Source organism: Chryseobacterium sp. TQ-BC-N36, from assembly GCF_058382295.1.
The window spans coordinates 115,343-1,038,088 of the sequence record NZ_CM178175.1 but is presented as its reverse complement, the minus strand read 5'-3'; the positions used below and the strand labels follow the sequence as shown (position 1 = coordinate 1,038,088).

At 37.5% G+C, this 922,746-nt stretch carries 800 protein-coding genes, 6 tRNA genes, 3 pseudogenes and 1 riboswitch (2 of these 810 only partly in view); of the genes and pseudogenes, 286 read left to right on the top strand and 523 right to left on the bottom strand.

Features of this window, described 5'->3' with window-relative positions; genetic code table 11:
* From AC3FI7_RS04510 to msrB, 8 genes are all read right to left on the bottom strand, one after another.
* Positions 1–2,983, bottom strand: partial view of a sulfatase-like hydrolase/transferase gene (locus AC3FI7_RS04510; RefSeq protein WP_343658510.1) — the 5' portion only. Its footprint begins 455 nt before the window's first position; only the first 2,983 of its 3,438 coding nucleotides appear in the window; the start codon lies at positions 2,981–2,983; the stop codon falls past the left edge of the window.
* The gene (locus tag AC3FI7_RS04505; protein WP_491461527.1) at positions 2,977–4,044 is read right to left on the bottom strand and encodes a HEAT repeat domain-containing protein; all 1,068 of its coding nucleotides are present in this window, start codon (positions 4,042–4,044) and stop codon (positions 2,977–2,979) included. Before AC3FI7_RS04505 ends, AC3FI7_RS04510 begins: the two co-directional genes overlap by 7 nt.
* A 9-nt stretch (positions 4,045–4,053) precedes the next feature.
* Positions 4,054–4,410 (bottom strand): response regulator transcription factor, encoded by a 357-nt coding sequence (locus AC3FI7_RS04500; protein WP_142723012.1) that lies wholly within the window; start codon positions 4,408–4,410, stop codon positions 4,054–4,056.
* Between the two features lie 12 nt (positions 4,411–4,422).
* Positions 4,423–8,328 carry a response regulator gene (locus AC3FI7_RS04495; RefSeq protein ID WP_491461526.1) on the bottom strand — a complete coding sequence of 1,302 codons (3,906 nt, stop codon included), beginning with the start codon at positions 8,326–8,328 and terminating at the stop codon, positions 4,423–4,425.
* Positions 8,329–8,724: 396 nt separating this feature from the next.
* Positions 8,725–9,540: a ferritin-like domain-containing protein gene (locus AC3FI7_RS04490; RefSeq protein ID WP_142723014.1), complete on the bottom strand. Its 816-nt coding sequence runs from the start codon at positions 9,538–9,540 to the stop codon at positions 8,725–8,727.
* 24 nt (positions 9,541–9,564) lie between these two features.
* Entirely contained in the window at positions 9,565–10,275 is a 711-nt protein-coding gene (locus AC3FI7_RS04485) for a ferritin-like domain-containing protein (RefSeq protein ID WP_142723015.1), read from the bottom strand.
* 79 nt (positions 10,276–10,354) lie between these two features.
* A complete protein-coding gene (locus AC3FI7_RS04480) occupies positions 10,355–10,924 on the bottom strand; it encodes a fasciclin domain-containing protein (RefSeq protein WP_123842300.1) in 570 nt (189 codons plus the stop codon).
* A 117-nt stretch (positions 10,925–11,041) separates the two neighbouring features.
* The gene (gene msrB, locus AC3FI7_RS04475) at positions 11,042–11,557 is read right to left on the bottom strand and encodes a peptide-methionine (R)-S-oxide reductase MsrB (protein ID WP_343658507.1); all 516 of its coding nucleotides are present in this window, start codon (positions 11,555–11,557) and stop codon (positions 11,042–11,044) included.
* Positions 11,558–11,648: 91 nt separating this feature from the next.
* On the opposite strand from msrB, the gene AC3FI7_RS04470 reads away from it, so the two are divergent.
* Positions 11,649–12,218: an RNA polymerase sigma factor gene (locus AC3FI7_RS04470; protein ID WP_228451183.1), complete on the top strand. Its 570-nt coding sequence runs from the start codon at positions 11,649–11,651 to the stop codon at positions 12,216–12,218.
* 1 nt (position 12,219) lies between these two features.
* Positions 12,220–13,041 carry an anti-sigma factor gene (locus AC3FI7_RS04465; RefSeq protein ID WP_491461525.1) on the top strand — a complete coding sequence of 274 codons (822 nt, stop codon included), beginning with the start codon at positions 12,220–12,222 and terminating at the stop codon, positions 13,039–13,041.
* Between the two features lie 78 nt (positions 13,042–13,119).
* Here the strand turns inward: AC3FI7_RS04465 and AC3FI7_RS04460 are convergent, their stop codons facing one another.
* The 3 genes from AC3FI7_RS04460 to AC3FI7_RS04450 all read right to left on the bottom strand — a co-directional run bounded on the left by AC3FI7_RS04460 (position 13,120) and on the right by AC3FI7_RS04450 (position 16,142).
* On the bottom strand, positions 13,120–14,520 hold the full coding sequence (locus AC3FI7_RS04460; protein ID WP_491461524.1) for an alkaline phosphatase: 1,401 nt from the start codon (positions 14,518–14,520) through the stop codon (positions 13,120–13,122).
* A gap of 78 nt (positions 14,521–14,598) precedes the next feature.
* A complete protein-coding gene (locus tag AC3FI7_RS04455) occupies positions 14,599–15,801 on the bottom strand; it encodes a GTP-binding protein (protein WP_491461523.1) in 1,203 nt (400 codons plus the stop codon).
* 2 nt (positions 15,802–15,803) lie between these two features.
* On the bottom strand, positions 15,804–16,142 hold the full coding sequence (locus tag AC3FI7_RS04450) for a MerC domain-containing protein (protein ID WP_142723020.1): 339 nt from the start codon (positions 16,140–16,142) through the stop codon (positions 15,804–15,806).
* 87 nt (positions 16,143–16,229) lie between these two features.
* Between AC3FI7_RS04450 and AC3FI7_RS04445 the strand changes: the two genes are divergently transcribed.
* Entirely contained in the window at positions 16,230–16,619 is a 390-nt protein-coding gene (locus tag AC3FI7_RS04445) for a Fur family transcriptional regulator (protein ID WP_002979333.1), read from the top strand.
* A 49-nt stretch (positions 16,620–16,668) separates the two neighbouring features.
* Here AC3FI7_RS04445 and AC3FI7_RS04440 read toward each other — a convergent pair whose 3' ends face one another.
* Both AC3FI7_RS04440 and AC3FI7_RS04435 read right to left on the bottom strand, forming a co-directional pair.
* Positions 16,669–17,154, bottom strand: a complete 486-nt coding sequence (locus tag AC3FI7_RS04440) for a hypothetical protein (protein ID WP_491461522.1) — start codon at positions 17,152–17,154, stop codon at positions 16,669–16,671.
* 327 nt (positions 17,155–17,481) lie between these two features.
* Complete coding sequence (locus AC3FI7_RS04435) at positions 17,482–18,690, bottom strand: hypothetical protein (RefSeq protein ID WP_491461521.1); 1,209 nt, start codon at positions 18,688–18,690, stop codon at positions 17,482–17,484.
* A 203-nt stretch (positions 18,691–18,893) separates the two neighbouring features.
* On the opposite strand from AC3FI7_RS04435, the gene AC3FI7_RS04430 reads away from it, so the two are divergent.
* Entirely contained in the window at positions 18,894–19,385 is a 492-nt protein-coding gene (locus tag AC3FI7_RS04430) for a hypothetical protein (RefSeq protein WP_142723023.1), read from the top strand.
* Between the two features lie 66 nt (positions 19,386–19,451).
* Here AC3FI7_RS04430 and AC3FI7_RS04425 read toward each other — a convergent pair whose 3' ends face one another.
* Genes AC3FI7_RS04425 through AC3FI7_RS04415 form a run of 3 tightly spaced genes read right to left on the bottom strand, consistent with a single transcriptional unit; the run spans position 19,452 to position 21,066 of the window.
* Positions 19,452–19,679, bottom strand: coding sequence for a hypothetical protein (locus AC3FI7_RS04425; RefSeq protein WP_047423096.1), 228 nt, complete (start codon positions 19,677–19,679; stop codon positions 19,452–19,454).
* An 18-nt stretch (positions 19,680–19,697) separates the two neighbouring features.
* Complete coding sequence (locus tag AC3FI7_RS04420; protein ID WP_491461520.1) at positions 19,698–20,159, bottom strand: NUDIX hydrolase; 462 nt, start codon at positions 20,157–20,159, stop codon at positions 19,698–19,700.
* Between the two features lie 52 nt (positions 20,160–20,211).
* A complete protein-coding gene (locus AC3FI7_RS04415; RefSeq protein ID WP_142723026.1) occupies positions 20,212–21,066 on the bottom strand; it encodes an AraC family transcriptional regulator in 855 nt (284 codons plus the stop codon).
* Between the two features lie 91 nt (positions 21,067–21,157).
* On the opposite strand from AC3FI7_RS04415, the gene AC3FI7_RS04410 reads away from it, so the two are divergent.
* From AC3FI7_RS04410 to AC3FI7_RS04395, 4 genes are all read left to right on the top strand, one after another.
* Positions 21,158–22,141, top strand: coding sequence for a polysaccharide deacetylase family protein (locus tag AC3FI7_RS04410; protein WP_343658501.1), 984 nt, complete (start codon positions 21,158–21,160; stop codon positions 22,139–22,141).
* 131 nt (positions 22,142–22,272) lie between these two features.
* Entirely contained in the window at positions 22,273–22,662 is a 390-nt protein-coding gene (locus AC3FI7_RS04405; RefSeq protein ID WP_343658500.1) for a DoxX family protein, read from the top strand.
* A gap of 479 nt (positions 22,663–23,141) precedes the next feature.
* The gene (locus AC3FI7_RS04400; protein ID WP_491462085.1) at positions 23,142–24,077 is read left to right on the top strand and encodes an NAD-dependent epimerase/dehydratase family protein; all 936 of its coding nucleotides are present in this window, start codon (positions 23,142–23,144) and stop codon (positions 24,075–24,077) included.
* A gap of 92 nt (positions 24,078–24,169) precedes the next feature.
* Positions 24,170–25,078, top strand: a complete 909-nt coding sequence (locus AC3FI7_RS04395) for a helix-turn-helix domain-containing protein (protein WP_343658499.1) — start codon at positions 24,170–24,172, stop codon at positions 25,076–25,078.
* Between the two features lie 396 nt (positions 25,079–25,474).
* On the opposite strand, the gene AC3FI7_RS04390 is transcribed toward AC3FI7_RS04395, so the two are convergent.
* The 12 genes from AC3FI7_RS04390 to AC3FI7_RS04335 all read right to left on the bottom strand — a co-directional run bounded on the left by AC3FI7_RS04390 (position 25,475) and on the right by AC3FI7_RS04335 (position 40,379).
* The gene (locus AC3FI7_RS04390; protein ID WP_491461519.1) at positions 25,475–26,992 is read right to left on the bottom strand and encodes a TSUP family transporter; all 1,518 of its coding nucleotides are present in this window, start codon (positions 26,990–26,992) and stop codon (positions 25,475–25,477) included.
* Between the two features lie 5 nt (positions 26,993–26,997).
* On the bottom strand, positions 26,998–29,874 hold the full coding sequence (locus AC3FI7_RS04385; protein WP_491461518.1) for a TonB-dependent receptor: 2,877 nt from the start codon (positions 29,872–29,874) through the stop codon (positions 26,998–27,000).
* 321 nt (positions 29,875–30,195) lie between these two features.
* Entirely contained in the window at positions 30,196–31,872 is a 1,677-nt protein-coding gene (locus AC3FI7_RS04380; protein ID WP_491461517.1) for an NADPH-dependent assimilatory sulfite reductase hemoprotein subunit, read from the bottom strand.
* Positions 31,873–31,907: 35 nt separating this feature from the next.
* Positions 31,908–33,620 (bottom strand): diflavin oxidoreductase, encoded by a 1,713-nt coding sequence (locus AC3FI7_RS04375; protein ID WP_491461516.1) that lies wholly within the window; start codon positions 33,618–33,620, stop codon positions 31,908–31,910.
* Entirely contained in the window at positions 33,610–34,455 is an 846-nt protein-coding gene (gene cobA / locus AC3FI7_RS04370; RefSeq protein WP_491461515.1) for a uroporphyrinogen-III C-methyltransferase, read from the bottom strand. Before cobA ends, AC3FI7_RS04375 begins: the two co-directional genes overlap by 11 nt.
* 23 nt (positions 34,456–34,478) lie before the next feature.
* Complete coding sequence (gene cysK / locus AC3FI7_RS04365) at positions 34,479–35,390, bottom strand: cysteine synthase A (protein ID WP_491461514.1); 912 nt, start codon at positions 35,388–35,390, stop codon at positions 34,479–34,481.
* A gap of 30 nt (positions 35,391–35,420) precedes the next feature.
* The gene (epsC, locus tag AC3FI7_RS04360; RefSeq protein ID WP_491461513.1) at positions 35,421–36,251 is read right to left on the bottom strand and encodes a serine O-acetyltransferase EpsC; all 831 of its coding nucleotides are present in this window, start codon (positions 36,249–36,251) and stop codon (positions 35,421–35,423) included.
* Positions 36,252–36,255: 4 nt separating this feature from the next.
* The gene (locus tag AC3FI7_RS04355) at positions 36,256–37,494 is read right to left on the bottom strand and encodes a sulfate adenylyltransferase subunit 1 (RefSeq protein WP_343658492.1); all 1,239 of its coding nucleotides are present in this window, start codon (positions 37,492–37,494) and stop codon (positions 36,256–36,258) included.
* Positions 37,495–37,583: 89 nt separating this feature from the next.
* Positions 37,584–38,492, bottom strand: a complete 909-nt coding sequence (gene cysD, locus AC3FI7_RS04350; RefSeq protein ID WP_491461512.1) for a sulfate adenylyltransferase subunit CysD — start codon at positions 38,490–38,492, stop codon at positions 37,584–37,586.
* A gap of 12 nt (positions 38,493–38,504) precedes the next feature.
* Entirely contained in the window at positions 38,505–39,218 is a 714-nt protein-coding gene (locus tag AC3FI7_RS04345; RefSeq protein WP_291897238.1) for a phosphoadenylyl-sulfate reductase, read from the bottom strand.
* 83 nt (positions 39,219–39,301) lie between these two features.
* Entirely contained in the window at positions 39,302–39,682 is a 381-nt protein-coding gene (locus AC3FI7_RS04340) for an RrF2 family transcriptional regulator (protein WP_491461511.1), read from the bottom strand.
* 202 nt (positions 39,683–39,884) lie between these two features.
* Positions 39,885–40,379 carry a GNAT family N-acetyltransferase gene (locus AC3FI7_RS04335; RefSeq protein ID WP_343658490.1) on the bottom strand — a complete coding sequence of 165 codons (495 nt, stop codon included), beginning with the start codon at positions 40,377–40,379 and terminating at the stop codon, positions 39,885–39,887.
* A gap of 142 nt (positions 40,380–40,521) precedes the next feature.
* On the opposite strand from AC3FI7_RS04335, the gene AC3FI7_RS04330 reads away from it, so the two are divergent.
* From AC3FI7_RS04330 to AC3FI7_RS04320, 3 genes are all read left to right on the top strand, one after another.
* The gene (locus AC3FI7_RS04330; RefSeq protein ID WP_491461510.1) at positions 40,522–41,916 is read left to right on the top strand and encodes an aminopeptidase P family protein; all 1,395 of its coding nucleotides are present in this window, start codon (positions 40,522–40,524) and stop codon (positions 41,914–41,916) included.
* Positions 41,917–41,930: 14 nt separating this feature from the next.
* Positions 41,931–44,102, top strand: coding sequence for a S9 family peptidase (locus tag AC3FI7_RS04325; protein ID WP_491461509.1), 2,172 nt, complete (start codon positions 41,931–41,933; stop codon positions 44,100–44,102).
* Between the two features lie 267 nt (positions 44,103–44,369).
* Positions 44,370–44,975 carry a DNA-3-methyladenine glycosylase gene (locus AC3FI7_RS04320; RefSeq protein ID WP_491461508.1) on the top strand — a complete coding sequence of 202 codons (606 nt, stop codon included), beginning with the start codon at positions 44,370–44,372 and terminating at the stop codon, positions 44,973–44,975.
* A 2-nt stretch (positions 44,976–44,977) separates the two neighbouring features.
* Here the strand turns inward: AC3FI7_RS04320 and mug are convergent, their stop codons facing one another.
* The 3 genes from mug to AC3FI7_RS04305 all read right to left on the bottom strand — a co-directional run bounded on the left by mug (position 44,978) and on the right by AC3FI7_RS04305 (position 46,483).
* Entirely contained in the window at positions 44,978–45,481 is a 504-nt protein-coding gene (gene mug / locus AC3FI7_RS04315; protein WP_142723045.1) for a G/U mismatch-specific DNA glycosylase, read from the bottom strand.
* A 68-nt stretch (positions 45,482–45,549) separates the two neighbouring features.
* Positions 45,550–46,053 (bottom strand): TlpA family protein disulfide reductase, encoded by a 504-nt coding sequence (locus AC3FI7_RS04310; RefSeq protein WP_228451184.1) that lies wholly within the window; start codon positions 46,051–46,053, stop codon positions 45,550–45,552.
* A 1-nt stretch (position 46,054) separates the two neighbouring features.
* Positions 46,055–46,483 (bottom strand): rhodanese-like domain-containing protein, encoded by a 429-nt coding sequence (locus AC3FI7_RS04305; RefSeq protein ID WP_491461507.1) that lies wholly within the window; start codon positions 46,481–46,483, stop codon positions 46,055–46,057.
* A 144-nt stretch (positions 46,484–46,627) separates the two neighbouring features.
* Here AC3FI7_RS04305 and AC3FI7_RS04300 point away from each other — a divergent pair, with 144 nt between their 5' ends.
* Both AC3FI7_RS04300 and AC3FI7_RS04295 read left to right on the top strand, forming a co-directional pair.
* Positions 46,628–48,307 carry an FAD-binding dehydrogenase gene (locus tag AC3FI7_RS04300; RefSeq protein ID WP_491461506.1) on the top strand — a complete coding sequence of 560 codons (1,680 nt, stop codon included), beginning with the start codon at positions 46,628–46,630 and terminating at the stop codon, positions 48,305–48,307.
* A pseudogene (locus AC3FI7_RS04295) lies at positions 48,304–49,100 on the top strand (SDR family oxidoreductase). Before AC3FI7_RS04300 ends, AC3FI7_RS04295 begins: the two are co-directional and overlap by 4 nt.
* Before the next feature lie 50 nt (positions 49,101–49,150).
* On the opposite strand, the gene AC3FI7_RS04290 reads toward AC3FI7_RS04295, so the two are convergent.
* From AC3FI7_RS04290 to AC3FI7_RS04265, 6 genes are all read right to left on the bottom strand, one after another.
* The gene (locus tag AC3FI7_RS04290; protein WP_491461505.1) at positions 49,151–49,957 is read right to left on the bottom strand and encodes a phosphatase PAP2 family protein; all 807 of its coding nucleotides are present in this window, start codon (positions 49,955–49,957) and stop codon (positions 49,151–49,153) included.
* Between the two features lie 31 nt (positions 49,958–49,988).
* Complete coding sequence (locus tag AC3FI7_RS04285) at positions 49,989–52,409, bottom strand: TonB-dependent receptor domain-containing protein (protein ID WP_491461504.1); 2,421 nt, start codon at positions 52,407–52,409, stop codon at positions 49,989–49,991.
* Positions 52,410–52,457: 48 nt separating this feature from the next.
* Complete coding sequence (locus AC3FI7_RS04280; protein WP_343658481.1) at positions 52,458–53,216, bottom strand: COG4705 family protein; 759 nt, start codon at positions 53,214–53,216, stop codon at positions 52,458–52,460.
* Between the two features lie 162 nt (positions 53,217–53,378).
* Positions 53,379–54,665, bottom strand: a complete 1,287-nt coding sequence (locus tag AC3FI7_RS04275) for a sensor histidine kinase (protein WP_491461503.1) — start codon at positions 54,663–54,665, stop codon at positions 53,379–53,381.
* Positions 54,666–54,818: 153 nt separating this feature from the next.
* Positions 54,819–55,493, bottom strand: coding sequence for a response regulator transcription factor (locus tag AC3FI7_RS04270; RefSeq protein ID WP_491461502.1), 675 nt, complete (start codon positions 55,491–55,493; stop codon positions 54,819–54,821).
* Between the two features lie 210 nt (positions 55,494–55,703).
* Complete coding sequence (locus AC3FI7_RS04265) at positions 55,704–56,699, bottom strand: aldo/keto reductase (RefSeq protein WP_491461501.1); 996 nt, start codon at positions 56,697–56,699, stop codon at positions 55,704–55,706.
* A gap of 225 nt (positions 56,700–56,924) precedes the next feature.
* Between AC3FI7_RS04265 and AC3FI7_RS04260 the strand changes: the two genes are divergently transcribed.
* The 3 genes from AC3FI7_RS04260 to AC3FI7_RS04250 all read left to right on the top strand — a co-directional run bounded on the left by AC3FI7_RS04260 (position 56,925) and on the right by AC3FI7_RS04250 (position 61,196).
* A complete protein-coding gene (locus AC3FI7_RS04260) occupies positions 56,925–58,196 on the top strand; it encodes an NAD(P)/FAD-dependent oxidoreductase (RefSeq protein ID WP_491461500.1) in 1,272 nt (423 codons plus the stop codon).
* 35 nt (positions 58,197–58,231) lie between these two features.
* Complete coding sequence (locus AC3FI7_RS04255) at positions 58,232–59,224, top strand: SDR family oxidoreductase (protein WP_491461499.1); 993 nt, start codon at positions 58,232–58,234, stop codon at positions 59,222–59,224.
* A gap of 124 nt (positions 59,225–59,348) precedes the next feature.
* Positions 59,349–61,196, top strand: coding sequence for a chloride channel protein (locus AC3FI7_RS04250; RefSeq protein ID WP_142723062.1), 1,848 nt, complete (start codon positions 59,349–59,351; stop codon positions 61,194–61,196).
* 165 nt (positions 61,197–61,361) lie between these two features.
* Here the strand turns inward: AC3FI7_RS04250 and AC3FI7_RS04245 are convergent, their stop codons facing one another.
* Together AC3FI7_RS04245 and AC3FI7_RS04240 are read right to left on the bottom strand one after the other, a co-directional pair.
* Positions 61,362–62,306, bottom strand: coding sequence for an aldo/keto reductase (locus AC3FI7_RS04245; protein WP_491461498.1), 945 nt, complete (start codon positions 62,304–62,306; stop codon positions 61,362–61,364).
* Positions 62,307–62,687: 381 nt separating this feature from the next.
* Entirely contained in the window at positions 62,688–64,496 is a 1,809-nt protein-coding gene (locus tag AC3FI7_RS04240; RefSeq protein ID WP_491461497.1) for a hypothetical protein, read from the bottom strand.
* Positions 64,497–64,740: 244 nt separating this feature from the next.
* Here AC3FI7_RS04240 and AC3FI7_RS04235 point away from each other — a divergent pair, with 244 nt between their 5' ends.
* Positions 64,741–65,181, top strand: coding sequence for a hypothetical protein (locus tag AC3FI7_RS04235; protein ID WP_491461496.1), 441 nt, complete (start codon positions 64,741–64,743; stop codon positions 65,179–65,181).
* Positions 65,178–65,696 carry a hypothetical protein gene (locus AC3FI7_RS04230; protein ID WP_491461495.1) on the top strand — a complete coding sequence of 173 codons (519 nt, stop codon included), beginning with the start codon at positions 65,178–65,180 and terminating at the stop codon, positions 65,694–65,696. The genes AC3FI7_RS04235 and AC3FI7_RS04230 overlap by 4 nt, the downstream gene beginning before the upstream one ends.
* A 52-nt stretch (positions 65,697–65,748) precedes the next feature.
* On the opposite strand, the gene AC3FI7_RS04225 is transcribed toward AC3FI7_RS04230, so the two are convergent.
* From AC3FI7_RS04225 to AC3FI7_RS04170, 12 genes are all read right to left on the bottom strand, one after another.
* Complete coding sequence (locus AC3FI7_RS04225) at positions 65,749–66,900, bottom strand: efflux RND transporter periplasmic adaptor subunit (protein ID WP_491461494.1); 1,152 nt, start codon at positions 66,898–66,900, stop codon at positions 65,749–65,751.
* A gap of 7 nt (positions 66,901–66,907) precedes the next feature.
* Entirely contained in the window at positions 66,908–71,245 is a 4,338-nt protein-coding gene (locus AC3FI7_RS04220) for a CusA/CzcA family heavy metal efflux RND transporter (protein ID WP_491461493.1), read from the bottom strand.
* A 215-nt stretch (positions 71,246–71,460) separates the two neighbouring features.
* Entirely contained in the window at positions 71,461–71,823 is a 363-nt protein-coding gene (locus tag AC3FI7_RS04215; RefSeq protein ID WP_142725698.1) for a hypothetical protein, read from the bottom strand.
* A 223-nt stretch (positions 71,824–72,046) separates the two neighbouring features.
* Positions 72,047–73,399: a RagB/SusD family nutrient uptake outer membrane protein gene (locus tag AC3FI7_RS04210; RefSeq protein ID WP_491461492.1), complete on the bottom strand. Its 1,353-nt coding sequence runs from the start codon at positions 73,397–73,399 to the stop codon at positions 72,047–72,049.
* Positions 73,400–73,409: 10 nt separating this feature from the next.
* Positions 73,410–76,457 (bottom strand): SusC/RagA family TonB-linked outer membrane protein, encoded by a 3,048-nt coding sequence (locus AC3FI7_RS04205; RefSeq protein ID WP_491461491.1) that lies wholly within the window; start codon positions 76,455–76,457, stop codon positions 73,410–73,412.
* Between the two features lie 266 nt (positions 76,458–76,723).
* A complete protein-coding gene (locus AC3FI7_RS04200; RefSeq protein WP_491461490.1) occupies positions 76,724–78,073 on the bottom strand; it encodes a HAMP domain-containing sensor histidine kinase in 1,350 nt (449 codons plus the stop codon).
* A gap of 2 nt (positions 78,074–78,075) precedes the next feature.
* Positions 78,076–78,750: a response regulator transcription factor gene (locus tag AC3FI7_RS04195; protein ID WP_291898662.1), complete on the bottom strand. Its 675-nt coding sequence runs from the start codon at positions 78,748–78,750 to the stop codon at positions 78,076–78,078.
* A gap of 253 nt (positions 78,751–79,003) precedes the next feature.
* Positions 79,004–79,573 (bottom strand): Crp/Fnr family transcriptional regulator, encoded by a 570-nt coding sequence (locus tag AC3FI7_RS04190; RefSeq protein WP_142725701.1) that lies wholly within the window; start codon positions 79,571–79,573, stop codon positions 79,004–79,006.
* A gap of 66 nt (positions 79,574–79,639) precedes the next feature.
* Positions 79,640–80,392 (bottom strand): siderophore-interacting protein, encoded by a 753-nt coding sequence (locus AC3FI7_RS04185; protein WP_491461489.1) that lies wholly within the window; start codon positions 80,390–80,392, stop codon positions 79,640–79,642.
* Between the two features lie 14 nt (positions 80,393–80,406).
* Positions 80,407–81,582: an MFS transporter gene (locus AC3FI7_RS04180; protein WP_491461488.1), complete on the bottom strand. Its 1,176-nt coding sequence runs from the start codon at positions 81,580–81,582 to the stop codon at positions 80,407–80,409.
* 85 nt (positions 81,583–81,667) lie between these two features.
* Entirely contained in the window at positions 81,668–82,276 is a 609-nt protein-coding gene (locus AC3FI7_RS04175; protein WP_343658466.1) for a hypothetical protein, read from the bottom strand.
* A 581-nt stretch (positions 82,277–82,857) separates the two neighbouring features.
* Positions 82,858–83,640 (bottom strand): helix-turn-helix domain-containing protein, encoded by a 783-nt coding sequence (locus AC3FI7_RS04170; protein ID WP_142725705.1) that lies wholly within the window; start codon positions 83,638–83,640, stop codon positions 82,858–82,860.
* A gap of 72 nt (positions 83,641–83,712) precedes the next feature.
* Here AC3FI7_RS04170 and AC3FI7_RS04165 point away from each other — a divergent pair, with 72 nt between their 5' ends.
* Positions 83,713–84,918, top strand: a complete 1,206-nt coding sequence (locus AC3FI7_RS04165; protein WP_491461487.1) for a CynX/NimT family MFS transporter — start codon at positions 83,713–83,715, stop codon at positions 84,916–84,918.
* 78 nt (positions 84,919–84,996) lie between these two features.
* Here the strand turns inward: AC3FI7_RS04165 and AC3FI7_RS04160 are convergent, their stop codons facing one another.
* Positions 84,997–85,767: an MBL fold metallo-hydrolase gene (locus AC3FI7_RS04160; protein WP_491461486.1), complete on the bottom strand. Its 771-nt coding sequence runs from the start codon at positions 85,765–85,767 to the stop codon at positions 84,997–84,999.
* A gap of 92 nt (positions 85,768–85,859) precedes the next feature.
* Between AC3FI7_RS04160 and AC3FI7_RS04155 the strand changes: the two genes are divergently transcribed.
* Entirely contained in the window at positions 85,860–86,186 is a 327-nt protein-coding gene (locus tag AC3FI7_RS04155; RefSeq protein ID WP_491461485.1) for a winged helix-turn-helix transcriptional regulator, read from the top strand.
* A gap of 263 nt (positions 86,187–86,449) precedes the next feature.
* Here the strand turns inward: AC3FI7_RS04155 and AC3FI7_RS04150 are convergent, their stop codons facing one another.
* Entirely contained in the window at positions 86,450–88,162 is a 1,713-nt protein-coding gene (locus tag AC3FI7_RS04150) for an RICIN domain-containing protein (protein ID WP_491461484.1), read from the bottom strand.
* A 50-nt stretch (positions 88,163–88,212) separates the two neighbouring features.
* Entirely contained in the window at positions 88,213–88,404 is a 192-nt protein-coding gene (locus AC3FI7_RS04145) for a hypothetical protein (protein WP_291897324.1), read from the bottom strand.
* A 544-nt stretch (positions 88,405–88,948) separates the two neighbouring features.
* On the opposite strand from AC3FI7_RS04145, the gene AC3FI7_RS04140 reads away from it, so the two are divergent.
* On the top strand, positions 88,949–89,500 hold the full coding sequence (locus AC3FI7_RS04140; protein ID WP_491461483.1) for a hypothetical protein: 552 nt from the start codon (positions 88,949–88,951) through the stop codon (positions 89,498–89,500).
* Positions 89,501–89,621: 121 nt separating this feature from the next.
* Here AC3FI7_RS04140 and bioA read toward each other — a convergent pair whose 3' ends face one another.
* Positions 89,622–90,914, bottom strand: a complete 1,293-nt coding sequence (bioA, locus tag AC3FI7_RS04135) for an adenosylmethionine--8-amino-7-oxononanoate transaminase (RefSeq protein WP_142725711.1) — start codon at positions 90,912–90,914, stop codon at positions 89,622–89,624.
* 22 nt (positions 90,915–90,936) lie between these two features.
* On the opposite strand from bioA, the gene AC3FI7_RS04130 reads away from it, so the two are divergent.
* Positions 90,937–91,116: a hypothetical protein gene (locus AC3FI7_RS04130; protein WP_114820171.1), complete on the top strand. Its 180-nt coding sequence runs from the start codon at positions 90,937–90,939 to the stop codon at positions 91,114–91,116.
* A 151-nt stretch (positions 91,117–91,267) separates the two neighbouring features.
* Here the strand turns inward: AC3FI7_RS04130 and bioB are convergent, their stop codons facing one another.
* From bioB to AC3FI7_RS04110, 4 genes are read right to left on the bottom strand one after another with little or no spacing between them, the layout of a single operon-like run.
* Entirely contained in the window at positions 91,268–92,251 is a 984-nt protein-coding gene (gene bioB / locus AC3FI7_RS04125; protein ID WP_491461482.1) for a biotin synthase BioB, read from the bottom strand.
* A complete protein-coding gene (gene bioD / locus AC3FI7_RS04120) occupies positions 92,251–92,865 on the bottom strand; it encodes a dethiobiotin synthase (protein ID WP_491461481.1) in 615 nt (204 codons plus the stop codon). The genes bioB and bioD overlap by 1 nt, the downstream gene beginning before the upstream one ends.
* Before the next feature lie 48 nt (positions 92,866–92,913).
* Positions 92,914–94,029 carry an aminotransferase class I/II-fold pyridoxal phosphate-dependent enzyme gene (locus tag AC3FI7_RS04115; RefSeq protein ID WP_491461480.1) on the bottom strand — a complete coding sequence of 372 codons (1,116 nt, stop codon included), beginning with the start codon at positions 94,027–94,029 and terminating at the stop codon, positions 92,914–92,916.
* Complete coding sequence (locus tag AC3FI7_RS04110) at positions 94,022–94,645, bottom strand: hypothetical protein (RefSeq protein WP_491461479.1); 624 nt, start codon at positions 94,643–94,645, stop codon at positions 94,022–94,024. Before AC3FI7_RS04110 ends, AC3FI7_RS04115 begins: the two co-directional genes overlap by 8 nt.
* A 66-nt stretch (positions 94,646–94,711) precedes the next feature.
* Between AC3FI7_RS04110 and AC3FI7_RS04105 the strand changes: the two genes are divergently transcribed.
* Positions 94,712–96,202: an aminotransferase-like domain-containing protein gene (locus tag AC3FI7_RS04105; protein WP_491461478.1), complete on the top strand. Its 1,491-nt coding sequence runs from the start codon at positions 94,712–94,714 to the stop codon at positions 96,200–96,202.
* A gap of 302 nt (positions 96,203–96,504) precedes the next feature.
* Here AC3FI7_RS04105 and AC3FI7_RS04100 read toward each other — a convergent pair whose 3' ends face one another.
* From AC3FI7_RS04100 to AC3FI7_RS04060, 9 genes are read right to left on the bottom strand one after another with little or no spacing between them, the layout of a single operon-like run.
* Positions 96,505–97,692 (bottom strand): PepSY-associated TM helix domain-containing protein, encoded by a 1,188-nt coding sequence (locus AC3FI7_RS04100; protein WP_343658454.1) that lies wholly within the window; start codon positions 97,690–97,692, stop codon positions 96,505–96,507.
* Between the two features lie 2 nt (positions 97,693–97,694).
* Complete coding sequence (locus AC3FI7_RS04095; protein WP_491461477.1) at positions 97,695–100,112, bottom strand: TonB-dependent siderophore receptor; 2,418 nt, start codon at positions 100,110–100,112, stop codon at positions 97,695–97,697.
* Positions 100,099–101,487, bottom strand: a complete 1,389-nt coding sequence (locus tag AC3FI7_RS04090) for an AMP-binding protein (RefSeq protein WP_491461476.1) — start codon at positions 101,485–101,487, stop codon at positions 100,099–100,101. Before AC3FI7_RS04090 ends, AC3FI7_RS04095 begins: the two co-directional genes overlap by 14 nt.
* Positions 101,488–101,491: 4 nt before the next feature.
* Complete coding sequence (locus AC3FI7_RS04085; RefSeq protein ID WP_002979498.1) at positions 101,492–101,737, bottom strand: acyl carrier protein; 246 nt, start codon at positions 101,735–101,737, stop codon at positions 101,492–101,494.
* Between the two features lies 1 nt (position 101,738).
* On the bottom strand, positions 101,739–103,142 hold the full coding sequence (locus AC3FI7_RS04080; protein WP_142725720.1) for an MATE family efflux transporter: 1,404 nt from the start codon (positions 103,140–103,142) through the stop codon (positions 101,739–101,741).
* Positions 103,139–104,950 (bottom strand): IucA/IucC family protein, encoded by a 1,812-nt coding sequence (locus tag AC3FI7_RS04075; protein WP_491461475.1) that lies wholly within the window; start codon positions 104,948–104,950, stop codon positions 103,139–103,141. Before AC3FI7_RS04075 ends, AC3FI7_RS04080 begins: the two co-directional genes overlap by 4 nt.
* Before the next feature lie 7 nt (positions 104,951–104,957).
* Positions 104,958–106,274 (bottom strand): lysine N(6)-hydroxylase/L-ornithine N(5)-oxygenase family protein, encoded by a 1,317-nt coding sequence (locus tag AC3FI7_RS04070; protein WP_491461474.1) that lies wholly within the window; start codon positions 106,272–106,274, stop codon positions 104,958–104,960.
* The gene (locus AC3FI7_RS04065; RefSeq protein ID WP_491461473.1) at positions 106,271–108,676 is read right to left on the bottom strand and encodes a GNAT family N-acetyltransferase; all 2,406 of its coding nucleotides are present in this window, start codon (positions 108,674–108,676) and stop codon (positions 106,271–106,273) included. The genes AC3FI7_RS04070 and AC3FI7_RS04065 overlap by 4 nt, the downstream gene beginning before the upstream one ends.
* The gene (locus AC3FI7_RS04060) at positions 108,648–110,174 is read right to left on the bottom strand and encodes a pyridoxal phosphate-dependent decarboxylase family protein (protein ID WP_491461472.1); all 1,527 of its coding nucleotides are present in this window, start codon (positions 110,172–110,174) and stop codon (positions 108,648–108,650) included. The genes AC3FI7_RS04065 and AC3FI7_RS04060 overlap by 29 nt, the downstream gene beginning before the upstream one ends.
* Before the next feature lie 217 nt (positions 110,175–110,391).
* Here AC3FI7_RS04060 and AC3FI7_RS04055 point away from each other — a divergent pair, with 217 nt between their 5' ends.
* Positions 110,392–111,489, top strand: coding sequence for a TauD/TfdA family dioxygenase (locus AC3FI7_RS04055; protein ID WP_491461471.1), 1,098 nt, complete (start codon positions 110,392–110,394; stop codon positions 111,487–111,489).
* A gap of 270 nt (positions 111,490–111,759) precedes the next feature.
* Here the strand turns inward: AC3FI7_RS04055 and AC3FI7_RS04050 are convergent, their stop codons facing one another.
* The 10 genes from AC3FI7_RS04050 to AC3FI7_RS04005 form a co-directional block, all read right to left on the bottom strand.
* Positions 111,760–112,572 carry an alpha/beta hydrolase gene (locus AC3FI7_RS04050; protein WP_491461470.1) on the bottom strand — a complete coding sequence of 271 codons (813 nt, stop codon included), beginning with the start codon at positions 112,570–112,572 and terminating at the stop codon, positions 111,760–111,762.
* Between the two features lie 161 nt (positions 112,573–112,733).
* A complete protein-coding gene (locus AC3FI7_RS04045; protein WP_491461469.1) occupies positions 112,734–113,309 on the bottom strand; it encodes a Crp/Fnr family transcriptional regulator in 576 nt (191 codons plus the stop codon).
* A gap of 80 nt (positions 113,310–113,389) precedes the next feature.
* Positions 113,390–113,911 carry a GNAT family N-acetyltransferase gene (locus tag AC3FI7_RS04040; protein WP_291897398.1) on the bottom strand — a complete coding sequence of 174 codons (522 nt, stop codon included), beginning with the start codon at positions 113,909–113,911 and terminating at the stop codon, positions 113,390–113,392.
* A gap of 9 nt (positions 113,912–113,920) precedes the next feature.
* Positions 113,921–114,931, bottom strand: coding sequence for a S41 family peptidase (locus tag AC3FI7_RS04035; protein WP_491461468.1), 1,011 nt, complete (start codon positions 114,929–114,931; stop codon positions 113,921–113,923).
* Between the two features lie 69 nt (positions 114,932–115,000).
* Entirely contained in the window at positions 115,001–115,795 is a 795-nt protein-coding gene (locus AC3FI7_RS04030; protein ID WP_491461467.1) for a helix-turn-helix domain-containing protein, read from the bottom strand.
* Positions 115,796–115,861: 66 nt separating this feature from the next.
* A complete protein-coding gene (locus tag AC3FI7_RS04025; RefSeq protein ID WP_142725731.1) occupies positions 115,862–116,443 on the bottom strand; it encodes a 5'-methylthioadenosine/S-adenosylhomocysteine nucleosidase family protein in 582 nt (193 codons plus the stop codon).
* Between the two features lie 80 nt (positions 116,444–116,523).
* Positions 116,524–117,537, bottom strand: coding sequence for a hypothetical protein (locus tag AC3FI7_RS04020; protein ID WP_491461466.1), 1,014 nt, complete (start codon positions 117,535–117,537; stop codon positions 116,524–116,526).
* Positions 117,538–117,646: 109 nt separating this feature from the next.
* On the bottom strand, positions 117,647–118,348 hold the full coding sequence (locus tag AC3FI7_RS04015; RefSeq protein ID WP_491461465.1) for a DsbA family oxidoreductase: 702 nt from the start codon (positions 118,346–118,348) through the stop codon (positions 117,647–117,649).
* A 67-nt stretch (positions 118,349–118,415) separates the two neighbouring features.
* The gene (locus tag AC3FI7_RS04010) at positions 118,416–119,588 is read right to left on the bottom strand and encodes an MFS transporter (protein WP_491461464.1); all 1,173 of its coding nucleotides are present in this window, start codon (positions 119,586–119,588) and stop codon (positions 118,416–118,418) included.
* A 7-nt stretch (positions 119,589–119,595) separates the two neighbouring features.
* Complete coding sequence (locus tag AC3FI7_RS04005; RefSeq protein WP_491461463.1) at positions 119,596–120,525, bottom strand: alpha/beta hydrolase; 930 nt, start codon at positions 120,523–120,525, stop codon at positions 119,596–119,598.
* 157 nt (positions 120,526–120,682) lie between these two features.
* Here AC3FI7_RS04005 and AC3FI7_RS04000 point away from each other — a divergent pair, with 157 nt between their 5' ends.
* Positions 120,683–121,060: a winged helix-turn-helix transcriptional regulator gene (locus AC3FI7_RS04000; RefSeq protein WP_142725736.1), complete on the top strand. Its 378-nt coding sequence runs from the start codon at positions 120,683–120,685 to the stop codon at positions 121,058–121,060.
* Positions 121,061–121,181: 121 nt separating this feature from the next.
* Here the strand turns inward: AC3FI7_RS04000 and AC3FI7_RS03995 are convergent, their stop codons facing one another.
* Positions 121,182–122,378, bottom strand: coding sequence for an MFS transporter (locus tag AC3FI7_RS03995; RefSeq protein WP_491461462.1), 1,197 nt, complete (start codon positions 122,376–122,378; stop codon positions 121,182–121,184).
* Between the two features lie 257 nt (positions 122,379–122,635).
* Here AC3FI7_RS03995 and AC3FI7_RS03990 point away from each other — a divergent pair, with 257 nt between their 5' ends.
* Positions 122,636–123,367: an MBL fold metallo-hydrolase gene (locus tag AC3FI7_RS03990; protein WP_491461461.1), complete on the top strand. Its 732-nt coding sequence runs from the start codon at positions 122,636–122,638 to the stop codon at positions 123,365–123,367.
* Positions 123,368–123,378: 11 nt separating this feature from the next.
* Here the strand turns inward: AC3FI7_RS03990 and AC3FI7_RS03985 are convergent, their stop codons facing one another.
* Positions 123,379–123,720, bottom strand: a complete 342-nt coding sequence (locus AC3FI7_RS03985; protein WP_142725739.1) for a helix-turn-helix transcriptional regulator — start codon at positions 123,718–123,720, stop codon at positions 123,379–123,381.
* Between the two features lie 587 nt (positions 123,721–124,307).
* On the opposite strand from AC3FI7_RS03985, the gene AC3FI7_RS03980 reads away from it, so the two are divergent.
* The gene (locus tag AC3FI7_RS03980) at positions 124,308–124,901 is read left to right on the top strand and encodes a Crp/Fnr family transcriptional regulator (protein ID WP_343658436.1); all 594 of its coding nucleotides are present in this window, start codon (positions 124,308–124,310) and stop codon (positions 124,899–124,901) included.
* A gap of 39 nt (positions 124,902–124,940) precedes the next feature.
* On the opposite strand, the gene AC3FI7_RS03975 is transcribed toward AC3FI7_RS03980, so the two are convergent.
* From AC3FI7_RS03975 to AC3FI7_RS03955, 5 genes are all read right to left on the bottom strand, one after another.
* Positions 124,941–127,079: a DEAD/DEAH box helicase gene (locus AC3FI7_RS03975; protein WP_491461460.1), complete on the bottom strand. Its 2,139-nt coding sequence runs from the start codon at positions 127,077–127,079 to the stop codon at positions 124,941–124,943.
* Positions 127,076–128,392, bottom strand: coding sequence for an ATP-binding protein (locus tag AC3FI7_RS03970; protein WP_142725742.1), 1,317 nt, complete (start codon positions 128,390–128,392; stop codon positions 127,076–127,078). Before AC3FI7_RS03970 ends, AC3FI7_RS03975 begins: the two co-directional genes overlap by 4 nt.
* Positions 128,385–129,878, bottom strand: a complete 1,494-nt coding sequence (locus AC3FI7_RS03965; RefSeq protein ID WP_491461459.1) for a tellurite resistance TerB C-terminal domain-containing protein — start codon at positions 129,876–129,878, stop codon at positions 128,385–128,387. Before AC3FI7_RS03965 ends, AC3FI7_RS03970 begins: the two co-directional genes overlap by 8 nt.
* Entirely contained in the window at positions 129,865–130,047 is a 183-nt protein-coding gene (locus AC3FI7_RS03960; RefSeq protein WP_142725744.1) for a hypothetical protein, read from the bottom strand. Before AC3FI7_RS03960 ends, AC3FI7_RS03965 begins: the two co-directional genes overlap by 14 nt.
* Before the next feature lie 198 nt (positions 130,048–130,245).
* On the bottom strand, positions 130,246–130,872 hold the full coding sequence (locus AC3FI7_RS03955) for a CatA-like O-acetyltransferase (RefSeq protein ID WP_142725745.1): 627 nt from the start codon (positions 130,870–130,872) through the stop codon (positions 130,246–130,248).
* A gap of 212 nt (positions 130,873–131,084) precedes the next feature.
* Between AC3FI7_RS03955 and AC3FI7_RS03950 the strand changes: the two genes are divergently transcribed.
* Both AC3FI7_RS03950 and AC3FI7_RS03945 read left to right on the top strand, forming a co-directional pair.
* A complete protein-coding gene (locus AC3FI7_RS03950; RefSeq protein ID WP_491461458.1) occupies positions 131,085–131,936 on the top strand; it encodes an NAD(P)-dependent oxidoreductase in 852 nt (283 codons plus the stop codon).
* Position 131,937: 1 nt separating this feature from the next.
* The gene (locus tag AC3FI7_RS03945) at positions 131,938–132,408 is read left to right on the top strand and encodes a PPC domain-containing DNA-binding protein (protein ID WP_491461457.1); all 471 of its coding nucleotides are present in this window, start codon (positions 131,938–131,940) and stop codon (positions 132,406–132,408) included.
* A 157-nt stretch (positions 132,409–132,565) separates the two neighbouring features.
* Here AC3FI7_RS03945 and AC3FI7_RS03940 read toward each other — a convergent pair whose 3' ends face one another.
* Genes AC3FI7_RS03940 through AC3FI7_RS03930 form a run of 3 tightly spaced genes read right to left on the bottom strand, consistent with a single transcriptional unit; the run spans position 132,566 to position 134,582 of the window.
* Positions 132,566–133,369 (bottom strand): helix-turn-helix domain-containing protein, encoded by an 804-nt coding sequence (locus AC3FI7_RS03940; RefSeq protein WP_491461456.1) that lies wholly within the window; start codon positions 133,367–133,369, stop codon positions 132,566–132,568.
* Positions 133,370–133,387: 18 nt separating this feature from the next.
* Positions 133,388–133,789 (bottom strand): GlcG/HbpS family heme-binding protein, encoded by a 402-nt coding sequence (locus AC3FI7_RS03935; RefSeq protein WP_142725748.1) that lies wholly within the window; start codon positions 133,787–133,789, stop codon positions 133,388–133,390.
* A gap of 4 nt (positions 133,790–133,793) precedes the next feature.
* On the bottom strand, positions 133,794–134,582 hold the full coding sequence (locus tag AC3FI7_RS03930) for an SDR family oxidoreductase (protein WP_491461455.1): 789 nt from the start codon (positions 134,580–134,582) through the stop codon (positions 133,794–133,796).
* Positions 134,583–134,767: 185 nt separating this feature from the next.
* Here AC3FI7_RS03930 and AC3FI7_RS03925 point away from each other — a divergent pair, with 185 nt between their 5' ends.
* The 6 genes from AC3FI7_RS03925 (at position 134,768) to pdeM (ending at position 143,332) form a co-directional block, all read left to right on the top strand.
* Positions 134,768–136,216 carry a S41 family peptidase gene (locus AC3FI7_RS03925; RefSeq protein ID WP_491461454.1) on the top strand — a complete coding sequence of 483 codons (1,449 nt, stop codon included), beginning with the start codon at positions 134,768–134,770 and terminating at the stop codon, positions 136,214–136,216.
* 235 nt (positions 136,217–136,451) lie between these two features.
* Positions 136,452–137,474 carry a ligase-associated DNA damage response exonuclease gene (locus AC3FI7_RS03920; RefSeq protein ID WP_343658428.1) on the top strand — a complete coding sequence of 341 codons (1,023 nt, stop codon included), beginning with the start codon at positions 136,452–136,454 and terminating at the stop codon, positions 137,472–137,474.
* The gene (locus AC3FI7_RS03915) at positions 137,471–139,051 is read left to right on the top strand and encodes an ATP-dependent DNA ligase (RefSeq protein ID WP_491461453.1); all 1,581 of its coding nucleotides are present in this window, start codon (positions 137,471–137,473) and stop codon (positions 139,049–139,051) included. Before AC3FI7_RS03920 ends, AC3FI7_RS03915 begins: the two co-directional genes overlap by 4 nt.
* 234 nt (positions 139,052–139,285) lie before the next feature.
* The gene (locus tag AC3FI7_RS03910; RefSeq protein WP_491462084.1) at positions 139,286–141,691 is read left to right on the top strand and encodes a ligase-associated DNA damage response DEXH box helicase; all 2,406 of its coding nucleotides are present in this window, start codon (positions 139,286–139,288) and stop codon (positions 141,689–141,691) included.
* A 346-nt stretch (positions 141,692–142,037) separates the two neighbouring features.
* On the top strand, positions 142,038–142,640 hold the full coding sequence (locus tag AC3FI7_RS03905) for a 2,3-bisphosphoglycerate-dependent phosphoglycerate mutase (RefSeq protein WP_172617120.1): 603 nt from the start codon (positions 142,038–142,040) through the stop codon (positions 142,638–142,640).
* 47 nt (positions 142,641–142,687) lie between these two features.
* Entirely contained in the window at positions 142,688–143,332 is a 645-nt protein-coding gene (gene pdeM, locus AC3FI7_RS03900; RefSeq protein WP_491461452.1) for a ligase-associated DNA damage response endonuclease PdeM, read from the top strand.
* Positions 143,333–143,662: 330 nt separating this feature from the next.
* Here pdeM and AC3FI7_RS03895 read toward each other — a convergent pair whose 3' ends face one another.
* Positions 143,663–144,880, bottom strand: a complete 1,218-nt coding sequence (locus AC3FI7_RS03895) for an MFS transporter (RefSeq protein WP_491461451.1) — start codon at positions 144,878–144,880, stop codon at positions 143,663–143,665.
* 149 nt (positions 144,881–145,029) lie between these two features.
* On the opposite strand from AC3FI7_RS03895, the gene AC3FI7_RS03890 reads away from it, so the two are divergent.
* From AC3FI7_RS03890 to AC3FI7_RS03875, 4 genes are all read left to right on the top strand, one after another.
* Positions 145,030–145,620: a TetR/AcrR family transcriptional regulator gene (locus tag AC3FI7_RS03890; protein WP_491461450.1), complete on the top strand. Its 591-nt coding sequence runs from the start codon at positions 145,030–145,032 to the stop codon at positions 145,618–145,620.
* Positions 145,621–145,690: 70 nt separating this feature from the next.
* Positions 145,691–146,149, top strand: coding sequence for a hypothetical protein (locus tag AC3FI7_RS03885; protein WP_142725757.1), 459 nt, complete (start codon positions 145,691–145,693; stop codon positions 146,147–146,149).
* Between the two features lie 2 nt (positions 146,150–146,151).
* Complete coding sequence (locus AC3FI7_RS03880) at positions 146,152–146,454, top strand: DUF3817 domain-containing protein (protein ID WP_343658421.1); 303 nt, start codon at positions 146,152–146,154, stop codon at positions 146,452–146,454.
* Positions 146,451–146,807, top strand: a complete 357-nt coding sequence (locus AC3FI7_RS03875) for a rhodanese-like domain-containing protein (RefSeq protein ID WP_343658420.1) — start codon at positions 146,451–146,453, stop codon at positions 146,805–146,807. The genes AC3FI7_RS03880 and AC3FI7_RS03875 overlap by 4 nt, the downstream gene beginning before the upstream one ends.
* Before the next feature lie 43 nt (positions 146,808–146,850).
* On the opposite strand, the gene AC3FI7_RS03870 is transcribed toward AC3FI7_RS03875, so the two are convergent.
* Positions 146,851–147,804, bottom strand: coding sequence for a nitrilase family protein (locus AC3FI7_RS03870; RefSeq protein WP_491461449.1), 954 nt, complete (start codon positions 147,802–147,804; stop codon positions 146,851–146,853).
* Between the two features lie 66 nt (positions 147,805–147,870).
* Positions 147,871–148,668, bottom strand: a complete 798-nt coding sequence (locus AC3FI7_RS03865) for an AraC family transcriptional regulator (protein ID WP_491461448.1) — start codon at positions 148,666–148,668, stop codon at positions 147,871–147,873.
* Positions 148,669–148,828: 160 nt separating this feature from the next.
* On the opposite strand from AC3FI7_RS03865, the gene AC3FI7_RS03860 reads away from it, so the two are divergent.
* On the top strand, positions 148,829–149,335 hold the full coding sequence (locus AC3FI7_RS03860) for a pyridoxamine 5'-phosphate oxidase family protein (RefSeq protein WP_343658417.1): 507 nt from the start codon (positions 148,829–148,831) through the stop codon (positions 149,333–149,335).
* A gap of 104 nt (positions 149,336–149,439) precedes the next feature.
* Here AC3FI7_RS03860 and AC3FI7_RS03855 read toward each other — a convergent pair whose 3' ends face one another.
* The 3 genes from AC3FI7_RS03855 to AC3FI7_RS03845 all read right to left on the bottom strand — a co-directional run bounded on the left by AC3FI7_RS03855 (position 149,440) and on the right by AC3FI7_RS03845 (position 151,172).
* Positions 149,440–149,673, bottom strand: a complete 234-nt coding sequence (locus AC3FI7_RS03855) for a thioredoxin domain-containing protein (protein WP_142725763.1) — start codon at positions 149,671–149,673, stop codon at positions 149,440–149,442.
* Between the two features lie 9 nt (positions 149,674–149,682).
* Positions 149,683–150,567 carry a dihydrodipicolinate synthase family protein gene (locus AC3FI7_RS03850; RefSeq protein WP_491461447.1) on the bottom strand — a complete coding sequence of 295 codons (885 nt, stop codon included), beginning with the start codon at positions 150,565–150,567 and terminating at the stop codon, positions 149,683–149,685.
* A 149-nt stretch (positions 150,568–150,716) separates the two neighbouring features.
* Complete coding sequence (locus AC3FI7_RS03845; RefSeq protein WP_034698222.1) at positions 150,717–151,172, bottom strand: cupin domain-containing protein; 456 nt, start codon at positions 151,170–151,172, stop codon at positions 150,717–150,719.
* A 101-nt stretch (positions 151,173–151,273) separates the two neighbouring features.
* Here AC3FI7_RS03845 and pdxR point away from each other — a divergent pair, with 101 nt between their 5' ends.
* Positions 151,274–152,704: a MocR-like pyridoxine biosynthesis transcription factor PdxR gene (pdxR, locus tag AC3FI7_RS03840; RefSeq protein WP_491461446.1), complete on the top strand. Its 1,431-nt coding sequence runs from the start codon at positions 151,274–151,276 to the stop codon at positions 152,702–152,704.
* 147 nt (positions 152,705–152,851) lie between these two features.
* Here the strand turns inward: pdxR and AC3FI7_RS03835 are convergent, their stop codons facing one another.
* From AC3FI7_RS03835 to AC3FI7_RS03760, 16 genes are all read right to left on the bottom strand, one after another.
* A complete protein-coding gene (locus tag AC3FI7_RS03835) occupies positions 152,852–153,988 on the bottom strand; it encodes an Atu1372/SO_1960 family protein (RefSeq protein WP_491461445.1) in 1,137 nt (378 codons plus the stop codon).
* Between the two features lie 295 nt (positions 153,989–154,283).
* On the bottom strand, positions 154,284–154,940 hold the full coding sequence (locus tag AC3FI7_RS03830; RefSeq protein WP_142725768.1) for a DUF6766 family protein: 657 nt from the start codon (positions 154,938–154,940) through the stop codon (positions 154,284–154,286).
* 48 nt (positions 154,941–154,988) lie between these two features.
* Positions 154,989–156,518 (bottom strand): FAD-dependent oxidoreductase, encoded by a 1,530-nt coding sequence (locus tag AC3FI7_RS03825; protein WP_491461444.1) that lies wholly within the window; start codon positions 156,516–156,518, stop codon positions 154,989–154,991.
* Positions 156,519–156,541: 23 nt separating this feature from the next.
* A complete protein-coding gene (locus tag AC3FI7_RS03820) occupies positions 156,542–156,706 on the bottom strand; it encodes a hypothetical protein (protein ID WP_343658409.1) in 165 nt (54 codons plus the stop codon).
* Between the two features lie 25 nt (positions 156,707–156,731).
* The gene (locus AC3FI7_RS03815) at positions 156,732–157,481 is read right to left on the bottom strand and encodes an SDR family oxidoreductase (RefSeq protein ID WP_142725770.1); all 750 of its coding nucleotides are present in this window, start codon (positions 157,479–157,481) and stop codon (positions 156,732–156,734) included.
* 11 nt (positions 157,482–157,492) lie between these two features.
* A complete protein-coding gene (locus AC3FI7_RS03810; protein ID WP_491461443.1) occupies positions 157,493–158,290 on the bottom strand; it encodes an SDR family NAD(P)-dependent oxidoreductase in 798 nt (265 codons plus the stop codon).
* Positions 158,291–158,295: 5 nt separating this feature from the next.
* The gene (locus AC3FI7_RS03805; protein WP_142725772.1) at positions 158,296–158,796 is read right to left on the bottom strand and encodes a CinA family protein; all 501 of its coding nucleotides are present in this window, start codon (positions 158,794–158,796) and stop codon (positions 158,296–158,298) included.
* A 48-nt stretch (positions 158,797–158,844) separates the two neighbouring features.
* Positions 158,845–160,011: a zinc-dependent alcohol dehydrogenase gene (locus tag AC3FI7_RS03800; protein ID WP_343658406.1), complete on the bottom strand. Its 1,167-nt coding sequence runs from the start codon at positions 160,009–160,011 to the stop codon at positions 158,845–158,847.
* 43 nt (positions 160,012–160,054) lie between these two features.
* Positions 160,055–162,199, bottom strand: a complete 2,145-nt coding sequence (locus AC3FI7_RS03795) for a catalase (protein ID WP_491461442.1) — start codon at positions 162,197–162,199, stop codon at positions 160,055–160,057.
* Between the two features lie 52 nt (positions 162,200–162,251).
* A complete protein-coding gene (locus AC3FI7_RS03790) occupies positions 162,252–162,629 on the bottom strand; it encodes a hypothetical protein (RefSeq protein ID WP_343658404.1) in 378 nt (125 codons plus the stop codon).
* A 14-nt stretch (positions 162,630–162,643) separates the two neighbouring features.
* Entirely contained in the window at positions 162,644–162,946 is a 303-nt protein-coding gene (locus tag AC3FI7_RS03785; protein ID WP_142725776.1) for a hypothetical protein, read from the bottom strand.
* A 62-nt stretch (positions 162,947–163,008) separates the two neighbouring features.
* Positions 163,009–163,596 (bottom strand): ferritin-like domain-containing protein, encoded by a 588-nt coding sequence (locus tag AC3FI7_RS03780; RefSeq protein WP_291897549.1) that lies wholly within the window; start codon positions 163,594–163,596, stop codon positions 163,009–163,011.
* Between the two features lie 74 nt (positions 163,597–163,670).
* Positions 163,671–164,462: a KGG domain-containing protein gene (locus tag AC3FI7_RS03775; RefSeq protein WP_491461441.1), complete on the bottom strand. Its 792-nt coding sequence runs from the start codon at positions 164,460–164,462 to the stop codon at positions 163,671–163,673.
* A 556-nt stretch (positions 164,463–165,018) separates the two neighbouring features.
* On the bottom strand, positions 165,019–165,615 hold the full coding sequence (locus tag AC3FI7_RS03770; RefSeq protein WP_491461440.1) for a Crp/Fnr family transcriptional regulator: 597 nt from the start codon (positions 165,613–165,615) through the stop codon (positions 165,019–165,021).
* A gap of 314 nt (positions 165,616–165,929) precedes the next feature.
* A complete protein-coding gene (locus AC3FI7_RS03765) occupies positions 165,930–166,169 on the bottom strand; it encodes a hypothetical protein (RefSeq protein WP_491461439.1) in 240 nt (79 codons plus the stop codon).
* 86 nt (positions 166,170–166,255) lie between these two features.
* The gene (locus AC3FI7_RS03760) at positions 166,256–167,140 is read right to left on the bottom strand and encodes a DMT family transporter (RefSeq protein WP_142725781.1); all 885 of its coding nucleotides are present in this window, start codon (positions 167,138–167,140) and stop codon (positions 166,256–166,258) included.
* Positions 167,141–167,234: 94 nt separating this feature from the next.
* On the opposite strand from AC3FI7_RS03760, the gene AC3FI7_RS03755 reads away from it, so the two are divergent.
* Positions 167,235–168,656 (top strand): aminotransferase-like domain-containing protein, encoded by a 1,422-nt coding sequence (locus tag AC3FI7_RS03755; protein WP_491461438.1) that lies wholly within the window; start codon positions 167,235–167,237, stop codon positions 168,654–168,656.
* A 128-nt stretch (positions 168,657–168,784) separates the two neighbouring features.
* On the opposite strand, the gene AC3FI7_RS03750 is transcribed toward AC3FI7_RS03755, so the two are convergent.
* From AC3FI7_RS03750 to AC3FI7_RS03730, 5 genes are all read right to left on the bottom strand, one after another.
* Positions 168,785–169,378 carry a Crp/Fnr family transcriptional regulator gene (locus AC3FI7_RS03750; RefSeq protein WP_002979614.1) on the bottom strand — a complete coding sequence of 198 codons (594 nt, stop codon included), beginning with the start codon at positions 169,376–169,378 and terminating at the stop codon, positions 168,785–168,787.
* Positions 169,375–169,755 carry a bacillithiol system redox-active protein YtxJ gene (ytxJ, locus tag AC3FI7_RS03745; protein ID WP_142725783.1) on the bottom strand — a complete coding sequence of 127 codons (381 nt, stop codon included), beginning with the start codon at positions 169,753–169,755 and terminating at the stop codon, positions 169,375–169,377. The genes AC3FI7_RS03750 and ytxJ overlap by 4 nt, the downstream gene beginning before the upstream one ends.
* Positions 169,752–170,213 (bottom strand): DUF1569 domain-containing protein, encoded by a 462-nt coding sequence (locus AC3FI7_RS03740; RefSeq protein ID WP_491461437.1) that lies wholly within the window; start codon positions 170,211–170,213, stop codon positions 169,752–169,754. Before AC3FI7_RS03740 ends, ytxJ begins: the two co-directional genes overlap by 4 nt.
* Positions 170,207–170,743, bottom strand: a complete 537-nt coding sequence (locus tag AC3FI7_RS03735; RefSeq protein WP_142725784.1) for a YfiT family bacillithiol transferase — start codon at positions 170,741–170,743, stop codon at positions 170,207–170,209. The genes AC3FI7_RS03740 and AC3FI7_RS03735 overlap by 7 nt, the downstream gene beginning before the upstream one ends.
* 211 nt (positions 170,744–170,954) lie before the next feature.
* Positions 170,955–172,097 (bottom strand): DEAD/DEAH box helicase, encoded by a 1,143-nt coding sequence (locus AC3FI7_RS03730; RefSeq protein WP_491461436.1) that lies wholly within the window; start codon positions 172,095–172,097, stop codon positions 170,955–170,957.
* A 214-nt stretch (positions 172,098–172,311) separates the two neighbouring features.
* Here AC3FI7_RS03730 and pncA point away from each other — a divergent pair, with 214 nt between their 5' ends.
* The gene (pncA, locus tag AC3FI7_RS03725) at positions 172,312–172,917 is read left to right on the top strand and encodes a bifunctional nicotinamidase/pyrazinamidase (RefSeq protein ID WP_142725786.1); all 606 of its coding nucleotides are present in this window, start codon (positions 172,312–172,314) and stop codon (positions 172,915–172,917) included.
* A 192-nt stretch (positions 172,918–173,109) separates the two neighbouring features.
* Here pncA and AC3FI7_RS03720 read toward each other — a convergent pair whose 3' ends face one another.
* Entirely contained in the window at positions 173,110–174,291 is a 1,182-nt protein-coding gene (locus AC3FI7_RS03720; RefSeq protein WP_228446066.1) for a pseudouridine synthase, read from the bottom strand.
* A 101-nt stretch (positions 174,292–174,392) separates the two neighbouring features.
* On the opposite strand from AC3FI7_RS03720, the gene aroB reads away from it, so the two are divergent.
* The 5 genes from aroB (at position 174,393) to AC3FI7_RS03695 (ending at position 179,377) form a co-directional block, all read left to right on the top strand.
* Positions 174,393–175,439, top strand: coding sequence for a 3-dehydroquinate synthase (gene aroB, locus AC3FI7_RS03715; protein ID WP_491461435.1), 1,047 nt, complete (start codon positions 174,393–174,395; stop codon positions 175,437–175,439).
* A 273-nt stretch (positions 175,440–175,712) separates the two neighbouring features.
* Entirely contained in the window at positions 175,713–176,348 is a 636-nt protein-coding gene (locus tag AC3FI7_RS03710) for a porin family protein (RefSeq protein ID WP_343658398.1), read from the top strand.
* 213 nt (positions 176,349–176,561) lie between these two features.
* Entirely contained in the window at positions 176,562–177,146 is a 585-nt protein-coding gene (locus tag AC3FI7_RS03705) for a porin family protein (RefSeq protein ID WP_491461434.1), read from the top strand.
* 437 nt (positions 177,147–177,583) lie between these two features.
* On the top strand, positions 177,584–178,291 hold the full coding sequence (locus AC3FI7_RS03700) for a porin family protein (RefSeq protein WP_491461433.1): 708 nt from the start codon (positions 177,584–177,586) through the stop codon (positions 178,289–178,291).
* Positions 178,292–178,657: 366 nt separating this feature from the next.
* Positions 178,658–179,377 (top strand): porin family protein, encoded by a 720-nt coding sequence (locus AC3FI7_RS03695; RefSeq protein WP_491461432.1) that lies wholly within the window; start codon positions 178,658–178,660, stop codon positions 179,375–179,377.
* Positions 179,378–179,473: 96 nt separating this feature from the next.
* Here AC3FI7_RS03695 and AC3FI7_RS03690 read toward each other — a convergent pair whose 3' ends face one another.
* The 6 genes from AC3FI7_RS03690 to AC3FI7_RS03665 form a co-directional block, all read right to left on the bottom strand.
* Complete coding sequence (locus tag AC3FI7_RS03690) at positions 179,474–180,421, bottom strand: glycerophosphodiester phosphodiesterase family protein (protein WP_142725792.1); 948 nt, start codon at positions 180,419–180,421, stop codon at positions 179,474–179,476.
* A gap of 144 nt (positions 180,422–180,565) precedes the next feature.
* Positions 180,566–182,065, bottom strand: a complete 1,500-nt coding sequence (gene purF / locus AC3FI7_RS03685) for an amidophosphoribosyltransferase (RefSeq protein WP_142725793.1) — start codon at positions 182,063–182,065, stop codon at positions 180,566–180,568.
* 99 nt (positions 182,066–182,164) lie between these two features.
* The gene (gene purC, locus AC3FI7_RS03680; protein WP_491461431.1) at positions 182,165–182,887 is read right to left on the bottom strand and encodes a phosphoribosylaminoimidazolesuccinocarboxamide synthase; all 723 of its coding nucleotides are present in this window, start codon (positions 182,885–182,887) and stop codon (positions 182,165–182,167) included.
* A gap of 36 nt (positions 182,888–182,923) precedes the next feature.
* A complete protein-coding gene (locus tag AC3FI7_RS03675) occupies positions 182,924–183,619 on the bottom strand; it encodes a DUF3307 domain-containing protein (RefSeq protein WP_142725795.1) in 696 nt (231 codons plus the stop codon).
* Between the two features lie 2 nt (positions 183,620–183,621).
* Entirely contained in the window at positions 183,622–184,227 is a 606-nt protein-coding gene (locus AC3FI7_RS03670) for a SatD family protein (RefSeq protein WP_142725796.1), read from the bottom strand.
* A 445-nt stretch (positions 184,228–184,672) separates the two neighbouring features.
* Complete coding sequence (locus AC3FI7_RS03665; protein ID WP_491461430.1) at positions 184,673–186,592, bottom strand: endonuclease; 1,920 nt, start codon at positions 186,590–186,592, stop codon at positions 184,673–184,675.
* Between the two features lie 191 nt (positions 186,593–186,783).
* Between AC3FI7_RS03665 and AC3FI7_RS03660 the strand changes: the two genes are divergently transcribed.
* The 10 genes from AC3FI7_RS03660 (at position 186,784) to AC3FI7_RS03615 (ending at position 195,983) form a co-directional block, all read left to right on the top strand.
* Positions 186,784–187,923, top strand: a complete 1,140-nt coding sequence (locus AC3FI7_RS03660; protein ID WP_291897631.1) for an acyl-CoA dehydrogenase family protein — start codon at positions 186,784–186,786, stop codon at positions 187,921–187,923.
* Positions 187,924–187,941: 18 nt separating this feature from the next.
* Positions 187,942–188,439 (top strand): DinB family protein, encoded by a 498-nt coding sequence (locus AC3FI7_RS03655; protein ID WP_142725799.1) that lies wholly within the window; start codon positions 187,942–187,944, stop codon positions 188,437–188,439.
* Positions 188,440–188,637: 198 nt separating this feature from the next.
* Entirely contained in the window at positions 188,638–191,568 is a 2,931-nt protein-coding gene (locus tag AC3FI7_RS03650; protein WP_491461429.1) for a reprolysin-like metallopeptidase, read from the top strand.
* Positions 191,569–192,017: 449 nt separating this feature from the next.
* Positions 192,018–192,731 (top strand): glycohydrolase toxin TNT-related protein, encoded by a 714-nt coding sequence (locus AC3FI7_RS03645; protein WP_142725801.1) that lies wholly within the window; start codon positions 192,018–192,020, stop codon positions 192,729–192,731.
* Between the two features lie 10 nt (positions 192,732–192,741).
* The gene (locus tag AC3FI7_RS03640; protein WP_491461428.1) at positions 192,742–193,152 is read left to right on the top strand and encodes a hypothetical protein; all 411 of its coding nucleotides are present in this window, start codon (positions 192,742–192,744) and stop codon (positions 193,150–193,152) included.
* A gap of 95 nt (positions 193,153–193,247) precedes the next feature.
* Positions 193,248–193,979 carry an energy transducer TonB gene (locus AC3FI7_RS03635; RefSeq protein WP_491461427.1) on the top strand — a complete coding sequence of 244 codons (732 nt, stop codon included), beginning with the start codon at positions 193,248–193,250 and terminating at the stop codon, positions 193,977–193,979.
* 105 nt (positions 193,980–194,084) lie between these two features.
* Complete coding sequence (locus AC3FI7_RS03630; protein WP_142725804.1) at positions 194,085–194,552, top strand: pyrophosphohydrolase domain-containing protein; 468 nt, start codon at positions 194,085–194,087, stop codon at positions 194,550–194,552.
* Positions 194,553–194,555: 3 nt separating this feature from the next.
* Entirely contained in the window at positions 194,556–195,119 is a 564-nt protein-coding gene (locus AC3FI7_RS03625) for a TlpA family protein disulfide reductase (protein ID WP_142725805.1), read from the top strand.
* A gap of 3 nt (positions 195,120–195,122) precedes the next feature.
* Positions 195,123–195,728 carry a DUF4230 domain-containing protein gene (locus AC3FI7_RS03620; RefSeq protein WP_142725806.1) on the top strand — a complete coding sequence of 202 codons (606 nt, stop codon included), beginning with the start codon at positions 195,123–195,125 and terminating at the stop codon, positions 195,726–195,728.
* A gap of 72 nt (positions 195,729–195,800) precedes the next feature.
* Positions 195,801–195,983: a hypothetical protein gene (locus tag AC3FI7_RS03615; protein ID WP_343658388.1), complete on the top strand. Its 183-nt coding sequence runs from the start codon at positions 195,801–195,803 to the stop codon at positions 195,981–195,983.
* A gap of 99 nt (positions 195,984–196,082) precedes the next feature.
* On the opposite strand, the gene leuB is transcribed toward AC3FI7_RS03615, so the two are convergent.
* Genes leuB through AC3FI7_RS03595 form a run of 4 tightly spaced genes read right to left on the bottom strand, consistent with a single transcriptional unit; the run spans position 196,083 to position 200,394 of the window.
* Positions 196,083–197,207, bottom strand: coding sequence for a 3-isopropylmalate dehydrogenase (gene leuB / locus AC3FI7_RS03610; protein ID WP_142725808.1), 1,125 nt, complete (start codon positions 197,205–197,207; stop codon positions 196,083–196,085).
* Entirely contained in the window at positions 197,188–197,796 is a 609-nt protein-coding gene (gene leuD / locus AC3FI7_RS03605; protein WP_142725809.1) for a 3-isopropylmalate dehydratase small subunit, read from the bottom strand. Before leuD ends, leuB begins: the two co-directional genes overlap by 20 nt.
* Before the next feature lie 15 nt (positions 197,797–197,811).
* Positions 197,812–199,200 carry a 3-isopropylmalate dehydratase large subunit gene (gene leuC / locus AC3FI7_RS03600; protein WP_142725810.1) on the bottom strand — a complete coding sequence of 463 codons (1,389 nt, stop codon included), beginning with the start codon at positions 199,198–199,200 and terminating at the stop codon, positions 197,812–197,814.
* A 30-nt stretch (positions 199,201–199,230) separates the two neighbouring features.
* Entirely contained in the window at positions 199,231–200,394 is a 1,164-nt protein-coding gene (locus tag AC3FI7_RS03595; RefSeq protein WP_142725811.1) for a 2-isopropylmalate synthase, read from the bottom strand.
* Positions 200,395–200,542: 148 nt separating this feature from the next.
* Between AC3FI7_RS03595 and AC3FI7_RS03590 the strand changes: the two genes are divergently transcribed.
* Complete coding sequence (locus tag AC3FI7_RS03590) at positions 200,543–202,087, top strand: hypothetical protein (RefSeq protein ID WP_142725812.1); 1,545 nt, start codon at positions 200,543–200,545, stop codon at positions 202,085–202,087.
* 268 nt (positions 202,088–202,355) lie between these two features.
* Here AC3FI7_RS03590 and AC3FI7_RS03585 read toward each other — a convergent pair whose 3' ends face one another.
* The gene (locus AC3FI7_RS03585; RefSeq protein ID WP_491461426.1) at positions 202,356–203,321 is read right to left on the bottom strand and encodes a dipeptidase; all 966 of its coding nucleotides are present in this window, start codon (positions 203,319–203,321) and stop codon (positions 202,356–202,358) included.
* Positions 203,322–203,573: 252 nt separating this feature from the next.
* On the opposite strand from AC3FI7_RS03585, the gene thrS reads away from it, so the two are divergent.
* From thrS to AC3FI7_RS03565, 4 genes and pseudogenes are all read left to right on the top strand, one after another.
* The gene (thrS, locus tag AC3FI7_RS03580) at positions 203,574–205,493 is read left to right on the top strand and encodes a threonine--tRNA ligase (RefSeq protein ID WP_291897670.1); all 1,920 of its coding nucleotides are present in this window, start codon (positions 203,574–203,576) and stop codon (positions 205,491–205,493) included.
* Positions 205,494–205,665: 172 nt separating this feature from the next.
* Entirely contained in the window at positions 205,666–206,166 is a 501-nt protein-coding gene (gene infC / locus AC3FI7_RS03575; protein WP_172617123.1) for a translation initiation factor IF-3, read from the top strand.
* A 147-nt stretch (positions 206,167–206,313) separates the two neighbouring features.
* A pseudogene (locus tag AC3FI7_RS03570) lies at positions 206,314–206,553 on the top strand (integrase core domain-containing protein); the annotation flags it as partial.
* Between the two features lie 71 nt (positions 206,554–206,624).
* Positions 206,625–208,196, top strand: a complete 1,572-nt coding sequence (locus AC3FI7_RS03565) for a T9SS type A sorting domain-containing protein (RefSeq protein WP_491461425.1) — start codon at positions 206,625–206,627, stop codon at positions 208,194–208,196.
* A 187-nt stretch (positions 208,197–208,383) separates the two neighbouring features.
* On the opposite strand, the gene AC3FI7_RS03560 is transcribed toward AC3FI7_RS03565, so the two are convergent.
* Entirely contained in the window at positions 208,384–208,944 is a 561-nt protein-coding gene (locus AC3FI7_RS03560) for a hypothetical protein (RefSeq protein ID WP_491461424.1), read from the bottom strand.
* Between the two features lie 158 nt (positions 208,945–209,102).
* On the opposite strand from AC3FI7_RS03560, the gene AC3FI7_RS03555 reads away from it, so the two are divergent.
* Positions 209,103–210,176, top strand: coding sequence for a resolvase (locus AC3FI7_RS03555; protein WP_491461423.1), 1,074 nt, complete (start codon positions 209,103–209,105; stop codon positions 210,174–210,176).
* 350 nt (positions 210,177–210,526) lie between these two features.
* Positions 210,527–211,048: a hypothetical protein gene (locus tag AC3FI7_RS03550; RefSeq protein WP_228451311.1), complete on the top strand. Its 522-nt coding sequence runs from the start codon at positions 210,527–210,529 to the stop codon at positions 211,046–211,048.
* Between the two features lie 82 nt (positions 211,049–211,130).
* Here the strand turns inward: AC3FI7_RS03550 and AC3FI7_RS03545 are convergent, their stop codons facing one another.
* From AC3FI7_RS03545 to AC3FI7_RS03535, 3 genes are all read right to left on the bottom strand, one after another.
* Entirely contained in the window at positions 211,131–211,760 is a 630-nt protein-coding gene (locus tag AC3FI7_RS03545; protein WP_491461422.1) for a response regulator, read from the bottom strand.
* A 2-nt stretch (positions 211,761–211,762) separates the two neighbouring features.
* Positions 211,763–213,970: a tetratricopeptide repeat-containing sensor histidine kinase gene (locus AC3FI7_RS03540; RefSeq protein ID WP_491461421.1), complete on the bottom strand. Its 2,208-nt coding sequence runs from the start codon at positions 213,968–213,970 to the stop codon at positions 211,763–211,765.
* A 405-nt stretch (positions 213,971–214,375) separates the two neighbouring features.
* Positions 214,376–214,618, bottom strand: coding sequence for a hypothetical protein (locus AC3FI7_RS03535; protein ID WP_491461420.1), 243 nt, complete (start codon positions 214,616–214,618; stop codon positions 214,376–214,378).
* 353 nt (positions 214,619–214,971) lie between these two features.
* Between AC3FI7_RS03535 and AC3FI7_RS03530 the strand changes: the two genes are divergently transcribed.
* The 6 genes from AC3FI7_RS03530 to AC3FI7_RS03505 all read left to right on the top strand — a co-directional run bounded on the left by AC3FI7_RS03530 (position 214,972) and on the right by AC3FI7_RS03505 (position 221,123).
* Entirely contained in the window at positions 214,972–215,793 is an 822-nt protein-coding gene (locus tag AC3FI7_RS03530; protein WP_142725822.1) for an alpha/beta fold hydrolase, read from the top strand.
* Between the two features lie 234 nt (positions 215,794–216,027).
* Positions 216,028–216,225, top strand: coding sequence for a 50S ribosomal protein L35 (gene rpmI, locus AC3FI7_RS03525; protein ID WP_034676300.1), 198 nt, complete (start codon positions 216,028–216,030; stop codon positions 216,223–216,225).
* 122 nt (positions 216,226–216,347) lie between these two features.
* Positions 216,348–216,692, top strand: coding sequence for a 50S ribosomal protein L20 (gene rplT / locus AC3FI7_RS03520; protein WP_002979659.1), 345 nt, complete (start codon positions 216,348–216,350; stop codon positions 216,690–216,692).
* Positions 216,693–217,331: 639 nt separating this feature from the next.
* The gene (locus AC3FI7_RS03515; RefSeq protein WP_491461419.1) at positions 217,332–218,513 is read left to right on the top strand and encodes a M28 family peptidase; all 1,182 of its coding nucleotides are present in this window, start codon (positions 217,332–217,334) and stop codon (positions 218,511–218,513) included.
* A gap of 60 nt (positions 218,514–218,573) precedes the next feature.
* Complete coding sequence (locus tag AC3FI7_RS03510; protein ID WP_491461418.1) at positions 218,574–219,749, top strand: M28 family peptidase; 1,176 nt, start codon at positions 218,574–218,576, stop codon at positions 219,747–219,749.
* A gap of 204 nt (positions 219,750–219,953) precedes the next feature.
* On the top strand, positions 219,954–221,123 hold the full coding sequence (locus AC3FI7_RS03505) for a M28 family peptidase (protein ID WP_491461417.1): 1,170 nt from the start codon (positions 219,954–219,956) through the stop codon (positions 221,121–221,123).
* 52 nt (positions 221,124–221,175) lie between these two features.
* Here the strand turns inward: AC3FI7_RS03505 and AC3FI7_RS03500 are convergent, their stop codons facing one another.
* From AC3FI7_RS03500 to AC3FI7_RS03380, 25 genes are all read right to left on the bottom strand, one after another.
* Entirely contained in the window at positions 221,176–222,204 is a 1,029-nt protein-coding gene (locus tag AC3FI7_RS03500; protein ID WP_491461416.1) for an RNA ligase family protein, read from the bottom strand.
* An 11-nt stretch (positions 222,205–222,215) separates the two neighbouring features.
* Positions 222,216–223,244 (bottom strand): S41 family peptidase, encoded by a 1,029-nt coding sequence (locus tag AC3FI7_RS03495; protein WP_491461415.1) that lies wholly within the window; start codon positions 223,242–223,244, stop codon positions 222,216–222,218.
* Entirely contained in the window at positions 223,213–223,581 is a 369-nt protein-coding gene (locus AC3FI7_RS03490) for a hypothetical protein (protein ID WP_491461414.1), read from the bottom strand. Before AC3FI7_RS03490 ends, AC3FI7_RS03495 begins: the two co-directional genes overlap by 32 nt.
* Before the next feature lie 647 nt (positions 223,582–224,228).
* Positions 224,229–224,540 (bottom strand): hypothetical protein, encoded by a 312-nt coding sequence (locus AC3FI7_RS03485; RefSeq protein ID WP_343658377.1) that lies wholly within the window; start codon positions 224,538–224,540, stop codon positions 224,229–224,231.
* Positions 224,541–224,894: 354 nt separating this feature from the next.
* The gene (locus AC3FI7_RS03480) at positions 224,895–225,383 is read right to left on the bottom strand and encodes a hypothetical protein (protein ID WP_142725829.1); all 489 of its coding nucleotides are present in this window, start codon (positions 225,381–225,383) and stop codon (positions 224,895–224,897) included.
* Positions 225,358–225,609 carry a hypothetical protein gene (locus AC3FI7_RS03475; protein ID WP_491461413.1) on the bottom strand — a complete coding sequence of 84 codons (252 nt, stop codon included), beginning with the start codon at positions 225,607–225,609 and terminating at the stop codon, positions 225,358–225,360. The genes AC3FI7_RS03480 and AC3FI7_RS03475 overlap by 26 nt, the downstream gene beginning before the upstream one ends.
* 426 nt (positions 225,610–226,035) lie before the next feature.
* Entirely contained in the window at positions 226,036–226,284 is a 249-nt protein-coding gene (locus AC3FI7_RS03470; RefSeq protein WP_491461412.1) for a hypothetical protein, read from the bottom strand.
* Positions 226,285–226,431: 147 nt separating this feature from the next.
* Entirely contained in the window at positions 226,432–229,749 is a 3,318-nt protein-coding gene (locus AC3FI7_RS03465) for a DUF6443 domain-containing protein (protein ID WP_491461411.1), read from the bottom strand.
* A gap of 6 nt (positions 229,750–229,755) precedes the next feature.
* On the bottom strand, positions 229,756–233,202 hold the full coding sequence (locus tag AC3FI7_RS03460) for a hypothetical protein (protein WP_491461410.1): 3,447 nt from the start codon (positions 233,200–233,202) through the stop codon (positions 229,756–229,758).
* Positions 233,203–233,207: 5 nt separating this feature from the next.
* Positions 233,208–234,797 (bottom strand): T9SS type A sorting domain-containing protein, encoded by a 1,590-nt coding sequence (locus AC3FI7_RS03455; RefSeq protein WP_491461409.1) that lies wholly within the window; start codon positions 234,795–234,797, stop codon positions 233,208–233,210.
* A gap of 247 nt (positions 234,798–235,044) precedes the next feature.
* The gene (hisIE, locus tag AC3FI7_RS03450) at positions 235,045–235,632 is read right to left on the bottom strand and encodes a bifunctional phosphoribosyl-AMP cyclohydrolase/phosphoribosyl-ATP diphosphatase HisIE (protein ID WP_491461408.1); all 588 of its coding nucleotides are present in this window, start codon (positions 235,630–235,632) and stop codon (positions 235,045–235,047) included.
* Positions 235,629–236,381 carry an imidazole glycerol phosphate synthase subunit HisF gene (gene hisF / locus AC3FI7_RS03445; RefSeq protein ID WP_343658368.1) on the bottom strand — a complete coding sequence of 251 codons (753 nt, stop codon included), beginning with the start codon at positions 236,379–236,381 and terminating at the stop codon, positions 235,629–235,631. The genes hisIE and hisF overlap by 4 nt, the downstream gene beginning before the upstream one ends.
* On the bottom strand, positions 236,374–237,096 hold the full coding sequence (gene hisA, locus AC3FI7_RS03440) for a 1-(5-phosphoribosyl)-5-[(5-phosphoribosylamino)methylideneamino]imidazole-4-carboxamide isomerase (RefSeq protein ID WP_491462083.1): 723 nt from the start codon (positions 237,094–237,096) through the stop codon (positions 236,374–236,376). Before hisA ends, hisF begins: the two co-directional genes overlap by 8 nt.
* Positions 237,097–237,098: 2 nt before the next feature.
* Positions 237,099–237,677 carry an imidazole glycerol phosphate synthase subunit HisH gene (hisH, locus tag AC3FI7_RS03435; RefSeq protein WP_142722665.1) on the bottom strand — a complete coding sequence of 193 codons (579 nt, stop codon included), beginning with the start codon at positions 237,675–237,677 and terminating at the stop codon, positions 237,099–237,101.
* A 2-nt stretch (positions 237,678–237,679) separates the two neighbouring features.
* Positions 237,680–238,774 carry a bifunctional histidinol-phosphatase/imidazoleglycerol-phosphate dehydratase HisB gene (hisB, locus tag AC3FI7_RS03430; RefSeq protein WP_491461407.1) on the bottom strand — a complete coding sequence of 365 codons (1,095 nt, stop codon included), beginning with the start codon at positions 238,772–238,774 and terminating at the stop codon, positions 237,680–237,682.
* A 1-nt stretch (position 238,775) separates the two neighbouring features.
* A complete protein-coding gene (gene hisC, locus AC3FI7_RS03425; protein ID WP_491461406.1) occupies positions 238,776–239,801 on the bottom strand; it encodes a histidinol-phosphate transaminase in 1,026 nt (341 codons plus the stop codon).
* 419 nt (positions 239,802–240,220) lie between these two features.
* Positions 240,221–241,495 (bottom strand): histidinol dehydrogenase, encoded by a 1,275-nt coding sequence (gene hisD / locus AC3FI7_RS03420; protein WP_491461405.1) that lies wholly within the window; start codon positions 241,493–241,495, stop codon positions 240,221–240,223.
* A gap of 246 nt (positions 241,496–241,741) precedes the next feature.
* Positions 241,742–242,599 (bottom strand): ATP phosphoribosyltransferase, encoded by an 858-nt coding sequence (gene hisG / locus AC3FI7_RS03415; protein ID WP_142722661.1) that lies wholly within the window; start codon positions 242,597–242,599, stop codon positions 241,742–241,744.
* A 247-nt stretch (positions 242,600–242,846) separates the two neighbouring features.
* Positions 242,847–243,944 carry a glycosyltransferase family 4 protein gene (locus AC3FI7_RS03410; RefSeq protein ID WP_343658364.1) on the bottom strand — a complete coding sequence of 366 codons (1,098 nt, stop codon included), beginning with the start codon at positions 243,942–243,944 and terminating at the stop codon, positions 242,847–242,849.
* Positions 243,941–244,717, bottom strand: coding sequence for a polysaccharide deacetylase family protein (locus tag AC3FI7_RS03405; RefSeq protein WP_491461404.1), 777 nt, complete (start codon positions 244,715–244,717; stop codon positions 243,941–243,943). The genes AC3FI7_RS03410 and AC3FI7_RS03405 overlap by 4 nt, the downstream gene beginning before the upstream one ends.
* A gap of 1 nt (position 244,718) precedes the next feature.
* Entirely contained in the window at positions 244,719–245,648 is a 930-nt protein-coding gene (locus tag AC3FI7_RS03400) for a glycosyltransferase family 2 protein (protein WP_343658362.1), read from the bottom strand.
* A 5-nt stretch (positions 245,649–245,653) separates the two neighbouring features.
* On the bottom strand, positions 245,654–246,823 hold the full coding sequence (locus tag AC3FI7_RS03395; protein ID WP_142722657.1) for a glycosyltransferase family 87 protein: 1,170 nt from the start codon (positions 246,821–246,823) through the stop codon (positions 245,654–245,656).
* A gap of 29 nt (positions 246,824–246,852) precedes the next feature.
* Positions 246,853–247,665, bottom strand: a complete 813-nt coding sequence (locus AC3FI7_RS03390; RefSeq protein ID WP_142722656.1) for a 2,3,4,5-tetrahydropyridine-2,6-dicarboxylate N-succinyltransferase — start codon at positions 247,663–247,665, stop codon at positions 246,853–246,855.
* Positions 247,666–247,748: 83 nt separating this feature from the next.
* A complete protein-coding gene (locus AC3FI7_RS03385) occupies positions 247,749–248,360 on the bottom strand; it encodes a methyltransferase family protein (protein WP_491461403.1) in 612 nt (203 codons plus the stop codon).
* Between the two features lie 263 nt (positions 248,361–248,623).
* Positions 248,624–249,196, bottom strand: coding sequence for a C40 family peptidase (locus AC3FI7_RS03380; RefSeq protein WP_142722654.1), 573 nt, complete (start codon positions 249,194–249,196; stop codon positions 248,624–248,626).
* Positions 249,197–249,349: 153 nt separating this feature from the next.
* On the opposite strand from AC3FI7_RS03380, the gene AC3FI7_RS03375 reads away from it, so the two are divergent.
* Positions 249,350–249,988, top strand: a complete 639-nt coding sequence (locus AC3FI7_RS03375) for a hypothetical protein (RefSeq protein ID WP_142722653.1) — start codon at positions 249,350–249,352, stop codon at positions 249,986–249,988.
* A 38-nt stretch (positions 249,989–250,026) separates the two neighbouring features.
* Here AC3FI7_RS03375 and AC3FI7_RS03370 read toward each other — a convergent pair whose 3' ends face one another.
* Positions 250,027–250,395 carry a hypothetical protein gene (locus AC3FI7_RS03370; protein WP_142722652.1) on the bottom strand — a complete coding sequence of 123 codons (369 nt, stop codon included), beginning with the start codon at positions 250,393–250,395 and terminating at the stop codon, positions 250,027–250,029.
* A 383-nt stretch (positions 250,396–250,778) separates the two neighbouring features.
* Between AC3FI7_RS03370 and AC3FI7_RS03365 the strand changes: the two genes are divergently transcribed.
* Positions 250,779–251,462 carry a hypothetical protein gene (locus tag AC3FI7_RS03365; protein WP_142722651.1) on the top strand — a complete coding sequence of 228 codons (684 nt, stop codon included), beginning with the start codon at positions 250,779–250,781 and terminating at the stop codon, positions 251,460–251,462.
* 411 nt (positions 251,463–251,873) lie between these two features.
* Here AC3FI7_RS03365 and AC3FI7_RS03360 read toward each other — a convergent pair whose 3' ends face one another.
* Positions 251,874–253,046: an FAD-dependent oxidoreductase gene (locus tag AC3FI7_RS03360; RefSeq protein ID WP_491461402.1), complete on the bottom strand. Its 1,173-nt coding sequence runs from the start codon at positions 253,044–253,046 to the stop codon at positions 251,874–251,876.
* 164 nt (positions 253,047–253,210) lie between these two features.
* Between AC3FI7_RS03360 and AC3FI7_RS03355 the strand changes: the two genes are divergently transcribed.
* On the top strand, positions 253,211–254,185 hold the full coding sequence (locus tag AC3FI7_RS03355; protein ID WP_491461401.1) for a helix-turn-helix transcriptional regulator: 975 nt from the start codon (positions 253,211–253,213) through the stop codon (positions 254,183–254,185).
* Positions 254,186–254,298: 113 nt separating this feature from the next.
* Here the strand turns inward: AC3FI7_RS03355 and AC3FI7_RS03350 are convergent, their stop codons facing one another.
* The 3 genes from AC3FI7_RS03350 to AC3FI7_RS03340 all read right to left on the bottom strand — a co-directional run bounded on the left by AC3FI7_RS03350 (position 254,299) and on the right by AC3FI7_RS03340 (position 259,675).
* Entirely contained in the window at positions 254,299–255,879 is a 1,581-nt protein-coding gene (locus tag AC3FI7_RS03350; RefSeq protein WP_142722648.1) for a hypothetical protein, read from the bottom strand.
* A 158-nt stretch (positions 255,880–256,037) separates the two neighbouring features.
* A complete protein-coding gene (locus AC3FI7_RS03345) occupies positions 256,038–256,652 on the bottom strand; it encodes a response regulator transcription factor (protein ID WP_142722647.1) in 615 nt (204 codons plus the stop codon).
* Positions 256,649–259,675 carry a ligand-binding sensor domain-containing protein gene (locus AC3FI7_RS03340; protein WP_491461400.1) on the bottom strand — a complete coding sequence of 1,009 codons (3,027 nt, stop codon included), beginning with the start codon at positions 259,673–259,675 and terminating at the stop codon, positions 256,649–256,651. The genes AC3FI7_RS03345 and AC3FI7_RS03340 overlap by 4 nt, the downstream gene beginning before the upstream one ends.
* 226 nt (positions 259,676–259,901) lie before the next feature.
* On the opposite strand from AC3FI7_RS03340, the gene AC3FI7_RS03335 reads away from it, so the two are divergent.
* Positions 259,902–261,272, top strand: a complete 1,371-nt coding sequence (locus tag AC3FI7_RS03335) for a S41 family peptidase (protein ID WP_343658355.1) — start codon at positions 259,902–259,904, stop codon at positions 261,270–261,272.
* Between the two features lie 2 nt (positions 261,273–261,274).
* Here the strand turns inward: AC3FI7_RS03335 and arr are convergent, their stop codons facing one another.
* On the bottom strand, positions 261,275–261,688 hold the full coding sequence (gene arr, locus AC3FI7_RS03330; RefSeq protein WP_373995755.1) for an NAD(+)--rifampin ADP-ribosyltransferase: 414 nt from the start codon (positions 261,686–261,688) through the stop codon (positions 261,275–261,277).
* A 923-nt stretch (positions 261,689–262,611) separates the two neighbouring features.
* Between arr and AC3FI7_RS03325 the strand changes: the two genes are divergently transcribed.
* Entirely contained in the window at positions 262,612–264,651 is a 2,040-nt protein-coding gene (locus tag AC3FI7_RS03325; protein WP_491461399.1) for a M13 family metallopeptidase, read from the top strand.
* Between the two features lie 260 nt (positions 264,652–264,911).
* Here AC3FI7_RS03325 and AC3FI7_RS03320 read toward each other — a convergent pair whose 3' ends face one another.
* The 11 genes from AC3FI7_RS03320 to AC3FI7_RS03270 form a co-directional block, all read right to left on the bottom strand.
* Positions 264,912–265,556 (bottom strand): response regulator, encoded by a 645-nt coding sequence (locus tag AC3FI7_RS03320; RefSeq protein ID WP_291897828.1) that lies wholly within the window; start codon positions 265,554–265,556, stop codon positions 264,912–264,914.
* On the bottom strand, positions 265,556–266,290 hold the full coding sequence (locus AC3FI7_RS03315) for a sensor histidine kinase (protein ID WP_491461398.1): 735 nt from the start codon (positions 266,288–266,290) through the stop codon (positions 265,556–265,558). The genes AC3FI7_RS03320 and AC3FI7_RS03315 overlap by 1 nt, the downstream gene beginning before the upstream one ends.
* Positions 266,291–266,862: 572 nt before the next feature.
* Positions 266,863–268,296: a hypothetical protein gene (locus tag AC3FI7_RS03310; protein WP_491461397.1), complete on the bottom strand. Its 1,434-nt coding sequence runs from the start codon at positions 268,294–268,296 to the stop codon at positions 266,863–266,865.
* 10 nt (positions 268,297–268,306) lie between these two features.
* Positions 268,307–271,111, bottom strand: a complete 2,805-nt coding sequence (locus AC3FI7_RS03305) for a hypothetical protein (protein WP_491461396.1) — start codon at positions 271,109–271,111, stop codon at positions 268,307–268,309.
* 9 nt (positions 271,112–271,120) lie between these two features.
* Complete coding sequence (locus AC3FI7_RS03300; RefSeq protein WP_491461395.1) at positions 271,121–271,921, bottom strand: fimbrial biogenesis chaperone; 801 nt, start codon at positions 271,919–271,921, stop codon at positions 271,121–271,123.
* An 81-nt stretch (positions 271,922–272,002) separates the two neighbouring features.
* Positions 272,003–272,548 carry a peptidoglycan-binding protein LysM gene (locus AC3FI7_RS03295; protein ID WP_343658349.1) on the bottom strand — a complete coding sequence of 182 codons (546 nt, stop codon included), beginning with the start codon at positions 272,546–272,548 and terminating at the stop codon, positions 272,003–272,005.
* A gap of 199 nt (positions 272,549–272,747) precedes the next feature.
* Positions 272,748–273,293 carry a peptidoglycan-binding protein LysM gene (locus AC3FI7_RS03290; RefSeq protein ID WP_491461394.1) on the bottom strand — a complete coding sequence of 182 codons (546 nt, stop codon included), beginning with the start codon at positions 273,291–273,293 and terminating at the stop codon, positions 272,748–272,750.
* A 65-nt stretch (positions 273,294–273,358) separates the two neighbouring features.
* Positions 273,359–273,904 carry a peptidoglycan-binding protein LysM gene (locus AC3FI7_RS03285; RefSeq protein ID WP_142722638.1) on the bottom strand — a complete coding sequence of 182 codons (546 nt, stop codon included), beginning with the start codon at positions 273,902–273,904 and terminating at the stop codon, positions 273,359–273,361.
* A gap of 347 nt (positions 273,905–274,251) precedes the next feature.
* On the bottom strand, positions 274,252–274,797 hold the full coding sequence (locus AC3FI7_RS03280) for a peptidoglycan-binding protein LysM (protein ID WP_491461393.1): 546 nt from the start codon (positions 274,795–274,797) through the stop codon (positions 274,252–274,254).
* Between the two features lie 204 nt (positions 274,798–275,001).
* Complete coding sequence (locus tag AC3FI7_RS03275; protein ID WP_491461392.1) at positions 275,002–275,544, bottom strand: peptidoglycan-binding protein LysM; 543 nt, start codon at positions 275,542–275,544, stop codon at positions 275,002–275,004.
* A gap of 259 nt (positions 275,545–275,803) precedes the next feature.
* Positions 275,804–275,998, bottom strand: a complete 195-nt coding sequence (locus tag AC3FI7_RS03270) for a hypothetical protein (RefSeq protein ID WP_491461391.1) — start codon at positions 275,996–275,998, stop codon at positions 275,804–275,806.
* 365 nt (positions 275,999–276,363) lie between these two features.
* Here AC3FI7_RS03270 and AC3FI7_RS03265 point away from each other — a divergent pair, with 365 nt between their 5' ends.
* Complete coding sequence (locus tag AC3FI7_RS03265) at positions 276,364–276,600, top strand: hypothetical protein (RefSeq protein ID WP_491461390.1); 237 nt, start codon at positions 276,364–276,366, stop codon at positions 276,598–276,600.
* A 45-nt stretch (positions 276,601–276,645) separates the two neighbouring features.
* Here AC3FI7_RS03265 and AC3FI7_RS03260 read toward each other — a convergent pair whose 3' ends face one another.
* The 17 genes and pseudogenes from AC3FI7_RS03260 to AC3FI7_RS03180 form a co-directional block, all read right to left on the bottom strand.
* Positions 276,646–276,852: a hypothetical protein gene (locus tag AC3FI7_RS03260; protein WP_491461389.1), complete on the bottom strand. Its 207-nt coding sequence runs from the start codon at positions 276,850–276,852 to the stop codon at positions 276,646–276,648.
* Between the two features lie 135 nt (positions 276,853–276,987).
* Positions 276,988–277,341: a DUF4280 domain-containing protein gene (locus AC3FI7_RS03255; protein ID WP_491461388.1), complete on the bottom strand. Its 354-nt coding sequence runs from the start codon at positions 277,339–277,341 to the stop codon at positions 276,988–276,990.
* A gap of 5 nt (positions 277,342–277,346) precedes the next feature.
* Positions 277,347–277,676: a hypothetical protein gene (locus tag AC3FI7_RS03250; RefSeq protein ID WP_491461387.1), complete on the bottom strand. Its 330-nt coding sequence runs from the start codon at positions 277,674–277,676 to the stop codon at positions 277,347–277,349.
* Positions 277,677–277,759: 83 nt separating this feature from the next.
* On the bottom strand, positions 277,760–278,380 hold the full coding sequence (locus AC3FI7_RS03245) for a hypothetical protein (RefSeq protein ID WP_491461386.1): 621 nt from the start codon (positions 278,378–278,380) through the stop codon (positions 277,760–277,762).
* Positions 278,381–278,390: 10 nt separating this feature from the next.
* The gene (locus AC3FI7_RS03240; RefSeq protein WP_491461385.1) at positions 278,391–281,714 is read right to left on the bottom strand and encodes a type VI secretion system Vgr family protein; all 3,324 of its coding nucleotides are present in this window, start codon (positions 281,712–281,714) and stop codon (positions 278,391–278,393) included.
* Between the two features lie 802 nt (positions 281,715–282,516).
* Positions 282,517–282,590: transfer RNA gene (locus tag AC3FI7_RS03235), tRNA-Ala, on the bottom strand.
* A gap of 152 nt (positions 282,591–282,742) precedes the next feature.
* Positions 282,743–283,933, bottom strand: coding sequence for a DUF3570 domain-containing protein (locus tag AC3FI7_RS03230; RefSeq protein ID WP_343658345.1), 1,191 nt, complete (start codon positions 283,931–283,933; stop codon positions 282,743–282,745).
* A 33-nt stretch (positions 283,934–283,966) separates the two neighbouring features.
* Entirely contained in the window at positions 283,967–284,197 is a 231-nt protein-coding gene (locus AC3FI7_RS03225) for a DUF4266 domain-containing protein (protein ID WP_142722625.1), read from the bottom strand.
* The gene (locus AC3FI7_RS03220) at positions 284,194–285,120 is read right to left on the bottom strand and encodes an FAD:protein FMN transferase (protein WP_491461384.1); all 927 of its coding nucleotides are present in this window, start codon (positions 285,118–285,120) and stop codon (positions 284,194–284,196) included. The genes AC3FI7_RS03225 and AC3FI7_RS03220 overlap by 4 nt, the downstream gene beginning before the upstream one ends.
* Before the next feature lie 6 nt (positions 285,121–285,126).
* Positions 285,127–285,570, bottom strand: coding sequence for a thioredoxin family protein (locus tag AC3FI7_RS03215; protein ID WP_491461383.1), 444 nt, complete (start codon positions 285,568–285,570; stop codon positions 285,127–285,129).
* 111 nt (positions 285,571–285,681) lie between these two features.
* Positions 285,682–286,071: a hypothetical protein gene (locus AC3FI7_RS03210; protein WP_142722622.1), complete on the bottom strand. Its 390-nt coding sequence runs from the start codon at positions 286,069–286,071 to the stop codon at positions 285,682–285,684.
* Between the two features lie 51 nt (positions 286,072–286,122).
* The gene (locus AC3FI7_RS03205) at positions 286,123–288,630 is read right to left on the bottom strand and encodes a cation-translocating P-type ATPase (protein WP_491461382.1); all 2,508 of its coding nucleotides are present in this window, start codon (positions 288,628–288,630) and stop codon (positions 286,123–286,125) included.
* 68 nt (positions 288,631–288,698) lie between these two features.
* Positions 288,699–289,163, bottom strand: coding sequence for a heme-binding domain-containing protein (locus AC3FI7_RS03200; RefSeq protein ID WP_491461381.1), 465 nt, complete (start codon positions 289,161–289,163; stop codon positions 288,699–288,701).
* 42 nt (positions 289,164–289,205) lie between these two features.
* A complete protein-coding gene (locus AC3FI7_RS03195) occupies positions 289,206–290,360 on the bottom strand; it encodes an efflux RND transporter periplasmic adaptor subunit (RefSeq protein ID WP_491461380.1) in 1,155 nt (384 codons plus the stop codon).
* A 2-nt stretch (positions 290,361–290,362) separates the two neighbouring features.
* Positions 290,363–294,710, bottom strand: a pseudogene (locus AC3FI7_RS03190) (CusA/CzcA family heavy metal efflux RND transporter).
* A 136-nt stretch (positions 294,711–294,846) separates the two neighbouring features.
* A complete protein-coding gene (locus tag AC3FI7_RS03185; protein ID WP_491461379.1) occupies positions 294,847–295,233 on the bottom strand; it encodes a hypothetical protein in 387 nt (128 codons plus the stop codon).
* A 95-nt stretch (positions 295,234–295,328) separates the two neighbouring features.
* Positions 295,329–296,009 carry a MarR family winged helix-turn-helix transcriptional regulator gene (locus AC3FI7_RS03180; RefSeq protein ID WP_491461378.1) on the bottom strand — a complete coding sequence of 227 codons (681 nt, stop codon included), beginning with the start codon at positions 296,007–296,009 and terminating at the stop codon, positions 295,329–295,331.
* A gap of 155 nt (positions 296,010–296,164) precedes the next feature.
* Between AC3FI7_RS03180 and AC3FI7_RS03175 the strand changes: the two genes are divergently transcribed.
* Positions 296,165–296,452 (top strand): hypothetical protein, encoded by a 288-nt coding sequence (locus AC3FI7_RS03175; protein ID WP_343658342.1) that lies wholly within the window; start codon positions 296,165–296,167, stop codon positions 296,450–296,452.
* 41 nt (positions 296,453–296,493) lie between these two features.
* Here the strand turns inward: AC3FI7_RS03175 and AC3FI7_RS03170 are convergent, their stop codons facing one another.
* From AC3FI7_RS03170 to AC3FI7_RS03145, 6 genes are read right to left on the bottom strand one after another with little or no spacing between them, the layout of a single operon-like run.
* The gene (locus AC3FI7_RS03170) at positions 296,494–296,865 is read right to left on the bottom strand and encodes a response regulator (protein WP_142722615.1); all 372 of its coding nucleotides are present in this window, start codon (positions 296,863–296,865) and stop codon (positions 296,494–296,496) included.
* Between the two features lie 19 nt (positions 296,866–296,884).
* Positions 296,885–297,463 (bottom strand): chemotaxis protein CheB, encoded by a 579-nt coding sequence (locus AC3FI7_RS03165; RefSeq protein ID WP_142722614.1) that lies wholly within the window; start codon positions 297,461–297,463, stop codon positions 296,885–296,887.
* Positions 297,464–297,474: 11 nt separating this feature from the next.
* Entirely contained in the window at positions 297,475–298,305 is an 831-nt protein-coding gene (locus AC3FI7_RS03160) for a CheR family methyltransferase (protein WP_491461377.1), read from the bottom strand.
* Positions 298,306–298,671: a response regulator gene (locus tag AC3FI7_RS03155; RefSeq protein ID WP_172616985.1), complete on the bottom strand. Its 366-nt coding sequence runs from the start codon at positions 298,669–298,671 to the stop codon at positions 298,306–298,308. It lies immediately after the preceding gene.
* A gap of 15 nt (positions 298,672–298,686) precedes the next feature.
* Positions 298,687–302,295 (bottom strand): response regulator, encoded by a 3,609-nt coding sequence (locus AC3FI7_RS03150; protein WP_491461376.1) that lies wholly within the window; start codon positions 302,293–302,295, stop codon positions 298,687–298,689.
* A gap of 5 nt (positions 302,296–302,300) precedes the next feature.
* A complete protein-coding gene (locus AC3FI7_RS03145) occupies positions 302,301–303,776 on the bottom strand; it encodes a hybrid sensor histidine kinase/response regulator (protein ID WP_491461375.1) in 1,476 nt (491 codons plus the stop codon).
* 199 nt (positions 303,777–303,975) lie between these two features.
* Between AC3FI7_RS03145 and AC3FI7_RS03140 the strand changes: the two genes are divergently transcribed.
* Positions 303,976–304,593, top strand: a complete 618-nt coding sequence (locus tag AC3FI7_RS03140) for a Crp/Fnr family transcriptional regulator (RefSeq protein WP_343658338.1) — start codon at positions 303,976–303,978, stop codon at positions 304,591–304,593.
* Between the two features lie 128 nt (positions 304,594–304,721).
* Here the strand turns inward: AC3FI7_RS03140 and AC3FI7_RS03135 are convergent, their stop codons facing one another.
* The 10 genes from AC3FI7_RS03135 to AC3FI7_RS03090 all read right to left on the bottom strand — a co-directional run bounded on the left by AC3FI7_RS03135 (position 304,722) and on the right by AC3FI7_RS03090 (position 312,445).
* The gene (locus AC3FI7_RS03135; protein ID WP_343658337.1) at positions 304,722–305,021 is read right to left on the bottom strand and encodes a hypothetical protein; all 300 of its coding nucleotides are present in this window, start codon (positions 305,019–305,021) and stop codon (positions 304,722–304,724) included.
* Between the two features lie 91 nt (positions 305,022–305,112).
* Positions 305,113–306,546: an SDR family oxidoreductase gene (locus tag AC3FI7_RS03130; protein WP_491461374.1), complete on the bottom strand. Its 1,434-nt coding sequence runs from the start codon at positions 306,544–306,546 to the stop codon at positions 305,113–305,115.
* A 51-nt stretch (positions 306,547–306,597) separates the two neighbouring features.
* Complete coding sequence (ribA, locus tag AC3FI7_RS03125; RefSeq protein WP_142722607.1) at positions 306,598–307,188, bottom strand: GTP cyclohydrolase II; 591 nt, start codon at positions 307,186–307,188, stop codon at positions 306,598–306,600.
* A 42-nt stretch (positions 307,189–307,230) separates the two neighbouring features.
* Positions 307,231–307,773: a lipocalin family protein gene (locus AC3FI7_RS03120; protein ID WP_142722606.1), complete on the bottom strand. Its 543-nt coding sequence runs from the start codon at positions 307,771–307,773 to the stop codon at positions 307,231–307,233.
* Positions 307,763–308,449 (bottom strand): lycopene cyclase domain-containing protein, encoded by a 687-nt coding sequence (locus tag AC3FI7_RS03115; RefSeq protein WP_491461373.1) that lies wholly within the window; start codon positions 308,447–308,449, stop codon positions 307,763–307,765. The genes AC3FI7_RS03120 and AC3FI7_RS03115 overlap by 11 nt, the downstream gene beginning before the upstream one ends.
* Positions 308,449–308,901: a sterol desaturase family protein gene (locus tag AC3FI7_RS03110; protein WP_142722604.1), complete on the bottom strand. Its 453-nt coding sequence runs from the start codon at positions 308,899–308,901 to the stop codon at positions 308,449–308,451. Before AC3FI7_RS03110 ends, AC3FI7_RS03115 begins: the two co-directional genes overlap by 1 nt.
* The gene (locus tag AC3FI7_RS03105) at positions 308,898–309,371 is read right to left on the bottom strand and encodes an SRPBCC family protein (RefSeq protein WP_491461372.1); all 474 of its coding nucleotides are present in this window, start codon (positions 309,369–309,371) and stop codon (positions 308,898–308,900) included. Before AC3FI7_RS03105 ends, AC3FI7_RS03110 begins: the two co-directional genes overlap by 4 nt.
* Positions 309,372–309,416: 45 nt before the next feature.
* Complete coding sequence (locus AC3FI7_RS03100; protein ID WP_142722602.1) at positions 309,417–310,253, bottom strand: phytoene/squalene synthase family protein; 837 nt, start codon at positions 310,251–310,253, stop codon at positions 309,417–309,419.
* 1 nt (position 310,254) lies between these two features.
* A complete protein-coding gene (crtID, locus tag AC3FI7_RS03095; protein WP_142722601.1) occupies positions 310,255–311,745 on the bottom strand; it encodes a bifunctional phytoene desaturase/3,4-desaturase in 1,491 nt (496 codons plus the stop codon).
* A gap of 40 nt (positions 311,746–311,785) precedes the next feature.
* Positions 311,786–312,445 (bottom strand): MarR family winged helix-turn-helix transcriptional regulator, encoded by a 660-nt coding sequence (locus AC3FI7_RS03090; RefSeq protein ID WP_491461371.1) that lies wholly within the window; start codon positions 312,443–312,445, stop codon positions 311,786–311,788.
* 276 nt (positions 312,446–312,721) lie between these two features.
* On the opposite strand from AC3FI7_RS03090, the gene AC3FI7_RS03085 reads away from it, so the two are divergent.
* On the top strand, positions 312,722–314,017 hold the full coding sequence (locus tag AC3FI7_RS03085) for an NRAMP family divalent metal transporter (protein WP_343658333.1): 1,296 nt from the start codon (positions 312,722–312,724) through the stop codon (positions 314,015–314,017).
* 113 nt (positions 314,018–314,130) lie between these two features.
* Here the strand turns inward: AC3FI7_RS03085 and AC3FI7_RS03080 are convergent, their stop codons facing one another.
* The 3 genes from AC3FI7_RS03080 to AC3FI7_RS03070 are packed head-to-tail and all read right to left on the bottom strand — an operon-like array spanning position 314,131 to position 316,367.
* The gene (locus AC3FI7_RS03080) at positions 314,131–314,454 is read right to left on the bottom strand and encodes an AsnC family protein (protein WP_142722598.1); all 324 of its coding nucleotides are present in this window, start codon (positions 314,452–314,454) and stop codon (positions 314,131–314,133) included.
* Between the two features lie 22 nt (positions 314,455–314,476).
* Positions 314,477–314,905: a transposase gene (locus tag AC3FI7_RS03075; protein ID WP_343658332.1), complete on the bottom strand. Its 429-nt coding sequence runs from the start codon at positions 314,903–314,905 to the stop codon at positions 314,477–314,479.
* 34 nt (positions 314,906–314,939) lie between these two features.
* Positions 314,940–316,367, bottom strand: coding sequence for an RCC1 domain-containing protein (locus tag AC3FI7_RS03070; RefSeq protein ID WP_343658331.1), 1,428 nt, complete (start codon positions 316,365–316,367; stop codon positions 314,940–314,942).
* A gap of 550 nt (positions 316,368–316,917) precedes the next feature.
* On the opposite strand from AC3FI7_RS03070, the gene AC3FI7_RS03065 reads away from it, so the two are divergent.
* From AC3FI7_RS03065 to AC3FI7_RS02980, 18 genes are all read left to right on the top strand, one after another.
* Positions 316,918–317,928, top strand: coding sequence for a helix-turn-helix domain-containing protein (locus AC3FI7_RS03065; RefSeq protein ID WP_343658330.1), 1,011 nt, complete (start codon positions 316,918–316,920; stop codon positions 317,926–317,928).
* Positions 317,929–318,222: 294 nt separating this feature from the next.
* Positions 318,223–319,233 carry a LacI family DNA-binding transcriptional regulator gene (locus AC3FI7_RS03060; protein WP_491461370.1) on the top strand — a complete coding sequence of 337 codons (1,011 nt, stop codon included), beginning with the start codon at positions 318,223–318,225 and terminating at the stop codon, positions 319,231–319,233.
* 52 nt (positions 319,234–319,285) lie between these two features.
* Entirely contained in the window at positions 319,286–320,200 is a 915-nt protein-coding gene (locus AC3FI7_RS03055; RefSeq protein ID WP_142722593.1) for a carbohydrate kinase family protein, read from the top strand.
* Positions 320,201–320,211: 11 nt separating this feature from the next.
* On the top strand, positions 320,212–321,456 hold the full coding sequence (locus AC3FI7_RS03050) for a sugar MFS transporter (RefSeq protein ID WP_142722592.1): 1,245 nt from the start codon (positions 320,212–320,214) through the stop codon (positions 321,454–321,456).
* A 5-nt stretch (positions 321,457–321,461) separates the two neighbouring features.
* On the top strand, positions 321,462–322,871 hold the full coding sequence (locus AC3FI7_RS03045) for a carbohydrate porin (protein WP_491461369.1): 1,410 nt from the start codon (positions 321,462–321,464) through the stop codon (positions 322,869–322,871).
* 20 nt (positions 322,872–322,891) lie between these two features.
* Entirely contained in the window at positions 322,892–323,734 is an 843-nt protein-coding gene (locus AC3FI7_RS03040) for a sugar phosphate isomerase/epimerase family protein (RefSeq protein WP_291897942.1), read from the top strand.
* A gap of 177 nt (positions 323,735–323,911) precedes the next feature.
* Positions 323,912–324,385, top strand: a complete 474-nt coding sequence (locus AC3FI7_RS03035; protein ID WP_343658326.1) for a Dps family protein — start codon at positions 323,912–323,914, stop codon at positions 324,383–324,385.
* Between the two features lie 54 nt (positions 324,386–324,439).
* The gene (locus tag AC3FI7_RS03030; RefSeq protein ID WP_123870921.1) at positions 324,440–325,135 is read left to right on the top strand and encodes a LytR/AlgR family response regulator transcription factor; all 696 of its coding nucleotides are present in this window, start codon (positions 324,440–324,442) and stop codon (positions 325,133–325,135) included.
* 107 nt (positions 325,136–325,242) lie between these two features.
* Positions 325,243–327,450: an ATP-binding protein gene (locus tag AC3FI7_RS03025; protein WP_491461368.1), complete on the top strand. Its 2,208-nt coding sequence runs from the start codon at positions 325,243–325,245 to the stop codon at positions 327,448–327,450.
* A 12-nt stretch (positions 327,451–327,462) separates the two neighbouring features.
* Positions 327,463–328,521 carry an NADH:flavin oxidoreductase/NADH oxidase gene (locus tag AC3FI7_RS03020; RefSeq protein ID WP_491461367.1) on the top strand — a complete coding sequence of 353 codons (1,059 nt, stop codon included), beginning with the start codon at positions 327,463–327,465 and terminating at the stop codon, positions 328,519–328,521.
* Positions 328,522–328,543: 22 nt separating this feature from the next.
* Positions 328,544–329,095, top strand: a complete 552-nt coding sequence (locus tag AC3FI7_RS03015) for an antibiotic biosynthesis monooxygenase (protein ID WP_228451157.1) — start codon at positions 328,544–328,546, stop codon at positions 329,093–329,095.
* Positions 329,096–329,296: 201 nt separating this feature from the next.
* Complete coding sequence (locus AC3FI7_RS03010) at positions 329,297–329,854, top strand: hypothetical protein (protein ID WP_491461366.1); 558 nt, start codon at positions 329,297–329,299, stop codon at positions 329,852–329,854.
* Positions 329,855–329,985: 131 nt separating this feature from the next.
* Positions 329,986–331,032: a cupin domain-containing protein gene (locus AC3FI7_RS03005; RefSeq protein WP_491461365.1), complete on the top strand. Its 1,047-nt coding sequence runs from the start codon at positions 329,986–329,988 to the stop codon at positions 331,030–331,032.
* An 8-nt stretch (positions 331,033–331,040) separates the two neighbouring features.
* Positions 331,041–331,733: a YoaK family protein gene (locus AC3FI7_RS03000; RefSeq protein WP_491461364.1), complete on the top strand. Its 693-nt coding sequence runs from the start codon at positions 331,041–331,043 to the stop codon at positions 331,731–331,733.
* A gap of 4 nt (positions 331,734–331,737) precedes the next feature.
* A complete protein-coding gene (locus tag AC3FI7_RS02995; RefSeq protein ID WP_142722583.1) occupies positions 331,738–332,199 on the top strand; it encodes a redoxin domain-containing protein in 462 nt (153 codons plus the stop codon).
* A gap of 2 nt (positions 332,200–332,201) precedes the next feature.
* Positions 332,202–332,720 (top strand): DsbA family protein, encoded by a 519-nt coding sequence (locus AC3FI7_RS02990; RefSeq protein WP_491461363.1) that lies wholly within the window; start codon positions 332,202–332,204, stop codon positions 332,718–332,720.
* Positions 332,721–332,767: 47 nt separating this feature from the next.
* Positions 332,768–333,589, top strand: a complete 822-nt coding sequence (locus tag AC3FI7_RS02985) for an alpha/beta fold hydrolase (protein WP_491461362.1) — start codon at positions 332,768–332,770, stop codon at positions 333,587–333,589.
* Positions 333,590–333,722: 133 nt separating this feature from the next.
* Positions 333,723–335,282 (top strand): sigma-54 interaction domain-containing protein, encoded by a 1,560-nt coding sequence (locus AC3FI7_RS02980; RefSeq protein ID WP_491461361.1) that lies wholly within the window; start codon positions 333,723–333,725, stop codon positions 335,280–335,282.
* Here the strand turns inward: AC3FI7_RS02980 and AC3FI7_RS02975 are convergent.
* The 19 genes from AC3FI7_RS02975 to AC3FI7_RS02885 all read right to left on the bottom strand — a co-directional run bounded on the left by AC3FI7_RS02975 (position 335,261) and on the right by AC3FI7_RS02885 (position 353,750).
* On the bottom strand, positions 335,261–335,902 hold the full coding sequence (locus AC3FI7_RS02975) for a TMEM175 family protein (protein ID WP_491461360.1): 642 nt from the start codon (positions 335,900–335,902) through the stop codon (positions 335,261–335,263). The two genes, AC3FI7_RS02980 and AC3FI7_RS02975, sit on opposite strands and share 22 nt — an antisense overlap.
* A 115-nt stretch (positions 335,903–336,017) precedes the next feature.
* Positions 336,018–337,370, bottom strand: coding sequence for a sigma-54-dependent transcriptional regulator (locus tag AC3FI7_RS02970; protein WP_491461359.1), 1,353 nt, complete (start codon positions 337,368–337,370; stop codon positions 336,018–336,020).
* A 12-nt stretch (positions 337,371–337,382) separates the two neighbouring features.
* Positions 337,383–339,650, bottom strand: coding sequence for a tetratricopeptide repeat-containing sensor histidine kinase (locus tag AC3FI7_RS02965; RefSeq protein WP_491461358.1), 2,268 nt, complete (start codon positions 339,648–339,650; stop codon positions 337,383–337,385).
* Between the two features lie 45 nt (positions 339,651–339,695).
* On the bottom strand, positions 339,696–340,361 hold the full coding sequence (locus AC3FI7_RS02960) for a YoaK family protein (RefSeq protein WP_491461357.1): 666 nt from the start codon (positions 340,359–340,361) through the stop codon (positions 339,696–339,698).
* Positions 340,362–340,365: 4 nt separating this feature from the next.
* Positions 340,366–340,839 (bottom strand): Dps family protein, encoded by a 474-nt coding sequence (locus AC3FI7_RS02955; RefSeq protein WP_142722575.1) that lies wholly within the window; start codon positions 340,837–340,839, stop codon positions 340,366–340,368.
* 1 nt (position 340,840) lies between these two features.
* On the bottom strand, positions 340,841–341,266 hold the full coding sequence (locus AC3FI7_RS02950; protein ID WP_142722574.1) for a DoxX family protein: 426 nt from the start codon (positions 341,264–341,266) through the stop codon (positions 340,841–340,843).
* A gap of 12 nt (positions 341,267–341,278) precedes the next feature.
* A complete protein-coding gene (locus AC3FI7_RS02945; RefSeq protein WP_491461356.1) occupies positions 341,279–343,168 on the bottom strand; it encodes an amidohydrolase in 1,890 nt (629 codons plus the stop codon).
* 6 nt (positions 343,169–343,174) lie between these two features.
* A complete protein-coding gene (locus tag AC3FI7_RS02940) occupies positions 343,175–343,918 on the bottom strand; it encodes a M17 family peptidase N-terminal domain-containing protein (RefSeq protein WP_343658313.1) in 744 nt (247 codons plus the stop codon).
* A 20-nt stretch (positions 343,919–343,938) separates the two neighbouring features.
* Positions 343,939–345,327, bottom strand: a complete 1,389-nt coding sequence (locus tag AC3FI7_RS02935; protein WP_343658312.1) for an alginate export family protein — start codon at positions 345,325–345,327, stop codon at positions 343,939–343,941.
* A gap of 19 nt (positions 345,328–345,346) precedes the next feature.
* Complete coding sequence (locus tag AC3FI7_RS02930) at positions 345,347–345,979, bottom strand: hydrolase (protein ID WP_491461355.1); 633 nt, start codon at positions 345,977–345,979, stop codon at positions 345,347–345,349.
* A gap of 33 nt (positions 345,980–346,012) precedes the next feature.
* Positions 346,013–346,924, bottom strand: coding sequence for an alpha/beta fold hydrolase (locus AC3FI7_RS02925; protein WP_491461354.1), 912 nt, complete (start codon positions 346,922–346,924; stop codon positions 346,013–346,015).
* A 134-nt stretch (positions 346,925–347,058) separates the two neighbouring features.
* Entirely contained in the window at positions 347,059–347,547 is a 489-nt protein-coding gene (locus tag AC3FI7_RS02920; protein ID WP_491461353.1) for a MaoC family dehydratase, read from the bottom strand.
* A gap of 26 nt (positions 347,548–347,573) precedes the next feature.
* Positions 347,574–348,395, bottom strand: a complete 822-nt coding sequence (locus tag AC3FI7_RS02915; RefSeq protein ID WP_491461352.1) for an alpha/beta fold hydrolase — start codon at positions 348,393–348,395, stop codon at positions 347,574–347,576.
* A 313-nt stretch (positions 348,396–348,708) separates the two neighbouring features.
* Positions 348,709–348,915, bottom strand: a complete 207-nt coding sequence (locus AC3FI7_RS02910; protein ID WP_491461351.1) for an ArsR family transcriptional regulator — start codon at positions 348,913–348,915, stop codon at positions 348,709–348,711.
* A gap of 31 nt (positions 348,916–348,946) precedes the next feature.
* Positions 348,947–349,747, bottom strand: coding sequence for an HAD family hydrolase (locus AC3FI7_RS02905; RefSeq protein WP_343658306.1), 801 nt, complete (start codon positions 349,745–349,747; stop codon positions 348,947–348,949).
* A 78-nt stretch (positions 349,748–349,825) separates the two neighbouring features.
* A complete protein-coding gene (locus AC3FI7_RS02900; RefSeq protein WP_491461350.1) occupies positions 349,826–350,875 on the bottom strand; it encodes a UDP-glucose--hexose-1-phosphate uridylyltransferase in 1,050 nt (349 codons plus the stop codon).
* Positions 350,859–352,043, bottom strand: coding sequence for a galactokinase (gene galK, locus AC3FI7_RS02895; RefSeq protein WP_491461349.1), 1,185 nt, complete (start codon positions 352,041–352,043; stop codon positions 350,859–350,861). Before galK ends, AC3FI7_RS02900 begins: the two co-directional genes overlap by 17 nt.
* A 90-nt stretch (positions 352,044–352,133) precedes the next feature.
* A complete protein-coding gene (gene fsa / locus AC3FI7_RS02890; RefSeq protein ID WP_142722564.1) occupies positions 352,134–352,787 on the bottom strand; it encodes a fructose-6-phosphate aldolase in 654 nt (217 codons plus the stop codon).
* A gap of 90 nt (positions 352,788–352,877) precedes the next feature.
* Positions 352,878–353,750 carry an AraC family transcriptional regulator gene (locus tag AC3FI7_RS02885; protein WP_142722563.1) on the bottom strand — a complete coding sequence of 291 codons (873 nt, stop codon included), beginning with the start codon at positions 353,748–353,750 and terminating at the stop codon, positions 352,878–352,880.
* 157 nt (positions 353,751–353,907) lie between these two features.
* Between AC3FI7_RS02885 and AC3FI7_RS02880 the strand changes: the two genes are divergently transcribed.
* Positions 353,908–354,504, top strand: a complete 597-nt coding sequence (locus tag AC3FI7_RS02880; protein WP_142722562.1) for a hypothetical protein — start codon at positions 353,908–353,910, stop codon at positions 354,502–354,504.
* Positions 354,505–354,628: 124 nt separating this feature from the next.
* Here AC3FI7_RS02880 and AC3FI7_RS02875 read toward each other — a convergent pair whose 3' ends face one another.
* Genes AC3FI7_RS02875 through AC3FI7_RS02850 form a run of 6 tightly spaced genes read right to left on the bottom strand, consistent with a single transcriptional unit; the run spans position 354,629 to position 364,591 of the window.
* Positions 354,629–356,662 (bottom strand): alpha-glucuronidase, encoded by a 2,034-nt coding sequence (locus tag AC3FI7_RS02875; protein WP_491461348.1) that lies wholly within the window; start codon positions 356,660–356,662, stop codon positions 354,629–354,631.
* A 27-nt stretch (positions 356,663–356,689) separates the two neighbouring features.
* Positions 356,690–357,664 (bottom strand): glycoside hydrolase family 43 protein, encoded by a 975-nt coding sequence (locus tag AC3FI7_RS02870; RefSeq protein ID WP_491461347.1) that lies wholly within the window; start codon positions 357,662–357,664, stop codon positions 356,690–356,692.
* A 21-nt stretch (positions 357,665–357,685) separates the two neighbouring features.
* Positions 357,686–358,795 (bottom strand): endo-1,4-beta-xylanase, encoded by a 1,110-nt coding sequence (locus AC3FI7_RS02865; protein WP_491461346.1) that lies wholly within the window; start codon positions 358,793–358,795, stop codon positions 357,686–357,688.
* Between the two features lie 9 nt (positions 358,796–358,804).
* Positions 358,805–360,250: an MFS transporter gene (locus tag AC3FI7_RS02860; RefSeq protein ID WP_491461345.1), complete on the bottom strand. Its 1,446-nt coding sequence runs from the start codon at positions 360,248–360,250 to the stop codon at positions 358,805–358,807.
* Between the two features lie 28 nt (positions 360,251–360,278).
* A complete protein-coding gene (locus tag AC3FI7_RS02855; protein ID WP_491461344.1) occupies positions 360,279–362,183 on the bottom strand; it encodes a sialate O-acetylesterase in 1,905 nt (634 codons plus the stop codon).
* A 32-nt stretch (positions 362,184–362,215) separates the two neighbouring features.
* Positions 362,216–364,591 carry a beta-L-arabinofuranosidase domain-containing protein gene (locus AC3FI7_RS02850; RefSeq protein ID WP_491461343.1) on the bottom strand — a complete coding sequence of 792 codons (2,376 nt, stop codon included), beginning with the start codon at positions 364,589–364,591 and terminating at the stop codon, positions 362,216–362,218.
* A gap of 513 nt (positions 364,592–365,104) precedes the next feature.
* Between AC3FI7_RS02850 and AC3FI7_RS02845 the strand changes: the two genes are divergently transcribed.
* Entirely contained in the window at positions 365,105–365,791 is a 687-nt protein-coding gene (locus AC3FI7_RS02845; RefSeq protein WP_142722555.1) for an NUDIX hydrolase, read from the top strand.
* Positions 365,792–365,921: 130 nt separating this feature from the next.
* Here the strand turns inward: AC3FI7_RS02845 and AC3FI7_RS02840 are convergent, their stop codons facing one another.
* The 32 genes from AC3FI7_RS02840 to AC3FI7_RS02685 all read right to left on the bottom strand — a co-directional run bounded on the left by AC3FI7_RS02840 (position 365,922) and on the right by AC3FI7_RS02685 (position 420,313).
* Entirely contained in the window at positions 365,922–367,649 is a 1,728-nt protein-coding gene (locus AC3FI7_RS02840) for a sodium:solute symporter family transporter (RefSeq protein ID WP_142722554.1), read from the bottom strand.
* Between the two features lie 3 nt (positions 367,650–367,652).
* Positions 367,653–368,810 carry an aldose epimerase family protein gene (locus tag AC3FI7_RS02835; protein ID WP_491461342.1) on the bottom strand — a complete coding sequence of 386 codons (1,158 nt, stop codon included), beginning with the start codon at positions 368,808–368,810 and terminating at the stop codon, positions 367,653–367,655.
* A 27-nt stretch (positions 368,811–368,837) separates the two neighbouring features.
* Positions 368,838–370,334: an L-arabinose isomerase gene (araA, locus tag AC3FI7_RS02830; protein ID WP_491461341.1), complete on the bottom strand. Its 1,497-nt coding sequence runs from the start codon at positions 370,332–370,334 to the stop codon at positions 368,838–368,840.
* 39 nt (positions 370,335–370,373) lie between these two features.
* Positions 370,374–371,084, bottom strand: coding sequence for an L-ribulose-5-phosphate 4-epimerase (locus AC3FI7_RS02825; protein ID WP_142722689.1), 711 nt, complete (start codon positions 371,082–371,084; stop codon positions 370,374–370,376).
* Between the two features lie 33 nt (positions 371,085–371,117).
* Entirely contained in the window at positions 371,118–372,818 is a 1,701-nt protein-coding gene (locus AC3FI7_RS02820; RefSeq protein WP_491461340.1) for a ribulokinase, read from the bottom strand.
* Positions 372,819–372,946: 128 nt separating this feature from the next.
* Positions 372,947–374,935: an alpha-L-arabinofuranosidase family protein gene (locus AC3FI7_RS02815; RefSeq protein WP_491461339.1), complete on the bottom strand. Its 1,989-nt coding sequence runs from the start codon at positions 374,933–374,935 to the stop codon at positions 372,947–372,949.
* Positions 374,936–374,988: 53 nt separating this feature from the next.
* Complete coding sequence (locus AC3FI7_RS02810) at positions 374,989–377,622, bottom strand: glycoside hydrolase family 3 C-terminal domain-containing protein (RefSeq protein ID WP_491461338.1); 2,634 nt, start codon at positions 377,620–377,622, stop codon at positions 374,989–374,991.
* 296 nt (positions 377,623–377,918) lie between these two features.
* Positions 377,919–380,657: a T9SS type A sorting domain-containing protein gene (locus tag AC3FI7_RS02805; protein WP_491461337.1), complete on the bottom strand. Its 2,739-nt coding sequence runs from the start codon at positions 380,655–380,657 to the stop codon at positions 377,919–377,921.
* A gap of 267 nt (positions 380,658–380,924) precedes the next feature.
* A complete protein-coding gene (locus tag AC3FI7_RS02800; protein ID WP_491461336.1) occupies positions 380,925–383,447 on the bottom strand; it encodes a glycosyl hydrolase 115 family protein in 2,523 nt (840 codons plus the stop codon).
* Positions 383,448–383,464: 17 nt separating this feature from the next.
* Positions 383,465–384,685: an SGNH/GDSL hydrolase family protein gene (locus AC3FI7_RS02795; RefSeq protein ID WP_491461335.1), complete on the bottom strand. Its 1,221-nt coding sequence runs from the start codon at positions 384,683–384,685 to the stop codon at positions 383,465–383,467.
* Between the two features lie 25 nt (positions 384,686–384,710).
* The gene (locus AC3FI7_RS02790) at positions 384,711–386,648 is read right to left on the bottom strand and encodes a glycoside hydrolase family 97 protein (protein WP_491461334.1); all 1,938 of its coding nucleotides are present in this window, start codon (positions 386,646–386,648) and stop codon (positions 384,711–384,713) included.
* 2 nt (positions 386,649–386,650) lie between these two features.
* Positions 386,651–388,027, bottom strand: a complete 1,377-nt coding sequence (locus tag AC3FI7_RS02785) for a glycoside hydrolase family 43 protein (protein ID WP_343658288.1) — start codon at positions 388,025–388,027, stop codon at positions 386,651–386,653.
* Positions 388,028–388,195: 168 nt separating this feature from the next.
* On the bottom strand, positions 388,196–389,602 hold the full coding sequence (locus AC3FI7_RS02780) for a glycoside hydrolase family 43 protein (protein WP_491461333.1): 1,407 nt from the start codon (positions 389,600–389,602) through the stop codon (positions 388,196–388,198).
* 13 nt (positions 389,603–389,615) lie between these two features.
* Positions 389,616–391,634 carry an NPCBM/NEW2 domain-containing protein gene (locus tag AC3FI7_RS02775; protein ID WP_491461332.1) on the bottom strand — a complete coding sequence of 673 codons (2,019 nt, stop codon included), beginning with the start codon at positions 391,632–391,634 and terminating at the stop codon, positions 389,616–389,618.
* 131 nt (positions 391,635–391,765) lie between these two features.
* Positions 391,766–393,139: a glycoside hydrolase family 43 protein gene (locus tag AC3FI7_RS02770; protein ID WP_491461331.1), complete on the bottom strand. Its 1,374-nt coding sequence runs from the start codon at positions 393,137–393,139 to the stop codon at positions 391,766–391,768.
* 17 nt (positions 393,140–393,156) lie between these two features.
* Positions 393,157–395,604 (bottom strand): glycoside hydrolase family 31 protein, encoded by a 2,448-nt coding sequence (locus AC3FI7_RS02765; protein ID WP_491461330.1) that lies wholly within the window; start codon positions 395,602–395,604, stop codon positions 393,157–393,159.
* 21 nt (positions 395,605–395,625) lie between these two features.
* Positions 395,626–397,551 carry an alpha/beta hydrolase-fold protein gene (locus tag AC3FI7_RS02760; RefSeq protein ID WP_491461329.1) on the bottom strand — a complete coding sequence of 642 codons (1,926 nt, stop codon included), beginning with the start codon at positions 397,549–397,551 and terminating at the stop codon, positions 395,626–395,628.
* A 100-nt stretch (positions 397,552–397,651) separates the two neighbouring features.
* Entirely contained in the window at positions 397,652–399,256 is a 1,605-nt protein-coding gene (locus AC3FI7_RS02755) for a glycoside hydrolase family 43 protein (protein ID WP_491461328.1), read from the bottom strand.
* A gap of 87 nt (positions 399,257–399,343) precedes the next feature.
* Positions 399,344–401,062 carry a glycoside hydrolase family 43 protein gene (locus AC3FI7_RS02750; RefSeq protein ID WP_491461327.1) on the bottom strand — a complete coding sequence of 573 codons (1,719 nt, stop codon included), beginning with the start codon at positions 401,060–401,062 and terminating at the stop codon, positions 399,344–399,346.
* A gap of 11 nt (positions 401,063–401,073) precedes the next feature.
* The gene (locus AC3FI7_RS02745) at positions 401,074–403,584 is read right to left on the bottom strand and encodes a glycoside hydrolase family 95 protein (RefSeq protein ID WP_491461326.1); all 2,511 of its coding nucleotides are present in this window, start codon (positions 403,582–403,584) and stop codon (positions 401,074–401,076) included.
* Positions 403,585–403,621: 37 nt separating this feature from the next.
* Positions 403,622–404,896, bottom strand: a complete 1,275-nt coding sequence (locus AC3FI7_RS02740) for an MFS transporter (RefSeq protein WP_185248352.1) — start codon at positions 404,894–404,896, stop codon at positions 403,622–403,624.
* Positions 404,897–404,900: 4 nt separating this feature from the next.
* Entirely contained in the window at positions 404,901–405,533 is a 633-nt protein-coding gene (locus AC3FI7_RS02735) for a bifunctional 4-hydroxy-2-oxoglutarate aldolase/2-dehydro-3-deoxy-phosphogluconate aldolase (protein ID WP_491461325.1), read from the bottom strand.
* Positions 405,530–406,528 (bottom strand): sugar kinase, encoded by a 999-nt coding sequence (locus AC3FI7_RS02730; RefSeq protein WP_491461324.1) that lies wholly within the window; start codon positions 406,526–406,528, stop codon positions 405,530–405,532. The genes AC3FI7_RS02735 and AC3FI7_RS02730 overlap by 4 nt, the downstream gene beginning before the upstream one ends.
* Positions 406,529–406,532: 4 nt before the next feature.
* On the bottom strand, positions 406,533–407,951 hold the full coding sequence (gene uxaC / locus AC3FI7_RS02725) for a glucuronate isomerase (RefSeq protein ID WP_142722534.1): 1,419 nt from the start codon (positions 407,949–407,951) through the stop codon (positions 406,533–406,535).
* A 240-nt stretch (positions 407,952–408,191) separates the two neighbouring features.
* Positions 408,192–409,007: an SDR family oxidoreductase gene (locus AC3FI7_RS02720; RefSeq protein ID WP_491461323.1), complete on the bottom strand. Its 816-nt coding sequence runs from the start codon at positions 409,005–409,007 to the stop codon at positions 408,192–408,194.
* Between the two features lie 32 nt (positions 409,008–409,039).
* On the bottom strand, positions 409,040–410,215 hold the full coding sequence (uxuA, locus tag AC3FI7_RS02715; protein ID WP_142722532.1) for a mannonate dehydratase: 1,176 nt from the start codon (positions 410,213–410,215) through the stop codon (positions 409,040–409,042).
* 78 nt (positions 410,216–410,293) lie between these two features.
* Entirely contained in the window at positions 410,294–412,252 is a 1,959-nt protein-coding gene (locus tag AC3FI7_RS02710; RefSeq protein WP_142722531.1) for a RagB/SusD family nutrient uptake outer membrane protein, read from the bottom strand.
* A gap of 12 nt (positions 412,253–412,264) precedes the next feature.
* Positions 412,265–415,159 (bottom strand): SusC/RagA family TonB-linked outer membrane protein, encoded by a 2,895-nt coding sequence (locus tag AC3FI7_RS02705; protein WP_343658276.1) that lies wholly within the window; start codon positions 415,157–415,159, stop codon positions 412,265–412,267.
* A 96-nt stretch (positions 415,160–415,255) separates the two neighbouring features.
* On the bottom strand, positions 415,256–416,584 hold the full coding sequence (xylA, locus tag AC3FI7_RS02700) for a xylose isomerase (RefSeq protein WP_142722529.1): 1,329 nt from the start codon (positions 416,582–416,584) through the stop codon (positions 415,256–415,258).
* Positions 416,585–416,690: 106 nt separating this feature from the next.
* Positions 416,691–418,175: a xylulokinase gene (locus AC3FI7_RS02695; protein WP_142722528.1), complete on the bottom strand. Its 1,485-nt coding sequence runs from the start codon at positions 418,173–418,175 to the stop codon at positions 416,691–416,693.
* 15 nt (positions 418,176–418,190) lie between these two features.
* On the bottom strand, positions 418,191–418,916 hold the full coding sequence (locus AC3FI7_RS02690) for an NUDIX hydrolase (protein ID WP_142722527.1): 726 nt from the start codon (positions 418,914–418,916) through the stop codon (positions 418,191–418,193).
* Between the two features lie 794 nt (positions 418,917–419,710).
* Entirely contained in the window at positions 419,711–420,313 is a 603-nt protein-coding gene (locus AC3FI7_RS02685) for a TetR/AcrR family transcriptional regulator (RefSeq protein ID WP_491461322.1), read from the bottom strand.
* Positions 420,314–420,391: 78 nt separating this feature from the next.
* On the opposite strand from AC3FI7_RS02685, the gene AC3FI7_RS02680 reads away from it, so the two are divergent.
* The 3 genes from AC3FI7_RS02680 (at position 420,392) to AC3FI7_RS02670 (ending at position 424,037) form a co-directional block, all read left to right on the top strand.
* The gene (locus AC3FI7_RS02680) at positions 420,392–421,534 is read left to right on the top strand and encodes an FAD-dependent monooxygenase (RefSeq protein WP_142722525.1); all 1,143 of its coding nucleotides are present in this window, start codon (positions 420,392–420,394) and stop codon (positions 421,532–421,534) included.
* 299 nt (positions 421,535–421,833) lie between these two features.
* Positions 421,834–423,513 (top strand): phage tail-like protein, encoded by a 1,680-nt coding sequence (locus AC3FI7_RS02675; protein WP_491461321.1) that lies wholly within the window; start codon positions 421,834–421,836, stop codon positions 423,511–423,513.
* A 14-nt stretch (positions 423,514–423,527) separates the two neighbouring features.
* Complete coding sequence (locus AC3FI7_RS02670; RefSeq protein ID WP_142722523.1) at positions 423,528–424,037, top strand: phage tail-like protein; 510 nt, start codon at positions 423,528–423,530, stop codon at positions 424,035–424,037.
* Positions 424,038–424,121: 84 nt separating this feature from the next.
* Here AC3FI7_RS02670 and AC3FI7_RS02665 read toward each other — a convergent pair whose 3' ends face one another.
* The 4 genes from AC3FI7_RS02665 to AC3FI7_RS02650 form a co-directional block, all read right to left on the bottom strand.
* Entirely contained in the window at positions 424,122–425,000 is an 879-nt protein-coding gene (locus tag AC3FI7_RS02665; protein ID WP_343658273.1) for a glycerophosphodiester phosphodiesterase family protein, read from the bottom strand.
* Positions 425,001–425,015: 15 nt separating this feature from the next.
* Positions 425,016–426,419 carry a RagB/SusD family nutrient uptake outer membrane protein gene (locus AC3FI7_RS02660; RefSeq protein WP_142722522.1) on the bottom strand — a complete coding sequence of 468 codons (1,404 nt, stop codon included), beginning with the start codon at positions 426,417–426,419 and terminating at the stop codon, positions 425,016–425,018.
* Between the two features lie 4 nt (positions 426,420–426,423).
* The gene (locus AC3FI7_RS02655; protein WP_491461320.1) at positions 426,424–429,648 is read right to left on the bottom strand and encodes a SusC/RagA family TonB-linked outer membrane protein; all 3,225 of its coding nucleotides are present in this window, start codon (positions 429,646–429,648) and stop codon (positions 426,424–426,426) included.
* 70 nt (positions 429,649–429,718) lie between these two features.
* Positions 429,719–430,531, bottom strand: a complete 813-nt coding sequence (locus tag AC3FI7_RS02650; protein ID WP_343658271.1) for a FecR family protein — start codon at positions 430,529–430,531, stop codon at positions 429,719–429,721.
* A gap of 239 nt (positions 430,532–430,770) precedes the next feature.
* On the opposite strand from AC3FI7_RS02650, the gene AC3FI7_RS02645 reads away from it, so the two are divergent.
* Entirely contained in the window at positions 430,771–432,219 is a 1,449-nt protein-coding gene (locus AC3FI7_RS02645; protein ID WP_491461319.1) for a hypothetical protein, read from the top strand.
* 12 nt (positions 432,220–432,231) lie between these two features.
* Here AC3FI7_RS02645 and AC3FI7_RS02640 read toward each other — a convergent pair whose 3' ends face one another.
* Positions 432,232–432,729, bottom strand: a complete 498-nt coding sequence (locus AC3FI7_RS02640) for an RNA polymerase sigma factor (RefSeq protein WP_343658270.1) — start codon at positions 432,727–432,729, stop codon at positions 432,232–432,234.
* A gap of 229 nt (positions 432,730–432,958) precedes the next feature.
* Between AC3FI7_RS02640 and AC3FI7_RS02635 the strand changes: the two genes are divergently transcribed.
* The gene (locus tag AC3FI7_RS02635) at positions 432,959–433,420 is read left to right on the top strand and encodes a PA2169 family four-helix-bundle protein (RefSeq protein WP_491461318.1); all 462 of its coding nucleotides are present in this window, start codon (positions 432,959–432,961) and stop codon (positions 433,418–433,420) included.
* A 132-nt stretch (positions 433,421–433,552) separates the two neighbouring features.
* On the opposite strand, the gene AC3FI7_RS02630 is transcribed toward AC3FI7_RS02635, so the two are convergent.
* From AC3FI7_RS02630 to AC3FI7_RS02600, 7 genes are all read right to left on the bottom strand, one after another.
* Complete coding sequence (locus tag AC3FI7_RS02630; RefSeq protein WP_491461317.1) at positions 433,553–434,164, bottom strand: DUF4142 domain-containing protein; 612 nt, start codon at positions 434,162–434,164, stop codon at positions 433,553–433,555.
* 115 nt (positions 434,165–434,279) lie between these two features.
* Positions 434,280–434,891, bottom strand: coding sequence for an alpha-ketoglutarate-dependent dioxygenase AlkB family protein (locus tag AC3FI7_RS02625; protein WP_343658269.1), 612 nt, complete (start codon positions 434,889–434,891; stop codon positions 434,280–434,282).
* A 457-nt stretch (positions 434,892–435,348) separates the two neighbouring features.
* Positions 435,349–435,921 carry a YciE/YciF ferroxidase family protein gene (locus AC3FI7_RS02620; protein WP_142722515.1) on the bottom strand — a complete coding sequence of 191 codons (573 nt, stop codon included), beginning with the start codon at positions 435,919–435,921 and terminating at the stop codon, positions 435,349–435,351.
* Positions 435,922–436,068: 147 nt separating this feature from the next.
* Positions 436,069–437,547, bottom strand: coding sequence for an alpha-amylase (locus AC3FI7_RS02615; RefSeq protein WP_491461316.1), 1,479 nt, complete (start codon positions 437,545–437,547; stop codon positions 436,069–436,071).
* 9 nt (positions 437,548–437,556) lie between these two features.
* Positions 437,557–438,309 carry an SDR family oxidoreductase gene (locus tag AC3FI7_RS02610; RefSeq protein ID WP_343658267.1) on the bottom strand — a complete coding sequence of 251 codons (753 nt, stop codon included), beginning with the start codon at positions 438,307–438,309 and terminating at the stop codon, positions 437,557–437,559.
* A gap of 31 nt (positions 438,310–438,340) precedes the next feature.
* Positions 438,341–438,910 (bottom strand): CinA family protein, encoded by a 570-nt coding sequence (locus tag AC3FI7_RS02605; protein ID WP_142722513.1) that lies wholly within the window; start codon positions 438,908–438,910, stop codon positions 438,341–438,343.
* Between the two features lie 32 nt (positions 438,911–438,942).
* Positions 438,943–439,341, bottom strand: a complete 399-nt coding sequence (locus AC3FI7_RS02600; RefSeq protein ID WP_142722512.1) for a low affinity iron permease family protein — start codon at positions 439,339–439,341, stop codon at positions 438,943–438,945.
* A 372-nt stretch (positions 439,342–439,713) separates the two neighbouring features.
* On the opposite strand from AC3FI7_RS02600, the gene AC3FI7_RS02595 reads away from it, so the two are divergent.
* Positions 439,714–442,323, top strand: coding sequence for a TonB-dependent receptor (locus AC3FI7_RS02595; protein ID WP_343658266.1), 2,610 nt, complete (start codon positions 439,714–439,716; stop codon positions 442,321–442,323).
* An 88-nt stretch (positions 442,324–442,411) separates the two neighbouring features.
* Here AC3FI7_RS02595 and AC3FI7_RS02590 read toward each other — a convergent pair whose 3' ends face one another.
* From AC3FI7_RS02590 to AC3FI7_RS02580, 3 genes are all read right to left on the bottom strand, one after another.
* Positions 442,412–442,984, bottom strand: a complete 573-nt coding sequence (locus AC3FI7_RS02590) for a YdeI/OmpD-associated family protein (protein ID WP_491461315.1) — start codon at positions 442,982–442,984, stop codon at positions 442,412–442,414.
* A 110-nt stretch (positions 442,985–443,094) separates the two neighbouring features.
* A complete protein-coding gene (locus AC3FI7_RS02585; protein ID WP_343658263.1) occupies positions 443,095–443,574 on the bottom strand; it encodes a MarR family winged helix-turn-helix transcriptional regulator in 480 nt (159 codons plus the stop codon).
* 2 nt (positions 443,575–443,576) lie between these two features.
* Complete coding sequence (locus tag AC3FI7_RS02580) at positions 443,577–444,065, bottom strand: GNAT family N-acetyltransferase (RefSeq protein WP_491461314.1); 489 nt, start codon at positions 444,063–444,065, stop codon at positions 443,577–443,579.
* A 165-nt stretch (positions 444,066–444,230) separates the two neighbouring features.
* Here AC3FI7_RS02580 and AC3FI7_RS02575 point away from each other — a divergent pair, with 165 nt between their 5' ends.
* Positions 444,231–445,211: a BtrH N-terminal domain-containing protein gene (locus AC3FI7_RS02575; protein WP_491461313.1), complete on the top strand. Its 981-nt coding sequence runs from the start codon at positions 444,231–444,233 to the stop codon at positions 445,209–445,211.
* A 74-nt stretch (positions 445,212–445,285) separates the two neighbouring features.
* On the opposite strand, the gene AC3FI7_RS02570 is transcribed toward AC3FI7_RS02575, so the two are convergent.
* The 8 genes from AC3FI7_RS02570 to amaB all read right to left on the bottom strand — a co-directional run bounded on the left by AC3FI7_RS02570 (position 445,286) and on the right by amaB (position 455,653).
* The gene (locus AC3FI7_RS02570; RefSeq protein ID WP_142722505.1) at positions 445,286–446,701 is read right to left on the bottom strand and encodes a TolC family protein; all 1,416 of its coding nucleotides are present in this window, start codon (positions 446,699–446,701) and stop codon (positions 445,286–445,288) included.
* A gap of 91 nt (positions 446,702–446,792) precedes the next feature.
* Positions 446,793–449,939, bottom strand: coding sequence for an efflux RND transporter permease subunit (locus AC3FI7_RS02565; protein WP_142722504.1), 3,147 nt, complete (start codon positions 449,937–449,939; stop codon positions 446,793–446,795).
* Positions 449,939–451,126, bottom strand: a complete 1,188-nt coding sequence (locus AC3FI7_RS02560) for an efflux RND transporter periplasmic adaptor subunit (RefSeq protein ID WP_142722503.1) — start codon at positions 451,124–451,126, stop codon at positions 449,939–449,941. The genes AC3FI7_RS02565 and AC3FI7_RS02560 overlap by 1 nt, the downstream gene beginning before the upstream one ends.
* 1 nt (position 451,127) lies before the next feature.
* Positions 451,128–451,583 (bottom strand): hypothetical protein, encoded by a 456-nt coding sequence (locus AC3FI7_RS02555; RefSeq protein ID WP_034694378.1) that lies wholly within the window; start codon positions 451,581–451,583, stop codon positions 451,128–451,130.
* Positions 451,584–451,699: 116 nt separating this feature from the next.
* Positions 451,700–452,212 (bottom strand): GNAT family N-acetyltransferase, encoded by a 513-nt coding sequence (locus AC3FI7_RS02550; protein ID WP_142722502.1) that lies wholly within the window; start codon positions 452,210–452,212, stop codon positions 451,700–451,702.
* A 161-nt stretch (positions 452,213–452,373) separates the two neighbouring features.
* Complete coding sequence (locus AC3FI7_RS02545; protein WP_142722501.1) at positions 452,374–452,604, bottom strand: DUF2007 domain-containing protein; 231 nt, start codon at positions 452,602–452,604, stop codon at positions 452,374–452,376.
* Between the two features lie 61 nt (positions 452,605–452,665).
* Positions 452,666–453,991, bottom strand: a complete 1,326-nt coding sequence (gene lat / locus AC3FI7_RS02540) for an L-lysine 6-transaminase (protein ID WP_491461312.1) — start codon at positions 453,989–453,991, stop codon at positions 452,666–452,668.
* Between the two features lie 111 nt (positions 453,992–454,102).
* On the bottom strand, positions 454,103–455,653 hold the full coding sequence (gene amaB, locus AC3FI7_RS02535) for an L-piperidine-6-carboxylate dehydrogenase (RefSeq protein WP_491461311.1): 1,551 nt from the start codon (positions 455,651–455,653) through the stop codon (positions 454,103–454,105).
* A 135-nt stretch (positions 455,654–455,788) separates the two neighbouring features.
* Here amaB and AC3FI7_RS02530 point away from each other — a divergent pair, with 135 nt between their 5' ends.
* On the top strand, positions 455,789–455,938 hold the full coding sequence (locus AC3FI7_RS02530; protein ID WP_047375093.1) for an FAM210 family protein: 150 nt from the start codon (positions 455,789–455,791) through the stop codon (positions 455,936–455,938).
* A gap of 188 nt (positions 455,939–456,126) precedes the next feature.
* Here AC3FI7_RS02530 and AC3FI7_RS02525 read toward each other — a convergent pair whose 3' ends face one another.
* The 5 genes from AC3FI7_RS02525 to AC3FI7_RS02505 all read right to left on the bottom strand — a co-directional run bounded on the left by AC3FI7_RS02525 (position 456,127) and on the right by AC3FI7_RS02505 (position 462,979).
* The gene (locus AC3FI7_RS02525) at positions 456,127–456,315 is read right to left on the bottom strand and encodes a type II toxin-antitoxin system antitoxin (protein ID WP_142722498.1); all 189 of its coding nucleotides are present in this window, start codon (positions 456,313–456,315) and stop codon (positions 456,127–456,129) included.
* A gap of 80 nt (positions 456,316–456,395) precedes the next feature.
* On the bottom strand, positions 456,396–457,262 hold the full coding sequence (locus AC3FI7_RS02520; RefSeq protein WP_491461310.1) for an SPFH domain-containing protein: 867 nt from the start codon (positions 457,260–457,262) through the stop codon (positions 456,396–456,398).
* A 702-nt stretch (positions 457,263–457,964) separates the two neighbouring features.
* Positions 457,965–461,234, bottom strand: a complete 3,270-nt coding sequence (locus AC3FI7_RS02515; protein ID WP_491461309.1) for a cytochrome c biogenesis protein — start codon at positions 461,232–461,234, stop codon at positions 457,965–457,967.
* Positions 461,235–461,504: 270 nt separating this feature from the next.
* Positions 461,505–462,083 carry a Crp/Fnr family transcriptional regulator gene (locus AC3FI7_RS02510; protein ID WP_142722495.1) on the bottom strand — a complete coding sequence of 193 codons (579 nt, stop codon included), beginning with the start codon at positions 462,081–462,083 and terminating at the stop codon, positions 461,505–461,507.
* 260 nt (positions 462,084–462,343) lie between these two features.
* The gene (locus AC3FI7_RS02505) at positions 462,344–462,979 is read right to left on the bottom strand and encodes a cysteine hydrolase family protein (protein WP_491461308.1); all 636 of its coding nucleotides are present in this window, start codon (positions 462,977–462,979) and stop codon (positions 462,344–462,346) included.
* A 363-nt stretch (positions 462,980–463,342) separates the two neighbouring features.
* On the opposite strand from AC3FI7_RS02505, the gene AC3FI7_RS02500 reads away from it, so the two are divergent.
* The 4 genes from AC3FI7_RS02500 (at position 463,343) to AC3FI7_RS02485 (ending at position 469,110) form a co-directional block, all read left to right on the top strand.
* Entirely contained in the window at positions 463,343–465,907 is a 2,565-nt protein-coding gene (locus AC3FI7_RS02500; RefSeq protein WP_142722493.1) for an FtsK/SpoIIIE family DNA translocase, read from the top strand.
* 64 nt (positions 465,908–465,971) lie between these two features.
* A complete protein-coding gene (gene lolA1 / locus AC3FI7_RS02495) occupies positions 465,972–466,619 on the top strand; it encodes an outer membrane lipoprotein periplasmic chaperone LolA1 (protein ID WP_491461307.1) in 648 nt (215 codons plus the stop codon).
* A 110-nt stretch (positions 466,620–466,729) separates the two neighbouring features.
* Positions 466,730–468,187, top strand: a complete 1,458-nt coding sequence (locus tag AC3FI7_RS02490) for an LptF/LptG family permease (RefSeq protein WP_142722491.1) — start codon at positions 466,730–466,732, stop codon at positions 468,185–468,187.
* Between the two features lie 131 nt (positions 468,188–468,318).
* A complete protein-coding gene (locus AC3FI7_RS02485; protein ID WP_343658252.1) occupies positions 468,319–469,110 on the top strand; it encodes a hypothetical protein in 792 nt (263 codons plus the stop codon).
* Between the two features lie 259 nt (positions 469,111–469,369).
* On the opposite strand, the gene AC3FI7_RS02480 is transcribed toward AC3FI7_RS02485, so the two are convergent.
* A complete protein-coding gene (locus tag AC3FI7_RS02480; protein WP_491461306.1) occupies positions 469,370–470,431 on the bottom strand; it encodes a 3-oxoacyl-ACP synthase III family protein in 1,062 nt (353 codons plus the stop codon).
* A 198-nt stretch (positions 470,432–470,629) separates the two neighbouring features.
* Entirely contained in the window at positions 470,630–471,184 is a 555-nt protein-coding gene (frr, locus tag AC3FI7_RS02475) for a ribosome recycling factor (protein WP_142722488.1), read from the bottom strand.
* A gap of 440 nt (positions 471,185–471,624) precedes the next feature.
* Between frr and AC3FI7_RS02470 the strand changes: the two genes are divergently transcribed.
* Entirely contained in the window at positions 471,625–472,971 is a 1,347-nt protein-coding gene (locus AC3FI7_RS02470; RefSeq protein ID WP_491461305.1) for a lipase family protein, read from the top strand.
* A 137-nt stretch (positions 472,972–473,108) separates the two neighbouring features.
* Here the strand turns inward: AC3FI7_RS02470 and pyrH are convergent, their stop codons facing one another.
* Positions 473,109–473,816 (bottom strand): UMP kinase, encoded by a 708-nt coding sequence (pyrH, locus tag AC3FI7_RS02465; protein WP_002979821.1) that lies wholly within the window; start codon positions 473,814–473,816, stop codon positions 473,109–473,111.
* A gap of 167 nt (positions 473,817–473,983) precedes the next feature.
* On the opposite strand from pyrH, the gene porQ reads away from it, so the two are divergent.
* The 5 genes from porQ to AC3FI7_RS02440 all read left to right on the top strand — a co-directional run bounded on the left by porQ (position 473,984) and on the right by AC3FI7_RS02440 (position 477,072).
* Positions 473,984–474,976, top strand: a complete 993-nt coding sequence (gene porQ / locus AC3FI7_RS02460; protein ID WP_142722486.1) for a type IX secretion system protein PorQ — start codon at positions 473,984–473,986, stop codon at positions 474,974–474,976.
* Between the two features lie 83 nt (positions 474,977–475,059).
* A complete protein-coding gene (gene cmk / locus AC3FI7_RS02455; RefSeq protein ID WP_142722485.1) occupies positions 475,060–475,734 on the top strand; it encodes a (d)CMP kinase in 675 nt (224 codons plus the stop codon).
* Between the two features lie 95 nt (positions 475,735–475,829).
* The gene (locus AC3FI7_RS02450; protein ID WP_002979824.1) at positions 475,830–476,180 is read left to right on the top strand and encodes a YtxH domain-containing protein; all 351 of its coding nucleotides are present in this window, start codon (positions 475,830–475,832) and stop codon (positions 476,178–476,180) included.
* 79 nt (positions 476,181–476,259) lie between these two features.
* Positions 476,260–476,568: a phage holin family protein gene (locus tag AC3FI7_RS02445; RefSeq protein WP_142722484.1), complete on the top strand. Its 309-nt coding sequence runs from the start codon at positions 476,260–476,262 to the stop codon at positions 476,566–476,568.
* 3 nt (positions 476,569–476,571) lie between these two features.
* Positions 476,572–477,072 (top strand): phosphoribosyl-ATP pyrophosphatase, encoded by a 501-nt coding sequence (locus tag AC3FI7_RS02440; RefSeq protein WP_142722483.1) that lies wholly within the window; start codon positions 476,572–476,574, stop codon positions 477,070–477,072.
* Between the two features lie 66 nt (positions 477,073–477,138).
* On the opposite strand, the gene AC3FI7_RS02435 is transcribed toward AC3FI7_RS02440, so the two are convergent.
* Positions 477,139–477,864, bottom strand: a complete 726-nt coding sequence (locus AC3FI7_RS02435; RefSeq protein WP_142722482.1) for a TrmH family RNA methyltransferase — start codon at positions 477,862–477,864, stop codon at positions 477,139–477,141.
* Here AC3FI7_RS02435 and tamL point away from each other — a divergent pair.
* Positions 477,850–480,459: a translocation and assembly module lipoprotein TamL gene (tamL, locus tag AC3FI7_RS02430; RefSeq protein ID WP_291898168.1), complete on the top strand. Its 2,610-nt coding sequence runs from the start codon at positions 477,850–477,852 to the stop codon at positions 480,457–480,459. The genes AC3FI7_RS02435 and tamL overlap by 15 nt on opposite strands.
* Here tamL and AC3FI7_RS02425 read toward each other — a convergent pair.
* Together AC3FI7_RS02425 and AC3FI7_RS02420 are read right to left on the bottom strand one after the other, a co-directional pair.
* Positions 480,456–481,073: a SanA/YdcF family protein gene (locus AC3FI7_RS02425; RefSeq protein WP_142722480.1), complete on the bottom strand. Its 618-nt coding sequence runs from the start codon at positions 481,071–481,073 to the stop codon at positions 480,456–480,458. The genes tamL and AC3FI7_RS02425 overlap by 4 nt on opposite strands.
* Complete coding sequence (locus AC3FI7_RS02420) at positions 481,070–482,194, bottom strand: ferredoxin--NADP reductase (protein ID WP_142722479.1); 1,125 nt, start codon at positions 482,192–482,194, stop codon at positions 481,070–481,072. The genes AC3FI7_RS02425 and AC3FI7_RS02420 overlap by 4 nt, the downstream gene beginning before the upstream one ends.
* Positions 482,195–482,227: 33 nt before the next feature.
* Between AC3FI7_RS02420 and AC3FI7_RS02415 the strand changes: the two genes are divergently transcribed.
* The 13 genes from AC3FI7_RS02415 to AC3FI7_RS02355 all read left to right on the top strand — a co-directional run bounded on the left by AC3FI7_RS02415 (position 482,228) and on the right by AC3FI7_RS02355 (position 495,464).
* Complete coding sequence (locus AC3FI7_RS02415) at positions 482,228–482,788, top strand: thioredoxin domain-containing protein (RefSeq protein WP_491461304.1); 561 nt, start codon at positions 482,228–482,230, stop codon at positions 482,786–482,788.
* Positions 482,789–482,813: 25 nt separating this feature from the next.
* A complete protein-coding gene (locus AC3FI7_RS02410; RefSeq protein WP_343658247.1) occupies positions 482,814–483,785 on the top strand; it encodes a FecCD family ABC transporter permease in 972 nt (323 codons plus the stop codon).
* A gap of 289 nt (positions 483,786–484,074) precedes the next feature.
* A complete protein-coding gene (locus AC3FI7_RS02405) occupies positions 484,075–484,452 on the top strand; it encodes a GxxExxY protein (RefSeq protein ID WP_491461303.1) in 378 nt (125 codons plus the stop codon).
* Positions 484,453–484,551: 99 nt separating this feature from the next.
* Positions 484,552–485,475, top strand: a complete 924-nt coding sequence (locus tag AC3FI7_RS02400) for an ABC transporter ATP-binding protein (RefSeq protein WP_491461302.1) — start codon at positions 484,552–484,554, stop codon at positions 485,473–485,475.
* Positions 485,476–485,640: 165 nt separating this feature from the next.
* Positions 485,641–486,093: a MarR family winged helix-turn-helix transcriptional regulator gene (locus AC3FI7_RS02395; RefSeq protein WP_041461799.1), complete on the top strand. Its 453-nt coding sequence runs from the start codon at positions 485,641–485,643 to the stop codon at positions 486,091–486,093.
* A gap of 53 nt (positions 486,094–486,146) precedes the next feature.
* Positions 486,147–488,540, top strand: a complete 2,394-nt coding sequence (locus AC3FI7_RS02390; RefSeq protein ID WP_343658245.1) for a 3-hydroxyacyl-CoA dehydrogenase/enoyl-CoA hydratase family protein — start codon at positions 486,147–486,149, stop codon at positions 488,538–488,540.
* A gap of 39 nt (positions 488,541–488,579) precedes the next feature.
* On the top strand, positions 488,580–488,933 hold the full coding sequence (locus AC3FI7_RS02385) for a four helix bundle protein (RefSeq protein ID WP_291898180.1): 354 nt from the start codon (positions 488,580–488,582) through the stop codon (positions 488,931–488,933).
* A gap of 44 nt (positions 488,934–488,977) precedes the next feature.
* The gene (locus AC3FI7_RS02380) at positions 488,978–490,156 is read left to right on the top strand and encodes a thiolase family protein (protein ID WP_142722472.1); all 1,179 of its coding nucleotides are present in this window, start codon (positions 488,978–488,980) and stop codon (positions 490,154–490,156) included.
* 118 nt (positions 490,157–490,274) lie between these two features.
* On the top strand, positions 490,275–492,050 hold the full coding sequence (locus tag AC3FI7_RS02375; protein ID WP_142722471.1) for an acyl-CoA dehydrogenase FadE: 1,776 nt from the start codon (positions 490,275–490,277) through the stop codon (positions 492,048–492,050).
* Positions 492,051–492,202: 152 nt separating this feature from the next.
* Positions 492,203–492,517: a hypothetical protein gene (locus AC3FI7_RS02370; RefSeq protein WP_291898182.1), complete on the top strand. Its 315-nt coding sequence runs from the start codon at positions 492,203–492,205 to the stop codon at positions 492,515–492,517.
* A 26-nt stretch (positions 492,518–492,543) separates the two neighbouring features.
* Positions 492,544–492,879 carry a YegP family protein gene (locus tag AC3FI7_RS02365; protein WP_142722469.1) on the top strand — a complete coding sequence of 112 codons (336 nt, stop codon included), beginning with the start codon at positions 492,544–492,546 and terminating at the stop codon, positions 492,877–492,879.
* 79 nt (positions 492,880–492,958) lie between these two features.
* Positions 492,959–493,405: a phosphohydrolase gene (locus AC3FI7_RS02360; RefSeq protein WP_491461301.1), complete on the top strand. Its 447-nt coding sequence runs from the start codon at positions 492,959–492,961 to the stop codon at positions 493,403–493,405.
* A 10-nt stretch (positions 493,406–493,415) separates the two neighbouring features.
* Entirely contained in the window at positions 493,416–495,464 is a 2,049-nt protein-coding gene (locus AC3FI7_RS02355; protein ID WP_491461300.1) for a M48 family metallopeptidase, read from the top strand.
* Here the strand turns inward: AC3FI7_RS02355 and AC3FI7_RS02350 are convergent.
* Together AC3FI7_RS02350 and AC3FI7_RS02345 are read right to left on the bottom strand one after the other, a co-directional pair.
* Complete coding sequence (locus tag AC3FI7_RS02350; protein WP_343658243.1) at positions 495,461–496,177, bottom strand: DUF2490 domain-containing protein; 717 nt, start codon at positions 496,175–496,177, stop codon at positions 495,461–495,463. The two genes, AC3FI7_RS02355 and AC3FI7_RS02350, sit on opposite strands and share 4 nt — an antisense overlap.
* Positions 496,178–496,248: 71 nt before the next feature.
* A complete protein-coding gene (locus AC3FI7_RS02345; protein ID WP_491461299.1) occupies positions 496,249–498,060 on the bottom strand; it encodes a TonB-dependent receptor plug domain-containing protein in 1,812 nt (603 codons plus the stop codon).
* 641 nt (positions 498,061–498,701) lie between these two features.
* Between AC3FI7_RS02345 and uvrA the strand changes: the two genes are divergently transcribed.
* On the top strand, positions 498,702–501,494 hold the full coding sequence (uvrA, locus tag AC3FI7_RS02340) for an excinuclease ABC subunit UvrA (RefSeq protein ID WP_142722465.1): 2,793 nt from the start codon (positions 498,702–498,704) through the stop codon (positions 501,492–501,494).
* An 82-nt stretch (positions 501,495–501,576) separates the two neighbouring features.
* Positions 501,577–502,344 carry a methyltransferase domain-containing protein gene (locus AC3FI7_RS02335; RefSeq protein ID WP_491461298.1) on the top strand — a complete coding sequence of 256 codons (768 nt, stop codon included), beginning with the start codon at positions 501,577–501,579 and terminating at the stop codon, positions 502,342–502,344.
* A gap of 319 nt (positions 502,345–502,663) precedes the next feature.
* Here AC3FI7_RS02335 and AC3FI7_RS02330 read toward each other — a convergent pair whose 3' ends face one another.
* A complete protein-coding gene (locus tag AC3FI7_RS02330; RefSeq protein ID WP_142722463.1) occupies positions 502,664–503,305 on the bottom strand; it encodes an NAD(P)-dependent oxidoreductase in 642 nt (213 codons plus the stop codon).
* Between the two features lie 340 nt (positions 503,306–503,645).
* Here AC3FI7_RS02330 and AC3FI7_RS02325 point away from each other — a divergent pair, with 340 nt between their 5' ends.
* A complete protein-coding gene (locus AC3FI7_RS02325; protein ID WP_491461297.1) occupies positions 503,646–504,752 on the top strand; it encodes an epoxide hydrolase family protein in 1,107 nt (368 codons plus the stop codon).
* 430 nt (positions 504,753–505,182) lie between these two features.
* Here the strand turns inward: AC3FI7_RS02325 and AC3FI7_RS02320 are convergent.
* Positions 505,183–505,254, bottom strand: a tRNA-Arg gene (locus AC3FI7_RS02320).
* A 252-nt stretch (positions 505,255–505,506) separates the two neighbouring features.
* On the bottom strand, positions 505,507–506,232 hold the full coding sequence (locus AC3FI7_RS02315) for a WG repeat-containing protein (protein ID WP_491461296.1): 726 nt from the start codon (positions 506,230–506,232) through the stop codon (positions 505,507–505,509).
* A gap of 269 nt (positions 506,233–506,501) precedes the next feature.
* On the opposite strand from AC3FI7_RS02315, the gene AC3FI7_RS02310 reads away from it, so the two are divergent.
* The 5 genes from AC3FI7_RS02310 to AC3FI7_RS02290 all read left to right on the top strand — a co-directional run bounded on the left by AC3FI7_RS02310 (position 506,502) and on the right by AC3FI7_RS02290 (position 512,780).
* Positions 506,502–506,870: a hypothetical protein gene (locus tag AC3FI7_RS02310; RefSeq protein WP_491461295.1), complete on the top strand. Its 369-nt coding sequence runs from the start codon at positions 506,502–506,504 to the stop codon at positions 506,868–506,870.
* Between the two features lie 173 nt (positions 506,871–507,043).
* Entirely contained in the window at positions 507,044–509,296 is a 2,253-nt protein-coding gene (locus AC3FI7_RS02305) for a TonB-dependent siderophore receptor (RefSeq protein WP_491461294.1), read from the top strand.
* 3 nt (positions 509,297–509,299) lie between these two features.
* Positions 509,300–510,745: an ABC transporter permease gene (locus tag AC3FI7_RS02300; RefSeq protein WP_491461293.1), complete on the top strand. Its 1,446-nt coding sequence runs from the start codon at positions 509,300–509,302 to the stop codon at positions 510,743–510,745.
* Positions 510,745–512,091, top strand: a complete 1,347-nt coding sequence (locus tag AC3FI7_RS02295; protein ID WP_491461292.1) for an ABC transporter permease — start codon at positions 510,745–510,747, stop codon at positions 512,089–512,091. The genes AC3FI7_RS02300 and AC3FI7_RS02295 overlap by 1 nt, the downstream gene beginning before the upstream one ends.
* A complete protein-coding gene (locus AC3FI7_RS02290; protein WP_142722431.1) occupies positions 512,085–512,780 on the top strand; it encodes an ABC transporter ATP-binding protein in 696 nt (231 codons plus the stop codon). The genes AC3FI7_RS02295 and AC3FI7_RS02290 overlap by 7 nt, the downstream gene beginning before the upstream one ends.
* 95 nt (positions 512,781–512,875) lie before the next feature.
* On the opposite strand, the gene AC3FI7_RS02285 is transcribed toward AC3FI7_RS02290, so the two are convergent.
* Positions 512,876–514,171, bottom strand: a complete 1,296-nt coding sequence (locus AC3FI7_RS02285) for a cryptochrome/photolyase family protein (protein ID WP_343658233.1) — start codon at positions 514,169–514,171, stop codon at positions 512,876–512,878.
* 197 nt (positions 514,172–514,368) lie between these two features.
* Here AC3FI7_RS02285 and AC3FI7_RS02280 point away from each other — a divergent pair, with 197 nt between their 5' ends.
* A complete protein-coding gene (locus AC3FI7_RS02280; RefSeq protein ID WP_047431165.1) occupies positions 514,369–514,611 on the top strand; it encodes a hypothetical protein in 243 nt (80 codons plus the stop codon).
* Positions 514,612–514,744: 133 nt separating this feature from the next.
* Positions 514,745–516,298, top strand: coding sequence for a serine hydrolase domain-containing protein (locus tag AC3FI7_RS02275; RefSeq protein ID WP_491461291.1), 1,554 nt, complete (start codon positions 514,745–514,747; stop codon positions 516,296–516,298).
* A 4-nt stretch (positions 516,299–516,302) separates the two neighbouring features.
* Here the strand turns inward: AC3FI7_RS02275 and AC3FI7_RS02270 are convergent, their stop codons facing one another.
* The 3 genes from AC3FI7_RS02270 to AC3FI7_RS02260 all read right to left on the bottom strand — a co-directional run bounded on the left by AC3FI7_RS02270 (position 516,303) and on the right by AC3FI7_RS02260 (position 518,521).
* A complete protein-coding gene (locus AC3FI7_RS02270) occupies positions 516,303–517,067 on the bottom strand; it encodes a hypothetical protein (RefSeq protein WP_491461290.1) in 765 nt (254 codons plus the stop codon).
* A complete protein-coding gene (locus AC3FI7_RS02265; protein WP_491461289.1) occupies positions 517,064–517,558 on the bottom strand; it encodes a MarR family winged helix-turn-helix transcriptional regulator in 495 nt (164 codons plus the stop codon). The genes AC3FI7_RS02270 and AC3FI7_RS02265 overlap by 4 nt, the downstream gene beginning before the upstream one ends.
* A 114-nt stretch (positions 517,559–517,672) precedes the next feature.
* The gene (locus tag AC3FI7_RS02260; RefSeq protein ID WP_491461288.1) at positions 517,673–518,521 is read right to left on the bottom strand and encodes an AraC family transcriptional regulator; all 849 of its coding nucleotides are present in this window, start codon (positions 518,519–518,521) and stop codon (positions 517,673–517,675) included.
* A 72-nt stretch (positions 518,522–518,593) separates the two neighbouring features.
* On the opposite strand from AC3FI7_RS02260, the gene AC3FI7_RS02255 reads away from it, so the two are divergent.
* A complete protein-coding gene (locus AC3FI7_RS02255) occupies positions 518,594–519,982 on the top strand; it encodes an MFS transporter (RefSeq protein ID WP_491461287.1) in 1,389 nt (462 codons plus the stop codon).
* 25 nt (positions 519,983–520,007) lie between these two features.
* Positions 520,008–520,397 carry a hypothetical protein gene (locus AC3FI7_RS02250; RefSeq protein WP_491461286.1) on the top strand — a complete coding sequence of 130 codons (390 nt, stop codon included), beginning with the start codon at positions 520,008–520,010 and terminating at the stop codon, positions 520,395–520,397.
* Positions 520,398–520,492: 95 nt separating this feature from the next.
* Here AC3FI7_RS02250 and AC3FI7_RS02245 read toward each other — a convergent pair whose 3' ends face one another.
* A complete protein-coding gene (locus AC3FI7_RS02245; RefSeq protein ID WP_228451150.1) occupies positions 520,493–521,656 on the bottom strand; it encodes an MFS transporter in 1,164 nt (387 codons plus the stop codon).
* A gap of 190 nt (positions 521,657–521,846) precedes the next feature.
* Between AC3FI7_RS02245 and AC3FI7_RS02240 the strand changes: the two genes are divergently transcribed.
* Positions 521,847–522,464 carry a GNAT family N-acetyltransferase gene (locus tag AC3FI7_RS02240; RefSeq protein WP_142722421.1) on the top strand — a complete coding sequence of 206 codons (618 nt, stop codon included), beginning with the start codon at positions 521,847–521,849 and terminating at the stop codon, positions 522,462–522,464.
* A gap of 82 nt (positions 522,465–522,546) precedes the next feature.
* Here AC3FI7_RS02240 and AC3FI7_RS02235 read toward each other — a convergent pair whose 3' ends face one another.
* The 3 genes from AC3FI7_RS02235 to AC3FI7_RS02225 form a co-directional block, all read right to left on the bottom strand.
* A complete protein-coding gene (locus AC3FI7_RS02235; protein ID WP_491461285.1) occupies positions 522,547–523,527 on the bottom strand; it encodes a T9SS type A sorting domain-containing protein in 981 nt (326 codons plus the stop codon).
* 171 nt (positions 523,528–523,698) lie between these two features.
* On the bottom strand, positions 523,699–524,613 hold the full coding sequence (locus tag AC3FI7_RS02230; RefSeq protein WP_491461284.1) for a helix-turn-helix domain-containing protein: 915 nt from the start codon (positions 524,611–524,613) through the stop codon (positions 523,699–523,701).
* Positions 524,614–524,689: 76 nt separating this feature from the next.
* Entirely contained in the window at positions 524,690–525,487 is a 798-nt protein-coding gene (locus AC3FI7_RS02225; RefSeq protein WP_142722418.1) for an SDR family oxidoreductase, read from the bottom strand.
* Between the two features lie 133 nt (positions 525,488–525,620).
* Between AC3FI7_RS02225 and AC3FI7_RS02220 the strand changes: the two genes are divergently transcribed.
* Positions 525,621–528,962 (top strand): DEAD/DEAH box helicase, encoded by a 3,342-nt coding sequence (locus AC3FI7_RS02220; RefSeq protein ID WP_491461283.1) that lies wholly within the window; start codon positions 525,621–525,623, stop codon positions 528,960–528,962.
* 407 nt (positions 528,963–529,369) lie between these two features.
* On the opposite strand, the gene AC3FI7_RS02215 is transcribed toward AC3FI7_RS02220, so the two are convergent.
* From AC3FI7_RS02215 to AC3FI7_RS02200, 4 genes are all read right to left on the bottom strand, one after another.
* Entirely contained in the window at positions 529,370–530,545 is a 1,176-nt protein-coding gene (locus AC3FI7_RS02215) for an acetyl-CoA C-acyltransferase (protein ID WP_491461282.1), read from the bottom strand.
* A 155-nt stretch (positions 530,546–530,700) separates the two neighbouring features.
* On the bottom strand, positions 530,701–531,201 hold the full coding sequence (locus tag AC3FI7_RS02210) for an endonuclease V (protein ID WP_142722415.1): 501 nt from the start codon (positions 531,199–531,201) through the stop codon (positions 530,701–530,703).
* A gap of 9 nt (positions 531,202–531,210) precedes the next feature.
* On the bottom strand, positions 531,211–531,573 hold the full coding sequence (locus tag AC3FI7_RS02205) for a VOC family protein (protein WP_491461281.1): 363 nt from the start codon (positions 531,571–531,573) through the stop codon (positions 531,211–531,213).
* Between the two features lie 50 nt (positions 531,574–531,623).
* The gene (locus AC3FI7_RS02200) at positions 531,624–532,664 is read right to left on the bottom strand and encodes a M28 family metallopeptidase (RefSeq protein ID WP_142722413.1); all 1,041 of its coding nucleotides are present in this window, start codon (positions 532,662–532,664) and stop codon (positions 531,624–531,626) included.
* A 160-nt stretch (positions 532,665–532,824) separates the two neighbouring features.
* On the opposite strand from AC3FI7_RS02200, the gene AC3FI7_RS02195 reads away from it, so the two are divergent.
* On the top strand, positions 532,825–533,964 hold the full coding sequence (locus AC3FI7_RS02195; protein ID WP_491461280.1) for an aminotransferase class I/II-fold pyridoxal phosphate-dependent enzyme: 1,140 nt from the start codon (positions 532,825–532,827) through the stop codon (positions 533,962–533,964).
* A gap of 150 nt (positions 533,965–534,114) precedes the next feature.
* On the opposite strand, the gene AC3FI7_RS02190 is transcribed toward AC3FI7_RS02195, so the two are convergent.
* From AC3FI7_RS02190 to pdhA, 11 genes are all read right to left on the bottom strand, one after another.
* Positions 534,115–536,844, bottom strand: coding sequence for a sodium-translocating pyrophosphatase (locus AC3FI7_RS02190; protein WP_343658217.1), 2,730 nt, complete (start codon positions 536,842–536,844; stop codon positions 534,115–534,117).
* A 246-nt stretch (positions 536,845–537,090) separates the two neighbouring features.
* On the bottom strand, positions 537,091–537,702 hold the full coding sequence (locus AC3FI7_RS02185; protein WP_142722410.1) for an inorganic pyrophosphatase: 612 nt from the start codon (positions 537,700–537,702) through the stop codon (positions 537,091–537,093).
* A 17-nt stretch (positions 537,703–537,719) separates the two neighbouring features.
* Positions 537,720–538,232 (bottom strand): DUF7935 family protein, encoded by a 513-nt coding sequence (locus tag AC3FI7_RS02180; protein WP_142722409.1) that lies wholly within the window; start codon positions 538,230–538,232, stop codon positions 537,720–537,722.
* Positions 538,233–538,256: 24 nt separating this feature from the next.
* Positions 538,257–539,429 carry a hypothetical protein gene (locus AC3FI7_RS02175; protein ID WP_491461279.1) on the bottom strand — a complete coding sequence of 391 codons (1,173 nt, stop codon included), beginning with the start codon at positions 539,427–539,429 and terminating at the stop codon, positions 538,257–538,259.
* Positions 539,430–539,520: 91 nt separating this feature from the next.
* Entirely contained in the window at positions 539,521–540,453 is a 933-nt protein-coding gene (locus AC3FI7_RS02170) for a phytanoyl-CoA dioxygenase family protein (protein WP_142722407.1), read from the bottom strand.
* A 73-nt stretch (positions 540,454–540,526) separates the two neighbouring features.
* Positions 540,527–541,441, bottom strand: coding sequence for a GNAT family N-acetyltransferase (locus AC3FI7_RS02165; RefSeq protein ID WP_491461278.1), 915 nt, complete (start codon positions 541,439–541,441; stop codon positions 540,527–540,529).
* Entirely contained in the window at positions 541,438–542,115 is a 678-nt protein-coding gene (gene radC, locus AC3FI7_RS02160) for a RadC family protein (RefSeq protein ID WP_291898231.1), read from the bottom strand. Before radC ends, AC3FI7_RS02165 begins: the two co-directional genes overlap by 4 nt.
* A gap of 21 nt (positions 542,116–542,136) precedes the next feature.
* Positions 542,137–542,616, bottom strand: a complete 480-nt coding sequence (locus AC3FI7_RS02155) for a murein L,D-transpeptidase catalytic domain-containing protein (protein ID WP_291898232.1) — start codon at positions 542,614–542,616, stop codon at positions 542,137–542,139.
* A gap of 114 nt (positions 542,617–542,730) precedes the next feature.
* Positions 542,731–543,399 (bottom strand): ABC transporter ATP-binding protein, encoded by a 669-nt coding sequence (locus AC3FI7_RS02150; RefSeq protein ID WP_142722403.1) that lies wholly within the window; start codon positions 543,397–543,399, stop codon positions 542,731–542,733.
* Between the two features lie 265 nt (positions 543,400–543,664).
* Positions 543,665–545,257 (bottom strand): dihydrolipoyl dehydrogenase family protein, encoded by a 1,593-nt coding sequence (locus tag AC3FI7_RS02145; protein WP_291898233.1) that lies wholly within the window; start codon positions 545,255–545,257, stop codon positions 543,665–543,667.
* A gap of 84 nt (positions 545,258–545,341) precedes the next feature.
* Positions 545,342–546,343 carry a pyruvate dehydrogenase (acetyl-transferring) E1 component subunit alpha gene (pdhA, locus tag AC3FI7_RS02140; protein WP_142722401.1) on the bottom strand — a complete coding sequence of 334 codons (1,002 nt, stop codon included), beginning with the start codon at positions 546,341–546,343 and terminating at the stop codon, positions 545,342–545,344.
* A gap of 529 nt (positions 546,344–546,872) precedes the next feature.
* On the opposite strand from pdhA, the gene AC3FI7_RS02135 reads away from it, so the two are divergent.
* Positions 546,873–547,475: a phosphatase PAP2 family protein gene (locus tag AC3FI7_RS02135; RefSeq protein ID WP_142722400.1), complete on the top strand. Its 603-nt coding sequence runs from the start codon at positions 546,873–546,875 to the stop codon at positions 547,473–547,475.
* Between the two features lie 8 nt (positions 547,476–547,483).
* Positions 547,484–547,969 carry a BlaI/MecI/CopY family transcriptional regulator gene (locus tag AC3FI7_RS02130; protein ID WP_343658214.1) on the top strand — a complete coding sequence of 162 codons (486 nt, stop codon included), beginning with the start codon at positions 547,484–547,486 and terminating at the stop codon, positions 547,967–547,969.
* 408 nt (positions 547,970–548,377) lie between these two features.
* Here the strand turns inward: AC3FI7_RS02130 and rbp are convergent, their stop codons facing one another.
* Positions 548,378–548,731, bottom strand: a complete 354-nt coding sequence (rbp, locus tag AC3FI7_RS02125) for an RNA-binding regulator (protein WP_142722398.1) — start codon at positions 548,729–548,731, stop codon at positions 548,378–548,380.
* Positions 548,732–549,092: 361 nt separating this feature from the next.
* Between rbp and AC3FI7_RS02120 the strand changes: the two genes are divergently transcribed.
* The 9 genes from AC3FI7_RS02120 (at position 549,093) to AC3FI7_RS02080 (ending at position 558,949) form a co-directional block, all read left to right on the top strand.
* Positions 549,093–549,506, top strand: a complete 414-nt coding sequence (locus AC3FI7_RS02120; protein ID WP_343658213.1) for a DUF6157 family protein — start codon at positions 549,093–549,095, stop codon at positions 549,504–549,506.
* A 97-nt stretch (positions 549,507–549,603) separates the two neighbouring features.
* On the top strand, positions 549,604–549,999 hold the full coding sequence (locus AC3FI7_RS02115; RefSeq protein WP_343658212.1) for an acyl-CoA thioesterase: 396 nt from the start codon (positions 549,604–549,606) through the stop codon (positions 549,997–549,999).
* Positions 549,996–550,556: a helix-turn-helix domain-containing protein gene (locus AC3FI7_RS02110; protein WP_142722395.1), complete on the top strand. Its 561-nt coding sequence runs from the start codon at positions 549,996–549,998 to the stop codon at positions 550,554–550,556. Before AC3FI7_RS02115 ends, AC3FI7_RS02110 begins: the two co-directional genes overlap by 4 nt.
* A 221-nt stretch (positions 550,557–550,777) precedes the next feature.
* Positions 550,778–553,633: a heavy metal translocating P-type ATPase gene (locus AC3FI7_RS02105; protein WP_491461277.1), complete on the top strand. Its 2,856-nt coding sequence runs from the start codon at positions 550,778–550,780 to the stop codon at positions 553,631–553,633.
* Positions 553,634–553,637: 4 nt separating this feature from the next.
* Positions 553,638–554,366: a DUF72 domain-containing protein gene (locus tag AC3FI7_RS02100; RefSeq protein ID WP_491461276.1), complete on the top strand. Its 729-nt coding sequence runs from the start codon at positions 553,638–553,640 to the stop codon at positions 554,364–554,366.
* A 296-nt stretch (positions 554,367–554,662) separates the two neighbouring features.
* Positions 554,663–555,520 carry a polysaccharide deacetylase family protein gene (locus AC3FI7_RS02095; protein ID WP_491461275.1) on the top strand — a complete coding sequence of 286 codons (858 nt, stop codon included), beginning with the start codon at positions 554,663–554,665 and terminating at the stop codon, positions 555,518–555,520.
* Positions 555,521–555,586: 66 nt separating this feature from the next.
* Positions 555,587–556,246 (top strand): YggS family pyridoxal phosphate-dependent enzyme, encoded by a 660-nt coding sequence (locus AC3FI7_RS02090; protein WP_491461274.1) that lies wholly within the window; start codon positions 555,587–555,589, stop codon positions 556,244–556,246.
* A 56-nt stretch (positions 556,247–556,302) separates the two neighbouring features.
* On the top strand, positions 556,303–557,487 hold the full coding sequence (locus AC3FI7_RS02085) for a sigma-54-dependent transcriptional regulator (protein WP_002979922.1): 1,185 nt from the start codon (positions 556,303–556,305) through the stop codon (positions 557,485–557,487).
* Positions 557,488–557,587: 100 nt separating this feature from the next.
* Positions 557,588–558,949 carry an MATE family efflux transporter gene (locus AC3FI7_RS02080; protein ID WP_491461273.1) on the top strand — a complete coding sequence of 454 codons (1,362 nt, stop codon included), beginning with the start codon at positions 557,588–557,590 and terminating at the stop codon, positions 558,947–558,949.
* Between the two features lie 125 nt (positions 558,950–559,074).
* Here the strand turns inward: AC3FI7_RS02080 and AC3FI7_RS02075 are convergent, their stop codons facing one another.
* Positions 559,075–559,578: a GNAT family N-acetyltransferase gene (locus tag AC3FI7_RS02075; RefSeq protein ID WP_491461272.1), complete on the bottom strand. Its 504-nt coding sequence runs from the start codon at positions 559,576–559,578 to the stop codon at positions 559,075–559,077.
* Between the two features lie 254 nt (positions 559,579–559,832).
* On the bottom strand, positions 559,833–560,396 hold the full coding sequence (locus AC3FI7_RS02070) for a Crp/Fnr family transcriptional regulator (RefSeq protein WP_142722388.1): 564 nt from the start codon (positions 560,394–560,396) through the stop codon (positions 559,833–559,835).
* A gap of 77 nt (positions 560,397–560,473) precedes the next feature.
* Here AC3FI7_RS02070 and AC3FI7_RS02065 point away from each other — a divergent pair, with 77 nt between their 5' ends.
* Entirely contained in the window at positions 560,474–561,169 is a 696-nt protein-coding gene (locus tag AC3FI7_RS02065; protein WP_142722387.1) for an HAD family hydrolase, read from the top strand.
* A gap of 137 nt (positions 561,170–561,306) precedes the next feature.
* Here the strand turns inward: AC3FI7_RS02065 and AC3FI7_RS02060 are convergent, their stop codons facing one another.
* Entirely contained in the window at positions 561,307–563,709 is a 2,403-nt protein-coding gene (locus tag AC3FI7_RS02060) for a S9 family peptidase (RefSeq protein WP_491461271.1), read from the bottom strand.
* 117 nt (positions 563,710–563,826) lie between these two features.
* Between AC3FI7_RS02060 and AC3FI7_RS02055 the strand changes: the two genes are divergently transcribed.
* Positions 563,827–563,979, top strand: a complete 153-nt coding sequence (locus AC3FI7_RS02055; protein ID WP_491461270.1) for a bacteriocin-like protein — start codon at positions 563,827–563,829, stop codon at positions 563,977–563,979.
* 60 nt (positions 563,980–564,039) lie between these two features.
* Here the strand turns inward: AC3FI7_RS02055 and AC3FI7_RS02050 are convergent, their stop codons facing one another.
* Positions 564,040–564,468: a DoxX family protein gene (locus tag AC3FI7_RS02050; protein WP_142722385.1), complete on the bottom strand. Its 429-nt coding sequence runs from the start codon at positions 564,466–564,468 to the stop codon at positions 564,040–564,042.
* Between the two features lie 67 nt (positions 564,469–564,535).
* Positions 564,536–565,411: a GTPase Era gene (gene era / locus AC3FI7_RS02045; RefSeq protein ID WP_142722384.1), complete on the bottom strand. Its 876-nt coding sequence runs from the start codon at positions 565,409–565,411 to the stop codon at positions 564,536–564,538.
* A gap of 225 nt (positions 565,412–565,636) precedes the next feature.
* On the opposite strand from era, the gene AC3FI7_RS02040 reads away from it, so the two are divergent.
* The 3 genes from AC3FI7_RS02040 (at position 565,637) to AC3FI7_RS02030 (ending at position 567,692) form a co-directional block, all read left to right on the top strand.
* Positions 565,637–566,200, top strand: coding sequence for a Crp/Fnr family transcriptional regulator (locus AC3FI7_RS02040; protein ID WP_142722383.1), 564 nt, complete (start codon positions 565,637–565,639; stop codon positions 566,198–566,200).
* Between the two features lie 294 nt (positions 566,201–566,494).
* Entirely contained in the window at positions 566,495–566,827 is a 333-nt protein-coding gene (locus AC3FI7_RS02035) for a DMT family transporter (protein WP_233332814.1), read from the top strand.
* A gap of 154 nt (positions 566,828–566,981) precedes the next feature.
* Positions 566,982–567,692: a T9SS type A sorting domain-containing protein gene (locus AC3FI7_RS02030; RefSeq protein ID WP_491461269.1), complete on the top strand. Its 711-nt coding sequence runs from the start codon at positions 566,982–566,984 to the stop codon at positions 567,690–567,692.
* Positions 567,693–567,749: 57 nt separating this feature from the next.
* Here the strand turns inward: AC3FI7_RS02030 and AC3FI7_RS02025 are convergent, their stop codons facing one another.
* The 5 genes from AC3FI7_RS02025 to gpmI form a co-directional block, all read right to left on the bottom strand.
* Complete coding sequence (locus AC3FI7_RS02025; RefSeq protein ID WP_142722381.1) at positions 567,750–568,517, bottom strand: class I SAM-dependent methyltransferase; 768 nt, start codon at positions 568,515–568,517, stop codon at positions 567,750–567,752.
* On the bottom strand, positions 568,517–569,326 hold the full coding sequence (map, locus tag AC3FI7_RS02020) for a type I methionyl aminopeptidase (RefSeq protein WP_002979947.1): 810 nt from the start codon (positions 569,324–569,326) through the stop codon (positions 568,517–568,519). Before map ends, AC3FI7_RS02025 begins: the two co-directional genes overlap by 1 nt.
* Before the next feature lie 81 nt (positions 569,327–569,407).
* Positions 569,408–569,839 (bottom strand): BT0820 family HAD-type phosphatase, encoded by a 432-nt coding sequence (locus AC3FI7_RS02015; protein ID WP_142722380.1) that lies wholly within the window; start codon positions 569,837–569,839, stop codon positions 569,408–569,410.
* Between the two features lie 97 nt (positions 569,840–569,936).
* Positions 569,937–570,914: an acyl-ACP desaturase gene (locus AC3FI7_RS02010; RefSeq protein ID WP_142722379.1), complete on the bottom strand. Its 978-nt coding sequence runs from the start codon at positions 570,912–570,914 to the stop codon at positions 569,937–569,939.
* 149 nt (positions 570,915–571,063) lie between these two features.
* Positions 571,064–572,605: a 2,3-bisphosphoglycerate-independent phosphoglycerate mutase gene (gene gpmI / locus AC3FI7_RS02005; RefSeq protein WP_142722378.1), complete on the bottom strand. Its 1,542-nt coding sequence runs from the start codon at positions 572,603–572,605 to the stop codon at positions 571,064–571,066.
* Positions 572,606–572,917: 312 nt separating this feature from the next.
* Between gpmI and AC3FI7_RS02000 the strand changes: the two genes are divergently transcribed.
* Positions 572,918–573,241, top strand: coding sequence for a translation initiation factor (locus tag AC3FI7_RS02000; RefSeq protein ID WP_002979957.1), 324 nt, complete (start codon positions 572,918–572,920; stop codon positions 573,239–573,241).
* Here AC3FI7_RS02000 and AC3FI7_RS01995 read toward each other — a convergent pair whose 3' ends face one another.
* Entirely contained in the window at positions 573,242–573,385 is a 144-nt protein-coding gene (locus tag AC3FI7_RS01995) for a hypothetical protein (RefSeq protein ID WP_185150431.1), read from the bottom strand.
* A 23-nt stretch (positions 573,386–573,408) separates the two neighbouring features.
* Positions 573,409–573,654: a hypothetical protein gene (locus AC3FI7_RS01990; protein ID WP_185150430.1), complete on the bottom strand. Its 246-nt coding sequence runs from the start codon at positions 573,652–573,654 to the stop codon at positions 573,409–573,411.
* A gap of 364 nt (positions 573,655–574,018) precedes the next feature.
* On the opposite strand from AC3FI7_RS01990, the gene AC3FI7_RS01985 reads away from it, so the two are divergent.
* Together AC3FI7_RS01985 and AC3FI7_RS01980 are read left to right on the top strand one after the other, a co-directional pair.
* A complete protein-coding gene (locus tag AC3FI7_RS01985; protein WP_142722377.1) occupies positions 574,019–574,504 on the top strand; it encodes a hypothetical protein in 486 nt (161 codons plus the stop codon).
* A 21-nt stretch (positions 574,505–574,525) separates the two neighbouring features.
* Entirely contained in the window at positions 574,526–575,380 is an 855-nt protein-coding gene (locus tag AC3FI7_RS01980) for a nucleoside phosphorylase (protein ID WP_142722376.1), read from the top strand.
* A gap of 294 nt (positions 575,381–575,674) precedes the next feature.
* Here the strand turns inward: AC3FI7_RS01980 and AC3FI7_RS01975 are convergent, their stop codons facing one another.
* The 3 genes from AC3FI7_RS01975 to AC3FI7_RS01965 form a co-directional block, all read right to left on the bottom strand.
* Complete coding sequence (locus AC3FI7_RS01975) at positions 575,675–576,436, bottom strand: Rossmann-fold NAD(P)-binding domain-containing protein (RefSeq protein WP_343658203.1); 762 nt, start codon at positions 576,434–576,436, stop codon at positions 575,675–575,677.
* Between the two features lie 163 nt (positions 576,437–576,599).
* Entirely contained in the window at positions 576,600–577,880 is a 1,281-nt protein-coding gene (locus AC3FI7_RS01970) for a phage tail-like protein (RefSeq protein WP_142722374.1), read from the bottom strand.
* A gap of 252 nt (positions 577,881–578,132) precedes the next feature.
* A complete protein-coding gene (locus AC3FI7_RS01965) occupies positions 578,133–578,690 on the bottom strand; it encodes a DNA-3-methyladenine glycosylase I (RefSeq protein ID WP_142722373.1) in 558 nt (185 codons plus the stop codon).
* A gap of 139 nt (positions 578,691–578,829) precedes the next feature.
* Here AC3FI7_RS01965 and AC3FI7_RS01960 point away from each other — a divergent pair, with 139 nt between their 5' ends.
* Both AC3FI7_RS01960 and AC3FI7_RS01955 read left to right on the top strand, forming a co-directional pair.
* Entirely contained in the window at positions 578,830–579,129 is a 300-nt protein-coding gene (locus AC3FI7_RS01960; protein ID WP_142722372.1) for a hypothetical protein, read from the top strand.
* Between the two features lie 120 nt (positions 579,130–579,249).
* Positions 579,250–580,062, top strand: a complete 813-nt coding sequence (locus tag AC3FI7_RS01955; RefSeq protein WP_002979980.1) for an enoyl-ACP reductase FabI — start codon at positions 579,250–579,252, stop codon at positions 580,060–580,062.
* A 135-nt stretch (positions 580,063–580,197) separates the two neighbouring features.
* Here the strand turns inward: AC3FI7_RS01955 and AC3FI7_RS01950 are convergent, their stop codons facing one another.
* The 6 genes from AC3FI7_RS01950 to AC3FI7_RS01925 form a co-directional block, all read right to left on the bottom strand.
* On the bottom strand, positions 580,198–581,637 hold the full coding sequence (locus tag AC3FI7_RS01950; RefSeq protein WP_343658202.1) for a glycoside hydrolase family 30 protein: 1,440 nt from the start codon (positions 581,635–581,637) through the stop codon (positions 580,198–580,200).
* Between the two features lie 40 nt (positions 581,638–581,677).
* Entirely contained in the window at positions 581,678–582,487 is an 810-nt protein-coding gene (locus AC3FI7_RS01945; RefSeq protein ID WP_491461268.1) for a glycoside hydrolase family 16 protein, read from the bottom strand.
* Positions 582,488–582,565: 78 nt separating this feature from the next.
* The gene (bglX, locus tag AC3FI7_RS01940) at positions 582,566–584,788 is read right to left on the bottom strand and encodes a beta-glucosidase BglX (RefSeq protein WP_491461267.1); all 2,223 of its coding nucleotides are present in this window, start codon (positions 584,786–584,788) and stop codon (positions 582,566–582,568) included.
* Between the two features lie 9 nt (positions 584,789–584,797).
* On the bottom strand, positions 584,798–586,222 hold the full coding sequence (locus AC3FI7_RS01935) for a glycoside hydrolase family 30 protein (protein ID WP_491461266.1): 1,425 nt from the start codon (positions 586,220–586,222) through the stop codon (positions 584,798–584,800).
* 3 nt (positions 586,223–586,225) lie between these two features.
* Positions 586,226–587,785 carry a RagB/SusD family nutrient uptake outer membrane protein gene (locus AC3FI7_RS01930; protein WP_491461265.1) on the bottom strand — a complete coding sequence of 520 codons (1,560 nt, stop codon included), beginning with the start codon at positions 587,783–587,785 and terminating at the stop codon, positions 586,226–586,228.
* An 11-nt stretch (positions 587,786–587,796) separates the two neighbouring features.
* The gene (locus AC3FI7_RS01925; RefSeq protein WP_142722366.1) at positions 587,797–590,715 is read right to left on the bottom strand and encodes a SusC/RagA family TonB-linked outer membrane protein; all 2,919 of its coding nucleotides are present in this window, start codon (positions 590,713–590,715) and stop codon (positions 587,797–587,799) included.
* 176 nt (positions 590,716–590,891) lie between these two features.
* On the opposite strand from AC3FI7_RS01925, the gene AC3FI7_RS01920 reads away from it, so the two are divergent.
* From AC3FI7_RS01920 to AC3FI7_RS01905, 4 genes are all read left to right on the top strand, one after another.
* Positions 590,892–592,076: an MFS transporter gene (locus tag AC3FI7_RS01920; RefSeq protein ID WP_491461264.1), complete on the top strand. Its 1,185-nt coding sequence runs from the start codon at positions 590,892–590,894 to the stop codon at positions 592,074–592,076.
* A gap of 16 nt (positions 592,077–592,092) precedes the next feature.
* Entirely contained in the window at positions 592,093–592,881 is a 789-nt protein-coding gene (locus tag AC3FI7_RS01915) for an NUDIX hydrolase (RefSeq protein ID WP_142722364.1), read from the top strand.
* A 129-nt stretch (positions 592,882–593,010) separates the two neighbouring features.
* The gene (locus tag AC3FI7_RS01910) at positions 593,011–594,189 is read left to right on the top strand and encodes an acyl-CoA dehydrogenase family protein (protein WP_142722363.1); all 1,179 of its coding nucleotides are present in this window, start codon (positions 593,011–593,013) and stop codon (positions 594,187–594,189) included.
* A 159-nt stretch (positions 594,190–594,348) separates the two neighbouring features.
* Positions 594,349–596,307: a T9SS type A sorting domain-containing protein gene (locus AC3FI7_RS01905; protein ID WP_491461263.1), complete on the top strand. Its 1,959-nt coding sequence runs from the start codon at positions 594,349–594,351 to the stop codon at positions 596,305–596,307.
* Positions 596,308–596,412: 105 nt separating this feature from the next.
* Here AC3FI7_RS01905 and AC3FI7_RS01900 read toward each other — a convergent pair whose 3' ends face one another.
* The 6 genes from AC3FI7_RS01900 to AC3FI7_RS01875 form a co-directional block, all read right to left on the bottom strand.
* Positions 596,413–598,776: a patatin-like phospholipase family protein gene (locus AC3FI7_RS01900; protein ID WP_491461262.1), complete on the bottom strand. Its 2,364-nt coding sequence runs from the start codon at positions 598,774–598,776 to the stop codon at positions 596,413–596,415.
* 174 nt (positions 598,777–598,950) lie between these two features.
* On the bottom strand, positions 598,951–601,638 hold the full coding sequence (locus tag AC3FI7_RS01895; protein WP_491461261.1) for a PD-(D/E)XK nuclease family protein: 2,688 nt from the start codon (positions 601,636–601,638) through the stop codon (positions 598,951–598,953).
* The gene (locus AC3FI7_RS01890) at positions 601,635–602,171 is read right to left on the bottom strand and encodes a DUF922 domain-containing protein (RefSeq protein ID WP_142722359.1); all 537 of its coding nucleotides are present in this window, start codon (positions 602,169–602,171) and stop codon (positions 601,635–601,637) included. The genes AC3FI7_RS01895 and AC3FI7_RS01890 overlap by 4 nt, the downstream gene beginning before the upstream one ends.
* On the bottom strand, positions 602,171–602,575 hold the full coding sequence (locus AC3FI7_RS01885) for a hypothetical protein (RefSeq protein ID WP_142722358.1): 405 nt from the start codon (positions 602,573–602,575) through the stop codon (positions 602,171–602,173). The genes AC3FI7_RS01890 and AC3FI7_RS01885 overlap by 1 nt, the downstream gene beginning before the upstream one ends.
* 62 nt (positions 602,576–602,637) lie before the next feature.
* On the bottom strand, positions 602,638–603,273 hold the full coding sequence (gene rsmG / locus AC3FI7_RS01880; protein WP_291898308.1) for a 16S rRNA (guanine(527)-N(7))-methyltransferase RsmG: 636 nt from the start codon (positions 603,271–603,273) through the stop codon (positions 602,638–602,640).
* An 84-nt stretch (positions 603,274–603,357) separates the two neighbouring features.
* Positions 603,358–604,695, bottom strand: a complete 1,338-nt coding sequence (locus AC3FI7_RS01875) for a M20/M25/M40 family metallo-hydrolase (RefSeq protein ID WP_491461260.1) — start codon at positions 604,693–604,695, stop codon at positions 603,358–603,360.
* Positions 604,696–604,923: 228 nt separating this feature from the next.
* On the opposite strand from AC3FI7_RS01875, the gene AC3FI7_RS01870 reads away from it, so the two are divergent.
* The 5 genes from AC3FI7_RS01870 (at position 604,924) to AC3FI7_RS01850 (ending at position 610,557) form a co-directional block, all read left to right on the top strand.
* Entirely contained in the window at positions 604,924–606,117 is a 1,194-nt protein-coding gene (locus tag AC3FI7_RS01870) for a pyridoxal phosphate-dependent aminotransferase (RefSeq protein WP_142722355.1), read from the top strand.
* A 33-nt stretch (positions 606,118–606,150) separates the two neighbouring features.
* Positions 606,151–609,090, top strand: a complete 2,940-nt coding sequence (locus AC3FI7_RS01865; protein WP_491461259.1) for a M16 family metallopeptidase — start codon at positions 606,151–606,153, stop codon at positions 609,088–609,090.
* Positions 609,091–609,237: 147 nt separating this feature from the next.
* Positions 609,238–609,870, top strand: coding sequence for a peroxiredoxin (locus AC3FI7_RS01860; protein WP_426478306.1), 633 nt, complete (start codon positions 609,238–609,240; stop codon positions 609,868–609,870).
* Between the two features lie 130 nt (positions 609,871–610,000).
* The gene (locus AC3FI7_RS01855) at positions 610,001–610,309 is read left to right on the top strand and encodes a thioredoxin family protein (RefSeq protein ID WP_034698499.1); all 309 of its coding nucleotides are present in this window, start codon (positions 610,001–610,003) and stop codon (positions 610,307–610,309) included.
* The gene (locus AC3FI7_RS01850) at positions 610,309–610,557 is read left to right on the top strand and encodes a DUF6952 family protein (protein WP_002980002.1); all 249 of its coding nucleotides are present in this window, start codon (positions 610,309–610,311) and stop codon (positions 610,555–610,557) included. Before AC3FI7_RS01855 ends, AC3FI7_RS01850 begins: the two co-directional genes overlap by 1 nt.
* Positions 610,558–611,080: 523 nt before the next feature.
* Here the strand turns inward: AC3FI7_RS01850 and AC3FI7_RS01845 are convergent.
* From AC3FI7_RS01845 to AC3FI7_RS01835, 3 genes are read right to left on the bottom strand one after another with little or no spacing between them, the layout of a single operon-like run.
* Positions 611,081–611,770, bottom strand: coding sequence for a Bax inhibitor-1/YccA family protein (locus AC3FI7_RS01845; RefSeq protein WP_142722353.1), 690 nt, complete (start codon positions 611,768–611,770; stop codon positions 611,081–611,083).
* Between the two features lie 41 nt (positions 611,771–611,811).
* Positions 611,812–612,246 carry a peptidylprolyl isomerase gene (locus AC3FI7_RS01840; protein ID WP_228451149.1) on the bottom strand — a complete coding sequence of 145 codons (435 nt, stop codon included), beginning with the start codon at positions 612,244–612,246 and terminating at the stop codon, positions 611,812–611,814.
* A 47-nt stretch (positions 612,247–612,293) separates the two neighbouring features.
* The gene (locus AC3FI7_RS01835) at positions 612,294–613,328 is read right to left on the bottom strand and encodes an aldehyde dehydrogenase family protein (protein ID WP_343658188.1); all 1,035 of its coding nucleotides are present in this window, start codon (positions 613,326–613,328) and stop codon (positions 612,294–612,296) included.
* A 59-nt stretch (positions 613,329–613,387) separates the two neighbouring features.
* Here AC3FI7_RS01835 and AC3FI7_RS01830 point away from each other — a divergent pair, with 59 nt between their 5' ends.
* From AC3FI7_RS01830 to AC3FI7_RS01795, 8 genes are all read left to right on the top strand, one after another.
* Positions 613,388–613,738 (top strand): 4Fe-4S binding protein, encoded by a 351-nt coding sequence (locus AC3FI7_RS01830; protein ID WP_002980006.1) that lies wholly within the window; start codon positions 613,388–613,390, stop codon positions 613,736–613,738.
* A gap of 113 nt (positions 613,739–613,851) precedes the next feature.
* On the top strand, positions 613,852–614,916 hold the full coding sequence (gene serC / locus AC3FI7_RS01825) for a 3-phosphoserine/phosphohydroxythreonine transaminase (RefSeq protein WP_491461258.1): 1,065 nt from the start codon (positions 613,852–613,854) through the stop codon (positions 614,914–614,916).
* Between the two features lie 123 nt (positions 614,917–615,039).
* Positions 615,040–616,005: a D-2-hydroxyacid dehydrogenase gene (locus AC3FI7_RS01820; protein WP_142722349.1), complete on the top strand. Its 966-nt coding sequence runs from the start codon at positions 615,040–615,042 to the stop codon at positions 616,003–616,005.
* Positions 616,006–616,007: 2 nt separating this feature from the next.
* A complete protein-coding gene (locus AC3FI7_RS01815; protein ID WP_142722348.1) occupies positions 616,008–617,252 on the top strand; it encodes a DUF1015 domain-containing protein in 1,245 nt (414 codons plus the stop codon).
* A gap of 55 nt (positions 617,253–617,307) precedes the next feature.
* On the top strand, positions 617,308–618,711 hold the full coding sequence (locus AC3FI7_RS01810) for a M28 family peptidase (RefSeq protein ID WP_491461257.1): 1,404 nt from the start codon (positions 617,308–617,310) through the stop codon (positions 618,709–618,711).
* 3 nt (positions 618,712–618,714) lie between these two features.
* Positions 618,715–620,073 (top strand): M28 family peptidase, encoded by a 1,359-nt coding sequence (locus AC3FI7_RS01805; RefSeq protein WP_491461256.1) that lies wholly within the window; start codon positions 618,715–618,717, stop codon positions 620,071–620,073.
* 3 nt (positions 620,074–620,076) lie between these two features.
* Positions 620,077–621,435 carry a M20/M25/M40 family metallo-hydrolase gene (locus AC3FI7_RS01800; RefSeq protein ID WP_491461255.1) on the top strand — a complete coding sequence of 453 codons (1,359 nt, stop codon included), beginning with the start codon at positions 620,077–620,079 and terminating at the stop codon, positions 621,433–621,435.
* Positions 621,436–622,500: 1,065 nt separating this feature from the next.
* Positions 622,501–622,731 (top strand): hypothetical protein, encoded by a 231-nt coding sequence (locus AC3FI7_RS01795; RefSeq protein ID WP_142722345.1) that lies wholly within the window; start codon positions 622,501–622,503, stop codon positions 622,729–622,731.
* 59 nt (positions 622,732–622,790) lie between these two features.
* Here AC3FI7_RS01795 and AC3FI7_RS01790 read toward each other — a convergent pair whose 3' ends face one another.
* The 6 genes from AC3FI7_RS01790 to AC3FI7_RS01765 all read right to left on the bottom strand — a co-directional run bounded on the left by AC3FI7_RS01790 (position 622,791) and on the right by AC3FI7_RS01765 (position 627,910).
* Positions 622,791–623,813 carry a hypothetical protein gene (locus AC3FI7_RS01790; protein WP_491461254.1) on the bottom strand — a complete coding sequence of 341 codons (1,023 nt, stop codon included), beginning with the start codon at positions 623,811–623,813 and terminating at the stop codon, positions 622,791–622,793.
* Positions 623,814–623,966: 153 nt separating this feature from the next.
* On the bottom strand, positions 623,967–624,188 hold the full coding sequence (locus tag AC3FI7_RS01785) for a hypothetical protein (RefSeq protein WP_142722343.1): 222 nt from the start codon (positions 624,186–624,188) through the stop codon (positions 623,967–623,969).
* A 114-nt stretch (positions 624,189–624,302) separates the two neighbouring features.
* Positions 624,303–624,878, bottom strand: a complete 576-nt coding sequence (locus tag AC3FI7_RS01780; protein ID WP_491461253.1) for a hypothetical protein — start codon at positions 624,876–624,878, stop codon at positions 624,303–624,305.
* 154 nt (positions 624,879–625,032) lie between these two features.
* A complete protein-coding gene (locus AC3FI7_RS01775; RefSeq protein ID WP_291898669.1) occupies positions 625,033–626,070 on the bottom strand; it encodes a peptidylprolyl isomerase in 1,038 nt (345 codons plus the stop codon).
* Between the two features lie 81 nt (positions 626,071–626,151).
* The gene (locus AC3FI7_RS01770) at positions 626,152–626,664 is read right to left on the bottom strand and encodes an FKBP-type peptidyl-prolyl cis-trans isomerase (RefSeq protein WP_491461252.1); all 513 of its coding nucleotides are present in this window, start codon (positions 626,662–626,664) and stop codon (positions 626,152–626,154) included.
* Between the two features lie 175 nt (positions 626,665–626,839).
* Positions 626,840–627,910 carry a branched-chain amino acid aminotransferase gene (locus tag AC3FI7_RS01765; protein WP_002980018.1) on the bottom strand — a complete coding sequence of 357 codons (1,071 nt, stop codon included), beginning with the start codon at positions 627,908–627,910 and terminating at the stop codon, positions 626,840–626,842.
* 85 nt (positions 627,911–627,995) lie between these two features.
* Between AC3FI7_RS01765 and mnmC2 the strand changes: the two genes are divergently transcribed.
* Together mnmC2 and AC3FI7_RS01755 are read left to right on the top strand one after the other, a co-directional pair.
* Entirely contained in the window at positions 627,996–628,670 is a 675-nt protein-coding gene (gene mnmC2 / locus AC3FI7_RS01760) for a tRNA (5-methylaminomethyl-2-thiouridine)(34)-methyltransferase MnmC2 (protein ID WP_491461251.1), read from the top strand.
* 86 nt (positions 628,671–628,756) lie between these two features.
* A complete protein-coding gene (locus tag AC3FI7_RS01755; protein WP_142722339.1) occupies positions 628,757–629,173 on the top strand; it encodes an NUDIX domain-containing protein in 417 nt (138 codons plus the stop codon).
* A 24-nt stretch (positions 629,174–629,197) separates the two neighbouring features.
* Here AC3FI7_RS01755 and AC3FI7_RS01750 read toward each other — a convergent pair whose 3' ends face one another.
* Positions 629,198–629,902: a DUF4294 domain-containing protein gene (locus AC3FI7_RS01750; RefSeq protein WP_291898382.1), complete on the bottom strand. Its 705-nt coding sequence runs from the start codon at positions 629,900–629,902 to the stop codon at positions 629,198–629,200.
* A 51-nt stretch (positions 629,903–629,953) separates the two neighbouring features.
* Here AC3FI7_RS01750 and chrP point away from each other — a divergent pair, with 51 nt between their 5' ends.
* A complete protein-coding gene (chrP, locus tag AC3FI7_RS01745) occupies positions 629,954–631,027 on the top strand; it encodes a chryseobasin maturation metalloprotease ChrP (RefSeq protein ID WP_343658183.1) in 1,074 nt (357 codons plus the stop codon).
* Positions 631,028–631,149: 122 nt separating this feature from the next.
* Positions 631,150–631,800 carry a ribulose-phosphate 3-epimerase gene (gene rpe, locus AC3FI7_RS01740; protein WP_343658182.1) on the top strand — a complete coding sequence of 217 codons (651 nt, stop codon included), beginning with the start codon at positions 631,150–631,152 and terminating at the stop codon, positions 631,798–631,800.
* A gap of 214 nt (positions 631,801–632,014) precedes the next feature.
* Here rpe and chrI read toward each other — a convergent pair whose 3' ends face one another.
* Genes chrI through chrA form a run of 3 tightly spaced genes read right to left on the bottom strand, consistent with a single transcriptional unit; the run spans position 632,015 to position 633,857 of the window.
* Entirely contained in the window at positions 632,015–632,506 is a 492-nt protein-coding gene (gene chrI / locus AC3FI7_RS01735) for a chryseobasin maturation helper ChrI (RefSeq protein ID WP_491461250.1), read from the bottom strand.
* Positions 632,507–632,535: 29 nt separating this feature from the next.
* The gene (gene chrH / locus AC3FI7_RS01730) at positions 632,536–633,633 is read right to left on the bottom strand and encodes an MNIO family chryseobactin maturase (protein ID WP_343658180.1); all 1,098 of its coding nucleotides are present in this window, start codon (positions 633,631–633,633) and stop codon (positions 632,536–632,538) included.
* A 2-nt stretch (positions 633,634–633,635) separates the two neighbouring features.
* The gene (chrA, locus tag AC3FI7_RS01725) at positions 633,636–633,857 is read right to left on the bottom strand and encodes an MNIO class RiPP chryseobasin precursor ChrA (protein ID WP_142722333.1); all 222 of its coding nucleotides are present in this window, start codon (positions 633,855–633,857) and stop codon (positions 633,636–633,638) included.
* A gap of 152 nt (positions 633,858–634,009) precedes the next feature.
* Between chrA and AC3FI7_RS01720 the strand changes: the two genes are divergently transcribed.
* Positions 634,010–635,857 (top strand): alpha-L-fucosidase, encoded by a 1,848-nt coding sequence (locus tag AC3FI7_RS01720; protein ID WP_491461249.1) that lies wholly within the window; start codon positions 634,010–634,012, stop codon positions 635,855–635,857.
* 79 nt (positions 635,858–635,936) lie between these two features.
* Here the strand turns inward: AC3FI7_RS01720 and AC3FI7_RS01715 are convergent, their stop codons facing one another.
* The 9 genes from AC3FI7_RS01715 to AC3FI7_RS01675 all read right to left on the bottom strand — a co-directional run bounded on the left by AC3FI7_RS01715 (position 635,937) and on the right by AC3FI7_RS01675 (position 644,795).
* Positions 635,937–636,353, bottom strand: a complete 417-nt coding sequence (locus tag AC3FI7_RS01715; RefSeq protein WP_491461248.1) for a nucleoside-diphosphate kinase — start codon at positions 636,351–636,353, stop codon at positions 635,937–635,939.
* A 585-nt stretch (positions 636,354–636,938) separates the two neighbouring features.
* The gene (gene rsgA / locus AC3FI7_RS01710) at positions 636,939–637,865 is read right to left on the bottom strand and encodes a ribosome small subunit-dependent GTPase A (protein ID WP_142722332.1); all 927 of its coding nucleotides are present in this window, start codon (positions 637,863–637,865) and stop codon (positions 636,939–636,941) included.
* A gap of 162 nt (positions 637,866–638,027) precedes the next feature.
* Positions 638,028–639,110, bottom strand: a complete 1,083-nt coding sequence (locus AC3FI7_RS01705) for a chorismate mutase (protein ID WP_142722331.1) — start codon at positions 639,108–639,110, stop codon at positions 638,028–638,030.
* Positions 639,111–639,509: 399 nt separating this feature from the next.
* On the bottom strand, positions 639,510–640,085 hold the full coding sequence (locus AC3FI7_RS01700) for a DUF8439 domain-containing protein (RefSeq protein WP_491461247.1): 576 nt from the start codon (positions 640,083–640,085) through the stop codon (positions 639,510–639,512).
* A gap of 38 nt (positions 640,086–640,123) precedes the next feature.
* A complete protein-coding gene (gene dnaX, locus AC3FI7_RS01695; RefSeq protein WP_142722330.1) occupies positions 640,124–641,209 on the bottom strand; it encodes a DNA polymerase III subunit gamma/tau in 1,086 nt (361 codons plus the stop codon).
* A 99-nt stretch (positions 641,210–641,308) separates the two neighbouring features.
* Positions 641,309–641,941, bottom strand: a complete 633-nt coding sequence (locus tag AC3FI7_RS01690; protein ID WP_002980040.1) for a TetR/AcrR family transcriptional regulator — start codon at positions 641,939–641,941, stop codon at positions 641,309–641,311.
* 5 nt (positions 641,942–641,946) lie between these two features.
* Positions 641,947–643,203 carry an aminotransferase class I/II-fold pyridoxal phosphate-dependent enzyme gene (locus tag AC3FI7_RS01685; RefSeq protein ID WP_142722329.1) on the bottom strand — a complete coding sequence of 419 codons (1,257 nt, stop codon included), beginning with the start codon at positions 643,201–643,203 and terminating at the stop codon, positions 641,947–641,949.
* A gap of 411 nt (positions 643,204–643,614) precedes the next feature.
* Positions 643,615–643,965: a helix-turn-helix domain-containing protein gene (locus AC3FI7_RS01680; protein WP_343658175.1), complete on the bottom strand. Its 351-nt coding sequence runs from the start codon at positions 643,963–643,965 to the stop codon at positions 643,615–643,617.
* 92 nt (positions 643,966–644,057) lie between these two features.
* Entirely contained in the window at positions 644,058–644,795 is a 738-nt protein-coding gene (locus AC3FI7_RS01675) for a LuxR C-terminal-related transcriptional regulator (RefSeq protein ID WP_142722327.1), read from the bottom strand.
* An 89-nt stretch (positions 644,796–644,884) separates the two neighbouring features.
* Between AC3FI7_RS01675 and AC3FI7_RS01670 the strand changes: the two genes are divergently transcribed.
* From AC3FI7_RS01670 to AC3FI7_RS01660, 3 genes are all read left to right on the top strand, one after another.
* Entirely contained in the window at positions 644,885–645,532 is a 648-nt protein-coding gene (locus AC3FI7_RS01670; protein ID WP_343658174.1) for a DUF1349 domain-containing protein, read from the top strand.
* An 813-nt stretch (positions 645,533–646,345) separates the two neighbouring features.
* Positions 646,346–649,267, top strand: a complete 2,922-nt coding sequence (locus tag AC3FI7_RS01665; RefSeq protein WP_491461246.1) for a sensor histidine kinase — start codon at positions 646,346–646,348, stop codon at positions 649,265–649,267.
* 5 nt (positions 649,268–649,272) lie between these two features.
* Positions 649,273–649,884, top strand: coding sequence for a response regulator (locus tag AC3FI7_RS01660; RefSeq protein WP_142722324.1), 612 nt, complete (start codon positions 649,273–649,275; stop codon positions 649,882–649,884).
* A gap of 137 nt (positions 649,885–650,021) precedes the next feature.
* On the opposite strand, the gene AC3FI7_RS01655 is transcribed toward AC3FI7_RS01660, so the two are convergent.
* A complete protein-coding gene (locus AC3FI7_RS01655; RefSeq protein ID WP_142722323.1) occupies positions 650,022–650,867 on the bottom strand; it encodes a phage tail-like protein in 846 nt (281 codons plus the stop codon).
* A gap of 266 nt (positions 650,868–651,133) precedes the next feature.
* Here AC3FI7_RS01655 and AC3FI7_RS01650 point away from each other — a divergent pair, with 266 nt between their 5' ends.
* From AC3FI7_RS01650 to AC3FI7_RS01610, 9 genes are all read left to right on the top strand, one after another.
* Positions 651,134–652,090, top strand: a complete 957-nt coding sequence (locus AC3FI7_RS01650) for a helix-turn-helix domain-containing protein (protein WP_491461245.1) — start codon at positions 651,134–651,136, stop codon at positions 652,088–652,090.
* Positions 652,091–652,205: 115 nt separating this feature from the next.
* The gene (locus tag AC3FI7_RS01645; RefSeq protein ID WP_491461244.1) at positions 652,206–653,408 is read left to right on the top strand and encodes an MFS transporter; all 1,203 of its coding nucleotides are present in this window, start codon (positions 652,206–652,208) and stop codon (positions 653,406–653,408) included.
* 199 nt (positions 653,409–653,607) lie between these two features.
* Positions 653,608–654,021, top strand: coding sequence for a hypothetical protein (locus tag AC3FI7_RS01640; protein WP_142722320.1), 414 nt, complete (start codon positions 653,608–653,610; stop codon positions 654,019–654,021).
* Positions 654,022–654,331: 310 nt separating this feature from the next.
* The gene (locus AC3FI7_RS01635; RefSeq protein ID WP_343658171.1) at positions 654,332–655,234 is read left to right on the top strand and encodes a DUF6268 family outer membrane beta-barrel protein; all 903 of its coding nucleotides are present in this window, start codon (positions 654,332–654,334) and stop codon (positions 655,232–655,234) included.
* A 77-nt stretch (positions 655,235–655,311) separates the two neighbouring features.
* Complete coding sequence (locus AC3FI7_RS01630; RefSeq protein ID WP_343658170.1) at positions 655,312–656,379, top strand: sensor histidine kinase; 1,068 nt, start codon at positions 655,312–655,314, stop codon at positions 656,377–656,379.
* Positions 656,376–657,131: a LytR/AlgR family response regulator transcription factor gene (locus AC3FI7_RS01625; protein WP_343658169.1), complete on the top strand. Its 756-nt coding sequence runs from the start codon at positions 656,376–656,378 to the stop codon at positions 657,129–657,131. The genes AC3FI7_RS01630 and AC3FI7_RS01625 overlap by 4 nt, the downstream gene beginning before the upstream one ends.
* A 55-nt stretch (positions 657,132–657,186) precedes the next feature.
* Positions 657,187–658,098 (top strand): PhzF family isomerase, encoded by a 912-nt coding sequence (locus AC3FI7_RS01620; protein WP_491461243.1) that lies wholly within the window; start codon positions 657,187–657,189, stop codon positions 658,096–658,098.
* Between the two features lie 77 nt (positions 658,099–658,175).
* On the top strand, positions 658,176–658,517 hold the full coding sequence (locus tag AC3FI7_RS01615) for a YciI family protein (protein ID WP_142722316.1): 342 nt from the start codon (positions 658,176–658,178) through the stop codon (positions 658,515–658,517).
* Between the two features lie 110 nt (positions 658,518–658,627).
* Positions 658,628–659,863: an RNA polymerase sigma factor gene (locus AC3FI7_RS01610; RefSeq protein ID WP_491462082.1), complete on the top strand. Its 1,236-nt coding sequence runs from the start codon at positions 658,628–658,630 to the stop codon at positions 659,861–659,863.
* A 37-nt stretch (positions 659,864–659,900) separates the two neighbouring features.
* Here AC3FI7_RS01610 and AC3FI7_RS01605 read toward each other — a convergent pair whose 3' ends face one another.
* Positions 659,901–660,548 (bottom strand): DUF1062 domain-containing protein, encoded by a 648-nt coding sequence (locus tag AC3FI7_RS01605; RefSeq protein ID WP_491461242.1) that lies wholly within the window; start codon positions 660,546–660,548, stop codon positions 659,901–659,903.
* 517 nt (positions 660,549–661,065) lie between these two features.
* Between AC3FI7_RS01605 and AC3FI7_RS01600 the strand changes: the two genes are divergently transcribed.
* Both AC3FI7_RS01600 and AC3FI7_RS01595 read left to right on the top strand, forming a co-directional pair.
* On the top strand, positions 661,066–662,481 hold the full coding sequence (locus tag AC3FI7_RS01600; RefSeq protein ID WP_491461241.1) for an aldehyde dehydrogenase family protein: 1,416 nt from the start codon (positions 661,066–661,068) through the stop codon (positions 662,479–662,481).
* 107 nt (positions 662,482–662,588) lie between these two features.
* Positions 662,589–663,386 carry a helix-turn-helix domain-containing protein gene (locus tag AC3FI7_RS01595; RefSeq protein WP_291898451.1) on the top strand — a complete coding sequence of 266 codons (798 nt, stop codon included), beginning with the start codon at positions 662,589–662,591 and terminating at the stop codon, positions 663,384–663,386.
* Here AC3FI7_RS01595 and AC3FI7_RS01590 read toward each other — a convergent pair whose 3' ends face one another.
* On the bottom strand, positions 663,387–664,094 hold the full coding sequence (locus AC3FI7_RS01590) for a hypothetical protein (protein WP_491461240.1): 708 nt from the start codon (positions 664,092–664,094) through the stop codon (positions 663,387–663,389).
* 167 nt (positions 664,095–664,261) lie between these two features.
* Complete coding sequence (gene metE, locus AC3FI7_RS01585) at positions 664,262–666,565, bottom strand: 5-methyltetrahydropteroyltriglutamate--homocysteine S-methyltransferase (RefSeq protein ID WP_491461239.1); 2,304 nt, start codon at positions 666,563–666,565, stop codon at positions 664,262–664,264.
* A gap of 170 nt (positions 666,566–666,735) precedes the next feature.
* Positions 666,736–666,921: riboswitch (cobalamin riboswitch) on the bottom strand.
* A gap of 193 nt (positions 666,922–667,114) precedes the next feature.
* Here metE and AC3FI7_RS01580 point away from each other — a divergent pair.
* Complete coding sequence (locus AC3FI7_RS01580; protein WP_142722309.1) at positions 667,115–667,576, top strand: Lrp/AsnC family transcriptional regulator; 462 nt, start codon at positions 667,115–667,117, stop codon at positions 667,574–667,576.
* 75 nt (positions 667,577–667,651) lie between these two features.
* On the opposite strand, the gene AC3FI7_RS01575 is transcribed toward AC3FI7_RS01580, so the two are convergent.
* From AC3FI7_RS01575 to AC3FI7_RS01565, 3 genes are all read right to left on the bottom strand, one after another.
* Positions 667,652–668,194: a hypothetical protein gene (locus AC3FI7_RS01575; RefSeq protein WP_491461238.1), complete on the bottom strand. Its 543-nt coding sequence runs from the start codon at positions 668,192–668,194 to the stop codon at positions 667,652–667,654.
* An 84-nt stretch (positions 668,195–668,278) separates the two neighbouring features.
* On the bottom strand, positions 668,279–668,653 hold the full coding sequence (locus tag AC3FI7_RS01570; protein ID WP_491461237.1) for a VOC family protein: 375 nt from the start codon (positions 668,651–668,653) through the stop codon (positions 668,279–668,281).
* A gap of 52 nt (positions 668,654–668,705) precedes the next feature.
* A complete protein-coding gene (locus AC3FI7_RS01565) occupies positions 668,706–669,578 on the bottom strand; it encodes an alpha/beta fold hydrolase (protein WP_491461236.1) in 873 nt (290 codons plus the stop codon).
* Between the two features lie 271 nt (positions 669,579–669,849).
* Here AC3FI7_RS01565 and AC3FI7_RS01560 point away from each other — a divergent pair, with 271 nt between their 5' ends.
* Positions 669,850–669,993 carry a bacteriocin-like protein gene (locus tag AC3FI7_RS01560; protein WP_002980068.1) on the top strand — a complete coding sequence of 48 codons (144 nt, stop codon included), beginning with the start codon at positions 669,850–669,852 and terminating at the stop codon, positions 669,991–669,993.
* Positions 669,994–670,018: 25 nt separating this feature from the next.
* Positions 670,019–670,165, top strand: a complete 147-nt coding sequence (locus AC3FI7_RS01555; protein WP_413928484.1) for a bacteriocin-like protein — start codon at positions 670,019–670,021, stop codon at positions 670,163–670,165.
* 101 nt (positions 670,166–670,266) lie between these two features.
* Here AC3FI7_RS01555 and AC3FI7_RS01550 read toward each other — a convergent pair whose 3' ends face one another.
* Positions 670,267–672,642 carry a TonB-dependent receptor gene (locus AC3FI7_RS01550; RefSeq protein WP_491461235.1) on the bottom strand — a complete coding sequence of 792 codons (2,376 nt, stop codon included), beginning with the start codon at positions 672,640–672,642 and terminating at the stop codon, positions 670,267–670,269.
* 121 nt (positions 672,643–672,763) lie between these two features.
* Here AC3FI7_RS01550 and AC3FI7_RS01545 point away from each other — a divergent pair, with 121 nt between their 5' ends.
* A complete protein-coding gene (locus tag AC3FI7_RS01545; RefSeq protein WP_491461234.1) occupies positions 672,764–674,419 on the top strand; it encodes a histidine kinase in 1,656 nt (551 codons plus the stop codon).
* A complete protein-coding gene (locus tag AC3FI7_RS01540) occupies positions 674,416–675,114 on the top strand; it encodes a LytR/AlgR family response regulator transcription factor (protein ID WP_142722303.1) in 699 nt (232 codons plus the stop codon). The genes AC3FI7_RS01545 and AC3FI7_RS01540 overlap by 4 nt, the downstream gene beginning before the upstream one ends.
* 205 nt (positions 675,115–675,319) lie before the next feature.
* On the opposite strand, the gene AC3FI7_RS01535 is transcribed toward AC3FI7_RS01540, so the two are convergent.
* From AC3FI7_RS01535 to AC3FI7_RS01495, 9 genes are all read right to left on the bottom strand, one after another.
* Positions 675,320–675,404 (bottom strand) — tRNA-Ser (locus AC3FI7_RS01535).
* A gap of 201 nt (positions 675,405–675,605) precedes the next feature.
* A complete protein-coding gene (locus tag AC3FI7_RS01530; RefSeq protein WP_491461233.1) occupies positions 675,606–676,100 on the bottom strand; it encodes a hypothetical protein in 495 nt (164 codons plus the stop codon).
* Between the two features lie 176 nt (positions 676,101–676,276).
* Positions 676,277–676,867 carry a hypothetical protein gene (locus AC3FI7_RS01525; RefSeq protein ID WP_343658157.1) on the bottom strand — a complete coding sequence of 197 codons (591 nt, stop codon included), beginning with the start codon at positions 676,865–676,867 and terminating at the stop codon, positions 676,277–676,279.
* A gap of 6 nt (positions 676,868–676,873) precedes the next feature.
* Positions 676,874–681,667, bottom strand: coding sequence for an RHS repeat-associated core domain-containing protein (locus AC3FI7_RS01520; RefSeq protein WP_491461232.1), 4,794 nt, complete (start codon positions 681,665–681,667; stop codon positions 676,874–676,876).
* 18 nt (positions 681,668–681,685) lie between these two features.
* Complete coding sequence (locus AC3FI7_RS01515; RefSeq protein WP_343658155.1) at positions 681,686–682,951, bottom strand: tetratricopeptide repeat protein; 1,266 nt, start codon at positions 682,949–682,951, stop codon at positions 681,686–681,688.
* The gene (locus AC3FI7_RS01510) at positions 682,951–685,113 is read right to left on the bottom strand and encodes a type VI secretion system Vgr family protein (RefSeq protein WP_491461231.1); all 2,163 of its coding nucleotides are present in this window, start codon (positions 685,111–685,113) and stop codon (positions 682,951–682,953) included. Before AC3FI7_RS01510 ends, AC3FI7_RS01515 begins: the two co-directional genes overlap by 1 nt.
* A 516-nt stretch (positions 685,114–685,629) precedes the next feature.
* On the bottom strand, positions 685,630–686,100 hold the full coding sequence (locus tag AC3FI7_RS01505) for a S41 family peptidase (RefSeq protein ID WP_491461230.1): 471 nt from the start codon (positions 686,098–686,100) through the stop codon (positions 685,630–685,632).
* 78 nt (positions 686,101–686,178) lie between these two features.
* Entirely contained in the window at positions 686,179–687,423 is a 1,245-nt protein-coding gene (locus tag AC3FI7_RS01500; protein WP_491461229.1) for a hypothetical protein, read from the bottom strand.
* A 56-nt stretch (positions 687,424–687,479) separates the two neighbouring features.
* On the bottom strand, positions 687,480–687,983 hold the full coding sequence (locus AC3FI7_RS01495) for a DinB family protein (RefSeq protein WP_142722296.1): 504 nt from the start codon (positions 687,981–687,983) through the stop codon (positions 687,480–687,482).
* Positions 687,984–688,151: 168 nt separating this feature from the next.
* Between AC3FI7_RS01495 and AC3FI7_RS01490 the strand changes: the two genes are divergently transcribed.
* The 3 genes from AC3FI7_RS01490 (at position 688,152) to AC3FI7_RS01480 (ending at position 690,211) form a co-directional block, all read left to right on the top strand.
* A complete protein-coding gene (locus tag AC3FI7_RS01490) occupies positions 688,152–689,288 on the top strand; it encodes a tetratricopeptide repeat protein (RefSeq protein ID WP_491461228.1) in 1,137 nt (378 codons plus the stop codon).
* Between the two features lie 95 nt (positions 689,289–689,383).
* Positions 689,384–689,719, top strand: coding sequence for a nuclear transport factor 2 family protein (locus tag AC3FI7_RS01485; RefSeq protein ID WP_343658151.1), 336 nt, complete (start codon positions 689,384–689,386; stop codon positions 689,717–689,719).
* Positions 689,720–689,866: 147 nt separating this feature from the next.
* On the top strand, positions 689,867–690,211 hold the full coding sequence (locus AC3FI7_RS01480; protein ID WP_142722293.1) for a YciI family protein: 345 nt from the start codon (positions 689,867–689,869) through the stop codon (positions 690,209–690,211).
* A 61-nt stretch (positions 690,212–690,272) separates the two neighbouring features.
* On the opposite strand, the gene AC3FI7_RS01475 is transcribed toward AC3FI7_RS01480, so the two are convergent.
* From AC3FI7_RS01475 to AC3FI7_RS01460, 4 genes are all read right to left on the bottom strand, one after another.
* Complete coding sequence (locus tag AC3FI7_RS01475) at positions 690,273–690,851, bottom strand: DUF6624 domain-containing protein (protein WP_343658150.1); 579 nt, start codon at positions 690,849–690,851, stop codon at positions 690,273–690,275.
* Between the two features lie 33 nt (positions 690,852–690,884).
* A complete protein-coding gene (locus AC3FI7_RS01470) occupies positions 690,885–691,436 on the bottom strand; it encodes an AAA family ATPase (protein WP_142722292.1) in 552 nt (183 codons plus the stop codon).
* A gap of 60 nt (positions 691,437–691,496) precedes the next feature.
* Positions 691,497–692,492, bottom strand: a complete 996-nt coding sequence (locus AC3FI7_RS01465) for an MsnO8 family LLM class oxidoreductase (RefSeq protein WP_343658149.1) — start codon at positions 692,490–692,492, stop codon at positions 691,497–691,499.
* A 65-nt stretch (positions 692,493–692,557) separates the two neighbouring features.
* Complete coding sequence (locus AC3FI7_RS01460; RefSeq protein ID WP_142722290.1) at positions 692,558–692,914, bottom strand: winged helix-turn-helix transcriptional regulator; 357 nt, start codon at positions 692,912–692,914, stop codon at positions 692,558–692,560.
* 108 nt (positions 692,915–693,022) lie between these two features.
* On the opposite strand from AC3FI7_RS01460, the gene AC3FI7_RS01455 reads away from it, so the two are divergent.
* A complete protein-coding gene (locus AC3FI7_RS01455) occupies positions 693,023–694,180 on the top strand; it encodes an MFS transporter (RefSeq protein WP_343658148.1) in 1,158 nt (385 codons plus the stop codon).
* Between the two features lie 606 nt (positions 694,181–694,786).
* Here AC3FI7_RS01455 and AC3FI7_RS01450 read toward each other — a convergent pair.
* Positions 694,787–696,088 carry an Ig-like domain-containing protein gene (locus AC3FI7_RS01450; protein ID WP_491461227.1) on the bottom strand — a complete coding sequence of 434 codons (1,302 nt, stop codon included), beginning with the start codon at positions 696,086–696,088 and terminating at the stop codon, positions 694,787–694,789.
* Positions 696,089–696,308: 220 nt separating this feature from the next.
* Between AC3FI7_RS01450 and AC3FI7_RS01445 the strand changes: the two genes are divergently transcribed.
* The 5 genes from AC3FI7_RS01445 to AC3FI7_RS01425 all read left to right on the top strand — a co-directional run bounded on the left by AC3FI7_RS01445 (position 696,309) and on the right by AC3FI7_RS01425 (position 702,722).
* Entirely contained in the window at positions 696,309–697,190 is an 882-nt protein-coding gene (locus tag AC3FI7_RS01445; RefSeq protein ID WP_142722286.1) for a cupin-like domain-containing protein, read from the top strand.
* Positions 697,191–697,318: 128 nt separating this feature from the next.
* Positions 697,319–698,032 (top strand): hypothetical protein, encoded by a 714-nt coding sequence (locus tag AC3FI7_RS01440; RefSeq protein WP_142722285.1) that lies wholly within the window; start codon positions 697,319–697,321, stop codon positions 698,030–698,032.
* 57 nt (positions 698,033–698,089) lie between these two features.
* Positions 698,090–698,626: a TetR/AcrR family transcriptional regulator gene (locus tag AC3FI7_RS01435; RefSeq protein ID WP_142722284.1), complete on the top strand. Its 537-nt coding sequence runs from the start codon at positions 698,090–698,092 to the stop codon at positions 698,624–698,626.
* Positions 698,627–698,869: 243 nt separating this feature from the next.
* Positions 698,870–701,680 carry a TonB-dependent receptor gene (locus tag AC3FI7_RS01430; RefSeq protein ID WP_491461226.1) on the top strand — a complete coding sequence of 937 codons (2,811 nt, stop codon included), beginning with the start codon at positions 698,870–698,872 and terminating at the stop codon, positions 701,678–701,680.
* 7 nt (positions 701,681–701,687) lie between these two features.
* The gene (locus AC3FI7_RS01425) at positions 701,688–702,722 is read left to right on the top strand and encodes a phytase (protein ID WP_343658144.1); all 1,035 of its coding nucleotides are present in this window, start codon (positions 701,688–701,690) and stop codon (positions 702,720–702,722) included.
* 194 nt (positions 702,723–702,916) lie between these two features.
* On the opposite strand, the gene AC3FI7_RS01420 is transcribed toward AC3FI7_RS01425, so the two are convergent.
* The 10 genes from AC3FI7_RS01420 to AC3FI7_RS01375 all read right to left on the bottom strand — a co-directional run bounded on the left by AC3FI7_RS01420 (position 702,917) and on the right by AC3FI7_RS01375 (position 714,934).
* On the bottom strand, positions 702,917–703,687 hold the full coding sequence (locus tag AC3FI7_RS01420; protein WP_491461225.1) for a GLPGLI family protein: 771 nt from the start codon (positions 703,685–703,687) through the stop codon (positions 702,917–702,919).
* Between the two features lie 6 nt (positions 703,688–703,693).
* Positions 703,694–703,975 (bottom strand): hypothetical protein, encoded by a 282-nt coding sequence (locus AC3FI7_RS01415; protein WP_491461224.1) that lies wholly within the window; start codon positions 703,973–703,975, stop codon positions 703,694–703,696.
* 467 nt (positions 703,976–704,442) lie between these two features.
* Entirely contained in the window at positions 704,443–705,165 is a 723-nt protein-coding gene (locus AC3FI7_RS01410; protein ID WP_343658141.1) for a sterol desaturase family protein, read from the bottom strand.
* Positions 705,166–705,242: 77 nt separating this feature from the next.
* On the bottom strand, positions 705,243–705,512 hold the full coding sequence (locus tag AC3FI7_RS01405) for a hypothetical protein (protein WP_142722278.1): 270 nt from the start codon (positions 705,510–705,512) through the stop codon (positions 705,243–705,245).
* A 257-nt stretch (positions 705,513–705,769) separates the two neighbouring features.
* Positions 705,770–707,107 carry a S41 family peptidase gene (locus AC3FI7_RS01400; RefSeq protein ID WP_491461223.1) on the bottom strand — a complete coding sequence of 446 codons (1,338 nt, stop codon included), beginning with the start codon at positions 707,105–707,107 and terminating at the stop codon, positions 705,770–705,772.
* A gap of 6 nt (positions 707,108–707,113) precedes the next feature.
* Positions 707,114–707,857, bottom strand: coding sequence for a hypothetical protein (locus tag AC3FI7_RS01395; RefSeq protein ID WP_228451141.1), 744 nt, complete (start codon positions 707,855–707,857; stop codon positions 707,114–707,116).
* Positions 707,858–708,037: 180 nt separating this feature from the next.
* The gene (locus tag AC3FI7_RS01390; RefSeq protein ID WP_343658139.1) at positions 708,038–708,961 is read right to left on the bottom strand and encodes a T9SS-dependent choice-of-anchor J family protein; all 924 of its coding nucleotides are present in this window, start codon (positions 708,959–708,961) and stop codon (positions 708,038–708,040) included.
* 76 nt (positions 708,962–709,037) lie between these two features.
* Positions 709,038–710,330, bottom strand: coding sequence for a beta-helix domain-containing protein (locus tag AC3FI7_RS01385; protein WP_142722275.1), 1,293 nt, complete (start codon positions 710,328–710,330; stop codon positions 709,038–709,040).
* Positions 710,331–710,637: 307 nt separating this feature from the next.
* On the bottom strand, positions 710,638–713,925 hold the full coding sequence (locus AC3FI7_RS01380) for a TonB-dependent receptor (RefSeq protein ID WP_343658138.1): 3,288 nt from the start codon (positions 713,923–713,925) through the stop codon (positions 710,638–710,640).
* Between the two features lie 49 nt (positions 713,926–713,974).
* Positions 713,975–714,934, bottom strand: a complete 960-nt coding sequence (locus tag AC3FI7_RS01375; RefSeq protein WP_491461222.1) for a FecR family protein — start codon at positions 714,932–714,934, stop codon at positions 713,975–713,977.
* 241 nt (positions 714,935–715,175) lie between these two features.
* Between AC3FI7_RS01375 and AC3FI7_RS01370 the strand changes: the two genes are divergently transcribed.
* The gene (locus AC3FI7_RS01370; RefSeq protein ID WP_142722273.1) at positions 715,176–715,802 is read left to right on the top strand and encodes an RNA polymerase sigma factor; all 627 of its coding nucleotides are present in this window, start codon (positions 715,176–715,178) and stop codon (positions 715,800–715,802) included.
* Positions 715,803–715,910: 108 nt separating this feature from the next.
* On the opposite strand, the gene hxpB is transcribed toward AC3FI7_RS01370, so the two are convergent.
* Both hxpB and AC3FI7_RS01360 read right to left on the bottom strand, forming a co-directional pair.
* Complete coding sequence (hxpB, locus tag AC3FI7_RS01365) at positions 715,911–716,561, bottom strand: hexitol phosphatase HxpB (RefSeq protein ID WP_142722272.1); 651 nt, start codon at positions 716,559–716,561, stop codon at positions 715,911–715,913.
* A 38-nt stretch (positions 716,562–716,599) separates the two neighbouring features.
* Positions 716,600–717,220, bottom strand: coding sequence for a helix-turn-helix transcriptional regulator (locus tag AC3FI7_RS01360; RefSeq protein ID WP_491461221.1), 621 nt, complete (start codon positions 717,218–717,220; stop codon positions 716,600–716,602).
* A gap of 196 nt (positions 717,221–717,416) precedes the next feature.
* Between AC3FI7_RS01360 and AC3FI7_RS01355 the strand changes: the two genes are divergently transcribed.
* The 5 genes from AC3FI7_RS01355 (at position 717,417) to AC3FI7_RS01335 (ending at position 720,658) form a co-directional block, all read left to right on the top strand.
* Complete coding sequence (locus AC3FI7_RS01355) at positions 717,417–718,043, top strand: superoxide dismutase (RefSeq protein ID WP_142722270.1); 627 nt, start codon at positions 717,417–717,419, stop codon at positions 718,041–718,043.
* Positions 718,044–718,067: 24 nt separating this feature from the next.
* The gene (locus AC3FI7_RS01350) at positions 718,068–718,568 is read left to right on the top strand and encodes a DUF2480 family protein (protein ID WP_491461220.1); all 501 of its coding nucleotides are present in this window, start codon (positions 718,068–718,070) and stop codon (positions 718,566–718,568) included.
* 3 nt (positions 718,569–718,571) lie between these two features.
* Positions 718,572–719,141, top strand: a complete 570-nt coding sequence (locus tag AC3FI7_RS01345; protein ID WP_142722268.1) for an NADPH-dependent FMN reductase — start codon at positions 718,572–718,574, stop codon at positions 719,139–719,141.
* Positions 719,142–719,331: 190 nt separating this feature from the next.
* Positions 719,332–719,682, top strand: a complete 351-nt coding sequence (locus AC3FI7_RS01340; RefSeq protein ID WP_142722267.1) for a 4Fe-4S dicluster domain-containing protein — start codon at positions 719,332–719,334, stop codon at positions 719,680–719,682.
* 91 nt (positions 719,683–719,773) lie between these two features.
* On the top strand, positions 719,774–720,658 hold the full coding sequence (locus tag AC3FI7_RS01335) for an alpha/beta fold hydrolase (RefSeq protein WP_491461219.1): 885 nt from the start codon (positions 719,774–719,776) through the stop codon (positions 720,656–720,658).
* 116 nt (positions 720,659–720,774) lie between these two features.
* Here the strand turns inward: AC3FI7_RS01335 and AC3FI7_RS01330 are convergent, their stop codons facing one another.
* Entirely contained in the window at positions 720,775–721,710 is a 936-nt protein-coding gene (locus AC3FI7_RS01330) for a ketopantoate reductase family protein (RefSeq protein ID WP_142722265.1), read from the bottom strand.
* Positions 721,711–721,774: 64 nt separating this feature from the next.
* Positions 721,775–722,356, bottom strand: coding sequence for a Crp/Fnr family transcriptional regulator (locus tag AC3FI7_RS01325; protein ID WP_142722264.1), 582 nt, complete (start codon positions 722,354–722,356; stop codon positions 721,775–721,777).
* 144 nt (positions 722,357–722,500) lie between these two features.
* Here AC3FI7_RS01325 and AC3FI7_RS01320 point away from each other — a divergent pair, with 144 nt between their 5' ends.
* Positions 722,501–723,256: a DUF6597 domain-containing transcriptional factor gene (locus tag AC3FI7_RS01320; protein ID WP_491461218.1), complete on the top strand. Its 756-nt coding sequence runs from the start codon at positions 722,501–722,503 to the stop codon at positions 723,254–723,256.
* A 27-nt stretch (positions 723,257–723,283) separates the two neighbouring features.
* Complete coding sequence (locus AC3FI7_RS01315) at positions 723,284–724,438, top strand: FAD-dependent oxidoreductase (protein WP_142722262.1); 1,155 nt, start codon at positions 723,284–723,286, stop codon at positions 724,436–724,438.
* A 105-nt stretch (positions 724,439–724,543) separates the two neighbouring features.
* Here AC3FI7_RS01315 and AC3FI7_RS01310 read toward each other — a convergent pair whose 3' ends face one another.
* The 6 genes from AC3FI7_RS01310 to AC3FI7_RS01285 all read right to left on the bottom strand — a co-directional run bounded on the left by AC3FI7_RS01310 (position 724,544) and on the right by AC3FI7_RS01285 (position 734,962).
* Positions 724,544–727,546, bottom strand: coding sequence for a reprolysin-like metallopeptidase (locus AC3FI7_RS01310; RefSeq protein WP_491461217.1), 3,003 nt, complete (start codon positions 727,544–727,546; stop codon positions 724,544–724,546).
* Positions 727,547–728,167: 621 nt separating this feature from the next.
* Positions 728,168–729,589 (bottom strand): tetratricopeptide repeat protein, encoded by a 1,422-nt coding sequence (locus tag AC3FI7_RS01305; RefSeq protein WP_142722260.1) that lies wholly within the window; start codon positions 729,587–729,589, stop codon positions 728,168–728,170.
* Between the two features lie 148 nt (positions 729,590–729,737).
* Entirely contained in the window at positions 729,738–731,231 is a 1,494-nt protein-coding gene (locus tag AC3FI7_RS01300; RefSeq protein ID WP_491461216.1) for a tetratricopeptide repeat protein, read from the bottom strand.
* A gap of 515 nt (positions 731,232–731,746) precedes the next feature.
* On the bottom strand, positions 731,747–732,226 hold the full coding sequence (locus tag AC3FI7_RS01295; protein WP_343658127.1) for a hypothetical protein: 480 nt from the start codon (positions 732,224–732,226) through the stop codon (positions 731,747–731,749).
* A 174-nt stretch (positions 732,227–732,400) separates the two neighbouring features.
* Entirely contained in the window at positions 732,401–732,886 is a 486-nt protein-coding gene (locus AC3FI7_RS01290) for a hypothetical protein (RefSeq protein WP_491461215.1), read from the bottom strand.
* A 300-nt stretch (positions 732,887–733,186) separates the two neighbouring features.
* On the bottom strand, positions 733,187–734,962 hold the full coding sequence (locus AC3FI7_RS01285; protein ID WP_491461214.1) for a phage tail-like protein: 1,776 nt from the start codon (positions 734,960–734,962) through the stop codon (positions 733,187–733,189).
* Between the two features lie 839 nt (positions 734,963–735,801).
* Here AC3FI7_RS01285 and AC3FI7_RS01280 point away from each other — a divergent pair.
* The 5 genes from AC3FI7_RS01280 (at position 735,802) to AC3FI7_RS01260 (ending at position 745,348) form a co-directional block, all read left to right on the top strand.
* Positions 735,802–736,968 carry an SDR family oxidoreductase gene (locus AC3FI7_RS01280; protein ID WP_491461213.1) on the top strand — a complete coding sequence of 389 codons (1,167 nt, stop codon included), beginning with the start codon at positions 735,802–735,804 and terminating at the stop codon, positions 736,966–736,968.
* 44 nt (positions 736,969–737,012) lie between these two features.
* Entirely contained in the window at positions 737,013–743,210 is a 6,198-nt protein-coding gene (locus AC3FI7_RS01275; RefSeq protein ID WP_491461212.1) for an SDR family NAD(P)-dependent oxidoreductase, read from the top strand.
* A gap of 242 nt (positions 743,211–743,452) precedes the next feature.
* Positions 743,453–744,079 carry a type 1 glutamine amidotransferase domain-containing protein gene (locus AC3FI7_RS01270; protein WP_343658122.1) on the top strand — a complete coding sequence of 209 codons (627 nt, stop codon included), beginning with the start codon at positions 743,453–743,455 and terminating at the stop codon, positions 744,077–744,079.
* Between the two features lie 84 nt (positions 744,080–744,163).
* Entirely contained in the window at positions 744,164–744,607 is a 444-nt protein-coding gene (locus AC3FI7_RS01265) for a DoxX family protein (protein WP_491461211.1), read from the top strand.
* Positions 744,608–744,640: 33 nt separating this feature from the next.
* Positions 744,641–745,348, top strand: coding sequence for an IclR family transcriptional regulator (locus AC3FI7_RS01260; protein WP_491461210.1), 708 nt, complete (start codon positions 744,641–744,643; stop codon positions 745,346–745,348).
* Positions 745,349–745,554: 206 nt separating this feature from the next.
* On the opposite strand, the gene AC3FI7_RS01255 is transcribed toward AC3FI7_RS01260, so the two are convergent.
* The 3 genes from AC3FI7_RS01255 to AC3FI7_RS01245 form a co-directional block, all read right to left on the bottom strand.
* Positions 745,555–745,989 (bottom strand): hypothetical protein, encoded by a 435-nt coding sequence (locus AC3FI7_RS01255; protein ID WP_491461209.1) that lies wholly within the window; start codon positions 745,987–745,989, stop codon positions 745,555–745,557.
* Positions 745,990–746,543: 554 nt separating this feature from the next.
* Entirely contained in the window at positions 746,544–747,722 is a 1,179-nt protein-coding gene (locus AC3FI7_RS01250) for an alpha/beta hydrolase-fold protein (RefSeq protein ID WP_491461208.1), read from the bottom strand.
* 281 nt (positions 747,723–748,003) lie between these two features.
* A tRNA-Lys gene (locus tag AC3FI7_RS01245) sits at positions 748,004–748,076 on the bottom strand.
* Between the two features lie 474 nt (positions 748,077–748,550).
* Between AC3FI7_RS01245 and AC3FI7_RS01240 the strand changes: the two genes are divergently transcribed.
* Positions 748,551–748,997, top strand: a complete 447-nt coding sequence (locus AC3FI7_RS01240) for an SRPBCC family protein (protein WP_491461207.1) — start codon at positions 748,551–748,553, stop codon at positions 748,995–748,997.
* A 95-nt stretch (positions 748,998–749,092) separates the two neighbouring features.
* Here AC3FI7_RS01240 and AC3FI7_RS01235 read toward each other — a convergent pair whose 3' ends face one another.
* The 15 genes from AC3FI7_RS01235 to AC3FI7_RS01165 all read right to left on the bottom strand — a co-directional run bounded on the left by AC3FI7_RS01235 (position 749,093) and on the right by AC3FI7_RS01165 (position 765,061).
* Positions 749,093–750,442, bottom strand: a complete 1,350-nt coding sequence (locus AC3FI7_RS01235; protein WP_491461206.1) for a Dyp-type peroxidase — start codon at positions 750,440–750,442, stop codon at positions 749,093–749,095.
* Between the two features lie 109 nt (positions 750,443–750,551).
* On the bottom strand, positions 750,552–751,001 hold the full coding sequence (locus tag AC3FI7_RS01230) for a nuclear transport factor 2 family protein (protein WP_491461205.1): 450 nt from the start codon (positions 750,999–751,001) through the stop codon (positions 750,552–750,554).
* 6 nt (positions 751,002–751,007) lie between these two features.
* Positions 751,008–751,580, bottom strand: coding sequence for a dihydrofolate reductase family protein (locus tag AC3FI7_RS01225; protein WP_491461204.1), 573 nt, complete (start codon positions 751,578–751,580; stop codon positions 751,008–751,010).
* A gap of 203 nt (positions 751,581–751,783) precedes the next feature.
* Complete coding sequence (locus AC3FI7_RS01220; protein WP_343658109.1) at positions 751,784–752,326, bottom strand: hypothetical protein; 543 nt, start codon at positions 752,324–752,326, stop codon at positions 751,784–751,786.
* A 52-nt stretch (positions 752,327–752,378) separates the two neighbouring features.
* Positions 752,379–752,711, bottom strand: a complete 333-nt coding sequence (locus tag AC3FI7_RS01215) for a DUF2147 domain-containing protein (RefSeq protein WP_142722245.1) — start codon at positions 752,709–752,711, stop codon at positions 752,379–752,381.
* A gap of 95 nt (positions 752,712–752,806) precedes the next feature.
* Positions 752,807–753,457, bottom strand: coding sequence for a VOC family protein (locus tag AC3FI7_RS01210; protein WP_142722244.1), 651 nt, complete (start codon positions 753,455–753,457; stop codon positions 752,807–752,809).
* An 11-nt stretch (positions 753,458–753,468) separates the two neighbouring features.
* Positions 753,469–753,882 carry a VOC family protein gene (locus AC3FI7_RS01205; RefSeq protein ID WP_343658106.1) on the bottom strand — a complete coding sequence of 138 codons (414 nt, stop codon included), beginning with the start codon at positions 753,880–753,882 and terminating at the stop codon, positions 753,469–753,471.
* Positions 753,872–754,828 (bottom strand): fumarylacetoacetate hydrolase family protein, encoded by a 957-nt coding sequence (locus AC3FI7_RS01200; RefSeq protein ID WP_491461203.1) that lies wholly within the window; start codon positions 754,826–754,828, stop codon positions 753,872–753,874. Before AC3FI7_RS01200 ends, AC3FI7_RS01205 begins: the two co-directional genes overlap by 11 nt.
* Positions 754,829–754,834: 6 nt before the next feature.
* Entirely contained in the window at positions 754,835–756,742 is a 1,908-nt protein-coding gene (locus AC3FI7_RS01195; RefSeq protein WP_491461202.1) for an acyl-CoA synthetase, read from the bottom strand.
* Positions 756,739–757,077, bottom strand: coding sequence for a hypothetical protein (locus tag AC3FI7_RS01190; RefSeq protein WP_142722240.1), 339 nt, complete (start codon positions 757,075–757,077; stop codon positions 756,739–756,741). Before AC3FI7_RS01190 ends, AC3FI7_RS01195 begins: the two co-directional genes overlap by 4 nt.
* A complete protein-coding gene (locus AC3FI7_RS01185; RefSeq protein WP_491461201.1) occupies positions 757,074–758,585 on the bottom strand; it encodes an FAD-dependent monooxygenase in 1,512 nt (503 codons plus the stop codon). Before AC3FI7_RS01185 ends, AC3FI7_RS01190 begins: the two co-directional genes overlap by 4 nt.
* 84 nt (positions 758,586–758,669) lie before the next feature.
* Positions 758,670–759,236: a Crp/Fnr family transcriptional regulator gene (locus AC3FI7_RS01180; protein ID WP_142722238.1), complete on the bottom strand. Its 567-nt coding sequence runs from the start codon at positions 759,234–759,236 to the stop codon at positions 758,670–758,672.
* Between the two features lie 244 nt (positions 759,237–759,480).
* Entirely contained in the window at positions 759,481–760,767 is a 1,287-nt protein-coding gene (locus AC3FI7_RS01175) for a TolC family protein (RefSeq protein ID WP_491461200.1), read from the bottom strand.
* Between the two features lie 97 nt (positions 760,768–760,864).
* Positions 760,865–764,002 (bottom strand): efflux RND transporter permease subunit, encoded by a 3,138-nt coding sequence (locus AC3FI7_RS01170; protein WP_491461199.1) that lies wholly within the window; start codon positions 764,000–764,002, stop codon positions 760,865–760,867.
* Between the two features lie 18 nt (positions 764,003–764,020).
* Positions 764,021–765,061, bottom strand: coding sequence for an efflux RND transporter periplasmic adaptor subunit (locus tag AC3FI7_RS01165; RefSeq protein WP_343658100.1), 1,041 nt, complete (start codon positions 765,059–765,061; stop codon positions 764,021–764,023).
* A gap of 505 nt (positions 765,062–765,566) precedes the next feature.
* Here AC3FI7_RS01165 and AC3FI7_RS01160 point away from each other — a divergent pair.
* From AC3FI7_RS01160 to AC3FI7_RS01100, 13 genes are all read left to right on the top strand, one after another.
* Positions 765,567–766,010 carry an SRPBCC family protein gene (locus tag AC3FI7_RS01160; protein ID WP_491461198.1) on the top strand — a complete coding sequence of 148 codons (444 nt, stop codon included), beginning with the start codon at positions 765,567–765,569 and terminating at the stop codon, positions 766,008–766,010.
* Positions 765,988–766,245, top strand: a complete 258-nt coding sequence (locus tag AC3FI7_RS01155; RefSeq protein ID WP_142722234.1) for a hypothetical protein — start codon at positions 765,988–765,990, stop codon at positions 766,243–766,245. Before AC3FI7_RS01160 ends, AC3FI7_RS01155 begins: the two co-directional genes overlap by 23 nt.
* Before the next feature lie 23 nt (positions 766,246–766,268).
* On the top strand, positions 766,269–766,826 hold the full coding sequence (locus tag AC3FI7_RS01150; RefSeq protein ID WP_491461197.1) for a TetR/AcrR family transcriptional regulator: 558 nt from the start codon (positions 766,269–766,271) through the stop codon (positions 766,824–766,826).
* A 99-nt stretch (positions 766,827–766,925) separates the two neighbouring features.
* Positions 766,926–767,831, top strand: coding sequence for a helix-turn-helix domain-containing protein (locus tag AC3FI7_RS01145; protein ID WP_491461196.1), 906 nt, complete (start codon positions 766,926–766,928; stop codon positions 767,829–767,831).
* 155 nt (positions 767,832–767,986) lie between these two features.
* Positions 767,987–769,267, top strand: coding sequence for an NAD(P)/FAD-dependent oxidoreductase (locus AC3FI7_RS01140; protein ID WP_491461195.1), 1,281 nt, complete (start codon positions 767,987–767,989; stop codon positions 769,265–769,267).
* Between the two features lie 51 nt (positions 769,268–769,318).
* Positions 769,319–770,215, top strand: coding sequence for a 3-hydroxyacyl-CoA dehydrogenase (locus tag AC3FI7_RS01135; RefSeq protein WP_491461194.1), 897 nt, complete (start codon positions 769,319–769,321; stop codon positions 770,213–770,215).
* A gap of 438 nt (positions 770,216–770,653) precedes the next feature.
* Positions 770,654–772,240 (top strand): T9SS type A sorting domain-containing protein, encoded by a 1,587-nt coding sequence (locus tag AC3FI7_RS01130; protein ID WP_491461193.1) that lies wholly within the window; start codon positions 770,654–770,656, stop codon positions 772,238–772,240.
* A gap of 4 nt (positions 772,241–772,244) precedes the next feature.
* On the top strand, positions 772,245–775,274 hold the full coding sequence (locus AC3FI7_RS01125) for a hypothetical protein (RefSeq protein WP_491461192.1): 3,030 nt from the start codon (positions 772,245–772,247) through the stop codon (positions 775,272–775,274).
* A gap of 19 nt (positions 775,275–775,293) precedes the next feature.
* Positions 775,294–778,287, top strand: a complete 2,994-nt coding sequence (locus AC3FI7_RS01120) for a hypothetical protein (protein WP_491461191.1) — start codon at positions 775,294–775,296, stop codon at positions 778,285–778,287.
* Positions 778,288–778,303: 16 nt separating this feature from the next.
* Complete coding sequence (locus AC3FI7_RS01115) at positions 778,304–781,873, top strand: DUF6443 domain-containing protein (protein WP_491461190.1); 3,570 nt, start codon at positions 778,304–778,306, stop codon at positions 781,871–781,873.
* Between the two features lie 10 nt (positions 781,874–781,883).
* The gene (locus AC3FI7_RS01110; RefSeq protein WP_491461189.1) at positions 781,884–782,477 is read left to right on the top strand and encodes a hypothetical protein; all 594 of its coding nucleotides are present in this window, start codon (positions 781,884–781,886) and stop codon (positions 782,475–782,477) included.
* 457 nt (positions 782,478–782,934) lie between these two features.
* On the top strand, positions 782,935–783,741 hold the full coding sequence (locus AC3FI7_RS01105) for a helix-turn-helix transcriptional regulator (protein WP_491461188.1): 807 nt from the start codon (positions 782,935–782,937) through the stop codon (positions 783,739–783,741).
* A gap of 189 nt (positions 783,742–783,930) precedes the next feature.
* Positions 783,931–785,391, top strand: a complete 1,461-nt coding sequence (locus AC3FI7_RS01100) for a serine hydrolase (protein ID WP_491461187.1) — start codon at positions 783,931–783,933, stop codon at positions 785,389–785,391.
* Between the two features lie 154 nt (positions 785,392–785,545).
* On the opposite strand, the gene AC3FI7_RS01095 is transcribed toward AC3FI7_RS01100, so the two are convergent.
* Positions 785,546–785,618: transfer RNA gene (locus AC3FI7_RS01095), tRNA-Lys, on the bottom strand.
* Positions 785,619–785,901: 283 nt separating this feature from the next.
* Here AC3FI7_RS01095 and AC3FI7_RS01090 point away from each other — a divergent pair.
* Together AC3FI7_RS01090 and AC3FI7_RS01085 are read left to right on the top strand one after the other, a co-directional pair.
* Positions 785,902–786,360, top strand: coding sequence for a MarR family winged helix-turn-helix transcriptional regulator (locus AC3FI7_RS01090; RefSeq protein ID WP_491461186.1), 459 nt, complete (start codon positions 785,902–785,904; stop codon positions 786,358–786,360).
* Positions 786,361–786,370: 10 nt separating this feature from the next.
* Complete coding sequence (locus AC3FI7_RS01085; RefSeq protein ID WP_142722212.1) at positions 786,371–786,874, top strand: transposase; 504 nt, start codon at positions 786,371–786,373, stop codon at positions 786,872–786,874.
* Between the two features lie 80 nt (positions 786,875–786,954).
* Here the strand turns inward: AC3FI7_RS01085 and AC3FI7_RS01080 are convergent, their stop codons facing one another.
* From AC3FI7_RS01080 to AC3FI7_RS01060, 5 genes are all read right to left on the bottom strand, one after another.
* Positions 786,955–787,587, bottom strand: a complete 633-nt coding sequence (locus AC3FI7_RS01080) for a DJ-1/PfpI family protein (RefSeq protein ID WP_491461185.1) — start codon at positions 787,585–787,587, stop codon at positions 786,955–786,957.
* 102 nt (positions 787,588–787,689) lie between these two features.
* Complete coding sequence (locus AC3FI7_RS01075) at positions 787,690–788,661, bottom strand: GlxA family transcriptional regulator (RefSeq protein WP_491461184.1); 972 nt, start codon at positions 788,659–788,661, stop codon at positions 787,690–787,692.
* A gap of 209 nt (positions 788,662–788,870) precedes the next feature.
* On the bottom strand, positions 788,871–790,463 hold the full coding sequence (locus tag AC3FI7_RS01070; RefSeq protein ID WP_491461183.1) for a beta-carotene 15,15'-monooxygenase: 1,593 nt from the start codon (positions 790,461–790,463) through the stop codon (positions 788,871–788,873).
* On the bottom strand, positions 790,456–791,520 hold the full coding sequence (locus AC3FI7_RS01065) for an HlyD family secretion protein (RefSeq protein ID WP_491461182.1): 1,065 nt from the start codon (positions 791,518–791,520) through the stop codon (positions 790,456–790,458). Before AC3FI7_RS01065 ends, AC3FI7_RS01070 begins: the two co-directional genes overlap by 8 nt.
* Positions 791,521–791,524: 4 nt before the next feature.
* Positions 791,525–792,847 carry a TolC family protein gene (locus AC3FI7_RS01060; protein WP_491461181.1) on the bottom strand — a complete coding sequence of 441 codons (1,323 nt, stop codon included), beginning with the start codon at positions 792,845–792,847 and terminating at the stop codon, positions 791,525–791,527.
* Between the two features lie 130 nt (positions 792,848–792,977).
* Here AC3FI7_RS01060 and AC3FI7_RS01055 point away from each other — a divergent pair, with 130 nt between their 5' ends.
* Positions 792,978–793,790, top strand: a complete 813-nt coding sequence (locus AC3FI7_RS01055; protein ID WP_366933529.1) for an AraC family transcriptional regulator — start codon at positions 792,978–792,980, stop codon at positions 793,788–793,790.
* Between the two features lie 62 nt (positions 793,791–793,852).
* Here AC3FI7_RS01055 and AC3FI7_RS01050 read toward each other — a convergent pair whose 3' ends face one another.
* From AC3FI7_RS01050 to AC3FI7_RS01025, 6 genes are all read right to left on the bottom strand, one after another.
* Complete coding sequence (locus AC3FI7_RS01050; RefSeq protein WP_491461180.1) at positions 793,853–797,338, bottom strand: glycosyltransferase family 117 protein; 3,486 nt, start codon at positions 797,336–797,338, stop codon at positions 793,853–793,855.
* Between the two features lie 176 nt (positions 797,339–797,514).
* The gene (locus tag AC3FI7_RS01045; RefSeq protein WP_491461179.1) at positions 797,515–798,303 is read right to left on the bottom strand and encodes an SDR family oxidoreductase; all 789 of its coding nucleotides are present in this window, start codon (positions 798,301–798,303) and stop codon (positions 797,515–797,517) included.
* Between the two features lie 180 nt (positions 798,304–798,483).
* A complete protein-coding gene (locus AC3FI7_RS01040) occupies positions 798,484–799,296 on the bottom strand; it encodes a hypothetical protein (RefSeq protein WP_491461178.1) in 813 nt (270 codons plus the stop codon).
* A 414-nt stretch (positions 799,297–799,710) separates the two neighbouring features.
* On the bottom strand, positions 799,711–800,100 hold the full coding sequence (locus tag AC3FI7_RS01035) for a RidA family protein (RefSeq protein ID WP_491461177.1): 390 nt from the start codon (positions 800,098–800,100) through the stop codon (positions 799,711–799,713).
* Between the two features lie 99 nt (positions 800,101–800,199).
* Complete coding sequence (locus AC3FI7_RS01030; RefSeq protein WP_491461176.1) at positions 800,200–800,763, bottom strand: Crp/Fnr family transcriptional regulator; 564 nt, start codon at positions 800,761–800,763, stop codon at positions 800,200–800,202.
* Positions 800,764–800,953: 190 nt separating this feature from the next.
* Positions 800,954–801,556: a TlpA family protein disulfide reductase gene (locus tag AC3FI7_RS01025; protein ID WP_491461175.1), complete on the bottom strand. Its 603-nt coding sequence runs from the start codon at positions 801,554–801,556 to the stop codon at positions 800,954–800,956.
* A gap of 404 nt (positions 801,557–801,960) precedes the next feature.
* Here AC3FI7_RS01025 and AC3FI7_RS01020 point away from each other — a divergent pair, with 404 nt between their 5' ends.
* Positions 801,961–804,291, top strand: a complete 2,331-nt coding sequence (locus AC3FI7_RS01020; protein ID WP_491461174.1) for a TonB-dependent receptor — start codon at positions 801,961–801,963, stop codon at positions 804,289–804,291.
* 3 nt (positions 804,292–804,294) lie between these two features.
* Complete coding sequence (locus AC3FI7_RS01015; RefSeq protein WP_491461173.1) at positions 804,295–805,110, top strand: DUF4249 domain-containing protein; 816 nt, start codon at positions 804,295–804,297, stop codon at positions 805,108–805,110.
* Positions 805,111–805,161: 51 nt separating this feature from the next.
* Here AC3FI7_RS01015 and AC3FI7_RS01010 read toward each other — a convergent pair whose 3' ends face one another.
* Complete coding sequence (locus AC3FI7_RS01010) at positions 805,162–805,887, bottom strand: YoaK family protein (RefSeq protein ID WP_142722197.1); 726 nt, start codon at positions 805,885–805,887, stop codon at positions 805,162–805,164.
* A gap of 369 nt (positions 805,888–806,256) precedes the next feature.
* Here AC3FI7_RS01010 and AC3FI7_RS01005 point away from each other — a divergent pair, with 369 nt between their 5' ends.
* Positions 806,257–806,943, top strand: a complete 687-nt coding sequence (locus AC3FI7_RS01005) for a Crp/Fnr family transcriptional regulator (RefSeq protein ID WP_491461172.1) — start codon at positions 806,257–806,259, stop codon at positions 806,941–806,943.
* Here the strand turns inward: AC3FI7_RS01005 and AC3FI7_RS01000 are convergent.
* Positions 806,940–808,130 carry a hypothetical protein gene (locus tag AC3FI7_RS01000; protein ID WP_343658074.1) on the bottom strand — a complete coding sequence of 397 codons (1,191 nt, stop codon included), beginning with the start codon at positions 808,128–808,130 and terminating at the stop codon, positions 806,940–806,942. The two genes, AC3FI7_RS01005 and AC3FI7_RS01000, sit on opposite strands and share 4 nt — an antisense overlap.
* Positions 808,131–808,251: 121 nt before the next feature.
* Between AC3FI7_RS01000 and AC3FI7_RS00995 the strand changes: the two genes are divergently transcribed.
* Entirely contained in the window at positions 808,252–808,647 is a 396-nt protein-coding gene (locus AC3FI7_RS00995) for a VOC family protein (protein ID WP_142722194.1), read from the top strand.
* 248 nt (positions 808,648–808,895) lie between these two features.
* Here AC3FI7_RS00995 and AC3FI7_RS00990 read toward each other — a convergent pair whose 3' ends face one another.
* Both AC3FI7_RS00990 and AC3FI7_RS00985 read right to left on the bottom strand, forming a co-directional pair.
* Positions 808,896–809,843, bottom strand: a complete 948-nt coding sequence (locus AC3FI7_RS00990) for an alpha/beta fold hydrolase (RefSeq protein WP_142722193.1) — start codon at positions 809,841–809,843, stop codon at positions 808,896–808,898.
* Positions 809,844–809,991: 148 nt separating this feature from the next.
* Positions 809,992–810,399, bottom strand: a complete 408-nt coding sequence (locus AC3FI7_RS00985; RefSeq protein ID WP_142722192.1) for an ACT domain-containing protein — start codon at positions 810,397–810,399, stop codon at positions 809,992–809,994.
* Between the two features lie 187 nt (positions 810,400–810,586).
* On the opposite strand from AC3FI7_RS00985, the gene AC3FI7_RS00980 reads away from it, so the two are divergent.
* Positions 810,587–812,293 (top strand): amidohydrolase family protein, encoded by a 1,707-nt coding sequence (locus tag AC3FI7_RS00980; protein WP_491461171.1) that lies wholly within the window; start codon positions 810,587–810,589, stop codon positions 812,291–812,293.
* 415 nt (positions 812,294–812,708) lie between these two features.
* On the opposite strand, the gene AC3FI7_RS00975 is transcribed toward AC3FI7_RS00980, so the two are convergent.
* Both AC3FI7_RS00975 and AC3FI7_RS00970 read right to left on the bottom strand, forming a co-directional pair.
* Positions 812,709–813,362, bottom strand: a complete 654-nt coding sequence (locus AC3FI7_RS00975) for a LuxR C-terminal-related transcriptional regulator (protein ID WP_172616966.1) — start codon at positions 813,360–813,362, stop codon at positions 812,709–812,711.
* Positions 813,340–815,046, bottom strand: coding sequence for a sensor histidine kinase (locus AC3FI7_RS00970; RefSeq protein WP_343658071.1), 1,707 nt, complete (start codon positions 815,044–815,046; stop codon positions 813,340–813,342). Before AC3FI7_RS00970 ends, AC3FI7_RS00975 begins: the two co-directional genes overlap by 23 nt.
* 715 nt (positions 815,047–815,761) lie before the next feature.
* Here AC3FI7_RS00970 and AC3FI7_RS00965 point away from each other — a divergent pair.
* The 4 genes from AC3FI7_RS00965 (at position 815,762) to AC3FI7_RS00950 (ending at position 821,745) form a co-directional block, all read left to right on the top strand.
* The gene (locus AC3FI7_RS00965; protein WP_491461170.1) at positions 815,762–816,949 is read left to right on the top strand and encodes an FAD-dependent oxidoreductase; all 1,188 of its coding nucleotides are present in this window, start codon (positions 815,762–815,764) and stop codon (positions 816,947–816,949) included.
* Between the two features lie 12 nt (positions 816,950–816,961).
* Positions 816,962–818,725, top strand: a complete 1,764-nt coding sequence (locus tag AC3FI7_RS00960) for a flavin monoamine oxidase family protein (RefSeq protein WP_491461169.1) — start codon at positions 816,962–816,964, stop codon at positions 818,723–818,725.
* A gap of 374 nt (positions 818,726–819,099) precedes the next feature.
* The gene (locus AC3FI7_RS00955) at positions 819,100–820,239 is read left to right on the top strand and encodes a vWA domain-containing protein (protein ID WP_142722187.1); all 1,140 of its coding nucleotides are present in this window, start codon (positions 819,100–819,102) and stop codon (positions 820,237–820,239) included.
* A 51-nt stretch (positions 820,240–820,290) separates the two neighbouring features.
* Positions 820,291–821,745 carry a sigma 54-interacting transcriptional regulator gene (locus AC3FI7_RS00950; RefSeq protein ID WP_142722186.1) on the top strand — a complete coding sequence of 485 codons (1,455 nt, stop codon included), beginning with the start codon at positions 820,291–820,293 and terminating at the stop codon, positions 821,743–821,745.
* An 88-nt stretch (positions 821,746–821,833) separates the two neighbouring features.
* On the opposite strand, the gene AC3FI7_RS00945 is transcribed toward AC3FI7_RS00950, so the two are convergent.
* Entirely contained in the window at positions 821,834–822,094 is a 261-nt protein-coding gene (locus AC3FI7_RS00945) for a hypothetical protein (RefSeq protein WP_491461168.1), read from the bottom strand.
* A gap of 132 nt (positions 822,095–822,226) precedes the next feature.
* On the opposite strand from AC3FI7_RS00945, the gene AC3FI7_RS00940 reads away from it, so the two are divergent.
* The 3 genes from AC3FI7_RS00940 to AC3FI7_RS00930 all read left to right on the top strand — a co-directional run bounded on the left by AC3FI7_RS00940 (position 822,227) and on the right by AC3FI7_RS00930 (position 825,302).
* Entirely contained in the window at positions 822,227–823,051 is an 825-nt protein-coding gene (locus AC3FI7_RS00940) for an AraC family transcriptional regulator (RefSeq protein ID WP_142722184.1), read from the top strand.
* Between the two features lie 69 nt (positions 823,052–823,120).
* Entirely contained in the window at positions 823,121–824,242 is a 1,122-nt protein-coding gene (locus tag AC3FI7_RS00935; protein ID WP_142722183.1) for an agmatine deiminase family protein, read from the top strand.
* 115 nt (positions 824,243–824,357) lie between these two features.
* On the top strand, positions 824,358–825,302 hold the full coding sequence (locus AC3FI7_RS00930; protein ID WP_491461167.1) for a 3',5'-cyclic-nucleotide phosphodiesterase: 945 nt from the start codon (positions 824,358–824,360) through the stop codon (positions 825,300–825,302).
* A gap of 58 nt (positions 825,303–825,360) precedes the next feature.
* On the opposite strand, the gene AC3FI7_RS00925 is transcribed toward AC3FI7_RS00930, so the two are convergent.
* Complete coding sequence (locus AC3FI7_RS00925; RefSeq protein ID WP_491461166.1) at positions 825,361–826,017, bottom strand: hypothetical protein; 657 nt, start codon at positions 826,015–826,017, stop codon at positions 825,361–825,363.
* A gap of 34 nt (positions 826,018–826,051) precedes the next feature.
* Positions 826,052–826,819 carry a helix-turn-helix transcriptional regulator gene (locus tag AC3FI7_RS00920; RefSeq protein ID WP_491461165.1) on the bottom strand — a complete coding sequence of 256 codons (768 nt, stop codon included), beginning with the start codon at positions 826,817–826,819 and terminating at the stop codon, positions 826,052–826,054.
* Between the two features lie 215 nt (positions 826,820–827,034).
* On the opposite strand from AC3FI7_RS00920, the gene AC3FI7_RS00915 reads away from it, so the two are divergent.
* From AC3FI7_RS00915 to arsB, 4 genes are all read left to right on the top strand, one after another.
* Positions 827,035–827,364: an ArsR/SmtB family transcription factor gene (locus tag AC3FI7_RS00915; RefSeq protein WP_491461164.1), complete on the top strand. Its 330-nt coding sequence runs from the start codon at positions 827,035–827,037 to the stop codon at positions 827,362–827,364.
* Positions 827,365–827,450: 86 nt separating this feature from the next.
* Positions 827,451–827,921 carry a DUF6428 family protein gene (locus AC3FI7_RS00910; protein WP_491461163.1) on the top strand — a complete coding sequence of 157 codons (471 nt, stop codon included), beginning with the start codon at positions 827,451–827,453 and terminating at the stop codon, positions 827,919–827,921.
* A 15-nt stretch (positions 827,922–827,936) separates the two neighbouring features.
* Entirely contained in the window at positions 827,937–828,548 is a 612-nt protein-coding gene (locus AC3FI7_RS00905; protein WP_491461162.1) for an arsenate-mycothiol transferase ArsC, read from the top strand.
* A 2-nt stretch (positions 828,549–828,550) separates the two neighbouring features.
* Positions 828,551–829,582, top strand: coding sequence for an ACR3 family arsenite efflux transporter (gene arsB / locus AC3FI7_RS00900; RefSeq protein ID WP_491461161.1), 1,032 nt, complete (start codon positions 828,551–828,553; stop codon positions 829,580–829,582).
* Between the two features lie 55 nt (positions 829,583–829,637).
* Here the strand turns inward: arsB and AC3FI7_RS00895 are convergent, their stop codons facing one another.
* Entirely contained in the window at positions 829,638–830,930 is a 1,293-nt protein-coding gene (locus AC3FI7_RS00895; protein ID WP_491461160.1) for a hypothetical protein, read from the bottom strand.
* Between the two features lie 273 nt (positions 830,931–831,203).
* On the opposite strand from AC3FI7_RS00895, the gene AC3FI7_RS00890 reads away from it, so the two are divergent.
* The 3 genes from AC3FI7_RS00890 (at position 831,204) to AC3FI7_RS00880 (ending at position 833,737) form a co-directional block, all read left to right on the top strand.
* Positions 831,204–832,025, top strand: a complete 822-nt coding sequence (locus tag AC3FI7_RS00890) for a helix-turn-helix domain-containing protein (RefSeq protein WP_142722174.1) — start codon at positions 831,204–831,206, stop codon at positions 832,023–832,025.
* A gap of 81 nt (positions 832,026–832,106) precedes the next feature.
* Positions 832,107–832,673 (top strand): sugar O-acetyltransferase, encoded by a 567-nt coding sequence (locus AC3FI7_RS00885; RefSeq protein WP_491461159.1) that lies wholly within the window; start codon positions 832,107–832,109, stop codon positions 832,671–832,673.
* Between the two features lie 14 nt (positions 832,674–832,687).
* Positions 832,688–833,737 carry an alpha/beta hydrolase gene (locus tag AC3FI7_RS00880; protein ID WP_491461158.1) on the top strand — a complete coding sequence of 350 codons (1,050 nt, stop codon included), beginning with the start codon at positions 832,688–832,690 and terminating at the stop codon, positions 833,735–833,737.
* Positions 833,738–833,943: 206 nt separating this feature from the next.
* Here the strand turns inward: AC3FI7_RS00880 and AC3FI7_RS00875 are convergent, their stop codons facing one another.
* Positions 833,944–835,554 carry a tail fiber domain-containing protein gene (locus AC3FI7_RS00875; RefSeq protein ID WP_491461157.1) on the bottom strand — a complete coding sequence of 537 codons (1,611 nt, stop codon included), beginning with the start codon at positions 835,552–835,554 and terminating at the stop codon, positions 833,944–833,946.
* Between the two features lie 55 nt (positions 835,555–835,609).
* The gene (locus AC3FI7_RS00870) at positions 835,610–835,738 is read right to left on the bottom strand and encodes a hypothetical protein (RefSeq protein WP_262711763.1); all 129 of its coding nucleotides are present in this window, start codon (positions 835,736–835,738) and stop codon (positions 835,610–835,612) included.
* A 264-nt stretch (positions 835,739–836,002) separates the two neighbouring features.
* Here AC3FI7_RS00870 and AC3FI7_RS00865 point away from each other — a divergent pair, with 264 nt between their 5' ends.
* Together AC3FI7_RS00865 and AC3FI7_RS00860 are read left to right on the top strand one after the other, a co-directional pair.
* Complete coding sequence (locus tag AC3FI7_RS00865) at positions 836,003–836,794, top strand: PhzF family phenazine biosynthesis protein (protein ID WP_491461156.1); 792 nt, start codon at positions 836,003–836,005, stop codon at positions 836,792–836,794.
* 214 nt (positions 836,795–837,008) lie between these two features.
* Positions 837,009–837,863: a GLPGLI family protein gene (locus AC3FI7_RS00860; protein WP_343658055.1), complete on the top strand. Its 855-nt coding sequence runs from the start codon at positions 837,009–837,011 to the stop codon at positions 837,861–837,863.
* Positions 837,864–837,923: 60 nt separating this feature from the next.
* Here the strand turns inward: AC3FI7_RS00860 and AC3FI7_RS00855 are convergent, their stop codons facing one another.
* From AC3FI7_RS00855 to AC3FI7_RS00845, 3 genes are read right to left on the bottom strand one after another with little or no spacing between them, the layout of a single operon-like run.
* Positions 837,924–838,655 carry a LytR/AlgR family response regulator transcription factor gene (locus AC3FI7_RS00855; protein ID WP_491461155.1) on the bottom strand — a complete coding sequence of 244 codons (732 nt, stop codon included), beginning with the start codon at positions 838,653–838,655 and terminating at the stop codon, positions 837,924–837,926.
* A 49-nt stretch (positions 838,656–838,704) separates the two neighbouring features.
* Complete coding sequence (locus AC3FI7_RS00850) at positions 838,705–839,094, bottom strand: hypothetical protein (protein WP_343658052.1); 390 nt, start codon at positions 839,092–839,094, stop codon at positions 838,705–838,707.
* Complete coding sequence (locus AC3FI7_RS00845) at positions 839,091–840,107, bottom strand: sensor histidine kinase (RefSeq protein ID WP_291904694.1); 1,017 nt, start codon at positions 840,105–840,107, stop codon at positions 839,091–839,093. Before AC3FI7_RS00845 ends, AC3FI7_RS00850 begins: the two co-directional genes overlap by 4 nt.
* A 256-nt stretch (positions 840,108–840,363) precedes the next feature.
* Here AC3FI7_RS00845 and AC3FI7_RS00840 point away from each other — a divergent pair, with 256 nt between their 5' ends.
* On the top strand, positions 840,364–842,739 hold the full coding sequence (locus AC3FI7_RS00840) for a TonB-dependent receptor (protein ID WP_491461154.1): 2,376 nt from the start codon (positions 840,364–840,366) through the stop codon (positions 842,737–842,739).
* 17 nt (positions 842,740–842,756) lie between these two features.
* On the top strand, positions 842,757–843,578 hold the full coding sequence (locus tag AC3FI7_RS00835) for a DUF4249 family protein (RefSeq protein WP_491461153.1): 822 nt from the start codon (positions 842,757–842,759) through the stop codon (positions 843,576–843,578).
* Positions 843,579–843,800: 222 nt separating this feature from the next.
* Here the strand turns inward: AC3FI7_RS00835 and AC3FI7_RS00830 are convergent, their stop codons facing one another.
* Positions 843,801–844,961: a cation:proton antiporter gene (locus AC3FI7_RS00830; RefSeq protein WP_343658047.1), complete on the bottom strand. Its 1,161-nt coding sequence runs from the start codon at positions 844,959–844,961 to the stop codon at positions 843,801–843,803.
* 222 nt (positions 844,962–845,183) lie between these two features.
* A complete protein-coding gene (locus tag AC3FI7_RS00825) occupies positions 845,184–845,633 on the bottom strand; it encodes an Hsp20/alpha crystallin family protein (RefSeq protein WP_343658046.1) in 450 nt (149 codons plus the stop codon).
* A gap of 439 nt (positions 845,634–846,072) precedes the next feature.
* Between AC3FI7_RS00825 and AC3FI7_RS00820 the strand changes: the two genes are divergently transcribed.
* A complete protein-coding gene (locus AC3FI7_RS00820) occupies positions 846,073–846,801 on the top strand; it encodes a hypothetical protein (protein WP_491461152.1) in 729 nt (242 codons plus the stop codon).
* Between the two features lie 29 nt (positions 846,802–846,830).
* On the opposite strand, the gene AC3FI7_RS00815 is transcribed toward AC3FI7_RS00820, so the two are convergent.
* The 11 genes from AC3FI7_RS00815 to AC3FI7_RS00765 all read right to left on the bottom strand — a co-directional run bounded on the left by AC3FI7_RS00815 (position 846,831) and on the right by AC3FI7_RS00765 (position 857,374).
* Complete coding sequence (locus AC3FI7_RS00815; RefSeq protein ID WP_142722161.1) at positions 846,831–847,751, bottom strand: helix-turn-helix domain-containing protein; 921 nt, start codon at positions 847,749–847,751, stop codon at positions 846,831–846,833.
* Positions 847,752–847,788: 37 nt separating this feature from the next.
* Positions 847,789–848,508 (bottom strand): SDR family NAD(P)-dependent oxidoreductase, encoded by a 720-nt coding sequence (locus tag AC3FI7_RS00810; protein ID WP_142722160.1) that lies wholly within the window; start codon positions 848,506–848,508, stop codon positions 847,789–847,791.
* Positions 848,509–848,526: 18 nt separating this feature from the next.
* A complete protein-coding gene (locus tag AC3FI7_RS00805; RefSeq protein ID WP_491461151.1) occupies positions 848,527–849,441 on the bottom strand; it encodes an SDR family oxidoreductase in 915 nt (304 codons plus the stop codon).
* A gap of 229 nt (positions 849,442–849,670) precedes the next feature.
* Complete coding sequence (locus AC3FI7_RS00800; RefSeq protein ID WP_343658038.1) at positions 849,671–850,195, bottom strand: SRPBCC family protein; 525 nt, start codon at positions 850,193–850,195, stop codon at positions 849,671–849,673.
* A 26-nt stretch (positions 850,196–850,221) separates the two neighbouring features.
* Positions 850,222–851,091, bottom strand: a complete 870-nt coding sequence (locus AC3FI7_RS00795) for an SDR family oxidoreductase (RefSeq protein WP_491461150.1) — start codon at positions 851,089–851,091, stop codon at positions 850,222–850,224.
* 174 nt (positions 851,092–851,265) lie between these two features.
* Positions 851,266–852,075, bottom strand: coding sequence for a helix-turn-helix domain-containing protein (locus AC3FI7_RS00790; RefSeq protein ID WP_142722156.1), 810 nt, complete (start codon positions 852,073–852,075; stop codon positions 851,266–851,268).
* Positions 852,076–852,281: 206 nt separating this feature from the next.
* Positions 852,282–852,932, bottom strand: a complete 651-nt coding sequence (locus AC3FI7_RS00785) for a DUF2652 domain-containing protein (protein ID WP_343658034.1) — start codon at positions 852,930–852,932, stop codon at positions 852,282–852,284.
* A 223-nt stretch (positions 852,933–853,155) separates the two neighbouring features.
* Entirely contained in the window at positions 853,156–854,745 is a 1,590-nt protein-coding gene (locus AC3FI7_RS00780) for an MFS transporter (protein ID WP_491461149.1), read from the bottom strand.
* Between the two features lie 3 nt (positions 854,746–854,748).
* Positions 854,749–855,795, bottom strand: coding sequence for an HlyD family secretion protein (locus AC3FI7_RS00775; RefSeq protein WP_343658032.1), 1,047 nt, complete (start codon positions 855,793–855,795; stop codon positions 854,749–854,751).
* 9 nt (positions 855,796–855,804) lie between these two features.
* Positions 855,805–857,139, bottom strand: coding sequence for a TolC family protein (locus tag AC3FI7_RS00770; RefSeq protein ID WP_343658031.1), 1,335 nt, complete (start codon positions 857,137–857,139; stop codon positions 855,805–855,807).
* Positions 857,126–857,374: a hypothetical protein gene (locus tag AC3FI7_RS00765; protein WP_343658029.1), complete on the bottom strand. Its 249-nt coding sequence runs from the start codon at positions 857,372–857,374 to the stop codon at positions 857,126–857,128. The genes AC3FI7_RS00770 and AC3FI7_RS00765 overlap by 14 nt, the downstream gene beginning before the upstream one ends.
* 91 nt (positions 857,375–857,465) lie before the next feature.
* On the opposite strand from AC3FI7_RS00765, the gene AC3FI7_RS00760 reads away from it, so the two are divergent.
* On the top strand, positions 857,466–858,245 hold the full coding sequence (locus AC3FI7_RS00760; RefSeq protein WP_491461148.1) for a helix-turn-helix domain-containing protein: 780 nt from the start codon (positions 857,466–857,468) through the stop codon (positions 858,243–858,245).
* Positions 858,246–858,555: 310 nt separating this feature from the next.
* Here the strand turns inward: AC3FI7_RS00760 and AC3FI7_RS00755 are convergent, their stop codons facing one another.
* From AC3FI7_RS00755 to AC3FI7_RS00675, 17 genes are all read right to left on the bottom strand, one after another.
* On the bottom strand, positions 858,556–859,749 hold the full coding sequence (locus tag AC3FI7_RS00755; protein ID WP_343658026.1) for an MFS transporter: 1,194 nt from the start codon (positions 859,747–859,749) through the stop codon (positions 858,556–858,558).
* Positions 859,750–859,828: 79 nt separating this feature from the next.
* Positions 859,829–860,797, bottom strand: coding sequence for a helix-turn-helix domain-containing protein (locus tag AC3FI7_RS00750; RefSeq protein WP_491461147.1), 969 nt, complete (start codon positions 860,795–860,797; stop codon positions 859,829–859,831).
* Between the two features lie 226 nt (positions 860,798–861,023).
* Positions 861,024–861,380: a DoxX family protein gene (locus AC3FI7_RS00745; protein ID WP_491461146.1), complete on the bottom strand. Its 357-nt coding sequence runs from the start codon at positions 861,378–861,380 to the stop codon at positions 861,024–861,026.
* 602 nt (positions 861,381–861,982) lie between these two features.
* Entirely contained in the window at positions 861,983–863,422 is a 1,440-nt protein-coding gene (locus tag AC3FI7_RS00740; protein WP_142722146.1) for an alpha/beta fold hydrolase, read from the bottom strand.
* A 65-nt stretch (positions 863,423–863,487) separates the two neighbouring features.
* Positions 863,488–864,291: a helix-turn-helix domain-containing protein gene (locus AC3FI7_RS00735; RefSeq protein WP_142722145.1), complete on the bottom strand. Its 804-nt coding sequence runs from the start codon at positions 864,289–864,291 to the stop codon at positions 863,488–863,490.
* A 1,157-nt stretch (positions 864,292–865,448) separates the two neighbouring features.
* Positions 865,449–869,495, bottom strand: coding sequence for a hypothetical protein (locus AC3FI7_RS00730; protein ID WP_491461145.1), 4,047 nt, complete (start codon positions 869,493–869,495; stop codon positions 865,449–865,451).
* Positions 869,496–869,515: 20 nt separating this feature from the next.
* Positions 869,516–871,267, bottom strand: a complete 1,752-nt coding sequence (locus AC3FI7_RS00725) for a hypothetical protein (protein ID WP_491461144.1) — start codon at positions 871,265–871,267, stop codon at positions 869,516–869,518.
* Between the two features lie 51 nt (positions 871,268–871,318).
* A complete protein-coding gene (locus AC3FI7_RS00720) occupies positions 871,319–872,110 on the bottom strand; it encodes an HNH endonuclease (protein ID WP_491461143.1) in 792 nt (263 codons plus the stop codon).
* 2 nt (positions 872,111–872,112) lie between these two features.
* The gene (locus AC3FI7_RS00715; RefSeq protein WP_491461142.1) at positions 872,113–873,006 is read right to left on the bottom strand and encodes an HNH endonuclease family protein; all 894 of its coding nucleotides are present in this window, start codon (positions 873,004–873,006) and stop codon (positions 872,113–872,115) included.
* Positions 873,007–873,012: 6 nt separating this feature from the next.
* Positions 873,013–875,205, bottom strand: coding sequence for an AAA family ATPase (locus AC3FI7_RS00710; protein ID WP_491461141.1), 2,193 nt, complete (start codon positions 875,203–875,205; stop codon positions 873,013–873,015).
* On the bottom strand, positions 875,202–876,542 hold the full coding sequence (locus AC3FI7_RS00705) for a DNA double-strand break repair nuclease NurA (protein ID WP_291904730.1): 1,341 nt from the start codon (positions 876,540–876,542) through the stop codon (positions 875,202–875,204). Before AC3FI7_RS00705 ends, AC3FI7_RS00710 begins: the two co-directional genes overlap by 4 nt.
* Positions 876,543–876,547: 5 nt before the next feature.
* A complete protein-coding gene (locus AC3FI7_RS00700) occupies positions 876,548–878,575 on the bottom strand; it encodes an ATP-binding protein (RefSeq protein WP_291904731.1) in 2,028 nt (675 codons plus the stop codon).
* Between the two features lie 9 nt (positions 878,576–878,584).
* Positions 878,585–879,574, bottom strand: a complete 990-nt coding sequence (locus AC3FI7_RS00695; protein WP_491461140.1) for a DNA-methyltransferase — start codon at positions 879,572–879,574, stop codon at positions 878,585–878,587.
* 522 nt (positions 879,575–880,096) lie between these two features.
* Positions 880,097–880,432, bottom strand: a complete 336-nt coding sequence (locus AC3FI7_RS00690) for a hypothetical protein (RefSeq protein WP_291904734.1) — start codon at positions 880,430–880,432, stop codon at positions 880,097–880,099.
* Between the two features lie 25 nt (positions 880,433–880,457).
* A complete protein-coding gene (locus AC3FI7_RS00685; RefSeq protein WP_291904735.1) occupies positions 880,458–880,718 on the bottom strand; it encodes a helix-turn-helix domain-containing protein in 261 nt (86 codons plus the stop codon).
* A 962-nt stretch (positions 880,719–881,680) separates the two neighbouring features.
* Positions 881,681–881,768: transfer RNA gene (locus AC3FI7_RS00680), tRNA-Ser, on the bottom strand.
* A 120-nt stretch (positions 881,769–881,888) separates the two neighbouring features.
* The gene (locus AC3FI7_RS00675) at positions 881,889–882,122 is read right to left on the bottom strand and encodes a glyceraldehyde-3-phosphate dehydrogenase (protein WP_142722144.1); all 234 of its coding nucleotides are present in this window, start codon (positions 882,120–882,122) and stop codon (positions 881,889–881,891) included.
* A 241-nt stretch (positions 882,123–882,363) separates the two neighbouring features.
* Here AC3FI7_RS00675 and AC3FI7_RS00670 point away from each other — a divergent pair, with 241 nt between their 5' ends.
* Complete coding sequence (locus tag AC3FI7_RS00670; RefSeq protein WP_343657812.1) at positions 882,364–883,155, top strand: pepsin/retropepsin-like aspartic protease family protein; 792 nt, start codon at positions 882,364–882,366, stop codon at positions 883,153–883,155.
* Between the two features lie 91 nt (positions 883,156–883,246).
* On the opposite strand, the gene AC3FI7_RS00665 is transcribed toward AC3FI7_RS00670, so the two are convergent.
* The 3 genes from AC3FI7_RS00665 to holA all read right to left on the bottom strand — a co-directional run bounded on the left by AC3FI7_RS00665 (position 883,247) and on the right by holA (position 886,268).
* Positions 883,247–883,624: a VOC family protein gene (locus AC3FI7_RS00665; RefSeq protein ID WP_491461139.1), complete on the bottom strand. Its 378-nt coding sequence runs from the start codon at positions 883,622–883,624 to the stop codon at positions 883,247–883,249.
* Between the two features lie 442 nt (positions 883,625–884,066).
* Entirely contained in the window at positions 884,067–885,008 is a 942-nt protein-coding gene (gene trxB / locus AC3FI7_RS00660) for a thioredoxin-disulfide reductase (RefSeq protein ID WP_142722141.1), read from the bottom strand.
* Between the two features lie 222 nt (positions 885,009–885,230).
* Positions 885,231–886,268 carry a DNA polymerase III subunit delta gene (holA, locus tag AC3FI7_RS00655; RefSeq protein ID WP_491461138.1) on the bottom strand — a complete coding sequence of 346 codons (1,038 nt, stop codon included), beginning with the start codon at positions 886,266–886,268 and terminating at the stop codon, positions 885,231–885,233.
* Between the two features lie 7 nt (positions 886,269–886,275).
* On the opposite strand from holA, the gene AC3FI7_RS00650 reads away from it, so the two are divergent.
* Complete coding sequence (locus AC3FI7_RS00650) at positions 886,276–886,707, top strand: type I restriction enzyme HsdR N-terminal domain-containing protein (RefSeq protein ID WP_343657809.1); 432 nt, start codon at positions 886,276–886,278, stop codon at positions 886,705–886,707.
* A 191-nt stretch (positions 886,708–886,898) separates the two neighbouring features.
* The gene (locus AC3FI7_RS00645; protein ID WP_491461137.1) at positions 886,899–887,642 is read left to right on the top strand and encodes a dienelactone hydrolase family protein; all 744 of its coding nucleotides are present in this window, start codon (positions 886,899–886,901) and stop codon (positions 887,640–887,642) included.
* A gap of 64 nt (positions 887,643–887,706) precedes the next feature.
* Here the strand turns inward: AC3FI7_RS00645 and AC3FI7_RS00640 are convergent, their stop codons facing one another.
* Positions 887,707–888,087 (bottom strand): PEGA domain-containing protein, encoded by a 381-nt coding sequence (locus AC3FI7_RS00640; protein ID WP_491461136.1) that lies wholly within the window; start codon positions 888,085–888,087, stop codon positions 887,707–887,709.
* Positions 888,088–888,267: 180 nt separating this feature from the next.
* On the bottom strand, positions 888,268–889,164 hold the full coding sequence (locus AC3FI7_RS00635) for a T9SS type A sorting domain-containing protein (RefSeq protein WP_343657805.1): 897 nt from the start codon (positions 889,162–889,164) through the stop codon (positions 888,268–888,270).
* Positions 889,165–889,390: 226 nt separating this feature from the next.
* Here AC3FI7_RS00635 and AC3FI7_RS00630 point away from each other — a divergent pair, with 226 nt between their 5' ends.
* Positions 889,391–892,273 carry a sensor histidine kinase gene (locus AC3FI7_RS00630; RefSeq protein WP_491461135.1) on the top strand — a complete coding sequence of 961 codons (2,883 nt, stop codon included), beginning with the start codon at positions 889,391–889,393 and terminating at the stop codon, positions 892,271–892,273.
* On the top strand, positions 892,270–893,025 hold the full coding sequence (locus AC3FI7_RS00625) for a LytR/AlgR family response regulator transcription factor (protein WP_142722135.1): 756 nt from the start codon (positions 892,270–892,272) through the stop codon (positions 893,023–893,025). The genes AC3FI7_RS00630 and AC3FI7_RS00625 overlap by 4 nt, the downstream gene beginning before the upstream one ends.
* A gap of 70 nt (positions 893,026–893,095) precedes the next feature.
* Here AC3FI7_RS00625 and AC3FI7_RS00620 read toward each other — a convergent pair whose 3' ends face one another.
* From AC3FI7_RS00620 to AC3FI7_RS00585, 8 genes are all read right to left on the bottom strand, one after another.
* Entirely contained in the window at positions 893,096–893,467 is a 372-nt protein-coding gene (locus tag AC3FI7_RS00620; protein WP_343657802.1) for a cupin domain-containing protein, read from the bottom strand.
* Complete coding sequence (locus AC3FI7_RS00615; RefSeq protein WP_491461134.1) at positions 893,464–893,991, bottom strand: GNAT family N-acetyltransferase; 528 nt, start codon at positions 893,989–893,991, stop codon at positions 893,464–893,466. The genes AC3FI7_RS00620 and AC3FI7_RS00615 overlap by 4 nt, the downstream gene beginning before the upstream one ends.
* 3 nt (positions 893,992–893,994) lie before the next feature.
* Positions 893,995–894,597, bottom strand: coding sequence for a DUF2911 domain-containing protein (locus tag AC3FI7_RS00610; RefSeq protein ID WP_142722133.1), 603 nt, complete (start codon positions 894,595–894,597; stop codon positions 893,995–893,997).
* A 107-nt stretch (positions 894,598–894,704) separates the two neighbouring features.
* Positions 894,705–895,748: a bifunctional transcriptional activator/DNA repair enzyme AdaA gene (locus tag AC3FI7_RS00605; RefSeq protein WP_491461133.1), complete on the bottom strand. Its 1,044-nt coding sequence runs from the start codon at positions 895,746–895,748 to the stop codon at positions 894,705–894,707.
* Positions 895,749–895,750: 2 nt separating this feature from the next.
* Positions 895,751–896,515, bottom strand: a complete 765-nt coding sequence (locus AC3FI7_RS00600) for an isocitrate lyase/PEP mutase family protein (RefSeq protein ID WP_491461132.1) — start codon at positions 896,513–896,515, stop codon at positions 895,751–895,753.
* A gap of 78 nt (positions 896,516–896,593) precedes the next feature.
* Positions 896,594–897,106, bottom strand: coding sequence for a methylated-DNA--[protein]-cysteine S-methyltransferase (locus tag AC3FI7_RS00595; protein ID WP_491461131.1), 513 nt, complete (start codon positions 897,104–897,106; stop codon positions 896,594–896,596).
* Positions 897,107–897,116: 10 nt separating this feature from the next.
* A complete protein-coding gene (locus AC3FI7_RS00590) occupies positions 897,117–897,692 on the bottom strand; it encodes a DinB family protein (protein ID WP_491461130.1) in 576 nt (191 codons plus the stop codon).
* A 53-nt stretch (positions 897,693–897,745) separates the two neighbouring features.
* On the bottom strand, positions 897,746–898,264 hold the full coding sequence (locus AC3FI7_RS00585; protein ID WP_491461129.1) for a Crp/Fnr family transcriptional regulator: 519 nt from the start codon (positions 898,262–898,264) through the stop codon (positions 897,746–897,748).
* A 70-nt stretch (positions 898,265–898,334) separates the two neighbouring features.
* On the opposite strand from AC3FI7_RS00585, the gene AC3FI7_RS00580 reads away from it, so the two are divergent.
* Positions 898,335–899,189, top strand: a complete 855-nt coding sequence (locus tag AC3FI7_RS00580) for a hypothetical protein (RefSeq protein WP_343657796.1) — start codon at positions 898,335–898,337, stop codon at positions 899,187–899,189.
* Between the two features lie 33 nt (positions 899,190–899,222).
* Positions 899,223–900,236: a hypothetical protein gene (locus AC3FI7_RS00575; protein WP_343657795.1), complete on the top strand. Its 1,014-nt coding sequence runs from the start codon at positions 899,223–899,225 to the stop codon at positions 900,234–900,236.
* A 116-nt stretch (positions 900,237–900,352) separates the two neighbouring features.
* Here AC3FI7_RS00575 and AC3FI7_RS00570 read toward each other — a convergent pair whose 3' ends face one another.
* Positions 900,353–900,850: a hypothetical protein gene (locus AC3FI7_RS00570; RefSeq protein ID WP_343657794.1), complete on the bottom strand. Its 498-nt coding sequence runs from the start codon at positions 900,848–900,850 to the stop codon at positions 900,353–900,355.
* Between the two features lie 396 nt (positions 900,851–901,246).
* Here AC3FI7_RS00570 and AC3FI7_RS00565 point away from each other — a divergent pair, with 396 nt between their 5' ends.
* The 3 genes from AC3FI7_RS00565 to AC3FI7_RS00555 all read left to right on the top strand — a co-directional run bounded on the left by AC3FI7_RS00565 (position 901,247) and on the right by AC3FI7_RS00555 (position 903,868).
* Positions 901,247–902,038: an alpha/beta hydrolase gene (locus AC3FI7_RS00565; protein WP_343657793.1), complete on the top strand. Its 792-nt coding sequence runs from the start codon at positions 901,247–901,249 to the stop codon at positions 902,036–902,038.
* Between the two features lie 8 nt (positions 902,039–902,046).
* A complete protein-coding gene (locus AC3FI7_RS00560; RefSeq protein WP_491461128.1) occupies positions 902,047–902,616 on the top strand; it encodes a hypothetical protein in 570 nt (189 codons plus the stop codon).
* Between the two features lie 286 nt (positions 902,617–902,902).
* Entirely contained in the window at positions 902,903–903,868 is a 966-nt protein-coding gene (locus tag AC3FI7_RS00555) for a helix-turn-helix domain-containing protein (RefSeq protein ID WP_491461127.1), read from the top strand.
* 133 nt (positions 903,869–904,001) lie between these two features.
* Here the strand turns inward: AC3FI7_RS00555 and AC3FI7_RS00550 are convergent, their stop codons facing one another.
* The 6 genes from AC3FI7_RS00550 to AC3FI7_RS00525 form a co-directional block, all read right to left on the bottom strand.
* Positions 904,002–904,721 (bottom strand): hypothetical protein, encoded by a 720-nt coding sequence (locus AC3FI7_RS00550; protein WP_142722121.1) that lies wholly within the window; start codon positions 904,719–904,721, stop codon positions 904,002–904,004.
* A gap of 160 nt (positions 904,722–904,881) precedes the next feature.
* Positions 904,882–905,319, bottom strand: a complete 438-nt coding sequence (locus AC3FI7_RS00545; RefSeq protein WP_491461126.1) for a hypothetical protein — start codon at positions 905,317–905,319, stop codon at positions 904,882–904,884.
* A 120-nt stretch (positions 905,320–905,439) separates the two neighbouring features.
* A complete protein-coding gene (gene carB, locus AC3FI7_RS00540) occupies positions 905,440–908,619 on the bottom strand; it encodes a carbamoyl-phosphate synthase large subunit (protein WP_142722119.1) in 3,180 nt (1,059 codons plus the stop codon).
* Positions 908,620–908,665: 46 nt separating this feature from the next.
* Positions 908,666–909,028: a four helix bundle protein gene (locus AC3FI7_RS00535; protein ID WP_343657789.1), complete on the bottom strand. Its 363-nt coding sequence runs from the start codon at positions 909,026–909,028 to the stop codon at positions 908,666–908,668.
* A gap of 11 nt (positions 909,029–909,039) precedes the next feature.
* A complete protein-coding gene (locus AC3FI7_RS00530; RefSeq protein WP_142722117.1) occupies positions 909,040–910,122 on the bottom strand; it encodes a carbamoyl phosphate synthase small subunit in 1,083 nt (360 codons plus the stop codon).
* Positions 910,123–910,237: 115 nt separating this feature from the next.
* A complete protein-coding gene (locus AC3FI7_RS00525) occupies positions 910,238–911,128 on the bottom strand; it encodes an aspartate carbamoyltransferase catalytic subunit (protein ID WP_491461125.1) in 891 nt (296 codons plus the stop codon).
* Between the two features lie 242 nt (positions 911,129–911,370).
* On the opposite strand from AC3FI7_RS00525, the gene AC3FI7_RS00520 reads away from it, so the two are divergent.
* The gene (locus AC3FI7_RS00520; RefSeq protein ID WP_002980286.1) at positions 911,371–911,832 is read left to right on the top strand and encodes an Lrp/AsnC family transcriptional regulator; all 462 of its coding nucleotides are present in this window, start codon (positions 911,371–911,373) and stop codon (positions 911,830–911,832) included.
* A 424-nt stretch (positions 911,833–912,256) separates the two neighbouring features.
* On the opposite strand, the gene argH is transcribed toward AC3FI7_RS00520, so the two are convergent.
* The 8 genes from argH to AC3FI7_RS00480 all read right to left on the bottom strand — a co-directional run bounded on the left by argH (position 912,257) and on the right by AC3FI7_RS00480 (position 921,068).
* Positions 912,257–913,561, bottom strand: a complete 1,305-nt coding sequence (argH, locus tag AC3FI7_RS00515; RefSeq protein ID WP_343657786.1) for an argininosuccinate lyase — start codon at positions 913,559–913,561, stop codon at positions 912,257–912,259.
* A gap of 273 nt (positions 913,562–913,834) precedes the next feature.
* A complete protein-coding gene (locus AC3FI7_RS00510) occupies positions 913,835–914,917 on the bottom strand; it encodes a M20 family metallo-hydrolase (RefSeq protein WP_491461124.1) in 1,083 nt (360 codons plus the stop codon).
* Positions 914,892–915,686 (bottom strand): acetylglutamate kinase, encoded by a 795-nt coding sequence (gene argB / locus AC3FI7_RS00505; protein ID WP_491461123.1) that lies wholly within the window; start codon positions 915,684–915,686, stop codon positions 914,892–914,894. The genes AC3FI7_RS00510 and argB overlap by 26 nt, the downstream gene beginning before the upstream one ends.
* Before the next feature lie 72 nt (positions 915,687–915,758).
* Positions 915,759–916,715 carry an N-acetylornithine carbamoyltransferase gene (locus AC3FI7_RS00500; protein WP_491461122.1) on the bottom strand — a complete coding sequence of 319 codons (957 nt, stop codon included), beginning with the start codon at positions 916,713–916,715 and terminating at the stop codon, positions 915,759–915,761.
* Between the two features lie 256 nt (positions 916,716–916,971).
* Entirely contained in the window at positions 916,972–918,111 is a 1,140-nt protein-coding gene (locus AC3FI7_RS00495; RefSeq protein WP_343657783.1) for an aspartate aminotransferase family protein, read from the bottom strand.
* 81 nt (positions 918,112–918,192) lie between these two features.
* On the bottom strand, positions 918,193–919,158 hold the full coding sequence (gene argC / locus AC3FI7_RS00490) for an N-acetyl-gamma-glutamyl-phosphate reductase (protein ID WP_491461121.1): 966 nt from the start codon (positions 919,156–919,158) through the stop codon (positions 918,193–918,195).
* A 52-nt stretch (positions 919,159–919,210) separates the two neighbouring features.
* Positions 919,211–920,407: an argininosuccinate synthase gene (argG, locus tag AC3FI7_RS00485; RefSeq protein WP_142722109.1), complete on the bottom strand. Its 1,197-nt coding sequence runs from the start codon at positions 920,405–920,407 to the stop codon at positions 919,211–919,213.
* Positions 920,379–921,068 (bottom strand): GNAT family N-acetyltransferase, encoded by a 690-nt coding sequence (locus tag AC3FI7_RS00480; RefSeq protein ID WP_142722108.1) that lies wholly within the window; start codon positions 921,066–921,068, stop codon positions 920,379–920,381. Before AC3FI7_RS00480 ends, argG begins: the two co-directional genes overlap by 29 nt.
* 160 nt (positions 921,069–921,228) lie before the next feature.
* Between AC3FI7_RS00480 and AC3FI7_RS00475 the strand changes: the two genes are divergently transcribed.
* Entirely contained in the window at positions 921,229–921,645 is a 417-nt protein-coding gene (locus tag AC3FI7_RS00475; protein WP_142722107.1) for an IS1/IS1595 family N-terminal zinc-binding domain-containing protein, read from the top strand.
* Positions 921,646–921,816: 171 nt separating this feature from the next.
* A protein-coding gene (locus tag AC3FI7_RS00470; RefSeq protein ID WP_142722106.1) for a porin crosses the window boundary here: on the top strand, positions 921,817–922,746 show its 5' portion. 450 nt of this gene lie beyond the right edge of the window; 930 of the gene's 1,380 nt are visible here — the first part of the coding sequence; its start codon is at positions 921,817–921,819; its stop codon lies off the right edge, out of view.

Here is a 922,746-nt window from a genome sequence, read left to right as displayed (position 1 = left end):
ACTGTAGCGTAATTTCAGGCATACTGTGATCTCCTGTGATGACAAAAATAGTATTGCTGAAGTCCGGGCGTTTGCTGTAATTTTCAAAGAAACCTTTAATGGCATCATCGGCATTCAGTACTGAAATGAGCTGGTTTTTGTGAGCAGCAGCCCATTTTTTCTGTTCGGGAGCTAAAATCCCTGAATTCAGCTTTTGATTGTACAGCTTTTCATAATAATCTTTATTGTTGATTAAAAAAGGGTTATGGGTTGAAAGCGTAAGTATCATATTGAAATATGGCTGATTCTGTGGTTTTTGCTGCTGCTGCATTTTACCAAAAACAGCCTGGTCTTCATATCCCCAGCTCTCCCCGTTGTTGGCAGGCAGCTTACGGTAAGGACTGCTGAATGAAGACTCATCCACAATATGATCTACTCCGCTGTATTCCAGGAACTCACGGTAACGGTCAAATGATACATGACCTCCATAATAAAACCCTGTTTCAAATCCATTGGCTTTAAAGATATTATAAAGATTGAAGTTTTCCGGAGTTTTTTCTATTTCAAGGAACCCGTTTTTCCCGAAAGGAAGTGATCCTGTCAATGATGGCAATGCTCCGAATGTTCTTCCTGCCGAGCTTAAGCTGTTTTCCCAGTACAGGCTTTTATTGGAGAGAGAATCAAGATAAGGAGTAAAATTACCTATATACCCTTTCGGGGAAGTATAGGCATGCCCGAAACCTTCCATTACAAGGAAAACGAGATTGGGAACTGTCTTAGATGTATTGAAATAAGATCCTAAAAAGTCCGGTGTGTTTTCTTTTCTCCAGAACGGAAAGTTTTTATTGATCATTTCTGCGCTGGCTGTAAAATCATCATTACCACTCAATAATTCATTCAGTTCCGGGTGATCACTGATGAAATTATCTTCATTGGATTTAAAGAAATAAGCCCATTTACTTTTTGCCGCATTTTGATTGAACTCACTTTCTGAGCTCAGAATTTTGGATCCTACGATATCAGAAGGAATGAAAAAGGCTGCTACTCCCAATACGGATATTATCAATCCCGGATACATAGATTTTAAAGCGGTTTTGCCGGCAATCCATAAAGGGACAAAAGAACCGGTGATCAAAATTCCCAGTAATGCAAAGTTCTTGAAGTTGAGCATTCCGCTCGCCTGTAAGATCTGTTTTATTTCATCTTTACTGTAATATAAAATGTCTGCACCTAATACGTTGCGGGTTTCAGAAAAATAAAGGAATAAGATATATTGAGTAACAGCTGCAATAAGCAGGGTTACAATCCCCAGGGTTCTTGCCCATCCTTCTTTGATGAAATTGATGATCAGATAAATAAATCCGGTACAGAAGGTAAACCTGAGGGCAAATAAAATATTTTCTACGAAAAGATGACCAATAATGGCTGGAGTTTCAAATTTTGGAAAGATATATTTGTACCATAATGATTCTGCAACGACTCCTACCAAAAATAAAGCAAAGAAAACCAATGCCAGCATTCCCCACTTTTTAAGCCCCACCTGAAGAATAGCGTATATTCTTTCTTTCAGAGGTAAATTCTGTGTACTTTGATTGAAGCCTTGTCTGGTCATTTCACCCCAGCCGTGCGATTTTTTGAAATAATCTATAAACCCGTTTACTCCTGCTTTCACCACAATAGGATGGAAATAAAAAGGTTCGGAAAAGGCAGTGAAGATCAATCTAAGAAAATCTTTTCTTTTGGTATAAACCTGATGACTCACCAGATCTACCAGTATGGCATAGATGGAATACAGAAATCCCATTGAGATCACCAAAGCAAAAAGAACTACAAAAAACGTCCAGTTGATAATACCCAGCAATAAAAAAATGATAAAGATGATATACCCTGAAAATTCAACAAGCGGACCCAGGAATTCAAAGAAGAACCAATACGGAAGACTGATCATTCCCAATTTTCTGTATTTAGGATTGAACATCAGTTTTCTGTGTTTCCAGAGGGTTTCCATTGTTCCGCGCATCCATCTGTTCCGTTGTTTTCTGAGAATATCTTTGGATTCCGGAACCTCTGTCCAGCACAGAGGATCAGGGATCGTAAGCACTTCATAGGGCTCATTCTTTTCCTCCATGTATTTTCTCATCCTTACTACCAGCTCCATATCCTCTCCCACTGTGTTTTTATCATAACCACCGCATTCCAGTACGATTTTTCTGTCAAATACACCGAAGGCACCGGAGATCAGAATAAGGCCGGATGCACGGGACCAAGCCATACGCCCGAGTACGAAAGCCCTTATATATTCCAGTGCCTGGGTTCTTCCCAGCAGGGTTTTGGGCATATTTACACTAACCACTTTTCCGTTTTCAATAACGCAATTGTTGGCCAGACGAATCACTCCACCGCAGGCAATGAACTTTTTATCGGTCTGTTCCAGCATTGGTTTTGCGAGTTTTAAAATAGAATCCTGCTCCAGGATACAGTCGACATCAATACAAACCAGATATTCACCGGAAGATATATTGACTCCCACGTTTAAAGCATCTGCTTTTCCGCCGTTTTCCTTATCAACAACAATAAGCTTTTTAAAGGCGGGATTTTTACTTTTATAAACTCCTCTTACTGTTTTGGTTTCTATTTTTCCCTGAATAAAATAAGCCATAGATTCCAGCTCATACGCTTCAATCAGCTTTTGTATGGAATCATCTTTACTTCCGTCATTGACAATAATGATTTCCAGATTATGGTAATAAAGGGATAACAGGGATCGTACATTTTCCACAATGGTCATCCCTTCATTATAGGCTGGTGCTATCACACTGAAAACCGGAGCATTGGGATTGGCCGCAATAATGCTGTAATCTGTAAATGTATTTTCTTTTTTATAACGCAGTACAGCACCCAGGGCATAAATTCCTATCCAGCCATAAATAAGGGTTACCGCTGTTCCGTAAATAAGAAACAGCCAAATAACAACTTCATAGATGATATGTGAAAATTCTAACATACTTTTTCCTGCAATGCGTATTTAATAATTTGAATTAATTCTTCAGAAGTGGTTTCCTGTTGGGATATTTCTGCCAGATAATTCTGTTTTTCGAGTGCACATAAAGCTTCTGCTGCACATACTTTTACCCCTGAATCAGACGTATTCAACAATTGATCTTTCAGAAAATCCGTACTGCATTGATCTTTTGACTTTTTTATGACTCTAAGGATCTCTTTCTGAACCTCAGTGGGCTGGTCCGGATATACCTCCATAAGATGGGCAATGGTAGACGGGTTTTCCAATGATAATAAAGTCTGAACGGTCTGTATCCTTACTTCCGAAGAGGGATGCTCCAGCAAATCGATTACGGAAGAATAGAGAGATAACATCTGAAATTTTCTTAACAGCTTAAGGGTAAAAATAACTACGGAATCATTAGAGCTTTCCATCCAGCTTTTAATTGTATCGCCAGAGTTCTCGGGAATATGAGTAATTGAAATAAGCAGACGAAGCTGCTGCCATTCTGATATCTTGGATGTTATGCTGTTCAGAAAATGAAGTCCTTCGAATCCTTTGAAGTGAACCATTGCATATTGCGCTTCCTGATAAACCTGAGCTGAAGGATGGCTTAAAAATGTTGAAATTTTTGGTAATGCATCTTCTACATTCATGGCTGTAAGTTCCTGTATGCCCCCTGCGATTAAATGTATCTTTTTTTGATGTAATTTTTTTAAAGCTTCTTCCTGAAGACCATACTCCCGAAATAAGTCTTTCAGCTTTTCCTGCGCTGCTCCGGAAAATTTCTTTTCGGATTCTGCCAGTTTCTGAAGGAACAGATTTCTGAATAAGGGACTGCCGGAAGCTTCTGAAAAGTTGCTGTCTGCAGATATTTTTTCTTCACCATACACGATGACTTCTGATATTCTTTTATTGATGACTTCTGACCATCTGGACGCCTGCACAGATTCCCTGTACTGATAAAAGCTGTAGATCAGCACAGCAATGATCAGTAAAAGAACCAGAGACAGCATTCCCAGAAAAACAAGAAAAAGAAAATGCACAGAAGTGGTAAGGAACATGGCGATAGCTTATTTTGAAGAAAATCTTTTAATTCTTAATATCAATTCATTGGGGCTGAATGGTTTTACAATAAAATCAGCTGCTCCGAGGTCAAAAGCATTCAGGACCACTTCTTCCTGCCCCATGCTGGAAAGCATGATCACCGGGATCTGTTTGCCCATGGTTTTGATGGCTGAAAGTATCTCAATTCCGGAGGCAAACGGCATCATAATATCTGTGATAGCCAGATCTACATCCTCAGTTTTAAGGGTTTCAATAGCGTCTTTTCCGTTACGGGTAAGAATCACTTCATGTCCTTCTTTTAATAATTTGTGTTCAATCGTTTTTAGAATCAGTTCGTCGTCTTCGGCGATTAGAATCAGCATAATTTTATTTTTTTATGGTATTAAATTTTTAATTAACTGTAATCCTGTTGTAATCTCTGAGATCATTTCTTTTTGCATGGAATCAAAATCCATCTCAGGTTCTGTTTTCTTTTCCCAGTCGGCAGTACGTTTTGTAAGTTTTACAAGTCCTGCTGTTCCTGCTGTTCCTTTGAGCTTGTGAAGGACCATTTTCAGGACTGTACTGTCTTTTTCCCCTGTGCTTTTTCTGATATTTTCTTCAGCCTGGGTGAGCTCCTGTATCACAAGGTTTAAAAATATTTTTTTGAAATCTTCATCATCATCACCAATGTGTTCATTCAGAAGTTTTATATCAAGGTATTTTTCCTTATCTGAAGAATCTTCATCAGGATCATTTTTTTCATGAAGGATATATTTCTTCAGCATTTCCAGCAGATCAGACTGTCTTAAAGGTTTAGGCAGGAAGTCATTCATCCCGGAATCCAGACACTTTTCTTTCTCTCCCAATACATTTCCTGCAGTCACACCAATAATCGGAACATCAGCATATTCAGGAAGCAAACGGATTTGTTTCGTCGCTTCAATACCATCCATTACCGGCATCTGAACATCCATTAAAATGATATCGAAAGGTTTTTCTTTACACAGCTCCCATGCCTGAAGTCCGTCAGTAGCTTCTGTCAGCTGTGCATCCGGAATCAATGAGCGCACCATTTTATTATTCAGTACCATATTGACAGGATTGTCATCCACAAGTAAAACCCGGGGAGACTGCATCAATTTCGGAATATCTGTATCCGGCTGTGTATTATGGGTTACTTCTCTTTCAGTATTTTTTACAGCGCGTTTAAGGGTCTTATACAGCTCTTCTGATTTAATAGGTTTTAACAGAAAGTATGAATTGTTTTCCTGACGGAAAGAATTGATCACGTCATGTTCCTCGGAAGACGTGTGGAGAATGATCAGAGGTGATGTCTCATTTTGTTGGCTAAAAAGCTCTTTTATTTTTTCTATTGTTTCCAATCCGGAAATGACGGGCATATGATAATCCATCAGAATCACATCAAAACGTTCTCCTGCAAGCAGGATCTGAAGGGCTTCCATCCCGTTGGCAGCAAGCTTTGAATCCACATTTTTATAAGCAAGCATATGCTGAATGATGATCCTGTTGGCTTCATTGTCATCTACAATCAGTACCTTGTTTATTTTCAGGTCTTCTTCATGACGTTCAGACATCGCATAAGGTACCTGGATGTCAAAGTAGAAAACAGAACCTTTGTGAAGTTCACTTTTCAGCGACAGACTGCTTCCCATATAGTTTAAGATATTATTGGAAATGGTAAGTCCAAGACCCGTTCCTCCGTATCGTTTGCTGATAGAACTGTTTTCCTGGGTGAAAGCATTAAAAATATGCTGTTGCTTTTCTTTGGGAATACCAATTCCGGTATCCCTTACGGAAAATCTCAGGCTAATGTTTTGACTGTCGATATCCAGTTTTTCTACTTTAAGCTCTATCTCTCCCTGTTCTGTAAATTTTACGGCATTTCCGAGAAGGTTGATCAGGATCTGTTTGAGTCTTGATTCGTCCAGCCAGATGGTTTCAGGCAATCCCGGCTCTATATTTAAAAGTAATTCTATATTTTTTTTCTGTGACTGATAAAGAATTACGTTGATCACCTGACTGACAATGTCATATACATTGGCTTTCTCTATGGAAAGATCCATTTTCCCGGATTCTATTTTGGAAAAATCCAGAATATCATTGATGATACTCAGTAAGTTTTCACCGGATTCATTAATGTAATTAAGATATTGAGTCTGTATTTCGTTCAGTGGTGTTTTTAGCAATAGATCCGAAAAACCGATAACCCCGTTCAATGGAGTCCGGATTTCATGACTCATATTGGCAAGGAATTCTGACTTTGCTTTGCTTGCAATGTCGGCCATCTTTTTGGCATTTTTAAGTTCTTTATTAATTTTCACAGAAGCTGTAATATTCTGTGCAGAAACAATAATTCCCCCAATTACATTACTGGAAAGATACCATGGGGTAACTTCTACATTGTAGTGCTGAATAGATTGCCTGCCAGGAATTTCTATAGCCATATCTTCATTTTTATAGGCTTTTCCTGCCAGGGCTTCCTGGTATATTTTTATTCTTTCATCCGGTACATCGGGAGAAATTTTAAACATGTTTTCACCAATGAGCCTGATGTCGTTCATCTGAAACTCGTCTTTCCAGCTTCTGCTCACAGAAAGATAATTAAGATCCTTATCAAACATGGCCACTGTAGAAGGGACATACGTGACAAAAGACTGCAGCATAGCCTCTTTTTTAGCCAGTTCAAGGTAAACTTTTTTAAAATTATCAATATCCTGTATGATCCCGTAGACTCTGGTGCATACTCCTCCTTCAAATTCCGGTATCCCTTTTACTCTTACCCAGATCATCATGCCGTCATTTCGTACCAGCTGTAATTCTTCATCATAGGGAATCCCTTCTTTCACTGCTTTTTCAAATAAAAATTCCAGTTTTTCCCTACTTTTTTCACTGTAGAACCCTAAGGCATTTTCGAGATCAGGCTGAAAATTCTTATCTATTTTATGTATTTCTCTGGTAGATTGTGACCAGACTACGGTATTATTTTTAAGATTGACTTCCCATCCTCCCACCTGGGCGACAGCACTGGTCTGTTCCAGCATCTTTTTGGTATGGACAAGGTCTTTTTCCAGCGTTATTCTTTCCGTAACGTTCAGTGCGGTGCTTACCACATAAGGATTTCCTTCTTTGTTGATTTCCACAAGATTGTGGTACATCCAGATTACTTCTTCACCTCCTTTGGTTTTCAGAATCATGGTTCCGAAATCTTCCTGGTTTTTATTGATCCTCTCCAGATATTGCTCAAGAAGAGGCCAGTTTTTTTCAGGAACAAGATCTTTTAAATTCAGATCTTCTACCTCTTCAGCTGAATATTGCAGGGTTTCCCTTCCTTTTTCATTGACCGCAATGATATTTCCTTCCATATCATGCATGCTCATCAGCCCTATTGCATTTTCAAAAAAGCTTCTGAAACGGCGTTCGGAACTTTCCAGTTTTAACTTTTCTTCAATACGCTGGGTGATATTAATTCCGAAACAAAAAATATCGGAATGGCTCTGCTTCAGTTTTAAATACCATTCAACAATAATGGTTTGTGTATCATTAATAGTGGTAGAAGTTGTAAATGTTACTTCCTCATCTGTATCCGGAAGATTTTTGGCAAGTAATTGAAGCTGGGAATTATGACTTCCTATCAGATCCATGAAGTTATGATTAACGACCTGACTTTTATTCACCTGAAATGCATTTTCAAAAGCCGGATTAACATCTTTCAGCAAAAAGTCTTTGTCCAAAACACAGATGAGATTATTGGAGATTGTAAAGGTCTGCTGAAAGTATTCGGCCTGGATGTTCTTCCTTTTTCCCATCAGAACTTTTGTAATCGCCTCTCCTATTTTTTTAAGGGTTAAAATCTGTTGATCGGTAATCGTTTTTGGTTTGTAATCAATGACACAAATGGTTCCCAGAGCGAACCCTTCATCATCAATCAAAGGTACTCCTGCATAAAAACGGATTCCACCCGCAAGAATAAGCGGATTATCAGAAGATCTTTCGTCTAATAAGGTGTCATTGATGATGACAACATCTCCACTTGCAATAGAATACTGGCATACTGTGTTTTTCCTGTCTACAAAATCCAGGGCAAGTCCTACACAGCTCTGGATAGTCTGGGTCTCACTTTCCATCATGGCAATGAGCGCTGCAGGGCAGTCGGTCACCAGACATGCTGTTTCTGCAAAAATATCTAACTGGGGATCTTTTTGCAGGTTTAAAAGATCAAAAAACTCCAGTTTTTTCATTCGGCCTTCTTCATTTGCAGGAATTGGATATTTCTTCATATGTTATTTCAACAGTTAGAGATTTTTATTTTTTAATTATTAAAAAATGATAATCAGGGCCTTAAAGTTTATATTTTAAACATTTTTAAGTGCTTTAAATTATTATTTTAATAAGTAAACCAAAATACGAAATAATTTTATATTGTATTATAGTTATTTTGACAATAAAAGAATATGTATAGTTATTTTAAATGATTTCAAATGAATTTTAAAGATATAAAGAACTAATGATGATTATGAAAATAAAAAGTACCACATTTAAAATATGGTACTTACAGATGAATCATGAAATTATTTAACAAAGTGTTTTTTTAAGGCCTGACGATCGATTTTTTAAAGTCCATTTCCGGACTTGTCCGGAAATGGACACACCACTTATCATCATCCAAATCACAACTATACTATGAACAGGGAAGCAATCGTTTGTGCATCGCTGCCGCTTAAAATTTCGTCATACGCTGCAGAACCTGCCGCAGCTCCAAATAAGGTTCCTGTATTATAACCCGCCTGATTGATATTGTCTTCTCCGGCATAGACAGGATTGGTTGCTGAAGGCATATTTCCTCCATCGGCAAGTTCAATCCAGCCTTTATTTGCTCTCATTCTTCTCACCTGAGAAGCATGTCTTGCTTCCACAGAATGAATCTGTAAAGCTGCCTGAAGGACTACTTTATTTGACATTACATTTCCTGCCTGTCCCTTATAAGCCCTTACTCCGGTATCTTCAAAAGCCTGGGCAAGAATAAGAAACTGATTATAATCTGTAAAGGGCATAAACTTCCCGCCCGATGTAAAATCAAAAGTAGGTTTGTTTCCCGGAGTTGTTCCTAAAGAAGTCAGTGTACTTTTCAGAAAGCCTACATGAGCAGATTCATGCTTTGAGATTTGCATAAAAACGGTTCTGTCTGCATTCGGAATAAGTCCCGGTGTAGATAATCCTATACTGTAATATTCATTTTCAAGATACTCTAGTACTAATGCGAGTTGTAGAGCATCCGTCAGGGTGCTTTTTAATGCAGTGCCTGTCATTGCCGTATGGGTAGTTTCTGCTTTGACAGAGGTAGCCATGAGTGTTCCCAATCCTAGGGGTACTGCAGCAACTGCAGCTTTTTTTCCGAATAATGACATATTCGTAATGGTTTCCAGTCTCGATGCTTCCGTTGTGAAAAATTTATCATGAGAAAGCTTATCCAGTAATCGAAGAATATTCATAATGTGAGTTTTTAAGGTAAGTGATTAGTTAATGCCTCTTTCTTTCCATGTGAAAGGTGTTTTGATGAATGCTCCGGCTGCCGATACGATATCCTTAGGCTCTTTGGCCAGATCAAGTCCGTTAGCATCAATCACATCATCGCCTGAAAAATCAGCTGATCCCGGATTGATTAAATTTCTTATAGCTGAAGCATGTCTCGCTTCCACTGATACTATTTTACCTGCAATAACAAGGTATGCTGCATTGGAGATGTATTTCCCTGCACCGTTATAAGCAGCAACACCTGTATCTTCCAAAGCTTTTGCTGTAGCCAATACAGAATTTCTGTCATTAAAATTTACATTCGGATACTGAAATTCGAGTTTAGGCAGTACATGATCTGTGGCCCCACTGATGGCTGCTTTGAAGAAATCCCTGTGTATCACTTCATGATGGTACAGGTCTGTGAAAAGCTCTTTTTCAATACTGGAAATTCCCATATAGAAATTATTGACTACTTTCGTATAAAAGTCAGCTTCAAGCTGTTCAAGGGCATAGGCGTAGTTTAATACTCCTACATCTCCTGTTCCAAGGTCATACTTGGATTCTTCAATAATCTGGAAGTCGTCATTGTCGTCACAGCCAATAATGGTAAGGCCTGCGATGGCTAATCCTACTCCACTTAATTTTAGAAAGTTTCTTCTGCTGGTATCAAGGGTAGCTCCCTGATTGGAAACCTGAATTGTTCTTTTCATGCTATTATTTTTTTAGTGTTCGGATGAATAAAGTAAGATAAACAGCATATTCAGTATGCTGTTTACATATTTCAGATGATTAAGGCATTAAAACCGTATCAATGACATGGATCACACCATTGGACTGGTTTACATCAGCAATGGTTACTTTCGCACTGTTTCCTTTAGCATCTTTAATGTAAAGATCTTTTCCTTTAGTCCAGAATGTAAGTTCTTCGCCCTGTACTGTTTTCATCATGCTTTTTCCGTTTCCTGCTTTTACGGCAGCCCAGATTTCTTTGGCACTGTATCTACCCGGAAGAACATGGTAGGTCAAGATAGAAGTAAGCGTTGCCTTATTTTCAGGCTTTACAAGATTTTCTACGGTTCCTTTCGGAAGTTTTGCAAAGGCCGCATCTGTAGGTGCCAATACAGTAAAAGGTCCTGCTCCCTGTAGTGTTTCTACCAGTCCGGCAGCTTTTACTGCTGCTACAAGTGTTTTGTGGTCTTTAGAATTGACGGCGTTCTCAATAATGTTTTTGGATGGATACATGGGGGCTCCTCCCACCATTACCGTTTTTTCTTTCATCGTTTGTGCAGTTACCTTCCCGCTGAATGCAAATGATAAAGCTACCATTGCTAAAACTGTGATTTTTGATTGTGTGTTCATCGTGTTGATTTTTTTATTAATTATATTTATTTGTGCTTTTAATGTCATTTACGAGGTTGGTTTTATTTTAGATTGAAAAAAAATAAAATTTATTTTATATTGCTGATTATCAGTTATTTATTTTTTTGACGGAACAAATTCCAGACATATAGAGTTCATGCAGAATCGTTTTCCGGTTGGCTTTGGGCCGTCATCAAAGACATGTCCAAGGTGAGATCCACATCTTCCACACAGCACTTCTGTACGCTCCATTTGATGGGAACTGTCTTTTCTGTATTGTACACTGTTTTTACGAAGAGGCTGGTAAAACGATGGCCAGCCGCAGGTAGTGGCAAATTTGGAAGTTGAAAGGAAAAGAGGATTACCACATATTGCGCAGTAATAGGTCCCTTTTTCATCAAATTGATAATACTTTCCTGTAAAAGCTGTTTCTGTAGCTCCTTCTCTTGCGACCTGATAGAGCTCAGGCTTTAATATCTTTTTCCATTCGGTATTGCTTATTTTCAGTGGATTTTTGTCAGTATGCGAATAATAGGGATTTCTGATTTTAAAAAGATTGTTTTGGGCTTTGCAGAATCCGGGAGATACTGCCATACAAAATATCAGTATTGATTTTGAAAGCAACGTTTTCATATTTGAATATTTTTTAATAATTATCATGAAATCATGTACGAAATAAAAGTTGATTCAGATTTTTTTGGGAATATGTTTTATTTTATTACATTTGGGAAGAAAAATAAAAGCTATTAAAACAACCTATTCTGAAGAGGAACTTATCGTTTTATTGAAAGAAAAAAACGAAACTGGTTTTCATTATCTGTATGACCACTATTCTGGTGCGCTCTACGGAATCATTCTTCGGATTGTTCAGTCTAAAGAATATACTGAAGAGGTTATTCAGGATGTTTTTGTTAAAATATGGAACTCCATTCATCAATATGATTCTTCCAAAGGCAGATTTTACACCTGGATGATCAATATCGCAAGGAATACAGCTATTGATTATTTAAAGTCCAAAGGATTCCAGAATCAACTTAAAAACCAATCGCTTCCGGATTTCGTATATAACACTGCAGAACTTTCGACCACGAATAATTCTTCTGATTATATCGGATTCAATAATGTGCTGGAAGGTCTGGAAGTAGACAAGCAGGAACTTATAGATCTTGCGTATTATCAGGGATATACCCAACATGAAATATCCGAAAAACTGAAGATACCGCTGGGAACGGTAAAAACAAAGATGCGGAATGCACTGATGAAATTAAAGGATTTGCTAAAAGATTATCAATAAATTGAACACTAAAGAATACATATCATCCGGAATTATAGAATCTTATATTCTTGGCCATGCTTCTCCCGAGGAAGCAGGGATTTTGGAGTGTGTGATGAAGAATAATGCTGAGGTAAAAGCAGCTTTTGAAGAAGCGCAGAAAACTTTGGAAGATCTTGCTACAGCACAGGCCGTAACGCCTCCAGAGGATTTGAAATCTAAGATCTGGGACAAAATTCAAAAGGAACAGACTGCTAAAGAGATTACTCCAGTTCTTTCAACTGATATTTCTGAAGTAAAAGATCATAAAGAGAACAGAATCCAGGAATCCGGTCAACGCAAAAATGGATGGAAGACATATGCAGTAGCAGCCTCTGTACTGTTTCTGGTGAGTGTTGCCGGTAACTTATACTGGATGAATACTCAGTCTGCCAATCAAAAAGAAATGGCTTTGTTGACGGCAGACAAAAAGCAGCAGGATCAGGCTATGCAGAAAATGAATCAGAAGCTTGAGATGTTTTCCAATCCTGATATGAAAATGGTTATGCTGAAAGGCGTAGAAAAGCATGCGGATGCAAAAGCAATGGTTTTCTGGGATACAAAAACAAAAGAAGTTTATCTGAATGCTGAAAAGCTTCCTAAAGCTCCTGAGGGCATGCAGTATCAGCTTTGGGCAATAGAAGACGGAAAACCTGTAAGTGCAGGAATGTATACGGAAGATAAAGATAGCAGGATTGCTTTGGCAAATATCCCGAAAGCACAGGCCTTTGCGATCACTCTTGAGAAAGAAGGAGGCAGCAAAGCGCCTACCATGGAAAATATGTTTGTGATGGGGGGAATTTAAAAACAAAACAGGGCGAACACAATCAGTCCGCCCCGCATCTCCCAAATAATTAAATATGAAAAAATATGAATGTTTTGTTTATACAGGACATGCCTTCAGCATCAGGTCATGCAGGTCTGTATTTTTAATAAATGGCTGCAAAAGTTCATTTCCGGGGCCATAGGCCGCCACTTCCACATAATCTCCGGAATGGTCCATACTGATCCATCCTACGGAATTCCTGCTTTTCTGAATTTCTGAATACAGTTTAAAAGGCAGTTTTTTGTAATTATAAAGACCTCCTTCCTCTTCTTTTTCGAGACCGTTGTAAAAACTTAACAGATGTTTGGCTTCATCATCGTTTAAAACAATTTTGTTGCCTTCATATATCCAGTCTTTAATGTCTTTCACTGAATATTCTTTCTGAATCTTGTTCAGAATATATTCGTTGGTATATTGATAGTCTGAAATGCTGTTAAAGTTTTTAGTAGCGTCTGTTCCATAAATCGTTCCGGGGTTGGCATTTCCATGGTCTGTAGTAATAATCACCAGGGTATTTCCATCTTTTTCAGCAAAATCCATTACAGCTTTTACAGCTTCATCAAATGCCAGCTGATCATGGATCAGCGCAGCAACATCATTGGCATGGGCTGCCCAGTCCACTTTTCCGGCCTCCACCTGAAGGACAAAACCGTCTGGATGATCTTTCATCTGATGGATGGCTGTCTTTGCCAGCTCAGCAAGGGTTGGGATGTTTTTATATTCCTGAAGATGAGCTCTGTCAATACTGTATGGTAATGCTCCGGTATTGAAGATTCCTAAGAGTTTTTCCCCTTTTTTGATTTCTTTCAGATCATTCTGTGTTTTCAGAATCCTGTATCCTTTTTTTTGATAGACAGAATAGAGATCTTTCCTGTCTTCCCTTTTAGCAGGATCAAAAAACTCATCTCCTCCACCCAACAGGACATCCAGTTCCAGCTCTGCATACATCTCAGCGATCTGAGGTTCTGCATTTCTTCTGGAAGAATTTACACAAAAGCCTGCAGGAGTTGCATGAGTAATGGTAACGGTGGTGACACAACCTGCTTTCTTTCCTGCTTTTTTATATTGCTGCCAGATCGGAAGATGTTTCTCACCGTTGGTACCTATATTCAACGTTCCGTTTTTTACTCTTATCCCACCCCCGAATGCCGAACTTGCTGCTGCAGAATCTGTCACAATGGAGCTTGCTGAAGCAGTATCCATTAAAGCACGGGTAACCTTCTTCTCATGGTACAGATTGAGCCAGTGACTTCCCTTTCCTAAAATATTCCGGGAATACAGGTCTGCCATCGAAAGCGTTCCGAGGCTCATCCCGTCACTGACCATAAAGATGATATTCTTTGCTTTTCCTGATCTTGGTTTTTCACTGTTATTTCCGAAGCTCCAGAGATCTGATGGTGATAAGGTCAATAATCCTGAAAGTATTGCAGAACCTTTTAAAAATTTTCTTCTGTCCATATTGTTTTGAAATAATTCCGAAAGTTATTGTATTAATCTTTTTATCGAAACTATGTTGCATTAATTAAAAGTTAATTTTTAAATATTCTTTGGAAAAGGATCTTCAAAGCCTTGTTTCTGGTCAAACAGTTCTTTTTCCCTGTCAGTAATAAGGCAATACTGGAGATCAGATAGCATTTGATCTTTATCCAGGTTCTGGCCAATAAAAACCAGTTCATTGATCCTGTCACCCCAGTTTTTGTCCCACCTGTCTTCTATCAATTTCTGGTTTTCTGCAAAGGAAGAATACTGCACTCTGTGGTTCAAAGGCATGCTGCACCACCATACCCCTGCTTTTTCCAAACGGAAAGATCCTCCGGCCTGAGAAAAGTTTAAGGCATCATCAGGTCTTGAAGCCATCCAGAACAGGCCTTTAGCTCTGATTATTCCTTCGGGATAATGATGATTCAGGTATTCCCATAATCTTACGGGATGAAAAGGCTTTCTGTCTCTGAAGACCATTGAACTTATTCCATATTCTTCCGTTTCAGGGGTGTGGTGCTCTGATTGTAATTCTCTCTGCCAGCCGGCAGATGACTGTGCTTTGTCGAAATCAAAAAGCTGAGTATTTAAAATCTTCTGAGGATCAATTTTTCCAAATTCTGAATGTAAGATAACCGCATCAGGGTTTAACTTTTTTATGGCAGCCTGTAAGAACCCAAGCGTATCAGTATCTATAAGATCTGTTTTATTTAAAATAATCACGTTGGCAAATTCGATCTGATCGGTCAGAAGGTTAACAATTGTCCGGTAATCGCCTTCCATGTCCGTAAGATCGCGATCCATCAGCAGTTCATTAGAGCCGAAATCTTTTATGAAATTAAAACAGTCTACTACCGTTACCATAGTATCTACATAACTGAAACGGGAAAGGTCAATTCCGCTTTCTTCATCAATGTAAGTAAAGGTTTGGGCAACAGGGACAGGCTCGCTGATTCCTGTACTTTCGATAAGAAGATAATCAAAGCGGTTTTCATTAGCAAGACGTTCCACTTCCACCATCAGATCTTCACGAAGTGTGCAGCAGATACATCCGTTGCTCATTTCCACCAGTTTTTCTTCTGTTCTTGAAAGGGTGTTTTGATTTTCAACAAGGCGGGCATCAATATTCACTTCACTCATATCATTCACGATGACGGCTACTTTTAAGCCTTGTTTGTTATGAAGAATATGGTTCAGCAATGTAGTTTTTCCAGTTCCTAAAAAACCACTGAGTACCGTTACAGGAAGTTTCTTTGTCATTTTTAATGTTTATGATTTTTAAAGTTAATGATATGGCCTGTAATTAAGCCTGCAGCTCCTGCATAGATCAGGGGAATATGAACATCGAATATCAGATCTGTGAGTACTGAAATAAGGATAAGAAAAACAGAAATCCAGAATAAAAGCTTTAGCCAGGGCTTTTCTATTTTTTTTGTTAACCTGAAAACAACAACAGTACCGATAGTAAGAAAAGCAAGATCGATATAAGGGTTATGGGATATTCCCAGCGGAATGATCAGTAATAAAGGAAAAACAATGCAATGAATCAGGCATAAAACAGCAGCGGAGATTCCTACAACATCAAGAATTTTTGATTTCATAATAGCACAGAATTAATTTTCTTATTGTAACTTTGTTGCAAAAGTAGAAATAAAAAATCAAATAACGCAACTTTGTTGCATTAAAATATGAAACAGGTTAGAAATACGCATGCCAAAACTGAAATTTTAAACCTTATTAATGGTTCAGATGTAGCCCTTACACACTCTGATATTCAGAAGAAATTAGGAGATCTATGCAATAGAGTTACCATTTACAGGGTGTTGGAAAGGCTTGAAAACGAAGGTGCTATACATAAAATCGTCAACATTGACGGGGTGGTGAATTTTGCGAAGTGCAGCGGAAAATGTACACATGAACAGCATTTTCACAATCATGTTCATTTCAATTGTAAAGAATGTCATTCTGTAACGTGTATCGAAAACGCGATTCCGGAAATCAGTTTACCTGAGCATTTTATTGCACAGGAATACAATTTTATTATCAGCGGGATATGCCCGAAATGCGCTGATGCTTAAAAGCGAAAAGGTAAAAAAACAAATTGTTTTTTTACCTTTTTGTGATTGGTTATAAGGAAGAGATATAGACTTCTATTTTGGTTCCGTCATAATTGAAGGTACCATCAGAGTTCTTTTTGCCTAACACCCATTTCATATCTACAGGTACTGACCATGCAGATCCTAATGAAAATCCATTGACAGATCTGATTTCATTTCCTTTTCCTGTAGTAACCGCTGAATGAAACCAGCTTTTATCAATCAATCGGTAGAAGCCGATTGCTTTTCCTGCCGGGATCGGTGAATATCCGTCCCATTTCTCTCCTGCCGGATAGTTAAAAACGGTTAACCATTTTTGTCCGGCTGATTCTGACAGCTGAGCGGGACTTATAGATGCACCACGCATATACAATGCATATGCTACCGCATCATGGCATACTCCACTGTTGTATTTCGAAATATTTTCTGCTCCTGAAAGAAGAGCATGCGCAACGGGCGCTCTTTCAGATAAGGATAGCTGAGCCTTCCTGGCTCCTTCCGGTGTGATAAATGACATATACTAATAGTTTGTTTGGTCTTGTAAAGATACACCTTTCAAATTTAATCACCGGTGCAGGAAAATAAGGGGGCTTTTTAAGAATAAAGAAACCCATTTTAAGCTTTGGCTAAAGCCTTATCGTTTCATATTATAAAATAAGCGGGCTAAAGCCCGCCTCTATTGATGTAAAACATTCCACAAGATATTGGGTAAAATTGGAGATATTCAATAGGAACGGGCTTTAGCCCGTTTAATAATAAATATAAATCCGATGGGCTTTAGCCAAAACTTAGATAATATAATTTTTGGTAAAGCCATTATGGTTCCTCACCAATTAATTATCTTCTAACAATAATACATGCATTCATAGCTGAAAAGTTTTCCGTCTTTAAATGTAAAAATCAAAAGTCCCGCATCTCCATTCTGGATATGATATTCGTGCGGAGAAGAAATCCATCTTGCAGACAGCAGATCACCGAAATGTGTTACGAAATTCTTTTCCTCATAATTGGAATCCATACGCTCATTTCCTAAAACCAGAACTTCACCGTCGGTAAATAGCATTTTGTAAATACTCCCGGAAATTTTTCCTTTAAATTCTTCAAAAGCAGCAATAATGTTAGGGGTTTTGTAAAAATACTGAGGCTCCCAGCCACATTCCGGCATATTAGGGATATCTTTCACTTTCTGCATCTCCAGCTTCTTCATCTGGGCATCTGTTATTTTTCCGTCAAAAAGGGCGGTTTCTTTCCAGATAAAATGCAGATTCAGGGCTTTAAGTTTCTTTTCGTAGATCTTTGTTTCCGGCTTTTTTTTAAACTGATCTGCCAGAAGAAGTTCAAAATCAATATCTATTTTTGAATTTTCTACGCCGGTATTGGATTCTTTCCAGAACTGTAAGGCCTGTTGGAGGTTTTTATCCTCCATCCAGGCGATTTCACGTAATCTTCCAACCTGTGTTAATTCCTTTTCTTTGTTTTTGCCTTTCACTGCCAGATAGTCTTTCAGAACTTTTTCGTAGGTAAGTTCAGAACCCAGATATTTCATTTGAATATATTCCGGATTTTCATGGAAGTGGTCACCAATATAGACCCATCCATCCTGATATAAAGGAACATAATCAATACAGATCATCTCGTTTAAAGCAGCCCGCCGCACCGGTATGCTTTCTGTCGTAGGAGCTTTCCGAACACGCAGTTCTGATACCTGTACATAGAAATGCGGACATTGGAAACCCTGTGATCCTCTGTAGAAATACTGAGCAGGCTCACCAGGTGATTTTTTCCCACGCATGGTTTTTTGCAGAGGCTGACGGTCTATAAAACCAATATCCCCGTTGCTTACCTGAACTTTATATTGTGTCTGGGTAGAGTCCAGAAGATAAACAGGTGCTTCTGTGGAAAAGATTCCTAACAGATCTTTATTATTTCCTTTTTCGCGGAAGAGATGCCCCCATTCGGATGTATAAACCGGTCTTTCACCAGATTTTTGACCCATAGTATTGTAAAAGCAGCATTGAATGATGCCGGCTCCTAATAATATCTTTTTCAACATATTGTAATCTGTACAACCCTTTTTGGGAAAGAGTTTGTTATTATTATACGGTTATTTTCTTCAAAATTACTGAAAAAATGAAGGGCTTTCCTAAGGTTATTGTTATTCAGAATGGGTATAAATTCCATCCTATTCATCGGTTTCCATTGGGTAAAGTAAATAAAAATACTATTTTTATCGGCCAAAAAAAGTAAAGACTCATTATGCCGACTGATGCTTCTCATAAGCTGATTCCGATGACAACTTTCGTACTGGAGTATTATTCACACGAAGGATATGCCGATCTTCAGATTTTGAATCTGATGAATAATTATGCCAATTTTTTAAAGAAGCGTTTGACTCTCGGAATGTTTGTTCCAGTAGACCGTAAAGGAAATATTCTGAAGGAACCTAAAAATTATAAAGAATGGAAATCCCTGGATCATAATGACGGGAAGAGAACGGATGTTGTTGGATTTGAAGAATATGCCGAATATCAGAAGGCAGAACAGAACTGTATGTTTGAAGGCTTTAAAGTAGATTATAACGGATATTCAAAAGTGAGGATTATCGCCTCATATGATCCTTCTATTGAATTATCTTTCAATAAAAATGATCTGATTCCTTCAGGATATCATGATGTGGAATCGCTTACTGTTTTTGACGATATTTTTTTAACATCCAGTGCGTTAAAAGCAATCGGAATAAAAAGATAAAATTTTAAAATAGATAATAAAAAAACGTTTATCGGTCCGATAAACGTTTTTTGTTTTTTTGATAGGCTACCGTACACATTCTCCCGAATGGCAGTGATAGCCTGAAGGACACAGCCCGTTAATGCAAGGGCCGGCAGCATCAGGATAGCACCTTTCATCTGCCCGGCAATGAGAATGAGGGGGGCATAGAGAAAGCAGATTTCCAAGGCAAACGCCTACCGGAAGAGGAAGATTCAGCTCTATACCTATTTCCCCAATAATGTTCTTCAATGTTTTTCTGTTTAATTTTTTCATGGTCTTTGTTTTAAATTGTTATTGATTTTTTACTATTATTTCAAGTTGTGTAATGAAATCTTTCTGCGCCTCATTGATGTGCCGCTGTGCATCTTCTGAAGAGAACCACTCCCATCGATCTACTTCCGGAACCTTCATTATTTTACCGGATTTAGGAGGCCATTCTAATGGGAAGGTATTGCTGTAAAGGTCTGAAGTTTCAAGATCGCTGTCTAAAGCCCAGGCATAAACCGTTTTTCCTCCTTTTTGCTGAATGGATGACAATTCGATAAACGCTCCGTCTATTGTTTTACCGGTTTCTTCTTTAAATTCTTTCAACGCACGATCTAATGGGTTTTCATCAGGAAGAATCTCTCCTTTGGGAATAGACCATGACCCCAGGTCTTTATTTTTCCAGAAAGGACCGCCGGGATGCACCAAAAAATAATACAGACTGTCTTTTTCTTTTTTAAAAAGCAAAATACCTGCACTTGTTTTCATGGACGTAAAGATTTGATTATTAAAGGTATGAAAAAATATATAATCCGGATGATCAATAGGATATCCTTTTCTTTTTAAACTCAGAGGGTGACATTTGCTTGTACGTTTTAAATATTTTATTGAAATGGCTGGCATCATTGAAACCCAGCCTGTCAGCAATTTCACTGATGTTATAATGACTTTGAAGTAATAGTTTTTCAGCAGTTTTTATTTTATGCTGCATCACATGCTGCTGTATGGAGAAACCTGTCTGCTTTTTAATATAAATGCTGATATAATTAGAAGAAAGCATGAATTCTTTAGCCAGGTTTTCAATTTTCATTTTATCCGTATCCAAAGCATTGACGTTGATATAATACAGTATCCTTTCAATTCTGCTGAGATTTTGGGTCATCCATTCTTTGGCAGTAATATTATTCATTGTATTTCGAATCATAATGATCATGATCCCCGAAAAAAGATCAGCAGTGATCTCTTTATTATACGTGTTTTTACGGCTGAACTCATGCAGGAGTATCCCGGCCAGCTGCAGCAGATGTAGTTTATCCGTTTTACTTTTAATTACTGATTCATACACAAAAGAATGGTCTTCCATCAGAAGCTGAACCATTTTTTTTAGCTCATTATTTTTGTTGGGCAAAAGGTTTTGCCAGATATACTGTTCCGTAAATTTTATATAAATGAAACGTGTTTTACTCGTAATGGAAAATTCATGCCCGTCACTTGGCCTCAAAAGAAAAGCATCTCCTTTTTTATATGGAAAAGTGATATTGTTGAGGTGATGATATCCTTTCCCATGCTCTATGATAATCAGCTCATAAAAGTTATGGTTATGATATTCAACGTCCCAGACTTCCTTCTCAATACTGAAAACATTAAAAGAATTAAAGTTAACGATTCGTTTCATTTAGAAATGGATTTTTACAAATTTACCATTAATTTTTACAACACAAACCGATTGATTATTGATCAATTTTGTCTTATCAAAACATTCAAAAATGAAATACATCAAACAATCAGTGTTGTTGCTGGCTTCAACAATAGTTTTAATGTCCTTTTCGGATCACCATGACAAGGATAAAAGAGAGAAAAAAGAGTCATCTAAGACACAAACTTCAACCAAAAAATACTGGCCTAACGGGGCTCAGCTGGTCATCTCAGTTTCTATGCAGTTTGAAACAGGCGGACAGCCTGAGGGCGCTGAAAGTCCATTCAGTGGAACTCCTCTTCCCAAAGGACAGCCGGATCTTCCCGCAGAAAGCTGGTACCGGTATGGTGGAAATGAAGGAATTTACCGAATGCTGGATTTATGGAAAAAATATGACATCAAAGTAACTTCCCATGTGGTGGGAACAGCAGCTGAAAGATATCCTGAAGTTGCAAAAGCCATTGCAAAAGGAGGTCATGAAATTGCTGCTCACGGCATTGCCTGGGACAATCAATGGAATAAAAGTTATGCTGATGAGCTTAATTTTGTAAAACAGGGAGTAGATGTTGTTGAAAAGATTACCGGTCAGAAAGCAGTAGGTTATAACTGTAATTGGCTGAGAAGAGGTCCGAATACGCTTAAAGTATTACAGGAGCTGGGTTTTTTATATCATATAGATGATCTGAGTCATGATGAGCCTTTTATTACAAAGGTAAAGGGGAAAAATTTTGTAGTCATTCCCTATACGTTACGCAACAATGATATCGTTACTATAGAAGGAAAGCATTGGAGTCCGGATCAGTTTCTGGCACAGCTGAAATTTGAATTCGACCGTCTTTATGAAGAGGGAACTTCCAAAAGAAGAATGATGAGCATCAGTTTTCATGACAGAATTGGTGGAACTCCGGCAATGGTACATGCGATGGAAGAATTCATCAGATATACCAAAGAAAAGCAGGGCGTTGTCTTTATGAGAAAAGATGATATTGCCAGAATGGTGATGAATGATCCTGATACTCCGGTTGATAACAGTGAAGAAAAGTTTAATAAGTAATAAGTAAAGAAGCTGGGGGCTGGAGGAAGGGAGTTATTGAAACGATAAACACAGTAAAAGTGAATCATAGATATCTATACCTTCCCGCATCCCGCATCCCGCTTCCCTCTTCCATTCTAAAAAATGCCTTTATGAATAATACAAAAACAGCCTATTTTTTCCTTCGTGTGTCGATGGGAATCAATTTTTTAGGACACGGTTTGGTCCGACTGGTAAAATTACAGGACTTTGCCTCAGGAATGATGAAAGGTTTTGAGAGCAGCTGGCTTCCACAGCCATTGGTACACCTGTTTGGTGTTACGCTCCCCTTTCTCGAATTTACATTAGGTCTGCTATTGATCATTGGTTTTAAAACCCGTATTGCAGCTATGGCCGGGGCCTCCCTGATTATCCTGCTCCTTTTTGGAAGCAGTACCGTTGAAAACTGGGAAGCGATGGGAATTCAGATGATCTATGCAGGTCTGTTCTATATTCTGATCAGCAGAATTGAGGATAATTACATGGCTTTGGATCGGAAATAAAAAATCAGTAAGGCTGAAAAAGTAAAAAATTATATCTGATTATTATAAAGTTGTCTAAACATTACCCAACCACAAAAGTCACAAAAGGTTTCATTTTAAACACACAGGTTCTCTTAAGTAAGTTTAAAATGATACTGCAAAAAAGCTCACATAAGATGAAAAAGATTTTCACAAAATTTAGGTGTACTTATTACGCATAAGGTTTGTCCTGAAAAAACTGAAGTGTTTAAAACTTTTGTGACTTTTGACTTCGTTGAATCTTCGATCTGTGGTTAAAATATTAATTCAATGCTTTATTTTTACTTTCTCAGCCTAATTATTTTGCTGCTTTTTTACATTGTTCAGAGATTATGTTACAACTTGCATAGATTCAGTTACCTTGTTTTTATAATTATGCCCGAATTTTGTATCAGAAATAAAGCAACTGAAAGTATTGAATTTATTTTCAGTGAAATAGCTAACCCTCAAAATGAATAATGATGCAAACTATATTGGGAGCCAATGGCCAGATTGGTGAAGAACTGGCAAGAGAACTGAAGAGAAACTATACTTCAGATATCCGTATTGTGAGCAGAAATGCTAAAAAAGTAAATGCTACTGATACTGTGTTCTCAGCAGATTTATCAGACAGACAACAGGCGATAGAAGCAGTAAAAGGAAGTGAAATTGCTTATTTCACTCTTGGACTTCCTATGGATACCGAGTTATGGGAAAAGCAATTTCTACTCATTGTAAAAAACGTTATTGAAGCCTGTAAAATCAATGGGACAAAACTGGTTTTTTTTGATAACACCTATATGTATCCTCAAAATAATGAGATTCTGACGGAACAAACCCGTTTTGATCCTGTAGGAAGAAAAGGACTCGTAAGAAAACAGATGGCCGAAATGCTTTTAAAAGAAATGAAAGCCGGAACCATAGAAGCCGTTATCTGCAGAGCTCCTGAATTTTATGGTCCGGGAAAAACGCAAAGTATTACCAATACTCTTATTTTCAACGCTATTAAAGATGATAAAAAACTAAAGGTTCCTTTGAGGGATGATAAAATCAGAAGCCTGATCTGGACGCCTGATGCGAGCCGTGCAACTGCTCTGATCGGAAACACACCAGACGCCTATGGACAGACATGGCATTTGCCTGTAGATGATCATAAGCTGAACTACAAGGAATTTATTGCTTTGGCTTCTCAGGTCTATGGAAAAGAACTCAGGTATTCTGTAATCCCGAAACTGCTTTTTGCAATAGGATCTTTATTCAGCAAAAATGCAAAAGAGCTATTGGAACTGCTTCCGAGATATCAATATAATAATCTTTTTGATGATTCAAAATTCAGAAAGAGATTTCCAGAATTTGCGATAACGACTTACAGACAAGGAATTGAAAAGATTAAAAAAGAACAGCAATCCGCAAAATAATCCTTTTAAAATAAGTAACTTAGAAACACCATCACCACAACCGAAAGGGAAATATTCTCTTCCTTTGGAGGGGTGGTAAAAAAAGAAATAAAATGAAAACTCCTGAAAAAGTATCCTCGATCACAGCATTGCATAAGTATCTGAACCTGAAAAGGCCTTCACATCCTTTAATCAGTGTATTTGATTTTAATGAGGTGAATATTGATCCTGAAACGATCCTGAGTTCAGTAACTACAGATTTTTACGTAGTTTCCATTAAAAAAGACTGTGCAGGGAGATGCAAATACGGGCAGCATTATTATGACTTTGAAGATGGGATTATGTATTTTATTGCTCCTCATCAGGTATTGCAGTTTGAAGACATTCTGCTTTCTGAGGTAAGAGGAAATGTACTGGTTATTCATCCGGATTTTCTGCAGGGATATCCGTTAGCTTCCACAATAAAAGATTATGGTTACTTTTCATATACTGCCAATGAAGCACTGTACCTCTCGGAAAAAGAAGAAAAATCTGTAACGGATATCCTTGATAATATCAGCAGGGAAATTGAAGCCAATATGGATGGTTTTACCCAGGATTTACTGGTTTCAAATATAGACTTGCTGTTGAAATACTGTGACAGATTTTACAACCGTCAGTTTTTAACCCGAAAAAAGGTAAACCATGATCTTCTGACCCAGCTTGAAAGTTTACTGGATGATTATTTTAAAAATGAAAAGCTGTTGATAGACGGAATTCCTACGGTACAATTTGTAGCAGCTAAGTTGAATATCAGCCCCAATTATCTGAGCGATATGCTAAGAATTCATACAGGACAGACTACCCAGCAGCATATTCAGAACAGAGTGATTGATAAGGCAAAAGAACTGCTGTCAACTACTGCAATGTCTGTTTCTGAAATTGCGTATAACTTAGGATTTGAGCATCCCCAGTCCTTTCATCGTTTATTTAAAAATCAGACTGCTGTTTCTCCCCTGGAATTCAGAAAATCTTTTAATTGATTGTACCATGATAAAAAAAATACTGCTGATCGTAACGAATGTAGATCAATATGCCAGTGGTAACCTTAAAACAGGATTATGGCTGAGCGAGCTTACCCATATTTACCAAAAATAAAGACTAACAATGATATATTTAAAATTCTTTAGAATAATGCAAGAAATAAAACGCAAAGTTTTAATGGTTTCAGATTTTTACTAAAAATGAGTATTAATACGATCAATAGATCCTAATTATTGATTTTCCCCCATGATTTCTCAGATTCAAGTAAAACATTAAAATCTTTGCGTTAGTTATCGGTATGCTTAGAAAAATCAATGCAATTGATTCAGGTTTTGTTTCTTTAAAATATTAAAAGTCAGCATAATAGAGCTTTGTGTTAAAATATGCTTGTCTTCTTATGATAAAAATGATTTTATTATTGTCACCAGACTCATCAGGATCACCACTATTCCCACTACCACAAACATTTTCTTTGTCGAAAGTTTTGAGGTCAGCATCGCAGAAAACGGAGCTGTAAAAACACCACCCAGCAAAAGCCCTAAAACAATATTCCAGTGATGGATACCAATGGTAAAAATGAAGGTAACCGCGCTTGTTATGGTCAGCAAAAACTTGGCAACGGTAGAGCTTCCCACTACATAACGGGGAATCCTTCCCTCTTTGATCAGCGTTCCGGTTACCAATGGTCCCCATCCCCCTCCTGCAAAGGAATCTATAAAACCTCCCGCCAGTCCCAATACTCTGAGATTAGTCCTTCGTTTGGTTTTGATGAATCCCGACTTTTTATCTTTGAATGCATTTTTTAAGATATTGATTCCAAGATACAGGGTGTAGCAGGCAATAATTGGCTTTACAATATGCGCATAATGTTCCCCATAATGAGACAGGGTTAAAGCTCCGATGACAGAACCCACAATAGCCAATGGAAAAAGTACCCACACCATTTTTTTATTCACATTTCCCAATTTATAATGACTGAAACTTCCGGCTGCAGTAGTAAAAGATTCTGCAGAATGAATGCTTGCACTCACAACAGGTGGCGGAACATTCAGCAGTAAAAGAATGGTGGTGCATATAACACCATACCCCATTCCCATAGATCCCGCAACAATCTCTGCCATAAAACCTGCAAACAGCATCCAGTAAAAAATATGACCATCTTTATTCAGAAAATACTGGATATCACCGGCAAGATTGAACTGATACACGACAAGTCCGAATAGTCCGAAAAGAAGTAAAACACCAATGATGGCCAGATAAATATTAGCTTTTCTCTGGGCTGTTTTGGTGATACTGATCAGTTTTTCAATTTCCATATCCGGTTTTGAAGAAACTTTTCCCTCAGACAGGTATTCTGTTGTAATTTTATTAAGCTGTTTTACCTTATAATTAAAATCTCCGGTCAGCTGATTACGGATGTGCTGCATATTATCCAATACATGGTCCATTTCATCAGGAATCACCTCAGTAAAGGTTTCTCTTAATCTTTTAGCAATGGTCGGAGATTTTCCGTTGGTGGAAATAGCTATTTTGAGACTTCCTTTTTTGACAATGGAACCTAAATAAAAATCACAGAGATCAGGCTTATCTGCAATATTGACCAGTACACTTTTTTCCTGTGCTTTTTCCCTGATTTCTCCTGCCAGTTCAACATCATTCACTGCAATAATGGCAAGATCTGTGTCATTAAAATCATAGTCGTTATACGCTCTTTCGTGGAGAGTTATATTGGAAAACTGATTTTGTAAAATTCTGACCTCAGGAATGATTTCTTTGGCTACCAGTCTGATGGAGGTTTCGGGTGAATTGCCTAAAACAGATTCCAGCTTTTCGAGAGCAACGTTGCCACCGCCGATGATCAGCAGTGACAGGTTTTCAAGTTTTAAAAATATGGGATATAATGAATTACTCATCCTGATTACAGTTTTAAGTCATAGGTAAAAGCGACATAATACAATCCTCCGATTTCTGGACCTGCTGCATACTGAAAGTAACGGCGGTTCAGTAAATTGGTGGCTCCAATCTTAATATTGGCATGGATTTCAGGCAGCTTCCATGTAGCCTGTACATCAATGGTATAATAAGCCGGAATTTCTCCGGATGCTAAAGGGCTTTCCCACATAAAACTGCTCTGCCATCTTGCTACAAGGGTAAATCCTATATTTTTAACAATCTCTCTGTTTCCTACACTTACATTCACCATCCATTTCGGCGTGTTGAAAGCAGTGATAAACAGGTCCGAAGAATTGCTGGAAGCCAGATCATTGTAGGAAACATTGGTATTGACATTATAGTTTCCTGTAATATTATAACGGATTCCCAGGGATGTTCCGTAACTTTTGTAAGTACTGTTGCTGTTGGTATAAACCCTGTATCGGTCCTGTTTGCTTCGGTCCAGCATTGCAAGTACAGCTGTATTGCTTCCTACCTGACTGTTTTTAGGAACAGCCACTTCTACCTGACCAAGGAACCCTTCATAGATGTTGTAATAAAAATCCCAGTCCAGCACCAGTTTATTATTGAAAAAAGTAGACTTATATCCTATTTCAAATGAATTGATCTTTTCCGGCTGTAATTTTTGCAGGTTGGCTACTGTTAAAAGCTGCTTGTTATCCTGAGCTGCCTGAGCCTGGGTTTTTCCTGCATCAACATCAGCGTTTACTGCTGAGGTAAATTTATCGATGGACGCCAGTGTATAAGAGTTTTCAAGATAGCCCAATCCGTCATTTACTTTTGAAAGACCTCCCACTCTTCTTACATTTCCGTTATTCACAAATGAAAGTGCTTCAAATAAAGATGGAAAACGGTATCCGTTCTGAAAAGACGCCCGGAAATTATGTTCTTTAACCGGAGAATAAACAACACTTATCCTGGGATTCAGTTTAGCGTCGAATTCAGGATTTCTGTCAACACGTAGCGCTGCATTGATTTTTAATTTATCATCAAAAAAAAGCTTGGTAACCTGTACAAAAATCCCATATTTCTGATAAATAACGTCTTTTCCAAAGGTTCCATTGGCTAAAGGAATATTTCTTTCATTCACCGGACGGTTAAAATCAACAAAATTATTTCCATCCGGAGTAATGCTGTACAATCGGTAATCTATACCGGCAAGGAGATTGAATATCTTCACAAGCCTGCTGAAATCGTAAGTAAGTTCTCCCTGGTAGAAGCGGGATTTCTGTTCAAGCTTGGCTCCTCCTGTTGCCGGAGCACCGGCAACCCCTGCATTCGCTGAATCCCAGTTATTGATGCCGATGATGGTGTTCTTTAACTGTTCAAAAGCTGCAGTTCCCGGTACAGCCCTGTTTTTATCAGCTTCCTGACGGGCAAGGATAAATGCATCATTAAGATTGGCTCCGGCATTGAGGCTGTTCTGAAGCGCAGTCTGGAATATATTTCTCCAGTTGGTATTGGAAAGATTCGTCAGATCCAGATTATCTGCTAAAGGTTTAAGGTTATAAGAATCTCCTGTATTTTCTATGGATACATAAGCTCTGAATGTTAATTCTTTTCCTGTCAGCTCCACTTTATGGTTCTGAACCGTGGCATTCTGTAAACGGATTTTATTTCCTCTCTGGAAAGTTCCATCCAGTAATCCATAACGGTATACATAAGATGTTCTCCACTGATCCCCAAAACGGTAGTATAATCCTGCATCAAACTTAATATTTTTTACATCAGGACTTACCAGATCTTTTTCCAGATATCCTGTCCTCGAAACGTTGAACGTAGTAGGCTTCCCGTTATAATCCACTTTTACAGCTACACGGTTGTTTCTTTCATCACCATATTTATTCCAAAGATCTTCAGCCGGATTTTTCGCCAGAGCAAAGTTGGGATTGGCTGTAACCAGTGATCCCGGGTTCTGATCTGTCAGGTTGTTTGAGATCCAGTCTGTTCCGCTGAAGTAAGAGGCATTGACTTTAATGGCAAAATTTTTATTGATCACTTTTGCGAAGCGGATGGCACTTTCTCCCAGAGAACTTATTTTGTGGTTGACATTGTCTACATGATTGACGCCGCCTCTGAAATATACACTTATTCCTTCTGACGTAAAAGGATCTTTGGTCTGTAAGCTTGCCAGCCCATTGATGGCATTCATACCGTACAATGCTGAAGCTGCACCCGGAGTGACCTCCATCGATTGAATATCCAGTTCGGTAGGACCTATCGCATTTCCCAGCGGTACTCCTAATGTTGCCGACTGTACATCTACTCCATCTACCAACTGCATGAAACGGAAATTATTAGGTGAATTGAATCCTCTTGAATTAGGGATTTTTAAAGTAAGGCTTGAGGTTAAAAGCTGAAGCCCCTTCACATTTTCCAGTGTTTCATAGAATGAGGCTGCCGGGCTTTCCCTGATGGTTTTAATATCAATTTTTTCAATCGCTATTGGTGATCTTAATATCTTTTCCGGAACTCTGGATGCAGAAATCACGACATCATCAATAATTGTATTTTGTGGGTTTAACCCTATTGTTATTTTGTTGGAAGGAGAAAGTATTTCAACAGTTTGACTCGTGAAACCATCTTTTTGAACTACTACCCGGAACGGAATCGTAACTCTTGTTCTGAGCTTAAAGTTACCAAGGAGATCCGTTAATGTGGTATCCTGTGTATTTTCGATCTGTATTTTTACAGAGTCGAGACCTTGGCGTGTGCCTGTATTTTTGATGCTTCCGCTGAGCTCTATAAGCTGCTGCTGTGCTTCTGCCAGGTTAAAAAATAGAAATGTGAATGCGATAATACCTGCTTTAGGCAGAAAATTTCCCTGCTTTTTGTTTTTCATTTTTTCTTCATTTTTTAGGTTGAGAATGAAGCTGTCTGAATTTTTTTACTTCTATGATGAAAGTCTTCTATATTGTTTAATATTACAATTGAAGGGCTTAGAATTCCCCTCTTTTGGAGGGGTGGCGAAAATTCAAAGAATTTTTGACGGGGTGGTTTAAGCCATTAATAGTATTGCTGACTTCCATGATTCAAAAACTTCAAACAGCTTTGTTTGAATTGTTATTTGAGAATCAGCAACACATACACATTCGTCTGCCTGAAAGAAGAGGTTGAGTTGTTTTGTTTTTTTTCAGATCAAAATGAAAATCAGCCATATAATTTAATTTAAGGTGTGTAAGTAACGGTATGAAAAATCACCAAATGTTTCTTCTGTAAGCCTATTCTGTACATAAATTCCGAAAAGTTCATCCAATGTGGTCAGAATTTCTTCCTCACCAATGTTTTCTTTAAATTTTGTATTCAGTCGCATTCCTAAACGGTCTCCACCGATGTGAAGATTATATTTCCCATAAGCTGTACCTACAAATCCGATTTCAGCATTCGGAGATCTTCCGCAGCCGTTTGGACAGCCGGTCATACGGATGGTAATATCTTCTTCCAGCAGTCCATATTTTTCAAGAATAGGTTCTATTTTTGTGACCAGAGAAGGCAGATAACGCTGGGCTTCAGCAAGTGCCAGTGAACAGGTATTTAAAGCCACACAGGCAACAGAGTTTTTGCGTAATGCGCTGGCTCCGTCTGTCTCATCCGAAATTCTGTATTCTTTTAAAATATATTCAATTTCCGGTTTATCCTTTTCCTCAATATCCGCCAGAATAAGGTTCTGGTTACAGGTAAAACGGAAATTAGCTTTTCCTGTCTGTGCAATTTTCAACAATCCTGATTTTAAAGGATATTCCGCAGTGTTAAGGATTCTTCCATGCTCTACAAATACTGTATAAAACCATTTTCCTTCATGATTCTGGATCCAGCCGTAGCGGTCCTTTCTTTGTGTAAACTTAAATTCGCGCGCTGGTTCAAAGCTGAATCCTGTTCTCTTTTCTACTTCCGCTCTGTACTGATCGATACCTAATTTATCAATCGTGTATTTTAATCTTGATAATTTTCGGTCGCTCCTGTTTCCGAAGTCTCTTTGTACTGTGATGATTTCGTAGACCGCCTTCAGTACTTTTTCTTCGGTATCCACAAATCCAAGGATGGATGCAAGACGTGCGTATGTGGCATCATTTCCGTGGGTTGCACCTAATCCTCCGCCTGCAGCAATATTATAACCTACAATTTTATCATTTTCGATAATCGCAATCAAGGCGATATCATTAATGAATACGTCTACATCGTTATTGGGAGGCACAGCAATTCCTATTTTCAGCTTTCTGGGAAGATATCTGTCCTGATACAATGGATCTTCCTCTGCTTTACGGTCTACCAGAAGTTCATCATCAATCCAGATATCATAATAAGCTTTGGTTTTCGGAAGGCACATTTCACTGATTTTTCCCGCCAGTTCGTAAGCTTCCTGTTGCAAAGGTGATTCCGAAGGATTGGCAGTACAGGTAACATTCCTGTTGACGTCCCCACATGCTGCAATAGAATCCAGGTGCTGCAGATTGAAACTCTGAATGGTAGGTCTTAAATGAGATTTTAAGATACCATGCAGCTGAATCGTTTGTCTTGTCGTTACCTTAATAGTTCCTGTGGAATAATCTTCTGCGGTTTCATTCAATCCTACCCATTGCTCCGGAGTTAAAAAGCCACCAGGAAGCCTTAGGCGGATCATGTAAGAATACAGCCACTCCAGTTTTTTGGAGACACGCTCTTCCCTTCTGTCTCTGTCATCCTGTTGATACATTCCATGGAATTTGATAAGCGTCTGATCATCTTCTCTGATCGCTCCGGTGAAGTTATCTGCAAGACTTTCCTTTAAAGTTCCCCTGAGCCCGTTACTGCCGGTTTTAATCCTTTCTACCGGTGAAAGGTTTTCTTTATCATTGTTCATAATTGTTTCCTTTAATTTTTTAAGACTACTTCTTTTTAATAGACATCTTTCGCATATCTGCCGCTAAGCTCCATTTCTTCCAGATAAATTACAGCGTCTTCTTTGCTGCGTTTTCCTTCCTTCTGAATAATTGTGAGAAGCGTTTGTTCTACATCCCGGGCCATTGGTTCTTTGGCACCACATACATAGACAGATGCCCCGCCTTCAAGCCAGTAAAATACTTCCTGAGCTTTTTGTTCCAGTCTGTGCTGAACATATACTTTCTCTGCGGTGTCTCTGGAAAAAGCAAGATCCAGATGGGTCAGGCTGCCTGTCTTAAGGAAATCCTGAAGTTCAGCCTGATAAAGAAAGTCTGATACAAAGTTTCTGTCTCCGAAAAACAGCCAGTTTCTTCCTTCCGCTCCTGTAGCATCACGTTCCCATAAGAATGATCTGAAAGGGGCTATTCCTGTTCCGGGGCCAATCATGATGATGTCTTTATCAGCTTCCGGTAATTTGAAATGGCCCGCTTCCTGAATATAAAATTCCACCTCCTCTCCTTCTTCGAATTCACTCAGAAAACCACTGCATAATCCATTGTGTTTCTGATGATCAATAAAGAATTCCGATTTGGCCACGGTAATATGAATTTCCGTATCACCATGAGCTTCCAGAGAGGAAGAGATTGAATAAAGACGGGGTGACTGAGCGGTCAATATCTGAATGATGTCTTCAAATTCATCAGCATTTTTTACTGGATAAATCCTAAGCAGATCAAGCAGGCTTAACCTGACTTCCGGAATGGAATGTCCCGTTATTCTCGCATACTGGGCTACCACGGATTTAAGCAGATAACTGATGTTAAGATGCCTGTGCAGTAATTGTTCTACGGTATCCTTAATTTTTGCTGTTCCAACCTGTTTTTGAGGATCAATTCCCGTAAGAGTAATGATTTCCTTTACTATTTCTTTAGGATTTAAAGGGATCACTCCCAAAGCCGAACCAGGTTGATACGCAAGGGAATCTTCGGTTTCAATTTCAATATGATAGGTTTCTTTTTCAGACGTAATATCATTCAGATTGATGATGGCAGACACTTTTCCCTTATATTTCTTTCTTCCGGCGGAAACCTTCGGAACTGAAATATTTTTTGTACTCTGCCCCGCATTTTTATGAACCGTTTCGAATACATGTTCTATCCAGTGGGAAGCCTCCTGTTCGTAATCAATGTCACATTTTTTTAATGGAATGATACGCTGAGCACCTAATATTTCAAATCGGGAATCTACATCTTCTCCGGTCTGGCAGAACAGCGGATAACTGCTGTCTCCCAATGCCAGTACCCCATATTTCAGTCTGCTGAGATCAATTTCATTTTCATAGATATAATCATAGAACTTTTTGGCAAGAGCAGGCGGTTCGCCTTCTCCCTGGGTGCTGATCACGACAAAGAAGAATTCCTCTTTTGCAAGATCTTTAGGCTTGTATTGGGAAAGGTCTGCCAGTTTTACCTGAAGTCCTTTTTTCTTCACGATACCTGCAAGGGCTGTAGCGAGTTTTTTACTGTTTCCGGTTTCCGTACCGTAAGCCAGCGTTATTTTATTTACGGCATTCTGTGAAACACTATTGGTTTCCTGTAGAGGCATAACGGCTGCTAATGGTGATCCTCCGGCGATACCCGCAAGATATCCGCTGGCCCAGATTGCTTCATCTCTCGAAAGGTCTCCGGATATTTGTTTTAATACATTTAATTTAGTTTCAGACAGCATATTCAAAGAAATTTTGAGTGGCAGGGATCAGACTTCCGTTTTCCACTGATTTAAAATAAAGACCTTCCTGTTCAGCATTTTCAAGCCATGAAAATGCTTCGTGGAGATTCACAATTTTACCGACAATCACCAATGAAGGGGAAGCAAAGTTTTTGTCTCCGAATTTTTCATTAAAATCATCAAATGATGAGGTGTACACCTTTTGGAAGGGTGTTGTAGCCTGTTCAATAACTGCAATTTTTTTATCATCTGAAATCTGAAGTTCTTTCAGCTTTTCCACAAGAGGAGTAAGATTTCCTTTAGACATATAGAAAACAAGGGTATCATCCGTTAAAGCAAGCTCTTTCCAGTATTCTTCACTTACGATTTCTGATTTATAATAGGTCAGAAAACGAACGGAAGTGGAATATCCTCTGGCTGTTAAAGGCATTCCTGCAAATGCTGCTGCTCCTAAAGCGGCTGTAATTCCCGGAATGATTTCGTAAGGGATATGATTCTGCTTTAAAGCCTGCAGTTCGTCAAGAATATTGGAAAATATGGAAACGTCTCCCCCTTTCAGCCTTACAATGGTTTTATTCTGACGGGCATATTCCACCATCAGCGTATTGATATGAGATTGGGGTGTAGAAGCATTTTTACTGCATTCTTTTCCTACATAGATGATTTCTGTATCTTCATTAACATAGGTTTCCAGGATTTCCGGACTCACAAGGCGGTCACATAAGATGATGTCTGCCTCTGCAATTGCTTTTACAGCTTTTACAGTGATCAGTTCAGGGTTGCCAGGTCCTGCACCGATAAGGTAAACCTTTGGTGATTTTATATTTGTTTTCATTGAAGTAGGTGTTAATTAAGGAATTAGAAAAGCCCCTCTACCGACAGATATCTTTCTCCGGTATCGTAATTGATGGTTAGGATTTTAGCGTTAGGTGGTATTTCCGGTAATTGTTTGGCGATAGCTGCTAAAGCGGCTCCTGTGGACACTCCCACAAAAAGACCTTCTTTTTTAGCAGCATTAAGAGCATATTCATAAGCTTCTTCCTTGCCTACTGTGATGACTAAGTCTAAAAGGGTAACATCCAGAATGGAAGGTACAAATCCTGCTCCTAATCCCTGTAGTGGATGTGGTGCAGGACTTCCTCCACTTAGTACAGGGGATAATTCCGGCTCTACAGCAATTACTTTTACATTAGGATACTTTTCTTTTACCGTTTTTGCGATTCCGGTGATATGTCCTCCGGTTCCTACACCTGTAATGATGTAATCCAGGCCGTCCGGAAAGTCTTTTAAAATTTCCTGAGCGGTAGTTTCTACGTGTACTTTTACATTGGCAGGATTGTCAAACTGTCTTGGAATCCATGAATTAGGTGTTTCTTCAGCCAATTCATTAGCTTTTTCAATAGCGCCTTTCATTCCTTTTTCTCTTGGAGTAAGCACAAATTCTGCTCCGTACGCTTCCATGATTTTACGGCGTTCTATACTCATGCTTTCCGGCATGACAAGAATGAGTTTGTATCCTTTTACAGCGGCTACCAAGGCGAGCCCTATTCCTGTATTACCGCTGGTAGGCTCTATAATGATGCTGTCTTTATTTAATAATCCTTTTGCTTCTGCATCTTCAATCATCGCCAGTCCGATTCTGTCTTTAATGCTTCCGCCGGGATTGCTTTTTTCAAGTTTGATCCAGATTTCATGATCTGAATCGAAGAGTTTGTTGATTTTCACGACGGGTGTATTTCCAATCGTTTCTAATGCATTCTGAAATTTCATATCAATGTACTTTTTATTTTTGTTTTTTTCTTAAATCACAAAGGTTAATGATTCCGGTAATGAAGTATTATCCTTTATTTTTATTTCGCTTTTGTGGTACACCAGAGAATTAGCAGGAACATCTTGCGTTACCCACACATTACCTCCGATAATGCTCTCTCTGCCTATGGTAGTCTCACCTCCCAGAATGGTTGCTCCTGAATAGATAATGACATCATCTTCAATATTCGGATGTCTTTTCTGATGGGCTTTTTCTTTGGAAACATTCAATGCTCCGAGGGTGACTCCCTGATAGATCTTGACATTATTCCCGATAACGGTTGTTTCTCCGATCACTATTCCTGTTCCATGATCAATAAAGAAAGACTTTCCTATCGTTGCTCCCGGATGAATGTCAATTCCGGTTTTACTGTGGGCGTATTCTGAAATGACACGCGGTAAAATCTTCACTTCCTGACTCCAGAGCTGGTGCGAAATGCGGTAGACATACGTGGCAAAAAAGCCCGGATATGCCAGGTACACTTCTTCCAGAGAGTCCGCAGCAGGATCAAATTCTAAAATTGATTTTGCATCCAGCACCAACTGATTATATAATTCCGGCAACGCTTCAAAAAACTGACTGACGTGTTTTTCAGTAAGGATTTTATCTCCTGTTACCGTATTGATAAGTTCTGAAAGTGTTTCCTGCAGGGTTTCAAAATTTCTTTTCAGCTGATCTTCTGTATTATCATTCTGAGGAAGGAAAAGTGTTTCATACAAATCCTTCACCCATCTTTTGGTCTTTATTTTATCAAAGAATCCATGAATATTATTTTGTTTGGTCTGATGAATTCTTTCTATTAATTGATCGGAAATGGCCATTTTTCTATTGAATTATACAGGCCGCTACCGTTGAATTGGACGTTTCATCCACCAAAATGGCTGAGCCCGTTGTTTTATTATGGGTAAAGCTGTCATAGACCAGAGGCTGTGCCGTGCGGAGGGTAACTTTCACAATCTCATTCAGTTTAATTTCACCATCGGCCTGTTCCCGGATAAGGGTATTGACATTGATCTTGTAATCTATCTCTTTTACAACGGCTTTCACAAGTCTGCTGTTCTGCTGCAGAAGGTATTTATTTCCTGGCTGTAGCGGTTTCTGATCAAGCCAGCATAATAAAATTTCAAGGTCTTTTTCAACGGCCGGAACCTGTTCTTCTGTGGCAAAAATATCTCCCCTGCTGATATCTACATCATGAGCAAGATGGATCACTGCAGGCTGTCCTTCAAAAGCTTCCTCTTTTTCAATCCCATTGATCTCAATTTTCGTGATTTCTGTGGTCAGATCTGCAGGAAGAATATGGATTTTGTCTCCTTTTGATAATTTTCCGCTTAATATTTGTCCGGCATATCCTCTGTAATCATGCAGCTCTTCCGTCTGAGGGCGGATGACATACTGGACCTGAAAACGGTTTCCGTTATTTTTTTCTTCATTCAGTGTTACCTCTTCAAGGTATTCCAGAAGAGAATTTCCTTTGTACCAGTCTGTTCTTGAAGATTTTGAAACGATATTATCTCCTTTTAATGCAGAGATCGGAAAATAACTTACGTCATTCAGCCCCAGATTTTCTGCAATTTTTGCATATTCTGATTTAATGTTTTCAAAAACTTCTTCCGAATAATCTACCATATCCATTTTGTTGATGGCTACAGCAACTTTTTTCAACTGTAATAAAGAAGCAATGATAGAATGTCTTCTGGTCTGCTCAATCACTCCTTTTCGGGCATCGATCAGAATGACCATCAGATCAGAATTGGATGCTCCTGTGATCATATTACGGGTATACTGCACGTGCCCTGGGGCATCAGCAATGATAAATTTTCTTTTTGCGGTTGAGAAATAGCGGTAGGCAACATCAATAGTGATTCCCTGTTCTCTTTCTGCACGCAATCCGTCTGTTAAAAGAGCAAGATCTACCCCGTCTTCATTTTTGTTTTTAGAATGTTTTTCGAGGACTTCCAACTGGTCCTGTAAAATGCTTTTGCTATCGTAAAGCAGTCTGCCGATAAGGGTACTTTTACCGTCATCCACGCTTCCTGCTGTTATAAATCTTAATATATCCATCCGAATTGTAATTATAAATGATAAGTGATAAATTATGAATGATAATTGATACTTTGTGTAATCATTAATCAATTATCTTTTATCATTGATTAAAAGTAGCCTCCTTTTTTTCTGTCCTCCATAGCGGCTTCTGTTACCCTGTCGTCAATCCTGGTTTCGCCACGCTCTGAGATTCTGGTGGCTACGATTTCTTCGATAACGGCATCTATGGTAACAGCGTCAGATTCTACGGCAGCGGTGCATGTCATATCTCCTACAGTACGGTAACGGATTTTTCTGGTGGTGATAATATCCTCCGGTTCCAGCACTACATGTGAGGAATTGGCAAGCCACTGCCCATTGAAGTCGATTACTTCTCTTTCATGCGAGAAATAGATGGAAGGCAGTGCTATTTTTTCTCTGCGGATATAATTCCAGATATCCAGCTCGGTCCAGTTGCTTATCGGGAAAACTCTTACATTTTCTCCTTTATGAATTTTTCCGTTAAAAATATTCCACAACTCCGGACGCTGAAGTTTTGGGTCCCACTGTCCGAACTCATCACGAACGGAGAAGATTCTTTCTTTCGCACGCGCTTTTTCCTCATCTCTTCTGGCTCCCCCAATGCAGGCATCAAACTCAAATTCTTCAATGGTATCAAGAAGCGTGTAAGTCTGCAGCCAGTTTCTGCTTGGGAATTTCCCTTTAGCCTCCGTCAGCTTTTTGCTTTTTATGGTATCTTCTACTTTTCTTACTACCAGGCTAACACCTAACTGTTGTACCAGCTGATCACGGAAATCCAGAACTTCCGGAAAGTTATGGCCGGTATCTACATGAACAAATGTAAAAGGTATTTTCCCGTGAAAGAATGCTTTTCTTGCCAGATGAGCCAGTACAATACTGTCTTTTCCTCCACTGAATAATAAGGCCGGGCGTTCAAACTGGCCTGCAACTTCTCTTAATATATAAATAGATTCTGCTTCTAACTGATCTAAATAATTTAACTGATGTATTGGCATTTTTTTCTTTTTTTATTGATGAATATGCAGACCGCATTCTTTTTTGTTGGCATCTTCCCACCACCAACGGCCTGCCCTGAAATCTTCCCCTTCTTTGATCGCTCTGGTACAGGGCTCGCATCCTATGCTCACAAATCCTTTTTTATGAAGGTGATTGTAAGGTAAGTGATGATCCTTTACATACGTTGTCACCTGTTCTGTGGTCCAGTGAAGAATGGGATGAAATTTGATGATCTTGTTATCCGGATCCCATTCCAGCTGAGGCATATGCTGTCTGTTGGGAGAATGTTCGGATCTCAGACCTGTAATCCATACTTCATAGCCTTCCAGTGCTTTTCTTAAAGGATGAACCTTTCGGATGGTACAGCATGCTTTCCTTTTTTCCACCGATTGGTAGAAAGAATCAGGACCGTTTTCTGTGACAAATTCCCTAAGCTCTTCCGTATCCGGATAATAGGCTTTGATCTTCTTTTTAAAGAAAGCTTTCGTAGAGGTCCAGGTTTCATAGGTCTGTTCAAAAAGTCTTCCCGTATCCAGGGTGAAAATTTCAATATTTAAATCTTTTATCAGATGAGTGATAACCTGATCCTCGTAACTGAAACTGGTGGAAAAGATCACCTTGCCAGGGAATTTTTCAGCCAGTAATTGCAGTCCATTAGTTTGAAAAGAAGCTTCATCAGCCTCTTTTACAAGTTTTTCGAATTCATTTTTCAGACTGTTTTCCATTTTGAATTGAGATTTAAGTCTTGCAAATATATATAAAATTCTATAACTCCTATCAAAATAGTAGAATTTAAATAAAAAAAATTTTATTCTTTATTGATGAACTTGGTCAAGGTAGCTTCCATCATACTTTTTCTGGTCTTTTCACGAACGATCATCAGTTCTTTTCTGAGGTAGCATACTGCTTCATCTACACAATCATCACAGGCTTCGTAAAAGTTTAAAGAAACACAAGGGGTAAGAGCAATAGGGCCATCGAAAATACGGTAAATATCTGCTAATGAAACTTCATCGGGTGATTTCAGTAAATAGTAACCCCCTACTTTGCCCTGTTTACTGTTGACAAGTTTAACTCTTTTGAGTTCAAGAAGGATTTGTTCCAGAAATTTCTTAGGGATGTTTTCGTCCTGTGCAATAACAGAAGTTGGCAGAAAGCCCTGGTTATAATTCCTTGCTAATCTGACCATTGCTTTAAGCGCATATTTGCAACGTTTCGACATCATAATTCCTGCAAGTTAGGATAAATTATTGTATAAATGAAATGTTTTTATAGTGAAGAAGCGCGAAGTGGATGTGTGTGAACCACCCCGTCAAAAATTCTTTGAATTTTCGCCACCCCTCTACATGAGGGGAATTCCCAGTCCTTTGTTTGTAATATGAGACACCAGTTTATTCATTCTGTAAAATAAAGTAAGCCAGTTCTCTGTCTTCCCGTACAAGGTTTTCAGTTCTGTTGAAGCCACTTTTTAGAAGTACTTTTTGAGATCCGATATTATCAAGGTCGGTTACAGCAACGATATCTTTCTGATGATTCAGCGAAGAACAGTAGCCAACTAGTGCTTTACATACTTCTGTTCCGAGACCTTTGCCCCAATAATTTTCTCCTAAAGTATATCCTATTTCTATTTGATCAGGGTTGTCAAGAAAAATTCTGGCCAGGCACATTCCTACAAAATCATTGTTCTGAGAATCAAATATTCCCCATCTGCTGAATGGTCCTTCTGTGTAATCAGACAATGCCTTTTCAAACATTTCTTTATATTCTTCAGGAGTTTTATATGGCAGATACCGGGTGACATTCTCATTTTCAAAAAGATTGGCAAATAAAGATAATTCTTCAGGGGTAAATTCACGGATGATGATCGTATCGTTTTTATAATGCATTGTCATAGAATCTAAATAACGGTAAAATTAAACAAAAGACTAAGAACTGCTGATAAAACTCTAAACTTATTTCAGCAATTAAGGTCTGTCAATAGTACAAAATCGTAAATTTAAACCTTTAAAATAAAAACTATTCATAAATATGTTTTCAACACAAACTTATCAAGATAGAAGAACTGTATTACAGAATAATGTAGCAAGCGGAATTTTATTGTTTTTGGGAAATATAGAAAATCCCGTGAACTTTGAACATAATCCTTATCATTTCCGTCAGGACAGTACTTACCTTTATTATTTCGGAATCCAGGAACCCCGCATTGCAGCCATTATTGATATTGATGAAAATAAAACCATCATTTTTGGCGATGAGCTTAGTATAGATGAAATTGTATGGATGGGAAGGCAGGAAACCCTTAAGGAAAAAAGTATGAAATCCGGTGTTCAGGAAACGTTACCTTACACAGAACTTGCCCGATATATTTCAAAGGTACAGAGCTCCGGAAGAAAAGTGCACTACCTTCCACCATATCAGTCATTCAATAAAATTTTGCTGTCAGATCTGCTTGGGGTTAAGATTTCGGATCTGCAGCCTTCTGTAGAAATGATCAAAGCTATTGTCAAACAGCGTTCTATTAAAGAACCTCAGGAAATAGAACAGATAGAACAGGCTGTGAATGTCTCCAATGAAATGCATCTGCTCGCCATGCGCCTTGCGAAATCAGGGGTAAAAGAATATGAAATTGCCAATGCGATCCAGTATCTTGCTGCGAATAAAGAGTGTCAGATGTCCTATCCTCCGATTGTGACAATCAACGGGGGTATTCTGCATAATCATTACCGTCTTAATACTTTAAAAGAGGGAGATCTTTTCCTGAATGATTCCGGAGCAGAAACGGCAATGGGATATGCAGGTGACCTTACCAGAACATTTCCTGTAAGTAAAGCTTTTACTACAAAGCAGAAGGATATATACGAAGTAGTTCTGAATGCTTTCAATAATGCCCAGCAGCTTCTGAAACCCGGTGTTCGTTTCAAAGATATTCATCTGAAAGCAGCTCAGCATCTGGTAGAAGGCCTTATTGATCTTGGACTGATGAAAGGAAATGCTGAAGACGCTGTAAAAAACCACGCCCATACCCTGTTTTTCCAGTGTGGTCTGGGTCATATGATGGGATTGGATGTGCATGATATGGAAGATCTTGGTGAGCAGTACATCGGATATACTGAAGAAGAACCCAAAGATGCCAAAACATTCGGTCTTAAGTCTTTACGTTTAGGAAAAGCTCTTGAGTCAGGATTCGTAGTTACCGTTGAGCCTGGTATTTATATGATTCCGGAACTGATTGACATGTGGCAGGCAGAAAATAAAAATGCAGACTTTATTAATTATGATAAAGTAAACGAATACCGTAATTTCGGAGGTGTTCGTGTAGAAGATGATTTCCTGGTTACAGACAATGGCTACAGACTCCTTGGAAACGGGCTGATTAAAACCGTAGAAGAAATTGAAAATTACAGAGCTGAACATTTAGCTTAATTCAAATATTATTTATGAAGAACATAAAAAAAATAACAGCCATCGCATTGTATTTTCTGTGTTTATCGCCATTGGCAGCGCAGAAAACACAATGGACTCCGGATGGCAATGCATATTATTCATTTACTAAAAAAGGGGTTGAAATTGTGGATGTGCTGCATCCCGGAAAAGACCAGACACTTTTAAGCAGCAATGAACTGATTCCTGCAGGAAGTTCTGAAGCATTGAAGGTACAAAGCTTTGAGGTTTCTCCGGATGGAAAAAGCTTATTGCTTTTTGCCAATACAAAGAAAGTATGGAGAGATAATACCCGCGGTGACTACTGGATTTTTGACAAAAATACCAAAAAGCTTACCCAGCTTGGAAAAGGCTTGCCGGCTTCTTCATTAATGTTTGCAAAATATTCACCGGACGGTAAAAAAGTAGCCTATGTATCTAAGCATAATATTTATATCGAAGATCTTTCAAACAATCAGCAGACAAAGATCACTTCGGATGGTACGGATGGAATGATCAACGGTACCTTCGATTGGGTATATGAAGAGGAATTTGGAACCCAGGATGGTTTCAGATGGTCCCCGGACGGTAACAAAATTGCTTACTGGAAATTGGATGCAAGAGGCACAAAAAACTTCCTGATGATTAATAATACCGACAGTCTGTACTCATTTACCATCCCTGTAGAATACCCGAAAGCTGGTGAAAATCCTTCCGGATGCAGTATCTGGTTTTATGATCTTGCTTCAGGATCTACCAAGAAAGCTGATATTTCAGGAGATGAGGTACAACATTATATTCCGAGAATGGAATGGGTTCTGGATTCTAAATCTGTTATTCTGCAGCAGTTGAACAGAAAACAAAATCAAAGTAAAATTATCGTGGCAGATGCAGGTTCCGGAAACAGTAAAACGATTTACACGGAAACAGATGCAGCATGGATTGATATAAAATCCCGCTGGAATGATAATGATCCAAGTGGATGGGACTGGATTGATAATGGAAAAGAATTTTTATGGCTTTCTGAAAAGGACGGATGGAGACATATTTACAAAATAGATATGAACGGTAAAGAAACATTAATTACAAAAGATGAATTCGATGTTATAAAGCCGGAATTTTTTGATATTCAGAATAAGCAGATCTATTTTTTGGCGTCACCCAACAATGCCACACAGAAATATCTGTATAAAGTAAGCATGAAGGGAGGAAAAGCACAAAAAGTAACTCCTGAAACCTATACGGGTTCTAATGAATACACGATTTCCCCTAACGGAAAGATCGCAATGTTTACCAATGATAACATCAATACCATTTCAATAGGTTCCATAGTATCTCTCCCTGAACATAAGGAATTGGTAGCTGCCAAAAGATCCGCAAAAGCAGATCCAGCGATAGCAAAAGCAGAATTTTTCCAGGTTACCACTCAGGACGGAGTTACATTGGACGGATGGGTAGTAAAACCTAAAAACTTCGATCCCAATAAAAAATACCCTATTGTTTTTACCGTATATGGAGAACCTGCAATGCAGACGGTAACAGACAGTTTCTACACAGGCTGGAATGGATTATACACAGGGAATATGGCTGAAGACGGCTATTTATATGTTTCTCTTGAAAACCGTGGAACTCCTGCACCAAAAGGGCGTGAATGGAGAAAATCGATTTACCGTAAAATAGGACAGCTGAATATCCGTGATCAGGCAATGGGAGCTAAAGCATTATTTGCAAAATGGCCTTATATTGATACGTCAAGAGTTGCCGTATGGGGCTGGAGCGGCGGAGGCTCTTCTACCCTGAACCTTTTAGGACAATATCCTGATATATACCAGACGGGAATTGCGATTGCTCCGGTTGCCAATCAGTTATTCTATGATAATATCTACCAGGAGCGCTATATGGGGCTTCCTCAGGAGAACAGAGAAGACTTTGTTAATGGTTCCCCGCTCGCTTATGCTAAAAATTTAAAAGGAAACCTTTTACTGGTTCACGGTACAGGTGATGATAATGTACATTATCAGAATACAGAAGTGTATATCAACGAATTGGTAAAGTATAATAAGCAGTTTCAGCTAATGTCTTATCCTAACCGTACCCACTCTATTGATGAGGGTGAAGGAACATCACTGCATCTTGCCACCCTGTTTACAAAATTTCTGAAAGAACACTGCCCTCCGGGAGCAAAATAACTCTAAAAGTCTCACAGTGATATGGGACTTTTTATTTTTAGGTACGTTTCCAACAAAAATTCCCCGGAGAAATCCGGGGAATTAAAGTGTCAAAACCTATATTTTTTATAGTGGTGTGAATGATGTTGAGTTGAGAGAAACAATGGGTATGCCAAATTAATCACTATTTTATGAAATGTGAATTTTTGTGGTATCTTTTGTTTAAACCGAAGGTTTTTGTTTTATGGATTATCACTAAATTTGAGTGAATAATTTCTAAAATCATTCATGAAATTACCACTCTCCTATTATTCCAATCAGGATGTTCTTTTTTTGGCTAAGGACCTTTTAGGAAAAGTACTTTTTACTGAAATCGACGGGGAAACTACAGCGGGAATCATTGTAGAAACCGAAGCCTATTTCGGCGTTAAGGATAAAGCTTCTCATGCCTACGGAGGCAGGCGTACAGACCGTACCGAAACGTTATACAGCCATGGCGGAGTCTCCTATGTTTATTTATGTTACGGCATCCATCACCTTTTTAATGTGGTGACCTCTGTTGAAGATGAGCCTCATGCAGTGCTAATAAGAGCTGTTGAACCTTTGATCGGTAAGGAAATTATGGAGGCCAGGAGAAATATGCCGGCTTCTAAACCTTCTATTTCCGCGGGACCAGGATCTGCAGCCAAAGCTTTAGGAATTGACCGTTCATTTAACAGGAAAAAATTAACTGAAAATGAAATCTGGATTGAAGATCATAGTATTTCGTATCCTCCGGATGAAATCATCGCAGGACCACGTATTGGTGTTGCTTATGCAGAGGAAGATGCACTTTTGCCTTGGCGTTTCTTTGTAAAAGGAAATAAGTATGTGAGCAAACCCAATAAGGTATAAGATCAGGATTCATAAACGGAATGATAAAACTCTTTATAGTAAGTAATCAAACTATCAAGAGTAAACCCACGATTCAGACCACTGGTATTGGGTAAAACCCATACTTTTGCACCACAGAAATCTTCTTCCTGCCTACCCCAGAGAATTTCTTTCTTTTTCGAAAAAGCCTTATAAGCTGCCTTACCAAGAAAAGCTACATATTTAGGCTGGTATTTTGTTATTTTCGATATAAAACTTTCAAGGGCTTCGTCAAATTCTTCTTTTGAAAGCTCATCTGCGCGATTGGTTGCTCTTGCGACAGCGGTTGTCAATCCATATCCGAAATCCATAAGAGAGCTATCGTTTACCGCTTGAATTTCATAAGGTGTAAAACCTGACTGATGAAGGACTTTCCAGAAACGGTTACTCCTTCCGGAAAAATGAAAGCCGTCATTAGATGATTTTAATCCCGGATTGATTCCACAAAAAATAATATCGAGATGATTGGCAATAATATCTGTCAGCATAATTAAAAGTACAATGCTATAAAAATAAAGAGCAGTATGATTCCTGCTCTTTACGGTTTATAAAAGATTTAGTTCTGTAATAAACTTTTCTTTAAAAATTCTTCCAGGTCTTTGCCGTGAAGATTCTTAGCTAAAATGGTTCCCTGCCCGTCAATGATGATATTAAAAGGGAGTTCATCCACTTCATAAAGCTTTGCTACAGGGCTTTTCCAGAATTTTAAATCACTGATCTGTATCCAGTTGATACCGAACCTGTCAATTGCTTTCTGCCAGCTTTCTTTATTCCTGTCCAAAGAAATCCCGAGAATTTCAAACTGATTGTTCTTTACCTTATCGGAATATGCATCATACAATGCTTTCAGCTCAGGCTGTTCTTCAACACACGGAGCACACCAGGTTGCCCAGAAATCGATCAGAACCATTTTCCCTTTCAATGTAGAAAGAGAAAATGCTGTTCCATCTGCTTTGGTCATCGTAATTTCAGGTGCTTTTTTTCCTATTTCTATTGCTTTCTGGGCATCAACGGAAACTGAAAGAAACAGTAAAAATAATATTGTAAAACAGGTCTTCATATTAATCATTTGCGGGATAATTTTTATCCAGCCAATCTGTTTTGATATTTTTCGGAAGGTTTAAAAGCTTCGCATTTTTGAAGCCCATTTCCATCAGCAATGCAAAAGCAGGACGGATATTAGGGCACTTTACGAATGGACAGCATCCGCAATAGATTACGATTTCTCTGTTTTTCGGAACATCTTTCAGATAATTTCTCAGTTTTTCCAGATTTTCAGGCTCATGAGTGGGACCAATGTCTACAGAGCCTTTGATAATCGCTTCAGGACCTACTGAAATGATTACGAGATCTTTAGTCTTATGCTTTTCAATTCTGGAAGCCAGTAACGCCGGATCCATCAGCTGGCTGTCTTTCCACGGATCCTGTTTTTGCTGTGCCTGACTGAAAACGGAACAGACAAGGCAAACCATAATGAACAAATACTTCATACTTCTATTTTTCACAAATATAAGATGAAAAGTTCAGAGTTCAGGCCGGCTTTATACGTTACATTCTTTAATTTTTCTTATTTTCAATCTGATTCCGAATAATTTTATACATTTATATTCAGTATCATTCAAACATTTTAACCCATGGAAGAAACATTCCGGCCTGATGCCATTATCATTGGTGCAGGACTCGCAGGACTTACTGCCGCGATGGAAATTACCAATGCCGGAAAAAAAGTACTGCTCCTGGACCAGGAAACCGAGCAGAATATCGGAGGACAGGCTTTCTGGTCATTCGGAGGGCTTTTTCTGATCAATTCGCCCCAGCAAAGAAGAATGGGAATCAAAGACTCTTATGAGCTGGCTTTACAGGACTGGAAAGGAACCGCCGGTTTCGACCGTCCGGAAGATTATTGGCCGCGTCAATGGGCGGAAGCTTATCTGAAATTTGCTGCCGGTGAAAAGTATCAATACATTTCTAAACTTGGGATCAAGCTGATGTTTATGGTAGGCTGGGCAGAGCGTGGTGATGGTTCGGCAACAGGTCATGGGAATTCGGTGCCCCGTTTTCATGTGAGCTGGGGAACCGGTACAGGTGTTGTAAAGCCTTTTGTAGAGAAGGCTTATAAAGCTAAGGACAAAGGTTTGCTGCAGATGAAATTCAGACACAGAGTGACGGAATTTATAACAGAAAATGGAAAGATAAAGGGGCTGAAGGGAGATATTCTGGAAGATGATACTAAAGAAAGAGGTGCTGCTACCAACAGAAATGTGATTTCATCATTTGAATATACTGCTCAGAATATCATCATTGCTTCAGGAGGAATTGGTGCCAATCATGAACTGGTAAGGAAAAACTGGCCTGAAAGGCTGGGAAAAGCCCCTGAAAATATGGTCTGTGGCGTTCCTGCTTATGTAGATGGTAAAATGATTGGTATTGCAGAAAGTGCAGGCGCCCATATCATTAATCCTGACAGGATGTGGCACTATACAGAAGGATTACAAAACTGGAATCCCATCTGGCCGAACCATGGAATCAGAATATTACCGGGGCCTTCATCTTTATGGTTTGATGCAAAGGGTAAGCGTCTCCCTGCTCCCTTCCTTCCGGGATTTGACACATTGGGAACATTAAAATACATTCAGGAAACAGGTTATTCATATTCATGGTTTATCCTGACCCAGAAAATCATCAAAAAAGAATTTGCCCTTTCGGGCTCAGAACAGAATCCTGATATTACCAATAAAGATTATCCCCTTTTTCTGAAAAGAATTTTTGGTAAAAAAGCTCCGGGACCTGTAGAAGCATTTAAAGAACATGGAAAAGACTTTATTGTATCGGATAACTTGGAAGATTTGGTTAAAAAGATGAATGTATTAGCCGGAAATAATCTTTTGAAATATGATAAAATAAAATCCCAGATCGAAGCCAGGGACAGAGAACTGGATAATAAATTCTCAAAAGATACCCAGGTCAATTATATAAGAAATACCCGGAATTATTTAGGAGACAAGCTTGGGCGTGTAGCGGCTCCCCATAAGATATTAGCTCCTGAAAACGGACCTCTGATCGCTGTACGCCTGAATATTTTAACCCGTAAAACCTTAGGCGGAATCAAAACGAATCTGAACGGACAGGTTTTAAGAGGTGATGACAGTATTATTGAAGGATTGTTTGCTGCTGGTGAAGCTGCTGGTTTTGGTGGTGGCGGAATGCACGGCTACCGGGCACTGGAAGGAACATTTTTAGGAGGATGTATTTTCTCCGGAATGAAAGCCGGGAAATATATAGCAGGACTTAAATACAATAATGAGCAGATATGAGCAGTTATTTCGATCATAAAGTCATCTGGATTACCGGAGCATCATCAGGTATTGGAGAAGCTTTGGTAAAAAACCTGGCAAAGAACAGCAATGCCAGAGTCATTCTTTCTTCCAGAAAAGAAGATCAGCTGCATTCCGTGGCTGAAAAAGCAGGATTGAGTACTGACCGGTATGCGGTGATTCCTTTAGACCTCAAAAATTATAAGAATATGCCTGATATTGCAAAAAAAGCCGCAGAACAATTTGGAAAGATTGATATTCTGATTAATAATGCAGGACTGTCACAGCGTTCTCTGGCGATGGAAACGGATATTGAGGTAGATAAGCAACTCATTGATATTGATTATATCGGAACTGTAGCCCTTACGAAAGCGGTTGTTCCTTATATGATCAGAGATAAAGGAGGACATATTGCTGTAGTCTCCAGCCTTATGGGAATCTTCGGAGCCCCTATGCGAAGCGGATATGCCGGGGCAAAACATGCCTTACATGGTTTTTTTGATGCCTTAAGGGCAGAATTATTCACTCAGAATATCAGAATTACCATGATCTGTCCGGGTTTTATACAGACTGATATTTCTATTCATGCAGTAACCGGAGACGGCTCATTACAAGGGACCATGGATGATGCTACGAAAAACGGAATACCGGTGGATATTTTTGCAGAAAAAATGCTGCATGCCATTCAAAAGCAGAAAAAACAATAGGAGGAAAAGAAGTGATGGCTGTCTATCTGAAAAGATTTTTTCCAGGCTTATTGGCAAAAATAATACGTAAAGCAAAAGTGGTATAAAAAAGCTCTGTTCGGTAAAGAACAAAGCTTTTTCAGAATGAAAGTTTGTATCAAAAGGTTTTCACCAGTCCTATTCCTACTGTTTTATTTTGATAAAAAGGCATAACCATGGTAGATGATAAAGTCTTTTTACTTTTATTTCCTCTCAATAAATTGTCAATTTTTGGAAACAGCCAGTAAGCCAGTTCTGTAGAAAGGATTCCAAATCCGGCTCCTGCCACAACATCTCCCAGCCAGTGCTTATCATTCAGCATTCTGTATACAGCTGTGAAAACAGCGAACGGATATCCTGAAAGACTCAGCCAGAAATTAGTGTCTTTATACTCCCTGAACATAAACTGTGCTGAAGAAAATGCTGTAGCAGAATGTCCTGAAGGAAACGATAAGGTGTTGGAACCGTCAGGCCTTTCTTCTTTTACCAGATATTTTAACGGCATGGTAAAAGCTGCGGCAATCAGTTGTGAAGAGGCATAAATAATAGTACGGTCTCTCAGATTGTGTTTTCCTTTTATCCCCACGGCATTAAGTCCGTAAACCATTACTGCCGGAGCGTATTGGGTATAATTATCCAGTTTTATCTGTGCAGGCTGATGCTCATTGATTTCAACTCTTGTTGATTGATTAAGGTTTTTCAGATTTTTCATACTTAAGCCCGCTACACCGTAAGCAATAAAAGCCGCAGGAATAATCAGTCTTTTATAGTTCAAGGTGGTTTTTTGAGCATCTCTGGTGATCATACTGTCCTGTACGGGGGGCTGAACAGACATTGTATCAGTGGTATTCTGTGCATTGATCCTGCCAATGGCTGAACTCAAAACCATTACATAAATCAGTGTTTTTTGCAAGTACTTTTTCATCCTAAATCACATTAAAATTATCCAATCTGTATTAAAATTTATAGCTGTATCCCATACGGATCACCTGGGTTTCATAATAGTCATTACTGGTGTAGGCAAATCCATTTCCCTGAACAGATTTCCTGATGACCATTGTGTTCAGTAAATCTGAGGCGTTCAAAAACAGTTCGCCCTTCCCTTTCTGAATCGTCTTTTTTACTCCTGCATCCATGGTAAATCTTGACTTTGTTTTTCCCTGTGGAATGATGTCTGGTGCCAGATACACCAGGGTAAACTGCATGTCCAGTCCTTTTGAAAAATGAAAAACGTTATTCATTTTGATATTTCCTGAAATGGCAGTCTGCCGGTCGGCTGAAAAAGTATTAGGCTGAGGATACAGGTTTTGTACAGTAAATGCGTTGATCTGGTTACGGTATAGATTTCCATTAACATTGAAAGAATATACATCTGATACTTTCTGGTTCCATATTGTTTCCAGACCGGTATTATAGCTCTTCCCGGCATTCTGGAATATCGCATAGATAAGTGTGCTGCCCGGGACAATACTTGAAATTCTGGTGATGGTTCCGTTGGCAAAACGATGATACAGTGCAGAATACAAATATCCGTTATCCCAATTGTGTTTGTAACCCAGTTCAACAGAATTTGTAAACTGAGGACGTAATGCCGGATTTCCTACCTTAATGATCTCTGCGTCATCATATTTCGGGAAAATTCTGATATCCACTTCGTTGGGACGGTCTACCCTTCTGTTATAAAAAACAGAGAATTTGTTGCGGTCATCAAGTTTGTATGCGAGCCTGAAATTCGGGAATGGCTGGGTGTAATTGTATCCATCACTTTTATACGTAGGATGGTTAGGATTGACATCGTATTGAATTTTTACATATTCCAGTCTGAGTCCCAATTCTGCTTCCCATTTTTCATTTTCAAAGACATAGTTGCCATATACTGCAGGAATAAATTCTTTATAATCGGCTTTTCCTCCGGCAGAAACATCCAACACAGAGTTAGCGCCCGGAATAAAATTCATATTGGTAGGAATGCTTCTGTTCCGTAGCTTGATCCCGGTTTCTATTCTTCCGTATTTTAAAGGTTTTACATAATCGATGTTGAAATCATATACCTGTTCATCGGATAATAATTTGAAGGCATCAGTACCTGTAGAAGCAGGAAGATAATTATCATAGAAATACTTCTCATCCTCTCTGTGAAATGTATAATTAAATCCTACGTTCAAAATATGCCCGGCTTCTTTAAATTGATGACGATACAAAGCTGTTCCCATTACTGTTGTTTTCAGCTCATCCTCAAGGAACTGCCACAGACGGAGGCGCTGTGATAAATCTCCATTGAAAAATGGCTGGTCTCCTCTGTCTGTAATTTTTTCACTTCCGTACATTCCTGAAATAGTTAATGTATTTTGTGGATCAATGGTCCAGTCGATTCCTGCTTTGGAGGTAAAGAAATTGGTATTTCTGTTTCTTTTCAGCTGGGAATTGATAATGGTTCCGTCATCATACGTACGGGTTACAAATTCATTCTTGTTAAGGGTTTCTGTATAAAGATTATCTGCCTGTAAAAATAGATTGACCTTGTTTTTTCTGTAATTAATAGACAGTGATGGATTAATTTTAGGAGTAAGCGTATACTGTGATCTTATGGTGGGAAGATTCTCCTTTCTTATCCATAATGATCCTAATCCTGTAGTGAACCCTGCCTTTCCGTTCCAGCCGTTCTGCTTATTCTTTTTCATGATAATATTGATGATTCCGGCATTCCCATTCGCATCATATTTTGAGGAAGGATTGTTGATGATCTCAATTTTATCAATGGCAGAAGCAGGAATATTATCCAATCCTGTCTGGCTTCCAAAACCTGTAAGAGCTGTTTGTTTGCCATCAATCAGTACGGTTACTTTATCATTTCCTCTCAATTGTACTTTACCGTCCTGTACGGTAATTCCTGGAAGATTCTGCATGCTTTGCAGTACAGATCCGCCACTTTGGCTGATATTATCTGCAACGGAATAGGTCTTTTTATCAAGACGGCTGTCTATTTCATTCTTTTTGGATGCCGTAATGGTAACCGTTTCTATCCTGGTTTCATTTTCCTCTTCCTGAGTAAGTTCAACAACAGGAATTTCCAGAAACTCTGACAGGCTTCCTATAAAAACAGGCTGTAAATGTTTCTTATATCCGGTGAGTGAAGTTTCCAGAATATAATGATCAGGTTTCAGACCGGTAAGAGAAAATCTTCCTTCTTCATTAGTGATAGTTCCGGCTACAAAGGCACTGTCTTTTTCTTTTTTTAAAATAATGTGGGCATAAGGTAATGCTGTTTTGTTTTTATCGGTAATTTTTCCTGATGCTGCCACAGAAATGGTCTGGGCAGAAACAAGAGATGAAATGAGCATACAGGACGGCAGAAAAAACAGGGCTGTTTTATTCATTTTACTATTTTTATTTTCTTTTAAAATCTATTCTTTAAAGGCAAGCAACTATGATTTATTTTGAAAGGGTAATTCCCGGCTATGTTTTCTTTGAGAAATAACAATCATCAGAATCATCAGTGCAAGGGATATCATTGAGGCATTAAGTGTTCCCAGATCCAATCCTCCTTTGGCCACAGGTTTGGTTAAAAGATCGCCGAAGGTTGCACCAAAAGGTCTGGTAAAAACAAAAGCAATCCAGAACAGGAGAACATGATTGAGTTTTGTGAAATAATGCAGCAGGACTACAGCTAAAATAATAAGTCCGGTAATCAGAGCTCCGGTCATATATCCCAGTCCCAGATTATCACTCAGGAAATCCCCAAAAGCTGTTCCCAGACTATTGGAAAACAATATTGCTGTCCAGTAATAGAATTCTTTATTTCTCTCAGAAATCGGATAAACCTCAAGGTTTCCATACTTTTTATACCATAAAAAAAGAGAGAGCAAAAGCCCGGAGAGTAAAATAAGGCTCCCTGTAAGGTATCCGGTTTTCAGCGTTCTGTCTATAAAATCAGAGATTTCCGTACCTAAAGTCGTTGTTCCTATAATCACCATCCAGTAAACTGCCGGGATATATTTTTTTGCTGTAAGCTGCAATGATAGGATAATAATGAAAAACACCAGGGTGATCAGAATTCCTGCAACATATCCTAAATTCAGGGTCATGGAAATAAAATCTCCAAGAGTCTCTCCTAATGTTGTCGCTACAATTTTCATCAGCCAGAAAAGGAGCGTGACGGCTGCAACTTTGTTTGCTGTTCTCATTCTGATGTAACTTTTATAATGGATAAGGATACTGCAGAATTAAAAGCATGGAATGTTTCTGAATCATTTCTAAATACAGTTAATACCTCAGTATATTTTTATACAAAGGTGCAATCAGATTTAGAAGAAATTTAGAATTACCGGGATCAGGATTTTTTTTAACTAAAATTTAACGGTGAAAATGTGGTGACTGTTTTCAAATCTGTAGCTGATATTCCAATGATGAAATCTGCAGATTTCCTGTATGATAGAAAGTCCGAGCCCGCTTCCACTATTATCTGTCGACAGTTTTGAAAATCTCTTGAACAGCATTTCCATATTCAGCTTTTCAATTCCCGAATTGGAAACTTCAAAAACAGAATCTGTCACCCGGATGGAAATGGAACCTCCCGGAGAAGTATGCCGGATGGCGTTAACGATAAGATTGTTGATCAATATTTCAGTGAGAATACTGTTTCCGCTTATCTGTACGGGTTTTGAAATACTTTCAGAAACTGAAATACTTTTTTGTTCAAAATGTTCCTCAAGGATACCAATACTCTGATGAAGTAATTGATCAAATGAAATCACTTCTGAGCTATCAAACTGGTTGTTATCAATTTTAGCAAGCAGTAGCAGATTTTTATTAATGCGGGAACTTCTTGTCAGTGCTTTGTTCATATCTTCTGCAATTCTGTACTGTTTTTCAGTAAGGTCTTGATCCTGAAGCAAAAGATCCAGTTTGTTTTTTATGATGGCTAATGGAGTCTGAAGCTCATGGGAAGCATTTTCGGTGAACTCCTTTTGTGTTTTATAGGTTGAAATATTTCTTTCTATCAGTTTGTAAAGGGATTGATTAAGTTCTTCAAATTCTGAAATGTCAGAAACAGGAAATTCTATTGTACGCTGGTTGTTAAGATTAAAAGTCTTCAACTGATCCAACGTATCCCTGAAAGGTTTCCAGATGGATGACGAAAGCCTTCTGTTCAGGTATAGGAGCCCAACAACAATAACCACAAAGAAAAATATGGTAATCATAGCAATCACTGCTATGGTTTCATGAGATTCTTCAATATTGGTCTGTATCGTAAAAAGGTAAGGCCTGTTGTGGAGATATACTACTTTTTTAAGACACCGGTAACGTTCTTTTTTTTGCTCAGAGATAAAAGGAAGGTGTTTTTCGTAAGTGTACACCGTATCCCGCTTTATCTGAGAGGAAGTAATTTTTTCAATATTGGTTTCAGGCTGGATATGATTCCATAATTCAAGACTTTTTTCCAGGGCTTCATCAGAAAGCTTTAACTGGTTAAACTCATATGCGGTTTTCTCTACAATAATCTGATTATGCTCATCCAGCTCACTTTTCCAGATGGTATCCACCACAAAATAGTACACAGGAATACTGATCATCAGTACAATCAATACGTAGATAAGAAAGGGTTTGGTGGTTTTGGTGAGTAAAGGCTTCACAATAGTTATGAATTATAAATTTATAGTGTTTAAGGTTTAAAGTTTAGGATTTAAAGTTTAAGTATACAAAAGATAATCATTTTTTACCTTCCAACTATCAACTATCAACTATCAACTATCAACTATCAACTATCAATTATCAACTATCAATTATCAATTCTCCCACTTATACCCTGTTCCATATACCGTTTTAAGATAATGTCCGCATCCCGCATCATACAGCTTTTTCTTAAGGTTTTTTACATGAGCATAAACAAAATCATGATTGTCAAGCATATCTGCCAGGTCTCCGGAAAGGTGTTCTGCAAGTGTACTTTTGGAGATCACTTTATTTTTATTTCCGATAAAATAAATCAAGAGATCGAATTCTTTTTTCGTTAATGAAATCGTTTCATTATTTACGGTCACTGTTTTAGCCAGCAGATCTATCTGAAGCTCATTTTGCTTCACTACGTTGGAGCTGCTGAACTGTTTCCGGCGGATCACAGAATATACCCTTGCCATCAGTTCAGAAAGATGAAAAGGTTTTGTAAGGTAATCATCAGCTCCCAGCTTCAGGCCTTCGATTTTATCATCCAGGGCATTTTTGGCAGAAATAATAATCACACCGTCCTGTTTCTGCTGTTTCTTTAATTCTTCCAGAATTTTCAGGCCGTTGCCATCGGGAAGCATGATGTCCAATAGAATACAGTCATATTCAAACACTTCTATTTTATTCATAGCCTCACCGAATGTAGCGGCAGCTTCACAGAGATAATTTTCTCCGGACAGATATTCGGAAATACTTTGAGCAAGCTCAGCTTCGTCTTCAATGATTAAGATTTTCATGCCATAAAACTATCATTTAATTTTGAAGAAATTTTGAATAGAATGTATCTCTGTTAAATAAATTTCTGATTAATATCTTTTCTTAGAGATGTCTATAGTATGAAGAATAGGATTTCATCAGAGACAAAATCCTTATTTCTTCAATATTTTTTATATGTAAAAACTCTTTTCCTTACTGCGTTTCCCAACGCTATCTGATTTTCTATCCGGTTATTTTTCTCCCGGAACATGAGCTTTTTCATAGATCAGCTTTTCACTTTTTAATTCTTTCCAGAATTCAGCAGGAATAGCAGTGTTGAGGGCATCCACATTATCTTTTACCTGTTCAGGCTTGCCGGCTCCCGGGATAATGGAGGCAAATTCATCAGCTGCCAGTACAAAATGGAGCGCCGCATCAATAAGACTTATACTGTATTTTCCAGCAATGGAAGCCATTCGTTCTCTTTTTTCATGCATCCCTTTCGGAATGACATCCTTATAATTATACCGCTCTCTTCCTGCCACATACCCTGAATTGTATCCTGCTCCTGAAACCAGTTTTACACCAGATTTTCTGACAGCAGGAAGAAGACGGTCCACCGCATCTTCATGTTCGAGGATTGAGTATTGTGTTGCAGAAAGACAGATATCCGGATCAGCAGATTCAATACAGTCTAAGATAGGTTCTATTTTATTGACACCCATACCCCAGGCTTTTATAACGCCCTGATCTCTAAGTTTGGAAAGAATCTTAAAAGCACCTTTTCTTGCCTGTTCCAGAAAATAGGGATACCGGTCACCTACCTGGTCTTCGGATAAATCATGAATATAAACGATATCAATACGGTTCAGCCCGGTTCTTTTCAGGCTTTCTTCAATGGACCTCTGTACAGCATCAGCAGTATAATCATGGCGGAAATCATAATTCAGGGGTTTTTTCCACATGGTAGGCGGAACTTCAGATTCAGGAACTTCATGAAATAGCCTTCCCACTTTGGTTGAAAAAACAAAATCATTTCTTTCCTGATCTTTCAGAAAATCTCCAAATCTTCTTTCGCTTTTTGTTAATCCATACCACGGGGAAGTATCATAATATCTGATGCCTGTACTCCATGCTGTATGCAGGATTTCATGAGCCTGTTCATCCGTAATATTTTCAAATGCTGTTCCTATAGCAACTCCACCAATTCCCAGTCGGTGTTTTTCTGTTAAAATGTCTGTTTTCATATTGAAATATTTTATGGTGTTGGTTATAAACAGGCTGCAAACATCGTGCTGATATCATGGAAACGTTAAAAGTAAAGATAGTGTTCAACCTTTTGAAATCATTAATGAGTAAAGCTATAAGGCTTCTTTTGATATTTTAAATATTATGTTAAATGTTTTTTTCATCGCTTCTTTGGTCCTGTTATTGAATAAACTGTAATACGCCATTTCAATAAATTATTTCATATGAAAAAGAATATTCTAATCGTAGGAGGAGGATTTGCGGGTATTAACCTTATCAAATCTCTCAAAAATGATAAAAGGTTCAAAATAACGCTGGTCGATAAGAATAACTATCATTTTTTTCCACCCCTTATCTATCAGGTGGCTACTTCTTTTATAGAGGCTTCCAATATCAGCTACCCTTTCAGAAAACTGTTTTCAAACAATAGAAATGTGAAATTCCATATGGGCAGCCTGATTAGGGTAAATCCTGAAAACAAAACAATAGATACGGATACCGGTACTCTGGGTTATGATTATCTGGTATTGGCACTGGGAACAGAATCCAACTTTTTCGGAATGGAAAATGTAAAGAAATGTGCCTTGCCAATGAAAAATATCGAAGAAGCACTTTACCTGAGAAATCATATCCTGCTTACCCTTGAAGAAGCGGCCCGTAATAAAGATATCAAGCAAGCCGAAAAGCTTCAGAACATCGTTATTGCAGGTGGTGGCCCTACAGGGGTTGAACTGGCAGGTATGCTTGCGGAGATGGGAAGGTATATTGCTCAGAAAGAATATCCGGAAATTAAGTTAGGCCTTTCCAATCTTTATCTTATAGACGCACTGCCTACCCTTCTTTCTCCGATGAGTCAGCTGGCTCAGAAGACAGCTTATGAAAAACTGAAAGAATTAGGTGTTAAAATTGTATTGAATGTTTCTGTAAAGGATTATACCGATAACAAAGTCATCTTAAGCGACGGAAACATTATTGAGACAGAAACGCTGATCTGGACTTCGGGAGTGATCGGAAAAGAAGTTCCTGGATTACCGGAAAACAGTATCGGAAAAGGAAGGAGAATTCTGGTTGATGCCTATAATAAAGTAGAAGGAACCAATACTATTTATGCATTAGGAGACATAGCACTGATGCTTTCAGAAGAAAAATATCCTAAGGGACATCCTCAGCTGGCTCAGGTTGCCATTCAGCAGGGTAAAAATCTTGCCGCCAATTTCAAACGGATAGAAGATGGAAAAGTGCTGGAGCCATTCCATTACAATGATAAAGGAAGTATGGCTATCATTTCAAAATACAATGCTGTAGTGGATCTTCCAAAGCATTCCTTTAATGGCTTTATTGCCTGGCTCACCTGGCTTTTTATTCACATTATTCCTCTTGTAGGGTTCAAAAACAAAATTCAGCTGGCAGTGGATTGGTTCCGTTTATTTATCACCAACAATCCATCCATCAGGCTTATTCTTTTTCCGAAAAGAAATACGACAGGCAACGGATAATTACATAATAAATACCAACACTAAAATCTTATAGTATGAAAAATCAAAGAAGACCTCCTTTTTTCGGAGAAACAGTGGTTATTACAGGAGCATCAAGCGGAGTTGGTAAAGCCACAGCAGAAGCTTTTGCAGAGCAGGGTGCAGACCTTGTTCTGGCAGCAAGAGGTGAAGACGCACTTAAAGAGACAGCAGAATTATGCAGAAAGCTTGGGGCTACTGTAATTGCAGTACCTACAGATACTTCCATAGCTGAAGATGTTCAGAATCTTGTCAAACAAGCCCTTGAATTCAGTGGCAAAATTGATTATTGGGTAAATAATGCGGGAGTTCTGGCATTTGGTAAATTTGAGGAAATTCCGGCAGATGTTACAGACCAGATTGTTAAAACAAATCTCTTAGGATACATGCACGCGGCTCATGCGGTACTTCCTGTATTTAAAAAGCAGAAAAAAGGAGTACTGCTCAATAATATTTCTATTGGCGGATGGATGCCGGCACCGTATGGAACAGCCTATACAGCCTCAAAATTCGGGGTTCGCGGTATGGTGGAAACATTACAGGGGGAGGTTTCAGATTTTCCGGATATTCATATCTGTGCATTGTATCCCGGTTTTCAGAAATCTTCAGGAATAGAACACGCTGCCAATTATTCAGGAATAAAACTGAGTACCCCTCCACCCTCTTTTGATCCCCGGAAACTGGCTTCTGCAATTGTAAAGACCGCTAAAAATCCAAAAGAAGTCATCTATCCGGACTGGTCTGCCATTGTATTTAAAAATTTATATGAAATGGTTCCCGGAATCATCCGTTATGTCTCTTCAGCAGGAATACGTATGATAATGAAAAATGCTAATATGGATAATAAAACGGGAGGAAATGTTTTGGAGCCCTCCGAAGGTAATATGGGAATAGACGGAAAAACATTGTTTTCCTTTCCTAAAAAAACTTTGCTGTGGGCAGGTGCCGGAATCATAGGAGCAATAGCTGCAGGCTTACTTTTATCAGGAAAATCCAACAAAACAGAATAACTGCAAGGAGAGGAAAACTTCATAAACCAAACGTTGAAAAGGTATTTTTAGCTGTTTTTTGTAAGATATTTCATAAATTTACGGAGCTGTATTCATTTCATAACAGCATAAAAATGTTTCTAAGGTGAAAATTCACAACAAAAAAAAGTACCTGAGTTTCCTCAAATTTAAAAGAGATTTCCAGAAATACGGATTGGAAAAAGCACGCAGCTATGAGCTTATTCTGCATTGGCTGAACAACAGACTGAGCAGAAACCAGTTTCTTGTGCTTTCAGGGATTCTTGTGGGCTGTACGGCTGGCCTTGCAGGAGTTATCCTGAAAACCCTGGTACACAATATTCATTATTTTATTACCAATAAAGTCCATTTTGAATATCAGATTTTATTCTATATCGTTTTTCCTTTTTTAGGAATCGTACTGACTACCATGATTGTTCTGACAATTTTTAAAGGTCAGGACCGTAAAGGAATCGGAGCTATTTTGTATGAGATTGCACAGAATTCCAGCATTGTAGCTTCCGTTAAAATGTATTCCCAGGTGATACAGAGTGCCGTGACCGTAGGATTGGGAGGTTCTGCAGGATTGGAAAGCCCTATTGCCGTTACCGGAGCTGCTATTGGTTCAAATTATGCGCAGACATACAGGCTAAGTTATAAAGAACGTACTTTACTGTTGGCTGCCGGTGCTACTGCCGGGATTGCTTCAGCATTCAATGCGCCTATTGCGGGGATTATGTTTGCTTTTGAAATCCTTCTAACCGGAGTGGTTTTTACTGACTTTATTCCTTTGGTAGTAGCTGCAGTCTGCGGAAGTCTTTTGTCAAGAATTTTACTTCAGGAAGATGTGCTTTTCAGGTTTTATACCCGGGATGCCTTCAACTATAAAAATGTCCCCTATTATCTTATTTTAGGATTGGTAACCGGCTTATATGCCCGTTATTTTGTGGTTATTTCTCAGAAAGTAGAACATTTTATAAAAGGGCTTCAGCTTTCAAGAATGCGGAAAGCGATGTTTGGAGGAGCTGTTCTTTCGCTGTTATGCGTTCTGTTTCCTCCTTTGTTCGGTGAAGGATATGAAACTGTGAAAGCCTTTACCAATGGGAATACCTACTCTATTATTGAAAACAGTTTTTTCAGATATTTTGAGATTGGTGACTGGACGATTATTATATTTTTGGTTCTGGTTCTTCTTTTAAAGGCATTTGCAACATCTTTTACCATATTCAGTGGCGGAAATGGTGGTAACTTTGCTCCCTCTCTTTTTGCTGGAGGAACTTTAGGGTATTTGTTCGCACTGGTGTGCCAGCATCTGGGATTTACAGATGTTCCTGTGACCAATCTTGTTCTGGTTGGAATGGCCGGAGCAATGAGCGGTGTACTGTATGCCCCGCTTACCGCAATATTTCTGATCGCTGAATCCAGTTTCGGATATGATTTGTTTATCCCGCTGATGATTGTTTCTGTAATGTCTTACCTTATTGCCAAATGGTTCTCCCCGATTTCCCCGGAACTGAAATCTTTGGCAGATCAGGGAAAAATATTCACCAATAAACATGATAAAAACCTGCTCTTTGCTTTAAGAACAGAGGATTTTATTGATCAGTACTCTCAAACCATCAATCAGAATGCTTCTGTTGCAGAATTGTTTGAAATGGTGAAAAACGGAAATAAAAATATTTTCGCCGTGGTAGATGAAAACAGAAAACTGAAAGGAGTACTTACTCTTGATGATATAAGGCCTTATCTTTTTAACAAAGAAATAGAAAGCTCCCAATCGGTTACCCAGATCATGAAAGCACCGCCTGCTGTGCTTCACCGTGAAAATAAACCACTGGATATTCTTCAGACTTTTGATGATACCGGTGTATGGAATCTTCCGGTGGTGAGTGAGAATAATGATTTTATAGGATTTATTTCCAAATCTTCAATACTGATGAGCTACAGACAGCTTCTGAAAGAATACTCTGATTAAATATTGACGTACAATATGACACCTGAAGAACTCAATTCCTCTCCTCCGGAGGGGTGGCGAAAATTCAAAGAATTTTTGACGGGGTGGTAAGCATCGTCGAATAACAAAAAATCCGTTCAATAGCTGAACGGATTTCATTTTAATTTATAATGAAAGTCGAAAAAATTAGTTGCTTGCCTTATTAAGAAGATCAATATCTTCCTGATCCAAAACAAGTTTTGGCGCATTGAATACCGTTTCCAGTTGTGATGCACTGGTTGCGCTTACAATAGGTGCTGTGATTAAAGGGTTGGATAACAGCCATGCCAGAGAAACGGTTCCCTGAGTGGTATTATGCTTGGTACTTACCTGATCCAGCGCTTTTAATACTTCAAGTCCTTTATCATTTAAATATTTTCTTACCCCTTCACCTCTCGCACTTTTTGCAAGATCTGCTTCAGTACGGTATTTACCTGTTAAAAAGCCGGCTGCCAGAGACCAATATGGAAACACACTTAAATCAAACTGCTCCGCCAAAGGGGCATAGTTTTGCTCAAAACCTTCTCTTTCCATCAGGTTATAATGAGGCTGTAAAGCGACATACTTGGGAAGGTTATTCTTTTCTGCCGCGTCAAATGATGCTTTCAGACGTTCCGGAGACAGATTGGAAGCAGCAATATACCGTACTTTTCCTGCTTTAATAATCTCATCATAAGCGGACAGCGTTTCTTCTACCGGAGTGGCATCGTCATCAAAATGGGTATAATAGAGATCAATATGATCCGTCTGAAGTCTCTGCAGCGATTCATCTATGGATTTTAAGATATGTTTTCTGCTGATATCAAAGCCATGTTCTTTTGTTTGTGAACCTACTTTTGTTGCCAAAACAATATCGTTACGGTTGTTACGGCTTTTCATCCATTTTCCGATAATTTCTTCAGATTGTCCACCTTTCCCGTTCACCCACCATGAATAAGTATCTGCCGTGTCTATAAAGTTGAATCCTGCTTCTGTAAAACGGTCCAGTATATCAAATGACTGTTTCTCGTCCAGGGTCCATCCAAAAACATTTCCTCCGAAATTGATTGGGGCAATCGTTAAATCGGTGTTTTTGATTTTTCTTTTTTCCATAAAAATAATTTTACTAAGTGACCACTAAGGTAGGGAATATTAAGCCTGGAAAATATTCAAAATGACCATTCCAGCCATAGTTATTATAAATGGAAATGCTGATGTTTCCTAAGTTTTTTTATTATTTGAATGTGTTGGAAAAGCGCAAAAGCGCAAATAATTTAAAAGCTAACTGCTTTAAGACACAAAGATTTTATCTCCGATACAATTGAATACTATTTATTTTTATATTTCTTTCTGAAAGTCTTACATTGATTAAAGTTGAAATGTTCTTAGACCTTTGCCACTTCTAACAAAGATACATGTGATTTCATTAGTAACAAAAAAAATAAAAACAGCCATGTAAAAGCTGTTTTTATTATCTATCAATTAAAAATACGGTTATTTTTCAACCTGCGGAATTTCAATAGCAATAAGCTGAAGTTGATATTCCTGTAATTGAAGATTGATGGTTGATAAACCGTTGCTGAAGAATGATGATGCTTTAAAAAGCTCATGATAATATGCGATCCCTTCAAGAATATTTTTTCTGAAAGCATTCCATTTTTTTGTTTGCGAATGGGTAATCTGTACAGTGGATTCAGTGATCTCCTTTCTCAGATAATCCACATACATTTTCAATTCATTAATGAACATATTTGGACGTTGCTTATCGGAAAGAATATTGGTGTTTCCATAGATATGTTGTACCATTTCCGAAAGAGAAACTTCCTTATCAAAAAAGGCAATATTCGGTCCGGGACAGATGACAACGCCTTGTTTTTCCCCTTTAATTTCAAGGTTCTGTTCCATATATGCCGCATTCACAAGTCCTACACAAAGGCAGGCTTTATCGGTAATTTCGGATTTTCTTTTATTGAATTCTTTTTCAGTCAGGCTTTCCTTATTGGTGTACAACTCTTTCAGTTTGATGTCCTGATACTTTCTGGAAGCGGTACAGGTTCCTTCCGGAGAAAATTCTTTGCTTAATGCCAGAAGTTTTTTGGGACATGAGCTTCCATATTTCCCTTTTGCTTCTTTTTCAAACTTCAATACCTCATTGGATGTCCCCTTTACGGTATTGAAAGGCACTCCCAATGGCGAAATATTACTTAAATAAAAGTCCTGTTCTTTTGATTGTACAAGCAGATTTCGGGTTTCGGTATCTACAGAAGTTGCTTCCGGTACAAGCAAAAAAGGGGAACCCCATCCAACGCTGTCTACACTGTAATGAGCTAATAAAAACTCGTGTTCTTCAGAAGTTCCTACTCCACCCTGAACGGTAATTTTCATTTCTAAAGGCTCAGAAATTACAGGCTTACCTTTTTGTTCTAAAGCAGCCGTCATTAAGGAATGAGCAGATTGTATCAAATCGTTTTTTTTCTGCTTAAATTCTTCCATAATAGGGCCAAGTAGCATTCCTTCGGTTGCAAAAGCATGGCCACCGCAATTCAATCCGGATTCTATTCTGTATTCTGAAACCCATAATCCTTTTTTTGCCAGAAAATTCCCCTGGATCATGGCAGAACGGAAATCGCTTACTTTAAGGATAATTTTCTTTTTAATATTTCCGTTTTCGTCCGGGAAAAAGTCGTCAAACTCTTCCATATAGCTGTATAAACGAGGATTCATACCTGCTGAAAGAACCATTGATGATGATAATTTACTTTTGGCAAATCCACGCAGTGAAGCATGAGCGTCATTATACATCACAGGAAGCTGTTCATTATTCTGATAATTGTCTTTATCCACTTTCGTCATGATATTGACATCAATACTTCCCGGTTTTAAATTGGATTCTATGAAGTTTTTAATACTGGAACTCCAGTTCTCCTTTTGATTGATTAAATTTTGAAGACTGTTTTTAAGATCTGAAGTATTCGGAAGCATGGCCATAAAGTCTTTCAAAGCTTCCTTATTTTTGCTGATTTCCTGTTTGAAAGATTCAAATTTTTCATTCACGATATCATCTACCATATCCAGATAGGCTGTAATTCTTCTGGCTCTGTAATCCTCAGTCTTTGTGGAGATTCCGAAATAGTCAAGATTGAACTTTTTATTGTAAAAGTTCTTCATCTTCTCAAGGATTTCATCATCAATGATGGAGATCACAGAAGATATTCCATACTGGGCAACACGAATCGGGCTGTCTATCGTATAAGCCAGTCCCATCACCGGAATATGGAAATTGTGCAAAGGTTTTTTTGTCATAAAGTTTTGATAAAAATTTCGTTTCTTATTTATCTAAAAATCCTTTACAACTATTCACTGCTTAAAAATATTATTTTAAAATGAATTATGCATTAAATAATATTCTGTATTGTGAAAAACATGTCAAATGTCATTCTTTTGAATCGATTTCTGTGAATTTATTACTAATCCACCTTTAATTATATGACTACCACATCAGCTATAGTTTTTTTGCTATATTTATTAGTTAAACGATAACCATCCTATGGGAAAAAATAAAGGATTATTTGCCGGAATAATCGCTGCTTTTATTGCTTTTTCTTCTTCCATTATAATGATTGGGGCCTTGGTCGCAATGGAAATTGCAGAAAATATTTCCGACGCGATAGGTGATATTTTTACTATTGATTCTCATATCAAAGAACATATTATAACAGATCTTTTGTTTCTTGGTATTACCGGAATTGCGTATATATTTTCCCTCAGAAAAATTAAAAATGAGCATTTTTCATTTATTATTCTTTTGGTTTTTATGACTTCAATATTTGTTTTTGGCAGTGATTTGCTTGTCCAGTTTGAAGCAATGAAAGTAGAGAAACTTGATGGACAATTTGGGTTTTATATTTTTGAAAAAACGGCCTATACCAGTTTAATATATCCTTTTGTTGGTCTTATTTATGACAGATACAGAAGAAAACTTAAATGATAACAAATAAAATATATGCATTAAGCTTATTTTTAAGCTCTATATGGACTTTTTCCCAAAATGTCAATGAAGATCTTATTCACTACTTAAAAGAGGCGGAAACCATTCTTATTACCAGTCATGAAGATCTCAGAATTGATATTGAAACGCCTGGTAAGAGTAAAACAATTTACAGAGACTTACTGAAAAATGGTGTTCCCAACCATGAAATTATCATAAATAAAGTAGTATTAACTCCTGAATCCAGACAGGAATTAATAGACATCATAAAAGGGCAGAAAATTGTAAAAGCCTGGGATGGAGCTTTTTGTTTTGAGCCGCACAATACTTTGTTCATTTATAAAGAAAATCAATGGAAAAATATTGAGTTATGTTTTGGATGTAAACAGTACGACCACAGCAAAAATGTACCTGTTAATAGAGAAGAATTTTTGCACAGTTACGAGGACTGGATCAATCTTGAAGATTTTTTCAGAAAACAAGGGGCACAGTGGGAAGCTCCAAAGAAGAAATAAAAAAGATCAGCGATTGACTGATCTTTTTTATGTTACAATGATGTTTTTAATGCTATTCAGCTTTGTTTTTAAGCATCATCAGAAGACTGTAAGCTCCTTTCTGTACAATTTTCTTATCCTTTAAAAAATCGGCTTTCAAAATCTCTGTAAACTGATCATCAGATATTCCGATGACTACAGGAATCATTTTGTAATTGGATTTTCCAAGATCTTCAAAAACATAATTTTTATTTTCAAAAGAAACTACGGCTTCGTTTGGAAGTCCCATTGTATAACGGCTGCTGATATTCACTTCGGCATTTACGTACATTCCTTTTACAAATTCAGTATTCACAGAAGATAATCTGGCAATTGCTGTTGCAGAACCTCCATTTTCAATACTAGGAACTACACTGACAATTTTTGCATTGGATTTGACATCCGGATTCTGATTATTGTACACCAAAATTTCCTGCCCTACTTTTACATCATTCACATCGTTTTCAAAAATCTTTAGTTCTAAAAGTAATCCAGCCGGATTGATCAATTCAAATAATGTATCTGCCGGGTTGATGTACTGTCCGTTATTCACAAGAATTTTACTTACAAAACCTGTAAACGGAGCATAAATATTGATTTTACTTCTGATATTTCCGGTAGTCAGACTTTTGGCATTGATTCCAATGATTTTCAGTTTTTCTTCCAACCCTTTTAGTGTGGCATTCAAAGTAGAATAATCTGCCTGGGCAGTCTGCATGGTTTTGTCACTGCTGGCTTTACTTGTATTCAAATCTTTCTGACGGTTGAAATTCAGTCTTGCTGCTTCAAGCTGGGCTTTGGTCACGAGATAGTCCTGTTGCAGCTGTATAAACTGTGGGTCTTCCACAACAGCAAGTACCTGTCCCCTGCTGAAATGACTTCCATTGATCACATGAATAGACTTGATGTGACCTCCCATAATACTGGATATTGAATTGATGTGAGAAGGTGCAATTTCTACTTTCCCATTCAAACGTAACAGCTTTTCCATATTCCTGTTCTGAATGAATGTTGTGGTAATCCCTACAGACTGAATCTGTTTTTCTGTAAGATGAACCGAGTTTTCATTTTTTGTGGCAAATTTTGTGTTTTCGTAAACGGTTTTTTCTTCTTCTTTTTTTCCTGAACATGAGGATAAAGTAAGGATGAGAGCAAGGCTGTATAGAGGTATATTCTTGAAATGCATGATGTTGTTATTTTGAAATTAAGAATTGAAGTTCGGCTCCGGTCTGATTGAGCTTTTCCAGTTGATCAATATAATCTGCTTTTGTTTTTACAGCCTGATTCACCAGAATTACCCAATCCAGATAATCAATTTCTCCCACTTCCATCTGTTTCTGTGCTGTTTTTAGAATGGTTTCAGATTTTGGAAGCTGCTTTTGTTCATAATTTTCAATGATCCGCTGTTGGTTCATATAATTGTTCAACTGTTGGTTCAATCTGTTTTTAAGTTCTATTTCCTTTCTCTGGTACTGGTTTTCAGAAATCGCAATTTTAGCCCGTGCAGCCTTTGCCAAAGCTCTTTGCCCTTTTGTAAATAAGGGAATTCCCACACCCACCTGAACCGAATTGAAGCGGTTATTATTGATGTTTTTCATGCTCTGGTTGGTATATCCCACAAGAAGATCAGGAAGCAGCCTGCTTTTTTCAAGCTGTACTTCTGCTTCTCCTATTTTGATCTGTTGCTTTAAATACTGGAGTTCAGGGTGTTGTTTTACCATTTCTTCAGAGATCTGAAGACCTATATTCATTGTTGGTTGATCAGCTACGGGTTGGTAAGGGGTTTCGGATTGAAGTAACAGCTGGAGCTGGAGTTTAGCGATATTCAGATCATTTTCAAGGGTATTCAGCTGAACTTTTACCTGTTCTTTCTGGATTTCCGCTGTAGATTCTTCCAGGATGTTGGCTTCACCCTTTTTTAATCTTAATACGGCTTTATCTGCAAAATTATTATACAGCTGGCTGATATATTCCAATACTTTTTTCTTCTCCTGAAGGATGAGTATTCTGTAGAAGACATCTGTCACTTCTTTGGTAAGCTGTGTCTTTGTCAGATTCTGACTGATAACACCGGCAGACCATTCGGCATCCAGCAACTGTTTTCTTTTTGAATACACTGTTGGAAAGCTGAATTTTTGAGAGATCCCGAATGAATTATCGGTTTCCTCTCCCTGAATCTGTCCAAATCCTCCTGTAACTTCGAGTTGGGGTATATCCAGATAGCTGGCTTTAAGCTTTTCCTGATAATCTGATACTAATTTTGAGTTTTTCAGGGTACCATTCTGCCGGTATGCTTTTTCCAAAGCCTGGTTATAAGTGATGTTTTCCTGAGCATGGAGACTTCCGAAAGAGATCAGCAGTAAGAAAACAGACAGTTTTTTATAGTTGGTTTTTTTTGAGAATTTCATTTTATCTTTATTAATATGTTCAAACAGGACGTACAGAATAGGAAGTACAAAAAGGGTTAAAAAGGTGGCAAGCATCAACCCTCCTATCACTACAGTTGCCAAAGGTCTCTGTACTTCTGCTCCCGCACCGTTGCTGATTGCCATAGGAAGGAACCCTAAAGAAGCTACAAAAGCTGTCATTAAGACCGGGCGAAGCCTGATTTTTGTACCTATGAGTACAATTCTGCTGGTGTTGGTTATTCCGTTCTTTTTCAGTCTGTTAAACTCTGATATCAAAACAATTCCATTAAGTACAGCAACCCCAAATAAAGCAATGAATCCTACCCCTGCACTGATACTGAAAGGCATCCCTCTCAGTGCCAGAAAATAGACACCTCCTATTGCAGATAACGGAATAGCTGTATAGATCAGCAAACTGTGTTTTACAGAACCAAAAGCAAAAAATAAGAGAAGGAAAATCATCACTAATGAAATAGGAACAGCTACTCCAAGTCTGGCTTTAGCTTCATTTAAATTTTCAAAAGCTCCTCCATAAGAAATGGTATAGCCAGATGACAGTTTGAGGTTTTTATCAGCTTTTTGCTGAAGTTCTTCCACAATACTCTGAACATCTCTTCCTCTCACGTTAAACCCTACGATGATCCTTCTTTTGGTATCTTCCCTCTGAATCTGGTTCGGACTGTTTTTAAGTTCCACTTTAGCCAGCTGCGATAAAGGAATCTGTTCTCCTGAAGCAGCAGGAACCAAAAGGTTTTGGATGCTTGTAATATCTTTTTTATGTTCATTATCCATTCGGACAACGATATCAAACTTTTTTTCACCTTCATACAAAGCACCTGCGGTCTGACCCGCAAAAGCCATATTAATCACCCTGTTGATATCTGCCACCGAAATATTGTAACGGGACAGTTCAGAACGGTTATAATCAATCACAACCTGCGGAGCACCTACTACCGGTTCAATATAAAGATCCTGAGCACCTTTTACGGTATTGATGATGCTTCCAATCTTTTTGGCATACGTGGCAAGACTGTCCAGATCTTCGCCGTAGATTTTACAAACCACATCCTGTCTGGCTCCGGTCATCAACTCATTGAAGCGCATCTGTACCGGAAACTGGAAACTTGTTGTGAGGCCGGGAATAACACTTAGAGCTTTACTCATTTGATCAGAAAGCTCAGGAAATGACTGGGCAGAAGTCCATTCCTTTTTAGGCTTTAAAACAATGATAATATCCCCGGCATCCATAGGCATGGGCTCTGTGGGAATTTCGGCACTACCGATCTTGGTCACTACTTTTTCTACTTCTGGAAACTGTGTTAAAAGGATATGTCCGGCCTGTGTAGTTGCCTTTTTTGTTTCGTTGATATTACTTCCCTGAAGGATTCTCATTTCAACCGCAAAGTCGCCTTCTTCAAGAGAAGGAATAAATTCTCCTCCCATTCTGGAAAGAATAAAGACAGCACCTGCAAACAGGATTAATACACTTAGAATGATCGTTTTTCTGAATTTAAGTGCTTTCATCAGCAGTTTTTGGTGTCCTGTTTCCACTTTACCCATGACGCGGTCTGAAATGTTTTCTTTTTCTTTTTTCTTTCTGCTTAATACCAGAGAACTCATCATCGGAATATACGTCAGAGAAAGAATAAATGCGCCGATCAGGGCAAAAGCAACCGTCTGGGCCATTGGTTTAAACATTTTTCCCTCAATTCCCTGAAGTGTAAAAATAGGGAGATATACAATTAAGATAATGATCTGCCCGAAAACAGCACTGTTGACCATCTTGGTAGCAGAGCTGGAAACCTGGTCATCCATTTCCTTTTTGCTGAGCATATTGTCTTTCCCAAAGTGCTTTTTATGGGCAAGCTGATGCAGCACGGCTTCCACAATAATAACGGCTCCGTCTACAATAAGACCGAAATCCAGGGCTCCAAGGCTCATCAGGTTTCCTCCCACCCCGAAAATATTCATCATGATAATGGCGAAAAGCATGGCCAAAGGAATGACGGAAGCCACCAATAATCCTGCTCTGAAATTTCCTAAGAATAAAACCAGAATGAAAACAACAATCAAAGCTCCTTCCATAAGGTTTGTTTTTACAGTACTTATGGTATTGTTTACCATTTTGGCACGGTCAAGGAAAGGTTCAATTACAACTCCTTCCGGTAATGATTCCTGGATTTTCTCCAGTCTTTGCTTAATATTTCCGATGACTACATTGGCATTCTCTCCTTTCAGCATCAGAACAATCGCTCCGGATACTTCTCCGGTATCATTATAGGTCATGGCACCATATCTTGTGGCATACCCTATTTTCACAGATGCTACATCTTTAATATGTACCGGAATACCTCCTTGGGTTTTTGCCACCTGGATGCTTCCGATATCTTCCGTGCTTCCCAGGAGCCCTTCACTTCTTATAAATAAGACGGTTTCTTTCTTTTCGATATAGGCACCTCCGGTATTCTGATTGTTTTTTTCCAGCGCTGCAAAAACATCGTTGATATTGATATTAAATGCCTGAAGCTTATTAGGATTAATGGCAATTTCGTATTGCTTCAGTTTTCCTCCGAAACTGCTGACATCGGCTACCCCTTTGGTTCCGAGAAGCTGCCTTCTGACTACCCAGTCCTGAATGGTTCTTAGTTCCGTTTCATCGTACACATTTTCGTATCCCTTTTTGGCTCTTACCACATACTGGAAGATCTCTCCCAACCCGGTGGAAATAGGGCCTAATTCAGGCTTGCCAATTCCAGCTGGTATATTGTCCTGTACAAGCTGTAAACGCTCCTGAACCTGCTGGCGTGCCCAATATACATCGGTATTGTCATCAAAAACCACCGTTACTAATGAAAGTCCGAAACGCGAGAAACTTCTTAGTTCTGTAATCCCGCTGATATTACTGGTAGCCTGTTCGATAGGAAATGTAACAAGGCGTTCTATATCTGCCGCACCGTAAGAAGGTGCAGTGGTAATGATCTGAACCTGATTATTGGTAATATCCGGCTGAGCGTCAATGGGTAGTTTAGTGGTTTCATAGATCCCAAAAAGGACCAGCCCCACTGTAAACAGAGCAATGATGAGTTTATTCTTTACAGAAAACTCAATAATTTTATTTAACATGAAAAAACGATTAATGAATAACCTGAAGTGATAAAATGTTTCTGAGGTCTTTATTTACGATATGAACTGAAACCTTCCGGTTTCATCAACACTACCTCAGGGAAACAGCTTTTATAATGACATGATAAACAACAGTATCATGCACAACAGGTTAAATTGATAGGTAATAATAAATGGACTGCTTTAAGAGTAAAGCAATTTCAGTATAAAATTAATTAAGAAAGCCGCGGAGGCTGAAAAATCTGAGAAAGGTATTGATGGGAAAAATCTTTTTCCTTGTAAATACTGGTTTTCTTTGAAACCGTAATTTCTTTAGGTTTTTTTATTTCGAATGTCAGTTCCGGAAGCTGGGCATGTACAGTAAGTACAATAGGTGGATTGATAAACGGCAGCTTCTGATCGGTGTCCCAGTCAGAATCCTGTTTGTGATTATCGTAATGTTCCATCACAAATTCTGAAAAGCTTCCGTGGTATTCCATGAAATGTTCCACAAACATCGGTACTTTCAGTACTTCCCCCGCATTGGTGGTAGCCAGCACATACATCATCGAACATAATATGGAGAACCATTTTAGCATCAGTGCAAATATAAGGTTTAAATCTTTCCTGAAAAAGTAATTGAAGATTAATTTTCCTTTAAATAAAGGGTTTTAAAGAGCTAACAACAGAGTTATATTACCATAACTTTTTTGCTGAACCTAGCATAATTTAGTCTGATACCTGATAGAGGTAGTAAAAAGGTATGTCTCAATAGTGAGACATACCTCGATTAAAATATATTGAAGAAGAAACGATTTTGATTTATAAATTGGGATTAGCCATTGTTTCTTTTAACGGAACCGGTAAAATATAGGCTTTATCCGAAGGCTGTAATGTATCCTTATCAGTAGGAGAAAAGAGATCTTCTGCATTTCTGGTAATACTCCATTGCAGCCTTTTAAGGTCATAATAGCGATGTCCCTCATAAGACAACTCCATATAACGCTCTTTCATGATTTCAGCTAATGAAACGGTATTAATTGGTTGTGCAGCTTCATTTCTTTTCATTCGGAGGGTATTGATATCGTGAAGGGTTTCCTGCTTTTTTCCCATGAAGAAACTAGCTTCTGCCCGGATCAGGTACATTTCACTGACTCTGAATATCTTCACATCATTAATTCTGTCACTATAGTCATTTCCAGGATATTTGTTGATGATATCATATCCTTCTTCTTCTCCGAAATTCTGTAGCCTTACATCCTTTTCATCAAACATAGACATCAATTGATATGAAGGTCTGAAATACATTCTTCCCGTAGAGTAATTCTGCCAGAGTGTATTCGGGCGAAGATCATTATCATTGGTTCGTTTCAGCTGAAAAATAACCTCAGTATTGTTGCTGTCTTTCCATATTCTCTCATAATGCTCTGCATTTTCTAACGGATAGAGCTGAATAAGCACTGTCGCTTTTTCTGCTGCCAGAGCATAATCTTTCTGATACAAAGCAACACGGGCCTCAAGAGCTATTACTGCATTGTTCTGCAATCTGAAATTCACCTGATGTTGGATATCCCGGGCGGCGTTCAGATCATTCCAGATATTCTGATAAAAGTCTGTAAGAGATATTCTGGCAGGCTTTTTATTGATATCGGTATTCATAATATAGGGAACAGTAAATCCGTTTGGATCAGCATCTGAAGCTCCGAAGTTCCTATGAAGATCAAAATGTAATAAAGCTCTCAATCCATGCAGTTCTGCGATCAGGGAGCGCATTTTTTCTCTCTGTTCTTCGTTATGAACGGGAACTTTTACAGCATTTCCCAACAAGAGATTAATGCTGTAAATGGTGGTATAATGGTCTTTCCATGTTTTGTAAAGAATGTTATCTTCCGAACTGTATACCCATCTCTGCAAAAAATTACCAAAACCGTTTACGCCGTTATTCTGGCTGTCCAGTCTGCATTCATCAGCCATGGCTGACCCTATCAGCAGGTTATATTCCGGATGGTATGTACTGTAGCACCCCAATACTCCCTTTTCGAACTGGGCAACTGATGAAAATATCTTTTCTTCTGACAAGGTATCCGATGGGTCCAGTTCCAACAGATTATTACAGCTGCTGATGCTTATACAAAGGCAAATTCCGGAAATGATTCTTACTATATTTTTATTCATAATTTATATTTTAAAATGTAACATTAAAACCAACGGTAAACGTTCTTGGTAAAGGATATTCATATTGGTACCAGTTGTTATCGTCTTCAGGATCCTGGCCTTTCCACTTGGTCCATGTCAGTAGATTCTGCCCCTGTGCAAAAATATTTATCTCTTTAATCAACTTATTGAGCCCTCCGATATCCTTTAACCGGTAATTGATGCTGATATTTCGAAGTTTGACATAATCTGCAGACTGTAGCTCTCTGTCCGTCATATACCTTGGATACTGTGCTCCCGGATTATCAGAAATATCTCCCGGTTTCTGCCACATATTCAGCATACTGGCGGATTGATTATAAATTCTATAGTTCGAATCTGCTGATGTTCTGTACAATTCCGCAGTATTAAGACGATACATCCCTTTGATAAAGGTAAATAAAGCACTTACCCTGATGTTTTTATAGGTAAATGAAGTTGTTACACCTCCTTTTACAGGTGGATCGAATGATCCTTTTACCATGACTGCGTTAGCAGGATCATAGTCTTTGGTGATGTTTCCTTCTTTATCATAATACATAGGAGCTCCGGTTGCCGGATCTACACCTGCCCATCTCACCATATAGAAGTGGCCCAATGCAGATCCTACTTTATGGATAGAATAATCATCCGTAACAATTTCCGTTTCGCTGCCTAAGCTAAGAATACGGTTTTGGTTATATGAAAAATTAAAGCCGAGATTCCATGTAAAATCTTCAGTTTTAATAATATCTCCGGATAAATAGACTTCTACCCCTCTGTTTCTTATTTCTCCCAAATTATCTGCAATAGAATCAAACCCTGAAGTCATAGACAGCTTTCTGTTGATAAACAAATCACTGGTCACGCGGTTGTATACATCTATTCCTGCCGTCAATCGGCTGTTCCACATTCCAAATTCGATACCTACATCGGCTATTTTATTCTTTTCCCAGTTATAATTCGGATTTCCGGGACTTCTGGGAATAAATGCTGTTGAACCATTATATTGTCCCGGTTTGTAAAGCATCCTGTATCCGAAATCACTGGCAAACCCTCCTGCGTTTCCCGTTAATCCATAGCTGGCACGCAGTCTGGCGAAACTTAAGGCTTCCCATTTTTTCAGAAAATTCTCTTCTTTAAGATTCCAGCTTCCTCCAAAAGCATAAAAGTGCTGATATCTGTTATTTTCCGGAACCCGGGATGATCCGTCTCTTCTGAAACTGGCAGAAAGAGTAAACCTGTTTCCGTAGGAATATCTCAACATACCCAGCTGAGACAAGAGTGTATTTTCAGTAGCACCACCCGTTATTTTGGGAATGAAATTATTTTCAGGAGTTCCCGGGGTTATTCCTCCAGGTGTATTATGCAAACCGTCTATAAGTCCATATCCTGTAAATCCGTCAAAGGTTTTTCTGTACTTGTTAAACTCTGCCAGAGCAATTGCCTCCATTTCATGGATTCCCCACTTTTTCTTGTAATTAATTCCCAGGTTGGCTATATATGAAGTTCTTTGCGTATTTACCCTCTCATACAGTCCTTGGCCTCCCGGATCAACCAGCTGTCCGAAATAGGTATCCGGTTTGATGATATGCGTATGCTTTACCTGTTGATCATTTACGCCTAAAGTACTTGTTATTTTAAGCTCTTTAGTCAGTTCATATGCCAGATTGGAGGATAGAAAACCGGTGAGGGTGTTTTCTTTACGGCTTACATCCTGGTACATTGCCAAAGCATTAGAACCAAACCGATTGACCCCCGGCTGAAGGTTTCCTTTTGCATCATAAGGTTTTTCATAAGGCAGTGCAAAGTATAATGATGCTATAGGATTGGTTTCACTGACATCAAAATCAGATTCGGACATACGGGACTGACTGTTGATAAGGTTTAAATTCAAAGAGCTGCTGAAACGTCCTGATTTATGATTAATTCCGGTACTGAAATTAAAACGTTCCAATCCTGAATTAGGCAATACGCCCTCCTGTTTATAGTAAGATAATGATGAGTAATGATTGGTTTTGGAATTTCCGCCACCCATTCCCAGATAATGAGAATTGGTAATGGCATTTCTTAGCAAAAGTTTTTTCCAGTTGGTATTCGTAGATCTCAGTGCCGCCAATTGTTGATCACCATATACATAATCATCTTCTGTTTTGGCTAACTGCTGACCGTTGACTATCTTGTATGGGTTCTTCCGGGAATATTGCCATCCCGGATAATTAGGATCCTGTAACATTTCTTCAAATTCAAGCCTTTGAGAGCTGTTCATCATATCCCATTTCCTGTTATTAACGGACGAAATACCGAACTGATTCTGATAGAAAAAACCCAGTTTTCCTTTTTCATTACTACTTCCTTTTTTAGAGGTCAGAAGAATGACACCGTTGGCTCCACGGGAACCGTATTGTGCCGTGGATGCAGCATCTTTAAGCACTACAATATCTTCAAAATCCAATGGGTTCAAGGCAGAAAATGTTTCCGGACTGACAGGTACTCCGTCCAGTATATACAGCGGGTTGGTTTTATCATCCTGTATGGAACCTATTCCCCGAATGGTTACCCGCCCTATTGCCCCCGGCTGTCCGGAAGGAGAAGCAACATGCAATCCGGGAACCTGTCCCTGTAAAGCCTGATCAAGGGAAGCTACAGGTGTTTTACTGATGACGTCCTTCTTTACTGTAGATACCGCTCCTGTGGTCTTTACTTTAGACTGTTTGGTATAACCGGTTAATACTACTTCTTCCAGATTACCGACCTTAGGAATCAATTCGATAAAAGAAGGGAATTGCCCGGCAATCAGGGTAATATTCTGAGAAAAGTATCCATCGGAGGTGATGATATATTTTCCGGATTTTTCGGAAGATGTAATATTTAAATTTCCATTTTCATCGGTATTCAGTATTGCTCCGCTGGCTTCGTCCCTTACGCTTACATTCACAAGTGGCTGCAAAGTTTTCTGATCCCTTATCACAATATTCTGATTCAGTTCCTGTGCCTGTATGGTAAATGTCATCCCGAGAAAAAGGGCTGCAGTACCAATAAGTTGTTTCTTTTCTAACATATGATTAACTCTATTATTTTTTTACTGTATTTTATAACAGGACAAAAGTAGAGCACAGATGTTAAGAGGTTTTTAAAACCATATTAAGACGGGATTAGAAAGCTGTTAGTTTTTTTTAATACGTTTAAAAAGAGGAAAGAAGCTGAGAGTTACTATTTGTCAGTTAAATTTATGAAGATTAATAAAAGGCTTACTCTATTTTAGCATATTAAAATAAAAGATATTCAGTTGCCTGGAGAAAGTAATTTCCAGCTTCCCTGCCCCATTTAAATAACCGGAATTTCAACCGTTACTGTGGTTCCTTCATTGATTTTAGATAGAAATTTTAAATTCCCCTGGTGCAGTTTTATAATTTTTGCACAAAGAGAAAGGCCTAGCCCAAAACCTTTGATTCCATAGGCGTTGGCAGATCGGTAAAAAGGCATCGTAATTTTGTCCAGTTCTTCAGCATTGATCCCGATTCCATAGTCTGTTATAGAAAATTGGACAAAAGTGTCTTCGATAGAAATCAGAATTAAAATTTCTTTTCCTGAGAACTTATGAGCATTAGAAATGATATTGGTCAGAGCGAGTTCCAGTAAATTGCTATTAGCATTAATATAGGTTTCCTGAAAACATTCCGGATTTTGGATATTAATGTTGAATTTCAGATCAGGAATTGTTTTACTGCTGTAATCCGTAACCGTCCAGATAAAAGTTTCCAGAGAAACAGCTTCCAAAGGATAGTTCCGATGGTCCAGCTGATCAAACGTCAGAAGGTCGCTAATGATGTTGTTCATATGAAGAGAATCCCTGAGCACCCCTTTTAAAATATCCTGATAATCCTCCGGTGTTCTTGTTTTTCCCAAGGCAATTTCCGTATTTCCAATCAAAGAAGTAATGGGTGTTTTTAATTCATGAGAAGCATGGGAAACAAAAGCCTGTTGAGAATCAAATGATTCCTGAAGTCTTTCCAGCAGGTTGTTGATACTTTGGGTAAGAATTCCGATTTCATCTCTTTTGCGTTTTACAGGGATTCTAGTATTCAGACTTTTTGCCTGGATTTTATTCATGTATTTATTAATTCTGTCAATAGGGCGAAGGCTTACCCCCGAAAACCAATGCCCTAATAATACCGTTATCAGAATAGCAATCAAAAAGCAATAGATCATTGTTTCCCTAAGTTCTTTAAGAGATTTTTCACCGAGCTTATTCTGAGCTTCAGCCATCACAATATAATCTCCTGAATTATCTACATAATAAATTCCTACCACATAAATATCGCCTTGCTGATAATAGATGATTTTATTTTTTACAACTTTCTGAAGTGTTTTTCGGTTCCATGTCGTGGAAGAGTCTTTAATAAATACGGGCTGGAAATTAAGATTGTAAATTCTGATTGTTTCTTTCGGTAAAGTACGGGGAAGTTTTTTCAGGACCTGGTCAAATTCGAGTTTGGTAAAGTTATCCTGTGCAAGATAATTATGCCCTACTGTATAGGCCCGGTCTTCCAGTTGTTTTAAGAAATTATTTCTCCAGTCTCTCTTTACAATCAGATAAATAGAAGTTAATACAAAGATCAGTAATACAGCAAAAAGAACTGTAAAGACCAGGGATAATCTGCTTTTCAATTTCATAATTATTCATCTTTAAGAATATAACCCATCCCGATCACCGTATGGATTAATGGTTTGGAAAATCCTTTGTCTATCTTCGTTCGTAAATAATTGATGTACACGTCAATAAGATTGGTTCCTCTGTTGAATCCGATTCCCCAAACTGCTTCTGCAATTTTAACCCTGCTGATTACCTTGTTCTTGTTGATCAGAAGATACTCCAGAAGCGTATATTCTTTCAGAGTTAAAAAAATCTCTTTCCCTGCCCTTCGTACTATTTTTTTATAAGAATCCATGGAAAGGTCTTCAGCGGTATAAATTGATGAAGGAATACTGCTCTGACTTCTTCTACCTAATGCATTGATCCGGGCCAGAAGTTCCCCAAAATGAAAAGGTTTAGTCAAATAATCATCCGCCCCTTGCTCAAAACCTGTTAATTTGTCTTTAATGGTTGATAAAGCACTGAGCATCAGTACAGGAATTTCAGGTTTAAATTTTTTAATTTCCATACACACTTCAAAACCATTCATTTGCGGCAGAATTACATCGAGCAGAATAATATCAAAATCCTGCTCAAAAGCCAGCCGAAGTCCCATTCTTCCTTCGTAAGCTAATGTAACATGATAATGATTTTCTTCAAGTCCTTTCTTGATAAAACTCGATACTCCAAATTCGTCTTCAATAAGTAAAATATTCAGCATATTAATAAGGTCAGCAATGTTTATCAAAATTAAATGATTTCGTATGAACTCCCATTAACATTAGAAAATTTTAATATAGCATTAGAAAACGATTAGAAAAATCAGAAATTATTGGAACGGAAATTTATTTTTAAATATTCAATTTTAAAGAAAAAAATATTGATTCAGGTGCAAGAGTAATAAGAGGGAAGCTGTTGAAGGAAAAACCTGATCCGGATCCGGAAAAACTAACCTGAGTTAAAAAGAATTATCAAAGTTTAGATTTCAGTCTGCTTAAAGTTTCCTGTGAAATATTAAGATAGGAAGCTACCATTTTATTAGAAAGCCGGCGTACAATAATTGGATTTTCTTCCAGTAGCTGTTTGTATTTTTCAAGAGCATCCTGCACCATAAAAGACATCAGTCTTTTTGTATTGGCAATACAGGCAATTTCAATATAAATTCTGTAAAATTTTTCCCATTGAGGGATGATGTCCAATAAATGATAAAAATCCTGATGGGTAATATAATATACTTCCGAATCTTCTACAGCCTGAAGAAGCTCATCAGAAGGTTCTGAAGTAATAAAGGTATGAAGGGCAGTAGCAAACTGATTTTCAAAAGCAAAATACCTTGTAGAATCCTGCCCATCCTTATTGATATAAAATATCCGCAAACAGCCTTTTACAACAAAGAATGTTTTCTTGGGAGAATGAACATTGGTAACGAGAAGCTCGTTCTTTTTTAATTTAACAGGTTTGAAGTAAGAAAGAATAATTTTCAATTCTTCATCCGTTATTGATATTTTGCTTTTAATATATGAAACTAATACGTCTTCCATTTATTTAAATCAGTCACCGCAAATGTAGCAATAAATAAGTTAAAAAATTACTGCTATTCCCGCTTCCTAAGTACTTTCAGAAGATTTTCCTTCCGATTGTCCTGCCCTCCAGTATGAGCAGATATTCATTGCATGGGCATCCCATTTCAGATTTATTTTAAAATAGGTGCGAAGTTCACGTACCGTGGTATATTCCGCTGCGATATAAACATATTCTTTTAAGACTCCAGGTGGAAACTGAACAGATTTCACTGCTTCTGCAAGCTGACTTCCCTCTTCCGGGTGAGGGTTATGAAGCCATTCCACCGAAATATCTGCTGCAGAGCACAGAATAAGTTCATCTTCTCTGCCTGCAACTTCCAGTACTATTTTTGCCGTTACGTCTGATGGAAACTGTTCTGCGATAGCACAGATAACAGGTAATGCGGTTGCATCCCCTGCCAGCAGATAAAAATCAGCATTTGGAATTAAGGGTCTTGTACTTTCTTTCATTCCTATTTCCAATACATCACCAGGACTGGCTTTCAGTGCCCAGGCAGAAGCCGGACCGTTATCACCATGCGCTACAAAATCTATAGTCAATTCTCGATTTTCCAGATCAATCTTTCTGTTGGTATAGGTTCTGATAAAAGGAGCACTTCCCTCTTCAGTGGGAATAAAGATTTTATTATTAGAGCCGGCACGGACATTGCTCAGCAATCCAGCCTGGATATCGTTGATGTCAAATATCACACGGATAAGGTGCGGAGTAAGATATTGTTTGTTTTTAACGGCAAATGCAGAACGAATCTTTTTCGTTTTTTCTTCTTGAACTATCATAGAATTTTTCATATTTATTTTTTATTAAACAGTAAAATAATCATAGACACGACACCGCTGATGCCTCCGAACAGATAAACGGTCTGATAATCAAACCAGCCTGCGATTAATCCTGCAATGGGACCCGCCAGTCCTAATGAAAGATCCACAAATGCTACATAGGCTCCCAATGCTGTACCTCTCATCTGAGGTTTTACTTTTTGAATCGCGAGCACTCCCAAGGCTGGAAAAATCAGTGAAAATCCGACCCCCGTCAATCCACATCCGATAATGGCTAATGTTTTGGATGCAGATGCCCAGATCAGCATCTGTCCCACCACTTCAATGGTCAGTGAGATGAAAGCAATCGTAAAGCCTCCGTATTTATCAGGAAAAGAAGCAAAGAGAATCCTGGTAAAGACATAACAGGCCCCGAAGATGATAAAGGCAAGCGAAGCATCACCCCAGTTTTTTTGTAAGAAAAATAAAGCAATAAAAGAAGCAATACATCCAAAGGCCATTGATGAAAACGCAAGGCTTAATCCCTGTCCGGATATGGCACCGATTACTTTGTAGAAAGGGGTTCGGACGTGATCTTTATCTGTAGGAAGAGAAGGAAGTTTTGCCGTAGAAAGCCAGCTTACGATGGGAAGTAAAGCAATAAGAGCAAAAGCAGGCATAATGCTGTATTCTTTGCTTAGCCAGATGCTGACTGGAGCTCCGATTGCTATTCCGGCATACATGGCAATACCGTTCCAGGTCATTACTTTTCCGGAATTGGTATGCCCTACAAGGCCTATTCCCCATGTCAATGCTCCGGTAACCAGAAAGCTCTCACCCACACCATGTATAATCCGTGCTATTAAAAGAAAAGAAAGTGCCAGCAGTGGATGAGCCTGAAATAATACAGCCAGTATATAAGCTGCTCCCGCAATCACAGCCAATATCACACCGGACATTTTACTTGTCTTTGCTCCTTTTGTATCCGTAATTTTGCCGGAATAAGCTCGGGTTAAAAGTGTTGACAGAGACTGCAGGCCAATAACAAGTCCCACAATGATACTGTCAAGACCTAAATTACTCTGAACAAACCTGGGAAGTACGCCCAAAGCAATTCCTATTGTCAGGTAAACTCCGAATACCGAAATAATAATCGGAGTGGTTGCCTGATAGAAATTAATAGTCTGTCCTTTTTCTAATGTTGTACTCATAAATTTTGTTTAAAATATTCGGGTGCAAAGGTCCCCGAACAGTTAACACAAAACTTTGATCTAGATCAAAAAAGGTACAGTTGTTTTAATCGAAATCTAAAAAGCTATCGGTAAGCTGCTTCCATTGTATTTTGGCAACTCCAAAAATCCCGGGAACAGCAATGAATAGATTTCTTATTATGTCAAAGAATTTGGCATTAAAATTAGGTCTTTCATTTCGTCCATATACTGCTGCTTTTAAATAATCAGGACTTCTCGATATCATAAAGGTAGAAGTGGCTTCTGAACTGTAAAAATGAGCAACATGACGGTTTTTTTTATTTTGGGGATTTCTGGATGGCCTGCAGGTCATTGATATGCTTTCAGAAAAGCTGTCCTGATAAAAGCATATATCTGTCACTTCTACCCAGTCGTATCCTCTGGCCTCAGGCTCTCCCGGGCCCGGAATGTCAATCCGTATAAAATCTCCTTTTTGAGGTTCACGGTCTACAGGATTGCCATCAAAATCATATAATCTAAATGCGGCAAATGCCTTACCGCTATAGCTTTCCCATTGGTTCACTGAGAAAAACCTTTCTTTTAATATGGTAAACTTATGCGGAATCAAGTCCTGTTTAAATACTTTTCTGCTTTCCGTATCATGGAAACCGCCAAACTTTTGTGCAGGAACACTTTTTAATATTTTTGGACTCATATGATAGGGTTTTTAGCAAATTAATACAAAAATCCTCCAAAATTTTATGAGCAGGGTCACAAAAGAGTTAAACGTTTGTTTGAATATTTTGTGTAATCAGGTCTCGGTTGGCTAATAATTCACTTTTGAGAATTTATTCATTTTTGGGAAAAAACAGGCATACAATTCTTCAGTTAGCGAAATAAGTTTAATAAGATATGTTTTTATACTGTTAATTTCAGAATCCTAAAGAAAATGAAAGACATTTAGCAAATAATTATTTTTACTTAAAATAAATAATTTTTAAAAAAAATAAGCTTATAATGTTTTGCATAATATGTTTTTTGTTTATATTTGTGAATCGAAATAATTTTTTTTCATCATTTGTGTTTTTTTAAGGTCTCCACTCGTGGAGACCTTTTTGTTTTCAATTATCTCATAATTGAATATTGGCTGTTGAAGTGGAAAAATGGATGAAATGTGAAATATCTTATTTTTTATTATCGTCAATTGCTTTTATATAAAGGAATGGATGAAGTCTTGTGATGTTAATAACTCTCTTTTTTAATAAATTCAGACTGCCTTTGTGTGCGTTTCTAAGCCTATTGAATGGTTTTAATAAAATCAGTCGGCCTGAACTGCATTACAGATTGAAAGCTTCTGGTATAAGCCTGAACACTCTTATAGCCTACTTCATAGGCTGTTTCTGAAATCGTCAGATTACCCGAACTCAAGTATTCCAGACTCTTGATGATACGAAGCATTTGCTGATATTTGCTTAAGGTAAGTCCTGTTTCTTTTTTGAAGATGCGTTCCAGCGTACGGAGAGATAATAGAGCTGTATCGCTGAGATCTGTCATTTTGATTTCATTTCGGTAATGATTGTGCAGATGCTCTAAAACTTTTGTGAGGCGCTTGTCTTTTGGAAGGCTGATGTGGAGGGTTAGTGAATGTTCTACAAACTGAGGCAGTTCATTGAACAGCGCTTTAAGAAAAAAGATTTCATGATGATCTGTAGTCATCAGCTTAGACCATTTTTCTGCATATTTTATCATTTCCTTTAAAACAGATGGAACGGAAAATACGTTGACTTCATCATAAAAAGGATTGTCTGTATCAATATCTGCAAACATGATCATCAGCCTGATCTTCTCAGAATGGGAATTGGTTTTATGGACTGCATTAGGCGGGATCCATATGGCATGATTTTGAGGAAGGAGATAGATTTTTTCTTCAATAGTAATATACTGAAACCCACTCTCCACATACACGAGCTGGCCTTTCTGATGGTGATGAAGAACATCATCATGAACCCAGTTTTCTTCGAACCATACAAAATAAGGTTTTTTCAGGTCATCTATTTTTATAGTATCATTGGCATTCATGTCGTTTTAGGTTAAAATTTTGGCAAAATTAAACAAAATTACTGTGCTAATTTTGTACAAAAGTTTTTTATTATGATGAAGAATGAAGTAAAAAAGAATGCTTCGTATGTTTTATTGATTATTAATATTCTGGTTGTTGTACTGATTTCCAGCAATCTCCGCTCCCCAATTGTTGCAGTTGCGCCTGTGTTGGGAGAAGTAAGAGATGCCTTGCATCTGGATAATTTTCAGGTGAGTTTACTGACTTCTATTCCACTGTTTATGTTTGCTGCCTGTTCTGTGCTGGTGAGCAGATTTTCCAATAAGTTCGGAATCAGTAAACTGCTGATGTATTCTCTGATTATTTTAAGCTTTGGTTTATTTTTAAGAATAAGCGGATCTCTTTGGCTTTTATTTTTAGGTTCTCTATTCATTGGCTTGGGAATATGCATTGGAAATGTAGTTACTCCCGGATATGTTAAAAATAATTTCCCGAAACAGATTGGTCTCATGACAGGCATTTTTGCTGTATCGATGAATCTTACAGCAGCTCTGGCTTCAGGGTTTAGCGTGAAAATCGGAGAATGGACAGGATTCGGATGGAAAGGTTCCCTGGGAATATGGCTGGTGATTGCGGCATTGGGTTTTATGGTTTTATCATTGGAATTCATATTCAATAAAAGAAATCCTGATCAGCCCAAAACGGCGCTCAGTACTTCAGATTTTAATATGTTCAGATCTGCTCAGGCATGGAATATCAGTATTTTTATGGGACTGCAGTCTTTATTTTATTACTGTCTGGTAGCCTGGCTGCCTTCATTTCTTGCTGATTTTCATATGCAGGGAGAAAGTTCAGGCTGGGTATTTTTTGTAATCCAGATTACGATGATTCCTGTTACGTTCTGTTGTCCGATTATTGCCAGTAAAATGAAAGACCAGAGAGCTATGATCCTTTTTATCTGCACTCTGATGTTCGGAAGTACCATGATGTTTGTCTTCCTGAAGTCTCAATGGATTTACGTAAATGCCGTGATCATAGGGATTTCCAATGGATTGTCTTTCAGTTTATCCATTCTGTTCTTTTCCACGAGAACGAAAAGCAGCATCAATGCGGTTAAAATATCAGGGATGGCACAGTCGGTAGGATATCTGATTGCCGCTTTTGGGCCTCCATTATTTGGTAAACTGCATGACTGGGATATTTCCTGGAACAGTTCGTTTTATTTATTGAGTTCGGCAGTATTGTTAATGCTCTATTTTGGGATGAAGGCTGTGAGAAATAAATATGTAGAAGATTAAGACATAAGTTTAAAGGATAGAAATTAATTAATCATTGCCTTCTATCCTTTTTTTTGCTTCTTTAAACAGTTTTATTAATTAAAATTTTAATTCAGCTTCTTCACCGTCATCAAGTACAAAACATCTCTTCTCCAGTCTGTTTTCATTTATTTTCTCTTTAATAAATTTTCTGTTTTCCCTGCAATGACTTAAAGTTTCCAGATGCGTTACCCAAACAGTAGACTCCGGCGCATATTCACAGACTTTTAAGATATCTTCACGGGTCATAATAATAGGATCTCCTATGGAAAAAGTAGCGGCGCCTCCTGCTACAATGATGTGTTGTGGCTGATGCTTATCGATTTCCTGAGCAATTTCATCGTACCAGATAGTATCTCCTGTGATGTATACTGATTTATTGTCTGTTTTAAATATAAAACCATTCACGATTCCCATTTTTTCTCCGATTTCTCCGGTTCCATGCTGTCCTTTGGTGGTTGATATCTCAATATTTTTGAATTGAACCGGCTCATTACTTACAGCAATAATGTTTGTGAATCCTTGTTCTGCAATTTGTTCCGAAATGATATCCGGGCAGACGAGCGGTATATTTTTATCAAGAAGTTCAATAGCTGCAGCGTCCCAATGATCAGGGTGAAGGTGGGTTACAGCAACTGCATCTACGCTTTCTAATTTTTTATTTAATTCTTCTTTACTGAAAGGCAGGTCTACGAGAGGATTGAGTAATTCGCTGTCTGTCATTGGCATTTTTCCTCTGGAACCTTTGTTTCCGAGCATCGGATCTATCAGAATAGAAACTCCATCAATATTCAATAGCAATGTTGCATTGCGCCATAATTGTAATTTCATTTTGGATATTTTTGTTGGATAAAGTTATTACCTTGTAAAAGTAAAACAATCGAAGGTTACCAAAAGGTTAACCATAAATATTTAACTGACCCATGAATTTTGAAGAATTTAAAAACTGTGGATTAAGACGAAGCCTGGATGTCCTTTCTGGTAAATGGAAGCCGCTGATCCTGCAAAACCTCTTTGAGGAAGATCAGGTACGTTTTGTGGAGCTTTGGCGGAATATGCCCAGGGTTTCAAAAAAAGTACTTGCAGAACAGTTAAAACAGCTGGAAGAAGATTTTATTATTGAACGGATTGAAGTGTATAATTTTCCGAGTGAAGTTTATTATAAACTAACAGAAAATGGACGAAAACTTGGACCTGTTCTTTCTGAACTTCATTTGTGGGGAAATGGATTGAGTAAGAAAATGGATTGAGTTGTCAGTCTGTAATAAGATCTTAAAATGAGTTTCTTTTTGTAGGGAAGTTTAGTTTTTTATTAAAGTTGTTAAACTTTACAAAAATCAGGTGTGTTTATTATGCGTAAAGCTTGATTCTAAAAAACTTAATTGGTTCAAAATAATCAATGTGAAAATTTAAACAGCTTCATTAAAAAAATCGCGGTAAGTAGTACTTACCGCGAAATGGTGTAAAAGATTTTAAAAATAAAATCACATTGATTTGTATCTTTTTGAATCGTTTAGTTCATCGCTATAAATTTGAACTTAAACAATTGACAGGATGTACCATAATAATCCCAAAGCTGCAAGTTTGAGTTACCATCCATAGTACAGTTAGGGATATCCCAACCACGTGTGGCATCCACTTTTGATAGTATTTTGTAGTAGCCATTGGAGACAGCGACTACCTGCCAGGCCTGTGCATCATTACCATAGTTCTGCCAAAGCCGTATTGAAGTTCCCAGTGTATTGCTGTTGCTGGTTAGGTCAATGCAACGATTGGTTGCACTGGCTTTCGACACAAAACGCCAGTACCCGTTACCGGCATCGATAGCAACCCATCGCTGTGCAGAAGCACCATTTCGTGTCCATGGTCTTAACACTGCGCCATTGGCATCCTCACCTGACTTTAAATCAAGTACTTTGTTCGCATCGGTCTGAAATTCGATTTCGTAAATACCATTGTTGATCAGGCTGCTGTTTGTATTACAGTTTCCAACAGGATAATTGGAAGATGCATATTGTTGGAACCACTGTTTAACTGGTGCAGCGCAGGCCTCCCAATCGTTGTTATAGGCTGTTCCTGCATTAGGGTCACCCTTGTGGAGGAGGTTATCCGGGGCAAGAACATTCCAGCTTACATTACCCGATTGATCCGCAATATATTTCAGATTTGCACCAAATCCGCTTCCGCCTGCTGTCCCGGTTGTTCCGATACCAAAGGTTCCATATCCCTGAGGAGCCCAGTCGGTTTCGGTAATGGCAATCGGTGCAATGTCTGCAATAGGCTTAACGTTAATATTCCATGCATTTTGAAAGGATTGATAGTTGCTGAGACCACCCCAGTAACCCGGATAGATGTGAACGGCATATCCGATATTACCACCTGTGATCTGGTTATTGACATAGCCCTGATAATGCGACTGCCACCCTGTACCCGGTATCCAGCAGACATTATTGGCCCCGTTGTTACGGATGATATTGACTAATGGCTGGAAGAAGTTTTTAAGTGCTGCAAAGTGCTCGTTCCCCGTTGATCCCCATGTTCCGTTTGTCCCGAGGATCTCGACAGGTTCGTTGGCCAGTTCGAACATTACATTGTCAGCGTTCTTCAGGCTAGGATGTTGAGACAAAAATGTCCATACCGTTTTAAGATAACTATGATAGGCATCGTTCACGGCAATACGGTTTGGACATACACCTGGCGGGCGTAGGATCACATACATTCCCAGGCTGCGGGCATGGTTGATCAGTGGAATAATCACCTGATCCGTATAAGTTACCAGGCGGTTGTAATTGAATCTTGAGATATCGTTCTCAGGGATAGCCGGTCCGGGATCATTGGTCCAATACGGATCAATATGAAGGCGGATGTAATTGAGATACCAGCCATCGGCAGAGCTGCTGAGCTTATTCATGACAGCTTTGTTGTAGTTCAGAGCTCCCTGAACATTGTAATTGTCCCAGGTACAGTATCCGGAATTGGCACCGTACTGGCATCCATTAAACCAGGGGCTGGGTGTTATGGCAACCCCATGTAAGACAACGTTATTGCCACACGGATCTTGGAGGTATCTGCCTCCGACATGCAATGTTGGTGTTGCGGCCAATGCTCTTGCGCTGGCATTGAGGTTGGTTTCGGGTTCTTCGAGTAAATTTTTCTCATCCATCGTAGAACAGCTGGAAAGAATAATTAACAGAAAGGCCAGTAGCCACATTTTGTTTGTTTTCATAGTTTAAATATTAATATTAAAAGGTGATTTTATTTTACTCATCAATGTTTCTATTCCCTAGCCTGTACAGGAGGGTTGGATGTTTTAATTTTAATTGGACGGTAAGGTAATGCTGCAACACTGTAATGATCACTCAATAGGATACTGAGTATGATCTTTGTTGCTTTGTTCTCAGATTTCAGAACAATGGAATCGTTTCTATTCCTGTTGAGAGTGTTTCTTCTCATTTCTGGATCATCCATCTTAAATATGATATTATGAAAATCCGAATTCTAATCGAGAACTATTGTTAGTTTGTGATAAAAATACATATATTATTAAATATAAATCAATATTTATTTAAAATTAACATAAAAAAATCAATATCATAAATAAGATAATCAGTAAATAGTCATAAGGTTTTTATAATAAAGAAAATAAACAGAACCTTATCATAATTTTTTTTTATGATATAGATGAAAAAAAACGGAAGTCATATTTATTTTGTATCAAAACTTTTAATATTAGCTCAAAAAAACCTCACAAAAAAAACGAGATTCCTATTAAATCATCAATGAAATTATTGTAAGGGAAAATATAATTACTGATTTTGATGATTTTTGGTGGAGATTAAATGTCCCTTAGAATCCATTTACAGATAATGCCTTTTGTCCAGAATCTATTTTTCATGTCTTCTCCAGACTTTATTTCATTTTTTGTACCTTTAAATGGATAATCTTCTGGGAGCCCTTTTTATCCGAAAAGGTTAACAGATTCAGTATAAAAGACTAATAACAATTTTTACAAATGAAAAGAATCATTATTTTGATTTCCTGTGTATTAGCTGCATGGGGACATGCTCAGACTACACTGCCGTCCATTCAAAGATTTACTACAACTTCCCGCGGACTATCTGTCAATTCAAGAAAAGGAACATTGATTGAGAAAAAAATAAGTAATGTTGGTAGGTTTAAGAATCTGAATATTCAGAAAATCGTAACCAAAGATGTTTCAGATAATTCACCAGAAACTCTTCTGGGAATTATGTATGAATACGAAACTTTTGATGAAATCTCCAAGAAGACACTCACTATAGATAAAAATGAATTGGAAAAGCTGATCCAGGCTCTTCAGATCATGGAACAGAAAGAAAATGAAAAAACAAATCAGGAAACCAAATATAAATTCGTTACCATGAGTAATATTGAATTCGGAAGTGTTTATCGGGAAAAACTTTCTTCGTGGCTTCATTATATAAAAATCCCATCCAATCATTTTAATCAGAATGTACTGGATTTCAATAAAGATGAACTGAAGGAGCTAATTGCTATTTTAAAGAAAGCAGAACAGGAACTCTAAGAAACAATCAGACAACTATTGTGGATGTAAAACGCTAACTGCAAAAAATTTAAAAACCTTATAGGTTTCCAGAACCTATAAGGTTAAAAAATTAAAAAAAATTATTACCTGAAGGGATCGTTTAATCTCTAAACTGATCCAAAACTTCCATAATATTCTGATATACAAAATCCAATTCTTGGGAAGTAATACAATATGGCGGAACCAGATAGATTACATTTCCCAGCGGCCTCATAATAATCCCTCTCTGTAAGAATTCATTGTACAGCTTCTTCCCTATCTCATTGAAATAAGAAGTATCATTCCCGGTTTTAAAATCGAAAGCTAAAATAGTTCCGATCTGTCTAACCTTTTCTACATGAGGATGTAAAGCAAGTGTTTTTACAAACTCTGAATGTTGATGAGCAATGCGGTTGATATTCATTTGAGTTTCGTTTGTCAAAAGTATTTCCATACTGGCGAGAGCAGCCGTACAGGCTAAAGGATTTGCAGTGAACGAATGTCCGTGAAATAAGGTTTTATAACGGTCATCCGACAGAAAAGCATTGTAAATTTCATTGGAACAGGTGGTGATTCCCATGGGCATCGTGCCTCCCGTTAAACCTTTTGAAAAACACATAATGTCAGGCTTTTCCGTAAGATAATCTGCTGCGAAAAGCTTACCTGTTCTCCCAAATCCGGTAAAAACTTCATCCTGAATCATAAGAATGCCTTCTTCTCTGCAGTATTTCATCAGCTGGCTGAGATCTTCAGGTTTATACATCAACATTCCGGCAGCTCCCTGAATTAGCGGTTCATAGATAAAGCAGGCTACTTCATCAGCGCGTTCTTTAATCTGCGCATGCAGGCTTTCCAGATTTTCTGAATTGGGTGTGTCAATAAATACAACTTCAAACAGCATGCTTTCAAAAGGTCTTGTCCAGAAACTTTTTCCACTTACAGACATCGCTCCGAAGGTGTCTCCGTGATAAGCATTTTTAAAAGCTAAAATCTTTGTCTTCTTCTGTTCTTTATTGTATGCATATTGAATACACATTTTTAAAGCAACTTCTACTGCTGTAGACCCGTTATCTGAATAAAAAACTTTTTCCTGGCCAGCCGGAAGAAGTTTCAGTAAATTTTCTGAAAGCTGTACGGCTGGTTCATGCGTAAATCCCGCAAAAATAACCTGCTCCAATGTATTTAACTGTTCAAAAACACGCTGTGCAATATAAGGATGAGAATGTCCGTGCAACGTAACCCACCAGGATGAAACAACATCCAGATATTTTTTTCCTTCGTTGTCATACAAGTAAATTCCTTTTCCCTTTACAATTGGAATGGCATCATCAGCTGTTTTCATCTGGGTGTAAGGATGCCAATTGACTGCTCTATCCCTCTGTTGAAGGCTGATTTCTTTTGTTATTGTATTCATATTATAGATCTAAAAAGTAGAAATGAGTGATGGAATTGGATTTAACAATAATTTAGTTGAATATGTTGGCGTAAATGTTGGATTAATCGCAAAGGCGCAAAGTTTTATCATAGATTGCGAATATTTTAAGGCGCAAGAAAATCAAAGATTTTCAGCAAAGAATGTGTTTAATTTTATCGGAGATAAAATCCTTGCGCCTTAAAATATTTCTTACTACAAAAGATTTTGCGTCTTTGCGTTTTCCAACTTGTACTGCAGTTTATAAAAATTCAAAAACCAATTTTATAATAAGCGCTATAATACCAATAATCCAACTCATCACTCATCATTTATCATTTATAATTCATAATTATCTAACAGCATGTTTCTTTTTTCATCATAGGTTTCAGTCCTAAGGTCTGCAGCATCTGCATGTCTTCAGATACACCCGGATTAGGTGTTACTAAGAGCGTTTCTCTTTCTCCCGTAAAAATAGAATTGGCTCCTGCCATAAAGCACCATGCCTGTTCTGTTTCAGACATTTCTATACGCCCGGCACTTAGTCTTACCATAGAAGATGGCATTACGATTCTTGCGGTAGCGATCATTCTCACCATTTCCCAGGTATCCACTTTTTCATTATCGGCCAGTGGTGTTCCTTCTACCCTTGCCAATGCATTGATAGGAACAGATTCCGGATGTTTTGGCATTGTTGCCAGTGTAAGAAGCATTGAAATTCTGTCTCTGTGTGTTTCACCAAGCCCGATAATTCCTCCGGAACATACTGTGATTCCTGCTTTTCTTACATTGTTTATCGTATTGATTCTGTTGTCAAAGGTTCTGGTAGAGATGATCTCCTCATAATACTGCTCAGAGGTATCAAGGTTGTGATTGTAAGCGTACAATCCGGCTTCCTGAAGCCTTACAGCCTGTTCTTCCGTAAGCATCCCTAACGTACAGCAGACTTCAAGACCAAGGTTATTTACTCCTTTCACCATGTCAATCACTCTGTCAAAATCACTGTTATTACGAACTTCACGCCATGCTGCCGCCATACAGAACCTTGAAGATCCCGAATCTTTTGCTTTTTGTGCATGGGCAATTACGGTTTCTGTAGGTAATAAAGCCTGTACTTTGATGTTGGTGTGATAACGTGCTGCCTGTCCGCAGTAGGAGCAGTCTTCAGGACATCCACCTGTTTTGATGGATAATAAAGTAGATATCTGCACTTCGGAAGGATCATGCCATTGGCGGTGTACAGTGGCTGCTTTATAGATCAGTTCCATCAGAGGAAGGTGATAAATTTCCTCAATTTCTTCTTTCGTCCAATTGTTTCTCAATGTTGTTTTTGTATCCATTATCCTATTTTTGTTATTGTTAATTGCTTTGCAGCAAGTTGTATAGATTCCTTATCTGTTTTTTTGATTTCGGGAATCTTTATAATTTTTGTTTCTTTTTCGATAAAACTGCAGATCACTCTTTCTGTATCCTTCGGAAAGTCTCCGTTAAGAATTAAATACTCAAGCTGAATTTCTCTTTGTTGTAAAGCCAGGATGGAGAGCAAGCTATGATTGATGCAGCCTAAATAATTTCTGATTACCAATGCTACAGGAAGACTTAATTCTTCAATGAGATCAATCATAAAAGTAGTGTCTGAAATGGGTACCATAAGTCCTCCGGCTCCTTCTACAATTAATGGGCTTGCTGTTTTTGGGAGTTGAAAATCATTCAGATTGATGGTGATATTTTCTTCTTTTGCAGACTGATGGGGTGAGGCTGCCAGCTGTAAACGGTAAGTTTCAGGATGACAGATATTTGTATCAGTCCATGCTTCAATTTTATGACTGTCTGTATAGTGCAGATCACCTGACTGTATGGGTTTCCAGTATTCTGTTTTAAAATGCTGAACCAAAACGGCTGAGCACACTGTCTTTCCTATTTCGGTTCCTATTCCTGTTATAAATAATTTCATTTTTTTGTGATTCGGGGATTCGTGTTCCGGGTTTTGAATGTTATTTCTTTAGTTTTCAATAAATTCTTCAATAATTCCTGTCAGTTTTACAATTTCCTCTTCTGTGTTAAAGCTGTGGAGGCATATTCTTAACCTTTCACTTCCTGCTTTTACTGTGGGACTGTAGATGGCATAGGTTAAAAATCCTTCCTCAGATAAAGCATCCTGTAAGCTTTTCAGTCTTTGGTTATCCGGTATTATAATAGCCTGAACCGGACTTACTTCTGCGGACGGAGACTGTAAATTCCTGCTTCGGAAAGTTTTAATATTGTTCTGAAGCTGAATGGCCAGGTGATGATTTTGATCTAAAAAATCATATCCTGTTTTGATACTCATCCACTGAAAATCCTGTGCTGATGTGGTATAAATGAAAGGACTTGCAAAATTGATCAGGTAAGATTTCACTGTTTCATTGCAAAGAATTGAGGCGCCATGAGCTCCGAGAGCTTTTCCATAGGTTATGACTGCGGCAGAAATCTGATGCTGTAATTGATATTGTTCAATCAGTCCATATCCGAAGACTCCAAAAGCGTGAGCTTCATCTACAATCAGAGAGGCTTTGTATTTACTGGCGAGTGAAGCGATTTCCCGGATCGGAGCAAAATCACCTTCCATAGAATAAAGGCTTTCTATTGCGATATAGCAGTGATTTTTTTGTTTTTTTAAAATGTTTTTAAGATCTTTAAGGTCATTATGTTTGAATTTCAGTTTTTTAGCATTCGATAATTTACAGCCGTCATGCACTGACCGATGGATCTGTTCGTCCACAATCACGGTATCGTGACGGCTTGGAAGTGTAGAAAACAAAGCCAGATTGGCATTGTATCCGGACGGAAAAAGTAACGCAGACTCAAACTGATGTTTTTGAGCAATATCCTTTTCCACAGAAACTGCAATATCGCTGTTTCCGCTAATTAGCCTTGAACCTGTACTTCCGGAAAGCAGCTGAGGGTTATCTGTAATCTTTTGTAGTAGTAAATATTGAAGTTCTTTACTTCTTGCAAATCCCAGATAATCATTGGAATAAAAATCAATTCCATCAGATTGAAGTTTTAAACGCCTTAATGTTCCCTCCTCTTTTCTTTTGTCAAGAGATTCCTGAAAACGAGAGGTGTTGTTAAGCATAATTCAGCTGAGCTACTTCCTGGGTAATCGCATTAATCCATTCTTCATGCAGTTCTTTTTCTATCGTTAAAATATGGTCGGCATGATGCTTCCAGTCAGATGAAAACTCATTAAGCTGATGAATCATTTCTTCCAGATGTCCCTCTTCTTCAAGAATAATAGATTTTACCATGATTTTAGAAGAAGCTTCGGTAAGCGTCTGCTGATAGACCGGATAAAGCTCATCTGCACGAACCTCAATGGCATAGGTTACAAAAAGGTAGGCTGCATATTTAATATCTACCTTATCAAGATTGAATGCTTTTTGAAGATATCGACAGGCTTTAATATCCAAAGAGTGAAGATATTGGCTTGTTGCAATAGGCGCCAGAAGTTCTGTGCTTTCGTAAGTTTTGCAGAGCTCAGGGTTTATTTTGCCAATTTGTTTTTTTAAATAATAAGCGTGGCGGTGCTCTTCAGCAGCATGTTTCAGCTGGATCTGAGAAACCAGGGTTGGATGTTCACATTTTGATATTTTTCTTGCACCGGCATTTTCCATAAAAGAAAGAGTGTTCAGCCATTTGGCGTGGGTACTTCCTTCCTGTACAATTTTTTTTAACAGATGATGAAATTCCATAGATTTTTATTTTGATGTCAAAAGTAGTATATTGCCGGATGGTTACATGGTGCCAGTTTTGATATTATGGATAGTCCGGTTAAAATTCCTTATGAAAGTTTTATAAAAATTGATAGAAAATCAGAGACTTCTATCTATCTGCAGATTGCTAATCAGCTGATCAATGCCATTCAGAGAGGGTTTTTACCTTTTGGAACGAAGCTTCCCGGGACAAGAACATTCAGTGAAATGTTGGAAATCCACAGAAATACAGCAGTTGCCGTGTACGATGAATTGTCGGCTCAGGGCTGGACGGAGAGTTTTCCCAACAAAGGAACTTTTGTGATCGGAAAAGATCAGGAAAAACCTGTTAAATTGAACGATTTTGAACAAAATAGCCTTCAAAACTACCCTGTTTCGACTGGTTTTTCATTCAAAACATCCAATATTTTAGATAATCCTTTCGAGCATTCCAATTGTGAATATATCTTTAATGATGGGGTGCCGGATATCCGTTTAACTCAAATTGGGCAGCATTCCCGGTTTTACAGTTCTATTTTGAAACGTAAATCAAACCAAAAAGCGTTGGGACATTATAATCATGATGGAAGTGAATTTTTTAAAGAACATTTATCCCAATACCTTAATCTTTCCCGTGGACTTCCCATCTCCAAGAACAATCTGCTCATCACCCGAAGTACGGAAATGAGTATTTATATTGTTTCCGAGATTCTTCTTTCTGCCGGAGATACCGTATTGGTAGGTGCTTTGAGTTATTTCTCCGTCAATATGATCTTTATGAAAGCTGGGGTTGATATTGTTTCTATTCCTATTGATGAGGAAGGAATTATTGTAGAAAGTGTACGGGAAGCCTGTAAAAAGCAGAAAATACGGATGCTTTATCTTACTCCTCACCACCACTATCCTACTACCGTTGCACTGAGTGCACAAAGAAGGTTTGAATTATTGGAATTGGCCAATGAATATGGATTTATTATCCTGGAAGATGATTATGATTACGAATTTCACTACGATAAAAGTCCGATTCTTCCATTAGCCAGTGCAGATACGAACGGAATGGTAATTTATATTGGTTCTTTCGGAAAGTCTTTAGCTCCCGGATTCAGGACAGGTTTTATTGTTGCTCCGGAGAATCTGATGACGGAAATGCGTAAATATCTCGGGATTATCGATCGTCAGGGAGATATTCTGATGGAAAGGGCGCTTGGAGAAATGATTGCGGAAGGGGAAATTAACCGTTATCTGAAAAAATCTTTAAAAGTATATCAGGAAAGGCGTGATTATTTTGCTTTGCTGTTAGAAGAAAATCTTGGGGATTTTATTACTTTTCAAAGACCTTCCGGAGGGCTTGCTATATGGCTGGAATGGAATATTCCGCTGAATCTGATGCAGCTTAGCCGAAATTGTGTGAAAGACAATCTATTTATTCCCAAAACATTGCTGTATCAGAATAAAGGGCTTACAGCCATGCGTTTAGGGTTTGGAGATCTTAATTTTGAAGAGATGAATAAAGGAATTGAAGTTTTTTCGAAGAATGTGAAGGGATTGATAAGCTGATTATTTATTTGTTGGAAAACGCGAAGCCGCAAATAATGGCTAAAACAATGCGTTTTAAGGCGCGAGGATTTTATCTGCGATAAAATTTGATACTTTATATTTTACTTTTGAAAGAAGAAAAGGCTATGCCAAAGGTCAAATGATTTGACTTTTGTCATTGACTACGTCGAATCTTCGATTTCTGACGAAGGAAGAATCTCAATAATATCCTTTATGTGATTCTTCACTACATATCTGAACTACGTTCGCAGACTTTCAGTCTGTGCTCAGAATGACTCTTTTGAGACAACCTCTTCTCTTTATTAATGATGATGAGGAAAAACTACTTTGTTCTTCTTATGTTTTGGTTTCTTCTTTTTCTTATTCAAATAGATAATAAAACCGGTAATTGGGAGTGACAGTGCGATAATTGCTGCCAGAAAATAGATAATTCTGGTGGTCAGTCCCAGGATACTTCCGGTATGAAGATCATAATTTCTTTCTCTTAATGCGGTTCCATATCCGATATTGTTGTTTTTATACGATTGAGATTTTAAAATATCTCCTGAATACTGATCAAAATTAAAGTGTTCATTTCTATACTGCCTTCCATCATAAGTGAGCTCGGCATAATAGGTTCCATCTTCTGATTTTGGAAAATTGACAAGTGCTGATTTTTTGTTTTTCAATTCTTTTTCCATAGTATTTCCGATCAGATTGAGGATATTTTCCCGATTTGAAAATTCCTCGAAAGAGATTATACTTTTGACTCTCTTTTCTGTGGGGGTATTTCCGTTCAGTGTGTTCTTTACCCATTTATCTACATCCTTAAAGCTCCATATCAATGCGGAATAAGAGATTAAGAGTAAAGGAATGATGGCATAGAATCCTAACACATTATGAGCATCATAGTTAATCCTTTTCCAATTGGCTGATACTTTAATGAAAAACATTCCTTTCAGCATGGCTTTACTCATTTTGCGGGGGTACCATATCACAAGCCCTGATAGAAGGATTACAGCCAATACCAGTGTGGAATAACCGGTAATTGTTTTTCCGATTTTTTCACCCAGCAGAAGTCTTCTGTGAAGATCCAGTACAATTTCGAAGAAGTCTTTTTTGGCATCTTCTACTTCCTGCACTTTTCCGGTGTAAGGATCTACATAAATTCGATAATAATAAAGATAAGTTCCCCAATACGTCCATGCTTCATCATTCATTTTTAAGGTACGGAATACATAGGTTCGTGATGGATCGGAAGACATAACGACTCTTTTGACTTTTAAGCCTTCGGGAAGCGCCTTTTCTGCTTTTTCCGTAAGTTCAGCCAGGGAGAGTTTGTTTCTTCCAATATTTTCAACGTAATATCTGCTGGGGTGAACCATATGTTTTAATTCTTCTTCAAAAGCCAGGATACATCCTGTAGCGGCCATGATAACAACGATAAGCCCGGACGTGAGTCCGAGCCATAGATGTAACTGATATGCAATTTTTCTAAACTTCAGCTTCATTCTTAAAATTTAAAGCTTACCTCAGCAACGAAATTACGGGGCATCTGAGCGACAACCACTCCCTGCCCTGCAAAATACTGTACGTTGCCCAGGTTATTCATTTTAAATCCTAGTCTGTATCTTTCTTTTTCAAGGGAAATAGAAGCATTGACTAAAGTATAAGCCGGGAATGCAAACTGCCCGGTAACGGTTTTATTTCCGGTAATCTGTTTTCCAACACGGTTGACTCCGAAACCTACTCCAAGTCCCTGAAGCCCTTTGATCGGAAGAATATAGCTGATCCAGGAATTGAATACATTGGCAGGACCTGCAGATTCAGGACGACGCCCGTCTACCGCCGGATCCGCTTTTTCATATCTGCTGTGGTTATAGCTATATCCGGCCATAATATTTAATCCCTGAACAGGGTTCATGATGGTTTCTATTTCAATCCCTTTACTTCTTTGTGTTCCATCCTGAACAACAATATTGTATTCTTTTCCGTCACGGATTACACCGCTTCCTCTCTGGATATTGTCAACAAGAATATCGTAATATGAAACGGTAAAATTAACCTTGTTTCTCCAAAGGTTCCCTTTCAATCCTACTTCCCACTGATTCGCCATCTGAGGTTTCATCTCTCCGCTAATGTCCGGAAGCTGCTGGGCAACAGGGGCTGTATAGCTGAAACCATTCATATAGTTACCATAGGCAGATAACTGGTCTTTCAGGATTTGATATACAATTCCTACTTTTGGAGACCATGCGGTCTGGTTGAAATCTCCCGTACGGATATTGGTGTTCAGGTTCAGCTGGCCTTTACTTTCGTAGTGGTCCATACGTAAGCTTAAAAGGGTAATCAAACGGTCTGTAATATAGGTAACATTTGAAATATAGGCTCCATAAAGATTGGATGCAGAATTATTTCTTACCAAAGGAGCTGTGGAGGTCTGGATTTTCTGCAATACAAGATCTCTGGTGATATTGGCATATCCTGCTAAAGTCTGCCCGTTGATATTGTCATATACCACAATCGGGGAATGGTTATTGTTGATGGTCTGATTCAGATAATCTAATCCGATCAGCACTTTATTTTTAACGTTTCCGATTTTAAATTCTCCATTAAAATTCTGCTGAATACTGGTAGAAGAAGCTTCCGAGTTCTGCCACTGTACATTACGTTCCAACATCGCATCACTGGTATTTCCTCGGATAAACTGGTACTGATATAATCCTTCCGTTTTTCTGAAGTTTCTTGAAAGCAAAGTCTGTGAGGTCCAGTGATCTGAAATTCTGTAATTCGCCTCAGCTTTTACATTGATAGATGGTGCTTTTAAAGTAATATCATTATTGGAATACGATTTTTTCCAGTCGAAGCCCAATTCATCCGGATTATGAGCGAAATAAGGTCTTGTTCTCGGAAGGAAAATAATCGGCGTATTGGTTCCTTCATAATTGTAGATCTGAGCTCCCAAGTTAAATTTCAATCTGTCATTTACTTCATAGCTGATGGTAGGTGCCACAAAGAATGATTTTCTGAACTCAGAGTCTCTGAATCCGTTCTGATACTGATAAGCGGCATTCAAACGGAATAACATTTTTCTGGACTCTGTCATTGGACCGTACACATCAGCAGTTACACGGTTCAGGTTATAGCTTCCCATCATATAAGAAGCCTCGCCTCCAAAATAATCTTTTGGTTTTTTGGTCACGACATTAATTAAACCTCCGAAAGATGTTACAGCACCACCATACAGGGTTCCTGAAGGTCCTTTGATCACTTCCAGACGTTCTATATCAGCAGGATCTATCTCTCCGTTGGTGGTTGCAGGAACACCATCTACCATAGATACTTTGGTAGGAAAACCTCTGAGGCTGTAGTAAAAACTTCCGTCTCCGGAACCTCTTCCCGGACTTCCCTGCATTTTTACCATACCCGGAACGTTTTTGAGGACTTCCGAAATATCGTAAGTAAGCTGTTCCTTCATGATCTGCTGGTTGATGCTTGTGTAAGCCTGTGGATTTTCAAGAACTTTCAATGGCATTTTAGCCACTGAAGTACTGTCTTTATCCAAAAATTTATTTCTGCTCACTGCATATACTGTAATTCCCTCAATCACATTATTGTGTAAAGGAGCGTAGATCGCAGGGATTTCGTAGACATCTTTCTGAATGTGGATGGGTTCCCTCATCAGTTCGATGTCATTTAAAACCACCTGAAGCGTATATTCTCCAGGTGGTACATTTTCAAAGTAATATTCTCCTGAATTATTGGTTTTTGCTTGGTAAGACGTGTTGACAAGTCTTAAAACAGCATTTTTTACCGGTGCTTTTTCAGACAGCATGATTTTGCCATGAATTCTGTCGCCCTGTTGTGCAGAAAGCGAGTTGGAAGATAAAGCAAGACCAAGAAGTAATATAAGGGTTTTAGATGTTTTCATGCTGTAGGTTTTGTAACAGGGGATAGTTTATTTTACCGTTTTGTGATAATGGGAATGAATCTATACGTTCTGTGCGTACATATTGCGGGTTGATACGCAGTTTATTTTTAATGGTTTCGGTGATGATCTGAGGATCTATTTCCGGATTGTCATACAATACCACGATTTTTTTATCATTGGCATTCAGACATACGAAAGTATTGCCCTGCATTTCATTTTTAAGGATAAATTCTACCTCATCCAGATTAAGACGTATTCCGAAAAGCTTCATGATACGTTTTATTCTACCTGTGATGTAATAAATTCCGTTTTCACCTTTTCTGGCGGTATCTCCGGTATGCAGTACGGAAGGCTGCTCATACGTAGCAAGATCTTCCAGTTTATTGGCATAACCTCCGAAAATACTGACATGAGAAAAAAGCAATTCATCCGTTTCAGGATCAATTTTGAAGCTTCCTCTTTCCACCACGGTTCCGATTGATGTTTCTTCTTCCAGCAGTCCTTCTGTGGTAAGGTAAGCCATTCTTCCTCCTGCTTCTGTCTGTCCGTATTGTGCAAAGAAATCTTTTTTAAACTCACGGCAGTAAGAGAAAATCGTTTTTCTCAACTCAGCGTTAATTACACCTCCGGTATGGGTAAAATACCTCAGACTTGGAGAGTCTTTTCTGAAAAATCCAATTCTGTTCAGGTTTTCATAGAGAAAAGGCACTCCGCCCAACGTACTGTAGCCGTACTCCTCCATTTCGTCCCAGAATGCTTTCTGCATAATGTCTTTATCTGTACACACGATTCTTCCGGCACGCATACAGTTGGTGGTGAAAATAGAGAAGCCGTACACAAAGTTGATCGGAACGTTTAAAGGAACTACATCAGTATCCAGAATCGGCATATACTGAAGAATACTCAAGGCGTTCTGATAAAGACTTTCATCAGATAACTTAACCAGTTTCGGAACACCTGTTGTCCCTGAAGTACTCAAAAGGATTTTGATGTCAGGATGAATGGTAACCTCACTCCTATAATCATCCTTTGTAAAGATACTGATATGGTCTGAAAATGCTTTCAGAGTGTATCCTTCAATGGCTTCTCTCTGTGGATCAAAGATGTATTTCGGATGGTATTCTGCCTCAATACGTTCTTTGAATTCTTCATGCAGTTTCTGTCCCAGTACCGCAATTGTGTGCGCTGTTCCGTAAAAATTGAGAAGCACCTCAATGCTTGGCAGCTGATTGTCATTGTATAAAAAGAGCAGTCCTTTTTCTACAGGATTTAAGCCTAAAGTGCGATACAGTGTTCCCACCGGTATTGTTGTACCGGTGGAAGCATCTGTAAACGCCAGGTTCTTATTGGCAATTACATTTTCTAAAATTTTCATAGGCCTAGTTTTCTACGAATACATCGTATTTTTTCATTTTTTCGCGAATTTTTCCGACGGTTCCCATCTCCAGAATATCGTTAAAATCAAACTTGATCTGATAAAACTGTTCAAGCGCTTCTACAATAAGAAGGTGGGACATAGAATCCCATTCCGGGATCTCCTGATACGTTAGTTTTTCATCTACCAGTTCTTTTTTTATAGCGATGGCAGAGGCGATTATTTCATAAAATTCTTCTGTAGTGTTCATTTTAAATTTTTATAGTTTTCCATTTTCCATTTTTAAAAATCATCAGGAATAACACAGCTAAAACTATTTCCGAAGAAACGATAGCAGTAAATATTCCTCTCAGTTCCCACTGAAATCTTACTCCTAAGAGATAAGCAAGAGGAAGCTGAATGACATAAAACATGACGAGATACAGCAGTGTAACCTGCATAATATTTCCGGCAGCATTCAGGGCACGGCTGATGACCATGGTAAATCCTAACAGCAGATAAGCCATTGATACCACATGGATATACTGCACAGCATATCTTGCGACCTCTGGTTCTGTAGTGAAAAATTTCACCACATATTCCGCGGCAATCTGCCAGAATAGGGCTACAAGTACCAGATACGTCATGTTGATGGTTCCGGCTCTCCAGACTGTCTTCTCAGCACGTTCAGGCTCTCCGGCACCCAGATTCTGACCCGTAAGGACTCCGGCGGCATTTCCTATTCCCCAGGCAGGCATCGTTGCTACGGAAGCAATACGCTGGGCAATAATATATCCTGCAAGTGCTGTAGTTCCGAAAGTGGAGATGATCTTCACCATAATCAGCCAGCTGGATGTTGGGATAATATATTGAACCAGTCCTCCAAAGGCGAGTTTCAGAATCTTCTGCAGCAATGGAATATCAAGCTGTAAAGGAACTCTGATACTGATGCTGGTTTTTCCTGTGGCAAATACAAAAGCCTGGTATAAAACGCCTAAAAGCCTTGATAAAACTGTAGCATATGCCAATCCCATCAATCCAAAAGCAGGAATAAATCCTAATCCGAAAACAAGGACCACTGCAAAAATGATATTCGAAATATGGCAGATCCAAAGTGACTTCATGGCAATATCGGCATCACCTGCCCCTCTGAAAAGCCCATTGACAGACAGACGGAGAATTACAAGCCCGATACTCAGGAAGACGAGTCTTGAAAAAGAAACTCCCTCAGTTACGGTACTGGCATTGATTCCCAGAAAATCAACAATTTCTGATGCAAAAAAGCAGGAAACCCCACCAATAAGCACTGCAAAAAACAGGGCCAGCAAGATGATGTATTGGGCTGTTCTTCCCATTCCTTCTTTATCTTTTTCGCCCGCTCTTCTGGCCGTAAGGGTTGCTGCAGCAATTCCCAAACCTACGGCAATGGCATAAGCAAAGTTGATGTAGTTATCTGTAATTCCCACAAGCCCAAGAACTTTGTCTCCTAATTTTGCGATAATCAATAGATTGACGCTTACAAAAACAGATTCCATGACAAGTTCCATCACCATAGGAATGGCAAGACTAAAGATGGAACGGTTGATACTTCCGGAAGTGAGTTCAACTTTCTTTCCGGCTATGGCTCCATACGTAAAAACCGCTCCTTCTTTTAGGATATGCAGGAATTTCCTCATACTGCTGCTACTGAATTTTTATTGGCAATCTGATACAGCGGATTTGGCAGTGCTCCGTCTTTTCTCGGAATGGCAAATGCCTTGTTTTCACTGTAACCGTTATTTTTCAGACGCAGACTGTTGATATAGAATCTTTTGAATGCCGGCACGTACAGGTCATACTTTTCGTATCTTTCCTGAAGGTGAGTATTCTCAGCTTTATAATTTTCTACACAGTTGTGAACGAGTTCCCAGAATGTTTCTTCATTAAAGTTGGAATACGTATGCAATGCATTCGACAGATATCTGAAGAAAGCATCAAAAACGCCCAGCAAAATAAACAACGGGATATTTTCTTTGTTGGAAGACTGGATCAAACCGTCCGCAAGGTGTGCAGGAAGCTTTTCTCTGGCCTCTGTAGTAAGTACAATATCATCCACAAAGTCTTTGATGACGATTCTCTTCGGAACTCCGTTCTTCAGAACCACCATAATGTTTTCTCCGTGTGGCGTTACACATAATGAATGGGTGTAATAAATGTGTAATAATGGGGTAAGATAAGCATCAAGATAGCTTTCAATCCATTCTTTAATGCTCACTCCTGCTTTTTCAGCAAATGCCTCAACCAATGGAACTCCATTTTCATCTACATAAAGTAAACAGGCCATAGTTACCATTTTTTCGTCTTCTTTCAGATAATTTTCAGCACTTTCTCTCCATAATGCGCCAAGGAATTCATTATATTGATAAGGTACGCTGGCAATCGCTCCATACTGTGGATGCAGATACGTGATGGCAGCTTCTTCTCCCAGGAAAATAGTTTCTTTATTCTCCAGATAAGCATCATCTTTAATTAAGCCTTTTACCCAGTCTGTAATGGCTGGCGCAATTTTCATCTGTTTAGGCGATAATCCTCTGATATTCCCTGTGCTCAGAATAGAAACAGCGGTTTTCAGGTATCTTTTTTCAGGATGATCTACATTGAATAAAGTACGGATACTCTGCTGCGGACTGTACGTATCACTACCCTCTCCTAACTGGATTAAAAGTCCGGAAGCAATATCTCCCGCAAAATGAATCTGAAGCTTATGCTCCCACTGCCATGTATGTACCGGGATAAAGTGATAATCTTCAACAACTTTTCTTTTGCTCAACAGCTGCTGCTGAAAATCATTATATAAATCCTCTCCTATTTCAGAACGGTAAAACTCATCTCTGTTAATGTGTTCCAAAGCCTGGAATGATGATCTGCTTTTATGCGAAGCCAGCCAGATTACTTTTAAATTTTCATTGGCTTCAGGGGCAAATGTTTTCAGGTCTCTTGGAGAAAAACCTAACCGGCTTTTGTTTACAATGACCCACGGATGTCCGGTCATATTATGCTCCACCGTCTGATAATCTGCATCCGCAAGATCTTTTGAAGACATCACTCCTCTTGATAAGATTAAAGCATCACAATACAGCGTATGCAGTAATTCTTCCGTGTATCTTGCAATCGTATAAGGATCTAAGTCAAAAACAGACTGCATTTCCAGGAAGAAAGCCGCTACATCTACTGAAGACAGGTCTTCACCATTTTCTGTTTTTGTAATGCTGTCTTTATCAATATGCCAGTAATCCATCATTCTTTCCTGTCCGCGGAAGCTGTAGACAATATTTTCAACTCCGGTTTCAAGGGTAAAAACAGTATATCCGTTTTTATTTTCAAAGGTTACCACAGGTTTTAGAAGCTCTTCGTGCATCAACTCTGCGATGGTTTTGGCCATTAGGTTTCTGTTGGCCTGATTCCAGTTTTCCTGGCTTACTGTATTTTTTAAGTTGGTGTTCATTTTTTGATTAAATTTCGGCAGTTGGTAAATCAGCATATTTTTCTACATCGAAATCCTGGAAAGCAATTTTCTTTTCAATTTTATAATGCTCTCTTCCCAGAATATCATTGATGATGTAGGAATTACGGTACGCAGCCATTCCAAGATCTGTAGAAATATAGCTGTGGGTATGAACTTCAGCGTGGAGAACATAGATTTCTCCTCCGTTGTAGTCTATTGAATAATTTCTGTTGACATCAAACAATCCATCGGAGTCTCTCTTGATTCTATCCTGAATATTCTTCAAGAATGCAGGCTCATGATAGCGGTATCCGGTTCCCAGAATCAGATAATCCGCTTCCTGGTCATAAGGAACTTCCTGTTCCAATTGGGTAAATTCAAGATTGATAAAATCCGGATTGCTGTTGTCTACTCTATTCAACTGGCTGTTAGGGATAATTTTAAGATTAGGATCCGCATTATCGATGTTCAGATCATAGATGAAATCGTAGATATCATTGATCAGATCGTAATTGATTCCTTTAAACTGAGCTTGCTGCTTGCTTAAAATGGTTTTCCTTGCAGACTCACTTCTGTTGTAGAAATATTCTACATAATCAGGTGAAGTAAGCTCCAGGGTCAACTTAGAATATTCCATAGGGAAAAATCTGTCCGGACGGGAATACCATCCCAGTTGTGTCTCTTCATTTCTGTTTTGAAGAAGATCATAAAAAACCTCTGCTGAACTCTGGCCAGAACCAATAATCGCTATTTTTTTACCCTGAGCCAAAAGCTCTTCTTTTCTATACAGATAAGAACTGGTGTGAATAACACGGGAATCATCCTTCGGAATGAAAGAAGGAATATGAGGTTGTGTTCCTGTTCCTAAAATCAATCTTTCCGTTTTGAAAACCGTAGTTTCTTTGGTTTTGGTGTGAATAGTCGTTACATGATATAAACCTTCTTCATAAGTAATATCCACTACCTGAGTAGAGAAACGGCATTGTGGAAGCTGTTCAATGACCCATTGGCAGTAACGGTTATATTCTTTTCTCGGAATGAAAAAATCTTCTCTGATAAAGAATTTATACAGTCTGCCGGTTTCTTTCAGATAATTCAAAAGGCTCAAAGGATTCGTAGGATCAGCCATGGATACGCAGTCACATAAAAATGGAGTCTGCAGGGTTACATGGTCAATCATCAGCCCCGGATGCCAGTCGAAACCATCTCTCTGGTCCAGGAAAAGGGTTTTCAGTTCCGAAATCGGATTGGATAATGCGGCAAGTCCCAGATTGAAAGGGCCTATTCCTATTCCTATTACATTGTATACGGCTTCGTTAGTCATTTTTTTGTGATGTTTGTGGTGATTTGTACCTCTTTATTCTGTGGGAATTTTTCCCAGTACCATTCTCTGTAACAGAAGTTCAGATTGGCTTTTTTATGAGGCATTTCTATTACTTTATCTACCTTGAAGCCTACATGGGCTTTGTTCATCATAGACGCAAGCGAGTCTACAGATCCTTCGCCTACCATTTTTCCTACCTGTGGCTGTGCAAAAACATAGTCAACCATAGACTGCGTGGATGGAGATACGAATTTTTTCTTTGGATCGGTAGGTGCAATAAACTGGTGCGTTCCATAATCGGTTGGCAATACTTCGTAATAATCGCCGACGATATCTCTGCAAGCCCAATACACCTCAATATTACAGGAAGGTTCATCATTCCCTGCGATGATATAACTGTGTGCTTCATCACTTGGAAGCATCAGTCTGTAATAGGTTTCCAGCTCATCAATGGGCCAGTTCATCTGCCAGATTTTTATGGCATGTTCGCGGTTGAACCACTCATGAAGCATTTCAAGGTCATTTTCAAGATCTATAGGGCGCATACTCATCGTCACGTCTTCTTTCTGAAAGTATCTTTTAAAGAAAACTTCTGTTCCCTGTGGATTGATTAACTGATCTGAGAAGAAGTGCTTGTGGAGAAGATTCGGAACTTTAGCATAAGAAATTGAAGAAGCATTCACACCGCCGTCTACATCAGCAACTGCCGACTGGAGGTTTGATTTTACCGCCCAATATCTTTGATTCAAAGCATAATACGTTAATGAGGAAGGTTCAGTTTCATGAAGGTTTTCAAACTCTCTGTACAGAATATTGATTAATCTTCTTTCTTTAACCAGACCAGTTTTACCTATTGAAGCAATCAGTGCACTCAGGTTGCTTACCAAAAGATGGTGAGAAACAATATCCAGCAGACGCTCATCCCTGATGAAAAGGTCTTCCACTTCAGGATAATCTTTGATCAGAGATTCATATTTACCTTTGAAGCTTTTTTTGATTAAATAACCTTGTCCGTCTCTTACATAAATAGACTCAGGAAGAAGTTGATTATCCAATTGTACAAGCAGATTCTGCTGATGAACTTCAGGAGCCATGCCTAATTGACTGTACAACCTGTTCAAAGGAGAAAGCAAAAGATCTACATATTTTTCAAACCAGATGATAGCTGCTTTTTCAGTATCTACTCCTAATTGATTGGCAACATTTTTAAAGAAATGTTCTGTAAAATTAAACCCATCTGTAGATTCATCCTGGCAAAGCCTTGCTAATAGAATCACTTTATCTTCATTGGAAAAAGGATTTTCGCGGAGCAGTATATTCAGACTGTCCATATTCTTCCCTTCATAACGAACGCTTAATGTGGAAGGTTCCAGCAATAATTTAAAGTTCGGGAAATTTTGTTCAAATGAAACTTTTTCATGCTGCCACCAGATAGCCGAAGCATATCCTCTGTTGAGATCTTTTAAACTGTTTGTTCTTACAGAACCTGTCATTAAAACATGCAGAGAAAATTTCAGCATCCAGCTGAAATCAGGATTATACAGTGTCCTTATAGAAGATGTTGCATAAAAATCTTCTCCCAGCGGTCCGATATGGATAATTTTTCCGGATCCGAGCATTTCAGGATATTCTTCTGTTGACAAAAGATATTGTGCTTCCCAGGGATGGCATGGAACGATGTAGAAATCATTGGTGTTTTCAAAATCGTAGCTTTCCGGTATGGATACGCATTTTTCAAATATTTCTTTAGCTGAAATTCCGGGAAGGGATTTTTCTGTAATGCAGTCTTTATGAATCAGGAAATAATCCAGCTGAAAACCTTTTCCAAACTCGGGTCCATATAATAACTGCTCTTTTTCAGAAAATCCCATTCTTGATTTAGTGAAAGGATGCAGATTGTGTCCTGCGGGAAGCATTTGCTCAGATTCAAGAAAAGAATAGGTTAAAAGCTGATCATCCTGCAGGCAGGCTTCTGTTGTCAGTTTCAGATTTTTTAAACTACTCTGGATTCTTTCCGTAAATTGTTTCAGCCCTGTCTCATTTGCCGTGTCTGAGAATTCCTGATAAACCAGTTCAGTAAGCTTTTCAGGACCGACTTCAAATGCTTCCTGATTTTGATGGTCTACAGCCCATAGAACCGGTTCATATTCATGAAAAAGAGTTTCGGAACGGTAAGATATCGGAGCAAATAAAAACAGTCTGCTTTTCTTCATTTCAAATCTCATATACAATGGATAATCGATGTGTTGAAGAGCTTTTGCCGTAAGAAGGTCATGTTTTGGAATTCCCTGATAGAATTTTCCGTTTCCAAGTTCTCTCAACATTCCGTTTAACAGAATCCTGAAGGTAATTTCCTGAGCTTTCTCTTCTGTTTTATTTTTCTGAATTAAAGTCTTTTCCATGTTTTTTGATTGTGGTGAGAATTTGATGAATGTCTTCAGTAGTGGTAATCGGGTTCAGGAACGTAAATTTCAGATAGAAATTTCCATCCACTTTTGTGCTCGCTACAAGGATTTCTCCACTGTAGAACAGTTTCATCTTGATGTACTGATTCAGGGCATTCAGATCACTGGTTTCCGGATTGAGATACCGGAAAACAAGAACACTTAAGTCGGAATCTGAAAGGAGTTCAAAATCAGTATCTTCAGAGATCATCGCTGCAGCATCTTTGGTAAGATCTATCACCGTGTCTGTATATGCCGCCAGCTGTTCTTTACCCATCATTCTTAAGGTAAACCAAAGCTTTAAAGCATCAAACCTTCGGGTACTTTGAGTAATGGATTTATTGATCTGTGCCGGTATTTCTTCTTCGTCCATTTCCTTCGGATTCAGATAATCGGCGTGATGTTTAAGAATCAACAGTTCTTTTTTGTTTTTAACAATGAAAGCACTGCTGCTGATGGGCTGGAAGAATGATTTGTGATAATCAATCGTTACAGAGTCTGCTCTTTCAATACCGTTGATCAAATCACGGTATTTTTCGCTCAATAATAATGCACATCCATACGCTGCATCTACGTGCATCCAGATGTTATAGTGTTCTGCTATATTCGCGATATCTTCTAGTGGATCAATATTTCCAAAGTCTGTGGTTCCTGCGGTAGCTACAATGCCAATAGGAATATTTCCTAGCTGTTCTTCCCTTTTAATATATTTCTTTAAAAGAGTGATATCCATACGAAAACGCTCATCCGTAGGCACTTTAACAATGCTTTTCTCGCCCAGTCCCATAATGGATGCATTTTTCAGATTGCTGAAGTGGGATTTATCTGAAACAAATATTCTGAAACGGCTTGCTTCTGCCGGCAGACCATCCATTTTAATGTTGTGATGATATCTTTTCTGAGAAAAACAGTCACGCATCATGACCAATCCCATTAAATTGCTCTGTGAGCCCCCTGCGGTGAAAACACCGTCGCTTTCATTCGTATTATATCCAATTTGACCGGCAGTCCAGTCGATCAGTTTTCTTTCCATGAAGGTTCCTCCCGCACTCTGATCATAAGTATCCTGTGAAGAATTGATAGCACTTACAAGAATTTCCCCTGCCAATGCCGGAATTACTACAGGACAGTTAAGATGAGCTACATATTGTGGAAGGTGAAAAGCGGTGGCATGTTTCACATAAATATCATCTACTTCTGCCAGCAGCTCATTATAATTGGAAAGTTTTTGATTAAGATCAATCTTTTGTACCAGTCCTTTCATTGTTTTGGCTTCTATACCACTGAAAGGTTTGTTATTCCTATGAAGAAATTCCTGTACAAGGTCTAAAGTTCTGTTGACAGCATTACGATAATGATCATAATTGTCAGGATGAAAAATATTCCCAAAATTCTCCGAAATATGTGGTGAATTTGAACCTGATAGCTCTTCCAGGGATATTATTTTATTGTTCATAAATGTTTTGTAATGTGATTTTTTTAATCTGTGAGTTGTTGTGGTTTTTTCAATATATTATCGTATATATCTGTAAGTCAGTTTTTTAAATTTTACATTTTTTATTATATTTTTATTTGGTGATTACGTAATTATTACTAAATTTGACTCGCTTATTATTATTTAGAATAATTAAAAACAAAGATAAAAATTATTATTTAACATCAAATTTTTTTTAATGAATTCTACACAAACTTTAGATAAAGACTGTTCTGCAGCAATAAAACTGCTTCCTACAGTTATAGAAATCACCTCTCAGGAGAGAAGAATGATCAAAGATGCAGCCGTGCATCTTCAGAAAAAATATGATACCTATGAAAACCGCGATTTTATTAAGCATGTTCATCAGCTGGCTTCTTACTTCTTGCCAGAGAGGATTTTAAATACAGCGGCTGATTTTGCGAGTGACTTTTCAAAAAATCAGTATGGTGCACTGATCTTTACAGGCCTGATGGACATAGATCAGGAGGAAATAGGATCTACTCCACCCAACTGGCAATCGGCAGATTATTCAAAATTTAACTTATATGGTTTTGCATGTGCTCTAATTCATGGAGCACTTCCCTCAAAGCCCGTACAATATTATTCACAGCGTAAAGGAGGAGGGCTGATCCATGCTATCATTCCGGATGAGAAAATGAAGGAGACACAAACCGGATCAGGATCTTCAACAGATCTGTATGTACATACCGAAGATGCTTTTCTGAAGCATCAGGCTGATTTTTTAAGCTTTATGTATGTAAGAAATGATGAACAGGTACCTTCAACCCTTTATTCTATACGTTCTCATGAATCGATTGGTGAAAATTATAAACCTCTTTTTGAGCGTATTTATAAAATTCCAAAGGATGCCAATCTTGAGATGGGAGAAAATGAAGAAGAAACACTGGATTCTGTATTGTATGGGAATGCCAATCTCCCTTTCATGAGGTTTGATGCGGCAGAACAGCTTTTCAATTCCAGCATCAGGCAGTCAGAGGAAGCACAGCATATCCTGCATGAATTCTGGGAAGAAGCAAGGCATTTAATTTATTCAGGATTTACGCCTCAGGCAGGAGACGTTATTTTGGTTAACAATCACTTATGTGCCCACGGAAGATCAGCTTTCCGCGCCGGAGTGAGAAACATAAATGGTATTGAACAGTCCTGTGAGAGAAGAATCATGCTTCGTATGATGAGCAAAGTAAGCCTTATTGATATGAGAGCGCACACCCTTACGGAAGATCCATTCTTTGTGATAGAGGAGCATTTGGGTAAAAACTTTCGACATTTTTAATAGAATGCTTGTTAGTCAGCATTTTTGAACATTCAATCAATCAAAAACCTTTTTGGGCAAGGCTCAAAAAGGTTTTTTTTTATTTGATTTTAAGTTTTGGCTAAAGCCATCGGAATTTATATTTATTTATTAAAACGGGCTAAAGCCCGTTCCTATTGAATATTTAAAACATTCAATGTTTTATGATCCTATTATTTCAAAAATTTCAGACTGGTTTTATATCAATAGAAGCGGGCTTTAGCCAAAACCTAAAAATTACCTTTAGCTATTTTACTGTTTAAAGAACCTTTCAAACAAAGACAATTGCTCAGACAATGATCTGCTCCAGTATTCAGGAGTATGTCCTCCCAGAGATTCGATGTAAAGATGCTGAACCTTTGATTCTGTCAGTTTTTTATGAAAATTGCGGTTCATGGTAATCATTTGGGTATCTTCTGTTCCGCAATCAAAAATATATTGCTGTCCAGCATCTGCCATCAGCTTAATTTTGCTGTCGGTAAGAAAATTGGGATTTAATGATTCAAACGGACCCAGAACTTTATTCACCATATATTTCTGATAGGCTTCTCCAAATACGCTGAAATCAAGTGCGCCACACGAGCTTCCAACAATACCAAATGTTTTGTTATAAGTGACCCCGATATTGGTTGCACCATAGCCCCCCATACTCCATCCCAAAATTCCGCGGAATTTTTTCTCCGTTTTCACAGGGTAATTTTTATCAATAAACTCCACCAGTTCTTTCCCGATAAAAGTCTGATATTGCGAATCTTTAACAATCGGGCTGTCTACATACCATGAACTGTAATTTCCATCCGGGAGCACATAAATTGTTTTATATTCCTGTGCTTTTTTGACCAGATCCGGGATATCCTGTTTAATGATTCTGTCCGGATTACCGCTGAAGCCATGGAGAATATACACGGATGGATAGGTCGTTTTAGGCTGTAGATTAGGGGTAATGATTATTGTTTTGATCTTTTTATTCATTTTCGGACTGAAAATTTCCTGATGAATAATTTTTTGTGCTGATGTCTGAATAAAGGCAGTCAGTACAATTACAATGTTAATAAGCTTCTTCATGCTAAAAAATGTTTAATTAATGATGGTCACAGGTTTTTATTACAAAACATATAATGTACCAATGACCCGATGACAAAGCAAAATTGCGACAGAAAAAGAATAAAAGCTTCAACATATGTTGAAGCTTTTATGAATTTATTTTTCATTTAGGTTTAGAAATATCAATTGATTTCTTTTTTTATCCGGCTTAGCTGGGTAGGCGTAATTCCCAGATAAGAAGCAATATGATGCTGTTTTAACCTGTTGTACAGTGATCTATTTTCCAGTAACTGCACATATCTTTGTTTTGCGGTTTCGTATTTGAGGGAGACTTCCAGGGGCTCTTTTTTAACCACCCAGTTTTTTTCCAGATAGTACATATGAAAAAGGGCAAGGTCATGATGTTTTTTTAATAATTCACGATATGATTTTGCAGGATATTGTATGATTGAACAATCTTCCATCGCAATGATATTGAAATCACTGGGTTCATTTTTGATGATGGCTGCTGTAGAAGCAACAAAGCTGTTTTCTTCAAAGAAGATCTTGTAAATGTTATTTCCCTGTTCATCTACAGTGTAGTACCCTATCAATCCTGATTTCAGAAAATAATAATATCTGGCCATGGTACCGGATTCCAGTAGCAGGCTATTTTTTGGATAGTATTCTGCAGTACAGATATCCAGTAAATCCTTAACCGTTTCTTCGGATAGTGGATTATATTGATTGATTTGCTTTATAAATTCTGAATGGATCATTTTAAAATATTGTTAAGGAAGTATAAAGAACTGCCACGCAATGGTCTGCTACAGTCTGCGTTACAGGAAGTTAAAACGCTTTAATCCAAGTTTTTTTTCATCATCAGGTCAGTCTGTTCCTCTTCTCCCAGTCTGAAAATATGTTGATCAAACTCAACGAATCCGTTTTTTTTATAAAAGCTGATCGCGCGTAGGTTTTTCTCCCAGACCCCCAGCCAAAGATACGATTTACCAAGCTGCTGAGCCGTTTCCAAAGCCTGAAGATAAAGAAGCTGTCCTACTTTTTTCCCGTGATGGCTTTTCTTCACATAGATCCTTTCAATTTCCAGGCTGTTTCCATCCTGCAGTTCTGTCTGTGCTTTTCCGGAGTTTACTTTAAGATAGCCTACAGGATTATCCTCTTCCCAGGCAATATAAAAAAGGGAGTCAGGGCTATTAAGCTCCGATTTTATCTTCTCCGTATTAAAGCTTTCATCCAGATATTTTTTCATGGATTCTTCCGTATTATCTTCTGCAAATGTTTCAGTGAAAGTTTGTATACCCAGATTTTGTACTATCTCCAGATCTTTCTCTCCCGACTTACTGATGATTATTGATGACATATTTTGCATTTATTGCTCTAATGTATTAATAAGATTTTTTATTTCAGGTAGGGTTAGTTCTGTTTTTGTACCTGTTGTTATAATATTTTTTAAAATTATACTATGGGCCGTCTTTAAAGCCTCCTCACTTTTTACTTCATAATCAGGAATCACTCCAATATGCTCCCAGTTTTTATCATCTGCAAGAGAGGCTATTTTTCCTCCCGGAACAAGCAGCAAATATTGATTACGGACTATAAAATGATCTACAGGATTGGCTGCACCACCCGTTTTTTCACCTATTACTTCAGCAAGCTTCTTTTGCTGCAAAAAGTAGGCTAATCCCTCTCCTGCCGAAAACGTCTTTTTACTGGTAAGAATATAGATTTTTTTATGAAGGTATTTCTGTCCGGAAACTTTGGGCTGGGTACCGTTGATAACCGTTTTCTGATCATGTCTGAAATGTGTGGTATAAAGATCTGTTTTCTGATCAAAAAAATAGCTCAAAAACAGAAGAAGCATACCATTTTCTCCTCCTCCATTTTCTCTGAGATCAATAATCAGGGAATGGGTATTCGCCACAAAATCCATAGCGGCAGCCAGTGTTTTTTCACTGGCATCGGGAGACGCAAAGCCTTTGTAATTGATATAACCGATATTTCCCGGAAGACGCTGAACTGTTTCAAATCCAAAATTTTCAAGCCGGTTGTGCTCATTGTTTAACGCCTCTTTTTCCTTCTCGCTCATCCGTTGCTCAGGAGTATAGTTTTCAAGATATTTAACAAAAAAATGTTCATCCTTAACAGTCGTTCTCAGCTTTTGAGTTAGAAGTGAAGAAAAATCCTTTTTACTGAGCTGATTAAATGTTCCTTTTTTCAGTTCACTCTTAAACAGAGAGTCTACTTTTTTATACGTTTCTTTATCGACATAGTAGTCTTTCACTTTTCCTGTAATTTCAGAAAGTACTGCTGAAAAATCATTCTTCTGGGCAAGAGCGAATAAAGGGAAAAGGAGACAAACTCCAATACATATTTTTTTCATTGAAATAAAGATTTAATATTTCAACAAATGTATTTCAATGAAATCTGTGAGCATTGTAAAAATGGAAACTCAGATAAATAACCAGATATTATTTTTCTCCGTATCTACATGATCAAAGAACTTTCCGGGGCTTATTCTGGTAAGCTCTTTAAAATCTTTAATAAGATGGGACTGGTCATAAAACAGGTTTTCGTAGGAAAGCTCTGTTAGATTTCTGGTCTTTTTATTTGAGATGAGCACATTGCGAAATCGTTGTATTTTTTTGAATTCTGAAGCAGGTTTCGCCAGATAACGCTGGGAAATTTTATTGACATATTGCCTGGTTATTTTATTTTTTACCGCAATTTCTTCAATACTCAGTTCATTTTCAAAATCATCCAGTATCGCGTAAGCCAGAATCATATCCTTTTTCCTGAATTTTGAGAGCCAGTAATTTTCCAGTATTTCGATTTGTGTTTTCCTGTCAGATTCTTTTAAAATTCCATTCATGATATCTTTAAAATCTGCAATATGAATTTCCTGCTGCAGATCCTCGTTTTTATCAGCATTAAAAAAATGATAAATTCCTAATGGTTTAAAATAAACAGTAACTTCATTAACGGATTGCTGATAAAAAATTTCTGTGGGAACGGAACATCTGGATACAAAATCAATGACCATATTCTCAGATGGAGATCTCATAATTTTTACCCGTCCCTTACTCTGAGCAATAGAGACATCCTGGCATGCTGATACGATAAAATAATTGTCCGGAAATGTGAGATATCTGATGGGTTGATGACTGTCATCTTTCTCCACAAAATAATACCCTTCAATATATTCTTTAAGTACAGGGTGCGTGGGTTGATAAAAAGTAACTTTCATACTAAAAAATTGAAGATGAAATACAAACAGAAAAAAAATACTGAATGGGTTCAGTATTCTACCATTTTATGAAAACAGTATTTTTTTGAATGCTTCAGAAGCCAGATGTACCTGCACGCTCCAGTCGTCTGCAGCATCACTTCCTGCGTCATCAGAAATGTATTTAAGACATAGAAACGGAATGTTTTCCTGCTGGGCAATCAATGCCAATGGATAGGCTTCCATGTCTACAATATTATAATCGGTTTCAGAATGGTTCATTTCAAAACTGTCGCCACTTCCACAGATTCCTTCTTTTAAAGTGTCCATTTTCAGACCGTACTCCAATACAGGTGGTACTCCGGAGAGTGGTGTTTCATATAATTTGAATCCCAGTCCTCTTACATCCATGTCCCTTTGGATGAACTTTGTACAGCACACGACTTCTCCCTTATGAAATCCTTTACTTCCCGCAGACCCTAAATTTACAATCAGTTTAGGCTTTCTGGTATGAATTTCTTTGGTTAGTTCTATCGCTGCATTTACTTTTCCAATACCTGTAATTAATTTATTTTTATCGTCAAAAACGGTTCCTGCTTCGGAATCTAATGCAAAAACGAATAGTGTATCATCAATTGAATATTGGGTTTCGTCGTTAATTTTTATCATTGAGAAATAATTTAAACAGCGGTTAGAACTGCTTTACAAAGATAAGAGAGTTTACCATAATGTAGAGTATTATTCACCGTTTAATAAGTCTGTATCTTTAAAACACCTTGGGTACCTCTTGCCCCAAATGTATTTACACTCTCGTCTTTAGATTCAATTTGAATGTCTTTAATATCAAGTTTTTCCAACATTTCTATTAATGCATTTTCTTTATATTCAACGAGATTATAATTGATAAAAAGCAATGGGTTCTCTCCAATTGATTTATTTTGTTTCAGATGGCTGATATACGCTCTGACCCTGTATCTTTTTCTACCCTTATCATCTATTTGGTAGAATGGATCTGGCTTAATATTCAATCCATTACTCCTTATTAAACTCCAAAATTTTTCTGACCAGTTCTCTTTGTCCCAAATATTTTTTTTATTGGTTAAAATGCTCTCCAGGGTAGAATTATCAGCTTTTAAACTGATCAATTGGGTCATTAAATAATTAAGATCAAAAGCATATTCTGCATGATAAGATTTACTAATTAAATCTTCCTGAAATTCTTTGAGCTCAAATCCTTTTTCTACAGCAGATATAAAATGGATTAATTCCTGGCCACTTAATTTTTGAATATTGACCCTAATGACTTTCTGCAAATCACTTTTTGAGTGTGCTGCTATATACTTTAACATTTTAAGCTGGAGCTCATCATCTATTCCCTGATCAAGATTTTCCTGATTGGCAAATCTGAATTCTTTCTTCTGAAGATATCCGTTCATAAAAATGCTGTAATTTTCATTTGAACCATAAAAAGAAGTCTCAAATACTCTTTTACTGATTACTTTATCTTTTTCCCAGGCAGAAAATAATATTGTATCAAATTTCCTGCATCCTGTTGATTCTAAAATTTCGTAATATTCTTTTAAAGTGGTATCAAATGAGTTATCCATTTGTTTGGCCTGCAGTTCAGTATAAATTTTTCTGGCTTTATCCAATGACTCCTGGTTACAGTTTTTTCTGATGAAATCTATATCATTTTCATATCTAGTCTGTGAAAAAAAAGATATAGGGAAAAAAGTCAACAGAATAAAATAAATTCTTTTCATAAATAGTAACTGTCAAACAATAATTTTAAATGTGGTTTAACTGTAAAAGTGAATGCTAATATAATTAAAAACCCCAAAGCAATTTTATTTACTTTGGGGTTCTGATATCTTAAATACTGCATCCATCAGTGTCACAGGACACTCCACTGCCACCGGAAAGATCCTTAAACGGACTCACCGTTTCTTTATAAGTCTGCTGAAGTGCATTTTCAAATACCTCCGCAGGCTGAGCTCCGGAAACAGCATATTTACCGTTCAGAACAAAGAAGGGCACTCCGGAAATCCCATTGTTTCTTGCCTCCTGAATATCCTGGTTTACTTCATAATCCAGTTGGTCTGTTGTAACGGCTTCTCTGGCTTCATCTTTATCAATTCCCAGATTTTCTGCAAGAGCAATTAAAACTTCAGTATCTCCTACATTTTTACCGTCAATGAAGTGAGCAATAAATAATGTCTCTTCCATTTCATTGGATTTATTATGCTTTTTAGCCAAATGAAGCAGCTTATGAGCACTGAATGTATTGGTGATCAATGTTTTTCCGAAGTTGAAATCAATTCCGGCTCCCTTTCCCATTTGGGTAACCTGCCCCAGCATTTGAGCGGCCTGAGCTTCGGCAACCCCTTTTTTCTCTCTGAAATACTGAAAGGTGTCCTGAGTTTTATTGGGATCTAAAGTAGGATCCAGCTGAAAACTCTTCCACTCCACTTCTACCTGATCTTTGAAAGGAAGTTTGTTCAAGGCCTGTTCAAAATTATTCTTTCCGATATAGCAAAACGGACACATTACGTCCGACCAGATTTCTATTTTCATTCTATTGAATTTTAAATCAAATTAATAATACAAAGTTACGACAATTTATTTAATGTAACAAAAATTATTACATTTGATTCTGACACGTACTTAGAACCTGATTACGTTTCTCTGCTATACCTTTTAAGATCATCATCAGAAATGCAAGAAGACCAAAGATCAGCCCTAGCCAGGGAATATATTCTACTCCTTTTGTCACGATAATCCACCCTCCAATTGTTGTTCCCAATGTTACTCCCAGGTTTCCGAATGAGGTAGCCAGGCTGTTGGCAAATTCCAATGATTCAGGTGCAGAGGAAATCATGTAAGCGGAGGCATTCAGAAAGCTTGGTGAATACAAAAATCCCCAAATTCCTATAACTGCAATAGTTGCCCATACATTTCCATCAGAAAAATATAAAAAAATGGGTACTAAAACGGTGCCTGAAAGAAAAAATGCTGTAGTCCCTGCAACATTCTTATTGAGCATTTTACCTGCAATTCCGTTGGCTGCAATTCCGATAAGTCCAAAAAGCAGAAGCATATAACTTACCATGGAAGTATTCATTCCCTTGGCTTTATTCAGATAATCAGCAAAGTAACTGTACGTAGAAAACCAGGCAGTAATCATAAAAAAGTTAGTCAGAGTACTCAGAATAAATGGAGGCTGTTTCAATATTCTGATCTGATTTCCGTAGGATTTCTTCTCTTTTACAGGCATCGGAGGAAGAAGGAAATAAATGACAGCCAGAGCAATCAAACTAACCACAGTTTGTATCATAAATGAATATTCCCAGGACCAAAGCCCGGCAATCCATGTGGCGAAAGGAACTGTGGTTACCATTGCAATGGCAACTCCATTAAAAACGATTCCCATCAGCTCATTCTTTTTCCGGTCATCTGTCTGAGATACCGCTACGGATAATGCTGTAGCAATATAAACAGGCTGAAGAAAGGCTGGCAGGATTCTTACCAGCATCAGCAGCCAGAAAGGAGGTGAAAAGGAAGAGACCAGTCCTGTCACCAGAAACATAAAAATGGCAGTCAGCATTATTTTTTTACGATCAAAACCTGAGGTAAGCAGGGTCATAAAAGGCCCTGTAAGGGCAATGATTAGAGCAAAAGCACTCAAGAGATACCCCGCTTTGTCTATGCTAATTTGATAATATTCTGCAATTTGCGGCAGAATACCGATAACTCCAAATTCTGTTGTAATCACCGCTATAAATCCTAGACATCCAATGTATGCATATTTCTTCATGATCCTTTTATTCGTCAGATTTTAAGTTTTGATGGGCAAAATCAGCCATTTCATTTACCGCTGATTGTACTTCTTCCAAAAGTTCGCCCATGTGCATAAATCCGTGGACCATATCCTTGTAAAGGCTCGTTTTAAGCTCAACTCCTGCATTTTTCATATTTTCAGAAAGCAGTTTTCCGTCATCCAGCAGAGGATCATGTTCTGCCAGGATTATTAAAGTAGGCGGAGTATCTTTAAAATCTCTTATTAAAACAGGAATGGCCAAGGGATTATCTTTTTCTGCTTCCGGAAGATACCAGTCCCATGCTTCTATCCCTCCTTGCCTGTTGAGAACAGGTCCGTTTTCATACGTTTTCCATGATTTTGAACTCAATTGATTATCAGCTGCCGGATAAATCAAGACCTGAAATTTAAACTGTCTGCCTAACCGGGTAGAAACTGCTGTAGACAAAGCTGCTCCTGCACTATCTCCTATAATTCCTATTTTATCGGAATCAATTCCTAGAGATTCCGCATTTTCTGTTATCCATTTTATTCCGTTGATGCAATCATTTAAACCTGCCGGGAAAGGATATTCCGGGGCAAGGCGATAATCTATAAAAAAAACTACAGATCCCGTTTGATTGGCCAGTTTGCGGACTACGGCATCGTGGGTCTCAAAGCCCCCTGCTATAAACCATCCTCCATGAATATAAATAATAGCTGATGATTGTTGAATATTTTTACCATCAGGACGGTAAATCCGGACAGGGATCTGATGATTTTCCTGCGGAATCATCACTTCTTCAATCATTGCCACAGGTTCTTTCTTTCCGCTAAGCTGAAGTGACATCGTTTCAAGATACTTACGGGCTCCGTCTAAAGAATTCTTTGGATTGAATGGTTGTATTGTTTCCAAATGATTTAAAATCTGTACTATTTTAGGTGTTAATTGCATTTTGTTATGATTTAAGTTTCTGTTTTGGCTGCAGGAATGTTAGCGCTATTGTTCCTGGTTGCTGATTTTTTCTTTTTCAGATGAACAAAATTAAATATCAAACCTTACATTTGCATAGTATACAGCTAAATGTATGGTACTAACAAATTTGTAAGTTATGGGTAAAATAAAGGAGAATTCCACAAACAATATCAACAGGCAATATATACATGAATGTGATCTGAGCTATGCTGTATGTAAAATCGGAGGGCGATGGAAGCTACTCATTTTAAATAAGTTAAAGGATGGGAAATTACGATTCAGTGAACTTAGAAGATGTATTTCAGGAATAACGGAAAGGATGCTTACACTTCAGCTAAGAGAACTGGAGAAAGAATATTTGGTGAAGAGAACAGTCCATCCGGAAGTTCCTCCAAGGGTTGATTATGAACTTACGGATATTGCGAAGGAGCTTATCCCTATCTGGAAACAGCTTGATGAATGGGGAGGAAAGCACCGAGAATTGATGCAGACCCGCCAGGCAGATGAAGAATAGAGAGAGCCTATAGCTCAGGAAGTCAATGGATATGAAGTTATCAATAAGATATATTTAATAATATGAGGATTTTATCTTAGATAAAATCCTCATATTATTAAACACTTCGGAATATAAAAAATTATAGTTCCTGTTGAACTTTATTTACGTTTTTAGAGAACAGAAGATGAGCAATCAGTGCCAATACTCCAAATGTTGTTCCTACCAAGCAAACACCCGTCCATTGAGCTTTTTGCCATGCTATAGAAGCCAGCCAGGTTCCGAGTGACCCACCGATAAAATAAGAAACCATATAGACTGTATTCAGCCTGTTCACTGCGTTTGATTTAATTAAAAAATAATTGGTCTGATTCATAATATGACTCGACTGGACCCCCAGATCAACAAGGATTACTCCTACTATCAGCCCCCAGTATGTTTCTCCTGCAAAATAAGTAAAGCCCCAGCTTCCAGTAACGATCAGTAAAGAATACAAGATAATTCTGTTAATATCCATGTACTTTTGAAGTTTTCCCACTTTTGCGGCGGCCAAAGCCCCTACCGCCCCTGCCAGACCAAAACTGCCTACTACAGAAGATCCTGCATTGAAGGGAGGCTTCTCCATATGGAAAACCAGCGTTGTAAACAGAGCACACATAGACCCGAATGCCATAGCTCCCCTGAAAGAAGCCAGCTGAAGAATGGGCTGTGTTTTAGCAAGATGTACAACTGAACGCATCAGCTCTTTATAAGTACCTTTAAAGTTAGGAGATAATTCCGGAAGCATTTTATAAACAGCCAGCCATACCAGAATCATCAGTCCCGCTGCAATACCAAACATGGCTCTCCATCCCCATACTTCTCCTACAATTCCTCCTATAAAACGGGAAAGAAGAATCCCAAGCAATAATCCGGACATGACAAGCCCTATATTGGATGATTTTTCTTTATCTGAAGAAAGTTCTGCAGCAATAGGGACAAATAGCTGAGGAATAACTGAAGTTGCCCCAATCAATAAGCTGGCAGCATATAACATCCACAGCTGGCTTGCAAAAGTCATCCATAAAAGGGCTCCAAAAACCAGAAACAGGTCTATTAAAATTAATTTCTTACGGAAAAATTTATCTCCTAACGGAACAATCAGCAAAAGCCCCAATGCATAACCAATCTGGGTAAGTACAGAGATCTTACTCGCTGCGCTCTCAGAGATATGAAGCTCTTCTGAAATAAGTGCCAGTAATGGCTGATTATAGTAATTGTTAGCAACCACAAGACCGGAAATGATAGCCATAAGCCAGATGACGGTTCTTGAAATACCATGGGAAGAACTCTCCTGCATTACCTATAAAGTTTTTTATTTGAATAAGTGGTGACCTGACTGTTTAATCATGATGATATATCGCCAGATTTTAAGAGATCAAAGATAACCATTAAAAAAAGAAATTTATGGTTTTTTGCTTTTGCATTATAATAAATAATGCCGGAATAACAATAAATAGAATGATTTTCAGAATACAGCAGTATGATTGTTTTTATTGATGGTATGTATTGATGAAAACCTTTTGAATAATTAGAAATATTAAGGAAATTTGCAATATGAAAATCATTCCGCTCAAAGAAGGTAATTTTTCGGCCAGTAAAACCAAGGATTTTACACTTTTAACAGATGAAAATTTTGATCAGGTTGGAGGAATTAAGATGTCTGTACAGCCGTTTCTTATCATTACTGAAAGTGATTATATCCTTTTGGATGCAGGTATCGGCTGGAAAAATGAAACGGGAACAACAGTTATTTCCGAAATCACGGAAAGAGAAAATATCAGCCCTGAACAAATCACAAAGGTATTGTTTTCTCATCTTCATAAAGATCATATTGAAGGAGCAGTAAGGCTTATGGATAATGGTTTTGAAGCGGTCTTTCCCAATGCGCTGATTTATATACAGAAACGCGAACTGGATTTTGCAATGGAACAGAAAGGCAATCCGTCTTTTGATTTTGACATGCTGGAAAAATTGATTCAACTGCCCAATATTATCTGGATGGATGAAGATCAGGGACAGATCACAGATGAAATTTCATATGAAGTAGTAGGCGGGCACACTCCGTTTATGCAGGTTTTCTGGATCAGGGAAAATGGAGAAACTGTTTTCTATGGTGCTGATGATCTTCCGCAGGCTTCTTACTTAAAGTATCATTTGGCTTATAAAAGTGACTTTGACGGGAGAAGAGCCATGGAACTGAGGTTGAAATGGGAAAAAGAGGCAAGAGAAAACCATTGGAAAATCCTTCTGTATCATGATCTCGATAAAGCTGTCATAAAATTCTAAAAAAAAATGGTTTAAATTTCATTAAACCATTTATAAATATCAAATTCCGAAGGGATATTGAGTTTTTTTCTGATCCTGTTTTTTCTGTTTTGTATCGCCTTTGGGGTCACAAAAATACAGGTTGCAATTTCCTTAGTAGTCATATTGAGCTTAAGGTAAATACAAAAGATCAGTTCAGAATTTTTCAGTGAAGGCTGTATGGCAGATAATTTTTTAAAAAAATCAGGATAGACGAGCCTGAATTTATTTAGTAAGCGGGGAGAATTGGCTTTGGCTAATGCCATTATTTCGTCTTGTACAAGAATCTTCTGATTCAAATCCTCTATGTTCGGTTCAGGTTTTTTATTTTTCATAATACTTTCTCATCTCTACGTATTTCAGATGCAACATCCTTTGTGCATCAGTACAAAGTCTTTTTTTCTCTTATCTGTCTGTGTTTGGCTGATTTAATATTAAAAGTGAAATAATTTTGATGTATTCAAAATTTCATCGGTTTTAGTTAATATAATGTAATAAATCATAGCGTATAGGTTATATTGTTGAATGATTATGTTAAAAAAATCCACATGTGAATTTTGTCTCATTTTTATACAGGCAAAGAAAGAAAAAATGATTAAAATTCTATCAAAACTGTGTACCACATAGATACCACGTTATATTTTAAACAAAATATCATAACAGCTTTTATCAGCCTGTTTTCCATTATCTGTGTCTATTGATGAGGAGGATGTAAATGTAGTGGATTCATTAGTTTGGTTTTTATGATTTCAATCAATATTCTCAGAATAATCATCCAGAAAATAAAAATATGTGGTATATGTGTGGTACCACATTTTAAGGAGAATAAATAAAATCCATGTTCCTTTATTTTTAAAATTTTTGAATGATGAAAAAGGTTTTTTAAAGGTTTTAAAATTGTAACTGAAAATAAATAACTGCTATGATCATTGAAAATTTATTAGTTTCATTTGGAGCTGAAATTAAAAACTACAGAGAAGGAGATGTTATTTTCCGTGAAAAAGAGCTTCCAATGTATTATTACCAGATTAAAAAAGGTAAAATTAAACTCAACAATTATACAGAAGAAGGAAAGGAATTTATCCAGAATATTTTCTCAGAAGGACACAGCTTTGGAGAATCTCTTCTTTTTGTAGACAGACCTTACCCTATGAATGCTGTTGTACTGGAAGACTCAGCTATTTACAGAATGTCTAAACAGAACTTTCTGAACCTGATCCGAAATAACCCTGAAGTTTCGCTGAATATTTATGAGTGTCTGGCTGAAAGAATGTATTATAAGTACATTATGTTATATAATCTTTCTTTTCAAAATCCTGTTACCAAACTGAAGCTGCTGATGGACTATCTGAAAAGCTATCAGGATCATAAAAAACCTTACTCCTTCCAGATTCCTCTTACCCGTCAGCAGATGGCTTCACTTACCGGTTTATGTGTAGAAACAGTAATACGAACTATAAAGCAAATGGAAAAGGATCAGATTGTAAAGATAGAGCGGCGGAAGATCTATTATTAAGATGAAAGCCGGAATCTATCCGGCTTTATTAACGCTTTGTCATGGGTTTGTTATTATTTTCAGGTTCCGGAGGTACGTATGGCATCCTTCAAAATCAAAATATTTATCTCTTAATAATTTAACCTGATATATGACGGGAAGATATTTTCCCCATTTGGAAAAATCAATAATTCCCGGCAGATTTTCTATTAAACCTGTTAATATTTCATCTGTATTCCTGCTAAGTGTGGGGTCGGAAAGAATGGTTACCAGCTCTTCCACAGCAAGATCGTCTGTTGTGAACGAGCTGTCTTTATCATCAAATGTAACCTCTACGTTCATGCTGTCTAACATCAACTTTAGCGTTCGGTTGATCTTTGAACCGGTAAAAGAATAAAAAGTAAGTCTTCCGTTATGGTTGAGAAGAGGCCTTTCTATCTTGAAATCATGAAAGCTAAATACCGAAAATTCATTTCGAAGAAGAGCAATGGTATGCTTTGCTGTCTCATCCAGAAAATCGTACTGTTCTCCGGAAATAAGAATTTCAAGCATTTTTTCTCTGATCCGGTGTGCCGTATCAGCAGCATCACCAAAAAACTTTGGCTTTTTGCCATCGCTAGCCGGCAGCACTTCTATTTTTTTTGTTCGGTAATCAATATCCTTGATGCTCCATATCTTAGCTGAAAGATAGATGTTCTCATTTTCCCTGATCTGCGGTGATAAAGGAAGTTCCCCTATTTTTACTCCGTTGCTGGAAACTTTAAAAAATACAGGAGTGTCAAAAAGGCTGTAGAAATCTTTATGATTCACAACTTCTTCTCCTTCAATCCCTATGATCAGTTCGTTACCCAGCTTCTCAAAAAACTCAATATCTGTAAGATAATGGATAATATCTTCAGTCTCTTCCCTGCTGATATTTGAAAATGCGGAATTTTCTGCAATGTCTTGCAGAAGCATGGATAAAGAAATCCCTGAAGATCCTTTCACAATAGATAAAAGCTGATGGACCAGAACATCATAAGGTTTTTTATTCACAGAAACAGGTTCTATATACTGTTCCTGGTATAGCATCCAGCAGGCTAGAGACTGCAGTAAACTCCATTCTTCTGTTGCATACAGGTATAGATTACTGGCTTTTCCCTCTCTTCTTCCGCTTCTTCCTACCCTTTGGATTAGAGAAGCAATACTGTGGGTAGCATCAATCTGAACGACTTCATCCACATTTCCGATATCTATTCCCAGTTCCAGTGTTGAAGTACAGGAAATACAGAAGTTCTGCAGGGTAGAATTCTTCGCAAAAAACTCTACATACTCACGGACTTCCTTGTCTACGGAAGAATGGTGTGAAAAATAGTTATTGTGCCCCCCTACTTTCTCTGATATCTGTTTTAGCTTTACAGCAACCTCTTCTACCCTTCCACGGGCATTCGGAAATATAAGAACTTTACTTTCCCTGGTTCTGGTGTAAAGATCTTTTAATAAAGCCAGTGGCAATTCTTCTGCTGATCCCGGAAAATATTTGAATACAGCACTGATTGGCTTGGGTGTGGTATCTCTTATCACTTTCGTGTGATCAGTATCTCCCAGAAACTCTTTCAATTCTATGTATTGCCTGGCATCACTGACGGTAGCAGAAAGGGCTACAATACTGAATTTTTTAATATTCACTTTTTGAAGGCGGCTCAGTAAAGACCGGAGATGGGTTCCTCTGTCAGAGCCCAGGAATGCATGAATCTCATCAATAACAATATATTCCAGAGAAGAAAAAAGATGATATATATTATAAGGCTTATTCACGAACATGGCTTCCAGAGATTCCGGAGTGATAAGAACGATTCCTTCCGGATTTTTTAAAAGACGCTCTTTGGCTCCTTTAGACGCTTCACCATGCCATTTGGTAACAGGAACATCAAGATACTCACAAAGACTTTCTACCCGGAGAAACTGATCGTTGATTAAAGCAATCAAAGGTGAGATATAGAGAACCTTTACACCGGGTTCTTTAAAATTTATTTTGGATAAGATAGGCAGAAAAGCAGCTTCTGTTTTACCTGAAGCTGTTCTGGATATTAGAATGTAATTATGATCAGTTGATATGATTCTTTGAATAGAAGCTTCCTGGATCGGTCTCAGACTCTCCCATTTTTTATCCCGGATATATTTTCTGATAGGCTCTGAAAGCAGGTTGAATGCGGTCATAGTTCTTCAATACTGTCTAAAAGGATCAAATCATTCGGTCTTTCATCTGTAATTTCGATTTCTCCAAAAAGCCTTCTTTTATCAGCTTCAGGATTTTGTCTGATGATATTAAGAATATTCAAAAAGTCCCGGATTACCTCTCGTGGGGTCAGGAACTCTGATGCCCCCGGTTTGTTGAACATTTCTTCCATAAAAACAGAAATTTCTTCATCTGTAATATTCAGCTCTGTTTTATAATTTAAATCAAAGATCAGTTTAAGCTTTTTTAGCAGTACAAAAATCTCATTATGATTCAAAGGCATGAGCTTAATAACAGGCTGTGCAAAATCACGCAGTTCAGAATTTTCGAATTTATTGGTTTCAAGTCTGGATTTAAGTGCCTGATAACTGAAAAGACCTCTCCTTTCATTCTCCAGGAATTCTTTTGTTCCGGCAAAATTGATGAAAAGATGAGCTACTTTTCCCTGAAAGCAGTCATTGTAAATAGATAGAATTTTCTCATAATTTTTTTCACGGGCCGCTGATGTAGAGATTTTATACAGGTTGATGGCTTCATCCAGATTAATCATAAAGCCGCTGTAACCTATGCTTACAAAAAGCTTACAGAAGTTTTTAAGCATATCATAATAGTTGGAGTCATTGATGATCTCCCTGATTCCAAGATCCTGCCTGGCTTCAGTCTTGGTACTGTATTCTCCTTTTAACCATTTCAAAGCATTCCGACGCAACAATTCATCACCTTGAATGTATCCTTCATAATATTTAACGATAGCAGAACCAAAATCGAAGCCGCCTGTTTCTGTAATTTCGTTTACCGTTTTCATGATAGCATTCTGAATCAGTCCCAGATACCTGTCATTACGGATTTCCATCAGTGACAGATGATTTTCTTCCGCTGTTTTAGCAATTACCTGTTCTATCCATTTCTCCAGTAAAGTCTGCAGGGCGCCTCCTTCCGGTTTGGTCTGTATAGCAATATTATCCATAATCGCAGAATATAGGATTACACTTTTTCCGTCATTGGAGTACAGCCTGTTATCTGGTGTAAAATCTGCATTGGCTACTACAAACTTCTGTTTTAAGGCTACTGTATTCAGAAGATGAAGCATGAATGATTTTCCGCTTCCGAAATCTCCGATCCAGAATTTCACAAGGCTCAGCCCATTTTTCACATCTTCCAGAGAACCGATAAAAGCGTTTATTTCTTCTGATCTTCCTACGGTAATATGTTGTACTCCTATTTTCGGGACTACTCCGCTTACCAGAGAGTTGATCACAGAAGCAGCTTCTTTAGGTTTAATATTGTCAATCATTGTTTAAAAGTTTTTTGTAATAATTAGTGTTAATAATAAAATATTCGTCTTCTTCCTCAATCAGGATATCATCAAGGATTTCAAAGCAGCATTCATTAATAGAATCTATCGTAGAACCCATAAAAAGGCCTTTTGCTTTGATAAAATCCTGAAGATCCTGCTGAAGTATATTGAAACTGTGCTTCTCGAACAAGTCCAGAATATTCTTTTGGACGTCTGTCAGATGAAGTTCATCACTGTATTTTGTGTGCTGAAATTCTGAAACCTGATGAATGACAGTGACTGTGGATTCTCTTTCATTAACGGTTTCCATCGTTTTTAAAACTGTTTCTTCTTCCTCTTCATTATTCAGAATCTGCCCCAAAATATGAGCCATCTCAGAATGCTGAACCTGAATATCCCTGATAGCTTCAGGATCAATTGTGATCTTTTTTCTTTTAGGCAAATAGAGCTGGCAGACCTTTTCAACAGCAGTTTTGATATTTCTGCTAACAATAAATTCATTCAGAATATTTTCAAAATCCACAAGTAGGTCTTCCGTGGGAAACAGATTTTTCTGAATGCTTTTGGGAAACTCTCTTTTATCAAATTTAGGAGAATTCAGATCTTTTTCCAGATAATGGATATAAAGCCTTAATGCACAGGATTTATCATGTTCCGCTACGAATTTTGAAGCTTCAAAAAATATAGCATCTGCTGACGGATTCTTGATATTAACCTCAGAAAGCCTGAAAATTTCCCATTCAAATGCCAAAGGATTGGAATAATCTGCCTTGATCAGATCAAATTTTGTCTTCCAGCGGTTGGTATTATTCTCATTAAGAATAATATTGGTTTTATAATCTGCATCAAGAATCTGATATTGGTTTTCTGTCAGGAAAATTTCAAGTTTTGATACAATTTTTTTATGGTATTGATGAAAAATATCGGGTTCATTATAGATAAAATCGGTATTAATTTTTCTTTTAATACCATAAACATCACGAACCGTATTTTCGCATAATTTCAAAATATGATTCAATATCTCTGTTTGTACAGACTGATAGGTATAGCCGTAATTCAGGCTGTCTTTTCTGTAGTTATACCGAATGCAGACAATGATCTCTGACAGCTCGTCAATGACTGTCGGGTACGATTTATTGACAGGAATACAGTTTTGATAGAGATATTCAACAGCTCTTAAGAACTGTTTGATGATCTGTATTTTACAAAAGTCAATCTCATTAAAAACATTTTCTGTAAAAGACATTTTATCCAGCATTGCTGCCTGTTCTTCATTAAGGCTGAGCTTTCTTCTGTATTTTTTTCCTATTTTCCGTAGATCAGAATTATAAGATGGGTTAAAATTTTCAGCAGAAGTATCAGAAAATGAATGCTCATTTCCAAAATTGATCGGAATATCCGGATCTCCGGAAACATCAATAATAGAATAATCTGTTGGTAATGGAAGCGGGTCGTTTGGCATAAAAATATCAGTGCTTATCATGATAACGTTTCACACCGTTCTTTGCCCATAAGCTATGGGTATTCATTCCCGTGACATCTTTAATGTCATTGGAGGGAATTTCCGATAAAATTCTTTTTAAAGAGCAGCTCTCCTTTTCTATTGCTTTCGAAGCGGGAACCTGAAGGTCCGGATTTTCAAAATTGTTCATCTTAATACATTTGAGTGATGGTCATTAGTTTTTTTGATTGTAAATCAATTTTCTAATATAGCAATATATTAGCCCAAATGTATTGAAGATCCGGAAATATTCTTTACGGTTTCCCGTAATGGAGTTCATGCAGTAAAAGCAAAGGACTCAAAGGGAAATGTTAACATCAGCTTATTTTCACTTCCAGCTGTGCGATTTTTAATGGTCAAGCTGTCTTTGAAATTCTTCCAGATACCTGGCAATGTGAATTCCGTCTGCCAATCCATGGTGTGCTTCTACAGATACAGGGAGGTATTTTCTGCCATCACGGATGTTGAACCTTCCAAAAGCAACTTTAGGAACAGATTCCTGTGTATTAAAGTCTGTAGGCTGTAATATGGCGCTGAAGGAATTCCACGGAATGGTAGTGTGCCTTACATGATCTTTTCCGAGTCTTTCATTGCTTAATCTCAGTCCTGAAGTTTCATGTACTCCTTTTATCTCCTCCTGTAAAGCTGCGTTAAAAACTTCAAAATCTTCTGAGAAATGAGTAAAAGAAAAACCGAATGTCCCATCAGGCCTTCCTATCGTACTGCCGGCATGAACGGTCTCAAACTGAACAACCTGTCCGTCAACGATTCTGAGTTTTAACTCATCAATTGTATTGATTGCCACCATAGATTTGTGAAAATAGTAGGCAAAAAATGAATACCCTTTCTCTTTGGCTGTATCATATGCTTTTGTGCAGTCAACCTCCGTTGTAAATCCGAAATAAGGGCTTGCCATACCAGAGAAAAATTCAAAATGTTCTTTTCTGTTCCAGCTGTCTATATCTATGATCTTCATTAATTCTTATTTGCTGCAAATTTCTGAAAGTTTCTCCGGTTTAAAAAGTTTATGACTGAAAATATTATTAAAACTTAACGTTACAAGACCGGGATTTGGTAGATATTTTGATGCAAAATAAACGTATTTGTAATTTCATTTATCTACTTTCAGGTAAATCCTTTTATTCGGAGGATCAATACTACGTAATTTAATAATTAAAATATAAGAATATGGCAATGGAAAAAATCGGATTCATCGGATTAGGAAATATGGGACACCCTATGGCAAAGAATATTGAAAAAGCAGGATTTCCACTTTCAGTATATAACAGATCCCCTGAAAAAGCCAGAGACTTTGAAGAAAAATCAACAGTCTGTACTCAAATTAAAGATCTTGTACAAAACAGTGATATTATATTCACAATGCTTACTAACGATAAGGCTGTAAAAGCGGTATATGAAGAAATTATTCCTTTAAATATTCAGGGAAAGCTCTTTGTGGATATGAGTACGATCTCTCCGGAAACATCTACAGAAACTGCAGCAGCTCTGAAAATAAAAGAAGCTTCTTTTATTGATGCTCCTGTAGCAGGAAGTACTCTGCCGGCTCAGGAAGGAACGCTTATTATTATGGCAGGAGGTGAAGAAAAAGATATACAGCGTGCTATGCCTTATTTTTTGAAAATGGGGAAATCTGTAAAACATTTGGGAGAAAATGGAAAAGGAATCGCAGGAAAACTATCCATCAATTATTTTCTGTCTGCCATTTATCAGGGGTTGGCAGAGACTGTTCTGCTGGCCGGAAAATTAGGAATTGAACGGCCAGATATGCTGGAAATAATCAATGAAAGTGCCAGCGGAAGCGGTGCAACAAAGGTAAAAACCCCTCTGTTAATTGCAGATCAGTATGCTCCTGCATTTGCTCTTGATCTGATGCTGAAAGATATTCTCCTCGCGAAGAATGCAGGTGCTGATTTTCCTCTGTCTGAAACTCTGATAAAAACATATCAAAATGCACACGATAAAGGTTTTGGTGAGGATGATGTCATAGGAATCATCAATTATTTAAAAACAATAGAATAAAATGGAGATCATCAATTATAAAGGAAAACATTGGTCTGCAAGAAAAGCAGATCATATTTATATCGTAAGTATTGATAACCATTCCAATATGGTAGAATCCTTAACAGATTTTATTCAGGATCAGGGAATCCATGCAGGAGAAGTGACCGGAATAGGCGCTGTGAGTGAAGCTACTCTCCGATTCTTTAATCCCATAACCAAAAAATATGTGGATAAAACTTTTAAAGAACAGATGGAAGTCACCAATATTTCCGGGAATGTTTCTGAAATAGAAGGAAAATTGACTCTTCATCTGCACATTACACTGGGAAGAGAAGATTACACCGCTTTGGCAGGACACCTTTTAGAAGCAAAAATTCAGGGAGCTGCAGAATTCATTTTCTATCCCCTGAATACCAGAATCGTAAAAATTAAAAATGAAGAAACGGGAATCAATCTTTATGATTTTGAAAAACAGAACCTGGAAGGTTAGCATCATCAGTGAACATCGGAATAAGGCAGAAAATATAATTCCTTAATATAATAATATAGAAGGAAGATACAAAGACACAGGAACTCTATCCTGTGTCTTTGCATTTCCAGCAAACAAGCAATGCTTATACTATAAATTGTGTTTTTAATGATTTACTCTATACTTCTGTAGTCGTCATCCCAAATTTTTTTTTGAAAGAAGAATAAAAATGGGATAAATTCTCAAAACCCAGATCAAGATAAATATCTGAAGGTTTTTTATCTCGGTTTTTTATTAAATAATAGGCTTCCTTTAATCTTTTTTCTTTCAGCCATTGTTTGGGCGTCATCTGAAATATTTTATTGAAATCTCTCTTAAACCCGGAAAGACTGCGGCCTGTAAGCTTTGCAAAAGCATCTACCGATACATTAAACATGAAGTTCTTGTTCATGAACTCTTCAAGGTCAATCTTATGAGGTTCAGAAAAATCAAAAAGAAGATTTTTAAAATCCGGGTTACTCAGCAAAAGTAATTCTATAGCTTCCTTCACTTTTAGAGCTGCAAGTTTTGAAGGTACCTCCTGTGTCTTGTCGATATAGGGAATAAGAGAGGCAAAATAACTCTTAAAAAAATCATCAGGTTCAAAGAACAACCGCTGGTCACCTGGAAAATCAGCACGTGCAACTATTTTATTTTCAGCAGCATACTGTTTCAGTGTTTCATCATCAAGCGTAATAGAAACAAACTGATATTTTTCTTTGGCAGATGGATGTTTGACCGTCCTGATCAGTTGATTCTTTCTGACCAGAACCACTGTATTTTCTTTAATTACCGTCTTTCCTTGCTCATGGAAGGCATGAGTTTCCCCTGAGATCTGAAATCCCAGAAAATGGTCAGGAATAAACTCCTCATGGCCTCTGTAAGATTCAAAAGCACATGAATAAACCAGTTTGTCAAATATAATCTCAGAAGTATTTTCCATGATGCAAATATCTGAAATTTAAGCCATAGCCTGCGCTCCCGCTTCTGCAATTTCCTTATCCTGCTCCGGAGTTCCTCCTGAGGAGCCTATGGCACCTATGATCTTTCCGCCGTTATCTTTTAAAACAACACCGCCAGCAATGGTCAGAAGTCCTTCATTTGAATTCAGCATTCCATAGCTATGGATACCTGTTTCTGAGATGATTCCTCCCATGATATCGCTGTTTACTCCAAACATCACTGCTGTTTTTGCTTTCTTGATGGCAAAATCAATCACGCCGTAGACACTGTCCAATCTTGCCAATGCAACAAGATGTCCTCCGGAATCCACCACAGCGATACTTACAGGAATATTCATAGATAATGCCCTTTCCCTTGCTGCATTTAGGGCTTTTTCAGCAGTTTTATAATTCAGTTCCATACCCCTAGCTTTTTGCGTTCCATGCATCTGCCTGAAGCTGTTTTACAAAATCTTCAGTTTCCTTTGGATGCACATTCCTGAAATTACTGTTGTCATCCAATGCTACATTTACAATCACTTCAGCCATAGACTGCGGATCAAGCTGGTGTGCTAAAGATTCAGCAGCACCGTCAAAAACAGATTCTGGTGTAAAGTTGACCTTCGGATCATACCAGTGGAAAATAGAGTCTACTCCCCTGTCATTAAAGCCTGTTCCGAATACGCCCGGATTACAGGTTGCAATCTTGATATTAAATGGAGCCAGCTCGGTTCTCAACCCTTCTGCAATGGATTCCAGTGCATGTTTGGAAGAACAATAAGCTGCTACGTAAGGAACTGTCCATAAACCTCCCATTGAAGAAGTGAAAACAATCTTTCCCCTTTTCTTTTCAACAAACTTTTTGATAAAGCCCTGAGCAAGATTCAATGCACCAAACACATTCACTTCAAACATAGAGCGGATAATGTCTACCGGCTGTTCCGCAATGGGACCGCCTTCCATAATTCCGGCATTACTGATTAGGATATCTATTTCATATTTCTTCAGGATATAATCGATATCTCTTTGACTGGTTACATCAAGTTTATCCACTGTAAGATCAATTCCATGTTCTTTAGCTTCACGGATTAAATCACTCATCTGAGGATAGACCTGTACAGTGGCAATCACCTTATGCCCTTTCTTAGCAAGATCAAAAGCAGCAATCTTTCCGAATCCACTTGCTGCACCTGTAATTAAAATTGTTTTACTCATTGTATTCTTTTTTAATGATGGTACAAATTTCATAGATTTAAGTAAGGGCTATATTGTCTGAAAGTTCATTTTTATATTGCTGGAAAGTTCAGAAATAGATTGTTTTTTGAATAACGCTATTTTTTACATCATAAAAAAATAGAATTATCGTTATAGATATAAATTTTAAAACTAAAAGCCAACGTATGTATAAAATTAAAACACTCCTTTTAATTTTTATCTCCTCATCTTCTTTTATTCTTGCTCAAAACTGTAATTGTGAAAGCAATTATCTGTGGGTGAAAAAAACATTCGAGGGAAATGATGCCGGATATCAATATATGATTGATAAAAAGGGAATTCCGGCTTATCAGGCGCATAACAATGAATTTCTGAACAGAATAAAAAATGCAAAATCAGATACTGAATGTCAGCAGACCCTTTATGAATGGCTTAAATTCTTCAGATCAGGACATTTTTCAATCTCAAAAATTGAAAATACCAGTGAGCAAAATCCACCTGCAGCTGTTGAAAATATAAAAACAGAAACGGTAAAAGTTGATCTTGAAAAATTAAAAAAAGAAGTTCTGACTAAAAAAGATTCGGATATTGAAGGAATCTGGGGAACCGAACCTTACACAATAGGAATCAAGAAATTCGGAGATAGTTATAAGGGCTTTATTATTACATCCGGAGCAGAAAACTGGAAACCTTATGAATTGAAACTGGTTATTAAAGCTGATAAAGCCTCAGGAACCTTTTATTTGAGAAACAAATCAGCCCAGGAAATAAATAATATAAGGTTAATTGGAAAAAATTATCTTGGTTTGAATGAGTTTACCCTGAAAAGAATTTCACCCCAATTTGAAAAAGAAGAAGGTGTTGAAACATACTTTGAAACAATAAAAGCACAAAAGCCTTTTCTGAAAGTGCTTAACAAATCAACGCTTCTTTTAAGAATTCCTTCTTTCAATGGTGCTTTAAAAAAAGATATAGACAGCGTTATTGCAGCCAATCAATCTAAAATTGAAAGTACAGAAAATCTGATTATTGATATCAGAAATAATGGTGGCGGCAGTGACAGCAGTTTTGATAAAATTATACCCTACCTCTATACCAATCCTATCAGAAGCATCAGAACACAGTTTTATTCTACGAAACTGAATAATCAGAGAATGCTGGATCTGTATGAGAATTACCAGAAATACGGAATACCGGAGGAAGAAAGAGAATATCTGAAAAAAGCTTATGATAAACTAACCCGTAACTTAGGCAAGTTTGTTAGCCTTCAGGATGATGGAAATATGGTAGGAATTAACAAGCTGGATAAAATTTCGCCTTTTCCGAAAAATGTTGGAATTATCATCAATGATGGTAACGGTAGTACTGCCGAAGAGTTTTTACTGGCTGCCAAGCAGAGTAAAAAAGTCAAGCTTTTCGGAACAACCACAGCAGGCGTGCTTGATATTTCCAATATGTATTTCGTAAATTCTCCCTGTAACGAATTTAAATTAGGTTATTCCCTCTCTAAAAGTTTCCGCATTCCCGAAATGGCTATTGACGGAAAAGGTGTTCAGCCTGATTATTTTATAGACAAAACGATCCCTGATTATCAATGGATCGACTTCGTAAACGATGTCCTGAATGAAAAATAAACTATACAAGCTGTTTTAAAATTGAAACAGCTTTTTTAATATCAATAGGAATGGGCTTTAGCCCATTTAATAAAAAGAAATATCATCATTGGCTTTAGCCAAAATCTCTCATGAAAAATCTCTCATACAAAAGAACATTGTCCATTATATTTCAATTGACAATTTAAAAAAAATAAACCGTTTGTTGTAAATTGGTTAAGTTTTTGAAGCTTATTCTATAAAACCAGTCACACCATTGAAATTAATCACATTTACAAAAAAAGGAATTTATTGCCCTCAGGGAAAATTCTATATAGACCCCTGGCGACCTGTTGATATGGCGGTTATCACTCATGGCCATGCCGATCATGCCCGTTGGGGAATGAAAAAATATCTTTGTCATCATTTTACAAAACCTATTTTGCATCAAAGAATCGGAACGGATATCGAATGTCAGAGCGTTGAATATGGAGAAGTTATTACCATCAATGGAGTGAAACTTTCCCTGCATCCTGCCGGACATATTATCGGTTCTGCCCAGATAAGAATTGAGTATAAAGGATATGTGACCGTAATTTCGGGAGATTATAAAGTTCAGGATGATGGACTGAGCACTCCATTTGAGCTGGTAAAATGTAATGAATTTGTGACAGAAAGTACTTTTGGCCTCCCCGTTTACAACTGGCTGGAAGTTCCTGATTTAAATGCAAAACTGCAGAATTGGGTACTGAAAAATAAAGAGAATAATAAAACCTCCGTTTTTATAGGCTATTCTCTGGGGAAAGCTCAGCGTATCATGACAGCAGTGGAAGAACTGGGAAAAATATATGTTCACTATTCTATCGGAAAACTGAATGAAGCCTTTGAAACTGTAGGAATTGATCTTCCTGAATACACGATTGCAGATTTCAGGGAACGTCCGAAAGAAATGCAGCATGAAATCGTCATAGTACCGCCTGCTTTACTCGACAGCAACATCATCAAAAAAATTCCTGATCCGGCCACAGCAATATGCTCCGGATGGATGCAGGTTCGCGGTGCCAGAAGATGGCGGAGTGCAGATGCAGGATTTGCCATGAGTGATCATGCAGACTGGAAAGGATTATTGCAGACTGTAAAAGCAACCGAAGCTGAACTTGTACATGTTACTCACGGGCAGACGGAAGTCTTTTCAAAATATCTGAATGAAATCGGCGTCCGGGCTGATGTTGTAGAAACACTGTTTGGAGAAGATGAAGAAGAATCTGAAAAAGAAACCCTTGAAACCCCGGGATCATGAGACACTTTGCAGACCTTATCAACGCGCTGGAAACCACCAATAAGACCAATGCTAAAATTGATGCCATCATTGATTATCTGGAACGCGCTCCGGATGAAGATAAAGTGTGGTTTATTGCTTTGTTTACCGGAAAAAGACCCAAGAGAAATGTAAATACCAATTACATGAAAGAGTGGGCATTGGAAATCACAAAACTTCCTTACTGGCTGTTTCAGGAGTCTTATTCTTCTGTAGGAGATCTTGGTGAAACCTTATCATTAATCCTTCCCCCTCCACAGGAAAAAATAGAGCGTACTTTATCAGAATGGATGAATGACATTGTCAATCTGAAAGGCAAAACAGATGCGGAAAAAAAAGAATTCGTACTTCACTCATGGAACGGTTTGGATTATACTGAACGTTTGATTTTCAATAAATTAATTGGCGGAAGTTTTCGGATTGGTGTATCAGATAAAACATTAATCAATGCATTGACCAGATTTTCAGGTCAGGAGCCGAGCGCATTGATGCACAGTTTAATGGGAAAATGGCTGCCCGATGAAGTTTCATTCAAAGAATTGATAGATGCAGAAAACGTTAATCCTGATAACTCAAAACCTTATCCTTTTTGTCTTGCCTATCCTTTGGAAAAAGAACCGGAAGAATTGGGAAATCCTGATGAATGGCTTGTGGAATACAAATGGGACGGAATACGCGGGCAGATTATCAGAAGAAATGATGAAGTCTTCATCTGGTCAAGAGGCGAAGAACTTGTGACAGACCAGTTTCCTGAGATCAGAGAAGTTGTACAGGGCATGAAAGGCAACTTTGTACTGGATGGAGAAATACTTGCAGTAAAGGATGGTAGGGTTTTAAATTTCAACGAGTTACAAAAAAGATTGAACAGAAAAACTTTAACTAAGAAAATGCTGGCAGAAATCCCTATAGAGGTTTTCGCCTATGACCTGCTGGAACTTGAAGATAATGATCTGAGGGAGAAGCCGATCTCTGCAAGAAGAGCTTTGCTTGAAGAATTACTGTTAAATGAAAATCCCCAAATTATAAGCATTTCCAGAAGCCTGAACTTTGAAAAATGGCAAGAACTTAATGATCTCAGAGAAAATTCAAGGGATGTAAACAGTGAAGGATTGATGTTGAAGCAGAAAAACTCCCCCTACCATTCCGGCAGGAAAAAAGGTGACTGGTGGAAGTGGAAAATCAATCCGTTTACGATTGATGCAGTGCTAATTTATGCTCAGAAAGGCAGTGGAAGAAGAAGTGCTTACTATACCGATTATACTTTTGCTGTGAAAAACGGAGATACTTTGGTTACCATTGCCAAAGCCTATTCGGGGTTGACAGATAAAGAAATCATGGAAGTGAGCCGTTTTGTGACCAAAAATGCTGTCGAGAAATTCGGTCCTGTAAGAACAGTAAAAGCAGAGCTGGTCTTCGAAATTGCGTTTGAAGGGATAGGTTTCAGTAACCGGCATAAAAGCGGTGTAGCCCTCCGTTTTCCAAGAATTGTAAGATGGCGTAAAGATAAAACAGTAGATGAAATTGATAATTTGGAAGAGATTAAAAAATTAATACAGTAATACATTAACGCAATGAACGCAAAGGTTTTTAAAGTTATTTCTAATATTTTCGTTCGCAAAGGTACTTCGTTCAGCGATAAGAAGAGATTATCTTTGCTAAGTGAAACGCCCTTGCGAACAAAGAATAGATCATATACTATAAAATCTTAGCGTCTTTAGCGGTAAAAATTTAAATCAAAATATAAATTGGCAGCTTTCGAACATACCGACGGATTTAAGATCATTCAGCAATGGATGGCCGATAAAGATATAGCACCCTTTAAATTCCAGCTGGAAACCTGGAAGAAGTTTGAAAACGGATATAGCGGAATGGTAGTCGCACCTACCGGTTTTGGAAAGACTTTTTCAGTCTTTTTAGCATTGGTTTCAGATTTCCTGAATCATCCTGAACAATACAAAAAAGGATTGAAAATGATCTGGATCACGCCGCTCAGGTCCCTGTCCAAAGACATTGCAAAGGCGATGCAGGAAGCTATTGATGAAATCGGACTGGATTGGTCTGTAGGCGTAAGAAACGGAGATACTGATCCGAAAGTAAGACAACAGCAGGTAAAGAAAATGCCTGAAATTCTTGTTGTAACTCCTGAAAGTCTTCATTTACTGCTGGCCCAGAAAAACCATGAAACCTTTTTCAGGGATATGAAATGTGTGGCTGTAGATGAATGGCATGAATTACTGGGCTCAAAGCGCGGTGTCATGGTAGAACTTGCCATTTCCCAGCTTAGAAAATATGTTCCGAAGATTAAAATCTGGGGGATCACTGCTACTATAGGGAATCTGGATGAAGCTATGGAAGTTCTTATTCCTTTTGATATTAAAAAGATAAAAATTACTGCCAAAGAACACAAAAAAATAGATATTCTTTCGGTTTTCCCGGATGAAATTGAAATATTGCCCTGGGCAGGGCATCTTGGAAATAAACTTGCAGATAAAGTTGTTCCGATTATTCTGGGCTCAAAATCCACCATTGTATTTACCAATACAAGAAGTCAGAGTGAAATGTGGTATCAGCTTTTACTGGATGCCCATCCGGATTTTGCAGGGCAGATCGCTATCCATCACAGTTCTATCGATGCTCATCTAAGAATCTGGATTGAGGAAAATCTGAGTTCAGGAAAATTAAAAGCTGTAGTTTCTACATCATCCCTCGACCTTGGAATTGATTTTAAACCTGTTGATACCGTTATTCAGGTAGGATCTGCCAAAGGAGTAGCCCGATTTCTGCAAAGAGCGGGACGCAGTGGCCACTCCCCTTTTGAAACCTCAAAAATCTATTGCGTTCCTACCCATTCTCTGGAACTGATTGAAGTTGCAGCCTTAAAAGAAGCGGTAAAACAGAAAGTAGTTGAACCCAGGGAGCCACAGGTATTATGTTTTGATGTACTGGTTCAGTTTCTGATGACATTGGCCGTGGGAGACGGTTTTTATCCGGATGAGCTGTATGAAAGAATCAAAAAAGTATATGCCTTTCAGGAAATCCTTGATGAAGAATGGAAAAGTATTCTTGAATTTCTTACCATTGGCGGCAGCGTATTGAAAAGCTATGAAGAGTTCCATAAAATCGTTATTATGGAGGATGGCCTTTATAAAGTAACCTCAAGAAAGATCGCTATGCTTCACAGAATGAATATGGGAGTGATTGTAAGTGATGCGATGCTGAAGGTGAAATTTATTTCCGGAGGCTATATCGGAATGATTGAAGAATATTTTATTTCAAAACTTAAAAAAGAAGAAAAATTTATTCTGGCCGGACGTACTCTGGAAGTCGCCATGATCAAAGATATGACCGTCTATGTAAGATCTGCTAAAGGAAGGGCTTTGGTTCCGAGCTATCTTGGAGGAAGGCTTCCTTTAAGTACCAATCTGGGGCATTTTTTAAGAGAAAAACTCTCCCATGCTTTAAGCCCTAAGGCTTCAGAAAAAGAGCTTAAATTTCTGCATCCATTATTAGCGAATCAGGAAAAGAATTCCCACATCCCTAAAGAAAATGAATTTCTGGTAGAAATGATTAAAAACCGGGAAGGATACCATTTGTTTATGTATCCTTTTGAAGGCCGCCTGGTACATGAGGTAATGGCCGCACTGATTGCGTACCGCATCTCAAAGCTGGCTCCCATTTCCTTTTCTATGGCAATGAATGATTATGGATTTGAGTTGTTCAGTGATAAAGAAATCCCATTAAATGATGAGAATCTGCAACAGATTTTAACCCGTGATAATCTGATGAATGATGTCATTGCGAGTATTAATTCTGCAGAAATGGCAAGGAGAAAATTCCGGGATATTGCGGTGATTTCAGGAATGGTTATCCAAAACTATGCCGGCCAACAGCGTTCTAATAAATCATTACAAAGCTCTGCCGGACTGATTTTTAAAGTACTGGAAGACCACGATCCCAATCATTTTTTAATAAAGCAGGCTTACACGGAAGTCTTTAATATGCAGCTTCAGGAGCAGCGCCTTGTAGAAGCTTTTAAAAGGATTGAAAAGTCAGAAATTATTCTAAAATACTCCCGTTCCTTTACTCCGCTCAGCTTTCCGATTAAAGTGGACAGTCTGAGGCAGACCCTTTCCAGTGAAGGACTTGATGCAAGGATTAAAAGAATGCTGAAGCTATCCAATATAAGTGATCTTTTATAATCAATTAATGTGTTTTCTTTAAGAACAGATATGCCGATGAATATTTGTTTATCGCAAATACGCAAAAAATTGATAATAATAACGTTTAAGGCGCAAAGATTTTATCTCCGATAAAATTTAGTCACGTTAATCTTGCTCAAAATCTTTGATTTTCTTGCGCCTTAAATAAAAATGGATTATATAAAATTTGCGCCTTTGCCAGATTCTAAAATTTATAAAATCAAATAAAAAACCTATCGTTTTAATCTTATTCTTAGCCTAATATTCTAAGTTAATTTTCTTGATAAGTTTAAATAATCATCGTAACTTAGAGTATACCTTAGAAGTGGTAAATAAAATTTAAATAATGGAAAAATTATTCTTGGTCCGTCACGGACAGTCACTCTGGAACCTCGAAAACAGGTTTACAGGCTGGAAAGATATCGATATAACAGAGACCGGTATTGAAGAGGCAAAAAAAGCAGGCCTTGCTTTAAAGGGAGAGAGAATAGATATCGCTTTTACTTCTGCTCTCATCAGGGCTCAGCATACCCTCTCTATCATTCTGAATGAAATAGGAAATCCCGATATTCCGGTTGTAAAGGATAAAGCTTTAAACGAACGTTCTTACGGAAATCTTGAAGGGCTTAACAAAGCGGAAACGGCTTTAAAATACGGAGACGAACAGGTTCATATCTGGCGACGATCATTTGATGTCGTTCCTCCGGGAGGAGAAAGTCTTAAAGATACCTACAACAGGGTGATTCCTTATTTTGAAAGTCAGATCAGGCCGTTATTGAAGCAGGGTGAAAATGTACTGATTGTAGCCCATGGAAACAGTCTCCGTGCGCTGATCATGTATCTGGAACATCTTTCCCCTGAAGAAATTCTGGAAAGAGAAATTGCTACAGGCTTTCCTTTAACCTATGTCTTTGATGAAAATTTTCATGTAAGCCGCAGAGTGAGTTGATTTGATCAATAAAGCTTAACTTTAAACAAATTTTCAATTTTTATAAAGTGTGTATAGCCACCAAAACTATTTCCATTCAAAATGAGACTTTCATTCTGACCAATCAGCGTGCGGCATTCTGGGAAAAAGAAAAAGCACTCATTCTTTCTGACCTTCACATCGGAAAGACAGCTCATTTCCGTAAAAATGGTATTGCACTGGCCAATCACATTATGAAAAGTGACCTGGAAAGGTTATCATTACTGATTGAATATTTTCAGCCTGCAAAGTTTATTGTGGTTGGGGATTTGCTTCATGCAGGAGACAATTCTGACGTAGATGAGTTCTGCATTTGGAAATCCCAATATCCTGATATACAATTCTACCTTATTGAAGGAAATCATGACCGGATTTCAAAAGCTCTGGAAGAAAAATTATGTTTTAACCATACCTCCGAGTGCCTTGAAATAAATAATATTACTTTCATTCATGATTTTGATCATGTAAGACCGGAATTTCAGATTACAGGACATATCCACCCCGGAATTGTACTGAATTCTAAAGTCAAAAATATCAGGCTTCCCTGCTTTGCTCTCAGCAGCAACCAGTTATTACTGCCAGCGTTCAGTAAATTCACCGGACTGGATACAAAAAATCTGCCTAAGAAAAGTACATTTTTTGTATTTACAGAGGCTGAGATTTATGAAATTTGATGATAAGAATCTCCTGTTATTATTCATACGTTATATTATATTTATTCTAAAAATAAAGCACATAAAATTCTGTATTTATCCTTTCTTGATTTGCATGCCTTTAACTACTTGGTTTATAATATGACACATTATCCTTGTCAAGGTTTTAAACCTTGACAAGGATAAAAAAACAAAAATAAAGGCAGATAAAAACCTGCCTTCATAACACCATCCACTTCATGTCATCAATCTGTTGATGACTTCTTTATTCACTTAAATCTAATATATGATGTTTACTTTTTGCATTAAGCACATGATATGAAAATCAATATAAAAATTATTTATTTGCGTTTATTTAGTCTTGCTTAAACGGATACTATATAGAGTAATCAAGACTGTTACCACCAAAAATAAAGCTCCTATCCATGGCGTACTTGCCAGACCTAAGGAAGATGTAACAATCATTCCTCCTGCATAAGACCCGATAGCAATACCGATATTAAAAGCCGCAATATTGATCCCCGAAGCTACATCTTCAGTTCCCGGAAGTTCTCTTTCTGCAATCTGCACCACCAGCAGCTGTAATCCCGGAACAGATGCAAATGATAAAGCTCCCAAAAAGAAAAGCGTAATGATGCTTAAAACCGGACTGCTTACAGTAAAGTAAAATGCGAGCAGTACCAGTCCCTGTGCGGCAAACATCCACAGAAGGGCTTTCAGAGGATTTTTATTGGCTACCTTTCCACCGACAAGATTCCCTAAGGCAATAGCAATTCCATAAATCAGCAGGATAAAAGTGACAGTTGATTCCTGAAACCCTGTAATTTTCTGTAAAATAGGCGACAGATAGGTGAACACCACAAATGTTCCTCCATACCCCATCGCTGTCATTAAAAAAGCAAAAATCAGACGTTTGTTTCCCAGTACTTTAAACTGACTTTTCAAGGAAGCGGTTTTTCCGTTTTTCAGGTTATTGGGAACCAATAATAGACTGGCAGCTAATCCAATGATCCCAAGAATTGAAACACCTATGAAAGTTGCTCTCCATCCGAAATGCTGCCCTATGAATGTGCCCAGCGGAACTCCTGTTACAATCGCCAGTGTGAGCCCGGCAAACATAATAGAAATGGCAGTAGCTCTTTTCTCTTCAGGAACCAGTGAAGCTGCAATAGTAGAACCAATAGAAAAATAAACCCCATGAGCAAATCCCGTAAGTATTCTTGCCAGCACTAAAGTGATAAAACCGGGAGCCATGGAAGCCAAACCGTTTCCTATAACAAATAAGAGCATGATAGATACCAATAGCATTTTGCGGGGGACTTTCCCTGTTAATGCCGTTAATATCGGAGCTCCGATAGCCACTCCTATCGCATAAAGACTTACCAGCAGTCCTGCAGAAGGAATACTGATTCCAAGGTCGGAAGCCACTGTTGGAAGCAGTCCTACAATAACGAATTCAGTGGTTCCTATTCCGAAGGCGCTTATCGTTAGTGCCCAAAGTGCTGCAGGAAGTCCTTTTTTAGGAGTCTGTACTGCAGTATTGATCTGTATTTCTTTTTGAAAATTCATTGTCTTGTATTTTGTTGATATTGACAGGACAAATTTCCGATGAATAAATGTATTATAAAAATTATTTAAATTGTATTAAACTATCAGAATAATGATGGTTTTATTTTACATTTAAAATTTGTTCCTTTGTATAATAATCAGCAGTTTTAATGAAAAAATCCGAAGCAACCCGTCTTACTATTCTCCAGAAAGCGTTCGAATTGATCTATGTAAAAGGTTTTCAGACTACAAGTATCGATGAAATTATCGCAACGACTCAGGTGACGAAAGGTGCTTTTTATTATCATTTTAAAACCAAGGATGAAATGGGGCTCGCCATTATTACGGATCTGATGAAACCGAATTTCAGGAAAACCTTCATTGGTTCTCTTCAAAACAGCCGGAATCCTTTAGACAGTATCTATGATATGATGTACCATCTTCTGATGGAAAACGACTTTTTAAAAGTTGAATATGGCTGCCCAACTTCTAATTTCGTGCAGCAAATGGCACCATGGCATAATGCTTTTACACAGGCCTTGCATGATCTTTCAAAAGAATGGGAACTTGCTCTTGCCGAAAGTATTGAACAGGGTAAAAAAACCGGATTAATCAGAAAAGAAGTAAGTGCCAAAGAAGTGAGTGTTTTTGTCATTTCAGGCTATTGGGGAGTAAGAAATCTTGGTAAATTAGAAAATTCTAAAGAAGTTTATCTTACTTATTTAAAAGGACTTAAGTCTTATTTTAAAACACTGCAATAATTTTTTTATTCAAAAACATACTAATTAGTATGTTTTTGTTATACCTTTGCTTTGATCAAAAAAATAAACGATGTATCAAACGCTTACTTTTTTACATTCTTTCACGCGATGGCTGGTCTTAATAAGTTTGATTTATGCTGTTTACCGTTCTTTCAAAGGATATTTTTTAAACAGAAAGTTTACAGAAACAGATAATACCGTAAGGCACTGGACAGCAACTATAGCCCACCTACAGCTGGTATTAGGAATGATATTCTATTTTAAGAGCCCGGTGATTCAATATTTCTGGCAGCATTTTAACGAAGCTAAAGAATCGTTTGATCATATATTTTTCGGACTTATCCATATTTCAATGATGTTTACGGCTATCATGATCGTCACAATCGGTTCTGCTTTAGCCAAAAGAAAACTTTCAGATAAAGAAAAATTCAGAACAATGGGTATCTGGTTTTCCACAGCTCTGATTATTATTTTCTTAGCCATTCCCTGGCCTTTTTCTCCTTTTGCCAACAGACCTTATTTCAGATAATTATGATAGATTTATTTAAAACAAAAATTGGCCGGCTGAGGATTCTGGCTATTTTGGAAGGAATTTCATTGTTGAGTTTGGTATTTATTGCTGTTCCTGTAAAATACTGGATGGGAAATCCGTTGTTTGTCAGGCTTATTGGTCCTGCTCATGGAACGCTATTCCTGCTTTTCCTCTTCAATACTTTGAGTGTTGGCGTTGAACAGAACTGGAAATTTAAAGAAATAACATGGAAGGTGATTTTAGCCTGCTTTATCCCGTTTGGAACCTTTTATATTGATAAAAAAATACTAAGCAAACTATGAAAACTATCCTTCTCTTTTGTGGAATAGCTCTTGTTCTGTATGTTGTCTATAGGGTTTACCGGTTCCAGACCTTAGATAATGGTTTACCGGAAATGCTCAAAAAAGGGGCTGTTATTCTTGATGTAAGAACTGAGAAAGAATACGAAACTGGGCATATAGAAGGTTCTGTGAATATTTCACTAGGAACAATCAGAGAGCGCTATGTGGAATTAGATCCGGAGAAAACGTACATCACGGTATGCTCGCACGGACTCCGAAGTGTAAAAGCTGAAAATATACTGAAAGAAAGAGGCTTCAGACATGTCTATAATGGTGGTGCCTGGAGTGACCTGCAGAAAACCATTAATCCATAAAAATAAATCTCTCCTGAAACCATTTACAGGAGAGATCAATTTTCTAAAATGCTTTATCATTGAGCCAGACAACTTTTTGTTCTGACGAATGTGCTTGTCCGATGATATCCCTGTATAACTCAGGTCTCCTGGCTTTGATGTACCGATACCCTCCTGCCTGAGTAAGCTTTTCAGGAGTAATGACAGCCGATTCAAAACTGTCTTCCCAGGAATGACATTCTGCAATCACATCCCCGAATGGATCTATAATCATGGAACATCCGTTTTTCAGCTGATCATCATCCATCCCGATAGGGTTTGAAAAAACAATATAGGCTCCGTTATCATAAGCTCTTGAGGGAAGCCATTTCATCAGCCAGTCTCTGCCTTTCATACCATTAAATTCCAGGCGTAAAGACGTAGGATCTCCTACCCTGTTTTCCCAAAGCTGAGGATCTACAAAACCGGCTCCCGGTCTTGTTGAAGGCGTACACATGGTAACATGGGGTATGAAAATAATTTCTGCACCAAGAAGCCTTGTAGCCCTCACGTTTTCAATGATATTGTTATCATAACAGATCAGAATCCCGCATTTCCAGCCCATAATATCAAATACACAATATTCATTACCAGGTAAAAGGTTCGGATTGATAAAAGGATGCAGTTTCCTGTATTTTGCTTTCAGTCCTGTTTTATCGACACATACATAAGCTTTGAAAAGATTATCCTGATCATCTTTCTCAAACAAACCAGCCAGGATGATGATATGATATTGAGTGGCAATCTCCTGCAGCCTGTGAATACTGTCGCCTTCCGGAATCTGTTCTGCAATATCCAAAAGCTGTTCTCTGGTGAGTTTTCGGGCAAAAGTATAACCTGTAATGGAACATTCATGAAACGCAATAACGTCAGATCCCTTAGCAGCAGCCTGCTGAGCCAGTTTTTCGATGACAGAGAGATTATACGCTTTATCTCCGCTTTTGTTTTCAAACTGTGCGGTTGAAATTTTAATATTCATTGATTTTTTTAAGCAAAAATAGATGGTCGTGCTTATCAAAAATTGTATAAAACCGACATTCCGGTTTTACATCTCAATGAAATTAACAGCCATTTTGTTCTGTGTATTTAAATATTGTTTAGGAGTCAGCCCGATATTGTTTTTAAATTCTCTGATAAGATGGGACTGATCAGAGTATCCCGCTTCATAAGAAAGAAAGGCCATATTTTTATCCTCAATTTCATTATTGATAAGGCTTAAAAAGTAATGAAGACGGATAATATTACCATATTTTTTGGGAGACATTCCTATATAATATTCAAATTTCCGTTCTAAATGACGTTCAGAATACCCGGTGAAATGCTGCATATTTCGGGAAGACACCGTTCCTTTATTTTGAAGAAGATATTGTTGTATAGATGCTATAAGATGATGGTCATTACTTATCCCTTCAGATAAAAAATGAGTAAAAAATAAATTCAGATCATGGATTATCCATAAAGGGTTCGTTTTATTAAAAAGTTTTTCCTGAAATACTTCCAGCTTATCTTTCATTACATTTTCTGCAGAAATAACCTGATTTCTAATTTCCATTGCTGAACTTTTCAAAAGGATGTTTAAAAAGTAAGGCTGGAATACAACTGCAATCAAAGAAAACCGGCCTTTTGATGCAAAATCTTTATATCCGTTCAAAGTTCCATAGAAAAAGGAAAGGGGCATCCTATCCTCAGAAGCTCCGGAATACAGATTCATATCTCCTGATAGAATAAGTCCGGAACTTCCATCCGTAAAGAGCCTTAAACTTCTTATATCCTCTCTGGAATTTTCCAGAAAAATATAATGTCTGATATAAGGTGCTAAGTGTTTGGGAGGTGAAATCTGCATTCATCAAATGTACATAAAACTTATTGATTGAAGGAAATCAATACAAGGTACCACATTTTAGTTCCTTTTGGTCAGGTATTTGAATGATTTTATACATACAATTCATTATTCGCTGAATGTGGATTCTTCAACCAATGCCAATCACTTAAAATATTATATTATGTCAACACAAAATCTCACCCACCTTGAAGCGATCAAAAAGATTAAAGAACTGTCAGAAAAAGCCAGAATCTGTATGTTCTGTACAGAGTTGGAAGCGGTTCCTGTCAATTCAAGACCAATGACACTGCAGGAGACGGACGACAGCGGAAATCTGTGGTTTATCAGCAGTGGTACCAGCAACAAGAATTTTGAAATAAAAGAAGACCGGAGAGTACAGCTGTTTTTTATGAACAACAGTGATTCCCAATACCTTTCGGTGTATGGTGAAGCTTCAGTTTATAAAGACAAAGCTACTATAGAAGACAAATGGTCTCCTCTCGCTAAAGCATGGTTTGACGGGAAAGATGATCCCAATGTTACGATTATCCGTGTGGAGCCTGGAGAAACCTATTATTGGGACACGAAAGCAGGAAAACTGGTGAGTCTCTTTAGCTTTGTTGCTGCTGCAATAACCGGAAATAAGACAGATAATTCTGACGGTGTAGAAGGAAATGCAATAATTTAATAGGCAGAATTTAATTTTATCAAAGATAGAATGCTTGTGCCTTAGCATTTACAACAATAAAAAACGGCTCAGGAAATTGAGCCGTTTATACAAGATTAATGCGGTTAATTTTTCACATCTTCCATAGATGCTCCAAAATTAATATGAAGCACATTGCCGTTTGGTGTTACTAAGGCAGGCACAGATTTTACACCAGCCTTTTCAGCGTTTTCTATGCTGTTTCTGTCATTACCCAAATGGATAATTTCAACGTTTTCTGAACCTATAAGATTAATGATATCATGTTCTGCGCTGATACATACAGGGCATCCTGCATGATAAAAAATGGATTTTTTCATATGTCTGTATTAATTAATAAGGGTTTTAATAATGTTTTTTAATTCTTCGGTTTCTTTGTCATGTAGAGGCTTCAGTGGACTTCTCAAATTCCCGCCATTTTCACCCAGAATATTAAGACCTGCTTTTACAGCCCTTGGCAATCCTTTATTTACAATAAATTTTAAAAGATCAAACTGTTGGTAAAAAATCTCTTTTGCTCTTTCAGGATTTCCTTCCTCAACTGCATTATAAAGGCTGATATTCAATTCTGGGATAAGATTTGGAGCTGCGGTGCACCAGCCTCTCGCTCCCGCAGAAAATGCAGCCAGAGCCAAAGGATTGGAACCATTATAGAATGCAACCTCTTCACCAAGTTCTCTCCTTAGATAATGCATTCTCTGTATGTCTCCCGTACTTTCTTTGATCATCGTTACATTAGGAATTTCAAGAAGTCTTTTCAAGAGAGCCGGAGACATGTCTACTCCACTTGTTGCCGGATTATTGTACGCCATAATTGGAATGGAAATCTTACGGGCTACGGCATCATAATGCGCTACAATTTCATCATCCGTCAGCTTCCAGTAGCTCATCGGGATAATCATTACCGCATCTGCTCCAGCTTTTTCTGCGAACTGAGCATGGTGAATGGTTTTTTCTGTTGTAAGATTAGAAACCCCTACCAATGTCGGAATTCTGCCTTTTACCTGTTGTAAAGTAGCTTCCGTCACTTCTTCTTTTTCTTCGTCCGACAGATAAGGCATGACTCCTGTACTCCCCAATGGAGCGATACCATGGCTTCCGGAGGTGATGAGCCTTTCTACCAAATGTTTGAAAAGCGGAATATCTACTTTTTCGTTTTTATCAAAAGGCGTTATGGGATAGGCTATAATCCCTTTGAATGGTACATTTTTCATGTTCTTTGTTTAAAATTTTAAGATTATTTTTAAACCATTGAGAGAGAATAAGCTTTTAAGAATAATAAGACTAGCTTCGCTTAAAAAATCATATCCAATATCAAATACAACAGAAGAACAGTTTCCCTTAATGGTTTAAAATATTACGATTAAAGGTCCCTTCCTTCTTCCTCTCTCAAAGCAACTCCTAAGTTCTGCAGCTGAGGAGCATTTTCACAGGCGATGTATTTGGCAGGTTCGGTATCGCTCAGATTCTGGTGTTTGTGCCAGGCCCAGGAAGGAATGTATACCGCATCACCAGCTTCCCAGTGTACTCTTTCATCTTCTACTTCTGTCCAGCCTTTTCCTTCGATTACAAATAATACGGTTTCATAAGTATGACGGTGTCTGTTGGTTTGCTGTCCGGGAGTTAAGCCTCCAATCGTCATGCTCACATTCTTACTCGGTAGATCTACAAAGAAAACGGGATGCTTTCTTTCTGTTGAAAACTGATTGTGTTCTCCTGCGTTTTCTACATTTTTATGAATCAAATGGCTTGGTTTTACATACTTTGGTCTTGCAAAAGTTTCGTGGAAATCTTTAGAGCTGAATTGTTTCTTGTCCATGATTTTAAAATTATTATGGTTTTGTGCTTTATTGCATGACAAAATTATTTTATATTTGGACTGTTTAAATGATTCAGTTTTTACATAAATAGATAGTCCAGATGTTGCGACCTTGGAAATTAGAATTAGAAATTGATAAAAAGCTTGATAAAGCTGTTTATTTACAGATTGCAGATACCGTTATCACTGATATCCGCTCAGGAAGATTAAAGCCCGGAGATGCACTTCCCGGAAGCCGGAACCTTGCCCAAGCTTTAAAGATCAACAGGAATACCGTTGTGGAAGCCTATCAGGTTCTTATTAATGAAGAATGGGTGATTTCCAAAGAACGGAAAGGAATTTTTGTATCAGAAAATCTTCCTGCTTTACATGAGAAAAAAACAGATAGAATACAGGATTCTTTGAATCAGCAGATGATTTCCAACGGGATGTTAATCAATTATGATGACGGGCATCCTGACAGTAAGATTGCACCGGTAACAGAGCTGGCAAGAGCGTACAGACAAATTTTCAGTATTAAAGCCAAGTGGCAGATGATGGGCTATGGTAATGAGCACGGTGATGTGGAATTCCGTAAAACCATTTCCCAGATGCTTAATCATCAGCGTGGAATGCATATTCATGAACATGAAATTTCTATTACACGGGGTAGCCAGATGGGAATGTTTCTGACGGCTCAGACCCTTTTAAATTCCGGCGGCAGCGTTATTGTGGAAGATCCGGGATATCAGCCGGCGTGGCGGGCATTTGAATATGCAGGAGCTCAACTTTTACCTGTACCTGTAGATCAGGAAGGAATCAGTATTGAAGCCGTCGAAATGCTTCTTACCAAATATCAGAATATAAAAGCTATTTATATTACTCCACACAGACAGTATCCTACAACAGTTACCTTGAGCCTGTCAAGAAGATTAAGACTGATTGAGCTGTCAAATCAGTACAATATAACCATCATTGAAGATGATTATGATAACGAATTTCATTTCGGATACCGCCCTATACTGCCTATTTCAAGTTTTCCGGAGCTTCAGCATTATGTGTATATCGGAACTTTGAGTAAGGTAGTAGCACCTGCTCTGAGAATCGGTTATCTGGCTACTAAAAATCAGGATTTACTGAAAAGAATTGGTCATCTGAGGAAGATTATTGATGTTCATGGAGATGTCATTATGGAACAGGCTGTCCTTCAGCTGATCAGAGAAGGTGCCATTAAAAAGCATATCAGAAAAGCAACAGCTCACTATAAAAACAAAAGAGATTTCGTTTTTGAACTGTTGAAAAAATATATGGCAGCTATTGCAGATTTTACACTGCCTGAAGGTGGTCTTGCCTTTTGGATCGTTCCTAAAATTCAATTGGATTGGGATCTGGTAACCGCTCTTTTATTGGAAAAAAACATTAAAATTATTCACCCCAAACAGTACAGCCAAAATCAGATCAACGGCTTCAGATTGAGTTATGGAGCGCTTTCTGAAGAGCAGCTGGAACAAAGTATTCCTTTGATTGCTGAAGTTTTTTCGAACTTTTTTTAACCGCAGATTTCACAGATTTACACAGATGTTTGGGCAATAAAAATCAAGGTTTTTTTAACTTTAGTGAGCTTCTCCGCAGTTTATCTTTAACTTAAAATCAAATTAAGCATTTGAATAACAGTGCTTTGAAGCCTGAGCTTATTAAAATTACTCCACTTCAAAAACAGCCTGAATCTCTACAGAAGAACCCACAGGAATTGATGATGCTCCCAGAGTGGCTCTGGCATGTTTTCCTTTGTCTCCGAAGATTTCTACGGTCAGGTCAGAAGCCACATTCATAAGGTCTGCATGCTTTGTATAATCGTCTTTTGTGTTGAAAATTCCTGTTAGCTGAACACATTGTTTTACTCTGCTCAAATCCCCTCCTACAGCTTCATTCAATACTGAAATGATGTTAAGCATGGTAACTCTGGTAGCTTCTTTTACCTGCTGTTCATTTACTTCAACACCTAGCTTCCCGGGATTGAAGATTTTACCGTCTTTCAAAGCAACCTGATTAATGAATACCAGATTTCCGGAACGTACAAAAGGCTGGTAATTTCCTGCCGGTTTGGGAACCTGTGGAAGTGTGATATTTTTCTGCTTCAATATTTCACTGAAATTCTGATGGTGACTGACTTCTTGTACAGTTTTTTTAGGCCGTGTATTCTTTAATGCTAATGCTATTTTTGCAAAATTTTCTCCTTGTAATTGAGCAATATTACGTTCTCCTTTTGTAGGTCTTTCAACATCTTTTAAAGAAGTCATACTGGTCACTCCTAAAACGGTATTTCCTTGTGGAATAGCTTTATTAAGTTCCTCTGTCCCACGGATTCCGTTAGATACCAGTACCATACCATGTACGGCAAGACTATTCCAGAACGCCTGAAGAGCAAGCTCCTTTCCTGCTCCGCTTCCTGCAGACATAAAAACTGTAGCGGGGACGCCTTCCAAGGAATGGTTGGTCCATAGCTGAACCGTTTTGGACAAAAACTCGCTCATCCCGGTACTGATATTCCCGAAATAGACCGGTGAGCCAAATGCTATCCCGTCATAATCCGTCAGTTCATCAACAGTTGCAACAGGCAGATTTTTCAAACTGGGATTTTGTGATGCTTTGACTAATTTAATATAAGGAACTGCATTATTTCCACTTTCAATTCCTTTGGCTACTTCCCTTGCCAGTTCGTAAGTTCCGCCATTATCTGAATGGATAAGAACCAATATTTTTGCTTTATTCTGTGCCATGATGTTGGTCGTATTAGATAATAAAATTAAAATAAAAAAAAGACATAATTTTTTCATGCTGAATAAGATAGTTTGTATTTATATTTAAGTTGTTTAAACATAAGCTTTGGTTCTGAAAAAACTTAAGTATTTAAAAACTTTTGTGCTTAAAAAAGTTTAAACAACCTCATTAATAATGAAGGTATTATATTGACACTACAAAATTACTTATAGCGTTTTTATTGAATTTGCCAAAATATAGATACAAAACGACAAAATGAAATGTGAACTGAGGTCAAAAACGGAAAGCCAGATTTGTAGATTCTATCGAAAATTTACCTCATCATCCTTTTCCATCATGCAGGCAAAAAAGTCAGGGAGTCTCATCATGAGGCATATCAACCGGTTTTGATTCGGGAGAACCTTTTTCGCGAAGCCATATGGATAAAATAACCAGTGAAGCTACGGCGAGAAATTCACTCTGCCAGTTCTGAAAAGACTCAAACCAGAATCTTGATTCTGAAATATACTGTATTGCTGTTACGGCCGGTTTGCTTTTCATCAGCTGTTCATCATTAAAATCCTTAAGGCTTCCATAGAAATGTAAGATAAAACTGGCCAGAAAGAGAATGGCAAAAGCAAGAGATAAAGAATGTTTATAGAGTTTCAGCCATATCCCTCCTTTTTTGACAGGCCATGGCGCTTTGAGATGTGGTACAGGCTCCCTGTCAACATCTTCCTCTTCTGTCATAGATTTCGACTCACTGGAGCCTTTCTGCCTCAGAGAAATCGTTAATAAAACATAAAGCATCATCTGAAGAAATTCACTTTCCCAGTTTTCAAAAGTAGCCTGTATAAAATGGCCGCTATGAATATATTCGCCGATCTTTAAAGCAGGCTGTCCGTTTTCAACGAGTTCTTTGTTTTCTGTTTTCCAGCCCATAAAAAACTGTCCTGCAAGAAAAATGACCATTAGCGTAATCAGAACAATACTTAAGCTGTTGCGATATAAGAAACTGGTGCGTGCCATATAATTTAAAGTTTAAAATTCAAGGTCCAAAGTTTTAGATGTAGCGTTTTATGGATCATGTTTCTGATAAGGGAATACTTTCTGCAGATTCCTGGTTGTGGGCCCGGTAAGAATTTTTCCATTCACATTGAATCTGGAGCCATGGCACGGGCAGTCCCAGCTCAGCTCTGCACTGTTCCACCGTACTTCACAACCTGCGTGCGGACAGGTACTTCTCAGGAGATGTAATGTGCCGTCAATCTCTTTATACAGGGCATAAGATTCTGATTCGTACCGGATGACTTTAGCTTCTCCCTCACCAATTTCTGAAAAGGATTCTACTTTATCTTTAAAAATTTTATCTTTCACGAAGTCAAAGGCTACTGTTGCATTTTCTTTCACAAAATCTGAGAATCCTGCAATAGGTTTGATTCTTGAAGGATTGAACAGGTTGCCATATTTACTTTCTCCTGTAACAATCAGATCATGCAGAATCTGTGATGAAAGTGTTCCGAATATCATCCCGTTTCCTCTGAACCCTGTGGCAACAAAAATTCTTTCCTTACTGCCGGGAAGCTTTCCAATATACGGAAGGCCGTCCACCGGCTCATAATATTGACTGGACCAGCTATAATACACCGTTTCCACATCAAAGTATTCTCTGACATAATTTTCGAGCTTTGAAAAGCATTCTCCGGTATCTTCAGCATGTCCTGTTTTATGGTCTTCCCCACCTGCAATCAAAAGGTTTTCACCTTCAATATTCTGAATACGGTAATAATGATAAGGCTCGCAGAGGTCATAACCCAGTGCCCACGGATAGCGGTCGTTTTTCAGAGTAAATGCCATCGCATAACTTCTGTAAGGAGCATTGGTAAAATGAAGGACATTGACTCCCGGTGGTATATGGGTAGCATAGACCACATTTTCAGCTTTTATTTCTGCTTTTGAAGTTTTTAAAACAACATATTCTTTCTGCTCATCATGACCTTCACAAAGACAGTTTTCCTGAACAGAGCCACCCAGCTTTATGAAAGCCTCACAGAGCCCTCTGATATATTTTATCGGATGAAAATGTCCCTGTCCGGGAATAACTACTGCCTCTTTGAACGGTATTGGAAAAGGAGTTTCATTCACATAGCTCATTTCATGACCTACTTTATCAGCCCCTTCCACAATATTTTTCAATTGTTCCTGCTGCTTTTCATCCAACGCAAAAAGATAGGCTGATTTTCTGGTAAAATCGCAGCTGATATTGTACCGATGAATCCGGTCTTCAATCATTTCAATGGCATCATCTCCGGATTCTGCATAAAGTCTGGCTTTTTCAAGTCCAAAATCCCTGATGGTCTCGTTGAAGGTGGTATCGAAGAAATTATTTAAATGAGCTGTTGTTCCTCCTGTTGTTCCGAATCCGATATTGGCAGCCTCCAGAATGATGCATTTCTTTCCGGATTCCTGCAGCTTCAGTGCTGTTGACACACCTGTAATTCCGCCGCCGACTATGGCAACATCAAATATCTGGCTGAGATCAGTTTCTGCAGAAAATTTTCTGACTTCTTCCTGCCATATACTTTTTCTTGCACCGTCTCTGTACATAATTATATTTTTTGGAGTTAAACTTACCTGATGTTCAGGGTATCGCTTTCAGGGATTCCTGGTTTAGCCGTATTGGCAGGATTGTTCTTCTGGTCTCTTTTTCTGTTCTCATCTTCGTCAATATTACATCGGCAGGAAGTAAGGGCAAATAAGCTGATTACGCTTAAAACAAGTGCTGTTGTTTTCATATTATAAGATTTAGGATTTTACTATTTAACCGTTTACAATTAACCCTCCATTGGGATGAAGCACCTGTCCGGTAATCTGTGAGGCATCTTTACTGGCCAGAAACAGAAAGCTTGAGGCAATTTCTTCCGGAGTTGCATTTCTCTCGAACGGAGGTTTGTTGGGATTTTCTTCTTTTTCATCAAATGTTTCTTCCGTAAGCGGTGTTGCGACAGGGCCGGGCGCAACAGCATTGATCCGGATCCCTTTAGGTTTTGCCTGTAATGCCAGTGAGCGGGTAAAAGAAACAATGGCACCTTTTGTAGCAGAATAATCAAGAAGCTCCGGATGTCCCTGATATGCAGAAACTGATGTTGTATTGATAACAGAGCTTCCCTCTTTCAGATAAGGAAATACGACCTTCGTCAGTAGGATCATTCCCACAATATTGGAATCAAAAGTCTGTCTGATATTCTTTTCCTCAAGATCTTCGATCCTGTCTGCAGGAAACTGAATTCCGGCATTATTGATGAGAATATCAATTTTTCCGAATACCGAGATCACTTCTTTTACTGTTTCTTCACAGAATTCATAGTCATTGATATCTCCTTTGAAAATGATGCATTTTCTATTTAGTTTTTCGATTTCTGCTTTTGTTTTTCCGGCGTCATTGTCGCTGGAGTGATAAATAATGGCAATATCGGCACCTTCCAGGGCAAAAAGGAGCGCTACCGCCTTACCGATTCCACTGTCGGCACCGGTAATTAAAACAGATTTGTTTTCTAATTTTCCGATCATACCACTATTTTTTATTCTTCCGTTGTGGGTTTTTGCATTTCCGCCATTCTGTGGGCAGCCATACTGTCGCTTGCCATATTGGCCATAGCTACAGAAAGTTTATTTTTTAAACCCGATACTATTTTATCATCTCCGTTCATCAGAGCATTGTAACCGTCAATAGCCACTTCTTCAGGAGAAGCGAGATTATCTCTGTCTTCAAGTATTTTACTTGTGTTCATATCCGCTTTATTGAAGAAATCTGTGTCTGTAGGTCCCGGTAAAAGTGCCGTCACTGTAATTCCTGAGTCTTTTAATTCTTCACGAATAGCTTCAGACCATGATAGCACAAATGCTTTGGTACCATGATATACCGAATGCCACGGACCAGGTGCTTTACTGGCTACAGAAGCCAGATTTAAAATTTTTCCTGATCCTTTGGGCAGCCGGTCCTTCAAAAACAGTTTGGTCAATATGATGACAGAAATGATATTTAACTGTATAATGTCTACTTCCCTGTGAATATCGGTATCCTGAAATTTTCCATAGACGCCCTGTCCGGCATCATTAACAAGAATTTCGGGACTTATCCCATTCATTTTCAACTCTGAATAAAGCGAATAGGCTTCTTCCTCTAAAAAAAGATTTTTGGAGATGCTGATCACATTTACTCCAAAATTTTTAAATTCATCAGCCTTTTTTTTCAGCTCTTCATGATCTCTGGCCACAATAACAAGGTCATAGCCGTTTTTGGCAAACTGTTTGGCCAGCTCGTAACCTATACCGCTGGTAGCACCTGTAATGAGTGCAAATTGGTTTTTGCGATCCATAGATTTTATTTTAAGATTAAAAGTCTGTTAAGCTCACTTTTAAAACAGCCCAAAATGAATTCTGTATAATAAAGCTGGGCATTCAATGCTTGCGTTTTGGGATGAAGTTCCAGTTTTTTAGTCAGGACAATCTCCCCTTTGTAGGAGAATGAGAAATACGCAAAAATTTTATATCCGGAATTGCGGATCGGCGTGCAGTAGCCAGTTGTGGCGATAGACCAGTCTGATTCGTAAAGTTTTGCGACATTCAATGCCATGGTCTCTGCAATATTCTCTGAAACACAGTCGCATTCTTCGGCTTCCTGCCTGTTGACCTTTAACAGTCTTACTTTTTCCGGCAGCGAATAGGCGGTCAAACCTCCTTTATAGAACATAGAGGCATTCGGCATCTGAGAAAAAGCCAGCTGTAAACATCCTGAAGTGACACTTTCTGCAACAGAAATAGTTTCATCTGTGGTCATCAGTGACTGGCTTATATATTCTAAAAGATTTTGTTGAAAATCCATACTGTTAATTTTTAAGTGATTGGTTTATAGTGAATATCAAAATCCAGTTTATTTCCACGGGTCAAGAACGACCTTGACACATCCATCTTCTTTTTTATCAAAAATTTCATATCCTCTGCTTACTTCATTAAGAGAAAGACGGTGGGTAATAACATCATCGAGCGTGATTTTTCCGGTCACAACATAATCCATGAGTTGATCTATGATGGGATGAACATTACATTGCCCTGCTTTAATGGTAATCCCTTTGTCAAAGATCTGTCCAAGTCTGAAATTGTCATAATTGACAGGATAAACTCCCAGAACAGAAACAATACCACCCCTGCGGACAGCGCTCATGCATGCTTCCAGCACCTTGATTGAGCCTTTTTCAAAATTCAAGACAGCTTTTGCCCGGTCTATAAAGCTCCTTTCGGGTTCAAAGCCTACGGCTTCAATACAAAGATCCGCTCCACGTCCGTCCGTCATATCCCTGATCTGTTCTATCGTACTTTCCGCATCTTCCCACAAAATGGTTTCGCATCCTGTAAGCGTTTTTATACGGTCGAGCCTGTATTGAAGAGTATCAACAACAATGATTTTCTTTGCATTATACAAGACAGCACTTTTGGCAGCCATTGTGCCTACGGGTCCTGCTCCGAAAATGACAACAGTTTCACCTCCTTTAAGTTCTCCCCACATCACGCCTGTATAACCGGTGGGGAAAATATCTGTGAGAAATAAAACCTGTTCATCTGTTAAATTGTCAGGAACCTTTCTGGGACCAAAATGAGCGTAGGGAACTCTTACATATTGTGCCTGTCCGCCATCATATCCTCCATACAGATCTGTATACCCGAATAAAGCTCCGCCTTTATCTTTAAAAATACCTCCTTCCGGTCCATAATAATCGGGGTTGCTATGCTCACAGGCAGTAGGAAGATCATGCTGACAGAAAAAGCAGCTTCCGCAGGCAATAGGGAAAGGAACTACTACCCTGTCCCCTACCTTGAGATGGGTAATGTTTTTTCCCTTTTCTTCTACAATACCCATAAATTCATGTCCCATTACCATGGGTCTTGCCTGGGGAATTCCTCCTGAATACATGTGCAGGTCACTGCCACAAATAGCAGTGGAGGTTACTCTCAGGATAATATCATTTTCATCCAGAATTCTGGGATCTTCTACGGTGTCACAGGTAATGTTACCTGGTGAGTGAAAAACGGCTGCTTTCATAATTTAAATATTTAAAGTGATTGGTGTTGGTGTGAAGGGTGTTTTATGATGACGCGTTTCTCTCCGTTTCAAGATCCCAGACTCTGTGCTGAGCAATTGCCTGGATGAATTTATCTGCAGGATTCCCGTCTTCCCATGTAATGATTCCGGGGTCCTCATGCTGTTTTGTTGCTACGTTGGAATTCTGATACAGGACTTCTGTATCTTTTCCGAAATAAATGGCTTTACAATGTTTATAGGCTTCGTTGATGAAATGCAGTACCTGATGTTTGTTTTCTGAAGTCATAAGCTCCTTTACAGCATCTTCTCCCGGACAGATGGCAAGAGCATCAAAACAAACACTTTCTATACTCGTAAGAGAATGCTTTGGTATGAGCTCAGAACTGTCATTTAGTCTTACAGGAGCAACACTGGGTGCAATCAGTTCAACTCTGGCACCTTCTGCTTCAAGCTTTGCTTTAAGATCATTGACCGCTCCACCATCGGCACCATTTGCCAGAATGAAACCTATTTTACGGCTTTTGATCGTATTTTTTATGGTATGTTCCATGCTCAGTGCACCTGAAACTTTTGTGTCAGGTTCTCTCTCTTCGCTCTGAAGTTCTATAATATTACTGTCTGCAGGCAAACTTTGGTTAGGCCATTCCAGCTTTTTGACTTCTACACCTAATTTTTCTGCAACGCTCCATGCAAGAGACATATCAATATATGCCAGCTGACCTACCAGTCTTTCTCTGATTTCCGGACGGGTTACTTTTGACAGTTCAAAGATCAATGCATTCTGAAGGTGCATTTTTTCCGGTGTTGACTGGCTGTTATAGAATAATTTAGCCTGGGAATAATGATCTACGAAACTCTTGCTCCTTTCTCTGATCTTCACTCCGGAAACTCTTTCCTGCTGAGAGGCAAATCCACCTTCAGACATCATCGCCTGAAAAGGGCATCCCCCACCGATGGAATTCGGTTCATAACTGCTTTTTCCTTTGACAATCTGTTGTCTCATGTGTCCATCGCGCTGGTTATTATGAACAGTGTTGATAGATCTGTTAATCGGGATTTCATGGAAGTTGGGAGAGCCCAGCCTTGATAACTGAGTGTCGGTATATGAAAATAATCTTCCCTGCAGTAACGGATCATTGGTAAAATCAATTCCGGGAATAATATGCCCGGGATGAAAAGCAATCTGTTCGGTTTCTGCAAAGAAATTATCAGGATTTTTATTCAATGTTAAAGTTCCGACGATTTCCACTGGAACTTCTTCTTCGGGAACCAGTTTTGTCGGATCAAGAAGGTCAAAATCAAATTTGTGCTCATCTTCTTCAGGAATCAGCTGTACGCCGAAATCCCATTCAGGATAATCTCCGTTTTCGATGGCTTCCCAAAGGTCTCTCTTATGAAAGTCCGGATCTACCCCAGAAATCATCTGTGCTTCATTCCAGGCTACAGAGTGTACCCCTAATTTAGGTTTAAAATGGAATTTTACAAAATGTACTTTGCCTGCTTCATTGATGAATTTGAAAGAATGAACCCCAAAACCTTCCATCATTCTGAGGCTTCTCGGGATAGCTCTGTCGCTCATCAGCCACATGATCATATGCATACTTTCGGGCATCAGTGAGATAAAATCCCAAAATGTATCGTGGGCAGAAGCTGCCTGCGGAATTTCATTATCCGGTTCCGGTTTTACGGCATGGATAAGATCCGGAAATTTGATGGCATCCTGAATAAAAAACACCGGCATGTTGTTGGCCACAAGGTCATAATTGCCTTCTTCGGTATAAAATTTTATAGCAAACCCCCGTACATCTCGTGCCAGATCTGTACTTCCTTTGCTTCCGGCAACGGTTGAAAATCTTACAAAAACTGGAGTTTCTTTTCCCAATTCTGTTAAAAATTTTGCTTTGGTGTATTCTGCAAGGCTTTTAGTAAGTTTAAAAACACCATGAGCTCCTGAACCCCGTGCATGAACTACTCTTTCAGGAATTCTTTCATGGTCGAAATGGGTGATTTTTTCTCTCAGAATAAAATCTTCCAACAGTGAAGGACCACGTTCTCCTGCCTTCAGGGAATCCTGATTGTTATTAATCATTAAGCCCTGATTGGTGGTTAGTTTTTCGTTTTCATTCGAGGTACTGTGTAGGTCAAGCTGTTCTGCTTTTTTGTTGTGTTCGTTGGTTTTCATATTCATAATCTTTTGGGTTGGTGTATTTTTAAAAGCAGTTCAATAAGAGGGTACGGAATTAATATGTTTTCTTTTCCAGGATCTCAAGAACCCTGGTGATGTATTCTTCTTCTTTGAGGACTTTATAATAAGCTGTTTTGGCATAGAGCGTGAAGGAAGGAGATTCAAACCTTATTTCATCATTCGTACCATTGATTTCAGTAGTGTTTTTACTGTGAAATTCACGGATATGAAGAAGATATTCATTTATATAGGTGTCAATTGACTGTTTCAGGACATCACATTTTGCATTGTTTTTAATCTTTTCCAAAGACTTGATCAGAAAAGCAGTCACTCCATATGAGTTGATCATGAGAGGGAATAAAGACTCATTCTCTATTGCATTATTTTTATCATACAAGCCGGAATGCCGTAAAGTATCGTTTTCAAATATCATATTCAAAAATGGTATTAGTTAGTGGAAGCTTTTAAATACTGCTCAAAATAGTGGAGATCATTTTTATCTTTGATCGAAAGGTAAAACATGATCTGTTCCGGTTCTTTTAATCCGATACTGCTGAAGTTGTCAAAATGAGCAATTAACGCCTGTATATTTTCAATATCAATATCTTTAAGGATAATAAATAAAAGAAAAATATTCTCCCTGATTTCTTTAGCATAAACTGCCGCTCCATCTTCAAAACAAGTTCCGGTATGGGGTATTTTAATAAACTCTTTCTGTCTGAGTGTTTTTATAATTTTCTGACAGTCCATATATTTTGATTTCAAGGTGAAAATAAGCCATATAGAACAAGCTACATGGCCTATTATAGGGTTTAATCTTCTTGCTCTGCATCAAAATTGATGGAGGTTTCCGCAATATCGGTAAGCTGTGAATCGGTATCTTCTTCTTCCTGGAGGGTTCTTTCCAGAAGATCGGCAGCTTTATCGTGCCCCATTGTTATAGCAAGTTGTGCCAGCCCACCATAGGTGGCAATTTCGTAATGTTCTACCTTCTGTGCGGCAATAATAAGTGCCACGTCTCTTGTTGCAGAGCCATCTTCTGTGGCTTTGATCACTTCTTCGCCTTCTTCAATAATTCCCTTAATCGCTTTGCATTCTTTTTTTTCAGGCTTTTCTTCAATCAGCTGGAACACTTTTTCCAGACGTTTAACATGTTTTTGAGTCTGAAGATGATGATCTTCAAAGGCATCTTTCAGCTCTTCAGTAGTGGCTGCTTCCTGCATTTTCTCCAGGGCATCCAGGATAGCATTTTCAGCATAATAAATATCTTTAAGGGCACTTACAAAGAATTTATGAAGCGGTGAATTTTTCATCTCTTCTTCATTCTCAACGGGTTTATCTGCCGATCCTTTTTTGGTAGCAGAAACTGCGCTATTGGTTTCTAATATTTTATTTGGCATGGTATGAATGGTGTTTTAGGATTAAAAGGATTACCTCTTTATATAGGTCTAAAGAGGCAATCCTGGAAAAAGAATTATGAATTACGTCTGCCTCCGAATCCGGAACGACCTGAAGATCTTCCGCCTCCGTGGGATGCCTGGCCTCCCATTCTGGCTATTCTTGTACGATCTGCTTTGCTCATTGCTGCAAATCCTCTTCTTGAAGTGCCCGAACCTGAATTTGATCCGCCTCTTCCTGAGCTGCTGCCATTATTTCCTGATCTTGATGAGCCTCCTCTTCCCGAGCCGGAACCTGAGTTAGAAGATCTTCCTCCGCCATGAGAAGCCTGGCCTCCCATTCTGGCGATTCTTGTACGCTCAGCTTTGCTCATAGAAGCGAAACCTCTTCTTGAAGTACCATCTCCTGATGATGACCTGCCTCTGCCTCCTGATCTGGAGCCGGAACCAGAATTTGAACGTCCGCGGGAACCACCACCGGAGTTTCCTCCACGAGATCCGCCTCTACCGGAAGTAAATCTTCCCTGGCTGTCTCTCTGCTGGTTTCCGTTTCCTCCTCTGGAACCTCCTCTTCTTCCGCCGCTGCGTCCTCTCTGATCATCATCTTCTTCATCTTCTTCATCATCGTAGTCTTCATCATCCTCATCATCGTAATCATCATAGTCATCTTCATCATAATCATAATCATCGTCATAATCCTCATTTTCATCAAAATAGTCTTCATATTCTGAAAAATCATCATCGTAATCTTCATCTCTTGAGGCATCGTTAAAACCATGATCATAGCCTAACTGGTAAACTTCTTCCAGATTTTCCGGCGAATGTGACTGTCCTCTTGAACTGCGGTTTCTTGAATTTCTAGTGTTCATAACTGAATTTTTTATTATTAATATTTAGTGATGTGTATTGCAGTCCGTGACTAGTATTAGACGGCAACAGTTGGGTGTCGGTAATTTAAAATGATATTAAAAGCAAATGCTTTTTATGTTCCTTTTACAAAGGTCTTAAGAATTGGATTGAAAATTTATATTTCAAATGTACATCATAATAATTCACTTTTTTATGACCTGAATCATGTTGGCGTATATTATTACATTTTTTTGTCATTTTAATATAATTTAAATGGTAACTTCTTTTAATAAAGATATTGTGCCATTTGCACTTATATAATGGCTTTTCCGCGGATAGCAGATATTTTTAAATGAAGATCGAATGCTTATCGATTATCACCGGGAAATAAATGGAGGAAGTCTGATTTGAGAATAAAGTGTGTGATCTTCCTCTTTGGAAAAAACTCCCGGATCGGCATTCTGTTTTTTCTGTATTGAAAAAAAAAGAAGATATCATCAATGTTCATGCAGCTTATTGTTTTCATAATTTTAAAGATTTAAATTAAAAAATACAAACTGATAAATCTGAAATGATCTAATATAAAATTTTGCGGTTTTCGATTCTCAAAATTTTATCTCTTTCCATATGTTTGATGGTTCTGATTGCGGTTTCTACACAAAGTCCTGTAAGACTTGCCATCTGTTGCCTCGTTAAAGGAATCAGGAATGAATATGGACGTGCATCTTTCTGAAAGCTCTTCAAATAATCCATAAGCCCTCTAAGCCGGATAGATGGATTCTGTGACGAGAGATTCTGCATCATGATAAACTTATAATAAAGACGTTCAGAAAGAAAACTGCTCACTTCCAGATACAATTCCGGAGATTGACTGAGCAGATTGAAAAAGATGGATTTGTGAAGTCTTAGGACACTGCATTCTGTGATGGCTTCAGCATTCATAGGATAAGGTTTTTCAATAAATAGAATGGATTCTCCACAGCTTGCTCCGTCAGACAGAATGTTTTGAATAAATTCTTTTCCTTCTTCATTGTAATTGTTAAGTTTTATCTCTCCCTGGATAATCTGGTAATAATAGTTGGGAGTATCCCCTTCCCGGAATATCATTTCTGAAGGGGTATAGTGCCTAGTTTCTGCTCCCGCTGAAATCAAAATATTTTCGTCGATAACCATAATAGTTGTTTTTGGTGTTGTTTTCTTCTTCTTCTTAGTCTTAGTAAAAATATCATTGGGAACTGACTTTTATATACATGCAAAAATTGAACCTTTATGATTATTTCAAGCGTTAAAAAAGGTTAAAAAAATTAATTAATTCAAACTTATTTCAAATTATTATTCTATTATTTTTATAATAAATCGAATTAATTTATCATTTTGATACCACATTTTTTATACCCTTTATTTTCTTTATCCGCTGAAAATATAAGATAATAAACCCGCTTCATGGTTATGAGAACGGGCTTATTTAATGAATAACAGCAAAAGTGTTATTGATTTTTTTTATTTTTTGGAGTTCTGACAGTATCACTGTTCCTTTTCGAAGAAAGGGTATCAGCACGCACTGTATCGGAAGGTAACGGGGCCATAGGTGCACTATTGGAAACCGTATCTGCTGTCATTGTATCAGCTATGACACTGTCGTGTGTAACGGATGTTTCTGTTTTGGATTCTTTCTTACAACTCAAGACAATGAATCCTGCAAACAGGATGGACGTAATAAATCTCATAATAGTATATTTTGTGGTGATGGTTCAAAAGTAGCCTATTATGAGTGTATTTTCTTATGACTTAAATCATAATGCTTTATTTTTAATTATTTCGCAAATTTTTTAGTCCCGGCTACACAAAGAATAACCCCTATTGTCACTCCCAGCATTCCTATACTTACCGGCTCATGCAGAAGGTATGCTGCCAAAGCCAGTCCAAAGAAAGGCTGAAGCAGCTGAAGCTGCCCTACTGAAGTAATTCCGCCCTGTGCTAACCCTTTATACCAAAATATAAAACCAATAAACATACTGAATAATGAAATGTATCCCAACCCGAACCATCCTTTAAAACTTATTGTTTCCATATCGGCAGGTAAATAAATAAAAAATAACGGAAGCATTACCGGTAAAGATAAAACCAACGCCCACGAAATAACCTGCCACCCACCCAGAGTTTTTGAAAGCTTAGCTCCTTCAGCATATCCGAGACCACATAAAATAACGGCCAGCAGCATCAGAATATCTCCAATAGGAGCTGCTGAGATTCCCTGAGAAAAAGCATAGCCTACCACCAGAATACTGCCTACCACTGAAAAGAACCAGAACACAGGATGAGGCCTTTCCCCTCCACGCAACACTCCGAATATAGCTGTAGCCAACGGCAACATTCCCAGAAATACAATAGAATGAGCAGAGGTAAGATATTGCAACGCTAAAGATGAAAGCAATGGAAATCCTATCACACAGCCAATAGCTACAAGAACCAAAGAAAATAACTGTTCCTTTGCAGGGCGTTTTTCTTTATAAATCAATAACACAGAAAGGGCCAATATTCCGGCAATCACTGCACGGGCTACCGTTACAAAGAAAGGGTCCATCTCCATTACAGCCAGTTTTGTCGCCGGCATAGAGCCGCTGAAAAGTAAAACTCCTATAAAACCGTTTATCCAGCCGCTTACGGCCTGGTCTTTTGAAATTGTATCTGCCATCATTTAATTAAGTTTTATTGATGATTCAAAATTAGAAAGGAAAATCAGATAAACACAGTATCAGTTTTGTATATTTGCATGAGCACAGTTCAGAATTATGAATAAAGAATTTTTATATACAGAAATTGCAGACGGCATTGCCGGACAGATCAGAAATGGCGTCTTAAAAGCCGGAGATAAGCTTCCTTCGGTAAGAATGCTGTGCCAGGAACATCAGGTAAGCATGAATACGGCCAAACGTGTTTTTCTGGAACTTGAGTCGCTGTCTTTAGTAGAATCCAAACCGCAGTCAGGATATTTTGTAAGCCGGATATTTTCTGCGAAGCTTCCCTTGCCTGAAATAAGCAGTCCGTCACTGATCGCCAATAATGATGAGCCTGACGAGCTGATCAGTAAAGTGTATGAAAATATGGGAAAACAGGACCTTACCTTTTTTTCTATAGGAATCCCATCTGGAGATCTTTTACCGCAGGCAAAACTTAAAAAAGAAATTGTCAATGCCACCAGAGAACTAAAAGATGGCGGCACCGAATATGAAGAACTTCAGGGAAATCTAAAGTTAAGAAGAATGATTGCCGTACGTTCTTTACAATGGGGAGGAAATCTGAGCGAAAAGGATCTGATCACGACCAATGGAGGAATGAATGCTCTTTCTTTCTGTCTGATGGCTTTAGGAAAACCTGGAGACACCATTGCTATTGAAAGTCCCTGTTATCCTGGAATACTGCAACTGGCCAACGGATTAGGCCTGAAAGTCCTGGAACTTCCTACACACCCAACCACCGGTATCGAAATTGAAGCCCTAAAAAAAGTAATTCCCAACATAGATCTCTGTTTACTGATTCCTAATTTCAATTCGCCGCTAGGAAGTTGTATGCCGGATGAAAATAAAAAGGAAATTGTCAGAATACTTTCTGAAAACAATATTCCACTGATAGAAGATGATGTGTATGGAGATCTTTATTTCGGGACCAGCCGGCCTAAATGCTGTAAATCTTTTGATAAAGACGGAAATGTCCTTTATTGCAGCTCTATTTCAAAAACCCTGGCTCCTGGTTATCGGGTAGGCTGGATTGCACCTGGGAAATATAAAGATAAGATCATGAAGCTTAAACTACTGCACTCTACTTCGTCTATTTCCATTGTCAATGAAGCGGTTGCCAATTTCCTTAAATCCGGAAAATATGAAAAACATCTTCAGCAGCTTCGCAGAACATTACAGATCAATTATCAGAATTATGTTCAGACCATTGCAGAATCTTTTCCGGAAGGCACTAAAACCAGCCGCCCACAGGGAGGATTGTCTATATGGATAGAATTTGATAAAAAGATAAAAACAACAGAATTATATGATCTGGCCATCAAACAGAACATAAGCATAGCTCCCGGAAGAATGTTTACCCTTCAGGAACAGTTTGAGAACTGTATGAGACTCTGTATAGGGCTTCCATGGTCGGACAATACACAGGCAAAGCTGAGACAGGTAGGACAACTTGCCAAAAAGATTTATTTGAAGTAAGGAAGATGGAGGCTGGAAGATGGAAGTGATTATAGTTTTAAGAATAGCTTAGAAGGTGTAAATAATAACTACCAAGTTCTCCTATGTTTACCGGAACTTCAAGCTTCCCTCGCCCATCTTTCAGCCTTTTATTTATCCGGAACGAAATTTTTTCTTGCCAGCTCTTTTCTTACACGGCTTAAGCTTTCAGGAGTAATTCCCAGATAAGAAGCGATCATCCATTGCGGAACTCTCAGCAGTAAATCCGGATACATCTTGATAAATTTCATGTACCTTTCTTCAGCCGTTTCTCCCAGCAAAGAATTGATCCTGTTCTGAAGGCTCCTGATATGTTTCTGAAGCAAAAAGTCACTTCTTTCAATGCTGTTGGGAAATTGTTCTACCAATTTATTGAAAAAGTCAGGATGTAAAAACAGAACCTCCGAATCTTCTACAGCTTCTATATAATAAATGGATTTTTCATTGAAATAAAGGCTGCTTCGGTCAGAAATCAACCAGCTCTCAGGAGCAAACTGTATGATGTGCTCTTTTCCGTTTTTATCAATAGAATACATCTTCAGCAGCCCTTTTTCTACAAAGAATATATGGCGGCATATTTCGCCATACTGAAGAAGAAACTGGTTTTTAGGAATTTTCTTTACTTCATAGTGCAGACTGCAGGTATTTACGTTCTGAAGGGGAACATTTAAAACTTTGGCTAAATAATTATTTATATTCTTCATGGTACAATCTGGCTTAAGGAAATATCCTGGTGTGAAGCATTGCTGACGGGCTTTCCGTTTTCTATGACAATGAGCTGCGGACTTTCATGTCTGATTTCAAGATCCGCTGCTATTTTATTGGAAATAGGTCTGTGAGCCAACAGGTCCAGATAGTATACATGAATCGGCTGGTCTGAGCTTTCAATCTCTTTCTCAAAGTTTTTCAATACAGTTCTGCTGATAAAGCAGCTTGTAGAATGTTTGAATATCGCTATCTTATTCTGAAAAGATTCTTCCATAGCTTTGGCAAGATCTTCCTCAGATTCTATCTTTTTCCAGAATGATTTCTGATCAGGGGCTTCGTTTTTTCCACCAAATATTTTATCAAAAAAACTCATACATTAAATTGTTTTAGATGGTGATCAAGATGTTTGTATTCTAAAAATGTCCAGTCTTTTTCAGTCATTTTCCCAAATAATCTGTGATGTTCCGGCAGCCTGTTTTTATGACAAGCTTCCCGGAATTCCTCCAGCGTCTTCAGCAGATTGGTTTTTGATTCATCAAAATCACACTCAAAATTAACGATTAGTTTTTGAAAAGTAGGCATGTTTCTGGGAATTCCATTATTGAAAACATACATTTCTATTTTAGTACAGATTCCTATGGACCCAAACAAGAGATTAATCCGGGGAAGTTCCAGCTTTTCCAGAGCTACCTGAAGCACCAGATCACAATGCTTCAGCATCTGGCATACATTCATTTTTCCCCATTTCTTTGGGGAAATTGCAGATAGTCTGGAAATTCTGTCTACAATTTCCTGATAGTGAACGGGATTATTAAGATTCTTCCTTACCAACCTTTTTCTATCTTCAGATTTTCAATATGAGCAAAATGATGATTACAATGCCACACATAGAGAGCAAGACAGTCTCTTAAATTATAGTTTTTATGATGCTCAGGATGATGAAATGTTCTTTCAAACTGTTTATTGGTAAGACTTTTAAGGAGTACCACCCATCTCTGATGTGTCCCCTTGAGCATTCTCATTGCCGGTTTTACAGGCATATGAAAACTATCCTGAAGCTCAGCCCATTTCGCTTCATCATATGGTTTTATGGTCGGATTATCTTCTGTAAGAGCCAGCTTAAAGCGGATAAAACTATTGATGTGGCTGTCTGAAAGGTGGTTTACCAGTTGTCTTACAGTCCAGCCCCCTTCTCTGTAAGGGGTATCCAGCTGATCATCTGTAAAATGTTCAATGAGATTCTTTAGACGGCCGGGAAAATCTTTGATCACTTTGATGTAAACATCCAATGTAGTGTCACAAATGTTTTCAGGAACTTCAAACGGTCCTATAGGAAACTTTTTTTTCTCTAAATCACTCATTATCCAGGTTTTATTTTTTATTACCGATTTGTCTCACTATTATGATGAAACAGTTTTTCAAATATCGCTGGCGTAAATTTATCAAAAATTCAAGAATATAAAGTGAATAAAGCATTAATTGTATTGATAATGCTTTATAAGAAATATTATCTTTCATCCATAAAAGGCTTCAATTGTATAAACTGAAGCTTTTTATGGGAAATGGAATAGGTTAATAACCGTGTAAATCAATTCCTTCTGTTCTTTGTAAGGGTACTTTCTTACCCATTTTCTTTTGAATCACTCTGAAATGATGCAGTTCATCATCCGTAAGAATGCTGATTGCCGTTCCTTTTTCATTGGCACGCCCTGTTCTGCCAATACGATGAATATAATCCAACGGGGACCGCGGCAATTCGTAATTGATAACACATGGGAGGGATTCAATATGAATTCCACGGCCGATTAAGTCTGTAGCTACCAGAATCTGGGCCCCATCTACTTTAAACTCTTCCAGATTATTCCTCCGCGCTCCCTGCGATTTCTGGCTGTGAATAGCTACAGCTTTTATTTTATTCTTTTTAAGCTTCTCTACCAGGTTATCCGCAGATCTTGTAGAGGAAACAAAAACCAATGCTTTTTCAACTTTCTTTTCTTTAATCAGATATCTTAAAAACGGCCCCTTGTTTTCAGGCGCAACATGATAAGCCAGCTGTTCAATATTATCAATCTCAACTTCCTCTTTTTTGATCTCAATAAGGACAGGATTAATGGAGAGACGTTCCTTCATTTCAGCTACTTTATCATTCAGGGTCGCGGAAAATAAAATAGTCTGCTTTGCTACAGGCATCATGGCAAAAAGCTTATTCATTTCTTCACCAAATCCAAACTGGAACATTTTATCTGCTTCATCAATCACCAGATGTTTAATTCCAGAAATACTCAGTGCATTATGATCTATTAAATCCAATAAACGTCCGGGTGTTGCTATCAGAACTTCCACTCCAAACATTCCCTTCATCTGTGGGTTGATAGAAACTCCCCCATACACTGCCATTGTACGCACTTCCCTTTTCAGATTTTCTGTGAAAGCCCTGCAAACTTCATCAATCTGAATCGCAAGCTCACGCGTAGGAACCAATATCAAAACCTGCACATTACGATCTTTCTTAACTTCTGCAGTCTGTAATTTTTCTAAAATCGGCATCACAAAACAAGCCGTTTTTCCGGAACCGGTCTGTGCAATTCCCATCAGGTCTTTTCCCTGCAAAATAACAGGAACAGCCTGCTCCTGTATCGGAAAAGGTTTTAAATATCCCAGTTTGTTGACAGAACGAATAATATTGTGTGATAATCCTAACGATTCAAATGACATAAAATACTTATTTACGGCAAAGATACGCTATTGATATTTGGTGTACATCTCAAAAATCCTGTACTCCTTGTAAAAAGATAATTATTCTATATTCTAACCCTTTCATTTTATAAGTGTTAAAAAATTATATTGCCGATTTGTCCGATAATTCGGTTTTGGACAAATTTTTGCCGATTAGTTTTGTAAATTTATCAAAAATTCGAGAATTCAAAATATGAAAAAAGCGTTAATAATAGTCGATGTACAGAATGATTTTTGTGAAGGCGGAACACTTGCGGTCCCTGGAGCCAGCGAAATTATTCCATACATCAATCTTCTGATGGAGGAAAATGCATATGACCAGGTAGTCCTTACACAAGACTGGCATCCTGCAGGGCATAAAAGTTTTGCAAGCAGCAATGGAAGAAAGGTAGGAGAAAGTATTATTTTAAATGGAGTTCCACAGTTTATGTGGCCGGATCACTGTATTCAGGGAACTTTCGGAGCAGAATTCCATAAAGATCTGAATAGAGATAAAGTAACCCATATTGTACAGAAAGGTAAAAATATTGAAATCGACAGTTACAGCGGATTCCAGGATAACAATCACTTTATGAAAACAGGCCTGGACGATTTTTTGAAATATCATGATATCCAATTGGTGGAAATTGTAGGATTGGCATTAGACTATTGTGTTAAATTCACTGCATTAGATGCAGTTGCCAATGGATATGTAACCTGCCTGCATTTCAACGGCACACGTGCTGTCAATGTAAAACCTGACAATGCAAGAGATGCGATCTATGAAATGATTGAGAAAGGAGTAACAGTCTTAGGGTAATTATGAATTATAAATGATGAATTATGAGTTATGAATTTTAGAACTCATAACTTAAAACAATAAAAAAGCGCAGAAAATATTTTCTGCGCTTTTTTGTTCTTTATCCTAAAGATGCTTTTTTTGAAAAAATGATATAAGCTGGAACCCCTGAATCTGTCATTCATAATTCATAACTTATAATTCATCATTATTTTAAAGCATTTTAAGATTGTTTACTTCCAGTTCTGTAAGGATTCTCCAGTGCCCTCTCTTGATATTCTTCTTCGTTAATCCGGCAAACATTACTCTGTCTAAAGCTTCCACTTCGTATCCTAATCTCTGGAAAATTCTTCTGATAACACGGTTCCATCCGATATGGATCTCAATTCCTACTTCATTCTTTGGTTTTCCTTCAATATAAGAAATCTGATCAACAACAGCTACACCTTCATCAAGACGAATACCTTCTGCTATAAGGCGTAAATCTTCGCCGGTTAGCTTTTTATCCAATGTTACATGATAAATCTTTTTCGCATCAAAAGATGGATGTGTCAGTTTTTTCGTCATGTGTCCGTCATTAGTCAATAAGATAACTCCTGTTGTAGAACGATCCAGTCTTCCAACCGGGAAAAGTCTGTAAGGAGAAGCATTGGCTACAAGATCCATAACCGTTTTTCTTGCTTTGTCGTCTTTTGTAGTGGAAATATAACCTTTTGGCTTATTCAATAGTACATACACAGGCTTTTCAGGCGTAATGCTTTGTCCGTCAAAAACTACCCTGTCTGTTTTCTGTACCTGATATCCCATTTCAGTGACTACCTTTCCGTTGACTTCTACCAGCCCCTGGGTAATCAGCTCATCAGCTTCCCTTCTGCTGCAGATCCCTGAATTAGCAATATACTTGTTAAGACGGATGCTGTCTTTATGAACATCTTTTTCAATTTTGTTCAGTCTTCTTTTCTGTACAAAAGATTTAGCTCTGTCTTCATTTCTTTCATCACCGTTAGATGGTCTTCTTCCGTATTTCAGGCTGCCTCTTTCGTACTTATCTCTTGTATCAAAATTTCTCCCGCCTCTCTTAGGTTTTCCAAAAGATTTCTTCTCATAGCTCTCACTTTTGTTCGTGATATAAGGTTTTCTTTCAGATTTTGAACCAAAATCATCATTGGAATTTTCGAAACTGTCGGTATTTCTTTTGAAAGGTTTCTTTTCAAATCTTGAGTTGGATCCTTTATGTTCCGGCCCTTTTTTTCCTCCGTCTTTAGAGAAAGGCTTTTTAAAAGGTTTTGATCCTGAAGAATTTCCAGATCTGGAAGCACGAGAATCATCAGAACTTTTCTTGGTTGAAATTCTTGGTCTCTTTGGTCTGTCTGAATTATTATTATCTCTGCTCATTCTAAAAATTTCTGCAAAGATAGTAATTTAGTTACGAGTTAAAAATTAAGAATCATAACTTTGCACTATAGTTTACATTTTAACTTTACATACAATTGAAGATGATAACAATATTAAACGATACTTTTTCTCAGCTCAACGAGTTTCTTCACCAAAAAAAATTCAGTAAAATTTTCATTCTTGTAGATGAAAACACTCATGAATACTGTCTTCCTATACTTTTAGGGAATATGGAAACCGATCTTGGTTTTGAGATTTTAGAGATTGAAGCCGGAGAAGAAATGAAAAATATCCAAACGGCCAATCAGCTTTGGGAAATTCTTACGGAGATGCAGGCAGACAGAAAAGCTCTGGTTATCAATCTTGGTGGCGGAGTGATAACGGATATGGGCGGATTTGTTGCATCTACTTATAAAAGAGGTATTCAGTTCATCAACATTCCTACTACCCTTTTATCAATGTGTGATGCTTCTATAGGTGGAAAAACAGGCATAGACCTTATGCATTATAAAAATATGGTGGGAACTTTTGCTTTCCCGGAACAGATCTTTATTTTCCCTAAATTCTTAGAAACACTGCCCTTTAAAGAACTGAGAAGCGGATTTGCCGAAATGCTTAAACACGGCTTAATTGCTGATAAAAATCATTGGGATCAACTGATTCAGATCCGTAAACTTGAAGTGGAAACAGTAATCCCTCACATTCAGGCCTCTATGAATATCAAACAGAATGTTGTAGACCAGGATTTCCATGAGCAGAATATCAGAAAAACACTGAATTTCGGACATACGATTGGCCATGCTGTGGAAAGCCTATGTTTACAGCAGGGAAATCCCATCCTGCATGGTGAGGCCGTTGCCATGGGAATGATTGCAGAAGCCCATCTGGCATATCTTGAAAGCCTTATTTCCGAAGACGATTCAAAAATTATTATTGAGAATATCCAGAAGTACTACCCTTACCTTGATATAAGTGATTTCAAGGATGAAGACATCACCGCATTATTACTGAATGATAAAAAGAATACAGACAGCAAAATCAACTTTTCCCTGCTTTCTGCTATTGGTACCTGTACTTATGACCATCAGTGCAGCCAAGAAAACATTCTTGAATCGTTGTCTTTTTATAGAAAACTGAATGATGCCTGATCATTTTTAAAAATTAAGGGTCTGTTTATATTATTTTTGACAAAATTGTCAATTTAGATCTTTTCTAAACAAATATTTGTTTAAATTTATAAATCATTATAAATCAACATTATATTTTTAAAATCACTTAAACACTAAGTGATTTTTTTATTGATTTTACTCATGAAAAATATTTTTGGCAAGCAATTTGAAAGATACTCTGCGTTCAACTGAAAATGTTGACAAGTAGTAAAATTTAAAATTAAGAAAGAGTAAAATTAAAAAATTAAAGTTATGAAAAAGTTAATTTTAGGATTAGCGTTAACTGCAGGAACATTCGCATTCGCTCAACAGACAACAAATACATCTTCTAATCCGGTAACATTCGGGGTAAAAGGAGGAATGAACGTCTCTTCACTTTCAAAAGACAGTGGTCTTGATGATCAGAAATCTAAAATAGGATTCAACGCAGGGGTATTTGCTAACATTCCGTTGGCAAGTTCATTCAGTGTTCAACCAGAGGTATTATATTCACAATATGGTAATAAATCTGATTTCACAGCTTTAGGAACAAAATATTCAGCTTCTACTAAATTAGATTATATTGCTGTACCGGTAATGTTCCAGTATAACTTAATCCCTGATTTGTATGTTGAGGCAGGACCAGAATTCGGTTTCATGGTAAGTGCTAAAAACAAATTAAAAAATGAATCCAACGGCAATTCTACTACATCAGACAATTACAAAGATAATTTCAATACATTCAACTTTGGAATTGGTCTTGGTGCAGGATATTATTTCACTCCAAACCTTGGACTTACAGCAAGATATGTTGCAGGTTTAACCGATATCGCAAAAAACAGACCTAGTGGTTCTGATGCAGTAAGAAACAATGTATTCCAGGTTGGATTAGCTTATAAATTCAAATAGGCTTTATACATTCACTAACAAATTTTATATTCAATAGAAAAGATCAGATTAATTTTTAATCTGGTCTTTTTTTATGTTTAAACTTTTAGTCCATGGCTTCATTCAGTTGGACACTTGATAAGTATTGATTTACAATTTATTCAACTTTGGCATAAGATTTGATTCTTAACGAAATGTTAAATAAAACTTAAAAACTATTAAAATAAAAAACTTATGAAAAAGTTAATTTTAGGTCTTGCATTGGTATCGGGAACTTTCACTTTTGCTCAGAAAACTTCAGCTTCTACTGCTTCATCTTCTCCGGTGAGATTTGGATTAAAAGCAGGGTTGAATATCTCAAATATTTCTAACAGCGATTTAAATTCAAAAGCAGGGTTCTATGGTGGTGTTTTTGCCAATATTCCAGTAGCACAAGATTTCTCTGTACAGCCGGAAGTACTATACAGTGGGTTAGGTGGTAAAGCTAAAAGCAACAGTAATGTAAAACTGAATACGGATTATATCGCGGTACCAGTAATGTTACAGTACAACCTGATCCCAAATCTATACGTAGAAGCAGGTCCTCAATTTGGTTTCCTTATCAGTGCTAAAGGAAAAGGCAACGGGGCATCTGTAGATGTAAAAGACAATTTAAAAACTTTCGATTTCGGAATTGGCCTTGGAGCTGGATATTACTTCACACAAAATATTGGGGTGAATGTAAGATATACAGCGGGATTATCTGATGTTCCTAAAAACAATACAGGTGATGCTTCAAGAAACGGAGTATTCCAGTTAGGATTAGCATATAAGTTCTAAACTGAATTAGCTTTAAAAACAGAAAATTTTCTATTCAATACAAAGCCGGATATATTTATCCGGCTTTTCAATTGTTGAAGATATTTTGGCAAGAAATTTGCGTATTGAGTTAATGATTGTACCTTATTCCGGAAATTCTCATTTCACGGTTTTTGTTTTTACAACAAATATGGGCAGCTTCAGTTGATCAAACAATTGAAAATCAATAACTATTACCATTATAAACTTTTAACGAGAACCGGAATATGTGAGTGCACTTATTGCAGCAGAATACTTATAGAGTATTTTGTTTGATGATTAAAATACATTTTGATTTCAATAGAAAAAGTCAGGTTTATTAGTTTAAGCCTGACTTTTTCGCATACAGTATTATTTTTGTCTTCTTTTGCTTTTATGGCAGATCTTTTGCTGCAAAAAAGAAAACTAAAACTTTAATCATGAAAAGAGTACTTTTAGGGCTTACATTGGGTGGATCACTTTTAATAAATGGCCAGGAAAAGGAAAAGTCAGCTGCTTCCTCCTCTCCTGCCGGATTTGGCGTTAAAGCAGGATTCAATATGTCCAAGTTTAGCTCTGGCAGCAGAGACAACGCTGAGAATAATGAAAAATTAAAACTTGGTTCTCATATTGGAGTATTTGTCCATATTCCTGTTTCAGAAAAATTCAGTGTACAGCCGGAGCTTCTTTTTAGTCAATCGGGCTCTAAAATTGAAGAAAAATACATGTATACCTCAGCTTTTGATGGGCATATCATAAGACAGGAATTCAGCTATAAAACCAATCTGAATTATCTTGTCCTTCCTGTAATGGTCCAGTATAATATCCTTCCTCAACTGTATGTAGAAGCAGGACCTGAATTCGGAGTTCTTTTAGGAGGAAAAACTGAAGGAGATCAATGGACTGAAAATTCATATGGTGGTACAGTAAGTACTCATAGTGAAAGCTTTTCCAATAATATTCCAATGAAGCTTTACAACAGGTTTAATTTCGGGATAGGTTTTGGTGCAGGATACAGTTTTACTCAAAGTTTTGGTATTACAGCAAGATTCACTGCCGGTCTAACAGGTATTTTTAATAGTGATTATAATGATAATAAAGTAAGGAATAATGTACTTCAGGTTGGAGTAGCTTATAAGTTTAAATAGAGATATTTATTGTTTTCAAAACCATACCGGACCTTTTTATAAGTTCGGTATTTTCATGTCTTACCGTAAAAAAACAGCTTTAAAAGTATTCTTTAGCTTTTAAAAAGTATTTCTTTTTTCAAATTTGTATCATTTTAATTATTTATAACAATGCCTGTTTGGCATTAAATTCTTCTCACAAAAACGGCATCCGCCAATCTATTTATTCATTATAATGGGAAAAACATTGTAAAAATTTTTCCCAAAAACCGATCTGAAAGCCTTATCAGCAAAGGTTTTTCAACTTTGGCAAGCATTTTGCAAAATAATTCGAGTCCGATTGAAAAGTCAGACTTTACACAAATAGTAAAATTAAAAAATAAAATTATGAAGAAGTTATTTTTAGGATTGGCATTAACTGCTGGTACATTAGCTTTTGCTCAGGAAACAGTAACGAAAACTGAAACAAAAACAGTAAATCCATCACCACTAAAAAAAGATGTTCAACCGGTTAGATTCGGGATCAAGGCAGGGGGAAACTCAGCTTATTTCAGTCAGCAGAAATTCGGTATCAACAGCCAGCAATTAGGTTTCCACGCAGGGGCATTCGTTAATATTCCACTTTCAAGACAGTTCAGCTTACAGCCAGAGGTACTATACAACCAGATGGGTGCAAAAGATGTGATCTCTTCTACAGAAACAGATAATGGAGTAACGAATATAAAAACTAAAGTAGAAGACAGAGTAAAAATGAACTATATCTCAGTTCCGTTAATGGTTCAGATGAGACCTGTAGATAATTTTTATATTGAAGCAGGACCTGAATTCAGTTATTTCATCAACGGGAAAAATAAAGGAGAATCAACTGTAGCAAGCACTACAGGAGGTGTTACAACCACTACTACAAGTTCTCACTCTACAGATATTGATAAAGATCAGATCAACAGATTCAATTTCGGATTAGGTCTTGGTTTAGGATATGATATCACGCCGAACATTGGTATCAATGCAAGATATGTGAACAGCCTTACAAAAATCGATAAGAGCAGACCGGCAGCTGAAAACAACAACAGAGTATTCCAGTTAGGTCTTAACTACAAATTTTAATCAAAGAACCAATTTTTTAACCCTAAGTGCATTAACCTGCACGCATAAAATAGCCGGAAGAATTTCTTCCGGCTATTTATATTTAAAAATAATCATTTATTCAAATATTCTCGGATCATCAGTAATAACGCCGTCTATTCCCATCTCTTTCAGCTCTTTTAACCTCTCTTGGGTATTGACAGTCCAGGGAATCACCTTCATCCCTAAAGCATGGCACTCCTTTACTAGCTGTGGGGTTACAAGCGTATGATCAGGGCTGTAAATGGTAGGAGTAAAACTAAGGAACTTCATATCTCCCGCTACTCCGCTCAGATGATCGGGGTACATTCTGAATTTTTCTGCAGAAATATTTTTAAAATAAGCCTGCTGCTGAGCCAGTTTTTGATCATCTACCTTTTCTACAAGCAAAGCAGTCTTGATTTCAGGATATTCTTTATGAATTATTTCCAGTGTTCTGGGATCAAAAGACTGAATAATCACCCTATCCTGTATCTTTTTTTCAACAATAACCTTCATCATCAGATCAACAAATTCTCTAGGCTCCGGATGAAATATATTGTCAGAAAAAGGTCGGGTCTTGGTTTCTATATTATAATAAGGCAGCGGCCTTTTCAGTTCACGGGCATACTTCTCACATGCATCTATTACGTCTGAAAACAAAGGTTTCTGAACCTTTATTTTCTTTTGATCAGGATACTTATCAAGCTTTTTTAAACCGACATCAAACGTTTTAATCTTCGCATAGGGCATTTCATAGATTTTATAATAGAAACCTGAGTCTTTTGGAATATAAGTACCATCCGGCTTTGTTACCAGCTCCGGAGAAAGGAAAGCATCATGGGAAAGAATGACCTTTTTATCTTTTGTAATGGCCAAATCCATTTCCAGCGTTGTTATATTCATTTTTAAAGCATTCTTCATAGCCGGAATCGTATTTTCCGGATAAAGAGATTTTCCTCCGCGATGGGCCTGTCTGTCAAAAGATTGTGAAGCGTAAAGCTGTGCAACGGTCAGAAAAATACCTGTGAGCAATATGTTTTTCATATCCATAAGTTTTAATCGGACAAAATTAAAACTCCACTGTATACTGTATAATACAGGTATATTAAGCTTTTGCTACATTTTAAAACCAAAAGAACCGGACTTCAAGCCCGGTTCTTTTTTATATCATTTATTTTCAATTAAAGATCAATTGAATAAATCCACTTCCTCTCCTTTTCCTACAGGATATTCTTCTGTAAAACATCCGAAGCAATGGTTAGCTGAACCTAAAATTTCTTTCAGATTATCTATGCTTAAAAACTCCAAGGAATCTACTCCCAAATAGTTTTTAAGTTCTTCCGTAGACATATTGGCAGAAATCAGATCATCTTTTGAAGGAGTATCAATTCCCAGATAGCATGGCGCAATAATGGGTGGAGAAACACTTCTGAAATGAATTTCTTTTACCCCTGCATCTTTTAAAATCTTAACCAGCCTTTTTGAGGTTGTTCCACGTACAATAGAATCATCAATGATCACGACTCTCTTATCTTTCATTTCAGAGATAATCGGGTTCAGCTTAAGGTTTACTACCCTTTCCCTCATTTCCTGTGTAGGAACAATGAAACTTCTTCCGATATATCTGTTTTTGATCAGGACCGGACGGAACGGTATTCCGGATGCCTTTGAGAAGCCAATAGCAGCAGGAACTCCGGAATCCGGAACTCCAATAACCAGATCAGCATCTACAGGAGCCTGCTCCCAGATTTTCTCTCCGGATTTTTCTCTGATCTCATACACATTAATATTTTCTAAGGTAGAGTCAGGTCTTGCGAAATAAATATATTCAAAAGAACAGATCCTCTGTTTTCCTTTCGCCTCATCCACCATATAAGAATGAAGTTTTCCTGGCTCGTTTTCATTGGTGTAAATGATCTCACCCGGAAGAATATCACGTACATACTGGGCACCTACAGCATCCAGAGCAACAGACTCAGACGCTACTACATATGACTTTTCATCAATAGCGCCCAATACCAATGGACGGATACCATTGAAGTCTCGGAATGCAAAGAATTTATTTCTTGTCATTCCCACTACAGAATAAGCTCCTTCAATCTTTTCCATTGTTGCCTTAATGGCGCCACGAAGGCCTAAATCAAGGTTTTTCTGAATCAGCCTCAGAATCACTTCAGAATCGGAAGTCGCTCGGAAAACCACGCCTTCAGCTTCTAATTCCGCTTTTAATTCTTTTGCATTGGTAAGATTACCATTGTGCGCTATAGAAAGTATAATCTGATCGTATTCGTTTTTCGCAAAAAACGGCTGGAAATTATATTTCTTTTTATCTCCTGCAGTGGTATATCGGGTATGCCCGATTGCAGAATTTCCCATAAAAGTTTCAGGTTCCTGAATTTCTTTATAAACATCCAAAACCAGTCCCTCGTCTTTCATGTTGGTGATTTTCCCCTCTTTTAAAACGGAAATCCCACAAGCTTCCTGACCTCTGTGCTGTAATGCAAAAAGCCCGAACTGTGAAAGGGAGAATGTATCCAGATCACTATCTGAATACAATCCGAAGATCCCACACTCTTCATTCGGCGCATCCAGTCTTTCCTCTTCCTGAGTTCTGAAAAGATTTCTACCGTAAGTCTGGGTTTCAAACTGTTTTAAATATTCACTTTTATGAATGTCTAAACTTTTCATTTCTATTTTTTCTAAATTAAAAGATTAAAAAATTTAATGATTAAAAAGATTACAGCCTGTTTAATTTTTAAATGGTTTAATCTTTAAATAAATTAAATCTTATTTCTGTAAAAGATTCTTAAGACGGTTATAGATCTCCACATAAGCCTCAGTAACTTCTCCTAAGTCTCTTCTGAATCTGTCTTTATCTAATTTCTTCATGGTATCTTTATCCCAAAGTCTGCAGGTATCAGGAGAGATTTCGTCTGCTAAGATGATTTCACCGTCTGAAGTTTTTCCTAATTCGATTTTGAAATCTACCAGAATGATATTGATTTTGTCAAACAGGTCGATTAGGATGTCATTGATATCTGAAGACAGCTCATACATTTCGTCAAGCTCTTCATAAGTAGCTGCTCCTAAGAAAACGGCATGGTGGTCGTTGATAAGCGGATCTCCCAGCTCGTCTTTTTTATAGCAGATATCGAAGATGGTTACCGGAGACTTAATTCCTTCCTCAACTCCTAATCTTTGCGCCATGCTTCCTGCAGAGTAGTTTCTTACCACCATTTCCAAAGGAATGATAGAAACTTTTCTTACCAGCTGCTCTCTTTCGTCTATTTTTTTAATGAAATGAGTTTTGATCCCTTTTTCATTTAAATATTCAAAAATAAGGGTCGTGATGGCATTGTTCATTTCCCCTTTAAGGTCTACCTGACCTCTTTTCTGAGCATTAAATGCTGTAGCATCGTCTTTGAAACGAACTACTACTTCATCAGGATTATCGGTTGCAAATACCTGTTTTGCTTTCCCCTCGTACAACATTTCTTTCTTTTGACTCATAATTTTACTTTCTAAATTGTAGTTAGATTTATTGATTTATTTTATTATTATTCCTGTTAAGACAGCCAGTCCAAAACTCAGCAGTGTACCAATCAATACATATTCTGTAAGTTTTCTCTGTTTTGCCTGTGCAAGATCACTGAACCTGAAAACAGATTTGGCAGCGACCATGAAACCTACGCCTTCCCAGTGATTCACCATGATAAAAGTGAAAACCAGCAGACGTTCTAAAATTCCGATATATTTTCCGGCACTTGATAAAGATTCGGTTTGAATATTGTTGGGGCCATCCGGAGCAGGCGTCCATGATGATAATAAGATTTTGATAAAAATAGAAGCAGGTGCTGTCAGAAACAGTGCCGCCATAATGATCTTTAAAAATTCCTGATTCTGTAAAAAACCAAAGCTGAATTCCCGGAAATAGAAAGAAACTCCGGCAATGACTAAAACATGCAGCAGCTGGTCAACGAAAAACCACATTTTCTTAGTCTTTACATTTTGAAGCTTAAGTTTGGCAGCATCAATAATGAAATGGGTAATCCCCACCAGAATTGCCACCCACCAAAGCTGCAGATCCCAAAGAAAAATAAAGCTTAAAACAGTGTGAACCAAAACGTGAAGATATAAAAACTTACTTTTCAGTGTATGGTTCTCCTTATCTGCAACCCATGAATTTGGCTGAAGTATAAAATCTCCGAGTAGATGTGCCAATATGAGTTTGATAAAGATCATGCCTATAGTTCCGAGATTTTCTTTCTGAAATACTGATTGGTTTCCACAATGAGCTCATAGTTGGCTCGTTTCAGTCTCTGGCTTACCGAAGACTGTGAAATGGCAAATCTTTTAGCAAGATCTTCCTGGGTAATATCCTGATTCATGATCATCTCATGAATGATCTCTGCCGTAGCCATTGTCCAGTTATCAAAATCTTTAGACGACCATTTCAACAGAATATTAAGATCTCTGTCTACCGGGTCGCTGGATGTTTTGATCGCAACGGTATGACCGTCACTTTTAAGGTCATTAAGCAGCCTTCCGGAATTGACATACGCAGTACCGTTAGATTCGGTAATTTTCTCAGAAGAGAAACTTTCTTCACCAATACCTATGGCCATTCTTACATCTAAATTTTCCAGACTTTTAATAAGTGATTTAATGGCTAGAAAACGCCAGAAAACGTCATCAATCTTGCATTTGAACTGAAATTCATCTCCTCTGTAGATTTCCCATGTGTGAGGAGCGCTTCCCCATTTTTCGAGAAGATTTTTAAGCCTGGTAATCCAAACTTCAGTGTCCGCATGCTGTGAATTTATAATATCACCGGTAATGACCGCTATCATAATGCAAATATAAGCATAATTACTTATATATAAAAAATATAAGCAGAAACACTTATAGATATTGATTATTAGCAGATCTGCTTATATCGATAATATTGTAAAGATAAGGGTTTTAAGGCTTTATACAGAATTCAAAATAAGAAAAAAGCAAAAAAATGTTCAATGTTCTGTTATTGCATCGGCTTTAACTCTACTTTTTTATATTTATTATAGTAAGAAGCTGTTCCTGCTATCCGTTATACTCCTCGCTCCATAGCTCTCCCACACTAAACCCCATACACACTCAAATCCAACTGTGGGATAACCGCTACTATCAGGGGCTAGGACAGTTATTGCGAGCAAAGCGAAGCCATCTCTTGAATTATTTCTACACCATATAAAAGTAAACCTAACAGGTTTTAAAAACCTGTTAGGTCTGGCTGTTAGTATTTAAATCTGATTTTATTTACCTTTTAATAAACTGATGGGCCTTCTCATCAAGCTTCAAGAAATAAATTCCCGTAGGAATACCCTGTACGGAAATATTCTTCTTATACCTGAAAGGATCTTTTTCTGTATAGATTACTTTTCCGGAAAGATCTATGATTTGAGCTGTTTTTACTTTTTCAATCTCTCCTTTTACATAAAGATTATCATAAACCGGGTTTGGATAAACTGTAAATTCATGATCAACAGCAATCAGCTCTGCAGTGGACAATGTACCACCAAGGTCCTGACAGTAATTGGACGGATATGAATCCCATTCACTGATGTTGAATGTGCTGTTAGGCTGATTAACGGTACTTTTTCTGTACAAAGATACATTTCCGTTATTATTGGTTGTAAATTTCACCCCGATAGCATCTACAGTAACTGTTTTATTATAAGCAAGCTCTACATAGTTGCCCCCTGAAAACATCATCGGATCAGAAGCCGTTACAAATCTTGCCTGTGCACTTGTATAACAGGATAACGTGGATTTTGGATTCAAAATAACGAAAGTTTCATTGTTTCCTACCTTCCCCTCCAGTTCATAGGTATCTCCGCTATAAAAAGCTCCTGTACTTGTATTTTTAAACTGAATATTAATCCTGTAATTATTTAAATTAACTTCATGTCCGGTTTTATTGACAATTTCTAGTGCATTATTCTTAACAGTATTGGAATTGTTGTTCGTTCCTGATATATATTTCGTGATCATAAGGTCCGGAGCATAAGAATCTGTAGCAGCTGTTGAAGCGGTAACCGTATTGCTGAAGGGAGATTCCAGATATGCTTTATCAAAAGCTTTCACGGTAAAAGTATAGGTTGTTGAAGGACTCAGGTGGTCAATACTTATAGAAGTTCCTTTTGTAACAGCAACAGGTGTTGTTGAACCGTTCATATATACCCTGTAGCCTAAAATATCAGAATCAGGAGAAGCCGTCCAGTTCAGATTGATAAAATAAGCATTCTGTTGGTTTGAAGCCAGAGATCCCGGAGCTGCTGGAGCAATATTATCAGGCGTTTCAGACCAGATCATATCAATCCATTCCGGATGATCAATAAAAGGATTTCTGTTCTTTTGTAGCGTATATATGGTGTTATTCCTGTCAATTTCTCTTTGGGAGACAGGATCCATTGCACTCCACTGCTTAAGCATGGCCACATATGGAAGGTCGATAGCCCTTTCTTCCGTTCCGTCAAGCGGGCACTGATCAGTTGCAGGAGTAAGATTAGCTGATGTAGTATAAGCTGTATTGAATGAGCCCAATTTCCCTTCATATCTTACAGCAAAATACAACAAACTCCTTGCAATATCTCCCTTGAATTCATTAATAGGTTCATAAACTCTTCCTGTATAGGGATAATTGGGAATTGCTGCATTTGATATCCTCGAAGTATTGCTGAAAATATAATGGTTGGTAGTATTGCCAACTCCATAAGGATAATTACTCCTCCTCTGATTGATATAGGCATCAACAGGAATAATAAAGTTCAGATCGGAATACATCGGGTAATCACTGATTGATGAGCTTGTACTGAAGGTGCTTTGAGGCATCATATGCTCTCTGTTGTAGCCCATTCCTTCCACACTGGCACCCGCAATGATCTGGTCCACTGTATATTCATAAGAATCAGGCCCTGAAGGAATCTCAGAATAGATATCCAACAGGTATTGAGTATTGGAAGCGTCATGATCATAATATTTGTCAAGATCAGTCTGCCCATACAATACTTTAAGATCATCATAATGCCAGTTGATCATTTTTTCCGAAATAATATCATGAAGTTTTGATTTCAGAGCATATCCCGTCAATCCGGCTGTTCCATCATAATATCCCGCAGGAGCCTGCGCAGATAAACAAGAAGAAATTAAAATGATAGGAAGTAGAATTTTTTTCATGCTTTAAAAATTGGGGAGCTAAAATAGTGAATTAAGAAATGTAAAATAATGAATATTTTATTAAAAAAGTATTAATTTTTAAAACATAAAAAATTGAAAATTAAAGGCATTGCCTTTCAACATTATGAGTAAAATAATTTTTTTTTAGCATTCCATCAATTTGGTTATCTTTGGGAACTAACTATTATTATATGAATACAGAGACTATTGACAACATCAAAATGATAGCGGAGACAGCAAGAGAATTTGCAGAAAAGAATATCCGGCCGAATATTATGGAATGGGATGAAAGCCAGACATTTCCGAAGGACTTATTCCACCAGTTGGGTGAAATGGGTTTTATGGGAATTGTAGTTCCTGAACAATATGGAGGTTCCGGATTAGGATATCATGAATATGTTACCATTCTGGACGAAATTTCTCAGGTCGACCCATCAATCGGTCTTTCTGTAGCAGCGCACAATTCACTATGCACCAATCATATTTATGAATTTGGAAATGAAGAGCAAAGACACAAATGGCTTCCTCAGCTGGCATCCGGAAAAGTAATCGGAGCCTGGGGACTGACTGAGCACAATACCGGTTCAGATTCAGGAGGAATGTCCACTACTGCGGTAAAAGACGGAGATGAATGGATCATCAACGGAGCTAAAAACTTCATTACTCATGCGATCTCCGGAGATATTGCTGTGGTAATGACAAGAACAGGAGAAAAAGGGGCTAAAAATAATTCCACAGCTTTTGTTTTAGAAAAAGGAATGCCTGGATTTACTTCCGGTAAAAAAGAAAATAAATTAGGAATGCGTGCCTCTGAAACGGCAGAACTGATTTTTGACAATGTACGCGTGCCGGATTCTCACCGCCTGGGCGAAGTAGGTGAAGGTTTTAAACAGGCCATGAAAGTTTTGGACGGAGGCAGAATTTCTATCGCTGCATTGAGCTTAGGTACTGCAAGAGGAGCATATAAGGCTGCGTTGAAATATGCAAAAGAAAGACATCAGTTTGGAAAACCCATTGCTGATTTCCAGGCCATCAACTTTATGCTGGCAGATATGGCAACAGAAATTGATGCTGCCGAACTTTTGATCCAGAGAGCTTCAACCCTGAAAAATGCAAAGCAAAAGATGACTAAAGAAGGAGCTATGGCAAAGTTATACGCATCTGAAGCTTGTGTAAGAATCGCCAATAACGCTGTACAGATCTTCGGAGGATATGGCTATACAAAAGACTTCCCGGCTGAAAAATTCTACAGAGACTCTAAACTTTGTACCATTGGTGAAGGGACTTCTGAAATCCAGAGGCTGGTTATCGGAAGAGATATAACAAGATAATTTTAAATCCCGATACAAATGATTAAAAAGGCACTTTTAGGTGAATTTCTGCATGAAGCCGAAAACACCAGAAAAATTTTAAAAGCCATTCCTGACAGCGCACTGGACTGGAAACCGTCTGAAAAAAACTGGACAACAGGCCAGCTGGCTTCTCACATTGCGGAAGTATATAATTGGTATGAACCCACTTTCAATCAGGATACTTTTGATATGGGTGCCTATAAGTATGATAAAGGAGATATTTCCAAAACCGAAAATATCCTTGCAAAATTTGAAGAAAATGTTGCCAATGCACAGAAGGCTCTGGAAAATTCCGATGAAAACACTTATTTTAATGAGTGGAAAATGGAAATGAATGGGAATATTCTTTTTCCGCCATCTCCGAAAATTCAGGTGATAAGAGGTTTTCTTTATAATCATTTGTACCATCACAGAGGTGAGCTGGTTGTTTATCTGAGATCAACAGGAAATAAAGTTCCCGGTCTTTATGGCCCTACTGCTGATGATAAAATATAATTGAAAATTATCAACTCTATAAGAATGACATATACCTTGGTGTATGTCATTTTCTTTTAAAGACGAGCACTTTAAATTATACTCAATGCATTGCATAATAAATTAATTAAACAGTCTAAATTTTTCTTAAAAATTTTTGTTTTTAATAATATATTTTTTGTTAGATTTGATATTCCACAATCAAATTTAATTTTTAATATGAAAAAACAATTAACGCTGATTGGAATGCTCCTTATTTCGGGTATTTCTTTCGCACAGACAGACCGTCTTTGGTCTGAAAGTTCCAGAAAAACTTCATCAGAGATCTTTGAAAACAAATCCGGCATCAACAATCCCAAGGTGTACAGCCTGGATGTTAACGGATTGAAAAATGTTTTGGCAAAAGCTCCCAAAAGACTGGCTGTAGGCGAAAAATCAGAACTCATCATTTCTTTCCCCAATTCAGAAGGAAGAATGGAGAATTTTAAAGTGAGGGAGAATTCCAATTTTGCCCCTGAGCTGGCAGCAAAGTATCCGGATATCAAATCCTATGTGGGACAAGGTCTGGATGATCCCAATTCTACAGTCTATTTCAGTGTTTCTCCACTAGGACTGTCATCAATGGAAATTTACGGTGATAAATCTGCTGTATTCATTGAGCCATACACCAAAGACCTTTCCACCTATGTAGTGTACAGAAAGTCTGATAAAAAGGATGATCTTAACAAATTTGAATGTACTGTGGTAGAGGCCGCCCAGAAAGGAGTCACCAATTCTGCTCTTGCTGCAAGACCCAACGCTGATGATGCCAAACTGAGAACCTTCAGACTGGCGTTGTCCTGTACAGGAGAATACACCACATATTTTGGAGGAACAAAAGCACAGGCCCTTGCCGCAATGAATAACACTATGACCCGCGTAAATGGTGTTTTTGAAAAAGATTTTGCCGCAAGAATGGTTCTCATCGCCAACAATGATGCTGTCATCTACACCAACGCTTCCACAGACCCCTATTCTGCTGCTTCAGGAATGAGTAACTGGAACTCTCAGCTGCAAAGCACCTTAACTTCCGTCATTGGTGAAGCCAATTATGATATCGGACACCTTTTCGGAGCTTCAGGAGGCGGAGGAAATGCCGGCTGTATCGGTTGTATCTGTACAAATGGTTCCAAAGGAAGCGGCTATACATCTCCTGCAGATGCTATTCCTTCAGGAGATAATTTTGATATCGACTATGTAGCCCATGAGATGGGACATCAGTTTGGCGGTAATCACACCTTCTCTATGAACAACGAAGGCACAGGAGCTAATATGGAACCAGGTTCGGGGTCTACAATTATGGGATATGCGGGAATTACCAGCCAGGATATTCAGCCACATTCCGATGCATTTTTCCATGCGATAAGCATTCAGCAGATCACTAATAATATTAAAGCCAAAACCTGCTCTGTCAACACCAATACCGGAAACTCAATTCCTACAGCCAATGCAGGTCTGGATTATACAATACCCAAAGCAACACCATTTGTACTGACAGGTGCTGGAACAGATGCTGACGGGGATTCCCTGACCTATATCTGGGAGCAGATGGATAATGCCTCTTCTTCCCAGACAGGAGCAAGTTCAGCTGCCAGCGCAACAAAAGCTTCAGGGCCTAACTTCAGATCATGGACTCCAACGACAGTCCCAGTAAGATATTTCCCAAGAATGGCTTCTATCCTAGCAGGAGCTACTACTACAGCAGGATCTGAAATCACTGTTGAAGCTCTTTCTTCCGTTGCAAGAACATTGAATTTCAGATTTACGGTTCGTGATAACAAAGCCGGAGGTTCAGGAAATAATTCTGATGATGCTGTTATCACCGTAAATTCAACCGCAGGGCCGTTCCTGGTAACTTCACAAAACTCAGCGACAACGTACGCAGGAGGAAGTTCTCAAACAGTGACCTGGGATGTGGCGGGAACTACAGCAAATGGCGTAAATACGGCCAATGTAGATATCCTATGGTCAACAGACAGTGGAAACACATGGACCACACTGTTGGCAGGAACTCCAAATGACGGCTCACAGGCTGTAACCATCCCTAATGCCAATACCACTACCGGAAGAATTATGGTAAAAGGAGCAAATCATATTTTCTTTGATGTGAACAATGCCAACATCTCTGTAAATGCAGGTTCCGGAACTCCTGATACCGTTGCACCAACAGCTCCTACCCTTGCTGCTTCAGGAACTACTTCTACAACGACCAATCTCTCATGGTCAGGGGCAACAGACAATGTGGGGGTTACAGGATATGATGTATACCAGGGAGCTTCTTTAATAGGCTCTACTGCTTCTACAACTTATACCGTAACAGGACTGACTCCTGCAACCACGTATTCTTTCTCTGTTAAAGCAAAAGATGCAGCAGGAAATACTTCTGTTTCCAGTAATACGGTAAGTGTTACCACTCTTTCAGGCGGAACGGTTACTTATTGCTCATCTTCAGCATCCAATACAGCTGATGAAAGAATCGGAAACGTAACATTCGGATCTATTAACAATACCTCTACAGGAACCGCAGGGTATGAAAACTTTACTTCAATTTCTACCAATGTTACAAGAGGAAATGCTTATACAATTTCCATCACTCCGGTTTGGACATCTACAAAATACAGCGAAGCATACGCTGTTTATATTGATTACAACGGTGACGGAGACTTCACAGACAGCGGAGAGCTGGCATGGACAAAAGCAGGGTCTACGACCAGTCCGGTAACAGGATCTATCACGATTCCATCCACAGCAACCATTGGATCTACCAGAATGAGAGTGATGATGAAATACAGCTCAATACCAACATCATCATGTGAAGCATTTACCTATGGTCAGGTTGAAGATTACACGCTTAACATCGTATCTTCAGGAAGAGGAGATCTTCAGAACACAAAAGATCTGATCACAGATATTAAGCTATATCCAAACCCCGCCAGAGATATCCTTCATATTTCCAATACCACGTCAGAAGACTATAAAATCTTTGATATGGGTGGAAAACTAATTGACTCAGGAAAACTTCAGAGAGGTTCTGTGAATGTAAGCAACCTTATTAAAGGTGCCTATATGCTTCAAATTGGAGAATCAACGAAACGATTCATTAAAAATTAATGACTTTAAAATTAAACGATGTAATAAAACTGCCCTTTACGGGGCAGTTTTATTTTTAATGCTAAAAATCATAAAATAATCATTTATAACTGCAAATAATTTTATAAGAATATTTTATTTAAAATAAAATCACTAGTATTTGAGTTTTTTGATTTAAATTTATCGCATAATAAATATTTTTTTATTGTACCGTTTACCCAGTTTGTATTTAAGGGAGCTTCGAAACGTTTTTGATGCGTAATCCAAGGCTTCTTTTCACCCTATTTTGGTGTAAGTAGTATTCAATAATTTAAATATACTGCCGGAAAAGCTTATTATTAAAGTAAAATCTGATTCTTGTAATAGAACTGCATTCATAATATTCACTTAAGATTTTGTAAAAATGATGTTTCAAAAAAGGTAGCCCTTCTAATACCTCTGTAATTTTAAAATAATTTAAAATTTTTTATATGAAACATTTATTTAAGTACTTTTTTTTCTTAACGATCACCACCCTCTCCATCGCCTGTAGTTCTGACAGAGATGATGAACCAGACTCCAATCCAGATGTAACCACTGTATTTTACAAAAATGCAGATGAGCTAGCTGTGACGTACGACACTAATAATACAGTAAGCCCATCTATCAGAAATCAGGCTTATGACCTTTATAAACGTGGTAAATGGAGTGAACTGGAAGCACTTTTTAAAGCTAATAATTTAAATGGAGGATGGCCACCTGCAAACGGAGGCTACAATATCGTTGATGATGTTCCGTTACAGGTTGGGCAGAAATTTGACCGATACAGCGGAGCTGTAGGCAGCTATAACGGAACCGGCGTTCCTACTCTAGGAGGAAGCTTTACAAGTCCTATTATCAATGGGTATACGTATACTTTTACACAGAGAGCTTTAAATCAACCTGAAGAAAAATATGATTTCTATTATGAAATTGATGTTTTGAATAATTCAATGCAGTTTAAGACCCAGACTGCAGACATCATTCCATGGTTCGGACAGGCAGGAAAAGGAAAACAAACCATGTGGAAAATTCCTGTTGATATCAATACCGGCTACCAGAAAACATGGAATAAACTGGCGGAAGAAGGTTATATAAAGGTTACCATTAAGAAAAGTCCCAGTGGAAAATATCCTAACTTAGTAGGCACAGTTATCCAGCCATAAATCCATTAAGATGTATTCAATCTCAACAAAAATAACGATCAGCAAAAAGGCTGCTCTTTCAGAAAATATTTTCAGGAATGATGAAGCCATTCCTTCAGCACGAGCCACTTTCACCTGTTGCGATTGCGGTTGTGAAAATACCATCAAAATAACACCATACGAATCCGGGTTTTCCATCTTTCAGGCATATAATGAACATAAAGTATTATCCAAAGACGAATTGCTGAAACATGGAATGGTCAGCAGAACCTCTCAAAGAATGCTTCATTTTGGAGAATTCACCGTTAATGATCTACCGACTTTATACTTTGGCACCAATTGTACTTCCTGTCATTCAAAATACATAGGTGTATTCAGCTATGGAGAAAAGCAGCCAGGCTTGATGATATTGACCATCTCCGGAGTCTGGAAATATGAGTAATTGAAATCCTTCAACATACTATTAAAAGTCCACAAATTTCAATTTGTGGACTTTTTCTTACTTTAGCGAAGAAATTAATAACATTATCAATAACCGTGAAAAAAATTACTGTTCTTCTTGTCATGCTGTTCTTTGGGCCAGCATATTCACAAAAAACACTTGCCCAATATCCCGAAGGTCAGTTTCCTTACCAGGGAGGCTCCATCCAATTATTCTCAGATATGCAGAACTATTTCCTGAAAAACGGCTCAAAACCGTGTGAAAAAAATGAGATGTATTTTGTAAGCCTAAAGATTGATGAGAATGGTAAACCTGCTTTAGTAAAGAAAAAGAGTGATGATCCTATTATAGAAAAGAACAAATGTGCTTTCAATCTTGCTGTCAAATCTCTAGGAAGCCTGAAAAACTGGCAGCCTGCAGAGCAAAATGGACAGAAAGTTGCGGCTTATTTCGATTTTCTATTTCAACCCAAGGATTTTTTTGAAAATTACAAACCCGATTATGATATTGTTAAATCATATCAGTCCGCTTCCATGCCCGGTGGAATGAAAGCATTTAGAAAAGATGTTCTTGAAAGCTTAAGTAATTATCTGGATTGGGAATCTTACAACCCAAAAGGAACATTTCTTATATCCTTTGCCATAGATGAAAATGGAGATATCACCAATGTAGATCTTGAACCCAAAGTAGAAAACAATAAAATTCTTCTTGAGGATGTAAAATTTGCTCTGAAAAAAATAAAAGGAAAGTGGAGTCCGGCAAAAACTAATGGAACACCAGTAAAATCATGGTTTAGAATGCCTATTAACTTTAATTCGCGGGAGTAAAATAAAAACATTAGACAGCCCTGCGTTTTTGGGTCTCATATTTTACTCCTGTACATTTTACATTTTACAAATCCTTTTCTATCTTTGTGGGAAATAAAAAAATTCATGGATAAAATTGATAGTCTGAACCAAGTAGCAGAATTCCATACTACTTTCAAAGCCCCTATTTTAGATACCCCACAAATTCCTTCTCCGGAGAGATGCAATCTTAGAGTAGAACTGTTACAGGAAGAACTTAATGAGTTAAAACAGGCTATTGCCGATAATAATATGGTAGAAATTGCAGATGCACTTTGTGATTTACAGTATGTTTTAAGTGGTGCTGTACTGGAATTCGGTCTTGGCAACAAATTTGTAGAGCTATTCAACGAAGTTCAGCGTTCCAATATGTCGAAAGCATGTGATAATGAAGAACAGGCAAAAGAAACTGTTGAATTTTACAAAGAGAAAGAAGTAGAATCTTTTTATGAAAAGTCTGGAGAAAAATTTAATGTGTACAGACAGGCGGACCATAAAGTATTAAAAAACAAATACTACTCTCCTGCTGATTTAAAATCAATTATCGAGAAATAAAATATGAAAAAATTTATTACCAATATTGTTGCCTTTTCAAGCTTATTTTGGGCTGCACAGCAGCTTAGCGCTCAAAAAGTAGTGGTAAACCGTGAGGTTGAGACTCAGAAAGATGGCAAAATGCTTTTGGGAAACCAACTGAAGGAACAGTTTTTAAAAGCTCCTTATTCTGATTGGTATGTAAAAGAACATGACGAATATGTTCTTGACCAAAAAGCAGTCAGTGAATTAAAAAAAGAGAAAATCGGGTCTTATGATATCATTGTTTTTATGGGAACATGGTGTGAAGACAGCCACAGGGATTTTCCAAGACTGATGAAAATATTGGAAGCCGTAAACTATCCGGAAAATAAATTGAGTATTATTGCAGTAAATCGTAAGAAAGAATCTCCTACTGGTGATGAAAGTCTTTACAATCTTCAGAAAGTTCCTACCATTATCCTGAAAAGATATGGAAAAGAAGTGGGAAGAATTGTAGAAATGCCAACCAGTGGATATATAGAAAGAGACTTAGCAGAAATTCTTAAAAAGAACGATTCATCTGTCATTAAAGAAATTTTTAAATAGATTTTGAGAAATTATAGAACCATATTATCATTCGCAGCCGGTGCCGGCGCTATGGTACTTCTGTTTTTGGGTCTGAAGTCCTGCCTGAATCTTGGGACTAAAACTGAACAGTCGGATTATTATATCCTGACCAACCAGATTTCCAAGATGAATAAAATGGTGGTGATGGAACAGAATACCTCCAGTATGCAGAAAACCAAAATGGGCTATGAAGTATTGGGAAAAGAAGTTTCCAGCAACAGTATTATTACTTACACAAAGACAAATGCACAGGTTTCTTATGATCTTAATAAGATGAAGATAGAAGTAGATTCCATCAATAAGAAACTGGTGATTACTGAACTTCCTGATGCTGAGATAAGAATTACCCCGAGTGTTGAGATTCAATCTCTGGATGATTCATTCTTTAACCGGATTTCGGAAAAAGATATTAAAAATGTCACTGCAAAGGCTAAAGAAACAGCAGAAAAATCAATTGATCAGAATCAGCTGAGGAACGAAGGCCGCAAACAATTAATGGAAAACCTGAATAATATTTTCGTTTTGGCAAAAGCCCTGAATTATACCATCGAGGATAAAACCGGTAAAATGGGTATTCTGGGACTTTAGGATAAAATATTTCTGTTTGGCAAACCCTTTGAATGATACTATCCATATTCCTGGAATTTAAAATTTAAAGTCATGGATACAAAAGGAAACACCAAAAAGAAAGAATCTGCCAACACCGCAGAAACTCAAAAACAAAATGAAGATTTTCAGAACATCCCTGCTTCTTCAAAAAAGACCAATCCACCTGATATTGACAAAGAAGATATTCAGAAGCCTTCAAAAAATAAATCAGGAAAAACGGATAATACAAAATGATAAAAGAGTTTTCAAACTTCTTTATCATTAAAAAATGAAAAGTTCCTTCTCATACGAGGCGGAACTTTTCTTCTAACTATCTAACTGAACTTTTGCTTTCTATACAATGGTTGATTTCCCGATTTTGATATTTTCAAAATTATAATATGATTTTTCGGAATATCTGATATAATCAGCGATAAAGCTGCCTACTTCACTTGTGGAATAATACTGTTTGGTGTTGAGATCAATGGTCACATATTTATTTTCAATGGCATGCTCTACCGATTGTCTCAATTTATCTGCTGCAGCCTGTAAATTAAGATGATCCAGCATCATCGCCACACTTAAAATAGATGCTACAGGATTCGCAATTCCTTTTCCTTTAGCCTGCGGATAAGATCCGTGGATAGGTTCAAACAGGGCATTCTTCTCTCCTACTGATGCAGATGGCAGCAACCCGATAGAACCTCCAATCACACTTGCTTCATCCGAAATGATATCTCCAAACATATTTTCAGTTAAAATAACATCAAAATGCTTAGGATTCAGAATCAGCTGCATGGCTGCATTGTCTACAAACATATAGTCAAGCTCTACATCAGGATATTCAGATGCAATTTCCTGACAGGTCTTTCTCCACAATCTTGAAGTATCCAAAACATTTGCTTTGTCAATAAGTGTAAGCTTTTTCTTTCTTTTCTGTGCTTCCTGAAATGCCATATGTGCAATCGGGATAATATCTTCACGGCTGTATTTGCAGACATCGTAAGCATAAGCTCCTTCCGGGTCTGTAAATTTTTCCCCGAAATAAATTCCACTTACCAGCTCTCTGAAAATCTGAATATCAGCTCCTTCAATAATTTCTCTCTTCAGCGGACTCTTATCAATTAAGGACGGATAGGTCTTCAAAGGACGGATATTGGCAAATAATCCCAGCTCTTTACGAAGCTTCAATAACCCTTGCTCTGGTCTTACTTTTGCTTCCGGATTGTTATCAAAAACAGGGTCACCAATGGCTCCAAAAAGTACGGCATCAGATTCTTTGCATATTTTCAGGGTTTCTTCCGGCAAAGGGTTTCCTGTTTTAAAAATAGCTTCTGCACCAATTAACCCATAATCAAATTGGAATGTACATTGAAAAGCTTCAGCAATAACATCTAATATTTTAACGCTCTCACTGATAATCTCCGGACCAATCCCATCTCCGGGAAGCACCGCGATTTTAAAATAATTGTCGCTCATTTGTTTTTTGTGTTTTTAGTTCAAATTCTGTAATCGCCTTTTTTCTGCTGATTAAAAAATCAATATCGTCATAGCCGTTTAGCAGGCATATTTTCTTATAAGAGTCGAGTTCGAAGGTTTCAGTGGTATCTTTGAAGCTGACAGACTGCAATTCTACATCAATGGCAATTTCCTGATCAGGGTTTTCATTGATTCCTTCTAAGATTTCTTTTAAAAATCCTTCGGAAACTTTCACAGGAAGAAGTCCGTTATTCAGGGCATTTCCTTTGAAGATATCTGCAAAATAACTTGAAATAATAACTTTAAACCCGTAATCCGTTAATGCCCAAGCCGCATGTTCCCTGCTGCTTCCACATCCGAAATTGTTTCCGGCAACAAGGATCTCACCACTGAATTTAGGATTGTTCAAAACAAAATCAGGATTCGGTTTTCCTGTATGAATATTGAATCTCCAGTCTCTGAACAGATTTTCTCCGAAACCTTTCCGGTCTATACTTTTAAGAAATCTCGCAGGAATAATCTGATCTGTATCTATATTTTCTGCCGGTAACGGAACCGCAGTGGATTTTATAATAACTAATTTTTGCATGTACTTTTAATGGGTTTAGTTTAAACTTTCAAAAGCTGAAATTTTACCTTCTATTGCTGCTTTTGCTGCTGTGAGGGGACTCGCAAGGATAGTTCTTGCTCCCTGGCCCTGTCTGCCTTCAAAGTTTCTGTTGGATGTGGATACACAATATTCTCCTTCAGGAATCTTGTCATCATTCATCGCCAGACATGCGGAACATCCCGGCTGACGGATCTGAAATCCAGCATCATTAAATATTTTGTCTAAACCTTCTTCGTAAATCTGTTTAACAACCTGCTGAGATCCTGGAACGATCAGCGCCTTTACCGTTTCTGATTTATTTTTTCCTTTAATATACTGAGCCGCTGAACGGAAATCCTCTATTCTTGCATTGGTACAGCTTCCTATGAAAACATAATTAACCTTAATGCTGTTCACTGTCTGTCCGGCCTCCAGTCCCATATACTGCAATGCTTTTTCTTCAGATTCATTCTGCGGTGCCGGAATTACTTCACGGATTGAAATCCCCATTCCCGGGTTGGTGCCATAAGTAATCATTGGATAAATATCTGATGCATCAAAGCTCAGTTCTTTATCAAAGACAGCTCCTTCATCTGTTTTCAGAGTCTTCCAGTATTCTACTTTTTCATTCCAATCTTCTCCTGCTGGCGCGAATTTTCTTCCCTTTACATATTCGAAAGTAGTCTCGTCCGGAGCGATCATTCCTCCTCTGGCTCCCATTTCAATGCTCATGTTGCACACAGTCATTCTTCCCTCCATCGACATTTCTTCAAATACATTCCCGGCATATTCACAGAAATATCCTGTTCCACCATCTGTTCCTATTTTTGAAATGATATAAAGAATCACATCCTTAGGCTGAACATTTTCATTCAGTTTACCGTTGACTGTAATTCTCATTGATTTTGGTTTGTTCAGCAATAAACATTGGCTGGCAAATACCTGAGCAACCTGGCTGGTTCCAATCCCAAAGGCAATAGATCCAAATGCTCCATGAGTAGAGGTATGGCTGTCACCACAAACAATACTCATCCCCGGCTGAGTAATTCCCAGTTCCGGAGCGATAATATGCACGATGCCCTGATACGGATGTCCCAATCCGAAAAGTTCAATATTGTTTTTCTTACAGTTTTCTGTAAGCTGCTCTACCTGATTTCTTGAAAGTTCATCTTTAATAGGTTGTTCCTGGTGCAGAGTAGGTACATTATGGTCCGCTGTAGCTACAATCTGTTCAGGTCTGAATATTTCCAGGTTTCTGGATTCCAGTTCTGCAAAAGCCTGAGGGCTGGTTACCTCATGAATAAGATGTTTATCTATATAAATGATCTGAGGTCCGTCAGGAATGGTTTCCACTACATGAGCGTCCCAAACTTTATCAAAAAGTGTCTTTTTACTGTTGTTCATTGTTTACTTTATCTTGATTTTAAATCAAACCTATCCTATTTTTCTGGCGAAAGAATTCATCATCATACTCAAATCCTCATTGCCTATTTCTTTTTTAAGGTCAGCGATCTTCAGAAACTCCTGGTATAGATAATCAAGTTCGTTCTTGGTAACCTCATAACCGATATGCTTAAAACGATACGCTAAAGCCGAGCGGCCACTTCTCGCTGTAAGGATAATAGAAGAAGCATTCACACCTACTTCTGCAGGATCAATGATTTCATAGGTTTCTCTGTTTTTAATCACCCCATCCTGATGAATTCCTGAGCTGTGAGCAAAAGCGTTGGCTCCAACAATAGCTTTATTAGGCTGTACAGCCATTCCCATCAGATCAGATACCATGGCGCTCATTTCATTCAGCATCCTGGAATTAACATCTGTATGCAGATTAAGGTTTTTATGCTGCTTCAGAATCATCACCACTTCTTCCAAAGCGGTATTGCCTGCTCTTTCCCCAAGTCCATTGATTGTACACTCAATCTGGCGGGCTCCATTGATTGCTCCGGCAATAGAATTGGCAGTAGCCAATCCAAGATCATTATGACAATGACATGAAAGCACTGCTTTTTCAATTCCTTTTACATTTTCCCGCAGGTATTTTATTTTCTGCCCGTATTCTTCCGGAAGACAGTACCCTGTTGTATCAGGAATATTCAGCACCGTAGCTCCGGCTTTAATCACGGCCTCACAGACCTGTGCCAGATACTCATTATCTGTTCTTCCTGCATCTTCTGCATAGAATTCTACATCCTCCACATAGGTTTTGGCATATCTTACGGCTTCTGCTGCTCTTATAATGATATCTTCTCTTGTCGAGTTGAATTTATATTTAATATGAGAATCCGAAGTTCCGATACCGGTATGGATTCTTGGTCTTTTTGCAAACTTCAGTGCCTCTGCTGCAGTATCAATATCTTTTTTATTCGCTCTCGTCAGTCCGCATACTTTGGCATTCTTTACCAGTTTTGAAATTTCTGAAACAGATTCAAAATCTCCGGGACTGGAAATCGGGAATCCTGCTTCAATGATATCAATCCCCAGTTCATCAAGCCTTTCAGCAATAATCAGCTTTTGTTCCGTATTCAGTTTACATCCCGGTACCTGCTCACCATCTCTCAGTGTTGTATCAAAAATTTCAATTTTTTCGGAATTCATAAATGAAGTTTTTTACTTAATTTTGACTCAAAACTACAGCTTGCTATATTTTTTCATTTTCACTTTTTTTGAAAATTACAATACTCAACTGTTGTTGAAACAATCGTATTTATTTATTAATCAACACTTTAATTTATAAAAATTTACAATGGCAGAATTGCAGAAAGATTTTTTGTTTGTATTGGTAAAGTCATTGACCACCTCTGAAAAGCGACAGTTTAAACTGTACGTAAACCGTCTCGGAATTAATGTAGATGCCAAATTTCTTCTTCTGTTTTCCGAAATGGACAAGATGAAAGAATATGATGAAAGTGTGATTATTGAGAAAAAAATTTCCACAAAACAACAGCTTTCAAATCTTAAAGCTCATCTTTATAAACAGATTCTGGTGAGTCTGCGCATGAACCCGAGCCATCAGAATTACAGAATCCAGCTTCGTGAACAATTGGATTTTGCCAATATTCTGTATCAGAAAGGACTTTATAAGCAGGCCTTAAAAATATTAGATAAGACTAAACAGACTGCGCTGGAACTGGATGAAAAAAGTATTGCCTCAGAAATCATTGATCTTGAGAAAGTAATTGAATCACAATTCATTACACGTAGTATCGAGGGCCGCGCCGAAGAACTTATTAAACAGTCTCAGGAGATCAGTAAACAGAACCGCTACACCACAAAACTTTCTAATCTTTCTTTGAGATTATACAGTGAAATGCTTACCCATGGCTATGTAAAAAATGATACAGACCGCCAGGAAGTCCTGGATATCTTCAATGCTGAGATTAAAAATATTAACCCTGCCAAACTGAATTTTACGGAAAAGCTTTGGTATTATAAGGCGCATGTCTGGAAAAACCAGCTGCTGCAGGATTATAAGTATACCTTAAAATATGCTTATCAATGGGTAGATCTTTTTCATAAGAAACCGGAAATGATCTACAGTCATCCTGTATGGTATATCAAAGGAAATACCTATCTGCTCAAAATCCTTTTCTTATATGGAAATATTGACATTCTGGAGGAGCATTTTGAGAATTTTAATAAAATGGTGCATGCGGAGAATTTTATTCAGAATGAAAATCTTCAGTCTCTTATTTTCCTTACTCATTATAACACCCTGATGAACATTCACTTTGTAAAAGGGGAATTTTTTACAGGAACAAAACTGATTCCTGAAGTAGAACTGAAAATGGAAAAACTCAGAGAAAGAATTGATGAACACCATTTTATGATTCTTTACCTTAAAATGGCTGCTATGTTTTTTGGCAGTAAAATGTTCGAAAAATCGATTGAATATTCGATGAGGGTAATAGAATCTAAGGGAAATGTACAGGAAGACCTGCTGTTCCATACCAGAATTCTGATCTTAATGGCCAAATATGAATCTGGAAAGGATGAAGATTATGATGAATTTATTACTTCTACTCTGAAGTTTGCCAGGAAAATGAAAAAACCGGAAGAATTCCACTTTGAGGCAATTCAGTTTTTTAAGAATATTAATAATCAGGTATTGGATCAGAGACAGAAAGCATTTGAAAACTTTGATCAAAAACTGGAAGAATTTTCTAAAAATGAATATTACAGACGGTCATTATTTTATATTGATATTCACGGATGGATTAAATCTAAAGTCCAGAATGTAGACGTGATTGAAATTATCAAGCAGAAAGTAAGGTATAAAAGAAAACATTAATTAATACACAATAAATAACTGAAATAAAGACAATTGAAACATATTAATTAATGTAAAATAGAATGCAAAATCAATAATTCATTTACTTATTTCACTTAAATTAAAACGCCATAACCAGCTGCTTTCTTTTTAACATACCTCTCTCTCACAGATTTAGCAATTGAATCAGATTTTTTATGATATCAGCTCAATTTGAGAGAGAATAAAATCGCATGAATTGTAAAACGGCCTGTTAATTATGTTTTGATTTAATCGGATAAGAGTGTTTTTATTTATACATATTATTTATAAAATTCAAGGCATTTCTATGGCTTATTTTTTCTGCCAATCCGGATGAAAATCGTTTTTCAATCTCATTATTGACAGCAGGATATACAGATGCATTAGCGTGTTCCGGAAAGAAAAAAGGATGACGGGATTTATCCGGATGATCTTTCCAGTAGAAGTAATCTGCTCCAAAAGCCATGCAGTCTTCTCCGCCAAGATCGAGCCCATGTTGAATATGTTCATAAAACTTTTCCGGACGATTGATATCAACATAGTCTTTAATAAAATTCAGACCGATCAGTCCCTTTCTTTTGATTACTTCTTTGGCCAGTTCATCAGGAAGATTTCTGTTATTTTTATATACAGCTCTGTAATTGGAATGACTTGCCAGGATTGGAATTGAATAATTTTTCTGATCAATATAAGTGAATATATCGTGCGCCAGCTGATCACTTGTATGGGCAAGATCAACAGCAATGTTCCTGTCTGCAATATAATCAATCAGGACTTTTCCGTCTTCCTTCAGGCCGGCTGTGGCATTATTTCCTCCTCCAAATCGGTTTTCAAGGTGATGAGTGATTCCAATATAAAGAACTTTTTGAGTGTTTTCAATAATCATTTCCAGGTTTTTGAATCCGGAATCAAGACTTTGATTTTCATCACAGAAAGCCGAGGCATTTTCGATGGAAGCGATAATTCCTACCCTGTTTTGATGGTCAGAAATGGTGTAATTGTCTTTATTAAAAAGAATAAAATTTTCGCTTTTAATGAGATTTGAAAACAATTTACTTTGTTCCAATCCGTAATTGGTACTGTTTGCTCCTGTTCCTGCGTAAATTGCCATCACCTGAAGCTTTACATTTCCTTCCTGTAAATAAGGAAGTGAGCAGCCCAGCTCTTTATCATCAAGAGCAGCATCTGATCTTAGAAAATAATAGAGTAAATCGCAGTGCAGGTCTATATTCATCGCATTCATGTTAATTTTTAATTCTCTTATTATCAAATATTTAAACTATAAAACAACTCTTAATATCAAGATTATGAAAGGTGAAAAATCAGCAGATATTTTTCTGTAAATCACCGAATATAGAATCTGATGAGACAAAAACCATCTTCATCTTTTTCATTTTAAATATTAATTCTCATTCTAATTATAGGCTAATATAGTATTTTATCTAAAAAATGCGTATTTTTGCATCTTAAAATTTCTTAGTAAACAATGATAAAAATTACACTTCCAGACAATAGTGTCAAAGAATTCGAGGGTGCAGTTACTCCCCTAGATGTGGCAAAATCTATAAGCGAGGGATTGGCTAGAAATACCATCTCTGCAATTGTTAATGACAAACAAGTAGAAACGACCACACCTATAACCACGGATTCTACGGTACAGCTTTTGACCTGGAATGATGATCTTGGAAAGAAGGCTTTCTGGCACTCTTCTGCCCACCTTTTGGCGCAGGCAATCCTTGAGTTTTATCCTAATGCTAAGTTGACCATCGGTCCTGCCATTGAAAGCGGATTCTACTATGATGTAGATTTCGGGGATGAAAGCTTATCTGAAAAAGATTTTGAAAAGATCGAAAAAAAGATCTTAGAAAATGCAAAGAAAGGGTCTACCTTCTCTCTATATCCGGTTTCTAAAGAAGAAGCTTTAAAAACGTATGCAGACAACCCATACAAAGTGGAACTGATCTCTAATCTTAATGATGGGGAAATCACTTTTGTAACACACGATAATTTTACAGATTTATGTCGTGGTGGTCATATTCCGAATACAGGAATCGTAAAAGCGGTTAAAATATTAAATGCAGCAGGAGCTTACTGGAGAGGAAACGAAAAGAACCCTCAACTGACAAGAGTATATGGTATTTCTTTTCCTAAGCAGAAGGATCTGACTGAATACCTTGAAAGATTAGAAGAAGCTAAAAGAAGGGACCACAGAAAACTGGGTAAAGAACTTGGAATTTTTGCATTTTCTGAAAAAGTAGGTGCCGGGTTACCACTTTGGTTACCAAAAGGAACCGCTTTAAGAAGAAAGCTGGAGAATTTCCTTTCTGACGCTCAGAAAAAAGGAGGGTATGAATTCGTAATGTCTCCTCATATCGGAGCAAAAGAATTGTATGTAACTTCAGGACACTGGGATAAATATGGAGAAGATAGCTTCCAGCCGATTAAAACGCCAAATGAAGGAGAAGAATTTTTGCTGAAGCCAATGAACTGCCCTCACCACTGTGAAATTTATAAAACTTCACAATGGAGTTACAGAGATTTGCCAAAAAGATATGCAGAATTCGGTACTGTATACAGATATGAGCAAAGTGGAGAGCTTCACGGACTGACAAGAGTTCGTGGATTTACTCAGGATGATGCCCACCTGTTCTGTACTCCGGATCAGCTTTCCGAAGAATTTGAAAAAGTAATTGACTTAACGCTTTATGTTTTCAAGTCTTTAGGATTTGAAGACTTTGTAACTCAGGTATCATTAAGAGATCCTGAAAATAAACAAAAGTATATCGGTTCTGATGAGAATTGGGAGAAAGCTGAAAGTGCAATCATCAATGCGGCAGAAAAGAAAGGCTTGAAAACCGTGATCGAATACGGAGAAGCTGCCTTCTACGGTCCAAAACTTGACTTCATGGTTAAGGATGCTCTGGGAAGAAAATGGCAGTTAGGAACCATTCAGGTGGATTATAACCTACCGGAAAGATTTGATCTTCATTATATCGGAAGTGATAACGAAAAGCACAGACCGGTAATGATTCACAGAGCACCTTTCGGTTCTATGGAGCGTTTTATCGCTATTCTTTTAGAGAATACTGCAGGTGATTTCCCGTTATGGCTGAGCCCGGATCAGTTTATTATTCTACCGATCAGTGAAAAATATGTAGATTATTCAAAAAAAGTTTCACAATTTTTGGAAAATCACGATATTAGCGGTCAGATTGATGACAGAAACGAGAAAACTGGTAAGAAGATCCGCGATGCTGAATTGAAGAAGATTCCTTTCATGCTGGTAGTAGGAGAAAATGAAGAAAATGAAGGTACGATTTCTGTAAGAAGACGAGGAGAAGGAGATCTGGGAGTGATGAAGCTTGAGGATTTCGTTGCTTATTTCAAAAAGGAAGCAGCAATATAAATTTTAAATTAAAAGATTGAAGGATACAAAGATTAAAGAATTCATGAAATCTTTCAATTTTAAATATTTAAATCAATTAAATTAAGTAATTAACCAATAAAATTATAATACAATAGCACAAAGATTTAACAACAGGGGCCCACAGAGACGTCCGGTACAAGAGGACGCTCACTTGATCAACGATAAAATTCGTGTGAGAGAGCTTCGTTTAGTGGGCGATAACGTAGAACCGGGAGTTTATCCAATTGATAAAGCGAGACAGCTTGCTACAGAACAGGAATTGGATCTTGTAGTAATTTCCGATAAAGCAGAACCGTTTATTGCGAGAATATTAGACTATAAAAAGTTTTTATACGAGCAAAAGAAAAAACAGAAGGAGCTTAAAGCTAAGCAGGTAAAAGTGGTTGTAAAAGAGATCCGTTTCGGGCCTCAGACTGATGACCATGATTATGAATTCAAAAAGAAGCACGCTGAAAAATTCCTTGAAGAAGGTTCTAAATTAAAAACCTACGTATTTTTTAAAGGACGTTCGATTATCTTTAAAGACCAGGGAGAGATTTTGCTTTTAAAGCTTGCTCAGGAACTTGAGCACGTGGGTAAAGTAGACCAGCTTCCTAAACTTGAAGGAAAAAGGATGATTATGATGATGAGTCCTAAAAAACCAGCAAAATAATTAAGTCATTATTTTATATAAAAAAACCTCAAAGTAATTTGAGGTTTTTTTATGTATTGTCTCGTCCTGAAAAAGGTTGACTAAAAAACAATAAAAGCAGTCATCCTTATGAAATTAAAAAAAACATCAGCCCCTGTACAAGAATACAGTATCCTTATCAGTATGACAGAAAACTCAGACCCGTATGAAAATGCGGTAGCAGAAAGAGTGAATGGTATTCTGAAATATGAATTTGGATTGATTGATGATACCCTTGAAGACTTTAAAAATCTCTCACGGCAGCTTGATCAATCATTTCTATTATAATCATTTAAGACCTCATTTTCCCTGAATTATAATATTCCAAACCAAGTGCACATGAAAAATAATATAAAATTAAAAACCTAGTATTTTACTCAAAAAAAAATCATATTTTTGCGACCAACTAATAACCCGAAAACTAAAATTTTATAATAGTCATGAGACATTTACTATTTCTAGCATTTTTTTCTGCAGGCTCATTCTATGGACAAAATGGGCAGGTAGATCTAAACTTTGGCAATAACGGAGTCCGTTATGATGCACCAAGTGGAGCCCCGAATATCCAGGTTACAAATGATGGTAAAGTTTTTTTGATGGTTAGTAACCAAATAAAAAAACTAACCAATACCGGTACGTTAGATCCTACTTTTGGCACCATGGGTGTTTTTTCAAACCCTAACCCCTATAACAGTATATATCTCTACTCTAATGGAAAGTTATTAACGCAGGAAGCCAACAGCTTATATACTACCAGAGTAAAAAGATTAAATTCAGACGGCACTGCAGATACTGCTTTTGGTACATCAACGAATAATAGTGTTGACTTTAATAATTCAGGATGCTCTCCTTGTATCGAGAACCCGCGTATTCACCTTTCTAACAGCAATAACACTAATTCTTTTTTTATTCTGGCAAGTGATGGTTATTATATGGGAGGCCGTGGTGTAGTGGTTTTAAAAAATGAAACGGGTACTTCAGGATTTTCCATTTCACCAGTCTATATTCCTGCAATAACAGGTAGTACAGGAATTCATATGGGTACAGGTGCAGCAAAAATTCTTAAAGCGTCTGATGGAAGTTACTTTGTGGGAGGCGGCTTATATAAAATTAATAATAATTCAGGTGTTAGCCATAGACAGGGCTCAAAGGCATTTATCGCCAAGTATTCTTCTCAGGGCTCTCAAGATAACAATTTTAATTTTTATGCTTCTCAGGGTTCAGATAGTGGCAGCAATGCTGGTGTAGATTATCAGCTGGATGCACAGGATAATGTTTATTTAATGGCTATGGATAATACCTATAACAGTGGTGCGTCATTGTACTATTACCGCATCTATAAAACAGATAAGTATGGAAATTTAGACTACTCTTTCGGCAATACTAATTTTACGGGGAATTTGGATGTTTCTGCCGCTTTTTCATCTGTAACCGCCTATAAAACTAATTTCCGAAAAATGTTCATACAGCCGGATGGCAAAATCTTATTGGTCGGGAACACAACCTATATCGTAAATTCAACAACCACTCAGGATAAGGAAATACTACTAGCGCGTTTTAATACCGATGGAACATTAGATAGTACATTTGGAACCAATGGCTATGTTGTACATGATATTGACCCTACAGCTTTTGAAACTTTTGTAGATGCCGGAACTAATTCTGATATGACAGAAATCTATGTAAGTGCAAATCTTAAAAACTCAGCAACGAATTCATTTATTAAAACGGCTCTCGTGAAGTTTAAAAATAATTCTAACAATTTATCTACTAAAGAAAGTACTCCTACTCAAAAGGATTTATTACTCTTTCCTAATCCTGTAAAGGATATTCTAAAATTCAATACCGAAGGAAAAGTAATGATCTATGATACGCACGGGAAACTGATATTATCAAAAGATGATGTAGATGGAAAAAAAGGAATTGATGTTTCTGAGCTGATACATGGAAACTACCTTATTCAGGTAAAAAACAAAAAAGAAACGTATAATTCCAAGTTTATTAAAAACTGATAATCCAAAAGTAAGGATATTATCATCTTTGATATTTTCAAAATACAATTAAAAAGTTCTCTAAGTTTTAGAGGACTTTTTCCGTTTTAAACAAAATCAGAATAGAAAACTTTCTACTCTGATTTGAATATTACACGAGTCAACCTATTTCAGGACCGATTATTTTGTACGTTTTCATGGAAAAGTTCTACCCTTCAAAATCGCCACAATCATGCTCAGCAAAAAGAGGCAGGGCTTTTTTGGTTGTAAAATACTTCGACAATCTTTTGTTTTTTAATTCCAGTTTTTTACCTTCCACGCTAAGCTCATAAACAGGAGCTTTATCTATTTGTGTCAGAATATAATTTCTTTCTGAAGTTTTTAAAATAGTTTTATTTTCTTCATTTGTAAAAGAGAAATCTTTGATTTCAAAAGTATCTTTTTCATCACAGACGTTAGTCCAAATTATTTTTTCCTTTGTTATTGATAAACTTGCCAAATCGCATGAATAACAGTTACCCGAAAATTCTAGCCCATATTTCTCGTACACATCTGTACTTTTGTTGTTCAATACATCAATAGGAACCAATGTTGAAAAATCACCCGGAATCTCTGCTATTTCAGCCACATTCTTTACCGGATCAGGAGTTGAAATCTCTTTTGCTGTTACCTTTACAGAATCAACTTTACTCCCTTTTTTTTCTGTAGCAGGTGAGCACGAAACTAATAAAGTAATCACAATTGAAAAGCTGGTTATTACGTTTTTCATTTTTTAAAATAGTTTAGAGTATCTAATTTATCGTTTGGTAAAATTCTCCAAAATCCACTACTCAATATATCCCTGTTTTCAGCCATTTATTCTCTATATCAGGTTGTTTTATTGGTTACAGATCTGAATACTGATACTTTTGCCCAAAAATATAGAAAATGAAAATACCCAATCAAATTTTCATATCATGTATGGTTGTTTTTGTGGGATGCAATCAACAGAATAAAACATCAGAAACTAAAACAGCAAAAATTGAAGTTAAGCAAAAAGTCATTACATTGGCCGACTTCAAAAAAATTAAAGGCGTAGATAATGTACAGGAGGTACCGTTTCAATTATTTACCACGCTGGATTCTGTACAGTTTTTTGTAACGCCGAATAAAGAGGCTGCTCATCTGAAAATCGCTTATAATAAGCTGGATAATTATTACGGATTCGAAGAATTTGAGGACTTCTACTCTATTCATTACAGCATTAATAATAATATTTCGAACAGCATTGAAGCTTTTGTCTTGAAATCAGAATTCACTCCGTCATTTAAATTAACTTTAAATGGAGTGGATCTTTATGGGATCAGAAGCAGCACATTTAAACAATCTGATGATTTTAAGAATAAGTCTTTTAGTAAATACGGAACAATTATTGAGATTTCAGAACAGGAATTTAAGGCCAACTCCAAAACCAAAATCAATGAAACATTGGTGAAAAATCCGAATATGAAATTACAGGATGATAACTGGGTATACAAAGAAAATGGCAGAGAAGAAGTGATTACCCAGCATGAAAATATATCTACAGAAACCGGACCGCTTGCTAATGAATATGTAGGAAGATCACCTTACCTAAACCTGGAAGTTTTCAAAGAAAATTCTGATGAATTTGCAGATTCTTATTATTCTTTTTACAATATAAAAAATGCAGTTTTGTTTGAATTGAGTACAGATGGTTATCCGCAAATTCTCCCAACCAAGAGCTGGGTTACCTGCATTTCATCCAATAATGATGTGGGCAGCAATTTTATTATCTCTAAATATTTTCCACAAACAAAGAAACAGGATAATATTTTATATGTGAATTTCACCAACTTCAAAATAGCAGATGATAAAAAAGCATTCTGGACCGATAACGATACCTTTTATGCAGAGGTATATCCTCTTAATTCAGCTTCTGGCAATGGTAAAAAGCAGAAAACGGCTTATATAAAAATCCAGTTGAAGGCTGATCTGTTCTAGTAAGAAAACTGAGAGCATTAGGACCTTAATGAATACAATTTACATTTGAAGGAATGAATTTGTGTAAACTTTTATATTTTGAAACATTAAGATCGTATTAAGATGTTGAAAATATTAAGATAAGCTTCGCTTTACGCTTAAAGATAAGAATGATTCATCTTAACTATACTTTATTTCTTAAGCTCTTCTTAATGGTTTTATTAGAAAAAAATTTCAGCAATTTCAATAATAAAAACCCCTGAAATCAGCGAGTGTATATAGAGGTAAAGTCTAATATCTTTGCCGCAGTTATTTAAAGAAATACAATGAAAAAATTAAGTTTGACCCTTCTTTTTTGCTTACTAAATTTTATGGCTTTCGCACAGTCATTGAAAGTAGTTATTAAACAGGACGGAAAAGTGGTACAGCCGGTAAATGATGTTTATGAACTGAAAAAATCTACCTTTCTTTTCGAGATCACGTCTACCAATCTTGAAGGTTTTTTAGTGGGAGCCACTACCAATAAGGATATTTATGCAGGAGCTCTGGGACAGTTCAATACTGAAGTTCCCTGGTTTCAGAATACAGGTATGGCTGAGGAACTCTATAATAAGGATAAAGAAATGTTTCTAATGGATTCAGCACCTTCATATTGGTATTATACAGATGCGAAGGATCACAGATTTGACAAAAACCCTAAGGGCAACGCAAAGCAATGGACCGCTACACGTACTATTACAAGATTTTACGATATCATGGTAGACCAGCCAATCCAATTAAAAGATTTTGACGGCAGAGTTTTCATCCTGATGTATCAGCCTGAATATAACGACGAATATGATTTAATAGGAAAGAAAAACCTGTTTCAGGCTGCGTTGAAATTCAAAGATTAAAACAAACACACCAATTATTTGATTATATAAGAAAAAGGTCTGCTTTTACGATGTAAGCAGGCCTTTTTTGTAGATGAATATTTTATTCGATAATCAATCCATATTCTATGGCTAATTTCATTGCTGAACTCAGGTTGGATGTCTGAAATTTTTCAATAAGATTTTTTCTGTGGCTTTCTACAGTATGCGGACTGATAAAAAGCTTTTCTGCCATTTGATTGGTGGTAAGACCTTTGGCAGCTTCAGCCAGAATTTCTTTTTCTCTTCGGGTCAGTTTCGGAACCTGGCTTAACCCATCTACAGATTTTTTTTCCAGAACGGACCTGGTTTGTGAACACAGAAACTGTTCTCCTCTATATACTGTAGCAATGCCTTCGAGGATTTCGGAAACCGAAGCATTCTTTTGAATGTATCCTAAAGCACCTTCTGTCAGAGAGCTATTAATAACAGGCAGTTCATTGTGAACACTCAGGATGATAATCTGAAGATTTTCATACTTTTTCTTCAAGGGTTTTATGAGTTCAATGCTATTGGTATCTGCTAGGTTGATGTCCAGTAATAAGATATCAACTGCCTGCCTGGCAAGGCCTGCGTTCATTTCTGAAACGTTTCTGAAGCAATCTACCACATCTATGGTAGTGCTGTTTCCTAAAATATTCTTCAATCCTTCCAGCAGAAGTGGATGATCATCTGTTATAGCTACTTTTATCATTTTTAATGAATGGGAATTTGAAGTTCTATGCTGGTGCCAATATTCAATTCGGAGGTAATATTCATTGTTCCTTTTAAAAACTGGACCCTTAATTCTATATTATGAAAACCTGCTGTTTTCTTTACGTCTAAGTCTGCAAGGTCAAAACCTTTACCGTTATCTTCTACTGTAAGATTCAATTGGTTTTCCTCTTCACTTATCTGAATAATAATTTCAGAAGTATCAGCATGTTTTATGGCATTGTTGACCAATTCCTGAATGATTCTGTAAATAATCAGCTCCTTCTCCTTCGATAGGGAGCTGCTGTAATTGATAAATTCTGTGTGGATTTCCAAAGCATTATTGGAAATTCGGGAAGCAAATTCCTGAATGGCCACTTCCAGACCGTATTTTGTTAATAAATCAGGCATTAAATTGTGTGCGACCCGTCTTAATTCTTCAACAGCTCCGTCGATCTGTTCAATTGATTTTGAAATCCCTTCCTCTATATGTTCAGATTGATAGGGATTTAAATAAGAGAGCTGAAGTTTGGTTCCGGAGAGCAATCCGCCCAATCCGTCATGAAGATCACGGGCCAGCCGGCCACGTTCCTGTTCCTGCCCTTCAAGCAATGCGGTAAGTGTTGAAATTTTTGAATTTTGTTTCTCCTGTTCCATCGCTAAGGTATGTAATTCATCTCTTCGCTTAATGGACTTGGCACGTTGTTTATAGGCATAAAGCAGTAACAAGATTAAAACGATAAAGAAAATAATAAAAAAGACGTAATAGGTATTGATCTTCTCTTTGAAGGCCAACAGCTTTTTGTAGTTGTTAATATCATTATTTTTCTGTTGGGTTTCCAACTTTGCCAGACGGAGCTGCTGTTCTTTTTTTTCTGATTCAAGTTCTGAGAACTTCAACCTTTCGCGCTGATTTTCTTCTACCAGTTTTAAATTGTTGTACACCTGTTCACGCTGTGCCCGGACGATGTTAATCAACTTGATTTCCTGAGCTTTTTTATCACTTTCCAGCTGAAGCTTGATATACTTCTGCTCCTGTCTTTCTTTATCAAACTGAGATTCCAATCTTTTGGTAATATCCAGTTTTTCCTGATCATAAACGCTTTTATACTGATCAACATAACTTTTATAATATGTGAGTGCTTCTTTGTAATTCCCTTGTTCCTCACTAATTCTGGATAAAGATTCAAGAATCGCCAATTCTATCTTATGATCTCTGACCGGGCTCTTCCCAATTTCCATGGACGCTTTCAGAAAATAAGACTTGGCTAAATCATAATCTTTATCCTGTATGGCCAATTCAGCCAATATCCCAAATGAAGAAGCAATATGAATGGCATCACCGGTTTCCAGGCTCACACTATTGGCCAACTGGGCATATTTCATCGCCTTATGGCTGTCAAAACCAGTATACAAATTAGCTAAATTGATAGCAGCATATGATAGATTGCTCCTGTTGAGCATCAGATTTTTGTTCTTATTGAATGTTGTAATAGCCTGCAGATAATACTGCTCTGTCTTATTTCTAAACTCCGTATTAGATGGATCCTGAGTGTATTTTTGCTCGTAGACATAGCCCATCCTCATATATGCATCGAAGATAAGATTGGGATCATTTTGTTTGGATGCCAGCAGCAGAAACTGTTTGCTGTATTTCTCTTCAAGCTGATATTCATTGAGGTTAGCATAAATAGCGGACAACTCTTTAGCAGCATTGCCAAATCTTGCATACAGCGTAGAGGTCGTTGGCGAGTTTTCATAATAATCAATCGCTTTTAAATAGGCGGCAACGGCTTCTGTTATTTTATTGTTCCGTTCCAGAATCCAGCCTTTTGCGTAATGAAAGTAACCTTTAATTTCGTTACTATTTGTTTTTAAACTGTACACTTTTGCCATCTCAAGACTTTTCAAAGACTCTGCTGTTTTATTATCCAGACGGTAATTCATAGCCTGTACTGCGTACAAAATTGTGGCGTATTTTCCATCAGACTGTTTTTTGGCGATGGAAATATTGGTATCTAAAATCTGATAAGATTTAGACTTGAGATTATGAAAAAATAAGGCACTTGCATATTTAGGAGCCAGGTTAAGCTGCTCTTCTGTATTATTTGACGCGTGGTCATATTCCTTTTCTAATTTGCTTAAAACATCCTGTGCATAGACAAAAAACGGACTAACAATTAAAGCAAGTATAAATAATAGCCTGTGCATCAAATCCTTATCTTTATTAAATTCTGTTATCGTAAAGACCGTAAATATAAGTAAATCCCCGATAATCGGTTTTCAGTCTGTTTTCCTGATTCGGAAAGCGAGATTAACGATTACAGCTTCTTTTTCACTCAATTTTATTTGGCTGTTGTTTTTACCCATACTTTTAAGTTGTGTTTATTCGAAATAAGAATTTATCATTGAATTGATTGTGAAAAAGAAAGCTATAAAAGTTATAAATTAATATTTATATCTAAGGGAATGACAGTCAATAATTATAATCAGAATCATAAATTTTTAACCGCTTTATCTTTAATAAATTCTTGGCTCAAATATAACAATAGAGATTGCATAAAAATATCCCTGATAACAGTGGTTTTTAATCATTCTCATCTTCCGGAAAACTTCTTAAAATACATAGTTTCCAACCTGTTCGAATAATATCACATAAAAATAAAATGCAGCTGAGGCAACTCCAATAGCTCCGGAAATGAGAAAAAAGAGAATATAATAACGTCCACTTTTATTTTTCTTTCTTATAGAATTGATAATAAGAGCAATGAGTGTGCATAAGAATCCTGTTCCGAAAAACAAAATCAGAACAGCAAGAAATAATGCCCTTTCAAGGTGTAAATCTGCAGATGAAAGCATAACTGGTGTTATAAGGTTATAGATAAAAAAAATCAGAAGACGGAAGGCTCGAGGAAAGAAACTTATCTACATCATCGAGCATAACTGAATTTTGTGTCTTCGTGTATTAGTCAGCAATATTAAAGAGAATGAAAAAAAATTGCAATCCCGGTTATCAGCTATATTTGATAAAATCGCATTTTCCATATAAAAATTTGCAGTTCAATTACATTTAAAGAATTATTTATATATTATTATCCAGAAATTCCCCATCAATTATTATCTTAGATCAACATATTGTGAAGATTTTCTATCTACATTTGTGAATATAAAAAGCCAGATATACTATTTATTAATCATTAAAAAAAGAAACAATGAGTACACTTACATTAAAAGACGGAACAGAAATTTATTACAAAGACTGGGGTAAAGGACAGCCGGTTTTTTTCCATCATGGATGGCCATTATCAAGTGATGACTGGGATGCGCAGATGTTCTTTTTTCTGGAACAGGGATACAGGGTAATTGCTCATGACAGAAGAGGACATGGAAGGTCTGAACAGACTCCTTATGGACATGATATGGATACTTATGCTTCTGATGTGGCAGAAATTGTTGAAGCGCTGGACTTAAAAGATGTGATTCATGTAGGGCATTCTACAGGAGGTGGTGAAGTGATCCGATATGTAGCCAAACATGGTAAAGGGAAAGTTTCAAAAGCTGTTCTGGTAAGTGCAGTAACTCCTATTATGGTGCAGAATGAGAACAACCCGAATGGAGTTCCCATCTCTGTTTTTGATGATATCCGAAATAATACAGCGAAACACAGACAACAATTCTTTATTGATATTACCTTCCCTTTTTATGGATACAACAGAGAAGGCGCCAAAGTTTCTGAAGGTATTCAGAGAAACTGGTGGAGACAAGGTATGAGTGGTTCTATCAAAGCTCATTATGACTGTGTAAAAGCATTCTCTGAAACAGATTTCACAGAAGATCTTAAAAGTGTAGACGTACCTGTCTTGGTAATGCATGGTGAAGATGATCAGATCGTACCCTTTGAAACAACAGGTAAGGTAGCTGCTACCCTGCTTAAAAACGGGAAGCTGATTTCTTATCCTGGCTTTCCTCACGGTATGCCAACAACAGAGGCCGAAACCATCAATAAAGACCTGCTGGAGTTTTTCAAATCATAACAGGATCAAACCTCATTAAAATTCAAAGAAAAACTTATATTAAAAACAATAGACAAATCTGTTAATACAGGTTTGTCTATTATTTATTATAGTGATGATGGATTATCTATTTATGACATTAAAAAATCCTTTCACATATCAGTTTTTTTTCGTAATTTTGCCAACTATTATTCCTAATGTCTTTAGGAAACCATAAACAGATATTGATAACAAAAACAATAAAAAAGCAAAACAATGCCAAAATTAAAAACGAAATCAGGTGCTAAGAAACGTTTTGCTCTTACCGGAACAGGTAAGATCAAAAGAAAAAACGCTTACAAAAGCCACATCTTAACTAAGAAAGAAACAAAGCAGAAGAGAAATCTTACTACTACTTCTTACGTAGCTAAAGTGGATGAGAAAAGCGTTCAACGTCAATTAGCAATTAAGTAGTTTTTATAAATCTATATTTCGGTTTATAAGAATTCAAAACAAATTCACAATTTTAACCCTGAAACGGTGCTAACAAGTGTAACATATGTGTTACCGCCCTTTTCAAAAAAACAATTTAAATTATGCCAAGATCAGTAAATGCCGTAGCTTCAAGAGCTCGCAGAAAGAAAATTTTTAAGCACGCTAAAGGTTATTTCGGAAGAAGAAAGAACGTTTGGACTGTAGCTAAAAACGCGGTAGAAAAAGCAATGCAATATGCTTACCGTGGTAGAAAAGAGAAAAAGAGAAATTTCAGAGCACTTTGGATCACTCGTATCAACGCGGGAACAAGAGAGCACGGAATGTCTTACTCTCAATTTATGGGAGCTCTTAAAAAGAACAACATCGAACTTAACAGAAAAGTTTTAGCAGATTTAGCAATGAATCACCCTGAAGCTTTCAAAGCTGTTGTAGATCAAGTAAAATAATGTAGAATAGATTTTGTTATCAATATAGATCCCGGGTTTTCCCGGGATTTTTTTGTATACCCTTTTTTTAAACATTAATTTTCGGATCAAGCGCAAAAGTTAGGGACTAGTACAAAATCTATACTTTTTATTGAACTGACAGGTCATTTTTTAATCGCAAAGAAAAATGATTCAAATGTTTTATTTTAGAAAGCTAAGAAGTACGACTTTGTCGCTGAAGGAGCTTAATGGATATTAGCTTAGAAAGAATCAATTTCATTGATTCCATCTTTGCTCCCTTGAAAATATGAGATAAGAAGCTAAAAACTTTGCGTTAGTTTAAACAATATTTCCCCAGCTTTTGAGACTGATCCTAATTTTCCATTTCATTCAAACTAAGCATAATTTGAAGAATCGATACCATTATCCATACAATCCTGGCAATGAAATAGTAAACATTCAACTTAAAAACACTCAATACTAAAGAATAAAATAAATACATACCCTAATCTAGGATAAAAATAATCTATCATAATCACAAATGACATAAAAAGTTATATTATTATCAAAAAATCACCTAAACACCTACGAATAGACCTGAAAAACAATAATAAATGATGATTTATTATTATATTAGCAATCTATAAAGAAAGTATCAAAATGAAAAAAGTTGCAGCGGTTTTGCTGACTTCCATAGCACTACAAAATGTGGATGCACAGAATTTTATTCAGGCCTATAAAAACAGGGCCGACATGGTTACCCAAACCAATATCAACACCAATCTTCAGGAGTTCGCAGCCTTTGGGATCAAAAAAACAGGCACGATTGCTAATAACAATGCTTTGAACTGGCTGAAAAATAAATATCTGTCTTATGGGTATGCTGCCAGTGACCTTTCTGAGGACGCTTTCACATATGGAGGTAATACATCAAAAAACTTAATCATTACAAAAACCGGAACCGTATATCCCAACAAATATGTTATTATCTGCGGGCATTATGATACCATCGTAGGTCCAGGGGTAAGTGACAATGGAAGCGGAACTTCTATTATCCTGGAAGCGGCAAGAATACTGAAGGATGTTCCTACGGAATACTCTATCAAATTTATCCATTTTTCAGGGGAAGAACAAGGTCTGGTAGGAAGCAATCACTATGTCAATAATATTGCTTACCAGGGAGGTAATCAGGTCCTGGATATAAAACTTGTTCTGAACATTGACCAGGTAGGCGGACTTATAGGAAATAATAACAATAAGATTACCTGTGAAAGAGATACTGGAGGAGTCTCCTCCAATAATGCAGCATCGGATATCGCAACACAGGAACTGATGACCTGTACAGGTCTCTACTCTCCTCTTCAGACCAATCTTTCCTATGCCTACAGTTCCGACTATATGCCTTTTGAAGCCAAAGGATATACGATTACAGGATTTTACGAATATCTCAGAAGTGAAAACGAACATACCGTAAACGATACTTTTGCCAATCTTGACCCCGTGTATGTTTTCAATGTGGGAAAAGCAGCTGTGGGAGCATTACAACATTTTGCCGTTGCCACAACAACCAATAATCTACTGAGTGCGAACGAGACTTCTGTACAGAAATCAGGGGAAGGCATTAGAATTTATCCTAATCCCGCTAAAGATCTGGTAACCCTTGAATTTGAGCAAAAAGTAAAGCAATTCAAAGTTGAAGTGAATGATATGGCAGGAAACACTGTTCTCAATCTTGAAAACCAGGAAAAGATTAATACCTCGGGATTGAAAAACGGAGTCTATACGTTTACCATTAAGACTGATAAAGGAAATACTACAAAAAAAATAATTATCAATAAATAATTTCAAGCCGGAACAGGGTTGAATAGATATTTCACTGCGTATCCGGCATTACCTCATACAATGAAGAAAATCTCCACTTTTCTACTCGCTTCTATCGCCATCCAAAGTATTGAAGCCCAAAGCTTCATTCAGGCTTATCAGGACAGAGCGAATATGGTAACTCAGACCAACATTACAACTTACCTTCAGGAATTTGCTAATCTGGGGGTAAAAACCACAGGATCAACGGCTAATGCCAATGCACTGACCTGGCTTAAGAATAAGTATCTTTCTTACGGGTATACAGCCAGTCAGATTGTTGAAGATCCCTTCACTGCAGGAAGTTATACATCTAAAAATCTGGTGATTACAAAAACCGGAACAGTTTATCCCAATAAATATGTTATCATTTGCGGGCATTTTGACAGCATAACCGGCTTGGGAGTCAATGATAACGGCAGCGGAACTTCTATTATTCTTGAGGCTGCAAGAATTCTGAAAGATGTTCCTACGGAATACTCTGTCAAATTCATTCATTTTTCAGGGGAAGAGCAAGGACTTTTAGGCAGCAGCCATTATGCGAATACGGTAGCCTATCAGGGCAGCAATCGTGTTTTGGATATAAAGCTGGTTTTTAATCTGGATCAGGTGGGAGGTGTGATGGGAAATAGCAACAATACGGTTTACTGTGATCAGGACCTTGGAGGACTTACATCAAATAATGCTGCTTCCGCGACTGTAACCCAGGAATTGAGAAACTGTACAGCACTCTACTCTCCTCTTCTGACAGCTGTGGATCCCGCTGCCGATACAGATTACATCCCGTTTGAACAGAAAGGTGAAGTGATCACTGGTTTCTTTGAAAGAATCAGGAGTACCTATCCGCATACCGTTAATGATACTTTTGCCAATACTGATCCTGTTTACATTTACAATATAGGCAAAGCATCTGTTGGTGCATTACAACATTTTGCTGTTGCTACAGGTACACTAGGAACCCATGAGCTAACCGTAAAAAACACGCTGGAAACCGTAAAAATTTACCCTAACCCAGTAAAGGATTTTATCAATATTGATCTGCCGGATCCCGGAACTAAAAATTTCACTTTTGAACTTACTGATTTTCAGGGTCGGTCTATTTTCAAGAGAACTAATGAAACAAAAATTAATGTTTCCGGGCTGGAAAATGGTGCTTATATAGGGATTTTAAAAATCGGCGACCAAAAGGCCGTAAGAAAAGTGATGATCGAAAGATAATTTTTGTCACAATAAACAATCTAAACCTCTGAATTGCTTCAGGGGTTTTTATTTTTCCTCAGCATCAGATTACCATTAGGCATATATTCATTACACTTCTTTTTTAATATGACATTCATAATAAACCTCATTATATTTTAACGTATTAAACACTTTATTGTGATTTATTTACTACATTCGTGTTACCAAAACAATATAATACATATGAAAAAAATCACAACATTTTTGTGTACTGCATTGATCATGCAGAGCATTGGAGCTCAAAGTTTTATCCAGGCCTATAAAGACAGGGCTGATATGGTTACCCAGGCAAACATTACTTCCAACCTTCAGGAATTTGCCAATCTGGGTGTTAAAACTACTGGTTCAACGGCTAATGCCAATACCCTTACCTGGATCAAAAACAAATATCTCTCCTATGGCTATAATGCCAGTCAGATAGAGGAAAGCCCCTTTACTTTTGGAAGTACAAGTTCTAAGAATTTAATCATAACCAAAACAGGGACCCTTTATCCTAATAAATATGTGATTATCTGCGGACATTTTGATACGATTTATGGCCCCGGAGTTAATGATAATGGCAGTGGAACATCCATCATTCTTGAAGCAGCAAGGATCCTGAAAAATGTTTCTACAGAATATTCCATCAAATTCATTCACTTTTCCGGCGAGGAACAAGGACTGAAAGGGAGCAGCCATTATGTTAATAATGTAGTTTATCAGGGAGGAGTCCGTAAATTAGACATAAAACTGGTTTTCAATCTCGATCAGGTAGGCGGTGTAAAAGGCAACAACAATAACACAGTATACTGTGATGAAGATCAGGGCGGGCTTTCCAGCAACAATGCGGCTTCTGCAGCGGTAACCCAACAGCTGAGAAACTGCACGGCACTCTATTCTCCACTTCAGACTGCTGTGGATCCTGCTGCTGACACGGATTATATCCCGTTTGAGCAAAAAGGTGAAGTAATTACCGGTTTTTTTGAAAGGATAAGAAGCAGTTATCCTCATAGTTCTAAAGATACATTCACCAATATGGATCCTGTATACGTATACAATATCGGAAAAGCTACCGTAGGCGCATTGCAGCATTTTGCAGCAGCTTCAACGACAATGAGCAAAGCAGCGTCAAAAAATGCACTAGAAACAGCAAAAATCTATCCTAATCCTGCTCAAAATATTCTCAATATTGAATTACCGGATTCCAGGGAAACCAATTTCAGTTTTGAAATCAGTAATTCAATCGGCAGAACGATGCTTAAGGTAAATAATGAAAGAAAGATTGATGTTTCCCATCTTCCAAACGGAGTATATATAGGAGTTTTAAAAGTGGGTAATCAGACGCTTGTTAAAAACATCATCATTGAAAGATAACAGCATTAAAATCATTATAAATAAAACAGCAGGAATATTATCCTGCTGTTTTTTATGATAAGGCTATCATTTTTTGTATTTCAGGTTTCATCCGTTCTATGATCCATTCTTTATCATCAGTAACCAGATCTTCCAGCAGATTACTGTTATTTTCATTAAAATCTGTAAGAATATCCTGTAAAAATTCATTTTTAATTTCGCTGAGGCGGACCGGATTGCTTTTATCAAGTGCGCCAACTTTTGATATCACACTTTCCAGACGATTCTTCGTTACATAAGTTCTCAGTTCCTCTATTATAAAAGAAAGACTTTCTGTTTTTGAATAGATATCCGGAACGAATGACCATTTTTCAGCTTTATGAAACTTCTCTTCTTCATCAAACTCAGGATTTTTCAACTTGATCACCGGACGGTCAGACAATAGCTCTTTATCTTTTAAATCGAATGGTTTGATCACAACTCCTTCAATAAGATTTTGCTTCAATTCAGGCAGCCCAAGCTCTTTAGGAATAGGAGAATCTATTCTGATATTGAAATTCAAAGCTTCATTAAATTTTCCAATAAACAATGGCTTCACATAGGGTATTCCGAATTGTTCAAAATATGAAACTGCAGTTTCATAATCCAGATAGTATTTCAACCCATTCTCATCAACAATAGCCAAGTCAAAAGCATAAAAAAGAATATCGGGCGTATAATAAACTCCTGTCTGTATAGCCTTTACATTTTCGACAGCAGAAATCTCCGGATGTGGATAATGTCCACCGAATAATTCACCATAAACAATATATCTGGTACCCGGCACTGCAGCACCAAGATACTCAAACAATGCCAGCATGCTGTTCTCCAATTTACTGACAACAAGCTGAAAACCAAAGAAGTCATCTTTCCAGTCAAGGTACTCTCTTCTTTTGGCATATTTAAGAGTATTATTTTCATAGCTGAAACTAAAATTGGCGCCATGTATTTTTTCAGTTACCACCCATTTCAGCTTATCCATTTTTGATAAATCACTTTCATTAAGCCCGATTTTCTTCAATGAATCAGGCATTTTTTCGTATCCGGAAAATTCGGTCATCATATTTTATTATATTAAAGCTGATCTACAATCTGTGTTTCTGTTTTATCTTTTAAGTTGATAATTTTTGTAGGAACAAGCCTGTTAGGCTGTATATTTCCTGCAGGTCTTATCCATTCTTTTACACCAAACAGGAAATCCAGTTTGGTATTAGGCGTCTGAAATCGAATCAGTTCTCCAAAATGATTAGGATGTCCTTTTTCAGGCATTTCCCCTACAACTTCTGCCAGTTTGTTATCGAGGACCATCACACTGAACATCATCGCACTGGAAAACGTATTTTTCCCCACGATCACATATGTTTTTCCATTGAATCGCAACGGATTATTACCAGCAGCTACAGTAAGGGAGAGGATCGGATAATAACCACCGTCTTTTATCCTGTTATATTCAGGGGATTCTTTATTGTTCGCTTTTAAATAATCAGCATATTCTTTACTTTTTTTCCATCTTCCCTGATAGGTATGATAAGGCTTGTCTGAAAAATAGCTGATCAGTAAATTTCCAACTGCTGAATTCCCTCCTGAATTGTTATGCACATCAACAACCAGCTTATTGATATTATCTTTTTTGACCTGAGTAAATATGCTGTCAAATTTAGTCTTCCACTCTTCCAGCGTGAATGTCCCTCTGTCATCAAAAGTATTAACCGTCAGATAAGCATATTCATTTACTTTTTTATAATCAACAGGTTTAAAATTATCATTCTTTACGGGCTGGCTTTTTGAAGCATTGGCTTTTAACTGTTCCAGAGAAATACTTTTAATCGTCTTTTGCAGTCCGCTTTTAAAGTTCAGGTTGTAATCATCCGTAATGAAATAACAGTACTTATTGATCATGATCCAAAACTTATCAGCAGCCACGGAAATCCGCTCTTCTTTAGCACCGGGAATGGTTTGGGCACAGGTTTCCAGCACTTCATTGACAGGTATACTATTCAGCGAAATCAATTCGTCACCAATATTCAGTGTACTGTCTGAGTAATTCTCTGTAAGAATCATTTTGCCATTTTCATATTTGAATTTTAACGGCAATACTTTCATGCTTTTTTTTTATACTGTCGGTAACGCAGAAATCAGACATTGAACTATGCTCGTCATTCAATGTAACAATCAAAGGTTTTGCGAGATAATAAAATTCCCTCTGTGTCATCCCGTTTTTCAGAGACTTACGAATATCTGTATATTTCTTTTCAAATTCTGATTTTGAGATTTCAGTATAGGGATTTACATGGGCATTTATTATTTTCTCCTTCATAAAATCTATGTCCTGTTCCAGCTGCTGCCTTGTGAATTTCTGGGCATAAAGTTCATTACAGTTTTTTTGAGCAAAAGCAGACTGAAAGAGCAATGTTGCTATTAAAGTTAATTTTAATTTCATGGAATTGTTAGTATCTGGCAAAATTAGTGTTTTAAAGCTTTATTTTGTTACAGGATAAGGAATTGTTACTGCCAGTTTAAAATATTAGCTAAGAAGGTCAGTGGGTTTTTGATCTTTCTTTAAATATTGCCAAACCACCACTACCGCACAAATCCTTTCGTGTGGTTTAGTTTAAAACCATAGATCAAACCATCAGATTGAATTCCTAAAAATTTTTGTTTTTATGATCTTATATTTTTAGCAGAAGCTCTTTATTATTCTGAATTACTATATCAACATCACACACGATAGATATTGATTTGACAGTATAAGTTCCACACAATGATTTGTGCGACAGCAAGGGGGCTGTCACACGATGCAATTGTGAGGTAGGGGGATTTTTTTGCTAAAAAAATGCTGCTGCTTTATAAAAACATAAAACCCAACGCATTGCGATGGGTTTTGTTATTATCCGCGCAAAGTCGGAAGAGTTTGCGCAGCGGGGAAAAGAAAGTATTGATATCTACAATACTAAAAGACCACATTTAAGTCTTAATATGCAAACGCCAGATAAAGTGCATAAAAAATCCGAAGAAAATAAATACTTCTCCGGATTAAATATTGTCTAATTTTATGTCAATCTATTTTAGGACGACTCAATCTGATTTTTATTTCTGATTTTTTATTCTATTTATAAAAGGAAAAGTTTCATTGTATTCTACCGAAATAGTATCACCAACTTTATATTGTTCATCATAACTCGGATTAGAATAGTCTTTACCATTTACTGAAAATTTATAATAGTAGTTAAATGCTCCTATTATAAAGCCTCTCCTTAAAGCATCTTTCTCTTTAATAACTAAGCCAGATGTTGTTTTTGTTGGAAGAACAGACAATAAAGGTCTATATATTAATACATTTCTATTAAGAAAAATAATAAATAGTAGTATCAAGACTAAAAGTATTCTTTTTTTATTCATTTGTCTTATCTTTTAATTTATCTACATTATTTTTAGATGTTGCGTTTACAGTATTTTCAACGGCTTTATTTGTTGAGTTTTTCACTCCATTACTTAATTGTTTGGATATGCCTTTTATATCAAGTTTTTTCCCCGCTACCGCACGAATCCTTTCGTGTGGTTTAATTTAACTATAGATCAAACCATCAGATTGAATTCCTAAAAATTTTTGTTTTTATGATCTTATATTTTTAGCAGAAGCTCTTTATTATTCTGAATTACTATATCAATATCACACACGATAGATATTGATTTGATAGTATAAGTTCTACATAATGATTCGTGCGACAGCAGGGGGATTTATATATAAAATTATTAATCTGAATTTTTACAATTATTTTCCATAAAATAATGAATCTTTTCTTTATCAGTAATCAACTTATTATTTTTGAAATATAAGGCATAACCATTAATAAGGCTTTGGTTACCTTTTGGTAATATTGTGACATCATAACTTACAGGCTTTAAATATCTGTCAAAAAAACATATATTCTTCTTATTAATATTTTTTTCATCAATTTCATAAATTATCAACATTCCTTTATAATTATATGTTTTATATCTCTGAATCTTTTTTTCGTCATAATAAATTAAATCTTTTTTACTTGCTGTAAATAACAATTCATTTTTACAATCTACTATTAAATTTATCTGAATAAATTTAAAATTCCCTTCATCCTTTTTCCATTTATCTAGATAAGTATATAAAGATTTTTCCTCTTTAGCTTGGGCATCTGAGCAATTAAAATTAAGCGTGAAAAATAGAATAATTAATATTTTAGTCTTTTTTATATTTCCCTTCATAAGCTTTAATTATCTTAGAACTATCGTAAATTATTGTTGTATCATATTGAACAACATAAATAAAATGGAGTGCTTTAGTGCTACTTCCTGCAGCTATCCTATCTCCATCATTCGTTTTTCCAATTGAATGAAAAGTATATCCGTTTGCTTTCGTTGGGAATTTGGACATTATAAAGCCACTTGGATTCAATGCTCCTGAAAATGGAGTTCCCCCACTGAAATCCAAAGTCCCAGGGTGTAAATGACCATGTAATTTAACATTATTTTCCCCCGCTACCGCACGAATCCTTTCGTGTGGTTTAGTTTAAAACTATAGATCAAACTATCAGATTGAATTCCTAAAAATTTTTGTTTTTTATGATCTTATATTTTAACAGAAGCTCTTTATTATTCTGAATTACTATATCAATATCACACACGATAGATATTGATTTGACAGTATAAGTTCCAAACGAATGATTAGTGTGACAGCAAGGGTATTGAAGATATCGACAGGTTTGATCCTGCAACAAAAGAATATCTGTTCTTTCTCGTTGGTAATATTATACAAAATTTTAAAACTAAACAAGCAAAAAACCTCGTATTTTTCGAGGTTTTTTATCTGTCTGCCACACGATGCAATCGTGCGGTAGCGAGGCGCATTTATAAATAGTCAATAAATAGGCTCTCTATTTGTGTAAGCTAACTCGATTTTATTTAATCTTATATCAAGCAGCATATTATTATATGTTTTGTCAATCGTCAATTTATATCTTTTTCCATTATATTTTAAAATTACATAATTTACATCATCTTTTAATAAGAATTCTAAAACCTTAGAATTTTCAACTTTTTTTGTAGAAATACTATTATTTATCTTATATTTTTCAAAAAGTACTTCATTTTTATCTGTCTTAATCAAGATTGAATGATACTTTTCATTATCATAAAATTGAATTATCAATTTACTTCTTCCATTAGTTGCTCATTTTCCAAAGGTGGAATATAATGAGTTTCAGGAACTGAATAACAGTTATGCAGTATAATGAATATACTGATAAATAAAATCTTATGGATTATTTTTTTTCTCATCAGGTACATTTTGGATCACTATATCTCTTTGTTGTGGATTAATATTACCTCCTGCTCTTGGAGCGTGCATGAGATTTGTCCACCCAACTGAATCTTTGGCTGTATTCTGCGGACTAGGATCAGTTTGATGTCTCAGTCCAAACGAATGCCCTGTTTCATGTGCAGCAGCCTCCGCAGTCATACTCTTTCCATTTGAAACTATTTGCATATTATTTTGCTGGCTATTACCTATATAACCATTAATAGGATCTGCATCTTTTCCTTCTAATTGTATTATTCCCATTACAACTGTATCGTCACTAACATTAACTGGATTCCCTTGAGTATCTAATATTGTATCAACTATAGAAATTGAATAGTCTCCATCTTTAACACTATTTACAGTTTCAAAATTAATTTTCCCAATTTCTAATTTATCACCATTGCTTAATAACCCATTATATGAGTTTTTCATGTTATTAACATAGCTTTTTTGAAAATCTTTCATATTTTCAGATGTAAAATTCTTAGCACCATTTATTAATTTTATATCAGCATTTAGTGTATGAGTTTTTGTTCCATCTTGATTCAGTGCTGTTGATCTTACCCATTCCAATCCTTCCAATTCTCTACCATCAACAACTCTATTTTCAGAAAAATTATAATGAGATTGATAAGAATATTTTTCAGAAAGCGGATCAATATTAAAGAACCTTCCTACATCGGGCATATAATTCCTCCATTTAAAACTGTACCAACCAGTCTCTTGCAGCTCTTGTCCTTGATACTTGTACTTATAACTTGGATTTCCTGTCAATACATTATATCCCTCATGTTTCAATCCGAACGGGTAATAATTACTCTCTTCAATGATCTCTGTTTCTGCTCCACTTTTAGCATAGCTTAATCTGGTGTTTCCTAGGTGGTCGGTATAATTATATACATACTTTCCGGTTTCAATATTAAAATATCCTTCTGCTGTCGGGAAAAATTTTAATACAGAATCAGTATACTGGAAACCGTCCAGATAATCGGTTGTTTCTGTTCCAAAAACCTTTCTTACCTTCACTCCGTCTGCTCTGTAAATATAATCTGTTACTTTGGAGTTTTGGGTAATCTTTCCAGGTAAATTTAGATAATTATATTGGATGGAGGAAATTCCTTTATCCAATTGAGTGGTCATATTTCCGTTGATGTCATAAGTAATGGTGCTTCCTGTACTTCCTGATGCTAATGGATATCCACTGATGGCATTTCCGGTTCCGATTTCTTTAAGGTAAGATAATTTATTACTTTGTTCCCCATTTTCATAATGGTATTCCAAATTATCCATTACTTCTGGTGCTGTATATCCCGGAAGTTGTCTTCCTCTTCTTAAAAGCGTTTTTATGTTTCCGTTAAGATCGTAAGTCAGCTGTTCATGATATTCTCCCCTTTCTAAATTCATAGCATCCCAAAAACGTCCTTCTTTAAGTCGGTTAAGAGCATCATATTCATAGGAGTAATTTCTCAGTACCGCATCATTTTGGGTAATCCATGACATCTGGGAAATATTTCCATTATACCTCGCGGAACCAGAAAACTGACTGTTTGGGTTATTATAACGCAGTTCGTACGCAAAAAGTTTATTCTGCAGATTAGACGGATCATTAACTTTTGTCATCCAGCCGCGGATATTGTATTTATAATCTACAGCCTGTAATGGGGATGCAGCAGCTGTTCCTCCTACTTTTTTAGATTCCAGCTGGGAAATTTCATTGTATTTATTTTGAGCAAGGTATTCAACAGGATTATTACCAACCTGGTGGGTATGGGTCAGCAGCCTGTTCTGGGAATCATAAGTGAACTTTTCCACAATGACCTTTTCAGGATCTGAACCCAATCTTCTGTGGTAGGTATTTGTTTGAAGGACAACCCCGGCAAAATCAAGCTTATTGTTGATCACGGTGTAGCCTCCCAGATAATTGTTACTTCTTGAGCCAATGTTTCTTCCTTTGGTATCATACCAGATAAAGTTCTTTGTCCATCTGTCATCTTCTATATTTTTGATATAGGAAGCGGTAAGCATTCCCTTGGTGGTTTGGGCATTAGCGGGGTTATCCGTAAGAAGGGGCTGGGCAAATACATTGGTGACCGCAGAGGAGCCTGTAGGATAGGTGTCATAATAATTGACAGTCAGTAATTTAGTAACAGAACCCGGATAGCTGGTAGAACCACTGTCATAATACACTCCCAGTCCACTGTTTGTGAATCCCACCGTAGCAGATCTGGCTACATTGTTGCTGCCTTTAGCATCTGCCAACACCTGCTCAGCTGCTCTTCCTGCGGCACTGTATACCTGGGAGCTGGTATATATTCCCGTATAAGCTGCTCTTCCGAACTGGTCATACTTGGTAAACAGCCACTGTTTTAAAGCTCCTATGACAGCATCCTGGGTCATGATCAGCCTGTCCTGCCTGTCATATACCATGTATTCCCAGGCTTTACCGGGAAGTTTCTTTTCAACCAGACGTCCTCTTGCGTCATAACGGTACTGGTAGCAAAGGGCATTAAGCAGATCATCTGTCAGGCTCTGATTAGCAGCCTTGGGAGGAAGAACAAAAGCCAGCTGGTTATATTCATTATATACATAATAGGTGTCTGCATATTCTGTATCTGAAATCATTTTCCTTACCAAAATAGTCTGTCCCTGTCCGTTTTTATATTCATAGGTCCTGTTCCCGTCTTCATCTGTGACCATATTCCTGTAAAGCTGATTGGCACTGCTATATGCAGATACCGTTAACGTCGTTTTTGTAGCTCCGTTTTCCCATATTGTTGTAGGAACAAACTTGTAGGCATCATTTCCTATGTTGGCTGCATATTCAAACTTAACAGGTTTATTACTCCAGTCATTCCCCACCTGGATCTGCTGCTGAATCCTGTCCAGAGGAGAGTTCTCAAGGATCTTTTCTGAATAGATCTTTTCCGGACCATAGGGAGTGCCCGCAGCATTGCTCAAAGGATTAGGAATAATGGCACCATTTAAAGTGTTCCCCTGGGGAACAGGAAGATAATCTTTCACCTGCCTTCCAAACTGGTCATACTCGATATGGGTCACTACATCACGTCCCAGAGGTGATGCTTTTACATTAACGATTTGCTTAGGCCTTCCCAATCCATCAAAATACTGGACTGTTTCAGAGGTTTTTGTATGTGTAGTTCCATTGTAGTCAAGATAGGTTTTGGTCTGAACATAGTTTTCTGTGGTAGAAGCCTGCCCAAATACAAGGTTGGACAGAAGCAGGGCTCCTGCCGGTATTAATAATTTTTTCATCGGTTTTTAGTTTTTATAGTTGTATTTCATCTCCTTCAGCACTTTGCCATTCACATCAATCACTTTTTCAAGTCGGTTAGCTGAATCATAAATATAGCTTTCCCTGATTCCTGATGGCGGGGTGATGCTTCTTACTCCTACTAAAGGGTCATAAGTATAAGTAGTGATCTGATAACCAGATAATGCGGTATTACTTCTGAAGGTATTCAATGCTGATAAAAATGAAGTCTCATCATTATTAACTGTAGCAGATGCATCTGTATTGGAAGCTGTCACAATGGAATCTATTAAGGACTGCTGAATATCCGATAATTTAGCTCCTACTATTTTCGCAATAGGCTGAGTTTGGTTGTAACCCCAGATAATTACCGTTGAAATACCATCTTTTGTGGTGTATTGTTGTAAATTCCCTTTGGAATCGTATTGATCGTAAGTAATACTTTTTTCCAATGAACCAGTTGCAAATGAGGTTTGCACTTCATTGGGTAAAAAGGAAACGTTACCTATCCATTGATTATTATACACAATTTTCTTTACGTCAGTCAAAATGTTATTCTTATAGCTTTCTATTTTTTCAATTTCAGAAATTCTATTTTGTGAATAAGGTGAATTACCGGTATGATAAAAATATTTTGTTTTTAACTGAGATCCGTCTTCTATCATACTAATATGCTGGGAAATCATTTTATTTAATGGGTTATATTCAAAAGACTCATTTTTTTCCGTAATTTCCTGAATCCCATTATTATAGAAGTAATTTTTAGTTTTCACTGAAGACAGTTTTGCCCAACCATATGCATCAACCAAGGAAATACCTACCATATATTGAAGTGGATATCCTGGTAGATTTCCAGACATAAAAAAGTTTTCGGGATCAAAAGGGACCCCAACGTTTCCTTGTTGTAATATCGTAACATAAGCATCATAGTTACTGAAATATCCCCCATCAAATCCTAATCCATCAGGTCTGTAAAAGCGATGTCCATACACTTCTTCATACTCTTCAAAATCATAGTTTAAATTTTGTTCTGAAATTTTCTTAAAAAAATTATCAAAAATTACCTCATTTTTTAAAAGCCCCCTTTTATAATCTATGTTTTTACTCGGAACAAAGGGCCTTGTATTCGCTATTGAGATTTCTTCAGGATAGTCTATTGGAGATGTATATTCCTGTTCAACTTTCCCTTTTCCTGTTTCAAAAACAGTCACATATTTATATCCAACATCAGAGCCATGCGTATTAATTAATGGTGTATTATTCAATGATGTTGTTGTTATAAAATCAATTGTTTCAGATAACAGATTTCCCGAGTAAAATGGTGCTCTAATACATGATGTCTCAATCTTTGTTCTTCTAGGATAACTAAAAACCGGTTTGATAAATGATAAGGCCCCACTACTTTTTTTACTATCTCCTAACCAATTATAATTATATTTTTTCTCTTTTTCAGGGACAATTGTACTATTCATATAATTGTTGTACAAATCGTTTGAATCATTTGAAAAATATCCTATTTTAGATACTCTGTTACCACCACCGAATAAATATTTATATTCTTCGTCCGCTGCTGTATAATATTCAATAGATAAATGGTCTATCCCATTATAGTTTAAATTCAAATTAAGCCTTTTTACAGCATACTGTACATTTTTTTCCAGTATAACCTCTTTACAACAATCATTATTGGGTTCAACACAAAAAAAGCTGCTAACCAAACTATACTGACCATTGATGACTTTAAATAACCCTATACTTCTATTCCACGTATTGGGATCTTCAGGAAGCAGGATATCAGTTCTAAATACAGCTCTTCTATCTTTAGTATGAGTTGGAAGTAATTGAAAAGCAGAATTATCAAATGATTTATAATCGGAATTCAGATGAACTTCATTTAATATATTTTCTTTAAAATCCGTAACGGGTTCATCTCCAATATATGAATAGGTATTGCTTTCAAAAACAAAAACACAAGAGCCACCTGTAGGGTATTTTACTTTATTTAACAGATCTAAAGTACTTGTCTGCGGATTAGGAGTTCTGATTGTTGAAACCGTCTGAGTATTACAATTGTTCGTGATAAGGTTAAAATTTCCCCAATAATCAAGAGCAATTGTTCCGTTTAAATTTTGATTACTTTCATTATAGGAAAAAGTATACTTTAATGGTAGTGTATTGACTCCAAAATCCTCAACAACCTCTTTTAGCATCAATCTATTCTTTATGATGTTAGAATATCCATAATTAAAATTCACTTTTTTAATAGCTCTATCATTAAAGTCTTTAAAATTGATATTCTTAATTCTTACCACCTTATCATAAAGAAGTATGTCCGAATCACTTCTATCAGTAGCATATTCAAATGATATTCTAGAATAATCAGGAACTGTAATGTTCTTAATTTTTTTCACTTTAGTTATTGAAAGTGAATTAACGATCTGCTGGGCTGGTTGGATTTCGTTAAAACAATTGTATTTAGAATATTTTGAATAATCCCCATCAGGATATTCATTATCAATAAAATTAGAACTACTATTGACCTCCATAAAATCATTATCATAAAAATCATACTGAATCAAGCTTTTATCATTAGGATCTTTTACTTCAACCAAATGAAATGAGCTGATAAATTCTGTATTGGAAGACATAGATGAACTTGGATTAAACAAACTTCTGTTGTCAACAGCCTGTGTAGTACTTGTTGTTTCAGAAACATTGAATATATATTGGTACCCTTTTTCATCATAAATTGTAAAACCGGTAGGTGTATAAGAATTGTTATTAATAGTAGAATAATGATTGATAATTTTCACTCTATAATTGCTTAAAGGGACAGCCTCTAAAATACCGGCCTGATTCTTTTTAAGATAGAAACGACCTGAATTTCCCATAAAATTAAATTGCCACAAATCGTACTCTGTATCGAACTTGCCCTGTTCTATTGTTTCCCAATAATACTTGTTTGCCTTATAAGGATCACTATATGCAAGTTGAGAAAGAACGCTAAGGTCACTATTATAATAATTATTATCATTAGTAAGATCATCATGATAGAGCCCAACTTTAGATTTTATAACTCCATTATTTCCATGAACAAATATTTCATCTGGTAATCCTCTAACTGTTCTTGAAACAGTTCCTCCGGACATCATACTCCATCCCAAACCCACTTCTCCCGCAATATTATCTGCTTTAACATTTGCCTGGTGATATTTGAGCGCTACCTCCAGATTAATATCTTTGGAGTGAGTTGGAACTGAAAATAAAGGAATACTAATATCTGGAGTACCAGTATAATTATTAACCGGAATTTCTTCAAATTTCATTAATGCTGCAACTGTAGGAGAAGGTGGAATTATTTGAGGTAAATCCGTTTTAATATCAGGTGTTGATTGAGCATAGATATTACCTACTAAAATACATAGTGTTGCAATAGTTATCTTTTTTATTTTCATCAATTCTATTTCTTAATCAATTTAGCATTCGCCGTTTTATTTGTATCAGTTTTTATCATAATCAGGTAAGCTCCTTGTACCAAAGCCTGGGTATTGATCTTAGTCACTTTATTCTTTGTTTTAATACTCTGCAGCTGTCTTCCGCTCATATCATACAAAAGAATATCCGATTCCTTAAAATCAAAACCGATTTCTATGTAAGCATAATCTGAGACAGGATTCGGGTAGATCTTGATATCGTATTTTTCAATTAACTGGTCAACCTGTTTGTCTCCCAGCTTTACAATCTTCCAGTTTTCTTTACCGAGTTCTTCAGCACTAGTTCCGGCCAGAATAATAGAGCCGTCTCTGTTTAGTTTAATGTCTGAAAGTCTTTCCTCTCTTTTTCTGGATTCTCCTTTCACATGTTTTCTCCACTGCTCATTTCCATCCTGATTCAGATAGAGCATCCAGAAGGTTTCATCATCATTTTCTATTCTTCCTTCTGCCTGGGTATAACCTCCCAATAAAATTCCTTTGGAAGATTTGTCATCCGCAGAATGAAGAACACTCATGCCCATCAGAATATCACGGTTACCCAAATTGTAAGATTTCTGCCATTGTTCATCGCCTCTTTCATTTAAAGAAATTAACCATAGGTCCGTTCCCTCTTCTAATCCTACCGTTTTATTTCCTGATCTTTCTGATCTGGATTCTCCACCGATAATGAATCCGGTTGAGGTCAATGCAAGGGTTCTCAAATGATCATCACCTTTCCCTCCGAAGTTCTTTTCCCATTCCACTTTTCCTGTTTTATCCAGCTTTACGATCCAGTAATCGCCTTCGCCAAAGTTGTCGCTTTGTTTTTGTACCGTTGTCAGATGTCGGGTGTCGGATGTATTTTGAGGACTTTGTACAGCTGAACTTCTTGAATACATTCCAAGTAAAGCTCCGCCGTCTTTTGTTGGAATCATTTTCTCTACCTCATCTAAACCTTTTCCACCTAAAATAAGCTGTGAGATTTCTTTTCCATCTTTGTCCAGTTTTGTGATAAAGACATCTTTAGAACCGTAGCCTTTTGAAGAACCCTGTACATTTCCGGCTACAAAGAATCCTAAATCTGTAGTCTGGATAACCGCTCTGGCTTCTTCATCTGAAGAACTGCCCAATGTTTTCTGCCACAATTCGTCTCCAAATTCATTGATCCTGATCAGCCAGATATCAGATCCTCCCTTGGAATCCTCTTTCTTATCCAACCCTTTGGATGAATAGCTGGTGCCAGCCAAAAGAAATCCGCCATCCTGTGTTGTGACTGTAGCTGATAAATAATCATGGTTTTGTCCTGAGAAATATTTTTCCCAGACTTCTTCACCCTGCTGGTTCAGCTTGATCAGATGAAAATCATAACCGTTGTTCTGCTTACTTTCAGCCTCCAGCTTCCCGCTTCCTGACTGTATAGAACTTCCTGTAATTAAATATTGCTGATCGATGGTTGTGGTGATCTGGCTCAGGAAAGCCTGGGTAGAGGATCTGATGTCTTTCTGCCATACCACTTCCTGGGCAGATACTCCCGGAATCATGCACAAAGTAAGTGCACTGAGATAAAACTTTCTCATTCAATGTTGTTTTTTGAGTTAGTAATTAGTTTTTTTGAAACTTTGCAAATTTAACACTTTTTAAGAAGCGAAACTCACGTTAATGCGATTTAATATAAATCATACTATACATTATTTGATTATATTTATATTATAATGATTTTGTCTGGTTCTGATGCAAAATTATCTACACACGGCGACAAAAGCTGTCGTGTTTAAATTCAAAACTATTTTTTCACAAAAAAACCTTTGAAATAGTTCAAAGGTTTCATTGATCTCTATCTTTAAGAATCTCTTCAATTTCTTCCAACGAAAACCCTTTCGCTTTCAATAAAATTAAAAAGTGATACAGCAGATCAGCGGCTTCATTTTTAAAGAGGTTTTCATTATTATCTTTTGCTTCTATGACCAATTCTACGGCTTCCTCTCCTACTTTTTGAGCCATTTTATTAATGCCTCTCTCGTAGAGCGAATAAGTATAAGAATCTTTAGCTTGGGCATCTATCCTCTGAGCTATTTTTTCTTCCAGTTCGTATAAAAACCCTTTGACTTTCTTTTCTCCGAAACAACTGAAGCTTCCGGTGTGACAGACTACATTCTTTGGAACAGCTTTAATCAAAATGGTGTCCTGATCACAATCTATATCGATACTTTTTACCGTTAAAAAATTACCCGATTCCTCACCTTTTGTCCAGAGCCTGTTTTTGGAACGGCTGAAAAAGGTAACAATTCCCTCTTTTTCTGTTTTTTCAAAAGCCTCTTCATTCATATAGCCCAGCATCAGCACCTGTAATGTTCTGCTGTCCTGAATGACTACCGGAACGAGGCCATTGTCTTTATTAAAATCTATTTTCATCGTACATTTATTTTTTGAGTTTTTAACTGTTGTTTCAAATCCTGAATCCCTACTTCATTAAAGTGGAATATACTGGCAGCCAACGCTCCTGTAGCCTTTGTATCATTAAATACTTTAACAAAGTCAGCTGTACTTCCTGCACCTCCTGATGCAATGACCGGAATACTGATTGTTTCGGAAACCAGCTTGGTAATCCTAAGGTCAAATCCGCTTTTAGTGCCGTCGCCATCCATAGAAGTCAGCAGAATTTCTCCCGCTCCCAGGCGTGCAGCCTGCTGTGCCCATTCTATGGTACTAAGTTCTGTTGCTTCTCTTCCTCCCTTAACATGCACAAGATCAAGATCACCAACCTGTTTTGTATCAATAGCCACCACAACGCACTGGCTTCCGAATTCATTCGCCAGATCAGAGATAAGGCCTGGATTCCTGACTGCTGAGGAATTAATGCTGATCTTATCTGCACCTGCCTCCAAAAGTTTCCTCACATCTTCTACAGATGAAATTCCACCTCCCACAGTGAAGGGAATACTAAGTTCTTTTGCAATATCTTTTACCAGCTCCACAAAGGTTTTCCTATTCTCAACAGTGGCTGTAATATCCAGGAAAACAAGCTCATCAGCGCCTTCCTTTTCATATTTTCTGGCGAGTTCTACAGGATCTCCTGCATTTTTAAGGTCTTCAAAATTGACCCCTTTCACAGTTGCCCCATCTTTAATATCCAGACATGGAATAATTCTTTTCTTAAGCATTTTCAATAAAATTTTGAAGTTGTTTCAGGCTTATTTTTCCCTCATAAATTGCTTTTCCTATAATTGTTCCGGCGCATCCGATATCTTTCATTTTATAGACATCAGCAATCCCTGAAATGCCTCCGCTTGCGATCAGCTGAACAGATGTTTTATATAAAATTTCAATATATAATGCTGTTGAAGGACCTTCCAGCATTCCATCTTTTGCAATATCGGTACATATGGCTGTTTGTATTCCTTTTTTCTGATACTGAATAATAAAATCAATGATATCATTGTCACTTTCTTCCAGCCAGCCGGAGGTTTTGATCTTTCTGTTTTCACAGTCAGCACCCAGAATAATTTTTTCAGCACCATACTTTTCTATCATTCCAAAACAAAACTCAGGATCCTGAACGGCAATACTTCCCAAAGTGATCTGCTTTGCCCCGGAATCAAAGGCTGTTTCAATATCTTCCTGAGTTTTTAAGCCCCCTCCAAAATCAATATGTAACGAGGTAGACTTAGCGATATTGTCCAGGACCTTCTGATTCACAATATGCTTTGATTTTGCGCCGTCAAGATCTACCAGGTGCAGAAACTGAATACCAAAACTCTCAAACTCTTTTGCGACTTCCAAAGGGTCTTCGTTATAAATTTTCTTTGTATTGTAATCTCCTTTTGACAGACGGACACATTTCCCGTCAATAATATCAATAGCCGGAATTATTTTCATCATTATACATTTATAAAGTTCTTAATTATCTGGTTTCCTACTGTTCCCGATTTTTCGGGGTGAAACTGTACCGCATAAAAGTTATCTTTCTGCAGAGAAGCACTGAATGGCAGGATATAATCACAGACAGAAGTTGTAAAGTCAGAAAGTTCACAATAATAGCTGTGAACAAAATACACATCATTACCCCTCTCAACCCCCGAAAATAGTGGTGAAGCATGTTTCGAAAGTGTATTCCAGCCCATATGCGGCACAATATCCTTTGCCGGAAATCTTCTGACATTGATGTTAAAAATTCCCATTCCTTCTGTATTTCCTTCTTCATTTTCGCCGCACATGAGCTGCATCCCCAGGCATATTCCCAAAACCGGCTGCTTAAGGCTTGGAATCAAAAGATCAAGCTCTTTTTCTTTCATCAGTTTCATGGTGGATGAAGCTTCTCCTACGCCTGGAAATATCACTTTATCAGCCTTTAAGATTTTTTCGGGATCATCCGTTATTATCGAGTCAACATTCAGTCTGTTGAGAGCATTCTGAACGGAATTTACGTTTCCTCCGTTGTATTTTATAATAGCGATCATATTTATAAACTTCCTTTTGTAGAAGGTAAACTGTAATTAGCATCTGACTGGTTCACTGCCATTTTAATAGCTTTTGCAAAGGCTTTAAAAATGGATTCAATTTTGTGGTGCTCGTTATCACCTTCTGCTTTGATATTCAGATTCGATTTTGAAGAATCTGTAAATGATTTAAAGAAGTGAAAAAACATTTCCGTAGGTACATCTCCTATTTTTTCTCTTTTAAACTCAGCATCCCAAACCAGCCATGATCTTCCTCCGAAATCAACAGCCACCTGGGAAAGGCAGTCGTCCATTGGAAGCAGAAAACCATATCTTTCAATTCCTTTTTTCTTTCCTAATGCCATTAAAATAGCTTCTCCGAGAACAATTCCGGTATCTTCTATTGTATGGTGCTCGTCTACAGCAAGGTCTCCGTTTACTTTGATCATAAGATCCATATTTCCGTGTCTGGCAATCTGGTCCAGCATGTGATCAAAAAAATGAAGTCCGGTTGTAATATCTGATTTTCCGTTACCATCAAGATTAATTTCAATTTCAATATCAGTCTCATTGGTTTTTCTGGATACTTTCGCCTTTCTCATTCCTGATTTTAAGAACTGATAGATCTCTGACCATTCTGTTGCAGACAGCTCCGCTTCATTATTTAAGTTTTGGTTAAGATAAATAGCTTTACATTTAAGATTTTTAGCCAGTTGAACATCAGTACTTCGATCACCAATTACATAGGAATTTTCCAGGTCATAGTTGCCATAAATATATTTCCCCATCATACCTGTTCCCGGTTTTCTGGTAGGAAGATTTTCAGATTCAAAGCTTTTATCTATTAGAATATCACTAAAAATGATCCCTTCATTTTCAAATGCCTGCAGCATTTTTTTATGAGGTTTGATGAAATCTTCTTCAGGAAAGCTTTCAGTTCCCAAACCATCCTGATTGGTTACCATTACCAATTCGTAATCCAGTTCATTGGCAATTTTTGACAGGTTTTGAAAAACTCCCGGATAAAACTCAAGCTTTTCCAGAGAATCTACCTGAAAATCTGTAGGAGGTTCAATAATTAATGTTCCGTCGCGGTCTATAAAGAGTACTTTTTTCATTTTAGATACTTTTCAAAAGGTTAATCAATTTTTCATTTTCTTCACGGTTTCCCACATTGATCCTGATGCATCCGGGAATTGCAGGATCTCTTCTGCTGGCCAAAATCTCTTCTTCAAGCATTCTTGTATACACTGAATCAATATTTTCCATTTTAATCAGAAAGAAATTGGCATCTGTTGGAAAAACCTTTGAAATACATGCAACATCCTCAAACTGCTGTTCCAACCAGGTTTTCTCTTCCAAAATGCGGTTTACATTTTCCCTGAGACGGTTTTCATTTTCCAATGTTTTCAAAATAAGCTCCTGACTCAATACATTCACGTTATAAGGCGCTTTTACAGTATTGATAAGACTGATAATCTCTTCGGATGCATACGCCATACCTACCCTTGCTCCGGCGATTCCCCACGCTTTAGAAAAGGTTTGCAGAACAATCAGGTTCGGATACTTATCTAAAAGCTCAAGACTTGATTTTTTCCCGGAAAATTCAATATATGCTTCATCCACCACTACAATTCCGTTGAAATTCTGAAGGTAAAATTCGATATCCTCCACACTGTTACCGGTAGGGTTATTGGGCGAACATAAAAAGAAAATTTTAAGTGAAGGATCTTCAGCAGCTTTTAAGAAATTTTCTTTTACAATTTCAAAATTCTCATCCAGATCCAGTTTCAAAACTTTATTCTCATTAATTGCTGCATAGAAGCCATACATCGCAAAAGACGGATTCATCATCAGAATGGCATCTTTTTTAGGCTCACAGAAAATTTTAATGATAAGGTCTATCAGCTCATCACTTCCGTTTCCTATGGCAATCTGTGAGGGTGAAACTTTTTTAAGCCCTGCAAGCCTGTTTTTAAGCCTTTTCTGGGTAGAATCAGGATAACGGTTGCATTCCCCGAACGGACTTTCATTGGCATCCAGCATTACCGGAGCATTGAATTCATTCTGATCCCTGAAACTGATGTAGGGCTGTAATTGTAATATATTTTCTCTTACCAGAGTTTTGATACTGCTATTTTTCATTGTATTATTTATCTAAATCTTTTTTAAACCATTAAGATGAATTGAGTTTTTAAGGATAATGAAGAAAATATCTTTAGATTTTTATTAAGCAAAGCTGAATTCAAATGTATTTGTGTCTTAACTTTACTTAATAGCTTTATTTTCTTAAGGGTTCAAGTTCTTTTTTGGTAAACGCAAAAGCGCAAAGTTTTTAATCTATATGCTGCTTCAAGGCGCAAGAAATCGAAGATTTCAGCAAGTGATATATCATTATTTTTCCCGCAGATTTCACAATTTTCACAGATTTTGTATGTTTATATGATTGATTTCTCAGAATCTTTAATAGATATTTGACATTCAATTTTATCGCGGATAAATCCTTGCGTACTAAATATATATTCTTCAATATTATTTTGCGTCTTTGCGTTTTCCAACATTTATCATTTTAATCTTATGGATACGGCATTTTTGTGGGCAAACAAACCTTCTGCTTCTGCCATAAGCTCTATAGTTTTTCCTAAATTCTGAAGACCTTCTTTTGACAGGTACTGAAATGTGATTTTTTTCACGAAACTGTCCAGCGATACCCCACTGTAATTCTTTGCATAGGCATTTGTGGGAAGCGTGTGATTGGTTCCGCTGGCATAGTCTCCTGCACTCTCACAGGAATAGTTCCCAAGGAAAACGGATCCTGCATTCTGAACCAAAGGAATATATTTTTCAAAATCACCAATGGCCAGAATAAGGTGCTCCGGTGCATAAAGATTACTGAACTCTAAGGCTTCTTCGAGAGAATTCACTAAAACAAAAGAGCTGTTCTCCAAAGCCTGAGCCGCAAATTCATTTCTCGGTAAATCTCTGATCTGTTGACCAACAGCTTCTATCGTCTCTTCAAATACTTTAAGGTTGGTCGTCACAAAAACAACCTGGCTGTCGCTTCCATGCTCTGCCTGTGAAAGAAGATCAGCAGCGCAAAATTCAGGAACAGCCTGTTCATCTCCTATCACAAGAACTTCACTCGGACCGGCAGGCATATCAATGGCAACGCCATAACGCTGGGCATATTCTTTGGCAGCTACGACAAACTGATTTCCAGGCCCGAAAATTTTATTAACCTGAGGAATACTCTCTGTTCCCAAGGCCATTGCAGCAACAGCCTGAGCTCCGCCTGTTTTAAATATTTCCGAAACACCGCAAAGATTTGCTGCAAAAAGGATTGCAGGATTGATATTCCCGTTCTTATCTGGCGGTGAACACAATATAATTTCTTTACATCCTGCCAGATTGGCGGGAACTGCAAGCATCAGTACCGTGGAAAACAGAGGAGCCGTTCCTCCCGGAATATAAATCCCGACTCTCTCTACAGCACGGTTTTCGCGCCAGCAAACCACCCCTTCTGTAGTCACGATTTTCTGGATTTGCTGTCTTTGAGAGGCGTGAAATTTCGAAATATTTTCTTTAGCCTGCTGAATAGCCTGTTTTAGCTCATCACTGATCTGTTTTTCTGCATTTTCAATTTCCTGTTTGGTCACAGAAATGAGTTGAGTATCTGCTTTATCAAACTTTTTATTGAATTCTCTTAAAGCTTGATCTCCTTTTTTTTCAACTTCTGCAAAAATGTCGGTGATAAGTCCTGAAATTTCTTTCTGTTCCAAAACAGGGCGTTTTACCAGGTCTTTCCAGCTGTCTTTTGTGGGATATCGGTATATTTTCATTGTACTATTTTTAATTTTAACAAACTATTAAGCTGTTGATTTTTAATTGTTTTTTAAGCAAAGGCGCAAAGTTTTTAATTCCTATATCTTTTTTAAGACGCAAGAAACCCCTAGATTTTCAGCATGTAGGTGAGTATTTAAACAATATTCAATTTTATCGCAGATAAAATCATTGCTCCTTACAACAGCCTTAATTTTTATTTTCTTGCGCCTTTGCCTTGGCCAACATTAACCATTCTTATTTTTTTAAATAACCATTTTATCAATCGGAATGATTAAAATATCCTGGGCACCGTTTTCTTTGAGTTCGTCAATGACTTCCCAGAATCGTTCTTCATCAATCACAGAATGTATACTGCTCCAGCCTTCTTCTGCCAATGGAATCACTGTGGGACTCTTTAATACCGGAAGGACACCTGCAACTTTCTGTATTTTTTCATTGGGAACATTCATCAGAATGTATTTTGAATTTTTTGCTTTTAAAACGGCTTTGATTCTGAAGACAAATTTTTCAAGGATAGCTTCTTTTTCAGCTGATAATTGAGGTGTTTGGGCCAAAACAGCTTCCGATTTCAGTAAAGTGACGGTTTCTCTTAATCCGTTCCTGAATAAAGTACTTCCGGAGCTGACAATATCACATATCCCATCTGCAAGACCGATATTAGGTGCTATTTCCACGGAACCTGAAATAACGTGAATGTCTGAAGAGATTCCTTTTTTTTCTAAAAAGTTTTTCAGGGTGTTAGGATAAGAAGTGGCAATTTTTTTGCCCTGAAAATAAGAGATTTCATCGGTTTCCACTTCTTTGGGGACAGCCAGTGAAACACGGCATTTTGAAAACCCAAGCTTCTGTATTGTCCTGATATTCTGACCTTTCTCAATCAGAAGATTTTCGCCCACAATGGCTACATCCACCACTCCGTCTTCCAGATATTGCGGAATGTCCGAATTCCGAAGGTACATGATTTCCATCGGAAAGTTATCTACTGAAACTTTGAGCTGGTCTTTGCCATTGTTCACAAAGATTCCACAGTCTTTGAGAAGCTGAAGAGATTCTTCATAAAGCCGGCCGCTTTTTTGGATTGCAATTTTTAATTTACTCATTTTGCCTTTTTTGGGTCCGAGCAAATAAAAACTGATCTGTTGAAATTTCTGAGGAGAATTCAGGAAACAAAAAAACCGTCTATTTACTCAGACGGTTTTAATTATTTTTGATTTTAGCACATACTTATATCAATCAATTCCGTCTAGCAGAGATGATGATGATAATGATGTAATGCTAAAAATGTTGGTTTCATTGTATTGAATTATGATGCAAATGTAGGATTATTTTTTAAAATACAAAGTTTTTTCAGATCAATTTTTGATAAAAACTCATCAGCTGCCTGGCAATGGGTTCATCATTAAACTTCTGAACAAACTCGAAACCCTTTTCCTCACGGCGTTTTCTCTCGGATTCATTTTCCCAGAGAAATTTAAGTTTGGCCCTGATATCAAGATCGTTGTCCGGATTTACATATACAGAGTCTTTTCCTCCCGCTTCCGGCAGACAGCTCGTATTGCTTGTCACTACAACAGTTTTTGAAAAAAGTGCCTCAATGACAGGGATCCCAAAGCCTTCAAAGAAGCTTGGATAAACAAAAATATCGGCAAGTTTATAGATTGCAGCCAGTTCATCCATGGAAACTCCTTCCAGAAACAGCACCTGCTTTTCCATTTTGTTCTTTTTCAGGAAACGTTCTATTTTCTGATAATATTTGGTCCTCCTCCCTACTACTACAAGATGAATTTCTGTACCGCTGATTGCTTTTACAACGTTCAGAAGGTTTTTGCGTTCTTCGATAGTTCCAACATTGAGCACAAATCTTTCAGGAAGCTTAAACTTCTCTTTTACAGCCTGTACCAGATCCGGAGACTGCTGTTCTTTAAAAGCGTGATGACATCCCTGGTAAATAACCTCAATCTTATTCTCAGGAACTTTCAGATACTGAATAATATCTCTTTTCGTCTGCTCTGAAATAGCAATGATTTTATCAGCCGCGTCAGCTGCCTTTTTAAATTTCCAGAAATGAATTTTCCTGTCAAAAAAAGAATAATACTGCGGATACCTTACAAAGATCAGATCATGAATGGTAACGACCTTTTTGATAGGCTTCTGATCCCACTTTAAAGGAAGTTCACCGGACAGTCCATGGAAAATATCAGCGTCTTGCTTCTGGGCGTCTTTTCCCATTTTAAGCTGACGGGAAAGGTTTCCTCTGGAGGTTTCAATAAAGTGAACATTAGAGCGCTCCAGAATCTCTTTTCCGCGTTCTGATTTGTTCTTGTTGAGTAACAGATATTCGTTTTCCGGCTCATACTCAGAAAGGATTCTTACAAGATCTCTCGAGTAGTTTCCCAGACCGGATGTATTGTGAAAAAACCGTTTGGCATCAAAGGCAATCTTCATCGCTGTATCTGTTTTTGAAATTCCTGAAAAGTACCGAATGTATGTCCTTTTTGTTTCAGCCAGCCTAGAAAGGAATCAAACCTTTCCACCATATCTTTTCCTGAATTCTTTACAGTAAACCCTGGAAGTTTAAAAGCTTCATCCTTGATCTCTGCAAATTCCCACGGATGGAAATAGATATTCAGATACCGATCTTTTTTCAAACTGTCTGATACCAGTTTTTTATAGAAAAATAAAGGGAAATTGTGAAAGCTTAACCAAAACAGAGGGATTCTGAAATTAGGAGAAACCGAGGCCGGAACCTGTGTGACACTTCCTTCGCTGAAATAGGTTCTGGATACTTTTAAATTATTATATCTTCCCGGTAAAAACGTAGGATTGATGGATGAGTTGTACGAATACCCAGCTTTTTCCACTTCTTTCTCATCTACAGGCATCATTCTCGGCATTCTTAATCCGGTCACCTTTGTAGAAAATAATTCTTCCAGTTTTTCTCTTGATTCTTTCAGGTGTTTGTTTTCAAATTCTGAATGAAACCAGGTATGGGAAGCCAGTTCATGACCTTCATTTAATAATCTTTCGATAAGGTGTTTGCTGTTTTCTGCAAAAACTACGGTAGAAAAAAAGGTAGCTTTGGCATTATGTTTTTTAAGGATATCAAGGATTCTCTCTAATCCTGTCTGTGAAATTGAAATCTGCTTTTCAAAGGGAATTTCACCCTTATATTCTAATGGCATATCAAATTCTTCGATGTCAAAACTCAATAAAACCATTCTAAAAATTTTTGTTTTTAATAATATAATTAGGTCTGTCTTTCACTTGTTTGAATATTTTACCTAAATAAATTCCCATAATTCCTAAGATGATGAGCTGAAGTCCTCCAAAGAAAACAATAGTCATGATCAAGGATGCCCAACCGGAGATTTCTGTTTTGGCAATAAATGAATGAATGACGTAAGCTCCGTATCCGATCACTGAAAGCGCTGAGAATAAAAAACCCAGGTAAGCAGCCAGATATAAAGGTTTTACACTGAAGGCAGTGATCCCTGTAAACGCAAAAGTGAACATCTTTTTAAGATTGTAGCTGCTTTGCCCCGACAACCTTTCATTGGCCATAAACTCAATCCCTGTTTGCTTGAATCCCATCCAGCTTGTAAGCCCTCTCAAAAATAAGTCATCTTCATTGAAATTCCTCATCACTTCTACCGCATTGGCATCCATCAATCTGAAATCGGAACCGCCACCTTTGGTAAGGTTCACATCAGATAAGCTAGACAGCAATTTATAGAAAAGATCTGAAGTTTTTCTTTTAAAATAGGAAATTTCTTTAGGATATGTTCTTACCGTAAAAACGATATCGTATCCTTCTTCCCATTTCTTAATCATTTCCGGGATAAGCTCCGGCGGGTGCTGAAGATCGCCATCCATAGAAATGACTGCATTTCCGTGGGCATTATCCATACCTGCTTTTACTGCCGGCTGATGTCCGAAGTTTCGCGAAAATTCGATGATCTTTACTTCGTCATACTGGCTGGAAAGCTCTTCTAACTTCTGTTGGGTATTGTCTCTGCTGCCATCATTCACAAATATGATTTCAAAGTCGTAATTGCTTAGTCCATCAAAAACTTCTTTGATTTTCTGATGGATCATCGCGACATTTCCTTCTTCGTTATAGGCGGGAATTACTATTGAAATTTTCTTCATATTTATTAATTCAGGCTGTAATTTTTTTCAAAATCTTTAGTCATAAGTTCATATGTCACTCTCAACCAGATTACAATACAAGGTACTGCTTTTAATGAATATTTAATGATATAATTTTCTTTTACAAATTTCGGAAACAGATCCGAAGTTGAAAAACACGTGAAAATAATGACAAAAACAAGCAATCCTATAATAAGCGGTGTTCTTTCTTTCTGAAGGAAAAACCATATCAGGACTCCCACAACGGCAATAATGTATGTTGGAGATTCTGAACTGGAACTGAACAGTACCAAAAACAGTAATGTTGAAGCTAAGATCATCAATTGGAAAGCATAATGCTTATATTGCTTAATTCTGATATAAGGCAAAGCAAAAAGCGGTAATCCGCCTGCTAAAAATACTAGATTGGAAATGGATGCATCTCCTAATATCCTTCTTACAAAGCCCATTAGTGAGATATCCTGCATGTTCCCCAATACCTGATTTTCATTATTTTTTTCTACAATAGACTGAAACCAGTCTGAGTAGCACTGAATCACAAACTGCGGACTTGAATACGCCATCGGAAGCACGAAAAACAATACTGCAATCGCAATTCCTGAAAGAATAAATTTAGTTTTATTTTTAATGAAGAAAAACTGCGTTAGTCCTACAATTCCGTAGATTTTCACAAATACCCCAATTAAAATTGCGGTTACAGACTTTACTTCTTTTCTTTCGTAAATATATACCGCAGATAAAAGCAAAAGGCCGGTCAATGCCACATTGAACTGCAGACTTAAAGCGGCAGTAATGTATTCCTGAAGGCAAAGCAGTCCGAAAATCGCTTTTTTACTGTCTGAAAATGGCAGTTTATAAATACCATAGATAAAGATAAAAGTATTGGCAACATTCCAGAGTGAAATTCCCAGCCAATCCGGCATCATGGCAAACGGAGCAATCAATGCACTGAAAAATACGCCGTAATGATTCAGATCGAAATACAGATCAGGATAATGGATAAACAAGTTTTTCTGATGAATGGTATTAAAGAATACATTTTTAAAAATCAGGTAATTATTGATCGCATAGTCTCCCCTCAGATATTTGGAAATTGCGGTAACAACCGATATAATAAGATAAACCCCAAATATATATTTAGGGTTTAATAGTATTTTAAGAAATTTTTCTTTCAAGATTGTGGTATTAGCTTAAAAAATTAATCTTAAACAGCTACATTATTCTCTCTCAATGCATCATTCAGAGATGTTTTCTTGTCTGTAGATTCTTTTCTCTGACCGATGATCAATGCACAAGGAACCTGGTATTCTCCCGCCGGATACTGTTTTGTATAGCTTCCAGGAATAACTACTGAACGTGCAGGAACCCTTCCTTTGATCTCAACAGGCGTATCTCCTGTAACGTCAATAATTTTTGTAGAAGCAGTCAATACTACATTAGCACCCAATACGGCTTCTTTTTCTACGTGAACTCCTTCTACAACGATACATCTTGAACCGATGAAGCAGTCATCTTCAATGATTACCGGAGCAGCCTGTAAAGGCTCCAATACACCTCCAATACCTACTCCGCCACTCAGGTGAACGTTTTTACCGATCTGCGCACAGCTTCCTACTGTTGCCCAAGTATCAACCATTGTTCCGGAATCTACATATGCACCAATGTTTACGTAAGACGGCATCATAATGACTCCCGGAGCAATGTAAGCTCCTTCTCTCGCTACTGCATGTGGAACTACTCTCACCCCTTTTTCAGCATAACCTCTCTTCAAAGGCATTTTATCATGAAATTCAAACGGCCCTACTTCAATAGTTTCCATCTTCTGGATCGGGAAATACATTACTACGGCTTTCTTCACCCATTCATTTACCTGCCAGCCATTTTCTGTAGGTTCAGCAGTACGAAGTTCACCTTTGTCAACTAAAGAAATAACCTCTCTTATTGCCTTTTGGCTGTCTTCATTTTGTAATAGATCTCTATTATCCCAAATATTTTCAATAGTTTGTTGTAATGACATGTTTCTTATTTAAATTAGTTTGAAAAATTATACCGGCCAAAGATACAAAAAAGTTCAGCAAAACGGTTTTTAACATGATGCATTTAATAAAGGTTCAGCATTCTTTTCACTTTCTTTTTATAGGCTATGTAAATTTGTCCATGCTCTTGTTGCAGGTACTCTTCTTCAAGGCGTATCTGGATTTGCATTAACATACTTCCGATCAATAGAAAAGAAAAAGCAATCACAGTAGGAAATACAAGAAAAAATCCGACAAGACTGACGGTCATCCCCAGAAATATAGGATTTCTTGACAACCTGAATAACCCGTCAGTAACAAGTTCTGTTTTTGTTGTACTGTCGATCCCGATCCGCCATGAGTCTTTCATTTGCAGCTGAGCGATGATCACCCAGATCAACGCAAGCCCCATAATAATAATCCCTGTATATTTTACTGCATCATCTTCCAGCACATCAATCTTAAAGGCTGGGAAAATATTTTCCAGAAAAAACAACAAAAGCATTGTATAGGTAAACAGGGCAAACAGAATCAGCTTAAAGTAAAAGCCTACGAGTCCGTATGCAGAATCGTCTTTTGGAAGAACATTAGGGTTTTTGCCAATCCGTTTTGCGACTTTATAACTTATTCCTACAAAGGAAACCATAAAGAAAATAATAAAGTAAAAGGGAATAAAGAATCTGATGAAATCTGTCATAATGATAATAGTTTTGGACAAATTTCATGCGTTTTGGGATGCAATGCTATTGCAATGACGAGAAGTTTTATTTTAAGCAACAGAATTCCCCTCCTCCGAAGGATGACAAAAATTAAAAGAATTTTTGACGGGGTGGTGTAAGAATATAGTTATACGTTTTGGCTAAAGCCAATTGAAATTTTGTTTTCGATTAAATGGGTCAAAGCCCATCCCTATTGAATTATTTTTCCGGAAATTCAATATCCTACATATTAAACAATACCTTAGAGAACTCTCTGCGCATGAAGATACGCCTTATTCCAGTATTTTTCATTCAGAGATGAAATGATCACCCCTTTTGAAGTAGAGGCATGAATAAATTTCACTTCTCCATCAGGACCAATATCATGAACAATCCCCACATGAGACACTCTACTGCCTCCTGCTGTTGCAAAAAACAGCAGATCACCGGGTTTTACGTCCTTGATATCAATATTCTTTCCGGCTTCAGCCTGATCAGAGGATCTTCTTGGAAGATTAAAGTTGTTTTCTTCAAATACTTTTACGGTAAATCCGGAACAGTCAAACCCTGACGGAGTATTGCCTCCGAATTTGTAGGGTGTTCCTATGTACTTTTCAGCATCTTTCAGAATATCATTGATTGATCTGGAAATATTGCCATTAAATTTTGAATCCAGCTTTCTGAGATTTTCAGCTTTCGCCACCGTCTTCGTATTCGATTTTTTGCTGGCGGAAGCACTTTTAGAGGATCCGCAGGAAACCACAAAAACAGAGGCTGCAAGTATAACAGCAATCTGCTTTATTTTTATTTTTTGTTGAAATAATTCCGTTCCCATACTCTTCTGATTTATAATTAATTAACAAAACACATTACAAATATACATTTTATATTTAAATTATACTATAACTATACTACAACTATATTATAAATATATGTTAAAATTTTTTTTTCATTTATTTATTGGTATATTTGATTCTATTTTAAAGATATGGCAACATATGAAAGTCTGATCAAGATCACAGGAGCTGTGGGCGACCTGGTATTTTATAATCTGAACGGGAAAAATGTGGTTCGGAAAAAAAGTGGCTTCAATAAAACCGCTTTTAAAAAGAGCCCATCGTATGAGAAAGTACGGCAAAACAGTTCGGAATTCGGACACTGTTCAAAAATCGGTAAGATTATCCGAAAGAAACTTGAAGTGTATATCAAGGAAGCAGGTGATCCTCTGCTCTATCAGAAGTTTGCAAAGGTGATGACCGCCATCAAAGATTTGGACGGGGTTTCTGAAAGAGGAAAAAGAACGGTTGAAAATGGTTTAAAGACTGAAGAAGGAAAGAGTCTTCTGAGAACATTTCAGCTGGGTTCGGTCAATAATATTTCTGATTGTATCAGCATTCAGAAACAGATACTATATAAGAATGATGATTGTACTTTGGATGGAGGAACTATATTAACCTTAAAATTAGATTCTGAAAATTACAGTATAGAAAGTCATGAAGAAATCATCATCTGGAACCAGCAACAGACAAAGTCTTTTAAAAAGTATTTCTCTGATGATGATTTTCTGATCTATTTTATGGTGTTCAGGAATGAAAATAATGAGATTACCCGTATGGGATTTGTTTAAATAAAAAAGTCTGCAGAATCTACTGCAGACTTTCTTTTTTATTTCTTTTCTCCTTTCCAGGTTCCTGATTTCGCAGGAGTAGGAAGTGAGTTGGTCCAGTTTCCATTTCCTTTTTTATCTCTGGATAATGTTCCCTTGAATTCTCCTTTCGAAGGAAGTCCTACTGTTGCATTCAGATCTCCTGTTTCACTTAAATTACCGGAAATATTATAGTTTTCATCATTAATATCGGAATGCATTGTTCCTACCACTTTACCACTCTCATCTACCACAAAGTTCCAAACTCCTTTGTCACTCCCTTCATAAGAACCGGACCATGTTCCTACATAGTCATAAATAGTATCATCATCAGAGCTGCAACCGATCAATAAAAATGCCATTAAAAAAAGTAAAAAAAGTTTCTTCATAGTTTCAGTAGTTTTATAACCTAAATCCTGTTATTCTCATGTTCTTTCCTATAAAATTCAGTCACAGAGAATATTGCTTAATATTTATTATTTTTTTGTTCCGTGCAAATCTACTAATTTTTTCATTCAAATTATCTGAATTTTAATTAGTCCCCAATATGTTTATTAAAAATCATCATATTTCGGCTAAAATACGAATATTTTTCAAACAAATAACAGCTCTGTACATTTTGAGTTATTCAAAAAAATATCATCAAAAACAGATAGTAATTCTTTCAATATTTGTTTATAGTTAGTTTTTACCAGATTTTAAGGTATTTTCATTCTCCTTTTAAAGTTATTTCTTACCTTAGTGAAAAAAATTAACCTTTTCAAAAAATAACATGAAAACAAAAACATTCTTTTTGGCAGCACTTGCTGTTTACAGCAGTTCGATAGCACAGGTGGGGATTAATACCTCCACTCCAACTCAAACGTTGGATGTCAATGGTCAGGTAAGGGTAAGAGGGCTTTCCAATGCTGAAAAAAAAATTGTTGCAGCTGATGCTGAAGGAGTTTTGGTCTTAATTTCGCCTGAAGAAATTTTTGCTCCTAAAGCACTGCTCAACACATCGATGTCTTCTGCTGAACAAAGACAGACTATTTACGAAGGAAAATGCTTTCAACCTACTGATAATGCATCTTCCTGCACAGTATCCTTAAATCATTATACCTCTTGCGCTGGATTTACGAATCCTGTGGATACCCAAATTGTGGTGGGGCAAGGCATCAATACCGGTAACGGACAGTTTCTAGGAACATGGACAGCAAAATATATTGACAATAAAGGATTTTCTAATACCGCTCCGGCTGCCAATCAGATAGCCCCTGATTATCCCAGAATTTCATATCCAAGCTCCAATACTGTAAACTATTTGGGAAGTGGCAGCTTTGGCGGCCAATGTAACACTGATCTGGTAACAACAATTAACCAGACTACAGGAGATATAAAAGTAGAGTCTGTAAAGCGAAGCATGTACGCCCACCTTGTGTACCTTATTAATATTGCCCGCTCCAGATCTTTATAATAGCGATATCTGATTTCAAAAGGCAGCCACAATAGTTACATTGTGGCTGTTTTTGTTAAATAAAAGCCCCCGGTCCGGAGGCTAAAAACTATTGGATGAATGAAAAACTTATTTCAAATCTAGTAAAACATTCCTCAGTCTTTTATGAGTACAGTCATAATCGCATATATTCATTAATTCACAAAGTTGTTTAAACTTTACCCAATCACAAAAGGTTTCATTTTAAAACACTTGAGTCACTTAAGTAAGTTTAAAATGATACTGCAGAAAAGTTCACTTAAGATGAAAATTAAAGATTTTTACAAAACTTAGATATACTTATTATCCATAAGGTTTGATTCTGAAAAACTTAAGTGGTTAAGATAATGAATATAAAAGTTTAAACAACCTCAATATCAATTGCTTTACTTTTTATTTTCTGAGAGTCCAGCCGTATATCCAGTCGAGCTGCCGGATTTGCTTATGGATAAAGAACCCGATAAAAAGATCACGAAACCATGCAGCTATTGGGTTTGTTTTTGTTTTGGTATTGCCAACTTTTCTTGCGCTTTTTATTATTTTTTCAACCCTGAACTGCCGCCTGGATTGAAAGGCCTGAAAAGCAGCCTCATATTCATTATTTAATTTTAACTGTTCAGCCATAACAGCTGTATCTTCCAGTGCCAGTGATGCTCCCTGCCCAATATGCGGAGAAATACCATGCGCAGCATCACCAATGAGGCAAACCCTCCCCTTGTACCAATATGAAAGGCTGGGCAGATCATAAATAGGGTAAGCAATAATTTCGTAGCTGTTCCTGATAATGCTGGAAAGCAAAAGATCATCATTCTTATGTATTTCTGCCAAATGGTTCTTAATTTCAGCCTTCACGGTCTTTTCCATTTCCTGAGGTTGCGGTTCCTGTTCTCTGAAATAATTATTAAACCACCACACTTCACCTTTGTCAGAAACTGAGTAGGCAAAAAAGCCCCTCTCTCCAAAGATCATCCTTATTGAATCAAGCGGTTCCGAAAGTTCAGCAACCTTAGCATATCCTCCGGTAGAAATAAGCTTTGTGTATCTGATAACAGATGTTTCCGGAAACATTTGTTTTCTGACCTCAGAAAACATCCCGTCACAACCTATTATGATATCACCGGTAGCGGAAGTTCCATCTGCAAAATATGCTGTCACGTTATCATCTGATTCATTATAACTGATAAATCTTTTACCATACTCTATTTTTATACCGGCTTCAGCTGCAGCGAACCGGGCATATTTGTTGAGGTTTGCCCTTTTTAACTGCAGGGTCTCTACTCCGTACTGCTGTTTTTGATAAGCAGTCCCCAGCTCTGCTATCTGTTTTCCTCTGGCATTAAAAAATTTCATTGAACCCGGAGTGTAATCTTCTTTAAGCTTTTCAAGATCTATAAACTCTTTCAATACATTTAATCCGTTAGGAGTAATGCCTAAAAAGACTCCCTCGTTTGTATTATTTTCAGATCTCGATTCAAATATTTCAGATTGAAAACCTATTTTTTTCAGCTGCAAAGCCAGGATTGGCCCGGCAACTCCCGCTCCAATTATGATTACTTTTTTATTCATTGCTTTCTTATTTACATCAAAGTATATCTAAATTTTTGTTGGGCAGACTATTCGTCTCCTGAATTTTTATATCTTTAATTCTGATAATATGATGCTGTAAAAATATCACACTAAGGAAAAAGGAACTTGCAAAAAAGGGAATTAAACTAGCAAATCAGGGAGTAATGGGATTTGAATTTAAAAATAACGAAACGGCATTTACTGTAGACTTTAATGAAAATGACCTTAATGACTTCGGTTTTAAAGAAGATGTCTTTAAAACAGCTATTCCCTTTGGACAGTTAACAACCAAGCAATGGCTTTTTGACGGTATCAGAATATTATATTCGGAGACAGATCTTCAAAGATGCACAGAATTTGACTGGAAAGGAGATATGGAACTGGTCACCATGCATTTTAATATACAGGGAAAAACTTCCATACAGCAACATGGAATGAACGGTTCTTTTGAGCTGAATAGGAATCAGCATAATTTATTTTATGGTACCAGTGCTGAGGGTAAAATGAAATGGGATGAGCCCCAAATGAAATCATTTATGATTCAGTTTTCAAAAGATGCTTTTCTTGCGATATCAAAAGATGGCAACGAATCTCTTAAACAGTTTGCTGACAAGATAGCTTCAGGAACACCCGTTGCTTTTTCAGCCTCAAATTTAAATATCGATTTACCTTTACATACGTGTATCAACTCAATTTTAAACTGTGAATTTTCAAGTGGATCAAAGCGGCTGTTTCTTTTTTCAAAAACCATTGAATTGCTTGTTTTGCAGGCAGAAGCATTTAATACGGTTGAAAATCAAAAACCGGAGTATCTAAAACATGATTACGACAAGGAGCGAATTGTCTTTGCCCGTGATTATCTGGTGAAAAATATAGGATCACCCCCAACCCTTCCGGAACTGGCAAAGATTGCAGGCATCAACGAATATAAGCTGAAACGTGGGTTTAAAGAGATTTTTAATCAGACCGCTTTCTCTTATCTCTCGGATTTGCGTTTAGAGATGGCAAAGAATGATTTGCTTGTTGGTAAAAAACAGGCTACAGAAATAGCCATGGAACTGGGTTACTGTTCCTTGCAGCATTTCAGCAGTGCATTCAAGAAAAAGTTTGGCGTTCCCCCGAATCAGGCAAGATATTAAATATGTTTTAAAACAGACCGAACAAAAAAGCTGTAAAGAATCAACTTTACAGCTCCATTTTCATAGTATGTTTTTAGAATCTTTTTATAGTCTTATCATTTTCAGACTACGCCTTAGTTTTGGAACTTTACAAAATCCAGATAAAAAGAAGGATTACCTCCATTAAAGGATGTTGGTACTACTCCATTTGTTTTTCCAGCCAAGACAGTATAAGTTCCTGGTACAGCAAAATATAACACCCTGTTCTGATCTCTTGGAAACATGAATGCAGCCGTGACTGACCCACAGTAACTTCTCCAGACATCACCAATGCCGTTGATATAGAAAAAGTAATCATTACAGTCAGAATTGATGGCAATCCCACATCGGAAAAAATACCAGCCCTTTGCCGGGATGGTTACCTGAATTCCTGTATTCAGTCCGCTACCCCCTGTTGTTGCCGTATAAGGATTTACCAATGTTCCGGTATAAGGTGTCCAGTTATTGGCAAAGGCTGTAGTAACAGTGGATGACCACGTTGCCAAGCCATTAGCATCACTGGTCAGCACATAACCCAGCTGCTGGGTACCGTCTTTGATCTGAAGAGCCCCATTGGTAGTTCCGTTATCAATAACAATCTTTGCACTGGCTGCTCCTGCCGGTACAGTATTGGTTCCTACCAGGACTTTTCCTGTGCCGTTGATACTTAAATTATTACCTGCCGTTGCAATATCTGTTGCCTGTGAAAGGGTTCCACCCAGTTTTACATCTGTACCGGATAAAGTAAGACCGTTACTTGCCGTGATATTGTTATTAATGATTGTTGTTCCGCCATTTCCATTACCTCCGGCAAGCTCGGTAACCGTCATAAATCCTATTCCCGGATTCAGCTGAGCAGTTCCGGCTCCTCCCAATCTTACTTTTACAGAGGTATCAACTGTAGGTCTGTAAATAGCATAGGCTTCCGGCTGGCCGCCAAGCGATGTTGCCGGATAATTGTTTATGGCATCCACAACTCCTGTTGTACTGGAAGGAAGAACAGAATTATTGGAAGCATCTACCCATTCATATACGAAAAATCCTCCTGCCAGCGAAAAATCTGTAGCATGCAGCTGACAACGGAGCACATAGGTTTTACCTGCTTTCAGATTGAAAACACCTGCGCTATAAGTAATATTATTGGAAGCAATGACAGATCCAAATGTCACATCTGATCCTGTAGATACTGTTTGAGCAGCGTTTGGTTTCACAATAATATAGTCTCCTGTAGATGTTGTTCCCGTTGAAAGAAGTTCCCATGTAGCATTTGTACCGGTAAGTCCGGTACTTACAAGCTCCACACTCTGATTGGCCGGTATTGAAATACTGGCACTGCCATTAATGGTTTCCGGAGTAGCGGCATTGACGGTGATCTTAAAGTTTGTGTTGTTTTTAATTCTGTAAATCCTCCCTTTGAAGTTTCCAACCCCACTGATGGAAGGCGGTAAACCGAATACGGCATCTGAACTTCCATTGTATGAAACGTGGAAATCTGATAGTGCTAAATTATAAGTGGCTGTAGTAACCGCTTTATAATTAGCTGCCAATGATCCGTTAATATCCATTGTAGAACCGGGATTCACTGTGTTGACCCCAACATTTCCTGCCTGGGCAAAGGCAACAGCCGGACTAAAAGCCAGCATCGCAAGAATTAATTTTGTAGAAGTTTTAAACATTTATCCTTATTTTATTTACATTAATAAACACTATTGTTTAACATAATGTAAAAGTATTAGAATAAATTCTACAGGAAACATCACCAAGCGTAGAAAAAAACTAAGCAATTTGTAGAAAATTTTCTACACTCAAAAATTAGCTTTTTAATCATAGAAAATTACGACATATAAGCTTCATACAGCTTAATGAGATCTGCCAGATTATTTGTTTTCAGCTTTTTATGGATTCTTTTTTTATACGTACTGATCGTAGACATCTGGATATCCATTTCATTTGAAATTTCAAGATTCCCATTTCCTTTTACCATTAGCATGAAAATCTCATATTCTCTTTCTGACAAGCTTTTTATAGCATCAAGATTGGAAGGCTGCAAAAGCTTATTAACAAAGCCATTAGGATAATAATTTCCTTCTGAAAACATCTTCATGACAGCTTCGGAAATGGTATCTACTTTACTGAGCTTGTTAATGTATCCATCTGCCCCTTCTTTGATATACTGTATGGCAATTTCTTCTTCATATGCTGAAAAAACAAGTATTTTCAAAGCAGAATCAAGTACTTTTATTTCTGAGATCATTTTTTTATTCCTGCTTTCCGGCATATTGATATCCAGAATCAGAAGGTCATATTTTTGCCTGGAAATTTTATCCAGCGCTTCGGGATAGTCGGCCGCCGTATCAATTAAAACATCAGGAATACGTGATTCTAAAATGATAGCAGTACCCGTTAATACAATGTCATGATCATCTGCTATCAGGATCTTTTTACTCATTTTTTCGATTTTTTTAAAATTAACTGGAAAGAAGTTCCTTTCGTTTCATTTTTCTTGATCACAATTTTACTTTCTATCATTTGCAACAACTGCAATATCAGGTGAAGCCCCATGCCGTATTTTTGCAATAACAGTTTCTCATTTTCAATATTTTCCTGAAGCTTCGTATAATATTCGATCTTCTGGTCATCCATACCAATTCCCGTATCTGCTATTTCCAGCATCACCACTCCATTCTCATCTGTCCCACTGATCGTGATCGTTCCGTTTCTGGTATATTTTACAGCATTATCCATCAGATTATGAATAATAACAGCAAGAATATTTTTCCCAATCCGAATCATGAGTTTTTCATCTGTTTTGTTGACAATTGCTGTATTATGATTCGCTGCAATCTCATCAAAAAGAATTTTCTTTTCTTCCACCAGCTCATACAATGAGTACAGCTCTGTTTCATCAGTCCGGTATTCGTTGTATATATCAGCATATTCTTTCAGTGTTTTGGTAAAATTATACAGCTGGTTGGATGATTTGTAAATAGAATTCAGAATTCTTTCTGTACGGCACCTATTCGTTTCATCGTAATCCAGTGCTTCTTTACTGGTTAAAGCAATAAACTTCAATGGTGTGGTAATGTCATGGGTAATGGTACCGATAAGTTTTTTCTGCTGTTCAATTTCTTTTCCCAGTTTTATTTGTGTCATCTCCAGGTCTTCTACTGTTTGCGACAAGGCCTTGGTTCTTAATCGGATAACCGCTTCCAGCTCACGGTTTTTCTTTTTATGAAAGCTGATCCGCCATTTTACAGACAAATAAAGTAAAATAAGCAAAACAAGACCTGTAATTAATTTAAACCAAAGAGTTTGATAAAAGAAAGGCGGAATGATGATCCTAATCTTTTTAAAAACATATTCCTGCTGATCGGAAGCAAGCATTCTTACGGTAAGAAAATGAGTGCCATAACCGAGATTACTGAGTAAAAATTTTCTGTCTTTTCCTATTGGCAGCCATTTCCCGGCTCCTTCATCATCCAGCTTTGTTTCAATGACAATATTATCAGGGTTGGCATAATAAGGAACATCAATAAAGATCTCAACCCTTCTGTTTTCCTGGCTGAGCATTAAGGTATTTTCAAATATTTTTTCCTTATCATTTACCATGGCTCTTTCGATATACATGTCTGCGGGATAATAACTTTTAATTTTTAAGGGATTAAAAAATACAAGCCCATTTAAGGATGGAAAAACAAAATCTCCGTTTTTAAGTTTATTCCCATTTATATTGCTCCCGCCATTAAATTCATTGGTATTGAAGCCCGCTTCTTTTGAATATCTGTAATAGATCAGTTTAAAAATCTTCTTCTGTACGTATTTCAAAAGCATACTTTCCTTAATTTTGTATAAACCGTTATTGGTGGGAATCCAGAAGTATCCGTTATGATCTTCCAGCAAAGTATGGGGTGACAAAAGATTACCTTCAGAATCTCCGGGCAGCTTTATAAGACGGTTATTTTCTAAAAGATAAAAATCTTTCCCAAGTGTGGTTATCCATATCTTTCCATCAGCAGTAGGCACAATATCCCTGACCGACAATTCATTTTTTCCGGTAATATTATATATTTTATTAAGCCTCGTGGATATTCTGAATAATTCTTTTATGGTACCCACTAAGATATCTCCATTGTCTGTTAAAGCAATTTTGGTGGGCTCGTTTGCAAAGAAATATTGTTTCTTTAAAGACTTATAAGGCCAGTCTTCATAAATGCTCAGTGTGCCTGTGAACTCCGTCTTTCCTTTTTTCTGTTTCACAGCCAGCACATAGTATTTCCCATGGGCAAAGAAAAAATCTTTCACGGTATCTTCTCCTGTAGAAATGCTCTGAAAATCTGTGAAGTCTGACCGTTTATTATAGATGAACAGGGTTTGTTCCCTTCTGGCGGCAATATTTCTGTATTGATCAAAATTTAAAAAATACGATATATTTTTTCCAAAGTTTTTACTTTTTACCAATCCGTTTCGGCTATAGATTTCACCTGCAGGGGTGATGACACATGAATCATTATAAGGCTGAATGGCATAGAACACCGAAGGTGATTCCGGGGTTTTGTTTTTTGATACAACAAAATCGGTCAGACTTACAATCTTCAGTCCTTCTGTACTGCTTCCCAGATAGAGTTTTTTATATTTTTCATCATAATAAATACTCATCAGATTGCTTTCACTTATACCCCCCAGATGAATCAGCTTAGCTATATGAAGTATTCCGTTGATATAGATACATCTGTAAAGAGTGTCATCATTCAGGACAAATCCCTGTCCATTTGTTCTGTTCCAGAATATCTTGCTTCTGACATCCGTTACAATGGGCAGATCATACGAAGCAGTAATCTTTCCCTCTTCAATTTTTTTTACTTTTCTGGCATCTCGGTCAATATAAAACAGAAAGCCATCTACAACGAAAGCATTGGCGTCATTTTTGTAAATTGGTTTTACATCAAGCTTAATTTGTAATTTCGAACGAAAGTCTTCATAAACAAAGGAATGTTGTGTTATTAAATATCTTCCTTTTTGGAAGTCCATAAAGAAACTGACTCCCGGAGACGGACTATAGCTGTAGTTTGAAACACACAGATGATAATTGCTATTATTCCTAACAATAACTGTTGGCCACCTTTTTATATTGTTGATGACTTTAGGAGCTTTCCGATGTATTAATACTGTTTTACCATAATCTACTGCTGTAAGAATACTGTCTTTTCCGGGATCGCCATAAAAATAGGTAAACCGTTGGCTATTCAAAGGAAAATTTTTGTGCACCAGAAAATTGAGTCCGTCATATCTTACAACTCCGTTTTCAGTCGTCAGCCAGATAAAGCCGTATTTATCTTTTATTATATCTTTTACACTATTCTGAGGAAGTCCATTATCCGTATTGAAAAGCTGAACAGTATACTGCTGAGAATACATCGAAAGAAAAGCAAACAGAAAACCAACTGCAAGAATATTTCTAAACAAACCAATCATTTTTTACCAATAGTGTAAAGATAATTTATTTAGATAAATTATTTGTTAAACATACATTTATTCTTATAAAAACGGGTATTTATTAATATTTCAGGAATAAAAATTTCTCCGGTTTTATAAAACAAATCTTTTCCATAGAAAAGCTTATCTGGATATATTTTCATCAAATATCATGTTAGCATTTTTTTAATGAGTATTTTTGATAACAATCTCATTAATTCTTATTATGGTTGCAAAGAAAATAATTACAGTTATTGTATTACTCCAGTCAGTAACATTCTATTTTTCTCAAAATACAGTAAACAGGCAGCAGGCTAAGGATGATATTGACTATTATAGTAAGATTGTTTCAGATTCTCATTATAACCCTTTTCTGTTTATATCGCAGAAGCAATATATTACAGAGGTTGACAAAATTAAAAATCAACTGCCAGAACAATTGTCATTAAAGGAAATGACTCTGGTCATGTATAAAGTAAGTGCCCTTTTACAGGATGCCCATTCCAATCCGGGAATTTCACAGTCTTTCATGAAAGAGGATTTTTCTAAACCTATTTTCTTCCCACTGATACTGATTTCAGACCATGATAAGCTTTACTCAACGGTAAATACGGGGGCAATACCTCCAGGTGCAGAAATCATCAGTATTAACGGAAAAGATATTATTCCTTTGTTTAAGAAAATGAAAAAAAGTATTGGAGGAACCAGTCAGTTCAGAGATATTATATCACTCAAACTGTTCAGTTATTTTCTGTATCTTGAAGATATCACACCTCCATTTTCTATAAGATATAAATCATCTGACCGCAAAAAGATGGATATGACGATCAAAGAAGGCATAAAGCTCAGAGATTTTCTGACTTTATCTATGCCCGGAATCAGTAAACCTTATGAGTTTAAAATGATCAATCATCAGCTGGCCTACCTGGATTTCAGAAGTATGTCCGGAAGTACAGATGATTTTGATACATTTCTCAGCCAGACATTTGCAACAATCAGAAAAGAAAACATCAAAGAGCTGGCCATTGACCTCAGGAATAACAGTGGCGGAAATTCACTTCTCGGAGACCTGCTGCTGAGCTATATTACAGACAGAAAGTATTCTTTACAAGGCCGAAAATACTGGAAAATAAGCCAGATTTATAAAGATAAACTTCTCTCAGATAAAAATACCGAAGGTGAGTACCTCAAAATGAAAAACGGAACGGTGTGGGAAATCGGAGACTGCAAACCTGATGACAATAAATTTAAAAATGATACGATTTTTAAAGGAAAAGTATATCTGCTGACTGGTCCATTTACTTTTTCGAGTGCGAACCTTGTGGCAGACGGAATGAAACAGTATAAACTGGCCGAACTTATAGGTGAGCCAACAGGAGAATATACCAATGATTTTGGCGAAGCTTTTATGTTTAATCTTCCTAACAGCAAAATTCAGATGCGCAGTACTTCTTCTATGAGCATCGGTGCTGACTGTAATGCCGGCAGCTATACTCCTGTTGTTCCTGATGTTCTTATCACTCCTTCCCTAAAGGATAAAATCAATGGAATTGATCCGGCATTGGAATACATACTCAATAAGTCCGGAGGTAAATAAAACTAATTGATAATCTCTCCTTTGCTGTCTTCCAGTTTTTCACGGAATCTCTGAAGGTCTTCAGGATTGGGTTTTGTCCATTCTTTAACCTCTCCGATAATTTTCAAAGGCATTTCAGAGCGGTAAGAGCGGGTAGGATTTCCTGGAAACTTCTTATCTGTGACATTCGGATCGTTTTCAAAACTTCCTGTTGGTTCGACCATATACACCCGTTCTGCCCCCTCTCCTTTCGCCAATGCGGCAGCAAGGCCAGCTCCGTTTGCCAATGCTGTAAAGTAGATATGATTCATTTTCAGATCAGACTGATAATTGGAATTTCCGCCTGCTGTCAAAAGTTCTCCAGTCTGCAGATCTGCTTTTGTACCATGATAGAAAGGACCTTTATCAGACGGATGATTTTTAAGAAACAACGACAGGTCAGCATTCTTTTTTGATTTTTCCGGATCTCCCAGGTCTTCATAGCATTTGGAAATATTCATATAAAGAGCAGGCAGTGCACTTTTAACCGTGTCATCATTTATTTTTAGAGCAAATTCCAGTGCTGTTTCAAGCCATTGTAACTGATCAGCAACTGTTTTCTGATGACGCGCCACATAATGGGCTGCCAGAAATTTCTCATGATCATCCGTTGCGCTTTCCCAGGCCTGTAAAAACAGACTACCCGCTTCTTCAGGCATTTCTTTTTCTTCAAAACTCATTCCCTGCAGGCAAAGCTTGATGACAGGATTAAAAGGTGAAAATTCCATATTCTATTTTTTTTGTTCAAACTGACAAATTTACATGAATATGCTGCAACTGGCATTATTTTATTGAAATTCTTTAGTTTAAAATAAAACTCTCCCCTGATTTATTATTACACTTAATATCAGTTCCTGTCATAAAAAACCAATTTCCAGTGTCTTAGTTATAAGGGTTTCTTAACCATGTAATTGATTTTTATCTGTGATATTTTTAGCCATAATCAAAGCCTATCAATCAATACTTACTTTTCAAATATTTTTGTTCGTCACTAAATACAGATTTCGCTTTCTAATTATATAAATATCATCATGTATGTCATTTGCATTTGTGTGTTGATAAATATTTTATTTGAAATTCATTTTTCTAGAATTAAAAAGCATTGTAAATGTTGGTTTTTATTGACGGTAAGCACAGCTTACTTTACAAAATTCTATCAATGGCTCAAATATTTTTTTTAATTTTAACAATTCAGTCAATTATCTGGATAGGTAAAACAATTGAAACAGTACATCATTAAACGGTAAGCAAATATTAAGAAAAAATTCCTAACGATCTTAATCGTTTAGCTAAATGCTTGAGTAATTATATATTCACTAGTATGAAAAACCATAAGTTAACAGCATTTTTAATTATTATAACAATACTATTTTCCTGCAAAACTGAAAAGAAATCGGACATTCATTCGGTCTTCAATAATTCAGGTTTTGATAGCAGCAATATTGATTCTACTAAAAATCCCTGTACTGATTTTGACGGCTTTGCCAATGGTAGCTGGAAGAAGAAAAATCCGCTCCCTGCTACAGAAAGCAGATGGGGTGCTTTCGAAATTCTTGATCGGGACAACAAAATAAAACTGAAAAATATTGTAGACAGCATAAGTAAATTACCTGATCTCAAATCAGGTTCAGAATCTCAGCAGATAGCTGATTTTTACAGATCATACATGGACACTGCTACCATAGAAAAGTTAGGGATTTCTCCGCTTGACAGGTATTTTGAGCGAATTGACCATATTAAAGATTACACCGATTGGGTAAACATCTCCGGGGAACTTGAAAAGCTTGGCGTACCTACTTTCATCAGTTATAAGGTAGAAGCCGATGCTCATAACAATCAGATGAATATTCTTTCGTTAGGGCAAGGCGGACTCACTTTGGGTGATAAAAGCTATTATACCCTAAAAGAAACTAAAAATGTTGATTTAAAAGACAGAATGATCCGACACATTGATATTATGTATAAAATTGCAGGTCTAAAAGAAGTCTCCCCCGGTTCCAAAATTTACGAATTGGAGCAAAACGTGGCCCGTCTGCAGCTCTCCAGTCTGATGTTGCGTGATCAGATAAAAACCTATAATAAGATGTCTGTCCCAGAGCTCAGCCGCATAGCACCAAAATTTAATTGGAACGGGTTTTTAAAAGCGCAGGGGATTAATACCCAGACTGTTATTATTGAAGACCTGGCTTATATGAGCAATTTAACAGCTCTTCTGTATAAGACGCCGTTAACTGTATTGAAATTATATACCCGGTGGCAGCTTTTATCTCATTTTGCACCTTACCTGCCACAGCAATACAGCAATCGTCATTTTGCTTTTTTCGGAACAGTAATGGCTGGAAAAAAAGAACAGAAAAGTCGCGCAGACACGGCAATTAAAGAGTTAGAACAGGCACTGGGCATGCCTTTGGGTAAGCTTTTTGTTCAAAGATATTTCCCTGAACAGGATAAACAAAAGATAGGTGAAATGATTGAAAATGTGCGCCAGGTTTATCATCAGCGCATAGACAGCTTAAGATGGATGAGTAACAGTACCAAAGCTTCCGCACATAAAAAATTAAGCACAATGACTTTCAAGATCGGATACCCGGACAAATGGCCCGACTATTTCGGGATCTCCATACAGCCATCACGTTTGGTAGACAATGTAATTGCTGTAGCAGTTTTTCATCATAACGAAAACATCAGGAAAATTGATAAGCCCGTAGATAAAGGCGAATGGCATGCAACACCGCAGACCGTTGATGCCTTTTACGATCAATATACTAACAGTGCTTGCTTCCCTGCTGGTATCCTGCAGCCACCTTTTTACAATCATAAAGCGGACGATGCTATAAATTATGGTGCCATAATCGCAGCAATAGGACATGAAATAACCCATGCTTTTGATGACAGAGGTTCGAAATTCGATGCGTCAGGTAATTTAAATAACTGGTGGACATCAATAGACAGACATAATTTTGAAAACCTCACCAAACAATACATTAATTATTTTAACCAAATGGAGGGTCAGCCGGGTTTACATATTAACGGACAGCTCACGATAAGCGAAAATATAGCAGATCTCGGTGGACTTACCCTTGCCTATCATGCACTTGAAAAAAGTTATGATAAAAAAAAGATTCCTTCCCCCATTAACGGTTTTACCTGGCAACAACGCTTCTTTTTAGGATGGGCTCAAATGTGGCATGGCAACATCAGTTCTGAAGCTTTACGTAATGAACTGCTAACCAATCCCCATGTGCCTTTCAGATTTAGAATAAACGGTCCACTGGCACAAATGAAGGAATTTAAACAAGCGTGGAATTGTGATAAAAAAGATTCAGCTAATTTGAATCGCAAAGGGATAGAAATCTGGTAACCAATTTATTCCGACTGAATGATCACAAACCGAACGAACTTAAATTCATTTTTAATATCTGTTTGTATATGCTGCCGCATCCCGAAGAAGCTCTATATCAAAATACACATCAACAACTCCGAAAATTTCAGTTTCGGATACTAATTGATGCGTAATCACGTCCATCTGGCTGTGGCTCTATAAGAAGCAGATAGGAGACAGAAAAACGGGCAGTTACATCATTTTATTCTATCACAAAAAATTTGATTGTGACAGAATATTTACTGATTATACAGCCTGAGAATCTCTACCAATTCAGGTATGGATCGTATTTTAAGCTTCTCAAACAACCTGTTTTTGTAAGTGCTGATCGTTGATGAATGGAGATTCAGCAGGTTAGAAATTTCTTTAAGGGGAAGACCTTCTGCAAGCTTATCAGCAATTTGTAATTCACGGTCTGATAATGCTTCAAGGGGAGAATTTTTTGTTGCGCCAGTTAATGATTCTAAAAAAATAGCTTCCTTTATATTATCACTGACATATCGCCCCTTATTGAGCATCGACGTTAAAGCAGTCTCAATGGCTTCAGTGGAGCTTAGCTTGCTCAGATAGCCACCAGCACCCATTTTTAGATAACGCATCCCATATAACTCTTCATCCTGTGAAGAAAATATTAAAATTTTTAATTCAGGCTGGTGAATTTTAATATAATCTATTGCTTCCTGAACAGTACCATTAGGCATATTAACATCCATAATGGCCAGATCCGGTTTTTCATTCAGAATTAATTTGTACAGCGATTTATAATCCTCTACTTCTGAAATGATGGCATCGGGTATTAATCGTTTGATTGTTTGTATTAAACCCATCCGGACGATACCATGATCATCTGCTACTACAATACGAATGTCTGCTTTTAAACCCATTATTCTAAAAATTTATGTAAAAAAAGGGAAACCGTAGTACCTTTATCTTCATCGGAAATGATTTGGATATTTCCATGCAGCAAGGATATAAAATTTTTTACAATTTTCAAACTTAATCCTACTCCTTTCTCGCCTGCAGTTCCCAGAAATACAGGGTTACCATCCGTGTAGATCATAGGTAAGTACTTTTCATTTATTCCTGTTCCGGAATCAATTACAGAAAGCACAACCTGGTCACCCTCCGTAATTACCTGTAAACAAACCTCCTGCCCCGGAAAAGAATATTTTACCGCATTGTTAAAAATCTTGTCCAAAACATATTCAAGCAACAGTCGGTCACTTGTAAGAAAGGCATTGTGGTCTCCTTTAAAATAAAATTGAATGTTTTTTTCTTTTAATTTAACAGCGTATTTTTCTTCTAAATAATGAAAAAGATCCATTACCATAATGGTAACGGGTTTAATCTTAAATTCCCCGTATTGCGTTTTCAGCCATGCAACGCTGTCCTGGATAGTTTGTAGATTCTTGTGGGCATCTTTTTTTATCTGCGGCAACAGCTTAAAAAAATCTTCCTCACTTATGGTTTTCTGCTCTAGTTCTTCTATAAGCCACAGAAAAGTTCCAAACAGTTCTTTTGAGTCATGAGACAATATCGAAATCAGTCCGTTCTTGAAATTGATCTCATTTTCCAGTCTTTCAATTTTTAATTGTAGTTCGTTGATAAAATCATTCATAAAATCCGTTTCAAAGGTTTTAGAAGCTGTTTGAATTTATTTTTTTGAAAAAAGGCAGAAAGGGTTATATTGTTTAAATGTGAATAAAAACATATCGTTCAGACCTTTCTTCCGGGAACTGCCAAGTTATAAAAAATATCATATTAGTAAAAAGAAAAATCAAATAGAATTTACCTGAAATAACAATTCTCCTACTTTTTTCAACTGAAAATGACTTTGTACGGCATAATATTCCGAGAGGCTTTCACCCTGAAAACCCGTTACTTGCCTTACGGAAAATGGATAAAAGGTGAAACTTGGGACAATATCAACAGAGTATTGATCATAAAAATCAGAATGATGTAGAATAAAAAATAACAAGCTAAAACAGCAATACCTGATAGATAAACTAGCCAAAACACCTCTACAGGTACTGCCAATATTGAGGTTGATAGAACAAAAATCATCCAGGAAGAAAAGTTTGTATATAGAAATACGTCAGAAATCTTTTGGAAAGTTCTGTAGGTTCAGCAAATTGCTATGACTGAGCCACAGCCATAAAAAGAAAGTAAAAGCTATTTCAGAAGGCATCGTTAAATTGCTGTAAAGCTATAATACACATTGACAGAGTAAGTGGTATTCTCCTTTCCTACCAAACTTTGGGCGCCCGCAGGTGGTATGGTATATCTTATGTTCAGTCCACGGTCCAGAACCGGTGCTCCGTTAAAAAGTATTTTTTGAGGAGTTTTGGATAAGGGTACATTTACAGAACCTCCATCCACTCCAATTTGTAAAATGTTCGAATTGATGTCGGTCTGCAGTCCGCCTTTCTTAAAATAATTTTCGTCCGATTTTACATAGAGCTCAAAATTTTCATTGTTGGACAGCATAATCTGGTTGGGAATCATTTGTGACTGTCCATCGGTGTATTGGGCTGCAGTATTAAAATTGAAGTTGACAGTGCGTCCGGAACTTGGAATGGTAATCTCCGACAGAGGAAGCACCTTCAACTGAACAGCCGTATTCTGCAAACTGTTAATAGAGTTATCTGTACTTCCGGCATTGAAGTTCAATTCAAAAGTATAAGTTCCGGCTTCAAAAAAAAAGTTTTTAAAATCTTCTGCAGATACATAAAGCTGCGGAATGAAGCTGTTTCTGTTTCCTGCTGTAACACTGAAATTAGCAGCAGAAAAATTCTGAAAATCGGCAGATAATGCTTTGGTTGTGAGTGCAGATCCATTGCTACCCAGTTTAATGCTTGCTATATTTCTGGTTCCTGCAACGCCTTTGGAGGAGGTGAACTGAATGTTTGCGGAAGCAGCTTTGGCTAAAAAATTAAAATCAACCGTATTCGCGATTTCTGTATTCCCTAAATCCCACACCTTCATGCTTGCATTGCGGTAGTCATTCAAAGAAGATATTTCTATGTATTTTGTTAAAGAGCTTGTAATCCATCGTATCGATGAAGGAATCACTAAAATTGTTTTAAAATTACGGGGAGTGAAATCATTATAATTCTGAGTAATGTCCATAGAATAATTCCCGGCCCGGAAGGCATTGGCAGTAAATTGTGCGGCAGGAATTTTAAATGTAAAATTGATATTTCCGCGGTTGAATCCTCCCCCGATACTGATGGATGGCGGTTCAAACCATTTTATAGCGCTTGTACTGAATGATTGAAAACCTGGCAAATACCCGGAAAGTCCGGTAGATGGCAGCTGCCCGCCCATACTTTCCAACTGCCACAGAAGAGTGGATCCGGGTAAAGTAGATGAGGAAGAAGAATGAGTAAAAGTTGATCCGGAAACAGAGGTAAATGTAGGAGCTGTAGGCAGTAATCCCAAAAAGGCATAATCCCAGTTTGTTCTGTTGGCATTCGTCATTACCCTTGTAGGTATTGAGGTAAATTCGCTCCTGTTAAAAATATTATTTTCAGGAACAGACAGGTACACATCCTGAGCTTTCATGAATGCAGACCCGCAGAACACGGTAAAAATTCCTATTAGAAAAACCCTCATCTTTTTCATACTTTTAAATTTAAAACTTTTTCACCTTAATGGTGGTGTCTTTCTTCTTATATTCAAAAACCACGGTTTTTGAGTAACCTTCTTTTGTTACCTGAATAGTTTGGCTCGGCTGTGTATAGCTGTATTTGTCATTTTCAATATAGAGGTTATACTTTCCGGCTTTCAGGAAAAATTCAAACTCATTTTTCTGGTTAACCACGGCAGTATAGATTGTGCCATCTTCACTTTTTGCATACACTACTATTCCCGTTACATCCGTTTCCAAAACATCATAGGCTTGCTTGATCTCTGTTAATTTTCCGCTTACCCTGATGTTTTTTACCAAACCCACTTTGCGGTTAATATTGTTATGGACCATAATGACAGGATCCATCATCAACCGGGCGCCTGCACTTTCATTCACCTTCAGAGTGTAAGTACCTTCAGGCACATTCTGAAAAACCACTTTCCCATTCTTATCCGTCATCGCTACATAATTGTCCAGTTTTATAATTTCATTAGCAAGTACCGGTTCGCCAGACTCCAGAAGTCCATCAGAATTTTTATCTTCAAAGAACTGGAACGCCACTTTATGATTTCCGAAAACAGTAGCCGGGGTAAAATATTTTTTAATTCCCACTCTGAACTGGTAATAACTGCCACTTGTTGAATATTCAGCTGTAGATTTATAGCCGGAAAGATTAAAATAACCTGTGGTGGACCAGGAAGGTGAAATCTTATACTCCAGATTACCGGTGATATTGCTGTTTAAATTTTTATAAAGCTCCGAATAGAAGGTTCCTGCTGAAAAAGATCCAGTAAGATTATGATTAAACATCTGGAAATTATAAGAAGCGTATGCATTGTAATTGGCGAAATTACGGCTTACATCATAATAAGAATTTAAATCAAAGACACTGGTTGCATTCCATTGGGCTGTTCCGTTGAGAGAGAATGACTTATACCTGTAAGATAAAGTGGTTTTCAGACTGTTGAACCAGTCCGGATTATTATTCTCTTTAGAATAAGAATATTCCGCCGTCAGGTTCAATCCGTGGGCACCTAAAGTAGTGCTGATATTGGCTTCCAACCGATAAGAAAAAAGTTCCTGTGAGGTATAAAAATTAGCTGTTTTTTGCTTTTCAACTTTTGGAGACAGCAGAAAATTCCATTTCTTTAAAGAAAACTGATACCCTAACCCCAAAGCTTCTGTACTGTTGAAATAATAACGAAAATCAGCAGTATTTCCAGATTGGACAGGCGCACCCTGGTAACTCAGGAACTCAGGATTTACCTGCGAATTCTGGTATTGTATAAAAGCACGCTGAGAGGCAGAAAATTGACGGCCAATACGCTGATTTGAGAAAAACGATCCCCGTTTGATCCCTGCATAACTTTTGGTGGCAAAGGAATTAACAGACTGTAAATCCCATTTCCCTATTTTCCCTTCGTAATTGGCTCCCATTGAAGCTCCGGCGTTTTCATCATGATTCAAAAGTCCTTTTTCATGACTTACGCCCAACTCCGTGCGGATTGCGTTTTTATCGTTAATTAACAATGATGTAACCGCGTTCGCTATCTGTGTATCTACATTAAACCGTGGATCATGTTCAAATATATAGGATACTTTCCCATTGAAAGATTTAGCATTGCCAAAACCATATTTTGCACCCGCCAAGGTAGACCCTTCTGTCTGCTGGAAATATGTACCATACAGATTATAATTATTTTCAAGCGCAAGAATTTCAACCTGATTATTATTTCCGAATCTGGTAGAAATTTTCCCACCTCTTCCGAAAACCGGGTAATCGTAATCGCTGCTATTAACATTACCCACCCGTAATACTGTATTTTTTCTCTCCAGTTCCAGCCAGGTATCATATAGGTTATAGCGGCCGTCCTCATGATAGTAATCTGCACCAATATTGAAGCGTGATTTCAGGTTATCAGTTATCCGGAACGCTGTATTTCCTCTCAATTGAAGATAATTGAAACCTGAGCTGTTTTCATTATAGCTCAATTCAGCAAAATTACTTCCGCTCACCGCTTCGTTTCCACGGGCAATTTGTCTGTTATGTGATAAAACGACCAAGTAAAGCGTGTTGCTACCCACAATTTTATTATCCAGCAGGTCTGTGACGATCGCATTAATATTAAATTCCGGATAAATTGTATTCTGTTTTCTGACCGCAATTTTGATTTCCAACGTTTGTTTTTCTAAACCATCCAGAGATACAGTCTGTTGTTTTGGCATTACTTCCAAACCATCCGGAATGGATTGCAAATCAATCTTAACAGTTCGTTTACTGTAACCCTGGTTTTCTACGGTAAGCAGAATTGAGGACTGTGGTAAAGCGGGGTTAATGAAATTTTCGTATGTAGCTGTATAAATTGCAATGTTTTTGTTGTCTCCTTTAGCAACGAAGAACGAGGTGCTTTCAGTTCTGGTTACGGTTGGGGTAACGTAAGAAACCTGGAATTGGATCTTATTGGATTTCAGTTTCATAAAATCCACATTGGCAATCAGTTTTACCGGAAGAGTTTTAGACTGACCCGCGCCTAAGGATAATTCATTTTTGGGATAGAAAAGCAATCCCGGATAGTTTTCCTGAGGTATGATATTCTGAATGGTAATCTCTTCAGAACTTTTATTCTCAACGACCAGGAAATTAGTAAATGTAGAACCTTTTTCAACAGCTACGCTGTCATTTTCAAAATGGATGCTGATATTCTTATTTTCCTGCGCAAAGGCCAAAGAAAAGTGCAGAAGAACAAATACAAAAAATAAGATTGTTCTTCTTAGCACTGATATCGATATTCCATTCTGTGGTTTCAAGGCTTAATTTTAAAATTTAAAGTTTTTTTCTCCTACACGTAAATCATTGGATTCTGCCATTTTAACAATAGCCACACCCAGGAAGTTTCCTGAAATATTCTCTGGTAAAGAAAATTGAACAACCTGATTGGTATCCGGAAACATAGAGATTGAAATTGCGGGTAATTTTATTTCCTTACCACTGTCTGTGTTGGTAAGTTCAAACTCAACAGTGGCATCATTGATCGTATTTCCATCATTATGGATGCTTACTGCGACTTTTCTGTTCGCTGCATTCTGATTACTCACCTCTGCAATATTGGTAATATCCAGACTTTTCACATGGTTCCCCGGTGGAGTGTAAAAGATATGAAGTCCCACTTCAAATAAGGTGATAATACCAATTCCATTCTGAACACGTGCCTTATCTGCCTGCTGAGGAAGCTGAGTGAAAAACAGCATGCTGTTTGTAACGGCAGATGGTGATGCATTTGCAGGAATCTGCATGGTTACTGCAATCTCCTTTGTACTTTTTGCAGGAACAGTTACAGTATTTTCTAAGGTGGATACCCAGGAAGCATTGGAAGTTTTTGAACTGCCTGCCTCAAGATAAACCTTATTTCCGTCTTCTTCTCTGAACCAGTCTTTATAGTTGAGATTAAAAACATAATCCTTATCCGAGCTGTTTTGAAGCGTGACTGTCTTTGTTACTTTTTCCCCCGGATTGCCTGTAAAAAACAAGCGTGTAGGTGACATAGAGATGCTTTGTGCCAAAAGTGAAGAAAAACCTGTGAGGATAAAGAAAATGAAAAGGTGAATAAACTTGTGCATGGTGTAAATAGTTTAATTATGAAAGATTCCCAAAACTACTGAAAACATCGCAAAATGAACCTTTACAAACTAAAATTTTTATTATAAAGCTGTCGCGGTATAAGTGACTGTTTGCGTATAAGTTCCGGCTGGTTTACCCAAAATATCAGATGATGAGGATTTTGCGGCTGGAATAGTATAGTCAAGATTCAGTGTTAATGCGCTTCCAAGCGGAGCATTAGCTACTAAAGTTTGATCTGTTGCAGATAACACTACAGCAGTTTTTGTTCCTCCCATACTTCCGGCAGCAGTAGAAGGTTTGATTGTTAAAACATTCACAGGAATCAGGTTGGTTCCATTCATGAAATTAGCACCTCCTGCTTTTACCTTTACATTAAAGTTCTTTGTGGAAGTAACTTTTAAAGAGTTGGCTTTAGTCACCGTTTGGTCAGAATTATAGTCTGCGGCTGTAACATAGTTAAAGTCAACTGTATTACCTATTGCAGTACTTCCTGCATCAATAGAGATGACATCATTCAGGGTGATGTTTACCGTTGTGGTTGCAGTGGTGTTTTGAGCTTGAACATTATTAGTTCCAAATATGATTGCTCCAAAAGTTAAGGCTGTGATTACGATTTGTTTTTTCATGATGGTAATATTTTATTGTTATTCTTGTTTAATTGTTTCTTTTGAACACTACAAATCTACAGCGGTGATAAAAGTTTCTTTGTAATGGAAAACGGAAGTTCATGTAGTAAAATCACTACAGGATTGCTCATTGGCTTTACATAAAAAACCCTCAGTACTTCCAGGTCCTGAGGGCAGATATATTGATGTGTTTTTTTTATTATAAAGCAGTGGCAGTATAGGTTACTGTTTGTGTATACGTTCCGGCTGGCTTTCCTAAAATATCAGATGATGATGATCTCGCTGCTGGAATAGTGTAGTCTAAATTCAGTGTTAATGCGCTTCCAAGTGGAGCATTGGCTACCAAGTTTTTTTCTCCTGCAGATAAAATCACATCAGTTTTTATTCCTCCCATACTTCCAGGAGCATCTGCAGCTTTGATTGTCAAAACATCTACAGGGATTGAGTTTGAACCATTGACGAAATTCGGTCCCCCTGCTTTTACTTTCACATTAAAGTTCTTTGTGGAAGTAACTTTTAAAGAGTTGGCTTTAGTAACCGTTTGATCAGAATTATAGTCTGCGGCTGTAACATAGTTAAAGGCAACTGTACCACCAATTGCAGTACTTCCTGCGTCGATAGATATTACATCATTCAGGGTAATATTTACGTTTGTGGTTGCAGTGGTATTTTGAGCTTGAACATTATTGGTTCCTACTATGATTGCTCCAATAGTTAAGGCTGAGATTGCGATTTGTTTTATCATGATAGTACTATTTAATTGTTATTCTTATTTAATGTTATCTTTTGAACATTACAAATCTACAGCTACTACAAAGCCGTCGCGGTATAAGTTACTGTCTGCGTATACGTTCCGGCTGGTTTACCCAAAATATCAGATGATGAGGATTTTGCGGCTGGAATAGTGTAATCCAGATTCAGTGTTAATGCGCTTCCAAGCGGAGCATTGGACACCAAAGTCTGATCTGTTGCAGATAACACTACAGCAGTTTTTGTTCCTCCCATACTTCCGGCAGCAGTAGAAGGTTTGATTGTTAAAACATTCACAGGAATCAGGTTGGTTCCATTCATGAAATTAGCACCTCCTGCTTTTACCTTTACATTAAAGTTCTTTGTGGAAGTAACTTTTAAAGAGTTGGCTTTAGTCACCGTTTGATCAGAATTATAGTCTGCTGCAGTAACATAGTTAAAGTCAACGGTATTACCTATTGCAGTACTTCCTGCATCAATAGAGATGACATCGTTCAGGGTGATGTTTACCGTTGTGGTTGCAGTGGTATTTTGAGCTTGAACATTATTAGTTCCTAATATGATTGCTCCAAAAGTTAAGGCTGAGATTAAGATTTGCTTTGTCATGGCTGTAATATTTAATTGTTATTTTTATTTTATTTAATTGTTCCTTTTGAACACTACAAATCTACAGCGGTGATAAAAGTTTCTTTGTAGTGGAAAAAGGAAGTTCATGTAGTAAAATCACTACACGGCCGGTTCATTTGATTTAAAAAGAAAAGCCCTAAGTACTTTGGAAGTACTTAGGGCTTATATAAATTCCTGTTATAACATAGATTCTACCTCACAGCTGACAGATACTTATTCCCGGATTTTGAATTTCTCTATAACCATATCAATACATACAAAATCAAAGGCCTCCCGTAGGAAGCCTTCGAAACACCAAATCACAAAATATTAATATGAAAATTTATTTATAAAGCTGTTGCAGTATAAGTTACTGTCTGCGTATACGTTCCGGCCGGTTTACCTAAAATATCAGATGATGATGATTTCGCTGCTGGAATAGTGTAATCTAAATTCAGTGTTAATGCACTTCCAAGCGGAGCATTAGACACCAAAGTCTGATCTGTTGCAGATAACACTACAGCGGTCTTTGTTCCTCCCATACTTCCGGCAGCAGTAGAAGGTTTAATTGTTAAAACATTCACAGGAATCAGGTTGGTCCCATTCATAAAATTAGCACCTCCTGCTTTTACTTTCACATTAAAGTTCTTTGTGGAAGTAATTTTTAAAGAGTTGGCTTTAGTCACTGTTTGATCAGAATTATAATCTGCTGCAGTAACATAGTTAAAGTCAACGGTATTACCAATTGCTGTACTTCCTGCATCAATAGAGATGACATCGTTCAGGGTGATGTTTACCGTCGTGGTTGCAGTGGTATTTTGAGCTTGAACATTATTAGTTCCAAATATGATTGCTCCAAAAGTTAAGGCTGTGATTACGATTTGTTTTTTCATGATGGTAATATTTTATTGTTATTTTTATTTAATTGTTCTCTTTTGTATACTGCAAATCTACAGCGACGATAAAAGTTTCTTTGTAGTGGAAAAAGGAAGTTCATGTAGTAAAATCACTACACGGCCGGTTCATTTGATTTAAAAAGAAAAGCCCTCAATACTTAGAAAGTATTGAGGGCTTATATAAAATTGCTTTTCGTTATATTATAAAGCAGTTGCAGTATAAGTTATTTTTTGAGTGTAAGTTCCCTGCGGTTTTCCAAGAAGTACCCTGGATGCTTTTTCCGCCGAAATAGAATAGGCAATATTTAAAGACTGTTTGGAACCTAAACTTGCATTACTCACCAGCACCTGGTCTGTAGTAGATAAAGTGACCTCATTCAGGGTTCCCATAAGACTTCCACCTGGTATTGCTTTTACCTGTAATATATCTACAGGAATTACATTTGCGCCACTTACAAAGTGTGCACCTTCAGATTTTACTTTTACATCAAAATTTTTGGAGGAAATAATGACTAAACTATTGGGAATGGTTATATTTTTAGAAGAATTATAATCTTTTGTGCTCCCATAGTTAAAATCTACAGCACCTTCTGAAGCAGCAGAGCCAATATCCATTGCAATAACATCCGATAAAATAATATTGACTGTTGTACTCAACTGCTCTGAATGTTGTGCCTTAACCCATTTGGTTCCCAAGGCGATTGCTCCCAGAGACAGTGCAGCGATAAAGATTTGGTTTTTCATGATTAATAAATTTAATGAGGTGTAATAAAATATTGTCATTCAGGAACTCATTATAAAGCTAATAACATTATCTGACATTACCAAGACTTTTTTCATCATTGCGTGTATTATCATCATAAAGTTGCCACGATTTTACCACATTTTTTTTAAACCTTCATATATCGTCTTCAAAGCGCATTTGCGGAAAGGAAGGGATTTGAACCCATCTGCAAAGCACTGATATTTATTTGTAACCACATTTGTCTCTGTATGCTTTATATTATAATATAAGTTTATCATCATCACTTATTTTCCCTTTTAGTTTTGAAACAACACAATCTTCAGTTACATCTTCAAAACATAAACAAATTTCAAATTCATTAATTTCTTCAAATGCATAAAAATCAAAGTCCTTTCGTTCTAATTCATAATCAGTTAGTCCTCTATCGAGTAGGATTCTAATAGCCCAAAGCATATCGGTCTTTCAACATCATTAGCACCTATAATTAATGATTTATTAGTTAAATTTATTCTGGATTTCTTAAAATTTCTGAAAACTTGAAGTTTTATATCAAAATAAACTACCTATTTTCCCTGAATTCTACTTCCATAAATATTCTTATTTTAACAACTTTGAAGATTTTTAATAATTTATAGATTTAGAAAGATTATTTTATATAAAAAACTATACAAACAAAAAAATTAAATTTTAACAAAGGTGATATTTTCTGGAATTCTCAAAAAAATCAACATCCAATTATATTCTTAGAATGGACCAATGAACCTGAAACATTTAAAGCTTGTATTATTAGCAAAGAAAACTTAGCTGGAAATATTAAAATGAAAGATGATCATTTTTTTATTAAAGATAATTCGGGGAAAGATTACGCAATAGTAAATAAACCTTCTTACTTAGTTTCAGACTATTCTTTTAAAAAAGAAATTGAGTGGTTGAAAAACCCTGTCAGATCAGGCAAATTAACAAGTAAAGGGATAGAATTTGTTGAAGATAATCTAACAGCAATTAGTCTTACCTACTCAAATGAACACATAAGTAATATTGTTAAATCGCAATAATAGCTTTGCTGTAAAAAATCAAGTCAGTTAATATACTGATATATATTATTTTGCAATCCGTAGTTTTTCGCTACATAGGTTTTTGTATTCTTCTGAGTCTCTCAAGAAAAAGGGTTGTGACTTCTTTTTTCCAGATACAATTATAGCGTCATTTATATCACCTTTGATATGATAAATTAAATCTTCAATTCTTTCTACATACTGTGAGAATGGTTTATCAGGATCGTCTCTGTTTATTAAATAGTAACCCATGATTATCAATATTTGTGTTAGACAAGGTAGAAATGGTAACAAGTAAAAAATAATTTACCTGTTTTATATCACTAAGTATACAATTTTCAGCAGGAAATTTGTATGAATTTCATCATAAAGCTAATCATGAAGGGATTATTGTATGTCATGTTTTTCTCCATGTCCCTTGTTTACTACGTCAATTTTCCCACCTGCCCCACACATACAAAATGAATCTTCTGTAAGAATCTTGTAATTATTGATAGTATCTTTTTCTGTAGTTTTCTGCCACATAGTCGGTACAGGAATACAAGGCAAATAACCACCTGATGTCGGTTTTAACTTGCACTGCCCAAATGGTTTTATGTTTGTATTTGCCTGTTTATCCTGCTCTGTAGCAATATATTTTCCTTCAGCCGTAGAAAAGTTCTGGCTGGTAACACTTAGATTACTTGGTGTTGTTCCTTGGTTACAGGATAATTGGGCGGTATCTGTGATTTTTTGTGACATGGGAATTATTTTTCTAATTTGAAAATAACATTATTATATACTAATTCTTTTTTACCAATAATTAAAGGAGAATATTGAAAGTCTTTTATATAGATTTTATTATTTTTGATTTGATATTTTGCTATTGTAACTATTGGCTTGCTTACATCATCGTAAATTTTCTCTATTTCTTTTGGAAAGCATGAAAATTTACTTTCTGATATGATTTTTACAGATTTCTTACTAAATATCAAAGTTGCATAAGAATATACCTCACATCCACCGTCAGTTCTTTCTTTACACGAATGTCCTGTCAATGACTTATATTTTTTAGTAAATATAATTTGACCAAACATAAAATGTATTGAACATACTAAAAGTATTGGGTAAATAAGTATTCTATATAAATACATAATGATTATTATTTTTGTAATTCGCTTTATTTAATAATTTTTCCCGTACTATCATCAATAATAAAACTATAATCAGGTTTCGAAAACCACTCGCCATCCACAAATTTACTATCAAGAACGTGAATCTGATAATATTTTTTAATTGCAGCATCGGGAGTGTCATGTCTTAACGCAACCGCTTGCCTCGTATCGTATATATCAACTTTTTTTTCCTTTAAAACACTATCATGTATCTGCTCAAATGTATGTTTGAAATTTTTATCAAAATTTGTCTCTTTAATAAGTTTGCCATTTTTGTCGTATTCTTTTGCCAATAGCAAAGAATTATTAAATTCATTTATTTCTGCATATAAATATGAATTTCCATAGTAAGTATAGGAATATTTAAAAGGACTATGTTTCTTAGTAATTTCTCGTTTATATCTCAATTCGGAATTATTAGGAGAAACTGTAGTAGAATATTCTCTAACTTCTGACTTGTCTATGAGTGTGTAATGATATTCATTGACATAACCTTGCTTACCTTTATTTTTCTCAAAATTTTGTATATTAAATGTTTTCATTTCTTTCGGGTTAAATGTATTGCTTTTTTGTCCTTTGCAGTTGAATGTACTTATTAATAATACTGCTAATAATATATATTTCATATGATGTTCTTTACACGTTGATTCTTACAATATCCCATTGCCATTTCCACGTAGACTTTTTCATTTTCTGACCATAACTCATAATATTATCTGTGGAGTTTGTTGGGTTACTATTTCCATTTGCATACACAAATTTTCTTTCAGCTTCTTTTATTGGAGTTCCGTCTTTATGGGTGTGGTGCAAACCTAATCCATGTAATCCTTCGTGAGAAATAGTATCACTCCCCCTTACCGCACCTTGTATACCGTTAAATAAAAATACATTTTTTATTTTTATACTCTGAACCTGCCCAGGAACTGCTCCTGCTGAACCTGTTGAAGGGTCATAAAAACTATCATATGTATTTTCATTAAAACTAAACATAGTATAATAACCCGTATATTGAGGATTTTGGCTGATATATAAGTTTTTTACATAATCAAAAATACCAGCCTTATCTTCATGAATATTACCGTCCGTATTTCTTAAACTGCCTGAGGTATTTTTGAAAATATAGTCCCCATACGTTTTATTACCATGTGCATCGGTTATAAGCTGGAATTTTGGGTCTCCGCTCAAGTCCAATATTGGACCAGTTTCCAATTCACTGGTAATGAGACATTGATATAACCCCTCTTGTAATCTTTGTTGTTCTGATGGAGAAAATATACCTGTCTTGTCATTACCAGCCACATTATTAATGTTAGTTTTTACTGAAACTAAAACAAACTTTTGATTCTTCCTTGCCGTAGCATCATTTTTCAAAATTATGATTTTTCCTACCAATGTTTTTAGAGTAAGCTGTTCGGCAGGTGTTTTTGCACTACTTCCTTTTGGGTAAGCGTAGATTTTAATTTCCTTATCTGCCGTTAAGTCTTTCAAACAAGTTATTTTTATTGTGGAATCTGCTGAATTAACTAATCCTGCTGTTTTGGTTTTATCTTGTAAAGTTACTTTGTCAATGGTTATCAATGTATCTGTAGATGTATTAATTGAAGTCAAATCAAATTCTAATTTATCTATATCTTCTTCTATTTCTACCAAAACTTTTAACTCGGCTTCATATTTTGGTTTATTTGTTATTGTTGCAGGCATCGCATCAACAAAATCTTTGGGAAACAAGGTCAGATAAGGCACAATGTATTCAATTGATGGTGTTGTTGCAGGAGCAGGAGTGCCAGCTGGTAACGGTTTTCTTGAAATCGGAATAATTGAATATTGAGTTTTTAGCTGTGTATAGGCTGTACCTGTTGCTCCCCCTGTCAAATCTGTTATACCGTCTTTATATCCTCCTTCAATAATATCTGCATAAGCAGGGTCGTTGGCAGGAGCAAGCCCATTATCTTTTTCCCTTATCCAATCAAACCCAAATTTTCCATTCCAAGCAGTATTAGGTCTGAAGTATACCATTGCAATTGCAATTTGTTCAGGTGGGGCTGTTGTTGCCTGTTTAGCAGTATTCCCAAGCTGGTTTCCGCTTTCTCCGTACATTTCCGCAGTTCCCTTGCTGTTAATAACAGCTTGTTTATCTGAATGCACAAGGGTTTTTTCTGTACCATGTAATTTAGCTTCTTTGGCTTCAATATCTAAAGTGTTTTGACTACTGAATAACGCTTTGCCACTAAAGAAGCTCATAAAACCACTTACAACTTGTTTCATAAATGGCGTAAAAACAAAGAATTTTGACATCGCATTAATGATTACGTTATTTGAAACATTCATTTCCAAATTGTTATAAGCATTCATTTGAATATCTGTGGCATTCATTATTATTTTGTTGGGAGCAGTGACATTAATATTACCTTGTCCATCCATAAAATAAATATTACCACTTGGGTCTTCTATCGTAATGCTCTTTTCCGCATCATTCATTAAAACCTTTATTCCACTGCGTGTTTGTATTGATTTTAAGTGATTATCCATACCTCCACCTAATCCTACACCTCCATGAAACATTCCACCCATTGCAAAAGGAAAATCTGGATTATGATATTCAAAGCCAACCATTACCTGATCTCCAATTTCAGGTACAGCAACAAATCCTCTGTTTTGACTTACTGCATCTGTTCCTCCAGCATCTGGACTCATCATTCGGATAAAATGAGTTGTATCATTCAATTGCCAGTCAAATCTTACCTGTATTCTTCCTTGGTTTAAAGGATCAACGTTAGAGATTACAGTTGCTACTTGTGGCTCAGCTTTTGGCACAACAAAAAAAGGTTTAGGCATAAAACCAGTTCCTTCGGCTATAGCTTCAAAGCTTCCTGTATAGTATCCCCTTGCATCCACCTCATGATTTACTTCTGTCATCATCAATGTAGTGAAGTGTGAGGTTTCGCTACTATCTGGTTTTCTCATAGCTAGATCTGCAACACAACCTGTAAATAGAAATGGTACTGTCGTTTTTCCTGAAACGGTAAAAACATCTACAGCTTTACTCCCTCTTGCACTTTTCTGTGAATCATCTATATCTAGAAACATATTAGGGTTAACGGGAGCAGGAGTCAGTGAGCGGGTTTTAAAAATATTGTTGTTAAGTTCATAAGTTTCAGATGATAGTTCACCAAGATGCTTGATTTGATTATCAACACCAATCATCTTTGCGTGATTACTGCTATTGTATCCAAAATATTCAGGCTTTATATGTATCGCATTTAACTCTATCTGTATCCCATTGATATTACTGCCATCAATAAGCTTTATAGACTTTTCATGAGGTGGTAACTTTCCGAAGTGTAGCGTTTCTCCATCATAATAGAATTGTTCCCCATAAGCTTCTGCAATTCTGGCAAGGTAATTATAATGGGTTTCGCAATATTGTGAACTGTAGTTGATATAACTATTGTTTTGCGTATCTATTCTAATATCAAAATCATTGTTACTCAATGCTTCTTTGATCACTCTATCAGCAATAATGGAAGTATTGACTGGTTGGCTGCCTCCAAAACTTTGAGTATGCGGAGCAGAATCCATCAGAATGGTAGGACTATTTCCTTTCAATACGATATTTCCCAGACTCATCTTTTCCTGACTAAATGCTACCTTCATAATAACTCCTACAAATGTGCGTTCTGGACTTTCGTTTTCAGGGTCTTTATACTTGAAAATAACTGTTAATCTTTTTCCCAAAAACTGTTTTGTCTGCTCTAAATTATGGCTTTGTGTTTTACCTAATGAATCGTGTGCTAGAGTAAGTTCAAAGTAATGGTGTGTTCTGACACTTTGCTGTAGACGGAAATGTTTAAAGTGGCTGATGGGTTTTCCATCAATCATAATGTCAAGCTTCACCACACGGTTAATGCCTGCAATATGATTATCCGAAATTTTCTCGGCATTAGATCTATTTTTTTTCATTATGATTTGTGTGTTTTATATCACTAAATGTAGATAAAAACAATGCCAAAACTGAACTTTTTTGATATTATTTCAAAAATTGTAGTAAAACTACGATTCGCCCCAAAAGTTACCCCTGAATTATTATATAAGTGATTTAAAAATAAATGAAATAGGAATTATTATTTATAATATGTATTGGTACTATGTTGCAGATTTTCTATACCTGTTTATTCATCAGTGTTTGTATAAAATAAAGCCCTGATTGAAAGTGGATCAACCCAGGCTATTTTTTAGAACTTAATCAAAGTATTCCATGTGTTACTTACATTATCTTTCCATTGAATCTGAGTAGCGGAGATCTTTTTAAACTCAAAGCTTTGTACTGTTCCAGTCGCTTTATAGTTTATCGAAAATTTATATTCATTCTCGGTACTTACATTGTTTAGGTAAAATGGATTTTCAAAGCTTGTATGAATATGTAAACAATTTTTATTACGGCGAATACGACAGCAATGAAGATTTTGTACAATGGCTGTACGAAGATGTTACGTTTAATATTCCAAACTGGGTTATAATTGATTGGGAAGCTACAGCAAGAAGTATAATGTTCGACTATTTTGAGTCTGGCGGGCATTATTTTAAATCGCAGTATATTTGCATTATAATAAACTCAGTTGTAACTCTTAAAGTTCAAATAGGTTTAATTAAATTCAAACAGATTCAAAAAAGCATTTTTCAAAAGTTTGGGTACAAAAACAAAAAAGAGAAAATGCAATTATTTAATTATCAATAATTTACAAATCCTCTTTGATTTAAAAAGTGGAGAATACGGGATTCGAACCCGTGACCTTTTGACTGCCAGTCAAACGCGCTAGCCAACTGCGCCAATCCCCCTTTTTTTATTAAGCGGTACAAAAGTAAGTATTTAAATCATATATGCAAATTTTTTGTCGCTATATTAGAGAAAAATTGTTGTTATTTGCTTCTGCAGAATAATAAACCGCTTTAATCTGATGATTAAAACGGTTTATATTACAGATTACGTCTTATTTAAATCTCAGGTTCAGAGATATGATATCTGAACTCATTCCTACAGATTTGGTATAGTGTCCATATCTGATTTCCAGCATATTCAGACGTTCTATTCCAAACAACCCATTTTTAGGGCTCAGCCTGATCCCTGCCCCGTAAAAATTACTGTTAAAGGTAGACAGGTCATAATTGCTTGTATAATAATCATCAAAAGCAGTATGCTGTTCATAAGGCGCAAAATATTTTGTTCCTTTCTGCGAATAATACCTATAAAACGGACTTACCGAAACAAAAGGAGATATTTTTACCGGAGTCTCAATATTGAAGGTATTGGATCTGACGCCCCAGCTGTCTGTATAATAGCGGTAATAGGTCCTGAAGATAAACCGGTCTCCCAGAAAATAATTGGCCCGCACTCCCAACGGAAGCTTGAATCTCTTATCCGGAAGGGCTTCCTGATGTACAGAACCATCTGTGAAATAGACCCTGTGAAAAGGCAGACTTAGAAAGCCCGTCTGTTGTACAGCATCCGTCAGAAATTCAACCTGAAAATTCTGATTGATAATCTGGGAATACGCTAAAGACAATGCAAAGGTATTTCTTCCGCTTGTTCCATAGTTTTCATGCTCTCTGCCTGTTGGGGTTCCTGTGCGCAGTTCTATTGGAGTTACCAGTTTTACCTGATCGAGATAGGTCTGAAACTTAGCGGTAAATTCCCCCATCCGGTTGGCTGTTTTCTGGGCAAATCCAATATTGATCCCGTAAGACTGATAGTCAAATTCTGTAGAAAATGAGAGCCCTCCGAAGATGGTACTTCCTTTACTTTCATTCTCTCGGCTCCATTGAAGTGACGGATATATTCTTGTATCTGCATGAGAGGCCGAAGAATTGGCTTTAAGGTCGATCATATCTGATGAAGCTGAGGTATAATGATCTACACCAACGCTAAGATTGAATTTATTTTTCCGCTGCTTGCGGTCATATTTTACCATGGTAACATCTATCGTATTGGAAAGATCAGTAAGCTTCTCCGATCCTACTCCCCCAGTCACCGCAGAATTATTCCCATCCTGACGGTAATAGCTGGATACAAGATTGGCTTCATCAAAACTCAGTTTTTTGGACGGCGCTGTATCGGTATTTTGCTGTGCCTTAGCGCTTACGAACCCAAAGAGGGCCCATATGCTTATTACAATTTTTTTCATTTCTGATTTTTAAATTATATATTGTAATGCACTCTAATTGCATCCGCATCCCCCTCCTACTTTTCCGGAATTAGCCCCCGAGGCCCCTTCTCTGTAAGATTGGAAACTAAGTTCAGTTTTTTCTATAGTCCTGTTGCCCAATGCCATTTCTGCATCATTGAGTTTTGCTTTGTCATATTCTTTCAGAGCGGTACAGGAGTGGATAAGCATGATAATAATAGCCGTCACCAGGCCGATTCCTATTTTTTTTATCGTATTTTTCATTGTAGATTAATGTTTTGAGATGAATAGACGGTATTGTCATCATCTATAATGATACATTCCAGCTGATGGATCTGATTGACCAGATCCAACGCTGCTTTTATTCCCATAATACCGACAGGAGTTGCCATGGCATCAGCTATTTCTGCATTCGGACAGAAAATAGTAACGCTTTTGACTCCTGAGACAGGCATTCCGGTTTTGGGATTGATGGTGTGAGAATACTTTTTGCCATCGATGATGACAAATTTTTCATAATTTCCGGAGGTTGCTACAGCCATATCCGTGATATTCATGTAAGAAAACGGCTGTTTTGCGTGGTCGGGATCTGCAATTCCTACCGTCCACGGTTTTCCGTTGCTCTGCATTCCCCAGGTAGTAAGATCACCGGAAGCATTTACAATTCCTGATGGTACACCTCTTTTCTGAAGCAGCCTTTTTGCCATTTCAGCAGCATAGCCTTTTCCAATCCCTCCAAAACCGATTCTCATTCCTTTCTCTTTAAGAAAAACAGTCTGATCTTCGGGATTGAGAAGGATATTCTCATAATTCACCAGTCTTAAATGATCTTTTATAAGCTTTGGGTCCGGAAGCTGCTTCATGTCGCGGTCAAAATTCCAGAAACCTTTATCTATTCCTCCGTAGGAAATATCGAAATATCCGTCAGTAATCCGGCTGATGCGAAGGCTTCTTTCAATCAGATCAAATACTTCCCGGTCTACTTTTACCGGCTGTATTCCTGCATGATGATTGATCAGGCTGGTCTGGCTGTTTTCACTGAAAGTAGTGAGCAGTTTTTCGATTCTCTGAATTTCGGCCACCGCAGCTTCTATATGCTGATAAGCCATATTTTCATGATTATCTACCACCGTGATCTCAAAAGCATTTCCCATCAGCCTCATAGGCTTTCTGAATTCTCTAAGCATCTTTTCTTATTTTCTTTGCTGTTGTATATCCCTTATTTCTTTACTGAAAGCCAATGCGCTTTCGGAAGGCAGCCCTTCCCAGGTTTTCAGGACTTTCCCATTCTGATCAAGCAAAAGAGTATAAGGAAACAGCCCTTTTGGGTTATACAGATCAGCAAGCGCTCCATTTTCCATTTTCAAATCAGCAGAAAGCTGATTCTTTTTATTTCTTGGAAAATCAACATTGATATAAACCATAATATTTTCTGTTTCCAGTTTTTTAAAATCTTCTGTTTCGATAATATTCTTATGAAGCTTTATGCAGGGAATACACCAGTCAGAGCCGGAAAAATTAAGTAATATAAGTTCGTTTTTGGCAGCAGCCTCTTTTTTGGCATTTTCAAGGCGGTTCTGTGCCATAATACCAATAGAAAACATACCCGTGATCAGGGTTAAAAACAGTGTTTTCATTATTTTAAAATGGATAATGATTAATAGAATAAGTTGAACGCTGTACACCAACTCATGGTATCCAGTATATACTGACTGCCAGTGGCTGGCAGCCGGTTTTTATTTAAAATATCAGGAGAACAGATATTTTGGGGGCTCCCATGCATTTCTAAGAAAGCCTTTGTAACAGAAATTATCATTCTTTGAGGGCATCTTACGGGATTTTATCTGTTTAAAATGATCGTTCCTCATTTCAAAATGAAAAGGATCTCCAATAATAAAAATCAATGCCAGGGGTGCCGTGTGAATAATAAAGGGTAATTTCTGATCTTTACCGTAATCACCATCTTTAACGGGATGATCATAGTGTGTTTTCAGAAATGCAGTGAGAGACATTTCCGGATTGAGTTTTTTATGTTCCCAATAATGCTCTACCAAAGTCGGAATCTTCAACAGCTGATACACTTCGGTTGTAGAAACCAAGTAAAGAGACAGCAACAATATGGAAATCAACTTTTTCACAAGCCAAAATTATATTTTTTTTTACGATGAATGATTATTTTTCCATGTTAATTATTTCCTAAAGTAAAGCCTTTTTATAAGTTTATAAATTTCAAACCATAATACAGAAACCGAGGCCGTGAGCAGCGTCAATCCAAGTTCTTTTATGCTAAGAGCCGTTACGCTGAAAAATCCCGAAACAGGTGCTGTATAGAGAATGATCAGCATCAGAAGTACAACCAATATTGAGATCCCTGCAAGCAGGATGTTTCGGTTCTTAAAACTCTCCAGCATGCTGTAATAGAAAGAGCGGTTCACCAGACTCAGCAATATATTGGAAAATATAAGCGTAGTGAACACCAATGCTCTGGTTTTAGCTTCACCATTTCCGTGGTTAACAGAGTACTGATACAGCCATAATATTCCTGCTGTAATGACGAGCCCCTGAATAATGCTTATGGTAAGCTCTTTCCAGTTCAGAAAAGTATCTGTCAATGCTCTTGGAGGTCTTTGCATCGCATTTTTTTCCATTGGCTCATTCTCGTAAACAATGGAACATGTAGGCCCCATTACCAGTTCAAGAAAAATCACATGTACCGGAGTGAATATATGGGGAAATACCCAGCCCAGAAACAAAGGCAAAGAAACGGTGAGTATAATAGGGATATGAATGGAAATAATATACTGGACCGCTTTTTTTATATTCGCATAAATCCGTCGTCCTGCAGCAACACCAATTACGAGCTTATCCAGATCATCATTGGTGATGACCAGTGCAGCAGCTGATTTGGCAATTTCAGTTCCTTTATTTCCCATTGCCACTCCAATATGAGCTGCCTTTAAGGCCGGTCCGTCATTCACACCGTCTCCCAGCATTGCTACAACGTGACCTTGTGCTTTCAAGGCCGAAACCACTTCCAGCTTTGCTTCCGGAAACATTCTTGTAAATAAAGTAGTATCTTCAGAAAGCTTAATAAGATCTGCTTCTGAACATGCTGCAATTTCATTTCCATTAACAGGTGGGGTACTGTTTTTTATTCCTGCCTGCAATGCAATGGCCCTGGTAGTATCCGCATTATCTCCGGTAATGACTTTTACCTGAATACCGGCATCGTAGATATGTTTAAATACTTCTTTTATTCCTTTTTTAGGAGGATCATAGAATACAGTCAATCCTAAAAAGTCAAATTTAAAATCCTGCTGCTTGTCTGGAAAATCATTTCCTTCAAAATGAGATCTGGCAACACCGAGAACTCTGTATCCCTGTTCTCCGAAATTCTTTATTAACGTTCTTATTTTACTTTTTTCTTCTTCTGAAAGATTGGATACACCGATAATGGCTTCCGGAGCTCCTTTAGCCGCAATAATCCGGTCTTTCTGTTCGTTTTCAAAAAGATGGGTCATCATCGGCGGTTTACCTTCCAGCGGGTATTCATGAAACATTTGATAGTCTTTCCTCTGATCAGGCTTTCGGTTCTGCTCATAGATCTTATGCAATGTAATTTCCATGGGATCAAAAGGTACAGGCTCACTACTCCACATTGCATAATCAATGAGCTCATACAGTTCTTTCATTCCAAACTCTGACTCTTCATAAATCCTGTCGGAACGGAAGTCATAAAGATGCTTCAGCTGCATGGAATTTTCCGTAATCGTTCCTGTCTTATCAGTACAGATCACAGAAACGCTTCCCAGCGTTTCTACAATACTGCTTCGTTTAATAATGATTCCTTCCCGCATCAGCTTCCAGGCACCCAAAGCCATAAACGTTGTGAAGGCTACGGGAATTTCTTCAGGAAGAACAGACATTGCCAATGTAAGCCCGCTCAATAAACTGGTCACAAAATCTCCCGTTTTAACAAAACTGAAAATGCATACTCCCAGGAAAATGATGACTCCGATAACAGCCATTCCCTTTACAAAGTTCCTGATCTGAAGCTGTAAAGGAGATATTTCTGTTTTTATATTGAGTATAGACTGTCCTATTTTCCCTACTCTTGTTTCTTTTCCAATATTTTCAACCTCAAAAACCGCAAGTCCGGAAACCGTAATTGTTCCGCTATAGACTTTATTATCTTCAGATCTGCTGTCCTTAAAAACAGAAAAACTCTCGCCCGTAAGGGAAGATTCGTTGACAGAAAAATCGTTGCTGTGAACAATTCTTCCATCAGCATTGATGAGGTTTCCCTCTTCGGTGATGCACAGATCTCCGACTGCTATTTCAAAAGTGGGAATATCTATAATCTTTGAATCCCTGATCACCTTACTCAATGGTTCATTGAGCTTTTCAAGTTCTTCCAGCGCCTTTTTGCTCCGGTTATCCTGATAAAAAGAAATTGCAGTAACTCCGACAATAGCCGCAAACATGAATAAAGCCTCTCCATAATCCCCTGTAAGAACATAAATGAAGGAAACACATATAAGAAGAATCAGCATCGGCTCTTTCAGGATGTTGAGCAGAAGATCTGCCCATGATTCTTTCTTAACTGCTTCGAGGCGGTTATATCCGTACTTTTTTCTTGAATCGGCTACTTCAGCGTCTGTAAGTCCTTTTAAGTCTTCCGGTATATTGTAATTCATAGGAAATGGATATGGATATTAAATTTACTGATTGTTTTATTATATCAGAGTAATGTTTTCTGTTTTTTCTATTCAATCTGCTTTTTAACCTCTTTTACCCATTGTTCAATTTCTGACTTTTGAGTATCATTCAGCTTTGCATTCTGGTGAACAACCGTATAAGATGTAAGAGGCATTTCACCCTCTCTGACCGTTTCTGCCACTTCATCAAGTTTCTTTAATTTTTTCTCTTTTGAATAACTGTAAAATTCATCAAAATTGAAATGCCGCTTTCCCGAGTTCACATGATCTGCCAGCCACCATTTCACAGGCTGTATGTTATTGTACCACGGATAAGCAGTAGTGTTGGAGTGACAGTCATAACAGCTTGTTTTTAATATTCCCTGCACATGATCCGGAACCCGGTAATGTTTTTCAATAGCATTTTCCGAAGGAACCACCGCTATATTTTCATCAGTATCAAAAAACTGAATTACAATCAGTAACAGGACTATAAAACCTGCTCCTGTTTTTATTAAAGAAGATGTTTTCATAATTTGTATTTATTTATAAGTTCTTTTATTTTACTATAATTTTTATTCATCTGCAGTGTTCTTAAGTTTCATAAGAAGTGTATATGCATTTTTGATGACTATTTTTTTATTTTTAAAATCGTCAGCATTTATAATCTGAACAAATCCGTTTTCTGTTTCGCCTAATGTAACAGGAGTAAGTCGGTAGGTTTGTTTTTTTTCTTCTACGAAGACAAAGTCTTTTCCTTCAAAATTGACAATACTCTCTTCAGGAACAGCATTGGAAAAAGAGGTACTGGTCTCAATTTCGGCATTCATATACATTCCGGGCACAAGGCTCTGGTCATATTTTTCAAAATGACAATGTACTTCAGCCCATCCGCCAGGGGTCACATCTTTGCTGATCAGCAGGATTTCACCATAGTATTTTTTATCAGGTTCGGTATTGGTATAGGCGACAAACCTCTGCCCTTTCTTCAGATTTGCCAGATCTTTTTCATATACTTTAAGGTTAAGATGTATATCATCCGGATTAATGAGTTCAAAAAGGACATCAGAAGTATTCACATATTTACCGACATTCACGTTCACCTTGCTAACAAAGCCATTGATGCTGCTGTAAACCGGTACGCTTTTCTGAATACTCCCGGAATTCAGAGATTCAGGATTGATATTGATAAGTCGGAGCTGCTGAGCCAGAGAGTTCATCAGGATTTTCTGGCTGTTCATTTCAGACTGGGCCTGCTGCATTACCTTATCGCTGGTGGCCTGACTTTGGTTGAGCGTTTTCTGACGGTTATAATCCAATTGGGCAAAATGATTTTTAGACTTTGCCATTAAATAATCCTGCTGAAGCTGAATAAACTGTGGATTTTCTATCACTGCAATCACCTGCCCTTTTGACACCGGCTTTCCCGGAAGCAGACTGCTTGATTTCAGGTATCCGCCTAAAGGAATACTGACAGAAACCAGATTTTGTGGCGGTACATCTATCATTCCGTTCAGCTTTAAAACGGAGGAAATTTTCTGCAGGGAGAGTACCGTTGTTACTATAGGTGCATTTTTCAGTTGCGCATCGGTAAGCATTACTACATTTTCATCTTTTGAAGATACTGTTGCCGGCGCCGGCTCTGTTTTTCCATGGTCTTTACACTCATAAAACATGAGCAATCCAATTATTGACAGGGAATATGATATGATTTTAAATATACGTTTCATTGTTATGGATTTAAAGTAAGATATTTCAGCTCTATAGCACTCTGATTCAGCTTCCAGACGGCATCGGTATAGCTATTTTTTAAAGTGACAGCCTGATTGATCAGGATGACAAATTCCAGATAGTTGATTTCTCCTTCAAGAAACTGTTTTTTAGCTGTTTCAGTGATGATATCGGCATTTTTCAATTCTGAGCTTTCATATTGAGAAACAATATCAAGATTAGCCTGATAAATCCCGGATGCCTTTCTGTACTGATTCTGCAGATTGAACTCCATGTTGGCAATCTCACTTTCTACAACAGATTCAGCAATTTTCGCGGCCTGAACTCTGGCTTTCTGCCAACCTGAAAAAACGGGAACCGAAACTCCAAGCTGTACAGAATGAAACTGAGGCGCACCGTTATATACTTTATCATCAGCACCCATCCCTCTGAAGCTGTTGAGATTGTAAGCCAGCTGAAGCCCGGGAAGCATTTTTGCCTTTTCAAGGGCAATCTGCTGTTCAGAAATGTTCTTCTGCTGCTGCAGTAATTTGATTGCCGGATGTAAACTGAGTTCTTCTTTAAGACCTCCGTTATAAATTTTCTGATCTTCCGGAAGGAAATCTGTTTCTGCATTTAAAAGCCACTGAAGCTGATATCCCAGTACAGAAAGCTCCTGGCGTAATTGCTTCAGCTGAATTTCAATAGCCGATTTTTGATTGGATGCTGTTGTTTTTTCCAGAATATTACTCTCACCTGCTTTCAGACGGATGCTCGCCTTATCCAGAAAATCAGTGTACAGCTTTAATGTTTCCTGAAGAAGCTTTTCTTTTTGTTTCCCATAGAGGATATTATAAAAGGTAAGACTCACAGCTTTCTTCAGCTCATATTCTTTAAGAGAAACATTCAGCAGGGACTTTTTCCATTCTTCCGTGTATACATTCTTCTGCTTTTTATACACTGTCGGAAATGCTATATTCTGTGAAATTCCGAATTTCATATCTGTCAGTGCGCTGTTGATCTGCCCATAATCTACTGTTACTCCCGTTTGAGGAATATCAGACGATGACCTGATAAGAGCTTTTGTATATTCTGACTTTAGTTTTTCATTTTTGAGATTTCTGTTATTTTTCAGAGCAATATCAACAGCTTCCTGTAGCGTAACGGGAGTCTGGGAGCTTACCAGCCCTTCAAAACCGAAGCATAAGATAAAGATCAGAACGGATATTCCTTTTTTATTTTTTATTTCTTTCATTTTTAAATCCTTTTTCAATAGTTACATACAATAATGGCAAAACAAACAGGGTAAGAAAAGTTGCAACCATCAAACCTCCTATAACCACCGTTGCCAAAGGCCGCTGTACTTCAGCTCCAGCTCCGTTGCTGACCGCCATCGGAATAAATCCAAGTGAAGCAACAAATGCTGTCATCAGCACCGGACGAAGCCTCGATTCTCCACCATCTATAATGATTCTTACGATATTTTTAATTCCTCTCTTGTGAAGACGGTTGAACTCTGAGATCAACACGATTCCATTGAGCACCGCTACCCCGAAGAGCGCAATAAATCCTACACCCGCACTGATGCTGAAAGGCATTCCCCTGAGCGCCATCAGAAATACACCGCCAATAATCGAAAGAGGAATCGCAGTATAGATCAGCAAGCTTTCTTTCACAGAATTAAAAGCCAGGAAAAGCATAACGAAAATAAGAGCCAGAGCAATAGGAACTGCTATCATAAGGCGCTGTTTGGCGTTATTAAGGTTTTCGAACGAGCCTCCATACGTCATATAATACCCCGTAGGAAGTTTCATCTTCTGATCTACCTTATGCTGAAGTTCTTCTACAATACTCTGAACATCTCTGCCTTTTATATTAAAGCCTACTACAATTCTTCTTTGAGCGTTTTCCCTCTGAATCTGATTGGGACCATTCTTCACTTCCACTTTAGCAAGCTGAGACAGCGGAATCTGATTTCCAAAAGGTGTGGGAACCAAAAGGTTCTTAATATCGGTAACATTTTTCCGGTCTTTGGTATCCAGGCGTACCACCATGTCAAAGCGTTTTTCTCCTTCAAAGACCAATCCTGTACTTTGTCCTGCAAATGCAGTATTGACCACCCGGTTGATGTCCGAAACAGATAAATGATACTGGGCAATCAGGGGGCGGTTGTATTCTATGATTACCTGTGGCATTCCCGAAACAGGTTCGATGTAAAGATTCTGGGTCCCTTCTACTGTTTCTATAATTTTTCCAAGCTTCTGCGCATTTTGGGAAAGCACATCAAGGTCTTCTCCAAAAATTTTGATTACCACATCCTGCCTTGCTCCGGTCATCAGTTCATTAAACCGCATCTGTACAGGATATTGAAAGCTGGCCGTAATTCCAGGTACCTCCTGCAGCTGTTTACCCATCTTATCCGCTAATTCCGGAAAAGTGGATGCTGAGGTCCATTCTTTTTTATCTTTTAAAATAACCATCATATCTGAAGCATCCATCGGCATCGGATCAGTAGGTACTTCCCCGCTTCCAATTTTTGTAACCACCTTTTCCACTTCCGGGAATCTGGATTTAAGAATATGTGCTGCCTTCTGGGTACTTTCAATCGTTGTCGTCAGATTGCTGCCGGGCAAAACCCTTGTATCTACAGCAAAATCACCTTCCTCAAGAGAAGGAATAAATTCAACTCCCATTTTAGATAAAATGAAAACAGCGGTTACAAACAGGATGGCCACAACACCAAAAACTATTTTGGGTACTCTGAGAAGTTTGAGTAAAACTGTAAGATATATTTTCTCCACCTTTTTCATCATTCTGTCTGACAAAGTAGGTTTAGCACTTCTTTTTCCCAGCAATACTGCACTCATCATCGGAATATAGGTCAGTGAAAGCAAAAATGCGCCGAGGAGTGCAAAAGCTACGGTCTGAGCCATCGGTTTAAACATTTTTCCTTCGATTCCCTGCAGGGTAAGGATCGGGAGATAGACAATCAGAATGATAATCTGTCCGAAAACAGCGCTGTTCATCATTTTCCCTGCAGATTCTATAACTACAGTGTCCATTTCGGATTTTCCGACAGAGAATATCTTTTTAAATTTTGAATTGTGACTGAACTGGTGTAAAACAGATTCCACAATAATCACTGCTCCATCGATAATCAGTCCGAAATCCAGAGCTCCAAGGCTCATCAGATTTCCACTGACTCCAAAGAGGTTCATCATACATATTGCAAAAAGCATCGCCAAAGGAATAACGGAGGCAACCAGCAACCCTGCTCTTATATTTCCAAGAAATAAAACCAGTACGAAGACTACGATCAATGCTCCTTCTGTAAGGTTTTTTTCTACTGTTCCGATGGCATTGTTCACCATTTTGGTTCTGTCCAGAAAAGGCTCTATCACCACTCCTTTCGGAAGGGTTTTCTGAACCTGGGCAATTTTTTCCTTTACATTTTTTATGACCTGATTACTGTTCTCGCCTTTGAGCATCATTACTACAGCTCCTGAAACTTCTCCCTGATCATTAAAAGTCATGGCTCCATAACGGGTGGCAAAGCCGGTTTTCACTTCAGCAATATCCCGTATAAACAGAGAAACAGCATTTGTTTTGGTTGCAATAGAAATATTGTTTATTTCTTCAATACTTCCTACTAATCCTTCACTCCTGATGTAAAGAACAGTAGGTCCTTTTTCGATATAGGCACCTCCAGTATTCTGATTGTTGGCCTGCAATGCATCAAATACGTCATTGATTGTTATTCCATAGGCATTAAGCCTGTCCGGATTTACAGCAATTTCATACTGTTTCAGTTTCCCTCCAAAGCTGCTTACTTCCGCCACTCCCTTTACACCCAAAAGCTGTCTTCTTACAATCCAGTCCTGAATAGTACGGAGTTCTGTGATATTGTACTTTTTTTCGTATCCCTTTTCGGGTCTTACCACATACTGGAAAATTTCGCCAAGCCCTGTGGAAATAGGTCCAAGCTGTGGATTTCCAATTCCCTGTGGGATAAGAGACTGTATCTGCTGAAGTCTTTCGGCAACCTGCTGCCTTGCCCAGTAAATATCAACATCATCTTCAAAGACAATCGTAACCAAAGAAAGTCCAAATCTGGAGAAACTCCTGATTTCCTTCAATCCTGAAATATTATTGTTGGCCTGTTCTATGGGAAAAGTTACAAGCCGTTCTATATCTGTCGCACCAAAAGATGGCGCAGTGGTAATAACCTGTACCTGATTGTTGGTAATATCCGGTACTGCATCTATTGGCAGCTGGGTTACCTGATAAGATCCCACACCAATGAGTCCCAATACCAACAATGCAATTATGAGTTTATTCTTTACAGAAAACTCAATGATTTTTGTAAGCATATAATGATTGATTAATCTTAATTTTCGTGATAAAATTCCGGTATTCTGAAGCATAGACGGAGTGCATCTGCATTACGTACAGACACTCTGAGAAACAGAATACCTTCCCAGCCAAAAAACTGACTGAGAAAACAGATTAAGACTGATGAGATCTTGGCGGCTGCCAGATAGAGTTGAGAATTTCCTTGTTGTAAAGAGCACTTTTATAAAAAGTCTTCTTGGTCTCAATAGGATTAAATACCTTCTCTATACAATGAAAATCTAAGGAAGGATTGATGGTAAAAGCCACAGACAGCAGACTTGCATGTGAAACAAAAGGCAGTCTCTGGTCCTGATCGTGGTCACTGTCTTTTACAGGATGATCATAATGGGTTTTCAGAAATGCGGCAAGTGACATTTCAGGATTCAGGTTTTTATGCTGAATATAGTGCTCAATGAGAAGCGGCATTTTCAAAAGCTGATACAGTTCGGTAGTAGAAACCAAATACAATGATAACAATAATATGGAAATCAGCTTTTTCACTCTGTCAAAATTATAAATTTTTCCATTAAGAATGATTTTAAATAACCTATACCAGAGTAAATAAAGCTGTATTCGGCGGAAATTTATATCATATATTATGACATTTTGAATGAATACTCGTCATACACGGTATTGATAAGCTCATCAGAATGAATATTCCGTGAGAAAATAGGATAATGAAAACGATCCAGCTTATTAAGAATACGGATAAGATCCATCTTTTCCTTATGGGTAAGGTTTCCGGCAACAATATTCGTTGCCTGACGAATTTTTTCCATTTGTCTTTCAAGAACAACCAGTCCCTTTTCTGAAATACGGATGAGCTTGCTTCGTTTGTCTATCTCAGATTCTGTCTGCTCCACCAGTTCCTGGCGCAGCAGTCTTGCAATAATAAGCATACCTACCGGTTTATCATGAATGTTTTTTTTGATCAGAGCCATTTTCGTCATCTCTCCAAAAGCTTTCAGATTGATCAGATAAATAAAATCTTCCTGGGTGGAAAATTCCGAATCTGAGATGGCAGATTTGGAATATGTTTTTGCATACCGGTTGAGGTGAACAAGCAATGTACTTATAGCACTTTCCGGGGTTCTTCCGTTTTCCTTTCCTTCCCAGTATGGCTCTTCAAGAGGATCCGCAGATCCTGCATTCTCCTTATCAGAGATCCAGGACTTAAAACCTTCAACAGTAACAGGATAAGTATCCGGAGAAGTTTGATTTTCCGACTCAAATTGCTCAAGGAGCGTCATAAAGTCTTTGATAAGTGTAAAATTCATTTCAAATAAAATAGTATACAAATATACTTCTTTTATTGTAACCTGGAACAAGTATTAACATTGCTACTGAAAGCACTGTATAAATCAGCTGTTTAAAAGATATCTTTTGTTCAGACGGTATAAAATTTGCATATTAAAGTTTAACAATAAACGATATGGATGAAACAAAAATTGAATTATCAGATCCTGTTGATGATAAGTATCTTATTGATCAATATTTTAATTTAATCATAAAGAAAGAATTAAATATTGATGTGGATGTCAGCAATGAATATGTTATTGCACAGAATATAGTTTCAAAAAAATTAATACTGGTCAATACATTTTCAGATGCTATTATGGGTAATCCCCAACTTTATCTCTTACTTCGTTCTCTGCTTTATAATGTGAACACTTTATGCCTGACAAAAAGGCAGATCATGATGGCATTAGAAAACAAATAAAAATCTCTCAACATTCTGAGAGATTTTTACTGGCTTAATTTTTATACCTGTTCTTTTATATGCTTTTCCACCATCATTTCAAGATCATCCAGATTAAAAGGCTTTGAAACATAATCATCCGCCTGGGCTTCTGATGCTAAAGCAACGATATCATTATTTGCTGTAACATAAATAACAGGAATGTGCTTGAATTCTTCACTGCTTTTAAGAAGTCTTGTTGCTTCCACCCCACCGATTTTCGGAATCCAGTTATCCATTAAAATAACATCCGGCTGATACGCTGACACTTTTTCAAGAATATCATGTGATGTTTCTGATATTTTGACATCATAGCCGTTTTCTTCAAATATGATGGTGATCACTTCTAAAATAGCCGTATCATCATCAAAAATTAAAATTTTCTTTTTACTCATATTATTCAGTTTATTCTATTTACAAATATTGCAATTGATTGATATAATCTGCCAGATTATCCGGCCTGATAATTAAATCATAATCAATTTCTTCTATTGCATGTTTGGGCATATATTCCACTTCTGCTGTTTCGGGGTCCTGAATCCAGACCTTTCCATTATATTTTTTTATATAACTCAGGCCTTCCACTCCATCTGCATTGGCTCCTGACAAAAGCACACCGATCATATTTTCGCCGTAGACCTCTGCTGCTGACCTGAAAGTGACATCTATTGAAGGACGGGAATAATTCATCTTTTCGGAACTGTCCAATGACATATTTCTCTTATTCTCAAAAAGCAAATGATAATCTGCGGGGACAACATATACTGCCCGATGGTTAACTTCTGTTTTATCTTCAACTTCTATCACCGGTATTTTTGTAAACTGCTCCAGCAAAGTCCGCAGAATATCACCTGACTGGGCCTTCCGGTGAAGGACCAGTAAAATGGGAATCTCCAGGGAATCATTCAGGCTTTTGATCATTTCAATGATGACCTGCAGGCTTCCTGCTGACCCCCCAATAACAATTAATTCTATGTCTGTCTGTGATTTCATAGCAGTAACTATTAGTGATGATCAATCTTTTTATAAATTTTCTGATCTTCAACCTGATGATAATTCTTATCTATGGTAGAAAACCTAAGTGTTTCTTTAGCCCCTAAAGCCAGAAAACCCAAATTTTCCAGACTGCTGTCAAAAAGTTTGAATACCCTTTCCTGCAGTTCTCTATCAAAATAAATCAGAACATTCCTGCAGATAATCAGCTGAAAGCTGTTAAAAGAACTGTCTGACACCAGATTATGCGTAGATAAAATAAGTTTTTCCTGTAAACTCCCGTCAAATTTCACACTGTCATAATTGGCGGTATAATAATCAGAAAAGTCTCTGATCCCTCCTGAAAGCATATAATTTTCAGAATAAAGTTTCATCTGCTGCAGGGGAAAAACACCGGCCCTTGCTGTTTCCAGAACAGAAGGATTAAGATCTGTACCATAAATCAGAGATTTATGATAAAGCCCTGCTTCCTTCAGCAGAATCGCTATGGAATAAGCCTCCTCACCTGTTGAGCAGCCTGCCACCCATACTCGGATCAGAGGATAAGTACCCAGCTGCGGCAGAATCTTATCTCTTAAGGTTTTAAAAAAAGAAGGATCCCTGAACATTTCAGTAACGTTTACCGTAACTTCCTCTACAAATCGTTTTAAATATTCAGGATCATTCATGAGGGTATATCTGAGCTCTGCGAAACTGGTAAACCTGTCCAGCAAACAGATCCTGTTGACTCTTCTTTTAAATGATGCCCTGCTATAGCCCGAAAAATCATAGCCATACATCTCATAGACATCATTGATCAGAAATTCGACTTCTTTATCTTTTACAATACTCGGTTCCAGCATTTATGAAAATTTTTCTATAGCTGTTATTAAAAGATCCACATCAATTGGTTTTGAAACGTAGTCATCAGCTCCTGCTTCGATGCATTTCTGACGGTCTTCAGGCATCGCCTGTGCAGTCACAGCAATGACCGGAATATTTTTGATTTCCGGGGTACTTCTTATGATTTTTACCGCTTCATATCCATCTATTCCCGGCATCATCATATCCATAAGCACAACAGAAAACTGATGATCAGACTTCAGGATAGCGAATGCCTCCTGGGCCATTGTACAGGTTTCAACAGCATATCCACGGGCCTTAAGAGTGAGTTTCAATGCAAATATATTACGTGGATCATCATCCACAATTAAAATTTTCTTATTCATCAGAATTATATCTGTTTAACTTTCATACAACCAAACACGAAGAAGTGACAGCAGCTGATCAATATCTACCGGCTTCGATATATAATCTGAAGCTCCTGCCGTAATACATTTTTCACGTTCTCCAATCATGGATTTTGCGGTAACGGCTATAATAGGCAGTCTTTTGAATGCCGGCATTTTCCTGATTTCCTTTATCGTTTCATAGCCATCCATTTCCGGCATCATCATATCCATTAAAATAACATCTACATCAGGATTCTGCTGAATTTGCTGCAGTGCATGTTTACCGTCCATGGCAACAATAACTTCAACTTTATACTTTTCCAGCGCTTTTGTTAAGGAAAAAATGTTCCGGACATCATCATCAGTGATAAGAACTTTTTTTCCGCTCAGAACTTCCGTTAAAGATCCTAATACCCTCCCTGTAGTACTTTCAGATGAACTGTTTTTTTCTTCCACCAAATGTAAGAATAAACCTACTTCATCTAAAATTCTTTGGTATGAATGTGCTGTTTTTACGACAATAGAATCTGCATACTGTTTTATTTTCAGCTCTTCTTCCCTCGACAGATTATTTTCTGTAAAGATAATGATGGGAAGGTTTTCCAGCCCCTCATAACTTTTGATTGATTCGATAACATGATATTCGTTTCCTTTTGAACTTCCGATATCCAGGATAACACATTCCACAACATCAGAGGTCAGCGCTTTTACACTGTCCTCTACATTATGAACCACAGATAATGAAATATTAAAGTTACTCAGGAAATAGGACAAAGCACTGGCATGTTTAGCATTTTCTTCGACAATGAGCACCTTCTGAGGCCCTTTTTTTAATGCGTCTTCAATTTTCCTGAATACATCTGTCATTTTATCCAGCGCCACCGGCTTATTAATGAAGTCAACAGCTCCTTTCATAAGGCTTTCTTTTTTAAGATGAAGAACAGACATCATATGTACAGGAATATGCCTGGTGACAGGATCCGACTTTAACTCATCCATTACCTCCCAGCCATCTTTCACCGGAAGCTGAACGTCCAGCAGGATCGCATGTGGATTATACTTCCTGGCTGCTGGCAGACCATGATCTCCTCTTACGGCAACTATTCCTTTATAATTCTGTAAATGGGCATATTTCAAAAGGGCTTTCGCAAAATGGATATCATCTTCTATAATAAGAATAACCCTGTCCCCATCCTTAATATCATCTCTGTCATCTGCCACATCTTCAGGAATTTCCAGTGTATTCGGCCGAATAGTTTCTTTTTCACCTTCATCAAGAATATTCTGGATTTCTTCCACGTCTTCACGTATGATTTCTACAATATCCTGATCTGTTTCAGAAGGAGTGGTTTCGGCAACGGCATATATAGGAATAATAAAACTGAATTCACTTCCTTTGTTCAGTTCACTTTTCAGGACAAGCTCGCCTCCAAGAAGTTTGGCAATCTCACGGCTGATTGACAGTCCCAGTCCGGTACCTCCAAATTTTCTCTTCGTGGATCCATCAGCCTGCTGAAATGCCTCAAAAATGATCTTCTGTTTATCTTCTGCGATTCCTACACCGGTATCTTTTACTGAAAACATAATAAAATCAGGTTTTCCGATAGGCTTGCTGATGTTCAGGTCAATGCTTCCTTTTGTTGTAAATTTTAAAGCATTCGATAATAAGTTTCTCAATACCTGATCGATTCTGAGGCGGTCACTTTCAATAACCTTCTGTACATCAGGATCAATCTGAATATTAAATGGAAGATTCTTTTCCTGGAATACAGGATTAAAAAGGCTTTTTAAATCCTGTATGATCTCTTCGATACTCACTTCCTGATATTCAAGAGTCATTTTACCGGACTCTATTTTGGCTAAGTCCAGAATTTCATCAATTAGTGTTAATAAGCTTGTTCCTGAGCTCTGGATCACCTTTGCGGATTCTATCTGATCCTCATTAAGATTTTCATCAGGATTTTCAACCATTAAGCGTGATAAAAGAAGAATTGAATTCAGAGGAGTCCGCAATTCATGGGACATATTGGCAAGGAATTCTGATTTGTATTTCGTGCTCAGAGCCAGTTCCTCCACTTTTTTCTGAATTTCGTTATTACGTTCAGCAATCAGATGATTTTTTTCTTCCAGTAATCTTGACCGTTCCTCCAGTTCTGCATTGGCCTGCATCAGCTCCTCCTGTTGCACTTTCAGCTCTTCTTCTGAAGCCTGAAGCTTCTGGGTCTGTGCTTCCAGCTCTGTATTGAGGTTTTCCAGCTCTGAATGCTGCACCTGCAGCTCTTCAGACTGAGCCTGGGTTTCTTCCAGTAACTGTTGCTCTTTTTCTCTGCCTTTTGCCGCACTTAATGCAATTCCTATATTGATGCAGCATTCTTCAAAATAACTGATTCTGTCTTCTTCAAAATTGGAGGTAGAACCGAGCTCTAAAACTCCTATAGCATGTCCGTCTGCAAAAATCGGGATCAGCAGTATCCCATAAATCTTGATTGTACTGCTGGCAAAAGTTACTACAAAATCATCTTCATGAAGGTTATTGTAAACCCGGGTTTTGGAATTGATAAAGGCCTGTCCTACCATCCCTTCTCCCGGTTCAAAAACCTTTTTCATATTGGCTTCCAGTCCGAATGCTTTATTCAGTTTTAAAATCCCTTCATCGTACAGGTATAGTGAACCGTTGATACAGCTTCCATATTCAATAAGCTGTTTTAAAGCCTTATCAGAAACTTCTTTTACCGATTTATTTCCCACTAAAGATTCATTCAGTAAAGCAAGACCTTTCTGCCGCCAGTCACTTTTATTAATTTTATCGAAAGAGATTTTAAGGGATTCTGTCATATGATTAAGAGACCCTACAAGATCTCCGAGATCATCCTCTGAATGATCAATGACCTTTTCACTGTAATCACCGTTGGCCACTCTGTTGGCAATCTTCTGGATAGCACTTACACGGCGTGTCATCTCCTGATCTTTTTCTTTAAGCATTCTCTCCAGCTTATCTCTCCTGATCAGATCTGCCCGCATTTTAATATAAAAGAAGACTGTTACCACCACTGCTGCAAGGGCCGAGAACATAATAAAAAGAACAGTAGTATCGGACGACCTGTTTAAGTCCTTATTTTTAATCTCAAGCTGACTTTCTTCATATTGCACAAAATCATTGACAATTTTCCGGCATTGATCCATATAGCCTTTACCTGTCACGATTTGCTGCTGGGTCATGACAATACCTTTACGTCTGTTTTCAACCAGCTGTTTCAGGTTTTCCATTACCTGATTGACCGCAGCTTTCAGGCTGGCAAGCCTTTCCAGCTGATTCTGATCCTGCAGTCCTAGTGATTCTGCACGTACCAAAGCTTTGGGATATTCTCTTAAGCCGCGCTTATACGGCTCAAGAAAGTCTTCTCTTCCGGTCAGCTGATATCCCCTGTTTCCTGTTTCAGCATCCAGTAAGGCTACCAAAACATCTTTTACCGCTGTTACAGACCGTCTGCTTCGGGAAAGACTCTCACGATGATTCATCTGATTCTGAATACTCCAATAGGAAGCCAGTGAGCTGGCTATTAAAATCAAAAGTGAGAAACCGACTCCAAACTGGAGATTTCTTATAATTTTTTTCGGCATGAAAATTAATTTAATGGTAAAGTGAAATAAAAGGTAGAGCCTTCATCTACTATACTGGAAACACCGACGTTTCCGTGGTGCTGCTTGATAATTTCTGCACAGATAAACAATCCGATTCCCATTCCCTGGAACTGCAGTGAGGACTCTTCTACACGGTAAAACTTTTTGAATACAGCATCCTGCTTAAAATCGGGAATACCAATTCCAAAATCTGTTACATTAACTCTTACCTCCTGTGCTTCCTCATCTACAAATGTGGTCACAATAACCTGATTGTTATGGGGTGAATATTTAATCGCATTGGTAAGAAAATTAATCAACACCTGCTCTATACGGATTTCATCTAAAGGAATCAGAATATCCGGTTTGGTGCCATGACGTTCAATTTTTACTTTGCGTTCATCATGAGTCTGGAGTATTATTTCAATGGCATTGCTGATTACACTTTCCAGATTAACCGGTTTCTTATTGATTTTCAGTTTCCCGTTTTCTATTTTGGAAACATCCAGCAGATCAGTAATAAGGGTGTTCAGCTTTTCAATCTGCCCCTGGACTTTTGTTACAAATCCGGCTTCAGAACTTTCTTTATCCAGCTTTAATTTTCTTTCCAGCAGCTGAACATAAGCTTTAATACTGGTTAAAGGAGTTTTTAGTTCATGGCTTGCAATGCTCAAAAACTCATCTTTTTCTTTTTCCACTTTCTTCTGATCATCAATATCAGTAAAAGTTCCAACCCAGTTTTTGATACGGTTCTCATCATATACAGGGGTTACCCGAAGCAGATGATAACGGTACTCTCCGGAAATAACATTCTTAATTCTGATCTCTAATTCAAGAGCTTTGCCTTTTCTCATGCATCTTTCAAATTCTTCTTTGATATCGTGATCGTCAGGATGGGTTTCGGGAAAACTCTGTTCAGAATCAGAATACTGGTACCATTTCCCATTCACAAAATCAACCGTTCCTTTTTCATTCAGGGTAAATGCAATCTGGGGAAGTGATTCCAGCATTAAATGAAAATGATCAATCTGGGATTTCATGGTTACCTGAGATTCCCGTCTTCCTTTCACTTCCAGCTCAAGATTCTGCTGTGTTTTTTTCATGGCAATATTCTGTTCCTGAAGATTATAGAATGTTTTTACCTTGAGAAGAAGAATTTCAGGATCTACGGGTTTGGTAACATAATCTTTGGCACCAGAAGCATATCCTCTTGTTATAAACTTTTTATCGGTATTGACAGCGGATAAAAATATGATGGGAACTTCTTTGGTTTTACTGTAATCGGCGAGTGTTTCAGCCACTTCAAAACCATCCATATCGGGCATTTGAACATCCAGAATGATTAAGGCGTAGTCATTTTTCAGTGCTTTACCAAGCGCTTCCTCACCTGAGCTGGCTGTTTCTACCTGGAAATCCTTAGATTCAAGCAATTTTTGAAGGGAGTAAAGATTACTTTGGTTGTCATCAACAATTAAAATCATAGAAGTTAAAATCAATAATTAGTTACAGATACTTTAGCCTCAAAAATACTCACAATATTTTAAAAAGCAGCAATTTTTAAGGGATTATCAATAAGGATTTCATACCACATTTTACGGAGAAGATGTCAATGGCATGAGGATTGAAATTGTTTATTGGATTTAAAAAAATTCTCTCTAATTTTTCAGAAAAATAAAACCTATGAAAAAAACAGTAAGTTGTATGAATATCGATGAGAAAACTCTTTACGAATTCGGGGGTGAAAATATCATTTATAGGTCTAAAGAGTTTATTTTCAAGGAAGGTGAGCATTCACAGTATTACTTTCAGATTATCAGTGGAAAAGTGAAACTGAATACATTTAATGAAAACGGAAAAGAATTTATTCTGAATATTTTAGGCAAAAATCAAAGTTTTGGTGATCCTCTTTTATTTATCGAGAAACTTTATCCTACCAATGCTGTAAGTTTACAACCCACCGAAATCATAAGAATGCCTAAAAATAATTTCATGGAAATGTTAAAAAGCAATCCCGATATTTCGCTGGAAATGAATATGTGTCTATCACAAAGGCTTTATTATAACAGTTTAATGGTCCGTAATATGGCATCATCAGATCCTGCCCAACGGTTAAAAGGCTTACTCGATTATCTTAAGAGTTATCATGATGGGGACTGTCAGCACTGTTTTCCCATTGAGCTTACCCGCCAGCAAATTGCTGATCTTACTGGATTGAGGGTTGAAACGGTAATCAGAACAGTGAAAAAGATGGTAACCAATGAGGTGATAAAACTTGATGGCCGGAGAATACTATATTAATCTTCTGGATTGCGGAAATCTAAATAACTCAACCGAACATGTCTCAAATAAAAAAATAGACTATAAATATACCACATAATAAAATGACCGGAAATCTTAAGATTTCCGGTCATTTCTTTAAACTAACATTAATTTGTTTTCTTTCTCCATTCAGCTTTTACATCTTCAGCCGCATCTTTCGTTTTCTCCCAAGCCTCATCTGCCTTATCTTTGATATCTTCCCAAGTCTCAGAAAAGTTTGATTTTACCCTATCAAGCCAATCTTCCTGTGTCGCTTCCTGATCATTATCTCTTTTTTCATTGATATAATCCCTCGCTTTATCTGCCAGATCAGAGATTTTCCATTTTGCATCGTTCGCTGCATTTTTCAAAGAGTTTTCTGTTTCGTTAACTGCCTTTTCTGCTTTGTTGTAATCTGAATTGTTCATAATATAATATTTAAGTAATTTGGTATATAAATAAACAATACCCATGCCTAAAAGCTATTCAAAATGTTAAAAATTTCTTAAAGTCAAAAGGTTATTTTCTTCCGCCAAGTCTTTTAATCATTCCTTTAAATATAAATCCATGAAATGGCAGCACCATGAACCAATAAAGCCTGCCCCATATTCCTCTGGGCCGGAATACCGCTTTTTGCCAGATTTTATTTTTATAAAGCTTAAACATCAGCCAGGCTTCTCCCGGAAGTTTCATTTCAGCCAGCAGAATAAGCTTTCCTTCTTTACGGTCAGCATACAAGACCCTCCAGAAATCCAGCGCATCTCCTTCTCTGAGCTCCATAGGATGCCTTCTGCCTCTCCTTAATCCAGGGCCACCAACAAGCCTATCGAGAAAACCTCTTATTTTCCAAAGATACTGTCCGTACCAACCATTAATACCCCCTATCCGGAATATCCGGTTCAGGCACATTTCCCTGTCGTCATACACCTCACTTCTGAGGTCTGTAAAACATCCGTATTTAGGAACATCCTGAAATTCTTTTAATGTCGAATCATTCCGGCTGCTGATAAAACTGTCTTTCCAGCTGGATACAATTTCATTGGCCTGTATCTTTGCGAGTGTTCTTTTCAATGCAGTATCGTAAGAAAAAGGCCGTACTCCGGTAATCAATTTGATTTCAGCCAGACTTTCAGGCCTGCAGACAACCTCTATCTTCATGCTTCCCACGAGAGCTTTCGCCAGTTTGTAGGAAGTAGAGGTAATAAAATAGAGCCAGTATGAAGAAAGTCTCGGAGTCATAACCGGCAGTGTAAAAATTGTTCTTTTAAGGCCTCTTACTTTTGCAAACTGCAATAGCATTTCTTTATAGGTTAATATATCATCACAGCCAATATCAAAGTTTTTCTGATAGGCCTGAGGCTTCAACAAAACAAAAATGAGAAAATCAAGCACATTGGCGATACCTATCGGCTGGCATTGGGTATGGAGCCATTTGGGAGCTACCATGACGGGTAATTTCTCAACAAGATCTCTGATGATTTCAAAAGAAGCACTTCCTGAGCCAATTATAATTCCGGCCCGAAGAACTGTTGCAGGCACTGCACATTCCATTAGAATTTTCTCAACTTCATACCTTGAGTTCAAATGCTTTGATAATTCCTTTTCATTCACAAGACCGGAAAGATAAACGATATGTTTACACTGTGTTTTTTCTATATAATGAGCAAAATTAGAAGCACATTTCTTTTCAGAATCTTCATAATCATCCATATTGCTCATAGAATGCATCAGATAATATGCACCTGCAATATCTTCCGGAATATTCTTTAAGGTCTCCGGTTTTAGAAAATCAACCTCTATGAGCTCTATCTGTTCATCATCAATTTCCGTACTCCTGGTAAAACGGCTGATATCCCGACAGCAGCAGACTACTCTGTATCCCTGAGCAGCAATTACACTGATCATCCTTTTACCGATATATCCGGTAGCTCCTGTAAGCAGTATTTTCTCCATAATTATTGTATTTTAGAGATCATTACAATTTTCCGGCAGGCTGAGATCCCATTATATTTTCTCTAAAAGATGGCCAAAGTAATCTTTTTTCTTGATAAGATAGCCTTCATTCAATTCATTGGAATCTATCTCCAAAGGGATTCTTCTTTTGAGGACAATACCGCTTTTTTCAACAGATTTAAGTTTATCCGGATTATTCGTCAGTAAGTTAATTTCTTTGATCCTGAGAATTTTCAGCATTTCTACTGCTGCATCAAAATTCCTTCCATCAGCAGGTAAACCCAGCTTCAGATTTGCCTCCACAGTATCAAATCCCTGTTCCTGAAGCGCATAAGCTTTCAGCTTATTGATGATCCCTATATTCCGGCCTTCCTGGCGGAGATAAATAATCACACCTCCATTTTCAGACATATATTTCATAGCAGCATTCAGCTGCTGCCCGCATTCGCATTTTTTAGAATGAAACACTTCTCCTGTGATACATTCTGAATGAAAGCGGACATTAACCGGCTTATCAAAATCTGTATTTTCTGCCACCCAGACTAAATGCGGGCTCCAGTCCTGTTCACTTCCTGAAAATGCATAAACAGTAAATATTCCGTAATCCGTCGGTATATTGGATTGTGCTTGTATTTTGAGCATGGTCTAAATATTAATCGTTTTAAAATTATATGTTATTAAGTGTTATTTTTCAAAAGGACTTTTTCTATCCTGTTTTACCCAGATAAGCCTTGAAGTGTCATAACCAATTTCCTTTGCTTTTTTCATAAAGTTAACCCTGATGTTTTCAGGAATGTTTTTTTTCCGTGAAAGAATCCACATATAGTTCAAGTTCTTTCCGGCAACCAAAGCATATTGGTAATCTTCAAGGGCAATCACATTATATCCGGCATAAAAAGGCCCGAAAAAACTTACCTTCAGCGCTGCAACGGTCTTGTCTCCACGGAATTTCGCCGTGCCATCAACCGATACCCACTTGTTCTTTCTAAAATTATATCCGCTGTTGACCACCTTTACACTTCCGTCACCATTCAGGCTATACTGAGCTATTGCATTATCAAGATCTTTTTCGAACCGATAATCAAACCTCGCAATTTCATACCATGTCCCAAGGTATTTGCTGATATCAAAGTTTTTAACAGGTTCTGCTTTTTCCGGGATGGATGAACAGGAAATCAATATGCATCCAAAGGCTATTAATAGGGCGAAAATTATTTTATTTTTCATTTTTATTCAATTTTTTAAAGAAATAAATGTTAAGTAAAAACTGACTGTAACCATAAACAGCATCTTCAACAGGAATGGTAATCATTCTTATTCCCATAAACTCTTCCGGATTATAATTAACGACAGGGGACGGAATTACAGATCCGGTAAGGATTCCGTTTACCGCAAAAAAGCCCGGCATTAAAATAAGATACACGAGACTCACCTTTCCTATCCATTCTTTTTTGGCTATAAAATGCAGATAACACAATGTAAGGATGGTTACGATCACCGTCAGCAAAGTGTATATTTTATTAAAAAACAAAAGTCCGGCTACAGCAAGGATAATCACTGATGTGAAAACAATCAGATTATTGAAGACCTCTGCCCAGGCCAGCTTATAAAACTTCTCAAAACAATAGTACGTAAAAACACACGCAAAAGGAATACAGTAAAAGAACAACCATTCTTCAACCGGAAGTCCGGCGATCTTAAATCCTAAAGTGTATTTCAGATCAAACCACCACACTCCCATCCTGGTAAAACAGATATCCCACAGAATAAAAGGAATCGCTACAATTGTGGATGAAAGCAGGAAAGTTCCAAAATGCTTATTAAATTGTATCCTTCTGTCAAAAGATGCCAAAAAACATATAATGACAGTGAAAAAATTGATCAGTATGTAGGTATAAGACATCATTGCTTATTAAAATACATTTTAAAATATTTAACCGGAACCCAAAGAAAACCGAAGCACTCTCCTTTTTCTTTCCCGAGATGCCTGTGATGCTGTTTGTGAGCACGGCGTATAGCAAGAAAATAAGGATTCTTTGTTTTTGTGAAAACTTTTGCCCTCTGATGAATAAAAATATCATGAACAAAAAAGTAAGCCATTCCATAGAGACTTATTCCCAGACCAATAAAAAACCAATAGCTGAATTCCTGCTTTACACCTAGGTACAATAAAGCGATGGCCGGACTCGCAAAAATGAAAAAGAAAAGATCATTTCTTTCAAGCTTTCCCTCATTGCTGTGATCATGGTGATCACGGTGCAGACTCCACAAAAAGCCGTGCATGACATACCTGTGAATAAGCCAGGTAGCTCCTTCCATAGCAATAAACACACACAAAACGATCAGAAAATTCATATTTCCCCTAATTTGTTATTAAAAAGATCATTCAAAACTTTATACCTGAAATCGAAAATACTTTCCAGTTTTTCTTTTACAAATAACCTATGAGCTATTGTTCCTAATATTCCTAAAGGAAGCTCATAGTCTACAGTATCTTTCATTAATATTCCGTTTTTATCCGGAAGAAATTCATGAAAGTGGTTCCAGTATTTGTAAGGGCCGGACTCCTGAAAATCAGTAAAACTTTTATAATCCTCCACCTGGCTTATTACAGTCTTCCATCCCATCGGAATTCCCAACAAAGGAGAAACCTTGTACCGGATTTCCATTCCCTGGAAAATAGGCTCATCATAAACATCCGACAGGACAACGAAATTCATGCTTTTCGGAGTTATCTTCGATAAATTATGAGGCGAAGAAAAAAATTCCCATGCCATATCAATATCACAGTTCAGCTGTTGCTCTCTATATAATCTGTATACCATTTTTATTTTTTTATTAATACATTCAGCACAAATATTTCCAGTGCCTTATAAATAAGCAGATTTGTAGCGTATATAACTTTTGAACGCAACAAACAACTTTTGTGAATTGGCTATTCTTATTCTTTGCTTCAGGATATGCTGGGAACTTGTTTTTTTAATTTTTTCAAATAATGACAGGTAATACCTGTAGGCAAGATAAACCCCAAACATAGAAGACCCCGGCAGTTTCCTAATTCCTTTTAATGCTTCTTTAAACTCTTCTTCAATTTCATTTTCTATCTGAGTTTTCACAGAATTGTCAAAAACAGACATATTCAAAGAAGGAAAGTAGCTTCGCCCCAATAGCTGATAATCATCTTTAAGATCTCTTAAAAAGTTGACTTTCTGAAAAGCAGAACCCAGTTTCATGGCGAATGGTTTAAGCTCCTCAAATTGCTGCCTGTCTCCTCCTGTAAATATCTGCAGGCACATCAGCCCCACCACTTCTGCAGAACCATGAATGTATTCATTATACAATGCTGAATTATATTCTATTTTATAAAGATCCATTTCCATGCTGTGCAAAAACTGATTAATGAGGCGGATATCAATCTTATACTGATGAACAGTTTCCTGGAATGAGTGTAAAATAGGATTCAGTGATATTCTGTCCTCGAGTGCATGATAGGTTTCTGTCTTCAATCTTTTCAAAAGCTTTTCTTTATCATAACCGTGAAAACTGTCAACAATCTCATCTGCAAGACGGACATAGCCGTAGATTGCATAAATAGCAGGCCTAATGGAAGGTTTCAATGCCAATATCCCTAAAGAAAAACTGGTACTGTATTTTTGTGTGGTATATTTGCTTACATCGTAAGACAAATCATCAAACAATTTTTTCATATTATTTTATTTTTAGTTTATTAACTTCCGCTGCTACTATTTTCCCTGAGATCACCGAAGGAGGTACTCCTGGTCCAGGAACTGTCAATTGTCCGGTATAGAAAAGATTCCTGATCTTCCTGTTTCTGATTTTGGGCTTTAAAACAGCAGTCTGTGACAGTGTATTAGACAATCCGTAAGCATTTCCCTGATAAGCATTATAATCTGAAATAAAATCACTGACACAATAGCTCTTTTTATACTCAATCCTCGAAAGGAGATCTTCTGTTCCTGTATGTTTTTCTATCCTTTTAAGCATTTCCAGCAGATATTTTTCCCTAGTAGACTCGTCATCATATATTCCCGGTGCAAGAGGCAGCAGTAAAAACAGGTTTTCACAACCCTGAGGAGCAACCTCAGGATCTGTTTTTGATGGGCAGCAGGAATAAAAAAGTGGTTTTGCCGGCCATTTCTTATTTTTATAAATACAGTCTATATGGTCATCAAGCTCATTCTCAAAGAATAATGTATGGTGTTTTAAACCCTGAATTTTACCTTTGATTCCCAGATAATAAATCAGACATGAAGGCGCAAATGTTTTTTCTTTCCAATAAGTGTTATTGTAATTTCTTAGGGATTTAGGAATCAGGGTTTCCGTGTGGTGATAATCTGAAGAGGCAATCACTGCATCGAACTCATAATCTTTGTCATCAATACTAACTGAAACAACTTTATCATTTGCCGTATTAATCTTCTGAACCTCATGATTAAAATGAAAAACAGCTCCCTGTTTTTCAGCAACCTGCTGCATAGCAAGCACAAGCTGATAAAAACCTCCCATGGGGTATTTTGTACCTAAAACATACCCTCCGTAGTTCATCAGACTATACAGCGCCGGAATGTTCTGAGGGGAAGCTCCCAGGAATATAACAGGAAATTCCATCAGGGATCTGAGCTTAGGATCTGAAAAATAACCTGAAACATATTTTCTGAAATTACTTAAAAGATCAAGTTTTAAGGCACTCCCTGCTATTTTTAAAGAAGCAAATTCCAGCCAGCTGTAACAGGGCTTGGTAACAAAATCCTGCATTCCCACTTCATATTTATATTTTGCAGACTGCATAAACTTATCATACTGCCCGCCCGCTCCATTTTCTATTTTTTCAAATAATTCACGGATTTCACTGTTCTTTCTGGGAATACAGATTTTTTCTTCTGAAAAAACCATCTCAAACTGAGGGTCTAAAGAAACAAGCTGAAAAAAATCATCAGAGTTCATTTCAAAATCATTGAAAAACCCATCAATAATATCAGGCATCCAATACCAGCTAGGGCCCATGTCAAAAACATATCCTTCCGGTGTTCTGAACTGTCTTGCCCGTCCTCCCGGCTGATTATGTTTTTCAAATACATGTACCTCATTTCCTGCTTTTGCTGCATATGCAGCTGCAGACAGTCCAGAAAATCCTGAACCTATTACCGCTATTTTTTTTCTTGATTTCTCCGTATTCATAATCCTTATTAAATATTTTACGATGGTACTTTTTAGCAGCTCAGTTCAGTTTTTTGTATGCATTATCCAGCAAATCTCTTGCTTCCAGATTCATCCGATAAACCGAAGAATGAAATTCATCCAGCTTTGAAAGTATACCAATAAGCAGCATTTGTTCAGAATAGGTAAGGCGCCCTACTACGATCCTCGACGCCTTACGAATCTTATTCATATGTTGATCCAGCATATCAAGACCCTTTTGGGTAATCTGAATATGCTTTTTCCTTTTATCATTTTCGGAAATAGCCTGCTCAACCCATCCATTATGAATAAGACGGTTGATGATAAGAATTCCGGCAGGTTTTTCATGTACATTGTGTCTGATCAAGTCTATTTTTGACATAGGCCCCATAGATTTCAGACTGATAAGATATATGAAGTCATCCTGACTGGAGAACAGAGAATCATTAATCACAGATTTAGAATATGATTTTGCATATCTCCCTATTCTTATCAGTAAAGTATTGATTACACTTTCTGAACTTCTCCCCATATCCTTACCCTTCCAAGAAGGCTCTTCAGATAAATAATTTTCTTTATGAGAAGCATTAATCCATTCTATAAAGCCCTGAAGGTCATTGCTGTATAAAGCACTACCTCTATTTTCTTCTGCAAATTGTTGAATTAATTCCACAACTGCTTTTAAAAGATTATAATCCATATCCTGGTAATTAGTATACAAATATACTTATAATTTATAATAAAAGAATATAAATATACATTTAATTTAAATAGTATAATATTTATGAACTATCTTTCGGTTTAATTGATAGCAAAGAATCGGAATCCAGAGGCTTTTACACAACAGCATTTAATAATCCATAAATTATCTTTAACCTTATTACTGACTTCCAGCCGAAATTCTAAGAAAAAGATGAAAATAAAAAGATGAATCTCATTTAAATAGTATATTGTAGAAACAAATTTCCCATACGGTATGTCAGCTAAACGTTATGTTCAAACCCGAACCAGAAAAATCAAAAAATTCTTTGGATTATTAGGCCCAGGATTAACAACTGGTGCTGCCGACGATGATCCGTCCGGAATTGCTACTTATTCTCAGACAGGTGCACAATTTGGTTATGGACAGCTATGGACAGCGCTTTACATGCTACCATTTATGACCGCTGTTCAGGAAGCTTGCGCAAGAATTGGAATGGTGACAGGAAAAGGACTAACGGGAGTGATCAAAGATCATTACAGTAAAAAGATACTTTACAGTGCTGTCGGGCTGGTAATTATTGCCAATACCATTAATATTGGGGCAGATATCGGGGCTATGGCGGCGGCGGCACAATTAATTATTCCTGCTGATATTATTGTATTAATGCTTTTCTTTACTGTCAGCATACTCCTTCTGGAGATTTTCACAAATTACCGTGTTTATTCAACAATACTTAAATGGCTCGCATTATCCCTTCTTGCTTACCCTCTTACGGCATTTATCATTGATCAGCCGTGGAAAGAGGTACTGAAAGCAACCATTGTCCCTCACTTTGAATTTTCTTTCAGTTTTCTTTTCATTATCACAGGAGTATTTGGGACTACTATTACGCCATACATGTTCTTTTGGCAGGCTTCCCAGGAGGTAGAAGAAGAAAATGAAAAAGGGCTGATCCGGGACGGAAAACCCAAAATCGGATGGGCTCATATTCATGCCATGAGAAAAGATAATAATATAGGTATGCTTATTTCTGAATTTACAACCTGGTGTATTATACTGGTTGGAGGAACGGTACTCCATGGAAGCCATATCACCGATATCAATACAGCTGCGGATGCAGCTAAAGCTTTAGAGCCTCTTGTACAGTCTTTTCCTCATTCGGGATTGATATCCAAGATTATATTCGCAATTGGAATTATCGGTTTGGGTATGCTTGCGATTCCCGTTCTTTCAGGCTCAGCATCATATGCTGTTTCTGAAGCATTCGATTGGAATGCGAGTTTTGGTTTCACATTCAGAAAGGCCAAGGGTTTTTATATTGTCATCATCATATCAACACTCATTGGTCTGTGCATGAATTTCATTGGCATCAACCCTGTTAAAGCTCTCGTTTATACAGCTGTATTAAATGGCGTGGCTGCAGTCCCTCTGTTGTTTCTCATCATCCGGATCTCAGCAAGTGAGCGTATTATGGGGGAATTCAAAAGCCGATGGCTTTCAAAAATCTTATTATGGGCTACTTTCATATTCATGGCCACAGCTTCTGTAGCAATGCTGTTTACTATTTAAATTAAACCGATATAATACTTTAGAAAAAAGAGACTGATCGAATAAATTAAATGGGAGCCCTTAAAGAGCTCCCATTCCCAAACTTATAACAATCTTATTACAATAATTTTTAATTATTTAAACATCCTTTTCCATTTTGTCATTGTATTTCTGCTTAATCCAAAGTGTTCTGCTACTTTAAGATTACTCATTTTATTATTTTTCTGGTAAGTGAGTATATCCAGAATATCAGATTTATTATAGGAACGAAGTTTTTGATTCATCTTTTTGACTTCTTCATCCTTTGTTCCAAAAATTCTTTTATTCAGCTCTATTATATCCACAGCAGACAGCTCTTTTTTTGTCAGAAACCATTCACATTCCTCTTTTTTATGAGGAAACTTCCGCTGAATAATATCAGAATAAATTTTTATATAATTTGGTGAAGATCTTTTCATGATATTATAAGAATATTAGGTTTCAGACATTATGAGATTCGGGAAATTTAACAATCCATTTATAAAGAGTAGTTTTGGGAATATTATATTCTTCAATAATCTGCCTTTTACTTTTCTCTCCCGAGTTTATCAGTTCTAAAAAGAACTCAATAATCTCTTGGGTATATATATTTTTTTTAAACTTTGGGAGATTTGTAGTGTTAACTTTACTGCTGTTTACTGCCTTAGGAGAATATAATATTAAATGTTGTGAATACACTCTGAAGAAGTCATAATCTGTCAGTTTACTCCATCGAAGTATAAGTTCAGAATCCATACTTTTCAGCTGATACATTTTCTCAACTTCTTCAATACTGCATTTAAAGAAATTACAAATTCTCCCTAATTCTAATTCACACTCCAAAACCCTTTTTTCAATTAAACTGCCAATATGAATATTCTTAAATTCCATAATTTCTTAAACATCTATAATTTATATCCTATAATTAATAAGTTGCATATGTTGAGTTCTGAACATCTCCGGTTGCCGGTGAGCTTCCAAGATTTTCATATACATTATTACCGGAAACAATTAATCGGCTTCCCCCTTCCGACAGGCCACTTCCGGTTGCGATAATCATACCATAATATCCTAAGTCCAAAGAATTTAAAGTTACTGTACCGTCAAACAATGATGATGAAAGCAAAGTCCAGCTAGTACTTTGGCCTGTATTACCATTTCCAAATCTATAATTGTAAGAGAATCCTGTATACCATACAAAATGATTGGTAATGACTACAGCTCCATCCATATCCATATCAAAATCAACAATATTCTCCCCAGAAGCTACGGAAATACCATCAGAAATCAACATTAAATTACTATTTGCAGCATTCCCAGTACCCTTACCTATTCTGGATAAAGGAAATCCCTGGGCTACTGATCCCCATACTGTACCATTGTCCATCATTGCAATCAATGAATAATACCCAATCATTACTTTAGCCACTTTTGCTCCGCCGGCAGTAGCTGCAGCAAAGAAACTGGAGATATCCTGTGGCGTTGAAATAGATGATACAGTTGCTCCCCATGGCCCTGCGTAAAAATTATACCCCCATGCGAACACTTTGCCGGTAGCATCTATTGCAGTAAACATATTGTTGGTAGTTCTTTCCTGCTCGCTCCATATAGATTTAATATTACTTAATGAAGGTATTTTAGTATAGGTTAAGGTATTTCCCGTTGTAGTACCTAAACCCGTTTGCCCTCTTGCATTATCACCTGCAGCGTAAACGTTACCAAGGTTGGTCAGTATAACAGAATTATAAGCACTTTGCTGTACCTGAATTGGCTTTTCACCAGCTGCTAAACCAGCAATAGTAACCTTTACCCAACTGTCTATTACATCACCGTTGCCCCCTGTTCCCAGTTTTCCATTATAATTATAACCGGTTACGTAGACATCCCCCGTGGTGGTAATTACAGTTCTCGATTCCAGCCCTCCATTCATTGTAAGCGCCGATTTCGCAAGCAATCTGGTGGCAGGTGCCTGAGTTCCGGCAGGAGAAAGCCCTAAACCAAATGTTTTGTAACCAGCTCCTGTAAGAAAATTATTATCCGTAATACTATTAAAAACAGTAGTACTATAAGTATAATTAAATCTCTTCTGCATAAGCTCACTGGTATCACTGGAATACTTGCTCACCATCCAGAATCTGTCACCAAGAACGGATGAAGATATTAATCCTTCAACTGCGGATTTATCCAAAAGACAATCTGACCATCCAGCCGATGTATTCAGTCGTAAACACTGCTTGATAGAATCATATACAACGGTAGCCTCCACGGGAGTCATCCCCGAGGGAGTAACTGTTGAAGGAGCAGAATCAACGATAGGCATCACTACCCCTAATTTTTTTGTAGTGTTTTTCATGTGGAGGATACCTTGTGGAGTTAAGGTATTTATACCTACTTGACAATAAGCGCTTGAAACCAAGGAACAAGTTAGCACCAGGGATAATAAACTTTTTTTCATAACAGTAAATTTTTTGATCGTTTGTTTTTTAAAGAATTGCCTCAAAGGGCTCTAACAAAGTTATCTACAAAGAATCGATATATTGATTATAGTGTCAATACATTTATATAATCCGACTTAAAACAATTGAAAACAAATAAATAAGTTAAAACATATTTAATATTTGAATTGCAATAGAATAAAAAGCATTAAATCATCAATGTGCTTAATAACAGCAAGTTGCAATAAAACAATTTTAAAAAAGACTATTGTTTTTATCACTCATTTCCTCTCAGCAGATGGAAATAAAGTAGTAATTAATTTTTTTTTCAGTTATTTTGCCTGCTAGAAATATTATTATAAATATAAAACCATATTTAATAATTGTTATTAAAAATCCATCACTTTGACATAAAGGATTAAAAATATTATCAATAATTAAAATTATTTAATAATAAATGTTAGTTAAATGAAATTATTTAGAAATTCTAAAACTGCATCGGTTGATCAGCTGAAAAGAGAGCTGATAGCTAATTACATTATTATCATAACCATAATTCTAAGCTTTTACTCTGTTTATCTATATCTTTATCTTCAGACAACATTCTTATCTTTCTATATTTTTGGATTTTTATCCCTTGTATTGTATACATGGCTAATCATTCTGCCTAAATATGATATTAATAAGATGGTCCACATCTATATGGTTGCAGTTTCATTGTTTCTTACTTATATAATGCTCAATGCATGGAAAAATAATATTCTTGTTTCCACCTGGTTTCTGCCGATCATTCTTGCTGCTGACACTTTTTTTTCAAAAAAATATGTATATATATATACGATATATGTATTCTTACTTATTGTTATCATTTTTTTACTAAATCAGTTCTATCAGTTTAATGAGTTTATTTTTATCACAGAGTCGTCCAGAAAGATTTCGGAGGTACTTGTCTTTTTTTCGAATGTATTTATACTCATGCTATTAATGCATTACAACCGTTTAATAAAAAGGAAAGAAAATGATGAACATAATAATAGTATTGAGAATGAAAAGATTTTTATCAGTAACGATTCGATAAACACTGAAAAAAAACCTGAAAAAGATCTGAAAGATGAAAAAGATTTAGAAAAATATATGGTTTTGTTCAGTAATATAAAAAGGATTATTGAAGATGAACGGCATTTTACAAACCCTGATCTCAGTTTGTCCGGCCTTTCCTCATTAATTAATTCAAACAGTATGTATATATCAACAGCTATTAAGTTAAATGGATATGACAGTTACAGCCATTACTTAAATTTCTGCAGAATACAAAATGTCAAAAAAATGCTGAAAGAAGAAGACTTAAATAAAGTCAATCTCATGTATATATATACCGCTTCAGGATTCTCAAATCAGGTTACTTTTAACAGAACTTTTAAAAAAATTGAAGGGATTACCCCATCAGAATATATTAAAAGTATCATTCCTACTCCTTAGCTAATCATAAAACTTAGATTTTTATGCTATTCAGGAAATCTGTTTAATCTTAAAAATGGATTTTTTTTAACATTTATTGGATAAACGTTTAACCAAATTTAATGATTACGATACAATAAATTAATACTCCATTCATCTTAAAGTCACTACAACAATATAAATAATTGATAATCAGGGCATTAATTTTTATTTGTAAAAATCGTCAAAATTACACTTTTTTCTCACATCTCCAAAAAAAACACACTATTGTTTTTTTGATATTTTATCAAATATTTTTGCACAGAAAATAATAAAATGAAAAGGTCTTCGATAAAAGATATTGCTAAAATGGCTGGAGTTTCTGTAGCCACAGTATCTTATGTGCTTAACAGGAAAGAAGGGCAGCGCATAAGTGAAGAGACCCAAAAAAAAATTCTTGAAATTGCTGAAACGATTAACTACACTCCTAATAAAATAGCAAAAAGCCTTAAAACCAGTAAAACAAAACTTTTAGGACTCATTGTGGCAGATATTTCCAATGAATTCTACTCTCATATTGCGAGAAATCTTGAAAATAAGGCATTAAAATTAGGATATACTTTAATCATTGGCAGTTCTGATGAGAACGCTGACAAATTTAAAAAGCTGACAGAACTCTTCTCGCAGCAGCAGGTTGACGGGATGATTGTTGCTCCAGTGGCAGGATCGGAGAAAACACTGGAGAATCTTATCAATATCAAATATCCCATCGTTACGATTGACCGATATCTCAAAGGAGTTGCTATTCCTGGTATTACCATTGACAATCAGGAAATAGCTGAAAGTACAACCAGCTTACTTCTTAATAAAGATTTTGATAAAATAATTTATATAGGCTATGAAACTGAACTTCCACACCTGCTGGACCGTCAGCATGGTTTTGAAAAAGCGGTCAGATCGTCAAAAAAAACAGTTGAAACACAATACCTGCTGGTGGGATTAGAAAATATTGCGCACGAGGTACATTCACAACTTGAAAATATGCTGGGCAAAAAACCTGAAAATACGGCACTTTATTTTTCCAGCAATAAACTGGCAGTGGCAGGGCTTTCCTATATCGTTAAAAATAATATAAAAGTTCCGGAACAGATTTCCGTACTGGCATTTGACGAGACAGATGCTTATCAGCTTTTTCCTTCTGAAATAAGCTATATCCAGCAGCCTATTGAAGAAATGGCAGAAGAAGCGATTAAGCTGCTTGACAGACAGATTAACGACTATACAGAAACCGGAAAAAAGATAAGATTATCAGCAAAATTTGTCAATAAGCAATCTGTAAAAAAATAATTCTAACCTGTAAATAATTTTTTTTAATACTAACTTAAACGTTTAACTAAATATGAAAACAAATAAAAACAAATATGCTGTCTGCTTTGGAGAGGTTCTTTGGGATATCTTTCCATCAGGTTCCAGAGCAGGAGGAGCACCGTTTAATGTGGCCTATAATCTTTTCAAAATGGGAATTGATACAAAAATGCTCAGCAGAATCGGGAATGATGAATTAGGACAACAGCTTCTCAGTCAAATTAACGATTGGGGAATAACAACAGATTTCATACAGCTAGATCAGGATAAGCCAACAGGAACAGTTCTTGCCAATTTTGATGAGCACGGGGAAGCAGTATATGAAATCGTAAATGAGGTAGCCTGGGATTATATTGAAGCTCTCCCTGAACATGCAGAACTGATTCAAAACTCTGAAGCATTTGTCTTCGGAAGCTTGGTTACCAGAAATGAAGTCGCAAAAAAAACTCTGCTGGAACTTTTGGAATGGTCAAAGTTCAGGGTTTTTGATGTCAATTTCAGACCTCCTTTTATCGATTTTGAATTTATCAGAAAACTACTGCACAAGGCTGATCTCGTAAAAATGAATAAGGCAGAACTCAGAACCATTCTTGAATATCTTGGCGAAGATTATACTGATGAAGATACCAGCATCAGGCATCTTCAGAATTATTTCAACCTTAAAGAGATTGTTCTTACGAAAGGAAGCAAAGGAGCAAGATATTTTGTGGGTGACAAGGCTTATAATTTTCCGGCGGTTCATATTGAAATTGCAGATACTGTGGGCAGTGGAGATTCTTTTCTGGCAGGATTCCTTTCTAAGAGAATTCAGGGAAAATCTCCGGAAGAGATTATGAAACAGGCCACGTCATTAGGTGCTTTTATCACTTCCAAATCCGGGGCATGCCCTGATTATACTTATGAAGAATTCAGAGCATTCAGAGAAAAAAACAGCTGTAAAACTTCTTAAAAACATACTATATGAATACTCCAAAATTTACAGATAAAAAATATTATATCATTCTGTCTTTTGTTACTTCTTTATTTTTCTTCTGGGCGATTGCTCTTACTATGGGTGATGTATTGAACAAGCATTTTCAGAATGTTCTCAATATCTCAAAATCCAAATCAGGACTTGTGCAGCTTTCCATTTTCGGAGCCTATGCACTTATGGGTATCCCGGCGGGTCTTTTTATGAAAAGATTTGGGTATAAATTAGGCGTTATACTAGGGCTTTCGCTTTTCGCACTCGGATCTTTTTTATTTATCCCGGCAGCCAATACCTCCTCATTTGACTTTTTCAGACTGGCTCTTTTTGTCCTGGCGATGGGAATGGCAACTCTTGAAACCGTTGCACATCCATTTGTTGCTGCTTTGGGTGACGAAAGGACCAGTGACCAGAGGGTTAATTTTGCTCAGTCTTTTAATGGATTGGGAGCTATTATCGGTCCTCTTTTAGGTGGATATTTCATTTTCGGAAGTCCTGATTCCGGATCAGGCTCACTGGATTCGGTAAAAAATCTCTATACATGGATTGGTATTGTCATTCTGGCTATTACCATTATTTTCAGCTTTATCAGAGTCCCTGATCTGAAAGATCCTCATGCAGAAGATATTCTGATCTCAGAGAATGAAAACGGAGAAGATGTTTCCGTATCAGATCCTCATGCACCACTTTACAAACAGAGACATTTTATATTCGCGGTTATTGCACAGTTTTTTAATATCGCGGCACAGGGCGGAACCTGGGCTTATTTTATCAATTATGGTGTTGAAAAGATGCATCTTCCGGAGATCCAGGCTTCCTATTATTTTTCTTTAAGTATGGCGATGATGATGATCGGAAGGTTTATAGGAACCTTTCTGATGAAGTTTATTGCCCCCAACAAGCTGCTGGCTATTTTTACGGCATGTAATATTGTTCTCTGCCTTATTATTTCACAAAGCTTAGGGTGGGTTTCATTCATCAGTCTTATTTTGCTTAACCTTTTTCTGAGTGTGATGTATCCAACGATCTTCAGTCTGGGGCTCAAAAGATTAGGTTCAAAAGTTCAGCAGGCTTCATCATTCCTGGTTATGGCGATGTTTGGAGGAGCTGTTTTCCCACCAATAATGGGTAGAATTGCAGAAAAAGATATTGCTCATGCTTATCTCCTTCCTATCCTGTGCTATGCGGTTATTTTATTATTTGCATTAAAATTCTATAAGCCAAAAACACTTAAATAATCCCTATGAAAACAAAGCTTTTATTAGCCTGGTGCATGTTCTTTTTATGTGCTGGCAGGGGAATTAATGCCCAGATCACGATTACCAATAAAAAATTTTCCTTCGGAACAACCGGAAGAATCGGAGCCGGTTATTCTCCAAATGCAGATGGAAAAACAGGAAGACAACTCAACCTGAATAACCAGGGATCTTTAGGAGGCAGAATGGATCAGGGAGATTATGTTGACTTTTTACCGGCTTTCCATTTTAGTCCGGTGGTAAACGGCGACAGTACAAAAAATACAAAGATCGATATGCAGGCAAGACTGAGCTTTTATTCAGGAGGAACCTTTCTGGGAAATGTAGACTCAAAATCTAATCAGGGAATGATTGTTGCCTTACCGGAAGCATTTGTTGAGGCCAGAAATATTATGGGAAGTGACTGGGATGTCTGGGCAGGATCAAGATGGCTGAGATATGATGATATTCATATTGCAGATTATTTTTATTTTGATGACCATTCGGCAACCGGTTGGGGTGTAAGGCACAAAAATACACGATTTTCCATGTTTTTCCCGGCGGCTATTGACACGGCGGCAAGCAACTCTACTCCCTATTCCTATACCAATGTGATCAGCGGAGCAAAAAACCTGATCTATAGACAGAGGGAAGTGTTTGTTCTCGAACATACGCTTCCATTTAAAAATTCAAAGTATAAACTGAAATTTCTGGCAGAATTTCATCATGTGGAAAAATCGGGAGAGAACTCTATAGAACAATATCCATCAGATCAGGGCTGGGTTTTCGGAGCTAAATTAACCACAGATCTCAGCACCAGGATACCTGGTTCATTCAACCAGTTTTCCCTCAGATATGGAAGCGGAATTGCCAATGGGGGTGATAATGGAAATACACAGACCTGGAGAACCTACGGCGCCCCTGACGAGATCACAAAAACATATCAAGGTGCTTACTCATTGACTGTTGTTGAGCATTTTTTATGGAATATTTCAAACAGATGGTCGCTTAATCCCTACGCCGTATTTACCAAAAGTAAAGGAGGATCAGAAAGCAGGGATAAAGCGATGGACTATTATAACCGCGAAATCTTCAACAGAAAAACAGAGTTTAATACCGGTATAAGAGCGACCTATTATTTCAACAACTGGTTTCATATCCTTTCTGAGTTCCATTATGCCACCCGAAAAAACGGAACGCAGGATGCTGCATCAATGATGAAACTGGTTTTGGCTCCTACTATTGTCCCTACCGCTGAAAGAAGTGTCTGGGCAAGACCGCACATCCGGTTGATTGCAGAAGTTTCAAGATACAATAACCAGGCAATGAGTACGCTATACTCACCATTTTTACAACAGTCCGGGGCAAAAAGATTCGGGACTTATTTCGGAATACGGACAGAATGGTGGATTTTTTAACAATAAAATAAAAAGATATTATGAATGTAAAATTAGGGGCTTCCCTACTCTCCTGGATCACTCCGTTATGGAATGCCGAATCAGGAAAATATGCCATAGAAAAAACCTCAAAGGCAGGGTTTGATCTTATCGAAATACTGTTGCCGAATTCAATGGACTTTGATGCCGGTACAGTAAAAAAACAATTAAAAGAAAACCATCTGGAAGCTGTCTGTTCACTGAACCTTCCCAAAGAAGCACATATAGCATTTGAGCCCGAATCAGCAGAAAGACTGATCAAAAAAGCCATCGATAAAGTATATGAGTTGGAAACCAATCTTCTGGCAGGTGTCCTGCATGGCGGCATTGGTGTTTTTACCGGAAAACCACTCACAGAAAATGAAAAAGAAATCATTGCTGACGTATGGAGTAATGTGGCAGATTATGCCCAAACCAAAAGCATAGATATCGCCATAGAACCCATTAACCGTTATGAATCCTATGTCTGCAATACGGCGGAAAATGTACTGGAACTTATTAAAAAAACGGGTAAAAATAACCTTTTCCTTCACCTTGATACCTTTCATATGAATATTGAAGAAAATAATTTTTATGATCCGATTATCAATTCCGGAAAAATGCTGAAGCACCTTCATGTTACAGAATCTCACCGCGGTATGCTCGGAGAAGGCACAGTCAATTGGGAAGAATTTTTCTCTGCATTGAAAAAAATTAACTTTGAAGGGAATCTCGTTCTTGAAAATTTCTCTTCTTCAATTGCCGGAATGCAGGAAAAAGTATCACTATGGCAGACTTCCCCTTACAACGCCCAGGAACTTGCCGAAGGAAGCCTTGCATTTTTAAAAAAGAATCTTTACGGCTAAACCATTGTCCGTTACGATTTTCCGAACTCTAAAATTATAATTCCGAAATGATGGATTAACCATCTTTTCACCGACTGATTCTGCCCGTTCATCGAAAATACAGATAATTTCACAGGATTATGACTGACCTTTACGTCAGAAAAAGGGCAATAATGCTCAATAATAAATCCTATTATTATGAAAACAAAAATCGGAATTACAGAAAAAAACACAGAAGCTGTTGCAGAACAATTGGCAAAATTACTGGCTGATGAAACACTGCTTTACATCAAAACAAGAAATGCCCACTGGAATGTAACCGGAGATAACTTCCACGCCAACCACATTTTCTTTGAAGAACAGTACAAACAGCTGGATGAGCTGATTGACAGCGTTGCAGAACGCATGCGTAAAATCGGCCATTATGCACCGGCCACGATGAAAATCTATCTGGAACTGACTCATTTAACAGAATACAGTGAAAGAACAAACGATGGTCTGGGATACATGAAGGATTTATTGAGTGATCATGAGAGCATCATTGAATTTCTCCGTGGAAATATTATTCCATTTGCAGAAAAGTACAAAGATTACGGTACCAGTGATTTTATTACAGGCCTGATGGAAACCCATGAAGAAATGGCCTGGATGATCCGTTCATATTTCAGATAACACAAAATAAAAAAGGAATAATTATCTTTGTGTAAATCATAAACAACTATACCTATGAAAGCCTTAATCGTGGATGATAATGATATTGCAAGAACAACATTAGCACATCTCGCCAAACAGGTCCCTGATCTTTCTATTGTCAGCGAGTTTTCCAATGCTATAGAAGCCTATCATTATCTCCAGTCCAATTCCGTCGATCTGATATTTCTTGATATAGAAATGCCGGAAATGACAGGAATTGAGCTCACGAAAACGCTTTCCGGTAAAGAGACAATCATCATTTTCACAACCTCAAAAAAGGAATATGCACTGGAAGCATTTGAGCTTAATATTGCAGATTACCTTCTGAAGCCCATTATGCCGGTAAGATTTCTGCAGGCAGTAAGCAAAGCGCAGACGATTCTTGAAAGCAGAAAAGAAAATGTAGAAGTAACAAGGGATGAGTTTCTTTTCGTAAGGGACTCCAATATTACAAGGCGCTTAAAGCTGGACGATATTTTCTATGCTGAGGCTATGGGTGATTACGTAAAATTTTACACCAAAGAAAAGATGTTTGCGATCCACGGTAAAATGAAAACGGCTGAAGAACGTCTTCCTAAGGATCATTTTATAAGAGTTCACCGTTCCTACATTGTTTCTGTAGGCAAAATTGATACTCTTCAGGACGGTGGTATTATGATCAATGGTAAATTCATTCCCGTAGCAGATGCGTACCGTAAGGCACTCAACACCAGAATGAATGTCTTTTAGCCTTTGCCGGCCATCAGAAATCTGACTTCCTTTTTTGATCTCAATCCCTGAACAGTTTAGGGTTTAATCAACCTTTATCTGCATTTTATTTAAATCAGACCGTTATTATGAAAAATATATCTTCAGTAATGGATAACAAGCGATTCAGCTATTTTATTATCCTGACCTTTATTGCGGGCTCACTCCTGTTGATTGCTGTTCAGCTCAATTCTGCAAGAAATACCAAAGCCCTGATTCAGAATAACAATACCTTGCTGAGCGAATTGCGTTCAAGCAATCATTTGAGGGAGATAGACCGTGATATTTTGGGGGTAGAAAGCAGGATCAGAGCTTCTATCGCAACGAATGACACCACTCATCTTGAAGGTATCGACCAAAAAATCAGTCAGATCGAAAATTTTCTGGATTCTCTTTCCAAGGACAATGTAAATGCTGAGGAAGAAAAGCTGATCCACAGATTAAGCGTTCTTGCCATGGAAAAGAAAACAACCAAAGATAAACTCCTGCACCGTTACCTGTCTGTAGGAAACATGGACGACAATACCTCCATTGCCAATCCGCGTGCAAGAAATATCTCCAATGAGATCACCAGAATCACAGCTAAAATATACGAAAGCAGAAAGCTCAATATGGTTGAACTCAGCCAGAAAAGTGAAGAAATGGGACAAAAAGCAAGATTTTATGACATCTCATTGCTGATCTTACTGATTTTGAGCGGTTCTGTCGTTGGATATCACATCCTCAGACAGTTTAAACGCCAGAGATTACTCATTAGCGAACTTGATATTGCTGAGAAAAAAGCGTTAGTAGCAGCACAAACCAAAGAAAATTTCCTTGCCAATATGAGCCACGAAATCAGAACTCCTTTAAGTGGAATTCTCGGGTTTACCAATTTGCTGCAAAAACGCCCGCTGGATGAAACTTCAGCAGAATTTGTCTCTTCAATACAGCGTTCCGGAGAAAACCTGATGGCGATCATCAATGACATTCTGGATTTATCCAAAATAGAAGCAGGAATGATGCGCATTACCCCTGGGATTTTCAGCATCAACGGACTGGTCAATTCTGTCGAAACATTTTTTACAGAAAGGGCCAAAGAAAAAGGACTTACCATTTCCAGTACTGTTGATTCTTCCATTCCTGACACATTGGTGGGAGACGCTACAAGACTGACACAGATTTTAGTTAACCTGATCGGAAATGCCATAAAATTTACCCACCAGGGAAATATTTCTGTTGAAATCTACAGTAAACAGCAAGCAGATAAGAAAGCCGTTCTCGGATTCAGGATTTCAGATACAGGAATTGGAATTGGCAAAGAAAAGCTTACTGAAATATTCGAAAGATTCAATCAGGGAGAAGATTCAACAACAAGAAATTACGGCGGAACAGGATTAGGCTTATCCATAGTGAAAAGCCTGATTGTACTGCAAAACGGAAACATCGAAGTAAGCAGTGAACAGGGTAAAGGAACCACATTTCATTTCTATATTCCTTACGGAGTTGCTGAAGAACAGCTTACCGTGCTGCCAGCTGCTGATCCGCATTATTTTAAAGATAAATCCAATATGCCTCTGAAAGTTTTGGTGGTTGATGATAATGTGATCAACCAAAGCCTGATGAAACATTTGCTTTCCCAATGGAATATCGATTTTCATATTGCATCGAACGGCCTTGAAGCCGTAAGTTATCTCAAAAGCAATGCATGCGATCTGGTTTTAATGGATATACAGATGCCTCAGATGGACGGATATGCTGCCACTCAGAAAATACGGGAAGAAATCAAACTGGATGTTCCGATCATCGCGATGACCGCACATGCGCTGGCAGGGGAAAGAGAAAGATGCCTGAGCCGTGGGATGAACGAATATATTTCTAAACCCGTCAATGAAGAAGAGCTGTTTATGCTGATTTCGAAATTCGGGTTTAAAGAAAATAATAAAAACGAAAAGAAAAACGAAAATCCATCATCTGACTATCAGTATATTGATCTCACTTATATGCAGACGGTGAGCGGTGGTGATAAAAGCTTCGAACAAATGGTGACTCAACAGTTTATTGAGAATATTCCCAATCATGTACAGAAACTGACAACGGCTTATGAAAACCGGGATTTTCCAGGGATAAAACTTTGGGCTCATGATCTGAAATCCAGCATTGCCATCATGGGGTTACATCCTCTGTTAAAGGAGAAACTTGATATCCTTGAAACGGCTTCAGCAGAAAGCCCTGATCTTCAAAAAATTCTGGGAGAAGTACAGAAAGTATTATCAGAAGCTGTTTCTGAAGCTGAGGCATTTTCAAAAACAATTTAAAAATAAGAAAAAATGAATTTATTTTCACCTATACAAATTCGCAGTCTTACCTTAAAGAACAGGATTGCATTATCTCCTATGCAGCAATACAGCGCTAAAAACGGGATTCCCGGCAACTGGCATCTCGTTCATCTTGGAAGCCGTGCTGTAGGCGGGGCAGGATTGATCCTTACTGAATGTACAGCCGTTTCAGAAGAAGGTCTCGCTACATTATCCGATGTAGGAATCTGGAATGATGAACAGAAAGATGCATGGAAAAACATCGTGAATTTTGTACATGAACAGGATGCAAAAATAGGAATACAACTTTGGCATGCTGGAGGAAAAGGAAGCCTGAAACATCCCAATGAAGGAATGAAGCCTCTCACTCCGGAAGAAGGTGCCTGGACTGTAAGATCATCTTCTGCCCACGAGTTCAACGGAGTTTTTGCGAAAGAGCTCACCATTGATAAGATTCAGGAATTACAAACCAAATTTGTAAAGGCAGCCCTTCGTGCCGTTGAAGCAGGTTTTGATACCATTGAGCTTCACGCAGGCCATGGTTATTTATTTCACCAGTTTTATTCCGCAGTAATCAATAAAAGACAGGATGAATATGGCGGAAGTTTTGAAAACAGAAGCCGTTTCCTTGTGGAAACTGTTCAGGAAATCAGGAAAGTTATTCCTGCTGAAATGCCTCTGTTTGTAAGAATTTCTGCTGTTGATTATATAGAATCGGATGAAGCCTGGACGCTGGAAGACAGTATCAGACTTTCTAAAATCCTTAAAGAAAACGGTGTAGATTTCATCACCGCATCTGGCGGAGGATTTACCCATGTAAGCAAGGATAAAGTATTTCCGGGATATCAGGTTCCTTTTGCAAAAGCCATTAAAGAACAGACCGGGATTTTAACAGGAGCTGTCGGAATGATTACAGAAGCGGAACAGGCCAATCATATTATTGCCAACGGAGATGCTGACCTGGTGGTTATCGCCCGGGAACATCTGAGAGATCCTTATTTTGCTATTCATTCTGCCAAGGCATTAGGTATTGAAACAGAAATTCCGTGGCAGTATAAAAGAGCGTATTAAATTAACCTATAAAAAATCAGTTATGGAAAATCAGGGTGCTTCAGTAGTCATTACCCATCATATTCTGGATGGAAAACAATCACAATATGAAAAATGGCTGGACGAAATTATTCCTGTCACCAGGCATTCGGAAGGCTTTATTGATCTTCAGATTGTTCGTCCTATTCCTGATCTGACTTTTGTGTACACTGTTATCATCCGTTTTGATACGATTAATCATCTTAAAAGCTGGATGGAGTCGGATAACCGGAAAAAACTCATTGAGAAAGCGAATCCGCTGTTCAGAAAAAACGACCATTACCAGATCAGATCAGGGCTGGATTTTCTTTTTACGACAGAAAATGAAGGGAATAAAGTTCCGGTACGCTGGAAACAGTTTCTGGCAACCTGGTCAGCTATTTATCCGCTTTCTGTACTTATTCCTGCTTTGATCATTCCTTTTTTACGGTTTTTACATATTCCCGCCAATCATTATTCTGATGGATTCATCAATTCCGGGATCATTGTCTTTCTGATGGTGTTTGCTGTGATGCCCAATTATACCAGACTGATTAAAAAATGGCTATATAAATAACCTCATTTAAAAATTATCCTTTATCAATCACTGTAACCTACAGTGATTTTTTTGTTTTCAGGAACCCCACCCTGTTGCTATTTGAACATCATCAGCTTATTCAACGATCGTTTTCGCCTGTTGACCGAACAGCATTAAAAATTAAAACAACCGGTTTGTAGCTTTACATCATCAATAACATAACAATCAAAATCAACAACTATGGAAATCTTACAAACTCCCGAAAACGCACTATCTCACTCAAGCGTAAATGCCATCATCAATGCACCCATTGAAAAAGTGAATATCGCAGACTGGCTGCTTAATCTGCCGGACGCCGAATACCAACGCTGCTCTACCCAACATATCGGAGCCGCTATTTCTGTCACTTTTGATGGTAAGCCGGTATCTTTAAATGTAGAAACGATTGGAGATGCACTGATGGTTCAGCATTATATTGCAGATGTTCACCGTCCTGATTACTGCCGCATGCTTTCCATCTCTGATTCAATTACAAAAAACGGCCGTACAAAAGTTCAGGTTCTATGGGAGCTGAAAGTGACAAAGATTGATGAAAACACCTGTCTTTATACTAATGAAATTCATGCGACAGCCACTCCCGAAATGTTTGAATATATGAAAGAACATGGGATCAACCTTGCAGATGCTGCTGCATCCAGACAGGCCGCTTCTGATGCCCATAATCATGAGGAGACTCCAAACTTTGCAAAAAGTATTGAAAATAAAGCATTGACAGGGCAATATAACCAGCCTTTTTAAAAAGCAGCAAGCCCTTTATACCTTCAACGACTCATTTTGCCTTTTCACCGAATAATATTAAAAAAAAGCAAGATTCCGGGATAGCTTTACAATAGCAAAAACAAAGAGCATTAATCACAAAAAATAATACTATGAATCCTTCATCATTAAGTTTCAGATACGAATTAGAAAAAAAAGAACCGCGTACCAGTGACGGTGGTACAACAAGAGGTGCTTCCGTAAAAGAATTCCCTGCTTCTGTAGGTATTGCCGGAGTTTCCATGAGATTACAGCCCGGAAGCATGAGAGAGCTTCACTGGCATGCCAATGCCGCAGAATGGGCATATGTGATTTCAGGAACGGTACGTACAACGATTATTCATCCGGACGGACGAAGTTATACTGATAATTTTGAACCTGGTGACGTGTGGTATTTCCCGAAAGGCTACGGACATTCCATCCAGGCTACCGGAACAGAGGAATGTCATTTTATCCTGATTTTTGACAACGGCAATTTTTCGGAAGACCATACCTTCAGCGTTACAGACTTTGTTTCAAGTATGCCTCCTGAAATCGTTGCACAAAATTTAGGGCTGAGCCTTGAAGAGGTAGCAGAACTCCCTCAGAAAGAAGTTTACTTTGCGGCAGGAGTTGTTCCGGACGAACTCTCGGTGAATGCCGCAGCCCGTCCTGAGGAATCAGATATTGAGCTGACAAGCCTTCACCGCTATCCTCTGCATTCCCAACAGCCAAGAATCATTCCCGGTGGTGGTCTTCAGAGATTGGTTACGAGTAAGGAATTTCCGATCAGCACCACAATGGCCGGTTCTGTACTGGAGCTGCAGCCCGGTGCTTTAAGAGAAATGCACTGGCATCCGAATGCAGACGAATGGCAGTATTTTATATCCGGACAGGCAGAAATGTCGGTATTCCTGGCAGAAGGAGTTTCTGTTACAGAACAGTTCAATGCAGGTGATGTAGGCTATGTGCCTATGGGAGCCGGACATTATATCAAAAATACAGGAGATACCGTCTGTAAAGTATTGATCGGATTTAATAACGGTACCTACGAATCCATTGATATCAGCGAATGGCTGGCAGGAAACCCTAAAGATGTGGTTAATACGAATTTCGGACTGAAAGAAGGAGAAATAGAAAAGTTTCCACAAAAGAAAGTATTCATCAAACCCGGAAAATAATTCCTCCTGTGGTTTCAGAAACAAAACTCCCACCCTATGACAGTTCTGTCAGAATACAGGAAAAACTTGCAGTATTCCTTGCTTTCATTGCGGGATATACAGATGCTACAGGGCTGATACAATGGAAAACCTATGTTTCTTTTATGAGTGGAAACACCACACAATTGGGAGCCGCTCTTTTCAGTGAAAAACATAGTGTTATCATCAGCTCTGTCACAGTGATCAGCTTTTTCCTGGCTGGGATTTATATGGGCACCTGTTTATCATTATCAAAGAAATTTATAAACAAAAAAATAATTTTCTATATGATTTCAGGAATCATGATTCTTTACTGTATCACTGATTATTATGAGCATCTTGCCAATGGCCTTTCCATAGCCATTACCGGTTTTGCAATGGGTCTTATGAATACTGCTGTCACTTCGGTGGGTAACCAAAAGATCAATACGGATTTTGTGACGGGAACTTTAAACAGTCTGGCAAGAACGGCGGCTCTGTTTGTCATGAGTGATCAGGCAGACAAGCGAAAGGAATACAGAGTGAATATTTTTCATTTGTTATTCTTGTGGATGGGTTTTCTCTGTGGTGCTTCAGTTGCTCCTTTCCTGCTCTCCTGTTTAGGAAACTGGACACTGATTTTTCCCGCGGCCTTACTGCTCATCTGCGCGTTAACAATACCAATTCCAACCATTAAAAACTAATCTTATGCTACAAAAAAATACGGTTGCCCCAGATTTTACATTATTTGCAACCCCAGATCAGAAAATTACCTTATCCGAATTCAGAGGACGAAATGTCATTCTTGCATTTTACCCGGCAGACTGGAGCCCGGTGTGCAGTGACCAGATGGCATTGTATAACGAAATGCTGAAATATTTCAAAAAATATGATGCAGAAATTTTCGGGATTTCCGTAGACAGCAAATGGTGCCACCTGGCATTTTCACAATCAAGAAACCTGCACTTTCCACTGCTTGCAGACTTTGAAGCCAAAGGAGAAACAGCCAGGAAATATGGTGTTTACAATGACGAAGAAGGAGAATGCAACAGAGCTCTTTTTGTCATCAATAAATACGGCATCATCGAATGGAGCTACCTCTCTCCCACCGCCATCAATCCTGGGGCAGACGGAATTTTAGAAGCATTAGAAAACCTTAACACAAAATAATTATGTCACTTAAACCATCAGTCAGCAATGCTGACCACACTCAGGGCAGATCAGATGCCAGCTTAGTCATTGTAGAATACGGGGATTATCAGTGCCCTTACTGTGGAGCAGCCTATCCGGTTCTTAAAGAGTTAATGAAGGAATTCGGAGATCAAATCAGATTTGTATTCAGAAATTTTCCGCTGTCAGAAATGCATCAGTATGCAAGAACGGCAGCGCTGGCGGCAGAAGCGGCAGCTTTGCAGGGAAAATTCTGGGAAATGCATGATGCCATTTATGAAAATCAGGCTCATCTGGATGATAGTCTCCCGCTAAAACTTGCAGAAAAATTGGGTTTAAATATCCCTCAGTTCAAAGCTGATATTCATAAGCAGGAACTGTCAGAAAAAGTAGATACAGACTTTGAAAGTGGTATCATCAGCGGCGTGAACGGAACGCCTTCTTTTTTCATCAACGGAAATAAATTCAACGGCGGTGCCGAAGATCTTTTTCAGTTGGTACGTGAAAATACAGCCTATTAATCAGAAAAATATTTAAAAATCAATTCATAACATTAAAAATAAACAACATGAGCACACTAACCTTAAAAGACGGAACAGAAATTTTTTACAAAGATCAGGGACAGGGACCTGTACTGATGTTTCACCACGGATGGCCTTTATCATCTGATGACTGGGACGCACAGGTGATCTTCTTTCTGCAGAAAGGCTATAGAGTGGTTACCCACGACAGAAGAGGTCACGGGCGTTCCAGCCAGAATATTTATAATCACACTATCGAACAGTATGCTTCTGATGCTGCAGAGCTGGTTGAATTCCTTGATCTGAAAGATGTTGTACACATCGGGCATTCAACAGGTGGCGGGGAAGTGATCCGTTATGTTAACAAATATGCAAACGGAAGAGCTAAGAAAGCGGTTCTGATCAGTGCCATTCCACCGGTAATGGTGAAAAGTGAAAACAATCCTGACGGTGTTCCCATGGAAGTTTTCGATAACATCAGGGAACAGACCCTGAACAACAGAAACCAGTTTTATTTTGACCTGACTTTCCCTTTCTATGGTTACAACAGAGAAGGTGCGAATATAAAGGACGGAGTTCAGAGAAACTGGTGGAGACAGGGATTAATGGGTGGAATTGTTGCTCATTATGATGGGATCAAAGCCTTTTCAGAAACAGATTTAACGGAAGATTTAAAAGCAGTTGACATTCCTGTTTTGGTGATGCATGGTGAAGATGACCAGATCGTTCCTATTGCCAATGCTGCATTAAAATCAATTAAATTACTGAAGAACGGAAAGCTGATCACGTATCCGGGATTCCCTCACGGGATGCCGACTACAGAGCATCCAACCATAAACAAAGACCTTTTGGAATTTATCAGATCTTAAAAACGAAGCTTTTTTCAATATACTAAAGATGAACTTTAATGGTTCATCTTTTTTTATTTCAGGTATTGTAACCACTCACATGCAGATCTTTTTCAATTTTTCCTATCTTTAAACTTTCAAGTAAGAATTTTCTATGAGTAAGCCTTCTGATCCCAATGCAGAAATGATGAAACGCCTGCAGGAAATGCAGAAAGAACAGCTTATGATTTCCCGTTTAACCAAAGAGTTTTCTACTATTTTAGATAAGAAAAAGTTTCAGCTTGTTATCCATAAATCTTTCAAAACTGAACTGGGATTCAATGATTGTATGATGATCAGGGATGTAAAAGGAAATATTGAAATACTCGGCAGCGGGACTGAAAATCAGAATCATATCGCAGATCATCAGCTTGACAGGTATTTAAAAAAATGTCTTGATTCTGCGGAGCCTCTTCTTTTTGATCTTAAAGACCTGTCACCTCTTCCTTCCTGTTTTACCGAAGCTAAAAATTCTGGAATGCGGATGGCTGTAGGATTGGGACTTCCGGCTGTCAGTGAAAGTAAAAATGTACTTTTCCTTTTCTACAAAAGCTTTATTTCAAAAGATACAATTCCGGAAAGAATTATAAACGGCATTTCTACCCAGCTTTCCATTACCCTCCATAATATGGATGTTCAGGAACAGTTGAAAACATTTCAGGGAAATATCCAGAATTTTTCGAAAGAAACTGAAGAAGAAAAGAAAAGCAGACACGGCTTTCAGGGAATTGTGGGGCAAAGTGAAGCCATGCAGCACATTTTTGAAAAGATCTCACAGGTAGCTCCATCACAATCCAATGTGATTATCTTTGGAGAAACGGGCACGGGAAAAGAACTTATAGCACAGGCGGTTCATGAACTTTCGGAATTTTCGGGAAAAAAGATGATCAGGATAAACTGTGCGGCTATTCCTGCCAACTTAATAGAATCTGAGCTTTTCGGACACGAAAAAGGAAGTTTTACCGGAGCAACAGAACAGCGGAAAGGAAAGTTTGAACAGGCACACAACAGTACTATTTTCCTGGATGAAATTGGTGAACTTCCTCTGGAATTACAAGCGAGGCTTCTGAGGGTTCTTCAGGAAAAAGAAATTGAAAGAATCGGCGGAAACAAAAGAATAAAAGTAAATGTACGGATTATTACGGCCACCAACAGGAATCTTGAAAAAGAAGTGGCGGAAGGCCTGTTCAGAACTGATCTTTTTTACAGGCTGAATGTATTTCCTATCCATCTTCCTGCCTTGCGGGAAAGAAAAGAGGATATTCCTTTACTGGCAAACTATTTCCTGGAGAAATTATACCCGAAAACAGGCAAAAAGATTAATGGCTTTTCTCAGAATGTAATAAAAATGATGATTGCCAATCCATGGCCCGGTAATATCCGTGAACTGGAAAATATGGTTGAAAGAAGTATGCTGACGGCAAAAGGGGATATGATCAGAGAAATGGATTTTCCAACAATTATCAATTATCAAAATACGGATCAGGATTTTCAGGTTAAAACACTGCAGGAATTTGAAAAGGAATATATTTTAAAAATAATCAAAAAATGTAATGGCCGCATTTTTGGCGAAACAGGGGCCGCAAAATTACTGGGATTGCCTCCGACAACGCTTATTTCCAAAATGCAGAAACTTGGAATAGAGAAGGAACATTATTTCAGGGAGTCTGAATAATCTTTGTAAAGCCCCATTTCTATTTTCCCAGAAGACAATGCCCAGAAAATCCAAAGTCCTAAAATGATCAGCAGCGACAAGGCCGGGATCCAGAACGACAGGATTAATGCCATAACATAAATAGGAAGTCCATACAAGTAGTTGTTGTGGATCTTTTTTATAGCCGCATCGGTAATACCCGGGCGCAAAAGCTTTTTGTTACGGGTGGCCAGAAACCATAATAAATTGTAAGCAAGATTGATAAGGACAAAAATACTGGTATAAAGTGCCACGACAACAGAAGAGGCTTCACCGTCAAAATACCTTGCCAGCAAAGCGGTAGGATAAGAAACTGCCGAAACCAGAAAAAGGATCAGTCCGTTGGCAAACATAATTGCTGAATTCCGACTGTAGATCTGTTTGAAAATCTTATGATGGTTCACCCACATGATGAAAATACTGAAAAACGAAAGGATAAATGCCAGAAATGCCGGCCACTGATTCTTCAGAAAGACCAGCAGATCATTCCCGTTCTGTATTGAATGTTCTTCAGGAAAGTGAAGATCCAGTACCAAAAGCGTAACGGCTATTGCAAAAACACCATCACTGAATCCTTCTATTCTGAGTGTTTCTTTTTCCATAATTATCGATTGATTTAATATTGTAAAGACATGATGATTTAATCCCCCAATTATTTGAAGAATTATGATTAAAAAATTGAAAGAAAATAGGGTCTCCGGCTAGCTTTCCCCTGAATTATTTATAGCCTTTGTCAATTCCCAGTTTTTTCATTTTGGAATATAAAGTCTGAGCTTGGATCTTCAGCAGCTCTGCAGCGCCACCCGGCCCGGAAACTTTTCCGTTGGAAGTCTGAAGTGCACTCATGATATGATCTCTTTCCATATCTTCCAATGATTTCAGCGGCCCTTGTGTTTCTGTAGGTTTTTCAATGATTTTGGGCAGATCAAAGCTTTCTATTTCCGTGGTTTTGGCCAATAGAACACTTCTTTCAATAAGATGCTCCAGCTCACGGATATTGCCGGGCCAGTGATAATTTAACAGCTGTTCCAGTGCTTTTTCACTGATAGATGTGATATTTCTTCTCGAAGCAGCGGCATATTTATTCAGGAAAAAATGGGCCAGCAATACGATATCTTCCTTTCTTTCTCTCAGCGGAGGCAGTTCAATAGGAAATACATTCAAACGGTAATACAGATCCAGCCTGAATCTTCCTTCTGCCACTTCTTTTTCCAGGGAACGGTTGGTAGCAGCTACAATTCTTACGTTTACTTTAACCGTATTATTTCCTCCCAGCCTTTCGATTTCTTTTTCCTGTAAAACCCTCAGTAATTTAACCTGTGAATCCAGTGGCAGCTCCCCTATTTCATCCAGGAAGACGGTTCCACCGTTGGCTTGTTCAAATTTTCCGATTCTCAATGTATTGGCTCCGGTGAAACTTCCTTTTTCGTGTCCGAAAAGCTCGGATTCGATAAGGGCATGCGGCAGTGCAGCACAGTTGACCACAACAATAGGATGGGCTTTACGTTCTGAAAGCTCATGAACGGAATGGGCTACTTTTTCCTTTCCCGTTCCGCTTTCCCCAACCACCAGAACAGACGTATCTGTAGGAGCTACTACCCTTATTTTTTCAACCACATCCTGAAGGACCTTACTTTTCCCGATAATTCCTTCAATGACTTCGTTATTTGCGGTATCAGTACACAATTCACAGCCTCTTTCCATGTCATAGCGGTATCTGGCAATGTCAAGCATAACAATCATGTCACGTTCCCGGAAGGGTTTTACCATAAATCCGTAAGGCTGTGTTTCTTTCACTGCTTCCAGGGTAGACTGGTTGGTATTGGCTGAAATATAAAGAAAAGGCAGGCTCATTTCACGCAGTTCCCAGGCAAGATCGATTCCTGTGAGGTCACCTTTTAAGATGATATCAAGAAGCACCCAATCCGGCTTATTATCTGCAATCAGTTTTCTGGCCTGAACCACTGAAGATGCAATTCCTGTAACCTGATAACCGGCCTTCATCAGCATCAGTTTGAGATCATTGGCTACAATAAATTCATCTTCTACAATTAATATTTTTTCTTTCATAATAATCAGCCTTTAATTTGAAGGAGTTATTTCTGTATTTTTTCTGAAGGTAATCGTCACTTTTAAGCCCCCTTTGTTTTCGAGATGGAAGGTTCCGTCCAACTGGTCGGTAAGCCCGCGCATCAGATTCATTCCCAAAGATTCTGTTTCCTCGATATTAAAATCTTCGGGAAGTCCTACTCCATTATCTGAAATCATTAGTTCACAAAGATCTTCGTCGGTATTTTTAAATGAAACAAAAACTTCCCCTTTGCGGTCATCCGGAAATGCATATTTTACGGTATTATTGACCGCTTCATTGACGATCAATCCCATAGGAACGGCCTGGGCCACATCAAGAAATACTTTATCAGTATCTACTGTAAAGTTGATTTTCCTGTCAGATGAATAACATTCTTTGATATAAGTAATCAGCTCATAAATATACCACGACATGTCAATCATTGAAAGATTGTCAGACTGATAAAGCTTCTGATGGATCAGGGACATGGCATGCATTCTGTGCTGGCTGTTCTGTATGGCCATCAAAGCATCTTCATTGTCCAGATAAGCCGACTGCGTATTGAGCAGGCTGATCACAATCTGCAGATTATTTTTAACCCTGTGATGGATTTCTTTTAATAGCCATTCTTTCTCAGAAAGTAACTTTTTCAGCTGTTCATTCTGTTCATCAATCTGCTTACGCTTCAGTTCCAGGTTTTTATTGGCATTGCTTTTTAATCTTGAGCGGTTATACAGCAAGGCTGCAAAAAGGATCAGCGCCAGAATGCTTCCGATGAAAACATATCTGATAAAGGTATCATTCGCAATTTTAATATCCTGCAGTTTTGCTTTCTGGGTTAGCAGCTGAATGTTTTTATCCTTCTGCTCTGTCTCAAACTGAATTTTAAGGCTGTTGATCTGCTTACTTTTTTCACCGTTAAAAACAGAATCGGAAAGCTTTTTGTACAGCTGATAATGCTGTATGGCATCAAGGTATTTTCCCTGTATGGAATCTGCTTTGAACCACATCAAATGATTTTCTGAACGGAGCATATCATTCCCGTTATTTTTGGCTATCGAATCAAAAAGTCTGGCTTCACGATACATTTTATCAAAATTCCGGGTCTGGTAGTGATAGAAAACAAAGCTTCGCAGCAATGAGGCCTGCTGGTTATTTTTCTCTGCATTTTCACCATAATAGGCTACCAGTTTTTTGTAGTACGCCTCAGCTTCGTTAAACTGCTTTAGAATAGTGTACGTACTGAACAGGATATAATTCTCTGACATTTCAAAATTCTGATCTACAATAGGATACTTTTCTCTGTATTCCTGAATCATGGTAATGGCCTGCTTAAATTTTTTCTGCCTGATCAGCATCGTAGAAATATTATTGGCCACCGTTCTGATGTAGTTATTATCTTTATTTTTTTTCGCAGTAGCCAATGATTTCTCCCAATACTTCATGGCATCATCATTCTGGCGGAGATAATAATACACCATTCCGATGTTACTGTAAATAGAGCACATCTGCAATGAATAATCATTCACACTTTCCGCTGTTTTTTCTGCCAGAAGGCCATAGCGGAGCGCTTCCTCATAGTCCGCTTTCTGAATTTCAACCTGGGAAATAAGATTGTACACACTCTGTAATTCTCTGAATTTCACAGACTGATAAACAGAAAGGGATTGCCTGAGCAAGCCCAGTGCCTTATCAGAATTTTCTTTGATATAATAAAGCTCACCAAGATCTTTTAAAATGCCTGCCTGATTCAGCTTTGATCCTGAATTTTTAAAAAGTTCCAACGCTTTTTCTTTAAGTTTAATTTTAGTATCAAAATACTCAGGTTTATTGTCATACATATACGATAGTTCGTTGTATGCTTCTCCGGCCTGCTCCTTAAATTGATGGGTTTCAAAATAAGAAAGAGCCTCTTTCATTCTGGAAAAAGCAATATTTTTACTGCCTCTTTCTTTATCTATTTTAGCCTCCAGAAATATGAGTTTTCCGGCAGACATCGGATCCCCGGATTTTATATTGAGTGCTTTTGCCTGTCTGTTCAGAATAGCGGCACTGTCGAGATCAGCTTTCAACTCTCCTTTTTTAGTAATGTAATAATTACTCAGCCGCAATAATAAAGCAGTTTTCTGAGCAGTATTGGTGGAAGAGGAAATCTGTTTTCTCAACAGTGCAGGGTTTTCCTGGGTCTGCGCTTTTATACTGCATGAAAACATCAAAACCAATGAAAAACATACTATCTTTAGTAGATTTTTAGATAAAAAATAAAGGCTGAAATTCATTTTTTAAAGGTAATCTATTATCCTGTAATCTGCCATAGTCCCCTGCTAGTTTTTACGGTGGTAAAAATAGCAGATGATCATTGCCAGTCCGGGTAAAATCAATGTTACCAGTCCGAACTGTTTCCCTGCATAAGCTCCTAAAAAACAGCCTACCAGAAATCCAAGGATGGTAATCAGCTGTTTCTTCAGGCTTGCCCATGCTTCAGGGTGGTGAAAGCCGCTTGACAGAAGGGTTCCGAAATCCAGGGAAGCCTGGGTTACATTTCCTGTCATCATGGTAGTCGGGCCATGGGTTTCTTTTGCATAAAGTTTTCCGAAAGCATTCTGAAGTCCCATTGCAAAAACGGTAATCATAGCCACAGTATACATCACGACTTCTGAAAATGTTCCATAGTAACTGAAAACGGCTACAATAATTCCGGCCGACAAAAGCAATGCTCCTTCCCAGAATAACAGCGTATAATGATTGATGACCTTTCCGGCAATCCTTCCCCCTGCCATAACTGCAAGAATAAATACCGGAAAAGTAAGCAGCTTTACCCACACATGAATATCCGATCCCTTCACAAACTGATAGGCAAAGACAATAAAGTTCCCTGTAACATGCGCCGAAAAAAGGGCATCTGCCGATACAAAAGTCACGGTATCACAGTATCCGGCAATCATGGTTAACAATAAGGTGACAAAGCCGATATTATGTTTTATTTCCATTTTCCTATTTTAAATGTGAACGGAGCATCCAGGCCATTTTCTCATGGGTTTCCAATAACCCTGTGATATAGTCGCTTGTCCCTGAATCACGGAATTCAACAGCGAAGTTTTCAATATTTTCACGAAGATGAATGATGATGCTTTCATGGTCGGAAAGAAGCGCCCTGATGTAAGCCAGGCTGTCGTTCGATTCAAGATGATGTTCGGACAGATGCGTTAATGCCAGGTACTCCCTTAAAGTGGCCGGTGCATAATGCCCCAGCGTTCTGATTCTTTCCGCCAGATCATCGATGATGTCGTCCAGCTGTCCGTATTGTGCTTCAAAAAACAGGTGTTTATTGTAAAAATCCGGTCCTTCCACATTCCAATGTGCTTTTCTTGTTTTGGTATACAATACAAATTCATCTGCTAAAGTGGTAACCAGTACTTCAGCAACTTTTGCTAAATTTTCGTTTTTAATTCCGATTGAAGTTTTCATTTTATAAAATATTTAATAAGTAATAATCAAGTGAATATCTTCCTGCCCCTAATGCAAGAATCAGTAACAGGGAAAGGGTGTACATAAAAGGAACATCCCGTACTTCCAGTGAATCTTTTCTGTGAACTACAAAATATCCGATAGCCGTCACACCAATGGTCGGTAAAACCGCAAGTCTGGTTCCCAGTCCTAAAATGATCAGAAATGGAACCACCAGATCAGCAAATGAAGCGACTATGGCATTGAGTTGATCAGGCAATCCCAGAGGATTTGGAATCACTTCCCTTTGTCCGTTTTCCAGCCTGAATTTCTTTAAACCATGCACTCTGAACAATTGAATCGCCAGGAGTACCCGAAAAACCAGAAATGAAGCATCATTGAATGATGAGCCTAAATCTGATGAAAGGATCTGTTTTAAAATTTCCATATGTATTGATCGTTAAAAAGCAAAGCACGAACAGCCTAAAGATCCCCAGAATGTGTGGTAATTATTAACGGGCACATTGCTCATCCTTGCCTGGTTATGGTTATGATGATGGATATCGCAGCTTCCTGCACAGCTATGAATTTGTGAGATTAGTGGGGCTTTTAAATCCTGTTTCGCATTTTTCTCGATTTCTTTCTGAAAATGTCCGCCTGCAGGATAATATCCGTTATAAAGATTCGTTGGAGACCAGTCTGGAAGCACAGGAACAGATGGTGGTGCATAGGATGAGAATGTTCCTTTGGCATAGACTATTTTCCCGTCTACAATGGTCATTTCCGCTTCAATATTTTTGATATCTTCATCATCAACCGTAAAATAATCCTGATCAAGAACTGCCAGATCGGCAAACATTCCTACCCTGATATCACCTTTTTTCTGCTGTTCCTGAGAGAACCATGCGCTGCCTTTTGTATAGAGCTCCAATGCGGTTGCTCTGTCCAGCTTTGTTTCGTGGTATAATTGAAGTCCGCCAACAGTTTTACCTGCGGTCAGCCAATACATGGAAACCCACGGATTGTAGCTGCTTACCCTTGTGGCATCTGAGCCTCCGCCTACAGGAACTCCCATTTCCAGCATTTTTTTCACGGGTGGTGTACTTTCTGCTGCCGGGGAACCATAACGGTCTGCAAAATATTCTCCCTGGTAAGCCATTCTGCTCTGGATGGCAATTCCGCCGCCAAGCATTTTTACCCTTTCGATATTTTTTTCATCAATGGTTTCCGCATGATCAAAAATCCATGGTAGACCATTGAAGGGAATGTCGCGGTTTACTTTTTCAAAAACATTTAAAAACCGGGTGATGCTTTCATTATAGGTGGCATGAAGCCTGAATGGCCAGCGGTTTTCTACCAGTAAACGGACTACTTTTTCAAGATCTGCTTCCATGTTTTCAGGCAGGTCAGGTCTTGGCTGAAGAAAATCTTCAAAATCGGCCGCCGAAAATACCAGCATCTCTCCTGCCCCGTTGTGGCGGTACATATCATCCCCCTGATATAATTTTACGGTGTCTATCCAATCGCTGAAATCTTCAAATTCATGCTTAGGTTTCTGGGTAAAAAGATTATAGGCGATCCTTACGGTAAGCTGTTTTTTTTCATTCAGTTCGTTCACCACCTGATAATCATCCGGGAAATTCTGGAATCCTCCTCCGGCATCAATAACGCTGGTAATTCCGAAACGGTTCAGTTCTGTCATAAAATGTCTGGTAGAATTCAGCTGATGCTCGTAAGAAAGTTTCGGGCCTTTTGCCAGTGTTGAGTATAAGATCATGGCATTGGGTGTCGCAATAATCAGCCCTGTGGGTTCACCGTTAGCATCTCTTTCAATATGTCCGCCTGCCGGAGCCGGAGTATTTTTGGTAAATCCTACCGCCTTCAATGCTGCTCTGTTCATTAAAGCCCTGTCGTATAAATGCAGGATAAAAACAGGTGTTTCCGGGGCAATGGCATTAATTTCCTCCAAAGTAGGCATCCTTCTTTCTGCAAACTGGAATTCGGACCATCCTCCCACAACACGTACCCATTGTGGAGAAGGCGTACGGTCTACCTGGTCTTTTAACATTCTGAGCGCATCAGCCAGTGAGGGAACACCGTCCCATCTTAATTCCAGGTTGTAATTCAATCCGCCACGAATCAAATGGATGTGAGAATCATTGATTCCCGGCACCACTCTTTTCTTTTTAAGATCAATCAGTTTTGTGGCTTCATCTGCGAACTGATCTGCCAGTCCGTCATTTCCAACCGCGATAATTTTCCCGTCTTTAATGGCTACTGCAGAAACTTCCGGAGTTTCTTTATTGAAAGTGTGTATTTTTCCGTTGTATACGATAAGATCTGCTTTCATCTTTAATTATTTGGTGTTCAATTTCGAAATAGCTTCCTGAATTCCTCCTCCGGCAACGGTGAAAAATGATGGCCCGGCCAGCAGAATCAGTTTTTTCAGTTTCATTTTATCGGATAAATGCTGAGTATTTAAATATGATTGGGCACGATAGGCGTCAAAGGCACCTAAGACCACATTTTCTGCTACCAGGGCTGTCGGAGAATCAATTCCTGCATCTTTGATATCGCTGGCAAATGATACAGTATGTACCTGCAGTTTCAAAGCTTCTCTCATCGCAACACTTCCTACCTCTTTCATGAGTTCGGCATCGAAAGAGTTTCTGTTACCCAAGCCGATCAACAGCAGTTTTCCGGAGGCAAGGCTTCCTTTCGGAGGATTAATTAATAAGGTTTCCAAAGCGTGTCCTTTGAACTGTCCTTTTTTACGGACTTCTGTAATAATTCCTTTTAATGCTTCATCCAGATGAACCATTCCGTTCAGTTCTTTGGGAAGCGCCGGCGGATTGAAAATATCTCCTTCCGTATACTCGAAAACACAGGCAATCTGCAAATCTGCTTTGGCGGCAGAAGGTCCCTGTACCAGCCCTACAACAGAAACTCCGTCAACAGTTCCCCATGTTTTTGAGGTTCCGACTGTTGTTTTTTCTGCGGCAGCCTGTGCTGAAACGAAGTGGGTTCCCGCAGTTGCCAACACCAATGCTGTAAAGAATATTTTTGACCAATTGATGTATTTTGAAATTGAATTTTGCATAATAAATGATTTAGTAATGATTAAAATTTGAATCCCAGCCTGATATTCCAGAAAACACCGCTTTTTGCATCCTGAATGATATCTTCAATAAAAAGCCCTTTGTGGAAATACTGAAGCCCGCTCACAAAAGAGAAATGTTTGTTGAAATTATAAGTGAAACTCGTTAAATAAGCGGTTCCGATATACCTTTCATCTGAGCTGCTTCCGGGACGGTTCAGTGCCCCACTCGGCCGGTAGACTCCGTCGTTCAGGGAATATCGCCAGTTGAAGACAACATCCATCTGCATTTTGAGTTTGGAAGTCAGATCAAGGGTCATATACGGATGAATATCAATTAAATTGACAGGACCCACCTGCGGGCTGAAGCCGAAATAGCCTCCTTTCGGATATAAAGGATTAAATGTATTGAGCTTTCCGTCGTTTTTTGAATGATCGCCTGATATATAATCGTTTCTCAGATTGATACTTGGTCTGAATATAAAGTTTTCAAAAAGATAACCTATATCTACAGATCCTGTCCACGCACTGATCTTTTCATTTCCGAAGCGTCCGAACTGATAGGCTGCTTCCAGGTTATAAATAAATCCGCCGCCATATTTCCAGAGTCTTCCGCCAACCGTATGCCTTTTTTCTCTGGCAGTTCCTGCTTCAAAAACAGATTCGTCTCTACGGATTCCGAGATAATACAGATCCAGATTTCCGGCTTCAGGAATAATAATTTTGGAATAAAGCCCCCAAAGATTAAGCTGTTTTGAAATGGTATTATCAAAAACTCCGGTATTGACAGAGTCTGCCATCATCGCAAAAGCATCTACGGAAACATTTTTATAGGAATACATGATTTTAGCTCCTGTAAAAGACAGCCTTGCATTCGGTCCTTCCCTTACAGAAATCAATCTGCCGGAACCGTAATCCAGCTCCTGTCTTCCCAGCCTCACCATCAGCTTCTGATCTTCCTTATTCACCAAAGCTGCATCCAGAAAGAGATTCTGAATATTCAGCTGATCTTCATCAATAGCTCTTGAACCGTTTTTTCTTCCGTTTTGCAAAGCACTTCTGATCTGTGAAAATATTCTGAAATTTTTCCCGAAATGCCAGTCCGTATGAAGGTCATAACGCTGCAGGAAAAAGTCGTTGTGTCCTATCTTAACCCTTCCCCAATCTTCATTGTTGAAATCCACATATTCATACCTTGCTTCGCCACCCAATGAGAGATAGATATCTTTCTTTTCATTGAGAGGAAGATATTTAATTTTATCATAAAAGCTCTTTGTGGAATCTTTCAGGTATTCATAATTTTCGTCATACCGCAGAAGTTTAAAGCTCTGGGACGATAAAGTTTCAGAACATAAAAGAACTGTTATGAAAAAAGCTTTTAAAAACAGTATTGAAGGTGCAGATTTCAACATTGAAAATGGTATATGAATTTTAGTGATTCAGCATATGGTGAGCATAATGGATTCCCAATCCGTAAGAAGCTCCATATTTTTTCATCAGGTCAGTTACAGGACCATAGGTTTCCTGGCGTGCCCAGTCTCTCTGAAGTTCCAGGATATACTGAATAGAAGTCATGGGCTTTACTCCTGAATGGATCATTCTCTGTACGGCTCTTTCGTGTGCCTCATCGCTTACATCACCACAGGCATCGGTAATGACATACACGTCATAGCCTTCCTCAAGTGCAGATAATGCAGGACCCACAATACAAACGCCTGTCCATAATCCTGCGAAAACCAACTTCTGTTTCTGTGTTCCCACAATTGCTTTATAAGCAGCTTCATCTTCCCATGTATTCATAGTAGTTCTGTCGATATAGCCTGAGGTTGCCATAGGATATGCTTCCTCAATTTCCGGGAAAACAGGGCCTGAAAAGCTTTGTTCTGCAACCGTAGTAACGATGGTAGGAATATTGAATATTTTGGATGCTCCACACAGTACTGCAACATTATTACGCAGTTCGTTCATAGAGATACTTTTGGTGGCAAATGCCATTTGTCCTTCGAAATCAATCAGTACCAGTGCATGATTTTCAGGAGAAAGTAGTTTTGATGATGGTTTCATAAAGTTTATTTAGATATTTTTTTTGTTTACTTTTTATTGTTTAAGAAATTTCAATAACTCTTCATTGAATTTGTCTTTTTCTTCAAGGAACAGTGCATGTCCACTGTTTTCAAAAGGAATAAGTTTAGATCCTTTAATAGCTTTGTTCATTTGCTCTGCTAAAGCATAGGCCACTATTCTGTCCTGCCTTGCCTGCATGATAAGGGTCGGAATCTTGATTTTCGGTAAATCTCCACGAAGATCTTCGTCTCTTAAAGCGATTAACGCCTGCTCCATTGCATAAGCGGATGACTGCATTTCAATCCCTCCCAGCCAGCTGCCTACACCAGGTGAAACAGAAGTTGCGGATAAAACAAATCTTTCACCTATCGTGTTCAGTAATCCCGGTCTGTCTACGCTTACAAGATCTATCCATTTGGTAATATCTTCTTTTGTAAATAGCGGATAAGGATAATCAGGTTTTTTGGTATGAACAGGTGCAGCAGCAGCAAATAATGCTAATTTACTGACATGAGCACTGTTGTATTTTGCCACGTAATGCAGCGCAATCGCACCGCCCATGGAGTGCCCTCCCAATGTAGCATCTTTGATATCCAGTTTGTCCAAAACAGTTTTGATATCAGAAGCAAACTGATCATAATTATATTTTCCATAAGGCTTGTCCGACTGTCCAAAGCCTCTCAGAGTGATTCCTATAACCCGATACCCAGCTTTGATTAAAGGAAGATACTGGTACTCCCATGAAGCATCACTTACAGGATAACCGTGAATTAAAACAACAGGTTTTCCTTCTCCAAGGTCAGAAACATGAAGTCTTACATTAGGTTCCACTTCGATATATTCTGCCCTGGCTTTTGTGGATTTTGCCGTATTTTGAGCATTAGCACCAGTTAAGAATACCGTTGACAATAGCACGGCAGCACCAAGAATTGATTTTAGTTTCATAATGATGATATTTAATGGCTGATTTTTGACAGATTTATTGTAAACATGTCAAAGTGGTGACAAAGTATTGAATCAGCTGCCTTCCTTAAAAGAGGGCTTCCATTTAAAAAGAAGACAGCGGATTCAAAAGGAAATTATCTTTTTAGTAAATATTTGTGCTGCCCTTCTAAAACGAGCTCAGATCTTTGGTTATAGACTCTCACTTTTGTGGTCACTACACCTTTGTCTTCCTGCTGCGTCAGACCGGTAATTTCCAACGAAGAATACAGCGTATCTCCTGCATGTACCTCCTTCAAAAAATGACATGACAATTCTAAAAAAGCAATAAAAACACTTCCGAAGTAATGAGGCAAAAGAGTCGCACCCGGTGCGGTAAAAGCCAATACCTGCAAACCGTGAACTACCGGAGCTTCATGGCCATATCTTTTTGCATATTCCACATCGTAATGAATCGGATGATTATCACAGGAAACCGTTTGAAAAGCTGAGGCATGTGCATCAGTAAGAGTTCTGCTTGGCGCCCTGAACACTTCACCTACTTTCAGTTCGTCAAACGTACGGGCCGGAACAATAGCAAAATCTTCAGGATTGAATTCCGGATCGTGAGCTTTTGAGTTTTCCATATTTTGGGATTTGAATGGAATAATGATTAACCAACGATAAATTCAAGAATGTCTTTGTTGATGGTTGGGTGCTCTGTAGTCGGCATCCCGTGAGGGAAACCAGGATATGTAATCAGTTTTCCGTTCTTCAGTAATTTGGCTGATTTTATCGCGGAATTTTCAATCGGTACAATCTGGTCATCCTCACCATGAAGAACCAATACCGGAATATCCACAGCTTTTAAATCTTCAGTTAAATCTGTTTCTGAAAAGGCTTTGATCCCATCATAATGAGCAACAATTCCACCCATCAGTCCCTGTCTCCACCAGTTTCTCTGTACGCCGTCTTTTACGTTGGCACCTTCTCTGTTGTAGCCGTAGAAAGGGAAAGTCAGGTCAAAATAAAACTGGTTTCTGTTGTTCATCGTCTGTTCTCTGATATTGTCGAAAACTTCCATAGGAACGCCGTCAGGATTGTTCTCACTTTTCACCATTACCGGTGGAATGGCACTGATCAGAACTGCTTTTTTAGCTCTTCCATTGGAATATTTGTTGACATAACGGATCACTTCCCCGCCACCTGTTGAATGCCCGATGTGTACGACATCTTTCAGATCAAGGAATTCAACCAGCTCTGCAGCATCAGAAGCATATTGTTCAATAGTGTGGTTGTAGATATTCTGGCTTGAACGTCCGTGGCCTCTTCTGTCGTGGGTAACTACTCTGTAGCCTTTCTTAAGGAAAAAGATTACCTGTGCATCCCAGTCATCAGATGATAAAGGCCATCCGTGGTGAAACATTAATACAGGTCCCTGCCCCTGATCTTTGTAAAAAATTTCTGTTCCGTCTTTTAATGTTAATGTGCTCATTGTTGTAGTATTTTTTGAATTAAACTTATGAGCATAATTCCAAAAAACAACCCAAAACAACAAACCAATTGATTTCCAATATATTAATAAAAACAACTCATAAATTATACTACGAAATACCGTAGTTTTATGATTCAGCTATCAGTATTTATATAAAAACATAGAAAATTTAAGCACAGAAAAAATCCAAAAGCATGTGTTACCAATCTAAATTCCTGCTTACATACGATTAAAAACAAAAAAATCAGACTCAGGTCTGATTTTTTTAATATTATTATACTATTTGTAATACCGGAAATTATGATGATATCCGTTATTCTGCCTTTATTTGTGACAGTTCAAGCCCCAGTTTTGTAAATTCTTCCTGTCCTTTCTCTGTAATATAATAGTTACGGTCTGCAGGATTCTCTTTGGCAATCCAGCCTTTCTCAACGAACTGTTCTAAAAGAAGCTGTCCTAATTTTCCGCCGATGTGCTCATAGCAGACCTTAGCGGGTTTTCTTCCGGTTGATGTATTCATATTATTAGTTTAATTGGTGTTATATGGATGTTTAATTCAGATGCAGATAATCTTTAATGGTTTTCAGAACTCCGAAGCTGTCATTGGTACATGCTTCAAAATTGGCCACCTGTTTTACGTTCGGATGGGCATTTTTCATGGCGTAAGAATATTTAGCATTCTTAAGCATTTCTATATCGTTCATATAATCTCCGAAAGCCATTGTATTTTCAGGTGAGATTCCCAAAGATTTCTGAAGGATTTTAAGGGCATTGCCTTTATTGATATCCTTATTCATAATATCCAGCCAGTACTCGCCGGAAACAACCACTTCCAGACCGAATTCTTCAAATCTTTTAAGGGCCGGATACAGATATTTTTCAGAGCCATCCGGATGGTAAACCGCTATTTTGAAAGCTGTATCATCAATTCTTTCTGTCAGATCATCCTTTTTCATATTCTCGGTATAGTACTTTGAGAAAAAGTCTACAAACTGCTGATCTTCAGTTTCATAATACGCCATTTTTTTAGCGGACAGTACTGCTTTAGCACCCGGTATTTCCCGAACCGCTTTGATGATCTCAACAATATATTTATACTCCAATACATCGGCAAAAAGCTCCTGATCTTTATAGATGACATAACCTCCGTTTTCAGCAATAAAACCGATTTCACTCTCTATATCTCCGAAATAATGGGTAATCCCGGGCATCTGTCTTCCGCTTGCGGGTACAAATACAATATTTCTTTTTTTCAGTTCTTTATAAACATCCGAAAATTCAGGACTCATTTCATGACTGGAATTGAGAAATGTCCCATCCATATCGGTAACAATTAATTTAATCTGTTCCATAATTTTATTAAGGTTATGCGATATTCTGCGTTTATCAGAATTACAATCTGCATATTCTTTCCAAAGATATTGATTTTATTATTTTTTCTTGTAATGAATGGTGGGAAGGTTTCTTAATATTTCGGCACTTTGTTCCGGGGTAATGTCGCGCTGAGGTTCTGCCAGCATTTCATATCCTACCATAAATTTTTTAACTTCTGCGCTCCTGAGCAGCGGAGGATAAAAGTGCATATGAAAATGCCATTCCGGATGTTCCTTACCATCTGTAGGAGATTGATGGATTCCTGCAGAATAAGGAAACGATGTTTCAAAAAGATTGTCGTACATGGTGGTCAGATCCTTGAGCATCGCTGCAAAAGACTCTTTTTCATCCTCAGAAAATGTCGCAATATTTTCTCTTTTCTGTTTGCTGATCATGATCGTCTCATAAGGCCATGATGCCCAAAACGGTACCAGTGCTGCAAAATGCTCGTTTTCTGTAACAATACGTTCGCCAGCCGCAATTTCCTGCTCAAGATAGTCTTCCAGCAATGTTCTCTTATTCTTTTCAAAATACGATTTCAACTGAGTCTGGGTTTTCTGAACCATTGCCGGAATGGACGACTGTGCCCATATCTGGCCGTGCGGATGAGGATTGCTGCAACCCATGATGCTTCCTTTGTTTTCAAAAATCTGAATATAGTTGATATGCTCCAGAGCGGCCAGTTCACTGAACTGCTCCTGCCATACATCCACTACATTTTTTATGTGTTCTACAGACATTTCCGGTAAAGTAAGGCTGTGATCTTCAGAGAAACAGACCACCCTGTTGATACCACGTTCGGGAAGAAGAGTAAAAAATCCGGGATCTTCATTGGAAAAATCAACTTCTTCATTCAGCAATGCTCCAAAATCATTATTAAAAACATAGGTTCCTTTATACTCTGGGTTCCTGGCTCCGTTAGCACGTCTATTTCCCGAACAGAGATAACAGTCCGGGTCGTATACAAGACGGTTTTCTTCTGCTGTTTCTTCTCTCTGCCCCTGCCATGGCCTGTTTGCCCGCTGCGGGGAAACCAGTATCCATTCGTCCAAAAGAGGATTATATCTTCTGTGGGGATGTTTTTTACGGTCAAATGATGTATTCATTGGTGTACTCTTTTATCCCTTCGGAAATTTTAACCTGATAAACTTTCATCTGAATATTAAAATGTTCAAGATATTTTTCACGAACGGCGCTGATCACTTCTTCAACTTTATTTTCCTTAATCAGATTGATGCTGCAGCCTCCAAAACCGCCTCCCATGATTCTTGCTCCCAATACTCCCTTCTGCTTCAGTGCATGTTCCACTAAAAAATCAAGTTCATTGCAGCTGACTTCATACTCAGTTGAAAGACCAGCATGCGTTTCCGTGAGCAGTGTCCCAAGATATTCAACATCTCCTTCTGAAATCGCTTTTGCTGCCATTTCCACCCTCTGGATTTCTTTCAGCAGGTAGAGACATCTTTTGTATGAAACACTTCCCATTTCCTCTTTTACACCATCAAGCATCTCCACCGTGAAGTCTCTGAATTTTTCTATTTCCGGAAATTTTTTCCAAAGGACTTTTTTACCGTTTTCAACATCTTTACGCCTTTCATTATAACCGGATGTCAGATGAGTATGCTTTACACAGCTGTCAAACAGCAACAGACTGTATCCTTTAAGATCCGCATTAAAATACTGATATTCCAGGGAGTGACAATCGAGCATAATCACTTTATCTTCCCTTCCGAAAACAGAGGCAAACTGATCCATAATACCACACTGAACTCCGGCGAAAGTATGTTCCGATTTTTGCCCGATCACTGCAATCTCTTTTTTGGATAGCTGAAGATCAAAAAGCTCATTGAGGATGTAGGCGAAACCACATTCAAGTGCTGCAGAAGAAGAAAGTCCGGAGCCCATCGGGATGGTACTGCTGAAGACAATTTCCATTCCACAAAACGGGTTTTCCGGCTTCTGAAGCTGGCTGAAAACACCCAGAATATAATTCGCCCACATCTGCTGTACCGGCTTTACTTCCATGGTGACATCAAATGTATATTCTTCTCCAAGATCTTTAGCAATGAGGGTACATACATTTGTCTGGGGCAGCCTGCGAACAGCAAAACAGATGTATTTGTCTATGGCAGCAGGAAGCACAAAACCATCGTTATAGTCTACGTGCTCACCAATAATGTTGATTCTTCCCGGGGAGAGGAAAATGTGTTCAGGCTCTGCTTTGAATTCGGCCTTAAACTTTTCTATAGTTGGGTTGATTAACTGTTCGTGCATATCAATCTTTTCTGATAAAGCAGATCTTAGGTGATCTGTGTAATAAAACTACTGAATTTATAACAGAGATTATACTTTTTCTGCCCAATCTTATTTCATTTTTTGTGAATCTTTGATGAACTGATCTAATCCTGAGTCTGTCAGAGGATGTTTGAGAAGAGACAGTATAGGAGCCAAAGGGCATGTCACCACATCAGCACCTATCTTGGCACAATTGATAATATGCATACTGTGTCGTACTGAGGCAGCCAGTATCTGTGTCTGAAAAGCATAATTGTCATAAATTGTTCTGATTTCCGAAATCAGATGAAGACCATCCGTAGAGACATCATCCAGCCTTCCCAGAAACGGAGAAACATAAGTAGCTCCTGCTTTGGCGGCCAGTAGTGCCTGTCCGGAAGAGAATACAAGCGTACAGTTTGTTTTTATTCCCTTTTCAGAAAAATAACGGATGGCTTTGATCCCATCTTGAGTCATGGGTACTTTTACAACAATTCTTGGATGGAGTGCAGCAAGCTCTTCTCCTTCTTTAACCATTTCTTCGAAAGTAATTCCCAATACTTCAGCACTTACATCCCCATCCACAATTTTACAGATATCAAGGTAATGATGATGTATATTCTGCTTTCCGGAAATTCCTTCTTTCGCCATCAGTGAGGGATTTGTAGTTACTCCATCCAAAACTCCAAGAGCATGGGCTTCCTCTATCATCGCCAGGTTGGCGGTATCAATAAAAAATTTCATAATTGTGACTAATTATTTATAAGTGTTAAAATTACACTTATATTTTAATAAATTAGTATGATAAGAGACTTTTTTATTGTTCTTCAAAAATTATTCCATGAAATAATTAAACTCTTTCCTGTATTGAGAAGGACTTTTTTGAATATATTCTTTAAATGTCTTATTAAAATAACTGAAATTATTAAATCCGGATTCAAAGCAGACTTCAGTAATGCTTAAAGGCTGTTCTGCAAGAAGCTTAAGCGCGTGGGTAATCCTGTACTCATTAACAAACCGGGTAAAAGTCTTGTTCGTAATTTTTTTAAAATAGCGGCAAAAAGAAGGTACTTTCATATTGGCAAGATCAGCAACTTCCTCCAGCGTAATGGCTTCTTTGAAATGATCTTTCACGTAGTTGAATATAAGATTGATCCTTTCGTTGTCTTCGATCTGGGTCTGGAGATAATATTTTCCTGCATTTAAAATTCTGTAATCCTGAGTAACAGACAGATCATCCAATATTTTCAGAAATCTGCACAGCTTATCCAAAGAGGAAGCTTCATGCATTTCAACAATTTCTTGTCCGATTTTTTTCTTCACCTCTTCCCCAAATACTATCCCGGCCTTAGATTTTTCTAGTAAACTCGAAATCCTCTGCATTTCCGGTAAGTTCCATATAGGTTCTCCTAAAAAATCAGGTTTAAACTGGATGACCATCTCGTAGTCATTATTAGTATTTTCATTCGTAAGTCCACAATGGGGAAGATTGCTTCCGATCAGAACCAGATCTCCATCTGAAAAATAGGTAATGCTGCTTCCGATCTGTCTTTTTCCGGAACCCTTACAGACAAAGATCAGTTCAATCTCAGGATGGTAGTGCCAAACATGGGATTTTATATTTTCGCTGGCAAGAAACTTCAGGCTGGTAAAGCTGCTGCCAATCGTGGGCCGTATTGCTTCAAACGAAGGATGTAGATGCTTCATGGATTCAAATATTTTATCCTACACAAAATTAACAAAAATATATCAATAAAATATAAACAAGGTTAAAATAGAACATATATACGAAAATTATATTGTAGCATGATCAATACTACTGTCCTAGCTTTGCATTATCAATTATCACTAAAAGCCTTAACCCATGAGTACATTATTAAAAACCGTATTTCTTGCAGGGTCATTATTGTTTTCTGCAAGCTTAATGAGTAAGGACAGGGATTTTTCCCTTTCTTTTGGAAACGTACAGGCCAAAACACTGAATTTTGAGCTTTCGAACGCCAGAAGTGTATCTGTTTTTATTTATAACAGTGCCCATGACGAATTATTTTCCGAAAATCTTGCAGATGGGGATCATGTAACGAAGACTTATGATTTTCAGAGTCTGGTACCGGGAACTTATTATCTGGTAGCGGAATCAGAGATGAAGATAGAGAAATACAAAATAAAAATCAATGCTGAAAATGGAATGGAAGTGGAAAAAAAGCCGGTAAGTTCAGTCAATAAACCTGAATACACCATTTCAGGGCATATGGCCAAACTTCACATGTCTGATGTAAAAGGTCCTGTAAGCATTTCAGTATATGACCTTTCCAATACCACCTATTATAACTCCAACAGAAAATATGCTGATGGCAAAGTGGATATTACTTTTGATCTTGATCCTAAGACAGCAGACCAATACATCATCCGGGTTGAAGAAAATGGAAATGTTTTTAACCGACTGATTTCACTCAGATAATCCCAACTATTACAGATAGATTGACATATCGATCATTCCAATTATTTTGGATTAAAATTTTACTTACAGTTTATTGTTTTGAGGCAGCTCCATTTCCGATCAGGAAAAAGAGCTGCCTCATTTTTTAATTGTGATGACCCATATTCAGCTTAATCTTCTTCAGATCTTCCAGTTCATGGACAGGGCGTTCGATGTCATAAGGAATCGTTTTTTTGGAAAAAGTCTGGAAATACAGCAGGCAGGCATCTTTCCACCAGACTGCATCTTTTGACTGAATTCTGAGTTTTGACTGAACATCAGCAAATCTCTGTTTATCTATATAAGGTTCCATCCTATCCCAGACTTTCTGATAGTCCCTTACTTTTTTCACCCCTGAATCATAGGTATAACACAGCTCATCCCACAGTGTTTTTCCGTCTTTCATTTTATAATCCCACGGAACATGATGAAACCATAGAATAAGATTTTCCGGGCAGGTTGAGATATTCCCATATCTGTCATTCAATGGTGGAAAATATTGTGAAACAGCGTTACTTCCTGTTTTTGTTCTGTTAAAGCCCAATCCCTGAGCATCAGCCTGATGGTAATAGACAGGAGACCAGTCCGGTCTTCCGCCTTTATAATCTCCCCATGGCTCAGGACCATAATGATGTCCTCCAGCAAAGATATGGTGAAGTCCCAAAGGCATCATATAATCCACAGCAGTTTCCCTGGAAGAAAGCATGACTTCCTTTACCGGATCCAGGAATTTCTGATCGTCTGTAAAGGTCATTTTAATCCATTCATCCGCAATCTGCTCTGAACTCAGTTGATGGTTCCATGCCAACCTTCCGAATGCATACCAATTGGCCTGTGCAAAATGATGTCCTGTCCAGTTGGTATCTTCCCCGATATTGGCAACGGCTGAAATAGCTGAAATTTTTGCGGGTCTTAATGTACCGTCTGTAATTTTAGCAATCGTGGATCCCTGGCCGTCAGAATAGGTGTCGCTATCCAGTGTTTCCTTGAATAATGGAGCCAGAAAAACCAGATGATTTGAAAAGCCCAGATATTCCTGGGTGATCTGAAATTCTACCATTTCAGAAGTTTTTCTTAATGCTCCGAAAAGCGGATTAAAAGCTTCGCGGGGCTGAAAATCAACCGGACCGTTTTTGATCTGAATAATGACATTATCCCTGAATTTACCATCCAGAGGAACAAATTCCAGATAAGCCTGTTTGGCTCTGTCGTCTTTGCTCGGACTGTAGACAAATGCTCTCCACATAACGATTCCACTGTAAGGTTTCAGAGCATCGGCCATCATATTGGCTCCGTCTGCATGCGTTCTTCCATAATCCTGAGGGCCAGGCTGTCCTTCGGAATTGGCTTTCACCAAAAAACCGCCGAAATCAGGAATTAATCTGTAAATTTCAGCTGCTTTATCTTTCCACCACTTTTGTACATCTTTATTCAATGGATCTGAATTTTGTAATCCAGCCAGCACTTTAGGTGAAGAAAAATTTACAGAAAGATATACCTTGATGCCATAAGGTCTGAAAATATCGGCCAGAACTTTGACTTTCTTAAGATAGTCTTCCCTAAGCATATTGTGCGATGCGTTCACATTATTCAAAACAACGGAATTAATTCCTATAGAGGCATTAGCTCTCGCGTATTCTTCATAGCGCGGAGAAATTTTACCGGGTAAATCTTCCCATTTCCAAAGTGATCTTCCTGCGTATCCTCTTTCAATACTTCCGTCCAGATTATCCCAATGATTCAAAATCCTTACGTCATATGAAGGTTTTTCAATGGTGTTTAAGTGAGACAGGTCGGCCTTTGTCTGCTGTAATCGCAAAATATGATAGACTCCATACAGCAGTCCTATTTCTTTCCCTGCAGAAATAACGATTTTTTCAGGCGTGGAAATAATTTTGTAGCCGTCTTTCAGATTTTTCTCCTTGTTTTCTGTACGAAGTTCCACAGCCTGCCCCTGCCAGTGGCCACTCAGCTCTTTTCTGGCAATGTTCAGCGTGGAACTGTTCCCTTTGGAAATAATTTTATCTGCCGATATTCCGTTTTTTGCAGGAAACCGAAGCCATAGCTGACTTCCGTCCTCCGCGAAGGCCAGTAACGGAAAGATCAGAAAAAATAGAATATTGAGTCTCAGATATCGCATTGAAAAATTTTAAATTATTAAAGATAACTATGACTGGTCTTCCAGACCTTCAATCGTTTTGATTTTCCCTTCATGATCGTATTCCAGTTCAATGACTTTCATGCTTCTCAGCCATGTTTTACCGCCACTGGGAACAGAATCATGGAAAAACAGGTACCACTTTCCTTTAAACTCCACAATGCTGTGATGCGTTGTCCATCCTATCACCGGAGTAAGAATTTCTCCCTGAAAAGTAAACGGACCGTAAGGATTATCCCCTGTTGCATAGCAAATCAGGTGGGTGTCTCCTGTAGAATAAGAAAAATAATATTTGCCATTGTACTGATGCATCCATGACGCTTCAAAAAAGCGGTGTTTATCACCATGAAGCAGTGGTTTTCCGTTTTCATCGATGATGACAACGTTTTTAGGAGCTTCAGCAAATTGAAGCATATCATCGCTTAGCAAAGCTACCTTTGAATGGATTGCAGGCTGGTCATTTTCAGGAATTATCGCAGATTCAAGGGCCTTATTATCTCTGTAGCGCTGCAATTGTCCACCCCATATTCCTCCGAAGTATATATAATATTTTCCGTTATCTTCAAAAATACAGGGATCAATACTGTAGCTTCCCATCATCGGATGTCTTTCAGGGATGAAAGGACCGTAAGGTTTGTCGCTCACGGCAACACCGATTCTGAAAATATCATTCTGATCTTTCAGGGGAAAGTACATATAATACTTTCTGTCTTTAAAGGCTACATCGCAATCCCAAAGCTGTCTTCCCGCCCATGGAATATCTTTTACCGAAAGGACTACGCCATGATCTTTAATTTCTCCTCTGTCTACATCATCCATTGAGAAAACATGGTAATCATTCATATCAAAGTGATCCCCGTTATCGTTTTCTTCAATTCCGCTTTCGCGGTCGTGAGAAGGATAAATATAGATTTTATCTTCAAAAACGTGAACGGAAGGGTCTGCCATATAATCTTCCGGGAATAAATATTTTGATTTTTTCATTAAGTAAAAATTCTATTGATTTTAATTTTTCTCTGCCAATTTTATTATTTTCTGTACCACAGGTTTCTCCTGGTCTTTCCTGCCAAATAGTAACGGGTAATCTGTTCTCCCTTTTACCGGAAAATCATTTTTCCAGGATTGCTTATCAGTCACCCCCCATAAAGTTACTCTTCTTATTTTATCTTTATGTTTTAAAAACAAGCCAAAGAAATCAAGATAACGTTTTTCCCATTTCGTTTCTACTTCCTTAGGAAGCCCTTTGGTATAAGGATTCATTTCTTTCTGATAGGCAACCGTATCCGAAACATTGGCGGAGCTTCCCCACGGAGAAGGCAGCGCGCTTATTTCCAGCTCTGTTATATTGACTTTAACACCAGCGTTGGAATAGGCCAGGATTGCTTTCTCATACTCATCCATAGAAGGGTTATCCATTCCGACGTGAGACTGCATTCCTACTCCATCAATACGGATTCCTCTTGATTTAAGTTTTTCAACCATTGCAATGACTGCTTTTACCTTGTCAGGATACCATTCATTATAATCGTTGTAATATAGTTCTGCATTGGGGTCAGCTTCCTGTGCATACTGAAATGCCAAAGGAATAAAATCTTCACCCAGGATTTCGTAAAATTTACTTTTTCTGTAGGTTCCGTCTTCAAGAATGGCTTCATTCACCACATCCCATCCTTTTACTTTCCCTTTGTAACGGGAAACTACCGTTGTAATATGGCTTTTCATGCGCTGTTTCAATACTTCCGGAGAAACATCTTTTCCATTTTTATCTGAAAAAAACCATTTTGGAAGCTGCGAATGCCAGATTAAAGTATGCCCGATGATGAACATATTGTTTTTTATTCCGAAATCAACAAATTTATCAGCATCATCAAAGAAAAACTTTCCTTCCGTTGGCTGCAGAAACATAGATTTCATACAGTTTTCGGCGACAATAGAGCTGAACTGATTTCTGATAATGGCTACCGCTTTTTTATCTGTCCCGTCAATCTGGGGAAGGCTCATGGCAGTTCCTATGTAAAATTTATCCTGAAATGCTTTTTTTAAAGTACCATCGGATTTCTGCGCCGACAGCCCGGAAGCGGTAAGAGCCGCCAAACCTATTAAAATACGTTTCATATTGAATTTTTATTTTCTTCTTTCAGCCAGATCTTTTTCAATCTGAACTTCCATTTTTTTGTTGATTTTGTAAAATAAAAGCAGTCCGCAGGCAATGAAAAATGGTATGGACGGGAATATGCTCACGAGCATTTTCGCTCCTGCAGCCACTGTTTCAGGCTGAATAACCTGTTCATTTCCATGTACAGAAATGTATCCGTATTTTCCTATAATTAAAGCTACCAGGGAGCTTCCAATGCTGAGACCTACTTTCAATCCTACCATCATGGCAGAAAAGATAATAGCTGTTGCCCTGCGATTGTTCTTCCATTCCGAATAGTCGGCCACATCAGCAATCATCGCCCACAAAAGCGGTGTGCTGATTCCATAAAAGAATCCGTGTAAAATCTGGGACAGGAACATAATTCCCACAGCTTTCGGAGGATAAAATATAAAGAACAGGATAAACAGTGTAGAAATGAATAATGAAGCGATAAAAGTATCTCTTTTTCCAAATCTGTCTGCCAGCTTTTTAGAAAAAGTAATGCCTACAATCATCATTACAATTCCTCCTGCATTAAACAATCCGAACCCGGCAGATTTCGGGTCTTCTCCGAAGAAATTCATCCCTGCAGAATTAAAAAATGCTGTAATGGGTGAGATAAAACTTTTGAGTGCATTTTCATCCACATAGTTGTTGAAATAGTATACATACGATCCTCCTTTCATGGCCAGTGTGATGAATATAAATGCGGTCACGGTAAGCATAATAATCCAGGGTCTGTTCTGGAATAAATCTTTTAAATCTTCTTTCAGACTTGATTTCTGCTCCGGTTTGGGAATGATTCTTTCTTTGGTGGTAAAGAAGGTAATCAAAAGCATGATGGATCCGATCACAGCCAGCCAAGTCATAACAGTCTCAATTCCCTGTGCTTTGTCTCCATGTCCTACATATAAAATGATAGGAAGCATAAATACCTGTACAAAGAATTGTGCAAACATTACTGCTACAAAACGGTATGAAGAAATACTGTTTCTTTCTCCCATATCTCCCGTGATAACGCCACTCAATGCAGCATAAGGCAGGTTATTGGAAGCGTATAATAACAATAATAATGAATAGGTAACCGCAGCATAAATCATTTTACCCTGATAGGAAAAGTGAGGCGTACTGAAAGCTAATAGTGCTGCAATACCAAGCGGTACAGCAGTAAATAAAATCCATGGACGGAATTTCCCCCATCGTGAGCTTGTGCGGTCTGCCAGCGCTCCGATAAGCGGGTTAAAACCAAATCCGGCAATTAAGCCTACCGTAAGGGTGATAACAGAAGCATCTTCTGCTTTGAGTCCATAAATATCTGTATAAAAATAGGTCAGGTAGGTGACTAAGGTCTGAAAAACAAGGTTGGCTGCCAGATCTCCCAGGCTATACCCTACTTTTTCTATTACCGATATTTTTTGTGGCTGATGATCCATTGATTTTGATAAGGTTTTCTATGTTAAATTAATTTTTTTCTGTTGTAAAAGGTGAAGCAGGAAGCCCGCTTTTGTTTTTAAGATTGCCGTCCGGGTTGTCTGCCCAGTCATAACGTACATTGACAGGATTGGTAACTTGATCATTCCAGACAATAACTTTATTACCTTTTGCTTCTGCTTTTGCCCATTGGTAGCGGCCATCTTTCTGCTGTATGGCAAAACCTTTCAGTTCTCCCTGTACCAGATCGTCTGTTCCGGGTTTAAAGGATAGAATAATGGTTTTTCCTTCTGTCTTCATCGACTGATAAACGGGGCCGTCAGCTATGATTTTTTTGCCCTCCCCGATTTTCAGGGCCTGTAAAGCAAGCCTGTCACCTACTGCTTTTTTATTGAGCGGATGGATGTCATTCCATTCTCCCACATCAATCGTTACCGCAAGTCCTGAATAAGGAACATTAAGAGAAACCTGTCTCTGCTGTTCTCTCAGCTCAGCCCAGTTGCTTTCAATCGGGTCATCTTTTTTCTCCATGAAATTGGCCAGTTGTACAATGAAGAACGGCAGATCGTTCTTATTCCATTTTGAACGCCAGTCTGAGATCATGGTTGACAATAAATCTCCATATTCTTTTGGTTTCCCAGTATTGCTTTCGCCCTGATACCAGATAAATCCTTTGATTTTATAATTGATCAGCGGATTAATCATGGCGTTGTAAAGCCCTACCGGCTTCCAGCGGATAAATGTCTGTCCGGGAGCCATTTTTTCCATTTTTGCTCCTATTTTATATTTCCACTCGCCTTTAAGGTCTGTTTTTTGACCGTCAATTTCCAGATAATACGGTTTATCAGCGATAAACTGTCCTTTTCCGCTGCCATTGATGACTCTAACAGTAATGATATTCTTTCCTTCTTTTAAAACGCCTTTGGGAATGTCATACCAACGTGGCGGATATTCATAGGTTACATTTCCTACTTTGATTCCGTTGATATAAGTAATATCGGCATCTTTTATTCTTCCCATATTTAAAAATGCTGCTTTCTGATCCACTCCTTTTGGAAGAATAATTTCTTTGCGGAACCATACTGAACCGTCAAACGAGCCTTCCTGATCTTCCCATGATCCAGGCAGCATTATGGTTTTCCATCCTGCATCATTTCCGTTATCTTTTTCCCAGTGCTGATTGAACCCAATATCACTCTGATCCAGCTCTGCATACCATGCTTTGCTTAATGATCTTTCCTGGGATTCTGTAGATTGTATCAGGTCATCATTTTTCCATTTTTCTGCTTCAGCCAGATATTCCGGGTATTTTTTCAGTGATTTTTCATCCATCCAGGCCTGAACCGGAGAGCCTCCCAGACTGGTATGAATGATTCCTACAGGAACTTTATTTTTTTCATTCAGTTCTTTCGCAAAAAAATAAGCAACTCCCGAAAAATCAAGAATAGTCTGAGGATTGGTACTTTCCCACTTCCCTCCGTCAAGATCATTTTGCGGAGCTTTAAAATTATATTTCTGCGGAACCGTGAAGAATCTTATATTCTGATTATTGGCGTTTTTAATTTCATTTTCATACAAAGGTGTCAGCCTGCGCATCGGAAGTTCCATATTGGATTGTCCTGAAGCTACCCACACATCACCAATAAGAATATCTTTAAGGGTGATCTCATTAATCATCATGGTATATGGGCCTCCGGCATTAAGCTTTGGAAGTATAAGAGACCAGTTTCCACTTTGGTCTGCTGTGGCATTATACGTTTTATTGATAAACTTAATTGTAATTTTTTCTCCTGCATCGGCATATCCCCAGATTTTAAGATCCTGATTTCTCTGAAGGATCATTCCGTCTGAAACCAATGCGGGAAGCCTTACCTTTGCATGAAAACTGCAAATAGCTGCAAGAAAAAATAATAAATATAGAGTTCTGTTCTTCATGGAAAAAATCTGTTTTTAATGTTGGTTCAGCTTTATTTCTTTTCGTAATTTTCTGTCAGTAAACGGACTTCAATGACTTTAACAGTCATGAGTTTTTCATCTGCAAGGAATTTTACACTAAGATTTTCTTCATTCTTTTCTGAATCCGGAATCGGAACAATCAGATATTGGGGTAAACTTCCGGACTTTCCTTCCAGATTTTGAGCCATGATTTTTTTTCCGTTGATCTCAATATTCAGCGTGCGGTTGGCATTCGCATCAAAATAAAGCAGGTAAAGGTATGAAGCATTTTTTCCGTTATTTTTCATCTGGTAACTGAACCAGCCTTTGGCATCACGGAAATGTCTGTCTTCCATATATCCTGTGCCAGAGTCTTTGCTTTCTATAAAATGATCTGATTCCGGCTGCTGTTCACCTAACTGGATCTTATCTGCGGTGATCATGTCCAGCTTTCTGGTTTCCGTTTCTTCTTTTGCCTTCTGCTTCAATGTATTTTCTATTTCGTTTTTGTCAGCCTGAGGCCAGTACAGAATATATCTTTCTGCCTGAATATTGTAAAACGGCACAAGATTTAGTCCTTCCCCGAATTTTTCAGACGGATAAAGACCCTTAACGGCAAAGTTGAGCGGTTTATTGTTCAAAGGCGTAACATGGCTGACCACCTCGGAAGGGCTTCCAAGGATAACGGGAATTTCGTTTAAAGGGATTTGCGGACCGTGAGCAATATGGCCGCCTCTGCTATCGTCCGCAAGAAGTCCCTGTTGGTTTTCGGTACCGTATTTTGCGGCAAGCACTACAGGACCGTATTTAAATGCATAATAATTGGAATGGTCAGGAAGTTGTTCTGCAGAAAGATGCATCGGCAGGGTCATTTTCACAACATCTCCTTTTTTCCATTTTTTAGTCAGGGTAAAATAGCCATCGGAACCACGCTGTACTTTTTCCTGTTTTCCGTTGACCAGAATTTTTACTTCCGAAGGTGTCGTCCATTCCGGACATCTTAATTTTACATCAAATTCTGACTTTCCTGCAGCATCAAAAATCAATGTTGTTTCAGGAGCTTCCGGGAAATTATTGACCTGTCGGAGCACTACTTTCTGCTGTTTCCATGTCAGTGTGGAAGGGATAAACAGGTTCACATATAAATCCTTATCTGACCGGGCATAAATCATTTCCCCATATTTGGCATGGTTTTCCATTCCGGATCCTACACAGCACCAAAAACTGGTCTGAGGCTGTGAATACACACGGTAGTGTCCGGGACGCATTGGCGTAAAGTAGACAAAACCTCCCTGATCATGATTTTCTGTGGAAAGGATATGATTGTATAATGCTTTTTCGTAATAATCTATGTAGTAAGATTCGGGTAGTGTTGCATAAAGCTCTTTGGTCAGCTTCAGCATATTATAGGTATTGCAGGTTTCGGGGCCTTCAATACTTTTTATCATACTGCTGAAATCATTGACAGGATTAAAATGCTCACTGACACTGTTTCCGCCAATAACAGACGATCTTTTCTCGGTAATATTATGCCAGAAAAAATCAGCGGCATTACTCCAGGAGGCATTGTTTTCAAGATCAGCAATGCGCTTGTAGCCGATTACTTTTGGAATCTGTGTATTGGCATGAAGGCCTGTAAGCTTATCTTCTCCTGCTAAAAGAGGGTTAAGGATAGCCTGATGAGAAAAGCGATGGGCCAGTTTCAGATATTTCTGGTCATGAGTGATATCGTAAACATCTGCAAAAACTTCGTTGAGTCCTCCATGTTCACTGCGCAGCATATCCTGTATCTGTTCATCAGAAAGATCCGACACTTCATTCATCATCCAATCTGTGAGTCTGATCAGCATTGTCTTTGCTTTTTCACTTTTTGCATACCAATAGGCATCACGCAATCCTGAGTACAGTTTGTGAATATTATATAAAGGTACCCACCGGTCGTTCAAGCCGAAGCCTGAAGCGCGTATATTTCCCTGTTTTATTTCTTTCCAGATCTTTTTTCCGTCGGGAATTCCTGAAATATATCCGTCCGGAGAGGCTTTCTGGCAACGTTCCAGCTCACTGATCATATAATCAATTCTCTGTTTTATTGCAGAATCCCCTGTCGAAGCATACATCAGGGATAATGCGGAAATATAATGTCCTCCTATGTGGCCGTCCAAACCGGTATTTTCCCAATTAGGATAATTATCAGCCTTTGGTTTCAGCCCCGCTTCTTTAAGGTAAGGAGCCAGCAACCTATCCGGCTCCAAAGCCATGAGATATTGACGGTCTGCCATCATGGCTTTATTGAAAACACTCTCTGACAGCTTAACAGTTCCTAAAGGAAAATAATGAATTTTCTCCTTCACCTGCGCTGAAGTAAATGCAGCAAAACACAATAAAAAAACTGAAAGTTTCGGGGCCATTATAAATGTTAATTCAACATTTCTAAAATAATGGAAAGAATCAATATACGAAACATTTCCCTGGTCTGTTCGATCTATTTTTTCATTTAAAACTTTCCATAAAGCCCTAAAAATAACAAAAAGCATACTACCTTATCATAAAAAATAAGATATTTAATTTAAAGAAAAACAAAACCTTAAGATCATATGATTCCCTGTAAAAATGAATTCAGGATATGTTTTATTCAAAATTTTAATAATACAGCAAATACCTTATCGTATTTTTAACGTTAAGCTGTTTTATCTAATTATTTTTAACTATTAATTTAATTTTAACACAACTTTAACATTCAATTCATACTTGATTAACCTGATTTCAGGGATATTTTCTGGTTTTGATGGATGTTTCACCTCCCAAAATATCCTTTGGCTATAATTTTAATGAAATAAATCATTAAGAATAAAAAGTGTATGAATCACATTTATATAATATCGTATTCATAAAAGCTTTACCTTTGTAGTAAAATATAAAAGATGACTGAGGATTACTCCCAATATCCCAAACACCTTGTTGCCGTTGACTGTATCATTTTCGGTTTTGATGGCGAAAATCTTAAAATCCTTTTGGTAAAAAGAAATTTTGAACCTCAGATGGGCGAATGGTCGCTGATGGGGGGGTTCATCGGAAGTGACGAGACATCAGATGAAGCGGCCAACAGGGTTTTGTATACGCTGACCGGTCTTGAGAACATCTATCTTGAGCAGCTGAAGTGTTATACTGAAATTAACCGTGAGCCAACAGCCAGAATTATGTCTATCTCTTATTACGCACTGATTAATATTGAGAAAGATATTCAGATCAACGAGCAGTACAGTGCAAAATGGGTGGAACTTCAGAAAGCACCCGAGCTTATTTTCGATCATAATAAGATGGTAAAAGATGCTGTGGCCAGACTGAGGAGAAGAGCTTCCACTGGGCCAATAGGATTTGAGCTTCTTCCTGAAAAATTTACCATGAAGGATCTTCAGAATCTTTATGAAGCTATTTTTGACGAAAAGTTTGACAAACGGAACTTTACCAGCAAGATCAACAGTATGGATATCCTTGTCAATACTAATAAAAAGGATATGAGTTCCTCCAGAAAAGGCTCTTTTCTTTACCGGTTTGACGAAAAAAAATACAACAAGAAAATCTCAAGGGGATTTATGTTTAAGATATAATAAAAAAACAGGATGCTTAAAAAGCATCCTGTTTTTTTATTATAGGTGAAAAGTCAATTTTGCTTCGCAACTCAATGGTGAATTTTTAAAAGTGACAAGTGAAAACGAATTCACTATTGACCATTCACTTTTACCAGAACCTCACATACAAGGCCGTCAGTAAAAGCAGCGTCATTACGATCAAAACTAAAGTTCTGTTGTCCACTTTAAACATCGTTACATCAATGGCAAAAGCTTTAGGATTTACCTTCGGACCTGCAAGACTGATCAGGATCATCGCGATTATCGTGATAAAGAATGACCATCCCATATTGATCAGGAAAGGAATCTCGGTAATGGTATGCACTACTCCGTTCTCCAGTTTTTCATAAGTGAATGCAGTATACATCCAGGTTTCTTTCCCAAAAATACCTACGGCAAAGCTGTTAAAGAAAATCGCCAGAACAAAGCCCAAGATAACCCCTACCAAAGCAGCCGTTCCCGTTGTTCTTTTCCAGAACATTCCCAAAAGGAACATGGCAAAAACTCCCGGACTGATAAAGCCCGTATATTTCTGGATAAATGTGAAACCTCCTTCACCTCCAATTCCTAAAACGTCCGTCCAGGTAAAGGCCAATGCTGCCATCATTGCGATAATGATAACCCAACGGCCTGTTCTCACCATCTGGATTTCGGTGGCATCTGTTTTAAGGTATTTTTTATAGATATCCAGCGTAAAAATGGTTGAAATACTGTTCACTTTTCCTGCCAGTGAAGCCACAATCGCTGCCGTCAAAGCGGCAATTGCCAATCCTTTAAGTCCTACGGGTAAGAACCCTAATATCGCAGAGTAAGCACCGTCTTTCACCCCGTTGAATCCTGGAAGGTGTCCTTTCGAGTACAATACATAAGCAGCGATTCCCGGAAGCATTACGATCACAGGCATGAATAGCTTCAGAAATCCTGCAAATAAAATTCCTGTTCTTGCCGTCTTCAGATCTGCCCCTAAAGCTCTCTGGGTGATGTACTGATTACAGCCCCAATAATTCAGGTTAACAATCCATTGACCTGCAAAATACATGGCCAGACCTGGTAACACGACATACTTCTGTACATCAAGGTTTTGAGGCATTGCCAAAGTAGTGGTAGTAGTTGTTGGTTTTTGTAGAATCAGCTTAAAGTGCTGGGGAGCCTCATTGATCAGGGTATTAAATCCTGCTAAAGCATTTCCTACAGCCGCTCCGTTGATTCTCTGGTCCACAATCTGCAAAGCCATATACACCGTTGCAAAACCGCCGATAATAAGCACTGCTACCTGTATAACGTCTGTATATCCTATCACTTTCATCCCTCCAAGACCGATCAGAAGAGCCATAAGCAAAAGACCGATCATAATGCCGTGAAGATGTTCTCCTCCCAGTAAAGTATCGATGGCAAGAGCTCCAAGGTAAAGAATGGAAGTAAGATTCACAATAACATACAGAAACAGCCAGAATACGGCCATAATCAGCGAAACAGATTTGTTATACCTTCTTTCCAGAAACTGGGGCATGGTATAGATCTTATTTTTAAGATAGATTGGAATAAACCAGACCGCAATAATGATCAGCGCAAGAGCAGCAATCCATTCGTAAGCGGCAACAGCGATCCCGACAAAGAAACCTTCACCACTCATTCCGATAAACTGTTCCGCAGAAATATTGGAAGCAATTAAGCTGGCTCCAATGGCCCACCAGGTTAAAGATCCTTCTGCCAGGAAATAGTCCTTACTTCCTGTAGATTCAGATTTCTTCTTTTTATAGATCCATAGTCCGTAGGAAGCTACCACTACGAAATAGATCAGGAATATGATAATATCAATAGTTGCTAATTTTCCCATAGCTTAGTTTTTAACGGAGAATTTATAGATGGTTTTCGAGTGATACTTCTGCCCTGGCTTCAGTTCTGTAGAAGGGAAAGAAGGCTGGTTCGGTGAATCCGGAAAATGCTGGGTCTCCAGACAGAACCCTGTTCTGAATTCATTTTTACCGCCAGTTTTGGTATCAAACTTTCCGTCAAGAAAATTTCCGGAATAAAACTGCACACCGGGTTCATCTGTGAAGACTTCCATCAGTCTTCCTGTTCCCTGATGATAAACTTTGGCGATGCTTCTTAATCCTTTTCCATTCAGAATCCAGTTATGGTCATATCCTTTTCCTTTTTTCAACTGATCATCGTCTGCATTGATATCTTTTCCAATCGGCTTAGAAACCGTGAAATCAAAAAGAGTCCCTTTTACCGCTTTCTGCTCACCCGTAGGAATTAAGGTTTCGTTCACCGGAAGAAAATGATCTGCATTAATCTGCAGTTCATGATCAGTAATCGTTTTAGTAAAATTCCCGGACAGGTTAAAATAAGAATGCTGGGTAAGATTTACCACTGTAGGTTTATCGGTCTCAGCCTCGTAAGAAATTTCCAAGGCGTTATCATCTGTAAGTGTGTAAAAAACAGTTGTTGTTAATTTCCCCGGATATCCCTCTTCACCATCTGCACTGGTATAAGATAATTTTAATGTCGGAAATTTTGCATCTTTTACTGCCTCAATATTCCAGAATCTGGTATGAAATCCTTCTTTTCCTCCGTGAAGGCTGTTGGGACCGTCATTTTTATCAATTTCGTATGCTTTACCCTCCAGTGAGAATTTTGCATTAGCAATCCTATTGCCATATCTTCCGATCAAAGCACCGAAATAATAAGGGTTGCCATCGAAATATCCTTCGGGTTTTGTAAAGCCGAGTACCACATCTTCATATTTCCCGTTTCTGTCTGGGGCGGTTAAAGAAGTGATAATTCCACCAAAGTTGATGACTTCAACTTTCATCCCGTTTTTATTGGTCAACGTATATTTTTTAATAGAATCGCCTTTTGGCGTCACTCCATAGTCTGAAGTATGAACATTCTCCATTTTTCCTGAAATATCCTGTTTGTTATTTTCTTTTTTGCAGCCGAAAATAATTAAAAATAATAAAATAAAAATGCCGTTGTATGTTGTTTTTTTCATAATTATTTACATATTTTTTAAAATTAATTAACGATAATACATTTCATTCAAACGAAGTGTATTTTTAAAATCACGCATTCTGGTATCTTCATCAATGACTAATGATTCAATTCCTGCTATCTCAGCAAAATCTTCCAGCTGCTCTGCTGAAATATTTTCACTGTAACATGTATGGTGTGCCCCTCCTGCCAATATCCAGGCTTCTGCTGCCGTATATAAATCAGGAAGAGGTTTCCATAAAACTCTTGCTACCGGAAGTTTTGGCAGCTCTTCTGTAATTTCCAATGCTCTGGTTTTGTTGATCAGCAGTCTGAAATGGTTTCCAAAGTCCATCAGGGCAGCGTTCAGAGAATCAATATTTCCTCTGGAGTTAAAAACGAGACGAACGGGATCTGCTTTTCCTCCGATTCCCAGCGGATGGATCTCACACGAAGGTTTTCCGGCGGCCAGCACAGGGTCTACTTCCAGCATATGGGAGCCTAAAATAGAAGGATTGGAAGGGTCTAAATGATAGGTATAATCTTCCATAAAGGCATTTCCACCTTCAAGGCCCTGCCCCATTGTTTTCATGGCACGTACGAGTGCTGCTGTTTTCCAGTCTCCTTCGCCTGCAAATCCGTATCCTTTCTGCATCAGTCGCTGTACGGCAATTCCCGGCAGTTGCTCCAGCCCGTGAAGGTCTTCAAAGGTATCTGAAAATCCTTTAAATCCTCCGTCTTTTAAAAATTTTTCAAGGCCCAATTCAATTTTTGCGGCGGTGTGCAGCGAACTTCTGTTGGCTCCTCCTTCCAAAAGGGAAGCTGCCATGTGATAAGAAGATTCATATTCTTCCATAAGGCTTTTTATTTCTCCTTCGTTTACAGAATTGATAACGCCTACAAGATCACCGATTCCCCAGGTATTGACTGAAAATCCGAATTGAGTTTCAGCTTCCACTTTATCTCCATCTGTAACGGCTACAAACCGCATATTATCTCCGAAACGAGCAAATTTAGCTCCCTGCCAGTCGTCCCAGCCTGCAGCAACGCGGCTCCAGTCACCGATCTGCTTCTGAACTCTTTCTTCTGACCAGTGCCCTACCACTACTTTTCTGTTCTTTCGGAGTCTGCTTACCATAAAACCAAATTCACGGTCTCCGTGAGCGGCCTGGTTAAGATTCATAAAATCCATATCCATAGTAGACCACGGAATATCTCTGTTGAACTGGGTATGCAGATGCAGAAGAGGCTTCTGTAAAATTTTTAGTCCTCTGATCCACATTTTAGCGGGTGAAAAGGTGTGCATCCACGTGATTACTCCTATACAGTTTTCTGCATGATTAGCGGCTGCAATGGTTTCAAATATCTCTTCGGTAGTTTTTACCGTTGGCTTTACAATGACTTTTACCGGGATAAAAGAAGATTTTTCAAGTTCTGTCACAATTTTCTGTGAGTGGTCTGCCACCTGGGCAAGTGTTTCAGGTCCGTATAAATGCTGACTTCCTGTGATGAACCAGACTTCTTTGGTATTGAGAGGTGTTAACATAATTTTGTTGATCGTTAATAGTTGTTTATTTTGAAGTGTTTAGTGTTTAAATTCCTGTCCGTAATAAGCATTCTTGCCGTGCTTACGTTCATAATGTTTTTTGATGAGTGAGTCTTTCAGACGTTCCGCATCAGGATTGATCTGCCTGGTGAGATAAGCCATTTCGGCAATGGTTTCCAGCACTTTGCTGTTGTAAACAGCCTTCTCTGCATTTTTACCCCAGGTAAACGGACCGTGATTACCGATCAGAACCATTTCTACTTCTTCCGGAGAGAGCTGTTTTTCTTTAAAGCATTCCAGAATCTGTATTCCTGTATTGTATTCGTAGTTTCCTTCAATCAGCTCATCCCGCATAGGTGGAGCGCAAGGAATATCTGTTGTTAAATGGTCTGCATGAGTGGTCCCGAAAACAGGAATATCCATTTGTGCCTGTGCCCAGGCCACGGAATAGATCGCATGAGTATGGGAAATTCCACCGATGTTTTCCCAGTTTTTGTACAGGTAAGCATGGGTCTTGGTATCGGAAGAGGGTCTGAGCCTGCCTTCAATGACGTTGGCATCAAAGTCTAAAATTACCATATCTTCAGGCTTTAAAATTTCATAAGGGACACCGCTTGGTTTAATGGCAAAAATGCCTTTATCACGGTCTACAGCACTTACATTCCCGAAAGTATAGACCACCAGCTTCAGGGCATCCAGCTGCATATTCGCTTCATAACATTCTCTTTGGAGTTCTTTATAGGTATTCATTTTGAGTATCATTCAAAAGGTTAAAATGGAAAATCAGGAGTTCTGAAGTTCTTTCCTGTTGTTTTTCGGTTTGGTATTGTATTCTATAAAATCAGCGAGCTTCTGGTATTGCTGCATTAATTCTCTGTAGTGCTGTACTTCTTCCGCTTTCGGCTGATATTCCGCTTCAAATGCGGAGCCCATTTTCATGCTTGCTTCCTGTACGGTCGGATAAATTCCTGCTGATACAGCTGCATAAACAGCAGCTCCTAACGCAGGAGTCTGGTCCGAAGCGGCAACAACAATCGGCATATCCAGAACATTAGCGAGTGTCTGCATGATAAACGGTGATTTCCTTGCTACTCCTCCAATTCCAATCACTTTATTGATTTTCACACCTTCCTCCTCAAAACGGTCAACGATCTTCTTAGCTCCGAAACAAATAGCATTGACTAAAGCTTTGAAAATATGAGGAGCTTTTGTTCCCAGAGAAAGCTGGCTGATCGCTGCCTTAAGTTCCTGGTCTGCATCCGGTGTTCTTCTTCCGTTTACCCAGTCCAATGCAATCGGAACGGCATCCGAGAGAGGAATTTTTTCTGCTTCAAGGGTTAGTTTTCTGATAAGTACTGCCTCCATTTCATCTGCGAGCTTTGTCTTCTGTTCATCTGAAATATTTTCGGAATGCATCATAACCTGGTGAACCGGCCACATCAGGATATCTTTATACCATGCCAGCACATCTCCAAAGGCTGACTGTCCTGCTTCAAGCCCTATCAGTCCTGGAATTACGGAGCCGTCAACCTGTCCGCAGATTCCTTTAACGGTTGTATTCCCGATAGCTTCCTGTGAGGCAACCATAATATCGCAGGTAGAAGTTCCCATGATCCTGATCAGGGTATTTTCTTCCACCCTGGCTCCTACTGCGCCTGAATGGGCATCAAAAGTTCCTACAGTAATAATGGTTTGGGTGGTAAGACCGGTTTTTGCAGCCCATTCTTCATTCAGGTAGCCGGCAACTTCATCTGAAGTATAGGTTTCCCTGTATAATCTTGCTCTGAGCATTCCCAGAGAAGGGTCAAGCCTGTTGAGGAATTCTTCGGAAGGCAGACCATCCCATGTCTCATGCCACATGGCTTTGTGGCCAGCTGCACAACGGCTTCTTTTAAAGGTAGCCAGGTCTTTATGATCTGATAAAAGGAAAGTCAGATAATCACAGTGCTCCATCCAGCTATAAGCAGCATTTTTTACCCCTGCATCCACTCTGCTGATGTGCAGTATTTTGGCCCAGAACCATTCTGAAGAGTAAATACCGCCTTCATATTTTGTATAATCTTCTCCACCCCAGGTTTTTGCAAGGGTATTGATTTCTTCAGCTTCGCGGATAGCGGTATGGTCTTTCCATAAAACCATCATGGCATTCGGATTCTCTTCAAATCCCGGAACCAGTGCTAAGGCTACTCCATCACTTGTTACTGGTAACGGTGAAGAGCCTGTAGTATCAATGCAGATACTAACGATCTGCTCTGCCGGTATCCCGCTTTCTCTTACAACTTCTGAAATGGTTTTCTCCAGACCTTCAATATGATCTGAAGGATGCTGTCTGAAACTATTGGCTGAGGGATTACAGAATTTACCTTCTTTCCATCTTTGATAATAGCTGACTGAAAAAGTTATTTCAGAACCGTTTTCAGTGTCAATAAGAACGGCCCGTACGGAATCTGTACCGTAGTCCAGCCCGATAACATATTTTTTCATGGTGGTGAAACGTTTTTGATTATTGAGATTTTAAATTCTCCTGATGAGATAAAAACAAATATAAGATTCTATTTTAAATAAATGTAAAAAACACACTTATTTTTCACAAAATACTGTATATCAAATAATTAATTTATTTTCACCTTTAAAACAACTAAAGAATTGGCAGGAATTTCCGTTGAAATTTCCCCATTTTTGGCTTCAAAAATCTCTTCTTTAGGTTTTATGGGTTCAGCATCGAAACTATTTTCAGCAGAAAGCTGTGGTGCGGATAGAAGGATTTTGGTTATTTTCTTACCTGTTTTCAAAGTTCTTGGTTTGATATTTATCGTTTTACCCTGAGTATCAGTATTGACCATTTTTATAATGATCTCATGAGTTTTTGCATCTTTTACTGCTGTAGCGTATAATTTTTCCTGCCCGGATATTGCTTTTCCGTTATGTTCTATTTTTAATACATCCGTTCCTTTATTGTTGGAAAATAATTTCTGAACATAATAATTCGGGGTCGCGTAGGATTTCAGATTATTGAACCAGATGAGATCGGGTGTCCATTGCCAGCCGTCAGCATGGGCAAAAAGCGGTGCGTAGGAAGTCATATAGACCACATCTGCATTTCTTTCAAGACCGGTCATGAAAGCTGCTTCTGAAAGGGCTGTTAACCAGTTATTCTTATTATCAGGCTTTACCACGCCTACAGACTGAGCTGCATATTCCCCGGCAAAAACTTTTGGCCCGGAGCGGTCATACTTATCGTATCTGCCTGCATTTTGCATGAACCATTCGGGAGAATTGTAATAATGTTCATCTACAATCTGCGCATTAAGCTGCTTCAGTTCTTTCCAGCCATACTCGAAGAATTCGCCGTCAGGTGACGGTCCGCTTCCGGAAATGATCTTTATGTCAGGATATTTTGTGTGAATGGCTTTTTCAAATACTTTATAACGTTCAATATAATCCGCTCCCCACTGCTCATTTCCTACTCCGATAAATTTTAAATTAAAAGGCTTTGGATGTCCCATTTCAGCACGGAGTTTACCCCACTTTGTGCCAGAACCTCCGTTGGCAAATTCAATCAGGTCCAGGGCATCCTGAACGTAGGGATCAAGGTCTTCCATTTTCACCAGTTCTGCGGTATTGAACTGGCATGCCATTCCGCAGCTCAGAATAGGAACAGGTTCTGCGCCCAGATCTTCGGAAAGCTGGAAATATTCATAAAATCCTAACCCGAAAGACTGTCCGTAATCCGGTGTAAGACGATGCGGAAATCCTGTACTCCATTTATTGATAAGATATTCGCGGTCTGCTATATTTCCTATTGTTTTTTTCCACTGATAGCGTTCTGCCAAAGTTCTTCCCTCTACAATACAGCCACCCGGAAACCTTAAAAATCCGGGCTGCAGATCATATAATTTCTGAACGAGGTCTTTTCGCAAGCCTCCTTTTCTGTCTTTCCAGGTATCCTGCGGGAAGAGTGAGATCATATCCATGTTCACGATGCCGTTTCCGGTAAATATAATCCGCAGTTTTGCTTTTTCTACAGTTTGTGGTGATTTGAAAACGGCTGTATATTTCTGCCATCCCTTTCCTTTAATGAGTGTGGAGACTGAAGAAATTTCCTTCCCGTTTTCATCAACAAGACTTGCATTTACTGCAGCAATATTACCTGAAACATTTTCCAGATCAAAACTGAAATCATATTGTTCTCCCTGATGAAGGCCTATTCCTCTGAATCCTTCATTTTCCAGAATATAATTTTTATCATTCAGAACGGTAATTCGTGCATAATTTTTATTGGTCTTGGAATGATCCGTATAAATAGTCAGAAACCCGGAATCCAGATTAGGAGAAAGTGTTTTTGTGTTGGGTTGTTTCCATCCTGTGAAAGGCTCGTCAAATTCAAAGCTTCGGTTTTTAATCAGTTCAGCATACAATCCGCCGTCTGCTGCAAAATTGATGTCTTCAAAGAAAATCCCGTACATGGTAGGTTGTATTTTAACAGGTGCAGGAGTTTCTTTCAGATCCAGGTTATAAGTACGAACCGTATTACTCTGAGCCGAAAAAAAAACAGCACTTAGGGAAATCGTGATGGAGAATATTTTATTTTTTGTTGTCATAAATCGTATATTTTGAAAGCTAAAGCATGTCTCAATTTGTCCTGAATCAATTTTTATTTTACTTTTAGCGGAATACTTTTTAACCCCGCATCATCAGAAGTTCCGCCATAAAAAATGGTATAGTCGCCAGGTTTTGAAACCAGATCATCTGCTTTTTCATCGTAGAACGCAAATGAGTCTTTGGAGAGGGTCAGCTGAATATTTTTTGTTTCTTTAGATTTGATTAAAATTCTTTCAAAAGCTCTTAATGTTTTTACAGGTGCCTGGGTATCATTAATTCTTTTGATATAGACCTGGACAACTTCTTCACCATCCCTTTCTGAAATATTGGTTACCGGAATTGTGATCGTCACATTTTCGTTGGTACTGATCGTATTTTTGCTCAGTTTTGAATCTCCGTAAACAAATTTTGAATAGCTCAGGCCATACCCGAAAGGATAAAGAGGTTTTTCCGTCATATAACGGTAGGTTCTCCCCTGCATATCATAATTTTCAAATCCCTCATGCTTGCCTGTCTTTGAAAGAGCGTTATCCAGCTGTTCAAGGTTTTTATAAAAAGTAATGGGTAATTTTCCCGAAGGATTATAATCCCCTGCCAAAACATCTGCTACAGCCGTTCCTCCGGACTGTCCGCCATACCAGGCGTTCAACAGGGCATCATAATTTTTCTCATCCTGTTCCAATCCCAGAGCACTTCCGGTACAAAGAACAAAAACAACAGGTTTTCCGGTTTTTCTAAGCTCCGCCAACAGGTCCCTCTGGACTTTAGGAAGGGCAATCGAAGTTTTGTCACCTCCTTTGAAGCCTTCTGCATTCACCATCATTTCTTCACCTTCCAGACTTGGAGAAAGTCCGCCTGCAAAGACAATGACGTCTGCATTTTTCACCTTTTCCCTCACCGAAGCAAAATTAACAGGGTCTTTTCTGTAGACTTCAAAGCTGATGCTTACATATTTTCCTTTTTGTGTATGACGCAGTTCTATCTGGTATTCTTTTCCTTTTTCCATTTTTACAGGAAACTCTGAAGGATGTCTTGCATCAGGTCCTTTTCTTGTTGCGATTTCTTTTCCGTCCACGAAAAGAGTATAGATATCGGAAGTGGAAGCAGAAAACACGACCTCTCCTGTGTAGGTACTTTTGAAAATCCCTGAAATGATGGCTGAGGTATTTTCTCTTCCTACATTGGGTGCAAGCTGGGTTCCTCCAAAGCTGTTATAGCTGATGGCAGTAGAATTTACGGAAGTATTGGCCGGCTGCCCTTTGAATTCATTATTATTGAAAAACTCTACTTTCATTCCTTTTGCGCCGTTTTTCTGACTGATAAAATTCTGGTATAATGACGTTCTGGAAGAAGGATCTGTTACTTCGCTTCCTTTTTCGTAGATAATTTCAGCATTCGGGAATTTGGTTTTGATTCCTTCTAAAATCGTTACAATGGAAGAAGGCGTTCCGTTATAGTTTCCCAGCTGCATCAATCCGTCATCAGCATTTGGTCCTACAACGGCAATTTTTTTAATACTTCTGCTGAGAGGCAGAATATTCTTTTCGTTTTTCATCAGCACTATTGATTTTTGTGCCATTTTCAGTGCCTGCTTTTTATGATCTTCAGAATCGACTACAGAATAAGGAATGGTATTCCAGTGAACGGAAGATTTCGGATCAAGCATTCCCAGCTCAAACCACCCTTTCAGGATTCTGCGCATCGACTCATCAATATCTTTTTCGGTAATCAGTCCGCTTGCCAGAGATTTATTCAGATTGTTATAGGTATCTCCGCATTCCAGATCCGTGGAATGTTTCAGGGCATCTGCTGCGGTTGTTTTTTCGTCAGGATGAGTGCCATGGTATTTTTTCTGAAAAAAATCGGCCAGTGCCCAGCAGTCTGAGACCACCATTCCGTCATACTTCCATTTTCCACGGAGAATTTCAGTAAGTAAAGTATTGTTTGCACAACATGGCTGCCCGTCAAAAGCATTGTAGGCACACATTACTTCTCTTACATTCCCTTCCTGAACCAATGCTTTGAAAGCGGGAAGGTACGTCTCATACAGATCTCTTTTTGATATTTCTGCGTTATAAGAGTGGCGGTTCCATTCCGGTCCGCTGTGTACTGCAAAATGTTTGGCACAGGCGTGGGTTTTAAAAAATTTCGGATCGTTTCCCTGCAGGCCTTTTACTGCTGCAACGCCCAGAACAGAGGTCAGATAAGGGTCTTCACCATAGGTTTCCTGGCCTCTTCCCCATCTTGGGTCACGAAAAATATTGATATTGGGTGTCCAGAAGGTCAGTCCTTCGTACCGCCCTGTTTTCAGAGCCTCATCAAAAGATCTGTTGTATTTTGCCCGTGCTTCATCAGAAATCATTTCAAAAGTTTTAAAATGCTCCGGAACATCCCATGTGGCCGCCATCCCGATTGCCTGAGGAAAAACAGTGGCTGTACCTGCTCTTGCTACCCCGTGAAGTGCTTCATTCCACCATCCGTAGGCAGGAATTTCCAGACGGGGAACTGCCTGGGAATTATCCATCATCATTCCTATCTTTTCTTCTGTGGTCAATAAAGAAAGAAGGTTCTCTATTCTTTCATTAACCGGAAGCTCCGGGTTTCTGAATGGATATTTATAATGGCTCTGGGCAATAAATAAAGGTGCTGTCAGTGTTGCACATAGGATTAATACAATTCTTTTCATAGGTAGTACGGTTTCAATAAAGTCCGGAAAATGACTGTTGATTTTGTGATTAATCATTTTCAAACCACTTATTTCACAGATTTTCACGGATAATTATGTTTTCATTCTTATTTTATACAAATTTCCGGCATCATTGAGCAGCAATGACTAAAAAACAAATATAACGTTCTATTTTAAATAAATGTAAATAACACACTTAAATTAGTGATAAATCCCACTTACTTTTCGTTTTCATCCATTAAGTTGTAAAAAATAAAGCCACCATAAACAGTGCTCATGATGGCTTTGGATTCAATTTACTCTTTGATAAATTTTTGTTTTACGACTGTATTATTTTTTTGAGTAACCTCAATAAAGTAAATACCAGCCGGGAAATCTCCCACGTTAATATGGTTTTTTCCTGGATTTATTTTCAATCCGGATCTGATGACACTTCCTCTTCCGTCAAAAATGGTGGCAGCTGCTTCTGACAAATCAGAATCAATGAAAAGGTCTGCTTTTACCGGATTAGGATATATTTTTACATCCTCTTTTTTAGCTTCAGCAGAAATATTTCTGGTGCTTAACGATCCGAAGTTTAAAGGAAGAACGTTGGCAGAATAAGTATTTTCTTCTGTAAGATATGCTTTGAAAGATCCTATTGCAGGTTCGCTTCCTGCAGTTACTTTATAGAAGCCTGTTACTCCGTTTTCTGTTTTCAGCACATAAGCATTCGCCGGAACTTTGATGCTCTGATAAACCCCGTTCATCTGATTCACAGTGATTGCTTTAGGTGTGGAAACATTTCCTGAGCCGTTGAAAGTAATATTTCCTGTAGCATTGATGATTACCGGAGTATTTGCAGGAATGATCCCGTTTGAAATTGCAGTACAATTGATATTACCTGCATCCGGAGACATCAGATAAGCAGTAACTCCGGAAGGTATATTAGCCTGGAATGGCAAGATCAGGACATCGTAACCATTAAATGTACGGCTGTAAGAAGCTGTATTGGCTGTGAAGTTAAACGGCACCTGAAAATCCATACCCTGACCGGAAAGGACAAGATTTGAACATGTAGTACCGGAGATCACATTATTGGCAGATGAACTTACGTTTGAATTCACATAATAAATGCTGTTAGAGTTAGCACTCATAGGCTGCCAGTTGTTGGAGGATGTAACTCCTGATGCATTTCTGAAGTCTACAGAAGTATAATAGCCGTTTTCCAGGGCATCCATCAGATAGCTATCGCTTGCTGAGTAGGTTCCTCCGAATTTAGAAGCAATTTCATTTCCTACATTGAAATAAACATCTCCCAGATTAATCGTAAGCACAGAGCTGTAATTGGAATTTCTCAATCCTAAAATTCCTTTGCATCCGTCTGTAAGCACCTGTCTTGAAATATCTAAGGTGATATCGAAGTTTCCTCCCTGCGGAAAATTAATCTTGCCGTAATTATATGATTTCGTTACGCCCTGACTGTTGATGTAATATAAAGTCGTATTGTCTGAATAGCTTTGTCCCGCTGTTGTATAGCTGTTTACATGCAGGATCAGCTTATTGTACCTGTCATTAAGCTGAAGATATCCGTTAGCCGCAGTCATATTATTACTGATAAGAGGACTTGGATTGGAGAACGTCACTGTTGTATTGCTGATATTGAATCCTGTCCCAAAAGCTGTACTGGTAACCGTTTGTGTTTCAATTTTATTATAATGAATATCTCCGCCTGTCATGAGAGAAGCAGGTCTGTCTCCGCTTTTATTAAAAACGAAAGTCATAACACTGGAGGGACTGATATCAGCAGTAGGACGGAATGTTGCCGTACTCATAGTGATAGGTGTACTCACCATATTGGATTGCGTATTGGTCAGTACTTTTGTTCCTGAAGTCGTATAAAAAGGCAGATCAACCTTCAGGCTATAAGCATTCTGAGAAGAGTTGATGACCATAAGAACCACCTGATTCCCATCCTGGGAAATATAGGAAGACCCTTGTAAAGCCCCGGTTTTATCATCCCATTTGGCTTCTATTCTCGTTTTTCCTGTTGTATATTTGGCATAATGTGAAAGGATATAGCCCCTTTTGGTCATTACACCTGCGGGAGTTCCGTAAGTTCCGTCACCCATTAAGCCATAATAGCGTTTGGCAGAATAATGAATCCACGCATTGACATTACCTAATAATGCATTGTTGACACTGCTGGCAAAGGTAAATGCATCTGTATTCCAGCTGAAGTCACGGGCAGGCTGGGTGGATGAAGAATTCCAGTTGATCAGATATTCTGTCTGCCAGATTTCTTTGTTGTAATTCTGGAACTGTTTGTAGGTAGACTGCATAAGCCCGTATTGATGCCCGCCATACACTTCAAAATTGGCCATTGCCGAAGGATCCAGCAAAGCACTGGCAAAATTATCTGTAAATCCTACACTTTCCGGGGCAATCACTTTACAATTGATAAGCTGTCCGTAATTCTTGATGAAGGTAGTAATTTGCGCAGGAGTCCAGATGCATCCCTGATACTGTGCCATTTCATCCGGTTCATTTTGAATGGAGATATAATCAAGATCTACTCCATTGTTCTGGAGATAGGTAACAAAGCTGTTAAGATAAAGCGCATAATCCTGATAATTTTCCGGCTTTAAATATCCGATCTGTTGTACTCCGTTAGCGTCAGTATAAACAGCATTGACATGGTTATTGGTTTTCCAGGCTGCGGGCATGGTCCAGGGCGAAGCAAAAATGGTAAGTCCCATAGATTTGGCGAGTTGTGCTGTAGCTAATACAGAACTCCAGTTGCTGCTGTTCTCGGGAATATACAATCTCATAATATTATACCCACCTTCACTGGAAGCTCCCCAAAGCGTCTGAATCTCTGATGTAGACATATGATTATAAGCAAACTGAGGACTGCAGACAAATCCACCGAACCCTTTTATTTTCTGATAAGATGTGTTCTTATCAATTTTTACAGTAGTAAGCTGCCCATACGCCAGACAGCTGAAAAACAAACATATAGAATGAATGCTGAGAAGATTTAAAAGTTTTTTCATAATGGTTTAGTTTTAGATAGTCGTGATTTTGATTATCAACAATTAATGTAAGGGCAATAGATTCCCCATCAAGACAGTTTATTTTCAAAACCGTCAGGAAAATACCCTGAATAGTATCAGGCAGCGATCTGCTAAATAAAGTTGCTTACAAAATCATCCGCCATTCTTTCTCTTCATTCTCTGTCAGGGAACTGTATTTCAGATTGGAATGTGAATTAAGATTAGTGTTTCATAATTAAAGTGTTGTTTGTGATGAGTATTGGTCACTCAGTGAAGCATTTCGCTTTCGGGAGCCCCAAGGTATGAAGGTTTTAAACCTCCTGTATTGATCAGGAGTTTTTCCAGAACTATGCCGGGTTCCAGCACTCTGAAACGTAACATGTGCTTTCCAGCCTGCTGAACCGAATGCTTTGTAATAGATTTAATAATATGTTCGGACTGCCATCTTCCCAATTCTCCTTTATAATGGCCGTTGAAGTTGACAATTTGCGGAGTTTCGTTGTCAAAAGAAATTTCGTAACGCAATCCTTTATTATGATTAAAATTTAAAGTCGGTGCTAATAATAACTGGACTTCAAACTCCCCTTTTGATTCAAAATTGACATCATATTCAAGCCAGATATTTTCATCGCTTTTTGGATATAAATCCTGTGGAAAAGTTGTCACACCGGATTTTGTTTTTCCGAAATCAGGAATCACTTCCCAATGGATTCGGTCAGAATTGCTCATTCTTGCAAAATTTTCTGCTTCAATGGAAACATAGCCGTTTTTCTCCTGAAATACCTTTTCTTTGGGAACCTCAGCGTCAGAAATATAGGTCACTTCAGGCATTATATTTTCTTTTCCGTCTGCCCAACTTTTATATCCTATCCTCATCTGATCCATCATATGCTTCCATTTTCCTCCGGCAATCACATTATTGTATTGATTATCCAGATAAGCGTTTCTTTCAAAACATGTCTTCACTTTATCTGCGTAGAAATTGGCTTCAGGATCTTTTTTTGCTGCCAGTTCCCTGTTTTTTGCCACCGCATAGTACATTTCGTATAAATTACTGCATGCATCAATTGGGTACAAAACCAACTGATAATACGCATCCTGATATTCTGCAGGAATCTGCTCTTTTAAACGTAAGGCGTCTACGGCCAATGCTCTGTAATCATTTAAAACCGTTTCAAATTCATGGTAATTTTCAAGGCTGTACGTTTTACTGTCAAGGGTTTCAGGAGTTACTCTTCTGTTGTATTTGGAATACAGATTAATCATCCTGGCAATTTCTTTGGCGTGTTTTTCTCCAAACTGCTGAGCAGCCCATTTCTCAGTATATTCCAAAAGGTTTTTAGCATTAAACTGCTTCGGATTCCAGGCCATTTCCAGGAAAAAACTGATCGGAAACTCCATGGGTTTTAAATCTCCTACATTCACGACCCAAAGCTTATCTACTTTATGTTCATAGGAAAGGTTCATCTGTTCCCAGACTCTCTGGATGGGGCTTATGTTGATCCATTTGGAATTTCTCGGACCTCCTACATAATCAAAATGGTAATAGATTCCATAGCCGCCTTTATGCAAAGGTTTTGAAAGGTCCGGAAGCTTTCTTACATTTCCCCAGTTATCATCACAGAACAGCAGGATCACATCATCCGGAACCCGCATTCCTTTATCATAATAGTCCTGAACTTCTTTATACAATGCCCAGACCTGAGGTGTTTTCTCCGATTTCTTTCCGGTAACATCTGCGATGATTTTACGCTGATCTTTTACAATTTTCTCGAGCAGGGCAATATTGGTTCCCTCTCCCATTGCTTCGTCACCATCACCCCGCATTCCTACTGTTACGAGTTTTTCCCAGTTTTTGCTTCTCTCGAGTCCGGATTTCCAGAATTTCTGTAAAACTTCCGCATTTTTAGCATAATCCCAGACATTAGGGAGGTTATTTTTTTTGATATACCTGTGCCAGTCGGTTTGTGCCAAAGCCATAGGCTCATGGTGGGAAGTTCCCATGACAATACCCATTTCATTGGCTAACGGTCCGCTCAGAGGATCATCGTCATAGAATGCCTTCCCCCACATTGCCGGCCAGATATAGTTTCCTTTAAGGCGCAGAATCAGTTCAAAAACTTTTTCGTAAAATTTAGAATTAACTCCGCCAAAAGTTGCTCTTGCCCAGCCTCCCAATGAAGGTTCTTCATCGTTAAGGAAAATACCGCGATACTCTACAGCAGGCTCACCATCAGTATATATTCCTTTTTTAAAGTATACATTATCTTTTTTCTCAACCGGAACGTCAGCCCAATAATACCATGGTGAAACACCTATCTGCTGAGACATTTCATAAATCCCGAAAATCGTTCCCCTTTTATCACTTCCTGCAATCACAATGGCTTCAGAAACGCCTGGAAATGGATTACTGACATTCTGAATGATATATTTTTCCCTTTTCCCTGTTAATGCTTTTCCATCCAGCTTTTTTTGACGAATTAAATTATCAATGGTCTTGCTTTTACCTGCTTCACCAATAATGATGATCATTCCGTTCAAGCCAGAGTTTTGGGAAATAAGATGAGGCTGAACACCGGTTACTTTTTGAAAATCAGATTGAAGGTTCGCAACGGCCCGCAGAATTCCTTTATCCGAATCACTGTCTGAAAAAAGCATCAAACCTGAATTGCGCTCTTTCAATACCATCGAATTTTCTGTCTTAGCAAAAGAAATAAATGGTTCGGTTGCTTTTACAAAAAATATAAACAACAACGTAAGAAACAGCGAAATGTTTTTTGTAAAATTCATACTATATCTTTTTGATTTTAATTTTTAAATAAGTTCAGATCCACAAATTCTCCCATTCTCCTGTAGCCCGCTTCATTGGGGTGAAGGAAATCATGATCGTGCATATCGTTTAAGATGACTTCAGGATTTTCACTTTGCATTTGTTTTGCAAAATCGATGACGGCATCAAACTTCCCGCTGTTCCTGATCCAGTCGTTTACTTTTTTCCAGGCCTCGATACGGAAAGGTTTGTCGTAGAACGACTTTGCAAAAGGAAGAATCGTTGCTCCATACACTTTGATTCCGTTAGCATGTGCCTTATCAATCATCACCTGGTAAGCAGCAATCAGTTCTTCTGTTCTTTTGGAAGCGTCATCAGGATCTCTTGTTCCTCCCAGATCATTCACTCCTTCCAGAATGATCAGCCATTTTACGCCCTGCTGATTGAGGATGTTATAATCGAAACGGTCTAATGCTGTAGGACCCAAACCACCACGCACTACACAATTCCCACCAATCCCGAAATTAAGGACACTTATATTCCTGTTAGAAGGATTAGCCAATAACCGCTGAGAAAAAATATCCGGCCAGCGATTCTGTCTGTTGGTTCCCGATCCTCTTCCATCTGTAATGGAATTCCCCATAATAGCCACCGCATACGAAGGTTCACCGGTCTTTACATCGATGTTAAAAAGCGAATACCAATGATCTGTTTTTACAGGATTTTTAAATACTGCAGCATTGGCCTGCTCACCTTTAACAATAAAAGAGGTTGTTCTTGACCCCGGATGTCCGGTGACAGATTGGGTTACTTTTGTATAGGAAATTGTAATAGCCAGTAACGAATTAGGCTTCAGGTTAAAGTTCACTTCATCAGAATAAATATCGGATCCGGGAGCAATTTTAAAACTATTTTTCTTCTCAAACGTTAATGATCTGATGCTGGTTGCATCCACATTACTGCTATCGGACGGCACGGCAATAGAAACGGCTTTTACCTCCAGGCTATCCATGGAATATTTGTTGGAGAAACGTAGCCGCAGTTTTTTCCCACCCACAGATACACGCACAATCTGACGCAGGGTGTTCCCCGAAAGCCCTGGTTCCGGCGCAAGGTTTTTAGGTTCCACCAATTGGGGAGCTGTTGCCCAGGTAGTGAGCCACTGGTCTTTGGAAGACTGCTTTTCCAGACTCTGTGAGGAAGAGCAGGAAACCAAAAATCCCGAAATGATAAAGATATATAAGTTTTTGAAGCGCATTTTTCCTGTTTTATTATATTAATCTCTAATTTCTTATTACAAATCCTCCGTTCGGCTGAATTTCAATTGTAAAGTCGCCTTTTGCATTTACTTTCGCTTCTTTCTCTGATGTATTTCCTTTTGCATCATCATTGATAAGTTGCAAGTTTTTCCCGGCGAACATCGGAAGTTTTATTTTCAGTTTTTGGGATTGCTTTTCGGCATTTACCCCTGCCACATACCATCGATCCGCATGTCTTCTCGCAACCACGGCATATTTCCCGGGATAGCCGTCTATGAAAACTGTCTCATCCCAAAGTGTCGGAACTTCTTTCATGAAGCTGAGCTGAAATTCCGGAGCATCGGTCAGGTTATTTGGCATTACACCAAACATCTGAACGGGATTCTGAAACAGGACTGCTGTAGCCAGCTGAAAGCCATCTGTGGTATGCCTTTTATTTTTGTCTCTGTTGGATTCTGTTAAATATTTATTGAGGAAAGTACCTCCGAATTCCATACTTCCCACTGTGTTTCTGATGAAAGGATGAAGTGTGGCAAAAAAAGCTTCCTGTTTCCGTACATCTTCTGAGAAATAAAGCATTTCCGAAGCAAGAACAGCTTCGCTTCCTGCATAATTCGGGTACATCACTTCCCAGCCTCTCGGGACAGTGGCTCCATGGAAAATAATGGTTAATCCAAAATCATTGGCGTCGGAAAGAATATCTTCGTACAGACGCATGGTTTCCTGTTTGTCTCCTCCGAAGAAATCCACTTTCAGTCCTTTTACGCCTGTCTCTTTCAGCCATTTCATTTCTTTTTTCCGTTCAATGGATGAGCTCATTTTGTTTCTCGGTCCCATCGGTGCGTCATTGGCTGCCCCATTGGAATTGTACCAAAGTAATACTCCCACGTTTTTCGATTTTGCATATTGAATAAGCTCTTTCATGCGATCTTCACCTATATTTTTATCCCAAAGCGCATCTATAAGAATAAACTGATATTTCAACGCAGCAGCAAGGTCTATGAATTTCACCTGATCATCATAATTCATACTTTTGTCCTGCCAAAGAATCCAGCTCCAGGTAGATTTTCCGAACTGATAATCCTGTGAAGGCTCATACATCGGATCTACGACATCAAAAGGAATGGTAGTTTCTACGATAGGTTTCAGAGAACTTCCCACTGTAATTGTTCTCCACGGTGTCTTTCCGGGAAGAGAAATAGCTGCTCCGGTACTTCCGAAACCATTGTTTTCCGCGATATTTGGATAGGCTACTTTGTAAAGGCTTTTTTCTGCTGTGGTTTCAAGGTGTGAAGCACAATATGTACTGTTCACTCCAGTCTCGGAAAGTAATACCCAGCCTTCATTTCCGATATGGAAAAGACCAGGGAAAACGTATCCATAATCGGATGATATTCCCAGTTCAGCATCAGCTTTATAGCCACTTTCATAACTTGGCGCTGTACGGGCAAATCCCGTCATCGGCTTCATCATAGGTGAAAGAAAAGTAGTAGTCTGTGACGAAAATCTGTACCCTGTGGATTCTGACTGTATCACAACACTCAGCCGTTCTTTCATCGGTGGAATATTGTAGCGGAAAGCAATATTGTTGTTGCTCACCTGAAATTCAATGCCTATCTGATGCTGGTCTGCATTACTGAAGTTAACGAATAAATTATTGGCCTTATAATCAATCTCAGATTTTTTGATTTTTTCGTTCGTATATTTCTTAGAAACAATATCCTTTTTGCTGTCCATAAATTTCAGATCTTTTGAAAAATCGGACTCATTGGTTACCAGGCCCAGCGGGGATTTTTCAAGCATTGCTTTTCCCAGAAGGATAACATTATACGATGCTTTTCCCTCTTCTGAAAAAACCTGAAGCTTCAGATGCCCGTCCGGACTTGAAATCTCTGCTACCTGTGCAAAACCTTTGCTGATCAGAAACAGGCTGAATACGATATATAAAACTTTTTTTCTCATAATTAATTATTTTCAAGAAAGGTCCAGTAATCGAAATACATAATATCTGTTGAGGCTTTTCCATTGAATACAAAGTACAGATCATGAATACCGGTAATTTTTTCAGTAAGCTGAACTTTTACGGTTTCCCAACGGTCATCTCCACCCGTCAGCGGAACCTTTACCGTTGCGGCAACGGGGCCGTTCACAGCATCCAGATGAACGGTCATTGTGACGTCACTGTTATGGGTCGTTCCTACTCTTGCAGAGAAGGCAGCAGCTCCTTTTTTCCGGAAATCTACATTCTTTACACTGCTATAAGCCCCATTTTTCTTTGCTTTGATGAAAACACCAGCCTCTTTATTCTGATAGGATTTTACATTTTCCGACCAGGCAATCATTTCTGCCTGATTGAATGAATAAGGATTAACGGTTGCGATAGCTTTTGTAATTCCGTTGGTCATTTTAAATGGTGAGATGGAACCGTCTTTATTGAATGTAAGCTCTTCCAGACTTACCGATCTTGTAAAACCGCTTCCGCCCGGTAATGCACCATTGTGATAAAAGAAATACGTTTTCCCCCGGAAATCAATAACACCGGGATGATTGGTGAATGACTTCCCTTCAGTAGGCATTACAATTCCTCCATATTTCCAGGGTCCCTGTGCTGTTTTCCCTGTAGAATATCCTATGAATTCAGGAAGCGGACCACCCGGCCAGAAAAGATAATACAGGTTTTTCCTTTTGTACAGCCACGGGCCTTCCTCGTATTTTGTGGGTCTTTCCGGATTAGGCTTTCCATCCCTTTTTCCAAATGATTCTTCGGTCATCGGAACTTCTGTAATATTTCCGGAATAGGAGATCATATCTTCATTCAGCTTTACGTATTTTAATTTAGGATTTCCCCAATACATATGAGCCTGTCCGTCATCATCCACAAAAACGGTGGGATCAATATCTCCCCATTCGCTCTGAACAAGAGGTTTTCCCAGCGGATCATGAAAAGGTCCAAACGGACTGTCGCTAACGGCAACCCCTATAGCGCCTTTGTTATTGGTTTTGGACCACATCGGAACGTATAAAAAAAACTTTCCGTTTCTTTCTACACATTGTGCGGCCCAGGCATCGCGTTTTGCCCAGTCGAAATCTTTATACGAGAGAATTGTTCCGTGATCTGTCCAGTTGACCATATCATTGGTGGAATACACTTTCCAGTCGTTCATGGTAAACCAGGTAGAATCATCCTCATCGTGTGTGGTGTACACGTACAGTCTGTCATTGTACACCATGGGTGCCGGGTCTGCAGTATAATTGGTCTGAATAATAGGGTTCTGAGAAAATAATATTCCCGAATATCCTGTTAAACAGAGATTAAGTATTGCCTTTATTGTTTTTTTCATATTTAACTTTTATTTGAGCACTAAGGCTGCTATTGCCTGTAGGAGCTAAATGGTTGAATTATTAAGGTTTTCGAAATTTGGTTTCTCATATTGTTATAGCCATTTTAACCACCCCGTCAAAAAATCTTCGATTTTTTGACACCCCTCCAAAGGAGGGGAATTTTTATCTTATTTTTTCTGAAAGCTCCAGTAATCGAAATTAAATAACTTTCTTCCTGCCGTAATATTTTTCCCCTGGAACACAAAGTATACATCATGAACACCGGAAACAGATTCTGAAATTTTTGAGGTCAGGGTTTTGAACTCTTCCCAACCACCGGTTCTCGGAATTTCAATCTCGGCTATTTTCGGCCCTTTAACATCATCCAGATGAACTTCCAGAATTCCACCATCAATTCCTGCGGCAACGGAAGCTGAAAATCCTGAAGTTCCCTTTTCAAAATCTACCGAACGGACCCTGATATACCCTCCTGCTCTGGCATCGGAGACATACACTCCGGTTTTTCTGTTTTCGGAAGTGCTGCATTTTTCCGACCATGCCATAGTTTCGGCTTCGGTTCTCTGATATGGATTTAAGGTTCCAGCCGGAGCAACACCTTCTTTGGTCATGGTGATCTTCGGAATAGTCCCGTCAGCATTATATCTGAATTCTTCTACAGCAGTTGAGCGTCCGTAGCTTCCTCCGGCCGACAATAGTCCGGTATGGTAAAACAGGTAGGACTTTCCTTTGAAATCGATAATTCCGCCATGGTTGGTAAAGCTGTTAGTAGGCTGGTCGGTCATTATTTTCCCCTGATATTTCCACGGCCCGGTTGGCGATGGGCTGGTTGAATAGGATAAACATTCTGTTCTTCCGGTCATTCCGGCATACATCATATAATATTGATTGTTTCGCTTGTAAAGCCATGGTCCTTCTACATATACATCATCAAATTTTTCCTGCTTTTGCAGAACCTCATCACTTTTCCCGGGACGTCTCAGCCCGCCGAAAGCTTCCACCGATTGTGGAATTTCTGTGATTTTCCCCTGATAGGAAGTCATATCTTTATTGAGCTTCACATAAAATAATTTACTGTTTCCCCAATACAGATAAGCCTGTCCGTCATCATCTATAAAAACTGTCGGGTCAATATTATCCCAGGTTCCGGTTGAAATCAGAGGTTTTCCCAAAGCATCTCTGAAAGGCCTGGTAGGACTGTCAGACACCGCAACCCCAATAGCCATATTGTTGTCAACGGTCTGTACACAGATATACCAGTAGAATTTACCGTTTCTTTCAATACACTGTGCTGCCCAGGCTCTGTCCCGCGCCCAGCTGAAAGACTCTAAAGAAATAGGCGAACCATGGTCTGTATAATTGACCATATCTTCCGTGGAATACACCCGCCATTTGGTCATCGTATAAAAATCAAATCCCGGCTGATCATCCCCTGTATAAATATACATTTTCCCCTTATAGACCATGGGAGCAGGATCTGGTGTAAAACAGGTCTGAATAACCGGATTCTGCGCAGAAATACCAATCCCTGCCAACAGAAAAGAAAGTGTGATATATTTTAAGTTTCGTTGATTCATATCTTAATCTTATTTATTTGAGTGAAATGAATTTATAATAGGCAACACCATGTGCCGGAATGTCCAATGAAAGACCTTTTTTGTCCGTATTGATTTCTGCAATATCCTTCTGTCTCCAAAGGTCACGAACCGTCTGAACACCTGAAATCCCTAATTTTTTGAAATCTTTATAGGGTAGCGTCACTTTTTCTCTTCCGAAATTGGCAAAAGCCACAGCTTTGCTTCCGTCCTCCAAATCTTTGACATAAATTCTGAGCTCACCAATGGTCTGCAAACAAACACCCTGTTTTCCCAAAGTATCCTGATTGACGGCAATAACCTCATCATTCGTCAGAAGGTTTAAAGTGAAATCATCCAGTTTCTCAAGGTCACAGCCAATCAGCAACGGGGCTGAAAAAATACTCCACAGACTCATATGAAGATACTGTTCATCAGGCTTCAACCGGCTCTGATGTGGATTTCCCCAGCCGACAACGCCAACAACCAGCATATCCGGATCGTTCCAGTTTCCGGGTTTCGCAAAAGGAGCTGCCTTGTCCTGAGCAAGGGCAATATTCTTTACGCTTGACCAGGTATCTGTAATATCGTTGGTGGTACGCCAGGATTGTGCACTGACCTCATCACCCCACTTCCATACATCACCCATTCCGTATTGGCAGAGGTTATACACGATGTCTCTCGGCTGCTGTTTCAAAAGACTTCCCATCAGTTTGAATGGTTTCACGCCTTTATCCGGATCCCCACCACCTTCAAAAGCAAGAGAAGGAACTTTATTGGGATCATTATCCAGCAGCCCGTCAATCACTCCGCCATAACTGCACCAGTCATATTTCAGGTAATCAACGCCCCATTTGGTATAGCTTTCAGCATCCTGTTTTTCGTAACCGTAGCTTCCGGCACATCCGCCACAGGTCCATGGACCGGGGGAAGAATAAATTCCCATTTTCAGGCCATTGTTATGCATGTAGTCTGCAAGGCCTTTCATATCAGGAAATTTGGAATTGGTCAGGATATAACCGTTTTCATCACGCATTTTTCCCTGGAATGAAGGGTCTTTTCCATCTCTGTTATACTGCCAGGAATCATCGATATTGATATAATTCCATCCGTGATTGATTAGTCCCGACTTTATAAGGGCATCTGCTGCACGTTTTACTTTATCAGCAGAAACTTCATGTCCGAAGCAGTTCCAGCTATTCCAGCCCATTGTAGGTGTGAGAGCGATTCTGTCTCCGCTTTCTATTTTTAATTTTTTTGAAACTGAACCTTTCGCATTTTTAGCATTCAAAGTCACTTCATAACTTCCTTTAGAATCTATTTTTCCAGTGATGATTCCGGTCTGTGAATCTATTGTTAAACCTTTCGGAAGATTTTTTGCCTTAAAAGTCATTGGTCTGTCACCCGTTGCTGCAACCCTGAACAAAAAAGGTGAGCCAGGACGAACTCCGTAAATGCCTGCTGAATTAATTTTTGGAGTTGCCGCAGGTTTTGGCGTCAAAATATAAGGTACTGACGAAATCGGGTTAAATGTTGTCAGTTTTGCGCCGACTGCTGTTTCAAACTTAGCATCTGCCCAATCGGCGTGGTCATAATAAGGTCCGTTTCCACCGTCTGTTACGACTAATTCTAATTGTTTTATACCTTCCAGCGAAACGGAAACAGGCTTTGCTTTATCACCTAATTTCATGACCCCGCTTGACCAAAGTTTTTTGTTGTCACCGTAAATTTCAAATTCGGCAGCGGGATTCTGGCCTTTGATTTCATCATCTATTCCTACTAAGGCTGAGAATTTTTTGACATTCCCGTTTAATCTAATCAACAAAGAACTTTCAGCGTGGGTTCCAAAGCCCCTTTTGAAAACTTCGCCTGCAATGGTTATAGGTTTTCCGTCCACCGAAGTATTGATGCCCGGTTTTCCGTGCCCCTGTGTTACAACGCTCAAATCCAACTGGTCTAACCAAACGGTTGACTGCGCATTTAAACAGTATCCGGCAATTAAAAAACTGAAAATAAAGAGTTTAAATCTGAACATTTTTTAAATTGTAACTGATATATTAATTATAACTCATAACAAATGACTTAAGTTTTGGCTAAAGCCACCCATATTTCTTTCTTTATAAAATGGGCTAAAGCCCATTCCTGTTGATATTCCTGAATTCAGCTTTAATTTTCATTAAATTTCCACCAATCGAAATAGAAAAGGTCTTTTTCTCCCTTAAAAACAAAATATAAATCATGGATTCCCTTTACACTTTTCAGAGGTGTATTAATAGTCTTATATAAGTCGCCCTCACCTTTTCCTGTAACGTTAACAACGCCAAGCACAGGTCCATTAAGAGCATCTGAATGTACTTCTATTTTTCCTCCATAGAGAGATGCAACATTCACATCTAAAGATTTTACGCCTTTGGAAAAATCTACTCCCTGGATTTTAATATAATCACCATTGTTAATTGAGGTAACGATGATACGGTCTGTGATTTTTTTGCCTCTGTTATAGGGTTGATTGCGTTCCCATTCTGTGACCATTTCTGTTTTAAGGCCTTCGCTGTAAGCCATAGTTTCTGCTTCAACTTTTTTATAAGGATTCAGAGTACCCACTCTTTTTGCGCCATCCGCAGTCCAGAAAGGAAGCTTCTGAATGGTTCCATCTGCATTGTAGGTAATTTCTGTAACACTGACAGACCGGCGTTCGTAATGCTTGCTCATGGTCTGCATCCTAAGCATATGGTTGAATCCAAAAACATAAGATCTGCCTTTGAAATCTATAATACCGGAATGATTTCCGCTGGATCTCTGGTCGCCATCCATAATCACGCCTCCATAATTCCAGGGTCCTGTAGGTGATTTTGCCATAGCATAACCAATCCCTTCCGGGCAACATTTTGATGCGTAAGCCATATAATAACGGTTATCTTTTTTCCAAACCCAAGGTCCTTCCTGATACTTGAAAGGATCTGGCTGGTCTTTCACCTTCGCAAACGAAGGGTCTTTGGTGATTGGTCCGGCAAGAGATATCATATCTTCATTCAGTTTAGCATACCAAAGATTCGGATTTCCCCAGTACAGATAAGCCTGCCCGTCGTCATCAATTAAAACTGTGGGATCGATATCATCCAGAGAATTTTTGATCAAAGGCTTGCCAATAGGATCGGTGAAAGGACCATACGGACTGTCCGCCACTAAAATACCAATCCCCATATTGTTCGGCATTGGACAATACATATAGAATTTACCGTTTCTTTCGACAACCTGTGGTGCCCAGGCACCGTTGTCGGTATTTACCCATTTAAAATCTTTGAGCGAAGCCACTACACCGTGGTCTGTCCAGTTGACCATATCTGTAGAAGTGTATAATAACCAGTCTTTCATTTTGAATCCGAAAGCATCGTCCTCATCATGGCTCGTATAAAGATAAACCGTATCCTTATAAACCATCGGGGCCGGGTCTGCAGTATACTTGGTTTGGATAATCGGATTTTGAGCGAAAGAAATCTGGAAAAATCCCAATGCTAATATCAAACTTAAATTTTTCATACTCCTATATTTTAAGTTTATTTAAAATGGATATCTGTTTTTCCCCCGGAATAATCCACTGTTTTCTGCTGACCATCAGGAAGAATCAGGTTGAAACTCCTTGTCTCAATCATTCCTTTGTATTTGCCTTTCCGGTCACCTATCGTTAGTGTTTTTGATTTTTCGTTCCAGTGAAAAGGTATTTCTGCATAGAATCCTTTTTCGTAATTATAGTTATCGAATTCATCTTCGTATACAATGAAATCGGTATCGCTGCCCGGATAAACTTTTATGGTAAGATGATCCCATTTTTTCTCCGTTGCATATTGTACATCGGGGCCTAACGGAATGATACTTCCTGCTTTTACATACAAAGGAATAGTCTGAAGATTAACAGATTTCTGAATTTCTTTCCCTCCACTGTATTTTTCATTGGTCCAGAAATCAAACCAATCTGTTCCTTCCGGAAGGTAAACTTTCACGCTTTTGTTTTGAGTAAAATCTATATTTGAAACCGAAGTATCCTTATTGCTGTCGGTTTTATTCCAGCCTTCATTTTCATCGGTTTTAACTGTCTTTTCAGGAGTATACTGGGCATTGAGAACCGGCGCCACCAGCAATGATTTTCCAAAAAGATATTCGTTATTCATATCCCACGTTTTTCTGTCTGAAGGAAAGTCCATGGAAAGGGCTCTCATAAAGCTTGACCCGTTTTTTGAAACATCATGGGAAACAGAATAGATATACGGTAACATACTGTAACGCAGTCTGATGAATTTTTCTATCGCATCATACACAATGTCTCCTTTATTTCCAAACTGATAAATTTCCCTCGCAACATCGGTTCCATGCGAGCGCATCATTGGTGTAAAGGTTACATACTGCAACCATCGGACATACAGTTCCTGGAACATTGGATTTTTTGAACCTCCATTTCTTTTGTAAGTACCAGCAAAGAAACCGCCGATGTCAGAGTTGAAATTCGGATTTCCTGTAAGACTGAAATTCAATCCTGCCGGTACCTGTTTGCGCAATGTTTCCCAGGAAGAATTGACATCTCCGGACCAGGTGTTGGCTGCATATCGCTGCTGGCCTGCAAAAGCTGACCTTGTTAAAATAAAAACCCTTTTATCACCGGTGGTTTCACGCTGATGATCGTAAACACCGCCTACTGTCATCAGCGGATATGCGTTTCTTACTTTTCTGAATGAGCCAAGGTAGGTTTTAGTATCCAGGTCTTCCGCTTTCTGGCTGAGATGATCAGGTTCTGTTGAGTCCATCCACCAGGAATCTACTCCCAGGCTGAAAATGCCTTTGTTCAGGTATTTCCAGTATATATTTCTGGCTTCAGGATTGTACGCATCATAAACACGGACACCGGAAGGATAATTCATATCCGGAGGCCAGACATCACGGCCTGATTCAGGCCATGTACTGATATTGAAAAGCATTCCCTTTGAATCCATTTCACGGTATTGCCTTGTCATTGGCCCGAATGACGACCAGATAGAAACCGAAAGATGGGCATTCATATCATGGATCTCCTGTACCATTTTTTTAGCATCCGGAAAGTCGGGACTAATGAAGTCCATGGCATTCCACTGGTAATTATTTCCCCAATATTGCCAATCCTGTATGATTCCGTCCAGAGGAACTTTCAGATCACGGTATTTTTTAACAACGTTCACCAGTTCATCCTGGCTTTTATAACGTTCTTTGCTTTGCCAGTAGCCATATGTCCATAAAGGAAGCATCGGCACATTTCCTGTAAGATCACGCATTCCGGCAATTACTCCATCGGCATTTTTTCCGTAGATAAAATAATAATCTATACCATCTCCCACTTCTGATGAAAAGGATGTTTTCTGAGGTGTATCCGTAAATTGTGTTGGTGAATAATTATCCCAAAAAACACCATATCCTTTTACAGACTGGAAAAAAGGCACAAAATCCCAGGTATTATTCTGAATCATTTTTACATCGGTATTCCGCTGGGACATTTTTTCATTTTGCAGAATTCCCAGACCGTAAATAGGTTCGTCTTTTTCAAGCTGAAAATCCTGTCTTACAGAATAAGTCTGCGTTCCGGCATCATTGAATGGCTTGAAGTCATTTGCGGTTTCTTTCAAAAGCTCCTTTCCGGATGGTAATGTATAAGTGATCACTCCATTTTTAGTATTAATAGAAAGCAGGAGGTCATTTGTTTTTAATGAAATAACATTATTTTTTTCTGAAACTGAGAATTTGATTTTCTGCTCCTGTTTAATGACCGACAAACTATTTTTGACAAATAATCTGCCTGCGGGATATTTAATAATCCTAACCGTATTTTCTCCATAAAATTTCACTTCAACATTCATATGATCAGCAGAAAACTTCAATCCAGATTCTGTTTTCTGATAAGACTGTGCACGGACATTTACCATTCCGCAAAACATGATGACCGTAATGATAGAAGTTTTGGTGTTCATCTTTGTAAAGCTCATTCTATTTCAGATTTGAAAACATTATTTAAAAAGTACCTGGGCAAACTGATGCAGACTATTTCTCCAAACCGGCCATGTGTGGCCTCCAGGATAATCTGTGTACGTATACTTAATTCCGGTTTTATCCAGTTCTTTCAGCATTTTCTGACCGTTTTCATAAGCAATATCATCTTTTCCACCCATTGAAATCCAGAAATTTCTGATACTGGATGAAAAAGCAGATCTATTTTCATTTAAAAATTGGTACTGTTTATCGGCAACATCCTGAAGCATCGGCAACATGTATCCTGAGCTGAAAACTCCCAGACCGGAAAACATATCTGAATTCTGAATTCCGGCATACAGCGTATAAATTCCACCCATGGAAAGTCCTGCCAATGCACGGTTTTCTTTACCTTTTTTTATCCTGTAACTGGATTCTGCAAATGGAATGATGGATTCTTTCAGCTCTTTTTCAAACATCTGAAGATTGCGCTCTCCAAAGTTCCGGATTCCGCCCTGTCCGATATTGGCGTCCGGCATAATGATGACCATTTTTTTTGCCTTTCCTTCTGCAATCAGATTGTCCAGAATCAGATTGGTCTTGCCCTGGTTCGCCCAGCCGCTTTCATCTTCACCTCCGCCATGTAAAATATACAGTGCAGGATAAGATTCAGCAGGATTCTGGTCGTAACCCGGTGGCGTGTAAATAAAAATTCTTCTCCAGGAATTGGTGACTTTGGAATAGAAATTTTTAATACGGATATCTCCATGAGGGACGTCTTTTAACGCATAGAAATCATCTCCTTCGAAAGGAATATCTATTCCACTGGCATACCTTCCCATTCCGTAGAATGTTTCGCTGGACGGATCTGCAACCGCAACCCCATCAATCAGCAGGGAATAATAATGGAAGCTTCCGCTTTGCGGATCAGTTGTACCTGTCCAGAAGCCATCAGCATCCTTTTTCAGGTCATATTTTTTCCCTAAATCGATCTGAACTTTTTGCGCTTCCGGTGCCTTCACTTTGAACATCACCCTTCCGTCGGGAAGGATCTGAGGATACTGGGCATTTCTGATATTGGTTGCTGCAGGAGTTCCCAAAACGGTAAATCCTTCAAACTTGGTTTTATCAACAGGCTTAAACAACAGCTGTGAAAAGATATATAAATCATTTTTCCAAACCTTAAAATCATGGCCGCCTGGTTCTATATAAAAAATATGGGGGATTTTATTTTTTCTCAGATAATCACTGGTTCTCTTGCTGAAAGGCATCAGCCCGTCTGCATCGCCACAGGAAATAAAAATCAGCTTCAGTTTTAACGCATCCTGTGGATTGGGTAAAAGCTTATTGGGCTCTTTTGTATTGGGTGCAGAAGAAAATGCACCCAGCCAGGCAAACTTATCAATGTTTCCGAAAGCAAAATTCTGTGTCTGTCCGCCTCCCATTGACAGTCCTGCCAAAGCACGGTTTTCACGGTCTTTTTTAACCGGATATTTTTTCTCTACAAACGGAATCAGATCATTCAGTAAATCTTTTTCAAAAGTTGCAAAAGCTTCAACTTTATCCGGAGCCATTATATTTCCCGTCGCCCTGTCATCCTTCATCGCACGGCCATTGGGAAGTACAACAATCATCGGCTGCAGTTTTCCCTGTGCATAAAGATTATCCAGAATAATATTGGGTTTTCCCTGGTTGAACCACTCTTTTTCATCCCCGCCAATTCCGTGAAGAAGATAAAGAACGGGATATTTTTCACTTTTTTTGAATCCTGGCGGTGTGTAAATCAAAGCTCTTCTTGTTGTTCCAACGGTTTTCGATTGGTATTGAATCGTGTCAATTTTCCCGTGGGAAACAGCAGCATTTTCCACATCGAAACCCTGCGGCGCCTGCTGATCAAGAGTTTGCGCGGAAACAAATATTCCCGACAAAACAAGTCCTAAAGCCAATATAACTGATTTATTCATGATTTTTATTTGTATTTTTCACACTTATTATTTCAGATAAAAAAATAATAGCGTATATTTTACTTACTGTTTACAACAGACTTTTATCTGCTTCTGATTCTTATTTTCCGGCTTCATTGACTCTGAAAAAATCTACATCTACGAAGCCTCCGGTATTTTTAGTGGCATAATTGAAAACTGCGAATTTTGATCCCATAAAAAATCTACGGTAATCAAAGATCATTTTGTAATCTTTTGCCATTTCCGTCCAGTTCTTCTGATCAGTACTGTAATAAAAGTCTGCAAGATCTTTCCCGAGGTTAAAATCAGCATCGATACGAAGAAAAACTTTATCAGAATTAAGAGGAATCCGTTTTTTTTCTTCTTTTTTAACCCCTGTAATGGCTTTTGTTTTATTATCCAGGCTCACTTCGTTGGTTGAAAAAACAATGAATTTTTCTTCACCTTCCTTTACTACTGACAAAATCCCGGAATCCCCGTTGAAGGCACTGAAACCTGCTACATCTCCATCTTTCATTCCTTTAAGATCCATGGCGACAACTGCTGAAGAAGTCGGACCCTCCATTCTCTGGGTCAAAGTGTTGGGAGCCGCGTACAGATTGTCTACCGCTCTGCTGGTTTTCAGTCTCAGAAAGCCTTTTCTTTCAGATAAAGACCATGCTTCATTCACCGGATTATGATTCCATTGCCACTGGATTTTCATTGTTTTATCAGAGAACTCATCGCTTTCCACCAGATGATTTTTGGGTTTGAACGGCGGAAGCGGAACTTCTCCTTTCAAAGGAACTTTTCCGTTATCCCCCAGTACTGGCCAGTCATTTTCCCATTGTACAGGCAGAAGCAGCGGAACGCGTCCCACTCCGTTTCTGTCCTGGAAAATAAGGGAATACCAGTTTCCGTTTTTATCATCTATCAAAGCGCCCTGACCTGCATAGGAAAATCCTAAAAAATTATCTTCCAGAATTACTTTTTTCTCGTAAGGACCTGTCAATTTATCTGCCCTGTAGACTACCTGACGGCGTTTTCCGTTTCTTGGCCATGATATCATCATCATATAATATTTTCCGTTTCTTTTGATGATCTGATTACCTTCCAGAAGTCCGGTTTCCGAAGCATCTTTCTGAAATACTTCAATTCCATCCGGATTTCCGATCACTTCTTTAAAATCAGGACTCAGTTCAAAAACTTTGTTGGAAGTAAAAACGTATATCCTGTCATCATCAAAAAATAAAGACGCATCATGAAAATGCCGTGTTCTGGTGATGAGTTTCCATTTTCCTTTTTCGGGATGATCAGTCACATAGAAATAGGATTTGAAAGGTTCATCATTAGGAGAAAACAAAACATAATATTTCCCTTTATGGTAGCGAATTGATGAAGCCCATTGGCCCCTGCCGTAAACGGTTCCGTTCAATAAATCATATTTTGAGTTGTCATTCAAAGTGTCAAAAACATACCCGGACATTTCCCAATGTACCAGATCTCTGGAATGCATTACCGGAGCTCCGGGCATCAGATGCATAGTGGTACTGATCAGGTAAAAATCATTTCCGTTTCTGGTAATGGATAAATCCGGTGCATCTGCCCAGATGATGGGATTGGTAAATGCGGTACTCTGTTTTCCGGAAGGGTTTACCTGGGCTGAAAGAAGATTCAGCCCGATAAATCCCAATAAAGAAACTATATAAGATTTTTTGATTTTCACGTTTTTGATATTTTGGTTCGATTTGATTCTTTTCAGTCTTAAAAGGAAACACTTCGACAAGCTCAGTGTGACATTGCTATTACTAACTTAATTCGGTACAATATCATTGGAAGAGGTGCTGTAAAGTCCGATAAGGCTTCCTGTAAAACCTCCCGCTACATCGGTAGAAAGTATATCTCCTGAAACCGGTCCGCCAAGGTTTTTATAGTTCCTGCCATCCAGTGAATAATTAAAGTTATGTTCATCTTTATCGGCAACAACCTGCAGTTTAACCGGTTTGGATAATGAAATCTTTTCGCTGGCAATCAATTTTGACTGTCCTTTTTCTGTTCTTTCCAATACGATGTAGAAATCTTTATCTTTTTTGGTAATTCCAAAAACGTAATTGAATGTTTCGCTTTGGTAGAGGGTAATTCCAGCCAATTCTTTTTCCGATTTTGGTTTATAATCCAAGGTTACGGAAGTTTCGAAGTCTTCGTGCTGTAATCTATGGAACAAAGATGAAATCGGAGCCAACGCTTTGATGTTCGTTTCCATTGGGCTCACTTTTACACCATTTTTTGTTGCAGTAATGAAGTTTTCACGAGGACCACGCATGGCAATCCAACGGAAATCGAGGTTTTTATCGGTTAGTTTATCGTTGTATGCAAAGTTGCCGTTCGGGAAAAATCCGGTTTGCCCGGTTTGATTCTGAACACCTTGTGGCATTTTCAATTTTGGTTTCATCGGAACCAGGCCATTTTGGAAGACAGGATACGTTCCGCTCCAGTCTACAGGAAGAATAAAAGTTTCACGGCCTTTGTTAACACGGTTGCTGACATTCGGACGAATTGCTAAAAATACGCCATACCATTGTCCGTTCGGACCTTCCACCAAATCTGCATGACCTGCCCAATCCACTTTTTCTTTTCGGTCTCTCGGAAAATATCTTTGCGTAAGAATTGGATTATTTTTAGCGGGAACAAATGGTCCTTTCGGAGAATCTGCCATAAAAATCACCTCGCTATGGTTGCCTCCCGTTCCGCCTTCTGCACACATCAGGTAATATTTACCGTTCTTTTTGTAAATATGGGGACCTTCAATCCAGATGGGTTTTTGGGAAAGATCCACGCCTCCGTTTACAATAATCTTATCCGAACCCGCAACTACCTGGTCTTTTTCGAGATCATAGTCCCAAATCTTAATAACACGGTGACCGCTGTACTGCTCAGTACCTTGTGGAGGAGCATCGTTGTGAACAATGTAAGCTTTTCCATCATCATCAAAGAAAATAGAAGGATCAATACCGTCAAAGTTTAGCTTTTGGACTTCGCTCCATCCTTTTGCAGGATCTTTGGTTTTTACGACCATATTTCCGATACCGCCTGCAAACTGGGTAGTGATCATATAAAAAGTGTCGTTGTGCTTATTGTATTTGATATCCGGTGCATAAATTCCATGCGAAACCCCAGATTTTTCAACTTTAAGCTGGGAAGGCCTGTCCAAAACGTGTCCCACCTGCTTCCAGTTTACCAGATCTTTAGACGTGAAAATCGGAACACCTGGGAACATTGAAAAAGAAGAGTTTACCAGGTAATAATCGTCACCTTTTTTGGTAATGCTGGGATCAGGATAACAGCCCTGTAAAATCGGGGAATAGAACTCATCCGGCTTAAGAGGGTTGTCATTATATATTTTATCGTTTCCATGGTAGTTGAAGTCGGAAAAAGTCTGTGCAGAGAGGTTACTGATGGAAAGTAGTGCTGCCACTGCAATGACATTGGTTTTATTTCTTAAAAAAAAAGGATTCATTAGACTCTTTTTCATATATAGATTTTTTAGTTTTTATTGTAAATAGATTTAGTTTCGGATTGTCCTTCAGAGCTTTTATCACTCCTTCTTAATGTATAGACCTTCCCTGCTTCAGTCGGGAAATCATAGATAAGATCAGTTTTAATTTCAACTGGATTCAATTTTGCTTTGTCAGAAATCACAGGTTTCGGAGTTTCCGGAATTTCAAATAAAGAATTCGGGTTTTTACCTTCTGCTTTTTTCAGTTCTGCATTTCCGGAAAGCTGCATTTCGTTCGGAAGTCTTATTCTGCAGTTTCCTCCCGATCCGGATTTTATGGTAATTTCTTTAGCTTGATTGTTTTCCCAGATAATACTGACTTCGAAACCTCCATATGCTTTCAGCCCTGAAATGCTGCCGTTTTTCCACTCAACCGGAAGTGCAGGAAGAATGTCTATAAAACCATTTTGAGTCTGCAGAAGCATTTCGGTAATCCCGGAAGTACAGCCGAAATTTCCATCAATCTGGAATGGAGGATGTGCATCGAAAAGATTCGGATATGTTCCGCCTTTGCTGCCCCAACCGTCTTTTTCTACCAGTGTTAACTGATCTTTGATTAATTTATTGGCGTGATTTCCATCTAATAATTTAGCCCAAAGGTTGACTTTCCAGCCCATTGACCAGCCTGTGGATACATCACCACGGTGAACGAGTACGGTTCTGGAGGCGTCCAGCAATTCCGGTGTGGTAAACGGACTGATCTGGTTGGAAGGAAATAATCCGTATAGATGCGAAACATGTCTGTGGTTATCTTTAGGATCGTCCAGGTCTTCCATCCATTCCTGCAATTGTCCGTAACTTCCGATTTTCATCGGTGGTAATTTTGAAATAATAGTGTTCCAGACCTGAATTTTATCTGAATCTGTATTGAGAATCTGTGCTGCCTTTTTTGTTTTGGTGAACAAATCGAACATCAATTGATTGTCCATTGTATTTCCCGCCGCCAGAGCACTTCCCTGGTGTCCCTGCGGAATATTTTCGGGTGACATTGACGGGCTTGCCACCAGCCAGTGATTCGCAGGCTCTTCAATCAGGAAATCTTCATAAAACTGTGCTGCAGATTTCAGAACAGGATAAATGGTTCGCAGATAGTTTTTGTCTCCGCTGTATAAATATTTTTCCCACAAATGCTGTGAAAGCCAGGCTCCGCCCATCGGCCACATTCCGGCATTGGCAAAATCCACTACCCCTGTTATTCTCCAGATATCGGTATTATGATGTGCTACCCAGCCACGGCTGTTGTACATTGTTTTTGCCGTTTCTTTTCCTGTTTCGCTCAAATCTTTTATCATCCGGATCAATGGTTCATGCATTTCAGGAAGATTGGTCTTTTCTGCCGGCCAGTAATTCATTTCCGTATTAATGTTAATCGTATACTTGCTGTCCCAGGCCGGTTTATTGGAATTGTTCCAGATCCCCTGCAAATTCGCAGGCTGGCCACCCGGCTGAGAGGAAGAAATCAGGAGATAACGCCCGAACTGATAATATAATGAAATAAGCTCCGGGTCATAACCCGTTGCAAAATTTTTAATACGGACATCTGTAGGATTTTTTGCTGCTTCGGAAGTTCCTAAATTCAGATCTACTCTTTTGAAATAGTTCTGATAAGCATTCAGATGGTTTTGAACTAAAGTTTTGAAACTCTTATTTGCTGCTGCTTCAATATACTTTCTGGCTTTTGTAACTTCGTCTGTATTTAAATTTTTGTAGTCTGTAAAATTAGTGGCCATTGCAATAAGAATCGTAACCTCATGAGCATTGCTTACCGAAATTCCGCTCTCTGAGATCTGAGTTTTGCCACCTTTGGTCATGAGTTTTGCCAGTGCACTGAACTTCACCTGCCCCTGAATGCCGTCTAATGTGGAAGAAACCCCATCCATCTGTAAAGTAGTGGCATCAATGACTTTGACTTCCTTTTTGAGCTCGCTGTTGAATTTTGCTGTAAAGTTCAGTGCATTCCTGTGATCTGAACTTAATTTAATAACGATTACATGATCAGGAATTGAGGCAAAGACTTCTCTTTTAAAATTAATGCCTTCAGAAGTAAATGTGGTGGTTGTGATAGCTTTTTCAATGTCCAGTTCTCTGTAATAATTTCTGATCTCTTTAAGGTTATTCAGATCCAGTGTAAAATCACCAATATTCTGAAATGCCGAACCGTGAACTGTTTTCGCTGTTAATCCCTTATCCGCAAGGATCTGGGCTCTTTTATAGTTTCCGTTGAAAATATAATACCGGATGGAATCCAGAACTTTTGGAGCATCCGGATTATCATTTCGGGAAGGGCCTCCGGACCAGAATGTCCCTTCGTTCAGCTGAAGCTTTTCCTGATAAGGGTCTCCATAGACCATAGCTGCCATGTTTCCGTTTCCTACCGGTAAAGCTTCCACCCATTGTTTTGCGGGCTTGTCATACCACAGCTTATATTTTCCTCCTTTCTGGCCAAAGGAAAATATACTGATCAGAAGACCTATGGTGATGTAAAACCCGGATTTCATTTTTACTTTTTAAACTTCAAACTATATTATTGTTATACTAAACTGTTTTCTTTCTGTTGATCAACGAAATGAGTCCCCAGGCTGCAACATATGAAATGCCTGCGATAAAGAAAATAATATTGTAACCGCCATTGACGTTTCCTGCCTTTTTGAATGTGTCCAAAACGATTCCGATGAACAAAGGAAAAATAATTCCTGCTGCAGAACCGAGCATTCCGCCAAAACCAATGACAGAACTGACATAGCTGTTGGGTAACTGGTCTCCGACCGTGGTCATAAGATTGGCACCCCAACCCTGGTGTGCGGCTGTTGCAAAAGCAATGATAACCGTGATCATCCACATATTATCTACATATTTTGAGAACATGACCGGAACCACCATCAAAGCAAATAATAACATTGTAATACTTCTGGCTCTTCCGATGGCCCAGCCTTTTTTGATCAGAAATGATGAGAGATATCCTCCACCAATACTTCCGATCGTGGTTCCGCTGTAAATAATAATTAACGGAAGAGATGGTTTTGTTAAATCCATTTTGAATACATCCGAGAAATAGGCCGGCAGCCAGAACATGAAGAAATACCAGATAGGATCGGTTAACATTTTACCGATGGCAAATGACCATGTTACTTTATATTTGAGTAATTCCGATAAAGGAATTTTCGTTTTCTCTTCTGTTTTTTCAGCCTGATCACTTTTTATGTACTGCAGTTCTTCCTTGCTGAGATTTTTGGCTTTCTCCGGAACGGCATAGAATTTCCACCAAAGGACAATCCAAACCATACCCAAAGCTCCGATCCATACAAAAGTCTGCCTCCAGCCGTAATGTCCGAGAATGAACGGAACCAATAACGGCGCTAAAATAGCTCCCACCGTTGCTCCTGAGTTAAAAATTCCGGTTGCCAGTGCTCTTTCTTTTTTGGGAAACCATTCAGCCACTGATTTGATGGCAGCAGGAAAGTTCCCTGCCTCACTGATGCCTAAGGTACTTCTCGCAATGATAAACCCGATGGTACTTTTCACAAAACCGTGTCCTATAGAGGCCAAGCTCCATACAATAAGGGAAACCGCATACCCGATTTTGGTTCCCACCCTGTCTATAAACCTTCCCATCGCCATATAACCGATGGCATAAGTCGTGGTAAAGGCCATGACGATATAGCTGTAATCTTTTTCGTCCCAGCTGAATTCCTTTTCCAGTACAGGTTTCAGTAAACCCATTACCTGACGGTCAAGATAATTGATCGTAGTGGCGAGAAAGACAAGGGACAGCATCCACCATCTTATATTGCGGTTTTGAGGAGCCTGCATTGAGTTATTGATTAAGTTGTTGTAATAAATTTTTTGTTTTACGAGTCAGTGCTTCTTCATTAATATCTTTTCCGATGAGAGAGCTTCCCAACCCTGCTGCTATGGCACCTCCATTGAGCCATTCCCTGATATCTTCAGTTTCAGCATGAATTCCTCCGGTGGGCATAAAATTCATTCCCGGAAAAACAGGTTGCACCGATTTGATGTAGTTCTTTCCTAAAGCATCAGCCGGAAATATTTTAACCAGTGTTAACCCATTCTGATGCGCGATATTGATATCGGAAGGGGTAAAGCAGCCCGGAATCAGAAGGATATTTTTTTCGAGAGTATGTTTCACCAATGCCTCATTGATAACCGGTGTAATGATAAAATCTGATTTTACGTTAGCATAATCATCTATTTCCTGTATATTTTTTACCGTCCCGATTCCTAACAGAAGACCAGGAAATTCTGTATGGGAAATTTCTTTCAGCTTAGTGAAATTTTCCAATGCCTGATGGCCGCGGTTGGTATATTCTATCACACGGATTCCTGCTTCGTATAAAGCTTTTATGATATTTTTTGAGACTTCAAACGATTCGTTATAAAACAACGGAACGATTTTCTGGTCTTTTATTTTTTGTACTATTTCATTCATAATGTTTCGATATTAATGCTTTCATCAATGGTATCTCCTTTTACAAAAAGCTTTTTAAAAGCAACTTTTGTAGCATCTTCCAGAACCTGCTGTTCAGGATTTCCTTTTAAAATTCCATGAATCAAAGCGGCCATGAAAGAATCACCGCTTCCTACCCTTTCTTCAATTTTATCTGAATTGTATTTTTCTGAAATCAAAAGCTGTTCACCAGCAAATAAGGTGGCAAAATAATTGACCTTTTCTCCGTTTGTAAAGCGGAAGGTATTGGCTATTTTTTCCACCCCCGGAAATTGTCTTCTGATTTCCAATGCTGTTTTCTCGGCCTGTTTCAGAAGATTTTCATCATCAAATTTTCCGTTAAGCTCATATTCAACCAGAATATCCAAAAACTGCCCAACAGACCAGATATTTCCCATGAGAACATTCACAAATGGCATCAGCTCTTTAATTTTGTGAGGATTCTGGTTTTGCCAAAGCAACGCCCTGTAATTCAGGTCGAGAGAAACCGTAATATTTCTTGTTCTGGCTTCCTTCATGATCTGTAAACATTTGCGGAATGCATTGTCGCTCAAAGCCGGTGTGATGGTACTTATATGCAGCCATTTTACCTCTGAAAATATCTCATCATCACTGAAAGTTTCAAAATCCGATTGGGTAAAAACAGACGGAAAACGATCGTACACCACTGAAGCATTCTGCATATCTCCATCAGAAGAAAGATAAAATGTTCCTATTCTTCCCTGAGTTTTTTCTGCAAGGACTTCTATTCCTTTACTGTTAAGCTGAGATTCCAGCTGGTTTGCTACAAAATTCTCCGGTAATGCTGATAACAGTTTGACAGAATTCTTCCATTGGGAAAGTGCTGCTGCTACATTGTATTCTGCTCCGCCTATATACATCTTAAGAGACTGCTCATTCAGCCACTTTCCTTCGGAATCCGGGGCAAAGTGGAGAAGCAGTTCCCCGAAACATAATATTTTCGTCGAGTCCTGCATAGTATTATATTTCAAAATAATTTTTTGTATTGTGATAACAGATATCCTGGATGATCTTTCCTACCCATTTTTCGTCATCGGGAAGAAGACCTCTTTCCATTTCACTTCCGAACATATTGCATAAAAGCCTCCTGAAATAATCGTGTCTTGAGAATGATAAAAGGCTTCGGGAATCAGTCAGCATGCCGACAAAAGTGCTGATCAGACCGATATTGGAAAGCGTATTCATCTGCTTGGTCATCCCGTCAAGCTGATCAAGAAACCACCAGGCTGCTCCAAACTGTACTTTGGATTTGATGCCTCCTTCATTGAAATTTCCGGCAAGGGATGCCAGAACTTCATTAAATGCCGGATTCAGATTGTAAATAATAGTTTTGGTCAGCTTTTCTTCCGAATTCAGTTCATCCAGCAAAATACTCATTCTCTGTGCGTAATACGGCTCTCCAATGGCATCGTATCCTGCATTGGCACCCATTTTTCTGAACATTTCTGAATTGTTGTTTCGGGTTGCCCCTACATGAAACTGCTGTACCCAGCCTTTTTCTGCATACATTTTGCAAAGCTCTTTCAGCATATAGCCGCATAAAGCTTCAGGATCGGAAAATGTTGAGAGATTGCCCTTCAGGAATTCGGAAAACTCTTTTTCAAGGTTTTGATTCCACTTTTTGGTATCCGGAAAATATTCAAAGCCGTGATCGGCCACTTTGGCCCCTGCTTCCACAAAATAATTGATTCTGGACTGAAGTGCATTCAACAGATCAGAAGCTGAAGTGATTGAAAACCCACAGACTTTTTCAAGCTTTTTAATTCCTGAAAGATACTGCTCGGGATTTATCATATTAATATAGGCATCAGGGCGGAAAGCCGGAAGAACAGCTGTTTTAAATCCACTGTTTTTTAATGCTTTATGATGAACCAGATCATCAGCAGGATCATCTGTAGTACATAAGGCTTCTACTTTAAAATTTTCAATAATGGATTGTGGCAAAAAACCAGGTGTCTGCAGACTTTCATTCATCTGATGATACACGGTATCTGCATTTTTGGGTGATAAATACTCGCTGATTCCAAAAGGATTTTTGAGTTCCAAATGAGTCCAGTGAAATAAGGGGTTACGAAGGGTATAAGGTACTACCTCTGCCCATTTCCTGAATTTTTCCTGATCTGAAGCATTTCCGGAAATAAACTGTTCATCAGTACCAAAGTTTCTCATGGCTCTCCATTTGTAATGGTCACCATCCAGCCAGATAGCGTTTGGGGAGCGGAAATGCTGATTGGCCGAAATAACATCCGGCTCAAGATGATTGTGATAATCGATAACCGGCATCTCTTTAGCATAGCCGAAATACAGATTCTCTGCCTTTGCTGATTCAAGCAAAAACAGTTCTCCGAAAACATTTTTATTTTTAATGGAATTACTCATTATTTATTTTTACAATCCTGGATTTTAATTAACTTGTTTAAACTCTGCAAAGTCACAAAATCTTTATTTTAAAACACTTTAGCTCACTTAAGAAAGTTTAAAATAATTCTGCAGAAAAGTTCACATAAAATGAAAATCAAAGATTTTCACAACACTTTGGTGTCTACATTTTAAAAACAAGACCTTGAATGAAACCATTAAGGTCCTGTTCCAATTATTATATATGAAGAAATTAGTTTTTTATACTCCACTGAAGGCGCTGAAACCTCCGTCAACAGGAATCAGTGCACCTGTGATGAAACTTGCTGCCTCTGAGCACAGAAACTGTACAACACCGTTCAGCTCTTCTACTTCTCCAAATCTCTGCATCGGTGTTTTGGCTATTACTTTTTTACTTCGCTCTGTCAAACTTCCGTCCGGATTCAGAAGGATTGCACGGTTCTGATCTCCAATGAAAAATCCTGGTGCCACGGCATTCACACGTATCTTATCTCCGAATTTTAATGCAAGATCAGAGGCCAGCCATTGGGTAAAATTGGTAATTGCTGATTTGGCTGCAGAATATCCTGCCACTCTTGTAATGGCTGAATAGGCAGCCATAGAAGAAATATTGATAATGTTTCCACTCCCCTGCTCAGCCATTACTTTTCCGAAAACATAGCTGGGGTAAACGGTTCCGTTGATATTAAGATCGGTAACTTCTGCCCATCCCTTCATATCCATATCAAAAAATGACTGTTCGGGAGATAAGGTTGCAGCCGGAATATTTCCACCGGCTATATTGAGCAGAATATCAATGCTGCTATATTTTTCCTTTATTTTCTCTGCAGCAGATTCAAGGCTTTCTATATCCATCACATTGGCTTCTATAGCGAATGCATCTCCTCCCAAGTCTGTCAGTTCTTTTACACGTGTGTCCAGTGTTTCCTGGTTTCTTCCCAGTGCCACAACTCTGGCGCCGGCATCTATAAAACTTTTAGCAAGACTTCCTCCTAAAACACCTGAAGCCCCTGTGATGACTGCGACTTTGTCTTTAATACTAAACAGGTCTTTCATTTTACTTTTTACTATTTTATTACAAACGCAGATTAATTTTTCTGTAATTCCGACTGTACTGCGGCCATTACTCCTTCGATCTGACCCAATGCCAGCATTCGTCCCAAAAATGAATAGCCGGGATTATATCCTTTATCAACATCTTCTGTTAAAAGTCTTCCGTGGTCAATTCTCATGGGCAGATCAGGGTTTTCTTTTTCAAATACACGGATCACGTCGATGAGTTTTCCTCTTCCTCCCAGGTGATGGGCCTCGATGAAGTCACCATTTTCAAAGACATTGGTACTTCTCAGGTGAACGAATTTTGTCCGGTGGGCAAATTTCTGAGCCAGCTTGGGAACATCATTCTGAAGATTAGCACTTAAAGAACCCGCACAGAAAGTCAACCCGTTGTGAGGATTGTCAACAGCCTGCAGAAGCCAGTCAATATCTTCTTCATTGGTCACTATTCTTGGTAAACCCAATAGTGAAAACGGAGGATCATCAGGGTGTACACACATCTGGATATTCCATTTTTCACAGACAGGCATTATTTTTTCAAGGAAATATTTCATGTTCTGACGAAGCTGATGTTTATCGATACCATCATACAATTCCAATAAACTTTTGAACTTTTCCACAGGATTTATTTCACCTTCTTTGATATTTCCGTTCACGAATCCCTGTGTTTTTACAATGACTGAATCTATCAGGTCATTGTTATCTTTCTCCGTTAATGTATTTTTTAATTCTTCTACCTTCTGAAGGATCTCCGGATTATAGTCGTTTTCTGCCCCTTCTCTTTGAAGGATATGAATTTCGAAGTACGCAAATTTGGCTTTGTCGAAATAGAGGGATGACGAACCGTCTTCCCATTCGTGGAAAAGATCGGTACGTGCCCAGTCCAGAACAGGCATAAAATTGTAGCAAACTGTTGTAATGCCTGCTTTACCCAAATTTTCAAGGCTTGTGATATAATTTTCTATTAAAGAGTCACGGTCTTCACCTCCGTATTTGATAGCTTCACTCACGGGAAGACTTTCCACAACAGACCAGCGAAGTCCGTGGCTTTCTATATAGTTTTTATAATCATTGATGGCCTCCGGATTCCAGATTTCTCCGTTTGGGATATCATGCAGTGCAGAAACAATTCCTTCTACTCCTATTTGACGAAGCGTGCTCAGTTCTATTTTGTCTTTTTTTCCAAACCAACGCCAGGTTTTTTCCATAATTTTTAAATTTTAATTCAGTAAACAAAGCAGGTGCTTTCACACCTACTCTGTTGCTGATATGAATGTAGAATGAAATTAATTGTATCCGGGGTTCTGATATTTTGCCTTAATATCAGCAGAAACTTCCATTGCATCAAGCTGATTCTGAGGAATTGGTCTCAGATAATGGAAAGGCTTGATGGTTCTCGTTACTGTCTGTGGAGTATGATCTCCATAAGAAGCTCCCCCGATCTGGTAGGTAGCTGCATAATCTCCCCATTTCTGTGTACGTACCAGATCATACCATCTGTAAAATTCTCCGTAATATTCACGGGATCTCTCTGCAAGGATATAATCAATAGTAATTACAGCGGGTGTAGCAGCAGTCATCGCTGCACTGTTATCTGCTACATAAGCAGCATTCTGGGCATTATTGAACTTCCATTTTCCGGCACGGGCACGAATGACATTGATAAGATCTCTGGCTGTCATCGCTCCTGAAGCACCTTTAACGGCTGCTTCCGCAGCAATAAAATAGAATTCTGAGAATTTGGCAACGCTGAAAGGACGGGTTAATCCTGCATTCGGATATCCTAAACCATTTGGATCATCAGTACGGTAAGTTCCTATCTTCCATAATCCCGGGTATACAATTCTGCTGATTCCGTTTGGCGCAATCACCCAGTCTGCTCTTCCCGGCAGAGTCCCTGCACCTACGCCGCTTTGTCCTGATCCTGAAGGATAGGTAGGGGTCTGGCTGTCATCATTAAGGAAACTCAGGATAGCTCCTCCAGGTTGTACCGGAAGGTTATTGGCGTTATACAATACGGCCACACCTGTAAGCCCTGTTCCGTTTTTATTCCAGTTTCCTCTGTAAGTGGTTACAAAAGTTCCATCATAGCGGGAATCATTGGTTTTATCGGCAAAAGTATTTTTAATAACTCCCAGAGTAGGACACATACGTACCCATGGGCGTCCCAGAGGTTGGGCTGCTTCACGCTGTATTGAGCTTACCACGTCTGCTCCTGCCCATGCTGTTGTTTTGCTGCTTTTGATGGCTGTATAATTCCATGTCTGCATCCAGGCGGCAAAATTGTCAGGGGCCCAGCCAGACCCAAATCCTACAGGATCACTTTCATTGTAATAGGAGCTTGACTGTGTGTGGTCTGCATACAGCATAGACTCACTGTTTCTGTCATTAGCTCCAACATTTACATCATAAAAAGTGGGCTGAAGGCCATAACTTCCGGGGTTATTAATTCCTGCCATAGCTATATCGTAGGCCTGCTGAAAATACCATTGGGCGTTGTGCCCGTCAGGGTCATTTCTCGCTACTTCCGGATAAGTAGGGATATTGTTAGGATTCTGCAGCCACCAGCCATAAGTAAGATAAGCTTTGGCCAGAAATAATCTTGCTACATTCTTTGTAACTCCGCCTGTTACTCTTGGTGCTGCAGGGAGATTATCAATAGCTTTAACAAGATCTGGAAAAATCACCTTTGTATAAACTTCAGTAACTGTATTTCTTGTGGAAATTGTTGCAGGTAAAGTATTAAACTTAAGTTCTCCAGCTCCAAGATCCAATGGAACTCCCCCATAGGTCTGCACCAGCATGAAATAGTCGAATGCTCTGAAAAACCTGGCTTCAGAAATCATAGATTCTGCAATTCCGAATCCCGGTCCTTTTTCTATAATCCCGTTAGCCGTATTAATATAAGGGAAAACCGACCCCCAAATCATGCTTGTTGGAAAAGTATTGGAATTGATAATTCCGTTTCCGGACATATCCAATTCCTTAAAATTACCATCAGCACTTTGTGCCCAGGTAGACTCATCCGTTCCATTCTGGCAATTGCTCATAAAATATCCGTTTCCATACAGCAATCTCAGCTGTCTGTACAGGGAAGTAAAACTCTGGTTGATTCCGTCCGGTGTATTAAAGTAGTCAACGGTGTAGCTTGATCTTGGCTGCTCGTCAAGAATTTCATTACATCCTGTAAATGTAAGTGATAAGAAGATGGCTCCAATTATCAGTTTTTTATTAAAATTTATCATGACTGTCCGGTTTTAAAAGGTTAAGTTAAGTCCCATTAAATAATTTCTTGTAGAAGGGTTATTGGTTCCAATAATCGGCTGTCTCGATTGATATCCGCTTACAGCCTGGTTTTCATTACCTAAAGAGTTAGGTTCCGGATCCATTCCTGAGAATTTATGATAAGGAGAAAATAATACCACAGGATTGGTTACCGTAAAGTAGATTCTTAAACTGGTGATCTTCAAATCCTTTAAAAAGTCTTTATCGATATTATACCCTAATGTTATGGTACGAAGCTTAAGATAGGAAGCATCAAACATTGCCAAAGTGGAAGAATACTTTGGATTATCACCACTTAAATGACGTCCGGGACGCGGAAAGTAGGCACCTGTATTATCTTCTGTCCAATAGTCAACATCCACGTTATTACCACGACCTGTTAATCTGTTAAGATAACTTGCAGATCCGTATAGAGAGCTTATCAGGATTCCTCCATGCTGGAAAGCTCCTACCGTACTAAGTTCAAAATTCTTATAGGCAAAACGCATATTGAATCCTCCCTGAAATTTCGGAGCGGTATCAAAGATCTGTCTGTCATCAGGTCCTATGGCTCTTACCGGCGTCCCGTCAGGATTATAACCTCCTGTATACAGCACTTTAATAGATCCTACAACATCAGCTGCTGTTCCTGGTTCCAGAATATTCTGGTAAGGATCTCCGGCCTGCCAAAGCCCTATATACTGATAATCATATAAAGAGTTGATATTATGCCCTACAAACCATAAGTTATTAACATCACGCGGTGTTCCGGATGCAAGAGATAAAATTTTGTTTCTGTTGGTATAGAAGTTAATTCCGGCCTCCCAGGTAAACCCATCCGGGTTATCAAAAATGACCCCGTTAAGACTTACTTCAAAACCTTTATTTTCTGTTTCTGCCACATTGGATACAATAGAACCTATGGCTGTGGATGGCGGAAGGCTTTTCTGTGTCAACAGGTCATATGTATGGGTTTTGTAATATTCCACACTTCCTGTAAGACGATTGTTAAACAGGCCGAAGTCTACCCCATAGTTTTGGGTTTTTGAATATTCCCAGCCAAGATTAGGATTTGGTGCCTGGCTTACATAAACTCCTGTACTGTTGGTCCCTCCAAAATTATAAGGAGTAACTGTAAGTGCTCCCAGTGTGGAATACGGATTTACAGCCTGATTGGAAGTCTGTCCCCATCCCGCTCTGAATTTAAGGAGATTAATAGCTTTAATATTCTGCATAAAAGATTCGTTGGTAACATTCCACCCTAATGATAATGCAGGATAAGTATGCCATTTGTTACCCGGAGCCAGTCTTGAAGACCCGTCTGCACGAAGTGTTGCTGTCAGCATATACTTGTTGTCATAGGTATACATGATTCTTCCCATTCCAGACAGCAAACCTGTTTTCCAATAAATCTGATCTTCAGGTCTTACGGTAATATCTGCCTGTGGTGACTGTCCTAAGTTATAATACTGGAAAAAGTCTGCCGGAACGTTCTTTGCACTCATATATGAGCTTGTATACTTATTCCCTTCTGCAGAATATAATGCTACAGCATTAATCTTATGCTTACCAAATGTACGGTCATAAGTCAAAAGGTTTTCCAACACCCAGTGATAAGTCTGGTTATTTCCTCTTCCAGCAGCTGAAGGCCCCTGCGGATTGGTGTTGAATACTCCCACACCTGTATAGTTTCCGCTGTTTGAGGTACGGAAATCCAAACCTACATTCAATCGGTATTTCAATCCTTTGATTGGCAGGTTGACCTCACCATAAAGATTATTATAGGATGCAAAAGCCTTGGTTTCATCAATATATTTATCTCCCAGATTTTCCAGACTTCTTCTGGTATAAATCCATGTCTGATCAATTCCACCAGCCGTACTCATTACTCTTTTAAGGCTTCCATCCGAATTATAAGGATTGGCAATAGGAGAATATCCCAGAACTGCTCCCGGATTTACTCCATTTCCCTGGGAGACAGAATAGTTGGTATTCGTGGTAAAACCAAATCTGAAAGAAGAACCTACCTGCTGATCGATAGCTGTACGCAGGGCAAATCTTTCATAACTCTGAAGCGGAATTAATGCATTTTGCTTAAAATAAGATAATCCCACATTATAGTTTCCACCTTCTGTTCCTCCTGAAACCCCGATATCATGGCTGGTCATCATTGCCGGCTTATAGTACAGGCTTTGCCAGTCTGTATTAACACTGTTGTTCTCATCCACCCCATTGGAATACAAAGGCGTCGTATTTCCAGCAGGAATGGCATAAGCACGCAATTTTGCAAACTGAGGGCCATCCATCATAGGATATTTTGAAAACAGAGTCTGAACTCCTGTAAAGGTGTTATAGGTAAATTTAGGCCTCTGCCCTTTTGCTCCTCTGTTGGTGGTAACGAGAATAACCCCGTTTGCTCCTCTTGACCCATAGATGGCTGTAGCTGAGGCATCTTTCAGGATGTCAATACTTTTGATATCACTTGAGCTGATATCTCCCAGTGATCCCACAAAAGGAATACCATCCAATACAATCAACGGGTTATTATCTCCGGTCAGAGACCTTGTTCCCCTGATACGGATCTGCATGGCAGCACCCGGTTTTGTAGAGGTTTGTGAGATATCTACCCCTGCTGTTCTTCCCTGTAATGCCTGGGTAATGTTGGCAGAAGGCACTTCACGCAAAGCATCTCCTTTAACAGTAGCAACGGAACCTGTTACAGCTTCTTTTCTCTGGGTTCCATATCCTATCACAACAACTTCATCTATTTTATTCTCCTTAGCTACTGTATCTTTTTTAACCTGTGAATATGCAATACCGGAAGGCAATAAAGTCATTGCAAAAAATAATGCCGCTCTATTGCTTTTATTGAAATAAAATCGGTTCATAATTATTATTTTTAGTATTAGTTGTTGAATAAAAGGCTGTTTTAATAATTATAGTTTATAAAAATCCTTAGTGTTTATTAGCCTTTTATTTTATTATTATATATACATATTCACGATGGCTTCAAACAATTCCTGTTTTCCGCTTTTTGGCTGTGGTTCGCCTATTTCGTGAGCGATTCTCTGAAGATCTTCCAGTGTAAGTGTACCCTCCTCGAATGCTTTTCCATTTCCGTTATCAAAAGAAGCGTAGCGGTTTGTTCTCAGTTTTTTGTAATCCGAATTTTCAAGAATATCAGCTGCAGCAAGAAGACCTTTTGCGAATACATCCATTCCTGAAATGTGTGAAATGAATAAATCTTCAGCATCAATAGAATTTCTTCTGATTTTGGCATCAAAATTTACGCCTCCTGTTCCCAGTCCTCCTGCCGGAAGCAGTACAAGCCATGCCTGAACCATGTCATAATAATCAATCGGGAATTGGTCGGTATCCCATCCGTTCTGATAATCTCCTCTGTTGGCATCAATGCTTCCTAGAAGTCCTGCATCTACTGCAACCTGAAGTTCATGCTCGAACGTGTGCCCCGCCAATGTAGCATGGTTTACTTCGATGTTCAGTTTAAAATCTTTGTCTAATCCGTAATGTCTAAGGAATCCTATTACTGTTTCAGAGTCATAATCGTACTGATGTTTGGTAGGTTCCATCGGCTTTGGCTCGATCAGGAAAGTTCCTTTAAAGCCTTGCTGGCGTGCATAGTCTCTTGACATGGAAAGAAAACGGGCCAGATGGTCTTTTTCACGTTTCATATCCGTGTTTAAAAGGCTCATATATCCTTCTCTTCCTCCCCAGAAAACATAATTTTCACCTCCAAGTGCTATGGTAGCATCTATTGAATTTTTCACCTGGGTTCCTGCGCATGCCACTACATCAAAATTTGGATTGGTAGAAGCGCCGTTCATGTATCTTTCATGCGTGAAAACATTGGCTGTTCCCCATAAAAGCTTAATTCCGGTTTCCTGCTGCTTTTGTTTTGCGTATTCTACAATCGCCTGCATATTCTTCTCATAGTCTTTCCAGTTATCCGCAGGATCTACCAAATCGATATCATGGAAGCAGTAATAACTGAAGCCCATTTTAGACATGAATTCAAAGCCTGCGTCCATTTTATGCATTGCTCTGGTCACAGCATCATTTCCGATATCCCATGGGTGGTGGATGGTAGGACCTCCGAACGGATCACTTCCGTTTGCACACAGGGTGTGCCACCATGCCATCGCAAATCTTGTCCAGTCTTTCATAGGTTTTCCCATCACGATCTTTTCCGCATCATAATAGCGGAATGCCAACGGGTTCTTGCTCTCCTTCCCTTCAAACTTAATTTTTTCAATACCCGTAAAAAACTCTTTTGTACCTGTTAAAGTGTTCATATTTATTTGATTATTTTTAATTTAATTTTAAATTTTTGCGTAGAGATACCCTTCTCACTGCGTCTTAAAAGTCAGTAAGAGGATGAAAAATACGGTTGTAATTGTCCTAGATTATTTCGTTAAGATGATGTTTCCATCTGCCATAGGCTTCTAAATATTGTTCTCGTTTTTCGTGTTCAGGCTCTATCACCGCTATTTGTTCGAGTGAAGAAAATGCTTCTCTGGAATCTGAGTAAAACCCTATTCCCATTCCGGCAGCTCTTGCTGCCCCTACCGCTCCATCGGTATCATAAAGTTCAATGACCGCATTGCTTACACTGGATAGCGACTGGCGAAAAATTGAACTTAAAAACATGTTGGCATTTCCTGCACGGATCACCTGAATATCCATTCCGATATTTCTCATGATATCCATTCCGTATTCGTAAGAGAATACAATACCTTCCTGCGCTGCACGCAGTATATCTCCCTTAGTATGTATATTGAAGTTAATTCCATGAATAGAACAGCTTGTATCTTTATTTTCCAGCACTCTTTCGGCCCCGTTTCCAAAAGGAATAATGCTTAATCCTTTTGAGCCAATCGGTGAAAGTGAAGCCATATCATTCATATCACCATAAGAAGAAAGTGAGGTTGCAAAATTATGCTTCAGCCAGGAATTTAAAATACCGGTTCCGTTAATGCACAGTAAAACGCCCAGCCTGATCTGTTCCGGTGTGTAGTTGACATGGGCAAATGTATTTACTCTTGACAATTTATCATATTCCAGCTGATCCAGAACTCCGTACACTACTCCGGAAGTTCCTGCTGTAGAGGCAATTTCACCCGGGTTAAAAACATTCAGGGAAAGTGCATTGTTGGGCTGGTCACCGGCTCTGTAAGAGATAGGGGTACCTTCTTTTAAGCCTAATTCTTCAGCTGCTGCTTTTGAAACGGTTGCCTGAATCCCAAATGTAGGTACAATTTCCGGGAAAAAACTTTTGGGAATTCCATAGTGATTAATGATATCTTCCGATATGCAGTTGTTTTTAAAATCCCAGAATATTCCTTCTGATAATCCTTCGATGGTCATTCCGATCTGTCCGGAAAGTCTCATCGCAATATAGTCTCCCGGAAGCATTATTTTGTCTATCTTTTCAAAAATTTCAGGCTCGTTTTCTTTTACCCATGCAAGCTTTGATGCAGTAAAATTTCCCGGTGAATTTAAAAGATGTGATAAACATTTCTCTTCCCCTATTTCCTTAAAAGCTTTTTCTCCATAAGGAACAGCACGGCTGTCACACCATATAATTGACGGTCTTAAAAGATTCTGATCTTTATCTACCAGAATCAGCCCATGCATCTGCCAGGTGATTCCAATTCCTTTAATATCTTCAGCATGTACACCGGATTCATGCATGACAGCTTCATGAGCCAACTTCAGATTGATCCACCAGTCAACTGGATTTTGCTCTGCCCATCCTGGATTTATAGCAGTGATTTTCATTTCTTTTTTGGGAGAAAATTCAGAAGCAATCACTTTTCCACTGGATGCCTCGATGAGACAAACTTTCACAGAAGAACTGCCAATGTCATAGCCTAGTAAGTACATAATTTTTTAAAGGAATTATTTTATAAGTTTTGTATTGTTTTTCTTGTAGATTTTCGCATCAAATCTGTAATATCTTGCTGCACGGTGTGAGACATCTTTCTGAATCTCATCCAAAGGAACAATGTAGGGGAAGGAAGATATTTTTTTATGGAAATTCTTAATATCAATATTTTTTTCACTCAGAGCACTGTAGAGCTGATAAAGCTGTCTTATGGTAAACCTTTTTGGCAGCAGTTCAAAAATAATGGAGAAATCAGATTCAATCCATTTTCTGATCTCGATCAGAGATTCACTGATGATTTTGTTATGATCAAATGGCAACGCCGGAACCTCATCAATAGGATACCAGTCTACGGTATCATATTTTGTGCTGTTGATCTTATGATCTATTTTGCAGAGAGAAAGATATGCTACTGTAATGATTCTGTCTATATGATGTTTATACTCTTTATCCATCCATTTTATATCATGTACATTACTTGCTCTCATTGGATCTGCAAAGCATTTGAACTGTTTAAGAACCATTTTTTTGATCCCGGTAAGTTCATGAAGAACTCTTTGAGCGGCATCATCTACATCTTCATCGCTGAAAATCAAACTACCTGGCAGTTTGATCTGTTTTTCCAAAGGAACATCATCAACATGGCGCTGTACTAATAATATATTCAACCGGTTTTCATGGTCGAATCCGAAAACAACACAGTCCACAGAGACATAGGTATGGATAAAGTTTTGATTCATTAGTTCGTTAACATTTTGGTAACATTACAAATATAAAAATTCATCTGAATAAAAAAAATAAATCAATCATTATCTACTGCATATCAACACATTACATATCGATTTTTTATGATATCAATTGCATAAAAAATATGATAAGGTTATCATTAATTTTACACTTAGTTATTTCATAAGACATGAATTAACAATTAATTGCAACAGCATAACGTCAAAAAAATGATCTTTTTTTTTTGAATAAATAGTATGATAAGAAGAATGATTTTTTTTTTCATTTTGACTGAAAAAAAAATGTAAAAAACACACTTTTTATTATCAAAATGCAACTAAAACCCTCCTTTTTTTTACCACTTTTCCTAGTCCAGCAGCAAAAGTTTTATGAAACAATGAATTTATAGATTAAGATTACCCTCGATACAAAAGCAAAAAAGCGATGTGGCTGTATCCGTCTATATAAGATCACTTTCACATAGTTGCTAAACGGCTTAATAAATTGAGATACTGGACTTTGAAGATCTCATCAAAAAGAAACAAGAAACTGTCTCAAAAGTGTCACTCTGATGAAATGAACTGTAATGAAGAATCTCATGCTTCTGGTTATCAATGAGATTCTTCCTTCGTCAGAAATCGAGGGTTCGATGTAGTCAGTGACAAAAGCCAAATTATTTGACTTCTGACACAGCGTCATGTTTTTACAGATACAAAATTTGGGCTCCAGAAAATTTAACTAAGCAGGCTGAGATAAAGAATACCTTACCTATTTATATGCCCCAGCAATCCTGGAAGACCGTATTCTGTCACTTGGACAATGTTATCTGTGACTTTCCCAATTCAGTTAAATAAGGATAAAACAATTGTTCAATCAGCCTACCATAATAATCAACTGCTTTTCTTCCTTTTAACATGGTATTGAGTTCATTAGCTGAAATCCAAAAATCTCCAATGATATAAATATTGTTGATTAAGCTTTCCCACACAGGAATGGGAATATCCTTTCGCATAATACCTTCTTCGCGATAATAAGCAAACAGATCCATAAACTGCTGCTGACGGATAGCAAACCGTTTGGCATTTTCTTTTTTCACAGAAGGTAAACGTCTGGCAATTACTACAAAATGTATATATATAAACCGGTATTTATAAATATGCTCCATGACCAGTACTATGGATGATTTTAATGCATCAAGAGTTAGATTTTTGAATACAGGTAATTCATCCAGTTCCTTAATATGGTTATTATAGATGGTGGCAATGATATCATCAGCATTCTTAAAATAATACTGAATATTACTGTGACTGATTCCCATTTCTTTAGCAATATGCCGGATCGTTATTACATCTATACCCTGCTCATTGAATAAATGAGTAGCGGTAATCAGTATTTTTTCTTTTGTATTCATAACAGCGAAAATAAAAATTTTAGTACAAATGTACAAGTGTGGAAATTTTTAGTACATTTGTACTAAAATATAGAAATTATGAAAGTAATCATCATCGGTGCAGGCATAGGAGGGCTTACCACTGCTATTGCTTTACAGCACAACAAAATCCCTTTTGAAATCTACGAAGCGGCAACAGAGCTTAAAGCCGTGGGAGCAGGTATATGGTTAGGTGGTAATGCAATGAATGTCTATGAGCGTCTGGGATTGGCAGAAATAGTAAAAGATAATTCCATATTTCTCGAATCTGTATTTATAAAAGACATAAAAGGCAACCTTCTGCAAAATATTGATAATACAGACATTAAAAAGCGCTATGGTAATGCTACTCAAGCCATACATCGTGGTACCTTACAACAGATTCTGATGAATGCTGTAAAACAGACTATACATCTTGGTAAAAGATGCGTAGATATTAAAAACAATACGGTATATTTTGATGATGGTACCACTGATCATGCGGATGTGATCATAGGTGCGGATGGTATCCGGTCTGTCATACGGGAACAGCATGTAGCTAAAGCGCAATATCGCTATTCAGGTCAGACCTGCTGGCGGGCCATTATCAATACCACTCTTCCATCAGCAGAACAATCAAGAAGTGGAGAAGTATGGAGCCGTAAAGGTGGTGTACGTGTATCCATTTCACAGGTAGGTGTCAATCAGGCTTATTTCTGGATGACCAAAGCCATGGACGCAGGGAGCCGGTTTACCCCCAACGAGGCACTCTCCTATATACAACAAGAATTAATGCCTTTTGACCAGCATATACAGGATATAGCAAAAAAACTGAATGCTGAGACTCTGATACATGGAGATCTTTATGATATACATCCTCTTAACCAATGGTATCGGGACAATGTTGTATTAGTAGGAGATGCAGCCCACGCTTCTACTCCCAATCTGGGACAGGGAGCCAGCCAGGCAATTGAAGATGCTTATATACTCGCTGCCTATCTAAGCAGGGAATCTGGTCCTTCAACTGCTTTCGCCAAATACCAGGCAAGACGGTTAAAACGTGCCCAACGGGTTGTAGATGCATCCTGGATGCTGGGCCGTCTTACCAGTGTGAAGAGTCTGCCTTGCAGTCTTCTCCGTAATTTTCTGGTTCGGTGCACTCCTGATAATATTACCCGTAAACAGTTCGACTTTCTTTATGGCGTTAATTTAAATATTGAATAGATTTTCCAAAGGTTCATTTATCTTTTTATGTAATCCTATCTGTAAAAAGTAAACGCTTATTCTAACTGATTATCTGCATTTACTCAGGGTAAAGAATAACCGTACCACCAAAACATTTTTTTGCTTTGGTGGTATTATTTTAAATATGAAGAAGTCATTCAAAATGCCTTATAATATTAACTGTTATATAATATAAAATTAATACGTCTTATTTTTATCAATTTCCGGCAAAAAAAGTATCATTCAAGACAAACAATATTAAAATATTTTAATTATTTTTGGGTATAACACACCACAAAATGAAATATTATCTATATTTATTCTTTATATTTTTCCCTTTTAGTGTTAGTGCTCAATGTACAGGATGTACTATAACCAATCCCACGGATCCCAATTATCATTTTCCTGACAATACAACGGTGTGTATCACAACCACAACAACTTTTGACAATCCAACTTTTGGAGCCAATACTAAAATATGCATCGGAACAAACGCATTGGTAATATTTCAAAATAATATAAGCGGAGTATCCAACGCACCTGTCTATTTTGACGTACATGGTTCACTGGTATTCAATCAGGCCACAACTACTGTAGCAGATCTGGATGTACACATATATGATACGGGAACCATTATTGTCGGTGGAGGGAACGGTAATATGAATATTGTAGGACAAAACAACCGAATTGTCAATGAAGGCATTGTAAATATAGGAGTCCTGCAGTTTGGAGATAATACAGATAATATTGTTGATAATTATGGCACATTAAATATCAACGGTAATATTAATATGAGCAATTCTGCAATGACACAGTTCAGAAACCAGAAGACAGGTTCTATTTCCATTCTTGGTAACTACAGCAACAATGAACAGAGCTTTTATCTCAACTGCGGAACGATCAATTCCGCAAGCGGTTTTAATATAAATGGCGGAAAAATTATCAATACCGGAACTTTTACCGCCGGAGGAGATATCAATTTATCCGGTAACTCCAGTGAAATATATAATTTTGGAGTATTTTCTTCTACAGGAAATATGAACAATGCACCGGCTGATGCCATACTGTATAATGAAGGACGGTTTCTGATCAATCAGTATCAGGGAGGAAATGCTGCTATACATGGTCCGGCATCTGCCAGTAAAAAAGGTTATTTTGAAGTTCAGAACCCAATACAGGTAAATAATGTATCCATAGGACCGAATGTTGATTTTAAACGATCTTCAGGTCCATCCAATGCCGGAACTGTTTTTCTGAACAGCAATCCTGTTATGCTGTCAAACGTAACGTATGACTGTTCTTCAACCAACAGCTGCAGCGCACCGATGGTCACTTCAGTAGGTTTTTGCCCTACCATCAACGCAGAGCTGCCTCCCATAGCGGTAGAGGATACTTATACCATTCCGGCAGGCAGCTCTTCTGCGGGAAATGTTCTCGATAATGATTTTGAAACATACAACGGTGCTCAGGCTACGCTTACTAATGTAATCCTTTCCCAGATTTCCACAACCACCACCAACATTAATCTTGATCCGGGAACCGGATACATAAATGTAGCTCCGGGAACTCCTCCAGGAACGTATACGCTGGAATACCAGATATGCCAGGCGGCATCACCTTCAAACTGTGATACAGCAACTGATACGATCATCGTACCCGGTGCAGTTCCATGCTATAAGCCTGCTTTAACAGCCGGAACTGCTCTCCCTGCAAATCATGGAATTACGGCCCTCCAAAGAGCCAATTCCGGAGACAGCAGCTGGCCTGGTGCCAGAAAGGGAGCATGGACAGTGCTGGAATCAAAAACGAAAGGCTTGGTCATCAACAGGCTTACAGATACACAAGTAGCTGCTATTCCTTCTTCAGATGTAAAAGAGGGAATGATCGTTTACAACACCACTCAACATTGTCTTCAGGTGAATATTGACGGAACTCCTGGCGGATGGAAATGCTTTAATAATCAAACCTGTCCTGATTAATAAAAAACTGAATTATGAAAAAAATAATTATACTGCTCCTTCTCCCATTGTCAAGCTGCTTTTATTCACAGGTAGCAATAGGAAAAACAACATTGGAATCCGAATCATCGTCTTTAGAATTCGGGACGGAAAACAGAGGAATAGTACTTCCGTGGGTGAGCAGTACAACGGATGTACAAAATCCTGTTGAAGGAACCCTGATCTTCGATATTGCAGATAAAAAGGTAAAAGTATTCCAGGATACCGGCTGGAAAGACCTTTCCGTAGACTCTTCCGGAGCAGCCGATACCAGCCTGCAGGATGTTTTAAATGATCACCCCGGTGCAAAGGTATCCATAGGAACTCCCTCTTCCACTCCCGGCATTCTTGTTCTTGAAGATCAAAATAAAGCGATGATCCTGCCTAAAGTCGCAAGCCCTCACCTTAATATTATTTCTCCGGCGGCAGGAATGATGGTTTATGACACCACCAAAAAACAACTTGCTGTCTTTAATGGTTCGGTATGGACCTTTTGGGGAAATTGATATGTTAGGGGCATTAGGTCAGGTTTGATGAGGTATCTTTAGCAATAAAAAGAGCTGAAATATTCAATTTCAGCTCAGGAGTTTCTAAAAATAAAGTTTTTTACGTTTCAAGTAACTGATCAGCTCTTTCGGCCTGTCCGTCTGAATAATGTTTATGCCTTTATGAATATACCAGTCATAAACATCAGGATTATCCAGAACAAGATCATCATTATTTCCGGCGTTATGATGAGGCCATAATGCATTTACCCATATTTTGACCTTTTTTGCTCTCAATTCTTTAAAATCAATCAGATTCTTTTCTGTTGTCCCTACTGTAAATTCAAAACCATAAACCTTATAGTTTTTGATATATTCTGAGATCTTTTTAAGATCTTCACTTTTGCTCAGCTGTATAATCGGCATATAGTGAATATCTTTTTTTATATCACCGTATTTCTGATTAAATTCAGTATAAGATTCATGACCTTTAAATAAAACCTGATCAAGCATATTTCGTTTTTTCACTAAAGGATATACCTGTTTTATATAATCAAAGCCTTTATCCAGGTTCAGAAGAATTTTTCCTTCCGAGATCTCAAGAATTTCCTGTAACGTGGGAACTTTCATTTGTGTTTCCACTCCCAATCCATCTCTAAGGTGCAGTTTTTTAATTTCTTCCAGTGTAAAGTCAGAAGGTTTTCCTTTTCCTGTTGTTGTTCTGTCAATGGTATTATCGTGCATAAGGATCAAAACACTGTCTTTTGTCATGGCAAGATCTATTTCAGCCATATCAACTCCTTTTTCAATGGCTTTTTTTATAGCCCACGCTGAATTTTCAGGAGCCTCTCTCCAATCACCCCGGTGAGCAACCACCATTACTTTGTCATCGGGAAACTCAGAGAGTGAAACATTCCTGTGCTGTGCAGCAAACAGAGAAGAGAATACAAGAAAAAATAATGGTAATAATGTATTGTTTAGCATAATTCAAGTTTTTTATTAATATCCGGGATTTTGTTTAATGGCAGGGTCTGTATTGATCTGTCCCTGTGGGACAGGCATCAGAAGATGATAGGGTTTGATCTGTGCCGTACTGTATCCTGCGTTATTATTAAAGTAAGCTGTCATCACTGAGATTGCTTTTCCGGTTCTGAGGAGGTCAAACCAACGGTGTCCCTCCCCTACAAACTCCAGCCTTCTTTCGCGGTCAATCTCATTAAGCAGGCTGTCTTTTGTGGAAAGGCTGACAGGGGCAATCCCTGCTCTCCCTTTAATTTTATTTACATATATATTGGCATTGGCAAAGTCATTCTGCTCTGCAAAGCATTCTGCCATCATCAGAAAAACATCAGCTAACCGCAGCACTACAAAATTGCTGCCCCCATCCGCAATGGTGTTCGAAGTTTTTACCAGCTTTTTACTGAAAGGGACTCCGTTTGAAGTAAGTCCGATATATGCAGAACGTCTTGTATCTCCGGCAGAATAAAGATTATAGACTTCTTTAGTAGGAAGATTATGGCCTTTCGCACCTGAAACAGATCCGGAGGGACTGAACATCTGAAATGCCGTACTTCCTTCAGAATTTCCGTTTAAGCCGGATGTAAACTGGACATCGAAAATAATTTCAGCATTATTTTTATTGGCAACGTCAAAAATTTTATTGACATCGGTCAAAAGCTGGTAGCCCAAAGGTTCCACCTGACTCAGATAGGTCAATGACTCAGCAAATTTTTTCTGCGTCAGAAGCACTTTACCCAAAATCCCCAAAGCGGCACCTTTGGTCACTCTCCCTTTTTGAGCGGCAGTAGCCGGCAAGAGATTAATGGCATCCTTCAGATCTTTTTCTATAGCTGAATATACCTCTGTTACAGGGGTTCTTGGCTGTCCAAAATAATCATTAACATTCGTAGTTTCTTTTAAAACAAGTGGAACATCTCCATAAATTCTCACGAGATTAAAATACATGAGCGCTCTCAGAAATTTCATTTCGCCAATCCTTATATTCTTCAGTGCATCAGTCATATCAGGAATTTTATCAATCCTGGTCAGAATAATATTCGCCTGCTGAATTCCGATATAATTGTCTTTCCAGGCACTCGCAATAAGGCTGTTATTAGGCTGAATGGTAAAAAAATCCAGCTCACCATACGTAAAAGAATCATTGGCAGGCACCTCATCATAGGTGTTATCAGAAGGCAGCTCACCTAAAGCCGGCATTGCCAGCTGATACTGTCCCGTATACTGAAGGGATCCATAGACTGAAATAATACCCTGCTCGATTTCAGAAGCGTTGGTATAAAATTGTGATGAAACTTTCTGTGCTTCCGGATTTACATTCAAAAGATCAGACGAACATGAAACGATTAATGAAAGGAAGCATATTGTAATGAATATTTTTTTCATAATTTTAAAATTGAAGGTTAAAACCAATAGAGTAAATTTTAGCAACAGGATAATAGGCCTGATCAAAACCCTGGGTAAGAACATTGTCAGACGTAGCATCTATATTCATTCCTTTGTATTTTGACAGGGTGAAAAGGTTATTTCCTACCATATAAATCTGTACATTCTCCAGGCCTATATTTCCCAGCATAGATTTAGGGAAGTTAAAAGCCAGTCGCAGTGATCTTAATCTTACATAATCTGCATTTTTAAAATATAAGTTTGAGGTTCTGGCTTCTTTCCTGTTATTGGAAAAGTTCATATTCGGCATCCCAAAAAAGCCATTGGGATTGGTTACTGCATTATAGCGGTTGTCAAAATAATACTGTGAAGCCATTCCGAAACCTTCTCCGGATTCTAAAGTGGTGACTGCATCAGCATTATAGATCTTTTTACCAATCTCGCTGTATAATGAGAAGCTCAGCTCAAAAAGACCATATCTGAAATTATTGTTAAAGCCCAGAATATATTTTGGAACACCACTGCCAAAGCTTCTTTTATCATTAACATCAATTTTCCCATCTCCGTTCAGGTCTTCCATAATATAATCTCCGACCATGGTTCCGGTAATATGTGGCGAATTGTTGATCTGATCCTGACTTTTATAAATTCCGATAATATTGTAACCATACATTTCACCAATAGAACTGCCCACTTTCGTCACTGAAAAGTTATTTTCTCCTGTTATGATCTGGTTCTGCCCATTTGCTAAAGCCAGAACTTCATTTTTGTTGGTCGAAAAGTTAAAGCTTCCCGAGTAAGTAAAGTCATTGGCAATTTTGAAAGTTTTTGAAGCAATCTGTAACTCAAAGCCGGAATTTTTGATCTTCCCAATATTTTGGAGGGATGTACTGAAGCCGGACTGTTGCGGAACCGGAACATCCAACAGCAACCCATCCCTGTTCAGAATATAATAGTCTGCAGAAATGTTCAGTATATTTTTAAACAAAGAAAAGTCGATCCCGAAGTTGTTTGATCTGGACTTTTCCCAGGAAATATTCGGGTTGGGGGCCGTTGCCGTGGTATACCCAGGTACCAAAGCTCCGCCAAAGTTATAATTATCCGGATTCATCAATGAAAGAGCTCCGAAGTTGGGAATCTGATTGTTTCCGTTACTTCCAAGGCTGTATCTGAATTTCAGATCTGTCACCAATGTATTTTCGGGAAAGAAATTTTCGTTACTTATTGTCCAGCTGGCTGAAAATGCATAGAAATCTCCCCATTTAGAGTTTTTCCCGAAGCGTGAAGAGCCATCACGACGATAAGAGGCCATCAGGTTGTACTTATTGTCGAATGTATAATTAACCCTGGTAAAATAAGACAGTAACCGCCATTTATATTGGGTTAAAGTATTTTTAAACGAAGTTCCTCCTGCAATATTCCGAATGCTGTTATCCGGAAAGGCTGTAGCTTCTGTTAAAAGCTGAGTATTATCTTCCTGCTGAAAAGACTGCCCGGCAATGACATCCACTCTGTGCGAACCCCACTTTTTATCAAATGAAAGTAAGTTTTCAATTAAATAATTTTTTCGGATATACTCTGTTCTATTGGCAAAGGTAACATCCGGAGCTGCTGCTCTGTAGGCTCCTACTGTAGAAGGATCAAAGAAATTATATTCGTAATTTGTATAATCTCCTCCTACAGACAATCTGTATTTCAGACCTTTCAGCAGTTCAAGCTCAGTGAAAATATTTCCGAAGGTTTTGAATAAAGTATACTTTCTGTCAGTCATTTTCTGAACAGCAACGGGATTTTCTACCAATGCTCCGTCAGTAGCAGTATTTCCTAAAATCTGCCCGGAAATAACAAGACTTCCGTCATCATTGTAAGGTTTAAAAAAAGGATACATGGCTGTAGCCATCTGTAAAGGATTGTAGCTTCTGGAGTTTTCTGCAGCGTTGACTGTCCCTGTTGCATAAGACGGAGTCATTGTAACCCCTACTTTCCATTTGTCTGTAAGGTCGGTGGAGAGGTTAACACTGGTGGAAAATTTTTCGTAGTCCGTCCCGATCACCAATCCTTTCTGATTAAAATAGGTCATGGTAAAAGCATATTTACTTTTATCACTTCCACCGGTAATATTCAGTGAAGTCTGGCTGATGGGTGCCGGTTTCATGACGGTATTCAGCCAGTCGGTGTCTGTCAATCCAGGCTGCTTGGCCAGATAAGGCGCCAGATAATCGGGAATTAATTCTCTTAAAGAGGCTCCTTTGCTTATTCTTGTGGCATTGTCATCAGAAATACTTCTGTTGCTTCCTTTAGAAAGATAATTGTTGTCTCTGGCTTCTTTCAGAAAAGTAGCCATATCATAAGCATTCACCAATTTCACATTATCACTTCTCATCTGCATTCCGTAATAGGAATCAAAAGAAACGGCCATCCTTCCCTTTTTTCCCTGTTTTGTTTCGATGATGATGACTCCATTCGCTCCTCTGGAACCATAAATGGCTGCTGAAGCGGCATCTTTCAGGATATCGATTTTTGCAATGGAATTGGGATCAATAGCATTCAGATTGGAACCTTCAGTTAAAGGAAGCCCGTCTACCACAATCAAAGGATTGGAGCCTGCAGTTAACGTCCCGATTCCCCGTACTCTGATTGATGGCGAACCTCCCGGCGTTGCATTGGCCTGGGTAATCTGAACACCCGTTGCCTTTCCTGCAATAATATCTCCAAAATTACTGGATGCTACCCCTTTCATCTGCTTCTCATCAATAGAAGAAATAGACCCTGAGTTATTTTTTTTGCTTTGTTTCCCATAGCCCACCAAAACAACCTCATCAATGTTTTTTTCTCTGGATTTTACCGTGTCTTTTATCGGATTTAAAGATACTGAAGACTGAATGGCATTGTTTTCCCGAATGGCAGCCATAGCTTTCTGATTGAGACGTACAGTGACTGTTTTCTGATCTACATTAAAATCCAGACCGACATTTTTTTTAAGATAATCTAAAGATGCTGGCAGAGATCGATAGTTAAGCTGGGATTCATCCACCTGAATATCTTTCAGGTCAGAAACCGAATAAAAGAATTTTACGCCATGTTCCCTGGAAAGTTTTTCAAAAATTTTAATCAAAGGCGTTTTCCGCTGACTGACGGACTGCTGAAAACATTTGTTAGCTTCTGCGTAGGAAAACTGTGGCGCACACAAAAGACCCAACAACATCATGCTAATTGTTGTTTTTTTCATAGATTTGCTGAAATTAGTTGTTATTTGACTGATTATATTCAATGCATCGGTAACCCCAATTACCGGTGCATTATTTTTCTAAAATGATATGATGCTCTGATTCTTTTCTTATTTTAAGACTGAATGGAAATCCTATTGTTGTTGTTGCTTTATACAGATCTCCGGTAATATCTCCGTTTATTACATTTTCCTGATACTGCTGAGGATATGTGATGGAAATATTATAAGTCTTCTCCAGCTGAGCAATTGCCTGCCCGAATTTTACCTCATTAAAATCAAATGTTCTTACAACATCTTTATCATAGAAATGTTTTTCGGTTCCGTCTTTATCAGCAAGCCAGGTCTCCTTGGGCAAAAGGAATGTTGTACGACCTTGATAATCAATTTTTACTTTTCCTTCTTTTAAATAAACCTTTTTATCCTCAGATCTCTGGTCAAGCAAAAATTTTGTTCCTAATACTTTTACCTTAAATCCGTCCGCATCAATAATAAACGGCAATGCTTTATTCTTAGCAACACTGAAAAAGGCTTTCCCTTTAAAAGAAACATTTCTGCCCTTCTTTCCGAAATTTTCAGCCAGCTTCAACTCGCTCTCCGGTTCCAGTGTAATTCTGCTTCCGTCAGGCAGTGTAAATTCTTTTTGTTTCTTTTCCGTTCTGAAAACCATCAGGTCATCATGCGAAGAGTTGCTTTCACTGCCTGCAGTCAAGAATGTGATCACCGTAAATAAAGGTAAAAGAACAGCCGCAGCCCATAACAGCCGTTTCGTATTGTTTCTGGATCGGATTTTATTTTCAAGTCCATTCCAGATCCGCTGATCTGCCGAATCCTTCATTTTCCGGTTTTCTTCTTTGACCGATTTCCATTGGTTTTCGAAATCCATACTCTCCTTTTTGATCTTTATTAGAGAATACGCAGGAAGTATACAATCGTCAACCCCTATTTTTTGATTTAACAATTTGTTCATACTGGATGATATTCGGTTAATATTGGAAGGTAATCTATTTATAGAAATTATTTGATTCTTACATCTATTTCAAATTTTTATAGAATATACCTTATGTATAGAGGAATATGTATATTTAAGAACTTTGTATAAAACTAAAACCCCAAACCTCCATTATGCCATTCATATCAGATTTTAGTAAATTATTTCAATCAAAAAAGATCAAAGTTGAAATTGATCCTGTAATTTTACCACAAACAGTTTTATTTGATAAAATAAGTACAACTCAAATAATAACATTTAGCTTATATAAACTAGTCTACCACATTGGTACAATACAATCAAGAAGATTTGCTACCTCTAATAGGTTGAAATTTATTGACAAACTTGATATATTAGAGAAAATATACAATGATAATGAAGATTTCAAAATAAAAATTAACGAAATTAGACATATAAATGGATCTGAAACCTTAAAAAGTATAACTGAAGATTTAGGAATCGGAATTTCAGTAGTTTTAGCTGAGAAATTTTTCAATGTCAAGAGTTCAACAATTCAAAGAATTTATGGAACTAAAAAAAGGCCAGATTGGAAATGTCAATTAGTTGATGGTAGAATTTTAGTCACTGAGGGAAAAGGTTCAATATCTATTACAACATCACAAAATCAAGAAGATAATGCTTTGGTTCAAAAAACAAAAGAACCAGGAGATATTCAAATAGCATCATTAAGTGTTTTTTATGAAAATCAAATTTCTGAAAATAGATATATTGATCCTCCAATAGAAAATGATGATATTTCAAATGAAATGAAAAAACATATATTAAGAGCAGGTCATTATGCATCAGTTTTTTCTTTTTTAGGTAATAGTCGCTTAAGCAGATATTATTCACAAATGCGTAAAAGACTCCTAGGTATTATAACAAGAGAAGAACAGGATCTAAAAAATTTTGAATTTAATCTTTTATACTACGAAGAACCTATTATAAAATTTAATAATGTTGATTTTGTAGGAAGCTTCTATGAAATTGAAGAAAACTCATATCTGTTTGTTGGTATAGATAAGCAACTTCTATCCGTTCAAGGATTTATTAATTTTATAGAACAAGAATATGATATTGAAACAGACGAAGAAAATAATCATTATATACTTTATAGAGATGGAGTACTAATTATTGAGGTAAATAATTTTAATATTTTTTCAGATATTATTGATAAAGAAAAAATAAAAAATTATCAAGAAAATATTACAATTAGCGATGTAGATGAAATGAATGAAATATCATTCTCAAAGTATTTTCAGTATTTGCTTGAAAAATTAAATTTTACCAATATTATTAAAGAAAGCTTTGATAGTAATTTAGGCTTTAGGTTTGATCTAACATCAAGATTAAACAATGAACAATATTATTTTGAGTTTAAAATTTCTCAAAATAGGAAGGGTTTATTAAATTTCAGAGAAAGTATAATGAGACTGAGTAGATTAGAAAATAAAAAAATAATTCTAGTGACTAACCAAGATATAACAAATATTGATTTTGATACTGAAGTTTTAAAGATAATTGATAGAAAGTCTCTTGAAATAATTTTAAGGGATAATAAAAAATTATTTGATTACTTATAGATCAAAAAAGGGTTAAAAGAAAAGATTCAAATTCGCTCTCAGAAACTTCAATACTTTATTGACATGCTTTTCCACGGCTGTTTTGGAAATATCATTTTCCTGGGCGATCATAAAAAGGCTGAGATTCTGGATTTTATTTTTAATGAAAAATTCCCGGCTTTTCTCTGGAACCTGTTCCAGAAGACTTTCTATCTTTTTGAGCTGGTCTTCCTGCTGCAGCTGCTTTTCAATTTCTGAGCTCTCTTCTTCCTGCTGATTTTCCGGAGAACTTTCAAGAGGAACAAAGATCATTTTTCTTTTGCGGTAAAAATTGGAGATTTCCTGTTTGGCAGCTTTAAAGATAAGTGCTTCGATTTCTGACGGAGAATGCTTTTTGGATAGATGTTTCCAGACATGCATAAAAATATCCTGAACAATTTCTTCAATATCTTCCTCTTCCGTAAGGTATTTTGCCACAAAAAAATACACCCTGTGCTTGTAACCGGAATATATTTCTTTAAAATGATCCATCCTTTTAAATGTCTTTTGAAACCAAATCTCAATGATGCAAAAGTATCCAAAAGCTATGGCAATCATATTAAATTTATATTAAGTTTAAATTTCTGACAGCTGAAGTTGCATCCATGTTCAAAATTATAGTTAAAGCAAATCCTGAAATAGATGGTATATGATCAGGATTATAAATATTCCATTAAACAATTGATAATTTAGCTGATTGAACCCTTTCAAAAATTATATTATGAATAATCAACAGGAAATATCAACACTTAATGATCTGCTTCACATCACCAATGACCGGATAGAAGGTTTTGAAAAGGTAGAAGGAAAAGTCTGGGAAATGTACCCTGACGTAAAAGATGAATATGACCATATGATTTCTCAATCGAAAATCATGAAAAATGAGCTGATCAATCTGATCACAGAAAAACAAGGTGCTCCTGAGGATTCTCCATCCATAGCCGGAGCTGTTCACAGAACATGGATCGATATAAAAAACTCATTTACAATGGGTAATCTGGTAGAGTCTACATTGGAAAATGTAGTGTTTGGCGAAAAAGCAGCTATAGAAGCTTATCAAAATGCACTGGATACAGGTTATCTTAGTGAAAAGAGTACTGCCATTGTATCTGAGCAGCTTCGCAATTTGAAAAGTTCTTATCGGCAGTTTAAAAAAATTGAAGAATATAAAAAGAAAGAATAATCAATAAAAAACTCCCCTTAAAAAGAGGAGCTTAATAATCAAGAACAAAATAATATTTAATCATTTCAAAAATATCTAATATATTCTGCCCATGTTATGATGCAGGTCATAAAGTCAGAAATTTATGATACATTAATGTACCGTACTCTTAGCTTTTTCTGATTCCTTCAGATGGTGCTCTAATGTCGGAAGAGTTTTACCGGCAAATGCTTTTAAGGAGGCTTCTTTTCCTTCTGAAGCTTCTTTTTTAAATGCTTCTACATCTTCTTTGTGATCACTTACCATGAGATCCGTATACTTTTTGTCAAAGTCTTTTCCTTTCTTTGCTTTCAGATCATCATACATCTTCTGCTTTTCGGCATCTAAGGTGGCAGGCAAAGTATAACCTGTTGCTGAAGCCCATTTCTTAAGCTCATCGTTCGCTTTGGTATGATCTATTACCATCATTGCTCCCAAAGATTTCACTACTGAATTCTCAGCATTTGTGGCGGCCAGTTTCCCCATCATAACTTCCATTAATCCTCCTATAGCGGCAGCATCTGCAAACTTTTTATCCTGATCGCCCAGAGAAGCCGTCTGACTTTTAGGTTCAGATATTTTGGCAGAATCATTTACTGTCATGCCCGATTCAGCTGGCGGAGATACTGTTGTACTTTCCGCAGACTGAGCGGACGATGTGGGTTCATTTTTTTTGCAGGCCGTCAATGCAGCCAGTGCAAAAAGTGTAACTACAAAATTTTTCATAATAATAAATTTTAAGTGGTGATAGACATGAAGTCATAATGACTATTGATAAAAAGCAACAATTTATCTGCCAAAAACAGATCAGACCAGTTATAAAACATTATAAATGAACACCCTACAACTGATGAACCAATCGGAATGTCAGATTAATACGCTCTTTCATAGAAACAGCAGATTTGGCAATCCGGTGTTCCCAATGCTCCTGCAGATCTCCCTTCATAATCAATAAGGAACCATGAGGAAGTGGCAGGCTGTATCTGCTCTGGTGATGATCCTTTTTCCTGAAATCAAAGTTTCTGGTCTGTCCTAAGCTTAATGATGCAATCACAGGGCGTTTCCCGTATCGGCTTTCCTTGTCCCTGTGCCATGCAACAGAATCATTATGATCACGGTAAAGATTGAGCAATACGGAATTGAACTGATAGCCAAATATTTTTTCTATCCTTTCCTTTAAAGAAAACAGTTCAGGTGTCCAGAGATTATTCTCCACTTCACCGTCTCCTAATGGATAATCAGTTTTTGGGTCACCATACCATGCAGTTAACCGTGGCGTTAAGACCGTCTTATCATACATTTTCTGGGTACGCTGCTTCCAGGGAGCAGTTTCAAGCAGATGGGCCTTAAGTTCGTCAGCCTCTTTCTGACTCAGGAAATGCGCTCTGTACTCCAGAAGATCTTTTGGAAATTCATACAGTTCTTCAGAATCAAACAAGCTGAGTTGAGTCATATTTTACATTTTTAAATAATAAAAATTTGTATCTCTCCTGTTTTCTTCCAGGATCAAAAAACAAACCCGATACAAATTATATCTGCAAATATATTAATACTGATACAAAACAAACCAAAACTATTATTTATCTTTTCTGAATAAATTATTGAAATGATAAAGTTGTTTAAACTTTACCAACCACAAAAGCCACAAAAGGTTTCATTTTAAAACACATGACTTCACTTAAATAAGCCTAAAATGATACCGCAGAAAAGTTCACATAAGATGAAAATCAAAGATTTTTACAAAACTTAGGGTATTTATTGCGCATAATTTTGGGTTCTGAAAATTTAAGTGTTTAAAACTTTTGTACCTTTATGATCAAAATAATGGTTATAAAAGTTTAAAGAACCTCAATAAAATAGAAAAGGAAACCAAAATATCAGTTTCCTTTCCTATAATCAATGAGTACTTTTTATATTGCTTTGCTGTTAAGATTGGTATCAGCAACTTTTGTTAGCAGTTCATCGCATTTTTTCTCTTCTTCCAGTGTACTTAAAAGGTTTTTAAGACATTCTTCTTCTTTCAATACTTTGGCGAATGCTGCCAATGTACCATAGGTTGCAATTTCGTAATGTTCAACTTTTTGTGCTGCTGCAATGATCCCAGCGTCTCTTACTGCTCCGGGTTCCGTCTCTTCCATAATGCTTTTTCCTTCATCAAGCAACCCCTGCATGGCATCACATTTCTTTGCCTGAGCTTTTTTACCTAATGCTTTAAAACACTCTTCCAATCGTTCAACATGACCTTCCGTTTCACTGATATGCTTATCGATGCCTTTTTTAAGTTTTTCATCGGTTGCATTTTTCATCATTACAGGTAATGCTTTCAGTAGTGCTTTTTCAGCCCAATAGATGTCTTTCAGGGAATCTTCAAAAAGATCCTCCAAACCTTTGGCTGCATTTTTTTTAGCCGGAGTTTTAGTTGATGTCTTCGCTGTTGTCGTTTTTTTGGCAGGAGCTTTTTTGGTTGCCGTTTTAGTTTCCATAATATAATATTTTAGTGATTGATTGGTGATAAATCTGCAACTATAAGACCATTTTTGCCTGAAATATTAAGATGTGGTACCTAAAACTTCCGGAGATACTATTGGAAGATATATGCAGAGGATAGAAACCTGCAAATTCGTAAACCATTACGGTGTTTGTTTTTCCACCCATACACTTACCGAACCGGAATTTACCCGAAATACAGCTTTTCCACTCTGATCAGCCGCAATTTCTTCGTGACGGTTCTTTAAGAAATCAATATAGACTGAATCTGCCTGTTCTTTTCCCAGTTCTATTTCTTTATAACCCTCTTCACTGTTAGACATGATCACAACGCATCCCGAATGTTCTTCATCTCCAGTTCGTACAAAAGCTACGCAATTGGGATGATCAAAATAATCAATCTGCTTACCGTATGCAAAAAGCTTTCTTGCTTCAAGGAGACCGAGAAGTTCCTCTACTTTCGGCATGATGATATGTACTTCCTGATCTTCTTTTATATCAATATATTCTGCGCCAAAAAGGTCAGGATAAAATACACAGGGGTAAGCCTCGTCAGTAAGGAGAATAATAGCATAAGCCAAGGGCTTGAACCAGTCTTTCACCGCAGACTCAAGAGCCTGAAGCTGCTGCGTATCATGATTTTCCACAAAGGAAACAGAGAAAACGGGCTTCTTTTCCAGAAAGCTTCCTTTTAATATTCCACTCAGATCATAATTTTTACCTTCGTCTGAGGCTCTGAAGAAATTATAATGCAGCGGCGCATCAAAACAGGAAATGAGATCAGTCATTTGATCAGAGAAATATTCAATTTTTTCGGCTTCGTCTTTCCAGAATTCTCCCAGAATATAGCATTCAGGGTTAATTTCTGTCTTTATGTATTGAGTCCATTCTTTCAGGAAGTCTGAAGAAATGTGTTTTAAAGCATCCAGCCGTATCCCGTCAACCTTTGTTGTATCCATATACCATCTGATCCAGTTTTTCATTTCCTCCACAACATAAGGATTACGGTATTCTATATCAGCACCCATCAGATAATCATAATTACCAAACTGATGACTTACGGCATCTGTCCACTCCTCACCATATTCATTATGGATTTTAAAAACACCTTTCAGCTCCTCTCCTTCTCTGATCACATAATCAATACCGCTGAAACAGTGATAATCCCATATAAAGTCCGAATACACTCCTTTTCTTCCCGGAAAAGTAAATTTCGTATAGGCCGAAACCTCCATATTTTCTGAGATTCTTTCATTACGGTTTTCTTCATTCAGCTGATGCACCACCATCTTTTCTTCTTCATCTCCTCCCATCCTATGGTTTAAAACAATATCTGCGTACACAGACATTCCCGCGTCATGCGCTTTCTCTATAGCCATTAAATATTCAGCTTTCGTCCCGTAACGAGTGGGTATACTTCCTTTCTGATCAAATTCTCCCAGATCGTAAAGATCATAGACATCATAGCCACGTCCTTCCATATTGAGACTGCATTTATTGGCAGGAGGAAACCAGACGGCAGTAAACCCCAAATGTTTTAAATAGTCTGCTTTTTCAGCAAACTCATTCCAAAGGTTTCCCGGATGGTACCAATGGAAAAACTGAATCATAACCCCGTTCATATATTATGATTAACCGTTAACAATTAAGCCGCCATTCGGGTGAAGAATCTGCCCGGTAAACTGTGTGGAAGCCTCTGTAGCAAGAAATAAAAAACTTGCTGCCACTTCTTCAGTAGAGGCATTACGTTCTAAAGGCGGTTTATCCTGATCCTCATCCTCTTCTCCGAATGTATTTTCCGTAAGCGGTGTGGCTACAGGTCCGGGCGCTACGGCATTCACGCGTATTCCTTTCGGTTTAGCCTGAAGTGCCAGTGAGCGTGTGAACGAAACAATGGCTCCTTTGGTTGCGGAGTAATCCAGTAGTTCTTCATGCCCCATATAAGCGGTGGCAGAGGTTGTATTAATAATGATACCGTCCTTTTTTAAATGGGGAAATACAAATTTTGTCAGCAGGATCATTCCAATAATGTTTGAATCAAAAGTCTTACGGATATCTTTTTCTTTGAGATCCTCTATAGCATTGCACGGAACCTGTGTCCCGGCATTATTAATCAGGATATCTATTCCACCGAATTTTGAAACGACCTCATTAACAACAGTCTTGCAGAATGAACTGTCATTAATGTCTCCTTCAAATGAAAGAACTTTGTGACCCAGTTTTTCAATTTCCTGACTTGTTTTTTGAGCATCTTTGGCGTCATGATAGTGTATAAATGCAATATCAGCTCCTTCTTTCGCAAACAAAAGAGCTATGGCTTTACCAATTCCGCTGTCTGCTCCTGTAATGAGGACAGATTTATTTTTCAATTGTAAATCTTTCATAGGTGTGATTATAGTGATTATTGAAATAAGTTTATTCTTTGTTTTTCCGGTGCTTATCTAGTTCCAGCTTAAAGCATCCCAGAATGAATTCACTGTAATAAAGTTGAGCATTAACAGACTTTGTTCTGGAATGCAGATCTAATTTTTCAGAAAGAACAACTTTTCCTTTGTAAGCAATGGAGAAGTAAGCAAAAAGCTTTCCTTGTGATTCTTCCACGGGAGTAGCATATCCCGTTACTCCGATAGACCAGTCTGTTTTATAGAGTTTACCTACCTGCAACGCCATTGTTTCAGCAATATGAGGAGATACAGAGTTATATTGTCTGGCTTCCAGAGCATCTACATCAAGAAGATTTACTTTTTCTTCTAAAGTATAAGCTGTCATGCCGCCTTTAAAAAATTGAGAGGCATCCTTCATCTGGGAAAACGAAAACTGCAGGAAGCCAGCAGTAACACTTTCGGCTGTTGAAACGGTTTCATTTCCCGAAAGCAGGTACTCTCCTATACGCTTAAAGAGCTTTTCAAGTTCTATGACGAAATGCACTAATGATTTCACTGATAATGAATCAGCGTGAGCAATTTGTGAAGGTTTTAAAATCATTGATTGTATTTTATATATCAGGACTTTCCCGGCTATTGTTCTTTTTCAGAATCCTTCGGATATTGTTGTTCTTTGGACAGCTGCCCCAGCTTTTCATAATATTTGTGAAGCCGGTCAAGTTCCTCTTCCGTCAGATCTTCAATATCAACCAGCCGGTTGCTGGCTTTTTCATAGGATGCTATCAGTTCATTAAGCTTTATCTGAATAGCTTTGGAATCTTTGTTCTGGGTTTTTTGAATCAGAAATACCATCAGGAAAGTTACAATTGTGGTCCCTGTATTGATAACAAGCTGCCAGGTTTCAGAATAACTGAAAAGAGGTCCGCAAACAGCCCATACAATAACCAGTACACTTGCCGTAATAAAAGCACCGGGACTTCCTGTAATACAAACGACACGATCTGAAAATCTTTCAAAAAAATTTTTTTTCATAAATAATACGATTTTGAATAAAATGATGATACAAGTTATCGAAACAGCAGTATAAGAATTATGATTCAAGTCATCTATGGCTTTTATTACTTAGCTATTATTATAATATATTCTACAATAATATTGGGTTTTATTTAAAAATGTGGAGAACCGCATAATTATTTTTATCCGTTAAAAAAAACCGCTTTTCCCACCACTTTCTTGTATAACAAATTGTAAACTAAAGATGTAAAATAATTAACATATATAAAAAAGTGAGTCATAAAGCATGATTCAAAAACTGAATAAAATCACTTCGTTAAGATTTAATACTTAATTAAAAAATAATTATCCATCTTTGCAGCCTTAAAATCAAACACGCTAGTTTATTTCATGAGCATTATTTTTAAAAAGCGTCTAATTATAGCGCTTGTATTACCTACGGCGGCCTTGTATTACGGGCAGAGTACGAAGGATTCATTAGAAAAATCCAAATCTATTGATGAGGTGATGTTGGTGGGTAGAAACCTTTCCCAAACAGCCAAAGAGAGAAAAACTCCTGTTGCAGTTTCCAACATCAAGGCAGCAGAAATTCAGGAGAAACTGGGAAACAGAGAATTCCCTGAGATTATGAAGTCTACTCCATCCGTTTACGTCACTAAAGTAGGTGGAGGATTTGGAGACAGCAGAATCAACATGAGAGGTTTTGATGGTGCCAACATTGCGGTGATCATCAACGGACAGCCGGTGAATGACATGCAGGGAGGTACTGTGTATTGGTCTAACTGGACGGGATTGGCAGATATTGCCAGCAATATTCAGATCCAGAGAGGTTTGGGAGCTTCTAAATTTGTAGTTCCGTCTGTAGGAGGAACGATCAATATTGTAACAAAAGCTACCGATGCCGAGCAAAAAGCAATGATCAAAGGTGAAGTTGGAAATGACAACTACTCCAGAATTTCTGCGATGTATTCTTCAGGGTTAAAAAACAAATGGGGAACAACCGTATTGCTTTCCCGTTGGCAAGGTGACGGATACATCAACGGAACGAAAGGAGAAGGTTACTCATGGTTTTTCTCAACAGGATTTAAGCCTAATGAAAAACATGCTTTCAATTTAATCGCAACCGGGGCACCACAGGTACACGACACAAGAAGATCTTCTGCCACCGGAGCGAACGTAGCAACACTGCAGCAGTTTGAAACCTATGGAAGAAGATACAACCCGCAAACCGGGATGTTAAACGGTTCTCAATTCAATTTAGCTCCTAACTTCTACCATAAGCCTATCGCATCCCTGAACTGGGACTGGACGATGAATGATAACCTTAAGTTATCTACAGTTGTTTACGGTTCATGGGGACGTGGTGGTGGAGGTACAGGACTTAACGGTTCTATCAAAAACGCTGCAGGACAAACTATGAACTTCATGAATTATGGTGCAGGCGGAGACGGTACGATCAACTGGGATATGATTTACCGTTACAACAGAGGCGGAATGGTAACAGATTATAATGGAAATACTTTCCAGAAATCTACCTTTACGGCACCTGCAGGTTCTCCTGGTGACTACAACGGACAGTATGTTTCTACTCTTAACGGAACCAGCGGTATCGTAAGAAAGCAGAGTATCAATGCTCATGACTGGTATGGAGTGATTGCTGACCTTAATTACAAAAAAAACAACTGGACTTTCAACGGAGGGATTGATCTTAAAACGTACAAAGGTGCATTGTATGACATTGTGACTGACATGTTAGGATCTGATGCATTATTCGTTCCAAGTACAGCCAATGCCCCAAAAGGATATTACATCAATCAAACTGTAAAACCGGAACCGCTTACCAAACTTAAAGATGCTCAGAAAGTATCTATCCACAACGAAGGTCTGGTAAAATGGGCAGGTATTTACGGAATGGTTGAATACAGCTCTGAAAAGCTAAGTGCATCTGTTCAGGGATCTGTTTCCGAGCAATATTACAAGAGAAGAGATTATATGCTGTACACACCTGGAAACCAGGAAACAAAATGGTATCACAAAACGGGTTATATTGTAAAAGGAGGTGCCAATTATAATATTGACGATCACCACAATGTATTTTTCAATACAGGGGTTATCTCAAGACAGCCGTTATTCAACGCATTATTTCCTTCAAACCAGAACATCTACAATGATGCGAAGAATGAAAGAATCTTCTCTGTAGAGTTAGGTTACGGTTTCAAATCCCGTTATGTGGATGTGAATATCAACGCTTACAGAACACAGTGGGATGACAGATTCATTTCAAGAACATTCAATGCTACGGCTGCAGATGTTGCCAAATTCTCTCAGCTAACCCTTGGAAATGCTTATTTCTATAATGCATTGAACGTTGGGCAGCTACACCAGGGAATTGAACTGGAAGCAAAAGCAAGACCTTTCACTAATCTTAGATTGAGAGGAATGGTATCATTGGGGAACTGGAAGTACAAAGGAAACGCCAACTTTAATATTCTTGATGTTCAGAACAACCAGGAAATTGCAGGAGCAACCGGAACGATCAATATTAAAGACCTGAAGGTTGGAGATGCAGCCCAGACAACAGCCAGCATCGGAGCTGATTATAATATTACCAAAGCTTTCAGTATTGATGCCAACTGGGAATATTATGACAAGCTTTATGCACAGTTCAACCCGATCAATTTCCTTACGGAAGCCGCAAGAGAAAAAGGAATTGTAAAGTTACCGAGCTATCATTTATTTGATGTAGGGGCTTCTTACAAGTTCACATTGGATGCGAAAAAGTCTTTAACATTGAGAGCTAACGTATACAACTTATTCAACAAATATTATATTTCTGAATTAAGCTCCAATATTTTTGCAGGCGATAAAATCGCTAATGGCCCGGATGCAGGAAAAACCTACCAGGAAGCTGGCAGAGTGTATCAGGGGGTTGCAGACGGTAATACAGGATTCCTTGGTTTTGGAAGAACCTGGTCTGTTGCAGCAACTTTAAGATTCTAATATAATATCATTTTGATAATGAATGAATTGAACAGGCTGTTCCTTTTTGGAATAGCCTGTTTTTTTATACGAACCTCCAATGTGAAGCTTAAAAGTTTTTGGGTCTCTTATTCTGAGCCGCCTGTATTGCTACTTCCTCAATACGTTTTTTCCTTGTTTCGGGTCTTTTCGCGACCACAATCCATTGCAGCAGCATTTTTTTTATGGACTTGCTCAAACTTTGAAAATAGGCTTCAGAGCCTTCATGAATTTTAAAAGCTTCATTCAAATCTTCTGGAATTACCAGGTCTTCCACACTGTCTAAAATATTCCAGGAGCCATTTTCTTTTGCCATTCTGATGGTTTCAAATCCAGCTTTCATCATCAGATTATTTTCTATCAGTTTCTGAACTTTCTCTTTATTGATTTTTGACCAGGTACTTTTCGGTTTACGTCTGCTGAATAGCTGCATAAAAGAACCTTCATCAATGGTCTTCCTTGTACTGTCAATCCAGCCAAAACAAAGGGCTTCATCCACCAGTTCACTCCAGGAAACAGAGGGTAGATTGGATTTTTTGGTATTGCAAATAAGCCAGACAGACTGTTCTATGTGATGATTCTCTTCCAGCCATTGCCGCCAGTCCTCCCTTGTTTTGACATGAAAAGTTTTTTTCTCATCCATTTTCCCGTAGTTTTAGTTTTACTATGATGTAAAGTTAGAATACTTTGGTGACAATAGTTTGTCAGTAGCTATAGATAATTCGAACAGCTAATTTTTAGCAGCACATAAAATTACTTCTCATTCTTCACCTGCATCGCTCTCTGGTAAAAAGACTGGCTGGCAATTTTCTCTTCTGCCTCATCAATCGCGGCCAGCAGATTATTTTTATTGTCTGTAATAGTTCCCAAAGCCTGGGACATCAGCTCCCATACCGGCTTCATTCTTTCAATAAGCTCATTCCCTTTTGGAGTCAGTTTAAACAGTCTTTTTCTTTCGTCCTGCTGATCTTTTTCCCATTGTATCAACTCCAGTTTTTCGAGTTCCTTAAGCAGGGTTATGGTAGACGGATGGGTATACCCGATCTCGTTGGCAATTTCTACTACACCTGCTATTTCCTTTTTATAAATGGTAAAGATCACCGGAAACCACTTCAGTTCAAAATCAATTCCGAATGCTTTATAGATGAGTGCTCCATCTTTTCTCAATTGTTCACTGAGACGGTGCAGCCTGGTAGATATGGCAAGAATTCCTGCTTCGTTGATTACATTCATATTCAGTCAATATTTAAATGGTAAAAAATATCATCAGCACTCATTAAAGGGAAGGCAGCCGGAAGATTTCCTTTTTCGATCTTCACAAAATGATTCCTTTCATAAAAACGTTGTGCTGCCTTCAATACCATTATGGTTCCCAAATATAGATCATCAATCCCTCTTTTACGGCAAAAAGTAATTAAAACCTCCAGTAATTCCTGGGCTATATTCAGTTCTTTTTCTCTGAACTCCCTTTTCACAAACATTTTCCTGATGGCTCCTGCCCTGTCGTCAAATTTAACCAATGCTATAGAACCTACCAGCTCACCATCTACAAAAGCACCCCAAAAATTACCTCCGGCTTCTGTGTAAAAACTTTCTATCTGCAAAAGGTCAGGCTGATCCTGTATCGTAATCGGAATATTAAACTCTTTCTGCTGAATTGTTAAAATAAGGTCAATGGCCTGCTCTGAGTAAGAATTTCCTATCGGCTGTATCTCTAATTTCATAGTGTCTGTATTTTAAAGTATAAAACTACGTAGTCAAATACATATTTACAAATTATTTTTCCGGTTTAAAGAAATTTAACATAAAATAGCAAACCTGAATTTTTATCTGATGATATTTATGTAATTTTCTCAAAAATTAATACCATTCAAAACTTTACTTTAAAAATGAAAATAGAAAACCTGAAGCCTTTCAACGGCCAGCACTGTGAAACTACTGCCACAGGAACATTATTGCGGCAAATAGGAATTGAGCTTTCCGAGCCTATGCTTTTCGGATTGGGTGAAGGTCTCAGCTTTATCTACTGGAATATGAAAACGATGGATTTCCCTTTCATCGGAGGACGAATAAAACCTGATTTGCTGACTCAAAATTTAGCTAAAAATCTGAATCTTGAATTAACAGTAAAAGAAACATCTTCACAGCAAAAGGCCTGGGAACAAGTAAAAGAACTTATCAATAATGGCCAGCCAGTAGGATTGAAAATGGATTGTTACCATCTGGAATACTTTTCAAATCCTTTTCATTTTGCCGGACATTATGCCGCGATTTATGGTTATGATCATGAAAATGCTTTTTTGGTGGATACCATACAACAGGGCGGACAGGTACAGACTTCCTTAAAAAGCCTGGCAATGGCACGGGCTGAAAAAGGGCCGATGTCTTCTAAAAATATGTATTATACTATCCGAAAAACAGAGCGAAAATTCGATCTGAATAAAGCGGTAATCACTGCAATCAAAAATAATGCTGCGGAGTATCTGAACCCGCCTATCACAAATATTTCTTATAAAGGAATCCTCAAAACAAGTACTGAAATTGTCAAATGGTTCAATACAAGTAGAGATATTGAAGGAGAATTTAAGCAAGCAGCTTTACTCATGGAAAAAGCAGGAACAGGCGGAGCTTTATTTAGAAATTTATATCGTGATTTTTTGAAGGAAAGTTATGAACTGCTTCAAATGGATCAGATAAAAAAAGGATATGAAGCCTTCTCAGAAATTGCTGAACTCTGGACGGGTGTTTCCCGGCTGTTTGAAAAAGTGAGCCAGACAAAAGAAATAAAATATATTCAACAGGCTTCGGATATCTTAAAAACCCTATCTGAAAAAGAGAGAGAAGCCATGGAAATTTTGGTCACATTATAGGATTTTTACACATATCATAAAAAAACGTATGCCAGTAGTGACATACGTTTTTTTTATATTTTGTGAAATAAAGACTACTTCCAGCCTCCGCCCAAAGCCTGGTAAAGCTCTACGGCTGCTTTCATTTTACTGTATCTTGCATTGGAAATGTTAAGCTCTGCATTCAATGAATTCACACTTGCATTCAACACTTCCAGATAGTTGGCCATACCATAATTAACCAATTCCTGGGAATAGTCAACAGATTTTTTGTAGGCATCCAGTTCTTTTTGCTTCAATTCAATGAATGAATCCTGTACAGAAAATACTCTGATGGCATCAGAAACTTCTTTTCCAGCTGTCAGAACAGTCTTTCTGAAGTTCAGATAAGCTGTTTCCTGATTGGCAAGACTTACGTCATAATTGGTCTGGATCTGCCTTTTATTTAAAATAGGCTGTGCCAGTCCTGCCACTACATTCGCAAACAATGAATTTACGCTGAATAAGTGGTCAATATCCACAGACTGCAATCCACCGCTTCCTGTCAGTTTTAAAGTAGGATAAAACTGAGCTTTGGCAGCATTCGTCAGTTGGAAAGCATTCATTAAGTTAAATTCTGCTCTCATGACATCCGGACGATTGGCCAGAAGCTGAGTAGGATACCCCAGTTTCAGATCAATCGGAAGCTTCTGTCCTTCCAATGTAGATCTTTCAATAGAATGGGAAGGCTCTCCCATCAAAAGGCTCATGGTATTTTCAAGCAGCTGGATCTGTGTATCAATATCAATCAATAATGATTTGGCATTGAAAACAAGAGCCTCACTCTGCTGTACTGCTACTTCAGTAACTGTCCCGGAAGTTTTTAAAGCCTTAGTAGCTTCAAGGTTTTTCTCTCTTACCGCAATGGTTTCCGTAATAATTCTCTTCTGCGCATCAAATGTCAGCAACTGATAATATGCAGATGCAATGGATGATACAAGGCTGCTTTTTACCGCTTTATGAGCTGCAACAGTTCCCAGGTAGGTAGCAAGCTGTGCTTTCTCCTGTGCCTTTAATTTGCCCCAGATATCTGCTTCCCATCCGATACTTGCCGTAATGTCAAACTGGTTTACATAACGTCTTTCCCCAATGATCTGCCCAAACTGGGTGTTAATAGACTGCGTCTGAAATGTGTAGTTGGGACCGATAGAAAGTGTTGGTTGATAAGCTGCTTTGCTTTGCTTCAGATACGCTTCTGCTGAATTGATACTTTCCAGCGCAATTCTGATGTCAAGATTATTCTCCAACGCCTTAGAGATATGCCCCTGCAATATCGGATCAGTAAATATTTCTTTCCATGAAATATCTGCAATACTGGTACTGTCCGAAGGGAGCATATCCGTACGGAAAAGCTTTTCGTCCACAACGTTCTTCGGCCTTTCATACTCTTTTCTTGCCATACAGGATGAGATGGCTCCGAGTATGAAAACTGAAAAAGTGATTCCTTTTATGATGTTTAATAAACTCTTCATTATTTTTAATTAGAAGTTAGAGTTTAGAAGTTAGAAGTTAGTTTTTAGACTCATTTCTAATTTCTAACTTCTAATTTCTTAAATCTTAATTTTATTCTGCTAAATTGATATCTTCTTTTTTGATAGGTTTAATTTTTTCCTGCAGTGTTTCAAAAATCACATACAGAACCGGAATTACAAATAATCCCAAAACAGTTCCTATCAATAGTCCGATGGCCGCACCCGTAGCGATAGATCTGTTACCTACGGCTCCAATTCCACTTGCCAGTACCAACGGTAATAAACCGAAAATAAAGGCAAACGATGTCATCAGAATAGGTCTCACTCTGGCTTTCGCTGCATTGATGGCTGACATCACAATCGTTTCTCCATGATGCCTTCTCTGAACAGCAAATTCGACAATAAGAATCGCATTTTTCGCCAGTAATCCCACAAGCATGATCAGGGCAATCTGGAAGTAGATGTTATTTTCCAGCCCCATAATCTTCTGACCGAAGTAAGCCCCCATTACTCCAAGAGGAAGAGAAATAATAACGATCAGCGGAAGGATATAACTTTCATACTGTGCAGAAAGGATAAAGTAAACAAAGATCAAACTTAGCCCGAAAATAAGAAGTGTTTGAGAGCCTGAATTTAATTCTTCTCTCGTTAACCCTGTAAATTCTACCGCGTAGTTTTGATTCAGGGTTTCATCCGCTACCTGTTGTACCGCAGCAATCGCATCCCCGGAACTATACCCGTCAGAGTTCGCTCCTGTCACCTTCACTGAAGTAAAAAGGTTATAACGGCTTACAGATTGTGGTCCGTATGCTTTTGTCAATGTTACAAACTGTGAAATCGGAGTCATGATCCCTGATCCTGTTCTTACATAAAGCTGATTCAGGTTTTCAATATTCTTTCTGTTTTCAGGAAGCGCCTGAACCATTACCCTGAACTGTTTTCCATACTTGGTAAAGTCTGCAGTATAAATTCCTCCGATATACCCCTGCATTGTCGCAAGAATGTCACTGACAGAAACACCAAGCTGTTTGCTCAGAGGAACATTTATTTCCATCTGATACTGAGGATATTTGGTATTGAATGAAGTCTGTGCAAACTGAATTTCCGGTCTCTGCATCAGCTTACCGATGAATTCATTGGTTTTGGCATCCAGATCAGCATATTCTCCACCTGATTTATCAAGCAATACCATTTCAAAACCTGCACTGTTACCAAATCCCGGTACACTAGGCGGCTGGAAGAATACCACTTTGGCATCAGGAACAGATCCTACAATTCCAAATAATTTTTTGGTAATATCTTCAGAAGTCTGTCCGTCTTTTTTTCTTTCTTCGAACGGTTTAAGTTTAACAAAGGCAAGACCGTTGTTACTCCCGTTCCCGGACAAGAACCCTCTACCTGTTGAGATCGTTACATTCTGCACACCCGGAACTTTCAGTGCTTTGGCCTGAAGTGTTTTCAAAGCATTATAAGTTCTTTCCATGGAAGCTCCCGGAGGAAGCTGTACATCTGTAAAGATAATCCCTCTGTCTTCTGTAGGTACAAACCCTTTCTTCATGCTGCTGCTTGCCCAGAATAAGATACCTCCGGTAACAGCGAAAATAATCAGGGTTACCCATTTATGTCTTAATAAGAATACAAATCCTCTTCCGTAACGTTCAGTAGTCGTTTTAAAAGCAATATTAAACTTATAGAAGAACTTCTGTAAAAGATTCAGATTTTTATATTCTGCATGATGCGCTTCGTGAGGTTTTAAAAATAATGAACATAAAACCGGACTCAGGGTTAATGCATTAATCGCAGAAATAATAATGGCTATAATCAGCGTAATACCAAACTGCTGGTAGAATACCCCTGTAGGTCCCGTAATAAAGGTTACCGGGATAAATACTGCTGCCATTACCAAAGTAATAGAGATAATTGCTCCTGTAATCTCATCCATCGCCTCTACAGTCGCTTTTTTAGCATCAGAAATACCATGCTCCATCTTGGCATGAACGGCCTCGACGACCACAATGGCATCATCCACTACAATACCAATCGCCAGTACCAATGCAAATAAGGTCAAGAGGTTTAATGAATATCCGAAGAGATTCAGAAAGAAGAATGCCCCCACAATAGATACCGGAACTGCGATAGCCGGGATCAGTGTAGATCTGAAGTCCTGAAGGAAAATATATACTACAATAAATACCAGAATGAAGGCCTCAATCAAAGTATGGACTACCTTTTCAATAGAAGCTTCTAGGAATTCGTTGGTATCAAAGTTGAAAGTATACTTTATCCCTTTTGGAAAAGTCCCTTCAGCTGATTTCAGATAGGCTTTGATATTTTTAATAATCTCCTGAGCGTTGGATCCCGGAGTCTGGAAGATCCCCATACTGATGGAAGGGTTGTTTCCGTTCTCCCCGATTCCTGTATAAGACTGTCCTGCCAGTTCCACTTTAGCAACGTCTTTCAGCATCAGGTTCTGTCCGTTTGCAAGAGATTTGATAATGATATTATCGTACTGTTCTTTATCGTTGAATTTACCTACATATTTGATGATATACTCAAAAGAACTTCCGCTGTTTTGTCCGATAGAACCTGCAGCGGCTTCTCTACTCTGCTCATTAATGGCATTGGTAACATCAGTAGGTGTTACACTGTAAGCAGCCATTTTTGCAGGGTCCAGCCAGATTCTCATTGAGTAGTTTTTACCCCCGAAAACGTTCGCATCCCCAACACCATTTACCCTTTTCAGATTGGGAATAATATTGATATTCAAAAAGTTCTGGAGGTATACATCATCAAGATCTTTATTTTCAGAATAGAAAGACATATACATCAGGGCACTGGTCTGCTGCTTCTGGGTTACTACCCCTGAACGCGTTACTTCGGCAGGTAACAGTGGCGTAGCTCTCGCCACACGGTTCTGTACGTTTACCGCTGCAATATCAGGATCTATTCCCTGTTTGAAGAAAACCTGGATCTGAGCAGAACCGTCGTTACCGGCACTGGAAGTGATATAATCCATACCTTCCACCCCATTGATCTGTTCTTCCAAAGGTACTACTACACTCTTCATTACCGTTTCGGCATTGGCTCCCGTATAGTTTGCGGAAACACTCACCGTAGGCGGTGCAATGTCCGGATACTGTGTAACCGGTAACGAGATCAGTCCCAGCACACCGAGAATCACAATCAGGATTGAGATTACGGTGGATAAAACCGGTCTGTTAATAAAGTTTTTTATCATTAGAATTTCGGTTTTATTGATTGAACAAGACTATCCATTTTAATTGGCTTCGGCTTTACTGCTGTTCCCGGTTTCAGACCTCCGATACCAGCTGCAATAACTCTTTCACCTTTATTAACTCCAGATTTGATAAGAGCCATATTGTCGATTCTATCGATAACATTCACAACAACGTTTCTGGCTGTATCACCTTTTTCTATCTTGTATACATATACAATACCCTGCTGCTCATAAGTAGCGCTTTCAGGCACTACAAGTACATTGTCATAGTGCTGAGGGAATCTGATCGTTCCGCTGTTACCATTACTTAATAACTTCTGAGCATTGGAGAACGCAACTCTGAACTGAATAGTCCCGGTTGTAGGATCAATCTGACCGGTAATGGCTTCAATTCTCCCTTTTTCAGGATAAAGACTTCCATTAGCCAGCTGAAGTTCAACCATGGGTAAGTTTTTGATTTTCTCAGGCATAGAGGCTCCCGGGGATTTTTCAAGGAAATCAAAATATTCTTTTTCATTCATGGCAAAGTAAGCATAGATCTCAGATGTATCAGAAATCGTTGTCAGAGGAGTCTGATCAGACGGGCCTACCAAACTTCCCACTTTTAATGGAAGCTTTCCGATTACCCCCGAAATAGGTGCACGGATAATGGAATATTCGATATTGGCCTCTACTCCTTTATAATTGGCTTCAGCCTGTCTTTTGGCTGCGTTTGCCTGCTGCAGCTGAGCCTGAGCCTGAGCCAGTTGTGCCTGTGCAGTCTGTAACTGTACGTTGCTGATGATATTTTTCTGAACCAAAGGTTTTAGTTTGTTAACTTCAACCTGAGCTGCATTTACAGAAGCCTGAGCCGCTGCAACACTGGAGGCTGCAGCACCGATTCCTGCTTTGGAAGCCGCCGCATTTTCATTCAGAATATTGGTTTCCAGACGGAACAGTGGCTGTCCTTTTGTAACATATTGCCCTTCATCCACCAATACCTGGGTAATATATCCCTGTATTTTTGCACGTACATCATTGTTTACCCTACCCTGGATGGTAGCCGGAAACGTCTGATAACCCACTATATTTTTTGACTCCACGGAAACAACAGGATAAGGCTTGGCGCCATCCTGCTTCGGAGCTTCTTTTTTGCAGGCAGTCAGTGAAAGCGCTGCAATGGAAAGTATAACTAGCTTATTATTCATTTTATAGTTTATTAAGAGATTCCTGAATATTTTCTATGTTTTTATTTAAGAGTGCTTTGTAAACTTCTATTCTTTCATTGTATCCATCGTCTTTACTTTTTTTAAAATTGTTTAAATCATCTAATAGTCTTAATTCGTCCTGCATTTTCTGGACAATTTTTTCGAATCGTATTTTTTTGTATTCATCATTGATGAAAAAGTACCGTTTCCGTTCATCCATCTTATTATGATCTACAATAAGCTGTGCATTGAGCAGTAATGAGATACTGGTAGAAACAGAGCTTTTACTTGCAGAAAGTACTTCAACAAACTCGTCAAAAGTAATTCCTACTTTCTCATAGTCAAAAAGAAGGTAGGAATAAATTTTCGATGCTAAAGGGGGTAGGCTGAACACGGTGCCATAGAATTTTACGGCATCCTGAAAAATTTTCTCATCAATTTCTATACTTTGGTGCATAATATAAAAATTTGAACAAAAGTAAAAATTAGTTCAGAACTAAACGAACAAACCTGATAGAGTTTATAAATACAGGCTGTTTTAAAAATTCAATGAAAGTTGATTTAACTTTTTACTTAAATTATAATCTTCTCAAATGCTTTTCTCATCCCGTCTCTCAAAAGAACCTCTCCGCAATAAGAATATCCTCTGCCTTCAAGGATTTTTAACATAGCGATATTGTCATGGTTGGTATCTACCTTAATACTCTGAATGCCATGGGATCTGGTAAATTCTTCGATATGATCAAAAAGCTTTTTTACCATACCCTGTCCTGCAAATTTTTCATCTACGGCCACTCTGTGAACTACTACAAATTCTCCATCGCTCAACCATGCTCCTTCAATGGTGCTGTATGCAGGCTCATCATTCAAAATCAGGGCTGCGTACACAGCAATCTGTCCATCAACCGTCAAAACATGTCCGAATCCTTTGGCAATATCACTTTCTACGGTTCCAAGATTTGGATATCCGTTCTGCCATTGAGTACTTCCGTCCTGTCTCCTCCTTTCAATAGATTGCTGAATGATTTCCCAAATAATGTCCCTGTCTTCAATTTTCGCTTGTCTTAGTTTAATCTCTGGATTCATACTGTAAATTTGATTAAAAGATTGAATGATTTAAACTCAGAAGAACTATCCTTCAATCTTTGAAATGTTTATCTTTTAAGGTTTTATTGAATTAAAAAACCGAAAACTAATTAAAATTAATTTTCGGTTCGAAGTAGTAAAATTTAAAATTATGAAATTGTTTATTGATTTTCACTTTGTTGAAGGTAAGCATCAATAATTTCAAATGCTCTTTTTTCTTCTTCCAGATCTACCATTACCTTCAGCGAAGTTGCTGTTGGCGTTGTGGTAAATGTAAGATAGTTATTTTCAACGGTGTTTGTAATCTGCGCGTCATCCAATTTAGACTTAACCAACTGAATTTCTGAAGGGTTATCACTTTCATAAACTGATACTCTCGTACTTCTTTCCATATTCTAATTGTTTGAGTATCTAAATATACGACGTTTTTTTTAAAATTACAAATCCCCTGTTTTAAATTTTATTAATATTATTTTCAATTTTGGTTAAAGCCAATTGAATTTCCTCTTGGGAAACATTCAAATGAGGTCTGAAACGAAGAGACTGGTCCCCGCATGGAAGAATGATCAATCCATCATTGAAAAGCTCGTTCATCAGGTGGTTTCTCTGTTCTGCAGTTGGAAGATCGATCGCACACATCAGTCCTCTTCCTCTTGCATTTGAAATTTTCTCAGGATACTTTTCAGCAAGAGCTTTTAAACTTTCCAATAAAAAGTCTCCAACTATTCTTGCATTCTCCACAAGGTTTTCTTTTTCGATCACTTCCATTACCAGCTGAAAACGGAGCATATCAATAAAATTCCCTCCGAATGTAGAGTTGATTCTTGAACTTTCTCTGAAAACATTGTTCGGAACCTGATCAAACTTTTCTTTATTGGCCAGTACCCCACAAACCTGCGCTTTTTTCCCGAAAGAAATAATGTCCGGTTTTGCTGTAAAATGCTGGAATGCCCACATTTTTCCGGTAATAGCGATACCTGTCTGAACTTCATCAAAAATAAGTAAGATTTCGTTGTCATCACAGATTCTTCTTAATCCCAATAAGAATTCGTCTCTGAAATGATTGTCACCGCCTTCAGCCTGAATAGGTTCTATAATGATACAAGCCACTTTATCGGGGTGCATCAGGATAGCCTCTTCAATCTGAAGCAAAGCAAGGTTTTCGTTTTTGATGGTTTCCTCAAGGTTGTCTTCTGTAATCGGGAATTTCAATTTTGGATTTAAAATTCTCGGCCAGTTGAACATCGGGAAATATTGATATTTTCTGGGATCAGAAGTGTTTGTTAAACTTAAAGTATAACCGCTTCTTCCATGGAAAGCCTGTTTGAAGTGGATGCAGATTCCTGCTTCAGTGTCTAATCCTTTTGCAAAATTTTTGCGGGTTTTCCAGTCGAAACATGCCTTCATTGCATTTTCAACCCCCAGCGTTCCGCCTTCGATAAAGAAAGCATACTGCAGCTCTTCAGGAATAACTACTCTTTCAAATACTTCAAGGAAATGGGCGTATTCTTCTGAATAAACGTCAGCCAAAGTAGGTTTGTTCACCGCCATTCTTCCCAGCCATTCTGATCTTTCTACGAGATAAGGGTGGTTGTATCCGATGGAAGCAGAGGCAAACATAGAGAACATATCCAGGTATTCTCTGTCTGTAAGTTTATCATAAAGCCATGAACCGTGTGATTTTTCTATATCCATCACAAAATCGAAACCGTCGGCCAGCACATGTCTTCCTACCGTTTCTTTTACTTTATTTGCTTTTATATCTAGTGTTTGTTCCATAATAAATTGTAGTGTGATTTAATAAGTGAATGATTAAATGATCCGAAGAATGAAGCATTTAATCATTCAGGTTATTAAGTTTTATGTTTTTGAATGCTTTAAGTAAAGCTTTTATAAATCAAATTTAATTCCTTGTGCTAAAGGAAGTTGAGCAGTGTAATTTATAGTATTGGTTTGTCTTCTCATATAGTACTTCCAGGCATCAGAACCAGACTCTCTTCCTCCTCCGGTTTCTTTTTCTCCACCAAAAGCACCACCGATTTCCGCACCGGAAGTTCCGATATTAACGTTGGCAATACCACAGTCTGAACCGGCATGAGAAAGGAACAGTTCCGCTTCTCTTAAATTCTGAGTCATAATCGCAGAAGATAATCCTTGGGGAACATCATTCTGGATAGCGATAGCCTCTTCTAATGTTTTGTACTTAATCAGATATAGGATAGGCGCAAAAGTTTCGTGCTGAACGATCTCATAAGAATTCTTTACTTCGGCAACGCAAGGCTTCACATAGCATCCGGATTCGTAATCTTTTCCAGATAATACTCCGCCTTCTACAACAAATTTTCCACCTTCTTTTTTACATTTCTTGATGGCAGCTTCGTACTGATTTACAGCATCAGTATCAATTAGCGGTCCTACATGATTGGTTTCATCCAACGGGTTTCCGATTTTCAGCTGACCATAAGCTTTCGCCAGTCTTGTTTTTACTTCGTCATATACACTTTCATGGATAATCAGTCTTCTTGTTGAAGTACATCTCTGTCCTGCAGTTCCTACCGCTCCAAAAACAGCTCCGATGATCGACATGTCGATATCTGCTTCTTTTGTAATGATAATCGCATTGTTTCCTCCTAATTCAAGAATAGACTTTCCGAATCTTTCTGCTACTTTAGAAGAAACCATTCTTCCCACTCTTGTAGATCCTGTGAAAGAAACAAGGGCAACTCTTTTATCATCTACTAACTTCTGTCCGATTTCGTGGTCTGATACCAATACGCTTGAAATTCCTTCCGGAAGGTTATTTTCCTTTAAAACTTCATTCATGATATTCTGGCATGCAATAGCACAAAGCGGTGTTTTTTCAGATGGCTTCCAGATGGTAACGTTGCCACAGATCCATGCCAATGCTGTATTCCATGACCATACGGCTACCGGAAAGTTGAATGCCGTAATAATTCCTACTACTCCAAGCGGGTGGTATTGCTCATACATTCTGTGGCCCGGTCTTTCAGAGTGCATCGTATATCCCTGAAGCTGTCTTGAAAGTCCTACAGCAAAATCACAGATATCAATCATTTCCTGAACTTCTCCAAGCCCTTCCTGTAATGATTTACCCATTTCATAAGAAACAAGTTTCCCAAGATCTTCTTTATATTTTCTTAATTTTAAGCCCAGCTGTCTTACGATTTCTCCTCTTTTGGGAGCCGGAATCAGCCTGAATTCCTGAAATGCTTTCTGAGCAGTTTCAATTACTTTGTCATAATCACTTTCTCCGGAAGTTTTTACTTTAGCGATCAGCTTTCCATCCACAGGAGAAATGCTTTCTATCACCTTTCCTGAAGCGAAATATTTCCCGCCCACTGAAGTCCCTTTGTTCTCTTCTTTAATACCAAGGTTTTTAAGTGTTTTTTCGATTCCGAAATCCTTTACTTTTTTTGACATAAAATCTTACTTTTCGTTCTCTCTAAAGATAAAAATATTATGTGAACCTCAAAACTTTAATTTTTATTATGCTTTTTATTTGGACTAATTATAAACATGCTTATCTTTGTAGAGTAATCATTTTGATAATCACCAATGGAAAATTCACAAGAAAATAACTCAAAGCTTAAAAAGTGGTTCAAGCGTGTGGGATGGGCTGGATTAGCTTTCTTTACCATTAAAGGCTTGATTTGGCTCGTCATATTCTACGTTGGAGCAGACAGTCTTCAGAGTTGTATAAAATAAAAAAGCAGAGAAATTTTCTCTGCTTTCTTTTTGGTATAAGGTTAAGTGAATTGTTATTTCTTTATTGAAAAGCTAAAAAAAGTGGTCTTTTTTATGTTTTCTGTAATTTAAAAAAAAGAGGATATCATAGATTTCAGTAAAAATATTCCCCAAAAAGATTATTCTTTTTCCTGATTCTTCCTTTTAAACTATTCTTTTTTCTTTCTCCCTGAATTGATAAGGCTTTGATGCAGCAGGTATTCTATCTGTCCGTTCACACTTCTGAATTCATCATTGGCCCACCTTTCCAGGAGTTTATATGTAGACTCATCTATCCTTATGACAAAGGATTTTTTGCCTTTGTTTTCCGAAGAGTTCTGAGCTTTTTCTGATTTCATTTTCTAAATTCTCTAACATTATTTCCGACTATCAGTGTAGAAGATCTCTGCACTTAATTTTAACCGTTAAATTTTACTTCTTAATTGTAAAGTGTTCCAGCATTTAATATAGGAGTTGCCGCTTTTTCACCGCAAAGAACCACCATTAAATTGCTTACCATTGCCGCTTTTCTTTCATCATCAAGATCAACGATATTTTCTTCGGATAGTTTTTTCAATGCAAGGTCTACCATTCCTACCGCACCTTCTACAATTTTGGTTCTTGCAGCAACAATCGCAGTAGCCTGTTGTCTCTGAAGCATTGCCCCTGCAATCTCTGAAGCATAGGCCAGGTGTGATATTCTCGCTTCCTGGATCACAATACCAGCCTTAGACAAGCGGTCTGTAAGCTCCTGCTCCAAAATAGAATTGATTTTATCACCTCCTTCTCTCAAGGTAATCGGAGCATGATCATCTTCTAAATTATCATACGGAAAGCTCATCGCCAAATGTCGAACAGCTGCCTCACTCTGCATTTTTACAAAGTCAGAATAGCGCTCTACATCAAAAGCAGCTTTGTAAGTATCTCCTACTTTCCATACGATAACCACAGCAATTTCAATAGGGTTACCCATTTTATCATTTACCTTCAGGGTCTGTCCCTGTAAGTTTTCCGAACGTAAGGAAATTTTCTGTGACGAATACAAGGGATTGATAAAGAATAATCCGTTCTCTTTTACACTTCCGACATATTTTCCAAAGAAGTTCAGTACCCTCGAATGGTTAGGCTGAATAATCATTAAGCCTTTTAAGAAAAAGCATGACAGAAGAAAGCAAAGCATTGAGATAACAACATAGGCTATACTTTGATCTACTCCGCTAATAAAGAAATAGACAGCCGCGGCAAACAAGGCAAGGCAGATAACCAGTGTAAGATAGCCCGACATGGGTTTTAATGTTTTTTCCATGATATAATTTTATTTTGATATTATTTTGATATCATAAAGATAGTAATGAATTTTGAATTATGAATGATAAATTTTGATTTTTTTGAGTTGCGAGGTTTGGGGTTCGGGGTTCGGGATTGCGAGGTGCGGAATAGGATTCGGGTATTTTAGATAACGCAAAGTTCGCGAGGTTAATCTATTAGGATGCATTATATTTTTGTTCGCAAAGCCACTTCGTTTAGCTAAGACTACTATTTCTTTGCTGAGTGAAACGCCCTAGCGAACGATATCTATCATCATAAAATCATTGCGAATCTTGGCGTTAGAATTCGAGATTCTCAGTATTTAATTTAATGCAAGGATCACGAGGTTAATTTTATTGGGATACATCATATTTTTGTTCGCAAAGCCACTTCGTTTAGCTAAGACTACTATTTCTTTGCTGAGTGAAACGCCTTTGCGAACGATATCTATCATCATAAAATCATTGCGAACATTAGCGTTAAAAAAAAACACAAGCACTTTACATTTTACAAACTTCCAGCTTAACTAAAAACACCTCCTTCTTTTGCTGAGTGAAACGTCTTTGCGAACGATATTTCATCACAATACATGCTATTGCGAACTTAGCGTTTATAACTAATCATCTTAAAGCCGGGAACATTATGAACAAAAAAATCCCGGAAAGTGAATTCCGGGATTTCAATTTATAGGTTCAGTATTTTATTTCTTCGTTAAAGTTTTAAACTTCCAGTAAGAAACAGCTGATAAAATGATCATGGTTGAGATTCCTATGTATACCCAAGCAGGCACAGGAACAGGATCACCCGCTGCGTAGGAGTGAAGTCCGCTTAAGTAGTAATTTACTCCAAAGTATGTCATTACCATTGAGCAGAATGCAAACATCGTTGCTACATGGAATGCCCATCTGCTTCTTAATCCTGGCACTAATCTCATGTGCAGTACAAATGCATATACCATAATGGAAATGAAAGCCCAGGTTTCTTTCGGGTCCCAGCTCCAGTATCTGCCCCACGATTCATTGGCCCAGATCCCTCCTAAGAAGTTTCCTACTGTTAATGCAAACAAACCTATCGTTAGTGACATTTCAGAAACAATCACCAATTCTTTCAATGTCGTATCGTGGTGGATTTTATACGTCTCTTTATTGGAAATAATATAGAATACAAGGGAAAGCACGGCAATGATCATTGAAAGCGCAAAGAATCCGTAACTGGAGGTAATAATGGCTACGTGAACAATTAACCAGTAAGACTTCAATACAGGAACTAACGGTGTGATCTGTGGGTCAAGAGCAGAACCTCCGTGCGCAAATCCCATCATGATAACCGCTACCATGAATCCCGCTGCCGGGATTAAAGCATTGGCATTTCGATACAGGATCAAACCTGCTGTAATACCTACCCAAGAGATAAAGATAATCGCTTCATACCCGTTACTCCATGGAGCGTGTCCTGAGATATACCATCTTGCCACAAGTCCTAAGAAATGGCACAGATATCCGATTAAACCAATCGCAATGATTACTTTAATTACCTTGTTTAAAACTTTATTTGGCTTGAATAATTCAACAAATCCTAAGATCAGAAGAAGTCCTCCGACAAGCGTATAGAAAATCAATAATTTGAAATTGATATCTGCTTTATTCATAAAAACCTCAAGATCAACTTTAGATTTTGTAGGAACCACTGCTTTCCCCCATTTCTGCTGGTAGTCTGAAAGCTTTGCCAATTCTTTATCTGCTTTGCTCCAATCTCCTGTTTTTTGTGCTGTAAGAGCTTCTGCAAAATAAGGACCCATTACCTGTTGAGACTCCATATCCGGTTCAAATTTCTGATCCAGCCATGAATGCCATGTGTGGTTAGCATCGTTCTTTACAGGAACAATTCTCATAAACTGACCGCTGAAGAACTCATTGAAAATCTGTACTCTTTCGTTTACAGCAATGACTTCTTTATCATAGTTTGTTTGCTCAGCAGGTTTTTTACGGAATGCAGTATTATAATCATGTTCCAGAATATAAGTCAAATTACCGTTAGCATCTGCCGGGAAAAGGTTCATTAAAGAAGTGTAACCATCTTCATCAGCTTTTGTTTTATTTTTCAGCTCATCACCTCCTTTTGGCCCAATTTTAATCATCGGAACCATTGTCCAGCTTGGCGTATCTGTATTAATAGAAAGAAACCATTGGTTAGCAGTCAGAGATTTTCCGTCTGTTCCTTTGAAACTGTCGTGCTTGTAAAGTTTTCTTAAAACCTCTAAAGCCTGTGTGTTTATTGGAATAATTCTTCCTTCGAAGTTCTGAACTAAAAGATATCCGAATTTATCAGCATGTTCTTTACTGATTTTGTTTCTTGCAATAATTTCGTCCGGAGAAATAGATCTCATTTTCCCCATTGGAGTTGCCAGAGAGTTCTGCTTTGGAGCAGCACCATCAAGAGGCTGCGCAGACGGAGACGGAGCATGAGCATGGTTGTCACCTTCTACATGGATATGTTCCCTGCTTCCATCTGTTGTTCCGTGAGTTTCGATTTTCTGAGCATTTAATCCTAAGCTTAAGAACAGTAAAAGTATACCTGCTGCTTTCTTTTTGTTAACATCAGTCAGCATTTTATTTAATTTCCAGAAGTGCGTTCCTTTCCAGAAGAAGATCACAAACATTCCTAAGAATAAAAGTCCGTACCCGATATAAGAAATTAAAGTTCCCCAATAATCGTGGTTCACAGAAAGAACAGTTCCCATTCTGTCCGGGTCAAAGCTCGACTGGAAAAAACGGTATCCTTTGTGGTTAAGAACGTGGTTCATATAGATTTTATAAGGAGTTTCTTTACCTTCATCAATGATTTTCACATGACTTTCATAAGCACTTGGAGACGAACTTCCCGGATACGTTTCCATTACGAAGTCATCCAATTTTAATGCAAAAGGTGTGTTGTATACTTTAGGCCCGAAACCTACCATAATGTTTAAACCGTCCATAGTTACCTGCTTGTAGGCATTTGGGTTTCCTTTTTCAACAGAAAGATCTACCAGCTGCTTTGTTTTTGGACCCTGAAGCTCAACCTGAAGCATATCCGGTACATTGGCATCTTTCTTTCTGTCACCTTCAATAGCCATCAGTCTTCCTTTTTTAAGACCTTCAGGAACGACAAGCTTCAGTTCATTGATGGTATATAAACTTCTTAATGCCAACGGCTGGAATTCATTTTTTACAGTAGTTCCTGTTGCCTGGGTAGCCATGGTCATGTAACTTGCATCTACAGGTGTTTTGATGAACAATTTCCCTCCTTCATTTTTGAATTCTACAGCTCCGTCAATCGCCCTGTTGAAGGTCACCAAAGTTCCGTTGATCGATTTTGTCTCCCCCGGTTTGATGTAAATATTTTGTCTTCCGGTGTTTCCGGTAGAAACCAAATGAAGATACTCTGTACCGTTTGGCTCAGCGACAAGACTGTCTTTTTTTCTTTGAATGTATTCTTTTGCGAACACTTTCACTTCTTTTCCATGGAAGTCATAGGTCGCCTGGAAATCTTTGTGAAGTGGAGACATCAGATAAGGAACATCCTGATAATTAAGAACATCTCCTTTTTCTTCAATCTGAATTTTAAAGAAATTTTTATCCGTTACAATTTCGTTGGAAGTTTCGCCTTCTCTGATGTGCATGGTTCCTTCGAAACTGATGTATCTTGTGATAGCACCCCCGATAAAAATAAAAACAAAGGCAAGGTGGAAAACAAGAACCGGCCATTTATCCTTTTTCCAAAGTCTGTATCTTCCGATATTTCCTATGAAGTTAAGAATAAGCAGGACCATGATCAGTTCGAACCATTTGGCCTCATAAATTAATGCTTTTGCTGTAGGAGTTCCGTAGTCGTTTTCTAAGAACGTTGCATAAGCCATCGCAAATGCGTACACCAGCAACAATACAGCCATTGTCCTGGTTGAGATAAGAATATCTTGGAGCTTCTTCATGATTTATTGTACTTGACATGCAAAAATAAGCATGATAAACCATAAAGAGCTTAAAAAAAGCTGTTTTTTGTCACTTTGGCCCTTGTTTTGCTTATTTTGAAGCATTCTTAATAAGCTTGAAAGCATTAGGAAAAATTCAATTTTTAATTCTAAAAAAATATAGATTCATAAAAACTATTTCAGTGATTGAACTCTTCTATTTGAAAATCAAATAAAATTCCATAAAAAACTGATCTACAGTTGAAATAGAAATATAAAAAATCAATCCACTTACCCAATCAACAATTTCTTTCTGATTTTACTTAAAAACTCGTGGGTGATACCAAGATACGAAGCGACCTGCTGCTGGGTAATTCTCTGTTCTAATCCGGGATACTTTTCAAGAAATTCAAGATAACGCTTATCCGCTGTTTTGCCCGTTAAGGAAAGAATCCTCCTTTGCAGTGCTACCGAAGATTTTTGATTCATAATTCTGAACAGTTTTTCTATCTGTGGCATTGTTTCGTACAGGTGTTCTTTATCTTTTTTAGAAATCATCAACACTTCACTGTCTTCAAGGGCTTCAATGCTCAGAATACTGGGAGCGTTATTGATAAGACTGTCAATATCTGTAATCCACCAGCCTTCAACTGCAAAATATAAGGTTTGCTCAAATCCGCTTTCATTCAGGTAATAGATTTTGAAGCAACCAGTCAAAACAAATCCTTCAAAATTACAATAGTCGCCTTCTTTGAGAACGATTTCTTTCTTTTTAAACTTTCTGTATTCAAAAGGCTTTGTAAACTGGTTGAAATCCTCCTGGGAAAGATTTACATAGTTACTGATATTTTTATAGAGCAGATCAGACATTCTGTAATTTAAGCAAAATAAAGATATCAAAATTATTGACACCTTTATTGAATTAAGTGATGTTAAGTTGTTTTTTATGTAAGCAATAGAACTTCAATTTTTGTTGGGTAAACGCAAAGACGCAAAGTTTTATCATAACATATTGTTTATTTTAAGACGCAAGAAAATCGAAGATTTTCAGCAAGATAACCTGTTTTAAATTTTTATCAGAGACAAACAATTTTTAATATCATTTTGCGACCTTGCGTATCCAAAGAAGCCTACTTGCTTAAAAATTCATTTGTATTCATTACATTGGCATAGAGATTCCCAAGAGCAGATATCCCAGCCAGAAAAGACTTTTGTACATCTGCTGCTTTTACCACTTCTCCATTCAGCTCACGGTTTCTGGTTGCAGTAGCATCTCCGACAATGGTATTAATAAACCCGAAATCAAAGGCAGCTCTTGTTGTTGCCTCCACACAAATATCGGTCATCATTCCTGTCATCACAAGGTTTTTGATTTTCTTTGATTGAAGGAAACTCAAAAGATCAGTCTCTCTGAAACTGTTGGGAAAATGCTTAACAATAATTTTTTCATCTTCCATCGGTAAAACCAAATGATTGATTTTAACTCCATCTGTATCCGGAAGGAAAAAAGCAGCTCCTTCATTGGTAGAGATATGCTGGATATGAATGACAGGAAGATTATTTTCCCTGAAATACTCTAAAACTTTCAGGATATTTTGTGCGGCCTGTTCAGCTTTTTCCAGAGTCATTTTCCCTTCCGGGAAATAATCATTTTGTACATCGATAATTAATAATGCCGTGTTTTCCATTTTTTGTTTTTGTGCGTTCATTGTAATTGAAATTAAGATCAGACCTGAGGTCAGAATAATTTTGAAAGTATTTTTCATATGTGAAATTTTATGAGACAAAATTACTGAGGCATCAACTTCTTACCTTTGAACTAGTTCAAAAAACAATTTGGGTCAATAATAATCTCCAATACTGTTATTTTTTTTTCATCTCTGCTTATTTAAATCGAAAATTTTATTATCTTTTTTTAATAAAAACAAATAATAATCAGTTAATATAATTGAACGGTATCAGATTTGGATAAGCAAAAAATAAGCTTATTTTATTCTGTCATAAAAGAAAATAATTTTAAAGTAAAAATTTTAAATACCCTTTATAAAAGCGGGATTACCAAAATATTTTTTGGATAAAAAAGATTCATTTAGTGTTGAATAAAACATTAAATTTGCGACATTGATATTATGGATAAAAAGACACAAAAAAAACCGACTGAAACGCCTGAGAAAGGCAGAATTTTATCTAAGCCACGTATTTTTTTCGGGCTTACTTTTATACTTTTATCAGCTGTTCTTGCATTTTCATTCATCTCTTATCTGATGAACTGGAAAGCAGATCAAAGCCAGGCAGGAACCATGCTGGACAAGAGTATAAAATCTTCAAATATCTTTGGTAAGGTAGGTGATTGGCTGGGAAATATTTTCATCTTTGAGAGTATTGGTATAGCTTCATTTATCATCGCATTTCTATTGCTTGTCGTAGGAACACTGATTCTTAAGAAAAAGATTTTCAAACCGTGGAAAACCATTGGCCATTCCTTATTTTTTATCTGCTGGCTTCCTATTTTTATGGGAGCCCTTACAAAAGGACAAGGAGTTTTAGGAGGAGTTTATGGTTATCAGATCATGGACTATCTTAACTCTATTATCGGAGCAGTGGGTTTATGGACAGTCCTGGCTGCAAGTATCCTTTTATACTTTATTCTTGAATTTAATCTTCGCCCAAGTTCTATCAAAGCGAAACTGAATAAGATCAATGAAAATACTATTGGGAAAGTGAAATCTATGATTCCTGACTCTGATGAGGACTTCGAAGCAGATGAAGAATTGAAAGAAGAGGAAGAGGAAACAGAAGAAGTACCCTCCAGAGTAACGGTAAGTGATATTACCAACCAACCTTCTGATAATACAATCAAAGAACCAGAACCTGTAAATATTCCGAAAGGATTCCCTGAAGTTCCGGTCTCCAATGATATCGAAACCATCACTACACCCAACCACACTTCTTTTGAATCTGAGCCAAAAGAAGTTTCCCAACCGGTAAGCTTAAATCTTTCGACAAAGCCCATTATTCCGGTTTCGAGTCCGGAGGAAGCATTTGATATCAGACCTGCTGCTCCTTCTTCTGTTGCAGGTTCCTCCACACAGGAAGATATTAAATTTAATGTAGAAATAGCGCCTGTTATTGATGTTCTGGATGATCCTGACAGAAAATCCCAGGAACTGGTAGAAAAACACGGCCTATATGACCATAAACTGGATCTGGCTAATTTCCAGATGCCACCGGTAGAATTATTGAAAGATTATGGCAGTGAAGAAATTTCCATCAATAAGGAAGAACTGGAAGAAAATAAAAACAAGATTGTCGGCCTTCTGAAGAACTTCAATGTTGGAATTGCAGAGATCAAAGCAACCATCGGTCCTACAGTTACGCTGTACGAAATTGTTCCTGAAGCAGGAATCAGGGTAGCAGCCATTAAAAAGCTCCAGGACGATATTGCACTGAATCTTTCCGCATTAGGGATCAGAATTATTGCTCCAATGCCTGGAAAAGGGACAATCGGTATTGAAGTACCAAGAAAAAATCCTACAATGGTTTCTATGCGTTCTGTAATTGCTTCCCAGAAGTTCCAGAATACAGATATGGATCTTCCGGTGGTTTTTGGTAAGACCATTTCCAATGAAATTTTCATGGCTGACCTTTCCAAAATGCCACACTTACTGATGGCGGGAGCAACGGGTCAGGGTAAATCTGTAGGGATTAATGCTATTCTTACTTCCCTTCTTTATAAAAAACACCCAAGTGAACTGAAGTTCGTGATGGTGGACCCTAAAAAAGTAGAACTTTCACTGTATTCAAAAATTGAAAGACACTATCTGGCCAAACTTCCTGATGCGGAAGAAGCAATCATTACAGACACCAACAAAGTAATCAATACACTGAATTCCCTATGTATTGAAATGGATACCCGATATGATCTTCTTAAAAATGCTTTCTGTAAAAACCTGAAAGAATATAATAAGAAATTTGCAGAAAGAAAATTAAACCCTGAAAACGGACACCGTTATTTACCATATATCGTATTGGTAGTGGACGAGTTTGCAGATTTGATTATGACCGCAGGAAAAGAAGTTGAACTACCCATTGCGAGACTTGCACAGCTTGCCAGAGCCGTAGGTATTCACCTTATTGTTGCCACACAAAGACCTTCTGTAAATGTAATTACAGGTATGATCAAGGCCAATTTCCCTGCGAGAGCAGCCTTCAGAGTAATATCAAGTGTGGACTCCAGAACGATTCTTGACTCTCCGGGAGCGGATCAGCTGATTGGTAAAGGTGACATGCTTTATTTCAACGGAAACGAGATCTTAAGACTTCAGTGTGCTTTTGTAGATACTCCGGAAGTAGAAAGACTGGCAGAGTTTATCGGAGAACAAAAAGGATATTCTTCAGCATTATTACTTCCTGAATACGTTTCTGAAGATTCAACAAGTACAGTAGGTGCTTTTGACCCGAACGAAAAAGATGCTTTATTTGAGGAAGCTGCAAGAATAATCGTTTCTACCCAGCAGGGATCTACTTCAATGCTTCAGAGACAATTGAAACTGGGCTATAACAGAGCCGGAAGAATTATGGATCAGCTGGAAGCAAGTGGTATTGTGGGAGGATTCAATGGTGCTAAAGCAAGAGAGGTTTTGATCAGTGATCTTCATTCTTTGGAACAGTTTTTGGAAGATCTGCGTAGTTAAAGGAAAAACACATCGTTTTAACCTTAAGAATTAAAGAAAATCTAACGATTATTAAATTAAGAAAATGAAAAATATTATTTCAAAAGTTATATTGGGAAGTTTTGTTGTAGGTGCAGTAGGTATGGCTAATGCTCAGAAAATTGATGCCAAAGCTAAAAAGATATTGGATGATATTACAGCCAACTATAATTCTAAAAAGAATTCTTACTTCAAATTTTCTTTTGGAAGCGGTCTTAACGGACAGGTGACAAAAACAGAACCTGGTATTTATTATGTTGCCGGGGAAAAGTACAAACTGAAGATCATGGATACAGAGCAGATCTTTGATGGAAACAAAATTTACAATATCAACGCTGATGATATGGAAGTAACTATTGCCAAACCTAACGGAAGCAGCACTATGTTCTCCCCTATCAACTATCTTACCACCTATAGAAATGATTATAATGTAACCTATAACGGTAAAAAAATGGTTAATGGCGTTAATTCTGATTTCATTAAACTGACGCCGGTAAAAGCTAACGGAATAAAGTATGTCTATCTTTTTGTAGATTCTGCGAAAAAACAAATGGTAAAACTGGAGCAGCACGGAAACAACAAGGATGTAGCGGTAATTGCGATCAAAGAATACAAAGAAAACCAGGATCTGGATCCCAATATGTTTGTTTTTGACAAGAATAAGTTTAAAAACTACATGATTACAGAACTTTAAAAAGCTGAAAGCGAATTCGCAAACAGGCAAATTTACTTTTTACGTTAAAAAAATAACAAAATATAAAAAGCCACAAGTAAACTTTGTGGCTTTTTGATTAATTTTGGCGCATGTTAAAAATACTAGACCGATATATCATAAAAACCTTCTTTGGACCGTTTTTCTTTATATTCAGCGTATTGTTTTTCATTTTTATTGTAAACATTATCTGGGTTCAGTTGGGGCAGTTTATGGGAAAAGGATTAAGCTACTGGCAAATCCTCAAACTTCTTTTTTACCTTGGGGTAAACGTTATCAGTATGGTTCTCCCCCTTACGATACTTCTTGCCAGCATCATGTCATTCGGTGAATTTGGAGAGCGCTATGAGCTTGCAGCAATGAAAGCCGCAGGAATTCCTTTGACCAGAGTAATGACTCCTCTTCTAGGAATTTCAACAGCTCTTGCCATTATGCTGTTTTTCTTCTCCAACAATATCATACCGGATTTTCAGAAAAAAGCTAAAAACATGCTTTTCAACATTGCCCAGACAAAGCCGGCCATCAACTTTACTCCCGGACAGTTTATCGACCAGATTCCTGGTTACATGGTGAAATTTGACAAAATATATGGAGAAAACGGAGAAAATATTGAGGGAGTTTTTGTCCATAAAAAAGCCAATGCTTACGAAAATCAGCAGTCTGTAGTTGCGGAAAAAGGGAAATTTGTTCCGGCAGCCAATAAAAATTTCCTGAAGCTTGTACTCTATAACGGATACGTATTTGAAGACGCTTTTGCAGGAAAAGGTGATAATGTAAGACAGAAACAGCCTGACCAGGCTATTAAATTTGACACATTGGTCTCCCATTTTGACATCAGTGAAATCATCAACAAAGCGATTGAAAAAGAACAGATTACAGATGATTACCGTTTCCAGACCTATAACCAGCTGGATGGTACTATTACCAAAACAAAGAAAGACAATAAACAGTTTTTTGACAACATCGGTTCCGAGGTTCTTAACCAGACCAATTCTGTGATCAGTTATATGGACAAGGGCAACAAGCATAAAGTAGCCCCTAAAACCCAGATAAAACTGGACACTGTAAAAGGATTCAAAAAACTGGATATTATTTACAATTCTTACAACAGACTGGACAATCTGAAATCAACACTGGAATCTAAAAAGAATGAATACAGTTCCAATGTCAAGTATTTTAGCAAGGTTGTTATTTATCAGCAGAGGATCGTAGCCTATTCCGTAACGTGTATCATTTTCTTCCTGATTGGAGCCAGTTTAGGTTCCATCATCAGAAAAGGGGGAATGGGACTTCCGGTTATCATCGCGATTGTGATCTTCATTATCTTCTATGTCATGAATGTTGGGGTGGAAAATATGTCGTGGAGCGGGAAAATGAATCCTTATCTTGCAGCATGGCTTCCTAATCTTATCCTCCTTCCCTTCGGAGTATGGATGACGTATAAAGCCCTTACAGATTCGCAACTGTTTGATGCTGAAAAATACAAAGCACTGTTCAAACCTATCACCAAAAGGTTTTCAAAAAGTAAAGAACATCAGAGATATCAATAATTTCGGTATCAGAATAAAAAGTAAAAGCTTCGGAAAATTTCCGGAGCTTTTTTTGTTGATGGAGTAAAGTCTTCAATGCTATATCATTTTAAATATAAAAATTTATATTTGTTGAAATTTAAAACAAAACCATGAAGAAATTACTACTTATTGGCTTATTCAGCCTTGTTTCTCTGAATACTTACGCTCAGGATCAGGAAGAAAACGGAACCTACAATGGTGAAAAATACGGATATATCATCAATAAAGCAGGAAAAAAGATTGAAGGTGTCGTACACTTACACGGAGGCTATTCCAGCCCCTGGCAAAATCAGTTAAAAGTAAAATTTGCAGCCATTGCTGATATTGACAAAGCAAAAAACAAAATTAAATTTAAGACTTATGATACAGATGATATTAAAGAATATATGCTGTATGAAGGCGATACTCCCAGGGTTTTTAAATCGGTTAAATACTCCAATATGAGAGAAGCTTTAAACAGCTCCGAAAGCACAACGGGACTTGCTGCGGGCTTCAAAGCAATCAATAACCTTTCAAGAACAGAGCAGTTTGCAGAAGTAGTAACAGATGGCAAGATCACAGTTTATAAACTTTATGGTTACCCTACCGCACTTTCAGCAAACAGTACACAGGCAATCTCCCAGGCAGAAACAGACCGGTTAAGAGAAAACCCAAATTATATTTTTTCTAAAAAAGGAGGAAAAGTAGAAGAACTGACCCCGGCAAAAGCCAAAATTATCCTGGCCGACTGTCCTTATGTAAAGGCAAAAATAGCAAAAGGAGAATATGGCTCCCTTAAAAAGGAGGAGAAAAAAAGAACAGGGCTTGGAAAATTCATCAGAGATGAAATCAGTAATTCAACAGTAGATAAACTTTCAATTATCAATGAGGTAATCTATGATTATAACGAAAATTGCAAATAAAAAACAAAAGGCTTTCCGATCGGAAAGCCTTTTCTATGTCTTTTAATTTTTTGTACTTTATAACCATCCAGCCTTATGAAGATCCTTTGGTTACAACAGGACCGCTTATTATTCTTTCATGCGGTTGAACTCTTTAAGAGCTATGAGTCTCTATTAAATCATAAAGACCGGAAAGGATCAGTACAGTGTCTGTAAAAAATAAGCGGACTGTCTTTCTACATTTGACAACACAGACATAGCAGGCAGCCTCTTTTGTACCTTAAAACTGATATACAAAAGCATTAATATTCATTCCGGCTCCTACAGATGCAAACAGCACTATATCATTTTTTCTGATTGTATGATGCTCCAGTTCGTCATTCAGGATCATTGTCAATAAAGAAGGAATTGTAGCCACACTACTGTTTCCAAGTTTATGGATGACCATAGGCATTATATTTTCCGGAACCGGTTTTCCATATAACTGATAGAACCTGCTGACAATGGCTTCATCCATTTTTTCATTCGCCTGATGAATAATAATTTTATTTAATTGATCAATGGAATATCCACTGTTATCAAGACATTTTTTCATGGCATCAGGAACATTCACTAAGGCAAACTCATATATTTTTCTGCCGTCCATTTTAATATACCGTGTATCCGGGCATCTTTCATTGTTATAAGATTTTCCGAAATACAGATAGTCTTTTTCATTGAGAGTATAGGAAGCTGATAAATGAGATTTTATTCCTGAGTCATCGTCATGATTTACTTCCAGAACAGCTGCTCCCGCACCATCAGCATAAATCATACTGTCTCTGTCGTGGATATCCACCACACGGGAAAGCGTTTCTGCCCCGATCACCAGGCATCGTTTTGCTATTCCTGATTTAATGAATGCATGAGCCTGTATCACTCCTTCTATCCATCCGGGACATCCAAAAAGAACATCATAGGCAACACAGAAATTGTTTCTGATTCCCAATAAATGTTTTACCCTTGCCGCAAGACTGGGTACCATATCAGACTGCACGGTTCCGAAGCGGACATCCCCAAAATTATGGGCAAATATGATATAATCCAGTGTTTCAGCGTCTATTCCTGCATTCTCTATTGCTGAGCGCGCTGCAATAAGTCCCAAATCCGATGTAACCTGCGTACTGTCAGCATACCTCCTTTCTTCAATACCTGTAATTTTTTTCAGCTTGTCCGTGATGGAAGCGTTATTCTCCTTTAATAAAATTCCTTCTTCATTAAGAAAAATATGTTTATCAAAAAATAAGTTGGTTATGGTTTCCGATGGGATATAATTTCCTACCCCGATTATTTTTGTCATCATTGTAATATCTGTATCCTGTTTTTTAATTAAATGTCAGGAATAATTCATTAAATATAATGAATGAACGTAAATACTTCACAATATCGTATAGAACAATAATGCATTACATTGCAAAAGGCGAAATTTCATAGTAAAAAATCACAAAAAAAGAGGTTTCCCATCGAAAACCTCTTTAAAAATATTTTAAAAAACTGAAAATTATACTTTCATAATTTCAGCCTCTTTTGTCTTAAGATGCTCATCGCAAAGCTTAACGTATTTATCAGTATAAGCCTGGATTTCTTCTTCTACACCTTTTACTACATCCTCAGAAACTCCTTCCAGTTTTTTAAGTTCTTTCAAACCATCCTGTCTTGCGTTTCTTACCGTTACTTTAGTATTCTCAGTTTCCACTTTTGCCTGTTTTGCAAGCTCTTTTCTTCTTTCCTCAGTTAAAGGTGGAACATTAAGGATGATATTTTCTCCGTTGTTAGAAGGTGCAAAACCTAAGTTTGAATTGATGATTGCTTTTTCAATTGCATTGATTGCAGTTCTGTCCCAAGGCTGAATAGAAATGGTCATTGCATCCGGAACAGAAACATTCGCAACCTGGTTGATTGGAGTCATTGCCCCGTAGTATTCTACCATTACATCCTGAACCATTGCCGTAGAAGCACGACCTGCCCTGATTCTTTGAAATGCATGATCCAGGTGCTTTACAGCTGCGTCCATGTCCTGTTTTACAGATTCTAATATAAGATCTAATTCTTCCATTATTATAGTATAGTTTGATAAATTACACATCTATTAATCAGTCTGACTACCAATTATTTAAAAACAATAAAACACTGCAAACATCCATGTTTCTCTATTGTTTAAAACTATTTTTTTGTTATTCAGTGCTGCAAAAATAATGATTGTTTTCGAATAATAGCTATTCCACAGATGGATTTTGTGTGCTTCTCTTTTTCTTTGAAGCAAAAGCAAATCTTTTTATAAATATTCTTTTTTGGTGTGAAAGAGTTCAGGTACAAATACCTATAGGATATTTTGGTTATTTCTACTTAGGGTGATATCATTTTTTATAGCTTCCTTTACCATGTTCTTTTAAGGAATAATTTGGAGGTTATGCATTGAATACCTCCGAGATAAAAGAGAGTCTTAGAAAAGACAGTATTTAATCATTATAAAACTAATTTTAAACCAATCACATCATGAAAAATCCATCTTTAGACGCCTATCAACAGGTTTTTGGTATGGCAGGTCTTGCCAATCGCGCCGGAGGATACAACGGTACAGGTGTTCAATTGCAGCAACAGCTTCAGTACGACTTATCCTATTATTTCAGCAATGTACCACCAGTGGCCGCAATGAAGCAAACAGAACCATCAACTCCCAATCCTTTAATCACTCCGCTGCTGGGAAACTGGAACCTGGTATGGGGTCCTGCCCTTATAGAAGAAACGGATGAAAACGGCCAACCAACAGGAGTTGCTGACAATGCGCTGTATGTAGCCCAATGTGATACAGTCGCTTTCCCCGGAGGCCCTACATTACCTACCTATGTTGTAGCTATTGCAGCAACCAATCCATCCTCACTTTACGACTGGGAAACAGAGGACTTCTCTGTGGCTGAAGTGGTCAACTGGACAACGTATGATCCTTCTGATTTTACACCATCACCTTATAATGGAACTGATCCTTATATTTCAAAAGGAACCGCTACTGGTATAGGTATACTTCTGGGACTCATAAGCCCGGATACTGCCGCTTCGCCTAAAACAACATTACAGCAATTCCTTTCCAGCTTAAATCCTGATCCCGATACAGCCATTATCTTTTGCGGACACAGCCTTGCAGGAGCATTATCGCCTACTCTTGCCCTTTATCTGAAAGAGAATAAAGACCTTGATGCTTTCGGGATAACGCTGGTATATCCTACTGCCGGCCCCACTCCGGGAGAAGCGGCATTTGCCGGCCTTTTCAATAATACCTTCCCTACGCTGCCTAACGGATGGCAGGCCCAAACAGGCGATTATCAAAGCTGGAACACCATGCATTGGAATGATCTGGATGTTGTACCTCATGCGTGGCCAAAAGCAGATCTGGAACTGATTGCTGATCTATACGGACCGTCTCAGAACAAGCTTACCGCTTTTGCGTTAAATGCATTACAGAAAGTAGCCATTGATGAAGCTTCTAAATCCGGAGTAACCTATACAAGAGTACAGAATCAGTCGCTTCCGGGAACGCTTCAAAAAATGGATGGTTCAGTCCCTGTTAATATTCCTCCGCAATCTCTTTATGACTATGTCCGACAGCTGTTCCTTCAGCACGTAACCATGTATTCCGGCAGCCCGGCTTCGGATCATGTCCCTGCTATAAACGGTCTTATTTTACAGCAACCGCTTCCTCAGCAATCTCCACCCCAGCTGGTACCGGGAGTCAGCCAGGTGACAAAAGATGAGATGATCTTAAAAATAATACAGCAGATCATCGGGTGGATTTCTTCTCATTATCTGACAGAGGAAAATCAGTTGATAAATGAGAATGCCAATTAAATGATAGAGAAATTGTTATAGATCTTTCAGATTATTAGGTAATCATTATTATTAACCAGAAAACTGGTCTAAAATAAAACACCTGTCAAAGCTTTTTGCTTTGACAGGTGTTTCTATATTCCTAACGGTAAGTTTGATTATAAATCAACCAATGTACCTACATTTTCTCCATCTACGATTTTTTCTAAATTACCATCTTTATTCATATCAAATACGATGATAGGCAATTTGTTTTCGTGACTCAAAGTAAAAGCAGTCATATCCATTACTTTAAGATTTTTTTCAAAAACTTCATCGAAAGATAATGAATTGTATTTTACTGCGTCTGCATTCTTCTCAGGATCACTGTCGTAGATTCCGTCTACTCTTGTTCCCTTTAAGATCACATCAGCTCCAATTTCGATTGCTCTTAAAGTCGCAGCTGTATCTGTAGTAAAATAAGGATTTCCTGTTCCTGCTCCGAAGATCACTACTCTTCCTTTTTCAAGGTGCCTTACCGCTCTTCTTTTGATGAATGGTTCCGCTACTTTATCCATTTCGATGGCAGACTGAAGTCTTGTTTTGATTCCTGCATCTTCCAGTGCTCCTTGTAAAGCCATTCCATTAATGACAGTCGCCAGCATTCCCATATAATCTCCCTGCACTCTATCCATTCCTTTTGCCGCTCCTGCAACACCACGGAAAATATTTCCTCCTCCAATTACGATGGCCACTTCACATCCTTTGTCAACTACTTTTTTGATCTCAGCAGCATATTCCTGCAGTCTTTCATTATCAATACCGTATTGTCTGTTTCCCATTAAGGCCTCACCGCTCAGTTTCAGAAGGATTCTTTTATATTTCATCTTTTATTTTTAATAACTTTTTATTAGTACTGGTTTCCCAAGAATTTGATTTTGCAAATATAATCATTAAAAATGTTGATAAAAGAAAAATATTTAAATAGAAATAATGTAAGAAATATTTTGAAAAGTACGAAAAAGGATTATTTTTGCATTAATTATAAATTGAATTGAAGAAAATTATCATTTTTTCATTATTTCTATCAGGAATTGTTTCTTATGCGCAAACAGGAACAAATGTTTATCCGTTCTTAAATGTACCTGTATCTGCAAGACAAGCCGCTTTAGGCGGTGATGCAATTTCAGTAAGAGATTATGATGTTTCCTTTGCTATTGCAAACCCTGCCCTGTTAAATAAAGATTCTGACAAACAGCTTTCTGTAAACGCAACGGCTTACCTTGCCGATTCAAAATACGGAACTATTGCTTACGCCAAAGATTTTGAGAATGGCCATATGGCAACTATCAACGCAAGGTATATGAGCTATGGAAGTATTCCGAGAACGGATGAAAGCGGTTTCCAAAACGGAGAATTCAAAGCTTCCGATGTAGCGATTGGTGCAGGATATGCCTATCAGTTTGAAGAAGACTGGACTATTGGTGGAGGCCTTAATTTTATTACCTCAAAAATTGATAATTATACTTCTTCCGCCATCTCAGGAACAGCGGGAATTACCTATCATAATAAAAAGAACAAAGAAGTTGTTTCACTGGTCATGAGAAACTTTGGCTTTCAGCTGAAATCTTTCAATGGAACAAGAGAAAACCTTCCTTTCAGAGTAGATCTGGGATATACCAAAACCATCAAGAACTTCCCTCTTGCCATCACTGTTACGGCACATGACCTTCAGAAGTTTGATATTTCTTCAGAAGAGAATCTGGACGGACAGAAAGTGGGTACCGGAAGAAAGATTGCCGATCATTTTTCTTTGGGTGCAGAATTGTTTCCGGAAAAAAACTTCAATATAAGACTGGGATATAATGTGAAAAGAGGAAATGAGCTTGCAGTTGCAGATCAGAGAAACTTCTCAGGGCTTTCTGCCGGATTTGGAGTTAAAGTTTCCAGATTCCGTATTGATTATGCCCATATAAGATATCACAACTCTTCGAACGTCAATCAGATAGGAATCTCAATGGACCTTTCCAGCCACAGAGGAGAATAATCTTCCTGGAGGAAATTTCTCAATTATTCCGAAAATTTCTTACTTCTTCTTGATTTTTAAGAAAAAATCTTGAAATTTGCAGTATGAAAAAACCTGTAATTGCTATCGATGGGTACTCGTCTACCGGAAAAAGTTCTATCTCTAAAATCATTGCTGATCAACTGGGACTTATTCATATGGATACAGGAGCGCTTTACAGAGGAGTTACCTGGTATGCTTTACAGCATTGCCTGAACGCAAAAGGTGAGATTGACCTGAATATGCTGTTGTCTTCTTTTGACCAGATCAAACTTGAATTTAAAAACAACGGCGGAACGCTTGTTCTCTTCCTTAATAATTCTGATATCTCTAAAGAAATCCGTACCAATATTGTGTCTGATAATGTAAGCCTTGTGGCCAAGCAGAAAGAAGTAAGAGACTTTTTGCTGCAGTCACAGCGTACTTTGGCAGAAAAAGGTGGCGTTATTATGGACGGACGTGACATAGGGACAGTAGTTCTGCCAAATGCGGACTATAAATTTTTTCTTACTGCCAGTATTGATGAAAGAACCAAAAGGCGATTTCTGGAGCTGAAAGGACTGGGCATTGAAGCAGATAAAGAGCAGGTAAAGCAAAATCTTATAGAACGTGACAAAATTGACAGCGAGCGTGAAATAGCTCCATTGAAGCAGGCTGATGACGCTATTGTGATTGATAATTCTGAACTGACCAAGGATGAAACCATCGCCCTTATTTTATCTCACATCAAAAAGATTTAACAATTTTTAATAGGCTTCAGGCCTCCTTTGGTATACAAATTGTAAGTTTTATTACTGTAAAAACTAATCTATTATTAATTATTAAAAAACTTAAAATGTCTAGAAAAGGAAATAATACAGCAGGTATATTGGCAGGACTTCTTGCAGGTGCTGCGGCAGGTGTAATCTTAGGAATGTTATACGCACCGGAAGAAGGTAAAGAAACCAGAAAAAAGATCAAAACAAAAGCGAATGATCTTAAAGATCAGGCAAAAAATAAATACGGAGAGGTTTCAGAAAAGGTAAAAGACCAGTACAGCAATATTTCTTCTACTTTCAAAGAAACTGCAAGTAGCGTAGCACATACTGTGAAAGACGGATATGACAAATACAAGGATCAGATTGTTTCTAAAACTGCAGATTTGGCAAAAGATGTAGAAGCAGAACTGAATGATCTGAAAAAATAAGTAATTTAACTTTTTAAGTAAATTACAGAGAGGAACTTTTGTGCGAAAGTTCCTTTTTTTGTAACTTTAAAAAAAAACAATGATAGAAACTATTAAAGAATACGCCTCCAAAAGAATAGATCTTCTGAAAATTGAAGCGACTGAAAAGTCGTCTCTTTCTGCCGGGCTCATTACTTACTTTGTAGTACTGCTTGTTGCTTTTGCTTTTTTTATTATCCTTTTCAATTTTGGAATTGCTTTTCTTATTGGAAAAGCACTGGATAATTATTCTTACGGATTCTTAATTGTTGCTGGGTTTTATGCTTTGGTAATGGCATTTGTCATTGCATTCAAAGGTAAAATTGTCAATGCTGTTGCAGATCAGGTTATTAAATTTTTAAATCATTAAGCTATGGGCAGAAAATACGAGAGCATAGAAGAATTAAGAAGAAAGAAAAAACTGCTTCAAAGTGAAATAAGCGACCTGGAAAATCTTCTCACCTTCAAAAACACAAAGGAAAGTCTAAGTGCGTTTACCAATGGTTTAAGTGACCAGTATCTTCAGGAAAAAGTAGATGAAGACGGTGATGAAAAAGTAGTTCTTAGAAAAGATGTCATTGCCAAACAGCTTACTTCAGAAGTAAAAGACCTTCTCATCAGCAAAAATACAGCTGTAGGACTTGCCAGTTCTGCTTTCAAAGGAAGCAGCATTACAGACAGCCTTGTTAAGCTGGGAGTAACTGCCATTATAGGAAACTATGCCAAGAAGAATATGAAAAGCTCCAATTGGAAGAAAAAACTGATTGGTGCGGCACTCATCTATCTTGCTCCTATAGCCCTGAAATATGTAAGAAAAAAGATGGAAGTCTATCAAAAAAATAAAAGTGTTTCCAGTATGGAACAACTGATTTAAGGAATTAGGGCTTAGGATTTAAAAATAGTTTCATATTTTCACATCCTAAGCCCTAATTTCTAAGTTCTATTTTGAAAATAACTGTCCTAAAATAATCCCGGCTGCCATAGATACATTAAGGCTTTCTGTAGACTGGGATTTTCCAAATCTCGGAATACTGATACTTTTCTGTAAAAGTTTTTCTGTTTCTGGTCTCATTCCATTTCCTTCGTTTCCTAAAATCAGATTGATCTTTTCCGGTTTTCTAAAAGTATAGATATTCTCCCCTTCCATATCTGTTCCGATGTTTACATTTTCTGTTTCAGAAAGGTATTTCACAAGATCAGTATACACAACATTCACCCGGGTAAATGATCCCATTGTTGCCTGAATTACTTTTGGATTATAAAAATCTACAGTATCCTCACTGCAGATGATCTGTTCAATTCCGAACCAGTCTGCCAACCGTATAATGGTTCCTAAATTTCCGGGATCCTGTATCCCGTCCAGAACCAGCTGTATATTCTTATCCGCCAGCTTTTCTTCCTGAGCAAGATAGCATACTGCTACGGAATCTTTCGGCGTTTTGAGAAAACTGATTTTTTTTAATTCATTTTCAGAGATATGGGTAATGGGAATATCAGTACGGTCCAATTTTTGTGGATCGGTTGATAATATTTCTTTAACTTTAAAGTTAGAATTAAAAAGTTCACAAATGATTTTATTGCCTTCAACCAAAAACAAATTGTATTTTTGTCTGAACTTCTTTTTATCTAAAGATTGTAAAACTTTTATTGTATGAGCTGTAAGCATTATAAGAATTCTCCTCAAAAATATTATAAAATTATCTCATTTGCAACATTTGTTGGTCTCCTTTATGCTTGTAGTACGACAAAAAAAGTTCCTGACGGTGAATACCTGCTTACTAAAAACAGTCTGGAATTTGAGGATAAGAGAGAATTTTTTGATGAGGAACTCAAAGACTATATTCAGCAGAAGCCTAATAAAAAGCAATTCCTTTTCATGCCGTTAAGTCTTCTTCTGTACAATATGGCTACCCCAAAGTACGACACTATACTTAACGAATATATGACCTATCCTGGTGAGATGAGAAATCAAAAGCTGAGAGATTCTTTATTCCTTAAATATAATATGAAAAGCAGTGTAGGAAAAAGTCTGCTTTTTGACCGTTTATTGCACAACTGGGGAACACCACCTGTAATTCTTGATCAGACGCGAAGTGAAAAAAGTGCTGAATCCATTAAGAAAAGACTTACCTACAGAGGGTATTGGGATGCAGATGTAAAATTTAAACATACATTGGACTCTGCTTCTAAAAAAGCCTCTGTCAATTATTTTGTCAGACATAATGATCCTACGCGCATTAAAGATTATTACTATAATATTCCCGATCAGGGGATCAAAGGATACTACAGTTCTTTTCTGAACAAAAGTCTTGTGAGATCCGGACAGATTCTTGATCAGACCGTTCTTGAAAGAGAAGTAACAAGAATTACTGATCTGATGAGAGAATTCGGTTACTATAGATTCAATGCTTCCAATGATGAAGTTTATTTTGTGGCAGATTCTCTTAAAAGCAGAAAACAAGTTCCTTTAACACTGGAAATTCATAAAGATTCCCTGGATACTCCATATAAAATTGCCACATTTGGAAATATTGATGTTGCTATTGTGGACGAACCCGGAGATTATCCTAAAAATACGAAAAAAGACAGTTTACGGAGGATACGATTCCACACGATGAATGATAAGTACAAACTTTCATCTATATGGAGAGCTATTATTCCGGACAGTAAAAAAGTCTTTGATCAAACGAAGCTGGATGTTACCAAGAGAAATCTTTTAGCGATGAACAACTTCAGTATTGTCAAAGCAAGAGATTCTCTGAGACAAGGTGGAATGACCTCCCCTAACGACAGTATTGTTGATATTTTATATGTACTGAAACCACTTCCAAAATATGAACTTAAGGTGGGAACTGATATTAATTATTCTCAGGTGCTCAACCTGGGGATCTCTCCTTCTGTTGACCTTACCACCCGGAATGTTTTCAGGGGAGCAGAAAACCTTTCTACCAGTCTTTCAGGAACATTCGGATCTATAAGAAGTACGAAAGATATCAGCAAAAGAGTGGCTGCTTACGAAATATCAGCACAGGCTTCTCTGAATTTCCCAAGACTATTGTTGCCTTTTAATTATTACAAACTGATTCCTAAACGGTATACGCCCACTTCATCTATTTTGCTGGGAGCATCCATTCAGAACAATATCGGTTTGGGAAGAATCATTTTTAATACGGGATTGAACTATCAGGCCAGTGTAAATGACCAGGTATATCATAAGCTTACATTATTCAATACTCAGGTCAGTCTGACCAAAAATAAAGATGCTTATTATGACTATTTCGTAAACGATGGAAGAGTAAAAGATGAAGTCTTCGGCGATTATTTTAAATTTAACCCAGAAACAGCACAAACCGGACAGGATTATAAAGATGGGAAGCTCAGCGTAGACGAGGTTTCCAAAAAAATTATTGAGAATGATGCTTACCGTGCGAGTCTTAACCAACAGGGAACAGATCTTTTAACAGCATTCAGAGGGACTTTGGTAAACAAAGACAGACAGACCCAGGATGTCCTTATTTCTTCCATGATCTACAACTTTGTATACAGTGAGATTGGAAAAAAAGAATATCCAAATGCATTTTATTTCAATGGAAAAGTTGAGCTTGCCGGCAATATTCTTAGCTTATTCAATAAAAAAGATAATAGCGGCGGAGTTGTTATTGGTCCGCAAAGAACTATTTTCGGACTGCCTTATGCACAGTTTGTCAAATTTGATATTGATACCAGAAAATACTTCAGATTTAACAGAAACCAGACATTGGTGCTTCGCCAGTTTATCGGAGTCGGAATACCGTATGGGAATTCACAGGATATGCCGATCATCAAATCCTATTTCAATGGGGGTTCCAATGATATCAGAGCATGGGTCGCATTTGGAGGGCTGGGGCCCGCAGATTCCCAGGTTGATGAAAGAGTACGTACCTATATGACCGACAACGTAAAGCTTACCACCAACATTGAATACAGGATTCCTTTCAATAAAACCTATGAGGGAGCCCTATTTACCGACATAGGGAATACGTGGAGCCTTCGTAACTACAACGATGGATATGGTGATGAATTTAAATTCGGTAAGTTCTGGAAACAGGTAGGTATCGGAAGTGGATTTGGATTACGATTAAATATTGCCTACGTTACAGCCAGAATTGACCTTGCCTATAAGATCTATGATCCCAATAAACCTGAAGGCGACCGATGGAGAATCAAGTATATCCAGCCTTTCAAACCAACAGTTAATATCGCGTTCGGATATCCTTTCTAATCCGGAGAAACGCCTAAAATAAAATAGACCACAGCAATTACACGGGCGAGGATTTCCCTCGCCTGATTTCTGTAAAAACTTTCTGGTTTTGTGACATCCTGCGCATCAAACCCCAAAGCATTCATATCATTATTTCTTGCAAAAAACAATGCTCTAAGATTGTGGTATCCCTGAGATACAATAATGACATTTTTCTTTTTATAAACATCCTTACAACGAAGAATACTTTTATAGGTATTGAAACCTTTGGGATCTTCCATGATAACATCTTCCGGAACACCTTCCTGATTAATCAGATAGTTTTTCATAGCACCCGGTTCATTATATCCCTTACTCTTCTCTCCACTCACTATAATTTTCTTGATTTTACCATGATGATAAAGAAGAGCTGCGGCATCCATTCTTTTAGTAAAATAGGGATTCGAATTTCCGGATCTCATTTTCGGAGATGTTCCCAGAACGAGAGCAATTTCTCTTGGAGGAATTTTTGAAATTTTGGTATAGGTTCTCCCGTTGGTGAGCCCGAAAACCCACACATTACAGAAGCATATCATCAGAATTCCCAATTCCAGTGATATAAACCCAAGGTTAAATATGTTCTTAATAACTCTCAACTAAGATCAAAGTTAAGCTTTATTTTTTTACTTTTCACAATAGACATACAGGCTAAAATATGTCCCTGCTCTTCCTCTTTTTCGGTAAGATACTCGTTTTCCAGCAGTTCCACATCCCCTTCCTCTAAAGAACATTCACAGCTCCCACAAATTCCGGACTTACAGGAGTAAGGTACAGGGAAATTCTGAATCAAAAGCTGCTGCAGGATTTTATCCTTATTATCAGGAAGCTGGGTGTTATATTTTTTTCCCAGCATGGTAAATTCAACTTCTATATTTTCAATAAGAGGAAATTCTTTTTCTACGGGATAAATAGTATCATTAAATTCTTCAAAAAGTTCAAAATGAATATTCTTTTTTGGAATTCCATGGTGGTAGCAGGCATTGGCTAATGTCTTGATCATTTCACCTTTTCCGCAGATCAGCACTTCATCTACGGCATCCCAGATTGTAGATTCTTCGTCTGTATCATCCAAATGAAGAATCTGATTGATAATAAGGTTCAGTTTCTTTTCATCCAGACGGCCGTAGAAAAACTGATCGGCGATTTTCTCCTGTGAGAAAAAGTAAAATATCTGAAGCCTGTCTCCGCATGTTCTGGCAAGACTATCCAACTGATCACGATATACCAGATCATCCGAGCTTTTATTTCCAAAAAATAAAAATAAGCGGGTTCTGGGTTCGTTATGAAGGATATTTTTAAAATGACTTAAAATAGGAGTAATTCCAATTCCGGCAGCAAAAGCAACAATAGTCCTGAACTCACTTGGTTTAGAAACAAGCGTAAATCTTCCGGCCGGTTCACTTACCCATAAAACATCCCCCACATTGTAGTTTTGAAATAACTGAAAAGTAGCTCCTTCAGAAGAGTTAATCTTTATTCCCAGACCTATTTTTTCTTCATAGGGTGCCGAAGTCATTGAATAATCATTAATAACCTCTTTCCCATGTGACTGAAATTTTATACTGACGAACTGCCCGGCTTCAAACCTGAAATTTTCTTTTAGATTCTCAGGAATATCAAACTCCAGAGAAAAAGTATTTTTGGTCAGCTCTTCCTTTTTCGCTATTTTTAACGGATGAAACTGTATCAGTTTCCCTTTATAGATTTGTTGTTCCATAACTTCAATTCAAAAATAGATAAAAAATAATTTATGAAGAAGATAATTTTATCCACGTTACTTCTTGCGGCACTGTACAGCTGTAAAAAAGAAGGTCAGAAAGTTGAAAATACAACTGCCTCAGATTCACTTTCTGTATCTCAAAATACGGAATCTATAGAAAGTACTGTACTCCCTAAAGAGCTTTCCCCTGAAACTGTAAGCCAGCATTTAGCAAAAAGCAATGACACTTTATATATTACCAATTTCTTTGCAACATGGTGTGGACCATGTATGAGGGAGATTCCAAGTTTCAAAAGCAAAATGGAAGAATTAAAAGGAAAGCCTGTAAAATTTACTTTCATCAATCTTGATGAAAAAACTGAATGGGCCGGTGCTGTTAAGAATTTCGCCACAGAAAATAAACTGGGAGGCAGTATTGTTTTACTGGATGGACAAAAATTGGATCAAAACTTCTTCCATAATAACTTTAAGCAATGGGACGGAGGTTCTATTCCTTTTACTTTCATGAGAAAAGGTAATAAAACTGATGAATATCTGGGAATGATGACGGAAGAGGTACTGAATTCAAAAATTGATTCTTTCTTAAAATAAAAACAGACTGAACGCTTTCTGAATCATGTCAAAAAGATTTAAAATCCTGAGTTTATTATTCGTGATTGCCATTATCATAAGTGCGGTCATTAATCTGAACACGGGATTTTTAAGTTTAAATATCCATGATTTCTTTCAGGATTCAGCTCACAATCAAATTGCTGAGATCCGTATCAACCGTGTTCTGGTTATGATGCTGGCCGGAATTTCAATTCCTACTTCAGGTTTTCTGATGCAGGAATATTTTCAAAACCCGCTGGCCGGGCCTGATATACTGGGAATAACATCGGTTGCCAGCCTGTCTGTCGCTTTTTACATCTTCTTTTCTCACAATATTCTGCTGCCAGAGTTTTTACAGAATAGCTTCCTGAGTTTATCGGCCATTGGCGGGAGTTTATTGCTGATGCTGATATTACTGTCTATGTCCAATAGATTTCAGGATAAATCATACCTTATTATTTTCGGGTTTCTTGTATCTGCCTTTGCTGGTGCTATTGTATCGTTGCTTCAGTTTTATGCAGAGAATCAAAGTCTTAAAAACTATATTTTATGGTCTTTCGGAGCGAATAATATGGTGACCAGAAACCAGATTTATGTACTTTTCATCCTGGTTTTTATTGGCATATTTATCTGTTTCAAAGCAATAAAGCCACTTATAGGAAATTCTCTGGGCAATGCTTATGCACAAAGTTTAGGAGTCAACCTGAAACGGCTGAAATTCTTAATAATAGTTGCGTCTTCTCTCCTATCAGCTTCTGTTACTGCATTTTTGGGCCCGATCTTATTTATTGGAATTATTGTTCCCCACTTTTGCAGACTGGCTTATAACCCATCCAAATTATGGCAGCAATGGATCCTTAATATGTTACTGGGAACACTGATCATGCTGCTTTTTTCTGTCATTGCTGAAAAAACCCAGATTCCTCTCAATGTAATAAGCTCAGTATTTGGAATTCCTGTCATTTTGATGATGCTTTTGAAACAGAATAAAGTGTAATTTTTTTTGTTGGATAAACGCAAAGACGCAAGAAACTTTTAAATCCTATATATTTTTAAGACGCAAAGATTTTATCTACGATAAAATTGAGCACTGCATATTTTAATTCACAAAAAAATTACCATATCCTTGCTGAAAATATTTGATTTTCTTGCGCCTTAAAATATACAAACTGTATAAAAAACTTTGCGTCTTTGCGCTTACCCAACAGTACACTTAAATAAAAATTTTAAGACATGATATCCTTTCCCTAACAATTCTTATATTTAGGTTCAACAAAACACCACAAATGACAGAAAATGAAATTTCAAAAATTGTTTTTGAAACAGACTTAAAGATTCATAAAAAGCTTGGAGCAGGACTTTTTGAGCATGTATATGAAGAATGTATGTTCTATGAATTGACAAAGTCAGGGTTTCTTGTGGAAAAACAAAAATTACTTCCAATCATTTATGAAGATTTGAAAATAGAAAATGCTTTTAAACTTGACCTGATGATTGAAAATAAAGTAATTCTGGAAATAAAAACAGTTGAGTATATATCACCTGCTCATAAAGCACAACTTTTGACTTACTTAAGAATGACAAACTGTAAATTGGGGCTATTACTCAATTTTCAATCCGATGTTTTCAAAAACGGAGTAACAAGAATTGTAAACAATTTATAAAATAAAACAGGATAAAAATTTGACAAAGTCAAATTCCTTGCGCCTTAAAACATTATTTTTGTAAAATAATTTGCGCCTTCGCGTGTAACCAACAAAAGTATGCACCTACAGATCAAACAGGCAGATATCGGCTACAATACAACTTTAATTTCCAATGCCAATGCGGATTTAAAGCTTGGTGATGTATGCCTGCTGATTGGTAATAATGGTGTAGGAAAAACAACGCTTATCAAGTCTATTCTTCACCAGCTTCCTTTACTGGATGGTGAAATCTCTATTAATGGCAAAAATGTGAAGAGCCTTTCGGTAAAGGAAATTGCAGAAAACATTGCCATCGTTTTTTCAAAGTCAGTAATACCGCAACATTATACAGTTGAGGACCTCATTTCCCTGGGAAAGTACATTTACTATCCTTTTTATTTTGAACTAACAAAGCAAGACCGCGAAGAAGTTGCCCATATTATTGAAGAACTGGACTTAAGTCAATACCGATATACCCTTCTTAAAAACCTGTCAGACGGAAATCTGCAGAAAGCATTTATCGGCCGTGCCATTACCCAAAACTCTCCTATCATTATTCTGGATGAGCCAACAACCCATCTGGATGAAAAAAACAAAATCATCATTCTTAAAACCCTGAGAAAACTGGCCAAGGATCAGAATAAACTTATCCTTTTTTCTTCCCATGACTGGCGATTAGCCAAAGAATTTGCAGACAAGATCTGGTATGTAAAAGAAAACCATCTCTATTCGGGAATTGTTGAGGATATTTTGCTTCAGCATGATGAGCTTACCAATGCATCCTTATTTCAAATTAATGAGACTTTTATTCCGCCCTTCATCTCAGCACCACAGTTTCATAAGGAAATGCTGTATTCTCTGCTTCAAAAAAACTTTCAAAAAGACCTGTCTGACCTGAATTTTGAATTTCAGGACCCATTTTGGGTAATCACTAAAGATTCCGCTCATTACCAATGTGAATCTTTTGAAGAAATCACTAAATTAATTTCAAACATTCATTAATACTAGGTTTTCTTTGATTAATTCACATACTATGCATGCATAGTATTATGCTAATCATACAATTTAATCTATTTACTATCAGGTTATTAACAAAATTTAACGTTAATAAATATTATGCATGCATAATATTTATTAAATTTGGGTAAAACCATTGACGCAAAAATGATGGATAATAATAAGGAAAAAATAGAAAACGTAGATTTGATTTTAAAGCAGACCTGGCTGGCTGTTTCAAAAATGTACACAGAATTAGCTCAGGAACATGATTCAACGGCTGTACAGGCCCTTACTCTTCTTAAAATTGATCCTAAAGAAGGAACCCGCAGTACCAATCTCGGTCCAAAGATGGCAATTGAGCCTACTTCTTTAACGAGAATCATCAAACTTCTGGAAGATAACGGATATATCTATAAGGAAAAAACAACCACCGATAAAAGAGAGGTTATCATTAAACTTACAGATAAAGGGTTAAACTCCAGAAATATGTCTAAAGAAGTCGTTGTCAACTTTAATAAGAAGGTGATGGAAAAGATCTCCCCTGAAAAGATGGAAACGTTCAAAGACGTCATGAGCGAAATCATGAAAATAGCAAACGAATTATTAAATAACAGAAAATAAATTATGATGAACCTTTCGGTTCTATCTAATCTTCTCAAAATAAAAATTTACATATGAAAAGAAGAATCAAACATGTAACGGTTCTTGGTTCAGGAATTATGGGAAGCGGTATCGCTGCTCACTTCGCCAACATTGGTGTTGAAGTATCACTCTTGGATATTGTTCCTTTTGAACTTACTGAAGCTGAACAGAAAAAAGGTTTGACCAAAGATGATAAGGCAGTAAGAAACAGAATTGCTTCCGAAAACTTTGAAAAACTTAAAAAAGCAAGTCCTGCACTTCTTTATTCACCAAAGTTTGCAGACAGAATCAAAATCGGAAATTTCGATGACGATTTACCGAAAATCAAAAACACAGACTGGATCATTGAAGTGGTAGTAGAAAGGCTTGATATTAAAAAGTCTGTATATGAAAAGATTGAACAGTTCAGAAAACCGGGAACATTAATTTCTTCCAATACATCCGGTATTCCTATTCACCTGCTGACAGAAGGACGAAGTGAGGATTTCAAGAAATACTTTGCCGGAACGCACTTCTTCAATCCGGTAAGATATCTTCCGCTTTTAGAAATTATTCCTACAAACGATACTGATCCTGAGATCATTGATTTCTATATGAATTATGGAGCGAAATTCTTAGGTAAAACGACCGTTTTAGCGAAAGATACGCCTGCTTTCATCGCCAACAGAATCGGAGTATTCTCTATGATGGATCTTCTTCATAATGTACAAAAATTAGGACTTACGGTTTCCGATGTCGATAAATTAACAGGTCCTGTCATTGGACGTCCGAAATCGGCAACGTTCAGAACAGCTGACGTAGTAGGGCTTGATACTTTGGTAATGGTAGCCAACGGAGTTCGTCAGAGCGGTGCTGAAGCCAATGATTTCAATGATGTTTTTGCCCTTCCTCCTTATATCCAGAAGATGATGGATAACAAATGGCTGGGTTCAAAAACAGAACAAGGATTCTATAAAAAAGTGAAAAATGCAGAAGGAAAATCTGAAATTCACGGATTAAACCTTGATACTTTAGAATATGAACTGCAAGGAAAATCATCATTCCCCACTCTGGAATTAACGAAATCTATTGATAAGCCGATTGACAGATTCAAAGTGCTGATCGGTGGTAAAGATAAAGCTGGCGAATTATACAGAAAATCATTAGGAGCATTATTCGCTTACGTCTCGCACAAAGTTCCTGAAATCTCTGACGAAGTATACAAAATTGATGATGCTATGAGAGCAGGATTCGGATGGGAAAACGGTCCATTTGAAATCTGGGATGCAGTAGGTGTTCAGAAAGGTATTGAACTGGCTAAAGATGCAGGATATGAGGTTTCTGACTGGGTAAAAAATGTGGAAACATTCTATAAAGTCAATGACGAGGGACAAAGCATTTACGTTGATAAAAACTCAGGAGAATACAACAAAATTCCTGGCCAGGATGCTTTCATCATTTTAGATAATATCAGAAAAAACAAAACGCTTTGGAGTAACTCAGGGGCTGCCATTGAAGATTTAGGAGATGGTATCATCAATTTTGAGATCCGTTCAAAAATGAACTCCCTTGGAGGCGAAGTTCTGGATGGATTGAACAGAGCCATTGATTTAGCTGAAAAAGAATATGATGGATTAGTAATCGGAAATCAGGGGGCTAATTTCTCTGTAGGTGCTAACCTTGCCATGATCCTAATGATGGCCATCGAACAGGATTGGGATGATTTGAATATGGCTATCGCTTACTTCCAGAAGTCTATGATGAGAGTACGCTACTCTTCTATTCCTGTAGTAGTTGCTCCTCACGGAATGACTCTAGGTGGAGGTTGCGAAATGACCATGCATGCAGACCGAGTGGTTGCCGCTGCAGAAACGTATATCGGACTTGTTGAAACCGGAGTTGGGGTAATTCCTGGCGGTGGCGGTACCAAAGAGCTTACCTTAAGAACTTCCAGAGAATTCCACAATGATGATGTTAAGAATAACAGACTTCGTGATGCGTTCATGAACATTGCAATGGGTAAAGTTGCCACTTCTGCTTATGAAGCTTACGATATGGGAATCCTTGAAAAAGGGAAAGACATTGTCTCCGTAAGTAAAAACAGACAGATTGCTGAAGCTAAAAAAGTAGCAAAATTATTAGCAGAACAAGGATACACCCAGCCAATTGAGCAAAAAGTAAAAGTTCTTGGTAAAGACGCATTAGGAATGTTCTATGTAGGAACAGACCAAATGCTAACCGGAAACTATATTTCTGAACATGATAAGAAAATTGCAGATAAACTGGCCAACGTAATGGTAGGCGGAAATCTGTCTGAACCGACAGTTGTTACAGAACAATATCTGCTGAATCTTGAAAGAGAAACATTCCTTCAGCTTTGTGGAGAAAGAAAAACTCTGGAAAGAATTCAGTACATGTTACAGAATGGAAAACCGTTGAGAAATTAATTTGTACAATGTCGGATGTAAAATGTAAAAAGTATTGACATGCATAATTTCAGGGAGTTGGAAGTTTGGAAGAAGTCAATTTTGCTTTGTAAGCATTATTATATTATTTCTAAAGACTTTCCAAAGGATGAATTATTCGGATTGACTTCGCAGTCAAGAAGGAGTCTTTATTCAATTCCCTCAAATATTGCTGAAGGAGCCGGAAGAGATACCAATCCTCAGTTTTGTCAGTTCTTAAACATTGCATTGGGATCTTCATTTGAATTTGAAACCCAGATCATTATTGCTCATGATTTGGAATTCATTAAAAAAGATGATTTTGATTTACTCATATCCGAAATTAAACATGTTCAAAACATGATAATCAAATTAAAACAAAATTATTCAAAATAACGTACACTGTACATTTTACATTGTACATAATACATTTTACATAAATGAAAACAGCATACATAGTAAAAGGATTCAGAACAGCAGTAGGAAAAGCGCCAAAAGGTTCTCTGCGTTTTACACGTCCTGATGTCATGGCGGCTACCGTTATTGAAAAATTAATGGCTGAGCTTCCGCAATTAGATAAAAACAGAATTGATGACCTTATCGTAGGAAATGCAATGCCTGAAGCTGAACAAGGGCTGAATGTTGCACGTCTGATCTCTCTGATGGGATTAAATACCGATAAAGTTCCGGGAGTTACCGTAAACAGATACTGTGCTTCAGGAAGTGAGGCGATTGCCATTGCTTCTGCAAAAATTCAGGCTGGCATGGCGGATTGTATCATCGCAGGTGGTACTGAATCTATGTCATATATTCCGATGGGAGGTTATAAGCCGGTTCCTGAAACAGATATCGCAAAAACAAACCCTGATTACTACTGGGGAATGGGTTATACTGCTGAAGAAGTAGCAAAACAGTATAACATTACAAGAGAAGAGCAGGATCAGTTTGCATTTGAGTCTCACATGAAAGCTTTAAAAGCCAATCAGGAAGGAAAATTTGCCAACCAGATTGTTCCGATTCCTGTAGAATATAATTTCCTTGACGAAAATCAGAAACTTCAGAGTAAAAAATTTGATTTTTCAGTGGATGAAGGCCCAAGAGCTGATACTTCTTTAGCAGGTTTGGCAAAATTAAGACCTGTATTTGCCAACGGAGGAAGTGTAACTGCCGGAAACTCTTCTCAGATGAGCGACGGAGCTGCTTTCGTAATGGTAATGAGTGAAGAAATGGTAAAAGAATTAGGCCTTGAACCGGAAGCAAGATTAGTAGCCTATGCAGCTGCAGGTCTTGAGCCAAGAATCATGGGTATGGGACCAATTTATGCTATTCCAAAAGCGTTGAAACAGGCAGGCTTAGAATTAAAAGATATAGAACTGATCGAGCTTAATGAAGCATTCGCATCTCAATCGGTTGCTATCAAAAAAGAATTGGGCTTAAATCCAGATATCTTAAATGTAAACGGAGGAGCTATTGCTCTTGGTCACCCACTGGGATGTACAGGAACAAAACTGACAGTCCAGCTTCTTGATGAAATGAAAAGACGCGGTAACAAATACGGAATGGTTTCTATGTGTGTAGGAACCGGACAGGGAGCGGCTTCTATTTTTGAACTTTTATAATTGTATAATGTCCGTTGTACAATGTATAAAGTATTAAATCTTACATAATAATAATTTCATAAAAAAGTACAATGTACATTTTACATTATACTTTTTACAAAAAATAAAAAAAACAGATATGGCTACATTAAAAGGCGGGGAATTCCTGATCAAACAAATTCCAGCAAATGAAATTTTCAGTATTGAAGAACTGAATGAGGAGCAAAAGATGCTTCGTGATTCTGCAAAAGAATTTATCGACAGAGAGGTAGTTCCTCAAAGAGAACGTTTTGAAAAGAAAGACTACGCATTCACGGAAGAAACAATGCGTAAGCTTGGTGAAATGGGCATGTTGGGAATTGCAGTTCCTGAAGAGTACGGAGGTCTTGGAATGGGATTCGTGACCACAATGCTAGCGTGCGACTACCTTTCCGGAACAACAGGTTCACTGGCAACTGCTTACGGGGCACATACAGGAATAGGCACCCTTCCTATCGTTCTTTATGGAACTGAAGAGCAGAAGAAGAAATATCTTCCGGATTTAGCAACCGGGACCAAATTCGGAGCTTACTGTCTGACAGAGCCGGATGCCGGTTCTGATGCCAACTCAGGAAAAACAAGAGCAAAACTTTCCGAAGACGGAAAACATTATATCATCAATGGACAGAAAATGTGGATCTCCAATGCAGGATTTGCAGATACATTTACATTATTCGCTAAAATTGATGATGATAAAAATATCACAGGATTCGTAATCAACAGATCTGAGCTTGAAAACCCCGGAAGCTTAACTTTCGGTGAAGAAGAGCACAAATTGGGTATCCGTGCATCTTCTACCCGTCAGGTTTTCTTCAATGATATGAAAATTCCTGTAGAAAATCTTTTGGGTGAAAGAAACAATGGTTTTAAAATCGCATTAAATGCCCTGAACGTAGGCCGTATCAAATTGGCTGCAGCATGCCTTGATGCTCAGAGAAGAATCTTAAACCACTCTATCCAGTACTCTAACGAAAGAAAGCAGTTTGGGGTATCCATCTCTACTTTCGGAGCCATCAGAAAAAAATTGGCTGAAATGGCAACCGGAGTGTTCGTAAGTGAGGCAGGTTCTTACAGAGCGGCAAAAAATATTCAGGATAAAATTGACGAGCTGGTAGCAGGCGGATTAAGCCACCAGGAAGCAGAATTGAAAGGAGTTGAAGAATTTGCTGTAGAATGTTCGATCCTTAAAGTATTCGTTTCTGACCTTGCTCAGCATACTGCAGATGAAGGAATCCAGGTATACGGAGGAATGGGATTCTCTGAAGATACCCCTATGGAAGCAGCCTGGAGAGATTCAAGAATTTCAAGAATCTATGAAGGTACCAACGAAATCAACAGATTATTAGCAGTAGGAATGCTTATCAAGAGAGCAATGAAAGGTGAATTGGATCTTTTATCTCCTGCAATGGCAATCAGTAAAGAACTGATGGGTATCCCTTCATTTGAAGTTCCTGATTATTCAGAATTCATGAGCGAAGAAAAAGCGATTATCGCTAACCTTAAGAAAGTGTTCTTAATGGTTTCCGGAGCAGCTCTTCAGAAATACATGATGGACATTGAGAAACAACAGCATTTATTACTGAATGCATCTGAAATCCTGAATCAGATCTATATGGCAGAATCTGCTGTATTAAGAGCAGAGAAACACTTCTCTCCTGATTCTGTGGAAGCAGCAATGGCTCAGCTTAACCTTTACAAAGCTGTTGAGAAAATCATCACCGCTGCTAAAGAAGGAATCGTTTCTTTTGCTGAAGGGGATGAGCAGAGAATGATGCTTTCAGGATTAAGAAGATTTACCAAATATACCAACCATCCAAATGTAGTAGCGCTTACTGAAAAAGTGGCAGCTCATTATATTGAAAAAGGAGCTTATTAGTCTTTAATAACATAAATTTGATTCAAAACACCTCATTTCTTTGAGGTGTTTTTGTTTTTTACCCTCAATTATTATTACCACCATTGAATTTTCCGCCATCTCCTGACATTATTCAGAAAAATTTATTATTTTTATTTTAAATTAATTAACACATGAAAATATTATTATTTCCCCTTTTCTTTATTTCAGCGGCTCTTACAGCCCAACAAAAGGAAAAGCTAATTCCTGTTCCCAAATCAGATACCATTAACATTGTAAAGAATGGAAAACTGCCGGGATACTTTTCATTGAAATCGGATCAACCACGGAAAGAACTGTATAAGATACTGACAATTTCACCAAAGGACTCTACCCTCTATCTGGCCTTAAAGGAACCTTCAAAGGATTATTTACAATATAAGATCTTAAATGCCATCACGCCTGACAAACTCCAGGTGAATCCCCAAAAAACAATACCATCAAAATAACACAACATCAAATTAAAACTATTATCATGGGAAAATTTATTATCTCTAAAAGAACAAACGGAGACTTTCAGTTCAACCTCAAAGCAGGAAACGGCCAGGTTATTTTAACGAGCCAGGGATACAGCACAAAACCCTCCTGCGAAAATGGAATCGGATCTGTAAAAATCAATTCACAGGAAGATTCAAAATTCGAAAGAAATACAGCTAAGGATGGCAGATGCTATTTTAACCTTAAAGCAGGTAACGGACAGATCATAGGAACAAGTCAAATGTATGAATCTGATAACGGTATGGAAAATGGAATAGAATCCGTAAAAAACAATGCTCCGCATGCCCATATAGAGGATGAAACAAACTTATAAAATCATCTGAAATATTCTCAATAAAAATGCCTTACTTTTTAAGGCATTTTTTATTTTTGTACTCTATTTTTCATTAGAAATGACAAAAGAAGAATTACTGAATAAAGCAATCAAAATTGCCGATAAGGCTCATAAAGGACAAACCGATAAATACCATGCTCCATACATTTCCCACGTAATGCGTGTGATGAATTACGGTAAAACACTGGACGAAAAGATCGTTGGGGTACTGCACGATGTTGTGGAAGATCATCCACAGGAGTTTAGTCTTGATTATTTAAGATCTGAAGGGTTTCCTGAATATATTATTTTCGCCATCAGCTGCCTTACGAAACTTGATCCTGAAGAAGATTATGACGAATTTATCAAAAGAACTGAAAGATCCCTCCTATCTGTTGCCGTAAAACTGAATGACCTGCGTGACAACATGGACCTCAGAAGAGTAAACAGAGAACTTACGCCTAAGGATATTAAAAGATTCAATAAATATTTGAAAGCCTATCGTTATCTGATAGAGAAATATTAATAAAAAACACATGACTAATAACCTACCCAAAATTTCATCAGCTTATCAATCCAAGCTGATTTCTGCTATTGTATCTATTTCAGTTTTTTTCCTGATCTATCTGGTACTTATACTCGCCTCTTTGCTCATGATATTCTTATTAGGATATGGAGCCATAAAAATGCTGAGTGTTTCTGTCAATTATTTTACAGTTTTGGGAGCTGCAGGACTGTTGAGTGTAGGAATTTTTGTTTTTATATTTCTTGTCAAATTTATTTTCAGAAAAAACCATTACAGTACACGCCATCTGCTGGAAGTTAACAGATCTCACCAGCCTGAACTGTTTGCTATCATTGACGAAATTGTAGCTGAAACAAAAGTGAAGGCTCCACAAAAAGTTTTTCTTTCTCCGGATGTAAATGCCAGTGTAAGCTATAATTCTATTTTCTGGAGCATGTTTCTGCCTGTTAAGAAAAATCTAACGATTGGCGTTGGGTTAATCAATACTACAAGCGTAGGAGAATTGCGGACAATTCTGGCTCACGAATTCGGGCATTTCTCTCAGAAAAGCATGAAGGTCGGCGGTTATGTGAACCAGGCTGAAAAAATAATTTTTGAAACGGTTTACAATAATAAAGACTACGAAAACTTTATCATGGAATTTTCGGGAGGGAATGCTATTTTTAAAATTTTTGGCCTGATTTCAGTCAGTTTCATTAATGCATTTCAATCTGTTCTTAAAAGTATGTCCAATTTCCTGTTCAAAAATCATGCATCTCTGCAAAGAGAGATGGAATACCATGCAGATGCTATTTCAACCTATATTACCAATGCTGAGGAACAGGCTTCATCATTGTTAAGACTGGAATTAAGTGATTTGGCATTTAATCATTCTTTTAATTTTTACGTTGAAAGTAATCAGAAATACCTCCCAAAAGATCTGTATAAGAACCAGATTTCCTTAATGAAAATTTTATCAGAAAGGAATAACCACCCGTATGTAAATGGGCTTCCGAAAATAGATGCTGAAGATCTTAACCGCTATAATAAATCCAGAATTGAAATTGAAGACCAGTGGACATCGCACCCTGATATTTTAAAAAGAATTGAAAGAATTAAAACAAACAAAACCAGAAATACAGCAGCAGATCACAGGTATGCAAGAGAAATAATCAGCGGATTTGATAAAATCTGCGAAATCATGACCTCAAAATATCTGACTTTACGCACAGTAAAAAATGTAGGTGAAGTCATAGAGGATGAGACTTTCATCAGGCTTTACCTGGATAATAACATCTATCAGACCTTTAGTTCAAATTTCAATGGTTATTACGAAAGGCACAACCCTGTTATAGAAAATATTGAATCTGTCATTTCCGACGCTTCTTCTCATGATGATGCTGATCTTTTCAGTGACAAAAAAATATCTTTAGTCTACGAAAAATCAGGAATAGAGAATGACATCCGGACCCTGCAATATCTGGCTTCCTATCCGAAAGAAATAAAAACATTCAGGTTTGATGGCAGTTTATATAAAGCGAAAGAGGCAGCAAACCTTATTCCTGATCTGGAAAATGAATTAAAGAGAGTAAAAGAAGAACTTCTGGAAAATGATAAAGCAATTTTCCGGCATTATTATCATATTTCTGATGAAAATATCAAGAAAGATCTTCTTAACAGGTATAAAAACTTCGCAGTAATAGATAGAGAATTTGATGATTTTCAGAAAAGCCTTAATGAATTTACCATATATCTGCAATTCATGGCGGTCACTTTGCCTTTTGAGGAAATCCGCAAACACAGAGCCAAGCTTTTGAAAGCAGAGGAAACTTTTAAACAAAAGACCAAAGAGCTGATTGAAAATTCAGCGTATAAAGAAGCTTTAACCATTGAGGATAAAATTCTTTTACAGGAATTTGTAAAGTCTGAGTATATCTATTTTAATAAAGACAAATACCTTGAACATGAAGTAAATGCAATCTCATTAGTAATTGAAAAGTACCAGGCATTACTGAATGATCATTATCTTAATGCTAAACTGAACCTGCTAAATTTCCAGGCAGAATTAAGCAGAAATTAATCCGCCCCCGGGAAATCGTAAGTCTTCGTATGATGTTCTGTTCCGTCGATGTTAATGTTTAACGCAAGGTAAATAAAATGCAAATTTCTGTTTCCTTTTGCTTCAAATTCACGCTGCCACAGATATCCGCTTACAATACCAAAATAGTCATCAATCTGATAGCCGAAACCGCCATAGACTCTGTTTCTGGCGAAAGTAGGCTTCATCGGGGAAACAAAGAAAATCTCATCATACGCATTGGCAAAAACAGTTCCTTTCTTAATGGTTTTGGCATTTAAGGGAACACTCACGTTCAGACGGTATCTGTAACGCATTCTCTGGGAGGTCTGATCTGTTTTAGGCTCATAAAACCAGCTTTTTTCGGCACGAAAACGGTTTTCAAATTTCACGATGCCTTTTTTAAGATCAATGACATCCTGAAGCCACACCCTGAATTCTTCTCTGCTTAAACTATGATCTTTATAATTGACATATCTTCCCAGTCCCACAAAAGGCTTGTGGTTCTTGGTGAGATTGTATCCTAATCCACCTTTTATTTCGTAATAATCCGGATAGGTATAATCTTCGTTGCCACGCATCTGACCTTCAGCATAGAGGAAAAACTTCGGATGAAACTTATAGGTCAGGGTTACTGCATTGAAGCTGGAAACGTGTTCCTGTGCTTTAAAAAAAGATATTCCAAGTAATAAACCTAGGCCTATAAGACGTTTCATAAAAAATTTTTGCAAATGTAAATTTTTTAACAATTTGTTAATATTAACTTTTATTCATATCAAATTAACATCTACTTAATATTAATTGTATAAGAAAATCCAATGTGGAACCACCTTTGCGGCATTGCTACTCCAAAAGCTTCTGTGTATTGTGTATTCGTAATATTGTTAATCAGCACATACACAGAGTAATCTTTTTTGGCAAAACTCAATTTTTCATCAAGCAGATTATAGCTGCCTAGATTTACCCTTTCATTATACCTGTATACCAGCTCATTCGTGAAGCTTTTCAGGAATTTTAATTCTAACTTAGAAACCAGCTGATGCTTCAGATTATCCAGTATATATCTTGAAACCAAGCCATTGGACTGTTGGAATTTACTATCCAGGTAGGTATACCCCAACGTATATTTTACCCACTCAGCAGGTCTGTGGCTCCACTCCATCTCTACTCCTCTGGTTCTGATGTCTCCTACATTTTCTGCCAACCATATTTTATCATTCAGGTCTTTTTTTACCCAGTCAATAGAATTGCTGGAGTTTCTCAGGAACCCGCTTACTTTGGCTAAGATCTTACGATTCTGGTACTGGTATCCAATTTCTGAAGACACTGCATTTTCCGGATGTAAATCAGGATTTCCCTGTTCCGTTTTGCTCATATAGTACAAATCTGTAAAAGTAGGAATACGGTGTACTTTTGCGATATTTCCATACACTTTATGATTAGGGTTAAAGTTGTATCCTACATCAAGCCCCGGATAAAAGAAATTTCCTTCCTTAGAATAATTAGCCCAGGAAACCCCCGGACTGATGTTCAGCTTTTTATCCAGTAATGAAAAATGATGCTCAAAGAAAACCTGGGAAACAAAACGGTTTCTATCCCCTAAATTGCTGCTCGCCAGAAGCTCTTTTCTAAGTTCAACTCCTATTCCGGTTGTCCCCAATCCCCATTGGTAGCTGGAATTCACTTCTCCACCTACATTATTTCCGATATGCATATTTCTGTATAATCCGGGATTCCATCTGTCATAAAGGTACATGTCCTGTCCTCTTCTCCAATATATATTAGAGTTAAGTTTAAGGTTACCGAAAGTCTGCTGGTGAGCTACGCTTACAATAGAAGCCTGAGTTTCCTCATACTGTTTTGTAGCGTCTTTGGAAGCATAAAAACCATTGGCTCCGAATTTCTTTTCCGAAAAGCCTGCTTGTACTCTTAAATCTCCGTTTTTAATATTCAGTTTTCCCTGGTAAAATACATTTCTGATCTCATAATCGGTATTGAACATATAACCTTCTGAAGACGCTGAATTGGCCTGAAGAGAACTGGTAAACCTGTCATTTCCAATCTGCGCATTGAATCCAAGGCCATAAGTACTGTAGTCTCCTCCATCTGCACTGATCTTCACTTTTTTCCCGGGGGCAGCTTTCGTAATGATATTGATAACACCAGCATAGGCATTTTGCCCGAAACGTCTCGCAGCCGGTCCTTTTATGATTTCTATTCTTTCTACATCATCCAGATCTACAGGGATATTCATATTATTATGTCCGGTCTGGGAGTCATTCATCCGGATTCCGTTCAGAAGCAGAAGAACCTGCTCAAAAGAACTTCCCCTGAAACTGATATCACTCTGCACCCCATTAGCTCCTCTCCTTCTGATATCCATTCCCGGTACCTGCTGAAGAATTTCATCAATGCTTTTAGCCGGAGAATTGATAATATCTTCTCTGGTAACGACACTGATATTCTGATTGGCACTTTTATAAGGTGTAGAGATAAATTTCCCCTGAAATTCAATGCTTTCAATATCCGTTGTCTTTTCCTGTGCATGTATCCAAAGTAAAGATCCCAGAAAAAAAGCACTTCCTATCTTTTTGATCATAATTGTTTCCGTAGTTTTTTTAACAGAGTCCAAAAGTAAGGGAGTTCACCAAGACAGGCAAATGATAGTTGTCATAAAAAAAGATGCAACATTAAGCTGCATCTGTGTGAGGGAGTAATTTCTATCTTTTTCTCATTAAATGTGTAACTAGATCTCTGAATAATTTTCTCATTTCTATATTACATATTTACAGGTACAATTTTAAATAATTTTATAATATAAAACAATAGTTAAATAAAAAAACACAACATATTAAAAAAATTAAGTAAAATCCTGTAAAATAAACCATAAAAATAAAAATAAGTCAACAAAACAGGCTTCTTTTTCGTATTTATTGAAGGTAAAATTTTGAATTTACCGATGTAATTTAACATTCACTAAAGAATTTTTAACATTAAGATATTCATCAGATTTTCACTAAAAATTCGTAATTTTGTGGGTCTTAATTTTACGATGAAAACATTCTTTTTCAACTGTATTTTTTAACAGCATTCTAAAAAAAATGCTGCAATAAAAGGGCAGGAGAATTCAGGAATATATTGAATGGTTCAATTGATGACAGCCCTGGAATATTCTGAGGCAAAACACCATTATACTGCAGGCTTTATGGCTCTACAGTTACTTTTATGAATAAACAAAATATGGCTAACACAACAGAAATAGACATAAAGAAACAGATTTTCGTTAAGAATGCCCATCTTAACAATCTGAAACATATAGACGTCCTGATTCCGAAGAACAAACTTATTGTTATTACAGGGGTTTCAGGAAGCGGTAAATCTTCTTTGGCTTTTGATACTATTTACGCTGAAGGACAGAGAAGATATGTGGAAAGCTTAAGTTCCTATGCCCGTCAGTTTTTGGGAAAACTGGAAAAGCCAAAAGTAGACGATATCAAAGGACTTGCTCCGTCTATTGCGATTCAGCAAAAAGTCATTTCATCCAATCCACGATCTACCGTAGGAACATCTACAGAGATCTATGATTATATGAAGCTTTTGTTTGCAAGGATTGGGAAAACTTTTTCTCCTGTTTCCGGGGAAGAAGTCAAAAAAGATTCGGTTTCGGATGTGGTAGATTTTATCAAAGCATCCAAAAAAGACAGTTCTTTCCTGCTCACAGCGCCATTGGAATATGATACCGATAATTTTAAAGAGACTTTAAACGTTTTAAAATTGGCAGGTTTCACAAGACTTGAAATCAATGGAAATGTAGCAGGCATTGAAGATCTGGAAAGTTTTGGTTTTACACCTGAAAAAGGAATGACCATCAATCTTGTAATCGACCGTTTCTCGTATGAAGAAGATGAGAGCTTTTTACAGAGACTTGCAGATTCTATTCAAATGGCATTCTACGAAGGACGCGGCTATTGCTCTTTAAAGAATACGGATACCGGAAAGGTGAAAGAATTCTCCAATAAGTTCGAGCTGGACGGAATGGAATTTCTTGAACCGAACGTCCATTTTTTCAGCTTTAATAACCCTTATGGAGCATGCCCTGCATGTGAAGGATACGGAAAGGTAATCGGAATTGATGAAGATCTTGTCGTTCCCAACAAAACCCTGTCCATCTACGAAGATGCGGTTGTCTGCTGGAGGGGGGAAACCATGAGTGAATGGAAAAAAGATTTCATCAAAAAAGCGGGTGACTTCCCTATCCATAAACCTTACCATCAGTTAACAAAAGAACAGAAAAACTTCCTTTGGAAAGGTGATGGAAGGAGTAATTTCCCCTGCATCAATAATTTCTTCAAAATGCTTGAGGAAAACCTCTATAAAATCCAGTACAGAGTAATGCTTTCCCGCTACAGAGGAAAAACTCTTTGCCCAACATGCGAAGGATTAAGACTTCGTGAAGAAACAAGCTGGGTGAAAGTAGACGGGCATAATATCCAGTCGATGATTGAACTTCCTCTGGACGAACTCGCTCCGCTGATTAATGGATTAAAGCTTTCTGAGCACGATAAAGAGGTTGCAAAACGATTATTATATGAAATCACTACCCGTTTGGAATTTTTATTAAAGGTAGGATTAGGATATTTAACCTTAAACAGGACTTCCAACACTCTTTCGGGAGGGGAAAGCCAGAGAATCAACCTGGCAACAAGCTTGGGAAGTTCATTGGTAGGTTCTATTTATATCCTGGATGAACCTTCCATCGGACTGCATTCCAAAGATACTGAAAATCTTATTGAAGTATTGAAAAATCTCCGCGACCTCGGAAATACTGTTATTGTGGTAGAACATGACGAAGATGTCATGAGGGCAGCAGATTATATTATTGATATTGGTCCCGAAGCAGGTTATCTTGGTGGCGAGCTGGTATTTGCCGGAGACTATAAAGATCTGAAAAAAGCCAGCACACTTACTTCAGAGTACCTTACCGGAAGGCTGAAGATAGAAGTTCCGGAAAAACGCAGAAAAGCAAAAGAATGGATCCACATCAAAGGAGCGCGTCAGAATAATCTTAAAAATATCGATGTAGATGTTCCTTTGGAAAATCTTGTCGTAATTTCCGGAGTTTCAGGAAGCGGTAAATCTACTTTGATGAAAGAGATTCTTACCAATGATATTCAGATCCAGCTGGGAATGGGTGGTAAAAAAGGAGATTATGATTCTGTAGAATTCCCAAAAAAACTGATCAAGAATATTGAACTGATTGATCAGAATCCGATTGGGAAATCATCCCGTTCAAATCCTGTAACCTACCTGAAAGCTTACGACGATATCAGAGATCTTTTTGCCAAACAGAAAGTAGCCAAAATGATGGGATATAAGCCTAAACATTTTTCTTTCAACGTAGATGGCGGACGATGTGATGAGTGTAAAGGAGAAGGTGTGATCAACGTTTCCATGCAGTTTATGGCAGACATCGAACTTGAATGTGAAGTTTGTAAAGGGACACGGTTCAAAAATGAGATCCTTGAAGTGAAATTTGATGAGAAAAACATCTCAGATATCCTTCATATGACTGTGGATGAAGCGTTGGAATTCTTTAAAGATAACAATGAAGAAAAAATTGTAACAAAACTGAAACCCCTTCAGGAAGTAGGTTTGGGCTATCTTCAGTTGGGACAAAGCTCTTCTACCCTTTCCGGTGGTGAGGCACAACGTGTGAAGCTGGCTTCATTCCTAGTAAAAGGGGTAACAACAGACAAAACTTTATTTATCTTTGATGAGCCGTCTACAGGACTTCACTTCCATGATATTCAGAAGTTATTGAAATCATTACAGGCGTTGATCGATCTTGGACACTCAGTGATTGTTATTGAGCACCAGCCTGACATCATCAAATGTGCCGATTATATTATCGACATCGGCCCTGAAGCAGGAAAACATGGCGGAGAAGTTGTTTTTACAGGAACCCCTGAGGATCTGACCAAAAACAAAAAGTCCTATACGGCAAAATATATCAAAGAAAAGCTTGAACAATAAGTAGAATCGGCTGTTTTTAAAAACAGCCGATTTTTTATTGAGATTTCTTTATCTTTATTAAACCATTACAAAAATTATTTTTATGCCCTGGAATCCTGAATTATATGATCAGTACAAAGATGTGCGTTACAAATCTTTTTACGATTTGGCAGCATTAATTAAACCTGAAAATAATATAAAAGCTATTGACTTAGGCTGTGGAACCGGAGAACAAACCTCCATTCTGGCAGAGAAACTGACAGGTTCTACATTCACAGGAATTGATTCATCAGCAGAAATGCTTGAAAAATCGAAGAAGTATGAAAATGAAAACCTGCATTTTAAGCTTCAGTCCATTGAAGAAGCAGCCCAGTCTGACCAGAAATGGGATCTCGTTTTCAGTAATGCTGCTTTACAGTGGGCAGATGATCACGAAACTTTATTTCCAAAGATCATTGGATTACTTTCACAGAATGGTCAGTTAGCCATCCAGATGCCTGTACAGAATGAAAATGTTCTTAACCAGATACTGATGCAGATGGTGGATGAAGAACCTTATGTTTCTTATTTAAATCATTTTAAACGTAATTCTCCTGTGCTTTCAATGGATGATTATGCACAGATATTATTTGATAACCGAATTCAGGATATAGAAATCTTTCAGAAAGTTTATCCAATCATTGCAGATGATCACGAAGCTTTATATGCCTTTATTTCCGGAACAGCACTATTACCCTATCTGGAGCGTCTGGAAGGAGAACAGAAAGAAAAATTCATCCGCGATTTTAAATCCCGTATAGCTCAAAGGTTTACAAAATATCCGGCCATTTATGCATTCAAGCGTATTCTGATGTATGGATATAAGAAATAAAAGATCTTTATCTGTTAAATAAGCTGTCACTATTTTGTGACAGCTTATCTTTTAGCATTCTTTAATTTTCAGATTGAGATTTTTTAAACTTTTATATTCATTATTTTAACCACAAATCGAAGATTCAACGAAGTCAAAAAGGCGCAAAAGTTTTAAACACTTAAGTTTTTTGAGAACCAAACCTTATGCGTAATAAGCACACCTAAGTTTTGTGAAAATCTTTGATTTTCATCTTAGGTGAACTTTTCTGCGGCATCATTTTAAACTTACTTGAGTGTTTTAAAATGACAACTTTTTGACTATGGTGGTTTTGTAAGGTTTAAACAACTTTATTATATAAAAACGGACTCTTCCGTATATAATCTGAATTTTCAATCTGGGAAACCAAAAAACCGGCAAGATCTGCAGCACTTATATTCTCCCCCTTACAATCTGTCAGGTTTGCTTCCGTTGCGAAATTTTCATCTGTAAGATTGATTAATGGTAACCTTACCAAAGTCCAGTCCAGATTACTTTCCAGAAGGAGTTCGTACTCTTTCTGTTTATCTGCAGTGGTTTCAGGGTAATTTTGATACATCCAGTCTGTAGCCATCTTTACCTTTTCATTCTTTTGGTCAGATGGCGTATTGACACTTAAGCCCGTAGTTACAATATAACGGCTTATACCCAAATGGTTCATTACTCTGATAATATTTTTTGCAGCATCGCTGAATATAGACTTCTCTCCTTTTGGCTGACCTAAAGTACTTATTACAAGATCGGTCCCCTCAATCAATTTATAGATTGCTGTTTCATCCCTGGCGTCCCCTTTTACAACTTCAATTAGCTGACTTTCAAAGGATTGATTTTCAGGACATCTTACTAAAAGTTTTAGCGAATATCCCTTCTCCAGAAGATGTCGCACCAGATATTCTCCGGATTTTCCGGTTCCGCCGATAACGGCAATTTTATAAGTATTCATAATGAATTTTTTAATATTAAACATTAATCCTCAACAGCTATAAATACTGCTGATAATAAAAATGATAAAAGACTTATGCTTTTGCTTTGTCTATGATATAATAAATGTATCGGGCTCAGAAGATTGAACCTAAGATTTCAGGGATCAGTATACTCCCCGAATAAGAGTAATATGTATTACGAGATTTTAATGAATTAAAGTTACATCTTTTCATCATTAAAAATTCAAAAATTTATGATTTTGACAACACTTTTTAAAAGATAAAGTTTTTAACTTTGATAACATTCTTACTATCAGCATATTCCATCAGACACAATTACACCAAATACAATAAAATAATATGGAACCATTTACTGTTAACATTCCTGAATCAGTGATAACCGACCTGAAAAACCGCTTACAAAACACCCGTTGGCCGGACGAACCTGAGGGTGCCGGCTGGCATTACGGCACCAACGAAATTTATCTGAAAGAACTTACCCAATACTGGATAAACGACTACGACTGGCGGATGAGTGAACTGCAGCTGAATCAACATCCTCAGTATACAACCCATATTGACGGAATTCTGATCCACTTTCAGTATATCAGAGGAAAAGGCATTAATCCCAAACCTTTAATTCTTACTCATGGCTGGCCGGACAGCTATTACCGCTTTCATAAGATCATTCCATTGCTTACTGAGGGCGAACAGAGCTTCGATCTGGTTATACCTTCCATTCCGGGATTTGGGTTTTCAGATAAAAAAGCTGTCAGCAGTGAAAAAGTGGCAGATCTGTGGAAAAAACTGATGACTGAGGTTCTTGGATATAAAAAATTCTGTGCTGCCGGAGGAGATATAGGGATGGGTGTAGTAAAGACGCTGGCTTCAAAATATCCCGAACTAATGGAAGCTGTTCATCTTACAGATGTGGGATATCCTACCGGCCAGGAAGACCCCGCAACAATGAGTGAGGAAGAAAAAAAGTTTGCTCAGTTTGTCCAGCAATGGTGGTATAGTGAAGGCGCCTATGCTATGGTACAGTCTACCAAACCTCAATCACTCGCTTACGGTCTGAACGACTCCCCTGTCGGGCTGGCAGGCTGGATCGTAAGCTTTGTAAACGCCGGAGCTCCTCCGGAGCTCATTGAAACTGCATTTGGCGGAAAAGATGAAATGCTCACCAATATTATGATTTACTGGGTAACTCAAACGATAGGATCTTCTGCGAGAATGTACAAAGAAGATGCAGCTGCCTTATGGAGAGGAACGCATGTTCATCAAAAGAGTAATGTTCCGGCCGGAGTGCTCGTATTTCCGCGGGAAGCTCAGTTTCCGAAAGAATGGGCAGAACGGTTTGTAAATGTGACCAGTTTTAAAAAAATGAATGAAGGAGGGCATTTTGCCGCCCTGGAATTACCTCATATATTTGCAGATGAACTGAGATCATTCTTTTATTCTGTCTGATGAAATAGTTTTTCATGAAGAAATATCATATGACTATTGATGGAAATATGAATAAAAAAGTGACATGTGAAGAGGAAAGAACGCTGAATGATTTTGTCTTAAAATATCTTTCTGAACAGTAATTTCAGAAGGCTCCACAAGTTATCCACATTTTTTTGTGGGTAACTTGCGAATTTTAACATTTAATTCATATTTCGTATTAAAATTATCACTACATTTACTATGTAATAAACATCGAAGTGGAAACTTTATTTGCTTTTCTTACTACTCTTGAAATTGCAATTAAATTTGAAATAAAAATTTAAGCACAGCATTGTCGGCTGTGCTTTTTATTGTTGTCTAATTAAAAAAATGAGATGTATTTATCTACTGGATCTACCCCTAAAGGGTAGATTCTTTTATCCATATACCCTCCTTGTAACACGATTTGTAGCCCCACCAGGAATCGAACCTGGATCTAAAGTTTAGGAAACTTCTATTCTATCCATTGAACTATGAGGCCTGATTGAATAATAAAATTACAAATTATTCTCCAAAAGAATATTATATCACAGAATCTGATATTTAAAATCTTCCACAAAAAAACCTCCCGAATCACTGAGAGGTCATACTGTAATTTGTCAGAAATATGAAATTTTCAATGCTCAAATATAATGAGCGTTTATATCATTGAATATGATCTGAATCATATACGAAGGAGTAAAATCCTGTAAAGTCAATAGCAATGTAGATTTTACTGTACAGAATACTAAAATTAAAACATATGAATCTTTTGCGATTCATATGAAAAAATATGGTAATCAAGACCTGTATGCTTTTTATATTCTTCCGGAAATTTTCTTATCACATCAAAGTAGTTTCCCAGTTCAGTCTCTATATTCCATGACCTGCTTAAGTAAATCACTTTCCACAATCCACCTCCTATTGAAAGCATATCTTTTTTATCATCTCCATGATACCATTTTATAATGGGTGAATCTCCTACATTACAGCACACACTCATTTCATCCAGTAAATCAATCCACTGATATTCTACAGGAACCAGTATATGATTATTTGTATTAATTAATCCCCACTTCCCATTACCCAATCTTCCTTTATATTGATCACCATTCCAAGAGCTGCTATCACACAGAAATTGATCAAAAAGTTCATGTGATTCATCATCAAATCTCCAGAGATAGTCTCCAATAAAAACCTTAAAATATTTTTCATCTATCAAAGGAGAAATATAATCATATATGGGTGGTATAATCTGTAATCCTGTAATTTGCATTACTCCCCATCTTTTTTTTCCGTCTATAATGGTGTAAAAACGAACCTTACCATGTGAATGATCAATTATTTTTGATACGGGAAGTTCCACTATATTATTATATTCATCAGCTGTATATACTTTTCCATCTTTGTATTGAAAAATTGCGTTTTTATGCTGTTCAGATATAAAAATTGCCTGATAGAGTTCTAAAGGATTATCCATTGCTTTTATAAATTAAATATTAAGTTTTATTATCTGCTATTGATGATAAAGCAGTCGAGTATCATTACATTTATAAAACGGCAAATTGTGAGATCAACATAACTTTACTCATACGTTAAGAGATCAAAAGTATAAATAATTCAGCAAGAAATAACTGCTTATATGGGAACTTGTTTACATTTTTATGGGATATTAAAACTGAAAAAAATATTACTTTTTGCTCCTGATTCTGTTTTTATCAAATTAAATTGTACATTTGCTTTTCTATTATGCAAAAATTTCTCAGAGTCTTTTTTGTTTTTTCTTTACTTCTGATATTTGTTTCGAATGTCAGCGGGATAACGACATGTCTTGATCATGCCAGACACTCCAAAAGTAAAGTGATCTATAAAAAAGGTTCAAAAGAAGAGAAAATTCCTACCTTTTCTCAGGACGACGAATGTCAGTGTGCACTTCATCTGCATATGACCAATGTTCTTCTTCCTGAAACTTTGAATCTGGATTTTGCTATCGACACTACTAATGATAACGAGATGCCACAGCCGAAAGCCATTTCATATCGTTGCCTTCTCGATTTTTTCAGCTCCAGAGCTCCCCCATCCACATTTTCTGCGGTAGCGTACTCTATGCTGCCCTAATATTTCGTTTACAGATTTTTTAGTCTGTACTGTAATTCCGTGGATACCTGTGTCTTCAAATTAGTAAGGATATCCTTTTATTAATAGGCAAATTCACTGCCCCTACTTCCCTGTTCATGACTACCAGTAATTTTAATTATTCGGGAATAATTCATTGTATTTCCCCAAATTCTGTGAAACTTTTCAGTCTAAGTTTCATCACCGCATCGTCATTTCTGTATGCACAGTCCCGTTCTGAAGATTCTTTATCTACAGTGGTTCAAACCGTTGAGGTTATCGGAAGAAAGTCTAAAGATTATACGTCCGTCTACTCTTTTGCAGCCACCAAGATTGCAATGAAAAATAAAGATCTGCCTTTAACTCTCAATACGGTTACCAAGGAACTGATTACCGACCGACAAGCCTTTCAGCTTGGAGATGTAATGAAAAATGTTAACGGGGTCTCTCCTTCCAGCTATTATAATCAGTACAATATCCGTGGAATCAGCCAGAATGAGGAGGGCCAGATTATCAACGGTATGCGAACCCGGCAATACTATTTTCTACAGCCGATGACCTCCAATATAGAACGTGTGGAAATTTTTAAAGGTCCGGCAAGCATTACCATGTCAAGTGTGGATCCTGGAGGAACGATTAATATGGTGACTAAAAAACCATTGCCCGTTTCCCGACATGAGATCACTTCATCAGGAGGCAGCTTTGATACTTACCGTGTCTCCACAGATCTTACAGGTCCTTTGAATAAGAGTAAAACCTTGCTTTACCGTTTTAACGGAGCTTACCAGAACGCTTACTCATTCAGGGATCATGTTAAAAACAGCGGTATTCTGATCTCGCCATCCCTGACATTTATTCCCGATGAAAAGACCTCTGTGAATATAGAAATGATTTTCAATGATCTCTATGGAAACCTGGACCGTGGGCAGCCTATTTTCGGTGCTGTAGCCGGAAAAACAGATCTGTACAGTACTCCAAGAACATTGAACCTGGGAGCTCCTGATGACTTTTTTAAAACCAGAGAACTTATTCTGATGGGAAGTGTTGCCCATCATTTTAACCAATCGATTAGTTTTAATGCCTCGTATATGAAGCAATACTGGAGAGAAAATCTTCAGGAGCACAGAACAACCAATTCTTTTGTTCCTGATATGGACAACAAACCGGTTTCCAGTCTCGCCATGATGCAGTTTGTACAGAGAAGACAAAACTGGGCAACAGATAATATAAATGCCTATTTTAATTTTAAATTTAAAACAGGAGCTGTTCAGCATCAGGCTTTAATAGGCTATGACGGGCAGATCTGGGACAAACGAAAAGGAGGACTGCAAAATGCCGCAAGAGGTTTTCTTTTAAAGAGCGGATCAGTAGCATCCTCTTACGATCCTGCAAAAGCTTCAGATTATCAGACCCTCAATTACAATGGAACGATCATTCCAAAGCCTAATGTCACACCGTTTGATCTGAATCCCGGAGCACAAAATTATCAGGGACCTGATTTTAATACGCTTAATGTGATCACCGCCTTACCCTCCGCTCGTACCACTACTCATGCAGCTTATATCCAGCATCTTTTTACCTGGAAAAAGTTCAGAATATTATCAGGAATCCGTCAGGAGTGGTTTCAGGATACTACCAATTTCAAGGAAACCAACGAATCTTCTTTTAAAAACAACAAACTGCTGTACAGATTCGGGATTACCTACAGCATAACCGATAACATCAACCTTTATGGAACTTACCTTACCGGTTATCAGCCGCAATCCAATACGGTAACATTAATGCCCAATACCTCCAGTCTTACAGGATCTGCTGCAAGGTTTAAACCTTTGACTTCCGATCTTAAAGAAATGGGTATCAAAGCACAGATTTTTGGCAGAATTTCATTAAATCTGGCCGTGTATGAGATTAACCAGAGAAATATCATCATCAACGCCAATAATCCATCAGAACCTGATGAACTTATACAGCGAGGGGCAGACAGAAGCCGTGGATTTGAGGCTGAATTTTCCGGACATATCCTTCCTCGATGGCATATTTACGGAGGATACAGCTATATTGACGCTAAAATACTGGATGATTCCAACCTTGATCTTGTGGGAAAAAGAAAAGAAAATACCTCTAAAAATTCGGTCAATATCTGGACCCGCTACAATTTCTCAAACACCGAAGTGATCAAAGACTTTGGAATCGGGGCAGGAATGCTTTATCAGAGTTCAAAAGTTCCATGGTTTACAAGAAGTTTTGAACTTCCTGCCTATACTACAATAGATGCAGCCTTATATTACAGCCCGGCAAAAACGGTTCAGCTTGCTTTTAACCTGAATAATATTACCAATAAAGTCTATTGGATCGGAGCTCAGAATTATCTGAGGCTATTTCCGGGAACTCCAAGAAATTATTTACTAACCGCTACTTATAAATTTTAAACTATGGCTATTTCAAACCTACAGCTGATCGTGGGAAAAACCTTGCAGGATCTGTTTAAAGGAAAACAGAACCTTATCATTACGGTTAATGTACTTCTCTTCTGTATGCTGAGCATCGGCATAGGATTTACAAAATATACCGGTTCTTTTTCAAAAATAAAGGAATACCGGGAAGAAGTGCGCGAACATTGGGAACACAGACCGGATAAGCATCCCCACCGTATGGCTCACTACGGCTATTTGGTTTTCAGGATCGGTCATCCGCTGAATATTTTTGACAACGGCTTAGATGATTATCTGGGAAATGTCATATTCCTGGAGGCTCACAAACAAAATACCGCTAACCTTTCGGAAGCAGGAAGCTCAGGGACTTTGATTAGATTCGGGGCTTTCAGCAGTGCTTTTATTCTGCAGAGTATTGTGCCACTTATCATTCTTTTTCTGGGGTTTGGATTAATTGTACAGGAACGGGAGAATGCTACATTAAAAATCATCAGCGTACAGGGTGCTTCGGGAAGAGATATCGTCTGGGGAAAAACTCTGGGACTCTGGCTGTTTTCTTTATGTTTTCTGATTCCTGTAATTCCTGTTGTGTTTTGGGCAGCAATGATGTCAGAAACTACAGATTCCACTGATATTTTAATAAGACTATCGCTTCTTCTTCCTGCTTATATGATCTATTATTTTTTTATCAGTGCCCTGGCAGTTATCATTTCAGCGAACAGTAAAAACACCTCTTCAGCGTTGATCAGCCTTATCGGATTCTGGCTTCTTTTCATTATCGTTTTGCCGAAGGGAGTTCAGTTTGCTGCTCAGAATCTGTATCCGGCGCCTTCCCGAATCGCTTTTGAGACCGATCTTGAAAAGGATATTTTAAAATCCGGAGACAGTCACAATCCTGACGATCCTCATTTTAAGAAAATCAAAGATTCCCTACTTACCCGTTATAATGTAAAAACAACGAACAAGCTTCCTTTCAATTATGGTGGATTTGTCATGAAAGAAGGAGAGAAAATAAGTTCACAGATTTATATCAGACATCAGAAAGAACTGCAGGCCATTTACAACAGACAACAGAATCTGACTGATATTTCAGGGCTGATCAATCCTTCTGTCGCTGTTAAAAACTTTTCCATGATGGCCACCGGCACTGATTTTTTTTCCTACACCCAATTTCAAAAGCAGGCAGAAGAATACCGCTATCAAATGGCCCAGCATTTAAATGACCTTCAGATAAAGCATATCAGCAATATTAAACCTGAAAAAGGCGGACCTCCCGCTGTCATCGACAAAGACAACTGGAAGAAGTTTCCGGATTTTCAATACCGATATACTTCTGTCTCTGAAAGTCTGAAAGCACAGCCAATACCTGCAGCAGCATTAGCCTTATGGCTGATTATCTGTATTGTTGCCATCGAAATAAGTGGAAGAAAATTAAAATTAATCTAATGAACCGTTATTTATATATCCAATTTTACCGTAACAAAGCATATCTCATAGCATTGTTGTTTTTATTCATGGCCGGATTAATGGCTATTTATACCGGGAAAAAATTTCTTGACAGAAACGAAGATATCATCTCCAAAAGCGGAGCGTTTCAGAAAGAAAGCATAGCACGAAATACTAAATTTCATAAAGATGATCTGGGACTGGCTCTATATTATATCAAATTTAATTTAGTCAATGAAACGCCCAAACTGGCTGCTCTCAATATCGGAATGCGTGATTTAAACCCTTCTATCCAGGGAGTAACCATCCGGAATCTGGAAGAACAGCGCTACAATGCTGATTTCTATAATCCGGCCAATGCAGCGGTTGGAAACTTTGATTTCAGTTTTGTTATTGTTTTCCTCTTTCCATTGGTCATTGTAGCATTTTGTTATAACCTGATTTCTGAAGAAGAAGAAAAAGGAACCTGGAAGCTGCTGTCGGTTCAAAGCGGCAATTTGCAGAGTTTTTTAGATCAGAAGATGCTTATCCGCCTTTTAGCAGTCACAGCTGTATATCTGATTTTAATGATTATTGCCTCTGCCTGGATAAAGATACCCTTGGACCTTTATTTTATTGCTTTTGCAGCAAGCGGATGGCTTTATGTTCTATTTTGGTTTGCGTTGTGCAGATGGATTGTTTCTTTCCGTAAATCATCGGCTCAGAATGCATTGATTCTCCTTATCGTATGGGTGGCCATCAATTTTATCATTCCTATGAGCAGCAATATCCTGATTCAGAAGATTTATCCTGTTCACGAATCTCTCAAAGCAGTAATGGAACAGAGAGAGGGTTATCACAATAAGTGGGATGAAGCCAAACAGCCCACTATGGAAAAGTTTTACGAAGCATATCCCCAATACAGAAATTTCACAGTGGAAGAAAATGATGCATTTACCTGGACGTGGTATTATGCTATGCAGCATATGGGTGATCTGGAATCTTCGAAATCCTCAGAACAGTACACCGAAAAAATGCAGAAAAGAAATCTGGCTGCCAGCTACCTCGGCTATCTCCTGCCGAATCTTCATACCCAGCTTGTATCAAGCCATCTTGCAAAAACAGATATGAGCAATCATTTACAATATGCTTCTTCTCTTAAAAAATTTCATGAGAAAAAACGTTTGTTCTTCTACCCTCTTATTTTCTCGGAAAAAAATGCTGAGTCTGTCAACTGGGCACAGCAGATTACAGAAGTCTTCAGATTTTCTGAACACATCGGATATGTTCAGATATTTCTCCCATACCTAATCTTCATCGCTTTATTTATCATTCTTTCACAAAACAAATACAGAAAACTATGCTAAAAACAATCAATCTCCATAAAAAATACAACAGCTTCACCGCGCTTCATTCTCTAAACCTGGAAGTAAAAAAGGGAGAAATTTTTGCACTGCTCGGTCAGAACGGCGCCGGAAAAAGTACCACGATCAATATTCTTCTCGGGTTAATTAAAGCAACTTCCGGAGATGCTTTTATTAATGGGATCTCAGTAAAAGATGAACCTCAGAAAATAAAAAAGCATCTGGCTTATATTCCTGAAACGGTTCTTTTATATCCTCACCTTACCGGAATGGAGAATCTTGATTTTTTTTCCAAAATTGCCGGATTCGATTATCAGAAAGATGAGCTGTCTGCACTCCTTAAACGGACCGGTTTACAGGAAACCGCTCACCAGAAAGCATTGGGAGGGTATTCTAAAGGAATGCGCCAAAAAGTAGGTATTGCTATTGCTCTCGCCAAAGATGCAAAAGTACTTCTCCTTGATGAACCCACCAGCGGACTGGACCCAATAGCCACTGCTGAATTTACAGAAATTGTCCGGCAGCTGGGTCAGGAAGGCAGAACGGTATTAATGGCAACTCATGATATTTTCAATGCAGTAAGTGTTGCTACCAACATTGGAATTATGAAACAGGGAGAACTTGTACAGAACTTACCTTCCAAGGCTTTTACAGCCCAGGAACTGCAGGAATTATATCTTAAAACAATTTGATGTTTATGTTACTCTGATAAGTAACTTTTCATATTATCAATTTGGTTGATGCCCGGGAATATTTTGTTGCCGGGCATTTTTACTGATCATCTTATTTATGCCAACGCTTTCTTGTATTCGGCTAAAGCTCTTTCACGGGCATAGGTATGCTCTACAATGGGGAAAGGATATTCAGGGGTATTCCATTCGGGCAGCCATTTTTTTATATAATGCAGGTCTTTGTCAAACTTTTCTGTCTGAGCTGCCGGATTAAAAACCCTGAAATAAGGTGCTGCGTCACAACCACTCCCTGCTGCCCACTGCCAGTTTCCGTTATTGGCTGCAAGGTCATAGTCATTCAGTTTGGAAGCAAAATAAGCTTCGCCCCACCGCCAGTCAATCAGCAAATGTTTACATAAGAAACTCGCAACGATCATCCGCACACGGTTATGCATATAGCCTGTCTGATTAAGCTCCCTCATCCCGGCATCTACGATCGGATATCCTGTAGTGCCATCGCACCAGTGCTTAAACTCATTCTCATTGTTCCGCCAATGAATGTTGTCATACCTGGTTTTAAAAGATTGTTGGACAACCTGAGGAAAATGATACAAAATCTGCATAAAAAACTCACGCCAGATCAGTTCAGAAAGCCATACAGCATTATGTTTCAATGCAAAAGCCACACATTTTCTGATGCTGATGGTTCCAAAACGTAAGGCAGTTCCCAGCTGTGTTGTATGCTGTAAAGCAGGATAATCACGATATTGATCATAATTATCGATGACGGAAGCCTCCAGAACCGGTTTTTTAAAATCAAATTCCGTTTTTTTGAAACCTATCTCTTTTAAAGTAAGGATATCGGAATGTTCCTGGGAAAAAAGATTTTTAAGATTTAATTCAACAGGCTGATAGTGTTCGGGAGTTAGCGTCTCCCGCCACTTCTTTGCAAAAGGAGTGTAAACGGTATAGGGAGAACCGTCTTTTTTAATAATCTGATCCTTATCAAAAATTACCTGATCCTTATAGGCTTTAAAAGGAATTTCTTTTTCCGTAAAAAAATAATAGACCTCCTTGTCTCTTTCAATGGCCTGGGGCTCATAATCCCGGTTACAGAATACACTTTCAATATCATATTCTTCAGACAGTTTTCTGAATATTTCTATGGGTTTTCCATAATACGTATTGAGTTTTGAACCGTATTTTTTTAAAGAAAGATTGATAGCTGTCAAAGCCTGATGAATATAATCAACTCTGCGGTCTTCCTTATCTTCAAGTTTTCCGAGAATATCGGTATCAAATATAAAAATGGGCATTACCGGAGCTTCAGACTGAAGTGCATGGTGAAGACCAATATTGTCTTCTAACCTCAAATCACGTCTCAGCCAGAATAGGGTGATTTTACTTTTCATGATTTTTTCAAATTCAAACTACTTCTTTTCATTCCTTTCTTTGGAATCCTTTTCCTAACGAAAGATAAAGATACTGATTATCCTATAAAATTGTAAGCGTTAGAATAAATGAACTTTATCATGACCAATTTATCTGACTATATCCAGTAAAATTTCCGACCTTTACAGGGATTTTAATTGAAAAGAAACTTACAGCAATGGAAGAATTTGAAGTACCGGTAACTTATAAGGGTAAAGAACTGCTTTTTAACGGAAAGCTGGCTACATTCTCTTATGGATATAAGCTGTATGTAGACGTAGATGGAACTGAAGTCGTTATTGAGCGTGATGATCACGGTGATTTAAGGGCTCTCCTTCCGGATGCTGCTTCGGAAAAAAATATAGACAAAGGACTTATTGAAGCCATTATAGAAGTATTTAAAGAGCTTCAGGTTTTATAGGTGATAAGCCAATGAATCCTAAATTTTTTAGGAGACAAACTTCTCTAAAAAACAAATTTTATTGCAAAACTGAAAAAATCTGATTAGTTTTATTTTCAAAAATAACTCTGTTTACATCCTGATATTCTGTAATATGAGAAAATTAACTTTTCTTTTTCTGATTGCAACCATTCATTCGCTCCATGCACAGCAAAGCCATGTAAAACAATTCATCATAGGACTGGATTCTATTCGTACCCAGCTAAATATCCCAGGAATGGCCGTTGCCGTAAAACAAAGGAATACGATTCTGCTTAAGCAGGGTTACGGATATTCAGACTTAGAAAATAAGATTCCCGTTACCTCACAAACGACCTTCCGTGTGGCATCAGTAACCAAAACACTGACCTCTACTCTGGTTATGCAGCTTGTAGAAAAGAAAAAACTAAATCTAGATAATCCGATTACGGCATATGGAATTGACTTGGGAGATTCTTCAATCACAGTAAAACAATTACTTACCCATACTTCTGACGGAGTCCCTGGAAAGTACTTTCAGTACAATGGTTATCGTTTTGGTTTATTAGGTCCTGTTCTTGAAAAGGCATCCGGTGTTCCTTTCTACCGCTTATTAACAGAAAGAATACTTATTCCAGTAAATATGCTTTCATCTGCTCCATCCATCTCATTGAATCAGTTCTATGAATACAAAACCATCAATCCTCTAATTCTTCCGTTTTTCGATACAGCATTTAGCAGATTGGCCAAACCCTATGAACTGACTGGTTCCGGAACAGTGAAACGTATTGAATATATTAATGAATTCGGAGCGTTTGGAGGTCTTGTGACTAATGTCGAAGACTTATTAAAATACTCAGATGCAATTGATCACAACTCACTGATTTCCCAATCTACTCAAAAGCGGATCTTTACCCCAAACCGAACTGATAATGGTGCTATAACACCTTACGGAATGGGCTGGTTTGTACAGTCTTATAAGAATAGAGACTATTACTGGCATTACGGACAAACTCAGGGTGAATCAGCTCTTTTTGTAAAAGTCCCTTCTTTAGAACTTACCTTGGTAGTATTATGTAATACCGATAAACTTAGCCAGCCATTTCCACTTGGGGACGGAGACCTGTTCATGTCTCCTGTTGCCAGTTTATTTTATCACTGTTTTATTAACACTGCAGCTCATGATTCGGAACTGAAAAATAAAGAATTAATAAGCCAGGCTTCAATTGCTATTGTAAAAGGAGATACATTGAAAGCTCAAAAGCTTTACAGTGTATACAGGAATATCAATAGTAATGATAACAAGGCTCTGATTCGTTCTGGAAAAGTCATTGCTGAAATCAGTAATGTCAGTATTAACAAAAACCTCAGCCGCTCATTCACGCTTGTAAAACCTGTATCCTTGAAAGTATATGGTGTAGGTGAAAACTGCTCAGGAGACAGCAGTTCATGGTGTGACTATGGATGGATAGAAGATTATTCAGGAAAGATGATATGGCAGATGCAAAAGCAGCCCGCTCTTCCAGCTGGTGGTGCATTGAAAAATCAGAAAGTTGTTCAAAAAATTTTTTTACCTGCCGGAAAATATACTCTTCATTATAAATCAGATTCAGGACATGCTTATAATCATTGGGATTCACTCCCTCCGGATGATTTTTTCTGGGGAATAATTCTTTCAGAAGAGCAATAATCTATCATTCAAAAACCACGTAATTTACTTTATCCACTCCGGTATTCCCTGTTTTCTCATGATAAGCATAAAGCACCAGCTCATAGTTCCCAGGTGAAGTAATGACATAGCTCCCTTCAAACAGATTGGTTGAAACCAGAGACATGTCTATATTCTTTACCAGTTTGCCATCCTTTTTCAGAATCCCTTTCACTTCAATTTCATCTGAGTTCCATACTCCTCCTTTATCGATGACGCAGCCACACATCATGACAATATTCGCCTGAAACAGAAAAGGTTTGTCTTTAATACTGTTCAAAGCAATATATTGATGGGTTCTGGGTTTCAGAATATCAATAATATACCCCGGAATTTCAAGAATAATTCCTTCTCCCAAAATATGTTTCCCTGGAATCAGCCACAGCTCTGTACTTACAACTGCTTGCGCCTGTTTGCTGTTTAGAGGAGAAATAACCTCTATATTGACAAAAGTAGGCTCATCAATATCTACTGTGGCTATAAACCCACCTGTCTGCTCATCTGCAATGGAATTTCCTCTGACTTTAGGAGTCTTCATAATCAGATCTGTATTCCCTGTGCTGCCCGTTGTCTTTCCTTCTGCCAGGATTCGCTGGTTCAGCTTGTTCCTGATAATAATATGCGCTCCTCCCAATGAGGTTCCGATAAATTTGGCATCTCTTGCTTTAGCCCTTATCATAACTTTTGTTTCCGTGGCAGAGACCATAAGATGGGAAAAAAGAAATACAGTGATAAAAAGTAATATTCTCATAATGGGTTTGATTTTAAATATTCCTGTTTGAAACGATGATGGAAAGATTCACTTTTAAGTTCCTGATCAATACGATCCAGATAATTGAAAACCAACAGGTCATCTGACAATAGTTTCAATATTGCTTTTTCGCAGCTGTCCCATATCTTCTCCAGTTCAGGCAGCATTTCTATTGCCTTAGGAGATAACGAAATGATCTGTTTCCTTTTATCTATACTGTCTTTTTTGATGACGAGATATCCCTTTTCGGTCATTTTCTTAACAATAACCACGACAGACGGATGTGAATATCCCAACGGCTCAGCAATATCGGTAATAGAAATTTCACCTTTTTTTTGCAGCAACATAAAAACCAGATACCAATTGGGTTCAACATCAATTCCGAATTCTTTATAAAATTTTCTGACATCATGAGACATTCGGTCACTGATTCTTTTAAGTCTGCTATCCAGCGCCTTATACCCTAATTCTTTAATAAAATCAAAATCCATTTGAAATCTATTTTGCTGTAAATATACATAATATAAAGTCAACTATATAGTTAACTTTATATTATTTTTAATTTGAACATAAATACCAGAGAAAATCCTTTTCAAAGAGCTTAGTTATTTGAAATTTTTTCTGTAATTTCCGGGAGTTACTCCCTTATGTTTTTTAAAAAGTTTGGAAAGATGGCTTTCATCACTGAACTGGAGTTCATAGGCAATTTTACTTAATCGTACACTGCTGTATTTCAAATAGGTCTCTACCAGCTTCATTCTATAGTCCAGCAGATAATCCTGATAGGAAATTCCGGTCTGCTGTTTAAAATATTCCCCGAAATAGTTCCCGGAAATTCCAAAATGATCGGCAATAACCTGGATTCCGGTCTTCTCACGGTCTTTTATATGCTGCTGAATATAAGTGATGATTTTCATGATAGAAAATGCTTTCCGGTTTTCCTGAAGGTCTGAGGTTTCACTCTGAAGGATATTTCTGGCAATAAGATTCAGAAGGATCGACATACAATTGCGGATGACAAGATAGTCCTCCGCTTTGTTTTTAAACTCACTGGCAATCTGCAGAATAAGGGTTTCCGCAAACTGTTCATCATTTTTATTCCTGAAAACACAGCCAGCCCTTGCATGATAATTATGGCTGATGTATTGCAGTTTATACAAATTTTCACAGCTTTCAATACGGTCTGCCTCCAGCCGGATTCTGTCAATAAACTCAACCGGACACTGAATACTAATCAGGCGGGATCCTTCACTTTGAAAACAATATACTTCCTGTTGCGGGATAATGAAAAGCTTACCCTGAGAGAAAGTAATACTGCGGTCATCATACCTAAGTGCACCCTTCCCTCTGACAACATAAACAAACGAAAGAAAAGTTTTTGTTTTCAACATGATCTCTTCATCTTTTAATTCTATGTCTTTTACGTCAATTTCTTCAAGCGGAAGTCCTTTCATATTACACCATATTTTCCTCCAAAAGTACAATTTTAGCAGAATATTTAGCGGGTATTTTTGTATAAAAAAATTATGAATATATATCCGAAACGTTGGCAGGCACTCAACTTCCTGATCATAGGAGCCTTTCTTTCGCCACTGGATTATTTTATTGTCAATATGGCTCTGCCCTCTATAAAAAAAGCATTCAGCGCCAGTGATCATGAGCTCCAGATGGTTATTGCCATTTATGGCCTTACCTATGCAGCATTTGTGGTTTGCGGAGGACGGCTGGGTGATATTTACAGCCGCAAAAAGGTATTTGTATGGGGATTGTACACTTTTTTGGGTTCATCTCTCGCCTGCGCATTCTCCCCTGATATTACATGGCTGGTTGCTTCCAGAATGTTTCAGGGTATTGGGGCTTCACTGCTTGCCCCACAGGTGCTGGCTTCTATAAAAGACCTTTTCAGCAGTCAGGAGCAGCCTAAGGCTGTAAGTCTTTTCAGTTCAGTATTCGGGCTTGCTTCAGTTATCGGGCAATTGCTGGGCGGAGCGCTTTTAAGCATGCATTGGGGACATTTTTCATGGGAAATGGTGTTTCTTGTGAATGTACCAATCACGGTTATCTGTATTATTGGTATACATTTTACAATGGATAACAGTAACAAAAACAAACAAACGGGGATTGATTTTATTGGCGCTTTACTATTAATCCTGGCTTTGCTTATGTTCATCTGCCCTCTTATTTTCGGACAGAAATATGAATGGGCCTGGTGGGTTTTTGGGATCCTTCTTTCCGGGATCATGCTCTTAATTCTATTTATAAAATATGAAAGAAAAAAACTTCAAAAAAATCATCCGGTACTGATAGATCCGGCACTTTTACAGCAGAAACCTTTTGCATTAAGCCTTCTGATTATTTTCTTTTACAATTTCACTGCGGGTTTATTTATATGCTACCCTTACTATCTTCAGCAATTTCTTCATCAAAACTCAATGCAGACAGGGCTCGCTATAGTTCCCTATGGGTTGGCTTTTTTCCTGGCCCCTTTAGTAAGTTCCCGGATAAAAATGGCCTCTGTAAAAATGATCAATGCAGGATTGGGATTATTGATAATAGGTTTTGTAGGGAGTGCAGTAGCTTTTTATTTTCAGCAAAAGCCATCTTTTATCACCCATACTACCCTTTTCATGGCCGGATTGGGTCATGGTACGGTGATGCCAGTCATAATGCGGACAGCCATCTCTTTGGTTTCCAGGGACAAAGCCGGACAGGCTTCAGGACTGGTGAGCATAGGAATCCAGATTGGAAGCGTTACAGGAGGGGCCGTTATTGGCACTTTATTTTTTAATCTGATAAAAGTTATGGGCTTCACAGAAGCATTTACTGTCGCCATAGGAACGATTGGCGCTTTTCAGTGCATTGGAATATGGGCAGGAAATAGATTAAGAAAAATTTTGGTTCAACATAAAGATTAATTCGAAAAATACAATACATTTAAACATGAAGAATACAGAAAAAATTACCCGGGAAATCATAGAATTCCATAAGAATATTGAGAAATGGTTCCAGGGCAAAACAGAGAATCATGAAGCTCTTTACAGGACGCTGCTGTCCGGATTCTCACCGGAATTCAGAATGATCAGTGGAAATGGTGATGCCGTTACATTATCTATGCTTTCGGATTGGCTTCCAACCGTATTTGGAAAGTTTCCGGAACGCACCATTCAGGTTGAAAATATTGAAACAAACCATACTGATTATCATGGGATTGCTACGTATACAGAAACTCAGGTTACAGGAGAAGCCATTACCAAAAGAAAATCATCAGCTGTTTTCCTGATTAATGCAGAAAAGGCCCTATGGCTTCATCTTATAGAGAAATGGATATAATCCGGAGATTACACTAAATGGTACTGCATATCCGCAAATGCAGTACCAATCATCAGTACAAAATACCTGAAAGATGTGAAATTTCCTCAAAAACATCAATTACTGTTTCTGAATACTTTCATCTGCCCGGCCATCACCGCAAGCAAAATTCCAAAACAGGCAAAAAGAGCATATGAATACCTGAGGTCAAAACTCTCAGCAATATATCCGATAAGAGGCGGTCCTATTAAAAACCCTAAAAATGAAATGCTGGACACAAACGATAAAGCTATACTCGGCGCTACCGTACTTACCTTGCCTACCGTACTGTATACTGACGGTACACTCAGAGAGCTTCCAAGACCAATGATCATAAAAGCAATAACGCAGATCCATAGTTCCGGAAAGAACACACTTAAGAAAAGCCCTCCACTCATCAGTAAGCCACAACATTGCAGAACAATCCTTTTTCCATATTTCTCAATGATTCTGTTTCCGATAAACCGACCTAAAGTCATCATTAAGATAAAACTTGTATATCCCAGTATGACAAGGTTTTCAGGCACTTTAACTATAGTTTGAAAATAAACTCCACTCCAGTCGAACATAGCCCCTTCAATGGCCATACTCAGAAAACCGATAATACCCAATCCAAACAATGTAGGATTAAAAGATTTAAAAATCGAACGGGTTTGTGGTTCTGCTTTATGAATAATATGGGTCAGATTTCTTTTGCTGTACCACCAAAGCATGATAACAAGGATAAAAATAATCACAAAATGGTAAAAGGTACCTACATGGATATTAATCAATAATAAACCTACCACTGCTCCTGTAAGTCCTGCAAAACACCAGGCGCCATGATAAGACGATAAAAGCGTTCTCTTTGTAAGAGACTCAATTTCAATAGCCTGAGTATTAATTGCTATATTACACAGGTTTCCGGAAACTCCAAAGAAAAACAGAACTACTGCCAGTGCCCAGTAAGAAGGCGCTAAGCCAATTAATAGGAGAAAAAAGGAATATAGTAAAAAGCATCTTTTAATCACCCAGGTGCTTCCATAGATGCTTATCAGCTTCCCTGCCAGAACCATTGTTGAAAGCTGCCCTATCGGCATCAGGAGTAAAAGGGTACCGAGCTCTGCTTCACTGATTGAAAGTGTATTTTTGATAATCGGAATTCTGCTCGCCCAGGAAGAAAAAACAAGCCCATGGGCAAAAAAAAGTAAGAAGCAGGCTGTTGGCATTTTTGCATTAAAAGAGTCTCTCTCGTTCATCATAACAGGGTGATAAAATTCCTTGCTGCAAAGTTAAATACACACCTCTGTTAAAATATAATCCGTTTTTGTCATTTTTACGTTCCATTTTGACCACTAAAGAATAAATCACCTGTCGTTATGGTAAAATATTACTTTACTTTTGGTCTACAGAACTTCAGTTTTTACTAATTTCGTCCATAAAAATTGAACCATGAGAGAGAAATGGATTCCTTATCCCACGATTTTAGAAGGGAAAACAGTTGAATTAATTCCCCTTGAAAAAGAACATTTTGAAGAATTATATGCTGCAGCTGCTGATAAAGAGCTATGGGAGCTGATTCCCACAGACTGTTCAGATAAAAAACTGTTTTACAAGAGCTATGAGCTGGCATTATCCGAAAGAGAGTCCGGGAACCAGTATCCTTTTGTAATACGCCATAAAGAAACCCGGAAGCTGATAGGGTCAACACGTTTTTTTGAGATATATCCTGCAGATAAAAAACTGGAAATCGGATGGACATGGATCACAAAAGAGTTCTGGGGAACATCCGTTAATCTCGAATGTAAACTATTACTTTTAACATTCTGCTTTGAAACACTGAGAACCAACAGGGTACAATTGAAAACAAAAGACAATAATTTCAGGTCAAGAAAAGCTATTGAAAAAATTGGTGGCGTTTTCGAGGGTATTTTGCGCAAAGACAAAGTACTGGGTGATGGGACTACAAGAAATGCAGCTTATTACAGTATTCTGGATAATGAATGGAATGCAGCACAGCATAAAATAGAGACTTTAATCAAAGAAAAGCAGCGTACCCCAAACCTGTAAAATAAAAAAGACAGTATACAATCAATCCCAGCCGGAAAAGATAATATACTGTCACTTTATAAGGCTTTAAAACTGAATTGGATTATTTTTTTATAATTTTCTTAGAAACTGATCCTCCTTTCTTTAATTCCCCCTGAAGGATATATACCCCTTTCGGAAGACTGGAAATATCGATAATGTTAGAATTCCCAGGAGTTAAAACAGTTCTGCCATCCAGAGATATCACGGTTATCCTGCTTATGTCTTCTCTGGAATTTAATGTTATAAAATCGGAACCGGGATTCGGATAAACAGATAAATCTTTATGTCCAATTTCCGGATCAGCGGTAGATAAAGCAGTTGTTTCCGGATAAGAAATACTTTTTACAACACTTGTATTCCCATTGATGGTAAAAGTATTAATCGCAAAATTAAATACAATACCCGCAGACTGGCTTATCCACATATAAGACTCATTGGTATAGTTGAAAGGCCCGGGTGTCTGCGTGGCAGTCCTCATTCTTTTTATTCTCAGAACATTCGGATAAGTTCCTGTGGGAGTCGTAATTGTCCCATAGCCGTCTACGGTGTACTCCACCTGCCCTGATTCTGCCCCATTAGGCACCCCTCCAGAAGTTATATTGAACTGATAAGTATCTGTAAACTGCTGCAGATAGGTAATCGGAAAATTAAAATTAATTAAAGGATCCGAATAAGACATCAGTATATCTCCGGGGTTGGCATAAGTCCCGAGCATTACATCCTGTGTATCAGATATGGAAGTAAAATCGTAGACATCAGAAAGAGTGGGCCTGGTTATCCTGTTGGCCGCCGGAAATCTGAAACAGTTAACTTCACCCGGGCAGGTCTTCGTTGTGTTTGTATTGGTATTTGGACCTGTATAGGCAGAAAAATCCCATGTGACATTCGCTCCGGAAGGACCTGCAGTCGCAGTAAGTGCAACATCTCCTGCTCTGAACGTATAAGGTATATTAACCCTGTCAACAGCAGATCTCGTTACGGACGGCTGTGCATACGCTATAATTCCTGTAACAAGAAATAAAACAGAATTTAGCTTTTTCATATTATTTTGTTTAAAATTTGGTTACTACAAATGTATTTTTAGTTCCAAAAGCTATCAATCCTAAAAAAAAAGTATTTTTATCTACCTAAAATCAGGTATTTTTTCTCTCATGATAAATCACTAATTTATATGAGCAAAAAAATACCCGGCATCGGAGCCGGGTAAATATCTTTAATTAAATGACTGTCTGTAACTCAGAGGAGTTTTATCCGTTTTCTTTTTGAACAGTTTATTGAACGACTGCGGGTGTTCAAACCCGAGAGCATAAGCTACTTCGGATACAGAAAAACCTGTAGTGGTAAGATATTCTTTAGCCTTTTCAATCAGTTTTTCATGAATATGCTGTTGTGCATTCAGTCCGGTAAGGTTCCGAAGCATATCGCTCAGATAATGAGGCGACAGATTCAGTGTGGAAGCCAGAAACTCAACGGTAGGAAGTCCCTTATTTAATGTTTCCTGTTTATTGAAATACTCTTCCAGTACGGCATCCATCTTGGCAAGCAAATCATGATTTACTGCTTTTCTTGTTATAAACTGTCTTTTATAAAAACGGTTGCTGTAATTGAGAAGAACTTCCAGATAAGAAACAATAACATCCTGACTCACTTCATCAATAGCAGTATTCAGTTCATTCCCAATATTATCAAGAATACCGATTATAGTTGCTTTCTCCTGATCAGACAAATGCAGGGCTTCATTAGTATCGTAGGAAAAGAAACCGAACCCTTTAATATTCTTTGCCAGCGGATAACTTCTTATGAAATCCGGGTGTACCAGCAGAGTATATCCACTGTATTCCGCATTTTCATCCGTTGAAAGGACCTGTCCAGGGGCGGTAAACATCATTCCCCCTTCATTGAAATCATAATATCCCTGTCCATACCCCATTTTTCCAACAGTAGAATATTTATAGGAAATTTTATAAAAATCCAGTATAAAGCTTCTTTTAAACATGTCCTTATTCACCGTCATTTTTGTATTATCCACGAGGCTTACCAGGGGATGAAGCGGTTTTGGGAGCTGCAGCATGTTGTGAAGTTCTGAGATGGATGAAATTTTCAAAGGAGCGTTATCTTTCTTTTCCATGATATAAATTTATAAATTATTAGAGGAAAAGACAGTATAAATGCAATATACTTTATACTGTCTCTAAAGTTTCTGACTAAATAAACTGCTTACCGAACTGTTCCCTGAAAGCTTCATCACCAAGTTCAAGACGCTGGGCATACAATGCTTTTGCATCTTCTCCTGCAACGTATCTCAACTGCTTTTTACCATCTGTAGCGGCTTCATATACGACTGCTGCAATCTGCTCCGGTGTAGAGGCGGCTTCCATCATTCCTTCCATTTTAGAAAACAGAGAGTTCGTCATTTCATCATAAGCCGGAGTGGATGCTGAGTCCAGAGAACGGCTTACAAAATCTGTTTTAATCCCTCCAGGAGACACTGTTTTAATAGCTATCCCAAATGGATTAAGCTCAAAAGCAAGGCTTTCGCTCCAGCCTTCCAGTGCCCATTTCGTAGCATGATAAGTAGAACCTAACGGAAAAGCAATCAGCCCTCCTATAGATGTTGTAGAAATAAATATTCCTTTTTTCTGTTCTCTGAAGTACGGAATAAATGCCTGTGTTACTCTGATAACTCCTAGTAAATTAGTATCCAGCTGTTTTACAATCTGATCATCAGAAAGAGCTTCTAAAGGCCCTATAAGTCCATATCCTGCATTATTGTAAACGACATCGATCTCTCCCAGTGCAAGAGCCTGCTTAACGGTTGATTTGATCTGTTCCGGGTTGGTAACGTCCAGCGGAAGTACAGTAACATTTTCCAGTGCAGCAAGATCAGCACCCGCTTCAGGGTTTCTCATGGTAGCGATTACTTTCCATCCTTTGTTTTGAAATAATTGGGCAGTTGCTTTTCCTAGTCCTGTAGAAGCACCTGTTATAAAAATTGTTTTCATTTTTTCTTGGTTTAAAATTACATGACAAAGTTCTGCATTGGGAGAAATCCGGAAGTTGCCAAAATGGGGTAAGCTGTAGCCAAAACGGATGTTGAAATAGATTTGTTTTTTGTAAGTTTGTTTTATCAATTTTATGGCAGAATATATTCTTGACAACGTCAATATCAGTACACTTTCCGTATACGACCTGCTGAAACATACCTCAGACAGTGCATTTATCGGGATCAGGGATTTCCGCGATATTTATCCTGTTGCTATCGAAAACAATTCAGGAATATTTACCAGGCAATCTTCACTACAGGATTTTCCTATGGTCAGTATAAGCAGGGTCGGCAGCTCATTGTTATGCTCTTGTACCTGTGACAATGAAAAAGATCAGCTTTGTTCCCATCAGGCGGAAATTATCCATTGTATCTTAGAAGATAAAAATTACCGTCTTTTTTTCGATGATATTTTCCGTAAAAAGGCATTGCTTCTCAAAGCAAAAGGTTATGGTCTGGAAAGCGAGCCGGATCTGGATCTGTATTTTGAGCTGAAATATACTGATGGGAAAATTGAGATCCTGCCCAGAATCAAGGAAATGCTTCCTGTGGATGATGTCATTTTAAAAAGAGATCTCCTTCCTCAGCATCCTTCTAAACTGGACGAACTGGCTGTCCTTGAAACCGGCAAAAAACAACTGTTGGTAATGGGTAAACACCGGTATTACAATCACCTGACCTTCTCACTGATGGAGGCAGAAACAACACAGTCAGGAAAGATCAAAAATCCGGTAAACCCGGTTGATGCCATGCAGCTGATTTGGAAAGCTGAAAAACCTGCGGAAATCAAATTTTATACAGCTATTGCTGCATTTCAGAACAATTATAATGAAGACTACAACCCATCAGAACTGGAAGCTTTAAAGCTTATTGTACAGAACCCTCTGAAACTGGATGTGTATTATCATAACCGGGAAATCGCAGAAACGGTTTCCGCAAAGTCACTTTCCCTGGTTGAATTAAACACTTTAGATGCCGAGATTCAATTAACTGTATTTAAGAAAGATCCGTTTTATGAAATAACCGGAGAACTGCAGTTTAATGATATTTCCATACCATTTGGCAATGTCATTCTCAGAAATGAATATTTTGTCTATAACCGTAACACTTTCAGCTTTGTATATGATTCGGACATGCTTAAAATCATCAGGTTCTTTAAGGCCAACAATGAGATTTTGCTGGTCCATTCTTCTAAATACGAAGCATTTATGCAGAACATCCTCTCTTCTATAGAGGAACGTATCCACATCAATTACAGCTATATACAACCCGCAACAAAAGCACAGCTTGAAGATAAGAATTATCAAGTTGAAAAAGTAATTTATCTCCGTCAGCAGGAAAATTATATAGGAATCACACCCGTTATGAAGTATGGAGATGTAGAAATTCCCGTGTATTCCAGAAAGCAGATCTTTGATACTGATCAGAACGGAAACCCATTTAAAATAGAAAGAAATGAATCTGCAGAAGCCCGCTTTACCTCTTTGGTTATGCAGCAGCACCCTGATTTTGAAGAACAGATGGGAGGCTATCAGTATTTTTACCTTCACAGAGATAAGTTCCTGGATAACAACTGGTTTCTTGATACGTTTGAGATCTGGAGAAATGAAGGAGTAATCATCCTTGGCTTTAACGAGCTAAAAAACAATAAACTAAATGCTCACCGGGCTAAAATCAATATTCAGATTACCAGCGGACTGGATTGGTTTAATGCCAAATTAAAGGTAGGATTTGGACCTAAAGAAGCTTCATTGAAACAACTCCACAGGTCCATCCGAAATAAAAGCAAATTTGTCCAGCTGGATGATGGCAGCCTGGGAATTCTCCCTGAAGAATGGATGGAAAAGATCTCCGCTTATTTCAGGGCAGGAGAAATTGATGAAGAACTTTTAAAGATTCCTAAAATCAATTTTACCGAGGTGACATCCCTGTTTGAAAAAGAAGTTCTGAGCAAAGAAGTTCAGGAAGAACTCAACTCCTATTCTGCAAAGTTTTCAAAAGTAAAGAACATTCCGGAAGTCGCTGTTCCTTATGATCTGAATGCCAAGCTTAGGGATTACCAGCATGACGGGCTCAACTGGCTCAACTTTCTGGATGATTTCAACTTCGGCGGATGCCTTGCCGATGATATGGGACTTGGAAAAACCATTCAGATCATAGCTTTTATTCTTTCACAGAGGGAAAAAAGAGGACATACCACCAATCTGATTGTAGTTCCCACTTCTCTGCTGTTCAACTGGCAGGAAGAGATCAGAAAGTTTGCCCCTTCGGTAAAAGTTCTCCTTCATTATGGTGCAGACAGGCCTAAAACAACGGCTCATATGGCTGATTATGAAGTTGTCCTTACTACGTACGGGATGCTCCTTTCAGACATCCGGTTTTTAAAAAACTTTAATTTTAATTATGTTTTTCTGGATGAGTCACAGATTATTAAAAACCCCAATTCAGAAAGATATAAAGCAGCACGCCTTCTTCAATCGAGAAACAGGGTTGTACTGACCGGTACTCCTGTCGAAAACAGTACTTTTGACCTTTACAGCCAGCTTTCTTTTGCGTGTCCCGGGCTGCTGGGAAGCAAACAGTATTTTAAAGATATCTATGCGGTTCCTATCGATAAATTTGAGTACAGTAAACGTGCGTTAGAGCTTCAGCAAAAGATTAAGCCATTTATCCTCAGAAGAACCAAGAAACAAGTAGCCAGAGAGCTGCCGGATAAAACTGAAACCGTGATTTACTGTGAAATGAATACGGAACAGCGTAAAATCTACGATGCCTATGAAAAAGAACTTCGCGAATTCATTGCAGCCAACGATGATGATGACCTGAACAAAAACAGTATGCATGTCCTTACAGGGCTTACCAGGCTCAGACAGATCTGTAATTCGCCTGTTTTGATGAAAGAGGGATATTCCGGTGAAAATGCAGTTAAAATCGAAATTTTAACAGAACAGATCCTGGGAAAATCAAAAGATCATAAAATCCTTGTTTTCTCCCAGTTTGTCGGGATGCTGGATCTTATAAAAACCAGGCTGGAACGTCACAATATTGAGTTTGAATATCTGACAGGACAGACGAAAGACAGAGGAGAAAAAGTAGCTAATTTTCAGAACAATGAAAATATCCGTGTATTTCTGATCAGTTTAAAGGCTGGCGGTGTAGGTCTCAATCTTACTCAGGCAGACTATATTTATCTGGTGGACCCCTGGTGGAATCCTGCAGCAGAAAATCAGGCTATCGACCGCAGCTACCGTATAGGACAGACCAAAAATGTAATAGCTGTAAGAATGATCTGTTCCAATACCGTGGAAGAAAAAATTCTTACCCTTCAGAAAAAGAAAAAAATCCTGGCTCAGCATCTGCTTACCACCAATGGAAAAAAACTTCAGGGGCTGTCTAAACAGGACCTCATGGATCTGCTTGAATCCAGCTCATAATATACATTTCTTTATTTATGGCTTAGAAAACAGATGAGTTATTTACAGTTTTTTAAAAATAAAAACCGACAGGGTAAAAGGCCTGTCGATTAAAAAACAAAAATTGATATGGATATGATTTAGATATGATGTGTCTGCTGTACTATTTTTTCTGAATTCCTTGCTGCGTTACTGAAGAATGCTTTAAAAATGATTATTTATTTTTCCTGAGGCAAATTTATATTTATTTAGAATTAATAAAAATAATAATGCAATGATATTTATCATCCAATGAAAAATAACTTCATATGATTAGAAAAAAATATATTTAACAGCAGATAACCAATACAATATAAATAAACAGACCCATCCTGAATTGATTCAAGAAAGGTCTGCTCTATATAATAGTAATCTAAGTATTAAACTGTTTAGCTCATATTTTCAATAAGAATTGCAGAAGCTCCTCCTCCTCCATTACAGATGGCAGCTATACCGTATCTTCCTTTTTCCTGACGAAGTACATTGACGAGAGTGGTAACGATTCTTGCTCCTGAAGCGCCAATAGGATGTCCCAAAGCAACTGCTCCACCATATACGTTCACTTTACTGAGATCATAGCCGAGAATTTGCTGGTTGGATAAAATTACTGAGGAATAGGCTTCATTTATTTCGAAAAAATCAATATCAGATAAAGCAAGCCCCGTGTGTTTCAGAATTTTCTGAATCGCTACAGAAGGAGAAGTGGTAAACCACTCCGGAGCCTGGGCTGCGTCTGCATACGCAACGATCCTTGCCAACGGATTCAGGTGATGACGTTCCAGGGCTTCTTTAGATGCTAACAGCAATGCTGCGGCTCCGTCATTCAGATTACTGGAATTAGCAGCGGTCAAAGTTCCATCTGCTTCAAATGCAGGTTTCAGCAGTGCTATTTTCTCAGGAATGAGCTTATCAATATCTTCATCCTGATCAACAATTGTTGTTCCTTTTTTTCCTTCAACTGTTATCTGGATCAATTCATTGTTAAACTTTCCTTTTTTGGTAGCCTCCTGAGCTCTTTGATATGAAAACAAAGCATATTCATCAAGCTGTTTTCTGGTTAATCCATACTTTTTCACACCCAATTCGGCTGCACTGCCCATATGGAAATCATTGTATACATCCCACAAACCATCTTTTATAAGACCATCTGTAAGACGGGTGTCCCCAAGTTTTGTTCCCTGTCGGAGCTTAATATAGTGAGGGACATTGCTCATACTTTCCATTCCTCCTGTCATAACGATATTATCTACTCCAAGCTGGATCTGCTGGGCGCCAATCATGGCTGATTTCATTCCGGATGCACAAACTTTATTGATGGTTGAAGCATCTTTGTCAACCGGAATTCCTGCAAAAATTGCAGCCTGTCTTGCTGGCGATTGCCCAAGGCCTGCACTCAATACATTTCCCATATAAACACTGTCTACATACTCCGGAGAAATTCCGATACTTTCATATGTATTCTTTATTGCTGTAGCCCCCAACTGAGAGGCTGTAAATCCAGACAGACTTCCCATAAAACCACCAACAGGTGTCCGTTTTGCTGCTGTTATAAATACTTCTTTCATAGATTTTATTTTTATAAAATACCGATCGGTATATTTATCATTAAAAAAAAGCCCTTTCATTTTTAGAAGGAATACAACAAATATAATAATAATATACCGATTGGTATATTATTAAAGAAAAAAAAATCTTACTTTTTAGGGTAAGACTTCAATTTTTATGATCTGCTCAACTGATCCAGTTTCTTTAACAGTGTGGGTATTCTGTAAGTACCATGCATTTTTTCCAGCATTCCTTTGGCTTCATCCACATCAATTCCCCTGGCAGTAACAAAAAGCGGGGTTTTGCTTTCCCCACGGAATACGCTTCTACGCTGAGAATCCGGAGTTGTAAATTCATTTTTTGCAACTCCGACAATAGGACATTTGATTTCCAATGCTTCGTAAAGATGTCCTCCTAAACCGATCTTTCCGTCATTATCCAAAGTGACATATCCGTCAACAATAATAATATCTTCGGGTCTTAATGCTATTTTTTTCAGCAGACTTAAAATGCAGGGTAATTCTCTCTTGTAAAAGGCTCCGCTTTCATACTCCGACCCCACAGGTGTTTGCTCTATAAAAGTTTCCACTTCTTTTTCAGATGTCCAGTCATCAAATGCAATACATACCGTGTTGGCATAATCCTCATAATAGTAAGTATCAAACGCGTAAATCATATTTTATTCTTAAAAAAATTCACCAAAATGCCATAAAACCCCTGACGGGTCATGTACAAAACATTCTTTTCCCCAATCCATTGTTCTTACGGGGGTCAGCTTTACATTTTCATATTTGTCTGTAAGTCCCAAAGACAATAGTTCGATCCAGAAATCATCTGTGCTGGCAACTTCTACAAAAATCATGGTATTGTCAACCCAGTCCTTTGTATAATAATCCTGAAGATAAAAACCTGTTTCTTCTCTTATAAATAGGGATAGCTTTTGTTCCAGAACAACTTCTTCAAATCCCAGATCCCTGTAAAAGCTTCTGCTGATCTCAAAGTTCTGAGCCCCGATAAAAGGTCTGATGGATTTTAATGTTGGCGCCATAGTATTTGTATTTTTCCCCACTCAATTCCTCTCTGAAATAAAACGGGTGATTATTTTCTGTCGACCGTGAGTCTCTCTTCCCGGTTGGCAATATCCCAAGCTGTGGTAAAAATAAGCTGGGTTCTTTTTTCCAGCAACTGGTAATCAATCTTTTCAGGATCATCTGTCGGTTTGTGATAATCTTCATGAATACCATCAAAGAAAAAGGCTACCGGAATATTATGCTTGGCAAAATTATAATGGTCTGAACGGTAGTAGAGCTGCTCAGGGTCATTCAAATCATCATATTTGTAATTCAATTCCAGGTTATTGGTTCTTTTATTCGCCGCTTCATTGATTACTTTAAGCTGAGAACTCAGCATGTCAGAGCCAATTACATACACATACTGTTTCCCCCGGTTGGCAGGATCATCACGCCCAATCATATCAATATTAAGGTCTACAACGGTATTGGCTAACGGAAAAACAGGATTTTCAGAATAATATTCAGAACCAAATAACCCGTGCTCTTCTCCGGTAACATGAAGGAATAAGACAGATCTCTTAGGTCCTTTTCCTGATTTTTTAGCCTGCTGGAATGCTTTGGCAATTTCCATTACGGCAACCGTTCCGCTTCCATCATCGTCTGCTCCGTTGTATACCACTCCGTTTTTTGTTCCTACATGATCATAGTGTGCAGAAACGACAACAATTTCTTCCGGTTTTTCACTTCCTTCGATAAAGGCCAGAATGTTTTCGGAATCAGGAAGATTACCTCCCCCTCTTTTTTTCATGAAGTCAGACGGAACTTTCTGATAGTAAGAATTTAATACCTTAGGTGCTGAAATACCCAGATTTTTATAGTAATTAACGATATACTCACCCGCCTTTTTCTGCCCTTTGCTTCCGGTGTCCCGCCCCTCCATATCATCTGCTGCTATTACATAAAGGTTTTTCTTCAGGTCTTCTGCATTAATGGCCTCATATGCCTTGTTAAATGCTTTATCATGCTTCTTAGAAACAGGATGGGACGCGTTCCCGTCAGATATTTTTGCCGTTCCGCAACTGGTCACTAACGCCATTGCCAATAACGGGATAAGTATTTTTCTCATAAAGAATAAATTTCTTAAAAATAACAATTTTTATCGAATCATAATCTGGTTAGTGAATCTGACAATTTAAAAAACGCTTCGTTATAAATTTAACAGCATATCAGTTTCAAATATAATTTGATATTAGAATTTTATTATATTTGATGAAAATACAAAATAGATGGATAAAATTTACGGATTTACTCATTACTCTTTTTTTACAGAAATGTCTGAACTGGCAGCCAAACACGGAAGCTATGATCTTTCTCTGGGACTTCCCGATTTCGATATTGATGAACGTCTGACATTTTTTTTAAAAGAAGCTGCAGAAAAGGCTACCTATCATTATGAGCCTCTTGCCGGAAATCCTCTCCTGATTGAAAGTATTATTCATTTCAACGCGAAACGAATCCATAAAATTATCATTACGGCTGACGAAATCACTGTTGTACCTTGTGCAACCTTTGCTTTATATACTTCCCTCAAATCAATTCTTAATCAGAACGATGAGGTTATTATTATTCAGCCATCTTATTACACCTATGGACCTGCGGTTGTGATGAATGGAGGAATTCCTGTCTATTATGATCTTGAAAACGATTTCAGTATCTGCTGGGACCGTTTTAAAAACTGCATTACTGAAAAAACAAAAGCCATCATTGTCAATTCTCCCCAGAATCCCACCGGAAAAGTATGGAAAAAGGAAGACTGGCATCAGCTGTATGAAATGATTAAAAACCGGGATATTTATCTGGTTTCCGAAGAAATATATGACACTTACTGCTACGATGAGACCGATCATTACAGTTCTTTCATTCATCCTGAGCTTAGAGAGAAGACATTTTGTATTTTTTCTTTTGGAAAAATGTTCCATACTTCCGGATGGAAAGTCAGTTATATACTTGCTCCTGAAGCTTTGACAGCAAAATTCCGTTGCCATCAGCAATATATCTCTTACAGTGTCAATGCTCCGGCTCAATATGCAGTAGCAATGTATCTCAATGTGTTCGAGCCGGATCGCAACAAAAAAGTCATGCAGAAAAAAAGGGATATTTTCAATAATCTGTTGCAGGAAACTTCTCTACAGATTGAGCACCAAACAGAAGGAAGCGTTTTCCAGATCGTCAATTTCAGAAGTGTTTCCAAAAGCATGACAGATGTAGAATTTTCGAGATGGCTTACCGTTGAGAAAAAGGTATCCTGCCTCCCACTTTCTGCTTTTTATAATGCAAGACAGAATTCGGATTACGTCAGGTTCAGTTTTGCTAAAAAAGATGAACTGATTATCCAGGCATTAGAGCATCTGAAAAAGAATCTTTAATTTTCCTACATGGCTTTTCCCACAGATTAGATTACCCAGATTTTTACAGATGATTGTGGGAATTTTCTTTTCCATGTTTTTTAACTTAACCAGAATAGATATGAAAAAAGCACCGCCAGAGCGATGCTTTTCAGTATTTTTACATTGATTTTAGAGCGCTAAAACTCTTACATCAATTCTTCTGTTTTTTGCTTTACATTCATCAGTGTCATTAGCTTCACATACCGGATGTTGAGATCCATATCCTTCAGCTTCTATTCTGTCTGCTGAAACTCCCAGCTCAAGTAATTTAAGCTTAGCGGTTTGTGCCCTTAGGCTGGATAACTGAAGATTGCTTTCTTCATTTCCACTGTTATCGGTATAGCCTCCTAATTTTATTTTCAGATCAGGATACGCATTTAAAATTTCAGCCAAGGTGTTTAACTGAAGTTCATAACCTGGTTTTAAATCGCTTGAGCCTGTTTCAAAATAAAGGTTTTCAATGGTATACCACTTATTAGGATCTAAAACAGATTTATCTTTTTGTTTAACAGCGTTATATAGCTGATAAAGCTGGCTTCCGTCTCCTATAGCAATTGTTTTTCCTCCATCCAGTTTTATTTTCTGGATATTGCCTGTTTCGTATACAAAGTCTCCGCTTTCATTAAGGTGTCCCTGAACCTGACCCGGAACAACCTGAGCTGCATTAGAATCTGCAACTACAGTGGCATTTGCGGATACTCCGGTAAGACTTTCAATCTTTGCTTTTCTGTTTGCCTCAATTTTATCTTTATGCAATACTGCTAAAGTAGGTGCAATCACTAAGGAAACGATTGACATTAATTTGATCAGGATATTCATCGACGGGCCAGATGTATCTTTAAACGGATCTCCAACAGTATCTCCTGTTACCGATGCTTTATGAGGTTCTGAACCTTTATAATAAGTCTGCCCGTTGATATCCACTCCTTTTTCAAATGATTTTTTAGCATTATCCCATGCACCCCCTGCATTGTTCTGAAACATTCCCATCAAAACACCACAAACTGTAGCTCCTGCCAAGAATCCTCCCAGTACTTCAGGTCCGAAAATAAATCCGATCAGTAAAGGTGAAATGATAGCAATAGCTCCAGGTAACATCATTTTTCTGATAGAGGCATCGGTGGAAATAGCCACGCATTTTTCATATTCCGGCTGCGCTTTTCCCTCTAAAATTCCCGGAATTTCACGAAACTGCCTTCTTACTTCTTCTACCATTGCCATTGCAGCCTGTCCAACCGCTGTAATGGCCAAAGATGAAAAGATAAAGGGAATCATTCCGCCAACAAACAGCCCTGCCAGAACATCTGCTCTGTAAATGTCAATACCGTCAATCCCTGCAATTCCTACGAAGGCCGCAAATAAGGCTAAGGCGGTCAAAGCGGCTGAAGCAATGGCAAATCCTTTTCCAGTAGCTGCCGTTGTATTCCCTACGGCATCCAGGATATCTGTTTTTTCACGTACTTCTTTAGGAAGCTCACTCATTTCAGCAATACCCCCTGCATTATCTGCAATAGGCCCGAAGGCATCGATAGCCAGCTGCATAGCTGTAGTAGCCATCATACCTGCCGCTGCAATTGCAACTCCGTAAAGGCCTGCACAGAGATAGGAACCATAAATACCTCCAGCCAATACAATAATCGGAAGCAAGGTAGACTCCATACCAACGGATAACCCTCCGATAATGTTGGTTGCGTGACCTGTAGAAGACTGTCTCACAATACTGGAAACCGGTCTTTTTCCCATAGCCGTATAATATTCTGTGATAATACTCATTAAAGTTCCCACAACCAATCCTACCATGATCGCACCGAATACTCCCATTTTAGTAAACTCGTGGCCTCTCAAAACCATTTTTTCGGGAAGAATATAGGTTACCAGGAAATATGATGCAATGGCAGTAATAACGATACTGCCCCAGTTTCCAAGATTCAGCGCGTTCTGTACGCTGGATGTTGATGAGCCTTCATTATCATTAATTTTTACAAATAAAGTTCCAATCATTGAAAATATAATTCCTGTTCCTGCAATCAGCATGGGTAAAAGAATCGGGGCAAAACCTCCGAAGGCATCATCAGAAACAGTTTCTCTTCCTAAAACCATAGTGGCAAGCACTGTAGCAACATATGATCCGAAAAGATCGGCTCCCATTCCGGCGACATCTCCTACGTTATCTCCTACGTTATCTGCAATTGTTGCAGGATTTCTTGGGTCGTCTTCCGGAATCCCGGCTTCTACTTTTCCTACAAGATCGGCCCCTACATCAGCCGCTTTTGTATAAATACCACCTCCTACTCTTGCAAAAAGGGCTATAGACTCTGCTCCGAGAGAAAATCCGGTAAGAATTTCTATGGTTCGTTCCATTTCGTGAGAATCTACGGTAGCATCCGGAGCAAAAATCTGCTTAATAATCAGAAACAGCGCTCCCAGTCCTAAAACAGCCAGCCCTGCAACTCCCATTCCCATTACTGAACCACCGGTAAAAGATACTTTAAGAGCTTTTGAAAGTGAAGTTCTTGCCGCTTCCGCAGTCCTTACATTGGCTTTGGTAGCGATTTTCATCCCGATAAAGCCTGCGGATGCTGAAAATATGGCTCCTACCACGAAGGCAATTCCGATACTCCAGTGAGAGTTGGCATTGCTGGATCCCATTACTGCCAGTAAAATGGCGACCACTATGACAAAGTACGTTAAGATTTTGTATTCAGCCTTTAGAAAAGCCATTGCACCGTCTGCAATATGCCCGCTGATTGTTTTCATTTTTTCATTTCCGGCATTCTGTTTATTGACCCAGTTGCTCTGAAGAAATGTATAAAGCAAAGCTACGACACCAAAAATTGGCACTAACACAAATAGATCCATAGTTTAATATTTTTTTGGTAATAGAAAATTAAATATAATAAATAATTACCAGCAAAGCATTAAAAAATATAACAGTTCTGTTTTTACGGGCTGAAAATCAGAAAAAAACAATATGACTGTATAAGAATCATTATGATTAAAATTATTGAAAGAAGTCCTGAAAATGACTGGAAAATTGACGGTTATATCATAAAAAAGGATAGACAACGGCTGTCTATCCTTTTTTGGTATTGAATTAAGAAGATCTTATCCTCCGAATTTATCTGCATAATCTATTTGAGAAGCTTTAATCACTTTTCTTGCATGTTCTGCACCGTAAACTTCCTGAATTCTACACTTTGCCGGTTCATCCGGTAGGTTTTTGTATGTAAGGAAATAGTGCATTAATCTTTTTACTTCCGCTTCTGGTAATTCAGCAATATCTCTGAAGTGTCCGAAAGCATGGTCATTGATCATTACTGCAACGATCTTGTCATCAGCTTCTCCCCCGTCGATCATTTTGAAGCCACCGATTGGAATAGCTTCCATCAATAGACCTCCGGCATGGATATTGTGAGAACTTAAAACACAGATATCAAGCGGGTCATGGTCTCCCATAGTCACATCATCAGCTCCGGCTTCTACAGCAAGCTTCATCACCTCATTATCACAGTATGTTCTTGGAACAAAACCATATAAAGCCGGGATAATATTAGAAAATTTCTGCGGCCTGTCTACCTTTAAATATCCTGTTTCTTTATCTACTTCATATTTAATAGTATCTGAAGGAACAATTTCCACAAATACATTTACAACATTTGGCGCATCTTCCCCTGCAGAAATTCCGTGCCATGGATGTGCTTTAAAATTTGGAATCATTATTTATCTGTTATTTTTTAAGTTATTATTAAAATTTCTTTTCTTAAATCTTCTATGGTTTCAGCAATATAGTCGTTGCCTTCCATATAGTTCATGATGAAAATCGTTTTGAATTCATCCAGCTGGACCTCTCCTTTCAATCCGTCATAGGTCTTGTGAAGCAGTTCGATGATTGCATTTTTAGAATCTACAATATTCTTCCATGAATTTTTTGTGATGTAAAGCTGCTGTGAAGAGTTATATTCGAATTCTTCATGGATTGCTTTTTCTGTAAGGAAAATAAACTCATGAACAGCCAGTTCTCTATCAAATCTCTGAATAAGGTTTGAAGGCTTTATTCTGTCCAGAAACAGAGTCATTCTTTCATAGGAATGTGCTTTGTTCTCTGAATTTGATTTCACACTAAGCAGTTTGATTTCCTGATTTTTAAGGGTAATGTATGAATGTACAAATTGTCGTAGCAAAACCAAAAAAGGAATTGCAATAATTAATGCAAATGCATATGGTAGATATCCTGAAAGATTCATCATAATTTTAGACTGCAAAATTACTAATTATTTTCCGTCTTCTAAAGAGTTTTTAAAGATATCCACTTTAGAATTCTGTATATAGATCAATGCAAGTATAATGATGAGATAAAAGCCCAGCATCATCCTGTTGACCAGGGAGGGAAAAACCAGAAATCTCAACATGACTGTAGCATAAATAGCAGCAAAAAATAAGACCTGAGCCTGATTTTTTTTGTCCCTGAATGAAAAACGGTTGGCCAGAATAACCACAATAAAAATCAGCAGAAGAGGAAAATATGAAGCATTGAACTCCAGCATCACTTTGCTTTTAATAAAATGAATATAGTCTGACAATAAGAACGGATCAGGCTGCGACACCGGATAAATCTGAACTTTGGTAAACTGATTCATAAAAAGTGTGGACCATGAGACCTGGTTAAAAGCCTGTATCAGGAAGAAGGAAAGAAAAAGATATCCGTAAGAGATCAGTATTGGAACGGTCTTAATCTGAAGTTTGTTTTTATAAAGATAGATCAGTGCATACAGAAATGAATAGAGAATAAAATACTCTGGCCTGGTCAGTACGCATAGCATGGCAAATATACCGGCTGAAAAAAAATGCTTTTTAACAGAAAATGCATAAAAACTTAAAAGCAGAAGCAGGCAAGATAAAGAATCTGCAGAAGCATGCCTGCTTGATTCTAAAAGAGGTTTGAACAGAGAGATTAGAATTGTTATGATCAATGCCAGGGGATAATTTTTCAAAATCCTGATCAGAAAACTGAAAATCAGGATGATAATCAGGGCATAGGAAATTATTGAAATTAAAAAAGTAGAAGCAGAGGCACTGAATCCCAGTTTAAAGAATAGCCAATTAATGAAATTATAGAAAGGTTTTACCACAAAAAGCTGCAGTTCTTCTTCATAGGCTTTAGGATTTTCTGATAATATTTTATAATAGGTACGCTCTCCTTCAGCAACTTCCTCAGCCATGGGATTCACAGGACCTAACCCGGCGAAATCAGGGTTCTTTTCCCTCAGTTCAGCATAGACTTTCCGGTGAATCTCTTCAATTTTCATTTCGGGATATTCCGTTTTATAAATCAGTCCCATGTATGCTTCCATATCCGTATTGTAATACTGGTGGGTATACAGGTAGTATGACATAATGCATACATAGATGGAAAATATAAAAACAAGAATATTCCTTTTTTTCATACATGATATATAAGGACACAAATGTAAAAAAACTATCTTTTTAAATCTGCATTCTTATAAAAGCTTTTATACCTTAAGGAATCAGCTTAGATTAAAGTTCAAACAGGGCCGGTCTTTGGGTTACTTCGTGATAGCATACACTGTTTTCATCAAAGAAATGGTACACAAGACTTTTACGGGTTCTGTTTTTATCGGTATGAGGTTCACCACCATGAAGAATATTGGCATGCCATATCAGCAGATCGCCTTTTTTAGCTTTAAAAATCTCTTTTTTTAATCCCAGCTCTTTTACTTTGTCTTCAAGGAAAGTCTCGTAAGCCCTGTAACTTTTTTTGCCAATTTTTAAGGCAGTTCCTTCATTATCATAATCCGAATTCAGGAAATATGGAAGTTTATGGCTTTTAGGAATATAATGTAAAGCTCCGTTTGTTTCATCCACATCCTCCAGCGCAATCCAAACTCCCAGTAAACCTCCCAATGGGTAGGTTGTCATGTGAATGCTGTCAGAATGTGTTTTCTGCTGGCTCCCGTTAATGAAATTTATGCTTTGGAAAAGTTTGGATTTACCATCCAGTAAAACAGATAAAAAGTCTAACAGCTCTCTGTCACTCCCTATATTTTTAATGATTTCTGAATGATGGATGGCAAACATCAGTTTTCCGCCATAAATGAACTTCAAAGTTCCATCTTTCATCAGTTTATCAATTTCCATATTGATCTGATCTGCTGTCTCCGGAGTAAGGTAATTCCTGAGAATCATATACCCGTTATCGTCATATTGAAGAGCGCTTGCTTTATTTTCTTCAGACAGCTTCTTAAAAAAGGGGGTTTCCGTAAGCTTTGTATAGTCTACTTTTCTTTCACTGGCAGGCAGATGGGCAAAATCCTTACTTGAAATGCTTGAAAAATAGCTTTTATTGATTCCGTATTTTTTATACAGTGGAATATTATGCTTTAACTTGCTCTTTTTAAAAAGGTTATAAAGCATATAGGAGAGTTTGTACTGACGAATCTGTTGTAACATAACTGTTTTGCTAAGGATTTTATAAAGTTACGGAATATTACTTAATTAGAACCAATCTAAACAATGCTTTTCATCATAAAAAAGACTTTCCACCCAAGATAAGACAGCCCAGCTTTTTAAAAAGGTTCTTTTTTGAATTTTCAATGATGCCATAAGGTTTTAACTCTGGGCGGAATCCTCTGAAAAACTCTTCAATATTGGGAAGTTCACCTCCTTCGAAATCAAAGATATGAGTTTCGATATTTTCTTTAATGACATGGTCTATCAAGACGGATGCTCCGGATAATTTAACGTAATCCTTATCATTAAAATTCCCAAGAAGCGCCACCATATTACCATCTCTATAAGTAGCAATTACATTGATTATCCTGTGCTGATAGTAAAAAGCAGTAAACTTAAGATATCCTGATCTGTGAAAACTTTCAAAAATCCTCATAAAGTCAGGCAGATCACTGTCTTTGCTTAATCCCAGGGTATTTGCTTCTATAAAGATCTTTGCCTGATCATAAGAAATGATTTTGATTTCCGAATCTTTTAAAACAGATTCATCTAACCTCAGTTTCCGTTTTCGCTTTGGAGAATACCTGTTGTAAACTTTCTCATAAGAATCAGGATACAGCAAAAAATTTTTTTTGACTCTGAGCTTTGTACGAAGCTGGTTTATATCATTGAACGGGTAGGCCCTGATCATGTAATTTCTTTTCAGAAATTCTAAAAAAGCCTCATTAAGATCCACATTATCCTTATGGGAAAACACACCAAGCTGCTGGCACAGTTTAGGATTGTGCACGATTTTCAAGCCGTATTTTCTTACAAAAGGTACAGGCATTACTGCTTCATAATCTTTATAGACGAGAATTTCCCACGGAATCGTTGAAGCAGTATCTAAAAAGTCTTTAGTAGCAGAATATTTTCTTTGTTCAGAATTTTCTAAACATTGAGCATATTTTACAAAATCAATTTCATTGTATTTCAATCTTCTAATCATAATAATCCTTCGTCCGAGAAACTAAAATAAGAATCCTGTGTAATGATAATATGGTCTAAAAGCTGAATACTTAACGTATTTCCTGCTTCTTTTATTTTTTGGGTAATGTTGATATCTTCCCGGCTTGGTCTTAAACTTCCGGACGGATGATTGTGGGCAATGATAACACCCGTTGAGAAGTGATCCAATGCTGTTTTATATAAGATTCTTACATCTACAATAGACTGGCTTATTCCTCCCTGAGTCAATTGTGAAATATGAATTACTTTATTGTTATTGTTCAGGAAAACAGCCCAGAATTCTTCTGTCCTCAAATCAGAAAGCTGGTTTTTGAGAACCATATAAGCGTCATGACTGTTGCCGATAATTGTTTTTTCAGGAATTTCCTGGATAGCTCTTCTTCTGCCGATCTCTAAAGCTGAAATAATTGAAATGGCTTTTGTAACTCCAATTCCTTTGAATTTCATCAGGTCTTTAACAGAAAGCAGGCTCAACTGATGCCAGTTATTGTTGACTGAACTTAAAATTTTACGGGCTAATTCTATGGCATTTTCATCCTTATTCCCGCTCCCCATTATGATAGCCAGTAATTCAGAATCAGAAAGTGAGCTTTTGCCTTTCTGCAAAAACTTTTCTCTGGGTCTGTCATCTTCTGCAAGAAATTTTATGGCCATCGAAATAGAAATTATTATAAATTAATAGAATGCATATAAGATCATGGGGTTTACTGACTGATCAATATATCTGGATGTTTCTTTAAAAGCGTTTACTGAAAGCATAGGACATCCCAAGCTCAAACATGCCGGAGTCTCGGATTCCACATCAGGAATACAGCCGTAAGAATGAAGAACAACTGCTCTCTGCATAGCATTACTATTGGTAGAATCCAAGCCTTTTAAACGGTAAGCCTTGCCAAATTTACCTATATAACTTTCTCCAATAACATATTTCCCCAATGAAGACTGGTAAGAACCTTCAGTATTACTGAATCTTAAAGCATCTGACCGGGGAATAACGGAACCCGAACCGTGAGAAACAACAGCTTGCTGTACAATAGTATTCTTTTTAAGATTATAAACAAAGTACCTGTATTTCCCGGAAGAAATTCTAAAATTGATAAAAACAGCCAGTTCCTGATTAAAATCCTTTCCTTTAATATAATTTTTGACCTCCAAAATTTTTGACTGTGGCACGCCTATGGGCTTCAATTGCTGAGATTCAGCTTTTGAGCAGGAAATTATAATTAAAAAAAAGAAAATAAAGTGTTTCATCATCCGGTGCTATCAATGTTACTCTATAATCATACCGTCCTTCATGACAAGTTTACGGTCTGTGATTTCTGCCAGATTCGGATTGTGCGTTACAATCACAAAAGTCTGGTTATATTTGTCTCTAAGATCGAAAAATAACCTGTGAAGATCATCTGCATTCTTGGAATCCAGGTTACCTGTAGGTTCATCTGCAAAAATGATTTTTGGTGAATTGATTAAAGCTCTTGCTACAGCCACCCTTTGTGCTTCTCCACCGGAAAGCTGATTAGGTTTATGATTCAGCCTCTGCTCTATCTTTAAATCTTCGAATAAAGCATATGCTTTTTCAATAGCTTCTCTTTCATTGGCTCCGGCTATTTTTGTCGGAAGCAGTACATTTTCCAGTGCTGTGAACTCCGGAAGAAGCTGATGAAACTGAAATACGAAACCGATATTCTGATTTCTGAATTTCGACAGCTGCTTATCATTCATGTTAATAAATGACTCTCCTGCTATTTCAATTTCAGTATCATATTTGTTTGATTGAGTCGGGTGATCCAGCGTTCCTAAAATCTGAAGCAATGTAGACTTACCTGCTCCGGACTCTCCTACAATAGAAACCACCTCTCCTGTTTTGATTTGAATATCAACACCTTTCAGTACCTCTAAATTCCCATAAGATTTATGGATATTTCTTGCTTTAATCATGATTCAAAAATAGTGAATTGCCTGCAAATAAAAAACCGCTTTTTGAAACGGTTTATATTTTATTTTGCTTTTAAAGATATCCAATTTTTTTAATCCATTTATATGAGTCTTTTCTATTAATTTTTTTAATTATTTTCTTCTTTTTTCACCGGTGAAAATTATATATAAATATTATTTCCTTTTATACTTTTTTAAAACTGTAAGGTTATTCAATAACAAGAAAACCTCCCGATTTGGGAGGTTTTACTATTTTCAGTTCAGAAAATTACAGTAACAAAGTTAATGGGCTTTCTAAATAGGTTCTTAATGTCTGTAGGAACTGCGCACCTGTAGCACCATCCACTACTCTGTGGTCACAAGCCAATGAAAGCTTCATCGTGTTTCCAACTACAATCTGACCGTCTTTAACGATTGGTTTCTCAATGATTGCTCCTACTGAAAGGATGGCAGAGTTTGGTTGGTTAATGATACTTGTAAATGTTTCGATGCCAAACATTCCTAAGTTGGAAATAGAGAATGTAGATCCTTCCATTTCGTTAGCTTTAAGACCTTTGTTCTTAGCTCTTGAAGCCATATCTTTTACCGCTGCAGAGATTTGGGTATACGTCATCTGATCTGTATTTTTCAATACAGGAACTACCAATCCATCAGGAATAGCCACCGCTACACCAATATTGATATTTCCTCTGTGGATGATCTTATCCCCTGCCCAGCTTGAATTTACCTGAGGGTGTTTTCTCAAAGCAATCGCAGTGGCTTTAATGATCATATCATTGAAAGAGATCTTGGTATCTGGTAAAGAATTGATTTCTTTTCTTGCTTCAATCGCTTTATCCATATTGATCTCAACCATCAGATAGTAGTGAGGAGCAGAGAATTTACTTTCAGAAAGACGTTTTGCAATCACGTTTCTTACCTGAGAGTTTGGAGTCTCTGTATCTTCGCCCTGTACAAAACTTACTGCAACAGGAGCAGCGCTTGCTGCAGGAGCTGAAGCAGGTGCTTTTGCAGCCGGCTGATAATTTTCAATATCTTTTTTAACAATTCTTCCGTTTTCACCAGATCCCTGAACACTGTTGATGTCAACCCCTTTATCCTGAGCCATTTTCTTAGCCAGTGGAGAGATGGCTACTCTGTCAGAAGATGAAGAACTTACAGCCGGAGCTGCTTTTTCTTCAGTTTTAGCTTCTGTTTTTTGTTCAGCTGGTTTTTCAGTTGAAGCAGCAGCTTTTGGAGCCCCTACAGCGGAAACATCTGTTCCTGCAGGACCTATAATTGCCAATACTGAATCAACAGGAGCTGCACCACCTTCTTCTACTCCCTGCTTCAACAGTACTCCATTGAATTCAGATTCGAAATCCTGTACTGCTTTATCAGTCTCGATCTCAGCAAGAAGATCTCCTTCTTTTACTGTATCACCTACATTTTTATGCCATTTAGCTACCTTACCTTCTGTCATTGTATCAGAAAGTCTTGGCATTGTAATAACTTCTACCCCAGCCGGAACTTCTGCAGCAGCAGGTGCAGCTGTTTCAGCTTTTGGCTGTTCTTCTGATTTTTTTTCTTCAGTACCTGCAGCAGGAGCAGCAGCTCCGCCTGTCAATCCTGAAATATCCTCTCCTTCATTACCGATAATTGCTAAAACAGAATCTACTGCAGCAGCTCCACCTTCTTCTACACCTACGTATAAAAGAGTACCTTCTACTTCAGATTCAAAATCCTGAACCGCTTTGTCAGTTTCAATTTCAGCTAAAATATCTCCTTCTTTTACTTTATCTCCTACTTTTTTATGCCATTTTGCCACTTTACCTTCCGTCATTGTATCGGACAGGCGGGGCATCGTAATTACTTCTGCCATAATCTATATTGATTTGAGATCCGAGATTTGAGATTTGAGATTTCAGAAATTTCAAACTTCAAATTTCAAATTAATTTTTATTTTTTAGTTTTCTAATTTGTCTAGGAATGGATAATCTTCCTGAGCATATACATATTCATAGATTTTTTCTGCATCCGGATACGGAGAGTTTTCCATAAATTCAATACACTCTTCAACGAAGTCTCTTGATTGGTTGTCTATTGTTTCCAATTCTGCTTCTGTAGCCCAACCGTTTTCCAGGATTCTGTGCTTTACAAGCTCAATCGGATCATCATTTTTATGAACAGCTACCTCTTCTTTAGATCTGTATGGTTCAGCATCAGACATAGAATGTCCTCTGTAACGGTAAGTTCTTGCTTCAATGAAAGTAGGCCCATCTCCTCTTCTCGCTCTTTCAATAGCTTCATAAGCAGCTTCTGCTACTTTTTCAGGATCCATTGCATCTACAGCAAGACAAGGCATTTCGTATCCTAATCCTAATTTATAGATATCTTCGTGGTTGGCCGTTCTTTTTACGGAAGTTCCCATGGCATACTGGTTGTTTTCCACAACAAATACGACAGGAAGTTTCCAGTTCATTGCCATATTGAATGTCTCATGTAAAGACCCCTGTCTTGCAGCACCATCTCCAAAGAAACAGATGTTCACTGCTTTTCTGTCGAAATATTTATCTGCAAAAGCAATACCTGCACCTAAAGGAATCTGTCCTCCAACGATACCGTGTCCTCCGTAAAAACGGTGTTCTTTACTGAAAATGTGCATAGATCCACCCATTCCTCCGGATGTTCCCGTAGCTTTACCACAAAGTTCTGCCATGATTCTTTTAGGATCTACCCCCATCGCCATTGGATGGATGTGGCATCTGTAAGCAGTAATCATACTGTCCTTTGTAAGATCCATTGCATGGGTAAACCCGGCAGGGATTGCTTCCTGACCGTTATACAAATGTAAAAAACCTCTGATCTTTTGTTTTAGGTAAAGAGAACGGCATTTGTCTTCAAACCTTCTCCACATTGTCATATCTTCATACCACTTCAGGTATACCTCTTTAGAAAATTCTTTCATGTGTTAGCTCTTGCTTTTTTATGATGAAATAGTTGAGCAAAATTATGAAAAAAACTTTGTTTTTATTCTATACATAGATAACTTTTCGTTTTTTCTGCAAATTCTATTTGCGGGCTGAGTGGATTATTCTTAATTTTCGAGACCTCTACGCATTCAAAAAACGATTTTCAACATGCTGTTTTTCTGTTTCAACACATTTAGAAAAACCCTGTTTATGTGAATTTTACAAAATAATACAGGATACTGAAACAGTAAAAATTCTTGATACTTAATCCTTCGGTATCTTTTATTTTTAATTATTGTTAACATACGTTTTGGGTATTTCAGCAGCTTCATTTTTTAATAAATTCAGATTTAAGCCTTACATTTATTAATATTATAATGCTAGAATTTCAAAGGCTGAAAAATATTTCACTTTATCAAAAACTCCTGGTAATCAAAACATTTTAACAGTATTCAATCGTTCTCTATCATTGCTTTTATTTGGTTTTTGAGGTTATAGTGTTATATTTGGTTTTTAAACCAGATTATGGAAGAAAAGAAATCTTCATTATTACACACGTTTTCAAAAATCATTTCTGATTTTTTTAATCCCCTGATCTCTCTGATCCTGTTTTTTATATATATGAGCATACGGGAATATTCCCTTAAAGAATCTATGCTGTATTTTCTTCCTGTATTATTAATGATTGTTATCCCGGTTATCATATGGCTGGTATGGAATGTGAAAACGGGAAGATATACAAACATGGATGTTTCCAACCGGATTCAGAGAAAAACGCTGTATATATTTATTGCCGGGGCCGTCATTTCTTACCTTATTTTTAATTATATCAGAAATGGATATATTGATTGGGTTATGCTGTTTATTTTAATCCTTCTGTTTGCGCTTCAGATCAGCAATCTATTTATCAAAAGTTCAATGCATACAGCATTTAATGTATTTGTAGCAGCCTTATTTTTCTCTCTCGACTGGAAAATGGGTCTGATATGGCTGGGAATAGCAATTTTGGTGGGAATTACCCGTATCATTTTGAAAAGACATACGGTAAAAGAAGTATTTATGGGTGCTGCAATAGCATTTATGGTATCTTTTATCTATCTTTATTGCAATATTCAATTTCAACATTAGAATACTCTATGAAAATTAATCATCTTACTGCCGCAGAGGAAAACTTTATGAAGCTGTTTTGGAAAATGGAATCTTTCTATCTGAAGGACGTTATGGAGCAGCATCCGGAGCCGAAGCCACATCAGAACACGGTTTCCACTTATTTGAAAATATTGGTTGAAAAAGGCTATCTGTCAACTGTAAAAGAAGGACGAATCTTTAAGTACTCAGTACTTGTGCCGTTGGAGGAATATAAAAAATTTCTCTTAAAAGAACTTTCGCATAATTTCTTCAATCATTCCGGAAAGGAGATTCTGGAGCTTCTATTAAGCGAAAAATTAATCTCTCAGGAAGATATGAAAGGTTATTTTGATCTTAAAATCGAAATCAAACCATCCAAAACTGAAGAACCGAAATTCGAGTTTGCCGAAGAAATTTTAAGTCCGAAAAAAGAGAAAAAAACGAAAGGAAAAGAAAAAGACAAGGAGAAAAAGAAAAAGAAGAAAAAAGATTAATCCCAATCCCCCAAAAACACCAAATCATGAAAACAAAATTCCAGGAAACTGTAAGCCGGGCCAATGAAGTCATTTTCCGATATCCTATGAGATTCTGTTGATGGCTTTATTAGCTTCTGCAGATACCATATCATTATTGTCACAACTCTCTTCTCTCCCTTAACCTGACAGTTAATAATACCTTCCATCGTTAACAACAGAGAGGCTCAGGAAATTAATGAAGATGAATTTGAACTGATCGATCAGCTAACAGATAACCCCTCATTAACATTAAGCTTTAAATAGGTTGGAAAAGTGAATTTTGAACCTGAGATTCTTAAGCTGTTTCAAAAAAATAAAAACAAAGACTGCTCTAAAAGCAGTCTTATATAATTACAAAAAAAGCGGCTCAAAAGCCGCTTCATATTTTTACCAACGATTTCCGCCTCCGCCACGGTTATTACCATAGCCTCCGCCTCTATTGTTGTTATTACCATAACCTCCTCCGCTTCTGTTGTTATCAAAGCTTCTTCTTGGTTTTTCTTCTCTTGGTTTAGCTTCAGATACGTTTAACGTTTTTCCGTTGAATTCTTTTTGGTTAAGAGATTCAATAGCTTGCTTTCCTTCTTCATCACCCATCTCTACGAAACCGAAACCTCTGGAACGACCAGTTTCTCTGTCTGTAACGATTTTAGCTGATGATACGTCTCCAAATTCTGCGAATAGATCGTGCAACTCATACTCTTTAGTTGCGTAATTGATGTTTGAAACAAAAATGTTCATTTTAAATAAATTAAAAAATTAATAAAAATTTGGTATATAAAAGAAAAACAACATAAATTAATGAACAAATATTGATTCCAAATATAAACGTATGCAAGATACAATTAAAAATTTCAAATCAAAGCTTTTTTTACATATTTCTCACATTATGTTGAATCCAAATATTAAAAAGAAATACCAACAAACACAAACAAACTGATTAACAACAAGTTACGTAAAACCTCTTTTTATCATTAAAATTATTTAATACATAAAGTAAAAGACTGAACACTTTTCTATAATCTTAACAAAAGCAGAGAATCATATGGTTTTTATTCCCTTCCTCCATCTAGTTTCTATAAAATTTTAACCTTCACATTCAATGAAAAAGTATACCACCAATTACATCAACACGCTTATTGAAATTGCTGAAGACTGCCCAGTTTCTCAGTCACAGATCCCCCCTGAAAAAAAAGAAAAAACACTTGCCAACCTTCAGTATGAGAAACTTGCAAAGAATCCTTACCAATATACTTCAGATGATATTATTTTTGACTGCTATGCCATTAAACATGATATTTCAGAAAATGAAAAACAGCAGGAAAGAGAAAATTTCTTTTCCAAAGGCCAGCCTTGCCTTCGCTGCTCTCCTTTAGCAAAAAAATACGGATTTGGAATTCATCATAATTCAGAAGGAAAAGTGGCACTGATCCCAGTGGAAAGTAAAGAATATCAGTCATTACTGAATGATGTCTCTACAGCAAAAACCAAAGCTATGCGCTCCAAAAGAAAATGATTGAGAAAATGAATAATACTTTTCAGATCAATAAATACTATTGTTTTGAAAAGATCAGCTTTTAACACTAAATTTGTACTTCAAATTATTAAAAGACATGAACTACCATACCAGAAAATGGGTAAAGCCCGAAGACTTAAATCCAAACCACTCACTTTTCGGAGGAAGACTCCTTCAATGGATTGATGAAGAAGCTGCTCTTTATGCCATTATCCAATTGGAAAACACAAAAGTGGTTACTAAATTTATCTCTGAAATCAACTTTGTAAGTTCTGCCAAACAGGGAGACATTATAGAAATAGGAATTGAGGCTACACATTTCGGATCTTCCTCTATTACGTTAAGATGTGATGTCCGAAACAAAATGACCCACCAGACCATTATTACCGTAGATAAAATTGTCATGGTAAATCTTGATACAGAAGGTAATCCTGCCCCTCATGGCAAAACTAAAATCGAATTTGTAAAAGACAGGTTAAACAGCAGCCTATGAAGATTTTCATAAAAAATATGGTCTGCAACAGATGCATTGCGGCAGTGGAAAACATTTTCCGTAATGCGGATGTAAACATTACCAATATCTTATTGGGAGAAGTAGAAACCGAAACTGACATTTCTCCGGAAAAAATGCAGGTCATAGAGAAAGAACTCCTCAATACAGGCTTTGAAAGAATCATGGATTCTGCCCGCCAGGTTGTGGAAAAGATCAAAAATCTGATTATTGTAAAGATCAGTGAACTGGATATTGCGGAGGACTTTCTGCTTTCAGAATTTTTAAGCTCAAAGCTTCACAAAGATTACAGTTCGCTTTCAAAAACATTTTCGCAAAACGAGAATATTACATTAGAACAGTTCTTTATCCTTCAGAAAATTGAAAAGGTAAAAGAACTTCTTTTATATAACGAATTCAATCTTACCGAAATTGCAGGTAAGCTGGGGTATAAAAGCGTTCAGCATCTTTCTACCCAATTCCGCAATGTAACCGGATTCACACCCACAGAGTTCAAAAAACTTAAAGAACACCACCGCAAAGCGCTTGATAATCTGTAAGTTTTAGAATTTGAGTGTTTAGGGTCAAAGGAGCTAAATATTCCTATTTCACTTACAAACGCTCAAATTCTACAGCTCTACAACTCTTAAACCCTCTTACTCTTATACTCTCCCACCCTCAAACTCTCCTACCCTCTAACCTAATTTTATAACTATTATCCTTAAATTTATAACAGCCTTAGATATCCATTTTGGAAATTTGTAGTATAAATTTAAGAATCATGGAACAACAGTATAAAATACTCGGAATGACCTGTTCCGGCTGCCAGAAAAAGATCTCAAATCAACTGAACAGTATTGATGGTGTTACAGCAGAGGTAAATCTGGAAACCAATACCGCAACAATCATTTCTGATCATAGAGTGCAGCTTTCCGTTTTAAATGATGCCTTGGCAGAAATAGGAAAATACAGGCTTGAAGATCCCCACAATCCCGAAAAAGCCTTTTTAAAGCCTCAGGATCGTGTATCGCCGTCTTCAGTATACTATTGCCCGATGGAATGCGAAGGAGATAAAGTGTATTTCAAACAAGGAGAGAGATGCCCTGTATGTAATATGTATCTTGTACCTATTGAAGAAAAACTGGCCAAAGATCCCCATCACAAGCCTACTTATTCTGCAGACAACCTTCCGGAAAACTTTAAAGACAATCTTGGAAAATATTATTGTCCGATGTTTTGTGAAGGAGATAAGGTGTACAATGAAAAAGGAGACTGTCCGGTTTGTCATATGCATTTGGAACCTATCACTGAAGAACTTATTCAGAAAGGAGGCTTACATTCTCATTCACACGTTCACAAGCATCACGGCCATCATCATACCCACCATGAAGCTCCAAAAGTAACCGATGAAATGGCAGGCAGATATTACTGTCCGATGTATTGTGAGGGGGATAAAACTTATGATTCCAATGTAGGATGCCCGGTCTGCGGAATGGATCTTGTTAAATACCCAGAAAAGAAAACCGCAAAATATACCTGTCCAATGCACCCGGAAATTATTCGTGACGAACCGGGAGACTGCCCTATCTGTGGAATGGACCTCGTAAGAATGCCTGACAGCGGTGATGATGAAGAGGATGAAACATACCATATATTAAAGAGAAAATTCATTATTTCATTAGCATTTACCATTCCCGTTTTCATTCTTTCGATGGGTGGGATGGTTATCAATTTTCCTTTTTCCCATCAGGTTCAGGGATTTATCGAGCTTGCCTTCACTCTTCCGGTGATGTTTTATTCCGGGTGGTTCTTATTGAAAAGAGGCTGGATTTCCTTTAAGACATGGAATCTCAATATGTTCAGTCTTATTGCGCTGGGAGTGGCTGCAGCATTTATTTTCAGTATTGTTGCTTTAATTTTTCCGGACATTATTCCTCATGAAATCCGTGGGCATAATCATGAAATCCCGTTGTACTTTGAAGCGGTCTGCGTGATTTTAACCCTTGTTATTTTAGGCCAGTTAATGGAAGCGGCAGCTCATAAGAAGACAGGAAATGCCATCAAAGAATTGATGAATCTTTCACCAGATGAAGCCAATCTTATGATCAATGGCGAAGAAAAAAGAGTGTTGCTTTCGCAGGTAAAAATAGGAGACTTATTAAAAGTAAAGCCTGGTGAAAAGATCCCCGTAGACGGAAAAATCACAGAAGGCAATTCTATCGTAGATGAAAGCATGATTACGGGAGAACCTGTTCCTGTTGAAAAAAACACTGATGATAAAGTATCTTCTGGAACAATAAACGGAAACCGGGTTTTCATCATGAAAGCAGAAAAAGTAGGCGACGAAACCTTGCTCTCACAGATCATTAAAATGGTCAATGAAGCCAGCCGAAGCAAAGCCCCTATTCAAAAACTGACGGACAAGGTCTCAAAAGTGTTTGTTCCAGTGGTGATCCTTATTGCTGTGCTTACCTTTATTCTGTGGCAGTTTTTCGGTCCTGAAGGGAAAAGAAGCTTATTTGCTTTCGTCAATGCTGTAGCAGTACTCATCGTAGCCTGTCCTTGTGCACTTGGGTTGGCAACGCCAATGTCGTTAATGGTAGGAATTGGAAAAGGGGCCAAAAACGGAATCCTGATCAAAAACGCTGAAGCTCTTGAGCAGATGAATAAAGTCAATGTTCTGATCACTGACAAGACAGGAACTTTAACGGAAGGAAAACCGTCGGTAGAATATATAGAAACAGCAGCCGGTGAACAGAATCAGATTTTAAAACTTGCTTTTTCACTGAATCAGAATTCTGAACACCCATTATCCAATGCGGTTATAAAAAGAGCAAAAGAAAAAAATATAACTGCTGAAAAAGTAGACCGGTTCGAAAACATTTCAGGAAAAGGAGTGAAAGGAAACATCAATGGCAAAACAGCATATTTAGGAAATGAAAGCCTGCTGACCTCACATCAGATCCAGATTCCGGAGACTTTAAAACAAAAAGCTGTAGAAGTACAGTCCAAAGCGCATACAATTTCTTATGTAGCACAAGATCAGCAGGTACTTGGCTTTATAAGTTTTACAGATAAAATCAAGGAAAGTTCTAAAAAAGCTGTTAAACAATTAATGAGCGAAGGCATCGATGTAATCATGATGACCGGAGACAACGAACATACGGCCAAAGCCGTGGCCGATGAACTAGGAATCAGACATTTCAAAGCGAACTGCCTTCCTGAAGATAAACTCAATGAAGTTAAAAAGCTGCAGCAGCAAGGTAAAATAGTGGCTATGACCGGAGACGGGATCAATGACTCTCCTGCCCTTGCCCAGTCTGATGTGGGAATTGCTATGGGAACAGGAACGGATGTAGCCATTGAAAGTGCCGAGATCACTTTATTAAAAGGAGATATCTTAGGAGTAGCCAAAGCAAAACTACTCAGTGAAAAGCTTCTTAAAAACATAAAAGAAAATCTGTTCTTCGCATTCATCTACAATGTTTTGGGAGTTCCGGTTGCGGCAGGATTATTGTATCCATTCTTTGGAATTCTGTTATCACCAATGATTGCAGCAGCGGCAATGAGTTTCAGCTCACTTTCAGTGATCCTTAATTCATTGAGATTAAACTCCGTAGATCTGGACATACAATAATATTATGACAAAAGAAAATCTTTACATAGGCTGTTCGGGATTTTATAATAATGACTGGAAAGGGTCTTTATATCCTGAAAATGCCCAAAGTAAAGATTTTCTTTCCTTATACTCAAAGACATTCAACGCTGTAGAAATCAATTCTACTTTTTACAGAAAACCGACCTCAAAAACACTGTTGAAGTGGTATGATGAAACACCGGATGCATTTAGATTTTTTATTAAAATTCCTAAATCCATTACCCATCAGAACCGGCTTGAAAATTCAAAGGAAGAAATTGAACTCTTCTGCAGTCATATTCAAAGCAGTCTGAAGGATAAGCTTTCAGGATTTCTATACCAACTCCCTCCTTCCTTCAAAAGGACTCCTGAAAACACGGAACGTATCTTCAACAATATTGATCACCGTTTTCTGAACGTCATAGAATTCCGGCACAACTCATGGTGGGAAAAAGAAATATATGATCTTTTACAAAAACATCGTATTATTTTTTCCGGTGTAAGTTTTCCGGGCGACCTTCCGGAAGATCTGATCATCAACCATCCGGGAATATTGTATTACAGACTTCATGGGAAACCTGTTCTTTATAAATCAGAATACAGTGAAAGCTTTTTAAATGGGCTTGCTGAAAAGATTAAAGATACCGGGCTAACTTCTTTTATTTTTTTCAATAATACCTGGGGAACGGCAGCCATTAAAAATTCATTGCTTCTGAAGACAATTTTAGAATAACAAATATACTGGATGTCGTTGATTTTGTTAAAATAAAAATATTTCTCCATCCAATGAAGAATGTTAAAAACTCAATAAAGATAGAAAACAACTATTGCTTTTGTATTTATAAATGTTAAATTTTAAATAAAAGAAAACCATACATAATAATTCATAATGACAATGGAAATCTCCTTTAAAATAAAGTTCTTAAAATAAACTTAAAAAGAAAAATTTCTGTACTGCATGGCATATAATTTGTTAACTTTCTGTTGTTATTTTTAACGATTTTTAACAATTTAAATTCCATTATTTTTATGAGAAAAATTTTTGCGGGAAAGTCAAGAAATAAGACTTTCCTCGGGATGTTTGCATTGGTGAGTGCAACTTCAGTTTTATTGAACAGCTGTAATTTCAAGAATGAAGTGAATCATGACCCCGTCGTCAGATCACAGGAACATCCTGCCGCAGAAATAGTCCCCAAAATGGACGAAGAAAGCGATAAAAGAGTAATCTACCTTACCTTCGATGACGGTCCCAATCAGGGAACCGAAAATCTTTTAAAAATCCTGGATAAAAGAAATGTTTGCGCAACTGCCTTTCTGGTGGGGAAACATGCATATGGAAGCAAAAAACAGAAAGATGATCTGCTGCTGCTTAAGCAGAATCCACTGATAGAACTGGCTAATCACAGTTTTACCCATGCCCACAATAAGTACACCGATTTTTATAAAAATGCTGACGCTGTCGTTCATGATTTTGACATTGCCAGAGACAGCCTGAAGCTTTATGATAAAATAGCAAGAACTCCAGGGAGAAATATATGGAGGCTGAACAATATTAATGTAACGGATATCAAAAGTTCTACTGCAGCTGCAGACGGCCTCAAAAAAGCAGGATATAAAGTAATTGGCTGGGACCTGGAATGGAGACCTTCCCAAAAGATGACTTTAAAGGGAAGTCATGAAGCCATGATCAAAAAGGTAGACAGTATCTTCTTAAACGATCTTGAAAAGACTTCACGACACCTTGTATTTCTCACCCATGATCAGTATCTGAGAGATGCAGATTCTATCAATGAACTGGATCTTTTCATTGAAAAACTGCAGAAAAGCAATAGGTTTGTTTTCAGAAAAATTTCACAGTACCCTAAAATCAATGAGGTTTTGAATTAATATGCACAGCAGATCTGATGATCTTTGAGCTTTGAACATTCAGGGAATTTTCGGACATTTGTATTTATGAGTATTAAAGAGAACTATAACACTATAAAGAACCAGCTGCCATCCACTGTGCAGCTGGTTGCTGTTTCTAAAACCCATCCCGCTTCAGCTGTCCAGGAGGTTTATGATCTGGGACAGAGAGTCTTTGGAGAAAATAAAGTTCAGGAACTGATGGAGAAATTCCCCCTTCTTCCTCAGGATATCCAATGGCATCTGATCGGTCATTTGCAAACAAATAAAGTCAAGTATATTGCTCCTTTTATTGATACCATACAAAGTGTGGATTCTGAAAAATTATTAGCAGAAATCAACAAAGAAGCAGGAAAGCATAGCAGAATTATCAAAGTTCTTTTACAGGTGAAAATTGCGGCAGAAGAAAGTAAATTCGGGCTTGACATTTCTGAAGCGAAAGATCTCTTCAGAAAATATATTGACGGACATTTTCCTAATGTTGAAATCACCGGCTTAATGGGAATGGCCACATTCACGGATGATGAACAGCAGGTAAGAAATGAGTTTTTAGTTCTGAAAGGCCTTTTTGATGAACTAAGTACAGTAAGACCATTGAATACTTTATCTATGGGAATGAGTGATGATTTTCCGGTAGCCATTGAGTGTGGGGCTAATTCTGTAAGGGTTGGATCTGCTATTTTCGGAAGGAGAGACTATTCAAAATAGAATATTTAGGTACAGTTTTTGCTAATAATTGAAACAAAAAATTTAAATTTGCAACTATGCAAAAAATCCTTATAGTAGAAGACGAAAAAGCAATCTCGGGAGTACTTCACAGTATTCTTTCGGATGAACTAACCGATTATGAATTTGTTATCGCCGAAGACGGCCTTGAAGGGTACAAACAGGTAGAAAAAGAAGATTTCGCACTGGTGATTTCTGATATCAAGATGCCTAAACTTTCAGGAACCGAACTTTTGAAGCAAAGTCTCGCATTAAAGCCAGAAACTACTTTTATCATGATCTCAGGCCATGCAGATATCGATTCTGCTGTTTCCTGTCTGAAGGAGGGTGCATACGATTTTATCTCCAAACCCATTGATATCAACAGACTTATTACAAGTGTAAAAAATGCATTGGTAAAGGAAACCCTGAAAAAAGAAAATAAGAATCTTCAGACCGAGAATAAAACTCTAAAGAAAAAAGTAAGCAAAAAATATCAGATGATCGGTACTTCTCCTGCTCTTCAAAAGATCCAGGATATGATCGAAAAAGTAGCTGCTTCTGACGCCCGAGTTTTGATCACAGGACCTAATGGTGCAGGAAAAGAATTGGTAGCCCACGCTATTCACAATCAAAGTGAGCGTGCAAGAGGCCCAATGGTAGAGGTCAACTGTGCTGCTATCCCGTCTGAGCTGATTGAATCTGAACTTTTCGGACACGTAAAAGGGTCTTTTACAGGTGCTATTAAAGATAAACAGGGAAAATTTGAACAGGCAAACGGCGGTACGATCTTCCTTGATGAGATTGGAGATATGAGCCTTATTGCTCAGGCTAAGGTATTGAGAGCTCTTCAGGAAAGCAAAGTTTCTCCTGTTGGAAGTGATAAAGAAATTAAAGTTGACGTGAGAGTAATTGCGGCAACAAATAAGAATATGCAGAAAGAAATAGAGGAAGGGAAATTCAGAGAAGACCTTTACCACAGACTTTCTGTTATTGAAATCTATGTTCCGCCATTGGATGAAAGAAAAGAAGACATCAAATTATTAGTTGAGCATTTTGCAGGTATGATTGCTGATGAGCATGGTACTGCTGCGAAAAAATTTGATGATAAAGCGATTGATGCTTTAAAAGCTCTTTCATGGACTGGAAATATCAGGGAATTAAGAAATGTTGTGGAAAGATTGATTATTCTTGGTGGAAATACTGTTTCTGAAAGTGACGTTGCAAGTTTTGTAAGGAAATAATAAAGCTATTATTACAATATTATAAAAATTTGCAGTATAAACACTGCAAATTTTTTTTTGCCCCTATTTTAATTATAAACTATATGAATCTTAAAATATTATGAACTTTTTAAACAAGAACTATACGAAAGAATGCCTGACTTTGGCTCTGCCTGTGATGCTTACCCAGGTGGGGCAGGTTTCAGTAAACTTATTCGATAATATTATTGTCGGAAAATTATTGGGAGCTGATGCTCTGGCATCCGTTTCATTGGGGAATGCAGTATTTTTCTCCATCTTTGTATTGGCCCTTGGGTTTTCATTTGCTATACCGCCATTGGTTTCGGAAGCACACTCGAAAGAAGATCACGCTACGATCAATTCTGTATTCAGTCATGGTTTTATTATCAATATGTCTGTTGGGATCATTCTCATGGTTATTTTACTGATGGGAATGCCGCTCCTCTATCACTCAGGGCAGCCTGCCAAGATCATTCCCGATACGGTAAGCTTCTTAAGTATCATGGTAATCAGTATGATTCCGTTCATGGCATTTCAGACGCTTCGTGAAGTTTCTGAAGGATTATCATACACGATCGGAGTTACAAAAGCTACCATTATTGCCAATATCATCAATATTGCACTGAATTATGTTTTTATCAAAGGACTCTGGGGAATACCTCCGATGGGGGTAAAAGGATCGGCCCTGGCAACTCTGATTTCCAGAATTTTCATGGTTGTTTTCCTTTATTTTGTATTGCTTAAAGAAAAAAGAACAAGACGTTATATCAAAGATTTCTCTTTAAAAGTTCAGGATTTTTCAAAGCAGATGTTTGATAAAATGGTAAGACTTGGATTGCCTACCGCTTTACAGATGTTTTTTGAAGTAACTGCTTTTGCCGGGGCTGCATTCATCTGCGGGCTGATTTCTGCTCATGATATTGCTTCCCACCAGATTGCTTTAAGTATGGCTTCATTTACTTTCAATCTGTGTGTTGGGTTCAGTGTTGCCTCCACAGTCATGATCGGCAGAAAACTGGGAGAACAGAATTTTGTTGAGTTGAGAAAAGTAGGAATCAACAATCTGAAAATTGCATTTATTTTCATGTGTATCTGTGGATTGGTATTTATTTTAGGCAGAAATATCCTTCCGACTTTCTTCACAAAAAAAGAAGAAGTAGAAGTTATTACATTAGCATCCAAGCTCATGATCATCGCTGCCCTATTCCAGCTTTCAGATGGAATTCAGGTGACGGCTTTGGGAATGCTTAGAGGATTGCAGGATGTGAAAATTCCGTCTATCTATACTTTTATTGCCTATTGGGTAATTACCATTCCTTTAGGATATTTCTTCTGTGTTACTCTGGAAATGGGAGCATTGGGTATGTGGATCGCACTTGGATTAGGATTGACGGTATCCGCAGTTTTTCTTGTAAAACGATTTTTGAATATGTCTGCAAAAAGAATTAAGCAGAATTCATAAAATAAAATAGCTGTTTCAGTTTTGAAACGGCTATTTTTTATTCTTTCCAATTTTTAATTACAGATAAAAACTAATAAGAGGTTGATATAGGCTTTTTAAAATTTACTTTTTGCCTCTTTTACCATTTAATCGATTCTCTTTCCTAAAATCTTCAGACTTCGTTCTATTCCGTCCAAAACTGCTACATTAGGAAGGTTTCCCCAGTCCTCAAATCCGAAATGCCTGAACAGCTTCAGACTTGGCTCGTTATGAAGGAAAATAAGGGCAACGAGATTTTTCACTCCAAATTTCCCTACATTGTCGATGCAGTACTGCAGAATTGTTTTACCGTATCCTCTTCCTCTACAGATTTCATCCAGATAAATACTCACCTCTACTGTGCCATTATATGCCGCTCTTTCATGAAATGAACTGAAGCTTACCCATCCGATGATTTGCTCCTGTTTATCTTCAACCACCCAAATCGGTCGGGTCTGAGAGTTGTGTTCTTCAAACCATTTTATTTTGCTTTCCACAGAAACTTCTTCCATGTCTGCAGTTACCATTCTTGAGGCAATTGTTGAATTATAAATGGCTACGATTTTATTTAAATCTGTTAATTCAGCATTCCTGAACTTCAATTTTTCCATGGACGAATATTCGGCTTAATTTTATACAAAAATACTAAATTTCAAAAAATACCCTATAAATTCACAATCAATTACCCAATTTCGACATTCTTAAGAGATCACCCCCAATAAAATACTATTTATAACATTTATAAAAATATTTTTTGTCAATACACAAAGGCGCGAGGATTTTATCTGTGATAAAATTACATGTCGCTTTTTAATTGCTAATAATAATTGCTGAAAATTTCATTTTTTACTCTTAAACTTAAAAACTATTTTAAGTCTTTTAAGATTCTATTCAGGCTTCTTACTGTTATTCCCAGGTAAGCGGCCATATCTTCTTTTGAAATCTGAATTCCTTCTTTAGCCTGCATTTTCAGTAATTGTGTTAAAGTATGTTCTGTTGTATAAAGCTGTTGGTAAGAAGCTCTGCTGGAAGTATTGATAATCCGTTCGGCAAAGGTATCAAGCAATAAGTTATTTAAAATAATATCATTTTTAAGCAAAAACCTGAAATATGGAACAGCAATCTCATAAACGGAAACTTCAGTTAATGTTTCTATACTGCATAAGCAAGGTGTATTTTTGATCATCTCTATTTCTCCAACAATTTCACCGCTTCCCGAAAACTCTACAATATATTCTTTTCCATTTTCTTCAGTAAAATAACATTTGGTAATTCCTTCTTTAATAATCATAGGTTTTAAAAGAAACCGTCCCTGTACAAGAATTTTTTCTCCTTTGGGATAAGATTTCAACAGGATATCTTTCTCACTCTCCTGTTGACTGTAAAGCTCTTCGAAATAGCTTAAAAATTCCTGATTGGTTCGTAACATATGGATCCCGGGACAAATGTCCTTTGCTTATTAAGTTTTAATACTGAATTTTGAGCTCAGAAAATTACAAAACAAAAATGAATAATCATATTACTACAATTGCTTTTGATGCAGATGATACTCTTTGGATCAATGAGCCTTATTTTCAGGAGGCTGAAAATGAATTCTGTATGCTGCTTGAGGACTACCTACCGCAGCATTCAGTCTCCCAGGAACTGTTTAAAACAGAAATGCAGAATCTTCATTTGTACGGATATGGAGTAAAGGGATTTATGCTGTGTATGATCGAAACTATCAGCAGAATTTCCAATAATACCGCCTCCCTGGAACTGGTGAATAAAGCCATACAGTTAGGCCAGGACCAGCTGCAGAAACCTATTGAGTTACTGAATGGAGTTACAGAGACTCTTGAAAATTTAAAGGGAAAGTACAGGCTTGTTGTGGCAACAAAAGGAGATCTTCTGGATCAGGAACGTAAACTGAAAAAATCAGGATTACAGGAATATTTCCATCACATAGAGATCATGAGTGATAAAAAGGAAAATGATTACAAAAAGCTCCTTAAGCATCTGGACTGCCCGCCTGAAAATTTCATAATGCTTGGTAATTCCATAAAATCAGATGTTTTACCGGTATTGGAAATAGGGGGTTCTGCGGCTCACATTCCTTATCATGTCACCTGGACGCATGAGCAGCATGACGTTAACCTTGAACATCCGAATTTTATGGAGCTTAAGAGTATTGATGAAATTCTGAAATATCTTTCATATTAAGCTGTTAAAGTGCCATAAGAAGATAAGATTATTAAGCTAAACTTTGCTTAATTTTTAAGTTGTGTGCCTCTAACTTCCTTATTATATTTTTCAATCAAAAAAAGAGACTGTTCGTTATGGACAGTCTCTTTTGTAATTTATTTCTTCAGACACTTTTCAAGGAACTGATCCTGTTCCCATAAAAGGTGTAAGATATTTTCTTTGGCCTGGTATCCGTGGGCTTCTTTGGGAAGAAGGACCATTTTTACAGGAGCACCCAGATTTTTCAGTGCCTGGAAGTATCTTTCAGTCTGTAAAGTGAAGGTTCCCGGATTGTTATCCGCGTCTCCATGGATCAGAAGAAGCGGGGTTTTCATTTTATCAGCATGCATGAACGGAGACATCGTGTTGTAAACCTCAGGAACATCCCAATAGTTTCTCTGCTCACTTTGGAATCCGAATGGTGTCAATGTTCTGTTGTACGCTCCACTTCTTGCAATTCCACAAGCGAAAAGGTTAGAATGAGTCAGAAGATTTGCTGTCATGAAAGCTCCGTAAGAATGCCCTCCAACAGCCACTTTCTTTCTGTCGATATATCCTAAATGATCTACAGCATCAATAGCCGCCTCTGCATTGGCTACCAGCTGAGGAATAAAAGTATCATTCGGTTCTGTTTTTCCTTCTCCAACAATTGGGAAAGCCGCATTATCCAAAACAGCATATCCCTTGGCAGTCCAGTATACAAAAGAACCATATGTAGGAAAAGTAAAATCATTATCATTTTGAGTGCTTTGTCCTGCAGTATCTTTGTCTTTATATTCTCTAGGGTATGCCCAGATCAATAAAGGAAGTTTTTCTTTTTTAGCTTTCCTGTCATAATTTGCAGGGAGATACAAAGTTCCTGTTAAGGTTACACCATCATTTCTTTTGTAGGTAATCACTTCTTTATAAACATCTTTGATGCTTTCAAAAGGATTGGCAAAATGGGTTACCGCTTCTGTTTTATTGGATCTGATATTCTTTTTAAAATAGTTCGGGTATTGGCTTGGAGACTGCTGAGTTGTTAAAATTTCTCCTTTTGATGGATTCAGGATATCTATGATTCCTTCTTTGGCATTTTTAAGGTTGGAAGTATAAAGTCTCTTCTTTTTCAATGATTTAACATCCATTTCATCAATGAAAGGATGCTGCCCTTCTTTGGTAAATCCGGCACCGATCAGATAGGCTTTTCCTCCTTTCATGTCAATAACCGTTCTTCCATACTGATTTTTCACTGTATTGAAGTTACCAGGATCACTGTATACATCCTGAGAGTTTCTGTCATCAATAACTTTTGATTCGCCGTTGTTGAGGTCAATCAGAAAAGATTTTGTATTCCTTGTATCATACCATTCTTCAGAAACGATGGCATAGTGATCATTGGTCCAGTCTACTCCATCAAATCGTTGTTTTGTCTTGAAGAAAGATTTTGGTGCTGTAGTAAACGGAGCCTCCCACGTGAAAATTTCATCTCTGTATTCAGCTGCTTTATATTGATCTCCACCATCAAGTGCCTCTGCAAAAACAAGAGTTGCCGATGCATCACGTCTCCATACCATATTTCTTTTACCTGTTCTTACGGATGAAAATCCTTTGGGCATGATTTCATTCAAAGGCACTTCATTCACCACTTTTACAGTATTTCCTTTTATATCATACACTGTAGTGGTTGATGGAAACCTGTTCAAAGGAACGATATATGAGAATGGTTTTTTGATTACGGATGCCATCAGGTAGCTGCCGTCAGGGGAAAAGCTCAATCCATAATACATATCCTGGTCTTTTAATTTCTTAAGACTTCCATTAAGATCTACGCTATAAATTTCAGAAGCGGTAAGAACTTCAAAGTTTTTTTCATCCTGAGGATTCTTCAAAAGATCCTGATAGGTTCTGTTTTGTGATACTTTTCCGTCAGCAGTAGAAACAATAGGTCCTGTTGGAAGATCTTTTTCTGCATCAATCAGAGCAGGTCTGTTTTGAGGAAGCTTCTTGATCAGCAGACTTTGAGAATCATTATTCCAGATATAAGGGCTCTCCAGGTTGGCATTCAGATTATCTTCAGTAATTTTTTTTGCTTCTGCAGTTTCCAGATCTATGATCCAAAGCTCTACCCCTTTATTTGTAGTATTGGTAAAAGCCAGTTTCTTTTCGTCTGGTGAAAATGAAATATATGTAATTTTAGCTTCTGCAGGAAGATTCTTTACCTGAACTTCATTCTTATCATTAATTTTTCTGATCTTAAGATCATTAAAGTAAGTAACTGTACTTCCGATATTGGTAACCGGATTGATCCTTAATCCACCCAATTTCATTTCCTGCTGGCTAAGGTCCTGTAACGTCTTATAAGTAGGACGATAAGTGAAAACTACCCAGTCTTTTTTGTTATTCATCAGAACACTTGGTGGCCTTTGATAATCTGCCAGTTTCAGGATTTCAGCAGATGGCTTTTGGTAAGTAATATTCTCCTGTGCATCATAAAAATTGAGAAATGCCAAAAGGCAAATAGTCAGTTTTATCTTCATATAATTCATTTTCTACGAATGTAGTGAATTTTAACAGATTGATAAAGCTAAATAAATAAGACTCTTTTTAGTGTCATATTTGTTTTTTTATTACTTTTATCTTACAATTAAAATAATATGAAAAATTTAAGAAAACTTTCAAAGCATAATCTGAAGGCAATCATCGGAGGAAATGCACCATTATGTGATTCTGGATATGTAGCTTGCAGAGTAGGCAAAACGCCAAGTGGGGCACCTATCTGGGAGTGTTTACCATCTTGCACACCCTAAGAACAGAAAAGGCACTTCATTTCTGAAGTGCCTTTATTATTTATTGTTACTATTCTAAGATTACCAGTCTGAAGCTCTCTTCCTTCTTTCAATCATATGGTCAACTGAAATTTTCCCAGCCCCGATCACCATCAATAAAAGATAAACGGAAAGATAGATAAGGCTCATTTCTCTTTTTTCAAAAGGATCTGCACCATGCACTACAAATCCGGCAATAATCATTGTAAAGATTAAAAATCCCAGAGAAACTCTTGTAAAAAGTCCCAGTATAAGTAGTATTGAACATACAAATTCAGCAAAAACCGTAAGAATAAGTGATATCTGTGGTCCCAGTCCCATAAAATCAAAAAATTCAATTTTACCTCCTGCCAATAGCATCTGAAGTTTTGGAAAACCATGAGAAAGCATTGCAAAACCCACAAATACCCTCACTGCTAATAAAATAATATCTTTAGGTATTGAGCTCCAATTTGAATTATTATAGTTCATCTACTAAAAAATTTAGTCTAAGGTAATAAAAATCTTTTAATACAACGGGAGTACAGCTGTTTTTAGTTTACCGGTAACCGAAGTTTTTAAGATCTCTGTCGTTCTTTCTCCAGTCTTTTTTCACTTTTACAAAAAGATTAAGGTGAATTTTCTTGGTGAAAAACTTCTCGAGGTCCAGTCTTGCTTCAGTTCCCACTTTTTTGATAGCTTCTCCTTTGTGCCCGATAATAATTCCTTTCTGGGTATCTCTTTCTACATAAATAATAGAATCTATGAAAATAATTCCTTCTTTTTCTTTAAACTGCTCAGTAACAACTTCTACAGAATATGGAATTTCTTTATCATAATTCAAAAGGATTTTCTCACGGATTGCCTCGTTTACAAAAAATCTTTCTGGCTTATCTGTGAACTGATCCTTATCATAGTAAGGAGGGTTCTCAGGAAGTAATGATTTTATTTTAGGAAGAATAACCTCTGTATTGAAGGCATTCAGGGCAGAAATAGGCAGAATTTCAGCCTTCGGAATTCTGTTGTGCCAGTCTTCTACCAATTTTTCAAGACCTGCCTGATCGGTCTGGTCCACTTTGTTGAGTAAAAGAAGTACTGGTACAGGAATTTTATTCAGCTTATCAATTAAAAATTCTGATGGTTCTGCCTTATCAGTAACATCTACAATGAACAGGAAAACATCAGCATCCTGCAGGGAGTCTTTTACAAAATCCATCATTTTTTCCTGCAGCCCGTATTTTGGATCCAATACTCCCGGAGTATCAGAAAATACAATCTGAAGGTCATCTTCATTATAAATACCAAAAATTCTGTGACGGGTTGTCTGCGCTTTCTGCGTTACAATCGCCAGCTTCTCTCCCATCAATTGGTTGAGCAGTGTTGATTTTCCCGCATTGGGCTTTCCGACTATATTTACAAATCCAGCTTTGTGCATAAAAATAATATTACGAACTGCAAAGTTAATAAAACAAAACTGGTCTTTACTGTTAATCTTAATTTTTAAAGAGCAAAAGAGAATTATATCCATTTAAATATCTGTAATAAAGGAAATTTGAAAGGAATTCGTGATTGATATTTTTTCTCATACCTGTAAAAAGGCTCAGATAATTTGTATTGCATTACCTAAAACTGATATTTTTGAATATTAGAATTCATCTTTATGAATATAGACCAGATTCTTGATCAGATCTTCGTTCTGCCTGAAGCATCAAAAAACAGTTTAAAGGAACATATCTCCGAAGTTTCTCATCCAAAAGGATTTTGCCTGATGGAGGCTGATAAGGTGATCCCCTATCTTTATTTTATAAGAAAAGGAATTGCCCGTGCATACTCATCAACATCTGATAATGATATTACATTCTGGTTCGGAAGTGAAGGCCAGTGCATTCTCTCTATGAAAAGCTATGTAGAAGACAAACCCGGCTATGAAAGTATTGAACTTCTTGAAGACTGTGATCTTTACAGAATGGAAACGGAGCAGCTCAAAAAGCTTTTTAATGAAGACATTCATATTGCCAACTGGGGACGAAAGCTGGCAGAAGCAGAAATGATAAAATCTGAAGAACTGATTATTTCAAGGCAGTTTAAAACTTCTCTGGAACGGTATAAAGATATTATTGCTTATCAACCTGACTTGCTTAAAAGAGTCCAGCTGGGCTATATTGCGTCTTATCTGGGCATTACACAAGTGAGTTTAAGCAGAATTCGGGCAGAAATAAAATAAATTTTAAAATTCAAAGATTGAAGAATTGAAATATTTAAAAATTCTTATGTTTCAGCTAAAGCCTGAGGTATGATTTTTATAGTGAGAGCGGACTAAAGTCCGCCCCTATTGATATTGATATTGATATTGATATTGATATTGATATTGATATATCTGCTGTTTTTTTCTTCCTTCCTCGAACTTCCATCTTTCCTTCTTCCATATTCCTTCTATACAACCATCTTCATTTTTTAACAATTGTAAAATTTTTTCTTCTGTGAAATTCTGAAATTTGCAGTAGAAAAAAATGAAAAAATGAATTGGATTATCTTAATTGTAGCCGGATTGTTTGAAGTGGCGTTTGCATCATGCCTGGGAAAAGCAAAAGAGACTTCCGGAACAGAATCCTATTATTGGTTTGCAGGATTTCTGGTAACGATGACAATCAGTATGCTTTTACTGATCAAGGCAACCCAAACTTTACCTATCGGTACGGCATATGCTGTATGGACAGGGATTGGAGCTGTAGGAACTGCTTTAATGGGAATTATTTTCTTTAAGGATCCTGTCAGTTTTTGGAGAGTATTTTTTATTGTAACACTGATCGGCTCTGTGGTTGGCCTGAAAGCAGTATCTTCATCACATTAAAACGCATAAACTTTTATTAATATCTAAAAATGGAAAACCGTCTTCACCACTGAAGGCGGTTTTTTGTTTATTCCACATTTTCATTTCTAATTATCCTGACAAAACAAATAAGGAAGAACAAATTCTTTTATATCTTTACCGGAAACTTTTAACTATGAAGAAATTATTATTCCTTTTAGCGAGCAGCGTTTTGACTGCCCAGCAAACCGCTGAATTACTGTCCAACAACTGGTATATTTCCAAGATAGTTACAAGCAGCGGACAGACAACCAATACACCTTTAATAGACAATGGAGTGCCTGCTACCACATTCAATTCAGCAGGGGGTACCAGCTATGTTATCAATTCCAGATATTATAACACATCGATGATGAGTTTTGGAGTTATGCCTGGGAGTAACAATCTTATTAAAACAGCCAGTTCATGTACACTTTTGTTTTATAATGGAGGAAATGCAGGACCTGTTCGGGCCTATGATCAGAAAAACTGTGATACTTATGTTTTAGGAGCCTATGCATCAATTTACAGTTACCAAATAATAACCAACGGCAATGTAAAGACGCTGATCATTACGGATCCATCAGGAAACAAGGTATACTATAACAACACCGCACAGCTGAGTACTAAAGAAACAGAAGCTGTAAAGAAAACTTTCAAAACATATCCAAATCCTGTAAAAGAAGTTTTAAACATTGAAAATGTTGAGAAAAACCTTCCTCTTAAAATTTTTGATCTTTCAGGCAAATTAGTACTGGAAATGACAACCAGTGGCAGTAAAATATCAATTGATACAAGCAGCCTACAGAAAGGACAATATATTGTATCAGTAGAAAATTATAAGCCCTATCCTTTTATCAAAGAATAAAACAGAACATATCCTATTATATAAAAGCCCGTTTCAATGATTGAAACGGGCTTTATTTTATTTTTTATAAACTACCGGTAAAATTTCATTATGTCTTAACCCGTATTTTTTAATTTCTTCTTCAGAGAATTTCTGTGAGTAGAAATTCGGTTCTGTTTCGAAACCTGCTTTTCTTAAGCGTTCAAAATAATCCATACCATACCAACGGACGTGATCGTACTGTCCAAAGTGTTTCTGACGTTCTTTGGGATCTTTAATGGTAAAATCTTCATAGGTCTGCTCCAGAGAATTTTTCATGGGAACCTGAAGGATTCCCCATCCACCGGGCTTCATTACTCTATACAACTCGCTCATTGCTTTTGCATCATCTTCAATATGCTCCAGAACGTGGTTGCAGAAAATAATGTCAAAACTGTCATTTTCAAAAGGTAGATCAAGAATATCAGCCTTCACATCTACAATGGGAGAATACAAATCTGCTGAGATATAGTTCAGATTACTCATTCTCTTGAATTTTCTTAAAAATTCCTGTTCGGGAGCAATATGCAGAACTTTATAATTTTTAATAAAAAAATCAGTCTCATTCTGAAGGTACAGCCACATCTGACGGTGTCTTTCCAAACTAAGAGTCCCTGGCGACAGCGCATTTTCTCTTTGTTTTCCATATCCATACGGAAGAAATTTTCTGTAAGATCTTCCATCAATAGGATCATAGAACTGATCTCCTTTGAAAAACTGGTAAATGAGAGGTCTTGCCCAGATGCTCATTTTAATAAGCATCGGACGTGGAATTTTATTCAGTAAAAGCTTAGTTACCTTTTTCATTAAAAATCCAGTTGGAACTGCTTTTCTTCATCACTTACAATGCCTAAAGCTTCGTATACATATTCGAATGTTGAAAGCAATACCGGTTTACCATTGATCACTGCAACATCATGTTCAAAGTGAGCAGATGGCATATTATCAAGGGTAGTTACTGTCCAGCCATCATTATGGAATTTTACTTTTTCAGTTCCCATATTAACCATCGGTTCAATAGCAATTGCCAGACCGTCTTTGATTACTTTTCCACTTCCCTGTCTTCCATAATTAGGAACCTGCGGATCTTCGTGCATTTTTCTTCCCAGACCATGCCCTACAAGCTCCCTCACTACTCCATAGCCTTCTTTTTCACAGTGTGCCTGGATGGCATGGGAGATATCTCCGATTCTTTTTCCTCTGATACACTGTTCAATCCCCTTATATAGAGATTCCTTGGTTACCTGTAGTAATTTTTTAACTTCCGGCTTTACTTCCCCGATTTCAAAAGTATAAGCGTGATCTCCCACAAAACCGTTCAGAATAACTCCACAGTCTACAGAAAGGACATCTCCTTCTTTTACTACATCGTTGTTTGGAAAGCCATGAACTACCTGCTCATTCGGAGAGATACACAGGGAATTCGGGAATCCTCCATATCCTAAGAATGCAGGCTCAGCACCATGGTCTTTAATAAAGTCATGTGCCAGTTTATCTAAATATAAAGTTGTGATCCCCGGTTTAATTTCTTTTGCCAACATTCCCAATGTTTTAGAAACCAGACGGGCACTCTCCTTCATCAGACGTAATTCGTCTATCGTTTTTAATTGAATCATTGTATTAATTTACCAATGTATTAATGTATCAGTGTAACCATACTTATTCATGAATTGGAACACTGCTAAATTGTTATATTACTACCAGAAAAGTCCTTTTTTCTTTTCTTTTTTAAGTTTTGAATAGGCAAGAACTTCTTTTCCTTCTACACGGAATTCTATTCTTTCCTGAATGATGTGATAGATTTCACCCCAACCCGGGAATCCCCCAAGATTTCTGTCATCAATAAACCAATCAGCATCTAATTTTCTGGATTGCGTTTCAGAATCAAAAACTTCTCCTTCAAAACTTGAATTCACTGCGTAAAATTCTATTCCATTCTTTTTGCAGAATTCTACGGCTTCATCTAATGTTTTTCCGTGTCTGTATGTCCAAAGAATAAGTCTGAATCCTTCAGCCTGAAGCCTCTTTAATGTTTCGAAAGCGAAAGTTTTCGGTTTTCCAATTGCCGGGTAAGCATCATCAACAATAGTCCCGTCAAAGTCAACAGCAATCTTTTTATTATTTAACATTTTGTTCTTATTTTAGCTTTGCAAAGATAAGAAATAAAAAGAGTGCCAAAAAGAAAGGCACTCAATACTTTTATATTTAAATATAATAAAGTTCTTATTAACTCTTTACCCAGCTAAACTGGAACTGAAGATCCGGAGTAGAAACCCTGTCTGTGATCTTCTGAAGTCTTGCAGGCAGTTTCATCAGGTATTCCTGTGCTTTTTCTGCTTTTTCTGTAAGTCCTTTTACATGCTCAATTTTCCATTCATCCAAAAGATCTTTCATAATATTGATATAATCCTGGCCTGTATACACCATACATCTTTGTGCAGCATCTGAGAAATGTCCCCAAAGTTCACCAGCTTTTTGTCCTGACTGCCTCATTAAGTGAGCAGGCATTACAATTTTCTTACGCATCATATCTTCAAATGCAAGAATCATTTCTGAAGGATCTATTTCAAGGATTTTTGCTACGAAATGCTTGTATGCTTTAGCATGTCTGGCTTCATCTGCAGCAATGACACCGCACATTTTTGCCAGCTTTCCGTTTCCGGACTGTTTGGCCAGCGTACCTACTCTTCTGTGAGAGATATTGGTTGCAGTTTCCTGGAAACTGGTGTAAATAAAGTTTCTGTAAGGGTCCATACTTGTCCCCAAATCGAAGCCGTCGTTGATAAGATATTGAGTGGTAATTTCAACTTCTCTCATGTTTACTCTCCCACACAGATAAAGATATTTGTTTAATAAATCTCCGTGTCTGTTTTCCTCAGCTGTCCACGCTCTTACCCAGTTTGCCCATCCTACTTTTTCTTCCTGATTGATTCCGTCAACACCCATCAGCCAGGACTCATATGAAGGAAGAGCTTCTTCTGTAATACAGTCTCCGATCAATGTTACAAAAAGATCATAAGGCATTTCACGGGCAAAAGTCTGAATCTCTTCTAGATCATGTTTAAATTCTTCGCTCGATGGATCTGGCAAATAATCGGAAGGCTGCCAAATTTTTTCAATTGGCGTTAAAAATTTATCAAGAAAAGAACTCACTTCCTTTTCCAATATTCCCATTACTTCTTTCCTAACAAGCTTTTGATACATTTACTATTCAGTTTTAATTTACAAAGATATGATTTATTTATTATTTGGCGCATAATAAAGTATGCAACTCATACTTTATCTGACATAAATCATAAAAAAAATGCCGTTATAAAGCGATAACGGCATTTTTATCAAGATATTTCTGAATTTTAATTAACCAAAACTTCTCCTGTCATAGCATCTGGTTTTTCAACCCCCATTACTTTAAGGATCGTAGGGGCTACATCTCCCAGTTTTCCAGGTTTTAAATTCCAGGTATGGTCTTTATCCATCACGATAAAAGGGACAAGATTGGTAGAGTGCTGTGTATTTGGAGTACCGTCTGCATTGATCATTACATCAGAGTTCCCATGATCAGCAAGGATGAAAACAGCATATCCATTTTCATAAGCAGCCGTTGCGACTTTTTCAATACACTGATCTACAACTTCAGCAGCTTTTACAGCCGCTTCAAAAACGCCTGTATGTCCTACCATATCTGTATTGGCAAAATTCAGACATACAAAATCAGCAGTTCCCTGTTCCAGTTCCGGTACGATAGCATTGGTAATATCATATGCTGACATTTCCGGTTTTAAATCATAAGTAGGAACATCTTTCGGGCTTGGACATAACAGTCTTTTTTCCCCTTCAAATTCCTGTTCTCTTCCTCCTGAAAAGAAGAAAGTAACGTGAGGATATTTCTCCGTTTCTGCGATTCTGATCTGGGTTTTACCGTTTTTTTCAAGAACTTCACCCATTGTTTCTGTCAATACATTTTCATCAAAAACGACCTGTACATTCTGGAATGTTTTATCATAATTTGTCAATGTAATATAGTAAAGGTTCAGCTTCTTCATTCCGTATTCCGGGAAGTCCTTCTGAGAAAGAACTTCTGTAATTTCCCGGCCTCTGTCTGTACGGAAGTTGAAACAGATCACCACATCATTATCGATGATTTTTGCAACAGGGACAACATTTCCTGTCGCTGTAGTATTCATTAAAATGATGGGTTTCAAAAACTCATCAGTCACATTATTATCATAAGAAGCTTTAATCGCTGCCAGAGCATCTGTTGACTGCTCTCCTATCCCTTCCACAAGGGCATCGTAGGCCAGCTTTACGCGCTCCCATCTTTTGTCCCTGTCCATTGCATAATATCTTCCCACTACTGTTGCCAGTTTTCCTGTAGTTGCTTCCATATGTTTCTGAAGCTCTTCAATAAATCCTAATCCTGAATGAGGATCACAGTCCCTTCCATCGGTAAATGCATGAACAAAAACATTTTCATTCAATCCGGATTCTTTGGCAGCAGTAAGTAACCCCTTGAGGTGATTGATATGCGAGTGTACTCCTCCATTGGAAACCAATCCGATAAAGTGTACTTTTTTATTTTCTTTCTTAGCATAATCAAAAGCATCCTGAATGACTTTTTCCTGTCCCAATGTACCGTTTTCAACCGCCATATTCAGTTTTACGAGGTTTTGGTAAACCACTCTTCCGGCTCCCAGGTTCATGTGTCCTACTTCAGAGTTCCCCATCTGTCCGGCCGGTAAGCCTACAGCTAATCCGCTTGCTTCAAGCGTAGTATGTGGAAATTTCTGGTAACAGCTGTCTATGAATGGTGTATTTGCTTTATCTATTGCAGAAACGTCAGGGTTTGTTCCCAATCCCCATCCGTCAAGAATGGCCAGTATTGCTTTTTTTGACATTTGTAAAAACTTTTGTTATACAAATTTACCTAATTTCCTATGAATAGAAGAATTTGAAGTCCTGAATTTTATGTATTCTTTAAAATAAGAATCCTATTAAGTAAGGCCATCTAAGTTTTTATAAAAAATTAAAGATTAAAATTTCTTTAAATTACAATCCATATAAGATTTTTAAACCTGATATGAATTAATTAGATAATATTCATCCCGGAATTTTTATGAGTTTTTATCCAGATTCAATACTACTTTTTAAAATGAAAATTTCAGCTCAATTTTCATTTATTAATCGGTAAATCTTTTTAATTTTGCTCTATGGATTTACGAGATCAATTGAAGAACCTTTTTCCTGATCATGAAGAGCAGGATTTTGAAATGCCTGAAGAAGAATTCAAGCAAAAAGAGCCTTTGGTATGCAAGTTTGAGAAAAAAGGAAGGAATGGTAAGCCCGTAACGATTGTTGAAGGCTGGGAAGGCAGTGAGGAAGACCTGAAAAAAATCTCAAAGAAAATAAAAACCACCCTGGGTATAGGTGGCTCTGAGAAAGACGGAACGATTATCATTCAGGGAGATAACCGTGATAAAATAATGAATATCCTTAAAGAAATGGGATATAAAACCAAACGTGTCGGCGGATAGTTAGAAATAGATCCGGGTTTCCGCCAGCATGGTTTTTAAATTTTCAATCATAGAATTTCTATAGGGTTTCCTGTAAGAATCAGGGCTTTCAGGCTGTTTGATTTCTACAGGAATGTCTTTCAGGTTATTATGAACCAGGTTCATGCTGATAATACTTTTCAGCCCTTTTACTTTGGGTGATATTCTGTGATATGATTTCCGTTTACATTCAGAAATTCAGGACGTCTTGATTTGAAAAGATTTTCCGACAGCCTGATGATGGCATTCTGCTGCAATTCAAGATATTTTAGGTTTTCCGGAAAAGACAAATTTCCAAGGTCATTGACCTGGTTTCCCTGAAGATTGATTTCTTCAAGTACCGGAATCTCCATAAGGGCTTCTGGAAAAGTATCCAGGTTATTGGTACTGCCCATAAGTTATGAATTTTTGCAGGATTAGGATTAATACTTGTAAGGCCATTTTCGGTTTATTTTCCTTTATAAACACGATTAAAGGACATTACTGTAAATCCTGTTCAGAAGGATCATCATCAGCAGTGGATAAGATCTCATGAATTTTAACGGCAAAGCTGTAAATCTGATATTATTTATGTTTTAATGACAGTTTAAATAATGTTTATATTTCCGGTATCATATTTTTCACTAATTTTAAACCCCGAAAATCAAAATTCATTATTCTGAAAAACGGTTTTTCGAAATACCGGAAAATAATGGCGGGAGATTATGGGGAGAGGATTTTTAAATTAAATTCAACACATCAAAAAACTAAAATAAAAGTATGAAAACAAAACTATGGTTTGCTGTTGCAGCAAGTTTCCTTTCTCTGACCGCCTTTTCACAAAAGAAAAAACAACCGGAAAAACAATCCGGAAAACCGCAGGAAATGGCTGTATATGCTGAAAAAAGAGGCTCTGATTATTATCTGGTCCGCCTGGAAAAAGATAAAAACATTCCTAATGTATATGTGTATTCCAATGGGGTGACCAAACCTTATAAAAACTATTCGGACCTGAAAGATATTGTTGCAGAGTTTCCCGGAATGATGACCTCCAACAATTCAACGAAGGAAGAACTGATTTCTGTTCTGAAAAAAGATGATCATTTCTATGAAATCACATCACAGAGGAAAGATCCTAAAAATATTGAAAAAACCGTCGTTACTGTATATGAGATAATGAATGGTCAGAAAAGAATTGTAGAAGAATATAATGACATCTATGAGGTTATGGCATCACCATATAAAGACGCTATTATCATTAATTAAAAAACAAAAAATATACATATTATGCTAAACAAACTTGCTGCCTCAGAACTTGTTCTGAATGAAGACGGAAGTGTATACCACCTGAATCTTTTACCTGAAGACATTGCTGACAAAATCATCCTTGTAGGTGATCCTGACAGAGTGGCAAAAGTTTCAAAATACTTTGATACAGTAGAAATTAAAAAAAATAAAAGGGAATTTTATACTCATACAGGAACGCTTCGTGGAGAAAGAATTACCGTAATGTCAACGGGGATCGGAACTGAAAACATCGATATCGTGATGAACGAACTGGATGCTTTGGTGAATATCGACCTTAAAAACAAAGAGTTTAAAACAGAACACAAAGCCCTTGAACTTTTCCGTATGGGAACATGTGGAAGTGTAAACCCGGATGTACAGGTAGACAATATGCTTGTCACTCAGAATGTAGTAGGATTAGACGGGCTGATGCACTTCTATCAGGACTACCACTTCGAGAATGAATTTTCTAAAAGCTTCCTGGAAAGATTCCCTTACGAAAGAATCAAGCCAATGCTTTACTTCTCAGACTGGGCTGAGGAAATGGGCGAATATTATAAAGATGCCAAATACCACGGAAATACAGCAACCTTCCCGGGATTCTATGCGCCACAGGGAAGACAGCTTCGTTTAAAAGCAGTAGATGATCAATTCCTTGAAACATTGAATGATCTTGGGATCACCAACTTTGAAATGGAAACTTCTGCCATCTATGCTCTTTCAAAATTATTAGGACACAAGGCCATTACCGTAAATAACGTTATTGCCAACAGAAGACGTGGAGAATTCTCTGCAGACCATCATGCTTCTGAGAAAAACCTTATTGAATGGGTATTGGAAAGAATTATTAAGTAATTATTTTATTTATTATACAAATAAAACCTCCGGAAAATTTTTCCGGAGGTTTTTTATTAGGTTTTGGCTAAAGCCGATAGAATTTTATTTATTTTGAAAACGGGCTAAAGCCCGTTCCTATTGAATTTGTATTGTAGGATCTTATTCATTTTACGATGAATGAACTTACCACTCACCTGTCATTCCCTAGGATTCCAAATAAACACAGTAAAAACAGGATGGAGATTTCTGCGGAATGACATAGTTGTCAAAAGAAATTCAGCATGTGAAAATGAACGAAACAACAATCAACAATTATAAATGAAAAGTTCTAGGATCCGGATATTGAAATACATAGCCCAGCTCTGAAACCAGCTTTGAAGACAAAACCTTCTTCCCTTTCACTTCAAATTCCTCTTCATTCGGAATACCTTTCTGTACATTGATTACCTGACTTTTCGAAGGATGAATCAGAGCCGTTACATTGTATAATTTAGCTTCAGTTTTCTGCTCAATCATTTCCGAGATAATACCGCCGATATCAGCATAATGAATATGGTTCACGGCATGATCCAGATTTTCTACATTATAATTTTTCAAAAGCCTGTTGTCACCCATCAGACCACCCAATCTCAGAATATTGAGCTGAGGATATTTGCTTCTAAGCATTCTTTCTCCTGAAACACTCTCCAAAGGAATATCTTCTTCTGTAAAATCTTTTTGAAGATCGGGATAAACGCCTGTAGAACTCATCAGAAACATCTGTCCTTTAAAATCCCCGATAAATGCAGACATATTCTGAATCCTATTATATAAGGAGCTTACACAACAGCTTTTTTCAGAAACAGGAATTGTAATAATCAAAACATCAGCATCTTTAGCTTCGTTCCATTGCGAAATGGATTCAGCCAATTGATAATCCGGAAAAGAAGCTACAACAGCATGTATCCCTTTAGAATTCAGATCATCTGCTTTGCTCTGTGTAGTCGTGGTTGCTGATATTGTATATTTTCCTGTGAAATTGGATGCGATTCTCTCTCCCAGCCAGCCATAACCAATAATTCCTATTTTCTTCATATACCAAAAGGATTTTTCTTTAAACATTACAAAAATAATCTATTTACCTTTTTTATCTAAAAAGAATCCAATTAAAATCAGCATTTAAAAGCTGGAAATAAAAAAAAGACTTCCGAAAAACGAAAGTCCTAACACCAAATCAACTATATAAAAAAACTATTATTTAAAACTCATTGATCATTACATAAAAATGTCCTGAATATAAACTGCTGGCACTCCCGGAAATATTAGTGAGATTAATTGTAATACTGGAAACAGATGTCATCCTTGGATTTGAAATAGAAAATGATGAATTTCCGGCAAAGTCTCCTGCCGGAGAAACTACTACAACAGCCCTGGTAGATCCCGGTTCATATCCTCCCGGAACCGGAATTTCTATGGTAGTAGATTTTCCAGGCTGCAAATTATTGATCGATATTCCCGGCCATGCTTCAAAACTGATTTGATTTTTCTGCACACTTCCTTTCTCTCCCAATTTAAACTTTCCGTTGACATCCAGTCTCGCAGAGGTATTCGGAGCACCTGTACCAATACCTACATTTGCATTATTATTCCCCAACACTATGGCATTGGCCTGTGAAGTAGCTGCTCCATATCCTACTGCTGTTGAATATTGTCCCAACGCATTAGCTTCTGAACCTAAAGCCGTTGAGTTCTGACTATTGGTCACGGCATTATATCCTAAGGCAGTTTCACTATTTGTATTCGTTTTTGCGTTGTATCCCAATGCAATAGACTGAAATCCATCTGCAGAAGAATTATTTCCCATCGCCACGGATTCATTTTTACTGGTTTGGGCATGATATCCTATTGCTGTAGATCGGAATCCATCAGCGGTAGACTTGTTTCCTATGGCCAGTGCTTCATTCCCTGAAACTACGGTAGCATTACCTATTGAAATTCCCATAAATGCAGAGCTTGAGCTTCCAATAGCAATCCCATTCTGTCCTGCTGCTGATCCTATTCCAAGGCTTACAGAATTATCAACTCCCAATCTTCCTGCTGTCTGCGCATTGACTTTAAAAATTAAATCATCATATGTTTTTGTCCCTAAAGCCAAAGTTGTACCGGCTCCTCCATAATTTCCGACATTTGTACCAGAAAGGTTCCAGGTTGTTCCATCCTCTGTTTTAGTGGTATTTCCACCATTGGCCAGAATTTTATTCCATTTTGACTCGAACCAGTAATAAAAGCCTATATCTTTCAGGGTAGCGTTTCCGTTATTCCAGACTATAAGTCCATCCGCCGGTGAAGGAACGGTAATATTATCTGTAGTGGAGGTCAGTGCAACACTGGGAAGAAGTACTCCTTTATTATCTGCATTCACATGAAGCATTGCAGAAGCGGCCGGATTAGATATTCCAATCCCAACCTGACCATACATTAAACAACTGATAAATAATAAAAGAAAAATGTACTGAAATTTATATCTATTTTGCATCATTGCGTTTTTCACGGGTGCAAATATACGAATTTTCAACAAATACAATAATTTTATTGAAAACTTAATAATTAAAACCACACAAAAGTGATTAAAATAAAATCAATTCACAATACTATGAAAATTGTTTAAATATCAGCAAGTTATAAAACAAGGCATTCATCAGTATTTCAAGATTTTTCTAATTTATCGCTTAATTTTTTAAATTATATTATTAATAAAAAACATCACCGAAATTTGAATAAAATTCAAAAATTATTTCCTGACAAAACAGCTTTTTAAGTGATCATTTACCATTCCGGTAGCCTGCATATGGGCATAAATTACTGTAGAACCAACAAATTTAAATCCTCTTTTCTTAAGTTCTCTGGAAATACGGTCAGAAACTTCGGTAGTGGCAGGAATATCAGACAACTTTTCAGGACTGTTATCAATCGGCTTTCCTTCAATGAAGCTCCAAATATATTTGGAAAAGCTTCCGAACTCCTTCTGAATTTCCATAAATTTTTGAGCATTGGTAATTGCTGACAGGATTTTCAGTCTGTTCCTTATAATACCTGAATCATCCATCAGTTCTTCTATCTTTTTTTCAGAATAGGTAGCTATCTTTCTGTAATCAAAATGATCAAATGCTTTTCTGAAATTATCCCGTTTAGATAAAATAGTGTACCAGCTTAATCCAGCCTGAAAACTTTCCAGAATCAGGAATTCAAATATGGTTTCATCATCATAGACAGGTCTTCCCCACTCTTCATCATGATACTTCCTGTAGAGATCGTCCTTTTCACACCAGCCGCAACGAATTTTTTCCATAATTATCATATTTTATAGTGTTAAAGTTACTACTGATTTGGAAAAAAATAACAAAAGATTATGAAAAGTTTAACAAAGGTTCTCTGTTTTAGGAATGGTTATTGTTTAATTACTGATACCAAACTTAAATTATATTATTATGAACAATTCAGAGTATAACAAAGCGGAAAATGCAGTCAATAATGTAGAAAACTCTTTACAGAATGCAGCAGATAAAGCCCAATGGAAAATCAATGAATTGGCAGACAGGGCCAAAGATTATATCAATGAAAAAAGGGATCATGATCAGGAGGCCAGCCAGGAAGACTGGCTAGACAGGGTAAAAGCTAATGTATCCGATGCCTGGGAAGATATTAAAGATAAAGCGGATGAAGCATGGGAAAAAACGAAAGATGCAGCAGAAGATGTAAAGGCAGAATGGAACAAGAAAACCAATTAGTATTTCAGTCATATAAATATTTTCAATAAAATGGAGCCTTAAATTGCTAAGGCTCCATTTTTTATTATGCCATAAGCACAATTATTGTTACATTTGTATTATAATAAACATTAAAAAATTATGTCATACGGTTTACTTAAAGGCAAAAAGGGAATTATTTTTGGAGCCCTTAATGAACAATCTATCGCATGGAAAGTTGCTGAAAGATGCCATGAAGAAGGTGCTGAATTTATCTTATCCAATGCACCTATCGCATTGAGAATGGGAGAACTTAATGGTTTAGCAGAAAAAACGGGTTCTGAAGTAATAGGTGCTGATGCTACTTCTGTAGAAGATCTTGAAAAACTTTTTGATGCCGCTGTTGCAAAATTTGGAAAAATCGACTTTATCCTTCACTCTATCGGAATGTCTATCAACGTAAGAAAAGGAAAACATTATACGGAAATGAATTACGACTGGTTGGAAAAAGGCTGGGACATTTCAGCGGTTTCTTTCCACAAAGTAATGCGTGTAGCCTGGGAAAAAGACTGTATGAATGAATGGGGAAGTATTTTGGCACTTACTTATATCGCTGCTCAGAGAACATTCCCAGATTACAATGATATGTCTGACAATAAAGCGTATCTGGAAAGTATCGCAAGAACTTTCGGAAACTATTGGGGAGAAAGAAAAGTGCGTGTCAACACAGTTTCTCAGTCTCCTACAATGACGACTGCCGGTAGCGGAGTGAAAGGTTTCGGAGGATTCCTTGGATATGCTGAAGATATGTCTCCGCTAGGAAATGCTACAGCTCTTGAATGTGCAGACTACTGTGTAACTTTATTCTCTGATCTTACTAAAAAGGTAACGATGCAGAATCTTTTCCACGATGGAGGTTTCAGCAGCTCAGGGGTTACTCAGAAAGTGATCAGCAAATATGATACTGAAAAATAACGAACTGATACAATTTCGTTTACAATAAAAAGTCCCATGAAATCATTTCATGGGACTTTTTATTTATGAAAAATAAATAACCCGGCGGCCTCATAGAGGCCGCCGGGTCTGTCAAAAATAATGTTAATATGATATTTATAAAATTACGGTCTGTATAGAGTGTGCCGGAGCATTCAGTTTGGCCGCCATACCTTCAATCCAAAGATTGGTTTCGATATCATTATCTGAATCATTCATAATAACGGTTACCAACTGTCCGTTTTCATTCATAAAAGCAGAAGAGGTCAGTGCAGCTCTGTTCGATGAGCTTCCGATTCTCTGTGCGTTCGGCTTGATATATTTTGAAACATGTCCTATATAATAATATTCATAAGTATAGAAAACTTCTCCTGTTTTGGTGTCTGCAATAATCGGAGCAAAACAGAAGTTTCCCTTGTGATTAGGCCCTCCGGTTTCATCGAGGAGAATATTCCAGTCGGTCCATAGTGCATTTCCTTTATTGAAGTCATTCAGCATATTTTTGCTGTAAAGCTCACCCAGACTTACATCATAGATCTTATCCATGCTGAACTGTTCTTTACATCCTTCAGTAAAGGCAAGAAATTTATCCGGAAAAGCCCTGTGTGTTTCTGCTAAATTGTCAAAAAGCTGCGTTTTATTGTTCCATGTTTCATACCAGTGATAGCCGATTCCGTGAGCATATTTGGATGTTTCCGGATCGCTTAACGTTGTGGTTGCTCTCTGGTAAATAAGATCTCTGTTGTGGTCCCAGATCATCACCTTTTTATCTTTATATCCGTTCTTCCAAAGAGTGGGTCCAAGGTTCTTTTTCAGGAATTCACCTTCTTCTTCGGCAGTATAGATACATGATTCCCAGCTTTGGGTAGCCATAGGCTCGTTTTGAACAGTCAATCCCCAGATATTAATTCCTCTTTTTTCGTATTCTTTGATAAATTTGATATAATAATCTGCCCAGGTCTGATAATATTGATTTTCTAACCTACCGCCTTTGTATAGACTTCTATTCGATTTCATCCAGGCCGGAGGGCTCCAGGGAGAAAAATAGAAGGTGAAGTTATTTCCAATGGCTTTCTGCGCTTCTTTGATCATTGGAATTTTATACTTCTCATCGTGAGCAATATTAAAAGTTTTCAGAGAAGTATCATTATCTTCTACATAGGTATAGGAATCACTGGAAAAGTCACAGGAATTCATATTGGTACGGACTACAGTGTATCCCAACCCGTTTTTTCCAAAATAAGCATCCAGAATTTCTTTCTGTCTGTTCTTTGGCATTTTATAAAAAGTTTCTGCCGATGCGTCCGTAATGGCGCCCCCAATTCCTATCAGTTTCTGATATTTAAAAGTGGGTGCCACAAAAATACAGGCATCTGTTTCTTTGGGCTGTCCAAACTGTTCAAATTTAACGGCTCCTTTATCCACCATCTTCTCATTCACTTTTGAGTTGGTAAGAATTACCTTAGCTGTTTTTCCTGCATTTTTTTTCCAATAATTCTGTGCATTGACATTGATGACAACGCCTACTACAAAACAACTTACAATTAGTTTTCTCATGATTTTTTTCTGTTTCCGGACCACCTGGTCCTCATTTTCATTATTTATTTTGATAAACCCTTACATAGTCTATATAATACTTCTGTGGAAAAACAGCATCATCAATGCCTTCCTTTCCTCCCCAAAAGCCCCCTACAGCAAGATTTAAAATAATAAAATAAGGTCTGTTGAAAGGCCATGCATCATTATTTTTCTCTTTATTTTCATAGGTAAAAAACTTCTGATCATCTATATAAACATCTATTTTTTCCGGTGTCCAGTCTGCTTTATAGACATGGAACTTTTCACTTACATCCTTTACAAAAAGAGTATCCGTTTTCTGTGTTCCCTGGATATGGTTGTATTTTTTGGTATGAACTGAGGCATGGATATATCCCTGATGATAACCAACATGTTCCATGATATCCAGTTCGCCGTCATCCGGCCATTTCTTCATATTTTCACTCATCATCCAGATGGCTGGCCAAGTTCCCCGTCCTTTGGGAAGCTTTGCCCTTACCTCAACTGTTCCATACTGAAAAGCAAATTTTCCTTTGGTTAAAAGTCTGGCGGAAGTATATCTATTGTTTTCCCAATTTTCTTTTCTGGCTTCAATGATCAGATTTCCTTTTTCCATTCTGGCATTCTCAGATCTGTTTTTGGTATAGAACTGGGCTTCTTCGTTACCAAAACCTCCACCTCCGACATCGTAATTCCATTTTGATGAATCCGGAAGTCCCTTTCCATTAAACTCATCACTCCAAATCAGGGTTCTGCCAGAATCCGGTTTATGCGAAGCGCAGCTAAGAATAGAAAGGAAAAAGATTCCTGCTGCTCTTATCTTGATGATATTTTTAGCTTTAAAATTCATATGTAGTAAATTTTAAGTTTTGGCCAAAGCCATTTTCTGACGTTTTATTGAAGGGGCTGAAGCCCACTCCTATTGAATTTACTTTGTCCAGTTAATTCTTTTGGTCTGTACATTTTGAGAACTGGTTCCAACCATAATATCAAATTCACCACTTTCCCAGTCAAAATTCAGATCATCATCAAAAAACTTCAGATCTTCTGGCGTCAGTTTGAAGTCTACATTCTTACGATCACCTTTCTTGATAAAAACTTTCTGGAACCCTTTCAGCTCTTTTACTGGTCTTACTACTTTTCCGAAAAGATCTCTGATATAAAGCTGCACAACCTCTTCGCCATCATACTTTCCTGTGTTGGAAACAGTAACACTGATATTCAGTGTCTGATTTCCAGTAAGGTTTGTTGAACTTAAAACCATATCAGAATATTTAAAATCTGTATAACTTAAGCCATATCCAAACGGATATTTTGGATCATTATCCAGATCGATGTATGCTGAAACATAGTTTCTGTCTGTATTATTTTTTGCAGGTCTTCCTGTATTATAATGATTGTAATAGACAGGAATCTGCCCTTCTGTTCTTGGAAAAGTCATAGGTAGCTTTCCACCTGGATTCACAGTACCGAACAGGACATCCGCAATAGAATTCCCGGCTTCAGTTCCCAGCCACCATGTGTACATAATTGCAGGGATATTGTCTGATGCCCAGTTGAAGATCAGAGGTCTTCCGGCATTGATCATCAGGATGATGGGTTTACCCGTCTTGGCAATTTCTTTCAACAGATCTTCCTGAACACCTGTAAACCCTATATTACTTCTGCTTTTTGCTTCCCCACTCATCGCATGTCCTTCTCCCAGTGTCATAATCACCACATCAGCTTTTCTGGCTGTTTCAATAGCTTCTGCAAACTGTGTTTTATCCTGATCATCCACATTACAGCCTTTGGCATATAATAAAGTAGAGTTTTTATCCAGCTGGTTTTTAATTCCGTCAAACTGTGAAACAATTCTTTGGTTATCGTCTTTAAAGGCAACAGACCAGAAACCGTGATTCGCTACTGCTTCTTTCCCGAAAGGACCAATCAGGGCAACTGTCTTTGTACTTTTTGAAAGCGGAAGAATATTTCCCTGGTTTTTAAGAAGAACAATACTTTTTGAACCAAATTCCCTCCCGAATTTTCTGTTTTCCTGATTGTCAGTCTGCTCTTTCTGTCTTTTTTCATTGCTGAATCTGTAAGGATCATCGAAAAGTCCCATTTCGAATTTCTTGGTTAAAATTCTTCCTGTTGCGTCATCAATCAGCTTGGGATCTACTTTTCCTTCTTTAACCAGTTTGGGAAGTTCTGCCATATAAACACGGCTTTCCATATCCATATCACTCCCGCCCTGTATCGCTTTTTCTGCTGCCTGGGCGGCATCTTTGGCGTAGCCGTGAGGAATCATTTCCCCGATACTTCCCCAGTCTGAAACGACAAAACCTTTATAATTCCATTTCCCTTTTAAAAGGGTTCTTTGAATATATTGATTGGCCGTTGCCGGAATTCCGTTGATGTCATTAAAAGAGTTCATAAAAGTAGCTACACCTGCTTCTGCGGCCGCTTTGAATGGTGGAAGATAAGTTTCATTGAGCTGTCTGAGACTCATATCCACAGAATTGTAATCTCTCCCGCCTACAGCAGCTCCGTATGCTGCAAAGTGTTTTGCACAGGCCATTATAGCATCAAGATTCCCCAAACCTCTGCCCTGAAATCCTTTAATTCTTGCCAATCCTATTTTTGTTCCCAGGTAAGTATCTTCCCCGGAACCTTCCATTACTCTTCCCCATCTCGGATCTCTGGCAATATCTACCATCGGAGCAAAAGTCCAGTGAATCCCATAAGCTGAGGCTTCGGTCGCAGCAATTCTTTCTGACTTTTCAATCATTCCCAGATCCCAGCTTGCTGCCTGTCCTATGTTCACAGGAAATGTTGTTCGGTATCCATGAATAACATCCTGCCCGAACAGTAAAGGAATCTTAAGTCTTGACTGCATTGCGAGCTTCTGAAAGGCCCTGGTTTCTTCTGATCCGGCAACATTCAGCATAGAACCTACTTTTCCTTTTTTAATTTCTTCTAAAACAGCTGCCGAATTAGAATGCTGGGGACCTGTAGCGTATTCAAACCCGCTGTATTGAACCATTTGTCCTACTTTTTCTTCAAGGGTCATTTTAGACAGCAACTCTGCTACTTTCTGATCAATTGTCTTTTGTCCGTAAGCATTCAGTCCAAATGCAGAAAATGCCAGTAAGAAATAAACTCTTTTCATAGTATCAAATTAAAAAATATAGGTTGCTGCAGAACGTCCAGAAATTGTTACAGCAGCGGTTTTCCCGGCAAATTTAATATTAAAATGTTCATCTTCTTTATTATCGTTCTGAACAATTAAAACTATTTTCCCAAATTGAGTCTTAAAAGCGGCTGTTGAAAGTGTATGGGTCTGTGTGGAAGCAATACGCCGGGACCCTGCCGGAACAAATTTTGAGGCATGTGCAATAATATAATAGGAAACATTTCTGGTGAAATTCTCACTACCGGAAACTGTAATAGCGCCTTTACATTCTGTACATCCGCCATCCGTATGTGGTTTGAATTCAGGATCATTGGCAAGATTCCATTCTAAAGCGATCCTGCTCCAGTTTCTCATAGAACCGATGATTACATTTTTTGTATGCCAGTTCAGATCTTCATTAAAAGTGCCTTTTGAACCCGTCCATTGCTCGGTAAAGTATAGGTTTTTGTCCGGAAAAGCATTATGTACAGTACTTAATGCAGAAATATCGCCTTCGTACAGATGAAAAGCTGATCCATCTATGTATTTGTTTGCCCCGTCATCTTTTAAAATATCGATAGCGTATTCAGGTTTGTTACAGTTGTGGTCGTAAACAACAATTTTGGTGTTGATTCCATTTTCTTTAAAAACCGGGCCCAAATGATTTTTGATAAAATCCCCCTGCTGTGCAGACGGCATATACAAACTGGGATTATTCCCAGGGTGTAAAGGTTCATTCTGGGGCGTTACTGCATCAATGGTAATGCCTTCTTTCTTCATTCCCTGAATGTATTTCACGAAATATTGGGCGTACGTTCTGTAAAATTCAGGTTTCAGGCTTCCTCCTTTTGATTTTCCATTGTCTTTCATCCAAACCGGAGCTGACCATGGTGCTGCGATGATTTTAATTTTTGGATTGATGTCTAAAATCTCTTTCAGCATAGCAATCAATGCCCTGTCTTTTTCAAGACTGAATTTTGAAAGAGAAGCATCCGCCTGTCCTTCAGGAAGATCATCATAGGAAAAAACTTCGCCATTAAGATCGGAAGCTCCTATGCTTAATCTTAAATAACTGACTGAGATTGAATTTTTACCATTTCCAAAAAGTTCATTAAGCAGTGCTTTTCTTTTGGAAGACGACAAACGGTTGATTACCTCAACACTTCCTCCTGTTAATGTATATCCAAAACCATCAACATATTGAAACTTTTGAGTATCATCAATTTCAATATTCTGATAGCTGTTGGAGCTGTTTACAAATTTAACGGAACTCTGCTGCTGTAATTTTACACTTTCATCCCCCTTGGTAAGCCAATATTGCACTTCATTGTCCTTATTGGATGCAAGTGAGGTACATGATAAAGGAAAAAGGGCCACACCACTAAGCAGTGCGGCACCTCTAAAGAAACTATATAAGTTGTGAAACTTCATGGGTTAGTATCCGGGGTTTTGTTTTAAAGATGTATTCGGCAATTCATTGAATGGAATTGGAAGAATTTCATTTTTATTGGCTTTAAACCCTTTGAATGCAAGCGCTGATGGAGCATCTCCCCATCTGACAAGGTCAAACCATCGGTGTCCTTCTCCGGCAAGCTCTCTTCTTCTTTCATCTTTAATCGCCTGCAAAGAAACAGGAACCGATGCTAAACCGACCCTTGCTCTTACTGCGTCTAACAAAGCCTGGGCTCTGGCTCCTGCTCCTCCTAATGCTTCAGCTTCCATCAGATAAGTATCGGCTAATCTTATTGCAATATAATTCTGACGGAAATTAAGTTCTGCAGGTCCTGGAAGCGAGCTCTTTAAAGCATTTGTTGGCAAATATTTATTTAAGAAATATCCTGTATCTGCAAAAGCAGGACCGTAAGAGATTTTACCTTCTGTCACCAGTTTTTTTGCGTTGAAAACCGTTACATCCAATCTTGGATCACCCTGCATAAAAGTGACAAAGTTTTCCGTTACGGTATTAAATGCCCAACCTGAATAAATATCCGGGGCGTCATTATTCGGAATATTTTTTAATGAATAAGAACGAGGACCTACCATTACATTGATAGAGTTTCCTTCATCTTTACCCTGTCCCCAGAATCCCCAATCGGAACTTCCTTTATTGGTATGCATAACTTCAAGGATAGATTCTGATAAGAATTTGTATTTATTTGGATCCGGATCAGTTTCCAGTGCAACTTTAAACAAATCTGCATAATTTGTCACCAGCTTATATCCATACTGACTGGTTCCCCCGGGTGTGCCATTTACTTGAGCAAATTGAGCAGCAGCTTCAGGCATTTTTTTATCGTAAAGGTAAATTTTCCCCAATATAGCTCTGGCAGTCCCCTGCGTAATTCGTCCTTTGTCGCCACTGCCCGGTGTCATCATCAGGTCCGGAATGGCAGCGTTGATATCACTTTCTATCTGTGCATACACATCGCCTGGTTTTGCCTGTGGTATATGCCAGTAATCATCTGAAACAGTTATACTTTTGAGAATCAGAGGAATATTTCCAAACATTCTTACGAGCTCAAAATAATACAAAGAACGGAGAACTTTGGCTTCTGCAATATATCGCTTTTTTATATCTTCATTCATGGAAGCTCCCGGAACTTTTTCTATTACAAGATTAGCGCGGGCAATTCCCTGGTAGTAATCTTTCCAGTAGCTGGCGGGCATGGTATTGGGATTGATCATATAATTATTCATCCCCTGGATACCTGCACCATCATTGGAACTTCCTCCACCGGAATAAAAGTCATCAGACGCGGCATTAAAGAAAGTAACGGTGTTTTCAAATCCCGCAGAATATTTTCTTAAAACATCATATACGGAAATCAGTGCACTAAAAGACTGCTGTTCATTTTTAAAATATGAATCAGTGCTGAATGCCCCTGAATTTTGTACTTCATCCAGGTATGAACCACTACAGCTTATATTAGTAAAACTCAGACCTGTCAGAAACGCAACGGCAAGTCCTTTATATATAAAATTTTTATTTTTCATTTTGTTGGTCATTAAAATTGAATATTAGCTCCTATTAAGAATGTTCTGGCTTGCGGATAATACGCTCTGTCAACACCGATAATATCTTGTTCAGAATTATTTCTTCCTGCAATTTCCGGATCATATCCTGTATATTTTGTGAAAGTAACCAGGTTTTCTCCAGTGATATACAATCTTACTTTACTCATTCCGAAACGTTTCGTAACATCCTGAGGAATTGTATAGCCTAACTGAACAATTTTCAAACGCACGTAATCTCCTTTCTGAAGATAATAATTGGACATCCATGAATAGTTATGGTTAGGATCATTACGGGTAATTCTTGGATTATCATTGGTAGATCCTTCCCCTGTCCATCGGTCTAAAATTCTTGTCTGATAATTGGCATCAAGCAAATCCAATCTTCTTAAGCCCTGGAAAATCTTATTACCAGCCTGTCCTTGTGCAAACATCATCAGATCAAAATTCTTATAATTAAGATTCACTGTAAGTCCGAAAGTATACTTCGGAATAGAACTTCCCAGGTTTACTTTATCATTGTCATCAATTTTACCATCTCCATTATTATCCTGCCAGATAAAGTCTCCCGGTTTTGCATCCGGTAATAATTTTACTCCATTGGCATTTACATAATTGTTAATTTGTGCCTGATTCTGGAAGACTCCACTATATGTATATCCGTAAAATGATCCGTACGGCTGCCCAACTGCTACTCTGGATACAGCTCCCATAGTCTGGAAAGAAGCCAGGTTGAAATATTGAATATCATCCTCCAATCGGAGAACTTCATTCTTTATAGTAGCGAAGTTACCATTAACTGAAATTCCGAAATCCTCCCAGTTCTTTTTGTATCCCAGTTCAAGTTCTAATCCGCTATTCTGCATATCTCCTACGTTTGACCAAGGTAGATTCGGAACTCCTACGTAACCGGGAATATTAATTTGTCTCAGGATATCGGTTGTTTTCTTCTTGTACCAATCTGCTGTAAGAGTAAAATTATTGAACAATTTTAAATCTGCAGCGATGTTCAGCTGGCTGGTCTGTTCCCATTTCAGGTTTGGGTTTTCCAGTGTACTTGGTGCATAACCAATGATGATATTATTACTGGAATTGGTATAATTACTTCCGGAAACCATGAAACTTGCAAATCTGAAATTATCCATTTCATCATTTCCTAATACTCCGTAACCTCCTCTTAATTTTAAGTTATTAACTACTTTATTCTCCGGCCAGAAGTTTTCCTTATGTACATTCCATCCCAGGGACATAGATGGGAAAGTTCCCCAATGCTGATTGGTTGCAAATTTTGAAGAGCCATCTCTACGAATCGTTCCGGTGAATAAATATTTGTCTGCATAATCGTAAATAATTCTACCGAAATAAGATGCTTTACGGGTTTCAATTCCATCCCATCCTTTTGCCACAATATTATCCTGAGAAATATCAAAATTGAAAGAAGCATCCTGCCAGTTATCAATAGGCAGATTACTATATGTCAGACTTGTTCCTCCAGCAATATTGTAACGATATACTCCCTGACCAACCATGATGTTGATGTTGTGATCACCGAACTTGTTCTGGTATGTCAGCGTATTTTCCATACTCCATTCGAATTTATTTTCCTCTATCTTGTTCAGACTATTGAAGCTGGTATTGTTATAGTTGGGACTTAAATAATATTTTGGAGTAAAAGTACGGCTTCCCCAATAGGATTTCTTACCGTTAAGGCTGGACTTAAATGTGAAATGATCCAGAAACTTAAGTTCAGCAAAAACATTTCCCACGAAATCATCAGACCAGTTGTAGTTTCCCTGTTGAATATGGCGGAAAGCTTGAGGGTTGGTCATTTCATTATTTACATATCTGGAAATTCCATATGGCCGCCCTTCAGAATCACGGATGATATAAGGGTTGGTATAGCCACTTGGGTCAACCATTGACCAATCTGTCACCACAACCGGAGTCGTAGGATCCAGGTTAACTGCTGATGCCAACGGTCCGCCAAATTCTTCGTTTGCACTTACCCCCTGAGACTTCACATGCGTGTACGCAAAGGTTTGTCCTATGGTCAGGTAATCTGTCACTTTATGGGTTGAGTTGAATCTTGCATTGATTCTTTTGTAATAAGAAATATCACTCATTACAATACCTGTCTGATCAAAGTATCCGAACGAGGTATAGTATGTTGATTTTTCATTCCCTCCTGTAATGCTTACTTCGTGAGAGGATTTTTCACCGGTCCCGAAAATAGCATCCTGCCAGTTGGTACCTTTTCCAAATGATTCCGGATTTGCAAACCTTGGTGCCTGACCATCATTAACGAAACCTTCATTGATAATTTTGGCATATTGTGTAGCATCTAAAAGATCAAGCTTTTTGGAAGCATTTGAAAAACCATAAAACCCATTATAAGAGAGGGTCAGTTTTCCTCTTTTCCCTTTTTTGGTGGTCACCAGAATTACCCCTTTTGCGGCTGAAACCCCATAGATTGCGGACGAGGCTCCATCTTTTAAGACTTCAATACTTTCTATATCGGACTGATTCAGCCAGCCGATATTATCTACAACAATACCATCTACTACCCACAGAGGACTGTTGCTTCCTGCTCCAAAGCTGGTGATCCCTCTTACACGTACGGTGGCAGCAGCACCAGGCTGACCCGAATTCGTAACAACAGAAACCCCTGCTGCTCTACCCTGCAATACCTGTTCGGGTTTACCTGCCGGGATGTTTTCAATGTCGCTGGCTTTAATACTCGCAATAGCTCCTGTTACATTACTTTTTTTCTGAGTACCGTAACCGATGACTACAACTTCGTCTATTTTGTTTTCTTTAGCAAGTGTGTCCTTCACCTTGGTCTGGGCACTGAAGTTGGCCGTAAAATAGAGGACGGCAACTACTCCTACGCTTCTTGATATTCTTACATTCATATACAGTTATTGTTTAATTCTCAAATTGAGACAATAAAAATATATTTTTTTTCAATTAATTAACATTCTATTCACAAATATTTTAATTTTTCTTTTATTTTTCAGGGTTAGAAGCCTTATCTTCGCATCAATATTTCATAAAATTTCAGAAAAAATCAATAAAGATATCTCCCAAAATGACGATCAAGCTTTCAAAATTTTCTCTTCCTTTAAAACTTACCTTTCTTATTTTTTCAATGGTTTTAAACTGTATGGGGCTTATCATACTACAGCTTTCCGAAGAGAAAATCACTTATGGTGAATTGGGATTTTTGGAATCTTTTAAAGACCTGCCGATAGCCTTTATCTCACTTTTTGCAGTAAGTTTCATCAATAAGACAGGCACAAAAAAAGCACTGATTTCAGCTTTGGTCATTGTGGGATTGTGTTCCTGCCTTTTACCATTTGTAGAAGTTTTCTGGTTCTTCAAATTATGGTTTGCGATCATCGGGGCCTGTTTTGCAATTGGTAAAATCTGTGTTTTTGGGATTATCAGGAATAATATTTCCGACGAAAAGTCACTGGCAAAAACGATGAACAGCGTCGAAGCTTCCTTTATGATAGGAATCTTTGTTATCAACACCTGTTTTGGTTGGGTCGTATCGAGCGAATATTCAGAATACTGGAAGTTCTGCTTCTTACTGATTGCTTTTTTATCCGCAGTAACGATATTCCTCCTTTCAAAAATTGCAATCTCTGAGTCAAAACCACAGAAAAATGAGAGCATATTCTCTGAACTGTCAGGATTCATGACCCCCGCCGCGGCATTATTTCTTGGTGTCATATTTTTCATCGTTTTTGTAGAGCAGGGATTCAATTCCTGGCTTCCTTCTTTTTACAAAAACCATCTGAAGGTCAACTCATTCTTCGCGCTTCAGGCAACCTCCTTTCTGGCAGTATTTTCCTATGTAGGAAGAACCATAACAGCAAATATTATCCGAAGATTTTCGTTACCCGGTTACTATATTTCGTGCATGATTTTCATTATCTCTTTACTGGCTGTTATTGTAGGAATCCAATACTTTGAATCAGTAGATTCAAAAATAATTCTTTTCTTATTTCCGGTGATTGGGTTATTTTTGTCTCCCCTGTATCCAGTTATCAATTCAAAGATGATTGCACAGATCGATAAGGAAAAAGTCAATCTTTTCACCTCGCTTATTGTCATCTTTTCCTCTCTGGGCAGCTCTGTAAGTTCGATCATTATTGCTATTCTGTTTGAAAAACAATTACTAAATTTCTACCCTTTATACATTTTATCCTCGGTAATTCTTCTTTTTGGGATGAGTTTGGTATTTTTTAACGTTTCAAAAAGAAAATAGTTTTATTTTTACTGCCATGAAAATCAAAGACACAAAAAGTAAGGAAACACTTCAGGAACTGATTGATACAAAAGATTTTGTAGCCCATATATCTGTTGACTGTACGATATTCGGGTTTCATAATAACATTTTGAAAGTTCTTCTTCTAAAGTATCACGATCTGGATCTGTGGTCTCTTCCAGGTGGATTCGTTTTCAATGATGAAGATCTCAGAGAAGCTGCTGAAAGGGTTTTGCACGAAAGAACCCATCTCAAAGGATTGTTTTTAAAGCAGTTTCATACCTTTGGAAGAATAGACCGTACAGAAAACAATGTGCATCAGATTCTGCTTAAAAACAAAGGGATAGAACTTCCTGCAGAACACTGGATCTTTCAGCGGTTTGTTACGGTAGGCTATTGCAGTCTTATTGATTTTTCATTGGCGAATACTTTTCCTGATGCTTTCAATGAAAGCTGTGAATGGTTTGAGGTCAACAATCTGCCAAAGATGGCTTTTGATCATGACAGAATTATAGAAACCGGGTTAGAGTATCTGAGAATGAATATCAATACAGAAGTAGCAGCCAGTAATCTGCTTCCTGAGAAATTCACCATGAAGGATCTTCAGTCACTTTATGAAACGATTTTAGGCCAAAAATTCAGAAGAAATAATTTCCAGCGTAAAATTTTAAGCTTAAATATCCTGGACAGACTGGAAAAACTTTATGACGGTTCAGCTAATAAAGCTCCCTATCTGTATAAATTTAAAAGTAAGGTTCACAACTCTACGAGCCAGTACCCCATATCCAATGATGAGGAATCATAAAAATACAGAATTTGCCTTCTAAATAAAGAAACAGACCATTATCTCACTGAAAATCAACAATAAGACAAGTTTTTAAAAAAATTTTCAGGACACCACGAAAAATGTTACTTTTAACCAAATCAAAAAATCATGTCATATTATCCTCTTACAAGCATCCCTGATTATTATGGAATTGATGCTTTACTTACTGAAGAACATAAACTGATCCGCCAATCTGTAAGAGACTGGGTTGAAAGTTTTGTAATGCCGCAGATAGATCAGGCCGCTCAAAATCATACGGATTTACCCAATCTTATGAGAGAATTGGGGAAAATTGGGGCACTGGGACCTTATATCCCGGTTGAGTATGGCGGTTCAGGATTAGATCAGATTTCTTATGGTCTGATTATGCAGGAGCTGGAAAGAGGAGATTCTGCAGTGCGTTCTGCTGCTTCGGTCCAAAGTTCTTTAGTAATGTTTCCTATCAATGAATTCGGTTCCGAGGAGCAGAAAAAGAAATATCTTCCTAAGCTTGCTGCCGGAGAAATGATCGGATCTTTTGGATTGACAGAACCTAATCATGGCTCTGATCCGGGTTCTATGGAAACGTATTTTAAAGATATGGGAGATCATTATCTTTTAAACGGAGCTAAAATGTGGATCACCAACTCTCCTCTATGCGATATTGCTGTGGTATGGGCTAAAAATGAGGAAGGAAAAGTACAGGGATTAATCGTTGAAAGAGGAATGGAAGGATTCACAACTCCTGAAACTCATAATAAATGGAGCTTAAGAGCTTCAAAAACGGGAGAACTGGTATTCAATAATGTAAAAGTTCCTAAAGAAAACTTACTTCCTGGTGTAACAGGGCTGAAAGGACCTCTTTCTTGTCTGAACTCTGCAAGATACGGAATTTCATGGGGTGTAATCGGGGCTGCTATCGACTGCTACTGTACTGCTGTTCAGTATTCAAAAGAAAGAAAGCAATTTGGAAAACCCATCGGTTCTTACCAGCTTCAGCAGAAAAAACTGGCTGAATTCTTAACGGAAATTACTAAAGCTCAGTTACTGTGTCTTCAGTTAGGAAACCTTAAAAATAACCATAAAGCGACCCCTGCTCAGATTTCAATGGCTAAGCGCAACAATGTAAAAATGGCGATTGACATTGCCAGAGAATCGAGACAGATCCTTGGAGGTATGGGAATTATGGGTGAATTCCCAATGATGAGACACGCTGCTAACCTTGAGTCTGTGATCACTTACGAAGGAACTCATGATGTTCATTTACTGATCACCGGATTAGATATTACAGGAATCAACGCTTTCTAAAAAACAGAAAAATATAAATAAAGAGTCTGGCCACCGGTCAGACTCTTTTATTTTACTCACTTTGCTGAGAATTGATATTCAATGAATAATTATTGATATTGTAAAGTTTTTGTGATTTTATTAAAATTATTACTTTAATACCAGGTAAAAACAAACAATATGAAAAAAATCACAACTTTTTTATTAAGCCTTACAGCTCCGTTTTACTTTGCTCAGCAGGCTGGTGATGTTATAAGTGCCGAACAGAAACTGGATTTAACCCCTCAAGGAGTTATCAGTTTTATAGCCGGTAATCTTGGCAATCAGGATGCTCCGGAGTTCGCCAGCTATCTCAATAGCTTTAATGTTGGGTTAAAAGGCTACAAGATCACCTATTACACCAAAAATGAAAATAATGTCCTTGTAAAAGCCACCGGCTTACTCATGTACCCCAATGTACCATTTAAGCTATCGACAGTAGTCTCCGACCATGGCACTACTGACAGCAGACACAATGTGCCTTCTAATTTCAAAGGGGCTCTAACTGCAGGATTTGTAGTGGAGCTATCTTATGTTCTTAACGGATATATTTTAATGGCACCTGACTATGTAGGGATGGGAACAGGAGACGGAGTACACCCGTATGTAGATTATGCCACAGAAGCCGGTGCTACCATAGATTTTATCACAGCGGCCAATAAAGTATTGACACAACTGAATATTAAGCGTTATGATGAATACTTTTTAGCCGGTTATTCCCAGGGAGCACATGCTGCTATGTCTACTTTAAAAAGATTAAGTATTTCAAATCCCAATAATATCAAATTCAAGTATGCCTACATGGGTGACGGGCCGTATGATTTTTCCGGAGTGACTTTGAATAAAGGGGTGCTGGAAAAAGACATATACCCTTTTACCTCATTTCTGGCCAATGTTCTCCATACCTGCAACAATACAGGATATAAGACATACAGCAACGATATCTCAGAGGTTATTTCCGCTGAATACCTCGATAAGTACAATTATCATGTTGTTCAGGATAACGGCGGACTTCTATGGGGGCCCGTCATTTGGAGAAATCTCTTTACCGCAAACTTTGTCAGTGATGTTACGAATAATCCCAACAATAAGCTCAGACAATGCCTGAAACCTAAGGATGTATACGACTGGTACAATAAAACCCCAATGACATTGGGACATTCGACTGTAGATTTGGCTATTCCACCTGAAAACACATCTAAAACCATTGATGTTCAGCGTGGGTATTATCCGTGGTGGGATCTTAATAAATACAAACTGGATTCTTTTTATTGGGGGCCTATTGGCCATATAGGAGGAATTCTTCCGTTTACTCTGGCATCAAATGCCAAATTTAATACCCTGAGAAGCGGTGGGCTGCTAAATGAATGGGCTATTGCAGGATCTGTTTTTGGCAGGCAGTCTACAGAGAAAAGTTCTGAAAAGCCTATTGTCCTTTCTTCACAGATAAAACCGGATCTCGGAACAATGAAGCTGGCGGAAATTACAGATTTCAATCAGGAAAAGGCCAAAAGCAGAACTGCTGACAACCGTAATTTAGCAACTTTAAAGGATGGCGTTTATTTGTTGAAAGTATCAGAAAATAACGAAGATAAAATAATTCCATATATCAAAAACACCCCCCAAAAAGTAAATGAAAATGAAATTATACAGTCTGCAACCCCATCGGTTTTACAACTGAAAGTTGATCAGGCTGAACTTTCTTCTGTAAACATCTTCGATGAAAATAAAACACTGATTAAAAGCATTTCTAAAAAACAATACCATGAAGTCGGAGGAATCAATGTAGAAGATCTGGAAAATAAAAATTATACTTTTGAAGTGGTAACTCCTTATTATAATCTTCAGTTTGATAAAGCCGTTGGGGGTAAGCCATTTTCTGAAAACAATGCTGATATTTTCTCTCAAAAGCAACAAATCATTGTAAAAGCCAGCAGTGATATTAAAAACATCAGCATTTACAGTATTTCCGGTTCTCTGGTCATTCAGCAGGAAGTTAACAAGCCATTGTTTGAGTCCCGAAGCTTAGAATCCGGCATATACCTGATACAAATTACATTGTCTAATGGTAAAGTCATTAATAAAAAAGTAAAACTGTAAACTCAATCACTCTTCTATATCTCATTTCAAGTTAATTTTAGCACTTCAGCAATGAAGTGCTTTTTTATGATAATAATTAACTTTAAACAGAGAATACAGTTAGCCCTAAAACTTAAAGCCAACACTCAAGTATATCCTTGAGAAATCAAGCTGACTGTTTCTGGAAATATTCAAACTGATAGGTCCGATCAAAGATTCATACCCCAGATTCACTCCGTAACCAAACATATCAAAACTGTTATTAAAAGGAGAAAACTCTTCACTTACCTTACCATAACTGAAAGAAGGAGTCACATAAAGTCTTTTCATAATTCTGTACTGTAATGACGCCGATGCTTTTGCCACAGAAGTCATAGGAAGCTCCTTCTGACGGAGGCCATTAAATTCCGGACTTAGCAAATCATAATTATATTCACTCCCTCCTAAATTATATTTCTGATTCAGGAAGAGATAAGGGACCTGATCTTCTCTCTGTGCCCCAAAACTTGTTCCCAGGAAAAGATTTACCTTAGCAGTTAACCTCCGTGTGATCGGGTGGGCAAAATTTTCATTCAAAGTGAAAGAAACCAGGTTTTTAGGCTGATAATAGTATGGGTCTTTAGGGTTCAATATAGGATATAAAAGTGGCTGTACGGTACTCAGATCATACAGTTGATACTGATCTCCATAATAAAACCTTGCACTCATCTGCAGGTGATTCCCTTTTGTGAAGAAGTATCTTTTGTTGAGATTGTTCTGTTCAAACTTCAAAAATGTGTTGAAATTACTGTGGTTATATAGTTTTTTACTGTAGTTATCTACTTTTGCCTGATCCACTTTATCCAGTAAACTGTACATTCTTTCTGTACTGAACTCTGTTCCCAAGGAGAAAAAGGCATTGGGACTGATATTATAATTCAGGGCTATCTTTCCGGTAATATTTCTGTAAATATGGTTGGGAAAGCGGTCACCACTCTCTCCTCCTACATCGTATAACCTGAAGTTCAGGTCATTACTTTTAAGATGGATCATTTTAGCTTCCAGATCCAACCACAAACGTTCTCCACTGTCTAAAAACTGCTGGTAAGCAACTTTAGCTTTAAAACGTTCAGAAATATCTACAGTTGCCAGAAATCTTGATCTGTTCAAAAGGATATTCCTGTAGGTATAGTTGACAATAATCCCTACGGACTGCTCTGTATCATAATGCAGGGCCAGTTTGAAAGCTCCTTTTTTGGCTCTTTTCACAAAAACATTCATCACAAGACCATCATTGGCATTTGTATATGTGTAATACACCTTTACGTACTGGCGCATTCCAAATACTCTGTCTATGGCTTCATTGACCGTTTTCGCATCGTAATACTTCCCTTCCGTAAGGCCCATTTGCTTTTTCAGCACTTCAATCTCAGCTACATCATTAATGGGAGTTCCATCTTCTTCATTGAAAGTAAATTTTGTTGTGGGCAGCTTTACTTCTTCAATCATTTCGTGCTCATATTTGATACCAGCTTTTCGTTGTGCTTCAGCAAGGGCTACAAATTCAGGAAGATGTTTTCTCGCTTCTACCTCTCCTATTTTTATAATCTTTCTGAATCTGGCAAAATCTTTAGTCGTAATCTCTCCCAATGGATCCACAAAATCTACCAGGATATTGGATAATTCTTTCTGATGCTTGAAATCTTCTACAGAACGGATGGCATGAGTCTGATAAATCATTTTCATCGGATTCTCAATTTCTTTTTTGGTAAAAAGGCGGAAACCGGTATATCCACCAATCACAAAATCTGCTCCCATTTCGCGAACCTCATTAGCCGGATAATTACGGTCCAGCCCACCATCCACCAACAGTTTCCCGTCAATATAAACTGGGGCAAAAGCTGCAGGAATTGCTAATGTAGCACGAATAGCCAGCGGCAGAGATCCTTCTTTCTGCATTACCAGCCCTCCATTTTCAATATCTGAAGAAGTAAGCTGTACAGGAATTCTCAGTCTGCTGAAATCATTGATATGTTTGGCATTAAAAGTAAGGGTATTGAGCACCTCTCCCATATACTGTCCTTCAATATAAGAGCTGGGTAGAGTAGGAATTCCTTTTACAACAGGAAATTCCAGGATGTATTTGTCATATTCATCTTTTTCACTGATATTGACTTTACTGTAAGGAATTTTATTACTCAGAATCCTGTTCCAGTCCATTTTATAAATGGTATGTTTCAATTGATCAGCATTATATCCCATGGCATATAAGCCTCCCAGAATTCCTCCCATACTGGTTCCCGTAATATAATCTACCTTGATTCCCAGCGAATCAATCATTTTCAGAATCCCAATGTGTGCAAACCCTTTTGCCCCGCCGCCACTGAGAGCAAGACCAAATTTAGTGTCTTTGGTTACATTCTGAAGGGCCACGGCCAGGGAATCATTCTTTTGCTGAGATTTGACAATAATAGAGAAAACTATGGCAAAAAATATCAGGATCTTTTTCATTGGTGATTCTTAAGGTATCCGATTTGAAACGTTAAAAGTAATAGTGGGTAAAGATACACAAAAAAGTCACCTGCTTGCCCGGCACTTTTCATGAAGTAAGCAATTCTGTTATCATCAGTTCACCAAAGCAAATAACCTGTTGATCCTTAAGTAAAAATGATCTGTTAAATATTTTTAATATGCTTTAATGGTTTCGACAAAATTGATATCCGGATTCAGAATTTCAAGAATAAGGCTTTTGACAGATCTCATAGCATCATCAATATTTCCTTTGTCAAACTGCAGGGAAACCATACCCTTTTTAGCATCAGCAAAACTCCAGATTCCTGTTTCAATAGGAAATCCCCAAAATTCCGGAAGATGCTGTACCACGTAATGATAAATACAAAGCTGAAGGGCCTGTTTTCTGTCACTGTTATGGAAGTATTCAGAGACATTGTCTTCATCAATTTTTACATTAAGATTTTTGATTCTGGCTGTTTTATAATCAATAATTCTTAGCGTCCCATTGAGCTTATCAATACGGTCAATGAATCCGAAGAAAGAAATTTTATCATTCCCATCAAGAGGAAAATCTATATTCTCAAATCTTCTTTCGATATCAACAATCTCCAGTTTATTGCCCTGCTTTATCAGCTCAAGATCATGATTAAGTACATTCTCAATTACTTTTTTAGCAATGGCTTTATGAATGTAGTTCATTCCTTTTTCATAAAACTCCGGCTGATGTTTCAGCTTTTCAATCGCTGTATTTATATATTGATCTATCGCTTTAACTGAACTCCTTAAATCACTTTCTTTTAAAACCTTACCCTTTAATACTTCATATACTTCTTGAAGTGAATAATGGACTAAGTTTCCATAATTCTTCACCGACAGTTCTTCTTCAATTTCATCCGTTTCTGAGGTATTTAAAATCTTGGAAAGATAAAAATCAATCGGATTATAAAGATAACTTGTAAGGTGGGATGCAGATACTTTTTCCTTCCATTTCTGAAGGCGGTCTTGCACAATCTGTGTCTTGGAAATCTCTATTGGATTGGTGGCAATAGGCTCAGAAGAATTTTCAATAATAAGATGTTCAATCTCGTGGGCGCTCTCCATTTCAATCTGGGTAATGAAACGGCTTTTCTCCCCGGTATTTACTCCGGAACTCAAAGCATTATACAATAAATGTACATTCTTTGCATCCTGAATCAGCCTGTAAAAGTGATAGGCATAAATGCTGTCATTTTCCAGGAAAGTATGAAGATCAAAGAATCTTCGGATATCAAAAGGGATATAAGTATTCTGGGAATTTCCGAGAGGAAGCTTACCCTCATTTACAGAAAGCAGAATAACGTTTTCAAAATTCAGGAGACGGGTTTCCAGCAATCCCATAATCTGTAATCCTCTCAAAGGTTCTCCCTGAAAGTCAATACTTTCAGAATTGATATGCTGATTAATCAGAATTTCCAGGGTTTCCATTTTGATCTCAATATTGTATGGAGTCAGCTGGTTTTTGATAATCCTGAATGCATTTTCAAAGTGAGAGACATTTTCATACTGAATATCATCTATTGGCAGCCATTTTACTTTCTGGCAGAATTCAATAAGCATGTCCAGATAAGCATTTGTTCCCGGAGCCTTCTGAAGAAGGCCAAAATAAGAAAGACTGCTCAGAAGTTCATTCAGAAGCTTATGAGAAATATAAACAATGTTCCGTTCCTCAACTTTAGCTTTAAAATCATTGATAATCTGCTCATCCTCAACAGATTTAGGAAGTTCTTCAAGAATGGGAAAAACATCTCTGTAATAATAAGAAGATTTATTTTTTTCCAACTGCTTCTGCAGATAGAAAAGACGTTTAACAGCATTGGAGAAAGATAAATTTTTCAATGGAAACCCCATTGTAATATTCAAATTATCAACACCATGCATCACATCGAGACTTGCAGGAAGAAGATTTTCATCCAGCAATACTACAGCTGTATTGGAATAGGTTTTATTATTGATTTCTTTAAAGATCTCAGGCAGCACCTTTGTCTGAGTAACATTTCCGGAAACTTCATAGACTTTAATTTTTTTAGGCTGGTTAAAATCATCTTCAATCCATTGGAAAGCCCTGTTGTCATCAAACTCTTTCCAGGTCTTGTGATTTCTCAGAAACTTTCCGGCCTCTTGTCTTTCGTCATTGAAATAATATCGGTCAGCCTGAAAAAAACATTGGGCCTTATTCCACTGCAAAAGATTTCTCACCAGCTTTTCTTCTACCGGAGTAAAAGCATTGAATCCGCAAAATATGAACTCCTGATTGGTATTTTTAGCAAAGTCAGCAATCTTAGCCTTGGCCGTTTCATGGATCATTCCTGAAGTAGCCCAGTTATTTTCCTGTAATTTCTGCTTTAAAACCGGAAGAAAAACATTCATATTCTGCCAGAAGTTAAGAAACTTTTTTCTTGGAACATCATCATCGTCACCAAGATTTTGAGCCCATTCCTTAATTCTTTCCTCATCAAACATATACTGAAGTACAGCCTGATCACTATCTGAAAATTTGAGAATATCATCCCAATCCTTCTGGAGTGTAGGAAACCACTTCAGAAAATCCGAAAAGTCATCTCTGGGAATCAGATTCAGACTTCTGTATACATCAAACGAAAAGAGCCACAACGGAATTCCCTGGATAGGCTGTTGATCTGCAATTGTATTGATAAGCTCTTCTATAGTAAAAAAATTGGGAAGAAGCCCCGAATAATGATTTTCTTCCAGGATCTGCCTGATAAACACAATGGGACGTTTTCCGGGTAGAATGATATTAAACGCAGAAAGATCCGGGTTTTGCGCCAGCAGTTCGTGAATGATTTTATTGAGGAATTTCAAAGGGCTTGATAGCTTTTTAAGTTGTCCAGTTCTTCAGAGATTAAATTATTATATTCTGCCTGTTTTTCTTTATCAATTCCATGACGGGTCTCTCTGTCATAAGCCACCTGAAAACTCTGGTAATCAGTGGATATCCCATCATAAATTGTTTTAAAGTATTTGTTATAGTCTCCTGAAGTCTTAATTTTTTCAGCAACCGCCTTTCTGAACTTTCTTACAAATAGTTCTGCAATATCAAAATGCTTCTGTTCGTGCAGCAGGATGTAATCATTCATTCTTTTAGCGTCTTTCCAGGACTTTTCTTCGTTAAATATGGTTTTAATCGTGATGGTAACGGGTGCCTTCGGATCCGAAGATTTTATAGCAGAAAACTCCCAGCCACAATGGGTATATGCTGCCACATCAGGATTTTTTTTGGTACTGACCGGACTTTTAAAATTATCCCAGGTCAGCTTTTTATCTTCCTGCCAGGTGACTTTCTGTCCGAAAACCATCTGAGCAGCCAATATACACAATACGAAAGTCAATCTCATTATTCTACTACAATTGTTTTTGTAATCCAGTTATTTCCTCCATTCCAGAATTTAAAAGTATAGGTTCCTTTTCTCTGTGGACTGAAATTGATCTGGCTGGCACCGACATAATTTCCTTGCGTACAAGGTCCGTTGGTGATATATTTATAAGCAGTAACCGTCCTTTCCAGATTGGTATTGTAAACATAGTCATATCCGTAAAAGCCCTCACAGTGAGAAGGATAGGTAGAATACGTCTTGATGCTCTGGATCGCAAAAACGGCCATCGTATCATTCACAATTTTTACACTGTCTATTTTGATCTTGCCAATAGATTCAACCGTGTGGTAATCGTCATCATTACACGAAACCAGAAGCCCGCCAAAAACGAATACTGAAAACCCAATATTTAAAAGTTTTTTCATAACCTTTAATTTTCTGATTATTAATATATATTTAGCAAAAATTATTCCTTATTTACATAAAATCAGGAATTAAAATTACCTTTTGATACATAAACTACTTTTTTAGTATCAAAAAATTCTTCATCAAAATAGTGTTTAAGGTTGAAAATTTCACATTTAATTCCGGCAAGCTCTTCCGCAAGATCACCACCTTTTAAATATAAAATTCCGTTATGTTTAGGGTTAAACTGTTCTTTTTCAAATTTTCCTTTCAGCCATCTTAAAAATTCCGGCATCTGGGTTACCGCTCTGCTGACCACAAAGTGAAATTTTTCTTTCAGTTTCTCTGCTCTTCCGTGGATAGCCGTTACATTGGTTAATCCCACTCCATCCGCCACAGCCTGAACTACACTGATTTTCTTCCCGATAGAATCAATCAAAGTAAATTCTGCCTCAGGAAACAGAATTGCCAGAGGGATTCCAGGAAAACCTCCTCCTGTTCCAATATCCAAAACTTTTGTTCCGGGTGCAAACTGCATCACTTTTGCAATTCCCAAAGAGTGCAGAATGTGCTTTTCATACAGCGATTCCATATCTTTTCTGGAAATCACATTGATTTTTTCATTCCATTCATTATATAGTTTCTCCAATTGGGAAAACTGTTCCTTCTGTTTTTCAGTAAGATCCGGGAAATATTTTAATAGTAACGATGCAGACATGTGAATTATTATAAACTGCAAAAATAAGTTTTATTTCTCTTGTATTCAAATCGACTTTCATGACAGCACCCAATCAGCACATCATTATTTCGCAATTCCCGGAATGACAGGTACACCGGGATTCCCGGACTGACTGACCGTCTGTACCGCAAAAATATAATTGTCTTTTGATAGCGGAATCTTAACAGAAAGTCCTGTTGTAAATATTTTTTTCTGCCAAACCGGACTGTCTGTCTCCCTGGCCAGTACATAATATCCCGCTGGCATTCCTGATTTTGGCTTTTCCCAGTGAAGCGTTGTGGAATTGGTCAGTTCTTTTACATCCATTTCCACTTTCTCAGGTTGGGAAGTGGATTTTGCAAGATTGGCCAGTACCGCAACATTGGCTGAAACATTTTTTTTCAAATACTTAAAATCTATAAATTCAGGAAGATCACCATATTGTTTATTATTTTCCACTCTGATATCCTGATGCTGATGATCATAATTTTCATAATACTCTGTCAATCTTACAGAAGGAAATCCGTTAACGACAAAACTGGTGTGATCACCCCCACGCAGGAATCTGTCATTTCTGTAGATCAGCTTTATCTCCAGCCCTTTTACGTACTGCTCCGTAATCTCTTTGATATAACGGGCCAGCTGTCTGGATTCACTGTCGTTTTCAAAACCCAGATTCCTAATGGTGATTGCTTTTTTGTCAAGATCTTTATAAGGCAGCCCTTCACTGAATACGCGAAGTATGCGGGTATTGACCTCTCCCGTTTCTCCTGCTTTGGGATTACCGATCATATCATTATTCAGAACAGCTTCCAGCTGTAGATTTTCTCTTTTAATCTTTTCAGAAAGCTGTTTAGAGCCCAATAACGATTGCTCTTCTCCTGAAAAAGCCACAAAGATGATGGATGCAGGAAATGAAGATTTACTCAATATTCTCGCAGATTCTATAACCGCACTTACCCCGCTGCCGTCATCATTAGCTCCGGGTGCTATGGAAGTTCTGTTCATCACATCCGTCACTCTTGAGTCAAGATGTCCTCCGATCAGGAAAATTCTTTTGTCGTCAGGATCTGTTCCTTTCAGAAAAGCGACAGCATTTCCCAGGTTAACAGATTTATCCACCCTTTTTCCATCCGGCTGAATGTCTTCCTGCTGAAGATAGACTTCCATTCTGCCTCCGGAATTTTTAGCATAATCGTTGAATTTTTTAATCACCCAGCTTCTCGCTGCGCCAATTCCCTGCTTAGGATCATCTGTGGAGCTTAAAGTATGACGGGTTCCAAAACTTACCATTTTTCCGATGTAAGATTTTAGCGAATCTTCATTCACCTGACTCACATATTTTTTCACTTCATCATCTTTTGAATGTTTCTGTGAGAAAACAATACAGGAAACCAGCAATAAAAAAACGGAATATTTCATAGGATAGATCTTAGATTCTTTAAAGATACAAAACCCTTTGTTTCTGGAATATTTTTTATTTCATAATGAGACTCCATCCTGATTGACACATACCCAACTGCTCACATCAGGAAGAGAAATCAAAAGACCTTTTAACATCAAAACCTGACAAAAATCTTCAAAACAGCCTTACTTTTATTACTTCCACAAAACGTTTTTATTATATATTTGTTAAAATTCAAAAAATACATGGATAAACTTTCAGATAGAGTAAAAAGATTAGGATACTCACAGACATTTGTCATGTCAAACAAAGCCAGAGAAATGAAAGCCAACGGAATAGATGTGATCAGCTTAACTCTTGGTGAACCGGATTTTGATGTTCCGGATAATATCAAACAGGCCGCTTTCGATGCCATTAATCAGAATTACAGCCATTATTCTCCTGTTCCGGGATTCCTGGAACTGCGTGAGGCGATCGCTTATAAATTAAAAAGAGACAACAACCTGGAATATAAACCTACCCAGATCTGTGTTTCAAATGGTGCCAAGCAGGCCATTATCAATGTTCTCGCTGCTATCATCAATGATGGTGACGAAGTTCTTCTTCCTGCTCCTTATTGGGTAAGCTATGATGAAATGGTAAAAATGATGGGAGGCACCTCTGTGATTCTTCCGACATCTTACGTTACCGATTTTAAAGTGACTGCAGAGCAGCTTGAAGAAGCGATTACAGAAAAGACCAAAGCAGTACTTTTCAGTTCTCCATGTAATCCGTCAGGAGGATATTATACCTATGACGAGTTAAAATCTATCGCAAAAGTTATTGCCAAATACCCTCAAATAACAATCATTTCTGACGAGATTTATGAGTATATCAACTATGAAACAAAAACGACATCTATCGCTCAGTTTCCTGAAGTATACGAACAGACAGCCGTGATCAACGGAATGTCGAAAGCATTTGCCATGACAGGATGGAGAATCGGATATTCTGCATGCCCGGAATGGCTGGCAAAAGCGTGTGAAAAGGTACAGGGACAGATGACGAGTGGTGCTAACACGATGGCTCAAAGAGCTTCTATTGTTGCATTGAGAACAGATCCTTCTGAATACAGATATATGATTGATGCCTTCAAAAAAAGAAGAGATCTTGTCTATGAATTAATCAAAGAAATTCCAGGATTTAAAGTAGTGCTTCCCAAAGCAGCCTTCTATTTCTTCCCAGATATTTCATACTATATCGGAAAAACATTGAACGGAACTGAAATTAAAAATTCAGATGATTTCGCCATGTTCCTGCTGGAAAATGCACATGTTGGCTGTGTTGGTGGATTCTCTTTCGGAAGCCCTGAATGTATCAGATTTTCTTACGCTGCTTCTGAGGAGGAATTAAGAGAGGCCATGAAACGAATTAAAAACTTATTGGAACAATTCAGTTAACAAATTAATAACCCAAAATAAAACACGACAGCAATGAATCTGTTAAAAAAACTGACCATCGCCACAAGTATTGCCGCAGCGAGTTTTGCGGGGTATGCTTTTGGCCAGGATTTCCAGTGGAAAGAAGCTACTTCGAATGGCTACAAGTACAAGTATGTAACCAATGACCCTACTTCCGCAAGGTACTATACTTTGAAAAACGGGCTGACGGTTATTCTGAGTCCTACGAACAAAGACCCGAGAATTCAAACGTATATTGCTACAAAAGCAGGCAGTAAAACCGACCCTGCTGATCATACCGGTCTCGCCCACTATCTTGAGCATATGCTTTTTAAAGGAACGAATCAATTCGGTTCTAAGGACTGGGCAAAGGAAAAACCGTTGCTAGACCAGATTGACGCTCTTTACGAAAAGTACAATCAGACCAAGGATGAAGCTAAGAGAAAAGAGATTTACAAAGAAATTGACAGGGTTTCAGGAGAAGCTGCAAAATTTGCCATCGCAAATGAATATGATAAAATGATGGCTGGCATGGGAGCTGACGGCACCAATGCCTTCACGTCTTTTGAACAGACTGTATACACAGAAGATGTACCGGCCAACGTTCTTGACAAATTCCTCGCTGTGCAGGCTGAAAGATTCAGAGAACCCATCCTGAGACTTTTCCATACAGAACTGGAAGCTGTATATGAAGAAAAAAACAGATCTCTTGATGATGATGGAGATAAAGTTTTTGATACAATGTTTGCCAATCTGTTTCCTAACAACAATTACGGAAAACAAACGACCATCGGTACGATTGAGCACCTGAAAAACCCTTCACTGAAGGCTATCAGAGAGTATTACAACACGTATTATGTTCCTAATAATATGGGGATCATCATGTCCGGAGACTTCAATCCGGATGAAGTGATAGCAAAGATCGACAAAGCTTTTTCCTACATGAAGCCTAAAACGATTCCGGAGTACAAAGTAGGACAGGAAAAAGCAATTACAGCACCGATTGTAAAAGAAGTGGTAGGACCGAATCCTGAAAATGTAATGCTTGGCTTCAGATTTCCGGGAGCTTCCACCAAAGATGCAAGAATGCTGAACCTTGTTGGAAACATGCTTACTAACGGGCAAGCCGGATTAATTGATCTTGACCTTGTAAAAAAACAGAAGTTACTTGGCGCTTATGCCGGATCTTATGCTTTAAAAGACTATTCCGTTTTACTTTTACAAGGGAAACCTACTGAAGGACAGTCTCTGGATGAAGTAAAAAATCTTCTTCTTCAGGAAATTGATAAATTGAGAAAAGGTGAGTTTTCCGATGATCTGATCCAGTCTATTGTAAACAATGAGAAGAAAGGGATCATTCAGAAGGATGAAAAATATTCGTCAAGAGCAAGTATCCTGATGGATGAATTTACTTCCGACATTGATCATAAAACATCCTTGGAATACGTAGACGAAATCTCCAGGCTTACGAAAAAAGATATTATGGATTTCGCTTCCAAATATCTTCAGAACAATAACTATGTTGCTGTTTACAAAAGAAAAGGAGAAGACAAGAGCATTGTAAAAGTTGATAAACCAACCATCACTCCGGTTTCCGTTAATAGAGAAGATCAGTCGCCTTTCCTTAAGAAAATTGATGAAATGCCTGAAAACCCTATCGCTCCGGTATGGTTGAATTATGATAAGGATATTGATAAAAACAAATTAGCAGGTGTAGACGTACTTTCTGTAAAAAATACAGATAATGCCCTGTTCAGAATGTATTATCATTTTGATTCAGGAAAATGGAACAACAAAATCCTTCCGTTAGCAGCAGAATACCTTCAGTATTTAGGAACTAAAGATAAATCTTCCGAAGTCATCAGTAAGGAATTTTACAAACTTGCCTCTAGCTTTAATGTGAGCGCTGGAAACGAAGAAACCTATGTATCACTGGAAGGTTTAAATGAAAACTTTGATAAGACAATTTCTTTATTTGAAGATCTGATTAAAAACTGCCAGGCAGACCAGGGAGCACTTGATGCTTACAAAACAAGATTGAAAAAAGCCAGAGCAAATGCGAAACAGAACAAAGGAGTCATCATGTCCGGATTGAGAAGTTATGCGCAATACGGCCCTCAGAACCCTTTTAACAATGTATTAAGCGATGCTGAACTTGACGCATTAAAAGCTGAAGACCTGATCAGTGTTCTTCATGACCTGTTCAATTTCAAACATAAAGTACTGTACTACGGTCCGAAATCAGGTAACGAAGTGGTGGCTTCTTTAAAACCGATCCACAAACTTCCTGCAACTTTGAAGGATCTTCCTAAGTCAAAAACTTTCGTTCAGGTTCCGACAGACAAGAACAAGGTATTATTTGCCCATTATGACATGGTACAGGCTGAAGTTTTCTGGGTGAGAAATTCTGACCAGTACAATCCTTCTACGACTCCAACGGTAAGTTTATTCAATAATTATTTCGGAGGCGGTATGGGATCTATTGTTTTCCAGACCATCAGAGAATCTAAGGCACTGGCCTACTCTACATACTCTTATTTTGCACTTCCAGGCAAGAAAACAGATAAGGATATGATCATGGCTTATGTAGGAACCCAGGCAGACAAATTCAATGAGTCTACCACAGCCATGAATGAGCTTTTAACAACGCTTCCAAAATCTGAACAATTATTCGAAACAGCAAAAAGCGGATTGAAAAAATCAATTGCTTCAGAAAGAATTACTCAGGACGGAATCATTTTCTCTTATCTGAAATCCCAAAGGCTTGGAAACAATTTTGATATGAGAAAGACTGTGTATGAACAGGCTCCAAAACTATCTTTTGCAGACATCAATGCTTTCCATGACAAAGAGATGAAAAACAAGAACTATACCTATTGCCTTGTTGCTTCACAAGACAAAGTAAATGAAGCCGATATGCAGAAATTAGGGGAAGTAAAAAAACTTAATTTAACTGAAATATTTGGTTATTAAAATAAACAAAAGCCCTGATGTCAGGGCTTTTTGATGTAACAACACGTCAAAAACAATTATAGATTTTATTTATCAATATTTGTTTGTTCGATAGATGAATCTTTTATATCTTTGCATAAGAAATTTAAATATAAAAACAGAAAAATTATGTCTTTAGTAGGAAAAAAATTCCCGAATTTAACAATTGACGCAATGTCTGAAATGGGTGACGATCTTAAAATCAACATCCTTGATGAAGCAGTAAACAACCAGCAAAAAGTTCTTTTATTCTGGTACCCTAAAGATTTCACTTTCGTATGTCCTACAGAGCTTCACGCTTTCCAGGAGGCTTTAGGTGAATTCGAAAAAAGAAACACTAAAGTAATCGGTGCATCTTGCGATACTAACGAAGTACACTTCGCATGGTTGAACACACCAAAAGATAACGGAGGTATTGAAGGAGTAACTTACCCACTTTTAGCTGATACTCACAGACAATTGGCAAACACTTTGGGAATTGTTGATCAGGATTTCGAATATGATGAAGATGGAAACGAAGTTTTCACAGGTTCTAACGTAACTTACAGAGCAACTTACCTTATCGATGAAACTGGAAAAATTTTCCATGAAGCGGTAAATGATATGCCATTAGGAAGAAACGTAAAAGAATTCTTAAGACTAATCGATGCTTACACTCACGTTCAAAAACATGGTGAAGTATGCCCTGCAAACTGGGAAGAAGGAAAAGAAGCAATGAAAGCAGACAGAACTTCTACTGCAGAATACTTAGCTAAGAACTAATTTCAATTTAACAATCTGATAATTTAACAATGTAACAATGTATCGGCGTAGCAATAGATTTTTTTTATTGGTACATCGAGACACTATTAAATTGTTACATTGTTAAATTTTAATTCTTAAAATTTAACTTATGTACACAGAATTAACCGAAGATACATTACAAAATATAGTAAACGACAACGAAAAAGTAGTTGTTCAGTATGGCGCAACATGGTGCGGAAACTGCAGAATCATGAAGCCTAAATTCAAAAAATTAGCTTCTGAAAATGACTCCATCCCATTTTTATATGTAGATGCTGAGAAACTTCCTGAAAGCAGAAAGTTAGCAAAAGTAGACAACTTACCTACTTTCGCCATCTTTAAAAACGGTGAATTGGTAAACCAGGTTCAATCCAACCAGGCAGAAAGTTTAATCAACCTCTTTAATGAATTAGCATAATGAAATTACCCGTAATCAGACAGTTTTATCAGAATCAGACTCCTGAAAATCTTGAAAAAACATTAGAAGTTCTGGAAAGCTTCTGCGAATTCAGAGGAACAAGCGAAGAAGATCTAAATGTTGCAGGAGAATTGATTACCAACATTTGCGGAGCTTTAGAAGTTCATGCCAACGTTCAGAACGGAATGAGTGAAAAAGACGCTTTAAACTCTTTTGCCCAAAAGGTTTTGGGTTCAATCGACAAGTAATATTCTGCGATTATTCCTAACCGAAGAATTAAAAAACACAAAATACAATACCTGAGGTTTTCCTCGTTACTATACTTTTTCTATTCTTTAAGAATCTTTTATTTCAACTGTAAAATGTACTTCAAGGGACTAAACGGTCATATGGAGCTGGAAGTTGTATGGAAAATTTTAAAGAATAACCAATAAAATCCCGGTGATATTTTTCATCAGGATTTTTTGGGTTTAAATTTCAGAATACAGATAACACTAATATCTTCACAAATTTCACAATACAATAACTAGAATTTATTCATTACATCCGTAATCATCTGTGCCAATCCGTGAAATCCGTGGTTATAAAATAGATTTTAAATCATTATACGTTTCGGATAAAGCCTTTGGTTGGAATGTATTTATGTAAACGGGATAAGCCCGTTACTATTGAATTCGTGTCATTCTTGAATTCATTTCATAAGTGTTAAAAAGAAGAATCCCGATGAAAGTATCACCGGGACTATATTTTAAAGCTAATACATTTTATCAATTAGTTTCTTCTGCTCATCAGAATACTCAGAATGTACCAGAATAAAAGCATAATAGAAGCAAAAAGCTGTAATGCTGCTCCCACATACTGATTGGTACCATAAGAATCTTTCAGTTTACTTGTCTGATACAGAATGGTAGCTGAGGCCAGGATCACCATTCCTACTGAAAACCATAATCCAAGGTTAAAACCAAAGATCATTCCTCCTACAATCAGTCCGATAGAGATAAACCCACCGATTACAATGATATTTCTTAAGAAAGAAAAATCTCTTTTGGAAGTGAATGCTACAGCAGAAATACCTGCAAACATGGCAACAGTTAGAGTAGCAGCCTGAAAGATCACATTAGCCCCACCTTCAATATTAGTAGCAATAAAAAGCAGAGGCATAAAGATAATGGCTTCCAGCAGAATATAAAATCCTAACCCTAAATACTGAGTAGATTTACTTTGTGAAAGAGACCATTTTGAAGCTAAAACAGAAGCTAACCAGAAAACTCCGATAATCAACAGCCAGATATATCGCTGACCGAACATCATCGCAATAAGTTCTGCCGGAACCGTTTTCAATAATATTGTTTCCACTCCAATAAATGCAAGTATTGATAAAGCAACATGCAAATACGTCTTCTTGTAAAAATTCGCTTTCTCCACTTCCGAAGAATGAGCGACTAAAACATCTGTCATCATAGTTAATATTTTTTTAGTTAATCAAAAATAAAATTGAAGCCTTATTTCACAGGCAATACCCCAAGGATTTTCCCATTATCTTCAAAGACAGCAGCAATAACTTCCTTAGAAGATTCTCCTGCATATTTATATTTAATACTGGGATGATTGATTCCGTCCATTGTTTTATAATATCCGGCCTTTAAGACTTCAAGCTTTTTATTGGGATCAATACCATCTTTGACCTTTTTAAGTACATCATCAGTCACAATTTCTTTTACCTTATCAGAAATCAGTCCATCAATAGTTTTTCGGTCAGAAGCCTGTAAAGCCTCAACAAATCTTTGGAAATTATCATTATACAAAGTGATCTTATCCTTACTTATGGTAGCCTGCACTTCCTTTTGCGGACCGTTTTCAATCTTTGCACCTGTTACTTTCTGTGCAAAAACCAACTGTCCACCCAAAATAGCAAGCCCTAGCAATAATTTTTTCATAGTATCCATTTTATTTTTGGTGAAATAAGTGATGGAAGATACGAAAATCAGACCAGTTCTAAAAATTTCATTGTATCTACATTATCTGCATAGGTACCAAGGTCCGGATTTTGCGCTTCTCCAAACGGAACAGCACTCAAGCGCAACTCCTCTTTTGCTACCACACACTGGATATTTTCTTCATTTTCTGCAATGAAGTGTTTCACATCATCCAGGGATTCATATCTGCTGAAATTGATTACTGAAAGCGGACTGAAAAGTTTATCATCCTCCTTCAGCATCACAAAATTATTATCCCAGAATTTATCTTGGTTTAGAAGATAAACCGCTCTGTTATAGTCATAATTATTAGCATATTTATTATGATTGATAATATCCTGGAATCCCAAGAAGTTCTCAAACAGCCTGTCAATCACAAAATCCTGCGGAATAAAAATCCGCGTTACATTGCGGCATCCTAATCCGAAATACTGGAAAATGTCTTTTGCCAGCAATTGCAGCTCTTCATTTGTCTCATCACCTTTCAGTACCGCAACAGAAGTTCTGTTTTTACGGATAATGCTGAGATGATTCTTGAAATAATATTCCAGATATCTTGCCGTATTATTGCTTCCAGTGGCAATAACTGCATCAAAGTTCTCTAATTTTTCTACAAACTCAAAGGAAATATTTCCGCCAGAAAACTCATTCCACTTCTTTAATAAAAACGGAATCAGATATTTATCTTTTGAAGACAGCTTAATAACAGGAATATGATGGCTCAAAACTACTGAAATGACATCATGAAGTCCTACCAAAGGAATATTTCCCGCCAAAATAAGTCCAACTCTTTTTGAAGTTTTAGAGATTGAATAATTTCCTAGCCAGTTTTTAATCTTTTCTTCAGTAAGAAGATCAGCCCATTGCGTCAAAGCAAATTTCTGATTATCAACAGTAAACCACGGATTCTCTATTTCAGACCTTTTTAACAATAATTCAATATCGGCATCATCTTCATTGTGATCTTCCGGTTTCTTCGCTAAAAACGCTTTTATATAATCGCTTAACTTAATAAGTCCTAAAACTTGATTTTCGGTATTCATAATTACTTTAAAATTGGGGAATATTTTGTAATTTTGTGCAAATTTAAAAAAAATTAGCGATGGCTATTAAAATAACTGATGAATGCATTAACTGTGGGGCTTGCGAACCAGAATGCCCAAACAATGCAATATATGAAGGAGCTGTAGATTGGAAAGCTTCTGACGGTACGGCTCTTCAAGGTACCATTACTTTGCCGTCGGGACTTACTGTAGATGCCAATGCACCACAGGAACCTGTAAGTGATGATGTATATTTCATTGTAACAGATAAGTGTACAGAATGCAAAGGATTCCATGAAGAACCTCAGTGTGCGGCTGTATGTCCTGTAGACTGCTGTGTTCCTGACGAAGACCATGTAGAATCTGAAGAAGCGCTGCTTAATAAAAAAGCATTCTTACACGGCGAATAAAAAAATTTCCGTCTCATGATCTGTGAGACGGTTTTTTTGTCCAACAATCCCAACTTAACCAAAAAATAAAGCTAAAGGAATTTCAAATCCGGAAGCAACCAAAAAATAAAAATATGAGCAAAAAGCACAACTTCAGCGCAGGACCATGTATTTTACCACAGGAGGTATTTGAAAAATCAGCACAGGCTATTCTGGACTTTAACGGAATTGGATTGTCTCTTCTTGAAATTTCTCACAGAAGCAAAGACTTCGTTGCTGTAATGGATGAAGCGCGTGCCATTGTAAAAAGATTGATGAATCTTGGTGATGATTATGAAGTACTTTATTTAGGAGGAGGTGCCAGCCTGCAGTTTGCAATGGTTCCTTACAACCTGATGAAAGTAGGTGGAAAAGCAGCTTACCTGGATACAGGAACATGGGCAGCCGGAGCCATCAAAGAGGCAAAAAAAGTAGGTACGGTAGATGTGGTAGGTTCTTCAAAAGAAGAAAACTATTCCTTTATTCCTAAAAACTATACGGTGGGCTCAGTATATGATTATTTTCATTGTACTTCCAACAATACCATTTATGGAACTCAGATGAAGACTTTCCCTGAAGTGGATACCCTGATGGTTTGCGATATGAGCTCTGACATTTTTTCCAGACAGCTTGATTTTTCTAAATTCGATCTGATCTATGCCGGGGCACAGAAAAATATGGGGCCTGCAGGTGTTACATTAGTGGTAATAAAAAAAGAAATTCTTGGTAAAACGGGAAGAGAAAATATGTTTTCTATTTTGGATTACTCCCAGCACATCGCTAAAGAATCCATGTATAATACTCCACCAGTATTCCCTGTATATGCATCATTACTTACCCTTCAGTATCTTGAAAGAAATGGAGGTATTGCTGCTGCAGAACAGAGAAATGAAGCTAAAGCCAAGCTTTTATATGATGAGATCGACAACAACCCTTTATTCGAAACTTTCTGCGTAAAAGAAGACCGTTCATTGATGAATGTTTCTTTCAGAATTACAGATGAAAATAAGAAAGAAGAGTTTGACAATGCTTGGAAAGCTGCGGGAATCAGTGGATTGAACGGACACAGAAGTCTTGGCGGGTACAGAGCAAGTTTGTACAACGCTTTACCGATTGAGAGTGTACAGGTTCTGGTAGATGTAATTAAATCTATCAAATAAATTAAAAATAAAAAATTCAAAGATTGAAAGATATAAAATCAGTTCATTTAATTTTACTAATTTGCGCCCCAGTTTTAAAATTTTGAAATATTTAACTCTTTCAATCTTTAAATCAAATAATTCATGAAAGTTTTAGCAAACGATGGTATCTCAAAAGCCGGAGAAAATGCTCTGAAAAAAGCCGGAATTGAAATTCTGGACAATAGAGTGGCTCAGGATCACGTTATTAATTTTATAAACGATAATAATGTGGACGTTCTTCTGGTAAGAAGTGCAACGAAAGTAAGACAGGATCTTATCGATGCATGTCCCGGCCTTAAAATTATCGGACGAGGGGGTATCGGGATGGACAATATTGATGTAGAATATGCCAGAAGTAAAGGGATCAGAGTAATCAATACCCCTACTGCATCTTCAAAATCGGTTGCTGAGTTGGTTTTCGGACATTTCATTTCACTGGCGAGATTTCTGCATGAATCCAACAGACTGATGCCGCTGGAAGGAGAGACCCATTTCAATGCAATGAAAAAATCATTCGGTAATGCGTATGAACTTTCAGGAAAAACATTAGGAGTAATCGGCTTTGGAAGTATTGGCCAGGAAGTTGTGAAAATAGGAATTGGTTTGGGAATGAAGGTCACTGTTCTGACAAGAAGCCCGAAAACAGAAGTTCTTACCCTGAACTTTTTCGACGGACAGTCAGTCAATTTTGAAATTACTTCCACCAATGATATGAATGCATTCCTTAAAAATGCAGATTTTATAAGTATCAATACGCCGAGAACGAACGAATATATTATAGACACCCCCCAGTTTGAAAAGATGAAAGACGGAGTCTATATCGTGAATACTGCAAGAGGTGGCGTCATCAATGAAGTAACATTGATTGATTTTATCGAATCAGGAAAAGTAGCCGGAGCGGCATTGGATGTTTTTGAAAATGAACCGAACCCGGAATTACCTTTACTGATGAATCCTGCCCTATCCCTTTCACCCCACGTTGGAGGAAATACAGTGGATGCACAGGAGAAAATCGGTATCGAACTTGCGGAACAAATTATTAAGCTACAAAAAGAAACTATAAGATAAATATGCCTGTTTTTAAACCTTTCCGTGGAATAAGACCTCATAGAGACTTTGAGAGCACTTTCCCTACCCATCCACTGGATAATTTCACCCAGGAAGAGATTGCAGAGAAAGCTCAAGTTGAAAATACTTACATCAATATGATCAAACCATATGTCGTAAGTAAATCTAAAGATATTGACCGGAATCTGAGAAAAATCCGTTCTACATTTGAAGAACTTCTGGAAGAGAAGAAACTCGTTCAGGACAATTCAGCCTATTATCTTTATGAGCAGATCTACCCCAACAAACAGGTGTTCAGAGGACTTCTGGGATTAGCGAGTATTGAAGATTTCTGGAATGGAAAAATCAAACGACATGAAAGTACCATTCCTCAGAAGAAGGAAAAGCTGGCTCATTATCTTGAGAAAGTAAATTTACAGGCTGAGCCTGTGCTTCTTACCTATCCTGCTAACTCAAAAATCGAGTTGCTGATGAATCATGAGGAAAAAAATGTTCCCATCTTTAATCATGTTGACTCTATCGGTATCAGACATAAAATATGGAGAATAGATAACCGTCTTAAACTTCAGCAGTTTAAAGAAGTGATTGATCAGATAGACTCTTTTTATATTGCCGACGGACATCACAGAATTGGTTCTACTGCATTGAACGCAAAACGTCATAAAGATAAAAATAAAAGACATAACGGCACAGAGCTTTATAACTTTGTATACAGTTTTATCGTTTCCAACCAATCCATTAAAATTCATGATTATAACAGAATTTTACATGACCTGAACGGTATTTCATCCGAAACGTTCCTGAAAGAACTTGAGCAGTACTTCCTCATTCACGAAAAAGGAGAAACACCATACTACCCTTCTCAAAAGTTCCACATTTCGATGTATATGGACGGTAAGTTTTATTCTCTTCACGTAAAGCATGATCTTCGTTCCAAGGAAATGTCTCTGGACAATCTGGATCACCACCTTTTAGACAAGTATATTTTCAAAAATATTCTGAAAATTGAAGATCCGGACAGCTCTGAGCTTATTTCTTATGTAAAAGGAACCTCCAATATCAACGGAATCAATATTTTAAAAGAAAAAGTGGATAACGGTGAAGGTAAAGTCGGTTTCGGAATTTATCCTGTAAGTTTTAATGATATGATTAAAATTTCAGACTTAAAACTAAGCATGCCTCCGAAATGTACATTCATTGAGCCAAAATTGATTACAGCCTTAGTAATGTATGATATGAAACCTTAATAATTTCCTATTTTTTCCCTAATTTTATCAATGGAAAAAGAAAGGTAAATAATAAATGAAAAAAATATTCATTATACTTCCACTCTTTTTGAGTGGATTTTTATTTTCTCAAAAAAAGCCACAAAAAAATCCGGCAAAAAAAGGAACGGTTGCCAAATTCAATTATCATGATGAGTTCAGAAAAATTTCGGATGAAATTATGACCAACGGCGCTGCTTATGAAAATCTGGGAGAGCTTACCAAAGGAATCGGACCACGTTTCAGTGCCACACCAGGGTATGCAAAAGCCGTAGAATGGGCAGAAAAAAAATTTAAGGAAATCGGCATAAACATGATCTGGAGGCAGGAAGCCAAAACCCCGGTTTGGATCAGAGGAAAAGAATCCCTGCAGATAAAAGCCGGAAACGGAGACTGGAAAAATATCAGGACGCTTTCTTTTGGAAACTCCGAAGGAACAGGCGGCAAAGACCTGACAGGTGAAATTGTTTTAATTAATTCCACTTCGGAGCTTAATGCCATGTCAATAGGCCAGTTAAAGGACAAAATAGTTTTTGTGAATGTTCCTATAGATCCTAAAATCATCAATACCAGTGATTCCTATTTACAGACCGCAAAATCAAAATTAATTTCTGCCTCTGTCATCGCTAAAACAGGTGCCAAAGCATTAATTATAAGATCATTGACAACAGCCAATGATGATACTCCGCATGCCAAAATGATTTACTACGAACCGGATGATAAAATTAAAATTCCGGCTTTGTCTATCGGGGTAAGATCTGCGGATGAATTGGAGAAAACCCTGAAAAGTCAAAAAGTTACCGCTAAAATCAATATGACCGCACAGTCTAAAAGCGATACCACCAATCCCAATATCATTGCTGAAATTCAGGGCAAAAAAGATTCTAAAGTAATTGTTTTAGGTGCCCAGCTTGATTCCTGGGATGTTGGCGAAGGCGCCATTGATGACGGAACAGGTGTTGTGCAGTGTATTGAAGTTTTAAGGACGTTAAAAGCGCTTGGATACGAAAATAATCACACCATCAGAGTAGTTTTGTATGCCAACAGTGAAAACGGAGGACAGGGCCGCGAAATGTACGCCGCTTATGTAAAAAAGAAAGAGGAAAAACATGTATTTGCTTTAGGAACTGATGCCGGAGGATATTCTCCACGAGGATTTTCTTTGGATATGTCTCCTCAAAGAAGGAGGCTGATCTATCCATGGAAAGACTATTTCCTTCCTTATGGTGTTTATGATTTCGATCAAACAGAAGCAATACAGGACATCTCTCCTTTAAAAAAACTTGACATACCCTTAGCAGAACTTGTTGTAGATACACAAAGATATTTTGACTATCACCATTCCGAGCAGGATACCTTTGATAAAGTAAATAAAAGAGAGCTTCTTCTAGGTGCCGTTGCAATGACACAGTTAATTTTTATGATTGATAAAAATTGGTAAACAATGAAAAAGATAGTAGCAACTTCGTTATTGCTTTTTGGAATGGCTGTCTTTGGCCAGACCAAAGATGATTCCATCCAGTTCAGAAAAATCTCTACAGAAATCCTGAACAACGGAAAAGGATATACTGAGCTGAGAGAACTTACAAAAAATATCGGACACCGTTTAAGTGGATCTGAGGCTTACGAAAAATCAGTAAAATGGGCTGAACAGAAGCTTCGTGATGCCGAAGCTGATAAAGTCTGGCTTCAGGAAGTGATGATCCCGGTATGGGTAAGAGGAAAAGAATCCCTGCACATCCAAACCGGTAACGGAAAATGGAAAAAGATCAAAATGCTTTCGCTTGGCAACTCTGAAGGAACCGGAGGAAAAGATATCTCAGGAGATATTATTATGGTAAAATCACTGGAAGAGTACGATAAGCTTCCTGCTGAAAAAGTAAAAGATAAGATTGTATTTTTCAATTACCCTTTTAACCAGGGAAATGTACAAACGTTCATTTCATATCGTGAAGCAGGTGCTTACAGGAGAACTGCCGCTTCTTTAACCGCAAAAAAAGGGGGCAGATTTACTATTGTAAGGTCACTTTCTTCCGCATTCGACGATGTACCCCATACCGGCAACATGCGCTATGATGAAAACATTCCCAAAGTGCCGGCGGTAACCATCGGAAATACTTCAGCTGATGAACTCGAGGCATTATTGAAAAAACAAAAAGTAACCGCTAAACTTAATTCCAACTGTGGAATGAAAGGGGAGAAACTCTCCCACTCTGTCATTGGTGAAATCACCGGAAAAAAAGACCAAAACATTATTGTAGTTGGAGGGCATCTCGATTCCTGGGATGTAGGGGAAGGTGCTCATGATGACGGAGCAGGTATTGTGCAGAGTATTGAAGTATTGAGAACCTTTAAAAAATTAGGAATACAAAATAACCATACCATCCGTGCAGTTTGTTTTGCCAACGAAGAAAATGGCACAAAAGGTGGAAAACAATATGGCAAAATCGCCAAAGAAAATAATGAAAAACACATATTTGCCATAGAAACAGATGCAGGAGGCTTTTCACCGCGGGGAATTTCTCTGGAAATGAATGAACCTCAAAGAAACCAGATCAAAAGCTGGGTCACCCTGTTTCTGCCTTATGGAGTCTATAATTTTGAGGGAAAATATTCCGGATCAGATATTGCTCCGCTTCACGAAATGGGAGTTCCTACCGCTGAACTGGTTCCTGATCCGCAACGTTATTTCGATATTCACCATACTGAAGAGGACACTTTTGAAAAAGTCAACAGAAGAGAACTGCTATTGGCTTCTGCGGTGATGACACAACTTATTTATATGATTGATAAAAATTGGTAAACAATGAAAAAGATAGTAGCAACTTCGTTATTGCTTTTTGGACTGACTGCTTTTGGCCAAACCAAAGATGATTCCATCCAGTTCAGAAAAATCTCTACAGAAATCCTGAACAACGGAAAAGGATATGCTGAGCTGAGAGAACTTACAAAAAATATCGGACACCGTTTAAGCGGATCTGAGGCTTACGAAAAATCAGTAAAATGGGCTGAACAAAAGCTTCGTGATGCCGGAGCTGATAAAGTCTGGCTTCAGGAAGTGATGATCCCGGTATGGGTAAGAGGAAAAGAATCCCTGCACATCCAAACCGGTAACGGAAAATGGAAAAACCTTAAAATGCTTTCTCTCGGAAACTCTGAAGGAACCGGAGGAAAAGATATTTCAGGAGAAATCATCATGGTAAAATCCATGGAAGAATATGATAAACTTCCTGCTGAGAAGGTGAAAGATAAAATTGTATTCTTTAACTATGCTTTCAGTCAGTCTTTCATAGAAACCTTTAAAGCATACGGTGATGCTGCAAAGTACAGAACTACCGCGGCTTCTTTAACAGCTAAAAAAAGAGGTAAATTTGCCATCGTAAGATCACTTTCCTCTGCATTTGACGATGTTCCCCATACCGGAGCAATGCGATATGAAGAAAAAGTGTCTAAAATACCTGCCGTAGCCATTGGAAGTACCACCGCAGATGAACTGGAAGCCTTATTAAAAAGCCAAAAAGTTAATGCAAAACTTAACTCCAACTGTGGAATGAAAGGAGAGAAACTCTCCCACTCTGTCATTGGTGAAATCACCGGAAAAAAAGACCAAAGTATCATTGTGGTAGGTGGTCACCTAGACTCATGGGATGTGGGTGAAGGAGCGCATGACGACGGAGCCGGCATTGTGCAGAGCATTGAGGTATTGAGGACTTTTAAAAAATTAGGAATTCCGAATAATCATACCATCCGTGTTGTTTGTTTTGCCAATGAAGAGAATGGAGTAAAAGGAGGAATCCAATACGGCAAAACAGTAAAAGAGAAGAATGAAAAACATATTTTCGCCATAGAAACAGATGCCGGAGGCTTTGCGCCGAGAGGAATTGCCCTGGATATGGATGACACCAAAAGAAACCAGATCAAGAGCTGGTCAAATCTCTTCCTTCCTTACGGAGTTTATAATTTTGAAGAGCGTTTTTCAGGAACAGATCTTTATCCCCTTCACGATATGGGAATTCCCGCCGCCGAACTGATGCCGGATTCTCAGCGTTATTTTGATATTCACCATACCGAAGAAGATACTTTTGAAAAAGTGAACCGGAGAGAACTCTTATTAGGCGCTGCAGCTTTAACACATATAATTTATATGATCGATAAAAACTGGTAAAATATGAAACCGTCTGTAAAGGCGGTTTTCTTTTTAAATATTTATGACAGAACCATACAACAGCAGGAAACACAGAATATTATGATACTCGCTTTAATTTAGGGCCGGGCTTAAGCCTGTTTACTTAAAAGGTATTATCCATTAGCTTTAGCCGAAACTTATAATAATTGTAAAAATGTTTTTAACTGGATTTCACAGATTGATAAGAATGATTGATACTTTTGATGAATATTTTTTTAACTATCCAATTATATTTGTAAAAAAATATACGCAGGCATCCATGTCAATCTGTGGCACTCTTATAAGTTTCGGCTAAAGCCATCGAAAGATATTCATAAAATATAAAATGGGCTAAAGCCCATTCCTATTGATTCTGTTGAACTGTTTAATTGGTGTTATTCGTGGTTTATTCAATTAAACACAAATGTCATTAATGTTTTCACAAATGATACGAATTGAATAGTTATTATGGGATGTTCAATAACTTGCTATTTTAAATACATAAAAATAATTCTTTTCCGTAATATTTTCTTCGTAAACAATCATTAGTCCTAAAAAACAGAAAATTTTTCTACGTTTAAGGAAATAACAGATGAAAACACGTTCCAATACTGGCCTTAACGATCCCGTGAAACAAAGTGTTAATCGGAGAAAGCAAACTTTGGCATAATATTGGCATGTAAATTATTGAGAAAAAATTAAAAAAACACTAAGGATGAGAAAAAAGGTTTTCTGTGGATTTTCAGTTTTTCCACCGATTCAAGTTCATATCTAGTATATGAATCCTTTTTTTTCTACGATGCCGTAAAAGATACGGGCCCGTGACTGACTAACCCCCGTTAGTTTTTCACAGCATTTTTGCACCCGTATCTAACTGGTATCACAATAACCAGGAATCATTTATTGATTCAAAAACAAAAATATCCCGGACTTTCAGCCCGGTATCATGATATAAATAAATGGCAAAGTCATCATGAACCTTAACCCTGTAAAGGAATTTATTCTTTTTACCGTGATGAGTGCCTTTATCATATAAATTAATGTATAACCCTTAAAATGTTAGTAATGATGAGAGCGTTTTTTGAAATGATTTTTAAGAGAAATGAAGATGCTGCGAAATTGCATATATGGAGCCTAATGCTGGTGTTGAGTTTTGCTGCATTTTCTGTGTTGGTATACGCCACAAAACCAAGCTTTAACAGCTTAATTATATACCTGACGGCATTTGCCGCTTATATCGGGTTTGGCCTTGTATTCATCAGTTCTTTAGCCGGAACGAGTATGAAGAAAAGATAACAAAACATATAACTTTCAATTTATTTTTACTTGAAAAACCGCTCTTTTGGGGCGGTTTTTTATAGTTTATTTTCAAGTTCAGTAAAAAAAGCATCCATGTCTAAAACCTCTTTTGTATTTACTTCCTCAACATTAAATTTATAAATACCTTTTAATTCTTCAGAAACCTTTTCAGGACTAGTAGAAAAAATAATTATTTTCAAATCCTCCCTATTTCCATATTTATTAATTAAACTCTTAATATGAGGTTCATTAATCATAGAATTTCCAAATATTATTAGTTGGTCGGCATCTTTTAAATCATTTTTCAAAATTTCATAATACTGCAACAATACTGTATCTCTTTTAATTATATCTTCCTTAAAATCTGGATTATTAAAAATCATTACTGGATCCGTATTTTCGATATTATCTCTTAATTTATAAGTCATACCATAAATCTTTTGATAAAGATATGACCCATGCAAATGACATATAATTTTATCGTATTCAATATTATAATTATAAAATTTTAAAAACTCTCTTGTATAGCTTCCAAATCCATCTTGAAAAATAAATCCATGAGGATTACCTGTTAATAATGTATCCAGAACTCCATCATAATTAGTTGTAAAAATGTGAAAATATTTAGATTTTTTATCACTAAGCATCTTAGAAAATCTACTTCCAAAATCAGGAAATAGCTTTTTTATATTTTTATATCCCACTGATTCATGGTGATTTTTAAACTCTAAAGCAATGTCTCTAATTTTTTCCAAAAGCAAGGAGTCAAACAAACCTTTTAGCTGCTCAAGTTTATCACGTCCCATAATCTTTTCAAGTCCATCCATGGAAGAAAAAAGATCAATAACTGAATAAATAATCCTTATTAATTCCTCCTCATTAAGTTTAGGGTTCTTAGTTTTAATTTCTTCAAAAATTTCATTGAATTTTTGCCATAGCGTAGTTATTTCATGGATTTTTTCTGTTATGCTGACAGTTTCCTCACCAGTTGTTTCCTTTACAAAATTTTCTGAAAGATTTTTAATCCAGTTTTCAATCATGTAGTTAAATCCATTTCCTACAAGTAGTATTGTTTTCATTTGTTAAATGTTTTAAACCTCAAAACTAATTAGTTGTATATAATATACCTTACGGAAACCCGTAAAGCCACCACATTTCTCGACCAAAAAAAGCCACTCCTTCCGGAGCAGCTCCCGTGATAACAACAAGTGCTATCATCACATCGTAAAAATTTATTCTTTAAACATATTCTTCAGCATTTTTTCGAGGATCTTTTGGGTCTCCTCTTCAATCATTTTTCCGGATTTTTCAACCATTTTCTCCCTGAAAGGCTCACAGCAGGCTTTGATACCGAAGCCTTCATCTGTTTTAATCAGTTCCGGATGCAGACTGTGTTCATCGCATACCTCCGACTCTATTTCCTTTTTTATCCAATCGTAATTCAGATCAAACATGTTTTATATTTTGTTTCTTATAAGTGCCGGATAAAGATAGAAGTAATAACTCCTTACTGAAATCCGTATTTTTACGGTATTTACAGAAAAACAAAAACAGCTCATTTCCAATCCTTAGAATTGATCCAGAATTTTCTTCGGTAAGATTTTTACCAGTTCTTTCTTATATTCCTTTTCAAGGATAACAAATTTCCAAGCTTTTTTATCTTTTGCAACAGCACAGGCTTTCATATGGGCGTTGATAAGATAGGAACCTTCGGTCGCCAAATATTTTACATTATTTGTACCATACTTAGCTGTTAAGGCACTGTTCATTTTCTTTTTCATATCATCATTTAATGAGCTGACATTGCATTTCAGTTTTAAAAAATAATGGGTAATAGAAAAATACTCACCGGTAATGAGTTCAGGTTTTTCGATATTTCCAAACTTTAGATCCTGTACTTCAATTTTCATAAATGGATTATTGTAAGTCATATTCAAAATCTGAGTCATCTGCTCTTTTGAAACGATGGTGAAGAATTTTGGATAAATACAGCTTACTGCCTGGTCTATCTCTTTGGATTGAATACTGTTTACAAAATAGGTAAGTGATTTTTTTATCGCTGCATCGTCAGGATTTATCTTGGTCTGCGAAAAAACCGTAAGCGACAGCAAAACGAACAGAAAGAAAAGTGGTTTGGTTTTCATGATTGAAGGGTGTTATATTTCTGCCAGAAAAAATTATTAACCTTTCCAACTGTTAAAATAGGTCGTACTATTTACTCAGATCGTTACAGAATATTTTGAGCAAAATAAAAAGCCATCCTTTCGGACGGCTTTTTACAATATTTTGAAGATTCAATTATTTTACTTTTACAAGCTCAACATCGAAAACCAACCAGGAGTTTGGCGGGATCACACCTCCTGCACCTCTTTCCCCATAAGCCATTGCAGGCGGGATCAATAATGTAGCAGTTTCACCTTCTTTCAATAACAGGATACCTTCATCCCATCCTTTGATTACTCTTCCCATTCCGATTGGAATTTCGATCGGCTCATTTCTTTTGAATGAAGAATCAAACTCAGTACCGTCTACTAATTTACCTGCATAGTGTACAGATACATTATCACCAGCTTTTGGAGCTTTACCGTCAGCTGTCTTTGTGATTTTATAGTAAAGACCTGATTCAGTTTTTTGCATACCAGCTTTTAGGCTTTCAACCAATTTCTCCTGGTTAGCTTTAAATTCTTCTTCTTTTTTCTTCTTTTCAGCTTCTTCTTTAGCGATAAAAGCTTTATTGTTTTCTGCGATTTTAGCTTTTCCTTCGTTGAAGGTTTTAGCTGCATCGTAGTGTTTGTACTCGTCACCTTTGCTGAAAACAGAAACTTTTTCTAGAACGATATCCGTTTTAGGTTTATCCTGAGCTCCTTTTTCAACGTTAGCAATAGCATCAATCACTTCATTACCTTTTACCACTTTTCCAAAGATCGTGTGTCTTCCGTCCAACCAAGGGGTTGCCACTTCAGTAATAAAGAACTGAGAACCGTTTGTGTTAGGTCCTGAGTTAGCCATAGAAAGGATCCCTTTCCCAGTGTGCTTAAGGTCGTTTCTTTCGTCCTCGAATTTATATCCGGGATCTCCCATTCCTGTTCCCTGAGGATCTCCTCCCTGGATCATGAAATCTTTGATCACTCTGTGGAAAATCGTTCCATCATAGTAAGGAACTCCTTTAGCCTTAGCTTTGTTATCGATTTTCCCTTCTGCAAGACCGATAAAATTGGCTACAGTTACTGGTGCTTTCTTGTCCTCAAACTTCACAATCATGTTACCTTTTGTAGTTTGAAGATTGGCATAAAGTCCGTCATTAAGACCTTCGTAAGTTTCTTTGTCTACGTTCATTTTTTTATAAATTGGGGTACAACTCATCAGCGAAATACTTGCCGCTGCCAGAATTATATTCTTGTTAAACAATTTCATGTATTATAGAGCTTTTAATTTTATGATTAATGGGATATCGTTGTCTATTTTCTTTTCGTCTCCATAGGTTCCGTAAGCCAGAGAAGATGGTACCAAAAGCGTTACTTCCTCTCCATCACGTATAAAACGTAAAGCATTCTCCACCGCTTTCAGCTCATCAAAATGCCCAAATCTGGCATCTCTCCTTTCAAAAGGCTTATCATAGATTTTAGTCTCGTCAAAATCATACAGATCATAGGAATAGGAAATCATGGTCTCATCTTTCCTTTTTTCTCTCTGATCATAACCTTCTACCGTTACCCAGTAATTAAGCTGCGTTGGATAATACTTTACAGACTGACCAGTGATCCAATCCTGGATCTGTCCCCGTTCTATCGTATTTAAATTTTTCATCCTGTTTTTAGAAACATCCAGATCTTTTTGGCTTAAAACACCACCTACAGGAGGATGGGCCGTCTGGGCATTCCTGTTGCAGCTCAACAGGCTTATAGCTGATATGAAGAGTATTTTTTTCATAAACTTTTGCGAAAATACACATTTCGCGAATCAATTACAAAACTTGGTTAAGAAATGTGCGAATGTAATAAAATATGTATCTGATCTTAAACTACCCACTCATTTTTATAAATACATAGATAGATACGAAAAAGCCGGGAAAAACCCCGGCTTTCCTATTGTTATTTATAAGCTATTATACTGTTTCTAAAGCGTGATCTACAATAACTCTCCATCCGAAAGGATCTTCAGACAGGTTGGTTTGTAAGTCCACAAGGTCTTTCTTAAGGATCGCTGCAAAGCTTTCTTCATCAGATAATCTTGGAAGATCAAGTTTTTCTCCCTGGTATCCTAAAGCCTGGAACTGAGTGGTAACTACAGCCGTACCTACTCCCCAAACTTCTTTAAGAGAACCGTTCTTTAAAGCTTCAATGACTGTTTTCACAGCGATAGGCTCTACTTTCACTTCGATTCCTCTTCTCTTAGCCAATTGAATAAAGCTGTCTCTTGTTACCCCATCAAGGATTTTCTCAGAAGTTGGAGGGGTATAGATCGTATCGTTGATTCTTACAAAAACGTTCATTGTACCACTCTCTTCGAAATATTCGTGAGTAGCATCATCTGTCCAGATAATCTGCTCATATCCTTCTTCTATAGCCAATTGTGTAGGATAGAAAGAAGCAGCGTAGTTCCCTGCAGCTTTTGCAGAACCTACTCCTCCGTTTGCAGCTCTTGAATAATGATCAGAGATTTTCACTGATACCGGCTCTGAATAATAACTCTTCGCTGGCGTTGCAACGATAGCAAACATATATTTATTAGAAACTCTTGCTTTCAAAGCTTCCTCTGTAGCAAAAATCAAAGGTCTGATATACAGAGACATTCCCTCCCCCTGTGGAATCCAATCTCTGTCTATATCTACTAATGCTTTTAATCCGTCTAAAAACATTTCTTCAGTCACTTCAGGCATAGCAAGACGCTTCGCTGACTTATTGATACGTTCAAAATTCTTTTCAGGCCTGAAAAGGAAAACCTGCCCGTCTTTGTCTTTATAGGCTTTCATACCTTCAAAACAAGCTTGTCCATAATTTACCCCCATCATGGCAGGCGTAAATGGAATCGGACCGTAAGGAACTAATTTTACATCCCCCCATTTTCCGTTCTCATACTCACAAATGATCATATGATCAATGAAAGTATTACCAAATGAAAAATTGTTAGGGTCAAATGTAGAAATTCTGGAGTTTTCAGTTTTTTGAATTATCATTTTTTAAAATTTTTACGATGTTCTACAAATTTAACATAATTTTCTAAATATAAAAATTTTAGAGTAAATTTGACAAAAAAATAGCTTGAAAAGAGAAATTAAGACCACAAACGACGGCAGTAAAACACTGTTTATCAGTAAATTAAATGAAAACTACCATTCTCATCACGGAGCGCTACAGGAAGCCGAACACGTGTTTATCAAAAATGGACTAAATCTGATAAATGATTGCGAAATTAATATTTTAGAACTCGGTTTTGGAACAGGTTTGAATGTTTTGGTAACAATTAATGAATATTTAAAAACTGACAAAAATCATGTCATCAATTATTTTTCACTCGAAAAATACCCCATAAATGAATCCGAAGTTAAAGATTTAGCCTACTTTGAACTTTTTGATAACCCAGAGTTAAAAAATATTTATCAGAAAATTCATCTGTCAGATTGGGAAAAGTCAGTAGAAATTATTAGTGGATTCAACTTAAAAAAGATAGAATGTGATTTTTTTGACCTGAAAGACATTGATCTGCCCAAAATCAACCTTGTTTACTTCGACTGCTTTGGCGCAAGAGTACAGCCTGACCTTTGGGAAAAGCCATTATTCGAACTCGTTTCTGACAAAATGGCCATTAACGGATTATTAACAACTTATTCATCAAAAGGCAGCGTTAGAAGAATCCTTCAGGAGCTGAATTTCCAGGTTGAAAAAAAACAGGGCCCGCCGGGAAAAAGAGAGATGATCAATGCAGTAAAACTCTAGAAAGGCAAAAGTATTTCACTATTTAACTTTTTTACCTCTATAAATTTTCCTTACATTAGCTATACAAATATTATACGTTATATTATATGATAGATAAGATCAACATTAGAGTGTATGCATGTGCGGTAAAAGACAAACAGGTTTTAACCTTATTTGAAGAATATGCTGGCGAACCTTTAATGAAATTTCCGGGTGGCGGATTGGAATATGGAGAAGGTGTGCTGGAGTGTCTGCATCGTGAGTTTGACGAAGAACTGAATGTAAAAATAAATGTTCTTGAACATTTCTATACTCAGGAAAACTTCCTGGTTTCCCGCTTCAGAGAAAATGAGCAGCTTCTTACCATATATTATATAGTAGATATCATCAATGAAGAAGACTTTCTTATTTTGGACCCCTGCATTGAAAAAACAGAATGGATTGAAATCGACAGGCCTGACAATCCTTTCCCGCTTCCCATAGACAAAATTGTATTTGATAAGTTAAAAGAAAAATTCCTGTAAGCATTCTTACAGGAATTTATATTATTATTTCTTTACTTTAAAATCATTGGCTCCCGGATAAGGTTGCAGATACCCTGAGTTCCAGTTAGACTGCAGTAGGGATTCTATGAATTCATCACTTCTGTTCGCATGGGGATCATAACGGTCTTTCAGATCAATATCAGCCATTTTTCCTTTTACATTCCACCAGAAAGCACTCCATCCTCCTCTCAGTTCTTTGATGATTTCAAATACATTCTTTCCGGTAGCTCTGTTCATCAGCTTTGCAAAAACCTGCCCTTCGGTAGTCGTAAGATCTCTCAGTTGCTTTTCATATTGGTCAGCCAGTATATTCTGCCTTTCTCTTACAAATTTTCTTTTGGCTTTGCTGTCCATATCAGTCATATCTTTCTGAATATCTCTGTACTGTTGCAATGCAGTGACAAATAAGGGATAAACTCTGTAGAGCTTTTTATTCAGAAAATAATAGTAATTCTTATCAAGTTGATTATTAAACCGGGGTTTATTCACTAAAACCAATTCATCCAAAACAACTACAGGCTCCCCATTGATTTCATAAACCTTGATCTTCTGTTGTTCGTCATAATAATACTTATTGCCAAACTCATCCACTTTCAGGGATTCAGGCGGGTATTGATTAAGTGGTTTTGCCACAATACCATCCTTCTGACCAAAAACACTGACTCCAAAAAAGAGAATAAAAAGGCAGATAATCTTACTAAAATTCATTATTTTTACACTTATAAGAACAAAAATTAAACGCAAAAATCATTCCTTTTTATGAAATTTGAAAAGAAATCTTTGAAATTTTTAGAAAATTATTTAAACACCTCATCACCAACAGGTTATGAACATAAAGGACAGAAGGTCTGGATGGAATATATCAGACCATACGTGGACAAAATAGAGGTAGACCATTATGGAACCTGTTATGGGATCATTAATCCGGAAGCTGAATTTAAGGTAGTGATTGAAGCACATGCAGATGAAATTTCATGGTATGTAAATTATATTACTGATGACGGACTGATTTACGTTATCCGAAACGGAGGTTCTGATCAGACCATCGCTCCCTCGAAAGTAGTCCATATCCACGGAGAAAAAGGAATTGTAAAAGGGGTTTTCGGCTGGCCTGCCATTCATACCAGAACCAACCAGAATGAACCTACTCCAAAAATTGAAAACATCTTTATAGACTGTGGTGCCACTTCCAAAAAAGAAGTGGAAGAAATGGGAATCTTTGTAGGCTGCATGATCACTTACCCGGATGAATTCTTTGAAATGAATGACCGATATTTTGTCTGCAGAGCTCTGGATAACAGAATCGGCGGCTTTATGATTGCTGAAGTAGCCAGACTTTTAAAAGAAAATAAAAAAACAATCCCGTTCGGGCTTTATATTACCAACTCTGTACAGGAAGAAGTTGGATTGTACGGAGCAGACATGATCGCTGACACTATCAAACCGAATATCGCTATTGTAACAGATGTTACCCATGATACGACAACTCCGATGATTGAAAAGAAAAAGGAAGGTGATCAGAAATGCGGTGCAGGTCCGGTGGTATTCTTTGCACCGAGCGTTCACCATACCATCAGAGAACTGATCATTGATACTGCAAAAGCTAAAAAAATCCCTTTCCAGAGAGCCGCAGCCAGCAGAGCTACAGGAACCGACACAGATGCCTTTGCCCATTCTAATGGCGGAGTACCAAGTGCTTTAATTTCCTTACCTTTGCGCTATATGCATACTACGGTAGAAATGGTATCTAAAGAAGACGTAGGTAATGTAATCAAACTTATCTATGAAACCGTTCTTAAGATCAAGCCGGAAATGAAACTGAAATATCATTAATTGAGATTTCAGATATAAGACAGCAGACACCAGACTCAAATGGCTGCATATTTCTGCTCGTTAAAGATCTGAAATCTGAGATCCAGTGTCTTATATCTAAATAAAAAGTATAAAAAGTAAAAATGAAAACGAAGCTTATTGCTCCATCCCTTTTATCTGCAGACTTTGGGAACCTGCAAAGAGACATTGAAATGCTGAATAATTCTCAGGCCGACTGGATACACGTTGATGTGATGGATGGCAGGTTTGTTCCCAATATTTCATTTGGTTTTCCTGTGATGAAAACCGTTCAGCAGCATGCTAAAAAGTTTGTAGATGTTCACCTGATGATTGTGGAACCTGAAAAATACGTTGATGAATTCATCAATCTTGGCGCAGACCTTGTTTCTGTACATTATGAAGCATGTACCCACCTTCACAGAACCATCCACCATATTCAGAGCAAAGGAGCAAAAGCAGGTGTGGTTTTAAATCCATCCACTCCGGTATTAATGCTTGAAGATATTATCGCAGATGTGGATCTAGTATTATTAATGAGTGTAAATCCAGGATTTGGAGGACAGAAATTCATTGAAAACACCTATAAAAAGATAGCTGAAACTAAGGACCTGATTTTAAGCAACAATTCCACTGCGCTTATTGAGATAGACGGAGGAGTAAATCTTGACAACGCTTCCAAACTTTTTGAAGCCGGAGCTGATGTTCTTGTTGCCGGAAATGCTGTATTCACAGCTGAAAGTCCTGAGAGAACAATCGAACTTTTAAAGATTTAACTGATGATCTGATATACACAAAAGGCAGCCATTGGCTGCCTTTTCTCTTGCTTGGAAATTTAAGTCGTCTTGGTTATAATCTTTTTTCAATTCTTTGAAAATGTTTAAAACTGTCTTACTAACAACACAAAGATCTGAATAAAACCATGAGTGGACATCCGTAGAAATACCGAATTTAATATTTAAGTATTTTTACTTATTCCATTGATAATTTTTATATTTCTTTATTCCAGATACAGGCACATATCACAAAAATGATAGAAATGACAGAAAAGACCGTTCTGATATTATTCAGTAAATTCCATCTGTTTTCAAAATTTTCCCGCATCTGCCTTAAAGCTTCCACCGTAGAACCTGAAATACCAAACTTATCCAACCCATCATTCATAGGGACATTCCCAACAACCGTTACTCCGAAAACCCCGATCAGATACGCCAGCGTGCCCAGCAGAAGAAAAATAAAAACAGGCTGCTGCCCACGGAATAAAAACGTAGAAACCGGAAGAAGAATTACAGTTCCCATAAAACTCATAAAGAAAACAGGGTTCAGGATTTCCCGGTTAATGCTCTGCATTGCCTTCAGGTATTCCATATCAGAGAGTTTTCCCAACCCCAGAACTACCGAACATGAATAAGCATAAAAAAGCCCTCCTATCAAGGCAGTGAGGACGGCAGTAATGATCAATACCAATGTTGTCATTTTCATATAATTTGATTTTGGTTATCAGAATAAAATTAATAAGGATTCCATTTTTTAATGATGTTCTGTGCGGTAAGAATCATTTCGGAATCCCAATTTTCTGTCTTAAAATAACGAAAGTCCTGCCCCTGAATAGCTTCTGCTCCCATCTTATCAAAAAGAAGCCTGGTAAGCCTTGACTGTTCTTCGTATAAAACCAGGTCTTCCAAAGGTTTCTCTGAGAGTTTCATTTCTTTTTTACTCCAGGTACCCCCTTGTCTCAGTTTCAGCCCTGAAGTTTCAATAATCATCTTAACGGTATTAAAATCATTCAGAAAATCAACCTTTTCTTGTTCAGTTTTTAAAGTATGACCGAGTCTCTCAATAATAATATATTCCAGATTCTGACATTGTTTCAGTACAGACGGCAAAACAGAAAGAATATCCTGTGGAATAACACCATCATGGGTATCTCTCCTCACCTGCTTTTTCCCATACACACTCTCCTGCCAGCTTCCTCCGGAAAGATGAATCTCTTTTACTTTATCTAAAGGGTATAAATTAATTATCTCCTGCATCCCTACTTCGAAATTACAGGATTGGCAGTAAATATTATGAAGATCAAGAATCAGGAAGCCATTGGTATCCTCCGTTAGTCTGTCAAGAAATATTCCCTGTTCTTTAACATCATCCATAGAAAATGAAAAAGCCAGGTTTTCTATACCTACAGGAATATTTACAGCATCCTGAAGTCTGCACAGCCTGTCTTTACCTATTTGTAAAATCCTGGAATGCAGAGGTACCGGCAATGGCACTCCCTGATGAAAATTTTCGGTATTCATGAAACCGAAATGTTCCGTGATATGATTGTATTTCCGCAGTCTGACTTCTTCTTTAAGCTTTTGCAGCCATTCTTCCTGTCTTTCTGTCCATTTTGCATCAAACAGAGAGTAATAAACTCCGTGCCCTATCAAACGGCTGTTCTCTGCATAAAAGTTTAACAGATCACGAAGCCAGTCTGGTTCATGGATATGATAAAGAGTGTCAAAAGACCACTCCAGCACATCGATGGAATTATTCTGCATCAATGGCAAAATAGCAGAAACAAAATCAGCTTCTGCCATCATTGACAATCCTAACATTGGTCTTTTCATCCTTACCCCATTCCGCAGGCCGGGCAGCCGTATCCATGAAGTACAAGTGTATCTTTTTTTACGACCGGTTTAGGAGTTCCCGGTTTTTTCTTTTCGACCGTATCCGAAGCCGCAGCTTTTTTTACTTTTTTAACAGGCTTTTTTGTTTTAGTCAAAGGTTTAGTAGTCTGTGCAGATACTCCTGCTGCCAACAAACTTGCCATTAATATTGCCGGAATTTTCATAATTTCTTTTTTCAGGTAATTTTACAATAAACGTTCCATTTATAAAATTACAATAATAAGGAACGCTTAGATAACAATTATCAATAAATATTAAAAACTATTTTATCCTGTAATGTTTCTTTATTTATATTTAATGTAAAATAAATTTATATATGAAAAGCAGTCTGATTAAAGCTGTTTTCCTTGGACTGATATTATCTGCGGGTAGTATGGATGTAGAAGCACAAACAGCTGACAACAGCAAAAAGATGGAATGGTTTAAAAATGCCAAACTGGGTATCTTTATTCATTGGGGAATCTACTCCGTCAATGGAATCTCCGAATCCTGGTCATTCTTCAATAATTACATTAACCATGAAAATTATATGAAACAGCTGAATGGTTTTTCAGCTGCAAAATATCAGCCTGAGCAATGGGTCAATCTTATTAAAGAATCCGGGGCAAAGTATGCGGTTATTACAACCAAACATCATGACGGAGTTTCAATGTGGAATTCAAAGGCAGAAAAAGCGACAAGCATTCCCCAAAACGCACTGGCGAAAAAAGATGTTTTAAGTCCTTTTATTTCTGCCCTGAAAAAGTCAGGATTAAAAACAGGGCTTTATTTCTCATTGCCGGATTGGAGCCATTCGTATTATGACATCAATACCCGGACAAAAAAACGTTACGAACTCAAAAATGAGCCGGCGCGCTGGCAGAAATTTATCCGATATTATCAGAGTCAGCTTAATGAACTCTCCTCTCAGTATGCTCCTGACCTTCTTTGGTTTGATGGAGACTGGGAGCATACTTCCGAGGAATGGAAAGCAACTCAAACTTTGGATTTACTCAGAAAATTCAATTCCAATATTATTATCAATTCCAGGCTCAACAATCATGGAGATTATGATACTCCTGAACAGGGGATTCCGGTAATTCCGCCACAGAATCCATATTGGGAACTCTGCTATACCATGAATGACTCCTGGGGATATCAACCATACGACAAAAACTACAAAACACCCAATATGATTGTCAGAACTCTCGCAGATGTCATCAGCATGGGGGGAAATCTGCTGCTTGATATCGGTCCGAAATCAGATGGCACTATTCCTGAGGAACAAGTGGAAATTCTTAAAAACCTGGGGCGCTGGACGTCTAAAAATCAACAGGCCATTTATGAAACAACCCGCGGAATTCCTTTTGATCATTATAAAGGAAAATCTTCTTGGTCAGCCACCAAAAAATCTCTATTCCTTTATCTGGAAGAAGCCAAAAACTTTGCAAAGATTTACGGACTGGCAACCAAACCTCTTTCTGTAAAGATCATTGGAGATCCGTCCGCTGAGGTTAAAATGAATTATAATACTGAAAAAATACTGACACTGAATTTTTCCAATATAAAATTTGACAAAGATGTCACTGTCGCAGAACTTATATTTGACACTCCGCCTACATTTCTGAATGATTTTAAAAAGGAAGAATATCTGCTGGCTGAAATTCTGGAAAATAAAGATACTCAGGAAGCCGCCTATGATATTGCCAACGCCCTGAATTATGGCCATAATTTACTGACTCATAGCGGTCTCACTCAGGATGGCCTTGACATGAAAATCAAAACAACGCCTACCACCAACCCCGAAACACTGCAATGGATAAGCAAGCACGCAGAAGCCTTATTTGAGACAGGGCAAGGACTGCCGGCAGGCCACTTCCCGGGAATGAGCGCTTTATCAAAAGACAAACAGACTCTTTATCTTTTTGTAGAAGGAACTCCCACCGGTCCTATTGCGCTGAAAGGAATAAAAAATAACATTGCCAGAATAAGAATCGTAGGTGAAGGAAGTATGCTTACTCACACGGTTTACAACAAGCTGTACTGGAGCGACAGACCGGGAATCATTTACATTGATATTCCTAAACAAAGGCAGGATAAACAGATGACGGTCATTGCAGTTTTGCTGGATAAACCTGTTGAATTGTACAGAGAAAATGTGGGAGCTGTTGAAAATAATCTCTAGCAGGAAATGAAATACAAATTCATATAAAAACAAAATCCGGAGAAGTTCTCCGGATTTTTTATTTTGTAAGACGATTTTCTTAGAAAATCTCTCTTCCTGAAAAGTGGAACTGAGCTTCGATTAATGCATTCTCGTCAGAATCCGAACCGTGAACAGCATTTTCTCCGATGCTTCTTGCAAACATTTTTCTGATGGTACCTTCTGCAGCTTCAGCAGGGTTGGTAGAACCGATTAATATTCTGAAGTCTTCAACTGCATTGTCTTTTTCCAAAACTGCAGCTACGATAGGACCAGAGCTCATGAATTCTACTAATTCTCCGTAGAATGGTCTTTCTGCGTGTACTTCATAGAATTTTTTTGCATCAGCAACTGTAAGCTGAGTTAATTTTAAAGCCTTGATTTTAAAACCTCCTTCAGCAATCTTACCCAATATAGCACCGATATGTCCGTCAGCAACTGCATCAGGCTTAATCATAGTGAATGTAATGTTAGACATAAATGTATATTTTTTTAGTGGCGCAAAATTACAAAAAATATCTTTGATTTTTATTTTAATTTTTTTTTAACATAAAAATAACTTTTATTAAGAATTCATGAACTAAACTTTGGCACAGTAATTGTTTATTCTATTGCGATTCTCATGTTTAATTTGAGTTTTCATGGTTATTAGTTTTTACCCAGCTTCGGCTGGGTTTTTTATTTCAAAAAAAATACCACATTTTTTTACTAATTCCATAATTTTCAACAACATAAAAAGTCAAATGAAATAATTTTATCATTTTTTTTGCTATTATTGCAATAGCCAAAATTACCTTAGTATCATTTTTCAAGCTCAATCAAAATGTGACAAAATTGGAGTTATTTATGAGAAAGATAGTGCCAAAAAGTGGAATTATTCAAAAACAGATTTTTTTTCATTAAAATTCAAAAAAAATAATTCATAAAAAACAAATGCTTCTATGTATCTTAAATTTGATCTTTAAGGAAGTAATTTATTAGAATATTATTTTATATGACACCAAAATAAAATGATACAGATTGTCCGAATTCATGTGACATAATAAAAGAAATGTCTGTCCTTTTATTTCTGGGAAGCTTCTTCAGCCTCATCCATCAATTTAATGTAAGTAGCATAGCGGGAATGTTGAATTTCGCCTGTTTCAAGGGCATCAATAACGGCACATTTCGGTTCATTGACGTGAAGGCAGTTGTGAAACTTGCATTCTTCCCTCTTTTTGAAAATCTCAGGAAAGTAATGTTGTACTTCTTCTTTTTCAATATCAATCATCGCAAACTCACGAACACCAGGAGTATCGATAACATTTCCGCCAAAATCCCAGAAGTGCATTTGTGCAAACGTTGTAGTATGCTTTCCTTTCAGGTGAGTATCTGAAATTTCAGACGTCTTTAAATTCAGCCCCGGCTGCAAAGCATTCACTAAAGTAGATTTCCCGCAACCGGAGTGGCCGAAGAATACTGAAGTTTTATCTTTAAGAATTTCCTGAAGCTGATCCAGGTTTAATTTGGAATAGGAAGAAATTTCAAGTGTTTCATAACCGATTTCCTGATATAGGAACTCAATGTCTTTTACAATTTCAATTTCTTCTTCGTGTAAAACGTCAATTTTATTGAAAAGAATCAGCGGTGTAATATTATATGCTTCACAGCAAGCCAGAAAGCGGTCAAGAAATCCTAAGGATGTTTCAGGATGCTTCAGGGTAAAAATAAAACATGCCAGATCTATATTGGAAGCAATAATATGAGCTTCTTTTGAAAGGTTCACTGATTTTCTGATCAGATAATTGGAACGTGGTTCAATTTTCGTAATCCATGCAATATCATCCTGTTCCAGCTGGAACTCAACAAAATCTCCTACAGCAAGCGGATTCGTAAGTCTGGTTTTTATCAATTTGAATTTACCCCTGATTCTGGCCTCGAAAATTTTATGTGTTTCCAATTCCAAAACCTGGTACCAACTGCCTGTAGATTTAATGATTTTTCCTTTCATAGATAATACTGATGCAAATATACGGAATTAGGGCTTAGAATCAGGAAATAGGTTTAAAAACAAATGTTTCAATTACCCTAAATACTGATCTCTAAGCCCTAAATTATACTTGTACCGAAAATACAGGAGAAGCTTTATGTTCTTCTGCCTGCAATCTGCGATTTATCTTTTATCGATCATAATGTTATTCTGAACTTCAATAGATTCTTCGTGAATCGCTTTGAATACTTTTTCAATAAACTCCTGAGACATTCCTGTTTCTTTTGCTTTTTGTGTAGCGTATTCTGTGATTACTTTCCAACGTTCAGGCTGGAAGATCGCAATATCATTTTCTTTTTTAAGCTTACCGATCTTTTCAGAAATTTTCATCCTTTGAGAAAGAAGTTCAATTAATTGGAAGTCAAGATCTGAAATCAAGGTTCTGTGCCTTCCCATTTCTCCTTCAAAACCTGCAAGATTAGAGCTTCTTACTTTGAGGTTACCAATAAGTTCTGCCAAAACTTCAGGAGTAATCTGTTGAGAAGCGTCACTCCACGCTTCATCAGGATTACAGTGAGACTCAATGATAGCTCCCTGGTATCCTACGTTGAGTGCTTCCTGGGTAATATCAGCAAGACCTGTTCTGTTTCCGCAGATGTGTGACGGGTCAATCAGCATTGGAATATTCGGAAACTGACTCTTGAAATCAAGGGCAATCTGCCAGTTCGGGTTGTTTCTGTATTTTGTTTTCTGGTAGGTTGAAAATCCTCTGTGGATTACCCCCAGATTTTTAATATCCTGTCCCAAAAGCCTTTCCAACGCTCCGATCCATAATGCAAGATCCGGATTAACAGGATTTTTCACGAATACCGGTTTATCTGTTCCTCTTAAAGCCATTGCGATTTCCTGTACCGTAAACGGGTTCACTGTAGAACGTGCACCAATCCAAAGAACATCCACGTCGGCTTCCAGAGCAGCAAACACGTGGTGTGCATTGGCTACTTCAGTAGCTGTTTTAAAACCGTACTCTTCTTTTACTTTTTTCAGCCAGTTCAAACCAATCACTCCAACTCCTTCAAAACCGTTTGGTTTGGTACGGGGTTTCCAGATTCCTGCACGGAAAACCGATACATTAGCATTAGATTCTTTAATTCTCCTTGCAGTTTCAAGCATCTGAGCTTCACTTTCCGCACTACATGGTCCTGCAATCATCAGAGGCTGCGTAAGCCCTTCGATCCACTCATTTTTTAAATCATTTAAATTCATTATTCTAAATTTTATTGTTTTTTGTATAATTTTTCTTTGACAGCAATAGCCCTTTGGATTATAAAATTTAATTTATAATTCTTTTCAAAAAATGCCGTTCAAAATTGTTTAAAGGAATCAGGAAAATAATAGGGCTCTACTTCTCCTGTATTTTTTGGAAAGAAATTCAGTTAACAATACCAATAAAATCGGTAATAGGTTCTGAAATTTCTGTAATAAGAAGCAGAAAAACTAAAATAACCGCTAAAAAAGTAATTAGCGGGTGCAAAAAAAGACAGATATGTGTGAGTCAATTTTTCCATTTTCTTCTGGAAATGTCTTTATTTTAGCGTTTCTGGTTGCAAATTGTTCTTGTCAAAAACGTATTTTCGACAGAAATATTTGACAAATATATAAAAATTATGTCAAATCAAACTTCATTAAATCATCAAGATCTTTCAAAAGTGGATTTTTTTCGATAAACTTCTCAAACATTTTTCTTTTCGTCACCACCTCAATCTTCAGATTTTCAAAGTCTCTGACGTATTCTACCTCAATAATATGGTTCTGAACTTTTCTTTTAAAATGATTAAAAAATTCCCCACTTATTTTATCAAATTCTACTTTAGCAGAGTCTGAAGGGAATAAAACTTTGATTTTATGCTCCTCAGCTTTTACCAGTTTAAAGGTTTTTACAGCATTAAAAACAAAGTTATTTTTTACCTGAAGCTGCTTAAGCATAATTTTCCATTCCATCTGCAGATCTGTATCTGTAAAATGGTTTTGAGGAAGGTTTTCAGTTCTGACAACAACATCTTCTGCTGCTTCCTCTTTATCTTCCTTGTTCAAAAATGAATTGATGCTGAAACCGGAAGAAATTCCCGGTCTGGATAATGGCTTGGTTGTTTTTGCTATTGAAGCAACCTGAACCGTCTGAGAAACTGCAGGTTCCTGTTCCCTCTTAACTTCTTTTTTTTCCGGAGCTTTTTCCGGCATTTTCACTTCCTGTTTCTCACTGAGAAACGGAGCCAGTATCAGGAACTTTTTTTTTTAGTATCACCTAAATTAGCTGTCAGTGAAGCCAGCTGCATTAACGCAATTTCAACTGTAAGTCTTGGGTTCTTGGAATTCTTATAATTAATGTCCGCATGATTGCAGATCTCAATACCATCAATCAGCTGCTGGGCGGGCCACTTCTGTCCCTGTTCCACGAATTTGACCTTTGTCTTCTCTCCTACTTCAATAAGTTCCATTGTAGAAGCATTCTGCGCCATCATCAGATCTCTGAAATGATTTCCCAATCCGGCAATGAAGATATGGGGATCGAATCCTTTTTTCACAATCTCATTGAATGCAGAAAGCACTTCAGGAATTTTATTTTCCTTGGCAAGATCCACGATATTCAGGTATTGGTCATAATCCAGAATATTGAGTACTTCAGCAGCTTTGGCCAGCGTTATATTTTTCTGTGAGAAAGTGGAAAGCCTGTCGAAAATAGAAAGTGCATCTCTTAATGCCCCATCAGCTTTCTGAGCAATCAGGTACAGAGCGTCATCTTCGTACTGTATATTTTCCTTTTGGGCAATATTTCTCAGGTGGCTCTGAATGTCTTCAATCGTAATTCTCTTGAAATCATAGATCTGACAGCGGGATAAGATCGTAGGAATAATCTTATGCTTCTCTGTAGTTGCCAGAATAAAAATGGCATGGGCAGGTGGTTCCTCCAGAGTTTTAAGGAAAGCATTGAAAGCGGCAGAAGACAGCATATGCACCTCATCGATGATATATACTTTATATTTACCAACCTGAGGAGCAAAGCGTACCTGATCTATCAGTTCCCTGATATCATCTACAGAGTTATTGGATGCTGCATCCAGCTCATAGATATTATACGCAAAGCCATCTTCTGAAACCGAACCATCTTTCTCATTGATCTTTCTTGCCAGGATTCTGGCACAAGTAGTTTTACCCACACCACGAGGTCCGCAAAAAAGCAATGCCTGAGCTAACTGGCTTTCTTCAATTGCATGTTCTAAAGTATCCGTAATATGGGATTGTCCTACAACCGTATCAAACTCCTGAGGACGATATTTTCTTGCAGATACTATAAAATTTTCCATTGGCCAAAAGTAAGAAATATAGTTTTAATTTGAAAATTAAAAGTTTTCAAATTATCAACAAAAAATATATTTCTGCTCTAATCAGAAAACTTTTAACCCTTACTTTTTCTTGCTGTATGCAAAGTCAATCAACTCAACGATAGCACCTTCAATTTCTTTTCTGCCTTCTTCAGTTTTCAGGTCAATCCCACAGAACTTACTGGCATTATACCCTGTATACAGGTTAAGATAGTAGGCACCGGAAACAATCAGAGCCATAATTGCCCTGTGTCTTGTAGCCACACCTTCCCCGAAGTAAGGATCTGAGATATTTCCAAATAAAACCTCGCCTACCTCCTCACGCTGATCAACCAGTTTCTTAAGGATAGGCTTGCTTTCTGAAAGTTCCCAAAGAATAATTTTCTGAAGTTCCTTATTTTTCTTCAGGTTTTCGAACTGATTAAGCACCACCATTTTGGTAAGTTCATGTCCTCCGTCAGAAAAATCCATGTCTACATCCTGGTTCACCTGACTCCAGTAATCCTGGGATTTGATATACTCATCAATCAGCTTATCAGTACTTCCAAAGTACTCATAGATCAATTTTTTATCAAATCCTGCAACGGCAGCGATCTTACTTACTTTTAATCCGGAATATCCTTTTACTCTTAAAATTTTACCAACTGCAGCAAGCAGTTTCTGTTTTGTTTTTTCTTTGTCCCTAATGGGGCCCTGCACTACTTTTCTAGGCATAATTATTATTTTTTCGCAATATGCAATTTTTTATTAATATCATCAAACGCGTTAAGCGTTTTGTCGAGATGTTCTTTTTCGTGTCTTGCGGTCACACTCATCCTGATACGTGCATCTTTTCTTGGTACAGCCGGGTAAAGAATCGGGTTGGTATAGATTCCTTTTTCTATTAGTAGCTTTCCTGCTTCTCCTGTTACATAAGGATCTCCAATTTTTACAGGAATAATTGCGGAGCAGGTAATTCCGGTATCTAACCCTAAATCATCGAGCCCTTTTTTGAAATAGTTGATATTCTTCCAGAGCTTTTCTCTCCAGATAGGTTCTTCATCAATTAAATCAATAGCTTTTACGATTCCTGCTGATGATGGTGGTGCTGTTGCTGAGAAAATCTGCTGGCGGGATTGGAATCTGATGAATGCTGACAGTTTTTTATCTGCAATAACATATCCACCCAGGTTGCCGAAAGTTTTACTGAATGTACCTGTGATGATGTCTACTTTATCCAATAATCCAGCCTGTTCCAGAGTACCTCTTCCTGTTTCTCCAAGGATACCGACGCCATGCACATCGTCTACCATGAGAAAGGCATTGTACTTTTTCACAAGATTATAGATCTCATTGATACGGGAGGTGTCTCCATCCTGGGAATACACTCCATCTACAACAACGAGTTTCGTACGGTACAGATTTTCAGATACCTTCAAAATGTGTTCCAAAGATTCCAAATTATTGTGAGGAAATGTTTTTTTATTGGTAAAAGCACATCCTTCATGTACACTGGCATGTACAGCCATATCTAAAATAGCAAGATCTTCTTTCTGCATTAAGCACTGCAAAGTGGCGCTATTAGCAGTATACCCCGTAGTAAAGACCACGGCTTCATCTTCTGTTCGTTTAAAAAAACTGGAGATTTTTTTTTCCAAAGCATTGTGGTAATCAAAATAGCCACCGATAAGAGGAGTTGCTCCTGTACCTGTACCATATTTCTCTATTCCCTCAATAGCTGCCTGTTTTACTTTTGGGTGCTGTGTAAATCCCAAATAATCACTTGATACAAAACTAACAAATTCTCTGTTCTGGTCTGCAATATTTACATTCAGTATCGCATTGGTTCCTGAAGTATTCTTCAGTCTGTAATTCATGTGTCCATTAGACTTTACATAGTCTAAATATTCATAAAAAATTTCAGCCCTTTGAGCCATATCGTTATCTGGTATATTCTCAAAGTCTTTGATAGTTGCTGTTGTGAAATTGATGCTCATCCTTAATCTTGTTTGTTGTGGTTTAAAAAAAACAAATATATAACTATTTGAAGGGCTTAAGCTCCCTTATTAAGATTAAATATTATTAAAAACACAATAATTTATTCTTATGCGCTGGAAACCAAACTAATTTAATACACCTGTCTTTTTTAACATTTATTTCTATTGAATTAATTAGTTTTTTCTTACCTAAATTTAATAAAAAAAGTAAACAATAAAGAAATATTAATAGATAAATAATAAAAAAATGTGTTTATTTTTTCACAACCCTCTCATTTATAAAAGATTATTTTTTAACAATTTTAACAAGATAATTCACTACATGTATATTTACAGCCCTATTCTATATGATTAAATCCCTACCTAAAGAAAAATCCGGTCATCATTTCTGGCTGAAGAAACAAAATGTATTTAAAGGTTGGACTTTCTGAACGCTCCCGGAGTAGAGCCTGTCATTTTTTTAAAAAATTTTGAAAAATTGGATGGATCATAAGTGAAAATGCGGGCAATTTCTGCTATAGATTTATCGGAAGTAATGAGCATCTTCTTGGCCTGTTCAATAATTTTCTGATCATAAAAATAACAGGGATGCTGCCCCATTTCTTTCCTGACAGTATCTGTAAGATGTTTATGGGAAACAGCAAGCTCTACGGCAATTTCATTAAGCTCCATGAATTCAGGAGTAACTCCTGAAATAACATCCTGGATATGCCGGTCTAAAAAGGCAAAGTACTGAAAGGTAATTTCTTCACTTCTTTTCATCTGTAGGGTTACTGCTAAGTGTTGTAAAATATAAATTTAATCATAAGAAACAGAACAGCATGGTGAACTTTTCGGATATTTCAATCTGGCAACTAATAAAAACTATCTTTGAATGCCTGCACAGAATTTTTCACCTTCAGCTTCTCCAAAATATTCTGACGATGCCTGTTTACGGTATTGATACTTATAGACAATAGCCCTGCAATTTCTTTGCTGGCATATCCTTCTCCTACAAATTTCAACACTTCCATTTCTCTGGGGCTTAATATATTTCCATAATCAAGCTTATCTTTTACAACGATTTCTCCTTTTATTGTATTGATAATCATAAAATCAGAGGCTACAGATAAGCTCAGGGCAATATTATAAAGACAGAACGCCAGCCTTAACCGTCCGTTGTCCGGTGAATAGATGTAAAACATGCGATGTTTTACCCAGCAATACTCTTCATTTTTATTTTTTATCCTGATTTTCGAAACCACGCTGTAAGCTGCACGCTGGTTCATTTCCATGCCGTCCAGCAATTTGAAGAACCGGAGTTCATGGATGTATTTTTTCAAACGGTCATCAGGATGGATTTTTCCCAACATTTCTTCCTCCCAGATAGAATCTATCTCTGCAGGGTTATCTCTCATACTGAGCCCCAGTTCTGCTGCCGCTGCAGATTTATAAATATAGCTTTTATTTTCCTGCATATCGCTCAACACACATATAGCGCCTTCCATATGAGAATACGCCAGCGCTCTCTGCTTGTATATTTCTATATCAAGCATACATTTTTTACAGGTTGTATCCAGTAATTTATCACTGAGCTGTTCCCGGATCTTCATAATGGTTATTTATCAGTATTGATGCAATTGATGTTTAATAATACTTTTGCTAAAATAATAATTTACCCTTAGAACTTATCCATAAGAAAATGAAGAAATTGATTTTAGGCTTTTGTACAGTATTCCTTGTTCAAAAATTTTCCACCCAGACTCTTGAGAAAATGACCTGGTTTAATGAACCTGAAAAATGGGAAATCAAAAATAACAGCCTGTCAATGTTTGTAACCCCTCAAAGTGATTATTGGAGAATATCCCATTATGGATTCACCGTAGATGATGCTCCTTTTTACTATACTGTTTACGGCGGCGAATTTGAGGCAAAAGTAAAAATAACCGGCAGCTACAAAGCGAGATTTGATCAGATGGGGCTGATGTTGAGAACAGATAAAGAGCATTATATCAAGGCCGGAGTGGAATTTGTAGATGGCAAATATAACCTCAGCACTGTGGTTACCCACAACAAAAGTGACTGGAGTGTTATCACATTAGAAAAAACTCCCCCTGCAGTCTGGATAAAAGCTGTAAGAAGACTGGATGCAGTGGAAATATTCTATTCTTTTGATGATAAAAGTTATATCATGATGCGAAATGCACCTCTTCAGGATAATACTCCTGTCATGGTAGGCCTAATGGCTGCATGTCCTGACGGAGACGGGTTTAATGCAGTTTTTGAAAATTTCAAAGTAAAGCACTTGCCGGATCAGCGCAGATTAAAATGGCTTGAAACGAACAAATAACGATTGAATTACACTTCAATATACAGTCAATTTTATTCACCTCCCCACATTTACGGGAGGTTTTTATGTTAATAATATTACTTAAAGCACTGTTCATAAAAAAGAGACTGCATATGTTTGATATGATACAGTCTCTTTTATTTTTTTGAGATAAAACCGTTTGCGTTCTTAGAATCATTATTTACCATAAAACTTTTAAGGTTGTTATGATAATTTTTTTGCAAAAATATGAATATCCATAAGGCGTGGCAAAGATAACATGTAGAATAAACCTCAGTTTTTTGTCAAACTTTTACTACAAAAAGCAATTTAACATCACTTAAACCGTTAATCAATACATCTGTAAAAATAATAAATCCACATCACTATTTATTATTTATATTTTTTTTAAATAAATTATAAATCCGGTATATCACTGATATTTACGAAAAACTTTTTAAAATGAATGTCAAATAAATTTATCACTTATTATTGAAATACAATATTGCTTCAGAAAATTATCATGGTCCTCCTGCCGGAAAACCGGGATAAAACTTGCGCAAAACAGTCATAAGATACTTATTTATCGCCATAATTTCACTATTTTTACACAATCAAAAAATATAAAACACAAAAGACCAGAAAACTTCAATGATAAAAATTTATTCTCAATCGTTCCTGCCCGTTAAAAAAACTTTGACTTGTACAAATACTATTATTAACCGCCTATTGCTTTAGCAGCAGGCATTACATCAGTTTTGCACATATATGAGAATTTGGGCATTTATTTTTGCTTGCATATATTTAAACAGTTACGGACAGCGCCACACTTCTATGTGGTACAATACAGACAATGGGCTTCCGCAAAGCAGCGCAAAGGCTATTGTCAAAGACAAATATGGCTTTATCTGGATCTCTACAGACAACGGACTTGTACGCTATGACGGAAGTTCATTCATTACGTTTAACAATTTCAGGGTAAACAATCTCCGTTTTGAAGAGTTTACCGGCAATCCGCTTCTGGACAGCATTACTGTTATTAATAATTTTCAGGGAAATAAAATTATTATCAAAAACAGATTCCCCCAATTATGCAATAGCAAAAGAAGCGACAAAATCATGTATTCCAATAGTTCTGAGTCTATATATCGGATTGCGAATAACATTATAACATCAGATTTTAATAATGATTTTAAGTATTTTATACAACTCAAAAACTCAACATATTATTTTAAAGAAAAAAACCAGATCATTTATAAAGAGGGAAACAAGGGAATAAAAATTACAATTCCTTTTACCAACAGAGATCTGAACTATACTTTTGTGCTGAATGATACTCTTTACATTAATGATCTGAAAAGAAGAAAAACCTATTCTATCTACAGAGGAAATCTTTCAGTATCTGACAGACCTACTCTTTTTAATGATCCTGATACCAAGATCTATTGGCAGCAGATCACCAATCAGACTTTTATAATCAATCATGACAATATTTATATTGTAAACAGCAATGGAAAGAACCCCGGTCTGAAATTTCTTGTCCAATTTGAGGAAATAGGCAGGCACTCTTACTGCTCTATGTTTTATGATAAGGATTTTGACAGACTGTATCTGGGAACGCTCAATAACGGTCTGAATATACTTCAACTTTCGAATTTTTATGTAGCGAAAAAAGAAGCCGATTTTTCAAACAACGTATTTTATGCCTCCCTTCCTTTCAGTGAAAACACGATTGTCACGGATGACGGAACTGAGTTTGGAAAAAACGGCATTATTACCCAACGCCCATTCGGGGTAAATGACAACTATCTGATGTATGATAATTCCGGCAACATTCTGATCAGAAAAAAAAATAAAATAATAAGGTTTTATAAAAATTCGGAGTATAAAAAGAAAGACTCTGTCTTTATCGGTAAAGGATTTGAAACGTTCATGAAAAGTGGAAATCTTTATGCTGCAACACTTACTGACCGTTCAGGTACAAGGCTTAATGTTTATAAAAATGATCAGTTTGTTCATCCGGAAGCCAAGTATCAGTTTAAAAATCCGGTCAATGCTTTTTATCAATATAATGAAAATGAAATCCTTGCAGGTTGTAGTGATGGACTGTATTTGGTAAAGACAGGAAATAATACAGTTACCCCTTTACTCAGAAACATCGAGGTAAAAAATATTATAAAGACCAGGGATAATCTCATCTGGATTACGACGAATAAAAACGGATTTTATCTCTTCAGGAACCAAAAACTTATCAGGATGCCGAATGACAGAAACAACCATCTGCAGTCGGCTCATTATATTCTTGAAGATCAGAAGGGATTTTACTGGATCTCCTCCAACAATGGCCTTTTCAAAGTTCCTAAAAAGCAATTGCTTCAGTATGCCGAAAACAGAAAAACCCAGGTTTTCTATTACCGTTTTACCAAAAAAGACGGTTTCCTGACGAATGAGTTCAATGGGAGCTCTGAACCCAATGCCTATGCCCTTAAAAATGGAGATTTTGTATTTCCATCCATGGATGGCTTTGTATTTTTCAATCCGGAAAGTATTCATACTTATTATCCTGAAAGGAATAAGATCTATTTAGAAAGAGTAAAAATCGGAAATTCTGAGCCTCAGTATTTTTATCAGGTCCTCGATTTAAAAAATGACTATAAAACTGCAGATATTTTTATTGATATTCCTTATTTTTCCAATCTGGAAAATCTTTATATTGAAGCCAGAATATCAGGAAAAGAAAATTCTGAATGGGAGCAGGTAACAGCCGGAAAAGAGCTGAAATATACGATAAGCAATCTTTCTCCCGGAGAGTACACATTAAGTGTAAGAGTTCTGGTTTCTCCGGATGGCAGATATGAAGAAAAAAAAATACGCTTCAAAATTGAACCTCTTTTTTATCAGACACTGCTCTTCAGGGTATCAGCTTCTATTATTATTCTGATCCTCATCATTGTAATTGTACAGCTGACCACTAATTTTTTAAGAATAAAAAATAAAGCTTTAAAACAGCTTGTTCATAATAAAAATTCTGAACTTAAAGAAACCTCTCTTCATCTTGAAGTCGTGAAGAATAATCTGCAGAAAGAAACAGAATATCAGAAAAAACTGGTGGAAACCATCAGCCATGATATTACCACTCCGATCAGATTTATTGCCATGCTTTCCCAGAAGCTTCATGAATCTGATGATGTGGAGCTTCAGAAGAAATATTTTGACAGCATCTATAAATCTTCTGAACAGCTTTATCAGTTTACGCTCAATTTAAAGGAATATACTGAACTGTATAAGGCTGAAAACATTTTTGAGGAAAAGAAATATGTCATCAACAGAATCCTGGAAATCAAGAACAAATTATTTTATGAAATTGCGAAAGAAAAAGGGACGTCGATCACCAATCTTACAGAATATAAAGTGTATTCCCAGGTAAATGAAAGTATTCTAACCGCTATTATTCATAATATTCTTGACAATGCGGTAAAGAATACCACTGAAGGAAATATAACCCTGAATATTATAGAAAGCCAACAGAAATCTACAATAGTAATTGCTGATACAGGAACAGGTATGCCGGATGAACAGATTGCCGTTTATATGAATCTTTTCAGAAATCCTAAGCTGGAAACTCCCAGCTTCAAAGGAAAAGGGCTAGGCCTGCATATGGTAATCCACCTGGTAAAAAAGATCAATGCTGAAATCAGTTTCAGACAAAACACCCCAAAAGGGACTATTGTGGAAATAACACTCAATAAAAACTAACCCCTATGAATGAAAGAATTTTAATCGCTGATGATCACTATGTAGTAAGAGCAGGTACTTCACTGGTTCTTGAAACTGCATATCCGGGACTGAAAATAGATTTTGCCGAAAACTATGGTCAGGTAAAAAATAAGTTGGAAAATCAAAAATATGATCTTCTTATTTTGGATATTGACATGCCGGGAACCCAATATAAAAAAATGGTTCCGGAGCTTAAAAGCATACAGCATGACCTGAAGATCCTTATATTCTCAGGATATGATAAAGATGTCGCCATACAATATATCAGAGAAGGCGCTGAAGGTTACCTGAATAAACAGAGCAGTGAGGAAGAAATCAGAAATGCGGTGAAAACCGTCATTGAAAAAGGATATTTTTATCCGGCAGAACTCATCGGCCTTATCATTCAAAACAAAAGAAATAATCCTGTAGAAAAACTGTCTTCGCGGGAATATGAAATTTTCAAACTTCTTGCCGATGGAAATGGAAACCTGGAAATTGCCAATAAACTCAACATCCAGATGTCTACAGTAAGTACCTACAAAAAAAGAATTTTTCAAAAGCTTGATGTTAGTAACATTGCAGAGCTGATCAAAGTATATGAAATGATGCATTAAAGTAAAACGGGGCTGAAATCTCATTCTATTCCAGCCCCCAGAAAAAACACAAATCTTATCCGTTTTTAAACAGATAATCTATTATTTTTTATATCATTGCATTTTTAGAATCATCGGGCAGCTTTATACAAAGCTGTCTAATAAAGTCTCTGTACAGAAAGATACAGCTCTCTTGTGTTGTCAGAGGTATTGGAGTCGGTTGTGGTTGCATTGCTGCTTCCTGTATTAGATTTGTTATCTACACGAAATGCATAGTACACTCTGTACCATCTTGGTTCCGGTTCCTGTATGGTGATATCAAACGTAACAGTCTCATTGTGTGTCTGGGTAAGATAGACGCCATCATCAAACTGTCTGTAGGCACCTGGTGACAATTTAATGTTTCCATTGTCAGAATCCCCGGTATGAGTCGACATTTCTGAAACCCAGATCTTCACATCTGACGTTCCTGCATTATACAGCCTCGGATTAAAAGTTGTAGCAGCCCCTGTTCCTGACGAATTGCCGTCAAACTGGGCATCAAGCCTTAAGAAACCTCCCAGGACAGGAAGATCTGAAAGATAGGTACTGGCTAAAATATTAGTCCCTGAAGTTCCCGCAGGGATACTCCCGTGGTAGTAAATTAAATCCCCTACAGTAATATCATCATCTTTTCCTCCAAATGCAAACTTCCACGTTGTTCCGTTAAACATATAATAACCGGCTTTATCTACTTTTGCTGTTTTTACAGAAGGCACGGTTACAGGCTGAGTCACATAAACCAATGCTCCGGTCTGTGCGGCCAAATAAACATCATCTTTAGCTTTCAGCTGATCTCCGGTTATTCTCGGAGCCATTACTCCATCGGGGATTGTTGCAACATCAGGTTTTCCTTCTACATGTAATGTTACTTTAGGAGAATCTGTATTGATACCTACCTGGGAATAAGCAACGATTGAAAGGCACATCATGACGCCGGAAAGAGTTAATTTTATTTTCTTCATTTTAGTATATTTGTTTAGAAATTATTGATTTATTAAAAGAAATCAATCATGCAGGCAATTGACATATCATCAATCAGCCTTAGTGAGCTAGCCTGGTGCAAAGTTATTCGCATTACTCAATCAATTTTGTGAATAACCAATGAAAAACAGGAAACAGCTCAACAAAACACAAATAATTAATAATCAAATATTTAAACCAGTCATTTTCCGAAATCTGGCTGAAATGAATTGTATTGTATGATTAAAAAAATTATCTCTTATCATAAATGACTGCCACTAAAGACATAAAAATAGAGCAGTACAAAAGACAGCTGGTTTATTACTACACCAGTCTGATGTCTGTTATTCTTGCCATATTTGCTTTAATATTCACTTTTATCATTCCGGATAAAGTGATGGCATGGTATCTATATGGAGGACTTTTTCTACTGGTCTATACTTACCTTATTGTACGTAAGACCTATTCAGTAAATGTCATGGTGCATTCTTACATCATTATTGCTACCCTATATAATTTTTATATCATGCTGGTTTTCTGGGATAACTCTATAGCAAGCTTTGTCTGGCTTATCCCTATTCCGCTGGCCGCATATGTTTTCTTCAAAAGAAAGTATGTTTTCATTTACAGTATGTTTGTTTTACTGAATATTGCAGCAGGCTATCTGATATCAAAAAACTTCAGCTTCAACTTCCCTCAGCACAGTCAGGAAGATGTCAGGGTGACAGATACAATCCTCATGATTTCCAACGTCGCGGTCATATCACTACTGCTGTACTTTAAGGATAAAATCAAGAGAGTTGAAATTTACCATGAAATTGAAGGAAAGACCCACACCCCTGAAGTTCAGACCATTTCAGTGGCTGACAAAATACCTTTTGCTGATGAACTGTTTGAAAAAATTGAATCTGTGATGGAGGAAAAACAGCTTTATAAAGATGTTCATTTCAATATTTCAAAACTTTCTACAGCAATGAATATCAACAGCAGCTATATTTCAAAATCAATTCGCGCGAAAGGGTATCCCAACTTCAACAATTATCTGAATAGGCATAGGATTGAATGTGTAAAAAGACTGCTCAATGAAAACGACATTGAAAAGGTTACCCTGATGTATATTTATACCGAGGCAGGATTCTCCAACCAGTCAACTTTCAACAGAGTATTCAAACAGATGGAAAGCATTACTCCATCAGAATATATCAGTAATTTACAGATACACTGATTGGGTTCACCAATAAAAATCATTGAGACAATAATTTTTAAATCAGGAAAATAATCCGGAAATTTACGGAATCTAATTTTTCTGTCAAACCACTGCACTATAATTGCAAACACTCATGAATTCATCTGAAAAAGCGATTCAGGGAAGCCGGCGTCTCCGATACATAAAACTTTGTATTTTCTTTTCAGGACTTTCGGTTTTTGCACAGCTTTATCTCTTCCAGCCTATGCTGCCTATGGCTGCTGAACAGTTCGGCGTATCTGTAGGGGATACTTCACTGCTTGTCTCCTCCTCCACTATAGGCATGGCATTGGGATTACTGTTTTTTGCTTTTAAGGCCGACAGTTATTCAAGAAAAAGTCTGATGGTCTTTTCATTGGTTTCATCTGCTGCACTTACCATTATTTCCACCTGGATCCCCAGCTTAAGCCTTCTGATTGCAATTGGCGTACTGAAAGGCTTTGTTGTTTCCGGAGTTTCAGCAGTGGCTCTTGCTTATCTTACAGAAGAAGTAAATGCCCTCGCAGTGCCTGCTGCTATCAGTATGTACCTCAGCGGTAATACAATCGGGGGAATGAGCGGAAGAATACTGGCCACTTTGTATGCAGGAGAATTCGGTTGGCGTAATGCTGTACTGCTTATCGGAATAGAAAGTCTTATTCTGGGTGCTGTATTCTGGAAACTTTTCCCGGAATCAAGGTTTTTCAACCCTCAGAAAACAGATTATCATCTTAAGGTAAAACAGATGAAATTTTTCCTAACCAATGCCTATATGCTTCGTTTATACCTTACGGCTGCATTACTGATGGGTGTTTTTGTAAGTGTTTATAATTATCTGACATTCAGATTAGAGGCAAAACCTTTCTCATTAAGTCATTTTATCATTGCTTTTATCTTTCTGATGTACATTTTCGGAGTCTTTGGAACTATGATTGTGGGCCGTCTTTCCAGAAAATTTCCCATGAACAATATCCTGAAGGGTTCTATCTTGTTTATGCTTACCGGAGCCGCATTGTTATTATCAGAAAACATTTATATTCTTATTTTTGGGCTTGGTCTTTTCACCCTTTCATTTTTTGCGGCACATACGATGGCCAGCCAAATGACTGCTCTGTATGCCAAACGCGGGAAATCCTCAGCAACTTCCATTTACTGGCTGTTTTATTATTTTGGTTCCAGTATTCTGGGAAGTGGTACCGGTTATATTCTCCATGCTTATTCCTGGAATATCTTCATAGCTATTCTTATTGTGTCCATCATTATTGCCCTTCTCCTGACCACAGCGAATGTAAATCCAAGGGAAAAAATAAAGAACTGATACCACATATATACCACATTTGGTTTTCCAGAAAAATGCTATAATTCGCGTATTAGTGTACTATTTTAACACATTGTTAATTTTTTATAGCAAAAATTTAACCTAAGCTTCCATAAAACAGCGATTAATAATGTAATGCCGGGCATACTATTTGCTGTTTACTAGAGACCATATCATCACCTAAAAAAATCAAAATATTATGAACGTAGCAGATCTAAAAATCAAGAACTTAGTCGAGTACAAAAATCAGATTTATACGATCACTGAGATCTTTCAGAATGTCGACCAGGCTTATTTTGTTAAAATTGAAAATGATATTCAGAGTATTTCGGTCCCGGCCGCTTCCATCAAGCCTATCAGAATAACCGAAGAATGGCTAGAAAAGCTGGGATTTTCACGGACTGACAGCTCGGATCAGAGTATACGGTATGAAAGACCGGAAGCATTTATAAAATACGATATCGACCTGAGTTCCAAAAAAATAATGGAAGGGTTGAAAATATATGGAAACGCCATTAAATGTAAATACATCCATGAGTTTCAGAATATTTTCTCATGCTTATTCGGAAAAGAAACCGCTTTACATTATGGCTATTTGAAAACAGAATCGTAGTTAAATAGTTCTTAGTTGAAGAAGACCACAATTTGCTCGCAAATTGTGGTCTTCTTTTTTAAAACTTTAGTAGCCAATCGCAAAAATAAGTAGGATTAAAATACACAAAAAACTTTCCATTCGCTATTGATAAATCAGGTTCCCGAAATTCTGGTTTATTTTTTTGCCTGTTTTCAATACTTATCGCCTCAATTTATCCTCTTAATACTGCATTTCATCCATCATTTCCTTCAGTCAATCATTTAACGAATTGATTAATAGTAAATTAAATAAATATTCAAGTTTCTTTGTGCTTTCAAAAAAGAAAAATATGATAAAGAAATGGATCATCATGGCAGCCCTTATGCAGGCAGCTCATACTTTTGCACAGATAGAAATCAGATCAGAATATCTGCCGGAGCAAAAATATATCAATGATAACCGCGACAAAACAGATGGAAAAAGTTCTGCCTTTACAACAACGCTCACAGCAACTATTCCTGTCAATGTAAAACCTACCGTTTATCATCAGCCCAGAATTTGGGCCGTAACTATGAATGCTTCCTATACCTCGTTCAGTAATAACGGTGCTGCTGCAGTGGCATTGCCTAAAGAAATAGCAGCAGCAGATCTGGGGGTTCTTTACATGACTCCACTTCATGAAAAACTGATGTTAATAGGAGGCCTTTCTACAGGAATATATTCTACCCACACTGATCTTAAGAAACTGGGAATAGATCAGGTTGTTGTGAATATCCATTCTTCATTGATCTGGGAGATAGGCCCCAAGATAAAAGTGGGCGCAGCTCTTATCGCCAATAATGCATTTGATAAACCTATGCTGATTCCCATGCCGTATTTTCAGTACCACAGTGAAAAAACACAAGGCATGGAATATCATGCTGAGCTGAGCTATACTCCGAAATTTTCTGTAGGATACCGATTTAATGAAGCACTTGCTTTACGCATTGTAAACCGTCCGAAGTTTTTCTTTGCGTTAACTGAAATTGATGGTCAGAAGAAATATTTTGATCACCATTATGTAAGCCTGGGCATGGAACCTGAGTATAAAATAAGAAACTGGACAGTAAATGGTGCATTTGGAGCTAATTTTGGGCGTACCGACCGATATAGAGACAGGCACCCCTCCCAATTCCTGAAATGGGGAAATGCTACTTTTGATCCTTCTTTTTACATTTCTGCCGGGATTAAGTATAACTTTGCAGGAAAATAAAACTAATTTCTCTATCTATTTACAGAAATGGCCACACTATCTTATTATCAACTTTTATCATCAACTCAACATTAAATATGGATTTTGCTGAAATATTCAGTGATCAGGAAACAAAGGCTAAAAAATATGTGATCATCCTCTATTATTTCATAGTCACCTCGATTTATACTGTTTACCAGATTTTTTTCTTCAACACCATTATGAAAAGCAGTATTCTGTCAAAAGTCAGCCTGTGGGATAATTTCCTGCTGCAGTTTGTACTGATATACCCTATTGTCCTGGTGATGACCTTGCTGGATTATCTGCTGATCAGGCTCATCAATGAGATCACTCCTATGCACACCAGTATGTACAGACATGCTTCTTCATTATTTGTAAGCAATATTCTGCTGTGCATCCTTTTGTATTTTGCTTTCAACTTTATTGTTACTGAAATATTTGATTTAGGAATCAGGCAATCGCTTTCTTATAAGTCAGGCCTTATTCTTAACATCACCGCCAATCTTCCCATTCTGCTGGTGCTTGATTTATTGTTTTATTTTCAGGCAGAGCGTAAAGCCATTAAAGCGTCTGAAAAGGCAAAACATGACATGCTGATGTATCAGTATAATGCACTGAGAGCTCAGGTAAACCCACATTTTCTTTTCAATTCCCTGAATGTACTTTCTTCTCTGATCTATGAAAATCAGGAACAGGCCAACAAATATACCAAGGCCCTGTCACAGATATACAGACAAGTTCTTTCTGTAAGCAAAAAACCGCTGAATACATTACAGGAAGAAATTCATTTCTTTCAGCAGTACCTGTTTTTAATGGAAATCAGATTTGAAAAAGGTTTTGCCATTGAGATCCCTTCTCTTCAACAGTGGGAGCACCGTAAACTGGTTGCCTTCAGTTTTCAGCTTCTTCTTGAAAATGCCTTCAAACACAATATAAGTTCAGCCGCAGATCCATTGCAGATTTCTATTTCTGCTGATGAAAACGGAATATCTTTCAGAAACAGAATATCTTTGCGAAATGACACAACCAGAGGAGAAGGGATAGGTCTGTCTTTTCTGAATACTCAGTACATCCGCTATCACAAAAAGCTGGAAATAATGAAGGAGCAGAATGAATTTATTGTCAAAATACCTTTTGTAGAATGAAAAAATACCTGATTATTGAGGATGAACGTCTTGCTTTTTCTGAGCTGAAGAGAATGATGGATAAACTCCGTCCGGAGCACATGCTGATGAAAAGAACCCAAAGCGTTCTGGAATCTGTTGAATTTCTTCAGGAAAACAGTCCGGACTTTATTCTGATGGACATCAGTCTTTCGGATGGAAGCTGTTTTGAGATATTCAATCATATTAAATTGGATATTCCTATTATTTTTACAACGGCTTATGATGAATATGCAATACAGGCTTTCAAAGTAAACAGTATAGATTATCTGCTGAAACCTATTTCTGAAGAAGATCTGGAACAGGCAGTCATTAAACTTGAAGGCCTGCATTTTGATAAAGAGCAAAAGGAAATAGGCATCCGGATGGTAGAATCTTCACTGATGAAAAAGGTAAAAAACAGATTTCTTGTACATTCCCGCGATGGATATCTGTATATAGAATCCGGAAATGTGGCTTATTTCTACAGTGAAGAAAAGGTAGTCATGCTTCATACCTTTGAGAATAAAAGGTATATTGTCAATTATACTCTGGATCAGCTGGAAGAACAGCTTGGAGAAGATTTATTCTTCAGGGTTTCCCGCAACTGTATCGCTAACATTAAATCAATTAAAGGTATAAAAAAAGCAGCAAACAGCAGATTGAATATTGAGTTCAATCCTCAATGTCCCCATGAAGTGATTGTAAGCCGTGTAAGAGTTCAGAGCTTCCTGCAATGGCTGAATGATGATTAAAATAAAACATTTATTCTCCTGCTCATTCCGTACTTTTACAGTAAACTTAATCGTCATGATGAAAAAAGTAATCGTCTATCAAATTGATTCTTTTACCAAAGAAAAATTCAAAGGAAATCCTGCAGGAGTTGTATTAAATGCTGAAAATATGACGACTGAAGAAATGCAGCTGATTGCCAGAGAACTTAATAATTCTGAAACAGCGTTTGTTTTCAGACCCCATCATCCTGAGGAAAATTTTGATTATCACGTCCGCTATTTTACCCCTACCACAGAAGTTCCTTCCTGCGGACATGCTACGATTGCTGCACTCTATGCAAAAGCACAGGAAGATCAACTGGATTCCTGTACTCTTAGAATACATACACCAATCGGGATATTACCGATTCATATTGAAAGAAATGAAGATGATTATCTCATCACCATGACTCAGGGAAGATTTGAGCTGAGCCCTTCTTTTGATCCTTTAATGACCCAAAGAATCCTGCTGGCTCTGGGACTGACAATGGATGACCTTGATGAAAAATGTCCCGTACAAATTGCCTCTACAGGTCATTCAAAAGTAATGGTCGGCATCAAAAGCAATATGACTTTACAGCATCTGACACCCGACCTTAATACTTTGGCAAAGCTTAGCAAAGAAATCGGCTGTAACGGGTATTTTGTATTTACTTTTGAAACAGGAGAGAAAGAAATATTAACCAATGGAAGAATGTTTGCCCCTGCCATAGGCATTGCTGAAGATCCTGTTACAGGAAATGCCAATGGTCCCCTGGGAGGTTATCTTATTCAGAACAAAATCAAAGAAACCTCTGATGCCATTTTTGAGTTTACCGGAAAACAGGGCGAAGCCATCAACAGAATTGGTAAAATGAAAGTACAAGTCAGTATACAAGACAGCCAGCCCCATATAATCCGTATTACCGGGAACGCAGTAAGTGTTTTCAGAACAACCATGGATTTGTAATAATATATTTAAATTAAAAAAATGTCCCTGTCAAAAATAATCAGTCGTCATTAATGTGAATCAAAAAATTGAATACAATGAAAGAATTCTTATTAGTCTTTCGTGCAGACTACAAGTCTATGCCTAAGACATCACCGGAACAAATGCAGGCCAATACTCAAAAATGGATGAACTGGATTGCGGGAATCGCTGCTCAGAATAAACTGGCAGACAGAGGCAACCGCCTGGAAAGCACAGGACAGGTCCTGAAATCTGACGGATTAATTTCCGATGGTCCATATACTGAGATTAAAGAATCAATTATGGGGTATACAATCATCACAGCAGAATCTGTTGAAGAAGCAACAGCTTTATGCAAGGAATGTCCTATCCTTCTACTGGGTGGAAGTGTAGAAGTGAGAGCAATCAGTAAGCTGTAAATTTATTTTGGAAAAAACAAAAGCACAAGATCTTTATGATTTCATTTTTTATTGTGTTTTTGTTTTTCCAGAACCAATATAATTATCTTTGGTACAGCTTTCCACGAACTATGGTAAATCCCAATGAAATAACACCGCATTTATTCAGGACCGAGTACAGCAAAATCGTTGCAGTACTTTGCAGGAGCTTTGATATCAGACATATTGAAATTGCAGAAGATATTGCCAGTGAAACCTTTCTGAAAGCCTCAGAATATTGGGCACTGAACGGTCTTCCCGATAATCCTGCGGCCTGGCTTTACACCGTAGCAAAGAATAAAGCAAAAGATTATTTCAAACACCTTTCCGTTATTGAAAAAAACAAGCAGCAAGAAGTAAAAACATCTGATCATGAATATCAAATGATCGATTTTGACACCAAAAGCATTACAGACAGCCAACTGGAAATGATTTTTGCGGCCTGTAACCCCATCAATTCCCAGGAAACCCAGATATGCCTGGCTCTGCAGATTCTTTGTGGCTTCAGTGTGGAAGAGATTGCCAATGCTTTTCTATCCAAACATGAAACCATAAAGAAACGTTTACAACGGGGCAGAGAAGCTCTAAGAGCACATCATTTCAAAATAAATTCTTTAAGTGAGCAGGATATTCATAAGCGTCTGGAAACTGTATTAACTACTTTGTATTTACTGTTTAATGAAGGTTATTTTTCCAGAACCCATCATTTTTTAATCCGTAAAGATCTTTGCCTGGAAGCCATAAGACTCACGTTGATCCTCACTGATAACCCGTTCACCAACACCCCTGAAGCCAACGCATTACTGGCCCTGATGTGTTTTCAGAGTTCAAGACTCGAGGCCAGAACCAATGATGAAGGTGAAGCCATTCTTTTTGATGAACAGGACGAAACATTATGGGATAAAGCTTTAATAGAAAAAGCGAATTATTACCTGATAGAGGCTTGCCAGAGCAATAACTCTTCTGTTTCAAAATATCATCTGGAAGCAGGTATTGCCTATTGGCATACTTCATCAGCTGAAGATAAATGGCAGCACATTTTAGATCTGTACAATCAGCTTGTTATTATTGAATACTCCCCTGTCATAGGCTTAAACAGAACTTTTGCTTTTTCAAAAGTCTATGGAAAAGAGAAAGCAGTCATTGAAGCAGAAAAAATCAACCTTATCAACAGCGAATATTATCATGGATTAATGGGCTATTTATATAGTGAACTCAATACAGATAAAGCTATTTATCATTATGAAGAAGCCATCCGCCTGACTAAATCAAAACCGGAAAAACAAGCCATACAGAAACAGATTGATCTTTTAAGACAATCAAAATAAAAAGCCTCCAGTTAATGACTGAAGGCTTTCTTCAGTATTATTGATCATTTATGGCACTGAGAAACAATTCCTCTTTTCCTATGAGATAAAGGTTGATAAGCTCTTGTCTGTTGATCTGAAGTACATCACCATTTTTAATCTTATATTTTTTTTGCAGCGGTTTTTCATTACAGTAAACAGAATCTGTATCCAGCATCCGATTCAACTGAGAAGATGAAAGGCCTAAGCATTTTCTTATAACCGTTGAAGCTCTTATATTAAAATCCAAAAGGTACTTTATCTGAAAGAAAATCATTTCGCCCTCCTTATTCATCAGATCTTCGATAGAAAGATCATCATAAAGGATTTCATATTCTGCATTTTCCAGGTCTGCATCCACATTATTTTTTCTTCTTATTTCCTGTGAAAATGCATATTCCCATGCCAGTTTCTTATTATTCTCTGAAAACTTATCCAAAAGATCTTTACTGATGGATTCGGTCCTGATTCTTGAAAATACTGTCATATTGTAGGTATTGTTACATTTTACACATCGGTAAATCAGCCATATATCAATATTCTTTTTTTGGGCATTCAGTCTGAATTTATCACTGCACTGGAATCTGTCGCTGTTACAATGACTGCATTTCTTTTTTAATAAGGGAGTATTTTTTACTTTTACCTCCCAAATATATATTGTACTCATTACTTATAATCGTGCTTAATATTCTTTGTTGGATTTTTCCATATTATTCACGCATTACAAGGATTAGATGCATCCGGATTATAGCTCAAAGATTATTTCTTAAGCTATATCTTGTTGCATATTTCAGTTTTGTCCCATATTGTCAAAGCCAAAATAGCTGATATAAAGTCAACTTTAACAGGTAATACGATAAATAATATGATGAAATGAAAACCTGCCCGGATAGGATTACCCGAACGAAAGAATGATCAGCCTGTGGTTACTGAGACTGATACTAAGCTATAATAAGTTTAAGAGTGGTCCTCAAAACGAGTTATTTACTTGGTTATGGTAAAAATAATTAATTTTATCAAAGAACAGCATGTTTTTATATTAAATTCAAAAAAAAATTTACTGCCTCATTTACCAAAAACATTTAGCTAAAAAAAAATGAACCATACAGCAAACAAAATTTGAACCATACAACAAACCTGATTTTTCTGTTTCTGCCGAACTTTGTGGTATTAAAATCATCAAAATGAATCAGATTAATAAAATTTACATCAATGGCGAATTTGTTACGCCAAAAGGAACAGAAACTTTTGATCTTATAAGTCCGGTTACCAATCAAAAAACAGGGGAAGTTGTTCTGGGAAACGCAGAAGATACCCGAATGGCCATCGCTGCTGCGAAAAAAGCTTTTACAACATTTTCGAAAACGACAAAAGAAGAGCGTATTAATTTTCTTAAAAAGCTGCATGAATCGGTAAGCAAGCGTGAAAATGAGCTTGTTTCTGTGATGGTTAATGAATATGGAGGAACATTACAATTCTGCAGAATGAGTGTTCAGAATGCAATATCAGCATTTACAGCCACCATTAATACACTGGAATCTTATGACTTTGAAAAAACCGTGGGACATTCTAAAGTACGCTTTGAATCATTGGGCGTCGTTGGGATCATCACTCCATGGAACGCCAGCAAAAGCTTCATCTGTAACAAACTGGCAACCGCCATTGCCGCAGGATGTACAGCGGTCATCAAACCCAGCGAAATGAGCGCAGCCCAGACCCAGCTGCTCACTGAGTGTTTCCATGAAGCCGGTTTGCCTGAAGGAGTCTTCAATATCGTTAACGGATTAGGGAATGTGGTGGGAGCAGAAATTACCCAGCATGCTGATATTGCTAAAATATCCTTCACTGGCTCTACCCTGACAGGAAAAGCCATTGCTAAAGGAGCTGTAGATACGATGAAAAGAGTAACTTTAGAACTTGGCGGAAAGTCTCCCAATATCATTCTTGAAGATGCCGATCTTGATCAAGTGATTCCTATGGCTGTTTTTGGGGCTTATATGAATAGCGGACAGGCCTGTATAGCTCCTACCCGTCTGCTTGTTCCTGAAAACCGGCTGGATGAGGTAAACAAACTGGCTAAAAAAGCTGCAGAACAGGTAAAAGTCGGAAAACCTGATGAAGAGGACACTCTTGTCGGGCCTATGGTGAGTACCAGACAATTTGAAAGAGTACAAAGCTATATCCGTCTGGGGCAGGAAGAAGGAGCTACTCTGCTTGCAGGTGGTGAAGGTAAACCACAAGGTCTTGAAGAAGGTAATTTTGTAAAGGCTACCATTTTCACCAATGTACGCAACGATATGCGTATTGCTCAGGAGGAAATCTTTGGTCCTGTACTATCTATCATTCCTTATGCAAATGAAGAGGAAGCAATTGCTATAGCCAACGACACGGCTTATGGCCTGGCAGCTTACATCAGCTCGTCTGATCAGGAACATGCGGAACGTATCGCTGCCCGCATTGATGCCGGAAGAATCTGTATCAACGGATTTTCACATGATCCTTACGCTCCTTTCGGAGGTTTCAAACAAAGCGGAATCGGCCGTGAATATGGGGTGTTCGGATTGGAAGCCTATCTGGAGCCAAAGGCTATCCTTATGTAACATTATATCATCACAGCACAATATTCTCAGGAACATTCTGCTGTGATGATCCTTAAAAGTTTTGTAAGTTTGAAAAAGAATCGATCAAAAAAATAACTGCCTGACCTATGAGTGAAAATACAATTCCTTTTCCCATCAATTACTCCTGCCACTTTACAGAATTCAGGGAGGGAGAACAATTTGCACAGATCCATAGCCTGGGGCTTGTTCTTTCCGGAGAAATGGAACTGAATGATGGTATCACAAAAACGATATTTAAGGAAGGGGAACTCTATTCTGCGAGGAAAAACCGCTTGTTGAAGTTTGCCAAATATCCTCCTAAAGATGGAGAAATAAGAACAGTAACGATTTATTTTGATGAAGACACCTTAAGGGATTTCAGCCGTGAATATGGATATCAGGCTGAGAAGAAAGAAAATGTACCTGCCTATATAAAACCTGATCAAAAGGCATTAACTTCTTTTATGTACTCACTGCTTGCCTATGAGGAACTTCCTTCTTCCACAGAGCTTCTGCGTCTCAAACAAAAAGAAGCCCTGCTTCTGATGCTGAATGATGATCCGGGTCTTAAGGATATTTTGTTTGATTTCTCGGAACCTCATAAAATTGATATTGAATCTTTTATGAATAGGAATTTTCATTTCAATGTCAATGTGGAGCGATTTGCCTATTTAACGGGAAGAAGCCTGTCTGCTTTTAAAAGGGATTTTCAAAAAATATTTGGTCTTCCACCCAGACAATGGCTGCAGCTCCGAAGATTAAAGGAAGCTCATTTTCTGCTTACCCAAAAAGGGAGATCTGTCTCTGATATCTACCTGGATCTGGGATTTGAAAATTTATCCCATTTCTCTTTTGCCTTTAAAAAACAATTTGGATATCCTCCAAGCTCATTACAGGTTAAATAATTAGACCTCATCCAAAAAAAAGTACCTGAAAGCCAGAATTACCATAATGACTACAGCTATGGTCACAATCTTCACTTTCATATCACTTTTAAGGTTTTGCGGAGCGTAACGCAGTGTTTTTTCATCAAGATAAAAATCTTTGTACACTTCCGGGTCAATTTTCAGATCGGGACGAAATGCCTGTATACCCTTCAGAAAATGTCCGATAAGATCATATCGGTTTTTAAGTGGAATCACATCCAGGCTGACCAGTTTCTTTTTAGATTTCTGGTTTTCATCCTTTTCATGAACATAGAGGTTTTTTCTAAAATCACTGTATTTTCCGGAAGCCCGGGATTCAGAAAATATATCCTTTGTATAGGGATTATCACTTTTTACCAGATCATAATATTTGATTGCTGACAATACTTTATCGTTCCTGTTAAGAAACAGAATTCCCTGATGATTGATGAGCAGACCGCTGATTTTCTCATCCTTATTTCTGATCATTTCATAGGCCAGCCAACCCGCCAGTGATCCTGCAATACAAAAAAGGAGAAGGAATATCATAGCAGCCTCATCTGTAGAGGGAGATGAAACAGCATCAATAAAGAAACCCAATAAAATAACAGCGATGACTGCAAAAAGAGTAACAATGCTCCATCTCCATCTGGCTATATATTCGGGACTATAGGTTTCTGATCTCATTTCAGGAAATGATTCTTTCATGATTTTAAAATATGTAGTTTGTTGGTTATAGGTTTTTCGTCAGCAAAAATAAGATATAAAAACAAATACAGTATTACATTTTATCCATGTTTTATCCTTTACAATAACAGATCGTGCTATGAAAATCATAACACGATCTGAATTGAATCTAATTATTGTAAGTTTTTTTAAAGTGCATATTCTACAGAGGCTTCTTTAGCTGCTGCCACCATTGCAATCAGAGCTTTTTCGGTTTCTTCCCAATGCCTTGTTTTAAGCCCACAGTCCGGATTTACCCAAAGCTGATCAGCAGGAATTACATTTTGAGCTTTTCTGAGCAGTCCGATCATTTCTTCTTTTGACGGAACTCTTGGTGAATGGATATCGTATACTCCGGGGCCTATTTCATTGGGATATTTGAAGTCTGCAAAGGCATTCAGCAGCTCCATCTGGGAACGGGAACATTCTATTGTAATCACGTCTGCATCCATATCAGCGATATTTTCAATAATGTCATTAAACTCAGAATAACACATATGGGTATGAATTTGGGTAGCATCTTCCACTCCACTTGCTGAAATTCTGAAGGCTTCCACTGCCCATTTCAGGTAGCTCTGCCAGTCAGTTTTTCTTAGCGGAAGACCTTCTCTTATTGCAGGCTCATCAATCTGAATAATTCTGATTCCGGCCTTTTCCAGATCTGCTACTTCATCACGAATCGCCAATGCAATCTGCTTACATGTTTCTGAACGGGGCTGGTCATCACGTACAAAAGACCATTGTAAAATCGTAACAGGTCCTGTAAGCATTCCTTTTACCCACTTTTCAGTCTGGGATTGTGCATATTGGGACCAATATACCGTCATTGGAGCCGGTCGGGAAACATCACCGAAGATCACAGGAGGCTTTACACAGCGGCTTCCATAACTTTGTACCCAACCGTTTTTAGTAAATACAAATCCTTCCAGCTGTTCTCCGAAATATTCCACCATGTCATTACGCTCAAATTCTCCATGAACCAACACATCAATTCCGATATCTTCCTGCCAGCGGATTGTTCTCTGTGTTTCTTCTTTCAGTAACGTGTCATACTGCTCTGCTGTCAGTTCTCCTTTTTTAAATTTCGCTCTCCAGCTTCTTACCTCTGCCGTCTGCGGGAATGATCCGATAGTAGTTGTCGGGAATAAAGGAAGCTGTAATACTTTCTGCTGCTGTTCTTTACGGATCCTGAAGGTATTGATTCTTTGGGCATCCTTTTCTGTTACAGTGTCTGCTCTTTTCTTCACCTGCTCATTATGAATAAGAGAAGAAGTTCTTCTGCTCTCAATTGCTTTTTTATTGTCTTTCAATGCTTCAAGAATTTCTTTACTTTCTGTACCTGATACCAGTTCTTTAAGCGTGACAATTTCTTTCACTTTCTGTTTAGCAAAAGCCAGCCAGTTCTTAATTTCAGGATTTAGGCCGGTCTCAAAATCAAGATCGCAAGGAGAATGAAGCAATGAACATGATGGAGCAATCAAAATCCTTTCAGATCCTAATTTTTCAACAGCTTTTCCGATGAAAGACAGTGACTTTTCATAATCATTTTTCCAGATATTTCTTCCATCAACCACTCCTAATGAAAGACTTAAATTTTCAGGAATACTATTCAGAATACCCTCCAGCTGTTCAGGATTTCTGACAAGATCAATATGCAGTACATTTACCGGAAGTGAAACAGCCAATGAGGCATTATCTCTCAATCCCTCAAAATAAGTGGCAATAATAAATTTCAGCTTTGGAAAACGTTTTCTTAATTCAGCATAAACAAAATGATAGGTTTCTTTTGCTTTTTCTGTCAGGTCCAGTGCTAAAAAAGGTTCATCAAACTGAATCCACTCCGCACCCTGATCCTGTAACCTGGCCAAAATCTCTGTATAGACCGGTAGAAGATTTCCGGCCAGATCAAGCTTATCAAATCCATCTTCTTTTTCTTTTCCCAGTAACAGATAAGAAACAAGACCGATAATGACTGGTTTTGCAATAATTCCAGACTGTTTTGCTCCCGCAAATTCATTGAAAATTTTATCTGAGCTCAGTTTAAACTGCTGGTTTTTATAAAATTCAGGAACGATGTAATGATAATTGGTATCGAACCATTTGGTCATTTCCATCGCTGTAATATCCAGTCCTTCTTTCTGGTATCCTCTTGCCATCGCAAAGTAAAGATCCAGCTCAGAATTATTCTTTTTAAGTATTACTTCATGATAACGTGCCGGGATTGCTCCTACAACAAGACTCATATCCAATACCTGATCGTAATATGAAAAATCATTACACGGGATAAGATCTACTCCTGCCTCTTTCTGAATATTCCAGTTTTGGTTACAGATATTTCTTCCTGTATTCAGAAGTTCTTCCAGAAGAATTTTGCCTGACCAATATTGCTCGCAGGCTTTTTTGAGTTCTCTCTTGCTACCAATACGCGGATAGCCCAGAATGTGAGTTTGCATTTTTTAAACTTTTATATTAAACTTGATGTAAAGTCTTTTTAAATGCTTCAGAATGCATTAACGAATAGAAATTTCAGGAAAGTGACATAGCAGAATACAGCTTCTCCCAGGAGAGCATGTATTATCTGATATATCATCTGTATGACCTAAAAGCTTCAGACCGCGAAAGCATTGTCAATTCAGTAAAGGCAGGTCTCCTGACTTGTAACAGCTTCTGTCATCCTTCCCGTTTTTGGCAGTGGATATGCTAGGACAGAAACCTTTGGCATGTTACTTACAGTTGCGCGACAGCTCGTGATTCTCACACGATTCCCTATTAATCTACCTTAAGTAAAACCTTTCCTGTTTGATGAAGTATCTATAAAGAACGTACTTTTACTTCTGACACCATCATCAGTAAAAGTCTTTAATTTTGTGTAAAATTAACAATACAGAATAAAAATACAATCAAATAAATAAAATTAAGCAAATAAAACTTCAAAAATCACATATAAAAGCATATAATTCTGTACATTTGAATGTTTTTATAATTTAAAAGAATAATATTCTGTGGAACAACTCGATGACAAGGATTTACAGCTGCTCAGGCTGCTCCAGAAAAATGCCAAACTGACCGTCAAAGAACTTGCAAAAGAAATCAGTCTCTCTACTTCACCGGTTTTTGAAAGAGTAAAAAGGCTGGAACAGGAAGGTTTTATTAAAAGGTATGCAGCAGTTCTGGATGCTGAAAAACTGAACCGTGGCTTCACGGTTTTCTGTCAGATCAAGCTGAAAATCCATGACAGATCTGTTGGCTATGATTTTGTAAAAGAAATTCTGGAAATTGAAGAAGTAGCCGAATGCTACAATATTTCAGGAGATTTTGATTTCCTTCTGAAAGTACAGGTAAGGGATATGAAGCATTACCAGGATTTTGTCTTTAATAAACTTGGATCTGTAGATTCTATAGGAAGCACACACAGTACATTTGTCATGGCTGAGGTGAAAAACAACCATGGGCTGACGATATAATCTTCTCTAAAGTTCACCTTAAAATGAAAATCCATCAAATAATGACGGATTTTGTAATATTTTTTACGGTTCAGGTTAATTTGCTGCCGGATTTATAACTTCTGTTGTTAAGCTTAATGATTTTAACAGGTTTTTACTGTCAAAATGCAACGTTGCATAATGTTTCCCTTTTTTAAAAATCAGTTTTGATCCTCCCGGAAATTCACTGCCGGCTCCCATTTTCTGTGTCTTCGCACCATATTTACTGAACTTGGTTTTACAGTCCTGCAAAGTACTTTTGTTCATGATAAGACCGAAAGGCAGCCCTTCTACTACCAGAGGTTTGTTATCTGAAGTGGCAAAAAACATTTCATTAACAGTATTATCCTTTCCCAGGCTGCTATACATTTCCAATCCTGTTTTCATAGGCCATTTTACATATTTTTCTTCATTCGCATCTTCATAAAAAACAGGCTTTATATTCAGTGCTCTTGAGATTTTATCAGCAGTCTGTGGAAAAATAAATTCTAAGTTTCTGTCTAACAATGAGTTTAAAGCTGCCGTTTTCTGAGAAAATACACTTATACTCAATACCAGAAAAAACACTGTTATAATAAAAGGGAAAGACTTCATCTTCATAGGTTATTTAAAATTTTAATGATTTGATCGCTAAAGGTATTAAAATTATGCTAATCTACTCTATGATATTTTCTATAAAAGCGCTCAAATTTCATGACGTAGCTGCACATTAAATACGGTACCAGCCGGATCAGTTATCCAGTGCATATTTTCCGGCAGTTCTTCAATTTCGTCACAGGTTTCCACACCATTCGACTGCAAGTATTGCGTAGCAGCTTCTACATCGGCAACCGTAAGCTGCAGCCAGGTTTCGGAATGAGTATAATTGTCCACACAGTCTAACCAGATGATATTGTTTCCGAATTTCACTTCATGGGTTCTGGAAACAGTGGGGTTATCTATCGGCTTTTCCTCAACATTCAGCTTTAAAATATCTCTATAAAAGCGAACTGTCTTTTCATATTTATTTTTGGGAATTTTTATGGCAATATTAATTCCGGCTTCAAATTTTATATTCATAGGATAGGTTTTTACTGTTGTAAATTAATTTCAATAGGCTACTTGTATCAGACTATTTCAAAAAGCTGTTCAAATAGTTCAGAATCGTAGCAGTCTGCATCATCAGACTGACGTGGCTTTGTCCCGGAACAACCGCCAGCTTAGATTTCGGCATAGGCCCCATGTCTGCAGAAACTCCGCCACCCAATAATTGATAAGTTTTTGACAGCTCAGTTTTATCCAGTCCATCATTATCACCTGCAATGATTAAAACAGGCACCGGAATTTTAGAAATATGATCGTCTCCAAGGTCGAAAGGCTTCCCGGCAGAAGCCATCATCTGTTCCAGAAATTCTGTCCACTTTGTTTTATCGGGTGCTACAGCATTATAGGCGGTATGCATGGGACTGTTTGTAAAGAATTCCGGTTTCATCCCTTCAAATGCTTTATTTACTTCCGGCAGCCAGCCGCTGCTTTTATACGTTGACGAAATGATCACCAGCTTGTTAAGCCTTTCGGGACTCTGTATAGCCAACTGATAAGCTACCTCACCTCCAAAGCTATATCCTGCAACATCTGCCTTATCAATTTTCAGATAGTCCATTACTTTTGTAACATCACTGGCTAACATGGCATGTGATAATTTTCGCTCGGAAAACGGAGTATGTCCGTGCCCCTGTAATTCAACAGCGATTACTTTTCTGTTTTTTGAAAGTTCCGGAATCAGTTCGCCCCAGTTGGTATCAATTGTCATAAAAGCACCATGTAATAACACGACAGGCTTTCCTTTTCCATAGACTTCGTAATACACTTTGATTCCATTAACCGGCGCATAGCCGCTTTCAGAAGGTTTTAATTTCTGTCCATACATATGGGATGCAGTAACGATAAGGGTTACCATCAATAATGATTTCACCAGCGCGGAGAGTTTGAATGTAGTTTTCATAATCGTATTGGTATTGGGTCAATTAAACTTTTAGTCAAAAGTAGCAAGTGGTGATGATATACTACTTGCCACAAGACAAGATTTTTGGTAAATACATCAGGCCTTTATGATTTTTTTAGCAAGGCACATGTGCTCCAAAATTTATATAAATTCATAAAATTTAAGCCCAATACCATACGAGCATTTTTTAGTAAATAAATATTTTTGTAATAATTCTACAACAGTTGATAAAAATTTACTAATTTCGGATTGAACTAAACTCCAAAATATTATGAAAAATTTAAAGAAAATCGAAAGACAGGAATTGAAAACTATTAAAGGCGGTATTGACTGCAGAGGAGGTCAGCTATGTTTAATTGGGGGAAAATGGCAATGCATGCCATATGATGGATGCGGAGGTGGCAACCAGCCATAATTTCGTTTAATTCAATGACTTGACTATGAAAAATTCTAAAAAAATTTCAAGAGACCAGTTAAAGAGTATTAACGGCGGAGCGGTAAGCTGCTCTGAAGCATGCTGCCCACCTCCGGGAATAAAAAGATGCCCATGGGTGATTTGTATAGTACCCTGTGAGATTTTAAGTTAAGAAAGACTTATTCTCTAAAAAATAAGCCCTGCAATTCGTCGGAATTGCAGGGTATTTTATTCGGGTTATCTTAGCTGAAATTCTACTTTTACAGATGACCCTTAATTACGGTTACCACTTTTAGCTTGTCTTATACTCTGGTTATCTTTGAGATTAAGACGATAAACAAGTGTCAACCGATAACGGGCTGCATTGGGAATATTGGTCTGATTGATCACATAATCTGTCCCCATGGTTCTACTGCTCAGCTTTCGTAGTTCAAAAAGGTTACTCACATCGAATGTGACCGTTGCTTTATCTTTTAAGAATGTTTTACTGCATCCAAAATCAATACTGTGAACAGCATTTGTACGTGTCTGAGCAGTAGCATTAGCGCCTCTGAAATTATACAGGATCTGAAAAGACAGTTTATTCTTCAATTTCAGCTGAGTACTTAAACGGGCTGTGAAGGTATTCCCGGAATAATCGAAAATCTGATTTTGGTAGACACCTTCTTTAGCATAATGAAATACATTAAGTTCTGAATTTATTTGTGCCCATTTAACAGGATTATATAATACTGACAGTTCCATGCCGCTCCTTGTTTCTTTATTGATATTGACCGGCAGGGTAATAAACAGTCCATCAGCATTTCTGTAGGTATAATCCTCAATCACACCATTGTTACGCTGATAATAAAGAGAAGGATTAAAAGTAAGCGTTTTCCAGTTCTTCAAAAAAACAAGTTCAATTACATGGGCATAGGAAGGATTAAGATCAGGATTACCCATATAACGGGTGCTCAGATCAGTGAGCTCGTTGAAGGGATAGATCATATTCAGTGATGGCCTGTTGATTCGTTTACTATAACTTGCCTGTAAGGTTGTTGCCTCATTAAAGCGGTAACTCACGTTTAACGTTGGAAATAACCGGCTGTAATTCTTACTATTGGCATAAGTACCCACCCGATCTTCAATACCGATACGGGTAAGCTCACCTCGCAGCCCTGCCTGATAGCTGAAATCTTTCCTCTTTCCGGAAAATTGCAAATAGGCACTTCCAATCAATTCTTTATATAAAAGATGGTTATCAATCTGATCAATAACCTCCCAGCCTGACAGGTTTTGCTGCTCGGCAATAAAGTCACTGTTGACCCTGCGATCCTCCAATTTCACGCCATACTCAAGGGTAAAGGTACTATCTAAAGGTTGTATCATATCTGTTTTAATCATCAGATCCTTACTGCTTCCAATGGACCCTGTTCTGATCACCGGAAAGATCTGATGGGAGGGAAAGTCCTTACTGGTTGTTAAATTCCACTCTTTATCACTGTCCCAAAAATCGTATTGCATATCCACCGTCAGTTTCTTCCCAGCCTTATCAAAACTTCTGGTATAATTAAATTCCAGCTGATTATAACTCCGTCTCTCCCATGACTCTCCCCTTCTGCTCAGGCTGCTGTCGAGGGTTCCGTTCCTGTTTGAATAAAGATAGTTTAGCTGAGTTTTGTCATGGTCACGTGTTGAATTCCTAAGAAAGGCTGCTGTTATAGAGTTATGATCATTAATCTGAAAATCTGCTCCAAAATAGAGTAATTTGGCATCATCATGCCTGTTCTCATCCTGACGCTGATTAAGAGAGACCGGCGTTCCTGAAATTCCGGTCAATTGCTGCATTGTGTACAAGCCGACATAATCAGACAGCCTCAGTCCATAAGTGGCAAACACATTAAGTTTATTAGATTTATAATTAAGGCTGGGACTCATGCGGGTTTCATTGGGAATACCACCAACCAAACGCAACTGTCCGCTGAAACCTGCTTTTTTATTTTTCTTCAGAATAATATTAATAATCCCTGCCGAACCGGCTGCATCAAATCTGGAAGAAGGATTAGTAATTATTTCAACACGTTCTACCTGATCCGCCGGCAATTGCTCCAAAGCATTCCCTTGAGTTAATCCTGTTCGCCGTCCGTCTATCAATACCAGCACATTACTATTTCCCCGTAAACTAATCCCACCACCAGGGCTGACACTTACCGACGGAACGATATTCAGCAAATCTGTTACCGCTCCCGATTGTGAGAGGACATCTTTGCCTACTTCGAAAATTTTCTTATCAAGTTTTAAGCTGATGGGCCCTTTTTTACTTGTCAATGCGATCTCCTGAAGAATTTTTGCATCAGGTTCTAAAATTATGGTTCCAACATTAGCCATAGCCCCTGACACAATGTGTATCGGCTTACTTAAGGTTCGAAATCCTATAAGGCTATATATGATATTATAATTTCCAACAGGGATATTTTCCAATCTGAATATTCCATTGTTATCTGAAATACTCACTATAACTGATTTCTCTTCATTATTTTTTAATGTTACCGTTACATAAGGTAATGGTATACCTGGATTTTCATGAATGATGCCGGTTATCTGACCTTCCTGGGCAAAGGAATATTGAGCAATGATCATGGTCAGCAAAAAGGTTATTATCTGTTTCATGATGTAAAATTAAAACGCTCTTATTCCCATCGTAAACAAAACCATGTGAACGGCTCTATAAACTTTCAAACTGCTATTATCTTATGCAAATACCTTGTATATTTACATGATGCATAATTTTATGTTTTTGCTAATATGGCTCAGTATACTCAACCCTCCCGCCATTCGTAATGAGGAGCCCGTCCCTGTTTATAAAACAGGCGATAATTCGGCATGGGCAGCCAAAAATTATGATGATAAGGATTGGTCAAAAGATAGAGGTAATACTGCCCATAATATATTCTGGTCACGAACACATCTGGATCTTCGCCAGGTTGAAAATGAGGCATTACCACTGGGGCTTCAGATCGAATCCTTTGGTGCCTTTGAGGTGTACTGGGACGGGGTACTTATTGGGAATAATGGCAGAATACCTCAAAATGGCAAGCCGGAAGTACCAGGCACTGAGAGCAGTTACTACAGAATTCCCGACAACCTGATCACGCCCGGCTTTCATACCGTTGCCCTTCGGAGCTCACAGTCATTACTTCCGCATGTTCAACGCAGCATTGGATTTAAAATAGATCCTTATAAAATATTACTGACTCAACCATTGGTCACAATGTCTTATATGAACCTGATGGCCGGAGCCTTTCTTATTGCAGCTGTGTATTATTTTTTTCTCTATCTGAACAGTAAACGCAGGCCCTGGGACATTCTGATATTTGGTACTATATGCCTGCTATTTTCTGCTTTACTTATAATGGAATACCTGAAATTTCATGTGGTCATTCCTTACTCTGATTTTTTTATCCGATTAGAAATTATTGGTTGGCTAACCTTTACCAATGCCCTATTGGTTCCTTTATATTTTATCATCCAATTTAATTTTAAATGGAGAAGATGGTTAATGACAGCCCTTCTCGTCACTCTTCTATTACTTTATGTTTATAATTACGGACATTACGATCTTACTGCCCGGTTCTACAGCCTGGCCATGCTCATCGCTTCTCTTATTATAGTGCTTAATGGCATTTTTCAAAAAGAAAAGGGCGGTTTCATTGTATTGATGGGTCTTTTGATAAGCGCTCTGATGAATAAATTTATGTTTTATGATTACAGCCTGTTCATTAGCTTTACGATCATTGTATTGTGCATGCTTTACCTGCATTCGATCAGGACAAATGTGATAGAAGCAGAACATCGGAATGCCATTCTGCTTTCTTCAAAACTGCAGTTGGAATTATTAAAAAAAAATATACAGCCGCATTTTTTGAGGAATACCTTGACATCCATGATGGATTGGGTAGAAGAATCTCCCAAAGAAGGATCACGCTTTATACAGGCACTTGCTTCAGAGTTTGATATCATGAACGAAATTTCTGAGCAGACCCTGATCCCGATAACCAAGGAATTGGCACTTTGCCGTCAGCACCTGTCCGTAATGGGCTTCCGCAAAGAAATCAATTATGTATGGGAACAGGTTGGAATAGACGAAACACAATTGATTCCACCAGCGATTATTCATACACTGCTTGAAAACGGTATTACCCATAGCGAACCACTGCCAGGAAACACCGTTAAATTCGTGCTTCGTTATTTTGTATCGAAAGAGAGTTATGGATATCTATTTGAAACCATTGCCCAAAACCGTCAAATCGTAACAGAACGTGTGGGCGGTAATGGGTTTAAATACATCAGGGCACGTTTAACTGAAAGTTATGGAACGAACTGGACATTCGATTCGGGTAAAACGGAAAGTGGCTGGATATCCACCATCAAAATTATTAGGCTATGAATATACTCATTATAGAAGACGAATCCAGAATTGCTCACCGTATACAGCGTATGACAGCTAATTTCTTCGGAAGTACACCTGCTCAAATTACCATTTGCGATTCCCTACAAAAAGGGCTTGAGCATATAGCAAAGGAAATTCCGGACCTGCTCTTCCTAGACCTGAATCTCAATGGTGACAATGGTTTTGAGGTATTAGAACAAATGGTAGCGGCTTCTTTTCATACAATTATTGTTTCAGCCAATACTGATAAAGCAATTACCGCTTTTGCCTATGGCGTGCTTGATTTCGTTCCTAAACCCTTTGATGAGGAAAGGCTTTTCAGGGCTTTGAATCGCTTTATCAATCCTTCTTTAAAATCTGATGACAGCATTAAATATCTGGCAGTAAAGAGAGCAGGGCAAATCCGCCTCATCAATATTACCAATATCATTTATATTAAAGGAGCCGGAATTTATACTGAGCTTCATCTGAACAACGGACAACAGGAACTGCATGATAAATCATTAGAGCTGTTGCAGCAACTTCTTCCAGGTGATTTCGAACGAATTCATAAATCCTATCTCGTCAATCTCCAGCAGGCTGAAAAAATACTCATCAATCCAGGTACCCGGTATGGACTTCAGCTTAAAACCGGTGAAATACTCCCGATAGGACGATCAAAATATAAAGAACTTAGAAATAAAATCATTTGATCGTTAATATCTTATTTATTCCCTTTGTCTTTTTTCAATTCGCTTATTTTTTCTTTTGTTCAGATTTCCTGGTGAATTTTAGCTTTTGTTGTTCAGATTAACCAAACTTTCTGCTTGGCCTCTAACTTTTGCATCTGATCCAATCTTTACCCTATTTGAAGGTCGAAAACAAAAAAGGTACAAATCTTTGATTTGTACCTTGCTGCGGAGAGTGAGGGATTCGAACCCCCGGACCTGTTACAGTCAACAGTTTTCAAGACTGCCGCAATCGACCACTCTGCCAACTCTCCTTAAACTCCGGCTATACCGTTGTTTTCAGTGGTGCAAATATAGAAAGTTTTTTATTACTGACAAAATATTTTTCAAGAAAATTTGTATTTCTACAGCATTAAAGAGAATCTCGCTTTTTTGAACAGAAAAAAAACAGCTATTAATTACTCTGCACCAGACATTTAGCCTCATCATAAACACTACCGTCTCCTAAAATATCTTTAATCATAGTAATATTCTGTAGTTACATCACCGCTAAAAGCCGGATGTATGCCCTGTTTCTGCATATTCAGCTCAAATACTCTTTCACCATTTTTATTTCCACCCCGTATTTTCAAAGAATGCCATCCGTTTTCCAGAGAAAGGGTTATGCTATTACCTTCATTAATAGCAGCAATATCTTTTAAATAACCAATGCCAACAATTTTTACTTCATTATTGGCAGTCTGAAATATCCATCCTTTCGACTCTACCTCTACCTCATCATCATTCAAAATCTTTTCATTATTTACCGAAATCTGGAATGCATAATAATCCTCTTCCACTCCTATGATAGGAATAGCAATTCCGGATTTGGTGATTTCATCTCCATGTTCATTTTCTACAAAATATTTTAAAATGTTGTTACCTGAAAGATGATGATCCTGCAGATAGTTTGCTAAAAGTTGTGGGCTAAATATAACGAAACCTTTAAGTTCAGAGAATATTTTCTTCATATATGGATTGGATTTGGATTAGATTTTGCCTGCCATTTTAAGCATGACAGGCAGTTATATTGTCTGTCAGATGATCATAAATAGAAGATAGTGCTTATTGATCAATATGTTGCTGAGTTTTTTAATCCAGCAGTTTTATCTTTGAAACTAGTCGATTAACAAATATTTCTTTTTTATTAATTGATTATATTTTCTTCATTAAATGCTATAAAATCATTTTGTGAAATATTGTCAATTGTATCTAACAACCTATCTTCTGCTGAGATTTCTTTATCATAAAACTGTTCAAGATATTCTTCACTTTCTTCATCATCTCCATCAGGATTGTTAGTAAAAAATTCTTCAGATTTCAGGTTATTGATTACATCCAAAGTATAATCTATTGTTGATTTTATCTTCGCCTCCTCTCCTTTTACAATTTTTATGATATTGGTTGCTATCAGGACAATATTTACAGCAATTGCGGCCTGATAGCTACTATATTCATCGTCTTCAGGAGCTAAACTATCAAGGGTATTAAACCTCTCAATATCTGAGGAATTCAGTTCGCTACCACTAAAAACATTATTTAAAACATAATCTGAAAACTCAGTAAGCTGTGTGCTTCCATTCTTAAAACGTTGGGCATAATCATAGTCATCATCCTGAATTTCTTCTTCAAAAAGCTGATAAAGATCTTTAATTCTTATAAGTGATGACAGATTAAATTTGATTTTATTTTCTTTACTTAGGTTTAATGATTTTTCCTTAACTGACTTTTCGCTCATGTCTGTTTATTTATATTTTGGTTGATATTTTCCTTCAGGAATATGGTACTTTCCTCCTTCCTGTCTGTTTTTACTAAATTTACCTGTTGTACCTTCTTCAAATTTAACATTATTATTGTTCATGTGATGCTCACAATCAATACAAATTTTCGTGCTGGGTTCAATTTCCTTAATTCCTTTTTTAGCATTAATTAAAGCTTCTTCAGCGTGAACATTGTCTGCTTTACTTTGTATCACAGTGACTCCCATTTCTTTTGCCCATTCTTTTATCTGCCTTGGCACATATTTCTTACTTGAAGAAACGTAGTAGTTACCATTACCATCAGTTCCTACCGCAGTAACACTAAATCCTTTGGCATCACCAAGTGTACTGTGTGCATCCCTCACCAGTTCCTGTAAAAAGTTAACAGGATCATTATGCAGTCCAAAAATATCTACCCAGGTATTAGTGTCACTCACAAAGGCATACATGGTATCGTTATTTCCTAATAAACCGATGGGATCTTTTGATATATACAATCCGGAAGAAGAATCATAGTATCTCCATCTGTTATAGTAAAGCCCGTCGAGTTCCTGATCTTCGTACTGGCCGAGCTGCCGGAATGGTATGAAAGAAGCATCTCCTATACTGTTTCTCATATTTCCATAAATATCAAACTCAGCACTCCAGATTAACTCTCCTCTTTCATTATAGGACTGTAGTGGTCTGCCAATATAATCTGAAACAATACTGAATTTTTCTCCATTTATAATTTTTGCGCAGGGAAAAAATTCTCCTCTCTCGTATACCCATGTGATAAGATTGTCTGTTATTTCATCTTCAGATTCTAACTCACCGGCATCACTGATGTGCGTTTTAGGAATTCCTTCTGTATCATAGCTCCATTCATGCAAAATAAGATGAGCATCCCATACAAACCGGGTTACTTTATTTTCTGTAATTTTTGAAATCCTCCGTCCCAGCGCATCATACTCAAAGTTCACTTCTTTTCCATCAGGACGTTTTACTCTGGCAAGCATTCCGTTCGCATACCAAGCGTAAGCCCAGTCCCCGGATTCCCATTCGGCCTTCTCAATTTCCGATAAGGAATCTGTATATACATCAGGCAAATTAATTCCTTCTGACATTTTCGGATTGTTCAGCCAGTCTGAAGCTATGGGTTTGTAATAAGGGTGAGCCTCATCTTGTTTTTCGGCACGCTCCGGCTTAATATTGTTGACAGGACGTTTACTTTTTAAGAGCAGGTTCCCTTCATCATCATAATGATAAAACCAGTTTTTATCACGCATCAGCCTTCCGCCCTTATCATATATACGGTCTCTCTGTCTGGCACTTTCATATAAGCAGCCGATTTCATCCGGGTTTTTATACTGTACTTCGCCATTAGAATATTCTGCAGCCACAAGGCTCCCATAAGCATCATAATCAAATCTTGTTTTCCCGCCGGTTATCCTGTCCAGAATGTGCAGCAAACGGTTTCCGGCACCCCAATCATAATCTTTATGGAATGTAGTATTTGTTTTATTGACTGTTATTTTCTGACTTATTGGTTTTCCCAGATGGTCAAATTCAAAAGTACTTTCTATACCACCTGCCATTTTACGGGAAAGCATCTGTCCGTTGCGACTCAGCTCAATGTTCATCTGCCAGGGCATTTCAGTACCTTGATTGGCTGCTGTCACCATTTTTAGCTGATCAAGATCATTATAGGAATAATTAATTTCTGCACCCAAACTACTTTTCAGAGAGGTCAGATTCCCGTGATTGTCATATTTATATTGAATAGAATGCTCACCTTGCTGTTCACTCGTAACCAATCCCAGTTTATTTCTCTGAAAGGCAACAGTGCTATTTTCATTATCAGCCTGGATCAATAGCCCCGAAGTGTTATACTGGTAAGCTTCCCAGGAACCATCAGGATAATGGGTCTGGGTAAGTCTGCCTGCCAGATCATATTCATAAAAAATATTTTTGCCTTGTGGGGTTCTGGTTTGGGTTACCAGACCGTCTTTATCTCTTACAAAGAATTTTTTCTGACCATCAAAACCTGTTTCACCGATTATTTCACTATTGTTATTTCTTTCAAAAGAGTAACTTTCTCCTTTTTGATTGGTAATGCTCATTAAGTTTTCATAAGCATCATATCCAAAAGCCAACGTTTCTTCTTTTTTACCGGTAATGGCATTCCGGCGGACCTGTCGTTTCAGGCTTCCCATTGGAGTATAGCTCATCAGCCATTCTGCACGCCCATCTGTAGCGTATACAGGAAGGTCATAGGCATCATAGCGGAGCTTTAACGGCAATTGTCCCTGTTCAACCACCTCTACCACTCTTCCAATAGCATCCCTGTTCCAAAGGATTCTGTTCAAAGGTTCCGGGCTGAAGGCCAAAAGTCTTCCATATTCATCATATTTCCAATACTGTTCAATTCCGGCAGTATTAGTCAACTGAAGGAGCTGGCCTCTATTATTATATCCGTAATATGCTGTAATATTTTCTCTTATACATTTTTCCGGAAGCCTTTCTCCATCAGCATATTCGTAATAAATACGGTCTTCCGCAGGATCGGTATAGCTTATCAGTTTTCCATCTTCATCATAGCTCCATGTTTCTGAAACTCCTGAAGGAGATAAACGTGCAATGACCTGTCCAAATTCATTATACTGGTAATGATATTCTTCTCCATCCAGGGTATGGAAAATCTTAATATTACCCATTTCATCATAAGTAAATCCCTGAACTTTCCCTTCTGGGGTTCCTGTCATTTTCAATTCGTTATGAGCAGTATAATCATACCAATATTCTCCACCTTCTCCATCTATTTTCCTGTAAACAAGAAAATTATCATCATAATAATAACGTTCTGTTTTATTGTTTTGTTTAGGATATATTACTTCTGTAAATCCTTCCTCTTCGTCATAACTGAGGCTTCCTTCCATATATCCATCTAAACCTTTGGTATAGATTACCCTTCCTTTTTTATCATATTTCCACTGATAGCCCATTCCGTTACGGTTGGTTCTTCTTACGACATGATTTTCTCCATCATATTCAAAAACAATGGCCTTTTTATGAATATCCCAGACGTGGGTAAGATTACCGCGTTCGTCATAATCATAGCGAACCTGTAAGTCTTTCTGTTTTTTATAACAATAATAAACTTCCGTTATTTTTTTATATTCCGGATGAATAACAGTTTCTATACTACAGTCACTCTTGACATCTTTTATATTTTTCAGTATAATATTCCGGTCTTCATATTCATATTCTCTAATGGTTCCATCTCCATATTCAATACGGGCTACCTTATATACAGTTCCTTCTGTAGGATGATGAAAACGTCTGTAAGTATAAATATCTGTTCCTTTACGCACAACCCAGATACTGCTGCTGGGCCTGTACTGCCAGATTTTCTGATCTCTGAAGTAAGTCATTTCCTCCCCAATTTCAGGAACAGGAATAAGCATAGCGATATTTTCATCAGGATGCATCCATCCGGCGCATTTATTTTCCTCATCCGGAATAATAAACAGATCATGATTATTGAAAACACCGTTTCCAAATGGCCCAAAATCATAAGGTCTGTCGCTGTGCCATATATTTCTCCAAGCTAAAGGTGTACTCCCCTGGATGACAAAATCATCCCATTCAAAAACCATTGCACCCGTAGCAAAATTCACAGGTTCAAGTCCAAAATGGCATAGTTTCCTGGATAATGCATTCGCAAATTTGAATTTATTGAGTGGGGCTTTTTTAAGGACACTATTATTAAGTTTTCTCAAACCATTAGCTCCCAGCTTTCCTATCTTTTTTGTTAAGCTTCTCATTAAAAACATTCCGGCAAGACGCATCAGCATTTCTCCGGGTGTGTAAACATGGGGAACAAACGCTCCTCCCACCAGTACGGGACCTCCCGTATTGATCTGGATATACATACTTGAGAAGTTATTATAGAAAGCAAAATAGGCCAGTGGATTTTTCTTTGGTTTATTTGGCATGGCGGGCAGCATAGTCATTCCGAAAGGAAATCCCATACAGGTAAGGACCTGCTGAGGCTGGTTTCCACTCATCTTACTTCCCTGCGCCAGAACGGTCTGTGATCCATAATAGACTTCTCCTTCGTGAGGAGCTTCCTGAGGAAAAGGAATAATATAAACAGGAATCAGAGAGGTGATATGCCTGAACGGAATTAAAACTCCCATAACACTCGTAGTCGTAGTTGCTTTGTGCCTTCCATGAACATAAATAGAACCTCCCATCGGAATACTTTCCGGAAGTGACGGCATAAGATTTCTGGCAAACTGAGGAATTGGGATGGTAATTGTAATGTAATCCATGATATCAAAAACAATCCCGATAAACGGATGTGGTAATGGCAGTGGAATCAGCATAAATGAAGGCGGCGGCGGAATGAGCGTCCAATGGATATCAATAGCCAGCACAATATCAAAATGCTTGCTTGTATGCTGAATCGCGGAGGAAGACATTGCCGGTGTATTAACTTTGATCAGCTTTACTTTACTTTCAGGAGCAGCTTTTTCTGCTGTTACAGCACTGTCTCCACCACCTCCACTTCCACTTTTTCCCGGCAGAGCGCTGTCTCCTCCTGCAATGGATTTAGCCATAGAAAGAGGATTCAGGGAATCAAAATTATTTTTCATTCCGTTTTTCCAGCCCTGCGTGGTTTTATCCCAGCTCACTGAGGTAACATCTGCGTTCACCTTCAAGGAGCGGTCCGGATTCATATCCGGTTTTTCAACCTTTATGGTTTTTACTGTTTTTTTATCCAGATCTGCCATGATTCTTTTAGTTTGAGATTACCCAGCTTTTGGTCTTTCCACGCTTACCCTCCAGTCATTACCAAAATAAGCTGTCATTTCACTTTCCAGTAATGCTTTTTTATCCTGGTCACCTTCATATTTAAGAATCAGCATTGAGGCTACAAACCTCAGACTACTCTGTTCCCGTGCTGAAGGATCCATTATTTTTGCTATATCAAGGCACTTTTCAAAGTACCTGATCATTTTGTCTTTTGTCAGAACAGTGTCATTCAATGTACCAATGATTCTGTAACATTCAATAGCCATTGCATATTCTCCAATCTTCTGAGCGGTTTCTGCAGCTTTTTCAAATACTTTTTGCGCAGCAGATTTTTTGGAGTTCCCCAATAAATGGCTGCCATAATTCATATACATCTGAATTTCCAGGGGCGTATCCGGCTCTACTTCTTCCAATATTGTTCTGTAAGTATCTTCGGCGCGGTCTTTTTTCCTGTCTGCAGTATAAGCTTGGGCAAGCATAAAGTAGGCAGAGATTTCTCCCTGTTTATTCTTTTGCTCCCTGGCCAGCTTTACTGCTGTTTTCAGGGCGTACTCCGCTTCTTTAAATCTTTCCTTGCTTAAGTGATTACTTGCAATAAGAATCTGCTGCTGAAAATCTGTATCCGGGCTGTTCTTCTTCCGGTTGGTATGAGCAGCAGTATTCTGCATTAACTGGTGAATGTCTACTTCTACCCTGAAGCTATGGGCTGAAGGAATCTGTGACAGTGTCCTATAAGTGTGATGCTCTGCCCAGACCAGTTTAATATCTTTATTTTCTGAAGCTTCACAGATCCTGCACCATTCTTTTACCCACAAAGAAAGCTCTTCGGTATCACAAATTCTTAACGGAGCTATATAAATGTAAATCCTGGAATCCTTAATATTGGGGAAATTTTTCTTCAGTTCCAGCAGAGGATAAAATGCTTTGTAAGCATCTGTTTTAAAAGTTTCACCCGGAGATTTAAGTTCCCAATCCGGAATATTCTCTTCACTTTTCTTCAGCATTTCATAAAACTCTGTCCATTCATCCAATAAGGTCTGTCCAAAAGAATTCATTCCGTTAAATTCTTGATAATGGAGTAAAAAAACATCATCACCTTCTTCATCTTCAGAAAGTTTCGATTTGATAAACCCGTCAAAAAGATCAGTTTCGTGTTTTTCTCCTAAACAGATCAGCATGGGTTTTTCTTCGTTCTTTGAAACAACTTTCTGCCATTGTCTTTTTAATTTAACCAATTCCAAATCTACCGGATTCATCTGCATCAATTCAGTTTTACAGTTCCACTTACAATATTCGTCTCGCTTCCTCCACCGATATTGATTTTACTCCCACTGCTGAGATTAGCCTCGGTATCTCCTCTCATAGACAATGTTTTAGTCCCGATATCCAGTGTATCTGATTTGATCCCGACACCCGAAGTTGGATCACCGTCCTCAGGGCCTACTCCAACTCCAATACTTGATGTTCCTCCCACTCCGATATTAATTCCCTGAACCAATATTTCTTTTCCTTTAATCTGAATATTGCCATCTTTATCCATATAAATAGAGCTGCTTCCACAATTCAGGGTAATGGAAATCTTGCTGTCTATGGTTATATTTCCGGCTCCATCCAGAAAAACAGAGTTCTGGTCCTTATCTTTCACTGTAATTCCTCCGCCATCATCCAGGCTCATGGTGTGACCGCTTTTACTGCTTAAGCTTTTAATATTATTTCCGGCCCCTCCGCCTCCGCCAACTCCTCCATGGAACATTCCACCCATCACAAACGGACGGTCAGGGTGCTGGTGGGCAAAATTAACAACCACCTGATCGCCTTCTTCTGGAATGGCCATAAATCCGCGGTTTTTACTTACTTTTTCACTTCCTCCGCCATCAGGAGTCATCACTCTGATATATTCAGTAGTGGTAGAACCATTTTGCCAGTCAAACTGTACTTTCACTCTTCCCTGATTCAAAGGGTCTGCATTAGAAATCACTTTCGCAAACTGAGCATCCGCTTTTGGGATGTGAAATTCCGGTCGGGGAATAAATCCTGTATCGGAAGCAATGGCCTCAAAGGTTCCTGTATAATATCCTCTTGCATCTACTTCGTGATACATCTCTGTAATCATCAGTTTGGTAAAGTAGGTGGTTTCACTGCTTTCAGCTTTTCTCATCTCGATATCGGCAATACAGCCGGGATAAAGGAACGGCACCGTTGTAACCCCTGAAATAACAAATACTTCAGCAGCTTTACTGCCTGCTGTTCCTTTTTGGGAGTTTTCAACATCCATGAAAGAAACGGCTTTTATAGGAGCCACTCTCAGCGATGGAGTGGTAAAGATCCTCTCTGAAATTTCATAAGCCCTTTTAGCAATATCTGAGGTATGGCTGATCTTTGAGCTTCCGGCCATCAATTTTTCATTTTTGCTGCTGTTATACCCATAGAATGACGGATTCACGTGCTGTGCTTTCATTTTTATCTTGACATCACTCACACTGCTTCCATAGGTAAGTTTTACAGGTTTTTCCTGAGGGGGAAGCTTTCCGAAATGCAGTACTTCACCATCATAATAAAACTGTTCCCCATAGGCTTCTGCAATTCTGGCCAGATAATTATAATGGGTTTCTTCATATTGTGAGCTGTAGGAAACGTTTCCATGAGCTGCATCTACCCTGAAATCAAAGGTATTTTGTCCCAGCCCTTCTTTGATGACCTGATCCGCAATACTGTTCAGACTGATTTCCTGTGCCCCTCCAAAACTTTGAATATGGGGAGCAGCATCTAAAAGAACAGTAGGACTGGAACCGGTAAGAACTATATTTCCCAGGCTTCCTTTTTCCTGGCTGAAACCTACTTCTGTAATCACTCCTACAAAATTCCTTTCCGGACCGTCTTCAACATCTTTATATCTGAAGATCACCGTCATTCTTTTTCCAAGAAAATTCTGAGCTTCCTCCAGATTATGGTTTTCTGAACTTCCCAGTGTATCATGGGCCAGCATCAGATCAAATTCATGATGTCTTACGGCACTCTGTTTTAGCTGAAAACTCTTGAAATGTTTGATCACTTTTCCGTCAATTACAATTTCAAGTTTTACCACACGATTAATACCAGCCACCTGATTTCCAGGAATAGTATTGGCATTATAAATTCCGGAAGTTGGCTGTTTTGCCCATACTCTATCTTCTACCAGAGTGGGAGGATTAGGCTGTTTAACCTGATTCATAAACATTTGAGAACCGTTTTGAACCATTCCGGTATAGGCTTGGGCCTGAACCATTTTTTCAGTAGCTTTCTTAACGGTTCCACTAGATTTTTCCTGTACTTTTTGAGCAGTTTTGCTGACTGCCTGCTCTGTCAATGTTTCTTCAACATTGTTTACAGCTGAAACTTTATCTTTGGAAACAGGCATTTTAGGTGAACGATCATCCTGAAACATAATTGTAATATTTTGATTGATTGGGTGTCAAGTTTTTTTATCTGAATCTATCTGAAATAAAAAATCAGTTAGATATCATCTGTGTTCCATTCATCTATGATAGTGAAACCAGATGTTGAGGTCAAAGCAGGGTAATATGATATGAGTAAAGTAAAGCTATAGTCTTGCTTAAATCCCGTTGAATTTTAAGACTCTTTCTGGTTTTACTTTATGGTAAGCAGATTTTTCTCATTATTAATTTTTGTAATTGGATTGGTGGTATTACAAATATAAAACGGCAACCGCTATTCAGAAAATTTTCTACATGTAATCTGAAATTTTGTAGTAGTTCTACGACTTTCCATTAATAATTCTAAAACAAATGATTAAAATAAACAAACAAATATCTCAATATCAGATCAGTATTTAACATTTTTTAATAAACAAAAGCAATTTATTTATCACTATCAATAGAAATAAACTAAAATATACTGAATCATTAACAATTAAAAAACCAGCTGCATTACGACAGCTGGTTTATATTAAATTCGTATATATTTTTCTTACTGTTTTTCTCAGTTCTGATACTTTTTTCAGATAAACATCGGTCTGGTCAAGAAAATCCTGATCAGTTTCCTGTATTGCAATGTGGGGAATGATTCCCTGTCCTTTTTTCTGATCCGGAAGATTTTGCGCATCCTGAATCACGTGGACAATAGAAAATCCTGTCTGAATCCCTGTATTGGGAAGTTCATATACCAGCGGAAGATGTCCGTTATGTTCATAATATCCGCCTACTGTTTCTTTCCCAATCACTACTGCATTGGTGTAAGATTTAATAAGTGAAGCCAGATGTGAAGCTGCGGAAGCTACCCTTTGGTCTACAAGCAGGTAAATCTGTCCTTTAAACGTTCTTTCATTAGGCATAATGGATGGATTTTTGTCATCCGCCCAATAATATTTTCCCTGTACGTTTTTAGGATAAAGCTGTTTCAGATAGGCATTCAATCCATGTTTATCCTGTACTCCATTGGAAAGAAAAAGAGGTGTTATGACCAGTTTTTCTTCCAGGGGAACTTCGTTAAATTAAGTATAAGCATAATGGCTGTCGCGGAAAGGTCTTTGTGTAAAATAGGAAAATACTTTTTCATAAAGAGCTCCCGTACCTCCTGTATTTCCTCTGAGATCAATGATCAGATCCTGTATTTTTTCCTGCTCCAGAGTATCCATCATCTGATCAAGAAAAACACTGAATTTTTTATAAGCAGGATCTTCTTTTCCGGTTGCAAAATCGAAGCCTCTCAAAGAAAGTCTGTAAATTCCCTCTCCTTCTTTACTAAAACTATATTTCTCAGACAACAGTTTTTTATCAAAAGTAAGTGAATATCTTGATTCCTGAAGTTTTTTAAAGCTTTCCAAGGGTATTCCCGGCAGGGAAACTTCTTTTACAACTCCATTCCATTGATATTGGATCAAATACTCTTTATGATTTCCGAATTCTATATAAAATTTATCCAGCATCCCTCTTTCAAAACCTGTGGTTTCCTTGTAAGGCATGGAATACCCGTCAGAAAAATAGTATTGAGAAAAGCGTCTTATCATTTGTTTTGCAGAAACTCCGTTGATGGAAAGGATTTCAGCCCCAAGAGGCACGGCTGTATCTTTAGAGTCCTGAAGCAGGCGTCCATCAATATTCTTCAGTGTGATGGGAAGGTATTCTGGTTTCTGAGTAAGATAATATGAAGCATGATTGGGTAGATCTGTATAATTATGACAGCTCCCTTCAAATCCGGTAAGTTGGGCAATAACTTTATAGAAATCGAAAATATTTTTACTGTTCCGGGCTTTTTCTTCCGCCTGCTGGTAGATGCTGTCTATTTGTTTTTTATTTCTGTAAACATACAGTCCGGAATTTGCTTTTTCCCTAATAGAACGGAATGTTCTCAGATCTTGTACAAACTGATCGGAACTGAACTGGCCATTCAAAACAGGTACATTTTTGGATTCTGTGATAGTGACTTTTACCGCTTTGCTCTTTTCAAGATAAGATTTGGCCCATATTTTTACTTCATATTTTATTCCTTTTTCAGGAGTAAAATATAAACGTTCAATACTTTTTATTCCACGGGAATCATCCTGTTCTTTTATTTTTTTTCCATCCATCAACAATGCAACTCCCAGATTGGCATCAGCAGACTGTATTGAGATCCATGAAGGTTTATGAGATTGTGGCAAATATTTCACGGTATCACCCGGTTTGATTATAGAATTGGTCTGTGCATATGTACTGTTTAAAAACAGTAAAAGAGGAATGATAAGAGGTCTGGCCATTATTATTTTTTGAATGGGCTAATATACAAATTAACCTCAGTCATTCCTTTTCAACACTATAATTTCACACTCATTTCCTGTACTTCTTCTGCGGAGAAACCATAGATCTGCGGTGTCTTTACATCCAGAAGATTCAGATAGATGTATAGTTCTGCCCGGTGGTGGATTTCATGCTCTATCATAGCACGGAGCCATTTCCATATAGAAATTTCACTGTTAGCAGGAGTCAGGCATTTCCTGGTGAGGTCTTCGTCTGTAAGCCCATTAATAATTCCAAGGGTTTGCCTGTGCATTTCATTAAAAAACGTAACTGTATTTTCGTAACCGTCAGCCAGTTCTTTTCCACATCCAGGATAAGCACTTTTTCTCCCTGCAATGGTTTCTCCATACATATATCGCTCAATGGCTGCAATATGTCTTATCTGGTCACCAATGGTAAATTTTCCGGGTTTATAGGAAAAATCAATATGCTGCGGAGGAACAGCTTCTATAATACGGTTGGTTCTCTCTCTTATTTTTCCATAATAATCTATGAATGACTGTACTGTTTTTATTTCCATATTTTTGTTTTGTCAGGTCCTGTTCTATCAAGTGAATATAAGAAATCTAATGAAAATAAGATTTTGATTTTTATTATAAATCATCCATAAGGTTAAAAAAATCACCAATAAGCGATATTAAAATTTGGAATCTCCGTAAATAACCGATATTTTAGTTAAAAAATAACCATGATGAAAATAGGAATATCTTTGTGTATTATATTATCTGGTTTCAGCTGTGTCACGGCTCAATCCGCAAAAATTGATACTGAAAAGCTCCTTGAATATTATGAAACACAGCGTTATGCCGATGCTGCTAACTATCTTCAGAACATATATCCCGGAGAGACACAGGATATAAAAGCCCTTTCACAAATAGCTTATTGCAATATGATGGCCGGAAAGCTGCAGGAAGCAGAAAAAAATTATCAGAAAATCAATACCATTCAGCCGAACAGCCTGCCTACTCTATTCAGTCTGGCCAGCATCAATTCCAGAAGGGGAAATGTGGCCAATGCCAAAGCTTATCTTGAGCAGATCATTCAGCTTGACAGCCTTAACTTCAGTGCTTATAAACAGCTTGCAGCCTATGCAGACAATCCTGAATCCAGGCTCAATTATCTCAAAAAAGCAAATACTCTTAATGCTGCTGATCCTGATGTTGCTTATGATCTTTCTCTAGCCTACAGCAGTCTTAAACAATACCAACCTGCTTATGATGTATTGAAAACGGCTATCGTAGCTGATCCTGAAAACTTCACTTTACAACAGGCATTACTGCCGGTTGCTAACCAGCTCACGAAATATCAGGAAGTGATTGAAATTGGTGAAAAGCTGCTGAAAAATCATGCTGATGTCAATGTAATGAACGATATGGGACAGGCTTATTTCTATGTAAAGGATTATCAGAAATGTATCACGCTTTACAAAACTTTGGAAGATATAGGTGTACAAAATGAAGGCACTTTCTATTACATGGCATTGAGCTATCGTGAGCTGAAAGATTACAATAAAGCTGAAATCTATGCACAAAAGACTATTGATGAAGCGGTTTCAAAGCACACCACTGTTTACTATGCTGCGCTGGCAGGTATTTATGAAGCTAAAAACCAGTATAATGACGCAGTGACAGCTTATAAAAGAGGACTAACCTTTGGCACCAGCAATATTATTTATTACCGTTTAGGACTTCTTTATGATCTCAATCTGAAGCAGCCTAAAAATGCAGCAATATATTATCAGATGTACCTTAAAAACAGTCCGGACCAGGAAAAGGAAAAAGATCAGATTGCTTATGCAAAAGGAAGAATCCCTGCTTTAAAATAAAATCAGAAAACGGGTACAGCATTTTGTGATTATAGTCACAAGTGGGACATTCACTGATCTGTTAATTTTGTATTCAACAATAAAAAACAATATTTATGGACCATACCATTCAAAACGTTGCAGAACAGTTTATCCAGTATTTAAATGAAGAAAACTTTGATAAGGCGGAAAGCTGTCTTGATCCTGATTTTAAATTTACAGGAGTATTGGGAAAAAGAGAGGGAGCTTCTGTTTATATAAAAGATATGAAGCAGATGAAATTCAAATATGAAATTCTTAAGGCTTTTACATCCGGAGAAGATGTATGTTTCTGGTATAATATCAACATGGGAAAAAAAACAATAGAATCTTCAGGATGGTATCATATACAGAATGGGAAAATCGTAACATTAAAGGTACTGTTTGATCCCAGACCTTTACTGGACAAATAAAGAATGATTTAAATCCTGATAAATACTGAATCCGATTATAATTTTTGGACACAGATATTTCAACAGGTAAAAGGCGGTTTTAAAAATATTAAAAAGATCGTCTCCATTCCTCTCCCTTAGTCGTTATATAAAAAAGAATATAGTTTTATGAAAGAATTTGCATTGATCTTCAGACTGAAAGATATTTCTGATTTTAAACCTACTTCAGAACAGATCCGGGAACGCATGATATGGCTGGAAAATATTGCTGCTCAAAATAAACTGGTGGATAAGGGAAATACTTTATTACCTGCTCCGGGAAAAGCTAAAACCGTAAAACCTGACCATATTGTAACGGATGGTCCCTATACTGAAATTAAAGAGTTCATCAGCGGATATATTATTGTAAGGGCTGAATCTATTGAGGAAGCCGTCGAAATGGCGAAGGAAAATCCCATTTTTAAAATCGGAGGAAATATTGAGGTTCGTGAAGTTTTGAAGGTGAATCAATAAGATGGAAGATTGGGACTGGAAGTTGTGACAGTTGAAGTGTTTTTCATTGAACATCTTTTAATTAAATCCATCCCACTTTTTTTCTCCAAACCGTATATTCAACATCTTTGCTGTCAATTTCCGGAATGTCTTCAGGTTCCGGAATTTTATTGATATCTGTCATGGATAATGCCGGCAGGCTTACTGTTTCACGCATTTTGTTTAAGTTTTCTTTCTTTTCTACAGGATAAATGGTTCCATCGGCGGTTAACTGTGTCCCATATCTTTGGGGCTTGCTCTGAAAAACCTGGATACGGTCGTATAAATAAGCTTTGTGAACAGGGCTGATATCAGGATAATTCTCTTCCATCATGGCATAACATACTTTCATAAATTCAGGTTCGCTGATGGCATGCTGAATAATCAGCCAGGCAGCATCATTTGCCTTTTCTCCTACTTTTGAGATGGTAGGATAACCAATTTCAGCGATGATTTCCCTTAGCCGCACTGCATTGGCCTTATGGATTTTTTCCATTTCAGGATGATAGCCTCCATAAAGCTCTCCGGTTGTTAACAGTTTTTCTCTGACTGCCAGATCTTTGTCAGCCAGATCAATCAGTTCTTTTTCAAAAGGAAGATAATTCATAGTATAAATGATCATTGGTGATAGATAAATGATGAGTTTGAATATTCTCTATATGATTTTACCAAGAATAAAGTTTACTCTGTCTTGTACCGGAAGCTTCGGAACTTCTATGATAGTATAGCCGTATTCCTGATAAATTTCTTTCATGCATTCAAAGGTTTCTCCTGCTTTTTCAAAGGTCTGTTTTCTTTCAGCATCATTTTCGTAGATTTCTTTCCACGGTGGAAGAATGAAAATATTGTTCTGATAAACCATATCCCCAGCTTTTGATGCCATTGATGCCGGAACGGGAATATTTTCAAGTCTCATATAACCAAGTGTATCCAATATTCCACGGTCAAAGAAAACAGGTTTTGTATGAACTGCCTGACTTATTTTCTGATAGGTTTTTACAGATTCTTCAAACATCAGTTCTGCAAAAAGTTCTTTGTTGAGCCACGGAAGCCCTTCACCACCGGAGCCCATCTGCTCCTTAATGACTCTCCTTCCTTCTTCCGGGACTGTTATCAATCCCTGATGGTTTAATTCATCCAGTAAGGTTGTCTTTCCCGCTCCCGGGCCCCCGGTAATAATATATAATGCTGACATATTCTGCTTCATAGATTTGGATTATATTAAAAAACAACCACACAGCACAACAGAAATTTTACACTGTAGATACTATTTATTATTTCTAATGATACTTTTATAGGTGTTAATCCGGTCCTCTTCCCGGTGCATATTGCACAATATCAGAAGATCATCCGTATTGTACTTTTCTGAAACCTGATCTAGCCTCTGACTGACAGATGACGGTGTTTCTGTAATAATCCGGTCTAAAACAGTAAAGAACTCTTCTTCATCTTTTGTTCCCAAAATCTTCTGTTCCACAGCTTCAGGAGAAAGAACAGCATTGGGACTTGCCAATTGCCGGGACTGCAAAAACTGATAAGCCATTCCATAAGCATTTCTTCTGGCTGCTTCAGTTGTATCTGCTACCGATACAGCCACTGCTACCTGTAAGGAAGGCTGTGGAAAATACTTTATTCTGTCAAATTCTCTGAGATAAGCATCGGTATTTTCCATCCCACCTTCATTGTTCATAAAAGCAGCGAACGAATATCCAATCCCATGCTTTGCAGCTTCCATGGCAGAAGTCATTCCTGACCCCAGCCACATGATTTCAGGGATATGCTCTACATGGGCGGGCTGCGCAATAAGCCCGTCATACAGACCTTCTTCATCTCTGATGTATTGGATAATCTCTTCCAGTTTAGTCTCCATATTGGATAAAATCACAGGCCTGTTGTTATTGAGAGCCATTACAGCATCTTTTAGCCCTCCCGGTGCTTTTCCCAAACCCAGAATAAAACGTTCAGGATATAGGGTTGACAGCATTTTGGCCCATTCTGCAATTTTATAGGCAGAATAGTTTCTCATCATGATACCTGCTGTTCCTACTTTGATACGGTTTGTTTTACTGAGAGCAACTGCTGCCAGAATTTCAGGACTGGAACTTCCATAGGCCTCTACTCCATGATGTTCGGAATACATAATGCTATGAAACCCCGTTTCTTCAGCCAATACTGCAAGATTAAGGCTATTTTTCAAGGCAGATGCGGCATGATCTCCCATTGTTGTAGGTGACTGATCTAATATCCCTAATTTCAACTTCATAGTATCAAATGAATTTATGGTGAAGTTATAAAAAAAGCTCTATCTGATAGAGAAATACTTATTTATTATTCTTTCGGCGGAAAGATAATTCCTTCCTCTCTGATCAGCTCATATCCGAAACTCATAATGGTTTCAATAACCGGAATGGCTCTCTTCCCCTTCTCTGTAAGGCTGTACTCCACTTTCGGAGGAACTACGGGAAATACTTCACGATAAACCATACCTTTTGCTTCCAGTTCACGCAGCTGGCTGGTCAGCATCTTATCTGTAATATGGGGAATATCCTTTTTCAGCTCGCTGAAACGGAGTGGCTTTTCCTGCAACCTCCACAGAATCGGCATTTTCCAGGTTCCGCCGATATGGCTTAATGCGAATTCAATAGGAGTATAATATAATCTTTTATCATGGAAAAACTGAGGCATGGCAATCTTATTTTTAATTGAACTCTCAAAAAAGTAAGTATAGAACCAAAAGGTAAGTATATCGTTTTTTGAAAGTCTATTCTGCAAATTTGCAAAAAAATAATGAAAATGAATAGAAATCTTTATGTGCTGGCACTAGGTGTTTTCGGAATCACCACTACAGAATTCGGAGTGATAGGAGTATTACCGGAACTCGCTTCCTCATTCCGAATCTCCATTGAAAAAGCGGGGTGGCTGTTGAGTGCTTTTGCCTTGATCGTTGCTGTTTTTGGGCCATTTATGCTTCTTGTATTGTCTTCTTTCAAAAGGAAAAACTTATTGATCCTTTCTTTATCGGTTTTTGTGGCAGCCAATATCCTGTCTGCCTTTATAACTAATTTTTATCTGCTTCTTGGTATCAGAATGATGCCTGCATTTTTCCATCCTGTATACTGGTCCATTGCTTTATCTGTTGCCGGACAAACCTCTGATCCTGCGCAAAAATCCAGGGCTGTAAGCATCATTTTTTCCGGGCTTACCTCAGCAACTGTTCTGGGAGTTCCATTAGCCGCTTTTATGTCTGATCTTTTTTCCTGGCAATCTTCTTTTTTGCTTACCGCTTTCATTAATGGAATTGCTCTTGCCGGAGTATGGTTTTATTTGCCATCTCTTCAAAATACAGGCATATCATTAAATAAGTTTCCAACCAGAATATTCCTGAATAAAAATCTATGGAATGGGCTCTTTCTTGCATTCTTTACCATTGCAGCCATGTACTCAAGCTACGGCTATATGGCAGATTTTTTAAAGAATGTCACCAAAATGGATGGAAAACAAATCAGTATGATGCTTTTCCTGTTCGGAACGGCAGGCATTGCCGGAAATAAAATTGCCGGAAAATATATGAGCAGATTTCCGTTTCAGACGACTCTTCTTTTTTTAATTTTATTATCAGGTATTCATCTCCTGATGGGGCATTACGGCAGCGATTTTGCACCTGCGATTTTGATTACAGGATGTTGGGGTCTGGTTCATTCTGGAGGATTTCTGATCAGTAATATCAATGTAACATCATCTGCATCAGAAACCTCTGAGTTCATCAACAGTATTTTTACTTCCTGCGGAAATTTTGCTGTTACAGCCGGAACGCTGTTTGGAGGAGTCTGGATTGTTCATTATGGTATAGAAAATATAATGTGGTCAGGCATCCCAGGTCTTGTTCCTGCTCTGATTATGCTGCTTTTCAGAAAAAATAGTTTTAAAGTCAATATGACAGAAATAACTTAGAATAAATTTGTTTCAGGCTATTAATATTATTTTCTTAAGATACTGTATAAAAAAGTCAGCAATACCGCCCCAATTATGATCATTAACCACCAGTATGGTAAAACCCATAGAATAAAGTATTTCAGGGAATTGATCAGATAAGACACAACGTTATCCGATGGATATACCTGTTGGAAAACCGAATCAGTAAGCCCCAGAATATAGACTATAAGAGATAATATAAGAATGTTTACAACAAATGTTTTTAAAATATTTTTTTTCATACTGACCCATCCATAAATGGTTACTCTAGATTTTTCTGGAATAATGCTTACTTCTGATCCTGATTTTTGCGACTGTCCTTTATAATAGTTATTGCGACAAAATAAATCAGAAGCACAAGCATATGGACTCCAGACACAACAAGCAGAAAAAACCACCATACAAGCCTGGCTCCTCCATTGCTGTCATATATAAAATGATAGTATAATATTGAATTGTATAAACAAAATAATATCATATTGACACTGCCAAGCTTCCAATTGTGTCTGAAGGATATGATCATAAATAAAAAACAGACTATTGAAACTGTATATAAAAGTTGGTTTTCATTCATTGATCACCAAATTATTTATTCCCCGTTTTAAATTTTATAAGAAGGTTTTCATCTTTCAAAGGGTAGCCGTCTTTAGAAGCAAAACTTTTATTCGTAATGACAAACTCATACTCTTTACCTGGTTTCAGATCTACTCCCAGAACCAAAGTTTTATCACCCTTTTCCATTCCGATAACTTTGGTGATCGGCATATATTCTTTTCCTTTATCGGAAAGATTGAATGAATAATTTCCCGGCACCATTTCTTTTGAGAAAGTAATTCTTATTTCTTTTATATCTGCATTTACATTCACTGTCCCGTTTGCAGGGTCGGTTTTTACAACATAGGGTAAGTTTTTTTCATATTCACTGATCAATTTTTGCTTATCTATTTTTTCAGTAAAAAACTTTGATCTGGTAAGGAAATCTTCAACAGCTTTATCATTATTATAATTAAGTTCAATAATATCTTTAACTGCTTTTTTTTTATCTTTGGCATTCCGGTAGTAGGATTTACAGATCTCATATCCTATATAATAGCCAAGATCAGCACTTTCTCCTTTCTGTCTTCCATTATAAAGCCAGTTTGTGAAATTTCCGGTGAACATTTCTTTTTTAAACAGGTTTTTCACCTCAGCTGTATGCGCTGCTCCGTAAGAAAGATATTTCCTTTCCAAAGGCTTATTCATGACCAGTTCGGCCATCAGATCACAGGCACCTTCTTTGATAGATTGGCTTAAAACCCTTCTGCGGTCCCCGGTCTGCTGGGTATGGATATATTCATGAACATTTAAAGAGACGATATTATCCAGAGACTGCATTGCAAAAACACTTTTCAGCCATTCATCTTTTAATTCTGAAACATCTGTAGAAGGAAGCCCTGTAGCAAGTTCGGCTCCTACCAGCACCATTTTTCCACTCACCGTTCCTCCTGAATTAAGCCCGCCTATCGTAAAATACATTTCGGCTTCTTTAAGGTCCGGATAGATCTCCTTCAGCCTGATAATACTGGCTTCCAGTTCATTTGTTTTGGTTTTTATCGTCAGAGTGTTGGGTCTGATTGAGTTCAAGAATTTAGGATACTTTTCAATGATGTTTACAAACACCGTATCATTATAATCCCTGGCTTTCATAAAGGCTTTCAGACCTGGTGTTCCTTTGTCTGTATAGAGTTTCTTAATCAGAGCAAGTTTTTGGGTATGATCGTTTGTTTTTTGAATGCTGTCATAGGCTACCCAAAAATTGTCAATATCTGAAGTAAAAATTTTAGCTGATTTCTGTGAGAAAGCACTTGCAAATACAAGTGAAAGAATGATTGTTGAAATGCGTTTCATGGTTATTTTAATATTAACAGGTATAGTTTTCCAATGGTATATCTTAATACCCATCAAAAGATATTCTTATTTATGAAATACAAATATACCTTTTTAATTATTTATCAAAACCGGCAGATTATTTTATTTTTTAATTCTATTTATAATAGTTCCAAATAATTTCAATTATTTTCATTTATTATCGTAAATATTTAATACTTTAGCTTAATAATTTAAACGAATGGGAATACGCCTTAAACCGATTGATATTGTAGATGACATTTCACAAGAAGAATTCCGTGAAAAATATCTAAAGCCATGTAAGCCAGTGGTAATCAGAAATATGGCAAGAAAGTGGCCTGCTTATCAAAAATGGACGATGGAGTATATGAAAGAAGTGGTTGGTGATGTTATAGTTCCCCTTTACGACAGTTCAAAAGCAGATCCTGCAGCTCCTATCAATACGCCAACGACAAAAATGCCTTTCAGTGAATATGTTGATCTTATTCAGAAGGAGCCTACAGACCTGAGAATATTTTTCTTTGATCCTATCAAATTTGCCCCAAAACTTTTAGAAGACTATGTTCCGCCAAAGAATCTGATGGGGGGGTTTTTAGATAAATACCCAAGTATGTTTTTCGGAGGTAAAGGTTCTGTAACTTTCCTTCATTATGATATTGATATGCCACATATTTTCCATACCCATTTCAATGGAAGAAAGCATGTTCTTCTGTTTGAATACAAATGGAAAACACGTCTGTATAAACTTCCTTATGCTACCTATGCACTGGAAGATTATGATATCGCCAATCCTGATTTTGAAAAATTCCCGGCACTGGATGGGATTGAAGGGATTGAGTGTTTTCTGGAACACGGAGATACTTTATTCATGCCTACCGGATGGTGGCACTGGATGAAATATCTGGACGGATCTTTCTCTATTTCTCTGAGAGCATGGGATAAAAGCTGGGCGGTAAAAGCTCACTCTCTCTGGAATCTTGCCATTCAGCGTAATTTTGACAACTTTATGAAAGGCCGTTACAAAAAGAGGTATATGGACTGGAAAGAAAGAAAAGCCGTAGAAAAAGCCAATATTGCTTTGAAAAAAGGGCTTCCCAAATAGTAAAAAAACTTTTAAATAAAAAAGAGTGGGTGATTTTGATTCAAGTATCCACTCTTTTTTATTTCCCTTTTAAAATATAACGTAAAAATTAACTAAATTGCATAAGATGTTCCCTTAATACTTCGTATATGTTTGAAAAGTTGATAGACAGCTTTGAGAAGCTATGCCTTCAGATCATTATTGAAATACTATTGGTTCCGGTCACCATTTTCAAGTTGTTTCAGGATCCCCGCCGCTGCTACGATCTTTCTGTACACGAAATGGAAAAAGAAGAAACCGAACGTTTTCATGACTACCTGTCTCCTATCAAGCTTTCTGTTTATACGTCTGTAATTGTCTCTGTGCTTTTAATGGATTACAGCGGTGAGCACAATATTATTTCGAAGATTAAGGGATTAAGCATGGTAGAAAAAGCACTCTTTATATTTTTGATGAATAATATTACTGCTGTCATATTCAGTGTTGCTTTATTATGGTACAAAAGGGAGAAAGTAAATACAGTAACTTTCCGAACATTATTATTTTCTTTTATTTATACAACCGTTTATACCTCTACTCCTTTTTTTATATTAATCAGTTCAGCTATGTTTCTGGGGCAAACATTGAATGTAGAAGCTTATCTGGACCGTCTTGGTAAAGTGAATGAATATGGAACAAGAGATTATCTGTTTTTTCTGGTCTTTCTGGTTTTTATTATCATTGGAATTATTGGAGTCTTTAAGCTATTCAAAGCGCTCCATTATATTCTGAAGAATAATTTCAGCTATCACCCATATGTGGTATGGTTTTTCACAGTCCTCTTTTTTGTGGTCCAGCTTTATTATGCCAGAGGATTCATTTAGAAACCAATACATACAAGTCTGTTCATATTTTGCTTACCTTTGTAAAAATTTCACATCATGCCCAAACCCCGAGAAAGAATATTAAGCACAGCAATGGTACTCTTCCATAGACAGGGTTATAACAATACGGGAATCAATCAGATTATTGATGAGGCCGATGTATCAAAAGCAAGTTTCTACCAGCATTTTAAATCCAAAGATGATCTTTGTATCGAATTCCTCAACAGAAGGTACGATTATTGGGTATCTGAACTTGAAAAATTCACATCAGAATCAAAAACATTACAGGAAAAACTTCAGAAATCCTTTGATTTTCTGATTCATATGAATGAAAGAGAAGATTTCAGGGGATGCAGCTTTCTGAATATCCTGTCTGAGATTCCTGCCGATAAAGAAGAAATCCACAAGGTCATCCGTCATCATAAAAATAAACTGAGAGAAGGCTTCAATGAGGATATTCAGAATGATATTACTTCGGCTCATATCTATCTTCTTTTTGAAAGCTCTATACTTACCAGCCAGCTTTACAGGTCTAATGAGCTGATCGAAAAATCTAAGATTATCGTATATGACCTACTTAATACTCCACATTAAACGAGAATTTTACTTTTAGGCTAAAGCCATCCCTATTGAATTCAGATGTTTAAAGGAACATCTTTTATCTTTTATCTTTTATCTTTTATCTTTTATCTTTTATCTTTTATCTTTTATCTTTTATCTTTTATCTTTTATCAATTCTCTGTATTAACAATTATTAAAAAAACCTTAATTTTCTCTTCAACCCCTTTTCCTTACTGAAGATTACTTTTGTTTCAATTTTTATCTAAAAAAGGAAAAGTGAAAAAAATTTTTACAACTGTTTTATTTTGTGCCTCTGTCTTTTTCTATGCACAATCCGGCTCTCTTTCCGGAAACATCAACGATGATTCGAAAATAGCCCTGCCGGGAGCCAAGATCTCCCTAAGCCCGGGAAACATCTATACAACTTCTGATGAACACGGAAATTTTGTTTTCCTAAACGTTCCTCCAGGAACTTATACCATGAAAATTGATTATCTGGGGTATGGAACTCATGAGTACAAAGTGACCGTGGAGCCTGAAAAAAATACCCGTCAGAATATTATTTTTGACAAGAAAGAAACATCTATTGCAGAAGTTGTAGTATCAGGAGCAACATTAAAAAATCAGGCAAGAGCATTAAACAAGCAAAAGAACAACGCCAATATAACCAATGTAATTTCTTCCGATCAGATTGGCCGTTTCCCTGATGCCAATATTGGGGATGCTCTGAAGCGTGTTCCCGGAATTACCATACAGAATGACCAGGGAGAGGCAAGAAATCTTATTATCAGAGGACTTGCGCCCAACCTTAACTCCGTTACCCTCAATGGTGACAGAATTCCTTCTGCTGAAGGTGATAACCGGAATGTACAGATGGATCTGATTCCTTCAGATATGATCTCTACGATAGAGGTTAATAAAACCCTGACTCCGGATATGGATGCTGATGCTATCGGAGGTTCTGTAAACCTTATCACCAGAGCATCCCCTAACGGACAGAGAATCTCAGCTACCCTTGCCGGAGGATACAACCCTATCCGTGAAAAAGGAAATTATACAGCCGGTTTTGTCTATGGAAACCGGTTTTTAGATAAAAAATTAGGTGCTGTATTCAGCTTTTCTTATAATAACAACAATTTTGGTTCAGATAATATAGAACCTGTATGGAGCCAGGCCAATGATCTTAAGCAGACGGTTTATGTAAGTAAAATGGGAGTACGCTATTATAATGAGCACCGTATCAGACACAGCTTTGATCTTAATATGGACTATGAATTCGATTCCAAAAACAAGATCTATGCTTCTGCGATGTACAATTTCAGAAATGACAGGGAAACCCGATACGCACTAGGATATAAAATAAAACCTGTTTACAGTGCTGATGAAACTGAAATTACAGACTGGAAAGGAAGCATTACAAGACAGAATAAAGGGGGTGATGCTGATAATGACAACACCCGTCTGGAAAAGCAGAAAGTTCAGAATTATGCTTTAAGAGGGGAACATTTATTAGGCTCTAAAGTAGATCTTGACTGGTCTGTCAACTATGCCATCGCAAGTGAAGATAAGCCTCACCAGCGTTATATAGAGTTTGAAAACAGCAAAATGAATTTCTCTCCCGACCTCAGTAATCCCGAGAAACCCATAATCAACCTTCTCGCAGCAGATAATCTGGGCAGCTATAAACTGAGTGATCTTTCGGATGCCAACAGCTTTACACAGGAGAAGGAACTGGGAGCAAAAGTGAATGTACGTTTTCCGTTTTCTGTAATTGAGGGGCAGAAAGGACGTCTTCGTACAGGTTTCCGTATGCGTCTGAAGAAAAAGGAAAGAGAGAATGATTTCTACGCTTTTACGCCTGTCAACAATATGGGAAGCCTTTTGTCCGTTCCGACAATAAATCTTGACGGTCAGAACTTCCAGCCGGGAAATTATGTTCCGGGAACATTCGTTGATCCTTCTTACCTTGGAAATCTGGATTTATTCAATCCGGCGCTATTCAATGGCAAGCTGAAGCCTGAAAAGTATTTATCCAGCAACTACAATGCAAAAGAGCAGATCTATGCGGGATATATTCGCTGGGATCAGGATTTTAATGATCAACTATCGATGATCGTTGGAGCCCGTATAGAGACAACACAGATTGATTACACCGGAAACTATGTCATGAATGAAAAGGATCTGGTAGGACAAATCAATAATACCAATACCTACACAAACGTGCTTCCGAATATTTCCTTCAAATATGTACCAGTGCAGGATCTTGTACTTCGTGCAGCGTTTACGACAGCTCTTGCACGCCCGAATTACTATTCGCTGGTTCCTTACCTGAATGTAATTTCAGAAGATGAAATCGTTGCCGCCGGAAATCCGAATCTGAAAGCAACCTATGCTTATAATTTTGATTTTATGGCAGAAAAATATTTTAAATCTGTCGGGATTCTTTCCGGAGGTGTTTTCTACAAAAACCTGAACGATTTTATTTATACCTATTCGAAAAGGAATTATACGGCCAATGATTTTGCCAATGATTTTGCAGGACAAACCAACCCGATTCCAGCCGGAGAAAGCAACTGGAAATTTACCCAGCAGCGTAACGGTGACAATGTAGATATTTATGGTTTCGAGGTTGCTCTACAAAGACAGCTTGACTTTATTCCCGGAGCTTTCTGGAAAGGACTTGGAGTGTACGTCAACTATACATACACCAAATCTAAAGCAAAAGGAATTACCAATGAAGAAGGCATTGAAAGAACAGATGTAGGTTTTCCGGGAGCAGCGCCTCATATGTTCAACGGGTCTCTTTCATGGGAAAACAAACGTTTTTCAGCCAGAATCTCCATGAATTATGCTTCTCATTATATTGATGAGCTTGGTGGCAAGGCATTTGATGACCGTTATTATGACAAACAGTTTTTCCTTGATGCCAATGCTTCCTATAAAATTACAAGCCAGCTCAGAGTTTTTGCAGAGGCCAATAATCTGACGAATCAGCCGTTAAGATACTATCAGGGAATCCCGGGCAGAACCGCTCAGGCTGAATATTACAGACCGAGGTTTACGATGGGCGTGAAATTTGATTTTTAAAATATACATGAAAAACATACATTATATACTGGCTCTTTCAGTTCTTCCTTTTGTGATCAGCTGTAACGGGCAACAGCAAATAACAGAAAAATTAAAACCAACGGTAGTTACAGAGACAGTGGTTCATGACACCGATGATCCTGCGATATGGATTAATCCGCAGGACGCTTCAAAAAGTATCATCATCGGAACAGATAAAGATACTGACGGTGGGTTGTACGCCTTTGATCTTAACGGAAAAATCATCAATAAAGTTTCAGGATTAAAACGTCCTAACAATGTTGATCTTGAATATGGTTTTATTTTAAATGGAAAGAAAATCGATATTGCAGCAGTCACTGAAAGAGAAACCAATACAATAAAATTATATTCGCTTCCTGAACTGAAAGAAGTGGGAGAAATCTCTGTATTTGAAGGAGAATCAGAACGTGGCCCGATGGGGATCTCAATGTATAAAAATCCGGAAACGGGAGATATATTTGTGATTGTCGGAAGAAAATCCGGCCCGGCTGACGGCTATCTATGGCAGTATAAGCTTTCTGAGAAAAATGGTTCTATCACTGGTGAAGTTGTCCGTAAATTCGGGAAATACAGCGGTCTGAAAGAGATTGAAAGCATTGCCGTAGATGACGAAATGGGTTATATCTATTACTCTGATGAGCAGTTCGGGGTTCATAAATATTATGCTGATCCGGAAAAAGGAAATGAGGAACTGGCAGTTTTCGGAAAAGGTGATTTTAAATCTGATGTGGAAGGAATTTCCATTTATCCTACTTCCAAAAGGAAAGGATATATTCTGGTTTCGAATCAACAGAATGATACTTTCAATGTCTATTCAAGGGAAGATCAGTCTAAAGGAAGGATTGCAGAAATTCCGGTTTCCACACTGGAAAGCGACGGTTCCGAAGTAACCAATGCTAACTTAGGTCCGAAATTTCCAAAAGGCGTTTTTGTTGCGATGAGCAATGGCAGAGTATTTCATTATTATGACTGGAGAATGGTTGAAAAAGCAATTAAAACCGCTGTGAAAGCTGGTAAATAAAAATAATTTTAACCAACATTGTTTTTAGGGAACGTCCATATTTACGAAAATAATAGTGATGCTACAAAACAATTAATAGAAAGTAAAGACGTTAAATTTACTTTCTATGTTTAGCGCTAAACTTTAAAATTGTCATTTAATTTATGATATATGAATATATATAATTCATTAAAAAAGCACCTAAAGGTGCTTTTTTAATGAGCATACATTTGCTCAAATTCAAATTTTTTCTCGATGCCTGCCCTTCCTTTTGAGTCATTTTGAACTTTTGTACCAGCTGGCATTCTACTTAATAAATCCTTCATTTCATTGTTTTGAGTTCCATCCTTCATCTCAACAAACTCTTTCATTGTTATTTTAGGATAGTTGTTTAATTTTGGAGTAAAATTTATTTTTGAATCAACAGTTAATTCTACCTTTTCAGCTTTCCAAATGTTGAAATTTTTATTTTCTTCCCTAATATCTAAGATTAAGCCAGGAAGCCCAAAAAATTTAAAAGGTCCTGCAGAGTAAGGTAAATCTTTTGTAAAATAAGCAGTAAGCTCTGTTCCTCTAAAGTTTGTAGTCGCTTTAATACAGTTATATCCGAGAATTTTTTTTGTTTTTGTCTCGTCAATTCTCCAGACTGGCTTCGATACATTATCGTGGATAAAATATTTTGTCTCCTTATCTAAACCTGTAAAAAAGAAATCTTTTGTTTTTCCGTTGTCTTGCAGCTTTGAAATAAAATAATTCTTACTTAAAGGCCTAACACTTGGTTTTACAGCAGACATTGTACCGTTGCTATTGAAGTTAACTATTGAATCCTGAATTGAAATTACATCATTATCTTTTACATAAAGATCTTCATATAGTGTGGCAATTGGTGATCTGACATGATAATACTTTACATGGACCTGCTGAGCAAATCCATGCAAAAAAAGCATTACGAAAAATATCGTAAAATAATTTTTTTTAAAAGTCATATAAATTTAGTTTGCCGAAAGACTAAATCCAGCTTGTACAAGATTCCATTTAACCATTGATTGAAAAGCTTGGCAAGACGAAAGTGAAGGAGCGTCCGTCACATACCATTGCGAACCTGTTACATTTCCTTCGCTGTCATAAAATGTAACGTTAACACCACAAAGGTCATAGGCTTTTTTGATTTCCTTTACTTTTTCAATCTTAATTAAGGAAATTTTAAAATCCGCTGATTTAGCACTCACAAGTCCTGCAACTCCGAAAGCTGCTAATAAAATCATTTTTTTCATAATAATCTGTTTTTTAATTATTTAACAATACAATTATACATATATTTTTTTAATCACGCTTATGGGAATTCGTATTTACTAAAACTTTTTTATTATATAGAATACATGCAAGGTGAAACAATGCTTTTGCTTCATAAAATTCATTGATTTTATTGTTTCGCTTTTCAATTGAACTTAGACTGTTTGGGTTAATGCCATCATTTTAAACTGTTTGGATAATTCTTGCCAAGTTAATCCTGCTTGTAAGTACTCTATAATTAATTTTTCTATTCATTTATACAGTAAAATTATATAGACATTTCATTCAATTAATGAAGCTAAATTTTTATCCATAAGTTTTCAAGCCGCTTGCGGCAAATCTTTGCAACCTTAGAAATAAGAAGCTTAATTTTTAAACTTTGCGTTTGAATAATAATTGCATTGTTATATCACCGCAACAACTTCCATCTTCCAGCCCCTCTTCCTTTCTACTTATACGTCCCAAACACCCTATCCCAAATAGATGTATAAAACCCAAAGTTTTTACTTTCATCCAAATGGTGCTGATTGTGAAACCTTGTTGTTCCCACAAAAAAGCGGTCAAAGGAAGCTGGAAAAAATTCTCTGTTCAGATGCCCTATGGTTCCCCAGGTCAAATTAAGCATAAGGTAAACTGAAATGGAAATGACAGAAAAATCATATCCTATGAGTAAAGCAAGCATCATGAGTCCGAACCCTATCGTTTCAAAAGGATGCAGCACAAAAAGGCTCAAAAAATTCGTACTGACATGCTCATGGTGTTTCCCATGCAGGATTTTATAGATGAACGGTAAATGAGCTGCAAAATGAAAAAAATACATCAGAAGATCCATCAAAAGAAGCAGGGCAATGACTTCAGCTGCTATCCCAATTCCCGATTGATTTTCTCCAAGTACAATCCATCCGCTTTTCCACAAGAAAGCTCCCAGTAACATGACAAAGCTGTTACATAGAACAGTCAACAGGCTGAGATAAAAATCGGATCTTGTTACAGGATGATTTTTCTCCTGTAGCTGGCTTTTACGGCAGGTTTTTTCAATAAAAATATACAAACCTATAGAAAAAAGGTACAGGATGACATTCATAACCAGACTGAATACAATCCATTGTGGCCAGGAAAACTGCCAGAATATATTTAGGTAACCGGAAAGTTCAGCTTGATTAAAATTCATAAATCCCTCATCCTTCTACTTGGCCTCATAAAGGTATGAATTTCAACGCAAAGTCAGCTATAAAGTCTGTATCTGTGCTATTTCTGTCGTGCCTTTCTTCTAAGCTCCCGCAGTCTTGACGTCAGCTTTTTTCTTAGATTATTATGATATTCCCGGTAATTTTTGATGCTGTTTTCCAGATTCTTTTTATTAAGCAGATACTCTTCATACAGATGGCTCAGTTCTGAAATCTGAGTAATCACCTCTGAAGGCTGGCTTTCAGGATCTTCCGCAGCTTCTATCAGCAGACGGTAATATTCAATACGGCTGGTCAGGTTCATGTGAAGTTTTGGTTCTATTCCCTGCATGATTTTGTGATTTTATGGTGTTCCTGAATAGGTAAAAGGGCAAAAAAGGTTTTAACCTCTTACTATTCGATATTATTTTTTATTATTAAATAAACCTTTTAATTTTTTCTTGAACTATTAAGATTGTATTAAGGTGTTAAGATTATTAAGATAAGCTTCGCTTTAACTTAAAATCAGAATGATCGGTCTTAACTATACTTTAATCCTTCAAACTTCTTAATGGTTTAAAAATATGACTACATTTCTCTATCCAAATTCTATTTTTCCATCATCACCGGAGGCACATCACTCTGATAGAGAATTGTAACGCTTCCATTCTTTTCATGGTCTGCGGATTTGAAATAACCTCCGTTGAGGGCTGAAGAAATAAGGGTTTCATCAGGATCACCCAGAGGTAATATCGGAAGCCCTGCATATTCATTCACGATCATCTGTGGTGAAATCCCATTGCTGTATTCTCCGGCACCATTGGCATTGAATACTTTATAAATCACCGGGTGAATCTGCCAGGAAACTTTTCTGGGTTTACGCTTGTCTTCTACTACAAATCCTGCCATATCTTTCCCCAGTGTAGTACTTCCGATCTGAATGACCTGCATGTACGGTTTCAGATTGTTGATGACAATTTCGGCGGCAGATGCTGTACTGTTTGAGGTAAGGATGAATACTTTCTGTAACCCCAATGCATTGGCCCGTAAGGTGGTAAAGTCCAAAGCTTTGGAATCATAGGCAATTTGCTCTGCAAATGTCCTTTTTACTTCACCTCCGTTTTTATTTCCTTTAAAAATAATGAACGGCGAGCCGGATGATAAACCTGAAGGGATCAGGGAACAAAGTGCAGCCGCAGATGATACTGAACCGCCATAATTGTATCGGAGATCAAGGATAAGCTCCTGTACTCCGGCGGCTTTAAATTCTGCAAACTTCTGATTCAGGGCCTGCGTCATTCCGTCCGGGAAATCATAGATATACAGGTAACCCACTTTTTTACCGTTTTTATTAAAAATTTTAGATAAAATGGGCTGTTCAAAAGAGAAACCGTAATAAACAGTAATATTGTTTTCATTGGTAACCATTCCATTTTGCCACTTTCCTACCGTAAGCTCCACAACAGTCTGATCTTTAATAGATGCTGCCATAGCTTCAGCATTTGCAGCCGTCATTACTTTTCCGTTGACTTTAGTAATGATCATACCCCGTTCCAACCCTGCATTGAAAGCCGGAGAATTTTGGAGAACCAGCTTAACCACAGTAACCACTTCATTATTGGCCAGCTGGACAATGGTATAATCAAAACCATACATATTTCTTATGGAGTGTGGATAGGTGGAGGAATCTTCAGTATTAACCACAAAAGAAAACCGGTCCTGTGAAGACAGCAGACTTTTAAAAAAATCTTTTACGGGAAGGCTGTAGTCAGGTTTTGCAGGCATCTGATCTGCCCAGTAATAGTACCGTTTCATACTGTCCTGAACCCAGAGATTCACAGATTCAGTACTTCCTTCAGGGAAAACAGGTGCACTTTCATCATTATTCGTGCATGAAATAAGAAAGGCTGCCATGGCAAAGCATAGAAATGTAAAATAGTTTTTCATAGGTGATTACAGATATTCTGATACGTCAATATCTCCTTTTACTACCCATTCTCCATTTTCCATTTTTTCCTGAAGAACAATCATATTGGCGCCCGTGTGCTGTTTTAATTTTACCTGAACCATCTTAGATCCTGCGTAGGGTTCTGTAGTTCCCGGTTTATATAATTCGAGATATACCGGAGCTGTAGAGCTGAAGAAACTATAGACTTTTACTGCTGTAAAACTATCTTTTCCGATATTATCAAACTCGGCAAGCACCACTCCATTTTCTCTTTTCAAAATGCCCTTCACATTTACCAGGGATGTTCCGGAAAATTCGCCCAGGTTAGGAAAAATAAATTCAAAACCTACTTTCCCGAGATTCACCTGTGGTTTTACAGCGTAAGTCTGCAGATAAATTCCCGGAAGGTTAAAAAAGTAAAGGTTTTTATAATCGTTTATATTGTCATAGGTAATATTGTATTTTGCAATTTCGGTTCCTGTTTCATTGTTATACACAGAGAGTTTATTGGTTTCTCCCTGATCAAGAACAAACTGAAGCTGGGTTTCTATTTTGTTGGTATAAGACGTTTTCCCATCAATGGCTACAGGCTGTCCATTGAATCTCAGCTGAAGTACATCAGGTTTGGAAAATCCTTTGATATTAACCTCTCCTGGTTTCTGTACTTTATCATACAGCTCCATCGTATTGCTGTCTGTGCATGAAAACAGTACAGTGAGTAATAGCAGTAATGCGAAGATTTTATTCATCTTTCTTCAATTATTCTTGTAAAACTTAAAAAATATTGCCCAACCCTTGAGCCGGGCAATATATAATTATAAAAAAACTAGTTGGATATGTTCCGGATATCCTTTTTCAAGGCTATCCATTATTTTTATATTAAAATTTCATGGCATTTCTAACATCAGGTTCTAAGGGGGATAGAATGATTACTTCTTGATAAACTTCAGCCTTTCTGTAGTCTTTCCGTCTGTAATTTCTGCGATATACGCTCCTGATGCAAGACCAGCTATATCAATAACTTTGGAATACTGAGCAACCAATACTCTTTGCCCTGCTGCACTGTAAATATTGACTACGGTTATATTTTCTTTTAATGCCGGATTAAGCTTCAGCTGTAAAGATTCTTTTACAGGATTTTCTGCTATTTGTGTTACAGTTTTGTTTGTTTTTACGTCCTTAGTTCCTAAAAATGAATTGGCATAAATTCCTATTTCATCAATATTAATGTTCTGGATATTATTTCCGCTTGCTTTTCTGTTGGCCCACATTCCGATATAGATTTTCTTCCCTGCAAAAGCAGAAAGGTCTACAAGAGATTCTACAAACTCGTTAAGATCTGCCGGAAATGGATTGGCAGAATCTCCTACCTGTATTTTATAAGCACTTGGAATATCATTCCCATTGGCATCCACGGTCATTGCCTGAAAGTCTGATAATGCAGGAACTTCTTTCTGTGGTGTGCTTACATAAATAAAAAGATCCCTGGCAACAAGAACATGGGTAGTTCTCTGTCTTCCGATATAAGCTGCTAAAGTAACAGTTCCTGAAACATTTGTAAGATCTATCTGAGGAGAAATAATCCAGTCATTTTCCGTTGCAAATCCTGTAGCATTTCCGGTTGGAACCAAACTGATCGAATGGCGGAGAACACCTGCCGTTCCATAGGTTAACGATGTTCCGTTGTGATAGATATTTTGTCCCTGCACCCATCCGTTGCCATTATTGTTCAGATCATGGAAGGTCCATCCCTGAAGATCAGCAGGAGTGTCAAAAGAACTTCCCCACACCAGAGACTGCGCTGCAGCCAGATGAGATAAAAACAGAACAGATGATAAAATTATTTTTTTCATAATGCTGATGATTAAGATTTTTGAAGTAAAAGCAAGGAATCAGCATATGCTGTTCCCTGCTTTTTGAAGTTTTTTGTTATTCTACAATCGTGAAATTGTATTTTGTCCAAATTCCCTGGAAGTTTCCACAGTTTCTTGGAGATACATTCCAGCTTCCTTCGTTGAAGAATGGCTGACTCATCCCCCACAGTGCTGCAGGAGTACCTGTTAACAGATTAGCTGCAGGAATTCCTGATGTTCCTGTACCCGTAACTGAAGTAGTAAATCCATGGATCTGAATGGTGTTGTATGCTGAAGCTGAAGAAAGTTCAGAACCTGTACCTTCTACTTTGATTCCTACAGGATATCCTGTAACCACGGCGTTATTTAGTGTTAATCTTCCGTGTCTTCTGATGTGGATACCATTTTCATACAAAGCACCTTTATTTGAGTTTTTTGCTCCGATGATGGTAAGATTGTTGATCACCGGATGGGTCAGCAATGAGGTAGAAGAACCGTCGGCGTTGTTGTCAAGCTCGATACCGTTAGAATCAGGGCTTGATCCGCTAAGACTGTGCGTAGAATTGTAATCTGCCAGTGCCAATGCACAAGTGATCGTTCCTGTATATCCGTTATCGAAATCGAAGTTATCATCATCCGCTGCAAAAGAAACAAGGTTGGAAGCGTTTACAGTACCTCCGAAGAATTCAAAAGAATCATCTTTCCCGAAAGATACCTGAATATGATCCAGAGTAGTTCCGTTTCCTACTCCTCCTAACGTAAGACCGTTGATTTCGTTTCCTGAATTCGGAGCTAAAAGATCATATCCTGCAAATTCAATACGTACATATTTCAAGGTTCCCCCGTTATGAGAAGGATTGGTACCTCCGTAATAGAAATCAGGACCGGATAATCCTTCAATTGTTTTTGTGAAAGGCGTATTGGTAGGAGCATCCCCTAAAATAATAACCCCTCCGAAGTCACCAGGAGCAGCAGTTGTATCTTCGTTTCCATCCAACAATTTGTAGCTGGTGAAAATAATAGGCTGAGCTTCTGTACCTGCTGCATTGATTTTTCCTGTTTTAGCAATTACCAAAACTCCTGTAGCCGTATTGCTGGTGTTTGGCTTAGCTTTAATGAATGTACCCGGCTGGATTGTTAAGGTAGCACCATCTTTTACGGTTACAACTCCATCTAATTCAACTACACCACTCCATGTAGTATTGGTAGTAATAGCGCCGCTTACGCTGGTTACCGGAAGAGCCGAAGCTGTAAGGTACTCAGCAGAAGTAGATTTCATTTCGAATGGAGATGATGAATCTGCCAGTTGATCGTGTTGACAAGCTGTAAGAGATAATGCTGCCACTGCAATTAGAGTTAGTCTTTTCATTGTTATAATTTTTAGTACAATCCGGTCGTATTGTTTTTTATACCAGATCAGTTTTTTACTATTCAGGAATATCTTCCTCTCTATTCCTTCGATTTGTTTTTTGGTGTTCATCCCATCGCTGCAGGAGGAACTGCATTGCGGGAGCCCCATTAAATCCGTTAATGCCTGGGAAAAGCGGTTAACGTTCGGTTTATTCAGAACTGTACTGGTGTGCGCATCATCAGTATTTTTCAGTTTTTGATCAGGTACCCGAAACCTGTACGCTTCTATAATGAAGATATCTTTCTATATTGTTGCTATACTTCTTTCAAAAAGTATAATTGACACTCAGGCTGAACATTCTTCCGCTATAAGCCCGAAACATAATTTTATCTATATTTTTATCATACCTGTCTGTTGCTCCCGGAAGAAGGTCCCACGCTTCTCTTTCTGTACCTACATTACTTCCTCCTCCGTCTTTTGCGGCCAGGTAAGAGTTGAAATTATTATAATATTCTTTCACTCTGTTGAAGAGATTTCTTACATTAAATTTCACTTCAAAATTTCTGTTGCGAAGGAATTTATAAGAGATCTGAGCGTCTGCCACTGCATAAGGACGCTGGATTTCCTCTCCTTTGTAGGCATACCCAACGGTGATGTACTGATCTCCTTTTGCGTTATATAAAAAGCTCATACCTAACCGGCTTCCATCATAGATAAGTCCAAGGTTGTAAGCATAAGGAGTCTGTCCGTAAAGGGGCCTTTTCACTTCATAGGTTTCATCATTATCACCGGTTTTATACAGGTCTTTAAATGCTACTACTTTGGTATGGTTATACGTAAAGTTTCCGCTTATGAAAAGCTTTTCCAGAAAAGTTCCGTCTGCTATAAAGCCTAAACTTTTTCTTACCTCTGCCTCTACTCCTATCAGCCTGGCATTTTTTGAATTACCGTTGTAGAGAAAAAGGTTTCCTTCACTGGAAATATGACCTTCACGTTCAATAGGTCTGTCAATGTTTTTGTAATACAGTCCTGCTGAAAATATCTCACCCAATCCGGGAAACCATTCAAACTTGAAATCATAATTATTGATGACTGATGAGCTCAGTTCTGTATTATAAATCAATCCATTGGCAATAGGGTCAAAGTATGGCAAACCTGTTCTTTCATTGAATTGAGGACGGATGACAGATTTGTTGTAGGCAAGCCTCAGATTAATTTTATTGGTAGGGCTGTATGTAAAATTTGCAGAAGGCATCCATTGCCATGGTTGATCATCTATAGCTGCTCTCATAATGTATTTGGAATCGGAAGGATCCAGCTGCTGGGAAATCATATCATACTTAAAATATTCTGCACGAAGTCCCCAGACTAACCTTAGTTTTTTCCAACGGTTATCAAACATCACAAAGACGGCATGCTGATTAACTTTTCCTTCATACTTATCATTTTTATACAGTCCTCGGGTTTCCCAACCAATACCACCCGGAACATAATGGGAGCCATTAAACCATTCAGCAAGAGAACCATACATCGTCAAATAGTTCTTCTCGCTATTCGGAACGTCCCGGTTTTCGTCAACACGAAGAAAAAACTTCTGCTGTTGGTTGGTATTGTTTTTTATAGCTCCGGCATACCCGGCTTTAATGGTATTTTTAAAACTTCCTGCGTCCATATCCCACTTGACAGAAGCGCCATAATTGTAATCCGTTTCTTTGTTTTCAATATATCCTCTGTAAAAATCTGCTCCGGAATTGTAGATTTTATGAAAAGTCAGAATTTCATTTCCTATAAAATCATACCTGGTAATATACTGGGTATAATCTTTGGTATCGGAAGCCACTCCTGTGCGGGCTGCAAACCAGCTGATCTCTGTATTTCCTATTTTATGGCTTCCTTCCAGTTTATTTTGTAAAAGGGTCTGAAAAATCGGGTAATTGGTATTATCGGTATAAGGTCTGTCTAAGTTTTTGATCTGTGCCGGATCATTATTGGGGATAATTCCATTATAAAAGTAATTATAGGCTAATTCTGCATTGGCTGCCATCCCGCTGCCAGTTGAGTATTCATTCCATCCGGTTACTCTTGTGAGGGTATTGTCAAAAATATGGGTATAGGAATTACGGAATGAGATTCTGTTTTTTCCAAATTGAAATCCAAAATTCAACATCCCTGCCAGCGTAGAATTATAGTTGTAGGAAGCTCCGCTGTTTTTGAAATTATAGAATGGAATCTGTCCGTTTCCATCAGGCATTCCCGTTGTATCCAGCCAGTTTCCTCTCCCGGTGTGGTCAATGTCCAGTTTATTCTGTTCATTTCTGATGACAAATGCTCCGGCAAATCCCCATTTATTATTGTTTTTAAGAGCGTAGGTCCTTCCTAATGCCAACTGTATATTAGATCCCATATCACCTCTGGTTTTATAGGTGCTGAAATTGTCATTCGTAAACTGTCTGGACTGCTCAAAAAACCTGGGATCTGTCCAGTTCATCGGCTCAAGCCCTTTAGGAAAATCCCTTGTCCCGTCATCATACCCGAAATAATCGTACTTTCCCCGTTTACGGGTCAGAAATTCTTTGAAAGCTGACTGGTCATTATAAGAAGTTCCCATTGTTACCGTTGTAAAATTTTCGTTGGGAATATCCTTAGTTCTCACTTCCACATACCCTCCTGCGAAGCTGGCATTCATATCAGGTGTTGCGGATTTACTTACCACCACGCTTTCCACCATAGCGGTGGGAATGATATCAAATGAAAAGTTCTGATTGTAGGCTTCCGTACTTGGCAGGTTTATTCCATCCATGGCTGCGGTATTCCAGCGTTCTCCCATAGATCTTACGACCACATATTTATTATCAATAGTAGTAATTCCTGTTACCCTTTTCAGAGTTCCTCCCACATCGCTATCCGGAGTTTTGGAAATCTGTTCCGCTGAGATACCATCGCTCATCTGAGCCGCTTTCTTCTGCTGGGCAAGAAGTCCTGCCTGGGTATCTGCTCTGCGGGCTGCGGTAATCACAACTTCTTTGATGTCTGTAATTTTATCAGACGCTTTGTTTAAAGCAAATGAAACAGAATTGGTTTCGTTATTGATAACCGATAATTTTTGAACTCTAAGCGTATTGTATTTGGTAGCTTTTATCGTCAGGCTATAAATTCCTGAAGGAAGATCTATCGTAAAATCCCCATTATTATCTGTTACAGCTGTTTTCTGAGCGATACTAACCTCAGCTCCGGTAATGGGATTCCCTACCTCATCTACTATTTTACCGGAAATACGTCCGTTTCCCGGTACAGAAATATTAGAACTTTCATATTTTATCGAAATAAGATCACCATGCAGACGGTATACAACTGGAAGGCCATTGGTAATATCCTTCAGACAGTTATTAACAGAAGTATTTTCACATTTCACCCCTTTTACCCTCAGCTCTTTAATGTCTACTTTGGAATAAGCCAGTCTCATTCCCGTTTTTCCGGCAAATTCTTCCAAAACTTCAATCAACGGTCTGTTGGCTGGTACAGAAAATGTCACTTTCTGAATCAGCTCCTGAGCTTCTGCGGCTACAGTAAAAAATAAGGCTGCTATGGTAATCCCACATTTCAAACTTTTCATACTTAAAGTGTTCTCTTGATTATGATTATTTAATTTTTTTAATAGTAAATTATTTCTTCAGGATATAGGTGTTTTCTTTTTTCTGTACTTCCAGTCCAAGGATGAAGGCCAGTGATTCAATATTTTCACCGACTGTTCCTCCGGTAAAGTCTGCCGTGATCTTTTTGTCTTCAGCTTCCTTAGGATACAATACTTTGGTATTATAACTGCTCTCCAGAACTGCCGCTACTTCTTTTAAAGGAACATCATTAAAGCTTAAAGACAATATTGCAGATACTTTGTCTATTGATTTTTTTACTGGTTTCAATGAAATAACGGCTGTCGTATGGGCAATCCCGAAATTGGTCCATTTCTGATTGGGTGTAAGGAAAGAAACCGGAACTCCCGGAGAAGATACAGCCACCTTCCCTTCATAAAGATCAACCGCTTTTTTCTTGCCAGATTGGGAAATTTTAAATACGGTTCCCAATACTTTGGTACTGAAGCCATCCGCATGAACAATGAAAGGATGAACTTTGGATTTTGCCACGGAGAATATGGCATCTCCTTTTAAATCCACCACTCTGGTGTCTGCAGGAAATGATTTCGCTACGGTTAGTTCAGCTCCCGGTAAAAGGGTAACGACAGATCCATCTTCAAGATGAACGATACGGTTTCCCGATTTGGCCAGATACACATCAGGCCTGATGAACATGGTATAGGTGAAAATTCCTCCCAAGGACAAAAGCAGAATAATAACCGCAGCAATTTTATATAATAGATGTGTTTTTAAGTTTTTTGCAGATGAAACCGAAATAATATCTGTTGGAGAAAAATAATGTTCCAATCCGGATAAAACCCTTTCTCTGGATGCTTTCCTATGAACAGCATCCAGCTCTTTTTCAGCATGAATTTTCCATTGTTTTAAAAGTTCATTTTCTTTTTCAGAAACCGGATCTTCCGAAACTTCCCGTTCCCAAAGTCTGAAAACAAAGGATTCAATATTTTTATAAGTCAAACGTTTTTTCATAGAGTCTTTCATCGTATTCACAGATACTTCTATCTATAAGACAGTGAAAATGAAAAACTTCCCCGGGACATTCTTAATGTTATATTCACATTACAACCCAATTGTTAATAATTTTCGCTCTTTTTCACATTTACTCAACATTAACATCTCATTTATGCCTCTTTTTTCAGAAATATTTAATCTTAACATCCCCAAAGTTCACAAAAAGTTAATTTTCCTTTAGGTAATTTTGTAACAGAATATGAGCCCAACAGACTATACATTATTAAAGAAAATAAAATCAGGCGACCGTCCTGCATTTATGCTGCTGTATGACCGATATTGGGATAGTCTATATAGCTTTGTTTTTGTTCGGACCCGGGATAAAGAAATCACTGAAGAAATCCTCCAGAACCTTTGGGTGAAGCTTCTTGAGCATACCGATACCATACAGACTGACGATTCTGAAAGTGCAAAAGGCTACCTTCTCCGCCATCTTCACTATCGTATTATTGATTTTTATAACAGCCATAAAAAGGCCCCTCCCATATTGAGCATTGACGAGTTTGATATTCCACATGAAATTGATACGGCAGACACGGATTATTTTGAAATCCTTGAAGAAAACGAGATTTCTGCTTTGTTATCTATGATTGATGAAGTAGTTTCCCAGCTTCCTTCAACGGAACAGCAGGTCTACGATTTGAGAATCCGAAAAAATATGTCAGTGAATGAAACTGCAGAAGCTTTGGGAATCAGCAACAAGACAGTAAGTAATAAATTAAGCAAAGCTTTGGGAGAAATCCGCGAACAGCTGAATCCTGAGTATCAGTCATCTAAAAAACTGGTTTCTATCCTGTTTCTGATGGAGATTTTGACGAGATATTGAGGTGTGGGGTATCGTCAATTGGCTGCGCAGTCCATCGTCAGTTTTTATAATACCCAGTAAAATTCACAGCGAAGCGGATTCACTTTTCACCATTCACCACCCCACCTTTTATTCTCCACTAAACACCGCAGGTAAAGTCCTGTTAAAATCCAGTATTTTAAAGTCGGCAAGATCTGAGTCTATGCTTTCATTATTATTGGTAAAAATAATGGTTTGCATTCCTGCTGCTTTGGCTGCTTTCAACCCTGAATGACTGTCTTCAATGGCAATGCAATGTTCGGGAAAAACACCAAGGTTTTTTGCAGAAGTAAGGTAAACGGCAGGATGAGGTTTTCCCTGAGTTTCAAATTCTGAAGAATGGATCGTATCAAACAGATCATAAACCTGAAGCTTTTCAAGAACGGCATGGGCCACACGTAAAGGAGCGTTTGTCGCCAATCCTATTTTGTAGTCTTTATTTTTAAGATTTTTGATAAATTCCTCTACACCGGACATTGTACAATCCTGGTTTTGTATCATTTCAATGACTCTTGTCACCACTTTATTTTCCAAATCGGATGCATCAAAATTTTCCCATGGAAATCTTTCATACCAGAATTCTGTTACTTCCTGAGTCGTCATATATTTAGTCTGTGCCGCAAGATCTTCTGTAACCTGCACACCATAGGATGAAAAGACGTCCAGTTCTGCCTGAGTCCAAAATTTTTCTGAATCTATCAGCACACCGTCCATGTCAAATATTACTGCTTTCAAAGCCATTTTCTGTATGATAAATTATGATAAGTTATAAATGGTAATCATTGACTGATTTTATAAACACAGCGCTGTCCCCCGGAAATGATATGGTCTATTCTTTCGACTTTGTAATCTTTTCCTATCAGGGATTGGAAATTAGACAGCTCGGCACGGCAGAAACCCTGGCATTCTGCAGCAGCAGCGCATATCGGGCAATGGTTTTCAATCAGAAAATACTCCTTGCCCTCTTTTTTCCATTCTGCCATATAACCTTCTTCACTGCGGACTTTTGCAAGAGAGTCCAGACGCTGCTCAAGAGATTTTGTCCTGGACAAAACTTTTTCATATCGCTCGTGAGTATTTTTTTCTCTGTCACTGATCAGTAAATCCAAAGCATTTTCCCCTAAAAGATTTTTCACAGATTTCAGAAGCTGAACCGTTACATCTGCATGGGTATCAGGAAACTGACCCCATCCTTTTTCAGTTAGGGTATAATAAGTAGACGGGCGTCCTACACCCTCACTCTTTACGGAAGACCTGATCAATCCGTCTCCGGCAAGATTCAGCAGGTGTTTTCTTGCTCCTTCTTTGGTGATCGATAATTCTTCTGCGATAAGAAGCGAAGTAGCTTCCCCTCTCATCTTTAAGAACATCAGAATTCGATCTGCAGCCGGCTTCTTCATTTGACAATATTTAGGTTGTTTTATTTTCCAACAACAAAGATAGTCATTTTCTATAATCTTAAAATACAAAACTTAAACAATAGATTCACAAGATATTACCTTCATCATTCACTCAACGAATAAAACAACATAATAGTTGTTTTATTTAAATATATTTTTACCTTTGTGATACATTAATCAAAAAAAAATAAATACGATGCAACCATTTACATTACCACAGTTACCTTATGCTTATGATGCCCTGGTTCCTTTTATAGATAAAGAAACAATGACCATTCATCACCAGAAGCATCACCAGGCTTATGTAGATAATCTGAATACAGCTTTGGAACAAAGCAATGAAACTAATGCTGATCTTGATTCGTTGCTGCAAAGGGTAAGTGAATACAGTCCTTCTGTAAGAAATAACGGAGGTGGGCACTATAACCACTCTTTATTCTGGGAAACTCTGTCTCCACAGCCTAAACTGAATCCCACAGGTATACTTCATGACGATATAACAGCCACTTTTGGAAGCATTGAAAACCTCAAAGCAGAAATGAAAAAAACGGGTTTGGCTCAGTTTGGTTCAGGATGGGTTTGGCTCTGTGTAAAATTCAACGGATCTCTGGCAGTCAGTTCGACCTCTAACCAGGATAACCCGATGATGGACATCCTTTCAATGAACAGAGGTTTTCCAATTCTAGGAATAGATGTATGGGAACATGCTTATTATCTGAATTATCAGAATAAACGTGCAGATTATCTGGATGCCTTCTGGTCTGTACTGAACTGGTCTGCTGTTGAAAAAAAATATGAAGAGGCATTATCAAAAATAAGATAATTAACATGGATTTATAAATAAGCTATGACTGAGGAAATTTTTATCAATAAAGCAAAGGCTTCAGGCATTATTGCTCTTGACCTTGCAGATTACAAACCGACCACGGAAATTGTAGTACTGGATATTAAAGATCATCTTTTCATGGGAATGATTGTCAAGGAGAAAGAATTTAAAGAATCCATTGCTGGGGTGGATTTTTCTGTCTATGATGAAAAAGCAGTAGGAATTATCTGCTCTACGGATGCTATCATTCCGCCCTGGGCATACATGATGATCATGGAAAAACTTTCTCCATACGCTTCTTATGTAGATTTAAACAATGCAGAAACCATTCTGCTCGATCTCTGGAAACGCCGTCTCATCTATGCCGATCTGAAACAGTATAGAAATCAGAAAGTTGTTGTCCGGGCCAATGCCAATTATGATCCTTCACTGTATTTACTAGCCGCCGGACTTCTGAAACCTTTGGTTAAAACATTGATGTATGGTGAAATAGGATTACCTAAAGTAATTTTTAAACAATAAAAAATGAAAGCAATTATATTCAACGGATCATTGGAAAGAAGAGCTTTATCCACTTCAGGACTGATTTCGGATTATTTTTCAGAGCGGCTGAAAATGTTGGGGTTTCAGACTGATATCTTTACCCTTGCAGATTCAGGAATCCCTTTATTCGATGTCACCCTTACCAAAACTCCTTTGGCAGTAGAACGCATGGTCCAGATGTTTACTGATGCCGATCTGCATATATGGCTGGCTCCTCTTTATCATGGGAGTATTCCGGGAGTGATGAAAAACTGTCTGGATTGGCTTGAAGTGACTGCCAACAGGTATGAACCTTATCTTACTGATAAAATGGTAGGGTTGGTATGCTGGGCCGACGGTCTTCAGGCTATGCAGGGAATCAATACCATGGATGCTATTGCCAAGTCATTGCGTGCCTGGCCAATACCATTCAGTGTACCTGTTGTCAGATCATCATTATTTACCGCTGATCATCCAACCGAAATTTCAGCATTATATTCCGGTAAGTTTGATCAGCTTATCAGCATTGCAACCTCTAAAAAAATAGAAAATCTCAATAAATCTACAGATTAAGGCGCCTGATTCATCTTATAGTCAGACAGACAGTATTTTATTGGAAATTAATGATTTAAAAAATAAAACCTAGCACACTTTATGCTGCTATTTCAAAAGAACAGTGTTGAACTGCTGTAATTAAGTTGAAGGGATTTCCGACCCGTTCATTCTGAAGAAATCCCTTTTTTAAACCCCTAAAACTCGTGATATGGCTATAAAAATAACAGATGCCTGTATCAATTGTGGAGCCTGTGAACCTGAATGCCCCAATTCAGCCATTTATGAAGGAGCCATTGACTGGCGCTGGAAAGATAAGACAAAGCTTTCAGGACATATCAAATTCCCGGATGGTACAGAAGCTGATGCTGATGCATATAACGAAGCAGTTTCGGATGAAGTCTATTATATCGTTTCCGGAAAATGTACTGAATGTAAAGGCTTTCATGAAGAGCCACAATGCAAGGCGGTATGCCCTGTAGACTGCTGTGTGGATGATCCTGATCATCGTGAAACGGAAGAAGTATTATTGGAGCGGCAGAAATTCATGCACAGCGCCTGAAGATTGTCCCAATATTTTTGTAACAGGAAGCCAGCAGTTTCTACTTATTGAGAAACAGAATATCAGTCACTTAAACAACGCCCCTATTACTATGAAACCGATATTATTTTTTCTTGCCTTACTGTCGGCTTTAATATCCGCTCAGACGGATGTTCCAAAGATCAAAAAAGAATACACCCGGCTTTTAGAAAGTTCCTCATATGGAAATAATTCAAAAGCCGGTAAATATTATGATGTCAATGGAATCAAAATGTATTGCGAGACCTATGGCCAGGGACAGCCTTTGCTTCTCATCCACGGAAACGGAGGATCCATTGTTGATTTTTCTAAACAGATCCCTTATTTTTCCAAAAAATATAAGGTGATTGTCGCTGACAGCAGAGCACATGGAAAGTCTGTTGATAAAGGAGATGCACTTACCTATGAAATGATGTCGGATGATTACGCTGCGCTGCTTCAGAAAATGAAAATTGATTCAGCATTTGTCATAGGCTGGAGTGATGGTGCCATCAATGGGCTTTTGCTGAGCATGAGGCACCCTGAAAAGGTAAAAAAACTGATCATTACAGGAGCGAACTTAAGGCCGGATTCCACCGCGGTACAAGCTGATGTATTCAAAAGAGTAAGCAGTAATTACTTAAAATTTAAAGAACTGTTTGCCCAGAAGAAAGATAAAACGGATCTGGATTATATGGTCCTAAAATATAAAAGATTATTAAGTGAGCAACCGAATATAGATCCCATGGCACTCCACAGCATTAAAGCCCCCGTCCTTGTTATCGGAGGAGATTATGATGTGATCAGACCTGAACATACCCTGGAAATTTTCCGGAACATTCCTAAAGCTAATTTATGGATATTACCCAACTCAGGGCACAGTACTTTAGTGGTGTACACTGATGAATTTAATACTGAAGCAGATACTTTTTTTAAAACAAAATTCAGAATTATTACAGACCGGGACCGGGAGTTCTGATAGTATGATTAAACTCTGAAATTGTCAAAAATTTCAATATTTTATATTTAATTTCAAAAGAGGCGGGTTTTAACCCGCCTTCTTATATTTCTTTTTCTTTCGGCTTTAGCCAAAACTTATTTGGCTTTAATCTCAGTGTAGATTTTCTGAGTGAAAGGAGTATCAATACCTGTTTCAGAACCATATTTCAGCACAGCACCGGCAAACAGCTCCAGTTCATTTTCCTTTTTTCCTGAATTGATATCAAGCTGGAGGGAAGTTGGAGTGTCAAAAGGAAAGGTAGAGGCTTTTTCGAATGTCTTCTCCATAATATCATCCTGAAGATCAATACCTTTTTTAACAGCAATCAGTTTTATTTCTTTCATAATTCCGGCAGCTTCCTTCTTCTGCTGTTCATCAGTACATACAGCTCCCATTGAAGAATTATGTCGAGCTGTAACCAGTCCAAAACTTGCAATGAATATGAATTTTGTCCAGATATCTTTTAATGAATTATCTTTAAAATCAAACTCTATTTTACTTTCATTCAAGAGTTCCGAAATCCATTCCACAGGGACAGAAAAATGTTCAGGATCCCTTCCCACAATAATTTTTCCCGGGTTTCCTTTATGCTCTACAGTTCCTCTTTCCTTAATATGGGAAGCCACGTAAACACAGGTTGGAAGAACGGTATGGTCCGGAATTACAGTACGTATCCTGTCGTAGATATCTGCTCCGTTCATCATGGGAAGCAATATGGTTTCTTCACTGATGACCGGCAACAACTGCCTGCAGACATTTTCAAGATCATATTCCTTCACACAGATCAACACCAGGTCAGGATTTTTGATATCACTGATGTTCTGCAATATAGCATCGGGGTGAGTCTTCGGATTGGAATGCTCAGGAGATAACAACGTCAGTCCGTTTTGTTTTACTTTTTCATAAGTTTCTCCACGGGCAACAAAGGAAATATTATATTTTCCTGAAATTTCATTGGTCTGGTTTATTTTAAAACCAAAATATCCGCCTACGCCACCCAAACCTACAACAACAATATGCTTTTTGTTCATGAAATTATTTTTCAACAAATATCAGTGATAACAGCGGAAGTATCACTTGACAAATGAAAAGAAATTACAGCTTATGAATATCTCTTCTGATCCGGCTTAATGAACTGTCCTTAACTCCCAGATAAGAAGCTATGACCTTCAAAGGAACATGTTGGAAAATATCGGGATCTTTTTTCATCAGGTTGGAATATCTAGTGGAGGCCTTCTGACTTGCCATTTCTATCAGCCTGTTATGGATATGATAATAATTGAGGACAAAAAGAAGCCTGCTAAACTCTCTGAATTCAGGAATATTATGGAAATTATGCTGTACATTCTCCAGTCCGGTTTCCCAGAAAACACAATCCGTCACGGTCTGATAAATTTCTTTAGTAGGCTGTTGTCTGAAAAAAGACAGAAAATCATTAACAAAGCAGGGAGCTGTATAGATATTCGTCGTAATTTCCTCATTATCTTCGTTTAGAATATAGGAGCGGACATACCCTTTTTCCAGAAAATAAGTCTGGGTACTGATCACATTTTTATCCAGCAGAACGGTATTTGCTTTTAGTTCAAAACGGCTGAATTTTTCTGTGATATTTTCAACAATTTCTTTTCTGATAGTGAATAAAGAATGAAAATATGTATTAAGTGATGTTTTGTCCATAGAATAAAGGCTGTCGCCTATTTACTTTTAAAATCTGTCAGAACAAAAATAGCATTTATAAGCCATTGCAGTAAACCCTTAATTTTTTTTATAAGTCAGAGGGTAATTTTGTAATTTTCTTTTTTAAAAAAGATCATGTTTAATATGGATAACGACTTCTATTATAACTTCATCGAACCCGACAAAGAAATCGCTGATTTTGTGGAAAATCTGGGAACATTTCAGAACCTTTCGGATGAAACTAAAGAAGTGGTTATTATTCCTGACGGAAGAATTGATCTCTTTTTTTCACAATCAGCTTCGGAACCTTTTCATGTTACCCTTCTTGGCTTAGAAACTTATCCTGAACAAAGGTATATTGCCCCCCGTACAATTGCTTTTGTGGTAAGTTTTAAGCCTCTTGCAGTTGAATATATTTTGAATACCAGTATCGCTGATTTATTAAATATTGGAAAAGAACTTTCTCATGATTTCTGGGATTTTAAAGCTGAGGATATAAAGAATTTCAGTCATTGCTGTACCAAAGCAACCCAAAAAATAAAAGAACTGCTTCCTGCGAAAGTAGATGAAAGAAAACGCAGACTTTTTGAAATGGTCTATGTCTCAAAAGGTGAAATAAACGTGCAGGATCTTTCTGATAAAACAGGCTGGAGCAGCAGACAGATCAACCGTTACTGTACCAGACAGCTAGGATTATCGTTAAAAGCCTACTCTACTATTTTACGTTTCAGAACATCATTGGAGCATATCGCACAGGGAAGACTTTTCCCTGAACTCAACTACACCGACCAGAATCATTTCATCAAAGAGGTAAAGAAATTTTCCGGAGTTGCCCCAAAAGAATTATCAAGGAATAAAAACGACCGATTTATACTATTATCCGTATTGAAAGGAAAATAAATTTGCATTGTAAAATTTAAATTAACAATGCTGATAGACAATAAATCAATAGCAATCGTTGGTGGAGGCCCCGCAGGACTTACACTGGCAAGACTTTTACAGCTGAAAGGAGCTGACGTAAAAGTATATGAAAGAGATCTTAATAAATATGCAAGGGTTCAGGGCTCTCCTCTCGACATGCATGAAGACTCAGGACTGGCAGCCATCCGTAAGGCCGAATTATTGGAAATATTCAAGAAAACATTCCGTCCCGGAGCAGACAGAACACTGATCATGAATGAGAAGGCTCAAATATTCTTTAATGATCATGAAACAAAACCGGCAGAAGATTTTGGACATGAGCATTTCCGTCCGGAAATAGACCGTGGCCCCTTAAGAAACATGCTGCTGGACTCCCTGCAACCTGAAACAGTGATCTGGGACAGTCACTTTCTCTCTATGGAACGTCAAAACGAAGGCTGGTTGCTGCATTTCAAAAATGGAACTACTGCGTATGCCGACCTTGTCATTGCCGGAGACGGAGCCAATTCTAAAATCCGGCCTTATCTTACAGATATTCAACCTGTGTATTCAGGAGTGATCATGCTGGAAGGAAATGTTTCAAAAGAAAATGCTCCTCAGATTGATGCTCTGGTCAAAGGCGGAAAAATAATGGCCTTCGGAAATACCCAAAATATTTTGCTTGGTCAGAAAGGTAACGGAGATCTTGGATTTTATGCAAGCTTTAAAGCCGATGAAAACTGGCCTGCCAGCAGCGGTCTTGATTTTTCTGATAATCTCCAGATGCTGGCATGGTTTAAAACAGAATATTCTGAATGGAGCCCTGTCTGGGAGGAATTATTTGAAAATGCAGTCACTCCTTTTATTCCACGCCTGATTTACTATATGCCTTTTGATCAGACCTGGGAAACTCAATCCAATCTGACTCTGATTGGTGATGCAGCCCATGTAATGCCTCCGTTTGCAGGAGAAGGGGCTAATATGGCTATGCTTGATGCTCTGGAGTTGAGCGAACATTTAACGGATAAAAACTATGAAACTTTACAGGAAGCCATTGCAGATTATGAACAAAAGATGCGCAAGAGAGCTGCCATTGCCACACAGGAATCCCTTGAGAATGGAGAGCGGATGCATTCTGAAAACTCATTAACAACCATGCTTGATTTTTTTAATGGCCATTAAATTCATCATAACAAAGGCTGCCTTCTAGCGAAGACAGCCCTTTTCCCTCCTGAAATAATTTATTTCTCCCCGTTTTAGATCCTGATGCGGAGATTCATTTATATTTTATTTTTTGATCAGTTTGGTATTATACGTGTTTTTATCATCTTTTATGGTGATCACATAGACACCTTTTACCAGGGAAGCAACATTGATTTTTTCTTCAACTCTACCCTCCTGGACAAGTCTTCCGTCTGCGCTGTAAATTTTGTAATCTCCTTTACCTTTAAAGTTTTTCACTTCTACAAATGTGTCTGCGGGGTTAGGGTAAACAGATATTTCTGATGATTTTGTGTCTGCTGTTTCCCTCACGGCAAGGGTATTGGCAGTAATCTTCACCGGAAGGTCCATAATACCGCCAGCCTGGCTTGCCAGTTCACCACACACACTGTTCAGAGAACTGGTTGCAAATTTACAAACCACTCTCATCCTTAATGTTTTATCTCCTGAATAGGCAGTTGCCGGCACTGTAAAATTAAAACTGCTCAATCCCACATTTCCTGCATTTATTGTTGCGGAAGTCTGTCCCACTCTTTCGGTAGCTTCAAATACTCCATTCCTGTTATAATCGATCCATGCAGACAGATTAACCGGAAGTCCGTTTTGCAGCAGGTTTCCTACTCTAGGGGCAACAGTGTAGGTGCTTCCCTGTGTCAAATTAATAATTTTAGTAGCATCTTCACTCAAGTCCTTATAAGATCTAGCGGTAAGATCACTGTAATCAATATTAGCCACCGTAAGCTTTAAGATCGCTCCTACATAAGGCGAACCCGAATTTAAAAAACAGTAATCGATCCCAGTTTTTAATCCTTTTGTTTTAAATGTATAATTATTAGAAAATGCTCCTGCAACAGAATTTACTACTGCTGCAACCTGTACTTCATAGTTTGTTTCGTCTTCTAAATTATCCAGGACTACAGAATTTGCCTGACTTACAGCATTAGACCAGTTTGCAGTCCCTGCTTTTCTGTAATTAACAGAATAGGCAGCTCCAGGAACACTGTTCCATGAAACCCTTGCTGTTGTCTTAAAAACTTCAGTATCTATAGTGGATAGCCCTGTAGGTGCTGAAGCAGAAGACGCGGGTGCAGTACCCACAGTAATGGCAGGAGAGACGGCATAGAAAATGTTACCTACAGCTGAGATTCTTAATTTTACAGCTCCGTTTATATTACCGGGCATTTGTATACTATAGCTTCCTGTATTAGGAGTTGCTGCCACAAGATTTGTCCAGTTAGCGCCGTTATCAGAAGTATAATCAATTTTTACGCTGGCTACATTATAAGAGGCAGCATTCGTATTGGCAACATCCCAATAGATTGTATTTACCGCATCATTATACAGTACTGAAGCTGCAGTAAGCCCATTGAATTTGAACGGACCGTCGTTTCCGACTGTCACTGTAGTAGTTGAGCTGGAAACCATCGGACGTTGAGCATTCTGATCTCTAGCCGTTACAGCATAATTTAATGTTCTGGGGATATATGATACCGTTTCCCAGCCCTGTTTATCTGTGAGTACTCCATTCATCACGCTCTCCAGCTTCGGAAAATATCTTCTGCCATTGGGTGTTCCGGGAACAGATCTGGCTAAGGCTCCTTTTGGATTGTATCCCCATCCGCTGTCTCCGGAAATCGTAGAAAATTCATCTGTACTGTCATTCTGTTCCCAGGTATAATTCACAGGATCATTTTCAGCATCCGTAGCAGAAGCTTCAAGATAATAAGCGGTTCCTTTAGGGATATTGTATGCTGACAGCGGATTGATCGCCGGAGCTGTATTATTATTGATATCCTGGGATACTCCGCAATTAAGCTTGTTTTCTAAGTTGGTCAAAACCTGATCAATTGATTTATAATGAAAATATCCATCTGCGTTGGCCTGTACATTATCATAGGTAATCCCTGCATATCCCATAATGGTTGTTCCTCCTCCGGGTTCCACATTGGCTCCCTTATTGGCATCTGTGACAGAAGTATTTGAGAATGTATGATTGGCTCCCAGCTGATGTCCCATCTCATGGGCTGCTGTAAAATCAAACACTTCACCTGTAGGTACAGGTCCCTGTGTATAGGCAGAACCTTTTTGTATATCTGTATTATTGGCCGGATCTGTGCAGACAATTCCAATTCCTCCGGCATTACCGCTCCTTTCCGCATTCTGATTAAGAACATGTCCGATATCATAATTGGCATTTCCTACGGCAGAAGTAAGGGTTTGCTGTAATTGAAGGTTTAAATTACCTGTGTAAGGATCTGTTGCCGGATCAAGATAGATGATCTGAGGAAGATTCTGAACGGTCAGATGAGCTCCAAAGTCACGCTCAAAAACTCCGTTGATACGGGTCATGGTATTATTCATGGCGGCCAGAACAACACCTTTCTTAACATCGTCACTGGCATTGGCCGGAGTTCCTGCAGCTGTCAGCTGATACTGGCTGTATTCCCCGGTAACGGATAATGCCATTCTGAAATCTCTGTATTTTGTATTGGTAGGTCTGCTGGTAATTCCGACTCCGGAAAGCATTTTTTTACCATTCGCTACCAGCTTATTAATATCCTTAAAATCATGTTCCCCTGTATCACATTTAAATCCATGCTCTCCGTCATTCTTTGTTTTATAGAAAACTCCATAGGTCTGTCTATCAGCACTTATAGGTTCTATAAACTGAAAAACACCATCTTTGATGATCATAGACTGCATATCAGCAGGAGAAGTACTGAATCTTAAATACTTGGAAGAATCATCCACTCCAATTCCCACATAAGACCCTAACTGATATTTGTCTGCCAGGGATTTCTCAATTACCGGATTGCTATATACGGCAAATTTTTCAATCTTTCCTTCTACAGTGGGTAAAGAAATAATAACCGGTCTTGCATCTTTCCCTGTTTCTTCTGCATTTTTAAGCATTTCTCTAAGGGACTTCAGGTCTACTCTGTAGGAATACTGAACTTCTACCCCATTTCGGATCTGTGAAGTTTTTTTAGAGACCGTTTCCCATCTCTGAGCATTGAAAACCGTAAAGCATGATGCTAACGCACAAACGAATAAAATTCTTTTTTTCATAGGTATATTTAAAATTATTTTGGATAGTATGTTTAAGCTTTCCATCAAAAAAATAACCAGTATAGTAAAGACGAAAAGAAACTTTTACTACAAATTCAACAAAAAAGCAGATATCATATTAAATCCTCAACAAAACTCACTACAAAGCTTATTTATTTCTCATAAAAAACAAAAAAAGAAGATACTACACGGATACAGCACTGCTTCAAAATATTGATTTTCAATAAATTATAAATAAAGTTTTATTGCTCTCAATTGTAGAACCAGCTCAAGTTAATGCTCCTTTTTAAACATTGAAAAAGGAGGTAAAAAAATCACATAAGAAAATACTTCTAAATGGCAATGATTAAAATACGGGATAAAAAGTGTTAGGATTAAGACAATTACTCTACTTTTTCAACAATAAAATGTAAAAAACAGTCAAAAACACAAAACACTAACTATCAAGCATTTAAATCTTAAAATACCCGGTGTAGTATCCGTGTAGTACCGTGATTTTTTATGTTTACATTAAAATTTTTCATATTTGACGCTGAGACCACAAAAAAAATACAAGTGGTGAAAAGAGAATATTTCGAGTGCTGTCTGATGTGATGAATCAGACAGTTTTTTTTTGAATTATTATAAGGTATCGAAAAAATAATAAAGATCTGTTTCTCCCGGAATATTTAATTTTTTCCTGAGCCTGTATTTTTTCTGCTGAACAGTTCTGTGTTGCACCAAAGTATAACTTGCAATTTCTTTGGAAGTAAAATGGAGTTTCAGCATTGCACAAAAAATCAGTTCGGAACTTTCAAGTGCAGGATTAATGGTTAAAAGCTGCTCTATAAAATCAGGATAAACTTCCTTAAAACGATTCAGAAATTCAGGATCATTTTTCTTACCAAGCTCTATAATCTCTTCCTGCTTGTTATCATTCATTCTTATTTTAAGGCTTTCAGCTTCCATGGCAAGAACTTTTTTTCTTTTTCTCAGTACCCTGATAATTCTCCAGGCATATCCTCCCAGCAGACAAAGTCCTGTAAATGACAGGGAAATTATCCAGTATATCCTGCCTTTATGATGATCAGCATCCTTCCGGGTTTCTTCAATAAAGGATTCCATATCCTGATTAATTGTTGCCAGCAAAGATGTATTGGTTTTATAATAAGCATCAGTATAGGCTTTCAAATAAAAATAAGCCTTTTCTTTATCTCCTGTACGCTCATATAACGTCCTGAGGTCATTATAAATATACTTACCATAATAGGCATAGATACGTTTGGTTTTTTCATTGATTTCCAATGCTTTCTTCAGCGCCTCCTCAGCCTTATCATATTGTTTATAGGTTATATAATATTCTCCCATAATTGTATTGGCATATAATGCAATTCCATCTGCCTTACCACTTCTGTTCGCTTTATTATATGCCAGAGTTACATATTTATACGCTGAGTCTTTATTTTTATGCATGTAAATATAATCACTTATGGCACAATCCATTAAGCCCGTATTATCCAGCTTGTTTGCTTTGTTAAAAAAAAACAGCGCTTTTTCATATTCTTTTTTCCTGACAAAATAAATTGCCTGCCTGAAATATATACTGAAAAGAAGGTCATTTTTAAGCTCAGAAGAACTGACCTTTTGTATGGAACGCATCGCCTCATTGTTATATTCAAAAGCTTTATCTACTCTTCGGAGCTCAAAATTGAAACGCGCATAAACATTATAAAACCTGGCTTTATGTATGGGATCTTCAGAATCGTCAAGGATATCTTTGGCATTATCAAAAAGGACCTGGGATTTCTGATAGTTTTCCAGTGAAATATTAAGCTCTGCCAGATTAATATAGCAAAGGGCTTTTCCATCTGAATAATTCATCTTATCAGCCTTTTTATAATAGCTTTTATTGAGGTTAATCAAAGAATCATATTCTCCGGCAAGCCTGAATTTTTCGTTCTTTTTCAGCAGGGAAATATCAAAATTCTTTTCAGTCTCTTTCCTGGAACTGGAATGACACGACATTAAAATGATAAGTAAAACAGAAAGAAAAATACGGATCATATGTTTCTCTATTTAAGCTGGATTTTTTTATACTTATTTTAGGATGATATTTAGGGTTTAATGCAAACTTTTCATTGGCTGGTTTATGAAATCAGCAATAACCTTTCCATAAAACAGGATCTGACAGCTTTTATTGTGATGATTTTCTTTATTGGGGCAGATTTTCAAAAAACTCATAAATATCTGTTTCTCCGGGAATATTCAGTCGCTTCCTGATTCTGTATTTTTTCTGCTGAACAGATCTGTGCTGTACAAAAGTGAAATCTGCAATTTCCTTGGCTGAAAAACGCAGTTTCAACATAGCACAGAAGCTCAGTTCTGAATTTTCAAGATCAGGGTTGATATCCAGAAGTGCTTTTACAAAATCAGGATATAACTCTTTGAACTTCAATAAAAAAGCAGAATCATTGCTTCTGGCAAGTTCAATGACTTCTTCCCGCTGTTTTGTATGTACATGGTTTTTTAGATCTTCTGTCTGTTTTTTTAAGCGGTTCTTTTTCTGTCTCTGTACATGGATTACTTTCCGGACATATACTCCTGAAACAGTAAGCACAGTAATTGACAGAGCGATAAATAATGGAAGATCATTTTTATGCCAGTCTGATTCCTGCTTCACTTCTGAAATAAAATCCTCGGTAGCTTTATTCATAGCAGCAAATCTTGCCGCATCAAATCTTCCCTCTTCTTCCATATATTTTTTAAGATAGAAATAAGCCTTACCTCCGTCATTCTTTTTCTTATACACATCAGCAAGTGCTTTGTAAACTTCTTTTATATGTGAAGAATAGGTACGCCTTGTCCTAATATTAATTTCCAGAGCTTTTTTAAGGCACTTCTCAGCCTGTTCACTATTATTTATTTCATTGTAATAATAGCCCATTGTATAATACACCCACAGTGATTCTACGTCGGTCGTTTTCTGGCTCAGCATTTTTTCATCTGATCTGGCGATATATATTGCAGCAGAATCAGGTTTGTGGATAAACAGATAGTATTGTGCCACCATGCAGTTGCTGTAGGCAGAATTTTCAAGTGAATTTGCTTTGATGAAACATTTTAAAGAAGTTCCAGACCACCCTTTCCAGGCATAATAAATCCCTTTATTGATATAAAGTCTTGGAAGAAGTTTTTGAGTCAGTGTTGTCTTTTTGGCCTGTTTTAAGTAATAAAATGCTTTATCATTACATTCTATCGCCTTATCATTTATTTTAAGATGAGAATAATACAGGCTATAATCGTCATAGAATGTCGCTTTATGAAACATATTTCCTGATTTTACCAGATCTTTCTCTGCTTTATTAAAGAAAAAACGGGCTTTTTCATAATTGCCTGCCGAAATATTTACGTCAGCCATATTCAGATAGCATAGACCTTTTCCTGCTGTATATTTCATCCTGGCAGCTTTTTTCAGATATTCTATATTGAGCCGGATAAGCGCTTCATATTCACCGGAAAGCTGCAACTGTGAACTTTGGGTCAATAAAGAAACGTCAAAATCTGCTCTTTCTTTATCCCTGAAATCAGGTCCGCATGAAAGCATGCTCCAACATAACCCTATGGAGATTACAGAGGATATCATTTTCTTTATGCTGGTCAACGGTGTGTTTGTATTCTTAAAAATGATCAATATAATTTTTCCCATCAGCACTACTTTTCCCTATATCTACCTACGCATATTTAATTAAATATGTTGATAATTTTCTACTGCTATTTTAATATTTTTCCCTAATATGTGTTATAAATATACATAATTTATCATGCTTATCATGAAATAAGATGCATATTTTGCAAAAATGTAACATTCAGATAAGGATTTTATTTTTTCTTTATACAATCAGTTTTTTAAAGTTTTCAGGCTGTTTGTGCAGGAAGTTCTGCTATAAAAAAGTTGTTGTATATATAATAAGACTGTCTGGAATAGAATTTGTTACAAATACAATCAGGAATTAGGCAATGGGTAAAGTTCAACATTTTCCGGATTATAAGTTTTAAGATGGGTTTCAAAGGAATTCTAATAAATTAATCCAAATACAAAAAGGACAAATCATAAAATGATTTGCCCTTTCCCATGAATTTTTATAATCTACTATGTGTTTTTATCTGCAGTCATACTAATAAGCTGTATTAATTGTGTGATAATTTATCATTTATTAGCATTTATTCCACTTTTACGGAAAAATTACCTGTTGATTCCCCCTCAGCCATAGTATTTCCTGAAAAAAATAACCAAACCTCTCCTTTACCTTTGGTATTAAAAGATATTTCATCTGGTAAAGGACCATCATCGCTTCCATCCGGTAACTTTATCGCTGCAAAACGTAAGTTAATATGATTTTTGTTTATAAGATTCACTTTAATAGAAGGCCTATTATAATTGGTTATCTTCAGACTTAACGACTGCCAATCTTTCGTAAAATTTTCATTTAAAATAAAGGGAATTTGGGATGCATCTACTGTCCTAATGATCTCATCTTTATTTGTGACAGGTTCGTTTTCTATAACTTTTATAGCAACTGATTCTTTTTGCGGTTTGTTTTGATTTCCGGTTGAATCTCCATTAGCACGCTGCGTAATTATATTTTTTTCTTTTTGACAACAGATCATTAATAATGGAATCAATAATAACGACTTTTTCATAAACAAGTATTTTTTTGAATTTTAAATTTAGTTAATTGATTGTTTTTTGAATATTACATCTACCGCTTTGATTTTCTCACAAGCAGTTTCAAAAATATAAACATCCTTTGCGTTATCTGCAGTCATACTAATAAGCTGTATTAATTGTGTTATAATTTATCATGTATTAAAAACTTATTCTACTTTTATAAAAAAGCGACCTGTTCTTTTTCCCTCAGCCATATTGCTCCATGAAGTATGTACCAAAATATCCCCTTTGCACTTTACATCGCAAGAAAATTCATTTGGTAAAGGACCTTCGCTGCTTCCATCACATAATGTTACCATATTAATACGTACATTAAACCCCTTCCCTTTTTTTGTAAATAATTTCACTTTAAAATGAGGTTGGGTATAATTGGTTATCCTCAGTCTTAAACACTGTCCCTCTTTTATAAGATCTTCTTGTAAGATAAAAGGAATCTGAGAAGCATCTACAGTCCTTATGATCTCTTTTTTATTTGTAATGGGTTTGTTTTTAATAAATTTTATAGCAGCTGATTTTTTTTGCGGATTATGCTGATTTCCGATCGAATCTCGATTAGTACGCTGAGCAGTTAGGCCTTTTCCATTTTGGAAAAAGATAGCGATTAATATAATTAGCAATAATAATTTTTTCATAAGTTTTTTGAGTTTTAAATTTAAATGATGTTTTTTTGAGAAAATAATGAATGGTAATCTGAAGCGTAGATATGGAAGTTTTACATCTCATTGTTTTTAAATCTTAATATCTGCTCTTTGATATTCTTACAATAGGTTTCAAAGATATAAACATCTTTTGCGTTATCTGCAGTATTTACATACTCAAAACCACGCTCAAGTGAATAAAAGTGTTTTTAATCAAAAACTCTATCTTTAAAATGGTTTCTTTCTACCTGTATAAAATAAATTTTATCTTTTCTCAAATTCCAAAAAATGATATTAGGGCCTTTTCTTCTGAGCATAGTTGATTGCCCATGCCATTAAATTGAGAAAAAGGTGTGAGTTATATGTTACCACCTGTCCGTAAGTATTCGGAATGGCAACAGTAACTCCATTAGTCGTTCTAAATTTGGCAGGCCAGTTGTAGGGCTGAACTCCTTCGTTAGCAACAAAAGGACCTCCATCACCAAAAAAAGCAAAACCATTATCTTTACCAACAAATGCTCTAATGCTGCTATCATCCACACCATCATATGCAATAACATTCGCTTTATCAAATGGGAATCCCGCGATTGTAAATCTGAAATTCCAGCCGGAATCTCTTCCCAGGGCTTTCCCTGTGAGATTCATAAATGGACCATTGGTGATCATATTGTTCGTATCCTGAATTCTATCAATAACGATGCTGTTATCATTATCAGTAACCTCCATCAGATTATCGTTAAAAATTAATCGCGCCAAATCTCTGGCTGCTCTGTTCCTTGGTGAAGCAGCTGCATCTCCATCTGAGGAATAAATAAGCACTCCCCCCTTCGCTACATAATCTGCTAAAAACTGCCTTTCCTCACTGGTGTATGCTATATAATTAAACTGAACCAATACAATATCAGGATTGAATGTTGTAAACTGTGACTGTTGTGAAGCATTTAAGCCAGTAAGCAGCAAAAATTCAAAGCCATTGACAGGATATGTTGCAGACTGATTGTTGCCAAAATAATTACTACCGCCCAGAACTTTATTAAGAAGGTTATCGGGTCTTGCAATGTTGTATAAATTATTATTATTGTCAGAAAGTCCGATAATTTTCATTTTTCTTGCGGCAACTTTTACATGGATAGGACTGTTACTGCAGCTGTTTTTTCCCAATGAACTGTTGGTGGTTAATACAAATGCATCATTTCCATTGATTACAGGCTTTCCTGTTCCTATTAAAATGACCTGCTGTATTCCCCCGGATAATACTCCTTTGGCACTAAAAGAATACCCATTTACTAAAGGTGTAGAAATTTCATACTGTGCTCCTGCTGCTGTAGCTGGTGATGTTATATTTAATGCAATAGTATTTCCTGCTGTAAGCTCTTTATCAGCTATATATTCACCATTGATTGTTGTGCCTGAGCAATTGATTGTAAATTCAGGAATAATGGTGGAATCCTCAACTGAAATTTTTAAGGTATCACAAACTAGCTGTTCATAATTATAAATTAAAATCTGATCCCCAGCTCCTCCTGAAGGGGTTGCATTGATTGGAGTTCCATAGCCTGGAACCTCTATGGTGAAGGTTCCTGTCTCCAATACCTCTCCTTCCAACTGGAAGCTGTATCCATTACTATTGGCAGTTTTAGCTGTTATATGATAATACCCTGGTTTCGTAACAGTTATTTTCATCCGGAGAAAATCAGAAGCAGTAAGTTCTTTACCGGTAGTATATTTACCTTTACTTTCTATCTGTGTACAATCCATTGTGAAAACAGCTTTCCCCTGTTTACCACAAAGGCTTTTCCATTCATTTTCTGTACTGTTCCAGTAATTGTAACAGTTTTCATCCGTATTAAATATTAATAAACTATTTTCCTTGATTCCGGGAGACATCTTATTTCTCTGGTTCTCTGTTAATCTTGGAATCAGTATTCCGGTATCGTTATTTTTCGAGACAATATCCAATGTCGACATTTTGTTGGGTGATTGCGTATTTATTCCTACCTGTGATAAAAGGAATGAGCTATACGTTGTTATAAGTAATAAAAATAATTTTGTACTGATACTCTTGTGCATAATCGCTTATTTTAATAGTGATACTGAAGAAAGGATGGCCATCTTTTCATATTGTCAGTTTTTTAGATAAATGGTTTAAAAGGCAAGTCGAGAAATTCTCTAAAAATGATAACAACAGTATAGTAAGGTTACATTTTTTTAAATTTCTGTACAGGATACGGGATCTCTGATATAAAGGTCCTGGGTCTGAAACTGTTGAGTATTTATCTGCTCTTTCAAGTACTACAGGTTCGCAAGAACGCCTGATGAAGACTTTATCTATTCCGGATCTCCTGTAAACTTGTCAATCCAATTCGTTTTATTTCAAAATCCATGAATTAATTGTAGATAAAAAGAATTCTTAAAACTCCTTTTATTTCATAGTGCAAAACTATTACTCAAATATTAGTAACAGTTAAGAGCAAAATTAAAGTTTAATTAGAGACATATTACAGTGTAATTAAAATTGAGAATCAGCTCTTTTTCTGTTCACAAAGACGATCGTGAGTGCTTTTAAGATCTTTCAGTGTCAGTTTTCCAATCAATATCCTGAGATTTTAACTGAACTATATATCTATCTAACAAGGCATTGCATTCATTAATTTTCTAAATCACAATCACAACAGTACAAAAAAAGAGTCTCAAAAAGCTTTAACTAAAAAAAGAACTTTGGTTAATTTTATCATACACCAGTAAAAAACATTCAAAAAATATAAACCAGACATATATAATATATGTTTTGATCTTTTGGGATTCATACATCATCATTTCCAATATGAACCTATAATTTTACGAATATTCACAAACAGAATTCATTTTCACTAATCATTGAGATAATTCTTAATGAAGAACTTTTTCCTATGAAAAAAACAAATATTTTACTTACTGGAATAACGGGAATATTGGGAAGACATATCTTCTATGAACTCCTGCATGAATATGCAAATAATAAAAAAAAGGGCACACTGATTGTTGTTATAAGACCCAAGGCAGGGCAGACTGCGTATGAACGATTACGATCTATTGTGAGGCATCGTTTCAGACCAGCATATTTAAATAATTATACTGAAAATGAACTGTTACAGTATGTTATATCAATTGAATCAGACATTGAGGCCCTGAATAACACACACTTCACCACCCTGGAGAGCTATGACAATATCTATGTAATTCATGCCGCTGCAGAAACCGACTTATCCAACACTTCCACCGCTCATGAAAAAATATTTGTCAATAATTATTTAGCCTCCAAACATTTACTGGAATGGTGTTCTCCCAATCTATATAAGTTTATTTTTATCAGTACCACTTTCTCAATAGGCCATTATGATCCTGTGGTCTATGATCAGTATATTTCATTTGATGCCAATAACCATCCGGTACTGAAGCCAATATTATCCCACAGGATTCCTTATGAAGAGTTCAAAATAAAAATGGAACAGGAGCTTATACAGTATTGCCAGCAGCAAGAAAAGAAATGGCAGATCATAAGGCCTTCCACTATATGCGGACGCATGCTCGATGAGCCATTATATTACACACCTGAGTTTAATGTATTTTACTTATTAGGTAAGTTTCTGTTAGCATGCTCTTCAACAGACATTATTCACAGAGGGGAAACATTCAGAATTGAATCAAATCCTACCGGCACTATGAATATTGTCCCTGTTGATTATGTAGCCAAAACAATAATCCGTGCATTTGAAAACGATGCCATTGACCAACTGAATGCAGTGAGCCAGCGTCAGGTCTCTGTTGCCTATTTACTTCAATCCATCTGCAGTTATACAGGAGTAAAATGTGAGTTGGCAGAACACCCTCCCTTACGGGAAACGATGACGGAAGCAGAAAAGCAGTATTATGAAGTAATGGCTCCCATACTGTCTTATTATTTAACCTTACCTGTTCATCAGTTTGATACAAGTACACTCAAAGAAATCATGACAGATATTCCTGATATAGATGTTGAAAAAGGACTGAAGGATTTATATGCGTTTGCTTACGAAAATGAATTCAGATCACTTTAGACTATTTTAAAGAAGAAACTTACCCTAATCATTTAAAATAAGATATGAAACAAAAAAAAATTGCCATTATTGGAATTGGTTGCCGATATGCCGGAAATATGAACAATGCTGAAAGTTTCTGGAATCAGTTGAAAAACTGCAAAGATGCTGTAACTGATGTTCCGGCAGACAGATGGAATTTGGACAAATTCTATGATCAAAATGAAGATGCCCCGGGAAAAATGTATACCAAACGGGGGGCATTTTTGAAAGAAAGTATTTATGACTTTGATTATAATTTTTTTGGCATTTCTGCCAGGGAAAGTATGACACTTGATCCTCAGCAAAAACTTTTGCTTGAAATAGCATATGAAGCATTTGACGATGCTGGGCTTGATATTCATATGCTCAAAAAAACAAAAACCGGAGTTTTTATTGGAGGATTTATGCTGGACAATTTATTGTTACGGACTTCAGGTGACACCTTGAGATACATCAACACGCATACACCTACGGCCGGTACAGCTACCTTACTTTCTAACAGGCTATCCCACACTTTCGACCTGATGGGCCCTTCCTTTAGCGTTGATACAGCCTGTTCTTCATCTATGGTAGCTGTTCATCTGGCTTGTCAGGCTATTAAAAATAATGAAACTGAACTTGCCATTGCAGGAGGAGTCAATATAATGATCAATCCGGTGGCCAGCATATTGATGAGCAAAGGAAAATATCTGGCTAAAGATGGCCGCTCCAAGGCTTTTTTCGAACAGGCTGACGGGTATGGAAGAGGTGAAGGTGCCGGTATGATCGTATTAAAAGAGCTGGATAAAGCTATAGAAGACAATGATATTATTTATGCTGTAATTGAAAGCACTGCAATTAACCAGGACGGAAGGACAGAAGGGATCTCCCTTCCCAATCAGGAAGCTCAAATCAATGTTATTAAAGACGCTCTTAAGGCAGGTAATATCTCTCCAGCTTCCATTGATTATATAGAGGCTCACGGTACCGGCACAAAAGCAGGTGACCCAATTGAACTGGGAGCTTTAGGCAGTATATATGGCAAAGATAGAACAGCACCCCTGCCTGTCGGTTCTGTAAAAATAAATATCGGACATACAGAAGCGGCTTCTGGTATTGCCGGAATTATAAAAGCTGCATTGGTACTGAAAAACAAAGAAATTTTACCTCATATGAATCTTGGGCCCCTGGCCACCAATATACCTTTTGAGCAGCTCAACATCAATATTCCGCTACAAGGAGACAGCTGGTATTCAAAAACGCGGCCTGCTTATGCTGCTGTCAATTCTTTTGGTTATGGAGGAACAAACGGTCACGCCATTTTATCAGGGTTCGATCCCATCTCTGCTCCTGTTCCTAAAGAACAACCTCAGCCATATCAATTTGTTATTTCAGGAAAATCATTAAAATCACTGAAAGAAAATGCCTCTAATTTGTTACAATTCCTTGAAGATAAGAAGGATATATCCTTAAGTAATTTAGCATATACCTTAACCCGGAGAAAAACCATACACGAGTTTGCCTGGTTACTGGAAGCTGAAACCCAGGAGGAATTAATATATGCTCTGGAACTAAAATTACAGAAAGAGGAATACCCTAAAGCATCTGCAACCAATGACCAAAGATTGGTATGGGTATTTACAGGCATGGGTCCCCAGTGGTATGATATGGGAAAAGAGCTGTACAATGAGAATACTATATTTAGAGATACTCTGGACAAATGTGACGCTCTTTACAGTGCTGTTGCCGGTTATTCACTGCTTGCTGAAATGCAAAAGCCAGAGGCCCTATCTCAGATTACAAAAAACAATTTGGCTCAACCTGCTAATTTTTTTATACAAATAGGGTTAAGCGAGATGCTGGCATCGAAAGGAGTTCATCCGGATGCAATAATTGGGCATAGCGTAGGAGAAGTTGCTGCTGCAGTGGTTGCTAAAGCGATAACATTGGAAGACGGAGTCCGCATGGTGTATCAAAGAGGGAGAATCCTTCAAAAAATAGCAGGGAAAGGTACCTTGCTGTCCGTAGGACTAAGCTTTGAGAAGGCTACGTATTATCTGCAGTCATTTCCTGATCTGGAAATAGCAACCATTAATTCTCCTCAGTCTCTAACGATTGCCGGCACTGAAAATGACTTAAGCCTACTCGACAGAAAGCTCACCATTGATGGTGTTTTCTCAAAATTTGTACGGGTAGAAGTTGCTTACCATTCTTCACAGGCTGAAGAATTGAAAGAGGAATCTATGGAAGCATTTTCCTTTGTAAAGCCCACTTTACCTACAATCCCATTATACTCCACTGTAACTGCCGAACTTGTAGACTCAGTGATCCATAATACTGATTACTGGTGGATGAATATACGGTATGAGGTATTTTTCAGTCAGGCTCTTGGAAAGCTTATTCAGCAAGGATATACCAATTTTATGGAAATTGGCCCTCATCCGGTGTTAAGCGGTTCTATCAGAGAAATTGCCGCAGATAAAGGGACAAGGGTAAATACTTTTTACACCTTAAAACGTCACACAGAAGAAAATGCTTCCATCAATACCAATATAGAAGGACTGATAGGTGCTGGTATTAAAGTAGAGTTAAATTCCGGGCTTAAAGCTCAGGTGATCAGATTACCTGCTTATGCCTGGGATAAAGAATATTGCTGGACACAAGCTGCTGAAATCAGTAATTACTTAACTGGTGAGAATAATCCAAATCCTTTTTTGCAAGAAAAACTGGAAGGTCCCGATATTTGTTGGAAAACACAGGTCAACAGGCCGGCACTATCCTACCTCAAAGACCACCAGATCGGAAACAGCATTATTTTTCCGGGAGCCGGCTATATAGAAAGTATATTATCTGTACTATCCACTAAGTCAAACTCAGGAACATTCATTATTGAATTTATAGAATTCATCTCGCCTTTATCTTTTAGAGAGGGAGAATTTCCAGAGCTTTTTACAGCGCTAAATTCTGACGGGGCTTATTCTATTTCATCTAAAATCAATGATAACTGGACCGTTCATTCAAAAGGGATTGCATGGGCTTCGGACAAATTTGTTCCTTTACCTGCCAAAGACATTTATGCATTACTCCTATTTCCTGATGTCTTCAGTAAAACTGACGCTTATAATTATTTTGCATCGATTGGATTAAATTATCAGGCAGCTTTTCAAACGATTTCATCTTATTCATTTTTTAATGGCAATGAGATTTTTTCTGTTTTACAAAATACAACAACAGAAACATCAGATACACAGTCTATTTTACATCCTACGATTCTGGATGGAGCATTTCAGTCTCTTTTATTACTTTCAGCCAATACTCATCCAGGTAAAACCTATTTACCCGTCAAAATTGATAGCATTAAGGTGTTTGCTCCTTTGCCTTCTACCGTCTATTGTATAGCACAGATCACTGAAGAAAATATAAATAATCTTTCAGGAAATTTACAGTTGCTCGACCAAAACGGAAACATATTGGCTGACATTCAGGGTTTGTTCTGTAAAAAGGCTCAGGTCAGCAGTGAGATCAGCCAACAGCAAAACTGGATCTACAAATATAGTTTTGCTCCATATCAGCTTAGTGGGAATAATGATTTTGTGAATATCCCCTTATTGGTTACCGGTGATTATTCGGTATTTAACAGTCTTTCTTTTCCTCCCGCATTTCCTGTTGAGTTTGTCCTGATCAGTGAATTAGATTCAATAGAAAATAAAGAATTTCAGCTATTATATCTGGCATCTGGCGGGGAAAAAAATAGTGAGACTGATTCCTCAGCTGATTACCATCAACTGATTAGATTACTGCAACATCAGGGTGTAAAGAAACATCTGAAGCGTTTATTGCTATTGGTACAATATGGTCTTGCTGATGAAACGGTTCCTGTAGTGGAGAAAATAAATCCCCATCACACAGCACTGGCCGGTTTTGCCAGAGTAGTTGCTATTGAGACTCCTGATATACAATTAAAAACAATCGATATACAAAGTCCGCTGAATGAAAATGAATTACAGACACTTTTACAAAGTTCATTTGAAGAAGAAGAACTGATTTATACACAGTCCGGATGGAATCAGGGTAAATTGGTTTTGGATGATGTTTCTTTTCCGCAAAGAGCCAAAAGCGCAGCAAAGAAGAAGCCCGGTCAGGCGTTCAGTTTCGATATATTACAAAAAGGCAAAATTGACAGTCTGGTTTTCAGAAACATAGAAATTGAAAACCCCGGCATCCACGAAGTACAAATCGAAGTCGCTGCATCTTCCCTTAATTTTAAAGACGCTATGAAGGCAATGGGACTATTAAATGAATCAGCGCTGGAAAATACCCTCTTCGGAACTCATTTTGGAATGGAAGGCGCTGGTATTATCACCCGGTTACATTCATCCGTTACTGAATTTAAAGTTGGGGATAGAGTTTATTTCAACGGTAATGGTTTGAGAACCCATATTAATGTACACCGTGATTTTGTACACAAGTTGCCTGACCACATTTCTTTTCAGGAAAGTTCAACTTTCCTGGTTTACCTTACTGCCTGGATTACATTGATTGAACTCGGACATTTACAAAAAGGAGAACGTATCCTTATTCATGCAGCCGCAGGCGGTGTAGGATTGGCCGCTTGCAATATAGCATTAAGTAAGGGGGCAAAAGTATTTGCAACTGCGGGTACTGATGAAAAAAGAGCGCTATTGAAAAAAATGGGCATTGAACACCTGTATGATTCAAGATCACTAAATTTTTATGACGAAATATTAAAGGATACTAATGGAGAAGGGGTTGATATGGTATTAAATTCACTGGCTGGCCCTGCTTTACACAGAAGCTTACGTCTTATCCGTACTTCAGGAAGGTTTATAGAAATAGGCAAACAGGACATTACAAGCAATTATAAATTATCACTTCTTCCCTTCAACAAAAGTATACAGTTTATTGCTTTCGATCTTGATAAAAGTTTCCTCATATCACCTCTTCGTTTTCGGGATTCTTTTGACAACTTCCTTCAGGCTTATTCTGAAAAACAATTGCCACCACTTCCCTATGAGGTTTTTATGGCAGGACAGAGCAGGGAAGCATTTAAAAAATTAGCTTCCGGGACTTATTCCGGAAAAGCAGTCATCGATTTTACAGACCAGACACTTGAAACCGTTCCTGAAGTAAAAGAAAGCTTAAGCTTTAAGGAAGATGAAAGTGTTTTAATCACCGGAGGTTGTAGTGGTTTTGGACTGAGAACTGCACTATGGTTTGCAGAACAAGGGGTGAAACATCTGATACTGGCGAGCAGAAAAGGCCAGATCGCTCATGAGGAAAAAACGATCCAGGAAAAAATAGAATCCTACGGCTGTAGAGTTTATCCGCTTCAATTAGATGTTACCGATGAATATTCTGTTAAAAGTGCTGTACGTTTTTCTGCTGAGAAAGATCTGCATTTGATTGGTATTATTCATGCAGCAGCTGTACTTGAAGACTGTCTTGTGGAAACAATTACCCCAGCTGTTTTTGACAAGGTATTTCTGCCTAAAGCACAAGGTGCATTATACCTCCATGAGCAAACCAAAGATATCCCGTTAAAGTTTTTTGTATGCTATTCATCCGGATTAAGCTACACAGGTAATCCGGGACAGCTGGCTTACGTTACAGCCAACTCCTTTTTAGATGGACTTGCATTAGACAGAATAAGACAGGGATTGCCGGCAACCAGCATCAGCTGGGGGGCTATTGCCGAAACAGGTATGGTAGCAAGAACAAAAATGGCACAGACACATTTGAATAATATTGGTTTTAAACTTATATCTCCGGTATTCGGACTCAACATCATGGGTGATGCTCTAAAGAATTTCCAAAATCATATTGGCATTATCGATGTAGACTGGAATACAATGACAGACTCACTTCCGGGTTCCTGGAAAAGATTAAGCGGCTTGCTTGATAAACAACAGCACGAATCTTCATCTCCTTTTGTACGTCATCTTTTTACCATGGAAGAGACAAAATGGGATGATACTATGATAGAAGGGATCAAGGATTTAATTGCTGAGATTACCGGAGGGAATAAAGATGTTTTAACTCCCGATACCAAATTAACAGATCTTGGATTTGATTCTATAATGTCAGTTGAATTAGTTGTAGCCATTCAATCTAAAATGGGCATTAATTTATCCATTATGGAAATACTTGGCGCGACTACTATTGTCCAGCTGACACAGATTACTAAAGCAAAGATCCTCATTCATAAATCTGCATTAAAATAATCATGAAGGTTCTGTAACTGGGATTATCTTGCTATCAATAGTTAAATCTGGATTTTCAATAATTGTGAAAATCCAGATTTTTTATTTGCCGGTTGATCTGCAGTATTCAATATGCCAATCTGCAGAATAATATCAGAAATTGTTTAAAAGTTCTTTTGTTCAGAACTTTTAAAGCCTTTACTTCCAAATACTTGAGAAACAACCTGCAATTACTAAAATTTGTCAAAAAAAGTAATGGTATTATGAAAAGAAAGATTTTATTTGTTATTCCCTGTAACAATTCTTTAGGAAGTTTTCTCACTGAAACATTTCGTCCTTATTTTATTTTTATAAAAAATAAATATTCAGTTGACTTTGCGGTAAGCCAGGAACAAAGTCCATCCAGAATCAGTAGAACAAACGATCTGCTTGATATTAGTTTTCTCAATGGAGGGTATTATAAGAAAACATTTTCTCTCGAAGAAATCAATGTAGAAAATTATAGTGCTGTTTATATTCCGGGAGGGCTTGCTCACATGATAAATAATAGGAAACTGCAGAATTTTTTACTCAATATGTATGAAAAAGGAGTTGTAATTGGATTAATATGCAACGGCCCCATTTGCTTGCTCAATATCAAGTTAAGCAATAACGAATATCTGATAAAAGGAAAATACCTGACTTGTCTTAGCAACCAGGAAGAAAAAGATTATCAGACAGACACTCCCTTTTTTTTAGAGACAGCGTTAATAGAAAGAGGAGCTAAATACAGTTCTGCAGCTCCCTGGAAATCTCATATAGTAATTGATGGAAAACTGATCACAGGACAAAATCCGGCATCTGGAAGACTTGTAGCAGAAGCTATTATTTCAGTTTTAGAAAATAAATGACAAACACTGTAACCTGTTTAATAGGAACAGTAATAATAATGTGTTATTCAGAATTCGAAATTAATAATGATTAAAAAATAAAAAATGATACTAGAAAATTTTAAAATAAAAGAAACGATGAAGGGTGTTTCATTACTATTAATAAGGCTAATTGTCGGATATGGTTTCTATAATGCCGGTTTTATGAAAATATTAGATGCTCCGTCCAATGCCATGTGGTTTGAAAGTATCGGCATTCCATTTCCAGTTGTTAATACATGGTTGTCAGGATGTATAGAGCTGATTGGGTCAGTTTTCCTTATATTAGGTATATTTACAAGAAGTACGTCCATTATTTTAATTTTTGTAATGCTGACTGCTATTTTTACAGCCCACCTGGGGAATGGCTTTTCCGCGGCAAACAATGGATATGAAATAAATGTATATTATATTATTATGTTGTATACCCTCATAGAGTATGGATCTGGAAAACATAGTTTACTATCTTTTCTCTCTCATAAAAAAATAAAGAAAGTAATTGATAAATGATACTTAGGTATTTTAATACGTAAATAATAAAAAATGATAGAATCTGTAAGAAAAGCGTTATTAATCTTGGAATATGTTGCTCAAAATGGAAATGATGTTCGTCTTCAGGATGTAGCCAATTCACTGGATATGAAGAAAAACACGGTTCATAGCTTTTTTAAAACGTTTACTGAACTGGGATACATGGAAAAAAATGATGGAACACCAAGATATAGGATTAATTCTAATATTAAGAATCTAATCCCCCCATCTGCAGATGTTTTTAAATTAAAGCAATATTTCCGCCCTATTCTGAAAAAAATAACTGAAAAAACGGGAGAGACCTCTTATTTAACAGTTCAGAAAGGAAGTTCAATATGTCACGAACTTATCTGTGAGCCTGATCGTAATGTTAAAATTTCTCTGGAGCCAGGTAAAGATACGCATCTCAAAAATTCTGCATTGGGAAATATTTTTATCACGTATTCTATGCATTTAAAAAAGATGGTATCAGGAGAAAACTGCTCAAAGGAAGATCTAAGGTTATTAAATGAAAAAATAGCATTCATTCAGCAGAATGGTTTTGCTATTGAAACTGAGCAGTTCAAAAAGGGACAAAATTGTATTGCTGTTCCTATATTCGAAGGAATGCGTCTGGTCGCAGCCATTGGTATATCAGGGTCGTCCGATACATTCAATCAACATGAAATGTTCAAAGCTGTCAGGCTTATTCAATCATACTTATCTAAAATAGAGTTTTAAAACAAGCGTTACCTAAAAAAAAGAATTTTATATAAGCTGGATTTCAGGTTTAGTAACCATAGATAAAATTAGATATCATCTCTGATTTTACTTTGATTGCATTTCTCATTTTTAAATTTAATAAACATCAAAAAGCAGTTCTTAAAGACTGCTTTTACTATTTTTTGAGATTATGTACAATGATAAGCAATCGGTCTCCAATATAATTACAAAAAAGACTTGGCTAAGTTTGTATATTCAACTGTATAGCGCTTTTTATCTTTTCCTATATAGATAAACTTATATTTTGGTAATTGTTCCTTATTCAGTTTTATATCTTGTTTGTTATCGATAGTAATCACAACATCTTTATTGTTTACAATTATGCAGGCAGCTGTAAACCCAAGCATCGGTGCGGTTTTACCTCTTTTATTAATAATTAAACTATCTCCGTTTTTAACCGTTATAAAATTATCGAATTCGGATGTAAAAGTCAAAAATGATTTATTTTTATCATATGCGTTAAATTTTTCAATTAGCACTTTAGATCTCACATTATCAACAATTTCCGCCTCGACACCATACTTTTCAGACGTAGTAACACTTGTACATCCGATAAAAGCAAATAATAAAAAAGAAATCATTCCATTAAGTATTTTCATAATTTATCTTTTAGATTCTTGTTCTATTAATTTTATGATCTCTGTTCTTTGTTTGAGAGTATTTTTTGTACAGGTTGCCCTCTCACGCATTAAAAATATCACAAAAAATGTGATTTATAATCCATATTGAAATAAAAACTTCAAAAATAGACACCATTCGTTGATTAAACAGTTTAAATATCCATGGCAAAGCAAGAGTTATTATTCATTAAAACCACTTTTTATGGACTATTGATATATTCAGATATTTATTAGGATTAAAGATAAAATGTCAAGAAGTAATTTAAACATCATATTAATACTTCTCTTCAGTGGTATTGTGGATTTAGTAATCCAATGATTACTGTTTTCATACAGATCGCCATTCATAGTGGACAGGACGATAGACCTTGAATCTCCAATAAGAAAAATCATATGATTTGTTATTTGAAAAGAAAAGAACTCCTTGAATTTTTATCAAATACTTTACCTTGCTCTGACAGCAACATAATAAATATTTTATTATGACCAGATCATTTTCAATAGAAATGAGGTTGTCTTTTAACTCCTAAAAACTATTTTTTAAGCTCCTGCAAAATATACATTGCATTCTGATTGTCCGGATCTAACTTTATTGATTTCTCATAATTTTCAATCGCGTTATGTTTATTCCCATTTTTCATAAATGCTTCTCCAAGACTGTCGTAAGCATTTGCAGACTTTGGATTATTTTTTACATTCTCTGCGAAAATTTCGATAGCATTAACAAAATCGTTGTTATTTAGCCTTTGGTATCCACTCTCATTAACGAGATCTTCATCTGGAATGATCTGATAACCATATTGTCGCGAAAGAGCATCAAAATGATTTCTGATATCCTCATATGATTTCACCATTGAAGCATCCCGGGGATTCAGGTACCATTTTGAATATATAAATTTTAATCCATCGTACATACTCTGATACCCTACGGAGAAATGATCCTCACCAGAATATTGTTTAAAATACCAAATCAAGTTCTTATCTGCATATTTTTTCAGGCTCTCATGCAATGTTTTAACAGGAGCAAGGCCATCAGGCTCGTCACCAATGGAAAGATATAAATAACTAGTATGATTCCCATTCTTTTGTAATGCTCCGCGAAATTGCTTTAAAATTGCAGTATTTCCGTCATAAATGGCTGGGCTGATGATAATATATGATTGGAATAACTCAGGCCTCTCTTTCTTACAGTACAGTGAAAACAGGCCTCCAAGGGAATGTCCTTCCAGTGTACGATAAGGTACTGTTCTGAAATTAGATTCAATGAAAGGAATAGCCTCCTGCTTCAAGAAACTTAAAAACTTTTCTGCGCCGCCAGTATTACGCAAACTATTGTCAAACTTTCCATGAAAGGTCATGGAGTGGACCGGAGTAAAATCACGCACCCTATCCGTATTAACTATTCCTACAACAATAGATTTAGGCATACGATATCGATCAGAAAGAAATCTTTCCATTTCGGTAACATAGGCAAAGTTTTGGTCGGGATCCAAAAGATAAATTACCGGATAAAGCTTTTCTCCTCTATCATAACCTTCCGGAAGATAAATCCAAAACTGACGTTCCTCATTTAAAACTTTTGAATGGAATACTTTACTAATCTGATTCCTAACTGGAAGCGGCTCCTGAGAATAGCTTAAACTTATGCTTGATACCACCAGCACAATTATTAAAATAAGTTGATAAGCTAAGGTTTTTCTATTTATAATCATAGGCTTTATATCTTACTGGTATTCAAAATATAGCAAATATAAAAAGAAAAACTTACCCACTTATCTCCCGTTCTGCCTCTCACCGTTTCAGCACAACCCCATATTTCGACGATCAATAAGAGATAAAACCCTAGCTTCATTTAAAAAGCAATCAAAACCAAAAAGGGATAATAATACGACTTGAAAATAAACAGCTTGCTCTACACAACATCTTTTTAGAAAATTCTGTTCAGCTTTTAAGAAATAAAAAAAGAGACAACTTTAACAGTTATCTCCTTAAGTGACCCGGCTGGGATTCGAACCCAGGACCCATACATTAAAAGTGTATTGCTCTACCAGCTGAGCTACCGAGTCGGCCGCTTACTTTTTCAAGTAAATCCCTTTGTTTAAGGGACTGCAAAGATAGAAACTTTTTCTTTATTTACAATACTTTTAAGGCATTTCACCACCTTAATAATGCTAACTTTTACGAAATCAGAGACAAAAAATTTCCGTACTGTTTCAGCTGCTATAATTTTTGAGTTTCAATTCATGTAAAAATGAGCAGTGCATCCCGGTCACAAACAAAATACGGATGATTCAGTAATAATCTATTTTTTATTTACACCCGTTAGTACCAGCACGAACGTCTTTCTTTAAAATGTAAGGAAAAACCTATTGATGGCATCTAAAAAAATATTTTCAAAACTATTACAGGATACCGATACAAAAGATATTTCCAGGTTAGCCATGTATAGAAATTTCATGTAGCTTTGTTATACCAATAAATTGGTTATTGTAATGGAAGATCTCCCACAACAATAAAACAACATCATAAAACATTACAAAATGGCAGACCAACTTTCCATATCAGTTAAAATCAATTCCAGCCCTTCAAAGCTGTGGACGACTTTGACCGACACTAGATTAATGTCAGAATGGTTAGGCGATCCTGAAATGAATATAGAAGTGCAGACTGACTGGAAAGTTAATTCACCCATTTTAATTCGTGGATTTCATCATGTCAATTTTGAAAATAAAGGAATTATACTTCAATATGACAAAGAAAAAAGATTAAGCTTCAGCCATCTCAGTTCTGTGTCGAAACTTGTAGACAAAAAACAAAACTATACTGTTATTGAATTTATTCTGACATCCGTTGATAGACAAACACAGCTGACCGTAAACATTGAAAACTTTCCAACAGAAACGATTAGAAAACACTTTGAATTTTTTTGGCGGACCACTGTTTTCACCATAAAAGAAATAGCTGAAAATATGCCCCGGCATATTTGATATCTGATGACAAAAAATGTTTTGTAGATCAGATTATTACACCCTGTTAGTGGAGACTAATGCCAATCCTGTAGACGTGATAAAAATCGTAATTCCTATATTTCACTGATCCACTTTACAGCGTTGATTCCTGGCATAAAAAGGTACATGCCTCCCTTTAATGTATTGAAAGTCGGCATTCCAATAAAGCGCTTTGGTAAAGGATTGTCGGGCATCGTAAAAGTTCCTTTGCCTTCGTTGAGTCCTATCATAGGATCCCTTTCATTTTTGAGGCTGACAAAATTCCCGTTGTTCACCCATTCTTTTTGTAAAAACTCAAGGGTCTCCATAGCTTTTGCACTAAACGCTATAAAATAAAGCCCTCGTTCTTTGCCATCATCCTTAATACTGCCATTGGGTAGTGCAGGCCCATATCCTACGCCTTTTCGTATAATGCGGTGCAGGTTTACATCCGACATTACTGCCATTTTACTGTTACGTGGATTCATGCGGCGCATGTGGCTTGAGTAAGGTACGACCTTACCATTTTGGTCATTACTGAAATCAAAATCATTATTTTTTGTAGCATCAGCCCCTAATTCGGCATTATCTTTAAACGGGCACATATTTAATGGGGCTCCGCTCCGCCACCTGCCTATCATTTTAGCAGCCAGCAGGTCCTGCTCATCTTTCGATTTTGCCTGTTCGCTGAGATATTTATTGAAAGCTGCAACATGACTGTGATATTTTCTAAAAATGACAAATGTCCCATTCCTGGCTAACTCAGTGGGTTGTGGCATAGGATAATGATTGCCAGCTTCGTTAGTATATCCCAAAATAAATTCCCCCGCCTTTATGGGGCGTTCTTTTGAATTTAATTGCTCTGCCCCGCTGCCTTCAATTTCAGGATTACTGATCCCATCACGAAAACCAAAATGATTGAAATTACCTTCTATAGGAGTATCAAAATCGGCTTGAAAGCACAATTTAACACCTGGGTATTTTTCCAATACCTGAAGGGCAAGTGCTTTTTTGGAGTTCAGGTCATCCATATTCTTTGCAACGATCGAAACGGCAATATGGTTATTAGCTGCTTTAAAAACGGAATCCCACTTTCCTGGAGCGTTTTCATTAATATCCATCAGTTTTTCGCTGTGGGCAGCCATTCCTTTTTTAAAGGCTTCCGGAAAGCTTTCAATGGTAGACTGCGGAAGTTCAAGCTTCTTTAATCCCTCATAGGTAAAGGCAATTGCAAGCCAGGCATCATCATTATCCCACCAATTTTTTGCACTGGTAACATAAGGAACTATTTCTTTCAAAAATGCCTTAGCGGAAACAGTATCCAGAATTTCCAAAAAAACATTGACACCATGATAAGGTAATGGTCTGTCACGCAATATAATAGCTTGAATATCCTTCAAGTCTATTTTTTCGGCAGTCCGTTTGAATATTTTTTTTAAGAACATAAGACTATTAATTATTAATGTTGAAGCATTGGTGATAAAGAAGTTACATTTAATGTCCACCGACATGACACCAATACAATGCTATAGATGGTGCTTTGGCAGCTTACTGTTAATCACGCGAACTTGAAAGCACTACTGCAAGGGAGTCCATATAATCGCGCCAATGAATTATTTTTCTGTCTTTAATCGTTATGATTGAACAAAAGCGGTTGTGGTATTCTTTTTTTGTTGAAGGAACATTACCGTGTACCGCATACTCCAAAATAATTACATTAGCTGGGTTTGCAGATTTATACACGCGCAGACCATCAGCAGAATGCAGGATATTACCATATCCACTGAACCAGTCCATATAAACTTTACGCCCTTCAAGCCTGTTGGGAAATCCTTCAAAATTGTATAGAAATTCAAACACCGCATCTTCCGCAACGGCATCCCAAAAATGTTCTCCGTCAACTTCGTCTGCCAAACCTTCCATTACGATGTCGTAAAAAGGATCAGCATTTTTATTTTTAAAAGCTGGATGGGTTCTGTCTGCTTGTTCTATTTTCTTTTTCATCTTAGATTATTTCTTTAAAAGGGTGTAATTAAGTTCGGTTACCCCGGAAGTAAATTGCCGGGTAGCCAGGAGTTTTAAATTTATTTTGTCTTTGATGTCTATAAACAATGGAATGCCCTGTCCAAGAATAATTGGATTAACAAACAACCAGTAGCCGTCAATTAAATTCTGTTGAATAAGTGAATGTGTTGCTGTCGGGCTACCGAAAATCAGGATCTCACTCCCTGCCCCTTGCTTTATTTTATTGATTTCGTTGGAAAGGTCATCACTGATAATCGTTGTATTTGTCAAACCTGCATCATTCAATGTTTTTGATAAAACAATTTTGTGAGCCTTGTTATACCACTTTGAGTGGTGGATGTCGTGTTGGGATGCGTTCGGCTTATCTCCTGCGTTTGGCCAGTAAGCCTCCATCATCTGATAAGTAACTCGTCCATACAATGCAGTGTCTGTCTTGCTTATCCGTTCGCCAACATGATCAAAAATTTCTTCATCAACGTTAATCCAGTTCATTTCTCCGTTCGGTCCTGCTACAAAACCGTCAAGCGATATATGCATAAATGAAATTATTTTCCTCATACAATTCTATTTTTTTATTGTTGATTATGATTTGTTACTGATGTTAAATATTTGACCCCAAAGCGACACTATTGCTTAATGCATGTAAAATTTTACCCAAAAAAGTTCTTTCAGCATTCTGGGTTCTTTCCGTTCTTTCCCATTAATCTGCGCTTCTTCCGAAAACAAAATATATTCTGACTTCATTGCATTTTTTTTGAAACTTATAATTCCAAAAGTTTATTCAGACCGTCACCAATCTTTTCTAATCTTGTAATATCGGCAACGGTAAGGTTAGGGTGACTTACAAACCAGGCAGAAGCTGTAATTTGTTTGCTGAGTATAAATTCTTTTACTGTGGGCGACTTAATACCGGGCCATCCTTCAATATTTCCAAAAATCAAATCCATCATCTCCGGTATTTTGGTGGCAAAGTCATTGATATAGGTATCCCAATCACCGTCATAGCAAGTACAGAAAAGCAGCTTGGTGTCATTTTCTAAAAATACAAAACGCATATCGTGCAGTGTACCCACTTTTTTAGCTCCCGTAAGATTGCCTTTTAATGTTTCAAATATCAACTTAAGGTTTCTTGCTCCTTCGGGTTTTAGGTCAGTGATAATAGTCAATTCCGAAAGGTTGCCACTGCGTAGCCCGGCATCGGCATCGGTAACCACGTCGTGTGATTTTTCTAAGGGTTCACCAAGTGTAGCTAAATACAATTTCAGCTTTAATGCTGCATCCTGTGTGAGTTGTTTGATGTTCATACCCATTGAATTAGAGATATATAAATTTAATTAAAATAAATGATTTTAGTGTTTACTGTTTTACCCAATACATGGTTTTTGAAAAAATACCTTTGTGTGCTACAACTTTCAGCTTTTTCCCTTCCAGATAAATTTCACAGTTTCCTTTCTGTCCTGTCTCATGATTTTCTACATTTCCCTTCCATTCCTTTTTTTCAAAGCGTACATTATAGAGCGTAGGACGGCCTTTGGGATCCAAACCTGAAATTTTCCCGTTGTTATTGGAAGTAGTGATGGTAACGCCATCTTCAGTTTTCCATTTTCCTGTAAAATCATCTTTTGCAGTTTGGGCAAAAGATAGGGCGGCAAAAAACATGGAGAATACCAATACAATAAGTTTTTTCATTTTTTATTTTTTTTTAAGTTAATTGATGACACAAAGATCAATCTTTATTTCCTGCATCTCTTTTAGATATCTAAAAAAACACTTTTGGCTGAAAATTATTTTTTCCTTTTATAATTCTCAATCGTATCCATCGTTCCGCAGAACTCTACATTATTCCAGTCAGGATCATAGAAATAAACAGCAGTGTTACCCCCTGTTTCACCATCTCCCATGGGCGGTTTATCGTTGTGGGTTACAGTTCCGTAATTAGGTATATACCCTTTTTCCCTGGCTTGTTTTTCAAAATTTTTCACATCTTCCAAGCGGTTTCCACTTACTTCAAACGCAAAATGAAAAAAGCTCATTCCCGAAGGAATGGTAATTTCCCCCTGCCCATTCCTTTCCTCAATCAGCACCAGGCATTCTTCATGTTCGTCAGCACTCATATAACAGCATCGGATAGTATATCCTTCTTTGAATGGATGCGGTTCTGTTTCAGTTATCCGGCTTGTGCTTAATCCCACAAGGTCACTATACCATTTCCGGCTATCCTCAATACTTTGCACATATATTGAAAGCTGGTCTAAATGCGAAATCAATGATGGTTTAAACACTCCGTAATCGGCGGTTTTATTAGAAAACCTTTTGCCGGTAACAGTGCCTGGCAACAACACTAATTCTCTTATCCATTTTTTGCGCAGCAAAAACGAGATCTTTTGCTTAAATGGTGAAATAACATTGGGCGGTATGTATGTATTTTGTCTCATCTTCTTTGTATTTAAGGTTTCCATAAAATTTCTATCCAATGTCTGTCAGGATCCTGAAAACAGAACGCCAGCCAATCAGGCTGCATTTGTGCCGATTTCAACATCCTCCCTTGCCGTAATGGAATGCTCATGGCTTCAGCCTGTTGCTTTATTTTTTCAAAACCGTTTTTATCCTGCACTACCATTGAATAATGTAACATAGAATGGTTATCCATTTTTAATTTATGGTGCTTAACCATGCAAATGTCGTGGTGGTAAAACCCGAAACTGAAGAAATGCATTTCCTGTTTTGATATTTTCATTGCGGCACTGCTGTCAGGATGATTGAGTGCTGAAAATTGCAGGTCGAATAACTGCATGTAGAAATCTTTTGAACGCTTCAGATCTTCTACATAAAAAACATGGTGCTGTAATTTAGAAACCATAAGAAATAATTTTGTTGAGTTGCGTACCTAAATCAATTTTCCCATCAGCCGAATAGATCTTTGTTTTTACAATATCATTGTCTTGCAGATAATCAGCTTTCTTTTTACGGAGCACATTTACTTTTTTTTCATTGCTCAGCAGCCACGTTGCAATCCCCTGCAGAAACTTGCCTGGAGCTTTTATCACAACTCCTCCCGGCGTGCCTGTCAAAAGCAGATCACCTGCGGACAAGTCTTGAAATTCTGAAATTTCGGTCAGCGTTTCGGCGGGTTTGAAAATAAGCTGAGAAGTATTGGCTTCCTGCCGAAGCTGATCGTTGACCCAAAGCTGAATAGTAAGATTGTTCAGGTAATTGAACTCTTCTTTGTCCAGCAGATAAAAAACAGGCCCCAAAGGCAATAAGGTCCGGCAACTCTTGCCTTTATACCATTGTGCATAATCATCTTTGTATTGCAGGTCTCTTGCTGAAAAATCATTGGCCAGCACAAGGCCCGCAATGTACTCATGTAAGTTGGCTTCGGTAATTTTTACAGGTTGAGTAATATCTTTCCTGATGATTAAACCCAGCTCTACTTCATAATCCAGACATTGGCAGTCTTTGGGACGGATCACGGGGCTGAAAGCTCCGGTAATGGAACTTGAATCTTTTGTAAACAGTACATTGCCGCTTGATTGGCTGCTCAAGCCTGATTCTTTGCGGTGAGAAGCATAATTTACGCCCTGGCACAGCACCCGCAATGGACCCGAAACCGGTGCAAGGATTTCTACTTGTTGAAAATCAAATGTTTCCTTTTCCAAATTTTTGTCAATCAGATAAGTCTGTGGTGCCTCTATGATTGCCATCAAATTAGGAGGTTGAAGAACAAGTTGCGAAATTTTTTCGCCAGATAGACCCCCCCACAGGGTGTTGCCATTTTTTTTGTATTTTACGATTGATATTCCCATAACCATTTACTTTAATTGATATTTAACCGTGTAATTTCCTAATGCATCCTTTACCTTTTCGGCAATGATACCAGGATTTTTTCCTGTTGTGGTAATGTATGCCACCATACCCCATTGAGGTGTCTGGTCTACATTAATTTCAAAGTTTTCGATTTCGCTGATAGATTTCAATTCATTGCTGAACACCCTTTTTATTTCAATTTGTGTAAGCCCGGGCTTGAAAATTTTACCTACCGCGGTAAGCGGAATGACTTCTACAATAAAAATTTCTTTTGGTATTGCTGCTTTTTCGGCAATGTTTTCCTGTGCAAAAGTTCTCAGTTCTTCTTCTGAAACCTGCTGATTGGGTTTGAGCTGCACAAAGGCAACAGGCATTTCGCCCACCCGCTTATCGGGACTGCCGATAGCTGCTGCCATTGCAACAGCCGGATGTTGCGACAATGGCTCTTCAATGGCTTTTGGGTCAATGTTGTGCCCGCCACGAATGATCAGCTCTTTTTTACGGCCTGTTATCCAAAAATAGCCATCTGCGTCTTGTTTGCCTGTGTCACCTGTATTATACCAAACATCATTTCCGTCATTAATCCATATATTTTCATTATGCCGGGCTTCTTTGTAACCGGGGAAAATGTTGATGCCTTTGCAGACAATGATCCCGATTTCATCTGTTTCGGCATCACGCATATATTGTCCTGTTTTTTCCTCCAAAACCACAATTTTCATTTGGTGGTGTGGCAACGCCAGACCAATAGACCCTACTTTGCGCTTACCGAAAGCAGGATTGGCAGAATTAGCACAGGCACCTTCTGTGAACCCGTAGCCCTCTATGATCTTTACTCCGGTACTTGCTTCAAAGTCGTTGAACAATTTAACCGGCAAAGGAGCCGCACCGCACAAAGCATACTCCAGGCTGCGAATGTCTTCCCTCTCCCTTGGTGTCTCCAGTATCATCTGCAGGACAGTAGGCACGGAACTGAAAAAGGAAATCTTGTAATGCTCTACAATTTTCCAAAAGTTTTTGATAACGCCTTCACCCCGATAGCCTGACGGTGTTGCCAACAAAATGCAGCCACCACTCAAAAGCGGCGCGATGCCTGTAACAATAACGCCATTAACATGAAACCACGGTAAACCACAAAGCAGTGTTTTGTAGCCGGTTAAATCAGCCCAATTCATAAGCGACCATGCATTGGCAATTTCATTGCGGTGGGTGTGCTGTGCTATTTTCGGTTTACCTGTTGTACCCCCTGTATGAAAGTAAGAAGCAATAGTATCGGGTGAAAAGGTACGCTGAAAAGAAAGATGATCTTCCGGATACTGGCTTACCGTTTTGTGAAAATCCAAAAGGCGGATGTTATGCGATGTTCTGGGCTTTTTGACTGTGAGCTGTACAGCTATTTTTGGAATGAAATCTAGATATCGGGCAAGATTTACGGTGATAACTGTCTGTAAAGTGGGTACATCAGCAAAAATGCCCGATACTTTTTCCCAAATATCGGTTTTAGGGAATGGTGACAGCGTAACCAAAACTTTTGTACCTGCTGCATTCATAATCTCCGCCATTTGCGAGGGTTGCAACAACGGATTTACAGCATTCACAATGCCTGCGGTTTCTGCGCCAAAAAGTGTAAAAACGGTTTCGGGAGAATTAGGTAAAATGTAGGAAACAACATCGGTATCTCGAATGCCTAAATCACGGAACATATTGGCTGTAGCATTAATTTTTTTGAGTATCTCTTTGTATGTCCACTCTGCCGAATGTTTGAACTTAGTGCCCTGCAGGAAAAACTTTAATGCAACACGATTCGGATATTTCGTAGCACTTCGGGCAACCGCTTCGTAAGTGCTGTCTGGCAAATCAGGTAATGGCTTCTGCTCAAAATCCTGGACATCTTTTCTGTTTGCTATATTCATATTTTATTAATCTGTTTAATTACTGATAAGCTGACTAATGCAACCAATAAAACCGTGACCAAAACAGCCAATATATAGCTCTGCCAGGTTTCTTTTATTTTGATTAAGGTATAAAAGACACCTGCCATAATAAGCAACAAACCAATAGCCGAGCACAAAGCGTAGTATTGCGTAAATAAACCTGCTGTAAGAATGGCTTGTAAAACAGCGACAATATACATGGATGCTGTACTGTAACCTGCCTTTTGAAAAGTCGGCTTTGATTTGCCCATCAACTTGCTGATCATTGCCAAACCAAAAATGAAAGCAATGCTGTATGTGATTGAAGTTATCATATCTTTTTTGTTGGTGCTGATGATATATTTTTCATTTTTAGTTGAAATTCCCTGCACAGTTTTTCAGCACTGTTACCTGATGAGAATACATACAGATCGGGACGGACAATGAAATAATAAGCTTTTCTTTCCGCCCATTTCCGTAACTCTTCAGCATAAGGTTCGGTGTCAAATACTACATATTTCAATTTTAATTTTTCGCAGAGGCCAGCAATATGTGGCGCTCTGCTTTTACCGATTGATACCAATGTCCATTCATTCGATAAAAGCATATCGGAATATCTGTTTGGGTCAATTTTCACTTGCGGAAACAGATAACGCTTCGCTTTTCCTGTACCCCAGAACCCATTTCCCAGCGGATTTTTTGGCAAATGAAAATTGAGCAGCCAGCCTTTGATCAATGGGATTTTTGACAGCACTTTCAACACCATCCAAAGCCGTGTTGTAAAGATCCAGCCTACCAGAATTGTCAATCGGATATTAAACTTTACATGTGGATATCGTTCCGTTTGATAGGTTTTGAGGATGGAATCAGGCCACTGCTTTTGGAGAACAGCATCCAATTTCCAGGTGAAGTTCATTACATCCCTGAAACCTGCTGCCATACCCTGCCCGGTGTAAGGCGGTGTGGTGTGTGCAGCATCACCAGCCAAAATGATGTTTCCACGCTGCCACTCTTTTGCCAAAACACTTTTCACAGAATATAACACCCCATGCTGGATTAGCAGGTTGCCGGTATCCGCACCTATTTCAGACAAAAGCTGTTTGATTTTTTCGGGCTTCTGGATTTCTTCTTTGCTCAGACCATTTGTATAATTCAATTCCCAGCGCTTGTGGTTGCTTATACCATTCATCCTTACCCAGGGTTTCTTATGGCTGCATATTTTTTGAACAGTATTATATTGATCCGGCGTGGGGACTACTTCCAACGCATCTATTTTCAAAATGTCTTTATCAAATCTTAAATCTTCCCGGTTAATACCTAATTTATTTCGGGTAAAACTGTTGGCACCATCGCAAGCGATCATGTATTTTGCAGATGCCAATCTTTCGGTATTTGAAAAAACGGTTATCCCGTCATTGCTTTGTTCGAAATCAGTAATGCCCTTATAAACAAGATTGACATTGGGAAAGCGTTTGCAACCATTGCGTAAAATAGTTTCCAGTTCGGGTTGCAGAAATAAAAAATGATCAGAAGAAAAGCCTCCCGGAAAAACGCTTTTAGCACGAAACAGCACATTGAATTTTTCATCAGTCAGTTCTAAACCGCCTGAAGGCTTCAACTGTGGCAACAATTCATCAAGTAAGCCTACAGACTGCACTATACGAACAATTTCTTCATCCATATGAATGGCTCTCGGGAAACTAAACGCTTTTTCAAATCTGTCAACACCTAAAACCTGATATCCACGCAAACCTAATGTGTTGCAGGTAAGCAACCCAACAGGGCCTAAACCGCATACTATGATATCATATGCTTTGTAATCATTTACTTTATCTTCTTGCATTACCTTGCTTTTATACAGCAAAGTTGCGCAACATTTTTGGAGGAATTTTTTCGATATCTAAAAAAATGACGACGTCGTAAAAAACTATTTTGACTTTTCCCCTCTGATTACACTTAAGGTAGATTGGGTAATCCCCAGATAGGATGCAATATGTCCAAGTGATGAACGAAGAAGAATATTGGGATGCCTTTTGATTAATAGCTGGTAACGTTCTTGTGCCGATTGAAACTGGATCGAATAAAGCTGTTCGGCAAGACGTTTAATGGTGCTAACCAGAACATGTCTGGAAAACCGTTGCAGCGTAGTGTCAGTATCTATAATTTTTTCAACTTTCATAAAATCCGCTGTTCGGATTATTCCGTTTTCCAACATTTCAAGATAATATGGATATGGCTGATGTAAAAATATGTTTTCAATGGGAGCATAAAATTTAGTTTCATCAAAAAAATCGTGTGTAATATCCTTGCCGTCTTTAAGGTAATATAAACGCATCATCCCTTTTTCAACATAAAATATTTTCTTTGACTGCTTACCTTCACTCAATAACTGGTACCCTTTTGGTAATTCTATATATTCAAAAAACTCTTCAACGATCTGTGCCTTTTCGGTTGAAAGACCTGCTGCTTTTTGTAAGTATTCCAGTAATTCCATAATAAAAATTTTATTTACAAAAACCAATGACGTTCCCTTAAAATCAGGCAAAATCAACCGGCTGCTGTTTTTCAGGGCATGCCACCAAACGGACTACCTCACCCCTCTATTGGCTAAAATAAGAAAAAAAGCTAAAAAAAGAAGGGCGAAGCATTTTTTGAATGCTTCGCCCTTCTGTGTGATGTCAGCGGTACATGTTATTTTTATGGCAAAGGAAAAGGGCTCTCTTTTTTTCTAAAAACACTTAATGCTCACCATTGATCCCTGAAGTTTTTTTATACTTAGCTTCATTGATCTTATATTCTGCCTTGGCATCAAGAATCTCCGATTTCGCTTCCTGCCAGAGAACCTGGGCTTTCAATACTTCTTCTGCTACAACGGTTCCTGCGTCATATCTGTCCTGGTTCAGTCTGAGATTTTCCGTGGCCTGAACAAGAGATTTTTCAGCAAGCTCGATGCGTTTAACAGATTGGTTGAGCTGCATCACGGCATTCTGTAATTCCAGCACCAGAAGCTCCTTCGTCTCTTCCATTTCAAGCTTTTGAGCATTGGTTTTATACTCCTGTTCTTTTACTTTTTCTTTTCTTGCTCCCCAGTCATAAATCGGAATGTTTACAGACAGCATTCCCACAAATCCCTGCATATTATTTTTCCTATCGATAGGATTAACATTTTTACCAAAACTGGAAAAGCCTATTCCCGAAAGAGCTACCGTAGGTTTTCTGTCTCCATCCAGCAGTTTTTCCTGAAGTTCATTTATTTCTACTGCCTTGGCAAGAATAAACAGTTCTGGCCTGTTCGTCGGTTTTAGCTGACTGTCGGCCAAAACACCAGTGAAACTGCCGTTTACAGCATCTTCCACATCAAAATCGGAATTGGGAAGTCCTGCAATCTGGGCAAGGTTTAGTTTGGCGATGCTAAGACCATCTTCCGCACGCTTCAGATTGAGCTGCGCCTCGTTCTGCTGAACTTCCACTTTCAACAGATCATTTTTATACGTCAGCCCTGCATCAAAAGAATTCTTTACATTGGTATGGAGCTGATTCAGAAGTTTGATGTATTCTTTTGCCAGCGCTATTTTCTCCTTGGCATTTACAATCTGCCAGTACATGGTTTCCACAGAGAGTTTTACCTCTTCTTTGGTAAGGTCCTTCTGCGCCATCTGCAGATCTACTGCTGTTGAAGAAAGCTTTTTCCCGGTTTCTACCTTCCCTCCGGCATATAGAACCTGGGTAACATTCACATTGGCACTCCCCAGTACTTCCGGTATCAGGTTCGAAAGCGGTTTCGAGAAATAATATCCTCCCACACTTCCGTCCACGATAGGTTTCCCACCTGCTTCTGCAGCCGTTCTGGCAGCCTTGGCAGCTTCTATATTCTGTTGTGCTTTTTTGATCTTTTTATTATTCTCTAATGCCAGATCTTTGACTTCCTCCACAGAAACTATACGTTCCTGGGCCTGAGCACCTATTGACGCTGTAAACAACAGCACCAGGACTATTTTTGATATTGTATCGTATATTATTTTCATTTTTTTTACATAAAGGTTGCCCTGCAACACTAAACAAATGAGTTTATAACAAGGAATCAACGCAGAGCAACCGGTTAAAAAATTGATATTATCATTATTAGTGATGAGGTTTGGGTTTGTATAAAATAACCTCGTCGTCCGATTGATCTTCAGGTGTTTCATCTTTAGGTACCGGATCTTTTAAAAGCTTGTAATACATCACCGGAACAATGAAAAGAGTAAAGATCATGGAGAAGATCAGCCCGAAAGCCAGCACACTTCCCAGCGGTGCCCACATCGGGGATTTACCAAGGATCATCGGAACTACACCTACGGCCGCCGCAGCGGATGTAAGGAATATAGGACGCATTCTTCGTTTGGCAGCCGCCATAGCCGCAGCCTTGTGTTTATATCCATGTTCCCTGATAAGCTCATCGGCATAATCTACCAGAATGATTCCGTTTCTTACCACGATACCTATCAAGCTGATGATTCCCATAAAACCTGTCATTCCCAATGGATTTCCGGTAATGAAAAGTCCGAAGAAGGCCCCGAAAAGGCTCAGAAGGAAAGTACAGAGGATGATGAGGGCTTTACCCAGATTTTTGAACTGAAACAGCAGCGTAAGGAAGATCAGGATAAGGCTCACAGAAAGTGAAAGCATCATTCCTGGTGTATTTTCCAACGTTGATTCCGCATCTCCTCCATATTGAATGGTCGTTCCTACCGGGAGCGCAAGTGCTTCAATTTTTGGTTGGGCCTCTTTGAGGATTTTTGAAGGCTTAGGGCCAAGCTGCGCTTCTGCCAATACACTGGTGTATTTGATACCATTCCTCCTTAAAATGACACCGGTATGCCATTCCGGTTGTAATGTTGCTACTTCCTTCAGCGGAATCTTTCCACCGAAATATGACTGTATATGTAGATTTTCCAGGGCATCCATATCTTTTCTGCTGATAGAATCATATCTTAAAAAGATATCAACCGGCTTATCACCTTCCCATAAGGTAGAAACGGAATATCCTTTCAGTCCGGCCCCAAGGGTCTGGGTGATGGCCTGATTGGTAATGCCAAGACGATTGGCCTTTACATCATCCACATTCAGCTTTACACCCATATAATCATACTCACTGCCAAGACGCACATTGTTGGTTCCCGGAGTGTTCTCAAGGATCTTTTTCACCTCAAGGGCTACTTTCCGCTGATCGGCTTCATTATCACTTACCACACGGATGTCAATAGGTGAACCCTCCTGGAAGCTGAGCTGCTTCAACTTAATGTAGCCATCAGGTATAAAGTTCTTCAGTTTTCCCAGATATTCTTTCACCATTTCATTAGATGCATCGTTACTGATTGTCGTAATGAAAACCTGTGCAAAATATTTTTTTGGAGATTCCGGCGCATAGGAAGTATGGAATCGCGGTGAACTCATTCCTACAAAGCTGGTGATATCCACTACCCGATTGTCTTTTTTAAGGATCTTTTCAAGTTCTTTTACCTTAGCTTCCGTTTTCTCCAAAGAAGTTCCGTTAGGCATCCAGACTTCCATATTGAACTGATTCCGTTCAGTGAGCGGGAAAAACTCCGGATCTACTTTGGTAGCAATAAAGAGAGCACTAACAATAGACAGCACACCAATAAACATTGTTGTTTTAGGCCATTTAAATGCTAATCCAACCCCATTATCAAAAACGGTCTGAAGATGGTCCAGCATATTTTTTTTCGGAGGCCTGTCACTTACTTTATGCTTCAATCCTTTTTTAATGAATACATAACAGGTGTATGGCGTAAGGAACAGCGCGACCAGCATTGAGGTAATCAATGCAATAGCTACCGTAATCGGGAGTGAAAACATAAAATCTTTTGCAATACCATCCATAAATAAAGCTAATGGAGCAAATGCAAATATAATAGCCATTGTTGCTGTAAATATTGGGAGCGACAGCTGCTGGGCAGCCTGCCATGCTGCTGTCCATGGGGTAATGCCTTCATCCAGCTTTTCGATATAGTTATCGACGACCACTATGGCATTATCCACCACCATTCCGAGGACGATGATCAGGGCTGCAAGGGTTACCTGGTGAAGCTCCAGACCCACGATCTGCATGAGCCCAAACGTAATGATGATAGAGATAGGTGCTGCTGCAGAAGCCACACCGGCTACCCGTACAGGAAGCAGTAACATCACCACCAGCACCACAGAACCTATTGCCATAGCAAACTCCACCATGAAATGACTGATACTTTCCCCAACCGCTTCCGGCTGATTCACAATCGTCTTCATATGAATATCCGGTGGGAAATCTTTCTGAATGTATTCAATCTTTTTCTCCACTTCCTTCCCGAAGGCTACGATATTGTTTCCAGGCTGCATGTCAACGGTAAGTACCATGGCCTTTTCATCTCCTACCCTTACCAATGAAGAAGGTTCTTCAAAACGTCTTTCAAGGTCAGCCACATCTTTCAGCCTTACAACATCGCCTGCCGGCGTGGTGTAGACGATCTGCTCAGCAATATCGGATATATTTTTATATCGGCTGTTGGTAAAGACCGGGATGATGGCATTGGAACCTCCGGATATTTCCCCATTGTATCCCGTTACATTCTGTTGCTGTATGGCGCTGACCAGTGTATTAATTCCAAAACCGTACTGCTGTAGTTTCTGGTCATTGATCTTAATGTAGATCTGTTGTTTCTGACCTCCGGATCGGTTGATCTTGGAAACCGTAGGTATTACCTTCAGACCATCTTCCAGCTTATCAACATATCTTTCGATCTCAGCATATGTTCTTTCTTTGGAAGATACAGAAATGATCATTGCCGTTACATTGGCAAAATTACTGTTGATAAACGGTCCGACAACTCCGGCAGGAAGCTTTGGACGGAGATTCGCATCCATATCAAGCTGAAGCGTGTGCCAGAATTTCTTTCGGTCTTTGACATCAGTATTCATTTCCACAGTGAAAAATACCTGTCCTTCTTTCACTTCAGCTTTGACTTTTTTCTTTTTGATCTCTTCAAAGGAGAAGAGATACTGTTCTATTTTTTTTGCCACTTCCTCCTCTACCTGGTGCTCATCAGCTCCGGGATAAAATGCATATACAGCAGCAGTCGGAATCTCGATCCGTGGATTTTCGCTTCGGGGCATATTCATCAGGGAATTGATCCCCATTACCATCAACAGGACTACCATCACGATCACTACCTGCTTGTATTTCATCGCAGCCTCCAGAAAATGCACTTTTTTCTTCGTCATTTTTTTATTTCTTTTGAATTAAAATTTAACAGGCTGGCCATCTTCCAGCCGTGTCTGCCCGGAAATAACTACCTGATCATTGGGAGCCAGCCCGCTTTTAATAACTACATCGCTTGCACCTGCCATATTTTGCATTTCTACTCGCTTTTTAAAGGCAGTGGTACCATTCTTAGCAGATTTTACGGTATACACATAGCTTGAACCGTCCGGGTCTTTGAGTACTGCCTGAGCAGGAAGGATAATGGCATCTTTGCTTTTACCTGTATTGATGTTGATATCTGTGATCATCCCCGGAAGGATCTGGCCTCCGGGATTGTCGAGACGTATCTTTACCGTATAGGTTCTGGAATTGTCATCTGCCTGAGGATTGATAATCGTAATATTTCCGTGGATTGTACGGTTGAGACTTGGAATGGAAACCTCTGCAGGAGTTCCTATTTTCAAAGCGCTGATCTCATTCTCCGTGATGGATGCAGTCGCATATATTTTATCGGTCCTCACGATAGTAAATGCCGGAACTCCGGGTGCTGCCGCAGCGCCGGCTTCGGTAAGCTTTTGGGAGACGATCCCTGAAAACGATGCATAAAGCTTTGTATCTCTCAGGTTCTTCATGGCAATATCCCGATTGGCTTTAGACTGTGCCAACGCTACTTTTGCAGCGATATAATCCCTTTCCGGTAAGCTTTTTTTAAGATAAAGCTGGTTAAGTCGGTTGAAATTATCCTGGGCCTGATCCATCCCTGCGCCGGCAACAGCCAGGGCGTTCTGATAGGTATTGGTTTCAATGGCCGCTAAAAGCTGACCTTTGGAGACCCTCTGCCCCTCCTGAACATATACTGCGGTAACACGACCGGAAACTCCGAAACCAATGTTCACGCTGTTGTCTGCCAGAATATTTCCACTGTAAGAGAATGTTTCAGGTTGGGAAACTACCTCTATTTTTTGTATACCTACCTTTATAGGGTCTGCTTTGACCGTAGCTTGTTCTTTTCCTCCACATGATGAAAGCATCAGCAGGCTTCCTAATAAAAAAAGACTTTTCGTTCTTTTGACTATCATAAAATAAATTTTTACCGTTAAAGAGAATTCAATTGTAAATTGGTTCACCCTGCAAATTTGAGGTAAGGAAATACATGATAAAAGGTCTGTTTTTGTCTGATATTGGTCTAAAACGAAACGATTATTCTACATAAAACAATAGCTTAATAATGCCGATCTTATTGACACAAACCATTTTACACTATACAAAGACCTTTGCATATTTTTATCATTTGTAAAATCTGCTGACTGCGTTTTTTAGTACTCCAAGGGTTGCGTATAATGTTACTTCCTTTTCACAAATCGTAGTAAGGGTAGCACATCCGCTGCTATTTAAAAAACAAATTGCGCTAAAGCCCCTCCTTTGAAAATAATAACTGTTGCAAAAGCATCTCATCTCTTATATAAGGATAATTCTAGAGATCATTATTTGTTCAGATTTTGACCAGTTTACACCGAATTCAGACCTTTTTTATTACCATTTCACTACGGAAATTTGCATTATTAACCAATATGGAAGAAATAAATGAAACGCCGGGCCGTATCTGTGACCAGTAATCTGATTGGTAAAAAAGAAGTTTGGGAACTGATTACAGATATTGACCACTGGAATAAATGGGATTTCAACATTGAACGCTCAGAAAACAGGGAAACTAAAGTCGGCAAACTAAGCTCATTTGTACTTAAACACCGTAATTTTCTTACAGCGAGAGGTGTTGTTGAGGAATTTATACCTTATGAAAACTTCACATTCCGAATCCGGCTTGCCGGAGCCAAACTGTACAGAAAATACACAATGGAAGAAACAAAAGATGGATTGAAAATAACCATTATTACTTCTGTTTCGGGATTTTTGGCCGGACTATGGTATTTGTTGGTGGTAAAAAAAATTGTAAGCGATACTCCCGAAGATCTTACCATAATCGTTGAACAGATAAAAAATAGAAATGAAAAACAATGTACTTTTTGAAACAAAATTCAAAAAAATTATAGATGCTTTCTGGCTTAGGGAAGATATCCTGGAAACAATTCCCAACTGTGAATGTGAGTATCTCGACAACAATTTTAGACTTTTGAGTGTATCTTCTGAAACTTTATTTTCGGAAAATGAGCTTAAACCTGTATTTGAATTGTATGAAACGGAATTCTCTATTTTGGAAAGAAACAGTTCGAAAATGAGGTCAGAACATATTATATCCAGATAATGAATACTCCACCAACAAAAATTTTGAATACTGAAGAAAAAATAAAGGAAATTACCAAATATCTGCTTTTCGTGAAAGGCAGGTTCTCTGCCACAACACAACATATCGCACAAAGCGCGGGTATGGACAGGACAGCAATACATTATTATTTCCGTACGAAAGCCAATCTTGTTAACATCGCCATTGGGGAGATCATCAATGAATTTCCCGCACCCGCCTGGAATGATATTAAAGAGCTCTCTCTAAAGGAGAAACTGGAAAGATATATTGATTTCAATACTGAGAAAAGCAAAAAATATCCCTATCTGGATATTTATATTATTACACAGAGTGATGAATACTCAGAGTTCGGGCAGAAGTTATTTTTCCCGCTCACTGAAATGATACCCGAGATCTCAGTTTGTATCTGTGAAGGAAGAACAAGCTACAACAATCCCTTATTGTTCCTTATCGATCTTGTTTCCATGGTTTCAGGTTTCCATATCTCTGCTGACTTTTTCAGGAAAAGATCAGATATTGTATTGTCATCATCTTTCTATCATCATCGAGCTGAAAAGATTATAAATTTATTTTTAAAGTAAATATGAAATTGGGAAAATCAACTGTATGATGAATTTTCCAGTTTACAGCATAATCCTTTGGCTTATTTATTAACTTTACTAACGTTCATATTAAAAGCTATGACTCATAAAGATATTGTTTTTCATAATCTCCACGATCTGTTTAAAATGATTGACAAAAATGGTGATTTTCAAAAAAACAACAATGATTTTTTCATCATCCGGGAATCTCATGACCTGGATGAAAATTCTTACAAATATCCTTTCAGAACAGATAATTGCGCCATTATGCTGGTTGTGGAAGGAGAAGGTAAAATACAGATTAATCTTGAAGAAATAATCGTCAAAAAAGATGATATTGTTATTTTTACACCCAACTCAATTATTCATCCAGCCCACAAAGATTCTTACATCAGGGCAAGAGGTATTGTCTTCAGCGATTCTTTTGTTCAAAAAAATATTCGCCATATGCACTATATTAATGAGGTCATCTTCTTTTCCGAAAGAAATACCCCGATCTTGCATCCCGGCATTAATGAAAGGGAAACCATAAGGTTCCTGCTTGATAAGATCAGTCTGGCGGATGAGCAGGAAAATTATTATTCAAAAGATATCATCAATCATTATTTTAATGCGCTGCTCCTTGAACTGATGATAATATACCGCTACAATGACACGAGGACCATTGATTCTAAAACATCAAGAAAGAAGGATCTTATCAATCAGTTTCTTATCCTGCTTTCCGAACATTCCAAAAAAGAGAGAGCTGTTGAGTTTTATGCCGAGAAGCTGTTTGTGACTCCTAGCTATCTGACACGAATCGTAAAAGAAGCCTCTGGTGAATCTACCCGTACCATTATTACCAATTCGGTCATTATTGAAGCGCGTGATCTCCTCTTGAATTCTAATCTTTCTATCACCCAGATCGCAGAAGAACTTAATTTCAGCGACCAGTCTTTCTTTGGTAAATTCTTTAAAAAGAAAATGAAAATGTCTCCCAAAATGTTCAGGGCAAAAAATAAATGAAAATGAAAATGATATACAGCAGATCGCGTTAACCAACGCCTTAAGTGCCACAGTGACAAATGATGATTTTCGCAGTAAAGGAATTTCATACTATAAACAGAAAAATTATCACAAGTACCTATATATAGAATACAGGGGCTCTTAAATTAAATCCTATGTCAGTTAAAAATAAAAAACAAATCGTCATCATAGGTGGTGGGTTTGCAGGGATCAACCTAATGCGTTCACTGGCTGATCAAGATGAATTTGTTGTTACTCTGGTGGACAAGAACAATTACAATTTCTTTCCGCCTCTTATCTACCAGGTCGCCACCGGCTTTCTTGAACCTTCGTCCATAAGTTATCCGTTTAGGAAATTGGTCAGAAAACACCAGAATGTTCATTTTTGGCTAGGCGAATTTCAGGAAGTAAATCCCGATAAAAATAAAGTAATTCTGTCCACAGGCGAACTATCTTACGATTACCTTGTCTTTGCCACAGGCACAGTGTCCAATTACTTCGGGATGGAAAATGTCATCAACAATGCCATTCCGATGAAAACACTGGAGGACGCGCTTAATATGCGCAATCTTTTATTGCAACGAATGGAAGAGGCCTCAAGAAGCCAAGATGAGCAGAAGCGAAAGGAATTGTTGTCTATTGTCATTGCCGGCGGAGGTCCGACAGGTGTGGAAGTAGCAGGAATGCTGGCAGACATGAAACACAGTATCATTACAAAAGAATATCCTGAGCTCTCGCATTTAATAGAGGAAAACAATCTATTTTTGGTGGACGGTGCCAGTGCCTTGCTATCGCCGATGAGCGAAAAATCTCAGCAATATACTTACACGTCATTGCTTGACCTGGGAGTGACAGTAAAGCTGAACACGCAGGTAACAGATTTTGACGGTAAACAAGTTTCGTTTAAAGACGGCTCAGTCATCAACACACAAAATCTTATTTGGGCAGCAGGTGTTACCGGACAACAATTTTCTGGCATTCCTGAAAATTGTTATGGTAGAGGAAAACGGCTTTTGGTTGACCAATACAATTGCGTTCGGGGATTCCAAAATATTTATGCTATTGGCGATATCTCCCTACAGCAGACCGATCCTGGTTTTCCTGACGGACATCCGCAGTTGGCGCAGGTTGCCATTCAACAAGGGAAAAGACTTGCCTGCAATCTGTGTGCAGCCATAAACCATAACCTCTTAACTGCATTTCTGTACAACGATAAAGGTTCAATGGCTATTGTGGGAAGGAATAAAGCCGTTGTCGATATTTCTAACAAAACGCATTTCAACGGCAATTTTGCCTGGCTTTTGTGGATATTTATCCACCTGATGTCGTTTATCAATTACCGCAACCGTATTAAAACCTGGTTCAACTGGTCTGTTGCCTACATTACACACGACCAATCTTTACGCTTCATCATTAATTCAAAAAATCGAAATTAAATCGATAATGATTGACCTAGAAAATAGTATTAACAATAAAATTTTTTAATTATGAGCATTAAAAATGTAACAGTTGCAGGAAGTGGCGTTTTAGGTTATCAAATTGCCTTTCAAACTGCATTCCACGGATTTAAAGTGTCCGTTTATGACATCAGCGATGAAGTTTTAGAAAAAGCAAAAGCAAAATTTCAAAATTTGGCAGAACGCTACAAAGCGGATATAAATGCTACACAACAGCAGATAGATACCACATTGGCCAACTTAAGTTACACTTCAGATCTGGCAGAAAGTGTAAAAGATTCAGATTTGCTGATAGAAGCTGTCCCCGAAATTCCCGAAATCAAAATTGAATTTTACAAAAAATTGGCTGACCTAGCACCAGAAAAAACCATTTTTGCAACGAATACGTCTACTTTGCTACCCAGTCAGTTTGCCGCAGAAACAGGCCGGCCGGAAAAATTCCTTGCATTACATTTTGCCAATGAGATCTGGTCCCGCAATACGGCCGAGATCATGGGGCATCCGGAGACATCCGCAGAGACATTCGACACAGTGGTTGCATTTTCCAAATCTATTGGAATGGTAGCGTTGCCATTGCATAAGGAACAGCCCGGATATATCACCAATTCTCTGATTGTACCGTGGGTAACAGCGGCGCTGAAATTATGGAGTGGCGAGGTGGCCGATTACAAGACGATTGATAAAACCTGGATTATTGGGACAAGTTCGAATTTTGCACCATTTGTATTTGCAGACATTGCCGGACTTAATACAGCTTATAATATTATCAGCACCCTAGCAACAACAATGAATGACCCGCTGCTGCATCAGGCTGCCAAAAGGCTTAAGGAGGAATACATAGATAAGGGTAAATTGGGAGTTTCCACAGGCGAAGGGTTTTACAAATATCCCAATCCTGAATATCTCGAAGCAGATTTCCTAAAATAGTTCAGGTATTTATTTATGAAATTAAGGGCGGCTATAAATCAATAGCGCCCTTTTATTATTTTTTTGGTTTTGTTGAATCAAGTTTGCAATAACTACCACGTTTCCTTTAGATTGACCTCACTGGCACAAAACTCGAACTCGCTATTGCAAGATTTACGAAAACCAAGTGCTCTTGAAGATGCATATCGCATTCAAAATCATCTATTTATAAATAAGCCAATTATCTAAACACGCTTTTTTGGAGAGATATTAATGTATGAAAAAGAACACTTTTCCAACTCAATAAAAGTCTCTTCTTTAAATATTATTCAAAAGTGGTTGTATTTGATCATAATTATCACAACTAAAGGATCTATTATTATTAATGTAATATTCTGTTATTACAAAATACAAAATATTCCAATATTTTCGATACCGATAAATATAAACTACTAACACATGCAAAAACTCTTCGGAAGTGCATTTCTATGCATAGTCTTTAATATGTCTGCTCAGGAAGTGGTATGGCAGAAAGACATCAAATCCTCCACCCAGGATTTCCTGAGCCAGGTTACAACAACCATTGATCAGCAATACCTAATTACAGGAAGTTCTATACAGTCAGGAAGCGGAAAGCTGGAGGCTGGAAGTAAGCAGAACAACGGTTATGATTTTCATCTGGTCAAGCTGAACCAGCAGGGAGAAGAAATCTGGGAAAAATATTTCTCAGGACAAAATCATGATTATTTATCAGCTACAGTCACCACACAGGATGGCGGATTTCTTTTGGCTGGCACTTCTTATTCAGGCAAAGGGCTGGATAAAAAAGAGGATTCCAAAGGAGGATCTGATATCTGGCTCATTAGAATCAATGAGTTTGGAGATGAATTATGGCAGAAAACCTTAGGCAGCTCTTCTGATGAAGAAGCCAGAGCGGTTATCCAGACTACAGATTTAGGATTCTTTGTGGCCGGAAATATACAGGGTTCTTCAAAAGGCTACGGCTCCAAGGATGTCTTGATTACAAAACTGGACAAAGACGGAAAAGAACTTTCACAGCTTATTTTGGGTGGAAAAGGATTGGATGAGGTGGAGAAGATGATTCCAACAAAAGACGGAGGAGCTTTACTAGGAATGTATTCAAGGAGTTCAGCTGTACAAAGTCCTCAAAATACATCCGACACCCGACATCTGACAACGGTACAAAAACAAAGCGACAACTTTGGCGAAGGCGATTACTGGATCGTAAAGCTGGATAAAAACGGAAAAGTGGAATGGGAAAAGAACTTCGGAGGAAAAGGTGATGATCATTTGAGAACTCTTGCATTAACCTCAACCGGATTCATTATCGGTGGAGAATCCAGATCAGAAAGATCAGGAAATAAAACGGTAGGATTAGAAGAAGGAACGGACCTATGGTTAATTTCTTTAAATGACAGAGGCGATGAACAGTGGCAGAAATCTTACAATTTCAAAAACCGTGATATTCTGATGGGAATGAGTGTTCTTCATTCAGCAGATGACAAATCTTCCAAAGGAATTTTATTGGGAGGTTATACTCAGTCTGAGGGAAGAGTAGAAACCGACGATGAAACGTTCTGGATGCTCTATCTTGATCAGGATGGAAATGAACAGTGGAGAAAGCACGTGAAAGGAGAATCCAGAAAGAAGGAAGAAAGGCTTTCAGATTTGAAACTCAACAGAGACGGTTCTATTATACTGGCCGGAACCAGCGCAGAAGAGCTTGGAAAAGAAAACTGGAAGATTGTAAAGCTGGGAGATAAACAGGTTGACCAGTTAATTGAGAAATACGATATCAAAATCTATCCGAATCCTGTTTCTGATTATGCTTATGTAGAAATTGGCTTTGATTTTAAGGATGCAGATATTCTGTTGTATGATATGAGCGGAAGACAGCTTCAAAGTATTAAAACAAAGAATACGGTGACAAAGATTAATACACAGGCACTGATTCAGGGAGCTTACGTTGTTGTGATAAAAACAGATGCGAATAAAACAGCGAATGCTAAACTTATAAAGAAATAAGGTGATGAAGAAGTTTTTCCTAATAATTATACCCGTTATCATACTAATAACCGGACAGGCTGATTTTTTTGCCCAGAACTATAATTTGCATAGTGTCGATATTGATAATGCCCTCACTCCGACTGCTTCAGTATATTCACTTGGAAAATATGGTAACAGTTCTTCTGTAGACAACAAAGGAAAATACAACCAGAATATCAGTTTGGTTAACTTAAAAACAGGTAACCTAAGTTATAGCATGAATCTGCAGTATTCCAGTAATGGCCTCAAACTAAATGACTGGGGTGGAAGACTTGGTTTATTGTGGAGTGATAACTTTACATCTGTTATTTACAGGGTAGTCCGGGGAATAGCAGATGGCTCCAGTCAAAAAGTAAATGAACTGGGAAGTGGCGGAGGCTTTAGCCTTGAAGAATACAAGACCATCAGAAACATGTATGAATCCAGCAGCAGTGGCTATACCTCTGGAAAAGACGGAGAATCCGATATTTTTTATTACAATATTTTTGGATTGTCCGGTAGCTTTATTATTGTAAATGGCGAAGTAATTCAACTCAACTACAACAAAAAAATAAAAATAGAAGCAGGAGCTTCCCTAAGCAGTTTTACCATTACAACAGATGATGGTACAAAATACTCTTACGGACAAAACGAAATGCTGGAAAAAACAGCCTATAATACCCTATGCCGGGAAGAATATGCAACTCCTTTGCAAACAACAAGTGCATGGTTTCTTACAAAGATTGAAAGTATGGATACAAAAACCATCAACTTTCAATACGCTACCATTAGTTCACAACATGTAGATGATTATAATGAATCTTTTTTAGTAAAAAATAAAGCTTATCCGGGAGATGAATACTGTGTAGATCCCTGGGGAAATCCTGTACCTCCCGTGCCTCAGATCATGGAAACCTTTTACTGTACAAGAAGTAAAATTTTTGAAACTAAAGTACTTACAAAAATAACATCCGATGATTTTACCATAGATTTTTATTACAATAACAGAGAAGATATCGGTAATGAAAAGCTTTTAGATCATATTGATATCAAAAATACATTCGGAAGCGTCGTTAATAAAATAAAATTCAGCTATGACAAATACGGGAGCAATTTAAGTGTACCGGTTCATCAGGAAGGAATTCAGATCAGGTATTTTCTTAAAGAAGTTAAAACCGGCATGAATTCCGATGTTTCTTATCAGTTTCAATATAATAATCCCGAACTTCTTCCAAGACGTTTCAGTAATAGTATTGATTTAATGGGTTTCTATAATGGTAAAAACAACACCAGTCTTTTACCGGGAGAGTTTGTTCAAAAGCTCTATCCTTTATTGGCCGGAGGATCATTTATGCCTTCCATTCCGTATGGAGACAGAACCGCATCATTTCCACATTCCCAATACGGTTTATTAAAAAAAATAACATTTCCAACAAAAGGAACGGAATCAATTGAATATGAAGAGAATAAAATCATAAAAGATACCATAAGCAATCTTATTCTTCCTTATTATGGTGTAAGAACAAAAACAATCACTCTGGATGGAAACGGTACCCAGCCAGTTGTAAAAAATTATATTTACGACAAGTTTAAATTTAATAATGTAAACAAACTGGTTTCTGAAAATAAGCCATCATCCCGTTATTTCAATGCAGTGGAAATGTATAATGATGAATTTGGAGGATTTCTTACAACTCCCGTTGACGGTATTATTTTTAATTGCGCCTCTTCAAGTGGTGGTCCAGGTGTCAGCTATATCAGACAGGCAATATTCAATTTTTATAAAATAAACTCTTACAGCAAATATGATAATAATATTTACGGGGATTTTATTGCTTATGAAAATGTAACCGAGGTACTGAATCAGAGCTCATATACTTCTAATTTTTATAGTGTCTGGGAAGAAAATACAGCGATTGATCTTGTAGGATATCATTCCTTATTTTATCCTTTAAGTAATCTGAGATGGAATAGTAATCTCAATTTTGCCAACTATTTTGGCACAATAAATAACGGTTATCTGGTGAAGAAATATCTTGTGAATGATTATCAGTACCGAATATATAAAATAGTTGATAATTATACGATCAACAGAGATTATGTGCCTATGAACGAGTTTTCGAATAACATAGCCTACATTGACGAAAATCTTAAAGCCTATTCAGTTGCTAAATATCTTTTACTTGGCCAATGGTTTAATAAAACAAAAACAACAGAAACCACCATCCTGGATGACGGAGAAAAAATAGCAAAAGAAACCGAATTCAGCTATTATGATATCACCGGGTACAATAATCTTAAATCAGTTGCCAATAAATACAGTGATACGACTACAGACAGAAAAGATTTATTTTACTCATATACAGGAGATTTCTTACAAAATTACATGGTAGGAATCCCTGTGAAAACCGAGGAATTTAAAAACGATAAAATTACCGGAAGAACCTATTACAGATATAGCAAAGTATGGTGGCATCATGAAAAAATATTTCCTTCAGGAATCAGCAAAACAAATCTGAACGCACTGATTCCCGATAATGAATGGACCGACGGAATCAAATTTGACCAGTATGACAATAAGGGAAATTTATTGCAGTACACCACAAAGTTCGGCGTTCCGGTAACCTTGTTATACGGGTACAATAAAACACTGCCTATTGCAAAGATCGAAGGATTAGATTATACTGTTTTTTTAAGCTTCTCATCTCTCGGAGTCAATGCTTCGGGCTATGATAACCTGGAAATATGCCAGAAATCCAATGCCGATGTAGATGCTGCTTCAGAAGAAACTCTTCTGACTGCATTAAATAATTTCAGAAAAAATCCTGCTGTTTCAGGTTATCCGATCACGACTTATACTTATGATCCACTTGTAGGTGTGACCTCGATCACTTCGCCGTCCGGCATAACAGAAAAGTACATTTACGACCCTGTGACCAACCGTCTTAAAGAAACAAAACAGATGGAAAAAGACAGTAATGGAAATTATATATACAAAAATTCAAAAGAGTACCAATACAATTATAAACCATAAATTATAGAAACTAAAAATCATGAATAAACCTATTTATTCAGTTCTGTTATTTTGTATAGGATTGCAAATTCATTATGCCCAAACCAGTCTTTCCAATGTTACAGTAGACAAAGCAATAACCCCGACTGCCACAGTTGCTTCTTTGGGGAAATATGGTGACAAATCCGGTGTGGATAACAAAGGAAAATATAATACTTCAATAGACCTTGCCAGCCTGAAATCCGGAGAGCTAAATTACAATATTGGACTTTCCTATTCAAGTAATGGTTTAAAGATAAATGACTGGGGAGCAAGAACGGGACTGTTATGGAGTGACAATTTTACTTCAGCTATATACAGAACAGTAAGAGGACAACCGGATGAATATGCCGGCTCCAAAGTTACAGGATTAGAGGGAGGCAGCTATACTTTAGACCAATATCTGGTAATCAAGGAAACTGCTGATGCTCTGGAAAACAATAATACAGCAGGCAGAGACGGAGAATCGGATATCTTTCATTATAATATTTTCGGTTTAACCGGAAGCTTTGTGATTGTAAACGGTCAGGTTCTTCAAATTAATTACTCGGAAAAACTGAAAATAGAAGTAGGAAGCGGCTATTCAAGCTTTACAATCACCCTGAAAAATGGTAACAGATATTATTTCGGGAACAATAATACGATAGAATATACGACCTATGATACCCAGTGTAATGATGAAATAGCTCCGTTGCCTAAGCAGAAAACAGCTTGGTTTCTGACTAAAATTGAAGATATCAACGCTTCCAATATTATTAACTTTACATACGGAAGCATCAGTAATTATTATACGGAAGATAAAAGCGAAACCATCACCATAAAAAACAAAACTTATGCTGGAGATGCACCATGCTGGAACCATCAGTTAAAATACCTGTTTGCACCCAACACCTGCACAAGATATAAAATCTTTGATACCAAATACCTTACTAAGGTTTCTTCGCAGGATTTTACGGTTGACTACCTGTATACGGATCGTGAAGATATCATGACTGAAAAACTTCTGGATCATATAGAAATTAAAAATCCGGGAAATGTCATCGTTAATAAAATTAAATTTGATTATCAGAAATTTGGAAACAACAATGGAGCAGCTTATAATAACTGGGGATATTCCGTAAGATACTTTCTCAATAAGGTTTCCATCGGAAAAAACCTAGACCAGAAATATACTTTCACCTATAACAATTTACCTCAGCTACCCGCAAGGTTTTCATATACTCAGGATCTTGCCGGAATTTATAACGGTACTGTGGGCAGCAGCTTTCTTCCTACCGAATATGTCCAGAAAGCTCTGCCTATTTTCACGGTAGTTAATTCTCCTCTTGAAGGTTGGCCAATTCCCGGAATTCCTTCCAGTGACCGAAGCCCACACTTTCCTCAATCTACATATGGACTTATGGCATCAATTCAGTACCCTACTGGCGGAACAGAGAACATTCTGTATGAGCCCAATACCGTAATTAAGGATTCTAATACTCCTGTAGAATCCGAATTCTATGGGGTAAGAACAAAAAGAATAGAGCTCTTGAGCAATACCGGTGATATGATCACAAAAGAATATAAATATGCTATAGCAGAATATGACTCCATCAATAACAACATCACTTTTGGAGCTATTTCCTCTTTATTTTCTTTGAATGATGAATTTGGAGGGCATGTTTCATCTGTATATGATGCAGGACAGGATACCAATTGCGGAGGTGGAGGTCCTTATGGCTCTTTCTATATTGATCGGTATATGAAAATCAATTCGAACAAAATATACGATATCAACAGATTTCAGGGAGACTTCATCAGCTACAGTGATGTAACGGAAGTTACCAATGGCAAAAGGTTTAAAATAAAAAAATATATCACTACGGAAGATTGGTTTACCCAGCCTTTACTGGGTGAACTCAATTCCTATTCTCCTAACAGCGAATACTTTTGGTTTGCCAACTTAATGTCAGATCAATATGAAGGAGAAATATCCAACAGTCTGTATGGTGTTAAACGGTTTTCCCGTTGGGGTTATGACTATAAAGATTACCAGTTTATCAATAACTATGTAATCAATCGTGATTATATTCCTGTAAATCATTTTGGAACAGCCTATTATACAGATAACCTGAACGCATATGCAGTAGGAAAATACATATTCCCCAACAGGTGGTATAATAATTACAAGAAAAGTGAAACAACAATTTTAGAGGACGGTGGAAAATTAACTCAGGAAACTACATTTAAATATTATGATATCAACGGATATAACAACCTTAAATCTGTTGAGAACAAATACAGTGATGCAACCACAGACCGAAAAGATTTCACCTATTCATATACCGGAGATTTCCTGCAAAATTATATGATTGGAATTCCTGTGAAAACGGAAGAATATAAAAATGATAAAATAATTGCAAGAACTTACTATGGATTCAGCAAAGTGTGGTGGCATCATGAGAAGCTGTTTCCTTCGGGGATCTCCAAAACAAATATGAATGCACTGATTCCCGATAATGAATGGACTGAAGAGATTAAATATGACCAGTATGACAATAAGGGAAATTTATTGCAGTACACTACAAAGTTCGGTGTTCCGGTAACCTTGTTATACGGATATAATAAAACACAGCCCATTGCAAAGATTGAAGGACTGGATTATACGGTTTTTTTGAGTCTTCCGGGACTTGGAGTTAATGCTTCGGGCTACGATAACCTGGAAATATGCCAGAAATCCAATGCTGATGTAGATGCTGCTTCAGAAGAAACTCTTCTGACCGCATTGGACAACTTCAGAAAGAACCCGGCAGTATCCGGATACCAGATCACCACTTATACCTATGATCCGCTGGTAGGTGTTACTTCCATCACTTCGCCGTCCGGTGTAAGAGAAAAATATATCTACGACCCTTACACCAACAGGCTTAAAGAAGTAAAAGTCATGGAAAAAGACAGCAACGGTAACTATGCCTACAAAATCTCGAAAGAATACCAATACAATTACAAACAATAATAACCAGATTCAAATTATGAGAAAAAATATAATACCTGCAGGTGCCATACTTCTAGCAGGACTTGCATACGGACAAGTCACTAATACGGAAAATTATATCCAGACAAAAACATATCTCGACTACCCTGCCGGGCAATCGCCCAAAATTCAGGAGACTGTGGAATATATTGACGGATTGGGAAGATCTAAACAAATTGTCAATGTAAAAGCTTCTCCTTCAGGAAAAGATATGGTCACTCCTGTTGTTTATGACGCACTGGGACGGCAGACAAGAGAATATCTCGCAGTGCCGCAAGCTTCCACAACTAATGGAGCGATATATCAACAGGCGCAGGGCCTTACAGATTTTCCCGTGGGAGATCCCACCAGTATATATACCGGAGAAAAGGCTTTTACAGAGAAGTTATTGGAAAGCTCGCCTTTAGACAGAATTTTAGAAAAAAAACAGATAGGGACTGCATGGCAGGGTAAACCTGTAAAATTTGAATATCAGACAAACTCGGTAAATGATAAGGTAAGAAAGTTCACTGCCACTACTGCCTGGTCCGGTAATACTGCTGTATCCAGTGTGATCTGGAGCTTAAATGATTTCGGTACCCATCAATTGTATAAAAACATGACCATAGATGAAGACGGAAACAAAACCATTGAATTCAAAAATGGGCAGGAACAACTGATTCTGACAAGAAAAGTAATAAGTGATACAGAAAATGCAGATACTTATTATGTTTATAATGAATATAATCAGCTTGTTTTAATTATTCCTCCTAAGGCAGTCTATGAGTTCTTTAATACTTATGAGGCAAACCCCGGAGATAGTTTAACCGATGATTTATTAAGTGAACTATGTTATCAGTATAATTATGATGGCAGAAACCGTTTGGTAGAGAAAAAGCTCCCGGGAAAAGGCTGGGAATACCAGATTTATGATATGCAAGACCGTTTGGTAATGACACAGGATGCGAATCTTGGTGCCCTGAAACAGTGGATGTTTACAAAATATGATCAGTTGGGAAGAGTTGCTTATACCGGTATCTACACAAGTCCACAAAGTTATGGCAGAACAGGAAGAGTTGCAGAGCAGACCAATGTAAATGCCAAAGGAAGCAATAATACACTGAGAACAGCTTCCGTAAGCTTTACCAACAGCGGGATGGGTGTGTATTATGATAATAGCTCTTCAACCTACCCTTCCTCCATTACCAAACTTCTCAGTGTAAGATATTATGATACTTATCCACAATATAGCTTCAACCCGTCTTTCCTTCCCAATATTCAGGAGCAGCCTGTTTTAACGGATAATATTAGCACAGATGGGAAAAGTACTAAAGGACTTGCAGTAATGAATCTGATAAAAAATATTGAGGATGATAACTGGACCAAAAATTATTCTTATTTCGATTTCAGAGGAAGACTTATCGCTGTACATTCTATTAACCACTTACTGGGTTATACAAGAACAGAATCTAAACTGGATTTTGCAGGAGCTTTGCAAAAAACAGTCATTAAGCATAAAAGACTTGCAGCTGATACAGAAAAAGTAATTGCTGAAACCTTCGAATATGATTCTCAAAACAGATTGAAAAAACATTATCACCAGGTAGATGGAAATGCTCCCGAACTGTTGGCCGACAATACCTATAACGAACTTTCACAGATAACCAGTAAAAAGGTAGGTAATAATCTGCAGAATATCAATTACACTTATAATATCAGAGGATGGCTTACTAAAATCAATGACCCCGGAAATCTCAGTGGGAAGCTGTTTGGATACGAAATCAAATATCATGATCCCCATACCAGTTCTTATTCCAAAGCCAAATACAATGGCGATATTACGGATATAAGCTGGAAAACGGCAAATGACGGTATTTTAAAACGATATTATTACCGGTATGATAATTTAAACAGACTGGTCTCAGGTCTTTATCTTGAGCCGGATACTACAATTCCTATGAAATATACATTCGCAGAGGAGGCTGCCTATGATCTTAACGGAAATATCACTTCTTTGATGAGAACAGGAAACGAATCCGATCAAGCCACCAGCGAGTACATCGACGATCTGAATCTTAATTATTACGGAAATAAACTGATTTCAGTAAATGATGCTTCACAAAATTTCTCCGGATACCCCGGCGGTGGAAATATCATCAGCTATGATGGAAATGCCAATATGACCAGCCAGCTGGATAAGGAAATTAAAAAGATTAATTATAACCATCTCAATCTCCCTTCCTCATTGGTTTTCACAAGACAATTATCAACCCCGACAGGCTTAATTCCCGAAAATTCTGCTTACCTCTACAGGGCCGATGGAGTAAAAGTGAAAAAAATATATAACCAGGCAATATCAGATCCGCTCGGTGGTGCCAATGAGTTAACCCCAAAAACAACAGATTACCTGGATGGCTTTCAATATCAAACCTTTAAAAACAAAACAGGTAATTTTATAACGGCATTACAGTTTTTTCCAACTTCGGAAGGATATTATGATTTTGTAAGAAATAAATATATCTATAACTATACAGACCATTTAGGAAATGTAAGGTTAAGTTATTTTCATAACGGTAGCAATATAGAAGTCCTAGAAGAAAATAATTACTATCCTTTTGGGTTGAAGTACAATGAAAACAGCTCCGGATTGTCAGCAACAGCTTCATATCAGTATAAATATAATGGAAAAGAATTTCAGACAGACACTAAAATGTATGATTACGGAGCAAGAATGTACATGCCTGAACTGGGAAGATGGGGCTCAGCCGATGGCAAAGGAGAGCTGTATTTAAGCAAATCTCCTTACAGCTATGCCAATAATACTCCTGTAAATGCCGTGGACCCGGATGGAAATTTAGTTATTTTTATTAACGGACAGCACAGTGGTAACGGCGGTACTCCTGATTACTGGACAAGTGGTACCCTGATAGGACATCTTAGCATAGGAGAAGGAGGAGCACCTCTCCCACTCTATAAACGTTTTGATATGGCTACAATGCGACATTTGAATGATTACAATGCCATCTACAGAGATGGGGGACTTGGAGGTTGGAGCAATACATTTTTCGCTGCAAAAAATGTAAATATATCCGTTGAAAACAGGATCAATACAGGTTTTGACCAAGGTAAAAAAGATGCTGCAGAAATAATTAAAAACCTCGAAAGAGACTCAAGTACCGGAGAGATCATAGAAACGATTAAAGTGGTTACCCATAGTATGGGTGGAGCTTATGGGAAAGGGTATGTGAAAGCATTAAAAGAATATGTTTCTACACTTCCAGCAGAGATGCAGAAACAGATTAAAATAACTCTTGTGGCAGATTTCGATCCTTTCCAGGCCGGAAGCCTGGAGGTGGATCCTAATATTAAAACCCAACAGTTTATCCACGAAGATACCTGGAATATTACCGGATTCGGTTTTCTTGCCAATGAAAAAGAAAAAGGAATAAGTGATAAAGATACTTATATCAATACAGGATCAAGTACAGACCATTTTATTGATACATTTTTCAAAGATATCAGTAAATTGCAGGAAGGAACCTACGAATGGAACGGAAGTTCCTGGGAATGTACAGATTGTAACCATTAATGATTAGTCTATGAAAAAAAACAAAAAAATAATTATTATCGGAGCTATTCTTTTAGCGCTTATTATTTATATTGTTTACATCAGTGGGTATGATTTTAGGCTTTTCAGGAATACACCGGAGAAATACAAATCCGGAACTCAGGCAACGTCCCAAAAGTATGCATCAGACAGCCTGAAATTAGTTAGTCAGATGCACCGTCTTATTGAAGAGCATAGAGAATCTTTTCATTCCGGGGAGTATGATAATTCCACACAAATCATTATTGACACGATTATGTATAGTTCAGACTTCAATAGAATATCATTTTTTGTAATCACTAAAAATCTGGTAAAAAAACAATTAAAGTCGGAAAAGAGCTATCAATGGTATTATGATGCAACCTGCTATATAGGACAAAGAATACAGGATTCTTTTGCCCTTAAATGGGTTGGCCCCAATTATACTAACTCATATGATCGTGAACATATTTCAAAAGAAATAAAAAATTATTTTTTTAAGAAAAGAGCATCTGAGCCAGGCTATAAAGGTGAAAAAAAATATAATATTGATGACACACGTTATTGGACAAGCAGTGATTGGAAAAATCTGAATCCCAAAAAGTAAGTATTTTATTATAAAAGGACCGGAAATCTTTCTGGTCCTTTTTATTTTATACCCCGCTGGGCACACCAAAGCACGTTCAAAATTTTTACAGCTTACTGTAGTCACACTAAAAATATTTTCTTCCATTTACCAGCATTCCTGCTGAATTTAAATCGCCAGCTGAATTGTTTAACTGGCTCTTTTTCTGAAAGTCTAAAATTTTAAGAATATCAGATTTACTGTAGGAACATTATTTTTGGTTGAATGTTATTTTTTTTCGTCATTCTCTGATATCTTTTTGTTAATCTCAATTATATCAATTAAAGAGAAATTTTCTTTATTTTAAGATAGATAATTGATCTAAAAATATTTTTTGTAATATAAGTGCGTATTAAATTCTGCCATGCAGAATGAAAGGCTTCCGCAATGACAGACTAAGTAGGAGGATATTAAAGTCCTCTAAAAAAATGAAAATTATATGAGTATCACTTTTTATAAACCAAAATCAGATCTATTAAGCCAATATATTGAGGGGTTTTATTTTATTTCTGAGCTTGATACCCTAAAATCAAATCAATATTGGACATTTCCCAGTAATTTCTGCCTTGCAACGATTTGTCAGGACACAGAGTTAATTCCTGAAAAAGACAAAATCACAATAATGAGATCAACCATTAAAAGGATCGATTCATTTCTATTCTATAACATTTCCAAGCCCGTTAACGTTACTTACGAGGAACCTAGAAATGAACTTACAATATATTTCAAACCCCTTGCAATTTTTCATTTTTTCCCTAAACTGTCTTTATCATCAACTAGGGACCATTTGGAGAATTTCAAACCGTACCCTGATTACCAGACTAAAATTCAAGATCTATTGAAAATAAATAACAAAGATGAACAGGCCAATATGTTAGAAAATTATCTTATCTCCAAACTTTGTACTCCGAAACTCGAAACAATTCGAAACATACTGCAAAAAGTTGAAGAAGGATGGAAATTAAATGATATTGCTGGATCAATGGGTATATCCAGGCAATATCTCCATAGGATATTTTTTAAATATACAGGAAAGTCTCCATCTCTGTATAAAAGAATACATCGCTTCAGACAAGTTACCTCTTCTCTTCAAACCAATGAAAAATTCATTTCTTTATCGCACGAAAATTTATTTTTTGACCAGCCCCATTTTAACAGGGAATTCAAAGCGCTAACGGGGGTTGTTCCTACCGTATTTTTCAAAAATATTAATGTTTCAAAAGATATGCTCTGGCTTTTTGTTTAATGGTTTACATTCATACAATGTTCAAGGTATCTGTATCTATAATTTTGTATTTATCAACTAAAGAATTTGCAGCTACTGCAATTCTGCATGAGCTAAAAAAATTTATAGTCGCATGGATATAACAATTGGTTGATTGGCAAAATTAGATAATGACTGTTCAATAATTACGACAAAAAGAAAAAGGAAATAATGAACAACCACTATATTTTTTTTTATAATAGATACTTTCTGGTAAGATTACTATTTATACTTTGGGGAACATTAACTTTTGGACAATCAGTTAACCTGTCTTTCATAAGAAAACAACTGCATATCCTTGATAAAGAGAATTACTTTAATGGTGTTGTTTTGATTGCCAAAGGTGATAAAACGATCTATAAGAAAGCCTTCGGATACGCTAATATAGCCGACAAAATTCCCAATAAAGTAAATACCAAATTTAATTTGGCTTCTATGAATAAAATGTTTACGGGTTTAGCCATTATGCAATTGGTAGAAAAGGGAAAGATTTCGCTAAATGACAGAGTTGGTAAATATCTATTTGAATTCCCCAATAAACTAGTAGCCGATTCCGTTACCATCCATCAATTATTGACACATACTTCCGGAATGGGAAACTTTTGGGCCGAACACGACAAACTAGCGAAAGAAAAGTTTAAAACAGCTAGCGATTATTTGCCGCTTTACGCACATCAGGAATTACTATTTTCTCCTGGGAAAGGTTTTCAATACAGCAATTCGGGATACATGGTTTTAGGACTGATCATTGAAAAAGTTTCTGGATTAAGTTATTCCGATTATGTAAAAACTTACATTTTCGAACCCGCAAAAATGAAGGATACAGATTCTTATGATTTGGAAGAGGCAATCCCGAATATGGCAATAGGATATACAATGTTATTGGAAAAACCAGGGCATTGGAAAAACAATATGTATAGCAATGTAACCACAGGCACGCCAGCAGGTGGAGGATATTCGACAGCAGAGGACCTGTTGAGATTTTCCATGGCTCTTCAACAAAACACATTACTGAAGAAAGAATTTACACAGCTGTATTCCACTGGTAAAGTGAAATATAAAGAAGGTTCTTACGCTTATGGTATTGTTGAGAGTTTTTTAAACGGTCAAAGAATGCTTGGACATACAGGCGGACATTTCGGAATAGCAAATGAACTGATGATTTTCCCGGAGTCTGGCTATACTGTTGTAATTTTAACAAACGGAGAAGTTGAAAATTATTGGGAAGTTTCCAATCTCATTAAAAAGCAATTAACCGGAAGTACAAATGCAACAGATAACTTTTTCTATACAAAAGATGTTATCCGAACAGTGGAAAAAAATGGTCTTTCTGCCGGAATAAAAAAGTTAGAAGCTGATTCACACAAAAAATATATCCTTAAAGAGAATTTAATAGAAAGATACGGGCAAAAGTTCCTCTTCGAAAAAAAATATATTCAGGCAATTGATCTGTTTCAGCTGTCTACTGCTCAGTTTCCTGATTCTGCCACACCTTATTACAACCTGAGCGAAGCTTATAGATTATCTCATCAAAAGGAAAAAGCCCTTGAATTTTTGAAAATCTATTTAAAGAGAGAACCACTGGATAAAGAGGCTGAGATTAAGTATGAAAATTTAAAAAGCAGTAAATAGTTACTCTAAAATAATTAAAGACAGTATTAAATCTTTTCCCCAATATTACACGCTTTAGGACAGATAGCTTAAAAATTCAGCCATCATTAACATGATGAAAAAAAATCATGTATACTCATAAAAAAAGAGACAACTATTGAGTTGTCTCTTTCAGTGACCCGGCTGGGATTCGAACCCAGGACCCATACATTAAAAGTGTATTGCTCTACCAGCTGAGCTACCGAGTCGGCCGCTTACTTTTTCAAGTAAATCCCTTTGTTTAAGGGACTGCAAAGATAGGAAAACCCTCCTTAATTCCAAATTTTCCGGCGCTTTTTTGTAATAAATTTCAACTCAAAAAAGTCAAACATCTGTTTATAAATCAATTACGTTATTTATTTTTTTATTGAATTTTTTCAGTAATAATCATAGTTAACAAATAAAGTGTCGTTTAGAGTAATGAAAATGTTTGGCAGAATAAAAAACAAATCATATCTTAGTAACTAAGATAATTACTAAATAAGCAAATTAATGACTAAATACAATGTCCAAAACTTCAGAGATGCGAGCAGAGCCTATTCCGATGCCAGTATTTTCATGCACGAGGCCATTGCCAGAAAAGCAGGACTTTCCAGTACTGATCATAAATATCTGGGACTCATTCTGCAATATGAATCGATTACCGCAGGTGAAATTTCTAAGCTGACAGGTCTCACCACCGGTGCTGTAACCGGATTGATAGACCGCCTGGAGAAAAAGAATCTTCTTAAAAGACAGTTCATCAAGGAAGACCGAAGAAAAGTAATCATTATCCCGAATGTTGAGAACAGCATAAAATTACTGGGTCCTATTTTCGATGAGCTGCAGCAAAAAACAGTTAGTTTAATCTCTACTTTTTCCAAAAAGGAAATAGAAACCATTGAGCGTTATTTCAGAGCAGCAACTGTACTGATGAAAGAAACGGCTGATCATTTAAACAACAACCCATAAATATAAAACCATGGAAAATTTAACTGCCCCTTATATAACCCGCGCAGAAATCTGGCTTTGCATTACCACACTGCTTTATTTTCTTATGAATGGTGCTCAGATTTTCGAGACTTTACTATTTGTTCCCAAATGGTCTTCTTCCCCACCCTATACCTTCAGATTTCTTCTGGACGGAGAAGGATTAAGCCTGAAGTTTTTCTGGATCATACTTCATTCTTTACATGAAATAGCATTCATTCTTGCTATTATTTTCTGCTGGAAAATTGATCCGGTAAGAAACTGGCTTTTGGTTTTATTTGTCATTCATGCAGCGGTAAGAGTCTGGACTTTAATATTTTTCGCACCCAATATTATTCAATTCCAAAATCTTGCAACAGCACCTACTGTTTCAGCAGAAATAATAAGCAGAATATCACTTTGGAAAACCCTTAATTTTATCCGGGTAGCGGTTTATATTGCTATATCATTAGGTTTTATACCTCTTTGTATTAAACTATTCAGTTTTCGCCAGTAACGAAAATATCCATCATCTAAAAAAATAAATTTCGCCGATCTCCGATCGGCGAAATTTTCAAATCCGTCTATTTTTTACACTCAATTTTCAGATTTGGCATTCTGATATTCAAAAAGCTCTATCACCGTATCAGCAGTTTTCTGCCCAAGATGCTTTCCAACAAGGTAAAGAGCGGCATCAATCCCAGCTGTAATTCCTGCGGTAGTTATCAACTGCCCCTGGTCAACATACCGTACATTCCTGACCACATCAGCTTCCTGATTATGTTGCTCTAAAGCATCCAACAGCATATGATGTGTAGTGATAACACAATCCGTAAGCATGCCTGTTCCGGTGAGCAACATACTTCCTGTACATACCGTAAATACAACGGTCCCGGCATCATAATGGGTTTTAATCCATTTCAGGACAGTTTCCTGAAAATCCCTGTCCTGAATATATTTCATAATGAATTCAGGATTGGCCCCCGGAACAACAATCATATCCGGCTGAGGGCATGTATGGATATCATAAGTGGGAATAAGAGCCATTGTATTCGCTTCCATATAAACCGGATCTTTTGTTTTTCCGACAGTAAAACAATGATAACTGCCAGGTTGTATTACATTGGCTTTAACAAAAACATCTAAAGGACCATTTAAATCAAGAGCTTCAACCTGGTCATAGATTAAAAATGCAACATTCATTGTCTTACTGTTTTGTACGTGCTTCATAATTTTATATTTAAGATGATTATTTTTCAGATGATGATATAAGTCTTCCCTGCTGACAATTAATGATCATCAGTTTTATTTAAAATCAATAAGAAAAAACTATTATTCTGTCGTTTTGAATGCTTTCCGGTATTGTGCCGGAGAAAGAGAAATATGTTTAAGAAACAGACGGCGAAGAGAAACAGCATGACCAAATCCACATTTATCAGCTATCATATCAATACTCATATCAGTATATTCCAACATATTCATAGCCTGATCGAGCCTCATTTTTTCAAGAAATCTACCGGGTGTCATTCCTGATTCTTTTACAAATACCCTGGAAAAATTACGGACACTCATGTTCAGGGACTCTGCCATATACTCCACCGTAATGGCTTTACCAAGCTTATCTTTCAACAGATCACAGACGTTCTTTGTGAAAGGAGACATCATTTCATATTCCGGTAATGCATTTCCAAACTGAGACTGTACTCCCGATCTTTTTAAATGCAGAACAAGATGACGGGCAACTTCCACTGCCAGAGGTTTCCCAAAATCTTCTTCCAGCAGAGCCAATGCAAGATCCATCCCTGAAGAAACACCTCCTGAAGTATAAATCGGCTTGTCACGGATAAAGAAAGGATTAACATTCACATCCAGTTTTGGATAAGATTTCTGTAAAGCATCCGCAAACTTCCAATGAGTAGTGACCTGTTTACCATCCAACAGCCCTGCTTTGGCAAGGACAAACGCCCCAACACAGACAGACCCCATTCGTCTCACCTCCGGAGCAATATTTTGAAGGTAATGATAAATATCGGGACTGATCTCATCCAGCACACTCAATGCAGTCCCTGCCACAAGTAAAGTATCTATGGGGAAATCAATATTATAAATAGTATGGCTGCATGATAAAGGCATTCCTGAACCGGAATATATTACCTTTTCCGAAGTTCCGGAAACCAGATAAACATGATACCCAAAATCCTGTTTGTCACTCAGAAAACGGTTTGCAGATGTAAAGACATCCCATGGTCCGGCAATATCAAGCAGCTGTACCTCCGGCAATGCTAAGAGTACTATATTTTTCATTCCTGTTTGCCATTCTTTCTTCATCTCTCGTTCTATATGAGTACAAATGTAGAGAGAAAGGATTTTGTCTGCAATGACAAAAAACATACAATTCCGGCCAGAAGTGGTCATCTATTCTTTATCAAAACAAAGAGACTGTCCTCTCAGACAGTCTCAGCACTCTACTATAAAATTAGCCGACAAGCTATACTTTTTGTTAAACCATTTCCTTACGCAGGTGAAAGTCTGCGGGACTTTAAGTAAAGGGCGGTACGGTTCAGGTAAGGGAAAAGAAAAATCAATAACAGTGACGCAGCAAGAAGCCACACCATTATTTCATAATAGTCCATTGCAAAGCGGACATGATCCTGAACATTCATTCTGCCTACCAGCAGCTTATTGGCCGCTTTTACCGCTTTATCTTCAGGCATTCCTTTTGAAATAAGTTTAGCGGTCTGCTCATGAAGAAAACTTTTAACAGCCGGATCCACAGCACTTAAATGATCCTGAAATGCATTATAGTGACGACTTTTCTCAAACAGTTCAAAAAAATTGATCAGGGCGATGCTGATACAAAATCCGAGGTATCGTATTGCCAGGGCTGTTGCAGCAGCTGAAGGGCCAATGGCAGCAGGAACAGAAGAAATAATAAATATAACCGTCGGAACCATGATCAGTCCTACCCCCAGTCCCTGAATGAATAATGGGATATAATAATTAAACTCATCGGCCTGAACATCAAAAGAATAATACATTACCCCATGGAAGATAAGCAGCACCAAAAATCCCGCCCCCCAGATATACCGTATATTTTTCTTCTGCAAAACCATACAGCATGCGACAATGACTCCAATAACCAATCCTGCAAGGTTGAAAATATTAATATAAGACATGTAAAATGGATCCAGATGCAGCTCTGTTGAAAAATAGCTGTTTGTAATTCCTGAGGCAAACCGGCAGATATACATCACAAAGAGGATCAGCAGACCTACTTTAAAGTTCCTGTATCTGAAAACCTTCAGATCGATATAAGGTCTTTTAATCGCTTGCTGACGAAATACTGAAATACCTGCGAGCACAACAATTGCAATGGCACTTCCCAGAATCCGGCTATCTTCCAGCCAATAATATTCCTGTCCAAAAATGGTTATATATCCAATAAGTACAAGCATAACACTGAATAACCCAAAGCTTTGCCAGTCAAGTTTATACAAGTGAAACCTTGCATGGGTTCTGTAATTGCTCATGGTAAGTGTCAGGAAAACAAGTCCCGGAAGGTATGAGAATATGGCCGTTTTATATACAATATTAAAATTATAGGAATCAATGAGATCTGCAGTGATCAGGTTATTAAAAGGCAAAGCACAAATCAGAATTCCGAAGAATACTGAAAAGCTGATCTCCCTCGCTCTTTCACTGCTCAATCTTGTAAAAATAAGCGTCAGTGAGAGATTCACATTTCCTGCAAACAACATTCCCTGTATGAAACGCACCGGAAACAGAATGTAAATCTCCCGGGTCAGATAGCATATCAGGCAGGCTAATATTTGCAGTGTGGTAAAAAGAAGAAAATATTCTTTCGCAGCCAGGAAACTGAAAAATCTTCTTTCCAGACTGTAAAATCCTACATATCCGGCATAAAATAATGCCACTGAAAACTGAATATCAGCCGGCTCACATCCGTAATATCCTGCTGCTGCGTTCACATTGGACAGCGGAAGAAAAAAGATAATAATTCCCGGAAGGGTCATTGAAAAAAGGATGATCTTAACCAGCCATTCCGGAGCCCATTTTTTGAAGTAAGGCATCTGTCTTTTAGCCATTGGAATGCTTTTTATTGGCATATACATTTACATTCATTCCCACTTTCAGAATATCGATATCTTTTCTTTGCCCGTCCACTCTGATTCTCACAGGAATACGCTGTACAATTTTCACATAATTCCCTGTGGAATTATCCGGAGGAAGCAAGGAAAAACTTGATCCTGTCGCAGGGGATAGTGAAATAATGGTTCCTTTGAATTCTCTATCAGGATAGGAATCTGCAACAATCTTCACATGATCTCCGATATGCATATCCCTTATCTGTGTTTCTTTATAATTGGCCACTACCCATTTATCGGTTTCATTATTGACGATAAATGCGAGTGTTTCTCCTGCATCAATCATCTGCCCTACTTCAACAGTCCTTCTTCCCATTCTTCCGTCATAGGCTGCAGTAACGGCTGTATAACTTACATCCAGCTTGTGACGGTCCAGCAATGCTTCAAGTCTGGCAATTTCCGCAAGAACAACCGTTTTTTCTGCTTTAATATCATTGATCTTAGATACCGAAGCTGCATAATTATCCTGTGACGATTTATAATCACTTTCATTCACATCCAGGGTTGCTTTCACATCTTCCAATCGCTGTCTGGTAGCAGATTCTTCATCATACAGCTTCTTATACCGGTTATAATCAAGCTGTTGTTTCCAAACCTTTGCTTTATTGGCATCTATCTGAGCCATTGCTGCAGCGGCTTCCTTTTCTGTGGTACCTGTAGTACTTTCCAATACTTTCAGCTGAGCCCGGGCCTTCTGAAGAGCGGCTTGAGTTTGCTTTTCCTGCAGGATATATTCACGGTTATCTATGATTAAAAGGGTATCGCCTTTCTTTACCTCCTGATTTTCCTCAAATTTCACTGCGACAATGAATCCTCCGGCTCTCGAAATTACAGGGTTTACATATTCCTGAACCTGGGCATCGTTGGTCTGTTCATATGCATAATAATTCTTTAAGGTAAAACCGCCCCAGACAGCAAGTGCGGCAACGATTACAACAGAAATCCATCCTGTGATCTTCGTGATCATTCGGTCTGTTGGGGTATATTTTTTTTTCATTGTATTATAAAATGCCTGTGATGTTTTGTAGTAAATAATAATTGTTCTGTGCCATAATCTTTGCTGCTTCAAGTTCAAATTTTGTCTGAAGAAGCTGTATATCTGCATCCAAAAGTTCTGTAATAAGGGAAGTCTGGCTGAAGTAAGTATTTTTGATGATTCGTGCATTTTCCTTTGCCTGGGCTACATTGGCTTCCGCCACTTTGATCTGTTCCAGAGCTTCCTGATATCTCAGATAGGCTTCCTTTACCTGCTGTCTTACTTTATCCTCTGTATCTTTATGCGCCTCCTCTTCTTTTTCAAACTCCAGCCGGGCGGCTTTTACCTTTTGCGTATTATGATACAGGGAAGAGATGGAAAACGAAGCTTTTATTCCCACTATTCCCAACGAATACCAATAAGGATTGTAAGGATACAGGAAAATCTGTGGATTGGCGTAATAGAATTCACCATACATCCCGACTTTAGGTCTTACATTGGCTTTTACCTGCTTCAGTTTAATTACACTTAATGCGGTCTGCTGCTCAGAGACGTGGTAGTCAAAAGAATGATCCAGCGCCATTTTCAAATACTCATGATAAGAAGTATTCTCATTCCACTGGTCAGATGGTGCTTCCGGAATAACAATCTGGTCATCTGGAATTCCAAGAATAATATTCAGCTTTTGTGTAGCGATGAGAATATCATTTTCTATAGTCACCAAAGCCATTTTCCTTTTTGAAAGCTCAAGTTCAATCCTTAAAACATCACTTTTTAAAACCACTCCGTTTTTATAAAGCGCCTGTATTTCTTTCAGCTGGGTTTTCTGATCTTCAATATCCTGCTTAATAAGATTTCTGAAGATTAATGTTTTCTGCAACTCCAGATAAAGTGCAGCTGTTTTATAATGAATATCAGAAACCGACTGTTCTTTCAGGATGTCCTTAATTTTCTGAAGGGTCTGGCTTTCCTTAATTTTAAGATTCAGCTTGTTCCCGTTGTAAATATTCAGGTAAAAATCTGCTCCGGCCCTGTACAGCGTATGGATGACTTCATGCTGGGTGGGTTTGGAAAAGATTCCGTTCTCATAAATGGGAATGTTGGAAGCCTTTTCGGCTGACCCTTTGATCTCTATTTCCGGAAGACGCTCTCTTTTGGCATCTTTTACTTCGGCTTCAGCAATGTCTGCGTTGATGGTATTGATTCTGATATGACGGCTGTTTTCTTCAGCTCTCTGCCAAGCATCTTTTAAGGAGAGTCGTAGGGTATCCTTGGTTGGACTGCCTGTCTGGGCCGATATGGTGTAGGAAATTCCCAGTATCAGCAGTCCGGCGACATAAATTTTCATTTGAATTTTTGAATTATTGCTCTGCAAATTTATTGGCAATCCTGAGATTATTTTTATCTAAAATAGTCAACTTTTACATGATTCCGGCCAAATGGTTTATATTTGCACTTTCATTGATATTGTATTTTTTATGGGATTAATTGCTGCGCTTCCGGACATTGATAAAGATGATAAAAGTGTATTTGTCATGCATGAAAAATCGGAAAAACTGATTCCCTTTCACAAACACACAAAAGGACAGCTGAGTTATGTAGAAGGCGGTATTGCCTATATCACTATCGATAACAGAACCTATGTAGTACCGGCCAGGCACTTCTTTTGGATTCCACAGGGAATGGAGCATATTTTAGAAATCGGGCATACTGCAACGGTACTGCGTTCCCTTTATTTTTATGCCTATGATGATGTTTCAGATCCCTTTTACAGCAGACTGGGAATATATCCGGCATCTGAACTGTTGATCCAGATGATAAAATATACTGAAATATGGGATGAGAAACATGTTACCATAAAAGACGAAAACTTCGAATTTCTGGTAGCGTTAAAAAAAATACTTCCCAAAACCCACAATCAGCCATTACCGATTATCCTCCCGGCTACTCACAATAAGCAGATGATGAAAATTGTATCTTATCTGGAATGGAATATCGGGGAAAAACTTACCCTGGCTCATGTAAGCAGTAAATTTGGTTTGAGTGAACGCACTTTGTCACGCCTGTTCAAGGCAGATATGGACATTTCTTTTTTACAGTATCTGAAAACATTAAGAATTATCAAAGCGATTGAACTGCTTTTAAATACTGATAAACCCATCAACGAGATAGCCGATGATGTTGGCTACAGTTCTATCAGTGCTTTTAGCGATACCTTTCATGAGTTCACCCAATCCAGACCTTCCGATTTGAGAAAGAGCAATAAAGTCATCCGGAGCCTTACCGATTAAACAACACTGGATTCAATAAAAAAGCCCTTAAACAAATGATTTAAAGGCTTTTCGCTTATTATTTACTGCGTCACTTTTATCATTGCATTGGTTATCTCATTTTCCTTTTTCCTGGAATAAGAGGAATCAAAAGGTTCCATAACATTGAATAAATACTGATAAAAAGGAGCGATCTGACGGACATTTTCAGATTCCTTCACCGCTTTCTCTTTCCCCATCAGCTGGAGTCCTTTTATAAAAACATTGAACTTTTTGTCAACAGGCTCCAATGATCTCAGAATATATGCATGTGCTTTCTCATCCTGTCCCAGCGTTTTGTACGCTTCTGTAACGGCTGAAACAACGAGTGCATATTCCATCGGCTTTGACCTCATCTGCCTTTTGGCCAGTGCTTTAAATGAAGGGGGAAGATTCTGATAATAGTCGTATTCTTCAAATATTCCTTTTTTGAGCATTTCCGCCAGCTGAAGTCCTTTTTGCTCCTGCCCTGCAACAATATATCCGGTAACCATAGCGCTTGATGAACGCGGTTCATTGTATTTCTCTACAGGAATTTCTTTTGTCGCAAGATCAATTAATTCCAGCGCTTTTGCTTTTTGTCCGTTCAGAACGAGTGCAGATACAGCTCTGCTCACAGACATTCTGTAGCCTAAAATATTTGACGTAGCCGTTTCATCATAATAAATACTCTGGTCTTTGAAATTCCCCCATCTGAAGTTTTTTACTATCTGGTAAAGAGAGCTGGCTTCTACTCTTCCTTTATCTCCACCGGGACTCTGAGGAGTATGGATAGGCACCAATCTGTAACTGAAGCCGTCAAACTGCAGATATTCATCGAGATAAAAAATATTTTCACTGTCATACATTCCGCCTGACGAGAAATTTACAGGGCGTTTCCAATCAAAATTCGCAAGCATATCCAGCATCATCAGGTTGCTTTTATAAAGGGTTTTAGCTTCATAATTAATCATAATCTGATCCACTGCATCAGGAAGGTCACTCTGAGTAATAATTCCTGCTTTGACAGCATTTCCTTTATTGACGGGCAGAATAAATTTACTCACCGGAAGAATATTGTACTTTTCATATTGCTTTTCTCCGAAATACATCTTCAGTAATTCGTCTTTTTCGGATGATTTTAGTTTAAGGAATTTAATGGCCTCTTTGAGTGTCAGAGAATCCTGAGTCAGGTATTTCCTGAAATCCTGAAAAGTAGTATCCGGTGCTCCCTGCTCTTTCAGCATTTGGAAAAGTCCTTCCCAATCTTCTTTTTTCATCAGAAACACCTGGTCATTTACACCATCTCTGTATTCTTCATGTGTTAATTCACCGGGAATTCCTTTTGCATGATAGGTTCTTCTCTTCACCTGGTCAATGTTCCATGGGGTAGCTAAAAGTGTAAAGTTGACCGTTTTTACATCATCCCTGAATCTTTCCGTTTCCTGAATGGCCCATACCGGAAAGGTATCATTATCACCATAAATGAAAATAATATCGTCTTTGGGCAGCGAACGTAACAATGAATAGGCATAATCACGGGCTGCTGTTTTTTTGCTTCTGTCGTGCGGAGTATAGTTCTGAAACCCCATCATAAAGGGTATTCCTAACAGTACTACTCCCAGAACAATAGTTGCTGCACTGGATTTAACTTTAGACTGAACCAGCCAAAGTACTGCCCCTGCTCCCAGACCTATCCAGACGGCAAAAGCATAGAATGAACCCACCATTGCATAGTCTCTTTCCCTTACTTCAAAAGGTTTTACTCCGGTATAGAAAACAATTCCCACACTGGTCAGAATAAACAGTGAAAGAATCGCATAAAACCGTCCGAAATCCCTGTTAAGCTGGAAAAAGAATCCAATCAAACCTAAAATCAATGGAAGAAAGAAAAATTTCACGGTGCTTTCATTTTTAAATTGGGCAGGCATATGGTCCTGATCCCCCAGTAAGCCATTATCAATGAAAGAAAAGCCTGATATCCAGTTTCCATTGGTATTTTCCATGTGCCCCTGAAGATCGTTCTGTCTTCCAACAAAATTCCATAGCAGATATCTGACAAAGTAATATCCGTTCTGGAAAGAAATGAAATAATCCATATTCTTGATAAAGGAAGGACGCTGTACCTTGATCAGATCATACGGTTGTACTTTCAGATAGTCTTCTGCGGTGATAGAATCGCCTTCATATTTTGCTCTCAGTTCATCAAAAATACGGTGCGCTTCAGGATTGTCTGCCACGTCTTCATTATCATAATTGAAAGTAAAATCAGGAGCTCCGTACAAAGAAATATAATTAGCCATTACCTCTTTGTCCTCGTTGAACATCCTTGGCATGAAACTTATATGGGATTTATTAAAAACATAGTTGAATCTTTCACCGGTCTTTCTGTAGGTTCCGGTTTTTTCATCTTTTTCATAAATATCTCCGGTGATCTCTCTTTTGTAACTTCCGTCTTCATCTTTTTCCAACCCGTTTTTGTCCAGAAATGCAGTGTAATTCTGACCGTAAATGGTAGGCCAGTCACCATATTGCACCCTGTTATAATAATCTCTCATTCCGATGGCGGTATCCGGATCATTAAGATTCATCGGGGGATTGGCATTAGCCCTGATGGGAATGACCAGCCAGCAGGAGAAACCAATGATCATGTAAACAAGGGATAAAACTACAGTTTGATATACCTTCTTTTTGGTTTTCCTGGCATACTTAATCAGAAGATAACTTACTAAGGTCATGAGAACAAACGCAGCAATTGTTCCTGAATGAAAAGGAAACCCTAAACCATTCACAAAGAAAATTTCAAGCTTTCCGAATAGGGTCATAATCAGAGGAAAAATAATCTTGAATACAAATGCAAGAATTCCCAGAGTAATCAGATTGGCTATGATGAAATTTTTCCAGGAAAAGGTATAATTTCTGGCATAATACACCAGACAAATAGCCGGAATAGCCAGCATACACATCATATGTACTCCCACAGAGAGCCCTATGATGAAGAAAATAAGGATAATCCATCTTTCGCTGTCAGCAGCTTTAGATTCATTCTCCCATTTGGTGATCAGCCAAACTAACAATGCAATAAACAGAGAAGCCATTGCATACACCTCACCTTCTACTGCTGAAAACCAGAAGGTATCTGAAAAGGTAAAACATAAAGCCCCGATGACTCCGGCAAAAAGAACAGAGATCTCCTGATGTCTTGTAATTTCTTCATAATCTTTATGTAAAAGGCGTCTTAAAAAATGAGTAATTGTCCAGAACAGAAACAGAATGGTAAATGCACTGAACAGCGCAGACATGGCATTGATCACAATAGAATAATGTTCTGAGTTTCCCAAAGCAAAAATACTCGCTACCGCCCCTACAATCTGAAATAAAGCAGCCCCCGGAGCATGGGTTACCTCTAGTTTCACAGCCGAAGAGATATATTCTCCACAATCCCAAAAGCTTAAAGAATGTTCTATTGTAGAAAGATAAGTGATAAGCGCAACAGCGAAAAGGAACCACCCTACTACAGTGTTCCATTTTTTAAAAGACCAGTTTCTCATATTATATTTTCCAATATAGATACGACAACTGGGGAAAAGGGTTTATTACATGGACCTTGTTTATTTTTAAAACCACAAAAGGTACAAAAGTTTTAAACCTTAAGCTTTTTCTGAACCAAGCCTCATGTGAACTTTTCTGTGGTTAAGAAATTTATTGAATTCTTAAATAGCTGTTTTTAATAGGTATTATTCAATCCTCCATCCAAAGGAATGCTTGTTCCGGTAAGATAATTTGAATATTCTGAGGCCAGAAAAGCTACAAGATGACCATATTCTTCCGGCTGTCCGAATCTTTTCATGGGAATCTTATTTTCTCTTGCTTTTTTTATTTCTTCTGCAGAAACACCGGTTTGCAGGGCTTCATGGGCCACCAGCTTCTGAATTCTTTCAGTATCGAAATATCCTGTTAAAACATTATTTACTGTGATATTATGCTGTGCAATCTCATTGGAAAGAGTTTTTGCCCAAGCGATTACTGCAGAACGGATCGAATTGGACAATGCCAGATTCCCGATCGGTTCTTTTACTGACAAAGATGAAACATTGATAATGCGGCCATTTTTCTGTCGGATCATATGAGGTAAAGCCAATAAAGTTGTTTCGCAAACCGTTTTAAAAAGAAGATCAAATGCTTTCTGATAATCATCCGGGGTTTTATCAAGTGCTAAACCCGGCTCCGGACCGTTTGTATTATTAACAAGAATGTCTACCGAATGGTCGTTAAAATATCCTGTTATAATTTTTTTATAATTTTCAAAGTCTGAAAAGTCAGCCACCAGATATTCATGTTCCTGTTCCGGATTGTTTACCGGCAGTGAAGAAACAAAGGCTTTCAGTTTTTCTTCATTGCGTGACATTACGGTTACACTGGCTCCGCATTTTGCAAGTTCTATGGCAATTCCTGCTCCAATTCCCTGAGTGGCTCCGCCTACTAAAGCATTTTTTGAAAAAAGTTGAATATTCATCCTTGTAATGAGTATTGATTATCTGTATAAATATAAGGAATCTTTATTTTAAGGATCATTAATGTACAACAGGCACTATTTCATACAACAGTAAACACCAGCGTAAGCCGGTGTTTCAGTATTTGTGTTATTAGAATTTTTGCTGAAAGAATAATGCCTGATATGGGAACTATAAAGGAATTAATCTCCGATACGGAAAACAAGTAATTGGGTTGAGGTTGCAGCCAGACTCATTCCTGCTCCTCCACAGTTACCGGATTGGCCTCTTCCAAGAGTTATCGTCCATGTTCTGTTGGCTGGAACAGTGGTAGCATAGGTTATGGTACCTCCGTGATTGGAAAGGGCTCCTTCTGAGTGTGAAGCCGTACTGTGAATTCGGGTAGAACCTGTGTTAAGAGGGAAATCTATAAAATATGAGCTGATAGTACATCCTGTTACATTATGAGTTGCTTCATACACAAAAGTCATCTGATAAGTTCCTGCAGGAAATGTAATAGTACTTGTTCCTGCGTTAAAGCTCATGCCGGGAATGGTATTTTTAACCACAGACATAGGGACTACCTGTGATCCGCCTGCACCTTGTGCCTGCAAGAAATTGGCCTGTGCAGTTTCCAGCCTGAAAACCGCAGGATTTGGAATAGATAAAGCGCCTAATGTACCGATACTTTTAACAACACCAGTCGCATCCACTACCAGCAGAGGATCTGTAGTGGTATTTCCTGCAGAAAGCCCCTGTACCCGCAACGGGTCGGTTCCATTGATATGAAGCTTATTCGTAGGAACAGTAGTACCGATTCCCATGTTTCCAGCGGCAGTAACAGCTACATCATTGGCCTGTTGTACCGCTGAAGGTGTTCCTGTAGCCGGATTGTCTTTGGCTGCATCAATATTGAAAACGCCCTGTGGATTGGAAGTCTGAATACCTACCTGAGCACTCACGAAAATACAATTTCCTGTTAAAAGAAATAAAAAATAGATGAGTTTACGTTTCATAATAAATAATTTTCGATTAATATTAAAATGATTTTTGAAACATAAAGCTAAGATTATTACGATAAAATTAAATATTTGACTTAAATAATCACTTTATATTAAAACAAATATAATAAATTTCACACAAAAGGGAACTAGATTTCATAAAAAATAATTGTTAATTTTTCAATGAACTCAATTTTCATTATCAGCATTTTATTCACAGATTATATAATGAATAGCTATTTAGAAATTTTTATTTATATTCATAAGATTGTTATTCTTATATAAAACCTGTATTTTTTTTGAAAAAAAAGAATTTTTTAAACTTTTTGAAAAAATCAGATTCATCAATCTTTCAGATAATATTTTCTAACAAGACAAAAAAAACCTCCTTAATATATAAGAAGGTTTCTTTTAATTTTCAATGATAATCTATTTGACCACGGTTGCCTCCAGTTCAATTTTTAACGTTTCAAATAAACCTTTTACTTCCAGCATTGTTAATGCCTGACGGATGCTGTGCCTGGCAATCCATTCCTGAAGAACAGGAAAATAAGGCCAGAGTTCTTCTGCTGAAGTTGTATAGATATTTAATCTGACAATACCTTCACATTCATATCCTGATGAGGTGATTACTTCTTCCAGATTGGCAATAGCCTGTTCCAGCTGAGATTTCATATCTTTATTACTGGAGGTCCCGTCAGGATCAACCGCTGCCTGTCCGGAGCAGTATAAAGTACTTTCAACATTTTTAACTTCTACAGCCTGAGAATAACTTCTTCCATCCTGCCATTTCCATGGGTTGACTGTTCTTTTTTCCATTGTCTTGAATTTGTTATAGGTTACAGGACAAAATTGCATAACAGATACTGTAAATTTCCGTGACCTAGATCACGATTATGCTGTGAGCTTTATCAATATTTACAGAGGCAAACGGCTCAGCGTTTCTCTTGAAACCCCTAAGTAAGCTGCCAGGAGAGCCTTCGGAACCCTCTGAACAAGGGAGGGATATTTTTCCAAAAGCTGTTCATATCGTTCCTTTATTCCGACGGTCATCATGGAAATGGTACGTTGCTGGGCAGAAATGAATCCCCTATAGGCTTTTTCAAGAAAGAAATGTTCCAGTTTTGGAAGTTGGGTACAGAGTCTTTTATAATCGCCAAGATTAAGGCACAATACCTCTGTATCTTCTATGCATTCCAGTGACATTGTCGCCAAAGTTTCCAGATAGTAAGCCGGAAAATCTGTTTCCCACCAATCTTCCATGGCAAATCCGACAATGTGCTCTTTTCCGGTTTCATCAGAGTAAACCAGCTTCAGAAGGCCTTTCAGAACGAAATAATTATAGGAAACTGTTTCTCCTTCCTGTACCAGAAACTGATGTTTTTTATATTTCTTATGCGTAAAACAGGATGATATGAATTCAAATTCATCATCATTTAGGGGGAGTATTTTTTCGATATGAGTCCTTAACTGGTCATGCATGTTCAATTTCTTATTTTGTAAAAGTACTCTTTTTTCAGCGAGACATTTCTGTTGCTTATAGCCCTGAATCTTTCAGAGAAAGGAAATATTATGGCCTTTGGGAAATTCTGTAGAATTATTTTTCTCTCAGAATTTCAGTTTCTATTTCTGCAGGAGCATATAGCCTAAAGAATGTCATCATTAAATTAAATTAAGGCTTTTCTTTCAGCAGTTCTTCAATCTGTCTATAAAATGAATCTTTACTGTAATCGGCAAGTCCTTTATGATGCAAACGGATTTCTCCTTTTTTATCCAATACAACAGTTGTAGGTAATGATCCACTGTAAAGCACACCCGGAATATTGCCAGCCGGAATGATAAAAGGAACTGTGAAGCCTTTTTCCTTTAAATAAGATTTTCCTGAAGCAACATTATCATCAAGATTCACCGTAAGAAATATCATATCCGGATTGTTTTTGTACCGATCATACAATTTCTGGACAGACGGAAATTCTGCCCTGCAGGGTGGGCACCATGAGGCCCAAAAGTTAATGAAGATGACTTTATTCTGTAAAGCAGAACGGTCTATAATAGTTCCATCTTCATTTTTCAATATAAAACCAGCGTAGGAAGCTTTTGTTGAGATCTCTTGTGTTTCTTTTGATGCTGATATAGTGGAATTGAGAATTCCGGTGGAAGCAACCTGTCTCATCAGCCATGCCTTTGCATCTTTATTCACCAATATGACAATAAACAACACTGTAAGTACTGTAGCAGAACCATTTTTCTTTAGCCAAATTTTCAGACTTTCCATATTCTTCCACTTAATTCCCGTCCAATATAAGACTAATATTTTGATCAGAAATCCATAAGAATGGTTTATAAAGTAGAAAGTTAATTCCTGGGCTTAAATACCATTAAGCGGGAACTTTCACAGCAAACAGTAATAAAATCCATCTAAATCCCGTTGATAATATAATTTTTAACATAACCAGTGAAAAGTAAACATAAAAATCAATATACACTGCATAATATTACCTTTTATGTAACAATCTTATTGTATCCTTGCTTTTACATTTTCTGCAAACCTTGTTTTTCAATGGATTTATTTCATAATTAAACCTTTACATGTAACGAACCCCCATATTCATTCAACTAATCGTGCATCACCAAAACATTAATTCATATACAGGAGATCTACTACTTTAAAATAAACTAATGCAAACATCCTTTTTAAAAATTACCGCTGCCACTGCTGCACTCTGCTTCAGCACGGTGGCCATGGCCCAGCAAACCTATTCCGTAAGCGGAACCGTGAAAGACAAAAAAAACGGAGAACTGCTCATCGGAGTTTCTGTAAAAGTAAGTGAAGCCCCTTCCATCAACGTGGTTGCCAATGAGTATGGCTTCTATTCACTTTCACTGCCTGAAGGCAACTATACCATCATTATTTCAAATCCCGGATACAAAGATTTTGAACAGCAGATCAAAGTAGATCAGAATATAAAGCTTGACCTTCCTCTTGTTCCGCAGGAAGAAGTTACAAAAGCCATAGACGAAGTAGTTGTAACCGCTATAAAAAAGGATAAAAACCTAACATCTGCTCAAATGGGAGCAGAGACATTAAATATTAAAAATATAGAAAAACTTCCTGTCCTTTTTGGAGAAAAGGATGTTATGAAAACCATACAGCTTCTCCCAGGTATTAAAAGTAATGGTGAAGGAAGCAGCGGATTCAGTGTAAGAGGCGGTGCTACCGACCAAAACCTGATATTACTGGATGAAGCGCCTGTTTACAATGCCTCTCACCTTCTTGGCTTTTTCAGCACCTTCAACAGTGATGCCCTGAAAGATGCCAGCATTATTAAAGGAAACAGCCCTGCCCAATATGGAGGCCGACTGTCCTCCGTACTCGATGTCAAAATGAAAGACGGAAACAATAAAGATTATAATGTCAACGGAGGAATCGGCCTGATCAGCAGCAGACTGAGTGTAGAAGGTCCTATCCAGAAAGAAAAATCTTCATTCATTGTTTCAGGAAGAAGAACCTATGCAGATTTGTTCCTTAAGACCAGTAAAGACTATAAAGACAATAAGCTGTACTTTTATGATCTTAACCTGAAGGCCAACTACCAGATCAATGAAAACAACCGTATTTACCTTTCCGGATATTTCGGAAGAGATGTTTTGGGGCTGGGAGATACTTTCAATACAGACTGGGGAAATACTACAGCAACATTGAGATGGAACAGTATTATCAGCAGTAAATTGTTTTCCAATACATCTTTCATCTACAGCAATTACGATTATAAAATCAGTCTGAAAAATGATGATACCGTATTTGATTTAAATTCAAAAATCCGTGACTGGAACCTTAAGCAGGACTTTACCTGGTTTGCAGGAAACAAACACTCTGTAAAATTCGGTCTGCAGTCTATTTATCATACACTTACCCCGAGCAGTGCTTCCGGTACTACAGTGAGCAGTTTTGTAAGAAACCCGAGATATTCGTGGGAAAATGCGGTTTACATCAATGATGATTATAAGGCAACGGAAAAACTGACCATCAATTATGGAGCAAGACTTTCTATGTTCAGTGTATTGGGAGGTGACACATTCAATACCTATGAGAATGGGGTGCTTACCGACAGTAAATTCTTAGAGAAGGGAAAATTCGGGAAAACCTATGTGAATCTTGAACCGCGTATCAGCGCCAATTACCGGATCAATGAAGTCAGCAGTGTGAAAGGGGGATATTCCAGAAATACCCAGAATCTTCACCTCCTGAGCAACAGCAACAGTGGAAACCCTACCGATCAGTGGATTGGAAGCAGCTATACGGTAAAACCGGAAATTGCGGATCAGATCAGCCTTGGCTATAGCAGGAATTTCAAGAATAATAATTATGAAGTGAATGCTGAAGTTTACTATAAAGACATGAAAAATCAGATCGACTTCAAAAACGGAGCCCAGATTGGCTTTGACACCGGAGCCGATGTAGAAAGTGAGCTCTTGTTTGGAAAAGGAAGAGCCTATGGCCTGGAACTTATTGCCAAAAAGAAAAGTGGAAAGCTTACAGGGTGGATCTCCTATACTCTTTCTAAAACGGAAAGAAAGATCAACGGAATCAATAACAATGAATGGTATAATGCCAGAATGGATAAGACTCATGATCTTTCCATTGTTGCCACTTATCAGCTTAACCCCAAATGGACTTTCTCGGGATTGTTTGTGTACAGCACAGGAAATGCAGTGACCTTCCCTACCGGAAAATATGAGCTGAACGGACAGACCGTCTTCCAATACAGCAACAGAAATGCAGACAGAATGCCGGCTTATCACAGGATGGATTTAAGTGCCACCTATGAACCCAGTTCCAATAAACGTTTCCGTGGGTCCTGGACCTTCGGTATTTATAACCTGTATGGCCGTGAAAATGCCTATACCATTAACTTTGAAGACAATCCTGACCGTCCCGGAACAACACGCGCTGTGCAGACTTCTTTATTCCGATGGGTACCTAACATCACTTATAATTTCAAATTCTAAATCATGAAAAATACATTTTATATCATATTATCTGTCTTTATATTAAGCTCTTGTGAAAAGGAGATCGATCTGGATCTGAATGACCAGAGCGGAAATATTGTCATTGAAGGGAATGTAACCAACCAGTCTGGTCCTTATACCGTAAAAATTACAAAATCAGTCGGTTTTTCAGAACCTAATCAATATCCGGCCGTTACAGGAGCCCAGGTTATTTTAAGCGATAATACGGGACAGACCGAAATTCTTCATTATGCAGGAAGCGGAATGTACCAAACCACTACTTTTTTGGGAACCCCCGGAAGAACTTATACCCTGAAAGTACAGGCTGAAGGAAAACAATATACTGCAGAGAGTAAAATGCCTGAAGAGGTTTATTTTGAAGGACTGCAGCAGAGCTCCTTCAAATTTGGTGATAAGACTACCTATACCCTTCTGCCTCTTTTCACAGATCCAACGCCATTAGGGAACCGTTATCTTTTTAGTTTTACAATCAATGATCTTACTAAAAAATATATGAATACCTTTTCAGACAATGTAAATAACGGATTACCCAACCAGCAGCCCCTGATTCTTCCTAATGACGATAATAAAGGCAGGGACCATGAAGTAGTGGCAGGAGACAAGATCCATGTAGAAATGCAATGTATCGATACCAATATATTTACCTATTACAGCGCTTTACTTCAGATTTCTGGCGGCAATGGCGGAACCGTTACCCCAACCAACCCTCCAAGTAATATCAGCAACGGGGCATTGGGATATTTTTCGGCTCATACCACAGAAACAAAGACTTTTGTAATTCAGCCTGTTACACCATAATTAAAAAAAAGGATATTCCAATTTCCGGAATATCCTTTTTTATTTTCAGCTTTATCTCAACTTCCTTTTCAGGGCATAATACCTGTAGAGAAGTTTATCATACCGGATCACACAGAACAGCAGGCCTGCAGTTAGTATCAGTGTTTTTAAACGAATCATGCTATAGCTAAAACCACCAATGATACATCCTGAAAAAAAGCAGGCAATAATCACCAGTTTCAGAGCGATATTCTTCCTAAGCTGACTCTGTTCATTTTTTCTTTCCTTGAAAAACAGTTTTGAAAGTTCTATTCCCAGATCAGTAAACAGCCCCGTAAGGTGAGTCGTTCTCACGACAGACTGTGATACTCTTGTCACCAGTGAATTCTGAACTCCCATTGCAAAAAGTAAAATACCGGCAACTGTATAAGGAGATACTGAGATTTTTAATGATTCTTCTCCTGATATCCCTACAAAACCCAAAAGCAGAATTTCGGTGACTAAAGGAATAAGATGCGGACGGAACATCCTCCGTCCGGAAGAAAATTCAACCATAAAGCTTGAACAGAACGCTCCTCCCAGAAAACATAGAATGAAAACAAAATAAGTAAGAGCACCGCCGTAGTCATCCAGAAGAACTTTCTCAGAAAAGAAAGCAAAATGTCCTGTTATATTAGTAGTAAGAACTTTCACAGACAATACTCCCACAATATTCACAATCCCGGCAACAAATGAAAGTGCTGATGCCAGTTTAAGATTGTGAAAATAAGTTCTGTTTTTCCCTCTGTGCCTGAACATTTTTAATCTCTGTAAAGCCTATGCATTACTTTTAAAAAAAACAGCTGGATAAAATAAATAAGTAAAAAAAAATAATTAGAAATGTCAGTGTCAAACTGTGAAAAACATGTCCGCTTAAATATTTATCCAGTGTTCTTGTAGGTTTACAATATCCCTTAACGTAAAATCCTACTGTGTTTAGTAATCAATGAAAGATCTGCAATAGCATCCTTAGATCCCTCTGAAATGCTCTGATTCTTATTTCAGAATCAATTTCATTACTTTTGTAAAAGTAATTCGTTCAGGAAAAAAAACTTGTGATGTAGGTCTGTTTAAAATGTGATTTAAGTTAAAAACCGAGCCCGGATTCAATAGTCTGTATAAAAAATTATGATCTCAAAATTTATTTTTAATAATCAGTATCTTTTTGACGAACTCCCTGAGTATGATAAAAATCTGCTTACAGGCGCTATGAAAACCAAAAACTACCGTAAAAATGAACCCGTGTTTACTTACGGGACCAAACCCAACGGCGTTTACTACCTAAATGAAGGAAAAATAAAGAAATACAAGGTTGATAATGACGGAAGAGAACAGATTATTTATATTTACAGTTCCGGTGAGTTTTTCGGATACTCTGCCATTCTGAGTAATGAATCGTATGGAGACACCACTTCAACACTGGAGAATTCTGTTATTTCATTTATTTCTAAAGACAGTTTTCTGGATATTCTGAGCCAGTCATCTGTGCTTTCAAGGCTGCTGCTAAAGTCTTTAAGTCATGAATTCAGTGTAATGGCCAATCTTATCGCCGTTTTATCTCATCGTACAGTGCGAGAAAGGGTTGCGCTCAGTTTGCTGATCCTTCATGATAAGTATAAATCAAATGATGCTTCCGACCAAGATGTATTCATTTCTCTCTCCCGTGTGGATCTTGCCAATATGGTAGGAACTGCCAGAGAGACTTTAGCCCGCATTATCAATGATTTTAAGCAGGAAAAACTGATCAGATCTGAAGGGAGAAAAATACAGATCATCAATTTTAAACGGTTAATTCATATTGCTAATTTTTATTAATTCTTATTTCCAGCCTTTTCTACCTCCTGTTTTATTTTCACAAGCCTATCAATCGCATCCAGATTTTCAGGATTAAGCGATAGTGATTTACCATAGTTGACAATAGCTGATTTATAATCTTTTGCGTTCCAGTAAGCCTCTCCCAAACTGTCGAATAAATTGGCATTTTCAGGATAAATTTCTGTAGCAAAAGTAAAGATCTTGACCGCTGCAGGTACTTGCTTCTTGTCCCTCATCCATTCATATCCTATATAATTGCTGAGCCATGCCAATCCGGAGGTAGATTTGTATTTCTCAATTTCTTCTTTGGTTTTGCCAGCTGTTTCTTTTGCCCAGATATCTTTAAGATAGCCCTCCGGATTGTCAGCATCATTATATTTTTTATAAAATATTACGCCTTCTGAAGAAGCTGGAAAAAGATCTGCCATCATATAAGAGTGTACTCCTTTTTCCAATTCCTTTTCAAGCTTAATTTCGACCGAATTAGAGAAATCATGATGAAGGAAAAGTTGTATCGTTCCTTTGTTCAAATTATAAATATTGGTATACTGTGTATCTTTCACATGCATCTGATCCATTACGGATGAACAAAAAGCAGCAGTTCCATTGGGTTGATTGGTTTTCAGAAAATTAACTCCTTTCATATAATAGTCCAGCTTTTTCTTATCCTCTTCCACTGTATTTTTAGTGGGATTAAAATTTGACTGAATATAGTATTCCTGATTCCCCAACACTAAAGCTCCTCCTTCTACAAGTAAATATGCTCCTGTTTTATCTACAAACATCATCACACTGGAAGTCAGAAAGCTCATATCTATCGTAGACAGATACTCTTTTACCTGCTGAACAGTACTAAAATTGCCCATCACATAGTGTACAATATCCCGCACAGGTTTCTGAATTTTTCCTTCCTGTTTGGGGACAGGTATTTCAGGAGTGGCAAATCCATCAAAAACCAACCCTGCTTCATTCATTGCTCCCTGAGGAAACCGATTGATAAACCCAACATAAGCTACCCCATATTGATCCTGTATTTTCGGCTCAAACCAGATCTCAGCGTTCGGGCTCACCCAGTCTTCATTATTTCCAACAATCGTCTTTCCTTTGTGGGTCATTTTAAACATACTGCAGCCATAAAAGGTATGGCTTAGGAAAAGGAAAATAAAAAGTAATACTTTGATTTTCATAGGTTACTATTTTGGTGCAATCAAATTTAATTAAAAATAATTACAGTCCGCATCTGCTGACAGCCTGTTGTCATAAGTATCTGTTACCTTTGTTAAAATTGTTTAACAAATAAATACTCTTATGAAACTTACCTCACTAAGACTCATCAGCAAAAACATCAAAGCAGCAGTAGAATTTTATGAACAGGCCATTGGAGTGACGAGCCGATGGTATACTGAAGACTTCGCTGAACTTTCTGCCGGTTCCGTTACAATTGCAATCGGAAGTACCCGGACGATGAAGATGTTCTCAGAAGACCTGACAGACTTCACAGGTACAAAATCAACCATTATTGAATTTATGGTTGACAATGTAGATAAAGAATATGAAAGAATAAAAGCTATAGCGTCTGAAATTATCCAGGAGCCGACAACGATGCCATGGGGAAACAGGTCTCTCCTGTTCTGTGATCCGGATGGAAATATGATTAACTTTTTTACTCCTGTAAGTGAGGAAGCTTTGAAAAAATTCAGCTAAAGTTTAACCACTTAAACTTTTTAGAACCAAGCTTTATGCATCATAGGTACTCTAAATCTTATAAAACCCTTGATTTTTCATCGTGTGTGAACTTTTCCTCGGAATCATTTTAAACTTACTTAGGTGAACTGAAGTATTTTCAAATGAAAACTTTTGTGGTTTTGTAAAATTTAAACAACTTAATGATCAAAAATAAAACCTCACTGACCAAGCAGCGAGGTTTTTGTCCTAATTGTTAAAAGTCTGTCTTATTTCGCCAGAAATTCAATGGCTTTGCTTACAAATGTATCATGGTACTGGTAAAAAGAAGCATGTCCGGAATCCGGAAATACAACCAGTTCTGCATGATCTAAATGCTGAGCCATATTTTTAGCATTCTGAACAGATACCGGAAGATCATTTTCACCATGAACAATCAGTACAGGATTTTTGATCTTTTCTATTTCTGTAAGCGCATCAGGGTTGGGTTGAGCCCAGCTCAGTACTGCAGTAAATTGTGCGTTGGAAGCAGTATCACTTAACGGCAGGTCTCTGTCTGTGGTACGCAGCTGGATTCTTGCAAAAGAAGCTTTTCCTTCTGCAATACTTTGAGCAGATTCTGTAAATCCAAATTTCAAAAATGAAGCTTCAGGGCTTAATCCTGCTGTTCCAGCCACAATATTAGGCAAATTGGACAATCCGATTGCTCCTTGCGGTCCTGTTCCGGTTAAAATCACTTTATTGATCAGCGATGGATAAGTCAGTACAATTCTCTGTGCAATAAACCCTCCCATAGAAAACCCCATAATATTCACTTTGCTCAAATTCAGTGCTTTGATAAAGTCTACGGCATCATCAGCCATAATCTGCACTGTATTAGGAGTTGTTCCTTTTGAGGAAGCTACTCCTTTATTGTCAAAAATGATGACTTTATATTTTTTTGACAATCCATCCGTTACGGCAGGATCCCAGTCATCCATGGAACCTCCAAGACCTGGCAGCAACACTAATGGAATGCCATCTTCTTTTCCTAAAACACGGTACGCAATAGCATTTCCTTTAACAGTTATGAATTGGGTTTTGGCTGTCTGGTGGTTTCTGTTTTGTACCTCCTGGACCGTGGGAGGTTCATTTTCTTCAGTGCAGGACATGGTCACTACGGTAAAAAGAGTTAAACACAATAAGCTTACGGCTGAGATTTTTCTGATTGTTTTCATTGTAGTTTATTTTTGTATGATTATGGTGCAAACATAAAACACAAAAACAGGCAGAACACTCAAAAGCTTTACCAACAGGACATTTTAAGGATTCAATTAGACATTTGAGAAGGTGAAAATTAAAAGTGTAAAGTTTTAAAAAATAATTTTAAACCCTTTTTCCTGATTTTAATGCAATAAGGGTTTTCAGTGCTTTCTCAGCATCTTCTCTGGCGATAAAAATATGATCATGAAAATATGCAGCCACTACATTACAGCTGATATTTCCCTGTTTCAGAGCATTGGCAAAAGCAGCCGTAAGTCCTACTGCTTCCAGGGAGGAGTGAATATTCAGAGTGATCCAGGAAGAAATGTAACTGTAAGCAAAACTCCATTCATCAGCTATGGTTCTTTCTAACACAATGGTAACAGCTTCATGCTCCCTGAATAAAAACAGAATCTTTTCTATATCCGGTATTTCTCCCAGATTCTGAACGGTACAAAACACATATTCTCCGATATTCAATACCGGTTCCATATTTTGAATCAATACAGCTAAATCTTTTTCTCCTGACATCTTTTTGGATACAAAACTAAGGTATAGAAGGCAACTTCTGTTTATCATTTGATAAAAAACAAGAGGTAAATTCTGATCGTTAAAAGCAAACTTAATTTATTTCATGATTTCTCCATTTCAAAATATGAGGGTCCGCATATGATAATTTGTTTGTAAATTAGAAGCAAAACTAATCCCTCATCTGTTCATGAAAACTACACCAGATCCACCGGCCCCAGACAAAAAGAGAAATCCATTCATCAATTGTCATACCCATACTTTTACAGGAGATCATATTCCTCAGTTTCTTGGTAAAAAACTTCTGCCGTTTGGTCTTGAGCATATTCTCACGATAAGACTTATTATCAGCTTTTTCAGATGGTATTACCGGGTTCCCACGAAGTGGCAGTATAGACGTCCTTATAAGGTTTTGGAGAATTTCCGTTTTCATATCAGATGGTTCCTTCAGAAAATTCCTTTTATCACTGTTCCTATTGCAGTTGTACTTACTCTGGATACGCTGCTGATTCTTTTTTTCGGCTATTTTGAGGGGAAATATAACAATGAGGGCTGGTTTGAATATATCAGTTCACTGAATCATTTGATGCAGAATATTTATCTGCTTCCTGCTCCACAATATATTTTTTTAAGAATTCTGATTGTTTCAGCTTTATTCCTACTGATCAAATCGGGCAGGCAGCTTATTATATTCATTGCAAAATGCCTGTTTCAGATCCTGCGCATTCTTCCCGGTCCTGAAACAAAAGCCTATCTGAAGCGTTATATCAGCATAGGCCGTTTTGCCTTTCATAAAAGTCAAATGACCATATTCAGAATGCTGGAGAAGCAATATCCTGCAGATTCCCGTTTTGTAGTTCTTCCCATGGATATGGATTATATGGATGGTGGCACCGCCAAATTCAGTTATCCTCTGCAGCTTGAAGAACTTAAAAACCTGAGAAGGAAGAAACCCCGGACATGCCTTCCTTTTGTATTTGCTGATCCCAGAAGAATAAAGGACAATCCGGCTTATTTTGATGAGATCAAAAACTGTATTATTCATGAAAGGTTCAGAGGAATTAAAACCTACCCTGCCCTTGGGTATTATCCGTTTGACAGGGATATTCTGCCTTTGATGTTATGGGCCTGTGAGAATCAGGTACCGGTACTTAATCATTGTATCAGAGGAACTATCTATTACCGGGGCAGCAAAAAGAAAGAATGGAACAGTCATCCTGTATTTACGCAGTCAACCGGAGAAAAGGGCAAAAGGGAACCCCTAAAGCTGTATGAGCTGAGCAACAGTGATTTTTCTACGAATTTCACCCATCCTCTCAACTACCTTTGCCTGTTGAATAAAGATTATCTGAAACAGCTTCTTGAATATTATCATGATGATTCTTTATATGCCCTCTTCGGCTATGCGGGAAGAGATCAGCCACTTGCTAAAAATCTTGATGCACTAAAAATCTGTTTCGGGCATTTCGGAGGTGAAGATGAATGGGCAAAATATATGGAACGTGACAGATACCTTTCTGAAAACGGCTTTACCAATCCTGTGGGAAAAGGGATTAATTTTATTCCTACAGCTCTTGAAAACTCATGGCGCCATAATTCATGGTTTGCTATCATCTACAGCCTGATGCTGCAACATCCTAATGTATATGCTGACATCAGCTATATCCTGCATGATGAAAATATATTTCCTCTTTTGAAATCACTTCTGAAAAAAGACAGCCGAATCAGTGACCGCATTCTGTATGGCAGCGATTTTTACGTAGTACGCAGCCAGAAAAGTGACAAACAGATGTGGGCAGATACAGCAGGAAGACTGACAGATCATGAGCTGGAACTGATTACCAGAGATAACCCTAAGAAATTCCTTTATAATCATATTCATCAGTATGTTGAATAAATGCTGCCAAACAAAAAGGAGGCTTTCTGCCTCCTTTTTGTTTGTACTGTAACCTATCAACCGAACCTCATTATGTGTATTTGTGTTTTTTTTATCATTTGGTTTTTTTAAAAGGCCCGCCTAAGGTTATTCATACACTTCTTTTAATTTCATCAGTGTTTTTAATTGATTTTCATCATTTGTGCTCTTTTATAACTATTGTTTATTATTTGAATAGCTATAATCATTTGTTGTTTTTGTGTATGAAACTTTAATCATTCAAAGTATTTCTCATGTACTTTTTCATTACTTAAATCTCACAGTACAAAGGAACAACATTATAAAATAATATTCCCTATAAACCCCATCGATACATATCGATCACGTTATAGATATTTATCGATAAAATAGAATATGAAGCGAAAAATCCAAAAAACTAAAGTTTATGATGGGTTTTGATAAGATCAACAAGTTCAACCATATTTTCGATCTTTAGTTTTTCAAAAATATTTTTTTTGATTGTGCTTACTGTATTCTGTTTGATATTCAGACTGTTTGAAATTTCCAGGTTTCCGAATCCTTCGGCATAGAGCTCAGCAATCTGAAGTTCCCTTTTGGTTAAACTGCTGAGAGGACTTATAAGATCAGGGTTATATACAAACTGTACCAATAAGTTTCTCAATACATCAGAAAAATATTCTCCCTTCTCGATAAAGGTGGTAATGGCTTCCCTCACCTCTTCCTCTTCACTCAATTTACTCAGGTAGCCATTGGCTCCTGCTTTGATAAATTTAAGACCATGCAGTTCTTCTTCAAGCCCCGTAAAAATCAATATTTTAATGGCAGGATTGATGCTTTTCATCTGTGGTAAGATGTGCAGGCTGTTTCCATCCGGGAAGTGGGCATCAATAACGGCTATTTCCACCCCTTTTGATTCGATCAGCTCCAAAACCTGGTGTAAGGATGAAGTCTGATAAATTTTAGCGTGGGGAGCAATATCGCTGATAACAATTTCCATTCCCTGGCGTACAATACTGTGATCGTCAGCCAGCAGAAATATGATCTCTTTATTTTGCATTGGTGTTTCCATTATGATTACGATTTAAATTGATCCTGAATGTCACTTTCGTTCCTTTATGCAGTTTACTCTCAACCGATATATCCCCATCGAAAAGCTCTACGATCTCTTTAACCAGATTAAGGCCAAGTCCGGCACCGAGATTATCTACTTCATCAGAGACCATTCCCTGATAATAAGGATCAAAAATTTTACCCAGATCAGATTCTGATATTCCTACTCCGGTATCTGTCACAGAAGTAACCAGGGCAATTGTATGATCTCCCAACGGCTCTGTGGACATCACAAGATCGATCTGTCCGTTTTCTGTAAACTTGTTGGCATTTCCGAGAATATTCATAAAAATCTGGTTGATTCTGATATTATCTGAATATACCAAAACATTTTCAGGAATTCTGTCTGTTACCACAAACCTGTTGTTTCTGGTTTCCAGATAAGGGGTAATTACCTTTACAATAGAACCGATCTCATCTTTAAGATTGAAAACCGATTGGATAAGCTCTTTTTCAGCATTCTCATTTTTGGTATACTCCAGAATCTGGTTAGACTGCAGAAGCAGAGTACTGTTGGTAAACTTGATAGATTTAAGATAATCCTTTATCGTTTCATCCTGAGTCGTTCTGTGGATCTTGTCGATGAAAATATTAATGATTTTTAGAGGAGACCTAAGATCATGACTCAGCATTCCCAGAATCCTGTTCTTAAAATTAAGGTTCTTTTTAATTTCTTTATTTGCGGCATCAAGCTTTTGCTCATAGATAAACGCCATCCTTGTAAAATACATGATCAGAATGGATACGATAAACATCAGAACCATCAACCCCAATACCAGATAGGTTCTTATTCTGTTGTTATTTGAACTCTGATCATTATACTCTTTTTCCAGTTGAGACTTAAAATCCCTGATTGCATTTTCGTACACTTCTATCAGGCCGTTGCTGTACACCAGCAGCTTACTGAAATTGCTGTAAAACTGTAAATTATTTTTCTGATTTTGAGCAGCAAGCAGCTGTACTTTCCTTACTTCAGCAGCATAATGCTTATCCATAGACTTCAAAGTATTGTCCATTTTGGATTTTACCTGAGAGAGATCCAGTGTTTTGTTGTTGGTCATCGTAATCACAGTACTTTCCTTTTGAACATCTACCTTTCCTGTTACAGCATCTTTTAAACGCCCGAAAAAGCCTTTCTTTTTAACGGTATCTGCATAGGTGCGGGTTTGGATCTTGAAATCTTCAAAATCATTTTTATATTTGGCAGGTTCATACTGCTTATCTTCAATTTTTGCAGGAGGATTGAGTGAAGTCTGGTACACTGAATCTATTAATGTTTTCAGCTTTGCTGTCTTCACCATATCCTGGCTATGAAGAGCCAAGGTCTTTTTCAGTCTGGGACTTGTGTTTTCATATTCACCAATTTTATCAAAATTGATTTTAAGTTTTCTTAACGACTGGAAATATAACTGCAGTTCCTTATTATCCTGGGTTGCCATATATTTCTGAAGATGTTCCTGAGCATCCAGAAAATCTTTCCTGGAGTTATCGGTCAACCCTCCCAGTGCGCGGCTTTCCTCCAGCTGATCTTTAATAAACTTAAGCTTCTTACCGTTGACAAATTCGTTATAAAAAAATATGGCAATAATGACCTGTATCAGCAAAATACAAAGGATCAATGAGTAATGAACAAGTTTTCTCAATTTAAAATTTAAGAATTTATATTTCATATTCGTTTATCAGTTAAATTAATTTCCTGACTGCATAAGTCCATTAGATATTAGCCTTCAACAATATACCATTATTTTAAACAATTTCATAATAGGGGTATATCATCCAATTGGCAAAGTTAAAGTAATTTTTGTCTTCTTATAATAATGAATATTTAATAAAAACCGATAAAATTGGATTCTTTTTACTATCAAAACACCCTGTAAATTTTAAGTTTCATTCACGTAAATCTATTTTTTTAGAGCAATTGTAAAAAACTGCTGTCCGTAAAATATTCTGTATCTGTCTATTTTATTGCATATAACAATTATTGATGATCAGACAGTTGTAAAAAACTGCAAGCAGCATCTCAATTATTATACCATTCTGAAAGACCAGTACTCCTCCTCTCAAAGAGTCCCTTTTGCCATTCAGTATTTCTACTCAATACCACAATTGGTAATTTACACTCTAAGAACATATACCCTCTTCTTTGTTACTTTGAAATGCTTATTAATACTGGCAATATTCAATGGAAAATCAGAATATTCATATGTACCGGCAGATTCATGTCTATACCTAATCTGTGGTAAAGAATAGGATTCAGAGATTGTCAAAGATCATTAATGACGGTATATTCTTTCATATTGATCTCTTTACTTTTCCTGTATCCGCTCAATACGATTATAAAAAGTAAAACAATAACCTATGATTACAGAAAACTATGACGTAATCGTCATTGGCGGAGGAGCAATAGGTCTGGCTACAGCTTACCATCTCGGCCAGCGCCAGGCCAGAACTTTAGTACTGGAACAATATACTTTTGTCAACCAGCTGGGCAGTTCTGCGGGAGTATCACGCCAGTTCCGGATTCCTTATCCGGATGAATATATGGTACAAATGGCTTTGGATGCAGAGCCTTATTGGGAGGAGCTGCAGAAAAAGACAGACACCCAACTGCTTGATAAAGTAGGAACACTTTGGTTTGGTGATCCTGAAGTACATTCTACCGAAGGAAATATTGCTGAAGCAGAAAAAGCACTTAAAGCATTAGGAGTTCCCTATACCACGCTGACTTCAAGGGAAATTGAAGATCAGTATCATTTTAAAAATCTGCCGGATAATTATACAGGGCTGTTTCAGCCGGATGGTGCCAGTATCAACTTCAAAGCAACCATAGAAACACTGCTAGGCCTTTGCCGGAAAGAAGAAACTGTTGAACTTAGAGAAGATTCTCCCGTACTGGAGATCAAACAAAACGGCGATCTTTTTGAGCTTACCACTCCCAATGGAATTTATATTGCCAAAAAACTGGCGATCATTCCCGGACCTTATATCAACAGCGTTATCAACCTACTTGATTTTAAAATAGAAGCCACCTACTGGAATATGTCTTCCGCTTATTTTAAAAAGACAGATCCTGATATACAATATCCTACATGGTTTGTATTTCAGAATTCAAGCGAAGAAAACGGCAATCAATTCTACGGTTTCCCTTCAGTTGAGTGGGACCATCCTGAATACATCCGTGTAGCACCTGATTTTGTTATCAAACCTTTGGAGGAACCAAGCGACAGAACGTTAATTCCTAACCCTAAGGAACTGGCTTATACCTCCGAATGGATACAAAATCATATGACCGGACTAAGCATTATTCCGGAATATACCTCAACATGCCTTATCGCTTTGAGTACAATCCCGAATAAAGAACTGCTGATTGATTTTGCTCCGTCTTATGTTCCCAATCATAAAAACATTGTGGTCTACGCCACCGGATGGGCTGCGAAATTCACCCCTTTTTTAGGTAAAATCATGTCTGATCTTGCATTGGACGGACATACCGATTTTGACATTACCCCATTCCGGTTAGGATATAAATATTTCTTAGCACTTTAAAATTATAAAACCATGAATCAAGAAAACGTTAATAAAAATACACCACTGTACCCGGGAATGCAGCCTGACCTGAAAGTAGAAGTAGCCATTATCGGAGCCGGAACTTCCGGATTATACACTGCTTTTCGACTGGTAACAGACAATACATATAAAGGTCATGAGGTACAGATCTTCGATATGAGTGACAGGTTGGGCGGGAGACTGGAATCTGTAATCATGCCAGGAATGAATTTCTGGGGTGAACTCGGGGGAATGCGTTATCTGACTTCTCAGGAAATTGTAACCACCTTGATAGAAGGATATCCCCTTAAAGAAAAGGATTTAAATAAAAGAACTCCTGTTCTGAAAGATAAGATGACTCCAATCCCATTCCATATGGGTGATCCGGAAAAGCTCTTCATGTATCTCAGAAAAGAACGATTCCAACAGAATGCCTGGACAGAGGATCAGAAACAGGATAAAAAACTGATCACCCGCTATTACCTGAATAAAGAAGATGAGGGTTTCAGTTCAGATCAGCTGTTCAATAAAATTATCTATAATGTTTTAATGGCAGATCCCTGGGTAGCCGAAACCTATAAAGAATTAATTATTGCAGACCCCAATGGTTATGATTATACTTTCAAACTGACCAGCCGGGACTGGGATGCCATAAAACCAAGGCTGATGTATAATTTCCCGGGGTCTCCTTATGATCAACGTAAAGTAAACGATATCGGTTTCTGGAACTTAATCAAAGACCAGGTTTCTCAGGAAGGGTATGAGTTCTTAGCAAATGCCGGAGGATATTATTCCAATACTATTAACTGGAACTCTGCAGAAGCATTTCCTTATATGGTAGGAGATTTTTCAGCTGATACCACCTATAAAACCATTGAAGAGGGCTATGACAGCATTGCCTATGCCGTAGCGAATACCTATATGGAACATGAAGGAGCACGCATCTGGTCTGAAAATAAACTGATAACTTTCACCAAAGACCACCCTCTGATCCATACCCACTCCTATGAACTGACTTTCCTGAATATCAGAAGCAATACCCAATGGAAAGTCTATGCCAATGCCATCGTATTGGGTATGCCGAGAAAATCACTGGAGCTTCTTGATCAGAATACTTTTATCTTTAACGGCCAGGAACTCAATGACAATATCCGCTCTGTTATTATGGAACCGGCCTTTAAAATTCTGATGGGCTTCGAACGTCCCTGGTGGAAAGATCTTGGAATAGATTCCGGGCATTCTATTACGGATTTGCCTATGAGGCAGTGTTATTATTTCGGAACTGATCCGGAGAACAACAATTCAATGTTGCTGGGAAGCTATGGTGATATGGAAACGGAAACATTCTGGAAAGCTCTTTCTGATGACAAAGTCCTGTTTAAGGTAAGAGCTGCTAAATCTGCATCATTGGAGGAACTGCATAAGTTTGATGATGTTCAGGCTACAGAATTCATGGTCAATGAATTGATGAACCAGCTCAGGGAATTACATGGTGTAGACATTCCGGAACCTTATGTAACCTATTTCAGGGACTGGACAGATGATCCTTACGGAGCCGGATATCATGCATGGAAAGCAGGTTTTTCCGTAAAGGACGTCATGCCTTATATGAGGAAACCTTTGGTTGAGGAACAGATTCATATTATTGGTGAAGCCTATTCTGATCAGCAGGGCTGGGTGGAAGGAGCCTTCTGTGAAGCTGAAAAAATGCTTCAGACTCATTTTAAACTAGACTGGCCTTACTGGCTGGATCCCGACTATTATTTAGGCTGGTAATCATAAAAACAGTAAGATAATGATAAACAAAGCTCCGGATATCCGGGGCTTTGCTTTTTTCATACTACCCCATCGAAAACAATCTAATAATCAAATCTTTAAAAATAGATTTAAAATTGTAAAGCCTGCAATTAAGGTAATTGACTGTTTTATTGGCTTGTAAATAACAGATTAAAATCTCTTTCAGCTACTAACGCTGATTATATTCTTATCTATATCACCATCATTAGTATTTTCTATTTTTCTAAGAGAATCTTGAAATGATATTTTCCTAACTTTTCAGTTTGAAACGAATGAAAGAATAGTTCAGAGAATTCATTGAGTCATCTGGGATATTCAAAAACAAAATAACAGCAAAACAGCTTTATCATCTCATGACAGATAAAAATTTTAATCCTCAGAGAGGCTTTATATTCAGCAAACATGTGCCGGAGGAATTATCACATTTTGACCGGGTATTTGATGTTTTCAAAGATTTGCTTACCCACACCTCCGGGGATATTGAGGAAGCCTTTGAGTGGCTTGATATGCTTGATCAGGAATATGATATTTTCAGTGACGAATACACCCTTCAGGATTTTGAAGAAGATTTGAAAAAAAGGGGCTATATCAGAGAAGAAGATCCGGAAGAAGGAAATACAGGAAGCGGAAAAGGTAAAAATATATTAACCCCTAAACTTGAAGCTGCTCTTCGTGAATATGCCCTTGATCAGATTTTCGGAAAGCTGAAGAAAAACGGAGCCGGAAATCACCGCACCAATAAAACAGGAATCGGGGATGAACGTGATGGCGAAAACCGTTCCTACCAATATGGAGATGATCTGGCAGCAGTGAATATGACTGAAAGTTTAAAAAATGCTCAGATCAATAGCGGAATCTCAGATCTCCGGCTGACAGAAGAAGACCTCATCGTAGAGGAAACCAAACATAAGGCACAGATGAGTACTGTTCTGATGATTGACATCAGCCACTCTATGATTTTATATGGAGAAGACCGCATTACCCCGGCCAAAAAAGTAGCCATGGCTCTTGTGGAAATGATTAAACGGAAATATCCGAAAGATTCCATCGATATTATAGTGTTTGGAAATGAAGCCTGGCCGATCAAGATCAAAGACCTTCCCTACCTGAAAGTAGGACCTTATCATACCAACACAGTAGCAGGACTGGAGCTGGCCATGGATATTCTCCGCAGAAAAAGAAATACCAATAAGCAGATTTTCATGATCACCGACGGAAAGCCCAGCTGTATTCAGCTGCCCAGTGGTGAGTTTTATATGAACAGTTTTGGATTGGACGAAAGGATCGTTAACCAATGTCTTAACAGAGCGGCACAGGCGAGAAAACTCAAAATTCCGATTACCACCTTTATGATTGCCCAGGATCCTTACCTGCGTCAGTTTGTAGAAGAATTTACGGCTCAGAATAAAGGAAAAGCCTTCCTGACAGGACTATCCGGTTTAGGGCAAATGATTTTTGAAGATTACGAAAAAAACAGAATAAGAAGAATATAAAGAAAAGCGTTCAACATACAAATCTTACCAGATAATTAGTATTACAAGACAATGAAAAACGATATTACACTCAAAGAATTAAAGGACTCCGGTTACACCCATAAAACGATTAATGAGGAAATTCAGGCCAACTTAATTGCCAGAATTAAAGCTAAAAAACCTGTATTTGAAGGACTTTGGGGCTATGAAGACACCGTTGTCCCACAACTCAAAAAAGCTATTCTTGCCGGCCACCATATCAATTTACTTGGGCTGCGCGGCCAGGCAAAAACAAGAATTGCAAGAAGTATGGTCAACCTCCTTGATGAATACATGCCCGTTGTAAAAGGATCAGAAATTAATGACAGTCCATTTCATCCCATTTCAAAATATGCTAAAGACCTTATTGAGGAACTGGGTGATGATACTCCGGTTTCCTGGGTACACCGCTCTCAACGTTTCTATGAAAAACTGGCCACTCCGGATGTGAATGTTGCAGATTTAATTGGTGACATAGACCCTATCAAAGCAGCGACATTAAAGCTGCCGTATTCCGATGAACGTGTTTTACATTACGGAATGATTCCGCGTGCCAACCGCTCTATTTTTGTTTTAAACGAATTGCCGGATTTACAGGCAAGAATTCAGGTTTCCTTGTTTAATATTTTACAGGAAGGAGATATTCAGATCCGTGGATTCCAGCTCAGAATGCCTCTTGACATCCAGTTTGTATTTACTGCCAATCCTGAAGATTATACCAACAGAGGAAGTATTGTAACCCCGTTGAAAGACAGAATCGGGTCACAGATTTTCACCCATTATCCAAAAACAATAGCCCTTGCTCGGCAGATTACAGAACAGGAAGCTCTGATTTCTGCTGAAGATAAAGCCCAGATACAAATTCCTGACCTGGCGAAAGATCTTTTGGAAGAAGTTGCTTTTGCAGCCCGTATCAGTGAATACGTAGATGCAAAAAGCGGTGTAAGTGCCCGTCTTACGATCAGTGCTATGGAAAATTTAATCGCAGCAGCCAAATTACGCCTGATTGAATCCGGCGAAGAGAAAACCACTGTCCGCCTGATTGACTTTATGTCGATCATCCCTTCTATCACAGGAAAAATTGAACTGGTATATGAGGGAGAACAGGAAGGTGCGGATTATGTAGCCAAAATGCTGATCGATAAAGCAGTAATGACTCAATTTGAAAGCATATTCCCCCGCATTTCCAAACTGGAAAAAGAAGGAATCAAAACACCATATACCGATCTGATCAGATGGTTCAATAAAAATCATTTAGAACTTCATTATAATGACACGGACGAAGCATTCTATGCTAAACTTAATAAGATAGAACCTTTGGTAACGGTTGTTGAGGAAAATACTTCCGAATTGAGTGCTGAAGACCAGAATTTCTGTAAAGAACTGGTGTTATGGGCACTGACCATCAGTAATAAAATTGATAAGTCTGAAAACCAGAATGCCTTCACTTTTGATTCTCCGGGGATCGGACAGTTCTTACGCAACTGACATAACGGGCAAAAACGATAAGAAAAAAGCCTTCAGATTCGACCTGAAGGCTTTTTACAGTTAAAAATGGACCATCCTGTTATTGTATTTATTTCAAATTTCTGACACCTAGTTCTCTTTTCAGTGCCTTTCTATTTTTATTCCAGCTGCTCACCGTCCAAAGAGCAAGAATCCATGGTAAAAAAGTCATCAATCCGATGCCTTTGGTTATGGTGCTATATATGCCAATACCCGCTAATAGGCCTACCATTATTGCATTGACGATAACATTCGCTTCAAGAGTTTTCTTCTTCTCAAACAGTTCCTGATCCGTTAATTCTGATAAATGTTTTCCTCTGGTTTGTTTCACACTTCCTGGTTATTTTTGTTTTAAAATAATAAGATTCATTGAATCTGTCCATTATTATAAGCTAAAATACAATAATGCCGAGACATTTTTTATTTCTTTTATTTGTAATTTATTTCTGAAAAAATCAAAGCTATGGAAGACAGCCTGAATTGCATTTACAGAGTTATCAGTTTCCTGGAAAAGAATTACGATCAGCCCGTATCTGTAAAGGAACTTGAAGATCTCTCCCATTATTCTTACCGGAATATCCAGCGCATTTTTAAGTATAGCTGCGGAGAAACCATTGGCGCTTTCCAGCAAAGATTAAAAGTAGAAAATGCTTATAAACGGATTTTGTATACCCAGGAAAATCTTACAACCATTGCAATTGAAGTAGGTTTTGCCAATATCGCTTCCTTTTCAAAAGCTTTCAAACAACATTTCGGAATTTCTCCCAAAGCTGCAAGACAAAATAAGGAAGAGCTTCTTTGTGGACACGAGATCATTCCGATTACATCGGATGTATTGCTGGAACCTGAAATTGTATATCTTAAACCTCTACCGGTATACTATCAGAGCATCAATACCTACTACAACAACGAGGAAATTGAAGTTCTGTGGGAAAAGTTTATGGAGAATGAATTTCCTGATTCCGGGACAGAATATTTTGGAGTCATAGCAGATGAACCCTTAATCAAAACTGAAATCAACTGCCGTTATGATGCATGTTCTTCCGTCCAGTCTGTGAATAAAAAACTTCCTTCAAAAATTATATTGGGTGGTCAATATGCCCGCTTTACTCATCCGGGCAGTTATGAAACAATAGATGAGACCTACACCAAAATCTATTCCCGCTGGATCTTTCATTCGGGGCTTGAATTTTCACACACTCCCATTATAGAAAAATACGAAAGATATTCCGAACATGCAGAAAATCAAGAGGAACAGCTGACCTATATTTTATTACCTTTGAAGTAAGTTGTCAATTTAGGACAACTTTAAAAAAAACAATCGATCTAATTTTGCCCTGTTAAAAATAGATCAGTTATGCAAAAAAAGAAAATCATGTTCCCGTTATTACCTCTTCTTTTACTTTCATGTTCTGCAGCAGAACTTGCAGAAATTCCGGGCACTGTAAATCCGGAAACAGCTGTTTACAAAATGCCTGAGGAGTCAGCCCCACATGAAGGAACCTGGCTTCAATGGCCTCATCAGTATCAGTATGGAGTGACTTACCGCAACAGACTGGATGCCACCTGGGTAGCGATGACCAAAGAACTTGTACAAAGTGAAAAGGTTCATATCATTGCCTATGACGGAACAGAAAAAAATCGAATTACGGGACTATTAAACAGTGCCGGTGTTTCCCTTACTAATATTAATTTTAAACTTTACCAGACCGATGACTTCTGGGTAAGAGATAATGGTCCTATCTATGTAAAAGATCAGAATGGACAGTTATTCATTCAGGACTGGGGATTTAACGGCTGGGGAAACAAAGCCGATTACAGCAAATGCAACCTAATACCTTCTAAAATAGCAGCCGATACCAATATTCCGAAAATCAATCTTAACTCTGTGATGATCAATGAAGGCGGAAGTGTAGAAATTGACGGAAACGGAGTATTAATGGCTTGTAAAAGTTCTATCCTGAATAACAACCGGAATCCCGGAATGACCCAACAGCAGGCAGAAGCTATATTTACTAAAAATTTAGGGGTGACTAAATTTATCTGGCTGAATGGAAAAGCCGGTCTTGATATTACAGATATGCACATTGATGGTTTTGCCCGGTTTGCCAGTTCTTCCACCATTATCACGATGAGTCCTGATGATCTGGCTTACTGGCAGGTACCGGATGGAGATATTGATAAACTGTATGATGCTACCGCGAAAAACGGTTCTCCTTATCAGTTTGTAAAGGTTCCTTTAACCAGAAATGATGTGATTACCACATACGGAAAGAATGTAGGGCGTGCTTCTTATATCAATTATTATATTGCGAATAACCGTGTATTGGTTCCCAATTATAACGACCCGAATGATGCGGTTGCCAACAATATCATCCAGCAGCTGTATCCCGGCAAACAGGTGGTGGGTATAGACTGTCGTAATTTATTTGCCAATGGCGGGATGGTACATTGTGTGACCCAGCAACAGCCTCAGTAAAAAAGAAAGCCTGCTGATTTTCAGCAGGTTTTATTCATAGAGAATGCCAGTCACTGAAAATAATGTAAATTTGCCGTGTCCATCTCATAAAAGATGGTTTTCCAGTTTAAGTATTATGAAAAAAACAGCAGTTTCTTTATTTGCCCTTCTTCTGAATATTGTCTGTCAGGCACAAAATTTTGATGTGATTCCCTTAGGAATATATGGTGGGGAGCAGGAAGATAATTTATCCGCTTATTTAGTGGGTGCCCCAAAGGACAATGCATTTTTATGCCTTGATGCAGGTACCGTCAACGCGGGAATTCGAAAAGCGATTCAATTGAAAAGTCTTGACGGAACAGCAGAAACCGTACTCAAAGATCAGATAAAAGGATATTTTATATCACACGGTCATCTTGATCATCTGTCAGGCCTTATCATCAACTCACCTGCTGATTCTAAAAAAGATATTTTCGCTATAGCTCCGGTGATCCGGATTTTGCAAAATCATTATTTTATCACAGATACCTGGATCAATTTTGCAGATCAGGGTCAGAAACCCATCCTTGGAAAATATCATTACAATGAGCTTCAGGAAGGAGCAGAGATCCCGGCACCTAAAACACCATTTTTTATAACAGGCTATGAACTGAGCCATGTGAATCCTTACAAAAGCAGTGCTGCACTGGTCAGAAGAGACGATCACTATCTGCTTTACCTAGGAGATACAGGCGCTGACCGTATTGAAAAATCCGACCGTCTTGAGAATCTGTGGAAGACAATAGCTCCCCTGGTTAAAAAAAGACAGTTAAATACCATATTAATTGAAGTTTCTTTCCCTAACAGCCAGCCGGAACATCTGCTGTTCGGACATCTTACTCCTAACCTGTTAATTGAGGAGCTGAGTAAACTGAAAGAAAAGACCGGACAAAATAATCTTGAGAACCTCAACATTGTGGTTACCCATAGAAAACCAACAGGAGATAATCCTGAACTGATCAAAAAAGAATTATTACAAAACAATCCTTTAAAGATACATTATATCTTTCCTGAACAGGGTAAAAAGATCAGTTTACCATAATAACAGATAAAAGATGGAGCCTTTTTTGGCTTCATCTTTTTTATTATGTTTCAGTCATTTAACCTTCCCCTACAACAGATTCATATTTTACTTTAGGGGCTGCATAACGATAAACAAAATACCAGGTGATCAGAATCTGAAAGAGTATAACCGTTGGCAGAATAAACGGATAATCTACAAAAGGTTTCAATGTATCACCTTTTGCCAGCATCATCGGCAGATCAATGACATTAAATATAATAATTACCCAAAGCAATGCTTTACTTCCCTTAAAATACCACCAGCAAAATATTCCATAAGCCAGTTCAATCATAAAATTAAGGATCGGATACTCAAGAATTCCAAGCCCTAAAACAGGTTGGGCAGAGAATGGTGATAACTGAATATCCTTTTCATGGAATATCATATCAATAATAACATGAGATAGAACACCAATCGCAAAGGCTATAGCAAGCTTTCTGTTTTTATCCCCCCAGTTAATGAGACAAAATGAAAGTAAAGCAGCTACAATTCCAGAAAAAACAGAATGTGAATAAGGTAGAAAGTCGAGATGTACTCTACCCCCGGAAATTGAGAAATGTTCCCAGCCAAAGTAATTAAAAAATACCCAAAATACTTCCAAAAGCTGTACGGAGATCAATAATGGAAGTAATGGCAATTGAGGGGCGTTTTTCTTTATCAGCAAAGCTGTTGCTGCATGATTTATTGCATACATAATAGAATGGTTTATGGATACAAAGATGTCACAGCTATTTTATATAAGCTTGTATGATCTGGCTATTCTTCAATAAAATCGAAGGAGTCTGTCCGAACATTCTTTTAAACGTCCGGTTGAAGTGTGGGGCATCGGAGAAACCTGCTTCAAGAGCAGCATCTGTCATATTATTACCCTCTGTAAGGTGCTGAACTGCCATTAAAAGTTTTGCCCACAGCATATACTTCCTGATAGGAATACCCACCTGCTCTGTAAACAGATGAATGAGTCTTCCCGGAGAAAGAAAAATCAAAGCAGATAAATCTTCAATCTTTAACGGCTCATCCCATTTCTGCTTAAGGATTTCCAGAAGTCTTATGATCCTTTCATCCATGCTATTATTTCCTGTTGTACTGGAAAGTTCATGAAGAAACTGCAGTGTCTGGTTAAAAATAGGCTCTGCAGATTCATCATCAGAAAGCATCGGAATTATATCTTTTAATAATTCTTTTACAATAGCTTCCGGCAGAACTGCTATCCTTTGACCGGTCAGATATATCTTTTTAAGGCCATTGCCTATTTTGCTTTCAGGATCAATATTGATCAATAGAAATGTTTGCTCTCCCGTTCTGCATTCATGAGGTTCATCAGAACTGATAATAACAGATCTGTTCTTAATAACCGATCCGGATGAAATCACTTCTATTTCATCATCAATGCTTATGGCAATCTGTATGGCATGATGATCATGAACAGCAGTATCAATGGCACTGCCTATATAGATAAAGTAACCGGTAGAAAAAAACAGCAACGGAGGTGTCATATCATATTCTATATCTCAAAGATATTTAAATTATCCATACAAATTGGGGAAGCCCTGATTGTTATTTTGAAGAATAAAAAGTTCACTGTACTCTTTTGCTTTATTATTTTAACAATTGATTTTCAAACCATTAAATATAAATCCCAGATATTAATACAATTTTTCATTGATTTATAAATTTAATATCGTAATATTGCAATATTAAAATTAAAATAATGGGAGTTACAAAAACCGAGATTTACACAGAAGAACAAAACAGGTTGGCTTCTCTTCTTAAGGTTTTGGGACATCCTGCCAGAATAGCCATTTTACAGTATATCATCCACCAAAAAGCATGCATTTGTAATGATCTGGTTGAAGAGCTTGGCCTGGCACAGGCTACCATCTCACAACATTTAAAAGAATTGAAGAATATTGACATCATCAAGGGGTCAATTGAAGGAAAGTCTGTATGCTACTGTATCAATGAAAATACATGGAAACAATTTCAAAACGAATTCAACCTGTTTTTCAATCAGGATATCACTATCAAACAATGCTGTTAAGGCATTTTTTTGTCATTCAACATCGTAATATTGCAATATATAATTATTTAAATTCATACGTTTAATCTCAACAAAATTAATTCATTATGAAATTATCAGAAATCAAAGAAATTCTGCCCAAGCTGGAAAATGTTGAATTTCAGTTGGAAAACGGCTCTTTTGTACCCGAACACTTCCATGTAACGGAAGTAGGCCAGATCATAAAAAAATTTATTGACTGCGGAGGAGTAATCCGAAATGAGAAAGTGATCAGCTTTCAGTTATGGAATGCTGATGACTTTGAACATCGCCTGAAGCCGGGGAAACTGCTTCATATTATACAGCTTTCGGAAGAGAAGTTAGGAATAGAAGATTCGGAAATTGAGGTAGAATATCAGGGAGAAACCATTGGTAAATATGACTTAGGATTTAATGGGAAAAATTTCGTGCTGAAAAATAAAACTACAGCCTGTCTTGCTCAGGAAGCTTGTGGAATTCCTTCCGAAAAACAGAAGAAAAACCTGTCTGAGCTATCCGTAACCTCTTCATCATGCAACCCTTCTTCGGGCTGCTGTTAATATCAGTATACTGTTATGCATCAAGAATTATTAGATACAGTCCACGCTCTGCAATGGAAAAACATAGGCACTGAAAGGAAAGAAGTTCTGAAACCATTGGTAGATTTTATACAGCAAAAAGTGAATGAAGGCAAAGTAATCAACCTGAATTTTATCTGTACCCACAATTCCCGCCGCAGCCATCTGGCACAAGTTTGGGCCCAGACAGCGGCCACTTACTTTACAATTCCAGGAGTACACTGCTACTCAGGGGGAACAGAAACAACGGCTTTATTCCCTAAAATTGCAGAAACTTTAACTGACCAGGGATTTACAGTTTTCAGTATTGCAGATACAGATAATCCGATCTATGCCATAAAATCCGGTGATAATGATCTCTCCATTATAGGCTTTTCCAAAAAATACGACAGTCCTTTCAATCCTGTCTCCGGATTTGCTGCTATCATGACCTGCTCACAGGCAGACGGCGGATGCCCGTTTATCCCCGGTGCTGAAAAAAGAATCCCCATTACATTTGAAGATCCGAAAATTTCAGATGATACTCCAGACCAAGCAGTGGTCTATGCTGAAAGAAGCTTACAGATCGCTGAAGAAATGTTCTATGTCTTTTCAAAAATCAAAAAATAATCATGCAGCCCAAATTAAAGTTTCTTGATCGTTATCTTACACTATGGATCTTTCTGGCAATGGGCGTAGGGATTGCTTTAGGTTATTTCTTTCCTTCTATTCCTGATATGATTCAATCGCAGTCTTTAGGGACAACCAATATTCCATTGGCAATTGGCCTTATCCTTATGATGTACCCGCCATTGGCTAAGGTTGACTACTCTCTCCTGCCTCTTGTATTCAGGGATAAAAAAGCAATTGGGGTCTCTTTATTTCTCAACTGGATCATAGGGCCTCTTCTGATGTTCTGTCTGGCCATCCTCTTTTTAAGAGATGAGCCGGATTATATGGCAGGGCTTATATTAATTGGACTGGCAAGATGCATCGCTATGGTACTTGTATGGAACGACCTTGCCAAAGGCAACAGAGAATATGCTGCTTTGCTGGTTGCATTAAACAGTATTTTCCAGGTATTTACTTACAGCTTTATGGTATGGCTGTTCATGAATGTTCTTCCCCATCAGTTAGGTTTAATCAGCTTTACAATAAATATATCTGTAAAAGATATTAGCGAAAGTGTATTGATCTACCTGGGGATTCCGTTTTTGGCAGGCTTCCTGGGCCGTTATATCCTGATAAAAACAAAAGGAGCTGTATGGTATAACAGAAAATTTGTACCTGCAGTTTCTCCTGTTACCCTTTATGCTCTCCTATTTACGATCATACTGATGTTTAGCCTTAAAGGAAATAAAATACTTGAATTACCTATGGATGTGGCAAAAGTTGCAATTCCTCTTATTATCTATTTTGTGCTGATGTTTTTTGTGAGCTTTTTTATCAACAGGTCTTTACATATTCCGTATGATCAAAATACATCCATTGCCTTTACAGCAACAGGAAACAATTTTGAACTGGCCATTGCGGTTGCGATCTCAGTCTTCGGTATTCATTCATCGCAGGCTTTTGTAGGAGTGATCGGGCCTTTGGTAGAGGTTCCGGTTTTAATATTGCTTGTAAAAGCCAGTCTGTTCATGAAAAAGAAATGGTACTCTTAATTCATTATGATAAAAAGCTTCACTGAAATAATGAAGCTTTTTATGATCAATGATATTAATTTTTGACCAGCCTGTAATTTCCGCTGCTTTCATCTTTACTTATTGTATAGCCATCTGCCAGCTCAAGAATCCAGCCGTCTCCGGATATTTTTTTATTTTCTGTTTTCACTGGATTAGATATGGAAATTTTATCCCAGTTCGGACTCATTAATGCTCCGTTTTCAACAGTCAGAATCCCCCATAAATCCGTCACCCGGATGTTGGGATATACCGTTCCTTTATCTTCTATCGGTACAATATTTCTTGGATCAAAGGAGACATTCATTTTTTCAAATTTGATTTCAAAATGAGGCTGCTGAATGAATTTCAGTTTATATTCCGCAATGAGTCTTCTGGTTTTTTCTTCTCTTTCTGTTTCTTCTTCTGTAATTGACTTACCATTATAACGATCCGCCAGGTTTCCAGCTGCTTTTTTCAGATCAGACGGAATTATTACATTAAATGCTTTAATGAAATAACCGGTGAGGTCTGTTTTCCCATCAATCCTTTTATTCCAGTCCTTATCTTTTTTGTACAGCAAATACCCATAAACAGGTGTTGTATAATAAGCAAATGAACGGACAAATGTTGGATTTTTCATAAAATCATTTATTCCATTCAAAAGAGACGACCTTGTCTGCTCATTATTTCTTCCGCTCACGATAAGGCCGGTGAACTCAGCAATTCCTTCATTCAGTTCCAGCAGATTTTCTGCAGTTTCAGAATTTTTATAAAGCATGTTCCTGTACTTCCTAAAGGTCAATGCACTGGTCAGATGCTGCTTCATTTCTTTTTGTGAGGTTGAGCTGACTGCCTGCTTCAATGCTTCAAGTTCAAGGCGCAGATATATCCTGCCTTCTTTCTGGTCAAGGTGATTATTTTCCGCATTGTTCAATGTAAATCCTAATGCAGGCTGAATGCTGTGAAATGACTCATGTGCCAAAAGGTTAATCCTGCTTTCTTTATCCTGAGAAAGAGGCAGCATGATCATCGCCCATCTTTTTCCACCCCAATTGACTGCCGTATTCGCAATATTGATAGAAGCAGGCAAAACACCTGAATAGATCTTCCCGTTCCGTTTCAGAATTCCCTCTGAATCGGGTTCGTTGGCAAAAAATTCTCTGGTTTTCGGATCAATTAAAATTACAGGACCATATAAATCTTTGTTCCAAAGTCCGGCATTCCTGCTGGAAGCTGTTGCAAGTTCATCGAAAAAAAGAGCAATTGTATCAGGGGAGACAGCCTGTTTTTGCCCTTTGGCACTCAGGGCAATAAAGAAAAAGAAAGCTGTAAGAAAAGTCCGCTTCATAGTCAGATTCTTTGTGGTTAATTTTTATCACTGAAGATCAATTACTGCATCTATTGAACAGAAATCAAAAAATGCTTATTAAATACTTTTGGAATTGCCAATATAATGAATTTCAATCAAGGGTAAAAACAAGAAACAATTGTCACCTTTAAATAATCCGCAGATTGTCAGTTGGTGAGCTTCTAAGAAAGCTATATTGAGCCGTAAAGAAAAGAGAGCTAAGCATGTAATGATTAACTTTGTCTTTACAGACCCATAATTTTTTGGCATAAGATGGAACAGACTGACCAATTAAAAACCATAAATTACTCAGGAATATTTTTTTCCTGCTTTTCGGATTATAGTGAAAAATGCATTCATGCGACCCCAGAACATGTACTGCTCTATTTGTACTCAGGAGAGCAGGTCATTGAGGACCGAAATACCAAAACAACCATAACCCCGGGAGAATGCGCTTTTATCCGGCGGAACCACCGTCTGATGATGTATAAAAACAGTAAAGGAGATGAACTCTACAAAGGAATTTCTCTTACCTTTAACCGTACATTACTCCGGGATTTTTATAATAAACTGAATAAATCGGATCTGCCTCAGAAAGTTCCTTTTTCTGAAGAAAATGTTTTTAAAATAGACTCTCGTGCCGATATTACAAGCCTTTTTCAGTCACTTACCCCTTATTTTGATGAAAATACAAAACCTTCAGAAGGGGTTGTTCATCTTAAATTACAGGAGGGAATTTACGCTTTGCTCAATCATTCAGAGATCTTCTTTCCTATTTTGTTCGATTTTACAGAGCCGTGGAAAATTGATATTATGGAATTCATGAATGAAAATTATATGGATGATCTTACCATGGAACAGATTGCTTCCTATACCGGCCGCAGTCTTGCCACATTCAAGCGCGATTTTCAAAAGATCAGTGATCTGAGTCCACAAAAATGGCTGATCAGAAAACGTCTGGAAGCGGCCTATTTCAAACTGAAAAACGAAGGCATGAAAGTACAGGATGTCTATGTAGAGGTTGGATTTAAAAATCCATCACACTTTTCCACAGCATTCAAAAAACAATACGGATTTCCACCAACAGAAATTTAACCTGAGCTTCTGAGAAAAGTTATTTGAGCCTCGCAGTAATATTACTGTGAGGCTCGCTCTTTAATTTTGTCCTGTAAATAAATGATAATGAAAACACAGGATATTTTTGAACGGCTCAGAAAAGGGGAAACAATCCCTGCAAATGATCCTCAGTCCTTCAGAATGTTTGAAGTCTCTCTTGAAACAAAGAAATTACTGATCAGGATGAACAATTCTTCTGACCCGGCAGAAATCAGGGAACTTCTGAGTCAGATCACCGGTAAAAGTATCGAAGAAAGCACCACCATCTTTACTCCGTTCTCTATCAACTACGGAAGGAATACAAAAATCGGTAAAAATGTATTCATCAATTCTGGCTGCACATTTCTGGATCTGGGAGGCATTACCATAGAAGATGATGTTTTGATTGCTCCCAAAGTAAATTTACTCTCTGAAGGACATCCCATTTCTTCAGACAGCCGTCATTCACTTGCTCCCGGAGCAATTCATATTAAAAAGAATGTCTGGATTGGAACCAATGCAACCATTCTGCCAGGAGTTACTATAGGTGAAAATGCAATAATAGCCGCCGGAGCTGTTGTTAATAAAGATATTCCGGACAATGTCATTGCAGGAGGAGTACCTGCAAAAATCATCAAACCTATTTAAAGAAAAACATTACCATGAAAAAATGGACAATTTTAACAGCTCTTGTACTGTTGTTCACAGGAAAATCCTATGCACAGCAAAATGAAACGAAAATGAAAAATACAGAAGCAAAAGAACACTATACTTTTATATTGAGTGACAAAGTTACCCGTAAAAAAGTACATTTTAAAAATCGTTACGGGATACTGCTTACCGGCGATCTTTACAGTCCTGCATCCCCTGTTCAAAATAGAGGTCTAGCAGCAATTGCCATAAGCGGGCCTTTTGGAGCTGTGAAAGAGCAGTCATCCGGTCTGTATGCCAACCAGATGGCAGAACGTGGATTTATTGTACTGGCATTTGATCCATCTTATACCGGAGAAAGCGGAGGGGAACCGAGAAGTGTGGCATCTCCCGATATCAATACAGAAGACTTCAGTGCTGCGGTAGACTTTCTGGGATTACAGAACCATGTAGACAGAAGTCGTATAGGAATTATCGGAATATGTGGATTCGGAGGTTTTGCATTAAATGCTGCCGCAATTGACAAACGTGTAAAAGCAGTCGCTACAACCAGTATGTATGATATGTCACGGGTAATGGCGAAAGGCTATTACGATGCAGTTACTCCGGAACAACGTACACAATTGTTAGAACAACTTGGCGAACAGCGCTGGAAAGATGCAGAAAAGGGAACATTTCAGCCCGGACCAAGGCTGAATGCTGAAAAGCTGAAAGGAAATGAGCCTCAGTTTGTAAAGGATTACTTTGATTACTACCGTACTCCGAGAGGATTTCACGAACGTTCTTTGAACTCAGCCGGCTCCTGGAATGCAACCAATGCACTCTCTTTTATGAATATGCCATTGCTTACTTATATCAAAGAAATCTCTCCCCGTCCGGTACTGATTATTGCAGGAGAAAAAGCCCATTCACGGTATTTCAGTGAGGATGCTTACAAAATGGCGGCCGACCCTAAGGAGTTAATGATCATTCCCGACGCTGTACATGTAGACCTTTACGATAAAACAGATATTATTCCTTTCGATAAGCTGGAAGCTTTTTTTAAGGAAAATCTGAAATAAGATTATTTGTAAAGCCAGAAAAAAGCCTGCTGTCTGCAGGCTTTTTGCAACATATCGGAAAAAATCTAAAATTCAAAACGTCCGGAATTGTTTTAAATAAAAACAGAGGGCTGTTTTCACTCAACTCCTTCTCTTTCAAATAGGAATATGACGTGTTCTTAGAATCGAATCAGTAAAATAATAATTTCAGCATTAATGTAATTAATTTACATTCCCAGTTTCTTTTTGATGGCTTCCATTTCTGTTTCCAGCTTTTTAATCTTAGCTTTTTGCTGCTCTATTTCAGCCTGCTGGTCCTGGATAGCTTTGGTCAGCGCAGGGACAAGCGCGGAATAATCAACCGCCCAGGCTTCTTTTGTATCATCTTTCGGTTTATAGACTGCTTCAGGAACTACTTTATAAAGATCCTGTGCCAGGAATCCGATTTTATGCTGCGTTTTCTGACTTGGGTTTACAGCAGGTTTTCCATCTTTAATCTGATTATTGGCTGACAGTTCATATTGCTTAGGCTGCAATGCCATGATAGTACTGAGCCCATATCCGATATCTTTAATCTGGGTTTTCAGACGCATATCTGAAGTATTTACAAAACCTCCTGCGGCACTTACCTGTCCGTTTCCGTCAATGATCACTTTGGTACTGCCGTTATAGCTGTATTTAAATCCTTCAGCTCCAAGATAGACCTGGGTAACAGAACCGTTCAGCGTATTATATCCGCTTAGATCAAGATGCCCTTTTGTAGCTGCAACTTTATTTCCTCCTACTCCGGCTACTTCAGGTCTGTTCATATTAATATCTCCGTTCCCGTCAATATCCGTCTTACTATTGACATTATCTCCATAATAGTATCTGAAGCCGGTACTTCCTACCGTTACCTTTGCAAATGAAGAACTGTTGCTGTTACCTCTCAGCGTAAGAAGACCATTATAAGCATTAACGGCATTACCTGCCGCTCCAAAGGCTGTAATATCCCCATCTCCGTTGAAATTCAGTTTTCTGTCAGCGTTAAAAAGATAATCACCACCGTTGGCCTGACTGAGCTTAAATTGGGCCGCATTATTATTTCCTGCTATAGTAAGGGCTCCCGCAATATTGTTTATCGTTCCTCCATTGGCTCCTCCATCAGTGGTTTTGGTAGAGGAATTAAGAAACATATCCATGGAACTTCCTGCGTCATTGGTAAGCCTTAAAAGTGCAGAGGCATTGGTGCCGGAGCTCAGGTTACTGATCGAGGTAAGACCAGCTCCGTCAACATTGCTTCTGAAATATAATGCTTTATCAGCATAATCAATTGCGGTATTTTGTAAAAGTGTGCCTCCAAGCCTCACATCATTACCAGTGGTACTAAGTCCGTTACTTGCCGTTACACCAGTGCTGCCGGACGAATTATTTCCTGATATATCCCATGTAGCTGCAGCTCCTGTAAGACCGGTACTGATCAGCTGCAGGCTTTGATTAGGACCTACCGTAACACTGGCATTACCATCGATTGTCTCTGAGGCTGCAGGATTTACCGTTACCGTAAAAGCTGTATTATTCTTGATCGTATACATACGGCCACTGAAGTTACCTGTACCAGATATAGCAGTTGGCAAAGTAAAAACAGCATTGGAGGTTCCGTTATATGAGATATGAAAATCACCGGAAGTCATCGCATATGCTGCAGCTGTCACTGCGGTGTATTTTGCTGCCAAAGAACCGTTAACATCCAGTGTTGATCCGGGTTGTGCGGTATTGATTCCTACACTTTGTGCAGACACAATGCTATATGAAAGCAAAGCTGCGGCTACTGATAATTTAGTAAAGTTTTTAAACATTATTATATAATTATGAGTTTAATAAAGTAAAAGTCCCGGGGAAGCATTTGTCATTTCAGTTATTATCTGCTGTAGTAATGGTCAGATCAAGAATTGTTTCGGGTTCTGTATACAGATTGGAAACTGCAGTAATCTGTATTTCTGAAAGACTTAACATGAAGAAATGATAGAAATATTTTTTCATTGTTCCCTTTTTTTAATATTACAAAGCTAAATTTTCCAAAGTCTTATTAAAAAAAACACCTGAAAGAAAACAGCTACATTGGTGTGGAAAAATTATTACAAGATGAATAAGAAAAAAATCATGATTTATTTGTATACAAAAGACATAAATGAATCTGATCTTTTAGCTGACTGTGAAAATATTTTTCCGGAATACTGATGATCTTAGTATTCCATTCAGAAATAGAGTATCTTTATACCCAACAGACCAAAATTTTTATAAAACATGAAGTTAGAATTATATCAGGTAGATGCGTTTACAGAAGAAATTTTCCATGGAAATCCGGCATGTGTCGTTCCCTTAAAAAATTGGTTACCCGATGAAATGCTGTTAAAAATAGCCCGTGAAAATGCCGTGGCAGAAACGGCTTTCTTTATTGATAATGGAAGTGATACTATTCAGCTGAGATGGTTTACCCCTGAAATAGAAATGGACTTGTGCGGGCATGCTACCCTGGCTACAGCTCATTGCCTGGCATCCATTTTAAACTATAAGAATAACAGGATCATTTTTGATACAAAAAGTGGTGCATTAACCGTTGATGTAAAAGATGGGGTTTATTATATGGATTTCCCATCCAGAATGCCTGAAATCTCCTTACTCCCGGATACAATAATCAGATCACTGAATATACAGCCTAAAGAGGTGTTCAAAGCAAGAGACTACGTTTTGGTATATGATTCTGAAGAAGATATAAGAAACATCAAAATTGAAAGATCAATTTTTGATCTTATCAATCTGGATCCAGGCGGTGTTGTGGTGACCTCAGCAGGTACAGACAGTGATTTTGTTTCAAGATACTTTACACCGCAGTCTTCCATTCTTGAAGATCCTGTAACCGGCTCTGCACACTGCTCACTCATCCCGTTCTGGTCATCAAGATTAGGAAAAGATAAGCTTTTTGCACGCCAGCTGTCCGAAAGAGGCGGCCAACTCTATTGTGAAAACAAAAATGAAAGAGTGATTGTCGCAGGAAAAGCCAAAACTTATTCTGTGGGGTACTTGTGGATTGAATAATAAAAATCACGATAATCTTGTATGTAAAACGAAAGCACCCAGAGATAACATAAAGCCTTGAACATTCGATCCAAGGCTTTTTTGTTGATTTTATTTTACCGGTAACGTTTTGAAGTTGCCGTTTATTGAGTTAGTTTTACAGATATCCAGACGGTCTGTTTCAGAAACATTGTTATATTTGAACGATATTAATAACCACTTGTTAATTTTAAAAATGAAAATCATCATCACACTGTTCCTGTTGATCTCAGGAATTTTGTTTTCTCAAAATCAAAGATTTGTCTACGAATATTCATTTAAGATGGATACCTTAAACAAGGATAAAGCAGAAAAGGAAATAATGAATCTTGATATCACCAAAGAAGGCTCCTATTTTTACAGTGCATTGCTGATTACGCGGGACTCTCTTCTCAATGCTGAAGTTGAAAAAGGAAAGGCTTCAAATTCCGTCAACATTGATTTCAGGAAGATCAAACATCCCAAAGTCAATTTTCGGGTATCCAAAACATACCCAGGTTTAGAAACAATATATCATACCTCACTGAACGCCAGCAATGTTGCAGTAAAGGAACCGGATAAAATAAATTGGACAATTCTACCTGAAACAAAAAGCATTGAAGTTTTTAAAGCTCAGAAAGCGACTACACATTTTGGCGGCAGAAACTGGATTGCCTGGTTTACCAATGAAATTCAGATCCAGGACGGACCTTATAAATTTTGTGGTTTGCCCGGCCTGATTTTACAGATCGAAGATGAAGAAGGAACTCATATTTTCAATCTGGCCGGGAGTATGAAACTCAAAGACGGCTTTTCACTTATAGATGCAAAAACGGCAGAAATTCTCCTGACAAAGGAAAAATTCAACAAGCTTTGGAATGAATACTTACAAGATCCTGCTAAAAATATCAAACTCATGCACAGTTCTTCCGGAATGTCAGAAACAATATTATTTGATTCAAATACCGGAAATCCCCTGACCAAACAAGAGTTAATCAGGAACAAAGAAACACGTGCAAAAGAGTTTCTGAAACGATTTAATAATTTTATAGAAAAGGATTTATATAAATAATTGTGCTATCAGATTTTTCATTGCTGAACATCCATAATTCCGTTAGTAATTTTACCTATATTAAGATCTGCCCAGCATCTTTTTGGTGACAAATTCTTTAAAGAAATAATCCCTGTATATATTTCCAATAGGAATTTCACTTTCCTTAATGTAAATGGTATTATTATCTAAAGAGTTTATGTGTAAGGAATTAACGATATATGATTTGCTCACTCTTACAAAAATGTTTTTCGGCAGCTGTTCCTGAATTGTTTTAATGTTCATTGCCGTAATGATTTTTTGGTTCTCTGTATGCAAAATCACATAGTCTTTTAAACCCTGGATAAAAAGAATATCTTTAAAATGAAGTTTAAACATTTTCCGTTCCGCCCGGACAAACAGATAATCATCTGTACTGGTCTCTATATTGGAAAAACTGTGATCTATTTTCACTAATTTGGAGTAGCTCCTTGCCTTTTCTACCGCTTTTTGAAAACGTTCCAGCCTTATGGGTTTTATAAGATAATCCACCGCATCCACCTCATAGCTGTCTACCGCAAATTCAGAAAACGCAGTGGTGAACACCATCAGAGTTTCTTTCGGAATAGAATTTGAAAATTCAATACCGTTGATACCGGGCATCTGAATGTCCAGAAAAACAAGGTCTACCGTATTGGGATTATCTTTTAAAAAGATCCCGGCAGGTTCAGCGCCATTAAATGTACCCAGCAGATGCAGGTCCTCGGTTTCATCTATAAGCATATTAATGGCTTCTCTTGCCAGGGGTTCATCATCTACAATTATACATTTCATATTTCAGGATTTACAGATATAAAATTAATATTTTCTCATTGCACTTTCTCTAAATAATAAAGTAATCAGATGATCTGTTATATTTTTCTTTCTTACCAAGGCTGAGAAAAAACCTTGCTTCATCCAGTCCTTTTTTGAAGCGTTTCATGATCAGGTTTGAGAAAGGTTTTTCATTGATGGCACTATTGATAAATGGATCAGGTTGGGGAACAAAGATGACAAAAGTATCTTCAGGAATGGTATAAATAAATTCAATACTGCCAAAATCATACATCTGAATGTCGAAAAACAGAATATCAATACAGTGGTCTGCCATATATGCTGATGCTTTATCAAATGCCTGAAAGGCAGACAGCAGATGCAGGTAATCCGATTCCAGAACGAGTTTTCTGATGCTTTTTTCTATCAGAAAATCCTGGGTTACAATAATGCAATTCATAATTTAATGGATAAATAGACAGTAAAGGATTCAACATCATTTATAATTTTTAATGAATGGCTTAATGGAAATAATAATTCAAGTCTCCGTTTAATATTAGCCAGGCCTAACCCTCCGGAATAAGGGACCGCTTTATGCTGTGGTTTTGAATTGATGCACTGAAAAATCAATTCATCATCTTTCACTTCAAAAAAAACATTTACGTACGATGATCTTGCTGAATCATTATTGTGTTTTACAGCGTTTTCAACAAACGAAATAAATAATAAAGGGGGAACCAGTACACCACTTATATTACCTTCCTTGGAAAGGATAAAATTAAAGGTATCCCGTCTGATCTTTTCCAGGTTCAGAAAATCTTCCAAAAAATGGATGTCTGATGTCAGCAGGACCTTTTCTCTGGTACTGTCATATAACTGATACCGCAGCAGGTCACTTAATCTCAATAAAACCTGTGATGCCCTTTCAGGGTCTTTTTTAGTAAGAACATTGGCATTATTAAGCATATTGAAAAGAAAATGGGGATTGATCTGGTTTTTCAGCTGCTCAAGTTCAGCAGATGTTCTGGATCTTTCAAGCTCAAAAATCAGCTGCTTATCCAACATCCATTTCTGAAATAATTTTATTGAAGCAGAAGCAGCAAAGAGAACCAAGATAAGGGTTGAAAAAAGCAGGATATTCAGATCATCAGAAGTTGAACGTCCAAAATATGCCAGCAATACTTTTGCTGAAATAACAATGGCTGCAAGAATTGTAATGACAGCCAGGCAGTACCATATATATTTATTTTTAAATAAAAGCCTCGGCACCAGAATATACATATTACAGTAAAACAACAATATGACCAGCATTAAAACGGGGGTTGGTTCTGTAATTTCCGGTCTGCTGTTATACAATACAACACTTATAAAAAGAAACAGAATTAAATGCCTGATGATTCTGTATCTGGCGGAAACAAAAAACTGAAATATCCAATTTTCATCCTTGAACTGATTATCTAGATTTTGGCTCATTGTTTTAACAATAATATATTACAAAATTAAATCATACAGCAGAGGCAGATGACATTTTATACGAAAGCATATCTTTTGTATACAAAAAATTCAATACTGTCATTCAATTTCTAAAAGTTATAAAAAAAACACATTGAATTTTGATCTTTTAAAAACATCCTTTCATATAATAATCAAACACTTTGGTATAATTACCTGAATTCCGGACTTTTCAAAACAATACTTTCGCTCAAGATTTATAATTAACGGGATCCTAATGAAGAACAAATCATGCCTTTCACTTTTTGTGATGATTTCAGCAGCAGCTTTTGGACAGGAAAAAGTGACACTCAGCGGGATCATTGCCAGCAGATCAAATAATGAAACACTTATCGGGGCCACTATTTCAGTTCCTGGAGCCAATATAACAGCGGTTACCAATTCCTATGGCTTCTACTCTATCAGCCTTCCTAAAGGTGATTATACAGTGGTGATCAATTACCCTGATTTTGATATAACTGAAGAGAAAATTTCCATAACAGAAAATATGCAGAGAAATTTTACCCTAACGGAAAGCAGCCGTACAAAATCAATAGGAGAAGTGATATTAAAAGGGAACAGTACAAAAAACAATATCAGAACTCCGGAAATGAGCGTCAACAAACTGTCCATCGCAACGATCAGAAAAATGCCTGCAGTAATGGGTGAAGTGGATATTCTGAAGTCCATCCTGCAGCTTCCGGGAGTTGCCAATGCGCAGGAAGGGTCCTCAGGATTCAATGTAAGAGGCGGTTCTGTAGATGGCAATCTTGTTCTTCTTGATGAAGCAATTGTTTATAACACCTCCCATCTGTTTGGATTCTTCTCTGTTTTCAACGCTGATGTCATCAAAGACCTGAAACTGTATAAGGGGGGAATTCCTTCCAATTATGGCGGCCGTATCTCTTCGGTTCTGGATATTTATCAGAAAGAAGGAAATAATAAAGAATATCATGCTACAGGAGGTATTGGAGCTGTTTCCAGCAGGTTGCTGATAGAAGGTCCTGTTGTCAAAGAAAAAAGTTCTTTCGTAATAGCAGGCAGGGCCTCCTACGCCCATCTTTTTATGAAATTGGCCAAAAAACCTAACTCAGCTTACTTCTATGATTTAAATGCAAAGCTGAATTTTAAGCTGAATACTAAAAACAGCCTTTATGTATCCGGATATTTTGGGAAAGACGATATGAGCTTCAATAACAGCTTCATGAACGATTATGGCAATACGCTTCTTAATTTAAGATGGAATCATATATTTTCTGATAAATTATTTTCCAATGCGTCAGTCATTTACAGCGATTACAATTATGGATTACAGATAAAGTTCGCAGGAATCGACTGGAAATCAAACATCAAAAATTATAATTTTAAATACGACTTCAAACATTATCTGTCTGACAAGTTGAGTCTGAATTACGGACTGAACTCTATTTATTACCAGTTCAATCCCGGTACCATTGCCCCCTTTGGAGAGAATTCAACAATAAAGCCAGACCAGATCGCGAAAAAAAATGCAATGGAAAATGCCATTTATATTAATGCTGAACAAAAATTTTCAGATCACCTGTCTGTCAATTACGGCTTAAGATACAGTAATTTTATGCGTTTAGGGGCACAGCAGGTCAATACTTATACCCATAATGAAGCTGTTGTTTACAATCAGGAAATGCAGATTTATGAAGAGGGAACCCCTACAGGCAGTATCAGTTACGGAAAAAATAAAAAAATTATCGGCTTTGGAAATCTGGAGCCGCGTTTGGGGATATCTTATGCTTTAGATGACAATCAATCATTTAAAGCCAGCTATAACCGCATGGCACAGTATGTTCACCTCATCTCCAATACCGCTTCTGTTTCCCCGCTGGACATCTGGGCACCCAGCGACAGCTATCTGAAGCCTCAGATTCTGGATCAGGTAGCATTGGGATATTTCCGGAATTTCAATAACGGAAACTATTCTCTGGAAGTGGAAACTTTTTATAAAAAGATAAAAAATAAAGCCGATTATATTGACGGTGCAGAGCTTATTGCCCATAAAGCTATTGAACAGGTGATGCTGAATGGTGAAGGAAGAGCCTATGGCCTGGAAATTATGACTAAAAAAAATTCAGGCAGATTAACAGGCTGGCTTTCCTATACTCTATCCCGTGCAGAACAAAGAACCCCCGGCAGAAATGCAGACGAACCAGGAATCAATAACGGTCAGTGGTATCGTGCTAATTACGATAAAACGCATAACTTCTCACTGACAGCTGCTTATCAGCTCTCAAAAAAATGGAGCTTTGGAGGAATTTTTACCTATCAGACAGGAAAAGCAGCCACCTATCCCAATGGAAAATACCAGTATCAGGGTATCACAATAGCCAACTATGGAGAAAGAAACAGAAATTCGATCCCTGCTTACCATCATTTGGATTTATCTGCAACCTATACCCCGAAACCTGATAAAATAAGAAAGTGGAAAGGAGAATGGGTATTCAGTATTTATAATGTTTATGGAAGAAACAATGCTGCAGCCGTTAATTTTGGCCAGAATCCGGATACCGGAATCAGTGAGGCAAGGCAGATATCTATTTTCGGGATTATCCCAAGTGTTACTTATAATTTTAAATTCTAAAAATTCTTACCAGTACAATGAAAACAATAAGAATATATATACTGATCGCAATGGGATTATTGCTTATTGCCTGTGAAAAAGTAATTGATGTAGACCTTGAGACAGCAGAACCCAGACTGGTAATAGATGCATCCATTGACTGGATAAAAAACACATCCGGAAACCGGCAGAAAATAAAGCTTTCCACAACCACAGGATATTATAATTCAGATTTCCCAAGTGTCTCAGGAGCCAATATAGTCATTACCAATTCAGCGGATATGGCTTTTAATTTTGTTGAAGATCCAGGAACCGGAGAATATATCTGCAATAACTTCCTGCCGGTAGTTGGGGAAAGCTATAGATTAACAATCAGTTTAAACGGAGAGACCTACAGAGCCACAGAAACATTAACCGGTGCACCTGAAATAGAAGATAATATTATCCAAAACAATAATGGTGGAATATCGGGTGACGAAATTGAAATCACCTACTATTATCAGGATAATATCAATGAAAAAAACTACTATGTTTTCAGCAACAAAAACCCACATATTGCATTTCCTCAGTATAAGGTAAAAGATGATGAAAATAACAACGGTGGATTGAATCCGATCTATTATTCTGATAAAGACCTGGCTGCAGGGGATGTTATCAATATTAAGTTAATTGCTGTTTCCAAAAGATATTATGATTATTTCCGAAAAATACTGAATGCCTCCGGCTCAGAAAGCGGCCCGTTTTCTACAACTCCTACTTCTGTTAACGGAAACATTATTAATCTGACCCATTCTTCCAACGCACCTTTGGGTTACTTCCGGCTGTCTGAAGTGGATACCAGGGATTATACAATTCAATAAATGCAACCTCTTTCCTTTGTAAATTTCAAAAAAAGCAAGATCAACACCACATCTGCCCGAAACAATGCTTCGCAATATACGGAGGTGATTTTGGCAAAAGCTTCTGCCTGAATAATAATCTTAATGAAAAAAAGGAATTGATCTGCATCTCGTTCCCATCCTGCCTGCAATATTGCTAAAGTAATGCATGACAGGCGGATTAATCAGAAATCCGGATTATATTCAGGATTCAGAAATAACATTGCCATTCTTACGCCATTTGAAAATCGTTCCAATACTTATCCATACTGTGGAAAACAGCAGAGAAAGACACGTAATCCCCAGTCCTGCTTTATAAAGTTCATACTCTACAATATGTGTTTTATAAGCAATGGATAACGCAAGAATTCCAAATTCTCCTGTCTGTGAAAGCAGTGCACCTCCATACAGACTGTCTCTCCATTTAAAGTTCAGCACCCGAAAGAAAACAGAAGACATAACACTGTTACTGATCAATACCACCAAAGTACCTAAAACAATAAGTCTATAATTTGATAATACATATGGAATATCCATCCGAAGTCCAATGGATACAAAGAAAAGAGAAACAAAAAACACTTTAAAAGGCATCAATGAATGTTCAAGCCAATGAAAAGCTTTCATTTTCCCTACTATCACTCCGGCTATAAAACTTCCTAATGCAGCACTCATCCCAATTACTTCTGCAAGCAGCCCAAATCCCAAACAGATAAAAAGTCCGGTGAATACCTGTAAATCGTGATCATTTTCTATAAAAGCATAGGATGTTTTAATTTCCCTGAGATGCCTGATCTTTCTGAATATAAAGAAAATGCCTGCACAGGCAGCCAGAGGCAGAATAAAATCCCAGTACCTGAATTCATCACCATTCCAAAATTTTAATACTGTTAGCGCAGGGGCAAGAAGAAGATCCTGCAACAGTAAAATATTCAGGATAACAATCCCGAATGCTGTATGTATTGTTCCATGCTTCTTTAAAAACTCTACAACCACAGCGGTACTGTTAAATGTGAACAGCATTCCGATAAGAACAATACTTTTATAATCAAGCTTAAGAAGGTACCCTATGAACCAGGCAAAAACAAAACTGAGAAGTATTTTGATTCCCTGTGCCAATAATGGTTTGATAATTAAACTTTTTTTATTGGGAATATTAATTTCCATTCCTATGAAAAACATAAGAAGCAATATGCCTATTTCCCCAACAACCTCTATTTCTTCCGGCTTGGTAAAAAGTTTCAGAACATACGGACCAAGCAGTATACCCGCAATAAGATAGGCAATAAGATAGGGCTGATTCAGCTTTTTGAGCAAAATCATCAATCCCAGCGTTGTCATACACAAAATACATACTGTCCAAAGCATATTTCCTGTATTATAGCATTAGCTGTTAAAAATTTACCATGATTTATTTACGAAGAATAACTTTTAAGGAGAAAATCCCCTTACAGCGCATCTGAATTTACACATTCGAATGTTCTGATACCCAAACCTGTCGGGCTCCGATCAGTCATCCAGAAAATTCTTCTGAGGATAAAATAAGCCCCGCTATGGGGCTTATTTTCAGCGGTGCATTGGGCTGCACTCTTATGTTATTTCAATTAACCTAGGTGGTTTTTGCTTTACTTCCTCCTTCTTGGGAATAGTCAGTTTCAATAATCCATTTTCATATTTTGCCTGAATATTATCCTGATCTACAACATCTTTTGGCAATTCAAAACTTCTCCGGAACGATTGATAACTAAATTCTCTCCGGGTGAAGTTTTCTCCTTTTGTTTCGTTATTATCCTTTTTGGATGATGAGATCGTCAGGAGATTTCCATCAAGCTTAATTTCGAAGTCATTCTTCTCCATACCCGGAGCAGCTACCTGTACCTCGTACGCATCGGCATTTTCTTTAATGTTCACTGAAGGAACTGTGGTACTTGTTGATGAATAATTATTGTTTCCCCAGTTAAAAAATTCGCGATTAAAAAAATCATCGAAAAGATTAGGAACCGTTGGTACGTTACTCCAATTTCTTTTAATAAGATTCATAATAATGCTCTTTTAAAGTTAAACAATTTATTATTTAAACTTCAGCTGGCCAGCTGTTAATCAGTAAAATTCAAAAAAAATACCAAATTTTGAAAAGTGAATTTTTTTCATAAATACTGCCAAAATTTCATTTTTTTTGTCAGAGCTTCATATTCAGTTCTATACTATTCTTTTGTCATGACCACTACTTATAAAAAAATTTAACTCTGTTCTCAGAATAAACGAAATAAAGTTGTCCGAAAATCCTAACTTAGACAAATATTAAAAGCTCCAAATGAAAAAATTAATAACTATTATATTCTGCATCCTGGGTTTTACTTCCTGCAATTCGCAAGAAGTATCTTCCGGATTTACAAAAGAAAACTTTGAAAACCAGGTCCTCAATTATCACCCAAAGAAAAATCAGAATGTTTCGGATAAAGATTATAATTATGGCATTATGATTTTAGAAGAAACAAGGAGTGCTGTAAAAAATAAAACCGAAAACTTTAATCTGGCAGACTATTTTAATATCCTAAATGCTTTTCTCAGTTTGAAAGAAACAAAAGAAAATATTGACGTTGCATTTAGAAAATTTGTTGATACCAAAGGAAGTTGCGAATATATTTTATCTTTTGAAAATTCAATTAAAACTAATCCTAAATACACTATTATACGAAAAGATTATGACCAGCAGCTACTTCAATGCAAATCCAATCCTACCGCTGAAAAATTTGATATTGTAAAGTACTGCCAATCTAATAACCTGGATTTTCCCCTGGTTGAAAAAATGTATACTGTTAATATCAATGACCAGAAGTACCGAAACTTAAAGTTGCAAAGCAAACAACAGCTTTTAGACACAGAAAACCAATCAATCATTGATACCCTCTACAAAAAACACAAAACATATATAGGAAGAAGTTTAGTAGGCAAGGAATTTGAAAATGTTATGTGGGCTGTTGTACAACATTCTAACGTTGAAATGATGGAAAAATATTTACCTGTTATTAAACAGGCGGTTGTTGACAAAGAAATAGAAGTAGGTCCTTTGAAAATGCTTATTGATCGGTTTTATGGACTTAAGTACGGTTACCAGGTCTTTGGAAGTCAGGGTGATGGATTCGGATTTAAGCTAGCTGACGAAAAAACGAAAAAGCAAGTTAAAATGCTCTATGGAATTGAATAAATATTGAGCGAATATTGTACAATCCATTCTCAATTAAAAGAAGCCCTGAATTCTAATGGCGACATCTCTGTTTTGGTCTTAAACAGTTTACTGAATGACTGTGAATGTTCAAAACCCAGCTCATAGGCAATTTCACTGACGGACAAACTGGTGGTGGAAAGCTTTTCCTTCGCTTTGCTGATGAGTTTGTCGTGTATATGCTGTTGTGTGCTTTGCCCGGTCAGTGTTTTAAGCAAACCACTCAGATATTTTGGCGAAATATGTAAGGTATCTGCAATATACTGAACCGTTGGCAATCCTTTTATGGCTAAATCATCCCCGTCAAAATAGTCTGTAAGCAGGTCCTCCAAAAGGGCTAAAATCTGATGATTGCCCTTTTCTCTTGTAATGAACTGGCGGTTGTAAAAACGTTCCGAATAATTGAGAAGGCTCTCAATCTGTGAAATAATAATCTGCTTGCTGAACTGGTCTATATTGGTATGGTATTCCTGCTGAATATTATCAATGATGCCGTCAAGCGTTTTTTGTTCCTTTTCCGAAAGAAACAATGCTTCATTGACCGAATAGTCAAAATAATCATACCGTTTAATTGTTTTGGCCAGCGGTGTATTCCATAAAAAATCAGGATGAACCAGCAACATCCAGCCCGAACGTTTTTCGGTAGAAGCAGGATCAGTCTGTATCCTGAAAACCTGGTTAGGTTCTATAAATGCCATCACTCCCTCATCAAAATCAAATTCCTGCTGCCCGTAATACATTTTCCCACCAATTCCTTTTTTCTGGGAAATCATATAAAAATCAAGTACCATACTGACTTCATCAATATCTGAAGGTCTTTTAATTGCCGAATAATCGACCACACTGATCAGAGGATGATCAGGTTTGGGCAATCCCCTCAGCCTGTGAAATTCGCTAATGGTTTTTATCCTTTGGATCTGACGCTTTTCCATAGTTTAAAATTAAAAACTGATTTACAGACGGTTTGCATTACCAGCCTAATTCATTCCCGTTCCTGTCGAAAAATTTACCTGTTGGTATGTCCTGTAAAGTTACAAATTTTACAATGATACCTGCCGCCTGTTCAGGGGTCTGGGTACCTTGATACCGGTTAAGATTTGATGCCGTATATCCAGGTTCTACACTGATTATTTTAAAATCCGTTTCCTCAAATTCTTTTGAGAGCAGAACGGTAAAAGCATTGAGAGCCGTTTTAGAGGCGCTGTACGCATCATACGTCCTGAAATTGGGGTTTTGGGAATCGCTTTGTAGAGAAAGGGAACCCAAAGGACTTGACACATTAATTATTCTTGGTCCCTCCGATTTTTTTAGCAGGTCGATGAACAATTGGGTAGTCTGTACAGCTCCGAAAAAATTAGTTTCAAAGACATTTCTAAGATTGCTGATGCTGCCTGTAGATATGTTCTGTGGCTGCTCGCCGGCAATACCCGCATTGTTGATCAGCACATCCAGCTGCTGTGTTTTGGACTCCAGTGTCTGTTTTGCAGACTGTATGGAATGAATGTCTGTAACATCTATTTCAATACATTCTACATTATGAAAGCCAGCCCTGTTTAGTTTTTCCTGTGCTTCTATTCCATTTAAAAGGCTGCGGCTTCCCAGATAAACATAATGACCAAGTGCGGCCAATTGTCTGGCGGTTTCAAAACCAATTCCCTGATTGGCGCCTGTTATAAATATTTTTTTCATGTGAAATATACTTTTATTTTATATACTTTGTGTACCTGTCTTCTCAAAATAATGCTGCTTCATATCTTCCAGAAGCCCGATATGCAAAGGTTTCCAGCCCAGCATTTCCTGTGTTTTAACATTACTCACAGGACAATCCATTGTGATAAAATGGCTCATCCACTCAAAGTGTTTCTGAAGTTCTTCACCGGAAACAGAGACAACCGGAAGGTTAAGGTTATCCGCAATACAGGCAGCTATGGTTTTCATTTCAATGCCGTCCTGGTCAACCACATTATATACTCCCCCTTTATGACCTTTTTCTAAAGCCAAACGGAAAGCTCTGGCAGCATCCAGACGATGTACACCTACCCAACGGTTTTTTCCTTTATCCGGATAGGCTGAAACTCCGTTTTTGCGCGCCTGATGGATCATAAAAGGAATAAAGCCTTCATCTCCTTTATCATGAACTGAAGGTGCCAGCCTGACAACAGAGGTATTGACGCCTTTTTCTGCCAATGCCAATGCAGTTGCTTCCGATGATCTGAGGGAATTTTCTGCAATACTCTCTTCGGTTATAAAACCATTGATAGAAGGCAGCCCCAGCATCCCGGCAGTAACTACCATAGTTTTGTCTGTGCCTGCAAACATTTCCCCCATTGTAATGATCGCATTTTTGTCTGTTACTGCTGCCTCTGAAAATGTAGTTGCCCCACCTTTCATAAAGTCGTGGTTAAACCCACAGTGAATGATACCATCCGAATCAGCAGCACCTTGTTTCAGTATTTCAGTATCCTCAAGGTTGCCTTTCAGTACTTCAGCGCCTAAATAATGAATGATTTTTGCCGATTTTTCCGAACGGGCCAGACCAACGACCTGGTGTCCGGCACCTATTAATTCTTTTACAACTGCGGAGCCATTAAAACCCGATGCTCCTGTTACAAATACTTTCATTGCATTACTATTTTTTGTTGAAGCAAAGTTGCACTGATTTAACTGTCCTGATGTAGTCGAAAGTTAGTTTGTTGTAGCCAAAAAGAAAACTGCGCCACCATAAACATCTATTTTTAAATGTTTTTTTACCATCCATTCGTGAATGGCAATCTTGGCCACCAATGACAGGAAATTTTATCAGCCACAGTGTAAAAAGCAAACGAAAGATTTTCCGGAAATTAATTAAAACCTATTTTTCGGCTTTAGCTTTAAGATTCTTCAGCCAGATCTGCAATGAATTTTCCAGGCCTTTCTGAAATGTACTGCTTAGCAGTGATACCAGCCAGCCTTCCATACTTTCTTCGACTTTTACTGTTGTTCTGCCATCGTGTTCTATGAATGACCAATTATGGATTGCAAAAGCCCCGAAAGCTTTACCTGACCAACCTATTGTATGTCCTGGCACTACGGTATGCAAGGTAGAATGAATGGTTAACCCACCACTTTTCCAATCAAAAGAGCTGCCTTTTTTGAATGGACCATTTAGCTTAGGATCTTCAACATCACTGTGCCAATCCTTCCAATGACCTATATCACTCATCATCTGATAAACTTTTTGTGCAGGAGCATTTATTGTAATTTCCTGATAGGTTTTTACAGGAGCATTTTTATTGATAGATTCTGTCACAGCGTATGAAGTGAAAACTTCCAGACAGATAATGATTACCGTAAGTATTCCTGCGATTAAAAGAAAACTGTAAACGAACTTTTTCATTATATATTATTTTTAGGATGATTAAACTATTTGAAAAACTCTAAGTGATCATGAACAAACTGTTCGAATTGAATTGCCGGTTTTCCCGTTATCTCGTGAACTGTATTAAAGATTTCAGCGGCCTCTCCTTTTGCATAATGAGCATAATCTTCGATCAGCCCCTCTACCTGCCATTCCGGAAACCCGGCAACCGTTAATGCTTCACGCATTTGTTCAGAATTTAAATCAACATAGGTAATTTCGGCTTCCAATACTCTGGAAAGTACTTCGGCCATTTGAAAATGAGTGAGAGACTTATTTCCGGTTATATTATAGATTTTGTTTTCATGCCCATTCTCTGTTAATACTTTTGCTGCCACTCCTGCAATATCACGAATATCAACAGCACTGACAGCGGCATTACCCAGTGAGCCATAAAATTGTCTTTCATATCTGACAGAATGCCCAAACGTTATAAGCCCCTGCATAAACAAATTCGGGCGTAAAAATGTATAATCCATTCCCGACTCTCTGATTCTTTCTTCAACAGCGGCATGATATCTGAGAAAACGTACCGGAGAAGCCTGGTCTGCAGCCAGCTGAGATAATTTCACAATATGCTTTACCCCTGCTTTTTGGGCAGCATTAATAAAATTAAGCTGAAGTTCTTCAGCATATTCCGATGAGTTGGTAAGCAAAAATGCTTTTTCAATTCCCTGTAATGCATGAGCAAGGCTACGGCTATCCGACAGATCACCAAGAGCTATTTCAGCCTGTGGCAAATCAGCCATCAGATCTCCCTGATCATTGCTTCGGACGAGTGCTCTGAAAGAGACATTCATATTAACCAATTTCTTAACAAGTTGTGTACCTACACTTCCCGTTGCTCCTGTTAGGAGAAGATTTGTATGTTTCATAAAAACTGTTTTTTATTCCTTCAAAATTCAGTGTATTGCAGGATTTAAAATTGTAAGAAAACGAAGTCTTCTTTTACATATTTTTATGAGGAAAACAATATGGATAAACTCAACCCATCCTAGTGCCTGATCAGCATATAATGAGATGGTGTTATAAAAGTGATGAAGGTCCGGTTAATTCTTAGGATCACATATAGATTCCTGGAATTTCAGATATTTTGAAGGACTGAGATCAATATAATATTTAAAATCTTTAATAAGTTGGCTTTGATCATAATAACCACATTGGCTGATGACATCAAACCAATCTATTTTAATATGTTGACAGGAAGTGGTCTGGATTATCTGAATTGCTTTTAAAAAACGCTGATATCGGTGAATTTCTTTTGAGGTATAGCCAAAATGTTTTTTATGATTCGTCTGCAGTGATCTTTCGGATAGCTTATTTTTTCTGGAAATTTCTTTGATCGGGCTGAAGGTCGTACGGTCAAATGCAGCTATTTGTTCTGCGATACCATTACGATCCCGTAAATAAGGCCGGCAGAAATCCAGCAGAGCCTGAACCCGGTCTTCATTGGAACTTATCTTTTTCAATTCGGACCATAGCATTGTAAAACAATTCTGATGAATCAACTCATCAGGATGTATGGCTAAACCCTTTGTAAAATCTGTATTTCCGAAAAACCTGAAGAAAGCATCATCTTTAAAATTGCAAACCAGAATCTCTGCTCCTTTTGGCAGAATATAGTTAAAAGCATGTTTTATGGGCCCCAGTACGATACATTTTTCAACTTCAATGCTTTCTTTATTGTTAGAAATAAACGATGCAGGATGACCAAAACTGAAAATCATCATGGTCTGATATGAAGGTAAAAGTGTCTTTTCTACAGATTCTTCTGATCTGTTTTCTGCATAATAAAAATGCGAAAAAACCTCTTTAAATTCTGTAGGAGCAGATATTCTGTAATTATTATAACCTTCCATATTTCTGGTTTTGAAATAGATTCTTAGTCTAAACAAATGTATTTAAAATTTTACAATGCCAATTAATAATAAAAACCATTAATGGATTTTCCCATCAATGGCGGTCAGTTACATTTATGAGAAATTAATCCCAGGCCATAAAACCTTCGCAGGCAAAATAAATTAAAGTAATGTAAAAACCATATTTAATTAATTTTTTAATTACCTTATAGCTTTTGAACAATACCGGATTGTAAACTGATGGGTCGAATGTTGTTTTTGCTGTTTGTTTCATTTGTTTTATTTTTTATGGTTGTTATAAAATTGTTATTTACTTGATAATTGACAAAAAAATATTCTTTTTCTTTTTCGTCTGATTCTTTACAGATCATATCATAGGTCATCAGGATATAAGTCTTGCTTTTTATATTATTTTTCAAAAGAGTATGTGCTTTAACAACCGGTTCCCCATAAAGTTTTTTAAAAGCACCAATAGTATACTCTGAGAAAGTCCCATAATGCGCTACCAACTTTAATGACAGCCCAAGCTCATGCCCAATTACAGCTTCTATTTCTTTAAGTCTGACCGTAAAACTTCTTAGCATTGTTTCATACAGTTTTAAGATTTTCTGTACAGAAGGCTTTTTACAAAATTTGTAAAATAATATTGCGTCACCTTCAATTTCTGAGACTTTCATCCCTATTGTATTGGCTTGCAGAATTGCAGAAAGCAGCTCTCTGGTGATATAACGACCTGCTTCAATGCATATGCTGTTGACAAAGTCAGTATAACCACTAATGTCTGGAATGATGATCATACCTTCTTCAACACGGATATTTTTATTTTCTGACAGATACTCTTTGTATAAACATTTCATGATGACAGATTTTTACGTTCTTTCTGAGACAAATGTAGATACGTCCATGAACAAGAAATTGTAAGAAAACGAAAGATTAAAAAGCCTCCATATTGGTAATATCAAAAGTACGGATGAAAACCATGGTCCATAAGTATAGCGATTACGTTTCTAAAATATATCAATACATGGCAATTTCTATATGAATTAAACTTCTATACGGTATTTCCTGACATAATAAATTTTAATAAGGAATATTTGTCTTCCTCAATTTCAGAACAACTTTTTGAATTCGGGGTAGCAGGAGTAAAATAATGATTACAGAAATTACACCTATTAACATCAAATCGTAGTAATCTCGGGTGGCACGAGCCAAGATCTGGTGTCCTACCATTTGATTAAAATAGCCAGTTGACATTGATTTTGAGGCGTATGCATCACTGCCTGATTTCATATATTGATTTTGGATATCCAGTAAAGTAACTGGCAATTGAGGGTTGATTTCCGTTAGCGTTTCCCGGATTTTTTCCCTAACTGCTGATTTCGCAAATAACTGAAGTTCATTATTAAGAGCCAGGCTAGCCGTAAACCCTGTAAACCTTGCGAATATTCCAATAAGTGATGCATTTATTGCAATTTTAGGGGGCACTGATGAGATTGTAAATGAAACAATCGGAACAAATAATACTCCTGTTGCCACACCATAGATAAACAGGGGCAGAATGAAATCATTTGTTTCTCCCTGTATGGAAACGAATAGTATCATATAGGCATAATACACCGCCATAATCGCAAAACCAACAATAATAATTCTTATCAGGTTATACCCAATCAAAATAAAGCGTGAGGTAACAAACATGCCCAAAACTGTTCCTGTTATTACGGCACTCCATATTGGAATCGTACTCAGTGGATCATTTCCTAAAATCACCTCAAGATAGCCGTAGGCAAGTCCCGTACTTCCCTTGAAAAGGTAAAAGGTAAAAAGAAGTAAAAGGCCAATAGCAAAATTCTCTGCTTTAAAAATCTGCAAGTTGATTAATGGTCTTTTAAGTTTCAGTTCTCTAATAATAAAGAGAGAGAGAATGAGTAAGTTACCTAAGCTTAGAATAAGTATCGACGGACTGCCAAACCAGCCCAATGGTCTTCCATAGACAAGAATGTATCCTAATATTAAGATAAACGATACATAAAACAGATAGCCTATCCAGTCCACCTGATAGAGCGGAATTTTTTTGGTAAATCGGGCCTTACTGTTCATCGTAAGCAACACAACAGAGGTAAGGATAATGAGTAGGTTATTGTGTCCGTAGAATAGCCAATTAAAATCTGAGAAATGAATTACTACACTGGTATAGATGGTGTAAAACGGCACAGCAATCTGTATACTGCCATAAAGAAGACTATAAGCAATGACACGGGCACGTACAGAATCCAGCCTTGGGAAAATGAGCTGTAACACGATACCTGACATTAATGCACAAGTAATTCCTTGCAAAAACTGGCAAATAACAAACAATGTCCAATCTTTAAAATGAAAACACAGTGTTGAACTCAGCGCATTGATCCCCAGTGCTATCAGTAAATATTTTCTGGGTTCAAAATACTTTACAATACGGGAGTCAAGTGCCAAGAAAGCTACAGTTGAGCCATAGATAACCACCATACCATATTGTACATCAGCAGGCTGTATGCCGTAAAAGCCCATCGCTGCTACCGGACTGCCATAAAAAGCGAAGCTAAACAGGCTAGTCATCAGAATGGCAAATATTACCGATCTTGCCATCCATTCGGACACCCATGGTTTGAAAACAGGTATTTTATAGGTTTGCATTTTTTAATTTTTTAAAACATAAACATTTGCGTTCATTCCTGCTGAAAGTTTCGATAATTTGGCAGGCTGATCCGTCAGTTTGATCCGAACAGGAATGCGTTGGATGATTTTGACGAAATTGCCTGTGGCATTATCAGGAGGAAGCAAAGAATAGCGTGAACCTGTGGTAGGTGAAAGTGATTCAATAATACCATTAAATTTTTCATGCGGAAAAGCATCGACCTCGACAGATACCGCTTGCCTGATCTGAAAGCCTGCAACCTGTGTTTCCTTAAAATTTGCCGTTACCCATTTTTCCTCGGCTCTGTTCAGTATAAATGCCAATGTTTGACCTGCCTGGACCAGTTGCCCTTCCTGAATGGTCTTTTTACCAATTTGCCCATCAAAAGGTGCTGTGACAATGGTATATCGAATGTCTAATTCCTGTCTTTGAAGAAGTGTTTCTTTGAGCTTTATTTCTGCCTGTATTGCTTTGCGTTGTGCACTGAAGTCATTTAGTTTGGATTCAGCTACCTGTAAAGAAGCTTTTGCCTGATCATAATCAGATTGCGTGATTGATAAAGAAGTACTCACATTATCAAATTTCTGTTGTGTGGTGGATTCATCAGCCAGTAGATTTTTATAACGGCCAAATTCTTTTTGCTGCTGATTCAATCTCGCTTCAGCACCTGCCAACTGTGCCTTTATAACCTCAATATTTTTAATTTGCGTTTCTTCATTCACCGCCAGGATAGGTAATTTGGCATGCGAACTCATGAGTTCTGCTGACGCAGCGTCTTTTTTCAGCCCATATTCACCCAGCTCAATCACCACAAGCGTATCTCCTTTTTTAACCTGCTGATTGTCTTTATAACATACTTTACTGATATATCCGCCCACTTTTGCATTGACGGGGGACAAATAGGCATCCACCTGTGCGTCATTAGTCTGTTCATAATCCAGTCTTTCTAAGAAACAGGCTGCTCCCCAAATAATAATTCCTGCCAATAATGTGATTCCGAACCATTTGGTAAGGATTATAATGATTTTATCTGTCTTATTCTTGTTCATAATGTTGTATTAAAGAATTCCTACGATCGCCAGCAATCTGATCTTTGTGAGTTTTACGTTTGTTTGTGCAGCTGTTAAATTGAATCTGGCTTCCAATAAATTATTTTCAGCCTCCAGAAGATCAGTCAGAAGAGATTCCTGATTCAGATAACTACTTCTGATAACCCGAACCGTTTCGGTGTTTTTTGCTATAATTTTTGCGGCTGTTTCAACACTTTCCAAAGCTTGTTGCTGCTGCAGATAAGCTTCTTTTACCTGCAGGTAAATTTCATCTTTCTTCATTTCAGCTTTTTCTTTTACCTGATGGCTTATAACCTGGGCACGGGCTATTGAATGTTTACTCTTGTAGAGATTGTCAATAGAAAACTGTGCTTTAATTCCTGTTTGACCAAATCCCCACAGGTCATTCGAATATGGATAGAACGAGATCTGCGGATAGGTATAATTGTAATTGGAGTACAGCGATATTTTGGGAAATCTTGTGGCTTTAATCTGTCTGATGTTCAATTCGTTCCATTTAATTTCACTATTGACCATTTTATACTCAGGAGACTGATGGAGTGCGATATCTATATAGTCGCTGTAAACTGTATCTGTGATGGCACCTGTTTTAACAATATCCTGATAATTGATGGTTAATTCATTTTTAGCTTCACGCCCCATTAGAATATTAAGCCGCTGTCTGGCAATTTCTATCTTTTTTTCAATATCAGAAAAACTAAGTTCCAGCTGAGATAATTTTACAGAGATTCTCAGCACATCACTCTTAAGCACAGTACCGTTTTTATACAGGCTTTCTATCAGGGTCAGCTGTTTTTTTTCTGTATCAATTTCTGCTTCAAGAAAATCATGGAAATGCAGAAATTTATATAACTCAAAATATGCAGCTGCCACATTATATTTTATACTCTGATTTTGGAGTTCAGCTTCATATTGTTTCTGTATCTCTTCTTCTTTTTTCATGGCGATATTTCTTCTCTCTCTGCCTCCATTAAAAAGACTGAAATTTAAGCTGTATCCCAGTCCGTATCCATAGCCTTTTACAGGTACATCCTGAGGTGATGCGAATAAACCATTATCATAAATCAAAAATCTGGAATTGAGTTTTATATCCCCACCTACCGAAATCTCAGGTAACAAGCGATCCTTTGCTTCAAGTACCTCTAAACTAGCTTTTTGAAGATTTAAATCAGAAAGTTTCAGCTGGTGATTATTCGCTTCAGCGATTTTCCATATCTGTTCCAAACTTAATGCTTGGACATTTTCTGTATTCTGAGCATGGAGGGATGGTGCAAACAGCACCCACCCTATGACCAAAATCGAGATTGAACTATATTTTTTCATTATTTTTTAAATGATTTATATTTTTATTACTCGGTATTAGCCATTTTTTGACCGCCTCTTTTAATGCATCGAAGGCAAAGGTTAAATCGGTTCCCGGTATAAAAACAGTATGATAGGCATAAGCAGGCCAACAGGCATTTATTGCCTTAATATTTTTTATCAAATGGGATGATGTATTAGAATCTTTATTTTGAATTTCAGGTTCTTGGTGAAAGCACATCTTTTTCTGTTTCATAATGATTTACTATTATTTACACAGCAAAATTATCCAACGTACAATGTCTTCTTTTTATATAATTAGCCTAATATTTGCTATATTTGGCCAAATGGAAATTTTTAACCAATTAATAAACATTGTTGATCAAAATCCTGAATCTATCCTGGTGATACGACAGCAGACAGAACAGCGCTTGCCTTCACATCAGCATGACAAAGCGCAGCTGTTATTGGTTTATGGTGGTATTGCTTACTTGCAAACTAATGAGAAAGATTTCTATATTCCGTCTAATCATTATATCTGGATACCTAAGAATTATCCTCATAACCTGATGTTTAACACACAAGATTTGTATATTATCAATCTCTATTTCCCAAGTGATGGAGTGAGTGGTTTTTATGATGAACTAGGTATTTATCCTGTGAGTAAGCTTCTTTCAGAAATGCTTTCATTCAGTGAAAAATGGCAAGGAGATTATTATAAAGGGTCCTGGGAATTTGAGTTTTTAACAACGCTGCGGAATGTGCTATCAAAAGAAAACCTAAAAAAATTTTCTATTCAACTTCCTACAACAGATGACCAACGGCTCAATGCCATTATCGATCATGTCAGAAATCGCTTAAGAGAGGACCTCAGCTTAGACACTATTGCGCAGCAATTTGGGATGAGTGTGAGAAGTTTGACAAGATTATTCCAAACGAAACTTCACATTACTTTTATTCAATATTTAAAAATGCTGAGGATTATCAGAGCTATGGAATTAATCAAAGATACTGATCTGAATATTACCGAAATAGCTTATGAAGTCGGCTATTCCAATATATCTGCATTTAGCAATAATTTTCAGCAACTGACTAATATGAGACCTTCTGAATTTAAACTAAAATAAAAAGTATCAGCTTACATCATTTCAACATTCATGAAGCCGTATTATCAGTACAAAATCTCAGCACTTCTGCTTTGTTTCTTTTTGTTCTTCTGATTGGCGGGCTGTCAGGATCCACTTTTAGGTATATCCTGTTTAATTTGAATCCTACATTTTCTTATCTTTTCCTTTGGTTATTAAATGAATGGGGCAGGTTCAATCTGTAATTTTTTATAGACACTTGAGTTTTAAGATGTATTATTCAGTCAGATATCACATTGATTAACCTATTTTATTTTTACAAGTATTATCTTGTTCATCTATAGAGTCAATATTACCTCTCATTCCTGAAGACAAATACAGAAAAAACTGCCGCAATCAGAACGCCTGCACCATATAACTGGAATGCCCTTTCCAGACCAACATTGATGATCAGGCTCAATCCGAGGCTTCCCAGGCCATAGCCTGAAAAAAGAAAAAATGCGAAGAGGCCTGTTGCAGCACCTTTTCGGGAACTGAATGTAGTAATTATAGCAGCAAATAAAGGATGGGACAGATCAAATCCCAGAGAAAGCAATGCCACTATAATACAGGATGCAGTAAGACTCAAATTCTGGCTGAGCAGCAATACAGTGATGCTTCCCAGGAATAGACCTAAAGGTATTATCCTGCTTCTTCCGTAACGATCGGCAAGTCTGCCCAGCAATGGCCCCAATAATAACCCGGGAATTCCATAACCCAATAAGGCTAACCCAATCTGAAACTCATTCAAACTATAATTTTTATAGAAAAAATAGGCAAGCCAGGCGAAAATACCACCATGGAACATCCCGTTAAGCAAGACATAAAAATAGGTACGCCTTGCCCTTCTGCTTGACAGTATACCATGAAAGGACAGCAAAATATTATCATTGCTTTCCGCTAATTCCCCTCCTTCCTTGAATATGTTTTTCTGATACATCAGTATGAGGAAAAAAATAAGCAGGGCGACGCCTGCAACACCTATAAAAAGCCATTGCCAACCTATCACTGATGTAATTAAGGCCCCTGCACTGGAACCAAAGGCAGTACCTCCGGCCATGTTGCCAAAGAAGATCCCCAGTGCATGCCCCCGCTTTTCGTACGGATAGCCATCACTGATCCAGCTAATGGTTGTAGGAGCAATACCGGCTGCACCGATGCCCGTCAGTAACCGAAGAAAAATCATCTGGTCGACCCCTCTGACAAAAGCGGTCAGCAACGTGAGCAGGGAAAATATGATCAGGCAGAAAGCCACTATCCGGAATCTGCCAAAGCGGTCACTTAGAGGCGCATACACCAGTGTGAACAATCCATAACCGAGCAGATAGGCTGGTTCAATAAAACTCACATGCCGGGCGCTGGTACCGAACTGTTCTGATAACAAAGGCAGCAATGGTGCAACCATGAATCCTTGAAAAAAGACAATAAAAGTAGCCAGAGATAGAATATAGACAGCCAGCATGGATACTTGCGTGCCTGTTGTGTCGCTTGTATTAATTTCGTTCATTCTTATTTGTTTGATCGTACAAATTTCAAGAACTTAAACAGCACAAGGCTTGTCCATATTCAGGCAATTATTGGATTTTTTATCGATTTTGGCTGTCAAGCGGGCTACGAATGAGTTGAAGAGCATCTCCCCGGTATGCTGTGGGAGTTATGCCTGTCATTTTCTTGAAAAAACGGTTGAAATAAGCTGCTTCAGTAAACTTAAGCAAATCTGCTATTTCCGACACCTGTAGATCAGTATGTGTCAACAGGCTTTTTGCTTCCAGCAATATTTTTTCATTGATATGGTATAAGGCTGTGTGTCCTGTATATTTTTTAACTAAAAAGTTTAAATGGCTAGGGGTAAGGTTCAGTTCATCTGCAATGGTTCTCACTGTTGGCTTTTCTTCTCTCCTTTTATTTGGAGCATCAACAGCGTAAGTATCCAGCACTCTTCTGAATCTGACCATCAACGAAGCCTGCTTCAACTGAAAAGCTGTTTTCACCTCTTTATCCTTATAATACAGACGGCGGATCTGGATAAGCAACACTTTTAACAAAGACTGTATCATTTCAAAATTGTCCTCGTTGCCTGATGTCATTTCGCCGAGCAACTTTTCGGCGGTGCATCCTATAGCATCCATATCTTCCTGTGACAATTTCAGGATTGAATTTGCTCCGTTCAAGAAAAAAGGATAATCCTTTTCAAACTTGGGTTTTAAAGGATCTATTTCTGCAAATTCAGGGGTAAAACAGAGGAGGTAACCATAGATAGTTTCCACCCGCTGCCAGCTTTCTATTTTGCCGGGGTATGCGAAATAAATACTGTTCGCTGAAGTATTGACGGTTTCATCCGGAAGCAGAAATCGAAGTCCAGGCGTTCTACAGATCAAAAGCCGGAAAAAATTACCCCGGAACAACGGCATGAACAATAATTTGCCTTTTGCCTGGTCTTCCACCCGCATAATGGTAAAAAAATTATTATCTGCTTTACCGATCCTGAAGGTATCGAAAAAATCGCTGATTGTATCAAGCCAAGGAATATAGGCCTGCGCTCTTTTATCCGCCATAGATAATCAAAAAATCCGTTACAAATTTAGGTAAAATCACTTATGTCGGATCAATCATCTCTATTTTCATCTTAAAAAACTACTACTCTTTCACAAACCTCTGCTAAAGTGTACAGGCAGAGCATCAAAAAGTTATGCGACATTGGAATAAATGAGCCTCTCAAAAGAATGAGAGGCTTTTTAAAATTGCTGAATTTTGTAATATTATTCCTATTAAAAGATAGATTTAATATCTGAAATATGCGACTATTGCTGACAGAATAAAAACGATAATCAACATGGGAAGCATTTCGTATTCTTTTTTTTGGATATGAACAAAAATACCTGCCAGCATGGTCAAACAAAAGCCTGTCGCTGCCATCGGTATCAAAATTGGCAAAATACCGAAAAGCCAAGGAAATATGATTCCAAAACAGCCCAATAATTCAAGAAAACCTAATATCCGGATTGGTATTATAGAGCTGTCAGGTTTTAGATGCCCGTTCTCGACGTGTGTGTTTTTACTGCCTGTAATTTTTCCATAACCTGGCATGATAAAAAATAGAGACAGAAGTCCCTGTATAATCCACAAAATTGTATTCATTCTATCTGTTGGTGAAGTTAATGATAAGCTATCGAAAGCTTTGATAAATGAATTAAACAAGTATTGCCTTGAAATAATTTCAAGACAACATATTCAATAATTTTATATAAAAATCTTTGAAATTAATTCTTGTTTATCCTTTTTTTGGTTGGTCTAACCAAAGATTAACATCTTCCATTTCAGTGAATTGCTTTTGTACTGACACAAAGATAATCAAGATTATTACAAAATAATAAACAGATCAATAATAAATTGTTACAAAAAGTCCAATTATATTTTCAAAATATACGATTTATAAAATGTCAATCTTTTTGGTAAATATAAATGTTCAATTTTTATTAAAATTATCGCTGTCTGAAGAAAAGTAAACCGTAATTACCTATGTGTGGGCACTTAAAAAGGTTAATAAACTATTGACGAACCAACAAGCTTACAAGAAGCTTAATCACCGTAAAGCCTTGTAAGACAATCTCCAGAAACAGAAACAAGTAGTTGGCAGTAGTTTTTTCTCAGATTAGCCCACAACTTTGCACTTCGCCCGGATTTTCTGGTAGATTTTTCTTTTCATTACTCATTCATCCGAACATTAATCTGATACAGAGCTATTCAATCTTTACATCAGTACTTTTTGAAACCAGTTTTTTGTACGGATCGGCTAAGAATTCATCAAGATAATCAGCATTGCTGTTACCAAAGCCCGCCCCGTGTGCCCGGTTGTGGATAATAAGAAGCTGCGCGTTGGGCATATATCTTTTAATAAGCGTATTATAAAAGGGCCTACAAAACGGATCGGCATCACCTGCTGATATCAGTGCCGGGATATTCGAATAAACAGGTGTTTTTATCGATTGGGGCTGGGGATTAACCTTCCAGCAATCGCAGATTTCTTTATTGACGTTATTAAAAGGGTAACCGGCAAGCCAAGGAAGGATCTCATCCTGCTTGGCAATCAGTTTGGGATCTGAATAAGCAATCTGTTCCGAACAATATACCGAATAACGCATGCCCAGTGTTCGGTTCAGATCGCCAGAAAATATACCATCCATAACTTCGGTGATATACGGCTGATGTTTGCCATTGATAATATCATTCACTACAGATGGCACTGTTTGAACTGTTCCATTCTCCATTTTTCCGAAAATGGCATCTAGCAGCTCGGCTTTCCCATAGCTGATTTTGATACTATCGCTACTTCCTTTGGGAAGATAGCGTGCAGTAAAACGTTTGGAGGAAATTTTGGTGAAATAATCATGGAAACGCGACTTAAGATCTTTATATATGGTTTTTGTTGAATCGGCATCCACATTACCAATTACCTGATTTAAAGCTTCGTTCATATTGATCAGTCCATGCTCTTCATAATTTACAAAACTGGGAAGGGGCGAATTCAGTATAAGTGCCTTTATACCTTCGGGATGGTTTTTAGCAACAGTAAGCATTAATCCACCACTATAAGAAATGCCGACCAGCATCATGGATTCGATTTTTAAGGCTTTTTTAAGATCGCTGATATCCGCAGCGCTTTCCGTGGTATTGTATGCTGAAAGATCGATGCCTTTTGCCGTGAAACGTTTCCGTGCTGATGTTACCGCGAGCTTTACCAAGCTGTCTTTGGGAAGGTTTTCCCTATACGAACGTTTAATGGCTTCCTCCACTTCAGGACACTCTAGTGAAGGGACAGCCAGCTTGGTACCGCGCTGATCGAAAGCGATAAAACCGCCATATCTTAAAAAGCCTGAGTTCGGTCCGATCTTGCTAATCCCCAGTGTAGTACTATATCCCGGACCGCCTGTGGTATATAGGGAAATATTTTTAATGGAGTCCTGATTCTTTCTCCTTACAAAAATAAAGGGGATTTTGATCAGGTTTTTTGTAGGTCTTGCTCTGCTTTCCGGTACTACCAGATAACCGCATTTTGCCACTACACCATTTTCTACCTTGATTTTACATCCGTAGGGTTCTATTTTTGGAGTGTAAGATTGTGAAAAAACATTTGAACTAAAAAAGAGAAACGATAAAGCCAGCAATGTATAAATTTTCATGTTTCTTGATTTTATACAAAACTACCATATCAATTTTGACCTCAAAAGGTAAAAAACAGACAAAATCACTTAAGGTCGGCCAACCTTGTTCCGGTAAACAGTACCGCGCTCCTGTAAAAATGGCTCATATCATAGTAGCCATAGTCTGTCGGTAAAAAGCTACCGCGGTCGCTGAGAAACTGGGTAAGTGCAGTACGTGCTCTTAAGATGACGAAATAATTCTTTGGGCCGGTGCCCACCACTTTATGGAAATACCTGTTGAGCGTTTTTTCACTCATACAAACACAATCTGCCAGCTGAGCAGTTGAAAGGCCCATTTCCGTATCCAAAAAACAGCCGATACTCCTTTGGACCATCGATAGGTAATGGCTTCCGGGGCTTTTAGCTTTTCTTTCCAATAGGTAATGTTCCCAAAGCTGCACCCGCGTTTCAAAATCGGGTGCCTGTTTGATCTTGTTGATGACACGCTTGGGAATCAGTTCGTCAAGCATTATGACATCGCTGGCGATTCTGGTCTGACTGATACCGAATATGGCTTCAAAACCACCCGGTAGAAATTTAATGGTGAAGATATTATCGGTTGGGGCATTCTGCCTTTCAATTGTTTCGCTGCGCAGAACCAAAACATCACCATTTTCATTGATCTGATGCATATGTTTTCCGTTGCAGAGCTGGTAGGGACTTCCCAGATTAAGCCAGATGGTGGGAGTAAAACTCGGAAAAAGTTTAACCGTGAAACGTTCATCCTGGATAAATGATCTGGCGAAAACAAGATCAGTTTCAGAAAAAAACTCGATATGTGGAGAAAGGCTTTCCTGTGGTGCTAAAAACCGGTAAAACTTCCTGATATTATCAAATATTTCTGTCATATAATCACTAGGTTGTTTTTCTGATTGGTTGTTGCATTGTGTAGGAAAAAAATGATGGGAATAAACCTTATATTTTATAGTCTTAAATTTAGGGATTTTTTATTTTCACTGCTCCATATGCAATAAGAAAATATGAACTTATTTCAGCTGTATAATTTAAAAAAAGACAAGTAAACGCAGTACGAGGCAGTTTCATCACTGGCATCCGAGGAGGTGACTTTTTGCGGATCAGTCTCAAAAACTGGGGAATATTGTATTTATGGAATTTAAACTAACGCAAAGTTTTTAGCCTCTTATCTCATATTTTCAAGGGAGCAAAGCATGAAATCAATTTCAATGATTCTTTCTAAGCTAATACATATCCATTAAGCTTCTTAAGCGACAAAGTCGTACTTCTTAGCTTTCTAAAATAAAACATTTGAATCATTTTTCTTTGCGATTAAAAAATGACCTGTCGGTTCAATAAAAAGTATAGATTTTGTACTAACCCCCAACTTTTGCACCTGATCCCCTATAATTGGAGGTCGTAAAATAAAAAAGGTACAAATCAAAGATTTGTACCTTTCTGCGGAGAGTGAGGGATTTTGTACCCATTTCTCATCGCTTTATGGATAAGATTTTCGCTGTTGCATCTCTGTGAATGGCCTTAAATAGGACATTTGCAAAAAAGCGGTAAAATACTAATATAAATTTTACGTAGTAAAACTAAAAATTTCTGCTCAAATCTGCAAGTAAAAAGACCAAAATTTGAACAAGTTTTTAAAGTTCAAATCAAAAATTTAATCCTTCTCTTTCGCCTGAAATTTCTCAGTTGAAAATGTTTCTAAAAGAAAACGAAGAAAAAAAGAAAGCCTTTTGAAAATGAGCGTGACATTCTGCCAAGGTTTTTCAGAAAAAGTTTTTCCGTAGATTTTATACGGAAAAAGTTTTTCTGAAAATCCAGAGGACTTGACCTTGACAGAATTTAGCCGGGCGCCTCAGGAAGCGAATTATCTTTGGCTTCTGTTTAATATTTTTGCGGAACCATCGGATTGAATACTATGAAAAAGATTCAAAACTCATTCTTAGGCTTACTTCCAAGAATTTTCACGATGCAATTACAATATTAATGGCTACGATATTACTCTCTTAAACCAATATAAAAGTTTTTAAATTGGCTATACCTTATATTTCAAATTAATCATCAAATGATGAATAGTTGTGTTTTTCCCGTGATGTGTAACTCCAATTTTAATTGCAGATGCTTTATAGTTGAAATCGTCAGTTAAATCTTTGGTTTTGGAGGGGGCAATTTCAAAATCTTTTGGATAACTTAATTTTGCCAATGTCTCTTTCAAATACTTTCCCCATTTGTTTTCAAAATTAGACGGTAATCCCAAATCATAAATAAGTATTATAAGATTCTCTTTTTGATGGTGGTAATTAAATAATTTCTTTAAATGTGATTGTGTAGTTTTTATATCACGATATATAAATGCTTCACATACTAATATGGCTTCACTATTACTGTTTTGAATTACAATATCTCTTTCTCCCGGGTTTATCCCTTTTCCTGAAAATGCTCCTCGGGTTTGGTCTTTGACAATCCAACCAAACACACTAAATCTGGACTCTAAAGAAACTTGTACTAAATCATTGTATTTATCTTCATTTTTAATCTCATCAATTGTTAATATTTTATCTAAAGCCTTATTTATTGCTATCGCAAATTCCTTGGTAATAAACTTTCCAATATCAATTTGTCCATTTAATTTTTCTGGGAAAATTTTAATTAGTGTTTGCGGTTTTTTAGAGAAAATCTCATTGTAACTTACTTTTAAAATTTCAATATTGCTTTTATCATCAACTAAAGATGATAACTCACTTATAAAATCAGGATTACTGCCATCAGAAAATTTATGATATTCTTTAACTTTGTTTAAATAATAAATAGCTTCCTGTTGTTTTGTTTGCTCCAAGAATAATTCTATTCTCATTTTAGAAACTTCTTCCATCATTTGATAAGGATCTGGCAAGTTTATAAATAATTGTTCAAACTCATTAATGTTTTTTAAGTGATAATAAACAGTCAATTTATTTACCCATACTTTGTCTATTATTGACTCTATTGATTGTGCAGCAAGACTCTTTCTTGCATCTCCCCATTCTTCTAAAGATTCCTTTAGTAATTTATTTTTAATAGTAATATCATCATTTTTTGTTGCCCAATTAATTTTGGCTGCAAAACGATTAATGCATACAGAAGAAATTTCTTTAAATTGATTATAAAGCTTATCAAATATCTCATAAGCTTCTTTCGATTTATCTTCAAAATGAATTAATCCAATAAAAAACTGTTTATAATGATAAGGCTTGAAACCTCTGACTTCAAATGCATTTTGCCCAGGCTCCTCTAACTTGCTGATTTGATTTATATCTTTTTGATTGTACGCTAACATTAAGCGAACAACAAATGAAGCTTGCTCATATTTTATTTCATTACGTTTAGAAGCTATATTTTTCTCCCAATAATCCAATGCTTCTTCTGTCTGTTCAATTAATTCTTTATAATGAGACAATTTTGATAATGTCAATTCAATTTCCGGTATCCAGTTTTGAGATTTGAAAAAATCAATAAGTTTTGCCTTTTTAATTCTTTCAATTATTTCTTTTTTAATTCCTTCTGAGGTTATCCAATCTAAAATAATTAATAAACGTAATAAATCACTCGTATCTATTAAAACAGCGATTACCTTACTTTTATCATCAAACCAATTAATTGCTTGTGCTACTTGAGGTAATAATTCCTCTTCTTTTGAAGCTCTAAACATCTTCTGCTCAAATGATGAGCTTAGAATATCTATTTTTGAAGGTTTACCAGCTACTGCATACTGTTTTAGTAAATCAAGTATATTTTGCTCAATACTGATTTTGACATCTTTTAGCTTATCATATATCAGAAAATATTCTGCTTTATTAGTAGTTATTCTTTTTAGAACATTAAGTAATACAAACAAATGAGTACGAATTTTACTCGCATTAAATCTATTTTCTTCATCATATTCGTCCTCAGCTTTTTTTAATTTAATTCTAGGGGATAAGAGTTCTTTTAGCTTTTCCGTATCATTTAATAAAGCTATTGGATAAATCCAGTCTATAAGATTTAGCCTTTCATTTCTTTCTGCCCAGCTAGGTAAGCCTTGTATAATAGTATTTGATGGGTAATCTTTTTTTTGAACAGAGTTTTGTTCAATTTTATTTAAATAAATCTTTTTAAAACAGTCAGATAACATTTCGCGAATATCTTCAATATCCTGAAATTGTTTTTCATATTTACTGTAAATGATACATTTTGATAGCCAACTTAAACCATCTAATGCTAAAATTGGAAATTGAATAGTACCATTTAAATATAGAATGGGTTCTTCATAGTTTTTGAATATTTCAATAAGCTCAGGAATTATTTTTGGTAACAAGAATTCAGATGAAGAACTATATGTATCAAATCCATTGACGCAACAATCTTCAATAATTGAAATTAGTAGTCGTTCTTTTTTCTTTTGATATTCTCTAATTTCGTATGCATCTTCTTCTCTTCTAATATTTGATAATGATTGGTATTTATCCTTATTTATTTCTTTATAACATTGAAATATGAAAAGTGTAATTTCTTGATTTATATTTTTTTGACTTGAAAGTATGGAATCTAAACTTAATTTTATACTATCTTCAATGAGCTTAAGTTTTATATCCCTGTCAATTTTTCCTATTGAACTTTCTATTTTTACTTTATCAACTAGACTAAAAGCCAAAGAGGAAAAGTATGGTACTTCCATTAAATATGGAATTATAGTAGGTTTATCCTGAATTAAAAAATGGCAGGTTTCCCATAGTAAATAAGGTTTGCTCAAGCTATTTTTTAAAAGAGATTTTATTAAGGGATAAGGTGTATTTTTTTCCGAATCGTTACTCTCTGTATTAGAAAAAGGGGTGTCGCAACAAACAATTGTTTTAATTAAGAATGCTAAATCGTTACGAACTTCCTGAACATGGAATAAATTTCCCTGATGTTTTTTTGAAAGAAAACACATCTGTTCATATAATTCATAATAATTAGTTGAGGGTTTCAGAGCTTCTTCAACTAGGTTTATACCTCCTTGAAAGGCATACCTAGAGCCAATACTTTCATCTATATAAGATTTAAAGAACTCGCTTTCTACTCCGTTAATATCTTGTTCTTCAAGAATTAGTTCTAATGCTGATTTTATAAACCGATTTTTAGATTCTTTGGTAATATGTTTGTAAAAATCAGACCAACTATTTTCCCAATAAAGCATCTTTTTTACAAATATTATGACTCTCTCTTTGTCATCAGAAATTTTATCATCACCTATTAAATCTTCCCAGATAAATCCACCTATCTTATCACATAAAGTATCCCAATATGACACTTTACAATTGTAGAAATTAATATAATATTTGTTATCAATCTCCTTAATAATTCTCTGTTCTTTTAAATCATCAATACTAGGAGCTTTTATAAAATATGATTTATGTGCAGTATGTATAGTATTAAAATTTTTCTTTGATACTTCTAAACCTTTATTGTTATATTCCAGTTTGTTTTTTTTCAATTTGTAAAGAAATTCAAACTCATTCCAATTATCTAATAAAACTGAATAGTAAATAATATTTCCAACATCTATATCATCTTCTGACTTTTTACTTGTTTTTATCCAATTGGTACTAAGCCATTCTTCATCTAAATTGACATTATTGTCTATTTTGTATTGTGTTATAAATTTTTGATATTCTGTTTTATTTATTGCCTTTGTTTGGTAAGTTTTATTTACTTCTCTAACAAAGAGCAATTCCTCTTTATGGGATTGATTTTTTTCAAAATCATAAATTACTTTTCTAACAGCATCGGGAATATGTATTATTCCTAATATCTCACGAAGCCAAAATTTATTAAATAATGAATCTATATCAATAGAGGCATTGTTTTCAGTTTTATATTTTTTAAAGAATTTTTCAACTTCCTCTTTTGAGCAATAATTTCTTGGGATTAATACTTTAATTAAGATTTTAGCAAAAAAGATTGAGGCATTCCAATTTATATCTGCGTGTAGAGCTTTATCATTTTTGGTATGATTTATATCTATTTCGAAAGGTTTTATTATGTTCCGAATTCTTTCTATTTTTTCTCTGTTTTTGTAATACATCCATCTAAGTATTAAAATTTCTATTTATCAAACAGACCATAAGTTTTTTCCATAAGTTCTTTTGGAACTTCTCTTAATTTTTTCAAATCAAGCTTGTTATCCAGATAATGTCCGAAAGGTATAAATGAATTTTTTGAAGCTTGTAGAACATCTTCTTCGCTTCTGTATTTTTTTCCCTTTACAGTGAAGTTGATATAATCATTACCATATTCATTCAATACTTCTTCTAAGGATAGTTTACGACCAGCAAAAACATCTTTATGAAAGATCAATGTATCTATATCAATAAGGATTAAAGGTTTTATATTGGAAATATTGAATCCTTCTTTTTCCAATTTATCTAATTCTTTCTGAAACCAAAAATTAATCCACTTATTTAGTCCTACAGTATTAAATATTCTATAGGGTAAAATCAATATAGGGTATACAATTACATTTTTAGTACTATAGTTAGAATCAAATTCTAGTTTTTTAGAAAGTATTTTTCGAATATTATTTATAAACTGTAAGACAGCCTTTGGTTTACCTTCTTCATTTTTATATAGTTTAATAAACAGTTCTTTCTCAATTTCTCTGAAATCAGATGATTGTTTAGCTATAGCATTTATTAAAATGTCCTTGGATTCAAATAAAAATATTTTCTTTCCATTTCGAACATAATAATCAGGTGCACCGTCATATTGTGCATCCAGTTCATCTCCATTTTTTTGAAAATATCTCTTACCAAAATATTCTTTTAAAATTTTATGCAGAATATATTTTTCAGAAAAATCATAGGTTTTTAATCCATATAAATCTTTTACTTTTTTCTCCTTAGGAAGTCTGTCATTGATATGTTTAAATTTAAAATACAAACCATTTCCAATTAACTCAAGTACAAACAATGGAGATATCAATCTAAAAGTATTTTTATCAAACCTGTACATGGGAGCTGATCTGATATTTCTGAAATCAAAATCTTTAAGTAATTCAGATTCTTTAATTGAAAATTTATTAAGAAAGGATATACTTGATTCTTTACCTTCATTTTGAGTGATATTGATATCGGTATGAGCCTCTTTTTCTTTTTTCAGGACAGCAATCTGTAAGGGTAATAATCTTTTTATGTATTCCTGATAGTTGGAAATATCATATTCTTTGTAAAATTCCTTTAATAATTCTTTAGTATCATTTCTTGATTCTAAGAATTCGAAAAATGATATCGCTCTTAATACCTGAGTTGTAAAAACTTTTTTGACATCATAGTTTACTAAATCTGAATTATTCAAGAATAATCTTAAACAATAGGCAGTTGCATATTTTGAAGCATCTTCTTTCAAATATTCTAAGCTATTATTTAAAATAAGTGTTCTTTCGGTAGTATGGAATTTATTGAATAACAAATAAGCTTTAAAAAACCGTATCTCAATTTCCTGATGTGTATAGTTTTTAGTTATTCCATACTCTTTATCGAAAGCATTCTCAAAGAAAGACAGACTACTTGCTACATAAGGAAAAGAATAACTGTCTATTTCCCATTTCGTTTGTTTTATAAACTGATCTAAACCTGAAAGTACTTTATGGAAAAATTCTTGGTTTTCCTGAGAAAAGTACATCTTTAAAAACTCTAAAGGATTTTCGTATTTAGAATTTTGTGAGAATCCTAGAAGAAAAGTGCCAAACTTTAATAAGAGATCTTTATCAATGCCATCGAGATATTCATTTATTGTTTTCGGTTCCTTATTAGGAAAGATGTCATTAAAAGTTATTACTACTTTTCCAGTTAGGTTCATGATTCTTTTTGAAGGATATTGATTAATGATTTTAAACAGATTATTTTTTACTTAATAAAAACTTTTTCTCTGAAATTCAAGCGCAACTGTACTTATCTCGTAATTTAAAGGAAGTGAAATCGTTTTTCCAGAAATCTCATTCAACCAATTTTTAGTTTGTAAACTCAATTTATCTAATTTTGAAGCAATGATTACTTCATACTTTTCACTAAGTGTAAAATATCCTTTGTCAAATAAACTATCGTATAACGTAGAAAGACAAAGACAAGTATGAGGTGATAATCTTGTATCAATTTTAGTTGACCAAGGAATAATATGGCTTGCTACTAATAACTCATTTTCAGTAACTCCTGTTAAACAACATTTATAGTTAAAATTTTCTAACACCTTTTTTCGGAAAGTTGATTGCTTGATTCTTATTTGTATTTCTCTTTTCGCGTTTTCTATTGCATAGTCATTTAAATTATCTTTTTGTAAAATAGGTTTACTATAATCTATCAGAGGTAAACTAAAAAATTCAGAAATATTCCTTTCAATGTTAGAATTTCTTATTCTTAGTATATGATTTCGAATATCTCCAACCCATCTTTGTCGTTTTCCTTCAAGCAAATACAAATTTTTCTCTGTTAAAAGATCCTGTATTGCTGAGAATGGTAGGATATAAAAGTCTCCTTCATCGTCTTCACTACCAAATAATATAATATTAAAGTTCGAACCAAATTGAGTTCTATAGTTATCAAGCTTATTTTGTGATATTCCGAACCAATAATTTGAAGTAGTGTCTGCTTTCAGAACGTAGTTTGACTGTTCTAATTTTTCCCTATTTTCTTTTACCCAGTTCATAATTATATAGCAATACCAAAATTTACTCTTAGAAACTCTCCGACTACTTGTCTTGCCATGCCAACATACTCTTCTTTTGGATTTAAAAACTTTTTTAATCCCTCTATCTCTCTTTTTAAGATTCGTTCAAAGTAAAATTTCTTTGTTGTGTCTGGAGATCCAATAATATCATTATAATTTTCTGTAGCCTCTTTCACTCTCTGTATTTGTGCCTGTATCTCAATAAGTTTCTTTTCCCGAGATTGGACAAGATACATTCTTTGTAAAACATAAACGTCTATTGATTTTTTAGCCTTGATACTTTCGTTTCCATCCGCATCTTTTTTAGGACGAATAACGCCTTCATCACCGTATTCTAAATGATCTTCGGGATTATCGATACATGGATTTAGTAGAAGTCTATATGGTTCTTCATCTGCAATTCCATTAATATTATCGTGCTTACGTACATATTTCGTAGCATCTGACAGAGGAAATTGGTTCATTTTCCCCATTGTCTTTTTGTTTCTTATTCCGTACAAGGAATGGGACAGCTTTTGATTACAGTTTCTGCAAGACAACAATAAATTATCCCAATCTGCAGCTAACCAATAATAACCGGGTTTCTTATGTGGATTCGCTTCTTCAATTTCTCCTTTAGGGCGAAAATGCTCAACATCTCCGGAGTAAACATGCAGAAATGTACTTTCACAATAGGCACACTTCTCTTTGAATAAATTTATTAAAGCTTCTTTTACCTCAGAATCGGAATATATTTTAAATTCAAAATTAGTCGTTCCGTCAAAAGTGGGGGAAGTGTAATATTCAATAGCTCTTTCTGTTTCCGTTTTACCCTCTCTATTTTTTTTATCTAATGCAGATGGTTTTGGCACTTGAGATCTATCAATTTTTATCATAATGATCTATTTTTTATTGTCCAATGTTTTCCATATACTCTCAACCCGCTTCAGAGCCTCTGCTTTTAATTCCTCTTTGATTTTTGGTCCCTGTTCTCTTGTTTTGCGAGCTAGTAATTCATCAATCACATAATATGTAAGCTCTTCACGTTCTGTATCTCCCAAGTGTTTTATCCGGGGAATAATATGACTCAGATCTAAAAGACGATTTTTTTGTTCTTCGCTTCTGTTCTTTTCTTCCAAAGCTAGAATGGTGTAATATTCATCAAAAAGCTTTTCTGTTTCTGGGTCTATAGTACTTTTTAATCCAAAAAAATCAGAAGTCAATATCTGATCTACCCGTAATTCACTTGGGTCAGGTAACTCCGTCAATGCTATTACTTCATTCTCCTGATTTTTGGTCAACACAACAGTTTCTCCAGCTCTTAGTCCTCTCAGACAAAGTGGTTCATGTGTTGTTACTACAAAACGAATTTTAGGAAAAGCTTTTCTTAAACGTGTAACAACTTCCATTCGCCAACGTGGATGCAAATGAGTACCGATTTCATCAATGAGTACCATTCCTTCTGCCAAATCAAATGTTACATTTTCGCCTGCTAAGGTTGCCATAATATCTACTGCTAAATAAAATACTGATTTATAGCCATCACTTAATTCATCAATGAAAAATGTGTCATTTCCTCTTTTTACAATTACCAAATCATTCTTGATACTAATTGTATCTTCCTGTTCTAATAAGATTAAGTCTTTTAAAGTAATTGCTGCGCGATCAAAAATTTCCTTTGGAAGGTTTGCCAACCAATTATCTGCATCGACAAGAGAGAAGGTATAATCAAAAAGATTTTTTGCCTTAGCTCCGTAAAATTCTATTTTCTCCGGAACCATTTTCCCGATTTTAGGTTTCAGTCTAATGGAATTATAGGCTACGATATTAATTATAGGCTGGAATAAAGATGTTTTAATTTCTTTCTTATTGAAATTGACTTCAATAGGTTTTTGTCCCCCAACCAAATGTATTTTAATAAATCCTTTTTTAGAACCATGTTTTAACAGATGATCACCTTTTATACCTAAATCTGTTATATACTCTTGACCTGTAAGTCCAATAACAAAAGCCTTTAACAATGAACTTTTTCCCACTCCATTTTCGCCTAGAAACAATAACCAAGGTTCATTTTTAATAGGAGAATCAGAATTATGATTAAATTCTAATTCTAAAGAAGAGAAGCACTTAAAGTTTTTTAATTCTATTTTTTCAACATATATATGCTTTATTGAATTTATAGATTGTTCAATATTATATTTTTCAGTTTCTTTAAAAGTTTCTGTGTTAGAAGATGAGAAATCCTGAGTTAATATAATTTCTTGATTTTTGGTTTCTTGACCATTGATAGTTGAAAAATATTCTTGTATCTCAGGTCTATTTCCTAACCATTTAGAGAGCATAAATCGTTGTATTCCCAAATACGATTCTCCAGAATGATTAGTGTATTTATATTGCCAAGAATTATACAACTTTTTAATATCAGTTCGATTTGATTCTTCTTTTCTCAATAATTTCAAAAGTAATTCCCATTCTCCATAAAGTTCTTTTAAAACTTCTAGCCTTGCATTCACCAATTCAGAACGATCTAGCTTTAGTATTTCTATGGTGATAGTGCCCTTAGAAGAAATTGCTTCGATTCCTCCTTGTTCATTAAAAATTAAATGTTCTTCAGGTCTATCTATACATGGATCTATTAACAGAGCCTTTTCATTATATATGACTTCTTTGTAAGGTGTGTTTAATGGTATTCTTTGCCCATCAACTGGGAACCATGTTGATTTATATTGATTACAGTGGGAACAACTTAAGTAAATATTATTCCAGTCATAAGTTAACCACCAATAATGATCAGTTGAGAATTCCTTGTCCCATCCTCTGGCTCCTCCTTTAGGACGGAAATGATCATATTCAGATTGAGCTCTATTTAATGATATAGGTGATTCACAATAAGCACATTTCTCTTTAAATACTTCTCGTAGTGCTTCAAGGAATTTATCTCTTAATCCTTTTTCAAAGGGTTGTGAGTATTTTTGCTGAGATCTGCTTTCTTTTGATTTTAAATAGAACTCTTCCAGTCTTTTTTTTGCTATTTCGACTTCCTTTGAATAAAAGACTTCTGGCACAGGAATGATATTTCTTTCTACGTAAATCATTTTGTATGTTTTTTAGCAAATTTTTCTAGAATACTTGAACTCGGGTGGCTAGATAGTGAAATGAGCTTATTGGCTAAAGCGACTGGTACAATTGAATTATCATACATATCACATCTTAGCTTTTCTATGTTCCAAAGTATTGTATCCAGATTTTTAAAATCAGTCTTTTGTGGATTCAGTACTATGTTTTCATTTTCAACAGGAAGTGTAATAACATATATTCTTTCATCCCTTGACTTAAAAATAATCTTCGAACTATAATATGAAGTATGTGCGTATGGTTCTGGGTTATCAGAAGGTCCTGGTAAAATATAAGTGTAAATGTGTTTATTGTTAAGCAATAAAGCTTCTCCTGGTTCTAATAGGTTTTTGATTTCATCTGCATGTTCTACAAATGCCCCTGATTTTTCTAAACCTGCTAAAAATAAGTTATGATTACTAAATAAGTAATTACATAATTTCCGAACGTGTTTATGCATATTGGCTGTTTGTCCAAAAAATGCCAGAGGTCCATCTTTAATAAAGAAAAATTTATCCAGTAATTTTGGCTGTGTTTCTTTGATATACTTGATAGTATGTATAATGTTTATCTGTTCGATTAAATTAACCAAATAGCCAAGGATACTACCAGCTCCGAGTTCATCATCAATCACTTCATGCAATCTGAAACAGTCTGTCAGATATAATATTCCATTACATTCCGGGCAGTTAGTCGTGTATTTGCTGTTGAAATTTACACGTAAAATATCTTGATTTTTTTCTTCACAATGCGGACAAGTGGTTAGGTTAAAACTATCAACAGGTTGGTCAAACAAGTTAAAAATTAGCCAATGTGTTGTAGAAAGTAAATTATTCTTTTCATCTCCTTTCTTTCTAAAGTATTCATAAATTGTTCGGCGAACGGAATGAGTTAAAGTGATATTGCTATTATATGAAACGTTTTTTGTTGGAAGTACTAATTTGCTTCTTTCTAAGTCTTTAAGTGCGGACATTGATTCCCTAGAAATAAATGGCATTTCGGAAATGTTATTTAAATCTTCGGTATTTAGAAAGATCTCTCCAAATTGAAAAAATGTTATCAATGAAGAAGGAAATGTTTTCTTTACCGGAATAGTAGCGTAACCACCGTCCATTGCTATAATATGTTCAATTGGATTCTCATCGGGATATTGAACTTTGATGATAAGAGATTTATCCAACTCTACTTCTTCAGCAGATTTAGGATATTCGCAATTTTCCAAAAAAGATCGAACCTCTTCATCATTTATTATAAATGAATGAGATGATTTACTGGCTAATTCATCAGGACGTTTACCTGTTCTGCTACTGTATGCCATAATACTTATTTGGTAGAAGTTTCTACTGAAAATTTGTCAATCTGTACCGGTACAATGAAAGGATTAGAATAGGTCTTCATCCTCACAAAACCTTTATCGTTCTTTGCACTAAAACGAATTAATGCATCGGCAAAATCGTCGAAGTCATAATATTTTCTTAGTTCCTTTATTTCATCTTCATTGTTCAAATGAGCAATGAACCAATTTTGGGTGTTCTTTAAAATATTGGAACTTATTGAACTCACTTCCTGCGTAGCGTAAATCATTCCCAGATTTAGTTTTGCTCCTTCTTTGGCAATTCTATTATATATCTGACTTAAATCTTTATCATCTTTTTTAGGGAATAGATTATGAGCTTCTTCGAAATAGAATTGGATAAAATTGTTAGCTTCATTATCGATAAATCGATTCATTGAATTAAAGAAGATTGTACTACATATTTTTTCAGTAAAAATTTTTTGAACTTCCGGATTCCCCTGTGAAAGATCGACAATTACAATTTTACCATCTCTCAATAATTTGGTTATATCTTCTTCAAAAGAAGAGTCATTGTCTTTTGTATGAAGATCAAGCAAATCTCTTCTATTAAGAGATTTATAACCATAAACTTTGTTTTTCTTACCAGGAGATCTATAGCCAGATAACATTGCCAATAAGCTCTTTAAATCTTCTTCAGCCCAATCCTTTCCTTCTTTTTTCCTGTAATTAATGAAGAAGTCATCTTTATCATAATTTTCCCAAACCCAATCAAACCATAAACAAGCATCGTCATAAGAAATTCCTTTACTTGGGTCAATTATATTATTAAGCTTTATTTTATCATTAATATCAGAAGCTCCTTTGAACTTAATAGTTTTCTCTTTAGGTAGTGGAAAGCCAGCTCTATATAAACAGCATTTATAAGCAGCCATTATTCTGTCAAAACGAACAGAAACCCCATTAAAACCATCATATTCAGAAGGTTTTGACAAGTCTACTGATAGAAAATTCTCCAAATAGCCTGTTGTGTTTCCTGTTGCTCTAAAATAACTTGATATCATTTCAAAACCATTTTCTATTTCGTTATAAAAGTTTATTTTCATAACTAGAAAATCATCTTTTTCAAGAACACTGTATCTACTTACTTTGTCTTTATACATTTCAAATATTGCAGTTCCCTCATCTTGCATATTTGCATTAGCATATTCTCCATTTATATCAAAAATAATTTGACCTACTGGATTTTTTGGTGCTCCCTTCTCATCAAAAGCTTTTAAATTTTCTTCTATTTTATTTGTTGCATTTAGTTGAGTTATCGCATTTGAAGATATTTCAGTAGTCGCTTCTATAACCTTTTTAACGGTATTAGACTTACCAGTTCTGGTCATTCCAAAAAGAGCTGTTCTTTTGCCAAGGAGATCAGCTGGGTGAATATATACTTCTGCCTTTTCTTCTTCATTTTTGCTTTGAAACCTGAGACTGGAACTATATCGCACATGCCCAATAGAAAACTCATTATCATTGCCGGGAATAATGTCTGGAGAATCCCTTTGGTTAACAATATAGCCTAGTACATCTTTATTGACTTTATAAACACTGTAATGGTGAGCAGAATAAAAATTTTCTAAGTCCGCACCAAATTCTACATTGGTTCCATTTCTATAGAATGTTCCTAACACCCGACATTCAAGTCCTGAAAAACTAAACTCATAACGTGTGAAATCATCCAATTTAGAACTTTTACCAGAGGTGGGTAAATTGTCTTTATAATACTCTATCATAGAGCTAATCATAACACTATCTGTAGGTAATTTAGCCGGTGCCAAAGCTCTTAGAAGAATTGCTTCTTCAACAGTTTCTTCATTATCATAAAATGCAAGTAAAAAAGTTCCTTGTGCTATTCCCTTAACTCTTTCCTTATCAGCATCACAAACAAGGATATTAGCTTTATTATAGTCAAGCGAAAAAGGATGGCCAACAAAAAGTTCGGTCTGTTTTCCCACTTTTAAAGGGTCTACAGATGCAAGTTGTTTTATTTTATCTACAGTTTTCATGGTTACAGTTTATTTAAGCGGTGATTTTAATTCGGGATCACTAAACCTTATGATAGCTTGTTTAATGTAATCTTCTTTAATTTCAAATGATATCCATTTACGGTTCAATTTTTCTGCACAATATCCTGTTGTATTACTTCCAGAAAATGGATCAAGTACTAAATCTTCTTCATCCGTTAAAAATTGGATAAAGAAATTTACCAGTCCACCAGACATACGAGCTGGGTGTGGCGTAATTCCATTCTCTCTACAAGTTTTTAGAAAATAGCTATTAGAACTAGTATTTGAAAAACTCAATACACTATGGGGTAACCTTACGTCTCGTTTTTCATCTAAAGCTTCCATTTCAAAAAAGTTATGGGAAATACTACCGCCATTATCTTTTAGAAATCCTGTCTCACTTATTTGATGTTCTGATGGTCGTTTACCTGAATTATAGGATTGTCGTTTCAGTAGCTGTTCCATACTTTTACTATAGGGACGTAAAACTTTGCTATTATCGGCTTTAGGGAAATCGTTTTTAGCAATCCACCAAACGTGTGTATAACTATCCACCGTTCGTAATCTATTTACAGTTACCCATTGTGCTGGTGAAGGAAGTTTCGAGGGATTGTAGCAAATAAATTCCTGAATTAATCTTAACTCAGCCTTAGGATGTTTTACCATTCCTAAAAGGCATTCTAAATGCAATAAAGATTGAACTGGTCTCTCAGGCTCCCAAGCATTTCCAATTTCTATAACCAATGAGCCATCATCAGCCAAAAGGTCAGAAAATATTGGTGCTAACTTTGTAAACCATTCCTTATATTCTTCTCCTTTTTCATTTCCATATTGCTTTTTATTATTTAATGGAAAAGGCGGCGAGGTAATTATCAGATTTACCTTTCCCTTTAATTTGCGTAATTTTTTATCATTTGCTAATAATTCAAGCGAATTTCCTACGAAAAGCTTACCAAGTTTAGACTTGTATTTTTGAGTTAATTTCTCTTCAGTTGACATATTATCAATTAAGTTTCAACTTCATTTATTGAAGCTGTTAAATTAAATATTTATTTTATCTAGCATTTACGGAAAACCGCACGCATTAAAGTACCATATATCTTTACAATTTTTATAAAAAATTTTATTTAGTATATGGAAAACGTGATGAAAACTAGAATAATGAAATCTTCAATGCTAAATGCATATTAGTAAATAAACAAAATGCTATCAAACTTAGCTAGAATATTTTGCTCTTCAAATATTCCAATTCTAAATCAATTAGTATTTGAATTAATATATGATTGATTTTGTTGCATTTTAATAGTTTTCAATGGTTTAATACAAATATATTATTTTTTTATATGAATTTGCTTATTAATCAAAAACAATAAATTTTTCGAACTATTAATTATTCACTTGTATACAAAACAATCAAATCATACTTTAAGAAGATATATTATCATCAATCTTTTTCTTTAGTAATTATAACTTTAGAGATAAAAACAGTCTATGTGCAATAAAATGGCTGTTGTGAAAAAATCATTTTACTTTTCTTATTTGCTGTTTAACACCAACCTTCAACTCCTCACCAAAATCCAACATCACCACCTGACTCCCCTGAAACGGATTATAAGACGGCTGATAATCAATATAACCTGAAGAATCTGCATTCTTCAGGCATTTATGGTAGGTGGCTTTTGAACGGATTTTACTGATGCGCATCACTTCATCGCGGGAAATACTGACCGGGTTTCGGAAACGGCTGAAATTCCAGAACTGGAATAAGGCTAAATAGAGACTGATGTGTGATGGATTAAGCGTATGATCCTGAGCCACCTTTTCATAGAAAGCTGTGAGGTGTTTGATATAATTCATAATTTGGTTTCGTTGTTGTGAAATATCATTGTTTCTTTTTCAGCATATCTTCGATGTCTTTGTAATTGTAATATAATGTCCCACCGACACGAGTATAAGACAGAGTTCCATTAATACGAAGGTTTTGCAATGTTCCAGAGGAGATTTTCAGAAGCGCTTTGACCTCTGACGAACGAAGCCATAATTTCTGCTGGGAAATCTTGATTTGAAACAGGTTTTGTAGGTCTTCCAGCAATTCGGTTTTGAATTCCTGAAGGTCTTCTTTGGTGATTAGGTTTACGATCATAACTACTTCATTTTTGTTTTTGACTTAGTTTTTTCTTCTACAAATTTGTAGCATTAAAACATTCAAAACAATAGTGTTAGAGGGGTGTGGGCTAAATAAGAACAATCTGGATGATGCAGGAATCTTTTGGAGATTAAAAAAGAATAAATTGGAATCTACTAGATGGTTTACAAGAAAAAAGACGAGTTCCGAAGTCTTTTTCCCTTTTTGCAAAAAAGGCAAGAGAGTTTTAGATATAAAACTTGAAAAGTTTGTATATACAAAGACACATCTTGCTACTTATACCGCTATTTTTTTCAGAGCTCTGAAATGAAACTACATTTTATTGATTATTAACCAGTTGCATTAATTATTTTTTAAAAGAAAAAAAGCAGAAAAACAAAGACTTCAGGGTTGCTCAATTTTTGAGCCGCATCGACACTACACGGCTTAAATTCTGCGCCGGGTTAGGGATCAACGGCTTATTTTTTGAACCAGGCAAGTGTGTTATGGTAATATTTTTGAGCCGCTTTACTTTATTTGGATACACTTCAGAAATTAGGTTGCTCAAATTTTGAGCACGCATTTAAATATCCGGTTCAATTTTTTTACGCAGGGTAAGTGTCGAGTGCTTAATTTTGAGCCGCTTTTAAGCTGACCTGTGCACATTTTGCGAAGGCTTCCAGCTAACCTGTATTTAAATTACGCAGGTTTATAATAGATTATCCATCAATCTCTTGTGAGAAGATTGATTATATTTGAATCACTTTGAAGTTTTTAAGTAGAATAATTTTTGTAAAGAAGCCAAATGAATTACAAGACATTTGCACCGGATCGTGACTCATTTTTGTGTTTTTTTAATGGAACACGAAATAGGTCATATAAATCGTGACCTTTTTTGATTTTCTTTGATACTAGCGCAAAACAAAAAACGCTGTAAACATTGATTTTTACAGCGTTTTAGCTTATTTTGGTTTCCCAACTGGCGGAGAGTGAGGGATTCGAACCCCCGGACCTGTTACAGTCAACAGTTTTCAAGACTGCCGCAATCGACCACTCTGCCAACTCTCCCTAAACTCCGGCTATACCGTTGTTTTCAGTGGTGCAAATATAGAGCGATTTTTAGTTTCCGCAAAACTTTTCTTACACAAATTTTAACGAAAATTAATAATAGACTAGAAATCAAGGGAATTATTTTGAGGAACTCATACCCTGTTCCCGGTCTATGATGGCAATGAAGCTGTTTTTTAAAAGATCTGACGGATATACAAACTGATCTCCATCTTTACCCTTCACCACAATAGCGGCCTGTTCATCATTAAGGCATTTGTCCAATTGGGTCTTCATGTCATTAAGAGTTCCATCGGGAACCTCAATAATATAAGTTCCTGTAACATGGTTAATTTTTATGATTTTTCTTTCCATATTCTTTTTGATTAGGCCCTAAATTTAGGAATTTTACTTTAAGTATAAAGATATTTCAGGAAGAGATACGGACTGATAAATATAAAAGGATACCATAAGTCCCTGTCTAAAAGCTATAATCAATCAGTCATCAGAATAGACTATATTTGTGGCATTTAAAACTAATAATACTATTTTTCAGATGTTTACTCAATCTTTCACTAAAAACACTGCTATTACCGTCTCGCTAATTTTCTCCTTTATGGCTTTTTGTCAAAAAACGCCCATGTCTGTTCTTCCTTCCGGCCATCTTGTAGTTGGCGCTGAAGTGGATGGTAAAAAAGGAAATTTTATTTTTGATACGGGAGGAGGAATCAATCTTTTTCTTGGAAACTTTTCCAAAGAACTGGGAGCCAAAGAAACCTATAATTATCTGACTGCCTTCAGGGCCACAGGAGAAAAGATGACCATTCCCCTGTTCAAATCAAAGGAGATTATTTTTAACGGTAAAAAGTTTAAAAATATCTGGTATTCTACCCACGATATGGAAATTAAAGGAATTGACGGGTTAATTTCCCTTCCAATGCTTTATGACACTGAGTTCATCATAGATTATACTACCAATGAGCTTATTTTTCCCAAAGAGAAACTGAACAGTAAGAAAGTGATGGATATCCAGCTGTCAACCAATGCTGACCAGTCTCTGGATATTACAACATATGTGCTTCTGAATAACAAATACAGGATTAATGTTCTCCTCGATTCCGGATCCGGTAAAGATTCTTTCTGGTTGAGTGAACGCCTGATGAAAACACTGGATATCAAAAAAGAGAACCTCCAGGTAATTGAAAATAAAAGTGAATTTAACCCTGATCTAATAACCAAGTTTTATAAGGGAAATATTGGTTCCATTTCCACCTCTTTTGCCACCGTTGAAAACCCTGCCGTTTTTTTTGTAGAAGGTCTTATCTATGAAGGTAAAACAAGCATCAACTGGCTTGGTAAAAAACTGGGATTTAATCTTAAAGATAAAAAGATCTATATTCTGGATTAAAGACAATAATGAAGTAAAACGGTCACTCTGACGAAAGAAAAATCTCAAACCTGAGTAAGATTCTCCTTTCGTCAGAATGACAGTGTAGAAATTACTCTCCTGCCGGCTCAAATAATTCGATTTTGTTTCCCTCCGGATCCAGGATGTGTACAAATTTCCCATATTCATACGAAGTCACCTCATCCAAAACCGTTACACCTTCTTTTTTCAGCTCCTCTACCAGTGCTTCAATATTTTCTACATGATAATTGATCATGAATTCTTTGGATGAGGGCTCAAAGTATTGGGTAGACTCTTTAAAAGGGCTCCACAGCGTATATCCTTTTTTATTGGAATCTGCGTCTTTCCAGTCGAATTTAGCACCGTATGGACTGGTGGGCAGCCCAAGGTGGGTTTTGTACCACTCGTTTACTTGTTCCGGGTCTTTACACTTAAAGAAGATGCCTCCGATAGCGGTTACTCTTTTCATTTTTGATTCGTTTTTTCAGTTTACATATAATGAGATGCAAAGTATGATCGTTTGCAGTTTCACAAATATATTAATGTTTTCATTAGAGATTTTATTATTTTTTCATTAGAGACTTAATATGGAGATTTTTTATTGGAAAACATAATGGCAAAAGTGATGTTAAAAGGACTTCTTATAAGGCACAAAGATTTTATACCCAAAAAATTATTGTGAAATTTATTCCATTTCACGCTGATTTTGCAGATACTGATAAAAACCTGTGTGATCTGTGAAAACAGTATTATCATCTGCTGAAAATCTTCAATTTTCTTGCGTCTTAAAATAAAGCATAAAACGTAAAACTGCGCCTTTGCGATTCTCAAGCAAAATAAATGCGCAGACATAAGTAAAACGAAAAAGCGCACCCACGGGGCACGCTTTATATTATATAAACTGAATAATATTAGTGTAGTTCAGCTAAATATTTCTCTGCATCCATAGCAGCCATACATCCGCTTCCAGCAGCGGTAATAGCCTGTCTGTAGATGTGGTCCTGAACATCCCCGGCAGCAAATACGCCCGGAAGATTCGTTCTTGAAGAACCTTTTTCAGTAACAATATATCCGTTTTCATCAAGATCCACCTGACCTGCAAAGATATCCGTATTCGGTTTGTGGCCAATGGCGATGAAGATTCCTTCAACGTCTACAGTAGACTTCTCCTGAGTCTGGTTATTGATAATTACCGCTCTTTCTACCAGGCTGTTTTCCCCTTCAATTCCGATTAATTCATGATGAAATTTCACTTCAATATTCGGAGTGCTTTCTACCCTGTGAACCATTGCTTTTGAGGCTCTGAAAACGTCTTTTCTCACCAAGAGAGTCACTTTCTTACAAAGTTTTGCAAGATAAGTAGCCTCTTCTGCTGCTGTATCTCCTGCTCCTACTACCACCACGTCTTTTCCTCTGTAAAAGAATCCGTCACATGTAGCACAGGCAGAAACACCTCCCCCTGCATATTTTTTCTCATCTTCTAGACCTAAATATTTTGCTGTAGCTCCTGTAGAGATGATTACTGTTTTGGCAAGGATCTCTTTGTTTCCTGCATATAATTTGTGAACACCGCCTACTTCTTTAGCGAATTCAGCTTTAGTGATCATTTCGTAATGAACTTTGGTATCAAATCTTTCTGCCTGTTTTTGCAGATCCATCATCATTTCAGGACCTGTAATCCCGGCTGGATACCCTGGAAAGTTATCCACTTCAGTAGTGGTTGTTAATTGTCCGCCCGGCTCCAAACCTGTATACAGTTCAGGTTTTAAGTCTGCTCTTGCTGCATAGATAGCAGCTGTGAAACCAGAAGGCCCAGATCCAACGATCACACAATCTAAAATGTTTTGCTCCATAATTTGCTTTGTTCGAAAAGATTTAATTTGAATTAAGACCGCTAATTTCGGAATTTTTAATTTCTTTTTAAAGTTATTTTAATGATACTTGTCAATATCAGATATGCGGATTGTCAATGAAGACTACAAGATGCTGGAGCCAAGAGTCAATACAGGGTACGGGTTTAAAAACACCTGTTCTTTATCTATTATCTCTCCGTCTATCATCTATCATCTCCCTCACTACACTTTCATCTTAATCTTATCTACATTGATGATCTTGTACACAAGTTCTATGATCAGTTCGGCTTCTACCATATTCACTGCCCCCAGCCCTTTTCCTTTCATATCGAATTCGCGTAAAATGGAAATCACTCTTGTAGCATGTTTTAAGGGATAAAGTCTGGCACTTTCAGCATAATCTTTGATAAAATAAGGATTTACGCCCATTTGCGAGGCAACTGTCTGCGGCGACTGACCTGCCATGGTCTGATAGATAATCACATTTGAAAAATAATTGTAAAGACTTGCCAGCATCATGACAAAGGGATTATTCTTCGGGTTTTTTCCCATGAAATGGGCAATTTTAAAAGCTGCATTGGCATTTTTTGTCCCGAGAGCCTTCTGAAGTTCAAAGATATTATACTCCTTACTGATTCCAATATGATTTTCAACAATGGTACCGTCAAGAATTTCTCCTTCTTTAAGGATCATCTTCAGCTTGTTCAGCTCATTGGCAATTCTGGACAGATCGTTTCCAAGATATTCTGCCAGAAGATGGGAAATGTTGGGAGCAGTATTGATTTTAAGCTTTACACATTCATCCGAAATCCATTTGGGCAGATTATTTTCCTTTACAGATTCGCTCAGAAAAAGCATTTTAGCTTTATCCAGAGCTTTGGCAGCCTTCTTTCTGCTGTCCAGCTTCTTGTGTTTGTGTGCGAAAACCAGTACTGTAGAAGGTACCGGATTGTCTACATATGATTCCAGAATTCTGTTTTCCTCTTCATTGAATCTTAAATCCTGAGCTTCTTTCACGATAATCACCTGCTTATCTCCCATCATCGGAAACTGTCTTGCCAGAGAAAGGACTTCCTGATAGGTAGTATCTTTTCCGTAAGTAACCGTTTGGTTGAAAGCTTTTTCATCTTCTTCCAAAAAGTTGTGTTCAAGGGCTTTTACTGCAACATCAATAAAGTAGGGTTCTTCTCCGTGGAAAAAATAAATCGGTAAAACTTCTTTATTTTTAATATTTTTGAGGATTAAATCTAATTCTTTCATCTTATTAATGGAACTTCCAAAACTGAATTTTCAGGAAACTTTTGATTTTAAATTCAAGAAAGACAAAGATAAGTTTTTTATTTATGATTTGGTTCGCAAAACTTATCTTCTGCTCACTCCTGAGGAATGGGTCAGACAGCACTGGATTCATTATTACCTGACTGTAAAATCGTATTCTACATCAGCCCTGATTACTGAAAAAAAAATCATTCTGAACGGTCTTACCAAACGTATAGACCTTCTTATCACTGAAAAAACAGAACCTATCATTCTGATTGAATGCAAGGCTCCACAAATAAAATTAACGGAAAAAACATTTGAACAGACTGCCAGGTATAATTCTATTATCGGAGCAAAGGAAATCATCCTGACCAATGGACTTCAGCATATCAATGCCTATTATGAAGAAGGGCAGTATCAGTTTTACAGACCAAACTGAGATAAGAACAGGATTAAAAAAAGAATTTAAATAATATTCTATTCATATTCTTTCTGAGTTATTTTTATTAATTTCGATAAGGTTTTTCTAGACACTAATATCACAAACTTCTACACGAATCACAACAATTGTTATGCTGTGTATTGGTGAAAAAGGATTAGTGTAGCTTATATGAATATAAATTACAAAATATGATACGTTCCATCTTATTAACCGCAATGATTATGGCTTCTGGATCCCTTTTCAGTCAAAAACTTAAACCTGTTTCCTACCAGGACGGTTCACAGAAATTAAATGGCCTCATTACCTCCAATGCTGGAAAAAAACTTCCGGGAGTTCTGATTCTTCCAGCCTGGAAAGGTATTGACGAAGAAGCTAAAACAGCAGCTATTGAACTTGAAAAGCAAGGCTATATTGCTTTTATTGCTGATATTTATGGTGAGGGAAAAATTCCTGCAGACAATGAATCTGCTGCTAAAACTTCCGGATATTACAAACAGAATTATCAGGAATATCAGAAAAGGATATCGTTGGCATTGGAGCAGCTGAAGAAAAACGGAGCTATTTCTGACAAGGTAGCTGTCATCGGATATTGTTTCGGAGGTACCGGGGCTCTGGAATCTGCAAGAGGACATTTACCTGTTGCCGGTGTGGTTTCCATTCACGGAAGTCTGGCCAAAGACCAAAGCAGAAAAAATGAAGCCTTAACCGCTAAAATCCTGGTTGAAAATCCGGCTGATGATAAAAGCGTAACTCCTGATGATTACAATAATCTCATCAAAGAGATGAATGAAGGAAATGCCGACTGGCAGATTATTACCTACGCCCATTCAAAACACACCTTTACAGATCCGAAATCACCGGATTATAATGCAGTAATGGCTAAAAGAGCATGGAATCATATGCTGCTCTTCCTGAAAGAAATTTTGAAATAAACATAAAAAAGGCAAATTCATCAGTTGATGAATTTGCCTTTTTACTTTTATACTGTTAGCTTAATTACGGTTTAGCCTGAAGCTCAACATCATATTTTTTTGGAGAATATTTGGTAAGAGAACCTGTTGCTGCATCAATTCCTACTCCTATTGCTCCTCCCAGAATAATATTCAGTAAAGTCACGGCATTAAAAGTTTTTGTCAGCTTTACTTCCTGCTTCTCAAATCCTTCTTTTTCAAATGTAACCACCTGCTTCCCCAAAGCTCTTGGGATTTTAGTGGTGCAAGGGGTTGTACACTTTTCTATTCCTTTGTGAAACACTTTTGCGCCTTCAGGACTTGAAGAAAAAGCTATCGCATCCTGAGTTCCTGTAAAAATGGTTGCACATGAAGTGGTAGAAAGCGCGATTCCGAGCATGAATACAATTGATAATTTGTTTTTCATAGATTTTAATTAGTTCATTTTTTTAAGTCCGCGAACTTACAAAATAATTCAAAAGCAAACGGTATCAATTGGAGTAAATATTTCTTCAAATATATTATTCATCAGGTTTTCAAGCTTATAAATCACAAAAGCGCACCAGAGCGCGCCTTTTCATCAATATTAGTTTTTACCGGTACATCTTTATTTCTTGATCAACTGTAATGAGCCTGAGTTTCCGTTACTGGAACTCCAGTTGACATAATAGGTTCCTGATACTGAGGTTTGAATATCTACAGGCAGTTTAGCTGCTCCGGCTTCAATATCCGTTTTATATCCGTATACTGTTCTGCCTGCAATATCTGCAACGATTACCGTAATAGTCTCTTTTCCTGAAGCAGTATATAATAGTTCTGATAATCCGTTGCTTGGATTTGGATAAAGTTTAGCCTTGTTCTGCCCAACTGAACTTTTATTAAAAGTTGAAGTTATAGAAGAGCATGGGTTAATATCGCAAATAGCACAAAGAAATTTGGTACATTGGAGAAGATAATCCGTAGTAGATTTGCGGGTAAGTGTTACGCCATACCCATAGCTTGCGGCAGGATTATTAATGGTATTAGGTCCTCCATAATGAAATAATCCGGGGTCCATTTCAGGTGACCAGCATCCTGGAATAATGGTTGTAGCCCCTCCAACTGCCATTGGAATTGGATAATATCTGCTTGTTAATCCTGGATTAGAAAAGGAAACTTTAAAAGTACGTATTACAGGTGGACTTCCTATAGTTGTAAAGACATCCGGAAGTAAAAAATTTTGAGTAGTTATCTGACCTGCGGGGAAATTTCTGACTTCTACTATTGAACCTGTCTTAAACTCCAATGATACCGGAGAGGGAACATATCCGGGAGCGTTGGGTAATGGCACTGGAGATTGGTCCTCTCTCTTTACATGTACGGTTGTACCTGAGGGATTAACAGGAACAAACTGTGCATTTAAAACTGTACTGCAAAATACAGCTACTATAATGAGAAGAGCAATTTTTTTTCCTCCTAAAAATGATTCTGATGATCTCAAGATCTCTGTTAAAGTTTTTTTCATAAGATAATATTTTTGTGATGGCGTTCTTTATTATCACGGGACGCCGTTACCGATAAACAGGTACAAGTTGTCTATTTTTTAATGGAAAAAAAAGGACTAATGAGCAAGTGAGCAGGATATAAACCTAAACGAGTATTTTGATCTTTTTAATGAGAAAAAGAGCTGTAAATATGACACATCGAGGTATTTCTCATTCTGGAGATTTTTCTATATTAGCCTGAAAACTATGTATCATTACCGTCTCATATTATTCCTGTTGCTTCATAGCCTCCTGATGTACAGTCAGAAGCCGCAACTTCGTCATTATAGTTTAAGTGACGGACTGCCCAGTAATACGGTATACTCCGTGTATCAGGACAGCAAAGGATTTATCTGGTTCTGTACCAGCTGGGGCATTTCCAGATTTGACGGGCATCATTTTGAGACCATTACCAGTAATCATGGTCTTCCGGATAATGAAACTTTTCGGGCGTGGGAGGATTCCTGGCAGAGATTATGGGTAAGCACCTATAACGGAAGCCCAACCTATATTTATAATGGGAAAGTATATTCTGCACAGAATGATAAACTGTGCCGTCTCCTGGAAAAAAGAAGAATCAGCTTTTATGATATTGTTCCAAGATGGGATCTTTATTCTGATCAGCATAAGAAATATATAATAGGTAAAAATAGCATTTCCAACCCCAAAGACAGCACTGCACAATCTCCTTACTTACATTTTTCTGATCAGGGGAAAGATTACTATGTTTCAGAAAAGAGAATCATAAGGAAGAATTATCCGGGATCAACAACCATTCATACATTCAAAGAAAAAGCGGTAAGAACATGTTTCTATTTCAAAGGTCATCTTTATACAAGGTATCTTAATATCTTGTATGATGTTATATTTAAGGGAAATAAACCGGTAGTCAAAAAAATTGAAATGCCCAGCAACATTCTTGATCTTACGATAGGTAAAAATGGTAAAATATGGAGCTGTACAACAAGTGGAATTCTGGAATATGATGCTGATGGACCGGCAGGTCAAAATCTGCATTATACTACAATGAAAGGCATTGTAAGCTACAGCAGTTTCATAGACAAACAGGGTAATAGCTGGTATCCAACCAATGAAGGGGTCTATATGCAGCCAGCCAATAAAACCCTTGTATATACAACAGCTGACGGGCTTATAGATAATAATGTTCTCACTGTAAAATATTTGCCGGGAGGAAAACTTTTGGCAGGATATAGCAACAGTGCTATTATGATCAGGGATAAAAACAGCTTCAAACCTTTATATACACTGGGTGATGGACAATGGAACAGACTACGGTATTTTTTACCTATTGATAATGATGCATTTTTTGTCGGAACAGACAAAGGTTTATACCAATGCAACCTGACCGGAAATCAATACACAAAACTTCTGGAATTTTCTCAAAAATCAGCATCTATCAGAAATAACACTGTACTGGTAAGTCAAACCAGCAATGAAAAAAGGAATCAGCTTATTTATGATCTCGAAGAAAAGAAATTTACCAAACTGCCGGAACTGACGACCACCACCATAGCTGCTCCGGCAACCGCTATTGACGAAAAAGGAATCTACTGGCTAGGGACAGTACAGGGTTTATTTTATTATAATTCAACTTTAAAAAAGTTCATTCACGATCCATCTTTAGGCAAGAACCGGATAACGTCGCTGAATTTCCTGAAAGGCAAACTTGTTATCAGTACTCATTCTGATGGTATTTTTATTCGTGATGGCCAGAAAATAATTAAGCTAAATAAGACCAATGGGCTCATCAGTAATATCTGCGAAAAAGCTTATGTAGACGAGAAGGAAAGATTATGGGTTAATACGGACAAAGGTCTATCAAGGATCACTTTTGATGACCGGATGCACTACTCTATTTATCACTTTTCGGCAGCTGACGGAGTTCCAAGTCATATGATCAATAACATTACATTCGGGGAAGGAAAGGCTTTTCTTGCCACATCGAATGGAATTATTATGATCGATCAGGATCAGGTCAGTAAAAGTCAGCCTTACAAAGTGTATTTTCTGAAAGCCGTTTTTAAAGACAGTATTGTCTATTATCCAAAGCAGATCAGTCTCAAATACAACCAGAATAATGCTCAAATCTCCTATACTGCTATTTCTTATCTGGATGAAAAGGATATTAAATACAAATATCTTCTGTCCGGAGCGGAGAATGATACGGTGATTACAGAAGAAAGCACATTAACCCTCGGAGCTCTGAGACCCGGTAATTACCATCTGAAGATCTGGGCTTCCGGAAAAAATAATATCTGGAATAAAGCTCCCGCTGTGCTTGCCATTGTTGTAAAGCCTCCATTTTGGGAAGAACTTTGGTTTATAGGAGGAATATTTCTGCTATTGCTGGTTTTTATCATCATAATATACAGACATCGCATCAATATTATCCGCAAAAAAGAGGCTGAGAAAACCGAGAGAAAAAAGATGATCGCCGAACTGGAAATGCAGGCGCTCCGCGCTCAGATCAATCCTCATTTTATTTTCAATGTTCTGAATGCCATCCAGAATTATTATGGAAAAGAAGATGAATTAAACGCCAATTATTATATGGCCGCTTTTTCAGACCTGATACGAAAGACCCTCACCCACTCCAAAGAACATTGGAATACCATAGAAAAAGAAATGGGCATGCTGAAAACATATATCGAGCTGGAGCAAATGCGTTTTAAAAATCATTTTACCTATGAGATTTCTGTAGAACCGGGATTAGAACAAATAAAAATTCCTACTATGCTTCTTCAGACCTATACTGAAAATTCGATCAGCCATGGCTTGAGACATTTGAAAACAGGAGGAATTCTCAGAATATTCTGCAGCAGGAGTGAAGACTCTATCATTTGCATTGTGGAAGATAACGGAGTGGGATTTGAAAAAGCCCGTGAGTTTGACAGCAGGCCGGACGATTATAAATCTATGGGGCTGAAAATTACCTCAGGAAGGATTTCTGCCATCAATGAACTCTATGGAACATCTATTTCGACAGAAATCACTGATAAAAAAAAGGTAAACCCTGCAATACAGGGTACCATAGTCAGAATAACCATTAAAAACACACCCTTTCTATGAGCAGAATAAGATCTATTGTTGTAGATGATGAACAGGAATCCCGTGAAACGCTTCTCCGATTCTTATCTAAATATTGCCCCGATGTTGAAATCGTTGGAGAAGCAGGATCTGTAAACGAAGCTGCTGAAGCCATCAGAGAGCTCTCACCTGAACTGGTCTTTCTGGATGTCAATATGCCTGTTGAAAACGGCTTTAAACTATTTGAAAAGATATCTGATATTCATTTTTATACAGTATTTGTTACAGCTTATGATCAGTATGCTGTACAGGCATTTAAACATCATGCAGTAGATTATCTTCTCAAGCCTATTGTGATCCATGAGCTCATCATTACGGTCAACAGGGTAGCCAAACTTTTGGAGGACAAAAACAAAATACAACAATTATCAGCCCTGCTTCAGCATATTAAAACTCCGGCTGAACAGACCAAAATTGCACTTCCTACTCTTGAGGGTCTTGTATATGTTCATACGATGGATATTGTACGTCTCCAGGCTGATGATAATTATACTTCCATCTTTTTCAAAGGAGGAAAAAAAATGATGATATCCCATACCTTGGCCTACTTTGAAGAAACACTGAAAGATCAGGGTTTTGTCCGTATTCATCATCAGCACCTTATTAACCTTCAGCATGTTGAAAAATACATCCGCGGCCGTGGTGGTTATATCATCATGAGTGATGAAACTTCTTTACAGGTATCTCAGAGAAAAAAAGATGAGTTTCTTCGAATTATTAAAAGAATGAAATAATAATGTATGGTAAGAAAAAAGCAAATCTACTGGGGTGTAGATTTGCTTTTATATATTTTTCAACCGATTCTTAGTCCACTCCTTCCTCTTCCCTGTGCACCAGCTCCATAGAAAATGCAGGAAGACAGACCGCAAGATATTCGCAGGGTTCTGAAAATGGGTTACTGTAACGGATTCTCGCTCCTTTTTCAATAAGAATACTCTGACCTTTTTCCAGTGTAACGATCTCACCGTCGATTTCAAATTGCTTTTTCCCGGAAATGATATATGTAAATTCATCAAATTCGGGTGTCTGATGAGGCTCACTCCAATCAGGAGGAGCGACCATATGAGCGATCGAAACATTGGAGTTTCCGGTAGAATTTCCCCAGTGCTCTTCAATCAGTTTTCCATCTGTGGTAGGCACTATAAATGGAGATTGTTGGATTTTATATTTTTTCATATCCAGTCTTCTTTTTTGATTTCATAAACAAAATTGGTTCTTGTAGGTTCCGCAAAATAAGCGACTTCTTCTTCAGCTATTTTTTGACCGCCAAGTCTCTCCAAAGCCTTTTGAGAACGGAAATTCTCTTTTCCGACATGGAAATGAACTTTATCTACAAACTGAAAGATATAATCCAGCATCAGCTTTTTAACCTGCGGATTGATTCCTTTTCCCCATGACTTTGTTCCATAAAAAGTATACCCGATAAAAATATGGCTGTCTTTTTCATCAAAATCATAATAACGGGTGCTTCCCAATACATCTCCGGTCGCTTTCTCAATAATTTTGAAAGCTCCTTTGCTCTCCATAGCTCCTTTAAAAAAGTTTTCAAAAACCTCTTTCTTATAACGGTCCTTATTCGGGTGCTGTTCCCAGACTTTAGGATCGGAAGCCACCTCATATAAAGATTCAAAATCCCCTTGCTGTAAGGGGATTAATTGAAATTCTTCATTCTCTAAAACAGGCTGAACAGAAAAATTCATTGTTTAGCTTTTTTTAGCAGAATCTGATTCTATTTTCTTGATTTCTTTCAGTTTGTCAGAAATCTTGATTACAGTGTCTAATTTTGATGGTTTCAAAGGAACTTCTGCCTGAGCCATATCCCATTTGATCACCAGGTTTCCAGAGTTTTCGTCTGTGGGATTCAGGGTTATTTCAAACCATTCCTGCTTGTCTGCCAATGTATTTACCGGTACCGTAACGTCTACTACGTCCTGTTTCGGATCGTAAGTATAAGCACCCCATTGCTGGAAGTCTTTGTTCAGAATTACTTTCCACTCTTTTTCTGCAGGAACGATGAATAGTCCATATGTCCCCGCAGGAACTATCTTCCCTCCGAAACTAACGGCCTGTCCGAAAGTAATTTTTGTAGAAGAGTTTGCTCCAGCTCTCCAAACCTGGCCATAAGGAACCAGTTCTCCGAAGATTTTACGCCCTTTCACTCCCGGTCTTCCATAATCAATGGTGATCTTAGACATAGAAAACTGCTGCTCTACTCTCTGACGCGGACTTGCCGCCGGCACAGAATAATCCTGCGCAAAACTGAATGCTGAAACTGAAATGCAAACTGCTATTATTAAATTTTTCACGTGTAAATTTTTGTTTAAAATTACAAAAATCAAAACAAAATAGCTTTCCCCTGTTCCAATAATTTTCACTTTACCGATATTATTCTATAACGTTATGGCTTTAGATATTAAAACAAAATAGCCTTTTCCAGCTCCAGTAATTTTTGTTTCCTCCAGATTCCTCCGCCATATCCGGTTAGATGACCGTTACTGCCAATCACACGGTGACATGGTATTATAATGGATATTTTATTTAAACCATTTGCATTGGCTACTGCTCTCACAGATTCAGGACTTCCCAGGATATCAGCCTGTTCCTGATAACTCATGGTTGTGCCGTAGGGAATCTCCTGCAAAATGTTCCAGACTTCTTTCTGAAAAGCTGTTCCTACAGGAGAAAGAGAAACTGTAAATACGGTCCTTTTTCCTTCGAAATATTCAGAAAGCTGTTTTTCCAGGGTATCAAAATGAGGATTTTCACCTTGTATAATATTTGCTTTAAAATATTCCGAGATACTTTTCAGCTCTGTCGGAAGTGATTTTCTGTCTGAAAACTCCAGCAGGCAGATTCCGTTTTCATCAGCACAGGCTATCATGGTTCCCAGCATGGTTTCTATTCTCTTCAGATCAATGATCTTTTCCATAGTATTATTCTTAGGTGATGCTCCAAAAATATTTTTAAAGCTCTCATTAAAGCCGCTCAGACTTTCATATCCCATGTCAAAGGCAACCTCTGTAACCGATTCTCCCTGCTGAAGTTTTTTAAATGCTGTATTGAGCTTTGACATTCTCTGAAAAGCATGAAAAGTTATTCCATGATGTTTCAGAAACCATCTGCGAATAGCCGCCGGTTCCATTCCTCTTTTCACAAGGTCATAATCTCTGATTTTCAATATCGGATTATCCGCAATTTCTTTAAGCAGTTTTTTAATGTATGGTGGGGTGGCATTGAGATTTTCAAGGGGTCTGCATACCTTGCAGGGACGGTAGCCTTTCAGTATTGCATCTTTGGTACTGGAAAAAAACTCTACATTTTCAAATTTGGGTTTCCTGGCCGTACAAGTGGGTCTGCAGAATATTCCCGTGGTTTTTACCCCCATCCAGAATATCCCTTCAAATGAAACATCTTTCATATAAGATGCCTCGTACATGATTTTTTCTGTAAGTTCCATGATTAAATAAAAAGCTTTGAAAAACTTTTTTCATCTGTAATCGTCTGTCCCGCTTTCTCCAGCTCTCTGTATATATGTCTGTACATAAAAGCACCTGAAGTAATCCTTTTAACACCTGATTTTTTAAGCGTGTCAAAATCCGGCAAATCAGGAAGGCACATCACATTCACGGGAAGATAAGTAGCTTCTGTAATGGTTCTGATAGCATTTTCAGAAGTCATTCCCGGAACGAAAACACAATCAGCTTTAAGTTCTTCAAAGAGTTTAATTCTCTCCAGGGTTTCTTCCAGCGCGTTCTCCATCTTCAGTAAAAAAGGATCTGTACGCACATTGATAAATATTTTATCTCTGTTCTCTCCTAATTTGATAAAAATATCTTTAAGCTTTTCATGGAAGACATTTCTGTCCATCAGTTTTCTTGTCCTGCCTGTCACATAACTATCTTCAATATTAATTCCCGATACTCCGATTTCAATCAGTTTCAGAATATTGGAGACAATGGTATCAATGTCACTGCCATACCCGGATTCCAGATCTACAGAAAGAGGAGTTGAAACTGAAGCTTTAATCCTTTTGATAATATAAAAGTATTCTTCGAAGCTCATCTGCTCCCCGTCCTCATATCCCAAACTCAATGCAACTGCCGAACTTGAGGTTGCTAATGCTTTATACCCTAGTTTTTCGTATACTCTTGCACTTTCTACATTCCATACATTACCCAAAAGCAATGGCTCTTCACCATGATGTAACTGTTTAAAACTGCTCATAATTTTTTTATTCAAAAGTAGAAAGATTATCGAGTGCTATACAACCGAAAAATGAACATCTATTTTTTCAATAATCTTCTAAAATAAGATGGCTTTTTCAAGTTCCAGCAGCTTCTGCTTTCTCCAGATTCCTCCGGCATAGCCTACCAATTCCCCGTTAGAACCTATTACACGGTGGCAGGGAATTAAAATCGCAATTTTATTGATTCCGTTCGCTGTTCCTACAGCACGTATCGCCCTGGGATTTCCCAATAGTTCTGATTGTTGTTTGTAGGTTCGTATTTCTCCCATTGGAATCTCACGCAAAAGCTGCCATACTTTTTCCTGAAACGCTGTTCCCGTGGTAAACAACGGAACTTCAAAATGGCTTCTTTTTCCTTCAAAATATTCTTTCAGTTCTTCCTCCAGCTGTACAAAATGAGGATGTTCTTTTTCTACGACTTCTGCTTTCAAAACCTTTGACAGGGCTTTTAACTGCTTATCCATATTCTTACGGTCTGTAAATTCAAGCAGGCAGATTCCCTGATCTACAGCACAGGCAATCATTTCTCCCAGCGGGGTGGATATGTTTTTTTGAGATATAGTTTCCATCAGCTTAAAATTAAGCTTTTTGGGAGATTGTTTCTTCTTTTTGTTTCGTTAAAATTCTTTTTATCTGTTCAATATGCCTTGAATTATGGTAAATAACAAAACGGAAGGTATCTCCCAGTTTCAGTTTGATCAGTTTTGAAATACTTATACCTGTTTTTATCTTTTCCAGATCAACATGCTGGGCTTCTTCCAACAACTCAAGCATCTTTTCCTGTTGTTTTATGAATGTATTCACTACACTTTTATCCAGACTACTGTGGATAGGATTCATGGCTTTAAGTGTTTTCATTGTATTCAGTTTCTCTTTAGGAAGCATGCTTTTGGCAAAATAATTCCCAAGAATTCCAGGTTTAAAATATGGTTGATAAGACCTTCCGGCCGAAGAAATCATTCGATTGATTTCAGGAATATAGAAATCTCCATATCGGTTGAGATGTTCCAGACATTCCAATGCACTCCAGCTGTCTTCTGAAATTCTGAAATTGAGATCATCTTCCGGTTTTAGAGAAAGCATTGCAGCAAATTCTAAATGCTCTTTTGTCCTGTTTTTTAATTCATCCAATAATTCTGAGGTTGAGATTTTCATTACGTTTTTTATGCAAATATCTTGATCAGATAATTCTTAAATCTTGACTGAACTCAAGATTTTTTGAGTCTGGATAAAGTTTCCGGCGACATCCTCAGATAATTGGCAATATATTTATTGGGAACTTCCTGAAACAGCTTCGGACTTCTTTTCAGAACTCTTTCAAAGCGCTGTCCGGGAGCATTGATGAGCAGATCTTTCTCTCTTTCCAGCTGTTGTAATACGAGATCTTCCAGAATATTCATCCAGAACTTCATATGTTCTTCGTCTGATTGTATAAACTCGTAAAAATCTTTTTTTGAGGCTGTTTTTACCATTGTCTTTTTAATCGCCTGAATATAAAGATCCGAAGGCTTACCCAATAAAAAGGAATCCAGACTGACAATAATATTTCCGGTATATCCAAAACGAATAATCCTTTCCTCATTTTCATCCATCATAAAGATCCGCACGCTTCCGCTTTCAATAAAATAAATAGTGGTGTCTGTACTTCTTGAGATTTTCAGGAACTCATTCCGTCTGAATTCTTTCTTTTCCCAGTGGATTCCGCTTTGAAGCAATTTTTCAACCATTTCATTTTATTATTTGCTTTTCCAAAGATAATGGGTAATTTTAAAGTTTTTAAAACACTAATCACTCATAATGCTCAAAAGAACAGTCTTTTTTATACTGCTTTCATCTGGATTTTTTGGAATGAAAGCGCAGCAGACTATCCCTTTCCGGATTACAAAACACAATAATATCATTGTGAAAACCCTTGTCAACAAAAAAGATTCTCTGGATCTGATGTTTCAGATTGCGATGAAGGATTATTCGCTTTCCCCCGAACGAAAAAGGAAAGCTGATCATATTATTTTCAACAAGGAAGAACTCAGCGACCATAATACAGTTGAGATCGGAAAAATCACACAAAAAAATGCACGTTTTTTTGACAATCAGTTAACCGGACATGAAGCTGACGGAAAGATCGGAACCGGAATTTTTGAGGGCAAAGCCTTTAAAATTGATTATGACAACAATCAGTTTATGATATATGATGCTATGCCGGATGTGAGTGGCTACCAACCCATCGGTATTATCTTAGATCATGACGGATTTTATCTTGCTGCAGATAATGTTATTGATGGAAAACAGCAGCAGGAAGCTTATTTTGTACTGCAATCCGGGTTTTCCGGAGCGATTCTGTATAGTAATAAATTTGCAGAAGAAAAGCATCTTGATAAAATATTAAAAATAACCGGAGAAAAAACACTGAAAAATTCTGAAGGTAAAACTTTAACTACCAAACAGGCCGTTCTCCCTTATTTTAAATTGGGAGAGAATGTATTCAAAGATGTTACCGTGGGATTCTTTTCAGGAGAGCTGAAAACACAAAATGTAAGCTATCTCGGTGCTGATATGCTCCGTAGGTTTATATGGATATTTGATACCGACAGGAAAACGGCTTACATCAGACCCAGCAAATATTTTTCAGAACCTTATTACAAAATGAATTAGAAAATGATAAACACTTTAATGTTAAAAAAAATTATGAAACCCAAAACGGCTGTTGCTCTTTTACTTCTACCAATGGCTATTGTAAGCTGCAAGAAAGAAGAGAAAAAAACAGCTGCCACAGAAACAAAAATCACCAATGACACTATAAAAACGACAAAAGCAGAAGAGAAAATAGATTACTCGGATTTCAATATTTTTAATCTCTCTGTCATTTCATCAGCTGAAAAAGATTCTGATATCGATATTTTTATTTCGGTCTCGGATATTTATAAAGGAGTTCAGCCTGTTCCTGAAAGCATTATAAAAAACCATAAGCAGATGACTTATGAAGAACTCCAGCATTTTGAGCTGGATGCTTCCAGCAGGAAAAAACTGCTCAACGGGATTCATCTTACAGAAAATGATTCACTTTATATTTATGAGTATTGGTCTAATAAACTTCAGAGAATGCCGGTAAGCCAATTAAAGGCGGTGGCCTATTTAAGCCCTTATTCAGATAGTGAAGATTTAGATCCGGATTCTTATATGATGGGGTTCCAGGTAGCCACTCACCAAAAAACAACAGAGTACGACCGGTACATCAATGCTATCGCTTATTTTGGAAATAAAAATCCTTTCGTAGCGAATAAAATGAAGGCTGTAAAATGGCAAAAAGCCGGTACTGATGTTTCAAAAAAATACTTTAGCCATTCAAAACTTACTCAGGGAAATACCTACCAGGCGAAGTATGAAAACATGACCTATTATCTGCAGGATTATCTTGAAGAAGGAAATACTGTGGAACGCAGACTTGCGGTCATTAATGATCATCAGGAAAAGATTGCTGAAAAAACATTCAGCCTTGCAGAAAGTGATGGTGGGGAATTCCTTCCTCTTTATGGAATAGATGCTGATGAAGCTAATATATTCCAATATACAGGCTATCTTTTTAAAGGAAAACCTCCTGTTATTTTCGGATTCATTGCACAGTCTTTTGGCTGTCCTTCCATCAGTTTTTTAGATAAAAAGGAGAAGGATTTTCCGATCAATTGTGATAACAGACATTAAATAAGGGATAAAAACAAATGGTAAAAATGCGGTTCTGAACTTACCATACATTATGAAAATACATTATCAACAGATTAACAGCAAACCTATATATGTATTTTCATAGTGTTAATCAATTATACAACTGCTGAAGCAATCATTGACATATAATAATTGGCACAGTGCAATGCATTGATCAGTAATATCTCTTTGGCCGGGTACATTTCGAATTTTTCTGTTGTGGTAATCTGATATTCATAGTTCATGGAGCTCCATTTGAGATGCGGTTTCATTACAAAAAGTTCATTACCCTGCTGATCGGTAAAAACAAACGATTCTTTGAAGATTCCGCGGTGCTTAAAAAGAAAACCTTCTTTTACACTGTCAAAATAAGTCTGTATCACAATTTCACCGTTCCAGTTCATGCGAAATTTCAGGAGTACTTTTTCATTGTCTTTAAGTTCAATAGTGGTTCCCCAGAAACCTTTGGGCTCAACGAGATAAAAACGGTTGGCAATTTCAACCTCAGCATTAAACTTAAACCAGCTTTCATAAATAAGCCTGCCTATGATCTGGCTTTCTTTGGTGATTTCAAAGGATAAAGAATTCTTTGATTTTGCGTAATATTCTGCCATGGCTATATTTTGGTTTGGTGAATTTTTATTAGTTTTTCAAATAGTAATAACGGCCTGAATTTTAACGCTCTAATTTATAAATAATTCGGCAAAAAAGTAACCTAAATTAAAATCCATTTTTTTCTAAAGATCTTTTAATAAAATGATATAGGAATTATAAAATTATGGGTACCGGAAATTCATTCAATGATTTAGTATCTCTGATTTTTAATGAAACCAGGGATACATAATCTTATTCAGGATATTTCTTTTAAATGATAATCAATAAAATATCATTTAACTGATTATCAATGGATTAAAATAACGACCACCTTATAGGATGAAGCGCTTTGTATAGCCGGCATCTGTATTTTTGCCTCATCGTTATGATATTTAAACAATTGAAAATCAAAAGACATGAGCAGATATTATATTATTTTATTAAGCGTATTATCGCTTTTAACAGCATGCCGGGAGAACGAATTTGATCAAGAACTTGTAAGAGAATTTACGCTCAGTTCTGCTGTCAACGGAAGTAATTATCCTATAAAAGTGGCATTACCTCAAGGTTATACTTCAGCAAAAAAATATAAAACCATTTATGTTCTGGACTCAAAATGGGATTTTGATTTTGTAGCACGGGAAGTTCAAAAGCAATCTGAAAACTTCCATCGAAATGATATTCTGGTTGTAGGAATCGGTTGGGGTAATGACCGACTGGATGATTATCTTCCTGTTCCCTTCAAAAAAGGAAAAGGTCGTGCTGATGAATTTGTAAAGGTAATTCATGAAGAATTGATTCCTCAATTGGAAAAGAACTTTCATGCAGCTAATTTAAGGGAAGACCGGACAATTCTGGGGCATTCTGCAGGTGGGTTATTCGGAGTACACTGCTTCACCAATTATCCTGATCTTTTTGGTAATTATCTTTGCTTAAGTCCTTCGCTTTGGATAGGAAATCAAATTGTTCTCAGCAATGAAAAAAAAAACAGAATTGCCAATCAGACCCGAAATGGTAGATTCTTTCTAGCTGCAGGCGGGATTGAAGAAGGGGGAATGCTTCCTCCTATAGAATCATTCCGACACATCCTTGGCCAGTATTATAAAGGATTCTCCCACCATTATACTATCGCTAACGGGCTGGATCACCTTGGCTCCAAAAAAACCAACCTTAAAAAAGCAATCTCTTTTTATTTTCAACAACTTTAATATTTTATATGCGTCTGTTATTCATTTTTATTTTTACCCTTGTTTCCTATGCACAAGCGCAGGATTCTACCAGGCAGAATGCTGTTATTGAGGTAAAACCAGCTGTAGGGGCAACAGGAACCCCTATGAAACCTACACTATCTGTAGCGATTTTTTATCCGGTGAATCAGAGATTTTTAATAGTCTCACATTCCGTGATCAGTTTTCTACTCACCGGAAACAGTCCTGAATTTATCAAAATTAATTATAATTATACATTTTCACACAAGCTGGGAATGGGCTATTCTTTATACGGAAAAAAAGAAAAATCAAGACACAGTCTGTTTGCACTCGGAGGCATTAAACATATCGCCTTTAAAGAAACTATGGAAAATCCGGATCTGGATAAGATAACGGTCCGCACTCAAAGTACTGTAGCTGATTATGGTCTGATGTACGAATTCTCATTAGGAAAAAAAAGATACACATTTGATACCAGGCTTTATTTTCCACTAAGTCCTATTCGTTATTATCCTCAGGGCACCTTAAGCAATCTGGTCTATGTAGAAATGGGAATAGGTATTAAACTATACCGATAAAAGATAATACTTCAGAAGATGAATCCTCCTTAACAAAAAAGATGAATACAGACTTATTATTTGCTATTTTTACTTTTTTGATTATTATATCATAATGGCAACAAGCTGGCAACTCATTTACGTAGCTGGAATTTCAATCTCGCTGTTTCTTTTTATACTATTGATCAGTAAACGGAGAAAAACCACTGCAGACAAGATTTTATGCATTTGGCTCTTTTTTGCTTTGGTGCATCTGGTTTTTATTGCATGCTATGCTTGCGGGCTAATCCATAAAACTTCTGCCTTTATGGGTTGGGAAATGCCACTGCCCTTTCTGCACGGTCCTTTCTTATATCTGTACATTTTATTTCTAAGTGACCAACAGTGCTACAACTGGCATTATTTACTTCATTTTATTCCTGCGGTATTATCAGCAGTCATATTAGCCTTTATATTACCGGAAATACATTCGAGTATCTCTGCATTATCAGCCTTTAAACCTCTGTTTCTGGGAATGGTTACAGCTATTATGGTTTCCGGTGTGGTGTACGTGATATTCTCTCTTATACTCCTGAAAAAGCATCAACAGAATATTGTAGGACAATTCTCCAATACAGATAAAATTACCCTTAACTGGATGCGTTATCTGATTTCAGGAATGGCTATAATCTGGATTGTCGTGATTTTTTTACAATCAGTACAGGTTCTGTATGTTGCCGTGGCATTATTTATTTTCTTTATCGGATACTTTGGGATTCATCAGACAGGAGTTTTCTCCAGCCCGTTACCACCGCACGAAGTGATTCTTCCGATAGACCTGGAAATAGCTTCCCAACCCGAAAAAATGAGAATTTCTGCAGAGGAATCCGATTATACCAAGTATGAAAAGACAAAGATAAGTGAAGATAAAGCCTCTGAAATTCAGGCAAAATTAATAGACTTGATGAAAGAGCATGAATGCTATAAAGATCCTGAACTTACTTTGGGAGATCTTGCCAGAATGATGAATATCTCTCCAGGAATCCTTTCTCAGATTATTAATTCGAAAGAAGGCAAAAACTTTTATGATTTTGTCAATACACTCAGAATAGAAGCTTTCAAACAATTATTATCACATCCTGAAAGCAAACAGTACACCTTGTTATCACTGGCTTTTGAATGTGGCTTTAATTCCAAAACCAGTTTTAACCGAAATTTTAAAAAAATTATGGGAGTATCCCCAAGCACTTATGTCAAGAGTATCAGAACAGATATCAAGTCCGGAAATCAGTAAATAATAAATTGCGCATTTTCAGCAATAGCCCGGAATCAATTTTATTTTATCATTTACTATTAAGACGCCATCGTTCTCTATTTGAGGTAACTTTTAATTCATAGTTAATTTTACAAATGATATAAACTGCTTATTACTTTATTCTTTTCCAATCTCTATCATAAAGTTTCTTCAGTTTATTTTTCATATCTGCCTGAAATACTTCTTTTGGGGTTTCGGATTGATCTAAAATAATTTCAAAAGTTGAGATCTCATCCTTATCATCAAATTCATTATTGTTGTTAGTATCTTTTGTAGCTGTCATAATAACTTTATTGGAGGATCGAATATACTTCCAATTATTTAGGTTATAATTTGCCGGCGAAATCCGTCTTAAATTCTTACCGAGCTTGTCAGTAACAAACAGATAAACAGGATCTTTTTCATTGATAATCTTATCTTTATTATAGTCCTGACTTCTTATATTATAAAAAATATGATCTGTTTTCTGGGAAAAATTCACCCCTTCTTCAGCCTTATATTTATAATCATAATTAAGAATCAAAACTTTATTTTCGGTGAGCAAATGATACTCATTCGTATTTGAATTGAGAAAAACAATGTTCCAATATCCGTTATCAGGCATTTCTTTGTAAGAATAGCCACCATCCTTTCTTGGGTTCTGCCCCATTTGTAATGGGAACATCAGAATCCCTGTACTATCAATCTCAGTAAAAGAACTGGTTTGAATATTTAGATTTTCAATGAAGATCTTATCATCCTGAGAAGCTGAAGAACTTTCAATAGAGTCCGGATGGTTACTACAGGATAATAAACCGATAAACAGTATGGAGTATAGTGCTATTTTTTTCATAATGCGATTGATAAAGACATTATATTTTTTAATTAGGATATATTTACTGATCCTAAATTATCGATTTTATACAGATCTACAGTTCTTTTAATAGAATTCATATAGTATCCCTTTACCAATGTCTGTTTTCTGGTATATAAATTATTGACTATTGGTTCATTTATTCAATTTTAAAAATATAATCATCTTTAACTTTTTCTGCCTTTTCTTTGATTTTATTTATATTGTAATTCTGGTTATCAATATCAACACCAAGAATATTCCAGTCCCACATATAATTATGGGTTTTCTCAATTCGTACGGTTGAATGAGGTGCAATTTCTATCGTTATTCCGGAACTATCAACTTTTTTTTCAAGGGACTTTAAATTTTTATTTTTTTTGAAAACACTTGGATTTACAATTTCATTCTCATAATTGAAACTAAATGTACCAAATGAGTCTTCTGCCAATTCAGCTAAGGTTCTTTTTGTATAATGAACTTTTACTGTTTTTTTTGTTTCTGTTAAATTCTGAATATAAAAGTCTGTTGGGATTGAACATCCGCAAAATACGAGCACAAAAACAGCACTCAAAATACCTTTAAAAATTGCATTCATATAATTTTAGCTTACATGGTTTTTTGCAAAAATAAACAGAATCCTCTGTGTTTAGATTAAATGATAAAAAAATTCCGCAAGAAAACTTGCGGAATTTAAGTATTTATTTCTGTTCGAAAATTACATGGTCTCCATTTTGAAGCTCATGCTTTCGATTACTTTTAGAATTGCTTCTACCGTATCCATTGAAGTTAAACAAGGAACACCGTTTTCCACACTCATTCTTCTGATCTGGAATCCGTCTCTTTCTGCCTGTTTACCTTTTGTAGTGGTATTCACAACATACTGAACTTTTCCTTTCTGAATCAGGTCGATAAGATTTACATTTTCCTCTCCTATTTTGTATCCGATCTTGCAAGGGATTCCTTTTTCTTCAAAGAACTTCGCAGTCCCTTCCGTAGCCCAGATTCTGAATCCTACTTCATGGAATCTTGCTGCAAGCGCTGCCGCTTCTTCTTTGTGCTTATCTGCTACTGTGAACAGGATAGAACCGTGCATAGGAACTTTTCTTCCTGCTGCTACCAATCCTTTGTATAATGCTTTTTCAAGGGTTGTATCTTTCCCCATAACTTCTCCTGTAGACTTCATTTCCGGCCCTAGGGAGATATCAACTTTTGTTAGTTTAGAGAATGAGAATACCGGCACTTTTACAAAAACTCCTTCTTTGTTTGGAACCAATCCGTTTTCGTAACCTAAGTCTTTCAGCTTTTGTCCTAAGATTGCCTTTGTTGCAAGGTTAGCCATAGGAACATCCGTAATTTTAGATAAGAAAGGAACTGTTCTTGAAGAACGAGGGTTGACTTCGATTACATAAACATTCCCTTCAAAAAGAACATACTGGATATTCATCAATCCGATAACATTCAGTCCTTTTGCCAGTCTCTTCGTGTAATCCACCAAGGTATCGATTTCACTCTGAGAGATGTTCTGTGGCGGATATACTGCGATAGAGTCTCCGGAGTGAACTCCTGCTCTTTCGATATGCTCCATGATTCCAGGGATCACCACTGTTTCACCGTCGCAGATGGCATCTACTTCGATTTCTTTTCCTACCATGTACTTGTCTACCAAAACAGGGTGTTCAGGGCTCGCATCTACAGCGTGCTCCATATAATGAGCCAGTTCTGATTCTGCGTATACAATTTCCATTGCTCTACCTCCAAGAACGTAGCTTGGACGCACCAATACCGGGTAACCGATTTCGTTGGCAATTTTTATAGCTTCTTCTTTAGAAGTTGAAGTTCTTCCTTTTGGCTGAGGAATTCCAAGCTCCTGAAGTGCTTTTTCAAATTTATCTCTGTTTTCAGCTCTATCAAGATCTTCCAGGGAAGTTCCCAGGATCTGTACTCCGTGAGAGGCTAATTTATCTGCAAGGTTGATCGCAGTTTGTCCTCCGAACTGTACCACTACTCCTTTTGGTTTTTCAAGCTCGATGATGTTCATTACATCTTCTTCAGTAAGTGGCTCGAAGTATAGTTTATCAGAGATTGAGAAGTCTGTAGAAACTGTTTCAGGGTTGTTGTTGATGATAATCGCTTCATACCCCATTTCTTTGATTGCCCATACTGAGTGAACAGTTGCGTAGTCAAACTCAACTCCCTGTCCGATTCTGATTGGTCCGGAACCCAGTACAACAATCTTTTCTTTGTCAGAAACTACACTTTCGTTTTCTTCTTCGTATGTTCCGTAGAAATAAGGGGTTTCACTTTCAAATTCAGCGGCGCAGGTATCTACCATTTTGTAAACCGGCATTACACCGTTTTCTTTTCTGAAGTTGAAGACTTCACGCTCTGTTACCTCCCAAAGAACAGCAATATTGATATCTGCAAAACCTAATCTCTTGGCTTCAGTTAGTGTTTCTTTATCAAATTTGTTGGCAGCGATTACTTTTTCAAAATCAACCAGCTTTTTAAGCTTCCAGATAAAGAACTTGTCAATCTTGCTCCATTCTACGATCTGTTCCCAGTCGTATCCTCTTCTTAAAGCATCCCCGATGATGAATAATCTCTCATCATCACACACTCTGATTCTTCTTTCGATTTCTTCAGCAGTAAGTGCCTGAGCCTGCTTTGTTTTTAATCCTAAATGCTTGATTCCTGTTTCTAATGAACGGATGGCTTTCTGTAAAGATTCTTCAAGGTTTCTTCCGATCGCCATTACTTCACCGGTTGCTTTCATCTGGGTGGAAAGTCTTCTGTCTGCCGTTTCAAATTTATCGAATGGGAATCTTGGGAATTTTGTTACCACATAGTCAAGAGCAGGCTCAAAACATGCGTAAGTTTTTCCTGTTACCGGGTTCATGATTTCATCCAGCGTTAATCCTACAGCAATCTTTGCAGCAATCTTTGCAATCGGATATCCTGTTGCCTTACTTGCCAGTGCCGATGAACGGGAAACTCTAGGATTTACCTCAATGATATAATAGTTGAATGAGTGCGGATCTAAAGCTAACTGTACGTTACATCCACCTTCAATTCCTAAGGCTCTGATGATTTTCAATGAAGCGTTTCTCAGTAACTGATACTCTCTGTCTGAAAGCGTCTGAGAAGGTGCTACTACGATAGAGTCTCCTGTGTGAACTCCTACCGGATCTATATTTTCCATGTTACAAACCACAATGGCGTTGTCGTTTGCATCACGCATTACTTCATATTCTATTTCTTTGAAACCTGCGATTGATTTTTCAATAAGACACTGTGTAACCGGGCTGTGCTTTAATCCCAGTTCAGCAATTTCTTTCAATTCAGTTTCTGTGGAAGCGATACCACCTCCTGTTCCTCCCATTGTAAAGGCAGGACGAACAATTACAGGATAACCGATTTCATCCGCAAAAGCAAGGGCTCCTTCTACTGTATTTACGATATCAGATTCCGGCACCGGTTCGTTCAGTTCTCTCATCAGCTCACGGAAAAGGTCTCTGTCTTCTGCTCTGTTGATCGCAGAAAGCTTTGTTCCCAATACTTCTACTTTGCACTCTTCAAGAATTCCTGATTTCTCCAATTCTACGGCCATGTTCAGACCTGTCTGGCCTCCCAGCGTCGGTAATAATGCATCCGGGCGCTCTTTTCTGATGATGTGGCTTACAAACTGTAATGAAATCGGCTCAATATATACTTTATCTGCGATTTCCACATCCGTCATGATCGTTGCAGGGTTTGAGTTGATCAAAATTACCTTGTAGCCTTCTTCTTTCAGAGACAGACAAGCCTGCGTTCCTGCGTAATCAAATTCAGCTGCCTGACCGATGATGATAGGTCCTGAACCGATTACTAAAATTGTTTTTATATCGTTTCTTTTCATAGGGGTTTAAAATGTAACAATTTATCAATCTAACAGTGTAACAATGTTACTGTCCGTTTTCATTTGATAAACTTGTGCTTAAAATTTTATAAATAATCTTTCCAATTTCTATAATCTGTGCTTCCAAATTTTCATTAAATGGATAACTTTGAGAGTGTTTACACAGATATAACCAATATTTTGTTTCTTCAAGCTCTTTAGCCGCAATTTTGATTTTATTCACAAAATCTTTTTTACTGTATGGATTTTGTGCTTCAAAAGAATTTGCTCCAATACTTGTTCCGGAACGTAATAATTGTTTAGCAATAATAAATTTCTTTTTACTTTCCAATAATTCACAGTACTCTATAATGTCTAATGAGAACTTAACAGTCTTTTCAATTAAAGGATTGTTTTCGAAATTGATCATTTTAATTATTGTTAAACTGGTACATTTTTAAATTGGTACATTAAATCGATAAACTCATCAAACAGGTAGTTTGCATCCTCAGGACCCGGGCTCGCTTCAGGGTGGTACTGAACTGAGAAGCAAGGGTGGATTTTGTGTTTTAGCCCTTCGTTTGTTCTGTCGTTCAATGCGATGTGCGTTTCGATAAGGTCTGTTCCTTTTAAACTTTCCTGATCTACCGCATATCCGTGGTTTTGAGAAGTAATGGCTACTGTATTTTTCTCTAAATCCAATACCGGGTGGTTTCCTCCTCTATGTCCGAATTTCAGTTTGAACGTTTTCGCTCCGCAGGCAAGACCAATTAACTGGTGACCTAAGCAGATTCCGAAGATTGGAACTTTTCCTAACAATCCTCTGATCATATCTAAAGCATGCGGTACATCTTCCGGATCACCAGGACCGTTTGACAACATAATTCCGTCCGGATCCATCAACAGGATTTCTTCTGCTGTGGTATCCTGAGAAACTACAATGATATCACAGTTTCTTTGAGATAATTCTCTGATAATTCCCAGTTTGGCACCGAAATCTACCAATACCACTTTGAAACCTCTGTTTGGGTTAGCGTAAGGTGTTTTTGTAGAAACCTCTTCTACCTGATTGGTTGGGAAAACTGTTGTTTTCAGTTCAGAAGCTACTGCAGCTTCATCTGCATCAGCGTTTACAATTTTTCCTTTTACCACTCCATGGTTACGAAGAACTCTTGTCAGCCTTCTGGTGTCAATTCCTGAAATTCCTGAAAGGTTTTTCTTTTTAAATAATTCATCTAAAGTAATCTGAGTACGGAAATTGGAAGGAAGATCGCAAAGTTCTTTTACGATAAGCCCTTTGATTGCCGGCTCAATACTTTCATAATCATCACGGTTAATACCATAATTTCCGATAAGCGGATAGGTCATACAAACTATCTGACCGCAATACGACGGATCAGAAATCAATTCCTGATACCCTGTCATTCCGGTATTGAAAACTACTTCTCCTGCAGTTTCCAATTCAGCTCCGAAACCTTCTCCATGAAACACTTCACCGGACTCCAGTATTAATTTTTTCTTCATTTTTAAAAATTAGATTTTCTATTATTTTTCTTTTGTACAATATCATCTGTAAAATCTATAATGTATTCTTTACATTTTACTTTACATTGTACTTTGTACATTTTACTTCTTACAATTACTTAAAGGTATATCCTTTGCTTTCCAGCGCATCTTTCAAAATCGCCATTCTGGCGAATACTCCGTTTTGCATCTGTTTGAAGACTCTTGATCTTCCGCATTCTACAAGGTCGGAATCTATCTCTACTCCTCTGTTGATTGGAGCCGGGTGCATGATGATGGCTTCTTTTTTCATCGCATGTTCTCTTTCTTTAGTCAACCCATATCTCTTATGGTATTCCGAAGCGGTGAAACTCATTGCAGAATCATGTCTTTCATGTTGTATTCTCAACAGCATCAGAACATCCACTTCACCAATCAGTTCGTCCACTGACATATAAGTTCCGTTGATCAGGGATCCTTCGTCAAACCATTGTTCCGGTCCTGAGAAGTAAACTTTAGCACCCAATCTTCTCAGTGCCTCTGCATTTGAGTTGGCTACGCGGCTGTGTTTTACATCCCCTACAATTCCTACTTTCAGCCCTTCAAACTTTCCGAATTCCTGATAGATGGTCAGCAGATCCAGCATGCATTGTGAAGGATGGTTTCCAGTTCCGTCTCCTCCGTTGATCACCGGAATATTAATATTTTTCAGTTCCTCGAAGTATCTGTCTTTTTTATCGCGGATCACTACAAGGTTTACTCCTATGCTTTCAATGGTCTTTACAGTATCATAAAGACTTTCTCCTTTGTTTACCGAACTGTGTGATGCATCAAAAGGAACTACCTGAAGCCCCAGTTTTCTTTCTGCAAGATCAAAACTTGTTTTTGTTCTTGTGCTGTCTTCGAAGAAAAGGTTTGAGCAAAAAACTTCTCCTTCAATTTTAGCAGTTTTACCATTGGCAAAAGCCATTGCTTCTGTCAGTATACTGTTGATTCTCTCGGTGCTTAGTTCTGTAATCGTAAACATAATTCTTATTTTTTGGCATAAAAAAAAGCGAAGACAACTATCTTCGCTTAATAACAATAAATATCGTAAAGGGCGCTTTCGCCCGGTAAATCTAATGATATAAATGCTTTTTTATTCATTAGGTGCAAAGATACAACAATTTTATGAACCTACAAAAATTATGTTTAAAATAAATTTAAAACTTTAGTATTTGCTTATTCTCATTTAAAATTAATATTTTTGTTAACACTCAAATATATTCTATGGATTTAAAAGACAAAATGATTCTCAGCATTATTCAGGAAGACTCTACACTATCGGTTAAAGAAATTTCCGAAAAGATAGGTCTTACCTTCACTCCTACGTATGAGCGAATCAAACAATTGGAGAAACAGGGGATCATTCAGAAGTATGTCGGGCTTTTAAACCGTGAAAAACTGGGTTTAAATATCGTGGTCTACTGTAATGTTCGTCTCAAGGAACAATCCAAGAAAGTATTGGAAACTTTTGAAAACCATATCGGGAAATATGATGAAGTACAGGAAATCATCAGTCTTTCCGGAGAGTATGACTATATGCTGAAGATTATTGCCAAGGACATCAATTCTTATAACGAATTCGCTGTTAATGTTATTTCAAACATTCCCAATATCGGGCAGTACCACAGTTCCATTGTGCTTCACGAGGTAAAAAAATCTACCAAATTCAAAATTGATCTGGAATAATCCCTTTTATTTTAAACTCATTATTCATTCCTATTTCAATTACTGAAAATCTTTGATTTTCTTGCGTCTTAAAGGTAATATCTATTATACAATTCCTTGCGCCTTTGTGTATGCCAACACTTTTCATTTCTACTATTTTGTTAGAAGACGCAAAAGAAATTTATTAACTTTATGCTTTAAGGCGCAAAGATTTTATATCCGATAAAATTTTATGCAGCAGATTTACTTTCAATTTCCAACCATAGTCAGTTTAAAGATCAATCATCAAATTCAAAGAGCGGAATAAAATCAAACCATTAAGGTCACTTAAGCAGATAAGATTTATAAGATTAAGGTTTCCACAACGAAAAGACAGCAGGCTAAAATAATTTAGAAATTCCACTGATTTTTGCTTAAGTTTCTGATAACCCTAATGGCTTAGATTCTAACCCAATAATTTATTTTTCAGTTTATTGAACTGATATTCTATTTTGTCCAGACAAAGATTTCCAATACTTCCCTGGTGGGTATGTTCAAGGTTTCCGGGTTCAAATTCAAACTCATTGTTTTCAATCTCCTGCCCTACTTTTACATAAGCATCCCGGAATGAACTTCCATTTTTCACCTCCTCATTGATCTTTTCCACACTGAAAAGGTATTTGTATTTCTCATCCTCCAGAATTCCATCCTTTACCTGAATATTCGGTAAGGTATAGCTTAAAATCTCAAGACACTCCTTTAAAGAATCTATCGCAGGGAAAAGAATTTCCTTTGTCAGCTGCACATCTCTGTGATACCCTGAAGGCAGATTGCTTGTTAAAAGGATCAGTTCGTTTGGAAGAGACTGAATTCTGTTGCACCGTGCACGAACCAGCTCAAAAATGTCCGGATTCTTTTTGTGAGGCATAATGCTGCTTCCTGTAGTAAATTCCTTTGGAAAGCTGATAAAATCGAAATTCTGGCTCAGATACAGACATACATCGTAAGCAAACTTTCCAAGTGTTCCTGCCAAAGTAGCCATCGCCATAGACAGCATCTTTTCTGACTTACCTCTGGTCATCTGCGCATATACCGAGTTATAATTCATTGACTGGAAGCCCAGGTTATATGTTGTGCTTTCACGATTGATCGGAAAAGACGATCCATATCCTGCTGCCGATCCCAATGGGTTTTTATTAATAATATTTTTTACTGAAAACAGCATTTCCACATCATCCAAAAGGGCTTCGGCATAAGCACCAAACCACAATCCGAATGATGAAGGCATCGCAATCTGCAAGTGGGTGTACCCAGGAAGCAGAATGTTTTTATGCTGATCCGCCAGTTGAATTAAAATCTGGAAAAATTCGTCAATAAGCACTGTAATCTCACGGATTTCATCCAGCAAATACAATTTTATATCCAGTAAAACCTGGTCATTTCTTGATCTCGCAGTATGGATTTTCTTTCCCGTATCTCCTAATTCTTCTATAAGAATAGCTTCTACCTGAGAATGGATATCCTCAGCATCCTTATCAATTTCAAAACTACCTTCTTCAATTTTATATAAAATACTGTTTAAAACAGATAACATCTGTTCTGATTCTTCCTGAGCGATAATCCCGGTTTCTGCCAGCATTTTGCAATGGGCCATAGAACCTTTAACATCATACTTGGCTAAACGTTCGTCAAAGTCAAGATCTTTACCGACTGTAAAGTTATTGACTAATATATTGGTGGCAAGGTCATCCTTCTGCCATATTTTTTTCATGATAATATTTGATTTAAATATTTGTTGGTTTTGACATGCCCGGCAAGGCAATCCTTATTACTATTAACTATAAAAAAACATTTCCTTATGTAAAGTTTTCATTTCTAATTTTCTTTTTTGCATAAATCTTATTAAAAACTAAACTTCTAGCGCCTGCCGGACGGAGTCAAAACATATATTTTAGAGGTTAGAAAATTAGATGTTAGAAATTAGTTATAGCCTTTATGTGGCCCTTTTTACTAACTTTTAGTTTCTAGTTACTAAATTCTCTTTTTATAACACTTTTTCTAAAATGCTGATGTAGATTTCTATTCCTTCTTCTATTTCATGGATATAGATAAATTCATCCGCAGTATGGGAGCGCCTACTGTCTCCAGGCCCCAACTTCACTGATGTGCATGGTATAATTGCCTGATCTGAAGAGGTAGGTGATCCGTAAGTGGTCCTTCCGATTTCAATTCCAGCTTTTACAAACGGGTGATCCATTTCGATCTTTGAAGAATTGAGTCTGAAAGATCTTGCCGTCAGTGTAGATTTCATCTGAGACTGAATGATTTCAAATGCTTCCTGATTGGAGTATTCATCTGTCACCCTCACATCCAGTGTAAAATTGCACGATTCCGGAACAACATTATGCTGTACTCCTGCATGAATTCCTGATAAGGTAACTTTAACTTCTCCCAGGTATTCTGAAACCTTTGGAAATTTAAAGGAAAGAATATTCTGCAGATCCTGCATACATTTTACAATTGAGTTATCATCATTAGGATGAGCGGCATGAGAAGGAGTTCCTTTCATTTCTCCATCAATCACAAGAAGTCCTTTTTCTGCAATCGCCAGGTTCATCTGCGTGGGTTCTCCTACAATGGCAAGCTCTACGTTGGGTAGCTGCGGAAATAAGGCTTCGATTCCATCAAATCCTGAAATCTCCTCCTCGGCCGTCAAAGCAATAACTAAATTATATTTTAAATCTTCTTTATCATAAAAATGTAAAAAAACCTGCGCCATAGCAACCAGAGAAGCTCCGGCATCATTGCTTCCCAATCCGAACAGTTTACCCTCTTTCTCAATAGGTACAAACGGATCAAGCGTGTAAGCTTTATTGGGTTTCACTGTATCGTGATGGGTATTCAGCAAAACAGAGGGCTTGAATACATCAAAGTGCTTGTTCACCGCCCAGATATTATTTTTAAAACGCTTTGTAGGAATCTGGTGTTTTTTGAAAAAATTCTCAATCTCTACCGACGTATTGAATTCATCTTTACTGAATGAAGGAATTTCAATCAAATTCTTAAGCAATCCAACTGCGTTATTCAACAGTTCTTCTTTATTATAAACAGATTTCAGTTCCTGCATGATGATTTTCTATATGGTTTTTCAGTTCTGTTTCTTTGATCAGAAACACTTTATTTACATTATTCTTTATCGCTCCGAGAGCATTTTCAAGTTTGGGTAAAATCCCTTTGTGAAGTTTTCCTTCTTCTTTTAATACTGTGAATTCTTCCTCATTTACACTTTTGATCACAGATTCCGGATCGTTGACATTCTCTAAAACACCTTCTTTATCAAAGCAATACAGCAATTCAACTTCATATTTCTCAGAGAGCGACTGTGCAATCACTGAGGCAATCGTGTCTGCATTGGTATTGAAAAGATTTCCTTTTCTGTCGTGGGTAATGGCAGAAAACACAGGAACAAGATCCATCTTGATAAGTTTTGAAACCAGCTTCCTGTTTACACTTTTCTTGGTAATATCTCCCACAAATCCAAAGTCTATTTCAGGATGTTCTCTTTTCTTAGCTTTGATCAGATTTCCGTCTGCTCCGGAAAAGCCTATGGCATTGCATTTTTTCTGCTGCAGCTTTTCAACAATATTTTTATTGATCCCTCCCGCATACACCATCGTTACAATATCCAGAGTTTCTTTATCCGTAATCCTTCTTCCATTGATCATTTTCTGCTCGATTCCCAGTTTGTCAGCAAGTGTTGTCGCCAATTTACCTCCACCATGTACAAGGATTTTCTTTTCCTGAATTTCAGAAAATTGCTCTAGAAATTGAGTTAATAATTCCTCATCGTCAATTAAAGCTCCGCCAATTTTTATGATGTATAACTTTTCTTTCATTGTAATCGTTTTTGAGATCCTTGCTATTTCCTATCCTTGTCAAGGTTTTTTGAACCTTGACAAGGATTATTTTTAAGCTTTCAATTCATCTAAAATTTCACTGAACACCGCCTGTGCAGAGAAAATACGGTTTTTAGCCTGCTGATAAATGATAGAATGCTCTCCATCCATTACCTCATCGCTCAGTTCCACATTACGACGAACCGGAAGGCAGTGCATCACTTTTGCATTATTGGTACCGGCTAGTTTCTCGTTGGTAAGCATCCACTCGCCTTTTACTTCCGGCATTGCAGCATAATCATCAAAAGAAGACCAGTTTTTTACATAAATAAAGTCTGCATCTTTCAAAGCTTCATCCTGATCATGGATTACCTTTACATCTTTGGTAAAGTTTTTATCTAAATCATACCCTTCGGGATTGGCAATAACCAACTCAACATCCATTTCCTGCATCCACTCGGCGAAAGAGTTTCCAACAGCGTGCGCGATAGGTTTGATGTGCGGCGCCCATGTTAATACCACTTTCGGCTTGTGATCTTTTTTCCAGTTTTCTGTAATCGTGATGCAGTCCGCCAGACTTTGCAGCGGGTGGCGCGTAGCTGATTCCAGAGAAATCACAGGCACATTTGCATGCTTCTCAAACTGGCTTAAGATACTTTCATTCACATCATCCTCTTTGCTTTTCATTCCTGCAAAACAACGCACCGCAATGATATCACAATATTGATTCAACACTTCAATGGCATCTTTGATGTGCTCTACGGTATCACCGTTCATAACGGCTCCGTCAGCAAATTCAAGGTTCCAGGCTTCCTGGGCTGCATTTAATGTCAATACATTCAACCCAAGATTCTGAGCGGCAATCTGACTGCTCAGACGGGTTCTTAAACTTGAATTTAAAAATACAAGCCCGATTGTTTTTCCCTTTCCTTTTTCTGTTTCGGTAAGGGGATTTGCTTTTATTTCTAAAGCTTTTTTTATAATTTCCTGTAAGTTTTCCACATCACTTACAGAGGTAAATTTCTTCATTTTGAATTGATTTTAAAGATTGTGTTTACACATTTTTGAGAGTTTTAACGCAAGGGCGCAAAGCTTTTCACCGATCCTTTTTTCGTTCACAAGGGCGTTTCACTCAGCAATTGACATTTGTTTTTGTCATTCTGACGAAGAAAGAATCTTGCATTATTATATTTTAAGAGATTCTTCATTTCACTTCGTTACAATCAGAATGACAAACGCAGCGTTAAAGCTTTTTAATCTTTTTGCTATTTCGTCATTTTGCCTTTTAAATATTTCCAAGCACTGCTTTCAAAGCATTGATGAAAAGATCCGTTTCCTCTTTTTTGATATTAAGTGCCGGAAGAATCCTCAACACTGTTTTATCATTAGAGTTTCCGGTGAAAATATGATGACCGAACAGTAATTCTTTCCTTACTTCTGAACAGTCCCTGTCAAGTTCTATTCCGATCATCAATCCTTTCCTTCGGATCGATTTAATATGTGGTAAATCTTTAATTTCATTTTCAATATACTCACCCATTTCCTGAGCATTTTCGATAAGATTTTCATCTTTCATCACATCCAGCACAGCAATGGAAGCAGCGCAGGCAAGGTGATTTCCTCCAAATGTGGTTCCCAGCAAACCGTTGCTTGCCTGAAATTTAGGATGGATCAAAACTCCGCCTACTGGAAATCCATTCCCCATTCCTTTTGCTGTAGTAATGATATCTGCTTCTACACCAAATTCCTGATGCGCAAAGAAATATCCGCTTCTTCCGTATCCGGACTGCACCTCATCCAAAATAAGAACAGCATCATATTTTTCACACAGCTCTTTGATTTTAGATAAAAATTCGGGTGTCGGAATCATAATTCCTCCTACTCCCTGAATTCCTTCGATGATCACAGAAGAAATTTCATTTCCATGAAGTTCGAAAGTTTCTTCAAGCTGCTTTATATCATTCCATTCTGATTTGATAAATCTTTCGGAAAAATTAACCGGAGCTACAATTTTCGGATTATCTGTTACCGAAACCGCTGCAGAAGTTCTTCCATGGAATGAGCCTGAAAAATACAGCACTTTGCTTTTCCCGTTATGAAATGAAGCCAGTTTTAAAGCGTTTTCATTGGCTTCAGCTCCCGAATTACATAAGAAAAGGTTATAATCTTCATATCCTGAAAGCTTACCCAGCTTTTCTGCCAGCTCAGTCTGCAATTCATTCTGAACAGAATTGGAATAAAAAGATATTTTTTCCAGCTGATCTTTCAGCTTATTCTGATAATACGGATGATTATGGCCAATAGAGATTACTGCATGACCTCCGTAGAAATCAAGATATTTTTCTCCTTTATCATCCCAAAGAAATGATCCCTGAGCCTTTACCGGATTGATGTTGAATAATGGATATACGTTGAATAAATTCATGTCTTTTTATAAATGATAATTGATAAATGTTTAATGATACGGGATTCGAGATTTTGCGTTCCCGTACATTTTACTTGTACCTTAGAATGCTATCGGTTTCAGGTTCAGTCCCGCATTTTCGTCCCAGTTCATGGCCAGATTCATATTCTGAACGGCCTGTCCCGAAGCACCTTTCAACAAATTGTCAATCGCTGAGTGAACAACGGCAACATTTCCACTCTTTTCGATCTGAATCACACAGCGATTAGTATTGACAACCTGCTTTAAATCAACCGCCTTCCTACTTATGGTAACGAAAGGCTCCTCCGCATAAAAATCCTGATACATCTGTTCTATTTCCTCCAGCTCCAAATCCGTCTTCATGGTGGAACTTGTAAAAATTCCTCTTGCAAAATCTCCTCTCCATGGAACAAAATTCAGGTTTACTTCTTTATTATTGAATGAAACCAGCTGCTGCAAAATCTCATCTATATGCTGATGAGTTAATGTTTTATAGGCTGATACATTATCATTTCTCCAGGTAAAATGAGTCGTTGCCTGCAAGGACTGTCCGGCTCCTGTAGAACCTGTAATCCCTGTGGTAAAAATCTCATTTAACATTCCTTTTTCTGCCAATGGCAATAAGGCCAATTGAATTGCTGTTGCAAAACATCCCGGGTTGGCAATACTTTTAGCCCCCATCAGTTGTTTTTTATTGATTTCCGGTAATCCGTAGATAAAATCTCTGTTTCCGAAATTTCCTTCTAAACGGAAATCGTTTCCAAGATCAATCACCAGCGTTTCCTCTTTAGCAGGATTCTGCGTTAACCAGTTTTGACTTTCTTTATGAGGCAGACACAGAAAAAGAATATCTACATCTTCAGGTTTATCTGTTAAAACCATTTCACAGACCGTCGTTAAATCCGGGTACAGATCAGAAATGCTTGTTCCCGAATTCGAACGACTATATAAAAAACTCAATGTCACATGGGGATGAAAAGCCAGTAAGCGTATCAGCTCACTTCCTGTATAACCGTTGGCTCCAATAATTCCTACTGTTTTCTTCATTTTGATTCTGACAGAATTTTGTTCTGCCTTTCATTAAATCGTCCCTTCGGAACTAGTTGATATTCTGGTTAATCTGGTGGTATATATTTAAGGAATTGCTTACAATCTTTGTATATCCTTTCACATCCTCTCCCGACCATGCTCTGTTGGCCTCACCATAACTTCCGAATTGATCGGACATCAGGTCATGATCAGACTCAATTCCATTAAGAATAAATCTGTAGGGATGAAGGGTTACAAATACTTTCCCGCTTACTGTTTTCTGAGAATCGGTCAGAAAAGACTCAATATTTCTCATGACAGGATCTAAGAAAAGAGCCTCATGAAGCCAGTTTCCATACCAGTCGGATAACTGGGACTTCATCATTTGCTGATATTTTGAAAGTGTATGTTTCTCTAATAAATGATGCGCTTTGATGATCACCGATGCTGCCGCTGCTTCAAATCCTACCCGTCCTTTGATTCCAACAATGGTATCTCCCACGTGGATATCACGCCCGATTCCGTACGCTGAAGCCAGTTCTTCTATTTTTTGAATAGCATATACGGAATGTTCAAAACTTTCTCCATTTACTCCTACTACTTCACCTTTTTTAAATTCGATCTCCAGTTCTGAAGGCTCGGTTTCTTTTATTTGTGACGGAAAAGCTTCTTCCGGCAGATAATTTCTTGAAGTTAGTGTTTCTTTACCTCCTACGGAAGTTCCCCAAAGCCCTTTATTTACTGAATATTGTGCTTTCTGGAATTCCATTTCATATCCATGTTCCTTCAAAAACTCAATCTCTTCTTCACGCGACAAAGCCATATCACGGATAGGCGTAATGATTTCGATATTCGGACACATCACCTGAAAGATCAGGTCAAAACGAACCTGGTCATTTCCTGCTCCCGTACTTCCATGAGCAATGGCATCAGCCTGTACTTCAATAGCATATTTTGCAATCTCCTGCGCCTGAATGGTACGCTCAGCACTTACAGAAAGAGGATAGGTATTATTCTTCAATACATTCCCGAAAATCAGATATTTCACACATGAATTGTAATAATCTTCCTGAGCGTCTACACACCTGTATTCTTTTACCCCAAGGTTTAAGGCTTTTCTTTCCAATTCTTTTTCCTCTTCTTTTGAAAAACCTCCGGTATTTACAGTAACTGCATACACATCATACCCTAGTGTTTCACTAAGATATTTAGCACAGTAGGAAGTATCTAAACCTCCGCTAAACGCTAAGATGACTTTCTTTTTCATCTGGATTCTTTTTATTTTTATTAATTGCCGCATTGAATTCTCCAGCAGGATTCTGTACAGAATATGTAAAATCTGTCTGGCTCAATTCATTATATTTATTTTCAGGCTGATCATTTTTTACCGCCTCATTCTTTTTTATATTGTCAGGAACAAACAGCATGGCTGTACATAAACAGTTTTTGCGCTCCTTCATCATCAAGATCTCGTAGTTCACACAGTTTTTGCAGCCATTCCAGAATTCCTCATCCTGAGTCAGTTCAGAATAGATGACCGGCTTATATCCTAAATCACTATTGATTTTCATTACTGCCAAACCTGTTGTTAATCCAAATACTTTCGCATCAGGATATTTATCTCTAGATAACTGGAAAACTTTCTGCTTGATCTGAGTCGCTACTCCTCCGTTCCTGAATTTCGGCGACACAATCAGTCCCGAATTGGCCACAAACTTCCCGTGTGACCAGGTCTCTATATAACAGAAACCTACCCACTCCCCGTTTTCAGTGGCTACCACAGCATTGCCCTCTGAAATCTTCTTGCTCAAATATTCTATGGAACGTTTTGCGATTCCCGTTCCTCTACGCTGTGCAGAATCATACATTTCCTGCTGTATTTCACTCACATACACTAGATGTTCGCATGAGGAAATTTCTATTTCCATTTATTTATCTAAATTTTTTGGCAAATTTAAAATATAATTTCTTTTATATCCAAATAAAAAAGATATTTTTTTTGTTTTAAAATTTTAAACAGGTAAAATTATCTTTAAATAAAATTATACATTTGCTAATTTATTATATATTTGCTAAAATAATATAGCTATGGAAAATACCTGTCCCAAATGCAAGAGTACCAAAGTAGTAAAAAGCGGCATCATCAATGAGAAACAACGTTTCCACTGCAAAGACTGCAACTATTATTTTACCGTTAAAAAACTGGGGAAACAAATTGATGACTACTATGTCACCAAAGCTCTTCAGCTTTACCTTGAAGGCTTAAGCTACCGCGAAATCGAAAGAATCATCGGGGTTTCTCATGTTACTATAAGTTCATGGATTAAAAAATACAATATTACAAGGCCACCTCATTCCGAATTCCATCCTGTTTATAAAATATTAAAGCAGCATGAGCTGATCGATTATATAGCACAGGAAGAAAATATTAAAAATTCCGGGATTATTATTACTCAGTTCGCGGATAAATATATGCTGATCAAGTGGGAAAGGTTTAAGAAATAAGTAAAAAACTGAAGCATCAGATTAAGAGATAACAAACTGACACATAATATATTTAACACATCATTTATACCAGAGCTATATCATTACCATTAATATATATTAAATTTTCATAAACAAATTATTAATTACAATTTGGCATTCACAAAAAATAACGCCAAAAATTGATAATTTATGAAGAAATTACTTACATTTATTGGAGTAGCTTTAATCAGCAGTTCTGTATACTCACAGGGTTCTCCTGATTACGGCAGTGGCTTAAAAATCAACCTTAACCAGGATGGTGATAAATTTGTCAGATTTATTTTATGGGACCAGCTTTGGTTAAGAAATACTTCCATGAATCCCGGAAGTATGGTGGGCGGTGAACCTACAGACAACTCCTGGAGTATAGGAAACAGGCGATTACGTGCTCTCACCTATGCACAGATCTCTAAAAGATACATGATTCTCCTGCACTTTGGAATCAATAACCAAACTTTCATTAATGGCGGAGCTTCGGGCACTTCCGGAACAGGAGGATACGGAAACGGAAAAAAAACCCAGCTGTTTTTCCATGACGCCTGGAACGAATATGCAGTTATTTTACCTGGAGAAGCGGGAAAATTCAGTTTATCTTTAGGGGCAGGACTTCATTACTATATGGGACTTTCGCGCATGACCATGGCATCTACACTTAATTTCCTCACATTGGATTCTCCCGTTTTTTCGTGGCCATTAATTGATAATTCCGATCAGTTTGCAAGGCAGCTGGGAATGTTTGCGAAAGGAAAATATGGAAAACTCGAATACCGCTTTAGCTTAAATAAACCATTTGCTACGGATCTCGTTCCTGTGAATGTGACAGACCCTTCGAAAGCCGTAGCCGTAGACAACAACGGAAATCCCAGTTTTTCAAAGGCGGGATATGTCGAATACCAGTTTCTGGATGAAGAATCCAATACTCTGCCTTTCAAAGTGGGATCTTATCTGGGGACAAAGAAAGTATTTAATGTAGGCGCCGGTTTTTATCACCAGGCTGACGGTACGAGAACTTCCGTAAATTCAAATATTGAAAAACACGATATAACGCTTTTTGCAGTTGATGCCTTCGCAGATATTCCT

Bases quoted from the DNA above. Each gene is read 5' to 3' on its own strand.
- AC3FI7_RS04505 (WP_491461527.1), bottom strand. From the start codon at position 4,044: ATGTTCCTTACCACTTCTGTGCATTTTCTTTTTCTTGTTTTTCTGGGA.
- AC3FI7_RS04500 (WP_142723012.1), bottom strand. From the start codon at position 4,410: ATGCTGATTCTAATCGCCGAAGACGACGAACTGATTCTAAAAACGATT.
- AC3FI7_RS04495 (WP_491461526.1), bottom strand. From the start codon at position 8,328: ATGAAGAAATATCCAATTCCTGCAAATGAAGAAGGCCGAATGAAAAAA.
- AC3FI7_RS04490 (WP_142723014.1), bottom strand. From the start codon at position 9,540: ATGAATATTCTTCGATTACTGGATAAGCTTTCTCATGATAAATTTTTC.
- AC3FI7_RS04485 (WP_142723015.1), bottom strand. From the start codon at position 10,275: ATGAAAAGAACAATTCAGGTTTCCAATCAGGGAGCTACCCTTGATACC.
- AC3FI7_RS04480 (WP_123842300.1), bottom strand. From the start codon at position 10,924: ATGAACACACAATCAAAAATCACAGTTTTAGCAATGGTAGCTTTATCA.
- msrB (WP_343658507.1), bottom strand. From the start codon at position 11,557: ATGAAAACGTTGCTTTCAAAATCAATACTGATATTTTGTATGGCAGTA.
- AC3FI7_RS04460 (WP_491461524.1), bottom strand. From the start codon at position 14,520: ATGGACAGAAGAAAATTTTTAAAAGGTTCTGCAATACTTTCAGGATTA.
- AC3FI7_RS04455 (WP_491461523.1), bottom strand. From the start codon at position 15,801: ATGACAAAGAAACTTCCTGTAACGGTACTCAGTGGTTTTTTAGGAACT.
- AC3FI7_RS04450 (WP_142723020.1), bottom strand. From the start codon at position 16,142: ATGAAATCAAAAATTCTTGATGTTGTAGGAATCTCCGCTGCTGTTTTA.
- AC3FI7_RS04445 (WP_002979333.1), top strand. From the start codon at position 16,230: ATGAAACAGGTTAGAAATACGCATGCCAAAACTGAAATTTTAAACCTT.
- AC3FI7_RS04440 (WP_491461522.1), bottom strand. From the start codon at position 17,154: ATGTCATTTATCACACCGGAAGGAGCCAGGAAGGCTCAGCTATCCTTA.
- AC3FI7_RS04435 (WP_491461521.1), bottom strand. From the start codon at position 18,690: ATGTTGAAAAAGATATTATTAGGAGCCGGCATCATTCAATGCTGCTTT.
- AC3FI7_RS04430 (WP_142723023.1), top strand. From the start codon at position 18,894: ATGCCGACTGATGCTTCTCATAAGCTGATTCCGATGACAACTTTCGTA.
- AC3FI7_RS04425 (WP_047423096.1), bottom strand. From the start codon at position 19,679: ATGAAAAAATTAAACAGAAAAACATTGAAGAACATTATTGGGGAAATA.
- AC3FI7_RS04420 (WP_491461520.1), bottom strand. From the start codon at position 20,159: ATGAAAACAAGTGCAGGTATTTTGCTTTTTAAAAAAGAAAAAGACAGT.
- AC3FI7_RS04415 (WP_142723026.1), bottom strand. From the start codon at position 21,066: ATGAAACGAATCGTTAACTTTAATTCTTTTAATGTTTTCAGTATTGAG.
- AC3FI7_RS04410 (WP_343658501.1), top strand. From the start codon at position 21,158: ATGAAATACATCAAACAATCAGTGTTGTTGCTGGCTTCAACAATAGTT.
- AC3FI7_RS04405 (WP_343658500.1), top strand. From the start codon at position 22,273: ATGAATAATACAAAAACAGCCTATTTTTTCCTTCGTGTGTCGATGGGA.
- AC3FI7_RS04400 (WP_491462085.1), top strand. From the start codon at position 23,142: ATGCAAACTATATTGGGAGCCAATGGCCAGATTGGTGAAGAACTGGCA.
- AC3FI7_RS04395 (WP_343658499.1), top strand. From the start codon at position 24,170: ATGAAAACTCCTGAAAAAGTATCCTCGATCACAGCATTGCATAAGTAT.
- AC3FI7_RS04390 (WP_491461519.1), bottom strand. From the start codon at position 26,992: ATGAGTAATTCATTATATCCCATATTTTTAAAACTTGAAAACCTGTCA.
- AC3FI7_RS04385 (WP_491461518.1), bottom strand. From the start codon at position 29,874: ATGAAAAACAAAAAGCAGGGAAATTTTCTGCCTAAAGCAGGTATTATC.
- AC3FI7_RS04380 (WP_491461517.1), bottom strand. From the start codon at position 31,872: ATGAACAATGATAAAGAAAACCTTTCACCGGTAGAAAGGATTAAAACC.
- AC3FI7_RS04375 (WP_491461516.1), bottom strand. From the start codon at position 33,620: ATGCTGTCTGAAACTAAATTAAATGTATTAAAACAAATATCCGGAGAC.
- cobA (WP_491461515.1), bottom strand. From the start codon at position 34,455: ATGAAAACAAATATAAAATCACCAAAGGTTTACCTTATCGGTGCAGGA.
- cysK (WP_491461514.1), bottom strand. From the start codon at position 35,390: ATGAAATTTCAGAATGCATTAGAAACGATTGGAAATACACCCGTCGTG.
- epsC (WP_491461513.1), bottom strand. From the start codon at position 36,251: ATGGCCATTTCCGATCAATTAATAGAAAGAATTCATCAGACCAAACAA.
- AC3FI7_RS04355 (WP_343658492.1), bottom strand. From the start codon at position 37,494: ATGGATATATTAAGATTTATAACAGCAGGAAGCGTGGATGACGGTAAA.
- cysD (WP_491461512.1), bottom strand. From the start codon at position 38,492: ATGCCAATACATCAGTTAAATTATTTAGATCAGTTAGAAGCAGAATCT.
- AC3FI7_RS04345 (WP_291897238.1), bottom strand. From the start codon at position 39,218: ATGGAAAACAGTCTGAAAAATGAATTCGAAAAACTTGTAAAAGAGGCT.
- AC3FI7_RS04340 (WP_491461511.1), bottom strand. From the start codon at position 39,682: ATGGTCAGATTAGCAAGGAATTATAACCAGGGCTTTCTGCCAACTTCT.
- AC3FI7_RS04335 (WP_343658490.1), bottom strand. From the start codon at position 40,379: ATGCATTATAAAAACGATACGATCATCATCCGTGAATTTACCCCTGAA.
- AC3FI7_RS04330 (WP_491461510.1), top strand. From the start codon at position 40,522: ATGTTTTCAACACAAACTTATCAAGATAGAAGAACTGTATTACAGAAT.
- AC3FI7_RS04325 (WP_491461509.1), top strand. From the start codon at position 41,931: ATGAAGAACATAAAAAAAATAACAGCCATCGCATTGTATTTTCTGTGT.
- AC3FI7_RS04320 (WP_491461508.1), top strand. From the start codon at position 44,370: ATGAAATTACCACTCTCCTATTATTCCAATCAGGATGTTCTTTTTTTG.
- mug (WP_142723045.1), bottom strand. From the start codon at position 45,481: ATGCTGACAGATATTATTGCCAATCATCTCGATATTATTTTTTGTGGA.
- AC3FI7_RS04310 (WP_228451184.1), bottom strand. From the start codon at position 46,053: ATGAAGACCTGTTTTACAATATTATTTTTACTGTTTCTTTCAGTTTCC.
- AC3FI7_RS04305 (WP_491461507.1), bottom strand. From the start codon at position 46,483: ATGAAGTATTTGTTCATTATGGTTTGCCTTGTCTGTTCCGTTTTCAGT.
- AC3FI7_RS04300 (WP_491461506.1), top strand. From the start codon at position 46,628: ATGGAAGAAACATTCCGGCCTGATGCCATTATCATTGGTGCAGGACTC.
- AC3FI7_RS04290 (WP_491461505.1), bottom strand. From the start codon at position 49,957: ATGAAAAAGTACTTGCAAAAAACACTGATTTATGTAATGGTTTTGAGT.
- AC3FI7_RS04285 (WP_491461504.1), bottom strand. From the start codon at position 52,409: ATGAATAAAACAGCCCTGTTTTTTCTGCCGTCCTGTATGCTCATTTCA.
- AC3FI7_RS04280 (WP_343658481.1), bottom strand. From the start codon at position 53,216: ATGAGAACAGCAAACAAAGTTGCAGCCGTCACGCTCCTTTTCTGGCTG.
- AC3FI7_RS04270 (WP_491461502.1), bottom strand. From the start codon at position 55,493: ATGAAAATCTTAATCATTGAAGACGAAGCTGAGCTTGCTCAAAGTATT.
- AC3FI7_RS04265 (WP_491461501.1), bottom strand. From the start codon at position 56,699: ATGAAAACAGACATTTTAACAGAAAAACACCGACTGGGAATTGGTGGA.
- AC3FI7_RS04260 (WP_491461500.1), top strand. From the start codon at position 56,925: ATGAAAAAGAATATTCTAATCGTAGGAGGAGGATTTGCGGGTATTAAC.
- AC3FI7_RS04255 (WP_491461499.1), top strand. From the start codon at position 58,232: ATGAAAAATCAAAGAAGACCTCCTTTTTTCGGAGAAACAGTGGTTATT.
- AC3FI7_RS04245 (WP_491461498.1), bottom strand. From the start codon at position 62,306: ATGGAAAAAAGAAAAATCAAAAACACCGATTTAACGATTGCCCCAATC.
- AC3FI7_RS04240 (WP_491461497.1), bottom strand. From the start codon at position 64,496: ATGACAAAAAAACCTTTGCACAATTTCCATATTCCGGTGATGGGACTG.
- AC3FI7_RS04235 (WP_491461496.1), top strand. From the start codon at position 64,741: ATGGGAAAAAATAAAGGATTATTTGCCGGAATAATCGCTGCTTTTATT.
- AC3FI7_RS04230 (WP_491461495.1), top strand. From the start codon at position 65,178: ATGATAACAAATAAAATATATGCATTAAGCTTATTTTTAAGCTCTATA.
- AC3FI7_RS04225 (WP_491461494.1), bottom strand. From the start codon at position 66,900: ATGCATTTCAAGAATATACCTCTATACAGCCTTGCTCTCATCCTTACT.
- AC3FI7_RS04220 (WP_491461493.1), bottom strand. From the start codon at position 71,245: ATGTTAAATAAAATTATTGAGTTTTCTGTAAAGAATAAACTCATCATT.
- AC3FI7_RS04215 (WP_142725698.1), bottom strand. From the start codon at position 71,823: ATGCTAAAATGGTTCTCCATATTATGTTCGATGATGTATGTGCTGGCT.
- AC3FI7_RS04210 (WP_491461492.1), bottom strand. From the start codon at position 73,399: ATGAATAAAAATATAGTAAGAATCATTTCCGGAATTTGCCTTTGTATA.
- AC3FI7_RS04205 (WP_491461491.1), bottom strand. From the start codon at position 76,457: ATGTTAGAAAAGAAACAACTTATTGGTACTGCAGCCCTTTTTCTCGGG.
- AC3FI7_RS04200 (WP_491461490.1), bottom strand. From the start codon at position 78,073: ATGAAATTGAAAAGCAGATTATCCCTGGTCTTTACAGTTCTTTTTGCT.
- AC3FI7_RS04190 (WP_142725701.1), bottom strand. From the start codon at position 79,573: ATGGAAGACGTATTAGTTTCATATATTAAAAGCAAAATATCAATAACG.
- AC3FI7_RS04185 (WP_491461489.1), bottom strand. From the start codon at position 80,392: ATGATAGTTCAAGAAGAAAAAACGAAAAAGATTCGTTCTGCATTTGCC.
- AC3FI7_RS04180 (WP_491461488.1), bottom strand. From the start codon at position 81,582: ATGAGTACAACATTAGAAAAAGGACAGACTATTAATTTCTATCAGGCA.
- AC3FI7_RS04175 (WP_343658466.1), bottom strand. From the start codon at position 82,276: ATGAGTCCAAAAATATTAAAAAGTGTTCCTGCACAAAAGTTTGGCGGT.
- AC3FI7_RS04170 (WP_142725705.1), bottom strand. From the start codon at position 83,640: ATGAATGCCAATGATACTATAAAAATAGATGACCTGAAAAAACCTTAT.
- AC3FI7_RS04165 (WP_491461487.1), top strand. From the start codon at position 83,713: ATGATGAAGAATGAAGTAAAAAAGAATGCTTCGTATGTTTTATTGATT.
- AC3FI7_RS04160 (WP_491461486.1), bottom strand. From the start codon at position 85,767: ATGAAATTACAATTATGGCGCAATGCAACATTGCTATTGAATATTGAT.
- AC3FI7_RS04155 (WP_491461485.1), top strand. From the start codon at position 85,860: ATGAATTTTGAAGAATTTAAAAACTGTGGATTAAGACGAAGCCTGGAT.
- AC3FI7_RS04150 (WP_491461484.1), bottom strand. From the start codon at position 88,162: ATGAAAACAAACAAAATGTGGCTACTGGCCTTTCTGTTAATTATTCTT.
- AC3FI7_RS04145 (WP_291897324.1), bottom strand. From the start codon at position 88,404: ATGGATGATCCAGAAATGAGAAGAAACACTCTCAACAGGAATAGAAAC.
- AC3FI7_RS04140 (WP_491461483.1), top strand. From the start codon at position 88,949: ATGAAAAGAATCATTATTTTGATTTCCTGTGTATTAGCTGCATGGGGA.
- bioA (WP_142725711.1), bottom strand. From the start codon at position 90,914: ATGAATACAATAACAAAAGAAATCAGCCTTCAACAGAGGGATAGAGCA.
- AC3FI7_RS04130 (WP_114820171.1), top strand. From the start codon at position 90,937: ATGAGTGATGGAATTGGATTTAACAATAATTTAGTTGAATATGTTGGC.
- bioB (WP_491461482.1), bottom strand. From the start codon at position 92,251: ATGGATACAAAAACAACATTGAGAAACAATTGGACGAAAGAAGAAATT.
- bioD (WP_491461481.1), bottom strand. From the start codon at position 92,865: ATGAAATTATTTATAACAGGAATAGGAACCGAAATAGGAAAGACAGTG.
- AC3FI7_RS04115 (WP_491461480.1), bottom strand. From the start codon at position 94,029: ATGCTTAACAACACCTCTCGTTTTCAGGAATCTCTTGACAAAAGAAAA.
- AC3FI7_RS04110 (WP_491461479.1), bottom strand. From the start codon at position 94,645: ATGGAATTTCATCATCTGTTAAAAAAAATTGTACAGGAAGGAAGTACC.
- AC3FI7_RS04105 (WP_491461478.1), top strand. From the start codon at position 94,712: ATGGATAGTCCGGTTAAAATTCCTTATGAAAGTTTTATAAAAATTGAT.
- AC3FI7_RS04100 (WP_343658454.1), bottom strand. From the start codon at position 97,692: ATGAAGCTGAAGTTTAGAAAAATTGCATATCAGTTACATCTATGGCTC.
- AC3FI7_RS04095 (WP_491461477.1), bottom strand. From the start codon at position 100,112: ATGAAAACATCTAAAACCCTTATATTACTTCTTGGTCTTGCTTTATCT.
- AC3FI7_RS04090 (WP_491461476.1), bottom strand. From the start codon at position 101,487: ATGAAAATTTTAGAAAATGTAATTGCCAATAAGAACCTGGCGTTTACA.
- AC3FI7_RS04085 (WP_002979498.1), bottom strand. From the start codon at position 101,737: ATGAACACTACAGAAGAATTTTATGAAATAATCGCCTCTGCCATCGCT.
- AC3FI7_RS04080 (WP_142725720.1), bottom strand. From the start codon at position 103,142: ATGAGGAAATTCCTGCATATCCTAAAAGAAGGAGCGGTTTTTACGTAT.
- AC3FI7_RS04075 (WP_491461475.1), bottom strand. From the start codon at position 104,950: ATGAACACCAACTTAAAAAATACAGTAAGCCAGGAAAACTGGAATCAG.
- AC3FI7_RS04070 (WP_491461474.1), bottom strand. From the start codon at position 106,274: ATGACTAACGAAGCCGTATACAATGTAATAGGAATAGGAATAGGCCCT.
- AC3FI7_RS04065 (WP_491461473.1), bottom strand. From the start codon at position 108,676: ATGGAAAAGACTTTAATTCAGAAAAATAAAACAGAAGAGAAAGCTCAG.
- AC3FI7_RS04060 (WP_491461472.1), bottom strand. From the start codon at position 110,174: ATGAACAATAAAATAATATCCCTGGAAGAGCTATCAGGTTCAAATTCA.
- AC3FI7_RS04055 (WP_491461471.1), top strand. From the start codon at position 110,392: ATGAATTCTACACAAACTTTAGATAAAGACTGTTCTGCAGCAATAAAA.
- AC3FI7_RS04050 (WP_491461470.1), bottom strand. From the start codon at position 112,572: ATGAAGAAGCTTATTAACATTGTAATTGTACTGACTGCCTTTATTCAG.
- AC3FI7_RS04045 (WP_491461469.1), bottom strand. From the start codon at position 113,309: ATGATCCATTCAGAATTTATAAAGCAAATCAATCAATATAATCCACTA.
- AC3FI7_RS04040 (WP_291897398.1), bottom strand. From the start codon at position 113,911: ATGTCATCAATAATCATCAGTAAGTCGGGAGAGAAAGATCTGGAGATA.
- AC3FI7_RS04035 (WP_491461468.1), bottom strand. From the start codon at position 114,931: ATGAAAAAAATATGTATTGGAGTTTGTCTCCTTTTCCCTTTATTCGCT.
- AC3FI7_RS04030 (WP_491461467.1), bottom strand. From the start codon at position 115,795: ATGAAAGTTACTTTTTATCAACCCACGCACCCTGTACTTAAAGAATAT.
- AC3FI7_RS04025 (WP_142725731.1), bottom strand. From the start codon at position 116,443: ATGATAAAAATTAACGACGAAACCCAATATTCAATTGATGATACACTA.
- AC3FI7_RS04020 (WP_491461466.1), bottom strand. From the start codon at position 117,537: ATGAAAAGAATTTATTTTATTCTGTTGACTTTTTTCCCTATATCTTTT.
- AC3FI7_RS04015 (WP_491461465.1), bottom strand. From the start codon at position 118,348: ATGAAAATAGAAATCTGGTCGGACGTAATGTGTCCGTTTTGCTATATC.
- AC3FI7_RS04010 (WP_491461464.1), bottom strand. From the start codon at position 119,588: ATGAAGAAATATGCATACATTGGATGTCTAGGATTTATAGCGGTGATT.
- AC3FI7_RS04005 (WP_491461463.1), bottom strand. From the start codon at position 120,525: ATGCAATTAACACCTAAAATAGTACAGATTTTAAATCATTTGGAAACA.
- AC3FI7_RS04000 (WP_142725736.1), top strand. From the start codon at position 120,683: ATGGGTAAAATAAAGGAGAATTCCACAAACAATATCAACAGGCAATAT.
- AC3FI7_RS03995 (WP_491461462.1), bottom strand. From the start codon at position 122,378: ATGCAGGAGAGTTCTTCCCATGGTATTTCAAGAACCGTCATCTGGCTT.
- AC3FI7_RS03990 (WP_491461461.1), top strand. From the start codon at position 122,636: ATGAAAATCATTCCGCTCAAAGAAGGTAATTTTTCGGCCAGTAAAACC.
- AC3FI7_RS03985 (WP_142725739.1), bottom strand. From the start codon at position 123,720: ATGAAAAATAAAAAACCTGAACCGAACATAGAGGATTTGAATCAGAAG.
- AC3FI7_RS03980 (WP_343658436.1), top strand. From the start codon at position 124,308: ATGATCATTGAAAATTTATTAGTTTCATTTGGAGCTGAAATTAAAAAC.
- AC3FI7_RS03975 (WP_491461460.1), bottom strand. From the start codon at position 127,079: ATGACCGCATTCAACCTGCTTTCAGAGCCTATCAGAAAATATATCCGG.
- AC3FI7_RS03970 (WP_142725742.1), bottom strand. From the start codon at position 128,392: ATGATTGACAATATTAAACCTAAAGAAGCTGCTTCTGTGATCAACTCT.
- AC3FI7_RS03965 (WP_491461459.1), bottom strand. From the start codon at position 129,878: ATGATAAGCACTGATATTTTTATGCCAAACGACCCGCTTCCATTACCA.
- AC3FI7_RS03960 (WP_142725744.1), bottom strand. From the start codon at position 130,047: ATGAACAATTTTGAAAATCCGGACCTTCAGGTTCCCGCTTCGAAAGCA.
- AC3FI7_RS03955 (WP_142725745.1), bottom strand. From the start codon at position 130,872: ATGAAGATCATAGATATAGACAGCTGGAACAGAAAAGAACATTTTGAA.
- AC3FI7_RS03950 (WP_491461458.1), top strand. From the start codon at position 131,085: ATGGCAATGGAAAAAATCGGATTCATCGGATTAGGAAATATGGGACAC.
- AC3FI7_RS03945 (WP_491461457.1), top strand. From the start codon at position 131,938: ATGGAGATCATCAATTATAAAGGAAAACATTGGTCTGCAAGAAAAGCA.
- AC3FI7_RS03940 (WP_491461456.1), bottom strand. From the start codon at position 133,369: ATGGAAAATACTTCTGAGATTATATTTGACAAACTGGTTTATTCATGT.
- AC3FI7_RS03935 (WP_142725748.1), bottom strand. From the start codon at position 133,789: ATGGAACTGAATTATAAAACTGCTGAAAAAGCCCTAAATGCAGCAAGG.
- AC3FI7_RS03930 (WP_491461455.1), bottom strand. From the start codon at position 134,582: ATGAGTAAAACAATTTTAATTACAGGTGCAGCAAGTGGATTCGGAAAG.
- AC3FI7_RS03925 (WP_491461454.1), top strand. From the start codon at position 134,768: ATGTATAAAATTAAAACACTCCTTTTAATTTTTATCTCCTCATCTTCT.
- AC3FI7_RS03915 (WP_491461453.1), top strand. From the start codon at position 137,471: ATGAGACACTTTGCAGACCTTATCAACGCGCTGGAAACCACCAATAAG.
- AC3FI7_RS03910 (WP_491462084.1), top strand. From the start codon at position 139,286: ATGGCCGATAAAGATATAGCACCCTTTAAATTCCAGCTGGAAACCTGG.
- AC3FI7_RS03905 (WP_172617120.1), top strand. From the start codon at position 142,038: ATGGAAAAATTATTCTTGGTCCGTCACGGACAGTCACTCTGGAACCTC.
- AC3FI7_RS03895 (WP_491461451.1), bottom strand. From the start codon at position 144,880: ATGAATTTTCAAAAAGAAATACAGATCAATACTGCAGTACAGACTCCT.
- AC3FI7_RS03890 (WP_491461450.1), top strand. From the start codon at position 145,030: ATGAAAAAATCCGAAGCAACCCGTCTTACTATTCTCCAGAAAGCGTTC.
- AC3FI7_RS03885 (WP_142725757.1), top strand. From the start codon at position 145,691: ATGTATCAAACGCTTACTTTTTTACATTCTTTCACGCGATGGCTGGTC.
- AC3FI7_RS03880 (WP_343658421.1), top strand. From the start codon at position 146,152: ATGATAGATTTATTTAAAACAAAAATTGGCCGGCTGAGGATTCTGGCT.
- AC3FI7_RS03875 (WP_343658420.1), top strand. From the start codon at position 146,451: ATGAAAACTATCCTTCTCTTTTGTGGAATAGCTCTTGTTCTGTATGTT.
- AC3FI7_RS03870 (WP_491461449.1), bottom strand. From the start codon at position 147,804: ATGAATATTAAAATTTCAACCGCACAGTTTGAAAACAAAAGCGGAGAT.
- AC3FI7_RS03865 (WP_491461448.1), bottom strand. From the start codon at position 148,668: ATGCAGATTTCACCTCCCAAACACTTAGCACCTTATATCAGACATTAT.
- AC3FI7_RS03860 (WP_343658417.1), top strand. From the start codon at position 148,829: ATGTCAACACAAAATCTCACCCACCTTGAAGCGATCAAAAAGATTAAA.
- AC3FI7_RS03855 (WP_142725763.1), bottom strand. From the start codon at position 149,673: ATGAAAAAATCCATTTTTTATCATGCAGGATGCCCTGTATGTATCAGC.
- AC3FI7_RS03850 (WP_491461447.1), bottom strand. From the start codon at position 150,567: ATGAAAAATGTACCATTCAAAGGGATTATAGCCTATCCCATAACGCCT.
- AC3FI7_RS03845 (WP_034698222.1), bottom strand. From the start codon at position 151,172: ATGGACAAGAAACAATTCAGCTCTAAAGATTTCCACGAAACTTTTGCA.
- pdxR (WP_491461446.1), top strand. From the start codon at position 151,274: ATGTTGCGACCTTGGAAATTAGAATTAGAAATTGATAAAAAGCTTGAT.
- AC3FI7_RS03835 (WP_491461445.1), bottom strand. From the start codon at position 153,988: ATGAAAAAATTATGTCTTTTTTTTATTTTAATTTTATTATCTAATACG.
- AC3FI7_RS03830 (WP_142725768.1), bottom strand. From the start codon at position 154,940: ATGGCACGCACCAGTTTCTTATATCGCAACAGCTTAAGTATTGTTCTG.
- AC3FI7_RS03825 (WP_491461444.1), bottom strand. From the start codon at position 156,518: ATGTACAGAGACGGTGCAAGAAAAAGTATATGGCAGGAAGAAGTCAGA.
- AC3FI7_RS03820 (WP_343658409.1), bottom strand. From the start codon at position 156,706: ATGAAAACAACAGCACTTGTTTTAAGCGTAATCAGCTTATTTGCCCTT.
- AC3FI7_RS03815 (WP_142725770.1), bottom strand. From the start codon at position 157,481: ATGATCGGAAAATTAGAAAACAAATCTGTTTTAATTACCGGTGCCGAC.
- AC3FI7_RS03810 (WP_491461443.1), bottom strand. From the start codon at position 158,290: ATGGATCGCAAAAACCAATTTGCACTCATTACAGGTGCTACCAGCGGT.
- AC3FI7_RS03805 (WP_142725772.1), bottom strand. From the start codon at position 158,796: ATGGATTTTCAACAAAATCTTTTAGAATATATAAGCCAGTCACTGATG.
- AC3FI7_RS03800 (WP_343658406.1), bottom strand. From the start codon at position 160,011: ATGAAAGCAGCCGTTTTTCACTCACCAGGTAACATTACCTGTGACACC.
- AC3FI7_RS03795 (WP_491461442.1), bottom strand. From the start codon at position 162,199: ATGAATATGAAAACCAACGAACACAACAAAAAAGCAGAACAGCTTGAC.
- AC3FI7_RS03790 (WP_343658404.1), bottom strand. From the start codon at position 162,629: ATGATATTTGAAAACGATACTTTACGGCATTCCGGCTTGTATGATAAA.
- AC3FI7_RS03785 (WP_142725776.1), bottom strand. From the start codon at position 162,946: ATGGACTGTCAGAAAATTATAAAAACACTCAGACAGAAAGAGTTTATT.
- AC3FI7_RS03780 (WP_291897549.1), bottom strand. From the start codon at position 163,596: ATGCCAAATAAAATATTAGAAACCAATAGCGCAGTTTCTGCTACCAAA.
- AC3FI7_RS03775 (WP_491461441.1), bottom strand. From the start codon at position 164,462: ATGAACACTAGAAATTCAAGAAACCGCAGTTCAAGAGGACAGTCACAT.
- AC3FI7_RS03770 (WP_491461440.1), bottom strand. From the start codon at position 165,615: ATGGTTATCGACGAAAATATTTTGATTTCAGCGGGAGCAGAAACTAGG.
- AC3FI7_RS03765 (WP_491461439.1), bottom strand. From the start codon at position 166,169: ATGAGATTTATTACGTCCATCCTGTTTGCAGGATTCATTGTCTTGAGT.
- AC3FI7_RS03760 (WP_142725781.1), bottom strand. From the start codon at position 167,140: ATGATGGCAGATACAATTTCAAAAGACCAGGCCGTAAGCGGCTGGATA.
- AC3FI7_RS03755 (WP_491461438.1), top strand. From the start codon at position 167,235: ATGAATAAAGAATTTTTATATACAGAAATTGCAGACGGCATTGCCGGA.
- AC3FI7_RS03750 (WP_002979614.1), bottom strand. From the start codon at position 169,378: ATGAAGAATATAAATAATTATTTAGCCAAAGTTTTAAATGTTCCCCTT.
- ytxJ (WP_142725783.1), bottom strand. From the start codon at position 169,755: ATGAGTTTTTTTGATAAAATATTTGGTGGAAAAAACGAAGCCCCTGAT.
- AC3FI7_RS03735 (WP_142725784.1), bottom strand. From the start codon at position 170,743: ATGAGTGATTTAGAGAAAAAAAAGTTTCCTATAGGACCGTTTGAAGTT.
- AC3FI7_RS03730 (WP_491461436.1), bottom strand. From the start codon at position 172,097: ATGTCATTTGAATCGTTAGGATTATCACACAATATTATTCGTTCTGTC.
- pncA (WP_142725786.1), top strand. From the start codon at position 172,312: ATGAAAAAAGCGTTAATAATAGTCGATGTACAGAATGATTTTTGTGAA.
- AC3FI7_RS03720 (WP_228446066.1), bottom strand. From the start codon at position 174,291: ATGAGCAGAGATAATAATAATTCAGACAGACCAAAGAGACCAAGAATT.
- aroB (WP_491461435.1), top strand. From the start codon at position 174,393: ATGATAACAATATTAAACGATACTTTTTCTCAGCTCAACGAGTTTCTT.
- AC3FI7_RS03710 (WP_343658398.1), top strand. From the start codon at position 175,713: ATGAAAAAGTTAATTTTAGGATTAGCGTTAACTGCAGGAACATTCGCA.
- AC3FI7_RS03705 (WP_491461434.1), top strand. From the start codon at position 176,562: ATGAAAAAGTTAATTTTAGGTCTTGCATTGGTATCGGGAACTTTCACT.
- AC3FI7_RS03700 (WP_491461433.1), top strand. From the start codon at position 177,584: ATGAAAAGAGTACTTTTAGGGCTTACATTGGGTGGATCACTTTTAATA.
- AC3FI7_RS03695 (WP_491461432.1), top strand. From the start codon at position 178,658: ATGAAGAAGTTATTTTTAGGATTGGCATTAACTGCTGGTACATTAGCT.
- AC3FI7_RS03690 (WP_142725792.1), bottom strand. From the start codon at position 180,421: ATGAAAAACATATTGCTCACAGGTATTTTTCTGACCGTTGCACAGCTT.
- purF (WP_142725793.1), bottom strand. From the start codon at position 182,065: ATGAAAAGTTTAGACATTCATAAAAGTGAATATTTAAAACAGTTTGAA.
- purC (WP_491461431.1), bottom strand. From the start codon at position 182,887: ATGAGTCAAAAGAAAGAAATGTTGTACGAGGGGAAAGCAAAACAGGTA.
- AC3FI7_RS03675 (WP_142725795.1), bottom strand. From the start codon at position 183,619: ATGATCTTTATCAAACTCATATTGGCACATCTACTCGGAGATTTTATA.
- AC3FI7_RS03670 (WP_142725796.1), bottom strand. From the start codon at position 184,227: ATGATAGCGGTCATTACCGGTGATATTATAAATTCACAGCATGCGGAC.
- AC3FI7_RS03665 (WP_491461430.1), bottom strand. From the start codon at position 186,592: ATGAAAAAAATTCTACTTCCTATCATTTTAATTTCTTCTTGTTTATCT.
- AC3FI7_RS03660 (WP_291897631.1), top strand. From the start codon at position 186,784: ATGAATACAGAGACTATTGACAACATCAAAATGATAGCGGAGACAGCA.
- AC3FI7_RS03655 (WP_142725799.1), top strand. From the start codon at position 187,942: ATGATTAAAAAGGCACTTTTAGGTGAATTTCTGCATGAAGCCGAAAAC.
- AC3FI7_RS03650 (WP_491461429.1), top strand. From the start codon at position 188,638: ATGAAAAAACAATTAACGCTGATTGGAATGCTCCTTATTTCGGGTATT.
- AC3FI7_RS03645 (WP_142725801.1), top strand. From the start codon at position 192,018: ATGAAACATTTATTTAAGTACTTTTTTTTCTTAACGATCACCACCCTC.
- AC3FI7_RS03640 (WP_491461428.1), top strand. From the start codon at position 192,742: ATGTATTCAATCTCAACAAAAATAACGATCAGCAAAAAGGCTGCTCTT.
- AC3FI7_RS03630 (WP_142725804.1), top strand. From the start codon at position 194,085: ATGGATAAAATTGATAGTCTGAACCAAGTAGCAGAATTCCATACTACT.
- AC3FI7_RS03625 (WP_142725805.1), top strand. From the start codon at position 194,556: ATGAAAAAATTTATTACCAATATTGTTGCCTTTTCAAGCTTATTTTGG.
- AC3FI7_RS03615 (WP_343658388.1), top strand. From the start codon at position 195,801: ATGGATACAAAAGGAAACACCAAAAAGAAAGAATCTGCCAACACCGCA.
- leuB (WP_142725808.1), bottom strand. From the start codon at position 197,207: ATGAGCGACAATTATTTTAAAATCGCGGTGCTTCCCGGAGATGGGATT.
- leuD (WP_142725809.1), bottom strand. From the start codon at position 197,796: ATGCAAAAATTAGTTATTATAAAATCCACTGCGGTTCCGTTACCGGCA.
- leuC (WP_142725810.1), bottom strand. From the start codon at position 199,200: ATGAACAACAGTAAAAAGACACTTTTTGATAAAGTTTGGGACGCTCAT.
- AC3FI7_RS03595 (WP_142725811.1), bottom strand. From the start codon at position 200,394: ATGAATTCCGAAAAAATTGAAATTTTTGATACAACACTGAGAGATGGT.
- AC3FI7_RS03590 (WP_142725812.1), top strand. From the start codon at position 200,543: ATGGCAGAATTGCAGAAAGATTTTTTGTTTGTATTGGTAAAGTCATTG.
- AC3FI7_RS03585 (WP_491461426.1), bottom strand. From the start codon at position 203,321: ATGAATATAGACCTGCACTGCGATTTACTCTATTATTTTCTAAGATCA.
- thrS (WP_291897670.1), top strand. From the start codon at position 203,574: ATGATAAAAATTACACTTCCAGACAATAGTGTCAAAGAATTCGAGGGT.
- AC3FI7_RS03565 (WP_491461425.1), top strand. From the start codon at position 206,625: ATGAGACATTTACTATTTCTAGCATTTTTTTCTGCAGGCTCATTCTAT.
- AC3FI7_RS03560 (WP_491461424.1), bottom strand. From the start codon at position 208,944: ATGAAAAACGTAATAACCAGCTTTTCAATTGTGATTACTTTATTAGTT.
- AC3FI7_RS03555 (WP_491461423.1), top strand. From the start codon at position 209,103: ATGAAAATACCCAATCAAATTTTCATATCATGTATGGTTGTTTTTGTG.
- AC3FI7_RS03550 (WP_228451311.1), top strand. From the start codon at position 210,527: ATGGCTTTCGCACAGTCATTGAAAGTAGTTATTAAACAGGACGGAAAA.
- AC3FI7_RS03545 (WP_491461422.1), bottom strand. From the start codon at position 211,760: ATGATAAAAGTAGCTATAACAGATGATCATCCACTTCTGCTGGAAGGA.
- AC3FI7_RS03540 (WP_491461421.1), bottom strand. From the start codon at position 213,970: ATGCACAGGCTATTATTTATACTTGCTTTAATTGTTAGTCCGTTTTTT.
- AC3FI7_RS03535 (WP_491461420.1), bottom strand. From the start codon at position 214,618: ATGCTTTCATCTGCAGATTTACACCTTGAAAGGGCATTATTTCTTGCT.
- AC3FI7_RS03530 (WP_142725822.1), top strand. From the start codon at position 214,972: ATGAGTACACTTACATTAAAAGACGGAACAGAAATTTATTACAAAGAC.
- rpmI (WP_034676300.1), top strand. From the start codon at position 216,028: ATGCCAAAATTAAAAACGAAATCAGGTGCTAAGAAACGTTTTGCTCTT.
- rplT (WP_002979659.1), top strand. From the start codon at position 216,348: ATGCCAAGATCAGTAAATGCCGTAGCTTCAAGAGCTCGCAGAAAGAAA.
- AC3FI7_RS03515 (WP_491461419.1), top strand. From the start codon at position 217,332: ATGAAAAAAGTTGCAGCGGTTTTGCTGACTTCCATAGCACTACAAAAT.
- AC3FI7_RS03510 (WP_491461418.1), top strand. From the start codon at position 218,574: ATGAAGAAAATCTCCACTTTTCTACTCGCTTCTATCGCCATCCAAAGT.
- AC3FI7_RS03505 (WP_491461417.1), top strand. From the start codon at position 219,954: ATGAAAAAAATCACAACATTTTTGTGTACTGCATTGATCATGCAGAGC.
- AC3FI7_RS03500 (WP_491461416.1), bottom strand. From the start codon at position 222,204: ATGATGACCGAATTTTCCGGATACGAAAAAATGCCTGATTCATTGAAG.
- AC3FI7_RS03495 (WP_491461415.1), bottom strand. From the start codon at position 223,244: ATGAAAGTATTGCCGTTAAAATTCAAATATGAAAATGGCAAAATGATT.
- AC3FI7_RS03490 (WP_491461414.1), bottom strand. From the start codon at position 223,581: ATGAAATTAAAATTAACTTTAATAGCAACATTGCTCTTTCAGTCTGCT.
- AC3FI7_RS03485 (WP_343658377.1), bottom strand. From the start codon at position 224,540: ATGAATAAAAAAAGAATACTTTTAGTCTTGATACTACTATTTATTATT.
- AC3FI7_RS03480 (WP_142725829.1), bottom strand. From the start codon at position 225,383: ATGAAGGGAAATATAAAAAAGACTAAAATATTAATTATTCTATTTTTC.
- AC3FI7_RS03465 (WP_491461411.1), bottom strand. From the start codon at position 229,749: ATGAAAAAATTATTAATACCGGCAGGAGCCCTGCTTCTGTCCAACCTT.
- AC3FI7_RS03460 (WP_491461410.1), bottom strand. From the start codon at position 233,202: ATGAAAATAAAAAAGATAACTATTGCAACACTATGTATTTTAGTAGGT.
- AC3FI7_RS03455 (WP_491461409.1), bottom strand. From the start codon at position 234,797: ATGAGAAAGTTTTATCTCAGTGCACTTACTTTGTGCATGATTCCGGGA.
- hisIE (WP_491461408.1), bottom strand. From the start codon at position 235,632: ATGAAAATAGATTTTAATAAAGACAATGGCCTCGTTCCGGTAGTCATT.
- hisF (WP_343658368.1), bottom strand. From the start codon at position 236,381: ATGCTTAAGAAAAGAATTATTCCATGTCTGGATATTAAAGATGGGGCA.
- hisA (WP_491462083.1), bottom strand. From the start codon at position 237,096: ATGAAAATAATTCCGGCTATTGATATTATTGACGGGAAATGTGTCCGT.
- hisH (WP_142722665.1), bottom strand. From the start codon at position 237,677: ATGATCGCTATTATAAAATACAACGGAGGAAACGTAAATTCCGTTCAG.
- hisB (WP_491461407.1), bottom strand. From the start codon at position 238,774: ATGAAAAAAGTACTCTTTATAGACCGCGACGGAACATTAATTATTGAA.
- hisC (WP_491461406.1), bottom strand. From the start codon at position 239,801: ATGAAAAATAGCAGTATCAAAACTCTGGTAAGAGAAAATATATTACAA.
- hisD (WP_491461405.1), bottom strand. From the start codon at position 241,495: ATGAAAATATACCGATATCCCACAAAAGACAGCTGGAAAGACCTGGTA.
- hisG (WP_142722661.1), bottom strand. From the start codon at position 242,599: ATGAGTAAATTAAAAATTGCAATCCAAAAAAGCGGCCGGCTTTATGAA.
- AC3FI7_RS03410 (WP_343658364.1), bottom strand. From the start codon at position 243,944: ATGAAGATTGCCTTTGATGCCAAACGGTTTTTTCACAATACATCCGGT.
- AC3FI7_RS03405 (WP_491461404.1), bottom strand. From the start codon at position 244,717: ATGGTTTTATTGAGTTTTGACATCGAAGAATTTGATATGCCATTAGAA.
- AC3FI7_RS03400 (WP_343658362.1), bottom strand. From the start codon at position 245,648: ATGAAGAAAATTTCAATAGTAATTCCCGCCTATAACGAAGAAGGAAAT.
- AC3FI7_RS03390 (WP_142722656.1), bottom strand. From the start codon at position 247,665: ATGTCATTACAACAAACTATTGAAAATATTTGGGATAATAGAGATCTA.
- AC3FI7_RS03385 (WP_491461403.1), bottom strand. From the start codon at position 248,360: ATGACAGATTTCATCAGATTCTTTATTCCCTTTTACTTTATTATTTTC.
- AC3FI7_RS03380 (WP_142722654.1), bottom strand. From the start codon at position 249,196: ATGGGAACGGAATTATTTCAACAAAAAATAAAAATAAAGCAGATTGCT.
- AC3FI7_RS03375 (WP_142722653.1), top strand. From the start codon at position 249,350: ATGGCAACATATGAAAGTCTGATCAAGATCACAGGAGCTGTGGGCGAC.
- AC3FI7_RS03370 (WP_142722652.1), bottom strand. From the start codon at position 250,395: ATGAAGAAACTTTTTTTACTTTTTTTAATGGCATTTTTATTGATCGGT.
- AC3FI7_RS03365 (WP_142722651.1), top strand. From the start codon at position 250,779: ATGAAAACAAAAACATTCTTTTTGGCAGCACTTGCTGTTTACAGCAGT.
- AC3FI7_RS03360 (WP_491461402.1), bottom strand. From the start codon at position 253,046: ATGAATAAAAAAGTAATCATAATTGGAGCGGGAGTTGCCGGGCCAATC.
- AC3FI7_RS03355 (WP_491461401.1), top strand. From the start codon at position 253,211: ATGGGATTTGAATTTAAAAATAACGAAACGGCATTTACTGTAGACTTT.
- AC3FI7_RS03350 (WP_142722648.1), bottom strand. From the start codon at position 255,879: ATGTTTAAAACTTCTACAAAATTAATTCTTGCGATGCTGGCTTTTAGT.
- AC3FI7_RS03345 (WP_142722647.1), bottom strand. From the start codon at position 256,652: ATGAGTAAAAAGATCCTGATAGCAGATGATCATGACATTGTATTAACG.
- AC3FI7_RS03340 (WP_491461400.1), bottom strand. From the start codon at position 259,675: ATGATTGGTTTGTTTAGAAATATTCTTGCAGTTGGTTTTCTGTTTGCT.
- AC3FI7_RS03335 (WP_343658355.1), top strand. From the start codon at position 259,902: ATGGTTGCAAAGAAAATAATTACAGTTATTGTATTACTCCAGTCAGTA.
- AC3FI7_RS03325 (WP_491461399.1), top strand. From the start codon at position 262,612: ATGAAAAACCATAAGTTAACAGCATTTTTAATTATTATAACAATACTA.
- AC3FI7_RS03320 (WP_291897828.1), bottom strand. From the start codon at position 265,556: ATGGGTTTAAAAGCAGACATTCGTATTGTAGTAGCAGATGATCATGGT.
- AC3FI7_RS03315 (WP_491461398.1), bottom strand. From the start codon at position 266,290: ATGAATGATTTTATCAACGAACTACAATTAAAAATTGAAAGACTGGAA.
- AC3FI7_RS03310 (WP_491461397.1), bottom strand. From the start codon at position 268,296: ATGAAAAAGATGAGGGTTTTTCTAATAGGAATTTTTACCGTGTTCTGC.
- AC3FI7_RS03300 (WP_491461395.1), bottom strand. From the start codon at position 271,921: ATGCACAAGTTTATTCACCTTTTCATTTTCTTTATCCTCACAGGTTTT.
- AC3FI7_RS03295 (WP_343658349.1), bottom strand. From the start codon at position 272,548: ATGAAAAAACAAATCGTAATCACAGCCTTAACTTTTGGAGCAATCATA.
- AC3FI7_RS03290 (WP_491461394.1), bottom strand. From the start codon at position 273,293: ATGATAAAACAAATCGCAATCTCAGCCTTAACTATTGGAGCAATCATA.
- AC3FI7_RS03285 (WP_142722638.1), bottom strand. From the start codon at position 273,904: ATGACAAAGCAAATCTTAATCTCAGCCTTAACTTTTGGAGCAATCATA.
- AC3FI7_RS03280 (WP_491461393.1), bottom strand. From the start codon at position 274,797: ATGAAAAAACAAATCGTAATCACAGCCTTAACTTTTGGAGCAATCATA.
- AC3FI7_RS03275 (WP_491461392.1), bottom strand. From the start codon at position 275,544: ATGAAAAACCAAATCTTTATCGCTGCACTGTCTCTGGGAGCAATCGCC.
- AC3FI7_RS03270 (WP_491461391.1), bottom strand. From the start codon at position 275,998: ATGCTTTGGGCTATTAGAATCCTACTCGATAGAGGACTAACTGATTAT.
- AC3FI7_RS03265 (WP_491461390.1), top strand. From the start codon at position 276,364: ATGAAAGATGATCATTTTTTTATTAAAGATAATTCGGGGAAAGATTAC.
- AC3FI7_RS03260 (WP_491461389.1), bottom strand. From the start codon at position 276,852: ATGGGTTACTATTTAATAAACAGAGACGATCCTGATAAACCATTCTCA.
- AC3FI7_RS03255 (WP_491461388.1), bottom strand. From the start codon at position 277,341: ATGTCACAAAAAATCACAGATACCGCCCAATTATCCTGTAACCAAGGA.
- AC3FI7_RS03250 (WP_491461387.1), bottom strand. From the start codon at position 277,676: ATGTTTGGTCAAATTATATTTACTAAAAAATATAAGTCATTGACAGGA.
- AC3FI7_RS03245 (WP_491461386.1), bottom strand. From the start codon at position 278,380: ATGAAATATATATTATTAGCAGTATTATTAATAAGTACATTCAACTGC.
- AC3FI7_RS03240 (WP_491461385.1), bottom strand. From the start codon at position 281,714: ATGAAAAAAAATAGATCTAATGCCGAGAAAATTTCGGATAATCATATT.
- AC3FI7_RS03230 (WP_343658345.1), bottom strand. From the start codon at position 283,933: ATGAAAAAAATTGTAATAAGCATATGGGCCCTCTTTGGGTTCGTAAGC.
- AC3FI7_RS03225 (WP_142722625.1), bottom strand. From the start codon at position 284,197: ATGAAAAATACGATAAAAAAAATAGGAATCGGCCTGGTGACGGCTATT.
- AC3FI7_RS03220 (WP_491461384.1), bottom strand. From the start codon at position 285,120: ATGCTTAGAGAATTCAGAAAGCCTATGAGGCTGATGGGAAATGCTTTT.
- AC3FI7_RS03215 (WP_491461383.1), bottom strand. From the start codon at position 285,570: ATGAAAACACTGTTTTTAACCCTGATCACGGGTATGTTTTCTATTGGT.
- AC3FI7_RS03205 (WP_491461382.1), bottom strand. From the start codon at position 288,630: ATGAATTACAATATACCGGAAGACTTAAAAGGACTTACAGACGCTGAA.
- AC3FI7_RS03200 (WP_491461381.1), bottom strand. From the start codon at position 289,163: ATGAAAACATCTTCTTTAATAAAAACAGGAGCAGGTTTTATAGTCCTG.
- AC3FI7_RS03195 (WP_491461380.1), bottom strand. From the start codon at position 290,360: ATGAAACGTATATTTAAAATCATATCATATTCCCTGTCAATAATTGGA.
- AC3FI7_RS03180 (WP_491461378.1), bottom strand. From the start codon at position 296,009: ATGAATTTTACACTTATCAAAGACTTTATGACGCTCCTTGAGCAATTT.
- AC3FI7_RS03175 (WP_343658342.1), top strand. From the start codon at position 296,165: ATGGATGAAACAAAAATTGAATTATCAGATCCTGTTGATGATAAGTAT.
- AC3FI7_RS03170 (WP_142722615.1), bottom strand. From the start codon at position 296,865: ATGAGTAAAAAGAAAATTTTAATTTTTGATGATGATACGGCTATTTTA.
- AC3FI7_RS03165 (WP_142722614.1), bottom strand. From the start codon at position 297,463: ATGAAATCACAGACAGACATAGAATTAATTGTTATTGGGGGGTCAGCA.
- AC3FI7_RS03160 (WP_491461377.1), bottom strand. From the start codon at position 298,305: ATGCTGGAACCGAGTATTGTAAAAGATAAAGAAGTCGAATTTCTGATC.
- AC3FI7_RS03155 (WP_172616985.1), bottom strand. From the start codon at position 298,671: ATGAATAAGAAAATTTTAATTGTGGATGATGATCCACGTAATATATTT.
- AC3FI7_RS03150 (WP_491461376.1), bottom strand. From the start codon at position 302,295: ATGCCGAAAAAAATTATAAGAAATCTCCAGTTTGGAGTCGGTTTCTCA.
- AC3FI7_RS03145 (WP_491461375.1), bottom strand. From the start codon at position 303,776: ATGATTTTAATTGTTGATGACAACCAAAGTAATCTTTACTCCCTTCAA.
- AC3FI7_RS03140 (WP_343658338.1), top strand. From the start codon at position 303,976: ATGAAAAAAACAGTAAGTTGTATGAATATCGATGAGAAAACTCTTTAC.
- AC3FI7_RS03135 (WP_343658337.1), bottom strand. From the start codon at position 305,021: ATGAACAATTCAGATTACAACAAAGCAGAAAAGGCAGTTAACGAAACA.
- AC3FI7_RS03130 (WP_491461374.1), bottom strand. From the start codon at position 306,546: ATGGAGAAAATACTGCTTACAGGAGCTACCGGATATATCGGTAAAAGG.
- ribA (WP_142722607.1), bottom strand. From the start codon at position 307,188: ATGCTCAAAATACAAGCACAATCCAATATACCGACGGATTACGGAATA.
- AC3FI7_RS03120 (WP_142722606.1), bottom strand. From the start codon at position 307,773: ATGAAAAATAAAATAATTTTCGCCCTATTAATAGCCTTTGGATGCATA.
- AC3FI7_RS03115 (WP_491461373.1), bottom strand. From the start codon at position 308,449: ATGTCTTATACCTACATACTGATCAATTTTTTCACTGTCATTATATGT.
- AC3FI7_RS03110 (WP_142722604.1), bottom strand. From the start codon at position 308,901: ATGAATTTTCTGATCGTTTTGTGTGTGTTTATTGCTATGGAAGGAGCT.
- AC3FI7_RS03105 (WP_491461372.1), bottom strand. From the start codon at position 309,371: ATGGTATACAGATTATATAGAGAGCAACAGCTGAACTGTGATATTGAT.
- AC3FI7_RS03100 (WP_142722602.1), bottom strand. From the start codon at position 310,253: ATGAAAAAATTGTTTGATGATTTGTCTTACGATGTAAGCAAATATACC.
- crtID (WP_142722601.1), bottom strand. From the start codon at position 311,745: ATGAATACGGAGAAATCAAGAAAAAAAATAGCGGTAATAGGTTCAGGA.
- AC3FI7_RS03090 (WP_491461371.1), bottom strand. From the start codon at position 312,445: ATGGATTATAATCTTTTAAAAGCAGTTGTGGAATTAATTCAACAATTT.
- AC3FI7_RS03085 (WP_343658333.1), top strand. From the start codon at position 312,722: ATGTCAGCTAAACGTTATGTTCAAACCCGAACCAGAAAAATCAAAAAA.
- AC3FI7_RS03080 (WP_142722598.1), bottom strand. From the start codon at position 314,454: ATGAAAAGATCTTCACCAAATTATATAAAAATTTATTCTGATATTATT.
- AC3FI7_RS03075 (WP_343658332.1), bottom strand. From the start codon at position 314,905: ATGGAATTTAAGAATATTCATATTGGCAGTTTAATTGAAAAAAGGGTT.
- AC3FI7_RS03070 (WP_343658331.1), bottom strand. From the start codon at position 316,367: ATGAAAAACACTACAAAAAAATTAGGGGTAGTGATGCCTATCGTTGAT.
- AC3FI7_RS03065 (WP_343658330.1), top strand. From the start codon at position 316,918: ATGAAATTATTTAGAAATTCTAAAACTGCATCGGTTGATCAGCTGAAA.
- AC3FI7_RS03060 (WP_491461370.1), top strand. From the start codon at position 318,223: ATGAAAAGGTCTTCGATAAAAGATATTGCTAAAATGGCTGGAGTTTCT.
- AC3FI7_RS03055 (WP_142722593.1), top strand. From the start codon at position 319,286: ATGAAAACAAATAAAAACAAATATGCTGTCTGCTTTGGAGAGGTTCTT.
- AC3FI7_RS03050 (WP_142722592.1), top strand. From the start codon at position 320,212: ATGAATACTCCAAAATTTACAGATAAAAAATATTATATCATTCTGTCT.
- AC3FI7_RS03045 (WP_491461369.1), top strand. From the start codon at position 321,462: ATGAAAACAAAGCTTTTATTAGCCTGGTGCATGTTCTTTTTATGTGCT.
- AC3FI7_RS03040 (WP_291897942.1), top strand. From the start codon at position 322,892: ATGAATGTAAAATTAGGGGCTTCCCTACTCTCCTGGATCACTCCGTTA.
- AC3FI7_RS03035 (WP_343658326.1), top strand. From the start codon at position 323,912: ATGAAAACAAAAATCGGAATTACAGAAAAAAACACAGAAGCTGTTGCA.
- AC3FI7_RS03030 (WP_123870921.1), top strand. From the start codon at position 324,440: ATGAAAGCCTTAATCGTGGATGATAATGATATTGCAAGAACAACATTA.
- AC3FI7_RS03025 (WP_491461368.1), top strand. From the start codon at position 325,243: ATGAAAAATATATCTTCAGTAATGGATAACAAGCGATTCAGCTATTTT.
- AC3FI7_RS03020 (WP_491461367.1), top strand. From the start codon at position 327,463: ATGAATTTATTTTCACCTATACAAATTCGCAGTCTTACCTTAAAGAAC.
- AC3FI7_RS03015 (WP_228451157.1), top strand. From the start codon at position 328,544: ATGGAAAATCAGGGTGCTTCAGTAGTCATTACCCATCATATTCTGGAT.
- AC3FI7_RS03010 (WP_491461366.1), top strand. From the start codon at position 329,297: ATGGAAATCTTACAAACTCCCGAAAACGCACTATCTCACTCAAGCGTA.
- AC3FI7_RS03005 (WP_491461365.1), top strand. From the start codon at position 329,986: ATGAATCCTTCATCATTAAGTTTCAGATACGAATTAGAAAAAAAAGAA.
- AC3FI7_RS02995 (WP_142722583.1), top strand. From the start codon at position 331,738: ATGCTACAAAAAAATACGGTTGCCCCAGATTTTACATTATTTGCAACC.
- AC3FI7_RS02990 (WP_491461363.1), top strand. From the start codon at position 332,202: ATGTCACTTAAACCATCAGTCAGCAATGCTGACCACACTCAGGGCAGA.
- AC3FI7_RS02985 (WP_491461362.1), top strand. From the start codon at position 332,768: ATGAGCACACTAACCTTAAAAGACGGAACAGAAATTTTTTACAAAGAT.
- AC3FI7_RS02980 (WP_491461361.1), top strand. From the start codon at position 333,723: ATGAGTAAGCCTTCTGATCCCAATGCAGAAATGATGAAACGCCTGCAG.
- AC3FI7_RS02975 (WP_491461360.1), bottom strand. From the start codon at position 335,902: ATGGAAAAAGAAACACTCAGAATAGAAGGATTCAGTGATGGTGTTTTT.
- AC3FI7_RS02970 (WP_491461359.1), bottom strand. From the start codon at position 337,370: ATGAAAGAAAAAATATTAATTGTAGAAGATGAATTTATTGTAGCCAAT.
- AC3FI7_RS02965 (WP_491461358.1), bottom strand. From the start codon at position 339,650: ATGAATTTCAGCCTTTATTTTTTATCTAAAAATCTACTAAAGATAGTA.
- AC3FI7_RS02960 (WP_491461357.1), bottom strand. From the start codon at position 340,361: ATGGAAATAAAACATAATATCGGCTTTGTCACCTTATTGTTAACCATG.
- AC3FI7_RS02955 (WP_142722575.1), bottom strand. From the start codon at position 340,839: ATGAAAACTTCAATCGGAATTAAAAACGAAAATTTAGCAAAAGTTGCT.
- AC3FI7_RS02950 (WP_142722574.1), bottom strand. From the start codon at position 341,266: ATGGAAATTTTAAAACAGATCCTTTCATCAGATTTAGGCTCATCATTC.
- AC3FI7_RS02945 (WP_491461356.1), bottom strand. From the start codon at position 343,168: ATGAAAGCAGATCTTATCGTATACAACGGAAAAATACACACTTTCAAT.
- AC3FI7_RS02940 (WP_343658313.1), bottom strand. From the start codon at position 343,918: ATGCAAAATTCAATTTCAAAATACATCAATTGGTCAAAAATATTCTTT.
- AC3FI7_RS02935 (WP_343658312.1), bottom strand. From the start codon at position 345,327: ATGTTGAAATCTGCACCTTCAATACTGTTTTTAAAAGCTTTTTTCATA.
- AC3FI7_RS02930 (WP_491461355.1), bottom strand. From the start codon at position 345,979: ATGAAACCATCATCAAAACTACTTTCTCCTGAAAATCATGCACTGGTA.
- AC3FI7_RS02925 (WP_491461354.1), bottom strand. From the start codon at position 346,924: ATGAAACTAAAATCAATTCTTGGTGCTGCCGTGCTATTGTCAACGGTA.
- AC3FI7_RS02920 (WP_491461353.1), bottom strand. From the start codon at position 347,547: ATGGAAAACTCAAAAGCTCACGATCCGGAATTCAATCCTGAAGATTTT.
- AC3FI7_RS02915 (WP_491461352.1), bottom strand. From the start codon at position 348,395: ATGAGCACATTAACATTAAAAGACGGAACAGAAATTTTTTACAAAGAT.
- AC3FI7_RS02910 (WP_491461351.1), bottom strand. From the start codon at position 348,915: ATGAATACATCAACCGGAAGAAAACCCGCTAAGGTCTGCTATGAGCAC.
- AC3FI7_RS02905 (WP_343658306.1), bottom strand. From the start codon at position 349,747: ATGGAACAGATTAAATTAATTGTTACCGATATGGATGGGACATTTCTC.
- AC3FI7_RS02900 (WP_491461350.1), bottom strand. From the start codon at position 350,875: ATGAATACATCATTTGACCGTAAAAAACATCCCCACAGAAGATATAAT.
- galK (WP_491461349.1), bottom strand. From the start codon at position 352,043: ATGCACGAACAGTTAATCAACCCAACTATAGAAAAGTTTAAGGCCGAA.
- fsa (WP_142722564.1), bottom strand. From the start codon at position 352,787: ATGAAATTTTTTATTGATACCGCCAACCTGGCGATGATAGAGGAAGCC.
- AC3FI7_RS02885 (WP_142722563.1), bottom strand. From the start codon at position 353,750: ATGAAGCATCTACATCCTTCGTTTGAAGCAATACGGCCCACGATTGGC.
- AC3FI7_RS02880 (WP_142722562.1), top strand. From the start codon at position 353,908: ATGAGTACATTATTAAAAACCGTATTTCTTGCAGGGTCATTATTGTTT.
- AC3FI7_RS02875 (WP_491461348.1), bottom strand. From the start codon at position 356,662: ATGCGATATCTGAGACTCAATATTCTATTTTTTCTGATCTTTCCGTTA.
- AC3FI7_RS02870 (WP_491461347.1), bottom strand. From the start codon at position 357,664: ATGAAAAAATCAAAATATTTATTCCCGGAAGATTATATGGCAGACCCT.
- AC3FI7_RS02865 (WP_491461346.1), bottom strand. From the start codon at position 358,795: ATGAAACGTATTTTAATAGGTTTGGCGGCTCTTACCGCTTCCGGGCTG.
- AC3FI7_RS02860 (WP_491461345.1), bottom strand. From the start codon at position 360,250: ATGGATCATCAGCCACAAAAAATATCGGTAATAGAAAAAGTAGGGTAT.
- AC3FI7_RS02855 (WP_491461344.1), bottom strand. From the start codon at position 362,183: ATGAAGAACAGAACTCTATATTTATTATTTTTTCTTGCAGCTATTTGC.
- AC3FI7_RS02850 (WP_491461343.1), bottom strand. From the start codon at position 364,591: ATGGCCCCGAAACTTTCAGTTTTTTTATTGTGTTTTGCTGCATTTACT.
- AC3FI7_RS02845 (WP_142722555.1), top strand. From the start codon at position 365,105: ATGACTGAGGATTACTCCCAATATCCCAAACACCTTGTTGCCGTTGAC.
- AC3FI7_RS02840 (WP_142722554.1), bottom strand. From the start codon at position 367,649: ATGGGAAAATTAGCAACTATTGATATTATCATATTCCTGATCTATTTC.
- AC3FI7_RS02835 (WP_491461342.1), bottom strand. From the start codon at position 368,810: ATGAAAAAAACAACATACAACGGCATTTTTATTTTATTATTTTTAATT.
- araA (WP_491461341.1), bottom strand. From the start codon at position 370,334: ATGTTAACACCTCTCAATACCAAAGAAGTCTGGTTCATCACAGGAAGT.
- AC3FI7_RS02825 (WP_142722689.1), bottom strand. From the start codon at position 371,084: ATGAATACCTATAAAGAACTCCAAAGAGAATGTTATGAAGCGAATATG.
- AC3FI7_RS02820 (WP_491461340.1), bottom strand. From the start codon at position 372,818: ATGAAAAAATATGTTATCGGGCTGGACTACGGTACAGATTCCGTACGG.
- AC3FI7_RS02815 (WP_491461339.1), bottom strand. From the start codon at position 374,935: ATGACAACAAAAAATAAAATATTCTCCATCACGATTTCCCTAAGTGCT.
- AC3FI7_RS02810 (WP_491461338.1), bottom strand. From the start codon at position 377,622: ATGAAAAGAATTGTATTAATCCTATGTGCAACACTGACAGCACCTTTA.
- AC3FI7_RS02805 (WP_491461337.1), bottom strand. From the start codon at position 380,657: ATGAAAAAACTTTTAAATCTTCTCAGCATTCATTCTATATGTTTGTTT.
- AC3FI7_RS02800 (WP_491461336.1), bottom strand. From the start codon at position 383,447: ATGAATTTTACAAAAAACATTTCGCTGTTTCTTACGTTGTTGTTTATA.
- AC3FI7_RS02795 (WP_491461335.1), bottom strand. From the start codon at position 384,685: ATGCGCTTCAAAAACTTATATATCTTTATCATTTCGGGATTTTTGGTT.
- AC3FI7_RS02790 (WP_491461334.1), bottom strand. From the start codon at position 386,648: ATGAGAAAAAAAGTTTTATATATCGTATTCAGCCTGTTTCTGATCAGC.
- AC3FI7_RS02785 (WP_343658288.1), bottom strand. From the start codon at position 388,027: ATGAAAAAAACAATAAAGGCAATACTTAATCTCTGTTTAACAGGATAT.
- AC3FI7_RS02780 (WP_491461333.1), bottom strand. From the start codon at position 389,602: ATGAATCAACGAAACTTAAAATATATCACACTTTCTTTTCTGTTGGCA.
- AC3FI7_RS02775 (WP_491461332.1), bottom strand. From the start codon at position 391,634: ATGTTCAGATTTAAACTCTTTATTTTCAGTTTTTTAATTGCCGGATAC.
- AC3FI7_RS02770 (WP_491461331.1), bottom strand. From the start codon at position 393,139: ATGAAAAATTTAAGTTTGATATTAGCATTGGGATTTTTCCAGATTTCT.
- AC3FI7_RS02765 (WP_491461330.1), bottom strand. From the start codon at position 395,604: ATGAGCTTTACAAAGATGAACACCAAAACTTCTATCATTACGGTCATC.
- AC3FI7_RS02760 (WP_491461329.1), bottom strand. From the start codon at position 397,551: ATGAATAAATCAGTTATATTGGCTTTAGGACTTGTTTTGTCGGGAATA.
- AC3FI7_RS02750 (WP_491461327.1), bottom strand. From the start codon at position 401,062: ATGAAAAAGAGTCTAATGAATCCTTTTTTTTTAAGAAATAAAACCAAT.
- AC3FI7_RS02745 (WP_491461326.1), bottom strand. From the start codon at position 403,584: ATGAAATCCGGGTTTTACATCACCATAGGTCTTCTGATCAGTATATTT.
- AC3FI7_RS02740 (WP_185248352.1), bottom strand. From the start codon at position 404,896: ATGCAGGCTCCTCAAAACCGCAATATAAGATGGTGGATGCTGTCCCTT.
- AC3FI7_RS02735 (WP_491461325.1), bottom strand. From the start codon at position 405,533: ATGAATGAAATAGTACAAAAAATAAAAGACCAGAAAATCGTTCCGTTG.
- AC3FI7_RS02730 (WP_491461324.1), bottom strand. From the start codon at position 406,528: ATGCAGGACTCGACGAAAATATTATGTTTCGGGGAACTGCTTCTCCAC.
- uxaC (WP_142722534.1), bottom strand. From the start codon at position 407,951: ATGAGTAATTCCATTAAAAATAAAAATGTTTTCGGAGAACTGTTTTTG.
- AC3FI7_RS02720 (WP_491461323.1), bottom strand. From the start codon at position 409,007: ATGAAAGACCTGTTTAGTATTAAAGACAAAGTCGCAGTCATCACAGGG.
- uxuA (WP_142722532.1), bottom strand. From the start codon at position 410,215: ATGGAAAAAACCTGGCGTTGGTTTGGAAAAAAAGACAAAATAGAACTG.
- AC3FI7_RS02710 (WP_142722531.1), bottom strand. From the start codon at position 412,252: ATGATAAATTTTAATAAAAAACTGATAATTGGAGCCATCTTCTTATCA.
- AC3FI7_RS02705 (WP_343658276.1), bottom strand. From the start codon at position 415,159: ATGAACCGATTTTATTTCAATAAAAGCAATAGAGCGGCATTATTTTTT.
- xylA (WP_142722529.1), bottom strand. From the start codon at position 416,584: ATGAACACTTTAACAGGTACAAAAGAGTTTTTTACGGGTATTGAAAAA.
- AC3FI7_RS02695 (WP_142722528.1), bottom strand. From the start codon at position 418,175: ATGTACTTACTAGGCTATGACATTGGCAGTTCTTCTGTGAAAGTTTGT.
- AC3FI7_RS02690 (WP_142722527.1), bottom strand. From the start codon at position 418,916: ATGAATCAAAACTTTATCCATACCTATGTCTCTGTGGACTGTGTTGTT.
- AC3FI7_RS02685 (WP_491461322.1), bottom strand. From the start codon at position 420,313: ATGAATACAAAAGAAAAAATACTGATTACCGCTACTCATTTATTCAAT.
- AC3FI7_RS02680 (WP_142722525.1), top strand. From the start codon at position 420,392: ATGAAAGTAATCATCATCGGTGCAGGCATAGGAGGGCTTACCACTGCT.
- AC3FI7_RS02675 (WP_491461321.1), top strand. From the start codon at position 421,834: ATGAAATATTATCTATATTTATTCTTTATATTTTTCCCTTTTAGTGTT.
- AC3FI7_RS02670 (WP_142722523.1), top strand. From the start codon at position 423,528: ATGAAAAAAATAATTATACTGCTCCTTCTCCCATTGTCAAGCTGCTTT.
- AC3FI7_RS02665 (WP_343658273.1), bottom strand. From the start codon at position 425,000: ATGCTAAACAATACATTATTACCATTATTTTTTCTTGTATTCTCTTCT.
- AC3FI7_RS02660 (WP_142722522.1), bottom strand. From the start codon at position 426,419: ATGAAAAAAATATTCATTACAATATGCTTCCTTTCATTAATCGTTTCA.
- AC3FI7_RS02655 (WP_491461320.1), bottom strand. From the start codon at position 429,648: ATGAAAAAAACAACAATTAGCATGATGTTGTTGGGTCTTTTGTGTGCG.
- AC3FI7_RS02650 (WP_343658271.1), bottom strand. From the start codon at position 430,531: ATGGATTTCGAAAACCAATGGAAATCGGTCAAAGAAGAAAACCGGAAA.
- AC3FI7_RS02645 (WP_491461319.1), top strand. From the start codon at position 430,771: ATGCCATTCATATCAGATTTTAGTAAATTATTTCAATCAAAAAAGATC.
- AC3FI7_RS02640 (WP_343658270.1), bottom strand. From the start codon at position 432,729: ATGGATCATTTTAAAGAAATATATTCCGGTTACAAGCACAGGGTGTAT.
- AC3FI7_RS02635 (WP_491461318.1), top strand. From the start codon at position 432,959: ATGAATAATCAACAGGAAATATCAACACTTAATGATCTGCTTCACATC.
- AC3FI7_RS02630 (WP_491461317.1), bottom strand. From the start codon at position 434,164: ATGAAAAATTTTGTAGTTACACTTTTTGCACTGGCTGCATTGACGGCC.
- AC3FI7_RS02625 (WP_343658269.1), bottom strand. From the start codon at position 434,891: ATGACTCAACTCAGCTTGTTTGATTCTGAAGAACTGTATGAATTTCCA.
- AC3FI7_RS02620 (WP_142722515.1), bottom strand. From the start codon at position 435,921: ATGGAAACTAAAACGGCAACCAAAAAAGCTCCTGCCAAAAAAACGACA.
- AC3FI7_RS02615 (WP_491461316.1), bottom strand. From the start codon at position 437,547: ATGAACGGGGTTATGATTCAGTTTTTCCATTGGTACCATCCGGGAAAC.
- AC3FI7_RS02610 (WP_343658267.1), bottom strand. From the start codon at position 438,309: ATGAAAGATTTACAATTGAAAAATAAATCTGTCCTCATTACAGGAGCA.
- AC3FI7_RS02605 (WP_142722513.1), bottom strand. From the start codon at position 438,910: ATGATTTTAAAACCTTCACAAATTGCTCACGCTGATTCATTATCAGTG.
- AC3FI7_RS02600 (WP_142722512.1), bottom strand. From the start codon at position 439,341: ATGAAAAAAAATTTTTTTGAAAGATTTTCAGATCGTGTCGTTTGTATT.
- AC3FI7_RS02595 (WP_343658266.1), top strand. From the start codon at position 439,714: ATGAGCATTATTTTTAAAAAGCGTCTAATTATAGCGCTTGTATTACCT.
- AC3FI7_RS02590 (WP_491461315.1), bottom strand. From the start codon at position 442,984: ATGGATGAGAAAAAAACTTTTCATGTCAAAACAAGGGAGGACTGGCGG.
- AC3FI7_RS02585 (WP_343658263.1), bottom strand. From the start codon at position 443,574: ATGAATGTAATCAACGAAGCAGGAATTCTTGCCATATCTACCAGGCTG.
- AC3FI7_RS02580 (WP_491461314.1), bottom strand. From the start codon at position 444,065: ATGAAATTAGAGATACAGCCGATAGGAAATTCTTACTCAGAGCAGGCC.
- AC3FI7_RS02575 (WP_491461313.1), top strand. From the start codon at position 444,231: ATGAAAATAGAAAACCTGAAGCCTTTCAACGGCCAGCACTGTGAAACT.
- AC3FI7_RS02570 (WP_142722505.1), bottom strand. From the start codon at position 446,701: ATGAAGAGTTTATTAAACATCATAAAAGGAATCACTTTTTCAGTTTTC.
- AC3FI7_RS02565 (WP_142722504.1), bottom strand. From the start codon at position 449,939: ATGATAAAAAACTTTATTAACAGACCGGTTTTATCCACCGTAATCTCA.
- AC3FI7_RS02560 (WP_142722503.1), bottom strand. From the start codon at position 451,126: ATGAATAATAAGCTAGTTATACTTTCCATTGCAGCGCTTTCACTGACT.
- AC3FI7_RS02555 (WP_034694378.1), bottom strand. From the start codon at position 451,583: ATGCACCAAAGTATAGAAATTGATGAGAAAATTTTTCAGGATGCCGTA.
- AC3FI7_RS02550 (WP_142722502.1), bottom strand. From the start codon at position 452,212: ATGAATCCAGAGATTAAACTAAGACAAGCGAAAATTGAAGACAGGGAC.
- AC3FI7_RS02545 (WP_142722501.1), bottom strand. From the start codon at position 452,604: ATGGAAAGAAGTACGAGAGTATCAGTTTATGAAAGTGATAACCCTTCA.
- lat (WP_491461312.1), bottom strand. From the start codon at position 453,991: ATGGAACAAACACTAGATATAAAAGCAAATAAAGTAAAAGAAACGGTA.
- amaB (WP_491461311.1), bottom strand. From the start codon at position 455,653: ATGTCAAAAAAAGTAAAGGATTTCGGAATCGAAAAAACACTTAAAAAC.
- AC3FI7_RS02530 (WP_047375093.1), top strand. From the start codon at position 455,789: ATGGAAAATTCACAAGAAAATAACTCAAAGCTTAAAAAGTGGTTCAAG.
- AC3FI7_RS02525 (WP_142722498.1), bottom strand. From the start codon at position 456,315: ATGAAATCAGAAAAAGCTCAGAACTCTTCGGAAAACAAAGGCAAAAAA.
- AC3FI7_RS02520 (WP_491461310.1), bottom strand. From the start codon at position 457,262: ATGGAAAAAACATTAAAACCCATGTCGGGCTATCTTACACTGGTTATC.
- AC3FI7_RS02515 (WP_491461309.1), bottom strand. From the start codon at position 461,234: ATGAAGAAGCTCCAAGATATTCTTATCTCAACCAGGACAATGGCTGTA.
- AC3FI7_RS02510 (WP_142722495.1), bottom strand. From the start codon at position 462,083: ATGTCTGATCTGCTCTATAAAAATATCAGTAACTATGTAAATCTTTCC.
- AC3FI7_RS02505 (WP_491461308.1), bottom strand. From the start codon at position 462,979: ATGAAAAATACTTTCAAAATTATTCTGACCTCAGGTCTGATCTTAATT.
- AC3FI7_RS02500 (WP_142722493.1), top strand. From the start codon at position 463,343: ATGGATAAAAAGACACAAAAAAAACCGACTGAAACGCCTGAGAAAGGC.
- lolA1 (WP_491461307.1), top strand. From the start codon at position 465,972: ATGAAAAATATTATTTCAAAAGTTATATTGGGAAGTTTTGTTGTAGGT.
- AC3FI7_RS02490 (WP_142722491.1), top strand. From the start codon at position 466,730: ATGTTAAAAATACTAGACCGATATATCATAAAAACCTTCTTTGGACCG.
- AC3FI7_RS02485 (WP_343658252.1), top strand. From the start codon at position 468,319: ATGAAGAAATTACTACTTATTGGCTTATTCAGCCTTGTTTCTCTGAAT.
- AC3FI7_RS02480 (WP_491461306.1), bottom strand. From the start codon at position 470,431: ATGATGACAAAAATAATCGGGGTAGGAAATTATATCCCATCGGAAACC.
- frr (WP_142722488.1), bottom strand. From the start codon at position 471,184: ATGGAAGAATTAGATCTTATATTAGAATCTGTAAAACAGGACATGGAC.
- AC3FI7_RS02470 (WP_491461305.1), top strand. From the start codon at position 471,625: ATGAAAAATCCATCTTTAGACGCCTATCAACAGGTTTTTGGTATGGCA.
- pyrH (WP_002979821.1), bottom strand. From the start codon at position 473,816: ATGAAATATAAAAGAATCCTTCTGAAACTGAGCGGTGAGGCCTTAATG.
- cmk (WP_142722485.1), top strand. From the start codon at position 475,060: ATGAAAAAACCTGTAATTGCTATCGATGGGTACTCGTCTACCGGAAAA.
- AC3FI7_RS02450 (WP_002979824.1), top strand. From the start codon at position 475,830: ATGTCTAGAAAAGGAAATAATACAGCAGGTATATTGGCAGGACTTCTT.
- AC3FI7_RS02445 (WP_142722484.1), top strand. From the start codon at position 476,260: ATGATAGAAACTATTAAAGAATACGCCTCCAAAAGAATAGATCTTCTG.
- AC3FI7_RS02440 (WP_142722483.1), top strand. From the start codon at position 476,572: ATGGGCAGAAAATACGAGAGCATAGAAGAATTAAGAAGAAAGAAAAAA.
- tamL (WP_291898168.1), top strand. From the start codon at position 477,850: ATGAGCTGTAAGCATTATAAGAATTCTCCTCAAAAATATTATAAAATT.
- AC3FI7_RS02435 (WP_142722482.1), bottom strand. From the start codon at position 477,864: ATGCTTACAGCTCATACAATAAAAGTTTTACAATCTTTAGATAAAAAG.
- AC3FI7_RS02420 (WP_142722479.1), bottom strand. From the start codon at position 482,194: ATGGAACAACAAATCTATAAAGGGAAACTGATACAGTTTCATCCGTTA.
- AC3FI7_RS02415 (WP_491461304.1), top strand. From the start codon at position 482,228: ATGAAGAAGATAATTTTATCCACGTTACTTCTTGCGGCACTGTACAGC.
- AC3FI7_RS02410 (WP_343658247.1), top strand. From the start codon at position 482,814: ATGTCAAAAAGATTTAAAATCCTGAGTTTATTATTCGTGATTGCCATT.
- AC3FI7_RS02405 (WP_491461303.1), top strand. From the start codon at position 484,075: ATGACAGAAAATGAAATTTCAAAAATTGTTTTTGAAACAGACTTAAAG.
- AC3FI7_RS02400 (WP_491461302.1), top strand. From the start codon at position 484,552: ATGCACCTACAGATCAAACAGGCAGATATCGGCTACAATACAACTTTA.
- AC3FI7_RS02395 (WP_041461799.1), top strand. From the start codon at position 485,641: ATGGATAATAATAAGGAAAAAATAGAAAACGTAGATTTGATTTTAAAG.
- AC3FI7_RS02390 (WP_343658245.1), top strand. From the start codon at position 486,147: ATGAAAAGAAGAATCAAACATGTAACGGTTCTTGGTTCAGGAATTATG.
- AC3FI7_RS02385 (WP_291898180.1), top strand. From the start codon at position 488,580: ATGCATAATTTCAGGGAGTTGGAAGTTTGGAAGAAGTCAATTTTGCTT.
- AC3FI7_RS02380 (WP_142722472.1), top strand. From the start codon at position 488,978: ATGAAAACAGCATACATAGTAAAAGGATTCAGAACAGCAGTAGGAAAA.
- AC3FI7_RS02375 (WP_142722471.1), top strand. From the start codon at position 490,275: ATGGCTACATTAAAAGGCGGGGAATTCCTGATCAAACAAATTCCAGCA.
- AC3FI7_RS02370 (WP_291898182.1), top strand. From the start codon at position 492,203: ATGAAAATATTATTATTTCCCCTTTTCTTTATTTCAGCGGCTCTTACA.
- AC3FI7_RS02365 (WP_142722469.1), top strand. From the start codon at position 492,544: ATGGGAAAATTTATTATCTCTAAAAGAACAAACGGAGACTTTCAGTTC.
- AC3FI7_RS02360 (WP_491461301.1), top strand. From the start codon at position 492,959: ATGACAAAAGAAGAATTACTGAATAAAGCAATCAAAATTGCCGATAAG.
- AC3FI7_RS02355 (WP_491461300.1), top strand. From the start codon at position 493,416: ATGACTAATAACCTACCCAAAATTTCATCAGCTTATCAATCCAAGCTG.
- AC3FI7_RS02350 (WP_343658243.1), bottom strand. From the start codon at position 496,177: ATGAAACGTCTTATAGGCCTAGGTTTATTACTTGGAATATCTTTTTTT.
- AC3FI7_RS02345 (WP_491461299.1), bottom strand. From the start codon at position 498,060: ATGATCAAAAAGATAGGAAGTGCTTTTTTTCTGGGATCTTTACTTTGG.
- uvrA (WP_142722465.1), top strand. From the start codon at position 498,702: ATGGCTAACACAACAGAAATAGACATAAAGAAACAGATTTTCGTTAAG.
- AC3FI7_RS02335 (WP_491461298.1), top strand. From the start codon at position 501,577: ATGCCCTGGAATCCTGAATTATATGATCAGTACAAAGATGTGCGTTAC.
- AC3FI7_RS02330 (WP_142722463.1), bottom strand. From the start codon at position 503,305: ATGAATACTTATAAAATTGCCGTTATCGGCGGAACCGGAAAATCCGGA.
- AC3FI7_RS02325 (WP_491461297.1), top strand. From the start codon at position 503,646: ATGGAACCATTTACTGTTAACATTCCTGAATCAGTGATAACCGACCTG.
- AC3FI7_RS02315 (WP_491461296.1), bottom strand. From the start codon at position 506,232: ATGGATAATCCTTTAGAACTCTATCAGGCAATTTTTATATCTGAACAG.
- AC3FI7_RS02310 (WP_491461295.1), top strand. From the start codon at position 506,502: ATGCAAAAATTTCTCAGAGTCTTTTTTGTTTTTTCTTTACTTCTGATA.
- AC3FI7_RS02300 (WP_491461293.1), top strand. From the start codon at position 509,300: ATGGCTATTTCAAACCTACAGCTGATCGTGGGAAAAACCTTGCAGGAT.
- AC3FI7_RS02295 (WP_491461292.1), top strand. From the start codon at position 510,745: ATGAACCGTTATTTATATATCCAATTTTACCGTAACAAAGCATATCTC.
- AC3FI7_RS02290 (WP_142722431.1), top strand. From the start codon at position 512,085: ATGCTAAAAACAATCAATCTCCATAAAAAATACAACAGCTTCACCGCG.
- AC3FI7_RS02285 (WP_343658233.1), bottom strand. From the start codon at position 514,171: ATGAAAAGTAAAATCACCCTATTCTGGCTGAGACGTGATTTGAGGTTA.
- AC3FI7_RS02280 (WP_047431165.1), top strand. From the start codon at position 514,369: ATGGAAGAATTTGAAGTACCGGTAACTTATAAGGGTAAAGAACTGCTT.
- AC3FI7_RS02275 (WP_491461291.1), top strand. From the start codon at position 514,745: ATGAGAAAATTAACTTTTCTTTTTCTGATTGCAACCATTCATTCGCTC.
- AC3FI7_RS02270 (WP_491461290.1), bottom strand. From the start codon at position 517,067: ATGAGAATATTACTTTTTATCACTGTATTTCTTTTTTCCCATCTTATG.
- AC3FI7_RS02265 (WP_491461289.1), bottom strand. From the start codon at position 517,558: ATGGATTTTGATTTTATTAAAGAATTAGGGTATAAGGCGCTGGATAGC.
- AC3FI7_RS02260 (WP_491461288.1), bottom strand. From the start codon at position 518,521: ATGAAAGGACTTCCGCTTGAAGAAATTGACGTAAAAGACATAGAATTA.
- AC3FI7_RS02255 (WP_491461287.1), top strand. From the start codon at position 518,594: ATGAATATATATCCGAAACGTTGGCAGGCACTCAACTTCCTGATCATA.
- AC3FI7_RS02250 (WP_491461286.1), top strand. From the start codon at position 520,008: ATGAAGAATACAGAAAAAATTACCCGGGAAATCATAGAATTCCATAAG.
- AC3FI7_RS02245 (WP_228451150.1), bottom strand. From the start codon at position 521,656: ATGATGAACGAGAGAGACTCTTTTAATGCAAAAATGCCAACAGCCTGC.
- AC3FI7_RS02240 (WP_142722421.1), top strand. From the start codon at position 521,847: ATGAGAGAGAAATGGATTCCTTATCCCACGATTTTAGAAGGGAAAACA.
- AC3FI7_RS02235 (WP_491461285.1), bottom strand. From the start codon at position 523,527: ATGAAAAAGCTAAATTCTGTTTTATTTCTTGTTACAGGAATTATAGCG.
- AC3FI7_RS02230 (WP_491461284.1), bottom strand. From the start codon at position 524,613: ATGGAAAAGAAAGATAACGCTCCTTTGAAAATTTCATCCATCTCAGAA.
- AC3FI7_RS02225 (WP_142722418.1), bottom strand. From the start codon at position 525,487: ATGAAAACAATTTTTATAACAGGTGCTTCTACAGGACTAGGAAAAGCA.
- AC3FI7_RS02220 (WP_491461283.1), top strand. From the start codon at position 525,621: ATGGCAGAATATATTCTTGACAACGTCAATATCAGTACACTTTCCGTA.
- AC3FI7_RS02215 (WP_491461282.1), bottom strand. From the start codon at position 530,545: ATGAAAGAAGTATTTATAACAGCAGCAAAACGGACACCTGTTGGTGGT.
- AC3FI7_RS02210 (WP_142722415.1), bottom strand. From the start codon at position 531,201: ATGATTTACGCGTTTGATACTTACTATTATGAGGATTATGCCAACACG.
- AC3FI7_RS02205 (WP_491461281.1), bottom strand. From the start codon at position 531,573: ATGGCGCCAACATTAAAATCCATCAGACCTTTTATCGGGGCTCAGAAC.
- AC3FI7_RS02200 (WP_142722413.1), bottom strand. From the start codon at position 532,664: ATGAGAAAAATACTTATCCCGTTATTGGCAATGGCGTTAGTGACCAGT.
- AC3FI7_RS02195 (WP_491461280.1), top strand. From the start codon at position 532,825: ATGGATAAAATTTACGGATTTACTCATTACTCTTTTTTTACAGAAATG.
- AC3FI7_RS02190 (WP_343658217.1), bottom strand. From the start codon at position 536,844: ATGGATCTATTTGTGTTAGTGCCAATTTTTGGTGTCGTAGCTTTGCTT.
- AC3FI7_RS02185 (WP_142722410.1), bottom strand. From the start codon at position 537,702: ATGATTCCAAATTTTAAAGCACATCCATGGCACGGAATTTCTGCAGGG.
- AC3FI7_RS02180 (WP_142722409.1), bottom strand. From the start codon at position 538,232: ATGATGAATCTTTCAGGATATCTACCATATGCATTTGCATTAATTATT.
- AC3FI7_RS02175 (WP_491461279.1), bottom strand. From the start codon at position 539,429: ATGAAAAAAAGGAATATTCTTGTTTTTATATTTTCCATCTATGTATGC.
- AC3FI7_RS02170 (WP_142722407.1), bottom strand. From the start codon at position 540,453: ATGTTACAACAGATTCGTCAGTACAAACTCTCCTATATGCTTTATAAC.
- AC3FI7_RS02165 (WP_491461278.1), bottom strand. From the start codon at position 541,441: ATGATTAGAAGATTGAAATACAATGAAATTGATTTTGTAAAATATGCT.
- radC (WP_291898231.1), bottom strand. From the start codon at position 542,115: ATGGCCATAAAATTTCTTGCAGAAGATGACAGACCCAGAGAAAAGTTT.
- AC3FI7_RS02150 (WP_142722403.1), bottom strand. From the start codon at position 543,399: ATGATTAAAGCAAGAAATATCCATAAATCTTATGGGAATTTAGAGGTA.
- AC3FI7_RS02145 (WP_291898233.1), bottom strand. From the start codon at position 545,257: ATGGCAGAAGTAATTACGATGCCCCGCCTGTCCGATACAATGACGGAA.
- pdhA (WP_142722401.1), bottom strand. From the start codon at position 546,343: ATGAAAGAATTTTCTAAAGAGGTATACCTGAAGTGGTATGAAGATATG.
- AC3FI7_RS02135 (WP_142722400.1), top strand. From the start codon at position 546,873: ATGGAAGAAAAGAAATCTTCATTATTACACACGTTTTCAAAAATCATT.
- AC3FI7_RS02130 (WP_343658214.1), top strand. From the start codon at position 547,484: ATGAAAATTAATCATCTTACTGCCGCAGAGGAAAACTTTATGAAGCTG.
- rbp (WP_142722398.1), bottom strand. From the start codon at position 548,731: ATGAACATTTTTGTTTCAAACATCAATTACGCAACTAAAGAGTATGAG.
- AC3FI7_RS02120 (WP_343658213.1), top strand. From the start codon at position 549,093: ATGAAAAAGTATACCACCAATTACATCAACACGCTTATTGAAATTGCT.
- AC3FI7_RS02115 (WP_343658212.1), top strand. From the start codon at position 549,604: ATGAACTACCATACCAGAAAATGGGTAAAGCCCGAAGACTTAAATCCA.
- AC3FI7_RS02110 (WP_142722395.1), top strand. From the start codon at position 549,996: ATGAAGATTTTCATAAAAAATATGGTCTGCAACAGATGCATTGCGGCA.
- AC3FI7_RS02105 (WP_491461277.1), top strand. From the start codon at position 550,778: ATGGAACAACAGTATAAAATACTCGGAATGACCTGTTCCGGCTGCCAG.
- AC3FI7_RS02100 (WP_491461276.1), top strand. From the start codon at position 553,638: ATGACAAAAGAAAATCTTTACATAGGCTGTTCGGGATTTTATAATAAT.
- AC3FI7_RS02095 (WP_491461275.1), top strand. From the start codon at position 554,663: ATGAGAAAAATTTTTGCGGGAAAGTCAAGAAATAAGACTTTCCTCGGG.
- AC3FI7_RS02090 (WP_491461274.1), top strand. From the start codon at position 555,587: ATGAGTATTAAAGAGAACTATAACACTATAAAGAACCAGCTGCCATCC.
- AC3FI7_RS02085 (WP_002979922.1), top strand. From the start codon at position 556,303: ATGCAAAAAATCCTTATAGTAGAAGACGAAAAAGCAATCTCGGGAGTA.
- AC3FI7_RS02080 (WP_491461273.1), top strand. From the start codon at position 557,588: ATGAACTTTTTAAACAAGAACTATACGAAAGAATGCCTGACTTTGGCT.
- AC3FI7_RS02075 (WP_491461272.1), bottom strand. From the start codon at position 559,578: ATGGAAAAATTGAAGTTCAGGAATGCTGAATTAACAGATTTAAATAAA.
- AC3FI7_RS02070 (WP_142722388.1), bottom strand. From the start codon at position 560,396: ATGTTACGAACCAATCAGGAATTTTTAAGCTATTTCGAAGAGCTTTAC.
- AC3FI7_RS02065 (WP_142722387.1), top strand. From the start codon at position 560,474: ATGAATAATCATATTACTACAATTGCTTTTGATGCAGATGATACTCTT.
- AC3FI7_RS02060 (WP_491461271.1), bottom strand. From the start codon at position 563,709: ATGAAGATAAAACTGACTATTTGCCTTTTGGCATTTCTCAATTTTTAT.
- AC3FI7_RS02055 (WP_491461270.1), top strand. From the start codon at position 563,827: ATGAAAAATTTAAGAAAACTTTCAAAGCATAATCTGAAGGCAATCATC.
- AC3FI7_RS02050 (WP_142722385.1), bottom strand. From the start codon at position 564,468: ATGAACTATAATAATTCAAATTGGAGCTCAATACCTAAAGATATTATT.
- era (WP_142722384.1), bottom strand. From the start codon at position 565,411: ATGCACAAAGCTGGATTTGTAAATATAGTCGGAAAGCCCAATGCGGGA.
- AC3FI7_RS02040 (WP_142722383.1), top strand. From the start codon at position 565,637: ATGAATATAGACCAGATTCTTGATCAGATCTTCGTTCTGCCTGAAGCA.
- AC3FI7_RS02035 (WP_233332814.1), top strand. From the start codon at position 566,495: ATGAATTGGATTATCTTAATTGTAGCCGGATTGTTTGAAGTGGCGTTT.
- AC3FI7_RS02030 (WP_491461269.1), top strand. From the start codon at position 566,982: ATGAAGAAATTATTATTCCTTTTAGCGAGCAGCGTTTTGACTGCCCAG.
- AC3FI7_RS02025 (WP_142722381.1), bottom strand. From the start codon at position 568,517: ATGAAAAAGGTAACTAAGCTTTTACTGAATAAAATTCCACGTCCGATG.
- map (WP_002979947.1), bottom strand. From the start codon at position 569,326: ATGATTCAATTAAAAACGATAGACGAATTACGTCTGATGAAGGAGAGT.
- AC3FI7_RS02015 (WP_142722380.1), bottom strand. From the start codon at position 569,839: ATGTTAAATAATAAAAAGATTGCTGTTGACTTTGACGGGACTATTGTT.
- AC3FI7_RS02010 (WP_142722379.1), bottom strand. From the start codon at position 570,914: ATGTATCAAAAGCTTGTTAGGAAAGAAGTAATGGGAATATTGGAAAAG.
- gpmI (WP_142722378.1), bottom strand. From the start codon at position 572,605: ATGTCAAAAAAAGCAATACTGGCCATTCTTGACGGATGGGGATTGGGA.
- AC3FI7_RS02000 (WP_002979957.1), top strand. From the start codon at position 572,918: ATGGATTTACGAGATCAATTGAAGAACCTTTTTCCTGATCATGAAGAG.
- AC3FI7_RS01995 (WP_185150431.1), bottom strand. From the start codon at position 573,385: ATGAACCTGGTTCATAATAACCTGAAAGACATTCCTGTAGAAATCAAA.
- AC3FI7_RS01990 (WP_185150430.1), bottom strand. From the start codon at position 573,654: ATGGGCAGTACCAATAACCTGGATACTTTTCCAGAAGCCCTTATGGAG.
- AC3FI7_RS01985 (WP_142722377.1), top strand. From the start codon at position 574,019: ATGAAAACAAAACTATGGTTTGCTGTTGCAGCAAGTTTCCTTTCTCTG.
- AC3FI7_RS01980 (WP_142722376.1), top strand. From the start codon at position 574,526: ATGCTAAACAAACTTGCTGCCTCAGAACTTGTTCTGAATGAAGACGGA.
- AC3FI7_RS01975 (WP_343658203.1), bottom strand. From the start codon at position 576,436: ATGAAGAAAATAGGAATTATTGGTTATGGCTGGCTGGGAGAGAGAATC.
- AC3FI7_RS01970 (WP_142722374.1), bottom strand. From the start codon at position 577,880: ATGATGCAAAATAGATATAAATTTCAGTACATTTTTCTTTTATTATTT.
- AC3FI7_RS01965 (WP_142722373.1), bottom strand. From the start codon at position 578,690: ATGGAAAAAATTCGTTGCGGCTGGTGTGAAAAGGACGATCTCTACAGG.
- AC3FI7_RS01960 (WP_142722372.1), top strand. From the start codon at position 578,830: ATGAACAATTCAGAGTATAACAAAGCGGAAAATGCAGTCAATAATGTA.
- AC3FI7_RS01955 (WP_002979980.1), top strand. From the start codon at position 579,250: ATGTCATACGGTTTACTTAAAGGCAAAAAGGGAATTATTTTTGGAGCC.
- AC3FI7_RS01950 (WP_343658202.1), bottom strand. From the start codon at position 581,637: ATGAGAAAACTAATTGTAAGTTGTTTTGTAGTAGGCGTTGTCATCAAT.
- AC3FI7_RS01945 (WP_491461268.1), bottom strand. From the start codon at position 582,487: ATGAATTTTAAAGCTAAAAATATCATCAAGATAAGAGCAGCAGGAATC.
- bglX (WP_491461267.1), bottom strand. From the start codon at position 584,788: ATGAAAAGAGTTTATTTCTTACTGGCATTTTCTGCATTTGGACTGAAT.
- AC3FI7_RS01935 (WP_491461266.1), bottom strand. From the start codon at position 586,222: ATGAAGTTTCACAACTTATATAGTTTCTTTAGAGGTGCCGCACTGCTT.
- AC3FI7_RS01930 (WP_491461265.1), bottom strand. From the start codon at position 587,785: ATGAAAAATAAAAATTTTATATATAAAGGACTTGCCGTTGCGTTTCTG.
- AC3FI7_RS01925 (WP_142722366.1), bottom strand. From the start codon at position 590,715: ATGAATGTAAGAATATCAAGAAGCGTAGGAGTAGTTGCCGTCCTCTAT.
- AC3FI7_RS01920 (WP_491461264.1), top strand. From the start codon at position 590,892: ATGACGATCAAGCTTTCAAAATTTTCTCTTCCTTTAAAACTTACCTTT.
- AC3FI7_RS01915 (WP_142722364.1), top strand. From the start codon at position 592,093: ATGAAAATCAAAGACACAAAAAGTAAGGAAACACTTCAGGAACTGATT.
- AC3FI7_RS01910 (WP_142722363.1), top strand. From the start codon at position 593,011: ATGTCATATTATCCTCTTACAAGCATCCCTGATTATTATGGAATTGAT.
- AC3FI7_RS01905 (WP_491461263.1), top strand. From the start codon at position 594,349: ATGAAAAAAATCACAACTTTTTTATTAAGCCTTACAGCTCCGTTTTAC.
- AC3FI7_RS01900 (WP_491461262.1), bottom strand. From the start codon at position 598,776: ATGAAAAAGATCCTGATATTTTTTGCCATAGTTTTCTCTATTATTGTC.
- AC3FI7_RS01890 (WP_142722359.1), bottom strand. From the start codon at position 602,171: ATGAGATTGACTTTCGTATTGTGTATATTGGCTGCTCAGATGGTTTTC.
- AC3FI7_RS01885 (WP_142722358.1), bottom strand. From the start codon at position 602,575: ATGAAAAAACTTTTAAATATTGGGTTTTCAGTATTCGTTTTTGGCGGG.
- rsmG (WP_291898308.1), bottom strand. From the start codon at position 603,273: ATGTCTGCATCGTTACTATTAAAATATTTCCCGGATCTTACTGAAAAA.
- AC3FI7_RS01875 (WP_491461260.1), bottom strand. From the start codon at position 604,695: ATGAAATATTCCGTTTTTTTATTGCTGGTTTCCTGTATTGTTTTCTCA.
- AC3FI7_RS01870 (WP_142722355.1), top strand. From the start codon at position 604,924: ATGGATAAACTTTCAGATAGAGTAAAAAGATTAGGATACTCACAGACA.
- AC3FI7_RS01865 (WP_491461259.1), top strand. From the start codon at position 606,151: ATGAATCTGTTAAAAAAACTGACCATCGCCACAAGTATTGCCGCAGCG.
- AC3FI7_RS01860 (WP_426478306.1), top strand. From the start codon at position 609,238: ATGTCTTTAGTAGGAAAAAAATTCCCGAATTTAACAATTGACGCAATG.
- AC3FI7_RS01855 (WP_034698499.1), top strand. From the start codon at position 610,001: ATGTACACAGAATTAACCGAAGATACATTACAAAATATAGTAAACGAC.
- AC3FI7_RS01850 (WP_002980002.1), top strand. From the start codon at position 610,309: ATGAAATTACCCGTAATCAGACAGTTTTATCAGAATCAGACTCCTGAA.
- AC3FI7_RS01845 (WP_142722353.1), bottom strand. From the start codon at position 611,770: ATGATGACAGATGTTTTAGTCGCTCATTCTTCGGAAGTGGAGAAAGCG.
- AC3FI7_RS01840 (WP_228451149.1), bottom strand. From the start codon at position 612,246: ATGAAAAAATTATTGCTAGGGCTTGCTATTTTGGGTGGACAGTTGGTT.
- AC3FI7_RS01835 (WP_343658188.1), bottom strand. From the start codon at position 613,328: ATGAATACCGAAAATCAAGTTTTAGGACTTATTAAGTTAAGCGATTAT.
- AC3FI7_RS01830 (WP_002980006.1), top strand. From the start codon at position 613,388: ATGGCTATTAAAATAACTGATGAATGCATTAACTGTGGGGCTTGCGAA.
- serC (WP_491461258.1), top strand. From the start codon at position 613,852: ATGAGCAAAAAGCACAACTTCAGCGCAGGACCATGTATTTTACCACAG.
- AC3FI7_RS01820 (WP_142722349.1), top strand. From the start codon at position 615,040: ATGAAAGTTTTAGCAAACGATGGTATCTCAAAAGCCGGAGAAAATGCT.
- AC3FI7_RS01815 (WP_142722348.1), top strand. From the start codon at position 616,008: ATGCCTGTTTTTAAACCTTTCCGTGGAATAAGACCTCATAGAGACTTT.
- AC3FI7_RS01810 (WP_491461257.1), top strand. From the start codon at position 617,308: ATGAAAAAAATATTCATTATACTTCCACTCTTTTTGAGTGGATTTTTA.
- AC3FI7_RS01805 (WP_491461256.1), top strand. From the start codon at position 618,715: ATGAAAAAGATAGTAGCAACTTCGTTATTGCTTTTTGGAATGGCTGTC.
- AC3FI7_RS01800 (WP_491461255.1), top strand. From the start codon at position 620,077: ATGAAAAAGATAGTAGCAACTTCGTTATTGCTTTTTGGACTGACTGCT.
- AC3FI7_RS01795 (WP_142722345.1), top strand. From the start codon at position 622,501: ATGATGAGAGCGTTTTTTGAAATGATTTTTAAGAGAAATGAAGATGCT.
- AC3FI7_RS01790 (WP_491461254.1), bottom strand. From the start codon at position 623,813: ATGAAAACAATACTACTTGTAGGAAATGGATTTAACTACATGATTGAA.
- AC3FI7_RS01785 (WP_142722343.1), bottom strand. From the start codon at position 624,188: ATGTTTGATCTGAATTACGATTGGATAAAAAAGGAAATAGAGTCGGAG.
- AC3FI7_RS01780 (WP_491461253.1), bottom strand. From the start codon at position 624,878: ATGAAAACCAAACCACTTTTCTTTCTGTTCGTTTTGCTGTCGCTTACG.
- AC3FI7_RS01775 (WP_291898669.1), bottom strand. From the start codon at position 626,070: ATGAACGTAGACAAAGAAACTTACGAAGGTCTTAATGACGGACTTTAT.
- AC3FI7_RS01770 (WP_491461252.1), bottom strand. From the start codon at position 626,664: ATGAAAAAAATACTCTTCATATCAGCTATAAGCCTGTTGAGCTGCAAC.
- AC3FI7_RS01765 (WP_002980018.1), bottom strand. From the start codon at position 627,910: ATGATAATTCAAAAAACTGAAAACTCCAGAATTTCTACATTTGACCCT.
- AC3FI7_RS01755 (WP_142722339.1), top strand. From the start codon at position 628,757: ATGATAGATAAGATCAACATTAGAGTGTATGCATGTGCGGTAAAAGAC.
- AC3FI7_RS01750 (WP_291898382.1), bottom strand. From the start codon at position 629,902: ATGAATTTTAGTAAGATTATCTGCCTTTTTATTCTCTTTTTTGGAGTC.
- chrP (WP_343658183.1), top strand. From the start codon at position 629,954: ATGAAATTTGAAAAGAAATCTTTGAAATTTTTAGAAAATTATTTAAAC.
- rpe (WP_343658182.1), top strand. From the start codon at position 631,150: ATGAAAACGAAGCTTATTGCTCCATCCCTTTTATCTGCAGACTTTGGG.
- chrI (WP_491461250.1), bottom strand. From the start codon at position 632,506: ATGAAAATGACAACATTGGTATTGATCATTACTGCCGTCCTCACTGCC.
- chrH (WP_343658180.1), bottom strand. From the start codon at position 633,633: ATGAAAAGACCAATGTTAGGATTGTCAATGATGGCAGAAGCTGATTTT.
- chrA (WP_142722333.1), bottom strand. From the start codon at position 633,857: ATGAAAATTCCGGCAATATTAATGGCAAGTTTGTTGGCAGCAGGAGTA.
- AC3FI7_RS01720 (WP_491461249.1), top strand. From the start codon at position 634,010: ATGAAAAGCAGTCTGATTAAAGCTGTTTTCCTTGGACTGATATTATCT.
- AC3FI7_RS01715 (WP_491461248.1), bottom strand. From the start codon at position 636,353: ATGTCTAACATTACATTCACTATGATTAAGCCTGATGCAGTTGCTGAC.
- rsgA (WP_142722332.1), bottom strand. From the start codon at position 637,865: ATGAAAGGAAAAATCATTAAATCTACAGGCAGTTGGTACCAGGTTTTG.
- AC3FI7_RS01705 (WP_142722331.1), bottom strand. From the start codon at position 639,110: ATGAATTTAAATGATTTAAAAAATGAGTGGATCGAAGGGCTTACGCAG.
- AC3FI7_RS01700 (WP_491461247.1), bottom strand. From the start codon at position 640,085: ATGCCGGAAAAAGCTCCGGAAAAAAAAGAAGTTAAGAGGGAACAGGAA.
- dnaX (WP_142722330.1), bottom strand. From the start codon at position 641,209: ATGGAAAATTTTATAGTATCTGCAAGAAAATATCGTCCTCAGGAGTTT.
- AC3FI7_RS01690 (WP_002980040.1), bottom strand. From the start codon at position 641,941: ATGCCTAGAAAAGTAGTGCAGGGCCCCATTAGGGACAAAGAAAAAACA.
- AC3FI7_RS01685 (WP_142722329.1), bottom strand. From the start codon at position 643,203: ATGAGCATCAATTTCACAACAGCAACTATCAAAGACTTTGAGAATATA.
- AC3FI7_RS01680 (WP_343658175.1), bottom strand. From the start codon at position 643,965: ATGAAAAGAAGTGAAGAAATTACCTTTCAGTACTTTGCCTTTTTAGAC.
- AC3FI7_RS01675 (WP_142722327.1), bottom strand. From the start codon at position 644,795: ATGAAGATCCGGGAACAGCTCAGTGATAAATTACTGGATACAACCTGT.
- AC3FI7_RS01670 (WP_343658174.1), top strand. From the start codon at position 644,885: ATGAAGAAATTGATTTTAGGCTTTTGTACAGTATTCCTTGTTCAAAAA.
- AC3FI7_RS01665 (WP_491461246.1), top strand. From the start codon at position 646,346: ATGTGGTACAATACAGACAATGGGCTTCCGCAAAGCAGCGCAAAGGCT.
- AC3FI7_RS01660 (WP_142722324.1), top strand. From the start codon at position 649,273: ATGAATGAAAGAATTTTAATCGCTGATGATCACTATGTAGTAAGAGCA.
- AC3FI7_RS01655 (WP_142722323.1), bottom strand. From the start codon at position 650,867: ATGAAGAAAATAAAATTAACTCTTTCCGGCGTCATGATGTGCCTTTCA.
- AC3FI7_RS01650 (WP_491461245.1), top strand. From the start codon at position 651,134: ATGACTGCCACTAAAGACATAAAAATAGAGCAGTACAAAAGACAGCTG.
- AC3FI7_RS01645 (WP_491461244.1), top strand. From the start codon at position 652,206: ATGAATTCATCTGAAAAAGCGATTCAGGGAAGCCGGCGTCTCCGATAC.
- AC3FI7_RS01640 (WP_142722320.1), top strand. From the start codon at position 653,608: ATGAACGTAGCAGATCTAAAAATCAAGAACTTAGTCGAGTACAAAAAT.
- AC3FI7_RS01635 (WP_343658171.1), top strand. From the start codon at position 654,332: ATGATAAAGAAATGGATCATCATGGCAGCCCTTATGCAGGCAGCTCAT.
- AC3FI7_RS01630 (WP_343658170.1), top strand. From the start codon at position 655,312: ATGGATTTTGCTGAAATATTCAGTGATCAGGAAACAAAGGCTAAAAAA.
- AC3FI7_RS01625 (WP_343658169.1), top strand. From the start codon at position 656,376: ATGAAAAAATACCTGATTATTGAGGATGAACGTCTTGCTTTTTCTGAG.
- AC3FI7_RS01620 (WP_491461243.1), top strand. From the start codon at position 657,187: ATGATGAAAAAAGTAATCGTCTATCAAATTGATTCTTTTACCAAAGAA.
- AC3FI7_RS01615 (WP_142722316.1), top strand. From the start codon at position 658,176: ATGAAAGAATTCTTATTAGTCTTTCGTGCAGACTACAAGTCTATGCCT.
- AC3FI7_RS01610 (WP_491462082.1), top strand. From the start codon at position 658,628: ATGGTAAATCCCAATGAAATAACACCGCATTTATTCAGGACCGAGTAC.
- AC3FI7_RS01605 (WP_491461242.1), bottom strand. From the start codon at position 660,548: ATGAGTACAATATATATTTGGGAGGTAAAAGTAAAAAATACTCCCTTA.
- AC3FI7_RS01600 (WP_491461241.1), top strand. From the start codon at position 661,066: ATGAATCAGATTAATAAAATTTACATCAATGGCGAATTTGTTACGCCA.
- AC3FI7_RS01595 (WP_291898451.1), top strand. From the start codon at position 662,589: ATGAGTGAAAATACAATTCCTTTTCCCATCAATTACTCCTGCCACTTT.
- AC3FI7_RS01590 (WP_491461240.1), bottom strand. From the start codon at position 664,094: ATGAAAGAATCATTTCCTGAAATGAGATCAGAAACCTATAGTCCCGAA.
- metE (WP_491461239.1), bottom strand. From the start codon at position 666,565: ATGCAAACTCACATTCTGGGCTATCCGCGTATTGGTAGCAAGAGAGAA.
- AC3FI7_RS01575 (WP_491461238.1), bottom strand. From the start codon at position 668,194: ATGAAGATGAAGTCTTTCCCTTTTATTATAACAGTGTTTTTTCTGGTA.
- AC3FI7_RS01570 (WP_491461237.1), bottom strand. From the start codon at position 668,653: ATGAATATAAAATTTGAAGCCGGAATTAATATTGCCATAAAAATTCCC.
- AC3FI7_RS01565 (WP_491461236.1), bottom strand. From the start codon at position 669,578: ATGAAAACTACATTCAAACTCTCCGCGCTGGTGAAATCATTATTGATG.
- AC3FI7_RS01560 (WP_002980068.1), top strand. From the start codon at position 669,850: ATGAAAAATTTAAAGAAAATCGAAAGACAGGAATTGAAAACTATTAAA.
- AC3FI7_RS01555 (WP_413928484.1), top strand. From the start codon at position 670,019: ATGAAAAATTCTAAAAAAATTTCAAGAGACCAGTTAAAGAGTATTAAC.
- AC3FI7_RS01550 (WP_491461235.1), bottom strand. From the start codon at position 672,642: ATGAAACAGATAATAACCTTTTTGCTGACCATGATCATTGCTCAATAT.
- AC3FI7_RS01545 (WP_491461234.1), top strand. From the start codon at position 672,764: ATGTTTTTGCTAATATGGCTCAGTATACTCAACCCTCCCGCCATTCGT.
- AC3FI7_RS01540 (WP_142722303.1), top strand. From the start codon at position 674,416: ATGAATATACTCATTATAGAAGACGAATCCAGAATTGCTCACCGTATA.
- AC3FI7_RS01530 (WP_491461233.1), bottom strand. From the start codon at position 676,100: ATGAAGAAAATATTCTCTGAACTTAAAGGTTTCGTTATATTTAGCCCA.
- AC3FI7_RS01525 (WP_343658157.1), bottom strand. From the start codon at position 676,867: ATGAGCGAAAAGTCAGTTAAGGAAAAATCATTAAACCTAAGTAAAGAA.
- AC3FI7_RS01520 (WP_491461232.1), bottom strand. From the start codon at position 681,667: ATGGCAGATCTGGATAAAAAAACAGTAAAAACCATAAAGGTTGAAAAA.
- AC3FI7_RS01515 (WP_343658155.1), bottom strand. From the start codon at position 682,951: ATGCAGATGAATCCGGTAGATTTGGAATTGGTTAAATTAAAAAGACAA.
- AC3FI7_RS01510 (WP_491461231.1), bottom strand. From the start codon at position 685,113: ATGTTTCAGGATGATCGTTCACCTAAAATGCCTGTTTCCAAAGATAAA.
- AC3FI7_RS01500 (WP_491461229.1), bottom strand. From the start codon at position 687,423: ATGGCCAGACCTCTTATCATTCCTCTTTTACTGTTTTTAAACAGTACA.
- AC3FI7_RS01495 (WP_142722296.1), bottom strand. From the start codon at position 687,983: ATGGAAATAAAAACAGTACAGTCATTCATAGATTATTATGGAAAAATA.
- AC3FI7_RS01490 (WP_491461228.1), top strand. From the start codon at position 688,152: ATGATGAAAATAGGAATATCTTTGTGTATTATATTATCTGGTTTCAGC.
- AC3FI7_RS01485 (WP_343658151.1), top strand. From the start codon at position 689,384: ATGGACCATACCATTCAAAACGTTGCAGAACAGTTTATCCAGTATTTA.
- AC3FI7_RS01480 (WP_142722293.1), top strand. From the start codon at position 689,867: ATGAAAGAATTTGCATTGATCTTCAGACTGAAAGATATTTCTGATTTT.
- AC3FI7_RS01475 (WP_343658150.1), bottom strand. From the start codon at position 690,851: ATGATCATTTATACTATGAATTATCTTCCTTTTGAAAAAGAACTGATT.
- AC3FI7_RS01470 (WP_142722292.1), bottom strand. From the start codon at position 691,436: ATGAAGCAGAATATGTCAGCATTATATATTATTACCGGGGGCCCGGGA.
- AC3FI7_RS01465 (WP_343658149.1), bottom strand. From the start codon at position 692,492: ATGAAGTTGAAATTAGGGATATTAGATCAGTCACCTACAACAATGGGA.
- AC3FI7_RS01460 (WP_142722290.1), bottom strand. From the start codon at position 692,914: ATGCCTCAGTTTTTCCATGATAAAAGATTATATTATACTCCTATTGAA.
- AC3FI7_RS01455 (WP_343658148.1), top strand. From the start codon at position 693,023: ATGAATAGAAATCTTTATGTGCTGGCACTAGGTGTTTTCGGAATCACC.
- AC3FI7_RS01450 (WP_491461227.1), bottom strand. From the start codon at position 696,088: ATGAAACGCATTTCAACAATCATTCTTTCACTTGTATTTGCAAGTGCT.
- AC3FI7_RS01445 (WP_142722286.1), top strand. From the start codon at position 696,309: ATGGGAATACGCCTTAAACCGATTGATATTGTAGATGACATTTCACAA.
- AC3FI7_RS01440 (WP_142722285.1), top strand. From the start codon at position 697,319: ATGTTTGAAAAGTTGATAGACAGCTTTGAGAAGCTATGCCTTCAGATC.
- AC3FI7_RS01435 (WP_142722284.1), top strand. From the start codon at position 698,090: ATGCCCAAACCCCGAGAAAGAATATTAAGCACAGCAATGGTACTCTTC.
- AC3FI7_RS01425 (WP_343658144.1), top strand. From the start codon at position 701,688: ATGAAAAACATACATTATATACTGGCTCTTTCAGTTCTTCCTTTTGTG.
- AC3FI7_RS01420 (WP_491461225.1), bottom strand. From the start codon at position 703,687: ATGACTTTTAAAAAAAATTATTTTACGATATTTTTCGTAATGCTTTTT.
- AC3FI7_RS01415 (WP_491461224.1), bottom strand. From the start codon at position 703,975: ATGAAAAAAATGATTTTATTAGCAGCTTTCGGAGTTGCAGGACTTGTG.
- AC3FI7_RS01410 (WP_343658141.1), bottom strand. From the start codon at position 705,165: ATGAATTTTAATCAAGCTGAACTTTCCGGTTACCTAAATATATTCTGG.
- AC3FI7_RS01405 (WP_142722278.1), bottom strand. From the start codon at position 705,512: ATGCAGGGAATAGAACCAAAACTTCACATGAACCTGACCAGCCGTATT.
- AC3FI7_RS01400 (WP_491461223.1), bottom strand. From the start codon at position 707,107: ATGAAAAACTATTTTACATTTCTATGCTTTGCCATGGCAGCCTTTCTT.
- AC3FI7_RS01395 (WP_228451141.1), bottom strand. From the start codon at position 707,857: ATGAATAAAATCTTCGCATTACTGCTATTACTCACTGTACTGTTTTCA.
- AC3FI7_RS01390 (WP_343658139.1), bottom strand. From the start codon at position 708,961: ATGAAAAAAATAATTTTATCATCTGTTCTGTTTTTATCTCATCTGGCT.
- AC3FI7_RS01385 (WP_142722275.1), bottom strand. From the start codon at position 710,330: ATGAAAAGACTAACTCTAATTGCAGTGGCAGCATTATCTCTTACAGCT.
- AC3FI7_RS01380 (WP_343658138.1), bottom strand. From the start codon at position 713,925: ATGAAAAGTTTGAAATGTGGGATTACCATAGCAGCCTTATTTTTTACT.
- AC3FI7_RS01375 (WP_491461222.1), bottom strand. From the start codon at position 714,934: ATGAAAAAACGTTTGACTTATAAAAATATTGAATCCTTTGTTTTCAGA.
- AC3FI7_RS01370 (WP_142722273.1), top strand. From the start codon at position 715,176: ATGAGCCCAACAGACTATACATTATTAAAGAAAATAAAATCAGGCGAC.
- hxpB (WP_142722272.1), bottom strand. From the start codon at position 716,561: ATGGCTTTGAAAGCAGTAATATTTGACATGGACGGTGTGCTGATAGAT.
- AC3FI7_RS01360 (WP_491461221.1), bottom strand. From the start codon at position 717,220: ATGAAGAAGCCGGCTGCAGATCGAATTCTGATGTTCTTAAAGATGAGA.
- AC3FI7_RS01355 (WP_142722270.1), top strand. From the start codon at position 717,417: ATGCAACCATTTACATTACCACAGTTACCTTATGCTTATGATGCCCTG.
- AC3FI7_RS01350 (WP_491461220.1), top strand. From the start codon at position 718,068: ATGACTGAGGAAATTTTTATCAATAAAGCAAAGGCTTCAGGCATTATT.
- AC3FI7_RS01345 (WP_142722268.1), top strand. From the start codon at position 718,572: ATGAAAGCAATTATATTCAACGGATCATTGGAAAGAAGAGCTTTATCC.
- AC3FI7_RS01340 (WP_142722267.1), top strand. From the start codon at position 719,332: ATGGCTATAAAAATAACAGATGCCTGTATCAATTGTGGAGCCTGTGAA.
- AC3FI7_RS01335 (WP_491461219.1), top strand. From the start codon at position 719,774: ATGAAACCGATATTATTTTTTCTTGCCTTACTGTCGGCTTTAATATCC.
- AC3FI7_RS01330 (WP_142722265.1), bottom strand. From the start codon at position 721,710: ATGAACAAAAAGCATATTGTTGTTGTAGGTTTGGGTGGCGTAGGCGGA.
- AC3FI7_RS01325 (WP_142722264.1), bottom strand. From the start codon at position 722,356: ATGGACAAAACATCACTTAATACATATTTTCATTCTTTATTCACTATC.
- AC3FI7_RS01320 (WP_491461218.1), top strand. From the start codon at position 722,501: ATGGATAACGACTTCTATTATAACTTCATCGAACCCGACAAAGAAATC.
- AC3FI7_RS01315 (WP_142722262.1), top strand. From the start codon at position 723,284: ATGCTGATAGACAATAAATCAATAGCAATCGTTGGTGGAGGCCCCGCA.
- AC3FI7_RS01310 (WP_491461217.1), bottom strand. From the start codon at position 727,546: ATGAAAAAAAGAATTTTATTCGTTTGTGCGTTAGCATCATGCTTTACG.
- AC3FI7_RS01305 (WP_142722260.1), bottom strand. From the start codon at position 729,589: ATGATCCGTATTTTTCTTTCTGTTTTACTTATCATTTTAATGTCGTGT.
- AC3FI7_RS01300 (WP_491461216.1), bottom strand. From the start codon at position 731,231: ATGGGAAAAATTATATTGATCATTTTTAAGAATACAAACACACCGTTG.
- AC3FI7_RS01295 (WP_343658127.1), bottom strand. From the start codon at position 732,226: ATGAAAAAGTCGTTATTATTGATTCCATTATTAATGATCTGTTGTCAA.
- AC3FI7_RS01290 (WP_491461215.1), bottom strand. From the start codon at position 732,886: ATGAAAAAATTATTATTGCTAATTATATTAATCGCTATCTTTTTCCAA.
- AC3FI7_RS01285 (WP_491461214.1), bottom strand. From the start codon at position 734,962: ATGCACAAGAGTATCAGTACAAAATTATTTTTATTACTTATAACAACG.
- AC3FI7_RS01280 (WP_491461213.1), top strand. From the start codon at position 735,802: ATGAAAAAAACAAATATTTTACTTACTGGAATAACGGGAATATTGGGA.
- AC3FI7_RS01275 (WP_491461212.1), top strand. From the start codon at position 737,013: ATGAAACAAAAAAAAATTGCCATTATTGGAATTGGTTGCCGATATGCC.
- AC3FI7_RS01270 (WP_343658122.1), top strand. From the start codon at position 743,453: ATGAAAAGAAAGATTTTATTTGTTATTCCCTGTAACAATTCTTTAGGA.
- AC3FI7_RS01265 (WP_491461211.1), top strand. From the start codon at position 744,164: ATGATACTAGAAAATTTTAAAATAAAAGAAACGATGAAGGGTGTTTCA.
- AC3FI7_RS01260 (WP_491461210.1), top strand. From the start codon at position 744,641: ATGATAGAATCTGTAAGAAAAGCGTTATTAATCTTGGAATATGTTGCT.
- AC3FI7_RS01255 (WP_491461209.1), bottom strand. From the start codon at position 745,989: ATGAAAATACTTAATGGAATGATTTCTTTTTTATTATTTGCTTTTATC.
- AC3FI7_RS01250 (WP_491461208.1), bottom strand. From the start codon at position 747,722: ATGATTATAAATAGAAAAACCTTAGCTTATCAACTTATTTTAATAATT.
- AC3FI7_RS01240 (WP_491461207.1), top strand. From the start codon at position 748,551: ATGGCAGACCAACTTTCCATATCAGTTAAAATCAATTCCAGCCCTTCA.
- AC3FI7_RS01235 (WP_491461206.1), bottom strand. From the start codon at position 750,442: ATGTTCTTAAAAAAAATATTCAAACGGACTGCCGAAAAAATAGACTTG.
- AC3FI7_RS01230 (WP_491461205.1), bottom strand. From the start codon at position 751,001: ATGAAAAAGAAAATAGAACAAGCAGACAGAACCCATCCAGCTTTTAAA.
- AC3FI7_RS01225 (WP_491461204.1), bottom strand. From the start codon at position 751,580: ATGAGGAAAATAATTTCATTTATGCATATATCGCTTGACGGTTTTGTA.
- AC3FI7_RS01220 (WP_343658109.1), bottom strand. From the start codon at position 752,326: ATGAACATCAAACAACTCACACAGGATGCAGCATTAAAGCTGAAATTG.
- AC3FI7_RS01215 (WP_142722245.1), bottom strand. From the start codon at position 752,711: ATGAAAAAACTTATTGTATTGGTATTCTCCATGTTTTTTGCCGCCCTA.
- AC3FI7_RS01210 (WP_142722244.1), bottom strand. From the start codon at position 753,457: ATGAGACAAAATACATACATACCGCCCAATGTTATTTCACCATTTAAG.
- AC3FI7_RS01205 (WP_343658106.1), bottom strand. From the start codon at position 753,882: ATGGTTTCTAAATTACAGCACCATGTTTTTTATGTAGAAGATCTGAAG.
- AC3FI7_RS01200 (WP_491461203.1), bottom strand. From the start codon at position 754,828: ATGGGAATATCAATCGTAAAATACAAAAAAAATGGCAACACCCTGTGG.
- AC3FI7_RS01195 (WP_491461202.1), bottom strand. From the start codon at position 756,742: ATGAATATAGCAAACAGAAAAGATGTCCAGGATTTTGAGCAGAAGCCA.
- AC3FI7_RS01190 (WP_142722240.1), bottom strand. From the start codon at position 757,077: ATGATAACTTCAATCACATACAGCATTGCTTTCATTTTTGGTTTGGCA.
- AC3FI7_RS01185 (WP_491461201.1), bottom strand. From the start codon at position 758,585: ATGCAAGAAGATAAAGTAAATGATTACAAAGCATATGATATCATAGTA.
- AC3FI7_RS01180 (WP_142722238.1), bottom strand. From the start codon at position 759,236: ATGGAATTACTGGAATACTTACAAAAAGCAGCAGGTCTTTCAACCGAA.
- AC3FI7_RS01175 (WP_491461200.1), bottom strand. From the start codon at position 760,767: ATGAAAATAATATACGATACAATATCAAAAATAGTCCTGGTGCTGTTG.
- AC3FI7_RS01170 (WP_491461199.1), bottom strand. From the start codon at position 764,002: ATGACGAAGAAAAAAGTGCATTTTCTGGAGGCTGCGATGAAATACAAG.
- AC3FI7_RS01165 (WP_343658100.1), bottom strand. From the start codon at position 765,061: ATGATAGTCAAAAGAACGAAAAGTCTTTTTTTATTAGGAAGCCTGCTG.
- AC3FI7_RS01160 (WP_491461198.1), top strand. From the start codon at position 765,567: ATGAAACGCCGGGCCGTATCTGTGACCAGTAATCTGATTGGTAAAAAA.
- AC3FI7_RS01155 (WP_142722234.1), top strand. From the start codon at position 765,988: ATGAAAAACAATGTACTTTTTGAAACAAAATTCAAAAAAATTATAGAT.
- AC3FI7_RS01145 (WP_491461196.1), top strand. From the start codon at position 766,926: ATGACTCATAAAGATATTGTTTTTCATAATCTCCACGATCTGTTTAAA.
- AC3FI7_RS01140 (WP_491461195.1), top strand. From the start codon at position 767,987: ATGTCAGTTAAAAATAAAAAACAAATCGTCATCATAGGTGGTGGGTTT.
- AC3FI7_RS01135 (WP_491461194.1), top strand. From the start codon at position 769,319: ATGAGCATTAAAAATGTAACAGTTGCAGGAAGTGGCGTTTTAGGTTAT.
- AC3FI7_RS01130 (WP_491461193.1), top strand. From the start codon at position 770,654: ATGCAAAAACTCTTCGGAAGTGCATTTCTATGCATAGTCTTTAATATG.
- AC3FI7_RS01125 (WP_491461192.1), top strand. From the start codon at position 772,245: ATGAAGAAGTTTTTCCTAATAATTATACCCGTTATCATACTAATAACC.
- AC3FI7_RS01120 (WP_491461191.1), top strand. From the start codon at position 775,294: ATGAATAAACCTATTTATTCAGTTCTGTTATTTTGTATAGGATTGCAA.
- AC3FI7_RS01115 (WP_491461190.1), top strand. From the start codon at position 778,304: ATGAGAAAAAATATAATACCTGCAGGTGCCATACTTCTAGCAGGACTT.
- AC3FI7_RS01110 (WP_491461189.1), top strand. From the start codon at position 781,884: ATGAAAAAAAACAAAAAAATAATTATTATCGGAGCTATTCTTTTAGCG.
- AC3FI7_RS01105 (WP_491461188.1), top strand. From the start codon at position 782,935: ATGAGTATCACTTTTTATAAACCAAAATCAGATCTATTAAGCCAATAT.
- AC3FI7_RS01100 (WP_491461187.1), top strand. From the start codon at position 783,931: ATGAACAACCACTATATTTTTTTTTATAATAGATACTTTCTGGTAAGA.
- AC3FI7_RS01090 (WP_491461186.1), top strand. From the start codon at position 785,902: ATGACTAAATACAATGTCCAAAACTTCAGAGATGCGAGCAGAGCCTAT.
- AC3FI7_RS01085 (WP_142722212.1), top strand. From the start codon at position 786,371: ATGGAAAATTTAACTGCCCCTTATATAACCCGCGCAGAAATCTGGCTT.
- AC3FI7_RS01080 (WP_491461185.1), bottom strand. From the start codon at position 787,587: ATGAAGCACGTACAAAACAGTAAGACAATGAATGTTGCATTTTTAATC.
- AC3FI7_RS01075 (WP_491461184.1), bottom strand. From the start codon at position 788,661: ATGAAAAATATAGTACTCTTAGCATTGCCGGAGGTACAGCTGCTTGAT.
- AC3FI7_RS01070 (WP_491461183.1), bottom strand. From the start codon at position 790,463: ATGGCTAAAAGACAGATGCCTTACTTCAAAAAATGGGCTCCGGAATGG.
- AC3FI7_RS01065 (WP_491461182.1), bottom strand. From the start codon at position 791,520: ATGAAAAAAAAATATACCCCAACAGACCGAATGATCACGAAGATCACA.
- AC3FI7_RS01060 (WP_491461181.1), bottom strand. From the start codon at position 792,847: ATGAAAATTTATGTCGCCGGACTGCTGATACTGGGAATTTCCTACACC.
- AC3FI7_RS01055 (WP_366933529.1), top strand. From the start codon at position 792,978: ATGGGATTAATTGCTGCGCTTCCGGACATTGATAAAGATGATAAAAGT.
- AC3FI7_RS01050 (WP_491461180.1), bottom strand. From the start codon at position 797,338: ATGAGAAACTGGTCTTTTAAAAAATGGAACACTGTAGTAGGGTGGTTC.
- AC3FI7_RS01045 (WP_491461179.1), bottom strand. From the start codon at position 798,303: ATGAATATTCAACTTTTTTCAAAAAATGCTTTAGTAGGCGGAGCCACT.
- AC3FI7_RS01040 (WP_491461178.1), bottom strand. From the start codon at position 799,296: ATGAAACGTAAACTCATCTATTTTTTATTTCTTTTAACAGGAAATTGT.
- AC3FI7_RS01035 (WP_491461177.1), bottom strand. From the start codon at position 800,100: ATGGAAAAAAGAACAGTCAACCCATGGAAATGGCAGGATGGAAGAAGT.
- AC3FI7_RS01030 (WP_491461176.1), bottom strand. From the start codon at position 800,763: ATGCATGACCAGTTAAGGACTCATATCGAAAAAATACTCCCCCTAAAT.
- AC3FI7_RS01025 (WP_491461175.1), bottom strand. From the start codon at position 801,556: ATGGAAAGTCTGAAAATTTGGCTAAAGAAAAATGGTTCTGCTACAGTA.
- AC3FI7_RS01020 (WP_491461174.1), top strand. From the start codon at position 801,961: ATGCAAACATCCTTTTTAAAAATTACCGCTGCCACTGCTGCACTCTGC.
- AC3FI7_RS01015 (WP_491461173.1), top strand. From the start codon at position 804,295: ATGAAAAATACATTTTATATCATATTATCTGTCTTTATATTAAGCTCT.
- AC3FI7_RS01010 (WP_142722197.1), bottom strand. From the start codon at position 805,887: ATGTTCAGGCACAGAGGGAAAAACAGAACTTATTTTCACAATCTTAAA.
- AC3FI7_RS01005 (WP_491461172.1), top strand. From the start codon at position 806,257: ATGATCTCAAAATTTATTTTTAATAATCAGTATCTTTTTGACGAACTC.
- AC3FI7_RS01000 (WP_343658074.1), bottom strand. From the start codon at position 808,130: ATGAAAATCAAAGTATTACTTTTTATTTTCCTTTTCCTAAGCCATACC.
- AC3FI7_RS00995 (WP_142722194.1), top strand. From the start codon at position 808,252: ATGAAACTTACCTCACTAAGACTCATCAGCAAAAACATCAAAGCAGCA.
- AC3FI7_RS00990 (WP_142722193.1), bottom strand. From the start codon at position 809,843: ATGAAAACAATCAGAAAAATCTCAGCCGTAAGCTTATTGTGTTTAACT.
- AC3FI7_RS00985 (WP_142722192.1), bottom strand. From the start codon at position 810,399: ATGTCAGGAGAAAAAGATTTAGCTGTATTGATTCAAAATATGGAACCG.
- AC3FI7_RS00980 (WP_491461171.1), top strand. From the start codon at position 810,587: ATGAAAACTACACCAGATCCACCGGCCCCAGACAAAAAGAGAAATCCA.
- AC3FI7_RS00975 (WP_172616966.1), bottom strand. From the start codon at position 813,362: ATGGAAACACCAATGCAAAATAAAGAGATCATATTTCTGCTGGCTGAC.
- AC3FI7_RS00965 (WP_491461170.1), top strand. From the start codon at position 815,762: ATGATTACAGAAAACTATGACGTAATCGTCATTGGCGGAGGAGCAATA.
- AC3FI7_RS00960 (WP_491461169.1), top strand. From the start codon at position 816,962: ATGAATCAAGAAAACGTTAATAAAAATACACCACTGTACCCGGGAATG.
- AC3FI7_RS00955 (WP_142722187.1), top strand. From the start codon at position 819,100: ATGACAGATAAAAATTTTAATCCTCAGAGAGGCTTTATATTCAGCAAA.
- AC3FI7_RS00950 (WP_142722186.1), top strand. From the start codon at position 820,291: ATGAAAAACGATATTACACTCAAAGAATTAAAGGACTCCGGTTACACC.
- AC3FI7_RS00940 (WP_142722184.1), top strand. From the start codon at position 822,227: ATGGAAGACAGCCTGAATTGCATTTACAGAGTTATCAGTTTCCTGGAA.
- AC3FI7_RS00935 (WP_142722183.1), top strand. From the start codon at position 823,121: ATGCAAAAAAAGAAAATCATGTTCCCGTTATTACCTCTTCTTTTACTT.
- AC3FI7_RS00930 (WP_491461167.1), top strand. From the start codon at position 824,358: ATGAAAAAAACAGCAGTTTCTTTATTTGCCCTTCTTCTGAATATTGTC.
- AC3FI7_RS00925 (WP_491461166.1), bottom strand. From the start codon at position 826,017: ATGTATGCAATAAATCATGCAGCAACAGCTTTGCTGATAAAGAAAAAC.
- AC3FI7_RS00920 (WP_491461165.1), bottom strand. From the start codon at position 826,819: ATGACACCTCCGTTGCTGTTTTTTTCTACCGGTTACTTTATCTATATA.
- AC3FI7_RS00915 (WP_491461164.1), top strand. From the start codon at position 827,035: ATGGGAGTTACAAAAACCGAGATTTACACAGAAGAACAAAACAGGTTG.
- AC3FI7_RS00910 (WP_491461163.1), top strand. From the start codon at position 827,451: ATGAAATTATCAGAAATCAAAGAAATTCTGCCCAAGCTGGAAAATGTT.
- AC3FI7_RS00905 (WP_491461162.1), top strand. From the start codon at position 827,937: ATGCATCAAGAATTATTAGATACAGTCCACGCTCTGCAATGGAAAAAC.
- arsB (WP_491461161.1), top strand. From the start codon at position 828,551: ATGCAGCCCAAATTAAAGTTTCTTGATCGTTATCTTACACTATGGATC.
- AC3FI7_RS00895 (WP_491461160.1), bottom strand. From the start codon at position 830,930: ATGAAGCGGACTTTTCTTACAGCTTTCTTTTTCTTTATTGCCCTGAGT.
- AC3FI7_RS00890 (WP_142722174.1), top strand. From the start codon at position 831,204: ATGGAACAGACTGACCAATTAAAAACCATAAATTACTCAGGAATATTT.
- AC3FI7_RS00885 (WP_491461159.1), top strand. From the start codon at position 832,107: ATGATAATGAAAACACAGGATATTTTTGAACGGCTCAGAAAAGGGGAA.
- AC3FI7_RS00880 (WP_491461158.1), top strand. From the start codon at position 832,688: ATGAAAAAATGGACAATTTTAACAGCTCTTGTACTGTTGTTCACAGGA.
- AC3FI7_RS00875 (WP_491461157.1), bottom strand. From the start codon at position 835,554: ATGTTTAAAAACTTTACTAAATTATCAGTAGCCGCAGCTTTGCTTTCA.
- AC3FI7_RS00870 (WP_262711763.1), bottom strand. From the start codon at position 835,738: ATGAAAAAATATTTCTATCATTTCTTCATGTTAAGTCTTTCAGAAATA.
- AC3FI7_RS00865 (WP_491461156.1), top strand. From the start codon at position 836,003: ATGAAGTTAGAATTATATCAGGTAGATGCGTTTACAGAAGAAATTTTC.
- AC3FI7_RS00860 (WP_343658055.1), top strand. From the start codon at position 837,009: ATGAAAATCATCATCACACTGTTCCTGTTGATCTCAGGAATTTTGTTT.
- AC3FI7_RS00855 (WP_491461155.1), bottom strand. From the start codon at position 838,655: ATGAAATGTATAATTGTAGATGATGAACCCCTGGCAAGAGAAGCCATT.
- AC3FI7_RS00850 (WP_343658052.1), bottom strand. From the start codon at position 839,094: ATGAATTGCATTATTGTAACCCAGGATTTTCTGATAGAAAAAAGCATC.
- AC3FI7_RS00845 (WP_291904694.1), bottom strand. From the start codon at position 840,107: ATGAGCCAAAATCTAGATAATCAGTTCAAGGATGAAAATTGGATATTT.
- AC3FI7_RS00840 (WP_491461154.1), top strand. From the start codon at position 840,364: ATGAAGAACAAATCATGCCTTTCACTTTTTGTGATGATTTCAGCAGCA.
- AC3FI7_RS00835 (WP_491461153.1), top strand. From the start codon at position 842,757: ATGAAAACAATAAGAATATATATACTGATCGCAATGGGATTATTGCTT.
- AC3FI7_RS00830 (WP_343658047.1), bottom strand. From the start codon at position 844,961: ATGCTTTGGACAGTATGTATTTTGTGTATGACAACGCTGGGATTGATG.
- AC3FI7_RS00825 (WP_343658046.1), bottom strand. From the start codon at position 845,633: ATGAATCTTATTAAAAGAAATTGGAGTAACGTACCAACGGTTCCTAAT.
- AC3FI7_RS00820 (WP_491461152.1), top strand. From the start codon at position 846,073: ATGATTTTAGAAGAAACAAGGAGTGCTGTAAAAAATAAAACCGAAAAC.
- AC3FI7_RS00815 (WP_142722161.1), bottom strand. From the start codon at position 847,751: ATGGAAAAGCGTCAGATCCAAAGGATAAAAACCATTAGCGAATTTCAC.
- AC3FI7_RS00810 (WP_142722160.1), bottom strand. From the start codon at position 848,508: ATGAAAAAAATATTTATAACAGGCGCCAATCAGGGAATTGGTTTTGAA.
- AC3FI7_RS00805 (WP_491461151.1), bottom strand. From the start codon at position 849,441: ATGAAAGTATTTGTAACAGGAGCATCGGGTTTTAATGGCTCCGCAGTT.
- AC3FI7_RS00800 (WP_343658038.1), bottom strand. From the start codon at position 850,195: ATGAAAAAGTTCGTTTACAGTTTTCTTTTAATCGCAGGAATACTTACG.
- AC3FI7_RS00795 (WP_491461150.1), bottom strand. From the start codon at position 851,091: ATGAAACATACAAATCTTCTCCTAACAGGAGCAACGGGAAGTGTAGGT.
- AC3FI7_RS00790 (WP_142722156.1), bottom strand. From the start codon at position 852,075: ATGGAAGGTTATAATAATTACAGAATATCTGCTCCTACAGAATTTAAA.
- AC3FI7_RS00785 (WP_343658034.1), bottom strand. From the start codon at position 852,932: ATGAAATGTTTATACAAAGAGTATCTGTCAGAAAATAAAAATATCCGT.
- AC3FI7_RS00780 (WP_491461149.1), bottom strand. From the start codon at position 854,745: ATGCAAACCTATAAAATACCTGTTTTCAAACCATGGGTGTCCGAATGG.
- AC3FI7_RS00775 (WP_343658032.1), bottom strand. From the start codon at position 855,795: ATGAACAAGAATAAGACAGATAAAATCATTATAATCCTTACCAAATGG.
- AC3FI7_RS00770 (WP_343658031.1), bottom strand. From the start codon at position 857,139: ATGAAAAAATATAGTTCAATCTCGATTTTGGTCATAGGGTGGGTGCTG.
- AC3FI7_RS00765 (WP_343658029.1), bottom strand. From the start codon at position 857,374: ATGAAACAGAAAAAGATGTGCTTTCACCAAGAACCTGAAATTCAAAAT.
- AC3FI7_RS00760 (WP_491461148.1), top strand. From the start codon at position 857,466: ATGGAAATTTTTAACCAATTAATAAACATTGTTGATCAAAATCCTGAA.
- AC3FI7_RS00755 (WP_343658026.1), bottom strand. From the start codon at position 859,749: ATGAACGAAATTAATACAAGCGACACAACAGGCACGCAAGTATCCATG.
- AC3FI7_RS00750 (WP_491461147.1), bottom strand. From the start codon at position 860,797: ATGGCGGATAAAAGAGCGCAGGCCTATATTCCTTGGCTTGATACAATC.
- AC3FI7_RS00745 (WP_491461146.1), bottom strand. From the start codon at position 861,380: ATGAATACAATTTTGTGGATTATACAGGGACTTCTGTCTCTATTTTTT.
- AC3FI7_RS00740 (WP_142722146.1), bottom strand. From the start codon at position 863,422: ATGAAAATTTATACATTGCTGGCTTTATCGTTTCTCTTTTTTAGTTCA.
- AC3FI7_RS00735 (WP_142722145.1), bottom strand. From the start codon at position 864,291: ATGACAGAAATATTTGATAATATCAGGAAGTTTTACCGGTTTTTAGCA.
- AC3FI7_RS00730 (WP_491461145.1), bottom strand. From the start codon at position 869,495: ATGTATTACAAAAACAGAGAAAAAATAGAAAGAATTCGGAACATAATA.
- AC3FI7_RS00725 (WP_491461144.1), bottom strand. From the start codon at position 871,267: ATGAACCTAACTGGAAAAGTAGTAATAACTTTTAATGACATCTTTCCT.
- AC3FI7_RS00720 (WP_491461143.1), bottom strand. From the start codon at position 872,110: ATGAACTGGGTAAAAGAAAATAGGGAAAAATTAGAACAGTCAAACTAC.
- AC3FI7_RS00715 (WP_491461142.1), bottom strand. From the start codon at position 873,006: ATGATAAAAATTGATAGATCTCAAGTGCCAAAACCATCTGCATTAGAT.
- AC3FI7_RS00710 (WP_491461141.1), bottom strand. From the start codon at position 875,205: ATGATTTACGTAGAAAGAAATATCATTCCTGTGCCAGAAGTCTTTTAT.
- AC3FI7_RS00705 (WP_291904730.1), bottom strand. From the start codon at position 876,542: ATGGCATACAGTAGCAGAACAGGTAAACGTCCTGATGAATTAGCCAGT.
- AC3FI7_RS00700 (WP_291904731.1), bottom strand. From the start codon at position 878,575: ATGAAAACTGTAGATAAAATAAAACAACTTGCATCTGTAGACCCTTTA.
- AC3FI7_RS00695 (WP_491461140.1), bottom strand. From the start codon at position 879,574: ATGTCAACTGAAGAGAAATTAACTCAAAAATACAAGTCTAAACTTGGT.
- AC3FI7_RS00690 (WP_291904734.1), bottom strand. From the start codon at position 880,432: ATGAATTATATCAAACACCTCACAGCTTTCTATGAAAAGGTGGCTCAG.
- AC3FI7_RS00685 (WP_291904735.1), bottom strand. From the start codon at position 880,718: ATGATCGTAAACCTAATCACCAAAGAAGACCTTCAGGAATTCAAAACC.
- AC3FI7_RS00675 (WP_142722144.1), bottom strand. From the start codon at position 882,122: ATGGAAAGAAAAATCATAAAAATTAACCATGTTACAGGAACTTATATT.
- AC3FI7_RS00670 (WP_343657812.1), top strand. From the start codon at position 882,364: ATGGCTTTTTGTCAAAAAACGCCCATGTCTGTTCTTCCTTCCGGCCAT.
- AC3FI7_RS00665 (WP_491461139.1), bottom strand. From the start codon at position 883,624: ATGAAAAGAGTAACCGCTATCGGAGGCATCTTCTTTAAGTGTAAAGAC.
- trxB (WP_142722141.1), bottom strand. From the start codon at position 885,008: ATGGAGCAAAACATTTTAGATTGTGTGATCGTTGGATCTGGGCCTTCT.
- holA (WP_491461138.1), bottom strand. From the start codon at position 886,268: ATGAAAGAATTAGATTTAATCCTCAAAAATATTAAAAATAAAGAAGTT.
- AC3FI7_RS00650 (WP_343657809.1), top strand. From the start codon at position 886,276: ATGGAACTTCCAAAACTGAATTTTCAGGAAACTTTTGATTTTAAATTC.
- AC3FI7_RS00645 (WP_491461137.1), top strand. From the start codon at position 886,899: ATGATACGTTCCATCTTATTAACCGCAATGATTATGGCTTCTGGATCC.
- AC3FI7_RS00640 (WP_491461136.1), bottom strand. From the start codon at position 888,087: ATGAAAAACAAATTATCAATTGTATTCATGCTCGGAATCGCGCTTTCT.
- AC3FI7_RS00635 (WP_343657805.1), bottom strand. From the start codon at position 889,164: ATGAAAAAAACTTTAACAGAGATCTTGAGATCATCAGAATCATTTTTA.
- AC3FI7_RS00630 (WP_491461135.1), top strand. From the start codon at position 889,391: ATGTATCATTACCGTCTCATATTATTCCTGTTGCTTCATAGCCTCCTG.
- AC3FI7_RS00625 (WP_142722135.1), top strand. From the start codon at position 892,270: ATGAGCAGAATAAGATCTATTGTTGTAGATGATGAACAGGAATCCCGT.
- AC3FI7_RS00620 (WP_343657802.1), bottom strand. From the start codon at position 893,467: ATGAAAAAATATAAAATCCAACAATCTCCATTTATAGTGCCTACCACA.
- AC3FI7_RS00615 (WP_491461134.1), bottom strand. From the start codon at position 893,991: ATGAATTTTTCTGTTCAGCCTGTTTTAGAGAATGAAGAATTTCAATTA.
- AC3FI7_RS00605 (WP_491461133.1), bottom strand. From the start codon at position 895,748: ATGGAACTTACAGAAAAAATCATGTACGAGGCATCTTATATGAAAGAT.
- AC3FI7_RS00600 (WP_491461132.1), bottom strand. From the start codon at position 896,515: ATGAGCAGTTTTAAACAGTTACATCATGGTGAAGAGCCATTGCTTTTG.
- AC3FI7_RS00595 (WP_491461131.1), bottom strand. From the start codon at position 897,106: ATGGAAACTATATCTCAAAAAAACATATCCACCCCGCTGGGAGAAATG.
- AC3FI7_RS00590 (WP_491461130.1), bottom strand. From the start codon at position 897,692: ATGAAAATCTCAACCTCAGAATTATTGGATGAATTAAAAAACAGGACA.
- AC3FI7_RS00585 (WP_491461129.1), bottom strand. From the start codon at position 898,264: ATGGTTGAAAAATTGCTTCAAAGCGGAATCCACTGGGAAAAGAAAGAA.
- AC3FI7_RS00580 (WP_343657796.1), top strand. From the start codon at position 898,335: ATGCTCAAAAGAACAGTCTTTTTTATACTGCTTTCATCTGGATTTTTT.
- AC3FI7_RS00575 (WP_343657795.1), top strand. From the start codon at position 899,223: ATGAAACCCAAAACGGCTGTTGCTCTTTTACTTCTACCAATGGCTATT.
- AC3FI7_RS00570 (WP_343657794.1), bottom strand. From the start codon at position 900,850: ATGGCAGAATATTACGCAAAATCAAAGAATTCTTTATCCTTTGAAATC.
- AC3FI7_RS00565 (WP_343657793.1), top strand. From the start codon at position 901,247: ATGAGCAGATATTATATTATTTTATTAAGCGTATTATCGCTTTTAACA.
- AC3FI7_RS00560 (WP_491461128.1), top strand. From the start codon at position 902,047: ATGCGTCTGTTATTCATTTTTATTTTTACCCTTGTTTCCTATGCACAA.
- AC3FI7_RS00555 (WP_491461127.1), top strand. From the start codon at position 902,903: ATGGGTTGGGAAATGCCACTGCCCTTTCTGCACGGTCCTTTCTTATAT.
- AC3FI7_RS00550 (WP_142722121.1), bottom strand. From the start codon at position 904,721: ATGAAAAAAATAGCACTATACTCCATACTGTTTATCGGTTTATTATCC.
- AC3FI7_RS00545 (WP_491461126.1), bottom strand. From the start codon at position 905,319: ATGAATGCAATTTTTAAAGGTATTTTGAGTGCTGTTTTTGTGCTCGTA.
- carB (WP_142722119.1), bottom strand. From the start codon at position 908,619: ATGAAAAGAAACGATATAAAAACAATTTTAGTAATCGGTTCAGGACCT.
- AC3FI7_RS00535 (WP_343657789.1), bottom strand. From the start codon at position 909,028: ATGATCAATTTCGAAAACAATCCTTTAATTGAAAAGACTGTTAAGTTC.
- AC3FI7_RS00530 (WP_142722117.1), bottom strand. From the start codon at position 910,122: ATGAAGAAAAAATTAATACTGGAGTCCGGTGAAGTGTTTCATGGAGAA.
- AC3FI7_RS00525 (WP_491461125.1), bottom strand. From the start codon at position 911,128: ATGTTTACGATTACAGAACTAAGCACCGAGAGAATCAACAGTATACTG.
- AC3FI7_RS00520 (WP_002980286.1), top strand. From the start codon at position 911,371: ATGGATTTAAAAGACAAAATGATTCTCAGCATTATTCAGGAAGACTCT.
- argH (WP_343657786.1), bottom strand. From the start codon at position 913,561: ATGAAAAAAATATGGCAGAAGGATGACCTTGCCACCAATATATTAGTC.
- AC3FI7_RS00510 (WP_491461124.1), bottom strand. From the start codon at position 914,917: ATGCAGGAACTGAAATCTGTTTATAATAAAGAAGAACTGTTGAATAAC.
- argB (WP_491461123.1), bottom strand. From the start codon at position 915,686: ATGAAAGAAAAGTTATACATCATAAAAATTGGCGGAGCTTTAATTGAC.
- AC3FI7_RS00500 (WP_491461122.1), bottom strand. From the start codon at position 916,715: ATGAAGAAATTTACCTCTGTAAGTGATGTGGAAAACTTACAGGAAATT.
- AC3FI7_RS00495 (WP_343657783.1), bottom strand. From the start codon at position 918,111: ATGAATTTATTCAACGTATATCCATTATTCAACATCAATCCGGTAAAG.
- argC (WP_491461121.1), bottom strand. From the start codon at position 919,158: ATGAAGAAAACAGTAGGAATTATTGGAGCCAACGGTTATACAGGAAGT.
- argG (WP_142722109.1), bottom strand. From the start codon at position 920,407: ATGAAAAAGAAAGTCATCTTAGCGTTTAGCGGAGGTTTAGATACTTCC.
- AC3FI7_RS00480 (WP_142722108.1), bottom strand. From the start codon at position 921,068: ATGGAAATAGAAATTTCCTCATGCGAACATCTAGTGTATGTGAGTGAA.
- AC3FI7_RS00475 (WP_142722107.1), top strand. From the start codon at position 921,229: ATGGAAAATACCTGTCCCAAATGCAAGAGTACCAAAGTAGTAAAAAGC.